General features: G+C 68.6%; 778 protein-coding genes, 6 tRNA genes, 3 rRNA genes, 29 pseudogenes and 5 riboswitches (2 of these 821 running past the window's edge). Of the genes and pseudogenes, 529 read left to right on the forward strand and 287 right to left on the reverse strand.

The window, feature by feature from the left end; translation table 11 throughout:
- Nucleotides 1–271, forward strand: partial view of a MarR family winged helix-turn-helix transcriptional regulator gene (locus QFZ52_RS02600; RefSeq protein ID WP_307496084.1) — the 3' portion only. The gene continues 245 nt to the left of window position 1, outside the view; 271 of the gene's 516 nt are visible here — the last part of the coding sequence; its start codon lies beyond the left edge, outside the window; the stop codon is at nt 269–271.
- Here the strand turns inward: QFZ52_RS02600 and QFZ52_RS02605 are convergent.
- From QFZ52_RS02605 to QFZ52_RS02615, 3 genes are all read right to left on the reverse strand, one after another.
- Nucleotides 256–1287 (reverse strand): YdcF family protein, encoded by a 1032-nt coding sequence (locus QFZ52_RS02605; protein WP_307496085.1) that lies wholly within the window; start codon nt 1285–1287, stop codon nt 256–258. The genes QFZ52_RS02600 and QFZ52_RS02605 overlap by 16 nt on opposite strands.
- A 131-nt stretch (nt 1288–1418) precedes the next feature.
- Nucleotides 1419–2510, reverse strand: a complete 1092-nt coding sequence (locus QFZ52_RS02610; protein WP_307496086.1) for a VIT1/CCC1 transporter family protein — start codon at nt 2508–2510, stop codon at nt 1419–1421.
- A 51-nt stretch (nt 2511–2561) separates the two neighbouring features.
- Nucleotides 2562–2864, reverse strand: coding sequence for a hypothetical protein (locus QFZ52_RS02615; protein ID WP_307496087.1), 303 nt, complete (start codon nt 2862–2864; stop codon nt 2562–2564).
- Between the two features lie 11 nt (nt 2865–2875).
- Nucleotides 2876–2984: riboswitch (SAM riboswitch) on the reverse strand.
- Nucleotides 2985–3229: 245 nt separating this feature from the next.
- On the opposite strand from QFZ52_RS02615, the gene QFZ52_RS02620 reads away from it, so the two are divergent.
- On the forward strand, nt 3230–3805 hold the full coding sequence (locus tag QFZ52_RS02620) for a helix-turn-helix domain-containing protein (RefSeq protein WP_278268349.1): 576 nt from the start codon (nt 3230–3232) through the stop codon (nt 3803–3805).
- A gap of 242 nt (nt 3806–4047) precedes the next feature.
- Here the strand turns inward: QFZ52_RS02620 and QFZ52_RS02625 are convergent, their stop codons facing one another.
- The gene (locus tag QFZ52_RS02625; RefSeq protein ID WP_307496089.1) at nt 4048–5001 is read right to left on the reverse strand and encodes a type IV toxin-antitoxin system AbiEi family antitoxin domain-containing protein; all 954 of its coding nucleotides are present in this window, start codon (nt 4999–5001) and stop codon (nt 4048–4050) included.
- A 213-nt stretch (nt 5002–5214) separates the two neighbouring features.
- Nucleotides 5215–7180: pseudogene (locus QFZ52_RS02630) on the reverse strand (amino acid transporter).
- A 305-nt stretch (nt 7181–7485) separates the two neighbouring features.
- Between QFZ52_RS02630 and speB the strand changes: the two are divergent.
- From speB to cspE (QFZ52_RS02655), 5 genes are all read left to right on the forward strand, one after another.
- Entirely contained in the window at nt 7486–8538 is a 1053-nt protein-coding gene (gene speB, locus QFZ52_RS02635) for an agmatinase (protein WP_307496090.1), read from the forward strand.
- A gap of 432 nt (nt 8539–8970) precedes the next feature.
- Nucleotides 8971–10704, forward strand: a complete 1734-nt coding sequence (locus QFZ52_RS02640; protein ID WP_307496091.1) for an ABC transporter ATP-binding protein — start codon at nt 8971–8973, stop codon at nt 10702–10704.
- Complete coding sequence (locus QFZ52_RS02645) at nt 10701–12776, forward strand: ABC transporter ATP-binding protein (RefSeq protein WP_373425610.1); 2076 nt, start codon at nt 10701–10703, stop codon at nt 12774–12776. Before QFZ52_RS02640 ends, QFZ52_RS02645 begins: the two co-directional genes overlap by 4 nt.
- 215 nt (nt 12777–12991) lie before the next feature.
- Nucleotides 12992–13735: a copper homeostasis protein CutC gene (locus QFZ52_RS02650; RefSeq protein ID WP_307496092.1), complete on the forward strand. Its 744-nt coding sequence runs from the start codon at nt 12992–12994 to the stop codon at nt 13733–13735.
- Nucleotides 13736–14215: 480 nt separating this feature from the next.
- Nucleotides 14216–14419, forward strand: coding sequence for a transcription antiterminator/RNA stability regulator CspE (cspE, locus tag QFZ52_RS02655; RefSeq protein ID WP_307496094.1), 204 nt, complete (start codon nt 14216–14218; stop codon nt 14417–14419).
- Nucleotides 14420–14636: 217 nt separating this feature from the next.
- Here cspE (QFZ52_RS02655) and QFZ52_RS02660 read toward each other — a convergent pair whose 3' ends face one another.
- Both QFZ52_RS02660 and QFZ52_RS02665 read right to left on the reverse strand, forming a co-directional pair.
- Nucleotides 14637–15992, reverse strand: a complete 1356-nt coding sequence (locus QFZ52_RS02660) for a UDP-glucose dehydrogenase family protein (protein WP_307496095.1) — start codon at nt 15990–15992, stop codon at nt 14637–14639.
- Nucleotides 15993–16033: 41 nt separating this feature from the next.
- Nucleotides 16034–17329, reverse strand: a complete 1296-nt coding sequence (locus QFZ52_RS02665; protein WP_307496096.1) for a glycosyltransferase family 4 protein — start codon at nt 17327–17329, stop codon at nt 16034–16036.
- Nucleotides 17330–17476: 147 nt separating this feature from the next.
- Between QFZ52_RS02665 and QFZ52_RS02670 the strand changes: the two genes are divergently transcribed.
- The 4 genes from QFZ52_RS02670 (at nt 17477) to QFZ52_RS02685 (ending at nt 23547) form a co-directional block, all read left to right on the forward strand.
- On the forward strand, nt 17477–18844 hold the full coding sequence (locus QFZ52_RS02670; protein ID WP_307496098.1) for a cell division protein PerM: 1368 nt from the start codon (nt 17477–17479) through the stop codon (nt 18842–18844).
- Between the two features lie 75 nt (nt 18845–18919).
- Nucleotides 18920–19492 (forward strand): phosphoribosylglycinamide formyltransferase, encoded by a 573-nt coding sequence (gene purN, locus QFZ52_RS02675; protein WP_307496099.1) that lies wholly within the window; start codon nt 18920–18922, stop codon nt 19490–19492.
- A gap of 83 nt (nt 19493–19575) precedes the next feature.
- A complete protein-coding gene (locus tag QFZ52_RS02680; RefSeq protein WP_307496100.1) occupies nt 19576–20883 on the forward strand; it encodes an alpha/beta hydrolase in 1308 nt (435 codons plus the stop codon).
- 54 nt (nt 20884–20937) lie between these two features.
- On the forward strand, nt 20938–23547 hold the full coding sequence (locus tag QFZ52_RS02685; protein ID WP_307496101.1) for a phosphatidylglycerol lysyltransferase domain-containing protein: 2610 nt from the start codon (nt 20938–20940) through the stop codon (nt 23545–23547).
- A 170-nt stretch (nt 23548–23717) separates the two neighbouring features.
- Here QFZ52_RS02685 and QFZ52_RS02690 read toward each other — a convergent pair whose 3' ends face one another.
- From QFZ52_RS02690 to QFZ52_RS02705, 4 genes are all read right to left on the reverse strand, one after another.
- Nucleotides 23718–25070 (reverse strand): MFS transporter, encoded by a 1353-nt coding sequence (locus QFZ52_RS02690; RefSeq protein ID WP_307496102.1) that lies wholly within the window; start codon nt 25068–25070, stop codon nt 23718–23720.
- 50 nt (nt 25071–25120) lie between these two features.
- A complete protein-coding gene (locus QFZ52_RS02695) occupies nt 25121–26203 on the reverse strand; it encodes a hypothetical protein (RefSeq protein WP_307496103.1) in 1083 nt (360 codons plus the stop codon).
- Nucleotides 26204–26489: 286 nt separating this feature from the next.
- Nucleotides 26490–27434 carry an N-acetylmuramic acid 6-phosphate etherase gene (gene murQ / locus QFZ52_RS02700; protein ID WP_307496104.1) on the reverse strand — a complete coding sequence of 315 codons (945 nt, stop codon included), beginning with the start codon at nt 27432–27434 and terminating at the stop codon, nt 26490–26492.
- Complete coding sequence (locus QFZ52_RS02705; RefSeq protein WP_307496105.1) at nt 27418–28134, reverse strand: N-acetylglucosamine kinase; 717 nt, start codon at nt 28132–28134, stop codon at nt 27418–27420. The genes murQ and QFZ52_RS02705 overlap by 17 nt, the downstream gene beginning before the upstream one ends.
- 609 nt (nt 28135–28743) lie before the next feature.
- Between QFZ52_RS02705 and purH the strand changes: the two genes are divergently transcribed.
- The 3 genes from purH to QFZ52_RS02720 all read left to right on the forward strand — a co-directional run bounded on the left by purH (nt 28744) and on the right by QFZ52_RS02720 (nt 33480).
- A complete protein-coding gene (gene purH / locus QFZ52_RS02710; RefSeq protein WP_307496106.1) occupies nt 28744–30414 on the forward strand; it encodes a bifunctional phosphoribosylaminoimidazolecarboxamide formyltransferase/IMP cyclohydrolase in 1671 nt (556 codons plus the stop codon).
- 137 nt (nt 30415–30551) lie between these two features.
- Nucleotides 30552–32774: an NADP-dependent isocitrate dehydrogenase gene (locus QFZ52_RS02715; protein ID WP_307496108.1), complete on the forward strand. Its 2223-nt coding sequence runs from the start codon at nt 30552–30554 to the stop codon at nt 32772–32774.
- Between the two features lie 262 nt (nt 32775–33036).
- Nucleotides 33037–33480 carry a DoxX family protein gene (locus QFZ52_RS02720; protein WP_307496109.1) on the forward strand — a complete coding sequence of 148 codons (444 nt, stop codon included), beginning with the start codon at nt 33037–33039 and terminating at the stop codon, nt 33478–33480.
- Nucleotides 33481–33575: 95 nt separating this feature from the next.
- Here the strand turns inward: QFZ52_RS02720 and QFZ52_RS02725 are convergent, their stop codons facing one another.
- The 5 genes from QFZ52_RS02725 to QFZ52_RS02745 form a co-directional block, all read right to left on the reverse strand.
- A complete protein-coding gene (locus tag QFZ52_RS02725; RefSeq protein WP_307496110.1) occupies nt 33576–34646 on the reverse strand; it encodes a Gfo/Idh/MocA family protein in 1071 nt (356 codons plus the stop codon).
- A gap of 108 nt (nt 34647–34754) precedes the next feature.
- On the reverse strand, nt 34755–35594 hold the full coding sequence (gene phnE, locus QFZ52_RS02730; RefSeq protein ID WP_307496111.1) for a phosphonate ABC transporter, permease protein PhnE: 840 nt from the start codon (nt 35592–35594) through the stop codon (nt 34755–34757).
- Nucleotides 35591–36355: a phosphonate ABC transporter ATP-binding protein gene (locus QFZ52_RS02735; protein WP_307496112.1), complete on the reverse strand. Its 765-nt coding sequence runs from the start codon at nt 36353–36355 to the stop codon at nt 35591–35593. The genes phnE and QFZ52_RS02735 overlap by 4 nt, the downstream gene beginning before the upstream one ends.
- Complete coding sequence (locus QFZ52_RS02740; RefSeq protein WP_307496114.1) at nt 36355–37296, reverse strand: phosphate/phosphite/phosphonate ABC transporter substrate-binding protein; 942 nt, start codon at nt 37294–37296, stop codon at nt 36355–36357. The genes QFZ52_RS02735 and QFZ52_RS02740 overlap by 1 nt, the downstream gene beginning before the upstream one ends.
- Nucleotides 37297–37345: 49 nt before the next feature.
- Nucleotides 37346–38497 (reverse strand): TIGR03364 family FAD-dependent oxidoreductase, encoded by a 1152-nt coding sequence (locus tag QFZ52_RS02745; protein ID WP_307496115.1) that lies wholly within the window; start codon nt 38495–38497, stop codon nt 37346–37348.
- 165 nt (nt 38498–38662) lie between these two features.
- Here QFZ52_RS02745 and QFZ52_RS02750 point away from each other — a divergent pair, with 165 nt between their 5' ends.
- Together QFZ52_RS02750 and QFZ52_RS02755 are read left to right on the forward strand one after the other, a co-directional pair.
- Complete coding sequence (locus QFZ52_RS02750) at nt 38663–39424, forward strand: GntR family transcriptional regulator (RefSeq protein ID WP_307496116.1); 762 nt, start codon at nt 38663–38665, stop codon at nt 39422–39424.
- Between the two features lies 1 nt (nt 39425).
- Entirely contained in the window at nt 39426–40115 is a 690-nt protein-coding gene (locus QFZ52_RS02755) for a phosphonatase-like hydrolase (RefSeq protein WP_307496117.1), read from the forward strand.
- Between the two features lie 135 nt (nt 40116–40250).
- On the opposite strand, the gene QFZ52_RS02760 is transcribed toward QFZ52_RS02755, so the two are convergent.
- The 4 genes from QFZ52_RS02760 to QFZ52_RS02775 form a co-directional block, all read right to left on the reverse strand.
- A complete protein-coding gene (locus QFZ52_RS02760) occupies nt 40251–41348 on the reverse strand; it encodes a substrate-binding domain-containing protein (RefSeq protein WP_307496118.1) in 1098 nt (365 codons plus the stop codon).
- A 68-nt stretch (nt 41349–41416) separates the two neighbouring features.
- Nucleotides 41417–42646 (reverse strand): multiple monosaccharide ABC transporter permease, encoded by a 1230-nt coding sequence (gene mmsB, locus QFZ52_RS02765; protein ID WP_307496120.1) that lies wholly within the window; start codon nt 42644–42646, stop codon nt 41417–41419.
- A gap of 59 nt (nt 42647–42705) precedes the next feature.
- Nucleotides 42706–44256: a multiple monosaccharide ABC transporter ATP-binding protein gene (gene mmsA, locus QFZ52_RS02770; protein WP_307496121.1), complete on the reverse strand. Its 1551-nt coding sequence runs from the start codon at nt 44254–44256 to the stop codon at nt 42706–42708.
- A gap of 153 nt (nt 44257–44409) precedes the next feature.
- A complete protein-coding gene (locus QFZ52_RS02775) occupies nt 44410–45600 on the reverse strand; it encodes an ROK family transcriptional regulator (protein WP_307496122.1) in 1191 nt (396 codons plus the stop codon).
- A 191-nt stretch (nt 45601–45791) separates the two neighbouring features.
- Here QFZ52_RS02775 and QFZ52_RS02780 point away from each other — a divergent pair, with 191 nt between their 5' ends.
- Nucleotides 45792–46637 carry a carbon-nitrogen hydrolase family protein gene (locus tag QFZ52_RS02780; RefSeq protein WP_307496123.1) on the forward strand — a complete coding sequence of 282 codons (846 nt, stop codon included), beginning with the start codon at nt 45792–45794 and terminating at the stop codon, nt 46635–46637.
- Here the strand turns inward: QFZ52_RS02780 and QFZ52_RS02785 are convergent.
- The gene (locus QFZ52_RS02785) at nt 46616–47077 is read right to left on the reverse strand and encodes a helix-turn-helix domain-containing protein (protein ID WP_307498632.1); all 462 of its coding nucleotides are present in this window, start codon (nt 47075–47077) and stop codon (nt 46616–46618) included. The genes QFZ52_RS02780 and QFZ52_RS02785 overlap by 22 nt on opposite strands.
- A 973-nt stretch (nt 47078–48050) precedes the next feature.
- Nucleotides 48051–48413, reverse strand: a pseudogene (locus tag QFZ52_RS02790) (PucR family transcriptional regulator ligand-binding domain-containing protein); the annotation flags it as partial.
- A 185-nt stretch (nt 48414–48598) separates the two neighbouring features.
- Here QFZ52_RS02790 and QFZ52_RS02795 point away from each other — a divergent pair.
- From QFZ52_RS02795 to QFZ52_RS02805, 3 genes are all read left to right on the forward strand, one after another.
- The gene (locus QFZ52_RS02795; RefSeq protein ID WP_307496124.1) at nt 48599–50077 is read left to right on the forward strand and encodes an amino acid permease; all 1479 of its coding nucleotides are present in this window, start codon (nt 48599–48601) and stop codon (nt 50075–50077) included.
- Between the two features lie 51 nt (nt 50078–50128).
- Nucleotides 50129–51829, forward strand: a complete 1701-nt coding sequence (locus QFZ52_RS02800; protein ID WP_307496125.1) for a flavin monoamine oxidase family protein — start codon at nt 50129–50131, stop codon at nt 51827–51829.
- 200 nt (nt 51830–52029) lie between these two features.
- Entirely contained in the window at nt 52030–53196 is a 1167-nt protein-coding gene (locus tag QFZ52_RS02805) for a type IV toxin-antitoxin system AbiEi family antitoxin domain-containing protein (RefSeq protein ID WP_307496127.1), read from the forward strand.
- A gap of 86 nt (nt 53197–53282) precedes the next feature.
- Here QFZ52_RS02805 and purU read toward each other — a convergent pair whose 3' ends face one another.
- The gene (gene purU / locus QFZ52_RS02810) at nt 53283–54137 is read right to left on the reverse strand and encodes a formyltetrahydrofolate deformylase (RefSeq protein ID WP_373425611.1); all 855 of its coding nucleotides are present in this window, start codon (nt 54135–54137) and stop codon (nt 53283–53285) included.
- Between the two features lie 30 nt (nt 54138–54167).
- A riboswitch (ZMP/ZTP riboswitch) is annotated at nt 54168–54253 on the forward strand.
- 123 nt (nt 54254–54376) lie between these two features.
- Between purU and glyA the strand changes: the two genes are divergently transcribed.
- On the forward strand, nt 54377–55666 hold the full coding sequence (glyA, locus tag QFZ52_RS02815; protein WP_307496128.1) for a serine hydroxymethyltransferase: 1290 nt from the start codon (nt 54377–54379) through the stop codon (nt 55664–55666).
- A gap of 11 nt (nt 55667–55677) precedes the next feature.
- Nucleotides 55678–56565 (forward strand): bifunctional methylenetetrahydrofolate dehydrogenase/methenyltetrahydrofolate cyclohydrolase, encoded by an 888-nt coding sequence (locus tag QFZ52_RS02820; protein ID WP_307496129.1) that lies wholly within the window; start codon nt 55678–55680, stop codon nt 56563–56565.
- A gap of 90 nt (nt 56566–56655) precedes the next feature.
- On the opposite strand, the gene QFZ52_RS02825 is transcribed toward QFZ52_RS02820, so the two are convergent.
- A complete protein-coding gene (locus QFZ52_RS02825) occupies nt 56656–57687 on the reverse strand; it encodes an ArsR/SmtB family transcription factor (protein ID WP_307496130.1) in 1032 nt (343 codons plus the stop codon).
- Nucleotides 57688–57766: 79 nt separating this feature from the next.
- Here QFZ52_RS02825 and QFZ52_RS02830 point away from each other — a divergent pair, with 79 nt between their 5' ends.
- The 10 genes from QFZ52_RS02830 (at nt 57767) to QFZ52_RS02875 (ending at nt 65978) form a co-directional block, all read left to right on the forward strand.
- The gene (locus tag QFZ52_RS02830) at nt 57767–58126 is read left to right on the forward strand and encodes a cupin domain-containing protein (RefSeq protein WP_307496131.1); all 360 of its coding nucleotides are present in this window, start codon (nt 57767–57769) and stop codon (nt 58124–58126) included.
- A 90-nt stretch (nt 58127–58216) separates the two neighbouring features.
- Entirely contained in the window at nt 58217–58510 is a 294-nt protein-coding gene (locus QFZ52_RS02835) for a DUF4287 domain-containing protein (RefSeq protein ID WP_307496132.1), read from the forward strand.
- Between the two features lie 75 nt (nt 58511–58585).
- Nucleotides 58586–59884 carry a sensor histidine kinase gene (locus QFZ52_RS02840; RefSeq protein ID WP_307496133.1) on the forward strand — a complete coding sequence of 433 codons (1299 nt, stop codon included), beginning with the start codon at nt 58586–58588 and terminating at the stop codon, nt 59882–59884.
- A complete protein-coding gene (locus QFZ52_RS02845) occupies nt 59881–60567 on the forward strand; it encodes a response regulator (RefSeq protein WP_307496134.1) in 687 nt (228 codons plus the stop codon). Before QFZ52_RS02840 ends, QFZ52_RS02845 begins: the two co-directional genes overlap by 4 nt.
- A 563-nt stretch (nt 60568–61130) precedes the next feature.
- Nucleotides 61131–61400 (forward strand): SHOCT domain-containing protein, encoded by a 270-nt coding sequence (locus QFZ52_RS02850; protein WP_307496135.1) that lies wholly within the window; start codon nt 61131–61133, stop codon nt 61398–61400.
- Nucleotides 61401–61841: 441 nt separating this feature from the next.
- Entirely contained in the window at nt 61842–62408 is a 567-nt protein-coding gene (locus tag QFZ52_RS02855; protein WP_307496136.1) for a hypothetical protein, read from the forward strand.
- Between the two features lie 16 nt (nt 62409–62424).
- Entirely contained in the window at nt 62425–63237 is an 813-nt protein-coding gene (locus QFZ52_RS02860; RefSeq protein WP_370959980.1) for an exodeoxyribonuclease III, read from the forward strand.
- Between the two features lie 42 nt (nt 63238–63279).
- On the forward strand, nt 63280–64344 hold the full coding sequence (gene trpS, locus QFZ52_RS02865; protein WP_307496137.1) for a tryptophan--tRNA ligase: 1065 nt from the start codon (nt 63280–63282) through the stop codon (nt 64342–64344).
- 4 nt (nt 64345–64348) lie between these two features.
- The gene (locus tag QFZ52_RS02870; RefSeq protein ID WP_307496138.1) at nt 64349–64936 is read left to right on the forward strand and encodes a 2'-5' RNA ligase family protein; all 588 of its coding nucleotides are present in this window, start codon (nt 64349–64351) and stop codon (nt 64934–64936) included.
- Nucleotides 64911–65978 (forward strand): YhjD/YihY/BrkB family envelope integrity protein, encoded by a 1068-nt coding sequence (locus QFZ52_RS02875; protein ID WP_307496139.1) that lies wholly within the window; start codon nt 64911–64913, stop codon nt 65976–65978. The genes QFZ52_RS02870 and QFZ52_RS02875 overlap by 26 nt, the downstream gene beginning before the upstream one ends.
- Nucleotides 65979–66060: 82 nt before the next feature.
- On the opposite strand, the gene QFZ52_RS02880 is transcribed toward QFZ52_RS02875, so the two are convergent.
- The 5 genes from QFZ52_RS02880 to sdhC form a co-directional block, all read right to left on the reverse strand.
- Complete coding sequence (locus QFZ52_RS02880; protein ID WP_307496140.1) at nt 66061–66825, reverse strand: alpha/beta hydrolase family protein; 765 nt, start codon at nt 66823–66825, stop codon at nt 66061–66063.
- 199 nt (nt 66826–67024) lie between these two features.
- A complete protein-coding gene (locus QFZ52_RS02885) occupies nt 67025–67807 on the reverse strand; it encodes a succinate dehydrogenase iron-sulfur subunit (protein ID WP_278268393.1) in 783 nt (260 codons plus the stop codon).
- Entirely contained in the window at nt 67807–69594 is a 1788-nt protein-coding gene (gene sdhA / locus QFZ52_RS02890; RefSeq protein ID WP_307496141.1) for a succinate dehydrogenase flavoprotein subunit, read from the reverse strand. Before sdhA ends, QFZ52_RS02885 begins: the two co-directional genes overlap by 1 nt.
- A gap of 37 nt (nt 69595–69631) precedes the next feature.
- Nucleotides 69632–70129 carry a succinate dehydrogenase hydrophobic membrane anchor subunit gene (locus tag QFZ52_RS02895; protein ID WP_307496142.1) on the reverse strand — a complete coding sequence of 166 codons (498 nt, stop codon included), beginning with the start codon at nt 70127–70129 and terminating at the stop codon, nt 69632–69634.
- 3 nt (nt 70130–70132) lie between these two features.
- Complete coding sequence (gene sdhC, locus QFZ52_RS02900; RefSeq protein WP_082724158.1) at nt 70133–70513, reverse strand: succinate dehydrogenase, cytochrome b556 subunit; 381 nt, start codon at nt 70511–70513, stop codon at nt 70133–70135.
- 290 nt (nt 70514–70803) lie between these two features.
- Between sdhC and QFZ52_RS02905 the strand changes: the two genes are divergently transcribed.
- The 9 genes from QFZ52_RS02905 (at nt 70804) to QFZ52_RS02945 (ending at nt 81456) form a co-directional block, all read left to right on the forward strand.
- A complete protein-coding gene (locus QFZ52_RS02905; RefSeq protein WP_278269084.1) occupies nt 70804–71901 on the forward strand; it encodes a mannose-1-phosphate guanylyltransferase in 1098 nt (365 codons plus the stop codon).
- Between the two features lie 51 nt (nt 71902–71952).
- Nucleotides 71953–73161, forward strand: coding sequence for an amidohydrolase (locus QFZ52_RS02910; RefSeq protein ID WP_307496143.1), 1209 nt, complete (start codon nt 71953–71955; stop codon nt 73159–73161).
- 144 nt (nt 73162–73305) lie between these two features.
- Nucleotides 73306–74427: a BMP family lipoprotein gene (locus QFZ52_RS02915; protein WP_444861213.1), complete on the forward strand. Its 1122-nt coding sequence runs from the start codon at nt 73306–73308 to the stop codon at nt 74425–74427.
- Nucleotides 74428–74606: 179 nt separating this feature from the next.
- Nucleotides 74607–76199: an ABC transporter ATP-binding protein gene (locus QFZ52_RS02920; RefSeq protein ID WP_307496144.1), complete on the forward strand. Its 1593-nt coding sequence runs from the start codon at nt 74607–74609 to the stop codon at nt 76197–76199.
- Nucleotides 76192–77403 carry an ABC transporter permease gene (locus QFZ52_RS02925; protein ID WP_278268398.1) on the forward strand — a complete coding sequence of 404 codons (1212 nt, stop codon included), beginning with the start codon at nt 76192–76194 and terminating at the stop codon, nt 77401–77403. The genes QFZ52_RS02920 and QFZ52_RS02925 overlap by 8 nt, the downstream gene beginning before the upstream one ends.
- Nucleotides 77400–78683: an ABC transporter permease gene (locus tag QFZ52_RS02930; RefSeq protein ID WP_307496146.1), complete on the forward strand. Its 1284-nt coding sequence runs from the start codon at nt 77400–77402 to the stop codon at nt 78681–78683. The genes QFZ52_RS02925 and QFZ52_RS02930 overlap by 4 nt, the downstream gene beginning before the upstream one ends.
- A gap of 2 nt (nt 78684–78685) precedes the next feature.
- On the forward strand, nt 78686–79156 hold the full coding sequence (locus QFZ52_RS02935; protein WP_307496148.1) for a cytidine deaminase: 471 nt from the start codon (nt 78686–78688) through the stop codon (nt 79154–79156).
- Nucleotides 79149–80477 carry a thymidine phosphorylase gene (locus QFZ52_RS02940; protein ID WP_307496149.1) on the forward strand — a complete coding sequence of 443 codons (1329 nt, stop codon included), beginning with the start codon at nt 79149–79151 and terminating at the stop codon, nt 80475–80477. Before QFZ52_RS02935 ends, QFZ52_RS02940 begins: the two co-directional genes overlap by 8 nt.
- A 256-nt stretch (nt 80478–80733) precedes the next feature.
- Nucleotides 80734–81456, forward strand: coding sequence for a DedA family protein (locus tag QFZ52_RS02945; protein ID WP_307496150.1), 723 nt, complete (start codon nt 80734–80736; stop codon nt 81454–81456).
- 105 nt (nt 81457–81561) lie between these two features.
- Here QFZ52_RS02945 and QFZ52_RS02950 read toward each other — a convergent pair whose 3' ends face one another.
- Together QFZ52_RS02950 and QFZ52_RS02955 are read right to left on the reverse strand one after the other, a co-directional pair.
- Nucleotides 81562–82887: a hypothetical protein gene (locus QFZ52_RS02950; RefSeq protein ID WP_307496151.1), complete on the reverse strand. Its 1326-nt coding sequence runs from the start codon at nt 82885–82887 to the stop codon at nt 81562–81564.
- A 36-nt stretch (nt 82888–82923) separates the two neighbouring features.
- Entirely contained in the window at nt 82924–83655 is a 732-nt protein-coding gene (locus QFZ52_RS02955; RefSeq protein ID WP_307496152.1) for a class I SAM-dependent methyltransferase, read from the reverse strand.
- 81 nt (nt 83656–83736) lie between these two features.
- Here QFZ52_RS02955 and QFZ52_RS02960 point away from each other — a divergent pair, with 81 nt between their 5' ends.
- From QFZ52_RS02960 to QFZ52_RS03000, 10 genes and pseudogenes are all read left to right on the forward strand, one after another.
- Complete coding sequence (locus QFZ52_RS02960) at nt 83737–84870, forward strand: adenosine deaminase (RefSeq protein ID WP_307496153.1); 1134 nt, start codon at nt 83737–83739, stop codon at nt 84868–84870.
- A gap of 15 nt (nt 84871–84885) precedes the next feature.
- Nucleotides 84886–85554, forward strand: coding sequence for a MazG nucleotide pyrophosphohydrolase domain-containing protein (locus tag QFZ52_RS02965; RefSeq protein ID WP_307496154.1), 669 nt, complete (start codon nt 84886–84888; stop codon nt 85552–85554).
- A 178-nt stretch (nt 85555–85732) separates the two neighbouring features.
- Nucleotides 85733–87013 (forward strand): phosphopyruvate hydratase, encoded by a 1281-nt coding sequence (gene eno, locus QFZ52_RS02970; protein WP_208188170.1) that lies wholly within the window; start codon nt 85733–85735, stop codon nt 87011–87013.
- 125 nt (nt 87014–87138) lie between these two features.
- Entirely contained in the window at nt 87139–87918 is a 780-nt protein-coding gene (locus QFZ52_RS02975) for an FtsB family cell division protein (protein ID WP_307496155.1), read from the forward strand.
- Nucleotides 87919–87976: 58 nt separating this feature from the next.
- Nucleotides 87977–88627: pseudogene (locus QFZ52_RS16125) on the forward strand (DUF501 domain-containing protein); the annotation flags it as partial.
- A gap of 15 nt (nt 88628–88642) precedes the next feature.
- Nucleotides 88643–89608: a Ppx/GppA phosphatase family protein gene (locus tag QFZ52_RS16130; RefSeq protein ID WP_373425694.1), complete on the forward strand. Its 966-nt coding sequence runs from the start codon at nt 88643–88645 to the stop codon at nt 89606–89608.
- A gap of 69 nt (nt 89609–89677) precedes the next feature.
- Nucleotides 89678–91171 carry a S8 family serine peptidase gene (locus QFZ52_RS02985; RefSeq protein WP_307496157.1) on the forward strand — a complete coding sequence of 498 codons (1494 nt, stop codon included), beginning with the start codon at nt 89678–89680 and terminating at the stop codon, nt 91169–91171.
- 54 nt (nt 91172–91225) lie between these two features.
- Nucleotides 91226–92638 carry an NAD(P)/FAD-dependent oxidoreductase gene (locus QFZ52_RS02990; protein WP_307496158.1) on the forward strand — a complete coding sequence of 471 codons (1413 nt, stop codon included), beginning with the start codon at nt 91226–91228 and terminating at the stop codon, nt 92636–92638.
- Nucleotides 92639–92877: 239 nt separating this feature from the next.
- Nucleotides 92878–92954 (forward strand) — tRNA-Leu (locus QFZ52_RS02995).
- A 465-nt stretch (nt 92955–93419) separates the two neighbouring features.
- Nucleotides 93420–93659 carry a hypothetical protein gene (locus QFZ52_RS03000; protein ID WP_307496159.1) on the forward strand — a complete coding sequence of 80 codons (240 nt, stop codon included), beginning with the start codon at nt 93420–93422 and terminating at the stop codon, nt 93657–93659.
- Here the strand turns inward: QFZ52_RS03000 and QFZ52_RS16135 are convergent.
- Nucleotides 93656–93964 carry a tyrosine-type recombinase/integrase gene (locus tag QFZ52_RS16135; protein ID WP_373425612.1) on the reverse strand — a complete coding sequence of 103 codons (309 nt, stop codon included), beginning with the start codon at nt 93962–93964 and terminating at the stop codon, nt 93656–93658. The two genes, QFZ52_RS03000 and QFZ52_RS16135, sit on opposite strands and share 4 nt — an antisense overlap.
- A 512-nt stretch (nt 93965–94476) precedes the next feature.
- Here QFZ52_RS16135 and QFZ52_RS03005 point away from each other — a divergent pair.
- From QFZ52_RS03005 to QFZ52_RS03020, 4 genes are all read left to right on the forward strand, one after another.
- Nucleotides 94477–95367, forward strand: a complete 891-nt coding sequence (locus QFZ52_RS03005) for a hypothetical protein (RefSeq protein ID WP_307496160.1) — start codon at nt 94477–94479, stop codon at nt 95365–95367.
- Nucleotides 95368–95408: 41 nt separating this feature from the next.
- Nucleotides 95409–95654, forward strand: a complete 246-nt coding sequence (locus QFZ52_RS03010) for a hypothetical protein (protein WP_307496161.1) — start codon at nt 95409–95411, stop codon at nt 95652–95654.
- Nucleotides 95655–96078: 424 nt separating this feature from the next.
- Nucleotides 96079–96642 carry a pyridoxamine 5'-phosphate oxidase family protein gene (locus tag QFZ52_RS03015; RefSeq protein WP_307496163.1) on the forward strand — a complete coding sequence of 188 codons (564 nt, stop codon included), beginning with the start codon at nt 96079–96081 and terminating at the stop codon, nt 96640–96642.
- Between the two features lie 169 nt (nt 96643–96811).
- Nucleotides 96812–97405 (forward strand): dihydrofolate reductase family protein, encoded by a 594-nt coding sequence (locus QFZ52_RS03020; RefSeq protein ID WP_307496164.1) that lies wholly within the window; start codon nt 96812–96814, stop codon nt 97403–97405.
- 24 nt (nt 97406–97429) lie between these two features.
- Here the strand turns inward: QFZ52_RS03020 and QFZ52_RS03025 are convergent, their stop codons facing one another.
- From QFZ52_RS03025 to QFZ52_RS03040, 4 genes are all read right to left on the reverse strand, one after another.
- A complete protein-coding gene (locus QFZ52_RS03025) occupies nt 97430–98119 on the reverse strand; it encodes a response regulator (protein WP_307496165.1) in 690 nt (229 codons plus the stop codon).
- Nucleotides 98112–99389, reverse strand: a complete 1278-nt coding sequence (locus QFZ52_RS03030; RefSeq protein ID WP_307496166.1) for a sensor histidine kinase — start codon at nt 99387–99389, stop codon at nt 98112–98114. The genes QFZ52_RS03025 and QFZ52_RS03030 overlap by 8 nt, the downstream gene beginning before the upstream one ends.
- 135 nt (nt 99390–99524) lie before the next feature.
- Entirely contained in the window at nt 99525–100352 is an 828-nt protein-coding gene (locus QFZ52_RS03035; RefSeq protein WP_307496167.1) for an aldo/keto reductase, read from the reverse strand.
- A gap of 37 nt (nt 100353–100389) precedes the next feature.
- Nucleotides 100390–101586, reverse strand: coding sequence for an MFS transporter (locus tag QFZ52_RS03040; RefSeq protein WP_307496168.1), 1197 nt, complete (start codon nt 101584–101586; stop codon nt 100390–100392).
- A gap of 116 nt (nt 101587–101702) precedes the next feature.
- Here QFZ52_RS03040 and QFZ52_RS03045 point away from each other — a divergent pair, with 116 nt between their 5' ends.
- Together QFZ52_RS03045 and QFZ52_RS03050 are read left to right on the forward strand one after the other, a co-directional pair.
- A complete protein-coding gene (locus QFZ52_RS03045) occupies nt 101703–102155 on the forward strand; it encodes a MarR family winged helix-turn-helix transcriptional regulator (RefSeq protein WP_307496169.1) in 453 nt (150 codons plus the stop codon).
- A gap of 166 nt (nt 102156–102321) precedes the next feature.
- On the forward strand, nt 102322–103350 hold the full coding sequence (locus QFZ52_RS03050) for an FUSC family protein (protein ID WP_307496170.1): 1029 nt from the start codon (nt 102322–102324) through the stop codon (nt 103348–103350).
- Nucleotides 103351–103370: 20 nt separating this feature from the next.
- Here the strand turns inward: QFZ52_RS03050 and QFZ52_RS03055 are convergent, their stop codons facing one another.
- Nucleotides 103371–103706 (reverse strand): DMT family transporter, encoded by a 336-nt coding sequence (locus tag QFZ52_RS03055; RefSeq protein WP_307496173.1) that lies wholly within the window; start codon nt 103704–103706, stop codon nt 103371–103373.
- Entirely contained in the window at nt 103707–104021 is a 315-nt protein-coding gene (locus QFZ52_RS03060) for a DMT family transporter (protein ID WP_066214514.1), read from the reverse strand.
- A 12-nt stretch (nt 104022–104033) separates the two neighbouring features.
- Nucleotides 104034–104097, reverse strand: a riboswitch (guanidine-III (ykkC-III) riboswitch).
- A gap of 123 nt (nt 104098–104220) precedes the next feature.
- On the opposite strand from QFZ52_RS03060, the gene QFZ52_RS03065 reads away from it, so the two are divergent.
- The gene (locus tag QFZ52_RS03065) at nt 104221–105147 is read left to right on the forward strand and encodes a Bax inhibitor-1/YccA family protein (RefSeq protein ID WP_287902168.1); all 927 of its coding nucleotides are present in this window, start codon (nt 104221–104223) and stop codon (nt 105145–105147) included.
- A 244-nt stretch (nt 105148–105391) separates the two neighbouring features.
- On the opposite strand, the gene galK is transcribed toward QFZ52_RS03065, so the two are convergent.
- Nucleotides 105392–106627 (reverse strand): galactokinase, encoded by a 1236-nt coding sequence (gene galK / locus QFZ52_RS03070; protein WP_307496174.1) that lies wholly within the window; start codon nt 106625–106627, stop codon nt 105392–105394.
- Nucleotides 106624–107790, reverse strand: coding sequence for a galactose-1-phosphate uridylyltransferase (gene galT / locus QFZ52_RS03075; RefSeq protein WP_307496175.1), 1167 nt, complete (start codon nt 107788–107790; stop codon nt 106624–106626). The genes galK and galT overlap by 4 nt, the downstream gene beginning before the upstream one ends.
- A 149-nt stretch (nt 107791–107939) precedes the next feature.
- Here galT and QFZ52_RS03080 point away from each other — a divergent pair, with 149 nt between their 5' ends.
- From QFZ52_RS03080 to QFZ52_RS03105, 6 genes are all read left to right on the forward strand, one after another.
- The gene (locus tag QFZ52_RS03080; protein WP_307496176.1) at nt 107940–108872 is read left to right on the forward strand and encodes an aldose 1-epimerase family protein; all 933 of its coding nucleotides are present in this window, start codon (nt 107940–107942) and stop codon (nt 108870–108872) included.
- Nucleotides 108873–108950: 78 nt separating this feature from the next.
- A complete protein-coding gene (locus tag QFZ52_RS03085) occupies nt 108951–110480 on the forward strand; it encodes a WXG100 family type VII secretion target (protein ID WP_307496177.1) in 1530 nt (509 codons plus the stop codon).
- Nucleotides 110477–111145 carry a hypothetical protein gene (locus QFZ52_RS03090; RefSeq protein WP_307496178.1) on the forward strand — a complete coding sequence of 223 codons (669 nt, stop codon included), beginning with the start codon at nt 110477–110479 and terminating at the stop codon, nt 111143–111145. The genes QFZ52_RS03085 and QFZ52_RS03090 overlap by 4 nt, the downstream gene beginning before the upstream one ends.
- A gap of 91 nt (nt 111146–111236) precedes the next feature.
- Nucleotides 111237–112532, forward strand: coding sequence for an AI-2E family transporter (locus QFZ52_RS03095; protein ID WP_307496179.1), 1296 nt, complete (start codon nt 111237–111239; stop codon nt 112530–112532).
- Nucleotides 112522–113760, forward strand: coding sequence for a threonine ammonia-lyase (ilvA, locus tag QFZ52_RS03100; RefSeq protein WP_370959946.1), 1239 nt, complete (start codon nt 112522–112524; stop codon nt 113758–113760). The genes QFZ52_RS03095 and ilvA overlap by 11 nt, the downstream gene beginning before the upstream one ends.
- A 133-nt stretch (nt 113761–113893) precedes the next feature.
- Nucleotides 113894–114454, forward strand: a complete 561-nt coding sequence (locus QFZ52_RS03105) for a hypothetical protein (RefSeq protein ID WP_307496181.1) — start codon at nt 113894–113896, stop codon at nt 114452–114454.
- 99 nt (nt 114455–114553) lie between these two features.
- On the opposite strand, the gene greA is transcribed toward QFZ52_RS03105, so the two are convergent.
- Complete coding sequence (gene greA, locus QFZ52_RS03110) at nt 114554–115048, reverse strand: transcription elongation factor GreA (protein WP_307496183.1); 495 nt, start codon at nt 115046–115048, stop codon at nt 114554–114556.
- Between the two features lie 150 nt (nt 115049–115198).
- A complete protein-coding gene (locus tag QFZ52_RS03115) occupies nt 115199–115639 on the reverse strand; it encodes a DUF4307 domain-containing protein (RefSeq protein WP_307496184.1) in 441 nt (146 codons plus the stop codon).
- A gap of 72 nt (nt 115640–115711) precedes the next feature.
- Between QFZ52_RS03115 and mca the strand changes: the two genes are divergently transcribed.
- Nucleotides 115712–116623, forward strand: a complete 912-nt coding sequence (gene mca / locus QFZ52_RS03120; RefSeq protein WP_307496185.1) for a mycothiol conjugate amidase Mca — start codon at nt 115712–115714, stop codon at nt 116621–116623.
- A gap of 142 nt (nt 116624–116765) precedes the next feature.
- A complete protein-coding gene (locus tag QFZ52_RS03125) occupies nt 116766–117086 on the forward strand; it encodes a hypothetical protein (protein WP_307496186.1) in 321 nt (106 codons plus the stop codon).
- A gap of 112 nt (nt 117087–117198) precedes the next feature.
- On the opposite strand, the gene QFZ52_RS03130 is transcribed toward QFZ52_RS03125, so the two are convergent.
- A complete protein-coding gene (locus tag QFZ52_RS03130) occupies nt 117199–117666 on the reverse strand; it encodes a MarR family winged helix-turn-helix transcriptional regulator (protein WP_307496187.1) in 468 nt (155 codons plus the stop codon).
- Between the two features lie 121 nt (nt 117667–117787).
- On the opposite strand from QFZ52_RS03130, the gene QFZ52_RS03135 reads away from it, so the two are divergent.
- The 3 genes from QFZ52_RS03135 (at nt 117788) to QFZ52_RS03145 (ending at nt 121753) form a co-directional block, all read left to right on the forward strand.
- The gene (locus QFZ52_RS03135; RefSeq protein WP_307496188.1) at nt 117788–118732 is read left to right on the forward strand and encodes an alpha/beta hydrolase; all 945 of its coding nucleotides are present in this window, start codon (nt 117788–117790) and stop codon (nt 118730–118732) included.
- Between the two features lie 178 nt (nt 118733–118910).
- Nucleotides 118911–119399 (forward strand): hypothetical protein, encoded by a 489-nt coding sequence (locus QFZ52_RS03140; RefSeq protein ID WP_307496189.1) that lies wholly within the window; start codon nt 118911–118913, stop codon nt 119397–119399.
- 185 nt (nt 119400–119584) lie between these two features.
- The gene (locus QFZ52_RS03145; protein ID WP_307496190.1) at nt 119585–121753 is read left to right on the forward strand and encodes a thioredoxin domain-containing protein; all 2169 of its coding nucleotides are present in this window, start codon (nt 119585–119587) and stop codon (nt 121751–121753) included.
- Between the two features lie 28 nt (nt 121754–121781).
- On the opposite strand, the gene QFZ52_RS03150 is transcribed toward QFZ52_RS03145, so the two are convergent.
- From QFZ52_RS03150 to QFZ52_RS03175, 6 genes are all read right to left on the reverse strand, one after another.
- Complete coding sequence (locus QFZ52_RS03150) at nt 121782–122111, reverse strand: branched-chain amino acid transporter permease (RefSeq protein ID WP_307496191.1); 330 nt, start codon at nt 122109–122111, stop codon at nt 121782–121784.
- Nucleotides 122104–122880: an AzlC family ABC transporter permease gene (locus QFZ52_RS03155; RefSeq protein ID WP_307496192.1), complete on the reverse strand. Its 777-nt coding sequence runs from the start codon at nt 122878–122880 to the stop codon at nt 122104–122106. Before QFZ52_RS03155 ends, QFZ52_RS03150 begins: the two co-directional genes overlap by 8 nt.
- A 144-nt stretch (nt 122881–123024) precedes the next feature.
- Nucleotides 123025–124554, reverse strand: coding sequence for an amino acid permease (locus QFZ52_RS03160; protein WP_307496193.1), 1530 nt, complete (start codon nt 124552–124554; stop codon nt 123025–123027).
- A 98-nt stretch (nt 124555–124652) separates the two neighbouring features.
- A complete protein-coding gene (locus QFZ52_RS03165) occupies nt 124653–126089 on the reverse strand; it encodes an aspartate ammonia-lyase (protein ID WP_307496194.1) in 1437 nt (478 codons plus the stop codon).
- Between the two features lie 10 nt (nt 126090–126099).
- Entirely contained in the window at nt 126100–127158 is a 1059-nt protein-coding gene (locus QFZ52_RS03170) for an asparaginase (RefSeq protein WP_307496195.1), read from the reverse strand.
- Between the two features lie 99 nt (nt 127159–127257).
- Complete coding sequence (locus tag QFZ52_RS03175) at nt 127258–127977, reverse strand: FadR/GntR family transcriptional regulator (RefSeq protein ID WP_307496196.1); 720 nt, start codon at nt 127975–127977, stop codon at nt 127258–127260.
- Nucleotides 127978–128665: 688 nt separating this feature from the next.
- Here QFZ52_RS03175 and QFZ52_RS03180 point away from each other — a divergent pair.
- The 4 genes from QFZ52_RS03180 (at nt 128666) to QFZ52_RS03195 (ending at nt 131283) form a co-directional block, all read left to right on the forward strand.
- On the forward strand, nt 128666–129097 hold the full coding sequence (locus QFZ52_RS03180) for a hypothetical protein (RefSeq protein WP_307496197.1): 432 nt from the start codon (nt 128666–128668) through the stop codon (nt 129095–129097).
- 35 nt (nt 129098–129132) lie between these two features.
- Nucleotides 129133–129393 carry a hypothetical protein gene (locus QFZ52_RS03185; protein WP_307496198.1) on the forward strand — a complete coding sequence of 87 codons (261 nt, stop codon included), beginning with the start codon at nt 129133–129135 and terminating at the stop codon, nt 129391–129393.
- Nucleotides 129394–129734: 341 nt separating this feature from the next.
- Nucleotides 129735–130922: an MFS transporter gene (locus tag QFZ52_RS03190; protein WP_307496199.1), complete on the forward strand. Its 1188-nt coding sequence runs from the start codon at nt 129735–129737 to the stop codon at nt 130920–130922.
- A gap of 91 nt (nt 130923–131013) precedes the next feature.
- Nucleotides 131014–131283: a hypothetical protein gene (locus QFZ52_RS03195; protein WP_307496200.1), complete on the forward strand. Its 270-nt coding sequence runs from the start codon at nt 131014–131016 to the stop codon at nt 131281–131283.
- Between the two features lie 125 nt (nt 131284–131408).
- Here QFZ52_RS03195 and trhA read toward each other — a convergent pair whose 3' ends face one another.
- Nucleotides 131409–132104, reverse strand: coding sequence for a PAQR family membrane homeostasis protein TrhA (gene trhA / locus QFZ52_RS03200; RefSeq protein ID WP_307496201.1), 696 nt, complete (start codon nt 132102–132104; stop codon nt 131409–131411).
- A gap of 138 nt (nt 132105–132242) precedes the next feature.
- Between trhA and QFZ52_RS03205 the strand changes: the two genes are divergently transcribed.
- The gene (locus QFZ52_RS03205; RefSeq protein ID WP_307496202.1) at nt 132243–133004 is read left to right on the forward strand and encodes an isoprenyl transferase; all 762 of its coding nucleotides are present in this window, start codon (nt 132243–132245) and stop codon (nt 133002–133004) included.
- A gap of 90 nt (nt 133005–133094) precedes the next feature.
- Here QFZ52_RS03205 and QFZ52_RS03210 read toward each other — a convergent pair whose 3' ends face one another.
- Complete coding sequence (locus QFZ52_RS03210) at nt 133095–133688, reverse strand: GNAT family N-acetyltransferase (protein WP_307496203.1); 594 nt, start codon at nt 133686–133688, stop codon at nt 133095–133097.
- A gap of 274 nt (nt 133689–133962) precedes the next feature.
- On the opposite strand from QFZ52_RS03210, the gene QFZ52_RS03215 reads away from it, so the two are divergent.
- Nucleotides 133963–135366 (forward strand): PhoH family protein, encoded by a 1404-nt coding sequence (locus QFZ52_RS03215; RefSeq protein WP_373425695.1) that lies wholly within the window; start codon nt 133963–133965, stop codon nt 135364–135366.
- Between the two features lie 62 nt (nt 135367–135428).
- On the opposite strand, the gene QFZ52_RS03220 is transcribed toward QFZ52_RS03215, so the two are convergent.
- Both QFZ52_RS03220 and QFZ52_RS03225 read right to left on the reverse strand, forming a co-directional pair.
- On the reverse strand, nt 135429–136040 hold the full coding sequence (locus QFZ52_RS03220) for a dihydrofolate reductase family protein (protein ID WP_307496204.1): 612 nt from the start codon (nt 136038–136040) through the stop codon (nt 135429–135431).
- Nucleotides 136041–136099: 59 nt separating this feature from the next.
- A complete protein-coding gene (locus tag QFZ52_RS03225; RefSeq protein ID WP_307496205.1) occupies nt 136100–136750 on the reverse strand; it encodes a GNAT family N-acetyltransferase in 651 nt (216 codons plus the stop codon).
- 129 nt (nt 136751–136879) lie between these two features.
- On the opposite strand from QFZ52_RS03225, the gene QFZ52_RS03230 reads away from it, so the two are divergent.
- Nucleotides 136880–137548, forward strand: a complete 669-nt coding sequence (locus QFZ52_RS03230) for a prepilin peptidase (RefSeq protein WP_307496206.1) — start codon at nt 136880–136882, stop codon at nt 137546–137548.
- A gap of 84 nt (nt 137549–137632) precedes the next feature.
- Here QFZ52_RS03230 and QFZ52_RS03235 read toward each other — a convergent pair whose 3' ends face one another.
- The 5 genes from QFZ52_RS03235 to QFZ52_RS03255 all read right to left on the reverse strand — a co-directional run bounded on the left by QFZ52_RS03235 (nt 137633) and on the right by QFZ52_RS03255 (nt 143222).
- Nucleotides 137633–139153: a hypothetical protein gene (locus QFZ52_RS03235; RefSeq protein WP_307496207.1), complete on the reverse strand. Its 1521-nt coding sequence runs from the start codon at nt 139151–139153 to the stop codon at nt 137633–137635.
- Entirely contained in the window at nt 139041–140156 is a 1116-nt protein-coding gene (locus QFZ52_RS03240; protein ID WP_307496208.1) for a DUF5129 domain-containing protein, read from the reverse strand. The genes QFZ52_RS03235 and QFZ52_RS03240 overlap by 113 nt, the downstream gene beginning before the upstream one ends.
- 191 nt (nt 140157–140347) lie before the next feature.
- The gene (locus QFZ52_RS03245; protein ID WP_307496209.1) at nt 140348–141769 is read right to left on the reverse strand and encodes a class II fumarate hydratase; all 1422 of its coding nucleotides are present in this window, start codon (nt 141767–141769) and stop codon (nt 140348–140350) included.
- A 111-nt stretch (nt 141770–141880) separates the two neighbouring features.
- Complete coding sequence (locus tag QFZ52_RS03250; protein WP_307496210.1) at nt 141881–142501, reverse strand: carbonic anhydrase; 621 nt, start codon at nt 142499–142501, stop codon at nt 141881–141883.
- A 10-nt stretch (nt 142502–142511) separates the two neighbouring features.
- Nucleotides 142512–143222 carry a DUF4245 domain-containing protein gene (locus QFZ52_RS03255; RefSeq protein ID WP_307496211.1) on the reverse strand — a complete coding sequence of 237 codons (711 nt, stop codon included), beginning with the start codon at nt 143220–143222 and terminating at the stop codon, nt 142512–142514.
- A gap of 196 nt (nt 143223–143418) precedes the next feature.
- Here QFZ52_RS03255 and glpX point away from each other — a divergent pair, with 196 nt between their 5' ends.
- From glpX to QFZ52_RS03270, 4 genes and pseudogenes are all read left to right on the forward strand, one after another.
- Complete coding sequence (gene glpX / locus QFZ52_RS03260) at nt 143419–144453, forward strand: class II fructose-bisphosphatase (protein WP_307496213.1); 1035 nt, start codon at nt 143419–143421, stop codon at nt 144451–144453.
- 158 nt (nt 144454–144611) lie between these two features.
- Nucleotides 144612–144782 (forward strand): annotated as a pseudogene (locus QFZ52_RS16200) (variant leucine-rich repeat-containing protein); the annotation flags it as partial.
- Nucleotides 144783–145052: 270 nt separating this feature from the next.
- A complete protein-coding gene (locus QFZ52_RS03265) occupies nt 145053–145886 on the forward strand; it encodes a hypothetical protein (RefSeq protein WP_307496214.1) in 834 nt (277 codons plus the stop codon).
- Between the two features lie 152 nt (nt 145887–146038).
- Nucleotides 146039–147064, forward strand: a complete 1026-nt coding sequence (locus tag QFZ52_RS03270; RefSeq protein WP_307496215.1) for a lipid II:glycine glycyltransferase FemX — start codon at nt 146039–146041, stop codon at nt 147062–147064.
- Nucleotides 147065–147258: 194 nt separating this feature from the next.
- On the opposite strand, the pseudogene manA reads toward QFZ52_RS03270, so the two are convergent.
- From manA to QFZ52_RS03290, 4 genes and pseudogenes are all read right to left on the reverse strand, one after another.
- Nucleotides 147259–148511, reverse strand: a pseudogene (gene manA, locus QFZ52_RS03275) (mannose-6-phosphate isomerase, class I).
- Between the two features lie 40 nt (nt 148512–148551).
- Nucleotides 148552–150195, reverse strand: a complete 1644-nt coding sequence (locus QFZ52_RS03280) for an LCP family protein (protein ID WP_307496216.1) — start codon at nt 150193–150195, stop codon at nt 148552–148554.
- A 7-nt stretch (nt 150196–150202) separates the two neighbouring features.
- Nucleotides 150203–150778 carry a 5-(carboxyamino)imidazole ribonucleotide mutase gene (purE, locus tag QFZ52_RS03285; RefSeq protein ID WP_307496217.1) on the reverse strand — a complete coding sequence of 192 codons (576 nt, stop codon included), beginning with the start codon at nt 150776–150778 and terminating at the stop codon, nt 150203–150205.
- Between the two features lie 49 nt (nt 150779–150827).
- Nucleotides 150828–151988: a 5-(carboxyamino)imidazole ribonucleotide synthase gene (locus QFZ52_RS03290; protein WP_307496218.1), complete on the reverse strand. Its 1161-nt coding sequence runs from the start codon at nt 151986–151988 to the stop codon at nt 150828–150830.
- Between the two features lie 250 nt (nt 151989–152238).
- On the opposite strand from QFZ52_RS03290, the gene QFZ52_RS03295 reads away from it, so the two are divergent.
- Entirely contained in the window at nt 152239–152742 is a 504-nt protein-coding gene (locus QFZ52_RS03295; protein ID WP_278269088.1) for a GtrA family protein, read from the forward strand.
- Between the two features lie 151 nt (nt 152743–152893).
- On the opposite strand, the gene QFZ52_RS03300 is transcribed toward QFZ52_RS03295, so the two are convergent.
- Nucleotides 152894–153640, reverse strand: a complete 747-nt coding sequence (locus QFZ52_RS03300; RefSeq protein WP_307496219.1) for a TIGR03089 family protein — start codon at nt 153638–153640, stop codon at nt 152894–152896.
- A gap of 220 nt (nt 153641–153860) precedes the next feature.
- On the opposite strand from QFZ52_RS03300, the gene QFZ52_RS03305 reads away from it, so the two are divergent.
- Genes QFZ52_RS03305 through QFZ52_RS03315 form a run of 3 tightly spaced genes read left to right on the forward strand, consistent with a single transcriptional unit; the run spans nt 153861 to nt 159881 of the window.
- Entirely contained in the window at nt 153861–154397 is a 537-nt protein-coding gene (locus tag QFZ52_RS03305) for a WhiB family transcriptional regulator (RefSeq protein ID WP_278268457.1), read from the forward strand.
- Between the two features lie 26 nt (nt 154398–154423).
- Nucleotides 154424–157717: a glycosyltransferase gene (locus QFZ52_RS03310; RefSeq protein WP_373425613.1), complete on the forward strand. Its 3294-nt coding sequence runs from the start codon at nt 154424–154426 to the stop codon at nt 157715–157717.
- Nucleotides 157710–159881: a DUF5719 family protein gene (locus QFZ52_RS03315; protein WP_307496220.1), complete on the forward strand. Its 2172-nt coding sequence runs from the start codon at nt 157710–157712 to the stop codon at nt 159879–159881. The genes QFZ52_RS03310 and QFZ52_RS03315 overlap by 8 nt, the downstream gene beginning before the upstream one ends.
- A 330-nt stretch (nt 159882–160211) precedes the next feature.
- Here QFZ52_RS03315 and QFZ52_RS03320 read toward each other — a convergent pair whose 3' ends face one another.
- The gene (locus tag QFZ52_RS03320) at nt 160212–160709 is read right to left on the reverse strand and encodes a metallopeptidase family protein (RefSeq protein ID WP_307496221.1); all 498 of its coding nucleotides are present in this window, start codon (nt 160707–160709) and stop codon (nt 160212–160214) included.
- A gap of 68 nt (nt 160710–160777) precedes the next feature.
- Between QFZ52_RS03320 and QFZ52_RS03325 the strand changes: the two genes are divergently transcribed.
- The 5 genes from QFZ52_RS03325 to QFZ52_RS03345 all read left to right on the forward strand — a co-directional run bounded on the left by QFZ52_RS03325 (nt 160778) and on the right by QFZ52_RS03345 (nt 165998).
- Nucleotides 160778–161191, forward strand: a complete 414-nt coding sequence (locus QFZ52_RS03325; protein ID WP_307496222.1) for a DUF3499 domain-containing protein — start codon at nt 160778–160780, stop codon at nt 161189–161191.
- An 87-nt stretch (nt 161192–161278) separates the two neighbouring features.
- A complete protein-coding gene (locus QFZ52_RS03330; RefSeq protein WP_066214594.1) occupies nt 161279–161464 on the forward strand; it encodes a Trm112 family protein in 186 nt (61 codons plus the stop codon).
- 37 nt (nt 161465–161501) lie between these two features.
- Complete coding sequence (gene ahcY / locus QFZ52_RS03335; RefSeq protein WP_307496223.1) at nt 161502–162980, forward strand: adenosylhomocysteinase; 1479 nt, start codon at nt 161502–161504, stop codon at nt 162978–162980.
- 161 nt (nt 162981–163141) lie between these two features.
- A complete protein-coding gene (locus QFZ52_RS03340; protein WP_307496224.1) occupies nt 163142–164380 on the forward strand; it encodes a L,D-transpeptidase in 1239 nt (412 codons plus the stop codon).
- 214 nt (nt 164381–164594) lie between these two features.
- A complete protein-coding gene (locus QFZ52_RS03345; protein ID WP_307496225.1) occupies nt 164595–165998 on the forward strand; it encodes a TIGR01906 family membrane protein in 1404 nt (467 codons plus the stop codon).
- 105 nt (nt 165999–166103) lie between these two features.
- Here the strand turns inward: QFZ52_RS03345 and QFZ52_RS03350 are convergent, their stop codons facing one another.
- Complete coding sequence (locus QFZ52_RS03350) at nt 166104–167993, reverse strand: AMP-dependent synthetase/ligase (protein ID WP_373425696.1); 1890 nt, start codon at nt 167991–167993, stop codon at nt 166104–166106.
- 45 nt (nt 167994–168038) lie between these two features.
- Nucleotides 168039–169781, reverse strand: coding sequence for a dolichyl-phosphate-mannose--protein mannosyltransferase (locus QFZ52_RS03355; protein WP_373425614.1), 1743 nt, complete (start codon nt 169779–169781; stop codon nt 168039–168041).
- 396 nt (nt 169782–170177) lie between these two features.
- Here QFZ52_RS03355 and rsmI point away from each other — a divergent pair, with 396 nt between their 5' ends.
- Nucleotides 170178–171035, forward strand: coding sequence for a 16S rRNA (cytidine(1402)-2'-O)-methyltransferase (gene rsmI, locus QFZ52_RS03360; RefSeq protein WP_307496227.1), 858 nt, complete (start codon nt 170178–170180; stop codon nt 171033–171035).
- A 159-nt stretch (nt 171036–171194) separates the two neighbouring features.
- Complete coding sequence (locus QFZ52_RS03365) at nt 171195–172682, forward strand: NAD-dependent succinate-semialdehyde dehydrogenase (RefSeq protein WP_307496228.1); 1488 nt, start codon at nt 171195–171197, stop codon at nt 172680–172682.
- 131 nt (nt 172683–172813) lie between these two features.
- On the opposite strand, the gene QFZ52_RS03370 is transcribed toward QFZ52_RS03365, so the two are convergent.
- Genes QFZ52_RS03370 through QFZ52_RS03380 form a run of 3 tightly spaced genes read right to left on the reverse strand, consistent with a single transcriptional unit; the run spans nt 172814 to nt 177866 of the window.
- The gene (locus tag QFZ52_RS03370) at nt 172814–175222 is read right to left on the reverse strand and encodes a transglutaminase TgpA family protein (protein WP_307496229.1); all 2409 of its coding nucleotides are present in this window, start codon (nt 175220–175222) and stop codon (nt 172814–172816) included.
- Nucleotides 175219–176727, reverse strand: coding sequence for a DUF58 domain-containing protein (locus QFZ52_RS03375; RefSeq protein ID WP_307496230.1), 1509 nt, complete (start codon nt 176725–176727; stop codon nt 175219–175221). The genes QFZ52_RS03370 and QFZ52_RS03375 overlap by 4 nt, the downstream gene beginning before the upstream one ends.
- Entirely contained in the window at nt 176724–177866 is a 1143-nt protein-coding gene (locus QFZ52_RS03380; RefSeq protein ID WP_373425615.1) for an AAA family ATPase, read from the reverse strand. Before QFZ52_RS03380 ends, QFZ52_RS03375 begins: the two co-directional genes overlap by 4 nt.
- A gap of 309 nt (nt 177867–178175) precedes the next feature.
- On the opposite strand from QFZ52_RS03380, the gene QFZ52_RS03385 reads away from it, so the two are divergent.
- From QFZ52_RS03385 to QFZ52_RS03410, 6 genes and pseudogenes are all read left to right on the forward strand, one after another.
- Nucleotides 178176–179126 (forward strand): TatD family hydrolase, encoded by a 951-nt coding sequence (locus tag QFZ52_RS03385; RefSeq protein ID WP_373425616.1) that lies wholly within the window; start codon nt 178176–178178, stop codon nt 179124–179126.
- 309 nt (nt 179127–179435) lie between these two features.
- On the forward strand, nt 179436–180593 hold the full coding sequence (locus QFZ52_RS03390) for a resuscitation-promoting factor (RefSeq protein WP_307496231.1): 1158 nt from the start codon (nt 179436–179438) through the stop codon (nt 180591–180593).
- Nucleotides 180594–180719: 126 nt separating this feature from the next.
- Nucleotides 180720–181613: a 16S rRNA (adenine(1518)-N(6)/adenine(1519)-N(6))-dimethyltransferase RsmA gene (gene rsmA, locus QFZ52_RS03395; protein WP_307496232.1), complete on the forward strand. Its 894-nt coding sequence runs from the start codon at nt 180720–180722 to the stop codon at nt 181611–181613.
- Nucleotides 181614–181615: 2 nt separating this feature from the next.
- Nucleotides 181616–182549: pseudogene (locus QFZ52_RS03400) on the forward strand (4-(cytidine 5'-diphospho)-2-C-methyl-D-erythritol kinase).
- 190 nt (nt 182550–182739) lie between these two features.
- Nucleotides 182740–184599 carry an ABC-F family ATP-binding cassette domain-containing protein gene (locus tag QFZ52_RS03405; protein WP_307496233.1) on the forward strand — a complete coding sequence of 620 codons (1860 nt, stop codon included), beginning with the start codon at nt 182740–182742 and terminating at the stop codon, nt 184597–184599.
- Nucleotides 184600–184848: 249 nt separating this feature from the next.
- Nucleotides 184849–185364, forward strand: coding sequence for a hypothetical protein (locus QFZ52_RS03410; RefSeq protein WP_307496234.1), 516 nt, complete (start codon nt 184849–184851; stop codon nt 185362–185364).
- A gap of 17 nt (nt 185365–185381) precedes the next feature.
- On the opposite strand, the gene QFZ52_RS03415 is transcribed toward QFZ52_RS03410, so the two are convergent.
- Together QFZ52_RS03415 and QFZ52_RS03420 are read right to left on the reverse strand one after the other, a co-directional pair.
- Nucleotides 185382–186284, reverse strand: a complete 903-nt coding sequence (locus QFZ52_RS03415; protein WP_307496235.1) for an EamA family transporter — start codon at nt 186282–186284, stop codon at nt 185382–185384.
- Nucleotides 186285–186450: 166 nt separating this feature from the next.
- A complete protein-coding gene (locus tag QFZ52_RS03420) occupies nt 186451–187056 on the reverse strand; it encodes a helix-turn-helix domain-containing protein (protein WP_307496236.1) in 606 nt (201 codons plus the stop codon).
- A 123-nt stretch (nt 187057–187179) separates the two neighbouring features.
- On the opposite strand from QFZ52_RS03420, the gene QFZ52_RS03425 reads away from it, so the two are divergent.
- The 3 genes from QFZ52_RS03425 (at nt 187180) to QFZ52_RS03435 (ending at nt 191902) form a co-directional block, all read left to right on the forward strand.
- Nucleotides 187180–189423 carry a heavy metal translocating P-type ATPase gene (locus tag QFZ52_RS03425; protein WP_307496237.1) on the forward strand — a complete coding sequence of 748 codons (2244 nt, stop codon included), beginning with the start codon at nt 187180–187182 and terminating at the stop codon, nt 189421–189423.
- A 159-nt stretch (nt 189424–189582) separates the two neighbouring features.
- Complete coding sequence (gene paaK / locus QFZ52_RS03430; RefSeq protein WP_307496238.1) at nt 189583–190890, forward strand: phenylacetate--CoA ligase PaaK; 1308 nt, start codon at nt 189583–189585, stop codon at nt 190888–190890.
- Nucleotides 190891–190915: 25 nt separating this feature from the next.
- Nucleotides 190916–191902, forward strand: coding sequence for a hypothetical protein (locus tag QFZ52_RS03435; protein ID WP_307496239.1), 987 nt, complete (start codon nt 190916–190918; stop codon nt 191900–191902).
- Nucleotides 191903–191953: 51 nt separating this feature from the next.
- Here the strand turns inward: QFZ52_RS03435 and QFZ52_RS03440 are convergent, their stop codons facing one another.
- The 3 genes from QFZ52_RS03440 to paaZ all read right to left on the reverse strand — a co-directional run bounded on the left by QFZ52_RS03440 (nt 191954) and on the right by paaZ (nt 195867).
- Complete coding sequence (locus QFZ52_RS03440) at nt 191954–192157, reverse strand: hypothetical protein (protein ID WP_307496240.1); 204 nt, start codon at nt 192155–192157, stop codon at nt 191954–191956.
- A gap of 979 nt (nt 192158–193136) precedes the next feature.
- A complete protein-coding gene (locus tag QFZ52_RS03445; RefSeq protein WP_307496242.1) occupies nt 193137–193796 on the reverse strand; it encodes a TetR/AcrR family transcriptional regulator in 660 nt (219 codons plus the stop codon).
- A 25-nt stretch (nt 193797–193821) separates the two neighbouring features.
- The gene (paaZ, locus tag QFZ52_RS03450) at nt 193822–195867 is read right to left on the reverse strand and encodes a phenylacetic acid degradation bifunctional protein PaaZ (RefSeq protein ID WP_307496244.1); all 2046 of its coding nucleotides are present in this window, start codon (nt 195865–195867) and stop codon (nt 193822–193824) included.
- 142 nt (nt 195868–196009) lie between these two features.
- Between paaZ and paaA the strand changes: the two genes are divergently transcribed.
- From paaA to QFZ52_RS03500, 10 genes are read left to right on the forward strand one after another with little or no spacing between them, the layout of a single operon-like run.
- Nucleotides 196010–196987: a 1,2-phenylacetyl-CoA epoxidase subunit PaaA gene (gene paaA / locus QFZ52_RS03455; protein WP_307496245.1), complete on the forward strand. Its 978-nt coding sequence runs from the start codon at nt 196010–196012 to the stop codon at nt 196985–196987.
- Complete coding sequence (gene paaB, locus QFZ52_RS03460) at nt 196984–197280, forward strand: 1,2-phenylacetyl-CoA epoxidase subunit PaaB (protein ID WP_066216764.1); 297 nt, start codon at nt 196984–196986, stop codon at nt 197278–197280. The genes paaA and paaB overlap by 4 nt, the downstream gene beginning before the upstream one ends.
- A gap of 17 nt (nt 197281–197297) precedes the next feature.
- Nucleotides 197298–198233 (forward strand): 1,2-phenylacetyl-CoA epoxidase subunit PaaC, encoded by a 936-nt coding sequence (gene paaC, locus QFZ52_RS03465; RefSeq protein WP_307496246.1) that lies wholly within the window; start codon nt 197298–197300, stop codon nt 198231–198233.
- Nucleotides 198230–198739 (forward strand): 1,2-phenylacetyl-CoA epoxidase subunit PaaD, encoded by a 510-nt coding sequence (gene paaD, locus QFZ52_RS03470; protein ID WP_307496247.1) that lies wholly within the window; start codon nt 198230–198232, stop codon nt 198737–198739. Before paaC ends, paaD begins: the two co-directional genes overlap by 4 nt.
- Nucleotide 198740: 1 nt before the next feature.
- Entirely contained in the window at nt 198741–199826 is a 1086-nt protein-coding gene (gene paaE / locus QFZ52_RS03475; RefSeq protein WP_307496248.1) for a 1,2-phenylacetyl-CoA epoxidase subunit PaaE, read from the forward strand.
- Nucleotides 199827–199865: 39 nt separating this feature from the next.
- Nucleotides 199866–201032 carry a thiolase family protein gene (locus QFZ52_RS03480; RefSeq protein WP_307496249.1) on the forward strand — a complete coding sequence of 389 codons (1167 nt, stop codon included), beginning with the start codon at nt 199866–199868 and terminating at the stop codon, nt 201030–201032.
- The gene (locus QFZ52_RS03485) at nt 201029–201787 is read left to right on the forward strand and encodes an enoyl-CoA hydratase/isomerase family protein (protein ID WP_307496250.1); all 759 of its coding nucleotides are present in this window, start codon (nt 201029–201031) and stop codon (nt 201785–201787) included. The genes QFZ52_RS03480 and QFZ52_RS03485 overlap by 4 nt, the downstream gene beginning before the upstream one ends.
- Nucleotides 201784–202611 (forward strand): 3-hydroxyacyl-CoA dehydrogenase family protein, encoded by an 828-nt coding sequence (locus QFZ52_RS03490; protein WP_307496252.1) that lies wholly within the window; start codon nt 201784–201786, stop codon nt 202609–202611. The genes QFZ52_RS03485 and QFZ52_RS03490 overlap by 4 nt, the downstream gene beginning before the upstream one ends.
- Entirely contained in the window at nt 202605–203045 is a 441-nt protein-coding gene (gene paaI / locus QFZ52_RS03495) for a hydroxyphenylacetyl-CoA thioesterase PaaI (RefSeq protein WP_307496254.1), read from the forward strand. The genes QFZ52_RS03490 and paaI overlap by 7 nt, the downstream gene beginning before the upstream one ends.
- Nucleotides 203042–203845 (forward strand): enoyl-CoA hydratase/isomerase family protein, encoded by an 804-nt coding sequence (locus QFZ52_RS03500; RefSeq protein WP_307496255.1) that lies wholly within the window; start codon nt 203042–203044, stop codon nt 203843–203845. The genes paaI and QFZ52_RS03500 overlap by 4 nt, the downstream gene beginning before the upstream one ends.
- A 47-nt stretch (nt 203846–203892) precedes the next feature.
- Here the strand turns inward: QFZ52_RS03500 and QFZ52_RS16140 are convergent.
- A pseudogene (locus QFZ52_RS16140) lies at nt 203893–204493 on the reverse strand (TetR/AcrR family transcriptional regulator).
- A 110-nt stretch (nt 204494–204603) separates the two neighbouring features.
- Here QFZ52_RS16140 and QFZ52_RS03515 point away from each other — a divergent pair.
- Entirely contained in the window at nt 204604–205020 is a 417-nt protein-coding gene (locus QFZ52_RS03515; RefSeq protein ID WP_307496257.1) for a PaaI family thioesterase, read from the forward strand.
- On the opposite strand, the gene QFZ52_RS03520 is transcribed toward QFZ52_RS03515, so the two are convergent.
- Nucleotides 205014–205727, reverse strand: a complete 714-nt coding sequence (locus tag QFZ52_RS03520) for a TetR/AcrR family transcriptional regulator (RefSeq protein ID WP_373425617.1) — start codon at nt 205725–205727, stop codon at nt 205014–205016. The genes QFZ52_RS03515 and QFZ52_RS03520 overlap by 7 nt on opposite strands.
- A gap of 199 nt (nt 205728–205926) precedes the next feature.
- On the opposite strand from QFZ52_RS03520, the gene QFZ52_RS03525 reads away from it, so the two are divergent.
- The 16 genes from QFZ52_RS03525 to QFZ52_RS03600 all read left to right on the forward strand — a co-directional run bounded on the left by QFZ52_RS03525 (nt 205927) and on the right by QFZ52_RS03600 (nt 230127).
- Nucleotides 205927–205998, forward strand: a tRNA-Gln gene (locus tag QFZ52_RS03525).
- 104 nt (nt 205999–206102) lie between these two features.
- Nucleotides 206103–207584, forward strand: coding sequence for a bifunctional UDP-N-acetylglucosamine diphosphorylase/glucosamine-1-phosphate N-acetyltransferase GlmU (gene glmU / locus QFZ52_RS03530; RefSeq protein WP_307496259.1), 1482 nt, complete (start codon nt 206103–206105; stop codon nt 207582–207584).
- A 2-nt stretch (nt 207585–207586) separates the two neighbouring features.
- On the forward strand, nt 207587–208567 hold the full coding sequence (locus tag QFZ52_RS03535; protein ID WP_066216800.1) for a ribose-phosphate diphosphokinase: 981 nt from the start codon (nt 207587–207589) through the stop codon (nt 208565–208567).
- Between the two features lie 291 nt (nt 208568–208858).
- Nucleotides 208859–209449: a 50S ribosomal protein L25/general stress protein Ctc gene (locus tag QFZ52_RS03540; protein WP_307496261.1), complete on the forward strand. Its 591-nt coding sequence runs from the start codon at nt 208859–208861 to the stop codon at nt 209447–209449.
- A gap of 104 nt (nt 209450–209553) precedes the next feature.
- A complete protein-coding gene (pth, locus tag QFZ52_RS03545) occupies nt 209554–210135 on the forward strand; it encodes an aminoacyl-tRNA hydrolase (RefSeq protein WP_278268500.1) in 582 nt (193 codons plus the stop codon).
- 170 nt (nt 210136–210305) lie between these two features.
- Nucleotides 210306–213104 (forward strand): helix-turn-helix transcriptional regulator, encoded by a 2799-nt coding sequence (locus QFZ52_RS03550; protein ID WP_307496262.1) that lies wholly within the window; start codon nt 210306–210308, stop codon nt 213102–213104.
- Complete coding sequence (locus QFZ52_RS03555; RefSeq protein ID WP_307496263.1) at nt 213097–215766, forward strand: helix-turn-helix transcriptional regulator; 2670 nt, start codon at nt 213097–213099, stop codon at nt 215764–215766. The genes QFZ52_RS03550 and QFZ52_RS03555 overlap by 8 nt, the downstream gene beginning before the upstream one ends.
- Before the next feature lie 659 nt (nt 215767–216425).
- Nucleotides 216426–217934, forward strand: coding sequence for a sugar transferase (locus QFZ52_RS03560; protein ID WP_307496264.1), 1509 nt, complete (start codon nt 216426–216428; stop codon nt 217932–217934).
- A gap of 1 nt (nt 217935) precedes the next feature.
- A complete protein-coding gene (locus QFZ52_RS03565) occupies nt 217936–218412 on the forward strand; it encodes an adenylyltransferase/cytidyltransferase family protein (protein ID WP_307496265.1) in 477 nt (158 codons plus the stop codon).
- On the forward strand, nt 218409–219317 hold the full coding sequence (locus QFZ52_RS03570; RefSeq protein ID WP_307496266.1) for a WecB/TagA/CpsF family glycosyltransferase: 909 nt from the start codon (nt 218409–218411) through the stop codon (nt 219315–219317). The genes QFZ52_RS03565 and QFZ52_RS03570 overlap by 4 nt, the downstream gene beginning before the upstream one ends.
- A gap of 58 nt (nt 219318–219375) precedes the next feature.
- Nucleotides 219376–220635: a hypothetical protein gene (locus QFZ52_RS03575; RefSeq protein WP_307496267.1), complete on the forward strand. Its 1260-nt coding sequence runs from the start codon at nt 219376–219378 to the stop codon at nt 220633–220635.
- Nucleotide 220636: 1 nt separating this feature from the next.
- Nucleotides 220637–222352, forward strand: coding sequence for a hypothetical protein (locus tag QFZ52_RS03580; protein ID WP_307496268.1), 1716 nt, complete (start codon nt 220637–220639; stop codon nt 222350–222352).
- Nucleotides 222349–223683 (forward strand): O-antigen ligase family protein, encoded by a 1335-nt coding sequence (locus QFZ52_RS03585; RefSeq protein WP_307496269.1) that lies wholly within the window; start codon nt 222349–222351, stop codon nt 223681–223683. The genes QFZ52_RS03580 and QFZ52_RS03585 overlap by 4 nt, the downstream gene beginning before the upstream one ends.
- A 6-nt stretch (nt 223684–223689) precedes the next feature.
- Nucleotides 223690–227295 carry a PKD domain-containing protein gene (locus QFZ52_RS03590; RefSeq protein ID WP_307496270.1) on the forward strand — a complete coding sequence of 1202 codons (3606 nt, stop codon included), beginning with the start codon at nt 223690–223692 and terminating at the stop codon, nt 227293–227295.
- 26 nt (nt 227296–227321) lie between these two features.
- The gene (locus tag QFZ52_RS03595; protein WP_307496271.1) at nt 227322–228680 is read left to right on the forward strand and encodes a glycosyltransferase; all 1359 of its coding nucleotides are present in this window, start codon (nt 227322–227324) and stop codon (nt 228678–228680) included.
- Nucleotides 228667–230127 carry a glycerophosphodiester phosphodiesterase gene (locus QFZ52_RS03600; RefSeq protein WP_307496273.1) on the forward strand — a complete coding sequence of 487 codons (1461 nt, stop codon included), beginning with the start codon at nt 228667–228669 and terminating at the stop codon, nt 230125–230127. Before QFZ52_RS03595 ends, QFZ52_RS03600 begins: the two co-directional genes overlap by 14 nt.
- Here the strand turns inward: QFZ52_RS03600 and QFZ52_RS03605 are convergent.
- Nucleotides 230070–231275: a glycosyltransferase family 4 protein gene (locus QFZ52_RS03605; protein WP_307496275.1), complete on the reverse strand. Its 1206-nt coding sequence runs from the start codon at nt 231273–231275 to the stop codon at nt 230070–230072. The genes QFZ52_RS03600 and QFZ52_RS03605 overlap by 58 nt on opposite strands.
- Nucleotides 231276–231448: 173 nt before the next feature.
- Between QFZ52_RS03605 and QFZ52_RS03610 the strand changes: the two genes are divergently transcribed.
- Both QFZ52_RS03610 and QFZ52_RS03615 read left to right on the forward strand, forming a co-directional pair.
- The gene (locus QFZ52_RS03610) at nt 231449–232987 is read left to right on the forward strand and encodes a right-handed parallel beta-helix repeat-containing protein (protein ID WP_307496277.1); all 1539 of its coding nucleotides are present in this window, start codon (nt 231449–231451) and stop codon (nt 232985–232987) included.
- Between the two features lie 71 nt (nt 232988–233058).
- Nucleotides 233059–233823 (forward strand): CDP-alcohol phosphatidyltransferase family protein, encoded by a 765-nt coding sequence (locus QFZ52_RS03615; protein WP_307496278.1) that lies wholly within the window; start codon nt 233059–233061, stop codon nt 233821–233823.
- 89 nt (nt 233824–233912) lie between these two features.
- Here QFZ52_RS03615 and QFZ52_RS03620 read toward each other — a convergent pair whose 3' ends face one another.
- Together QFZ52_RS03620 and gmd are read right to left on the reverse strand one after the other, a co-directional pair.
- Complete coding sequence (locus tag QFZ52_RS03620) at nt 233913–234932, reverse strand: GDP-L-fucose synthase family protein (RefSeq protein WP_373425618.1); 1020 nt, start codon at nt 234930–234932, stop codon at nt 233913–233915.
- The gene (gene gmd, locus QFZ52_RS03625) at nt 234929–235972 is read right to left on the reverse strand and encodes a GDP-mannose 4,6-dehydratase (RefSeq protein ID WP_307496279.1); all 1044 of its coding nucleotides are present in this window, start codon (nt 235970–235972) and stop codon (nt 234929–234931) included. The genes QFZ52_RS03620 and gmd overlap by 4 nt, the downstream gene beginning before the upstream one ends.
- Before the next feature lie 184 nt (nt 235973–236156).
- On the opposite strand from gmd, the gene QFZ52_RS03630 reads away from it, so the two are divergent.
- Together QFZ52_RS03630 and sufU are read left to right on the forward strand one after the other, a co-directional pair.
- Nucleotides 236157–237443 (forward strand): cysteine desulfurase, encoded by a 1287-nt coding sequence (locus QFZ52_RS03630; RefSeq protein WP_307496280.1) that lies wholly within the window; start codon nt 236157–236159, stop codon nt 237441–237443.
- Nucleotides 237443–237931: a Fe-S cluster assembly sulfur transfer protein SufU gene (sufU, locus tag QFZ52_RS03635; protein ID WP_307496282.1), complete on the forward strand. Its 489-nt coding sequence runs from the start codon at nt 237443–237445 to the stop codon at nt 237929–237931. The genes QFZ52_RS03630 and sufU overlap by 1 nt, the downstream gene beginning before the upstream one ends.
- Before the next feature lie 49 nt (nt 237932–237980).
- On the opposite strand, the gene nhaA is transcribed toward sufU, so the two are convergent.
- The gene (nhaA, locus tag QFZ52_RS03640; RefSeq protein WP_307496283.1) at nt 237981–239249 is read right to left on the reverse strand and encodes a Na+/H+ antiporter NhaA; all 1269 of its coding nucleotides are present in this window, start codon (nt 239247–239249) and stop codon (nt 237981–237983) included.
- A 132-nt stretch (nt 239250–239381) separates the two neighbouring features.
- Nucleotides 239382–240035 (reverse strand): maleylpyruvate isomerase family mycothiol-dependent enzyme, encoded by a 654-nt coding sequence (locus QFZ52_RS03645; RefSeq protein ID WP_307496284.1) that lies wholly within the window; start codon nt 240033–240035, stop codon nt 239382–239384.
- A gap of 433 nt (nt 240036–240468) precedes the next feature.
- Here QFZ52_RS03645 and QFZ52_RS03650 point away from each other — a divergent pair, with 433 nt between their 5' ends.
- Nucleotides 240469–242307 carry an ATP-binding cassette domain-containing protein gene (locus QFZ52_RS03650; RefSeq protein ID WP_307496285.1) on the forward strand — a complete coding sequence of 613 codons (1839 nt, stop codon included), beginning with the start codon at nt 240469–240471 and terminating at the stop codon, nt 242305–242307.
- A gap of 146 nt (nt 242308–242453) precedes the next feature.
- Here the strand turns inward: QFZ52_RS03650 and QFZ52_RS03655 are convergent, their stop codons facing one another.
- Nucleotides 242454–242951 carry a DUF2505 domain-containing protein gene (locus QFZ52_RS03655; protein WP_307496286.1) on the reverse strand — a complete coding sequence of 166 codons (498 nt, stop codon included), beginning with the start codon at nt 242949–242951 and terminating at the stop codon, nt 242454–242456.
- A gap of 363 nt (nt 242952–243314) precedes the next feature.
- Here QFZ52_RS03655 and QFZ52_RS03660 point away from each other — a divergent pair, with 363 nt between their 5' ends.
- Both QFZ52_RS03660 and mfd read left to right on the forward strand, forming a co-directional pair.
- Complete coding sequence (locus QFZ52_RS03660; RefSeq protein WP_307496288.1) at nt 243315–244007, forward strand: LysM peptidoglycan-binding domain-containing protein; 693 nt, start codon at nt 243315–243317, stop codon at nt 244005–244007.
- A 191-nt stretch (nt 244008–244198) separates the two neighbouring features.
- Nucleotides 244199–247885, forward strand: coding sequence for a transcription-repair coupling factor (mfd, locus tag QFZ52_RS03665; protein WP_307496289.1), 3687 nt, complete (start codon nt 244199–244201; stop codon nt 247883–247885).
- A 79-nt stretch (nt 247886–247964) separates the two neighbouring features.
- Here mfd and QFZ52_RS03670 read toward each other — a convergent pair whose 3' ends face one another.
- From QFZ52_RS03670 to QFZ52_RS03685, 4 genes and pseudogenes are all read right to left on the reverse strand, one after another.
- Nucleotides 247965–248201, reverse strand: coding sequence for a hypothetical protein (locus QFZ52_RS03670; RefSeq protein ID WP_307496291.1), 237 nt, complete (start codon nt 248199–248201; stop codon nt 247965–247967).
- A 108-nt stretch (nt 248202–248309) separates the two neighbouring features.
- The gene (deoC, locus tag QFZ52_RS03675) at nt 248310–248984 is read right to left on the reverse strand and encodes a deoxyribose-phosphate aldolase (RefSeq protein ID WP_370959842.1); all 675 of its coding nucleotides are present in this window, start codon (nt 248982–248984) and stop codon (nt 248310–248312) included.
- A gap of 95 nt (nt 248985–249079) precedes the next feature.
- A complete protein-coding gene (locus tag QFZ52_RS03680) occupies nt 249080–250849 on the reverse strand; it encodes a phospho-sugar mutase (protein WP_307496292.1) in 1770 nt (589 codons plus the stop codon).
- 3 nt (nt 250850–250852) lie between these two features.
- A pseudogene (locus QFZ52_RS03685) lies at nt 250853–251648 on the reverse strand (purine-nucleoside phosphorylase).
- A 178-nt stretch (nt 251649–251826) separates the two neighbouring features.
- On the opposite strand from QFZ52_RS03685, the gene QFZ52_RS03690 reads away from it, so the two are divergent.
- Nucleotides 251827–253248 (forward strand): NAD(P)H-quinone dehydrogenase, encoded by a 1422-nt coding sequence (locus QFZ52_RS03690; RefSeq protein WP_307496293.1) that lies wholly within the window; start codon nt 251827–251829, stop codon nt 253246–253248.
- Between the two features lie 6 nt (nt 253249–253254).
- On the opposite strand, the gene QFZ52_RS03695 is transcribed toward QFZ52_RS03690, so the two are convergent.
- Nucleotides 253255–253749 carry a DUF2087 domain-containing protein gene (locus QFZ52_RS03695; protein WP_307496294.1) on the reverse strand — a complete coding sequence of 165 codons (495 nt, stop codon included), beginning with the start codon at nt 253747–253749 and terminating at the stop codon, nt 253255–253257.
- Between the two features lie 439 nt (nt 253750–254188).
- Here QFZ52_RS03695 and QFZ52_RS03700 point away from each other — a divergent pair, with 439 nt between their 5' ends.
- The 3 genes from QFZ52_RS03700 to QFZ52_RS03710 all read left to right on the forward strand — a co-directional run bounded on the left by QFZ52_RS03700 (nt 254189) and on the right by QFZ52_RS03710 (nt 257544).
- Nucleotides 254189–254884 (forward strand): alpha/beta fold hydrolase, encoded by a 696-nt coding sequence (locus QFZ52_RS03700; RefSeq protein WP_307496295.1) that lies wholly within the window; start codon nt 254189–254191, stop codon nt 254882–254884.
- Between the two features lie 188 nt (nt 254885–255072).
- Nucleotides 255073–256494 carry an MFS transporter gene (locus QFZ52_RS03705; RefSeq protein WP_307496296.1) on the forward strand — a complete coding sequence of 474 codons (1422 nt, stop codon included), beginning with the start codon at nt 255073–255075 and terminating at the stop codon, nt 256492–256494.
- A gap of 183 nt (nt 256495–256677) precedes the next feature.
- Nucleotides 256678–257544: a cytochrome c oxidase assembly protein gene (locus tag QFZ52_RS03710; protein WP_307496297.1), complete on the forward strand. Its 867-nt coding sequence runs from the start codon at nt 256678–256680 to the stop codon at nt 257542–257544.
- 75 nt (nt 257545–257619) lie between these two features.
- Here the strand turns inward: QFZ52_RS03710 and QFZ52_RS03715 are convergent, their stop codons facing one another.
- The 5 genes from QFZ52_RS03715 to QFZ52_RS03735 form a co-directional block, all read right to left on the reverse strand.
- The gene (locus QFZ52_RS03715) at nt 257620–259392 is read right to left on the reverse strand and encodes an acetyl/propionyl/methylcrotonyl-CoA carboxylase subunit alpha (RefSeq protein WP_307496298.1); all 1773 of its coding nucleotides are present in this window, start codon (nt 259390–259392) and stop codon (nt 257620–257622) included.
- Nucleotides 259393–259534: 142 nt separating this feature from the next.
- On the reverse strand, nt 259535–260233 hold the full coding sequence (locus QFZ52_RS03720; protein ID WP_307496299.1) for a Maf family protein: 699 nt from the start codon (nt 260231–260233) through the stop codon (nt 259535–259537).
- Nucleotides 260230–260640, reverse strand: a complete 411-nt coding sequence (locus QFZ52_RS03725) for a YbjQ family protein (protein WP_066216897.1) — start codon at nt 260638–260640, stop codon at nt 260230–260232. The genes QFZ52_RS03720 and QFZ52_RS03725 overlap by 4 nt, the downstream gene beginning before the upstream one ends.
- A 128-nt stretch (nt 260641–260768) precedes the next feature.
- Nucleotides 260769–262172, reverse strand: coding sequence for a dicarboxylate/amino acid:cation symporter (locus QFZ52_RS03730; RefSeq protein ID WP_307496300.1), 1404 nt, complete (start codon nt 262170–262172; stop codon nt 260769–260771).
- Between the two features lie 164 nt (nt 262173–262336).
- Complete coding sequence (locus QFZ52_RS03735; RefSeq protein ID WP_307496301.1) at nt 262337–264019, reverse strand: DUF885 domain-containing protein; 1683 nt, start codon at nt 264017–264019, stop codon at nt 262337–262339.
- 140 nt (nt 264020–264159) lie between these two features.
- Here QFZ52_RS03735 and QFZ52_RS03740 point away from each other — a divergent pair, with 140 nt between their 5' ends.
- The 4 genes from QFZ52_RS03740 to QFZ52_RS03755 all read left to right on the forward strand — a co-directional run bounded on the left by QFZ52_RS03740 (nt 264160) and on the right by QFZ52_RS03755 (nt 267311).
- On the forward strand, nt 264160–264558 hold the full coding sequence (locus QFZ52_RS03740; RefSeq protein ID WP_278268535.1) for a TOBE domain-containing protein: 399 nt from the start codon (nt 264160–264162) through the stop codon (nt 264556–264558).
- Nucleotides 264548–265360 carry a molybdate ABC transporter substrate-binding protein gene (gene modA, locus QFZ52_RS03745; RefSeq protein WP_307496302.1) on the forward strand — a complete coding sequence of 271 codons (813 nt, stop codon included), beginning with the start codon at nt 264548–264550 and terminating at the stop codon, nt 265358–265360. The genes QFZ52_RS03740 and modA overlap by 11 nt, the downstream gene beginning before the upstream one ends.
- 98 nt (nt 265361–265458) lie before the next feature.
- Entirely contained in the window at nt 265459–266226 is a 768-nt protein-coding gene (locus QFZ52_RS03750; protein WP_307498642.1) for an ABC transporter permease, read from the forward strand.
- The gene (locus QFZ52_RS03755; RefSeq protein ID WP_307496303.1) at nt 266223–267311 is read left to right on the forward strand and encodes a sulfate/molybdate ABC transporter ATP-binding protein; all 1089 of its coding nucleotides are present in this window, start codon (nt 266223–266225) and stop codon (nt 267309–267311) included. The genes QFZ52_RS03750 and QFZ52_RS03755 overlap by 4 nt, the downstream gene beginning before the upstream one ends.
- A gap of 22 nt (nt 267312–267333) precedes the next feature.
- Here the strand turns inward: QFZ52_RS03755 and QFZ52_RS03760 are convergent, their stop codons facing one another.
- Together QFZ52_RS03760 and QFZ52_RS03765 are read right to left on the reverse strand one after the other, a co-directional pair.
- The gene (locus QFZ52_RS03760; RefSeq protein WP_307496304.1) at nt 267334–267585 is read right to left on the reverse strand and encodes an acyl-CoA carboxylase subunit epsilon; all 252 of its coding nucleotides are present in this window, start codon (nt 267583–267585) and stop codon (nt 267334–267336) included.
- An 8-nt stretch (nt 267586–267593) separates the two neighbouring features.
- Nucleotides 267594–269177, reverse strand: coding sequence for an acyl-CoA carboxylase subunit beta (locus QFZ52_RS03765; RefSeq protein ID WP_307496305.1), 1584 nt, complete (start codon nt 269175–269177; stop codon nt 267594–267596).
- Between the two features lie 305 nt (nt 269178–269482).
- On the opposite strand from QFZ52_RS03765, the pseudogene QFZ52_RS03770 reads away from it, so the two are divergent.
- The 19 genes and pseudogenes from QFZ52_RS03770 to QFZ52_RS03855 all read left to right on the forward strand — a co-directional run.
- A pseudogene (locus QFZ52_RS03770) lies at nt 269483–270034 on the forward strand (biotin--[acetyl-CoA-carboxylase] ligase); the annotation flags it as partial.
- Between the two features lie 145 nt (nt 270035–270179).
- Complete coding sequence (locus tag QFZ52_RS03775; RefSeq protein WP_307498643.1) at nt 270180–270350, forward strand: hypothetical protein; 171 nt, start codon at nt 270180–270182, stop codon at nt 270348–270350.
- A complete protein-coding gene (locus QFZ52_RS03780; protein ID WP_307496306.1) occupies nt 270343–270933 on the forward strand; it encodes a PH domain-containing protein in 591 nt (196 codons plus the stop codon). Before QFZ52_RS03775 ends, QFZ52_RS03780 begins: the two co-directional genes overlap by 8 nt.
- A gap of 71 nt (nt 270934–271004) precedes the next feature.
- A complete protein-coding gene (locus tag QFZ52_RS03785; RefSeq protein ID WP_307498644.1) occupies nt 271005–272069 on the forward strand; it encodes an adenylate/guanylate cyclase domain-containing protein in 1065 nt (354 codons plus the stop codon).
- Between the two features lie 130 nt (nt 272070–272199).
- Nucleotides 272200–278424 carry an Ig-like domain-containing protein gene (locus tag QFZ52_RS03790; protein WP_307496307.1) on the forward strand — a complete coding sequence of 2075 codons (6225 nt, stop codon included), beginning with the start codon at nt 272200–272202 and terminating at the stop codon, nt 278422–278424.
- A gap of 194 nt (nt 278425–278618) precedes the next feature.
- Complete coding sequence (locus QFZ52_RS03795) at nt 278619–284750, forward strand: Ig-like domain-containing protein (RefSeq protein ID WP_307496308.1); 6132 nt, start codon at nt 278619–278621, stop codon at nt 284748–284750.
- Nucleotides 284751–284844: 94 nt separating this feature from the next.
- Nucleotides 284845–285810, forward strand: a complete 966-nt coding sequence (locus tag QFZ52_RS03800; protein ID WP_307496309.1) for an AAA family ATPase — start codon at nt 284845–284847, stop codon at nt 285808–285810.
- A 463-nt stretch (nt 285811–286273) separates the two neighbouring features.
- Nucleotides 286274–287485, forward strand: coding sequence for a DUF58 domain-containing protein (locus QFZ52_RS03805; RefSeq protein ID WP_373425698.1), 1212 nt, complete (start codon nt 286274–286276; stop codon nt 287483–287485).
- Nucleotides 287482–289881 carry a transglutaminase-like domain-containing protein gene (locus QFZ52_RS03810; RefSeq protein ID WP_307496311.1) on the forward strand — a complete coding sequence of 800 codons (2400 nt, stop codon included), beginning with the start codon at nt 287482–287484 and terminating at the stop codon, nt 289879–289881. The genes QFZ52_RS03805 and QFZ52_RS03810 overlap by 4 nt, the downstream gene beginning before the upstream one ends.
- Entirely contained in the window at nt 289878–291431 is a 1554-nt protein-coding gene (locus QFZ52_RS03815; protein ID WP_307496312.1) for an RDD family protein, read from the forward strand. Before QFZ52_RS03810 ends, QFZ52_RS03815 begins: the two co-directional genes overlap by 4 nt.
- Complete coding sequence (locus QFZ52_RS03820) at nt 291428–292318, forward strand: PP2C family protein-serine/threonine phosphatase (protein ID WP_278268544.1); 891 nt, start codon at nt 291428–291430, stop codon at nt 292316–292318. Before QFZ52_RS03815 ends, QFZ52_RS03820 begins: the two co-directional genes overlap by 4 nt.
- Entirely contained in the window at nt 292315–294264 is a 1950-nt protein-coding gene (locus QFZ52_RS03825; RefSeq protein ID WP_307496314.1) for an FHA domain-containing protein, read from the forward strand. Before QFZ52_RS03820 ends, QFZ52_RS03825 begins: the two co-directional genes overlap by 4 nt.
- Nucleotides 294261–296114, forward strand: coding sequence for a serine/threonine-protein kinase (locus QFZ52_RS03830; protein WP_307496315.1), 1854 nt, complete (start codon nt 294261–294263; stop codon nt 296112–296114). The genes QFZ52_RS03825 and QFZ52_RS03830 overlap by 4 nt, the downstream gene beginning before the upstream one ends.
- Before the next feature lie 89 nt (nt 296115–296203).
- A complete protein-coding gene (locus tag QFZ52_RS03835; protein ID WP_278269097.1) occupies nt 296204–296908 on the forward strand; it encodes a hypothetical protein in 705 nt (234 codons plus the stop codon).
- A pseudogene (locus QFZ52_RS03840) lies at nt 296905–301345 on the forward strand (FtsK/SpoIIIE domain-containing protein). The gene QFZ52_RS03835 and the pseudogene QFZ52_RS03840 overlap by 4 nt, the downstream one beginning before the upstream one ends.
- A gap of 302 nt (nt 301346–301647) precedes the next feature.
- On the forward strand, nt 301648–301995 hold the full coding sequence (locus QFZ52_RS16205) for an immunity protein Imm33 domain-containing protein (RefSeq protein ID WP_444861214.1): 348 nt from the start codon (nt 301648–301650) through the stop codon (nt 301993–301995).
- Nucleotides 301996–302076: 81 nt separating this feature from the next.
- Complete coding sequence (locus QFZ52_RS03845; protein ID WP_307496316.1) at nt 302077–302691, forward strand: suppressor of fused domain protein; 615 nt, start codon at nt 302077–302079, stop codon at nt 302689–302691.
- A 334-nt stretch (nt 302692–303025) separates the two neighbouring features.
- Nucleotides 303026–305344, forward strand: a complete 2319-nt coding sequence (ligA, locus tag QFZ52_RS03850) for an NAD-dependent DNA ligase LigA (protein WP_307498646.1) — start codon at nt 303026–303028, stop codon at nt 305342–305344.
- A complete protein-coding gene (locus QFZ52_RS03855) occupies nt 305337–306212 on the forward strand; it encodes an inositol monophosphatase family protein (protein ID WP_307496317.1) in 876 nt (291 codons plus the stop codon). Before ligA ends, QFZ52_RS03855 begins: the two co-directional genes overlap by 8 nt.
- A 96-nt stretch (nt 306213–306308) precedes the next feature.
- Here QFZ52_RS03855 and QFZ52_RS03860 read toward each other — a convergent pair whose 3' ends face one another.
- A complete protein-coding gene (locus tag QFZ52_RS03860) occupies nt 306309–306851 on the reverse strand; it encodes a GNAT family N-acetyltransferase (protein WP_307496318.1) in 543 nt (180 codons plus the stop codon).
- Nucleotides 306852–306910: 59 nt separating this feature from the next.
- On the opposite strand from QFZ52_RS03860, the gene QFZ52_RS03865 reads away from it, so the two are divergent.
- A complete protein-coding gene (locus QFZ52_RS03865; RefSeq protein ID WP_307496319.1) occupies nt 306911–307417 on the forward strand; it encodes a GNAT family N-acetyltransferase in 507 nt (168 codons plus the stop codon).
- Between the two features lie 7 nt (nt 307418–307424).
- Here the strand turns inward: QFZ52_RS03865 and QFZ52_RS03870 are convergent, their stop codons facing one another.
- Both QFZ52_RS03870 and QFZ52_RS03875 read right to left on the reverse strand, forming a co-directional pair.
- Nucleotides 307425–308111 (reverse strand): response regulator, encoded by a 687-nt coding sequence (locus tag QFZ52_RS03870; RefSeq protein ID WP_307496321.1) that lies wholly within the window; start codon nt 308109–308111, stop codon nt 307425–307427.
- Nucleotides 308108–309847: a sensor histidine kinase gene (locus QFZ52_RS03875; RefSeq protein WP_307496322.1), complete on the reverse strand. Its 1740-nt coding sequence runs from the start codon at nt 309845–309847 to the stop codon at nt 308108–308110. The genes QFZ52_RS03870 and QFZ52_RS03875 overlap by 4 nt, the downstream gene beginning before the upstream one ends.
- A gap of 185 nt (nt 309848–310032) precedes the next feature.
- Between QFZ52_RS03875 and QFZ52_RS03880 the strand changes: the two genes are divergently transcribed.
- Together QFZ52_RS03880 and QFZ52_RS03885 are read left to right on the forward strand one after the other, a co-directional pair.
- On the forward strand, nt 310033–311496 hold the full coding sequence (locus QFZ52_RS03880; protein ID WP_307496324.1) for a CitMHS family transporter: 1464 nt from the start codon (nt 310033–310035) through the stop codon (nt 311494–311496).
- A 191-nt stretch (nt 311497–311687) separates the two neighbouring features.
- On the forward strand, nt 311688–312533 hold the full coding sequence (locus tag QFZ52_RS03885; protein ID WP_307496325.1) for a 5'-nucleotidase, lipoprotein e(P4) family: 846 nt from the start codon (nt 311688–311690) through the stop codon (nt 312531–312533).
- 75 nt (nt 312534–312608) lie between these two features.
- On the opposite strand, the gene QFZ52_RS03890 is transcribed toward QFZ52_RS03885, so the two are convergent.
- Both QFZ52_RS03890 and QFZ52_RS03895 read right to left on the reverse strand, forming a co-directional pair.
- A complete protein-coding gene (locus QFZ52_RS03890; RefSeq protein ID WP_307496326.1) occupies nt 312609–314048 on the reverse strand; it encodes an SLC13 family permease in 1440 nt (479 codons plus the stop codon).
- Nucleotides 314049–314058: 10 nt separating this feature from the next.
- Entirely contained in the window at nt 314059–315177 is a 1119-nt protein-coding gene (locus QFZ52_RS03895) for a PrpF domain-containing protein (protein ID WP_307496327.1), read from the reverse strand.
- A 240-nt stretch (nt 315178–315417) separates the two neighbouring features.
- Here QFZ52_RS03895 and QFZ52_RS03900 point away from each other — a divergent pair, with 240 nt between their 5' ends.
- Entirely contained in the window at nt 315418–316356 is a 939-nt protein-coding gene (locus QFZ52_RS03900) for a LysR family transcriptional regulator (RefSeq protein ID WP_307496328.1), read from the forward strand.
- 170 nt (nt 316357–316526) lie between these two features.
- Nucleotides 316527–317444, forward strand: coding sequence for a DMT family transporter (locus QFZ52_RS03905; RefSeq protein ID WP_307496329.1), 918 nt, complete (start codon nt 316527–316529; stop codon nt 317442–317444).
- A gap of 136 nt (nt 317445–317580) precedes the next feature.
- Here the strand turns inward: QFZ52_RS03905 and QFZ52_RS03910 are convergent, their stop codons facing one another.
- Nucleotides 317581–318126 carry a GNAT family N-acetyltransferase gene (locus QFZ52_RS03910; protein WP_307496330.1) on the reverse strand — a complete coding sequence of 182 codons (546 nt, stop codon included), beginning with the start codon at nt 318124–318126 and terminating at the stop codon, nt 317581–317583.
- A gap of 232 nt (nt 318127–318358) precedes the next feature.
- Here QFZ52_RS03910 and gatC point away from each other — a divergent pair, with 232 nt between their 5' ends.
- From gatC to gatB, 3 genes are read left to right on the forward strand one after another with little or no spacing between them, the layout of a single operon-like run.
- On the forward strand, nt 318359–318655 hold the full coding sequence (gene gatC, locus QFZ52_RS03915) for an Asp-tRNA(Asn)/Glu-tRNA(Gln) amidotransferase subunit GatC (protein WP_107002106.1): 297 nt from the start codon (nt 318359–318361) through the stop codon (nt 318653–318655).
- Nucleotides 318656–318658: 3 nt separating this feature from the next.
- Entirely contained in the window at nt 318659–320170 is a 1512-nt protein-coding gene (gene gatA, locus QFZ52_RS03920; RefSeq protein WP_107002105.1) for an Asp-tRNA(Asn)/Glu-tRNA(Gln) amidotransferase subunit GatA, read from the forward strand.
- Nucleotides 320170–321678: an Asp-tRNA(Asn)/Glu-tRNA(Gln) amidotransferase subunit GatB gene (gatB, locus tag QFZ52_RS03925; protein WP_307496331.1), complete on the forward strand. Its 1509-nt coding sequence runs from the start codon at nt 320170–320172 to the stop codon at nt 321676–321678. The genes gatA and gatB overlap by 1 nt, the downstream gene beginning before the upstream one ends.
- Before the next feature lie 121 nt (nt 321679–321799).
- Here gatB and QFZ52_RS03930 read toward each other — a convergent pair whose 3' ends face one another.
- Nucleotides 321800–322558 (reverse strand): DUF3472 domain-containing protein, encoded by a 759-nt coding sequence (locus tag QFZ52_RS03930; RefSeq protein WP_307496332.1) that lies wholly within the window; start codon nt 322556–322558, stop codon nt 321800–321802.
- A gap of 237 nt (nt 322559–322795) precedes the next feature.
- Here QFZ52_RS03930 and QFZ52_RS03935 point away from each other — a divergent pair, with 237 nt between their 5' ends.
- The 8 genes from QFZ52_RS03935 to QFZ52_RS03970 all read left to right on the forward strand — a co-directional run bounded on the left by QFZ52_RS03935 (nt 322796) and on the right by QFZ52_RS03970 (nt 332721).
- Nucleotides 322796–323809 carry an isopenicillin N synthase family dioxygenase gene (locus QFZ52_RS03935; RefSeq protein WP_307496333.1) on the forward strand — a complete coding sequence of 338 codons (1014 nt, stop codon included), beginning with the start codon at nt 322796–322798 and terminating at the stop codon, nt 323807–323809.
- A gap of 89 nt (nt 323810–323898) precedes the next feature.
- A complete protein-coding gene (locus QFZ52_RS03940; RefSeq protein ID WP_307496334.1) occupies nt 323899–324705 on the forward strand; it encodes a hypothetical protein in 807 nt (268 codons plus the stop codon).
- Between the two features lie 108 nt (nt 324706–324813).
- Complete coding sequence (locus QFZ52_RS03945; protein ID WP_307496336.1) at nt 324814–326499, forward strand: FAD-binding dehydrogenase; 1686 nt, start codon at nt 324814–324816, stop codon at nt 326497–326499.
- 161 nt (nt 326500–326660) lie between these two features.
- Nucleotides 326661–327638 carry an ABC transporter permease gene (locus QFZ52_RS03950; protein WP_373425619.1) on the forward strand — a complete coding sequence of 326 codons (978 nt, stop codon included), beginning with the start codon at nt 326661–326663 and terminating at the stop codon, nt 327636–327638.
- Nucleotides 327638–328621 (forward strand): carbohydrate ABC transporter permease, encoded by a 984-nt coding sequence (locus QFZ52_RS03955; RefSeq protein ID WP_307496337.1) that lies wholly within the window; start codon nt 327638–327640, stop codon nt 328619–328621. The genes QFZ52_RS03950 and QFZ52_RS03955 overlap by 1 nt, the downstream gene beginning before the upstream one ends.
- A 43-nt stretch (nt 328622–328664) precedes the next feature.
- Complete coding sequence (locus QFZ52_RS03960) at nt 328665–330320, forward strand: sugar ABC transporter substrate-binding protein (RefSeq protein WP_307496339.1); 1656 nt, start codon at nt 328665–328667, stop codon at nt 330318–330320.
- Between the two features lie 107 nt (nt 330321–330427).
- Complete coding sequence (locus QFZ52_RS03965; RefSeq protein ID WP_307496340.1) at nt 330428–331486, forward strand: LacI family DNA-binding transcriptional regulator; 1059 nt, start codon at nt 330428–330430, stop codon at nt 331484–331486.
- Between the two features lie 65 nt (nt 331487–331551).
- Nucleotides 331552–332721 (forward strand): Gfo/Idh/MocA family protein, encoded by a 1170-nt coding sequence (locus QFZ52_RS03970; protein ID WP_307496342.1) that lies wholly within the window; start codon nt 331552–331554, stop codon nt 332719–332721.
- Between the two features lie 142 nt (nt 332722–332863).
- Here the strand turns inward: QFZ52_RS03970 and QFZ52_RS03975 are convergent, their stop codons facing one another.
- On the reverse strand, nt 332864–333781 hold the full coding sequence (locus QFZ52_RS03975) for a LysR family transcriptional regulator (protein ID WP_307496344.1): 918 nt from the start codon (nt 333779–333781) through the stop codon (nt 332864–332866).
- Between the two features lie 519 nt (nt 333782–334300).
- Nucleotides 334301–335638 carry an amidohydrolase family protein gene (locus QFZ52_RS03980; RefSeq protein WP_307496346.1) on the reverse strand — a complete coding sequence of 446 codons (1338 nt, stop codon included), beginning with the start codon at nt 335636–335638 and terminating at the stop codon, nt 334301–334303.
- A gap of 179 nt (nt 335639–335817) precedes the next feature.
- On the opposite strand from QFZ52_RS03980, the gene tdh reads away from it, so the two are divergent.
- The 3 genes from tdh to hutI all read left to right on the forward strand — a co-directional run bounded on the left by tdh (nt 335818) and on the right by hutI (nt 339597).
- Nucleotides 335818–336864 (forward strand): L-threonine 3-dehydrogenase, encoded by a 1047-nt coding sequence (gene tdh, locus QFZ52_RS03985; protein WP_307496347.1) that lies wholly within the window; start codon nt 335818–335820, stop codon nt 336862–336864.
- Nucleotides 336865–337007: 143 nt separating this feature from the next.
- Entirely contained in the window at nt 337008–338222 is a 1215-nt protein-coding gene (locus QFZ52_RS03990) for a glycine C-acetyltransferase (RefSeq protein WP_307496348.1), read from the forward strand.
- Nucleotides 338223–338391: 169 nt separating this feature from the next.
- Entirely contained in the window at nt 338392–339597 is a 1206-nt protein-coding gene (gene hutI, locus QFZ52_RS03995; protein ID WP_307496350.1) for an imidazolonepropionase, read from the forward strand.
- Nucleotides 339598–339691: 94 nt separating this feature from the next.
- Here hutI and QFZ52_RS04000 read toward each other — a convergent pair whose 3' ends face one another.
- Nucleotides 339692–344068: an endo-alpha-N-acetylgalactosaminidase family protein gene (locus tag QFZ52_RS04000; protein WP_307496351.1), complete on the reverse strand. Its 4377-nt coding sequence runs from the start codon at nt 344066–344068 to the stop codon at nt 339692–339694.
- Nucleotides 344069–344569: 501 nt separating this feature from the next.
- Here QFZ52_RS04000 and QFZ52_RS04005 point away from each other — a divergent pair.
- The 5 genes from QFZ52_RS04005 to QFZ52_RS04025 all read left to right on the forward strand — a co-directional run bounded on the left by QFZ52_RS04005 (nt 344570) and on the right by QFZ52_RS04025 (nt 349200).
- The gene (locus tag QFZ52_RS04005) at nt 344570–345484 is read left to right on the forward strand and encodes an SIS domain-containing protein (RefSeq protein WP_307496352.1); all 915 of its coding nucleotides are present in this window, start codon (nt 344570–344572) and stop codon (nt 345482–345484) included.
- Between the two features lie 116 nt (nt 345485–345600).
- On the forward strand, nt 345601–346530 hold the full coding sequence (locus QFZ52_RS04010) for an ROK family protein (RefSeq protein WP_278268576.1): 930 nt from the start codon (nt 345601–345603) through the stop codon (nt 346528–346530).
- Nucleotides 346527–347513, forward strand: a complete 987-nt coding sequence (locus QFZ52_RS04015; protein ID WP_307496353.1) for a 1-phosphofructokinase family hexose kinase — start codon at nt 346527–346529, stop codon at nt 347511–347513. Before QFZ52_RS04010 ends, QFZ52_RS04015 begins: the two co-directional genes overlap by 4 nt.
- On the forward strand, nt 347510–348358 hold the full coding sequence (locus tag QFZ52_RS04020) for a class II fructose-bisphosphate aldolase (RefSeq protein WP_307496354.1): 849 nt from the start codon (nt 347510–347512) through the stop codon (nt 348356–348358). Before QFZ52_RS04015 ends, QFZ52_RS04020 begins: the two co-directional genes overlap by 4 nt.
- Nucleotides 348355–349200, forward strand: coding sequence for a DeoR/GlpR family DNA-binding transcription regulator (locus QFZ52_RS04025; RefSeq protein ID WP_307496355.1), 846 nt, complete (start codon nt 348355–348357; stop codon nt 349198–349200). Before QFZ52_RS04020 ends, QFZ52_RS04025 begins: the two co-directional genes overlap by 4 nt.
- A 66-nt stretch (nt 349201–349266) precedes the next feature.
- On the opposite strand, the gene QFZ52_RS04030 is transcribed toward QFZ52_RS04025, so the two are convergent.
- Nucleotides 349267–349947: a histidine phosphatase family protein gene (locus QFZ52_RS04030; RefSeq protein WP_278268580.1), complete on the reverse strand. Its 681-nt coding sequence runs from the start codon at nt 349945–349947 to the stop codon at nt 349267–349269.
- A gap of 90 nt (nt 349948–350037) precedes the next feature.
- Here QFZ52_RS04030 and QFZ52_RS04035 point away from each other — a divergent pair, with 90 nt between their 5' ends.
- Nucleotides 350038–350862 (forward strand): CPBP family intramembrane glutamic endopeptidase, encoded by an 825-nt coding sequence (locus QFZ52_RS04035; protein ID WP_307496356.1) that lies wholly within the window; start codon nt 350038–350040, stop codon nt 350860–350862.
- A gap of 37 nt (nt 350863–350899) precedes the next feature.
- Here the strand turns inward: QFZ52_RS04035 and QFZ52_RS04040 are convergent, their stop codons facing one another.
- From QFZ52_RS04040 to QFZ52_RS04050, 3 genes are all read right to left on the reverse strand, one after another.
- Nucleotides 350900–352510 carry a hypothetical protein gene (locus tag QFZ52_RS04040; RefSeq protein WP_307496357.1) on the reverse strand — a complete coding sequence of 537 codons (1611 nt, stop codon included), beginning with the start codon at nt 352508–352510 and terminating at the stop codon, nt 350900–350902.
- A gap of 247 nt (nt 352511–352757) precedes the next feature.
- Nucleotides 352758–353396 (reverse strand): VOC family protein, encoded by a 639-nt coding sequence (locus QFZ52_RS04045; RefSeq protein WP_066215123.1) that lies wholly within the window; start codon nt 353394–353396, stop codon nt 352758–352760.
- 245 nt (nt 353397–353641) lie between these two features.
- On the reverse strand, nt 353642–354100 hold the full coding sequence (locus QFZ52_RS04050; protein ID WP_307496358.1) for a hypothetical protein: 459 nt from the start codon (nt 354098–354100) through the stop codon (nt 353642–353644).
- 174 nt (nt 354101–354274) lie between these two features.
- A riboswitch (SAM riboswitch) is annotated at nt 354275–354392 on the forward strand.
- Nucleotides 354393–354490: 98 nt separating this feature from the next.
- Between QFZ52_RS04050 and QFZ52_RS04055 the strand changes: the two genes are divergently transcribed.
- The 3 genes from QFZ52_RS04055 (at nt 354491) to QFZ52_RS04065 (ending at nt 357988) form a co-directional block, all read left to right on the forward strand.
- Nucleotides 354491–355810 (forward strand): bifunctional o-acetylhomoserine/o-acetylserine sulfhydrylase, encoded by a 1320-nt coding sequence (locus QFZ52_RS04055; RefSeq protein ID WP_307496359.1) that lies wholly within the window; start codon nt 354491–354493, stop codon nt 355808–355810.
- Between the two features lie 154 nt (nt 355811–355964).
- Nucleotides 355965–356079, forward strand: a riboswitch (SAM riboswitch).
- Nucleotides 356080–356089: 10 nt separating this feature from the next.
- Nucleotides 356090–357247, forward strand: a complete 1158-nt coding sequence (metX, locus tag QFZ52_RS04060) for a homoserine O-acetyltransferase MetX (RefSeq protein ID WP_307496360.1) — start codon at nt 356090–356092, stop codon at nt 357245–357247.
- Between the two features lie 186 nt (nt 357248–357433).
- Nucleotides 357434–357988 (forward strand): hypothetical protein, encoded by a 555-nt coding sequence (locus tag QFZ52_RS04065; protein WP_307496361.1) that lies wholly within the window; start codon nt 357434–357436, stop codon nt 357986–357988.
- A gap of 1 nt (nt 357989) precedes the next feature.
- Here the strand turns inward: QFZ52_RS04065 and QFZ52_RS04070 are convergent, their stop codons facing one another.
- Nucleotides 357990–358853 carry an SGNH/GDSL hydrolase family protein gene (locus tag QFZ52_RS04070; RefSeq protein ID WP_307496362.1) on the reverse strand — a complete coding sequence of 288 codons (864 nt, stop codon included), beginning with the start codon at nt 358851–358853 and terminating at the stop codon, nt 357990–357992.
- A gap of 105 nt (nt 358854–358958) precedes the next feature.
- On the opposite strand from QFZ52_RS04070, the gene QFZ52_RS04075 reads away from it, so the two are divergent.
- Nucleotides 358959–359615, forward strand: a complete 657-nt coding sequence (locus QFZ52_RS04075) for an alpha/beta hydrolase (protein ID WP_307496363.1) — start codon at nt 358959–358961, stop codon at nt 359613–359615.
- On the opposite strand, the gene QFZ52_RS04080 is transcribed toward QFZ52_RS04075, so the two are convergent.
- On the reverse strand, nt 359599–359838 hold the full coding sequence (locus QFZ52_RS04080) for an RNA-binding S4 domain-containing protein (protein ID WP_307496364.1): 240 nt from the start codon (nt 359836–359838) through the stop codon (nt 359599–359601). The genes QFZ52_RS04075 and QFZ52_RS04080 overlap by 17 nt on opposite strands.
- A gap of 32 nt (nt 359839–359870) precedes the next feature.
- Here QFZ52_RS04080 and QFZ52_RS04085 point away from each other — a divergent pair, with 32 nt between their 5' ends.
- The 4 genes from QFZ52_RS04085 (at nt 359871) to QFZ52_RS04100 (ending at nt 364847) form a co-directional block, all read left to right on the forward strand.
- On the forward strand, nt 359871–360938 hold the full coding sequence (locus tag QFZ52_RS04085) for a lactonase family protein (protein ID WP_307496365.1): 1068 nt from the start codon (nt 359871–359873) through the stop codon (nt 360936–360938).
- Between the two features lie 83 nt (nt 360939–361021).
- Entirely contained in the window at nt 361022–362407 is a 1386-nt protein-coding gene (locus QFZ52_RS04090; protein WP_307496366.1) for a glycine--tRNA ligase, read from the forward strand.
- 1 nt (nt 362408) lies between these two features.
- Entirely contained in the window at nt 362409–363416 is a 1008-nt protein-coding gene (locus QFZ52_RS04095) for a GNAT family N-acetyltransferase (RefSeq protein ID WP_307496367.1), read from the forward strand.
- Between the two features lie 30 nt (nt 363417–363446).
- The gene (locus QFZ52_RS04100; protein ID WP_307496368.1) at nt 363447–364847 is read left to right on the forward strand and encodes a YibE/F family protein; all 1401 of its coding nucleotides are present in this window, start codon (nt 363447–363449) and stop codon (nt 364845–364847) included.
- A gap of 110 nt (nt 364848–364957) precedes the next feature.
- Here QFZ52_RS04100 and QFZ52_RS04105 read toward each other — a convergent pair whose 3' ends face one another.
- Nucleotides 364958–365743, reverse strand: a complete 786-nt coding sequence (locus tag QFZ52_RS04105; RefSeq protein WP_307496369.1) for an SDR family NAD(P)-dependent oxidoreductase — start codon at nt 365741–365743, stop codon at nt 364958–364960.
- Between the two features lie 156 nt (nt 365744–365899).
- Between QFZ52_RS04105 and QFZ52_RS04110 the strand changes: the two genes are divergently transcribed.
- The 10 genes from QFZ52_RS04110 (at nt 365900) to QFZ52_RS04155 (ending at nt 376451) form a co-directional block, all read left to right on the forward strand.
- A complete protein-coding gene (locus QFZ52_RS04110) occupies nt 365900–366529 on the forward strand; it encodes a TetR family transcriptional regulator (protein ID WP_307496370.1) in 630 nt (209 codons plus the stop codon).
- A 47-nt stretch (nt 366530–366576) separates the two neighbouring features.
- On the forward strand, nt 366577–367749 hold the full coding sequence (gene dusB, locus QFZ52_RS04115) for a tRNA dihydrouridine synthase DusB (RefSeq protein WP_307496371.1): 1173 nt from the start codon (nt 366577–366579) through the stop codon (nt 367747–367749).
- A gap of 182 nt (nt 367750–367931) precedes the next feature.
- Nucleotides 367932–368867: an ABC transporter ATP-binding protein gene (locus tag QFZ52_RS04120; protein ID WP_307498648.1), complete on the forward strand. Its 936-nt coding sequence runs from the start codon at nt 367932–367934 to the stop codon at nt 368865–368867.
- The gene (locus QFZ52_RS04125) at nt 368864–369673 is read left to right on the forward strand and encodes an ABC transporter permease (RefSeq protein ID WP_307496372.1); all 810 of its coding nucleotides are present in this window, start codon (nt 368864–368866) and stop codon (nt 369671–369673) included. The genes QFZ52_RS04120 and QFZ52_RS04125 overlap by 4 nt, the downstream gene beginning before the upstream one ends.
- Before the next feature lie 17 nt (nt 369674–369690).
- Nucleotides 369691–370896 carry a sensor histidine kinase gene (locus QFZ52_RS04130; protein ID WP_307496373.1) on the forward strand — a complete coding sequence of 402 codons (1206 nt, stop codon included), beginning with the start codon at nt 369691–369693 and terminating at the stop codon, nt 370894–370896.
- 3 nt (nt 370897–370899) lie between these two features.
- Nucleotides 370900–371523 carry a response regulator transcription factor gene (locus QFZ52_RS04135; protein WP_307496374.1) on the forward strand — a complete coding sequence of 208 codons (624 nt, stop codon included), beginning with the start codon at nt 370900–370902 and terminating at the stop codon, nt 371521–371523.
- Nucleotides 371524–371605: 82 nt separating this feature from the next.
- Complete coding sequence (locus QFZ52_RS04140; RefSeq protein WP_307496375.1) at nt 371606–372955, forward strand: ATP-binding protein; 1350 nt, start codon at nt 371606–371608, stop codon at nt 372953–372955.
- A gap of 116 nt (nt 372956–373071) precedes the next feature.
- On the forward strand, nt 373072–374337 hold the full coding sequence (locus tag QFZ52_RS04145) for a deoxyguanosinetriphosphate triphosphohydrolase (protein WP_307496376.1): 1266 nt from the start codon (nt 373072–373074) through the stop codon (nt 374335–374337).
- Between the two features lie 76 nt (nt 374338–374413).
- Nucleotides 374414–376306: a DNA primase gene (gene dnaG, locus QFZ52_RS04150; RefSeq protein WP_307496377.1), complete on the forward strand. Its 1893-nt coding sequence runs from the start codon at nt 374414–374416 to the stop codon at nt 376304–376306.
- Between the two features lie 72 nt (nt 376307–376378).
- A tRNA-Asn gene (locus QFZ52_RS04155) sits at nt 376379–376451 on the forward strand.
- Nucleotides 376452–376550: 99 nt separating this feature from the next.
- On the opposite strand, the gene QFZ52_RS04160 is transcribed toward QFZ52_RS04155, so the two are convergent.
- Nucleotides 376551–376811, reverse strand: a complete 261-nt coding sequence (locus QFZ52_RS04160) for a hypothetical protein (protein WP_307496378.1) — start codon at nt 376809–376811, stop codon at nt 376551–376553.
- Between the two features lie 23 nt (nt 376812–376834).
- Complete coding sequence (locus QFZ52_RS04165; RefSeq protein ID WP_307496379.1) at nt 376835–377440, reverse strand: TetR/AcrR family transcriptional regulator; 606 nt, start codon at nt 377438–377440, stop codon at nt 376835–376837.
- 61 nt (nt 377441–377501) lie between these two features.
- Here QFZ52_RS04165 and QFZ52_RS04170 point away from each other — a divergent pair, with 61 nt between their 5' ends.
- Together QFZ52_RS04170 and QFZ52_RS04175 are read left to right on the forward strand one after the other, a co-directional pair.
- A complete protein-coding gene (locus QFZ52_RS04170) occupies nt 377502–378770 on the forward strand; it encodes an MFS transporter (RefSeq protein ID WP_307496380.1) in 1269 nt (422 codons plus the stop codon).
- A gap of 83 nt (nt 378771–378853) precedes the next feature.
- A tRNA-Asn gene (locus QFZ52_RS04175) sits at nt 378854–378926 on the forward strand.
- Nucleotides 378927–379025: 99 nt separating this feature from the next.
- On the opposite strand, the gene QFZ52_RS04180 is transcribed toward QFZ52_RS04175, so the two are convergent.
- From QFZ52_RS04180 to QFZ52_RS04190, 3 genes are all read right to left on the reverse strand, one after another.
- Complete coding sequence (locus QFZ52_RS04180) at nt 379026–379589, reverse strand: GNAT family N-acetyltransferase (RefSeq protein WP_307496381.1); 564 nt, start codon at nt 379587–379589, stop codon at nt 379026–379028.
- Between the two features lie 87 nt (nt 379590–379676).
- Nucleotides 379677–379994: a GlsB/YeaQ/YmgE family stress response membrane protein gene (locus QFZ52_RS04185; RefSeq protein WP_307496382.1), complete on the reverse strand. Its 318-nt coding sequence runs from the start codon at nt 379992–379994 to the stop codon at nt 379677–379679.
- Between the two features lie 9 nt (nt 379995–380003).
- Complete coding sequence (locus tag QFZ52_RS04190; RefSeq protein ID WP_307498649.1) at nt 380004–381197, reverse strand: multidrug effflux MFS transporter; 1194 nt, start codon at nt 381195–381197, stop codon at nt 380004–380006.
- 250 nt (nt 381198–381447) lie between these two features.
- Between QFZ52_RS04190 and QFZ52_RS04195 the strand changes: the two genes are divergently transcribed.
- The 5 genes and pseudogenes from QFZ52_RS04195 to QFZ52_RS04215 all read left to right on the forward strand — a co-directional run bounded on the left by QFZ52_RS04195 (nt 381448) and on the right by QFZ52_RS04215 (nt 385399).
- Complete coding sequence (locus QFZ52_RS04195) at nt 381448–382296, forward strand: phage holin family protein (protein WP_307496383.1); 849 nt, start codon at nt 381448–381450, stop codon at nt 382294–382296.
- 57 nt (nt 382297–382353) lie between these two features.
- Nucleotides 382354–382947, forward strand: a pseudogene (locus QFZ52_RS04200) (CDP-alcohol phosphatidyltransferase family protein); the annotation flags it as partial.
- 125 nt (nt 382948–383072) lie between these two features.
- Nucleotides 383073–383981 carry a DMT family transporter gene (locus tag QFZ52_RS04205; RefSeq protein WP_307496384.1) on the forward strand — a complete coding sequence of 303 codons (909 nt, stop codon included), beginning with the start codon at nt 383073–383075 and terminating at the stop codon, nt 383979–383981.
- A 42-nt stretch (nt 383982–384023) separates the two neighbouring features.
- Nucleotides 384024–385220 carry a glycosyltransferase gene (locus QFZ52_RS04210; protein WP_307496385.1) on the forward strand — a complete coding sequence of 399 codons (1197 nt, stop codon included), beginning with the start codon at nt 384024–384026 and terminating at the stop codon, nt 385218–385220.
- Between the two features lie 105 nt (nt 385221–385325).
- A tRNA-Ile gene (locus tag QFZ52_RS04215) sits at nt 385326–385399 on the forward strand.
- A gap of 382 nt (nt 385400–385781) precedes the next feature.
- Here QFZ52_RS04215 and QFZ52_RS04220 read toward each other — a convergent pair.
- Nucleotides 385782–386339, reverse strand: a complete 558-nt coding sequence (locus tag QFZ52_RS04220; protein WP_307496386.1) for a hypothetical protein — start codon at nt 386337–386339, stop codon at nt 385782–385784.
- Between the two features lie 306 nt (nt 386340–386645).
- On the opposite strand from QFZ52_RS04220, the gene QFZ52_RS04225 reads away from it, so the two are divergent.
- Complete coding sequence (locus QFZ52_RS04225) at nt 386646–387071, forward strand: pyridoxamine 5'-phosphate oxidase family protein (protein WP_307496387.1); 426 nt, start codon at nt 386646–386648, stop codon at nt 387069–387071.
- Nucleotides 387072–387082: 11 nt separating this feature from the next.
- On the opposite strand, the gene QFZ52_RS04230 is transcribed toward QFZ52_RS04225, so the two are convergent.
- The 3 genes and pseudogenes from QFZ52_RS04230 to QFZ52_RS16145 all read right to left on the reverse strand — a co-directional run bounded on the left by QFZ52_RS04230 (nt 387083) and on the right by QFZ52_RS16145 (nt 388394).
- Entirely contained in the window at nt 387083–387577 is a 495-nt protein-coding gene (locus tag QFZ52_RS04230) for a hypothetical protein (RefSeq protein WP_307498743.1), read from the reverse strand.
- An 18-nt stretch (nt 387578–387595) separates the two neighbouring features.
- Nucleotides 387596–388015, reverse strand: a pseudogene (locus tag QFZ52_RS04235) (diacylglycerol kinase family protein); the annotation flags it as partial.
- Nucleotides 388005–388394 (reverse strand): LapA family protein, encoded by a 390-nt coding sequence (locus QFZ52_RS16145; protein ID WP_373425620.1) that lies wholly within the window; start codon nt 388392–388394, stop codon nt 388005–388007. The gene QFZ52_RS16145 and the pseudogene QFZ52_RS04235, both read right to left, overlap by 11 nt.
- A gap of 866 nt (nt 388395–389260) precedes the next feature.
- Here QFZ52_RS16145 and QFZ52_RS04240 point away from each other — a divergent pair.
- The 4 genes from QFZ52_RS04240 (at nt 389261) to QFZ52_RS04255 (ending at nt 392960) form a co-directional block, all read left to right on the forward strand.
- On the forward strand, nt 389261–389995 hold the full coding sequence (locus tag QFZ52_RS04240) for an alpha/beta hydrolase family protein (RefSeq protein ID WP_307496388.1): 735 nt from the start codon (nt 389261–389263) through the stop codon (nt 389993–389995).
- A gap of 49 nt (nt 389996–390044) precedes the next feature.
- Nucleotides 390045–390398, forward strand: coding sequence for a VOC family protein (locus QFZ52_RS04245; protein WP_307496389.1), 354 nt, complete (start codon nt 390045–390047; stop codon nt 390396–390398).
- Between the two features lie 187 nt (nt 390399–390585).
- Nucleotides 390586–391278, forward strand: coding sequence for a TetR/AcrR family transcriptional regulator (locus QFZ52_RS04250; RefSeq protein ID WP_307496391.1), 693 nt, complete (start codon nt 390586–390588; stop codon nt 391276–391278).
- On the forward strand, nt 391275–392960 hold the full coding sequence (locus QFZ52_RS04255) for an MDR family MFS transporter (RefSeq protein WP_307496392.1): 1686 nt from the start codon (nt 391275–391277) through the stop codon (nt 392958–392960). The genes QFZ52_RS04250 and QFZ52_RS04255 overlap by 4 nt, the downstream gene beginning before the upstream one ends.
- A 167-nt stretch (nt 392961–393127) precedes the next feature.
- Here the strand turns inward: QFZ52_RS04255 and QFZ52_RS04260 are convergent, their stop codons facing one another.
- The 3 genes from QFZ52_RS04260 to QFZ52_RS04270 form a co-directional block, all read right to left on the reverse strand.
- Nucleotides 393128–393769 carry an SRPBCC family protein gene (locus QFZ52_RS04260; RefSeq protein WP_307496393.1) on the reverse strand — a complete coding sequence of 214 codons (642 nt, stop codon included), beginning with the start codon at nt 393767–393769 and terminating at the stop codon, nt 393128–393130.
- A gap of 92 nt (nt 393770–393861) precedes the next feature.
- Nucleotides 393862–394158 (reverse strand): hypothetical protein, encoded by a 297-nt coding sequence (locus QFZ52_RS04265; protein ID WP_307496394.1) that lies wholly within the window; start codon nt 394156–394158, stop codon nt 393862–393864.
- Between the two features lie 96 nt (nt 394159–394254).
- Nucleotides 394255–394719, reverse strand: coding sequence for a Dps family protein (locus QFZ52_RS04270; protein WP_307496395.1), 465 nt, complete (start codon nt 394717–394719; stop codon nt 394255–394257).
- A 170-nt stretch (nt 394720–394889) separates the two neighbouring features.
- Here QFZ52_RS04270 and QFZ52_RS04275 point away from each other — a divergent pair, with 170 nt between their 5' ends.
- Both QFZ52_RS04275 and QFZ52_RS04280 read left to right on the forward strand, forming a co-directional pair.
- Nucleotides 394890–395039 carry a hypothetical protein gene (locus QFZ52_RS04275; protein ID WP_307496396.1) on the forward strand — a complete coding sequence of 50 codons (150 nt, stop codon included), beginning with the start codon at nt 394890–394892 and terminating at the stop codon, nt 395037–395039.
- Nucleotides 395040–395108: 69 nt separating this feature from the next.
- Entirely contained in the window at nt 395109–395375 is a 267-nt protein-coding gene (locus QFZ52_RS04280) for a DUF7218 family protein (protein WP_066215187.1), read from the forward strand.
- A 103-nt stretch (nt 395376–395478) separates the two neighbouring features.
- Here the strand turns inward: QFZ52_RS04280 and QFZ52_RS04285 are convergent, their stop codons facing one another.
- Both QFZ52_RS04285 and QFZ52_RS04290 read right to left on the reverse strand, forming a co-directional pair.
- Entirely contained in the window at nt 395479–396015 is a 537-nt protein-coding gene (locus QFZ52_RS04285; RefSeq protein WP_307496397.1) for a DUF6328 family protein, read from the reverse strand.
- Nucleotides 396016–396053: 38 nt separating this feature from the next.
- Entirely contained in the window at nt 396054–396947 is an 894-nt protein-coding gene (locus QFZ52_RS04290; RefSeq protein ID WP_307496398.1) for an SDR family oxidoreductase, read from the reverse strand.
- Between the two features lie 210 nt (nt 396948–397157).
- On the opposite strand from QFZ52_RS04290, the gene QFZ52_RS04295 reads away from it, so the two are divergent.
- The gene (locus QFZ52_RS04295; RefSeq protein ID WP_307496399.1) at nt 397158–397634 is read left to right on the forward strand and encodes a MarR family winged helix-turn-helix transcriptional regulator; all 477 of its coding nucleotides are present in this window, start codon (nt 397158–397160) and stop codon (nt 397632–397634) included.
- A 3-nt stretch (nt 397635–397637) separates the two neighbouring features.
- Here QFZ52_RS04295 and QFZ52_RS04300 read toward each other — a convergent pair whose 3' ends face one another.
- Both QFZ52_RS04300 and QFZ52_RS04305 read right to left on the reverse strand, forming a co-directional pair.
- Nucleotides 397638–398144: an SRPBCC family protein gene (locus tag QFZ52_RS04300; protein WP_307496400.1), complete on the reverse strand. Its 507-nt coding sequence runs from the start codon at nt 398142–398144 to the stop codon at nt 397638–397640.
- 139 nt (nt 398145–398283) lie between these two features.
- On the reverse strand, nt 398284–398493 hold the full coding sequence (locus QFZ52_RS04305) for a hypothetical protein (protein WP_066215196.1): 210 nt from the start codon (nt 398491–398493) through the stop codon (nt 398284–398286).
- A gap of 203 nt (nt 398494–398696) precedes the next feature.
- Here QFZ52_RS04305 and QFZ52_RS04310 point away from each other — a divergent pair, with 203 nt between their 5' ends.
- Nucleotides 398697–399815 (forward strand): serine hydrolase domain-containing protein, encoded by a 1119-nt coding sequence (locus tag QFZ52_RS04310; RefSeq protein WP_307496401.1) that lies wholly within the window; start codon nt 398697–398699, stop codon nt 399813–399815.
- Between the two features lie 7 nt (nt 399816–399822).
- On the opposite strand, the gene QFZ52_RS04315 is transcribed toward QFZ52_RS04310, so the two are convergent.
- The 3 genes from QFZ52_RS04315 to QFZ52_RS04325 form a co-directional block, all read right to left on the reverse strand.
- Entirely contained in the window at nt 399823–400461 is a 639-nt protein-coding gene (locus QFZ52_RS04315; protein ID WP_307496403.1) for an NAD(P)-dependent oxidoreductase, read from the reverse strand.
- A gap of 130 nt (nt 400462–400591) precedes the next feature.
- Nucleotides 400592–401800, reverse strand: a complete 1209-nt coding sequence (locus QFZ52_RS04320) for a serine hydrolase domain-containing protein (protein WP_307496404.1) — start codon at nt 401798–401800, stop codon at nt 400592–400594.
- A 24-nt stretch (nt 401801–401824) separates the two neighbouring features.
- Nucleotides 401825–403579 (reverse strand): biotin carboxylase, encoded by a 1755-nt coding sequence (locus QFZ52_RS04325; protein ID WP_307496406.1) that lies wholly within the window; start codon nt 403577–403579, stop codon nt 401825–401827.
- Between the two features lie 200 nt (nt 403580–403779).
- On the opposite strand from QFZ52_RS04325, the gene QFZ52_RS04330 reads away from it, so the two are divergent.
- Nucleotides 403780–404970: an acyl-CoA dehydrogenase family protein gene (locus tag QFZ52_RS04330; protein ID WP_307498650.1), complete on the forward strand. Its 1191-nt coding sequence runs from the start codon at nt 403780–403782 to the stop codon at nt 404968–404970.
- 124 nt (nt 404971–405094) lie between these two features.
- On the opposite strand, the gene QFZ52_RS04335 is transcribed toward QFZ52_RS04330, so the two are convergent.
- A complete protein-coding gene (locus QFZ52_RS04335; RefSeq protein WP_307496408.1) occupies nt 405095–405727 on the reverse strand; it encodes a M23 family metallopeptidase in 633 nt (210 codons plus the stop codon).
- 409 nt (nt 405728–406136) lie between these two features.
- On the opposite strand from QFZ52_RS04335, the gene rpsB reads away from it, so the two are divergent.
- From rpsB to QFZ52_RS04365, 6 genes are all read left to right on the forward strand, one after another.
- Nucleotides 406137–406970 carry a 30S ribosomal protein S2 gene (gene rpsB, locus QFZ52_RS04340; RefSeq protein WP_066215209.1) on the forward strand — a complete coding sequence of 278 codons (834 nt, stop codon included), beginning with the start codon at nt 406137–406139 and terminating at the stop codon, nt 406968–406970.
- A gap of 130 nt (nt 406971–407100) precedes the next feature.
- Nucleotides 407101–407937 carry a translation elongation factor Ts gene (gene tsf / locus QFZ52_RS04345; protein WP_307496409.1) on the forward strand — a complete coding sequence of 279 codons (837 nt, stop codon included), beginning with the start codon at nt 407101–407103 and terminating at the stop codon, nt 407935–407937.
- A 156-nt stretch (nt 407938–408093) separates the two neighbouring features.
- Nucleotides 408094–408834 (forward strand): UMP kinase, encoded by a 741-nt coding sequence (gene pyrH, locus QFZ52_RS04350; protein WP_307496410.1) that lies wholly within the window; start codon nt 408094–408096, stop codon nt 408832–408834.
- 120 nt (nt 408835–408954) lie between these two features.
- Nucleotides 408955–409512, forward strand: coding sequence for a ribosome recycling factor (gene frr, locus QFZ52_RS04355; protein ID WP_066215217.1), 558 nt, complete (start codon nt 408955–408957; stop codon nt 409510–409512).
- Nucleotides 409512–410423, forward strand: coding sequence for a phosphatidate cytidylyltransferase (locus QFZ52_RS04360; protein ID WP_307496411.1), 912 nt, complete (start codon nt 409512–409514; stop codon nt 410421–410423). The genes frr and QFZ52_RS04360 overlap by 1 nt, the downstream gene beginning before the upstream one ends.
- Nucleotides 410424–410470: 47 nt before the next feature.
- Entirely contained in the window at nt 410471–411052 is a 582-nt protein-coding gene (locus tag QFZ52_RS04365; protein ID WP_278268630.1) for a DivIVA domain-containing protein, read from the forward strand.
- 48 nt (nt 411053–411100) lie between these two features.
- On the opposite strand, the gene QFZ52_RS04370 is transcribed toward QFZ52_RS04365, so the two are convergent.
- From QFZ52_RS04370 to QFZ52_RS04385, 4 genes are read right to left on the reverse strand one after another with little or no spacing between them, the layout of a single operon-like run.
- Nucleotides 411101–412549, reverse strand: a complete 1449-nt coding sequence (locus QFZ52_RS04370; RefSeq protein ID WP_307496413.1) for a sodium/solute symporter — start codon at nt 412547–412549, stop codon at nt 411101–411103.
- Nucleotides 412546–412914, reverse strand: a complete 369-nt coding sequence (locus QFZ52_RS04375) for a hypothetical protein (RefSeq protein ID WP_307496414.1) — start codon at nt 412912–412914, stop codon at nt 412546–412548. The genes QFZ52_RS04370 and QFZ52_RS04375 overlap by 4 nt, the downstream gene beginning before the upstream one ends.
- Nucleotides 412911–413648: a LytR/AlgR family response regulator transcription factor gene (locus QFZ52_RS04380; protein WP_307496416.1), complete on the reverse strand. Its 738-nt coding sequence runs from the start codon at nt 413646–413648 to the stop codon at nt 412911–412913. Before QFZ52_RS04380 ends, QFZ52_RS04375 begins: the two co-directional genes overlap by 4 nt.
- 24 nt (nt 413649–413672) lie before the next feature.
- Nucleotides 413673–414908 carry a sensor histidine kinase gene (locus QFZ52_RS04385; protein WP_307496417.1) on the reverse strand — a complete coding sequence of 412 codons (1236 nt, stop codon included), beginning with the start codon at nt 414906–414908 and terminating at the stop codon, nt 413673–413675.
- Nucleotides 414909–415142: 234 nt separating this feature from the next.
- Here QFZ52_RS04385 and QFZ52_RS04390 point away from each other — a divergent pair, with 234 nt between their 5' ends.
- Both QFZ52_RS04390 and QFZ52_RS04395 read left to right on the forward strand, forming a co-directional pair.
- Nucleotides 415143–415526: a DUF485 domain-containing protein gene (locus QFZ52_RS04390; RefSeq protein WP_208188419.1), complete on the forward strand. Its 384-nt coding sequence runs from the start codon at nt 415143–415145 to the stop codon at nt 415524–415526.
- A complete protein-coding gene (locus QFZ52_RS04395; protein WP_307496419.1) occupies nt 415523–417133 on the forward strand; it encodes a solute symporter family protein in 1611 nt (536 codons plus the stop codon). The genes QFZ52_RS04390 and QFZ52_RS04395 overlap by 4 nt, the downstream gene beginning before the upstream one ends.
- Here the strand turns inward: QFZ52_RS04395 and QFZ52_RS04400 are convergent.
- A complete protein-coding gene (locus QFZ52_RS04400) occupies nt 417130–418563 on the reverse strand; it encodes an MFS transporter (protein WP_307496420.1) in 1434 nt (477 codons plus the stop codon). The two genes, QFZ52_RS04395 and QFZ52_RS04400, sit on opposite strands and share 4 nt — an antisense overlap.
- 102 nt (nt 418564–418665) lie before the next feature.
- On the opposite strand from QFZ52_RS04400, the gene QFZ52_RS04405 reads away from it, so the two are divergent.
- From QFZ52_RS04405 to QFZ52_RS04420, 4 genes are all read left to right on the forward strand, one after another.
- Nucleotides 418666–419022 carry a winged helix-turn-helix transcriptional regulator gene (locus tag QFZ52_RS04405; protein WP_307496422.1) on the forward strand — a complete coding sequence of 119 codons (357 nt, stop codon included), beginning with the start codon at nt 418666–418668 and terminating at the stop codon, nt 419020–419022.
- A gap of 259 nt (nt 419023–419281) precedes the next feature.
- Nucleotides 419282–420394, forward strand: a complete 1113-nt coding sequence (pdhA, locus tag QFZ52_RS04410) for a pyruvate dehydrogenase (acetyl-transferring) E1 component subunit alpha (protein WP_307498651.1) — start codon at nt 419282–419284, stop codon at nt 420392–420394.
- Nucleotides 420394–421413 (forward strand): alpha-ketoacid dehydrogenase subunit beta, encoded by a 1020-nt coding sequence (locus tag QFZ52_RS04415; RefSeq protein ID WP_307496423.1) that lies wholly within the window; start codon nt 420394–420396, stop codon nt 421411–421413. Before pdhA (QFZ52_RS04410) ends, QFZ52_RS04415 begins: the two co-directional genes overlap by 1 nt.
- Before the next feature lies 1 nt (nt 421414).
- Nucleotides 421415–422860, forward strand: a complete 1446-nt coding sequence (locus QFZ52_RS04420) for a dihydrolipoamide acetyltransferase family protein (protein ID WP_307496424.1) — start codon at nt 421415–421417, stop codon at nt 422858–422860.
- Between the two features lie 67 nt (nt 422861–422927).
- On the opposite strand, the gene QFZ52_RS04425 is transcribed toward QFZ52_RS04420, so the two are convergent.
- Nucleotides 422928–423575: a TetR/AcrR family transcriptional regulator gene (locus QFZ52_RS04425; protein WP_307496425.1), complete on the reverse strand. Its 648-nt coding sequence runs from the start codon at nt 423573–423575 to the stop codon at nt 422928–422930.
- An 83-nt stretch (nt 423576–423658) separates the two neighbouring features.
- Here QFZ52_RS04425 and QFZ52_RS04430 point away from each other — a divergent pair, with 83 nt between their 5' ends.
- The 12 genes and pseudogenes from QFZ52_RS04430 (at nt 423659) to QFZ52_RS04485 (ending at nt 436954) form a co-directional block, all read left to right on the forward strand.
- Nucleotides 423659–425266: a carboxyl transferase domain-containing protein gene (locus QFZ52_RS04430; RefSeq protein WP_307496426.1), complete on the forward strand. Its 1608-nt coding sequence runs from the start codon at nt 423659–423661 to the stop codon at nt 425264–425266.
- 2 nt (nt 425267–425268) lie between these two features.
- Nucleotides 425269–427521: an ATP-binding protein gene (locus QFZ52_RS04435; protein WP_307496427.1), complete on the forward strand. Its 2253-nt coding sequence runs from the start codon at nt 425269–425271 to the stop codon at nt 427519–427521.
- A gap of 8 nt (nt 427522–427529) precedes the next feature.
- A complete protein-coding gene (locus QFZ52_RS04440; protein WP_307496428.1) occupies nt 427530–428693 on the forward strand; it encodes an acyl-CoA dehydrogenase family protein in 1164 nt (387 codons plus the stop codon).
- A 44-nt stretch (nt 428694–428737) separates the two neighbouring features.
- Nucleotides 428738–429491, forward strand: a pseudogene (locus tag QFZ52_RS04445) (CoA transferase subunit A); the annotation flags it as partial.
- A 30-nt stretch (nt 429492–429521) separates the two neighbouring features.
- The gene (locus QFZ52_RS04450; RefSeq protein WP_373425699.1) at nt 429522–430229 is read left to right on the forward strand and encodes a CoA transferase subunit B; all 708 of its coding nucleotides are present in this window, start codon (nt 429522–429524) and stop codon (nt 430227–430229) included.
- 17 nt (nt 430230–430246) lie between these two features.
- A complete protein-coding gene (locus tag QFZ52_RS04455) occupies nt 430247–430789 on the forward strand; it encodes a MaoC family dehydratase (RefSeq protein ID WP_307496429.1) in 543 nt (180 codons plus the stop codon).
- On the forward strand, nt 430786–431607 hold the full coding sequence (locus tag QFZ52_RS04460; RefSeq protein ID WP_307496430.1) for an HpcH/HpaI aldolase/citrate lyase family protein: 822 nt from the start codon (nt 430786–430788) through the stop codon (nt 431605–431607). The genes QFZ52_RS04455 and QFZ52_RS04460 overlap by 4 nt, the downstream gene beginning before the upstream one ends.
- A gap of 229 nt (nt 431608–431836) precedes the next feature.
- Complete coding sequence (dxr, locus tag QFZ52_RS04465; RefSeq protein WP_307496432.1) at nt 431837–433006, forward strand: 1-deoxy-D-xylulose-5-phosphate reductoisomerase; 1170 nt, start codon at nt 431837–431839, stop codon at nt 433004–433006.
- A gap of 46 nt (nt 433007–433052) precedes the next feature.
- The gene (locus tag QFZ52_RS04470; RefSeq protein WP_307496433.1) at nt 433053–434384 is read left to right on the forward strand and encodes a M50 family metallopeptidase; all 1332 of its coding nucleotides are present in this window, start codon (nt 433053–433055) and stop codon (nt 434382–434384) included.
- Between the two features lie 225 nt (nt 434385–434609).
- Nucleotides 434610–434903: a YciI family protein gene (locus QFZ52_RS04475; protein WP_307496434.1), complete on the forward strand. Its 294-nt coding sequence runs from the start codon at nt 434610–434612 to the stop codon at nt 434901–434903.
- A 52-nt stretch (nt 434904–434955) separates the two neighbouring features.
- Entirely contained in the window at nt 434956–436119 is a 1164-nt protein-coding gene (gene ispG, locus QFZ52_RS04480) for a flavodoxin-dependent (E)-4-hydroxy-3-methylbut-2-enyl-diphosphate synthase (protein ID WP_066215257.1), read from the forward strand.
- A gap of 19 nt (nt 436120–436138) precedes the next feature.
- Nucleotides 436139–436954 (forward strand): GNAT family N-acetyltransferase, encoded by an 816-nt coding sequence (locus tag QFZ52_RS04485; RefSeq protein ID WP_307496435.1) that lies wholly within the window; start codon nt 436139–436141, stop codon nt 436952–436954.
- Nucleotides 436955–436972: 18 nt separating this feature from the next.
- Here the strand turns inward: QFZ52_RS04485 and QFZ52_RS04490 are convergent, their stop codons facing one another.
- Complete coding sequence (locus tag QFZ52_RS04490; RefSeq protein WP_307496436.1) at nt 436973–437374, reverse strand: hypothetical protein; 402 nt, start codon at nt 437372–437374, stop codon at nt 436973–436975.
- A gap of 200 nt (nt 437375–437574) precedes the next feature.
- Here QFZ52_RS04490 and QFZ52_RS04495 point away from each other — a divergent pair, with 200 nt between their 5' ends.
- Together QFZ52_RS04495 and QFZ52_RS04500 are read left to right on the forward strand one after the other, a co-directional pair.
- The gene (locus tag QFZ52_RS04495) at nt 437575–438243 is read left to right on the forward strand and encodes a hypothetical protein (protein ID WP_307496438.1); all 669 of its coding nucleotides are present in this window, start codon (nt 437575–437577) and stop codon (nt 438241–438243) included.
- A gap of 123 nt (nt 438244–438366) precedes the next feature.
- Nucleotides 438367–439098 (forward strand): hypothetical protein, encoded by a 732-nt coding sequence (locus QFZ52_RS04500; protein ID WP_307496439.1) that lies wholly within the window; start codon nt 438367–438369, stop codon nt 439096–439098.
- Nucleotides 439099–439203: 105 nt separating this feature from the next.
- Here the strand turns inward: QFZ52_RS04500 and QFZ52_RS04505 are convergent, their stop codons facing one another.
- The 3 genes from QFZ52_RS04505 to QFZ52_RS04515 all read right to left on the reverse strand — a co-directional run bounded on the left by QFZ52_RS04505 (nt 439204) and on the right by QFZ52_RS04515 (nt 441424).
- On the reverse strand, nt 439204–439770 hold the full coding sequence (locus QFZ52_RS04505) for a TetR/AcrR family transcriptional regulator (RefSeq protein ID WP_307498654.1): 567 nt from the start codon (nt 439768–439770) through the stop codon (nt 439204–439206).
- 119 nt (nt 439771–439889) lie between these two features.
- On the reverse strand, nt 439890–440645 hold the full coding sequence (locus QFZ52_RS04510) for an ABC transporter permease (RefSeq protein ID WP_307496440.1): 756 nt from the start codon (nt 440643–440645) through the stop codon (nt 439890–439892).
- Nucleotides 440642–441424, reverse strand: a complete 783-nt coding sequence (locus QFZ52_RS04515) for an ABC transporter ATP-binding protein (protein ID WP_307496442.1) — start codon at nt 441422–441424, stop codon at nt 440642–440644. Before QFZ52_RS04515 ends, QFZ52_RS04510 begins: the two co-directional genes overlap by 4 nt.
- A gap of 196 nt (nt 441425–441620) precedes the next feature.
- Between QFZ52_RS04515 and QFZ52_RS04520 the strand changes: the two genes are divergently transcribed.
- The 3 genes from QFZ52_RS04520 (at nt 441621) to QFZ52_RS04530 (ending at nt 444747) form a co-directional block, all read left to right on the forward strand.
- Nucleotides 441621–441845, forward strand: coding sequence for a hypothetical protein (locus tag QFZ52_RS04520; protein ID WP_208188442.1), 225 nt, complete (start codon nt 441621–441623; stop codon nt 441843–441845).
- A 232-nt stretch (nt 441846–442077) separates the two neighbouring features.
- Entirely contained in the window at nt 442078–443877 is a 1800-nt protein-coding gene (locus QFZ52_RS04525; RefSeq protein WP_307496443.1) for a proline--tRNA ligase, read from the forward strand.
- 75 nt (nt 443878–443952) lie between these two features.
- Nucleotides 443953–444747 (forward strand): sulfite exporter TauE/SafE family protein, encoded by a 795-nt coding sequence (locus tag QFZ52_RS04530; RefSeq protein ID WP_307496445.1) that lies wholly within the window; start codon nt 443953–443955, stop codon nt 444745–444747.
- 21 nt (nt 444748–444768) lie between these two features.
- Here the strand turns inward: QFZ52_RS04530 and QFZ52_RS04535 are convergent, their stop codons facing one another.
- From QFZ52_RS04535 to QFZ52_RS04545, 3 genes are all read right to left on the reverse strand, one after another.
- On the reverse strand, nt 444769–445779 hold the full coding sequence (locus tag QFZ52_RS04535) for an aminoglycoside phosphotransferase family protein (RefSeq protein ID WP_307496446.1): 1011 nt from the start codon (nt 445777–445779) through the stop codon (nt 444769–444771).
- Nucleotides 445780–445866: 87 nt separating this feature from the next.
- Nucleotides 445867–446595, reverse strand: a complete 729-nt coding sequence (locus QFZ52_RS04540; RefSeq protein ID WP_373425621.1) for a VIT1/CCC1 transporter family protein — start codon at nt 446593–446595, stop codon at nt 445867–445869.
- A gap of 142 nt (nt 446596–446737) precedes the next feature.
- A complete protein-coding gene (locus QFZ52_RS04545; RefSeq protein ID WP_307496447.1) occupies nt 446738–447862 on the reverse strand; it encodes a DUF4439 domain-containing protein in 1125 nt (374 codons plus the stop codon).
- 152 nt (nt 447863–448014) lie between these two features.
- Here QFZ52_RS04545 and rimP point away from each other — a divergent pair, with 152 nt between their 5' ends.
- The 5 genes from rimP (at nt 448015) to rbfA (ending at nt 453556) form a co-directional block, all read left to right on the forward strand.
- A complete protein-coding gene (gene rimP, locus QFZ52_RS04550; protein WP_307496448.1) occupies nt 448015–448608 on the forward strand; it encodes a ribosome maturation factor RimP in 594 nt (197 codons plus the stop codon).
- Entirely contained in the window at nt 448609–449580 is a 972-nt protein-coding gene (nusA, locus tag QFZ52_RS04555) for a transcription termination factor NusA (RefSeq protein WP_278268661.1), read from the forward strand. It begins immediately after the preceding gene.
- Nucleotides 449581–449718: 138 nt separating this feature from the next.
- Nucleotides 449719–450057: a YlxR family protein gene (locus tag QFZ52_RS04560; RefSeq protein WP_307496449.1), complete on the forward strand. Its 339-nt coding sequence runs from the start codon at nt 449719–449721 to the stop codon at nt 450055–450057.
- Nucleotides 450058–450211: 154 nt separating this feature from the next.
- A complete protein-coding gene (gene infB, locus QFZ52_RS04565) occupies nt 450212–453040 on the forward strand; it encodes a translation initiation factor IF-2 (RefSeq protein ID WP_307496451.1) in 2829 nt (942 codons plus the stop codon).
- A gap of 81 nt (nt 453041–453121) precedes the next feature.
- On the forward strand, nt 453122–453556 hold the full coding sequence (rbfA, locus tag QFZ52_RS04570) for a 30S ribosome-binding factor RbfA (protein ID WP_307496452.1): 435 nt from the start codon (nt 453122–453124) through the stop codon (nt 453554–453556).
- A gap of 141 nt (nt 453557–453697) precedes the next feature.
- Here the strand turns inward: rbfA and QFZ52_RS04575 are convergent, their stop codons facing one another.
- Nucleotides 453698–454465, reverse strand: coding sequence for a hypothetical protein (locus QFZ52_RS04575; protein ID WP_307496453.1), 768 nt, complete (start codon nt 454463–454465; stop codon nt 453698–453700).
- Between the two features lie 237 nt (nt 454466–454702).
- On the opposite strand from QFZ52_RS04575, the gene truB reads away from it, so the two are divergent.
- The 4 genes from truB (at nt 454703) to QFZ52_RS04595 (ending at nt 457514) form a co-directional block, all read left to right on the forward strand.
- Entirely contained in the window at nt 454703–455626 is a 924-nt protein-coding gene (gene truB / locus QFZ52_RS04580) for a tRNA pseudouridine(55) synthase TruB (protein ID WP_307496455.1), read from the forward strand.
- Nucleotides 455626–455979 (forward strand): hypothetical protein, encoded by a 354-nt coding sequence (locus tag QFZ52_RS04585; RefSeq protein WP_307496457.1) that lies wholly within the window; start codon nt 455626–455628, stop codon nt 455977–455979. The genes truB and QFZ52_RS04585 overlap by 1 nt, the downstream gene beginning before the upstream one ends.
- A 16-nt stretch (nt 455980–455995) precedes the next feature.
- On the forward strand, nt 455996–456448 hold the full coding sequence (locus QFZ52_RS04590) for a hypothetical protein (protein ID WP_307496459.1): 453 nt from the start codon (nt 455996–455998) through the stop codon (nt 456446–456448).
- An 85-nt stretch (nt 456449–456533) separates the two neighbouring features.
- Nucleotides 456534–457514, forward strand: coding sequence for a bifunctional riboflavin kinase/FAD synthetase (locus QFZ52_RS04595; protein ID WP_307496460.1), 981 nt, complete (start codon nt 456534–456536; stop codon nt 457512–457514).
- Nucleotides 457515–457573: 59 nt separating this feature from the next.
- Here the strand turns inward: QFZ52_RS04595 and QFZ52_RS04600 are convergent, their stop codons facing one another.
- Nucleotides 457574–458944: a DUF2252 domain-containing protein gene (locus QFZ52_RS04600; protein WP_307496461.1), complete on the reverse strand. Its 1371-nt coding sequence runs from the start codon at nt 458942–458944 to the stop codon at nt 457574–457576.
- 218 nt (nt 458945–459162) lie between these two features.
- Between QFZ52_RS04600 and rpsO the strand changes: the two genes are divergently transcribed.
- From rpsO to QFZ52_RS04615, 3 genes are all read left to right on the forward strand, one after another.
- On the forward strand, nt 459163–459432 hold the full coding sequence (gene rpsO, locus QFZ52_RS04605; RefSeq protein WP_066215295.1) for a 30S ribosomal protein S15: 270 nt from the start codon (nt 459163–459165) through the stop codon (nt 459430–459432).
- Between the two features lie 252 nt (nt 459433–459684).
- Entirely contained in the window at nt 459685–461904 is a 2220-nt protein-coding gene (locus tag QFZ52_RS04610; RefSeq protein ID WP_307496462.1) for a polyribonucleotide nucleotidyltransferase, read from the forward strand.
- 3 nt (nt 461905–461907) lie between these two features.
- Nucleotides 461908–463251, forward strand: a complete 1344-nt coding sequence (locus QFZ52_RS04615; protein WP_307496463.1) for a M16 family metallopeptidase — start codon at nt 461908–461910, stop codon at nt 463249–463251.
- A 148-nt stretch (nt 463252–463399) separates the two neighbouring features.
- Here QFZ52_RS04615 and QFZ52_RS04620 read toward each other — a convergent pair whose 3' ends face one another.
- Complete coding sequence (locus QFZ52_RS04620) at nt 463400–463711, reverse strand: MoaD/ThiS family protein (protein WP_373425622.1); 312 nt, start codon at nt 463709–463711, stop codon at nt 463400–463402.
- Between the two features lie 32 nt (nt 463712–463743).
- A complete protein-coding gene (gene moaA, locus QFZ52_RS04625; RefSeq protein ID WP_307498657.1) occupies nt 463744–464820 on the reverse strand; it encodes a GTP 3',8-cyclase MoaA in 1077 nt (358 codons plus the stop codon).
- Nucleotides 464821–464967: 147 nt separating this feature from the next.
- On the opposite strand from moaA, the gene QFZ52_RS04630 reads away from it, so the two are divergent.
- From QFZ52_RS04630 to QFZ52_RS04690, 13 genes are all read left to right on the forward strand, one after another.
- The gene (locus QFZ52_RS04630; protein WP_307496464.1) at nt 464968–466584 is read left to right on the forward strand and encodes a molybdopterin-dependent oxidoreductase; all 1617 of its coding nucleotides are present in this window, start codon (nt 464968–464970) and stop codon (nt 466582–466584) included.
- Nucleotides 466585–466715: 131 nt separating this feature from the next.
- Nucleotides 466716–467951, forward strand: a complete 1236-nt coding sequence (locus tag QFZ52_RS04635; RefSeq protein WP_307496465.1) for a molybdopterin molybdotransferase MoeA — start codon at nt 466716–466718, stop codon at nt 467949–467951.
- Nucleotides 467948–468439, forward strand: a complete 492-nt coding sequence (gene moaC / locus QFZ52_RS04640; RefSeq protein WP_373425623.1) for a cyclic pyranopterin monophosphate synthase MoaC — start codon at nt 467948–467950, stop codon at nt 468437–468439. The genes QFZ52_RS04635 and moaC overlap by 4 nt, the downstream gene beginning before the upstream one ends.
- Nucleotides 468436–468930: a MogA/MoaB family molybdenum cofactor biosynthesis protein gene (locus QFZ52_RS04645; RefSeq protein ID WP_066215309.1), complete on the forward strand. Its 495-nt coding sequence runs from the start codon at nt 468436–468438 to the stop codon at nt 468928–468930. Before moaC ends, QFZ52_RS04645 begins: the two co-directional genes overlap by 4 nt.
- 97 nt (nt 468931–469027) lie before the next feature.
- Nucleotides 469028–469396, forward strand: a complete 369-nt coding sequence (locus QFZ52_RS04650) for a molybdenum cofactor biosynthesis protein MoaE (protein WP_307498658.1) — start codon at nt 469028–469030, stop codon at nt 469394–469396.
- An 80-nt stretch (nt 469397–469476) separates the two neighbouring features.
- Nucleotides 469477–470229, forward strand: coding sequence for a 4-hydroxy-tetrahydrodipicolinate reductase (gene dapB, locus QFZ52_RS04655; RefSeq protein ID WP_307496467.1), 753 nt, complete (start codon nt 469477–469479; stop codon nt 470227–470229).
- Nucleotides 470230–470691, forward strand: a complete 462-nt coding sequence (locus QFZ52_RS04660; protein WP_307496468.1) for a hypothetical protein — start codon at nt 470230–470232, stop codon at nt 470689–470691.
- Between the two features lie 101 nt (nt 470692–470792).
- Complete coding sequence (dapA, locus tag QFZ52_RS04665) at nt 470793–471701, forward strand: 4-hydroxy-tetrahydrodipicolinate synthase (protein WP_307496469.1); 909 nt, start codon at nt 470793–470795, stop codon at nt 471699–471701.
- Nucleotides 471702–471745: 44 nt separating this feature from the next.
- A complete protein-coding gene (locus QFZ52_RS04670; protein ID WP_307496470.1) occupies nt 471746–473437 on the forward strand; it encodes a ribonuclease J in 1692 nt (563 codons plus the stop codon).
- 82 nt (nt 473438–473519) lie between these two features.
- Nucleotides 473520–476360 carry an FtsK/SpoIIIE family DNA translocase gene (locus tag QFZ52_RS04675; protein WP_307496471.1) on the forward strand — a complete coding sequence of 947 codons (2841 nt, stop codon included), beginning with the start codon at nt 473520–473522 and terminating at the stop codon, nt 476358–476360.
- Nucleotides 476361–476369: 9 nt separating this feature from the next.
- On the forward strand, nt 476370–476951 hold the full coding sequence (gene pgsA, locus QFZ52_RS04680; protein WP_307496473.1) for a CDP-diacylglycerol--glycerol-3-phosphate 3-phosphatidyltransferase: 582 nt from the start codon (nt 476370–476372) through the stop codon (nt 476949–476951).
- Nucleotides 476944–477459 (forward strand): CinA family protein, encoded by a 516-nt coding sequence (locus QFZ52_RS04685; protein ID WP_307496474.1) that lies wholly within the window; start codon nt 476944–476946, stop codon nt 477457–477459. The genes pgsA (QFZ52_RS04680) and QFZ52_RS04685 overlap by 8 nt, the downstream gene beginning before the upstream one ends.
- Before the next feature lie 93 nt (nt 477460–477552).
- Nucleotides 477553–477972, forward strand: a complete 420-nt coding sequence (locus QFZ52_RS04690; protein WP_066215327.1) for a helix-turn-helix domain-containing protein — start codon at nt 477553–477555, stop codon at nt 477970–477972.
- 78 nt (nt 477973–478050) lie between these two features.
- On the opposite strand, the gene QFZ52_RS04695 is transcribed toward QFZ52_RS04690, so the two are convergent.
- Entirely contained in the window at nt 478051–478593 is a 543-nt protein-coding gene (locus tag QFZ52_RS04695; RefSeq protein WP_307496475.1) for a MarR family winged helix-turn-helix transcriptional regulator, read from the reverse strand.
- 87 nt (nt 478594–478680) lie between these two features.
- Between QFZ52_RS04695 and QFZ52_RS04700 the strand changes: the two genes are divergently transcribed.
- From QFZ52_RS04700 to dapF, 6 genes are all read left to right on the forward strand, one after another.
- Nucleotides 478681–478908 (forward strand): DUF3046 domain-containing protein, encoded by a 228-nt coding sequence (locus QFZ52_RS04700; protein ID WP_307496476.1) that lies wholly within the window; start codon nt 478681–478683, stop codon nt 478906–478908.
- Nucleotides 478909–479159: 251 nt separating this feature from the next.
- Entirely contained in the window at nt 479160–480212 is a 1053-nt protein-coding gene (gene recA / locus QFZ52_RS04705; protein WP_307496477.1) for a recombinase RecA, read from the forward strand.
- A gap of 307 nt (nt 480213–480519) precedes the next feature.
- Nucleotides 480520–481119 carry a regulatory protein RecX gene (locus QFZ52_RS04710; RefSeq protein ID WP_307496478.1) on the forward strand — a complete coding sequence of 200 codons (600 nt, stop codon included), beginning with the start codon at nt 480520–480522 and terminating at the stop codon, nt 481117–481119.
- Nucleotides 481120–481182: 63 nt separating this feature from the next.
- Nucleotides 481183–482757 (forward strand): tRNA (N6-isopentenyl adenosine(37)-C2)-methylthiotransferase MiaB, encoded by a 1575-nt coding sequence (gene miaB, locus QFZ52_RS04715; protein WP_307496479.1) that lies wholly within the window; start codon nt 481183–481185, stop codon nt 482755–482757.
- Between the two features lie 88 nt (nt 482758–482845).
- The gene (gene miaA, locus QFZ52_RS04720) at nt 482846–483778 is read left to right on the forward strand and encodes a tRNA (adenosine(37)-N6)-dimethylallyltransferase MiaA (protein WP_307496480.1); all 933 of its coding nucleotides are present in this window, start codon (nt 482846–482848) and stop codon (nt 483776–483778) included.
- Nucleotides 483779–483801: 23 nt separating this feature from the next.
- Nucleotides 483802–484746, forward strand: a complete 945-nt coding sequence (gene dapF / locus QFZ52_RS04725) for a diaminopimelate epimerase (protein WP_307496481.1) — start codon at nt 483802–483804, stop codon at nt 484744–484746.
- A gap of 103 nt (nt 484747–484849) precedes the next feature.
- On the opposite strand, the gene QFZ52_RS04730 is transcribed toward dapF, so the two are convergent.
- Nucleotides 484850–485461 carry a class I SAM-dependent methyltransferase gene (locus QFZ52_RS04730; RefSeq protein WP_307496482.1) on the reverse strand — a complete coding sequence of 204 codons (612 nt, stop codon included), beginning with the start codon at nt 485459–485461 and terminating at the stop codon, nt 484850–484852.
- Between the two features lie 324 nt (nt 485462–485785).
- On the opposite strand from QFZ52_RS04730, the gene hflX reads away from it, so the two are divergent.
- Both hflX and QFZ52_RS04740 read left to right on the forward strand, forming a co-directional pair.
- A complete protein-coding gene (gene hflX, locus QFZ52_RS04735) occupies nt 485786–487351 on the forward strand; it encodes a GTPase HflX (RefSeq protein ID WP_307496483.1) in 1566 nt (521 codons plus the stop codon).
- Between the two features lies 1 nt (nt 487352).
- On the forward strand, nt 487353–489449 hold the full coding sequence (locus tag QFZ52_RS04740) for an ATP-dependent DNA helicase (RefSeq protein WP_373425700.1): 2097 nt from the start codon (nt 487353–487355) through the stop codon (nt 489447–489449).
- Nucleotides 489450–489567: 118 nt separating this feature from the next.
- Here the strand turns inward: QFZ52_RS04740 and lexA are convergent, their stop codons facing one another.
- Nucleotides 489568–490287 carry a transcriptional repressor LexA gene (gene lexA / locus QFZ52_RS04745; RefSeq protein WP_307496485.1) on the reverse strand — a complete coding sequence of 240 codons (720 nt, stop codon included), beginning with the start codon at nt 490285–490287 and terminating at the stop codon, nt 489568–489570.
- Nucleotides 490288–490621: 334 nt separating this feature from the next.
- Here lexA and QFZ52_RS04750 point away from each other — a divergent pair, with 334 nt between their 5' ends.
- The 8 genes from QFZ52_RS04750 to QFZ52_RS04785 all read left to right on the forward strand — a co-directional run bounded on the left by QFZ52_RS04750 (nt 490622) and on the right by QFZ52_RS04785 (nt 496942).
- Complete coding sequence (locus tag QFZ52_RS04750; RefSeq protein ID WP_278268688.1) at nt 490622–490972, forward strand: LysM peptidoglycan-binding domain-containing protein; 351 nt, start codon at nt 490622–490624, stop codon at nt 490970–490972.
- A gap of 139 nt (nt 490973–491111) precedes the next feature.
- Complete coding sequence (locus tag QFZ52_RS04755; protein ID WP_307496487.1) at nt 491112–492218, forward strand: histidinol-phosphate transaminase; 1107 nt, start codon at nt 491112–491114, stop codon at nt 492216–492218.
- A gap of 135 nt (nt 492219–492353) precedes the next feature.
- Nucleotides 492354–492968, forward strand: a complete 615-nt coding sequence (gene hisB / locus QFZ52_RS04760; protein ID WP_066215348.1) for an imidazoleglycerol-phosphate dehydratase HisB — start codon at nt 492354–492356, stop codon at nt 492966–492968.
- Nucleotides 492965–493759: an imidazole glycerol phosphate synthase subunit HisH gene (gene hisH / locus QFZ52_RS04765; RefSeq protein ID WP_373425624.1), complete on the forward strand. Its 795-nt coding sequence runs from the start codon at nt 492965–492967 to the stop codon at nt 493757–493759. Before hisB ends, hisH begins: the two co-directional genes overlap by 4 nt.
- On the forward strand, nt 493759–493917 hold the full coding sequence (locus tag QFZ52_RS04770; RefSeq protein ID WP_278268691.1) for a hypothetical protein: 159 nt from the start codon (nt 493759–493761) through the stop codon (nt 493915–493917). Before hisH ends, QFZ52_RS04770 begins: the two co-directional genes overlap by 1 nt.
- A gap of 27 nt (nt 493918–493944) precedes the next feature.
- Nucleotides 493945–494691 (forward strand): bifunctional 1-(5-phosphoribosyl)-5-((5-phosphoribosylamino)methylideneamino)imidazole-4-carboxamide isomerase/phosphoribosylanthranilate isomerase PriA, encoded by a 747-nt coding sequence (priA, locus tag QFZ52_RS04775; protein WP_307496488.1) that lies wholly within the window; start codon nt 493945–493947, stop codon nt 494689–494691.
- 7 nt (nt 494692–494698) lie between these two features.
- Nucleotides 494699–495559, forward strand: coding sequence for an SseB family protein (locus QFZ52_RS04780; protein WP_307496490.1), 861 nt, complete (start codon nt 494699–494701; stop codon nt 495557–495559).
- Nucleotides 495560–495613: 54 nt separating this feature from the next.
- Complete coding sequence (locus QFZ52_RS04785; RefSeq protein ID WP_278268694.1) at nt 495614–496942, forward strand: MFS transporter; 1329 nt, start codon at nt 495614–495616, stop codon at nt 496940–496942.
- A gap of 100 nt (nt 496943–497042) precedes the next feature.
- Here QFZ52_RS04785 and QFZ52_RS04790 read toward each other — a convergent pair whose 3' ends face one another.
- Nucleotides 497043–497420, reverse strand: a complete 378-nt coding sequence (locus tag QFZ52_RS04790; protein WP_066217307.1) for a DUF1844 domain-containing protein — start codon at nt 497418–497420, stop codon at nt 497043–497045.
- 396 nt (nt 497421–497816) lie between these two features.
- Here QFZ52_RS04790 and infC point away from each other — a divergent pair, with 396 nt between their 5' ends.
- The 5 genes from infC (at nt 497817) to QFZ52_RS04815 (ending at nt 501598) form a co-directional block, all read left to right on the forward strand.
- Nucleotides 497817–498824 (forward strand): translation initiation factor IF-3, encoded by a 1008-nt coding sequence (gene infC, locus QFZ52_RS04795; RefSeq protein WP_373425625.1) that lies wholly within the window; start codon nt 497817–497819, stop codon nt 498822–498824.
- Between the two features lie 133 nt (nt 498825–498957).
- Complete coding sequence (gene rpmI / locus QFZ52_RS04800) at nt 498958–499152, forward strand: 50S ribosomal protein L35 (protein ID WP_066217308.1); 195 nt, start codon at nt 498958–498960, stop codon at nt 499150–499152.
- Nucleotides 499153–499244: 92 nt separating this feature from the next.
- Complete coding sequence (rplT, locus tag QFZ52_RS04805; RefSeq protein WP_066217310.1) at nt 499245–499625, forward strand: 50S ribosomal protein L20; 381 nt, start codon at nt 499245–499247, stop codon at nt 499623–499625.
- 16 nt (nt 499626–499641) lie between these two features.
- Nucleotides 499642–500556 (forward strand): TrmH family RNA methyltransferase, encoded by a 915-nt coding sequence (locus QFZ52_RS04810; RefSeq protein ID WP_307496491.1) that lies wholly within the window; start codon nt 499642–499644, stop codon nt 500554–500556.
- A 124-nt stretch (nt 500557–500680) separates the two neighbouring features.
- Nucleotides 500681–501598, forward strand: coding sequence for a cation diffusion facilitator family transporter (locus tag QFZ52_RS04815; protein WP_307496492.1), 918 nt, complete (start codon nt 500681–500683; stop codon nt 501596–501598).
- A 135-nt stretch (nt 501599–501733) separates the two neighbouring features.
- Here the strand turns inward: QFZ52_RS04815 and QFZ52_RS04820 are convergent, their stop codons facing one another.
- Nucleotides 501734–502969: an MFS transporter gene (locus QFZ52_RS04820; protein WP_373425626.1), complete on the reverse strand. Its 1236-nt coding sequence runs from the start codon at nt 502967–502969 to the stop codon at nt 501734–501736.
- 151 nt (nt 502970–503120) lie between these two features.
- Here QFZ52_RS04820 and QFZ52_RS04825 point away from each other — a divergent pair, with 151 nt between their 5' ends.
- Nucleotides 503121–503552, forward strand: coding sequence for a (deoxy)nucleoside triphosphate pyrophosphohydrolase (locus tag QFZ52_RS04825; RefSeq protein WP_307496493.1), 432 nt, complete (start codon nt 503121–503123; stop codon nt 503550–503552).
- A gap of 449 nt (nt 503553–504001) precedes the next feature.
- On the opposite strand, the pseudogene QFZ52_RS04830 reads toward QFZ52_RS04825, so the two are convergent.
- The 3 genes and pseudogenes from QFZ52_RS04830 to QFZ52_RS04840 form a co-directional block, all read right to left on the reverse strand.
- A pseudogene (locus tag QFZ52_RS04830) lies at nt 504002–504998 on the reverse strand (Rv2578c family radical SAM protein); the annotation flags it as partial.
- Nucleotides 504999–505123: 125 nt separating this feature from the next.
- Nucleotides 505124–505762, reverse strand: coding sequence for an SIMPL domain-containing protein (locus tag QFZ52_RS04835; protein WP_307496494.1), 639 nt, complete (start codon nt 505760–505762; stop codon nt 505124–505126).
- Between the two features lie 34 nt (nt 505763–505796).
- Complete coding sequence (locus QFZ52_RS04840) at nt 505797–506213, reverse strand: hypothetical protein (protein ID WP_307496495.1); 417 nt, start codon at nt 506211–506213, stop codon at nt 505797–505799.
- Nucleotides 506214–506300: 87 nt separating this feature from the next.
- Between QFZ52_RS04840 and pheS the strand changes: the two genes are divergently transcribed.
- Together pheS and pheT are read left to right on the forward strand one after the other, a co-directional pair.
- Nucleotides 506301–507362 (forward strand): phenylalanine--tRNA ligase subunit alpha, encoded by a 1062-nt coding sequence (gene pheS, locus QFZ52_RS04845; RefSeq protein ID WP_307496496.1) that lies wholly within the window; start codon nt 506301–506303, stop codon nt 507360–507362.
- A 2-nt stretch (nt 507363–507364) separates the two neighbouring features.
- Complete coding sequence (pheT, locus tag QFZ52_RS04850) at nt 507365–509908, forward strand: phenylalanine--tRNA ligase subunit beta (protein WP_307496497.1); 2544 nt, start codon at nt 507365–507367, stop codon at nt 509906–509908.
- Nucleotides 509909–510037: 129 nt separating this feature from the next.
- Here the strand turns inward: pheT and QFZ52_RS04855 are convergent, their stop codons facing one another.
- Nucleotides 510038–510469, reverse strand: a complete 432-nt coding sequence (locus tag QFZ52_RS04855) for an ASCH domain-containing protein (protein WP_307496498.1) — start codon at nt 510467–510469, stop codon at nt 510038–510040.
- A 215-nt stretch (nt 510470–510684) separates the two neighbouring features.
- Nucleotides 510685–511593, reverse strand: a complete 909-nt coding sequence (gene ppk2, locus QFZ52_RS04860) for a polyphosphate kinase 2 (RefSeq protein WP_307496499.1) — start codon at nt 511591–511593, stop codon at nt 510685–510687.
- Nucleotides 511594–511674: 81 nt separating this feature from the next.
- Between ppk2 and QFZ52_RS04865 the strand changes: the two genes are divergently transcribed.
- The gene (locus QFZ52_RS04865; RefSeq protein WP_307496500.1) at nt 511675–512493 is read left to right on the forward strand and encodes a 4'-phosphopantetheinyl transferase family protein; all 819 of its coding nucleotides are present in this window, start codon (nt 511675–511677) and stop codon (nt 512491–512493) included.
- Here the strand turns inward: QFZ52_RS04865 and QFZ52_RS04870 are convergent.
- The 3 genes from QFZ52_RS04870 to QFZ52_RS04880 all read right to left on the reverse strand — a co-directional run bounded on the left by QFZ52_RS04870 (nt 512390) and on the right by QFZ52_RS04880 (nt 518860).
- Entirely contained in the window at nt 512390–513739 is a 1350-nt protein-coding gene (locus QFZ52_RS04870; RefSeq protein WP_307496501.1) for a M1 family metallopeptidase, read from the reverse strand. The genes QFZ52_RS04865 and QFZ52_RS04870 overlap by 104 nt on opposite strands.
- 48 nt (nt 513740–513787) lie before the next feature.
- Nucleotides 513788–517657, reverse strand: coding sequence for a Pls/PosA family non-ribosomal peptide synthetase (locus QFZ52_RS04875; RefSeq protein WP_307498662.1), 3870 nt, complete (start codon nt 517655–517657; stop codon nt 513788–513790).
- A gap of 231 nt (nt 517658–517888) precedes the next feature.
- The gene (locus QFZ52_RS04880; RefSeq protein ID WP_307496502.1) at nt 517889–518860 is read right to left on the reverse strand and encodes a quinone oxidoreductase family protein; all 972 of its coding nucleotides are present in this window, start codon (nt 518858–518860) and stop codon (nt 517889–517891) included.
- Nucleotides 518861–518997: 137 nt separating this feature from the next.
- Between QFZ52_RS04880 and argC the strand changes: the two genes are divergently transcribed.
- From argC to QFZ52_RS04925, 9 genes are all read left to right on the forward strand, one after another.
- The gene (argC, locus tag QFZ52_RS04885; RefSeq protein WP_307496503.1) at nt 518998–520029 is read left to right on the forward strand and encodes an N-acetyl-gamma-glutamyl-phosphate reductase; all 1032 of its coding nucleotides are present in this window, start codon (nt 518998–519000) and stop codon (nt 520027–520029) included.
- A complete protein-coding gene (gene argJ / locus QFZ52_RS04890) occupies nt 520026–521192 on the forward strand; it encodes a bifunctional glutamate N-acetyltransferase/amino-acid acetyltransferase ArgJ (RefSeq protein WP_307496505.1) in 1167 nt (388 codons plus the stop codon). Before argC ends, argJ begins: the two co-directional genes overlap by 4 nt.
- A 30-nt stretch (nt 521193–521222) precedes the next feature.
- Entirely contained in the window at nt 521223–522164 is a 942-nt protein-coding gene (gene argB / locus QFZ52_RS04895; protein WP_307496506.1) for an acetylglutamate kinase, read from the forward strand.
- Between the two features lie 5 nt (nt 522165–522169).
- Nucleotides 522170–523441, forward strand: a complete 1272-nt coding sequence (locus tag QFZ52_RS04900) for an acetylornithine transaminase (RefSeq protein ID WP_307496507.1) — start codon at nt 522170–522172, stop codon at nt 523439–523441.
- A gap of 6 nt (nt 523442–523447) precedes the next feature.
- Nucleotides 523448–524416 carry an ornithine carbamoyltransferase gene (gene argF / locus QFZ52_RS04905; RefSeq protein WP_307496508.1) on the forward strand — a complete coding sequence of 323 codons (969 nt, stop codon included), beginning with the start codon at nt 523448–523450 and terminating at the stop codon, nt 524414–524416.
- The gene (locus QFZ52_RS04910) at nt 524416–524943 is read left to right on the forward strand and encodes an arginine repressor (protein WP_307496509.1); all 528 of its coding nucleotides are present in this window, start codon (nt 524416–524418) and stop codon (nt 524941–524943) included. The genes argF and QFZ52_RS04910 overlap by 1 nt, the downstream gene beginning before the upstream one ends.
- 74 nt (nt 524944–525017) lie before the next feature.
- Nucleotides 525018–526223 carry an argininosuccinate synthase gene (locus tag QFZ52_RS04915; protein ID WP_066217344.1) on the forward strand — a complete coding sequence of 402 codons (1206 nt, stop codon included), beginning with the start codon at nt 525018–525020 and terminating at the stop codon, nt 526221–526223.
- Nucleotides 526224–526225: 2 nt separating this feature from the next.
- Complete coding sequence (gene argH / locus QFZ52_RS04920; protein ID WP_307496510.1) at nt 526226–527650, forward strand: argininosuccinate lyase; 1425 nt, start codon at nt 526226–526228, stop codon at nt 527648–527650.
- A gap of 128 nt (nt 527651–527778) precedes the next feature.
- Nucleotides 527779–528543 carry a DinB family protein gene (locus QFZ52_RS04925; RefSeq protein ID WP_307496511.1) on the forward strand — a complete coding sequence of 255 codons (765 nt, stop codon included), beginning with the start codon at nt 527779–527781 and terminating at the stop codon, nt 528541–528543.
- A gap of 83 nt (nt 528544–528626) precedes the next feature.
- Here the strand turns inward: QFZ52_RS04925 and QFZ52_RS04930 are convergent, their stop codons facing one another.
- Nucleotides 528627–529127, reverse strand: coding sequence for a methylated-DNA--[protein]-cysteine S-methyltransferase (locus tag QFZ52_RS04930; protein WP_373425701.1), 501 nt, complete (start codon nt 529125–529127; stop codon nt 528627–528629).
- Entirely contained in the window at nt 529117–530649 is a 1533-nt protein-coding gene (locus QFZ52_RS04935; RefSeq protein WP_307496513.1) for a DNA-3-methyladenine glycosylase 2 family protein, read from the reverse strand. The genes QFZ52_RS04930 and QFZ52_RS04935 overlap by 11 nt, the downstream gene beginning before the upstream one ends.
- Nucleotides 530650–530766: 117 nt before the next feature.
- Between QFZ52_RS04935 and QFZ52_RS04940 the strand changes: the two genes are divergently transcribed.
- Nucleotides 530767–531450, forward strand: coding sequence for a DNA-3-methyladenine glycosylase (locus QFZ52_RS04940; protein ID WP_307496514.1), 684 nt, complete (start codon nt 530767–530769; stop codon nt 531448–531450).
- Between the two features lie 81 nt (nt 531451–531531).
- On the opposite strand, the gene QFZ52_RS04945 is transcribed toward QFZ52_RS04940, so the two are convergent.
- Nucleotides 531532–532158, reverse strand: a complete 627-nt coding sequence (locus QFZ52_RS04945) for a TetR/AcrR family transcriptional regulator (RefSeq protein ID WP_307496515.1) — start codon at nt 532156–532158, stop codon at nt 531532–531534.
- 91 nt (nt 532159–532249) lie between these two features.
- Between QFZ52_RS04945 and QFZ52_RS04950 the strand changes: the two genes are divergently transcribed.
- From QFZ52_RS04950 to tyrS, 5 genes and pseudogenes are all read left to right on the forward strand, one after another.
- Nucleotides 532250–533740 (forward strand): purine-cytosine permease family protein, encoded by a 1491-nt coding sequence (locus QFZ52_RS04950; RefSeq protein WP_307496516.1) that lies wholly within the window; start codon nt 532250–532252, stop codon nt 533738–533740.
- Nucleotides 533737–535407 (forward strand): amidohydrolase, encoded by a 1671-nt coding sequence (locus QFZ52_RS04955; protein WP_307496517.1) that lies wholly within the window; start codon nt 533737–533739, stop codon nt 535405–535407. Before QFZ52_RS04950 ends, QFZ52_RS04955 begins: the two co-directional genes overlap by 4 nt.
- A 75-nt stretch (nt 535408–535482) precedes the next feature.
- Complete coding sequence (locus tag QFZ52_RS04960) at nt 535483–536037, forward strand: adenine phosphoribosyltransferase (protein ID WP_307496518.1); 555 nt, start codon at nt 535483–535485, stop codon at nt 536035–536037.
- A gap of 234 nt (nt 536038–536271) precedes the next feature.
- Nucleotides 536272–538504 (forward strand): annotated as a pseudogene (locus QFZ52_RS04965) (HelD family protein).
- Between the two features lie 36 nt (nt 538505–538540).
- Nucleotides 538541–539857: a tyrosine--tRNA ligase gene (gene tyrS / locus QFZ52_RS04970; protein ID WP_307498664.1), complete on the forward strand. Its 1317-nt coding sequence runs from the start codon at nt 538541–538543 to the stop codon at nt 539855–539857.
- Nucleotides 539858–539962: 105 nt separating this feature from the next.
- Here tyrS and QFZ52_RS04975 read toward each other — a convergent pair.
- Nucleotides 539963–540776, reverse strand: a pseudogene (locus tag QFZ52_RS04975) (carbon-nitrogen hydrolase family protein).
- A gap of 523 nt (nt 540777–541299) precedes the next feature.
- Between QFZ52_RS04975 and QFZ52_RS04980 the strand changes: the two are divergent.
- From QFZ52_RS04980 to rrf, 3 genes are all read left to right on the forward strand, one after another.
- Nucleotides 541300–542824: ribosomal RNA gene (locus tag QFZ52_RS04980) — 16S ribosomal RNA — on the forward strand.
- A gap of 541 nt (nt 542825–543365) precedes the next feature.
- Nucleotides 543366–546492, forward strand: a 23S ribosomal RNA gene (locus QFZ52_RS04985).
- Between the two features lie 232 nt (nt 546493–546724).
- Nucleotides 546725–546841, forward strand: a 5S ribosomal RNA gene (gene rrf / locus QFZ52_RS04990).
- The 16S, 23S and 5S rRNA genes sit together here, the layout of an rRNA operon.
- A gap of 335 nt (nt 546842–547176) precedes the next feature.
- Here the strand turns inward: rrf and QFZ52_RS04995 are convergent.
- From QFZ52_RS04995 to QFZ52_RS05010, 4 genes and pseudogenes are all read right to left on the reverse strand, one after another.
- Complete coding sequence (locus QFZ52_RS04995; RefSeq protein WP_307496519.1) at nt 547177–547662, reverse strand: GNAT family N-acetyltransferase; 486 nt, start codon at nt 547660–547662, stop codon at nt 547177–547179.
- Nucleotides 547663–547790: 128 nt separating this feature from the next.
- Entirely contained in the window at nt 547791–548744 is a 954-nt protein-coding gene (locus QFZ52_RS05000) for an aldehyde dehydrogenase family protein (protein WP_307496520.1), read from the reverse strand.
- A pseudogene (locus QFZ52_RS05005) lies at nt 548722–549243 on the reverse strand (aldehyde dehydrogenase family protein); the annotation flags it as partial. The pseudogene QFZ52_RS05005 and the gene QFZ52_RS05000, both read right to left, overlap by 23 nt.
- Before the next feature lie 26 nt (nt 549244–549269).
- On the reverse strand, nt 549270–550457 hold the full coding sequence (locus tag QFZ52_RS05010; protein WP_307496521.1) for an acyl-CoA dehydrogenase family protein: 1188 nt from the start codon (nt 550455–550457) through the stop codon (nt 549270–549272).
- A gap of 125 nt (nt 550458–550582) precedes the next feature.
- On the opposite strand from QFZ52_RS05010, the gene QFZ52_RS05015 reads away from it, so the two are divergent.
- Nucleotides 550583–552058, forward strand: a complete 1476-nt coding sequence (locus tag QFZ52_RS05015) for a PucR family transcriptional regulator (protein WP_307496522.1) — start codon at nt 550583–550585, stop codon at nt 552056–552058.
- A gap of 17 nt (nt 552059–552075) precedes the next feature.
- Here the strand turns inward: QFZ52_RS05015 and QFZ52_RS05020 are convergent, their stop codons facing one another.
- Entirely contained in the window at nt 552076–553254 is a 1179-nt protein-coding gene (locus QFZ52_RS05020) for a CaiB/BaiF CoA transferase family protein (protein WP_307496523.1), read from the reverse strand.
- A gap of 353 nt (nt 553255–553607) precedes the next feature.
- Between QFZ52_RS05020 and QFZ52_RS05025 the strand changes: the two genes are divergently transcribed.
- A complete protein-coding gene (locus QFZ52_RS05025) occupies nt 553608–554996 on the forward strand; it encodes an APC family permease (protein ID WP_307496524.1) in 1389 nt (462 codons plus the stop codon).
- Here the strand turns inward: QFZ52_RS05025 and QFZ52_RS05030 are convergent.
- Nucleotides 554962–556332: a hypothetical protein gene (locus QFZ52_RS05030; RefSeq protein ID WP_307496526.1), complete on the reverse strand. Its 1371-nt coding sequence runs from the start codon at nt 556330–556332 to the stop codon at nt 554962–554964. The genes QFZ52_RS05025 and QFZ52_RS05030 overlap by 35 nt on opposite strands.
- Here QFZ52_RS05030 and QFZ52_RS05035 point away from each other — a divergent pair.
- The 10 genes from QFZ52_RS05035 to xerD all read left to right on the forward strand — a co-directional run bounded on the left by QFZ52_RS05035 (nt 556315) and on the right by xerD (nt 567219).
- On the forward strand, nt 556315–557151 hold the full coding sequence (locus QFZ52_RS05035; RefSeq protein ID WP_307496527.1) for a hypothetical protein: 837 nt from the start codon (nt 556315–556317) through the stop codon (nt 557149–557151). The genes QFZ52_RS05030 and QFZ52_RS05035 overlap by 18 nt on opposite strands.
- Before the next feature lie 2 nt (nt 557152–557153).
- A complete protein-coding gene (locus tag QFZ52_RS05040; protein ID WP_307496528.1) occupies nt 557154–558152 on the forward strand; it encodes an HAD-IIA family hydrolase in 999 nt (332 codons plus the stop codon).
- A gap of 66 nt (nt 558153–558218) precedes the next feature.
- Complete coding sequence (locus QFZ52_RS05045) at nt 558219–558440, forward strand: hypothetical protein (RefSeq protein WP_307496530.1); 222 nt, start codon at nt 558219–558221, stop codon at nt 558438–558440.
- Nucleotides 558437–559312, forward strand: a complete 876-nt coding sequence (locus QFZ52_RS05050) for a TlyA family RNA methyltransferase (protein WP_307496531.1) — start codon at nt 558437–558439, stop codon at nt 559310–559312. The genes QFZ52_RS05045 and QFZ52_RS05050 overlap by 4 nt, the downstream gene beginning before the upstream one ends.
- A gap of 8 nt (nt 559313–559320) precedes the next feature.
- On the forward strand, nt 559321–560349 hold the full coding sequence (locus QFZ52_RS05055; protein WP_307496532.1) for an NAD kinase: 1029 nt from the start codon (nt 559321–559323) through the stop codon (nt 560347–560349).
- Between the two features lie 49 nt (nt 560350–560398).
- Nucleotides 560399–562144: a DNA repair protein RecN gene (gene recN, locus QFZ52_RS05060; protein ID WP_307496533.1), complete on the forward strand. Its 1746-nt coding sequence runs from the start codon at nt 560399–560401 to the stop codon at nt 562142–562144.
- Between the two features lie 31 nt (nt 562145–562175).
- Nucleotides 562176–563885, forward strand: coding sequence for a CTP synthase (locus QFZ52_RS05065; protein WP_307498666.1), 1710 nt, complete (start codon nt 562176–562178; stop codon nt 563883–563885).
- 128 nt (nt 563886–564013) lie between these two features.
- Complete coding sequence (locus tag QFZ52_RS05070; protein WP_307496534.1) at nt 564014–565369, forward strand: acyltransferase family protein; 1356 nt, start codon at nt 564014–564016, stop codon at nt 565367–565369.
- A 132-nt stretch (nt 565370–565501) separates the two neighbouring features.
- A complete protein-coding gene (locus QFZ52_RS05075; protein WP_307496535.1) occupies nt 565502–566215 on the forward strand; it encodes an NUDIX domain-containing protein in 714 nt (237 codons plus the stop codon).
- Nucleotides 566212–567219, forward strand: coding sequence for a site-specific tyrosine recombinase XerD (xerD, locus tag QFZ52_RS05080; protein WP_373425627.1), 1008 nt, complete (start codon nt 566212–566214; stop codon nt 567217–567219). Before QFZ52_RS05075 ends, xerD begins: the two co-directional genes overlap by 4 nt.
- A gap of 39 nt (nt 567220–567258) precedes the next feature.
- Here the strand turns inward: xerD and QFZ52_RS05085 are convergent, their stop codons facing one another.
- The 3 genes from QFZ52_RS05085 to QFZ52_RS05095 all read right to left on the reverse strand — a co-directional run bounded on the left by QFZ52_RS05085 (nt 567259) and on the right by QFZ52_RS05095 (nt 570719).
- Nucleotides 567259–568251, reverse strand: a complete 993-nt coding sequence (locus QFZ52_RS05085) for an NADP-dependent oxidoreductase (RefSeq protein ID WP_307496536.1) — start codon at nt 568249–568251, stop codon at nt 567259–567261.
- Nucleotides 568252–568360: 109 nt separating this feature from the next.
- Entirely contained in the window at nt 568361–570052 is a 1692-nt protein-coding gene (locus QFZ52_RS05090; protein WP_307496537.1) for a LamG-like jellyroll fold domain-containing protein, read from the reverse strand.
- Nucleotides 570053–570062: 10 nt separating this feature from the next.
- Nucleotides 570063–570719: a hypothetical protein gene (locus QFZ52_RS05095; RefSeq protein WP_307496538.1), complete on the reverse strand. Its 657-nt coding sequence runs from the start codon at nt 570717–570719 to the stop codon at nt 570063–570065.
- 485 nt (nt 570720–571204) lie between these two features.
- On the opposite strand from QFZ52_RS05095, the gene QFZ52_RS05100 reads away from it, so the two are divergent.
- Nucleotides 571205–571579, forward strand: coding sequence for a DUF6966 domain-containing protein (locus tag QFZ52_RS05100; RefSeq protein WP_307496539.1), 375 nt, complete (start codon nt 571205–571207; stop codon nt 571577–571579).
- A gap of 4 nt (nt 571580–571583) precedes the next feature.
- Here QFZ52_RS05100 and QFZ52_RS05105 read toward each other — a convergent pair whose 3' ends face one another.
- The 5 genes from QFZ52_RS05105 to QFZ52_RS05125 all read right to left on the reverse strand — a co-directional run bounded on the left by QFZ52_RS05105 (nt 571584) and on the right by QFZ52_RS05125 (nt 576916).
- Nucleotides 571584–572078 (reverse strand): HesB/IscA family protein, encoded by a 495-nt coding sequence (locus QFZ52_RS05105; protein ID WP_307496540.1) that lies wholly within the window; start codon nt 572076–572078, stop codon nt 571584–571586.
- A gap of 89 nt (nt 572079–572167) precedes the next feature.
- Nucleotides 572168–573499 (reverse strand): Y4yA family PLP-dependent enzyme, encoded by a 1332-nt coding sequence (locus QFZ52_RS05110; RefSeq protein ID WP_307496541.1) that lies wholly within the window; start codon nt 573497–573499, stop codon nt 572168–572170.
- A 50-nt stretch (nt 573500–573549) separates the two neighbouring features.
- Nucleotides 573550–575217, reverse strand: coding sequence for an FAD/NAD(P)-binding protein (locus tag QFZ52_RS05115; RefSeq protein ID WP_307496542.1), 1668 nt, complete (start codon nt 575215–575217; stop codon nt 573550–573552).
- Nucleotides 575214–576356 (reverse strand): pyridoxal-phosphate dependent enzyme, encoded by a 1143-nt coding sequence (locus QFZ52_RS05120; RefSeq protein WP_307496543.1) that lies wholly within the window; start codon nt 576354–576356, stop codon nt 575214–575216. The genes QFZ52_RS05115 and QFZ52_RS05120 overlap by 4 nt, the downstream gene beginning before the upstream one ends.
- Nucleotides 576357–576571: 215 nt before the next feature.
- Complete coding sequence (locus tag QFZ52_RS05125) at nt 576572–576916, reverse strand: ArsR/SmtB family transcription factor (RefSeq protein ID WP_307496544.1); 345 nt, start codon at nt 576914–576916, stop codon at nt 576572–576574.
- 96 nt (nt 576917–577012) lie between these two features.
- Between QFZ52_RS05125 and QFZ52_RS05130 the strand changes: the two genes are divergently transcribed.
- Nucleotides 577013–578305, forward strand: coding sequence for an MFS transporter (locus tag QFZ52_RS05130; RefSeq protein ID WP_307496545.1), 1293 nt, complete (start codon nt 577013–577015; stop codon nt 578303–578305).
- A 72-nt stretch (nt 578306–578377) separates the two neighbouring features.
- Here QFZ52_RS05130 and QFZ52_RS05135 read toward each other — a convergent pair whose 3' ends face one another.
- Genes QFZ52_RS05135 through QFZ52_RS05165 form a run of 7 tightly spaced genes read right to left on the reverse strand, consistent with a single transcriptional unit; the run spans nt 578378 to nt 584263 of the window.
- Nucleotides 578378–579541, reverse strand: a complete 1164-nt coding sequence (locus QFZ52_RS05135) for a hypothetical protein (RefSeq protein WP_307496547.1) — start codon at nt 579539–579541, stop codon at nt 578378–578380.
- Between the two features lie 41 nt (nt 579542–579582).
- The gene (locus QFZ52_RS05140) at nt 579583–580302 is read right to left on the reverse strand and encodes an ABC transporter permease (RefSeq protein ID WP_307496549.1); all 720 of its coding nucleotides are present in this window, start codon (nt 580300–580302) and stop codon (nt 579583–579585) included.
- Complete coding sequence (locus QFZ52_RS05145) at nt 580299–581180, reverse strand: ABC transporter ATP-binding protein (RefSeq protein ID WP_307496550.1); 882 nt, start codon at nt 581178–581180, stop codon at nt 580299–580301. Before QFZ52_RS05145 ends, QFZ52_RS05140 begins: the two co-directional genes overlap by 4 nt.
- Nucleotides 581177–581974 carry a SagB family peptide dehydrogenase gene (locus QFZ52_RS05150; protein ID WP_307496552.1) on the reverse strand — a complete coding sequence of 266 codons (798 nt, stop codon included), beginning with the start codon at nt 581972–581974 and terminating at the stop codon, nt 581177–581179. The genes QFZ52_RS05145 and QFZ52_RS05150 overlap by 4 nt, the downstream gene beginning before the upstream one ends.
- 18 nt (nt 581975–581992) lie before the next feature.
- Nucleotides 581993–583132: a YcaO-like family protein gene (locus QFZ52_RS05155; protein WP_307496554.1), complete on the reverse strand. Its 1140-nt coding sequence runs from the start codon at nt 583130–583132 to the stop codon at nt 581993–581995.
- A gap of 44 nt (nt 583133–583176) precedes the next feature.
- Nucleotides 583177–584055, reverse strand: a complete 879-nt coding sequence (locus tag QFZ52_RS05160) for a TOMM precursor leader peptide-binding protein (RefSeq protein WP_307496555.1) — start codon at nt 584053–584055, stop codon at nt 583177–583179.
- A 19-nt stretch (nt 584056–584074) separates the two neighbouring features.
- Nucleotides 584075–584263, reverse strand: coding sequence for a hypothetical protein (locus QFZ52_RS05165; RefSeq protein ID WP_278268755.1), 189 nt, complete (start codon nt 584261–584263; stop codon nt 584075–584077).
- Nucleotides 584264–584653: 390 nt separating this feature from the next.
- Between QFZ52_RS05165 and QFZ52_RS05170 the strand changes: the two genes are divergently transcribed.
- On the forward strand, nt 584654–585220 hold the full coding sequence (locus QFZ52_RS05170) for an 8-oxo-dGTP diphosphatase (protein WP_307496556.1): 567 nt from the start codon (nt 584654–584656) through the stop codon (nt 585218–585220).
- An 88-nt stretch (nt 585221–585308) separates the two neighbouring features.
- On the opposite strand, the gene QFZ52_RS05175 is transcribed toward QFZ52_RS05170, so the two are convergent.
- The 7 genes from QFZ52_RS05175 to QFZ52_RS05205 all read right to left on the reverse strand — a co-directional run bounded on the left by QFZ52_RS05175 (nt 585309) and on the right by QFZ52_RS05205 (nt 593021).
- Nucleotides 585309–586460 (reverse strand): bifunctional 2-methylcitrate synthase/citrate synthase, encoded by a 1152-nt coding sequence (locus QFZ52_RS05175; protein ID WP_307496557.1) that lies wholly within the window; start codon nt 586458–586460, stop codon nt 585309–585311.
- Nucleotides 586461–586548: 88 nt separating this feature from the next.
- Nucleotides 586549–587457, reverse strand: coding sequence for a methylisocitrate lyase (prpB, locus tag QFZ52_RS05180; protein ID WP_307496558.1), 909 nt, complete (start codon nt 587455–587457; stop codon nt 586549–586551).
- A complete protein-coding gene (locus QFZ52_RS05185; RefSeq protein WP_307496559.1) occupies nt 587457–588974 on the reverse strand; it encodes an MmgE/PrpD family protein in 1518 nt (505 codons plus the stop codon). The genes prpB and QFZ52_RS05185 overlap by 1 nt, the downstream gene beginning before the upstream one ends.
- Nucleotides 588971–589669, reverse strand: coding sequence for a GntR family transcriptional regulator (locus tag QFZ52_RS05190; protein WP_307496560.1), 699 nt, complete (start codon nt 589667–589669; stop codon nt 588971–588973). The genes QFZ52_RS05185 and QFZ52_RS05190 overlap by 4 nt, the downstream gene beginning before the upstream one ends.
- A 75-nt stretch (nt 589670–589744) precedes the next feature.
- Complete coding sequence (locus tag QFZ52_RS05195; protein WP_307496561.1) at nt 589745–590539, reverse strand: SGNH/GDSL hydrolase family protein; 795 nt, start codon at nt 590537–590539, stop codon at nt 589745–589747.
- Nucleotides 590540–590631: 92 nt separating this feature from the next.
- On the reverse strand, nt 590632–591348 hold the full coding sequence (locus QFZ52_RS05200; RefSeq protein WP_307496562.1) for a response regulator: 717 nt from the start codon (nt 591346–591348) through the stop codon (nt 590632–590634).
- The gene (locus tag QFZ52_RS05205) at nt 591345–593021 is read right to left on the reverse strand and encodes a sensor histidine kinase (RefSeq protein WP_373425702.1); all 1677 of its coding nucleotides are present in this window, start codon (nt 593019–593021) and stop codon (nt 591345–591347) included. Before QFZ52_RS05205 ends, QFZ52_RS05200 begins: the two co-directional genes overlap by 4 nt.
- A gap of 194 nt (nt 593022–593215) precedes the next feature.
- Here QFZ52_RS05205 and QFZ52_RS05210 point away from each other — a divergent pair, with 194 nt between their 5' ends.
- The 10 genes from QFZ52_RS05210 (at nt 593216) to der (ending at nt 604292) form a co-directional block, all read left to right on the forward strand.
- Nucleotides 593216–594568: a cation:dicarboxylate symporter family transporter gene (locus QFZ52_RS05210; protein ID WP_307496564.1), complete on the forward strand. Its 1353-nt coding sequence runs from the start codon at nt 593216–593218 to the stop codon at nt 594566–594568.
- A gap of 129 nt (nt 594569–594697) precedes the next feature.
- Nucleotides 594698–595588: a ParA family protein gene (locus QFZ52_RS05215; RefSeq protein WP_307496565.1), complete on the forward strand. Its 891-nt coding sequence runs from the start codon at nt 594698–594700 to the stop codon at nt 595586–595588.
- An 8-nt stretch (nt 595589–595596) separates the two neighbouring features.
- Nucleotides 595597–596574 carry a segregation and condensation protein A gene (locus tag QFZ52_RS05220; RefSeq protein WP_307496566.1) on the forward strand — a complete coding sequence of 326 codons (978 nt, stop codon included), beginning with the start codon at nt 595597–595599 and terminating at the stop codon, nt 596572–596574.
- Nucleotides 596564–597133, forward strand: a complete 570-nt coding sequence (gene scpB, locus QFZ52_RS05225; protein ID WP_307496567.1) for an SMC-Scp complex subunit ScpB — start codon at nt 596564–596566, stop codon at nt 597131–597133. Before QFZ52_RS05220 ends, scpB begins: the two co-directional genes overlap by 11 nt.
- Nucleotides 597134–597472: 339 nt before the next feature.
- A complete protein-coding gene (locus QFZ52_RS05230; protein WP_307496568.1) occupies nt 597473–598345 on the forward strand; it encodes a hypothetical protein in 873 nt (290 codons plus the stop codon).
- Nucleotides 598346–598619: 274 nt separating this feature from the next.
- Nucleotides 598620–600020, forward strand: a complete 1401-nt coding sequence (locus QFZ52_RS05235) for a pseudouridine synthase (RefSeq protein ID WP_307496569.1) — start codon at nt 598620–598622, stop codon at nt 600018–600020.
- A gap of 3 nt (nt 600021–600023) precedes the next feature.
- Entirely contained in the window at nt 600024–601160 is a 1137-nt protein-coding gene (locus QFZ52_RS05240) for a prephenate dehydrogenase (protein ID WP_307496570.1), read from the forward strand.
- Nucleotides 601157–601960: a (d)CMP kinase gene (gene cmk, locus QFZ52_RS05245; RefSeq protein WP_307496571.1), complete on the forward strand. Its 804-nt coding sequence runs from the start codon at nt 601157–601159 to the stop codon at nt 601958–601960. The genes QFZ52_RS05240 and cmk overlap by 4 nt, the downstream gene beginning before the upstream one ends.
- 124 nt (nt 601961–602084) lie before the next feature.
- A complete protein-coding gene (locus QFZ52_RS05250) occupies nt 602085–602750 on the forward strand; it encodes a lysophospholipid acyltransferase family protein (protein ID WP_307498668.1) in 666 nt (221 codons plus the stop codon).
- Between the two features lie 9 nt (nt 602751–602759).
- Nucleotides 602760–604292, forward strand: a complete 1533-nt coding sequence (gene der / locus QFZ52_RS05255) for a ribosome biogenesis GTPase Der (protein ID WP_307496572.1) — start codon at nt 602760–602762, stop codon at nt 604290–604292.
- Nucleotides 604293–604645: 353 nt separating this feature from the next.
- Here the strand turns inward: der and QFZ52_RS05260 are convergent, their stop codons facing one another.
- The 3 genes from QFZ52_RS05260 to QFZ52_RS05270 all read right to left on the reverse strand — a co-directional run bounded on the left by QFZ52_RS05260 (nt 604646) and on the right by QFZ52_RS05270 (nt 607452).
- Entirely contained in the window at nt 604646–605563 is a 918-nt protein-coding gene (locus QFZ52_RS05260) for a hypothetical protein (protein ID WP_307496573.1), read from the reverse strand.
- Nucleotides 605560–606036 carry a DUF6318 family protein gene (locus tag QFZ52_RS05265; RefSeq protein WP_307496574.1) on the reverse strand — a complete coding sequence of 159 codons (477 nt, stop codon included), beginning with the start codon at nt 606034–606036 and terminating at the stop codon, nt 605560–605562. The genes QFZ52_RS05260 and QFZ52_RS05265 overlap by 4 nt, the downstream gene beginning before the upstream one ends.
- Nucleotides 606037–606300: 264 nt before the next feature.
- The gene (locus QFZ52_RS05270; protein ID WP_307496575.1) at nt 606301–607452 is read right to left on the reverse strand and encodes an ABC transporter permease; all 1152 of its coding nucleotides are present in this window, start codon (nt 607450–607452) and stop codon (nt 606301–606303) included.
- Between the two features lie 105 nt (nt 607453–607557).
- On the opposite strand from QFZ52_RS05270, the gene QFZ52_RS05275 reads away from it, so the two are divergent.
- The 4 genes from QFZ52_RS05275 to QFZ52_RS05290 all read left to right on the forward strand — a co-directional run bounded on the left by QFZ52_RS05275 (nt 607558) and on the right by QFZ52_RS05290 (nt 609995).
- Nucleotides 607558–608154 (forward strand): TetR/AcrR family transcriptional regulator, encoded by a 597-nt coding sequence (locus QFZ52_RS05275; protein ID WP_307496576.1) that lies wholly within the window; start codon nt 607558–607560, stop codon nt 608152–608154.
- A 161-nt stretch (nt 608155–608315) separates the two neighbouring features.
- Nucleotides 608316–608389, forward strand: a tRNA-Pro gene (locus tag QFZ52_RS05280).
- A gap of 182 nt (nt 608390–608571) precedes the next feature.
- Nucleotides 608572–608817, forward strand: coding sequence for a helix-turn-helix domain-containing protein (locus QFZ52_RS05285; RefSeq protein WP_307496577.1), 246 nt, complete (start codon nt 608572–608574; stop codon nt 608815–608817).
- A gap of 11 nt (nt 608818–608828) precedes the next feature.
- Entirely contained in the window at nt 608829–609995 is a 1167-nt protein-coding gene (locus QFZ52_RS05290) for a tyrosine-type recombinase/integrase (protein ID WP_307496578.1), read from the forward strand.
- Between the two features lie 71 nt (nt 609996–610066).
- On the opposite strand, the gene QFZ52_RS05295 is transcribed toward QFZ52_RS05290, so the two are convergent.
- Entirely contained in the window at nt 610067–610333 is a 267-nt protein-coding gene (locus tag QFZ52_RS05295; RefSeq protein ID WP_307496579.1) for a hypothetical protein, read from the reverse strand.
- Nucleotides 610334–610344: 11 nt separating this feature from the next.
- Nucleotides 610345–611037, reverse strand: coding sequence for a recombinase family protein (locus QFZ52_RS05300; RefSeq protein ID WP_307496580.1), 693 nt, complete (start codon nt 611035–611037; stop codon nt 610345–610347).
- Nucleotides 611038–611154: 117 nt separating this feature from the next.
- Between QFZ52_RS05300 and QFZ52_RS05305 the strand changes: the two genes are divergently transcribed.
- Nucleotides 611155–615273: a dsDNA nuclease domain-containing protein gene (locus QFZ52_RS05305; protein WP_307496581.1), complete on the forward strand. Its 4119-nt coding sequence runs from the start codon at nt 611155–611157 to the stop codon at nt 615271–615273.
- Between the two features lie 198 nt (nt 615274–615471).
- On the opposite strand, the gene QFZ52_RS05310 is transcribed toward QFZ52_RS05305, so the two are convergent.
- Complete coding sequence (locus QFZ52_RS05310) at nt 615472–617271, reverse strand: glycosyltransferase family 4 protein (protein WP_307496582.1); 1800 nt, start codon at nt 617269–617271, stop codon at nt 615472–615474.
- Between the two features lie 361 nt (nt 617272–617632).
- Between QFZ52_RS05310 and QFZ52_RS05315 the strand changes: the two genes are divergently transcribed.
- On the forward strand, nt 617633–617791 hold the full coding sequence (locus QFZ52_RS05315) for a hypothetical protein (protein ID WP_307496583.1): 159 nt from the start codon (nt 617633–617635) through the stop codon (nt 617789–617791).
- 190 nt (nt 617792–617981) lie between these two features.
- On the opposite strand, the gene QFZ52_RS05320 is transcribed toward QFZ52_RS05315, so the two are convergent.
- Nucleotides 617982–621527, reverse strand: a complete 3546-nt coding sequence (locus QFZ52_RS05320) for an SIR2 family protein (RefSeq protein WP_307496584.1) — start codon at nt 621525–621527, stop codon at nt 617982–617984.
- A gap of 729 nt (nt 621528–622256) precedes the next feature.
- Between QFZ52_RS05320 and QFZ52_RS05325 the strand changes: the two genes are divergently transcribed.
- Both QFZ52_RS05325 and QFZ52_RS05330 read left to right on the forward strand, forming a co-directional pair.
- Nucleotides 622257–622628 (forward strand): hypothetical protein, encoded by a 372-nt coding sequence (locus tag QFZ52_RS05325; protein ID WP_307496585.1) that lies wholly within the window; start codon nt 622257–622259, stop codon nt 622626–622628.
- Nucleotides 622629–622670: 42 nt separating this feature from the next.
- Complete coding sequence (locus tag QFZ52_RS05330; protein WP_307496587.1) at nt 622671–625061, forward strand: NACHT domain-containing protein; 2391 nt, start codon at nt 622671–622673, stop codon at nt 625059–625061.
- A 413-nt stretch (nt 625062–625474) separates the two neighbouring features.
- Here QFZ52_RS05330 and QFZ52_RS05335 read toward each other — a convergent pair whose 3' ends face one another.
- Nucleotides 625475–625903 (reverse strand): Lrp/AsnC family transcriptional regulator, encoded by a 429-nt coding sequence (locus tag QFZ52_RS05335; protein WP_373425628.1) that lies wholly within the window; start codon nt 625901–625903, stop codon nt 625475–625477.
- Between the two features lie 162 nt (nt 625904–626065).
- Here QFZ52_RS05335 and pdhA (QFZ52_RS05340) point away from each other — a divergent pair, with 162 nt between their 5' ends.
- From pdhA (QFZ52_RS05340) to QFZ52_RS05350, 3 genes are read left to right on the forward strand one after another with little or no spacing between them, the layout of a single operon-like run.
- On the forward strand, nt 626066–627406 hold the full coding sequence (pdhA, locus tag QFZ52_RS05340) for a pyruvate dehydrogenase (acetyl-transferring) E1 component subunit alpha (protein ID WP_307496588.1): 1341 nt from the start codon (nt 626066–626068) through the stop codon (nt 627404–627406).
- Nucleotide 627407: 1 nt separating this feature from the next.
- A complete protein-coding gene (locus QFZ52_RS05345; RefSeq protein WP_307496589.1) occupies nt 627408–628502 on the forward strand; it encodes an alpha-ketoacid dehydrogenase subunit beta in 1095 nt (364 codons plus the stop codon).
- Complete coding sequence (locus QFZ52_RS05350; protein WP_307496590.1) at nt 628502–629902, forward strand: dihydrolipoamide acetyltransferase family protein; 1401 nt, start codon at nt 628502–628504, stop codon at nt 629900–629902. Before QFZ52_RS05345 ends, QFZ52_RS05350 begins: the two co-directional genes overlap by 1 nt.
- Before the next feature lie 127 nt (nt 629903–630029).
- Here QFZ52_RS05350 and QFZ52_RS05355 read toward each other — a convergent pair whose 3' ends face one another.
- Nucleotides 630030–630518: a peptidoglycan-binding domain-containing protein gene (locus tag QFZ52_RS05355; RefSeq protein ID WP_307496591.1), complete on the reverse strand. Its 489-nt coding sequence runs from the start codon at nt 630516–630518 to the stop codon at nt 630030–630032.
- 210 nt (nt 630519–630728) lie between these two features.
- Between QFZ52_RS05355 and metH the strand changes: the two genes are divergently transcribed.
- Entirely contained in the window at nt 630729–634352 is a 3624-nt protein-coding gene (metH, locus tag QFZ52_RS05360; RefSeq protein WP_307496592.1) for a methionine synthase, read from the forward strand.
- On the opposite strand, the gene QFZ52_RS05365 is transcribed toward metH, so the two are convergent.
- Together QFZ52_RS05365 and QFZ52_RS05370 are read right to left on the reverse strand one after the other, a co-directional pair.
- Nucleotides 634342–637233 (reverse strand): ATP-binding cassette domain-containing protein, encoded by a 2892-nt coding sequence (locus QFZ52_RS05365; protein ID WP_307496593.1) that lies wholly within the window; start codon nt 637231–637233, stop codon nt 634342–634344. The genes metH and QFZ52_RS05365 overlap by 11 nt on opposite strands.
- A complete protein-coding gene (locus QFZ52_RS05370) occupies nt 637230–637799 on the reverse strand; it encodes a hypothetical protein (protein ID WP_307496594.1) in 570 nt (189 codons plus the stop codon). The genes QFZ52_RS05365 and QFZ52_RS05370 overlap by 4 nt, the downstream gene beginning before the upstream one ends.
- A 184-nt stretch (nt 637800–637983) precedes the next feature.
- Between QFZ52_RS05370 and QFZ52_RS05375 the strand changes: the two genes are divergently transcribed.
- A complete protein-coding gene (locus QFZ52_RS05375; RefSeq protein ID WP_307496595.1) occupies nt 637984–638334 on the forward strand; it encodes a hypothetical protein in 351 nt (116 codons plus the stop codon).
- Between the two features lie 36 nt (nt 638335–638370).
- Here the strand turns inward: QFZ52_RS05375 and QFZ52_RS05380 are convergent, their stop codons facing one another.
- Nucleotides 638371–639258, reverse strand: coding sequence for a LysR family transcriptional regulator (locus QFZ52_RS05380; protein WP_307496596.1), 888 nt, complete (start codon nt 639256–639258; stop codon nt 638371–638373).
- Nucleotides 639259–639445: 187 nt separating this feature from the next.
- Between QFZ52_RS05380 and QFZ52_RS05385 the strand changes: the two genes are divergently transcribed.
- Nucleotides 639446–640618, forward strand: a complete 1173-nt coding sequence (locus QFZ52_RS05385) for an MFS transporter (protein ID WP_307496597.1) — start codon at nt 639446–639448, stop codon at nt 640616–640618.
- Nucleotide 640619: 1 nt separating this feature from the next.
- Here QFZ52_RS05385 and QFZ52_RS05390 read toward each other — a convergent pair whose 3' ends face one another.
- Nucleotides 640620–641162 carry a hypothetical protein gene (locus QFZ52_RS05390; RefSeq protein ID WP_307496598.1) on the reverse strand — a complete coding sequence of 181 codons (543 nt, stop codon included), beginning with the start codon at nt 641160–641162 and terminating at the stop codon, nt 640620–640622.
- A gap of 115 nt (nt 641163–641277) precedes the next feature.
- Between QFZ52_RS05390 and QFZ52_RS05395 the strand changes: the two genes are divergently transcribed.
- Complete coding sequence (locus QFZ52_RS05395; RefSeq protein WP_307496599.1) at nt 641278–641688, forward strand: hypothetical protein; 411 nt, start codon at nt 641278–641280, stop codon at nt 641686–641688.
- A 29-nt stretch (nt 641689–641717) separates the two neighbouring features.
- On the opposite strand, the gene QFZ52_RS05400 is transcribed toward QFZ52_RS05395, so the two are convergent.
- The gene (locus tag QFZ52_RS05400) at nt 641718–643319 is read right to left on the reverse strand and encodes an ABC-F family ATP-binding cassette domain-containing protein (RefSeq protein ID WP_307496601.1); all 1602 of its coding nucleotides are present in this window, start codon (nt 643317–643319) and stop codon (nt 641718–641720) included.
- Between the two features lie 334 nt (nt 643320–643653).
- Nucleotides 643654–644085 (reverse strand): pyrimidine dimer DNA glycosylase/endonuclease V, encoded by a 432-nt coding sequence (locus QFZ52_RS05405; protein ID WP_307496602.1) that lies wholly within the window; start codon nt 644083–644085, stop codon nt 643654–643656.
- Between the two features lie 229 nt (nt 644086–644314).
- Here QFZ52_RS05405 and QFZ52_RS05410 point away from each other — a divergent pair, with 229 nt between their 5' ends.
- Nucleotides 644315–644767 (forward strand): hypothetical protein, encoded by a 453-nt coding sequence (locus tag QFZ52_RS05410; protein WP_307496603.1) that lies wholly within the window; start codon nt 644315–644317, stop codon nt 644765–644767.
- Nucleotides 644768–644789: 22 nt separating this feature from the next.
- Here the strand turns inward: QFZ52_RS05410 and QFZ52_RS05415 are convergent, their stop codons facing one another.
- Nucleotides 644790–646079 carry an RNA polymerase sigma factor gene (locus QFZ52_RS05415; protein ID WP_307496604.1) on the reverse strand — a complete coding sequence of 430 codons (1290 nt, stop codon included), beginning with the start codon at nt 646077–646079 and terminating at the stop codon, nt 644790–644792.
- Entirely contained in the window at nt 646061–646438 is a 378-nt protein-coding gene (locus tag QFZ52_RS05420) for a YciI family protein (protein WP_307496605.1), read from the reverse strand. The genes QFZ52_RS05415 and QFZ52_RS05420 overlap by 19 nt, the downstream gene beginning before the upstream one ends.
- Nucleotides 646439–646705: 267 nt before the next feature.
- Here QFZ52_RS05420 and QFZ52_RS05425 point away from each other — a divergent pair, with 267 nt between their 5' ends.
- Complete coding sequence (locus QFZ52_RS05425) at nt 646706–646945, forward strand: hypothetical protein (protein WP_307496606.1); 240 nt, start codon at nt 646706–646708, stop codon at nt 646943–646945.
- Nucleotides 646946–647096: 151 nt separating this feature from the next.
- Here the strand turns inward: QFZ52_RS05425 and QFZ52_RS05430 are convergent, their stop codons facing one another.
- Both QFZ52_RS05430 and QFZ52_RS05435 read right to left on the reverse strand, forming a co-directional pair.
- Nucleotides 647097–648209: a mandelate racemase/muconate lactonizing enzyme family protein gene (locus tag QFZ52_RS05430; protein ID WP_307496607.1), complete on the reverse strand. Its 1113-nt coding sequence runs from the start codon at nt 648207–648209 to the stop codon at nt 647097–647099.
- Complete coding sequence (locus tag QFZ52_RS05435) at nt 648206–649105, reverse strand: hypothetical protein (RefSeq protein ID WP_307496609.1); 900 nt, start codon at nt 649103–649105, stop codon at nt 648206–648208. The genes QFZ52_RS05430 and QFZ52_RS05435 overlap by 4 nt, the downstream gene beginning before the upstream one ends.
- 145 nt (nt 649106–649250) lie before the next feature.
- Between QFZ52_RS05435 and QFZ52_RS05440 the strand changes: the two genes are divergently transcribed.
- Both QFZ52_RS05440 and cspE (QFZ52_RS05445) read left to right on the forward strand, forming a co-directional pair.
- Nucleotides 649251–650933, forward strand: a complete 1683-nt coding sequence (locus QFZ52_RS05440; RefSeq protein ID WP_307496610.1) for a PucR family transcriptional regulator — start codon at nt 649251–649253, stop codon at nt 650931–650933.
- A 182-nt stretch (nt 650934–651115) separates the two neighbouring features.
- The gene (gene cspE, locus QFZ52_RS05445; RefSeq protein WP_307496611.1) at nt 651116–651319 is read left to right on the forward strand and encodes a transcription antiterminator/RNA stability regulator CspE; all 204 of its coding nucleotides are present in this window, start codon (nt 651116–651118) and stop codon (nt 651317–651319) included.
- Nucleotides 651320–651524: 205 nt separating this feature from the next.
- Here the strand turns inward: cspE (QFZ52_RS05445) and QFZ52_RS05450 are convergent, their stop codons facing one another.
- The 5 genes from QFZ52_RS05450 to QFZ52_RS05470 all read right to left on the reverse strand — a co-directional run bounded on the left by QFZ52_RS05450 (nt 651525) and on the right by QFZ52_RS05470 (nt 655118).
- Entirely contained in the window at nt 651525–651974 is a 450-nt protein-coding gene (locus QFZ52_RS05450; RefSeq protein ID WP_307496612.1) for an iron chaperone, read from the reverse strand.
- Nucleotides 651975–652069: 95 nt separating this feature from the next.
- Nucleotides 652070–652636 carry a GNAT family N-acetyltransferase gene (locus QFZ52_RS05455; protein WP_307496614.1) on the reverse strand — a complete coding sequence of 189 codons (567 nt, stop codon included), beginning with the start codon at nt 652634–652636 and terminating at the stop codon, nt 652070–652072.
- Between the two features lie 52 nt (nt 652637–652688).
- Nucleotides 652689–653366 carry a response regulator transcription factor gene (locus QFZ52_RS05460; RefSeq protein WP_307496616.1) on the reverse strand — a complete coding sequence of 226 codons (678 nt, stop codon included), beginning with the start codon at nt 653364–653366 and terminating at the stop codon, nt 652689–652691.
- 17 nt (nt 653367–653383) lie between these two features.
- Nucleotides 653384–654535 carry a sensor histidine kinase gene (locus QFZ52_RS05465; RefSeq protein ID WP_307496617.1) on the reverse strand — a complete coding sequence of 384 codons (1152 nt, stop codon included), beginning with the start codon at nt 654533–654535 and terminating at the stop codon, nt 653384–653386.
- Between the two features lie 7 nt (nt 654536–654542).
- Entirely contained in the window at nt 654543–655118 is a 576-nt protein-coding gene (locus QFZ52_RS05470; protein WP_307496618.1) for a hypothetical protein, read from the reverse strand.
- A gap of 141 nt (nt 655119–655259) precedes the next feature.
- On the opposite strand from QFZ52_RS05470, the gene QFZ52_RS05475 reads away from it, so the two are divergent.
- Genes QFZ52_RS05475 through QFZ52_RS05485 form a run of 3 tightly spaced genes read left to right on the forward strand, consistent with a single transcriptional unit; the run spans nt 655260 to nt 658405 of the window.
- Nucleotides 655260–656015 (forward strand): class I SAM-dependent methyltransferase, encoded by a 756-nt coding sequence (locus tag QFZ52_RS05475; RefSeq protein WP_307496619.1) that lies wholly within the window; start codon nt 655260–655262, stop codon nt 656013–656015.
- A gap of 52 nt (nt 656016–656067) precedes the next feature.
- Nucleotides 656068–656676, forward strand: coding sequence for a DUF1349 domain-containing protein (locus QFZ52_RS05480; protein WP_307496620.1), 609 nt, complete (start codon nt 656068–656070; stop codon nt 656674–656676).
- 22 nt (nt 656677–656698) lie between these two features.
- Nucleotides 656699–658405: an FAD-dependent monooxygenase gene (locus QFZ52_RS05485; RefSeq protein ID WP_307496621.1), complete on the forward strand. Its 1707-nt coding sequence runs from the start codon at nt 656699–656701 to the stop codon at nt 658403–658405.
- Between the two features lie 95 nt (nt 658406–658500).
- Here the strand turns inward: QFZ52_RS05485 and QFZ52_RS05490 are convergent.
- The 4 genes and pseudogenes from QFZ52_RS05490 to QFZ52_RS05505 form a co-directional block, all read right to left on the reverse strand.
- Nucleotides 658501–659082 (reverse strand): annotated as a pseudogene (locus QFZ52_RS05490) (class I SAM-dependent methyltransferase); the annotation flags it as partial.
- A gap of 72 nt (nt 659083–659154) precedes the next feature.
- Nucleotides 659155–659397 (reverse strand): DUF6457 domain-containing protein, encoded by a 243-nt coding sequence (locus QFZ52_RS05495; protein ID WP_278268808.1) that lies wholly within the window; start codon nt 659395–659397, stop codon nt 659155–659157.
- Nucleotide 659398: 1 nt separating this feature from the next.
- On the reverse strand, nt 659399–660019 hold the full coding sequence (gene mobA / locus QFZ52_RS05500) for a molybdenum cofactor guanylyltransferase (protein WP_307496623.1): 621 nt from the start codon (nt 660017–660019) through the stop codon (nt 659399–659401).
- Nucleotides 660016–661230, reverse strand: a complete 1215-nt coding sequence (locus QFZ52_RS05505; RefSeq protein ID WP_307496624.1) for a molybdopterin molybdotransferase MoeA — start codon at nt 661228–661230, stop codon at nt 660016–660018. The genes mobA and QFZ52_RS05505 overlap by 4 nt, the downstream gene beginning before the upstream one ends.
- Before the next feature lie 169 nt (nt 661231–661399).
- Here QFZ52_RS05505 and fdhD point away from each other — a divergent pair, with 169 nt between their 5' ends.
- The 5 genes from fdhD to QFZ52_RS05530 all read left to right on the forward strand — a co-directional run bounded on the left by fdhD (nt 661400) and on the right by QFZ52_RS05530 (nt 670223).
- The gene (fdhD, locus tag QFZ52_RS05510) at nt 661400–662269 is read left to right on the forward strand and encodes a formate dehydrogenase accessory sulfurtransferase FdhD (RefSeq protein ID WP_307496625.1); all 870 of its coding nucleotides are present in this window, start codon (nt 661400–661402) and stop codon (nt 662267–662269) included.
- 121 nt (nt 662270–662390) lie between these two features.
- Entirely contained in the window at nt 662391–663896 is a 1506-nt protein-coding gene (locus QFZ52_RS05515; protein ID WP_307496626.1) for an OFA family MFS transporter, read from the forward strand.
- 81 nt (nt 663897–663977) lie between these two features.
- Complete coding sequence (locus tag QFZ52_RS05520) at nt 663978–666407, forward strand: FdhF/YdeP family oxidoreductase (protein WP_307496627.1); 2430 nt, start codon at nt 663978–663980, stop codon at nt 666405–666407.
- A gap of 136 nt (nt 666408–666543) precedes the next feature.
- Nucleotides 666544–668895 carry an FdhF/YdeP family oxidoreductase gene (locus QFZ52_RS05525; RefSeq protein ID WP_307496628.1) on the forward strand — a complete coding sequence of 784 codons (2352 nt, stop codon included), beginning with the start codon at nt 666544–666546 and terminating at the stop codon, nt 668893–668895.
- Nucleotides 668896–669110: 215 nt separating this feature from the next.
- Nucleotides 669111–670223 (forward strand): PQQ-dependent sugar dehydrogenase, encoded by a 1113-nt coding sequence (locus QFZ52_RS05530; RefSeq protein ID WP_307496629.1) that lies wholly within the window; start codon nt 669111–669113, stop codon nt 670221–670223.
- Between the two features lie 121 nt (nt 670224–670344).
- Here QFZ52_RS05530 and QFZ52_RS05535 read toward each other — a convergent pair whose 3' ends face one another.
- Together QFZ52_RS05535 and QFZ52_RS05540 are read right to left on the reverse strand one after the other, a co-directional pair.
- Nucleotides 670345–671814 (reverse strand): amino acid permease, encoded by a 1470-nt coding sequence (locus QFZ52_RS05535; protein WP_307496630.1) that lies wholly within the window; start codon nt 671812–671814, stop codon nt 670345–670347.
- A gap of 117 nt (nt 671815–671931) precedes the next feature.
- Complete coding sequence (locus QFZ52_RS05540) at nt 671932–672906, reverse strand: GlxA family transcriptional regulator (RefSeq protein ID WP_307496631.1); 975 nt, start codon at nt 672904–672906, stop codon at nt 671932–671934.
- 130 nt (nt 672907–673036) lie between these two features.
- Between QFZ52_RS05540 and QFZ52_RS05545 the strand changes: the two genes are divergently transcribed.
- Nucleotides 673037–673660, forward strand: coding sequence for a cysteine hydrolase family protein (locus QFZ52_RS05545; protein WP_307496632.1), 624 nt, complete (start codon nt 673037–673039; stop codon nt 673658–673660).
- Here the strand turns inward: QFZ52_RS05545 and QFZ52_RS05550 are convergent.
- A complete protein-coding gene (locus QFZ52_RS05550; RefSeq protein WP_307496633.1) occupies nt 673642–674274 on the reverse strand; it encodes a TetR/AcrR family transcriptional regulator C-terminal domain-containing protein in 633 nt (210 codons plus the stop codon). The genes QFZ52_RS05545 and QFZ52_RS05550 overlap by 19 nt on opposite strands.
- Nucleotides 674275–674544: 270 nt before the next feature.
- Between QFZ52_RS05550 and QFZ52_RS05555 the strand changes: the two genes are divergently transcribed.
- Genes QFZ52_RS05555 through QFZ52_RS05575 form a run of 5 tightly spaced genes read left to right on the forward strand, consistent with a single transcriptional unit; the run spans nt 674545 to nt 680656 of the window.
- Complete coding sequence (locus tag QFZ52_RS05555) at nt 674545–675843, forward strand: MFS transporter (RefSeq protein WP_307496634.1); 1299 nt, start codon at nt 674545–674547, stop codon at nt 675841–675843.
- 2 nt (nt 675844–675845) lie between these two features.
- Nucleotides 675846–677474 carry an amidohydrolase gene (locus QFZ52_RS05560; protein WP_307496636.1) on the forward strand — a complete coding sequence of 543 codons (1629 nt, stop codon included), beginning with the start codon at nt 675846–675848 and terminating at the stop codon, nt 677472–677474.
- A gap of 4 nt (nt 677475–677478) precedes the next feature.
- Nucleotides 677479–678660 (forward strand): serine hydrolase domain-containing protein, encoded by a 1182-nt coding sequence (locus tag QFZ52_RS05565; RefSeq protein ID WP_307496637.1) that lies wholly within the window; start codon nt 677479–677481, stop codon nt 678658–678660.
- A gap of 59 nt (nt 678661–678719) precedes the next feature.
- Entirely contained in the window at nt 678720–679379 is a 660-nt protein-coding gene (locus QFZ52_RS05570) for a GntR family transcriptional regulator (protein ID WP_307496638.1), read from the forward strand.
- 50 nt (nt 679380–679429) lie between these two features.
- Nucleotides 679430–680656 (forward strand): amidohydrolase family protein, encoded by a 1227-nt coding sequence (locus QFZ52_RS05575; RefSeq protein ID WP_307496639.1) that lies wholly within the window; start codon nt 679430–679432, stop codon nt 680654–680656.
- Between the two features lie 73 nt (nt 680657–680729).
- On the opposite strand, the gene QFZ52_RS05580 is transcribed toward QFZ52_RS05575, so the two are convergent.
- A complete protein-coding gene (locus QFZ52_RS05580; RefSeq protein ID WP_307496640.1) occupies nt 680730–681371 on the reverse strand; it encodes a hypothetical protein in 642 nt (213 codons plus the stop codon).
- A 109-nt stretch (nt 681372–681480) separates the two neighbouring features.
- On the opposite strand from QFZ52_RS05580, the gene gcvH reads away from it, so the two are divergent.
- From gcvH to QFZ52_RS05605, 5 genes are all read left to right on the forward strand, one after another.
- On the forward strand, nt 681481–681867 hold the full coding sequence (gene gcvH, locus QFZ52_RS05585) for a glycine cleavage system protein GcvH (RefSeq protein WP_066215551.1): 387 nt from the start codon (nt 681481–681483) through the stop codon (nt 681865–681867).
- A 123-nt stretch (nt 681868–681990) separates the two neighbouring features.
- Entirely contained in the window at nt 681991–682470 is a 480-nt protein-coding gene (locus QFZ52_RS05590; RefSeq protein WP_066215548.1) for an FHA domain-containing protein, read from the forward strand.
- 13 nt (nt 682471–682483) lie between these two features.
- Nucleotides 682484–683212, forward strand: coding sequence for a transcriptional regulator FtsR (ftsR, locus tag QFZ52_RS05595; protein WP_107003421.1), 729 nt, complete (start codon nt 682484–682486; stop codon nt 683210–683212).
- Nucleotides 683212–683769, forward strand: coding sequence for a bifunctional nuclease family protein (locus tag QFZ52_RS05600; RefSeq protein WP_307496644.1), 558 nt, complete (start codon nt 683212–683214; stop codon nt 683767–683769). Before ftsR ends, QFZ52_RS05600 begins: the two co-directional genes overlap by 1 nt.
- Nucleotides 683770–684030: 261 nt before the next feature.
- Nucleotides 684031–684621 (forward strand): MerR family transcriptional regulator, encoded by a 591-nt coding sequence (locus QFZ52_RS05605; protein ID WP_066215540.1) that lies wholly within the window; start codon nt 684031–684033, stop codon nt 684619–684621.
- A gap of 130 nt (nt 684622–684751) precedes the next feature.
- On the opposite strand, the gene QFZ52_RS05610 is transcribed toward QFZ52_RS05605, so the two are convergent.
- Nucleotides 684752–685522 (reverse strand): ParA family protein, encoded by a 771-nt coding sequence (locus QFZ52_RS05610; protein WP_278268830.1) that lies wholly within the window; start codon nt 685520–685522, stop codon nt 684752–684754.
- Nucleotides 685523–685938: 416 nt separating this feature from the next.
- Between QFZ52_RS05610 and QFZ52_RS05615 the strand changes: the two genes are divergently transcribed.
- Nucleotides 685939–689334 carry a pyruvate carboxylase gene (locus QFZ52_RS05615; protein WP_307496645.1) on the forward strand — a complete coding sequence of 1132 codons (3396 nt, stop codon included), beginning with the start codon at nt 685939–685941 and terminating at the stop codon, nt 689332–689334.
- 94 nt (nt 689335–689428) lie between these two features.
- Here QFZ52_RS05615 and QFZ52_RS05620 read toward each other — a convergent pair whose 3' ends face one another.
- Nucleotides 689429–691240 carry an AMP-dependent synthetase/ligase gene (locus QFZ52_RS05620; protein WP_307496646.1) on the reverse strand — a complete coding sequence of 604 codons (1812 nt, stop codon included), beginning with the start codon at nt 691238–691240 and terminating at the stop codon, nt 689429–689431.
- 179 nt (nt 691241–691419) lie between these two features.
- Between QFZ52_RS05620 and QFZ52_RS05625 the strand changes: the two genes are divergently transcribed.
- Nucleotides 691420–692487, forward strand: a complete 1068-nt coding sequence (locus tag QFZ52_RS05625; protein WP_307496647.1) for an ROK family glucokinase — start codon at nt 691420–691422, stop codon at nt 692485–692487.
- Between the two features lie 9 nt (nt 692488–692496).
- Here the strand turns inward: QFZ52_RS05625 and QFZ52_RS05630 are convergent, their stop codons facing one another.
- Both QFZ52_RS05630 and QFZ52_RS05635 read right to left on the reverse strand, forming a co-directional pair.
- Nucleotides 692497–693027: a hypothetical protein gene (locus tag QFZ52_RS05630; protein ID WP_307496648.1), complete on the reverse strand. Its 531-nt coding sequence runs from the start codon at nt 693025–693027 to the stop codon at nt 692497–692499.
- Nucleotides 693024–693806, reverse strand: coding sequence for an alpha/beta hydrolase (locus QFZ52_RS05635; protein WP_066215524.1), 783 nt, complete (start codon nt 693804–693806; stop codon nt 693024–693026). The genes QFZ52_RS05630 and QFZ52_RS05635 overlap by 4 nt, the downstream gene beginning before the upstream one ends.
- Nucleotides 693807–693928: 122 nt before the next feature.
- Between QFZ52_RS05635 and QFZ52_RS05640 the strand changes: the two genes are divergently transcribed.
- Both QFZ52_RS05640 and QFZ52_RS05645 read left to right on the forward strand, forming a co-directional pair.
- Nucleotides 693929–694657, forward strand: coding sequence for a lysophospholipid acyltransferase family protein (locus QFZ52_RS05640; RefSeq protein ID WP_307496649.1), 729 nt, complete (start codon nt 693929–693931; stop codon nt 694655–694657).
- A gap of 98 nt (nt 694658–694755) precedes the next feature.
- A complete protein-coding gene (locus QFZ52_RS05645; protein ID WP_307496650.1) occupies nt 694756–696159 on the forward strand; it encodes a class II 3-deoxy-7-phosphoheptulonate synthase in 1404 nt (467 codons plus the stop codon).
- Between the two features lie 118 nt (nt 696160–696277).
- Here the strand turns inward: QFZ52_RS05645 and QFZ52_RS05650 are convergent, their stop codons facing one another.
- On the reverse strand, nt 696278–697141 hold the full coding sequence (locus QFZ52_RS05650; RefSeq protein WP_307496651.1) for an ABC transporter ATP-binding protein: 864 nt from the start codon (nt 697139–697141) through the stop codon (nt 696278–696280).
- Nucleotides 697041–698156 carry an ABC transporter ATP-binding protein gene (locus QFZ52_RS05655; RefSeq protein ID WP_307496652.1) on the reverse strand — a complete coding sequence of 372 codons (1116 nt, stop codon included), beginning with the start codon at nt 698154–698156 and terminating at the stop codon, nt 697041–697043. The genes QFZ52_RS05650 and QFZ52_RS05655 overlap by 101 nt, the downstream gene beginning before the upstream one ends.
- A gap of 138 nt (nt 698157–698294) precedes the next feature.
- Between QFZ52_RS05655 and QFZ52_RS05660 the strand changes: the two genes are divergently transcribed.
- Complete coding sequence (locus tag QFZ52_RS05660) at nt 698295–698777, forward strand: MarR family winged helix-turn-helix transcriptional regulator (RefSeq protein WP_307496653.1); 483 nt, start codon at nt 698295–698297, stop codon at nt 698775–698777.
- Here the strand turns inward: QFZ52_RS05660 and QFZ52_RS05665 are convergent.
- Entirely contained in the window at nt 698758–700869 is a 2112-nt protein-coding gene (locus QFZ52_RS05665) for a Stk1 family PASTA domain-containing Ser/Thr kinase (RefSeq protein WP_307496654.1), read from the reverse strand. The two genes, QFZ52_RS05660 and QFZ52_RS05665, sit on opposite strands and share 20 nt — an antisense overlap.
- 76 nt (nt 700870–700945) lie before the next feature.
- Complete coding sequence (locus tag QFZ52_RS05670) at nt 700946–702307, reverse strand: lytic transglycosylase domain-containing protein (RefSeq protein WP_307496655.1); 1362 nt, start codon at nt 702305–702307, stop codon at nt 700946–700948.
- Between the two features lie 258 nt (nt 702308–702565).
- On the opposite strand from QFZ52_RS05670, the gene QFZ52_RS05675 reads away from it, so the two are divergent.
- Entirely contained in the window at nt 702566–702919 is a 354-nt protein-coding gene (locus tag QFZ52_RS05675) for an Rv2175c family DNA-binding protein (RefSeq protein WP_307496656.1), read from the forward strand.
- A 171-nt stretch (nt 702920–703090) separates the two neighbouring features.
- Here QFZ52_RS05675 and QFZ52_RS05680 read toward each other — a convergent pair whose 3' ends face one another.
- Together QFZ52_RS05680 and QFZ52_RS05685 are read right to left on the reverse strand one after the other, a co-directional pair.
- On the reverse strand, nt 703091–704203 hold the full coding sequence (locus tag QFZ52_RS05680; protein ID WP_307496657.1) for a polyprenyl synthetase family protein: 1113 nt from the start codon (nt 704201–704203) through the stop codon (nt 703091–703093).
- A complete protein-coding gene (locus tag QFZ52_RS05685) occupies nt 704200–704697 on the reverse strand; it encodes a hypothetical protein (protein ID WP_307496658.1) in 498 nt (165 codons plus the stop codon). Before QFZ52_RS05685 ends, QFZ52_RS05680 begins: the two co-directional genes overlap by 4 nt.
- Nucleotides 704698–704847: 150 nt before the next feature.
- Here QFZ52_RS05685 and dinB point away from each other — a divergent pair, with 150 nt between their 5' ends.
- The 25 genes and pseudogenes from dinB to nrdR all read left to right on the forward strand — a co-directional run bounded on the left by dinB (nt 704848) and on the right by nrdR (nt 733741).
- Nucleotides 704848–706089 (forward strand): DNA polymerase IV, encoded by a 1242-nt coding sequence (gene dinB, locus QFZ52_RS05690; RefSeq protein ID WP_307496659.1) that lies wholly within the window; start codon nt 704848–704850, stop codon nt 706087–706089.
- 135 nt (nt 706090–706224) lie between these two features.
- Nucleotides 706225–706602, forward strand: a complete 378-nt coding sequence (locus tag QFZ52_RS05695; RefSeq protein WP_307496660.1) for a DUF3040 domain-containing protein — start codon at nt 706225–706227, stop codon at nt 706600–706602.
- 584 nt (nt 706603–707186) lie between these two features.
- Complete coding sequence (mraZ, locus tag QFZ52_RS05700) at nt 707187–707618, forward strand: division/cell wall cluster transcriptional repressor MraZ (RefSeq protein WP_066215498.1); 432 nt, start codon at nt 707187–707189, stop codon at nt 707616–707618.
- A 185-nt stretch (nt 707619–707803) separates the two neighbouring features.
- A pseudogene (rsmH, locus tag QFZ52_RS05705) lies at nt 707804–708794 on the forward strand (16S rRNA (cytosine(1402)-N(4))-methyltransferase RsmH).
- A complete protein-coding gene (locus QFZ52_RS05710) occupies nt 708791–709438 on the forward strand; it encodes a hypothetical protein (RefSeq protein ID WP_307496661.1) in 648 nt (215 codons plus the stop codon). The pseudogene rsmH and the gene QFZ52_RS05710 overlap by 4 nt, the downstream one beginning before the upstream one ends.
- A 50-nt stretch (nt 709439–709488) precedes the next feature.
- A complete protein-coding gene (locus QFZ52_RS05715) occupies nt 709489–711312 on the forward strand; it encodes a peptidoglycan D,D-transpeptidase FtsI family protein (RefSeq protein WP_373425629.1) in 1824 nt (607 codons plus the stop codon).
- A gap of 66 nt (nt 711313–711378) precedes the next feature.
- A complete protein-coding gene (locus QFZ52_RS05720; RefSeq protein WP_373425630.1) occupies nt 711379–713013 on the forward strand; it encodes a UDP-N-acetylmuramoyl-L-alanyl-D-glutamate--2,6-diaminopimelate ligase in 1635 nt (544 codons plus the stop codon).
- Nucleotides 713014–713026: 13 nt separating this feature from the next.
- Nucleotides 713027–714528, forward strand: a pseudogene (locus QFZ52_RS05725) (UDP-N-acetylmuramoyl-tripeptide--D-alanyl-D-alanine ligase).
- Nucleotides 714525–715631 carry a phospho-N-acetylmuramoyl-pentapeptide-transferase gene (mraY, locus tag QFZ52_RS05730; protein ID WP_307496663.1) on the forward strand — a complete coding sequence of 369 codons (1107 nt, stop codon included), beginning with the start codon at nt 714525–714527 and terminating at the stop codon, nt 715629–715631. The pseudogene QFZ52_RS05725 and the gene mraY overlap by 4 nt, the downstream one beginning before the upstream one ends.
- Nucleotides 715628–717160, forward strand: a complete 1533-nt coding sequence (gene murD, locus QFZ52_RS05735; RefSeq protein ID WP_307496664.1) for a UDP-N-acetylmuramoyl-L-alanine--D-glutamate ligase — start codon at nt 715628–715630, stop codon at nt 717158–717160. Before mraY ends, murD begins: the two co-directional genes overlap by 4 nt.
- A gap of 3 nt (nt 717161–717163) precedes the next feature.
- Nucleotides 717164–718504, forward strand: a complete 1341-nt coding sequence (ftsW, locus tag QFZ52_RS05740; RefSeq protein WP_307496665.1) for a putative lipid II flippase FtsW — start codon at nt 717164–717166, stop codon at nt 718502–718504.
- A complete protein-coding gene (gene murG / locus QFZ52_RS05745) occupies nt 718501–719604 on the forward strand; it encodes an undecaprenyldiphospho-muramoylpentapeptide beta-N-acetylglucosaminyltransferase (protein WP_307496667.1) in 1104 nt (367 codons plus the stop codon). Before ftsW ends, murG begins: the two co-directional genes overlap by 4 nt.
- Nucleotides 719601–720992 (forward strand): UDP-N-acetylmuramate--L-alanine ligase, encoded by a 1392-nt coding sequence (gene murC, locus QFZ52_RS05750; RefSeq protein WP_307496668.1) that lies wholly within the window; start codon nt 719601–719603, stop codon nt 720990–720992. Before murG ends, murC begins: the two co-directional genes overlap by 4 nt.
- Nucleotides 720985–721746: a cell division protein FtsQ/DivIB gene (locus QFZ52_RS05755; RefSeq protein WP_307496669.1), complete on the forward strand. Its 762-nt coding sequence runs from the start codon at nt 720985–720987 to the stop codon at nt 721744–721746. The genes murC and QFZ52_RS05755 overlap by 8 nt, the downstream gene beginning before the upstream one ends.
- A 168-nt stretch (nt 721747–721914) precedes the next feature.
- Nucleotides 721915–723105: a cell division protein FtsZ gene (gene ftsZ / locus QFZ52_RS05760; RefSeq protein WP_307496670.1), complete on the forward strand. Its 1191-nt coding sequence runs from the start codon at nt 721915–721917 to the stop codon at nt 723103–723105.
- Nucleotides 723106–723191: 86 nt separating this feature from the next.
- Nucleotides 723192–723887: a polyphenol oxidase family protein gene (locus QFZ52_RS05765; RefSeq protein ID WP_307496671.1), complete on the forward strand. Its 696-nt coding sequence runs from the start codon at nt 723192–723194 to the stop codon at nt 723885–723887.
- A complete protein-coding gene (locus tag QFZ52_RS05770; RefSeq protein WP_307496674.1) occupies nt 723884–724636 on the forward strand; it encodes a YggS family pyridoxal phosphate-dependent enzyme in 753 nt (250 codons plus the stop codon). The genes QFZ52_RS05765 and QFZ52_RS05770 overlap by 4 nt, the downstream gene beginning before the upstream one ends.
- A gap of 85 nt (nt 724637–724721) precedes the next feature.
- Nucleotides 724722–725264 carry a cell division protein SepF gene (locus tag QFZ52_RS05775; protein ID WP_307496676.1) on the forward strand — a complete coding sequence of 181 codons (543 nt, stop codon included), beginning with the start codon at nt 724722–724724 and terminating at the stop codon, nt 725262–725264.
- A 54-nt stretch (nt 725265–725318) separates the two neighbouring features.
- Entirely contained in the window at nt 725319–725606 is a 288-nt protein-coding gene (locus tag QFZ52_RS05780) for a YggT family protein (protein WP_278268861.1), read from the forward strand.
- Between the two features lie 162 nt (nt 725607–725768).
- Entirely contained in the window at nt 725769–726416 is a 648-nt protein-coding gene (locus QFZ52_RS05785) for a DivIVA domain-containing protein (protein ID WP_307496677.1), read from the forward strand.
- Between the two features lie 139 nt (nt 726417–726555).
- Complete coding sequence (gene lspA, locus QFZ52_RS05790) at nt 726556–727194, forward strand: signal peptidase II (RefSeq protein WP_307496678.1); 639 nt, start codon at nt 726556–726558, stop codon at nt 727192–727194.
- Nucleotides 727191–728150, forward strand: a complete 960-nt coding sequence (locus QFZ52_RS05795; RefSeq protein WP_307496679.1) for an RluA family pseudouridine synthase — start codon at nt 727191–727193, stop codon at nt 728148–728150. The genes lspA and QFZ52_RS05795 overlap by 4 nt, the downstream gene beginning before the upstream one ends.
- Nucleotides 728151–728203: 53 nt before the next feature.
- Entirely contained in the window at nt 728204–731758 is a 3555-nt protein-coding gene (dnaE, locus tag QFZ52_RS05800) for a DNA polymerase III subunit alpha (RefSeq protein ID WP_307496680.1), read from the forward strand.
- Nucleotides 731759–731834: 76 nt separating this feature from the next.
- Nucleotides 731835–733193 carry a histidinol dehydrogenase gene (gene hisD / locus QFZ52_RS05805; RefSeq protein WP_307496681.1) on the forward strand — a complete coding sequence of 453 codons (1359 nt, stop codon included), beginning with the start codon at nt 731835–731837 and terminating at the stop codon, nt 733191–733193.
- Between the two features lie 98 nt (nt 733194–733291).
- On the forward strand, nt 733292–733741 hold the full coding sequence (nrdR, locus tag QFZ52_RS05810; RefSeq protein ID WP_278268866.1) for a transcriptional regulator NrdR: 450 nt from the start codon (nt 733292–733294) through the stop codon (nt 733739–733741).
- A gap of 123 nt (nt 733742–733864) precedes the next feature.
- Here the strand turns inward: nrdR and ppgK are convergent, their stop codons facing one another.
- Both ppgK and map read right to left on the reverse strand, forming a co-directional pair.
- Nucleotides 733865–734629 (reverse strand): polyphosphate--glucose phosphotransferase, encoded by a 765-nt coding sequence (gene ppgK, locus QFZ52_RS05815; RefSeq protein ID WP_307498671.1) that lies wholly within the window; start codon nt 734627–734629, stop codon nt 733865–733867.
- A gap of 85 nt (nt 734630–734714) precedes the next feature.
- Nucleotides 734715–735593, reverse strand: a complete 879-nt coding sequence (map, locus tag QFZ52_RS05820; RefSeq protein ID WP_307496682.1) for a type I methionyl aminopeptidase — start codon at nt 735591–735593, stop codon at nt 734715–734717.
- A gap of 41 nt (nt 735594–735634) precedes the next feature.
- Between map and QFZ52_RS05825 the strand changes: the two genes are divergently transcribed.
- Nucleotides 735635–735799, forward strand: coding sequence for an SPOR domain-containing protein (locus tag QFZ52_RS05825; protein ID WP_139244683.1), 165 nt, complete (start codon nt 735635–735637; stop codon nt 735797–735799).
- Nucleotides 735800–735826: 27 nt separating this feature from the next.
- Here QFZ52_RS05825 and panB read toward each other — a convergent pair whose 3' ends face one another.
- Nucleotides 735827–736711 carry a 3-methyl-2-oxobutanoate hydroxymethyltransferase gene (gene panB, locus QFZ52_RS05830; RefSeq protein ID WP_066215430.1) on the reverse strand — a complete coding sequence of 295 codons (885 nt, stop codon included), beginning with the start codon at nt 736709–736711 and terminating at the stop codon, nt 735827–735829.
- Nucleotides 736712–736861: 150 nt separating this feature from the next.
- Between panB and glnA (QFZ52_RS05835) the strand changes: the two genes are divergently transcribed.
- The 4 genes from glnA (QFZ52_RS05835) to QFZ52_RS05850 are packed head-to-tail and all read left to right on the forward strand — an operon-like array spanning nt 736862 to nt 743557.
- Complete coding sequence (gene glnA / locus QFZ52_RS05835; RefSeq protein WP_307496684.1) at nt 736862–738202, forward strand: type I glutamate--ammonia ligase; 1341 nt, start codon at nt 736862–736864, stop codon at nt 738200–738202.
- A 10-nt stretch (nt 738203–738212) separates the two neighbouring features.
- Nucleotides 738213–741239: a bifunctional [glutamine synthetase] adenylyltransferase/[glutamine synthetase]-adenylyl-L-tyrosine phosphorylase gene (locus QFZ52_RS05840; protein ID WP_307496685.1), complete on the forward strand. Its 3027-nt coding sequence runs from the start codon at nt 738213–738215 to the stop codon at nt 741237–741239.
- Between the two features lie 30 nt (nt 741240–741269).
- Nucleotides 741270–742796, forward strand: coding sequence for an amino acid ABC transporter substrate-binding protein/permease (locus QFZ52_RS05845; RefSeq protein ID WP_307496687.1), 1527 nt, complete (start codon nt 741270–741272; stop codon nt 742794–742796).
- Entirely contained in the window at nt 742793–743557 is a 765-nt protein-coding gene (locus QFZ52_RS05850; protein WP_307496688.1) for an amino acid ABC transporter ATP-binding protein, read from the forward strand. The genes QFZ52_RS05845 and QFZ52_RS05850 overlap by 4 nt, the downstream gene beginning before the upstream one ends.
- Before the next feature lie 134 nt (nt 743558–743691).
- Here QFZ52_RS05850 and QFZ52_RS05855 read toward each other — a convergent pair whose 3' ends face one another.
- Nucleotides 743692–744177 carry an NUDIX domain-containing protein gene (locus QFZ52_RS05855; RefSeq protein WP_307496689.1) on the reverse strand — a complete coding sequence of 162 codons (486 nt, stop codon included), beginning with the start codon at nt 744175–744177 and terminating at the stop codon, nt 743692–743694.
- Nucleotides 744178–744259: 82 nt separating this feature from the next.
- On the opposite strand from QFZ52_RS05855, the gene QFZ52_RS05860 reads away from it, so the two are divergent.
- A complete protein-coding gene (locus QFZ52_RS05860; protein ID WP_307496690.1) occupies nt 744260–745018 on the forward strand; it encodes a potassium channel family protein in 759 nt (252 codons plus the stop codon).
- 126 nt (nt 745019–745144) lie between these two features.
- Here QFZ52_RS05860 and glnA (QFZ52_RS05865) read toward each other — a convergent pair whose 3' ends face one another.
- A complete protein-coding gene (glnA, locus tag QFZ52_RS05865) occupies nt 745145–746569 on the reverse strand; it encodes a type I glutamate--ammonia ligase (protein ID WP_307496692.1) in 1425 nt (474 codons plus the stop codon).
- Between the two features lie 319 nt (nt 746570–746888).
- Here glnA (QFZ52_RS05865) and QFZ52_RS05870 point away from each other — a divergent pair, with 319 nt between their 5' ends.
- Entirely contained in the window at nt 746889–747326 is a 438-nt protein-coding gene (locus QFZ52_RS05870; protein ID WP_307496693.1) for an RDD family protein, read from the forward strand.
- Nucleotides 747327–747386: 60 nt separating this feature from the next.
- Nucleotides 747387–748013: an RraA family protein gene (locus QFZ52_RS05875; RefSeq protein ID WP_307496694.1), complete on the forward strand. Its 627-nt coding sequence runs from the start codon at nt 747387–747389 to the stop codon at nt 748011–748013.
- Between the two features lie 105 nt (nt 748014–748118).
- Here the strand turns inward: QFZ52_RS05875 and QFZ52_RS05880 are convergent, their stop codons facing one another.
- The 3 genes from QFZ52_RS05880 to lipB form a co-directional block, all read right to left on the reverse strand.
- A complete protein-coding gene (locus tag QFZ52_RS05880; RefSeq protein ID WP_307496695.1) occupies nt 748119–748874 on the reverse strand; it encodes a DUF4191 domain-containing protein in 756 nt (251 codons plus the stop codon).
- A 100-nt stretch (nt 748875–748974) separates the two neighbouring features.
- Nucleotides 748975–749994, reverse strand: a complete 1020-nt coding sequence (gene lipA, locus QFZ52_RS05885) for a lipoyl synthase (protein WP_307496697.1) — start codon at nt 749992–749994, stop codon at nt 748975–748977.
- A complete protein-coding gene (gene lipB / locus QFZ52_RS05890) occupies nt 749991–750659 on the reverse strand; it encodes a lipoyl(octanoyl) transferase LipB (protein ID WP_278268880.1) in 669 nt (222 codons plus the stop codon). Before lipB ends, lipA begins: the two co-directional genes overlap by 4 nt.
- Before the next feature lie 175 nt (nt 750660–750834).
- Between lipB and QFZ52_RS05895 the strand changes: the two genes are divergently transcribed.
- Genes QFZ52_RS05895 through QFZ52_RS05905 form a run of 3 tightly spaced genes read left to right on the forward strand, consistent with a single transcriptional unit; the run spans nt 750835 to nt 756613 of the window.
- Nucleotides 750835–752478: a protein kinase domain-containing protein gene (locus QFZ52_RS05895; protein ID WP_307496698.1), complete on the forward strand. Its 1644-nt coding sequence runs from the start codon at nt 750835–750837 to the stop codon at nt 752476–752478.
- A gap of 46 nt (nt 752479–752524) precedes the next feature.
- On the forward strand, nt 752525–755995 hold the full coding sequence (locus tag QFZ52_RS05900; protein ID WP_307496699.1) for a S41 family peptidase: 3471 nt from the start codon (nt 752525–752527) through the stop codon (nt 755993–755995).
- Between the two features lie 33 nt (nt 755996–756028).
- The gene (locus tag QFZ52_RS05905; RefSeq protein ID WP_307496700.1) at nt 756029–756613 is read left to right on the forward strand and encodes an HdeD family acid-resistance protein; all 585 of its coding nucleotides are present in this window, start codon (nt 756029–756031) and stop codon (nt 756611–756613) included.
- 141 nt (nt 756614–756754) lie between these two features.
- Here the strand turns inward: QFZ52_RS05905 and QFZ52_RS05910 are convergent, their stop codons facing one another.
- Nucleotides 756755–757183: an OsmC family peroxiredoxin gene (locus tag QFZ52_RS05910; RefSeq protein ID WP_307496701.1), complete on the reverse strand. Its 429-nt coding sequence runs from the start codon at nt 757181–757183 to the stop codon at nt 756755–756757.
- A 188-nt stretch (nt 757184–757371) separates the two neighbouring features.
- On the opposite strand from QFZ52_RS05910, the gene QFZ52_RS05915 reads away from it, so the two are divergent.
- Complete coding sequence (locus tag QFZ52_RS05915; RefSeq protein WP_307496703.1) at nt 757372–757746, forward strand: VOC family protein; 375 nt, start codon at nt 757372–757374, stop codon at nt 757744–757746.
- A gap of 118 nt (nt 757747–757864) precedes the next feature.
- On the opposite strand, the gene QFZ52_RS05920 is transcribed toward QFZ52_RS05915, so the two are convergent.
- The 4 genes from QFZ52_RS05920 to QFZ52_RS05935 all read right to left on the reverse strand — a co-directional run bounded on the left by QFZ52_RS05920 (nt 757865) and on the right by QFZ52_RS05935 (nt 763364).
- Nucleotides 757865–758221 (reverse strand): hypothetical protein, encoded by a 357-nt coding sequence (locus QFZ52_RS05920; RefSeq protein WP_208188696.1) that lies wholly within the window; start codon nt 758219–758221, stop codon nt 757865–757867.
- 158 nt (nt 758222–758379) lie between these two features.
- Nucleotides 758380–760083: a 2-oxoglutarate dehydrogenase, E2 component, dihydrolipoamide succinyltransferase gene (gene sucB / locus QFZ52_RS05925; RefSeq protein ID WP_307496704.1), complete on the reverse strand. Its 1704-nt coding sequence runs from the start codon at nt 760081–760083 to the stop codon at nt 758380–758382.
- A 123-nt stretch (nt 760084–760206) separates the two neighbouring features.
- Nucleotides 760207–761586, reverse strand: a complete 1380-nt coding sequence (gene lpdA / locus QFZ52_RS05930) for a dihydrolipoyl dehydrogenase (RefSeq protein ID WP_066212960.1) — start codon at nt 761584–761586, stop codon at nt 760207–760209.
- A gap of 275 nt (nt 761587–761861) precedes the next feature.
- Nucleotides 761862–763364, reverse strand: a complete 1503-nt coding sequence (locus QFZ52_RS05935; protein WP_307496705.1) for a leucyl aminopeptidase — start codon at nt 763362–763364, stop codon at nt 761862–761864.
- Between the two features lie 213 nt (nt 763365–763577).
- Between QFZ52_RS05935 and QFZ52_RS05940 the strand changes: the two genes are divergently transcribed.
- The 9 genes from QFZ52_RS05940 to metE all read left to right on the forward strand — a co-directional run bounded on the left by QFZ52_RS05940 (nt 763578) and on the right by metE (nt 776350).
- The gene (locus QFZ52_RS05940; RefSeq protein ID WP_307496706.1) at nt 763578–764609 is read left to right on the forward strand and encodes a proteasome assembly chaperone family protein; all 1032 of its coding nucleotides are present in this window, start codon (nt 763578–763580) and stop codon (nt 764607–764609) included.
- Between the two features lie 108 nt (nt 764610–764717).
- Entirely contained in the window at nt 764718–766025 is a 1308-nt protein-coding gene (locus QFZ52_RS05945) for an MFS transporter (protein ID WP_307496707.1), read from the forward strand.
- Nucleotides 766026–766150: 125 nt separating this feature from the next.
- Nucleotides 766151–767509, forward strand: a complete 1359-nt coding sequence (locus QFZ52_RS05950) for a DUF4192 family protein (protein WP_307496708.1) — start codon at nt 766151–766153, stop codon at nt 767507–767509.
- 338 nt (nt 767510–767847) lie between these two features.
- Entirely contained in the window at nt 767848–769128 is a 1281-nt protein-coding gene (locus QFZ52_RS05955) for an RNA polymerase sigma factor (protein WP_373425631.1), read from the forward strand.
- Between the two features lie 104 nt (nt 769129–769232).
- Nucleotides 769233–769976 (forward strand): tyrosine-protein phosphatase, encoded by a 744-nt coding sequence (locus tag QFZ52_RS05960; RefSeq protein ID WP_307496710.1) that lies wholly within the window; start codon nt 769233–769235, stop codon nt 769974–769976.
- A 24-nt stretch (nt 769977–770000) separates the two neighbouring features.
- Nucleotides 770001–771347 (forward strand): class I SAM-dependent methyltransferase, encoded by a 1347-nt coding sequence (locus tag QFZ52_RS05965; RefSeq protein WP_307496711.1) that lies wholly within the window; start codon nt 770001–770003, stop codon nt 771345–771347.
- Nucleotides 771348–771444: 97 nt separating this feature from the next.
- Nucleotides 771445–772698, forward strand: a complete 1254-nt coding sequence (locus QFZ52_RS05970; RefSeq protein ID WP_307496712.1) for an ROK family transcriptional regulator — start codon at nt 771445–771447, stop codon at nt 772696–772698.
- Nucleotides 772699–772984: 286 nt separating this feature from the next.
- Nucleotides 772985–773935, forward strand: a complete 951-nt coding sequence (locus QFZ52_RS05975; RefSeq protein ID WP_307496714.1) for a methylenetetrahydrofolate reductase — start codon at nt 772985–772987, stop codon at nt 773933–773935.
- 90 nt (nt 773936–774025) lie between these two features.
- Nucleotides 774026–776350, forward strand: a complete 2325-nt coding sequence (gene metE / locus QFZ52_RS05980) for a 5-methyltetrahydropteroyltriglutamate--homocysteine S-methyltransferase (RefSeq protein WP_307496715.1) — start codon at nt 774026–774028, stop codon at nt 776348–776350.
- A gap of 87 nt (nt 776351–776437) precedes the next feature.
- Here metE and QFZ52_RS05985 read toward each other — a convergent pair whose 3' ends face one another.
- Together QFZ52_RS05985 and QFZ52_RS05990 are read right to left on the reverse strand one after the other, a co-directional pair.
- On the reverse strand, nt 776438–776935 hold the full coding sequence (locus QFZ52_RS05985) for a DUF2004 domain-containing protein (protein ID WP_307496716.1): 498 nt from the start codon (nt 776933–776935) through the stop codon (nt 776438–776440).
- 112 nt (nt 776936–777047) lie between these two features.
- Nucleotides 777048–777959 carry a LysR family transcriptional regulator gene (locus QFZ52_RS05990; RefSeq protein WP_066212932.1) on the reverse strand — a complete coding sequence of 304 codons (912 nt, stop codon included), beginning with the start codon at nt 777957–777959 and terminating at the stop codon, nt 777048–777050.
- A gap of 425 nt (nt 777960–778384) precedes the next feature.
- Between QFZ52_RS05990 and nrdH the strand changes: the two genes are divergently transcribed.
- The 4 genes from nrdH to nrdF all read left to right on the forward strand — a co-directional run bounded on the left by nrdH (nt 778385) and on the right by nrdF (nt 782550).
- Entirely contained in the window at nt 778385–778627 is a 243-nt protein-coding gene (nrdH, locus tag QFZ52_RS05995) for a glutaredoxin-like protein NrdH (RefSeq protein WP_066212929.1), read from the forward strand.
- Between the two features lie 207 nt (nt 778628–778834).
- Nucleotides 778835–779335: a class Ib ribonucleoside-diphosphate reductase assembly flavoprotein NrdI gene (nrdI, locus tag QFZ52_RS06000; protein WP_307498672.1), complete on the forward strand. Its 501-nt coding sequence runs from the start codon at nt 778835–778837 to the stop codon at nt 779333–779335.
- A gap of 32 nt (nt 779336–779367) precedes the next feature.
- Nucleotides 779368–781488: a class 1b ribonucleoside-diphosphate reductase subunit alpha gene (gene nrdE, locus QFZ52_RS06005; protein ID WP_307498673.1), complete on the forward strand. Its 2121-nt coding sequence runs from the start codon at nt 779368–779370 to the stop codon at nt 781486–781488.
- 84 nt (nt 781489–781572) lie between these two features.
- On the forward strand, nt 781573–782550 hold the full coding sequence (gene nrdF, locus QFZ52_RS06010; RefSeq protein WP_066212927.1) for a class 1b ribonucleoside-diphosphate reductase subunit beta: 978 nt from the start codon (nt 781573–781575) through the stop codon (nt 782548–782550).
- Between the two features lie 106 nt (nt 782551–782656).
- On the opposite strand, the gene QFZ52_RS06015 is transcribed toward nrdF, so the two are convergent.
- Nucleotides 782657–783187 carry a hypothetical protein gene (locus QFZ52_RS06015; protein WP_307496718.1) on the reverse strand — a complete coding sequence of 177 codons (531 nt, stop codon included), beginning with the start codon at nt 783185–783187 and terminating at the stop codon, nt 782657–782659.
- Nucleotides 783188–783273: 86 nt separating this feature from the next.
- Between QFZ52_RS06015 and QFZ52_RS06020 the strand changes: the two genes are divergently transcribed.
- Entirely contained in the window at nt 783274–783675 is a 402-nt protein-coding gene (locus QFZ52_RS06020) for a hypothetical protein (protein WP_307496720.1), read from the forward strand.
- Between the two features lie 199 nt (nt 783676–783874).
- A pseudogene (locus tag QFZ52_RS16150) lies at nt 783875–784534 on the forward strand (DUF222 domain-containing protein); the annotation flags it as partial.
- A gap of 721 nt (nt 784535–785255) precedes the next feature.
- Here the strand turns inward: QFZ52_RS16150 and QFZ52_RS06025 are convergent.
- Complete coding sequence (locus QFZ52_RS06025) at nt 785256–787643, reverse strand: ATP-dependent DNA ligase (RefSeq protein ID WP_307496721.1); 2388 nt, start codon at nt 787641–787643, stop codon at nt 785256–785258.
- Between the two features lie 69 nt (nt 787644–787712).
- On the opposite strand from QFZ52_RS06025, the gene ku reads away from it, so the two are divergent.
- From ku to QFZ52_RS06065, 8 genes are all read left to right on the forward strand, one after another.
- Nucleotides 787713–788699, forward strand: a complete 987-nt coding sequence (gene ku, locus QFZ52_RS06030) for a non-homologous end joining protein Ku (RefSeq protein ID WP_307496723.1) — start codon at nt 787713–787715, stop codon at nt 788697–788699.
- A gap of 22 nt (nt 788700–788721) precedes the next feature.
- Nucleotides 788722–789210: a CinA family protein gene (locus QFZ52_RS06035; RefSeq protein WP_307496724.1), complete on the forward strand. Its 489-nt coding sequence runs from the start codon at nt 788722–788724 to the stop codon at nt 789208–789210.
- A gap of 27 nt (nt 789211–789237) precedes the next feature.
- The gene (locus QFZ52_RS06040) at nt 789238–790023 is read left to right on the forward strand and encodes an AraC family transcriptional regulator (protein WP_307496725.1); all 786 of its coding nucleotides are present in this window, start codon (nt 789238–789240) and stop codon (nt 790021–790023) included.
- Nucleotides 790024–790071: 48 nt separating this feature from the next.
- A complete protein-coding gene (locus QFZ52_RS06045) occupies nt 790072–791040 on the forward strand; it encodes a proline dehydrogenase family protein (RefSeq protein WP_307496726.1) in 969 nt (322 codons plus the stop codon).
- A 144-nt stretch (nt 791041–791184) separates the two neighbouring features.
- Nucleotides 791185–791673, forward strand: a complete 489-nt coding sequence (locus tag QFZ52_RS06050) for a hypothetical protein (RefSeq protein ID WP_307496728.1) — start codon at nt 791185–791187, stop codon at nt 791671–791673.
- A complete protein-coding gene (locus tag QFZ52_RS06055) occupies nt 791645–792118 on the forward strand; it encodes a hypothetical protein (protein WP_307496729.1) in 474 nt (157 codons plus the stop codon). The genes QFZ52_RS06050 and QFZ52_RS06055 overlap by 29 nt, the downstream gene beginning before the upstream one ends.
- Before the next feature lie 17 nt (nt 792119–792135).
- On the forward strand, nt 792136–793185 hold the full coding sequence (locus tag QFZ52_RS06060) for an exonuclease domain-containing protein (RefSeq protein ID WP_307496731.1): 1050 nt from the start codon (nt 792136–792138) through the stop codon (nt 793183–793185).
- Nucleotides 793186–793279: 94 nt separating this feature from the next.
- Nucleotides 793280–794572 carry a lytic transglycosylase domain-containing protein gene (locus tag QFZ52_RS06065; RefSeq protein WP_307496732.1) on the forward strand — a complete coding sequence of 431 codons (1293 nt, stop codon included), beginning with the start codon at nt 793280–793282 and terminating at the stop codon, nt 794570–794572.
- 20 nt (nt 794573–794592) lie between these two features.
- Here the strand turns inward: QFZ52_RS06065 and QFZ52_RS06070 are convergent, their stop codons facing one another.
- On the reverse strand, nt 794593–795441 hold the full coding sequence (locus QFZ52_RS06070) for a LysR family transcriptional regulator (protein WP_307498674.1): 849 nt from the start codon (nt 795439–795441) through the stop codon (nt 794593–794595).
- A gap of 167 nt (nt 795442–795608) precedes the next feature.
- Here QFZ52_RS06070 and QFZ52_RS06075 point away from each other — a divergent pair, with 167 nt between their 5' ends.
- Together QFZ52_RS06075 and QFZ52_RS06080 are read left to right on the forward strand one after the other, a co-directional pair.
- Complete coding sequence (locus tag QFZ52_RS06075) at nt 795609–796976, forward strand: MFS transporter (RefSeq protein WP_307496733.1); 1368 nt, start codon at nt 795609–795611, stop codon at nt 796974–796976.
- Between the two features lie 72 nt (nt 796977–797048).
- Nucleotides 797049–797303, forward strand: coding sequence for a hypothetical protein (locus QFZ52_RS06080; RefSeq protein ID WP_307496734.1), 255 nt, complete (start codon nt 797049–797051; stop codon nt 797301–797303).
- Nucleotides 797304–797327: 24 nt separating this feature from the next.
- On the opposite strand, the gene QFZ52_RS06085 is transcribed toward QFZ52_RS06080, so the two are convergent.
- Together QFZ52_RS06085 and QFZ52_RS06090 are read right to left on the reverse strand one after the other, a co-directional pair.
- Nucleotides 797328–798488, reverse strand: a complete 1161-nt coding sequence (locus tag QFZ52_RS06085; RefSeq protein ID WP_307496735.1) for a transglycosylase domain-containing protein — start codon at nt 798486–798488, stop codon at nt 797328–797330.
- Between the two features lie 88 nt (nt 798489–798576).
- Complete coding sequence (locus QFZ52_RS06090; protein ID WP_278268917.1) at nt 798577–798834, reverse strand: mycoredoxin; 258 nt, start codon at nt 798832–798834, stop codon at nt 798577–798579.
- Between the two features lie 169 nt (nt 798835–799003).
- Here QFZ52_RS06090 and QFZ52_RS06095 point away from each other — a divergent pair, with 169 nt between their 5' ends.
- The 8 genes from QFZ52_RS06095 (at nt 799004) to QFZ52_RS06130 (ending at nt 806617) form a co-directional block, all read left to right on the forward strand.
- Nucleotides 799004–799771, forward strand: a complete 768-nt coding sequence (locus tag QFZ52_RS06095) for an alpha/beta fold hydrolase (RefSeq protein ID WP_307496736.1) — start codon at nt 799004–799006, stop codon at nt 799769–799771.
- Nucleotides 799772–799845: 74 nt separating this feature from the next.
- On the forward strand, nt 799846–800349 hold the full coding sequence (locus tag QFZ52_RS06100) for a DedA family protein (protein ID WP_307496737.1): 504 nt from the start codon (nt 799846–799848) through the stop codon (nt 800347–800349).
- A 54-nt stretch (nt 800350–800403) separates the two neighbouring features.
- Entirely contained in the window at nt 800404–801219 is an 816-nt protein-coding gene (locus tag QFZ52_RS06105; protein WP_307496738.1) for a thioesterase family protein, read from the forward strand.
- Nucleotides 801216–801986 (forward strand): lipoate--protein ligase family protein, encoded by a 771-nt coding sequence (locus tag QFZ52_RS06110; protein WP_307496739.1) that lies wholly within the window; start codon nt 801216–801218, stop codon nt 801984–801986. Before QFZ52_RS06105 ends, QFZ52_RS06110 begins: the two co-directional genes overlap by 4 nt.
- Nucleotides 801987–802073: 87 nt before the next feature.
- Complete coding sequence (locus QFZ52_RS06115; RefSeq protein ID WP_307496740.1) at nt 802074–803381, forward strand: GNAT family N-acetyltransferase; 1308 nt, start codon at nt 802074–802076, stop codon at nt 803379–803381.
- A 68-nt stretch (nt 803382–803449) separates the two neighbouring features.
- The gene (locus tag QFZ52_RS06120) at nt 803450–804427 is read left to right on the forward strand and encodes a polysaccharide deacetylase family protein (RefSeq protein WP_307496741.1); all 978 of its coding nucleotides are present in this window, start codon (nt 803450–803452) and stop codon (nt 804425–804427) included.
- Nucleotides 804428–804554: 127 nt separating this feature from the next.
- Nucleotides 804555–806024, forward strand: coding sequence for a 30S ribosomal protein S1 (gene rpsA / locus QFZ52_RS06125; protein WP_307496742.1), 1470 nt, complete (start codon nt 804555–804557; stop codon nt 806022–806024).
- 194 nt (nt 806025–806218) lie between these two features.
- On the forward strand, nt 806219–806617 hold the full coding sequence (locus tag QFZ52_RS06130; protein WP_307496743.1) for a hypothetical protein: 399 nt from the start codon (nt 806219–806221) through the stop codon (nt 806615–806617).
- A gap of 53 nt (nt 806618–806670) precedes the next feature.
- Here QFZ52_RS06130 and QFZ52_RS06135 read toward each other — a convergent pair whose 3' ends face one another.
- From QFZ52_RS06135 to QFZ52_RS06145, 3 genes are all read right to left on the reverse strand, one after another.
- Nucleotides 806671–807069 (reverse strand): RidA family protein, encoded by a 399-nt coding sequence (locus QFZ52_RS06135; RefSeq protein WP_307496744.1) that lies wholly within the window; start codon nt 807067–807069, stop codon nt 806671–806673.
- A 102-nt stretch (nt 807070–807171) separates the two neighbouring features.
- A complete protein-coding gene (locus QFZ52_RS06140; RefSeq protein WP_307496745.1) occupies nt 807172–808677 on the reverse strand; it encodes a S8 family peptidase in 1506 nt (501 codons plus the stop codon).
- Between the two features lie 139 nt (nt 808678–808816).
- On the reverse strand, nt 808817–809509 hold the full coding sequence (locus QFZ52_RS06145; protein ID WP_373425703.1) for an IMPACT family protein: 693 nt from the start codon (nt 809507–809509) through the stop codon (nt 808817–808819).
- 145 nt (nt 809510–809654) lie between these two features.
- Here QFZ52_RS06145 and coaE point away from each other — a divergent pair, with 145 nt between their 5' ends.
- The 3 genes from coaE (at nt 809655) to QFZ52_RS06160 (ending at nt 813721) form a co-directional block, all read left to right on the forward strand.
- Complete coding sequence (gene coaE, locus QFZ52_RS06150) at nt 809655–810251, forward strand: dephospho-CoA kinase (protein ID WP_307496747.1); 597 nt, start codon at nt 809655–809657, stop codon at nt 810249–810251.
- Between the two features lie 20 nt (nt 810252–810271).
- Entirely contained in the window at nt 810272–812368 is a 2097-nt protein-coding gene (gene uvrB, locus QFZ52_RS06155; protein ID WP_307496748.1) for an excinuclease ABC subunit UvrB, read from the forward strand.
- 225 nt (nt 812369–812593) lie between these two features.
- Nucleotides 812594–813721, forward strand: coding sequence for a TerC family protein (locus QFZ52_RS06160; protein WP_307496749.1), 1128 nt, complete (start codon nt 812594–812596; stop codon nt 813719–813721).
- A 93-nt stretch (nt 813722–813814) separates the two neighbouring features.
- Here QFZ52_RS06160 and QFZ52_RS06165 read toward each other — a convergent pair whose 3' ends face one another.
- Genes QFZ52_RS06165 through QFZ52_RS06175 form a run of 3 tightly spaced genes read right to left on the reverse strand, consistent with a single transcriptional unit; the run spans nt 813815 to nt 818198 of the window.
- Complete coding sequence (locus QFZ52_RS06165; RefSeq protein WP_307496750.1) at nt 813815–815140, reverse strand: alpha/beta hydrolase; 1326 nt, start codon at nt 815138–815140, stop codon at nt 813815–813817.
- Complete coding sequence (locus QFZ52_RS06170; protein WP_307496751.1) at nt 815137–815640, reverse strand: GNAT family N-acetyltransferase; 504 nt, start codon at nt 815638–815640, stop codon at nt 815137–815139. Before QFZ52_RS06170 ends, QFZ52_RS06165 begins: the two co-directional genes overlap by 4 nt.
- Nucleotides 815641–815672: 32 nt before the next feature.
- Entirely contained in the window at nt 815673–818198 is a 2526-nt protein-coding gene (locus tag QFZ52_RS06175; protein WP_307496752.1) for a DEAD/DEAH box helicase, read from the reverse strand.
- A gap of 170 nt (nt 818199–818368) precedes the next feature.
- Between QFZ52_RS06175 and QFZ52_RS06180 the strand changes: the two genes are divergently transcribed.
- Nucleotides 818369–819184 carry a trans-aconitate 2-methyltransferase gene (locus QFZ52_RS06180; protein WP_307496754.1) on the forward strand — a complete coding sequence of 272 codons (816 nt, stop codon included), beginning with the start codon at nt 818369–818371 and terminating at the stop codon, nt 819182–819184.
- Nucleotides 819181–819555 carry a GntR family transcriptional regulator gene (locus tag QFZ52_RS06185; protein WP_307496755.1) on the forward strand — a complete coding sequence of 125 codons (375 nt, stop codon included), beginning with the start codon at nt 819181–819183 and terminating at the stop codon, nt 819553–819555. Before QFZ52_RS06180 ends, QFZ52_RS06185 begins: the two co-directional genes overlap by 4 nt.
- A 2-nt stretch (nt 819556–819557) precedes the next feature.
- Here the strand turns inward: QFZ52_RS06185 and QFZ52_RS06190 are convergent, their stop codons facing one another.
- Nucleotides 819558–821252 (reverse strand): beta-N-acetylhexosaminidase, encoded by a 1695-nt coding sequence (locus QFZ52_RS06190; protein ID WP_307496756.1) that lies wholly within the window; start codon nt 821250–821252, stop codon nt 819558–819560.
- A 165-nt stretch (nt 821253–821417) separates the two neighbouring features.
- Between QFZ52_RS06190 and uvrA the strand changes: the two are divergent.
- The 12 genes and pseudogenes from uvrA to secG all read left to right on the forward strand — a co-directional run bounded on the left by uvrA (nt 821418) and on the right by secG (nt 835431).
- Nucleotides 821418–824307 (forward strand): annotated as a pseudogene (gene uvrA / locus QFZ52_RS06195) (excinuclease ABC subunit UvrA).
- Between the two features lie 87 nt (nt 824308–824394).
- Complete coding sequence (locus QFZ52_RS06200; protein WP_307496757.1) at nt 824395–825189, forward strand: HAD hydrolase-like protein; 795 nt, start codon at nt 824395–824397, stop codon at nt 825187–825189.
- Nucleotides 825176–825844 carry a lysophospholipid acyltransferase family protein gene (locus QFZ52_RS06205; protein ID WP_107002409.1) on the forward strand — a complete coding sequence of 223 codons (669 nt, stop codon included), beginning with the start codon at nt 825176–825178 and terminating at the stop codon, nt 825842–825844. Before QFZ52_RS06200 ends, QFZ52_RS06205 begins: the two co-directional genes overlap by 14 nt.
- A gap of 20 nt (nt 825845–825864) precedes the next feature.
- The gene (gene uvrC / locus QFZ52_RS06210) at nt 825865–827922 is read left to right on the forward strand and encodes an excinuclease ABC subunit UvrC (RefSeq protein ID WP_307496760.1); all 2058 of its coding nucleotides are present in this window, start codon (nt 825865–825867) and stop codon (nt 827920–827922) included.
- A gap of 86 nt (nt 827923–828008) precedes the next feature.
- Nucleotides 828009–828938 (forward strand): RNase adapter RapZ, encoded by a 930-nt coding sequence (gene rapZ / locus QFZ52_RS06215; RefSeq protein ID WP_307496762.1) that lies wholly within the window; start codon nt 828009–828011, stop codon nt 828936–828938.
- Nucleotides 828938–829955, forward strand: a pseudogene (locus QFZ52_RS06220) (gluconeogenesis factor YvcK family protein). Before rapZ ends, QFZ52_RS06220 begins: the two are co-directional and overlap by 1 nt.
- Nucleotides 829956–829963: 8 nt before the next feature.
- The gene (gene whiA / locus QFZ52_RS06225; RefSeq protein WP_278268939.1) at nt 829964–830944 is read left to right on the forward strand and encodes a DNA-binding protein WhiA; all 981 of its coding nucleotides are present in this window, start codon (nt 829964–829966) and stop codon (nt 830942–830944) included.
- A 159-nt stretch (nt 830945–831103) separates the two neighbouring features.
- Nucleotides 831104–831730 carry a superoxide dismutase gene (locus QFZ52_RS06230; protein WP_066212825.1) on the forward strand — a complete coding sequence of 209 codons (627 nt, stop codon included), beginning with the start codon at nt 831104–831106 and terminating at the stop codon, nt 831728–831730.
- Nucleotides 831731–832006: 276 nt separating this feature from the next.
- Nucleotides 832007–833017 carry a type I glyceraldehyde-3-phosphate dehydrogenase gene (gap, locus tag QFZ52_RS06235; protein WP_307496763.1) on the forward strand — a complete coding sequence of 337 codons (1011 nt, stop codon included), beginning with the start codon at nt 832007–832009 and terminating at the stop codon, nt 833015–833017.
- Nucleotides 833018–833027: 10 nt separating this feature from the next.
- Nucleotides 833028–834254, forward strand: a complete 1227-nt coding sequence (locus tag QFZ52_RS06240; protein WP_307496764.1) for a phosphoglycerate kinase — start codon at nt 833028–833030, stop codon at nt 834252–834254.
- Nucleotides 834255–834335: 81 nt separating this feature from the next.
- The gene (tpiA, locus tag QFZ52_RS06245) at nt 834336–835136 is read left to right on the forward strand and encodes a triose-phosphate isomerase (RefSeq protein ID WP_307496765.1); all 801 of its coding nucleotides are present in this window, start codon (nt 834336–834338) and stop codon (nt 835134–835136) included.
- 40 nt (nt 835137–835176) lie between these two features.
- The gene (gene secG / locus QFZ52_RS06250) at nt 835177–835431 is read left to right on the forward strand and encodes a preprotein translocase subunit SecG (RefSeq protein ID WP_066212811.1); all 255 of its coding nucleotides are present in this window, start codon (nt 835177–835179) and stop codon (nt 835429–835431) included.
- 141 nt (nt 835432–835572) lie between these two features.
- Here secG and pgl read toward each other — a convergent pair whose 3' ends face one another.
- The 6 genes and pseudogenes from pgl to tkt form a co-directional block, all read right to left on the reverse strand.
- Nucleotides 835573–836391, reverse strand: coding sequence for a 6-phosphogluconolactonase (gene pgl, locus QFZ52_RS06255; RefSeq protein ID WP_307496767.1), 819 nt, complete (start codon nt 836389–836391; stop codon nt 835573–835575).
- Nucleotides 836388–837320, reverse strand: a complete 933-nt coding sequence (locus QFZ52_RS06260; RefSeq protein WP_307496768.1) for a glucose-6-phosphate dehydrogenase assembly protein OpcA — start codon at nt 837318–837320, stop codon at nt 836388–836390. Before QFZ52_RS06260 ends, pgl begins: the two co-directional genes overlap by 4 nt.
- A pseudogene (gene zwf, locus QFZ52_RS06265) lies at nt 837317–838874 on the reverse strand (glucose-6-phosphate dehydrogenase). The gene QFZ52_RS06260 and the pseudogene zwf overlap by 4 nt, the downstream one beginning before the upstream one ends.
- A 44-nt stretch (nt 838875–838918) precedes the next feature.
- Nucleotides 838919–840541, reverse strand: coding sequence for a glucose-6-phosphate isomerase (locus QFZ52_RS06270; RefSeq protein ID WP_307496769.1), 1623 nt, complete (start codon nt 840539–840541; stop codon nt 838919–838921).
- Between the two features lie 7 nt (nt 840542–840548).
- Nucleotides 840549–841664, reverse strand: a complete 1116-nt coding sequence (gene tal / locus QFZ52_RS06275; RefSeq protein ID WP_307496770.1) for a transaldolase — start codon at nt 841662–841664, stop codon at nt 840549–840551.
- A gap of 59 nt (nt 841665–841723) precedes the next feature.
- Complete coding sequence (tkt, locus tag QFZ52_RS06280; RefSeq protein WP_307498675.1) at nt 841724–843844, reverse strand: transketolase; 2121 nt, start codon at nt 843842–843844, stop codon at nt 841724–841726.
- Between the two features lie 468 nt (nt 843845–844312).
- Between tkt and QFZ52_RS06285 the strand changes: the two genes are divergently transcribed.
- Nucleotides 844313–845275, forward strand: coding sequence for a heme o synthase (locus tag QFZ52_RS06285; RefSeq protein ID WP_373425704.1), 963 nt, complete (start codon nt 844313–844315; stop codon nt 845273–845275).
- Between the two features lie 249 nt (nt 845276–845524).
- Here the strand turns inward: QFZ52_RS06285 and QFZ52_RS06290 are convergent, their stop codons facing one another.
- The 3 genes from QFZ52_RS06290 to QFZ52_RS06300 are packed head-to-tail and all read right to left on the reverse strand — an operon-like array spanning nt 845525 to nt 848347.
- Nucleotides 845525–846469, reverse strand: a complete 945-nt coding sequence (locus QFZ52_RS06290; RefSeq protein WP_307496773.1) for a COX15/CtaA family protein — start codon at nt 846467–846469, stop codon at nt 845525–845527.
- A 31-nt stretch (nt 846470–846500) separates the two neighbouring features.
- Nucleotides 846501–847313 (reverse strand): ABC transporter permease, encoded by an 813-nt coding sequence (locus QFZ52_RS06295; RefSeq protein ID WP_307496774.1) that lies wholly within the window; start codon nt 847311–847313, stop codon nt 846501–846503.
- Nucleotides 847310–848347 (reverse strand): ABC transporter ATP-binding protein, encoded by a 1038-nt coding sequence (locus QFZ52_RS06300; protein WP_307498676.1) that lies wholly within the window; start codon nt 848345–848347, stop codon nt 847310–847312. The genes QFZ52_RS06295 and QFZ52_RS06300 overlap by 4 nt, the downstream gene beginning before the upstream one ends.
- A gap of 198 nt (nt 848348–848545) precedes the next feature.
- Here QFZ52_RS06300 and QFZ52_RS06305 point away from each other — a divergent pair, with 198 nt between their 5' ends.
- The 6 genes and pseudogenes from QFZ52_RS06305 to QFZ52_RS06330 all read left to right on the forward strand — a co-directional run bounded on the left by QFZ52_RS06305 (nt 848546) and on the right by QFZ52_RS06330 (nt 853653).
- Nucleotides 848546–849397 carry a helix-turn-helix transcriptional regulator gene (locus QFZ52_RS06305; protein ID WP_307496776.1) on the forward strand — a complete coding sequence of 284 codons (852 nt, stop codon included), beginning with the start codon at nt 848546–848548 and terminating at the stop codon, nt 849395–849397.
- A pseudogene (gene sufB, locus QFZ52_RS06310) lies at nt 849397–850861 on the forward strand (Fe-S cluster assembly protein SufB). Before QFZ52_RS06305 ends, sufB begins: the two are co-directional and overlap by 1 nt.
- Complete coding sequence (gene sufD, locus QFZ52_RS06315; protein ID WP_307496777.1) at nt 850861–852099, forward strand: Fe-S cluster assembly protein SufD; 1239 nt, start codon at nt 850861–850863, stop codon at nt 852097–852099. The pseudogene sufB and the gene sufD overlap by 1 nt, the downstream one beginning before the upstream one ends.
- Nucleotides 852100–852110: 11 nt before the next feature.
- Nucleotides 852111–852461: a non-heme iron oxygenase ferredoxin subunit gene (locus QFZ52_RS06320; RefSeq protein WP_278268953.1), complete on the forward strand. Its 351-nt coding sequence runs from the start codon at nt 852111–852113 to the stop codon at nt 852459–852461.
- 42 nt (nt 852462–852503) lie between these two features.
- Complete coding sequence (sufC, locus tag QFZ52_RS06325; RefSeq protein ID WP_307496779.1) at nt 852504–853286, forward strand: Fe-S cluster assembly ATPase SufC; 783 nt, start codon at nt 852504–852506, stop codon at nt 853284–853286.
- 34 nt (nt 853287–853320) lie between these two features.
- Complete coding sequence (locus tag QFZ52_RS06330; protein WP_066212780.1) at nt 853321–853653, forward strand: metal-sulfur cluster assembly factor; 333 nt, start codon at nt 853321–853323, stop codon at nt 853651–853653.
- A 97-nt stretch (nt 853654–853750) separates the two neighbouring features.
- Here QFZ52_RS06330 and proS read toward each other — a convergent pair whose 3' ends face one another.
- The 4 genes and pseudogenes from proS to QFZ52_RS06350 all read right to left on the reverse strand — a co-directional run.
- Complete coding sequence (gene proS, locus QFZ52_RS06335; protein ID WP_307496781.1) at nt 853751–855172, reverse strand: proline--tRNA ligase; 1422 nt, start codon at nt 855170–855172, stop codon at nt 853751–853753.
- Between the two features lie 45 nt (nt 855173–855217).
- Nucleotides 855218–855670, reverse strand: a complete 453-nt coding sequence (locus QFZ52_RS06340) for a carboxymuconolactone decarboxylase family protein (RefSeq protein ID WP_307496782.1) — start codon at nt 855668–855670, stop codon at nt 855218–855220.
- A 48-nt stretch (nt 855671–855718) separates the two neighbouring features.
- Entirely contained in the window at nt 855719–856714 is a 996-nt protein-coding gene (locus QFZ52_RS06345; RefSeq protein ID WP_307496783.1) for an MFS transporter, read from the reverse strand.
- A gap of 10 nt (nt 856715–856724) precedes the next feature.
- Nucleotides 856725–857156, reverse strand: a pseudogene (locus QFZ52_RS06350) (MFS transporter); the annotation flags it as partial.
- A 122-nt stretch (nt 857157–857278) separates the two neighbouring features.
- Here QFZ52_RS06350 and QFZ52_RS06355 point away from each other — a divergent pair.
- The 7 genes from QFZ52_RS06355 to QFZ52_RS06385 all read left to right on the forward strand — a co-directional run bounded on the left by QFZ52_RS06355 (nt 857279) and on the right by QFZ52_RS06385 (nt 864065).
- On the forward strand, nt 857279–858133 hold the full coding sequence (locus QFZ52_RS06355; protein WP_307496784.1) for a helix-turn-helix transcriptional regulator: 855 nt from the start codon (nt 857279–857281) through the stop codon (nt 858131–858133).
- Between the two features lie 137 nt (nt 858134–858270).
- On the forward strand, nt 858271–860280 hold the full coding sequence (gene thrS / locus QFZ52_RS06360) for a threonine--tRNA ligase (protein ID WP_307496785.1): 2010 nt from the start codon (nt 858271–858273) through the stop codon (nt 860278–860280).
- Between the two features lie 2 nt (nt 860281–860282).
- Nucleotides 860283–860927 (forward strand): HIT family protein, encoded by a 645-nt coding sequence (locus QFZ52_RS06365; protein WP_307496786.1) that lies wholly within the window; start codon nt 860283–860285, stop codon nt 860925–860927.
- 4 nt (nt 860928–860931) lie between these two features.
- Nucleotides 860932–861543 (forward strand): phosphatidylinositol phosphate synthase, encoded by a 612-nt coding sequence (gene pgsA / locus QFZ52_RS06370; protein ID WP_307496787.1) that lies wholly within the window; start codon nt 860932–860934, stop codon nt 861541–861543.
- A gap of 242 nt (nt 861544–861785) precedes the next feature.
- Nucleotides 861786–862715: a pyridoxal 5'-phosphate synthase lyase subunit PdxS gene (gene pdxS / locus QFZ52_RS06375; RefSeq protein ID WP_307498677.1), complete on the forward strand. Its 930-nt coding sequence runs from the start codon at nt 861786–861788 to the stop codon at nt 862713–862715.
- Between the two features lie 191 nt (nt 862716–862906).
- Nucleotides 862907–863434, forward strand: coding sequence for an AAA family ATPase (locus QFZ52_RS06380; protein WP_307496788.1), 528 nt, complete (start codon nt 862907–862909; stop codon nt 863432–863434).
- Nucleotides 863435–863507: 73 nt separating this feature from the next.
- Nucleotides 863508–864065: a DUF4865 family protein gene (locus QFZ52_RS06385; protein ID WP_307496789.1), complete on the forward strand. Its 558-nt coding sequence runs from the start codon at nt 863508–863510 to the stop codon at nt 864063–864065.
- A 237-nt stretch (nt 864066–864302) separates the two neighbouring features.
- Here the strand turns inward: QFZ52_RS06385 and QFZ52_RS06390 are convergent, their stop codons facing one another.
- The 3 genes from QFZ52_RS06390 to QFZ52_RS06400 form a co-directional block, all read right to left on the reverse strand.
- Nucleotides 864303–865268, reverse strand: coding sequence for a DUF2332 domain-containing protein (locus QFZ52_RS06390; protein ID WP_307496791.1), 966 nt, complete (start codon nt 865266–865268; stop codon nt 864303–864305).
- Between the two features lie 439 nt (nt 865269–865707).
- Nucleotides 865708–866157, reverse strand: coding sequence for a hypothetical protein (locus QFZ52_RS06395; protein ID WP_307496793.1), 450 nt, complete (start codon nt 866155–866157; stop codon nt 865708–865710).
- A 118-nt stretch (nt 866158–866275) separates the two neighbouring features.
- Nucleotides 866276–866671 (reverse strand): MerR family DNA-binding transcriptional regulator, encoded by a 396-nt coding sequence (locus QFZ52_RS06400; RefSeq protein WP_307496794.1) that lies wholly within the window; start codon nt 866669–866671, stop codon nt 866276–866278.
- A 63-nt stretch (nt 866672–866734) separates the two neighbouring features.
- Between QFZ52_RS06400 and QFZ52_RS06405 the strand changes: the two genes are divergently transcribed.
- Complete coding sequence (locus tag QFZ52_RS06405) at nt 866735–868156, forward strand: MFS transporter (protein WP_307496795.1); 1422 nt, start codon at nt 866735–866737, stop codon at nt 868154–868156.
- A gap of 92 nt (nt 868157–868248) precedes the next feature.
- On the opposite strand, the gene QFZ52_RS06410 is transcribed toward QFZ52_RS06405, so the two are convergent.
- The 3 genes from QFZ52_RS06410 to QFZ52_RS06420 form a co-directional block, all read right to left on the reverse strand.
- Nucleotides 868249–868449 carry a hypothetical protein gene (locus tag QFZ52_RS06410; protein ID WP_307496796.1) on the reverse strand — a complete coding sequence of 67 codons (201 nt, stop codon included), beginning with the start codon at nt 868447–868449 and terminating at the stop codon, nt 868249–868251.
- Between the two features lie 339 nt (nt 868450–868788).
- Nucleotides 868789–869244: a PaaI family thioesterase gene (locus tag QFZ52_RS06415; protein WP_307496797.1), complete on the reverse strand. Its 456-nt coding sequence runs from the start codon at nt 869242–869244 to the stop codon at nt 868789–868791.
- Nucleotides 869241–869921, reverse strand: coding sequence for an enoyl-CoA hydratase-related protein (locus tag QFZ52_RS06420; protein WP_307496798.1), 681 nt, complete (start codon nt 869919–869921; stop codon nt 869241–869243). Before QFZ52_RS06420 ends, QFZ52_RS06415 begins: the two co-directional genes overlap by 4 nt.
- A gap of 90 nt (nt 869922–870011) precedes the next feature.
- On the opposite strand from QFZ52_RS06420, the gene QFZ52_RS06425 reads away from it, so the two are divergent.
- The gene (locus QFZ52_RS06425; protein ID WP_307496799.1) at nt 870012–870581 is read left to right on the forward strand and encodes a TetR/AcrR family transcriptional regulator; all 570 of its coding nucleotides are present in this window, start codon (nt 870012–870014) and stop codon (nt 870579–870581) included.
- A gap of 263 nt (nt 870582–870844) precedes the next feature.
- Here the strand turns inward: QFZ52_RS06425 and QFZ52_RS06430 are convergent, their stop codons facing one another.
- Nucleotides 870845–872857: a M3 family metallopeptidase gene (locus tag QFZ52_RS06430; RefSeq protein ID WP_307496800.1), complete on the reverse strand. Its 2013-nt coding sequence runs from the start codon at nt 872855–872857 to the stop codon at nt 870845–870847.
- Between the two features lie 94 nt (nt 872858–872951).
- Here QFZ52_RS06430 and QFZ52_RS06435 point away from each other — a divergent pair, with 94 nt between their 5' ends.
- A complete protein-coding gene (locus tag QFZ52_RS06435; RefSeq protein ID WP_307496801.1) occupies nt 872952–874073 on the forward strand; it encodes an FAD-dependent monooxygenase in 1122 nt (373 codons plus the stop codon).
- Nucleotides 874074–874197: 124 nt separating this feature from the next.
- On the opposite strand, the gene asnB is transcribed toward QFZ52_RS06435, so the two are convergent.
- Nucleotides 874198–876876 carry an asparagine synthase (glutamine-hydrolyzing) gene (asnB, locus tag QFZ52_RS06440; protein WP_307496802.1) on the reverse strand — a complete coding sequence of 893 codons (2679 nt, stop codon included), beginning with the start codon at nt 876874–876876 and terminating at the stop codon, nt 874198–874200.
- A gap of 133 nt (nt 876877–877009) precedes the next feature.
- Between asnB and pdxT the strand changes: the two genes are divergently transcribed.
- The 9 genes from pdxT (at nt 877010) to QFZ52_RS06485 (ending at nt 886782) form a co-directional block, all read left to right on the forward strand.
- Complete coding sequence (pdxT, locus tag QFZ52_RS06445; protein ID WP_307496803.1) at nt 877010–877702, forward strand: pyridoxal 5'-phosphate synthase glutaminase subunit PdxT; 693 nt, start codon at nt 877010–877012, stop codon at nt 877700–877702.
- A 2-nt stretch (nt 877703–877704) separates the two neighbouring features.
- Nucleotides 877705–878460 (forward strand): YebC/PmpR family DNA-binding transcriptional regulator, encoded by a 756-nt coding sequence (locus QFZ52_RS06450; RefSeq protein ID WP_307496804.1) that lies wholly within the window; start codon nt 877705–877707, stop codon nt 878458–878460.
- Between the two features lie 28 nt (nt 878461–878488).
- On the forward strand, nt 878489–879067 hold the full coding sequence (ruvC, locus tag QFZ52_RS06455) for a crossover junction endodeoxyribonuclease RuvC (RefSeq protein ID WP_307496805.1): 579 nt from the start codon (nt 878489–878491) through the stop codon (nt 879065–879067).
- A 68-nt stretch (nt 879068–879135) separates the two neighbouring features.
- A complete protein-coding gene (gene ruvA / locus QFZ52_RS06460) occupies nt 879136–879777 on the forward strand; it encodes a Holliday junction branch migration protein RuvA (RefSeq protein ID WP_307496806.1) in 642 nt (213 codons plus the stop codon).
- Nucleotides 879770–880879, forward strand: a complete 1110-nt coding sequence (ruvB, locus tag QFZ52_RS06465) for a Holliday junction branch migration DNA helicase RuvB (protein ID WP_278268972.1) — start codon at nt 879770–879772, stop codon at nt 880877–880879. The genes ruvA and ruvB overlap by 8 nt, the downstream gene beginning before the upstream one ends.
- 157 nt (nt 880880–881036) lie before the next feature.
- Nucleotides 881037–881435 carry a preprotein translocase subunit YajC gene (yajC, locus tag QFZ52_RS06470; RefSeq protein ID WP_307498678.1) on the forward strand — a complete coding sequence of 133 codons (399 nt, stop codon included), beginning with the start codon at nt 881037–881039 and terminating at the stop codon, nt 881433–881435.
- Nucleotides 881436–881486: 51 nt separating this feature from the next.
- On the forward strand, nt 881487–883244 hold the full coding sequence (gene secD / locus QFZ52_RS06475) for a protein translocase subunit SecD (protein WP_307496807.1): 1758 nt from the start codon (nt 881487–881489) through the stop codon (nt 883242–883244).
- Between the two features lie 2 nt (nt 883245–883246).
- Entirely contained in the window at nt 883247–884251 is a 1005-nt protein-coding gene (gene secF, locus QFZ52_RS06480) for a protein translocase subunit SecF (RefSeq protein ID WP_307496808.1), read from the forward strand.
- Nucleotides 884252–884496: 245 nt separating this feature from the next.
- A complete protein-coding gene (locus QFZ52_RS06485) occupies nt 884497–886782 on the forward strand; it encodes a RelA/SpoT family protein (protein WP_307498679.1) in 2286 nt (761 codons plus the stop codon).
- A gap of 65 nt (nt 886783–886847) precedes the next feature.
- On the opposite strand, the gene QFZ52_RS06490 is transcribed toward QFZ52_RS06485, so the two are convergent.
- The 3 genes from QFZ52_RS06490 to QFZ52_RS06500 all read right to left on the reverse strand — a co-directional run bounded on the left by QFZ52_RS06490 (nt 886848) and on the right by QFZ52_RS06500 (nt 889963).
- On the reverse strand, nt 886848–887432 hold the full coding sequence (locus QFZ52_RS06490) for a hypothetical protein (RefSeq protein WP_307496809.1): 585 nt from the start codon (nt 887430–887432) through the stop codon (nt 886848–886850).
- Nucleotides 887433–887658: 226 nt separating this feature from the next.
- Nucleotides 887659–889155 (reverse strand): DUF349 domain-containing protein, encoded by a 1497-nt coding sequence (locus QFZ52_RS06495; RefSeq protein ID WP_373425632.1) that lies wholly within the window; start codon nt 889153–889155, stop codon nt 887659–887661.
- A gap of 13 nt (nt 889156–889168) precedes the next feature.
- Nucleotides 889169–889963, reverse strand: coding sequence for a peptidylprolyl isomerase (locus tag QFZ52_RS06500; protein WP_307496811.1), 795 nt, complete (start codon nt 889961–889963; stop codon nt 889169–889171).
- A gap of 162 nt (nt 889964–890125) precedes the next feature.
- Here QFZ52_RS06500 and hisS point away from each other — a divergent pair, with 162 nt between their 5' ends.
- The 17 genes and pseudogenes from hisS to nusB all read left to right on the forward strand — a co-directional run bounded on the left by hisS (nt 890126) and on the right by nusB (nt 908198).
- Entirely contained in the window at nt 890126–891472 is a 1347-nt protein-coding gene (gene hisS, locus QFZ52_RS06505) for a histidine--tRNA ligase (protein ID WP_307496812.1), read from the forward strand.
- A 188-nt stretch (nt 891473–891660) separates the two neighbouring features.
- On the forward strand, nt 891661–893466 hold the full coding sequence (gene aspS, locus QFZ52_RS06510; protein WP_307496813.1) for an aspartate--tRNA ligase: 1806 nt from the start codon (nt 891661–891663) through the stop codon (nt 893464–893466).
- Nucleotides 893467–893470: 4 nt separating this feature from the next.
- On the forward strand, nt 893471–894238 hold the full coding sequence (locus QFZ52_RS06515; protein ID WP_307496814.1) for a GNAT family N-acetyltransferase: 768 nt from the start codon (nt 893471–893473) through the stop codon (nt 894236–894238).
- 53 nt (nt 894239–894291) lie between these two features.
- The gene (locus QFZ52_RS06520) at nt 894292–895710 is read left to right on the forward strand and encodes a replication-associated recombination protein A (protein ID WP_307496815.1); all 1419 of its coding nucleotides are present in this window, start codon (nt 894292–894294) and stop codon (nt 895708–895710) included.
- 198 nt (nt 895711–895908) lie between these two features.
- Nucleotides 895909–896536, forward strand: a pseudogene (gene rpsD / locus QFZ52_RS06525) (30S ribosomal protein S4).
- 121 nt (nt 896537–896657) lie between these two features.
- Nucleotides 896658–897041, forward strand: a complete 384-nt coding sequence (locus tag QFZ52_RS06530) for a DUF948 domain-containing protein (RefSeq protein WP_307496817.1) — start codon at nt 896658–896660, stop codon at nt 897039–897041.
- Between the two features lie 18 nt (nt 897042–897059).
- Nucleotides 897060–897281 (forward strand): DUF6167 family protein, encoded by a 222-nt coding sequence (locus QFZ52_RS06535; RefSeq protein ID WP_307498680.1) that lies wholly within the window; start codon nt 897060–897062, stop codon nt 897279–897281.
- Nucleotides 897282–897470: 189 nt separating this feature from the next.
- On the forward strand, nt 897471–900149 hold the full coding sequence (gene alaS / locus QFZ52_RS06540) for an alanine--tRNA ligase (protein WP_307496818.1): 2679 nt from the start codon (nt 897471–897473) through the stop codon (nt 900147–900149).
- A 6-nt stretch (nt 900150–900155) separates the two neighbouring features.
- Nucleotides 900156–900704, forward strand: a complete 549-nt coding sequence (gene ruvX, locus QFZ52_RS06545) for a Holliday junction resolvase RuvX (RefSeq protein WP_307496819.1) — start codon at nt 900156–900158, stop codon at nt 900702–900704.
- The gene (gene mltG, locus QFZ52_RS06550; RefSeq protein ID WP_307496820.1) at nt 900701–902743 is read left to right on the forward strand and encodes an endolytic transglycosylase MltG; all 2043 of its coding nucleotides are present in this window, start codon (nt 900701–900703) and stop codon (nt 902741–902743) included. The genes ruvX and mltG overlap by 4 nt, the downstream gene beginning before the upstream one ends.
- The gene (locus QFZ52_RS06555; RefSeq protein ID WP_307496821.1) at nt 902740–903651 is read left to right on the forward strand and encodes a shikimate dehydrogenase; all 912 of its coding nucleotides are present in this window, start codon (nt 902740–902742) and stop codon (nt 903649–903651) included. Before mltG ends, QFZ52_RS06555 begins: the two co-directional genes overlap by 4 nt.
- Before the next feature lie 28 nt (nt 903652–903679).
- Nucleotides 903680–904879, forward strand: a complete 1200-nt coding sequence (gene aroC, locus QFZ52_RS06560) for a chorismate synthase (protein ID WP_307496822.1) — start codon at nt 903680–903682, stop codon at nt 904877–904879.
- Between the two features lie 29 nt (nt 904880–904908).
- Nucleotides 904909–905484, forward strand: a complete 576-nt coding sequence (locus QFZ52_RS06565) for a shikimate kinase (RefSeq protein WP_307496823.1) — start codon at nt 904909–904911, stop codon at nt 905482–905484.
- Nucleotides 905481–906575, forward strand: a complete 1095-nt coding sequence (gene aroB / locus QFZ52_RS06570) for a 3-dehydroquinate synthase (protein WP_278268988.1) — start codon at nt 905481–905483, stop codon at nt 906573–906575. Before QFZ52_RS06565 ends, aroB begins: the two co-directional genes overlap by 4 nt.
- Nucleotides 906572–907093 (forward strand): tetratricopeptide repeat protein, encoded by a 522-nt coding sequence (locus tag QFZ52_RS06575; RefSeq protein WP_307496824.1) that lies wholly within the window; start codon nt 906572–906574, stop codon nt 907091–907093. Before aroB ends, QFZ52_RS06575 begins: the two co-directional genes overlap by 4 nt.
- Nucleotides 907094–907223: 130 nt before the next feature.
- A pseudogene (gene efp / locus QFZ52_RS06580) lies at nt 907224–907788 on the forward strand (elongation factor P).
- Nucleotides 907788–908198, forward strand: coding sequence for a transcription antitermination factor NusB (gene nusB, locus QFZ52_RS06585; RefSeq protein WP_066212693.1), 411 nt, complete (start codon nt 907788–907790; stop codon nt 908196–908198). The pseudogene efp and the gene nusB overlap by 1 nt, the downstream one beginning before the upstream one ends.
- Nucleotides 908199–908337: 139 nt before the next feature.
- On the opposite strand, the gene QFZ52_RS06590 is transcribed toward nusB, so the two are convergent.
- Nucleotides 908338–909918 carry a PrsW family intramembrane metalloprotease gene (locus QFZ52_RS06590; RefSeq protein ID WP_307496826.1) on the reverse strand — a complete coding sequence of 527 codons (1581 nt, stop codon included), beginning with the start codon at nt 909916–909918 and terminating at the stop codon, nt 908338–908340.
- Between the two features lie 185 nt (nt 909919–910103).
- Here QFZ52_RS06590 and pyrR point away from each other — a divergent pair, with 185 nt between their 5' ends.
- The 12 genes and pseudogenes from pyrR to metK all read left to right on the forward strand — a co-directional run.
- On the forward strand, nt 910104–910688 hold the full coding sequence (pyrR, locus tag QFZ52_RS06595) for a bifunctional pyr operon transcriptional regulator/uracil phosphoribosyltransferase PyrR (protein ID WP_278268990.1): 585 nt from the start codon (nt 910104–910106) through the stop codon (nt 910686–910688).
- Nucleotides 910685–911695: an aspartate carbamoyltransferase catalytic subunit gene (locus QFZ52_RS06600; protein ID WP_307496827.1), complete on the forward strand. Its 1011-nt coding sequence runs from the start codon at nt 910685–910687 to the stop codon at nt 911693–911695. Before pyrR ends, QFZ52_RS06600 begins: the two co-directional genes overlap by 4 nt.
- Nucleotides 911692–913021: pseudogene (locus QFZ52_RS06605) on the forward strand (dihydroorotase). Before QFZ52_RS06600 ends, QFZ52_RS06605 begins: the two are co-directional and overlap by 4 nt.
- Nucleotides 913022–913024: 3 nt before the next feature.
- On the forward strand, nt 913025–913519 hold the full coding sequence (locus QFZ52_RS06610; RefSeq protein ID WP_307496828.1) for a PH-like domain-containing protein: 495 nt from the start codon (nt 913025–913027) through the stop codon (nt 913517–913519).
- Nucleotides 913520–913571: 52 nt separating this feature from the next.
- A complete protein-coding gene (gene carA, locus QFZ52_RS06615; RefSeq protein WP_307496829.1) occupies nt 913572–914768 on the forward strand; it encodes a glutamine-hydrolyzing carbamoyl-phosphate synthase small subunit in 1197 nt (398 codons plus the stop codon).
- A 2-nt stretch (nt 914769–914770) separates the two neighbouring features.
- Nucleotides 914771–918073 (forward strand): carbamoyl-phosphate synthase large subunit, encoded by a 3303-nt coding sequence (gene carB / locus QFZ52_RS06620; RefSeq protein ID WP_307496830.1) that lies wholly within the window; start codon nt 914771–914773, stop codon nt 918071–918073.
- Nucleotides 918066–918914: an orotidine-5'-phosphate decarboxylase gene (pyrF, locus tag QFZ52_RS06625; protein WP_307496831.1), complete on the forward strand. Its 849-nt coding sequence runs from the start codon at nt 918066–918068 to the stop codon at nt 918912–918914. The genes carB and pyrF overlap by 8 nt, the downstream gene beginning before the upstream one ends.
- A gap of 161 nt (nt 918915–919075) precedes the next feature.
- Entirely contained in the window at nt 919076–919393 is a 318-nt protein-coding gene (gene mihF / locus QFZ52_RS06630; protein ID WP_066212666.1) for an integration host factor, actinobacterial type, read from the forward strand.
- A gap of 39 nt (nt 919394–919432) precedes the next feature.
- Entirely contained in the window at nt 919433–920005 is a 573-nt protein-coding gene (gmk, locus tag QFZ52_RS06635) for a guanylate kinase (RefSeq protein ID WP_307496833.1), read from the forward strand.
- Between the two features lie 99 nt (nt 920006–920104).
- Nucleotides 920105–920374: a DNA-directed RNA polymerase subunit omega gene (gene rpoZ / locus QFZ52_RS06640; protein WP_066213096.1), complete on the forward strand. Its 270-nt coding sequence runs from the start codon at nt 920105–920107 to the stop codon at nt 920372–920374.
- A 47-nt stretch (nt 920375–920421) separates the two neighbouring features.
- Nucleotides 920422–921657 (forward strand): bifunctional phosphopantothenoylcysteine decarboxylase/phosphopantothenate--cysteine ligase CoaBC, encoded by a 1236-nt coding sequence (gene coaBC, locus QFZ52_RS06645; protein WP_307496834.1) that lies wholly within the window; start codon nt 920422–920424, stop codon nt 921655–921657.
- Between the two features lie 104 nt (nt 921658–921761).
- On the forward strand, nt 921762–922746 hold the 5' portion of the coding sequence (gene metK / locus QFZ52_RS06650; protein WP_307498681.1) for a methionine adenosyltransferase. The gene runs 224 nt beyond the window's last position; 985 of the gene's 1209 nt are visible here — the first part of the coding sequence; it begins with the start codon at nt 921762–921764; the stop codon falls past the right edge of the window.

The following is a 922746-nucleotide window of genomic DNA, read 5'->3' on the forward strand; positions in this document are numbered from 1 at the left end:
CACCACCCTCGTGGCGCGCCTGGAAAAGGCAGGCTACCTCCTCCGCGAACCGGACTCCCGGGACCGCCGATTCAACATCCTGCATCCGACGGAGCGCGCCCGGACCCTGGTCCACTCCATCGTCGACTACCAGGCCGAGGCCCTCACCGCCGTCGCGCGGTCCTTCGACAGCGAGGATCTCGCCGTCATCGAGGATTTCCTCACGGAGAGCATCGAAGCGCTGCGCGAGTCCCGCCGGGCGAAGGACAGATCTCCTTACGACCAGCGGTAGGACTCCCAGAGCAAGGCCAGGCACCCGAGGACGATGGCCACGCAGACCCCGAAGTTGATCCACTTATACTGCAGGAACACTGCGATGAATTCACGGATGAAGGCACTCGGAACGAAGTAGGCGGCGGTCCGGGCGCCCCGGACGTCGGCCTTCATCCGGGCCCTCCGGGTGAACATGGCCGCCCGGAACACGTGATAACTGCTGGTGGTCACCGTGATCACCGGGTTCGGCCGGGTCATGAGCGCCCGGGAGTACTCCAGGTTCTGCATGGTGGTCCTGGCGCGGGTTTCGGCGATGATGTCCCCGGACGGGACACCGGCGTCGCGCAGGTAGTCGGCCATGGCCTCCCCTTCGCTCCGTGGTTCGTCAGGGCCCTGGCCGCCACTCGGGATCAGCACCGGGCGTGCCTCCTCCGGGGCGTTCCGGTGGATCTGCACGGCCTTGTCCAGGCGTCCAGCCAGCAAGGGCGGGACCTTGCCGTCGATGAGCCCGGATCCCAGGATGATCACGTAGTCAGGGTGCTTCCGGCTCGTGGTCCGGGCGTAGATGAAGGAGTAGAGCAGGAACGCGCAGAAGACGAAACCCACGTAGGCCAGCAGCATGAACAGGAGGAAGGGCACCGCCGACAGCCACAGGGGAGAGCCGAGCCGTTCAGTCGCCTTATTGAAGAACCCGAGCAGGAACGGGGCGCCGAGAACCACGAGTCCCAGGGCCAGGGAGAGCAGATTGGCGATGCTCCGTCCTTCACGCCGGAGCATCACCACTCCGTTGATGGTCAGGAAGACACCCAGCACGGGCACGGCCAGGATCGCGAGCAGCACGAAGATGAGCAGCAGCCACGCCGTGTCGTCATTGCGGCCCAGGCTCAAGAGGGCGAAACCGAGCGCCAGGAGCAGGAACACCCCGTTCCGCAGCCGTCGGCGGTCCAGCACCGTGCTCACCAATGCGGCCAGTGCGAACACGATGGCGAGCACCGTGGTGATGTTCTCCAGGATGACCCCGGTCAAGTTGTCCATGCATTCCTCCCGCAGGTAACTCTACGCAGAGGCCCGAATCCGCGAACCCCGAAGAACCTTCCTGTGAGCAAAAACGCGCCCTCCGCCTGTGCACAGGCGGAGGGCGCGTCGTCGTGGGGCTCTGGAGGGAATCAGGCGATCGTGGCCCCGAACAGCAGTCCCAGAAGATAGGTGGCCCCGGCTGCGCCGAGTCCGATCAGCAGCTGACGCAGCGCGCGGCTGAGCGGCGACGTGCCGGAGAGCAGTCCCACGACGGCGCCCGTGGCGAGCAGCACCAGGCCCACCAGGACCACGGCCAGCGTCAGGGCCCCGAAGCCGCTCATGCCGAAGAGGAACGGCAGGATCGGGATGAGCGCGCCGGAGGCGAAGAAGCAGAAGCTGGACGAGGCGGCGCCCCAGGCGGTGCCGATCTCCTCATGGTCGTTCGTCGTCTCGGGGGCCTCGGGATGCAGGGAGAGGCTCGGGTCGCAATCGCAGCTGAAGCGCCCCATCCGTTCCGCGGCGCGGTGCTCGGCGGCCTCCCGGCTCATGCCGCGGGCCAGGTAGACCAGGACGAGCTCGTTGTGCTCCAGATCGAGGCGCGGTGCGGCGTCGAGCGTGATCTGTGTGGGGCGGCTGGCCTCCAGGAGTTCCCGCTGGGAACGGACCGAGACGTATTCGCCCGCGCCCATCGAGAGGGCACCGGCCAACAGGCCCGCGACGCCGCTGAAGAGGACCACCTGGCTGTCGACGCCGGTGGCCGCCATGCCCATGACGAGGGAGAGGTTGCTGACCAGGCCGTCGTTCGCCCCGAACACGGCGGCGCGGAACGTCCCGGACAGCCGGGCGCGGCCGCGGGTGGCGAGGCCTCGCACCACTTCTTCGTGGATCTGCTCATCGGCGGCCATGGCGGGGGTGGCGTGAGGGTCGGTCGCGTACGGGGAGCGGCCCTCGGCCCGCTGAGCCAGCGCCAGAACGAACACGGAGCCGAAGTTCCGGGCCAGGAAGCCCAGGAACCGGCTGTTGAGGGAAGCGTGACGGGCCTTGTCCGCCTGGTCGCCCAGCAGCGTCAGCCAGTGGGCTTCATGCCGGCCTTCGGCTTCGGCGAGGGCCAGGAGGATGGCCTCCTCCTCGCCGTCACGACGGGCTGCCAGATCGCGGTACACGGAGGCTTCGGCGCGTTCGTCCGCGAGGTACTGCTGCCAGCGCCGGATATCGGCGGGGGAGGCCTGAGGGGTGTTCATGGGATCCTGCTCCTGAAGTGTGGTCGGAGGTGGCGCCCCATTGCGCAGCCCTCACTGTAGCGCGAAATTCCGCGGATTTTCGGACGGTTCACCGACGCTTCCGGTTTCGGTGGACCGCAATCGGGACAGTGGCTGAAGGCTGAATCTGAGCTCCCGCCCGGCCCTCAGACCGGTGACCGCGACGCGGACCGCCAGCACGTCGTCGTCCTCCCAGACAGGGGGCCGGACGGCCCGGTTCAGCGCGTCGATCAGCTGATGCGGCTGCGCGCAGAAGTAGTGGTGGCCGGCGCCGTGGAGGAACAGGGTGACCCGGCCGCTCTGGAGGTCGACGGCAGGCAGGACGGTGACGGACATGAGAATCCTTGCGTGTGCTCTTGCCCCGCCAGGAGAACGGGGCCGCTTCTGCATCCGAGCCACCCGTGAACATGGGGTTGGCGGGTGGCCAGTCGGAGCTTGGCGCCACCTCTCGTGAAGCTGACTACACTGTAGCGGACGACGGCGGAGCGCGGCAGGGATCAGTCGCAGGCCGGCGGTCCTGTGACGCGGTGTTGAGCTGGGGAGACTCCGGCTTCGACGGATCCAAGTTGAGGTGCAGGCATAACTTGATCCCTGGTACTAAACTCGCTTCCAGAAGCTGCCCAACGTGACCGGGAACACTTCCGTGCCCAACTCGTGGAACCCCCCCCACCTCGAGCGGCGCCCGCGATTGAAAGGCCATCATGAAAGCCCTCCCCATCGAGCCGAGCAACGCGCCGATCAACATCGGCTCGCGGATCCGTGCGGCCCGCAAGGCTCAGCGCATGACGATTGAGCAGGTGGCCGAGGTGACCGGCCTGACCAAGGGCTTTCTGTCCCGGGTGGAACGCGATCTGACCTCGCCGTCCGTGGCGTCCCTGGTCACGCTCTGCCAGGTGCTGTCGGTGGACATCGGGGATCTGTTCGCGGCGACCGACGTGGCCCTGACCCGGGCCGACGAGGCTCCCAAGATCTCCTTCGGTGGTGACGGGATCATCGAGACCCTGCTCACCGCACGGTCCGAACGCCGGGTCCAGCTGCTCAGGGGCGTCATCGAGCCCGGCGGCAAGGGTGAGTCGGAACTCTACTCCGTGGACTGCGACGTCGATGTGCTGCACGTGGTCAAGGGCCGGATCGTGCTGATCCTCTCCAACGAGCGCTACGAACTCTCCGCCGGGGACACCCTGAGTTTCCCCGGCCGTGAGCCTCACACCTGGCTGAACCCGACCGATGAGGAAGTCGAGGTCCTCTGGGTCCTGGTCCCCGCCGCCGCGGCGTAGGGGAGTGGTTCGCAGGTCGAGGCTGGGGGCGCTTGCTGGCGGGACATTTGGTGCAGTGAATCCGCGAGGCCCGGGTGGGTCGTCACTGAACTCGCTGTGGCAGTGCCGGACCACTGTTGAACTCGCTGACAAGGGTCTGAACTCGCTGCCCTCGACAGCGGGATCAAGCTCGGAGTAGCGAGGTCAACCTGTCCTCAGCGAGATCGGTGCAAAACCGCGAGGTAAGCAATGCGGTTGCGAAATCACGTGCGGGGACGCAGTGCCGGCCCGCGTAGCGCTGACGTGATCCTGTGACGGACCTCGCCAGGTTGTTCCAGATCCGACCATGTGAGCCTGACGAAGCGCCAACCGAGCTCCATGAGGTGACGCTCCCGGAGGCGTTCTTCGTAGAGGGCGCGATCCGTAGGCGTCGACCCGAAGTACTTGACTTCGCCGTCGAACTCCACGGCCAGCATCTCCTCCGGCCAGGCGAAGTCGAGGAATCGTCGCCCCAGGGGAGTCTGTACCTCCCATTGCGGAATCGGTGTTGGAAGGCCCTCGCGATGGAACAGGACTCGGGCGCGGGATTCCGCCACGGATTCACTCCGGGGGTCGGAGAGCTCCACTACTCGTCGAGCGTTCACGACCCCTCGGTATCCGGCCATCCCGTCCAGCATTCTCAGTAGACGGGCGCGGTCCGCTCCGAGACCCAGCGCCTGATCCGCCAGGACCACCGCGTCCTCGAGGGGCATGATCCGTGCGCAGTCGATGATGGTGCGTTCCAGCGTCGTGCAGCGGATCCCGTTGATGTTCTCGACGTGGTCCTCCGGGAGGCGGACGATGTGGGTCCGAACGCCGGCACCGAGGCGCCGCATGCACGGGTTACTGGTGCAGGCCACATGGATGGTGCTGCTGTAGCGGAGGAATCTCAAACCCCTGAGCCGCGCTGCCGACGTATGGCTGTACACATAGGCGGCATCAGGTCGGGCCGCGGCACGGTGCGCATGTGCGTGAAGCGTCTGATCAGCGAGTTCACGCGGCCCCGACGATGAAGCAGCACGTCTCCGAGCGAAGAGGCCGGGGCGCAGCCGCACGATCTCCCCGGTGGTGAGCAACCGTCGTCGTGCGCCGCGTCCGATGCCGAGGTGTTCAAGCTCCGCGGTGGTCCAGTGCTCCTGGTCCGGTGGCAGCCAGGGGGTGACGGTGAGAGGTGGCATGTCCCTATCCTGCGGGGTCCAGTCCGCAGTCTCGTGAACCTGGACGGCCATGTGGATGACTGGCATCCGGGTCTCCCCACAAGCACGGGAACACGGGCTGAACTCGCTATGGAGGGTTTGACATCGCTACGTCCGGTAGCGATGTCAAACCCTCCATAGCGAGTTCAGCGTTCGGGGCTCGGGGGACGGGGAAACCAGGAAGCGTCCCCGCTCTCACCCCACGTGGACCCAGGGCCTCCGGGTGATGTCGGGTTCGGCTTCGCGCAGGACTTCCCGGGTCACGGGTGCGATCTCACCTTCGCCGAAGAAGAGGTACTTCAGGAGGTTGGAGATCGGGTTGCCCTCGGTCCAGCGGAAGTAGATGTGGGGCATGAGACCGGTGACGTCGCGCAGGTGCAGCAGCACTGCGGCGAGTGTGTTCGGGACATTGCCGCTGTGGACCTCCAGCACGCGATAGCCGTGCCGGATCTTGCCCTGGACGAGCAGCTCCTCCTCGAAATCGGAGCTGTCCTCCACCACCACCTCGATGAACATGGCGTCCGTGCCGGGCATGTGGCTGGCCAGCTGGGCGTGCTTGAACTTCGTGATGTACCGCTGTGCCGCCGTGGACTTGGGTTCGTGGGCGATGAGACGGATGGGCCCTTCCTCTTCGGAGGCGAGGAACTGGGAGGGCCTGCTCATCGAGCTTGATGGTGGTGGCCCGGAGCTCGAACGACCGCCGGACCCGCGACGCGAAGCTCACCACGAGGATGCCCAGGATGAAGACGGCGGCGATCTTGATGCCGTCCGGGCGCTCCACCATGTTCGCGATCGTCGTGTAGACGAAGACGGTGGCCACGAGCCCGAACGCGATCATGGTCTTCTTCTGTCCGGCGTCGCGGGCGGCGAGGGTTACGGCCACGGAGGCCGAGGTGATCAGCACCAGCACGCCGGTGGCGTAGGCGCCGCCCTGCGCGTCGACGTCGGCGTCGAAGATCACGGTGATGACGAACGCCACCACGGTGAACACCAGGACCAGCGGCCGGATGGCGCGGGCCCAAGCCGGGGCCATGCCGTAGCGCGGCAGGTAGCGGGGAACCAGGTTGAGGAGTCCGGCCATGGCCGAGGCGCCGGCGAACCAGAGGATGGCGATCGTGGCGATGTCGTACACCGTGCCGAAGCCGTCGCCCAGGTACTGGTGGGCCAGGAAGGCCAGGGCGCGGCCGTTCGCCTTCCCACCTGGCTGGAACTCCTGCGCCGGGATGAGGATGACGGTTGACAGTGAACTGGTCACCAGGAACGCGGACATGATGAGCGCACTGGTGGTGAGGAGTTTATGGGCGCCGCGGATGCGGCCGGCGGGGTTCTCCTCGGTGTCGCCCTGAGCGCCGCGGATCTGCGGCATGACGGCGACGCCGGTCTCGAAACCGGAGAGGCCCAGGGCGAGCTTCGGGAACACCAGCACGGCCAGCGCGATCATCATGACCGGGTTGCCGTGCTGCTGATTGAGGGCGGACCACCAGTCGCCCACCAGGACGGGGGAGGTGAAGACGTGGACCAGGGAGACCAGGACCACCACGAGGTTCAGAGCGAGGAACGCCGCGACCAGCAGCACCGCCACCTTGATGGCCTCGGAGAAGCCGCGCAGGAACACGACGCCGAGCCCGGCCAGCAGCGCGAGCGTGATCACGAGTTCCTGGCCGTGCAGGAAGTCGGGTGCGAAGGGGTTGTGCGTGAGGTGCGCGGAGGCGTCGGCCGCGGAGAGCGTCATGGTGATCATGAAGTCGGTGGCGGCAAACCCGAGGAGCGCGAGGACCACGAGTTTGCCGCCCCAACGGGGGAGGAGGCGCTCAAGCATGGCGATGGAGCCCTCGCCGCGAGGGCTCTCCTTCGCCACTCGCCGGTACACGGGGAGTGCGCCGGCCAGGGTGACGACCACCAGGATGATGGTGGCCAGGGGGGAGAGCAGTCCGGCAGCGAGCGCCGCGATCGCCGGTTGGTAACCGAGGGTGGAGAAGTAATCGACGCCGGTCAGGCACATCACTTGCCACCAGGTCTTCCGGTGGTGCTGGTCGGCCAGACCGTGGGGGCCGGTCTGCCTTCCAGCGCCTTCGGCGGTCTCCGCCATCAGCCATTCCCGCAACGTGGTGCGCTTGCGGGGGTCGGAAGGATCCGCGGGTACGCGGGTGAGCGTGGTCACGAGATCTCCTGTGATGGTGGAACCGTTCGCTGTGGACGCTTTCACGCTAGGCCCGTCCGGGTGCCGCCGCCGGGGATCTTTATGAATCCTTTACGGCCGTTCCGACCTGCTGTCGTGCCGGGATGGACGACGACGGCGGCTGGTCCTGCGGGCGGCGGCGGGCGATGTTGCCGCCCACAAAGGGCGGCCTCCCCGGGTTCCCAAGCTAAGTAAACAGCTGTTGCATAAAAGAAAACAATGTCCTTATGATGGTGATCACAGACTCGCCCCCACCGGGGCCGTTCAATGGAGAGTGAAGGACGGATATGGAAGAGCTCCGCATCGAAGCCAATGGCAACCTGGGTCCCATCGACTCCTCCCGGATCCCGCGCTATGCGGGGGCTGCGACGTTCGCCCGCCTCCCGCGTCTGGATCAGGTGGAGAAGGCCGACGTCACGGTCGTCGGCGTCCCCTTCGACACCGGTGTCTCGTACCGCCCGGGCGCCCGCTTCGGCGCCAACCACGTCCGCGAGGCCAGCCGCCTGCTCCGCCCGTACAACCCGGCCTGGGACGTCAGCCCGTTCGAGAACGTCCAGGTGGCCGACGCCGGCGACATGGCGGTCAACCCCTTCAACATCAACGAGGCCATCGAGACCATCCAGCAGAACGCGCTGGACCTGACGGCGAACGGCAGCAAGCTCGTCACCCTCGGCGGTGACCACACCATCGCCCTGCCGCTGCTGCGCGCCGCCGCCGAGCGTGCCGGTGAGCCGATCGCGATGCTGCACTTCGACGCCCACCTCGACACCTGGGACACCTACTTCGGCGCCGAGTACACCCACGGCACCCCGTTCCGCCGCGCGGTCGAGGAAGGCATCCTGGACACCGAGGCGATCAGCCACATCGGCACCCGCGGCCCCCTGTACGGCAAGAAGGACCTCGACGACGACCACCGCTTCGGCTTCGGCATCGTCACCTCCGCCGACGTCTACTACCAGGGCGTCCTCGAGACGGTGGAGAAGATCCGCGACCGCATCGGCCGCCGTCCGCTGTACATCTCCATCGACATCGACGTGCTGGATCCGGCCCACGCCCCGGGCACCGGCACCCCCGAAGCGGGCGGCATCACGAGCCGCGAGCTCCTCGAGATCATCCGTGGCTTCCGCGGCATGAACCTCGTGGGTGCCGACGTCGTCGAGATCGCCCCGGCCTACGACCACGCGGAGATCACCGGTGTGTCCGGCAGCCACGTGGCCTACGAACTCGTCACCCTCATGGCCGATTCCGCCATGGAAGGCGATCGCTTCGGCGCACCGAACGGCTACGCGGCACAGGCCCTCGGCCAGACGGATCACCGTCCGGCCGGTTTCAACGCCTGAGCGACCTCGGTCAGCGTGAGGGGTTCCAGCGTCAGGGTCTGACCGACGCGATCCCCTGACAGCAGGTTTCATCCAGCAGCGCCCCGGGAATCCGGGGCGCTGCTGCGTTTAAGCCTGAGCCGGAGGAGTCCGTCCATTTCTGCAAGAACTGCTTCGGAACTCTGGTCTGGAAGGGCCGGAGAGCTTAGCCTGAAGGCATGTCCACAGGGTGAGTTCCCATGATACGGTTGCCTCCCGCAACCAAGAGGCCTTCGGGCTCCGTCGATTCCTCCTGGCCGAAGCGGTCGGTGGCCCTGGCCCCTCCGCTCCGCCGGAGCAGGATTATCCTCCAGGCGGATTGTTGCCGTTCCGACCCGGAAAACCGTCGTCCTGAAGGATGATCTCGCTGCATTTCCCCTTTTTTGTCAGACCCTGTTCACTAGGCTGGATTCCATGCTCCTGACGCTCATCAAGCGCTACTCAAAGCCTTACCTCGGCCAGATCCTGGCCGTGCTCCTCTTCCAATTGGGCTCCACCATCGCGGCCCTCTACCTTCCCAGCCTGAACGCCCAGATCATCGACGAGGGCGTCTCCAAGGGCGACACCGACTACATCTGGCGCACCGGCAGCGTGATGCTGATGGTGGCCTTCATTCAGGTCATCTGTGCGATCTTCGGCGTCTACTTCGGTTCGAAGGCCTCCATGGCGATCGGACGCGATCTGCGCCGCGGGATCTTCCGCAAGGTGACCAGCTTCTCCGCCAAGGACGTCAACAAGTTCGGCGCCCCCACCCTGATCACGCGCGGGACCAACGATGTCCAGCAGATCCAGATGGTCGTCCTCATGGGCCTGAACTTCATGGTGTCCACCCCGATCATGTGCGTCGGCGGCATCATCATGGCCCTGAAGGAGGACATCAGCCTGTCCTGGCTCGTCTGGGTGTCCGTGCCGATCCTGGTGGCCGTGGTCGGTTACCTGGTCGTCCGTCTCATGCCGCTCTTCCGCGGCATGCAGGGCAAGATCGACCGCATCAACGGCGTGCTGCGCGAGCAGATCATCGGCATCCGCGTGGTGCGGGCCTTCGTGCGCGAACCCTTCGAGAAGGACCGGTTCGGCGTCGCCAATCAGGACCTGACCAACGTCTCGCTGAAGATCGGCTCCCTCTTCGTGCTGATGTTCCCGGCCATCGGCATGATCCTTCACCTCTCCACGGCCGCGGTGCTGTGGTTCGGCGGACAGCGGGTGGACCAGGGCAGCATGCAGGTGGGCTCGCTCACCGCGTTCCTGTCCTACCTTCTGCAGATCCTCATGGCCGTCATGATGGGCACCTTCATGGCCATGATGATCCCGCGCGCCTCGGTCTGTGCCGACCGCATCGGTGAAGTGCTCGACGTCGAGCCGTCCATGAAGGAGCCGAGCAACCCGAAGCAGCCGGCCGAGCTGGCCGGCCGCGTCGAATTCCGCGATGTGACCTTCGCGTACCCCGGCGCGGAGGAACCCGTGCTCAGCAACATCTCGTTCACGGCGGAGCCCGGCCAGACGCTGGCCATCATCGGTGCCACCGGTTCCGGCAAGACGACGCTGGTCTCCTTGCTGTCTCGCCTCTACGACGCCGAGTCGGGCGAAGTGGTCCTGGACGGGGTGCCCGTTCCGGAGCTGGCCCGTCAGGACATCACCCGCCGGGTGAGCATGGTGCCCCAGAAGCCGTACCTGTTCTCCGGAACGATCGGTGAGAATCTGCGGTTCGGACGGACCGAGGCCGAGGACGAGGACCTCTGGAACGCCCTGCGCGTGGCGCAGGGCGAGGACTTCGTCCGGGCGAAGAGCAAGGGACTCGACTCCCGGATCGCCCAGGGCGGTACCAACGTCTCCGGCGGTCAGCGCCAGCGCCTGTGCATCGCACGGGCCCTGGTGAGCCGGCCCAAGGTCTACGTCTTCGATGATTCGTTCTCGGCCCTGGACGTCACCACGGACGCCAGGCTCCGCGCCGCACTCAAGAAGCAGACGTCGGATGCCACGGTGATCATCGTGGCGCAGCGCGTCTCGACCATCACCGAGGCGGACCAGATCCTGGTCCTGGACAACGGCCGGATTGTGGATCGCGGAACCCACCAGGAGCTCCTGTCCACGAGTCCCACCTACCAGGAAATCGTTGAGTCCCAGCTGAGTGCCGAGGAGGCAGCATGAGCGGCGACAGCAAGTTCGCAGGTCGCGGCAAGCGCGGCAAGGGCGGAGACGTGGCGGAAGACACTGCGACTGCTCCCTCCGTGACACCCGACGATGACGGCATCGAGGATCAGGAGTACCAGCCCACCGAGGCCGACGGCGGCATGTTCGGCGACGTGCCGGCCAAGAAGGCCAAGAACTTCTGGCCCAGCGCGAAGCGCCTCTTCGGCCTCCTGAAGCCGGAGGCCGCGGGAGTCTGGTTCGTGGTGGTCCTCGTGATCATCTCGGTCGTGCTCAACGTGATCGCCCCCAAGGTGCTCGGCAAGGCCATGGACGTCATCTTCGCGGGCGTGATCGGCAAGCCCCTTCCGGCGAACGTGACCAAGGACCAGGTGGTCCAGGGTCTGCGGGCGTCGGGACAGAACAACTTCGCGGACATGGTGTCCAAGATGGATCTGGTCCCGGGCCAGGGGATCGACTTCCAGCAGCTGAGCTTCCTGATCGCCTCGGTGCTGCTCATGTACTTCGCGGCGAACCTGTTCCTGTGGGCTCAGGGGTACATCCTGAACCGGATCGTCATGAAGGTGGTCCGCCGCCTGCGTGACGACACGGAGGCCAAGCTCAACCGCCTTCCGCTGAACTACTTCGACACCCGGCAGCGCGGCGACATCCTGTCCCGCGTGACTAACGACGTCGACAACGTCCAGCAGGGTCTCCAGCAGGCGTTCTCCCAGCTGGTGTCCTCCGTGCTGACGGTGCTCGGCATCGCGGTCATGATGTTCGTGGTGTCCTGGCAGCTCGCGCTGATCGCCCTGATCGCGCTGCCGCTGTCCGGCATCGCTGCGGGCGTGATCGGCAGCCGCAGCCAGAAGCTGTTCGCCGCGCAGTGGAAGAACACGGGTGACTTGAACGGCCAGATCGAGGAGTCCTTCTCCGGTCACGACCTCGTGCGGATCTTCGGTCGCGAGCAGGACATGCTGGAGCGCTTCGATGAGAAGAACGAGTCGCTGAACAAGGCGGCATTCGGTGCTCAGTTCGTGTCCGGCATGATCTTCCCGGTCATGCAGTTCATCTCCTACCTGAGCTACGTGGGCATCGCGGTCGTGGGTGGCCTCCGGGTCGCCGCCGGCCAGATGTCGCTGGGCGATGCCACCGCCTTCATCCAGTACTCCCGCGAGTTCAGCCAGCCGCTGGGCCAGATCGCCGGCATGGCGAACATGCTCCAGTCCGGTGTGGCGTCCGCGGAGCGCGTGTTCGAGTTCCTCGACGCCGACGAGCAGGACGAGGAGACGGCCACCGAGCACCTCCCGGCCAAGACCGACGGCCACGTGGAGTTCCAGAACGTGAGCTTCAGCTACACGCCCGACAAGCCGCTCATCGAGGACCTCTCCTTCACGGCCGAACCCGGCCACACCGTGGCCATCGTGGGTCCGACGGGTGCGGGCAAGACCACCCTGGTGAACCTCGTCATGCGGTTCTACGAGCTGAACTCCGGACGGATCACGCTGGACGGGGTGGACATCACCCACCTCAGCCGGGCGGAACTCCGTTCCAAGATCGGCATGGTCCTCCAGGATGCGTGGCTCTTCGGAGGCACCATCTACGAGAACATCCGCTACGGAAACCTCGACGCCACCGAAGACCAGATCATGGCGGCGGCGAAGGCCACCTTCGTGGACCGCTTCGTGCGGGCGCTCCCGGACGGGTACGAGACCGTGATCGACGAGGAGGGCAACAACGTCTCGGCAGGCGAGAAGCAGCTCATCACGATCGCCCGGGCCTTCGTGTCCGATCCGTCGCTGCTCATCCTCGACGAGGCCACGAGTTCCGTCGACACCCGTACCGAGCTGTTGCTGCAGAAGGCCATGGCCGCCCTGCGGACCGACCGGACCAGCTTCGTGATCGCTCACCGTCTCTCGACGATCCGCGATGCCGACACCATCCTGGTGATGGAGGACGGCCGCATCGTGGAGCAAGGCAACCACGCCCAGCTCCTCGCCAGTGAGGGTGCGTACTACCGCCTCTACATGTCGCAGTTCGCAGGCGGCATCGAGGAGGAGGAAGAGCCCGCGCCGGTCGGCGCCGGAGAGTAAACCGCAGGACGTCGTCGCCCCGGCGTCGTGCAGGTCACCCGATCTGCACGACGCCGGGGCATGGCACTCTTCGCTGGCTGGACTACTTCGCGGGCCGGCTCTCCGCGCAGGCCCGGCCTCCGGGCCACCCACGAGCCGGACGCACGCAGAGCTCCGGAATCACGAAACACCGGAAACGCAGAACTACGGAACACAGGAAAACACAGGGGAATCGCATGTTGCTGGAGATCGCCGTCACCTCGTCCCATGGAGTGGCGATCGCCGCCCGCGAGGGCGCAGACCGGGTTGAGCTGACCACGGCTCTGGAACTGGGAGGACTGACCCCCTCCCAGGGCCTCATGGAGGCAGGCATGGAGGCGGCCGGGGGAGCGGTGGAGGTTCACCCGCTCATCCGCTGCCGTCCCGGCGATTTCCTGTATTCCGCCGACGAGCTGAGCCTCATGGAACGCGAGATCCGAGCGCTCCTGGGCCAGGGTGCCTCGGGTGTGGTGGTCGGAGCTCTGACGGCCGACGGCGAGATAGATCGTGAGGCGCTTCTGCGTCTGTCGGCCGCCGCCCGTGAGGTCCGCGACGACGCCGCGCTGACTCTTCACCGGGCGATCGATCAGGCACAGGACGCCGAGAGAGCACTGGACACCGTCATCGGCCTGGGATTCACGAGAGTGCTGTCGTCAGGCCAGCAGGCGACGGTCGCAGCGGGCCTGGAGCAGCTCGGGAGGATGCGGCGCCACGGACAGGACCGGATCCAGATCATGGCCGGCGGCGGCCTGTCCTTGGAGGACATTCCGGCGGTGCGGACCGCAGGGCTGGACGCCGTCCACCTCTCCGCCAAGAAGGTGATTTCGACCGCCCAGGGGGGCACGGTGTCCCTGGGCGCCGCGGACGGCGCGGATCCGACGGCCTACCTGGTCACCGACGCCGCAGTGGTCCGCGCGGCCCGCAAGGCGATCGACAGCTGATCGCGGCCTGCGGCAGCTGCCAGCAGGGCCATCCGACGCGGTGCATGACGGATTATGACAGGAAATCCCGAGGTGGGTCACAATCCTCGCTTGATTGACACTTCAACGCTTGAGGTCTCAAGTTTCGCCCTGCGATCCGCGTCTTTCTGAGACCGGTCGGGGGCGGATCCGGTCGAGGAATGGCGGCGGCTCCTGCGGAAGCCTTCATCGATCGCGGTCGTATGTCGCCAAATGTCGCGGTTTTGGGACGACGCGCCGAAGAATCGTTGGACGTTTGCGGGCCACGAAGATTTTCACAAAAGCCTATGGAAATCCGAGTCACTACCTGTAAACTGGAGTGGTCGAAGTGTTTGGCACTCAGCAGTTCAGGTAGTACCGTGGCGTCCTCGCCCATCTTTCTGAAGCACGGTTGAAGCATCCACTCGCCGGGTCTCATATACCGGGGATCCGTAAACCTTCAGTAAGGAAAGTAAGAAAGAAATGGCAACAGGCAGCGTCAAGTGGTTCAACGCGGAAAAGGGCTTCGGCTTCATTGCACCTGAGGATGGTTCCCAGGATGTGTTCGCGCACTACTCCGCAATCAACAGCAACGGCTACCGTTCTCTCGAGGAGAACCAGCGCGTGTCGTTCGACATCGAGCAGGGTCCCAAGGGTCCCCAGGCCGTGAACATCACCGTTATCTGAGGTTCTCCGAAGAGCCCGATGCCGATCAGGGCAGGGCACTCCTAGAACTTTGAAAGGGCCGGTCGCAGAAGCGACCGGCCCTTTCGCGTATCTGCGGTGGTGCGCACCCGGCTGGGAAGGCCGCGTGTGACGAGTCGGGCCGTGCCGTGCCGCCGGTCCCGGACCCGCACCGCCTGCCGACGCCAGCCCGCCCCGCGCCCGGCGTCGCGCTCTCTGGTCAGGACAGGGCGGGGCTGACCGCTCCGGTGCCCGCGCCGGCCAGCCGCGGTCGCACGCCGAGGCCGTGCACGGTCCAGCCGGCCTCCGACCACTGGGCCGCGTCGAGAGCGTTGCGGGTGTCCAGGAGAAGACGGCGGCGCACGACCGACGCGGTGCGGACCGGGTCGAGAGCCCGGAACTCGTCCCATTCGGTGGCGAGCACCACCAGTTCAGCCCCTTCAAGCGCGGCCATCGGGCAGAGCTCGAAGCGCAGCTGGGGGAACCGCAGCCAGGCGTTGTTGATGGCGCGCGGATCGGTCACCGTGACATGAGCGCCGGCCTCGGCCAGGCGGACCGAGACGTCCATGGCGGGGGAGTCGCGGATGTCGTCCGTGTCCGGTTTGAAGGACGCGCCCAGGACGGTGATCTGCCGCCCCGCGACGGAGCCGCCCAGAAGCCGGGCCGCAGCTTCGACGCTCCGGACACGCTGAGCCTGATTGATCCCGTCGACGGTGCCCATCCAGTCCTCCAGGCTGGAGACCCCGAGGCTGCGGGCCTGGGTCCGCAGGCTGCGGATGTCCTTCGGCAGGCATCCGCCGCCGAACCCGAGCCCGGCGTGCAGGTACCGCGCGCCGATCCGGGGGTCCAGCCCCATGGCGGAGGCGAGCTCGACGACGTCGGCGCCCGCGGCGTCGCACAGTTCGGCGATCGCGTTGATGAAGGAGAGCTTGGTGGCGAGATAGGCGTTCGACGCCGACTTGATCAGCTCCGCGGTCGCGTAGCTGCAGACGAGCCGGGGCACGCCGGCCGTGAGCAGAGGAGCGTAGACCTCGTCGAGTGCCCGCACCGCGGTGTCGCCGCTGCGGCCCGCGACCCCGTAGATGAGTCGGTCCGGAACGAGCGAATCCTTGACCGCGGTGCCCTGCCGCAGGAATTCCGGGTTCCAGGCCAGGACCAGATCCTCACCCTGCGCGACCAGCTCACCCAGCATGTCCACCGTGCCGACCGGGACCGTGGACTTGCCGGCCAGCACCGAGCCGGCAGGGGCGTGGGTGATCACCTCACGCGTCGCGGACAGCAGGTACCCCAGATCGGCGCCCTCACCGGTTTTCGACTGCGGCGTGCCGACACAGAGGAAGTGCACCTCGCACTCGGCCACGGAGGAGAAGTCCGATGAGAAGGACAGCGAGCCGTTCGCCGTCCCGTGACGCAGCAGCTCATCGAGGCCGGGTTCGTAGAAGGGGGACTGGCCGCGGGAGAGCTGACGGACCTTAGCCTGATCCGTGTCGATGCCCACCACCTCGTGCCCCATGGATGCCAGCGTGGCGGCGTGAACGGCTCCCAGGTACCCGCAGCCAATGACGGAGATCTTCATGTTCCGGCTCCTCTGCTCCTCAGCGTGTTTCTCAGTGCTTCTCAGCGGTTCTTCTTGGATGATGCGATGCGCTGCGGGCCCCACGGCGCCGGCGCCGCCGCCGTCTGTGTCCGTGGACTGCGGAACGCCGAGGGCGGTTCGACGAGCGAGCGCGCCCAGGAACGGACCGCTCCTTCGCGGGCCGCCGCGCGCAGGGCGGGCGTCGGGGCAGGCGGGTGGGGGACCCCGGCGTCGAGGGCGGCCTCGTAGTGCGTCACGAGTTCACGGCCGATCGCCTCCCAGGTCCGGCCCTGCACACTCTGCAGCGCGGCGCGGGCGAAGGCCCTGCGCTTGACGTCGTCACCCAGCAGATCGGCGGCATGCCCGCGGAGCTGCGCGAGGTCACCCGGCTGGTACAGCCAGCCCGTCCGGGAATTGTCCACGAGGTCGAGAGGGCCGCCCCTGCCGGTCGCCACGACGGGCACTCCGGAGGCCATGGCCTCCTGGATGGTCTGGCAGAACGTCTCGAATTCGCCGGGATGGACGAAAAGGTCGAAGGAGGCCACGAGGCGGGCCAGATCCTCGCCGCCCTGGAACCCGGTGAAGACGGCACCGGGCAGGAGCTTTTCGAGCGACTCGCGCTGAGGCCCCTCGCCGACGATCACCAGCCGGGTTCCGGGCAGGTCCGCCAGAACCTGCAGGTCCTCCACCTGTTTCTCCACAGCGAGGCGGCCGACGAAACCGATGATGCGCTCGCCGTGAGGGGCCACCGAACGCCGCCACGCGTCGTCGCGCTTGGAGGGATGGAAGCGCCGGGTGTCCACGCCGCGCCGCCACAGGTGGACCCGCGGGATGCCGCGGCCCTGCAGCTGATCCCTGGCGAAGGTGGACGGCGCCAGGGTGCGGGAGGAGAGCACATGGATGTCCTCCACGCGCTGCCAGGCCCAGTTCTCCAGGAACGGCACCCCGTAACGGGCGGCGTATCCGGGGACCTCCGTCTGATACACGGCGACCGTCGGGATCCCCAGCTGCTGCGCGGCCTGCACCGCGCGCCAGCCGAGCACGAACGGGGAGGCGAGATGCACCACGTCGGGGGCGAAACCGGCAAGGATTCTCTTGACCCGGTTGACACCTCCCAGGGCCACGCGGACGTTCGTGTAGCCGGCCAGGGGAACCGCGGGCAGCCGGTGGACGGCCGCTCCGGAGACCTGCGAGGGCGCATCCTCGGCGCCGGAGGAGGGGGCGATGACCAGGACGTCGTCGCCCCGTTCCTGAAGATGATCCAGAACCCTCAGGATCGAGTGCGTCACACCGTTCATCAAGGGCAGGAAGGACTCTGCCACGATTGCGATCCTCACGCTTTCCACGGTGCGCGCCGCTCCTGACCGCGGCGCATCCCTGAGCTGGCCGGAAGGGAAAGCTTCGGTTAACGCGCAGTCCGGACCCGGCCGTCCGACGTCGGCGCCTCACGCCGGCTCAGCCCGCGGCGTGGCAGGATGGAAGGGATGAAATTGCGTGCAGACCAGAGCGGAAACCGTGGCCTTCCCATGCCCTTGTGGCTGCAAGGCGGGCTCGAGGCGGCGCAGGCCGCGATCATCTCCGCGCTGCTCGTGCTGCTGCCCGTCCTCTGGGTGTGGGCGACTGGCGGTTTCGGTCCCACCGGCCCCGACTTCATGGCGCGTCTGGCCGGGCAGGCCTGGCTCCTCATCCACGGCGTCCCGGTCAGCGTCCACCTGTACGCGGGGAACGCCAGTTCGCAGGATCTGGGCGGGCCGCTCACGCTGCTGCCGTGGGGGCTGGCGCTGATCCCGTTCGGTCTCTCGTGGCGCGCCGGCAAGCGCCTGGCCCGCGCCTCCTACTCGGACCAGCTCTGGCAGGCGGCCCTGGGAGCGCTGCTGGTGTATGGCGCTTTCTCCTTCGCCACCGCTTTCGTCTGCGGCACGGTGGACGTGCGCATCAACCTGGTCCAGGCGACGCTCATCCCGCTGCTGCCCGTCTTCCTGGGGCTGGTGCTCGGAGCGCGGCGCGAGTCCCGGTCGTGGTCCCGGCTGATCGGCGTGGAAGCCGTGGACTGGATCTCGCGGACCAGCCAGCATTCGCGCTGGGCCGGCTCCTACCTGTGGACCGTCGTGCGCGCCGGCTTCCTCGCGGCGATGGCCGCCCTCTCACTCGCCGCGCTCATGCTCGCGATCACCCTGGTGGCTCATTGGGCCGACGTGGTCAGTGTCTATGAGGGCCTCGGCGCCGGGATCCCGGGCGGGGCGGCGCTGACTCTGGGACAGCTCGGCTATCTTCCCCATCTGACGGTGTACGCGCTGGCGTGGCTCAGCGGCGCGGGGATCACCCTCGGCGTGGGTTCCACGGCGGGCGCACTCGGCACCGCGGTGGGCCCGGTCCCGGCCGTCCCGGTCCTGGCCGCCCTGCCCACGGGTCCCTTGCCGTTCGGACTCGTGGCGCTCCTGGTCCCCGTCGCGGCGGGGGTTCTCGCCGGCTGGTGGTTCCTGCGCGAAGGTGAGAACCACTTCGACGAGTGGCTCTCCATCAGGGTCAAGGCCCGCTGGTTCACGATGCCGGCCTCCACACTCGTGCTGGCGGCCGCCGTCGGCGCCGTGACGGGCGCGGTGACGCTGGTGCTCGCCTGGATGACCAGCGGCTCACTGGGCCTCGGACGGCTCAGCCACCTGGGCGCCCCGCCGCTGCAGACGGCCCTGTACGTCGGCTGCGAAGTCGCGGTCGGCGTCGTGATCGGACATTCGGTGGCGCCCTGGCTGGAACGCCACCAGCTCAGCGGGTACGACGATGAGCCCTCCTCCCCGAGCACCCCTACCCCTACCGCGCGCGAGTCCTTCTCGGCCAGCAAGAGCGCCGACTGACACCTCACCGATCGCTGCGGGGCGGCTGCCGTCTCCATGAAAGTTTTGGCCGGACCCTGACTTAAGCTGGACCTCATGCGAATCGTGGTGCTGGTGTCAGGGAGTGGGTCCAATCTGCAGGCGGTCATCGACGCCGTCCAGGCGGGGGAGCTCGACCTCGAGATCGCCGCAGTGGGAGCGGACCGCGCGGACGCCTACGGGCTGGAACGCGCCCGGGCCGCCGGGATCGACACCTTCGTGGTCGACTTCCGTGGGTACGGCACCCGCGCCGAGTGGGACGCGGAACTCACGCGCGTCGTCGCGGGATATCAGCCCGAGGTGGTGGTCTCGTCGGGCTTCATGCGGATCGTCTCGGCCCGGTTCATCGAGACGTTCGGCGGGCGCTACCTCAACACGCACCCGGCGCTGCTTCCGGCCTTCCCGGGGGCGCACGGCGTCCGGGACGCCCTCGCCTACGGGGTCAAAGTCACGGGCTGCACGGTGCACTGGGCGGACGCCGGGGTCGACACGGGCCCCATCATCGCCCAGGAGGCCGTCGCGATCGAGGACGGCGAGACCGAAGAAGCGCTGCACGAACGGATCAAGCTCGTGGAACGTCGGCTACTCATCAGCACTCTGTCAGACATCGTTCAGTCTCGCTTGCTATAAAGAATCGCACGCCACACGGGAAGCGGTCACCGACTGCAAAGCCCGCTCACAGGGAGCGTGCTGCAGACTGCTGAGGAGTGGCCGTGGAATTCTGGAAACCGGTGCTGGACACGGTGATCATCACCCCGAGTTTCCTCCTTTTCTGGACGGTCATCAGCCTTGTCCTGCTCGCTTTCCTGCTGCTGAAGAAGTGGCGTTTCCGATGGTTCGTACTGGCCGTGGCCTCCGTGGCCGTGGGCGCCGCCCTGGGGTTGGGCATCCTCTGGTACTGCGTCTACGTGGACAACACCTTCGGTGAGCCTCTGCTTCCCGACGTCTGGTTCTGGTTCCCGGCGGCCCTGGCCGCGATCCTGCTGGCCGTGGTGAACCTGCGCGGCGGCCGCTGGTGGCGCAGCGTCACGGCGGTGATCTCGGTGCTCGTCTTCGTCGCGACGGCGGCCTTCCAGATCAATGCGTCGTACGGGCTGAACCCCACGCTCGGTTCCCTGCTGAACATCAACACCGCCAGCCCGGTCCACATCGCACCGAAGGCGGACTGGCGGGAGTACAACCCGAAGGAACCGCTCTACAAGACCTGGGTGGCGCCCGTCGGCATGCCCACTCAGGGCCTCCGGGGCAAGACGCCCGTCCAGATCCCGGCCCGGTACTCCGGGTTCCCGGCCCGGTGGGCGAGCCTCTACCTTCCCCCGGCCGCACGCGTGAAGAATCCGCCGCTGCTGCCCTTCGTCCTCATGATGATGGGCCAGCCGGGCAGCCCCAGCCCGATCGGCATCGGAGACGTGGCCGACGCGTTCGCCAAGAAGCACCACGGTCTGGCGCCGATCGTCCTGATCGTGGACCAACTGGGGGACCCCACGCAGGATCCGCTGTGCCTCGACGGCCCGCTCGGCAAGGTCGAGACGTACGTGATGAAGGACGTGCTGCCGTGGGCACGTGCCAATCTGCCCATCATGCAGGACCGGAAGCACTGGAGTTTCCTGGGCTATTCCAACGGCGGTGTCTGCGCCAGCTACTTCGCCACGAAGTATCCGCAGGACTTCAGCAGCTTCATCTCCGTGTCCGGGGAGGAATTCCAGGGCTCGGAGAAGCCCGCCCAGACCCTGGCCACGTTCTTCAATGGCAATCAGGCGGCGTACGACGCCGTCAAACCGCGCAACATCATGCTGGCCCATGGCCGCTACACGGACATGACCGCCATCTACACCGCCGGCAGCAAGGACCCCGCCTACACGGCGGCGGCACACCGCTCGATCGCGACCGCGCGGCAGGTGGGGATCAAGAGCCAGTTCTTCTCCGTGCCCGGGGCCGGGCACGTGGGGAAGGCCTTCGGCGGGGGCGCCTCCGCGGCGTTCGGCGCTCTGTATCCTCTCTGGGGGCTGTCCCCGTCATGAGCAGGACCCTGATCACCGCCCCGAACAGCACCACCACCAGAATGGCGGAGAACCATGAACGATGAGCAGCCACCGGCGCCGGAGGCTGCCCCGCACGGAGCGGGCGCCGCAGCGGAGGCCGTGACTCAGCCACCCACCGGCCGGCTGAGGAACACCAAGGAGTGGCTCGACGGCTTCTTCCGCCGCATCCCCTTCTCCTTCCTCATGGCCGCGGTCTTCCTGACGACCAGCATCCTCAGCTGGACGGTGCTCCACGGGGATTCCAACGCGGTCAAGGCCACCTGGGGTCTCGGCGTGGACACGACCCTGGACGCCGGTCAGTGGTGGACGCCCCTGTCCGCCCTGCTCATTCCGCAGGACGTCACGGCCACGGTGGTGGCGATCCTGGGTTCGGTGCTGCTCCTCGGCTTGGCCGAACGGACCATGGGCACCCGGAAGGCTGCGCTCGCGTTCTTCGTGACGGGCCTGATCGCCGGCACCCTGGGCGTGCTGCTGCAGTGGCTCGGCACCTTGACCTGGGAATGGTGGTCCACCGGGGCGTCCACCGCGGTCACGGTGGATCCGCTCACCGGGGTGATCGGCGCCATCGCCGCCGCCACGGCGTCGATGGGCCCGCTCTGGCGCCGCCGCATCCGGGTGGTGCTGTTCGCCTTCATGCTGATCTTCGTCCTGTACTCGGGCGACCCGGAGGACCTGTACCGCTTGGTGGCGGTCCTCATCGGTCTGCCGCTCGGGGTTCTTCTGGCTCCCCGCAGCAAGCCCCTCACGGTCAAGGTGCCTCACAGCTCCCACCGCGAGACGCGCACCCTGGTGGCCGCCGTCGTGCTTGTCACGGCGATCGGTCCGATCGTGGCATTCCTCGGAAGCACGGATCTGACGCCGTTCGCGTTCGGGTCCTACCTCTTCATGAACGACCCGATCGACCCCTCGACCCTCACCGCCGTCTGCCGCGGCGACATGCCGATCACCCGGCAGTGCATCCGGCAGCTGGCGCGGCTCGGCTCGCAGGGACCCGGGATGTACGTCATGTCGTTCGTCCCGGTGATCCTGCTGGGACTCGCGGCCTGGGGCCTGTACCGGGGCCGCCGTTTCGGCTGGTGGCTGGCCGTGAGCGTCAACTCCGCCATCCTGCTTTTCGCGCCGGGCTCGTTCGGCGTGGTCCGCGTGATCGCCCAGGGCGGTTCAGGGTCGCACCGGCCGTTCGACGCCTCCGAGCTCGTCATCTGGGTGGTCACGGCGGCACTGGTGCCGGTCGGGTCCCTGATCATGCTGGTCGCCACCCGGAAGCACTTCGGCATCCGGGCGCCCCGCGGCGCGGTGCGCCGATTCTGGCTGGCGCTCGCCACGGGATTCGTCGTGCTGACCGCCGCCTACATCTTCTCCGCGCTGGCCAACCTCGCGGCGATCGTGCCGCACACCAACCCCCTGCAGGTCATCCTGGAGGCGCCCCGCCGGTTCATCCCCCCGCATTTCGTGGGGCGGCCCACGCACGTCGTCATGCCGCGGCACTCCGCCGTCAGCTGGGCCTACCAGTGGTGCGGGCCCGTCTTCTGGGTGTTCTTCGCCGGCCTGGTGGTGTGGGTCCTCTCGAGGTCGCCACGACTGGCCACGGCGCACGACGCCGACGCCTTCCGTGCGCTGCTGCGGCGCCACGGCGGCGGCTCGCTGGGCCACATGGGAACCTGGGAGGGCAACACCCCGTGGTTCACCAAGGACGGCGAAGGGGCTCTCCCGTACCGGGTGGTGAACGGCAACGCGATCGCCCTGGGGGACCCCGTGTGCGCTCCGCAGCGAGCCGAGGAGACCCTGCGGGAGTATCTGGCGTTCTGCGACGAACACAACTGGACCCCGGTGTTCTATTCGATCCACCCGCAGTACCTCCCCGTGTTCGAGGACCTCGGCTGGCATCACATGTCGGTGGGTGAGGAGACCGTCGTCCACACGGCCGACTTCACGATGAAGGGCAAGCACTGGCAGAGCGTCCGCACGGCGCTCAACAAGGCCGTCCGCGAGGGCAAGACCACGGTCTGGACCACCTGGGCCGAGCTGCCGTTCGCCGCCACGTCGGAGATCGCCGCGATCTCCGAGGCGTGGGTCGCCGAGAGCGAGCTGCCGGAGATGGGCTTCACCCTCGGTGGGCTCGACGAACTCCGGGATCCCGAGGTCAAGCTCATGCTGGCCCTCGCCGAGGACGGCCGGATCGAAGCCGTGACGTCCTGGATGCCCATGTACCAGGACGGCGAGATCATCGGCTGGACGCTCGACTTCATGCGGCGCTCGCCGGAGTCGTTCAACGGCGTCATGGAGTTCCTGATCGCCTCCGCGGCGCTTCACATGCGGGACGAGGGGTGCCTCTACATGAGCCTGTCCGGCGCCCCCTTGGCCACCAAGCCGACCGCGCCCGGCGCCGAGGAGCCGGAGGAGGTGGCCGGCATGGACGCCTTCCTCGCCTGGCTGTCCCGGACCCTGGAACCGGCGTACGGGTTCAGTTCGCTGTTCCGCTTCAAGGCCAAGTTCCACCCCGAGTACGTCACGCTGTCCATGGCTTACCAGGACGTGCTGGCGCTGCCGGGGATCGGTGTGGCGCTGGGCAAGGCCTATCTGCCCGACGTCTCGACCCGCGAGGCCTTGGCCCTGGCCAGGAGTCTGGGCCGGAAGGACTGAGCTCGCTGCGGCGACCGGGCAACCGGCGCCGGGGGAGCGTGCCGGCCGCCGGGGAGCGGGCGCTGGGGAGCTGCCGGAACGTTCCGGCGGACCGTGCCGGCCGCCGTCGTGAAGCCAGCGGCGGGGCGCCGTCGTCGGCCAGCCCCGTGAGCCGTCAGCTCAGCCAGCCGTCAGCCCAGCTGCCGGGAGGCCGTCTCCGGCGCGACGCGCGCCATCGCCGCGACAGCCAGCACCACGAGGAGCGTCGCGGCCAGGAAGGTGTTCGCCAGCCCCCATTGCGGCCAGAAGTACCCGGCGAAGAGCAGCGGCCCGAAACCGGCTCCGAGCCGCGAGATGGTGGAGGCCCAGCCGAAGCCGCTCGCGCGCAGGGAGGTCGGGTACAGCTCGGACACGTAGGTGTACAGCACGGGGATCGCGATCTGGACCACGAACCCGAAAGCCAGGAGCCACAGGACCGCGAGCACCGGGTCGCCGAGCGAGAACGACACCACGACCAGCAGCAGCCCGGAGAGCGGGCCGGTGACGCCGAGGATCCAGCGCCGGCCCACCCGTTCCACCAGGAGTGCGGCCACGAGCACCCCCAGAAGACCCACTGCGGCCATTCCGGCGGTCGTGAGGAAGGCCCGGAAGTCCGCGAAGCCCGCGCCGATCAGGATCTTGGGCATCCACGTCAGGGAGAGGTAGTACACCAGCAGGATCGTCAGGAAGAGGGCCCACGACGTGGCGGTGATGCGCCAGTCGAAGCGCCAGAGCGCGGCGAGCTGGTCCCAGACGCCGCGGGCCGTGAGGCGGGAAAGCGGCCGCGCTTCGGGCAGGGTGTAGGGACGTGCCGAGGCGCCGGTGTCCCGCACCAGCCGGTCGATGACGGCGGCCGCCTCCCGGTTGCGTCCTTTGTTCACGAGGAAGAGCGGGGATTCCGGCACGCCGCGCCGGATCCAGAACACCAGGAACGCGGGGAGGACCATGACCAGCATGGTGAGCCGCCAGTCGTGCCAGGTGCCCACGAGCCACGCGGAGATCACACCGCACAGCGCCGCGCCCAACGGCCACCAGGCGTCCATCGCGGTGAGCACCCGGCCACGATGTCTGGCGGGCGTGAACTCTCCCACGAGCGCGTAGTCGACCGGGATGCAGCCGCCCAGCCCGAAGCCGGCCAGGAAACGGAACGCGCAGAACCAGGCGAAGTCCGGGGCCAGCGCGCCGGCGACCGTGAAGAGGGAGAACATCAGGAGCGTGGCCGTGAAGGCCTTCTTCCGGCCCAGGGTGTCCGCGATGGTGCCCCAGAGGAACGCGCCCAGGGCCATGCCCACCAGGTTCGCCGTCCCGACCCAGGCGGCGTCCGCCGGGCCGAGACCCCATTCCTTCCCGACCAGGGGTATGAGGATGCCGTTGAGGGTGACGTCCCAGGCATCGAACATGAAGCCGAGCCCGCCGATGAGGAAGATCCTCCCTTGCACGCGCCAGCGCCAGGGCAGTTCCTGGATGAGCACATCACCACGGGGGACGGTGGAGTGGCTGTTCATGATCTCCTTCGGTGCTCCTTCAGGCGTCCGGCCGCTCCGTGGCCCGTCGCTCAGGAGCAGCTGCCGGCGTGGAGCTTCTTGGCGATGGCGTCACTCTGGGGCGTCATCCGGTATTCCGGATGGGGGCTGCCTTCGAACGGTTGGAGATCATCGTACGACGCGCCGAGGAACAGCACGGCGTACGAGTTGGTCACGGCCTCCACGGAGTCGCCCGCCCGCGAAGGGACCGGCGTCCCGCAGATCTGGGTGATCCGGTAATGGGAGAGTTCGTGCTTCATCACGCTCACCACCACGGGCGAGTAGAACACCTGCGCCGCGCCGGTGGTGTCCCTGTTGCCGTAGATCAGGCGGGGAGCGGCCGTGCAGAAGGCCGCGACGACGTCCGGATCATTCTTCTTGGTGCTCGGACAGCTCTTCGTCAGCTGGGCGAAGTCCCAGTTCACCGAGAGCCCGAAGTTCCGCACTAGTTGCTCGGCCGACGGGATGTAGGAACCTTCCGCATCCGGTTCCCCGACGAACGTCCGTGCGAGCGCTTCGAGCCGTGCGTTCTCCGCCTTCGGTGACGCCACGCCCGTGAACGGGTGGGCTTTGCCGGTGGACGGATCCCTGAACTGGCCCTTGCGGCCCAGGGGAGCCTGGGCGAGGTAGTTCTTCTCGAGCGTCCGCACCGTCCCGAGCAGGGCGTTCAGGTCTTTGCGCAGGACCGCCCGGTCCGCACTGCTGCGCTCGCCCATCTTCTGGAGGGTGGCGAGCCGTTCGGCGAGGTCCGCCTGGAACTCCAGGACGTAGGCCCGCCCCGCGGGGGTGCCGGGAAGGAGGAAACCGGGCTTGTCGGTCTTGGCGGCGAGAGCGTAACGGTTGATGGTGTTGCGGGTCTCCGAAACGGCGGCGTCGTACCCGGGCAGCTCCGCCATGACGAACCGAGGCGGCGCGGAGGCAGCAGGCGAGGCGGTGAACGCCGGACGGAGGACGGTCACGCCGACGGCGAGCAGGCCCAGCACGCAGACCGCGAGCACCGCGACGAGCAGCCCGGTGCGCTTCTTGCGCGGCGCGGGAGGCGGCGTGGGCGGGAATGAGGGCGCGTACGACGGCGCGTGGCCGCCGGCCATCTGTCCGTAGGCGGGGGGTGCCACGGCCCCGGCCTGGGCCGGGTAGGGGGTGAAGGCGCGCGGGTCGGCGGGTGGCTGGGAACTGAACGGTTGCGCATTGGACGCCGGGGTCCCGAAGGCTGGAGGCCCGTCAGCCGAGGTCTCTTCGCCCTGAACTCCTACGCCCTGAACTCGTGCGTCCTGTGCTCCTGTGCCCGGAGGGACGCCCGGAACCCTCACACCCTGAACCCCGTCTTCCGAAACCCCGTCTTCCGAAACCACGTCTTCCTGAACCCCGTCACCCGGAGACCTGCCCATCGGTGGCCGGGCCTCAGGAGGCCTGCGCGACGGCCTGGCGGAGCCGCCCGCCGGTGGCGTCCAGCGCTGCCCGGCCGGCGGCGGCGTCGAGGCCTGTCAGCACCATGAGGATGGCCAGCTTCACCGACCCGTCGGCGGCGTCCAGTGCCTGGGACGCCTCCTCCACGGAGCAGCCGGTGGCCTGCAGCACGGTCCGTTGGGACCGGGCGCGGAGCTTGGCGTTGGTGGCCCGGAGGTCCACCATCATGTTGCCGTAGGTTTTGCCGAGCTTGACCATGCTCAGGGTGCTGATCATGTTGACCACGAGCTTCTGGGCGGTGCCGGACTTGAGCCGCGTGGACCCGGCCACGAATTCCGGCCCGACCTCCACGTCGATCGCCACCTCCGCGGTGGCGCCGATGACCGAATTCCTGTTGCAAGCCAGGCCCACCGTGAAGGCGCCCGCAGCCCGTGCGGCCTCCAGCGCGCCGACCACGTACGGGGTCCGGCCCGATGCGGAGATGCCGACCACGGCGTCCCCGGCCCCCACCGAGAGGGCAGCCAGGTCAGCGGCACCGGCTTCGGCGTCGTCCTCCGCGTTCTCCACGGCGTCACGGATGGCGCGGGGGCCGCCCGCGATCACGCCGACCACCATGGCCGGATCCGTGCCGTAGGTGGGAGGGCACTCGCTGGCGTCCAGGACGCCGACGCGTCCGGCGGTGCCCGCGCCGATGTAGATCAGCCGTCCACCGGCGGCGAGCTTGGCGTACACCCCGTCGACGGCGGCGGCCACCGAGTCCAGCTCGCGCTCCACGGCGGCGGCCACGAGGGCGTCCTGGCCGTTCATCGCCGTCACGAGTTCCGCCGTGCTCATGGTGTCGATGGAACCCAGCTCAGGATTGGCCGCCTCCGTGGACAGGCCCTGGAGCTGGGCGCGGAGTTCCGCGAGGGAATCCTGGGATTCAGGCTGGCTGGTCACGGTAGATGTACCTTTCCTGGAGGAGATCCGGCTGGGTGGCGAGCGCGGCGCCGTCGAGGCCGGTCCCGAGCGCTGGGACGACGGTGGCCTGGATGCCCTTGAGGGCCGAGGTGAGGCGGTCCCGGAACAGGGGTGACTCGCTCACGCCGCCCAGCAGGGCGACGCGACGGGAAGGATCCCCGGCATGGCTGGCCGGTCCGGAGGCGAGAGCGCGTCCCACGGACCGGGCGACGTGGGCGCACGCGCGGTCCACGATGCCGAGTGCGACCGTGTCGCCCGCCGCGGCGGCGTCGAGGACTCGGGGCGTGAAGGACCCCATGGCGCGGTACGGATTGCTCACAGATCCGAGCCACCCGGGCAGATCGAGGACGGGGACGGGGAGGCCGTCCGGGTCGGAGAGGAGGGTGGCGGGGCCGCCGTCGAGTTCCTCGAGCACGGCGGACAGGCCCTCCTGGCCGATCCAGCGGCCGCTGCCCCGGTCGCCGAGCAGCGGGCCCCAGCCGTCGGCGCGATGCAGTGTGCCCTCGTCGTCGAAGCGGAAGACCACGGCCCCGGTGCCGATGATCACGGCCGCGCCGGGGGAGGACCCGAAGGCTCCCAGGTGGGCCGCGGTGGCGTCGGAGATGACGGCCGCCGGGACGGAGAAGTGCCCGGCCAGGCGGTGGGCGAGCTCGCGGGAGCCGGCTTCGTCCGAGGCCACGCCCGCGATGGCGGCGCCGATGCCGCTGGGCCAGGGGGAGCGGCGTCCCGTCCGCCTCGGAGATGCGCAGATGTGCGGAACCGTCCGTGATCATGAGGAAGGCGTTGTTGACCCCACCGGCCGTGGCCAGTCCGGGGAACCCCTCCAGCACGGTGGAGGCGAGAACCTCCGAGCCCTCCGTGGGATGGCTCCGGAGCTCCAGGCGGCAGCGGCTCTTGCCGATGTCGGCGATCAGCACGGGCCCGGATTCGGCGACCGGCTGGGTCGCGAGGGCGGCGGAGTCGGAGGGCAGATGTCCCGGCAGGCGGGCGGACGCGGGGTCCTGAAGGTCGCTCTGATCCGGAAACACTGTCATGAACACCCACACTAGTGCTGCTCCCGCGCGGGCAACAGACTGTTAAGGATGACGCACCCTGTGTGAACAAGATTGAAAACTGCCTTGTTGCGCCACCTTCGATCATTCTCCGGCCCGCGGGAGGCCCTCGGGTCACGCGGTAGGGATCGACGGTCCCGCGCGATAAAATGGCCTCATCCCGCCAATCGATGTCGCCGTGCGTGGGCCCGTGCTGGCTGCGTACGCCGAATCCGTGCCACTTTGGAGTGCCATTCGTGTCCGTCACGCAGCTTGACCGTGTTCCCATCCGCCGGGCCCTGATCTCGGTCTATGACAAGACCGGTCTGGAGGACCTGGCCCGTGGCCTGCACGCCGCAGGGGTGGCACTGGTCTCCACCGGCTCCACCGCCAAGAAGATCGCGGCCCTCGGGATCCCCGTCACCGAAGTGGAGCAGGTCACCGGCTCCCCGGAGATGCTGGACGGACGGGTCAAGACCCTCCACCCGCGCATCCACGGCGGCATCCTGGCCGACCGCCGCGTCCCGGCGCACATGGACACGCTGACCGAGATGGAGATCGAGACCTTCGATCTGGTGGTCGTGAACCTGTACCCCTTCGTCGAGACGGTCAAGTCCGGCGCCGCTCTCGACGACGTGGTGGAGCAGATCGACATCGGAGGCCCCGCCATGGTGCGCTCCGCCGCGAAGAACCACGCCGCCGTCGCGATCGTGACGGACCCCGGCTTCTACCCACAGGTGATCGCCGCCGCGGCCGAAGGCGGCTTCAGCCTCAAGCAGCGCCGCGTCCTGGCGGCCCGCGCCTTCGCCCACACCGCCAGTTACGACAACGCCGTGGCCAGCTGGACCGCCACGCAGTTCCTGGACGAGGACGGCGACGGCGTCATCGACTGGCCCGCCTACGCCGGCGTCTCGCTCGAGCGCTCCGAGGTGCTCCGCTACGGCGAGAATCCGCACCAGCAGGCCGCCCTCTACGTGGACAAGGCCGCCCCGGCCGGCATCGCCCAGGCCGACCAGCTGCACGGCAAGGCCATGAGCTACAACAACTTCGTGGACGCCGACGCCGCGCTGCGCGCCGCTTTCGACTTCGCCGAGCCGGCCGTGGCCATCATCAAGCACGCCAACCCGTGCGGTGTGGCCGTGGCGACCCCGGGCGTCGAGGACCCGATCGCCGACGCCCACCGCAAGGCCCACGCCTGCGACCCCGTCTCCGCGTACGGTGGGGTCGTCGCCGCCAACCGCGCCGTGTCCAAGGGCATGGCCGAGACCCTGGCCGGGATCTTCACCGAGGTCGTCATCGCGCCCTCCTTCGATCCCGAGGCCGTCGAGATCCTCTCCAAGAAGAAGAACATCCGTCTCCTGGCCCTGCCGGACGGCTACGGCCGCTACCCAGCCGAGTTGCGCCAGGTCTCCGGTGGCATGCTCGTCCAGATGTCCGATGTGATCGACGCCGACGGTGACGACCCCGCGAACTGGACCCTCGCCAGCGGTGAGGCCGCGGACGAGAAGACGCTCGCCGAGCTGGTCTTCGCCTGGCGCGCCGTCCGGGCCGCCAAGTCGAACGCCATCCTGCTCGCCCGCGACGGCGGCACGGTCGGCATCGGCATGGGTCAGGTCAACCGTGTGGACTCCTGCCGTCTGGCCGTCGAGCGCGCGAACACGCTCGGCGTGGCGGTCGAATCCACGGTGGACGCCGCGGGTGGCGCCTCCAACGTGACCGCCGCTGAGGCCCCCGAGCGCGCCCGTGGCGCCGTGGCCGCTTCCGACGCCTTCTTCCCCTTCGCCGACGGTCTTCAGATCCTGCTGGCCGCCGGTGTCCGCGCCGTGGTCCAGCCCGGCGGTTCGGTGCGTGACGAAGAGGTCATCGAGGCGGCCCAGGCGGCCGGCGTGACCATGTACTTCACCGGTTCGCGCCACTTCTTCCACTGACGGCGGGAGGACGACGGCGGCCGCGCGCCGCCGTCGTCCTCTGCCGCAGTGCTCGACCCGGCTCTCCGCAGGCCAGCTAGTACGCTGGGAGAGCCTGATTCTTAGACGGTAACCCAGTAACAGTAGGAGAGGCCCTGATGGCAAAGATCATCTACACCCACACTGACGAAGCGCCCATGCTCGCCACCCATTCCTTCCTTCCGGTGGTCCGGGCGTACGCCTCCAGCGCGGGTGTGGACATCGAGACCCGGGACATCTCCCTCTCCGGTCGCATCATCTCGGCGTTCAGCGACTTCCTCGAAGAAGACCAGCGGATCGGGGACGCCCTCGCCGAGCTGGGCCAGCTGGCCAAGACCCCGGAAGCGAACATCATCAAGCTTCCGAACATCTCCGCCTCCATCCCGCAGCTCAAGGCCGCCATCGCTGAGCTCCAGGGCCAGGGCTACGCACTTCCCGACTACCCGGACAACCCCTCCTCGGATGAGGAGACGGACATCCGCTCGCGCTACGACAAGATCAAGGGCTCCGCCGTGAACCCGGTCCTGCGTGAGGGCAACTCGGACCGTCGTGCGCCGCTGTCGGTGAAGACCTACGCCCGCAAGAACCCGCACTCCATGGGCGCCTGGTCCTCCGACTCCAAGACCAATGTGGCCACCATGGGTGAGAACGACTTCCGCTCCAACGAGAAGTCCGTGACCCTGGCCAAGGACGACGTCCTGACCATCCAGGAGGTGTTCGCGGACGGTTCCGTCAAGGTCCTCCTGAAGGACCTCAAGGTCCTGGCCGGCGAGGTCGTCGACTCCACCGTCCTGCGCGCCGCGGCCCTGGACGAGTTCCTGGCCGGCGCCGTGCAGCGCGCCAAGGAGGAAGGCGTCCTCTTCTCCGCCCACCTCAAGGCCACCATGATGAAGGTCTCCGACCCGATCATCTTCGGCCACGTGGTCAAGGCCTACTTCCACGAGCTCTTCGAGAAGTACGGCGAGCAGCTGGCCGCCGCCGAGCTCAGTCCGAACAACGGCCTGGCCGCCATCCTGGCCGGCATCGACGAGCTGCCCGAGGAGATCCGCGACGACGTCCGCGGCCTCATCACCAAAGCGCTCGAAGAGGGCCCGGCCCTCGCCATGGTCGACTCGGACAAGGGCATCACCAACCTGCACGTCCCGTCCGACGTGATCGTGGACGCCTCCATGCCGGCCATGATCCGCATCGGCGGCCACATGTGGGGCCCGGACGGCAAGGAGCACGATACCCTCGCGGTGCTGCCGGACTCCAGCTACGCCGGCGTCTACCAGGCCGTGATCGAGGACTGCCGTGCCAACGGCGCCTACGACCCCACCACCATGGGCACCGTCCCGAACGTCGGCCTCATGGCCCAGGCCGCCGAGGAGTACGGCAGCCACAACAAGACCTTCGAGATCGCCAAGGCCGGCACCGTCCAGGTCGTCTCCTCGGACGGCACCGTCCTCATGGAGCACTCCGTGGAGCCGGGCGACATCTGGCGCGCGTGTCAGACCAAGGACGTCCCGGTCCGCGACTGGGTCAAGCTGGCCGTCACCCGCGCCCGCGCCTCCCAGACCCCGGCCGTGTTCTGGCTGGACGAGAGCCGCGCCCACGACGCGCAGCTCATCGCGAAGGTCAACGAGTACCTCAAGGAGCACGACACCGAGGGCCTCGACATCCGCATCCTCACCCCGGAGGAAGCCACCACGTTCACCGTCCAGCGCCTGCGCCGCGGCGAGGACACCATCTCCGTGACTGGCAACGTGCTGCGTGACTACCTCACCGACCTGTTCCCGATCCTGGAACTGGGCACCTCCGCCAAGATGCTCTCCGTGGTGCCGCTCATCAACGGCGGCGGCCTGTTCGAGACCGGCGCCGGCGGTTCCGCCCCGAAGCACGTGCAGCAGCTCGTGGCCGAGGACTACCTGCGCTGGGACTCGCTCGGTGAGTTCTTCGCCCTGGTCCCGTCCCTGGAGCTCTACGCCGAGCAGGCCGGCACCCCGGGCGCCAAGGTCCTGGCCGACACCCTGGACCGCGCCACGGGCACCTTCCTGCTGGAGAACAAGTCCCCGGGCCGCAAGCTCGGAACCATCGACAACCGCGGTTCGCACTTCTACCTGGCCCTCTACTGGGCGCAGGAGCTCGCCGCGCAGAAGGACGACGCCGCTCTGGCCGAGGCCTTCGCGCCGCTGGCCGAGGCTCTCGCCGCCCAGGAGGAGACCATCGTCTCCGAGCTCCTGGCCGTGCAGGGCCACCCGGTCGAGCTGGGCGGCTACTACCGCCCGGACGAGGCCAAGGCCACCACGGTCATGCGTCCCTCGGCCACGCTCAACGGGCTGATCGACGGCTTCGGCGCCTAGTCACCCTTCCGCGCCCGGCGACGGGGCGCGCGGGTCCGTTCAGGACTCCGGCACGACGGCGGCCGGTCACCTTCTGCGGGAGGTGGCCGGCCGCCGTCGTCGTATCCGGAGTAAGTCGCGGGATGTCGTGCCGTCCGTGGGATGTGTCACAACTGTTGACAGCCTTGTCGGGTCCTTGCGAGGATGAACTTGAAGCTTCAAACGATTCGCCCCCGTCCCGAGGCCACCGTGACCGATGACCACCGATAGCGAGGACCCCCGCATGGCTTCCGTTTCCACCTCCCGCACCACCGACACCGCTCTGGCCGTACTCCGGATCGCCCTGGGTGTCGTGTTCTTCGCCCATGGCTGGCAGAAGATCTTCACCTTCACCCTTCCCGGAGTTCAGGGCTCCTTCGGCCAGATGGGCGTTCCCGCCGCCGACATCGTCGGCCCGGCGGTCGCGTTCCTCGAACTGATCGGCGGCGCCGCGCTCATCCTCGGCCTGGTGACCCGCGTGGCCGGCGCCCTGCTCGCGCTCGACATGCTCGGCGCCATCATCCTCGTCCACGGCGGGTCCGGGATCTTCGTCGATCAGGGCGGCATGGAGCTCGTGCTGGTTCTCGGCGTCGGCTCGCTGGCCCTCGCCCTGGCCGGCGCCGGGCGGTTCTCGCTCGATGCGCTCCTCTTCGGCCGCCGTGGTGGCCGGGCGGCGCAGCTCGCCTGACCTCTCAGCCCCCACCGCTCTCGCGAAGTAACAGTTGGCGCCCCTATCCGCAGTGGATAGGGGCGCCAACTGTCATTTCGCGAAGGGGGAGGCGGTCAGCGCTCGTCGTTGGGGTAGGTGACGCCGAGCTGGGCCCGCACCCCGTCGAAGAGGCGCATGACATCCACCGACTGGCGCCACGGCATGGTGGGGCTCTCCGTGAGGCCCTGCTGGACGCAGCGCGTGACCTCTCGCAGTTCGTACGTGTAGCCGGTGCCGACCGTGTCGAACGTTTCCACGCGCTGCTGGTCCCACCCGGTCTGGATGTGCAGTTCCTTCGGGTTGTTGACGGAGCCGAAGGTCTGGAGGACGCCCTGGTCGCCGGCCACGGTCGCGCTGCGCGGTCCGTGGGCCAGGAGGGACGACGTGAGAGTGGCCATGGCGCCGCCCGAATAGCCCAGACTCAGGATGTTCTGGGCGTCCACGCCCTGATCCGTGAGCGTCCCGCGGGCGTCCACGGCGTCGGGGAATCCGAGGATGCCCAAGGGCCAGAGCAGCGGGTACACCGTGAGGTCCAGAAGCGCGCCGCCACCGTCACGGCGGGCCCAGATCCGGGCCTCCGGGTTCGGCGGGCACGGGAATCCGAGGTCCGCCGAGATCCAGTGCACGGTGCCGAGCTCGCCGCTCGCCGCGATCTCGAAGGCGCGCTGGATGGACGGCAGGAACCGGCTCCACATCGCCTCCATGAGGAACAGCCCCTTCGCCTCGGCGAGCCGGACGAGCTCCTCGGCTTCCCGGGCGTTGATGGTCAGGGCCTTCTCGACCAGGACGGGCTTTCCGGCTTCCAGTGCGGCGCGGGCGATCTCGAAGTGCTGGCCATGCGGGGTGGCGACGTAGACGACGTCCACCGCCGGGTCGGCGAAGAGGCGCTGGTAGCCGAGGGCGCCGTCGTCGTCGCCATAGGCCACCGCGAAACCGTGCCCTTCCGCGAACGCATCCGCGGCGGCCTGGGTGCGGGAACTGACGGCGTACAGCTCGGCGTCCTCCAGCAGGGCCAGATCGGCCGTCACCGAGCGGGCGATGTTGCCCGTGGAGACCACGCCCCAGCGAAAGGTCCGGCCGGTGGCGAACGCGGGATTCTGCTCCTCCTGGGACAGGAGCCAAGGACGGGGGATGAGGGAAGCCATGGACCCATCATCGCACCGGGGTTCTCCGGCGGGGGAACGGGTCCATGGCTTCGGTACTCGGATGAACAGCGCAGAGGTGAACAGCGCGCAGCGTGACCGCGCTTCCGCTCAGGCCGCCAGGCGCTTGCGGACGAAAGCGGAGAGCTGATCCACCACCACGATCAGGATGAGCACGATGATGATGTGGGTCAGCATCGCATCGAAGCGGAAGGTCTTGATGGACTGGTTGATGAGCAGCCCGATGCCACCCGCGCCCACGAGACCGAGGACCAGGGAGGAACGGACATTGACGTCGAAGCGGTAGAGCAGCAGACCCACGAATTGCGGCACCACCATGGGCAGCGTCGCGTTGGCCACCTGCTGGATCCGGTTGGCGCCGGCCGCGCGCAGTGCCTCCTGCGGGCCGGCGTCGATCTCCTCCATGGCCTCCGCCCAGAGCTTGCCCATGACGCCGGTGTTGTGGCAGATCAGCGCCAGCACGCCGGGGAACGGACCCAGGCCGACGGCCGTCACGAAGATCAGCGCGAACACGATGTCCGGAACCGCGCGGAAGAAGGACAGGATGGCGCGGGCCACCTGGTAGACCCAGCCGGCGGGGCTGGTGGTCCGGGCGCCCAGCACGGCGAGCAGGAGGGCCGTCGGAATGGAGAACGTCGTCCCCAGCAGACCGATCCAGAGCGTCACCAGCGTCGCGTCCAGGCCGGGCTGGATGGTCTTCTCCCAGTTCAGATCCGGCGGGAAGGCGTCCGCGAGGAACTGGGCCATGCCCTTCCAGCCGTCCACCAGCAGCTGCGGCTGGAAGTCGGTGCCCTGGATGGCCAGGACATGGAGGAACACGACGACGGCGGCCACCACCGCCCAGCGGAGCCAGTGCTTGCGCCCGCGCAGGGCGGGCCGCGGGTCCTTCCCGGGCCGCGTGGCCACGGGCTTCAGGGTCGGCGCGCTCATGCCGCCACCTTCCTGTCCGGTGCGTAGAGGTGGTCCAGCTGGGCGGCGCCCAGTCCGGACACGGGGGAGTCGAACACCATGCGGCCGTCCATGAGACCGATCGCGCGGTCCGCGTGCCGCAGGGCGAGGTCGGGCTGGTGGAGGACCGCCGCCACCGCGAGGCCGTGCTCGTGGGCCAGGCCCGCGAGGAGCTGCATGACCTGCTCGGCCGCATGAGGGTCGAGGGCGGACACGGGTTCGTCGGCCAGCACCACATCGGCCCGCTGGCACAGGGCACGAGCCACGGCGACGCGCTGCTGCTGCCCGCCGGACAGACGGCTCACGCGGTCGTGGGCGCGGTCCGCGAGGCCTACGCGGTCGAGACAGTCCATGGCCTCCTCCAGCACGGAGTCCGGGAAGAAGAGCGGGCTCAGGCTGCGGCCCGTGCTCATCCGGGCGAGAGCGCCGGCGCAGACGTTCTCCAGCGCGGTGCGGCGGGGGACCAGGTGGATCTTCTGGAAGATCATGGCCGCCTTGCCGCGCGCCTGCTGCAAGGCACGGCCCTGCAGCAGGCCGAGGTCCTGCCCGCCCAGCTTGATGGTCCCGGCGTCGGCCTCGGTGATGCCCATGACGCACCGCAGCGTCGTGGACTTCCCCGAACCGTTGGCCCCGAGGAAGGCGACGAGCTCCCCGGCGGCGACCGTGAAGTCGACGCCGTCCAGGACCTTCCGGCCGCCGAACGATTTGGCGAGGGAGGTCACCTCAAGCAGCGGGCCGGTCATCAGAGGTTCTTCTCGGTCAGGTTGAGGGCGGTGGCGAGGTCGAAGAGCGGCTGGTAGTCGTCCTTCGTGACGGCGACCATGGGGCCGGGAGGGGTCACGTCGAGGAAGGCGCCGACCTTGGCGACGTCCTTCGTGTCGAGCTGAAGGAGCGCATCCGCGACGGCCTTCTTGAACGCCGGGTCGGCATCCTTGCGGACCGTGATCGGGTCGTTGGGGATGGGGTCGGAGGCCCAGATCTGACGGAAGTCGGCTGCCTTGAAGGAGCCTTCCTTGGTGGCGGTGGCCAGGGTCTGGGTGTTGATCTCGGCCGCGTCGACCTTGCCGTTCTTCAGGGCGAGGAGGGCTTCCGGGTGGCCGCCGGCGTAGTCGAGCTTGACGTCCTTCTCAGCGATGCCGGCCTTCTGCAGGGCGTAGCGGGGCAGGGCGTCACCGGAGGTGGAGCCGTTGGACCCGAGGGCGAGGGTCTTGCCCTTGAGGTCGTTGATGGACTTCAGGGGGCTGTCCTTGGGAACCCAGATCCCGGCCTTGTAGCTCGAGAGCTTCTTGTCCGCCGTCGCGAAGGAGGCGAGCGGCTCGGCGCCGGCCTGCTGGCTGGCGAAGACGAAGCCCAGCGGGCCGAACTCGCCCAGGTCGAGCTTGCCGTTGCGCATGGCGAGGACTTCGGCGGCGTAGTCGTCGACCACCTGGACCTTGACAGGGCAGTTGAGCTTCTTGGAGAGGGCGTCGGCGAGGACGTTGTAGGCCGGGATCAGCTTGTCAGGGGCCTCGTACGGCTCGATGCCGAACTTGATCTCACCGTTGGGGCACGTGGCGGAGGCGTCGCCCGCGGAGGCGGTGCCCGTGCCGGCCTGAGAGGCGCCGCCGCAGGCGCTGAGGGCGAGTGCCGCGGTGAGCGAGAGGGCCGCCGTGGCGGTGATCCGGGCGCGCGAAAGCTGCTTCATGATGTTCCTTTGAGAAGAGGTGCCGGAGAGGCGGGAGGGGAAGGAGTGGTCAGGCGAAGAGGGCGTCGATGGTGCGCTCGGCCAGGCCGAACGAGAGTGTCATGCCGACGCCCGAGGTGACGGACACGGCGGTGACCTGCGGGAGGACCTCCTGCTGGAAGAGCGGCGCGACCTCCGAGGAGGCGTACACGCCCTGCCACCGCTCGATGACCCGGGGCCGTGACCCGAGGGTCGACTCGAGGTGCTCCAGGAGGGTGCCGGTGACGGTTTCGTCCAGGAAGGGCGGGGCGCTCTGGTGGTAGTGGTGCGAGTCGCCCAGCAGGAGGGAGCCGTCAGGCCGCTGGGTGAACATGACGTTCGCGCCGACTTCCAGCAGCTCGGGCGCGGTGGTCGAGACCTCGTCGCGCAGGGCTCCTGCGGCATCGGTCTCGACGAAGGCGGGGTAGCGGAGCATGGAGGTCGCGGTGAGGACCGCCGGGCCCAGGTGGAAGCCGTCGGGCATGCGGCCGAGCGCCATGGTGAGCGTGCAGCGCTGGATGCGGTGCGCGGCGGCCTCCTCCGGGAAGAGGTAGTCCAGATCGTGCCCCACGCACACCACGACCTGGGAGGCGGTGAGGTCGCCGCGGGAGGTGCTGACCCGGACGCCGCCGTCGGGCAGCGGGGTGAAGCCGGTGGCCGAGGTGTTCCAGGAGACGTCGGCGTTCGGCAGGGAATCCAGCCAGGACGCGATCCGGGCCACGGTCGTGCGGGGGTCGACACGCAGATCGTCGCGGAGGAACGCCCCACCGATCAGCCCGGGCCAGCCGGTCTGCGTGCCCGCGGGTCCGAGCTTGGCGCGGGTGGCGGCCGCGTCGAGGACGGTGACCTGGCCCGGTTCGCGGGTGGCGGAGAGTTCGCGCAGGACGGCGAGTTCGGCCTCCGTGCGGGCGACGACGACGGCGCCCGAGGTGGCGGCCCAGAACCCGGCGAGTTCGGAGAACTTGAGCCACTGCCGGCGGGACGCCTGCGCCAGCTTGTAGAGCTCCCCGCTCTGGGCGGTGATGCAGCAGTGGCCGAAGTTCCGGATGGAGGCGCCCACGGCCTGGTGATCCCGGTCGATCACGCGGACGGTCAGGCCGCGCTCGGCGGCGACGGCGGCATGGGCCAGGCCCACGATGCCGGCGCCGACCACCAGGAGGTCGGTTGAGATTTCCTTGTTCACGGAACCAGCGTGCCGGAGCCGGAGCGGACGGTTCAAGCCCAAACGAGGGTTGTATAGACAGCTTCACGCAGTGTTCACCCAGGGCCGGGTCCGTTCACGCACAATTCACCCAGCTCGGCGCATCTTCCCCGGTTTCGCCAGGAAGTGCACTTGTATGATCAAGTCGTGAGCATTCAGCCGACATCACCGCTGCACCGCCGCCTGAGCGAAGAGTTCATGGCCCGCATCAACAACGGCACCTGGCCGGCCGGGAGCCGTCTCCCGAGCGAGGCCGAGCTGTGCCGCGAATTCGGCACCAGCAGGGGCCCCATCCGCCAGGCACTCGCCTTCCTCAGGAGCGAAGGCGCCATCAGTGGCGGGCGCGGGCGCTCGCCGGTGGTGCGGGGCGGTGTGCCGTCCCAGTCCTTCTCCACCTTCAACTCCTTCACCGAGTGGGCCCGGAAGATGGGCAAGGAGCCGGGCCAGCGCACCGTGGAGGTCGCCATCCGGCAGGCCGGCCCCGAGGCCGCGGCGGCGCTGGACATCGCGGTGGGGGACAAGGTGGTGGACGTCGTGCGCGTCCGCTACCTCGACGGCGAGGTGGCGATGCTGGAGACCAGCACGTTCATCCACGAGGTGGGCCGGCTGCTCCTGGACTTCGACACCGACGGCGGTTCCATCTTCGAATTCCTCCGGCAGCAGGGCATCCGGATCCACAGCGCCCGCCACACGATCGACGCGGTCGCGGCCTCGCCGGCTCAGGCCGAGGCCCTCGGGACCCAGCCGGGTTCGCCCCTGCTGCGGGAACGGCGCCTGACCGCCACGGAGGACGGGACGCATGTGGAGCTCGCCGAGGACTGCTACCTGCCGGGCATCACCAACTTCAGCATCGACAACACCGTGGAACAGCGGGCAGCGCTGATCCGCATCCACACCGAAGGACACTGACATGACGCATCTGGTCGCCTGTGACATGGCCGGCACCACCATCGACGAGCACGGCGACGTGTACCGCGCCCTGGCCCAGAGCGTGGAGGAGGCGGGGGTTCGCACCACCGAGGAGGACGTCCAGGCCTGGATGGGCGCGGACAAGGTGGAGGCCATCACGGCGCTGCTGAAGCTCGGGGGCCACGACGCCGACCCGGCCACCGTGGCGCACTCCTTCTCCCGCTTCCGCGAGATCCTCGCCGCCCTGTACGCGGAGAACCCGCCCACCGCTTTGCCGGGCGTCGAGGAGGCCCTGAACGGGCTGCGGGCGCGCGGCGTGAAGGTGGCCCTGACCACCGGCTTCTCCGCCGACGTCGCGCATCCTCTGTTGCACGCGCTGAACTGGACGACCGCGGACGCTCCCGACGCCGGCCAGGCGGCGCTCGTGCTCGACGCGGTGGTCACGAGCGACGAGGTGAGCGCGGGCCGGCCCGCGCCGTTCATGATCCACCGGGCCATGGAGCGCACCGGGGTCCTGGATGTGCGGGACGTCCTGGCGGTGGGGGACACCGTCAACGACCTGCAGGCCGCGGAGCATGCTGGGGTCCGGGGCATTGGCGTCCTGACCGGCAAGCTGGGCCGCGAGGAGCTGGCCGCGCACCCGCACGAGGCCATCCTCGAGTCCGTGGCGGACCTCCCGGCGCTCGTCTGACGGGACCCTGCCAGGAAGCCAGCGCAGGACACGCGAAACGGCGACGGCCGGTGGAAATTCTTCCACCGGCCGTCGCCGTTTCGCTTGCCCCGCTCAGCGGAGCCGGTTCACCTGAGGGGATTCACTCCCCGGGGATCACTTGGTGATCGGGCCGAGGACCGGATCGCCTTCGTAAGCGGTCTTGACGTTCTCCTTGGTCACGATGACCGGGGGGAGCAGGAAGGCCGGAACGACCTTCACGCCGTTGTTGTAGGACTTGTCGTCATTGATCTCCGGCTTGTTGCCGGCCTGCAGACCCTTGACCATCTCGAGAGCGTGCTCCACGAGCTTGCGGGTGTCCTTGTTGATGGTGGAGTACTGCTGACCCGCCATGATGGACTTCACGGACTCGACCTCGGAATCCTGACCGGTGACCACAGGGGTCGGCTTGCCGGCGGCCTTGACCGAGGTCAGGATGGCGCGGGCCAGGGTGTCGTTCGGGGAGAGCACGCCGTCCAGCGAGGCGGAGCCGTAGCTGCCGGCCAGGATGGTGTCCATGCGCTTCTGGGCGTTCTCGGCCTTCCAGCCCTGGGTCACGGCCTGCTCGAAGCTCTTCTGACCGGAGACGACCTTGAGGGTGCCGTCGTCGATCTTCGGCTTCAGCACGCTCATGGCGCCGTCGAAGAAGACCTTCGCGTTGGCGTCATCCGGGGAGCCCGCGAAGAGCTCGACGTTGTACGGGCCGCTGGCCTTCTTGGACTTCATGCCGTCGAGCAGGGCCTGGCCCTGCAGCTCGCCGACCTTGAAGTTGTCGTAAGCCACGTAGTAGTCCACGGCGTCGGTGTTCTTGACCAGGCGGTCATAGGCGATGACGATCGCGCCGTTGTCGTGAGCCTGCTTCAGCTGGGTGCCGAGCTGGGAGCCGTCGATGGCGCCGACCACGATGACCTTGGCGCCCTTGGTGACCATGGAGCTGATCTGGTTCTGCTGCTCCGAGACGCCACCGTTGGCGAACTGGACGTCAGCCTTGAAACCGGCACCGGTCAGACCGTCGTTGAAGAGCTTCTCCGCGAGGACCCAGTTCTCACTGGTCTTCTGGGGAAGAGCGACGCCGATCAGGGCGTCCTTGGCGAAACCGGCCGCGCCGGAGGCGTTCCCGCTGGAGCCGGACTCGCTGCGGCCACAGGCCGTGAGAGCCAGCGCGGCGATGGCGGTGATGGCGGCGACTTTGCCCGCTTTTCCGAACATGCGCATGAGTGCATTCTCTTTCTATTGGTGATCCGGCGGCACCGGAGTGCCGCAGCGGTTCGGGGTGTTCGGCCTCAGGCGGCCTTGGTTTCGGTTTTGGATCCGAAGTTCTTGAGCAGCAGGCCGGTGATGGACCGCTTGCCCTGGGACTTGTTGTAGACATCGAACGCGACGGCGACCAGGAGCACCAGACCCTTGATGATCTGAGTCCAGTCGGCGCCCACGCTCATGAGCTGCAGACCGTTGTTCAGCAGGGCCATGACGAGACCACCGACGATGGAACCCACCACGGTGCCCACACCGCCGGAGACCGCCGCGCCACCGATGAACACGGCCGCGATGGCGTCGAGCTCCCAGCCGACACCGTCGAACGGGCCGGAGGCGGTGGAACGGGCGACGAAGATCATGCCGGCCAGACCCGCCAGGATCGACATGTTCATCATGACCAGGAAGTCGATGCGCTTGGCCTGCACGCCGGAGAGCTCGGCCGCGTGCTTGTTGCCGCCCACGGCGTAGATGTGGCGGCCGACGATCGTGCGGGAGGTGATGAAGCCGTAGATCAGGACGAGGACCGCGAGGATGATGCCCGGCACCGGGAAGGACGTGCCCGGACGGCCGGTGGCGAAGAGGTACGTCGCGTAGGCGATGGCGCCGCAGATGAGCACCAGGCGAGTGACGACGACCCACATCTCGTCGACGTCGGCACCGAGGGCCTGGGCGGCCTTGCGGCGGCGCAGTTCACCCCAGATGATGGCGGCGATGGCGGCGAGGCCCAGCAGCAGCGTGAGGTTGTTGAACCCGGTGTCGGGACCGACCTCCGGCAGGTAGCCGGCGCCGATGGTCTGGAAGTCGTTCGGGACGGGGATGGTGTTCGACTTGCCGAGGAGCTGGTTCAGACCGCGGAAGAGCAGCATGCCGGCCAGCGTGACGATGAACGCCGGGATGCCGACGTAGGCCACCCAGAAGCCCTGCCACGCTCCCACGATCGCGCCCAGCAGCAGGCCGATCAGGATGCCCACCCAGGAGGGGACGCCCCAGTCCCGGACGATCAGGGCGACGCTGATGCCCACGAAGGCCGCCACCGAGCCGACCGAGAGATCGATGTGCCCGGCGATGATGACGAGCACCATGCCGATCGCGAGGATCAGGATGTAGGAGTTGCCGTTGAACAGGTTGATGATGTTCTCGGGCGTGAGGGTGATGCCGCCGGTCAGGATCTGGAAGAAGACGATCAGGAAGACGAGGGCGAAGATCATGCCGAACTGACGGGTGTCGCCGCCGAAGATCTTTTTGAGTGCGTTCATTGGTGATTCCTTGGGTGCGTGGTGAATGAGGCCGGGGCCCCACAGCAGCGGGAGGAGTGTCAGGCGGCCTGACGTTTGGCGGTCATGAGCTTCATCAAGTTCTCCTGAGTGGCGTCGTCCTTGTTCACGACACCGGTCACCGAGCCTTCGAAGATCGTGTAGATGCGGTCCGAAAGCCCGAGCAGTTCCGGCAGCTCGGAGGAGATCACGATCACGCCCTTGCCCTGGCTGGCCAGGCGCTGGATGATGCCGTAGATCTCGTACTTGGCGCCCACGTCGATGCCACGGGTCGGTTCGTCCAGGATCAGGAGATCAGGGTCCGTGAACATCCACTTGGCCAGGACCACCTTCTGCTGGTTGCCGCCGGAGAGCTTCGCGACGCCTTCCTCGACCGAGGGGGTCTTGGTGCGCAGGGACTTCCGGTAGTCCTCCGCGACCTCGAACTCGCGGTCCTCGTTCACCACGTTGTGCTTGCTCACGCCCTTGAGGTTCGCGGCGACGGTGGTGGTCTTGATGTCGTCCAGGAGGTTCAGGCCAAGGGACTTGCGGTCCTCGGTCACGTACCCCAGGCCGTGGTCGATGGCCTGGCGGACCGTGTTCATCCTGATCTCCTTGCCGTCCTTGATGACGGTTCCGGAGATGAAGCGGCCATAAGAGTGGCCGAAGAGGGAACGGGCGAGTTCGGTGCGCCCGGCGCCCATGAGTCCTGCGAAGCCGACGATCTCGCCGCGGCGGACGAAGAAGTTCGAGCCCTTGCACACGAGGCGGTCCTCGATCTGCGGGTGGGCCACGGTCCAGTCCTTGACCTCGAAGAACACCTCGCCGATGTTCGGCGTGTGGTCCGGGAAACGGGATTCCAGGCTGCGGCCCACCATGCCCTTGATGATCCGGTCCTCGTTGACGCCGTCTGCCTTGACGTCCAGAGTCTCGATGGACTTGCCGTCACGGATGATGGTGATGGAGTCCGCGATCTGTTCGATCTCGTTGAGCTTGTGGGAGATGATGATCGACGTGATGCCCCTGCTCTTCAGGCCGAGCAGCAGGTCGAGCAGGTGCTGGGAGTCGCTCTCGTTCAGAGCGGCGGTGGGCTCGTCCAGGATCAGAAGCTTCACGGACTTGTTGAGCGCCTTGGCGATCTCCACGAGCTGCTGCTTGCCGACGCCGATCTCCTTGACCGGGGTGTCAGGATCATCGCTCAGGCCGACGCGGGCCAGCAGGTCCTTGGAGCGGAGGCGTGCCTCGGACCAGTTGATCACCCCGAACCGGGTGGGTTCATTGCCCAGGAAGATGTTCTCCATGATGGACAGCTCGGGGATGAGCGCGAGTTCCTGGTGGATGATCACGATGCCGGCGGCTTCGCTGGCGCGGATGTCCCGGAACTGCTGAACTTCGTTCTGGTACACGATGTCCCCGGCATAGGTGCCGTACGGGTACACCCCGGAGAGCACCTTCATGAGTGTGGATTTCCCGGCCCCGTTTTCGCCGCAGATGGCGTGGATCTCGGCGACCTTCACTTTCAGGTTCACCTCGGAGAGCGCTTTGACGCCCGGGAACTCCTTGGTGATGGATCGCATTTCCAGGATCGTCGGGGCGGTGCTGGTCTCAGACATCGGTCGTCCTTGCCTCGAAGTCGTTCAGTGCGGACCAATCAAGTCCGCCGGTGGGCGCGCGATCCCTGTGGCTCGTGTCACCCTCTGACCGATAAGTAAACTGGAAGCGGGCTATTGCCGTCAAGCCTTTAACGCAGAGCTCGTACCGAATCGTTACTTCTTGGCACTCGCCGGTTTGCGGAACACGAGTGCGGCGGCGCCCAGGGCCTCCGCGCGCTCGCCCAGTGAGGACACCGTGAGTGCCGTGGAGGCGCCCACCATCGGAATCGTGTGCCGCAGGATCCCGCGACGGATGGGCTCCAGCAGCAGTTCCTCCAGCTCGGCCAGGGGGCCGCCCACCACGATCACCTCGGGGTTCAGGAGATTCGCCACGGTGCCGAGCGCGTGGCCGATTGCCAGCCCGGCGTCGTCGAGCACGCGCAGGGTGGCGGGGTGGCCCGCCCGGGCCCCGGAGATGATGCTCCGGGTGGTCACGGGGCCGGGTTCGTTGCGGCTCAATTGCTCGATCATGGTGGTGGTGGACGCGATCGTCTCGAGGCAGCCGCGGCTCCCGCACCGGCACACGGCCCCGCGGTCGTCGATGGTCGAGTGGCCGATCTCGCCCGTGATGCCGAGGTTGCCGTACACCGGGGCGCCGTTGACGATCAGACCCGCGCCGATGCCCGAGCCGATCTTGAGGAAGACGAGGTTCTCCGCGCCGCCGTACGGACCCCACGTGGCTTCCGCGAGGGCGCCGAGATTGGCGTCGTTGTCGATGTGGACGGGCAGCCCGAGGGCCTCGCGGAGCCGGGCCTCGGTTTCGATCCCCACCCATTCGGGCAGGACCGCGCCGTGGGCCACGGTGTGGCTGCGGCGGTCGAGCGGCCCGGGGATGCCGATGCCCACGCCGATCACGTCGCGGTGGGTCAGGCCGTTGTCCTGGAGGAGCCGTTCCATGAGGTCGTGCGCCATGGCGATGCCGTGTTCGGCGTGGTGGCCGAGGACTAGGCTCGTGGAGGCTTCGGCCACCACGCGATAGTCGCGCGTGGCCAGGACCACCCGGACGTGCCGGCGGCCAAAGTCGATCCCCACCGCGACGCTGTTGTCCGCGTTCAGCCGGACCTGCAGGGCCCTCCGTCCGGACGACGTGGTCGGCGCCGTGTGGACCATGCTGTCGCGTTCAAGCTCTTTGACGATGTTGGAGATGGTCGCGGTGGAGAGGCCCGTGGTGCGGGAGAGTTCGGCCTGCGTGGCCGGGCCGGCGGAGAGCGCCTGCACGATCCTTTCCCGGTTGAGCTGGCGCAAGGCCGACTGGGAACCCGGATTCCTGCGGGTGGATGTGCTGTTTCCCTCACGGCTGACCATGAATGCAAGCATGGCCTAAACGGCCTATGCGGTCAATAAGTTAACGCAAGATGCCTCGGCTGAGAGGCGTTCGAAACGCAGGCCCGCCCGGTCCGCCGAGGCACCGTCCGGTGCGTTCAGCACCGGAATCCGGGGGCTGTGGTGCAAAGGATCCCGGGATCCGGACTGGATTCGCCGCCTAGGCTGGTGTCATGTCCGAGGAAGGGAAAGTGACCGGGATGCGTCTGGCGATCATGCAGGGGGAGTCCGTCGTGCTGGACACGGCGGCGAATCTCGCCACGATCCGTGCGGCCGCGCGGCAGGCGTCCGACGGCGGCGCGCAGGTTCTCATCACGCCCGAGCTGTTCCCGGTCGGCTACGCCCCGCGTGCGGTGCGCGGCGGACTGGACCCCGTCCTGTTGCCCGGCCTCGCGCAGGAGCTGGGGGACATCGCCCGTTCGGCGGGCCTCGCCCTGCTGGCCAGCCTTCCCGAGGTGGAGTCCGCCGAGCCCGGAACGGGCTCTGCTGAGGACCGCTGGTACATCAGCGCCACGCTCTTCGGGCCCGACGGCGCGCAGCTGTCCCATTACCGCAAGGTCCACCTCTTCGGCGCCGAAGAGCAGGAGGTCTTCACCCCCGGGGACCAGCCCGCCGCCGTCGTCGACTATCAGGGACTCCGGCTCGGCACGGTGATCTGCTACGACGTCGAGTTCCCGGAGACCGTGCGCGCCGCGGCTCTGCGCGGCGTGGACGTCCTCATGGTGCCGACCGCGCTCGGCAGCGGGTACTCGCAGGTGCCGCAGCGGCTCATCCCGACGCGGGCCATGGAGAACCACCTGTACCTCGCCTATGTGAACCACACCGGCGTGGAGGACGGCTTCCACCTCAGTGGCGGCAGCGTGGTGGCCGATCCGTTCGGGCGGACGCTCGCCGAGGCGGACGAGGACGCGGCCGTGCTCTTCGCGGACGTCGATCCCGGGCAGCTCGCGACGGCTCGCGCGGACGTGCCGTATCTCGAGGAACGCCGCCCCGACCTCTACCGTTCCTGGCTCTCCTGAAGTCTGCGGTCCTGAACGGCTCCCGGATCCGGCTCGTCGGAGGCCGCTGAGGCGTCAGCGGCTGAGGGATCTGCGGGCGCGCCCCCGGGCAGAGCCGGCCCGAGGAAGCCGAGGGCCAGCCACAGCTCGGCCCGGACCGACGCGTCGCCGAGGTCGCGGCCCAGCGTGTCCCCGATGACCCCCACATGGCGCCGCACGCTGTTCCGGTGGATGCCGAGCGCGCTGGACGCCCCGTCCCACGACCCGTGCGCCGCCAGCCAGGCCCGGAGCACCCGCAGGAGCAGGTCCCGCCGTGGCGGTTCGAGGGCGAGCAGGGGTCCGAGCACCTCCCGGGCGACCCCGGCCCCGGCCTCCCGGGGCATGAGCTCCGCGAACGTGCGCGGCTGCTGTTCGGCCAGCAGGCTCCGGCGCTCTTCCTCGGCGCGGGCGAGCAGTGCCATGGCTTCCAGCCGCAGCCGCGGGACGTGCTGCAGGGCGTGACCAGCCAGCGAACCGCCTTTCCCCAACCGCGGCGCCGGGCGGGATACGGCGGCAGGCGTAACCCTCAGCCTCCACCCGGGAGAGCCGCGCGGCCGTCGGCTCCTGACGCGTGACGGCGAGCAGATGCGTGCCGTCGTGGACCACGAGCTTGGTCTCCCAGAGCCGCCGCCACGCCAGGACCTCCGCGGGGACCTCCGCACCGTCCTCTGCCTGCGGGTGGGCGATCACCACCCGCAGCCCCGACCCGGCGCCCGGGGCGCTGTCGCCCAGCAGGGTGGAGAGCGCGGCGTCGTCGCCGGGGGTGTCGCCGCGGAGCAGCAGCAGGGTGGCCAGCTGGCCGGGGGAGAGGGACCCCGCGGCGCGCTGCCGGGCCAGGAGTTCCAGGAGCCCGACGGCGGTCGAGACCATGGTGTTCTCCGTCGCCGTGAGCGGATGCCCGGTGTGGAGCACGAGGGCCCCGAGCGTCGGTTCGCCACGGCGGGGACCACGCTGAGCCTGAACCGTGCGGACACCGGCCGGCGGCCGCGCAGCCGCGCCGCGTCCCGGTGAGCCCCGCAGCGGAAGGCCCAGCAGCGCGCCGTCGGGCGTCTCCCGCAGTTCGACCCGTGGACCGCTGCCCGCGAACAGGTCCAGCGCCAGCTCTGCCGCCTTCTCCAGGACCTCGGCCCCGGCGGTCCGCGACCCGGCCGTGAGGCGGAGCTGACCGTGCGCGCCGAAGAGCAGCACCTCGCCGGAGACCCTCTGTGCCAGGGCGTCCAGCAGCTCCTGTTCGCCGCCCTCGCCGAGAGCCGCCCGGATCAGCTGTCGATTGGCCTCGGTGAGCTGCCGCAGCACGCTCGCGTTGCCGGATTCCAGGAGGCGGGAGAACGCGAGGCCGACCGCCGCGAACGGAAGAGTGGGCGGAAGCTGCCAGAGGGTCACGCCGTGGCGCTCGCAGGCGGACGCCACGGCCGGGGGGACGGCGTCGAAATGGGGTTCGAGCCCGAACGCCAGGGCGGAGACGCGGGCCCTGGCCAGGCGCTCGACGAACGCGTCCACGGCCTTCTCCGTCCCGCCGTCACCGAGAAACGGCAGCCCGGCGGTGAGGAGGAGTTCGTGGTCCAGGAGGTACGGCGTCGGGTCGTCGAGTTCGCTCGTCTCCACCCAGCGCAGAGGGACGTCGCCGGCGTCGTGGAGCACCCGGATTCCGTCCGGGAGCCGGCCCAGGAACCGGTGGGTCGTCAGACCCGGCAGCACGTCGAGTTGTGCCTCCACGGCACTCGCGGCACCATGGATGGAATGTGCACTTTGTCCCATGAGCCAAGACTCTAGTTCAAAATGCACCACCGTGAGAGCTGGCTCACAGTCCTAGCCTTGGTACTAGGCCGTCTCCCCACCCCCTCGGTTCCCGGACCTGGCCTCGCCCAGCCCGGGACCTCGACGGCGCGGTCCCTCGCCCGGCAACGACGCCGGACGGCCGCCCAAGACGCAAGGAACTCCCCATGACCACAACACCCAAGACGCTGCCCGGCGCGACGCCGAGCCTCGGCCGGCAGCTCATCCGCCGCAAGTCGATCGCCCAGATGGAGCGCGACGCCCGGGACAACTCCGGGCACGGCAGCCTCAAGCGGAACTTCGGCGTCCTGCAGCTGACCATGATCAGCGTCGGCGCCACGCTCGGCACGGGCATCCTGGTCATCCTCGGCGACGCCGTGCCGATCGCGGGCCCCGCCATCTGGCTCTCCTTCGTCGTGGCGGGCTTCGCCGCTCTGCTCTCCGCGGTCTCCTACGCCGAGATGGCGGGCATGGTCCCCGTGGCGGGATCCAGCTACTCCTACTCCTATGCCACCATGGGCGAGGGCATGGCGTGGATCTGCGGCTGGTGCCTCGTTCTGGAATACGCGGTGTCCGTGGCCGCCGTCGCCGTCGGCGCAGGTCAGTACGTGAATGAGACCATCGGGGTGTTCGGCATCCAGATGCCCGACGCCATCTCGCAGCCCCCGGGCGGCGGCGGCCTGGTCAATCTTCCGGCCCTCATCATCGTCCTCCTGGCGACCGTGCTCCTGGTGCGCGGAGCCAAGGAGAGCGCCCTGGTCAACACCATCATCGTGTTCGCCAAGGTCGGGATCCTGATCTTCTTCTGCATCGTGGCCTTCACCGCGTTCAACGCCGGGAACTTCGAACCGCTCCTGCCCATGGGCGCTGCCGGCATGAGCGCCGCCGCGTCCAAGGTGTTCTTCTCCTACATCGGCTTCGACGCCGCCTCCACCGCCGGTGAAGAGGCCCGCAACCCGAAGCGCGACCTGCCGCGGGCGATCCTGCTGTCCATGCTGATCGTCACCACCGTGTACGTCCTGGTGGCCGTGGCGGCGATCGGCGCCCGGAACTGGCAGTGGTTCGACGGCGTGGAGGCGCCGCTCGTCCAGATCATCAACGAGATCACCCACCAGCCGTGGATCGCCCTCATCTTCGCGGTCACCTCGGTGCTCGCCATCGTCTCCGTCGTCCTCACGGTGCTCTACGGTCAGACCCGCATCCTGCTCACCATGTCCCGTGACGGCCTCGTGCCCAAGGTGTTCGGCGAGGTCTCGCCGCGCACCCACACGCCGGTCAAGGGCACCTGGATCGTCGGCGTCGTCGTGGCGCTCACCGCTGCCTTCATCCCGCTCGGCGCGCTGGCCGACGCCACCAGCATCGGCACCCTGTTCGCGTTCGCCCTGGTCAACGTCGCCGTGATCTACCTGCGCGTCACCAAGCCGGGCAAGGCCCGCAGCTTCCGCGTCCCGCTGTACCCGGTGGTGCCGGTGCTCGGCGCCCTGGCCTGCCTCTTCCTGATGGCGAACCTTGACGGCGTGACCTGGCTGGTGTTCTGCGCCTGGATGCTGATCGGCGTCGTCCTCTACCTCGGGTACGGCCGACGGAACTCCCGCGTCGGCGGCCTGAACGAACAGGCCTACCAGCTCAGCCACCAGGACGACTGAGTCCGTCCCCTCCACTTCACCCGCAGCACACGAAACACAAGGCAAGGACCCATGGAACCCACCGCCCTTCCCTCCCCGTCCGAGGGCACCGCGCCCATCACCATGCTGAACCCGGACTTCCCGTTCAGCTATGACCTGTACCTGCAGAACCCCGCAGGTCTGGGCAGCGTCCCCGAGGAGCTGTACGGCACCGAGGTGGCCGTGGTGGGCGCCGGACTGTCCGGCCTGGTCACCGCGTACGAACTCATGAAGCTCGGCCTGAAGCCCGTGGTCTACGAAGCGGACCGGATCGGCGGGCGTCTCCGCACGGCGAGCTTCCCGAGCGCGCCGGAGGTCACCGCCGACCTGGGCGGCATGCGCTTCCCGGTGTCCAGCAAGGCGCTGTACCACTACATCGACCTGCTCGGCCTGGAGACCACCGACTTCCCCAACCCGCTGGCGTCGGTGACGTCGAGCACGGTGATCGAGCTCAAGGGGCAGAAGTACTACGCCGAGAAGCCCGAGGATCTGCCGGAGTTCTTCCACGAGGTGGCCGCCGCCTGGAAGGCCTGCATGGAGGAGAACGCCCGGTTCACCGAAATGCAGGACGCGCTCAAGGCCCGCGACACCGCGAAGATCAAGGAGATCTGGGATTCGCTCCTCGAGGAGCTGGACGAGGAGACCTTCTACGGTTTCATCGCCAAGAGCCGCGCCTTCAAGGAGGCGGGCTACGCGCACCGCGAGGCCTTCGGTCAGGTCGGTTTCGGCACCGGCGGCTGGGACACCGACTTCCCCAATTCCATCCTGGAGATCCTGCGCGTGGTCTACACCGACGCGGATGACCACCACCGCGGCGTGGTGGGCGGAGCGGCCCGCATCCCGGAGGCGCTGTGGAACCACGCGCCGTCGGACCTCAAGCACTGGCCCGCCGGCACCTCCCTCGCCACCCTGCACGGCGGCGCGCCGCGTGGCGCGGTGGCCCGGATCGCCCGCGTGAAGGACGACGACGGCGCCCCCACCTCCCGCATCGCTGTCACCGAGCGCTGGGCCCGGGCGAGCGAGTACGCGGCCGTGGTGACCACGTGCCAGTCGTGGCTCCTGTCTACGCGCATCCACACCGAGGAAGCGCTGTTCCCGGCGGAGATGTGGACGGCGATCGAGCGTTCGCACTACATGCAGTCCTCCAAGACCTTCGTCATGGTGGACCGTCCGTTCTGGAAGGACCGCAACCCGGAGACCGGTGAGGAAATCATGTCGATGACCCTCACCGACCGCCTGACCCGAGGCACGTACCTGCTGGACAACGGCCCGGACCAGCCCGCCGTCATCCTGCTCTCCTACACCTGGAACGACGACGCCCTGAAGTGGCTGAGCCTCGACGGGGAGCAGCGTGCCGACCTCATGATCCACTCCCTGGAGCAGATCTACCCGGGCGTGGACATCCGCAGCCACGTGATCGGCACCCCCATCACGGTGTCCTGGGAGTCCGACCCCAACTTCATGGGCGCGTTCAAGGCGAACCTGCCTGGCCACTACCGGTACCAGGAGCGCCTGTACACGCACTTCGACCAGGAGTCCCTGGAGGAGGGCCACCGCGGCATCTTCCTGGCCGGCGACGATGTGTCCTGGACCGCCGGCTGGGCCGAGGGCGCCGTGACCACGGGCCTGAACGCCGTGTGGGGCGTCGTGAAGCACCTGGGCGGCGCCTCCGCCGAGACCAACCCCGGCCCGGGCGAGTTCCTGGCCGAGTACGGCCCCAAGCGCCTGGCCTGACTCTGGCTGCTCGCTCGGCCGAGCGTTCCGGTGCCCGACTGTTTCTGCGCCCTGATTCACTTTTTGCGGGGATATTGACTCGCGAAAAGTGAATCAGGGCGCGCTTTTGCGTGTATACGCTCTTGGTCTTCCTCACCGCGGTTGTCCACATCGGTCCTCTCGCAGGAGCTTCCGGCACCGCCGGCCGTCAGGATTTCCGTATGAACAGGAAGTCGATCCACCTCATACGGACCGCTGATGTGCTGGTGCATGGGATGGATTCCAGGGAACTGACGCGGCGTACCAAACAAGGAAAGCTACGGAGAATTCGGCGTGGGTTTTACGTCGGTTCCGAGGAGTGGAACAGCGCTTCTCCAGCAGACCGTCACGAGCTTTTTCTTCGTGTCGCCGTGGAGACCGCCGAAGTCCGACTGCCCCTCCACGGGATCAGCCGCGCCTTCGTGCTGGGCCTCCCGCTCCGTCGGCTCCCTGAGGAAGCGCACTTGGCCGACACCGTCCGGGGTGGAGGCCGCTCACAGCCGGGGATCGTCCGGCACCGGCCCGACGGACGCCATCGGCAAGTCCTGACGGTCAGGACGCTCCCATGTTCCGACCCGGTGAACACGGCCCTTGACGTCGCTCTTCGAGAGGATTTCGCGTGGGGCGTGGCGATCCTGGATCGTTTGCTGAACCCGCGGCCGCTCCCCTCAGAGGCGGCGGGAGGCGGGTGGGATTCCCGTGATCGGTCGCAGATGGAGCCTCGCAGGGTCGCTCACATTTCTCAGGGCTGGTCTCTCCCGGAGGGCGCGGGATTCACGGAACACGTCGACCGGCGCTCGACGCCGGCAGGCGCCGAACGGCTGGTGAGAGAGGAACGGGTGGGCCTCGCCCAGGGTCCGCCACCGGGTGCCCCGGTGCGGTGTGACAGGGCCGCAATCCGACGGCTGATCGAGCAGGTGGTGAGCGGTCCAAAACGGAGGAAACTGCAGGCCAGGCTCGCGTTCGCAGACGGTGACGGGTTCCTGCCTGGCGAGTCCCTGAGTCGAGTGGCCATGTATGACCAGGGATTTCCTCAGCCGGAGCTTCAGTCCGCATTCCAGGACCGGTCTGGCTTGATCGGATACACGGATTTCTATTGGCGGAACTGGAATCTGGTGGGCGAGTTCGACGGGGAGGAGAAGTACGTCAAGCCCGAATACCTGAAGGGCCGAACCGTCTCCCAGGTGGTCAGGGCCGAAAAGACGCGCGAAGACCGGCTGAGGAGGCTCGGTCTGACGGTCATTCGTTGGACCTGGGCGGACGTGGTGCAGCCGGAGCGGCTGGCGTCTCTGCTCCGTAGCGCCGGCCTTCCTGTTTCCATGCGGCCCCGGTGGACGCTCCAGAGCTGAGTCGTCCCCAACGAATTGCGCCCTGATTCACTTCCTGCGGGTCAATATCCCCGCCTGAAGTGAATCAGGGCGCACAACGGCAAGCCCTAGTTGAACACCACGGTCCGGGTGCCGTCGAGGAGGACCCTGTGCTCCGCGTGCCACTGGACGGCCTGAGCCAGGGTGCGGCCCTCGACGTCGCGGCCCATCTGCACGAACTCCTCGGCCGTGCGGGCGTGGCTGACGCGGATCACCTCCTGCTCGATGATCGGGCCCTCGTCCAGGTCGGCCGTCACGTAGTGGGCCGTGGCGCCGATCAGCTTCACGCCCCGCTTGTGCGCTTGGTGGTACGGCTTGGCGCCCTTGAAGGACGGCAGGAACGAGTGGTGGATGTTGATCGCGCGGCCTTCGAGCTCGCGGCACAGGTCGTTCGAGAGGATCTGCATGTAGCGGGCCAGGACGGTCAGCTCGATCTCCTCCTTCTCGATGATCTCCAGCAGCTGCCGTTCGGCGTCGGCCTTGGTGTCCGCGGTGACGGGGATGTGGTGGAACGGGATGCCGTAGAACTCGGCGAGCGGCGCCAGATCCGTGTGGTTCGAGACGATCGCCGGGATCTCGATGGGCAGGGTCCCCGAGCGGTGCAGGAACAGCAGGTCGTTGAGGCAGTGGGCCGCCGTCGAGCACAGCACGAGCGTGCGCACCTTCTGGCCGACCGGGTGCACGTCCCAGCGCATCCCGAAGGCGTCGGCCACCGGGGCGATCGCCGCGCGGACCGCTTCGGCTCCCGCCGACGTCGTGACCTCCACCCGCATGAAGAACGTGCCGGTGGTGACGCTGCCGTACTGCTGCGAGTCGGCGATGTTGCATCCGACGGTCAGGAGGGCACCGGAGACGGCGTGGACGATGCCGGGGCGGTCGGGGCAGGAAAGGGTCAGCGTGTATGACGTAGGCGCTTCAATCACAAGGCTAAGGATATCCGCCGTGCGGTACGCTAGTGCCGTCGCAACTGGCGTCGGATGGGTCACCATCAGGGAGCGGCACAGTCGAAGACCACGGATCGTCCGCCTGGGCCGAGGGTCACGTTTTCCTACGCGTTGCCGCGTGGATCCTTGGCCTGCGCTTCAGCGGCGCGCCGGGGGACCATGCGACGGCGCCAGGAGCCTGACCTGCAATCACCTCCACGTATCGCCAGGAGTATTCTGTGACCTCTGTACCCGCGCAGGAATCCGTCAGCAACCTTCCGCTGGCTGAAGTCGACCCGGAAATCGCCGCCGTCCTCGAGCGTGAGCTGAATCGCCAGCGCACCTACCTCGAGATGATCGCCTCTGAGAACTTCGTCCCCGTCTCCGTGCTCCAGTCCCAGGGCTCGGTGCTGACCAACAAGTACGCGGAGGGTTACCCCGGACGCCGCTACTACGGCGGCTGTGAGGAAGTCGACGTCGCCGAGTCGCTGGCCATCGAGCGCGCCAAGGCCCTCTTCGGCGCCGAATTCGCCAACGTCCAGCCGCACTCCGGCGCCACCGCCAACGCGGCCGTCCTGCACGCGATCGCCCGTCCCGGCGACACCCTCCTCGGCCTGTCCCTGGATCACGGCGGTCACCTGACCCACGGCATGAAGATCAACTTCTCCGGCCGTCTGTTCAACATCGTGGCCTACGGCGTGGACCCGGAGACCTCCCTCGTGGACATGGAGGAGGTCCGCCGCCTCGCCCTGGAGCACAAGCCGAAGGTGATCATCGCCGGCTGGTCCGCCTACCCGCGTCAGCTCGACTTCGCCGCCTTCCGCGAGATCGCGGACGAGGTCGGCGCTTACCTCTGGGTGGACATGGCCCACTTCGCAGGCCTCGTGGCCGCCGGAGTGCACCCGAACCCGGTCCCGCACGCCCACGTCGTATCCTCCACGGTGCACAAGACCATCGGCGGCCCCCGCTCCGGCTTCATCCTGACCAACGACGCCGATCTCGCCAAGAAGATCAACTCCGCCGTCTTCCCGGGTCAGCAGGGCGGCCCGCTCATGCACGTGATCGCCGCGAAGGCCACCGCCTTCAAGATCGCCGGCACCGCCGAGTTCAAGGACCGCCAGGAGCGCACCCTGCGCGGCGCCGCGATCCTCGCCGACCGTCTCAACCAGCAGGACGTCCAGGACGCCGGCATCGCCGTCCGCTCCGGCGGCACCGATGTGCACCTGGTCCTGGTGGACCTCCGTGACGCCGCGATCGACGGCAAGCAGGCCGAGGATCTCCTCCACGAGGCCCACATCACGGTCAACCGCAACGCCGTCCCGAACGACCCGCGCCCGCCGATGGTCACCTCCGGTCTGCGCATCGGCACCTCCGCCCTGGCCACCCGTGGCTTCGGCGACGCCGAGTTCACCGAGGTCGCCGACGTGATCGCGCTCGCACTGCTCCCCGGCGCCGACATCGACGCCTTGCGTGCCCGTGTGGACGTCCTGGCCTCGGCCTTCCCGCTGTACCCGGGCCTCTCTCAGTGACGGAACAGTCCATGACCGCGAAGATTCTGGACGGCCGGAAGGCCTCCGCCGAGATCAAGCAGGAACTCACCGAACGCGTCGCCGCTCTCAAGGAGCGCGGCGTGGTCCCGGGCATCGCCACCGTGCTGGTGGGCGCCGATCCGGCGTCCCAGCTGTACGTGTCGATGAAGCACAAGCAGTCCAAGGCGATCGGGATGAACTCGATCCAGAAGGAACTGCCGGCCGACGCCACCCAGGAGCAGGTCGAGGCCCTCATCGATGAACTCAATGCGGACCCCACCTGCCACGGGTACATCGTTCAGCTCCCGCTGCCGAAGCACCTGGACACGGACGCGATCCTGGAACGGATCGATCCGGCCAAGGACGCGGACGGCCTGCACCCCACGAACCTGGGGCGCCTGGTCCTGAATGTGAACAACCCCATCGACACCCCGCTTCCGTGCACCCCGCGCGGCGTGATCGAACTGCTCCTGCGGAACGATTACGACCTCAAGGGCAAGCACGTGGTGGTCGTCGGGCGCGGTGTCACGATCGGCCGGTCCATCGGGCTGCTGCTCACCCGTCGCGAGATCAACGCCACGGTGACCCTGACCCACACGGGCACTACGAACATGTCGGAACTGCTGCGCCAGGCCGATGTGATCGTGGGCGCCGCGGGAGTGCGGCACATCGTCAAGGCGTCGGACGTCAAGCCGGGCGCGGCCCTGCTGGATGTCGGCGTGACCCGCGAGACGGATCCGGAGACCGGCAAGAGCCGCGTCTACGGTGACATCGATCCGGCCGCCGCCGAGGTGGCCGGCTGGATCTCCCCGAACCCGGGTGGCGTGGGTCCCATGACGGTGGCCCTGCTCATGACCAATGTGGTGGAGGCGGCGGAGCGCGCGGCAGCGCACGCCTGAGTCCCCGACCACGCACGACGGCGCCGGATCCCTTCGCGGGGTCCGGCGCCGTCGTGTTTCCGGCTCCGTCGTGGTCCGGCGGGCGGGTCGTCATCCCTTTCGCGCGGGGTCGCGTTCGCGGGGTCCCGCGGAACCGGCCGTGAACAGCAGCGCGTCGCCCAGGGCGGTCCGCTGGTGTTCGACGGCGGCGCCCCGTCGCGTGCTACTCAGCAGCCCGGCCTCGCGCAGGGCCGTGAGGTGGTGGACCGCCGTCGACGGAGCTATTCCGCACAGCCGTGCTACATCGCTGGTGTTCCGGGCGCCGTCGAGGACGCTGAGGACTGCGGCCCGACCCGTGCCCAGCAGGCGGGCGAGCGCCCGGCCGTCGGAGGGAGCGCCGGACCGATGCCACTCGGGCGAGAGTCCGAGGACCGGGTAGAACACCGTGGGCTGGACGGGAGCCTCCGTGAGGACCGAACACCACGGGCTCGACAGCACCGACGGCACGAGCAGCAGCCCGTGCCCGCGGCAGTCCACCTCTTCCTGCCAGGCGTTCATCCGCACGCGGACCTCGCCGGGCCGCCAGGACACACGGTCGTGGAGGCCGCCGACCATGGTTCCCGCTCCGTGTCCGGCCATGACGCCGGTCCGCTGGGAGATGTCGGCGAGCAGGAGTCGGCGGATCTGCGGCCACTGCGGCTCCAGCAGCGCGTCCCACACTGCGGACCAGGCTTCCGCGATGCGCCCCAGTGCGAGAGCGGGGCGCTCGGCCATCCGCTCCACCACGGCGTGCCGGGGCCCTTCCGCGAGACGCAGGACCTTGCGCAGCTGATGCGCTGCGACGTCCGGGGGAGTGGCGCGGAGCGTGGCGAGTTCTTCGGAGGGGGTGAGGTCGGGGCCCGGTGGGCCCGTGAGGAAGTCCGGGAAGTAGCCCTGCGGCGCGATGAGGAGCGCCAGGAGCCCGAAGGCCTCCTGCGGCACGGACTGCCGCGCTTCGCGGAGCCATCCCCAGTGCAGCGGCCGGGACTGGGCCGTCTGCACCAGCCGGACCGCCGCGGCGAGTTCGTGTCCGGGCGAGATGCCGAACCTCAGGGATGCGACATCCTCCAGGCCGAGTCGGAACGTCACGATGTTTCGATCCATATCGAAAGGTTAGCGGCCTCGTGCAGGGTGGGCGAGAGTGAAGGCACATCGCCGGACGGCGGTGTCTGAGGAGGATGAGATGGACGCGGAGAGCATGGTGCTGCTGGAGCCCGGCAGCCTGGCCTTGCCGGGAGGGACGGCGGAACGGTTCGAAGGCGGGGACTTCGGGGTGGGCCTTTCCTACTTCCTTGTCCGGACCCCTCCGGGGAAGGGCCCCGCCGTGCACCGGCACCCCTATGCGGAGACCTGGCTGGTGCTCGAAGGCGAGGCGACCTTCCATCTCGACGACGGCGACCGCCCGGCGGGCGCCGGATCCACGGTGATCGTCCCGGCCGGACACTGGCACGGCTTCACGAATCACGGTCAGGTCCCACTGCTCATGGTCTGCCTGCACGATTCACCGCGGATCATCCAGGAGTTCCGGGACCAGGCCGGCTAGGCCGGCTAGTTCGCCCCGGCCGGCCGGGCCGCGACGGGACGGGACGGGACGAAGCAGCACGACACGACAAACGACGACGAAGGACACGACATGTCATTTCAGGCATACCTCGATGCGATCGAGGACAAGACGGGCAAGACCCCGCGGCAGCTGGTCGAGGAGGCCCAGGCCAAGGGCTTCGGCGAGGCGGGGGTGAAAGCGGGAGTGATCCTCGAGTGGCTCAAGGACGAGTACGGCCTGGGGCGCGGACATGGCATGGCGCTGGTGCACGTCCTGAAGAACGGGCCAACCATCAGCGACAAACACGTCGGCAGTGGTGGCACCCATGCCGACGCGTCCACGGAACTGTGGCTCGACGGCAAGGCGAGCAAACCACAGCCGTGACGGCCGGAGCGGCCCTTTTCCACATACTCCACCCGGGGGACGCGGCCGGCTGCCGCGACGTTTAGGCTCGGGATCATGAACAGTGCCCGCCGACGCCGGATCGTCCAATTCGGTATTCCGTGCGCCGTGGCGGTGATCCAGGTTCTCGGCACGGTGGCCATGGCGCACTGGCGCGGTCTGGACCTGCCGCCCGCGACGGTGCTGTTCCTCCTGGCCGGTCCCGCCGCACTGCTGTTCATGCGCCGCCGGCCGGCCCTGGTACTGGCTTTCCAGGTGTTGCTCGCGGGTTGTTATGTGCTTCTTTCCTTGCCGTGGGGGCCGGTGTTCGTGGCCTTCGCCGTGGCCTTGTTCAATGCCTCGCTCCGGGGGAGACGATGGCAGTCCTGGGCCGTGGTGGGCCTTGTGGGGCTGCTGGCCGCGCTGCAGGAATTCGGGTGGCTTCCGCTGCGCGAGGCGATGTGGAGTCCGCCCTGGGCTGCCGGTGCGCCGTGGGCGGCCACGCCGGCCCTGGCGGCGGCGACCGCATGGCTCGCGGTTCTCGTCCTCCTGGGGGAAGCGGGCCGGCGTCGTCGGTCGAGGCTGGCGGAGCTGAGAGAGCAGCGGGCGGCGCGGGAGCAGGCCGAACGGGACGAATACCGTCTGGCTCTGGCCCGCGACATCCATGACGTGGTGGGTCACTCGCTGTCCCTGATCAACGTGCAGGCTTCCGTGGCGCTGCATCTGGGGGAGAAGGACCCGGCTCGGCTGACCGAGGCGCTGCGGAACATCAAGGATGCGAGCAAGGACTCCCTGGCCGAGGTGCGGGACCTGCTGGATGTCCTGCGGGAGCAGGCACCGGCGGGGACTGAACCCGGTCCGACCGTGGTGGCCGGGGAAGATGCCGCCCGGAGCGCGCCTCGCACGCCGCCCGTGCGTCACCGGGCCATCGCCGAGGTGGAGGCGCTCGTGGAGGAGGCGCGCGCCGTCGGCGTGAGGGTGGAGATCGAACCGTCCGACGGTCTGAAGGCCTGGCAGGCCGGAACCTCGCCTCTGAACCCAGCAACGGCGGATGCCCTGTTCCGGGCGGTGCAGGAAGGACTGAGCAACGTCCGGCGGCACGCCAGTGCCCAGGAAGCCGTCCTGGAGTGCGGATCCCGGAGGGACGGGGTGTGGTTCCGGCTCAGCAGCCCGGTGGATGGGACGGTCGGCGCGATATCCGAGGGGCACGGGCTCCGGGGCATGCGGGAGCGCGTGGCCGCGTGCGGCGGATGGATGTCCGTCCGTGCAGAGGGCGGCCGGTACCTTCTCGAGGTCAGTGTGCCCCGGAGGGTGGACGAGCCGTCGAACAGCGCGGAAGGCAGTGCAGGAACCCCGGGGATCGAGGTCGCACCATGATGAGCAGTGAATCAGGAACCGACCGTCCCATCCGGGTGGCGCTCGCGGATGACCAGGGCCTCATCCGGGCCGGATTCCGGGCGTTGATCGAAGCCGAGGACGGCCTGGCGATCGTGGGTGAGGCGTCCACCGGTCGGGAGGCGGTGGCCCTCGCACGGCGGACCCGGCCGGACGTGATGCTGATGGACATCCGGATGCCGGACGGCGACGGGCTGGAAGCCACCCGGGACATCGCCCGCCAGGGGCCGTTGCCGCGGATCATCATCCTGACCACTTTCGGGCTCGACGAGTACATCGTGGACGCCATCAGGGCCGGCGCCGCGGGGTTCCTCGTCAAGGACACCGAACCGGCGGAGCTGCTGCGGGCCATCCGTGCGGTCCACGACGGCGACGCGCTCCTCTCGGCGCCGGTCACCCGACGGGTCCTGGACTACCTCAAGGGCCAGGGCGGTTCGGCGGCGCCCCGGAGCCTGGCGGAGATCACCGAACGTGAGCGGGAAGTCCTGGCGCTGGTCGGGGAAGGGCTCAACAACGCCGAGATCGCCGAGCGCCTGTACATCACGCCCCTCACGGCCAAGACCCACGTCTCCCGGATCATGGGCAAGCTGGGGTGCCGGGACCGGGCGCAGCTGGTGGTCGCGGCCTACGAATCCGGGCTGGTCAGGCCCGGATGGACGCCGTGACCCGGTGATGCCAACGGTGATGCTGGGAGGTCGTGACGCTGGGACCTCGGCGTCGAGGGGTTCCTCTGAAGCTGCATTTCCGTCACGCAGTGGCGCTGCGTTGATGAAGCTGTGATCCCCGGTGACCTGTGTGGTCCTGACCCCATGGCACGGTGGCCTCCTGGTCGGGTGTCGGCGCGGTCCAGTGGGGTAGTGGCTTCGCTCCACGCGGAACCGAATCGCGGTGACGCTGCGTTGATGGTCCTGCGACTCTGCGACCTTGTCACCCGGCGACTCTGCGACCCTGCAACCTTGTTGCCCGGCGGCCCGGCGGCCCGGTGGCCCGGCGGCTCTGCGATCCTGCGACTCTGCGACCTTGTGGCCCGGCGGCTCGCCCATGCAGCCTGGCACTGCTACCGGCGACGTCCGGCGTGCTCCGGGCCCGTACTCCCGCGGGAGTACACGCGCCCCCGAAGTGTTTCCCCACGGCAGACGCCTCGGAACAGCGACCCGCGAAGGATGGAATCAGGCCGGAACACCGGCCCGTCACGGCCGTCGAGGACGGCCCCACGAAAGGTTCCATCATGGTCACCACAGCACTTCTGGCAGCCCCGGCCATCGCCGCTCATGGCATGTGGGCCGGGGGATTCTTTCCCTGGTTCCTCATCTTCCCGTTCTTCTGGTTCATCCTGCTCTTCGTCGGGCTGTTCTTCTTTGCCCGTCGTCGGCGTCACTGGGCCGGGCAGGCCGGCCGGATGGGCGCGGAGTCGGTCCTCCGGGAACGGTATGCCCGGGGAGAGATCGACGAGACCGAGTACCGCCAGCGCCTGGAAGTCCTCCGCGCGAACTCCTGATCCGATCGGGTGTCAGGCGACGCCTCCCCTCGAGTCCGCTGGCAAGGGGGTGAATCCGCTACATCTGAGAGCGGATTCACCCCTTCACCAGCGGACTCAGCCAGGTCGAGGCCAGCCCGAGAGCCCTCAAGCCGGCCTGGACCCACCCTCCGCTGAACTCGCTATGAACGGGTTGACCTCGCTACTCCGGGTAGCGAGGTCAACCCGTTCATAGCGAGTTCAGCACAATGTCGAGAGCGGGATAGCGAGGTCAACCCGTTCATAGCGAGTTCAGGACGGTGGCGAGTGCGAGACAGCGAGGCCAGCCCCTTCCTACGAGTTGGCCGCTGTGACCCCCGCCCACCCCGTCCGCCACCACCCCGCCCGCCCCCGCCCACACCCGTCCGTTCGCCCGGCGGGAACATGGACGGGTGCGGTCCGCGATTGAGAGAGAATGGATGCATGCGATCTCTTGGACCCGAAGACACCCAGTCCGGCGCCGGCACGCGCTTCAGCGCGGCCAAGGCCAGCACCTTCAGGATCGGCGGCCTGGGCATGTCCGTCCTGGTCCTCGCCTTCCTCGTGGCAGTGATCTTCGCCGCGAACCAGAACAGCGTGGTGGGCTGGTTCGTCGTCGTCATCTCGCTGGGGTGGCTGCTCCTCGCGGCGTTCGTCGTGTTCAGCATCCAGCGTGCGACCAAGCGGGCCGCGGCCAAGCTGAATGAAGCGAGCAACGCCTTCAACGCGGCAGCCGGCCGGGCGCCGTCGTCGTCCTCCGAAGGGACGCGGCTCGTGGCGCAGGACGGCGAGTCCACGCGCATGCGGGACATGAAGCTGGACCACTCGTTCAAGATCGTCCAGGTGCAGGCCCGGGTGATCGAAGAGGAGCTCGCCAAGGGCGCCGCGGGCGACCAGGACATGGTCACCCGCGCCCTCGAGACCATCACCATCACCGCCACCAACGCACGTGACATGATCAAGTCCGGCGGGGCCACCGAGGCACCGGTGACCGGCACCGTCATCGACTAGAGTTACGAGGGTGAACGTGGCTGAGAAGGACTATCTGCGCATTGCGACCGTCAACGTCAACGGCATCCGGGCCGCCTACCGCAAGGGCATGGCCGAATGGCTCGCCGGCCGGGACGTGGACATCCTCACGCTTCAGGAGGTTCGCGCCCCTGATGATGTGGTCTTCGATCTGATCGGTGAGGGCTGGCACATCCTGCACGCCGAGGCGGAAGCCAAGGGCCGTGCCGGCGTCGCGCTGGTCTCCCGGGAGAAGCCCCTCGCCACGCGCGTGGGCATCGGTGATGACTACTTCGCCACCACCGGCCGCTGGGTGGAGGCCGACTTCGGACTCCCCAACGGTGAGAAGCTCACGGTCGTGAGCGCCTACGTGCACTCGGGTGAGGTGGACACCCCCAAGCAGGTGGACAAGTACCGCTTCCTCGACACGATGATCACCCGCCTGCCGGCTCTGGCCGCTGAGAGCGACCACGTCCTGATCACGGGTGACCTCAACGTGGGCCACACCGAGCTGGACATCAAGAACTGGCGCGGCAACACCAAGCGCGCGGGTTTCCTGCCGGAGGAGCGCGCCTACTTCGATCGGTTCTTCGGTGAGGAGATCGGGTTCAAGGACGTGGCACGTGAGCTGGCCGGCCCTGTGGACGGTCCGTACACCTGGTGGTCCCAGCGGGGCCAGGCGTTCGACAACGACACGGGTTGGCGTATCGACTACCACATGGCCACCCCCGCCCTCGCCGCCCGCGCGCGGCAGGCCGTGGTGGACCGCGCAGCCAGCTACGACACCCGTTTCTCCGACCACGCACCACTGGTGGTCGACTACAGCCTCTGAGAGGCAGCGCGCCGGGGTGACCCGCGCGTTCCCAAGGACACCATGAGCCACAACACCATCACCGAAGAAGAATTCCTCACCCTGCACGCCGACCGCAGGCCCCGCGTCCTCTCCGGGATGCAGCCGTCCGCGGATTCGCTGCACCTGGGCAACTACCTGGGGGCCCTGGTCAACTGGGTCAAGGCTCAGGAGGATTACGACTCCTTCTACTTCATCCCGGACATGCACGCGATCACCGTGCCCCAGGACCCGGCCGAGCTGGCCGAGCGCACCCGGCGGACGGCCGCTCAGTACATCGCCGGCGGCATCGACGTCGAGAAGTCCACGCTGTTCGTCCAGTCGCACGTGCCCGAGCACGCACAGCTGGCCTGGGTCATGATGTGCATCACGGGCTTCGGCGAAGCCTCCCGGATGACCCAGTTCAAGGACAAGTCGGCCAAGGGCGGCCTGGACTCGGCGGGGGTGGGCCTGTTCACGTACCCCATGCTCATGGCCGCGGACATCCTGCTCTACCTGCCGGACGCCGTGCCGGTGGGCGATGACCAGAAGCAGCACGTGGAACTGGCCCGTGACCTGGCCCAGCGGTTCAACCACCGATTCGGCGAGACGTTCCGCCTGCCCAAGGCCCTGATCCGTAAGGATGGCGCCCGGATCTACGATCTGCAGGCGCCCACGTCCAAGATGTCCAAGTCCGCGTCGAGCCCCAACGGCCTCATCAACATCCTGGATGAGCCGAAGGTGATCGCCAAGCGCATCAGGTCCGCCGTGACGGATGCGGGCACGGAGATCTCCTTCGACCGCCAGGAGAAGCCGGGCGTCAGCAATCTGCTCGAGATCCTCTCCACCGTGAGCGACACCCCCGTGGAGACGCTGGTCGAGGAGTTCCAGGGCAAGATGTACGGCCACCTCAAGGTCGCCGTCGCGGACGCCGTCGTCGAGCGTCTGGAGCCGATCCGGGCCCGCACGCTGGAACTGCTGGAGGACCCGGCCGAACTCGACCGTCTTCTGGCCCGCGGCGCGGAGAAGGCCCGCGCCGTCGCCGCACCGGTGCTCGCGGACGTCTACGAGAAGGTGGGTTTCCTGGCTCCTGCAGGACAGGCAGACTGAACCCATGTGCCAGGAGCCGAACGCCGGGGGCGCCGTCACTCAGCAGGGTCCCGACCCTGCTGAGGAGACGCAGCCCTGTGTCGGCGTGATCATCGGCTTCCCGGAGGACATCGCCTCCGAACTCCAGGTCTGGCGCGCCTCCTTCGGCGATCCCATGGCCTCCCACGTCCCCGCGCACATCACGCTGGTGACGACCACCCCGGCCGCCGACTGGCCCAGCGCGCTGGAGCACGTCCGCTCGGTCGCCACGGACACTGCCCCGTTCACCATCACCCTGAACGGCACCGGATCCTTCCGGCCCGTGTCACCCGTGGTGTACCTGAACGTGGTCGACGGATTCGAGGACTGCGTGCAGCTGCACGAGGCCCTCCAGGCCGGGCCGCTGGACCGCGAACCGGCCTTCCCCTATCACCCGCACGTCACCGTGGCCCATGATGTAGGGGAGAGCAGTCTGACCGACGCCGAGGAGGCCCTGGCCTCCTACGCGGCCACCATCACGGTGGACCGCATCGGTGTGTACGAGCACGTGGCCAACGGATTCTGGAAACTACGGGAGGAAGTTCCTCTTGGCGGGACACCGAAACAGCGCTGAGGCGCCCGAGAACAGCACTGAGCCCTTGCCGGAAGACCCGGTAGGGGAGGAGGTCTCGCCCCTCGACAGGGCGGGCCTCCGCCGTGAGGAACGACGACGCCGGGACGCCCTCTGGCGCGGATTCGGCCAGGGGCAGCGGACCCCCGCCTTCCTCGGGGCCTTCTTCGCCTGGCTGGCGGCCCTGAGCGCCACCTGGCTTCCGCTGAGGGTCTGGGGCAACTTCCAGGCCCGCAACGGCTCGCTCGTGGCGGGCGGGGTGGCCTTCCGGATGTTCTTCTCGATCGGCGCGCTGACGGTGGCCGGTTTCGGCATCAGCGGCCTGGTGCTCAACGGTCACCCGGAGTTCCGCGACAGCATCCTGACCGCCGCGTCCAAAGCGCTGCCCGGGGTGCTCAAACGCGGTGACGGCCCGGGCCTCATCGACCCCGACAAATTCCTCGACCCGGGTGGCCTGAGCTGGACCGTGGTCCTTTCCCTGATCGTCGCCCTGTTCAGTTCGCTGGGCTGGATCGGCGGCACTCGCGAAGGCATGCGTCAGGTGGCCGTGCAGCCGCCCCTCAAGGAGAACTTCATCGTCGCGAGGCTCCTGGACCTGGCCACCCTCCTGCTGATGGCGCTGGCTCTGCTGCTCAGCGTCGGCATCACCCTGCTCTCCAGCGACCTGCTGGCCCACCTTCTGGCCGGCACACCCTTCGAGCAGGTCATGCGGTTCCCGTTCCTGGCGATCGCTGCGGGCCTGATCCTGAACGGCTGCACCGGGGCTCTGCTGATGCGGGTGGGAGCCCGGCTGAAGTTCCCGCGGAAGCCGTTCCTCGAAGGCGTCGTGATCTGCGCCGTCATCCTGACGATCATGCAGGCCCTGAGCAGCGAACTGCTCGGCATGGCCACCAAGAACCCGGTCATGGCCTCGTTCGGGATCGTCGTGGGTGTCCTGGTGTGGCTGAACCTGCTCAGCATGGTGCTGCTGCTGTGCACGTCGTGGTCCACCGTGCGTGCGGCCGACGTCGAAGCGGCATCCTCCGCTGGGTCCGACGAGGCCTGAGCGCCCGTCGGCGGGCGTCGCCGCAGTCCGCTGGCCCTTGGGCGCTGCGGGCCCTCTGCTCTCCTGAGACCCTCGGCCGTCCTCAGACGCTGAGGTACTGCTCCGCCCACGCGGAGATGATGCGCGCCACGCGCGCCGCCTGTCCCTTGCCCGTCAGGAGGTGCTCGGTGCCCTCCAGCGAGACGAAGCTCCGGGGGTGCCGGGCCGTCTGGAAGATGGCGCTGGCGTTGTCGATCCCCACGGTGTTGTCGGTGGGGGAGTGGAGCACCATGAGGGGCCGGTGCAGGCCACGGATGCACTCTCTCAGATCGGCCTGCTGGACGTCCTCCACGAAGTGCCGGCGCACCTCACGACGGCGGCCGCCCAGGTCCACCTCGGCACTCCCGGTGGACAGGATGGTGTCAACCTCGGCATCGAACATGTGCTCCACATGCCGGGGCTCATACGGTGCGGCGACGGTCGCGACGGCGGCCACCTCGGGGAGTGACGACGCCGCGGCGAGCACTGCGGCCCCGCCGAAGGAATGGCCGACCAGGAGGCTGATCTGCTTGCCTTCGCCGCGCAGGAACTCCGCCGCCTTGATGGTGTCCGCCACCTTGACGCTGAAGGAGCCGTCCGACCAGTCCCCGGCGGAATCGCCCAGCCCGAGATTGTCGAAACGCAGCATCCCGACGCCCTGCTCGGCGAGGCCCTTGCAGATCCGAGAGGCCGACGGGCTGTCCTTGCCCAGCGTCAGCCCGTGAGAGAACAGGCCCCAGCCGCGGACCGGTCCGTCCGGGACGTCCAGGATGCCGGCCAGGCGTGCGCCCGTGCTGCCGTCGAAGCTGACCTTGAGGGTGGTGGGCATCGGGCCGCCTTTCATCTGTCGTAGCCCTCAGAAGCGTACCGGGCCGGGGTCCCGCGTGCCGGATGTGAAGCACTTCGACGTCATGCCGGCCGCCGCGCGCCCAGGAGGCGAAGGCGGTCCGGCGACCACGACGGCGCCAGGAAACGCGAACGGCGCCGCACACCGTGAGGTGAGCGGCGCCGTCCGTCGGCTGCTGAGATCAGATGCTGCGGGTCAGGATCGCCTGCTTGACCTCGGCGATCGCCTGCGTGATCTGGATGCCACGGGGGCAGGCCTCGGAGCAGTTGAAAGTGGTGCGGCAGCGCCACACGCCTTCCTTGTCGTTGAGGATCTCGAGGCGCATGTCACCGGCGTCATCACGGGAATCGAAGATGAAGCGGTGCGCGTTCACGATCGCGGCCGGGCCGAAGTACTGGCCATCGGTCCAGAACACCGGGCAGCTGGAGGTGCAGGCGGCGCACAGGATGCACTTGGTGGTGTCATCGAAGCGCTGACGGTCCTCGGGGGACTGCAGGCGTTCCTTGGTCGGCTCGTGGCCGCCCGGGATGAGGAACGGCATGACCTCGCGGTAGGACTGGAAGAACGGCTCCATGTCCACGATCAGGTCCTTTTCCACCGGGAGACCCTTGATCGGCTCCACCGTGATGGGCTTGGACGTGTCCAGGTCCTTCAGCAGGGTCTTGCAGGCCAGACGGTTGCGGCCGTTGATGCGCATGGCATCGGAGCCGCACACGCCGTGGGCGCAGGAGCGGCGGAACGAGAGCGAGCCGTCGTGGTCCCACTTGACCTTGTGCAGGGCGTCCAGGACACGGTCGGTGCCGTACATGGTGAGCGTGAAGTCATCCCAGTGGGCCTCTTCCGAGACCTCCGGGTTGTAGCGACGGACGCGCAGCGTGATGTCGAAGGACGGGATCTCCCCGCCGCCTCCGGCACTCGCCGGCAGCTCCACCTTGGATGCGGGTTCAGCGGTTGCGGCAGTCATCAGTACTTACGCTCCATCGGCTCGTAACGGGTGAAGATCACCGGCTTGGTGTCCAGACGGATGCCGGCGACGTGTTCGGCGGACGACTCGGAGTCCTTGTAAGCCATGGAGTGCTTCATGAACTTGGCGTCGTCGCGGTCGGGGAAGTCCTCGCGGTAGTGACCGCCACGGGATTCCTCACGGTGCAGGGCCGCCACGGTCATGACCTTGGCGAGTTCCAGCAGGAAGCCGAGCTCGACGGCCTCGAGGAGATCCAGGTTGAAGCGCTTGCCCTTGTCCTGGATGGAGATGTTCTTGTACCGCTCCTCGAAGGAGGCGATGTCCTGGAGCACCTGGTTCAGGGTCTCCGCGGAACGGAACACCTGCATGTTCGCATCCATGGTGTCCTGCAGTTCCTTGCGGATCGCGGCGACGCGCTCGGTGCCGTCGGCGTTGCGGACGGAGTCCAGCAGGCCGATCGTGAACGCCTCGGGATCCTCCGGCAGCTCGACGTAGTCGGCGCCCTTGGCGTACTCCGCGGCGGCGACGCCGGCACGCTTGCCGAAGACGTTGATGTCCAGCAGGGAGTTGGTGCCGAGACGGTTGGAACCATGCACGGACACGCAGGCCACCTCACCGGCAGCGAACAGACCCGGGATCACCGTGTCGTTGTCCTGGAGGACCTCGGTGGCGATATTGGTGGGGATGCCGCCCATGGCGTAGTGCGCCGTCGGGAACACCGGCACGGGCTCGGTGTACGGTTCCACGCCCAGGTAGGTGCGGGCGAACTCGGTGATGTCCGGGAGCTTGGCGTCGATGTGAGCCGGCTCCAGGTGCGTCAGGTCGAGCAGCACGTAGTCCTTGTTCGGACCGCAGCCGCGGCCTTCACGGACCTCGTTGGCCATGGAGCGGGCCACGATGTCGCGGGGCGCCAGGTCCTTGATGGTGGGGGCGTAACGCTCCATGAAGCGCTCACCCTCGGAGTTGCGCAGGATGGCGCCTTCACCACGGGCCGCTTCGGAGAGCAGGATGCCGAGGCCGGCCAGGCCGGTCGGGTGGAACTGGAAGAACTCCATGTCCTCCAGCGGGATGCCGCGGCGGAACGCGATGCCCATGCCGTCACCGGTCAGGGTGTGGGCGTTGGACGTGGTCTTGAAGACCTTGCCGGCGCCGCCGGAGGCGAACACTACGCTCTTGGCCTGGAAGACGTGCAGCTCACCGGTCGCGAGGTCGTAGGAGACCACACCGGCGACGCGCTTCTGCTTGTACGGGGTGCCGTCCTCGCGGACCGCGTCCTCTTCGACCGTCAGGAGGTCGAGGACGTAGTACTCGTTGTAGAACTCCACATTGTGCTTGACGCAGTTCTGGTAGAGCGTCTGCAGGATCATGTGACCGGTGCGGTCCGCGGCGTAACAGGCGCGGCGGACAGGCGCCTTGCCGTGGTCGCGGGTGTGACCGCCGAAGCGGCGCTGGTCGATGCGGCCTTCGGGCGTGCGGTTGAACGGCAGGCCCATCTTCTCCAGGTCCAGCACGGCGTCGATGGCTTCCTTCGCCATGACCTCGGCCGCGTCCTGGTCCACCAGGTAGTCACCGCCCTTGACGGTGTCGAAGGTGTGCCACTCCCAGTTGTCCTCTTCGACATTGGCGAGTGCGGCGCACATGCCGCCCTGAGCGGCGCCCGTGTGGGAGCGGGTGGGGTAGAGCTTGGTCAGCACGGCCGTGCGGGCACGCTGGCCAGCTTCGATCGCTGCGCGCATTCCGGCGCCACCGGCGCCGATGATCACAACATCGTACTTGTGGACCTGCATTCTCAGATGCCTTCTCTCTTCCAGGAAAATCTTCTGCTCAGGCCGCGGGCGGCCTGGACGCTACGGGGCCGGGGCAGAAGGACGGCGCGCCGTCCATGAGCTGGCCGTTGAGCACCGGGCACGGGTCGAAGGTGAAGATCACCAGGGTGCCCAGGACCACGACGACGGCGGACGCCACGTAGAGCAGCGTCTTCAGGACACGGCGGGTGCTGTCCTTCTCGGCGTAGTCGTTGATGATCGTGCGGACGCCGTTGCTGCCGTGCAGGAACGCCAGCCACAGCATGGCCAGATCCCAGAACTGCCAGAACGGGTCGGCCCACTTGCCGGCCACGAAGCCGAAGTCGATGGCGTGGATGCCCTGACCGACCATGAGGTTCACGAAGAGGTGGCCGAAGATCAGCACCACCAGGATGACGCCGGAGAGCCGCATGAAGAGCCATGCGAACATCTCGAAGTTGCCCTTGGAACCGGACGTGCGGCGGTACTGCGGGGCGATGCGGCTGTTGCCGCTGCGAGGAGCCTGAATCGTGCTCATGGCTTAGTGACCTCCCAGTGCCAGGCTGAGGTGACGGATGGCGAAGGCTGCGAAGACCACGACCCAGATGATGAGCACGGCCCAGAGCATCTGGCGCTGGTACTTGGCGCCCTTCTTCCAGAAATCGATCGCGATGACGCGCAGGCCATTGAAGGCGTGGAACAGGATCGCGGCCACCAGGCCGGTCTCGCCCACGGCCATGAGGGGGTTCTTATACGCCCCGATGACGCTGGTGTAGACCTCCGGGGACACGCGGACCAGCGACGTGTCCAGGACGTGCACCAACAAGAAGAAGAAGATCACAACACCGGTGATGCGGTGCCCAACCCAAGACCACATGCCTTCCCGGCCGCGGTACAAGGTGCCAGCTGGTTTCGTCGGCACTGAATAAACCTCCCTGGAACACGGCAGCGCTGGCATGTAGTCCATGCGGGGGAACGCATGCTGTGTGAGCCTGATGGCCCAAGCCAAATCTAGGCTTCGCTCACAGCTTATTCAATTTAGCTTTGCCTTGCCCCAATAATGCGAGCGCGGAATCCGGGCAAATGCGACTGCGCATGAGATAAATGCCACAAACGCGCGGTGCGCCCGGGCAGGCCTGCACCGTCATCAGGGGGTCCGTCGCCTACCATGTGGGGGTGAGTAACGACAATGTGGACGCCCGCAGCCACGCGATGGCCCGCTTTTTCGCGGTCATCCCTGCCGGCGGCGTAGGTACCCGTCTGTGGCCCCTCTCCCGGGCGGCCGCACCCAAGTTCCTGCATGATCTGACCGGCTCGGGGAGCACCCTCATCCGTGCGACCTACGACCGGCTCGAGCCCCTGGCGGAAGGCCGCGTGCTCGTGGTCACCGGCGAGGCCCATCGCGCCGCCGTCTGCCGCCAGCTGCCCGAACTCTCGGACCGCGACCTGGTGCTCGAGAGCGAGCCCAAGGACTCCGCGGCCGCGATCGGCCTGGCCGCCGCCATCCTGCACGAGCGGGACCCGGAGACCATCATGGGCTCCTTCGCCGCCGACCAGGTGATCAGCCCCACTCACGTCTTCCAGGCCGCCGTGCGGGAAGCGATCCACACCGCGGCCACCGGCAAGATCGTCACCATCGGCATCAAGCCCACCCACCCCTCCACGGGCTTCGGCTACATCCGGGTCGGCGAGCTCCTGAACGTCGAGGAGGCCCCGAACGCCCACGCCGTCGTGGAGTTCGTGGAGAAGCCCAACGAGACCGTGGCCCGCCAGTACCTCGACAGCGGGGACTACGTCTGGAACGCCGGCATGTTCGTGGCGCCGGTCGCCCTCATGCTCAAGCACCTGGAGATCAACCAGCCCGAGCTGCACGCCGGTCTCCTCGAGATCGCCCGCGCCTGGGACACTCCGGAGCGTGACGCCGTCACGGCGCGCATCTGGCCGACCCTGCCCAAGATCGCCATCGACTATGCGGTGGCCGAGCCTGCCGCGGCCGCCGGCGACGTCGCCGTCGTGCCCGGGGAGTTCGGCTGGGACGACGTCGGGGACTTCGCAGCGATCGGCCGCCTGAACAGCGCGCGTGAGGTCGACGACGTCACCGTCCTGGGCGATGACCCCCGCGTCTTCACCGAGGACGCCAGCGGCGTCGTGGTGGCGGACACCAAGCGGGTGATCGCGCTGATCGGCATCAAGGACGTCGTGATCGTGGACACCCCGGACGCCCTGCTGGTGACGACGACGGAGCACGCACAGCGCGTGAAGAGCGCGGTGGACGCCTTCAAGGCGAGCGGCGATACGGACGTTCTGTAACTCCGCGTGACCTTTTGAGGTTTTTCCGCACGCCCGCTCTAAAGTGTCAGGGTGCGCAACTACTCCAGCGAATCGAACCCGCCGCAGCTTGCCGGACCCTGGCTGGAACCGCTCCTGCCGGAGCTGATCGAGTTCCGCCGGGATCTGCATGCGCACCCTGAACTCTCCTTCAAGGAGTTCCGCACCACGGACCGTCTCGTGGCGCGTCTGGAGGCCGCGGGGCTGACCCCGCGGCGGCTCGAGGGCACGGGCGTCGTGGTGGACGTGGGGGAGGGCCCCATCGCGACGGCGCTGCGCGGGGACATCGACGCCCTGCCCATCATCGAGGAGACGGGCCTTCCGTTCGCGAGCACCAATCACGGCGTGACGCACGCCTGTGGGCACGATGTGCACACCACCACCATGCTCGGCGTCGCCCTCGTCCTGCACGCGATGCACCAGGCCGAGCCGCTGGGCGGTTCCGTCCGCATCATCTTCCAGCCCGCCGAGGAGACCATGCCGGGCGGCGCGCTGTCCTGTATCGCCCAGGGCGTCCTGGACGGGGTGCCGCGCATCATGGCGCTGCACTGCGACCCCAAGATCGACGTCGGGCACATCGGCACGCGCATCGGGGCGATCACCTCGGCATCGGACACCATCAAGATCGAGCTGACGGGGCGCGGCGGCCACACTTCACGCCCTCATCTGACCGAGGACCTCGTGTTCGCGCTCTCCCAGATCGCCGTGAGCGTTCCCGCCGTGCTGTCCCGCCGGATCGATGTCCGCAGCGCCGTCTCCGTGGTGTGGGGGCAGATCAGCGCCGGCTCCGCGCCCAACGCCATCCCGGCCAGCGGGTACATGGCGGGCACCATGCGCTGTCTGGACCGCGACGCCTGGCACGGCGCCGGCGAGCTCCTGGACAGCGTGGTGCAGCAGGTCGCGGCCCCGTACGGGGTGGACGTGCACCTGGAGCACACCCGGGGCGTGCCGCCGGTGGTGAACTCGGAACACGAGACCGCCCTGATCGAGGCGGCGGCCCGCGCGGAGCTCGGCGAAAGCGCCGTCGTGCTCACCCCGCAGTCCATGGGCGGTGAGGACTTCGCCTGGTTCCTGGCCGACGTCCCCGGCGCGATGATGCGTCTGGGCACCCGCACTCCCGGGGGCGAGGAGTACGATCTGCACCGCGGCGACTACATCCTCGACGAGCGCGCGCTCGGCTACGGGATCAGGGTCCTGGCCGGGGCCGCGCTGCGCACCATCAGGGATCTCGACGAGGCCTAGGCCTACCCGTAGGTAACAAATATTCAACGATCAGTGCATATCCAGCCGTCCGTGGTAGCGGGCGGCGTGGATCACTGAGTAATGTTGCCTTCATCACCGCCCGGGCCATGGATGCTTGGGCATTTCGAGTTTTCTGGAGGATCCTTGAAGATTTCCAAGCAGGCGCGCGCCCTCGGCGCAGCCAAGCGCGGTTCGCTGGTCGGCGTCGCAGGCATGAGCGCCGCAGCACTGCTGCTCTCCGCCTGTGGCGCAGCCCCGGAGCAGAAGTCCGGTTCCGCGGCCGGCAGCAGCGACTACAAGGCGTGCATCGTCTCCGACTCGGGTGGTTTCGATGACCAGTCCTTCAACCAGTCCTCCTACGAAGGTCTGAAGAAGTCCGAGAAGGACCTGGGCATCACGACCAAGGAGATCGAGTCCAAGTCGAACAACGACTTCGAACCGAACCTGCGTGCCATGGTCAGCGCCGGCTGCAACCTGACCGTCACGGTCGGCTTCCTCCTGGGTGACGCCACCAAGGCGCAGGCCGCGGCCAACCCGAACAAGCACTTCACCATCATCGACTTCGCGTACGACAAGGAAATCGCCAACGTGAAGCCGATCATCTATGACACGGCTCAGGCCGCGTTCCTGGCCGGTTATGCCGCAGCCTCCACCACGAAGACCGGCAAGGTCGGCACCTTCGGTGGCATCAAGATCCCCACCGTCACCATCTTCATGGACGGCTTCGCGGACGGCGTGAAGTACTTCAATGAGAAGAAGGGCAAGAACGTCCAGGTCCTCGGCTGGGACAAGGACAAGCAGGACGGCACCTTCACCGGTGACTTCGAGAAGCAGGACAAGGGCAAGCAGGTCACCAAGTCCCTGCTCGACGGCGGAGCGGACATCATCATGCCCGTCGCCGGTCCGGTGGGCAAGGGCGCTGCCAGCGCTCTGAAGGAAGCCAAGGCCGGTGGCAAGGACGTCAAGCTCGTGTGGGTCGACTCCGACGGCTACCTGACCGCCCCCGAGTACAAGGGCCTCATGCTGACCTCCGTCATCAAGAAGATGGACGAGGCTGTGGAGACCGTGGTCAAGGACGACAAAGACGGCAAGTTCACCGCCAAGCCGTACGTCGGCACCCTGGCCAACGGCGGCGTGGACGTGGCGCCGTTCCACGACCTCGCCTCCGCTGTGCCGGCCGATCTCCAGAGCGAGCTGGATGCCCTGAAGAAGGACATCGTGGACGGCAAGATCAAGGTCGAGTCCAAGGCCAGCCCCAAGCAGTAGGGCTTCCGGCGTGAGTGCCGCCGCCCCCGTCGCCCGGTGAATTCCGCCGGGCCGGGGGCGGCGGCGCTTTGCGTGAGTGAAGACCTGCACCGCGGACCCGGCGCTGGGATAGCCTGCTGGGTATTCGATGCAATGGGACGACCGCACAGGGCATCATCTGATGGAACGGAAACAACAGCGTGAAACTTGAGCTTCGGGGGATCACCAAGACCTTCGGCACTTTCGTGGCCAACGATCATATCGATGTGGTGGTTGAGCCGGGGCAGATCCACTGCCTCCTCGGTGAGAACGGCGCGGGGAAGTCGACTCTCATGAACGTCCTCTACGGCCTCTACGAGCCCACTGAGGGCGAGATCGTGGTGGACGGGAAGCCCGTGAGCTTCCGCGGTCCGGGCGATGCGATGGCGGCGGGCATCGGCATGGTGCACCAGCACTTCATGCTGGTCCCCGTGTTCACTGTCGCGGAGAACGTCGCCCTGGGTGGGGAGAACACCAAGGCCGGTGGCTTCCTGGATCTGGAGTCCACCAAGACCCGGATCCGCGAGATCTCCGACCAGTACGGCTTCAACGTCGACCCTGACGCCCTGGTGGAGGACCTCCCCGTGGGCGTGCAGCAGCGCGTGGAGATCATCAAGGCGCTGGTGCGGGACGCGAAGGTCCTCATCCTGGATGAGCCCACCGCCGTGCTGACGCCGCAGGAGACCGACGAGCTCCTGGACATCATGCGCCAGCTCAAGGCCTCCGGCACTTCGATCCTCTTCATCTCCCACAAACTCCGCGAGGTGCGGGCCGTTTCGGACACCATCACCGTGATCCGCCGCGGCAAGGTGGTGGGCAACGCCGACCCGAGCGCTTCCACCACGGAACTCGCCGCGCTCATGGTGGGCCGTCCCGTCAGCCTGACCCTGAACAAGGAACCCGCGAACCCCGGCAAGACCACGTTCTCGATCCGCGACCTGACCGTCCTGGCCCCGAACGGCCAGCGGGTGGTGGACGGCATCGACCTGGACATCGCCGAAGGTGAGATCCTCGCCGTCGCGGGTGTGCAGGGCAACGGCCAGACCGAGCTGACCGAGGCCATCCTGGGTCTTCAGGATCACGTGGCCGGCTCGATCACGCTGGACGGCAAGGAACTCCTGGGACGCAACGTCAAGGAGGTCCTGCACGCCGGTGTGGGCTTCGTCCCCGAGGACCGCAAGGAGGACGGCCTGGTCGGGCCGTTCTCGGTCGCGGAGAACCTGGTGCTGGACCTGTACGACCAGGCGCCCTTCGCCCGCGGTGTCGCCATGGATCCGGGCAAGGTGGCCTCCAACGCCACCGCGAAGATCGACGAGTTCGACATCCGCACCCCGTCCGGCGCGACCCCGGTGGGATCGCTGTCCGGCGGCAACCAGCAGAAGGTGGTCATGGCCCGGGAACTGTCCCGGCCGCTGCGCCTCTTCATCGCGTCCCAGCCCACCCGCGGCGTGGACGTCGGGTCCATCGAGTTCCTGCACCGCCGGATCGTGTCGGAGAGGGACAAGGGCATCCCGGTGATGATCGTGTCCACCGAGCTCGACGAGGTGGTGGAACTGGCGGACCGCATCGCCGTCCTCTACAAGGGCAAGGTGGTGGGCATCGTCCCCGCGGACACCCCGCGCGATGTGCTCGGCCTCATGATGGCGGGCCTCTCCCCGGAGGACGCCGTTCACAACACCGCCACGCAGCAGCATCCCGGCCGCCACCAGGCCGGCGACATTCAGACGGATCAGGCAGGAGAAGCCGGTGAGTAAGCAAGAACAGCCTCGGCTGGACGGCCAGGAGATCGTGAAGAAGATCTTCACGGGCAACGCGATGGTCTCCTTCCTGGCCGTGTTCCTGGCCCTGGTGCTGGGCGGCCTGCTCATCGCGGCCACGGACAAGGACGTCGCCACCACGGCGGGGTACCTGTTCGCCCGTCCCACCGACTTCCTGAGCGCCCTCTGGAAGGCCGCCACCAATTCGTACGTCGCGCTGTTCCAGGGAGCCGTGTACTCCCCGGAGGCGACGGGTCCTCTGGGTCACTTCGGGCCCTTCATGGAGACCCTGACCATCGCGACCCCGCTCATCACGGCGGCGCTGGGCGTGGCCCTGGCGTTCCGTGCGGGCCTGTTCAACATCGGCGCCCAGGGCCAGATCATCGTCTCCGGCACGCTCGCCGCGTACCTGGGCTTCACCTGGCACCTGCCGCCGTTCCTGCACCTGCTGCTGGTGATCATCGCCGGTGTCCTGGGCGGCGCGGTCTGGGGTGGCCTCGTGGGCTACCTGAAGGCACGCACCGGCGCCCATGAGGTCATCCTGACCATCATGTTCAACTACGTGGCCCTGTACTTCCTGCGGTACCTGCTGACCACTCCGGAGTTCCAGCGCCCGGGGGAGACCAACCCGATCTCGCCCACCCTCGATCCGAACGCCGTCTACCCGCTGATCGCCGGGGACCAGTACCGTCTGCACGCCGGCTTCCTGCTGGCGATCGCGGCCACCGTGTTCGTCTGGTGGCTCCTGAACCGCTCCACCTGGGGCTTCGAGTTCCGTGCCGTGGGCGCCAACCCGAAGGCCGCGCAGACCGCGGGCGTCAACGTCTCCCGTGCCACCGTCCTGGTCATGGCCTTCGCCGGCGCGCTGTCCGGTCTGGGCGGCGTCGCGCAGGTCGCGGGCACCGAGAAGGTCCTGACCGACGGTGTCGCCGCGAGCTATGGCTTCGACGCCATCACGGTCGCCCTGCTCGGCCGCTCCACCCCGTGGGGCACCTTCGCCGCCGGCCTGCTCTTCGGAGCGTTCCGTGCCGGTGCGGTCCAGATGCAGATCCAGACCGGAACCCCCATCGACATCGTCCTGATCGTCCAGTCCCTCATCGTGTTGTTCATCGCGGCCCCGCCGCTGGTCAAGGCGGTCTTCGGGATGAACCGTAAGAAGAAGGCCACCAAGGCCGTCCCGCTCACCGGAGGTGCCGTATGAGCACAGCAGTCGCAAGTCCCGCCCCGGTGGAGGCCGGCCTGAAGCCCGTCGGCTGGAAGATCCCCGTCATGCTCGGCGTGGTGGCCGTCGCCACCTTCCTGTTCTGCGGGATCCTGGGCCCGGACTCGACCGCGGGGTTCGAGATCTCCCAGGACGGTGATTTCTTCCAGCTCCCCGTGGTGACGCTCCCGGCGAAGGCCACCGGACTGGTCCTGGGCATCATCATGCTCGCCATCGCCGCGTGGTCCGTCGTGCTGCGGAACCGCGGCCGCTCGGTGCCGATCTGGGCCGTGGCCGTCTTCGCGGCGGCGTTCGTCATCGCGTTCCTGACCGCCGTCGTCGGTGGCGCCCGCCTGCACGAGATCTCCCTGGCCGGTCTGCTGGCCGGTTCGGTGACCCTCGCCGTGCCGCTCGTGTTCGGTTCCCTCTCCGGCGTGCTCTGCGAACGCGTCGGCGTCGTGAACATCGCCATCGAAGGCCAGCTCCTGGGTGGCGCGTTCACCGCGGCCCTCGTGGGCAGCGTGACGCACAACGCCTTCGCGGGCCTGCTGGCGGCCGCGGTGGCCGGTGCTCTCGTCTCGATGGTCCTGGCCGTCTTCAGCATCCGTTACCTGGTCAACCAGATCATCGTGGGCGTGGTGCTGAACGTGCTGGTGTCCGGTCTGACGGGCTTCTTCTTCTCGACCCTCATGCAGAGCGACCCGGAGAAGCTGAACTCCCCGGCGCACCTGCCGGTGATCGAGATCCCGGTGCTGTCCAGCATCCCGCTGATCGGCCCGATCCTCTTCAAGCAGTCGATCATCGGCTACCTCATGTACGTGGCCGTGTTCGTCGTGTGGGTCGGCCTGTTCAAGACCAAGTGGGGCCTGCGGGTCCGCGCCGTGGGTGAGCACCCGCAGGCCGCCGACACCCTGGGCATCAACGTCAACGCCACGCGGTTCTGGAACGTCACCCTGGGTGGCGCGATCGCCGGCATCGGCGGTTCCTACTTCACCCTGGTGGCTGTGGACTCCTTCACCAAGGAGATCTCGGGCGGCCGTGGCTTCATCGCCCTGGCGGCGCTCATCTTCGGCCGCTGGAACCCGATCGGCGCCTTCCTGGCCGCGCTGCTCTTCGGCTTCGCGGACAATCTGCAGTCGCTCGTCACGATCATCGGGACCCCGGTTCCGAGCCAGTTCATGGCCATGCTGCCGTACCTGGTCACGATCCTGGCGGTCGCCGGTCTGGTGGGCCGCTCGCGGCCGCCTGCGGCCAGCGGCGTCCCCTACGTGAAGGAATAGGCGTGGGGGACACGACGGCGGCCGCGGCCACCGCGGAGCTCGACTGGGACGCTTTGCGGCAGGCCGCCGTCGTCGCCATGGAGAAGGCGTACGCGCCGTACTCGCGGTACCCCGTGGGTGCGGCGGCCCTCCTGGACGACGGCCGGGTGGTCTCGGGCTGCAATGTGGAGAACGCGAGCTACGGGCTGACGCTGTGTGCGGAGTGCACCCTGCTGGGGCAGATCCGCATGGGCGGCGGCGGCCTGATCCGCGCGTTCTACTGCGTCGACGGCGCCGGCTCCGTGCTGATGCCCTGCGGCCGCTGCCGACAGCTGCTCTATGAATTCCGGGCCCCGGACATGGTGCTCATGACGAGCCACGGGATCAAGACCATGGACGAGGTGCTGCCGGACGCGTTCGGTCCGCAGCATCTCGAGGAGGACCGTCCGGCGGCGCCGGAGGGTGAGGACCACCAGGAGGGGACGCATGACTGAGGCATTCGACGCGGTGGACGTGATCCGCACCAAGCGTGACCGCGGGGTGCTCAGCCCCGGCCAGATCGACTGGATCATCGACGCGTACACCCGCGGCGTCGTGGCCGAGGAGCAGATGGCCGCCCTCAACATGGCCATCCTGCTCAACGGGATGAGCCGCGAGGAGATCGCGCGCTGGACGGCGGCGATGATCGCTTCCGGCGAGCGGATGGACTTCTCCTCGCTCCGCCCGCGCCCGGGTGGCCCGGTCAACGCCCAGGGATCCATGCCCACCACGGACAAGCACTCGACCGGTGGCGTGGGTGACAAGATCACCTTGCCGCTGGCGCCACTCGTCGCGGTCTACGGTGTGGCCGTGCCGCAGCTGTCCGGCCGCGGCCTCGGCCACACGGGCGGCACCCTGGACAAGCTGGAGGCCATCCCCGGGTGGCGGGCGGACCTCAGCAATGAGGCGATGCTCGCCCAGCTCCAGGACGTCGGCGCCGTGATCTGTGCCGCCGGTTCGGGCCTGGCCCCGGCGGACAAGAAGCTCTACGCGCTCCGCGATGTCACGGGAACCGTGGAGGCCATCCCGCTCATCGCCTCCTCGATCATGAGCAAGAAGATCGCCGAAGGCACCGGGTCGCTGGTGCTGGACGTCAAGGTGGGCAGCGGCGCCTTCATGAAGGACGAGGAGCAGGCCCGTGAGCTGGCCCGCACCATGGTGGCCCTCGGCCACGACGCCGGGGTGAACACCGTGGCGCTTCTGACCGACATGTCCACGCCGCTCGGCCTCACGGCAGGCAACGCCATCGAGGTCGAGGAATCCGTGGAGGTGCTGGCCGGCGACGGTCCCGAGGACGTCGTCGAGCTGACGGTCCGCCTCGCCGAGGAGATGCTGCAGGCCGCCGGAGTGCGCGACGCCGATCCAGCGGCAGCGCTGCGGGACGGCCGCGCGATGGACGTGTGGCGCCGGATGATCGCCGCTCAGGGCGGCGACCCGGATGCCCCGCTCCCGGTGGCGAAGGAGAGCGAGACCATCCTGGCTCCGGCCGACGGTGTGCTCGTGGAACTGGATGCCCTCAAGGTCGGAGTGGCTGCCTGGCGTCTCGGCGCGGGCCGCGCCCGCAAGGAGGACGTGGTGCAGGCCGGGGCCGGGGTGCGTCTGCACGCCAAGCCCGGCGCGGTGGTCCGGGCGGGGGAGCCGCTCATGACGCTCCTGACGGACACCCCGGAACGCTTCGAGCGGGCCAAGGAGGCGCTGGAGGGCGCCACCCTGATCGCGCCGGAGGGTTCGCGGGCCGGCAACCGGCTGGTCCTGGACCGCATCGCGGCCGACTGACCCGCCCTCCAGACCGGCGTATGGCGGCACAGCGGCGGCACGGCACAGCCTCGCTCTGCCCCCGGGGAACGGATCGTCTCCGTCCTGGGTATGAGAGCGGGGCTGGTGCATTTCGGCCGAGGGGCTGACGCCGCAGTGCGGGACCCGGGCCTACTGTTTAATGTGTGACTTTCACGGTGGCCGTGTAGCGAACGGCACGGCCACCGTGGGACACTTTCCCCATCATTTCGAAAATCAAACAGGAGACACGGCCCGCGTGGAATTCATTGATCAGGCGATCCTCCATGCTGCTGGCCAGTGGTGGATCTATCCCGTCCTCCTGGTGTTCTTCTTCGTGGACGGCTTCGCCATGGTCGTCCCCAGTGAGACCCTCATCGTGGCGCTGGCCGCCTACTCCCGGCACGCAGGGGAACCGAACCTCTGGATCCTTGGCCTGACGGCACTCGTCGGCGCCATGGCCGGTGACAACATGGCGTACATGCTCGGCCGCAAGATCGGTCTCGACCGGTGGGCGTGGATGCGCAGGCCGAAGGTCCGGAAGGTCTTCGAATGGGCCGACTACGAGTTGCAGAAGCGTGGCGCGGTCCTGATCTTCACCGCGCGGTACATCCCCTGGGGCCGTGTGGCCGTCAACTACGTGGCCGGCACCACGGGCTTTCCGCACCGGCGGTTCTTCGCCCTCGACGCACTGGCCTGTTTCACCTGGGTCGTGTATTCGCTGGTCATCGGCCTGGTGGCGAGCTCCATCCCGTGGCTCCATCACAATCCCCTCGCCAGTGCAGGCATCGCCGTGGCCTTCGCGATCGTCCTGGGCTACGTGATCGATCATGTGCTGCGCTGGTGGCACAAGCGTCTCGGCCGGAACGACGTCCCGGAGCGCCCCGTGAGCCTGAAGAAGGAACGGGCGCTCGGAGCCGACACGGACGGCGCCGCCGAGCCGACCGTGTCCAAGCCGGCCGAGAATCCGCCGACCCCCTGATCCCCGTTCTTGACGGAGTGAGGCCCCCGCTGCCGCGGGGGCCTCACGTGTTTCCGCGCACCTGTGGCGGCTCCGGCTTCGTGTCCTGCGGCGTCGTGTCCTGCGTCAGCGTGCCGACGACGACGGCCACCAGGCGCGCTGCCCGTCACTCGCCCAGGCGGTCCCGGAGTCAGGATCCACGCGGGCGTTCACCAGCCAGTACGTGCTCAGGGGCGCCCATCCCGCGATGACCGAGTGACCTGCGGGCGGACGGGCAGGCAGTTCCTCCTCGAGCACCTCCGGCCTCTCGCCCGGGTCCACCAGACGAGGCACCGGGATGGCGACGCCCGCGGAGCTGAGGTACCCCCGCAGGGTGAGGTGGACGGCGTCGAACTCCGCCGCCATGGCGTCGAAGTCGGGAAGGATCCAGGGTTCCACTTCGCCCGTGACGCGGTGCCAGTCGTGCCGTTTGGTGGCGCTCGCGTCGAAGGGGAACCGGGCGCAGAGCCAGGCCCAGTCCCGTGGGCCGTCGATGACGAAGAGCCGCAGGTCCTCCGCCGGGCGCGGGATCTCGAGGCGGTACGCCACGGCACATTGCCAGCCGTGCGGATCCTCCACGAGACGCAGTCCGACCGGTTCGCCGGGGTGAGCTCCGTGGTGTGGATCGATCATGGCGGTGGGCCAGGCGGGGCAGGACTGGACGAGCCCCGACGGCGGGGTGGACCACCATTCGCCCGAGTGGCGTGTCGAAGGGTCAGCCGGAAGCTCGAGGACCATCCGGCTCTCCCAGGCCGTGGTCCGGTCCCACCACTCTTCGAGCACCTGAGCGGCGTCGTCCTGCGCGGGAGGGGCGCCGAACGGGAGGCCCGCGGCGCTGTTGTCGAATTCCACGACCCAGGCGGTGTCCGCCACGGGACGTGCGTCGAGTCCGAAGGTGAGGATTGCGCGGGCGGCCTCACGGGCGAAGGGGAACAGCGCCTGGCGGATCCGCTCTTGCGCGGCCAGGATCTCCTCGCCGTGGATGTCACCCCAGTAGGAGGCCTGGGAGACCGTGACCTCCAGGGCTTCGACAAGCTCCGCTCCGGTCAGGGGCGAGGGTTCATACTGGCGGATGCGCTGCGCGAGCTGCTCGTAGGGGAGCGGGTCCGGCAACCGCGGTTCAGGCGGTTCGTGCACTCCTGGGCCTACACGCCGCGGCAGTCCCTGCCAGCCCCGCTCACCTGGTGCGCGGCGGGACAGCTCGGTGGCGACGTGCTCGTCGTGGCAGGCGTCGAAGAACGCCGAACGGTCCTGCCACACCGGGCCGTCGTAGTCGCCGTCCATGAGCTTCACGAGGTGGTTCTGGAAGCACGTGAAGGTGAGGCGGAGCCCACGCGGCGAGCCCAGCATGGCCTGGGCGAAGTCTTCCGCGAGATCGTCCCCTGGGCGCGGCGCGCCGTCGTCGTTCCCCATGTCCGGAGCCTAGCCGAGAGGCCGGCACGCGGCCATTCAGCGGCGGATCGCCTCGATCACGAGGAGACGGGAGTCCTCACGGACGGGAGTGCGGTCCCAGTCGCCCCAGACGGCCCGGACGTCGAAGCCCGCGCGGTCCAGTTGCTCGACGAGTGTGGCTTCGGACCGAAAAGCGAGCGTGAAGTCGTGGGATAAGTCCTCACCGTCCAGGATGTTCCGGGAGCGGAGGGTGACTGAGCCGTCGCCCGCCTCGTCGAGGTCCGTGTGGAGCAGCTCGAACGACTCCTGGAGGCTGACGTGCGGAGTGTCCCGTTCGGTCGGGGCTGCCGAGGCCCAGCCTTCCCAGGCGCGGTCGGACGGGTTGCGGCTCTCGAAGGCGATCAGCCCGCCGGGCCGGAGTGAGGCGTGAAGGTCCGCCAGGGTGCGCTCCCACGCGCCGTCCGGGATGTGCTGGGCGACGTTCCCGCTCAGAATGGCGACGTCGTGCGCGCCGGGCGGGATGGAGCGGCTGTCGCCGAGGATCCAGTCGACCTGTTCGGAACCGCGCCGTCTTTTCGCGAAATGAAGCATCGCGGGAGAGGGGTCGACGCCGACGACGCGGCGGCCGGGCGCGGCGAAGGTGACCGTGAGGATCCCGGTGCCGCAGCCGAGGTCCAGCACCGCACGGGCGCCGGCATGGTCCACGAGAGAACGGTAATAGTCGTGGTCCGGGCCATCCGGATTGTCGATGTCGTACAGCTCGACGAGCCGTGGGTCGAGGTCGGGCATGCCTTCACGCTAACAAGGGGGAGTGGCGAGGGGAAGGCGGGGCCCTCGCCCCCGTGGGCCCAGCCGACTACGCTTAGCACCGTGACTGAAGCGCTCAATGATTCCGCAACCGCCCCCGACTTCGACCTGAGGGACCTGCCGAAGGTCTCCCTCCACGATCACCTGGACGGAGGGCTGCGTCCCGCGACCATCATCGAGCTCGCTGCCGCCGTCGGACACGACCTTCCCTCGACCGACCCGGTCGCACTCGGCCAGTGGTTCCGTGACTCCGCGGATTCCGGCTCGCTGGTCCGTTACCTCGAGACCTTCGACCACACCATCGCCGTGATGCAGACCCGCGAGGGCCTGATCCGCGTGGCCAAGGAGTTCGTCGAGGACCTGGCCGACGACGGCGTCGTCTACGGCGAGGTGCGCTGGGCTCCGGAACAGCACCTGCAGAAGGGCCTCACCCTGGACGAGGTCGTCGAGGCCGTGCAGGAAGGCCTGGAAGCCGGCATGGCCGCCGTCGAGGAGACCGGCCGTGAGATCCAGGTGGGTCAGCTGATCACCGCCATGCGCCACGCCGACCGTGGCCAGGAGATCGCCGAGCTCGCCGTCCGCCACCGCGACAAGGGCGCCGTCGGCTTCGACATCGCCGGCGCCGAGCTGGGCTTCCCGGCCTCGCGCTTCCGCGACGCGTTCACCTACCTGGCCGAGAACAACTTCCCGGCCACCGTCCACGCCGGCGAGGCCGACGGCCTGGCCAGCATCCAGTCCGCCCTGGTCGACGGCCGCGCGCTGCGCCTGGGCCACGGCGTCCGGATCGCGGAAGACGTCACGGTCGACTTCGAGGCCGACGACGACGGCGAGCAGGTCGGCATGGTGTCCTTCGGCACCCTCGCCGCCTGGGTCCGCGACCGCGGGATCGCCCTCGAGGTCTGCCCGTCGTCTAATCTGCAGACCGGCGCGATCGCGTCGTTCGGCGAGGACATCTCGGCACACCCGATCGACATGCTGTACCAGACGGGCTTCAACGTCACGATCAACACGGACAACCGCCTCATGAGCGGCGTCACTCTGACGGACGAGTTCAACCTCCTGGTCGAGACCTTCGACTACGACCTGGACGATCTGCTGGAGCTCACCCTCAACGCCGCCGAGGCCGCCTTCCTTCCGCTGGAAGAGAAGGAAGCCCTGGTGGAGTACATCAACGAGGCCTACGCCGACCTCGCCTGAGGAGCGGCACGGACCATGGAGACGTCAGTGGGCGCGGGGGAGAGGACCGAGAGGCTCCTGGACTGCATCGCGGCCCTCCGCACCCACTGTCCCTGGACCCGTGCCCTCACCCATGAAAGTCTCCTCGAGTACCTGATCGAGGAGGCTCATGAGGTGGTCGAGACCATCGAGGACGCCACGGCGGACCCCGAGGAGCTGGCCCAGGAACTGGGCGATGTGCTCCTCCAGGTGGTGCTGCACTCACGGATCGCCGAGGAGGACGACCGCTTCGCCTTCGCAGACGTCGCCGAGGGCCTCCGGCTCAAACTGGTGCGGCGCAATCCCCACGTCTTCCATGCGGACGGCAGCCTGCGGGACCGTTTCCCGGCCACCGTTGAGGAGATCGAAGCCCGCTGGGACGCCGTGAAACGGGCGGAGAAACCCCAGCGCGAGTCCGTTTTCGAAGGGGTCCCCGCGTCTCTTCCCGCCCTGGCGCGGGCGGCCAAGCTGCTGTCCCGCGCCCGGCGCGACGGCGGCGCGCTGCTGCCTCCGCCGTCGGCGTCGCCGGTGCATTGCGAGGACGAGGAGAGCCTCGGCGAGGCGCTCCTTGCGCTGGTCGCGGACGCTCAGGAACGGGGGCTCGACGCCGAACGCTCACTGCGTGCCGCATTGCGCCGTCGCGAGCCCCGCGACGGTGTTTCTTAGCGGTGTTTCTTCACACCGTGCGATGGCGACGTTAAAAGTCCTGCCCGGGAGGAATGCGCCGAAGCCCTGCGCTAGGCTTGTGGCGGGACGAGGCCGTCCTGCACCGCACGGCCCATCCACGACTGAGTGAGCGATGTGTCACACGGTGATACGTCAGCTGAAGAACAGGAGCTTTTACATGGCGCTCATTGATGCCATCCACGCCCGCGAGATCCTCGATTCCCGTGGCAATCCGACCGTTGAAGTTGAAGTCCTCCTGAGCGATGGCTCCCTGGGCCGCGCCGCGGTTCCCTCCGGCGCCTCCACCGGCGAGCACGAAGCCGTGGAACTGCGTGACGGCGACAAGGGCCGCTACCTCGGCAAGGGCGTCCAGCTGGCCGTCGACGCCGCGATCGAGCAGATCGGCCCGGCGCTGGAAGGCTTCGACGCCACGGACCAGCGCAGCATCGACGCCGCCATGATCGAACTGGACGGCACCCCGAACAAGGGCAAGCTCGGCGCCAACGCGATCCTGGGTGTCTCCCTGGCCGTCGCCAACGCCGCCGCCGCGTCCGCCGACCTCCCGCTGTACAAGTACCTGGGCGGCCCGAACGCCCACGTGCTGCCCGTGCCGCTCATGAACATCCTCAACGGCGGCTCCCACGCCGACTCCGATGTGGACATCCAGGAATTCATGATCGTCCCGCTCGGTGCCGAGACCTTCTCCGAGGGCCTGCGCTGGGGTGTCGAGGTCTACCACCACCTCAAGTCCGTGCTGAAGGAGAAGGGCCTGTCCACCGGCCTCGGCGATGAGGGCGGTTTCGCCCCGAACCTCCCGAGCAACCGTGCGGCACTGGACCTGATCCAGGAAGCCATCGTCAAGGCCGGCTACACCCCGGGCAAGGACATCGCCCTGGCCCTGGACGTCGCCTCCTCCGAGTTCTACCAGGACGGCGCCTACCAGTTCGAGGGCAAGCAGCTCTCCGGCGAGGAGATGAGCGCCTACTACGCGGAGCTCGTCGACGCCTACCCGCTGGTCTCCATCGAGGACCCGCTGGATGAGAACGACTGGGACGGCTGGAAGCACCTCACCGACACCCTCGGTGACAAGGTTCAGCTGGTGGGTGACGACCTGTTCGTCACCAACCCTGAGCGTCTCCGCGAGGGCATCGAGAAGGGCACGGCCAACTCCCTGCTCGTCAAGGTCAACCAGATCGGTTCCCTGACCGAGACCCTGGACGCCGTCTCCCTGGCCCAGCGTTCCGGCTACACCACGATCACCTCCCACCGCTCCGGCGAGACCGAGGACACCACGATCGCGGACATCGCCGTCGCCACCAACGCCGGCCAGATCAAGACCGGCGCCCCGGCCCGCTCCGAGCGCGTCGCCAAGTACAACCAGCTTCTGCGCATCGAGGAGGAGCTCGCCGACGCCGCCGTCTACGCCGGCCGCGCCGCCTTCCCGCGTTTCAAGGGCTAAAGCCCGGACGCTGTGCGGAACGGCGGTTATGGTTGAGGAACCATGACCGCCGTTCCGGCGTTTAACCCCTGGCAGATGACCGTCCTGCCGGCACCACCCCCGACCTAACTTCCGAGGTGATCACCGTGGCCACCCGCCGCCCCAAGGTTCCGCGCGCGACACTGCTCGACGGCGGTTCCTCCGCGACGCGCAAGCCGGCTTCCCGGGCGGGCGCCTCAGCCTCCGAGGAGTCCCGCTCACACGGAGCCCGCCCCACGGGGTCACAGGGGACAGGTCAGCAGAAAGCATCCCAGCGGGTCGAAGCCGAACGCACGGTCGCGGATTTCACGGCGAAGGCCCGGGAGAAGAGCGGCTCGGGGGCGGCGTCCGCTGCGTCGAGGCCGGCGAGCGGTGGCGTGTCCGGCTCGGCCAAGCCGAAGCAGCCTACGGGCGCGACCGGGGGGAAGTCCGCCAAGTCGGCCGGCCCGGCGTCGTCGTCCACAGCCCAGAGCGCGGGGAAAGCCGCCGCGGAACCCACGCCGGTTCCCGCGCGGGCGTTCTCCGGCCGTCTACTGGCCCTCGGCCTGGTCATGCTCGCGATCACCGTCCTCCTGGCGCCCACGGTCAAGAACTGGTGGGATCAGCGCCAGCAGATCGCCCAGTTGCAGGAGGACATCCGGAACAAGCAGGCGGACCAGGACGAACTGCAGAAGCAGATCGTCCGCTGGCATGATCCCGCCTACGTCCAGCAGCAGGCCCGCGACCGCATTAACATGGTGATGCCCGGTGAGATCGGGTACTGGGTCTTCGGGAAGGAAGGCGGCACCGCTGGAGTGAGCGCTCCGGAGGGCACCACCGCTCCCGTGCCGGGGGACACCCCCTGGACTCAGAAGTTCCTGGACTCGGTCCGGGAAGCCACCAAGTAACACGACGTCCCTGGGCCCTGTGCCACAGGTCTGATCAGTCGCAGTGAGGATTTCGAACATGAGCGCAACGGCGCACCAGCCCACGGGTGGCGAGGACCGCACGGTCACCGAACAGGACCTGGACACGCTGAGCCGTCAGCTGGGCCGTCCCGTCCGCGACGTCGTGGAGATCTCCGCGCGGTGCGTGTGCGGGAATCCGCTCGTGGCGGCCACCGCCCCGCGGCTGGGCAACGGCACGCCGTTCCCCACCACTTTCTACCTGACGCATCCCGTCATCACCTCGGCCGTCTCCCGCCTCGAAGCGACCGGCCGGATGAACGAGATGAACGAACGCCTCGCCCAGGATCCCGAGCTGGCCGCCTCCCATCGCGGCGCGCACGAGGCCTACCTGGCGGCACGTCGCGAGATCGGCCGCATCAGCGGTGTCGGGGAGGTTCCGGAGATCGACGGGATCTCCGCCGGCGGCATGCCCGAACGCGTGAAGTGCCTCCATGTCCTGGTGGGCCACTCGCTCGCCGCCGGCCCGGGCGTCAACCTCCTGGGTGACGAGGCGCTCGAGGGCATCGCCGAGTGGTGGACCGCGGACCGCTGCTACTGCGACGGCGCCTGGGACACGAGCGGACAGGCTCCCGCCAAGGATCTCAGCCGTCACGGCCCGCAGGGACGCCCCGATCTGGTCGGCCGTCCCGCGCCCCGCCGCTCCACGACGCGCCGTGTCGCGGCGATCGACTGCGGCACCAACTCGATCCGCCTCCTGGTGGCCGACCGCGATGCCAAGGGTCGTCTGGAGGACGTGGTCCGGGAGATGCGCGTCGTGCGCCTGGGCCAGGACGTGGACAAGACCGGCGAATTCGCCCCGGAGGCGCTGGAGCGCACCTTCGCCGCGGCCGAGGAGTACGCCCGCCTGATCGCGGAGAACCCCGCCCCCGCAGGCGACTCCGCCGAGGACGGCACCGTCGCCCTCACCCCGGCCGATATCCGCTTCGTCGCCACCTCCGCGAGCCGCGACGCCCGGAACCGCCAGACGTTCGTGGACGGCATCCGGGAGCGCCTCGGCGTGGACCTTGAGGTCATCAGTGGGGACGAGGAGGCTTCGCTGTCCTTCGCCGGCGCCGCGAGTGTCCTGCCGCCGCGCGGCGAGGAACTGACGCTGGTGGTGGACCTGGGCGGTGGCAGCACCGAATTCGTCCTGGGCGACGACGACGGCGTGCAGGCGGCCCGCAGCGTCGACGTCGGCTGCGTGCGGCTTACCGAGCGCCACCTCCGCAGCGACCCGCCCACCGCCGAGGAGATCGCCTCCGCGGAAGCCGATGTGAACGCGGCCCTCGACCTCGTGCTCGAGACCGTCCCGCTCGACCGCGCGACCGCCGTCGTCGGCGTGGCGGGTTCCATCACCACCATCACGGCCCACGCGCTGGGCCTGGAGCAGTACGACTCCAGCCGGATCCACGGCGTGCACCTGAGTTTCGCCGAGCTGCGCCGCGCGTGCGACAGCCTGCTGTCCATGACCCGTGACGAGCGTGCCGCGCTCGGGTTCATGCACCCCGGCCGGGTCGACGTGATCGGCGCCGGAGCCCTGGTGTGGCGGACGGTGCTCGGCCGGCTCGAGGACCTGAGCGAAGGGCGTCTCCAGGAGGCCGTGACCAGCGAACACGATATTCTGGACGGAATCGCCCTCAGCATCGCCTGAGGGGCTTCGCCCGGGACGGCCGGTTGCGGGAGTGACTGGCCGGACCCCGAGACGGAACGACGGGAGCACATGAGGGCACAAGACGCGCACCGCGCACGAGGACGGGGCCGGTGTGTCCGGGTCCTGTCGACGGCGCTGGTGCTGACCATCGCGGCATCACTCTCCCTGGCGGCCCCCGCCCAGGCGGACAGCATCCGGTCGGGTGAGTACTGGCTGGACGGTTACGGCGTCACCAAGGCCTGGAAGGAGAGCCGCGGGGCCGGGGTCAAGGTCGCGATCATCGACTCGGGCATCGACACGGCGCACCCGGATCTCAAGGGTTCCGTGGTCGAGGGTACGGACGTCTCGGGCGCCGGGAACGCCGGGGGCACCAAGAGCATCGGCGCCAAGCCGGAGCACGGCACGCTCGTGGCGAGCCTCCTGGCCGGCCGCGGGCATGGCACCCGGCCGAAGGCGACGTCCTCGCCCACTCCCAGCAAGCCTGCTGCGCCCACCGTGCAGAGCATGGGCGCCGGGCCGGACGGCATGGTGGGTGTGGCCCCTGAGGCGCAGCTCCTCTCCGTCTCCACGTGGCTCGGCTCTCCCAATCCGGCGGGCAAATCGGACGAGGACCAGATTCCCGAAGCCGTCCGCTGGGCCGTCGATCACGGCGCGAAGGTCATCAACATCTCGCTGGGCAGCTCCTCCCCGGACTGGCCCCAGAGCTGGGACGCCGCGTTCCTCTACGCGGAGCAGAAGGACGTGGTGGTGGTCGCGGCCGCCGGGAACCGGGGGAGCGGCAACCTCCAGGTGGGCGCTCCCGCGACCATCCCCGGGGTCGTGACGGTGGCCGGTCTCGACCGGAAGAACATCGCCAGCCAGGATTCGTCCTCGCAGGGCATCAGCATCGCCGTTGCGGCGCCCGCCGAGGAACTGGAGGGCGCTCTGCCGGGCGGCGGGTACGCCACCTGGAGCGGGACGTCCGGCGCCGCGCCGATCGTGGCGGGTGTGGCCGCACTCATCCGGTCGAAGTACCCGGACATGAGCGCCAAGCAGGTCATCAACCGGATCGTCACCACCGCGAAGGACGTGGGGGAGCCCGGCCGTGATCCTCTGTACGGTTTCGGTGTCCTGGATGCGGAGAAGGCGCTCACGGCCGACGTGCCCGAGGCGCAGAGCAATCCGCTGGGCAGCATCTCGGAGTGGATCCGAGTGCACCGGCGCGGCGGAGAGCCGACCCGGAAGCCTCCGGCGGGGGCGGGCAATCTTATGCCTCAGCCGACCGCGAGCGACGCCGCCCCGCCCGTCGCGCAGAGCGCGGACGGGCTCGATTCGGCGCTGCCCGCCACCCTGGTCCTGGGATTCTCGGTGGTGCTGCTGGCCATGCTGGTCGCCGCGGTGCTGCACGTCCGCGCGGTGGGTAGGAGAGAGAACGGTGAGGCCGCTCCCGGGGCTCCGGGGGACGGCGCCGCTCCCGCGGTGGCGACCGAGAACAAGGCTCCCGGTGAGGCCCGCGGCGCCACGGTGGCCGCCGGGGATGACGTGTCCGAGAAGACGTCCGGAGGGCCGCCGTCCGGGGGCTGATCGGTCCCGTTCACACTATGTGAATGTTTTCACAAACTGCGCTATCCTGAGGGTATGGCAATCACTCAGCAGCCCCTTGCTCCCCAATTGCAGGACCGCCCGCGCGTTCTCGTCGTCGGCGGCGGCTACGTCGGACTGTACGTAGCTCTCAAGCTTCAGAAGAAGATCGCGAAGGCCGGTGGCATCGTCACCGTCGTCGATCCGCTTCCCTACATGACCTACCAGCCGTTCCTGCCCGAGGTGGCCGGCGGCAACATCGAGGCACGCCACGCGGTGGTCTCCCACCGTCAGCACCTCAAGGAGACCGAGCTCATCCAGGGCCGCGTCACCGCGATCGACCACGCCAACCGCAAGGCCGTCGTGGCCCCCGCGGACGGTGGCGCTCCGTTCGAGATCCCGTACTTCGACGTCGTGCTGGCCGCCGGCGCCATCACCCGCACCTTCCCGATCCCGGGTCTGGCGGACAAGGGCATCGGCCTGAAGACCATCGAAGAGGCCGTGGCCCTGCGCAACCAGGTCCTCAGCAAGATCGAGCTGGCCTCCACCATGACCGATCCCGAAGAGCGCAAGGCCGCTCTGACCTTCGTGGTCGTGGGTGGCGGCTTCGCCGGCATCGAAGCGATCACGGAGCTCGAGGACATGGCCCGTCAGGCCGTCCGCGACAACCCCCGCGTCGACCAGAGCGAGATCCGCTTCGTGCTGGTCGAGGCCATGGGCCGCATCATGCCCGAGGTCACCGCCGAACAGGCCGAATGGGTCGTCGAGCACCTGCGCAGCCGCGGCATCGAGGTGCTGCTGAACACCTCCCTGGCCGACGCCGAGGACAAGCTCAAGCTCATCAACATGGCGGACAAGTCCCCGGCGGGCGAGTTCGCCGCGGACACCCTCATCTGGGCCGCCGGTGTCCAGGCCAACCCGATGGTCCGTTCCACCGACTTCCCGCTCGAGCCGCGCGGCCGCGTCCGCGTGCTGCCGGATCTCCGCATCGCCGGTGACGAGGGCATCATCGAAAACGCCTGGGCCGCAGGCGACGTCGCCGCCGTTCCCGACCTCACGGGCAAGGGCCTGCCGGACGGCACGTGCGTGCCGAACGCCCAGCACGCACTGCGCCAGGCCAAGGTTCTCGCCAAGAACCTGTGGGCCTCCCGCTGGGACAAGCCGATGCACGACTACAAGCACAAGAACCTCGGCGCCGTGGCCGGTTTCGGCTCCTGGAAGGGCGTCGCGAACATCAACCTGCTCGGCCGCATCGGCCTCAAGGGCTGGCCGGCCTGGCTCGCCCACCGTGGTTACCACGGCATGGCGATGCCGACGTTCGAGCGCAAGTTCCGCGTGGTCGGTGGCTGGTTCCTGAGCCTGTTCGCGGGCCGTGACGCCACTCAGCTCGTGGACCTGGACAACCCGCGTGGCGCGTTCGAGGCCGCCGCTCGTCCGGCCCCGAAGCCGGCTGAACCGGCCGCCAAGTAAGTCCTCGGCCTCCGCGAGGAGGCCCGGCTGCCGCTTGCCAGCGCTCGACGGCGCCGCTCACCGTGAAGGTGGGCGGCGCCGTCGTCGTATCCGGGGCTTCTTCTGGCGCCCCGGCTTGTGTGCTCAGTTGTCGCGGGTCCGGAAGGCTTCGACCCGCAACAACTGAGCACGCACGTGCCGACGACGGAGGGGGCCGGGGGTGCCATGGTGAGCGCAGCACGCGGATAGGATGGATCCGCGCCCCAATAGCCCAATTGGCAGAGGCAGCGGACTTAAAATCCGCTCAGTCAGGGTTCGAGTCCCTGTTGGGGCACCAACAACGGCCCCGGAATCTCAATGGAGCCGGGGCCGTTGATCGCCTTCGAGACGACTCAGAGCGTCCGTTGGTGGAAGATTTGGTGGGAAATTTGGCGGAATGCAGGCTAGCGAGACTCCTCGCACGCTTCGTTTCTGATTTTCTGGATCTGTTCGATGTGACGCATTCGATACTCAACTCGGCGACGGCATTTTGCGCGTCGCGGAGATCCTCGAGGAGAACGGCTGGTATCCGAGGCAGCGTCGCGGAGCGACCGGTGTGGCCTATTGGCCTGACAACGGTCGAGGAAAGCAGATCATGCTTTCGTTCGGGGGCATCGCTTGCCAAGCAGCGCCTCGAGTTTTTCGCCGAGCAGACTGGCGTCGAAGAGTTCAACCACCGTGTTAAGGACGGAGCAGGAGAATAATCCTGCTCGGAGTAGAGATCAAGGTACGGCGAAACGACGGTGAGCAGATCACCGACGAGATGCTCGACGGCATCTTCACCAGCCTCGAGCAGAACATCGCTATTGAGGACATCGACATCGCTGCAGATCTCGATGCGGGTGAGCTGACCTTCTTGCTGGTCATCGATTGCCCTGTGGGCCTTGACCCGCAATCGCTGGTTCCGGGAATCGCCGACGACGCGCTTGCGATGGCGCTTGGAGGTCCGGACGACGATGCCTTTCAGAAGTCTGAGCCGACTCTGAGCCTGGCGTTCTGCTAGCCATTAGAAATGAGGCCCTGCACTCGACCGGGTGCAGGGCCTTTTTCGCTTCTGATGAGACTCGCTACTGCTGTGGCTATAACGATCGACGGCGCGTGAAGTCGCCGGTGCAGCATGGTGATGCTGGACCACCCGAGGATCTCCATCACGGCGCGGGGATCCACGCCCATGGCCAGCGCGACCGTGGCGGCAGTGTGTCGGGCGTCGTGGACACGAGCGCGCGGCATGCCGGCGGCGAGGAAGCGCTGCCAGTACTCATAGTCCTCTGTCCCAGGGATGGGTTTGCCGTTCCGCCGGCAGAACATCAGCTCGATGGTTCACCGCTGGGTGCCGTCTATGGCTGACGGTTTGGCCCTTCTTCGGCCTACACCTGCTCGTTGTACTTCGGTAGCTCGTTCAGGGCGAAGATGTCCGGCCCGAGGCGGTTTCAGCATCCGTTTGCCCACATTGCCCTTCGGTGGGATTGAGCGGTGTCCGCCACCAGACCGATAAGGGCACCGTCTGCCCTTCTTCCCGCGCACCCGACCAGTTCCTGCAGGCGAGCACCTGGGCAGGAAGGATCGTTACAACGGAGGGTGGTCGGCCAGCTCGTAGGAGGAGCTTAGGGAGGTTGTCCCAGCGGGGAACCGCTCACCAGGAGAAGTGTACTAGTGTCCGACATTTGCAGGAAGCCTCCAAAGGGTGAAGTTTCGCAACGGAGCTTCTCAAATTTCGTCCTAGCGAATGACCTGCAGGTCCGGCTGTCCCGAGTAGCGTGAATTGGGTCTTGAGAATTTGCCAAGCCGCTTCGTGAAAACCAGTTTTGAGGATAATTCTGATGAAAACTCTGAAAAAATCGGTCGTAGCAGCTCTCGCTGCTGCAACGCTGCTCGCGTCGTTTGCCGTGGCTGCCCCTGCCAACGCGGCTACTGCTGAACATCGACCCGACCCGCTCGCCGTCGTTGAGGGTCGCGGACTCGTGGGCGACGCCGCCGTGCAGGCACGGCAGGTCGTAGCAGAGAAGAATGCAAAGGCTCCGTCCGCCGCGAAAGCGATCTACACGCCCGTCGATATCTCGGCAGTTGTTCCCGAAACGGCTACGACCACGGAGGGGGACCTGAAGGTTCACCGGGCGAACGACAACACGTATGGCGTTGTCACGGGCCCCGGCCGAAATGGCCTCGAAGCTGGCTACATTGTCGTGAACAGCGCCGATGCTCCTACCGAGTACAAGTTCACCATCGGGGACGCGAAGACCCGGCTTACTCTCAACTCCGACGGAAGCATCGCTGTCAAGAACGCTGCTGGCAAGCAAGTCAATTACATCCAGAAGCCCTGGGCCACGGATGCAAACGGCAAGGACCTCCCCACCAGCTATTCCATTGCCGGCAACGTGGTGACCCAAATTGTTCAGCACCGTGGGGCCGCGTACCCAGTCGTTGCCGATCCGGAGACGGGCTGCGGAATTGGCTGGTGCTCGATCTGGTTCAACCGTTCTGAAACCGGAGCTCTCGCTCAGGGCGGAGCAGCAGCTCAGACGATCTTCTCCGTCGCATGTGGCAAGCAGCCGTTCTGGGCTCAGGCCGCATGCGGACTGATTTTCGGGTCCGTGGTCATCGCCGCTAATATCGCCATGGGCCAGGGCGACTGTGTTGCAGCGTCGATTTGGGGAATCCCGCCGGTCGCAACTTGGGGACCCTACGCTTACTCCGGACCGCAGTGTCGCTAGTTGTAAGCTGACAGAGTGGGCACTCGCGCTGAGGAGGTTGAATGCGTTACAAGTGGTTCTTGAGGATTCTGTTTGCCGTGGTGTACGTGGTGGCATTGGCGGCCTTCGTGCTCCCGATGGTCCTTCGTGATGGGTTCAATTCGAACTCGTTCTCTTTCACACTCATCTTGACGACGCTCTATCTTGCAGTTGCTTTCTCTGCGGAGCGGGAGTTCAAGAAGTCCGAGGCTGGTATCCGGCAAGTGGACACTGAGCCGGCGACACCGAATGTGCGTCGCCGGGGCTGACAATGCCTGCAGTCCTCGACAGAGGTCTTCGTGACCGCCAGAAACCCCGCCGCCTCGATTGAGGTGATGGGGTTTTCGTCATTTCAGCGTCGACAATCTCCATTGCGGCAGATCTAGGGGCAGGCATGCGAGTAGCGGGGTGGCTCGCTCCCTTGATTTCCACGAGGATGCATACCGCAGCATCCTGGTGGAAATCGGTGGGGACCTTAACCGCATCCGCCAACTGGTGGGATATTTGGTGGGAAAAGTTGGGGACGACCCGTGATTTCCTCGGAGTAGCTCGGCGTCTGATCCCCCGGAATCAAGCGGAACATGACGGCGGGAGACCTACTCGGAGGGCGAATCTGGGAACTTAAAATCCGCTCAGTCAGGGTTCGAGTCCCTGTTGGGGCGCCATCGCGTGCCCGCGTGCGACCATGAGGTCATGGCGAGACAGTACGAACAGCTCACAGACCGGTTGACGGACTTCATTCGGGAACAGCAGATGTTCTTCGTTGCGACGGCGGCCCGGGACGGGCGGGTGAATGTGTCACCCAAAGGACTGGATTCCCTGAGAGTGCTGGGACCGGACCGCGTGGTGTGGCTCAATGGCACCGGCAGCGGCAATGAGACCGCCGCCCATCTGCTCGATACCCCACGGATGACGCTCATGTTCTGCGCCTTCAGTGGCAAGCCGAACATTCTGCGCGTGTACGGCGCGGCCCGGGCCGTGCATCCGGGTGATCCGGAGTGGGACGGCTTGGTGAGTCTCTTCCCACTCTTGCTGGGCGCGAGGAACCTCTTCGTCCTGGACATCGACCTGGTCCAGACGTCCTGTGGCTTCGGGGTGCCGCTCTACGAATTCCAGGAACAGCGGACGCTGATGGACTCCTGGGCTGAGAAGAAGGGAACCGAGGGGCTGCTCGCCTATCAGCAGGAACGCAACCGCTCCAGCATCGACGGCTTCCCGACGGGACTTCCCGAGGCCGAGGCGATGCGGGAGGCCTGACGCGCGGCCGCGCCGCACGCGGGCTGGACCTGGACTCTGGCCATCCGGAACCCGCCGTCTTACGATGGCAGTCCGTGGCCTCGTCCGGGCGGAAGCCCGGCCTCCCAGGCCACGGACACCGGTGCCGCGCCGTCGGCGCCACCCCATCCGACCTTCCGGAGGTGAGGGCATGGCCGCCCGATTCGTGTACTGGATGAATGTTTCGCTGGACCTGATGATCGAGGGCGAGCCGGGGGAGGAGGGTGGCGGCGACTGGATGCGCATCGGCGAGTCGCTGCATCGTGAGTTCAATGCGAGGGCCAGGGGCCTCAGCATGGACGTCTCCGGCCGGGTCATCTACGAGACCATGGAATCGTTCTGGCCGAAGGCCCGGACCGACACGTCCTTACCCGACTTCATGCGCGAATACGGCGAGATCTGGACGGACGTCCCGAAGGTGCTCGTCTCCCGGACCCGCACCAGCGCCGAGTACAACACCCGCATCATCGGCGGGGACGACGCCATCGCCCAGCTGGCCGCACTGAGAGCGGAGGAGAGCGGCGATATCGGCGTCGGTGGCGCCACTCTGGCCACACAATTGCTGAACGCGCGTCTCCTGGACGAGGTCATGCTGTTCACTCACCCGGCGATCCTGGGCCGCGGGCGCCCGCTCTTCGACCAGGTGGACGAACCGCTGGAACTCGAGCTGCTTGAACAGGCGTCTTTTGAAGCGGGCGTCACCTTGCACCGCTACGCCGTGCGCGGGGCGCTCCCGGCGGACTAGCGCGGACTTGACCGCGCCCTCGCCTCAGCCGAGCAGGTGATGCTCGTAAGCGAACGCCACCACCTGGAGACGTGCCGTGAGACCCAGTTTGGTCAGCACCGCACGAAGATGGGTTTTCACGGTCGCCTCCGAGACGAACAGGCTCCGTGCGATCTCGGCGTTCGGCAGTCCTTTCGCCGCGAGGAGGAACACGTCCTGTTCCCGCGCGGTCAAGGCGGATATGGCCTCCAGGTCCGGCGTGGGGTGGGGCCTCTGACGGGCCGCATGCTGGAAAAGATCGTGAGCCGATCCGGGCGCGATGACAGAGTAACCCGCGTGGACGGTGCGGATGGAAGCCAGGAGGAATTCCGGCTCGGCGCTTTTCAGGAGATACCCGGCAGCCCCTGCCTGCACGGCTTCCACCACGGCCTGATCGCGGTTGAAGGTCGTCAGGGCGATGATCTGAGGACGTTCACGCCCGCCTGCGTCAGCGGCTGCGACGATGGCCTGGGTGGCCGCGACTCCGGACATCACGGGCATCCGGAGGTCCATGAGGATCACGTGGACCGGGTGCTTCTCGGCCCGCTCGACCGCTTCCGCGCCGTCTCCCGCCTGCCAGCTGAGAGAGAAATCCGACTGACTCTGCAGCAGCATGGCGATTCCGGCCCTGAACTGGGGCTGGTCATCGACCACGGCGATCGTGATGACGTCCAGGGTCGCCGGGGCGTCAGGCATGGGAGCCCGCTCCTGCCATGGAAACCGCGGGCCGGGAGTCGGGTAGGGCGGGAGCGGTGAACTGGCCATACGGGATGAACGCGGTGACCCGGAAATCCTCGCCATCAGGCCCGGCCACGAGCCAGCCGCCGGCGAGATGAGCCCGCTCCTGCATCCCGGGGATGCCCCGCCCGGTGCCGGGAGCGGCCTGCGTTATGGCGTGTCCGGTGGAGGCGGCGTGGAGCGTGAGGCCGGGTCCCTGCCAGTCCAGATGCAGCCGTGCGATGGAACCTTGCCCGCCGTGTCGCAAGGCGTTGGTCAGGCATTCCTGAATGATCCGGTACACGGCCACCTGCTGGCCTTCCGTGAGCGCCACGGGTTCGCCCGAGTCCGTGCGGTGCACCTTCAGGCTGCTCCGCATGTGGTCCAGCAGTGATTCGACGTCTTCGAGGCGAGGCTGCGGCGCCGCGCTCTCGCCTGTTTCCGTGCCCTGGACCACCCGCTGGGCATCGTCGAGCGCGGTGCGGGCCGAGGCCGCGATGGTCTTCAGCGCGTCTAACACCGGTTGGGGCTGGTCCGCGCCGAGGTACCGTGCCCCGTCCGCCTGCGCGGCGATGACGGCCAGGGAGTGGGCGAGGACGTCGTGCAGATCCCGGGAGATCCTGCCGCGTTCCTGCTCCACCACCAGGTCCATCTCCGTCAGATGCAGCGTCGCTTCGGTTTCCTGGCGTTCCTTGAAGGCGGCCACCTGGCGGCCACGCAGGCGCAGCAGCAGGCCGGGGAGGCTGATGACGGCGGCGAACGTGGACAGAGAGACGATGGCGCCAGGGCCGTAGTACGGGAGCATGCTCACACCCGTCGGGAGAAACCAGCCCACGCCATTGCCGTAGTGCGCCGACACCATGAGCACGGTCATGGCCCCGAGGAACAGCGCATTCACCCCGGTGGCGATCCAGGCCGTCCTGACCGGCGCGGTCCAGAGGATGAACCCCAGCGCGATGAAGCTGCCGAGATAGATGGCCCAGTGGTTCGCCTGCGGGAAGGGCAGCAGGTGGAACAGCTGTGCCACCAAGAGTGCCGCGGTCGCGCTCAACGAGAGATAGGGCGTCCAGCGGGACAGGGCGATCGACGCCGTCACCGCCACGAGCATCCAGGAACCGGACCAGCCGAAGAAGGCCGTCCAGTCCCCGCCGCCCATGCGCCCGGCCTCGCCGACGCACCAGAGAATGAAGAACACGATGGCCACCCCAAGATGGCCCCAACGGCTGAACGCCCCCACGATTCGATCCATGCCGTCACGCTAGCAACCTCGGGGCCCCGGAAACGCCGGAACTCGCGGATCTCAGCCCGCGAGACATCCGATCTCCACCCTGTGCGGGAGGCGGCGATCATCATCGCCGCCTCCCGCGCGGGGCGGAAACAGGGATCAGCCGTTGAAGGTCGCCGGGTGGGGGCCGGTGCGGCCGTCCTTCTCCAGGGCGTCGATCGCGCCGAGTTCGTCGGCGCTCAGCTCGAAGCCGAAGGCGTCCAGGTTCTCTGCGATGCGCGACGGCGTGACGGACTTCGGGATCACGATGCGGCCCTGCTGGAGGTGCCACCGCAGGATCACCTGGGCGGGAGTACGGCCATGGGCCTCCGCGATCGCCAGCACGGACGGGTCCTGCAGCGCCGCGCCCTGGGCGAGCGGGCTCCAGGCCTCGGTGGCGATGCCGTGCTCGGCGCCGAAGGCCTGCACCGCGCGGTTCTGGAGAGCGGGGTGCAGCTCCACCTGGTTCACCACGGGGACGACGGTGGCCTCGGCGAGCAGCTGCTCCAGCTGATCGGGCTCGAAGTTCGAGACGCCGATCGCCCGGACGCGACCGTCGGCGTACAGCTTCTCGAGGGCCTTCCACGTGTCGATGAAGCGGCCGTTCGCGGGGGCCGGCCAGTGGATCAGGTAGAGGTCCAGGTAGTCCAGGCCCAGCTTCTCCAGGCTCGCGTCATAGGCGGCGAGGGTCTCCTCGAAGCCCTGGTCCGCGTTCCACACCTTGCTGGTGACGAACAGCTCGCCGCGGTCGATGCCGGAGTCGGCGATCGCCTGCCCGACGCCGCGCTCGTTGCCGTAGATGGCCGCGGTGTCGATGCTGCGGTAGCCGGCCCTGAGCGCTTCGGCGACGGCCGCCGTCGTCCCCGCGTCTGGGACCTGGAACACGCCGAAGCCGAGCTGCGGCATCTCGATGTCGTTGTTCAGGGTGATGGTGGGGATGGTGGTCATCGTGTCGTCCTCCTGGGAGATGGATGGAGTGGCGGGCTCAGGCGGTGGCCGGAGCCTGCTCGGGTTCGGCGGTGAGGGTGGCGGGCTGTTCCCGCCGGGCTTTCAGGGCGGCGCTGATCATGATGATCAGCGCCGGGACGGTGATCAGCGCGCCGGTCCAGACGGGGGAGGCGTAGCCGAGCCCGGCGGAGATCGCCAGACCGCCGGCCCAGGCGCCGAGGGCGTTGCCCACGTTGAAGGCGCCGATGTTCGCGCCGGACGCCAGGGTGGGAGCGCCGCCCGCGTACTGCATGATGCGGGACTGTAGTCCGGGCACCGTGCCGAAGCCGAAGCCTCCCATGACGAACAGCGCGACGGCGGCCACCCACGGGATCGAGGCGAGGAGCCCGAAGAGCACGAGGGTCACGAGCAGGCCGGCCACGAAGAAGATCAGGGTCTTGTCGATGTCGCGGTCGGCGAGCTTGCCGCCGATCCAGTTGCCGACGAACAGGCCGGCGCCGGAGAGCATCAGGAGCCACGGCACGGCGCTGCTCGGGTAGCCGGAGATCCCGGTGAGCGTGTAGGCCATGTAGGTGAAGGCGCCGAACATGCCGCCATAGGCGAGGATCGTGACGAGGAGCGAGAGCCAGACCTGTCCGCTGCGGAACGCGGTGAGCTCGTGGCGAAGGCTGGGCGCCTTGCCGTCCTGATGCAGCGCCGGCACCAAGGCGGCGATGCCGATGAAGGCGACGACGCCGGTGGCGGAGATGACCCAGAAGGTCGAGCGCCAGCCGAACTGCTGACCGAGCAGGGTCCCGAAGGGCACGCCGAGCACATTGGCCGCGGTCAGGCCCGTGAACATGATGGCCACGGCCTGGGCCTTCTTGGCGGGTGCCACGAGACCGGAGGCGACTACCGCGCCGATGCCGAAGAACGCGCCGTGGCAGAGGGCCGCGAGGATGCGGCCGGTCAGCATGACGCCGTAGCTCGGGGCGATCGCGGACAGGGTGTTGCCGGCGATGAAGAGGATGAGGAGCCCGAGCAGCACGGGCTTGCGGGGGAGCCGGGTGGTGGCGGCGGTGAGAAGTAGTGCGCCGACGGTGACGGCGAGGGCGTATCCGGAGATCAGCCATCCGGCGGTTGCTTCGGAGACGCCGAAGTCGGTGGCGACCTCGGGCAGCAGCCCCATGATGACGAACTCGGTCAGCCCGATCCCGAAGGCGCCGACGGAGAGCGCGAGAAGACCGATAGGCATGGTGGTGAACACTCCTGCTAGACTGGATTTAGTTGCAAGCGCTGGTTATTTCACTTGCAGATGCAATAGTTGCACACGCAAGCAAGCGATGCAAACCGAGCCTTCAGGAGGTCCCCATGAGCATTGACGACGACGCCGTCGAAGTGCGCGCCCAGGGCTGGCGCACCCTCGCCGCACTGCACGGTGTGATCGAAGCAGGTCTGGAGCGCGCCCTCAGCGACGAGGTGAAGCTCTCCGTGGTCGAATACACCGTCCTCGACGCGCTGAGCCGGCAGGATGGCTGGCACATGCGCATGCAGCAGCTCGCTCGCGCCACCGCGCTGAGCGCCAGCGCCACCACACGCCTCGTCACCCGGCTGGAGGACCGCGGCCTGCTGACCCGGATCCTCTGTGCGGATGACCGCCGGGGCATCTACACCGAGCTCACGGCCGCGGGCCGCGAGCTGTATGAGAAGGCGAAGCCCGTCCATGACGAGGCGCTTGAACGCATCCTGAGCGACGCCGGCGAGCACCAGGAGCTGTCGGCCCTGGTCGCCGCGCTCCATGAGGTGTCCCGCGCGAGCGCCTGAGCGCCACCTCGTGACGGGGCCGGTTCGTGACGGGGCCGGTTCGCCCGCAGACCTGAGGGGGACCTAGGATTTCCCTGAAGGGATCCGCGAGGATCCCCGGGAAGCGGGCGGGGCTGCCGCGGCCGGGGTGTGACCTGGCGAAGCAGCCTCACCAGGAAAGGCTTTGGTGGGCGCACTCCTCAGCACGGGTCGCGGATTCTTCGCCACAGGGCCGGCCGGGAACCACGGAGTCGCCGCGGTTCGCGTGGCGCTCAGTGTGGCGATCCCCATGGTCACGCTTCTGATGATCGGCCATCCCGAATGGTCGATCTATGCCGTGTTCGGCGCCTTCACCAGCATGTACGGCCGGGGCGAACCTCATCTGTGGCGGGTGGTCCACCAGCTGGAGGCGTCCGCCCTGCTGGTCTCCGCCGTCCTGATCGGCACCGTGCTGGCTCATCTGCACGCCCCCACCCCCGTCCTGGTGCTGGTGGAGACGTGTTTTGCCGCGCTCGGATCGGTGGCCGCCGACGCTGCGAAACTCAACCCCGTGGGGCCGTTCTGGGCCCTGTTCGCCCTGGGCGCCTCCGCCTCCGTCACTCATCCGATGCCGCTGTGGGTGCCCTTCGTCGTGGGAGGCGCGTCCTCGGCGGTGAGCCTGGCCCTGAGCCTCGTGGTCTGGAGGCTGGCTCCCGACGCGGCCATCGGGGAGCGGCGCCTCCGTGTCTCCAGTCCCTGGCGCGACGGCGTCATCCTGCGGCAGGCGCTGCGGTACTTCGTGGCGGTCGGCGTCGCAGGTGTGGCGGGGATCGCGAGTGGCTGGGGTCATCCCTACTGGGCGATGGCCTCTGCCGCGATCCCGCTGGCCGCGGGAGCGCTGAGCGCCCGTCTGAAACGGGGCGTGCACCGGATCGTGGGAACGCTGGTGGGCATCGGACTCACGGCTCTGATCCTCTGGCCGCAACCGTCCACGATGATGCTGGTGCTGCTGATCCCGCTCCTGCAATTCCCGTCGGAGCTCTTCATGCGGCGGAACTACGGGCTCGCGCAGGCGTTCCTGACCCCGGTCGTGCTGCTGGTGACGCTGCTGTCCAACCCGGGCGATCCCGTGCCCGTGCTCACCGACCGTGCGGTGGAGACCCTGCTGGGCGCCGTCGTCGGCATGGCGGTGGCAGTGCTGCTGCGTGAACGGCGGCAGCCCGCTACCGACGACTGACGGTCACTGCTTACCGGGAGTCAGTGCTTGCCGGGTGAACTGGACGGCAGCAGCTTGAGCCCGCCCACCGCGGCGATGATCCCCGCGATGAAGAGGAGCTTCAGCGGACTGGCGCTCTCGGCCCCGGTCGCCATGGCGTAGCCGACGGTCAGTGCCGCGCCGACGCCGGTCCACACCGCATACGCGGTGCCCATGGGGATGTGTTTGGCGGCCCAGCCGAGGCCGATCATGCTCAGCACGAGGCCGATGGCGAAGACGATGGTCGGGCCGACCTCGGTGAAGCCATGGGACAGGCCGAGCGCGGTGGCCCAGACGGCTTCCATGAGGGCGCTGGCCAGCAGGACGATCCACGGCATTCAGCTCACCGCCTTCAGGCCGACAACGCTGCCGACCAGGAGCGCCAGCAGAGCGATCCGGGCAACGGTGGCCTTTTCCTGACGGGTGATCATGGCCCAGACGGCCGTAAGGCAGGCGCCGATTCCGACCCACACCGCATACGCCGTGCCGACGGGCAGCTCCCGCATGGCGTACGCGAGGCCGATCATGCTGGCGGCAGAGGTGATGACGAACAAGGCCGCCGGTTTCCATTTGCGGAATCCCTGGGACGCCGCGAGGGCCGAGGCCCACACCGCCTCCAGGACTCCGGAGATGATCAAAACGATCCATGCCATGACAAGGCTCTTTCTGAGTCAGTCTTGTCCTGTGCGGGTACTGCTCCCTCGTCCGCAGGCCGGTCAGGGCCTCGTTCTCCAGTCTAGCCACGGGCGGATTCGGGGCAAGCTGAGAAGGCGCCGGGAACTTTTCCGCCGGTGGCTCGTTGGACTTGGTAGCTTGGAACAACTCGCATTGAACGTCCAGGAGGGATGAGAGATGGCTGCCGGAGGCAACCCGATCTTCAACGGCAAGAACTTCCGTGGCGCGCTGCAGGCGCCGCCACCCCCGAACATGATGAACCCGTACGGCCAGCAGGCCCCCGGGCAGAACGGCTACGGCCAGACGGGCTACGCCCAGCCGGGTCAGCCGCAGTACGGCCAGCCCCAGTACGGTCAGCAGCAGCTCTCCGCCGAGCAGCTCCAGCAGATGTACTCGCAGCCCTCCGCGGGCCCTGCGCAGACCGGCCGGATGACCTTCGACGACGTGATCGTCAAGACCCTCCTGTGCCTCGGCGCCGTCCTGGTCGGCGCCGCGATCACCTGGTTCACCAGCCCCGGGCTGGCACTGGGCCTCATGATCCTGGGCGCGCTGGGCGGTTTCGCGCTCGCGATGGTCAACACGTTCAAGAAGGAGCCGGTCCCGGCCCTCATTCTGGCTTACGCCGGCTTTGAGGGTCTGTTCCTCGGCGGCATCACGAAGGTCCTGGAGATGCGCCTTCCCGGCATCGGCCTCCAGGCCGTGCTGGCGACGCTCGCCGTCTTCGGCGTGACGCTGCTGCTCTTCACCTCGGGCAAGGTCCGTGCGACCCCCAAGATGATGCGCTTCTTCCTGATCGCGATGATCGGCTACGCGGCGTTCAGCCTCATCAACTTCTTCCTCATGATCTTCGGCGTCGTGAAGGATCCGTGGGGCCTGCGTGGCATGACGATCGGCGGCATCCCGCTCGGCCTGATCATCGGCGTGGTGGCCGTGATCCTGGCGGCGTTCTCCCTGATCATGGACTTCACGAACATCGAGGCCGGCGTCCACAACGGCGCCCCCGCACGCTACTCCTGGACCGCCGCGTTCGGCTTGACGGTCACCCTGGTGTGGCTGTACGTGGAGCTGCTGCGTCTGATTGCCATCCTGAGAGGCAACGACTAGTTCTCTCCGCGGGTCCTCACCAGGACTCCGCTGACACACGACGACGGCGCCGCTCACCCGGAAGGGGAGCGGCGCCGTCGTCGTATGCCGGCACTGTCGTTGGCGGCTGTGCTGTTGGCGGCTGTGCGGGGGAGAGCGCCGCGCCGAGTCCGCTGCCGAGTCCGCTATGCAGGGCGTGAGTCCGCTGCATCGTGTAGCGGACTCGCACCACGGACAGCGGACTCAGCGGGCAGGGTTGCGGGTGTCAGGCGAGGCGGCGTGCGCCCTCCGCCGGCGTCACCGTGAAGAGCCGTGGTTCGCCGAAACCTGAGGAGGCGAAGGCATCGAGCACCGCCTGGCGCACCTCGTCTTCGAGGCCCCGGGGCGTGAGGGCGATGGCCGAGCCGCCGAAGCCGCCGCCGGTCATGCGGGCGCCGATCGCGCCGGCCGTCCGGGCCGACTCCACGGCCACGTCCAGTTCCGGGCAGGAGATCTCGAAGTCATCGCGCATCGAGACGTGGCTGGCGTCGAGCAGCGGACCGATGGCCTTGGCGCCCTCGGCCCGGAGAACCGCGACCGTCTCGAGCACCCGCGCGTCCTCCGTGACCACGTGGCGGACCCTGCGGAACGTCAGATCGTCCAGGAGCTCCTCGGCGCGGGGCAGGTCCTCCAGGCCGAGATCGCGCAGCGCGGGCACCCCGAGGGCCACCGCGCCCGCTTCGCAGGAGGCGCGGCGGCTGGCGTACCCGCCGTCGCTGTGGGAATGCGCCACGCGGGTGTCGATGACGAGCATGACCAGGTCATCGGCTTCGGCGTCGAAGGGGATGAGCTCGGCGTGCTGGTCGCGGCAGTCCAGGAACACGGCGTGGCCGCGCTCGCCGCGCAGGGAGGCCGACTGATCCAGGATTCCGGTGGGTGCGCCGACGAAATCGTTCTCGCCGCGCTGGGTCAGCAGCACCAGATCCTGAGCACTCAGTGACGCGCCGGACAGCTCGGCGAGTGCGGTGATGGTGGCGCATTCGATCGCGTGGGAGGAGGACAGCCCGGAGCCGAGCGGGACCGTGGAGTCCAGGTACAGCTCGAAGCCCGGAACGGCCACACCGGACTGTTCCAGGGCCCACGCCACGCCGAGCGGATAGCTCGCCCAGCGGTAGTCGCCTCCGGGTGTGAGGTGGTCGAGGTCGAACTCGAGCACGTCGGCCGCGCCATGTGTTCCGGTGCCCCGTGTTCCCGAGCCCTGTGATCCCGTGCCCTGGGCCGAGAGCAGACGGACCGTACGGGATTCCGGCAGGGCGCGCACGGCCACCCGGGCCTTGAGGTCGATCGCGAAGGGGAGGACGAACCCGTCGTTGTAGTCGGTGTGCTCGCCGATGAGGTTGACCCGTCCGGGCGCCATCCACACGCCGTCCGCGTCGTGGCCGAAGGCGTCATGGAAGGCCGCGAGGATGTCCTGCTGGCCGGATTCCTGGCGGCTGGTGGCCTCGGTGTGCTGCGAGGTCATGAACGGGCTCCTTCAGGAGAGACGGAGGGGACGAGGGCGGGGGAAGCGGCTGCAGCGCGGTACGGCGAGACGGAGTCGCGCAGCCGCGCGGCGACCGATTCCGGCGTGACGTCGTTGATGAACGCCCCCATGGCGGCCTCGGAACCCGCGAGGTACTTCAGCTTGTCGGCGGCGCGGCGCGGCGAGGTCAGCTGCAGGTGGAAGCCCATGGCCTCACGGTACCCGCGCAGCAGCGGCGCCTGATGCCAGGCGGCGATGTACGGGGTGGGGGAGTCGTACAGGCCGTCCACCCGTCCGAGAAGGTCCAGGTACAGCGTGGTGAGCTCGTCCTTCTCCGCTCCGGTGAGGGCGGCGAAGTCCGGGACGTGACGGTGCGGAGCCAGATGCAGTTCCAGCGGCCACCGGGCGGCGAACGGCACATAGGCGCTGAAGTGCTCGCCTTCCAGGACCATGCGGGCGCCGTCGCCGCGCTCGCGGCGGACCACGCCTTCCAACAGCGTCTCGCCGTCGGGTCGGCCGGAGCGGTACTCGACGGCGGTCCGGGCCATGGCCTCGGCGCGGGGCGTCACGTAGGGGTAGGCGTAGATCTGGCCGTGGGGGTGATGCAGGGTGACGCCGATGTCCGCGCCGCGGTTCTCGAACGGGAACACCTGACGCACGCCGCTGAGGGCCGAGAGCTCCCGCGTGCGGTGGGACCAGGCCTCCACGACCGTGCGGGCCCGCTCCCAGGGCAGCTCGGCGAAGGAGCCGCTGTGCTCCGGGGTGAACGTGACGACTTCGCACCGTCCGCTGGCCGGCGCGAGCGTGCCCCAGCCGGGACTCGACGGGATGTCGCCCACGACCGGCCCGAGCGAGGGGAAGCGGTTTTCGAACGCCACCACCTCGTAGTCCTCCGCGGGGATCTCGGTCGCGCGCTCGGGGGTGCTGGGGCAGATAGGGCATTCGTGGGCCGGGGGCAGATGGGTGCGGGTCTGCCGGTGCGCGGCGACGGCCACCCATTCGCCACTCAGGGCGTCATAGCGGACTTCGCCGGACCCTTCCGGGCCGAGGTCCCGCGGGGGAAGGTCACGGGTGTCCGGGACGTCCGCGGTGCGGCCCGGAGCGGCGTCGAAATAGATGATCTCGCGGCCGTCGGCCAGGTGTGAACGTGTCACCGATGTCATGGCTGCCCTCGCTTCCATCGCCCGCTCTGTGGGGCTCTGATCAGACTCTAGCAAAGAACGAATAATTTCTAACAAAAAGGAACATTAATGATCGCGTCACCTGTCTGGGAGTCGTTGGAGCCCGCGACCCGTGCCGGTACGGTGTTGCCATGCCTGAATCTTCCAGCAGCCCTGCCGTCCGCTGCGCGAGCGGCGCCCAGTACCGCCTTGAGCGAGGGGCGGCCGTCGCCGTCGTGACGGAGCTTGCCGCGGCGCTCCGCAGCCACTCCGTGGACGGAGTGCTCCTCACCGAGACCTTCGGCGACCACCAGATCCCGCCCGGCGCCTCCGGCATCACGCTGGCGCCATGGGCCAACCGGGTGGAGGACGGGAAGTGGACGCTGAACGGTGCGACCCAGCAGCTCGACATCACCGAGGTCTCCCGCAACAACGCAAGCCACGGACTTCTCCGCAATGCCGCCTACGCGTGCGTCGAGCAGAGCGGGACGCGTGTGGTCCTCGAAGCCAAGGTCTTCCCGCAGCACGGCTACCCGTTCCTCGTCCGGCACCGCGTCGCCTACGAACTCGAGGAGAGCGGCGCACTGCGCGTCACGCAGACGCTCCTCAACGACGGCGACGCCGCGGCTCCCGTCGTCCTGGGCGCTCACCCGTACCTCCGGCTGGGTGAGCTTCCGGCCGAGGATCTGACCCTCACCGTCCGCGCGGACCGGTGGCTGGAGACCGACGAGCGCCTCATCCCGCGGGCCGAGCGCCCGGTGAGCGGCGGCACCGACCTGCGGGCCGGCGTCGTGCTCGCGGAGCTGGACACGGACACCGCCTACACCGGGCTGGAACGTGACGAGCAGGGGCGCGCACGGACCACGCTCAGCGGCGCCGATGGCCGGTCCGTCGCGCTGTGGCAGGACGACCGGTGCGGCTACGTGCACATCTACGCCACGGGAGGTTTCGACGGGCGGACGAAGGCGCTCGCCGTCGAACCGATGACCGGCCCGGCCAACGCCTTCAACTCCGGCGACGGTCTGCACTGGGTCCAGCCCGGCGCGGAGTTCAGCATGAGCTGGGGGATCGAAACCTCCTGGTGACAGGTCCCCGGAGGCGCCGGCCGAGGGAGGCCGGATGGGGAAGCGTCCCCATCGCGGTTCCGGGGCGCGATCCCTAGGATGGTCACAACGGCCGCAGCGGCCGTTCACGAATGGGGGACACCGATGGGTGGAGGGTTCTACGGCGCCGACGTGGCGCAGCTTCGCGCGCTGGCCAAGGCGATGTCCTCGGCCTCCCAGAAGCTGCAGCTCTCCGCCCAGCAGCTCGGATCCGAGGTGAACGCCGCCGCCCACACGGGCCCCGATGCCGCGCGGTTCCGGCAGCAGTGGCAGAGCGATCACCTGCCCCTGCTGCAGCGGACGATCGTCGCGCTCAAGGCCTCGGGGCAGCTTCTGCAGGTGCAGGCGGACGAGCAGGAGACCGCGAGCACCTCGTCCGGTGGAACCGGAGGCGGGGGCAAGCCCGGCTATGACGCCACGGCCGCGCAGGAACTCCAGGACCGTCTGAAGGGGATGACCCCCGCTGAGCGCGAGACCTACCTGAACAGCGACGAGTTCAAGCGCTGGGCCCTGGAACACCCCGAGGAGGCCAAGCGTGTCCTGGACGCCGCCGCGGATTCCGGGCTGATCGAGAAGAAGGCGCCCGGGTACGCGAATTTCCTGAGCTCGTATTGGAACCAGCAGGCCATGCGGGAGATGGGCATCGACCCGGTCAAGTGGGACCCCTCCAAGGGCACGGCCTACAACTGGGACATCATCAAGAAGGTCTACGAGTATTACGGCAAGGCGTTCCTGTCCGACCCACGCCTTCAATGGGCCGGTATGGCGAACATGATCGGACCGTCCTTCGCCGGCGGCTTCCAGGACATGGCCATGATGCGGTCGGTCGCCCAGGAACTCCTCAAGAACATCCCCGCAGGCTTCCCCTCGGAAGAGCTCCAGTCCCTCCGCACGGTCGCGGCGCTGAGCGATGCCGAGGTGAAGGCCTACGAGACCCAGATGCTCTCCATGAACAAGGAGATCTTCCTGGACCAGGCCCGGCAGCATCAGGCGTTCATGACGGGAGGGCTCGACGAGATGCATCGCCTCAGGGACGCCGGCGTCATCGACCCGAGAACCTCTCAGGCGTGGGACCAGATCGCGTCCGGCGATCCTGCACAGCTGAAGCTCGGCAATGGGTATCTCCTGTACCGGGAACAGAATGAGATCATCGCCGACGACTACGACACCATGAGAAGCCGAGCCACCGGACCGGCCGTGACGTGGCTGATCACGCTGGCGGGCGAACCGTCCATTCCGGGTGCCAAGAGCTACCCCGAGGTGTTCCCGTACAAGGTTCACATCGAGAGCCCGGGTCCCCACAACATCCCCTTCACCCCGCTGGACAATCCGCTCCAGGGATCGGTCGATCTCACCACCGGGTTGCCGGACGGGAACATCTCCGTCCGGGAGGACCGCTGGAATCTCATCAGCAAGGACACCCTTCCCGCCTATCAGGAACTGCTGGCCACGAACCCGGAGAAGGCACGCGAGATCATCGCCTCGGACTTCGACCAGCGGACGCAGGATGCGCGTCCCACCCACAACATCCCTCAGATCGCCGAACGGATCGCGAAGGGCTTTGTCCATCTGCCGGAGTTCAGCCAATGACTTCCTCGGCCAGGGCTCGTCCGCGGCCTCGTCGACTCGGTGCAGGTGGAGCGGCGCTGGCTTCCGCTGCGGCGCTCTGTCTCACCTTCGTTCTGACGGCCTGCGGAGTCGCGATCGACACCCCCGGCCATGACCACACCTCATCCACGCAAGGAGCACCGGTGACCGGAAATTCGACCCTGGATCAGGCGGGGATCGCCAAGATCAAGGCAGATCGCGCCGCGACATTCGACCTTTCTTCGGGGCGGCTCAGCCGCAGCGCTGCCGGGCTGGCCGAGGGAATGCAGTCGCCGATGGTGGATCTGGCAGGCAAGGGCATGATGCGTCTGACCATCAAGGCGCCCCGCGGCACCATCGAGGCCCAGACTGATGTTCTGAGAGCGTTGATCTTCGAGGGGCAGTCGGATGTCGACACGCTGACATACTTCCTGACCGCCGAAACGAAAGAGGACTTCCTGAAGCTGGCGCGGTCGGGGACGGCTTACGGGATCGACGGCGGGGCCATCGACACGTGGGCGAAGTCGGTGGGGGACGCGCCCACGGGACGGCACTATTTCGTTCTTCCGGCCGGAGAATCGACCGGCTTGCGCGTCGTCTACGACCTGCGGTTCGACGCCGACAAGAAGGTCCAGGTCATCATCGTCACGGTCAACCCGCTCACCTGACATGGCCGGCCCGCGACCGGCCGGACGGCTCCGTCCGCCCGCCATGCGAACCTGATTTCCATATAGGGGGCGGCTGCGCCACGATTGATGCATGTCAGGTGTAGCCAAGAACGGTCAGTCAGTGGTGCCCCGTCCGACGCGTGGCAGAGAACTCGATGAGGACATCCCGTACGGCATCCGGATCGCCGCGGCCTGGTCCTGGCGCGTGGGGGTCATCCTCCTCGCCACGGGCGCGCTCATCTGGCTGCTCTCGAAGGTCAGCTTCCTGATCATCCCGCTCCTCCTCGCGGCGCTCCTCACCGCTCTGCTGAACCCGGTGGTCGGCTGGCTGAGCAGGCACAAGATCCATCGCGGTCTCTCCGTCGCCCTCACGCTCCTCGGCCTGATCGCGGTCATCACCGTCACCCTGATCTTCGTCGGCCGTCAGGCCACCGTGGGCTTCAAGGAGCTGTGGGGTCAGGCGCTCGAAGGTCTGAAGCAGATTCAGGGCTGGCTCCAGGACGGACCGCTGCACCTCACGGCCGACCAGCTGGACGGCTACATCCGCAACGTGGTGGATGCCGTGCAGAACCAGAGCAGCACCATCCTGACGGGTGCGCTGAGCGTGGGCAGTGGGGCCGGGCACATCGCGGCCGGGCTGCTGCTGACCCTCTTCATCCTGATCTTCTTCCTCCTCGAGGGCCGCCAGATCTGGGGATTCATCACCCGTCTGGCCCCGAAGAAGGCCCGCCCGGCCATCTACGGCGCCGGCAGCAAGGCCTGGATCTCGGTCGGCAACTACGTCCGGATCCAGGTGTTCGTGGCCGCCGTCGACGCGATCGGCATCGGCGTCGGCGCCGCCGTGATCGGCGTGCCCCTGGCCCTGCCCCTCGGCCTGGCGGTCTTCCTCGGCTCGTTCATCCCCGTGGTGGGCGCCCTCGTCACCGGCGCGGTGGCCGTGCTCCTGGCCCTCGTGGCCAACGGCCTGGTGAACGCCATCATCATGCTCGCGATCGTCCTGGCCGTGCAGCAGCTGGAGAGCCATGTGCTGCAGCCGCTCGTCATGGGCAAGGCCGTCTCGCTGCACCCGGTGGGGGTCATCCTGGCCGTCGCCGCGGGCTCCTTCCTCGCAGGCATCCCGGGCGCCCTGTTCGCCGTGCCGATCCTGGCCGCGCTGAACACCGCCATCCGCTACATCGCCGGACGCGGCTGGGACGACGACCCCGCCGTCGACGCCCTGGACGGCACGACGACGCCGGCCACCTCCGATGAGGAGATCGACGCCGCGGCGGGGGAGACGCCGTCGTCGTCCGCTGAAGAGCGCACTGAACTTCCGGCCCCCGTGAGCGGGCCGGGGACGCCAGAGAAACCGAACAATTCCAAGGAGGCGGCCAGTGATGACCACTGAGGCCCTACCCGTCACGCTCCAGGACGTAGTCCGCGCACAGGAATTGCTCGACGGCGTCATTACCGTCACGCCCATCGAGAAGTCCCGGGCGCTGTCCCGGATGGTGGGTGGCGACGTGGTCTTCAAGTGCGAGAACCTGCAGCGCGCGGGCTCGTTCAAGGTCCGTGGCGCCTACGTGCGCATGGCCCGCCTGAGCCCGGAGGAGAAGGCCCGCGGCGTCGTTGCGGCGTCGGCCGGCAACCACGCTCAGGGCGTCGCTTCCGCGGCCAAGGCCCTCGGGATCAAGGCCCGCATCTACATGCCGCTCGGCGTGGCGCTGCCGAAGCTGGCGGCGACGCGTGGGCACGGCGCCGAGGTCATCCTGCACGGTCACAACGTGGATGAGGCCCTGGCCGAGGCGCAGCGTTACGCGGAAGCCTCCGGGGCGGTGTTCGTGCACCCGTTCGACAATGTGGACGTCGTGGCGGGCCAGGGGACGATCGGCCTCGAGATCCTCGACCAGGTGCCCGACGTGGACACGATCATCATGGGCGTGGGCGGCGGTGGACTGCTGGCCGGCGTCTCCGTGGCCATCAAGGAGCGCGCCCGTGAACTGGGCCGCGAGATCCGGGTGATCGGGGTGCAGGCGGAGAACGCCGCCGCGTACCCGCCGTCGCTCGCCGCTGACGCGCTCGTGCCGCTGAAGAAGGTCTCCACGATGGCCGACGGCATCGCCGTGGGCCGCCCCGGGCAGCTGCCGTTCAGCATCATCCGCGAACTCGTGGACGACGTGGTCACGGTCAGCGAGGACGCCCTCGCCCGTGCGCTCATCTTCCTGCTGGAACGCGCCAAGATGGTGGTGGAACCGGCCGGCGCCGTGGGTGTCGCGGCACTCATGGAAGGCCGGATCGAGAATCCGGGCAAGGTGGCCGTCATCCTGTCCGGCGGCAACATCGACCCGATGCTCATGCTCAAGGTGATCCAGCGCGGTCTGTACGCGGCGGGCCGCTTCCTGACGGTGCGGATCCTTCTCGACGACCGTCCCGGCTCCCTGGCGACCATCTCCCGCATCATCGCCGAGCACGACGCCAACGTCACCGGCGTGGATCACACCCGCGTGGGCGGTTCCATCAGCATGGGCGACGTCTCGATCACGGTGGACCTCGAGACGAAGGGTCACGAGCACTCCGAGGTGGTGCTCAACGCGCTGCGGGCCGAGGGCTTCCAGCCGATCGTGGTGCATTTCTAGGCCAGGCTCTCATAGATCTACTGCTCCATACGATGCCGTTTTTCCTCAAAATCGGGGCGGAATGGCATCGTATGGAGCAGTCGATGTTTAAGGGGTGCTCGACGGCGGGTGGCTGTGCGTCTAGGCTCGGGGCATGTCGGGGGAACATACTGCTGCGGGCGCCAGGCGCTGGCTGATCCTGGTCCTGGTCGTGCCGTTGCTGGCCGGCTGCACACCGTATGCCGCGCCTCCGGACAAGTCGTCCATGCCGTGGTGGACGGCCGAGCCGACGCCGACGCTTCCCCTCCCGGTACCGGTGGTTCCTTCGCCGGATCAGCCGCCGCCGGAACCTCCGATGCTGCCCCCTCCGCCGACCTCCGGCCCGTTGATCATGGACACGTCCAAGGTGACCCAGTACGTGGTGCTCAAGGTCGACCGGATGACGCAGACGTCGTGGACGGTCCAGATCAGGGACATGCTCAAGGGGAGAGGCATGTATACCGTGCAGTGCCGCGGCAAGGGCGAGATCATGCTCAGTTTGCATCCCACGGTCGGAAATGACTTTGGCACTAGTGGATCCTGTGCAGGCTCACGGAGCGTGTCCATGGTCAGCTTCGACACCCCGGCCCCACCCGACGGCACCATGGATGTGACCGTCACGGCGCCGCGCGGGGCCCAGTGGGCACTCCTGGTGACGCAGCCCACGAGGATCTGACCGCCGTCGTCGTCCCCATCAGCGCGAGGGAACAGTTGAGGCCCCCACCCACGCCGGGTAGGGGCCTCAACTGTTCCCTCGCGAAGAAGAGAGAGGAGATCAGCCGGTGAACGGCTTGGCGGAGATGATCTCGACCGAGATCTCCTTGCCGTTCGGCGCGGTGTAGGAGAGGGTGTCGCCCTCCTTGTGGCCGATGATGGCCGAGCCCAGGGGCGACTTCTCACTGAAGACGTCCAGGTCCGAGCTGCCCGCGATCTCGCGGGAGCCGAGGAGGAACTTCTCCTCATCGCCGGCGATCTTCGCGACCACCAGCATGCCGGGCTCGACGACGCCGTCGTCGGCGGGTGCCGCGCCCACCTGGGCGTCGCGGAGCAGGACGGTCAGCTGGCGGATGCGGGCCTCGATCTTGCCCTGCTCCTCCTTGGCGGCGTGGTAGCCGCCGTTCTCCTTCAGATCGCCTTCCTGGCGAGCGGCCTCGATCTTCTGAACGATCTCGGCTCGGCCCGGTCCGGACAGGTGCTCCAGCTCAGCCTTGAGACGGTCGTAGGCTTCCTGGGTCAGCCACGCGGCGGATGCGCTATTGGTGCTGGACACGTGAGAACTCCTCTTGATCAACTGCCACAAAGAACCCCGCTGACTGGCCGCTGGATGACGGGCAAACCAGGTCAACGGGGCAAAGGTATTCGCCTAGTGTAGGCAAAGCGGTGGACAAACCAAAGTCAACGGCGGCAGGCGCCGGAATGGTCAGCGTTTCAGCCAGCAGCTGTCGACGACGCCGGACACCGCGAGCGATTCGGTGCGGACCGTCACCCGGCGCTGCGTGGTCTGGCCGTTCTCCGCGCCGAAGTCCGCCGCATTGGGCGGGACGTCGACGTACTTCCAGCCGACGACGGCGTAGTGGTCATCCAGCGCCTTGATCGCGCACACGGCGGCGCTGTCCCGGTCCTTGGACACCTGGAAGTCGACCTCGGCGAAGGAGGGGTCATTGGCGCTGAAGCTCACGGTCTTGAAGTCCACCGTGCTGACGGAGTTCCGGATCGCCAGGAACCCGGCCGCGCCCACGGCGAGCACCAGGGCCGCCACGAGGATCAGCAGCTTGGTACGCCGCGTGACCGACCGCTTCTGGCGGCCGTAGCGATTGGATAGGCTGGACTCCATCGGCGTTGGGCTCTGGCTCGGCGTCACCACACCAGTCTAGTTCCTCGTCACCCGCGCGCTGTCCGCCGTCGGTGCCGGGCCGTTTCACAGGAGGCCGCCATGAGCGCCGCTGCCCCCGCCACCCCGGAGCGGGTCTTCGACGACGGGGAGACCCTCCGCGTCCTGTTCGTCCACGCCCACCCGGACGACGAGTCGAGCAAGGGCGCCGCCACGATGGCCAAATACGTGGACGAAGGAGCCGAGGTCCTGGTGGCCACGTGCACCGACGGTTCCCGCGGCGACATCCAGAACCCGCACGTGGTGGACGAGGCCCACCCGAAGCGGGACATGGCCGGCGCCCGCCGCCTCGAAATGGACAACGCCGCGCGGATCCTCGGCGTGCAGCAGACCTGGCTCGGCTTCGTGGACTCCGGCCTTCCCGAGGGGGAGCCGCTGCCGGCCCTTCCGGACGGCTGTTTCGCGCTGCAGCCGCTCGACGTCGCGGCCACCCCTCTCGTGAGCCTCATCCGGTCGTTCCGCCCGCACGTCGTGGTGGCCTACGACGAGAACGGCGGCTACCCCCACCCGGACCACATCATGTCCCACAAGGTGGCCGTGGAGGCCTACCACGCCGCCGGCGACCCGGAGCGTTATCCGGGCACCGGTGCCGCCTGGCAGCCCTCGAAGCTCTATTACGACTGCGGTCTCGGCCTGGAGCGCATGCGTGCGTTGCGGGACGCCGCCCGGGCCGAGGGCCTCAACATCCAGGGCCTCGAGTGGATCGACGGCTGGCTTGAGTCCAAGGCCGAGCCGCTGCACATTCCCACCACCCGGATCGACGCCGGCGCCTGGTTTGAGCGGCGCGATGCGGCCCTCAAGGCACACCGCACCCAGATCGACCCGGACGGCTTCTTCTTCGCGTTCCCCGAGGAGCTGCAGCGGCGCGTCTGGCCGTACGAGGAGTTCGCTCTGATCGATTCGAAGGTCGGGGACACCGTGCCCGAGACGGATCTGTTCGCCGGCCTCCGCTGACGGCGGGGTGGCCGAGGGGTGCCGCGCCGGGCCATTCGGCCGAGCGGCCCCGACCGCATCCGACCGGGGCCCGGCCCGGTCTCCGGGCAGTTCTATCCGGCGTAGAATTGGGGGAGTCCCCCAGAACCTGAAGGTGTGAAGCGTGTACCAGCAGCTTGTGCAACTTGCCAACGACCCGAGCCCCAGCCCCCTCCCGGGCCTGAAGCCGGGCCTGACGCAGGACATGGTCACCCCGGGCCTGCTGGGCTTCCTCGCCACGGCGTTCATCGTGATCATCATGGCGTTCTTGATCGTCGACATGGTCCGCCGCATCCGCCGGGTCCGTTACCGCGGCGAACTCGCCGAGGCTGCGGAGCAGGACGGTACTCAGCTGGAGGGTGCTGGGCAGGACGGCGTGCAGCCGGACCACGGCTCTCCGACCGTGACCGACGACGGCGAGAACGGCCCGCGCGAGGCCCGCTGAGCCCGGTGCTCCACTAAGCCCGGTGATCCACTGAGCCGCGCGCCCCTGAAGCGCGGAGACGCGCCGGGGCGCCCCGGCGTCGTCGCGCGTCTCTAAGGTCAGTCCGTGAGGGTCAGTCCGAGGACGGCGCGCGGCTTCCCAGGCGCTGCGCCACGTTGGCGCTGAGGTGTTCCAGGGAGTCCTTGAGCGTCTGGAATTCCTCCGTGTCGAGGGCCATGGCGTCCGCGATCGCATCCGGCACCGTGACCGCCTTGTCCCGGAGGTGCTGCCCGGCATTCGTGAGGTTCACCTGGACGCTCCGCTGGTCCTCCGGGACCTTCTCGCGGATGACCAGTCCCGTCGCTTCGAGCCTCTTGATGAGCGGGGTGACGGTGCCGTAGTCCAGGCCCAGTTTCTCGCCCAGCTCACCCATGGTCTGGGGCGCCTTCTCCCAGAGCGCGAGCATCGCCACGTACTGGGGGTACGTGAGCCCGAGGGTGTCGAGGATCGGGCGGTAGGCCGCCGTCACGAGGCGCTGTGCGGTGTAGAGGGAGAAGCACAGCTGGTCGCCTAGATCGAGGCCGTGTTGAGGTGTCGCCATACGTCCACGGTACAACTTGCGCGCAAGTTTTTTCGATAGATACCTTGCGCGCAAGGTGAAACTCGGATAGGTTCCTTGCGTGCAAGGTAATTTGCGCACCATTGATCAAGGAGTGAACGCCATGTCCCAGCCGATCCTGGAAACCGCCGCCGCCGAGTTCGCGGCCGCCACCGCTGAGCCTCCGTACCTCTTCGACCTCGGCCCCGTGGAAGGGCGCAAGGCTGTCCTTGACGTGCAGTCCGGTGAGGGCGTCGAGAAGCCGGCCATCGATGAGGAATGGGTGGAGATCGGCGGCGACCGGCCGCTGTCCGCTCGCATCGTCCGCCCCGCAGGGGCTACCGGGACCCTGCCGGTCGTGCTGTACACGCACGGCGCCGGCTGGGTGTTCGGCAATGCGGCGACGCATGACCGTCTGGTCCGTGAGCTCGCCGTGGGAGTGGGCGCCGCCGTCGTCTTCCCGGAGTACGATCTGTCGCCCGAGGCGCGCTACCCGCACGCGATCGAGCAGAACTTCGCCACGGCGCGCTGGATCGTGGAGCACGGTGCGGAGAAGGGGCTGGACGGTTCGCGTCTCGCGATCTCCGGCGACTCCGTGGGCGGCAACATGGCGACCGTCCTGACCCTGATGGCCAAGGAGCGGGGCGGGGTCGAGTTCAAGCAGCAGGTGCTGTTCTATCCGGTGACCGACGCGTCGTTCGACACCGAGTCCTACCGCCAGTTCGCCGAGGGGTACTTCCTGCGGCGCGACGCCATGCAGTGGTTCTGGGATCAGTACACCACCGACGAGGCCGAGCGGAACCAGATCACTGCTTCCCCGCTGCGGGCCACCACGGAGGAACTTGCCGGGCTCCCGCCTGCGCTCGTGATCACCGCTGAAGCCGACGTCCTGCGTGACGAGGGCGAGGCCTACGCGGCCAAGCTGCGCGAAGCCGGCGTCCCGGTCACCCAGATCAGGGTGGGCGGCGTCATCCATGACTTCGTGATGCTGGACGCTCTGCGCAATACCCACGGTGCGCGCGCGGCCATGGAGCTGGCGATCAGCACGTTGAAGTCGGCGCTGGTCTGAGTCTGACTGCTCCCGCTCGATCGACTGCCCGGCCTGATCGACTGCTCCATAGGGTGCTGAAATCCCTCGATATGAGGGGCGAAATGACATCCTGTGGAGCAGTCGATGTTCGGGTGGAGCGGGGCCGGTGTGGTGGAGATTCCTCGCCGCGCCGGCTCCGCGGTTTACGATGAGCCGCATGACAAGCCGCGCCCCGAAGCCGACGTCCGCGCGCGAGCCCGCCCCGCGGAAGCCGAGCCTGGGGTCGGTGGTGTGGGGGACACTGCTCACGATCGGCCTCACGGCGGCCCTCACCTTTGCCGTGACGTTCGACCCGCCGAGCCGGAAGAACACCTATATCGACCCTGAGACGAGTGCCCAGGTGGCGCTGGTCGCCGGGGTCATTGCGCTCGCCGCGCTGCTCATCAGCCTGCTCGCCGTGCAGATCGCCTCGATCGAGGGCTCCCGGGTCGGCGAGGTCTGTGTGATCACGGTGTCGGTCTTCGTGGTCGGGATCGGGGTGTACCGGGCGACCGTCGGGACCGGCGACAGCCGCGGCTTCACGGCGTCCGATCTGAGCTGGTGGCTGACGATAGAGGCCGTGATCGTGCTCCTGATGCTCGGGCTGGTCATCCGATGCGACCGACGACGCCGGTCGGGGACTCCCGTGGCGAAGCGCCGTCGGTGATCCCCTCCATCCCCTATCGACTGCTCCATACGATGCCGAAATCTCCAGAATCGAGGGGAAAACGACATCCTATGGAGCAGTCGATCGGGGTGGGGTCGGGGGGTGGGGGTGGGGGCAGTCGTGAGTGCGGCCCGTTCGTGACGCCCCCGTCGCCAGGGCCGGCCGCGCCGGGCTACGGTGACTGCATGGCCAATCACCTCGCAGGACAGAGCAGCCTCTACCTCCGTCAGCACGCCGAGCAGCCCGTGGACTGGCACGTCTTCGGCCCGGAGGCTTTCGCAGAGGCCGCCGCACGGGACGTCCCGGTGTTCCTCTCCGTGGGGTATGCGGCCTGCCATTGGTGCCACGTGATGGCCCACGAATCCTTCGATGACCCTGCGGTGGCCGCATACCTGAACGCGCACCTCGTCCCGGTGAAAGTGGACCGTGAGGAGCGTCCCGACGTCGACGCCGTCTACATGAGCGCCACGCAGGCCATGACAGGGCAGGGCGGCTGGCCCATGAGCGTCTTCCTGCTCCCGGACGGCCGCGCCTTCCACGCCGGCACCTATTTCCCGCCCCGGCCCGCCCGCGGCATGCCCGCCTTCAGCCAGGTTCTCGCCGCCGTCGCCGAAGCGTGGACGGAGCGCCGCGACGCCGTCGAGCAGCAGGCCTCCCGCCTCGCCCAGGGTTTGAGCGAGTTCGCCTCGCCGGTTCACCTCACGGCCGCTCCGGCCGACGACGGCGGCGCGGCGGACCGGCTCGCCGCCGCCGTCGTGCGCTTGGGGGAGCTGGAGTCGCCGGAAGGAGGATTCGGCAAGGCGCCGAAGTTCCCGCCGGGTCCGCTGCTGCCGTTCCTCCTCGACCACGCCGCGAGCGGGCTGCCGCGAGCCGAAGAGGCCGGGGGACTGGCGGCCCGGACGCTCGCCGCCATGGCCCGGTCCGCTCTGCGGGACCAGCTCGACGGCGGCTTCTGCCGGTATTCCGTGACGGGGGACTGGTCGGTGCCCCACTTCGAGAAGATGCTCTACGACAATGCGCTGCTCCTGCGCGCCTACGCCCGCTACGTCCGGCTGCTGCGCTCGCCCGAGGGAGCCGCCTCACGCGAAGCCGGGGAGGCCGTGTTCCCTGAAGCGGAAGCCGCAGCCGTGGTCGAGGCCCTGGCCGGCTTCCTGCTCACCCCCGCGGACCAGGGCGGACTGGCCTCCGGGACGAGTGCCGCGTTCCTCTCCGCCCTCGACGCCGACTCCGAGCCGTCCCCGGAACAACTGGACCGCGCCGGGCTGACCCACGTCGGGCTGCATGAGCGTGAAGGGGCGTTCGCGCTCTGGACCCCGGCCGAGCTGCTCGAACTCCTCGGCGAGGACGGCCTGCACCTGGCCCGCCTGCTGCACGTCGCCGAGCGGGGGAGCGTCTCCGCGCTCGGCTCGCCGCTGCACCCGGGTAGCGCCCTCGACGACGACGCTCGCTCACTCCTCGACCGCGCGCGCCCGGTGCTCCTCGCCGCCCGGGCCACGCGTCCGCGTCCGGCGGTGGATGACAAGGTGGTCGCCTCCTGGAACGCCATGACGATCACCGCCCTCGCCGAGGCCGGCCGGGTCCTCGGGCGGCCCGAATGGGTGGAGCGGGCCGGGGCCGCCGCCCGGTATCTGCGCGAGGTGCACTGGAACCCTGGGACGCAGTCGCTGGCGAGGGTGTCCCACGAGGGACGTCCGGGGCCGGTGGCGGGCCTGCTCGAGGACTACGTGCACACCCTGGAAGCCGCGCTCGCGCTGTACCAGGGGACGGGCGATGCCACCTGGTACGCGTGGGCCCGCGAGCTCTCCGACGCGGTGGAATCCGGCTTGCTCCGCGACGGCCAGGTGCTGAACGAGGACCTCCGGCAGAGCTCCACAGACCTCGAGCCCTTGCGGGCGGCCTACGGCGGAAGCTCGGCGGTCGACCTCTTCGACGGCGCGACACCGGCGCCGGTGTCGGCGCTGGCCGGGGCGTGGCAGACGCTTGCGGCCCTCACCGGCGACCCGGCACTGCGGGACCGGGCGCTCGGACTGGCCCGGACGGCGTCCGACGCGGCGTCCGGTCAGCCGCGGGTGGCCGGAGCGGCGCTCGCCGTCGAGCTGGCCGGGCTGCTCGGAGTTCTGGAGGTCGCCGTCGTCGGAGAGACCGGGCCGGAGCGGGACGGCCTGCTCGACGCCGTGTTCGGCAGTGCCCGGCCAGGGGTCGTCATCGCGATCGGTGAGGGCTCCGGCCGGGTGCCACTGCTCGAGGGCCGGACTCCCGGACCGGACGGAACGCCGAGGGCGTACGTGTGCCGCGAGATGGTGTGCCACGCCCCCGTGGACTCACCAGAGGAGCTGAGGGCCGGGCTGCGCTGACTGGGTCCTGCGCTAAGCGCGCCTCTGCTCAAACGAACACCAGGTTCGCCAGCACGAGGCATACCGCGGTGCCCGCCGCCATGCTGAGGATCGCGTTGCGCCGCCACCAATGGGTCAGGGCCGTGACCACGATGCCGGCCATCTCCGGGATGCCGTGGCCTGAACCGCCGAAGTCCACGCCGCTCACCGCGTAGAAGAGCAGGATCAGGATGGCGCCCAGCGGCATCCACACGCGGAGGTCGGCCAGGAGCGGTGAGTCCTTGAGCGCACCCTTCAAGGCGAAGGGGATGGCGCGCAGCGCGAAGGTCACGGCGGCGGCCGCGCCGACGGCGAGCAGCAGGTACGGGACGTCAGTCATCGGTGCCTCCCGCGAGGGCCGAGGGGCCGCCCTCATCGCCGTGCCCGCGTTTGCCGGCCCAGCGGGACTCTCGCCAGTGCCGCAGGAGCAGTCCGGCGAACAGCAGGCAGAGGGCCACCAGGAGCATCTGACCGGGGGCGAGCAGCAGCGCCAGGACCGCCGACCCCGCGGACAGGGCCACGAGCGCCACGTCGGGCCGGGCCCGGAAAGCGTCGATCGTCAGCACGACGAACAACGCGACCATCAGGAAGCCCAGGCCCTTGATGCTGCCCAGGAAGCCGGAACCGAGCAGCGCGCCCAGGACCGAGCCGGAGACCCAGGAGACCTGCAGCAACAGCTGGGTCCAGAGGATCTGCGAAGAACTCGCGCGTTCCCCTCTGCGGCCGGACAGGAGCGCGAAAGCCTCATCGCACAGTGCGAAGATGCTGTACGTCTTCGCGAGCCGGCCTCGCACCCGGTCGAGGGGGAACGAGAAGCCGTAGAAGAGGTGCCGTGAGTTCACCAGGAAGGTGGTCACCGCGATGCTCAGCACCGGGGTGGCCGATGCCAGCAGCCCCACCAGAATGAACTCGACCGACCCCGCGAACACCACCCCCGACAGCAGCGGCGCCACCCACCAGGGCAGCCCGTGGTTCGTGACCAGGACGCCGAGGCCCATGCCGAGCGGAACGAAACCCAGGCAGACCATCCCGGCCTCGGACAGCGCCGCGCGCAGCCCTGCGAACCGGGCGGGTGGTGGGCTTGCGGGTCCGGGTTTCTGCTGGGGCACCCCACCATCCTAGGGAACGCATCGGTGACCTGCGGACGCGTGGCCAGTCGGACTGCGCCGGGACAGCGCAAACGCACGACGACGGCGGCCGGGGTGGCCGCCGTCGTCGTGCGTCAGGGGGTGCTTCAGCGAGTTTCGCGCACCTCAGCCGCGAGGCGTCGGCCGGTTGGCGATCACGGGAGCGGCGCCCGTGAACCCCTTCCTGGCCTCGGCGATGGCGCGGATCCGGTCACGGCAGACGAACCAGCCGACCACCATCAGACCGCAGGCCACCACCGTGGCGAGGAGGGTCCACGGGGAGTCGATGAACACCATGATGAGCACCAGCGCGAGGAACACCAGGGTCACGTAGCCCGTGTACGGGGCGCCCGGCATGCGGAACGACGGCCTCTCCAGCCAGCCCGTGGCAGCCCAGCGCTGCAGCTGGATCTGACACAGGATGATCGTGGCCCAGGAGGCGAGGATGCCCACGGAGGCGACGTTGAGGACGATCTCGAAGGCCTCGCCCGGCACCAGGTAGTTCAGCGGGACGCCCAGGAGGGAGACCACGGCGGTGATGGCGATGCCGCCGTACGGCACACCCGCCTTGTTCATCCGCAATGCGAACTTGGGCGCGGAGCCGGCCGCCGCCATGGAGCGCAGGATGCGGCCGGTGGAGTACAGGCCGGCGTTCAACGAGGACAGAGCCGCGGTCAAGACCACGAGGTTCATGATCGAATCCATGCCCTGCACGCCGATGGAGCCGAAGAACGTCACGAAGGGGCTGACACCCTTCTGGTACGCCGTGTACGGCAGGAGGAGCGAGAGCAGGATGACGGAGCCCACGTAGAACACCGCGATGCGGAACACCACGGAGTTGATGGCCTTCGGCATGATCTTCTGCGGGTTCTCGGTCTCGCCGGCCGCGGTGCCCACCAGCTCCACGGAGGCGTAGGCGAACACCACACCCTGCATGAGCAGGATCATCGGCATCATGCCGTTCGGGAAGATGCCGCCGTTGTCCGTGATGAGGGAGAACCCGGTGGGGGCGCCCGTCGGGGTGCCGAAGATGACCAGCCAGATGCCCACCAGGAGGAAGGACACCAGGGCGACGACCTTGATGAGCGCGAACCAGAACTCCAGCTCGCCGAACACCTTCACCGAGACGAGGTTCAGGGAGAGCACGACCACAAGGGCGATCAGAGCCCAGGCCCACTGCGGGACGGCGGCGATCCACGGCACGTACTTGCCGAAGAAGTTCATGTAGAGGGCCGCGGCCGTGGTGTCCACGATGGTGGTCATGGCCCAGTTGATCCAGTAGAACCAGCCGGAGACGAACGCGGCCTTCTCACCGAAGAACTCACGGGCGTAGGAGACGAACGAGCCGGAGGACGGGCGGTGCAGCACCAGCTCGCCCAAGGCGCGGAGGATGAGGAAGACGAAGGCGCCGCAGATCGCGTACGCGAAGACGAGGGACGGGCCCGCCGCGGCCAGGCGCCCACCGGCGCCCATGAAGAGTCCGGTTCCGATGGCGCCGCCGATGGCGATCATCTGGACCTGACGGTTCTTGAGGCCCTTGTGGTAGCCGGCGTCCTCGGCGTGCAGGACGTGGTCGGTCGAGTGGGCGTGCCCGCCGTCCTCCAGGTGGTCAGGGACCGCCTGTGGACTCGGGGAGCTTCCGGAGGAGGACATCATGGGTCCTTTCGGTGAGTGGTGGGGAGATCAGTATTCACGAGGTGCGTTTCGCCGGGGTTTCTTCGAGTTTGCACGCAACGCACCCCCGGGGGAGGGTGTCAAGAGGACAGATTCGCGAGGCGTTCCGGGCGGAGGAGCTCCTCCAGCCGTTCGGCCGAGAGCAGGCCGCGCTCCAGGACGAGTTCGGCCACGCCGCGCCCGCTGGCGAGTGCTTCCTGAGCGATCGAGGTGGCAGCCGCGTAGCCCAGCTGGGGGTTGAGCGCGGTCACCAGGCCGATCGAGTGCTCCACGGTGGAGCGCAGATGTGCCGTGTTGGCGGTGATGCCCTGAACGCAGCGTGCCGTCAGGGTCCGGCAGGCCGCTTCGAGGTGCGTGATGCTCTTGTGGAGGCTGTGCACGATCACCGGTTCGAAGGCGTTGAGCTGCAACTGGCCCGCCTCCGCGGCCATGGTCACGGTGACGTCGTTGCCGATCACCTCGTAGGCCACCTGGCTGACGACCTCCGGGATCACCGGGTTGATCTTGCCAGGCATGATGGACGAGCCGGACTGGACGGCCGGCAGGTTGATCTCACCGAAACCGGCGCGCGGACCGCTGGAGAGTAGCCGCAGGTCGTTGCAGATCTTGGAGAGCTTGACGGCCACGCGCTTGAGGACGCCGGACAGGTGCACGAAGGCGCCCATGTCCGAGGTGGCCTCGATGAGGTCCGGCGCCGTCACGAGCGGCAGGCCGGTGGCCTCGGCGACGTGGCGGCAGGCGGACTCGGCATACCCGCTGGGAGCGTTGAGCCCGGTGCCGATCGCGGTGGCGCCGAGGTTGATCTCATACATGAGCCGCGCGGATTCGCGCAGGCGCTCGCGGTCCTCGCCGATGGTGACGGCGAAGCTGCCGAACTCCTGGCCGAGCGTCATGGGCACGGCGTCCTGCAGCTGGGTGCGGCCCATCTTGACCACGGTGCGGAACTCCGCGGACTTGACCCGGAAGGCCTCCTGGAGTTCCTCGAGCGCGCTCAGCAGACCCTCGATGCCGCGTGCCGTCGCGATGCGCACCGCGGTGGGGTACACGTCGTTGGTGGACTGGCAGAGGTTCACGTCATCGTTGGGGTGCAGGTGGGCGTAGTCGCCGCGGGGGAAACCGAGGATCTCGAGCCCGCGGTTCGCGATCACCTCATTGGCGTTCATGTTCGACGACGTCCCGGCGCCGCCCTGGATCACGTCCACCACGAACTGGTCGTCCAGCTGACCCGCCATGATGTCCAGGCAGGCCGCTTCGATCGCCGCACCCTTCTCGGCGTCGAGCAGGCCGAGTTCACGGTTGGCGCGGGAGGCGGCGAGCTTCACAGCGGCCAGGCCGTGGATCAGGTGGGGGTTGCTGGAGAGGCGCTGCCCCGTGATGGGGAAGTTCTCCACGGCACGCAGGGTGTGCACGCCCCAGTAGGCGTTCTGGGGGACGTTGCGGTTGCCGAGAAGATCGTGTTCGCTGCGGAATCCGTCGGCGACCGCTTCGTCGGCGATGGGGGTGGGGGCGATGGTCATGGCATTCGTCCTATCGGGTCTGGGCTGCGGGGACGGGAGCGGGGAAGGCGGCGTCGAGGGCTTCGAGGTGGCCGCGGACCACGCCGCCGCCCAGCACGGGCGGGGCCGCCAGGGCCGCCACGGGTTCGACGTCGACGCCGAGGGAGGCCAGCGCGCGGATGGCCACGGGCATGCGCGCCCGGTCTCCGCCGTCGGAGATCTTGACGGCCACCGCGTGGCCGCTGGGGAGCCCGATGAGCTGGACGCCCTCGAAGCCGTCCTTGGCGAGGAAGCCCGGCAGCGCGCGCATGAGCGCCGTGACGTCGCGGCCTTCGCCGGCCACCATCTCGGGGTGCCGCATCATGGCGCGTGCGACGGCGGCGGCGGCCGCGTCGATGCCGGTACGGTCGGCAGACGGTGCCGCCGCGCCGTCGTCGGCTCCGGCGTTCTCGGCGGCTTCGGCGGCGAGGCGGGCCAGACGCCCGTAGCCGCGGGCCATCGCGGTGAGGCTGAGGGCCGGCAGGGGAGTGCCGCAGCCGTCGGTGGACCACTGGGCGGGCTCTTCGCCGGTGAGCTCGGTGACCGTCTCGGCGACGAGGCGCTGGAGCGGGTGGCCGGGATCGAGGTAGCCCTTCACCGCCCAGCCGTTCAGCGTGCAGACGCCGGCCATGGCGGCGTGCTTCCCGGAGCAGTTCTGGCAGATCTGATCCGCCGAGCCGCCGTCGCGGAGCCACTGCTCGCGCTCGGCGACGCCGTAGGGGAGGTCGCGGGAGTTCGCCAGGGCGTCCTCGGTCAGTCCGTGGAGCTCCAGGATGCGGTGCGCGCCGTCGCGGTGCTCGGGGCCTCCGCTGTGGCTGGCCGACGCCAGTGCGAGGAGGTCATCCGGCAGCTCGAGCCCGGCCCGCAGCATCGCGACGGCCTGGAACGGCTTGAGCGCGGAGCGCGGGTACATCGGGGTGAGGGGGTCCCCGGCGCCGAAGAGCAGCTCCCCGTCCGGGGAAACGACCGCGAATGAGCCGTAGTGGACCCCTTCGACGCGCTGGTCACGGCTCAGCGTGGCCAGAGGGACGTGGGACGGGACGTCGGGCATGGGTGGCGCCTTCCTTGCTGGGGGTGGGTCGTGCCGGGTCTGGGTGGTCCCGGCTGAGTCATGCCGGGCCTGGGCGGCCCGGCGGGGTCGTGGCGCCGGTCAGGCTCCGTCGAGGGAGTCGATGGCGGCGGTCACGGCGGCGAGATGGTCCCTCATGGCGCGCGCTGCGCCGTCGGGGGAGCCGGACTCGATCTCCGCGAGGATCGCGCTGTGCTCCTCGTCGGAGACGCGCTGACGGTCGGCCAGGAGGTTCAGGGTGCCGGACTGTTTGCCGAGGGCTTCGCGGAGATCGCTCACCACGGTCTCGAAGACCTTGTTCCCGCTGGCCCGGGCGATCTGGAGGTGGAACGCCGAGTCCAGGACGACCCAGGCCTCCGGATCGTCCTCGGAGAGCATGTCGTCCAGGATGCCGCGCAGGGTGTCCAGATCGTCCTCGGTGCGGCGTTCAGCGGCCAGCGACGCCGCAGGGACCTCGATGTGGGGGCGGGCCTCGGTGAGGTCCCGGGCGGAATAGCGGCCGAGCACCAGGTCGGTGGAGACGCGCGCGGAGACGACGAACGTGCCCTTGCCGGTGTGGGTCTCGGTCAGGCCGAGGGCGGCGCAGGACCGGAGGGCTTCGCGGATCACGGAGCGGCTGACGCCGTATCCGGAGGCGAGGGCGGCTTCGGAGGGGAGCTTGCTGCCGACCGCGAGGGTGCCGTCCTCGATGCTCTCCCGGAGCCGCGCGAGCACGGCCTCCTGGGCGCTGACACGGCCCAGAGGAGAAGGCGACGCTGCCTTCGTGCTCTGTCCGGCTGTCATGCTGTCTGACAGGTTCATGTGTCGAGTATGGCCCGGGTCACAAGGGGCTGTCAATCGGGAGCCGTCCGGTGCGGTTCGGCTGGCTTCGGTCTGGCTGGGTTTTCGACTTCACATTTTCCGTTTGAGGCGGGAGCCTGTCCCAGGCCCTGATCGGGGTAAACCCATGTGTGCGAGAGCATGGGAGAAGGAGCAGGGCCCATGGCCGGCAAGGTTCAGAACGTCCCCGGAAGCGGCCACTCTTCAAGGGTGAAGGAGAGGCGGGCCGCTGGACCACTATCCGGTAAGGGCCTCCGTTCTGCGGTGAGGACGTTTCTGCTCATCGTCCCGCCCGTTTTCGCCGCAGGTGTGTTTGCGGTGGGCGTTTGGTACATCATCGCGGTGGGTCCGGCCACAGCCATGCTCCGGGCGATCGGCGTGTCCTACGCGGAAAATCCGCTCGGAACGGTGGCTACGTTTGGTCTGGTCGTGATCCTTCTGCTGGTGATCTGCGGTCTGATCTGGCGTACTAAGACCGTCATGGGCCGACGCCGTCCCGTAGTTGTCAGTGACAGCCCCTTCCGGGGCGTCGGACCCTGGGGGACCCGCGCGTACGTCACTGGTGCATCGTCACCGATGCCCAGGGAGATGGCCGCCGTGAGCAAGGTCTATGGCGCCACTGTGGCACAGGTTGTAGTTGCCCGCAGCCTGCCTGGCGACGGGAGGAAGGATGGTGATGGCGCGGGCTGCGGATATCGCACGCCACCGCTTTAAGACTGGTCTTACGATCGAGGGACTGGCGCGTCACGAAGCAGCCCACGTGGTGGTCTGTCACTTCACCGGTGGAACGGTCGTGTCGTCTGACATTTACGGCCAAGAGAAAGGCGCAGTGACCAAATACACCCACGCGGGGCTTGAGCACATGGAGTACAGCGAAGCAGTGTGGTGTGCCATGGTGACGACAGCCGCTGGTCACGTCGCCGACCAGCTCGAAGGAGATCCGAACTTCTCCTCGACCCCTGACTTGGTAGCACTGAATGGCCTGGCCTATGTGTTCCTCGCCGCTGGGATTGAGCCCCCAGGTATCCGTTCGCGGCATGCGTTGAGAACCCTGAAGGGAACGGGACATGGCTGGTTGTCATCGTCCCCTGGTAGCGTTTAATTTCGTCGAGTTTTGCTTACGAAAGGACTATTCGGATGACTGTGTCTTCTTCTTCGAACGACTTTGACGAGCAGTTCTCTCGCGCCTTGGATTTGAGCATCGAGACGATGTCGGAGAATTTGACTCCTTCCGTAAAGGCTTTTCTCTCGGGAATCCGGGAGCGCAACAATGCCTTGCGTTCTCGCGGCGAGAAGGGTGTCACAGCCGAATATCTGGTCGTTGATCTGATTGGATTGCTCTCTGATTTTGAGAGTCGTCTTCGGAAGTTGGAGAACTCGCAAGTCGACGGAGAGTAGTAATTGAGATGTCCCATTGAAGATCGTCGAGGGTGGAACCCTCGGCGATCTTCTTGTGCAGCTTCTCTTACGCATCGGCGTTTTTCACGGGCGCGAGCCGCCGCAACGCGGGGCGCGGTGGACGCGGAAGTGCCCTCTCCGCAGCACCCGCCGCGCTGTTAGGCTGTGCCCCGTGATGAGAGTTCTCGACGTCGTGACCGGCGAGGGTGAAATACGCGGGACGCATGACCCGTTCATGCGTCCCACCCCCTGACATCTGACCCTCAGCCTGCCATCGGCAGGTCTGTCGGCATTTCCCGGGGTGGACGCCTTTCTCAGACGTTCCCTCAGGAGACTCCTTCATGCATGCATCTCACCGACGGCTCATCGCCGTCACCTTTTCCCTGCTCGGCCTCCAAGTGGGGGTGCGCGCCGTCCAATGGGCCGACGTCGCCGTCGTCCTCCGCCTCAGCCCGGAGCAACTCGGCATCAGCGCGGGCGTCGGCGCGGCCGCCGGGATCCTCACCCTCACCACGGGCGCGCTGCTCATCGACAGGGTGGGCCGCCGTCCTCTGCTCGTGGCGGGGCTCGTGGGCGCCGGAGGCAGCTTCCTCGCCAACGCCGCGGTCGCGGACTATGTCCAGTTCCTCCTCGCCTGCCTGGCGTACGGGTTGCTCATCAGCTTTCTCGACCTCGCGGCCAACGCCATCGGGTCCGACTTCGAACGTTCCACTGCGCAGGAGTCGATGGTCGGATTCCATTCCTGGTTCAGCCTCGCGGCCGCGGTGGGCGCGACGCTGAGCGCCGTGGGGAGCGCGGTCGGCGCCGGCTTCCGGCCGGCCTTCGCGCTCCTCGGCGTCGTCTTGATCGTCTCCGGCATCTGGACTCTGCGGCAGCCGCTGCCGCCCGTCACTCCGGCGGTGCCCCACGGCGGCCGGCCTCCGGTGCTCGGAGGCGTGCGGCTTCCGGCGAGCGTGCTGATCGCGGTGGCGATCGTCTTCCTGTGCTTCTTCGGCGACGGCATCCTGGAGACGTTCCTGGCGGTCCTGGTGCGTCACGAAGCCGGTGCGCAGGCGTGGCTCGCCGGATTGACGATCGCGGTGTTCCATTTCTCGTCCTGGCTGGGCCGGTCGGTCTCTCAGCGGGCGGTGACGCGCTGGGGTGATCGGGCGGTCCTCCTCGGCGCGGGAGCGATGTCCGCGCTGGCCATGGTGGCTTCCCTCTGGCTGACCGGCGGCTGGGTCGCGACGCTCGGGTTCGGTCTGGTGGGATTCGCCCTGTCGCCGATCGTGCCCCTCGGCATGTCGCTGGCGGGCCGGTACGCGCCGGCCGGATCCGAGGGGCGCGCGATCGGCCTCACCAACGGCGTCGGGTACTCGGCCTTCGTCCTCAGCCCGGTCGTGGCCGGCTGGGTTGCCGAACAGACCTCGATACCGTGGGGAGTAGGGTTGGCGGCACTGACCATGGCCGGTGTTTCGCTGGCGGCGCTGGCCCTGCCCGGCAGGTCTGGCGCCAAGGAGAGGGGAGCGGCCCGTGTCCGAGAGCACTGAGCTGCCGGAGATCGCGCAACCGGAGATTGGGCGGCCGGTGATAGGGCAGTTGGCGACTGCGCGGCCGGAGATCGTGTGTCTCTGTGGGTCGATGAGGTTCGCGGAGGAGTTCCGGGCCGCGCAGCGGGAGCTGGGCCTCGCCGGGGCGATCGTGGTCGCTCCGGTCGAATCAGCCTGGTCCGGTGAGGCGCTCACCGACGAGCGGAAGGCGTTCCTGGGTGAGCTCCACATCCGGAAGATCGACCTGGCGGATCGCGTCGTGGTCATCAACCCCGGTGGTTACGTCGGCGAGTCGACACAGCGCGAGATCGCCTACGCGCGATCGGCGGGGAAGCCTGTGGCGTTCACGCACCCGGTCTGAGCGGCTGCCTCGCTGACGCGAACGGCTCCAGCAGACGACGCCGGGCGGCACCGCCGGCCTCAGAGCACCAGGCGCCGCCCGGCGTCGTGCACGACAGTGCCGGCTGCGCGCGACGCCGCGCAGCCTCAGCCCAGAACGCTGAAGAAGATCGCGATCAGATGGCAGGTGAAGCCGAGCACCGTGAAGGCGTGGAAGAGCTCGTGGAAGCCGAAGACGTGGTAGCTGAAGTTCGGGCGCTTGAGCCCGTAGAAGACGGCGCCCGCGATGTAGAACGCGCCGCCGCAGCAGATCAGGATCGCGGCGGGCACGCTTGCCGCGAAGAACTGCGGAAGGAAAAGCAGCGCCGCGCAGCCGAGGGCCACGTAGATGGGGACGTAGAGCCAGCGGGGGGCATGCAGCCAGAGCAGCCGGAAAGCGACTGCGGCCAGCGCGCCGCCCCAGACGAGCCAGAGGACGAGGCTCGCCGTCGGGCGGTCGAGCAGGGTCCAGGCCAGAGGGGTGTAACTGCCCGCGATGACCAGCACGATGTTCGTGTGGTCCAGGCGCTTGAGGATGGCCTTGACCTTCGGGCTCCAATTGCCGCGATGGTAGATCGCGCTGACCGTGAAGAGCAGGAGGCCTGTGAAGGCGTAGACGGCCGACACGATCTTCCGGTCCGGCGTCGGAGCGAGGCAGATCAGGACGATGCTCGCCGCCAGGGCGAGAGGCGCCGCCACCGCGTGGATCCATCCCCGCCAGGCGGGCTTGATGGCCAGCATTTCGGCGCGGGCCGCCAGGCGGGCGGCAGGGGAGGAGGGCTGGTGTGGAGCTACTGACCGCATGGTCCCATGCTAACTTACGCTTCCGTAGGTTACCGACGAGTAACCTGAATGCTGCCCCGGAGTGCCTCTCTCAGGCGGTAGCCTTGGACTCGGAAGTCCCGCGGCGCGGGTACGCGCGAACGGAAGAGGTGGGACTTGATGAGCATTCAGGATTTCCTCTACGGCATGTACGAGCGCCGCCTGGAACACGGGCTGGCCAAGGACCGGATCCCGGGTCACATCGGGGTCATGGTGGATGGCAACCGGCGCTGGGCCAAGCAGTTCAACGCCCCCTCGAGCCGGGGGCACCAGGCCGGCGCGGACAAGATCCTGGAGTTCCTGCACTGGTGTCAGGAACTCGGCGTCAAAGTCGTCACGCTCTACATGCTCTCCACGGACAACATGAGCCGCTCCTCCGAAGAGCTCGACGAGCTCATGACGATCATCGCGGACACGCTCGACCGCCTCGACGAGGACGAGAACATCTCCGTCCACGCGATGGGCGCCCCGGAACTGCTCCCGGATTACCTCGCGGAACGCCTCAGCCGCCTCACCCACAAGACTCCCGTCCAGGAGGCCGTGCACGTCAATGTGGCGGTCGGTTATGGCGGACGGCGCGAGATCGTCGACGCCGTGCGCGCGCTCATGAAGGACGCCGCCGGACGAGGCGAGACCCTGGAAACCCTCTCCTCCTCGCTCACGGTGGAGGATATCTCCCGGTTCCTCTACACCGCGGGACAGCCCGATCCGGATCTCGTGATCCGCACCTCTGGAGAGCAGCGTCTGTCCGGCTTCCTCATGTGGCAGAGCGCGTACAGCGAGTTCTACTTCTGCGAGGCCCTCTGGCCGGCGTTCCGCAAGGTCGATTTCCTCCGCGCCCTCCGTGACTACGCGGGCCGGCAGCGCCGCTTCGGGACTTGACTGTGCCTATTGCGTTGTGTGCTCAGTTGTTGCGGGTGATTCCGCGAAACACCCGCAACAACTGAGCACACAACGACGACGGCGCGGGGCCTAGCCGCGGTACCGCTCGCGGTATTCGGACTCGAGCATGCCGAGATGCACCTTGTCGTGGAACTCGCCGCGGTGGAACACGGCGTCCCGCTCCCGGCCCTCCTCCACGAAACCGAGCGAACGGTACAGCCGCAGGGCGCGGTCGTTGAAGGACCAGGTGTCCAGGGCGGCCTTGTGGGCGGCCATCTCCTCGAAGACCACCCGCAGCATGACGCGCAGGGCGTCCCCGCCGAAACCCTGCCCCTGATACCGGGGGCCGATCATAATGGCGAGCGTCGCCGTCCGGACGCGCGGGTTCATGCCCCAGGCGGTCACGTGCCCCACCAGCTCGCCACCCTGGGACATCTCGCCGCTTTGAGCGATGATGCTGAACCCCGCGGCCTTCATCGTGTCGTTCTTGCTCCACTGCTGGAACAGCTCGGTGATGTCCTCGGTGGGAAGCGGCGAGGTCGTGTAGCGCTGGAGCACGGCGAGCCCGGGATCGTTCCACCAGCCCGTGAGCTCCGGGAGATCCTCGGGAAGCATGCCCCGCAGCACCGTCAGTTCGCCCGTGTAGAGCCCGCTCGCCCATTCCTGCATCGTCGTCGTCGCCATGAAGCCAGCCTATCGGGATGCCCCGGGTGGTCCCGGACTCGGCCGTTCACGGAAAATTAACGCCGCGCTTGCCGTGGCGGCTGTCGTGGCCGGGCCGCCGGGGTTAGCGTGGTCCTAACGCCGGGGAACACTCCCGGCGCCACGGGAGGCCATCCATGGAGCGAGGAATCGCACCAGCTGCGGGGGAGGCCGGATCCGGCCTCCGGGCCGACCGCCTCACCTAGATCAATCCGGGCGAGCGCCCGGGGCTGGAGTTGATGTGGCTATTTCCGATGTGACCACCGCGAACGACACGGCGCAGGGCACCGGTGCCAAGAAGAGCACCGCGAAGAAAGCTACCTCTCGCACCACGCGGGGGCGTTCCGCGACCGGGACGGACCCGGCGCCCACCGGCCGCAGTTTCGTGATCGACACCTCCGTTCTTCTCTCCGATCCGCGGGCGCTGCTCCGGTTCGCCGAGCATGAGGTGATCGTTCCGGTGGTCGTGATCGCCGAGCTGGAAGGCAAACGTCACGACCCGGAACTGGGCTACTTCGCCCGCAAGGCGCTGCGGCTGCTGGATGACCTCCGCGTGGAGCACGGCAGCCTCAACCGGCCCATCCCGCTCGGGACCGACGGCGGCTCCCTCCGGGTGGAACTGAACCACATCAGCGCCGAGGTGCTTCCGGCCGGCTTCCGGTCCGGTGACAACGACGCGCGGATCCTGGCGGTGGCGAAGAACCTCGCCGATGAGGGCCACGACGTCACGGTGGTGTCCAAGGATCTGCCCATGCGCGTGAAGGCCTCCGCCATGGGCCTGGCCGCCGACGAATACCGCAACGAACTCGTCAAGGACACCGGCTGGACGGGCCTGTCCGAGCTGGACGTCACCGAGGACGAGGTTTCCACCCTCTACGGCCACGAACCGGTGCTGATCCCGGCCGCCGCCGAGCTGCCGGTGAACACCGGTCTGGTGATGCTCTCGCCGCGTGGTTCGGCCCTGGGCCGGGTGGGCGCGGACAAGCAGGTGCGCCTCGTCAAGGGCGACCGGGACGTGTTCGGGCTCCACGGACGGTCGGCGGAACAGCGCCTGGCGATCGACATGCTCATGGACCCCACGGTCGGGATCGTGTCCCTCGGTGGCCGGGCGGGAACCGGCAAGTCGGCGCTGGCCCTCTGCGCCGGCCTGGAGGCGGTCCTGGAGCGTCAGGAGCACCGGAAGGTGGTCGTGTTCCGGCCCCTGTACGCGGTTGGCGGCCAGGAGCTCGGGTACCTGCCCGGGTCCGAGGCGGAGAAGATGAACCCCTGGGCGCAGGCCGTGTTCGACACCCTCGGCGCCCTGGTCTCCCAGGAAGTGGTCGAGGAGGTCATGGACCGCGGCATGCTGGAGGTGCTGCCGCTCACGCACATCCGTGGACGCTCGTTGCACGATTCGTTCGTAATCGTGGACGAGGCGCAGTCCCTGGAGAAGAACGTGCTCCTCACCGTGATGAGCCGCATGGGCCAGAATTCCAAGATCGTCCTCACCCACGACGTCGCGCAGCGCGACAACCTGCGCGTCGGACGCCACGACGGCATCGCCGCCGTCGTCGAGACGCTCAAGGGGCACCCGCTGTTCGCGCACATGACCCTGACGCGGAGCGAGCGCTCGCCGATCGCTGCCCTCGTCACGGAGCTGCTGGAAGGCGCGGAGATCTAGACCGCCGCTCCCACCCCACGCGAACCGCCATGAGGTGCCCGTATTCCCTCGGATACGGGCACCTAGTGGCGATTCGGGTAGGTGGGCGGGCCGGCGGGACGGTACACGAGCGTGAGCACACCGCGGCTGTCGGTGTGCGAACTGAGCAGTTCGAGCGCAAGGTCCGGACCGTCCTGCGGGAACGGCCGATCGCCCTGTCCCAGCACGACGGGAACCACCAGAAGGGTCAGTTCGTCCACCAGTCCGCGTTCCAGGAGCCAGCGGACCAGCTTGACGCTCCCGTGGACCTGGAGCTCGCCGCCCGGCGCGTCCTTCAGTTCCCGGATCCGGGTTTCCAGATCCCCGCTGAGCCGGGTGGCGCCTTCCCAGGGGGTCTCAGGTTCGGACGATGAGACCAGATATTTGGGGGCACTGTTCAAAGCATCGGCGATGGCGTGACCGCCGGGTGGCATCGAACCCCAGTATGGCGCGAACACGTCGTAGGTGGTGCGGCCGAAGAGGAACGCGCCGGCCCGCTGATAGGTCTCGACGATGTAACCGAACGTCTCGTCGTCGAACGCGCCCATCGCCCAGCCGCCCCGGGTGAAGCCGTTCCGGAGGTCCTGCTCCGTCGCTCCGCCATTGCCCTGCGCGACGCCATCGACGGTCACCTGCGTCATGGTGGTCAGTTTCATGGGGGCCACTTCCTTCCTCGCTTCATCGTAGGGGCGCGACGGCGGGTGGAGCAGTGCGCTCAGGCGTCCAGGCCGATGAAGCGGGCGAAAGCCTCGTGACCTTCGACCTCCAGCTCCCAGTCGGGCCGCCGGAAGTCCGCGGCGTCCAGCCGGAGCTGCTGGATCTCGGCGGGACCCTGCGCGGACGACTCCCGGTGCAGACCGTTGTCCCGGTATCCCAGCGCGTGCGAGACACCGAGGGACCGCTCGTTCCACACCGCAGCGGCGGATTCCGCGACCTCGGCGCCGAGGTGGTCGAAGGCGTAGAGGAGAATCGCCGCACGCATCTCCTTGCCGAGCCCTTGCCCCTGCGAGGACTTCCTCATCCAGGACCCGCTCGACACCACCCGGAACGCCGCGAACTCCTTGGCCATGAGGGACTGGGACCCGATCAGCTCCCCGTCGTGCCAGATCCCGAACGCGAGGTCCCAGTTCTCGGGCGTGAACCGGGAACGCGCGCCCCAGTGGAACTGCGCGGTGTTCGCCGGGAGCTCGTGGTCCGGCGCCTCGGACCAGGCGACGGAGAACGGGGACTTGCCGGGCTCGTGAATACCGGACCGGACCGCCTCGATGAGCTGGGGGAGTTCGTTGTCGCGGATCAGGCGCAGCTCCACGCGCGGAGTGCGCAGCACCAGGCCGAAGGGCGGGAAGATCTCCTCGAGAGTCAGCATGGCGACGAGTCTAGCCAACGCGCTGCTCTGGCCAACGCGGCGGACCGCCAGGCCCGCGGTGGCCGGGGGAGAACCGGAGGGCCTTGGCTGTGAATGGCCCTGCCACGGCAGCCCCGTTAGAGTCGGCCCATGCTCACACGGATGACCCAGCTCTGGAACCTCGGCGCAGGCTGGCCGCTCGCCGCTTCGATCCTCCTGGCCCTCGTCCTCCTGCTCTTCGTCTACGCGGCGGGGCGCCTGGCCTGGATCGATGCGAAGACCCGCCTCCTCCCGGACCGGTTCATGCTGCCCTGGGCGGCGGTTTCGGGCGTGCTGTTGCTGGCGGCGTGCGTGTGCGCGGGCAACCTCCCGATCGACTTCGGCTGGGTCGCCTACGCTCCGTCCGCGAACGAAGTCTTCAGTCCCGGGGGCTTCACCAGCCACGGTGCGCCGGGCTCCGCGGAGTGGCTGCACTCCCTGTTCGAGCAGCGGGCGGACCTGGCCGCGCCGCTCTGGGGCGTCTGGGGTCTGCGCGTGGTCGCCGGGGGCGTGCTCGCGTGGCTGTTCCACTTTCTGCTGCGCGCCGTCAGCCCGCCCAGCCTCGGTTTCGGAGACGTGAAACTCGCCGGGGTGCTCGGCATGCATCTGGGGTACGTGGGCTGGTGGCCGCTGCTGCTCGGGACGCTGCTCGCGTTCACCCTGGCCGGGCTCACAGCCCTGGTGCTGGTGCTGGTCCGACGGGTGGGGTGGCGTGACTCGATCCCCTTCGGACCGTTCATGATCGCCGGCGCCGCCGTGGCGCTGGCGCTGCCCGCCTGAGGAAACGCTGACGCACGGACCACCGTCGCACGGACCACCGTCGCACGGACCACCGACGCGCGACGGCGGGCCCGCCGTCGCGCGTCAGAGCGTCGCCAGATACGCGCGCACGCGCTGCCCCAGGTCGCGTTCGCGAGCGGCCAAGGCGTCTACGAGCCCGGCCAGCCGCTCGACGTCGCGCGCATGGGACGGCTCTCCACGCCGCCGGCGGGGTCGCGAGGTCAGCTCCTCGCAGCGTCGCAGCGCCAGGATCTGCGCGCGAACTCTCAAACGCCTGTCCTCCAGTTCCGGGGTTCCAGAGGCGTGTTCCACGGTGACGGCGTCGAGGTCCGCCGCGTCCTCGCGGAGGAAGAGCGCTTCCAGACGGGTTTCCACGGCTCGGAGCGTCCGGTCGTTCTCCTGACGCGAGGCGGTGCGGTTCCGGCGTCGCCCCGAAAGCCAGACCGGCACGGCGGCGAGACCGGCCAGGCCCAGGACCACCCCTACGCCGATTCCCACCCGGTTGGCCTGCGACTCCGTCCAGGCGGGCTTTCCGAGGCTGCCCGCCAGGTCCTGGTTCAGAAGGTAGACCGGGTGGTAGACGGACAGGTGGGGGTCATCGCTCGAGTTCCAGTCACCGCGGTTCAGATACTCGCCCGCGAGGCGGGGCGCGGGGGTCGGGCCCCAGGCAAGGCCGAGGCCGCGGTATTCGCCGTGTCCGACGTCGCGCACCACGTGGATCATGACGTCCGGGTACAGGTCTCCTGTGGCAGGATCGACGAGATCCGGGACCGAGGCGATGGCAGCGCGCACCGCGGCGTCCTGATCGGCCCGGCTCAGATCATCGAACCTCCGGCCGGTGGAGCGGCCGACCGGCCTGGCTTCCGTGACCACGTCCAGCTCGGGTGCGGCGGGGAGGGCCACGACGGCGAGGCGCCACGGGACGAAGGCGCGGACTTTGGCGGCGTCGGCGTCCGCCTGCTGCAGTGTCGGCCAGCCCGGCCCTCGCGGGAGTGAGACGAAATGGACCGTCTTGTCCTGCCCGATGGCGCCCACGCCTCCGATGGCGGCCTGCGTCACCCAGCCGACGCCCGCCACCGCCAGGCACAGTGCGATCAGCAGGCCCAGGACGAAGGCGCCGCCCCGGGCGGACTCGGCCCGATGACTCCGGGGCGTCACTTCCCGGGGCGCCGTCTCGCGTCGCGGAGTCACCTCGCGTGCCGCCACACCACGCCGAGGCGCCATGGCGTCCAGCTCGGCGCGTGCCGTGTCCCACCACCGTTCCACGCCGCCCACCGTCAGCGGCGCCGGCCCGGCGGGATCCTGGCCGCCCGGAGCAGATGACAGTGCCAGCACGAGCGGCGACTCCGGATCCTCCGCGGACTGTTCGGCGGCGAGGAGCACGGACTGCTCCGGAGCGACTCGAGCCGCTGCGGCCAGCCCCTCCCTGAGGACCGTGACCAGTGCGGAGGACGTCTCCCTCGCCGCCGTCCGAAGCCCTTCCGCGAGGGCCTCAGGATCGACGGGTTCCGCGGAGGGATCTCCCCGGAGCGCCGCGCCGAGAGGCAGCAACGACTCCCGGACCCGTTCCAGCCTCCGGACGGCCTCCCCGACCTCGCCTCGCACCGGCACCCGGTGCTTCGGCGAGCACGGCACTGATACGGTCCGGGGCTTCGATGAAAGGCCGGCTGTTCAGGTCCCACACGTCGGGCGCGGCCGGGGAGTTCAGGAGGAGGGCCGTGCCCTGGGAGACGGCGTCGTCCAGGTGGTCGAGCCGCGTGGCCTGGTCCCGGAAGGCCAGGGCCTCGTCCTGGCTGAGGTCGTTCATCGTCGGCATGCCGATCGGGAGCCGGGCATAGAGCCCGTCCTCGGCACGGGTCAGTTCCAGCGAGCGGGCCTCGACCTCACGGCCCGTGTCGCGGAGGCGCTGCGCGGTGCTGGAACGCGTGAGCCCGTCCAGACGGACTGTCGCGAGCCGCGTCAGCTCCAGATCCAGCGTGACCGTGGCGAGATGACGTGATCCCACCGCGAGGTCATGCCACAGCTCACGGCGTTCCCTGGCCTGGCGCAGATGGCGGCGCAGCAGAAGTCCTGTGCACAGTGCCCCTGCCGCGACGAGTGCCAGCCAGCCGAACGGGGTGCGGTTGAGGGCCTGAGATTGAGCGTCGACGGCGGCGCGGGCTGCCAGGGCGGCCGCCCCGGCGCGTTGGCCGGCGGAGTGGGCGTTGTCGAAGGCATCGGACACCATGTCATCGCCGTCGGGTTCGTACTCCTTCTCGTCGTGGGGGACGGAGAGCCAGCTTTTCGCGACGCGCGCTCCGGCATATGTCCCGTCGACCACCACCGACACCGTGCCGGGACCGGGCGATGCGCACTGAGGGGCGGAGGCGGCATCGCAGACGAGCAGCCGGGTGGGCTCATAGGCGAGGAGCTCTCCGCCCAGCGCCGCGCGCACCTGGTCCGCGCTCACGGCGGTTCCGTGGACTTCGACGGTCACCGGCGTCGTCGGGATGTTGAGGGCGACACCCGTGAGAGCCGCGAGCAGGGTCAGCGCGCCGACGACGAGGGCGCCCCACGGACGCTCCCGGCGCGGTGCGTTGCGCTGGCTGCCTGCCGTGTCCCTGGCCATCGTCCCCCTCGGTGCCTGCCGTGTGTGCCGTGCGATTCCGTGTCCGCCGGCGTGCCCGCCGTGGTCCGCGCCCATCCTATGTCAGCGCCACGAGGCACTCACCCGGGAAACACGACGACGGCGCCGGACCCCTGTGCGGGATCCGGCGCCGTCGTGGCCGGGCCGGCGGTGGCGCCGGCCGGGAGGTGCTGTCAGTACTTGCCCGTCATGCTCGTGACGTCGAGGGCCTTGTCCAGGACCTCCTCGGTGACCTTGCCGTCGCCCTCGCCGACGAAACCGAGCTTCTCGGTGGCCTGGCGGATGGTCAGACCCTCCTTGACGGCGGTCTTGGCGATCTTCGCGGCGTTCTCGTAGCCGATGTACTTGTTCAGCGGCGTCACGATGGACGGGGAGGCCTCGGCCAGGAAGCGGGCGCGCTCCTCGTTGGCGCTGATGCCGTCGATCATCTTGTCCGCCATGACACGCGAGGTGTTGGTCAGCAGGCGGATGGACTCGAGCAGGTTCGCGGCCATGACCGGGATGCCCACGTTCAGCTCGAAGGCGCCGTTGGTGGAGGACAGGGCGATGGTGGTGTCGTTGCCGATGACCTGGGCGGCGACCATGATGGCGGCCTCGCAGATCACGGGGTTGACCTTGCCCGGCATGATCGAGGAGCCCGGCTGCAGATCCGGAATGGCGATCTCGCCGAGGCCCGTGTTGGGGCCGGAGCCCATCCAGCGAAGGTCGTTGCTGATCTTCATGATGGAGTAGGCGATCGTGCGCAGCTGGCCGGAGACCTCGATCAGACCGTCGCGGTTGGCCTGGGCCTCGAAGTGGTTGCGGGCCTCGGTGATGGGCAGCGCGGTGTCCTCGGCGAGCAGGGCGATGACCCGCTGCGGGAAGCCGTCCGGGGTGTTGATGCCGGTGCCGACGGCGGTGCCGCCCTGGGGGACTTCGGCCACGCGCGGCAGGGAGGCGTGGATGCGCTCGATGCCGTAACGGATCTGGGCCTCGTAGCCGCCGAACTCCTGGCCGAGGGTGACCGGGGTGGCATCCATGAGGTGGGTGCGGCCGGACTTGACGATGCCCTTGAACTCCTCGGCCTTGCGGGAGAGGGAGGCGGCCAGGTAGGTCAGGGCCGGGACCAGGTCGTTGAGCAGCGCGTTGGTCGCGGCGACGTGCACCGAGGTGGGGAACACGTCGTTGGAGGACTGGGAGGCGTTGACGTGGTCGTTCGGGTGGACGACGCGGTCGCTGCCCTTGTCCGCGAAGGAGCGGGTGGCGAGCTCGGCCAGGACCTCGTTCATGTTCATGTTGGAGGAGGTGCCGGAACCGGTCTGGAAGACGTCGATCGGGAACTGATCGTCGAATTCACCGGCGGCCACGCGATCCGCGGCGTCGGCGATGGCGTCGGCGAGATCTCCGTCGATCACTCCGAGTTCTTCGTTGGCGCGGGCGGCGGCCTTCTTGACCCGGGCGAGCGCTTCGATGTGCTTGCGTTCCAGGGTCTTGCCGGAAATGGGGAAGTTCTCCACGGCACGCTGGGTCTGGGCCTTGTAGAGCGCGTTCACGGGGACGCGGACCTCGCCCATGGTGTCGTGTTCGATGCGGAATTCTTCAGCAGCAGAAGTCATGCCCTTACTGTATGACGCACGACGGCGGCGCTGAAACTCGCGTCGCGCCACCGGGGGCGCATGTGGCGGAGGTCATGGCCGGCCCGGCTGCCCGGGCCGGCAGGGCGCGCCTCAGTCCTGGAAGTGCCCGACGCCGGAGACCAGGTCTGCGCGGCCTTCCTCGAGGCGGTAGGCCATGCCCACCACCGCGGTGCGGCCGGCGTCGATGGCCGCCTTGATGGAGGGGGAGCGCTCCACGAGCCGCTCGGCGGTCTGGCGGGTGTGTTCCACCACCATGTCGTTGACCTCGTGTTCCCCGTGACGCAGGGAGTTCAGAACCGACGGCGTGATGCGCTCGACCAGGTTGCGGATGTAGCCGCCGGGCATGTCCCCGGAGTCCACGGCCTCCTTGGTAGCCGTCACGGCGCCGCAGTTGTCGTGGCCCAGGACCACGATCAGGGGGATGCCGAGGACGTCCACGCCGTATTCGAGCGTTCCGAGAACGGCGTCGTCCATCACCTGGCCGGCGGTGCGGATGACGAAGGCGTCACCGAGGCCGAGGTCGAAGATGATCTCGGCGGCGAGGCGGGAATCGGAGCAGCCGAAGATCAGGGTGAAGGGATTCTGGGCGTTGACCAGGGAACTGCGTCGGCTGGCGTCCTGATTGGGGTGGGAGGACGTGCCTGAGACGAAACGGGCGTTGCCTTCGACGAGTTTCTGCCAGGCCTGCTGGGGGGTCAGATTCGAGCTCACGCCGCCTACTTTACGCGGTGGGCGAGGCGGAGGGCGCAGGCGTGACGCCAGGCGCCGCGTCGACGGCTTTCAGCACGGCGGAGGCCACGACATCGAACTCCTTGAGGTCCGCGCGGCCGTTCAGCACCAGGGTGTAGCCGCGGTGCTCCAGGACCAGTGTCTTGGGTCCGGTGCCCTTGTCCCGCAGGGTCCAGTCCTGGCCGTCGATGGTGCGCTTGCCCGTGACCGGGGCGTTGTCCGCGATCTGCGCCACCCAGGTGGGGTTGCCCTTCCTGGTCTGGGTCAGCCCGACGAAGCCCTCGGCGGGCGAGACGAAGCCGACTTCCCAGGCGGGAACGCCGGACTCCGTGCCGGACTTCCAGCGCGCGTAGTTCGGGTGCCAGCCGGAGGGGAGCACCGGAGCGGCCGGAGTGAAACCCGCCACTGGAGCTGCGTTGACGGACACGGCGGAGACGTCGATCTTCGGGTCGTAGCCAGGCTGCTTCGGCTGGGCGTTCAGGAGGATGACCGGCAGGATGCAGGCGATCGACACCGCGAGGGCGAGGATCATGCCGATCACCGACGCGTTGGCCCGCTTGGCCGCGTTCTTCGTGAGAACTGCCTTGAACCCCGGTTCCCCTGGCAGGGGACCTCGGCCCGACGCTTCGCCGGCAGCCTCAGGAACCGCCTCGGACGAGGGGTCTTCGGTGGCGGGAAGGGGGGTCTTGGCGGAATCACTCACCCCTCCATGGTCCCCCATGCCGGGCGCCCAGCGCCAAACGGGTGGGATGCGCCACTGTGACACTGTTGCACCTGTCACATCAGGGCGTCGCAAGGTGCCCGCGGTCTATGATCGTTTCGAGGACCGAACGCCCCTCTCCCGGCGCCTTCGGAGCCCGGGTCCGATCTTTCAGCAGAACTCAACGAAGAGGTACACGGTGGCCGCAGCTTCCAGCGCTAGCAAGTATTCAACGATCTCCCCGGACCTCGCGGTCGGGAATGACGAGCCGGACCGAAACCTCGCGCTGGAGCTCGTGCGCGTGACCGAGGCCGCCGCGATCGCGGGCGGTCACTGGGTCGGTTTCGGCGACAAGAACAAGGCCGACGGCGCTGCGGTGGATGCCATGCGGTCCTTCCTCAAGACGGTCCACTTCAATGGTGTGGTGGTCATCGGCGAGGGTGAGAAGGACGAAGCCCCCATGCTGTTCAACGGCGAACAGGTGGGCGACGGCACCGGCCCCGAGTGCGATGTTGCCGTGGACCCGATCGACGGTACCCGTCTGACCGCCCTGGGCATCAACAACGCCCTGGCCGTCCTGGCCGTGGCCGAGCGTGGTTCCATGTTCGACCCGTCCGCCGTGTTCTACATGGAGAAGCTCGTGACGGGTCCGGAGGCCGCCGACATGGTGGACCTCCGCCTGCCCGTGAAGCAGAACCTGCACCTCATCGCCAAGGCCAAGGGCGTCAAGATCAACCAGGTGACCGTCTGCGTGCTGGACCGTGACCGCCACAAGCCGCTCGTGGAGGAGATCCGCGACGCAGGCGCCCGGACCAAGTTCATCCTCGATGGCGACGTGGCCGGAGCGATCGCGGCGGCCCGCACCGGGACCGGCGTCGACGCCCTGATGGGTATCGGCGGCACTCCGGAAGGCGTCGTGGCGGCGTGCGCCATCAAGTCCCTCGGCGGCGTCATCCAGGGCCGTCTCTGGCCGACGAGCGACGAGGAGAAGCAGAAGGCGATCGACGCCGGTCACGACCTCGACCGCGTGCTGACCACCAACGACCTCGTCACGAGCGACAACTGCTACTTCGCCGCGACCGGCATCACCGACGGCGACCTGCTGCGCGGTGTGCGGTACCAGAAGGACCGCGTGGTCACGCAGTCGATCGTCATGCGTTCCAAGTCGGGCACCGTGCGTCTGGTCGACGCCGAGCACCACGCCTCCAAGTGGGAGAGCTGGGCGCGCCGCTGAGCAGCGCGCTCCTGAGGGGCCGCTGAGACACCGTGCTCCCGAGCCACGCTGATGAAGGGCCATGCCACCGGATCCCCGGGGTGTGGCCCTTCGTCGTGCTGTCCATGCTGTCCGGGCACCGGCATTGACCGCTCCCCGCCGCCGCATACGATAGGGGCATGACGGGCACTTACCAGGATGGGGACTGGATCGCGGCGCAGGACCCTGGCGCCCCTCCCGCCCGGCTTTCAGAGATCGCTTACCGGCGCTGGGACCTCCACCCGGTGCTCGAGGCCAATCCGGCCCTGCGACCGGAACTCCGGCAGTGGATCGCGCAGGTCAATCCTCCTCATCTGCGGCAGTACGGACAGCACGGCTTTCCGCCGGCTCCGCAGCCGGGTTTTCAGCAACCCGTCGGCCCCCCTCAGTCTCCTCAGGGGTACGTGGAGGGAGGATATGGCGCCCAGGGCTATGGCCCGGGGGCGCCTCCTCAGGGTGGTTATGCACCTGCCGCCCCTGGTGCGGCCACGTATGGTCCGGGGCCGGGCAGCCCCGCAGCTCAGCGTCGGAACCGGCCGGGTCCGTGGATCGCGGGGTGCGGCTGCCTCGCCCTGGTTTTCGTGCTGGTCGTGGTGGGCCTTGGGTTCGGAGGCCTGGCCTCGGTCTTCTCCTCGTCCGACCGGCAGGGGAGACCCGTCGCCGTCGAGCCGCCCCGTACTGTGCGTCCCTCGGCAAGTCCGGGCGCTGAGGAGCAGCTGCGGGCGTTCGACGCCGAGACGAAGAAGTTCAACCAGCTGGCCGCCACGCTCAGAAACAATCCGGTGGGGCCGATCGTCGCCGATTCCCGGAGGATCGGAGTTCTCGAACAGCGGATCAAGTCACCGGGTCTCAGCGCACGCTCAGCTGCCCCGCTGGTGAATGAGGCGCGGCAGATACGGCAGGAGCTTGAGCGGAAGATCGCCCAGGCGAAGGTCCGGCGGGTGAACGCTTCAGGGTCGGTTTCCGAAGGTTTGGTGGACAGCGCGGGAAACGGTTTCATCGACATCCGCTGGGACGCTGCCACGGCTTGCGGCAAGTCGAAGTCCAAGACGGGCCGGACGGTCGGCTGCGTGAAGGGATCGGATCCCCTGACGGTGCATCTCCTCAAGGAAAGCGCGTTCTCCGACGACTGGGATCTGCGGATGGTTGTGGTCCACGAGCTGGCCCACGTCTATCAGCGGGCCGACGACCGGACTTCCGCGCCTGGTCAGAGCCGTGCCGACCGTCTGGTGGCCCGCGGACTGTTCCAGAAGAGCGACGAGAAAATGGCCGATTGCTACTCTCTCACCTACTACAACGAATGGACGCTGCGAGGGCCCGGGTACGAGATCGGGTACGGCTATGTCTGCAATGCCTCCGAGCGTCAGGCAATCCGTTCCTGGGCGGCGGCGATCAAAGCGCCGATGCCGAAATAGTCTCCGGCGATCCTGCGGTGATCTCTCCGCGACGGAATTCGAAGCCGGCCGGTTATTCGCGAATCTACGATTTGCTTTTCCGCATTTCAGGATATCTCCGGAGAAAAGAAATTCGATTAAACGCGTTTATCGCACCATGTAGACTGGAGACCATGGTTGACGTGAAGGTGTGCACCGAACAGGCGGCATGGGATGCCCATATCAGGGAACACGGCGGGCACCCGCTGCAGCTCTGGGGCTGGGGGACTCTCAAGGAGCGCGGAGCCTGGCGCGCGGCTCGTCTGCAGGTGGTCGACGGCGAGAAGGTCATCGGCGCCGCGCAGGTCCTCCGGCGTTCGCTGCCGTTCCCGTTCCGCTCCTTCCTGTACGTCCCCCGCGGCCCCGTCTGCGCCCCGGAAGACCGCGGACGCGTGCTCAAGGCGCTCCGCGACTACCTGAAGAAGAACTACTCGGGCAAGGCCGTCAACATCATGATCGAGCCGGACTGGGAGGGCTCCATGCCCGCCGGGTCCGAGGAGTGGAAGCCCGCCCGCAACAAGCTCCTGCTGGGGGACACCCTCGTCCTGGACCTCACCCAGGATGAGGAGACGCTGTTGGCCGCCATGCATCAGAAGCGCCGGCAGGACATCCGTAAATTCGGGAACAAGGGTTTTGAACTCCGCGAAGTGACGGATCATGCGGGCATTGCGCGGTGCCTGGAGATTTACAAGGAAATCGCGGACCGCGCCGGATTCGAATTGCACGACGACGCCTATTATTACGCCATTTTCGATGACCTGGGCGACGGCAGCCCGGTGTATGAATTGGTGGACCATGAAGGCGAGACCGTGGGTTTCCAGTTCCTGCTGGTCACCCCGCGGGTGGCGTTCGCCCTGTACGGCGGCGTGAACGCCAAGGGCCGCAAGCTCCGGGCGAACGGCGGCTTCGAGTGGGAGTGCATGAAGCTCATGAAGTCACAGGGCGTGGAGCAGTTCGACCTGAACGGCCTCCTCAACGACCGCATCAGTGACTTCAAGCGTTACTTCGCGAAGCACGAGAACCACTTCGTGGGCAGCTACGCCCTGCCGCTGTCCGTGGCCAACCCTCTCTGGGAGGTCGCGCTGCCTCAGGCCAAGAAGGTCATGAGCAAGACCCGTGGCCTGCTCGCCACGGTCAAGGCCAAGCTCAAGGGGTCCTGACCCACGTGCCGTCCCGGGCTGCGCAGCCCTGAACGGAACGAAGCAGCCCTGATCGGAACGAAGCAGCCCTGAACGGAACGAAGGCGTGGCCCCCGCAGGGGAATCCGGGAGGATTCCGGTGCGGGAGCCACGCCTTCGTCGTGCCGGACGCGTCCGGAGATAGGTATTAACTCAGCCGGGCTTTCATCTGCCGCTCACGCGGCAGAGGCGATGCCCAGTCCCGTGCTGACGGCGAAGGCGAGCACGTCGCCGTCGTCGTCCGTCGCCCCTGTCACCGCGGGGTGGGCTGTCACGGGGTCCTCCGACGCCGGGATGAAGGCGCTTTCGCCAGGCTGCAGGATCAGCTCGCCCTGGGGCGAGTCCAGGCGGAGGGCACCGCGCACCACCAAGAGGACCGTCCCGCCGTCCTGGCGGATGGCGAGGTGCTCGGCGGCATCCCGCAGCTCGATGCGCTGCAGGGCGAATTCGCGGAACGGCGGGGTGAAGATCTCCTGGCCGAGGAGCGTCTCCTGGCGAGGGGTGCGCGGCACCTCCGGCAGGGGAGTGAAATCGACCGTGGCCAGGAGCTCGGGCACGTCGACGTGCTTGGGGGTCAGACCGCCGCGCAGCACATTGTCCGAATTGGCCATGACCTCGATCCCGAGGCCCTCCAGGTAGGCGTGAACATTCCCGGCCGGCAGGTGGATGGCATCGCCCGGCGCCAGCTCCACGAGATTGAGCAGGAGGGAGACGAGGACACCCGGATCACCGGGGTACTTGTCCTGAAGGCCCGCCGAGGCTTCCAGCGCGGCGCGGTGCGGATCGTCCGCGGTCAGGCCATCGACGACGGCCCGCAGACCGGAGGTGACGACGGCCAGCCCTTCGCCCCCGGCGAGCAGCGCGGCGAAGGCGGTCCGGAGGGGCTCAGCCCCGCGCAGGGCCGCGGCGATCCCCGCGGCATAGTGCCGCGCGTCGTCGTGCGTGGATCCGGAGGCCAGCGCCTCGAAGAGCGCCACCGACTGCCCCACCGGGCGAAACCCGCACAGCGCCCGGAACGGGGTGAGCGCCAGGATCATCTCCGGCTTGTGATTGTCATCCTTGTAGTTCCGGGAGGCGGCGTCGCGCGGGGGACACCCGCGGCGTTCTCCCGCGCGAATCCCTCCCGTGCCTGTTCCAGGCTCGGATGGACTTGGAGGGACAGGGGCTCGGCCGCGGCCAGGACCTTCATCAGATACGGCAGCCGCGGGCCGAACGCGGCCACGCTCCCGGCTCCCAGGCAATGCTCCGGATCCTCCGCGATGACTTCGTCCAGCCCGCGTCCTCCGGACACCCGTGAAGGCGAATCCGGGTGGGCGCCGATCCACAGCTCCGCCTCCGGACCGCCCGAGGGGACGCGTCCCAGCAGCTCGGCAATGGCCGTGGTGGAACCCCACGCATAGGGGCGCAGCTCATTGTCGAGGCGAAGCATCACGGGTGTCCTTTCAGGAGCGGAAGGGGACCGGGCGGGGTCAGAGAGCGGCGCAATTGCCGTTCTTCGCCAGCAGCTGGTCCAGTGTCTGGTAGTCCTGGGCATCATAAAGCGAATTGAGATAAGCCGCCGTGATGGGCTGCCCGTCCGGGCGTGTGGTGCTCAGCGGGAAGTCCGGCGGCAGTTCGTCCGCGAGGTGCGGCCGCACCGCACCCTGTGCCTGAACCCCCAGGCCGGGCGCGACGGCGGAGGCGACCGAGCCGTCCTCACTCACCGAGCCGGGCAGCAGCGGAGCCGCGGCCTTGGCCGGCTTCCCGCTCGCCTTGGCCAGCAGCGCCTTGACCTTCGAGTGGATGAGATCGAAGTTCGGATCACCCAGGCTGAAGTCCGCCGGGAAGTCCGGCGGACCCACCGTCATGCGGACCGTCGGCTGACCCTTGGCCTTGGCCGCCAGGTCCACGAAGCCGCCGAGCTGGCCCTGCGGGATGTCGGTGTCCACGACGTGCGCACCCGCCTTGGCGATCGCCTCGAACTTGGTGATCACGGTGGCCGGATCGAGCTGCTTGATCATGGCCTGCTGCACGCACTGCTGACGCTGGACGCGGGCGAAGTCGTCCACGTTCTCGCGGGAACGGGCGAACCACTGGGCCTGGAAGCCGTTGAGAGTCTGGTTGCCGGGGTGGATCCAGCCGTCCGGCTTCACGTGCCGGGTGTCGCTGCCGGGCAGCATGCCGGCGCTGATGGGCACCCACGCGCCCACGCGCATCTTCACCCCGCCCATGGCGTCGATCAGCTGGGCGAAGCCGTCCATGTCGATCAGGGCGTAGGCCTGGATAGTGATCCCGAGGGTGCCGGAGATGGCGTCCTTGGTGGCTTCGGCGCCCGCGTTCTTCCCGGCGCCGTAGAGGTCCTTGTGGTTGTTGGTGGCATCCGTGTAGACCGCGTTCAGCAGGCAGTTCAGGGGGTCCGGATCGCAGTTGTTGAAACCGTCCGGGTAGATGCGGTGCATGGGCGAGCTGTCCGGGAACTTCGCATACTGCAGGGAGCGCGGCACCGAGATGATCGCGGAGGCGCCCGTGGTGGCGTCGATGCTGATGACGGACATGCTGTCCGGCCGGAGACCCTCGCGGCCCTGGCCGGCGTCACCGCCGAGCAGTGCGATGTTGTAGCGGCCGTCCACCGGATCGAAAGGCGGCCGGCCGGCGTCGAACACATCGCCCAGGGCGCCCCGGGCCACGTTGACGAGGTAGGCGCCGTAGCCGAGCGCGCCGCAGCTGAGCACCATCAGCACCACGAGCACGGCGGCCACAGGGGCCTTCCAACGGGGCGGCAGGATGGCCAGGCGGCACAGGCGGAAGGTGTTCACCCACACGAGCGCCCACCCGATGAGGAGCGCCACCAGCCCGATCATCCAGACCACCATGAGGACCGGATGCGTCAGGATGGACAGCAGCAGGGCCCGGTTCAGCAGGCCGATCACCAGGGACAGGAGCACGAGGGCCCATACGGCGAAGGTGACGCGCAGGGCGATGCGCCCGAAGCGGCGGTCACCGGCCACCACTTGCGCGGCGCCGGGGACCAGAAGGGTGAGGGCGATGAGGACCCAGGCGCGGCGCACCCGGTCGCCCGGCTCCGCCTCCTGAGGCCGGCGGATCGGGTCGTCCAGGCGGATGCGGCTCATCATGGCGCCCCTAGGCCTGCGCCTCATCCACGATGGTTCCGAGCGGCACTCCGGGGGCTCCGAAGACCTCCGCCGCCTTGGCCCGCAGGGAGGCGCCCTTGGCCGAGGCCACCGCGTTCAGGCTTTCGGAGAAGCGGAGCAGGTCCTCACGCAGGGACTGCGCGAATTCGCCGTCGCCGGCGGCGAGCATGCGGACGGCCAGGAGGCCGGCATTGCGCGCCCCGCCGATGGAGACCGTGGCCACCGGCACGCCGGCCGGCATCTGCACGATGGAGAGGAGCGAGTCCATCCCGTCCAGGGTCTTCAGCGGCACGGGGACGCCGATGACGGGAAGCGGGGTCACGGAGGCGAGCATCCCGGGCAGGTGGGCCGCGCCGCCGGCGCCGGCGATGATGACGCGCAGACCGCGTTCGTGCGCCTGCTGCCCGTAACGGATCATCTCCGTGGGCATGCGGTGGGCGGAGACGACGTCGGCTTCGAACGGCACGCCGAACTCGTGCAGGGCTTCGGCGGCGGCCTCCATGACGGGCCAGTCGGAGTCCGAACCCATGACGAGTCCTACAAGGGGAGTGGTGTTGCTGCTCATGCGTGTCCGATCGTTGTCTGGGGATTCAGCGGTCAGGGTGTTGCGATGGTCAGGAGCCGGCGCCGTCGCGCAGAATGGACGCCACGCGGCCGGCCTGCTCGCGCAGTTCGTCGGCCTGGGAGGCATCCGGGGCCACGATGTTCACGTGCCCGATCTTGCGGCCCGGGCGGACCGACTTGCCGTAATTGTGGACTTTGGCGCCCGGGGCGGCCGCGAGGGCGGCCGGCATGGCGGCGTAAATGTCCTGGTTGGCGCCGCCCAGGAAGTTCTTCATGACGGCCACGCCGCCCAGCACGTCCGTGGCGCCGAGGGGGAGGTCCAGGACCGCCCGCAGATGCTGTTCGAACTGGCTCGTCACGGAGCCGTCCTGGGTCCAGTGGCCCGTGTTGTGCGGTCGCATGGCCAGTTCATTGATGAGGAAGCCGGAGCCTACGCCGGGCGTTTCGAACAGTTCGGCGGCCATCACGCCGGTCACGCCGAGCTCGGCGGCGAGGGTCAGCGCCGCTGCCTCGGCGGCCTGCGCGACGGCGGGATCCAGGCCGGGTGCGGGAACGATCACCTCGTCGCAGACGCCGTCCACCTGAATGGTGTGCGCGACGGGCCAGACCCGCTCCTCGCCACTCGGCGTGCGCCCCACCAGCACGGAGAGCTCGCGGGAGAACTCGACCTTGGCCTCGGCCAGCAGCGGGGACATGGACTCGAACCAGGAGGCGCAGTCCGCGGCCTCGGCGGCGTCGTCGACGATCCGCACGCCTTTGCCGTCGTAGCCGCCGCGCGGGGTCTTGAGGACCACGGGCCAGCCGATGCGGTCGCCGAACTCCACGAGCGCGTCCACGGAATCCACAGAGGCCCACTCGGGGTTGGGCAGACCGAGGCGGTCCACGGCGGTGCGCATCACGATCTTGTCCTGCGCGTGCACGAGGGCGTCCGGGCCGGGCTGGACGTTGACGCCCTCGGCGATCAGCGCCCGCAGGTGCTCGGTGGGGACGTGTTCATGGTCGAACGTGATGACGTCGACGTCCCGGGCGAACGCGCGCAGCGCCTCGAGATCACGGTAATCGCCGATTGGGGTCGTCTTGACGGCGGCCACCGCGGAGACGTCCGGGCCCTCGGCCAGGACGCGGAGTTCCACGCCGAGTTCGACGGCCTCCGGGGCCATCATCCGGGCCAGCTGGCCGCCACCGATCACACCAACAACAGGGAAAGTCACGCCCCTAAGCCTACCGAACGCGGCCGGACCCGCCCTCAGCAGGCACTCAGCGTGACCCGCGGCGGGCCCTTCGTGACAGCCAGGGAAGGGGCCTCGGGTCCACGATGGGTCCGCGGTGTGTCCCCTCCGCGGGTCCCCGTCACACGGCCGGCGTTCCGCACCCGCAGAAGCCCGGCAAAGACAACGGCGCTAAGATGTACCACTGGCCCCTGGGTCGTCTACACATTGTCAGCTGGCCGTGGAGGAAAACATCGTGAACAAACTCGCTGATCGCATCCGGGGGCTCGCCTCGCTGTTCTGGCGTGAGGTGGCCAAGTTCGGTGCCGTGGGCGGGATCGCGTTCGTGATCGACAACGGGCTGACCTACTGGCTGATGCACGGGATCATGGACGACTCGGAGGCCAAGGCCCGTTTCGTCGGCGCCACCGTGGCCACGATCTTCTCCTGGCTGGCCAACCGGTTCTGGACGTTCCGGCACCGCCGCCAGCCGAATGTGCTGCGGGAATTCGTGATGTTCGTCATCATCAACGGCATCGGCATCGGCATCTCCACGGGCCTGACGGCGATCGCCAAGTACTGGATGCACATCGAGGACAAGAACCTGCTGTTCCTCGCGGGCGTCGTCGGCATCCTGGTCGCCACGGTGGTCCGCTTCTTCGCCTACCGGTTCCTGGTGTTCAACAAGGAGCTGGACGAGGAACCCGGCTACGACCACGACCACGAGCTGATCGACGGCAAGGCCGGCAAGAACTGACTTTCTGTCCGGGCTCGCGGAGCCCGGGCGCAGCTATTGACAGCGGAAGGGCCGGTCTCGTGGAGACCGGCCCTTCCGTGCGACTGAGGCTGGATGCGTCCTGGGCTGACCGCGTCCGAGGCCAGGTCGTCCGTTGCTACGCCGTCCGTTGCTAGGCCGTCCGGGCGCCGCCGGACGTCACGCGTTCCGACTCCAGGAGCCGCTCAGTCACGGCCACGCTCTCATGCACCAGGACCACCGAGCCACCTGCCAGCCAGGCTCCCAGGGACTGGGCGAGGACAGCGGTGAGGCCGTCCGCGGCGTGGACCAGCACCCGTGCGCCCTCCGGAGTGGGCGTGGCGAAGGCGGTCAGCCCGGCGTCGTCGTAGGCCTGATCATCCTGGACGAGGAGCATCTCCTGACCGGTCGGGTCCATCCAGGGCAGGAAGACGTCACCGTGGCTGCGGACCTCCGCCGCGTAGTCCACGACGCCGGCCGGCAGCGCACCGGGCCAGCGCGGCGCGAGCGCGCCCAGGGACACCGCGATGAGCTGGGTGTCCACGTCGCCGGCCCGCTCCAGCAGTCCGGCGTCGGCCGTGGCCACGAGATCGGAGGAGGAGAGCTCCTCATCGTTTCCCGGGGCGCCAGGCCGGACGGTCAGGCCCAGGTCCATTGACGCGAGCGCCAGCACGGATGACTTCCAATGACCCGGCAGGTCCAGCGCGATGCTTCCGCCGGGCGCCGCGTCGAGTTCGTCCTGGAGGAAGTTGGCGGTCTTGGCCCCCCAGTTGTCCAGGACTTTGCCGGACAGCTCGACCCGTTCGCCGTCCGGCCCGTACCAGGTCAGACGAGGAGCCCCAGGTGGGAGGCTCAAGCCCTCTCGGAAGTCCTTCAGCAGGGTCCTGATGACGAGGTCCATGGGGCGGTTCGATCCTTCCTGCAAGCGGCCGCTCAGCTCCCGGCGTGGCGCATCGGGAAAAAAGCAAGTGTCCTGAGTATTATCCCTGCCCGCTTGACCTCGCCCTAGTTACACGCGTGTAATTAGTAATTGCAGACCGCCAAGGCATGGTCCGGAGGTGCGCCTCAGGGCTCCCCACGTGCCATCCCGGCGGCAGCCATTCAGATCGAGGAGAGGCGCAATGGGGCAGACAGAGCGTATCCAAGACGAAAACTTCACCCCGGGCCAGGCCGCGTACCAGGCCACCCGCACCGTGCCTGAGGACTGGTTCCTGGACCCGGCCGATCCGGAGCGCGCTCAGCGGTTCCGGCAAGACGCCGCCCGCAGCCTGGAGGATCAGGCCACTGCCTTCCTCACGGCACATGAACCCGCTGAAGCGGAGCCCGCCTCGCCCGAGGACGAGCTGGACCCGCCGCTCGAGCTGTTCGCGCGCCCCGAGCCCACCGGGCTGGCCGCGGCCTTCACCATCCTTCCGGGCCGCGAGGTCGGGGACGAGTCCGAGCTCAGCTGGCAGGCCGAGTCGCTGTGCGCCCAGACCGACCCCGAGGCGTTCTTCCCGGAGAAGGGCGGTTCCACGCGGGACGCTAAGAAGGTGTGCGCCGCGTGCACCGTCCGGCAGCAGTGCCTCGAGTACGCCCTGGCCAATGACGAGCGCTTCGGGATCTGGGGCGGTCTGTCCGAGCGGGAGCGCCGCCGACTGAGGAAGCGAGCAGTCTGATTCACCCCCAAGCACGGGTCACGGCCGTGGTGGTCTCCCACCAGGGCAGTGCCTACCTCCCCAGGACCTTGGCCGCCCTCTCCCGGCAGAGCCGTGCAGCGGATGTCTGCATCGGCGTCGACGCGGCCTCTTCGGACGGCTCCGCCCGGCTGCTGGAGGAGGCCTTCGGCAGTGACAACGTCACGCTCTTCCGCCACCCTCGGCTGGGCTTCGGAGCGGCCGTGCAGGCCGGATTGGCGACGGCGGACCGGCTGAGTGCCGGTGACGCCGAGGCTCTCCCCACGGATCAGCAGTGGGTGTGGCTCCTCCACGACGACGCCGCTCCGGCGCCGGACGCTCTGGAGCGTCTGCTTGAAGCCGTGGAGCGGTCATCCAACGTCACGATCGCCGGCGCCAAGCAGCTGGACTGGAACTCCCAGCGCAAGCTCGTGGACGCCGGCCTCGCCGTGAGCACCTGGGCCGAACGCCTCACCCTGATCGAGGCGGATGAGATGGACCAGGGGCAGTACGACCAGCTCCGGGACCGTTTCGCCGTCAATTCCGCGGGCATGCTCGTCCGCCGGGACGTCTGGGACTCGATGGGCGGGTTCGATCCAGCCCTGCCCGGCACCGGCGATGACGTGGACCTGTGCTGGCGCAACTGGCTCGCCGGGAACAACGTGGCTTTCGTGCCGCAGGCCCGGATGTATCACGTCCAGAACCGTCCTCACGCTCTCGGCACCCCGGCCGCCGCCCGCACCTCGCAGGTGTACCTCCGTCTCAAGCACACCAGCTGGTGGAAGATCCCGTTCCTGGTGCTCGGTACGCTCATCGCCTCGGTCGGACGGTTCCTGCTGGCCGTCGCCATGAAGGACCCGGGATACGGCTTCCAGCAGCTCGCCGGAACCATCCGTGGCGTCTCCCGTCCGGTGGCCCTGGCCCGCGGGCGGAAGGTGGCGGCCCGGACCCGGAAGAACCCCCGCAAGACCATCCGCCGGCTCCAGACCTCCCGCGAGGAGGTGTGGGCGCACCGGCGTTCCCTCATGGAGGCGCTCGGGGCGGACGAGCTGCTGGACGCGTCGTACAGCTCCACGGGCCTCGCCTCGGAGCCGAGCGGCGACAACCAGGACGACTTTTCCTCCCTGGCCGCCCCGACCCGTGCCTTCGCCGGATGGGGTCTCATCGCCTCCGTCCTGATCACCGCAGGCATCGCGCTGGCGGGCCTGTTCCCGGTGCTCGGGGGCACGCAGTCCGGCGGCGGTCTGCTCCCGCTGTCCACCACGCTGGGCGAGGTCTGGGACAACGCCACCCGCAGCTGGGTGACTCTGGAAGCGGGCTACCCGGGGCACGGTGACCCCTTCGGCCTGGTCCTCTGGATCCTCTCCGTGCTCAATGGTGGACAGCCCGGCCTGGTGGTGCAGTCGGTCCTCCTCGGCGCCATGCCGCTCGCCGCGGCCGGCGCCTGGTTCCTCGCCGCCTCGCTGATCAGGCACCGCAGGGCGTGGTTCCTCGCGGCGCTGATCTGGGGGACCGCACCCGCGCTCTTCACGAGCCTGAACCAGGGACGCCTCGGCGCCATCCTGGTGCACGTGCTCACGCCGTGGCTGGTGCTCGCCCTGGTCCGGGCCACCGGTTCCGCCCGGGACCGCCGTCTCGAAGCCCGTGCTGACGGCCTGCTGCCGCAGGGTCCGCTCACCAGCAGGGCCGGCGTGGGCGGCACGATCTCCTGGACTGCCGCCGCGTGGGCCGGGCTGCTCCTGGCCGCGGTCACGGCCAGCGCCCCCGTGCTCCTGGTGCCGTCGCTCGTGTCGGTCGTCCTCCTGGCCCTCCTGCTGCGCCGCCGCGGCCGCGCCCTCTGGTGGAGCCTGACCCCGCCACTGGCGCTCTTCCTGCCGTTCGCGTTCACCGCAGTGACCCAGCCACGGGCGTTCCTGGCCGACCCGGGGGTCCCGCAGGCGTTCGGCGCCGCGCCCGTGTGGCAGCAGCTGCTCGGCCAGCCGATCGCCGTGGACCTCCACGCCGCGATCCCCGGTCTCGGATGGCTCCCCGGCGAGGTGCCGTGGGCCTTCATCCTGATGCTCGTCCTGGCCGCCCCGGTTCTTCTGTTCGCCGTCTGGGGCGCTCTGGTGCCGGGCCGCCGTGGCCGGACCGGCACGCTGGCCCTCCTGGTGGCCGCGGTGTTCCTGGCCGTCGGCTGGGTCATCCCGGGCATCGCCGTGGCCGTGGGCGTCGACGCCGTGGTGACCCCCTTCACCGGCCCCGCGGTCTCCGTGGCCTCGTGTGCCGTGCTCGTCTCCGCCCTCCTCGGCGCTGACCGCGCGCTGCAGCGCCGCAAAGCATCCCGCACCCGGCGCGCCCCGTGGCGGGTCGGCGTCGTGTCCGTGGCGGTCGTGGTCCTGCTGCTGGGTCCGGCTCTGAGCTCGTGGACCTGGCTCGCCTCGAACCTGGGGGTCGGCACGGTGGCCGACGGCCCGCGTTACGGCGCCGTGAAGAACTTCCAGACGCAGGAGAAGCCCCAGATCCCCGCCACCGCGGTGGACCGGGGGCGCGGTCCGGAGCAGACCCGCACCCTCGTGATCGCCGAGGCCGGCGACGGCAGCTACACCGCGGCCCTCGTCCGCGGCTCCGGGACCACCCTGGATGCGCTCTCGACCCTCGCCGCCGTGCACGGCATCCGCAATGACTCCGACGCTCCGGCGGCGGACGACGACGCGTCGGCGGGCATCCGCAGCGCGGTCGCCACGATCGTCGCCGGGCAAGGGGTGGACCCCCGTCCGACGCTGGAGAAGCTCGGCGCCGGTTTCGTGGTGCTCAAGGGCGCCAACGACGCCGCCGGGCTGACCGCCAGCCGCATCGACGCCGTGCCCGGTCTCGCCGCCGTCGGACCCACCGACGCCGGCTGGCTCTGGCGGGTGCGCGCACTGGATCAGCCCCCGCTGAAGGACTCCGACACCATCAACCGCGTGCGCGTCCTGGACGGCTCCGGGAAGGTGCAGAGCCAGCTCCCGAGCGGCACCGTCGGCGTGGACACCACGCTGGGTGCGGGCGCCGAGGGCCGCAAGCTCGTGCTCGCCGAGCGCAGCGATCCGAACTGGACCGCGAGCCTGGACGGCAAGCGCCTGAACCCGACGACGGTCGGCTGGCAGCAGGCCTTCGACCTGCCCGCGGGTGGCGGTCACCTCGTGGTGGCCCACAGCGATCCGTGGATCCCGTGGGTCCGGGTCATCACCTGGGTGGTGTTCATCGTCACCGCGCTGCTCGCAGTGCCCATTCCCGAACGTCCCGGGAAGGTCCGCATGGTCCGGGACGAGGCAAGCCTGAGGAAGGCCGGACATGACTGAGGACAAGGACAAGCGCACGGAGGACGGCCCGGTGAACGACGACCGTCCGGTGGAGAACGCCGAGCAGGCCACGACGCCGAAGACCGGGTCCGGAGGCGCGGGCGCTGGGGAGACCGGCGCTCCCGTGATGCCGACGGCATCCGGCACGGGAACGGGTGCCTCCGAGGCTTCGGGGTCCGCGGAACGCGCGGCGTCCGAGGCCAAGGCCCCTGAGCCGGCCAAGCAGCCGGAACCGGTCAAGGGACCGGAACCCGTGAAGCAACCGGAGCCTGCCAAGGTGCCGGAGCAGCCGGCGGCTCCCACCGCTGGCGCGGCCACCGGTGACCCTGCCACGCGGGGTGCGGCCAAGTCGCCGGCTCGTGCCGCGAAGGCCGAAGCCCGCGCGGAGAAAGCCGCCGCGAAGGCCGCCAAGGCCGAGGCTCAGCGCGAGGCGGCCGTGAAGAAGCCGGGCAGGAAGCCCGGCAAGAAGCTCAAGGCTGAGGCCGCCACCACGCTGCCCGCGGCGTCGGAGGCTTCGGCGTCGGAGGCTCCGGTGTCGGGAACCCCGGCGTCAGAGACCCCTGCGTCAGAGGGCGCCGCGCCGGTGAAGAATCCCCGGGCCGCTCGCAGGATCGCGAAAGCCATCGCCGCGGGCACCGCGGGAGTGGCGTCGATCGTGCTGCTCGGCGCCGTGGCGGCCGGTGGCACCGTGGCCCCGCGGACGGCGGGAGGCCAGCTGGCCGCCGTCGCCGCCGACGTGCCCGCCGGTGATTCCCTGTCCGTGTGCCCCGCGGCGCCCCGCCTCCTGGCAGGCGCCGGCGACGGCACGGATGCGCAGTTCCGCCCGGAGTCGAGCACGGCGACCACGGTGCTGCGAGGTCTCACGCTGAGTGATCCCACCGGCCGCATGCCCGCCAGCGGTGTGCAGTCCCTGGACGGCAAGACCCTGCAGGAACTGACCAAGGCGAGCCCCAAGACCGACGAAGGCGTCCCCGGCCTGCCGGATCTCAAAGCCGCGGCGATCCCTTCGCGGACCCCCTCCGGGCCGGAGGTGCTGCGGGTCGGGACCCTGGACGGCAAGGACTCCACAGGAGCGTCGGCCTTGTCCTACCGGGCGGCCGACGGTGATCTCCGCGGCCTGGCCGCCGTCACGTGCCAGGCTCCGAGCAGTGATCAGTGGATCGTGGGTGCGTCCACTCTGGTGGGCCGGACCTCGGTCCTGAACCTCTCGAACCCGAGCACCACTCCGGCCACGGTGAATCTCGAACTGTACGGCGACAAGGGCCAGATCAAGGCCCCGGGCAGCCGCGGTCTCTCGATCGGGGCGGGTCAGTCGCGGTCGCTCGTCCTCGCCGGTCTGGCTCCGCAGCAGGCCGCCCTGGCCGTGCATGTGAGCAGCACGGGCGGCCCGGTCACGGCCACGGTGCAGCAGAGCGTGCTGCGTGGGCTGACCCCCGGCGGCGTCGACTATCTCGGTCCTACCGGACAGCCCGGCACGCGCCAGGTCATCCCGGGCGTCTCGCTGCGCGGCAGCGCCGCGGCGGCGAAGCTCGGAAGCGGCTTCGACGATGCCGCGCCGACCTTGGCGCTGGCGGTCCCGGGCGCGCAGGACGCTGTCGTCCAGGTGAGGGTGTACGGCAAGAGCGGTCAGCAGGCCCTCGATAAGGGCGTGGTGAACGCCCCCGCCGGCACGGTGACACAGGTGCCCCTCTCCGGCCTGCCCGACGGGGACTACACCATCGCCATCAGCTCTGACGTCTCCGTGACCGCCGCCGTCCGCGCCACGCGGGGGACCACCGCGAAGGATCCGTCGGACTTCGCGTGGGTTCCGGCGTCGGCTCCTCTGAGCACGGACCAGATCATGACCGTTCCGGTGGGCGGCACCAGCCGTCTCCAGTTCGGCGCACCCGCCGGTCGTGCGGAGGTCAGCTATCGGGCGATCACGGCCGACGGCGCCGTGCAGCCGGCTGCCAAGGCCACCCTGGCCGCGGGCACGACGGCGACGGTGGAGGTTCCCGAGAAGGCCGGGGGGTCGGCCGTGGTCGGGTACCTGTTCTCCGCCTCCGGCGATCCTGTCTACGCCGCGCTCGTGCAGACCGAGGACAAGGGACCGGGTGTGAGTGTCCTGTCCGTCCCCGTCACCGGCTCCGGTCTCGACAAGCTCCCGGTGCGCCTGGGCCACTGACTGGGTACTGCCCGGACACGGGTCCGTCCAACTCGCTCTTCCGGCTCGGGCCCTCCGCCTGAGTACGCTTTCGGGGGTGTGAGTCCGTTATCAGATGTAGCGGACTCACACCCCCGATGGCGTACTCGGCACGTGGTCCGTCCGGCTCGCGCCCTCCCGAGTTGTGCGCCGAACTCGCTATGAAGGGTCTGACCTCGCTACCGTGCGTAGCGAGGTCAGACCCTTCATAGCGAGCTCACGAAGTGCCGAGGGAAATCCGTACCTTGACGGGAGGCCCAGCGAGCCGGGGCTAGGCCCGGCGAGCCGGGCCCGAGTGACGGCCGTCGCGCCTCACAGCCCCCGGTGGTAGTACGGGTCGAGGGTTTCGGGCGCGACGCCGAGGAGCTGCGCGGTGTGCTCCACCACGACGTCGTGCACCAGATCCGGCAGATGCTCCTTGATCGGGCAGTTCTGCTCCACCACGCGCCGGTACACGGTCACGCGGGGCGCCAGGTCGCCGCGGGCCGGGGTGCTCAGGCCCAGGGGAGCGGGGAGACCGCTGGCGAGCAGCTCCTCAAGTCCCGGGGGGATCTCCTCGACGGCGAACAGCACGCCGTCCAGCAGGTGGCCCTGCAGATCGTGAAGCCGCTGCGCGGTGTCCAGCACCAGATCGTCGAAACGTTCCGCACGGTTGCGGTGTCCGGGAAGGGTCGGCAGGATCATGTCCCCGCGCTGGCCGCGTCCGTGGCGGTTCCTGCGGCGGTGCCGGAAATCACGGCCGGCCGCGGTTTCCTCCTCCGTCTCCGGGAAGGAGAACGTCGCCGAGGGTTTGTTGGGTCCGGACTGCATAGATCGACTCTAGACCCGCTCCCGCCCTTGCGGCGAAAACGGGCCTTCAGACGGTAATCTGGTGCGTTGTGGGTGCCATGAGGATGTGTTCGCGTTCGGCCTGCCGTGAGTCCGCGGTGGCGACTTTGACGTACGTGTACGCGGATTCCACCGCCGTTCTGGGCCCCCTGGCCGTCTACCCGGAGCCCCACAGCTATGACCTCTGCGTGCACCACGCGGAACGTCTGACCGTCCCTCGTGGCTGGGAAGTGCTGCGGATCTCCCTTCCCGCCACTGCCGAGGCTGAACGCCGCATCTCTCGGCCCGAAAGTGACGAACTCTCCGCCCTGGCCGACGCCGTGCGGGAAGAGCGTCAGGCGACTGAAGACGAGGCGGAACCCGGGACCGGGATCCCGCAGCGGCTCCGCCCCCCACTCCTGGAACCTCCGGTCGGAGTTGAAGGCACACGCCGCGGCCACCTGCGGGCCCTGCGCGAACCCTGACGGTTCCGCCGCGACCCGACGACGGCGGTAGGCTGGAAGGTGGTCACGCCGCCCCGGCCTCCCGGGGCCCGATGTTTGGAGCCTTCCATGCCTTCGCTGAGCCCAGAACTGCTGAGCATCCTCCGCTGCCCCGAGACCGGCGCGCCCCTGCACCAGGAAGGCGACGAGCTCGTCGCCGGCACGGGGGAGTCCGCCGTCCGCTATCCCGTGGAGGACGGCATCCCGCTGCTGCTGCCCGCCTCTCTGCGTGACGCCTCCCGCACCGCCAACTGAGCCCCCGGCCCCACACCAGATCGGAAACCAGAGCAACATGACGTTCGATTACAAGATCGCTGACATCTCCCTGGCCGAGGCGGGACGCCACCAGATCCGTCTCGCCGAGCACGAGATGCCGGGCCTCATGGCGCTGCGCGCCGAGTTCGGGGAGAGCCAGCCGCTCAAGGGCGCGCGCATCGCCGGTTCGCTGCACATGACCGTGCAGACCGCCGTGCTGATCGAGACCCTGACGGCCCTGGGCGCCGAGGTCCGCTGGGCCTCCTGCAACATCTTCTCCACCCAGGATGAGGCCGCCGCCGCGATCGTCGTAGGCAAGGGCACCCCCGAGGATCCGCAGGGCGTCCCGGTCTTCGCCTGGAAGGGCGAGACCCTGGAGGAGTACTGGTGGACCGCCGAGCAGATCCTGACCTGGCCGGGCGCCGATCAGAACCCTGAGCTCGGCCCGAACATGATCCTCGACGACGGCGGCGACGCCACCCTGCTGCTGCACAAGGGCGTCGAATTCGAGGCCGCCGGCGCCGTGCCGGGAGCCACCGACGAGGACCCGGAGGAATACCGGATCATCCTGGACGTGCTCCGCGCGAACCTGGCCGCCGACCCGCAGAAGTGGACCCGGATCGCCTCCCGCATCCAGGGTGTCACCGAGGAGACCACCACGGGCGTGCACCGCCTGTACCAGCTGGCCGAGCAGGGCCGCCTCCTGTTCCCGGCCATCAACGTCAACGACTCGGTCACCAAGAGCAAGTTCGACAACAAGTACGGCATCCGCCACTCCCTGCCGGACGGCATCAACCGCGCCACCGATGTGCTCATGGGCGGCAAGGTCGCCGTCGTGTGCGGATACGGCGACGTCGGCAAGGGCGCCGCGGAGGCACTGCGCGGGCAGGGCTCCCGCGTGATCGTCACGGAGATCGACCCGATCTGCGCCCTGCAGGCCGCCATGGACGGCTACCAGGTCGCACGGCTGGAGAACGTCCTCTCCGAGGGCGACATCTTCATCACCACCACGGGCAACAAGGACGTCATCATGGCCTCCGACATGGCCGCCATGAAGAACAAGGCAATCGTGGGCAACATCGGTCACTTCGACAACGAGATCGACATGGCCGGCCTGGCCAAGGTCCCGGGCGTCAAGCGCGTGGAGATCAAACCCCAGGTGCATGAGTGGGTCTTCGACGAGGGCACTGAGAACGAGCGCTCCATCATCGTCCTGTCCGAGGGACGCCTGCTGAACCTGGGCAACGCCACGGGCCACCCGTCGTTCGTCATGAGCAACTCCTTCAGCAACCAGACGATCGCCCAGATCGAACTCTGGACCAAGCGCGAGCAGGAGGGCGAGGAGAAGGAGTACCAGAACCAGGTCTACGTCCTGCCCAAGATCCTGGACGAGAAGGTCGCCCGGCTCCACCTGGACGCTCTCGGCGTCGAGCTGACCGAGCTGTCCAAGGAACAGGCAGAATACCTGGACGTGGACGTGGCGGGCCCGTACAAGGCCGACCACTACCGTTACTGAGTCCTCTCGCACTGAGACCCACAGCCTGAACCCGGCGCCCCACGGTGCCGGGTTCAGGCTTTTCCCGGGTGGCCGGGGATAAAATGGCCTCAACAGATTTGCCACCAGAGCAGGGAGCCGTGCCGGGGTCAAGCCCCGGCACTGCCCGTTGAGGGAACACCATGAAACCGAGCACCCGCAAGAGCCGGGCCGTCAAGATCGTCGCGCTGTCCGCAGCCGGGGCCGTCATCGTCCTGGGCGGGATCGGCGCCGCCACGGCTCCCCAGTGGCTCGGGGCCGTGAACGGCGCCTCGTCCTCCGGCTCCTCCCAGGCGCCGACCACTCAGGCCCCTCCGGCCAAGCCGGTGCAGCTCACCGTCGCACCCCTCAACGGCGCCAAAGAGGTGAACCCGGTGACCGCGCCCGTCGTGAAGGCCGTCAACGGCACCGTGAAGGACGTCCGGCTGGCTCCCGCGAAGGGCGCCGCCGTCAAGGGTGAGTACGACGCCGGCAACGCCCAGTGGAAGGCCTCGGAGAAGCTGGCGTTCAACACCACCTACACCCTGAGCTACACCGCGGTGGACGAGGCGGGCGGCGAAACCCAGCGCACCAGCAGCTTCACCACCGTGCTCACCAAGAACGAGGCCAACACCACGCTCGTGGTGGGCACCCTGGGCGACCAGATCGGTGCTGGTCAGCCGATCCAGCTCACGTTCTCCGAGCCGGTGCTGGATGCCAACAAGGCCGGCGTCGAGAAGGCCGTGAAGGTGACCTCCAGCGCGGGCCAGAAGGTCAAGTGGCACTGGTACTCGGACACCATGGCCCGGATCCGTCCGGAGTCGTACTGGAAGTCCGGCAGCACCGTGACCCTGGACCAGCAGCTCTTCGGCGTGCCGTTCGGCAACGGCCAGATCGGCAGCTTCAGCAAGACGACCACCTTCAAGGTCGGCCCGCAGCGGGTCGCCGTGATGGACGGCTCCGCGCACACCATGCGCGTCTACCAGGACGGCCAGCTCGTGTACTCGGCGGACGCCGGCATGGGCGGACCCGAGATGCCCTCGCCGTCCGGCTCCGCCATCATCCTGGAGCAGCAGCGCGTGTCCCACTTCCGGGCCGAGAGCATCGGCCTGAAGCCGGGCGACCCGCTCTACTACGCCCCGACGGACGTGAACTACGCCAACCGCCTCACCTGGAGTGGCGTGTACGTCCACGAGACCCTGCCCGGCGGCACCCAGTTCATCGGCAACACCAACATCTCCCACGGCTGCGTCGGCCTGCTGCCGAAGGACGCCGCCTGGTTCTTCGAAAACATGAAGCCGGGCGATGTGGTGCAGTTCAAGAACACCGCAGGCCCGCCCATCCGCGCCGATGAAGGTTTCGGCGACTGGAACATCCCCTGGGCCCAGTACGGCAACGCCTGAGCCGGGCGGAGGACTGAGCCGGGCGGACGACCTCGGGTGGGCTTGGGCCGCGGCTCGTGAGGCCAGGCGGATAACGCTCCGGCAACAATCGGGCGGCTGATCCGGGACCACGCCGCGCATTTCCGTCCGGCTGTCGGTGTTGACGGGTACTGTCACAGGGAGAACCGAATGCCCGTTGCAGCCTGCCGCCAGGCCGGACGAGAAGTGGATGACCGTGAGCGACAAGAAGCCCAATGACCCCGCGTGGGACAGCCCCCGCGATTCCGACGAACCCGCTTTCGAATGGATGAAGGGCTCGACGGCGGCGGATGACGCCGGCGCCGACGCCCACCAGGAGGCGGAGAAGCCCACCCGGGGCGAGCAGCCTGAAGGCGCCCAGGAGGCGAAGGCCCCCTCCGTGGACGCCCCGAAGGAACCCGCCGCGTGGGATCCCGAGGCCACCGAGGCCACCGAGGCTCGCGCAGACGCGGCCCCGGACGCTCGCGAGGACTCCGAACCCTCCAGCGGCCCGGACGAGACGCCGGCCGGCGCGGATCGCCTCTCCACGCCCGCCGCGCCGGAATCGGACCGCCCGTTCATCGCGGGCGGCGCCGTGCTGCCCGAGGCGTTCGGCACCGCGAGCCGTGAGCCCGGGAACTCTGAGCCCGGGACTTCAGAAGCCGTGCCCGCTGAGCCTGTGACGCCGGCGGTCGAGAAGCCGGAGGCCGAGGCCACCGCCCGTGCCGAGGCCGAGGCCGAGGAGAACGCTTCCGCTGACGCATCCGCGGACGACCCCTCCGACACTCCGGCCACCGTGATCCAGGAGCGCCTGCCCACGAGCGCGCTCACGGTGCGCGCCCCCGACGAGGAGGTGCAGAAGCGCCAGGCCGCCCGCGACGCCGCGCTGGCCGCGAAGCCTGTGGGTCCGCGCGTCGTGAAGATCCTGAGCGCGATCTTCCTGCCGCTCCTGCTGGTGATCGCCGCCGTCCGCGTGGTGGCCACTCCGCTGTTCCTCTGGATCGAGTACTTCCGTCCCGGCTTCCCGGGTGACGGTTACGGCTTCAGCCAGGAGGACCGGCTCACCTACGGCTCCTACGCCGTGGATTACCTGAGCAACTTCGCCGGGCCGAGGTATCTGGGTGACCTGGTGACGGCCAGCGGCACCAAGCTGTTCCGCGACCCCGAGATCTCCCACATGGCCGACGTCAAGACGGTCACCATGAGCACGTGGGGTATGGGCGCGCTGCTCGCCGTGCTGGCCCTCGTGGCCATCTGGTACCTGGGACGGCGCCGCGACGGCTCGCTGCGCCACGCGTTCTTCGCCGCCTCCGTGGTGACGCTCGTGATCATCGTGGCGCTCGGTGTAGTGGGCTTCCTGGGCTGGGACAGCTTCTTCACCGGCTTCCACGAGATCTTCTTCGCCAACGGCACGTGGACGTTCACGCTGCAGGACACCCTGATCCGCCTTTTCCCGGGGCAGTTCTGGATCGACTCGGCCGTCACCATCGCCGGTCTGGTGTTCCTCACCGCCCTGGTCACGCTCATCTGCACCTGGCCCACCAAGCGCCGCCGTGAAGCCCGCAAGGCCGTCATCGCGGGCCGCCTGGCCGCGCAGCAGGCCGCCGTCGCGGGGGAGTGACCCCAGCGCCCGGCTCCGGGCGACCCGGCTGACACGGAAAAGCCCGCCCCTGGGAGGGGCGGGCTTTTCCGTGTCCGGGGACCGGGCTTCCGGAAGGGCGGCCGCTCAGCCGCGGTAGAGCTGGTCGATCTGCGGGGCGAAGTCGGTCACGACGGCGTTGCGGCGCAGCTTGAGCGACGGCGTCAGGTGTCCGGAGTCCACGGACAGTTCGGCGTCCAGGATGGCGAACTTGCGGATGCTCTCCGCCTTGGAGACCTGGGTGTTCGCCTGATCCACGGAGCGCTGCAGGGAAGCGAGGACCTCGGGGAGCTGCGCTGCTTCCGACGGGGTCAGCCCTGGGCGGGAGTGCTGGCCGCCCCATGCCTCGACGGCTTCGGGATCGAGGCCGATGAGCGCGGAGACGAACGGCCGGCCCTCGCCGAGCACCACCACATGCTCCACGAGCGGATTCTGGCGGATAGTCTCCTCGAGCGGTTCCGGGGCCACGTTCTTGCCGCCGGCCGTCACGATCAGGTCCTTCTTCCGGCCCGTGATGGTCAGGAAGCCGTCCTGGTCCAGCGTGCCCAGGTCACCCGTCGCGAACCAGCCGTCCACGAACGCGTCGAAGTCGGCCTGGGGGTTGTTGTGGTAGCCCTTGAAGACGCCGATGCCCTTGATCAGGACCTCGCCGTCGTCGGCGATGCGGATCGAGGTGCCGGGCACGGGCCGCCCGACGGTGCCCAGCCGGTTCTGGCCCGGTCGGTTCACCGCGGCCGGGGCCGTGGTCTCCGTGAGGCCGTAGCCTTCCAGGATCGGCACGCCGGCTCCGAGGAAGAACTCGGATTCGTGCCGGTTCAGCGCACTGGCCCCGGAGACGGTGTGGGTGATGTGCCCGCCGAACGCCGCCCGGACCCGGGGGTAGAGCAGTCGGTCGAAGAGCAGGTGACGCAGGCGCAGGACCAGGCCGGGGCCGTCGCCGAGCCCCTGCTCGTGCCGCTGGGTGGCCTGAGCGTAGTCCACGGCGGTGCTGAAGGCGCTGGCGAACAGCTTCCCCTTGCCGGACTCCTCGGCCTTCTGCTGGGCGCCCGCCACGACCTTCTCGAAGATGCGGGGCACGGCCAGCAGGAACGTCGGCTTGAGGGTCTGCATGTCCGCCATGAGCTCCGAGGCGGAGCTGCTGTGGCCCACGAGGATGCCGGCGTGGAGACAGATGACCTGCACGGCGCGGGCCAGCACGTGGGCGAGCGGCAGGAACATGAGCGTCCGGGCGCCGGGGATCAGGGTGAAGGCGCCGAGCGCCGGGACGATGTTCTCCGCCACCAGGGCGAAGTTGGCATGGCTGATCTCGCAGCCCTTCGGCTTGCCCGTGGTGCCGGAGGTGTAGACGATCGACGCCGTGTCGGCCAGGGACGCGAAGGTGCGGTGGCGTTCCAGCTCCGCCTCGGTGACCCCGGCCCCGGCGTTCGCGACGCTGACCATGCTCGGGACGGCGCCGCCGTCGTCCATCCGGATGACCTGGAGGGGAGCACTGCCCAGCAGCTCCGAGCCTTCCGCAACGGCGGTGACCAGATCGGCCTTCGCCGCGTCCTCGACGAACACCCGGCGGGCTCCGGAGTCCTCCAGGATCCACTCGACCTGGCTGGCGGAGGACGTCTCGTAGATCGGCACGGTGACGCCGCCGGCGTGCCAGATGGCGAAGTCGGCCAGGGTCCACTCGAAGCGGGTGCGGCTCATGACGGCCACGGCGTCGCCGGGCTGCAGCCCGCCGGCGATCAGGCCCTTGGCGAGGGCCTTCACCCGGGTGAGGAACCCCTCGGCCGTGAGCAGGTCCCAGCCGGGCATGCTGTCACCGCTCGGCTGGCCGGTGCCTGCGGAGGCGGCCCAGGCCCGCGACGACGGCGCGCGCAGGGCGTAGACGGGCCGGTCCGGCGTCGCGGTGGCGCGGCTCAGCAGGACGTCCGTGACGTTCGACGCCGGGTCCAGCTCGGAGAGCAAGGGCTCGGCGTACTCGGTGATGGTGCTCATGACGGGTGTTCCAGTTCCTGTCGTCTCGGATCCGGGTCAGATCCAGGAAGGCATCCACATGCGCAGACGCCAGTCGTTGTAGCTGATGGTCTCAGCGGTCCAGATGGGGTAGAAGAACGCGGAGAGCAGGAGCACCGCCGCGAGGAAGCACGCCACCACCAGGAAGCCCGACCGGCGCCGCCAGGGAGGATCGCCCTGCCGGCCGAGGATGAGTCCCAGGGCGTAGCAGAGCCCAAGGATCAGGAAGGGCTCGAAGGAGACGGCGTAGAAGAAGAACGTGGTCCGCTCCGGGTACATGAACCAGGGGAGGTACCCTCCGGCCATGCCGGCCAGGATGGCTCCAGCGCGCCAGTCGCGGCGACCGGCCCAGTAGAAGAGGACCACCAGCAGGGCGATCGTCGCGCCCCACCAGATGAGCGGGTTGCCGACGCTCAGGATGGCCTCGGAGCACTTCTCCTGAGCGCCCGGGCCGCACTGCGGCGACTGGTAGTAGAAGGAGGTGGGCCTGCCGAGGATCAGCCAGGTCCAGGCGTTCGCCTTGTACGGGTGGTCCGAACTGAGGCCCTGGTGGAAGGTGTAGGCCTGGACGTGGAAGTCCCAGAGGGAGCGGAGTGCCGGGGGAAGCCACTGGACGCCCTTGCCCGGGTTCTGTTCGGCCCAGTGGCGGTTGTAGGCGTCGTTGCTCAGGAACCAGCCGGTCCAGGTGGAGAGATAGACCGCCGTCGCGGTGCCGAGGTAGAGGAAGAACGCGGGGATGCCGTCCCGGACGATCCCGGCCACGGCCCAGTTCCGGATCCCCGCCACGCGCCGGGCGTTCATGTCCCAGAGCACCATGAGCAGGCCGAACACGGCCACGAAGAACAGCCCGGACCACTTGATCCCCACGGCCGCCCCCATGGAGGCGGAGGCGGCCAGGCGCCACCACCGGAAACCCAGGCCCGGACCCCAGCGGAGCGCGGCCTCGGACGGGACGCCGTCCGGGGACGCCGCGGCGAGGGCGGAGAGCCGGGTGGCGAGCCGCCCTCGTCCGTCGCTGCGGTCCAGCAGGAGGAACGCGAAGGCGAGCAGCACCCAGAACTCGATGAAGATGTCCAAGATCCCGATGCGGGACATGACCAGGTGGGTGCCGTCCACGGCCAGCAGCAGGCCCGCGATGGCGCCGAGCGTGACCGAGTTGAAGAGTTTCTGGGCGACCAGCGCCAGGATGAGGATGGACAGCGTGCCCACGACGGCGGACGAGAAGCGCCAGCCGAAGGTGTCGGCCTGTCCGAACAGGTCCATGCCCCAGGCGATCATCCACTTGCCGAGTGGTGGGTGGACCACGTATTCGCCGGTGGTCAGGATCTGGCTGGGGTCGCCCTGGTTGAAGGCGGCGTTCGCGTCCTTGGCCCAGTTGCGTTCGAAACCGGACTGCAGGAGCGAGTAGGCGTCCTTGACGTAGTAGGTCTCGTCGAACACGAGGGACCGCGGCTCGCCGAGCCGGACGAAGCGGAGCACCCCGCCCAGGACGGCGGTCAGGACCGGCCCGAGCCAGAACCACAGTCGCAGGGTCGGCGTGAAGTCCCGCCAGGACTGGACGGGGCCCAGAAGCCGCTCCAGGAGATTCTCCCGGGTGTACGCGTCGCGGGGGTCCAGGACCCAGGACCCTTTCCCCTGCGCCAGGCGGCGTTTCCGGATCGTGGCGGAGGTCCGTCCGTGCCGGGGCGCTCCAGGGGACGACGCGGCCGGGGACGCACTGGCGGCGCCGCCGTCCAGCGCGGCCTCTTCGGTCTGGGTCACGTAGTCATGCTACCGGGCGGTGCCACCGGGGACCCCTCGGGCTGGGCCCACAGTGGCGAGGGTCCCGAACCGAGGCACGAGGTTTGGGAGCCACTGGGGATAGCGCCTCCCGCCCTCCCCAACCTCGCTCCGCATCGGCCGGGGACCCCTCGGGCTGGGCCCACAGTGGCGAGGGTCCCGAACCGAGGCACGAGGTTTGGGAGCCACTGGGGATAGCGCCTCCCGCCCTCCCCAACCTCGCTCCGCATCGGCCGGGGACCCCTCGGGCTGGGCCCACAGTGGCGAGGGTCCCGAACCGAGGCACGAGGTTTGGGAGCCACTGGGGATAGCGCCTCCCGCCCTCCCCAACCTCGCTCCGCATCGGCCGGGGACCCCTCGGGCGGTAGGCTTGTCGCCATGGCTGAGCGAGTGGTGCAGGGTGAAGGGCGTGTGGTCCTGGCGGCCACTCCGATCGGCAACCTCGGAGATGCCTCGCCCCGGCTGCGGGAGCTCCTGGAGACCGCGGACGTGATCGCGGCCGAGGACACCCGGCGCCTGCACCGCCTGGTCCAGGGTCTCGGTGTGACGGTCTCCGGCCGGGTCATCAGCTACCACGAGCACAACGAGCGCGAACGCGCCGAGGAACTCCTGGAATTCGTCGCGGAGGGACAGACCATCCTGGTGGTGTCCGACGCCGGCATGCCCGCGGTCTCGGACCCGGGTTTCCGCCTGGTCTCCGCCGCCGTCGACGCCGGGGTGCTGGTCACCGCGGTCCCCGGGCCGTCCGCCGTGCTCACCGCGCTGGCGCTTTCCGGCCTGCCCACCGACCGCTTCACCTTCGAGGGGTTCCTGCCCCGCAAGTCCGGCGACCGCCTGGGCGCACTCCGCGGCCTGACCCAGGAGCGCCGCACGATGGTGTTCTTCGAGGCGCCGCACCGGCTCGAAGTCATGCTGGCCGCTCTGCGCGAGGTCTTCGGGACGGACCGCCAGGCGGCGGTCTGCCGTGAACTCACCAAGACCTACGAAGAAGTCATCCGCGGATCACTCGACGAACTCGTCGCCTGGGCCGCGTCCGGCGAGGTCCGCGGCGAGATCGCGGTGGTGGTCGGGGGAGCGGGGGAGCCCGAGCCAAGCCGACCCGAAGACCACATCGAGGCCGTCACCGCCCTGACCGCCGAGGGTCTGCGCCTGAAGGAGGCCGTCGCCGTCGTCGCGGAGGCTCAGGGTGTGAGCAAGCGCGAGCTGTACCAGGCGGTGCTCGCCGCGCGGAGCTGATCCCCACCCTCCTCAGGGGTTGTGCAGATGCACAGTGAAACAGGGGATCGCTAGTGCACCCCCGCGTAGACGTGCGTCACAACGCGGCGATAACTTGGCTGGGAAGGGTCTTCCTGAAAGGCCCACGCCCCAGTACCCCCAAGCACGAAGGAGTCGGACATGACTTCCGCGATCACCGCCGAGCGCGAGGCAGAGCTGCTCGCCAAGGTCCCCACCGGCCTGTTCATCAACGGTGAATGGCGTGCAGCCTCCACCGGCAAGACCTTCGACGTCGAGGATCCGGCCACCGGCAAGGTGCTGCTGAGCATCGCCGACGGCACGAGCGAGGATGCCATGGCCGCCCTCGACGCGGCCGACGCCGTGCAGGCCTCCTGGGCCCGCACCGCTCCGCGCGAGCGCGCCGAGATCCTGCGCCGCGCCTTCGAGCTGGTCACCGAGCGCGCCGACGACTTCGCCCTGCTCATGACCCTCGAGATGGGCAAGCCCCTGGCCGAGGCCCGTGGCGAGGTCACCTACGGCGCCGAGTTCCTGCGCTGGTTCTCCGAGGAGACCGTGCGTGACTACGGCCGTTACCTCACCACCCCCGAGGGCAAGAACAAGATCCTCGTGCAGCGCAAGCCGGTCGGCCCCTGCCTGCTCATCACCCCGTGGAACTTCCCGCTGGCCATGGCCACCCGTAAGATCGCTCCGGCCATCGCCGCCGGCTGCACCATGGTGATCAAGCCCGCCAAGTTCACCCCGCTCACCACGCAGCTCTTCGTGGCCACCCTGGTCGAGGCCGGTGTCCCGGCCGGCGTCGTGAACGTCGTGTCCTCCTCCAGCGCCTCCTCCATCTCCGGCCCGATCATGAAGGACTCCCGCCTCCGCAAGGTGTCCTTCACCGGCTCCACCGCCGTGGGCAAGCGCCTGATCGCCGATGCCGCCAACAACGTGCTCCGCACCTCCATGGAACTCGGCGGCAACGCCCCGTTCCTGGTCTTCGAGGACGCCGATCTGGACAAGGCCGTCGAGGGCGCCATGGCCGCCAAGATGCGCAACATGGGCGAGGCGTGCACGGCCGCCAACCGCTTCCTGGTCCACGAGTCCGTGGCTGAGGAGTTCACCGCGAAGTTCTCCGCCGCCATGGCCGCCCTCAGCACGGGACGCGGCACCGAATCCGAGACCAATGTCGGCCCGCTCATCGACTCCGGTGCCCGTGACGATGTCCACGCGCTGGTGACCGCGGCCATCGAGGCCGGCGCCACCGTCGCGACCGGCGGCGCTCCGGTGGAGGGCGAAGGCTACTTCTACGCCCCGACCGTCCTCTCCAACGTCCCGAACGACGCAGACATCCTCCGCAGCGAGATCTTCGGCCCGGTGGCCCCCGTGACCACCTTCTCCTCCGAGGAGCAGGCCATCAAGCTGGCCAACGCGAGCGAGTACGGCCTGGCCTCCTACATCTACACCCGCGATTACGCGCGGATGTTCCGCGTGGCGGAGCAGATCGAGTTCGGCATGGTCGGCTTCAACGCCGGTGTCATCTCGAACGCGGCCGCTCCGTTCGGTGGTGTGAAGCAGTCCGGTCTGGGCCGTGAAGGCGGCGCCGAGGGCATCGCCGAGTACACCACCACGCAGTACATCGGCATCGCCGACCCGTACGCCAACTGATCCACGGCACCGCCGCCTTCTCGCAACCGACGGCAGTGCTCCTGGTCCCGTGAGGGACCGCCACGGCGCCCGTCCGCCGCCCTCCGGGGCAGTGGACGGGCGCCGTCGTGTTCACGGGACTCCGGCGGCCGTCAGTGCCGCCGGCCACCACGCCACTGGCCACCGCGCCACAGACCTGAACGCCACAGCGACGGCGGGACCCAGCGGGCGCGCCACCGCGCCAGGCGTCCCTCACGCTCGCCGAGGGCCTGCTCGACGGCGGTGACCCGCTCCCGGGCCGCCTGCGCCGTGGGCTCCGCCTCGCCGTCGTCGGCCGGGGCGCCATACCGGGCGGACTCGTAGTCCCGCACCAGTTCCCGCACGGCCACCCGCCCGGACTCGGGCAGGCCGTCCTGAAGCCGGGCGGCGAAGGCCCGCGGCGTCTCGGCGTCGCGGGCAGGAACGCCGTGGTCCTCCGCCGTGGCGAGCAGTTCCTCCATCGCTCCGATCCGCACGCCCGCCCCGCTCTGCGCCGGTGAGAGCCGTCGTCGCCGCTGCCGGCCGCGCAGCACTTGCGGCAGGACCGAGGCGACGCCCAGCACGACGACGGCGGCCACTGCCCAGATCAGATGACCCCAGTCGAGCGTCTCCCACCACGGTGCGGCGACCCGCGGCGCAGCCTGCGGAACCGGGGCGGTGGTGGCGGTGGTCGACGCCGAGGGCTGGGGAGTCGAGGTGGCCGTGTTGGTCGCCCGCGGCCGGAGTCCCTCCGGGTCGAATTCCGGGACGTCGGTGGCGGAGGGGTCGAAGGCGTACCCGGGCACGATGCCACGCGAGGGGGTCGGCTCGAAGGGCACCCAGCCCGCGCCCTGGAGGTAGATCTCCGGCCACGCGTGGGCATCCTGGGCCGCCACCGCGTATTCCGTCCGCACGGGCGAGCCCTGTTCGCCGGCCTGGGTGACGCCGGTGGACCGGCCCGGCGCGAAGCCGACCGCCACACGGCTCGGCAGGCCGATCGAGCGGGCCATGACGGCCATGGCCGTGGAGTAGTGGATGCAGTACCCGCTCTTGGCCTCCAGGAACTTGCCCAGGACCTCCATCCCGGTGCCGTCGTAGCGGTGTTCCGCCGGGGCGGTCACCGAGTAGGAGAAGCCGGGACCGCGCAGGAACCGCTGCAGGGCCACGGCCTTGTCGAACGGGGTGGTGGCGTTGCGCGTGGCCTGCAGGGCCGTGTCCAGGATGGTGCGGGGCATGCTGGGTGGCAGTTCCATGAACTTGGCGAGGACCTGCTGGGGCGTGGTGGCGAGGGTCCGGAGCTGTTCCGAGGTCCATTCCGGGTTATAGGAACGGACGGTGTAGACCTCGCCGGCGCTTGTGGAGTTCCCGCTGCGGCTGCGGACGGTGAGGTTGTTGGGGTCGTAGCCCCAGTCGCCCCTGGCGCCCAGGACGCTCAACGGGTTCGTCACGAGCGGCAGGTACGGGCTCGTGAAGTCGTGGGTGCTGATCACCGTGGTCGGGAATTTCGCCGCACCGACGGCTTCCGGCGCTATCTGCGTCCCGACGTCGTCGAACTGCAGGACGGTGCCGAGGTAGCCGCCGTTGTATTTCTCCGGCTCCCAGCGGTCTCCGGAGAAGGAATCGATGGTGGTCAGCCGCAGATAGGGAGGCGAGGGTGCGTCGGTGAAGTAGCTGATGACGGTGCCCGTGCCCTGCTGCCGGAGGTTGCTGCTGAGCGACAGCACCGGGTTCAGGCCGTTGCTCTTGCCGAGCGACCCCAGCCGGGAGCCCTGCGGGAAAAGGCCCTCGGTGAATCCGGGCACGAGGGCCGGGACCACGAGTGCCATCGCGACCGCGGCCGATCCGAGCGCGGTGGCCCGGCCCAGTCCGCGGGAGGCGCTGTTCTGGGCGGCGCCCCGCGCCTTCTCCGCCGGGTTCTCCGTCTCTTCGGCGGCACGCAGGGCGCGCCGCGAGACCGCGAGAAGGATCGTGAAGAAGAAGGCCGTCGCGGCGAAGGGCCAGGCGCCTACGCTCGTGTAGTTCAGCAGGGCCGGCACCAGCAGGACAGCGAGCGCCGGGCCCGCCGCCGCCAGAGGGTTCCGTGCCCGCACCACGATCCAGTCGGTGAGCAGCACGAGCAGGCCCAGGCAGCCCGAGGTCAGAAAGGTGATCCCGGGCGCCGGGTTCACCGGCACGAACTCGTGCTCCACCGTGTTCCGGGCCTCGCCCAGGAGACTCCAGAAGCCGCCCCAGGCCGCAGGGCTCGGCAGGAGGCCGAGGAACGCCCGGTCGGCCAGGAAGAGCGCATTGAGGATCAGGCCGAGGGCGACGAGTCCCACCGCGTACGGGACCCAGGTGCTGCGGGTGAAGAACCGGGGGACGATGAGCGCCGTCCCGGTCACCTGGATCGCAACGAGGACGGGCAGGAACCAGGACCAGCCGTAGATGACCCCGGAGAGCCCGGCGGCGGCGGAGGCCAGCAGGGCGCAGACGCAGGCCATGACGGGAAGGAGGATCGCGCCGAGGCGGCTCCGGGGCGGGGCGAGGTCCTTGGCCGTGCTCATGGCCTGTCACCGCCGGACGCCGTGCTCCTGGCGGCGCTCGCCGTCGCTGCTGTCCTCGCTTCGGAACCGGGCTTACTGATACCGGGCTTGCCGGAGCCCGCCGACGGGCCCGCCCAGCGTTCCAGGAGCCGCGCCGCGGAATCGCCCGGGGAGGCCCACAGCACCCGCCAGCCTGCGGTCTCGAGCACGTCTCGCACTTCGGGGCCCGGGCTGACGGGCCAGCAGCTGATCACGGTCGCCTGCGGTGTTCCGCGCGAGCCTGCCCAGGACGCGGCCGTCCCGGCGCCGCTCAAGGTGCCGCTGACGAGGTTCCGCGCGTCGTCGAGCCCTAGGCGTCCCGTGAAGGCCACCAGCAGCCCGCCCGTCGCGGTGAGTGACAGCGGCGTGTGCTGCTCCGTCAGCTCGAGCGCGGCAAGGCACTCCGGCAGGAGTTCGGGGGCTTCCGCGGCGGCCATCGTCTCGAGTCCGGGATGCGGGGCGCTGCGGGACCGCTGGAAGGCGGGTTCTCCGGCGTGGTCCTGGAGGCGCAGTTCGTGGCCCAGTCCCGCGAGCCCCAGGGCGACCGCGAGGAACGTCCTGAGCTGCCATTCGAAGGAGACGGTGGTGCGCAGGGAGGCGGCGGCGCCGGGCACGGGGAACGGCGCGAGCTCGCCCCCGCTGTGGACGCCGGCGCGCTGATCCAGCACCAGCGTGATGCGGGGGAGCGCGCCGCCTTCCTCGTGCCGCACCATGAGCTCGCCGCGTCGCGCGGTCGAGGGCCAGTGGACCCTGCGCAGCGCATCGCCGTGCCGGTATTCGCGCACCATCACGTCGTTCTCGCTCGCACTCGCGACCCAGCTGGTCGTCTGGCTGCCGCCGACGCCGACACCGGCATGGCCCCGCAGCAGGTCCAGCAGCCCTGGCGAGAGTTCACCGGGGCGGGGGGTCACCAGAAGCTCGGTGCCCGGGTCCACGGTGTGACGCTGCCAGGCCAGATCGAAGGGATCACGGAACTCCGCGGTGACCCCGCCCACGGGGAAGACGCCGCGATGCGGAGGGGCCACCCGGTATTCGTAGGCCGAGACGGGTCCGCCGCGCGCCGCGCGGGAGGGGTAGCGGAACCGCGGCGAGCCGCCGAGGTCAGCCGGCAGCTGTTCCACCATCGTCGATTCGACCATCGACCCGCCGCCCGGCAGCCGGGCCCAGCGTGCCTTCCAGCCTGTGCGGCCCGGACCGCCCGGCACTCCGGCGGAGGCGCTGACGAAAAGGTGGACGACCGTCGTCGTGCCCTCCTGCACCGGCAGTGGATGGAACTCCCGGCGCACGCGGAAGCGCTCGTGACGGCTGCGCACGCCCAGGACCGCCAGGACCGGCAGCGCCAGGAGGAAGACGGAGAGCGTGAGGAGATCGCGGCGGCCCAGGATCCAGGCCCCGGCTAGGCAGAGAAGGGCCACCAGCACGAAACCCAGCCCCCGGCGGGTGAGGAACTTCGTGGGGGACAGCCTGCTCAACGGCCCGGCGCTCATGGCACCCGGGCCTGGTCTCCCGGCGGGGTGAAGCCTGCGGAGCTCAGGGACGGCCCGCCGGAGCCGGCGGGCGCGGACGAGGCGGCCCGGCGTGCGGCCTCGCGGGAGGCCGCGGTGTCCACGGGCAGGCGTTCCAGGATCCCGCCGAGAATGCTCGCCGCATCCTTGCCGTTCAGCACAGCGCGGCGGTCCAGCAGCAGCCGGTGGGCCAGGATGTCCTGCGCGACGACGGCGACGTCGTCCGGGAGCACGAACTCCTGTCCCGCGAGGGCCGCGTGCGCCTTGGCCGCCCTGAGGACGTGCAGCAGCGCGCGGGGGCTGGCTCCGAGGACGATGTCCGGATGGCTTCGCGTGGCCTGCCCCAGGTCCACCACGTACTCCTTGACCGGACCGGCGACATGGACCGCCTGGACGGTGGCGATCATGCGGCGCAGGAGGGCGGTGTCCACCACGGGCCTCAGGTCGTTCAGGGGCGAACGGCCCTGGTGCGCCTCCAGCATGTCGAGTTCGGCGGCGCGATCCGGATACCCCATGGAGATCCGGGCCATGAAGCGGTCCCGCTGAGCCTCGGGGAGGGGGAAGGTGCCCTCCATCTCCACCGGGTTCTGGGTGGCGAGCACCATGAACGGCGAGCCCAGCGGGTACACCTGGCCGTCGACGCTGACCTGGCTCTCCTCCATGCATTCGAGCAGGGCGGACTGCGTCTTGGCGGAGGCGCGGTTGATCTCGTCGCCGATCACCAGATTCGCGAACACGGGCCCCGGGCGGAACTCGAATTCCCCGCTGGCCTGGTTGTACATGGACACGCCCGTCACGTCGGACGGGAGCAGATCCGGGGTGAATTGGATGCGGGAGACACTGCCGTGAATGGCCCGGGCGAGCGTCTTGGCCAGCATGGTCTTGCCGACGCCGGGGACGTCCTCCAGCAGCAGGTGGCCCTGGGCCAGGAGCACCATGAGAGCGGTCCGGGCGGTTTCCTGCTTGCCGTCGATCACCCCGTTGACCGCGTCGAGGATCGCCCGCGCGGCCGAGGAGAACACCTCGGCGGACAAGGGTTCGGGAGCCGCCTGCTGGGAGCCGGGCAGCCCTGTGGCGACCCCGCCCGGGCCTGCGCCCTCGATGAAACCCGGATCTGACACGACCGACCTCTCCTTCACTCGGCGCGAGCCCCCAAAAGCCGAGTCTGACGTGGTGTAACGTGGCTCACTTCCTCACAGCCTACTCATCGCGGCGACCACGTCATAGGGTGGCGGGTCGCGGCGGGCCCTCGCACCCGATCGACTGCTCCACAGGAGGCCGTTTTCGGCCGTTTCCGGCCCGGAACGGCATCGTATGGAGCAGTCGATGGGGAAGTGCGGGGAAGTGGGGGAGGTCGGGGGAAGTGGGGTGCAAGCCTCGGAAGCGGGGCCCGTCGGGTCCCGGGTGCGGGTGCGTATTACGCTGGAATCATGTGTGCTCCCGAGACCCCGTTCGCTTACCGCCGCCCCGAGGAAGCCCCGGAAAACCGGCAGGACGGACCCGCGGATTCGGTGCGGTCCACCAAGGATGAGGCCGGCCGCAAGCGGAAGCTGGAATATCCTCCAGCGCCGGAACCGCTGAGGGTCCCGGTCATGGACAACCACACCCATCTGAACTTCCGGGACGGCCTCGTGGAGGTCTCGGTGAAGGACGCTCTCGACGCCGCCGAGGCCGTGGGAGTCAAAGCGGCCGTGCAGGTCGCTTGTGATCTGGAATCCGCGCGCTTCACGGTCCGGGCGCTGGACGAGGACCGCCGCCTCCTGGGCGCCCTGGCCATTCATCCGAACGACGCCCCGCTGTACGCGGCTCGCGGCGAGCTGGAGGACGCGCTGCAGGAGATCGAGGATCTCGCGGCCCATCCTCGCGTGCGGGGGATCGGCGAGACCGGCCTGGACTACTTCCGCACCCAGGGGGAGGAGGAACAGGCCATTCAGCACTACTCCTTCCGCCGTCACATCGACATCGCGCGGCGGCTCGGCCTCACGCTGCAGATCCACGACCGGGACGCGCACGACGACGTCGTCCGGATCCTGCTCGAGGAGGAGCAGCCGGAGCGCGTGGTCTTCCATTGCTTCTCCGGCGACGAGAAGCTCGCGGCCATCTGCAACGAGCACGGGTGGTACATGTCCTTCGCCGGGCCGGTCGGATTCAAGGCGAACGGGCACCTGCGGGACGCCCTCAGGACGGCCCGCCGGGACCTGATCATGGTCGAGACGGATTCGCCGTTCCTGACCCCTCATCCGTACCGCGGGCGGCCCAACGCGAGCTACATGATCCCGTACACGATGCGGTCCATGGCGGAAGCTCTGGAGACTGATCTCGATGAATTGTGCGCCGACGTCGCGCGCAACACGGAAGCCGCGTACGGCAGCTGGGACTGAGTCCCGAACTGCGCGCTGAGCTGGGCTGACATTGTGAAGCCGCGCCCGCGCCACGGGCGCGTACCGTACCCGACGGGCGGGATCTGCGCGACTCCGCGTGTCGCGGACGGCCTTCAGGGCTTGGCTGTTTTATAACGCTTCGGTTACAGTGGATGACAGATAGCCGGGGTCGGGGAAGGCCTGCGGACGAATGACACTTCGTTGTGAACCATGGACACCCGTGTGCCGAGAGGCCCCGGGCGCCCATCAGGCCTTGCCTTGCGAGGCCCCTGTTCCCCGTGCCCGGACGCACCAGTAGTTTGGGTAGTAGTGAACAAAATCTTCGCAACTGACGGAAAGATCAGTCCCGTCAAGGTGGGCGTCCAGCTCGCGGTGATCCTGGCCTTGGTCGGAGGCCTCCTGGCCTTCGTGGTCAACAACAAGACCGTGAAAATCAACCTCGACGGCCGTGTCAGCTCCGTCCAGACCTTCGGCGGCAACGTCGAGCAGGTCGTGAAGAGCGCCAACATCGACATCGCCGACAAGGACAAGGTGGTTCCCGCGCTGAACAGCGGCGTGCAGGACGGCACCGAAGTCCGGATCAACCGCTCCAAGGCGGTCTCCGTGGTCGTGGACGGTGCGGCGCGTGAGGTCGACACCCACGAGAGCACCGTCGCCGGCCTGATCAAGGAACTCGGCGTGAAGGACACCTCCCGCGTGTCGCTCCCGGCCGACGCCACCCTCGACGTCAAGGGCACCAGCCTCACCATCTCCACCCCCAAGAAGGTCAACCTGATCGTCCGCGGCAAGGGCAGCAAGCTGACCACCACCGCCGCCACGGTCGGCGACGTCCTCAAGGAAGCCAAGGTCGTCCTCGGCAAGAACGACGTCTCGGCCCTCCCGGCCACCGCTCCGGTGACCGCGAACATGACCGTCAAGGTCAGCAACATCGACAAGAGCCGCACGGCCACCGTGAAGGAAGCGATTCCGTTCGACGTGGTCAAGACCGATTCCGCCAAGCTCGACAAGGGCGTGGAGAAGGTCACCACCGAGGGCGTGGCCGGTTCGGTCGAGAAGACCTTCCGCCTCGTGATCGTGGACGGCAAGGAAGCGACCCGCACCCTGGTCACCAGCAAGGTCACGGCCGAGCCCGTGACGCAGCGTGTGGAGGTCGGCACCAAGGAAGCCCCCGTGGCTCCCGCCACCCCGGCCGCGTCCAACACCGGCGCCGCGGCTCCGGCCACGGTGAACGCCGGCATGTGGGACCGCATCGCCCAGTGTGAGTCGACCGGCAACTGGTCCATCAACACCGGCAACGGCTACTACGGTGGCCTGCAGTTCGACATCGGGACCTGGCTCGGCGCCGGCGGCGGCGCGTACGCCCCGAATGCCAGCCTCGCCACCCGCGAGCAGCAGATCGACATCGCCAACCGCGTGTACGCCGAGCGCGGACTGTCCCCCTGGGGCTGCGCCTGGGCCGCCGGATAAGCGGCGCTCCTTTTACCAGCTGAACGACGGCGGCCGGTGACCTCCCCACGGAGGTCACCGGCCGCCGTCGTCGTGTGTGAAGAACGGGGCCGCGGGCTGTGACCGCCGGGTCGGTAGGATTGTCGGGTGAGTGATGCACCCCAGAACCCCGACGCCGCGACGAACCCCACCCCGTTGCTGGGCGCCGCGGACATCCGCCGTCTGGCCGAGGAGCTCGGCGTCCGGCCCACCAAGACGCTGGGGCAGAACTTCGTGATCGATGGGAACACCATCCGCCGGATCGTGGCCGCCGCCGAACTGGACCCGTCGGAGACCGTGCTGGAGGTCGGCCCGGGCCTCGGCAGCCTGACCCTGGGCCTCCTGGACGCCGCCGCCCACGTGGTGGCCGTGGAGATCGACCCGGTCCTGGCGGGACGTCTGCCCACCACCGTGGAGGAATTCCGGCCGGGCGCGGCCGAGCGCTTCACCCTCATCAACCAGGACGCTCTCAAGGTCACCGAGCTGCCGCATCAGCCGACCGCCGTCGTCGCCAATCTGCCCTACAACGTCGCGGTGCCCGTGGTGCTCCACCTCCTGGAACACTTCCCGACCATCCGCCACGGTCTGGTCATGGTGCAGGACGAGGTGGCGGACCGCCTCGCCGCAGGACCCGGCTCCAAGATCTACGGTGTGCCGTCGGTCAAGGCCGCCTGGTACGGCACCATGCGCAAGGCGGGGGTGATCGGGATGAACGTCTTCTGGCCGGCGCCGAAGATCCACTCCGGACTGGTCGCCTTCGAGCGCTACGAGGAGGAGACCACGTCCCGCGCCAGCCGCGAGGAGGTCTTCGCCGTGATCGACGCGGCCTTCGCGCAGCGCCGCAAGACCCTCCGCGCCGCGCTGTCGGGCTGGGCCGGAAACGGCGCCGAGGCGGAACGCTATCTCCACCTGGCGGGCGTCGATCCGAGCGCCCGCGGAGAAACCCTGGACATCGGCGCCTTCACCCGCATCGCCGAGGCCCGGATCCCTCTGGAGGCCTGAGGATGCGCCGCGGCAACTCCGTGACGGCCTCCGCGCCGGGGAAGATCAACGTCCTCCCTGCACGTCGGCCCGCTGCGGGAGGACGGATATCACTCCCTGGCGAGCGTCTTCCTCGCGGTGTCGCTCCGGGAAGAGGTGCGGGCCTCGTTCCTGGACGAGCCAGGCATCCAGGTGGTCCTCTCACCGGACAGCACGCTCGACGTGGACCCGGAGACCATCCCCCTGGACGCCCGGAACCTGGTGTACCGCGCGGCCGCGCTCCTCGCCTCGCACTGCGGCCTGGAACCCGCCGTGCGCCTGGAGATCGTGAAACGGGTCCCGGTCGCGGGCGGCATGGCGGGAGGATCCGCCGACGCCGCCGCCGCGCTCGTGGCCTGCAACGCGCTGTGGGAGTGCGGGCTGAGCCGGGAGGAACTGGCCGCCCTGGGAAGCCGGCTCGGGGCGGACGTGCCCTTCTGCCTTCTCGGCGGAGCCGCGGTGGGCCTGGGCGTGGGCGATGAACTTACCACGGCCCTGGTGCACGGCGAACTCCACTGGGTGGTGGTCCCGGCCGCGTTCGGGCTCTCCACTCCTGAGGTGTTCGGTCGTCTCGACGCTCTCCGCGAGGCCGAAGGCTATGCCGCGCCGGAGCCTGACTCCGTGGACGCCGCGATCCTGGCGGCCCTGCGCACCCCGGACAGCCATGTGCTGTCCACGCTCATGGTCAACGACCTCCAGCGGGCCGCGCTGGACCTGGCCCCTGAACTGCGCGACGTGCTCGGCCTGGGGGAGTCCCTGGGCGCCCTCGCGGGGATCGTGTCCGGCTCCGGCCCTACGGTCGCGTTCCTCTGCGAGGATACGACGGCGGCCCGCGCTCTCGCGGACGGCTTCAGCCACCGCGGCCTGGGGTCCTTCGTGCTCACGGCGCCGTCGCCGGGAGCCTACGTGCACCAATGAGCACATGCACCCTTGAGTAAAGGCACCCTTGAGTAGATCCACCCACGAGGCGGGGCCGGGCGCAGAGTCCGGCCGGACTGCCTACGATGGATAGGTTCAGCGTGCCGTGTGGCCGGGTCCTCCGGATCCCCACGGCACCACCTCTGGACCACACGGCCTTCTGAACACGACACACTGACGAAAGCAGCACATGGCACATCTTCTGGGCGGCGAGAATCTCGCCGTGTCCTTCGGCACCCGCACCGTCCTGGACGGCGTCACGGTGGGACTCGAGGACGGCGACCGGATCGGGATCGTGGGCCGCAACGGCGATGGCAAGTCCACGCTCATGCGGTTCCTGGCCCAGCGCGCGCAGCCCGACGACGGCCGCGTGACGCAGCGCCGCGACCTGCGGGTGGGATACCTGGACCAGCAGGACGTGCTGGACGGGGACGACACCGTGGGCCAGGCGATCGTCGGGGACATGGCGGATCACGAATGGGCCGCCGATCCGAAGATCCGCGAGATCATGGGCGGTCTGGTGGGGGACGTGGACTGGGACTCGAACGTCCACAGCCTCTCGGGCGGTCAGAAGCGCCGCGTCGCGCTGGCGAAGCTCCTGATCGGTGACCACGACGTCATCATGCTGGACGAGCCCACCAACCATCTCGACGTCGAGGGCGTGGCGTGGCTGGCCCGTCACCTGAAGAACCGCTGGCGTGCCACTGAGGGCGCGTTCCTGGTGGTCACCCACGACCGCTGGTTCCTGGACGAGATCTGCACCAAGACCTGGGAGGTCCACGACGGTGTGGTGGACCCGTTCGAAGGCGGCTACGCGGCGTACGTCCTGGCCCGTGCCGAGCGGGACCGCATGGCGTCCGTCGTAGAGGCCAAGCGCGAGCAGCTCGTGAAGAAGGAACTCGCCTGGCTCCGCCGGGGCGCCCCGGCGCGCACCTCCAAGCCGAAGTTCCGGATCGAGGCGGCCAATGCCCTGATCGCGGATGTTCCCGAGCCTCGAGACACTCTGGCCCTGAGCAAGATGGCCACGGCCCGCCTGGGCAAGGACGTCATCGACCTGGAGAACGTCACCCTGGACCGCCGCCCCGCACCGGGCGAGGCCGAGGACCAGAGCGGGACGCCGCTCTTCGACAACATCACCCTGCGCCTCGCCCCGGGCGAGCGCGTCGGCCTGGTCGGCGTGAACGGCGCCGGCAAGTCCACCCTCCTGCGCCTGCTGTCCGGCGAGGTCGCGCCCACGAGCGGCAAGGTGAAGCGCGGCAAGACCGTGGTCCCGGCCGTGCTGAGTCAGGAAGTGCACGAACTGCGCGAGGTGGACGATCTGCGCGTGGTCGAGCTGATCGAGCGCGAGAAGCGGTCCTTCAGCGTGGGCGGCAAAGACCTCACGGCCGGGCAGCTCGTCGAGCAGCTCGGGTTCACGAACGCCCGTCAGTGGACGCCCATCCGGGACCTCTCCGGTGGTGAGCGGCGGCGTCTCCAGCTCCTGCGCCTCCTGGTGGGTGAGCCCAATGTGCTCATGCTCGACGAGCCCACCAACGACCTGGACACGGACACCCTCGCCGCGGTGGAGGATGTCCTGGACGGCTGGCCGGGCACGCTCGTGGTCGTCAGTCACGACCGGTACCTGCTCGAACGCGTGACGGATCACCAGATCGCGTTGCTGGGCGACGGCAAGATCCGCGGGCTTCCGCGGGGCGTGGATCAGTATCTGGAGCTGCGCGAGGCGGCACTGGCCGGTTCGTCCGCCAAGACGAGCGGCCCGACGGCGGCCGGCGGCTCCGGCGCGGCGGGCACCCCGGGCGGCGGCGCGCCGTCGTCGGGGGCCAGCGAGGCGGAGAAGCGCGAGGCACGCAAGAACATCAACCGGATCGAACGCCAGCTCGGCAAGCTCGCGCAGCAGGAGGAGAAGCTGCACGGGCAGATGGCCACGGCCTCCGAGAAGGCCGACTTCGACGCCCTCGGCGGGCTGAACACCCAGCTCAACGAGGTGCTCGAGGAGAAGGAGACCCTGGAGATGGAGTGGCTCGAAGCCGCCGAGGTCCTGGGGGAGTAACACCCTCCCCTGACTTTCCGATCGACTGCTCCGTAGGATGCCGTTTTCCTCGATTTTCGGGGGATTTCGACATCCTGTGGAGCAGTCGATTTTTTTGGGAAGGGCTTGGACCTCAGGGAACGGATCGGGGCCTGGGTTGACCGGGCGCGAGAGAGGTCCCGGGGAGCGGCGGTGAAGACCCGGGACGCTGCCTAGGCTGAGGCACACGTCCGGCCGGAAACGGGCCGGAGCCGAGTTCCGGGGAGGGCCGTGCCGTTCCATGATCTGCTGCACCTGGCCGCGGTGATGCTCACCGCCGTCGCGGTCGGGGTGCATCCGGGCTGGCGTGACCGCCCGCGGCTGCCCCGACTGACCGGCTGTGTCCTCATGCTCGTCGCGATGGTGGACGTGGCCTATCTTGGGCTGCTGAGCGTCGTGGTCTGGGTGCCGCTGCTGGTGCTGTCGGCCATCGCGCTGTCGGCGCTGAGCCGGCGGGAACGTCAGGGTTGCGTCGCCACCCTGCACGACAGCCTCGGACTCCTCGTCATGGCGGTGCTCCTCATCTTCATGCATCCGGCTGCGGCCCCGGGATTCACCGCTTCGACGGCGCATAGTGGCCACGCGTCCGCAGGAGGGCTGCTGGGGATAATGACCGTCGTGCTGGTGCTCTGTCACGTCGCGGGTTCGCTGTGGGGCGTGGCGCGGGCCCCGGGGTCCGCCGTGCGCGGCCAGTATCTCCTCATGGGCGGAGCGACGGCGCTCATGTCCGCCGCCGTCCTCGGCTGATCCAGGCCGGGGCAGGCTCAGCGTTCCTGTTCCGCCAGATCGGGCGTCCCGGACACCGGGTCTTCCAGCGTCCGGCCGCCACCGCGCTGGGCCGCCGCGCCGGCGAACACCACGAGTGCGATCCCGAGCATCTGCATCACGGTGGGCATCTGGCTGAGGATCAGCAGACCGATCAGGATGCCGAACGCCGGCTCGATCGCCAGGAGCGTGCCGAACGCCGTGTGGTTCATGCGGCGCAGCGCGAGCATCTCCAGGCCGAACGAGATGACCGGCGTGATGAGCGCGATTCCCGCGATGACCAGGAGCAGCACCCAGTCCAGATCGCCGTCGAGCACCTGGGGAAGGCCGACGGCGGTGGTCGCGACGGCGGCGACCGGGATGGTGAGCGCCAGGCCGCTGATGCCGGAGAACCGGTCGCCGACCAGCTGAGTGAGCACGTTGTACAGGCCCCAGCAGGCCCCGGCCAGTAGGGCGAAGCCGACGCCCAGCAGGTCCACGCCGCCGTGCCAGGGCTCGGTGAGGAGCACGACGCCGAGCAGTGCGATCACGGGCCAGATGAGCGCCTTGCGCTGTTTGCCGGCCAGCCCGGCGACGGTGAGCGGTCCGAGGAATTCGATCGCCACGGCGGTGCCGAGGGGGATCCGTTCCACGGCCGCGAGGAAGAACGTGGTCATGAACCCGGTGACGACGCCCAGCGCCAGCAGCTTCGGGACATCCTGCCGAGTGATCGAGCGGAAGGACGGCCGCGCGATGAGCAAGAGGAAGACGGCCCCGAAACACATGCGCAGCCAGGCGGTCCCACCGGGTCCGATGTGCTCGATGACCCCGACCGACAACGCGTTCGAGATCTGGATCATGAGCATGGCGGCGATCGCCATGGACCAGGCGGGGATCCGCACGGTGCCGTTCCGGGTGGTCATGATGCTCCATTCGTGGGGTGGTTCGAGTGAGAAGTCGAGAGGGGCGCTGATGCGCGGTGTTCGAAAGTGCGGCGTCCACCACTGTGCTGGACCGTCACCGGCGGACCGTCGCCATCGGCGCGGCGCCGTCGGGTGGCGGCGGGTGGTTGAACCGCGACGGCTGCCGTCAGCCGTGCTCCGCGTCCAGCGTCCGCGGGGTGCCGACGCCGGGTTCGTGGACCGTGAGGAGGAATCTGGCAGGGTCCGTGTGAGGGTTCCGGTAGGAGTGGTCCGAGTCGCCGAAGAAGGAGAGTGCGTCGCCGGTGCCGAGTTCGTAGCTCTGCCCGTCCACCGTCACGACGATCGCGCCCACCTGCACCTGGAGGAGTTCCCGGGTGCCCTCGGAGTGCGCTTCGCTGACGTGGAGTTCGCCGGGCGCCAGGGTCCAGTCCCAGAGCTCCACCACGTCCGGTGGCTGCGTCCCGGCGACCAGCACACCCCGGCCACCGGCTGCTCCGGTCCAGAGGACCGCCCCCTCCCCGTGCCGCGTCACCTTCGCCGCGCGGGTCGCGGGTGGCTCGACGAGCGCGGGGAGCCCGACGCCGAGTGCGTCACTGAGCCGCAGCAGGGTGCCGACGCTGGGGTTCACGGAGCCCTGCTCCACGTTGACGACCATGCGGCGGCTCACGCCCGCGGCGTCGGCGAGCTGATCCAGGGTCCAGGCCAGGGCTTTGCGCTCCTGCCGGACCCGGGCGCCGATCGCCTGGGCCAGTGATTCCGCCGCTTCATCCATAAGTGCATCATAATGCACGAAACGTGCACTGTGAAAGAGGATCCTTGCGGAGGGATACCCCCTAGGGGTATGTTGAAGTTGAGATACCCCCAGGGGGTATGATCGTTGTGAAAGGGGAACCACATGAGCAGCACCGCCACCGAGGTCGAACTCGACATCACCGGGATGACCTGCGCCTCCTGCGCCAACCGGATCGAGCGCAAGCTCAACAAGGTGGACGGGGTCGAAGCCACGGTCAACTACGCCACCGAGAAAGCCCGCGTCACAGCGCCCGGAGGTTTCGACGTCGCGCTGCTCATCGGCACGGTGGAGCAGGCCGGCTACGGCGCCACCGTTCACGAAGAGGAAGCTCCTCAGGACGACACCGAACTGAACTCCCTGCGCCGCCGCCTCTGGACCTCCGTGGTGCTGGCGGTCCCGGTGATCGTGCTGTCGATGGTTCCGGCGTTCCAGTTCACCGGATGGCAGTGGGTGTCCCTGGTCCTGGCCACGCCGGTCATCCTCTGGGGCGCCTGGCCGTTCCACCGGGCAGCCTGGACCAACCTCCGCCACGGCGCCGCCACCATGGACACCCTGGTCTCCGTCGGCACGCTGGCGGCCTACCTCTGGTCCCTCTACGCACTCTTCTTCGGCCACGCCGGCATGCTCGGGATGCGCCACGAGTTCTCGTTCGCCATCCAGCGCAGCGACGGCGCCGGCAACATCTACCTGGAAGTCGCCGCCGGGGTGACCATGTTCCTCCTGGCCGGGCGCTACTTCGAGAAGCGGTCGAAGCGCCAGGCCGGCGCGGCCTTGCGGGCCCTCCTGGAGTTGGGCGCCAAGGAGGTGACCGTCCTGCGCGACGGCGGCGAGCATCGCATCCCCGTGGCGGAACTCCGCGTGGGGGATGAGTTCGTCGTGCGGCCCGGGGAGAAGATCGCCACCGACGGCAGTGTGGTGGACGGGGTCTCGGCCGTCGACGCCTCGATGATCACCGGCGAATCCGTCCCCGTGGACGTCGGCCCGGGTGACGCCGTGGTCGGCGCCACCGTGAACACCTCGGGGCGCCTCGTGGTCCGGGCCTCCCGCGTGGGCAACGACACCCAGCTCGCTCAGATGGCCCGGCTCGTCGAAGACGCCCAGTCCGGGAAGGCCGAGGTCCAGCGGCTGGCGGACCGGATCTCCGGGGTCTTCGTGCCGGTGGTCATCGGCATCGCGCTGCTCACCCTCGCCGCCTGGCTCCTGCTGGGCCAGCCCGTCGCCGCAGCGTTCACCGCGGCGGTCGCCGTCCTGATCATCGCCTGCCCGTGCGCCCTGGGTCTCGCGACGCCGACCGCGCTCCTGGTCGGCACGGGGCGTGGCGCGCAACTCGGCATCCTCATCAAGGGCCCGGAGGTCCTTGAGAGCACGCGCCGCGTCGACACCGTGGTCCTCGACAAGACCGGCACCGTCACGACCGGGAAGATGGAGCTGGACCAGGTCCTGACGGTGGGCGGGGACCCGGCGGACCGCCTGACCGCGCTGCGCCTGGCCGGAGCCCTGGAACACGCGAGTGAGCACCCGATCGCCCGGGCGATCGCCCGCGGGGCCGAGGCGGAGGCCGGGGAACTCCCGCCGGTTTCCGGGTTCCGGAATGAGCAGGGACTCGGCGTCCGCGGAACCGTCGAGGGCGTCGGCGTCCTCGCAGGGCGCGAAGCGTTCCTGGCCGCGGAGGGGCTGACCCTGCCCGAGGAACTGCGCCGCGCCAAGGCCGAGGCCGAGGTGCAGGGGCGGACCGCCGTCGTCGTCGGCTGGGGCGGGGAGGCGCGAGCGGTTCTGACCGTCGCCGACCGGCTCAAGCCGAGCAGCGCCGAGGCAATCGGCCGGCTCAAGGGCCTGGGACTCGAGCCGGTCCTGCTGACCGGTGACAACGACGCCGTGGCGCGCAGCATCGCCGCCGAAGTGGGGATCGAGCGGGTGGTCGCGGAGGTCCTGCCGCAGGACAAGGTGGACGTGGTGCGCGGGCTGCAGGCCGAGGGGCGCGTGGTGGCGATGGCCGGTGACGGGGTCAACGACGCCGCGGCGCTCGCGGCCGCCGATCTGGGCCTGGCGATGGGGACCGGGACGGACGCGGCCATCGAGGCGTCGGACCTCACCCTGGTGCGCGGTGACCTGCTCGGAGCCGTCGACGCGATCCGGCTCTCGCGGGCGACGCTGCGCACCATCAAGGTCAATCTGTTCTGGGCGTTCGCCTACAACGTGGCGGCGATCCCGCTGGCTGCGCTCGGCTTGCTGAACCCGATGATCGCCGGGGCGGCCATGGCCTTCTCCAGCGTGTTCGTGGTGGGGAACAGTCTGCGGCTGCGGCGGTTCAAGGGCGCGGGGTCGGTCAAGGGCGCTGTCTCCTAAGCCCTCACGCGCTTTCTGTGAAGGACCCGTCCGGTGCCCGGGCGGGTCCTTCGGCGTTCCCGGGGGAGTGGATAGACCTATCGGCGTGACGTGGAACACGCTATAGTACCGAATGTTCGGTAAGTAATACTGCGCGCCCCTGAGCTGGAGGAGTGAAGCATGCAGGACCTGACTCCGCGTCCCGATGAGCTGGACCCCATCGAGACCGCTTCCGTCGACGAGCTGCGGGCGCTGCAGCTGGACCGCCTGAAATGGACGCTCCGTCACGCCTACGACAACGTCCCGCACTACCGGAAGGCCTTCGACGAGGCCGGGGTCCATCCCGAGGACCTGACGTCCCTGGAGGACCTGGCCCGTTTCCCCTTCACCAGCAAGGTCGATCTCCGGGAGAACTACCCGTTCGGCATGCTCGCCGTGCCGCGCGAGCAGGTGGCGCGGGTGCATGCCTCCTCCGGGACCACCGGGCGCCCGACCGTGGTCGGCTACACGAAGGACGATCTGGCCATGTGGGCCACGGTCATGGCCCGCAGCATCCGGGCCGCCGGCGGACGACCGGGGGACATGCTGCACAACGCGTACGGCTACGGGCTGTTCACGGGCGGCCTCGGCGCACACGCCGGCGCCGAGCACCTGGGTTGCACGGTGGTGCCCGTCTCCGGCGGCATGACCGAGCGTCAGGTGCAGCTCATCCAGGACTTCCGCCCGGACATCATCATGGTCACCCCTTCCTACATGCTCGCGGTCATCGAGGAGATGGAGCGCCAGGGTGTCGACCCGCGGTCCACCTCCCTCAAGGTCGGCATCTTCGGCGCCGAACCCTGGACCAACGACATGCGCCACGAGATGGAGGAGCGCCTCGACATGCACGCCGTGGACATCTACGGGCTGTCGGAGGTGATCGGCCCGGGTGTGGCCAGCGAATGCGTCGAGACGAAGGACGGCTTGACGGTCTGGGAGGACCACTTCTATCCGGAGATCGTGGACCCCATCACCCTGGAGCCGGTGCCGGAAGGCCAGGAGGGCGAGCTGGTGTTCACGTCCCTGACCAAACAGGCCATGCCGATCATCCGGTACCGCACCCGCGACCTGACCAGGCTGCTTCCGGGCACCGCGCGCACCATGCGCCGGATCGAGAAGATCACTGGCCGCACGGACGACATGATCATCCTGCGCGGCGTGAACCTCTTCCCGACCCAGATCGAGGAACTCATCCTCCACACCCCGGAGCTCTCGCCGCACTTCCAATGCCACCTCTCGCGGCAGGGCATGCTGGACGAGCTGACGGTGCGGGTCGAACAGCGCGACGGCGTCACTCCCGAGGCCGCGCACGCTGCGGCGATGACGCTGAAGCGGCTGGTCAAGAGCAAGATCGGCGTCACGGTGGCCGTGGACGTCGTGATCCCGGGCAGCATGGAACGGTCCAACGGCAAGATGCGCCGGATCGTGGACAGCCGCCCGAAGAGGTAGCCGGCGCGGCTGATAGTTTCGGTGCATGGAGATCATCGCTCGCGCAGGCCTGGGGGACGGGTCGCTCGCATTTCCTCATCCGCCGACGGTCTGTCTTCGTGCGGACGGGTCCGTCCTGGCCGTCGTCACCGTGCAGGACGACGGTGTCTTCGGGCTGGCGCTCGTCCACGTCACGACGGCCGGTGAGGTCGCGCGACTGCCGCTGCCGGAGGGCGCTTTCGGCGCACAGCCCGTGATCGTCGACCGCGAGGCGGCCGGCGTCGTCGTGCTCGTGGATGATCAGACGGCGGTGGTGACCGACGACGGTTTCGGCACCGCGGAGACAGTCGCGATCTCCGGGACGGAGGCCGTTGCGGAGCATGGCCGTCAGTTCCCGGTGGGCGGCATCGCGCGACCGGTGGCTGACGGTTCGTGGAGCGTGGTCCTGTCCGATCCCGTGGCGTTCCAGAATGCGCGGACCCTCGCCGTGCTCCGCATCGTGGACGGCGTCCCGGCCTGGGAGGGGACCTCGCTGCTGCACGGCAAGGAGTTCCCGATGGCCGGCGGGCGGACGACCACGGCGCCGGGCGGAGCAAAGGCGCCCATCGTCGGCGACGTGGTCGAGGTGGACGGCACGCGCTACGCCGCGGCCCAGGGCAGCGACTCCATGAGCCTCCTGAAGTACGGCTCCGACTTCTTCACTCTCGCCGCACTCGACGACGGCGGCCACGTCAAGCGGCGGGTGTTCGAGGAGCGCGGCTGGAAGAAGATGCCGGGCAAGCACGGCATCCGCGCCCGCTTCACCTCGGACGGCAGCTCCGCCATCCTGACGCCGGTGTTCCGCAGCGGCGAGTGGAGGGGGCGGCAGCGGCTCGTGGACCTTGAGACCGGAGCGCTGAGGGAGGTTCCCACGGTGCGAGGGGCCGCCGGGTTCGCCCTGGTCGATCTCCGGGGCGAACTCGCGCTCCTGGCGTCTGACAGCGAAGTGCTGCTCGTCCGTGGGCTGCTGGGGGCGGGTCCGAACGCAGCTTGACCTTGCACTTTCTCCGGGCTCAGGGTGCTGCGAGCCCGAGAAAGTGCAACGTCAACGGCGGCGCGGCGTCGTCAGACTGGGGACCCCGGCGAGGTCGGGGGTGTGGCGGCGGACGGACCGCTGCCAGAGCACGACGACGAGTCCAGCACAGGCGAGCAGGAACCCGTTGACGAATCCGAGTGGTCCCCAGGACGCGGCGTAGAGCCCCATGCTCACCACATACGCGAGCCAGTTGAACCTCCGTGGTGCGGTCATACACGCCATGCTACGACCGGTGCACGTGGGTGCGGCGCCCCCTGGGGCAAGAGTTCCAGGTTGACCTTGCAGTTTCTCGGGTTCACGCAGAGATTGCGATCCACCTCTGGCCTTGCGCGTTCGAGAGAAGGCCCGGCCCGACGCTGACTACGTCGAACCGAGCCTTCACGTCATCCCGCGCGCAACCGCGAGCCTTACTGCTAAGGAGTGTTGTACTGAACGACAACGTATGGAACCGCTCCCCCGAGATTCACCTTCAGTCGCGAGTAGAACTGGCCAAATTGGCCGTTGCTGCTACTCATGGCCCTGTTAATCGACCAAGCTCGGGATTCTCCGGGACAAATGGTCTGTGTGTTCCCGGTCCACTGAGTGCCACCACGGAACAGGGGGTCCGCAAGTGCGCACATCCCGTTCGGTTGGTTCGCTCCAGACCGAATCGCCACGGTCCTCAAGGTTCCGCGAGTGGGGGATTCAAGTTGCCAGGTGGCAGTGACAGTGAACTGAAAGACGCGATCGGCAGCGTCCTTGACCGTGAGATTTGCGACGGCACTTTGAATCTGTCGCACGTTCTGAAGCCTGATGGTCGCCTGCTCAGACGCGAAAGCCTGAGCTGGAAAACCGAGTGTCATTCCAAAGATCACTGCCAGCACGGCGGCGAGCTTGCCGCAAAGGCGCCTCCACGAATTCATGCCTACCCCAATCTGTTCAATTTCACACGAGTCGAATTCATAAATCAGATGGAAAGCTGTGCCGGGTGCGACAAAGGCGATAGCACCCGCAAACGTTTACGTTTATAAATCCATCGTATTCATCATCGTGGAGTGAGGCAATGATCTGGTCTCACAAAGATCAAGGCGGGTTGCGGAGGCGGCGCGAGGTGTGTGTTGACCTTGCAGTTTCTCGGGACTGGGGGCCCGTAAGCCCGAGAAAGTGCAAGGTCGACGGCGAGGGCCGGCAATCGCACCCGGCCCGGCGCCGCTTATCGCGTCCGGATCCCATCCAGGAGCAGCGACAGCACCTGGTCCGCCAGCCGCGCTGCGCCGTTCTTCTGCGCTGCGCCGCCGTCGCTCCGCTCCGGGCGGTACCACTCGCGCACCGAGTTGATCATGCCGAAGACGAGGCGCGCCGTGGTCTTGGCGTCGACGTCCGAGCGGATGCCGCCCTGGTCGATCGCCTCCTGGACCACGGCGGCCACCGCGTGGTTGTACGTCCTTCGCTGCTCCAGGGCCCAGCGCTCCGTCTCGGTGTTCCCGTGCACGTTCAACAGCAGCGTCACGTAGGGGAGCCGCTCCGTCAGGATTTCGATGTTGCGGCGGATCAAGAACCGCAGCCGGTCGATCGCCGGGCCGGTGGTGGCCTCCGGCTCGGTGATAGTGGCCATGAGTGGTTCGAGCGCCTTCTCGAGGCCGAGCCGGAGCAGCTGTTCCTTGCTCTCGATGTGGTGGTAGATCGAGGACTTGGAGAGCCCGGACGCCTGGGAGAGGTGCTGGAAGCTCGTGCCGTCGTACCCGCGTTCCGTGAAGACCCGCACCGCCACGTCCAGGAGACGGTCCAGGGTGTAGGGCTCGCGGGCCGCCGGTTTCCTATCGGCGCTACTTTTCTCGAGAGTCCTGTCCTCGAGGGTCTCCTGGGTGCGCATCGGATCATCTTCCCACGGTGCCGCGTCAGCCGGCGGCGGGCGTGAGTTCCTTCGCCACGAGGGTCAGCACGTCGTACGTGGCCACGGTCTCGCCGTCCTGATTCCGCACCACGGCATCCCACCGGACCTCGCCGTAATCGGCGGAGTTCCGCGGCGTGATCTGCTTGACGGTGAGGTCCACGGCGATGGAATCCCCAGCCTTGACCGGCGTCAGGAACCGCAGATGGTCCACGCCGAAGTTGGCGAGCACCGGTCCCGGGTTCGGCTCCACGAAGAGGCCGGCGGCCAGCGACACCACGAGGTATCCGTGTGCCACGATCCCGCCGAACAGGGGGTTGGCTGCGGCGGCCTCCGGATCGGTGTGTGCGTAGAACCGGTCGCCCGTGAAGTCGGCGAAGTGGTCGATGTCCTCGAGGGTCACGGTGCGGGGCGCGGAGCTGATGCCGTCCCCGATCTTCAGTTCCGCGAGGCTCTTCCGGAACGGGTGCACCTCGCCCACATCGCGGCGGGAACCGGTGGTCCAGCGCCCGGTGATGGCGGTGATCATGTCGGGCGAGCCCTGGATGGCCGTGCGCTGCATGTGGTGCAGGATGCCGCGGATGCCACCGAGCTCCTCGCCACCGCCCGCGCGGCCCGGACCGCCGTGGACCAGCACCGGCAGAGGGCTGCCGTGCCCGGTCGACTCGCCGGCGTCGTCGCGGTCCAGGACCAGCACGCGGCCATGCCACGGCGCGAGGCCCAGCGTGACCTCGCGGGCGATCCGCGGATCGTGCGTCACGAGCGACGCCGCCAGGCTGCCCTTGCCGCGCGCCGCCAGGGCGATCGCCTCCTCCGTGGTCCGGTACGTCAGCACCGTGCTCACGGGGCCGAAAGGCTCGACGTCGTGCGGCTCGCTCGCGCCCTCGCGCGCCTTCAGGAGGACGGGGGAGAGGAAGGCGCCGGCCTCGGCGTCGGCGCCGACGGTGTCCACCCGGTCCGGATCGCCGAACACGACGTCGGCCCCGCGGCGCAGCTCGTCGATCGCCTTCCGGACCTCGTCGCGCTGCTCGCGGCTGGCCAGGGCGCCCATGCGCACGGACTCATTGGCCGGGTCGCCCACCACGGTCTTCGCCAAGCGGCCGCTGAGGGCCTGGATGACGGCGTCCGCGAGGTGCTCGGGCACGATCGCCCGGCGGATCGCGGTGCACTTCTGGCCCGCCTTGACGGTCATCTCCGCCACGACGCCCTTGATGAAGAGGTCGAACTCGGGGTCCTCGGGCGTGACGTCCAGGCCCAGGATGGAGCAGTTCAGGGAATCGGCCTCCACGCCGAGGCGCACCCCGCGTTCCAGCACGGCCGGGTGACGGCGCAGGAGATCCGCGGTGGACGCGGAGCCGGTGAAGTCCACGGAGTCCTGCTCGCCGAGGTGGTCGAGAAGGTCGCCCGCCGAGCCGCTGACCAGCTGGAGCGATCCTTCGGGCAGGATGCCGGATTCGATGATGCGGCGCACGACGGCCTCGGTCAGGTAGGAGGTCTGGCTGGCCGGCTTCACGATGCTCGGCAGGCCGGCCAGGAAGGCCGGGGCGAGCTTTTCGAGCATGCCCCAGACGGGGAAGTTGAACGCGTTGATCTGGACCGCGACGCCGGTCCGGGACGTGTAGAGGTGCTGGCCCACGAAGGTGCCGTTGCGGCTCAGGGGCTCCACGCCGCCGTCGAGCATCACGGTGTCGTTGGGGAGTTCGCGGCGGCCCTTGCTCGCATAGGAGAAGAGGGTGCCGATGCCGCCGTCGATGTCCACGAAGGAGTCGCGCTTCGTGGCGCCGGTGCGGAAGGAGAGGGCGTAGAACTCGTCCTTGAGTCCGCCGAGGTGCAGGGCCAGCTCCTTGAGGAGGAGCGCGCGTTCGTGGAAGGTCAGCCGCCGCACGGCCGGTCCGCCGACGTCGCGGGCGTGGCGCACCATCGCGGCGTAGTCGAGGCCCGTGGTGGACACGCGTGCCACTTCCTCCCCGGTGACCGCGTCCAGCAGCGGCTTCCCGGCGTCGTCGGCGCGGAACCAGTGTCCTGCGGCGTAGCTCTCCAGCAATGGGCTCATGGGAGGTCCTCTCGTGATCCGGCGATGCTCTCGACCCGCCCTCGCCCGGCCCTTCCGGGACCATTGCGCAAGGGGTGTGTCCTGTGCCACAGTAGTACAGAATGTTCGGTCAGTAAATAGAGCGAACCCTCCAGGAGGTGCCATGTCATCCGCAGTCGCCGAGCCGCAGCTTGAGGCGGAATTCGAAGCCATCGTGGGCCATAAGGACCGGATCGAACCCCGGGACTGGATGCCCGAGGCCTACCGGAAGACCCTGATCCGTCAGGTCGCCCAGCACGCCCACTCGGAGATCATCGGCATGCAGCCGGAGGGGAACTGGATCGGACGCGCGCCGTCCCTGCGCCGCAAGGCGATCCTGCTCGCCAAGGTCCAGGACGAGGCCGGTCACGGACTGTACCTCTACTCCGCCGCCGAGACCCTGGGCATCTCCCGCGACGAGCTGACGGAACTGCTGATCTCCGGCAAGCAGAAGTACTCGTCGATCTTCAATTACCCGACGCTCTCCTACACCGATGTGGGGACGATCGGCTGGCTCGTGGACGGGGCCGCCATCTGCAATCAGGTGCCGCTCTGCCGGACGTCCTTCGGACCGTACGGCCGCGCGATGATCCGTATCTGCAAGGAGGAGTCCTTCCACCAGCGTCAGGGCTACGAGCTCCTCATGACCATGATGCGCGGCACCGAGGAGCAGCGGGCCATGGTGCAGGAGTCCGTGAACCGTTTCTGGTGGCCGGCGCTCATGATGTTCGGTCCGCCGGACGACGCGTCGCCCAACACGGCGCAGTCCATGGCCTGGGGCATCAAGACCCACACCAATGACGAGCTCCGCCAGAAGTTCGTGGACATGTCCGTCCCGCAGGCCGAGGCGCTCGGCGTGACGTTCCCGGACCCGGAGCTGCGCTGGAACGAGGAACGCGGCCACTACGACTTCGGCCAGCCCGACTGGGACGAGTTCTGGTCCGTGGTCAAGGGCGACGGGCCGTGTAACGCCCAGCGCCTGGCCCACCGCAAGCGGGCCTGGGACGACGGCGCCTGGGTGCGGGAGGCCGCCCTGGCGTTCGCCGCCAAGGAAGCCGACGGAGCCCTTGAAGCCGACGGAACCGAGGAGACCCAGCGATGACCGAGCAGATCCGCGCCGAATGGCCGCTCTACGAGGTGTTCATCCGCGGCAAGCGCGGCCTGAACCACGTCCACGTCGGCTCCGTGCACGCCCCGGACGGTCAGATGGCCCTGCGCCACGCGCGGGACGTCTACACCCGCCGCAACGAAGGGGTGAGCATCTGGGTGGTGCCCTCCGCGGACATCATCGCGTCCAGCCCGGAGGAGAAGGACCCGCTCTTCGCCCCGAGCGGTGACAAGGCCTACCGGCATCCCACCTTCTACGACATCCCGGACAACGTCCCCCACATGTGAGGGGAGGAGGACAGCTCATGAGTGAAGCGCACATCCAGCCCGAAGGCGAACATGACAACGCCTACGCCGGTCTCCTGGTCAACGACGCCCACTGGGCGTTCGGGACCGACTTCGAGGACCCCCTCGCAGGCGTCGACACCACGGTGCCGGAAGGCGTGGACCCCGCGGAACTCGCGGCGTACTGCCTCATGCTCGGCGACGACGCCCTCGTCTTCTCCCAGCGGCTCTCCGAGTGGTGCAGCAACGCCCCGGACCTGGAGGAGGACATCGCCCTGGCCAACATCGCGCTGGATCTCCTCGGCCAGTCCCGGCTGCTGCTGGCCCGGGCTGCCGCCGCGGACCCGGCCATGGTGCCGGCGCTGCCCGAGGGTTCGCCGGTGCCGGACGAGGACCGGCTGGCGTACTTCCGCGATGACCAGCAGTTCCGCAACGTCCGGCTCGCGGAGCTTCCCACGGGCGACTTCGCGGAGATCATCGTCCGCGTGCTGCTCTTCGCCACCTGGCGTCTGGCCCTCTTCGAGCGCCTGAGCCGCAGCCGCGACGCCGTGCTGGCCGCGGTCGCCGCCAAGGGTGTCAAGGAACTCAGCTACCACCGGGACTACGTGGGCCGCTGGTTCGTGGTCCTCGCCCAGGGCACGGACGAGTCCCGGAGCCGGCTGCTCGCCGCGCTCCAGGGCCTCTGGCCGTTCACCGGCGAACTGTTCACCTCGCACGCCGTGGAGCGGTCGCTCGCCGCGGCCGGAGCCGGCGTCGACCCCTCCGAGGTCAAGGCCGAGGTGATGGGGGTCCTGGAGCACGTCTTCGACGCGGCCCGGGTGCAGGTCCCGCAAGGCGGTTCGCTGGCCGGGGTTCAGGGCCGTCTCGGCCGCGACGGGATGCACACCGAGGCGCTCAGCAGGATGCTCGCCGAGATGCAGGTGGTGGCACGCGCCCACCCGGAGGGACGCTGGTGATCGCCGTGGACACCCTCGAACGGGCCTGGGCCGCGGCCGCCCGCGTGGTGGACCCCGAGCTGCCCATGCTCACGCTGATCGACCTGGGCGTGCTGCGGGACATCGCGGTGGACGACGACGGCGCCGTGGTCGCCGCGATCACCCCCACCTACTCGGGGTGCCCGGCCATGGCCGCCATGCGGGACGATCTGCTGCGCGAGTTCCAGGACGCCGGCTTGGAGGACGCCCGGGTGCGGGTGGCCCTCGAACCGGCGTGGACCACGGACTGGATCACCCCCGAGGGCCGGGCGGCGCTGGCCGCCGCCGGGATCTCGCCCCCGGGGACCGCGCCGCGCCGCAGCGGACCCGTGACCATCAGCCTCCTGCCCACCCGCCGCGCGGTGCACTGCCCGCAGTGCGGGAGCGCCGACGTCGAACTCAGCTCCGAATTCGGCTCCACGGCCTGCAAGGCCATGTACCGCTGCCGGGCCTGCCTGGAGCCCTTCGACCACGTGAAGGAGATCTGACATGACGCTCATCGCCGACCCGGACACCGGGAGCCGCACCGCCTTCCACCCGCTCACGGTCTCCTCCGTCGAAGCGCTCACGGACGATTCCGCCGCCGTCACCTTCTCCGTGCCGGAGGAGCTGCGGGAGCTGTTCGCCTTCGACGCCGGCCAGTCCCTGACACTCCGCCGGGTGATCGACGGAGTGGAGCACCGCCGGACCTACTCGATCTGCTCACCGGCCGGCGCCGCGCCTCGGATCGGTGTGCGGGAGATCCCGGACGGGCTGTTCTCCTCGTGGCTCGTGCGTCAGGTGCGTCCCGGCGACACGGTCGAAGTGCAGCCTCCGAGCGGGAGCTTCCGGGCCGATCCGCTGCTCGCCGGACGGCACCTCTGCATCGCGGCCGGGTCCGGCATCACCCCGATGCTCTCCATCGCGGCCACGATCCTGACCCACCCGGACTCCGAGGTCACCCTTCTGTATGGCAACCGGACCACCAACTCCGTGATGTTCGCCGAGGAGCTCTCCGACCTCAAGGACGCCCATCCGCGGCAGCTGGACCTCATCCACATCCTGTCCAGGGAGCCGCGGGACGTGGAGCTGTTCTCCGGCCGGCTCGACGCCGACCGCCTCCGCAGGCTCCTCGGCGTGCTGGTGCCCGTGCAGGACATGGACCACGTGTGGCTGTGCGGGCCGTTCGCCATGCTCACCGAGGCCCGCGAGGTGCTCGAAGAGCTCGGGGTGCCCCGGGAGCGGATCCACTTCGAACTGTTCTACGTAGACGAGCCGCCGCCCCAGCTCCGGCACGCCGACCGCGTGGCCGAGGGCGTCACGAGCGAGGTGACCGTGGTCCTTGACGGCCGCACCACCACGACCGCGATGCAACGCGACATGTCCGTGCTGGACTCGGCGCAGCTGGTCCGGACGGATCTGCCGTTCGCCTGCAAGGGCGGGGTCTGCGGGACCTGCCGTGCCAAGCTCTGCGGGGGAGAGGTGGACATGGTCCGCAACTACGCGCTGGAGCCGGCGGAGATCGCGGCGGGCTTCGTCCTCACCTGCCAGAGTTACCCGGTGAGCGAGGAGCTCACGGTGGACTTCGACGCCTGAACCCGCCCCAGCAAACACCCGGAACACGACAGGAGCACGATGAACGAGGTCTTCCTTCTCGACGGGGTCCGCACCCCGATCGGCCGGTACGGCGGATCGCTCGCCGGTGAGCGTCCGGACGATCTGGCCGCCCTGACGGTGCGCACCGCGGTGGAGCGCAGCGGGGTGGATCCGGAGGCGATCGACGAGGTGATCCTGGGCGCCGCGAACCAGGCCGGCGAGGACAACCGGAACGTCGCCCGCATGGCCGTCCTGCTGGCGGGACTTCCGGACAGCATCCCCGGCTTCACGGTCAACAGGCTGTGCGCCTCCGGGATGACGGCGATCACCACGGCGCGGCAGATGATCGCCGCGGGGGACGCCGACGTCGTCGTGGCCGGCGGGGTGGAGTCCATGACCCGCGCGCCGTGGGTCACCGGGAAGCCGTCCCGGGCGTGGGCGAAGCCGGGGGAGAGCTGGGACACCTCGATCGGCTGGCGCTTCACCAACCCGCGCTTCGACGCGGACACCACCCTCTCGATGCCGCAGACGGCCGAACGGGTCGCCGAGCGCTGGGGCCTCGGCCGCGAGGAGCTGGACGCGTTCGCGCTCCGCTCCCACGAACGGGCGCTCGCCGCCCAGCGGGAAGGTCTCTTCGCGCGGGAGATCGTGCCGGTGGGGGACTTCGCGCAGGACGAGGGCCCGCGCGCCGACACGACCGCGGAGAAGCTCGCCGCGCTGCGGCCCCTGCACGGCCCGGGCGGCGTGATCACGGCAGGGAACTCCAGCTCCCTGAACGACGGCGCGGCCGCCGTCGTGCTGGTCAGCGAACGGTTCGCACTCGCGCAGGGTCTGACGCCGCGCGCCCGCGTCGTGGGCGGCGCCAATGCCGGGGTCGCCCCGGACATCATGGGGATCGGCCCGGTCCCTGCCAGCCGCAAGGTCCTCGACCGTGCCGGGTGGACCGTGGACGACCTGGACGCGGTGGAGCTGAACGAGGCGTTCGCGTCCCAGTCGCTCGCCTGCATCCGGGAGCTGGGCCTGGACGAGGCGACGGTCAACGCCTGGGGCGGCGCCATCGCCCTCGGGCATCCGCTCGGCTGTTCCGGCGCACGGATCGCGCTCACGCTGCTGAGCCGTCTGGAGCACGACGGCGTCCGCCGCGGCCTCGCGGCAATGTGCGTCGGCGTCGGGCAGGGTTCCGCGCTGCTGCTGGAGCGGGCATGAGCGCGCCGCGGACGGACGGTCCGCTGCTGATCGAGGAGCGGGAGGACCGCGTCCTGATCCGTCTCAACCGGCCCGAGGTCCGCAACGCGATCGACCAGTCCATGGTGGACGCCTTGCACGAGGCCTGTGCCCTGCTGGAGCGGGAGCCGCGCGTCACGCTCCTCATCGGTTCCGGGGGCACCTTCGCGGCCGGGGCGGACATCGCCCAGTTGCGGGAACGGCGGCTCACCGATGCCCTGGCCGGCATCAACTCCGGGGTCTTCGACCGCATCCATCGCCTGCCGATGCCGACCATCGCCCTGCTCGACGGGTACGCCCTGGGCGGCGGCGCCGAACTGGCCTACGCCTGCGATTTCCGGATCGGCACGCCCACCGTGAAGATCGGCAACCCGGAGCCGGGCCTCGGCATCCTGGCGGCCGCGGGCGGGGCGTGGCGGCTGCGCGAACTCGTCGGTGAACCGTTGGCCAAGGAGGTGCTCCTGGCGGGGCGCATCCTGAGCGGTGAGGAGGCCCGGGAGGTCCGGCTGCTGAACGAGCTGGCCGCGCCGGAGGAACTGGAGGCCGCGGGGCATCGCCTGGCCGACCGGATCGCCCGGCAGGCGCCGCTGGCGGTGCGGCTGAGCAAGGCGGCTTTCCACGCGCCGCGCGAGGCCCACCCCCTGATCGACAATGTGGCGCAGGCGGTCCTGTTCGAGACCCAGGAGAAGCAGGACCGGATGACCGCGTTCCTGAACCGACGCAAGGAGAAGGAATGAGCACGGTTCCCGAGACAGTGGGCGTCTACGGCGGAGGCCGGATGGGCGCTGGGATCGCCCACGCCTTCGCGCTCGCGGGCGCTGCGGTGACGGTCGTGGAGAACGACGACGCTTCCGCCTCCTCCGCGCGGGAGCGGATCGCGGCGTCGCTGGCGAAGTCGGCGGAGAAGGGCGCGGAGGCCACCGGGTCCGTCACGGTGGTCACCGATCCCGTGGCGCTGGCCGGATGCCGCCTGGTGATCGAGGCGGTGCCGGAGCTCGTGGACCTCAAGCATGCCGTCCTCGCGAAGATCGAGGAGGCGGCTCCCGGGGCCGCGATCGGCAGCAACACGAGCTCCCTGTCCATCACCGCGCTCGCCGCTACCCTCAAGGATCCGTCCCGGCTGATCGGCCTGCACTTCTTCAACCCGGTGCCGGTCAGTGATCTGGTCGAGGTGGTCGTGGGCGAGCAGACCCCGGCGGCCCTGGCGGAGGAGGCCCGCGGCTGGGTGGCCGGCCTCGGCAAGACCGCCATCACCGTGCAGGACGCCCCGGGCTTCGCGAGCAGCCGCCTCGGCGTGGCCCTCGCGCTGGAGGCGATGCGCCTGCTGGAGGAGGGTGTGGCCAGTGCCGAGGACATCGACACCGCCATGACCCTCGGCTACCGCCATCCGGTGGGGCCGCTGAAGACCACCGACATCGTGGGCCTGGACGTGCGGCTCAACATCGCCGAGCACCTCGAACGGGAACTCGGGCCGCGCTTCGCCCCGCCGCAGGTGCTGCGGGACAAGGTGGCCGCCGGGGAGCTGGGCCGCAAGAGCGGGCAGGGGTTCTACTCATGGTGACGCTCCTGGACGACCAGCGGCTGGCACGCGCCTGCGCAGAGGCCATGTGGAGCACCGATCAGGCCAGTAAGGGTCTCGGCATGACCCTGGACCGGGTGGAGCCGGGCCGGGCGGTCCTCTCCATGACGGTCCGCGCCGGCATGGTCAACGGTCACGGCATCTGTCACGGCGGTTTCATCTCGACCCTGGCGGACAGCACCTTCGCATTCTCCTGCAACACCCGCAACGTCGTGACCGTGGCCGCCGGTTTCGAGATCGACTTCCTCGAGTCCGCCCATCTCGGGGACGTGCTGCGGGCCGACGGCAGGGAGGTCGTGCTCCGTGGGCGTTCCGGGATCTACGACGTCACCGTGCGGCGCGGGGACACGGTCGTCGCGTTGTTCCGTGGCCGCAGCCGCTCGCTCGGCCGCCCGATCCTCGAGGAGACCCCATGACCACCGGACCTGTGCGGATCGAGCGGGAGGCCGGCGTCGCCGTCGTGACGCTGAACGTTCCCGAGAAGCGCAACGCGCTCACCGTGGAGCTCAAGACGGCCCTGCGTGACGTCCTCGCGGACGTGGCGGACGACGGCGGGGTGCGCGCCGTCGTGCTCGCGGCCGAGGGACCGGCGTTCTCCGTCGGTCAGGACTTGGCCGAGCACGCCGAGGCCCTGCACGGGGGAGGCGACGCCGCGTTCAGCACGGTCCGGGAGCACTACTCGCCGATCGTCCGCTCGCTCCTGACGATGCCCAAGCCCGTCATCGCCGCCGTGGCCGGGACATGCGTCGGAGCGGGACTGGGCCTCGCGCTCGCCGCGGACTACAGGGTGTTCGCCGCCGGGGTGAAGCTCGGCACCGCATTCAGCGGGATCGGGCTGACCTTCGACTCCGGGCTGTCCTTCACCCTGCCCCGCGCCGTGGGTGACGCGCGGACCCGCGAACTGATGCTCTTTCCCCGGGTCTTCACCGCCGAGGAGGGGATCTCCTGGGGTATCGCGGGGGAGACGGTCGACGCCGAGGCGGGCCAGACGGCCGTCCTGAGCCGTGCCCGCGAACTCGCCGCGGCCCTCGCAGCCGGGCCCACACTGGCGTTCGCCGAGACGAAGCGTCTCCTGCTGGAGAGCTCGGGGACCGATCTCGATGCCGCGCTGGAGGCCGAAGCATCGGCCCAGGCCCGGTGTGGATCCTCCCGTGACCATGCAGGCGCCGTGGCGGCGTTCCTCGCGCGGGAACGGCCTGTTTTCACTGGTGAATGAGTGGGCGGATGTCCGGCCGTCTGACCAGGAGGGGGAACCGGCCGGGATCAGCGGGGGCGCAGTCCGTCGAGGGCCAGGGCGATGACGTCGCGGCCGAGCTGCTCCGGCTCGATGCTCCCGCCCGGGCGGTACCACTCGGCGACCGAGTTCACCATGCCGAAGATGAGGCGGGTGGCGATGCCGGCGTCGAGGTCGGCACGCAGCTGTCCGTCGGACTGGGCCGCGCGGACCAGGGCGGTGACGCGGGAGTCGAAGGCCCGGCGCCGTTCGAGGGCCGCGAGTTCCACGGGGCTGTTCCCGCGCAGCCGCAGGAGCAGGGTCCACCTGGGGCTGCTGGCGGGTGAGGGTGAGCACTGCGGCCCGGATCAGCAGGTTCAGCGACTCGGCGGCGGACCCGCCCCGGCTCACGGCGTCGTCCAGATCGGCTTCGAGTCCCGTGAGCGCCTCCTCCAGGGCGAGGCTCAGGAGTTGTTCCTTGGAATCGAAATGGTGGTACAGCGCAGACTTGGACAGGCCCAGGCGCTGCGCCAGATCGGCGACGGAGGTGGCGTCGTACCCTTGCTCATTGAAGAGCTCGACGGCGATGCGCAGCACTTGCGCCCGGTCGTAGCCCGGGCGTCCGCGACGGGGAGCGGCCTCGGCTGTCATGGTGTCTCCTCGAGGGGTGCGGGGTCACGGCGGGTGCGGCGTGAACGACCGGTCGGTCGGTCCTTGAAATCTAGCAGTCCGGTGGCCGGGCGGGAGAAAGGCGGAAGAGAGTGAGTGCGGACGAGAAGCACGAGCCATGGACCATCCATCTGGGAGAGCTCGATGAGAAGCTCGGCATCCGGGTCCTCGAACAGTCGGCGGACCGCGTGGTGACCACCATGCCCGTGGCAGGCAATACGCAGTCGCTCGGGCGGCTGCACGGCGGCGCCAGCGCGGCGCTCGCCGAGGCCACAGGCTCCTGGGCCGGGATGATTCATGCGAGCCTGCGGGGGAAGGTCTGCGTGGGCGTGGACCTGAACATCACGCATCACCGGGGCGCCCGCGACGGCGAGATCATCGCCACCGCCACCCCGCTGCACGCCGGCTCACGGATCGCGACGTACCAGGTGCTGATCACGGACGGCGGGGGACGGCTGCTCGCGACGGCCCGCATCACGAACATGCTGATGGACCCGAAGGATCACTGAGCCGTCGGTTCGCCCTCGCTTTCGGGCACGTCCCGCCCCCGCACCCGCAGTCCCGGCTCCGCCGACAAACGCGTGAGGCCATTCCAGGCGAGGTTCACGATGTGCGCCGCGACCTCGTCCTTGGCGGGCGCCGGCGGGGCGCCGGCGCCCGCCGCCGTGCGAGCGTCCAGCCACCACTGGCCGGTCGAGGCGACCATGCCCACCAGCATCTGGGCGTAGAGGGCGGCGTCCCGCTCGGCGTAGCCGCGCTGGGCGAACTCGGCCGCCAGGATGTGGGTCACGCGCCGGGTGATGGCGCCGAGGATCGTGGAGTAACTCGCAGTGGAGTCCGTCGAGGCCGGAGGCGGCGCATCCCGGACCAGGATCCGGAACCCCTGCGTGTGCCCCTCGATGTAGCCCAGCAGTGCCAGCGCCGCGCGCTCCAGGAGGATGCGGGCAGGTGCGGGCTCAGCCAGGGCGTCCGTGATGTCCTGCAGCAGCGCCGCGGATTCCTGCTCGACGACGGCGGCATACAGCCGCTCCTTCGCGCCGAAGTGTTCGTAGACCACGGGTTTGGAGACTCCGGCGGCGGCCGCGATCTCCTCGATGCTCGTGCCGCCGAGGCCCTTCTCGGAGAAGAGCGCGCGAGCCACCGAGGTCAGCTGCGCCCGCCGTTCGCCCGCGGCCATCCGGGTGCGCCTGAGGCCCGTCCGTCCACTGGTGGTCACCGGCACCCGTTTCTCCCCGAAGTCACCGGTCCATCATGCCTCACCTGCCCGGTTCGGGTGGGTTGTGGCGTGCGCCGCACGGGTCCGGCGGCCCGTCCGCCGCGGGCCCGGGAGGCCCTCAGCCCAGCTCGCACCTCGGCTGTCCGCGTGGCAGAATGGACTTTTGTGTCCGGCCTTGGCCCCGCCTTTTCCGGCACGGTCCGCTCTGGTGTAACGGCAGCACCCAGGCCTTTGGAGCCTTGGAGTATAGGTTCGAATCCTATGGGCGGAACGGCATCCCACGGCGACAGCCCGCGGATGACTGACCAGCCCGGTCGCCCCGTCCGGGCGCATCCTGGCACCGCGAGTCAGAATCGCAGATGAGGAGTTCCATCCGTGAGCAATGCCGAGAACCGCGCCGCAGCAGTCATCGTTCTGGCGGCTGGCGCCGGCACCCGGATGAAATCCCGCACCCCCAAGATCCTTCACACCCTCGGCGGCAAGTCGATGGTGGGCCACGCCCTGGACGCCGCGTGGGGCATCGAACCCGGACGCCTGGCCGTCCTGGTGCGCCACCAGCGCGACCTCGTGGCGGAGCACCTCGCGGAGATCGCCCCCGAGGCCCTCATCGTGGACCAGGACGAGGTCCCGGGCACCGGCCGCGCCGTGGAGCAGGGTCTGGCGGCCCTGGACGCCACGGACGCCGTCGAGGGCACCGTGATCGTCACGTACGGTGACGTCCCCCTGCTGACCTCCGCTCTTCTCGGCGACCTCCTCGCCGCCCACCAGGAGCAGGGCAACGCCGTGACGGTGCTGACCACCGTGCTGGACGACCCCTCCGGATACGGCCGCATTCTGCGGGCCGAGGACGGCTCCGTGCTGGGCATCCGCGAGCACAAGGACGCCGGCGACGAGGAACGCGCCATCCGCGAGATCAACTCCGGCATCTACGCCTTCGACGCCGCGGTGCTGCGCGAGGCCCTCGGCGAAGTCACCACGGACAACGCGCAGGGTGAGAAGTACCTGACGGACGTGCTGGCCATCGCCCGCTCGCGCGGAGGCCGCGTGGCCGCCGTCATGACCGAGGACCGCTGGCAGGTGGAGGGCGCCAACGACCGCGTCCAGCTCGCCGCCCTCGGCGCGGAGCTGAACCGCCGCACGGTCGAGGCCTGGATGCGTGCCGGTGTGACCGTCGTCGACCCCGCCACCACCTGGATCGACGGCACCGTCGAGCTGGAGGAGGACGTCACGCTCCTGCCGAACACGCAGCTGCACGGCGGCACCCGGGTGGCGCGCGACGCCGTCGTCGGCCCGGACTCCACCCTCACCGACGTGATCATCGGCGAAGGCGCCAAGGTCACCCGCACACACGGCTCCGGCTCCGAGATCAAGGCCGGCGCCTCAGTGGGGCCCTTCACCTACCTCCGCCCCGGCACGGTCCTGGGGGAGAAGGGCAAGATCGGCGCGTTCTACGAGACCAAGAACGTCACGATCGGCGCCCGCTCCAAGCTGTCGCACCTCGGCTACGCCGGGGACGCGGAGATCGGCGAGGACACCAACATCGGCTGCGGCAACATCACGGCCAACTACGACGGCGAGAAGAAGCACCGCACGGTGATCGGCTCGGGCGTGCGGACCGGATCCAACACGGTCTTCGTCGCCCCCGTCAGCATGGGGGACGGCGCCTATTCGGGCGCCGGAGCGGTCATCCGCAAGGATGTCCCGGCCGGTGCCCTCACCATCAACGTCTCACCCCAGCGCAATGCCCAGGAATGGGTGATCGCCAACCGGCCCGGTAGCATTTCCGCGCAACTTGCGCAGGCCGCCGTGGACGCACAGACTTCCACCCAGAGCGACCCCACAACAGAAGGCGAATAACAATGTCCGCAATCACCGCGCACGGCGAGAAGAAACTGGTCCTGGCGAGCGGACGGGCCCACCCGGAGCTGGCACAGGAGATCGCCAGCGAGCTCGGCACCTCCCTCCTTCCCGTGGACGCCTATGACTTCGCCAACGGAGAGCTGTACGTCCGCCCCGCCGAGAGCGTGCGCGGCACGGATGCTTTCGTGATCCAGTCGCACCCGGCGCCGATGAACAACTGGCTCATGGAGCAGCTGATCCTCATCGATTCGCTCAAGCGCGCCTCCGCCAAGCGCATCACCGTGGTGTCCCCGTTCTACCCCTACGCCCGCCAGGACAAGAAGGGCCGTGGCCGCGAGCCCATCTCCGCCCGTCTGGTGGCCGATCTCTACAAGACCGCCGGCGCGGACCGCATCATGAGCGTGGACCTGCACACCAGCCAGATCCAGGGCTTCTTCGACGGTCCCGTGGACCACCTGATGGCCATCCCGCTCCTGGCCGACTACATCCGCACCAAGGTCGAGGCCGACAACATCACCGTCGTCTCCCCGGACACGGGCCGTGTGCGCGTCGCCGAGCAGTGGGCCGAGCGCCTGGGTGGCGCCCCGCTGGCCTTCGTGCACAAGAGCCGTGACCTCACCGTCCCCAACCAGGCCGTCTCCAAGACCGTCGTCGGCCAGGTCGAGGGACGCACCTGCGTGCTCATCGACGACATGATCGACACCGGTGGAACCATCTCCGGCGCCGTCCAGGTGCTGAAGAACGCCGGCGCCAAGGACGTCATCATCGCGTGCACCCACGCCGTGCTGTCCGAGCCGGCCTCCCAGCGTCTCGCCGAGTCCGGTGCCCGCGAGGTCGTGGTCACCAACACCCTGCCGATCCCGGCCGAGAAGCGCTTCCCGAACCTCACGGTGCTGTCCATCGCGCCGCTGATCGCCCGCGCCATCCGCGAAGTGTTCGACGACGGCTCGGTCACCAGCCTCTTCGACGGCAAGGCCTGATCTTCACCTCCTCGACGCTTGGACCCACGGATTCGTTGCGGACCCACGGAAATTTCCGTGGGTGACCGACGAGTCCGTGGGTCTGGGCGTTTTCCGGCTGCGAGCAGTCTCCTGCTAAACTGGACCGTCACCTTGGCGAGGGAACCGATTCTCCGGTTCCGTGATCGACTGGGTCCTGGGCTCCCAGGCCGGCCTCACGGCCGCCGGGTGGCCGGACTTGTCCCGCCGCCCACCAGGCCAGGCATCCTTCACGGAGGAACGCCGCCGGCCGACTACTGAGAGGAGCCTCAGATGTCTGAGACCAAGCTCGATACCGAACTGCGCACCGAATTCGGCAAGGGCTACGCCCGCCGCGCCCGCGCCGCCGGCAAGATCCCCGCCGTCATCTACGGTCACGGCGCAGAGCCCGTGCACGTCAACCTGCCGGGCCGCGAAACCACCCTCGCCGTCCGTACCCCGAACGCCCTGCTGAACCTCGTGATCGACGGTGCCGAGCACCTGGCCATCGTCAAGGACATCCAGCGCGACCCGATCAAGCAGATCATCGAGCACATCGACCTGCTGACCGTCAAGAAGGGCGAGAAGGTCGCCGTGGACGTTCACGTTCACGTGACCGGTGAAGCCGCTCCGGGCGTCGTCGCCAACCAGGAAGCCACCACCGTCTCCCTCGAGGCCGAGGCCACCCACGTGCCCAACGCCATCGAGTTCGACATCGAGGGCCGCGAGGCCGGCGCACACGTCCACGCCTCCGACCTGGTGCTGCCGAAGGGCTCCGTCCTGCTGAGCGACCCGGAGACCCTCGTGGTCAACCTCTCCGAGGCCACCGTCTCCGAGACCGAGGACGAGGCTGCCGCTGAGGAAGCCGCTCCCGCCGCTGAGTGATCCCCTCCGGCCGATGGCCGGATGATGTTCGCTGAGAAGGGCCGGACCCCACGGGGTCCGGCCCTTCGTGCGTGCCGGGTGCCGGTGGCACGTAAAATATTCCGGTGAGCGAAACATGGCTGGTGGTCGGACTGGGTAATCCGGGGGCGCAGTATGCGGGCAACCGGCACAATGTGGGCCAGATGGTTCTGGACGAACTGGCCCAGCGGATGGGCGCACGGTTCAGTGTCCACAAGAGCCGTGCCCAGCTGGCGGAGGGCCGCCTCGGGATCGGCGGACCGAAGCTCCTCCTCGCCAAGCCGATGAGCTACATGAATCTCTCGGGTGGGGCCACCTCGGCACTGAGCAGGTTCTTCGGGATCGAGCCGGACCACGTGATCGCCGTGCATGACGAGATCGACATCCCCTTCAACACGGTCAAATTGAAGCTCGGCGGGGGAGAGGGCGGCCATAATGGCCTGCGTGACATCAGCAAGGCCCTGGCCACCAAGGACTACCTGAGGGTCCGGGTGGGGGTGGGCCGTCCGCCGGGCCGCATGGACACCGCGGACTACGTGCTCAAGGATTTCACCGCCACCGAACGCAAGGATCTGCCGTTCCTGCTGGACGCCGCGGCGGACGCGGTCGAGGAACTGGTGGGCTCCGGTCTGGTGGCCGCTCAGCAGAGGTTCCACTCGCCGTCGTAGACACTGGAAATACGGAGCCAAAGTCCCTTCTCCTGCCGCGGACACGCTGGTATGGTTCGAAGTAGCGAGCAGGGGGCATCGTGGTCAGTCGCAGGTCTTCAGGGGGCGACTGTTCATGAGAGGTGTCAAAGGTGAGTACATTCGGTACTGCCCACACGCCGACTTTGGCGTTGTCTGCAGCTCCCTCCACCTGGAGGAAGGTTCTCGGCGCGGTCGAGCGCAGGAAGTGGTCCGGCGCGGCTCACCGGCGCCTGATCCCCGCCGTGGAGGCCATGATCCAGGACCCCGATCTGCGGGGCATGCTCCTGGAAGGTCCCGAAGGCAGCGGCAAATCCTCTCTGGGCTACGAATTCGCACGGTCCCGTCCTGACATCCACGTGGTGATCCTCTCCGGAACCCAGGCGCTGCGCAGCAAGCCACTGGGGGTCTTTCTCAAATACCTGGACCGGATTCCGGACAGCGCCGATCCGGAGGGTTCCGATCCGGTGCCCGCCGAAGTCATCCCACCGCTGAGCCAGGCCATCGCGGAGGAGGCCAGGGGCCGGAGCACCCTGCTGTTCGTCGATGACATCCACCGCATCGACTCCGCCTCCCTGTCCGTGATCGTGCATCTCGTGCTGTCCGGACGGAGCAAGCTCCTGGCCACCGCACCGCGGGGCAAAGACGTCAACTCCAGCCTGGGCTGGCTCGTCCGGGACGGACTGATCGTGCAGCACCGCATGGCTCCTCTGAACCGGAGCGAATCCCGGCAGCTGATCCTCCAGTCGACCGGTCATCCCATCTCCGAGGCCGCTCTGAGCGCGCTCCTGCAGCATCACGGCCGCTCGGCACTCACCATGCAGGCGCTGTTCGGCGAGCAGGTCGAGCAGCGCCGGATCGAGCTGCAGTCCGGCCACTGGATCTCCACCCACCCCCTGGCCATTGAACCCCGGGGCCCCGTGGCGCGGCTCATGGCGGTCCGGCTCCAGCGCGAGCCGGAAGAACTCCAGAAAGCACTCGTCAAAATAGCCCTGCTGCACCGGGCGCCCTGGCGACTGGCGGCCGCCGTGGTCGGTGTGAAGACCCTCGTGGAACTTGAAGAGCGCGGCCATCTGCTCGTGGAGACCTCCCGGGACCGGCATGTGAGCCTGAAGGATTATTTCCTGGCCGAGTCCATCAGGGTCGGAAGCCATGAGAAGGCCAGTGGGGAGCTGCTCTCCGAGATCAACCTGGCGGCCGGCGGCTCGCTCATGGAACTCGAACCCTCCGAACTCCTGGTCCTGGGGCAGTGGCTGCTGGACTCCGGGCAGGATCTCGACGCCGGGCTGCGCGTGGGCATCGCCGACCACGCGCTGGCCAACGCGCGGCCCCTTCTGGCCGTGCGGGTGCTGCGGGACTTCCCGGAAGACGACCCGCGGGCCGTGGAGGCCCGCTTCCTCACGGCCACCGCGTACTTCGCCCTGGCGGAGGCCGAGAAGGCCTGGTCCGTGATCGCTCCGGTCGACGTCGAGGCGTTCGTGGCCCGTGATCCGGGGCCCGGCACGCTCGCCGTCGCCGCGATGGTGCAGCAAGCGCGCGTCCGGTGCCATCTGGAGCTGTTCGGGGACCATCAGGCGGCCTGGGATGAGGTCGCCACGCTGGAAGCACTCATCCGCCGCTTCGAGGAGGCGGACCGGACCGGCTGGAAGCGGACAGCCGGCGACGGCAGGCACCTGAGCGTCGCCGAGCGCCTTCTGCTCGCCGGGCTCGAGATCCGTTTCCACAGCGGGGACTTCCGGACGGTCGGCCCGGAGCTGGAAGAGTTATGGGAATCGCCGGGCGGCAGTGAGGAGCTGCGGCTGGTCTGTGGCAGCTTCCTGGTCATGTGCCATGCGGTGATGGGCCGTGAAGACGACGCCGTACGCCTCGCCGGGGAGGTCGCGGAGCGCCTGCGCCTGGCGCCGCAGGAGTACAAGGTGCGGGAGATCCACCTCGAAGGGCGGGTGCTCGCCCTGATCTGGAGCGGGCGCTGGGTGGAATGCGTCGACGAGCTTCAGGAACTCCTGGAAGCCAGCGGCCAGGATGCCATGTTCCGCGGCGGCGTCATGGAGCTGGGCGTCGGCCTGGCGTACTGCTTCGCCGGGAAATCCGATCAGTCCATCGAGATCCTCGCCTCCTCGATCGCACAGCTGGAGGCGGAACGGCCCAACGGCTACCTGTGCGTCGCCCTGGCGGCGCTCGCGTTCTCCCACGCCTCGGCCGGGAACGAGGAGGCAGCCCAGGATCTGCTCACGCGGCTGGATCGGCTCGAAACGGCGATGAGCTGGGCCAACCGCTTCATGACGGAGTTCTTCGTGCGGATGGCCCGGCTCGCCATGAACGACCTGGAAGCGGCGCGCCTGCTGGTCCGCTCCGGCCTGGAGGACCTCGAAGCGGGACGTCTGACCGCGGCGTCTCTCAGTCTGTTCGGCGCCAAGTACTACAACAACCACCGCGAGACCGAGGCCGTCCGGGAGGCGGGCCTGCTCCGGCAAGGGGCCATGGGCGCCATCACGGCCGGCTGGGCGTCCGCGGTCCTGCAGCGTGACCCTCAGCAGGCCCTCGCCGCGGCCACCGCGGCCGAGAAGCTCCAGTTGCAGGCGGTCGAGTACCGTTGCGCCGCCGTCGCGCTTGAACTGGCGAAGGAGAACGCCAGCGCCGTGTCCGTCGCCTCGGCCCGCGCCCACCTGCAATCGGCCGAGAGCGGCGGGCTCGTCAACCGGACACTCGTCTCCGTCAGTCACGGCGGCCACCTCACCCATCGGGAACTGCAGGTGGCCCGCCTGGCGGAACAGGGTCTGGGCAACCGGGACATCGCCCGCCGGATCGGCATCTCCGTCCGCACCGTGGAAGGCCACCTCTACCAGGCCTTCGCGAAACTGGGCGTGACGTCACGACAGCAACTCGACTCCTTGTCCGCCGCGTTGTCGGACACCACGCCTTCAGGACAGCCAGCGCCTGAGCATGAATGACATCGCGCGGCCGTTCGGCCGGGGACCCGAACTGGCGGAGGTGCTCAGGCTCCTGACTTCCGACGAGGTGCCCGCCGTCTTCGTGGCCGCGTCGCCGGGCATGGGCGTCACCACGCTGCTGCGCCGGCTCTTCGGCTCCTTGTCCGCCACACGCCCCGTGCTCTCCCTGCACGGCACCCCGGCCCTGAACCTCGTCAACTACGGCGTGCTGGCCGTGCTGCGCGGGATGGACTCGATGGGCGCCCTGTCCCTCAATCCCGCTCCCGCCCTCAAGGTGCTCCGGGCCCACTTCCGGGCACAGCGGCAGGCGCTCGGCGGCGACGCCGACGGGCCGCCTCCCGTGGTGGTGATCGACGAAGCGGATTCCCTCGACCCCGCCAGCAGCGACCTCTTCGCCTCGCTGGTCATGGAGGGGGACATCACGCTCGTGGCCTCCTACGACGCCCGGCGTCCGCTGGCGGGTCCGCTCAGCGAGCTCTGGGGGATGGGACTGGCCGAGGAGGTGGGGCTCGAACCGCTCGACCGCGAGCGCACGAGCGACTACGCCCGCGAGGCTCTGGGCGCGCCACTGCTGCCCGGCCTCGAGTGGAAACTCTGGCAGGATTCGGGCGGCAGCCCCATGCTCCTGCATCTGCTGCTGTCCGAAGCGCGACGGAACGGGGGGATCGCCCTCCGTCGCGACGTGTGGGTGGCCACCGCGAAGGAGCCCTGGTCGGGTGAGGGTCTGCACGCGATCGTCGAGGAACGGCTGGCCAGCCTGAGCCTGCAATCGCATCACGCCCTTAACGCCGTGGCGCTGGGCGGCACGCTGCGACGGAAGATCCTTCAGACCCGGTTCGGCGCGGAAGCGGTGCAGACCCTCCTGGACGAGGGCTTCGTCCGCTTCGAGGACGGCGATCCGGAACGGCTCCGGATGACGAACCCGGTGTACGGGGAAGTGGTCCGCTCCCTGATCCCGCACAGCCTGAGCCGGGCCATCCTGGAGGATCTGGAGACCCTCGAAGGAGACGTGGACGTGCCGCTGGTGATGCTCCAGCGGACCCGCTGGCTGCTCGACTCCGGCATGCCGGTGCCGCCGGAGCAGCTGCTGCGTGCCGCGACGCTGGCCTGCAAGCACTTCGATCCCGGTCTGGCCGGGAGATTCCTGAGCGCCGTGCCCGCCACGACGCACGCGGCGTGGGCGGAGGCCGTGCGGGCCCGGCTCGACTTCAACGAGGGCGAGTACCGGCGGGTCCGGGAGCGTCTGGCCGCACCCTGGCTCCTGTCCGACCGGGAGGCGCAGCTGCGGGTATCCCTCCTCGAGGCGGCCACCACCATCGCGGCCGGGCTGCCGCCGTCGGGCATCGCCGGACAGGGGCGGAGGCTCCGTGCGCTGGCCGCCACCGGCTTCACCGACGACGGCGGCACCGACTGCCGCGCCGCGCTCCTCCGGCGCGCGGAGGTGCTGGAGGCCCTGGCCGCCAACCAGCAGGGACACTTGGCCGAGCTCGGGCGGCTGATCGGCTCCCTCCTGGAAACCACCGAGAATGACGACTCACCCCACGCCCTGATCGACCGGACCCTGGCGCTGTCCCTCGACGCGGAGCGCCTCACGGTCCTGGGTGACTCTGAGGCGGCGCTGCGGCGTGCCGGACAGGCGTTCGCCCTCCGGCATGACGAGAGCCTGGACGTCTTCTTCCTGCCGGAGACCGTGATCGTCACGGCCCTCATGGTCTCCCTCGCCGCCGGAAGCCCGCAGGCCGCGCTGGAACTCGTGGCCCTGACCCGGATCGATGCCACTGGCGCCGCGATGGCGTTCGGCGGCGGCACGAGCCTGATCACCGGCGCCATCCTCGGGCTGCAGGGCGAGTACGCCGCGAGTCTGGAACCCCTGCTCGCGGGCCTGGAGAACCTGAAGATCAACGATCCCCAGCGGCTGCGCGGCTTCTTCGTGGCGCAGGCGTACATGGCGGCGGCCAAGACGGGCCGGATCGAGCTGGCACGGGAACTGCGGGAGAGCTACGAACCCGGCTGCACCTTCTACTACGGCCAGGTCATGGCGCCCCTGCTGATGGCCTGCGGTGACGCCGAGCTGGACCCCGACGGCCCTGGGATGGCGGCCATGGTGGAGACGGCCGAGACCATGGCACGGGCGGGATTCCTCGGGCTGGCGGCGCCCGCCTGGTCCATGCTGCTCGGACTCGGCCATCCCGGGGCCCGCGAGCACCTGGAGGGCCTGATCCCCGGGCTCACCGGACCGTGGGCCGAGGCGATGGCCCGGTTCCTGGAGGCCGCGCAGGTCCCCGACGCCCAGCAGATCCTCGAAGCCGGCCGCTCGCTGGATGTGCGCGGCCACACCGCGCTCGCCCGGTCGCTCTACCGCACCGCGGCGGACACGGCACAGCGCAATGGCGACGGCGTCACCGCCCATCACGCCCGGCAGTCGCTCAGCACGGTGGGCGACGCCGTCGGTGACGGGGCCGGCACGGATGCGCAGGGTCTTCCGAAACTCACGGGCCGAGAGAAGGAGATCGCCCGGCTCGCACGGGACGGGCACTCCGACGAGACGATCGCTTCCCTCCTGCACCTCTCCGTCCGGACGGTGGGCGGGCACCTGAGCCGTGCGTACCGGAAACTCGGCGTCTCCTCCCGACGCCAGCTGGCGGACGTCTTCAAAGACTGACCGGCACCCACCCGCAGCCGGGCCTCAGGCCACCCGCTCATGCACCGGGGCGGAGCCGTGCCCTGGGACGCCCGGACCGCCCCGCCGGGCCCGCTTTCCGCCGTCGGCGCCCCGTACCTGAGTAGTGGGGCGCCGTGCCGCCCGGAACCACGTAGACGACCGGCGTTCGGGGGAGCGGCGGGTGGCCCGGGCGGGCACTACTCGGGTAGTCCCGGTGGCGAGCCCGGGTTCTGAGCGAGGGTGGCCGGCCGAGATGCAGGTAGTGCCTCCGCGGGCCTGGACCGGCCCGCGGTACTTGACTGAAAGGGCAGTTCAAAAACCACAAAGAGGTCTCAATGTCCCGGTCTTCATCCCCGGTGGCGCATCGTGGCGAGAACCCGTCCCGGGTCAGCCCTGTGCGGTCCATCGACAGTAACGGTGGTGCGATCACACTGCCCGGCCGTCAGGCGCGGGCTCCACATGCGGGGTCGGCGGTGGAACAGCCTTCCGAGACCGAGGCTACCCCCCTGCCACCGTCGGCCCCCTTACTCCCGCGAGGGCGCACCACCCTCTGGGCGTCGGCCCACCAGGCCCTGGCGAACCGTGCCACTGAGCGCCGTGCCTCTGAGTATCACGCCGCTGAGCACAGTGTCGCCAAGCACGGTGCCACCGCGCACCGCGTGAGCGCAGCTGACGCCTTGGAAGGGCTTGACGAGCCGGCCGGCGTCGCGAAGACCGTCACCACCCGCAGGGCCGGGCGGCCACTCACCGCGGCAGGCGCCGGCGCCTGGGAGAGGGGTCTGAGGAGGAAGCTGAGGATCAGCGACTGGGCGTGCATCGTGGCCGCCGTGTTCCTGGCCCACACCCTCCGCTGGGGATTCGGCGCCTGGGAGCTGGGGGACACCTACTTCTGGGTCAGCCTCGGCATCATCGTGCTGTGGTGCCTGGACCTGGAGTTCGGGCACAGCCGCGATCCCCGGGTGCTCGGGCTCGGAGCCTCGGAGTACAAGGCCCTGGCTCACTCCGCCACACGCGTGTTCGTGCTCGCCGCGGCGGTGCTGATCGTGGTGCAGGGCGGGGTGCTCCGCGGATTCTTCCTTACGGCCTTCCCGTGCGGCCTGCTCCTCCTGCTCGTGTCCCGATGGCTGTGGCGGCGCGATCTCAACGGGCGCCGTCGGCGGGGCGAGTACCTGCAGGACGTGGTGGTGATCGGCCGGACCAAGGACGTCGAGTCCGTGATCCTCCAGCTCCAGGACAATCCCGCGGTCGGCTACCGGGTCGCCGGGGTGGCGCTCAACTCACTGCCGCGGAAGGCCGCGTATGGCAAGCCCTGGTACCGGATCCCGGTGATGTCCACCCTGGATGACATCGAACAGCTGGTCCGGCTCTCCGGTGCGAGCATCGTGATCGTGGCGGGGACGCTGCCGGGCGGATCGCACCGTCTGCGCGAACTCGGCTGGCGCCTCGAGGACCTCTCCACCGAACTGGTCCTGGCCTCCCGGCTGACCGACATCGCGGGGCCGCGGGTCCACTACCGTCCCGTGGAGGGCATGCCTCTCATGCACGTGGAACTGCCGCAGTTCACGGGCACCCGGCACCTGCTCAAGCGCCTCGTGGACCTCACGGTCGGCGTCCTGGCCCTGGTGATCCTGACCCCGGTCTTCCTGCTTCTGGCCCTGGTGGTGAAAGCCGATTCGCCCGGGCCGGTCTTCTACTCACACGAGCGGATCGGCCGCAACGGCACCACGTTCAGGATGCACAAGTTCCGGTCGATGGCGACCGACGCCGACCTCCGCCTCGCGGAGCTGAGCGCCGGGAACGAAGGCGCCGGCCCCCTCTTCAAGCTACGCGACGACCCCCGGGTCACCCGGTGCGGGAAGTGGATGCGGCGGTACTCGCTGGACGAGCTGCCCCAGCTGTTCAACGTCCTGACCGGCGAGATGAGCCTGGTGGGACCCCGTCCGCCACTGCGCCGGGAGGTCGAGGCGTATGAGCAGCCCGCGCACCGCCGGCTCCTCATCAAGCCCGGGATCACCGGCCTCTGGCAGATCAGCGGACGGTCCAATCTGTCCTGGCAGGAATCGGTCCGGCTGGACCTCTACTACGTCGAGAACTGGTCGCTCATGGGTGACCTCATGATCATGTGGCGGACCGCGAAAGCCATGGTCTCAGCGGAAGGTGCGTACTGACATGCCCGTCATCCATCGGATCGGTTACGTCCCCGGGGTCTACGACCTCTTCCACGTGGGGCACCTGAATCTCCTCCGGCAGGCCCGCCAGCACTGCGAATACCTCGTGGCGGGCGTCGTCAGCGACGAACTCGTCCGGGAACGGAAGGGCTTCACACCCGTGGTCCCCGAGCACGAACGCCTCGACATCGTCTCCTCCCTGGATCTCGTGGACGAGGGGATCCTGGAGGCCGTCGCCAGCAAGGCCGAGGTGTGGGAGCGGATCCGCTTCGACGCGATCTTCAAGGGCGACGACTGGCAGGGCACCCCGGCGGGGGAGGCCCTGGAGCAGCTCTTCGAGCCTCTCGGAGTCGAGATCGTCTACCTGCCATACACCCTGCACACCTCGAGCACCGCGCTCCGCAGGGCCCTCGACCTCCTGGACCGCTCCGCGGCCCCGGCCACCCCTCAGCAGCCGATCGCCCAGGTGACGCCATGAGCGCCACCGAGCCGCGCGGCGTCGCACACCCCGAACGGAAGGTCCCCGCGATGAGCACAGCACAGCACAGGACACCCGCACAGCACCAGCCGCCGGCCCCGCACGGCCCCGTGAGCCGCACGCACTCCCGTGTGGACATCATGGGCGTCCACGTCAGCTGCGTGAACATGGGACGCGCGGTCTCCCTGGTGGAGGAGAGCGTGGACGGGTCGCAGCACGGCTACGTCTGCGTGAGCGACGCCAACGCCCTGCTCCACGCCCGCGACGACGGCAGCCTGCGGGGCGTGCTCAACGACTCGCTGCTCACGGTCCCCGACGGCATGCCGCTCGTGTGGTCGGGCCGCTGGGCCGGCTCCCATGTGATCGACAGGGTGCCCGGGCCCGAGCTCATGCCGGCCGTCCTGCGGCTCTCGGCGGCGCGCGGCTGGTCCAACTACTTCCTCGGCGGCGACGAGGACACCATGCGGGCGCTCATCGCCCGCCTCGGGGAGAGCATCCCCGGACTCCAGGTGGCCGGCTGGCACTGCCCACCGTTCCGCGCGCTGAGCGAGGAGGAGGACGAGGAGATCGTCCGGCGCATCAACGCCTCCGGAGCCACTTTCCTGTGGGTGGGCCTCGGCGCCCCGAAGCAGGAGGCCTGGCTGGGGGCTCACAACCACCGGCTCACCGTGCCGGTCGCGTTCGGCGTCGGCGGCGCCTTCGCCATGAACGCCGGGACCGTCGGCCGGGCGCCCCGCTGGATGCAGCGCAGCGGGCTCGAGTGGAGTTACCGGCTCCTGCAGGAGCCCAAGCGACTCTGGCCCCGCTACAGCAAAGTGATCCCCCGGTTCCTGGCAGGGATCGTGGGGGATCCTCCGCATCTGCTGACCGGCCCGTCCCGGGACCCAGGAGCAAGGACACCCTGACATGAACACCAGGTCTCGACACAGCACAGCGCATCCGGGGGCAGGGGCCCCGGGAACCGTGAAACTCTGGCGCAGGGCAAGCTGGGGCATCGCCGATCAGGTGCTCAACAGTGCCAGCAACTTCGCGATGGGGATCGTCGTGGCGCGCGCCGTCCCCCTGGCGGACTTCGGCGCCTACGCCCTGGCGTTCGCGGGCTATTCCCTCGCGCTGGGGATCTCGCGTTCGCTGTCCACCGAGCCGTACGCGGTGCGGTACTCCGCCGTCGACGACGAGCGGGCCCGCGACGCCGCGGGGCGCAGCACGGGCACCGCCCTCCTCATCGGCTCCGGCCTGGGAGCACTGCTCGCCGCGGCAGCACCGCTCCTGGACGCGGGAACCCGGCCCCTGGCTCTCGCTCTCGCGGTGAGCCTGCCCGGCCTGATGCTCCAGGACGCCTGGCGGCAGGTGTTCTTCAGCGCGGCCCGCGGCTCCGGGGCCTTCCTCAACGACTTGCTCTGGCTCCTCTTCATGATCCCCGGTTTCGCCTGGCTCATGCTGTCCTCCTCCCACTCCGTCGCCGCGTACGTGCTCGCCTGGGGGCTGGCCGGGACCGCCGCGGCGGTCTGCGGACTCCTCCAGGCCAGGCTCTGGCCCAGGCCCGCGAAGATGCCTGCCTGGGCCAGGGAGCACCGGGGCCTGTGGACGCGGTATCTCGGGGAGAACCTGGCCGTGAACGGCGCCCAGCAAGTGCTCTTCGCCGCCATCGCGGCCGTGGCCGGCATGGCCGCCCTCGGTCAGCTGAAACTCGCCATGGTGGCGCTCGGACCGGTGTTCGTCCTGGTGCAGGGCGTCGGTGTGGTGGCGGTCCCGGAGGCGGCCCGCGCGCTCCGGTCGGGTCCGCGCAGCGTGAACCGCGTCCGGCACGGGTCCTCCGGTCTGGTCGCCGGGGGAGCCGCTGTATGGGGCCTGGTGCTGCTCCTCCTCCCGCTCGGCTGGACGACGGCGCTGCTCGGCCCGCAATGGCCCGCGGCGGCCGTCCTGGTGCTGCCGCTGGTGCTGGTCCAGGTGGGCAACGGGCTGCGTACCGGGGACGCGGTGATGCTGCGGGCCATGGGACAGGCCCATCGGGGCTTCGTGACCCGCGCGCTCACCTCGGGACTCTCGGCCCTGGCGGGCCTGCTCGGGGCACTGCTCGCGGCCGCCGATGGCGCGGCCTGGGCGATGGCCGTGGCCGCCGCGCTCTCGGCGTGGCTCTGGGCCGTGCAGTACCGGAGAGGGTGCGCCGAAGCGGCGCACACCCGCCTCCCCGGCGCCGTCCTGATGGGAAAGGGGGCCTGAGATGAACGGCGGATGGTCCGTGGTGTATGCGCTCAGGAAGCTGTTCACCACGCAATATGTCCTGATCCTGCTGATCACCGTGGCCGGGGTGCTCGGAGGCCTGGCGTTCGGCTACAAGCAGCCGGTCACCTTCACCGCGCGCACCAGTGTGGTGACGGGGACGTACAGCCTGCCCAGCAACATCGGCATCCAGGGCGTGATCGACAAGACGGGCCCACTGGCCCTCGAACTCCCCGCGGAGACCCAGGCGATCATCATCGCCAGCCCCGTCATCACGAACGCCGCCTCGGACGCCCTCGGGGTGGACGGCACGGCGGCGCGGGACATGGCCGAATCGGTGAAGGCGAGCCCGGCCACGGACAACTCCTTCACCATCACGGCCCAGGGCCCCTCCGCGAAGGAGGCCGCGGATTACGCCAACGCCGTGGCCAGCTCGTACCTGGCGTACCGGGCTGAGCTGGGGAAGGCGAGCATGAACAAGCTCGCCGGGCAGTACACCGAACAGGCGGACGCCTCCGCGAGCGCCGCCAAGGCTCTGGACAAGAGCATCCAGGGGGCCGGCGGAGCGAACACCAGCACCGGCGCGTCCCTCGTGGCGCGGCAGCAGGAACTGCTCAAGCAGGCCGAGCAGGCGCGCGGCACCGCGGCGTCCCTGACGGCCATGGCCCTGGACTTCAAGGGCGGCGGATCCGTCCTGGAACGGGCCACCGCCGACAAGACCACCCGTTCCCTGAGCCTGGTGGTCTACGGGCTCCTCGGCCTGGCCGGGGGACTGGGCCTCGGGATCGTGGCCGCAGCCGTGCGGCGCCAGGTCTCACCCCGCATCACCGATCGTCTGGACATCGTCCGCACCCTTGAAGGAGTCGCCGTGTTTGCCGAACGAACCGCCGGGGATCCGGCCCTGGGACCGCTGCTCTGGCGGACGCTGTCCCGCATCCTGCCCCTGGGGCAGGGCCAGTCGGGCACGAGCGTGCTCGCCGTGCAGGCCCTGTCCAGTCCGGCGTCGGGCCTCCGGGCTGCGACGGCGCTCGCCGAGGCGGCCACCAGCGCGGGGCGCTCGCTCCTGCTCTACACCGAGTCCGGAGAGGCGGCGCGGAAGCTCAGCGGCGCCGACGCGGTCTCCGCGGCAGGGCTGGAAGAGCTCGACGGCGCCGCCCGGCGTCGTCTGAACGGCCTGTCCCTGAACCAGGCCAGTTACCTGGCGGCCAGTTCCCGGACGCTGCAGGGTGACATGGTCACGGTGGTGATCGGCGACCCGTTCGTGTCCTCCGCCGAAGGCCACGCCTCTTTGCCCGAGCACTTCGCCGGACCGGTGCTGCTCTCCGTGGAGGAGGGGACCGACAGCGCCGACGGCTTGTTCGACGCGGTGGATCAGCTCCGGATGTCCGGCCTGGACGTCGCCGCGGTGGTCCTGACCAAGGCGCCGCGCCGCTTCGGCCGCTTCCACGGCCGGCGGAAGTCCCGGAGCCCGCAGCGGGCGGGGCTGACCGCGGTGGCATCGGACACTGAGCCCTCCGCCCGGGAGGACCGGGCGCCCGGCCACGGCTCGGGCCATGGAGCCGGCCACGACTCAGGCCCGGCGTCCGCCGCGGTCGGGACTGCCGGCCCGGCATCCGCCGCAGCCGGGACTGCCGGAGCCGGGACTGCCGCAGCCGATCCCTCACCGATCGGGAACGCGCGGGTGCCCGGTCGGCCACCCGCACGGGTGCGGTCATGAGCACCGTGACCGGGCGGGATCCGCGCAGCCTGGCCGGGACCCGCGGCGCGACCCGCGACCGGACCGTCCTGAGCCCGGTGGCCGCGACCGTCGTCGTCGCCCTGGTGTGGCTCCTGCTGGAACTCAGCGTGCAGCCGTGGTCCCGCTCCGACTCCCTGGGCGGCACGGACAGCAGCAGCCTGCTGAAGGGCGTCGTCCTGCTGGCCTGCCTGCTCGGACTGGTGGTGTTCACCCCGCCGCGGACGCGGCTGGCGGTCCCACCGGTCTTCCGGATCTACCTGCTGTTCACCGTGGCGGTGATCCTGAGTTCGCTGCTGCTGCCGTCGAGCCTGACGATCATGGTCCGGGCGGGCCGGTTCATGGCCGGGATCGCCGTGTTGGTCCTCCTGTTCCCCCTCATCAAAGACCGGGCGCACAGCTTCGTCCGGATCATGTTCGGCGTCCACCTGGTGCTGGGCCTCAGCGTGCTCGCCGGCATGGTGCTCCTGCCGTCGCAGGCGTGGCTGGACGGCCGGAACTTCGCTCAGGGCGGCCGGCTCATGGGCGCCATCATGCCGATGATGCCGCCGCGGGTGGGGGAGATCGGCGCCGTCGTCCTGGGCCTCGGCATCCTGCTCTGGGCCCTGCGGCTGCTGCCGCTTCCCATGGCGCTGGGCGCCGTCGCGCTGGGCGCGGCGCTGATCGTGCTCAGCCGCACCCGCACCGCGCCCCTGGCGGCCCTCACCGGCCTGCTCCTGGCCGCACTCGCGCTGCGCCGGCATCAGGGCGCCCGACGGATCGCCGCGGTGTTCCTGACCGCCTGTGTGGCGGCCGCGCCCTTCCTGGGCACCATCTCGACCTGGGCCCTCCGCGGCCAGGACACCAGCCAGCTGGAACGCCTGAGCGGGCGCACGCTGGTCTGGGATTTCATCCTCTCCCAGCCCATGACCGACCTGACCCGATGGTTCGGTCACGGGCTGGGGGAGAAACGGATCCTCCTGCGCCGCGGCGAAGGGGACATCAATTACATGGCCATCGACAACAGCTGGCTGGACTCCTACTGGGAGGCCGGTCTGGTGGGCCTGGTGCTCATCGTGGCGGCGGCACTCGCCGCCCTCCTCTACGCGCTCCGGACCCCGGAGCCGGGTGCCCGCGCCGTCGCCGCCTTCCTGTGCGGCTACGTCCTGGTGGCATCCATCAACGAGAGCGGCTTGTGTGATCTGTCATCCATGACGCTCCTGCTCCTGGCCTCCGCGCAGCTCTCGCTGTGCGGGAGGTTCCACACCGAGGGCCTCCCGGCCGGTGACGTGTCCCGGGGACCCAGGCTCAGCATCCTCTCGGGGAGAAAGTGATCCATCATGAAAAGCATCCTCAGGCGTCTGGCCGTGGGAATCGCTGCGGTGGCCGTGGTCCTGGGCATGACCGCCGCCCCCGCATGGGCGAAGCAGACCACGTTATCGGCGCTGTCCACCCCCACGTGGCAGACCAACGCCACGGTCCGTGCCGTCGCTTACGCAGCCGGGAAGGTCTTCGTGGGCGGTGAGTTCACCACCGTCCGGCCGCCCGGCGCCGCAGCCGGGGTCTCCGAGACCTCGCGGACCTACCTGGCGGTCTTCGACGCCACCACCGGAAATCTGCTCAGCAGCGCGCCGCAGCCCAACGGCAAGGTCTGGTCGCTGACCGCTTCGGCGGACGGCACCACCGTCTATGCGGGCGGTGACTTCACCCAGATCTACGGCGCCGCCCGTGGCCGCATCGCGGCCATCGACACCGCGAGCCTGACGCTGCGCTCCGCCTTCAAGCCGTATGTGGCGTATCGCGTCAGCACCATCGACGTCGCCGGCCCCACCATCTACCTCGGCGGCAGCTTCACCCAGGTGGCCGGCGTCGACCGTCCGCGGGCCGCGGCCGTCCAGGCCAGCGACGGCGCGCTCCTGCCCTGGAATCCCGCGCCCGATGCGGATGTGAACTCGGTCAAGGCCTCCCCGGACGGCAGCAAGGTCTACCTCGGCGGCAAATTCGCCTACGTGGGCAGCGTCCACCGCGAGAGCGTGGCCCTCGTGGACGCCCAGCAAGGCGCGCTGCTCCCGTTCCCGGCCGCGTCGACGCTGCCGGACCGCAACGGTTCCTGCTGGACCAAGGTGGAGGACATCATCACCCACGGCGACAATGTGTACTTCGCCAACGCCGGCGACGGCGGGGGCTGCTTCGACGGCACCTGGTCCGCTTCGATCAGCACCGGTCAGCTCAACTGGAAGAACACGTGTCTGGGCGCCACCGAGGCGATCGTCTTCGTGGGGGAATGGCTCTACAAGGGTTCGCACGCCCACGACTGCAGTTCCGTGGGCGGCTTCCCGCAGGGCCCGAACCGGTTCCTCCTCGCGGAGAAGCCGGACACCGGTGACGTGCAGGGCTGGTACCCGCAGACGAACGCCGGGCCCAGCACCTACGTCGGACCCTGGGACATGGCCACGGACGGCCAGCACCTCTGGGTGGGCGGCGACTTCACCACGGTCAACGGGGTGGGGCAGCAGGGCCTGACGATGTTCGGCTCGGAGAGCGACGCCCCGCCGAAGAAGCCAGCCACGCCGGCGGCTGCCAGCCTCCGGGCCGGTCAGGTCGACGTGCGGGTCACGGCGACGCTGGACAACGACGACGAATACCTGAACTACAAGGTGTTCCGCAACGGCTCCAGCACCCCGCTGGACGTGCGCACGGTCCGCTCCCGGTTCTGGGACATCCCCAGCTACCGCATCACGGACCCGGGACTGACGCCGGGCAGCCAGGTGGCGTACCGGGTGGAGGTCACGGACGGCACGAACGTGGTCACGTCCTACTGGACGCCCTACATCACCGTGGCGAGCCAGAACGCGAGCTACGGGGACAATGTGGTGGCCGATGGGGCGCAGTACTTCTGGCCCACGGATGAGAGCAGCGGCACGTCCGCTCACGATGCGATCGCCGGCAGCACCCTCACGGGCAACAACCGGACGCAGCTCGGCTCCGCCGGCCCGAACGCCACGTCCAAATCCGTGAACATCCAGAACTCGAATGCGAGCCTGAACAGTTCGGTGCAGCTCACCGGTCCGAACACGTTCTCCGTGGAAGCCTGGATCAACACCACCAGCCTCTTGGGCGGCAAGGTGGTCGGCTTCGGCAGCTCCTCCAGCGGGAGCAGCAGCCAGTACGACCGCCATCTCTACGTGGACAGCGGCGGGCGGCCGGTCTTCGGCGTCTACCCCGGCTACGTGGTCACCGTCCGCGGCGGCAGTGCCGTCAACGACGGCAAGTGGCATCACCTGGTCGGCACGCTGGGTGGCGGCAATGCGACCCTCTACGTCGACGGCGTGAGCCAGGGGTCGTCCCCCGCGGCCGGCGCCGAAGGCTACACCGGCTACTGGCGGGTCGGAGCGAACAACCTCAACGGCTGGCCCAACCAGCCGCTGAACCAGGGCATCGTGGGCCGTGTGTCCCAGGTGGCCGTCTACTCCTCGGCCCTGGACGCCTCCCAAGTGGCCTGGCACAACTCGCTGGGCCGTGGCAATCAGGCGCCGGTGGCGGCGTTCACCCCGTCCTGCACGCTCATGGCCTGCTCGTTCAACGCCTCGGCGTCGAACGATCCGGACGGCACCATCAGCTCCTACGCCTGGGACTTCGGTGACGGGGCCACGGGCACCGGGGTGACCACCAATCACAACTACGCCTCGGCGGGCACCTGGAACGTGCGCCTGACCGTGACGGACAATCTGGGGGCCACCACGGTGACCAGCCAGACGGTGACCACGACGGCGCCGAACCAGCCGCCGGTGGCCAGCGCGACGTCGTCGTGCGCCTATCTGGTCTGTGACTTCGACGCCTCGGCGTCGAGCGATCCGGACGGCACCATCGCCTCGTACGCCTGGACCTTCGGGGACGGCAGCACGGGCACGGGCGTCAAGCCGCAGCACGCCTACGCGGCCGCCGGAACGTACACGGCCACCGTGACGGTCACGGACAACGACGGCGCGCAGAACAGCGCCGGGACCACCGTCACCGTCGCGCCGCAGCCGGCCAACCAGCCGCCCGTCGCGAGTGCCACGGCGTCCTGCACGCAGCTCGCCTGCACGTTCGACGCCTCGGCCTCGAACGATCCGGACGGGAGCATCGTCTCCTACGCCTGGACCTTCGGGGACGGCACGACGGGCACGGGTGTCACGCCGAGCCACAGCTACACGGCTCCCGGGGTGTACACCGCGACCGTCACCGTGACGGACAACCGCGGAGGCACCGCCAGCGCCAGCAAGCAGCTGGATCTGAGCAATGCGGTCCCGGCCGGCACGGTCCTGGCGAAGGACACCTTCGCACGGACCGTCACCAATGGCTGGGGCACGGCGGACAAGGGCGGGGCGTGGACGGTGAGCGGCACGGCCAGCCGCTACGCGGTCAGCGGCGGACAGGGCACCCTGACCATGCTGACGGCGGGCAACCAGACCGGGGCGGCGCTGAACGCGTTCTCCGCGCAGGACACCGAGGTCAGCCTGGGCCTGTCCCTGGACAAGCCGGCGACGGGCGGTGGCGTCTACGTGAGCGTGGACTCCCGGACCATCGCGGGCCAGGGAGCCTACCGTGCCAAGGTCCGGTACATCGCGGCGGGTCGCGTGTACCTCTCGCTGATCCGGGTGGACAGCGCCGGGGCGGAGACCGTCCTGGTGCCCGAGACCCAGGTCCTGGCGGCCACCCCGGCCGCCGGCAACACGCTCCAGGTGAAATTCCTGGTCTCCGGTTCCGGCACCACGACGCTCAAGGCCAAGGCCTGGGACAGCAGTGGCGCCGAACCCGGCGCATGGCAGCTGAGCACCACGGACGGCACGGCCGGACTGCAGGCGGCGGGTTCGCCCGCGCTGCGGACCACGCTGTCCGGCTCTTCCACCAATGCACCCGTCCAGGCGCGGGTGACGGACTACCTCGTCACCACACCGCGCTGACACCGGATCCACAAAGGAGCATGACCATGAGTGCACCAGCAGGGCAGGGGCTGCCACGCGTACTCATCAGCGCCTACGCCTGCGGCCCCGGGCTCGGTTCCGAGCCCGGGGCGGGGTGGGCGGTGGTGGAGGCCGCCGCCCGCCACGCCCGGGTCTGGGTCATGACGCGGGAGCGGTTCGCCCCCGCGATCGCCCGGGCCCTGGCGGCGGACAGCTTCCTGGCCTCCCGGGTGAGGCCGGTCTACGTCGACCTCCCGGACCGGTACCTGCGGGCCAAGCGCCGGCACCGGGACGTCTACTGGTACTACCCGTTGTGGCAGCGGGAGTCGGCCCGGGTCGCCCGGCGGCTGCACCAGGAACACCACTTCACGCTCCTGCATCACGCCACCTTCGCGGCGGACTGGATGCCGAGCGGTCTGGCGCCCCTGGCCCGCGACCTCCCCCTGGTCTGGGGACCCGTGGGCGGCGCCACCTATGTGCCGCCGGAGCTGTGGCGCTGGCTCGGCGTCCGGGGCACGGTGCACGAGTTGCTGCGGAGTGCCGCCACGCGCGCCATGCGGCGTCTCAGCACCGGCCCGACGGCGGCCCGCGCCGCCGTCACGGTGGCGCTCAACGCGGACACGGCTCGCCGCTTCCGCTCGGCCGGTGACGTGCTGATCGCGCCCAATGTGGTGCTCGAGGACCCGGAGCCCGCTGGTGCTCCGGGCTCGGCCCCGGGCTCGACCCCCGCTCCGGCCCACCGGGACGCCGCCGTGCCGGAGGTCCGGCCTGGGGCCCCGGCGCCGCCGCAGGAGCTGAATGCGCTGTTCGTGGGCCGCCTCGTCGCCTGGAAGGGCGTCCGGCTGGCCCTGGCCGCCGTGGCGGAGAACCCGCAGTGGTCCCTCACCTTCGTGGGGGACGGCCCGGAACGGGAGTGGCTGGAGGCCATGGCCCGCCGGCGCGGTATGGCGCAGCGGGTGCACTTCCTGGGTCAGCTCGAGCGGTCCGAGGTCCTCCGTCTCATGGGCCTGGCCGACGCTCTGCTGTTCCCGTCCCTGCACGATTCGTGCGGCTGGGTGGTGGGGGAGGCCCTGAGCCGCGGCCTTCCCGTGGTGTGCGTGGATCTCGGCGGGCCGCCGTCGTTCCTCGCCGAGCGGGGGCAGGCGGTCCCCGTCGGCCGGGCGGTGGTGGCGGATCTGTGCCAGCGCCTCGACACCCTGCGCGTGGACACCCTGCGCCTGGGGGCCCGGAGGCCCGGTCTGGACGGCAGCGCCGCGTGGCCCCTCCCGGATCCCGCGTCCTGGACTCAGGAGGCCTTCACGGCACGCGTCGGCGACTGGTACCGAAGGGCGCTCGCCGCCCAGCCGGCCCACCCGCGGAAGCCGGTGGACCATGTCACCTCATGAGGACGCGGCGTTCGGCCGCCGGCGGTTCCTGCAGCTCGCCATGCTCGGCACCGCAGGCTTGCTGACCGCGTGCTCGGCCGGCGCCGTCGCGCCTCCGGCCGCGACTCCGACGCCGACCCGCACCACCAGCACCCTGGACGACCTGCTGGGGCAGCAGGTGTTCGCGATCGCGCACCGCGGTTCCGGCGACACCTGGCCCGAGCACACGCTGCGGGCCTACACCGAGGCCGTGGCCGCGGGCGCCATGGCCGTGGAGGTCTCCGTGCACATGACCAAGGACGGCGTCCTGGTGTGTCATCACGACACCAGCCTCTCCCGCATGACCGGCGTGGACCGGGACATCAAGGACCTGACCTTTGAAGAACTCGCGGCCATCCGCAACGACGCCCGGGCCTGGCTCGGCCCGGCCACCCCCCTCGAACCGATCCCGGCGTTCCGGGACGTGCTGGACGCGCTCGCGCACCGGACGGTGCTGTTCATCGAGGACAAGTCCGGGGAACACGCCAAGGAGGTGCTGGATCTCATGGATTTCTACCCGGGCTCCACCTCGCACATGGTGTGGAAGCAGACCGCGGCATCCGGCTCCTACAAGGAGGCGCGGAGGCGCGGCTACACGCTGTGGGGATACTTCATGGACGACGCGGACCGGCAGTTCGACCGATACCAGGACCGTTTCGACCTCCTGGGCATCTACCACGGGGCGTCGGACCAGGCCATGCGGGATCTGGTGGCCTTCGGCAAGCCCGTCATCTGCTGGGAGATCCACACGCGTGCCATGCGGAAGCGGGTGGTGGACCTTGGCGTCCGCGGGCTGATGTGCTCCAACTACCCGTACGTCACCGCGTCCGGCGCGCTCGCCGGCAGGGACGACTTCGGTTCGGGGCGGCGTGCCACCGGCGATCTGCCGTGGATCCTGACCCCCAAATACCAGCCGCGCTTCGATGAGCCGTCCCGCGGTCTGGACTTCGCCTTCGCCTCGGCCGCCACCTACGTCCTGGGGTCCCTGGGGCCCCTCGCCGCGCCGTCGTACGGCTGCACGTTCAGCCTCTGCTGGCCGGAGGAGCTGCCGGCGCCCGACGACGGCGCGGGGCTGGCCCTGGCGCTCGCGCAGGACGATCCGGCACTCGTCTCCGGACCTGCCGCGGCGGCGTACCTGGTGCAGCTGAGCCCCCAGGGGAAGCTCACCCTGCTGCTGCGGCAGGGGGCCGCGAGCGGCGACCGGGTGCTCGCCACCGTCCAGACCGCCCCCGTGAAAGCGGGGGAGTGGGCCTCGATCCGTCTCGACGTGAGCGCGGCGTCGCTGACCGTCTCACGGGACGGCGACGCCGGCTGGAAGGCGACGGCGGCGGACGGAGCGCTGCGCGGAGGCTACCTCGCGCTGGTCAAGGGCTACCGCACGCCGCAGACGGTCCGTTTCCGCGACGTCGCGGTGCTCGCCGCGCCTTGAACCCGTCTTCTCAGGCGGGCACGCCGGCCGCCACGGCCCTCCGCGTACACGGCTTCGAGCCGCCGGAGATTGTCCGCGGCGCCGTAACGCTCCGCATGCCGCGCGAGGGCGGCACGGCCCATGCGGCGCGCCACCCCGGGCTTCAGGACGTCCGCGAGGACTCGGGTGAGCGAGTCCGGGTCGCCGGAGCGGAAGGTGACCGCGGCGCCGTCGTCGCCGGTCAGTTCGGGGAAGACACCCTGATCCGGCACCACGGCGCCCAGCCCGTGAGCGAAGCCCTCCACGACGCTCAGGCCGAAGGTCTCGAAGACCCGGGAGGAGTTCACGAGAAGGCGAGCCCGCCCCAGCCGGGCCATGGCCTCGGCCCGCGGCAGTGCTCCCAGGAACTGCACGGTGCGCAGCCCGCGCCGGGCCACTTGCGCCTCCAGCGCGGGGCGGAGTGGCCCGTCCCCGATCACGAGGAGCGGGCCGAAGGAGTCCCGCCAGGCGTCCAGCAGGACGTCGGGTCCCTTCTCCGGGGAGAGCCGCCCGAGGTACACCACGGGCGCGTCATCTGACGTAACACTCACGTCATCCGGGGCCGCGGCGGGCACGAAATGCGGTTTGACCGCGATCCGGTCCGGATCCAGGCCCTGGGAGGCAAACAGATCGCGGGCGAAATCGCTCATGACCACGAACTTCGTCACTCCGTGCGTCCAGGTGCCCAGCGCTCGGTGGAGTCCGATGCTCACCGTGAGGGGAAGAGTCGCCGCGGCCGAGCCCCGGTAGCAGCCGTGGCGCAGTCCGGGGAGCGGACCGGCGCCGGCGAGACAGTCCGTGCACGGCTTCCCGTCCCGCAGGAACGTGCCGTCGGCGCAGAACATCCGGTAGTTGTGCAAAGTCATGACCACAGGCACCGCGGCGTCCCGGGCGGCGAGCAGGATCGAGGGGCTGAGCAGGGGGAACGTGTTGTGCACGTGCAGCACATCCGGCCGCTCGCGCTCCAGCACGCCGGCCAGATCCCGCCGGGCGGAGGGCGAGTGCACCACGTTCAGGGGCACCAGGACCTTGCGGGCCACGGGCATCCGGGCGATGTCATCGGAGTGCCGTGCGAAGTGCCCCACCTGGTGTCCGGCGGCCTCCAGAAGGCCCATTTCCTGCCGCACCACGGAATCCTCGCCGGACGGCTGAGCTGAGCGATAGTAATTGTGAGCTACCAGTATCTTCACTAGAATCGACCTTTGACTTGTCAGGGGCGAGTTCTCAACCATGCAATTCCAGGGCGCCGGTCTCCGTCCGTAAACAAAGAGAGCCTATGGCGAACCCTTCCTCGAACCATGCCTTGAACACCTCCCCAGAGCCTCGGAGACAGCGCGCGAAACACCGTGCAGCGCGGCGCCGGATCCCCGCCGTCCTGGCCCTCGCAGGCCTTCTGGGCGGCGGTCTGCTGACCGTCTCCGCCCCGGGCGCCGCGGAAGCCGCCGAGCCCGCCTGCACCGTGACGGTCGCACCCGGCACGGAGATCGCGGACGTGGTCAACGCGAAGCCGCAGGGCGCCGTGATCTGCCTCGCGGCCGGCCGCCACACGGTCAACCGCACCATCTCGCCCAAGGCGCAGCAGGAACTCCGGGGCCTTCCCGGTTCCATCCTGGACGGCGCCAAGCAGCTCACCGCCTGGACCCTGTACCAGCCGGCGGGTCAGCCCGCCCGCTGGCAGTCCCGCGGGAGTCTCCCCGCCGCGTACACCGGACCCGGCCAGTGTGAGACCGCCGGCAGCACCAGCTGCAATCTCGCCGAGGACCTGTTCTACGACGGCGCGCGACTGCGCCGCGTGAACAGCCTGGCCGCCGTCGTGCCCGGCACCTTCTTCGCGGACTATGCGAGCAACACCCTGACGGTCGGCAGCACCCCGGTGTCCCACAGCGTCCGCATGGCCCGGCTCCAGACCGCCATCTCCTCGACCCAGGCCGGGGTGAAACTCACCGGGCTGACGGTCCAGCACTTCGCCAACCGGTCCCAGCGCGGGGCCGTGGTCGTGTCCGGCACGGATTGGCGGGTCACCGGCAACACGGTCAGCGACAACCACGGCGTGGGCATCGTGGCCGATCAGGCCGTCCGCCCGCAGATCCTGAACAACACGGTGATCCGGAACGGCCAGCTCGGCCTGACCCTGTACCGCACCAGCAGCGCCACGGTCACGGGCAACACCGTGAACGGCAACAACACGGCAGGCTACTGGATCGCCGACTGGGAGTCCGGCGGCATCAAGACCACGTACTCGAGCGCCCTGATCCAGCGCAACACCGTGTCCGGGAACCTGGGGATCGGGGTCTGGGCCGATGTGCAGTCCGACGGCATCACCGTGGACGCCAACACGATCTCCGGCAACTACGCGGACGGCGTGCGCTACGAGATCAGCCGCCACGGCGTCATCACGAACAACACCGTCACGGACAACGCGAAGCGGATGGGCCGGGGCGGCGGAACGGGCCTCTGGTCGGGCGCCGGGATCGACGTCAACACCTCGTCCAACGTGACGATCACCGGGAACGTGCTCCGGGGCAACCTCAACGGCGTCAGCCTCCAGGCCCGCAACCGCGGCACCAGTTCGTGGGGCACGTACCTGCTGAGGACCGTGACCGTGTCCGGCAACACCGTGGACATGGGCGCCGGGTCCCCGGCGACCGCCGCGACCGGCATCGTCGCCACGCCGGACCGCGTCCTCACGCCCTCCACCGCGGGGATCGCGTTCAGCCGGAACTCCTACACGCTGGCCACCAGCACGCAGAAGGGCTTCAACAAGGTCAACGCACTCGTCACATATCCTGGCTGGAAGAGCGCGGGGTTCGACTCCACCGCCAGTGTGGCGTACCTTCGCTGACATAGCCTTCGGGGTGGCGCCTTCCGGGCACCGTGAGGTGTCCGGGGGCCGGCGGGAGTGAGGGGCTGTCCATGGGGATCCAGGGCACGCAGTCCGGCAGGGGTGAGGACCGCGGGATCGCCGCGTCCTTGCAGATCCTGAAAGGCAAGCAGAAGACCTCAAAGGGTGCCTCCGCGTACGTCCGGTTCTTCAACCGCCCGTTCGGACGGGTGCTCGCCGCAGTGGCCCACCGCCTGGGCCTGACCCCGAACATCGTCACGGCCATCAGCGCGCTGGCCACTTTCGGAGGACTCGCCGTGCTGGCGTTCTCCCCGGTCACGCCCGTCACGGGTCTTCTCGTGGCGGCGCTCCTGGTCCTGGGCTACGCCTTCGATTCGGCGGACGGCCAGCTGGCGCGGCTGCGCGGCGGCGGAAGCTTCGCCGGCGAGTGGCTGGACCACGTGGTGGATGCCGCCAAGATGTCCCTGTTCCACCTGGTGGTCCTGTTCGCCTGGGCGCGCACCGGCACGGAATCCGGGCTGTGGCTGGTGCTGCCCGGGGCGTACGCCTTCCTGGCGGCGTTCTTCTTCTGCACCATCATGCTGACGGATCAGCTGCGCCGGGCGCACCGCGGCTCCAGCGGCATGCGCCTGGCCGGCGAGGGCAGCTCCTCCGTGCTGTACTCGCTGGCCGTGCTGCCGACCGAATACGGGGTGCTGGCCTGCGTGTTCGTGCTGTGGGGCTGGCCGGCGCTGTTCCAGTGGGTCTACCTCGCGCTCTTCGTGTGCAATGTGCTCTTCCTGTGCCTGGCGCTGCCGAAGTGGTACCGCGAACTGTCCGGCTTCGGCCGGACCTGAGCGGCGCCACGTGGCCGGGCCTCCCAGCTGGTGAGCGCAGGACGACGACGGCGGCCGGCGGGCCGCTGACGGCCTGGGACCGCGGGGTCTCAGGCCGTCCGTGCTTCCTCCTCGTGCGCATCGAGCCACTGCACGGTGCGCTCGACGCCTTCCCGCAAGCCCGTCCGCGCCCGCCAGCCGAGTCCGGTGAGCCGGGAGACGTCCATCATCTTGCGCGGGGTCCCGTCCGGCTTCGTGGCGTCCCAGACGGTCTCGCCCTCGTAGCCGACGACCTCCGCGATGAGGGCCGCGAGGTCCTTGATGCTGATCTCGGAGCCGGTGCCCACGTTCAGGTGGCGGCCGCCGTCGTAGTTGTCCAGGAGGAAGAGGCAGGCGTCCGCGCAGTCGTCCGCGTAGAGGAACTCCCGCAGCGGCGTGCCGGTGCCCCAGTTCGTGACGGTGGCCGCGCCGTCGTCGCGGGCCTGCCGGTACCGCATGATCAGTGCCGGCAGCACATGGGAGACGCCCGGCCGGAAGTTGTCCCCGGGGCCGTAGAGGTTGCTGGGCATGGCGCTGATCCACGGCAGCCCGTACTGCCGGCGCACGGCTTTGACGTACTGGATCCCGGCGATCTTGGCCACCGCGTAGGCGTCGTTGGTGACTTCCAGCTTGCCGGTGAGCAGCGCGTCCTCGGGGATCGGCTGCGGCGCGAACCGCGGATAGATGCAGCTCGATCCCAGGAAGAGGAGTTTGTGGACCCGGTGCCGCACCGCACTGTCCATGACGTTCCCCTGGATCCTCAGATTCTCGCTCAGGAAGTCCACCGGGAAGTCGTTGTTGGCCTGGATGCCGCCCACTTTCGCGGCAGCCAGGGCCACGTGGCGTGGCTGATGCTCGGCGAAGAAGTCCTCCACCGCGGTCCGGTCCAGCAGATCGAGCTCCGAGGAGGGCACTCCGATCAGGTGAGTGAAGCCGGCCCGTTCGAGGCGCCGCCAGATCGCCGATCCGATCAGTCCGCGGTGCCCGGCCACGTAGAACGGAGCGTCCCGGTCCAGGATGCCGGTGTCGGCCTGCGCGGCGTCATCGGTCTCCACCGTCTCCCCAGTGCTCATGGCTGTCCGGGTGCTCATGTCAGCTCCAGGCTGGCGTTCCAGGAGGGGAGCGTGACCTGGTCCACCACATGCCCCTGTGGGCTTCCGAGCTCGGCCAGGTCATGGGCCACCATGAGGCGGGCCAGGTCCTCGGCGCCCACGGACGCCTTCCAGCCCAGGTCGACCTGGGCGTTCGTGGGATCGCCGATGAGCGAGTCCACCTCGGTGGGCCGGAGGTACCGTTCGTCGAATTCGACGTGGTCCCTCCAGTGCAGTCCGACGCTTCCGAAGGCGTACTCCAGGAACTGCTGCACCGTGGTGGGCGTGCTCGTGGCGAGGACGTAGTCCTGGGGAGTGTCCACCTGCAGCATGCGCCACATGCCCTCGACATACTCGGCGGCATAGCCCCAGTCACGGATGGCGTCCAGATTTCCCAGATACAGGCGGTCCGCCTTCCCGGAGGCGATGGAGGCCACCGCCCGGGTGATCTTCCGGGTGACGAACGTGGCGCCGCGCCGCGGGGATTCATGGTTGAACAGGATCCCGTTGACGGCGAACATGCCGTAGGCCTCGCGGTAGTTGCGGGTCATCCAGTAGCTGTAGACCTTCGCGGCGCCGTACGGGGAACGCGGATAGAACGGCGTCTCCTCGTTCTGCGGCGGCGGCGAGGCTCCGAACATCTCGGAGGTGGAGGCCTGGTAGAACCGGGTGTCCACCCCGGCGAGGCGGACGGCTTCGAGGAAGCGCGAGGTGCCCAGACCGGTGGTGTTGCCGGTGTGGATCGGCTCGTCGAAGGAGACCCGCACATGTGATTGGGCGGCCAGGTTGTAGACCTCGTCCGGCTGGATCTGTGCCAGCAGCGTGACGAGCCGCGCGCCGTCGTCCATGTCCCCGTAGTGGAGGAACAGGCGCGCATCGCTCTCGTGGGGATCCACGTAGAGGTGGTCGATACGGGCCGTGTTGAACGCGGAACTGCGGCGGATGAGACCGTGGACCTCGTAGCCCTTGAGTAGTAGTAGTTCGGCCAGGTAAGACCCGTCCTGGCCCGTGATTCCAGCGATGAATGCACGTCTCGCCATGTCCCTGCTCCTTAGCGATTCCTGCTGATGTCTGCACGCTACGGGGCGCCGTGGCGCCAGGCCCGAGTAGGGACTACGCAATTCGGGGTGCCGGGTACTTAGGTAGTCCTGGGAGGCGCCCCGGGCCCGGGTGGTGCGAGAATAGACCAGGCAAATGTTTCCTAAATAAGGCGGAGGTGGGAACGTGAACAACGGCGTCCCTCTGACTGATGTGGAAGTCCTCCGGATCCGGAACGACTTCCCGCTCCTGGCGCATCCGGTGAACGGGCGGGAGCTCGTCTACCTCGACTCGGGGGCCACGAGCCAGAACCCCCTGAGCGTGCTGGAAGCCGAGCAGGAGTTCTACGAACAGCGGAACTCCGCCGTGCACCGCGGCGCTCACACCCTGGCGGCCCATGCCACGCTGGCCTTCGAGGACGCCCGCGCCACGGTGGCGGAGTTCGTCGGGGCCCGCGAGGAGGAGATCGTCTGGACCTCCAACGCCACCGCCGGCCTCAACCTCCTCGCCTACGCCTTCTCCAATGCGAGCGTGGGGGAGGTGGCCCCCGAGGCCCGCCGCTTCGCGCTCGGTCCCGGGGACGAGATCGTCGTCACCGAGATGGAACACCACGCCAATCTGGTGCCGTGGCAGGAGCTCTGCCGCCGGACCGGCGCCACCCTCCGGTACATCCCGCTCACCGACGAGGGCACGCTGGACCTGGACGAGGCCGCCCGCGTGATCAACGCCAGGACCCGCGTCCTCGCGTTCACCCACGTCTCGAACGTCCTCGGCACCATCAACCCGGTGGCGCAGCTCGTGGGCCTGGCCCGCGCGGTGGGCGCCCTGGTGGTCCTGGACGCCTGTCAGTCCGCGCCGCACCTGCCGCTCGACATGAAGGCCCTCGACGTGGACTTCGCCGTCTTCTCCGGCCACAAGATGCTCGGCCCCACCGGCATCGGCGCCCTCTACGGCCGTCAGGAACTCCTGGACGCCCTGCCGCCCGTGACGACCGGCGGATCGATGATCACCACCGTGACCATGGAGCACTCGGGGTACCTCCCGGCTCCGCAGCGTTTCGAGGCGGGCACCCAGCCGGTCTCGCAGGCCATCGCGATGGCCGCGGCCGCGCGGTATCTGATGGAGACGGGGATGGACCGCGTCCATGCGCGGGAGGAGGTCCTCGCGCAGCGCATGCTCGAGGGTCTGACCCGCATCCCCGGCGTCCGCACGCTCGGCCCGGCCGCCGGCGTCGAGCGCGCCGCCCTGGTCTCGTTCGACGTGGAGGGCGTGCACGCGCACGACGTCGGCCAGTACCTGGACGCCCAGGGCATCGCCGTCCGCGTGGGTCACCACTGCGCGCAGCCCCTGCACCGGCGCTACGGCCTTTCGGCGTCGACCCGCGCCAGCGCCTACCTGTACACCACCGAGGGCGAGGTGGATGCCTTCCTCGAGGGCGTCGCCGGTGTCCGCGGCTTCTTCGGAGTGAAGTGATGAGTTCTCTCGAATCGCTGTACCAGCAGACCATCCTGGAACACGCCAAGGCCCGTCACGGCGCGAGCCTGAGCGAGGTCGCCGCCTGTGAGACGTCCTGGCCCGCGGGCACCGGTCAGTGCCACCAGCTGAACCCGGTGTGCGGCGACGAGATCACGCTGCGTCTCTCGGTCAGCGGCGCCGAGGGTGAGCGCCGCATCGAATCCCTCGAATGGCTCGGCAACGGCTGCTCCATCTCGATGGCGTCCGCCTCGATGCTGACCGATCTGGCCGGCGAGGTCTCCTCGGTGGACGAGCTCGCCACACTGATCGAGGAGTTCCGCACGGTGCTGCGGTCCCGCGGCACCGTGGAGGGCGATCCCGAAGAACTGGGGGATGCCGCCGCGCTCTCCGGCGTCTCGAAGTTCCCGGCCCGCGTCAAGTGCGCCATGCTCGCCTGGGTGGCGGCGGAGGACGCGCTGCGTCAGGCCGTGTCCACCGCGGCCTGACGCGCCCCGCGCCCCGTCCCTCTCGGGCCCTCTCCCGCAGGCGGGCTTCTCAGCCCGCCTGCGGGCGGCGGCGCTCCTTCACCCGGCGGTGGTGCCGGTTCCGGAGCCGGAGCACGACGGCGCCGAGCACCGCGGCGATCACCGAGGCGGCCAGGATGGCCACCTTGGCGTGCTCGCCATGCGCTGATCCCTCGCCGCCGTGGCCTCCGCCGAAGGAGAGATCCGCGACGAGCAGGGACACCGTGAAGCCGACCCCGGTCAGCAGGGCCACCCCCACCATGTCGAGCCAGCGCACCGACTTGTCCAGTGCCACGCCGGGCAGCCGCGTCAGGGCGAAGGACGTCCCGAGCACGCCCACGAACTTGCCCACGACGAGCGCCAGCACGATCCCCACCGCGACGCTGTCCGTGGCGGCCGACCGCACGCCGTCGAACCCTCCGAGCGCCACTCCCGCGGCGAAGAACGCGAACAGCGGCACGGCGAAGCCGGCGCTGAAGGGCCTCAGGCCATGCTCGAGCCGGTCGGCGAGACCGTTCGCCGGGGCTTCCGCCGCCGAGCGCCCCAGAGGGATGGTGAAGGCCAGCAGCACTCCGGCCACCGTGGCGTGGACGCCGGAGGAGTGCACGAGCACCCAGGTGAGCAGAGCGAGGGGGAGCAGCGTCCACCAGCGCGCCCAGCGTCCGCCGGCCACCCGCCCGAGCGCCGCGAAGGCCGCGAGGGGGAGCAGGGCCGCCAGGAGGTAGCCGATCTGGAGGGCGCCGCCATAGAAGAGGGCGATGATGACGATCGCGATCAGGTCGTCCACCACCGCGAGCGTCAGGAGGAACGTCCGCAGCGCCGCGGGCAGATGCGAGCCGACCACGCCGAGCACGGCCAGGGCGAAGGCGATGTCCGTGGCCGTCGGGATGGCCCAGCCGGCCAGGCCCTCCGGGTTCCCGGCGTTCACCAGCGCATACACCAGGGCCGGGACTACGACGCCGCCCGCGGCTGCGGCGACCGGCACCAGGGCCTTGCGCGGATCGCTCAGCTCACCCTGCAGGAGCTCGCGTTTCAGTTCCAGCCCGGCCAGGAAGAAGAACACCGCGAGGAGGCCGTCGGCCGCCCAGGTGCCGAAGCTCAGATTCAGGTGCAGGCTCTCGGGCCCGACCCGGATGTCCCGCAGCGCGAAATAGGAGGCGCCCCAGGGGGAGTTGGCCCAGAGCAGGGCGATCACGGTGGCGGCGAGGAGCAGGAAACCGCCGGTGGTCTCGTTGCGGAGCAGGCGCGTCACGCGCAGGCGCTCCGGGATCAGGCGGCGGGTGGTGGATGTCTGGTGCATGAGTTCCTGAGGGGTCGTCGGTTCCTGACCACTGCCGCACGTCCGGGGTCGTCCCGGGGAGGCAGTGGGCCGACCAGACTTCCCGGCACACCAGAGTCCATTTTACCGCAGACGCGGCGCCGGTCGGCCCGCTCAGCCGTCCTCGGCGGTGACGGTGAACGCCGACGCGCCTTCGCCGTCGAGCTCTCCGGGCCGGACGGGGCGCCCGGACACGGCGAGCAGAAGTGCCAGTGTGCCGCCCCGCACCACCGGGGCGGCGTTCACCGCGGGCTTCGACGGCTTCCAGCGGAAGTCCGTGTCCGTCGCCTCGAGGATCACGCCCGCGGCCCGCTCCTTGCCGCCGCCGAAGTCCTCAGACGTCGCCAGCTGGTGCTTCAAGGCGTCGAGGAGGGGCTCCACCGGATAGTTCCGGCGGAGCCCGAGCGGGCGGCGGATGTCCTCGCCGTGGACGAACGCCTCCACGAGGCGCGTGACCAGGGGCGCGGGAGCGCTACTGGTGCGGCCGCTCACGCTCCGGAGATTCTGCAGCGTCTCCCGGGGGTCCTCGCGGCGTTCGCGGGCGACGCCGTGGGCGTTCAGGGCGTCGAAGTCGAAACGGGCCTTGAGCAGTTCCCGAGCGAAGCCGGCCCACGTGGTCCTGGCATCGTTCACCAGATGGGCCACCACGTCGTGGACCGTCCATCCCGGGCAGAGTGAGGGGGTGTCCCAGGCATCGGGTTCCAGCTCCGCGAGATCGGCCGCGAGTGCGCGGCGCTCCTCGTGGACGACGTGCCAGATCTCCTTCATCGCGGCCCTTCCGGTGGTCGGCGGATCGTGCTCTGATGTGCCGGGAATGCCGCTCCGATGCGCCGTCCCCCTTGCCGCCGACCCTAGCAGTGAGCCGTCCCGTACGGGAGGGGGAGAGGTGGGCCACCGAAAGCCTGATACTCTGAAAGGGTGAAGAACTGACGCAGCCTGCTGACAGCTGGCCACTTTGCCCGTTGTCCCGCTGACATCCTGTGCCGATGATTCCCGCGCCTGCCGCCCTCCGGACGTTAACGGAGGATGCACTCGGCGATCGCGCGGTGGCTGCGTCTCACCTCCCCTTCCCAGGTTTTCCTGCCGGCCCTTGCTCCAGGGCCGCCGTCCGTGGCGTTCTCCGTCCGCCGGCCGTCAGGATGTCCCGGTTTGTGAAGCGTGGCATGGCCGGCGGGACTTTCGTTCTGACGGAAGGACTCTCATGCATACCGTGACTCTTCAACATCTGGCGCTGGACGGCATCTCCCAGCGCTACGCCGGACGCCGTGTCCTCAGCGACATCACCTTCGCCGTCTCTCCGGGACAGCGGGTGGGTCTGATCGGGGAGAACGGTTCCGGCAAATCCACCGTGCTGCGCATCGCCGCCGGTGCCCAGCGCCCGGATGCGGGACTGGTGCTCCGGCCGGAACGCCTGGGGTACTTCGCCCAGGAACTCGACGCCCCTCCCGGCAGCACTGCCGGCGAGGTGCTGGACCGTGCCCAGCGCCCGGCCCTCGACGCGCTCGCCGCGCTGGAGAGCCAGGACGTGGAAGCCTACGGGCAGGCCTTGGACGACGCCGAACGGCTGGGCGCCTGGAGCGCTCAGGCGCGGCGTGGGGAAGTCCTCGCCGGGCTGGGACTCTCCGGCCTCGACGAACGGACGCCCGTTGAACGGCTGTCCGGTGGGCAGCGTTCCCGGCTGGCGCTTGCGGCGCTCCTCCTGGAGGAGCCCGACGCGCTGCTGCTGGACGAGCCCAGCAATCATCTGGACGACGCCGCCGTGGCGTATCTGGAATCCGCCTTGCGCGACTGGAAGGGCCCCGTGCTCTTCGCCAGTCATGACCGCACCTTCCTGGACCGGGTGGCCACACGAATCGTGGACCTGGACCCCTTGCCGGTGCCGGCCGTGGTGCTGGCCGACGCCGCCTCTCCGGACGCTTCGGCGCCGGAGGGGGCCGCGGATGCCGCTGGTGCGGAGCCGGGCGACACGACCTCCGACAGCGGCAGCGGGCTGGGGGTCCGCCACTTCGGTGGGGACTACAGCAGCGCTCTCCGCGCGCGTCGGGACCTCATGCGGCAGTGGCGCGACCGCTACGCCGCGGAACAGGCCGAACTGCTCGCCCTGCGGCACGAGATCGAGGTGGGTTCCCGCAACGTCAACCGCCGGAATGAGCCGAGGACCGAGGCCAGGGCCTCTCTGAAGTTCTACACGGACAAAGATGCGAAGGTCACGGCACGCCGGGCGCGCAATGCGAGGGTCCGCCTCGAGACGGTGGAGAGCAGCCGGGTCCGGCGCCCCCCGGAGCCTCTGCGCTTCGCCGGCTTCGACCCTGCCTCCACGGCGCTGCCGCACGCGACAACGACGGCGGACCCGACGACGGCGGACCCGACGGCGGCGGCCGGGCCGGCGGCGGCCGGGCCGGCGGCGGCGGCCGGGCCGGCGGCGGCCGGGCCGGCGGCGGCCGGGGCTGCGGAGCGGGGTGCGGCAGCCGCCGAGGCGGTGCTCCGCGCTCACCGCGTGTCGGTCCCCGGCCGTCTGGATCCCGTGTCCTTCGGGCTCGCCCCACAGGGCAGACTGCTCCTGACAGGTGCCAACGGCAGCGGGAAGTCGACGCTGCTCCAGGCCTTGGCGGGGCGGGTCGAGCACGAGGGGGAGATCCTCCGGGCCGAGGATGCCACCGTGGGCTATCTGGCCCAGGACACCGTGTTCGAGGACCCCGGCCAGAGCGCCGCTGCCTGGTACGCGCGTGCCGTGGGCTTCGAACGGGCCGACAGCACGCCGCTCGCGACCCTCGGGCTGCTTCCCGAGCGGGACACCGGCCGGGCTCTCGGCGAGCTCAGCATCGGGCAGCAGCGGCGCGTGGCGCTCGCGGCTCTCGTGGCGGACCCACCACGGGTGCTCCTCCTGGACGAGCCCAGCAACCACCTGTCGCTGGCACTGGTCGAGGAACTCGAGGAGGCGCTGGAGTCCTTCGCCGGGGCCGTCGTGATCGCGACCCACGACCGCTGGCTGCGCACGCGCTGGCGGGAGCGGAACGTCCCGGAGATCAGCCTCGGCTGAGCCGGCATCACCGCTGAAACAGTGAGTTCCCGCCGAAACAGTGCGTTAAACACACGGTTTCGACGGGAACTCACTGTTTCAGCGGAAGGAGGCCGGAAACCTCAGGCGCGAAACCTCAGGCCGCGAACCTCAGCGCTGCCCGGGAATCAGTGGCTTTCGAGCCAGGACTGGGCCTGCTGAGCCTGCAGGTTGAGGGCCTTGCCGACCAGGGGCTCGGCCGCCCCGGCGATCTTGCCGCCCAGGAACGGGATGGAGGAGGTCACTTCACCCTCGACGTCGATCCGGGTCTGACCGTCCACCGGCACGAGCTTCTGCAGCGCGGACGCGCTCACGGGTGCGCCACTGATCGAGATCTGGATGTCGGCCTGGCGGCTTCCGTCCTCCAGGGGAGCGGTCCACGACTCACGCTGCGTCACGGTGAGGGCCTCGCCCACCACCTTGCGGGCGATCTCGGGAAGGCGCGTGGTCGGGACGGTGCGCACCACGGTGGCCGTGAAGGCGGCGGCCGTGTCGCCCTCGATGGTGAAATCCTCCAGGGTGCCGCCCACGAGTTCGCTCACGTGGCGGACGAAGTTCTCGTCGACCAGAACGGCCGCCACCTCCGGCAGTCCGAAGGGCACGGTGGTCGAAGCGTTCAGGGCCATGGATCCTCCAAGGTAGGGTGCGCCCACGCGGTGTGCGGGGCCTCCACCATGGTAGGCGGGATCCTGTGAATCCGGCTCTTCAGGGGATTCACAGGCGCAGGAGATTGGCCAGATCGGTCTGGATGGCCTACGCTCTATAAAGGTTTGATAACGAACCCCGCCGCCGGAGATCTGATCCCGGCGGAGACAACGCCCACGAGGACTCCCTGTCCGCGGGCTGAATATGCCGGGTCACTGCCGTCCACCGACCGCCACCGTCTGTGCCGTGACCACGTCCTGACCTCAAGACGTCAGGGGCCGGTGGCGTACGAGGATTTCCGGGGACGGAATGAGTACCGGTGGAGCCCCGAGCATTTGGAAATCATGAAGCAGAACGCAATCTCCCTGGCTACCCGTCGCTCTCTTGCAGTCGTCGCCGCATCCGGCGCACTCCTGGGAGGGGTCGCCCTCGCGGCTCCCGCGGCGAACGCGGCCGGCGAGTCCACCTGGGACGCACTGGCTCAGTGCGAGTCCGGTGGCAACTGGTCCATCAACACGGGCAACGGCTACTACGGTGGCCTGCAGTTCGACCAGAGCACCTGGCAGGCCTACGGCGGCACCGGTTCCGCCGCCCAGGCCTCCAAGTCCCAGCAGATCGCCGTCGCCGAGAAGGTCCAGGCCAACCAGGGCTGGGGTGCCTGGCCGTCCTGCTCCTCGCAGCTGGGCCTCTCGGGCAACGGTGGCGGTTCCGCCGCCGCGGCTCCGGCTCCGGCGCAGAACACGCAGATCCAGGCTCAGGGTCAGTACACCCAGCAGGCCCCCGAGCAGGCTCCCGTCCAGCAGGCACCTGTCCAGCAGGCGCCCGTCGAGCAGACCCAGCCCGCTCCTCGCCACGCGGCCGAGGTGCCCGTGACCGGCAAGACCTACACGGTCGAGGCCGGCGACACCCTCGCCAAGATCGCGCAGAAGCTCGGTCTGAAGGGCGGCTGGGAGCTCCTGGCCGATGCCAACGCGAACTCCGTGACCGACGTGAACCTGATCTTCCCGGGTCAGGAACTGCAGATCCCCGCCGAGTAATCGGCAGCGGCTCTCCGGCACAGGATCCCTCCCGGCCCGCCCCTCGCAAGAGATAGGGGCCGGGAGGGATCCTGCGTTGCGGATTACACTGGAAACACCCGGTACTTTCCCAAGTCCCGGGTGTTTGTGTTGCCCGGTGTGCTCCGAGGCGACGCCCCTTCACCGAGCCCGCCAGGAAAGCAGCAGCCCGCATGAGTCCTCGCACCGCATCCGCCACGTCCTCTCAGAACCCCGCCGTGTTCCAGGCACAGCTCGCGGGCATCCGCACCGTCCTGGCCGAAGACCCGGCCTTCGGGAACCTGCGGGTGTCCGCGGCCCAGGGCACCCGGCGCAGCGACGACTTCCACCTGGGCGCGCCGAGCGGCCTCAACCCCGTGGTCATCGCCGAGCTGGTGGACGGGCTCAAGGAGCTGGACTCCGAGCGGCCCGACGCCGGCGCCGGGAGCTCGGTGGGCACGGCGCCCGCCGTCGTGCTCGCCGTGACGGCGACGGGGCGTGAGGCGGAAGACCTGGCGGCCGCCCTGCGCGCCTATCTTCCCGAGGACGAGGTGGCCGAGTTCCCCAGCTGGGAGACGCTGCCTCATGAGCGGCTCTCGCCCCGTTCCGACACGGTCGGGCGCCGCCTGACCGTGCTGCGCCGCCTGGCCCACCCGGAGGCGTTCGCCACTCCGCTGCGCGTCGTCGTGGCGCCCGTGCGCGCCGTCGTCCAGCCGGTCGTGGCCGGTCTCGGCGACCTGGAGCCGGTCACGGTGCGGGTCGGCGCGGAGGTGCCGTTCGAGGACCTCGTCCGCCGGCTCGCCGCCGCGGCGTACGCGCGGGTGGACATGGTGACGCACCGCGGCGAGTTCGCCGTCCGTGGCGGCATCCTGGACGTCTTCCCGCCCACCGAGAACCACCCCATCCGCATCGAGTTCTTCGGCGACGAGGTGGAGCAGATGCGTTACTTCGCCGTCGCCGACCAGCGCTCCCTCTCCGTGGGTGACGGTGTGGTCCACCCGGAGGTCCTGTGGGCTCCGCCGTGCCGCGAACTGCTCATCACGCCGTCCGTCATGTCCCGCGCCGCGAAGCTGCAGAAGAGCATGCCCGGCGCCGCGGACATGCTGGAGAAGATCGCGGGCGGGATCACGGTGGAGGGCATGGAGTCCCTGGCGCCCGTGCTGGTCGACTCCATGGTGCCGTTCGTCTCGTCCCTGCCCGAGGGCTCGATCGCATTCATGATCGAACCGGAGAAGGTCCGCCTGCGCGCCCACGACCTCATCGCGACCAACGAGGAATTCCTCGCGGCCGCGTGGTCCACCGCCTCGGACGGCGGCGCCGCCCCGCTCGATCTCGGCCTGGACCCGGAGGCCCTCCTGCACGAGGCCAGCTTCCGCACGCTCGCCGACACCCGGACCGACGCGCAGTCGGCGGGCGTCTCCTGGTGGGACGTCTCCACCCTGGGCGTGGACGAGGAACTGGGGCACGACGTCGACGTGCTGGCATTGCGGGCCAGGGAACCGCGTGGATACCGCGGCGACGTGGGGGAGATGCTGGAGTTCATCTCCTCCCGCATCAAGGACTCCTGGCGGCTCGTCGTCGTCACGGACGGCCCGGGCCCGGCGCAGCGCCTCGCCGAGCTGTTCCACGACGCCGACGTGCCCTGTGCCCGGGTGGACCGGCTGGCGGACGCGCCGGCTCCCGGCATCATCGAGATCACGACGGCGGAGGCCGGCCACGGCTTCGTGCTGGACGGGCTGAAGTTCGGCGTCCTCACCGAGGCCGATCTGCTCGGCCGTTCGAGCGCCCGCGGCGGCACCAAGGACATGCGGAAGATGCCGTCCCGGCGCCGCAACGCCGTCGACCCGCTGTCCCTGCACGCCGGCGACTTCGTCGTGCACGAACAGCACGGCATCGGCCGGTTCGTGGAGCTGGTGCAGCGGAAGACCGCGGGCTCGGACGGGGTGCGCGAGTACCTGGTCCTGGAGTACGCGCCGTCCAAGCGGGGCGCCCCGGGGGACCGCCTCTTCGTCCCCACCGATCAGCTGGACCAGGTCACCCGTTACGTCGGCGGCGACACCCCGGCGCTCAGCAAGATGGGCGGCTCCGACTGGGCCTCCACCAAGTCCAAGGCCCGCCGGGCGGTCAAGGAGATCGCCGGGGAGCTCATCCGGCTGTACTCGGCTCGCATGGCGTCCAAGGGTCACGCCTTCGGGCAGGACACCCCCTGGCAGCGCGAGCTGGAACAGGCGTTCCCGTATGTCGAGACGCCGGATCAGCTGACCACCATCAACGAGGTCAAGGCGGACATGGAGAAGGAGATCCCCATGGACCGCCTCGTCTCCGGCGACGTCGGCTACGGCAAGACCGAGATCGCGGTTCGCGCCGCGTTCAAGGCCATCCAGGACGGCAAGCAGGTGGCCGTCCTGGTGCCCACCACGCTCCTCGCCCAGCAGCACCACGAGACTTTCAGCGAGCGGTTCTCCGGGTTCCCGGTCCGGGTCCGAGCCCTGTCCCGGTTCCAGACCGCCAAGGAGTCCAAGGAGACGCTCGCGGGGGTCAAGGACGGCAGCGTCGATCTCGTGATCGGCACGCATCGCTTGCTGTCCAAGGAGATCGAGTTCAAGGACCTGGGCCTCGTCATCATCGACGAGGAACAGCGCTTCGGCGTCGAGCACAAGGAAGCGCTCAAGAAAATGCGAACCAACGTGGACGTGCTGGCCATGTCCGCCACCCCGATCCCGCGCACTCTCGAGATGTCCCTCACCGGCATCCGGGAGACCTCCACACTGGCCACGCCGCCGGAGGAGCGTCACCCCGTGCTGACCTATGTGGGCCCGTACACGGACAAGCAGGTCTCCGCCGCGGTCCGCCGTGAGCTCATGCGCGAGGGCCAGGTGTTCTTCGTGCACAACCGGGTGTCCTCGATCGACCGGGTGGCCGCGTCCATCCGCGAGCTGGTCCCGGAGGCGCGTGTCGAAGTGGCCCACGGACAGATGACCGAGGCCCGCCTGGAACAGATCATCGTGGACTTCTGGGAGAAGCGGTTCGACGTGCTGGTGTGCACCACCATCATCGAGACCGGCCTGGACATCTCCAACGCCAACACCCTGATCGTGGACGGCGCCAACAACTACGGTCTCTCCCAGCTGCACCAGCTCCGGGGCCGCGTGGGCCGTGGCCGGGAGCGGGCCTACGCCTACTTCCTGTACCCCTCGGAGAAGCCGCTGGGCGAGGTGGCCCTGGAACGTCTCAAGGCCGTCGCCGCGCACAACGAGCTCGGCGCCGGCATGCAGCTCGCCATGAAGGACCTGGAGATCCGCGGAGCGGGCAACCTTCTGGGCGGTGAGCAGTCGGGCCACATCCAGGGGGTGGGCTTCGACCTCTACATCCGCCTGGTTGGCGAGGCCGTCGCGGAGTACCGCGGGGAGAAGGAGGAATCGGCGGCGGAGATGAAGATCGAACTGCCGATCAACGCCCACCTGCCGCACGACTACGTGCCGGGGGAGCGCCTGCGCCTCGAGGCCTACCGCAAGCTTGCTGCGGCCCACACGGAAGCCGCCATCGACGAGGTGCGCGATGAACTGGTGGACCGCTACGGCGAGCCGCCCGCCCCCGTGGTCAACCTCCTGGACGTGGCGCGCTTCCGGGTGGCCGCCCGCGCGGTCGGCCTGACCGACGTCGCGGTCCAGGGCAACTTCATCAAGTTCGCCCCGGCGGCGCTGCCGGAGTCCAAGACCATGCGCCTGAGCCGCATGTACCCAGGCTCCCAGATCAAGCCGGCGCTCAACGCGGTGCTGATCCCGAAGCCGAAGACGGCGCGGGTCGGGGGACGCGATCTCGCCGACGCGCAGGTCCTCGAGTGGGCGCGCAACGTGCTCGCGGCGATCTTCGAGGACTAGGCAGTCAGAACGACAAAGGCCCTTAAACGACGAAGGCCCCGGAGGAGAACCTCCGGGGCCTTCGTGCTGCTGAAACGCGTTACTTGGCGTCCTGCTTGGCGCGCTCGAGCTCGGCGAGCGTGTCGGAACGGCCGAGGACGTGCTGCGGGATGGCGAAGGCCAGCGCGAACAGGATCAGGGTCACGGCGGCCGGCCAGGTGTTCTCCAGGCTCAGGAAGGACAGCGAGTAGACAGCCCCGGCGAACAGCGCGAAGCAGATGATGAACAGCACCAGGGACTGGACGGTGTTGTTCTCTTTGCCGATCGGACGGGACATGGTCTCCCAACTTTCTTTCTCGTGACGTCCGCTGGGACGTCTTCAGTCTTCCGCAGGGCGGCCCGGACGGGGCTCGCTCTCGGGTCCCCGCGAGGGAACCCCGGGTTCTCAGTAGTCGCTCTGACCCTGTTCGCCCTTGACGATGGCGATGCCGGAGCTCGCGCCGATGCGGGTGGCACCAGCAGCAATCATAGCCTGTGCATCCTCCAGGCTCCGCACTCCGCCGGACGCCTTGACGCCCAGATCGGGGCCCACGGTGGCACGCATGAGCTTCACGTCCTCCACGGTCGCCCCGCCGCCGTTGAAGCCGGTGGAGGTCTTGACGAAGTCCGCGCCCGCCTCGACGGACGCCTGGCAGGCGAGGACCTTCTGCTCATCCGTGAGCAGCGCGGTCTCGATGATGACCTTCAGGATCGCCTCGCCGTCGTGCACCGCTGCGGCGACGGCGGCGATGTCCTCCACGAGCGCGTCCTTGTCATCCGCGCGGGCGGAGGCGATGTTGATGACCATGTCGATTTCGGCGGCGCCGTCCTCCACGGCCCCGCGAGCCTCGAAGACCTTCACATCGGTCGGAGTGGCGCCCAGCGGGAAGCCCACCACGGCGCAGCACAGCACCTGGCTGCCCTTGAGCGCCTGGACGGCGGTCTTCACCCAGACCGGGTTCACGCACACGGACTTGAAACCGTACTCGACGGCCTCGGCGCAGAGGCGCTGCACGTCCTCGCGGCTCGCGTCCGGCTTGAGGAGGGTGTGGTCGATGTAAGAGGCGATGTTCGTGCTCATGGTCTTCCTTTGCATGCCTGATGTCGTGGCGCGGGCCGAGGGGTGGTGGCGCGCCGGGTGTGTGCGGTGATCCCCCAGAATCTCATGCCGGGCGCTCAGACGCCCAGCGCGGACCTCATGCCGTCCAGCACGGCGTCCAGCCGGCGTCGGGCCTCCTGCTTGGCCGCGGGCAGTGCGTCAGCGCCGTCGACCGGCACGACCACTTCGAGGTAGCACTTGAGTTTCGGCTCGGTGCCACTGGGCCGCACGATCACCTGCGTGTCGTCCTCGCTGAGGTACTTGAGCCCGTTGGTGCCGGGAAGCTCCTCCGTGCCCTGCGACAGGTCCTGCGCGACGACGACGGCGGAGTCCGCCAGCGCCGCCGGGGGAGTCGCGCGGAGGGTCGCCATCATGGTGTCCAGCAGGCTGAGATCGGCCACCCGGACGCTCAGCTGATCGCTCGCATGGAGGCCGTGCTCGAGGGCCAGCGCGTCGAGGAGGCCGAAGAGCGAGGTGTCGTGGGCCTTGGCGTGGGCGGCGAGCTCCGCGATCAGCAGGGCGGCGGAGATCCCGTCCTTGTCACGGGCCAGCTCCGGCGCCACGCAGTACCCGAGGGCCTCCTCGTAGCCGTAGACGAGGCCCGGCACGCGGGAGATCCACTTGAACCCGGTGAGGGTCTCGCGGTGCTCATAGCCGGCGGCGGCCGCGATGCGGGAGAGCAGCCGGGAGGACACGATCGAATTCGCGAAGACGCCCTCGGTCCGGCCCGCGAGGCGGTCGGCCATGTGGGCCCCCAGCAGGGCGCCCACCTCGTCGCCGCGCAGCATCCGCCACGCGCCCCGGCCGCCGTCGGCGTCCGGGTCGAAGGCGGCCACGGCGGCACGGTCGGCGTCGGGGTCGTTGGCCAGGACCACGTCCGCGCCGGTCTCCTCGGCGAGGGCCAGGGCCAGGTCGAGCGCACCGGGCTCCTCCGGATTGGGGAAGCTCACGGTGGGGAAGTCGGGATCGGGCTGCGCCTGCTCGGCGACCTGCGTCACCGAGGTGAATCCGGCCTCGCGCAGCACCGCCTCGGTGGTCCGCCCGCCGACGCCGTGCATCGGGGTGAGGACGATGTCCAGGTCCCGCTCCGGGAACCGCTCGGGCAGGGCCAACGCGACCACGGCCGCGCGGTAGTCGTCCTCGATGGTCGCCGGGAGGATCTCCCAGCCGGACGCTGCCAGAACGATCGACTCGGACGGCCCGACGGCGGCGATCGCCGCCGCGATCCGCGCGTCGTACGGCTCCACGATCTGCGAGCCGCGGGCGCCCTCGGGCACGGCGCGCCCGCCGAGGTACACCTTGTAGCCGTTGTCCTGCGGCGGGTTGTGGCTGGCCGTGACCATGACACCGCCGTCGGCGTCCAGGGCCCGCACCGCGTAAGCGAGCAAGGGGGTGGGCAGCGCGGACGGCATGAGGAAGACCTGCAGGCCCGCGGCCGTGAACACGGCCGCGGAGTCCCGTGCGAAGACGTCCGAGTTGTGGCGGGCGTCGAAGCCGACCACGACGCGCGGCGCACGGGCCTCGCCGTCGACTCCCAGGGCGTCGTTGAGGAAGGCCGCGAAACCGGCCGCGGCGCGGCGCACCACCACGCGGTTCATCCGCATCGGACCCGGGCCCAGCGCGGCGCGGAGACCGGCCGTGCCGAACTGGAGGGTCCCGGAGAACGCGTCCTCCAGCTCGGCCGTCGCCGTGGCGGAGCCGCGCTCCGCGTCGTCCACGAGGGCGAGCAGCTGCGCCGCGGTGGCGCTGTCAGGGTCGGTGGCCGCCCACTCCCGGGCCCGCTGCGCGAGGCCGGCGGGCAGGGGAGCGGAGGCGGCGTCGTCGTGCGCCGTGCTGTGCGGGGCCATGGCTCAGAGCTTGCCGATGATCTGGGCGAGCAGGGCGGAGATGCGCGGGCCGGCGGCCTGTCCGGCCTCCAGGACCTCGGCGTGGCTGAGCGGCTCGGGGCTGATGCCCGCGGCGAGGTTCGTCACGAGGGAGATGCCGAAGACCTCCATGCCGGCCTGACGGCCCGCGATGGCCTCCAGGGCGGTGGACATGCCGACGAGGCTCGCACCGATGATCTTGGCCATCTGGACTTCGGCCGGGGTCTCGTAGTGCGGGCCGGTGAACTGTGCGTAGACGCCCTCCTCCAGGGTGGGGTCCACTTCGCGGGCCAGGCCGCGGGATGCGGGAGGAGTACAGGTCCGTGAGGTCGACGAAGGTGGCGCCTTCGAGCGGGGAGGCCGCCGTGAGGTTGATGTGGTCGCTGATCAGCACGGGGGTGCCGGGCTTCCAGTTCTCGTTCAGGCCACCGCAGCCGTTGGTCAGCACGAGGGTCTTGCAGCCGGCGGCCGCAGCGGTGCGGACGCCGTGCGCGACGGCGCGGACGCCCTTGCGCTCGTAGAAGTGCGTGCGGGCGCCGAGGACCAGGGCGCGCTTGCCGTCCGACGTGAGGACCGAACGGATGGTGCCGGTGTGGCCGACCACCGCCGGGGCGTGGAAGCCGGGCACGGTCGCGGCGTCCAGGGTGTGGGTCGTCTCGCCGATGAGGTCGGCGGCGCCGCCCCAGCCGGAGCCCAGCACCAGGGCGACGTCGTGCTCTTCGACCCCGGTTTCGCGGGCGATGTGCTCAGCGGCGAGCTTCGCGGCCTCGAAGGGATCCATCGTGTTCAAGTCCAAGGTAGTCACGGGAAAACCGTACTCGCAGGGCCGTGCTCTTGCCCAGCACGGGCTCCCGCGGGCATCGCCGCCTCCGTGGGATGCGTCACTTTCGGCCCGGTGACCGCTTCGTGACGGGTCCTCGGCTGGCAGTGGGGCAGTGCATGGGACAGAATTGTCCTTTGTGAGCACGCATCCTGATTTCGCCGCGCCCCGTATCGCCGTCCTCGGAGGTGGTCCCGGTGGTTACGAGGCCGCCGCGGTCGCCGCATCCCTGGGCGCGAAGGTCACCGTCATCGAGCGCAACGGCCTGGGAGGCGCCGCGGTCCTGACCGACGTCGTGCCCTCCAAGACCCTGATCGCCACCGCCGACCTCATGGCGCGCGTCTCGGAGGCCCACTCCCTGGGTGTCCGTTTCGAGGTGGACTCCGGCGCGCCGACCATGGTGGCCGACCTGGAGCACATCGACCGCCGTGTCATGGAGCTGGCCCAGGAGCAGTCGGATGACATCCGCCGCAGCCTTGAGGAGGCCGGCGTGAAGGTGCTGATCGGCGACGGCGTGCTGCAGGACGACCGCACCATCAAGGTCACCACCAAGTCGGGCTCGGTGCGCACGGTCGACGCGGACGCCATCATCCTGGCCGTCGGCGCGCATCCCCGCGAGCTGCCGAGCGCCAAGCCGGACGGCGAGCGGATCCTGAACTGGACCCAGCTCTACAACCTGACCACGCTGCCTGAGGAACTGATCGTGGTCGGTTCCGGCGTGACCGGCGCCGAGTTCGCCTCCGCGTACAACGGCCTGGGCTCGAAGGTCACGCTGATCTCCAGCCGCGACCAGGTCCTCCCGGGTGAGGACAGCGACGCCGCCGACGTGCTGGAAGAGGTCTTCGAGCGCCGCGGCGTCCGCGTCCTGTCCCGCTCGCGTGCCGAGAAGGTGGAGCGCACCGAGGACGGCGTGCTCGTCACCCTCGGCGACGGCAGCACCATCACGGGCACCCACTGCCTCATGTGCGTGGGCTCGATCCCGAACACCGAAGGCATCGGCCTGGAGAACGCCGGAGTGGCGCTGACCGACTCGGGTCACATCAAGGTCGACGGCGTCTCCCGCACCACGGCCCACAACGTTTATGCGGCGGGCGACTGCACCGGGGTGTTCGCCCTGGCGTCCGTGGCCGCCATGCAGGGCCGCATCGCGGTGGCCCACATCATGGGCGACGGCGTCCGCCCCCTCAAGCTCAACGAGGTGGCCTCCAACATCTTCACCTCGCCGGAGATCGCCTCGGTGGGCGTCTCCGAAAAGGACCTCTCCACGGGCCGCTACCAGGGCGACGTCGTCATGCTGCCGCTCAAGGCCAATCCGCGCGCCAAGATGCGCAACTCCAAGGACGGCTTCGTCAAGATCATCTCCCGCAAGGGCTCGGGCACCGTGATCGGCGGCGTCGTGGTGGGTCCGAACGCGTCGGAGCTGATCTTCCCGATCGCCCTCGCCGTGGCGAAGAAACTGCACGTGGACGACGTCGCGAGCACCTTCACGGTCTTCCCGTCGCTGACCGGTTCCATCGCGGAGGCGGCGCGCCGCCTGCACGTGCACCACTACGACGGCTAGTCGCCTTTACGCCGTCTGCTGCGTCCAGGACGACGACGGCGGGCTGAGCCAGTAGGCGGATCCGTCGGGCTTCCGGCGGAGGATGTCCAGGTCCACGGCGTGGCGGCGGAAGAACGCGACGTCCTCGACCAGGACGGACAGCCGTTCGTTGACCTGGGCTTCAGAAAGCACCTCCCCGTCCCGGACGCAGCGCGTGACCACCGCATGGACGAGGCCGTTCACGCTGCCCGGCGCCCGGCCCGCCAGCGCGATCCTCGGGGTGGCGAGCAGGGTGTCGAGCTGCGCTGCCGGGTCCAGAGCCGTGAGGGCCTGCCCCAGGACGTCCGGCGCGAGTCTGAGCCCGCCGTCGTCGGCGACAGCCAGTCCGCTCTGCACGAGGTTCCCGGCGAGGCGTTCTTCGGCGTCGACGGTTTCTCCGGCGGCCAGACGGCTGACCAGGGGAGCGGACTTCGGCGACCGCAGGAGACTGAGGAGCACCCGGACGGAACTGAGAGCAGACATGCCCGCCACTCTAGTGGGGGCCCGGGCGCTCTTCCAGGCTGGTCGAACGGCCTTTTCCTGGGATACTGGTTCAGCCGACCGCCGAGGGAAATGGGGGACGGGCCGCCTGCTCGTCAGCGTCATGAACCAACCATCTGAGCTGAATCCGAACTACTGGGACATGGGTCTCGCGTCGATTCCCTGTGTCGTCATCGCGGCGGCCATCCTGGCGGTTTTCCTTCTTGCACTTATCGACCGTCACCTGCCTCTGCGGTCTCGTCTGCTGTGGGCTTCATTGATCCTTGCGGTCCCGCTGATCGGAGCGACGCTGTACGCCGTGCTGCGAACGCGGGCACGGTCGGCGAAGGGGACGGCGTGGGTTAGGAACCCCGTTCGCTCGTCCGGCGACCGGCCACACGACCCCTCGAAAATCGTCGGAGGGCGAGCGTAGGCTGACCCCATGGATCTCCTCCTCGTACCCGGTCTCTGGCTCGACGCGTCCTCCTGGGATGAGGTGACCCCGGGGCTCATCGCCGCCGGGCACCGTCCGCATCCCCTCACTCTCCCCGGTGTCGGCGCGCCGGCCGCGGAGTCGTCCTCCCTCACCATCGACGACTGGGTCGCGGCGACCGTCACGCAGATCGACGCGCTGGACGGGCCCGTGGTCCTCGTCGGCCACAGCGGCGGAGGCAACGTCGTGTGGGGCGCCGCGGATGCGCGTCCGGACAAGGTCTCGCGCGTGATCCTCGTCGACACCGCCGTGCCGCCGCCCGGCGCCATGATCTCGGAATTCGACGTGGTGGACGGGGTGATCCCGTTCCCGGGCTGGGACTTCTTCGACGAGGAAGAGGTGTACGACCTCACCCCGGAGGTGCGGGAACGTGCCGCGAACGCCACCTTCAGCGTTCCGGCACAGGTGCCCACGGGGCCCATCTCCCTGACGGACGAGCGACGGTACGACGTGCCGGTGACCGTCCTCTCGGGCGGCATGGACGAGGAGCAGTTCCGCGCGGCGCTGGCCCAGTGGGGTGCGTTCGCGGACGAGGCGGCGGCCGTGAAATCGCTCGACGTCGTGACCATCGGCTCGGGTCACTGGCCTCAGTTCTCCGTCCCTGAGCGGCTCGCCGGCCTCATCGCGGAGGCTGCGTCCCGCTGACGCTCCAGCCCGCTGACATCCTGCCTGGCCAGGCGGCCGGGTGGCCCATTCTGAAAGGGTCCGTGCGAGTCATTCCACATACTGGACACGGTTGTCCAGTAGATGGACCCTGGTGGTTAAGATGAACGCCGTCTCATAGCATGGCGGCCGCTTCAGGGGGCGGGCCGCCCGGAAGGAAAGCCGGACCCATGTCATCCACTCCAGCCACACCGGCTGCCCCGGGAACCCCGGGGGCACCCGTGGCGGCGCCAGCCGCCAACACGCGAGGACGCGTGATCTTCGCCAGCCTCATCGGCACCACGATCGAGTTCTACGACTTCTACGCGTACGCCACGGCGTCCGTACTCGTGTTCCCGCGGCTCTTCTTCCCGAACGCCACGGACATCAACGCGATCCTGAGCGCCTTCGCCATCTTCGGCGTGGCGTTCGTCGCCCGCCCCATCGGCTCCATCCTGTTCGGTCACTTCGGTGACAAGCTGGGCCGCAAGGGAACCCTGGTGGCTTCGCTGCTGACCATGGGCATCGCGACCTTCCTCATCGGGTTCCTCCCGCCGGCCGCGGGCGGCTGGGTCGTCCTGGCCCCGCTGGCGCTCGTGGTCCTCCGGTTCGCGCAGGGCATCGCCCTCGGCGGCGAGTGGTCCGGCGCCGCGCTGCTGGCCACTGAGAACGCTCCGGCGGGCAAGCGCGCCATCTGGGGCACATTCCCGCAGCTGGGCGCTCCCATCGGCTTCATCCTCTCGAACCTGATCTTCGTCGCCCTCCAGACGTGGCTGACCCCACAGCAGTTCCTGGACTGGGGCTGGCGTGTGCCGTTCATCCTGTCCGCCGTGATCGTGGCCGTCGGCCTGTACGTCCGCCTCAAGCTCGAGGAGTCGCTGTCCTTCCAGAAGGTCATCGCCGAGGACAAGGTCGCCAGTGTCCCGCTGGCCGTCACCTTCCGGTTCCACTGGCGTCAGGTCCTGGCCGGCACGTTCATCATGCTGGCCACCTACGTGCTCTTCTACCTCATGACGAGCTTCACACTTACCTACGGCACCGCTGCCGACACCGCCGCCAAGGCCGAAGCCGCCGCGAAGAAGGCCGGGAAGGCCTTCGATCCCGCCGCCTTCGTCCCGGGTCTCGGCGTCGACAAGACGCTCTTCCAGTGGATGCTCATCCTCGGTGTGGTGTTCTTCGGCATCTTCACCGTGGTGTCCGGCCCGCTGGCCGAGAAGTATGGCCGCCGGAAGTTCCTGATCTGGGTCACTGCCGGGATCTTCGTCTTCGGCTGCGCCTGGACGCTCATGTTCGGCCCCGGCCCGGGCGCCGCGATGGTCGGTCTGATTATCGGCTTCACGCTGATGGGTCTCACCTTCGGGCCGATGGCGGCCTATCTGCCGGAACTGTTCCCCGCGAACGTCCGCTATACCGGTTCGGCCGTGGCGTACAACCTCTCCAGCGTGATCGGCGCCGCCCCCGCGTCCTTCGTGGCGATCGCCCTCTGGCAGGCCGGCCACGGCAGCACGTGGATGGTCGGCGTCTACCTGGCGCTGGCCGCCGTCCTGACGCTGGTGGCCCTGTTCCTCACCCGTGAGACGGCGGACGTGGACTACGAGAACAACGTCGCCTGAGTCCGTCGGACGGATTCGTCTCCAGCAGCGCGGACGGCCCGGCACCCCTGGTGGGGGGCCGGGCCGTCGGCGTTCCTGGGAACGGCCCCGGGTTCGCGTCGGTACCATGGGACGGTCACTCGGGATCGGCCGGGCGGGACTCCTGGGGCGGGGAGACCGCCGTCATCAGGAAGGTTCCGCATCATGCCACCCTTGAGCGCTCTCGCCACCAGCTGGACCGCCGACATCCCCGCATTGCTGCTCGCCGCCGTCGTCGTGGCGCTGTATGTCCGGGGCGTCCGGAAGGCCTCTCGCTGGCCCGTCAGGCGGACCCTGGGCTTCCTGCTGGGCATCCTGCTCTTCCTTTACCTGTCCTGCGGCTTCCCGGGCGTCTACGGCGCCTCCTTGCGGTGGGTCTTCACCGTCAAGGTGGCGGGGTACGTCTTCGTCGTGCCGCTGCTGCTCGCCGCGGGCCGCCCCCTCGCGCTCGCGCGGGAGACTCTCGGCCTGAACGGACGACGCCGCGTGGACGCCTTCATGGCCAGCCGGCCAGTCCGCGTCCTCTCCCACCCGGTGGTCTCGCCGCTGCTGAGCCTGGCGGTCTTCGCGTCCTTCCTGACGCCCATCCTGTACCTGCTCCGGACCGATCCGCTGGCCGGGGCGCTGACCGTGCTCCTGGCCCCCGCCCTCGGCCTGCTCCTGGTCCTGCCCGCGGTCGAAGGGGAGGAACGCCCCGCGAGCAGCGCCGTGATGGTGGTGGGGTTCATCTACGTCTTCATCGAACTGCTGGCCGACGCCGTGCCGGGGATCCTCCTCCGGCTGTCGGGCACCGTGCTGGACGGGTTCGCCGGACCCGTGCCCGGCGCGCTGGGCTGGTTCCCGGGGGCTTTGCGGGATCAGCAGCTCGCCGGAGACCTTCTGTGGTTCGTGGCCGAAGTGGTGGACCTGCCGTTGATCATCCTCATGATGATGCGGTTCCAGCGCAGCGACAAGGCCGACGCGCAAGCCATCGACGACCTCAGTGACGACGAGCTGGCGGAGCTGAACCGGCGCCACCTGAACCGTTCCTGAACGCGCACACGCCCGGAAACGCCGACGGCGCGGCGCCCCGTGAGGGTGCCGCGCCGTCGGCGTCAGAACAGGTAGTCAGTCCGCGATCGTGGCGAGCACGGCACCCGCGGTGACGGTCTCGCCCGGCTGAGCGGTCAGTCCGGTCACGGTGCCGGCCTTGTGCGCCGTCAGCGGCTGCTCCATCTTCATGGCTTCCAGGACCACGATCAGATCACCCTCGGCCACCACGTCACCGTCGGCCACGGCCACCTTCACGATGGTGCCCTGCATGGGGGAGGTCAGGTCGTCGCCGCTCGCGGCGGCGCCGGCAGCCCCGCCCCGGCCGGCCTTCTTCGGCTTGCGGGCCTTCGCGGCCTTCGCCGGACCGGCCGCCACCGAGGCGAACGACGCGGGGAGGCTGACCTCGAGGCGCTTGCCACCGACCTCCACCACGACGTTCTGGCGCGGTTCGGCGTCGTCCGCGGCGCCGGGGACGCCCGCGAACGGAGGAATGGTGTTGTCGAAGGCCGTCTCGATCCAGCGCGTGTGCACCTGGAACGGGCCTTCCTCCGGGGCGAAGGCCGGGTCGGAGACCACGGCCCGGTGGAACGGCGTCACGGTCGGCATACCGGTGATCTCGAGCTCGGCCAGGGCGCGGCGCGAGCGCTCGAGCGCCTGCTTGCGGCTGGACCCGGTCACGATCAGCTTGGCCAGCATGGAGTCGAAGTTGCCGCTGATGACTTCGCCGGCCTGGATGCCGGAGTCGACGCGCACGCCGGGTCCGCTGGGGAAGCTGATGGTCTCCACGGTGCCGGGCGCCGGCATGAAGTTGCGTCCGGCGTCCTCGCCGTTGATGCGGAACTCGAAGGAGTGCCCGCGGATCTCGGGATCGTCGTAGCCCAGTTCCTCACCGCGGGCCAGACGGAACTGCTCGCGGACCAAGTCGAGGCCGGAGACCTCTTCGGAGACGCAGTGCTCCACCTGGAGGCGGGTGTTGACCTCGAGGAAGCTGATGGTGCCGTCCTGGCCGACCAGGAACTCGCAGGTGCCGGCGCCGAGGTAGCCGGCCTCCTTGAGGATGGCCTTGGAGGACTCGTAGAGGCTGCGGTTCTGCTCCTCGGTGAGGAACGGCGCCGGAGCCTCTTCGACCAGTTTCTGGTTGCGGCGCTGGAGCGAGCAGTCGCGGGTGGACACCACGACGACGTTGCCGTGGGCGTCCGCGAGGCACTGGGTCTCCACGTGGCGGGGGGAGTCGAGGAACTTCTCGACGAGGCACTCGCCGCGGCCGAACGCCGTCACGGCCTCGCGCACGGCGGATTCGTAGAGCTCCGGGATCTCCTCGAGCGTGCGGGCGACCTTCAGGCCGCGTCCGCCACCGCCGAAGACGGCCTTGATGGCCACGGGGAGCCCGAATTCCTGCGCGAAGGCGATGATCTCGTCGGCGTCCTTGACCGGGTCCTTGAGGCCCGGGGCGAGCGGTGCTCCGGCGGCGAGGGCGATGTGCTTGGCCTTCGCCTTGTCACCCAGGGCGTCGATGGCCTCGGGGGAGGGACCGATCCAGGTCAGGCCCGCGTCGATCACGCGCTGGGCGAATTCGGCGTTCTCGGCGAGGAAGCCGTAGCCGGGGTGCACCGCGTCGGCGCCGGACTGGCGGGCCACGTCGAGGAGCTTGTCGATGACCAGGTACGACTCGGCGGCGGTGTTGCCACCCAGGGCGTACGCCTCGTCCGCGAGCTTGACGTGCAGGGCGTCGCGATCCGGGTCGGCGTAGACCGCCACGGACTGGATGCCTTCGTCACGGGCGGCTCGGATGACGCGCACTGCGATCTCGCCGCGATTGGCGATCAGCACCTTGCTCAACTGGGTCATGGCAGGGAACTCCTCGAAATTGTCAATTGACATCGACCTTAGTACCTCTTGGCGGGTTCCGCCGAGATTACTGACGATTTCCGCGCGTAGAGCCGTGGGTCTTTGTAGGAGTCCTACAAAGACCCACGGAGGGGACGAAGGATTAGACCCAGAACTCCGTGATGCCCGTGCCCTGCTCGGACAGCAGCGCCCGAAGCGTGGAGACCGAAAGGCCCACCACCGCGTGCGGGTCGCCCGTGACCGATTCGATGAACGCCCCGCCGATGCCGTCGATCGTGAAGGAGCCGGCGCAGTGCAGGGGCTCGCCGGTGGCCACGTAGGCCCGGATCTCCGCGGGATCGATCTCGGCGAACCGCACCGTGGCGCTGGACAGCCTGCCCAGCCCGGACTGAGGCGCGTCCGCGCCTGCCGCAGCGGTCGACGACGGCGCGTGGCCGGCGTCGTCGTGCGCGGCCCCGGGTGCCGGGGACTCCGCCGTGGCCGGGGCGATCAGCCAGTGCCCGGTGTGCAGCACGCCTTCGCGGCCGCTCATCCGGGAGATGCGCTCGATGGCGACCTCGGGTTCGTAGGGCTTGCCGTGGGCCTCGCCGTCGAACTCGAAGACGGAATCGCAGCCCAGCACATAGGCGTCCCGCGCCTCGGGGAGCGCCGCGACGGCCTCCGCCTTGGCGCGGGCCAGCAGCAGGGCGGTCTCCGCCGGAGTGGGATCGCCGGCCGCCGCGGCGACGGCGTCCTCATCCACGGCGGAGACGATCACGTCAAACCGCAGACCGGCCTCGGTGAGGAGCTTGGCCCGGGCCGGTGACTGCGACGCGAGGATGAGGCGGGGCGAGCCGCTCACAGCTGGGTGTTGCCGGGCTGATCGTTCGGCTGCTGGCCTTGCTGCGTGAGGTAGACCGACTGACCGGTGGCGCCTTCCTCACCCTCCTTGAGGGGGATGATGTAGACGGCGGTGCCGTAGGCGCAGACCTCGGTCCAGTTGCCGCCCATCTCGGAGGTGTCGAAGCGCATGGCCACGATCGCGTTGGCGCCGCGCTGCTGGGCCTCGTTGACCATACGGCCCATGACCTCCTGGCGGCTTTCGTAGAGGGCCTTGGTCATCTCAGGCAGCTCGCCGCCGCCGAGGGAACGGAAGCCGGCGAGCATCTGGGACCCGATGTCGCGGGAGCGGACGGTCAGGCCCATCACTTCGCCGAAGACGGCGTCGATGCGGTGCCCGGGGACTTCATTCGTGGTGACGATCAGCATGCCTAGAGCCTAATACGGGATCGCCGTTCGCGAGAGAGCAGTTGGCGCCCCTTCCCAGGACGGGAAGAGGCGCCAACTGTCACTTCGCGAGCACGGAGGCTCCGCGGCGGGGGAGACCCGGAGTGGGATCAGCGATCCGCGCCCACCAGTTCCTTCTCGGAACCCTCCTCGACGTCCTCGGGGACGTCGTCGGAGAAGGCCACACCCTGACGCGGCGCGTTGTAGAGGTCAAGGTCAAGGATGCCCTGGCGCTTGGCCACCAGAGTGGGGACCAGTGCCTGACCCGCGACGTTGACCGCGGTGCGGCCCATGTCCAGGATCGGGTCGATGGCCAGCAGGAGGCCGACGCCGGCCAGCGGCAGACCCAGCGTGGAGAGGGTCAGCGTCAGCATGACCACGGCGCCGGTGGTGCCGGCGGTGGCCGCGGAACCCAGGACCGAGACCAGGACGATCAGCAGGTACTGGCCGAAGTCCAGGTTGATGCCGAAGAACTGGGCCACGAAGATCGCGGCGATGGCCGGGTAGATCGCGGCGCAGCCGTCCATCTTGGTGGTCGAGCCGAGCGGCACGGCGAAGGAGGCGTAGCCGCTGGGGACGCCCAAGTTGCGCTCGGTCACGCGCTGCGTCAGCGGCATGGTGCCCACGGACGAACGGGAGACGAAGGCCAGCTGGACGGCCGGCCACACGCCGGAGAAGTACTGCTTGATGGACAGGCCGTGGCTGCGGACCAGGATCGGGTAGACCACGAACAGCACGAGGGCCAGGCCGACGTAGATCGCCACGGTGAACTTGCCGAGCGCGCCGATGGTGTCCCAGCCGTAGCTGGCGACCGCGTTGCCGATCAGGCCGATGGTGCCGATCGGGGCGACGCGGATGATCCACCAGAGGACCTTCTGGATGACGGCCAGGGCGGAGGCGTTGAGGTCCAGGAACTTGTCGGCCTTCTTGCCGGTCTTGAGGGCGGCCACGCCCACGGCGATCGCGAGGACCAGGATCTGCAGGACGTTGAAGTTCACGCTCGTGGAGGCCACGCCATCGGTGATCTTGGTGCTGACCTCGAGGCCGAGGATGTTGCGGGGGATGAGGCCCTGGAGGAAGGCCCACCAGCTGCCGGCGCTGCCGGAGTACTTGGCGCCTTCTTCACTGATGCCCGTGCCGGCGCCCGGCTGGAACAGGATGCCCAGACCGATGCCGATCAGCACGGCGATCAGGGCCGTGATGGCGAACCACAGGAGGGTGTTCCAGGCCAGTTTGGCGGCGTTGGTGACGGCGCGCAGATTGGCGATCGAGCTCACGACGGCCGTGAAGATGAGGGGGACCACGGCGGTCTTCAGCAGCGCGACGTAGCTGGAGCCGATGGTCTGGAGGGTGATGGTCAGGCCGTTCGGGTCATTCTTCGTGCCCCCGAGGTTCCTGGCCACCAGGCCGAGGACGACGCCGAGCACCAGTGCGGCGATGATCTGGACGCCGAAGTTGCCGGCCCAGCGGGGCAGGCGGCTCGGTGCCTTGGGTGCGTTGGTCTCTGTACTCACCCACAGGACAATAGAAATCCGCGTAACAATATTCCACTTTGCGTTGAGCAGTGTTACTTTTCCGCCGGATTTCTGAGAGATTCCTCAAATCCGGGAATATCCGGCGGGAACGACGACGGCGGGCGGCGCCCTTCCGGGGCCGCCCGCCGTCGTCGTCAGAAGGGTCAGCCGAGCAGCGCCGTGCGCAGCACGTCCAGTCCGACGGAGCCGACGTTCAGAGCCTTGGAATGGAACGCCTTCACGTCGAAGGACTCGCCCTCCCGCTCCTGGAGTTCCTCGCGGATCTGCTCCCAGAGGCGCTGGCCGATCTTGTAGCTGGGCGCCTGTCCGGGCCACCCCAGGTACCGGGTGAACTCGAACTGCAGCTGACCTTCGCTGATGGGCAGGTTGGCGCGCAGGAACTCGTAACCCTTCCCCGCCGTCCAGGGACCGCTGCCCCAGCGCTCCGGCATGTCCAGTTCGAGGTGCACGCCGATGTCGAAGACCACGCGGGCGGCCCGCATGCGCTGCATGTCGAGCATGCCCATGAGGTCGCCCGGGTCGGACAGGAAGCCGAGTTCGTGCATGAGCTTCTCCGCGTACAGCGCCCAGCCCTCGCCGTGGCCGGACACCCAGCAGATGTTGCGGCGCCAGTCGTTCAGGAGCTCCTTGCGGTACACGGCCGTGGCGACCTGCAGATGATGTCCCGGGACGCCCTCGTGGTAGACCGTGGTGGTCTCGGCCCAAGTCGTGAACTCGTCCTCTCCCGGCGGGACGGACCACCACATGCGGCCGGGGCGCGAGAAGTCGTCGCTGGGGCCGGTGTAGTAGATGCCGCCGTCCTGGGTGGGGGCGATCATGCATTCGAGGGTCTTCATGGGGCCGGGGATGTCGAAGTGTGTTCCGGCGAGGGCGGCGACCGCCTCGTCGGAGAGCTTCTGCATCCAGGCGCGCAGGGCGTCCGTGCCCTGGAGCTGGCGGGAGGCGTCCGCGTTGAGGATCTCCTTGGCCTCCTCGACGGTGGCCCCGGGCTTGATCTGCTGCGCCACCTTCTCCTGCTCGGCGATCAGGCGGTCCAGTTCGGCCACGCCCCACGCGTAGCTCTCCTCCAGATCGATCGTGGCGCCCAGGAAGGTGCGGCTGGCCAGGGCGTAGCGCTGGCGGCCCACGGCGTCCTTCTCCGGTGCGGCGGGAAGCAGCTCCTCGCGGAGGAAGTCGATCAGGGTGCCGTAGGCCTCCCGCGCGCGGCGCACGCCGTCGTCGAGCGTGGCCTGGAGCTCCTGCGGCAGGGGACCCGACGACGTCGCGGCCTCCCGCGCGAGCTTGGCGAAGAAGCCGTCTTCCGCGGCGTAGCCGGTGGCCTGGTCGATCACGATCTTCACCTGGCGCGCGGCGGACACGAGGTCCTGGGCCTGGGCGGTGCGCAGGGACTCGATGTACCCCTCGATGCCGGCCGGGACGTTGTGGGCGCGGCCCGCGATGTGGGTCCAGTGCTCCTCGGTGTCCGTGGGCATGAGGTCGAAGATGGCGCGGATGTCCTGTGCGGGGGAGGCGATGTTGTTCAGCTCCGCCAGGGTCCAGCCGCTCGCGTGGCGTTCGACCGCGAGGCCCAGGCGTTCGCGCATGGCGTCCAGGGTCACGCGGTCCACGTCGTCGACGGGCTCCAGCTCGTCGAGCGCGGCGAGGGTCTCCTGGTCCAGGCGGGTGAACGCCTCCAGGCCGGCGGGGGAGAAGTCGGGGTACTCGCTCTCATGCCCCGGCAGTCCCAGACTCGTCGCCAGAGCGGGGTCGAGTTCCAGGAGACGTGCGGTGTAGCTGTCGGCGAGTCGGTCGATGGCCGTCTTGGCGCGGGTGGTGGTCTCAGTCACAGTCCTAGCCTAGGCATTTTTTGAAAGGAATGCTTGAAAAAATTGAGTGCGGGCGGCCAGCCTAGGGGCCCGATAGTTGCATTTGCGACCCTCGTAGCGCCGAATATCCGCAAAGGCGAAAATATGGCTATGCTCGCACCATGAGTGGAATCCGGATCAAGGATGCCGCCGCGTTCCTGGGAGTCAGTGATGACACCGTGCGCCGGTGGCTCAACAGCGGCCTCCTGAAGGTGGAGCGCGGCGGGGGAGTGACCGAGGTGGACGCCCTGTCCCTGGCCGCGCTGGCGCGGGAGCAGGCGGCGCAGCCCGCCGATCCGACGAAGGTGGGACGTTCGGCCCGCAACCGGATGGTCGGCCTGGTCACCCGCGTCGTCTCGGACACGGTCATGTCCCAGGTGGAGATGCAGTGCGGACCGCACCGGATCGTGTCCCTCATGAGCACGGAAGCCGTCGAGGAACTCGGCATCCGTGAAGGAAAACTCGCCGTGGCGGTCGTCAAGGCGACGAATGTGATCGTGGAGGTCCCCGATGAAGCATAAGGCCCGTTCCCGGCCGTCAATCGGCACGGCCGCCGTCGCTCTCGTGGCGGCGTCCCTCGTCCTGACCGCATGCTCCGGCGCCGCCGGAAGCACGGCCTCCGGAAGTGCTCCCGCGCAGGACACCGGCAAGAAGACGGTCGTGGTCTTCGCCGCGGCCTCTCTCAAGTCCAGCTTCACCACCCTTGCGGAGAAGCTGCACGACGAACACCCTGAGCTGGACCTCAAGTTCAACTTCGCCGGGTCCCAGGACCTCGTGGCGCAGATCAAGGCGGGCGCCAAGGCCGATGTGGTCGCCACCGCCGACCTGGCGACCATGGGCAAGCTGCAGGACGCCGGTTCGCTCGACGGCGCGGCACGGAACTTCGCCAGCAACACCCTCACCATCGCCGTGCCGCCGAGCAATCCCGCGAACATCTCCGCCCTCGCCGACCTGGCCAGGCCCGGGGTCAAGACGGTGCTGTGCGCGGTGCAGGTCCCGTGCGGCGCGGCCAGCCACAAGGTGGAGAAGGCGGCCGGTCTCGACCTCAAACCGGTCAGCGAGGAGCTCGCCGTCACCGATGTGCTCGGCAAGGTCTCCTCCGGCGAGGCCGACGCAGGGCTCGTCTACCGCACCGATGTCCAGGGCTCGAAGGGCGCTGTGAAGGCCATCGACTTCCCGCAGAGCAGCGCCGCCGTCAACACCTACGCGGTGGCGCTCGTCAACGGCGGTCCCGACAGCGACGGCGGCAAGACCTTCCTGGCCGCTCTCACCGGGGATCCGGGACGGAAAGTCCTGGCCGACGCCGGGTTCGGCAAGCCGTGAGTGCCCCGGGTGGCGAGTCCACCCGGGCTGCACGGAGCAGGGCCGCGGGTGACGGGAGCCGCCGTGACGGCGCTCGCCTGAATGGCGTGCCCGGCTGGATGCTGCTGGCGGCAGTGATCGGGCTCGCCTTCATCCTGGTGCCGCCCCTGGCCATGGCGCTCAAGGTCGACTGGGCGCACTTCCTCCCGCTGGTCACGAGCCAGGCCGCTCTGGACGCCTTGTCCCTCAGCCTCCGCACCGCCTGCCTGAGCACGGCGCTCTGCATCGTGCTCGGCGTGCCGCTGGCGGCAGTCCTGTCGCGGGCACGGTTCCCGGGCAGGCGGGTGCTGAGGTCGTTGGTGCTCCTGCCGTTGGTGATCCCGCCGGTCGTGGGAGGTCTGGCACTGCTGTACGCCTTCGGCCGCTTCGGTCTCCTGGGGCCGCCCCTTCGCGCCGTCGGAGTGGAGCTGTCCTTCAGCACGGCCGCCGTCGTGCTGGCGCAGGCTTTCGTCTCCCTGCCGTATCTGGTGCTCAGCATGGAGGGTGCGCTGTCCAGTGGCGACGTGCGCTACGAGACCGTGGCCGCGACCCTGGGGTCCAGCCCCGCCGCCACCTGGTGGAGGGTGACGCTGCCCCTGGCCCTGCCGGGTCTGCTCTCCGGCGCGGTCCTGGCGTTCGCGCGGTGCCTGGGGGAGTTCGGCGCCACGCTGACCTTCGCGGGCAATCTGCAAGGAGTGACCCGGACGCTTCCCCTGGAGATCTACCTCGCCCGCGAGAGCGATCCCGACGCGGCCGCCGCGCTCGCCCTCCTGCTCGTGGCGGTGGCGGTGCTCGTGGTCGGCCTGGCCCACGGGCCCTGGGTCCGGCGCAAGGCCGGTGTGCGATGAGCGCCGGCCACCCCGTCGCGGCCGCCGTGGAGCCCGCTTTCCTGGATGCCGCGTTTCTGGATGCCGACGTCCGCGTGCCCCCACGGGGCCTCGATCTCCGGCTGGGCCTGGGGGAAGGCGACACCCTGGCGATCATGGGTCCCAACGGCGCCGGCAAGTCCTCCTTCGCGGCAGCCGTGACGGGCACCCTTCCGGCATCCCGGCGACAGGCCGAGGGCCGGATCGTCCTGGGCGGACGGACCTTGCTGGACAGCGGCCGGGGCATCGACGTTCCCGCGCACCGGCGATCGGTGGCGCTCATGGCCCAGGCCCCGATGCTCTTTCCGCATCTCGACGCCCTGGACAACGTCGCGTTCGGCCCTCGGAGCCGGGGCGCGTCCAGAACCCAGGCCCGGAAGGAGGCACTCGGCTGGCTGGAGCAGGTCGGGGGACGGGAGTTCGCCGGCGAGAGACCCTGGCAGATCTCCGGAGGGCAGGCGCAGACCGTCGCACTGGCCCGCGCGCTCGCCACCCGGCCCCGGCTGCTCCTCCTGGACGAACCTCTCAACGCTCTCGATGTGACGGCCTCGACCCGGATGCGCGGCATCCTCAAGGAACTGCTGGCCGGTCAGAGCGCCATCCTCATCACCCACGAGATCCTCGACGCCCTCACCCTCGCCAGCCACACGGCGATCCTGCACGACGGGCGCGTGGTGGCCTCCGGGCCGACGCGTGAGCTGTTCACCCGCCCGCCGAACGTCTTCGCCGCGAAGCTGGCCGGGCTCAACCTGATCCGCGCCGGAGCTGACGCGCTCGCGTTCCGGGCCGCCGACGTCGTCGTGTCCGCGCGGGAACCCGGCCTCGGCGCCGAGGGGAGCGGCCTGCCCTCAGGGGCCCAGCACTTCCCGGTCACCGCGCAGGCGCTGGAACCCCGCGGGGAGACCGTGCTGTTGCGCGCCGAGGGAGCGGCCGGAGAGACTTCCGGACATGAGGTGAGTGCTGAGGCGGATGTCAGCCTCGTGGCCGTCATGGATGCCAGCCCGGGCTCGCCGCTCTGGTTCAGCGTGCCTGAAGCGGCGCTGCGGCGGTACCGCCCGGCGTCCTGACCGCGGGCTCTGCCTGTGAGACTCAGCCCCGGGACCTCCGCCAGGAGCCCGGTCCGGCCTTGAGCGGCACGTTGAACTGGGCGCGGCGGTGCCAGAAGCGCTCGGAGTGCCGCGTAGGGCTCGCGGTCTCCTGCTGCTGACCCGCAGCGAGAGCGCTCACGACGGCGGTCAGCGCGGCGAGCTCTTCGGGCGTGGGGTTGCCCCGGGTGACGGTGAGGAACGGCTGGGCGTTCTCCGCGTCACCCTGGGGCGCGTCTGCGGTGGTGGTGGCCATGATCGTCCTTAGAGCGGGATGTTGCCGTGCTTCTTGGCGGGCAGGCCGGCACGCTTGTCCCGCAGGGCCCGGAGACCACGGATGAGCTGGGTGCGGGTCTCGCTCGGGGCGATGACCGCGTCGATGTAGCCGAGCTCGGCCGCCTGGTACGGGTTGAGGAGCTCGTCCTCGTACTGCCGGATCAGTTCCGCGCGGCGGGCCTCGACGTCGCCGCCCTCGGCCTCTACCGCCGCGAGATCGCGGCGGTAGAGGATGTTGACCGCGCCCTGGGCGCCCATGACGCCGATCTGAGCGGTGGGCCAGGCGAGGTTGAGGTCCGCGCCGAGCTTCTTGGAGCCCATCACGATGTACGCGCCGCCGTAGGCCTTGCGGGTGATGACGGTGAGCTTCGGCACGGTGGCCTCGGCGTAGGCGTACAGCAGCTTCGCGCCGCGGCGGATGATGCCCTGGAACTCCTGGTCCTTGCCGGGCAGGAAGCCGGGCACGTCCACCAGGGTCACGATCGGGATGTTGAACGCGTCGCAGTGCCGCACGAAGCGGGCGGCCTTCTCGGAGGCGGCGATGTCCAGGGTGCCGGCGAACTGCATGGGCTGGTTGGCCACGATGCCGACCGTGTGGCCCTCGATCCGGGCGTATCCGATCATGACGTTCGGGGCGTAGAGCGCCTGCATCTCGAGGAAGTTGCCGTCATCCACCACGTTCTCGATCACGCGGCGCATGTCGTAGGGGTGGTTCGCGGAGTCCGGGATGAGGGTGTCCAGGGCGAGGTCGTCCTCGTCCACCTCGAGCTCCTGGCCGTGCTCCAGGATGGGGGCCTCGGCGAGGTTGTTGCTCGGCAGGAAGTCGAGCAGCTCGCGGACGAACTCGATCGCATCCGCCTCGTCACTCGCCAGATAGGTGGAGGTGCCGGTGGTGGCGTTGTGCTGACGCGCGCCGCCCAGGGTCTCCATGTCCACGTCCTCACCCGTGACCGTCTTGATGACGTCCGGCCCGGTGATGAACATGTGGCTGGTCTTGTCCACCATGACCACGTAGTCGGTCAGGGCGGGGGAGTAGGCGGCGCCACCGGCGCACGGGCCCATGATGAGCGAGATCTGGGGCACGACGCCGGACGCGTGCACGTTGTTGCGGAAGATGTCCGCGAACATCGCCAGGGAGGCCACGCCTTCCTGGATGCGGGCGCCACCGCCGTCGTTGATCCCGATCACGGGGCAGCCGTTGCGCAGGGCGAACTCCTGCACCTTGACGATCTTCTCGCCATTCACCTGGCTCAGGGAGCCGCCGTAGACGCTGAAGTCCTGGCTGTAGAGGGCCACGAGGCGGCCGTCGACGGTGGCGTAACCGGACACCACGCCGTCGCCGAGAGGCTTCTTCTTCTCCATGCCGAACGCGGTGGAGCGGTGCGTGGCGAGGGCGTCGAACTCGACGAAGGACCCTTCGTCCACGAGCAGGTCGATGCGCTCACGGGCGGTGTTCTTGCCGCGTGCGTGCTGCTTCTCGACGGCCTCCTGGCCGGACGGGACCAGGGCCTGAGCCTGACGGTCCCGGAAGTCGGCGATCTTCCCCGCGGTGGTGGCAAGGTCGTGGCTCATGGTCCTCACTTCCGGTCCGGCACAGTCCTGTGCCGCTGGCGTACGTGTTGCTTGTGCACATTCGACAAGCCTGACAGCCAGTCTAGCCAGGGGTCCGGCGCTGATCGCTGTAGGAACCCTACAAAGTCCCGTGTCCAGGCATGGACTGCTGCGAGAGCGTCGCCGAGACCGCTCCACATACTAGCGCCCAGTCCGCTCCCCGGCTCTCGCTTCGCTCGGCGGGGGACCCCTCGCGTACTAGGCTGGAGAGCATGGACGCAGAGGATTCGCAGCAGGTGGAGGGCCGTGAGCCGTTCGACGCGGGCATGCTCCGCCACGGCCTGGTCCAGGCACTCGGGCTCGCCCGGCTGGATCATGTGGACACCACCGGATCCACCAACGCCGACCTGCTCGCCGCCCTGGGATCCGAGGACGGCCGGGGCCGCACCGAGTTCCCGGACCTCAGCGTCCTGATCGCCGATCACCAGAGCACCGGACGGGGCCGCCTCGACCGTCATTGGGAAGCCCCGCCTCGGGCGGCGCTGGCCCTCTCGATCGTCCTCCGGCCGGTCAATGCGCAGGGCCGGCCTCTGCCGACCGACTCGTACTCCTGGTTCTCCCTGCTCGCCGCCGAGGCCTGGTGCCTGGCGCTCGAGGACATCTGCGGCGTCCATGCGGGGGTGAAGTGGCCCAACGATCTCCTCCTCGGTGAGCGCAAGCTCGCCGGCATCCTCGCTCAGCTGCACTTCCCGGCGGACGGCCAGCCGCCCGTCGTCGTGCTCGGGACCGGGGTGAACGTCAGCCTGACGGCGGAGGAGCTGCCGGTGCCCACCGCCACCTCCCTTCTGCTGGCCGGGGCGCGGCCCCTCGACAGGACCGCCCTGGTGGCGGCTTATCTGCGCCGCTTCGTCCAGCTCTACCGCCACTACTGCAACTCCGACGGCGACCCCGACGCCGGTCTGGCCGGCGGAGCCTCGCTGCACCACCGCCTGACCCAGTCCACCGTGACGCCTCGGCCGGACTGTGAAGGCGTACCTCCCGGGAGACCGCGAGGTCATCGGGCGTGCGGAACGCCTCGATCACCACGGCTCCCTGGTGCTGCTCACCGAGGACGGCCTGGAGCACACGGTCACGGCGGGGGACGTCGTGCACCTGCGCCTGCACGGACCCGACGGCGCCGGCGGCTATGCGTAAGGCCCTGCTTCCGGGGGAACAGCTCATCTGCACCACCCGGCCCCAGGCCCGCAGTCTGATCTGGCCCGTCAGCGCGGGGATCTTGGCTCTCGCGGCGGCGTCCTTCGCCGCGGCCTGGGTGGGCCGGGGCAATCTGAACCGTCTCCTGCCGTGGCTGCCACAGGGATCGGTGCCGTACCTGACGCTGGCGTGCGTGATCCTCGGCGTGGCCGTGCTGCTGCTCTTCACCCTGCCGCGGGTGATCGCCTGGAACAGCACCCGGTACGTGCTCACGAGCCAGCGGATCATGATCGTCAACGGCGTGCTCGCCAAGGTCACCCGGCAGTACCTGCTGGCGAGCGTCCAAGGCGTCCAGACGCGCCAGGAACTTCTCCAGCGGCCTCTGCGTTCGGGGACTATAACCTTGGAACTGCGGCATGGCGGATTCGGGGTGCTGAGTGACGTCCCGGAGGTGGAGACCTTCCGGTCCTTCATCCAGGACGCGCTGGATGACCTCCCGGACGGGGTCATCTATCCGGACGACACGATCGACGATTTCCACGACCCCGCATTGCCCTGGGAACTGAGAGAAGGTGAAGAGTGAGCGAGGAGACCTCCGGACAGGCCGCCCCCGCCGTCGACCCGCACGAGACGGACTCCGACGCACACACCCCCGTGGTGCCCGTGCCCACCACCTCCCTTCCCCAGGTCGGCTCGGTCCGCGAACTGCAGCGCCGGCTGCTCGGCGGTGACCGGACCCTCCGCCGTCGCGAAGTGGCCTCCGGCGTGGGCGTCTCGCTGCACTCGGCGCGCAAGATCTGGCGTGCTCTCGGTTTCCCGAACTGGGGGGACCAGGACGTCGCCTTCACCGAATCGGACCAGCAGGCGCTGGAGACGATCGTCGGCCTGGTGCGGGAAGGGCTCCTCACCGAGGAGACCGCGATCTCGATCGCCCGCTCCATCGGCCAGATGACGGACCGCATGGTGGTCTGGCAGGTCGAGGCCCTGGTCGAGGACCTCATGGCCAATCAGGGCATTCCGGACGCCGAGGCGCGGCAGAACATCGTGGAGGTGCTACCCGCCCTGATCGACCCGCTCGAGCAGGTGCTCCGGTACTCCTGGCGCCGTCAGCTCAACGCCGCGGTCCAGCGGCTCTCCGTCCGCGCCGCGTCCGGCCTCGAGGCGAGCGAGGAGGGGCGCGAAGGCGACGAGGACGACGCTCCGCTGCCGCTGGCACGCGCCGTGGGATTCGCCGATCTGGTCTCCTACACGAGCCTGTCCCGCCGGATGAACGAGCGCACGCTCGCGCAGCTGGTCCAGCGGTTCGAGAACAAGTGCGCCGAGATCATCTCCGTGGGCGGTGGCCGTCTGGTGAAGACGATCGGCGATGAAGTGCTGTACGTCGCGGAGACACCGACCGCGGGCGCCGAGATCTCCCTGGCGCTCTCCCAGGCCTTCGAAGACGATGAGATCCTGCCGAAAACCAGGGTGGCCCTGGTCTGGGGACGCATCCTGTCCCGCATGGGTGACATCTACGGACCCACCGTCAATCTGGCCGCGCGCCTCACCGCGCTCGCCGAACCGGGGACGGTGCTGATCGACTCCCTGACGGCGAGTGTGCTGGCGGGGGATGAGCGGTACATCCTGACCCCGCAGGAGCCGGAGAACGTGCGCGGATTCGGCGAGATCTCTCCGGTCCTGCTGGAACGTGGAGCCGGTCTCGGGCTCGTGGTGGACTGAGCCTCCCGCAATTATTCATTCGATGTTACTTTTGAGTTGGATCACCGGCGTGAAAAACTCAGGGGACAGGAACGTCCGGGTGGGGGTGGCCCTCCCGCCGCATTCTCCTGCATGACTTCGAAGGATTGACGTGAGCCCTGACGGAACGAGCCCCGACGGAATCAGCCCCGGCGCCAGAATCCCCAGCGGGAAGCGCCGGCGCTTCAGGCTCGGCCGGACCGGCCGTCGCGTGCTGGGGGTCACCTCGGTGACCGTCGTCTCGCTCTCCCTTGCCGCTGCGGCGATCGCGTACCCCGGCTTCAAGACCGCGGATGTGGACCTCAACGACGGCGGCGTCTGGGTGACCTCGAACGCCCGCAATGCGGTGGGCCGGCTGAACTACGCCTCCCGTGTGCTGGATGGCGCCGTCACCCCGGCCAGCAACTCCTTCGACATCCTCCAGTCGCGCCAGAACGTCCTGGTGCAGGACGGCCAAGGATCGGCACTGGGCCAGGTCAACCCCGCCACGGTGCGCCTGACCGGGGATCAGAAGCTCGCGGCCTCCTCCACCTCCTCGATCGGCGGGGACGTCATCGCGGTCGCGGACCCGTCCAAGGGCAAGGTCTGGGCCATGAAGGCGGATGCCCTGAGCGGGTACTCGCCGGATTCGGCGGAGCCTTCGGTGGTGGGCAGCGCCGGAATCCGCGCCGCGGTGAGCTCGGACGGCCACGTCTCCGTGGTGGACCCCGAGAAGGGCGCCGTCACACAGTTCTCCCTCGACGGGTCCGGCACGGTGACCGATCGCTCCAGCAGGGACTGGTCCGATCTCAAGGGAGCGGGCGACATCCAGCTGGCGGTGCTCGGGCAGAAGACCGTGGTCCTCGATCCCGCCAAGGGCAAGCTCTTCCTCCCGGACGGCCGCAGCGTGACCGTCCAGGACGCCCGGAACGCGCGACTGCAGCAGAGCGGTCCGGACGCCGACCAGGTGGCGGTGGCCACCCCGACGGCGCTGATCGTCCAGCCGCTCGACGGCGGCAAGGCCACGGTGGTGGACGCCGGCGGAACCGGCGTGGCCGCGGCGCCGGTACAGCAAGGCGGCTGTATTTACAGTGCGTGGAGCGGCAGCAACCGCTATGTGCGCAAGTGCGCCAACCCGGCCGATGACCAGCAGCGCGACGTCCCGCAGGCGAGCGCGTCGCCGTCGTTCGTGTTCCGCGTCAACCGCGATCTGGTGGTCCTCAACGACATCAACGCCGGCAACGTCTGGCTGGTGAACCAGAACATGCTCCTGGTCAACAACTGGGACGACGTGATCCCGCCCAAGAACACCTCGCAGGACGCGGACAAGGACTCCGCGGACGAGGTGCAGCAGACCACACTGCCGGACCGGAGCAAACCCAACACCCCGCCGGTCGCGAAACCGGACAGTTACGGCGTGCGCGCCGGCCGGACCACCATCCTGAGCGTTCTGGACAACGACTCCGACGCCGACGGCGATGTGCTCAGGGTGCGGGCGGAGAACCAGCCCTCGATCGGCCGGGTCGAGAGCATTTACGGCGGCACCGGGTTCCAGGTCTCCGTGCCGGCGGACAAACACGGCAGCGCCGAGTTCAAATACATGGCGGACGACGGCCGGAACGGCCAGGCGGCGGCCCAGGTGACCCTGGACGTCATCCCGCCGGAGGTCAACCGCAAACCTCAGCTCAAACCGGGACGCATCCCCACCCTGATACTCCAGCAGGGCAAGCAGCTCGTGCAGAACGTCCTGCCGGACTTCATGGACCCGGACGGGGACGACATGTTCCTCACCGGCGCCACCAGCAGCAACGCCGGCGACGTCGTGCGCACCCGCCCGGATGGTCAGCTGACCCTGCAGGACGCGGGCTCCGTCCCCGGCAAGCGCACCCTGACGCTGCGGATCTCCGACGGCCGGGACACCGCGGAGATCCGCGTGACGGCCGACGTCCGCCCGCCGAGCGCCCTCGCGCCGCTCGCCAACGCGGACTCGGTCATCGTGCCCGCGGGACAGAAGATCACCGTGGCGCCGCTGAAGAACGACGTCGACCCGCTCGGGGGTTCCCTCCGGCTCGCCCGCGTGGCGCCGGACGCTCTGTCGACGGCCGTGATCGGCGCCGACCAGCAGACGTTCCAGTTCAGCTCCACTCTGGTCGGCACCCACTACGTCACCTACACCGTGACGAACGGCCCGGCCGCCGCCCAGCAGCTCGTGCGCGTGGACGTGGTGCCGTCGAACGCGGACGGCCCGCCCATCGCGGTCCGTGACGTCGCCCAGCTGCCCAGCGGTGGCAGCACCCTGGTGGACGTCCTCGGCAATGACTTCGACCCCGCCGGCGGCGTGCTGGTGGTGCAGTCCGTGACGCTGCCGAACGGGGCGCCCGTCAGCGTCTCGGTCCTGGACCACAGCGTGGTCCGGGTGACGGATCTGCACGCCCAGGGCACCGTGACGCTCAAATACTCCATCTCCAACGGGAAGGCCTCGGCCACCGGGGAGATCGCCGTGGTCGTGATCCCTTCGCCGTCCAAGCTGCCGGCTCCGCAGGCCAAAGACGATGAGGCCAACGTCCGCGTGGGTGACGTGGTCACGATCCCGGTCCTGGCCAACGACGTGGACCCTAACGGCGGCAAGCTCACGCTCGACCCGAAGCTGGCCGAAGTGCCGGACACCGCCGACGGGCGGATCTTCACCTCCGGGAACACCATCCGGTTCCTCGCGGGTCCGACGCCCAAGACCGTCTACGCGACCTACAAGGTGCTGAACGAGTCCGGCCAGGCCGACTCGGCCCAGCTCACCATCCGCATCAAGGCCCGCGACGACGAACGCAACGCACGTCCGGAGCCCAAGAACGTCACGGCACGGGTTCTGGCGGGCATGAAGATCAAGATCGCCATCCCTCTGGACGGCATCGACCCGGACGGCGACTCGGTGGAACTGGTGGGCGTGGACAAGGCCCCCGCCCTGGGCACCGCCGTCGTGGGGGAGGGCGTCATCGAGTACATCGCCGGTGCCGCCTCCGCGGGGACGGACACGTTCACGTACCGGGTGCGGGACCGTATCGGAGCGGAGAACACCGGCACCGTGATCGTGGGCGTCGCGCCGGCGGCCACGGTCAACCAGAAACCGCTGGCCGTGGATGACTTCGCCGAGGTCAAGCCGGGCCGCCGGATCGCGGTGGACGCCCTGGCGAACGACTCCGATCCCGACGGGGATCCGATCGCGCTCGTCAAGGACCGCTTCGAGAGCGAGTCCGGCCTCAACGCCTCCGCCACCGAGAACGGCCGGGTCCTGCTGACCGCGCCGGGCACGGAAGGCACCCACAACATCCGCTACTCGATCGTCGATGACAAGGGCGCCCAGGCGAGCGCCGTCGTCGTGCTCAAGGTCAATCCGCGGGCGGTGCCCAAGGCGCCCATCGCCAACGACGATCACGTGACCCTCGCCGAAACCCTCGGCAAGACGGCGGTGGACATCCCCGTGCTGAAGAACGACTCGGACCCCGATGGGGTGACCGAGGACCTGAAGATCACGTTCCCGGACGGCAACCCGAACGCCTCCCTGGCGCCGGACGGCAAGGTCCGCGTGAAGCTGGCGGAGAACGCGCAGCTCATCCCGTATACCGTCACGGACCTGGACGGGCTCACGGCCACCGCGATCATGCACGTGCCGGGCCAGGGCAAGATGCCGCCGGCGCTGAAGAACGGCCAAGTGGTCGAGGTGACAGCAGGTCAGAGCGTCGACCTCAAGCTGTCCGACTACGTGGCGGTGCGGTCCGGCCGGACGCCTCGCATCACCGTGGCGGAGAAGGTCAGGGTCCTGGGCGCCTCGGCGGACAAGGTCGTGGGGTCCGACGGCGCCACCCTCCATTACGCGGCGCTGAAGGACTTCGTCGGTCCCGGTTCGGTGACGTTCGAGGTGACCGACGGTAACGGCCCGGATGACGCCGACGGCCTCAAGTCCACGCTGACGATCCTCACGAAGGTCAAACCGGATCCCAACGCCAATCATCCGCCGACCTTCCTGGGAAGCCCCCTGGATGTGCCGGACGGGGAGACCGTCACCTTGGATCTCGGACGCCTGGCGAAGGACGTCGACCAGGGGGACCAGGAGAAGCTGCGCTTCGCCCTGGAGGGCACGCCCTCGGGCGAGCGCTTCGGCATCGCCCTCGAAGGATCCCAGCTCAAGGTGACCGGAAAGGCCGGAACCGCGGCCGGCGCCCGCCAGGTGGTGGGTGTCACGGTGACCGATGGTCGGTCCGATCCGGTCCGCGCCGAGATCTCGCTGCAGGCCGTCGCTTCCACGCGCCCGCTTCCCGTGGCCAATGACGATGTGGTGGACAAGGCCGACGCCGGGAAACCGGTCACGGTCAAGGTCACCGAGAATGACGTCAACCCGTTCCCCGGAAGCCCTCTGAAGGTGGTCGACGCCGAGGTGGAGACCGGCAGCGCGAGCGGCGCGCCCGTCATCAACGGGGAGTCGCTCACGGTGACCCCGTCGGCCGACTACCGGGGCGTGCTCGTGGTGCGGTACTCCCTGGAGGACAAGACCCAGGATCCGTCGCGCCGCGCGACGGGCCGCGTGAAGATCACCGTGCGTGCCGCGCCGGACGCGCCGTCCGCGCCGACCGCCACCGATGTGCGGAACAAGACGGCCGTGCTTCACTGGTCGCCGCCGTCGGACAACGGCGCGCCCATCACGAAGTACACGGTGCGCTCCAGCAGCGGCTTCACCCAGGACTGCACCACCACCACGTGCACGCTGACGGGTCTCACCAACAACGTGCCGTACCGCTTCACCGTGATCGCCACGAATGAGGTGGGTGATTCGAAGCCGTCGGCCGAGTCCAACGAGGTGCGCCCGGATGTGAAGCCGAATCAGCCGGACGCGCCGACGGTCAAGGCCGGCAACCAGGACATGGCGATCTCCTGGGCCCCTGCCAAGACCGAGGGGTCGCCGGTGGAGAGCTACAACCTGGAGATCTCGCCGCCGCCCGCCAACGGCGTCGGCACCAAGACCGGCGTCACCGGCCTCAAGTACACCTGGACCGGGCTGACCAACGGCACCGAATACCGGGTCCGTGTGCAGGCCGTGAACAAGGCTCCGACCCCGTCCGACTGGAGTTCGTACTCGGCGTCCGATCACCCGGCCGCGCCGCCGGCACAGCCGGCGGCGCCCACCACGCGGGTGCTCTCTGCCGTGGGCACCACGAACCAGGTCGCCGTGGACTGGGTCGCCCCGGATCCGCACGGCGACCCCGTGAAGAACTACTTCGTGACCCGCCACGGCGGTGGCCAGGCTGATCTGACCAAGACGGTGTCCGGGAGCGCGCTCAGCACGGAGTTCCAGGTCTCGAATCAGGAGGCCGACTACACCTTCACCGTGCAGGCGGAGAACAAGGCCGGCAAGAGCCCCGTCTCGGCCCCCAGCGCTCCGCGCCGGGCCGCGGGTAAGCTCGGTGCGCCCCAGAACGTGCGGGCCACGCCCGCGAACACCGGGGGCAACGGGCACCAGCTCCAGGTCAGCTTCACTCCGCTGGACCAGGCGGGCCGTAACGGCTCGACCGTCTCCGAGGTGAGCTACCAGTACATCGTGACGTCCGGCTCCTACCGGGACAGCGGGCCCATCCCCGCCGGCGGCGGGACCATCGGCGGCATTCCGAATGGGGCCTCCGCCGCGGTCACCGTCAGGGCGGACTCGACGGTGGCCCAGAGCTCGGACGCCAGCGAGGCCGCCTCTGCCAAGCCGTACGGTGCCCCCGGCACGCCGAGCGCGAACGGCCAGGACGGGGGAGACAACGACACCTCCGTGGTGTTCACCTGGAACTCCCCCTCCTCCGGCACGAACGACGTGGCTCAGACGAAGATCAACATCAACGGCGGTGGCTGGGAAGTGGTCGCCGCCAGCGGGAGGCGCAGCTACAACACGGGCGCGTACAGCAAGACCGTCAGCATCCAGGTGCAGACCGTCAACTCGATCGGTCAGCCGGGGTCGATCGGGTCGGCGAACGCCACGTCAGGGCGTAAGCGTCCGACGCAGTGGACGATGGCGATCGACACCACCACTCACACCCGGAGCTGCAGTTATGTCCTGAACGGCATCGACTGGTCTGATGCGACTCACACCTGTGACGGCGCCGGCGGCTTCGACTCCCCGTGGTTCAAGGCCGGTGAGACCTTCATCGCCAAGTGCTACGTGGACTTCGAATACCGCTACAAGGCCGACGGCGGCGGAACCGGATCCAAGGGTGTGACCTCGTGGTACCGGGTCGAGCCGGGGTCGTCCCGGAACGTCGGCCGGTACGTCCCGTGGGGCGACACGAACTTCGGACCTCCCGGGCCCCAGGGCGTCCCGCCCTGCTAGCCGTTCTGCCCTGACCAAGCGTCAGCCATGGGGAGCAGTCCCCATGGCTGACGCTTGCGCCGGTTATTCACCCGAAGTTACTTTTGAGTCGGCGTGTTCACATGGAACACTCATAGCGGTGTCACAGGCGGCGGGGGCGCGTCACGGGTCGCCGCCCATCAGCACCGGCAGAGAGTAAGCGGAGGATCAGGATCGTGAGCCCAGGCGGCAGAATCCCCAGGATCGGCAGGAAAGGGCGCCGTGTCATCGCGGTGACCTCCGTGACGGCGGTGTCGCTCTCTCTGGCTGCTGCCGCGATCGCGTACCCCGGCTTCAAGACCGCGGATGTGGACCTCAACGACGGCGGCGTCTGGGTGACCTCGAACGCCCGCAATGCGGTGGGCCGGCTGAACTATGCCTCCCGCGTGCTTGACGGCGCTGTCACACCTGCGAGCAACAGATTCGACATCCAGCAGAACGCCGGTCGCATCCTGGTCCAGGACGGCGCCGGGAGCAGCCTGAACACGGTGGACCCCTCAATCGTCCGCCTCGGGCCCGACTACAAGCTGCCGCCCACCACCTCTGTGTCCCTGGGAGGCCAGACGGTCGCCCTGACCGAGGTATCCAGCGGCAAGGTCTGGGTGACGACCCCGGACGAACTCTCCGGTTTCAACCCGGAGAACACCCCCGTGACTCTTCAGGGCGCCAATGGGCAGAACACAGTGACCGGCCTGGACGGGACCGTCCACAGTCTCAACCGTTCCAAGGGTGAGCTGACGGAGCTGCGGCAGGCCACCGAAGGGGGCGGCGTCGATCGTCAGACCCGGACGGTGAACGCGCTCAAGGACACGGGCGACCTTCAGCTCACCACGGTGGGGAGCACCGTCGTCGCGTTCGAAGCCACGAGCGGCCGCGTGATCCGTGAAGACGGCTCCAGCATCACCATCCCGGACTCCCGCGACGCGAAACTGCAGCAGCCCAGCGCCGGGGGAGACGCCGTCATGCTCTCGACCGGCACCGCGCTCTGGAAGGTGCCGCTCTCCGGTGGCGAGGCCACCAAGACCGCGGTGGACGGCTCGGGCGATCCGGCGGCGCCGGTCCAGCTGAACGGCTGCACCTACGCGGCGTGGGCGGGCATCAACAAGTACCTGCGCAAATGCGGCAATCCCGCCGATGACAAGAAGCAGGACATCCCGCAGGCCAGCAAGAGCCCGCAGTACGTGTTCCGCGTCAACCGGGACAACGTGGTCCTCAATGACGTGAACTCGGGCGTCGTCTGGCTGGTCAACCAGGACATGCTGCTCGTGGACAACTGGGACGAGGTCATCCCGCCCAAGAACCACAACTCGAATCAGGACGACAACTCCTCGGACACCACGGCCCGGAACGTCCTCCCGGACCGCACCAAGCCGAACAGGCCGCCCCAGGCCAAGCCGGACACCTTCGGCGTGCGGCCCGGGCAGACGACCATCCTCCCGGTGCTGGAGAACGACTCGGACCCCGACGGCGATGTCCTCACCGCCGCCGTCGACGGCAGCGGGCCGAAGACGGGATCCGTCGAGACGATCTACGGTGGCACGGCCTTCCAGATCGCGGTGCCCGCGACCGCCACCCCCGGCACCGAGACCTTCCGCTACACCGCCGACGACGGCCGGAGCGGGTCGAACTCCGCCGACGTGACGCTGCGGGTGGTGGGTCCGAAGGAGAACACGGCGCCGCGGCAGAAACCCGACCGCAGAACCACGCTGGTGGTGGAGAACGGCAAGCAGGTCAGTCAGAATGTGCTACTGGACTGGATGGACCCGGACGGCGATGAGCTGGTGCTCATGGACGCCAAGGCCGAGAACCCCCAGGACCAGGTGAAGGTGCGCCGCGACGGCCTGCTCACGTTCCAGGACGCCGGCACGGGTCCGGGCCGCAAGACCGTCACCATCACCGTGTGGGACGGCCGGGAGAGCACGACCGGCCGCGTCACGGTGGACGTCAGGCCGAACGGCGCGCTGGTGCCCCAGGTCAACGCGGACCACGTGAACGCGGTGGCCGGTCAGCCGACCACCATCTCCCCGCTGAAGAACGACGTCGATCCCAACGGCGGCAACCTCCGCCTGGCCAGCGTCGACGCCCAGGGCAAGGCTCAGCTGGGCCCTGTCACGGATGCGGGCACCTTCACCTTCCTGGCGAGGTCGTCCGGCACTTACTACGTCAGCTACGTCGTCAGCAACGGCCCTCAGAGCAATGTGGGACTGATCCGCGTCGACGTGGTGTCCGGCCGCGAGGAGGGCGCGCCCTCCGCCGTGCACGACGTCGCGCTCCTGCCCACGGGTGGCCAGGCGCTCGTGGCCCCGCTGGACAACGACGACGACCCCGCCGGGGGAGTCCTGGTGCTGCAGTCGATCACGGTCGACCCCGATTCCGGCGTCTCCGCGACGATCCTCAACCACGAGATCCTGCGGATCACCGACGTCCGGGGCGCCAACGCCCCGAGCACCATCCGGTACACCATCTCCAACGGCAGCAAATCGGCCACCGGCACCATCTCGGTGATCCCCGTGCCCGCGCCGGCCGTCATTCAGGCGCCCGAGCCGAAGCCGGACGAGGTCAACGTCCGCGTGAACGATGTGGTGACCATCCCCGTCCTGGCCAATGACACGCACCCGCAGGGCGAGGAGCTCAGCGTCGATCAGAAGCTGACCGAGATGCCCGAGGCCGCGGACGGCAAGGCCTGGGTCTCCGAGAAGTCGGTGCGCTTCCTGGCCGGCCCCGCCCCGAAGACCGTGCGCGTCGTCTACAACGCCGTGGATCCGCAGGGCCAGAAGAGCGCGGCGCCGGTGACCATCCACATCCTGCCCATCGAGGGCCGGGAGAACTCCCGGCCCCAGGCCAAGAGCGTGACCAGCCGGGTCATCGCGGGCGGCACGGTGCGCATCGCGATCCCCATGGACGCGGTGGACCCCGACGGCGACTCGGTGCAGCTGGTGGGCGTGGAGAGCGCCCCGAAGAAGGGCACGGTCCAGCTCGGCAGCAACTACATCGACTACACGGCGGCCACTGACGCCTTCGGCACGGACACGTTCCAGTACCGGATCCAGGACCGGCAGGGCGCCGTCGCGACGGCCCTCGTGACCGTCGGCGTGGCACCGCTGCCCGAAGTCAACCAGAGCCCGTCCGCTGTGGACGACGCGGTCACGGTCCGACCCGGCCGCGAGGTCGCCGTCGCGGCCCTGGCCAACGACTCGGACCCGGACGGCGACACCATCGGCATCCTCAAGGACCGGCTCGACGCCAACCCCGCGCTGAAGGCCTCCGTGAGCGACACGAGCCACCGCATCCTCGCCACCGCTCCGCAGGAGGAGGGGACCGCCAGCCTGCGGTACACGATCGCTGACTCCCGCGGCGCGACGGCGGACGCCTCCGTGCGGATCATCGCGCGCAAGGACGTGCCCCTCAAGGCCCCCATCGCGCGGGATGACCGCGTCACCCAGGCGCAGACCCTGGGCAAGACGAGCGTCGATGTGCCCGTGCTCGAGAACGACGAGGACCCCGACGGCGTGGGGGAGAAGCTCAAGATCTCCAGCGAGAACCCCAACGCGCGCCCGAACGGCAAGGGCGGCCTCGTGGTCAACCTGACCAAGGACGCGCAGCTCGTGCCGTACACCGTCGAGGACGTGGACGGTCTCAAGGCCACGGCCATCGTCTGGGTGCCCGGCGTCGGGGAGCAGATCCCCGTCCTCGCCAAGGACGATGTGCTCGAGGTCAAGGCCGGCAGCAGCCTGGACTACCAGCTCAAGGAGTGGGTGAAGGTCCGTGACGGCCGCACCCCGCGGATCACCCAGGTGGACCGCGTCACCATGATCGGCGCCGGCGTCCAGGACGCCGTGCGCGACAACGGCGGCGCCCTGCGCTACACGGCGAACCGGGACTACGTAGGCCCCGGCTCACTGAGCTTCGAGGTCACCGACGGCGACGGCCCGGACGACGCCAAGGGCCTGAAGGCCACCCTGACCATCCGCACCAAGGTCCTCGCCGACCCCGACCGCAATCACCCACCGCGCTTCCTCGGCAGCACCGTGGAGGTCGCGGAGGACGGCGGCGCGACAGTCGACCTGTCGAAGCTGGCCAGCGACCCGGACAGCCGGGACCAGCTGCGCTTCTCCGTGGAGGGCGACGCACCCACCGGCTTCCAGGCCGGCGTCGACGGCGCGACCCTGAAGACCTCGCTCAAGGGCGACACCAAGCCGGGAACGCGCGGCGTCCTGCGGCTGAAGGCCGACGACGGGCGGGGCGGCACCGCCGTCGCGACGTTCACCCTCGTGGCCAAGGCCTCGGTCCGCCCGCTTCCGGTGGCGAACGATGACACGGTGGCGAACGCGGACGCGGGCAAGCCCCGCTCGGTCCCGGTGCTGGCGAACGACGTCAACCCGTACCCGGAGACGCCGCTGAAGATCAGCACCGCCGTCGTGGAGACGGGCAACGGCACGGCGCTCGTGCAGGGTGACCAAGTGCAGGTGACCCCGGCACAGAACTTCAGCGGCACCATGGTGGTGGCGTACACGGTCCGGGACAAGAAGGACGACCCGAGCCGCACGGCCACGGCCCGCATCCGGCTGACCGTCCGGGACAAGCCGGATGTCCCCGGCACCCCGAGCGCCAGCAATGTCGGGGACCGGACCGCGCTGCTGACGTGGCGGCCGCCGGCGGACCGGGGTGCTCCCATCGAGCACTACACGGTCAAGGGCGAGGGTGGTTTCACCCAGCAGTGCCCGGCGAACAGTTGCACCCTGAACGGCCTGACCAACAATGTGAAGTACCACTTCACCGTGACGGCCACCAACGCGGTAGGCGAATCGCAGGCGTCGGCGCCGTCGGCGGAGGTGCGTCCGGACACCCGTCCCGAGCAGCCGAACCCGCCGACCACGAAGTTCGGCGACAAACAGATCTCCGTGGCCTGGCAGCCGGCCGTGACCAAGGGGTCGCCGGTCAGTTCTTACGAGCTCGAGATCTCCCCGCCCGCTCCGGACGGGGTGTCCAGCAAGCCGGGTCTGAAGGGCACCAGCACCGTCTGGACCGGCCTGAAGAACGGCGTCGCCTACAAGTTCCGGGTGCGGGCCTCCAATCAGGCTCCTGAGCCCAGCGAGTTCAGCGCCTACTCCACGGCTGAGACGCCCGCGGGCGTTCCCGCCCAGCCACTGGCACCCCGCGCGAGCTCTACGGACTCCGTGGGCACCCAGAGCCAGCTGAGCGTCGAATGGACCGCTCCGGATCCGAACGGCGCCGCCATCACCGCCTACACCCTCACCACCTATCAGGGTGGCGCCGTGGTGAAGACGCTCAGCGTGCCCGGCAACCAGACGAGCGCGAACGTCACCATGCAGAACTCCGAGGCGGACTACAGCTTCACGGTCAGCGCCACGAACAAGGCCGGCAAGGGAAGCACAAGCCCGCAGTCCAATGCCGTCCGCGCCGCCGGCAAGCCGGGAATGGTCACGAACGGCTCGGTGACCGCTCCGGGCAACGGGGATGACCTCAAGGTGACCTTCAGCCCGCTGACGCCTGCCGCCCGCAACGGCTCGACCTCGTCCGAGATCAGCTACGAGTGGCGGACCGCTTACGGCAGTGGGCCCATTCCTGCGGGTGGCGGCGTCATCCGTGGTCAGCCGGCGGGCAAGGACGTGACGGTGAACATCATCGCGCACTCCACGAAGAGCGCCATCGCGGGTGACGCCCAGAACGTCGGGCACGCCGTGCCGTATGGCCCTCCGGGGCAGCCCAACGTCAACGGCGGCACTTCAGCCAAGGGTGACTCCTGGGTCCACTGGACGTGGAGCACCCCGGCCAATAACGGCCGCGCCATCAACCGCTTCGAAGTGCGGGTGAACGGCGGCGCCTGGACCAGCGTGGGTATGAACACCAGTTACAAGGTGAACACCGGCGGCTGGGACAAGCAGCGGACCTTGGACGTCCTCGCCTGCAACGGCACGGACGGCAACAATGACTGCGGAAAGTGGGGAAGCGCCACGTCGACCTCCGGCGCCGATCCCACCCCGCCGCCGCAGAACAAGGTCTCCGTCACCGCCTCGTCCGTGAACAGCTGCACGGAGGCGACCGGCGGCCAGAATGGACGCACCGGGTACAGCGCCGGACCGCCCAAGTCCTGCTACGGCCGTGCCAGCGGTGGCGGCACCGATGCCCCGTGGCCGTGGCTGCACACCGGCAATGACGTCCCCGTGGACCGCTGTGGCAGCCCCTTCGGCGGCTCCGGCTGGTACCACATTTCCGGTGGCAGCTACGCAGACCGCTGGGTCCGTGCCGACACCGTACGTGTGGTGTCCGGAAACGTGCGTTGCTAGTCTCGGTGCACCCGGAGCGCACCGTCCATCCGGAAAGCGTCCAGGCCCGCTACACTCCCCAACAGATTCACTCGACACAAAGGAACACAGCATCATGACGATGACCACCGAGCAGGCCACGTGGTTCGCAGGGACCTTCGAGAAACTCGTGGCCAACGTCGGCCAGGCGGTGCTGGGCAAGCAGCACGTCATCCGGCTGACGGTCATGAGCATGCTCGCGGAGGGCCACGTGCTCTTCGAGGACGCCCCGGGGACGGGCAAGACCTCCCTGGCACGAGCCCTCTCCGCGAGTGTCCAGGGGACGCACAACCGCATCCAGTTCACCCCTGACCTGCTGCCGTCCGATGTGACCGGTGTGAACATCTACGACCAGAAGACACAGCAGTTCAACTTCCACGAGGGCCCGGTCTTCGCCAACATCGTGCTGGCCGATGAGATCAACCGGGCCTCCCCGAAGACGCAGTCCGCGCTCCTCGAGGTCATGGAGGAGTCCCGCGTGACCGTGGACGGTGTCACCTACGAGGCCAAGCGCCCGTTCATGGTGCTGGCCACGCAGAACCCGATCGAGCAGGCCGGCACGTACCGGCTCCCCGAAGCCCAGCTGGACCGCTTCCTGATCAAGACGAGCATCGGCTACCCGGATCACAACTCCACCGTGGAACTGCTGAGCGGCGCGAGCCTCAAGGACCGTTCCCAGGCCCTCACCCCGATCATCACCACCAAGGCGATCGCGGACATGGCCGATCTGGCCTCCACCAACCACGTGGATCCCGCCGTCCTCGGCTACATCTCGCGACTGACCGAGGAGACCCGCAACGCCCCGCAGACCCGTCTGGGGGTGTCCGTGCGCGGTGCCCTGGCGATGGTGCGGGCCGCCAAGGTATGGGCCGCCGCGCAGGGCCGCAACTTCGTGCTCCCGGACGACGTCAAGGAGCTGGCCCCCGTGGTGTGGACCCACCGTCTGGTCATGGACCCGGAGGCCGAGTTCTCCGGGGCGACCCAGGAGCAGGTGATCTCGCGTGTGCTGACCGAGATCGCCGCGCCGCAGCAGAGGGCCTGACCCTCCGCCGTTCCCACGGCCACGACATGACCGCCCCTACGGAGTTGAAGGCACACCACAGATGAGCGAGAACGCCCCCACATCGCGGCGCGCAGCGCGGGAGGCCCGGCGCGCCCAGGATCAGGGCGCACCGCCGCCCCCGGGGGACGACCGAACCATTCGGAGGCCCGCGGCCGGCCCGCCGCCGCAGCCTTCCGCCCCGCCGGCACAGGCTCCCGGAGCACCGGCGCAGGCTTCTGGAAAACCGGCACAGGCCGGCGGATCCGGGCCGTCGCCGTCGCGCCCGCCACGCGGCGCCCGGCGCCCGGGGAAAGCCGCTCGCGCAGGCAAGGCCTCCGGCGCTGCGAAAGCCACGCGCCCGAACCGGCCTGCGGGCAAGGACACCACCGCCGACGCGTTGGCCGGGCTCCGCACCGTCACCGCCCGTCCCGTGTCCGTCCTCCGGCAGGCCTGGAGGGTGATCGTGGATGTCTGCGGTCCCGTGGTCGGCCGGGTCCGTGATGTCCTGGTCCGCCGGGTGGGTCCCGTGGTCTCCGTCATCACGCCCCTGGGCTGGGCCTGCCTGGCGCTCGTCGTGTGCATGGCGTGGTTCGCGATCTCCTTCGGCTGGCAGGAGGCCGCCGCGCTCGGGCTCCTCCTGGGCGTGCTGCTCGTGGCGAGCTGTGCGTTCATCGTCGGCCGGTCCTCCTACCAGGTGACGCTCGATCTGACCCGGACGCGCGTGGCGGTAGGGGACAACGCCGTGGGCGGCATCTCCGTGATCAACACGGCTCCGCGGCCGGTCATGCATTCCACCCTCGAACTTCCCGTGGGCCGTGCGGTGGCCAGTTTCCCGATCCCGCGGCTCCGTCCCCAGGAACTGCACGAGGATCTGTTCAGCATCCCCACGAACCGCCGCCAGGTGATCATGGTGGGCCCTGCCGTCTCCGTCCGGGCGGACCCGTTCCACCTCCTCAAGCGCCAGATCCGCTGGACCGACCCGGTGGAGCTCTTCGTGCACCCGCGCACGGTGGCCCTGGGCAGCCCGGCAGCCGGCTTCATCCGGGACCTGGAGGGCATGACCACCAAGGAGCTCTCCAACACGGACGTGTCCTTCCACGCTCTGCGGGAGTACGCGCCGGGCGATGACCGCCGCCACATCCACTGGAAGACCGTGGCCCGCCTGGGAACCCTCATGGTCCGCCAGTTCGAGGAGACCCGCCGCGCCCACCTGGCGATCGCGCTCTCCGTCAATCTCGACGAATACGACACGGAGCTCGAATTCGAACTCGCCATCTCCGTGGCTTGCTCTGTGGGCCGGCAGGCGCTCGTGGAACAGCGTGAACTGGACATCCTCACCCAGCGCGGGCCGCTCCGCTGTGCCACTGGGCGGACCATGCTGGACGACGCGACCCGGCTCCAGAGCATGACCGGCCGCCGGGACGCCGTGGAACTCGCCCGCCGGCTCGCCGACCGGGTGCCGAACGCGTCGGTGGTCTTCTTCGTGGTCGGCAGCCACGTGACCCCGGCTCAGCTGCGCTCCTGCGCGGCGTCCGTCCTGCCCGGGGTCCGCGCCATGGCGATCCGCATCCAGCCCGGGGCCGCGCCGGCCCGGGCCACCATCGCCGATCTGACCGTGCTCACCCTGGGCGGTCTCGACGATCTGGCTCTCGTTCTGCGAAAGGCGGTCGCATGAGCACCGCGTCCACCACTCGCATCCTCGGCCGGCAGGGGCTCCCCTCCTGGCAGGACCTCGTCGACGCGGCGGCCCTGTTCCTGCTGCTGGGGCTCGGAGTCCTGGGTCTGCACCTCAGCTACGGCGGAGACCCCCGGTACCTCGTGGCCGGCCTGGGCGGTGTCGTGCTCGGTCTCGGCGTCGCGGCCCTGAGCCATCGCCTGAAGATGGGTCTGCTGGCGACGGCGGGCTCCGGCGTCCTGGTGTACTTCCTCTTCGGCAGCGCCCTCGCCAACCCCACGCAGGCCCTGTTCGGCGTGCTGCCGAGCCTGGATTCCCTGCGCACGCTCCTACTCGGCATCGTGTTCTCGTGGAAGGACATGCTGACCGTCGGCGTCCCGGTCGGTGTGGCCGACGACATGCTGGTGGTCCCGTTCCTCGCCGGGCTCCTCTGCGCCCTGGCGGCCGGTCTGCTGACCTGGCGTCTCCGCAGCGCGCTCTGGCCGCTGCTGCCGGTCCTCGCGCTCTTCGTGGTCGGCGTGGCCTTCAGCACCAGTGCGAGCTTCCTGACCGTGCCGCGCGGCGTCGCACTCGGCGTCGGGGCCCTCGTCTGGGCCTCCTGGCGCCGGTCCCGGCTGCGCAGTGTGGAGGCGCGGATCGTCGCGAAGGGCGCCGAGCACGACGCCGGCGCCGTGCGCCGGGCGCGATTCAACCGTCTGGCGCTGGGCGCCGCAGTGGTGGCCGGCGCCGTGGTCGTGACGGCTCTGGCGTCCCCGGCCGTGACGGCGACCACCGAGCGGAAGGTGCTGCGCGACGTCGTGGTCCCGCCGTTCGACCCGCGCAACTACATCACGCCGCTGGCGAGCTTCCGCACCATGGTCAAGGACCAGAAGGACAAGACGCTCTTCGAGGTCAAGGGCCTGCCCAAGGACGGCCGGGTGCGGCTCGCCGCCCTGGACAGCTACAACGGCACCGTCTACAACGTGGACCCGAACGGCACCGGCAACTTCAGCAAGGTCGGTGACGCCCGTGCGCTGAACCCGCAGGCGCCCACCGGCGACGGCACCTCCGACTACACGATCGATGTGACGGTCGGGGAGTACCAGGGGTACTTCGTGCCGGGTGGCACCCGGACGGTCGGGTTCGATTTCCCGGTCTCGAGCGCGGCAGGCAGTGGCCTGTACTTCAACTCCGGCTCTGACACTGCGATCAGCACGCTCGGCCTGGGCAAGGGGGACCATTACACCGTGCAGGTGCAGGTCCCTCCCACGCTCAGCCACGGCCAGCTGACGCAGTACCGCGTGGCGGCGGACACGCTGCCGAGGCCTCAGGGGGTCCCGCCGGCGCTCGCGCAGAAGGCGGACCAGATCGCCGGGGACGCGCCCACGGACATCGACCGGGTGCGTCAGATCGAGGCGTACTTCCGGACCAAGGGAGCGTTCAGCAATGGGCTCGTCACGGAGGGCCAGGTCCCCAGCCTGTCCGGTCATGGGGCGGCCCGCCTGACGACGCTCTTCACGGCCAAGCAGATGCTGGGCGACGACGAGCAGTACGCTTCCGCGATGGCGCTGATCTGCCGTCAGCTGGGTCTCCCCGCCCGCGTGGTGATGGGTTTCTACCCTGACCCCAAGAGCCCGCAGAACGGCGGAGGGGACATCCAGATCAAGGGCAAGGACGTGCACGCCTGGGTCGAGGTGAACTTCGACCGCGCCGGCTGGATCCCCTTCGACCCGACGCCGCCGAAGGACAACGTCCCGATCCCGCCGGACCCGGAGAAGAACTCCAAGCCGAAGCCGCAGGTGCTGCAGCCGCCGCCCCCGCCGCAGGAGCCGGCCGAACTGCCGCCGGACTCCCAGCCCGAAGCCGCGGACGCTGATCAGAAGAAGAACGATTTCTGGTCCGTCCTCGGCCCGATCCTCGCCACGATCGGCCTCGCGGCCATCCCGGTGCTGATCCTCGCGCTGCCCCTGGTGGTGATCGCCGTGCTCAAGAGCCGCCGGCGCAAGAAGCGGGCCCTCGAGGGGCCGCCGGCCCAGCGGTTCTCGGGTGGCTGGAGCGAAGTGGTCAGCCTGGCCACGGATCTCGGCGCGCCAGTCGATCCGAAGGCCACGCGCCGCGAGACCTCCTCCCTGGTGGGCGAGTCGTTCCCGACCGCGGCCCCCGGGACGGTGCTGCTGGCTCAGCGCGCGGACGCCGCCGTGTTCGGCGCCGGGGAACCGGCCGAAGAGGAAGTGCGGGCGTACTGGGAGAATGTGGACCAGTCCCTGACGAGCATGACCGAGGGGATGGGCTTCTGGCGCCGCCAGCGGGCCAGGTTCTCACCTCGCTCACTGCTGGTGGAAGCACGCACGGTCCTGGAATCCGGCCCTCGGGGCCTCCTGGAGAAGGTACGACGCAGTAAAGGAGAAGGGCAATGAGCATCAATGTTGAACGCTGCCCCCAGTGTCAGCAACAGCTCACCCCCGGAGCGGGGTTCTGCCTCGCCTGCGGCACGTCCCTGAGCAACCGGGCGGCGCTGAGGAACGGCGTGCAGCACCCTCAGCAGCCGGGTGGCGCCCCGCAGGGCGGACCGTGGCAGTCCTCGAGCCCGGGGATCGTCGCCCAGCATCCTGACCAGCTGCCGGCCACGCAGCCGGTGGTCCGCGCGGGTGCGGCGAAGCGGCTCTTCTCCAAGCTGATCGACCTGGCGGTTCCGGGCATCATCGCGGGCGTCCTGCTCTCGGTGGGCACGGCCGCACTGCTGAAGAACGGCCTGGCCGGCTCCACCAATCTCGGGCCGAGCCAGGAGGACGTGATTTTCGCCGTCATCATGTCCGGCCTCGCGGTGCTGATCTGGCTGGCGTATGTGGTGACCATGTGGATCATGGAGGCCCGGAGCGGCAACTCGCTCGGCAACGCGATCTTCGGGATCCGCACCACCGAGCTCGAGGGTTACGCCCCGGGCGCGGGAGCGGTGTTCCTGCGGTGGCTCGTGCTGCTGGCGCCCAATATCCTGTTCGCCTTGGTGGGCGGCATCATGTCGTTCTTCGCACCGGCCGGCGTGGTGCAGATCGTCGGGGGGATCGGCTCGATCGTGTCCTTCGTCTGGCTGATCGTGGCGGGTGTGTCCAACGCCTGGGATCCGAACGAGCGCAAGCAGGGCTGGCATGACAAGGTCGCCCGTACGCTGGTCTTCGACGTCCGCGCCGGACGGAACCCCGTGACCACCGAGGGCATCGCGGGAACGCACAGCTACCCGACGCTCGACCTCCCGGCGGTCCGCCCCGTGGTGTCCCCGCTGGCCGCGCACGGCCAGGCACAGCAGACCCCTCAGCAGACGCAGCAGCAGCCGGCACAGCAGCAGGCGGTCACACCCGTCGTCGTTCCTCAGCCTGGTCCGGCCGCCCCGCAGCAGCAGGGCCGCCAGGTCCCGCCGGTGCCGCAGGCTCCGTTCCCGCTCCAGTTCGGGGAACCGGCTCAGCCCCAGCAGCCCGACCCCCAGCAGTACGGACAGCAGCAGTACGGTCAGCCCCAGCAGTACGGCCAGCCTGCGCCGTTCGCCCCGCCGCAGCAGCAGTTCGCCCCTCCGGCGGCGCCCGCCGACCACGGGGAGACGATGCTCCGCGCCCACCTGCCGTCCGGCGCCGCGGGCCAGCAGGATTCCCTGGTCCTTCTGCTCGACGACGGCGCGCGGGTGCCGCTCGAGGAGGGCGTCCTGATCGGCCGCAACCCCACCGCCCGGGCCGGGGAGGAGCGTCTGCGTCTGCTGGCACTCGACGACGTGGGCCGCTCCATCTCGAAGACCCATCTCTTGGTGGTCCCGGCCTCGGGCGGCGCCTGGGTCACGGACCGTCAGTCGACCAACGGCAGCGGTGAGATGCTGGCCGACGGCACCCTGGTCCGCCTCGTCGCGGGGGAGGCACGTTTCGTCCGTCCCGGGTCAACTGTGAAATTCGGGGACCGGACTTTTAAGCTGAGCACACCATGATCTCTGAAGTCCCCTCTGATTTCGCCTCGGCCCACGACGCCGGGCCCCTCACCCTCACCGCCGGCTTCGGCACGGACCGGGGTCTCCGCCGCGAGCTGAACGAGGATTCGCTCATCGCGCAAGACCCTGTCTACGCCGTGGCGGACGGCATGGGCGGGCATGAAGCGGGGGAGATCGCCAGCGGCATCTGCGTCCGCACACTCGCCCAGCGTCTGGCCACTCCGGAAGGCAACCGCGATGTGGACGTGACCCGTCTGCAGGAGGCCCTTCAGGAAGCCGATCTGGCGATCCGCCAGCAGGGTTCCGGCCGCGCCGGAACCACGCTGAGCGGCGTCGCGGTGGTGGAACAGAACCAGAAGCCGTACTGGCTGGTCTTCAACGTCGGGGACGCCCGCACGTACCGGCTCAGCCGGGGCACGTTCGAGCGCGTGACGGTGGACCATTCCGAGGTCCAGGAACTGATCGACAACGGATCCATCTCCGCCACGCAGGCCCTGCGGCATCCTCGCCGGCACGTGGTGACCCGCGCGCTCGGCAGCGGCGACGGTGGCGCACCGGATTACTGGCTCCTGCCGATCGAGGACGGCGACCGGGTCATGGTGTGTTCGGACGGGCTGACCGGTGAGGTCTCCGACGAGTTCATCCGGCGCGTCCTGCAGAGCACCTTCGACCCGCAGGAAGCCGCGGACGCCTTGATCCAGGCCGCGCTCCGCAACGGCGGCCGCGACAATGTCAGCGTGGTGGTGGTCGATGCCTTCGCCCACGACGGCGAGCTGACCACCTCTCCCCGCATCGACGCGGAGACCGAGGACACTTTGCCGCGGGAGCTCCTGGCGCTCCGCGAGGAGAGCGCCGCGCCCGCCGCGGCGTCAGGGGAGGAAGAATGAACACCAATCATTACCGGCAGGGGTCGTGGCTCTACGTCCTGCGCAACGGGATCGCGGTGGTGGTGTCCCCGGACGCCGGCACCGAGAGGATCCTGCAGCTCTGGGAGCTTCTGGGCCGCAACCCGTCCGTGGATCAGCTGCTGAACGAGGTCACCCGCTCGTTCGGCACCTCCGTCACGGGCCTTCCTGATTTCGCCGTGGTCGACCACCGGGACTCCCTGAGGGTGTTCCTCCGGGGTGATCTCCACGTCCGGACCCTCGACGGCAGCGGCACCGAGGTGCACGGGCGCGGGGTGACCACCTGGAACGAGCGCACCCTGCCCTCCAGCGAGACCTTCGAGATCCGTGCCGGTGAGTCCGCGGACGGGGACGATGATCCGTGGATGCCGCTCGACGCGGGCGTCGTGACGGCGTCCGTGCTGGTGGTCGGCGAGCTTCCGGTCGCCGAAGAGCCGGGCGACGGCTCCGGCGAGGACGCCGCGTCGGATCTTCCCGCGACGGCTCACGAGGACACGGTGGACGCGCCGCTCTTCGCCGCACCGTCCATGCCGCAGCCGGCCCCCTCTTGGGACCCCTCCTCGGACGAGGACGACGACGAACCCTCCTTCAGCCTCGACGGCCAGACGGACAGCCTGGCCACCGAGCTTCTGGGGGCGCGGGCGGCACGCGAGGACTCGGGCGCGGGAGACTCCGTGGACGCCGAGGCCGACCAGGACGCGTCGGATGACGAGCCCGGGGACGAGCCCGGCCAGGGCGACGGCGCCCCAGTAGACGGGGCCCCGGCGGATGGGGTCCCAGCGGATGGCGCGGTCGTTGCCGCGGACGAGGAAGCTCAGGCGTCGGGCGATGGGGAATCGGGCGAGGACCCCGCGGCCGTCTCCGGGCAGCATTCCGGCGACGTTCCGGCGCACCACCATGATGCCGACGCGCCCAACGACCTCACCACCACCTACGACCACCTCTGGGATCAGTTCCTGTCGACGCCGGACGCCGCTGAGACGCCGGACGCCGCAGGGACCTCAGGGGGCACAGAAGCGTCAGACGGCATGAAGACTCCTGACACCCCGGCGGACTCGAACGGAACGGGTACCGGCACCAGCGCGTCCACCCAGGACGGCCACGGCGCAGGCCAGGAGCCGGCGCCGGCCGTGACCCCGGAGCCTTCCTCCGGACCGGCCGGCCACGACGAGTCCCAGAACACCCTGCTGCCGTCCGCGGAGGCCGAGGAATCCCTCATCGACGAGGTGCCCTGGGCACGTTCCGGAGGCTCGGCCCCCGTCGTGGCGCCGGCTCCGGTGTCAGCCCCGGCGCAGTCTCCCGGCGGAGCGTCCACGCCGCCGCCATTGCCGCCCACGCCGCCGTCGTTCCCTCCGGGCGCGTCGCACGGTGACGATCCGGATCACGACGGGCACACGGTGTTCCGCAGCGAACTTCCCGCGGGCGTTCCTCAGACCGCCCCGCAGGCGCCCCCGGCGGCACCCGCCAACGGCCCCCGGGTCCTGGCGCGGATGTGCCTCCAGGGTCATGCCAACCCGCCCACCCGGACGCACTGCATGATCTGCGAGGAGCAGATCGCCGGTGACGCCGCGAGCGTTCCGCGTCCTCCGCTCGGCCGGCTGCGCCTGCCCAGCGGCGAGACCGTGGTGCTGGACCGCAACGTGATCCTGGGCCGCCAGCCGTCCGTCTCCCGGGTCTCCGGCGGGGACATGCCCCACCTCGTGCAGGTGGACAGCCCCAAGAGGGACATCTCCCGTTCGCACGCAGAGGTCCGGCTGGAAGGCTGGAACGTGGTGCTGTGCGATCTGAACTCGAGCAACGGCACGGTGCTGCTGCGGGACGGACAGTCCCCGCGCCGTCTCGGCCAGGCGGAGACGGCGCTCGTGCTGAGCGGCGACGTCGCCGAGCTCGGCGACCAGGTCTACATCGTCTTCGAGGATCTCCCGTGAGCCGTAAACGCCCCGCCGCCCCGCCGCCCCGGATCGACGGGTTCAACTACGTCCGGGTCCTCGGATCCGGTGGCTTCGCCGACGTCTACCTGTACCAGCAGGACAGGCCGCGCCGGCAGGTGGCCGTCAAGGTCCTCCACGCCGGTCTGAAGACCGAAGGCGCCCGGCGCGCCTTCGAGTCCGAGGCCAACCTGATGGCACAGCTGTCCACGCACCCGTACATCGTCACGATCTACGAAGCGGACATCACGCCGGACGGGCATTCCTACCTGGCCATGGAGTACTGCTCCCGGCCGAGCCTGGACCTCCGCTACCGGAAGGAGCGCTTCCGCCTGCAGGAGGCTCTCGCCATCGGCATCCAGGTGGCCTCGGCCGTGGAGACGGCCCACCGGGCCGGCATCGCCCACCGGGACATCAAGCCTGCGAACATCCTGGTCACGGACTACAACCGTCCTGCCCTCACCGACTTCGGCATCTCCGGCATCATCGGCGGGGATCCGGAGGATGACGGCAACGACGGCGCCATGTCCGTGCCGTGGTCGCCGCCGGAGAGCTTCGCGTCCAGCTCCACCGACGGGGTGCTCGTGGACGTGTGGGCTCTCGGCGCCACCGTGTACACCCTCCTGGCGGGGCATTCACCGTTCGCCGTCCCCGGCGCCGACAACTCCAACGCGGAGATGATCAACCGGATCAGCAACACGCCCCTGCCGCGGCTGGGACGTGCCGATGTGCCGGAGGCGCTGCAACTGGCGCTCGCGACGGCCATGGCGAAGAACCCGGCCGCCCGGTACCCCTCGGCGTACGCCTTCGGCCTGGCGCTGCAACGTATCCAGGCCGAACTGAGCCTGTCCGTCACCGCGTTCGAGGTGATGGGCGATCCCATCCAGGACGACTCCCACTCTGACGAGGAGGTCGAGGCGACCCGGCTCCGCGGGATCTCCGTGATCGATCCGGACAGCTCCAGTGGCAGGACGGGCAGCACGGGCACCTCCGGGGACGGGACGGCGCCGAACCGGACCACCCCGAACTACACGGCGCCGAACCAGACGCTGCCCGAAGATCCCACCATGATGCGGTCCACGGGCACCGTCCCCGGCACGTCCGGCGGTCCGGCGGGGCAGGGCGGCGCCGCCCAGGGAAGTGCTCCCTACGGTTACCACGGGGCCACACCTGCGGCGCCTTCGGGTGGCACGGCGGGTCCGGCGGGCCCGGCGGCCTGGGAGCGGACCCGCGAGGACGACGCCACGAGCGCCACCTTGCTCCGCGGCATGCAGGGGTCGGGGACCACCGGCCAGCAGCACACCGGCCAGCTGAACACCGGCGGGCAGGACACCGGCCAGCAGTGGACCGGTTCACCGCAGCCGCAGGACGCAGGCCAGGGCGGCAGCCGCACCAAGCTGTGGATCAGCGTGGTGGCGGGCGCGCTCCTGCTGGGGCTCGCCGTCGTGCTCGTCGTGGTGCTGAACCAGGGCGGGAACCAGCCGCGCGTGCGGTCGACCGATGGCGCGAGTCCGTCCAACAGCTCCGGGCTGTCCGGAGCGTCGACGGCCAAGCCGGTGGATCCGCTGGGCGACGGCACGGTGGCCGATGTGCGGAACCTCAGCGGCAGTCCGGACGGCTCGGGAAAGCTGTTCTTCTCCTGGACGAACCCGGACCCTCGGGAAGGCGACACCTACCAGTGGCGCACCATCTCGGCCACGAAACAGGGGCCGTGGCAGAAGGCCGGGCAGAACAACGTCCGGGTGAAGCCGGTCGCTGGTCAGCCGACGTGTATCCAGGTTCAGGTGGTCCGCAAGGACGGAACAGCCTCCACCGGGGATTCCGACTCGGCGAAGGTCTGTGTCCCCTGAGCGGGGCGGGAATGCGAGGCCGGAGTGTACGTGCAGCGGGGGACTGAAAGCGTGAGGAGTACAGGATGATCGAGCCAGGGCAGGAACCCGTGAGGGAACTCTCCATCGATTACTGCGGGGAGTGGTTCGAACCGGTTCCGGAGGAGGTGTTCGTGATCGGGCGCGAGGGTGATCTCGCGATCGACGACAACCCCTACCTGCACCGCCGTTTTCTGGAAGTGGCACGCTACGACGGGATCTGGTGGCTCAGCAACGTGGGCTCCATGATCTCGGCGACCATCGCGGACGGGTCGGGCGGCATGCAGGCCTGGCTCGCGCCCGGAGCACGGATCCCGCTGGTGTTCGGCCTGACCACGGTCGTCTTCACCGCCGGTCCCACGACCTATGAGTTCTCCGTGCATCAGAACAGCCCTGCCTTCCGGCATCAGGCCAAGGATCCGGAGGCCGACGGCGAGACCACGATCGGCCCGGTGGTGTTCACCGACTCCCAGAAGGCCATCATCGTCGCGCTCGCCGAGCCGATGCTGCGCCGTGAGGGCACCGGTTTCAGCGCCATCCCCAGCTCGGCCGAAGCCGCCCGCCGGCTCGGATGGGCCCTCACGCGCTTCAACCGCAAGCTCGACAACGTGTGCGACAAGCTGGACCGTGTGGGCGTCGCCGGTCTGCGGGGCGGCGGCGGCAAGCTCGCCATGAACCGCCGCGCCCGCCTCGTGGAGCACGCGGTCACCTCGCACCTGGTGACCGCCGCGGACCTGCCCCTGCTCGAACAGATGAAAGGTGAGGCCGGCGAGTGAAACTCCGCCTGACACTCCGACGCGGAGACCTCGACAGCAAGGACCTGGCCGTCACCGTCGACGGCAGCGCGACCGTCTCGGACATCGCCCGGGAACTCTGGCTCGCCGACCCTGACCGGCCCAACCCCGCCGACCCCGGGCGGATGAGTCTGCTGGTCGAGGAGTCCTATGTGGGCGGCGCCATGCGGGGGCAGCTCCTGGACCCGGACGCCAAGCTCCTCGAGTCGGGGCTGAGGCCCGGCTCCGCCGTCTCGATCGCCCCGGTCAGCCAGGCCTTCGCGACCCATCAGCAGGCCGGCGGCCCCGCCGTCGCGACGTTGCGGGTGCTGGCCGGGCCCGACGCCGGACGGGAGTTCCCGCTGCCCTCCGGCACCAGCTACATCGGCCGCGGACGTGACAGCGACATCCGCCTGAGCGACCCGCTGACCTCCAAGCGCCACGCCCGCATCCTGGTGGGCGAGACCGTGGAAGTGGTGGACACCAACTCCGCCAACGGCCTGCTCATGGACGGGCTGCCCGTCACGCGCGCCGTCCTGGGGTCTTCGGACACGATCACGCTCGGTGACACCACCATCTCCATCATCACGGTGCAGCGGAACCAGGCGGCCGTCGCCACGCAGCCCATGGTGGACTTCAACCGTTCCCCGCGCGTCGTGGCGCGCTTCCCCGTGCGGAAGAAGGTTCCGCCCAAGGGTCCGCAGCCGCGGGAGAAGGAACCGTTCCCCATCCTGATGATGATGCTGCCGCTGTTCATGGGCGCGGCGCTGTTCGCCATCACCCAGAACATCACGAGCGTGGTCTTCATGGCGCTCATGCCGCTCTTCGCCATCGGGCACTGGTGGGAGCAGAAGCGGCATTCCGGAAAGCGCTTCAAGGAACAGCTGCGGCAGTTCCGCGAAGGCATGGACCAGTTCCGCTCGGAGATGACGGAACTGCAGAAGGTGGAGCGCTCGGTCCGCCTGCAGGAGACGCCCTCCGTCGCGGACACGGTGGACGCGATCTACCGGCTGGGCCCGCTGCTCTGGACGCACCGCACCGAGCACCGCGGCTTCCTCTCCCTGCGCCTGGGGCTGGGCACGGCGCCGTCGCGCGTCGAGATCGAGGAGCCTCAGGACCGGGACACCGAGGCGGTCTACGCGCGGGAGATCCAGGAGGCGATCGCGTACTACTCCACGATCGACGGCGTCCCGCTCGTCTCCCAGCTCCGGCACTCCGGCTCGTTCGGCGTGGCCGGTGAGCGCCATGTGATGGACGACGTCCGCCCGCGGCCTGGTCGTCCAGCTGGTGGGCCTGCATTCGCCCGCCGAAGTCGTGATCGCCGCGATGACCTCGACGCGGTCGAAGGACCGCTGGGCGTGGCTCAAGTGGCTGCCGCACGTGGGTTCGGGTCACAGCCCGCTCCCGGGTGATCATCTCGCCGCCGGTCAGGCCGCCGGAACCGCTCTCCTGGAGCGTCTGGAGGCCCTGGTGGACGAGCGGGCCGCGAGCCGCAAGGAGCCGGTCCCGTCACCGCGCGGCGAGCTCAAGGACGATCTGGTCGATCCGCCGGCCCCCGTGGTCCCGGAGGTCCTGGTGGTCGTCGAAGACGACGCCCCCGTGGACCGCGGCCGTCTGACCCGTCTGGTGGAGCGCGGCGCCGACACCGGCGTGCACATCATGTGGCTCGCCGCGGACGTGCAGTCGCTGCCCGCGGCCTGCCGCGACTTCATGGTGGTCGACGGCGGCCAGGGAGCCACCACCGGCCAGGTCCGGCTGGGGCGGCACAGCTACCCCGTGAGCTGCGAGAGCGTCGATGAGGAGCTGGCGACCCAGCTGGCCCGCATGCTGACGTCCGTCGTCGACGTCGGGCGGCCGCTTGAAGACGACTCGAACCTGCCCCGCAGCGTGAGTTTCGTGAACCTCCTCGGCCGCGAGCTGCTGGATTCCGCGAACGCCGTGGGGGAGCGGTGGAAGGAGAACAACTCCATCCACAGGACCGCGATCCCCAACCGCAAGGACAACGGAACACTGCGCGCGCTGGTGGGCTCCACCGGTTCCGAGCCGATGTTCCTGGACCTGAAGAACGAGGGCCCGCACGCCCTGGTCGGCGGCACCACGGGCGCCGGCAAGTCCGAGTTCCTGCAGTCCTGGATCATGGGCATGGCCTCCGCTTACAGCCCTGACCGCCTCAGTTTCCTGCTGGTGGACTACAAGGGCGGCAGCGCGTTCGCCGACTGTGTCCAGCTGCCTCACACCGTCGGCCTGGTCACCGACCTCTCGCCGCACCTGGTGCGTCGGGCCCTGACCTCGCTCCGGGCCGAACTGCATTACCGTGAGCATCTGCTGAACCGGAAGAAGGCCAAGGATCTCCTGGCCATGCAGCGCGAGGCCGACCCGGACGCGCCGCCGTATCTGGTCATCATCGTGGACGAGTTCGCGGCCCTGGCCAATGAGATGCCGGAGTTCGTGGACGGCGTCGTGGACGTCGCCGCGCGTGGCCGTTCGCTCGGCGTGCACCTGATCCTGGCCACGCAGCAGCCGTCCGGCGTGATCCGCGGCAGCCTGCGTGCCAACACCAACCTCCGCGTCGCGCTGCGCATGGCGGATGAGGACGACGCCACGGACGTGATCGGCACGCCGCTGGCGGCGTACTTCGACCCCGCGATCCCGGGCCGTGCCGCCGCCAAGACCGGTCCCGGCCGACTCCAGAGCTTCCAGACCGGCTACGCCGGCGGCTGGACCACGGAACGTCCGCCGCGTCCGCAGATCGACATCGTCGAGATGAACTTCGGAGCGGGCGCCGTGTGGGAGGTCGACGCCGGGCTGCGCGAGCCGGAGCCGGAGCCCACGGGCCCCAACGACATCGCCCGGATGACGGAGACCATCAAGGCCGCGGCGGATCTGCTCGCGATCGAGCCGCCCCGCAAGCCGTGGCTGCCCGTGCTCCAGTCGGCCTACGACTTCTCCGAGCTGCAGGGTCCGCTCACCGATGAGGAACTGCTGCTCGGCGTTGGGGATGACGCGGCCCACCAGAATCAGCCGCTCGTCTTCTACCGGCCGGACCGGGACGGCAACATGGCGATCTTCGGCACCGGCGGTTCCGGCAAGTCGTCGGCCCTGCGCAGCATCGCCGTGGCCGCCGCCGTGACGCCGCGCGGCGGTCCCGTGCACGTCTATGGGATCGACTGCGGCTCCGCCGGTCTGACGATGCTCGAGGTCCTGCCCCACGTCGGCGCCGTCATCGACGGCGACGACGAGGAGCGCGTGGGCCGTCTGCTCCGCTGGCTCCGGGACGTCTCCGAGGAGCGCGCGCGCCGCTACTCCGAGGTCAAGGCGTCCACGATCGTGGAGTACCGGAAGCTCGCTGAACGGCCCGACGAGCCGCGGATCTTCGTCCTGGTGGACGGCATCAGCGCTTTCCGGGACTCCTACGAGTACTCCAGCAGCGCCGGGATCTGGGAGATCTTCCTCCAGCTCGCCACGGACGGACGCCCGCTCGGCATCCACCTGGTGGTGACCGGCGACCGTCCGGGGTCGGTGCCCACCGCTCTGCTGGCCTCGATCCAGAAGCGGCTGATCCTGCGCCTGTCCGCGGTCGACGACTACATCACCCTGGACGCCCCGAAGGACGTCCTCGACGCTTCGTCCCCTCCGGGCCGCGGCATGCTGGACGGCCTCGAAGTGCAGCTGGCCGTGCTGGGCGGCACCCCGAACCTCGCGCTGCAGGCCCGTGGTGTGCAGAAGCTCCGCGAGGCGATGCTCCGCCGCGGCATCCCGCAGGCGCCGGGGATCCAGCGTCTGCCGGAATCGGTCGACCTCGGCATCCTGCCGGTCGCGAGCCCCGGCATGGCGGCCTTCGGCGTCGACAACGAGACCCTCACCCCGGCCCAGGTGCCCACCGAAGGCGCGCTCATGGTGTCCGGCCCTCCTGGCTCGGGCCGCACCACGGCCCTGGTCACCCTGGCGCACGCCTACAAGAAGGCCAACCCCGCCGGCACGGCCGTGTACCTCGGCTCCCGGCGCTCCGCCGTCGGCTCGCTCAAGGTCTGGGACAAGGCGTTCGTGGGGACCGACGACGTCGAGATGGGCGTGGACGAACTGCTTGAGTTCGCGCAGGAACGGCCGGGCCGGGTCGCCTTCTTCATCGAGGGCCTCACCGAGTTCACGGACTCCATGGCGGAGCCGGGGCTGGCCCGTCTGGTCACCGAGTCCGTGAAGTCGGGCCAGTGGGTGGTGGCCGAGTCCGAGACCTCCACCTGGTCCTCCGCCTGGCAGCTGGCACAGCCGTTCAAGTCCGGCCGCCGCGGCCTCCTGCTCAACCCGGGAGACATGGACGGCGACTCGCTCCTGAGCACGAGCCTCGGCCGGATCAAGGACCAGTTCATCCCAGGCCGTGGTTACATCATCGCTCGCGGCAAGGTCCGCAAGGTCCAGGTGGCGCTGCCCCCGGAGGCCTGATCCCGGAGTCGTCTCTCGACAAGATCTCCGATTCTGACCCGGCTTCGTAGGTCCTGCTACCGACACGCCAAGTGTCGGTAGCAGGACATCTGATCGACACCAGAGACCCTATCGATGACGCTGTTCCACCGTTTTCTAGCCCTCTGGAGGCAACGCGAGATGACGACTCGATTCTCCGTCGCCCCTGGACTGCTTTCTTAGGCTGTTGAGCGCGTGCAGCAGTATTGTCCATTCTGTTCTCATCGTCAGGGAGCAGAGTTGAGTAGGTGCTCAATCCTGTGATGCATATTCTGGGGGCTTGATTGACCAAAATTGAAACCATCCAGCGTGAGACAGCCGAGCGCTTCGGTACTCTTTGTATGCCTCCGGATGGGTCTCTCAAGGTCGGTATCGCGAAAAACGTTCTTCAGGGGCTCGTACCTCTCAATGCCCTTCGACACCCGCCACAAGGAGACACGTCAGGCTGGTACATATGGGCCGGGGAGGAACTCTCAGAAGAATCCGACTTCTTCGCGCCTCTCCACTTAGCTCATTTGCACGAATGGTGCCCAGAGATCCTCCCATACCTTGCGCTTCCGCCGGGGTGGCGAATTCTCTTGGCCCCTGGATATGAGGACGTCTGGTTCGATGACACATTGCTGGTCACGTGACCGGGCTCCCTACCGTCCTCATCTGTGAACTTGATCGGGAGCCTCGGTTGATGTCTATGGCGACCCGGGGAGGAACCAACAATGATGCCTGATTCGGGCCATGACATGTCTGGGATCGTCGGACACTTCGAACGCACGCTGGGGCTGATTGAGGAGGTCTGGGCGCTTGATCTCGACGGGCTCAGGCTGCCCTTTCAGATCGCGAGGTTCGCCGGTGGGTCTGACGAGGATTCTGTCGGCTACGCAACGCTGGGATTGAGCAGGCACCTATTGGTGTCCGCGGTCCCCACGCAGACTGTCCGCGAGGAGTTCCTGATGCTAGCCCCCAAGGCGGTGGATTCGAATCTCATTGCAGGGTTGCTCCACCAGGTTGCCTCGCGAGCTCTGGAAGCCCACGATGCATATCGTTACGGTGACGTCCTCGGCCCCGCGAACGCTCTTGTCCCCGGCTCAGACCTGACAGCGTTGTACGTAGCGATGCCGAACTACTTCCCGGATGAATTCGCTACGTTTACCGACGAGGATGGCGACGTCGACATCGCATGGTTGGTGCCGATCACGACAGGAGAAGCGCATTTCGTTCGGAACCACGGCTGGCACAAATTCGAAGACGTCCTCGCCGAGCAGGACCCCGATGTGATCGACTTTCACCGATCAGAGGTGAAGCTGTCACCAGATGCTCCTCGACTGATGTGAAAAACGCGAGCATGTGGTGGTTGCTCATAAGCGTGCTAATGCGAATTCTGAAGCGCTGGTTCTCCGATGCCTGTCTCGGGCTTTGGGTCGAGTTCGCCGACACCTTGAAGATGCTGCGGTCTACGGGTTCGGAGTTGCACCTGAGCTGAGTTGTTTGCAGGGCATCGAGAGCCTTTCGCTGGCCCGACACGGACTGTGTGGCTCTGAAGGGCTACGTGAACCTAATTCTTTGTTCTCCGGCCAGGTTCCTCACTCGTGGCTAGTTTCACCCTCCTCCGATGTCAGCGCCGCGTGGCAGGATGGAGGGGTGAGCGAGAATCCCGTGGCACCCGTGATGAAAGACGACGTCGTGGAGCCTTCCGGCGGCACCCCGGCGGAGGCCCTCCGCGAGGAGTACCAGACCCTGGCCGATGAGGTCCGCCGGTACCGGCACGCCTACTACCAGGAGGACGAGCCCCTCATCAGCGACGCCGAGTTCGACGAGCTCTATCTGCGCCTGGAGCGCTTCGAGGCGCTGCACCCCGAACTGGTGTCGAATGACTCGCCCACGCAGGAAGTGGGCGGGGAGGTGTCCTCGGCGTTCGCCGCCGTCGAGCATCTGAGCCGCATGTACAGCCTGGAGGACGTGTTCTCCCTCGAGGAGCTGACGGCGTGGGTCGAGAAGACGCTTGCCAGCACGCAGACCCTCGGATTGGCGACGCCGCGCTGGCTCACCGAGCTGAAGATCGACGGCCTCGCCGTCAACCTCCTGTACCGGGACGGCAAGCTGGTCCGCGCGGCCACCCGCGGCGACGGCACCACGGGTGAGGACATCACGCACAACGTCCTGACCATCAAGGAGATCCCGCGGGAGCTCTCCGGCACCGGGCACCCGGCCGAGGTGGAGATCCGCGGCGAGGTGTTCATCCCGTCCAAGGCGTTCGAGGAGTACAACGAGATCCTCATCGCGCAGGGCAAGGCGCCGCTGGCCAATCCGCGTAATGCGGCGGCTGGCTCGCTCCGCCAGAAGGACCCCGCCGAGACCGCCAAGCGCCCGCTGTCGATGTACGTGCACGGCATCGGCCGCCACGAAGGGCTGGACCTGGCGTCCCAGTCGGACTTCTACGCCCTCCTCCAGGAATGGGGCCTGCCCACCAGTCCGTACTTCAAGGTGCTGGACACGCTGGAAGAGGTCCTCGCGTTCATCGCCGAGTACGGCGAGAAGCGCCACAGCCTGATCCACGAGATCGACGGCATCGTGGTCAAGGTGGACCAGCTCGCCGTGCAGCGCCAGCTCGGCCACACCTCCCGCGTGCCGCGGTGGGCCGTCGCGTACAAGTACCCGCCCGAGGAAGTGCACACCAAGCTCCTCGACATCCGGGTGAACGTCGGCCGCACGGGCCGCGTCACCCCGTACGGCGTCATGGAACCGGTCAAGGTGGCGGGTTCCACCGTCGAGATGGCCACCCTGCACAACCAGGACGTCGTGAAAGCCAAGGGCGTCCTGATCGGAGACACCGTGGTGCTCCGCAAGGCCGGTGACGTCATCCCGGAGATCGTCGGCCCGGTCCTCGCCCTGCGCGACGGCACCGAGCACGCCTTCGTCATGCCGGAGACCTGCCCGTCCTGTGGCACGCCCCTGGCGCCGGGCAAGGAGGGCGACGTCGACCTCCGCTGCCCCAACGCCCGCTCCTGTCCCGCCCAGCTCCGCCAGCGGGTGGCACATCTGGCCGGGCGCGGAGCCTTCGACATCGAGGCCCTGGGCGACGAAGCCGCGCTCGCGCTGACGGCCGGCCCGGGACCGGACCCTGCCGGCACCGGGGGACTGGTCCAGCCGACCGGGCCTGGCGTTCTGACGGACGAGTCGCGCGTGTTCGACCTCGCCTCAGAGACGGCGGGCGCCGATCTGCGGGCCGCCCTGGGCGAGGTGAAGGTCTGGCGGGAGAAGCGCGTGAAGGGCTCGGGCACTGGCGTCTGGGAGCTGAAGCCGTACTTCTGGACCCAGGGCACGGCCAAGTCGCCGGCCGGTCCGAGCGCCAACACCAAGAAGCTCTTCACCGAGCTGGAGAAGGCCAAGTCGCAGCCGCTCTGGCGCGTGCTCGTGGCACTGTCGATCCGGCACGTCGGGCCGACGGCGAGCCGTGCTCTGGCCACTGCCTTCGGCTCCATGGACGCGATCCGCGAGGCGTCGGAGGAGCAGCTGGCCAATGTGGACGGGGTGGGCCCGACCATCGCCGCCGCGGTCAAGGAGTGGTTCGCCGACGACTGGCATGTGAACATCGTGGACGCCTGGGCCGCTGCCGGGGTGCGGATGGCCGATGAGGTGGATGAGTCCATGCCGAAGACCCTCGAGGGCCTGACCGTGGTGGTCACGGGCACACTGCCCACCCTGAGCCGGGACCAGGCCAAGGAGGCCATCATCATCCGCGGCGGCAAGGCCGCGGGATCGGTCTCGAAGAACACTTCGTACGTGGTGGCCGGAGAGGCCGCGGGCTCCAAGCTGGAGAAGGCCGAGCAGCTGGGTGTCCCCGTCCTGGATGAGGACGGCTTCCGGATCCTCCTGGAGAAGGGCCCCGCGGGCCTGGACGGGGGAGAGGCCGAGGGAGCCGGGGAGACGCCGTCCGCCGAGGAGACGTCGTCCGCTGACCTCCCCGAGGAGTCCGGGGATGAGTGAGCAGCACCTCCCGAGCGGCGTCCCTCACGAGCCGCCGTCCACGCAAGAACTGCTCGCCGTCGCGCGGGAAGCCGCTGCAGCCGGTGCAGCCGTCCTGGCACAGCGGGCCACGCTGAGCCAGGAGGACGTCACCGGCGGCGCGGACAACAAGACCAGCGACAACGACTGGGTCACCGCGTTCGACCGGCAGGCGGAGGATGCCGTGCGGGCTGTCATCACGCGGCACAGGCCCCATGACGTCATCACCGGGGAGGAGCACGGCACCACGGCTCCGGACAGCCCGAGCGGCTACCGCTGGTCCATCGACCCGCTGGATGGCACCACCAACTTCATCCGCAACATCGTGTACTTCGCCACGAGCGTGGCCGTCGCGGCTCCGGACGGGAGCTGGGTCGCCGGTGTGGTCGACGCTCCGGCTTTGCGGCGTGTGTACTGGGCGACCCGAGGCGGGGGAGCGTGGCTCCTGGACGCCGCGAGCGGGAACCCGGAACCGCGTCGGCTCACGGGACCTCCGGAGGGCCACCGCGGCCGCATCCTGGCCAGCGGATTCTCGTACGACGCCGGTGTGCGCGCCGAGCAGGCCGCGTCCCTCCCGCAGCTGATGGACGGTCTCGCTGACCTGCGGCGGCTGGGTTCGGCCGCGCTGGACCTCTGTCTCGTGGCCGACGGGACCCACGACTGCTACGGCGAACGCGGCCTCAACGAGCACGACTGGTCCGCCGGAGCCCTCGTGGCCGAGGAAGCCGGATGCTGGGTGCGGCGTCCCAATCTGCGCAGCCCCCTCGACGGCGGCCCCTCGGATGAGGAGCGGCTCGAAGCCTGGACGTGCGCCGGGGCCCTGGAGGACGCGGCCCGCTTCCCGCTCTAGGCCGGACCACCGCCGTCCGGCCCACGGCCGTCCGGCCCACGGTTCTTTGGTTCACCCCCGGAAATTTCCGTGGGTGAACCGTAGAACCGTGGGTTTTCAGCGACGGACCATGCGCGCTTCCGTGATCCCGCCGAAGTCCTCCAGCACGTCTTCCGTGCCATCCAGGACGAAGCCGTTCCGGCGGTAGAACGCCTGGGCGCGAGGGTTGTCCTTCGCCACCCACAGGAAGGCCGGGCCGGCCGGGAGCACGGCGTCGAACAGGGCCTGACCTGCGCCGCTGCCGTGGAAATCCTGCCGCAGGTACAGCATCGAGAGGTTCTGGCCGAGGGAAGCCTCCTCGGGGTCGAGGGGTGCGCCCCCGCCCGCGAACCCGACCACCTCGCCGGCCGCCTCGGCCACCCTGATGGTCTGGCTCGGCTTGGTCTGGGCCGACTGGGAGGGCTGCGCCGACTGCTGCGCTTCGGTCGGCGACGCGGTCAGCATCGCCCAGAGCCGGCGTCGGCTCTCGAGACGTTCCTCCGTGAAGAACTCTTCGGGCAGCAGGTGCCCGTAGGCCTCGCGCCAGCAGCGCACATGAAGGACGGCGAGGCTTTCGACGTCGGACGGCAGGGGCGGACGGAGTGTGAAACTGGGCACCATTGGCCCATCCTAGCCACGGTTGTCAAGCGAGCACTTCATGAAACGACTACCATTGATGGGTGCCATCCGAGATTCTGATCCGCCCCGCCCTGCCCGCCGACTACCCGGAGATCGCCCGGATCACGGTGGACGCCTACCTCGCAGCGGGGTACTTCACGGATCCCGAGTTCCCCTACCTCCAGCACATCCGCAAGGTCGCGGAGCGTGCCGAGGTGGCCGAGATCTGGGTGGCGGAACGCGACGGCGCCGTGATCGGCTCGGTCACGCTGGCGGTCGAGGGCGAAGCGTGGTCGGACATCGCCCGCGCGGGTGAGCTCGAATTCCGTCTCCTGGTCGTGGACCCTGGCGTGCAGCGCAGCGGCGCCGGCCGGGCCATGGTCGAGGCCATCCTCGCCGAGGCGCGACGCCGGCCCGGCATCTCCGCGGTCTCCCTCACCACGGGCGAGAGCTGGGAGAGCGCGCACGGCCTGTACCGCTCGATGGGCTTCGAACGCGTCCCCGAGCGTGACTGGTGGACCCCCAACAAGGAAGCCCGCCTGCTCGTCTACCGCCTGGACGTCGCCTGAGCGACGCTCACGCCCGCCGCGCGTAGCGGTGCTCCGGCCGCCCCGTGGTGCCGTAGCGCAGCTGGATCTCGACGGCGCCGTCGTCGGCCAGCGAGGACAGGTACCGCTGCGCCGTGGCGCGGGACACCCCGACCCGCTCCGCGACCTCCAGCGCCGAGAGCGCCTCCCCGGCAGGTCCTCCCACGACGCCGCCGAGTGCCTCGAGGATGGACTGTTCGGTGGCGCTGCGGGTCCTTGCCGGTGAGGACACCGCCGGCCCGTCCGAGCTGAGCAGCGCCCGTCGGGCCCGCTCCACGGCCTCCTGATCCAGGCCAGTCGTCTTCTCCAGCAGCCGCCGGTAGCGCGCGTAGGACCGGAGACGCTGCGCGAGTTCCTCCCCGCCGAACGGTTTGAGCAGATACGCCAGGGCCCCGCGTCGGAAAGCCATCCGCAGAGAAAAGGCGTCGGCCGCGGCGCTGAGCATCATGACGTCGCAGTCCAGCTGGCGCAGCACGTCGAGCCCCGAGCCGTCCGGCAGATAGACGTCCAGCAGCACGAGGTCCGGTCTCAGCGAGTGGAACGCCTGCAGGGCCTGCTGCGCATTGCCGGCGTGGCCCACCACCGAGAACCCGGGCACGGCCTGGACGTAGTTGGAGTGCAGCGTGGCGACGTGGAAGTCGTCATCGACGATCAGCACGGTGAAATCGTGACTCATGCGTCCTCCCCGGACGTGGTGGTGAACATCATGGCGGTCGGCAGGCGGACGGCGAAGACTGCGCCGGAGCCGGTGCCGTCCTCGCCGGACCCCGGCCCTCCGGCGGCGAGGAGCTTCACCTCGCCGCCCCGGCGCTGCGCGAGTTCCAGCGCCAGTTTCAGGCCCAGTCCGTGCCCCGGGACGCGGGAGGCGGTGTAGCCCTTCTCGAAGAGCCGGTCGGGTTCGGCCACCCCGTCCCCGGAATCGGCGACCACGGCGTGCAGCGTCCCCAGCCGGGGAGAACCGTCGAGAGGTTCCGGGCCAGGCTCGTCGAGGAGGTCCACACGCACCCAGCGCTCGCCGTCGGCGCCGTCCTCGCCGTCCTCGCTGACACGGGTCCCGGACACCGCCGCGTTGATGGCGTTGTCGATGAGGTTTCCGAGCACCGTGGTGACATCGTGCGGTGCTTTGACCGAACCCCGGATGAAGGTGTCCTCGCCGACCCGCAGCGTCACACCGCGCTCGCGGGCCCGGATGCCCTTCGCCCCGATGAACGCCTGCAGGTACGGCTCGGGCAGGCGTTCCAGGCCTTCGACCGGGAATTCCAGGGGACCGGTCTCCACGAGACGGTGGGCGTACTCGGCGGCCCGTGCGGTGTCGCCGAGGTCGAGGAGGCCGGAGATGGTGTGCAACTGGTTGGCGAACTCATGGCGTTGCGCGCGGAGGGCGGAGCTCATGGTGCTGACCGACTCCAACTGGCGCGTGAGCTGGGCCAGCTCCGTGCGGTCCCGGAGGAAGACCACCCAGCCCAGGTCCTCGCCGTCGTGCACCGCCTTCCGGGCGGTGGCGAGCAGGACCCGCGCGCCGACCACGAGTTCCAGGACATCGTCTTCGGCGGCTTCCTGCCGCGTCAGATCCCGCAGCGGTTCGGGCACGGGGGCGTCGGCCCAGGGGGTGCCCTGCAGATCGGGAAGTCCGAGCAGCTCCTGCGCCGTCGCATTGACCACGGTCACCCGGCCGCTCGTGGACACGCCGATCACGCCTTCATGCGTGGTCTCCAGCACCGCGACCTGGTCCTGGACCAGGGTGGTCAGCTCCTCCGGCTCCATGCCGAGGGTGAGCCGCCGCAGCCGCTTGCGCAGCAGCATCGAGGCGCCCACTCCCGCGGCGAGGGCGCCGCACGCGGTCACGATCACCGGTCCGGAAGCTCCGAGCAGCGCGCTGCCCAGCGGTTCCCGGGCGAAGCCGACGCTCACCACGCCGACGACGGCGGCGGCCCCGCCCGCCGTCGTGTCCGGAGCGTAGACGGGCACCTTGGCTCCTGCCGACGGTCCGAGCGTCCCGGTGTTGCGGGTGACGACCTCTTTGCCTGCGAGGGCCTCGGACGGGTCGGTGCTGACCTTCTCGGCGAGGCGCTGCGGGTCGGGATGGGCCAGCCGGACGCCGGTCTCGTCCGTGATGACGACGAACAGGGCGGACGTCCTCTGCCGCGCCGATTCGGCGATGGACTCCAGGGGGCCGCGGTCCAGGACGGTGGACGGGGGAGTTCCGGTGGCCGCGCTGATCCGCGCCACCTCCTGCCGCACCTGAGGCTGGGAGGCGATGGTGCGGGCCAGGGTGAGGGCGCGCTGCTCGGCCTCCTGCGTGATCCGCTCCACCATGATGGTGCCGAAGGCCAGGGCGAAGAGGAGCACGGTCAGCAGCACCACCGCGATCTGCAGCAGCAGCGTCTGCGTGGAGAACTTCAGTGTTCGCATCGCACTCCCTTCGGCGGCGAGCCTACCCCAAAAGCGTCCTGAGCTAAATGAGCAGAACGCGCTCAACAAGCACAAGCGGCATCAAGCGCGCTTAAGACCGGAGCGTGACGCGCGCCACCTTAGCGTCTATGGCGAGCGTCACATCGGTGTGACGCACCCGACACTTTCACCTAAGGAGCGCAGCGATGCTAGTCCTGCTCGGCTTCGCCATGATCGCAGTCTTCATGGTTCTGATCATGACCAAGAAGATGACGCCAGTGCTGGCGCTCATCCTGGTGCCCACCATCTTCGGCCTCTTCGCGGGGGCCGGTCTGGGCATCGGGGACATGGTCATGACGTCCATGAAGTCCATGACCTCCACGGCCGCACTGCTCATGTTCGCCATCATCTACTTCGGCACCATGATCGATGTGGGTCTGTTCGACCCGCTGGTCCGGTTCATCCTCCGCAAGCTGGGCAATGACCCGGCCAAGGTCGTCCTGGGCACCGCGGTCCTGGCGATGGCGGTCTCCCTGGACGGTGACGGTTCCACCACCTTCATCCTCACTACCGCCGCGATGCTGCCGGTCTACCTGCGCCTGAAGATGAGCCCGGTGGTCCTGACCTGTGTCGCCGGCCTCGCCAACGGCACCATGAACATCCTGCCGTGGGGAGGTCCGACCGCCCGCGCCGCGTCCGCCCTGAAGATCAACGTCTCCGACGTCTTCGTCCCGATGGTCCCGGGCCTGCTGGCCGGCCTCGTCGTCGTGCTGGTGTTCTCCTGGAGCCTGGGCCTCATGGAGCGCAAGCGCCTCATGGTCGCCGAGCCGGAGCGCTGGGGCGCCGCAGCGTCATACGACGGCGGCACCGCCCTCGACGTCGCCGACGTCAAGAACGGCTCGGCCCTGTCCAAGGCGAGCGGCGGCCGCATCGGCACCCGCACGGCCCTCCTGCAGAAGATCACCCCGGGTGGCGGCTCCGCCGGTGGCTCGTCCGACGGTTCCGGCACCCTGGCGGAGACCGCTCTGGATCCGACCCGCGAGACGCTGCGTCCCAAGCTGATCTGGTTCAACTTCGCCCTGACGCTGGCCATCATGGTCCTGCTCGTCATGGACGTGCTGCCGCTGCCGTACATCTTCATGGTCGGCGCGGGCATCGCCCTCCTGGTGAACTTCCCGCACGTCAAGGACCAGGCGAAGGCCCTCGTGGCCCACGGTCAGTCGATCGTGGCCGTGGTCAGCATGGTCATGGCGGCCGCCGTCCTGACCGGTGTGCTGAACGGCACGGGCATGGTCAAGGCCATGTCCGAGTGGCTCGTCGCGATCATCCCGTCCAGCATGGGCCCGTTCATGGCGATCATCACCGGCCTGCTGAGCATCCCGATGACGTTCTTCATGAGCAACGACGCCTTCTACTTCGGCGTGCTGCCGATCCTGAGCGAGACCGCCGGTCACTACGGCCTGAGCGCCGCGGACATGGCGCGCGCCTCCATCACCGGTCAGCCGTTCCACATGCAGTCCCCGCTGGTCCCGGCCATCCTCCTGCTGGTCTCCCTGGCCAAGGTGGAGCTGGGCGACCACCACAAGAAGGTCCTGTGGCGCGCCGCGGTGGTGTCCCTCGTGATGCTGGTCGTCGGTGTCCTGACCGGGGCCATCGGCATCGGCCACTAGCCTGCAGCTGTCTCCGCCACGATTGCGGGGTCACTTCAGGCCGGATGAACCGTCATCATCCGGCCTGAAGTGACCCCGCAATCGTCGGTCCAGGCCTGATGTGAGACATATTCCGGCAGATTCTGGTGCCTCACGATAAACATTGGTTTACTAGCCGACGTGACATGCGTCACTGTGATCAAGGAGGACCCATGGGAATTGAACGCCGGACCATGCTGAAGGGGCTGGGCGCCAGCGGAGTGGCAGGAGGCCTGGCACTGTTCACCGCCGGACCCGCCCAGGCCGAGGCGTCGCCGGAGGTGCAGAACATCCTGTCCGCGGCGGTGGCGTGGCGGGTCACCGCCGCCGAGCGGGACATGCTGTACCGGCAGGCGTTCAACATCGCCCGTGACCGCCTCGACAACGTCCTCCGGGGCGTCGGGCAGCGGCGCCGGGGCGCCAAGCCGCTGGCGTTCATCTCCGACGTCGACGACACCGTCCTGTCCTCCAACCCCTATTGGGAGATGCTGATCGCCGCCGGCAAGCAGGCGTTCGACGACGAACTGTGGGACGCCTGGGTCCGGGAGAACGGACCCACCGCGACGCCCGGCGCCGTCGAATTCTCCCGGTACGCGGAAAGCCGTGGCGTCGAGATCTTCTACGTCTCCCAGCGCGATCAGGGCCCGGACACCCAGCAGATCGGCGTCGCGAACCTGCGGCACGCGGGCCTGGCCTTCGCCGATGACGAGCACGCCATCTTCCAGCGCGAGTCCTCCAACAAAGAGCCGGCCCAGCAGGCCATCGCGGACAAGTACCAGGTCATCGCGTTCCTGGGCGACAACCTGAACGACTTCCGCCGTCGTTACTATGTGAAGTCGGTCCAGGAGCGCCGCACCCTCGCCGCCGAGGACGCCGAGCGCTTCGGCCGTGACTTCATCCTCTTCCCGAACAACACGGACGGCCATTGGATCCGGGCGATCTTCGGCACCAGCGAACCGGCGGACTCCCCGGAATACCGCGCCCGGATGCTCCTTGCGGCCCAGGGCAAGGTTCTCTGACGCCCTCCGGTAACACCACAGGACGGCGAGTGCCATGGTGCGCTCGCCGTCCTGCGGTGTGGAAGGCCTGGTGGATCACATGATGCCGGTGGGGACCAGGAGCGCCCAGGCGAGGGCGGGCCCGGCGAGGACGATCGCCCCCGCGTATATCATGAGCTGGCGGTAGACCCGCTGCCGGTCCTCCTCGCGGGCGTTGGCCACCACGAGGGCGCCGTCGGTCGAGAAGGGCGACACATCCACGACGGTGGCGGCGATGGCGAGCGCGGCCACCGTGCCGGAGGCGCTCAGGGAGCTCGTGGCCAGGAGTGGCCCGGCCAGCGGGATGAACGCGGTCAGCAGCGCCGTCGAAGACGCGAACGCCGAGCCGACGCCGATCACGTAGCAGAGCACGAAGGCCACCAGGAGCGGGGCTCCCACCGCCAGGGCCAGTTCCGCCAGGGTGTCGATGACGCCGAGGTGCTGCAACAGCGAGACGTACGTGATCATGCCGGCCACGAGGAGGACCGTGGACCAGGAGATGCCTCCGATGAAGGTGGTGTGCTCCTTGATGTTCACGAAGGCCAGCAGCAGGCCGGCCGACAGCGCGACGAACCCGATCGGCAGATGGAAGCCCAGCGTGCACACCAGGATGGCGAAGATCAGGACCAGCGTCAGGATCTGCTGGCCGTGCGGTCGGGTGCGCTCGCCGGTCTCCGGGCCCGTGTAGCCGTTGGCATGATGGTCCCGCAGTTTGCCCATCAGCGTGAAGGCCACGAGCGTGAGAGCGGAGAGGATGATGTTGACGACGAAGCTGGCCAGGAACAGCGCCTCCTGGGAGACGGGGAAGCCGTTCTTCAGGGCGATGTCGTGGACCAGCACGCCCGCCACGGACAGGGGCGAGAAGCCTCCGGCATGGGCGCCGTTGATGACGAACGCGCCCATGACCACGGGGTGGATGCGTGACTCGTAGGCGAGACCCAGGGCCGCGGGCGCCAGCAGGGCGACGGCGGCGGGGGAGAAGGTGCCGAGCGACGTCAGCGCGGCGGCCATGAGGAAGAAGACCCACGGCATGAGCATGGTCTTGCCGCGGACCATCCGGACACAGGCCTGGACGATGATGTCGATGGTCCCGTTCCGTTGGGCCATGCTGAAGAAGTACGTGACGCCGATGATCGTCAGGACGATGTTGGCGGGGAATTCGGCGAGGATCTCCTTATCGCTCATGCCGAGCATGAAGTAGCCGACGCCGAACGACGCCACCAGCCCCATCACGCCGATGTTGAGGGGCCACTTGGTGGCGACGACGAACATCACCACCAGGATGACGAGCGGGATGACCTGCGTCGCGGTCATGGTCTTCTCCGATCCCGTGGCCGCCGCGGGGCCGGAGAGGACACCTCCGAACAGGAGGGCGAGCAGCCCCACCGCCGCGATCGCGGCCACCGTCACCAGAAGGATACGGCGACGCCGGTCGGGACGGGTGGACGGCGTGTCCCCGGTGGAGGTGGGTCTGGTCTTTTCTGCGGTGTTGCTCATGGCTTTCTCCTCATTGAGTGGCGCCGGCGAAGGAGGTGTCGACGGCGCTGCCGAGGACCTCCGGAAGGTGGATGACGGTGCTGGCGATGGTGCGGGCGGTGCGGTCGACGCCGACGAGCAGCGAACCGCTCCGTTCCTCGGACCAGGTTTCGATGACCCCGGCCGGCGTGCGCAGCCGGAGGGTGGCGGCGGGGGCCGCGCGGACCGCCGCGGCGGCCACGGTGCCAGGCGTCCGGGCCGCGAGGGTCAGGGCGATGCTGCCGGTGATGGCCAGCGCCGGGTGGGGCTTGCCCATCGAGAGCATCAGGACGCTGAGGTCGCTGTCCGGATCCGAGGATGCCGGTGCCGCGACGACGGCGAGCTTGGGCACGGCGCGTGCCGCCTCCTCCGGGGTGCGGGCCATGCCCATGCGCACCGCGGCCTCGCGTCGGACGGCGTCCAGGACGTCCAGTCGCGGGACGACCGCGGCGCTCCAGCCGTCGTGGCGCTCCGGGTCCAGGCCGAGATCCTCGGCGCGGAGGATCACGAGCGGTGCGCCGGCGTCGACCATCGACACGGTCCAGGAGGTGCCCGCCACCGTCAGCGTGTCGGTGGGGGAGCCCGTCGGGAGCAGCGCGCCGGTCGTCTTCCCGGCCGGGTCGCGGAAACCGAGGCCCACGCGGTAGCCCGGGAACGGGACACCGGGCATCTCGGCCTGCGGGACGATCGGCAGAGCGCCGGACGGGGTGGACACGTCCTGGACGATGATCTGCCCGGTGTTGGTGTTGCGGGTGACGATCCGGGTGACGTCCCCGGTGGGCACCACCCAGCCTTTTTCGATGGCGTACAGCCCGACGACGGCGGAGCAGTTGCCGCAGTTGCTGCCCCAGTCGACCGTGGCCTCCTCGATGCCGACCTGGGCGAAGGTGAACTCGACGTCCACGTCGCCGTCGCCGGGGCGATCCAGGATGACGGCCTTGCTGGTGGTCGACGTGGCGCCGCCGACGCCGTCGATCTGGCGGCTGTCCGGGCTGCCGAACAGGCGTGGAAGCAGCACGTCCGGTCCGGCCTGAGCCGCGCCGAGCTGTGCGCTCTCGAAGACCCAGCATTTGCTGGTGCCTCCGCGCATCCACTCTGCTTCGATCTTCATGAGATGGTCCTTGCCTTCAGTGGTGGTCAGTGAAATCCCGGGTGATTCGAGATTGACGCAGATCACATGTGAAGACAATGTTGGATAGTTGGAGGGTTATGTAGTGATGCTTCATTTACTCACGAAACAAACGCTCTGCCCCTCTTCCGATGGCCGGAATCGGCAGTAAAGGGCGTGCTTCGGCGCTTCTCTGGCGTGCCCACTGTATAGAATGAACCGATCTTCGAGGAGGATGAAGCGATGCTGAACGATGAGGTCCAGGAATTGTTCGATGTCCGACGGCTGGCTCTCCTGGTGGAGGTGGTCGAGCAGGGATCGGTGACCGCCGCGGCCGAGGCCATGATGTACACGCCCTCCGCCGTGTCGCAGCAGTTGCGCAAACTGGAACAGGAGGTCGGCCAGCCTCTCCTGAACCGGAAATCCCGCGGAGTGGTGCCGACGGAGGCGGGCCAGTTTCTGGCGGGCCACGCGCGGAAGATCATGGCGCAGATGCAGGCGGCGCAGGCGGATCTGGCCGAGCTCGCTGGCCTGAAACGGGGATCGCTGACCATCGGCACCTTTCCCACGCTCGCCGGGTCGTTCCTGCCGGTGGTCCTCCGGATCTTCAAGAAGCGCTATCCGGCCATCAGCCTCTCCGTGCGGAGCGCCCGCTTCGACGAACTGCTGAAGGGGCTGCACTCGGGGTCCATGGGGCTGTGTCTCCTGTGGGATTACCCGTGGAACCGCTTCGAGGACGACTCGATCCGGACCACCGAGGTCTTCGACGAAAGCACCGTGCTCCTCGTCTCCCGCAGCCACCCGCTCGCCGACCGGGACGTCATCTCCATGGAGGAGCTGCGGAAGGAGTCTTGGATCGTCCGCGCAGAGTCGCATCCGGTGGTGGAGGTCCTCCAGCGGTCGGCCCACGACGCCGGGTTCGAGCCCACCATCGGGTTCCTGGCGAACGATTACCAGGAGGCTCAGGCGATGGTCAGCGTCGGGATGGGCGTGGCGATGGTGCCGAAGACCGCCGTCGCGCTCCAGCATCCGGACGTCAAGGTGATCAGCCTGGGGCCGGGCGCCCCGTCCCGCCGCGTGTTCCTGGCACAGCGTCAGGACAAGGTCTACGCTCCGGCCGAGGTCGCCTTCCAGGCGACGCTGCTCGAGGTCGCCCGGGAGCGGGCGGCGGACTACCGGTAGCCTCGCTTCCCTCCCGCTGCGACGGCGCATCCTCCACGACGGCAGCGGTGTCCCGTGATGGAGCCGCCTCCCGTGATTGACTGGGCGGGCCGGCGGGTGCCGTCGAGGAAGATGGTGAGACTTCAGGGGAGCGGGGAGGGTGCGTGGCTGGTCAGGAACCGAAGAGTCCGATGAAACCGTGGCGTCTGGCCCTGGACTCCGTCCTGCTGGTGTTCCTCCTGGCCTCGACCTGGATCCTCGTGGCGTTCACGCTGACCGGGACCTCCGTGGCCATGGCGTCGGCCGGGCGGACCGTCTTCACGGTCGGCGGCCTGGCCTTGCTGAGCGCGCTCGTGACCCGAGGCAGGGCCTCGGCCGGCGGTGCGGCCGTCCCGAGGATGGGACGTCGCACCACCGTCATCCTGGCGCTCACCGGGGTGAGTGCCTACACGATCTTCTCCACCGCGGCTATCCACTTCGCGGGGGCCGCGGTCCCGGCGCTCATCATGGTCGGCACGCCGCTGACGGTCATGGTGATCGAGGCGGTGCTGAACCGCCGGTCTCCGGGCGTGTGGTTCCTCGGCGTCGCGCTGCTCGCGGTGGCGGGCGCGGCACTGTACGTCCTGCAGAAGCCGCCCGGGCAGCAAGGGGAATCGCTCGGGCTCGGCATCGCCGCCGGCGTCGCGGGAATGCTGTCCATGGCCTGGTACGGCGTCCACTTCTCCCGCGCCAACGCCGGGTACTCCGGCCCGATGGCGCCCCGGATCCTCCCGATCTTCGGGCTCGGGTGCCTTCCGCTGCTCGTGTGGGCCGGGGCCGACCTCCTGGGCGGAGGGACGATCACCCCGGGCGCGCTGCTCTCCCTCGTGATCCTCGGTGTCGTGGTGTACGTGCCGGCGTACCTCCTGCAGCACCGCATCCTCGTCGCGGCCGGCGCCACGTATTCGGCACTGCTCGGGCTTGCGGTCCCGCCCGTGGTCGGGGTGGCTGCGGCGCTCGCCGGGCTCGGACCGTGGCCGTCGCCCGGCCAGTGGGCGGCGACGGCCCTCACGCTGGCCGCCGTCGTGCTGGTGGTGCTGCGCACGTCCCGCCGCGCGCAGAAGGCCTGACGGCCGCGCGCTTCTCCCGGGTTCTGCGCCCTCTTCGACGTTCTGCGCCCCAATGGGGGCGCAGAACGCGAACTCGGGCGCGGTCAGACGCGACGACGCCAGCCAGCCCGCGAGCCGGCCCCCTCAGTCAGCCAGGTCAGTGCCCCAGGATGAGGGCGACCGTGTCCGGGTCCAGCGGCCGGTCGGCGTACAGGAGACGGACTGCGGACGGGTCGCGATTCCCCACGTCCGGACCACGGAATCGGAGGGTGAGGCGTGCCCGGCCGGCCACTGCGGCCGAGGCGGCGTTGTGTTCCAGGATCGACGCGACCCGGGGGAGTGAGGCGTTCTTCTCCCACGCCGCCGCCAGGGCGAGGCGTGCCACGCGGGTCGCGAGACCCCGGCCCTGGGCGACGGGCGCGAAGCGGTATCCCAGGTTCCAGTGGGCGCCGTTCCGCAGAGAACAGCCCGCATTGCCGAGCAGTGCGCCGGTCCCGGCGTCCTCCACCAGCCACGAGCCGAGCCCGTCGTTCTCCCAATCGGACACCCATCGTTCGACCAGTCGTCGCGTGGTCTCCGGCGAATCGTGCCGACCGTGGGGCGCATGCCGCCAGACGGCCGGGTCGCTGTAGAGCTCGTGGACGCGGCCGGCGTCGACCGAGGTCGGAACGCGGAGCGTGATGTCATCCGGCACAGGCAGCATGGTCCACATCCTAGGTGCGCCACAGCAGTCCCGGGCTCCTTCGACCCCTCCTCCCGACTTCGGTGCCCTGTTTTCTTTTCGGTGCGCCAATGGGCGCACCGAAAAGAAAACAGGGCACCGGAACCGTGGGGCCGACGCCCCGCCCGCATCACGGGTCCGCCGCGGTCGGACGGGCCGCGGCGGAGTGACTAAACTGGACCAGAAACCTTTTCACCAATTGCAGGGGAGATCCATGGCTGCGATCAATCGTGACGACGTCGCGCATCTGGCGCGTCTCGCTCACATTGAGATGAGCAATGAGGAGCTCGATCGTATGGCCGGCGAACTGGCCGTCATCGTCGACTCCGTCAAGTCCGTCAGTGAGGTCGCCGGCGCCGATGTGCCCGCCACCTCGCACCCCATCCCGCTGAGCAATGTGTTCCGCGAGGACGTGGTGGGGCATGTGCTGACCGCGGAGCAGGCCCTCTCCGGTGCGCCCGACGCCGACGAGAACCGTTTCAAGGTCCCCGCAATCCTGGATGAGGAGTAAGCCATGACCCAGGAGATCATTCACTCCACCGCCGCGCAGCTCGCCGAGAAGCTCGCCGCCAAGGAACTGTCCGCCGTCGAGGTCACCCAGGCGCACCTGGACCGCATCGCCGCAGTCGACGGCGAGGTGAACGCGTTCCTGCACGTCAACACGGAGGAAGCGCTCTCCGTCGCAGCCGAGGTGGACTCCGCCCGCGCCAACGGCGAGGACCTCCACGCGCTCGCCGGTGTGCCGATCGCCGTCAAGGACCTGATCGTGACCGTGGGCCAGCCCACCACCGCCGGGTCCAAGATCCTCGAGGGCTGGCACAGCCCGTATGACGCCACCGTCATCAAGAAGCTGCGCGCCGCGAAGATGCCGATCCTCGGCAAGACCAACCTGGACGAGTTCGCCATGGGTTCCTCCACGGAGCACTCGGCGTACGGCTCCACCCGCAACCCGTGGGACCTGGACCGCATCCCCGGCGGTTCCGGCGGCGGTTCCGCCGCCGCCGTCTCCGCGTTCGAGGCGCCGCTGGCCCTCGGCACGGACACCGGTGGCTCCATCCGCCAGCCCGCCTCGGTGACCGGTTCGGTCGGCGTGAAGCCCACCTACGGTGGCGTGTCCCGCTACGGCGCGATCGCCATGGCCTCCTCCCTGGACCAGATCGGCCCGGTGTCCCGCACCGTGCTCGACTCCGCGCTGCTGCACGAGGTCATCAGCGGGCACGACCCGTACGACTCCACCTCCCTGCAGGAGTCCTGGACCGGCCTGGCCGCCGCCGCTGCGAGTGGCGACGTCAAGGGCATGCGGATCGGCATCATCAAGGAACTCCACGGCGAGGGCTACCAGGCCGGCGTCGAGAACCGCTTCAACGAGTCCCTGGAGCTGCTCAAGGCCGCGGGCGCCGAGATCGTCGAGGTCTCCTGCCCCAACTTCGAGTACGCGCTGGGCGCCTACTACCTGATCATGCCGTCCGAGGTCTCCAGCAACCTGGCGAAGTTCGACGGCGTGCGCTTCGGCCTGCGCGTCCTCCCCGAAGAGGGCCCGCTGACCATCGAGCGCGTCATGGGCGCCACCCGCGCCGCCGGCTTCGGTGACGAGGTCAAGCGCCGCATCATCCTCGGCACCTACGCCCTGTCTGCCGGGTACTACGACGCCTACTACGGCTCGGCCCAGAAGGTCCGCACGCTCATTCAGCGTGACTTCGACGCCGCGTTCGCCCAGGCCGATGTGCTGATCTCCCCGACGGCGCCCACCACGGCGTTCAAGCTCGGCGAGAAGGTCGACGACCCGCTGGCGATGTACCTCAACGACGTCGCGACCATCCCGGCGAACATGGCCGGTGTCCCAGGCATCTCCATCCCCGGTGGTCTCGCGGATGAGGACGGCCTGCCCGTGGGCATCCAGTTCCTCGCCCCGGCCCGTCAGGACGTCCGCCTGTACCGCGCCGCCGGCGCCCTGGAGAAGCTGCTGGAAGAGAAGTGGGGCGGCCCGCTGCTGGCGCAGGCCCCGGTACTGGGAGGTGCCAAGTAATGTCCGCCGACGAGATCCTGGACTACGACTCCGTCTTCGAGAAGTACGAGCCCGTGCTCGGCTTCGAGGTGCACGTCGAGCTGAACACCAAGACCAAGATGTTCTCCTCCGCGCCCAACGAGTTCGGGGACGATCCCAACACGAACGTCAACGAGGTGGACCTGGGCCTGCCCGGCGTCCTGCCCGTGGTCAACAAGGCCGCCGTGGAGTCCTCCATCAAGATCGGCCTGGCCCTGAACTGCCAGATCGCCGAGACGTGCCGCTTCGCCCGGAAGAACTACTTCTACCCGGACACCCCCAAGAACTTCCAGACCTCGCAGTACGACGAGCCCATCGCCTTCGACGGGTACCTCGACATCGAGCTGGAGGACGGCGAGGTGTTCCGCGTGGAGATCGAGCGCGCCCACATGGAGGAGGACGCCGGCAAGCTGACCCACATGGGTGGCGCGGCGGGCCGCATCCAGGGCGCCGACTACTCGCTCGTGGACTACAACCGTGCCGGTGTGCCGCTCGTGGAGATCGTCACCAAGCCGATCGAGGGCGCGGGCAAGCGCGCTCCGGAACTGGCCAAGGCCTATGTGGCGGCCGTCCGCGAGATCGTGAAGAACCTCGGCGTGTCCGATGCCCGCATGGAGCGCGGCAACGTCCGCTGCGACGCCAACGTCTCCCTCAAGCCGATCGGCCAGGAGAAGTTCGGCACGCGCTCCGAGACCAAGAACGTGAACTCGCTGCGCGCCGTCGAGCACGCCGTCCGCTTCGAGATCCAGCGCCACGGCGCCGTCCTGGAGTCGGGCGAGAAGGTCGTGCAGGAGACGCGCCACTGGCACGAGGACACGCGCACGACGACGTCGGGCCGCCCCAAGAGCGACGCGGACGACTACCGCTACTTCCCGGAGCCCGACCTCGTTCCCGTCGTCGCGTCCCGTGAGTGGGTGGAGGAGCTGCGCGCGACCCTGCCGGAGCCGCCCGCCGAGCACCGCAAGCGCCTCAAGGCCGCCTGGGGTTACTCGGATCTGGAATTCCGCGACGTGGTGAACGCCGGTGTCATGGACCTGATCGAGGAGACCGTCGCAGCCGGCCTCAAGCCCGCCGCCGCCCGCAAGTGGTGGATGGGTGAAGTGGTGGGCCGCGCCAAGGTCGCCGAGGTGGACCCGGGCGAACTGGGCATCACCCCCGAGGTGATCGTGCAGGTCAACGGTCTGGTCGAAGCCGGCAAGATCAACAACAAGATGGCCTCCCAGGTCCTGGACGGCGTCCTGGCCGGCGAAGGCACCCCGGAGGAAGTCGTGGCCGCCCGTGGTCTGGTCGTGGTCTCCGATGACGGCCCCCTGCTGGAAGCCATCGACGCCGCACTGGCCGCTCAGCCGGATGTCGCGGAGAAGATCCGTGGCGGCAAGGTGCAGGCGATCGGCGCGATCGTCGGCGGCGTCATGAAGGCCACCCGTGGACAGGCCGACGCCGGCCGCGTCCGCGAGCTGATCCTCGAGAAGCTGGGCGTGGAGGGCTAGTCCCGACCCGAACGAACGACGGCCGGTGGCCGGAGAGCTGCTCTCCGGTCACCGGCCGTTTGCGTTCCCGGCTTTGGCGTTCCTTTGGCGTGCCCAGGGCGCCGTCGCGGGAACGGACCGCTCAGCCGACCGTGCCGCGGGTGATCCGCACGCCGGTGCCGACCGTGGTCACGGTGGTGTTGCCCTGGCCGAGGCAGTCGCCGTACTCCTTGACCCACGAGACTTTGCCGCTCAGGGATCCGGAGGACGGCGCCCCGAAGGTGACGTCATATTTCTGCTGCTGGGTGCAGCTCGGCACGTCGTAATACTCGACGAATCCGGACTGGGACGGCTTGAGGTTACCGGACCCGGCGGGCAGCTTGTAGCTGCCGATGTGGGTGCTCTGTCCCGTGGTGGTGTCCACAGCCGTGCCGCTCCAGGTGTCCGTGCCGGTCTGGCGGACCACCATGTTGTAGGTGTGGCCGTAGACGGCGTTGAATTCCAGTCCGCAGCTGACGCCCGGCCCGCCGTCGGCGCCGGGCGTGCAGTTGGGATCGGTGGAGGTGGTCCCGGAGATGAACGAGGAGAAGACGCCGCGCAGACGGCCCGAGCCCTGGGAGTCCGGCCGGGGCTGCAGGCCGGTGTAGCCGACGTCGCTCTGGCCGGTGAAGCCGTACTGCATGGCGAAATAGGCGCCCGCTCGGCGGGCTGTCGCCGGGGCCACGGTGATGGGGAACGTGACGGAGCTCAGTCCCGCGACCGGCGCCGAGCTGACCGACCAGGACAGCAGCTCGTTGCCGCCGAAGGTCTGGGCGTGGGCGGGGATTCCGGGGCCGGCGGCGACGGCGGTGAGGCCGATCGCGATCACTGCACTGAGACGTTGGTGGAGGGGTAACCGCATGTCTTCTCCCTGTGTGCTCTCGATGGGACGGACCGTTCTCGGCCCGTCGAGGAATTATCGTCACGCGCGTCACTCGCTTGTCAATCGTTTAACAAGAATGCCCAAAGTCGCCCGGGATGGGGCGGGGCCAACTTCATGACTTTCCGTGACGTGCCGATGGGCGGGCTCCGGGAGCGAGCGTAATATTGGAGCCAATACAGGCTTCGGCTTGCAATGTAACGCGAAAAGGATTATGTGGTGGCCCTCGAAACTTTGCCCATCCTCGATTTCTCCCGTCTGAGCGCTGGACCGGAGGAGGCTGCCCGCTTCCGCGATGACCTCCGCGACGCGATGCACGAGGTGGGATTCCTCTACCTCTCCGGCCACGGCGTCCCGCAGGAGCTGACGGACGCCATCCTCGACATCTCCCGGCGTTTCTTCGAGCTGCCGGAAGAGCAGAAGCTCGCGCTGGAGAACATCCACAGCCCGCAGTTCCGCGGATACACCCGCATGGGCGGCGAGCTGACCGCCGGTGAGGTCGACTGGCGCGAGCAGATCGATGTCGGCGTCGACCGTGAAGCAGTCCCCGCGGGCGAGGGTGTCGCCGACTACTGGCGGCTGGAAGGGCCGAACCTGTGGCCCGAGGCGCTTCCTGAGATGCGCGGCATCGTCACCGAGTGGATGGACCGTCTGAGCGAGATCTCCCTCGAACTCCTGCGTGCCCTGGCACTGTCGCTCGGCGCGCCCGAGGACACCTTCGACGAAGCCTTCGCCTCCCGGGCCTTCCCGGTCCTCAAGATCGTCCGCTACCCCGGGGAGTCGGACCCGGATCCCAAGCAGGGTGTCGGCTCACACCGCGACGGCGGCGTGCTGACCTTGCTGCTCGTGGAGCCGGGTAAGGGTGGCCTCCAGGTGGAGCACGACGGCGCGTGGATCGACGCGCCGCAGGTGCCGGGGAGCTTCGTGGTCAACATCGGCGAAATGCTCGAACTCGCCACCAATGGCTACCTCAAGGCCACGCTGCACCGGGTCATCTCGCCGCTGCGCGGGACGGACCGCATCTCGGTGCCGTTCTTCTACAACCCGGCCCTCGACGCGCGGATGCCGCAGCTCGCCGTCAGCCCCGAGTTCCAGGAGAAGGCCCGCGGCCTCTCAGTGGACCCCAACGACAGCCCGATCCTCGAGACCTACGGCGACAACGCCCTGCGGTACCGCGTGCGGGCGCACCCGAACGTCGTCGCCGCCCAGCACCCGGACCTCGTCAAGGGCTGAAGGCGAACCGGCTGAGACGCGCCGGCTGATGTGCGCCTGAGCGGCGCGGCCCCCTGGGGTGCCGCGCCGCTCAGGCCTTTAATGGACCCATGAGGCATTCCTGGGAGATCGTGACCCGCGTCCAGTCGGAGGGCGACGCCCATCCCCAGGAGGACGGCTGCGGTTTCGCCGGGCCGGACGCCTGGATCATCGACGGCGCCACCACGTTGCTGGAACCTCTCGGTCTGCCGGCCGCCACCGATCCGCAATGGCTCACGCATGCCCTGACCACGGCGCTCGCCCGGGTCGGGACGGGGGAGATGTCCGGCTCGCTGAGCGCCCGGGACCGTCTCGCCGCGGCACTCCGGAGGATCGACGCCGTCGCGCAGCCCCTCGTCGGCGGGGAGCGGCTGCGCTTCCCGAGCGCGGCCGTCTCGCTCGCTCATCTGGACGACGACGGCGTGCAGATCGCGTCGCTGGCTGATTGCCGCGTCCTGGTCCAGGCTCCGGAGGGCGGCGTGACCGTGGTGCTCGCCGAGCAGGCGGACCGCCGGGTCGACGCGGCGCTCGCCACGCAGGACCCGGACCCGGAGGAGCGCCGTCGCCTGCTGCGCCGTGACCGGGAACTGCGCAACACGGACGGCAACCTCTGGGTGGCGCGGCGCGAGCCCGAGGCCGCGCAGCACGCCGAACTCGTGCGGCTGCCCCGTCCGGCGCTCGTCGCGCTCGTCAGCGACGGGGCCTGGCGCGCCGTCGACCTGGCACTCGTAGACTCCGCGGAGGAGTTCCTGCGCCGTGTCGGCACGCCCGTCGGGGCGCTGGAGCTCCTGACCGAACTGCGGCGCGAACAGGCCCGGAACGGTGAGGTGGCGGACGACGCCACGGTCCTCGTCCTCCGTCCGGCCGCCCTGGACTGAACTCCGCCCTCTCGTCGCCGCGAGGGAACACGTCGTGCCCTCATCCGCACGTTTTCGGGGCGCCATCTGTTCCTTCGCGGGGGTGAGGGCCCGGCGTAGACTGCCAGCATGGACGCTGACGTCATCGTGGTGGGCCACGGATTGTCCGGACTGGTTGCGGCGCGTGAACTCGCGCGGGCCGGGAAGCGTGTGATCATCCTGGATCAGCAAGGGCCGCAGGACCTCGGGGGACAGGCCTGGTGGTCCTTCGGCGGACTCTTCCTGGTGGACAGCCCCGAGCAGCGCAGGCTCCGCGTCAAGGACTCCTTCGATCTCGCCTGGGCGGACTGGCAGGGGAGTGCCGCCTGGGACCGGACGGACGGTCCCGGCGACCAGGATGCCTGGGCCCAGCGCTGGGGCCGCGCATACGTCGAATTCGCCACGGGCGAGAAGAGAGCGTGGCTCCGGGAGGCCGGCATCGAGCTGACCCCCGTCGTGGGCTGGGCCGAGCGGGGCGACGGCCGTGTGGGCGGCCACGGGAACTCCGTGCCACGCTTCCACATCGCCTGGGGCACGGGGACCGGCGTCGTGTCGCCGTTCGTGGCGGCAGCCCACGCCGCCATCGAGGACGGCACCACGACACTGCTGCACCGTCACAAGGTGCGCGGGCTGCTCGTGGAGGGCGGCGCCGTCGTCGGGGTGCAGGGGGATCTCCTGGCCGACGACGCCGGGCCGCGCGGGGCGGCCAGCCCGGACGGGACGGTGGGGACCTTCGAGCTGAGGGCGCAGGCGGTCGTGCTCGCGAGCGGGGGGATCGGCGGGAATCACCGGCTGGTGCGCCAGTTCTGGCCCGCACGGCTGGGCACTCCGCCCCGCGAGATGATCACAGGCGTCCCCGCGTATGTGGACGGCAGCATGTACGCACCGGCCGAGGCCGCCGGGGCCCGTCTCGTGAACCGGGATCGGATGTGGCATTACACGGAGGGCATCCGGAACTGGGACCCGGTGTGGCCCGCTCACGGCATCCGGATCCTGCCCGGGCCGTCACCGCTCTGGCTCGACGCGCTCGGACGCCGCCTCCCGGCGCCGGGCCTCCCCGGGCATGACACGCTCGGCACGCTCCGCCTGTTGCGGAACACCCCGGAACTCGCGGAGCACGACCACTCCTGGTTCATCGTCAGCCGGAGCATCCTGGCGAAGGAATTCGCGCTGTCCGGCTCGGAGCAGAACCCGGACATCACCCATCGGGACCGCAAGCTGCTGCTCAGGACCCGGCTGGGCGGCGGGATTCCCGGACCGGTGCAGGCGTTCCTCGACCACGGGCCGGATTTCGTCTCCGCGGACTCGCTGGCGGCGCTCGCGCGGGGCATGAACCGGATCGCCCCCGAGGCGCCCGTCCGCGAGGACGTGCTCCTGGCCGTCATCCGGCAGCGCGACGCGGAGTTCCGCAACCCGTTCTCCAAGGACGCCCAGGCCCAGAGCGTCCACAATGCGCGACGGTACCTGGGGGACCGGTTGGTCCGGGTGGCCAAGCCGCACCTCTTCCTCGATGAGGCGGGTCATCCGCGGGACGGCCTGGTGGCGGTGAAACTGCACCTTCTGACCCGGAAGAGCCTGGGCGGCCTGCAGACGGACCTCGCCTCCCGCGTGCTCGGCGAGGACGGGCATCCCGTGCCCAGCCTGTACGCCGTGGGGGAGGCCGCCGGATTCGGCGGTGGGGGCGCTCATGGGTACAACGCTCTCGAGGGGACCTTCCTGGGCGGCTGCATCTTCACGGGCCTGAAGGCCGGACGGGACCTCGCCGGAAGGCTGTGACACACGGCGCTGCGGCGGCGTTTTCAGCTTCTTCTCGTCATCTCTTGCGCCTGAGACCTGCGTCACATACGATCAGTTAATCGATTAAGGACTTAATCGATTAACAACGTTTTGAGAGCGCAGGCTGCGTCCCCGGCAGCCCTGGACTCACGAGGAGCCCCATGACACTCGCAGCCCAGCGGAAGGGTCCGCCGCCGTCGTCGACCCCGGACCGCGGCGGGAAGAAGCCGTTCCGCGTCCGCCTCCGGCAGGACCGGCAGATGCTGCTGATGATGGTGCCCGGCATCGTCTTCCTGCTGCTGTTCTTCTACATCCCGATCTTCGGCAACGTGATCGCCTTCCAGGACTACCAGCCGTATCTCGGCATCCCGGACAGCGAGTGGGTCGGCTGGCAGAACTTCGTGGATCTGTTCCACAACCCGGACTTCCTGCACGCCCTCTGGAACACGCTCTACCTCGCCGCCTGGCAACTGGTGTTCCTCTTCCCGGTGCCGCTGGTGCTCGCGCTGATCGTGGACTCGCTCATGAGCATGAGGGTCCGCCGCATCTTCCAGAGCATCGCGTACCTGCCGCACTTCCTGTCCTGGGTTCTGGTGATCGCGCTGTTCCAGCAGATGCTGGGTGGCGCGGGCTTCGTGAACAACACGCTGCGCCAGTTCGGCATGGATCCCATCCCGTTCATGACCAATCCGGACACGTTCCCCGTGCTGGTGGTCGCCCAGATGATCTGGAAGGACGCCGGCTGGGCCATGATCATCTTCCTGGCGGCACTCGCGAGCATCGACGTCTCCCTCTACGAGGCGGCCGCCGCGGACGGCGCCGGACGCTGGCGCCGGATGTGGCACATCACGCTGCCGGGCCTCCGCCCCGTGATCGTCCTGCTGCTCATCCTGCGGATCGGTGACATCCTCTCGGTCGGCTTCGAGCAGTTCATCCTCCAGCGCGACGCCGTGGGCGCCGGCGCCGCCGAAGTGCTGGACACCTTCACCTACTACACCGGCGTGGTGGGCGGCGGCTGGAGCTCCGGCGCCGCCGCGGGCCTCGCCAAGGGGCTGGTCAGCCTCCTGCTCATCTGGGGCGCCAACTCCCTGGCCCATAAGTTCGGCGAGGACGGGATCTTCGCCAGGAAGGTCGGCTGATGACCACGCTCACCTCGCAGAACACCGAGACGCAGGACGACGCCGGGACGCGCGGCAGCCTCGCGGTGCGCCGGGCAGCCCGCTCACGGGCCGCCGCGGAACGCGACACCCGCCGCCCCGCCTGGAAGGAACGCCCCTCGGCGCTCTACCAGATTGTCAAGGCCGTCATCCTGGTGCTCTTCAGCGCCTCGATCCTGATCCCCATCCTGCTGGTCGTGTCCACGTCCCTGGCCGATGACCAGCAACTGGCCCAGGCCGGAGGGTTCGTCCTCTGGCCGGAACGCCCCACCATCAAGGCCTACGAGACGATCTTCGCCGGACCCATGGTGATCGGCTCACTCGGAGTCAGCGCGTTCATCACGATCGTGGGCACGGCGCTGGCGCTCTTCGTGACCATCACCATGGCCTACGCCACGAGCCGTTCCGTCTTGTTCGGCCGCCCGGTGATCCTGGGCGTGCTGTTCACCCTGCTCTTCGCTCCGGGCCTGATCCCGAGCTTCCTCATGATCCGGCAGCTCGGACTGCTGGACTCGCTGTGGTCGCTGATCCTGCCCGGCATCTTCGGCGCCTTCAACTTCGTGGTGATGCGCTCCTTCTTCATGAACATCCCCGCGGAACTCATCGAAAGCGCGCGGATCGACGGCGCGAGCGACTGGCAGATCCTGTGGCGCATCGTGCTGCCGCTGTCGAAGGCCGTGATCGCCGTCGTCGGGCTCTTCTATGCGGTGGCGTTCTGGAACTCCTTCTTCAACGCCCTGCTCTACATCAACGACCACGCCAAGTGGCCCATCCAGCTCCTGCTCCGCAACTTCGTGGTCCAGGGCTCCGGGGCCGCGGACGGGCTGGGGGTCTCCTCCGTCCCGCCGAGCCAGTCGATCCAGATGGCCGTGGTGGTCGTGGCGCTCGTGCCCATCCTCATGGTCTACCCCTTCCTCCAGAAGCACTTCACCAAGGGCGTCCTCACGGGCGCGGTGAAGGGCTGACCGACCTCCCTCTCCAGCTCACCTGTCAATGAAAGGCACTCCTATGAGCACTCTCGCATCCCACGGCGTCAGCCGCCGTGGCTTCCTGGGCCTGGCGGGCCTGGCCGTCGCCACCGTGGGCCTCTCGGCCTGTGGCGGCGGCAGCTCCAGCGGAAGCGGCGGCGCGGCCGCCTCCGCCGGGGTCAAGCTCCCCACCTACAAGGAATTCACCGGCGTCACCCCCGACCTGGCCGGAGACGCCAAGGGCTTGCAGGCGGCGTTCTTCAAGCTGCCCAAGTCTGTGGTGTCCGTGAAGGACAAGCCGCTCAAGGGCAAGGTCACGGGCCTCACAGAGACCTTCGAGACCATGAGCCCCGGCATGAAGGACAACGCCTTCTGGCAGCGGCTCAACCAGGCGCTGGGCGGCGAGCTGGAACTGCAGATCGCCGAGGACATCGGTGACGGGTACCCGGCGAAGTTCGCCACGGTGCTCGCCAGCGACGATCTGCCGGACATGATGTGGGTCCCGCCGAACCAGGGCATCCCGAACGTCGGCCCCATGCTGGAGGCGAAGTTCCAGGACCTCACCAAGTACCTCTCCGGCGACGCCGTCCTCGAGTACCCCAATCTCGCGGCCCTCAAGCCGGACTCCTGGAAGACCGCCGTCGTCAACGGCAAGATCTGGGGCGCTCCCATCCCGAGCACGCCCTTCGGCCAGATCATGTCCGGCCGCCGTGACGTCTGGAGCAAGGTCGGCGGCCTGAACGCCGCATCGGCGGACGAGTTCCTGGAGAAGGCCAAGGAGCTGACCCGTCCGGGCGAGAAGAAGTACGCCCTCGAGCCCGCCTACGTGAACGTGCTCCACATGGTCACCGAGTGGTACGGCGCCCCGAACAGCTGGGCGGTGAACAAGGACCGCACCCTGACCCACCTCTATGAGACGGACGAATATCAGGCCGGCGTCGAGTTCGTGGCGAAGATGTTCGCAGCCGGGGTCTTCTACCCGGACGTCAACGTCCCGGACATCCGCAACCGCGTCGCCAACGGCAGCGTCGCCGCGCAAGTCCTGGTGGGGCCACACGATCTCAAGGCCTACCGCGCGTTCAACAAGGATCAGACGTTCGACATCCTGGTGCCGTTCAGCGCGGACGGCAAGGTCAAGCCGACGTACGACATGGGCTACGGCACCGTGGGCTTCACGCCGTTCAAGAAGGCCGACGAGGGCAAGATCCGCGAGCTGCTCTCCCTCATCAACTACCTGTCCGCGCCGTTCGGCACGGCCGAGTACATGCAGAAGAACTTCGGCACCGAGGGCCAGGACTTCACGGTCGACGGCGAGGGCAACCCCGTCTTCACGTCGTCCGGCAGCACGAACATCCCGGGCCTCGCCTCGGCGCTGAACATCATGTCCAGCCCGGAGAACGTGGTCTTCAACCCCGGCTTCGATGACGACACCAAGTACATCTATGAGCAGGAGAAGAAGCTCCTGGAGCTGGCCTGGCGCAACCCGACCAACGGGACCTACTCGGACACCAACTCCAAGGTGGGCGCGAAGATCACCAAGCAGTTCCGGGACAAGGTGGTGGACATCATCACCGGCCGCGCCAAGGTGGGCGATCTGCAGGACGCGGTGAAGCGCTGGAAGAACGACGGCGGCGACAAGATCCGGGACGAGTACCAGTCCCAGCTCCCCTCCGACGTGCCGGTCTTCCGGCGCTAGGCATGGCGTGACACCCGGGCGGTGGGCCCTGTGGCTAGAGTTGCCGCAGGTCCACCGCACGGGCTGGGCGAGTCGGTTCCGGGACATCCGGGGGAAGAGGTCAGATCATGAGCGAACGCACAGCGGCAGGAACGGACACCTCCTCGGGAACCGGGAACGCTCCGCAGACGGCGGTCCGCCCCACCATCCGCATGGTGGCCGATCTGGCCGGTGTCTCCACGGCGACCGTCTCCTACGTCCTCTCCGGCAGGGGTTCCGGCTCCAAGGGTCCGGGTGTGAAGGAGGAGACCACCCGACGGGTGCGGGATGCGGCCGAGGAACTCGGATACCGTCCCAATCAGGCGGCCCGGGCGGTGCGGACCGGCAAGACGCAGACGGTGCTGCTCTCCATGACGATGCTCCAGGACCCCTGGTCGCTGGAAGTCGTCGAGGCGGTCAGCACCCAGGCCCGCAGCCACGGTCTCATCCCGCTCATCATGGCGGACGATGACTGGAACGTCGCGCTGGAACGCACCCAGGCGGACGCGGTGTTCATCGACGCCGTGAAGCCGGCGCAGCGCAGCGCCCTGGCCGGTCTGGCGAGCCGCGGGCTGAAACTCGTGGTCTTCGACAGCACCGTGGAACCGGACGGGTTCGACGTGGTCCGCTCGGACGATCTGCGGGGCTGTCGGGAACTGGTGGATCACCTGCTGGACGGCTGGGACGACGTCGCGTGCCTCGGCCCCGGCGCCTCGCGGACGGACCGCGGCCGTCCCGCCGCGTTCCACTCGGCGCTCGCGGACCGCGGCAGGACCGCGCCGGAGAACCGGATGGCGGACATCGACGGCTCCCCGGAGTCGGCGTACGCCGGAGCCCTGAAGCTCCTGACCCCGGAGGACCGGCCCCGCGCCGTCTACGCCACCAGTGACTACATCGCCATCAGCGCCGTCCACGCGGCCCAGAGCCTGGGACTCGTGGTCGGCAAGGACATCGCCATCGCCGGGGTGGGCAACACCCTGGCCGGCGAACGGCTCAGCCCGGCCCTCACCAGCGTGGGGCCCCGGAATCTGCTGGGCCGCGTGGCCGAACTCATGGTGCAGCTCGCCACGGATCAGCGCCCCGTGGGGGAGCTGCACGACTTCCCCTGGGAAGTCTGGGAACGCGCATCAACAGGAAAGCCGGTCTGAACGGACCGGCGACATCACCCGCCGCCTCATCAGGAGGGCGGGACAACAGCAAAGGAACTACCCTCATGGATCTCTCCGTAGCCGTCGTCGGCTTCGGTCTGCGCTCCGGCCTGTGGCGTCACGCCCACAAGCCCGGCGAAGGATCGCGCGTCACCATCGTCTGCGACACGAGCGAACGTGGCCGGGCGGACGCCGCCAGGGCGCTCCCCGACGTGACGGTGACCGGTGACCTCCAGGACGTGCTGGACTCCGGCGTCGACGCCGTCCTGGTCCTCACCCCGGACAGCCAGCATGCCGCCGTCGCGGTCCAGACGCTGAAGGCCGGCATCGCGACGTTCTGCGAGAAGCCGCTGGACATCTCGCTGGAGGCGGCCGACTCGATCCTCACGACGGCGCGCGAGACCGGCACCCGGCTGTATGTCGGCCACAACATGCGGCACATGCCGGTGGTCACGCAGATGCGGGACCTCATCAAGCAAGGTCTGATCGGCGAGGTCAAGGCCGTGTGGTGTCGGCACTTCGTGGGCAACGGCGGCGATTACTACTTCAAGGACTGGCATGCCCAGCGCCGGAACGTGAACACGCTTCTGCTGCAGAAGGGCGCGCATGATCTTGACGTGATCCACTGGCTCGCCGGCGGGTACACGGCGCGGGTGTCGGCGATCGGCAAGCTCGCGGTCTACGGCGAGGTCACCAGCAGGCGGGACAACTCGGACCGTCGCATGGGGGACTGGTTCTCGGTGGACAACTGGCCGCCCGCGGCGCAGACGGACCTCGCCGAGGAGATCGACGTCGAGGACATCTCCATGATGAACATGGTGCTCGATAACGGCGTGCTGGCCTCCTACGAGCAGTGCCACTTCACGCCGGACTACTGGCGCAGTTACACCGTGATCGGCACGGAGGGGCGCCTGGAGAACTTCGGCGACGGGCCGGGGGAGACCATCAAGGTCTGGAACACGCGGTCCAGCTACGGATTCGCGGAGCCGGACCTCGAAGTCGAGATCCTCGACGGCGACGGCGGACACGGCGGTGCGGATCCGCTCCTGATCGGGGAGTTCCTGCGTTTCGTGCGCGACGGCGGTCAGACCCAGACCTCCCCGGTGGCGGCGCGTCAGGCGGTGGCGGCGGGAATCCTCGCGGCCGAATCGCTGCGCGGTGACGGTTCCGCGTTGCCGGTCCCGCCGCTCGACCCGGAACTGGTGGAGTACTTCGAACGGGGTCAGACGGCCTGACGCTTCCTTCTGGAGGCTTGTGTGCTCAGTTGTTGCGGATGTTCTCGTGGAACACCCGCAACAACTGAGCACGCAAGCTCTCGAGGGTGGGCGGCGCCGGGCAGGGCCGACCGGCTCTGGCGGCTCGTTCGCAGACCCGCTCTCAGCCGACCAGCGCCCCCATGACCTCACGGAACGCCTCGGCGACGCGCCGGACGCTGCGGCGTTCCAGCGCCTCGGGCCGGGCGAGGAGGTCGATGCACCGCCGGGTGTCGAGGCCCTGCAGCGGCCGCAGCACGATGCCCTCCGGCAGCGACTGTCCCAGCGCCGCGCGCGAGGTGTACCGGGGGAGCAGGCCCAGCACGCCGCCGTCGGCGACCAGGGCCGCGACGGTCGAATAGTCGTTGATGCGGTGCACGATCTCCAGGGGTTTGCTGGCCAGCGCCGCCACGGCGGTGAGGACGTCGTCCGGGGAGTAGCCCGGCCGACTCGTGACCCACGGTTCCCCCGCCACGTCGGCCGCGGTGAGCTCCTCGTGGTCCGCGAGCGGGTGACCTGCCGGCAGCGCGACATCCAGAGGCTCGCGCGTCAGCTCGATCACCGCGACCCGGTCCCGCGGCCACGGCGGACTGTGCTCCATGCGGTGGGCCAGGACCAGGTCGTGCCGGGCGGTCAGTGCGGGGAAGTCCTGTTGCGCGACGTCCTCGTCGGTGAACCGGACGCGCGGCTGGCCCTCGCCGGACAGGGCCCGCGCCAGCGGTGCGAACAGCGCCTGGCCCGCGGAGTGGAATCCGCTCACGGTCACGGACGCGTCGGGCGCCTCCTGGAACGCGTCGATCGCCGCGCGCGCCTGAGCCATCGCCGCGACGACGGAGGCCCCCGCACCTGCGAGCACCTCGCCGGCCTCGGTGAGGACCAGCGTGCGCCCGTCCTTGCGCGTCAGCGGCACCTTCACGCTGCGCTGCAGGAGCATGAGCTGCTGCGACACGGCCGACGGTGTGACCATCAGGGTCTCCGCGACCGCCTTGACGCTGCCGAGTTCGCCGAGTTCCCGCAGGATCTGGAGCTGACGGATATCCATGAGCACATCCTAAATCGTTCGGTGTGACGATGAAGGGACGCTGAAGTGTGGTTGTTTCGGGGGTGGCCGGATCCGGCTGAGTCCGTGGGGCTGTCCGGCCGATTGCTCGTTCGTCCGACCGAGTCCGCTATCCGAGGCGTGAGTCCGCTGGATGATGTAGCGAATTCACGCCTCGGATAGCGGACTCACTAACTTACGGGGCGGGGCCGGCGGTATTTCGGGGCCGAACTCGCTATCACGAGTCTGAGATCGCGACTGTCGGTAGCGAGGTCGGACCCTGGATAGCGAGGTCGGCGGGATACGTGCACCCGATAGCGAGGTCGGCGCAGGAGGGACCCCAGGCAGTCCGAGGCTTGGCCGATGTCGACCTCGCTATTCCGGGTCTGAGATCGCGACTGTCGGTAGCGAGGTCGGACCCTGGCCAGCGAGTTCACCGGAACGGCTGCGCCCGGTAGCGAGGTCGGCGGGACGGCGCAGCCCGCCCCACCCGTCCCGCCTAACGCCTAACCCCGCCCAACCTCACAGCCCGTTCCGGACCACGACCCCCTGGGCCACCACGGTGTTGACCTTCTCCAGGGCCGTGCCGTCGCTGAGCGGGTCGGCATCCACGACGACCGCGTCAGCGAAGCCGCCCACGGTGAACCTCCCGGCCTTGCCCTCCAGGCCCAGGAGGCGAGCGGAGTAGGTGGTTGCGGCACGGAGGGATTCGAGCGTGGACAGTCCCGCCTCGTGAAGGCGCCGCACTTCGGTGCCCAGTGGAGTCACGTCGGTGCCGAAAGAGTCGGTGCCGGCCACGATCGTGACACCCGCCTCGTGGGCCGCGCGGACGGCGGCCTGGTGGATCGGCGTGTACTCCTTGCCGCGGGCGGCCAGGATCGGGTTCGGGTCGGTCGCCATGCTGTCCACGGCCTGGAGGGTGGGCGTGAAGTACGTGCCGCGGCGCACCATCTCCGCGATGGTGGCCTCCGTCAGGTACACGCCGTGCTCGATGCTCTTCACGCCGCCCCGCACGGCGCCGTCGATGCCCTCGGCGCTGTAGGCGTGGCACAGCACCCCGGCGCCGCGGGCGGCCTTGACGATCGCGGCGATCTGCTCGCGCCCGTACACGAGCTCCCGGGGATCCTGCTCGGGGATGCCCGCCCGGGGATTGGCGCGGGTCTTGATCACCCGGGCGCCGCGGGCCAGGTTGACCCTCGTGAAGTAGGCCAGATCCTGCACGTCCCGGATGCCGTTCTTCAGCCCGGCCAGCGGTGCCAGATCCGGGTCGGCCAGGATGGAATCGCCCTGGTCCGGGGAGACGAACAGGCCGGCGGCGAGCATGCGCGGGGACAGGCCCGGCGCCCATTCGGGCAGCGCAGCGAGTGCCACGTCCTGGTAGAAGCTGCTGCTGCCGCTCCGGACACTCGTGGTGCCGTTCCGCAGGTGGAGCCGGACGTCCTCCAGGCCGTTGGCGTGGACGTGCGCGTCGACCAGTCCGGGGGCCACCCAGCGCCCGTGAGCCTGGAGGCGCTGAGCGCGGCGGGCGACGGCGGCCACGGCTCGCCGAGTGGTATCCCGATTTCCGACGGCGGCGACCTTGCCGCCGTCGAGCACCAGGACGCCGTCCTCGATCGCGCCACCGGTGAGCGGATCGATGACGGTGCCGCCCTCGATGATCACGGCGCCCGGCATCGCGGGGCGTCCCCGGTGCACCGGAGCGGCGGGGCGGTCGGAAGCCTGGGCCGCGGGGGCTGCCGCCAGCTGTGCGGCGATGCCCGCTGCGGTGATGCCCGCGAGGGCCGCGGCCCCGGCGAGGACGCCGCGCCGGGGGAGGTTGCTGGGTGGCTGGACGACGCTGTCGTGATCATGGGTGCACATGGGGGTCTCCTCGGGGAAAGGGCGTGAGTGTGGCGCTGCTCACGAAGTTTGGAATACCAAAGTTACGTCATGGTGAAGAGTTCCCGCCAGCCCCCGACGAAACAGTTAAGTAGATCCTTAACTCAGGAATGAGATACTTGAGCTTGTTCTAAGCCTTTCGACGGCTTGTAATGGGACTCATGAAGGCTCTGTACAAGTCCGCGGCACAGCCCGGCTTCGAACTCGTGGACCGCCCCGAACCCGGCACCGGCGCCGGCGACGTGAAGATCCGCGTGCACACCACCGGCATCTGCGGCACCGACCTGCACATCCAGTCCTGGGACGCCTGGGCCGCGAGCACCATCAACGCACCGCTCATCGCGGGCCACGAGTTCTACGGCGAGGTCGTGGAGATCGGGGAGGACGTCCGGGATGTCAAGGTGGGGGACCGCGTCTCCGGCGAGGGCCACGTGGTCTGCGGCATCTGCCGGAACTGCCGCGCCGGCCGTCGCCAGATGTGCATCCGCACCTCAAGCGTGGGCGTGCAGCGGGACGGCGCCTTCGCCGAGTATGTCGTCATCCCGGAGGAGAACGTCTGGGTCCACCACGACCCCAGCGTCACCCCCGAACTCGGTGCCATCTTCGACCCCTTCGGCAACGCCGTCCACACCGCCCTGAGCTTCCCGCTGGTCGGCGAAGACGTGCTCATCACCGGCGCCGGCCCCATCGGCCTCATGGCCATCGCGGTCGCCCGGCACGCCGGAGCCCGCAAGATCGCCATCACCGACGTCTCGCCGAGCCGCCTCGAACTGGCCCGCTCCCTGGGCGTCGACCTCGCCGTCGACGTCTCCACCACTCGCATCAGCGACGCGCAGCGGGAACTCGGCATGCGCGAGGGCTTCGACATCGGCCTCGAGATGTCGGGACACCCGACGGCGTTGCCGGAAATGATCGAGAACATGAACCACGGCGGCCGGATCGCCATGCTCGGCCTGCCCAGCCAGTCGATCGACATCGACTGGGGCAAGGTCGTCACCCACATGCTGACCCTCAAGGGCATCTACGGACGCGAGATGTTCGAGACCTGGTACGCCATGAGCGCCATGCTCTCCTCCAACCCGGTGCTGCACCGGAACATCTCCGCCGTCATCACCGACGTCCTGCCCGCCACCGAGTGGGAGAAGGGCTTCGAGGCGGCGCGCGGCGGGCACGGCGGCAAGGTCGTGCTCGACTGGCGCGCCCTCTAACGGCCTCGCGCTGACCGACGACGACGGCGCGCGGCGGCTTCCGCGCGTCGTCGTCCTCCGCGGATCAGGCCTTCCCGCACGCACCTCACCCTCGTAAGCTCGCAAGGGGCGCCCACCCCGCGGGCACCGCCGAAAGGACCATCATGTACGGCCTCATCAAGGACCAGCTCGCCACGGAGCTCGACGACCTCCGCGCCGCCGGCCTCTTCAAGGAAGAGCGCAACATCACCTCGGCGCAGTCCAACCGGATCACCGCCGGCCCGCTCGGCCAGCCCACCCGCGAGGTGCTCAACTTCTGCGCGAACAACTACCTGGGCCTCGCGGATCACCCGGAGATCATCGCGGCGGCCAAGGACGCCATGGACAGTCACGGCTTCGGCATGGCGAGTGTCCGCTTCATCTGCGGCACCCAGGATCTCCACCTGGAACTCGAGCGCCAGGTCTCCCGGTTCCTCGGCACCGAGGACACGATCCTGTTCTCGAGCTGCTTCGACGCCAACGGCGGCGTGTTCGAATCCCTCTTCGGCCCGGAGGACGCCATCGTCTCCGACGCCCTGAACCACGCCTCGATCATCGACGGCATCCGCCTCTCCAAGGCCCGCCGCTTCCGCTACGCCAACCAGGACATGGCGGACCTGGAGGCCAAGCTCCGCGAGGCGACGTCGGACGCGCCCGGTCAGCCGGCCGCGCGCCGCGTGGTGGTCGTGACGGACGGTGTCTTCTCGATGGACGGCTACCTCGCCCCGCTCCGCGAGATCTGCGATCTGGCGGACAAGTACGGCGCGCTGGTCATGGTGGACGATTCGCACGCCGTCGGATTCATGGGTTCGACGGGCGCCGGCACCCCCGAGCACGCCGGCGTCAGCGACCGCGTGGACATCTACACCGGCACCTTCGGCAAGGCGCTCGGCGGCGCGTCGGGTGGCTACGTCTCCGGCCGCTCCGAGATCGTCGCGATGCTGCGCCAGAAGGCCCGCCCGTACCTGTTCTCCAACTCGCTCGCCCCCGCCATCGTCGCCGCGACGCTCAAGGCGCTGGAACTCGTGCGGGATTCCGGGGAGCTCCGCGAGAAGCTCTTCGAGAACGCCGCCCTGTTCCGCCGTCGTATGCAGGAGGAGGGCTTCGAGCTGCTCGACGGCGAGCACGCGATCATCCCCGTCATGTTCCACGACGCCGTCCTCGCCGCGAAGGTCGCCTCGGCGATGCTGGAGCACGGCGTGTTCGTGACCGCGTTCAGCTTCCCCGTGGTGCCCCGCGGCGCGGCCCGCATCCGCGTGCAGCTCTCCGCACGGCACAGTGCCGAAGACGTCGAAGCGTGTGTTCAGGCGTTCGTGGCGGCACGGGCCGAGGCTTCCTGACCCGCGCCTCTTCCATCGACTGTCCCCAATGGCTCCCCAGCCTCGTCCCTCGGCCGGGGAGCCGTTGGGGACAGTCGATCGTTAAAGGGGCTGGGACTGGTCCGGGATACCGGACACGGGTGAGGGCGAGTCCGGGACGGGGCGGGCGCGTCCCGGAAGAATGGGAACCATGAGCCTCCTGATCACCAACATCGCCGAACTCATGACCCAGGATGGCGAGCACCGGGTCCTCAAGGACGCGGCCGTCGTCGTCGAGGGTGAGCGCATCGCCTGGATCGGCCAGGCCGCCGACGCCCCGGCCACGGACGAGGTGTACGACGCCGAGGGCCGCGCGCTGCTGCCGGGCTGGGTGGATTCGCACACGCACCTCGTGTTCGCCGGGGACCGCACCGCCGAGTTCGAGGCGCGCATGGCGGGAGAGAGCTACAGCGCGGGCGGCATCGGCGTCACCATGAACGCCACGCGAGCCGCCTCCGATGAGGAACTTCTCGAACTCGCCCGGGCGCGCCGTGCCGAGGCCCTGCGCGGCGGCACCACGTATCTCGAGGCCAAGACCGGGTATGGGCTGAGCACCGAGCACGAGGAGGCGCTGGCCCGCGTGACCGCGCAGGTGGCCGATGAAGTCACGTTCCTCGGAGCGCATCTCGTCCCGAAGGGCGCCGAGCCGGACGCCTATGTGGAGGAAGTGGTCGGGCCGATGCTCACCGCCGTCGCGCCGCACGCCCGCTGGGCCGATGTGTTCTGTGAGCGCGGGGCGTTCGACGAGGCCCAGTCCCGTCGTGTGCTCGAGGCCTGCGCCGCCGCCGGCCTGGGACTGCGCGTGCACGGCAACCAGCTCGGCCTGGGCGCCGGCGTGCGCCTCGCCGTCGAGCTCGGCGCCGCGAGCGTCGACCATGTGAACTACCTCGAAGACTCTGACGTCGCGGCACTTGCGGACAGCTGGGCGGCCTACGACGGCGGTCGCGGCCCCCGTGGGACGGTCGCCACGTGCCTGCCCGCCTGCGATCTGTCGACGCGGGAGCCCCTCGCCCCGGGCCGCCGGCTGCTGGACGCGGGCGTCCAGGTGGCGATCGCCTCGAACCTGAATCCCGGCACGAGCTACACGAGCGCCATGAACTATTGCGTGACCACCGCGGTGCTGCAGATGGGTCTCAGCGTCCACGAAGCCGTGCGCGCCGCGACGTTCGGTGGCGCCCTGGCCCTGCGCCGCGAGGTGGGCGAGGACGTCGACGGGCGTCGTGCGGTCGGGTCGATCGCCGTCGGGCACCGCGCCGATCTGCACCTCCTGAACGCTCCGAGCGCGACGCACCTGGCCTACCGTCCGGGCATGCCGCTCACCCACGCCGTCTGGCAGGCGGGCGTTCGGGTCGTCTGAGCCCGCATCGCCTCCGCGAGAGAACAGGTGACGCCCCTAAAACCGAGTTTTAGGGGCGTCATCTGTTACTTCGCGTGCAGGGGGCGGAGGCGGCTCAGCAGGTGAAGCGGGCGTCCGCCCAGTCACCCCAGTCGTCGCCGCCGTCGTCTCCGTTGGTCAGGGCCTTCAGCTCGACGCGTGAGGCGCCCGTGACGTCGACCTTGACGGGAACCGCCGCGTCCGGGGCGCTGAGGACCGCGCTGCGGAACTTCTCCGCGCCGTCCACCAGGACCACGAACACGACGGAGCCCTGCAGGCCCTTGCCGAGCTTCTTGTCGTCCACTCCCACGAGGGCGGTGAAGGCCGTGCACTTCTTCTGCACGTCGAGCACCACGGACGAGTCCGCGTGGACGCCGATGCCCTTGGCGTACCGGGTGCCGTCCAGCGTCAGGGCCGGGCCGTCGCCGGGGTTCTCCTCGCCGTTGGCAGTGTCCCGCTCGGCCGGTCCCCAGCCGTTCTCCTCACTGACCCACGGGAGGTCCGAGGCGTAGACGGTGCCGGAGAGCTCGGCAGCGGGGGCGTCGTGCCGCTGATCGGAGCAGCTGAAACGGGCGCCACCCCAGTCCGCGTGGTCATTGCCGTTGCCGTCCGCGGTGGGATCCGCCACGAGTTCGACGTACTGGGCGCCCGTGAGGTCCACATCCAGCTTCGCCGTGGCCGAGTCGGGCCGCATCACCGGACTGACGGCCTTGACCTTGCCGTCCGCCACGACACTGAAGACCACCGAACCGCGGGTCTTCTGCACATCGTCGATCCCTATGTCTGCCGTGAAGCGGGTGCAGTAGCCGCCGAGGAAGTACTTCACCGTGGACGGTGCGTGCGCGCCGAGCCCCTTCGGGTAGACGACGCCGTTGAGCGTGATCGGCGTGCCGTCTCCGGCGCCCTGCTCACCGTTGGACTGATCCTTCTCCACGGGACCCCAGCCATTGCTGGAACTGACCCAGTCATGATCGCTCGCGTACACGTCCTGCTGCGGCGGTTTGGGCAGCGTCTTGACCGCGACGGCGGCGCTCGCCGTCCGTGGCCCCTGCGGATCCGCGGTGGTCCGGTAGGTCCCCTTGACGCCGATCGAATAGCTCCCGTCCGCGCCGGCCGGCGCGGTGACGGCCCAGGTGGTCGTGAACTTCGCGCCGGCGGCGAGGGTGGCCGTCGTCGCAGGGGTCTTCGCCTCGGCGGTCCAGCCCTCGGGGAGCTGGAGGCTGACGGCCACGTCGCTCACGGGAGCGGGTTCGTTGTTCTCCAGCACCGTGGTGAACTCGGTGGCCTTGCCCTGCTGGATCACGTCGGCGCCGAGCGTGCCGGACACCGTGGCGCACGCGGGCACCGCCGAGGCTGGCCCGAGGTCCTCCAGCAGGAAGTCGTCCAGGACGAAGTCCGCGCCGTCCGAGGAACCCGTGCGGCTCAGACCGGTGAAGTACCGACCGCAGTTGCCGGCGGTGAACTCCTGGGCGAAGCGGGTGGTCTTGGTCTGGGCGGGGAGTGGCTTGCTCTCGACCGTGACCGGCGCCTTCGCTTCGTACCCCCAGACCCAGCTGTACTGATCGGCCAGGGAGTTCTGGTAGTCGAAGGACACCCGGTAGCTGTGGCCGGGGGTGAGCTTCACGGTGGAGTCGGAGGTCCGGTAGACCAGGCCGTCATTCTCCTCGTGCGCCACCAGGGAGAAGTTCCCGTTCAGGGTCTTGTCCACGGTGTTCCGGTACCAGCCCTGCTGGGTGAAGGGCGCGTTCCGGATGCTCAGGTGGGTGCGCGGATCGGTCGTGCCGCCGGCGTCGCCCTTCACGAAGGGCCACCAGCCCTGGTCGACGTTCTCGAAGTCTTCCTTGAGCACGGCGGCGGCTTGCGTCGACCCAGTCTGGGCCGGGGCAGTTTTCACCGCCCGGAAGTCGTCCACCCTGACTTTCGCGTCGCCGTCGCCCGCGGAGATCCGGACCGTGGGCCGGCCGCCCTGCGGCAGGTCCACCAGGACGCGGATGCGCTGGAAGAACGTGCCGTTCTTCTCATCGCCCGCCACGTAGTTGCGGGCGGTGGAGCGGTCGAGGGCGTACTCCTGGGGCTTGCCCTGACCTGTGTCGACGGTGAGGCGGGTGTCCCGGGTCTTGCCGGGTTCGATCTCCGCCCAGGCGCTCACGGAATAGGTCCCAGGCTCGAGCTGTCCGAGCTTCTGGGAGACGGAGGAAGCACCGGAGCCGAGCTCGGCGTACCGGCGGCCCTTGGCGTCCCGGACCTGCTGAACGGAACCCTGCGGGTTCCAGGCGGCGAGGCCTGAGCCGTTGAAGCCGGGGTCCTGGAATGGCGTTCCGGAGCCGAACTGCGCCGTGGCGGGCAGCAGCGACGCCTTGCCGCGCGGCACGAGCACGTAGGGCTGCCCGGCTTCGGCGGTGAGGGTGACCTGGCCGTCCACCACGGGCACGGTGGTGACGAGCGTCCGTCCGTTGTCGCCGAGCTTGTAGACGCTCAGCTCGCGGGCGTTCGCGAAGCCCTTGCCGAGCGCCCAGGTGCTGGAGCCGCCCGCGGCGCTGTAGTGGTACAGCTTGTCGGCCTTGCCGTTGTCCTTGGAGGACCAGGGCAGCAGGTAGTCGCGGCCCTTCAGCACGGTGACGCCGTCCGCCGTGATCGTGCGGTCATCGGCCGTGGAGCCGGTGACGGTGACGCCTTCGCTGAGGTCGACGCTCTCGGGGGTCCACCGCATGATCTCGTGGTGCTGCAGGAATTTGGTGGGCAGATTGGATTCCCACACGTTCTTGGTGAACGCGTTGTAGTCGTTCTGGCCGGTCCAGCCCTCGAATTCGACAATGTGGCTGCCGCCGAGACGGACGTCCGGATTCCAGACGTCGGCCTGGCTGTTGTTCACGAAGCGCAGGATCTGGGAGTTGATGCCCTTGTTGTCCGTGCCGCCGTACTTCTCATCGTTGGCCCAGTGGGACCAGGTGTTGTTGCGGTTGAGGGAGTAGGCCCATTCGGACCCCACGCGGAACCCGTTCTTCACGAGTTCGTCCTGGATCTTCTGAGCGACCCAGCCGTAGGAGTAGTAGACGTCCACGTACACGAAGTCGAGGTTCTTGTCCGTGGCGTCGCGGAGCTCCTTGATGCGGGTGGCGAGCTTGCCGGTGTTGATGTCCGCGCGCTGATTGATGCCATAGGACTGGTCGAGCCAGTTCCAGCCCTTGCTCTTGTCGGCATTGAGCAGGTCCTCGCTGAAGGACTTGGCCTCGGGGTAGATCTCGGTGGCGTTGACGTGAACACCGATCCTGGCGTTCCACCGGGCACTTTCCGAGGCGAGGGTGTTGAGGTCTTTCAGCCCGCCGGCCCGCTCGTTGAAGTTGTTCCCGTAGTCCGTGTTGGCGGAGTCGTGGCCCTCGGAGGTGTAGCCCTTCAGCATGGCGACCTGGCCCAGGCCGTCGGTGGCGAGGGAGATGCGCTTGACGTCGTCGAGGGTGCGCAGGAACGGGTGCGTGGCCTGGGAGGCGAAGTTGAAGGGGATGTGCGTGATGACGTTGTCCGCGGTCTGACCGCCCTTGTTCGGGCGGACGGCGATGGAGCGCAGCGCGATCGCGGCGTCCTGCCAGTCGACCTGGCGGTCCGCGTTGGCGTCCGCGGTGATCGCCACCTTGGCCCACGGGAGCTCTTCGGTGGTGCTCGAGCCGACGGCGCGGTAGAGCCATGCGCCGCTCGCGATCGAGGCCTCGCGGCCACCGTCCGGCGCCGCGGTGACCTGGCTGAAGAAGCGGCTGCCGTCGAGGTTGGCGGGCCCGGAGGACGCGTCATAGAGCGAGTTGCTTTCGACGGCGGCGGCCAGTTTCGCCGTTCCCGCGAGAGCGTAGGCGGAGCCCTTGGGCTTGGCGTCGACGGGCGTGGTGGGCGTGACGGGGGTGAAGGTGTCGCCGGTGGCGTTGCGGTTGGTCGAGAGACGTGTGGTGGCGAGCTGCGCCCCGGGTTCCGCCGAGGATACGGTGACGAGCTTGAGACCCGGGATCTCGACGGTGGACACCCTGTTCTCCGCTGTGTCCCGGATGGCCGTGATGCGGAACGTGACAGCGTTGCCCTGGAGGGCAAGAGACGCATCCAGCGCGACGCCGGGCAGCCCCGGCACGGTGAGCGTGTAGGTCATGGTGGTGTCGTCGGTCTTGCGCGAGGTGACCGTGACGCTCTGCTCCGTGCCGTTGATCTTCAGTGTGCTGAGCGGCTGCCGCGTGCCGGCGAGGGTGCCGCCGCCGTCGCGGTCCAGATAGCTGATGACCTGGGGGAACGTGGTGGACACCACCGCCGCCAGCTTCCCGGTGACCAGGACCTCCTGGTCATTGCCTGGGGTGGGCGGCTTGGTCTTGGCGGACGGGGCGACAATCGGCTGCGCGGGGGCGGACGACGGCGCGTCGCCCCAGGCGGGTAGGCTCCCGGCCAGCCCGGTGAGGGGGAGTGCCAGTGCCCCTGCCATACACCAGGCCATGCCCCGCCGCGTGGGTCTGTGAATCCTCAAGGGATGCTCCTCTCTGAGCGAAAAAGTGCGGTAATGGTAACTATTGTTCAATGTGCGGCAGATCACAAGGGGTTTGTGACATGTTCTGATCGATATGCACACGGGATGCTTAACTTCGCGCACCCCTCGGCGGGCCGCTTGCAGAGTGATCATCGGCGTCGCGAAGGACTCCCTCGCCGCCGGGCGCCACTCGCGCCTCTCCTCCGGGGAGGTGAGGGCGTGCGCGTCGAGCACCCTCCCGCCGCGCGGATCCGCGGGATCGGGCCCGAAATTCCGTGACCAGGGGATGAAACGTTATGCGCGTTCTGTGGACGTTTCCGTGTCGATGCAGTAGCGTAAAACTGATTGATTGAACCCCGGTCCACGCATGTTTGATCATGGGTGGGGTGATTACCACTCATGCCGGGGTTCGTCCCGACCGACGATCACCACAGAGACACCACAGAGAAGGAGTCAACGATGACGGAGCCCGTGCTCGGCGCCTACATGGACGAGGAACTCAGCTCGCAGCCCCAGGTCTGGGCGCAGGCGCAGGCGCAGAGCCGGGAGGAAGGACTGCTGCCGGCCAAGGGCCAGAAGATCGCCGTCATCGGCTGCGGCACCTCCTGGTTCATGGCGCAGAGTTACGCCACCGCTCGCGAAGCGGCAGGCCACGGTGTCACGGACGCCTTCGCAGCGTCGGAGGCGTTCCTGAACAGCAACAGCCCGGAGCGCGGCTATGACGCCGTCGTCGCCATCACCCGCTCCGGCACCACCACCGAGGTGCTGGAAGTCCTGGCGCAGCTCAAGGGCAAGGTCCGGACGATCGCGCTCATCGGCGACATCAACTCGCCGATCGTGGACCTCGCCGACGTCGTCATCGGCCTTCCGTACGCGGATGAACAGTCCGTGGTGCAGACCCGCTTCGCCACCACCGCCCTCGTCTACCTGCTGACGAGCCTGGGGGAGAGCTTCGACGTGGCGATCGAGCAGGCGAAGGACGCCGTGGGCGCGCCGGTGTCCCAGGAACTCCTGGACGCCGAGCAGTTCACGTTCCTCGGCCGCGGCTGGACCGTGGGTCTGGCACATGAGGCCGGCCTGAAGATGCGCGAGGCCGTGCAGGGCTGGACCGAGTCCTACCCGGCCATGGAGTACCGCCACGGCCCGATCTCCATCGCGGCTCCGAACCGCGTCACTTGGCTCTTCGGCGAGGAGCCGGAAGGCCTGTCCGCCGACGTCGCCAAGACCGGCGCGCTGTACATCACCTCGGGCCTGCACCCCCTCGCCGATCTGGCCCGGGTGCATCGCGTGACGCTGGAACGCGCCCGCGTCCGCGGCCTGAACCCGGACCTGCCGCGCAACCTCACGCGCTCGGTCATCCTCGACGAGGCCTGAGGCCTGAACCCCACGGCCCGTGCGCCCCGGTGCGCGGGCCGTGGGACGGCGCCCTCCACGGGCCGCCACGCACCATCAGCAGGACAGTACGGTCGGAAGACGGACGGGCAGGAAGCATGGCACTGGGATTCGCGGACGCAGGGGTACTCGCCTTCGACGTGGGCGGCACGGACATGAAGTCCGGGGTCGTCAACGCCGCGGGCTCGGTGCTCGCCCTGCGACGGCACAAGACGCCGCTGGACCCGGACCGTCCGGGGGAGGCGATCCTGGAACGGATCGCCGAACTCTTCGCCGAGTACAGCCGCCAGTACCCGGTCGGGACGTTCGAGGCGGTCGGCATCACGGTGCCCGGACTCGTGGACGAGGCCCACGGGATCGGCATCTACTCGGCCAATCTGGGCTGGCGGAACTTCCCGTTCCGTGAGCGCGCGGAGGAGATGCTCGGCATGCCGGTCGCCTTCGGCCACGATGTCTCCAGCGCGGGTGCGGCCGAGATGGAACTGGGCGCCGCCCGCGAATTCCAGGACGCCATGGTCATGGTGGTCGGGACCGGGATCGCCGCCGCGATCTTCACGGGTGGCCGTGCCGTCTCGGCCGGCGGCTTCGCGGGAGAGATCGGGCACTCCATGGTGCCGGATCCCGAGGGCCAGGGCAGCGTCATCCTGGAATCCGTCGGCAGCGCCGGGGCCATCGCCAAGCGCTACGTCCGCCTCACCGGCACCCCGGTGGACGGGGCCCGCGAAGTCCTGGAACGGGCGCTCACGGGTGAACCTGAAGCCCTCAAGATCTGGAATGAGGCCGTGGAGGCGCTCGCGTTCAGCATCTGCCAATGCGTTTCGATCCTGGGGACGGAGGCCGTCGTGATCGGCGGCGGGCTCTCCGCTGCCGGGGAGGCCCTGCTGGATCCGCTGCGCCACGCCGTGGATCACGCGCTCGACTTCCAGCGCCGCCCGGTCATCCGCGCCGCGTCCCTCGGTCAGGACGCCGGGATGCTCGGCTCGGCGCTGAAAGCACGCGCCCGGCTCCTGGAGGTGCGGCTGCCGTGAGCGACGCATCACTGACGCCGGACGCCCCGGAACCGCAGCCCTCGCCGGGCCGCGTCGTCACCGTCACCCCGAACCCGGCGCTCGACACCAGTTACTTCCTGGAACGCATCGAGCACGGGGCCAGTCACCGTGTGGCGCCTCCCTTGGCCCGTGCGGGAGGCAAGGGGCTCAACGTCTCCCGGGTCGCCCATCAGCAGGGCCGCTCGACGCTGGCCATCGCCCCGGTCGGCGGCGCCACAGGGGAGGTCTTCGCCGCGGAGCTGGAAGCCAGCGGGGTCCCGCACCGGCTGGTCCCGGTCGAGGCCGAGACCCGTCGCAGCATGGCCTTCGTCGAAGAGGCCCTCGGCGACACGACCATCTTCAACGAGAGCGGGCACGCCCTGGCCGCCGCCGACTGGCAGCGGCTCGCGGCCGTCGTCGTCGACTCTCTGCAGGACGCCGCGGTCCTGGTGGGGTCCGGCAGCCTGCCGCCCGGCGCGCCCGGCGACTTCTATCCGGCCCTGGTGACGCTCGCGCACCAGCATGGCGTCCCGGCCATCATCGACACGTCCGGCCCCGGCATCCTGGCCGCTGCGCGTGCCGGCGCCGACGTGCTGAAGCCCAATCACCATGAACTGCTCGAGGCGTTCGATGGCGACGACCTTCCCACCGCGGCGCGGCGGCTCCTGGACCTGGGCGCCCGCACGGTGGTGGTGAGCTCCGGAAGCGAGGGCATGCGGCTCTTCTCCGCGGACCATCCCCGGCATTGCTGGCGGGCCCGGCTCCCCGAACCCCTCCGCGGCAATCCGACCGGCGCGGGCGACGCCGCGGTCTCCGCCCTGGCGACGGCACTCGCCGAAGGCCTGGACGACCCGGAAGATCTGCTGCGGCGCGCCACCTCCTGGTCGGCGGCCGCAGTCCTGATGCCGGGGGCCGGCGAGATCTCGCCCCGGCACACCGAACTGGAACAACACCTGATCATCACCCTGGAGGAACTTGCATGAGCCTGGTCAGCACCCGCACCATCATGGACCGCGCCACAGGGCGGGGGAGCGGTCAGGGCGCGTTCAACGTCATCCACCTGGAGACCGTCGAAGGGCTCATCGCGGGCGCCGAGCAGGCCGGTCTGCCGCTCATCCTCCAGATCTCGGAGAACTGCGCCAAGTACCACGGCGGGCTGGAGCCCATCGCCCTCGCGACCCTGTCCGCAGCCCGCGCCGCCGGCGTCGACCTCGCCGTGCACCTGGACCACGCCGAGAGCGAGGACCTGGCGCGGCAGGCGGTCGACCTCGGCTTCGGCTCCATCATGTACGACGGCGCCCACCTCGACTATGAGGAGAACGTCGCCTCGACCGCTCGCGTGCGGGAGTACGCGCACGCCGCGGGCGTCTACGTCGAGGCGGAGCTCGGCAAGGTCGGAGGGAAGGACGGGGCACACGCGCCCGGCGTGCTGACCGACCCGCAGGAGGCCCGGGACTTCGTCGCGGCCACCGGCGTCGACGCCCTTGCCGTGGCGGTCGGCTCCTCGCACGCGATGACCAGCCGCGACGCCCAGCTGAACCTCGAACGCATCGCCGCCCTGCACGCCGCGCTGGACGTCCCCCTCGTGCTGCACGGCTCCTCCGGCGTCTCCGATGCGAACATCCAGGCGGCGATCCGTGCGGGCATGACGAAGATCAACGTCTCGACACACCTTAACGGTTTCTTCACACGGGCTGTGCGCGAGTACCTTGAAGCTCATCCGGATATTGTGGATTCCCGGAAATACCTGGGGGCGGGGCGGGCTGCACTGATTCCAGAAGTGGCCCGGCTTCTGACTCTTTTCGACACTGCGGAGCGTGCTTCATGAACCGGACCGACCGATTGACGGCCATTCTCGACCTCCTGGCCGAGCGTGGCCAGATCGAGGTGGAGGACATCGTCACCCAGCTGGGCGTCTCTCCCGCCACGGCACGCCGTGACCTGGACTCGCTGGCCAAGCAGCGGCTGCTGAGCCGTACCCGCGGCGGCGCCACGACGGGCTCCGTCTCTTACGACCTTCCCGGCCGCTACAACCGCGACGACAACGCCGAGGCGAAGCAGCAGATCGCCCTTGCCGCGTCCTCCCTCGTGGAGCCGTACATGGTGGTGGGCCTGGGCGGCGGCACCACGAGCACCGCCTTGGCGCAGGTCCTCGCCACCCGGGATGACCTCAACGCCCCGTCCAACCGGCCCACGCTGACCGTGGTCACCAACGCCATCAACATCGCCTCGCAGCTGGCCGTGCGCCCGAACATCAAGATCATGGTCACCGGCGGCATTCTGAACCCGCGCTCCTACGAACTCGTGGGACCGTTCACGGACACCATCATGCAGAAGGTGGCGCTGGACATCGCGTTCATCGGCGTCAACGGAGTGGACCCGGTCCTCGGCCCCACCATCAACGACGAGGGCGAAGCCCAGGTGAACTCTCTCATGGCCAAGCGGGCCCTGGAGGGCTACATCCTGGCCGACTCCTCGAAGATCGGGAAGCGGGCCTTCGCCACGATGCACGGCTTCCAGATGCGCAATCTCATCACGGATGAGGGCATCTCCGCCAAGGATCTCAAGGCATTCCAGGACCGCGGCACCAAGGTGCTGGTGGCCCGGGACGGCGTGGCGGATCACCGGCACGCGTCATCGGTTCCGAGCGAGGAGGAGACGGCGCACTAGGGCCGGGCGGCCAGGGCCGGTCCGCCTTCACGGCGGGGCCGGGCCACGTCCCAGAGGTGGTCCGTCTCAGAAGTGCAGCGGCGGCGCGTCCAGGACGGTCGCCGTCTCGCGGCATTGCGTCCACTGGCTGAACGGCGCGTCCAGCCGGTACTTGCCGTGCTCCTCGCGGATGAGGGTGCGGATCTCGGCGTTCCCCGGGTTGTTGAGCGACTCGAAGTACTCCACGGACCAGTGGAACCAGCGCATGCAGAACAGGCGCATCGTGAGGCCGTGCGTGACCAGGAGCGCGTTGGGGGCGTAGCTCGGCTTGGACCAGTGGCGGTACAGGGTCTCCATGAAGCTGGAGATGCGGTCGTAGACGTCCGACCCTGATTCACCCTCACGGAACCGGTAGAAGAAGTGGCCGTAGGCGTTCCGGAGCTCCTTCTGGTCCGCGATGTCCCCGGCGATCTGGAAGTTCGCCCAGTCCTGCTCCCGGAGACGTGGTTCCTCGATGACGCGCTCGGTCAGATCGCCCAGTCCCAGGGCGTCCAGGGTCTGATAGGCCCTCAGGTACGGCGAGACGTAGACGCAGACCTGCTGGCCGTCCAGTTGCCGGCGGATCTTCTCGCCCGCCTGACGGGCCTGTTCCACTCCGAGCTCGGTGAGCGGGATCCGGTAGTCCGGGACCCGGTTGTAGATCCCGGTGTCCACGTTGGCCGCCGACTGCCCGTGCCGGATCATGATGATTTGCTGCGGCGCACTCATAGGCCCAGCTTAGGCGCACCGCCGGGCCACGGGGCGCCGCGGGATCGGCGGAGTGTGCGCGTGTCCGTGGCGCGTCACTACAGTGGTGACATGCCGCGCCTGAAGCCGTCCCCGCCGTCGTCGTCCCTGGACTGGGAGCCTCTTGCGGACGAGCGGCGACGGCGGCGCCTCTGGTGGGAGATCGCGCTCGTGCTGGGGCTGTCGCTGGGGCAGTCCGCGGTGTACTCGGTGGTGCAGCTCGCCGACAAGCTCAGCCGCGGGCCGCTCTCCTCCGCGACGTCCACTTTGAATCCTTCCCGCAATCAGCGGGAGTTCTTCGATCTGCTGTACCAGTTGCTGGACATCGTGTTCTCGCTGGTGCCGGTGCTGCTCGCCTTCTACCTCCTCGCCACCTTCCTGCCGTGGCGCGGCGTCGCCGGGCGCAAGCCCTGGCGGGGGATGGGCTTCGACCTGGCGCATCCGGTGCGCGACGCCGGGACCGGCCTGGCGCTCGCGGTCGGCATCGGCGCGGGAACGCTGGCGCTGTACGCGGCGGGCCGGGCGCTCGGCGTCACGACGGCGATCATCCCGGCCGCCCTGGACGCCCACTGGTGGACGGTGCCGGTCCTGGTGCTGTCGGGCATCCGGCACGGCGTGCTGGAGGAGACCCTGGTGGTCGGCTACCTGTTCCGGCGGCTCGGGCAGCTGCGCTTCTCACCGCTCTGGATCGTGCTGGCGAGCGCCCTGCTCCGGGGCAGCTATCACCTGTATCAGGGGTTCGGACCGTTCCTCGGCAATGTGGTGATGGGGCTGGTGTTCGGGTGGGTGTACCTGAAGTGGCGGCGCGTGATGCCGCTCGTGGTGGCGCATGCCCTGCTCGATGTGGGGGCGTTCGTGGGCTACGACCTGTTCGGCAAGGCGATCGGGCTGGGCTAGGCGTGGGCGCTCGGCCCGGGCACGGGTGCCCGTGCCGTCAGCGGGCGCCGAGCAGTTCTTTGCTGAGCGCCGTGGCCAGGTCGTCGAAGCCGTTCAATCGCTCCCGGGCCGCCGGTGACACCTTGCCGGTGCCCTGGCCGCGGTCCGGCAGGGCCGACATCTCGACCAGCAGCAGGCCCGGCGCCTCGGCCGTGGTGTCCGCGATCAGGGCGGTCCTCCGGGTGTCCGGCGCGCCGCGGAGCACCTCCCCGGAGCTGGTCTTGGCCGCATGCCCGGCGAAGTCGGTGTCGCGGGCGGTGCGGGTCTGCGTGAGGAGCAGCCTGCTGTTCAGCGGCAGATCCGCCACGGCGCCGATGCGCACCACCACACTGTGGCTCGGCTCGACGAATTCGCACAGCACCGGGAGGACACCGGGGTTGAGTACTCCGTCGCCCGGAGGGACGGCCGTGACCGCCTCCAGCGCCGACCCCGCGATCCTCCGGACCGTCGGGGCCGCGGCCGTGCACAGGGTGTCGGCATCCGCTGCGCCGTACGCGACGGTCTGCCGCGGGTCCGAGGACGCGGCGGCACCCGTGGCGGGTGCGCACTTCCGGAGGTCCTGGTCCACGACGTGGGAGCACGCTCCGGGCGCCGCGAGGTCCGGCTCCGTCGCCGAGTACACGAGGGGCGTCTTCGCGAGGGTCTGCGGCGCGGCCTTGGCGAGGACGGGGATGAGCTTCTGCGCGAGCGCGGAGGCGTCGGCGCACGTCGCCGCCTCGGCCTGTGCCTGGATGACACGGTCGCGCACGGGCGTCTGGTTCGGCCAGGCGTCCCAGAGGAGCGTGCAGCCGGCTCCGGAATCCTTCCAGAACAGGACATCGGTCCCCGCGATCGGCCGCACCTCGCTGTCCTGCCAGCCGCCCCCGGTGCGCAGTTTTGCCAGAGGCTGCCGGTAGGCCAGCGTGAGGGCCTGCCGGGTGTAGACGGGCGCGCCGCCCGAGGCCGCCGCGTCCCGCCAGACACCGCATTCGGCGAGGCTGCTGGTGAAGGACTTGCGGGGCGCCAGGGCCTGCCCGGTGGGGAGGGGCCCGAGTGCCGAGGACAGGACATCGCACACGGAGACGCCGGGCCGGGGGTCCTTCCGCGCGAACGACGCCGGATCATCCCGCAGGCGCGGAGCGACGGCCTTGGCGTACGCCTCGGGCTGCGTGCAGTCGTAGGCGCCCACCGCATCCTGGGCGAGGGTGATGGCGTGGTCGAAGTCGACCGGCAGGCTGATCGTGCACCGGCCGGTCGCCTTGGTGGAGCGGTAGGCCACCACACCGCCGAGATCGAGCCGCTCCTGCCAGTGCCGCTGGGAGGCGGTGCTGTCCGCGTAGCTCACGGCCTGCACACCCTCATCCTGGACCCGGCAGTCGAACGGCGTGGTGCTGACGAGCTCGGGTTTCCGCCCGAGGACCGCGGTGGTGCGGGGCTCGAGCAGCGCGCACGGATCGACGGCCGCCAGCTGCCGCCGGACGGCGGCCTGGTCGCGGTCCGGGTTGCCTGCTGGGACGACCCGCTGCGTCGGCGACGGCGCCGGCGGGGCGGGCCGGCCGCCGTCGGGGGTGCAGGACGTGACCAGCAGGGTCAGCAGTGCGAGTGCGGCTGCGAGTGATGTTCTCTTCATGGGCCCTCCCTCTGGGCTCTGACACCGCGCCCGCGCCGGCGAGCGTGGCCTGATCAGCGAGCGGCTCCGCGGACCTCTGGGCGGCCGTGGCCTCGTCGGTGCGTGGCGCCGTCGCTGGTGGACTCATCGTACTGAACACGGGCCGCTCCGAAAGAGGAGGTGGCGCCGGGGAAGCGGGGTACGACGAAGGCCGCCGCTCCGCGCGATGCGGAACAGGCGGCCTTCAGGCGGCGTGGGCGGGTGAGCCTCAGAGGGTCACGGAGCCGTTCGCCGTTTCGAAGGTCACGGACATGATGCCGGGGGTGCCGTGCGGAGCGATCCACTCCACGGCGACGTCCTCCAGCGGGTTCTCCACTTCCTCGCCGAGCCACTCGGTCACGCGTTCCGCGGAACCGGCGATGGTGAGGCTGGAGACCCTGACGTCGCTCGGGTACACGAGCGACGGGTGGAGGGTGGAGTCACCCTCCCACTTGAGCATGTACGGCACCTGCGGGTCCGCGATGAGACCCAGGATGCCGATCTGCTTCCAGATGAGCTCGCGGCCGTCGGGGAACTTGCGGTTCCCGGGGACGGCCTCGCGGCCCAGACGTGATTCGAAGGGGGCCAGGTCGTCCACGGCGACGCACCAGCCCATCCACCCACCGCCCATCGCGGAGCGGGCCCGCACGGCCTGGCCGAACGGTGCCTTGTCCGAAGCGGGGTGGTCCAGGACTTCCACGACCTCAAGATACTTGTGGTCGGCCAAGGGGAAGATCATGTTGCGGGTGCCGAAACGGGGGTGTACCCCACCGCGCACCGCGTGCAGTCCAAGAGCGGCAGAAATGCGCTCCGCCGTGGCCTCCAGGCCATCGCGTTCACAAGCGTAAGAAACGTGATCCATGCGCATGGCATCATCCTTGCACTTTGTGACTAGGCACTCAGCTTAGGGTTACCTAAGTCACGCGACGGCGGCGGATTCCCGGCAGCCCGGGCGGAATTCCCCGGTTCCGGGCCTGGGTGTCCAGGCCCGGAACGCGCGGTCAGGGTGTGCTGGAGCGGCTGGGCCGGCGGCAGAGGTCCCTGGCTGGGGATGCCTTGCGGAGCAGTTGCGGGGCTTGCTCGGTTGCAGCCCCTGCTCAGTTGGAGACCTGGTCAGTTGCAGACTCTGACGTGGCGGTAGCCGAGCACCTTGTCCCCGGCCCTGTTGTACACATTGGCCGCGATGCCGACGCACTTGCCCCTCATGTTGGTCAGCTGAACCCCGCCGGCGTAGTACTCGTAGATCCCGTGGTCGTGGGAGTACACCGAGCTCGTGGCGATGTTGAGCTGGAGGTTGGTGGCGCCGGCCTTGTTGTCGTAGAGCATGGCGCAGGCGGTGCCGCCGTTGTTGGTGGAGTACCAGTACTGAATGGTGGCGGTGGTGCCGGCCACCGCATAGGTGTTCTTCTTGATCCCGGAGCATTGCTTCACCACCTGGCCGTGCTGTTCCAGAGTCCCGGCGGACGCCGGAGCGCTCGAGGCGAGCAGGCCTGCCACGGCGAGTCCGGCGGTGGCGACGGCGGCCAGGAGGCGCCGGCCGAACGGCGATGTGTGATGTGTCTGAATCCCCATGATGAAACTCCTCGATGGTGCGGGTGAGTGATGGTTCAGAGTCAACCCCACCGCGCTGCGGAGGGGAATGGGCAGACCTCCCCATTCGCCTTGCCGCCGCAGGCGAGGGCCTCTGGGACGTTCTGTGACGCAGCCCTTTTCCGCGTTCCCTCCGGCCCCCTACCCTGGGTTGCAGGTCATGAGTGCCAGCATCGAGCCCCGGCTTGCTGGCCGGCAACCCTCCGTCCGCGGCGGGGTGCCCCGGGTGAAGACCAGGCGGGTCGGCATGCACGCCGGCACGCAAGCGCGGGCCGTGGGCGCCGTCTCTTTCCCTTCAGGTTCTCCTTCGGGAAGGCTGACGCCGCGATGGTGGGGGAGACCGTTCCTGGCCCTTGAAATCTAAGGAAAGCCATGACCAACAACTGGTCCTTCGAAACCCGCCAGATCCATGTCGGACAGGAGCCGGACGCCGTCACCGGCGCGCGGGCCCTGCCGATCTACCAGACCACGTCCTTCGTGTTCCCGAGTGCCGAGAGCGCCGCCAACCGCTTCGCGCTCGCCGAACTGGCCCCTATCTACACCCGCATCGGCAACCCGACGCAGGACGCCGTCGAACAGCGCATCGCCAGCCTCGAAGGCGGCCTGGCGGCCCTGCTGCTCAGCTCCGGCCAGGCCGCGGAGACGTTCGCCATCCTCAACGTGGCCGAGGCGGGTGACCACGTGGTGGCCAGCCCCAGCCTGTACGGCGGCACCTACAACCTCCTGGCCAACACCCTGAAGAAGTTCGGCATCGAGGTCACCTTCGTCGAGGACCCGGACAATCTGGACCACTGGCGCGCCGCCGTCCGGCCGACCACCAAGCTCTTCTTCGCCGAGGTCGTCTCCAACCCGCGGCAGGACATCCTGGACATCGAGGGCGTGGCCTCCGTGGCGCACGAATCCGGCGTCCCGCTGATCGTGGACAACACCCTTGCCACCCCGTACCTCATCCGGCCTCTCGAGTGGGGCGCGGACATCGTGGTGCATTCGGCCACCAAGTACCTGGGCGGTCACGGCAGCGCGATCGCCGGTGTGATCGTGGACTCCGGCAAGTTCGACTTCGGCGCGGACCCGGAGAAGTTCCCGGGCTTCAACACCCCGGACGAGAGCTACAACGGACTCGTCTACGCCCGCGACCTCGGCGCGGACGGTGCGCTGGGCGCCAACCTCAGCTACATCCTGAAGGCCCGCGTGCAGCTGCTGCGTGACCTTGGATCCGCCGTCAGCCCGTTCAACGCGTTCCTCATCGCGCAGGGCCTCGAGACGCTGAGCCTCCGCGTCGAGCGCCACGTGGAGAACGCGCTGAAGGTCGCCGAGTTCCTGGAGGCGCGCGACGACGTCGAACGCGTCGCGTACGCAGGCCTGCCGAGCAGCCCGTGGTACGAGCGGGGGCGCAAGTACGGTCCGAACGGCATCGGCGCCGTGGTGGCGTTCGAGATCGCCGGCGGACTCGAAGCCGGCAAGGCGTTCGTGGACGCGCTGGAACTCCACTCGCATGTGGCGAACCTGGGCGATGTCCGTTCCCTCGTCATCCACCCGGCGTCCACCACGCACGCCCAGCTCAGCGAGGCCGGTCAGCGCGCCGCGGGCGTCACCCCGGGTCTGGTCCGTCTCGCAGTGGGCATCGAGCACATCGACGACATCCTGGCCGATCTGGACGCCGGTTTCCGGGCCGCGAAGGCCGCCGTCTGAGCCCCTCGGGGCATCCGCGGGACATCCACGGGCCGCGCATTCTTCGGAATGCGCGGCCCTTGCTGCCACTTGGGCGAACATAAATCCCGAGAGCCTGTCTCATGAAGCGTCATCTTCAGAAACGGCCTCTTCCGATCCTTTACACTGGTCCGAGAGTCACGAGTGCCAGCGCCAAACCCCGGTTCGCTGGCCGGCAACCCTCCTCCTGCGGTGGGGTGCCCCGGGTGAAGACTCGGCCCAGCGCCGGCCGGCGCGGGCAAGCTCAGGAATAGAGGCCCCATGACTATCGCTGCATCCCGTCCACTGTCCACTGCGCGGGACACCACCACCCGCGAGGAGCGCGACGCCGACGCGCGCCACGGTGTGCAGCGCACCGCCGTCGTCGGGCCGCTGGAGCTGGAGGCCGGCGGGAAGCTGCCGGACGTCACCCTCGCGTACGAGACCTGGGGGACGCTCGCGCCCGATGGCGGCAACGCGGTCCTGATCCAGCACGCCCTCACGGGAAGCGCGCACGTCGCACAGGGTGACACGGACGAGGAGGGCTGGTGGGACGGACTGGTCGGCCCGGGCCGCGCGATCGACACGGACCGGTTCTTCGTGGTGGCCGTGAACATCATCGGCGGCTGCAACGGCAGCACGGGGCCGTCCAGCCCCGCCCCCGATGGCAAACCGTGGGGTTCCCGGTTCCCGTTCATCACGCTCCGCGACGCGGCGGTCGCCGAGGCGCGGCTCGCGGATCAGCTGGGCATCCGGCAGTGGTTCGCGGTGGTCGGCGGGTCCATGGGTGGCGCGCGGGCGCTGGAATGGGCCGCGGGGTTCCCCGAGCGGGTCCGCAAGTGCGCGGTGATCGCGATCGGCGCCCACAGCACCGCCGAGCAGATCGCCCTGGCCCAGGCGCAGACCCTCGCCATCCGCCAGGACCCGGCCTTCCGCGACGGCGACTACTACGACGGCCCGGCGCCCGAGGCGGGCCTGGCCCTGGCGCGCCGGATCGCGCACATCTCCTATCGCAGTGAGGCGGAGCTCGAGGCCCGCTTCAGCCGCAAACCCCAGGAGGGCGAGTCGCCGCTCAACGCCTCCGCCCTCGCCGAACGGGGCCGGTACCAGGTGGAGAGCTACCTGGACCATCAGGGCGGCAAGCTCGTCCGCCGTTTCGACGCCAACAGCTACATCGCGCTGACGGAAGCGCTCATGAGCCACGACGTCGGCCGCGGCCGCGGCGGCGTCGAGGCGGCGCTGGCGGACAGCCCGGTCGAGTTCTTCGTCGCCGCGGTGGAGTCCGACCGGCTCTACCTGCCCCGGCAGTCCGAGGCCCTCGCCGCGGCCCTGCCCGGAGACGTCACGGTGCACCGGATCGCCTCGGAGATCGGCCACGACGGCTTCCTCACGGAAGCGGGCCAGCTCGGCGCGCTGCTCGGCCGGACGCTTTTCGCCTGAGGCGGGCCTATCCGGCATTCTCAACCCCGCCTCCAGATTCCCATCCGGCCCTCACAACCCATCCGGCCCTCACAACCCATTGACTGCTCCATAGGAAGTCATTCCGCCGCGAAATCCGGGGAAAACGACATCCTATGGAGCAGTCGCTGAGGGGATCTCCGCAGGTCCGGATGGGATAATCCCGTCATGGCTCTGGAAAACCTGCTGCTCCGTCTCGACCGCATCGCCGGAGGCCGCCAGGCCGGCGTCCGCATCGGGGAGCGGCAGCGGCTCCATCCGAAGACGCGGCGCGCTTTCACCTGGGTGCTGTGGCTCCTGGTGCTGGAGCTCGTGCTGGGAGTCGGGGCCGTCGTCGTCGCGCTGGTGCTGTCGAGCAGCGGCGAGCCGGTGCCGTTCGCCGTCTGGATGCGCACCGTGGTGGTGCTCGGGATGACGGCCACCCTGTTCTACTTCGCGTGGCGCGCGACCAAGGGCTGGTACTGGGCGTACCAGCGGCTCCGGCTGTTCGCGCAGATCTTCCCCGTGGTCACGCTCGTCATGGCCGCGATCCCCGGGCTGTATCCGCTGTGGATGGTGACCGAGCAGATCGTGTTCAGCCTCATCATGATCGGCATCGCCGACTTCCTCACGAGCGATCACATGAGGATCGCGTTCCGGAAGCCCGGCGCGCCCCGGGACCTGGATCCGGATCTGGACCCGGACGACCAGGCCCCGGACGATCAGGCCCCGGCGGCGTCCTGAGTCAGAGCTCCTGACCCGGCAGGAACACCGGCCCCGCCACCGGGCGCTTGGGCTGGATGCCGTCGCCCGACGACTGGTGCCGCAGGCGGCGCAGGACCCACGGGAACAGGTGCTCGCGTGCCCACAGGAAGTCCTCGGTGCGAGCGGTGCGCCACGTCTTCTCCGGCATGGGCTTGGGGGAGAGCGGTTCCAGAGTGTGCTGGACGTTCAGGGCGTCCAGGACCATCGTCGCGATGGTGTGGTGGCCGAGGGGCGAGAAGTGGAGGCGGTCCTGGTCCCAGTACTGCGAGCCGGCGAGCTGCCGCAGCGACCACATGTCCGCGATCACGGCGTCGTGCCGCGCGGCCACGGTGCGCAGGTTCTCGTTGTAGATGGCCACCTTGCCGCGGAGCGGGCTCAACACGGTCGACACCGTGTCCGGGCCGTTGAACAGCACCACCGTGGCGCCCTCGGAGGCGAGACGGCCGACGGCGGCGTCCAGCGTGTTGGCGAGGGCGTCGGGATCGCCGCCGGGACGGATGAGGTCGTTGCCGCCGGCGGAGATGGTGATCAGATCCGGCTTGAGGTCCAGGCAGGGGTCCACCTGCTCATCGATGATCTGCTGCAGGAGACGCCCGCGGATGGCGAGGTTGGCATACGCGAAGTCCGGGTGTCCGGCGCTCAATTCCTCCGCCACGCGGTCCGCCCAGCCGCGGTGGCCGCCCGGGCTCGCCGGCTCGGGATCGCCGATGCCCTCCGTGAAGGAGTCGCCGAGGGCCACGTACCGGGACCACGGGTGGCCGCCGTCGCTCTCCTGCTGAACTTGAGGAGAGGAAGCCGGCGCGGGAAATACTGGCCCTGAAGATAACTGAGAGGAGTCGCTCATTCTTCCCATCATGCCCCCGGGCGGCTCGGTTACGCCACCGTAGCTTCCGGAACGCGCCGCCCTCTTCGGCCGGGCCGATCAGGCCGTGATGGCAGAATACGAGCCATGAGTCTTGACGCCCCCGCCTTCCCCGCACCCACCGTCCTCTGGTCCGTCCCCGAAGATCAGCGGCAGGGCCGGCCTCTGCTGGTGCTTCTGCACGGCTACGGCGCCAACGAGGCGGACCTGTTCGGGCTGGCGGATCAGCTCCCGGACGAATTCGTGGTCGCGAGCGTGCGTGCGCCCCTGACGATGGGGCCGGGGTTCACCTGGTTCCCGCTCACCGGATCCCTCGATTACTCCTTCGACGCCGTCAAGGCCGCGACCGACTACGTCCTCGAGTGGCTGGACGGGGTGCGCGAGGAGTTCACCTCCGTGAGCCTTCTGGGGTTCTCCATGGGCATGGCGATGGCCACCAGCATGTGGCGCCGCCGCCCGCAGGACTTCGCGGCGATCGTGGGGCTGTCAGGTTTCGCCGTCGAGGGTGGCACCGACTGGTTCCGGGACGCGGAGCTCGACGGCAGCACGCCCTTCTTCTGGGGCCGCGATCCGCAGGACCCCGTGATCCCGCGCGAGAAGGTCGATTTCACCGCGGCCTGGCTGCTCGGCAAGGCCCGCGCCACCAAGGTGCAGTACAGCGGCGTGTGGCACGGCATCAGCCCTCAGGAAGTGGGGCACGTCGCCGAATTCCTCGGCTTCGAGGTGCTCAGCCCGCAGCGATGACGCGGACGCTCTGACCGTTGACCGTCACCACGTCGCCCGTCGTCAGCTGACGGCCCCGGCGGTCTTCGATGTCGCCGTTGACCTTGACCAGCCCGTTCTTGATGAGCTCGGTCGCCTCCACGCCGTCGTCGGCGAGGGAGGAGAGCTTGAGAAGCTGACCCAGGCGGATCATCGAATCCCGGATCTCGATGGTGTCGATGCCGTCCGGTGCAGGAGAAGTCATATCCCCATGATGCCTTACCCCACGGAGGAACGATGAACATCCCTCTCTATCTCGGCAGCTACACCGAGGACGGTTCCGGCCGTGGTTCCGGGGTGCAGCGCGTGACGGTCGACCCGGTGGCCGGGGAGCTGACGGTGCTGGCCACGAGCTCTGGCGTGCGCAACCCGTCGTTCCTGCTGTGCGGGCCGGGCGGCCGCCTTTTCGCCGTGGAGGAGCTCGACGCCGGCCAGGTGGTCGAGCTGGACCCGGAGACCCTCGCGGTCAAGGCCCGGGTGAGCAGCGGCGGGTCGTCGCCGTGTCACCTCGGCCTGGCCGGCGGGCTGCTCCTCGTCGCGAACTACGGCTCCGGGACGGTCTCCGGTCTTCCGCTGGACGGTCCGTGGGGCACCGAACCGCTGTGGACCGTGGGACAGGAGGGCGCGGGACAGGACGGCGCCGGCCCGGTGGCCGACCGTCAGGAAGGGCCCCATGCCCACTCGACCCTCGCGCTGGGCGAGGACCGCTTCCTCGTGGCGGACCTGGGCCGGGACCGGGTCGACGAATACCTCCTGGGTGAGGACAGTCCGGAGCTCGTGGGCGGGCTGGACCTCCCGCCCGGCACCGGACCGCGGCATCTGCTCCTGGAGGAGCCCGCGGCTGGGGTCGGCGAGGGCGCCAGCAAGGGGGCGGTGGTGCTCTGGGTGGTCGGTGAACTCGACGCCGCACTCCACCGTGCCGTCCGCGCCGAGAACGGGTCGTGGGCCCTGGCCGGTGAGCCCGTGGCGTTGGCTCCCGGTCACGAGCAGGCCTATCCGAGTGAGATCACCGGCCACCCCGGCTCCGGTGAGCGGGCACTCGTGGTGGGCGTGCGCGGGAGCGACACGCTCGCCGTCGTCGCGCGCGAGGAAGGGGAGGAGCGGCTGCTCCGGACACTTCCGTGCGGCGGCGCGTGGCCCCGTCACCTGGCCTGGGCGCGCGCCGACGACGGCGCCCCGCACCTCTGCGTCGCGGCGGAACGCGGGCACCGGCTGAGCGTGTTCGTCCCCGGCCCGGACGGCGAACTCACCCCGGTGGGCGGCGTGGAGACGTTCAGCCCGACGTACGTGCTGCCGGTAGGCTAGGACGTGTGTCCCCACTGGGGGACCGGCACGAGTATCCGCACCCGGACCGCACCCAGCGGCCCGCTTTCCCTGGAGTTGTTCATATGGCAGCAAAGTCCACCCTCGATTCGGTCATCTCCCTCGCCAAGCGGCGCGGATTCGTTTTCCAGGCCGGTGAGATCTACGGTGGATCGCGCTCCGCGTGGGACTACGGCCCCCTCGGCGCCGAGCTCAAGGAGAACATCAAGCGCCAGTGGTGGCAGACCTTCGTCCGCGGCCGCGCCGACATGGTCGGCCTGGACTCGTCCGTGATCCTGCCGTCGAAGGTGTGGGAGGCCTCCGGTCACGTCGCCACCTTCACGGACCCGCTGGTCGAGTGCCTCTCCTGCCACAAGCGCCACCGCCAGGACCACCTCCTGGAGGCGTACGAGGCGAAGAAGGGCCGCGCCCCGGAGAACGGCATGGACGACATCGTGTGCCCCGATTGCGGCACGCGCGGTGAGTGGACCGAGCCCCAGAACTTCTCGGGCCTCATGAAGACCTACCTCGGCCCGATCGACGACGAGTCCGGCAAGCACTACCTGCGCCCGGAGACGGCCCAGGGCATCTTCGTGAACTTCGCCAATGTGGTGACCGCCGCCCGCAAGAAGCCGCCGTTCGGCATCGGCCAGGTCGGCAAGGCGTTCCGCAACGAGATCACCCCCGGCAACTTCATCTTCCGCACCCGCGAGTTCGAGCAGATGGAGATCGAGTACTTCACCCCGCCGGCGGACGCCCCGGCGGCGTTCGAGGAATGGGTCGGGGCCTGCTGGAACTGGTTCGTGGACCTGGGCATCGACCCGGAGAACATGCGCCGCTTCGATGTCCCGGACGGCGAGCGTGCGCACTACTCGGACCGCACCATCGACATCGAGTACAAGTTCGGCTTCGCCGGCTCCGGCTGGGGCGAGCTCATGGGTGTCGCCAACCGCACCGACTTCGACCTGAAGAACCACATCGAGCACTCGAAGCAGGACCTCTCCTACTTCGATCAGGCCTCCGGCGAGCGGTACGTCCCGTACGTGATCGAGCCGTCCTTCGGCCTGACCCGCTCCATGATGGCCTTCCTGGCCGACGCCTACACCGAGGACGAAGCTCCCAACTCCAAGGGCGGCGTGGACAAGCGCACCGTCTTGAAGCTGGACCCGCGCCTGGCGCCGGTCAAGGCCGCCGTGCTGCCGCTGTCCCGCAACGAGCAGCTCTCCCCGCTGGCCCGCGAACTCGGTGACAAGCTGCGCAAGCACTGGAACATCGACTTCGACGACGCCGGCGCGATCGGCCGCCGCTACCGCCGCCAGGACGAGATCGGCACCCCGTTCTGCATCACCGTGGACTTCGACACCCTCGAGGACAACGCCGTGACGATCCGCGAACGCGACACCATGAGCCAGGAGCGCGTCTCCCTGGATCAGCTGGAGGCCTACCTGGCCGGAAAGCTGCTGGGCGCCTAGCATGACCATCCAGTACCGTCCCTGGCGTGAAGGCGACGACCTGGAACTGCTCCAGCTGTGGGGGGATCCCGATTCCCCCGCGGCGGGGCAGTTCCGGGCGTCCTTCGCGCCGTCCGTGGGCAGCATCGACGGAGACAGCGCGAACGGTGAGCCGTGGCGCCAGTGCATCGTGGCCGAGGACGTGGTGGACGGTGTCGCCGTCCCGGTCGCCGCGGGCGTGGTCTACGAGACCGCCCTGCACAGCGAACGGCTCTGGTCCTACATCGAGGTCTCCCGTGATCACCGCGGACACGGCATCGGTTCGAGCCTCCTGGTGATGCTGCGCCGTGAGGCGGAGCTCTCGCCCTCGGGCGTGACGGCTCTCCGGTCCAAGGTCGCCGTGGGCACTGACGGCGCCGGTTTCGCGGCGTCCGCCGGGCTCGAGCCCATCCAGCGGTCACGCCTCGTGGAGGTCTCCGCGGGCGCGCTGAAGCTCCCCGTGTTCGACGGTGAGGGCGAGGACGCGGGCAGCGACGTCATCATGGATCTCGCCACGGGATCCGTGGAACTGACGCAGGTGGTGGGCCGGTACTACCGGGAGGTGCACTCCTGGGACGATCCGGGAGAGCTGTCCCTGGGCACGGTCCAGCGGCTCTTCCTCGACGACCTCTCCGGGGCTCACGGCGCGATCGTGCTGCGGGCCAAGCCGGAGTCGGCATTCGGCAGCACCGTGTCACCCACCCGCACGGGGAAGATCCGCGCCTTCGCGATCAGTTACGCGGCGCCGGGCACGGGGGAGGAGGTCCAGGAGGGCGCCACCGATGTATTCCTGGGCCACGACCCCGCCCTGGACGCGGAGGACGCGGCCGAAGCGGTCCGTGACCTGCTCTCCCTCATCGCCTACCAGCACCCCGTGGTGCTGGAAGTGGACGATTCGATGACGGCGTTGCGCGCCGCCGTCGAACCTCTGCTGGAGACGGGCGGCGCCCGGCAGCTGGGCGCCGACGTCCTGGTGGTCAGCGACAAGTAACGGCGGAACCGACAGGAGCGGAGCGGACCCATGGGTGCCGGACATTCACACGGCGGGGGCCACTCGCACGACGACGGCGCGCCGCCGTCCGCGGAAGCAGCGGCGGCACGGCGTCGGGCCGGGTGGATCCTGGCCGCCATCCTGGTGCCGGTCGCCCTGCTCACGGTGCTGGGCATGGTGCTCCTGTGGCCCTCGGGCAAGCATGAGGACCTGCGTCTGAGCTCGCCGTATTCCACGGCGCCCGGCGTCAGTTTCGACACCGGCAAGGTCATGAGCGTCACCAAGGCGTCCTGCTCCGGGAATTCCCCGGACGCGCAGCAGGATTCAGGACAGGGCGGCTCAGGTCAGAGTCCTTCGCAGGGCCCGTCCCAGGGCACCTCGCAGGGCTCCGGCCAGAGCGGCTCCACGCCCGGCGCCAGCCGTCTGACCTCCTGCTTCTGGGCGGTGACGCAGCCGGACGCCGGTGGTTCGCCGGTCCAGGTGGTGTTCAACCCGGAGGTGTCCGCGTCGGATTCCGTCCACCCCGGTGACGGGATCCGGTACCTGAACCTCTCGCAGGTGCAGGGGGCCTCGGCCGGGCATGCGCCGGCGTATGTGTTCGTGGACTTCGTCCGCTCCGCGCCCATCGCGATCCTCGCCGTGCTCTATGCGGCCGTGGTGATCCTCGTGGCGCGCTGGCGGGGATTCCGCGCCCTGCTCGGGCTGGGCGTGGCGTATCTGGTGCTGGCGTTCTTCCTGCTGCCGGGCCTCGTGGACGGCAAGCCGGCCATGCCGCTGGCGCTCACGGCGTCGACGGCCATCCTGATCGCGGTGCTGTACTTCGCGCACGGGTTCTCGGCCAGGACCTCCACGGCGCTCCTCGGCACGGTCTTCGGACTGCTCGTCACTGCCGGCCTCGCCCTGTGGGCGACCGACGCCGCCAAACTCCTGGGCATCGGCAGCCACGAGGCGTCCACCCTGGTCAACACGAGCGGGACCATTTCGATCTCCAGCGTGATCCTGTGCGGACTGATCGTGGCCAGTCTCGGCGCGCTCAACGATGTGACCATCACCCAGGCGTCCGCCGTCTGGGAGCTCTACGAATTCTCTCCCGGCACCTCGGCGCCCAAGCTGTTCGCCTCGGCCATGCGGATCGGCCGTGACCACATCGCGTCCACCGTCTACACGATCGCCTTCGCCTACGCGGGCGCCGCGCTGCCGGTCCTGATCATCGTGATGCTCTACGAACGGCCGTTCCTGGACACCCTGACCAGCGCCGAACTGGCCGAAGAGGTCGTGAGGACCCTGATCGGCTCGATCGGCCTGGTCCTCGCCATTCCGCTGACGACGCTCGTGGCGGTGCTCGTGGTCAAGGCGACCAATCTGCACCGCCATGCCGTCGACGCCGAACAGCCCCTCACGCGCCGCGAACGCCGCGCCCTGGAAGGCTAGGTCTCGTCGCCGGCTGAGCGCGCTGCTCTGCCCCGTTGCGTGCTCAGTTGTTGCGGGTGGTTTCGGTGAACACCCGCAACTACTGAGCACACAACGTCGAGAAGCAGGCCTCAGAAGTGCGTGCCGCCGTCGATGCGGATCTCGGTGCCCGTGATGAAGGCGCCGTCCTCGCTCGCGAGCATCGCGACCACTCCGGCCACGGTCTCGGGACCTGCGAAACCCTGGCTCAGCGCGGGGGAGAGCTTCAGGAACAGGCGCATGTCCGCGTCCTCGGGCAGGCCGGGGCCCACACTCTGACGGCTCTGGCCGCTGCCGTCGGTCATGCCGGAGGAGATCGAGCCGGGCTGGACCGCGGTGAAGCGGATGCCCGCCGAGGCGAATTCTGCGGCGAGGGCGTGGGTCATGGACTGGATGCCGCCCTTGCTGGCCGCGTACGCCGCCATGTAGGGATGCGCGAAAGCCGCGGAGGTGGAGCTGAAGTTCACCACGGACGCACTCGTGCCCTCCTTGAGTGCGGGGAGCGACTCCCGGATCACCAGGAACGTGCCGACCAGGTTGACACGGATGACCTGTTCGAAGGACTCGAGTGTCGTCTGTTCCGTGTGGGACGAGCGCAGGATCCCGGCCGCATTGACCAGGGCGTCCAGGCCGCCCAGGAAGGACACGGCTTCGGCGACGCCGGCAGTGACGGACGCCTCGTCGGCGATGTTCATGACCACGGTCTTCAGGCGCGGGGCGGCGTCGCCGGCCTTGGCCACGGTGTCGGCCAGACCGGCCTCGCTCACATCGGCGGCGACGACGGTGCCGCCTTCGGAGAGCATGCGCAGCACGGTGGCCTGTCCGATTCCGGAACCGCCACCCGTGACGAGGGCGCGGCGGTCTGTATAGCGAAGCATGATGTTCCTTTCGTTCCGGGTGCCGAAGCATGACTCCGGTCGCCCCTGGCGGCCTGGCGATCCGGCCGGGCCATACTGTCAGCATACGCTTCATGGCACATCGCGCCAAGATGGCATGAGGTGCCGTCATTTGGGTTGCTGGGTTACGATCACGGGGTGGAAACAGAACAGCCCAGCCTGAGGGAGCGCCGCCGCGCCCAGACCCGGAGGGAACTCGCCGCCGCCGCGGCCGAGCTCTTCACCGCGCAGGGGGTCGTGGCCACCACGGCCGAGGAGATCGCCGCGCGCGCCGCCATCTCCCTGCGCACCTTCTACCGTTACTTCCGCACCAAGGAGGAGGCCATCGCGCCGCTCCTGGAGATCGGCGCCGAACGCTGGCAGGACGCGCTGCGCGCCGTGCCCGCGGGTTCGGACGGCAAGGAGGCCGTGACGGCGGCGATCCGTCATGCGCTCACGCCTCAGGACCGGGAGACCGCCGACGGGATGGAGCTCATGCGCAATCTCCTGATCGCCGCGGAGGAGGATGCGGACCTGGCCGGAGTGTGGGCCGTGGTGAACGCCCGTTCGGAGCGCGAACTCCTGACGGTCATGGCGGATCGTTTCGGTCCCGCGAACAGCCTGCACCTGAGGCTCCACGCCACCGCGGCCACCGCGGCCGTCCGGGTGGGGCTGGAAGCCTGGGCGGCGGACGTGACCCCCACCCCCGGGGACGGCGACGGCGGGCCCGGCCACCCGGCGTCGTCGCTCGCGGTCGAGGCCTACCGCAGGCTGTCCGCCGGCCTCTGAGGTGGGCGCGGCGCGCGCGATTTGCGCCGTTGCGGGACAATGGAGGGGTGACCCTTGAAGCACTTCCCACCAGAATCGAGCTGCCGCCCCTGAAGCTCGGCGACATCACCGTGGACACCCCCGTGGTGCTCGCGCCCATGGCCGGCATCACCAACAAGGCCTTCCGCCGCCTCTGCCGCGAGTTCGGCGGGGGTCTCTATGTCGCGGAGATGGTCACCTCCCGGGCACTTGTGGAGCGGTCCCCGGAATCGCTGCGGATCATCGAGCACGATGACGATGAGGAGGTCCGCTCCGTCCAGCTGTACGGCGTGGACCCTGTCACGGTGGGCGCCGCCGTCCGCCTGCTGGTGGAGGAGGACCGGGCCGACCACATCGACCTGAACTTCGGCTGCCCCGTCCCGAAGGTCACCCGCCGTGGTGGCGGTTCGGCGCTGCCCTGGAAGATCGACCTGTTCACGGCGATCGTCCAGACCGCCGTGCGTGAGGCGTCCAAGGGAGACATCCCGCTGACCATCAAGATGCGCAAGGGCATCGACGAGGACCATCTGACCTACCTCGAGGCCGGTCGCATCGCCCGCGATGCCGGGGTGGCCGCCGTCGCGCTGCACGGCCGCACGGCGAGCCAGTTCTACTCCGGCAAGGCCGACTGGGATTCGATCGCGCGTCTGCGTGAGGCCCTGCCGGACATCCCCGTGCTGGGCAACGGCGACATCTGGAGTGCGGAGGACGCCGAGCGCATGGTGCGCCAGACCGGCGTCGACGGCGTGGTGGTGGGCCGTGGCTGCCAGGGCCGTCCGTGGCTCTTCGGTGATCTGCAAGCCGCGTTCGACGGCCGGGAGGACCGCATCCGCCCGGGTCTGCGCGAGGTGGCGGACGCGGTGTACCGGCACGCCGAGCTCATGATCGACACCTTCGGCGACGAGGGCAAGGCCCTGCGGGACATCCGGAAGCACATGGCCTGGTACTTCAAGGGCTACGTCGTGGGCGGGGACCTGCGCGCCCAGCTGGCCGCCGTGCCGGATCTGGCGACCCTGCGCGGCCTGCTCGACCAGCTGGACATGGAGTCCCCGTACCCGGGCGTCGACGCCGAAGGTCCCCGCGGCCGCGCCGGGACCCCGAAGAAGACCGCGCTCCCGGACCGCTGGCTCGAGAGCCGCAGCCTGAACGAGGAGCAGCGCGCCACCATCAAGGCGGCCGAACTGGACGTCTCAGGCGGCTGAGGCGGCTGAGGCCGGGGCGCCCCGCCCCGCCGCCCCCGCCGGCGTCGTCCCGGCCATGACAGATGTCATGCCCGGGACGTGACGCACGGCGGAGGTCCTCGCACCCGCGCCGAGGTCGAATGGAGAGCGAGGGAGAGCGCACGCTCTTCCGCATCCATCCGGCAGACGGGGAACGCGAGGACATGATGAGCCAGCTACTGGCCGTGGACGCCCAGGGCCTCCACAAGAGTTTCGGGACGGTCCAGGCCGTCCGTGGCCTGGACCTCCAGGTCAAGCCCGGCGAGGTGGTGGCCTTCCTGGGCCCGAACGGCGCCGGCAAGACCACCACCATCGACATGATCCTGGGGCTCTCCGAGCCGACCAAGGGCAGCGTGAAGGTGTACGGCGGCACGCCGCGTCAGGCGATCGCCCGGGGCCAGGTGGCCGCCGTGATGCAGACGGGCGGCCTGCTGAGGGACATCACGGTCAAGGAGACCGTGCAGCTCACGGCGGCCATGTTCGACTCGCCGCGGCCGGTGACGGAGGTCCTGGAACGCGCCGGGATCGAGAACCTGGGCGACCGCCGGGTGGAGAAGTGCTCGGGAGGCCAGCAGCAGCGCCTCCGCTTCGCGATGGCCCTGGTCTCGGACCCCGGACTCATGATCCTGGACGAACCCACCACCGGCATGGACGTGGCCGGACGGCGCGACTTCTGGCACGCCATCCGCCAGGACGCGCAGCGAGGCCGCACGGTCGTGTTCGCCACCCACTACCTGGACGAGGCCGACGCCTACGCTGACCGGATCGTCCTGGTCCGCCAGGGCCGGGTGGTGGCGGACGGCACCGCCGCCGAGATCAAGAACCTCGCCGCCGGCCGCACCATCCGCGCCGCGCTGAGCCACGAGGACCCCCGGCTGGCCAGGCTCCCCGAGGTGGACTCCGTGGAGTACGACGGCGCCCGGGTCACCCTCCGCTCCCAGGACTCGGACGCGGTGCTCCGCTTCCTCCTCACCGAGACCGACGCGCATGACGTCGAGGTCAGCGCCAACAACCTGGAGGACGCCTTCGTGGCCCTCACCGGTGACGACGCCGAACCCGCCGTCGAATCGGCCCTCACCGGAAACGAGGCCCGGGCATGAGCGCCACCACCGGCACCGCCCCGGACGAGCGGGCCGCCATCAACCTGACCGACCGCAGGCCCGCGAACGGAGGGATCAACCCCACCTTCCTCTGGATCGAGATCAAACGGATCCTGCGCAACCGCCGGACCCTGATCTTCACGCTCGTGGTTCCGGCCGTGTTCTTCGCGGTCTTCGGCCTCGCCAACAAGAACCAGATGCTGCCGGGCGGCCAGCACAGCTATGGGGAGTACATCCTCATCAGCCTCACCGTCTACGCCGCGATGACCTCGGCCACGGGGTCCGGGGCCCAGGTCGCGGTGGAACGCGCCCAGGGCTGGTCCCGGCAGCTGCGGCTGACGCCTCTGCAGCCGGGGGCGTACATCGCCGTCAAAGCGGTGTCGGCCCTCGTCATGAGCTTCATCGCGGTCGTGGCCCAGTTCACCGTGGGCGCGATCTTCGGGGTGCATTCGGACGCGGCGACCATGGTGGTGGCCGGCCTGGCCGCCTGGCTGGGGTCGCTGGTCTTCGCCGCGCTGGGCCTCATGGTCGGGTACCTGATGCCGAGCCAGAACGTCATGCAGATCCTCGGCCCGGTCCTGGCGATCCTCGCCATGCTGGGCGGACTGTTCATGCCCGTGCAGATCATGGGGGATACCTTCGTGGAGATCGCCAAGTGGACCCCGGCCTACGGGATCGGGCAGATCGCGCGCAGCCCCCTGACCCAGGACTGGGACTGGCTCTGGGTGCTGAACGCCGGGGTGTGGCTCGCCGTGTTCGTGACCGGGGCCGCGCTGGCCTTCCGCAAAGACACCAAGCGCGTCTGAGCTCTAGATTGGTTCTCATGGAAGAGACGCGGGAGACCCCCGGCCGATGGGTCAGCTGGCGGTCCGGGGCCGGGCCCCGGAGCTGGCTCATCGGCGCGGGGTTCTCGCTGCTGCTGTGGACCTGGCCCACGTATGCCACGGTGTGGGCGGATGAGGCCACGGACCCGGGGCACAAGGTCCTGGCCACGGCGCTGACCCTCGTGTTCTTCGCCTGCTACGCGTTCGGCCCGCCCTATGTGTGGTGCCGTCCGGAAGGCCGGGACAGCGACCGTGCGGTGGTGCTGGTGATCTCCGCCCTGGTGCTCAGCAATCTGCTCGTGGTGCTGTCGCTCGGGACGGCCGCCCTGTGGACGTGGACCTTCCTGGCCTGCGCGATCGCCATGATGCCGCTGCGGGCACGCCCGAGGTTCCTGATGATCGGAGCCCTCGCCGTGGCATCGCTCCTGATCCAGATGCTGAGTGGCCAGCCCGAAGCCGGATTCCTCCAGGGTTCCCTGGTGATGTCCCTCGGGTTCATGATGATGGCCTTCGCCCGGCAGATCCAGCTCCGGCAGCAGCTCGAAGCCACCCGGAAAGACCTGGCCGTCGCGGCCGTCGCTGCCGAACGGGACCGGATGGCGCGGGACATGCACGACATCCTGGGACACTCCCTGACCGTGGTCGCCGTGAAGGCCGAACTCGCGGGCCGTCTGCTGGAAGCCGACCCTGCCCGCGCCGCCCGGGAACTGGCGGACATCGAGGACCTGGCCCGCGGAGCGCTCGCTGATGTGCGGGCCACGGTGGCCGGGTATCGCGGCGTGAACGTCGTCGCGGAGCTGGCCCAGGCCCGAGGCGCCCTCGCCTCCGCAGGGATCGAGGCCGAGCTGCCCGGCTCCGTGGACGAGGTTCCCGCTGCGCACCGGGAACTCTTCGGCTGGGTGGTGCGGGAAGGGGTCACGAACGTGGTCCGGCATTCCCGCGCGGCCCACTGCCGTATCACCCTCACCGCGGACGGCGTGCAGGTGGACGACGACGGCGTCTGGCGCCCCGCGCTCGCCGTCCCCGCGGGCGCCTCCGGAGGCGGCCGTGCCTCCTCCGGCGGCCCCGGAGACCCTGCCGTTCCGCACTGGAGTGGACAGGGGACCGGCTTGGACGGCCTGGCCGAACGGGTCAGGCAAGCGGGTGGGACCCTGAGCACGGGACCCTCGGATCTGGGCGGCTTCCGCCTGAAAGTGGTGATGTAGCCCATGGCGCAGGACGGAGTGATCCGCCTCGTGATCGCGGACGACCAGGCCCTCGTGCGGGGCGCGCTCGCCGCCTTGCTGGGACTGGAACCGGACATCGAGGTGGTCGCTGAGGCGGGGGACGGCGAAGCGGCGCTCGCCTCCGTGCGCGAGGAGCGGGCCGACGTCGCGCTCCTGGATGTGCAGATGCCGGGGCTGGACGGACTGGCGACGGCGGAGCGGCTGCGCCGGGAGTCGCCGCAGTGCCGGGTGCTCATGGTGACGACGTTCGGCCGGCCCGGTTATGTGCGGCGCGCGCTGCAGGCCGGAGCCGCCGGGTTCGTGGTCAAGGACACCCCGGCGCGACAGCTCGCGGATGCGGTCCGCAAGGTGCACGCCGGGCTGCGGGTCATCGACCCGTCCCTGGCGGCCGAGTCGCTCGTGGCGGGGGAGTCCCCGCTCACCACGCGGGAGGTCGAGGTGCTCCGGGTGTCCGCGCGGGGCGGCACGGTCGCCGACATCGCGCGCGAGGTATTCCTCTCGGAGGGCACCGTGCGCAATCACCTCTCGGCGGCCATGGCGAAGACGGGCGGGCGGACCCGCGGTGATGCGGCACGGATCGCCGCGGAGAACGGTTGGTTGCTCTAGCCGAACGACCCTGGCCGCGCCGGTGCGGCCCGTGGCATGATGTCGGCACCCTGGCGAAGAGGCCGGCGAAGGAGCTGATGTCATGACCACCTGGAAGATCCGCGATTTCCACGCCTCGGATGTGGAGGGGATCCTGCACCTCTGGGAATCCCTCAAGGCGTCCGGCGTGGACTCCGTCTACGATCTGGCCGAAGTGCTCGCGTCCTGCGAGAAGGACCATGCCGTGGTCGCGGTGCACGGCGACACGGTGGTGGGGGCCGCCGTCGGACGCGCGGCGCATGACCAGGGCTGGATCGTCTTCCTGGCCACGCTCCAGTCCTGGCACGGGCAGGGCATCGGCACCTCGCTGCTCGCCGGCGTCGAGCAGCGCATGGCGTCCCTCGGCCTGAACAAGCTGTCCGCGCTCATGCCCACCCAGGAGACCCGGGTGGAGGCGTTCCTGAACCGCGGCTTCCAGGTCAAGGCGGATCTGCGGTACTACGAGCGGCGGATCCCCATCCAGCGGGCCGAGCTCGGGGCGCTGGAGCAGCTCGGCGGCCGCATTCTGCCGCGCGATCTGTGGGAGAAGGTCGCGGGCATGACCCGGGAGAAGCAGCTGCTGGAACGGCGGCTCGTGCTGCCCCTGGCGGAAGGCGAGCTGGCGGAGGAGTTCGGCGTAGTGCCGCCGCGCGCCGTCGTGCTCTTCGGCCCTCCCGGGACCGGCAAGACGACCTTCGCCAAGGCGATCGCCTCTCGCCTGGAATGGCCGTTCGTGGAAGTCTTCCCGTCCCGTCTCGCGGCCGATCCTGCGGGCCTGGCCGGCGCCCTGCGCGAGACGTTCCTGGAGATCGCGGAGCTGGAGCATGCGGTGGTGTTCATCGATGAGGTGGAGGAGATCGCGGCCCAGCGCTCCGGCGAACCGCCGTCGCCTCTGCAGGGGGTGACGAATGAACTGCTCAAGATCATTCCGGCATTCCGCGATCAGCCCGGCCGTCTCCTGGTGTGCGCCACGAACTTCATCCGGTCCCTCGACTCCGCCTTTCTCCGGCACGGGCGCTTCGACTATGTGATCCCGATCGGCCTCCCGGACGAGGAGGCGCGGACCGCCATGTGGCAGCGGTTCATCCCCGCGAGCGTGCTGGCGGACATCGACATCCAGGCTCTCGTGGACCGCAGCGAGGGGTTCTCGCCGGCGGACATCGAGTTCGCGGCCCGCAGCGCCTCCCAGCGGGCTCTGGAGAAGGCGGTGTACGACGCCGGTGGCTCGGCTCCCGCGGCTGCGGACGGTGCTGCCTCCGGTGCTGCCTCGGGCGGTGCTTCCGGCACCGGAGCCGGCCGGCGCGGCCCGACCACGCGCGACTACCTGGAGACGATCGCCGACACCCGGGCGACGGTCAGCGAGGAGGTCCGCGAGGCGTTCCTGGAGGACATCGGAACGCTCGCCCGGACCTGAGTGCCCCCGGGCGGTTCAGCGGGCCGGTTCTGCCCTGAGGTGAAGTCGGCGGAAAATCCGTGGGTCTCGGCGTCATGGGCAGGGGGAGAGGGCGGTGCTCTGACTAGACTGAGGGCGTGAGTGACGCACAGTACCCGGCCCACGCTTCCGAACGCTGGGTCGCTGAGCCGGCCAAGAACACCTACCGCTCCGATTTCGAACGGGACCGGGCCCGGGTGCTCCATTCCTCCGCGCTCCGCCGGCTCGGGGCCAAGACCCAGGTGGTCGCCCCGGACACCGATGACTTCGTCCGCACGCGGCTGACCCACAGTCTCGAGGTGGCCCAGGTGGGCCGCGAACTCGGGCGGGCCCTCGGCTGCGATCCGGATGTCGTGGACACCGCCTGCCTCTCGCATGATCTGGGGCATCCGCCGTTCGGTCACAACGGCGAGTCCGCCCTGAATGATATCGCCCATGACATCGGAGGCTTCGAGGGCAACGCCCAGACCTTGCGGCTGCTCACCCGCCTCGAGCCGAAGGTCGTCGCCCCGGACGGCACACCCGCCGGACTGAACCTCACCCGCGCCAGCCTGGACGCCTCCTGCAAGTACCCGTGGCAGGCCGCCGACGCCCCCGTGATCCACGGCCGCCGCACGAGCAAGTTCGGCGCCTACGAGGACGATCTCCCGATCTTCGACTGGGTCCGGGACAACGCCCCGGCCGGTCAGACCTGCATCGAGGCCCAGGTCATGGACCTGGCCGACGACATCTCCTACTCGGTGCACGATGTGGAGGACGCCGTGGTGGCGGGCCACTTCCAGCTGCGCTGGATGGACAATCCGGATCACCGCGCCCGCGTGGTGGGCTACACCCGGCAGTGGTACCTGCCCCATGCCGATCCGGCCGAAGTCGATGAGGCGCTGAGCCGCCTCGAGAAGACCGCCGTCTGGGTGCGGGAGGCCGACGGCAGCCGGAAGTCCATGGCCGCCCTGAAGAACATGACCAGCCAGCTGATCGGCCGGTTCTGCCAGAGCGCGCTGGAGGCCACCCGCTCGGTCTACGGCCCGGACCCTCTGACCCGGTACAACGGACAGCTGATGGTGCCGGAGGAGACGGTCATGGAGATCGCCGTCATGAAGGGCCTGGCCACCACGTTCGTCATGACCACGGACCACCGTCAGCCGATCTACGAGCGGCAGCAGGAGGTGCTGCGGGCTCTCGTGAGCGCGCTGACCGCCACGGGGGACAAGCACCTGGAACCCATGTTCGCCGCCGACTGGCGTGCCGCGGACAGCGATGACGCCCGCTTCCGGGTCGTCATCGACCAGGTCGCGTCGCTGACCGACGGATCGGCGCTGAGCCTTCACGAACGCCTCGTGGGCAGCCTGCCGTCGCTCTGGTGATCCCGCCGGTCTCCGTCCCAGTGCCGCACCACCCACCGCGGCCGTCCCGGCTTGCCAGCCGGACTAGGATGGAACCGTGGCTGGACTGATCAAGCGGGAAGACATCGAGGCGGTCCGCCAGCGCACCGACATCAAAGAGGTGGTGGACGGGTACGTCACCCTCCGCAGCGCGGGCATCGGCTCGTTCAAGGGACTCTGTCCTTTCCATGACGAGCGCAGCCCCAGCTTCCACGTCCGCCCGCAAGTGGGCACGTACCACTGCTTCGGATGCGGTGAGAGCGGCGACGTCATCTCCTTCGTGCAGAAGATGGACCACCTCTCCTTCAGCGAGACGGTGGAGAAGCTCGCGGCCAAGGTCGGCATCGAGCTCCGCTACGAGGATGGCGGCACCGGACCGCGCCGCGAGGACGTGGGCAAGCGCCAGAAGCTCCTGGACGCCCACAAGATCGCCGCGGAATTCTTCGCCGCCCAGCTCCTGACACCCGGCGCCATCGAAGGCCGCCGCTTCCTGGCCGAACGTGGTTTCGACCGCGCCGCCGCCGAGTCCTTCGGCGTGGGGTTCGCCCCGCAGGGCTGGGACGGACTGCTCGGCCACCTGCGCACCAAGGGCTTCCGCGATGAGGAACTGGTGCAGACCGGCATGTTCTCCACGGGGCGTGAAGGGTCCGGCCGGCTGTATGACCGTTTCCGGGGACGGCTGATCTGGCCCATCCGGGACATCACGGGCGACGTGATCGGCTTCGGCGCGCGCAAACTTTTCGAGGACGACAAGGGTCCGAAGTACCTCAACACCCCGGAGACCCCGCTCTACAAGAAATCCCAGGTCCTGTACGGGATCGACAAGGCCAAGCGGGACATCGTGCGCGGCCGGCAGCTCGTCGTGGTCGAGGGCTACACGGACGTCATGGCCTGTCACCTCGCGGGCGTCACCACCGCTGTCGCGACCTGTGGCACGGCCTTCGGTGGGGACCACATCAAGATCGTGCGCCGGCTCCTCTCGGACGACGGTACCGGTGGCGAGGTGGTCTTCACCTTCGACGGCGACGCCGCGGGCCAGAAGGCGGCCCTGCGCGCCTTCGAAGAGGATCAGCGTTTCGTGGCGCAGACCTACGTGGCGGTCGAGCCGTCCGGCGCGGACCCCTGTGAACTCCGGCAGCACCGGGGCGACCAGGCCGTGAAGGATCTCATCGACAGCCGCAGGCCGCTGTTCGAGTTCGCCATCCGGGTGGGCCTGAAGAAGCACAATCTGAACACCGTGGAGGGCCGGGTCCAGGCCCTGCGGGAGGCCGCGCCGATCGTGGCCCGGATCCGCGACGGGTCGTTGCGTCCCGCCTACACCCGCGAACTGGCCGGTTGGCTGGGCATGTCCATGGAGGAGGTGTCCCGGGCGGTGCAGACGGCCGCGCGCCGGGCCGCGGCGGCGCCGTCGTCGTCGTCGGGCGATCAGGGGGGAGCGGCCGTGCAGGAACCGGCGGACAGCGCGCCGCTGTACGGTCGCCCGGATCCGCGCGATCCGGCGGCGGCCATGGAACGGCAGTCGCTGGAGGTCGCCTTGCAGCAGCCCCAGGTCCTCGACGAGCGTCACTGGCAGATGTTCTCCCAGGCCCACTTCGTGGTGCCCGCGTACCAGGCCGTCCACACGGCGATCCGCGCGGTGGGCACCGCGCGCGGATCCGACCCCGTGACCTGGGTGGAGACGGTCCGCGAAGAGGTTCCGGAGCCGCTGAGGGGCCTGGTCTCGGAGCTCGCGGTCGCGATGATCCCGGCGCCCGATGAGGATGCCCTGATGCGGGCGTGCCGGGACATTCTGGCCCGCCTATTCGAGCTGGACATCACGCGCCAGAAGGCGGATCTGCTGGGTCAGCTGCAGCGCATGGGCGCCGACGCCGATCCCGCCATGGTCCAGGGTCTGAACCGGCAGCTGCTCTCCTTGGAGATGGAGCGGCGGTCGCTGCGCCAGACCGCCTGAGCGTCCCCGGGCGGGTGCGGGGCTCGATTTCATGTTCGGGCCCGGGCTCTGGTAATGTCTTACTCGCTTCGATCCTCCTTAGCTCAATTGGCAGAGCATTCGACTGTTAATCGAAGGGTTGCTGGTTCAAGTCCAGCAGGAGGAGCTTGCGCCCCGGGTGGGCGGCCTGAAACGGCCGCTGACCCGGGGTTTTTCTTTGCCCGGAAAGGCTCTAGTGAGCCGGGAAAGACCTGGGGGGAGCCGCTCAGCGCTCTGACGGCGTCCGCTGCGGAGCGTCCACGGGCTTCCGGGAGGCCTGAGTGGCCCACAGGGCGCCGATCAGACGTTCGGTGCACCCCACGAGCACCAACAGCCCTCCCAGGAGGGAGACGCGGAATCCGCCGGTCACGAACGCGTCCATGGCCACGAGCAGCAGTCCGATGCCGATCAGCAGCGGGCCGAACGTCCCGTCGGCCTTCCGCGCGCGTTCCGGTCCTGGTGTGTTCTGCGTCTCCTGTGGCGTCATGACGGCCAGACTACCTGTCCGGCTCAGCGCCCGCTTGTCACGCGTTCTTCAAAGGCCGTCCACCCCGGTCCCAGGAGGGCGAACGTCGCCTCCAGGGATGCCCGGGGATCCTCCGTGCGGTCGAGGAACGCCCAGGTCTCCAGCGCGTAGTGGGAGAGGACCTGGATGAACGGGTCCGTGGCGGGCAGGCCGAGCTCGTCGGCGATGGTCAGGATCAGAGCCTTCTCATGCCGCATCCACATGGACCGCTCGTACTCGCGGAGGGACGGCGCGGCCTGGACCATCGCATCGAAGGCCGCCACTTGCGCGCCGTACTGCTCGTGCTCCTCAATGACCGCGCGGAGCCACTGGTGGATGGCGGTGCAGATGGTCATGCCCGGCTCGCGATTCCTGACCGCGGCCAGGAGGGCGTCCCGGATCTCGTCGTCCTCGTCGTAGACCAGGGCTTCCTTCTGGGGGAAGTGGGCGTAGACGGTGGCGAGGGAGACGTCGGCCCGCTCGGCCACTTCCTTGATGGTCACGGCGTCGAAGCCACGGTCCTGGAAGAGTTCGAGCGCTGCATCCGAGATCGCCTTGCGGGTCGCGGCTTTCTTGCGTTCCCGGCGTCCCGGGGTGGTGGTGTCGGCCATGCTCACCAGGATAGTCGCTCTAAAACTAGAATGACTCTAGTTTCAGTGCTACTCTAGCGAAATGTCGCTGAACTCCTCGCCTCCAGCTCCGCCGCCATCTCCGCGCCGCGCCTGGTTCATGCTCGTCGTCCTCACCATGCTCACCGTCGTCGGCATGACGGTCGTCCTGCCCGTCATGCCGTTCATCGTCCAGGAGTACCTCCCGCACGGAGATCCGAACCTCGCCATCTGGGTCGGCGTCCTGGAAGGCGTCAACGCCCTGTGTGCCTTCCTCGCCGCCCCCTTCCTCGGCGGCCTCTCGGACCGCGTGGGCCGCCGGCCGGTCATCATCATCGCTTCGTTCGGCGCGGTCATCGGCTACCTGGTGTTCGGCATCGGAGGATCCTTGTGGATCCTCCTGCTCGGCCGTGTCATCCAGGGCGTCACCGCCGGCGACCTCCCGGCGCTCTTCGCCTACACGGCGGACATCACGCCGGCCAAGGACCGCGCCAAACGTTTCGGTCTCCTCGGGGCACTCAACGGCATCGGCTTCATGGTCGGCCCGGCGCTCGGCGGGCTCCTCTCCGCCATCGACATCCGGCTGCCCGTCTTCGCCACCGCCGTCGTCGCCCTGCTCGTGGCGATCCTCTCGATCTTCCTGCTGCCCGAGTCCCTCTCGCCCGAGAACCGCACCCCGAAGCTCGCGCTCGAGGAGCTGCACCCGGTGAGGGTCCTCTCCGACGCCTTCCGCCGGCCTGGGCTGCGCGGTCTGTTGCTCGTGTTCGCGCTGATGATGATCCCGTTCGCCTTCTTCACCAACAACTTCAGCGTGCTGGCCATCGACGCCGTCGGCTGGAGTGCGGCCCAGATCGGCTTCCTGGTGGCCGTCATCGGCGTCCTCGACATCGCGGTGCAGGGCGGCCTGCTGGCTGTACTGCTGCCGAGGATCGGCGAGAAGAAGACCATCATCATCGGCATTCTGGGGCAGGGTCTCGGATGTGCGGCGCTGGCCATCCTCGCTTCGGTGCTGGCCCAGCCGTGGCTGCTCATCGCGGGCGTGCTCATGCTCGGGGCCTCGCAGGGCCTCACGCAGGCGCCGCTGGACGGCCTCATCTCCAGCTCCGCGGGCGACGACGAGCAGGGCCGCGTGGCCGGAGCGCTCCAGGCGGTGGGGTCGGCCATTCAGATGGCCGCGCCGATCGTGGCCGGACTCCTGTACAGCGGAATCGCCCACCTGGCCCCGTACCTGCTGGGTGTGATCTTCATCGTGGCCGCGGCGGTGGTCTTCTCCCGGCTGAAGCTGCCGCGCGGCGCCCAGGAGGCGCCGCTCGGGGAAGAAGCGGTGCTCTGAGTCGTCGTACCTGAAGCGGGGCAGCGGGCGGGGCCCGATTTCGTGTTCGGGCCCCGCCTCTGGTAACGTCTTACTCGCTTCGATCCTCCTTAGCTCAATTGGCAGAGCATTCGACTGTTAATCGAAGGGTTGCTGGTTCAAGTCCAGCAGGAGGAGCTTGCGCCCCGGGTGGGCGGCCTGAAACGGCCGCTGACCCGGGGTTTTTCTTTGCCCGGGTTCTGTGTCCGGACTCCGCGCCCGGGCGTGCGACGGCGGTCAGCGGACCGGGTTCAGGGCCTCCCAATCACGGCGCAGCAGCCCGTAGACCCATGAGTCGGAGACGACGCCGTTCACGATGCAGTCCTCGCGCAGCGTCCCTTCCAGGACGAAGCCGAGCTTCTCGAGCACCCGGGCCGAGGGCGCATTGCGGGTGTCGGCCTCGGCCTGCACCCGGTTGAGGTCCAGGGCGCCGAACGCCCACTGCAGCAGTGCCCCGGCGGCTTCGGTGGCATGGCCCTGGCCCCAAGCGGACTGCCGGAGGCAGTATCCGAGGGACGCGCTCCGGAAGTCCGGATTCCAGCTGTTGAAGGTGATCCAGCCGAGGAACGCGTGATCGGACCGCCGCTCGATGACCAGCCGTGTGCCGGTGCCCTCCTCGGCCATGCGCCGGTTTCCCGCCAGGAAGCGCTCGACGGCGGAGCGTTCCGTCCACGGTGGCGAGTCCCAGTACCGCAGCACCTCGGCGTCGCTGTTCAGGGCGAAGAGATCCTCGCCGTCGGCCTCGGTGAACGGCCGCAGACGCAGACGGGCGGTGTCCAGGGTGGGAGGGGGAAGAATCATGCCGCCATCCTGCCACGGTCGACCCGCCGCGGTACCCGGGACGTGCGCGTGTGCAGGTGCGCGCGTGAGCGGGGACCCGGCCCGGGCCTACTTCCGGTTCCGGCCCGACGGGCCGGGGTTGAGCCGGTAGAGCACCGCGGCGCCGATGAGGGCGCCGAACACGATTCCGAGGGCGCCTTGCCCGATTGCGCGGCCTGCGAAGTATCCGAGCACGCCGCCGATCACGGCACCCACGAAGAGGCCCCGCCCATTGCGGTGCGCCTTCTTCCCGGAGCGGGGGTCCGTCGGGTCGCGACGCCAGGGGGCCGCCACCCGGGCGCCGGACGCACGCAGGGCCCGTGCGCGCTCCCTCGCCCCGCGGAAGGGGGAGGTGCGGCGTGGGCGCGGGGCGTCGTCGTGGGTCACGTGGCCAGCCTAGGCGATCGCGGGGACCGAACGGGGCCGGATGATGAGCCAGAGGCTCAGGATCCCGACTCCGATGCAGGCGATCATGATCGCGGCCATCGGCACGGCCGAGTCGGTGCCGAGCAGCCCGACCACGGGGGAGAGGAGGCCCGCCGTGAGGAAGGTGCTCGCACCCAGGAGGGAGGCCGCGGTCCCGGCCCGGTCACCGTGGCTGGCCAGGCCGAGCACCTGGACGCACGGGAAGCAGAAGCCGGTGCACATGATGTAGAACCACAGCGGGATCGCCAGTCCGAGGAGCCCGGCGTGGGAGGCGTCCGCCACGATGATCAGCAGGGCGGAGACGATCTGACCGACCGTGGCGAAGGCCAGGATCCACTGGGGACCGACCTTTCTGATCAGCCGGGAACTGATCTGGACGCCCGCCACGATACCCAGCGAATTGATGCCGAACAGGTAGCCGTACTGCTGCGGGGTGAAGCCGTAGAGCCGTTCGAACAGGAACGGGGAGGCCGAAAGGTAGGAGAACAGCCCGGCGAAGTTCATGCCGGCCATGATGAGCACCCCCACGAAGATCCGGTCCGTGAACAGCACGCGGTAGTGGCTGAGCACGCTGGTGCCGGACACGCGACGGCGCTCCGCCGGAAGGGTCTCGCGGACCAGGAACAGGCAGCCCAGGATGACGAGCGCGCCATAGCCGGCCAGGAAGAGGAAGATGCCGGGCCACGGGGTGATGAGGAGCAGCTGGGAGCCGATCACCGGGGCCAGAATGGGTGCCAGGCCGTTGACCAGGGACATGGCGGCGAACATCCGCACCATCGAGTATCCCGCGAACAGGTCGCGCACCATGGCCATGGAGACCACGCCGCCGCCGGCCGCGCCGATGCCCATGAGGACGCGGAAAATGCCCAGCGGCACGATGTCGTGCGAGTAGGACGCGCCGATCGAGGCCAGGATGTGGAGCGCGGTGGCGCAGAGGAGCGGCACCCGCCGCCCGACCTTGTCGCTGAGTGGGCCCACCAGCAGCTGACCCAGGGCGAAGCCGACGGTGGTGCCCGTCAGGGTGAGCTGCACGGCCGCCTGGCTCACGCCGAGGTCCCGTTCGATCGCGGGGAACGCCGGCAGGTACAGATCGATGGTGAAGGGTCCCAGCGCGGTCAGGGCGCCGAGAATCAGGACGTAGGTGATCTTCTGCCGCCGGGACATGGCGGAGCCAAGGGAAAGGGTGGGGGTGGTCACCTCCACTATCTTAAGCGGCTGCTCCACCCCGGGAAGGGGCGCGAGGACCGCTCGATGCAGGTGAACGCACATGAACATGGCGACGGCGGAACCTCCACGGCCGTGGCGCAATGATAGTTTTGTCCAAGGCGGGGCTGTCCTCCAGAGGTCGGTCTGCCGCCACCGTGGCCATGGTCACGGCCCTTTCTATCCGTCGAGTCGATGTGAGGCGAAACTGATGAGCGGACGCCATGCGAGCACCGTACGGCCCCAGACAAGCCTCAAGGCGCTTCCGGCGACAGCCCGGAGTGCGGCCCAGCTGTTGCCCCGCCAGATCCAGGACGAGATCACCCTCGCCCAGATGGAACTCAAGGACAAGGGCGTCAAGGTAGGCATCGCCTCCGCCGGTTTCGTCGCCGCCCTCCTCTTCGTGGGGCTGCTCGTGATCGCACTGGTGGTCGCCGCCATCATGGGTCTGGCCACCATCATGCCGGCCTGGCTTTCCGCTCTCATCGTCTCCGCCGCGTTCCTGATCATCGCCGGCATCGGCGGTCTGTTCGGGTTCCTCAAGCTCAAGTCGGCCATGCCGCTGATGCCGGCCGAGGCGATCCGAGGCTTCAAGCACGATCTGGGGATCGTCAAGGAAGGCAGCGCGTTCGACGCGACCATCCTCGACCCGGAGTCGCCCGCCGCGAAGGCCGCCGCCGAGGCGAAGGCCGCAGCCAAGGCCAAGGCCCGCGAAGAGGCGGAGGCCAAGGCGAAGCAGAAGCTCGCCGAAGAAGGCCCCGCTCCCACGCAGCAGCAGATCATGGCCCGCCTCGATGAGCGCCGCGCCCACCTCACCGGCATCCGCGACGACCTGGGTGTCCAGCTCGACGTCAAGACCCAGGCCCAGGGCTTCGTGTCCGAGGTCAAGGAACGCGCCGAGTCCGTCCGTGAGTCCGCGCAGCAGCGCTTCGCCGGCGCCACCGCCGGCGAGAACGGCGGCATCGCCGGTGAGCTGGCCCAGCGCTGGAAGCCGATCGCCGTGGCCGTGGCGGCGGGCACCGCGTTCGTGGTCCTTCTGCGCAAGCTCATCAAGTCCTGACACGTTCCCGGCTGGAGCCGGGCTGGTTCGACGGATTCGCACGGAGGAAGGGGGAGGATGAAGCTCATCGGCGCTGGCGCACGCCCTGGCGTGCCGCAAGTCGACCATGACCGCATCCTCACGGTCCCCAACGTCCTCACGGTGATCCGGTTCCTCGGCGTCCCGCTGTTCATGTGGCTGGTCCTGGGCGTCCACGAATACGGCTGGGCCGTGGCGGTGCTCGCCGTCATGGGGTCCACCGACTGGGTGGACGGCTATGTGGCCCGTCGTTTCGACCAGACCTCCAAGCTCGGACGCATCCTCGACCCCGCCGCCGACCGCCTCGCGCTGATCGCCGTGGCGGTGACCCTGGTCCTGGCCGGCGTCGTGACGTGGTGGTATCTGGCCGCCCTGCTGGTCCCGGATCTGATCCTCGGCGCCGCCTCCCTCCTGTACTTCCGCAGCCACCCGGATCTTCCTGTCAGCGTCGTCGGCAAGGTCCGGACGGCGCTGCTCCTGCTCGGAACCCCGTTGCTCGTGCTGTCCGAGTTCGCCGGCGGGCGGCCCCTGGCCATCACGGCCTGGGTGCTGCTCGGACTGGGCCTCGTGGGTCACTGGATCGCGGCCATCGGGTACTTCGCCGCCATCATCCGCAAAGGCCGACCGGTGCGGGAGGCGCGCGTCGCCGGGCACCGGGATGAAGCGGACCCGGCCGGTGCGGCTGGCGACGTCGACGGCGGCGCGCGGAACGGCGTCGTCGGGCGCCCTGAGACGGGGGAGAAGGACGGTGAGGACCGGTGATCTGGTTCGCAGTCATCCTGGCGATCCTCGGCGCGTTCTGCCTGGCGATCGGCGCCCAGCGGCAGGGGAGTGCCGTCAAGGCGGACACCGGTGGTCTGGCCCTCGGCTCCAGCAGCTTCGTCCGCCTGCTCCGTAACCCCCGCTGGCTCCTGGGCCTCGCCCTGCTCGCCGGCGGCATGATCATGAACTGCATCGCGCTGATCTCGGCGCCGCTCACCGTGATCCAGCCGATCGGCGCGATCGCGCTGGTGATCACCACGATCGTCAACTCCAAGGACCAGGGCCTCAAGATCAACCGCGCCACCGTGGTGGCGATCTCAGCCTGTGTCACCGGCTCCGCGCTCTTCGTGCTGCTGGCGGTGAATGCCACGCAGGAGAACCACCATGTGGCGGCGTCGGATGAACTGGCCGTGGTGCTGCTGTTGGTCCTGGCCGTGGGGGTGTTCGGCTCCCTGGCCGTGGGCTTCCGGCATCGTCTGAACGCTTTCGTCTACATTCTCGGGGCCGGTGTGCTGTTCGGTTTCGTGGCGGTTCTGACCCGCATCATCGGCCGCCACCTGCTGGACCCGAACGGCCAGTTCCTGCTCAATGTGCCGTGGTACACGGTCGTGGCGATCGCGGCAGCGGGTGGCCTCGGCTCGTGGTTCGTGCAGAGTGCCTACTCCGGAGGCCCGCCGGATCTGGTCATCGCGGGCCTGACCGTGATCGACCCGATCGTGGGCATTGCGATCGGCGTCACCATCCTCGGTGAGTTGCGTCCCGATGTGCAGCCGGTGATCGGGATATCCATGATCGCAGCGGCATGCCTTGCTATCGTTGGGGTGATCGCCTTGTCCCGTCACCATCCCGAGGTGACCAAGCGCAAGAAGGAAGCTGCACGGAAATCGGCCGGTAAATCGGCCTAGGGCCACAGCCCGCGACCCACCAACGCCAGGAGAACCTCACCCATGACGTCCACCGACGGCAGTAAGCCCCTGACCATTCTGATCGCCGCGGACACCTATCCGCCGCATGTGAACGGGGCCGCGCAGTTCGGCTACCGTCTGGCCAAGGGCATGACCGCTCGTGGGCACAGGGTGCACGTCCTGGCCGCCCGCCCTGACAAGGGCAAGAGCTACACCGAGTTCCGGCCGGAGGGCACGGTGCACCGGATCCGCTCCCACGCGGTGCCCACGCACGATTCGTTCCGCATTACCTTCCCGTGGGAGATCAAGAAGGAGATCGCACTCCTCTTCGACAAGGTGCAGCCGGACGTGGTCCACATCCAGAGCCACTACATGATCGGCGAACACGTGCTGTACGAAGCCGTGAAGCGCGGCATCCGTGTGGTGGCCACCAACCACTTCATGCCGGAGAACCTGAACCCGTTCCTGCCGTTCCCGCAGTGGTTCAAGGACATCGTCGGCCGCATCTCCTGGAAGGATATGGGCAAGGTCATGGGTCAGGCCGACGTCGTCACCACCCCGACGCCTCTCGCCGCCCGCGCCATGCACCAGCACGCCTTCCTGCACCAGGTGCTGCCGCTCTCCAACGGCATCGACACCCCGGCGTACGAGCTGCAGCCCGGTGAAGTGGTGGAGAAGAACCCATACCCGACCATCCTGTTCGCCGGCCGTCTGGCCGAAGAGAAGAACATCGACGTCCTGATCAAGGCGATCGCCCGGCTCCCGAAGGAGCTGAACGTCCACCTCGAGATCGTGGGCGGCGGCGAGGTCCGTCCTGCTCTGGAGCAGCTCGTGGCCTCCCTGGGTCTGGGGGACCGCGTCCGGTTCCTGGGCCTCGCGCCCGACGATGAGCTGCGCCGCGCCTACATCCGTGCCGACCTGTTCTGCATGCCGGGCACGGCGGAGCTGCAATCCCTCGTGACGCTGGAGGCCATGAGCGCATCCACGCCCGTCGTGCTGGCCAACGCCATGGCGCTGCCGCACCTGGCCGACGACGGCGTCAACGGCTACCTGTTCGAACCGAACAACGTGGTCGACCTGACCGAGAAGATCCGGCTGGTCCTGGACCAGCCGGAGGAGGCCCGCAAGGCCATGGGTGACGCCAGCCACGAGATGGTCCAGAAGCACAGCTTGGAGAACACGCTGAAGACCTTCGAAGACATCTACCGCGGCGCCGCGTACGAGGACCTCCAGGTCTGAGACTTCGCGCCCTTCGGGGCGTCTCCATGACAGGTACGACGGCGGCCGCCGGGTAGACTGTCCGGGTGCCGTTTCGGGGTCGTGGACCTCGAGGCGGCGCCCCGAGGGGGTATAGCTCAGCCGGTTAGAGCAGGGGACTCATAATCCCTTGGTCCTGGGTTCAAGTCCCAGTGCCCCTACCGCGTTATATTTAGACAAACCAGTGAACCAAGAACTTTGGGGATCAGCGGTTTCAAGGTCATCCCCGTCGTTCTGACGGGGATGATTTTGTTTTTGGACGATGTCCGAGAGGCGAAGGGCCTGAATTTGGGCCGTTGGTGTCATCAGGCCCTGCTCGGCAAGCCTGCGGTGAAGCCGGGCAATCGAGTATTCGCCGCAGGTGTTCTGGATGATCGCCCGTTCGAGATGGTAACGGGCAGAATGCCAACGAGCGTCGCCGCTCGTTCTTCAGAGCTGGCTGCCCAGGGGTGTCCCTGCCGTATTGACCCATCGTGGCTGGTATCGCGCCAGAATGGAGGCCAAAATCCGGCCATGCAACCGACTCGTTGAGCTCGCTCCGCTTCACCGCAGGGTGGATCCTTCGTTGATGGTGAAGACGATTTCGGCGGCAGCGGACTTCACTTCGCTCAGTCGGAGCTCTTCTTCATGAGCCCGGGAAGCCAGTCCTTCAGTCCGTGTCGTCCACTCTTGAAGGACCGCGGCCGAGATCTGCGAGAGGATCACACCGATGAGGCCGGCGAGTCCATGTTTGAGCTCTTCGAGGTTGGTGTTGGTGATCAGCAGCCGCCGATCCTCGACGTGCAACTCCACCGCGGGGTAACCGGCGTCGCTGAGCCTCTGTCGGACATCATCCCCGCGGAGCAAATAGATTTCCCGGATCTCGGGTCGGCGAGTGAAGACTGCCGGCACCGTGTATCGAGCCGGAGCTTGAGCGGTTCCGAGTTCGGGTGGAAGAGCCGTAGCCAAGACGCCCGTGAGGGCGAGAGGTTCGGTGGGTGTTGTCGTGGTCATGACGGGTTCCGCCGTTTCGTATCGATGCGCTGTCGATTCCACAAAGTGGGTGGCGGCTATGGGTGCGCTCGATCGAGCGCTATTCCTCTGCGAGGTGAGCGCGATCATGCCCGCCCTCGTTGTCCCAGCCTTCCGCCGCGTCTTCATCGTTACGAGGAACCATGGTGGTGTCCTGCTCGGTGAGGTCCGGGGACGTTCTTGGCTGAGTCTTCGGGGGTGCGTCTTCTGGTACTCGGTCGCGACGTCCCGACATACTTTAAGTCTACGCCTCCGAGGAGTCACCGCGCGGGCTCAGTCTCGGTTTCTCACGGATTTCAGTTTTTAGGGAGGAGAATAGGACAGGAGCTGTCGGTACGGCATTCATCGAGGACGACAAGCACTAGGGGATGCCCCTGACGGGTGCGGAGCGGGGACATGATGGCGCTAGACCAGGACCACCCAATCGAAGACTTAGAGCCGAGCGATTCGTGGGCGTTGTTAGCCGCTTCAGAACTGGGTCGGCTGGCCGTCAGCGTGGGGGATGTGCCCGAGATCTTCCCGATCAACTACTTCGTCCATGACCGGACGGTGATCTTCAAAACGGCGCAGGGCAGCAAACTCGTGCATTTGACGATCAATCGGAACGTGGCATTGGAAGCTGACGGCTACGACGCCGAGACAGCGTGGAGCGTGATCGTGAAGGGAACCGCCCGAACGATCCAAGATACCGACCATATCGAGGCCGCACGAAGGCTACCCCTGCCATCTTGGATTCCCACGGTGAAGTACCTCTACGTCCAGATCACACCACACACCATCTGCGGCCGTCGCTTCGCCCGAGGACCAGAAACCTGGCAATAAACACCGGACGCTCAGCCAAGCGTCGTCAGCGAGAGAGGGATTGACTCCACTACCACCTGCTGACCCGCCTGGAGCTTCAGGACCTCCCCATCGACTTGAATCGGAATGGTCCGCGAGCTCATGAACCTGAATCTCTGGACGCTTTCTTGCGGGTCCAGGCCGATAGTCACCGCCCGCAGTGCCATAAGTGCGATCCGCCACTTGGCAGCGTGTGGCAGCACCAGCACCTCAAACTTGCCGTCGTCCGGTTCACTGGCCGAGGCGATCTTCCCGTACTTCGCGACGCCGGTGATATTCGCCAGAAGCAGGCTGTCCAGCGACGCGTACGACCCGTTCTCGCGGATGATTTCAATGGGTGCCAGAGTTCGCAGCACCCGCGCAACGGACACAAGTTCGCTGAATCGGCCTTTGACTCCTCGCTCGATACCGATTGCCATACGCGGGGTCAGGCCGAAACCTACGTAGGAATGCGCCCACTGCGTCCACTGCCCGGTGCCTTCTCCCACGCTGATCCTCAATAGGTCGATACGGCGCACTTGACCACGTTCGATTGCATCGACCAACGGTTCGGTTCGCGTACTTCGACGGTGATCGTTGGCGTTTCCTGCCCCCATGACTGCGCATACGGCCCTTCTGCCGTCCTCCATGACGCCATTCACCACGTCGCTGTACCCGCCGTCCCCGCTTACGGAGATCAGCAAGGGCGTGCCCCTCCCTTGGTCAAAGGCGGCCCGAGCCAGGACCCGGGCGTGGCCGGCGTAAGCTGTCGGTTCCAAGCGCACTGGAAGATCAGGAACCCGAGCCCTCAAAGCAACCTGCATTCGTTCGGCCGCCATGGCTGGGGCCTTTCCCGCTGCAGGATTGAAGATCAACACAACCCTGCTGAACGGCGGGCCTCCTTCCGTGCTTGGGTCTCGAGCAGAGGCTGACCCCTCAGGAGCCATGCCGAGTCCGATAAGCACGCATGCGCAGCTGCACGACGCGCGCAACCCCGGCCGCAGCCACGAAGAGGCCCCCACCCACAGCCGCGACAAGCAAGGCCATGCCTAACGCAATAGTGCCGTCCAGTCCAAGGAAAAAGACCCGCACGGGTTGTTGATTCTGAAGGATGAAAATGATCATCAAGACCAGCAAAATCAAGCCAATAACTACCGCGACCCACACCAAACCTGCCCGCGTCACTCCGGACTCGGCACGACGAACCTTTGACGGATCTGCTTGTGTCCCCTTCGTCTGAGGGTTGGGCGGCACCACTGCGTCCACGCTCGGCGCAGACGGCGGGTTCTGTTCGAACGCGTCTCGGGGATCTGGATTAGAGACCATCTCGGGCCTCCCTTCTCTCAGGCCGGTCTTCCTCCCAAGTCGGCTCCGAAACCGACTCAACGGCCCTATGCCAGGCACGTCCCGGCCTCTAACTCCAGGCTACGCCGGCCGGGCCCTCAGAGGTAGAACTGAGTTCTAGGAGTGATGATGGCGCGCGAGGTGCAGAGCCGTGGGCCATTCGAACGTTCGGGTCATTCACAGGCATCCCGGATTTCCTTTGGGGTGTCTGATGGCTCGGCAGCTCCGAATTCAGCGTCCACAGATTCTTGGGCCGAGGCATCGAGTTCTGATGGTGGTGTCATGAACCATGTGGTCGTCGCCGGAATGTCGGGGACAAGTTCTCGGAACTCGTCCTTATCTGACACACAGGCGAAGCGTTGGGTCGCGTGAGATGGAATGAACGTGTACCCCCATCGTGCGGTGACGATGAGGAGAGGCGGATCTGGACATCGACGTCATGCCACCGTTGAGGTGCGCGGAGGGCTTGGTCGCGTACATCCGCGTAAACCTCCTCGGCGAACGCGCGGTCCCCGAGACGGAGGGCCAAGACGTTGCCAGCTATTTGGTCGAGCAGTTCGGGAGGTGCCACACGTTTGAGGTCGTTGTTTTCGACGGCGAATCCACGGACGACGACGTCTCGGAAGACCCACCTCCCGTGGTGAGTTTGGCAGCTTATGGTACGGCTCGTGCGACGCCGGTTTTTAGATGCTTATCGATGAGCCAATTCGGGAACTTCGGCACGTCGCTGCAGCCCCGTTCGACTCGCCCTGTGACAAGCGCCCGCCTTACCATCGCCCCAAGCCGTCGCGATCACGCGCGGCCCGGCCGGTTTCCGGTCCACCGAACTGCCACGAGAGGGATCCGACATGCCGGAGAGAATTCAGTACGGGCCGGGGAAAGACCAGTGGGGTGACCTCTATCTTCCGGAGGGGACGGCGCGCGGCGTCGTGGTCGCGATCCACGGCGGCTTCTGGCGGGAGCGGCACACGGCGGAGGACACCGTCGACGAGTCCGAGGATCTGGCGGCCCGCGGCTTCGCCGTCCTCAACCTGGAGTACCGCCGCGTCAGTGACTCCGAGGGGGCGGGCGACGGCGGGTGGCCCGCGACGGGTGAAGACATCGTCGCCGGAATCCGCGCCCTGCAGGACACCGCGGTGAGCGGGCTTCCCATCGTGCTGCTGGGCCACTCCGCGGGCGGTCAGCTCGCCGCCTGGGCCGCAGGTCAGGTCGGGGTCGCGGGCGTGGTCAGCCAGGCAGGTCCTCTGGCGCTCACCGAGAGCGCGCGACTCGGCATCGGGGACGGGGCCACCGTGAACTTCCTCGGTGCCACGCCCGAGGAGAACCCCGCGGTGTACGAGCAGGCGGACCCGCTCAAGAACATCCCCTTGAGCGTGCCGCTCATCGCGCTGCACCCGGGCCTCGACAAGATCGTGCCCTTCTCGTTGTCGCAGCAGTACGTCACTGCGGCGCAGGAGGCCGGAGCCGACGCCCGGCTGATCCAGGTCGAAGGCGATCATCTCGCCATCATCCGGCCCGGCTCCGAGGCCTATCAGGTCAGCGTCGACGCGATTCACGCGATCCTCGGCCACCAGCTACGGTGACACCCGGCTGACCCTGTACCCCGCCCCGTCGCCATGCCATGCTGTCCTCATGGAACGCGTGACAGGTATCGGCGGGCACTTCGTGCGATCGGCCGACCCCGAGACTCTGACCGCCTGGTACCGGGACGTCCTCGGACTGGACCTCGACCAGCACGGCCTCTGGCAGCAAGAAGCCGGCCCCACGGTCTTCGCCGCCTTCCCTGCCGACACCGACTATTTCGGATCCCAGACCCAGCAGGTGATGTTCAACTTCCGGGTCAGGGATCTGGACGCCATGCTCGCTCAGCTCCGGGACAAGGACGCGAACGTGGTGGACGACGTACAGGAGATGGAGGGCGTCGGCCGCTTCGCGTGGGTCATCGACCCGGAGGGCAACCGGATCGAGCTCTGGCAGGCGGAATGACCAGCGCTGATTGACCGAAACGGACCGACCCACCCGGCCACCGCATCCCGAACAGCCCCCGACGGCGCCGCTCACCTCTGAGGTGAGCGGCGCCGTCGTCGCTCTCAGGGAAGGTGCGGGGGAGTGTGATGAGGACCTCAGGGGCAAAAGATTGCACCAGGCAACTAATGGTGCAAAAATACACTATGTGAGTAATAGTGCAAACATTGAGGGCGGGCTCCGTGAACGCAAGCGCGCGGCGACGCGTCAGGCGATCACCGCGGCCGCGCGATCCCTCACGGCGGCCCACGGCCTGAGCGGTTTCACCGTGGAGGAGGTCTGCGAGCAGGCAGGCATCTCCCGTCGCACGTTCTTCAACTACTTTCACACCAAGGAGGACGCCGTGATCGGCGCCTTCTCGGATGAACTGCCCCACGACGCGCTCGAGACCTTCGCCGCGAACCCCCGGCGTGAAGAGGGGAGGATCTCCGGCACGCTGCTGGAGGCGCTCTTCCGCTTCACCGTGGACGTCGTGACCCGTTCCACCGTCAGCCCGACGGAGATCCGCCAACTGATCGCGGCCATCGCCGCAGAGCCCCAGCTGCTGGGCCGCCTCACCGCGGAAGGGGAGGCCCGGGAGCGGCAGTTCGCGGAGCTCGTTGCCTCCCGCGAGGGCTTGCCGGTGGACCACCCGGAGATCGTCATGGCCGTCGCCATCTTCAGCGCCGTCTGCAAGAAGACCAACCAGACCTTCTTCTCCGAGGACAACACCACCCCGTACCGCGAACTGCTGGCCCGGAACCTCCGTGCCGCCCGCGCACTCTTCGACCACTCTTCCGACTCCTTCGACGCCCCTTCTTCTGACATCCCCTCTTCTGACACCCCCGAGGACCGCCCATGAGCACCACCACCAAGGCAGCGCAACCCCTGCTGCTGACCCAACGAAGAATCTGGATCATCTTCTCGGCCCTGATCGCCGGGATGCTGCTGTCCAGCCTCGACCAGACCATCGTCTCCACCGCGATGCCGACCATCGTCGGCAAGCTCGGAGGCGTCGAGCACCAGGCGTGGATCACCACCGCCTATCTCCTGGCGACCACCATCGTCATGCCGATCTATGGCAAGTTCGGCGACGTCCTCGGCCGCCGCAACCTCTTCCTGGTCGCGATCGGCCTGTTCACCGCGGCGTCCGTCGGCTGTGCGTTCGCCACCGACTTCTGGTCGTTCGTGATCTTCCGCGCCATCCAGGGCCTGGGCGGCGGTGGTCTCATGATCCTCTCGCAGGCGATCATCGCGGACATCGTGCCCGCCAAGGAACGTGGCAAGTACATGGGCCCGCTGGGCGCCATCTTCGGCCTCTCCGCCGTCGCCGGCCCGCTGCTGGGCGGCTTCTTCGTGGACCACCTCACCTGGGAGTGGGCCTTCTACATCAACATCCCGATCGGCATCGCGGCCTTCGCGATCGCCTGGTTCACGCTGACGCTGCCGAACAAGAAGGCCGAGAAGCGCATCGACATCCTCGGCGTGCTGCTGCTGTCCGCCGCCACGGCCTGCCTCATCTTCTTCACTGACTTCGGCGGCAAGAAGGACGAAGGCTGGGATTCGCCCACCACGTGGCTGTTCGGCGCGGGGCTCCTCGTGGCCGCCGTCCTGTTCGTACTCGTGGAGCGCAAGGCCGAGGATCCGATCATCCCGCTGAGCCTGTTCAAGAACCGCATCTTCATCAACGCCACGGCCATCGGCTTCACGCTCGGTCTCGGCATGTTCGCGGCCATCGCCTTCGTCCCGACGTTCCTTCAGATGTCCTCCGGCACCTCCGCAGCCGTCTCCGGCCTGCTGATGCTGCCCATGATGGTCGGCCTGATGGGGACCTCGATCTTCTCCGGTATCCGCATCTCCAAGACCGGCAAGTACAAGATGTACCCGATCCTTGGTGCCGTGCTCACCATCGCGGCCATGCTCTGGTTCACCACGCTCACGGCCGCCACTCCCATCTGGGTGATCTGCATCCAGCTCTTCATCTTCGGCGCCGGCCTCGGCCTGATCATGCAGGTGATCGTCCTGGTGGTGCAGAACGCGGTCCCGGCCGAACAGATCGGCACCGCCACCAGCACCAACAACTACTTCCGCGAAGTGGGGGCCTCCCTCGGTGTCGCCGTGTTCGGGTCCCTCTTCACCACCCGTCTCGCCGACTCGCTGACCAAGGCGTTCACCGGCGCCGGCGCCTCGACCGAGCAGGCGTCCCAGGCCACCAAGACGCTGGATCCGCAGACGCTGTCCCAGCTGCCGTCCGCCGTCCGCGACGCGATCGTGAACGCCTACGCCGACTCCCTGGCCCCGGTCTTCTGGTACCTCATCCCGTTCATCGCGGTGGCGCTGCTGCTGGCCATCACGCTCAAGCAGATCCCGCTGTCCGACACAGCCGGCATGGTCGCCCGCGGCGAGGCCGTGGGCGGCGAAGAGGCGGAGCGCCTCGAGGCCGAGCGTCTGAGCGGCACCCCGGCGTCGGACGCCCCGGTCCTGCTCGTGGAGGATGAGCACGAGAAGGACGACGACGCCGAGCTCGCCTCGCCGCGCAGCTGACGTCCCGCACGTGACGCGCAGCCCGTGTCACGGAAGAAGGGTGGCCGCACCTCAGGTGCGGCCACCCTTCCGTGTATCCCGTGGCAGGTGTGCCCCGCTGTCAGCAATCCAGCAGTCCCTGGCCGGAGCGTGGTGAGGGCGCAGTCCTACTCACCGCACAGTCGTCCTCAGAGCACGATCGTCATCGGGGAGCGGTCGGATCCGGGAGTGTCCTGCGACGCGAATCCCACACCGTACGGCAGCGTTCCGGAGGGGTCTTTCGGGAAGTCATCACCGGAGAGCCGGGTGGATATCTCGCCCACGAGCGCGGGTTCGCGCCGGGTCTCCTTGAGCAGCAGGGGACCGGTCAGCGGATGCGCTTCGTCCTGATGAGCGCGGGACTTCTTCCGTTCCGCGTGGCGCTTCTCGACGAAGGCCCGGAACCGTTCCAGATCTTCGCGGACACTCGTCGGCTCCAGCCGGAACAGCGACACGGTGTGTTCCGCGGGTTCGCGTGGATCCCAGATGACATCCACGGTGATCCGCGTGAGTTCGGGTTCCAAGGAATCGAAGAGCAACTGGCCGTGGCTTTCGAGGCCGTCGCTGCAGTCCCAGCGGATCAGGCGGTCGGGACGCTGCTCCTCGATGGTCGTCTTGATCGTGCGGTGCTTGCCGTCGATCTCGGCGGTGAGGAGGGCCGGAGCATCCTCCTGCCGCTCGACGGACACGAGGTGCTTCATGAACTGGGGAAAGAGCTCGAACTCGGCCCATTGCTCGTAGCTGAGCCATAACGGGGCTCTGACGTCGATCTCTTCCTGTATCTGTGCCAACTGCATCATCTCCTTGAGGAATGTGGAACTGCGCTCCGTCCGTTGAGACGGGTGTCCGGCGGTGGCGTGCCGGGGCGCGTGAGGTGAACGGGTCAGACTGCCAACGACAGCTCGCGCTCGACGCGCGGAACGCGCAGTTCCTCCGCCATGGAGCGAGAGGTGATGTCGATCCGCAGGTGCCGGTGGTGGGCGTCGCGGAGGGCGGCCAGGTAGAATGACCTTCTTTCCGGACGGGAGCAGGCCGGCGTCGTCTGGCAGAGCATGAACACGATCCGGTCACCGTGCATCTGGTAGCGGGCGACCCCGATGACGGTGCCATTGCGGTACATCTCGAACTGGGACTGAACGACGTTGTCGACGATGTGCTCGTTCCGGCTGATAAGACGCATGATCTTCTCCTGACGTGCGGTGCGAGTGCGGGGGACGGAGCGGGCTCTGACGCCGCGCTCCTGGTGCCGTGGGTGGGGCCGGCTGGGCGGCGATGGTCAGCTGCTGCTGTTCCTCAGTTCCGGGTGCTCCGCGGTCAGCATCCAGTGGAGCTGTTCAAGGGTTTGGAGGACGTCGTGCAGAAGGTCCGCCGACGTGGGATCCTCCTCGTCCACCGCGTCGTGCACGGCCCGGGTGGTGGCGGCCGCCGCTTGCAGCCGCTCGCCGATCGTGGCGACGACGGCGTCGGTGCTCACGAGGCCCGGAGGGAACTCCGTGAGCGTGGTGGTCTCCGTGACGGTGCTGGAGCGGCCGTCAGGTTCGGCTTCCAGCGCCCTCAGCCGTTCGGCGATCCGGTCGGAGAGGAGGCGGGAGGCGGCGACGATTTCGTCGAGTTGCAGGTGCAGGTCCCGGAAATTGGGACCCACGACATTCCAATGCGCTTCCTTGCCCTGAATTCCCAGGGCGATGAGGTCGACCAACACTGTTTGTAAGTGGTGTGCGAGTTCGGGTGATGCCTTCATGCGCTGATCCCTCCATCAAAGCGTCTGCCGGCGGTTGGAAGGTAACGTAACTGAAATAACGATAGCTTGACAAGCTAGTAAAAAACAAGGGATCGGCGTAGGCTCGCAACATGGGACACCACGAGAAGGAAACTGACCGAGATCCCCGCCCTCAGGACGAGGGGCATGACGTGGGGAAACAGACCCCGGACCGCGGGAACGGCGGGGCCGCGTCTGACAAGGACCAGGATCGCCGCAGTGCGGAAGAGGTTCCGGACGGCTCCGGAACCGATCTGGACGAGCGACATGAGCCGGAAGCGGATCGCTTCGACGCCGGCTGAGGCGCACGGCCCGGGCGCGGACCCTGAGAGTGCTGTCCGTGACTCATGAACTTTCATGAAGGAGAAATCGTGCCTGACAAGAAGAATCCATCATTGAAGGACCCGGAACTCTATGAGGAGCTCCGTGAGGACGGGGCTTCCAAGAGCAAAGCAGCCAGAATATCCAATGCCGCAGCCAAGAAAGGCCGCAGTGCAGTCGGCCGTAAAGGCGGAAAATCCGGCGACTATGAGGACTGGACGGTCAAGGAGCTCAAATCCAAGGCCAAGGAAATCGGGTTGAAGGGGTATTCGGATAAGCGCAAGTCGGAACTGATCGACGCGCTCCGCAACTCCTGAACGAATATCCATTCCTGACCTTCGCACCACCGGAAGTGCACGGAGCGGCCCCGGGACTTCGGTCCCGGGGCCGCTCGCTGCCGTTCTCAGCTCGCTGTCGTGCTCAGGAAGAACCGTCACTCGCCTTCCTGGCGTCGCCTTCTTCTTCCACGTCCTCCACGGCGGCGTGCACCCGCGGGCCGATGAACGCGACCGCCAGGAAGAGGAGGGCGAGCACCCCGATCGCCGCGACCGCGCAGACGGTGGCCGCCGTCCTGCCGGCCACGACGTCGACCGTGAAGGTCAGCGTGCCGGCCACCAGGAGGGGGAGCAGTACCAGGACCGTCTTGCTCGCGCGGTCCGCCAGGCCCACCAGCGACCCGCGCTGATGATGGCGGAAGACGCGCCGGTGGACGGCCACGGGCAGGAGCGTGATGATCGTGGTGGCCGCGGCCAGGAGGACGAGCCCCAGATACAGCACCTTGTCGAACGAGTCGAGGGACGCGAAACGCTGCTGAAAGGGCAGCGTGAACAGGAAGCCGCCGATAATCTGCGCGGCCGTCTGCGTGACGCGGAGCTCCTGCAGGAGCTCGCTCCAGTGCCGGTCCAGACGATGCGTCTCGGACTCGCGGCGCTGGTAGTCGTCGTCGCTGTCTTCCATCCTTCACCTCCTGTAGGGCCGCAGCAGCGGCTCTCTCCTTACGGGCTGGGAATGCCGCCGTTCGCGTTGAGTGTCTCGCCCACCACGTAGCTGGACTCGGAGGACGCCAGGAAGACGTAGCACGGGGCCATCTCCGCCGGATGGCCGGCCCGGCCGAGCGCGGTGTCCTTGCCGAATTCGGGCAGGCTCTCTTTGAGCTGCCCGCCGCTGATCTGCAGCGCCGTCCAGACGGGACCCGGTGCCACGGCATTCACCCGGATGCCCTTTGGGGCCAGTTGCTGGGCGAGACCCTTGGTGAGGTTGTTGATCGCGGCCTTGGTGGAGGCGTAGTCCAGGAGATCCGCGGAGGGCTTGTACGCCTGGATCGACGTGCTGGCGACGATGCTCGACCCGGGTGGCATGTGCGGCACCGCGGCCTGGATGAGCCGGATCATTGCGAAGACGTTGATCTGGAACGTCTCCACGAACTGTTCCTCCTCGATCTCGTCGAGCTGGGCGGTGGCGACCTGGCGCCCGGCATTGCTCACCAGGATGTCGAGTCCGCCGAGCCCCTCCACGACGTCGGCGACGAGCGCCGCCGGCGCATCCGGGTCCGTGAGGTCGGCCGGGAGCGTGAGCGCCTTGCGCCCGGCCTTCTCGATGAGCCCGGCGATCCTGGCCGCGTCATCCTCTTCCTCGGGGAGGTAGGAGATGGCGACATCCGCCCCTTCCCGGGCGAAAGCGATGGCGACGGCGGCCCCGATCCCGGAGTCTCCGCCGGTCACGAGAGCCTTTCGGCCCTCCAGGCGGCCCAGCCCGCGGTAGTAGTCGTCCCCCAGATCCGGCTCGGGGGTCATCAGAATCTCCAGGCCGGGGGGCTCCTGATGCTGGATGGGAGGAGTCACCTCCGGGAACAGCGTGACGGGGTCGCGGAACGTGTACTGATCACTCATGGTTCAATTCCTCCAATTGCGCTGTTTACAGTGCGGATGATCGTTCGCTGTGTCACAACGAAGCGGGGTTCGGTTCGCCGACGACTCGCTCCTCGGCCCGAAAAGCAAAAGAGCGCCAGCTCACCGGGCCTTCCGGGGCATAGACTTGCTGCCGGGGGCGATGTATCTAGATCGTCTAGTAGGTAGAGAGCGGAAGGGGAATGGTGGCCTATGGCACTGGAACTCATCAACAGAAGCTGGCTTGAGGGAGGCGAACAGGATCGCGTCCTGTCCGCGCTCCACCTGCTGAGGGAGTTCGTGGTGGTGGAAGCCGAAACCCGCACGAACCTCATGGCGGACCTGAAGATCAAGAGCAACGACCTCTCGGCCTTGCGTTTCGTCCTGGACGGGTCGGATGAAGGGGCGGTCAGCCCCCGTGCGCTCGGACACCACCTCGGCATCACCTCCGCCTCCACCACGGCCCTCGTCAACCGGCTCGAGCACGCGGGATACCTGCGCCGCGAACCGGACCCCAAGGACCGCCGGGGACTGGTGCTCCACACCACGCAAGCGGCGCGGGTGCTGCTCGAATCCAGCCTCCAGCGGCAGGTGTCATCCCTGCTCACTGCGGCCGGATCCTTCAACGCCGACGAACTTGCCGTCGTCGAGGACTTCCTCCAGGCGGTCACCGAAGCCCTCCGGTCCTGATGGTCACACCGTCGGCGGGTCCGTCAACGGGGGCTGCCCCGGAGGCGGGCCGGCGTCAGCGGAAGTGATCGTTCCCTGCCAGCCGCCGCTCGCTTGGTGGCGTTGCTCGATGTACTTCTTGAAGTTCGCCAGATCCTGGTGAACGCTGACCTGGTCCAGGCGGAAGAGAGAGCCGATCGCCTCCACCACGTCTTCCGGATTCCACAGGATGGTGACGTCCAGCCGGGTGGCGTCCGGACCGACGGGTTCGAATCGGATCTCGCCATGATGAGCCGGACGGTCGGTGTCCTGCCAGCGGATGACCTGGTCCGGCCTCTGCTCCTGAATCCGTGCGGTGAAGGCGCGGCGGATGCCGCCGATCGTGGTCGTGAATCTGACCAGGTCGTCCTCCAGCTGCTCGGTTTCGGCGACGTGGTCCATGAACTCGGGGAAGAGCTCGAACTGGGTCCACTGGTCATACGCGGTCCAGAGGGGGACGTCGACCTCGACGGTTTCGTGAATCTGTGCCATGGTGCTGGCCTCCTGATGCTGTCTGGGGGACGGCGGTGTCGTCCGACCGCCCGTCAGAGACGGGTCTGTCCGTTGGGGCTGGTCTGCCTGTCTTGAATGAGCTGCCCGTTCTGAATGAGCTGGGCGCGGGCCGTTCCGTTCAGGACGTCCGGGCACCCTGGTGGCTGTTCCGGCCACCCCGCACCTTGGCCTCGTGGGGCTGTGCTTCGGCACCCTTGCGTCCTGCTTCGTGGGGATCGGCGCCGTGTTCTGAGCCGAACTTGCCGGTGCTGGCCTCGCCACCGCGACGGGCCTGCTCCTCGGTGTCCTTGCGGTTTCCGAACTGCCCGGGGTTCTTCGTGTCAGCCATGCTGTTCTCCTTTCGAATGACTGTGCCGGTGGCCGCTTTCCGCGACCGTGATTCCAGCCAAACAGGCGTGCGGTGCTCGACGGTAGCCCTGTGGTTCCAGCGGCCGCAGCGGTACACTGTGTGGTTTGTTTTCCGTGCTTCCGGACTGCTTGCGGACGCGCGGGAGGGCCGGGCCGGCCGCCTTCGAATGGCAGAATGCGACCATGACGGAAGACCCGATTCCCCACACGACGGCGGTGCAAGCCCTCCGCGACCACGTGCTCGCCGCCCTCCACCCCGACGACGGATCGGCACCGCTGTTCTCCGCCGCCGTCGTCCTGGTGAGTGACGAGGGGGAGGTGCTCGCGAGAGAGGCCCACGGACTGACCGTCGACTACCAGGACGAGAGCGGCGCTCGTCGACGTGGCGCACCGGTCACGCCGGACACCCTGTTCGACCTGGCGTCGATCACCAAAGCGTTCGTCAGCGCCACGGCGCTCGTGGAGTTCGAGGACCGCGGCTTTCTGAAGGCCGGGCCGGACGGCCTGCGGATCCCGGTGAGCACATGGCTGCCGGAGTACCGCGGGCTGCCGCCGGTGACGGTCCTCGACTTGCTGACGCACCGGGCCGGCCTGCCGAGCGAATGGGAACACAACGATCCGGGGCCCGACGCCTGGGAACGGTTCCGAACCGTGCTGCCCACCGGCCCCGCCGGCGTCACCCACGCCTATTCGTGCGTCGGGTACATCTGGCTGGGCCTGTGTCTGGAGGCCGGGACCGGCAAACCTCTCGACGAAGTCGTGGGGGAGCGCATCCTGCGCCCGCTGGGCCTCACGAACACCGGCTATCGGCCTTCGGTTTCACTGGACGGGATCGCGGCGACTGAATTCCAGCCGGGCCGGGGACTGGTCCACGGACAAGTGCACGACGAGACCGCCTGGGCTCTGGGCGGGGTGAGCGGCAATGCCGGTCTGTTCAGCACCGCCGGTGACCTGCTCACCTTCGCCGAGATGCTGCGGAACGGCGGTGTCCATGAGGGCCGCGAGGTGCTCCGTCCGGAAGTGGCCGCTCTCCTCACGACGCCCGTGCCCGGACCACTTGCGGGGCCGTACGAGCAGGCCTTAGGGCTCCGTGTGGGTGAGCCGTGGCTCCGCGCGCTGGCACCGGACAGCATCCGGATTCCTGCAGGGCACGGCGGCTACACCGGAACGGCCTTCGGATTCGTGCCGGGAGGACGGCGAACAGTGGTCCTGCTGACCAACCGCGTCCACCCGCAGCGGGGCGAGGACGAACGGTTCGCCGCTTTCCGTCAGAAGCTCATGGAGCTGGCCGGAGGCGTCTGAGCGAAGGTCAGGCGGTGCCGCTGATGACCGGCATGGCGCGCTGGAACCCTCCGGTTTCGATCAGCTGCACGACGGCGGCCCCGACCCGGGCGCGCGGCGTGAACAGCTCGGCCGGGCCGTGGGGAGTGAGGTTCACCGTGCCCTGGTGGTTCCCGCCCGTGAGCTTCAGGACCCGGAGGATCGTGTAGTCCACGGTGCTCTCCTGCAGGATCCGCACGTGCTCCTTGCCGTCGGCGATGCGCTTCGGATCCACGACGCCGATCGCGAAGTTGGCGGCCCGGTCGAAGATCGGGATGCGGTCCCCGGGGAGACGGACGCCGGTCCCGGTGAGGGAGATGAGGCGAGTCTCCGGCTGGCGCGTGGAGACGATGTCCACGCAGTGCTGAATAGCGACGGACTGCACGTCGGCACTGGAGCGGCGGTTGTGGCCGATCATGCTGACCGCCACCTCGGCCCCGTCCAGGAGCGTCCCGACCTCGTCCTTGTTCCTTGCGTCGCAGCGCGCCACCTCCAGGTGGGGGTGCTCCGGCAGGGTTGATGCGGACCTGACGCCCGCCCGGACCCGGAATCCGGCCTCCAGCAGAGCGGCCACGCACGCCTGGCCGGAACGTCCCTGAGCAGCGAGTACAGCGATCAACGGCTTCATGATCCCAGCGTATCGGGGCGCAAGCCGGTCCGGGGGAATGGGTTCCGACGGGTCTGTCCGGAAGACGCCTCAGGCCGTCCCCGAAATAGGGGGACGGCCTGAGCGAAACCGTGCGAAACGGCGGTGCGCCTCAGCGGGTCAGGACCCAGGACACCGCGTCGAAGGCGTTCACGGTCCAGAGCAGCTTCTCGCCGTCCTGCGGGGTCGGCCAGCTCGAGAGCTTCGCGGCCACGACGCCGGCGGACCGGTTCACGTACACCATCTGTCCGTGGATGCCGAGGGCCAGCAGGGGATTGGATCCCTCGCGGGGGAACCAGAACCCGTTGCGGTACATGCCACCTGGCATGAGCGTGGGCTCGGGTGCGTTCGCGAAGGCGTCCCGGCTGTCGGGGCCGCCGGCGAACGTGTCCGCGACCCACCAGGACGGGAGCACCGGAGTGTCATCAAGCGCGAAGCCGTCCCGCAGGAACAGGTTGCCGAAGCGTGCCAGATCCCGCAGCCCGGCCGAGACGCCGCCGTCGAACATGCCTTCACCGGCGCTGTCCACGCCCACGTGCGCTCCGAGTTCGGCGCCCAAGGGCTGCCAGAGCCGCTCGGACATGAGGTCTGCCGCGTGACGGCCGGTGGCGCCTTCGAGCACGAAACCGAGAGCGTCGGTTTCACACGACTTGTAGTCGAAGGCCCCGCCGTGGTCGCGGTCCTTGCCCAGGCTCGCCAAGAAGTCCAGCAGGGTGGCCGGGGCGTTCGGGTGCCGCCGTGGAGCCCAGCCGATGGCCTGTTCCAGAAGCCGCACTTCGGCGTCGGGGTCCAGATACTTCTCCGAGAAACGGACGCCCGTCCGCATGTCCATGAGGTGACGGACGGTCGCGCCCTCGTAGCCGGACCCGGCCAGAGCCGGGACGTAGCTGGTCACGAGCGCGTCGGCATCCAGTTCCCCGCTGCCCTGGAGCGAACCCGCCACCGAGGTGGTGAGGGACTTGCTCACGGACATGAGGAGGTGGACGCTCGCAGGCGTCATGGTGTTGAAGTAGCCCTCGCCCACGAGGGCGCCGTCCTTGGTCACCACCCAGCCGTCGGTGAAGGTGTTCTCCAGGACCTCGGCGAACGTCGCCGTCCGGTCCTCCCACGGATGGGGGACCGGCACAGCGGACAGGTCGACCGGGGCCGGGGGCAGGACGGTGGCGCGAACGCCCCGCGGGATGGACCGCACCGGAAGGAACGTGGCGATGTTCTGCATCGACCAGTTGAGGTGCGGAGCCAGCTGCCACTGGTCCAGAGGAGGGGCTGCCGGAGTGCTCGGTTGGCCGGTGCTCATGCCGTAGCTCTCGTCTGCAAACATTCCACCAAGTATGGCATGGGTAATTTAATTCCCTTTCGCGGGAGCGGGCCATTTCACGGGTTCGGAATCCGGGAGCGGGGTGGCGCGGTACATGCTCCGGATCGACTCGATGAGGTGGCGCGCATGGATCGTCAGCCCGCCGTGGGAGCCCTGAAGACGGCCCTTCGTGACCAGGATCCCGAGGTCGGCGCCCTTCCACCGGTAATCACCCGGACCATAAATCCGCAGGTAGAACGCTTCCGACTCGTTGTTGACCAGATGCCAGTCCAGCTCGCGGTGCGCGAAGACGAACCGGCCCTGCCCATCCAGCACGTACAGACCGGTGGTGGGGGCGGCGTCGATGTGCTCCACGGTCTTGTCCGTGTGCTTGATCACCATGTGGCTCCACTCGTCCTCGGACGCGAGTTCCTCCCACCGGGCGTTGATCTCATCGACGTCCAGGGTGAACTCGACGCCCGAGTACTCGAGCAGGTGGAAGACGAAGAGCGGCACGTCGGCATAGGCGCCCGCCGTCACGTTGGTGATGGCGGAGGCGCCACTGATGCGGGGGTTCAGTTCACCCAGGTACACCTCGTCAGTGTCCGTGTCGAGCAGGACGTCCACCTCGAAGAAGCCGCGGTAGCCCTCCTTGGCGAGACGGTCACCGAGCTTCCGCACGAGTTCCGTGGTGGCATGACGGGCCTTCTCGGCCAGGACGTCCGGATACATCTCGTTTCCGGCCCAGCCGCCGCGGTACGGGGTGAGTGCCTTGTGACCGGTGATCTCGGTCATGCACGGTCCCACGATGGTGCCGTGGTGGGTGATGACGGCCTCGACCGCGATCGGCCGGTTGTTGATCCGCTTCATGATCTTCACCTCCTCGCCCCGGAGGTGTTCGGCCACTGCGTCGAACTCCTCTTCCGAGGTCACGAAGTAGGTGGTCTTCCCCGAGTCGCCATAGGCGGTCTGAATGACGAGGTCGGTGCCGAGCTTCGCCGCCTTGGTCGCCTTCACGACGTCGGCCCAGTTCTCCACCGTCGTCATCACGTTCGGCACGCTGTCCACACCGGCGGACGTGGCGATGCGGGTGGTCTCCATTTTGGAGTCGAGACGTTCGCGCAGCGCGGCCGGCGGAAGGATCAGCTCGTAGCCGAGTTCCTGGCAGATGTGCTCGGTCTCCTCATTGAAGAAGACCATGACGATCTTGGGGTGGACGCCGGCGGGTGTGCGGTGTTCGATGTGCGCCCGCACTTCGTGATTGGTCAGGAGCCAGTTGTTGATCTCCTCGCCGCTCTGGAACTCGATGTACGGCTTGTCCGCGGGAGTGAACACGCGGGGGTGCGTGCCTTCCCAGCTGTCGTAGTAGGTGATGTAGGAGAAGCCGCGCACCCAGCGGTCGAGGCCCAGAAGGTTGAACGCCGAGGCGCCCACGAAGAAGATGGGGGATTCGTCCGTCCGGAAGAAGTGCCGGATCTCGGACATGTTGTTCAGGTGCCGGCCGTCGCCCTTGCTGCGGTTGCGGATACGGGGAGCCGGTTTGCTGGTGCGCGAACGGCGCGGCGCGGGGATGCGTTTGGTGAGGGCGCCCCGGACGCCGGACGTCTTGGCGGGGCCGGTTTTGACGTCCGGAGCGACGACGGCGGCGACCGTGGGTTCGAGGGTCGGCGCGACCGGTTCGAGAGTCGGTGTCGGTTCGGGCGGAATGGCCGTCGCAGCGGCCTTCCTGGCGCGTGGCGACGAGGTGCCTGCGGTGGTGTCCTGCTGGCTGTCTGCTCCGCAGGACGCTGCTTTCCGGACCATGGCGATTCCTTCCCTCCGGGGGTACGTAGCGTCATCTTGGCATGTGACCCAGGTCGCACCAAGAATGTTCCAGCCGCCCCCGGTTTATGTCGGCGGCGCCGGGATTATTGCGGCTCGGGCACGGGTGCCGCGCACCCTTTACCCGGCCCGCAAAGTGGGATAAGTTACTCATGAGTAACATCAATTCCTGTGGAGGGATCATGGCCAAGGCCGAGCTGGACATCAACAATCTGCCGTATGCGGATGGCGACTTCTTCGCCTTCGAACAACTGCTCTCCGACAAGGAGCGCGACCGCCTGAGCGAGATCAGGACCTGGCTCGACCGTGAGGTCCGGCCCATCGCCGTGGATTGCTGGAACCGCGGTGAATTCCCCATGGAACTCATCCCGAAGCTCGCCGAGCTGGACGTGATGAGCCCGGTGCGCCGCCAGGGGTATTCGAACCTGTTCGCGGGGATCGTGCACGCTGAGTTCACGCGCGCGGACACCTCCATCGCCACCTTCATGGGAGTCCACGACGGGCTCTTCACCGGCTCGATCGAAGCCCTCGCCTCGGAAGAGCAGAAGGAGGCCTGGCTGCCGGACATCTACGCCATGAAGAAGATCGGCGCCTTCGGGCTGACCGAGCCTCTCGGTGGTTCCGATGTGGCCGGTGGCACGCGCACCACCGCGCAGAAGGACGGGGACACCTGGATCCTCAACGGCGCCAAGCGCTGGATCGGGAACGCCACCTTCTCGGACTACGTGGTCATCTATGCCCGCGATGTGGCGGACAACCAGGTCAAGGCCTTCCTGGTCGACACCACGCTTCCGGGCTACCGCGCCACGAAGATCGAGAACAAGATCTCGCTCCGCACCGTGCAGAACGCGGACATCGTGCTGGAGAACCTCGTGGTGCCGGACAGTCACAAGCTCGCGGGCGGCAACAGCTTCCGCGACACCAACAAGGTTCTCAAGGTCACCCGCCTGGCGGTCGCCTGGCAGGCGGTGGGACAGCAGCTCGCCGCGTTCGACGTCGCGCGGCGCTATGCGGTGGAGCGTCACCAGTTCGGCCGCCCGCTCGCCTCGTTCCAGCTCGTGCAGGAACAGCTCGTCAAGATCCTCGGCAACGCGGTCAGCTCCATGGGGATGATGGTCCGGCTGTCGCAGCTCGAGGACGCCGGTGTCGCGAAGGACGAGCAGTCCGCACTGGCCAAGGCCTTCACCACCGCACGGATGCGTGAGTCGGTGGCGATCGGCCGCAGTCTCCTGGGTGGCAACGGCATCGTCACCGATTACGAGATCGCCAAGATCTTCGCCGACGCGGAGGCCATCTACTCCTATGAGGGCACGTACGAGATCAACACCCTCGTGACGGGCCGCGCCATCACGGGCATCTCCGCCATCGTCTGACGTCAGCACTCCCGAGGAGTCCGGGCGGCGGCTCGTCCGTCGCCGCGACGATCCGCTCCACTTCCAGGCCGGTTCCCCAGGGGGGAGCCGGCCTGCGGCGTGAGAAGGCTTCGTCCCTCGGTCCTCATCCCCACGGGAGAAGGATCGAGGGCCGGAGGTCCTGAATGAAGCGCAGGGGATCCACGTACTCGTCCTCCTGCCGCACGCCCCAATGGACGCAGACGGAGGCGGCGCAGTGTCCCGGACGGAGCGAACCGATCCGCTGCCCCTTGCGCACGGCGTCGCCGGGTTTCAGCTCACTTTCGACCGGTTCGAAGCTGCTCTTCAGATCGTGACCGTGGTCGATGGTGATGACCGGGCGGTCCACGACCGTGCCACGGAAGCTGACCACGCCGTCGGCGGGGGAGAGGACGGCGGCGCCGTTCCCCTCAGAGGCCCTGAGGTCGACTCCGCGATGACCGCTCAGCCAGGGCTGGTCCGGCGGGTCGAACAGTCGGACCACATCGTGGCGCAGCGGCCGTCCGGGACGCTCCAGGGGCCAGGCCCAGGATGAGGCGGACCCGGCCGTCGAACTGTGCGACGAGGAAAGGATTTCTCCCGGGGAACCCGCCGCGGCGGACACAGGTGCCGCCGCCAGCAGCGATGCCACCAGAACGCCCGCCCGGACGGCGGGGAGTGCGGCGCCCCGGCGCCGTCGTGGTGGACGCCCTGGCGGCGGACAGCCTCGTCGCCGATCCATGGTCTGTGTGCTCGTCATGACTCCACTGTCGCCGGGGTTCGGACACGGGGGAACGAGGCTGATGACGTATGTGGAGAGGCGAGCCGCGGCGCCGTGTGGAGAGCGGGGCGGGTAGTGCCCGTGTAGTACACTGGGGACTGCAGTCTTCTGTGCCCTGCGCCTGCCCGGTGAAGGTCATGCCGACTGACTTCGCGTGTCCATCCTCGCAGCCCCCTCAATCCGTTCGCGGAGTGATCGCTGTGGGCTGGGACTGCTCACGGTCCACGATTCCGGGTTCACCGGGACCGCGGCGAGTGGTTCCTGGGGCACCAGGAGCCCGGATGTGATGTCCGGACTGATAACCGACAAAAACACTATGGCAGGGCAAGAGTGGCCACTCGAAAGGCCCTCTCACGAGAATGCGTGACCTGCCGGAAGGAGCGATGGCATGCCCGTCGTAACCATGCGCCAGCTGCTCGACAGCGGTGTCCACTTCGGCCACCAGACCCGCCGTTGGAACCCGAAGATGAAGCGCTTCATCCTCACCGAGCGCAACGGCATCTACATCATCGACCTGCAGCAGGCTCTGTCCTACATCGACCGTGCTTACGAGCACGTCAAGGCCACTGTCGCCCACGGCGGCACCGTGCTCTTCGTCGGCACCAAGAAGCAGGCTCAGGAAGCAATCGCCGAGCAGGCCACCCGCGTGGGTCAGCCCTACGTGAACCAGCGCTGGCTGGGCGGTATGCTCACCAACTTCCAGACCGTCGCCAAGCGCATCCAGCGCATGAAGGAGCTCGAAGAGCTCAACTTCGACGACGTCGCCGGCTCCGGCTACACCAAGAAGGAGCTCCTGCTCCTCAAGCGTGAGCTGACCAAGCTCGAGGCCAACCTCGGTGGTATCCGCAACCTCACCAAGACCCCTTCCCTCCTCTGGGTGGTTGACACCAAGAAGGAGCACCTGGCGGTCGACGAGGCCAAGAAGCTGGGTATCCCGGTCGTCGCCATCCTCGACACCAACTGCGATCCGGATGAGGTCGACTTCCCGATCCCGGGCAACGATGACGCCATCCGCTCCGTGAACCTGCTGACCCGCGTTGTTGCTGACGCCGTCGCCGAAGGTTTGATCGCTCGTAACAACCGCGCAAACGGCACCGCCGAGACTGCTGAAGAGCCCCTGGCCGCCTGGGAGCGCGAGCTCCTGGAAGGCGAGAAGGCTGCTGAGGCTCCCGCTGCTGAAGCTACTGAGGCTCCCGCTGCTGAGGCTCCGGCCGCCGAGTAAGTCCCTGACTGCGACCGTTCCGGGTATCGCCCGGAACGGCTGGTGACAGGATGGCTGCCTCCGGGCGGCCATCCTGTCACGCATGTCATACCCAGATCTTTAGACGCAACAACACATTTGAGGGGTTTCCATGGCGAACTACACTGCTGCTGACATCAAGGCCCTGCGTGAGCGCACCGGCGCCGGCATGATGGACGTCAAGAAGGCTCTTGACGAGGCCAACGGTGATGCCGAGAAGGCCATTGAAATCATCCGTATCAAGGGCCTGAAGGGCGCCACCAAGCGCGAAGGCCGCTCCACCGCCGAGGGCCTCGTCGCCGCCAAGGTCGTGGGCAACGTCGGCTACATGGTCGAGGTCAACTGCGAGACCGACTTCGTCGCCAAGAGCGACAAGTTCATCTCCATCGCCGACAAGGTGCTCGCCGCCGCCGTGGCCGCCAACACCGGTGACCTGGAGACCCTGCTCGCCGCCGACGTCGACGGCAAGCCGCTGTCCGAGGTCGTCGTCGAAGAGGGCGCCGTGCTCGGCGAGAAGGTCGCCGTCCGTCGCGTGGCCCGCGTCGAGGGTGGCACCGTTGACGCCTACCTGCACAAGACCTCCAAGGACCTCCCGGCTCAGGTCGGCGTGCTGTTCGCCGTCTCCGGCACCGGTGAGGCCGCCGAGACCGCCGCTCACGACGTCGCCGTTCACGTGGCCGCCATGGCCCCGAACTACCTGACCCGTGAAGACGTTCCGGCCGAGCTGGTCGACAACGAGCGCCGCATCGCCGAGGAGACCGCCAAGGCTGAGGGCAAGCCCGAGGCTGCGCTGCCGAAGATCGTCGAAGGCCGCGTGACCGGCTTCTTCAAGGGCGAGGTCCTCGTGGACCAGGCGTTCGCGAGGGATGCCAAGAAGTCCGTGGGCGCCGTCCTCGAAGAGGCCGGCGTTCAGGCTGTGGCCGTCGCTCGCTTCCGCGTCGGCTCCTAGTCAGACATTCAGAAGGGGTGGCTACTTCGGTAGCCGCCCCTTTTGTGTGCGCACTGACGGACGGTTTCCGCCCGTCGGGTGAGGGCACACAGGCGGCGCCGCTGGCGCCGGGCTCCGCAACATATAGTGAAGACAGAACCGAGCCAGGGAGGCCCCATGGAAAACACCACCATCGCCAACGATCCGTCGCCGCGCCGCCGTCGAGTGCTGCTGAAGCTCTCCGGCGAGGTCTTCGGTGGAGGCAAGCTGGGCGTGGACCCTGAGACGGTGCGTGGCATCGCCACCCAGATCGCCGTAGCGGTCAAGAACGAGGTGGAAGTGGCCGTCGTCGTCGGCGGTGGAAACTTCTTCCGGGGCGCCGAACTGTCGCAGAGCGGCATGGACCGCTCGCGTGCCGACTACATGGGCATGCTCGGCACGGTCATGAACAGCCTCGCCCTGCAGGACTTCCTGGAGCAGGCCGGCGTCGACACCCGCGTGCAGTCCGCGATCTCGATGGCCCAGGTGGCGGAGGTCTACATCCCGCGCCGTGCGATCCGCCACATGGAGAAGAACCGCGTGGTGATCTTCGGCGCCGGAGCCGGCCTGCCGTACTTCTCCACGGACACCGTGGCGGCCCAGCGCGCCCTGGAGATCCACGCCGACGAGGTCCTGATGGCCAAGAGCGGCGTGGACGGCGTCTACACCGCCGATCCGAAGACCAACCCGGATGCCGAGAAGCTCGACGTCCTCAGCTATGACGAGGCACTGCGCCGCGACATCCGTGTGATGGACCAGACCGCCATGACCATGTGCAAGGACAACAAGCTCCCGATGCTGGTGTTCGGCATGGAGGGCGAAGGCAACGTCACCCGCGCCATCCTCGGCGAGGACCTCGGCACCCGCGTCACCCCGTAGCCGCCCGGCCTCAGCCGTCGCGAACCCCGCGGAAGTCCGGGGACGGCGGCTGCGGCTAGGATGTTTGTAGTTGTGCCTGGATCACAGGCACGTTTCACCCATGAGTTCACAGGAGAAACCGTGATCGAAGAGACCCTGCTCGAAGCGGGCGAAAAGATGGACAAGGCCATCGAGGTGGCCAAGGAAGATTTCGCCTCGGTGCGCACGGGTCGCGCGAACCCGGCTCTCTACAGCAAGGTGATCGTGGAGTACTACGGCACTCCCACGCCGCTGCAGCAGCTGGCGTCCTTCGCCGTCCCGGAGGCCCGCACCATCCTCATCACCCCGTACGACAAGACAGCTCTGCGTGACATCGAGAAGGCGTTGAGCGACTCCGAGGTGGGCGCCAACCCGTCCAACGACGGCAACGTGATCCGCGTGGTCCTGCCCGAGCTGACCCAGGAGCGCCGCAAGGAGTACGTCAAGATCGTCAAGGGCAAGGCCGAAGACGCGAAGGTCTCCGTCCGCTCCATCCGCCGCAAGGCCAAGGACACCCTGGACAAGCTCGTCAAGGACGGCGAAGCCGGCGAGGACGACGGCGCTCGTGGCGAGAAGGAACTCGACGCCCTGACGAAGCAGCACGTCGACGCCATCGACGAGCTGCTCAAGCGCAAGGAAGCTGAGCTCCTCGAAGTCTGATGACTGAGCACGCCGGGCGGCGCCGTCCCCCGCGAACAGCGCGTCCCAACCCCACACCGAAGGCAGGCCGGGATCTCCCGGCCGCCATCGGCGTGGGGCTCGGGCTGCTCGTCGTGGTGCTGGGCACGCTGTTCTTCCTTCCTCTCGGCTTCGTGGCCGTCGTGACGGGTTTCGCCTGTCTCGGCGTCTGGGAAGTCGCCCGCGCCCTGGAGAGCTACGGCATCAGGGTGACGATCGCGCCCCTCATGCTGGCCTCGATCGCGCTGCCCTTCGTGTCCTACTTCGGGGGACTGGAAGCCCTGCTGTACGGGGTCGTGGCCGGAGCCTTCGCCATCCTGGTGTGGCGGAGCTCCGAATCCGCTGAAGGCGCGGCTCCCAGTATCTATGCGAGCATCTTCATCCTGGCCTGGGTGCCCTTCTTCATCAGTTTCGCGGTGCTGGCCCTGCACACCGGGGTGGGGCAGGCGAGTCTCGGTCTGTGGCCGGGCGGCGAGGCGCCGCAGGGTGTCTACCAGCTGATGACGATGCTGCTCCTCGTGGTGGCCAATGACACCTTCGGGTACCTGGTGGGCGCCTCACTCGGGAAGCACCCCATGGCGCCGAAGATCAGCCCCAAGAAATCCTGGGAAGGGTTCGCCGGCTCGGTGGCCGGCGCCGTTCTCATCGGCGTCCTGGCCTGCGTCTTCGTCCTGGACAAGCCCTGGTGGCTGGGCGTGGTGCTGGCGATCGGCATGGTCGGCGCCGCCACAGCGGGTGACCTGGCCGAGTCCATGGTCAAGCGGGAACTCGGGGTCAAGGACATGAGTTCGATCCTGCCCGGCCATGGCGGTGTCATGGACCGGCTGGATTCGGTTCTCTTCGCGTCGCCGGTGGCCTTTATCCTGTTCCATGTCTTTGAAAACGCACATTGATGCCGGATGAAGACACCGCATCACGTACTTTCCGTAAGGGGAAATCCATGACAGAAGCGAGCAGCGGCAAGATCCCCGCGACCTTCCGCCGTGTCGAGCGCTCCAGCTATGGCTACAGCGTGGCGCAGGTGGACGACTTCATGGAGCGCGGGCGGGCGGTCTTCGAAGACCCTGACCATGACCGGCCCCTCACCAGCACCGATGTGCGCAAGGTGGCCTTCGACCCGGCCCGCGGCGGCTACGAGGCCGCGCAGGTGGATCACGCCCTGGACATCCTGGAGGATGCGCTGGCACACCGGGAGCGGGATCATCTGATCGCGGCTCAGGGTGAAGAGGCCTGGCTGGGCGAGGTGGGCCGGCTGTCCGCGCTGCTGCGTCAGCGCCTGTACCGGCCCGACGGCGAGAAGTTCCGCCATCCGTCCAAGTCACGCACTCAGGGGTACGCGGTGTCCGAAGTGGACGCGCTGTGCAAGGACATCGTCGACTATCTCGAGCACGATCACGCGCTGAGCGTCGATGACGTCCGCCGGGCGTCGTTCCCTCCCGCGAAGGGCCAGGACGCGTACGAAGAGGCTCAGGTGGACGCCTTCCTCGACCGGGTGGTCGAGCTGATGGCCGCCATCGACTGAGTTTCCCTCACGACCGTCGGCGTCCCGACGCAGTCTCGGCCTCAGCCGTCAGCGGCGTTCCGGCGCGTGGAGCCGGGTGAGGATCCGCCAGGCGTCCGCCGGGACGCTCCGCGGGGTACGCCAGGAGACGCCGACCATGACGGCGAATGCGAGTGGCACGCTCCAGGCGGCCGGCTGCGACAGCCAGACCGGCGCCGTCGTGCCCAGAGCCGCCGTGGCGATCATCGCCGCACCGCAGCCGGTGCCTCCCGCGACCATCCCCGCCACCGCGCCCGCCGTGCTGAGGCGCGGCCACCAGATCCCCAGCACGAGCACGGGGCAGAGGGTCGACGCGGTGAACGCGAACACCTGGCCCACGCTGCCTGCCAGGGCGGGGCTCTGCGTCGGCACCGAGAGCAGGAACGGCACGAGCATCGCGAGCACGGCCGCACGCCGGAACCCCTTGACCCCACCGCCCAGGGCGTCCTGGGACAGCACCCCCGCCACGGACACCACGAGCCCCGACGTCGTGGACAGGAAGGCCGCGAACGCTCCGGCCACCACGAGAGCCGTGAGCAGGTCGCCGAGCGCCCCCGGGATCAGCGCATGCGGCAGCAGGAGCACGACGGCGTCGGGCTGGGCGCCGCCGACGGCCGCGGGTGCGTAGACACGGGCCAGGTACCCGAAGGCGACCGGCAGAAGATAGAACGCCGAGAGCAGGCCGAGGACGAGCACGGTGGTCTTCCGGGCCGTCGGGCCGTCGGGGTTCGTGTAGAAGCGCACCAGCACATGCGGCAGGCCGAGCGTTCCGAGCAGGAGCGCCAGGAACACCGAGACGTTCTGATACGTCCCGAGCGCGCCCGTGGCGGCCGGGCCGCCCACCGTCAGCGGCGCCGCGGCGGGCCCCAGTCCGGGCAGCGAGAACAGCAGGAACAGGAGCGGCACCGCCAGAGCCGCGAGTTTGAGCCAGAACTGGAACGCCTGGACGAAGGTCATGGAGCGCATGCCGCCCGCGACGACGGCGAGGGTGACGACCACGGCGACCGTCCCCGAACCGGCCCACGACGGCAGCCCGGTCATGGTCGAGACGGTCAGCGCCGCCCCGTGCAACTGCGGGATGATGTACAGGCACCCCACCAGGACCACGAGGAGACTGGTCAGCCGCCGCGCCGGGAGCGAACCGAGCCGGGCCTGGACGAAGTCGGGCACCGTGTACGCCCCGGAGCGCCGCAGGGGTGCCGCCACGAACAGCAGCAGCATGAGGTATCCGGCGGTGTAGCCGACCGGGTACCAGAGGGCGTCCCGGCCGTTCAGGAACACCAGTCCCGCGACCCCCAGGAAGCTCGCGGCGGACAGGTACTCGCCGCCGATGGCCGAGGCGTTCCACCACGGCTGGACCGTGCGGGACGCCACGTAGAAGTCGCTCGTGGTCCGGGAGATCCGCAGCCCGTGGATGCCGATCAGGAGGGTCGCCGTGGCGACGAGCAGGATCGCTCCGATGGCGAGCGGGGCGTTCACCGGTCCTCGATAAGATCGCGGTACCGTTCCTCATTGCGCCGTGCCAGCCGGGTGTAGAGCACGGCGCTGAGGAGGATCACCGGGAAGAGGCCCGCGCCCAGGAGGAGCCACTCGAACGGGATGCCCAGCACGCTGAGATCGCGAAGCCAGGGGACCCACACCAGCAGGACGGAGAACGTGGCCGCGATCAGCAGGAAGCCCAGGGCGACCACGAGGGCCAGGCGCAGCTGGGTGCGGAGCAGGGACCGCAGGTAGACGTGGGCGGCGTCGTCTTCCGCGGCATGCCGGGTGGCGCCGGATGGAGGGCGCAGGGGAACCGGCGTCTGCGCCCGCCCCGTGGGCGCGACGACTCGGACCCGTGTCATCCGCCGGTCCTCAGCCGTGAGGGGGTGAGCGCGTTCCGCACGGCTGGGAGCAGACGGCGGCTGATGGGCAGCTCCGCCCCGGCGACCGTCACGCTGGGCGAGGCGGTTCCGAGTTTGAGCGAGGAGACGTGTCCGAGCGCCACGAGGTAGGAGCGGTGGATCCGCAGGAAGCCCGCCGTGCCCCATTGCTGTTCCAGTTCACTCAGGGGGACGCGGACCAGGTAGCTCGCCTCTGAGGTGTGGAGCCGCGCATAGTCCCCTTGAGCCTGGACGTAGAGCACCTCGTCTCGGCGGATCATGCGGGTGACGCCGCCGAGCTCCACCGGGATCATCTCCTGCGCCCGCGGGGTCTCGCCGGCCAGCTCGCTGATCCGGGACACGGAACGGGCCAGACGCTCGGGCCGCATCGGCTTGAGCAGATAGTCGATGGCGGCCAGTTCGAAGGCCTCCAGCGCGCAGTCCTCGTCCGCGGTCACGAAGACCACGGCGGGAGGAGACGGTCTGGCGTTGATCGCTCGGGCGAGCTGCAATCCGGAAAGGCCCGGCATATGGATGTCCAGGAACACGGCGTCGAAGGCCGTGGTCTCCACTTCCTTTAGCGCCTGCTCCCCGGATTCCGCCCGGTGGATGTCTCCCACGCGGGCGTCCTTGCCCAGCAGGAACGCGAGTTCTTCGATGGCGGGGAGCTCGTCGTCCACCACCAGGACCGTGAGCGCCGCTGTGATTGCTGTCACTCGACCAGGGTAGCGCGGGCCCGCTCAGACCTCGTGGCGCGGCTGGGACTTCGGGACCCGGAGCGAGACGAGCGTTCCCTCCCCGGGAGCCGTCTCGACCACCAGCCCGTGACCGTCGCCGTACACCTGCCGCAGGCGGAGGTCGACGTTCCGCAGCCCCACATGGTTCCCGCCGCCGTCCTGTCCCGCGAGCAGGGCGCGCAGCCGCTCGGGATCCATCCCGACGCCGTCGTCCTCCACGCTCACCACGGCGTCACCGCCCTCCTCATAGGCCTTGATGGTGATGGTCCCGGTGCCGGCGCGGGATTCGAGCCCGTGACGGACGGCGTTCTCCACGAGCGGCTGAAGGCTGAGGAAGGGCACGATGGTGCTCAGCACCTCGGGCGCGATCGTCAGGGACAGCTGCAGGCGCTCGCCGAACCGCGCCCGTTCGAGGAGGAGGTACCGGTCGATGCTCCGGAGCTCCTCGGCCAGGGTGGTGAAGTCTCCGTGCCGCCGGAACGAGTACCGGGTGAAATCCGCGAATTCGAGCACGAGTTCGCGGGCCCGGGCGGGATCCGTGTTGATGAACGAGGCGATCGCATTGAGTGAGTTGTAGATGAAGTGAGGGCTGATCTGGGCGCGGAGAGCCTTGAGCTCGGCCTCCACGAGCATGGTGCGGGACCGTTCGAGGTCGGCCAGTTCGAGCTGGGAACCCAGCCAGGAGGCGAGCTCGGTGGTCGCCCGGAGCAGGCCCGCGCCGGGGGAGGGGCTGACGGCGAGGAGCAGGCCGACCACCTCCCCGTCCACCCGGACCGGCGCTGTCGCGGCGCCGGGCGAGGTGTCGGCGCGGCGATCCTTCCCGAGGCTCTGGCCGCGGTCCCCACGGCGCGTCCGGGCTCGGGGCGTCGGCTTGAGCAGCGCCGGCCGGTGCCGGCGACCGTCGTCCCGGGCGCGGTCCAGGATCTCGCGGCGCTCGGGAGGTTCCGCCCCGTCCCAGGTGAGGAGGCCGCCGTCGGCGTCCAGGAGCGCGATCGCCTCGCAGCCCAGCAGCGCCCGCAGATGCCGTGCGGCGCGGGCCGCGCTGTCCGGCGTCAGGCCGGCCCGCAGATGACCGCCCGCGAGGGCTGCACTGTGGAGGGTCTGGTAAGTGGCCCGTTCGGCGTCGCTGCCCAGTTCGCGGAAAGACCGCAGGATCTGGACGCCGACGCCGGCCACCGCGGCGATGGCCAGGGTGACGACGCCGACGGCGAGGGCGAGCAGGAGCGCGGAATCCGGCATGGCCTCAGCGTAGCGAGCCGCGGCTCGGGCGCGCCGGAGGCCGGCAGCTGAACGTCCGGTTCGCTGCCGTTCGCCGCACGGGTCACTCCGTTCGGCGCTCCGGCCCGGTGTCCGCCCGACACGAGGCGGAACGCGGCCGCATAGTGATGTCAGTCACATCCGACCGCAGGGTCGGAGACCACCGGGCCACCCCGGCCCGGAACAGACGGCACCAGCAGCTTCAAGGAGGAAGCCATGGGACACGAGATCCCTCCCGAGGACGGCACGCCGGCCGTGGACTTTCAGGAGGTCCAGGCCACACCGGAGTTCCAGGACCTGCGGAGGAAGCATCGGAGCTTCGTCTTCCCGTTGGCCGCGTTCTTCCTGCTCTGGTACTTCGCCTATGTTCTGCTCGCCGATTACGCGCATGAGTTCATGTCGACGAAGCTCTGGGGGAACATCAATGTCGGCCTGGTGTTCGGGCTCCTGCAGTTCGTCACCACCTTCGGCATCACGGCGTGGTACGTGCGGTATTCCAATAAGACGCTGGACCCGATCGCGACCGGCATTCGCGAGGGCATCGAGCGGCACGAGCATGACCGCTCCGCCGCTACTCCGGGTGAGGGGGCGGCACGATGAGCCTTCCCATGGTGCAGCTCTCGGCACTCAAAGAGACCACGCTCCTGAACATGGGGATCTTCGCCGCCTTCGTGCTGGTGACCCTCGTGATCGTGATCCGGGCGAGCCGGAACAACAAGACCGCCGCCGACTACTACGCCGCCGGCCGCTCGTTCACGGGCTCTCAGAACGGCACCGCGATCGCCGGCGACTACCTCTCCGCGGCCTCGTTCCTCGGGATCACCGGGGCGATCGCCCTCAACGGCTATGACGGCTTCCTGTATTCGATCGGCTTCCTGGTGGCCTGGCTCGTCGCGCTGCTCCTGGTCGCGGAGCTCCTGCGCAATACCGGCAAGTTCACCATGGCGGACGTCCTGTCCTTCCGGCTCCGACAGCGCCCGGTGCGGATCGCGGCGGCCCTGTCCACGCTGGCCGTCTGCTTCTTCTACCTGCTCGCACAGATGGCGGGCGCCGGCAGCCTCATCTCCCTCCTGCTCGGCATCAGCGACTGGGGCGGGCAGGCGCTCGTGATCGTGGTGGTCGGTGTGCTGATGATCGTGTACGTGCTGATCGGCGGCATGAAGGGCACCACCTGGGTCCAGATCATCAAGGCCGTGCTGCTGATCGCGGGCGCTGCGGTCATGACCCTGTGGGTGCTGGCGAGCTACGGCTTCAACCTCTCGGCCCTGCTCGGCGGCGCGGTCGACGCCGCGCAGAATCCGGCCGTCCTGAATCCCGGCCTCCAGTACGGGAAGAGCCCGACCACCAAGCTGGACTTCGTCTCCCTCGCCCTCGCTCTGGTGCTCGGCACGGCGGCGCTCCCGCACGTCCTCATGAGGTTCTACACGGTCCCCACCGCCAAGGAGGCCCGCAAATCAGTGGTGTGGGCGATCTGGCTGATCGGCGCGTTCTACCTCATCACCCTGGTGCTGGGGTACGGAGCCGGCGCCATGGTGGGCGCCGATCTCATCAAGAAGGCCCCGGGCGGCGTGAACTCGGCGGCCCCACTGCTCGCCTTCCATCTGGGCGGTCCGCTGCTGCTCGGCTTCATCTCCGCGGTGGCCTTCGCCACGATCCTCGCCGTGGTCGCGGGCCTGACCATCACAGCGGCGGCGTCCTTCGCCCATGACATCTATGCCAACGTCATCGCCAAGGGGAAGTCGGATCCGGCTCAGGAGGTCAAGGTGGCGCGGCGGACCGTGGTGGTGATCGGCGTGCTGGCGATCATCGGCGGGGTGTTCGCGAACGGCCAGAACGTCGCGTTCCTGGTGGCGCTGGCCTTCGCGGTGGCCGCTTCAGCAAACCTGCCCACCATCATCTACTCCCTGTTCTGGAAGAGGTTCACCACGCAGGGCGCGCTGTGGAGCATGTACGGCGGCCTGGCGTCCGCGGTGCTGCTGATCACCTTCAGCCCGGTGGTCTCCGGAACCAAGACCTCGATGATCCAGAACGCCGATTTCGCCTGGTTCCCGCTCAGCAACCCCGGGATCATCTCGATCCCGCTGGCCTTCGTGCTCGGCTGGCTGGGCACGATCCTGGACCGGCGGAAGGAGGATCCCGCCAAGCAGGCGGAGATGGAGGTGCGGTCCCTGACGGGCGTGGGCGCCGAGAAGGCGGTGGACCACTAGTCCGTTCCCGCGCAGGCCCTCGTCGAGGCCGCCGGCTCGCGCTGCACCCGTCCCGCCGTAGGACGGTCCGCGCGACGCCGGCGGCCTCGGTCGCGTACGGCCGACCGCACCGCCTGGAGGGGATACACGACGACGGCGGCGGCCAGGACCGCGCCCGCGGCCAGCATGGCGAACCGGTAGCCGTCCGGGCCGGCTGCGAGGGCGACGGTGCCGAAGACCGCCACGCCGATGCCGTTCCCGAGGGCGAAGCTGACCTCCTGGACCGCGCCCACCTGACCGGCCTGGGCCGGCGTCGTGTAGTCGAAGAGGGCGGCCGCGGCCAGGGTCCCCACCGCGCCGAAGCCTGCCCCGATGAGCCCGAGCGCGACCGGGATGCCCGGGAAGCCGGACGCCAGCCAGAGTTGACCGAGCAGTGCCACCGCCAGCGCAAGGGTCGTGATGGTCTTGCGGCTCACCCAGCGCAGCGCCAGGGGAGCCGTGGCGCCGACGATCCCTGTCAGGGCCGCCAGGGGGAGCAGGACCAGGCCAGCCTCCGCGGGGCTGAGCCCCTGCTCGTGCTGGACCTGCTGGCCGACGAGGTAGAGGGTCGCCGCGGTGGTTCCGGTGATCACGAGGATGTGACCGTAGGCGATGCTGAACCCGCGGATGCGGAAGATCCCGACGTCGATGAGCGGATTGTCCAGGGTCTTCTGGCGCCGCACGAAGACGTAGCCCGCCGCGGCCAGCACCGAGGCGGCGACCGGCTCCGCCAGGGCGTGCTGCAGGGCGTAGACGATTCCGCCGATCGCGAGGACCGACGTGGCGATGCTCAGCGGATCCCAGTGCGGACGGACGGGCGCCCGGCCTTCCGGGACGAAGCGGAGGGCTGCCAGGACCGCGATGACCGAGAGCGGCACGCAGCCCAGGAAGATCCAGCGCCATCCCGGACCTTCGGTCAGCACGCCGCCGAGCAGCGGCCCGAACGCGCTTCCGGCGCCGAACGCCGCGGTCCAGAAGCCGTACGCGAGGACGCGTTCGCGGGCATGGAACTGGGTGCCGATGGTTGACACCACGCTCGAGATGACCATGGCTTCGGAGATCCCGAGGAGCATCCTGAGCGCGATCAGCCCGGGGCCCGTCGATTGCAGTCCGGCGATCAGATTGAAGACGGCGAAGCCGCCGAGCCCGAGGACCATGATCCGTCTCCGGCCCCAGTGGTCCCCGGCCCGCGCGGCCAGGACGAGGGTCACGCCGAGGGTGAGTGGATAGATGTCGATGATCCACACTCCGACCCCGGGGTCCAGCCGTAGCTCGGTCAGCAGGGCCGGGAGGGCGGTGATGATCGAGCTGAGGCTCAGACTCCCGATCAGCACTCCGAGCAGCATGGGGACGAGGGCGAGCCAGCGGCGGGAGGAGGGCGCCGTCGTGGGGGCGCTGTGGAGGTGGGGCATGTTCTCAGACTGGTGGGTATGCCTACCATGGGCAAGTACTGACTTTTTCTGCCTGTACTGACAAAAATGTCAGTATGGGCGGTCGGTGGAGGGAGGACCCGCATGCGCGAACGGACGGAGAAGGTGGTCCGCGAGTGGCCAGCGGAATGCGCGGCCGAGGTCGCCGTGGTGGTGCTCGGCGGGGCCTGGAAGCCGGCCATTCTCAGCCTGCTGCACCAGGAGGAGGTGATCCGCTTCGGCGAGCTGGGACGTCGCCTGGGGGACCCTCCGCCGCGGGTCCTCACCCGCCAGCTGCGGGAACTTGAGGACGACGGGCTCGTCCTGCGGACCGTCTATCCGCAGGTGCCCCCGAAGGTCGAGTACTCGCTGACGGAGCTCGGCCGTGGCGCCTTGCCGATCATCGACCAGCTCGCCCGGTGGGGTGCCGACTATGCGGGCAGGATCGACGCCGAGGACTGAGCAGAATGCCCAGTGTGGCGCGTGCCAGCTAGGCATCCAGCCTGGTCAACGGGGCCTTCCATCGAGCGAACACCGCATTCCGCGCAATTGCGCCGGAAGTGCTTGTTCGAGCTTTTCAATGTGAGTAGCCTCACAAGTAAGAGCTGCATGTGACGATGGCGTCCAGAGGGGCTCCGGGCGATCCCTGGAGTGACTCGGCCGCGGCGAAGGGAAGTTGACTATCGTGCCCGACCTCAATCCCCACCACCCCGGGGAAGAAATGCTCCAGGTGCTCGCCCCGAGCGGAGAGCGCCTGCCGGAGCCCCAGCTGGACTCCTGGCTCCAGGATCTCGACGGCGGTGACGGCACCGCCGTTCTGGCCGGACTCTACGAGGACATGGTGGTGATCCGGCGGATCGACGCCGAAGCCACCGCCCTCCAGCGCCAGGGTGAGCTGGCCCTCTGGCCGCCGCTCCTCGGGCAGGAGGCCGCGCAGATCGGCTCCGGCCGGGCGCTGCGCCAGGACGACTTCGTGTTCTCCAGCTACCGCGAGAACGGCGTGGCCTACTGCCGCGGCGTGGACCTCAGCGAGATCCTCCGGGTCTGGCGCGGCAACGCCTCCTCCGGCTGGGACCCGTTCGCCATCAACATGGCCACACCGCAGATCATCATCGGCGCCCAGACGCTCCACGCGGTCGGTTACGCGATGGGCATCCAGTTCGACGGCGCGGACGCGGCCGCGGTCGCGTACTTCGGCGACGGCGCCACGAGCGAGGGCGATGTCAACGAGGCGATGGTGTTCGCCGCGAGCTACCAGGCGCCCGCCATCTTCTTCTGCCAGAACAACCACTGGGCCATCTCCGAGCCCGTGAGCCTCCAGAGCCACATCACCCTGGCCGAGCGGGCCGGCGGCTTCGGCATCCCGCACCTGCGGGTCGACGGCAACGATGTGCTGGCGGTGCTCGCGGCCACCCGTATCGCCCTGGACCGTGCCCGGCAGGGCGGCGGTCCGAGCTTCATCGAAGCGGTGACCTATCGCATGGGACCGCACACGACGGCGGACGATCCCACCCGCTATCGGGATGCCAACGAACTCGAGGACTGGGCCGCCAAGGATCCGATCGCCCGGCTGGAGCGTCACCTCGAGGCGACCGGCGTGCTGGACGACGCCCTGCGGCAGAGGGTGGCCGCCAAAGCCGACGAGGTGGCCGCCGTCGTCCGTGCAGGGGTCATCTCCATGCCCGAACCCGAGGCACTCGACGTGTTCAAGCACGTCTACGCCACGCCGAATCCCTGGCTCGACCGCCAGGAGGACCACTACCGGCGATATCTGGACCAGTTCGACCACTCCGGCGCCACAGCCGGCGCGACCATCGAGGGAGGGCAGCGCTGATGGCGACCATGACCTTCGCCCGCGCGATCAATGCAGGGCTCCGGCGCGCCATGGAAGCAGACCCCAAAGTCCTTCTGATGGGGGAGGACATCGGGTCCCTCGGCGGCGTCTTCCGGATCACGGACGGCCTGCAGAAGGACTTCGGCGCCCACCGCGTCCTGGACACGCCCCTGGCGGAATCCGGCATCATCGGCACCGCGGTCGGCCTGGCGTACCGGGGCTACCGGCCGGTCTGCGAAATCCAGTTCGACGGGTTCATCTACCCGGCGTTCGACCAGATCGTCTCCCAGGTGGCCAAGCTGCACTACAGGACCCAGGGCCTCGTGAAGGTGCCGCTGACCATCCGCGTGCCGTTCGGCGGCGGCATCGGGTCGCCCGAGCACCACTCGGAATCGCCTGAGGCCTACTTCACCCACACCTCCGGGCTGCGGGTCATCTCCGTGTCGAACCCCCAGGACGCTTACACGATGATCCAGCAGGCGATCGCGTGTGACGACCCGGTCCTGTACTTCGAGCCGAAGCGCCGCTATCACGACCGCGGCGACGTGGACGAGTCGGTCGACCCGACGGCGGCGCTGTCCCTCGGGTCCGCGCGGGTGCTGACCGAAGGCCGCGACGTCACGCTGGTGACGTACGGTCCGCTCGTGAAGACGGCGTTGGATGTCGCGGTGGCGGCCGGGGACGAGGGCGTCTCCGTCGAGGTCATCGACCTGCGGTCCCTCTCACCGGTCGACTACCCGGTGGTGGAGGCCTCGGTCCGGAAGACCGGCCGCCTGGTGATCACCCATGAGGCGGGGCAGAACGGCGGGCTCGGCGCGGAGATCGCGGCGAGCATCACCGAGCGGTGCTTCCACTATCTGGAACACGCCCCGGTGCGGGTCACGGGCTTCGACATCCCGTACCCGTACTCCAAGCTCGAATCCCACCACCTGCCGGACCTGGACCGCATCCTGGACGGCGTGGACCGGGCCATGGGGCGCGCCAATTCCCTCTCGAACCTCCCAGGAGCGGACGACTGACATGATCAAGGTTTTCAACCTGCCGGACCTGGGTGAAGGACTCACGGAATCCGAAGTGGTGGCCTGGAAGGTCGCTCCCGGCCAGGCGGTCGCCCTCAACGAGATCATCGCCGAGGTCGAGACGGCCAAGGCCGTCGTGGAACTGCCGTCACCCTTCACCGGCACCATCTCCGCGCTGCACGCGGATCCCGGGACGGTCGTGGAGGTGGGGCATCCGCTCGTCTCCTTCGACGTGATCGGCGCGGACGACGACGTCGCGCAGCCGCCTCAGCGCGAGGCGAACCTGGTCGGCTACGGCGCCCTCGTGGAGAAGGGTGGGCGTCCGGCCCGCCGCACGCGGGTGGCGGCGGCCGTCTCCCCGGGGGCGTCCGTGGCCCCGTCGGCCTCCGCTCCGTCGGCGGCCCCGGCACCGGTGTCGGCACCTGCACCCGTCCCGACACCCGCCGTCCCCGCACCCGCCGTCCCCGCGCCCGCCGCGACCGCACCTGTCGCGACGACCGCCCCGGCGCCCCGCGAGGAACGACCGCGGTCCACTCCTCCCGTGCGGAAACTGGCCAAGGACCTCGGCATCGACCTGGAACTCGTGCAGGGCACCGGGGAGCGGGGCCTCATCACCCGGGAGGACGTGCTGGCGTTCTCCGGGGTGGCCGCCGCGTCAGGTGGCGAGGCCGCGGGACAGGCCTCGGACGGCGGCGCGTCCGCGCTCACCGGGACGGTCGCGGGCGGGGAGGAGGCCGGCGTCGTCGGGCGGGAGACGCGCAGCCCCATCAAGGGGGTGCGCAAGCACACCGCGGCGGCGATGGTCGCGAGCGCGTTCACGGCGCCGCAGGTCTCCGAATTCCTCACGGTGGATGTCACGCCGACCATGGAACTGCTCGCCCGGATCAAGGCGGACCGTGCCTTCGCCGGGCTCAAGTTCACGCCGCTCACGCTCGTGGCCAAGGCCGTGCTCGTGGCGCTCGCGAACATTCCGACGCTCAACAGCCACTGGGATGAGGCCGCCCAGGAGATCGTCCAGTATCACTATGTGAATCTGGGCATCGCGGCGGCCACGCCCCGGGGGCTCACGGTGCCGAACATCAAGGACGCCCACACGCTCAGCCTGCGGGATCTGGCCGTGGCGCTCGCGGATCTGGCGGAGAAGGCACGCGCCGCCCGCACCACGCCCGCGGAGCTGAGTGGCGGGACGTTCACCATCACCAACATCGGCGTGTTCGGGATCGACGCCGGGACCCCGATGCTGTACCCGGGCGAGGCCGGGATCCTGGCCGTCGGAGCGGTGCGCCGGCAGCCGTGGGAGTACCAGGGGGAGGTTGCGCTGCGGCAGGTGCTGACCCTCAGCCTGTCCTTCGACCACCGACTGGTCGACGGGGAGCAGGGCTCCCGGTTCCTCGCCGATGTGGGCCGGATCCTGGCGGACCCGGGCATGGTCCTCACGATGATCTGAGGCGCCGGTCTGACGCCCTGGTTTGGGGGGGCGCCTTCAGGTGCCCGGCGAGCGGACGGGGCGTGCCTCAGTCCGTCCCGCCGGGCGCCGTGAGCGCGGCGTAGGCCATGGCCTCGAGCACGGGGCGCGCCGTCTTCGCCGGAACGGTCCGTCCACGTTCGCGGAGGGAGTGCGGGGTGGAGTTGATCAGGCCGAAACAGGCGTGGACCCGCAGTCGCCGTTCGCTGGGTCCCGCACCGGGCAGCTCGGCGCTGAGGGCCTGGACCCACAGTTCGACGTAGGCGCGCTGGAGCTCGCGCACCTGCTTACGGCTCGCCTCGGGGAGCGACTGGAAATCTCGGTCCTGGATCCGGATCACCTCCGGCTGGGACAGGGCGAAGTCGGTGTGGAACCGCACGAGGGCGCGGAGTGCCATGCCGTCCGGTCCCGAGTCCGCGGCCGTGTCCATCACCTCACGGCCGCCGTCGAGCAGCCGCCGGCTCACGCCCAGGAGCAGCTCTTCCAGGACGGCCTGCTTCGACGGGAAGTGCCGGTAGACGGCAGGGCCGCTCATCCCGACGGCGGCACCCAGCGCCTCCAGGGACACTTTGGCGAATCCGGAGTCGGCGAAGAGCCGGGCCGCCTGGGACACCAGGGCCTTCCGGCGTTCCTCCTTGGCCACGGATCGCGCCGTCGCGGGACTTTCGCTCACTTGTTCCTCCCGAGTGGTGGACATCACGCTCATTCGAGACTAACCTCAAACTCAGTTATACGTCACTAACTGAAATGTGACGTACCCGCTTCGGAAAGAGCAGGTCAATGGAGATTCTGTCCACCACAGTGGAACCGGCCTCCCCGCAGTTCGAGGCCAATGAGGCCGCACAACGGGCCCTGGTGGAGGAGCTCCGGGAGAAGCTGGCCACCGCCGCGCTCGGCGGTCCGGAGAAGTCCCGCGAGCGCCATGTCGCCCGTGGCAAATTGCTGCCCCGCGACCGCGTGGACCTCCTCCTGGATGAGGGCAGCCCGTTCCTGGAGGTCGCGCCCCTGGCGGCCGAGGATCTGTACGACGGCGCGTCGCCGGCTGCGGGCGTGATCGCGGGCATCGGCGTCGTGGAGGGCCGCCTGGTCATGGTGGTCTGCAATGACGCCACCGTCAAGGGCGGCACGTACTATCCCCTGACGGTGCGCAAGCACCTGCGGGCGCAGGAGATCGCCCTGGAGAACGGCCTGCCGTGCGTGTATCTCGTGGATTCCGGCGGCGCCTTCCTCCCGATGCAGGACGAGGTGTTCCCGTCGAAGGACCATTTCGGACGCATCTTCTACAACCAGGCGCAGCTCTCGGCGCGGAAGATCCCGCAGATCGCGGCCGTCATGGGGTCCTGCACGGCCGGTGGCGCGTACGTCCCGGCCATGAGCGACGAGACCGTCATCGTGAAGAACCAGGGCACGATCTTCCTGGGTGGGCCTCCGCTCGTGAAGGCTGCGATCGGTGAGGTCGTGACCGCCGAGGAGCTGGGCGGGGGAGAAGTCCACGCGAGGATCTCCGGCGTGGCCGACCATCTGGCCGAGAATGACGAGCACGCCCTGCAGATCGTCAGGGACATCGTCGCCACGCTTCCCGAGACTCCGGCCCGTGCCTGGGACGTCCTGCCGGTCCGGGAGCCCGTGGTGGATCCCGCAGAGTTGTACGGCGCCGTGCCCGTCGATGTGAACGCCTCCTATGACGTCCGCGAGGTCATCGCGCGGCTCGTGGACGGCAGCGAGTTCCACGAGTTCAAACGCGAGTACGGGGACACGCTGGTCACCGGCTTCGCGCACGTGATGGGGCACCCGGTGGGCATCGTCGCCAACAACGGCGTGCTGTTCTCCGAATCGGCGCGCAAGGGCGCCCACTTCATCGAACTCTGCGACCAGCGCGGCGTGCCGCTCCTGTTCCTGCAGAACATCACCGGCTTCATGGTGGGCAAGGACGCCGAGCACGGGGGCATCGCCCGGGACGGCGCCAAGATGGTCACCGCCGTCGCCACGGCCCGGGTGCCGAAGTTCACCATCGTGATCGGCGGTTCCTTCGGCGCCGGGAACTACTCGATGTGCGGCCGGGCCTACAGCCCGCGTTTCCTCTGGATGTGGCCCGCGGCGCGCATCTCCGTCATGGGAGGCGCCCAGGCGTCCAGCGTGCTCGCGACCGTCAAGCGTGACCAGCTCGAGGCGGCCGGCCAGGAGTGGAGCGCCGAGGACGAGGAGGCCTTCAAGGCCCCCATCCGCGAACAGTACGAAACCCAGGGCAGCCCCTACTACTCCACGGCGCGGCTCTGGGACGACGGCATCATCGACCCGATGGACACCCGCCGGGTGCTCGGTCTCGCCCTCGACGCCGCGTCACGGGTTCCTCTGCCCGAGACCTCCTTCGGCCTTTTCAGGATGTGATCATGGATTTCGGATTCATCGCAGGAACTCCGGACGAGCGCCGGGTCCGGGCGGCCCTCGCCGAGGAACCTCCCTTCGGCTCGGTGCTCATCGCCAACCGCGGCGAGATCGCGGTGCGGATCATCCGCACCCTCCAGCGCCTGGGCATCCGGTCGATCGCCGTCTACAGCGACGCCGACGCGGAAGCCCTGCACGTCCAGCTGGCGGACGAAGCGGTCCGGATCGGTCCGGCGGCCGCCACCGAGAGCTACCTGAACATCGACGCCGTCGTTCGGGCCGCCGTGGAGAGCGGCGCCGACGCCGTGCACCCGGGCTACGGCTTCCTCAGCGAGAACGCGCGCTTCGCCGAAGCGCTCGCCGCCGCGGGCGTCACCTTCATCGGTCCCGGCGTGAACGCACTCGCCGTGATGGGTGACAAGATCACCGCCAAGAATCACGTGTCCCGCTCCGGCGTGCCCACTGTTCCCGGCTATGCCGGCTCGCCGGGCCGGCCCCCCAGCGACGACGAGCTGCGGGAGCACGCCGCCGACGTCGGCTATCCGCTGCTCATCAAACCGTCCGCGGGCGGCGGCGGCAAGGGCATGGTCGTGGTGGAGGCGCCGGAGGACCTCGACGCCGGCCTGGCCACCGCACGCCGCGTGGCCGCGAGCGCCTTCGGCGACGACACCCTGTTCATCGAACGGCTCGTCCGGAACCCCCGCCACATCGAGGTCCAGGTGCTGTCCGACACCCACGGAAACGTCGTGCACCTGGGGGAGCGCGAGTGCTCCTTGCAGCGCCGCCACCAGAAGGTCATCGAGGAGGCCCCGTCAGCGCTCCTAGAGAGCCTGCCGAACGGCGCCGAGATCCGTGAGCGGATGGGCCGGGCGGCCTGCGACGCCGCCCTGAGCGTCGACTACGTGGGCGCGGGGACTGTCGAGTTCCTGGTCTCGGACGACCGCCCCGACGAGTTCTTCTTCATGGAGATGAACACACGGCTGCAGGTCGAGCACCCCGTCACCGAGGAGGTGACCGGCATCGACCTGGTGGAGCAGCAGCTGCGGGTGGCCGCGGGGGAGACCCTGTCGCTGGCGCAGGAGGACATCCGGCTGAACGGGCACGCGATCGAGGCCCGGGTGTACGCGGAGGATCCACGCAACGGCTTTCTGCCGGCCACGGGCACGGTGCTGTTGCTTGACGAGCACGGAAACCAGGGTGCCCTCCCGGGCCGACGCTTCGCCCCCTATCGGCCGTGGACTCCCGGCCCCAGGGCTCGGATCGACTCGTCCCTCTTCCAGGAGCAGGTCATCGGTTCGGATTATGACCCCATGCTGGCGAAGGTCATCGTGCATGGCGAAGACCGCGCGGACGCCCTGCGGCAGCTCGATCTGGCCCTGGCGAACTACCGCCTGCTCGGACTCTCCACGAACGTCGAGTACCTGCGCCTCCTCCTCGCGGACGAGGACGTCCAGGCCGGGCGCCTCGACACCGGCCTGATCGAACGCAAGCTGGACGGTTTCCCGTTTCATGAGGTGAACGACGTCGATCTGGCCCTGGTCGCCGTGATGACCGACCAGTTGCTCCACGGAGAGGCCTCCAGCCGGTCCCGCGACTCCACCATCGGCCTGGGGGCGGGATGGGGAGCCATCGACGGGTGGCGCCTCGGGGCTCCCTCGCCTCGAAGGATTCATGCCGTGGTGGCCGGGACTGACCTGACAGCGCAGGTGTCAGGCGGGGTCTGGCGCCAGAAGTCACGTGACCTGCCGGTCACCGTCGAGTACCGGGTGACGCTGCCCGGGCGCGATACCGTCACCGCGGTCACGTGTCGGATCGGGCAGGGGGCGGGTGTGTTCGAGGTGGACGGCACACCCTACGAATACGCGGTGGCCGTCTCCGGCACGGGCAGAGGCCACCTGGACACGCCACGATCGATCACCGCGTGGATCGGCCGCGACGGCTGGTCCGCCGAGGTCGAGCTCCTGGGCCGCGAAGAGGCCCTGACCCGCCGTCTGGCCCGGCTCGACCGGGTGGAGGGCGAGGCCGACCCGCGCGTCGTGACGCCCATGCCGGGCACCGTCGTCGCCGTCATGGTGCAGGACGGCGAGCGGGTGGAGGCCGGCCGTCATCTGCTCAGCGTGGAAGCCATGAAGATGGAGCACCAGCTCACCGCACCCATCGCGGGCATCGTGCACCTGAGCGTCGCACCCGGCGACCAGGTCAAAGCCAAGGCCGCAGTGGCCACCATTCATCCCGAGGATCCGGGACACGAGAACTAGGACACCCCATGCCTGATTTTGAACTCAGCGAAGAGTACCAGGACCTCAGTGACACCGTCCGCGAGTTCGCGGACGAGGTCGTGGCCCCGGTCGCGCAGAAGCACGACGAGGAGCACAGCTTCCCTTACGAGGTGGTGGCCGGCATGGCCGAGCTGGGACTCTTCGGTCTCCCGTTCCCCGAGGAGTACGGCGGCATGGGGGGCGACTACTTCGCCCTGGCCCTGGCGCTCGAGCAGCTCGGCAGGGTGGACCAGTCCGTGGCGATCACCCTGGAAGCGGGCGTCTCGCTGGGTGCGATGCCGGTGTACCGCTTCGGCACCGACGCTCAGAAGGAGGAATGGCTGCCGTCCCTGGCGTCCGGTCAGGCGCTCGCAGGCTTCGGCCTGACCGAGCGGGAGGCCGGCTCCGATGCCGGTGGCACCCAGACGAAGGCGCGCCGCGAGGACGGCCAGTGGGTCATCAACGGGAGCAAGGAGTTCATCACGAACTCCGGGACGGACATCACCCGCCTGGTCACCGTCACGGCCGTCACGGGCAGTACCGAACGGCCAGACGGCACCGTGAAGAAGGAGATCTCCACGATCCTGGTGCCCACCGACACCCCCGGTTTCACGGCGGAGAAGGCGTACAACAAGGTCGGCTGGAACGCCTCCGACACCCACCCCCTCACCCTGAAGGACGTCCGCGTCCCCGAGGAGAACCTCCTGGGCGTCGAGGGCCGCGGCTATGCGAACTTCCTCTCCATCCTCGACGAGGGCCGGATCGCCATCGCGGCGCTCGCCACCGGCGCCGCGCAGGGCTGCGTGGACGCGTCCGTCCGCTACGCCCGGGAGCGGAGCGCTTTCGGGAACGCGATCGGCAAGTACCAGGCGATCCAGTTCAAGATCGCCCGCATGCAGGCCCGCGCCCACACCGCCCGCCTCGCCTACTACGACGCCGCGGCGCGCATGCTGGCCGGCAAGCCGTTCAAGTCGCAGGCCGCGATCGCCAAGATGGTGGCCGGTGAGGCCGCCATGGACAACGCCCGCGACGCCACCCAGGTGTTCGGCGGCTACGGGTTCATCAACGAATTCCCCGTGGCCCGGCACTACCGCGACTCCAAGATCCTGGAGATCGGCGAGGGCACCACCGAGGTGCAGCTCATGCTGATCGCCCGCGAGCTCGGCCTGTAGCCGCGCCTCTGGAAATCGACGACGCCACAGGAGAGGATCGGAGCATGATCGACAAAGTGGTCGGCAGCGTGGAGCGTGCCGTGGCAGACATTCATGAGGGCGCCTCCCTCGCGGTGGGCGGATTCGGACTGTGCGGGATCCCCGTCGGCCTGATCGACGCCCTGCACCGCCAGGGCACGGGCGGTCTGGAGACCATCAGCAACAACTGCGGTGTTGATGACTGGGGTCTCGGCATCCTGCTCTCCGACGGCCGCATCCGCCGCACGGTCAGCTCCTATGTGGGTGAGAACAAGGAGTTCGCCCGCCAGTACCTGGCGGGTGAGCTCGAAGTGGTCCTCACCCCGCAGGGCACCCTGGCGGAGAAGCTCCGAGCCGGTGGCGCGGGCATCCCCGCCTTCTACACGGCGGCCGGCGTCGGCACGCAGGTCGCCGAGGGCGGCCTGCCCCAGAAGTACGACGACGCCGGCGCGGATCGCGCTCGGCTCCGCGCCGAAGGAGGTGCGCACCTTCGGGGGTGCGGACTACGTGCTGGAGGAGTCCCTCACGCCGGACTTCGCTCTGGTGCACGCCGCGAAGGGCGACCGCCACGGGAACCTCGTCTTCCACGCCACGGCACTGAACTTCAACTCCCTGTGCGCCATGGCGGGGCGGATCACCATCGCCGAGGTCGAGGAGCTCGTGGAACCGGGCGAGCTGGACCCGGAGCACATCCACGTGCCGGGCATCTTCGTGCAGCGCGTCGTCCACGTGCCGGCCGGAAGCCCCCTGGCGGAGAAGCGGATCGAGAAGCGGACGGTCCGGAAGGAAGAGGCTCCGGAACCCGCCGGCGTGGCCGGCGCTCCGGCGTCGGGCGCTGCGGAAACCACCGTGGAGACCGCGGCGCGCGGGCTCGATCGCAACCAGCTGGCGGCCCGCGTGGCGCGTGAGCTGCGGAACGGCCAGTACGTCAACCTCGGGATCGGCATGCCGACCCTCATTCCCAACCACATCCCGGATGGCGTCGAGGTGGTCCTGCATTCCGAGAACGGCATCCTGGGCACGGGGCCGTACCCCACCGAGGACGCGGTGGATCCGGACCTCATCAACGCGGGCAAGGAGACGGTGACGGTCAACCCCGGCGCCGCCTTCTTCGACTCGGCGCTGTCCTTCGGCATGGTCCGCGGCGGGCACGTCGACGTGGCGGTCCTCGGCGCGATGGAGGTCGCGGAGAACGGCGACCTGGCCAATTGGATGATCCCCGGCAAGATGGTCAAGGGGATGGGCGGCGCCATGGACCTCGTGTTCGGCGCCAAGCGCCTGATCGTGATGATGGAGCACGTGGACCGCAATGGACGGCCCAAGATCGTGCAGAGCTGCTCGCTTCCAGTCACCGGCAAGGGCTGTGTGGACCGGATCATCACGGACCTCGCGGTCATCGACGTGACCGACGACGGTCTTGTCCTCCGGGAGACCGCTCCCGGCGTCTCGGTGGAGGATGTCCTCGCCGCGACGGGCGCTGAACTTCGCGTCGAGATGCACGACCCGGACACCGTATGAGCATGCAGGAGAACCGTATGAGTGAGCCCGGGGGCGAACCCGTGACCGAGCAGGGCGAACCCCGCAGGATCGTGCAGCGGGGACTGTATTTCGACGAACTCGAGGACGGCGCCGTCTACGTCCACCGTCCGGGCCGAACGCTGACCGAAGCGGACAACGTCCTGTTCACGACCCTGACGATGAACACCCAGGCCCTCCACCTGGACGCGGCATGGAGCGAGTCCCAGCCCTTCGGGCAGCGCCTCGTGAACTCGATGCTGACCCTGGCCACCCTGGTGGGGCAGTCGGTGCCGCAGCTCACGGCGGGGACCATCATCGCCCAGCTCGGTCTCGACGGGATCAGCTTCCCGAAACCGATGTTCCACGGTGACACCCTCTACACGGAGACCACCGTACTGGAACGCCGGCCGTCGGCGTCGCGTCCGGGGCAGGGTGTGGTGACCTTCCAGCACACCGGCTACAACCAACGGGGCGAGGTCGTGGCCCTGGCCCGGCGGACCACGTTGATGTGGACCCGCGAAGCCCACGAAGCCGCCGGACGGGGGACACTGGAGGCATGAGCTTCTCGATGGGACCCAGCCTCCTGTTCTGCCCGGCCGACCGGCCCGAACGCTACGCCAAGGCCGCCGACCGCGCCGACGCCGTGATCCTGGATCTGGAGGACGCCGTGTCCGCCGACGCCAAGGCCGCGGCCCGGCTGGCGCTCGCGGACCCCGCGAACGCCCTCGACCCGGAGCGGACCATCGTCCGGGTCAATCCCGTGGGCACCCCCGATATCCGCCTGGATCTGGAAGCCGTGGCGAAGACGCCCTACCGGACGCTCATGCTGGCCAAGGCCGAGAGCGGCCAGCAGCTCGACGCCCTGGGGGACTACGGGATCCTCGCGCTGTGCGAGACCGCGCGGGGTGTGCTGAACGCCGCCGAGATCGCTTCCCGGCCCAACGTCGTGGGACTCATGTGGGGCGCCGAGGACCTGCTGGCGTCGCTCGGCGGGACCTCCAGCCGGGACGCCGACGGCGGCTACCGTGCGGTCGCGCTGCACGCGCGCTCCCAGGTGCTGCTCGCCGCCGGGGCGTTCGGAAAGGCCGCGATTGACTCGGTCTACGTCAACATCCCGGACCTGGACGGGCTTGCCGCGGAATCGGCCGACGCGGTGGCGTCCGGATTCGCGGCGAAGGCCTGCATCCACCCGAACCAGGTGGCCGTGGTGCGGGAGGCGTATCTGCCCGACGACGCCGCGGTCCAGGCCGCGCGAGACCTCCTCACCGCAGCGGCTTCCGCGGGCAACGGCGTGTTCAGCCACGAGGGCCGCATGATCGACGGGCCGATCCTCCGGCACGCCGAGTCGGTGCTCCGGCGAGCGGGCGCTTCCGGCTGAGTTCGCGCAAATCGGTGCCATCCGCTGAGTTCGCGGCTTCCGAGTGAGTTCGTGGGCACGGTCCGCGAACTCACCCGGAAACCACGAACTCGGGGTGGTGCTGCGCCGGTCGTGCTGTGCTGGTGACTGGCCGGCGCTGGGGCCGGGCCCCGGGCCGGCCGGAGGCTGAGCGCAGGCGCCGCACGGGCCCCGTGCAGCGGGCGCTCAGGTTCTCCGGGATACTGGAACCATGCGTTCTGTGACCCTGCTCGGCTCCACCGGTTCCATCGGCACCCAGGCGATCGACGTCGTCGACGGCGCCCCTCACCGCTTCAGCGTCACGGCGCTGAGCGCGGGAGGCGGCAACCTCGCCCTCCTGGCGCGGCAGGCGGTCCACGTCCGAGCCCAGGCCGTGGGGGTGGCCTCGGGGAGCGAAAGCGAATTCCGGGAGCTGCTGACCGATGAGGCGGCCCGGGCCGGCCTGCCGGGCTACGCCCCGGAACTGTATTTCGGCCCCGACGCCTCCACCCGCATCGCGTCGATCCCGGTCGACGTGGTCCTGAACGGCATCACGGGCTCGATCGGCCTCGCGCCCACCCTCGCGGCTCTCGAATCCGGGGCGACCCTGGCGCTGGCCAACAAGGAGTCCCTGATCGTGGGCGGCGCCCTGGTCAAGGATCTCGCCCGGCCGGGCCAGATCGTCCCGGTCGACTCCGAGCATTCGGCCATCGCCCAGTGCCTCCGCTCCGGCACCGAGGCCGAGGTGGACCGCCTGGTCCTGACGGCCTCCGGAGGGCCGTTCCGTGGCAAGACCCGCGCGGAGCTCCAGCACGTCACCCCCGCCGAGGCCCTCGCCCACCCGACCTGGGACATGGGCCTCATGGTCACCACCAACTCCGCCAGCCTCGTGAACAAAGGCCTTGAGGTCATCGAGGCGCACCTGCTCTTCGACGTGCCGCTGGACCGGATCGACGTCGTCGTCCATCCGCAGTCCGTGGTGCACTCGATGGTGCAGTTCGTGGACGGCTCCTCGATCGCGCAGGCGTCGCCGCCGGACATGCGGCTGCCCATCGCCCTCGGCATGGCCTGGCCCGAGCGGGTCGCCCACGCCGCGTCCCCCTGCGACTGGACGCAGGCGACGCAGTGGACGTTCGAGCCGCTCGACGCCGTGGCGTTCCCCGCCGTCGACCTCGCCAAGGATGCCGCCAAACAGGGCGGCACCCACCCGGCCGTCTTCAACGCCGCCAATGAGGAGGCCGTGCTGGCCTTCCACCGCGGTGAGATCGGCTTCACGGACATCGTGGACACCGTGGAGGCGGTGCTCGCCGAGCACTCCGACCACGCCGCGCTCAGCCTGGATTCGGTGCTCGCCGCCGAGGAGTGGGCACGAAAGCGCACCCACGAACGTTTGTCCTCGTGATGAATGCTTCGACGAGAAAGACCACTGAGATGACGAGGCTGTGGGCATGAGCGGGCCGCTGCTGTTCCTGGGCGGGGTGCTGTTCGTGGCGATCGGCATCGCCGTGTCCATCGCACTGCACGAAGTGGGCCACCTGCTGCCCGCCAAGCTGTTCAAGGTCCGTGTCACGCGGTACATGATCGGCTTCGGCCCCACGATCTTCTCCCGGAAGAAGGGCGAGACCGAGTACGGGGTCAAGGCGCTGCCCCTGGGCGGCTACGTCCAGATGATCGGCATGTACCCGCCGAATCCTGAGGACGGCACCCTGCGGGCCTCTAGCACGGGCATGTTCCAGAACCTCGCCCGGGAGGCCCGCCAGCAGGCGAGCGAGGAGGTGGGGCCCGAGGACGGGAACCGCGTCTTCTACAAACTGCCGGTGTGGAAGAAGGTCGTGGTCATGCTGGGCGGCCCGGCCATGAACATCGTGCTGGGCATCCTCTTCACGGCCGTCCTCCTGATGGGCTTCGGCAGCGCACAGGCCACCACCACGCTGTCCAGCGTGTCCGCCTGTCAGGTGGCGCAGGGCGAGAAGGAGCCCGGCCCGGGGGAGAAGTGCACCCCGGCTCCGGCGGCGGCCGCCGGTCTCAAACCCGGGGACCGGATCGTCAGTTTCGACGGCAAGCCCGCCACGGACTGGAACAGTCTGACGGAACAGATCCGGCAGTCGGCCGGACGCAAGGTCCCGGTGGTCGTCCAGCGCGGCGATCAGACGATCGACACGATCGTCACCCCGGTCCTGACCGCTCGCCCGGTCTACGGCGCGGACGGCCAGCCGGCGAAGGACTCCACGGGCAAGACCCTCACGCAGGACGTCGGCTTCATCGGGGTCGGTCCCCGCCAGGCCCTGGTCCCGCAAGGACCCGAGTCGGTGCTTCCGGCCGTGGGGACACAGATGACCCAGGTCAGCCACGTCGTCCTCGATCTGCCGGCCCGGGTGATCGGTGTGGCCAAGGCCGCCTTCAGCTCGGAGCCCCGCGATCCGAACGGCCCCATCAGCGTGGTGGGCGTCGGACGGGTCGCCGGCGAGGTGTCTGCCATGGAGGAGATCCCGCTGAATGCGCGGATCGCCAGCCTGGTCGGCATCCTGGCCGGGCTGAACTTCGCGCTGGCCATCTTCAACCTGATCCCGTTGCCGCCCCTGGACGGCGGCCACGTGGCCGGGGCCCTGTACGAGGGAATCCGCCGCGGCATCGCCCGCATCTTCCGCCGCCCCGATCCGGGCCCCTTCGACCTCGCCAAGCTGCTGCCCGTGACGTACACGGTGGCAGGGCTGCTGCTCGTGATGGGTGTGGTCCTGATCTACGCGGACATCGTCAAACCCGTGAAGCTGTTCGGATGACGACGGCGGTCGCATGCACTGAGCCGTCCGGCCTGACGGCCGGTCGCGGATGTCCCGCGGCGCCTGCGCTCGTTCCTCACGCAACAACGGCCCTCACGCAACAACGGCGCCCGCGGAACATCCGCGACCGGCTCCTGTTCAGATCAGTGTGCAGCCCGGCGTCGAGCGCTCAGTGTCACAGTGCCGACGCCCCGCGGTTCCGGGCCTGAGGGATAGAGTGAACCCATGACTGTTTTCGCCGTGGAGTACGTGTACGACGCCGCAACGGCCGCCGTGCGCGACGAGTTCCGTCCCGCCCACCGCGCCTGGCTCGGATCGCTCGCCGAGGAGGGCACCGTGCTGGCGTCCGGACCCGTCGATTCCGGGGCGGGAGCCCTGCTGATCATGGTGGCCGAGGACCAGCCCGCGCTGGATGGACTCCTCCGGGAGGACCCGTTCCAGATCAACGGCGCCGTCGCCCAGACGAGCGCCCGCGAATGGAGTCCCGTGATCGGCCGCTTCAGCGAATTCGTCTCCTGACCGGGGCCGGACTCACCAGAACCACAAGAGCTACAGAACTGAGGAATCAGAAGTGACATCGGTCAGCCTTGGAATGCCGTCTGCCCCGCCGCCCGTGCTCGCGCCGCGGCGCAAGACCCGCCAGATCAAGGTGGGTTCGGTGGGCGTCGGGTCCGACTCGCCCATCAGCGTGCAGTCCATGACCACCACCCCCACCACGGACATCAACGCGACCCTGCAGCAGATCGCGGAACTCACAGCCTCCGGCTGCGACATCGTGCGCGTGGCCTGTCCGTCGGCGGACGACGCCGCGGCCCTGCCCATCATCGCCAAGAAGTCGCAGATCCCCGTGATCGCGGACATCCACTTCCAGCCGAAGTATGTCTTCGCGGCCATCGAGGCCGGCTGCGCCGCGGTGCGTGTGAACCCGGGCAACATCCGGAAGTTCGATGACCAGGTCAAGGAGATCGCCCAGGCGGCCAAGGACCACGGCACCAGCATCCGCATCGGCGTCAACGCCGGTTCCCTGGAGCCCAGCCTGCTGAAGAAGTACGGCAAGGCCACCCCCGAGGCCCTCGTGGAGTCGGCCGTGTGGGAGGCGAGCCTCTTCGAGGAGCACGGTTTCCACGACTTCAAGATCTCGGTGAAGCACAACGACCCCGTGGTCATGGTCGCCGCCTACGAGATGCTCGCCGAAAAGGGCGACTGGCCGCTGCACCTCGGCGTGACCGAGGCCGGACCGGCGTTCCAGGGCACCATCAAGTCCGCCACCGCGTTCGGCGCCCTGCTGTCCCGCGGCATCGGCGACACCATCCGCGTCTCCCTCTCGGCCCCTCCCGTGGAGGAGGTCAAGGTCGGAAACCAGATCCTGCAGTCCCTGAACCTGCGCCCCCGCAAGCTCGAGATCGTGTCCTGCCCGTCCTGTGGCCGCGCCCAGGTGGACGTCTACACGCTGGCCGAGCAGGTCACGGCAGGCCTGGAAGGCATGGAGATCCCGCTGCGCGTGGCCGTCATGGGCTGCGTGGTGAATGGACCCGGCGAGGCCCGTGAAGCCGACCTCGGCGTCGCCTCGGGCAACGGCAAGGGCCAGATCTTTGTGAAGGGCCAGGTCATCAAGACCGTGCCGGAACACGAGATCGTTGAGACACTGATCGAAGAAGCCATGCGCATTGCCGATGAAATGGAGTCCGATGATCCGAGTGCTCCCTCCGGCAGTCCAGTGGTCACCGTCTCCTAGCAAGGTCGCGGGAGGGCCCATGATCCGTGAACTCGTGGATGAGGACCTTCCCGCGCTCCGGGATCTGGCCCTGCGGGACGAAGCGGTCAACGCCTTCGTCCTGGCCCAGACCGTCAGGCCGTGGCGCTCCCTGGGCGCCACGGTCTTCGGCGTGTTCGACGACGGCGGGCTGATCGCCGCCTGCTGGGCGGGCGCCAATGTGGTGCCCATCGCCCTCGATCCGTCCCTCGCGCCCCTGTTCGCCTACGCGCTGCACGCCCGTTCGCACCGCTATGCCTCGATCTTCGGCCCGAGCGACGCCGTGCTCGCCCTGCTTCCGGCGATGGAGGCCTTCGGACACGTCCCCCTGGAAATCCGCCGGTCCCAGCCGTTCCTCCTGCACGACGGCGAGCTGGAGGTCGAGTCAGACCCCTCGGTCCGCGCCGCCTCGATGGACGACTTCGACCGGATCCTCCCGGCCTCCGTGGCGATGTTCGAGGAGGAGGTGGGCTATTCGCCGTTCCTGGGCGGGCAGGAGAACTACCGCCGCCGGGTGCTCAACCTGCTCCGGCAGGGCCACACGCTCGCTCGTTTCAGTCCCGCAGGCCAGGTGCTCTTCAAGGCGGATCTGGGGGTTGTCACCCGCGGTGTGTGCCAGATCCAGGGGGTCTGGATGAACCCTGCCCAGCGCGGCCGGGGGATGGCCGCCGCCCGGGTCGCCGCCGTCGTCGAGTATTCACGACGTGTGGCGGGTGTCGCCTCCCTGTACGTGAACGATTACAACACCGCCGCGCGGAAGGTCTACGAGAAGGTCGGCTTCCGCGAGCACGGTGAGTTCGCCACGGTCCTGTACTGATCTCTACTGAACCGGACTCTACTGGTCGGGTGCGCCCTGGGAAGCGGCCCGGCAGCGCTCCAGGGCCGCTGTGAAGGCCGGCCTGTCGAGATACGGGGCTCCGGCAGGGCGAAGGGTCGTTCTCAGATAAGGATCCCGCTGTTCGAGCTCCGGATCCCCGCGCCACAAGGTCGTGTAGCCTGCCGCACGCTCCGCGCGTTGCCTCGAGGCCACCCGTCCGATGAGCGCCACCACGGGCATGGCGGAAACGAACATGATCGCCGCCAGCAGATCCGTGAACCAGGACCGGTGCATGCCGGACGCCTGGACAAGCCAGACGATGGCGAGGACGATGATCGCCACCGTGGTGCATCTGAAGCGCAAGCGGAGCAGAGCGAACGCGGTGGACCCGGGCAGCAGATGCCGTGCGGGTATCGCCATGTGATCACTCCGTCCCAGAGGCTGTTCTGTGAGCCGGAATCGCGGCCCCTGCCGCGTCATCGACAGCCTACCGCCCTCGTCTCCGGTCGCTGGAGAGGCTCCCGGTGCCCTGACAGGCCCGCCCGTTCAGCACCGGCCTGCTTGTCCCGCGGCCCGCGGCGGCATAGCGTTGGCTTCACCGTCTCCAGGGGGAAGCCGCCATGAGGAAACCGCTGTTCGCCATGCTGTCCGTGGCGCTGTCCGCTCTGCTCGTGAACGGGTGCGCCGTCACGGTGCCGTCGCCGGGCAAGGCCTGGAGCGAGTCGGAGCTGGAGGAGGTGGTCGGACGGCTCAAAGGCCCCAACGACGGCACCTTCACTCAGGTGGCGGCGGACACGATGCGCAAGACCGTCGAGGTGCGTGAGCGTCTGCAGAGCCGGACGTCGGTGGATCCACCCGCCTGCCAGGAGGTGGCGGTCTCCGAAAACCGGTTGTCCACCAGATTGCTCGACCGCGGCCGTGTGGCCCTGGGGCTCAACGAGTCGGGACGCGACGCGAAAGTGTCCGTCGTCCTGAGCAGCGGTCCGCAGGAACTCCTCCATCCGGGATTCGACGGTGAAACCCTGGAACGCTGTTCCACCCTGAAACTGATCCGCGGGGTCCCGGTGGCCACCGTGTCTGTGGCGAAGGCCGAGGCTCCGAAGGTCGAGGGCGGACTCGCCTGGACGGTGACCACGGTCGGCTCCAGCGGCACGGTCGAGACGTCCATGTCCACGGTCACCGTGGGCCGGGTGAACATCTTCGTCAGCGTGTCCGGGCAGAAGGGCGGAGCCGACACCGCCGCGGTGGCCAACGCCGTGGTGGAGCAGGCCGCGGCACTGGTGGACTGAGCCCCGCCTGTCGCAGTCGCGTCATGGGGAGGACTGCCCATCGCAGATTTCCGCATCGAATGGAAGAATCACAGACGAGTTCAGTCTCACCAATCGAATCGCTTTCTGATCGGGGAAAACATCATGAAGAACGCACGTCGGGCCCTCCTGGCTCTTTCCGCGGCCTCGCTGCTGGCTGTCACGGCCTGTTCCGGCCCGGCCCAGCAGTCCGGTGGGACCAACGGCGGCGGTGGTGGGCAGTCCGCCGCGCCCGCGGCCGTGAAGAAGTACAGCGAGGCCGAGCTGGAGGGCGTGCTCAAGGCCGCCAAGGGCGCCGATGGCAAGGAGCTGAAGGTGCTCCCGTCCGCGGACCTGAAGAAGTCCCTCGAAGCGTCCAAGGAACTGCTCGCCAAGACGAAGATCTCCCCGGCGGAGTGTGGCAGCGGGGACATCGCGACGGCGCTTCAGAGCCTCGACGGCGCCTCCACCGCCGTTGGCACCTCCACGGGCGCCGATGGCATTCCTTCTCAGGCCGTGAGTCTGATCTCCGGGCCGGACCCGTCCGTGCTCGAGGGCAAGATCGCCCAGACCAAGGACCAGCTGGAGAAATGCAAGACCATGACGATTGAGATTGCGGGCCAGAAGGCCGAAGCCACCTCGGAAAAGGTCGACGCGTCCGCAAAGACCCCAGGCGCCGTGGCGTTCGAAACCACCACGTCCCTGCCGGGCGGCGCTACCAAGATGAAGCAGTTGACCGTGATGGCTGTCAAGAACGGAGTGGCAATCACCAGCGTCTCCCTGGCCGGTGGCGCGGGAGCAGCCGACGTCGAGAAGGCCGTCGCCGCTCTCGACGCGGTCGCCGATCAGATCAAGTAAGCCGCAGCACTCCGAACGGGCCGCGTCCACTGTGGACGCGGCCCGTTCGCGCGTTCGGGCACCATTCGTGGCGCGACGGCGCGACGGCGCGACGGCGGGACGTGGTCACTCCATGCCCGGCGCGGCGGACTCGCCGGTCCCGCCCTCGAGGTACCGCTGAACGGTCGGGGCCACCTGCCGGACCACCTCCTCGGGCGTCGCCGACGCCAGGGGTTCCAGCCGCACCACGTACCGGGTCAGCATGAGCCCGACCATCTGCGAAGCGACCAGATCGCCACGGAGGGCGAGCTCCTGCGGGGTGCCCGGCAGCCCGGCTGTGATGCGCGACAGGATCGTCCGGCTGACCATCTCCCGGAGCATCGCCGTCTTGGTGCGGGACCCGATGGTCCCGCGGATGAAGGCCACCAGGCTGTGCTGGGCCGGGCTCTCCCAGAGCCGGAGGACCGCGCGCACGATCTCCTCGGAGCGCTGCCGGGGATCGAGGGAGGTGACCCCCGCGAGCACCTCCGCGGGGTCGGCCGGCAGTTCGACGCTGAGCGCGAAGAGCTCGTCCTTGCCCTGGAAGAAGTGGTGGACCATGGCCGGGTCGACCCCGGCCTCCCGGCCCACCTGCCGCAGGCTCGTGCCCTCGAAGCCGTGCTCGGCGAACAGCCTGCGGGCCGCTGCCAGGATCCGCTCGCGGCTGTCCGCCTGCCCGCCACGGCGACCACGACGGCGGCCGGGAGCCGCCGGTGGTTCCGTGGCGACGCCGTCCGGGTCGTCGTCGTGCGCGCCGGACGGGGAGGGCCCGCTCACGCCGTCCGCCGGCGCAGGGTGGCGGAGGCCAGCACCAGGAGCCCGAAGGCGATGACGGCCAGGTCGATGAGGTCGTTCCGGAGTGTCTCCGTGGGGTCGCTGTGGCGGCCGATCTCCTGCAGCGCCTCCACGGAATAGCTGAGGGGCAGCACGTTGGAGATGGCTTCCAGCACGGAGTTCATGGAGTCGCGCGCCACGAAGAGACCGCAGAGCAGGATCTGAGGGACCACCACGACGGGCATGAACTGCACCGCCTGGAACTCGGTGCGGGCGAACGCCGAGCAGAGGAGCCCGAGGGCCACGCCCAGCACCGAGTTCAGGATGCAGACCAGCCCCACCAGCACAGGGCTGCCCTGCACGTCCAGCTGGAACACCCAGTAGGCGACGGCCAGGGTGACCAGTGCCTGGACCGCCGCGAGCACGGAGAACGCGAGTGCGTAGCCGAAGAGGAGGTCGGCCTTGCCCAGGGGAGTGGTCAGCAGCCGCTCAAGTGTGCCGCTGGTCCGCTCGCGCAGCATGGTCACGGAGGTGATGAGGAACATGATCAGGAACGGGAAGATGGCCAGCATGACCAGGCCCACGCGGTCGAAGGTGCGCGGCATCCCGGGCGGCAGCGTCTCGTTCTCGAAGAGGAAGTAGACCGCGGCCAGGAGGAACGAGGGCACCACGAGGATCATGGCCACGCTGCGGTGGTCGTGGCGGATCTGCGTGAGCACGCGCGCCGTGGTGGCGCCGAGGAGCCGGGGGTTCATGATGCCGCCTCTTCCTGTCCTGGTCCGGAGGTTCCGGACTCCTGGATCATGGCCAGGAACGCCTGTTCCAGGTCGGTGTTGTGGCCGCGCTCCGCCAGTTCGCCGGGCGTCAGCTGCGCCAGGAGCCTGCCGTCCCGCAGCAGCAGGAGGTCCTGGCAGTGGCGCGCTTCCTCCATGACGTGGCTGGACACCAGCAGCGTGGCGCCGGCGTCGGCGAGGCGGCGGAAGTGGGCCCAGAGCTCCGCGCGGAGTACGGGGTCCAGGCCGACCGTGGGCTCGTCCATGATGAGGAGTTCGGGGTCTCCGACCAGGGCGCAGGCCAGGGAGACGCGGTTGAACTGCCCGCCGGACAGGTCCGCGGTGAGGCGGCGGGACTCGCCGGTCAGACCCACGGCCTCGATGGCGTCGCGGGCATCGGCGGTCGATTTGCCGTGCAGGGTGGCGAAGTAGCGGACGTTGTCCAGGACCGTCAGGTCCCGGTACACGCTGGGGGACTGGGTCATGTAGCCGATCTTCCGGCGGAGGGGCGCGGCGCCGGCCGGCGAGCCCAGCACGGTCACGGTGCCGGAGCCGAAGCGCTGGAGGCCCATGATCGCCCGCATGAGGGTGGTCTTTCCGCTGCCGGATGGACCCAGCAGCCCCGTGATACTCCCGGAGGCGACCGCGAAGTCCAGGTTTCTCAGCACGTGCAGGCGGCCCCGCCGGACGTGCAGTCCCTGGACGACGACGGCGGCCTCCCCGGCGGCCGGCGTCGAGTGAAGTTGCTGGGGCCCGTCCATGGCTGCTCCCGCCTCCCGGAGACCTCGCCTGAGGCTTCCGGGCAATTCATCGACTGATGAATTAAAAGTAAGTTCACCAAAAAGGTCCGTCAAGATCCTTGATCGGAGCAGCAGGGTGAACTACGTTCGGCTCAGATGTGTCGCCGCTGTCCGCAGCGGCCAACAGGGCATGTCACCGACGTAAAGGAGCTGGAACATGGCAGTTAGCGTCAACCTCGGCAAGGGCTTGGACAAGGAATTCGAGGACAAGAGCCTGAAGGAGATCCTGGACGCACCCGTGTCCGCGCTGGCGGGCATCACGGACGCCAAGGGTGAATTCCTGGCCAAGGAACTCGGGATCAAGACCGTCCGTGATCTCGGCTCCAACAAGTACTTCGCCCTGGCCGGTGTTCTGGTGGCCCTGGAGGGCAAGGAAGGCTGATCCTTCCGCGGACACCCTCGGGAATCCGCCGTGAGGGCCCGGAGCGCGGTTGCTCCGGGCCCTTCGCCGTCCCCGGCCTCCGGGCGTTCCACGCGTGGGCCCGTGGCCCGTGCCCGCGTGACGGCCCGCACCGGATAAACTCGGGGTACGGTCCGGTCATCCCGGACCGCAGCCCTGTCCCCGGCCTGTCCGGACGGGCTCCAGCCCCGATTGCGCCAGAAACGGAATTTCAGTGATCACACGCCTTTCCTCGCTCTTCCTGCGAACCCTGCGTGAAGACCCGGTGGACGCCGAGGTCGCCAGCCACAAGCTCCTGGTCCGTGCCGGATACATCCGTCGCGCCGCCCCAGGCATCTACACGTGGCTGCCGCTCGGTCTGAGCGTGCTGCGCAAGGTGGAGCAGATCATCCGCGAGGAGATGGCGGCCATCGGCGCGCAGGAGGTCCACTTCCCGGCCCTGCTGCCCAAGGAGCCCTACGAGGTCACCAACCGCTGGACCGAGTACGGCGAGGGCCTCTTCCGCCTGCAGGACCGCAAGGGCGCCGACTACCTCCTGGCTCCCACCCACGAGGAGATGTTCACCCTCCTCGTGAAGGACCTGTACTCCTCGTACAAGGACCTGCCCCTGGCGATCTACCAGATCCAGAACAAGTACCGCGATGAGGCACGCCCGCGGGCCGGCCTCCTGCGCGGCCGCGAGTTCATCATGAAGGACTCCTACTCCTTCGACGTGGACGACGCCGGCCTGGACGCCAGCTACTTGGCTCACCGCGGCGCGTACCTGCGCATCTTCGAGCGCCTCGGCCTCGAAGTGGTCCCCGTGAAGGCCACCGCCGGCGCCATGGGCGGTTCCCGGAGCGAGGAGTTCCTGCACCCCACCGCGATCGGTGAGGACACCTTCGTGCGCTCGGCGGGCGGGTACGCCGCCAACGTCGAGGCCGTGACCACCGTGGCGCCCGAGCCCATCGACTACGCGTCGCTGCCGGCCGCCGTCGTGCGCGACACCCCGGACACCCCCACCATCGACACGCTCGTGGACGCGGCCAACCGGACCGAGCCGCGCGCCGACCGTCCCTGGACGGCCGCCGACACCCTCAAGAACGTGGTCCTCGCCGTGACGCTGCCCACGGGCGAGCGTCAGCTCGTGATCATCGGCGTCCCCGGCGACCGTGCCGTGGACCTCAAGCGTGTCGAGGCGAACATCGGCGCGTTCCTGCCTGTGGGCGGCGAGATCGGGCTCGAGGCCGCCTCTGAGGAGGATCTGAAGAAGAACACCGCGCTGGTCAAGGGCTACATCGGCCCCGGCCTGACCACCGAGGAGCCCGTGCTGGGTTCCGAGGGCGCCGCCAAGGTCCTGTACCTGGTGGATCCCCGCGTCGTGCCCGGCTCCAGCTGGATCACCGGTGCGAACGTCGACGGGAAGCATGTGTTCGGCCTGGTCGCCGAGCGCGACTTCGGCTGGGATGGCGTCATCGAGGCCACCGAGGTGCGCGAAGGTGACCTCGCCCCCGACGGCAGCGGTCCGCTGGAGCTGGCCCGCGGCATCGAGATGGGCCACATCTTCCAGCTCGGCCGCAAGTACGCCGAGGCGCTGGACCTGAAGGTCCTGGACCAGAACGGCAAGCAGGTCGTGGTGACGATGGGTTCCTACGGCGTCGGCGTGACCCGTGCCGTCGCGGCGCTGGCCGAGTCCAACCACGACGACCGCGGCCTGATCTGGCCCCGCAACGTCGCCCCGGCTGATGTGCACGTGGTGGCCGTGGGCCGCGGCGAGGAGATCTTCTCCACCGCCGCCCAGCTCGCGGAGGAGCTCTCCGCAGCAGGCCTGGACGTCATCTACGACGACCGCCCCAAGGTCTCTCCCGGCGTGAAGTTCGGCGACGCCGAACTGCTCGGCGTCCCCACGATCCTCGCGGTCGGCAAGGGCCTGGCCGACGGCGTGGTGGAGCTCAAGGACCGCCGCAGCGGGGAAGCGCAGAACGTGCCGGTGGCCGAGGCGGTCGCCGCGGTGCGCGCCGCCGTCGCGCACTGAGTGGATGCGCACTGGCCGGATGCGCACTGACCGGATGCGCACTGACCGGATGACGGGATCACGGGCGGGCGCGCCATGCTGAGCGGCTTCGAACTGCTCGACGGCGGCACGCTCGCCGTGATCGTCCTCGCCGGCTTCTGCGCCGGCTGGGTCGATGCGGTGGTGGGCGGCGGCGGTCTCATCCAGCTGCCCGCCCTGCTGCTGATGCCCGGCATCACGCCGGTGCAGGCGCTCGCCACCAATAAGCTCGGGTCCATCTTCGGGACCACCACGAGCTCCATCACGTTCTACCGGCGCGTCCATCCCGATCTGAGGACGGCCGTCCCCATGGCGCTCATCGCGCTGGCCGGCAGTTTCGGGGGCGCGGTGATCGCCACGCAATTGCCAGGCAAGGCCTTCAAACCGATCATCGTGGTCGCTCTCGTGGCCGTGCTGCTGTTCACCGCGTTCCGTCCTGCGGTGGGCGGGGAGACGGCCCTGAGGCATCAGGGCCGTAAACACTATGTCCTGGCTTGCCTGATCGGCGCCGTGATCGGCTGCTACGACGGGCTGATCGGCCCCGGCACCGGGTCCTTCCTGGTGATCGCCCTCGTCTCGCTCATGGGATACGCCTTCACCGAGGCCAGTGCCAAGGCGAAGATCGTCAACATGGCCACCAATGCCGGGGCGCTCTTGTTCTTCCTCCCGCACGGCTCCCTGCTCTGGGGCGTGGGCCTGCTCCTCGGCGCGGCGAACACCGCGGGCGGCTACCTCGGGGCGCGCATGGCCGTGGCCCGCGGGAACTCGTTCATCCGCTGGGTGTTCCTGGGCGTCGTGGCGGTGCTGATCGTCAAGCTCGGGTTCGATGTCTGGCAGGACAACACCCGCTAGAGAACGGCGGGTGCAAGTGTCTCAGTCCACGTGTCCGGGATCGTGGAGCCGCCGGGGGTCGACGGTGTCATCCAGGACGTTCCCGGCCAACGCGGAGGCCAGCCAGAGTGATCGCTCCTTCTCGGCGTCGTGTCCGCCTTTCGTGGCGAACCACAGGGCGTCCTCCACGAAGCTGACCACGCTCCATTGGCGGGTCAGCTCCGGGTCCAGTCCCGCGGCTTCGCAGTACTCCTCCAGACGGCGCAGCACCCCTTCGGCGGGCCGCACCACGGGGTACTCGGCCAGGCGGTTCCGCAGCACGGGAGGCAGCGAGAACTCGGCGTCGCCCAGCACGGCCTGCGGGTCGATCGCCACCCACTCGGTGGTGTCCTGGCCGCCGGGGCCGTCCGAGTCCGGACCGCCGGGCCGGGCCAGGATGTTCAGGAAGTGGAGGTCCTGATGCACCAGGACCTCGCGGGATTCGCGGCGCCCCACCGTGCCGTGCACCTGGCACACCTCCAGCGCGGCCTCCAGGAGCCAGCGGGGGAACGGCTCCCCAGCCTCCTGCCAGCTCTGCGGGAACTCGTCGCACCAGCGTTCCGCCATGTCGGAGAGGCGTGGGATCGCTGCGAGTGCGGGGGTGTCGCCGAGGATCCGGCCTACCTCGTCCACGGGCACACTCAGACCTCGGACGATTCCGCCCCAGACCTCCGCGGCATCGTGGAGGTCCATGCTGATGAGGGTCCGGTGGGGTTCGAGCCTCTCGAGGAGCAGGGCACAGCGGGCCGGTTCCTCCTCCAGCACGCGCACAGCACCCCGTCCTTGCCACACGCGGAGCGATGGCCCCTCCGACAGGGTCTCCTCGACCGGCAGGGACACCTTGAGCACGGCTGCGCCGTCACGTCCGCGGACGGGGAGGACGATCCCGCTGTAGCCGTGCAGGACAGGGAAGCCGGGGGAGAGGTCCAGCCGGAGCCCCCAGGTGTCGAAGCACTCCTCGATCAGTCGGGGCAGACTGGCGATCCACCGGGCGCCTTCGGCACTCCGCGTCATTCTCCTGACCAGGCCGGGCGGTAACGTCACGGGGGAGCTCACGGGTCCAGCTTAGTCATGCGGATGCCCCGGGCCGCTGGGCGGGTTTCAGACGATTCCCGACTGTCCCAGGAGACTGCCCACTAGGAACGTCGCGGTCAGGGCGAGCGCACCGCCGACCACCACGCGGACGGCGGCCCGGGACACGCTCGCGCCGCCGATCCAGGCGCCGACGGCCCCGGTGGCGGCCAGAGCGGTGAGCACGACGCCGAAGGTCACGGGGATGCGGATCGCTGCGGGAAGGAGCAGCACCGCGAGCAGCGGCAGGATCGCCCCGGCGGTGAAGGCCAGCGCTGAGGCGAGTGCCGCATGCCACGGGCTGACGATTTCTTCCTCGTCGATATTGAATTCGCTTTTCAGATGAGCGCCCAAGGCGTCTTTGGCGCTCAATTCCTCCGCGACGAGTGCCGCGGTGGCCGGGGAAATCCCCTGATCGATATAACCCTGTTTCAGCCGGGCGAGTTCTCCGGCGGGATCGTCACTCAGGGCTTTGCGCTTCTGGCGGACGATGGCCCGCTGGCTGTCGCTCTGGCTGCTGACCGAGACGTACTCACCGAGGGCCATGGAGATCGCGCCGCCGATCAGGCCTGCCGCGCCGGCCGCGAGAAGAGGGCCCTGCTGAGTGGTGGCGCCGGCGACGCCCACCACGATCGCGGCCACCGAGACGATGCCGTCATTGGCGCCGAGGACACCGGCGCGGAGCCAGTTGAGGCGCTGGGCCAGATTTCCCCGGGCGCTCTTCTTCCCGGTTCCGGCTTTGATCTCCATTGTCGTCATGTCTTCAGGAAAGCACTCCCGGAAAAACAATTCCAGCAATGTTTGCCTTCACTAAATGAGAGAAGGCTTGGCTTATTGAAGTAAGCCTATGCTCAGTTGGAAAGGAAAAACGCGGCGCTCTGGACTCAGTGCTGTCTTGGACTCAGTGCTGTCCGGCGGACCGCGACCCCGACGGCAGGGGCGTCACGTCCTCCGGGAAGCCGGGCAGTGCCGGACCGGCGCCGGTGGACGGCAACCAGTGCCGGGCGCGTGTGCCCGCCGCGAAGTACTGCGCCATCGCCCAGGTCCGGAGATCCCCCTCGGAGGCCGCCACCAGATCCAGGGCCGCGTTCCGGAGTTCCTCCTCCACCGCGCCCAGACCTGCGGCCGGCTCCTTGAGGAAGGTGGCCGGCAGCTCGTAGCCGGCTTCGGGAACCGACGGGGTGGCGCAGGCGGCGCGCACCCACCCGGCAGCCTCGGAACCGCCCTTCCGGACCGCCGCCTCGAAGCCGTCCGCGTCGGTGCGGGCCCCGCGCTCCAGGCGGACTTCGGCCACCTGGTACAGGTACGTCAGATGGCGCTGCGCCCGCAGGACGGCCTGGGTGGCCGCGATCGCCTGTGGTGACACCGTCGCCGCGGTGGCCGCGGACGACGCCGGCCCAGTGCCCGCCGCGCCGGTCGCCGGAGTGGCGCCCGGCGTCGTCGGGCCGGCCGGGTCGGTCCCGGCAGCGGAGGGCGTGCTGGAAGCACAGGACGCCGGGAGCGCGGCGGCGCCGGGGGTGAGGAGGTCCGGGCCTGTGGCGCCGCCTGAGGGCAGGAGCGGCCGCAGGGCCTCCAGCCGCCCTTCCGCCGCGGCGGTGTAGAGGCGGGCCAGACCGCCGTTGGGTTCGCGCCGGGCCTGGTCGAGGAGTCCCGTCGCGCTCGTGCGGACGGCCTCCAGCAACTGGGCGAGCGTCAGAGGCCCCGAGGACGGTGAGGCCTGCGGCGTCGTCGCGCCGGGCGAGGGCGCGGGCGGCCTCAGGGCGGCGCTCTGCTGGTCGAGCACCGTGCCCAGCGACGCCACGGTGGGACCCGTGGTGGAGGCGAGCCGATGCGCTTGCGCGGCGAGATCGGCCGTGTGTGCGGCGAAGACGGCCTGTGGCGCCTGAACCGCCGCGTCGACGGGTGCGGGGGAGAGGACCTGGTCCACGGCCGCGCTCAGTCCCAGAACTGTGGCCAGCACCACGGCCGAGGCTCCCACTCGTCGGAGGACCGTGCCCGTCCGTCCCGTCTTTCCCGCGTTTTTCATCACCACGATCTTGCCACGACCACGCGGATCCCGGCGCCGGGGCCGCTTCCGCCCGCCTCGATCGCGCAGGAATGCGGTCCGTGGAAGCCGCCGGAGCCAAAAAGTCGATACTCTATAGTCTGAAAACTTCAATCAGGGAGGCCTTGCGGACCATGAGCGGTGCCGGACATTCGACTACGCCAGACCAGGGCGGCCAGGACTCCGAAGCAGCACGGCTGCACGGACTCCTGGAATCCGTGGTGGCCGCACAGGGCCTCTTCCTCGAGGAGGTGGAGATCCACCGGGCGGGCGCCCAGCGCACCGTTCAGGTGCTGGTGGACCTCCCCGAGGACCAGCAGGGCGGAGTGAGCCTCGATCGCATCGCGGCGGTCTCCACGGACATCTCGGCCGCCCTGGATACGGATCCGCTCGACGGCCCGCAGGCCTACGAGCTCGAGGTCTCCTCGCCGGGTGTCTCCCGCCCGCTCACACAGCCGCGTCACTGGCGCCGGAATCTCGGCCGCCTGGTGCGCGTGAAGCTGAGCGAGGGTGAGCCGCTCACGGGCCGGATCGGCGAAGTCCACGAGGACGGCGTGACCCTGGTCCCGCAGCTGGAAGCGAAGAAGGGCGTCAAAGCCAAGGAAGGCGCACCGGTCACGGTGGCCTTCAGCACGATCCGCCAGGCCAAGGTGGAGATCGAATTCACACATCTGGACCATGCGGCGCTGGACGAAGCATTGGACCCCGAAGAAACTGAGGAGGCCTAAATGGATATCGACATGAGCGCGCTGCGACTCCTGGAGCGGGAACGCGAGATCCCCCTGGACAAGCTCATCCCCACCATCGAGCAGGCACTGCTGGTGGCTTATCACAAGACCCCCGGCGCCATCGATCAGGCACGGGCGGAACTGGACCGCAAGAGTGGTCACGTGACCATCTGGGCGAGCGAGATCGACGACGAGGGCAACGTCGTCGGCGAGTTCGACGACACCCCGGACGGCTTCGGCCGCATCGCCGCGAGCACCGCCCGCCAGATCATCCTGCAGCGTCTGCGGGACGTCGAGGATGACAACGTCCTCGGCGAGTTCAAGGGCCGCGAGGGCGAACTCGTCGCTGGTCAGATCCAGCAGGGCCACTCCGCGCACATGGTCCAGGTCAACCTGGGCACCGTGGAGGCCCTCATGCCGCCGCCCGAGCAGGTGCCCGGGGAGAAGTACCTCCACGGCAACCGCATCCGCGCCTTCGTCGTGAGCGTGCAGCGCGGCCAGAAGGGCCCCAGCATCACGCTGTCCCGCACCCACCCGGGCCTGGTCCGCAAGCTCTTCGAACTCGAGGTCCCGGAGATCGCGGACGGCTCCGTGGAGATCGTCGCGCTGGCCCGTGAAGCCGGCCACCGGACCAAGATGGCCGTGCGGGCCAACCGCCCGGGCATCAACGCCAAGGGCGCGTGCATCGGTGAGATGGGTTCCCGCGTGCGGGCCGTCATGACCGAGCTGAACGACGAGAAGATCGACATCGTCGACTTCTCCGACACCCCGGAGACGTTCATCGCGAACGCCCTGTCGCCGTCGAGCGTCACGAGCGTCACGATCGCCGACCCGGCCACCCGTTCCGCCCGTGTCGTCGTGCCGGATTACCAGCTGTCGCTGGCCATCGGCAAGGAAGGTCAGAACGCCCGTCTGGCCGCCAAGCTCACGGGCTGGCGGATCGACATCGTCTCGGACGCGGCCGGCGAGTAGGCTTCCGCAGGCCCCGACGCGCCGTCGCGCACGGCGGGGCCCGCGGAAGGCGTAGAATGGATAACGCCGGTTCCCCGGCATGGCATCTGCGTGTCCGCCCTTCGGGTGGCGCACGCACTTCAAGCGAGGCAGGCGCACGTGGCAGCACCGACAAGTGCACCTCTGCGGACCTGTGTCGGATGCCGCCGCCGGGAAACCCAGGAACAGCTCATCCGGCTGGCGACCGTGACCTCCGACGCAGGTGAAAACCTCGTGGTGGTGGACGCGCGACGCCGGGTGGGCGGCCGGGGTGCATGGCTGCACCCCACCACTGAGTGCCTTGCCCTCGCCCAGCGGAAGCGTGCGTTCGCGCGTGCTTTCCGGAGCGCCGTCGTCAGCGACGGCCTGGAGGAGAAGCTGGCACCGCACAGTGTCCCCACCGGGGCGGAGACGCCTCAGGGGACGACCGTCCTATCCGAAAGCGGGTCAGAAATCTGATGGAAACCCGATGAGTTCCCTGCGATGAGCGCGTAACCATGACCAATCTGTTGCGCGCTGCACAGCGCCCCGGGCCGCTTTTCATGGCCCAGGGCAGGAAGAAGTATTAGACGGTTCGTGCCAAGGCTGATGCGCGGACCGAGACAGGAGAAATGTGGCCAAGGTCCGCGTACACGAGCTCGCCAAGGAGCTCGGTATCACCTCCAAGGATGCGCTTGCAAAGCTGCAGAGCCTCGGAGAGTTCGTCCGTTCCGCATCGTCGACCATCGAACCCCCGGTGGCGAAGAAATTGCGTGACGCATTCCCGGGTGGGGGATCCGCTCCCGCCCCGACCGCTGCACCCGCAGCGAAGGCAGCCGCTCCGGCGGCCCCGAAAGCACCTGCGGCGGCTTCCGCCCCCGCTTCCCAGGCTCCCGCGGCACCTGCCGCTCCGGCCGCATCCTCCGCGCCTGCAGCCTCCCCGGCCGCACGTCCGGGTGGCATGAAGCCGGGTGGAGCACCCAAGCCGGGTTCCCGCGCGGCCGCTGAAGCGGAAGCGGCTCGTGTGGCCGCCGCCCGTGCGGCCAAGCCGGCCTCCCAGCAGCGCCAGTCCGGCTCCCGCGCCGGTGGCCCCCGTCCGGGCAACAACCCGTTCGCCAGCTCGCAGGGCATGCCCCGTGGGCGCGACGGCGAGCGTGCTCCCCGTCCGGGCAACAACCCGTTCGCCAGCTCCCAGGGCATGCCGCGTCCGGGTGGACCCCGCCCTGCGGCCGGCGCAGGCGGTCCCCGCCCCGCAGCCGGTGCCGGTGGGCCTCGTCCCGCCGCAGGCGCCGGTGGCCCCCGTCCGGGTGCTCCGCGTCCCGGCGCTCCCCGTCCGGGCGCACCGCGTCCCGGTGGCCCCCGTCCCACCCCGGGCATGATGCCCAGCCGCATCGAGCGTCCCGCTCCCGGTGCGGCAGCACGTCCGGGCGCTCGTCCCGGTGGCGGCCCCGGCCGTCCCGGTGGCGGCACCGGTGGCGGCGCACCTGCCGGCGGTGGCTTCGGCAAGGGCGGCCGCGGCCGCGGTGGCACCCAGGGTGCCTTCGGCAAGGGCGGCGCAGGCCGTGGCAAGCAGCGCAAGTCGAAGCGAGCCAAGCGCCAGGAACTGGAGCAGATGAGCGCACCGTCGCTGGGCGGCGTGAGCGTGCCCCGCGGCGACGGCCAGACGATCGTCCGTCTGCGCCGTGGTTCCTCCATCACGGACTTCGCCGAGAAGATCGACGCGAACCCCGCATCGCTCGTCACGGTGCTGTTCCACCTCGGAGAGATGGCCACGGCCACGCAGTCGCTGGATGAGGAGACCTTCGAACTCCTGGGCGCCGAGCTGGGCTACAAGCTCCAGATCGTCTCCCCGGAGGATGAGGAGCGCGAGCTGCTGAGCAGCTTCGACATCGACTTCGAGGCCGAGCTTGAGGCCGAAGGCGACGACGAGCTCGAGGCCCGCCCGCCGGTCGTCACCGTCATGGGTCACGTCGATCACGGTAAGACCCGACTGCTGGACGCGATCCGCAACTCGGACGTCGTGGCCGGCGAGCACGGTGGCATCACCCAGCACATCGGCGCTTACCAGATCACCCACGAGCACGAGGGCATCGAGCGCAAGGTCACCTTCATCGACACCCCGGGTCACGAGGCCTTCACGGCCATGCGTGCCCGTGGCGCCAAGGTCACCGACATCGCGATCCTCGTGGTCGCGGCCGATGACGGCGTCATGCCGCAGACCGTTGAAGCGCTCAACCACGCCCAGGCGGCGAACGTGCCGATCGTGGTGGCCGTGAACAAGATCGACAAGGAAGGCTCCAACCCGGACAAGATCCGTGGTCAGCTGACCGAGTACGGCCTGGTTCCGGAAGAGTACGGCGGCGACACGATGTTCGTGGACGTCTCCGCACGTCAGAACTTGAACATCAACGAGCTGCTCGAGGCCGTCCTCCTGACCGCCGACGCCGCTCTGGACCTCCGTGCCAACCCGGACAAGGACGCTCGCGGCATCGCGATCGAAGCGAACCTGGACCGTGGCCGTGGTTCCGTGGCGACCGTTCTGGTTCAGTCCGGCACCCTGCACATCGGTGACACGATCGTGGCCGGCACGGCTCACGGCCGCGTCCGCGCCATGTTCGACGAGGACGGCGAGTCCGTCACCGAGGCCGGTCCGTCGCGTCCGGTCCAGGTGCTGGGTCTGTCCAACGTCCCGCGCGCCGGTGACACCTTCTTCGTGACCTCTGACGAGCGCACCGCCCGCCAGATCGCCGAGAAGCGTGAAGCCGCCGACCGCAATGCCGCCCTGGCGAAGCGCCGTAAGCGCATCAGCCTGGAAGACTTCGACCAGGCCGTCGCCGAAGGCAAGATCGACACCCTCAACCTCATCCTCAAGGGTGACGTGTCCGGTGCCGTGGAAGCCCTCGAGGACGCCCTGCTCAAGATCGACGTGGGCGACGACGTCCAGCTGCGCGTCATCCACCGCGGTGTGGGTGCCATCACGCAGAACGACGTCAACCTGGCGACGGTAGACAGCGCGATCATCATCGGCTTCAACGTGAAGCCGGCCGAGCGTGTGGCCGAGCTGGCCGAGCGCGAAGGCGTCGACATGCGCTTCTACTCGGTCATCTACGCGGCGATCGACGACATCGAACTCGCGCTCAAGGGCATGCTCAAGCCCGAGTACGAGGAAGTCCAGCTCGGCACGGCCGAGGTCCGCGAAGTGTTCCGTTCCTCCAAGTTCGGCAACATCGCAGGCTCGATCGTCCGTTCCGGCCTCATCCGCCGTAACGCCAAGGCCCGTGTGCTGCGCGATGGCAAGGTCATCGGGCAGAACCTGTCCATCGATTCGCTCAAGCGCTTCAAGGACGACGCCACCGAGGTCCGCGAGGGCTTCGAGTGCGGTATCGGTCTCGGCTCGTACAACGACCTCACCGAGGGCGACATCATCGAGACCTTCGAGATGCGCGAGAAGCCGCGCGTCTAGGAGTGTCGGGAAGGCCGGGCCCAGGGGAGACCGTGGGCCCGGCCTTCCGTTCACCGTCACACGACGTTTGAGGAGGAGAACATGGCAGATCCAGCACGCGCCGGCAGGCTGGCGCAGCGCATCAAGGTCCTGGTGGCCGAGGCGCTCAGGAAGGCCGTCAAGGACGAGCGGGCGCTCGACATCACCGTGACCGACGCACGCGTCACGAACGATCTCCAGCACGCCACCGTCTACTACACGGTGCTCGGCGACGCCGACGCCCGGGCGGGAGCCGATGAGGTCCTCGCCCAGAACAAGGGGATCCTGCGCCGGGAGGTCGGACGCAATCTGACCATCCGCCTGACCCCCACCCTGGAGTTCGTCGCCGATGAGATCCCGGAGAACGCCTCGAACCTCGAGGACCTCATCCGGAAGGCCAAGGAACGGGACGCCGAAGTGGCTGCCCTGGCCGAAGGGGCCGTCTTCGCCGGCGAGTCCGATCCGTACAAGAAGGATGACGAGGACCAGGAGGACTGATCCTCGTCCCGCCGCCGCATGGCAGCACTGTTTCGTCACCCCGCCGCGAGGCTGCGGGCACGACTGAGGCCCACCGGGACATCCCGGTGGGCCTCAGTCGTACCCGCCTCTCTTCCGGCCCTCAGAAGGGCCCGGTGGACTCTACTTGGTCCAGACGAGGGGCTTGTCGCGGTATGGGTTCAGATCGTAGCTGAGGTAGTTGCTGGAGTTGCCCGTGTAGGACACTCCGGTCACCGCGGTGCCCGTCGGAGCGAGGGCGATCTGGCAGTCCACCTGGGTGTCGCCGACGGCCCGGAAGCTCTTGGAGTACGGGCACTTGTCGAAGCCGCCGAAGATGATCAGGCTGCCGGCGGGCGAGCCGCCGTCCAGGGTGCCCTTGAAGGACGTGTGCGTCCAGGACACCGAGCTCTTGATCGGGTTCAGTGTCTGCTTGAGCGTGACCTCACTGTGGATGTAGAACGGCACGTAGCCCTTGTACTTGTCCGAGTTCTTGAGGCCGGACAGATCCGCGAACGAACCCTTCTCGATGCTGGTGACCTTCACATCGAAGAGCTGCTTGTCGTAGTAGTCCTTGCCCGGCTTGCCGGTCTGGACGAAGATCTTGCCGGTCTGGCCGATCTTGAGCTTGGTGCCCGCGGGAGTCATCTGCTCCACGGACGGGCCGCCCTTGGGATCGGCCTCGGGAGCGGCGCTGGTCTCCGACGGCGACTCCGAGGGAGTCTCCTCGGGGGACGATTCGGTGGAAGGAGTCTCTTCCGGCGTCTGCGAAGGAGTGCTCGAGGCGCTCTCCACGGGGGCCGGATCCTTCTTGGTGTCCACGGTGATGGAGCAGGCGCTCAGGCCGAGGGCCAGTGCGGCCAAGGCTGCGACGGCGCCCGCGCTGCGCGTGCGAGTGGTGAAGAGTGACATGGTTCCCTGATCCTTGCTACTGCGTCAGACCGCACCTTTTAGTGCAATCATTGGAGCAATTGTGGCATGATCCGGGCCTGGAAGGCGATGGGGACCCCTCCCCATGACGCGGTGCTCAGCGGTGCGGGGTGGAGGGCCGGAGGCGGCCCCTGCAACCGCAGGTGACAGCCTGGTCCGTGGTGGGTTGGAAGGCCGCCGGGGGACGAGTGCCGCCCGCGACCTCCTATACTGGAAGGCGTGCTTTCGGGACTGGTGATCGTGGACAAACCACAGGGTTGGACGAGCCACGATGTCGTGGCCCGTATGCGTCGGCTGGCGGGAACCCGCAAGGTGGGTCATGCTGGCACCCTGGATCCCATGGCCACGGGCGTTCTGGTGGTCGGCGTCAACAAAGCCACCCGCCTCCTGACCTACATCGTGGGCACCGGCAAGCGCTACACCGCCACCATCCGGCTGGGTCAGGCCACCGTGACCGACGACGCCGAGGGTGAGATCACCGCCGAGCAGGACGCCTCCGCCGTGGACGACCAGTCGATCCGCGACGCCGTGCTGCACTTCCTCGGGGACATCCAGCAGGTGCCCAGCAGCGTCAGCGCCATCAAGGTCAACGGCGAACGCTCCTACGCCCGCGTGCGCGCCGGCGAGGACGTGGCGCTGGCAGCGCGTCCCGTGACCATCCGCCGCTTCGACGTCCTGGACATCCGCCACGACGGCGCCGTCGTCGACGTGGACGTGGATGTCGAGTGCTCCTCGGGGACCTACATCCGTGCCCTCGCCCGTGACCTGGGCGTCGCACTCGGCGTCGGGGGCCACCTCACGGTTCTCCGCCGCCACGAAGTCGGGCCTTTCACGCTCGGCTCCGCCCGGACGCTGGAGCAGCTCGCGGAGGACTTCCAGGTCCTGGACCTGGCCCAGGCCGCCCGCGATCTGATGCCGGTCCGGGAACTCAGCGCCGAGGAGGCCGGGGACCTGTCCCACGGACGCCGCATCCCCCGGGACGAGGCGCAGCCGGGCACCGCCGAGCATCCCGTGGCCGCCTTCGCGCCGGACGGGACCCTCGTGGCGCTCCTGGCCGATTCCGGCCGCCACGCCAAGCCCGTGCTCGTCTTCCCGCCGGACGCCCCATCGGCGCCGGCCGGCCCGGCCGCGGGGGAGCGGTGATGGACGCTTACTTCTGGATCATCGCCGTCGTGGGCATCGCCTCCACGGTGATCTGCGCGGTCGCCGGCGCCCTGGGCAAGAAACCCAACGACGTCACCATCCTCTCCGTGGGGGCCGTCTGGCTCGCGCTGCTCGTCTACCTGGTCGGCTCCATCATCCGGGTGAATCTGGGGGAGAGCATCCGGGGCGAGGCCTGGGAGTTCTGGGGCTACATGATCACCGCCCTGGTCCTGCCGCTGGGCGCCGTCTACTGGTCCGTGGTGGAACGGACCCGCTGGAGCAATTTCGTCATGGCGGTGGTGGGCGTGACGGCGCTCGTGATGGCCGCTCGCATGAACCAGATCTGGTACTAAAAGGAAGAAGTCGGTGATGACCACCCCCAGCAACAAGGATCAGGCGAGCTCGGAACAGACGAGCCCGGAGCAGGGCAACACCCGGAACACCGGTCCGGGTCGCCTGCTGATCGCCGTCTACGGCATCTTCGCCCTGGCGGCCACCGCGCGCGCCGCATATCAGATCGCCACCAAGTTCCACACCGCTCCGCTGGCTTACCTCCTCTCGGCGCTGGCCGCCGTCGTCTACATCGTCGCGACGGTGTCCCTGGCGCGCCGCGGCACCGCGTCCTTCCGTGTCTCGGTGGTCGCCGTCAGCCTGGAGCTTCTCGGCGTCCTGGCGGTCGGCGCGCTGAGCGTCTTCGATGCCCAGGCGTTCCCGGCCGACACCGTCTGGTCCGGATTCGGCAAGGGTTACGGGTTCGTGCCGCTGCTGCTGCCGCTGCTCGGCCTCTGGTGGCTGTACAAGCGCCGGCCGGCCGCGGTCTGACGGCCCGGCACTTTCCGCAGCCCGCGCACCCGGTATTCTTGACAGGCCGCTAGCCGCGGCACACCGCTCTTGTAGGGGATGGCTCATGGTTGACATTTGGCGGGACCTTTCGGAGGTCCCGGAGGCTTACGGTCCCACCGTGGTGACGATCGGGAACTTCGACGGCGTGCACCGGGGCCACCGCAGAGTCCTGAGCCGCCTGGTCGAGGCCGCCCGTGAGGGTGGCGCACGCGCCGTCGTCGTGACCTTCGATCCGCACCCCGCCCAGGTCCACCGCCCCGAGCACGCGCCCGAGCTGATCATGGGCCTTCAGGACCGGATCGAAGCGCTCGGCGCGGAAGGCGTCGACGCCGTCTTGGTCATGCACTACACGCCTGAACTGGCTTCCATGAGCGCACGCGGTTTCGTCCAGGACGTCCTGGTGGACGGCCTGCGGGCCTCCGGCGCCGTGATCGGCCACGACACCCGCTTCGGCGCGGGCAACAGCGGCGACGTGGACACCATGCGGGAGCTCGGTGGCGAACTCGGCTTCCAGGTGGAGGTCATCGACGAATTCGGCAGCGACGACGACGGCGGCCTCTCGCGCCGCTGCTCCTCGACGTGGGTGCGGGAGGCCCTCGCCGCGGGGAACGTCGAGCAGGCCGCCGAAGTGCTCGGCCGCCCGCATCGCATGCGCGGGGAGGTGGTCCACGGGGCCGCCCGCGGCCGCGAACTCGGATTCCCGACGGCCAATCTGGCCCACGACTCCTCGGGCTTCGTGCCCGCGGACGGCATCTACGCGGGGTGGCTGGTCGATGAGGCCGGAACCCGTTGGCCCGCCGCCATTTCCGTGGGCTCCAATCCCACCTTCGAGGGCGTGCAGCGCCAGGTCGAGGCCCACGTGATCGGCCGGCCGGACGAGCCGGTGGAGAGCTTCAACCTGTACGGCCAGTGCATCGTGGTAGAGTTCGTCTCCCATCTGCGCGGGATGGTCGCGTACCGGGGTCCCGAAGCGCTCGTGGAGCAGATGTGCCTCGACGTCGCGCAGACGCGCGAGATCCTCGGCGTCGGCGCACCGCAGGCCTGACCGTCAGGTGCGCCGTTCGCGCGGCGTCAGGCCCGGTCGGGCGTCGCGCCGGCAGGAACTCAGGGGGCTCCGGTTCCGCTTTCGGGGGATCCGGACCGGAGACGGTCCACGAACGCCCGGTGGTCCGCGGCGTTGACTTCCTCGTAGGCGAGCGACCAGTCCAGCAGGGCCGACCCCACCTTCCGGCCCCGGCCGAGGTACCCGGCGATCCGGGTGGCGGCCGGCGACTGGGAGTGGGCACGGGACAACAGCAGGGCGCACGCCTGGGCGTATCCGTGGAACGGGCCGTCCTCCAGGGTCGAGGCGTCGATCCCGCCCTTCATGTCGCGGAACTGCCGCAGGTAGAAGTCGCCTTCGGGCGCCTGCAGATGGCCCAGGAAGGGGTCCGAGCAGGCCTGAAGGATCTTCTGAAGTCCCACCACGCGGGCGCCCTCACCGCGTTCGGCGACCCCTTCCAGCAAGGGGCGAGGCTGGGCGATGCCGCCGTACTCGGCCAGCACGCTCCGGCGGGCCTCCTTCGCCTGGAGGATGAGCACATCGTCGGCGGAGTCCTGCAGCGCCAGCACGAAGCACTGCGTGCCGACGCTTCCCACGCCCACCACCCGGCGCGCGAAGTCCGCGAGGGAGTAGTGCTGGACGAGGAATGCGATGTCGATCGCGGCATTGCGCTGGTAGGCCTTGAAGAGCGCGTTGAGGTCCCGGGTCAGGGCCGGGTCCACATGCTCCATGACGGGTGGGTCGTCCACGAATCGGATGCGGCCGTCCTCGCCCTTCCGGGTGAGCTTGCGAGCCGCCTGCCCGGTGGTCCGTTTCCGCGCCTTCGTGATCGCGTCCTGGAGCGCCTTCCGCGACGGTCCGGACAGCCTGCTCAGCGTCTCCTCGGCGTCGACGTTCGCGTAATACCGCTCCACGGGGCTCAGCCGGAGCGCGGCGTCCAGTCCCAGACGGTAGCCGTCGACGGCGGCCAGCACGGCGTTCTCGATGACCTCGGCGCCGCGTCCGCAGTCCCGGCCGGCGACGACGAGGCTCGTGACCAGGCGCTTCAGATCCCACTCCCACGGCGCCCAGCCCGCCTCGTCGAAGTCGTTGAGATCGAACACCAGGCTCCGCTCCGGGGAGGCATAGAACCCGAAGTTGGCGAGGTGGGCGTCGCCACAGGAGGCCACCAGGATCCCGCTGTTCTGGTCGCGGGCGAGGTCCGCGGCCATGACGGCGGCGGCCCCTCGGTAGAAGGCGAAGGGCGAGGCGGCCATCCTCTCCTCGCGCAGCGGGACCAGGGACGGGACACGCGTCGCGTTCTGCCGATCCAGGATCGCCAGGGGCTCTCGCCCGTCCGTGGTGAGCCGCGCCAGTTCCCGGCGCGGATGGGAGGACCGGGCGGCCTTGCCGGCCGTGAGCTGTTCCGTGAGGGTGGCGCGTGCGGGCTCCATGAGGACAGTCTGGTGGGAGCGGCCGTTCCGGACAAGCGGCCCGGCCAGCGGCTTCACCGGGCCTTTCGACAAGGTGCGGCGGATGACGATAGAATGACAGGTGGATTCGGCTGCAGTCCGTGGTTGCCGAATCTGTTGCCTGCCCGCTTCGGCGGCAGGCGGCTACCCGGCAGTGAGTTTCTGTCCGGGCCGCACGGCACAACTCATAGGAGTTCACTGTGGCACTTGACGCCGCCGTAAAGACGCAGATCATCCAGGAATTCGCCACCCACGAGGGTGACACCGGTTCCCCCGAGGTTCAGATCGCTGTGCTGTCCAAGCGCATCTCTGACCTGACGGAGCACCTGAAGTTCCACAAGCACGACCACCACACCCGCCGTGGCCTCATGGCTCTGGTCGGTCGCCGCAAGCGCATGCTGCGTTACCTGCACGACACCGACATCAACCGCTACCGTTCGCTCATCGAGCGTCTCGGCCTGCGCCGCTAGTTGGTCCGGAAGCGGCCCGCTCCTCGAGTGGGCCGCTTCCTGCGGCACTGGCGAAAACTGAGTTCGACAGAAAAGCACATCAGCAGAAGACCTTCCGGATCCGCGCATTCGCGGTCCTCGGTAGTGACTCGCGGGACGGGCCCTGAGGCCCTGGGCCCGAGAGTCTCGATCGAAGACCGGGTGACGTACAGGACGGCGACGCCGCCCCTGGGCTGGAGCGGACGGTCTTCACACATGAAACGGAGGTGACCCTTGGAGGGTCCCGAGATCCAGTTCTCCGAAGCGATCATCGACAACGGCCGGTTCGGCCAGCGCGTGATCCGCTTTGAAACCGGCCGTCTGGCCAAGCAGGCCGCAGGTGCGGCCATGGTGTACATCGACGATGACACCGCCCTGCTCTCCGCCACCACCGCGGGCAAGCACCCGCGTGAGGGCTTCGACTTCTTCCCGCTCACCGTCGATGTGGAAGAGCGCATGTACGCCGCCGGCCGCATCCCCGGCAGCTTCTTCCGCCGCGAAGGCCGTCCGTCCACGGAAGCCATCCTGGCCTGCCGCCTCATGGACCGCCCGCTGCGCCCCGCCTTCGTGAAGGGCCTGCGCAACGAGGTCCAGATCGTCGTGACCGTACTGGCGATCAACCCGGACGAGCTCTACGACGTGGTCGCCATCAACGCGTCCTCCATGTCCACTCAGCTCTCCGGTCTGCCGTTCTCCGGCCCGATCGGCGGCGTCCGCGTCGCACTGATCGCTGACGAGCAGGGCACCCAGTGGGTCGCCTTCCCGAAGCACTCCCAGCTCGAGAACGCCGTGTTCGACATGGTCGTGGCCGGCCGCATCGCCGGTGACGACGTCGCGATCATGATGGTCGAGGCCGAGGCCACCGACAACTCCTGGAACCTCATCAAGGAACAGGGCGCCACCGCCCCGACCGAAGATGTCGTGGCCGAGGGCCTCGAGGCCGCCAAGCCGTTCATCAAGGCCCTGTGCGAGGCTCAGGCCGACCTGGCCGCCCGTGCCGCCAAGCCCACGGTCGAGTTCCCCGTCTTCCTGGACTACCAGGACGACGTGTTCGCCGCCGTCGAGGCCGCCGCTGCGACCCGCCTGGCCGAGGTCTTCCAGATCGCGGACAAGCAGGAGCGCGACGCCGCCTCCGACGCTCTCAAGGACGAAGTGGTCGCTTCCCTCTCCGAGCAGTTCGAGGGCCGCGAGAAGGAGCTTTCCGCCGCCTTCCGTTCCGTCACCAAGCAGGTCGTGCGTCAGCGCATCCTCAAGGACCAGGTCCGCATCGACGGTCGTGGCCTGACGGACATCCGTCAGCTCACCGCTGAGGTCGAGGTCCTGCCCCGCGTGCACGGTTCCGCCATCTTCGAGCGCGGCGAGACCCAGATCATGGGTGTCACCACGCTGAACATGCTCAAGATGGAGCAGCAGATCGACTCCCTGTCGCCGGAGAAGACCAAGCGCTACATGCACAACTACAACTTCCCGCCGTACTCCACCGGTGAGACCGGCCGCGTCGGTTCCCCGAAGCGCCGCGAAATCGGCCACGGTGCTCTCGCCGAGCGCGCCCTGGTGCCGGTGCTGCCGAGCCGCGAGGAGTTCCCGTACGCGATCCGTCAGGTGTCCGAGGCTCTCGGCTCCAACGGCTCGACGTCGATGGGTTCCGTCTGTGCCTCCACCCTGTCCCTGCTGAACGCCGGTGTGCCGCTGAAGGCTCCCGTCGCCGGCATCGCCATGGGCCTGGTGTCCGATGAGGTCGACGGTCAGACCCGCTACGCGGCCCTGACTGACATCCTCGGCGCCGAGGACGCCTTCGGTGACATGGACTTCAAGGTCGCCGGCACCCGCGAGTTCGTCACGGCCATCCAGCTCGACACCAAGCTCGACGGCATCCCCGCCTCCGTGCTGGCCGCCGCGCTGAAGCAGGCCCGCGAGGCCCGCCTCCACATCCTCGACGTGCTCAACGCCGCGATCGACACCCCGGACGAGCTCTCCGAGTTCGCCCCCCGCGTCATCGCCGTGAAGATCCCCGTGGACAAGATCGGCGAGGTCATCGGCCCGAAGGGCAAGATGATCAACCAGATCCAGGAGGACACCGGCGCGGACATCTCCATCGAGGACGACGGCACCGTCTACATCGGCGCCACCAACGGCCCGTCCGCCGAGGCTGCCCGTTCCGCGATCAACGCCATCGCGAACCCGCAGATCCCCGAGATCGGTGAGCGCTACCTGGGCACCGTGGTCAAGACCACCACGTTCGGCGCGTTCGTCTCCCTGACCCCGGGCAAGGACGGCCTGCTCCACGTCACCGAGCTGCGCAAGCTGGCCGGTGGCAAGCGCGTGGACAACGTCGAGGACGTCGTCTCCGTGGGCCAGAAGGTCCAGGTGGAGATCACCAAGATCGACGACCGTGGCAAGCTCTCCCTCTCCCCGGTGGTTGAGGACGAGGCTGAAGCCCCGGCTGGCGAGTAGTACATGGCAGCCACTGAGCTGCCTCTGAGCGTGGAGCAGGGCCGTCCGGTCCTGCTCCACGCCCATGATGGGGCAGAAGTCCGCCGGACCATCCTTCCGGGTGGCGTCCGTGTCCTCACCGAATCCATGCCGGGTCAGCGTTCCGCGACCATCGGCTTCTGGGTCGGGGTGGGCTCCCGCGACGAGGTGGGCGGCCAGCACGGCTCCACCCACTTCCTGGAGCACCTGCTCTTCAAGGGCACCCGACGCCGGACCGCCCTGGAGATCGCCTCCGCCTTCGACGAGGTGGGCGGCGAGTCCAACGCGGCCACCGCGAAGGAGAGCACCTGCTACTATGCCCGTGTGCTCGACCGTGACCTGCCGATGGCGATCGACGTCATCGCGGACATGATCACCGGCGCCGTCCTCGATCCCGAGGAACTCGAGCAGGAGCGCGAGGTCATTCTCGAAGAGATCGCCATGGACGCGGACGATCCCACCGATGTGGCGCACGAGCACTTCGTCTCCGCCGTCCTCGGCGAGCACCCGCTGGGCCGCCCGATCGGCGGCACCCCCGAAGCCATCCGCGCCGTGGCGCGGGACTCCGTCTGGGAGCACTACCAGCAGCACTACCGTCCCCAGGAACTGGTGGTCACGGCTGCCGGTGGCCTGGACCACGACGTCGTGTGCTCGCTCGTGGAGGAGGCTCTCCGGTCCGCCGGCTGGCCGATGACGCAGGGCACCGCGCCGAAACCCCGCAGGTCCTCCGTGCCGGCCGAGATCTCCGGGCAGCCGGGCCTCGCCGTGGTGAAGCGCCAGGTGGAGCAGGCCAACATCATCCTGGGCTGCCCGGGACTGGTGGCCGGCGACTCGCGCCGTTACGTGATGAGCGTGCTGAACTCCGTGCTCGGCGGTGGCATGTCCTCCCGCCTGTTCCAGGAGATCCGCGAGAAGAAGGGCCTGGTCTACTCGACGTACTCCTTTTCGTCGAGCTACGCGGACACGGGCTACTTCGGTCTGTACGCGGGCTGCAGCCCGGCCAAGGTGGGGCAGGTCATCACCCTGCTCCAGGCCGAACTGGACAAGCTCGCGGAACACGGCATCACCGAGTCGGAACTGAGCAAGGCCAAGGGCCAGCTCTCCGGCGGGATCGTGCTGGCCCTAGAGGACACCGGTTCCCGGATGTCCCGCCTGGGCCGTGCGGAATTGGTGTCCGGCGAGTTCCAGAGCATCGATGACACGCTGGCGCGGATCGACGCCGTGACCGCGGACGAGGTCCTGGAGCTGGCGCGGGACATGGCCGGGCGTCCCCGAACCATCACCGTCGTCGGACCGTTCGACGAGTCGGAGACGTTCGGGCTCCAGTAGTCACGGAAGAGGGGACCTGCTCTGCTTGCTATCCCCATGTCCCGGCACAGCTGACGCTGTTGCCAGGACATGGGGCCCCTTTACGCAAGCTGCCGCAGGTCCCCTTTTCCGCGCCCTTTTCCGGACGTCTCCGGCTCGTCGGTGGTGGTCAGCCGCCGGCGAAGGGCGGGAGGACGTCCACCGTGTCGCCGGGGGAGAGCGGCTTGGCGTGGTCCTTCGCGGCTACGCCGTTGATGAGGAATGAGCTCCGGGACAGGACCCGGGAGAGTTCCGGGGCGTCTGATGTGGTGCCGGGGCGCTCGCGCCGCAGCAGGGCGTCCAGCAGCGCACCCAGGGTGAACGGGGCCGCGGCGGGGGCTGCGCCGTCGTCGTCAGGGAGGGCGGACACAGCGGGGTCGATGCGCTCCTCGTCCAGCCCGGCGGCGGCCTTGGCCGCGGCGAAGTACCGTACCGTGATCATCTGTTCTGTTCTCCTGGGTGACTCTGCGTGACTCAGCCGCCGATGGCGCTCATGGAGCGGTCCGGCTGCACGAAATCGGGGGCGTCCAGGCCCACATGGCCCATGCCGTGCGCCTTCGGCTTGACCCACATGGCCTCCTGCCAGCGGCGCACCAGCTCGGCGTCATCCGCGCCGGCACGGAGCGGCCCGAGGAGGTCGAACTCCTCGCGGGAGAACAGGCAGCTCATGACCTTGCCTTCGGCGGTGAGGCGGGTGCGCCGGCAGTCGGAGCAGAACGGCTCCGTCACGGACGCGATGATGCCCACCGTGCCCAGTGCCTCACCGGTCTGCCGTGAGAACACCGTGAACCGTTCCGCCGGGGCGCCGTCGCGCTGCCGGGGATCGGGACCGAGATCGAACCGCTCCTCGATGATCTCCCGAGTCTGCGCGGCGGTGATGAGCTGTTCGCGCTGCCAGATGTGGTCAGCGTCCAGCGGCATCTGCTCGATGAACCGCAGTTCGTAGCCGTGTTCCAGCGCCCAGGCCAGCAGATCGGGCGCCTGGTGGTCGTTGAGGCCGCGCATGAGGACCGCGTTGAGCTTGAGGGGCGTCAGCCCGGCCCGGGCGGCGGCTTCGACACCGCGCAGCACCTGGTCCAGGAAGTTGCGCCGGGTCAGCGTGGCGAAGGTTTCAGGGTGGATCGAGTCGAGCGAGACGTTGATCCGGCTCAGCCCGGCGTCCCGCAGGGCCTGAGCCCGTGATTCCAGCCCGACGGCGTTGGTGGTCATCGAGATGGGCAGTTCCGGATGATCCTCGCGGAGCCCGGCGATGATCTCCACCAGGTCGGCTCGGACGAGAGGTTCGCCGCCGGTGAGCCGCAGTTCCCGGACACCCAGCCGGTCCACGGCCAGGCGCACCAGGCGGCGGATCTCCTCCTGGGTCATGAGGCGGTCCTTCGCCATCCAGTCGAGGCCGTTGGCGGGCATGCAGTAGGTGCAGCGCAGATTGCACTTGTCGATCAATGAGACCCGGAGGTCGGTGGCGAGGCGGCCGAAGCGGTCCAGGAGACCGCTGTGTTCCGGCATCGGCGTCGGGTCGCCTTCCTGCGCGGCAGGGGGCAGCCCGGGCATGCCGAGGGCTACGCGCACGCCCGCATCATGTGCGGTCTTCTCCATGTCTTTCACCCTACGCCAGCCTGAAGCCCGCGGGATGTTTCAGTCTTGTCATAACTGGTGATTCCGAACGCTCGATCGGTGGCACCGGCTTAATCTGGACGTATGAACGGTGCCTCGCCCTCCCAGGAAGCCATGGCGGCGCCACGGCAGGGCAAGGCCGAGGCGTGGCGGGTGACGACTCTGGCCGCCGTGTGCGGTCTGCTCGCCGTCGGAACCGGCGTGCTCGCGGGGGAGTTCCTCAGCACCTGGCTGAGCCCCTCGCTGACCCCCTTGAACGCCGTGGGCGGCATGGTGATCGACGCGGTTCCCGAGCCCGTCAAGGAATGGGCGATCGCCAGCTTCGGGACCTCGGACAAGACGGTGTTCGGCATCGTCATGCGCGTGATCGCCGGCCTGCTGGCGGCGCTGGCCGGGATCCTGGAACTCCGTCGCCGCCGCATCGGCGTCGTCCTCGTGGCGGCGGTCGGGGTCGCCGCGGCCTGGGCCGGCGCTGTGAGGCCCGACGGCGGCGCCGTGCCGGCGCTGCTGGGCCTGCTGTCCGGGGTGGTGGCCGGCGTCGTGCTGTCCTTCCTGATCACCCGGCTCGCCGGCTGGACCGCGAGTGAGGCGCGGCCCGCAGAAGGAGCCGGTGTGGCGGCCTCGAGCACCCGGCGGCGCTTCCTCGGTGCGATCGGCGCGAGCGCCGTGGGAATCGCGGTCCTCGCGGCGGGCACGGCCGTGGCGCGCGGCGCCCGGAACGGTTATCAGTCGGCGCGCGCAGCCCTGAAACTCCCCGCCCCGGCGAAGGCGGCCCCGCCCGCCCCGACGGATCTCCAGGTGTCCGGTATCTCACCCTGGGCCACGCCCAACGGGGAGTTCTACCGGATCGACACCGCTCTGGTGGTCCCGTTCGTGGACCCGGCCACCTGGTCCCTCAAGGTCACGGGCCTGGTGGACCGGGAGATCACCCTGACCTTCGAGGAACTGCTGGCGAAACCCTTGCGCGAACTCGACGTCACCCTTGCCTGCGTGTCCAACGAAGTGGGCGGTGACCTCGTGGGCAATGCCCGCTGGCTCGGCTGGCCCGTGCGCGAACTCCTCGCCCAGGCCGGGGTCCGCCCGGGCGCCGATATGGTCCTTTCGAGGAGTGTGGACGGTTTCACCGCGAGCACCCCGCTGGAGGCCCTGAGCGACGAGCGCGGTGCACTGCTGGCGGTCGGCATGAACGGTGAGCCCCTGCCTCCGGAACACGGCTTCCCGGTCCGCCTCGTGGTGCCCGGCCTGTACGGCTACGTCTCCGCCACCAAATGGGTCACCGAACTCAAGGTCACCACCTTCGCCCAGGACATGGCCTACTGGACGTCCCGAGGCTGGTCCGACCACGGCCCCATCAAGCGGTCCAGCCGGATCGACACGCCCCGCCGGGGTGCGACGGTCGGGCAGGACGCCGTCATCGGCGGCGTGGCCTGGGCCCAGGGCGTCGGCGTGGCCTCCGTGGACGTGCGTCTCGACGACGGCGCCTGGCAGCCCGCACGCCTCGGCGGCGACGGCGGCACGGGGTCGTGGAGGCAGTGGTCGCTGCCGCTCAACGGCCTGAGCGGAGGAGCTCCCGCCGCGGGGGAGCACCGGCTCACGGTCCGGATGACGGGCCGCGACGGCCAGCCCCAGTCCACGGACGTCGCACCTCCCGCGCCGAACGGATCCAGCGGCCTGCACACGGTCACCTTCAGGATCGGATGATCTGTGACATCCACGGCGTGGCATCCGCGGCGTGGTCACCATGCGGTGATGCCGGACCAGTCGTGCACTGTCGTCCGCGGCCCCGGCCTGCGAGTAGTTCCGTCGCCCTCCCCACCTGCCACAATGGGGCCATGACTTCGCATTCCGAGCCGTCCGCTCCGAGCGCCTCCCGGGGCCGGCGGAGCGTCGACGAGCATGCGGCGGCCGTCCGGGACCTGCTCCGGCCTCTGCTGGACCGTCTGGAACGGGACGCCGTCACCGTGCCGCTCGCAGAGGCCCGGGGCCGGGTGCTGGCACGGCCGGTGATCGCGCCCCTGGACCTTCCGCCCTTCGACAACTCCCAGATGGACGGGTACGCCGTCCGGTCCGCCGATGTGCCCGGGCCGCTGACCGCCGTGGCGACCATCGCGGCGGGCCACGCTGAGGCGGCGCTCGCTCCGGAATCCGGCCCGCGCTCCGCCGCCCCGATCATGACCGGCGCCATGATGCCGGCCTGGGCGGACGCCGTCGTGCCCGTGGAAGCCGCCGAGCCTCCGCGCTTCGTGACGACCGGCGAAGAGGTGACCCTGCCGGGGGCCCCGGCGGGGCAGTTCGTCCGCGCCCGGGGGAGCGACGTGGCCCGCGGGACCACGGTGCTGGACGCCGGGGCGCGTCTCGGCGCGCCGCAGATCGCGCTGCTGGCCGCACTCGGGCTGGTGGAGGTTCCGGTGCGCGAGGCGCTGCGCGTGGCCGTGGTCAGCACCGGGGACGAACTCGTCCAGGCCGGTGAAGCGCTCCCTCCGGGCAGGATCTACGACTCGAACGGTCCCATGCTCGCGGCCGCGCTCGACGACGCCGGCGCGCGGGTGAGCCTGGTCCAGGCGCAGGAGGACAGTCCGGAAGGGCTGCGGGCCACGCTGTCCCGGCTCGACGGGGTGGACCTCGTCGTGAGCACGGGCGGCATCAGCCAGGGGGCCTTCGAAGTGGTCAAACAGGGTCTGGAGGACGGCGTGGAGTTCGTCTCGGTGGCTCTGCAGCCGGGCGGACCCCAGGCCCTGGGCGCCGTCACCATCGCGAGCGGACCCGTGCCATTCCTGGGATTTCCGGGCAACCCCGTGAGTTCGCTCGTCTCGTTCGAGATGTTCCTCCGCCCCCTCCTGGCAGGCCCGCGCCCGAGTGTCCGGGCCGTGCTGGAGGGCGCGGCGGACAGCCCGACGGCCAAGCACCAGGTGCGGCGGGGCATCCTGCGGGACGGACGGGTCCGTCTCGAAGGCGGCGCCGGATCGCACCTCCTGCACGCCCTGGCACAGGCCGATTGCCTGGTCCACCTCCCAGTGGGCCTCGACCGCGCCGACGACGGCGCCGAAGTGGAAGTATGGATCGTATGACGCAACCCCAGGCCGGAGACGGCCCTCAACTGACCCATGTCCGGGCCGACGGCAGCGCCCACATGGTCGACGTCTCGGCCAAGGAGGAGACCACGCGCGTGGCCACGGCCCAGGCGGTCCTCCGGACCACGCCCGAGGTCGTGCGACTCCTCGGGGAGGGCGGACTGCCTAAGGGCGACGCGCTCGCCGTGGCCCGCGTCGCCGGGATCATGGCCGCGAAGAAGACGCCGGAACTCGTGCCGCTGTGTCATCCGCTGCCGATCTCCAAAGTCACCGTGGACTTCGAGCTCCTGGAGGATTCCGTCCGCATCGAAGCGCTGGTCAAGACCCGCGGCGTGACCGGCGTGGAGATGGAGGCCCTCACGGCGGCGAGCGTCGCCGCGCTCGGCGTCTACGACATGATCAAGGCCGTGGACAAGCACGCGGTCATCACGGACATCCAGGTGCTCGCGAAGAGTGGCGGCAAGAGCGGGGACTGGACGCGATGAGCCACGGACTGAGGAAGAACCGCGCCGGAGTGGTGGTGGCGTCCACGAGCGCCGCGGCAGGACTCGCCGAAGACCTGACCGGCCCGGTGCTGGTGGACTGGCTGCGGGAACACGGCTTCGAGGTGGGGGAGCCGCTCGTGGTGCCCGACGGCGCGGCGGTCGGCGCCGCTCTCCGCGCGCTCGTGCAGGTGGGCTCCGCCGTCGTGATCACCACCGGGGGCACCGGCCTGACCCCGGATGACCTCACCCCGGAGGAGACCCTCCCACTCCTGGACCGCCAGGTGCCCGGTCTCATGGAGGCGATCCGCGCAGTCGGCCTCGCCAAGACCCCGTTCGCCGCCCTGAGCCGGGGATACGCCGGGCTGGCCGGTGACTGCCTGGTGGTCAACCTGCCGGGTTCCCCGAAGGGCGTGATGGACGGCCTCGGCGTCCTCGACCCCCTCATCAGCCACATCTGCGCCCAGGCCCAGGGAGAACATCATGACCACTGACAACGCACAGCCCACTGAAAACACCCAGCCGGCAGAGAATGCCCAGCACGCCCGCGTCCTGTTCGCGGAGCTGAGCTCCGCGCCGATCTCCGCCGACATGGCCCTCGACGCCGTGTCACACGACCGGGCCGGCGCCGTCGTGACGTTCTGCGGCGTGGTCCGCGACCACGACGGCGGCCGTTCCGTGGACCGTCTCAACTATTCGGCCCACCCCAGCGCCCAGGAGGCCCTCGACCGGATCGTCGCCGAGCTGGGGGACGCCCACGGCGAGGCCACGCTCTGGGTGTCGCACCGCGTGGGAGCCCTCTCGATCGGCGACGCGGCGCTCGTCTGCGCGGTCGCGACCCCGCACCGGCGGGAGGCGTTCGCCCTCTGCTCGGACATCGTCGAACGGGTCAAGGCGGAGGTGCCCATCTGGAAGGAGCAGTTCTTCTCGGACGGGACCGTCGAATGGGTGGGCGTCTGAGGCTCGGCCTCCAAGACTCCGCCTCCCACGGGGACGTCCCCGTTTTCAGTGCGTGCCCGGCGCCCGGATACGCTTGAACCATGAGCATCAGAGTGGCAGTGATCGGCGCGGGCGGGCGCATGGGCGGCGAGGCCGTGAAGGCCGTGGAGGCGGCTCCTGACCTGGAACTGGTCGCCGCGCTGCGCCGCCAGGACGGGCTCGAGACCATCCTCGACGCCGGAGCCACCCACGTGGTGGACCTGAGCGTTCCGGACTCCACGGAGCGCAATGTCCGTTTCGCGGTCGAGCACGGCCTGCACGCCGTGGTGGGCACCACCGGCTGGACGCCGGAGCGGCTCGCTTCGCTCCGCGAACTGCTCGCCACGCGGCCCGGGGTCGGCGTGCTGATCGCCCCGAACTTCGCCCTGGGGTCCGTGCTGGCCAGCGCTTTCGCGGCCAAGGCCTCCCGCTACTTCGAATCCGTGGAGATCGTCGAACTGCACCACCCGGACAAGGTGGACGCCCCGTCCGGCACCGCGGCGCGCACCGCGGAACTGATCGCCGGCGCCCGCGAGGCGGCAGGGGTCCCGGCGAGCCCGGACGCGACGCAGAGCGACCCGCTCGGCGCCCGGGGCGCCGTCGTCGACGGGGTTCACGTCCACAGCGTCCGTCTCCGCGGCCTGGTGGCCCACCAGGAGGTCCTGCTGGGCGGTCCGGGCGAGCAACTGACCATCCGCCATGATTCGTACGACCGCGCCTCCTTCATGCCCGGGGTGCTCCTGGGCCTGCGCGAGGTGGCGGGCCACCCGGGCCTGACCCACGGGCTCGACGGCTACCTGGATCTGGGGCTGTAGATGAAAGAGTTCTGGGCCGCGTACAAGACCAAGATCTGGGTGGGGGCCATCACCCTCCTGCTGGTGTTCTACCTGGTGGTGACGTTCAACCGCGCCGTGCTGCTGCTGATGGATCCGCAGCCCGTGGCGAAGGCGATGGGCCTGGCGTATCTCGTGCTGCCGGTGGTGGGCGCCTGGGCGCTCATTCGGGAGCTGATGTTCGGCGCACGCACCGAGCGGATGGCCAGGGTGCTCGAGGAGGAAGGCGGACTGCCGCCGGACAATCTGCCACGCACCCCTGCCGGCCGGATCGTCCGTGAGGCGGCCGACGCCGAGTTCGTGAAGTACCAGCGGGAGGCCGAGGCGGCGCCCGAGGACTGGCGCGTCTGGTTCCGGCTGAGCTGCGCGTACGACGCCGCCGGGGACCGCCGTCGTGCCCGCTCCGCCATGCGTGACGCGGTCGGTCTCTTCCGCCGCGGCTGACAGCGTCACCGGACCGGCGCGCACCGCGCTGGACGCCGACGGATTCCCGCCATGCGGGACCGTGTTGCAGAGGTATGACGGATTCACGATAACCTTCATGCATGGCTGTTTCTGGTACGCACACCCCCAACCTCGGAACTCTTCTGACCGCGATGGTCACACCGTTCACCGATGATGGAGTGGTCGACTACCGGAAAGCGGCGGAACTGGCCGAGCACCTCGTGGACAACGGCTGTGACGGCCTCGTCGTCACCGGCACCACGGGGGAGACCTCCACGCTGACCGATGACGAGAACGTGGGCATGTTCCGCGCCGTCAAGGAGGCCGTGGGGGACCGCGCTGTGATCATCGCGGGCACCGGCACCAATGACACCGCTCACTCGATCCAGCTCTCCCGCCGCGCCGAGGAAGTCGGCGTGGATGGTCTGCTGATCGTGACGCCGTACTACAACAAGCCGAGCCAGGCCGGAGTTCAGGCGCATTTCGAAGCCGTCGCAGACTCCACGGGCCTGCCCGTCATGCTGTACGACATCCCCGGCCGTTCCTCGATCGAGATCGCGCCCGAGACCATGATCCGCCTCGCGGAGCACCCCAACATCGTCGCCGTCAAGGACGCCAAGGCGGACTTCGCCAAGGCCACGCGTGTCCTGCGGGAGACGGATCTGGTGTTCTACTCGGGCGATGACGGCCTCACCCTGGAATGGATGGCCCTCGGGGCCGTCGGCCTGGTGGGCGTGACCACCCATGTCGCCACGGCGAAGTTCCGCGCTCTCGTGGACGCCGTGAACGCCGGAGACCTGGCCACCGCCCGCACCCTCAACTTCGACCTCGAACCCGTGGTCCGTGCCACCATGACCCGCGCCCAGGGCGCCGTGGCGGCCAAGCAGATTCTTCAGTGGCAGAACGTCCTGCCCAACTCGCGTGTCCGCCTGCCCCTCGTGGAGCTGAGCGACGCCGAGCAAGCCATCATCCGTGAAGACTTGGCGGAGGCCGCGTGGGTCCTGGGCTGAAACAGCCAGGATCCGCTGCGGCTGTCGCCGGAAAGTAGCCAGATATGACCCAACTCGCGTTTTCCCACCTCACCACGCCTCCCAAGCTGGCGAAGGATACGCTCCGCATCGTTCCCCTGGGTGGCCTCGGGGAGGTGGGGCGCAACATGGCGGTCTTCGAGATCGCCGGCAAGCTCCTCATCGTCGACTGCGGCGTGCTCTTCCCCGAAGAGACGCAGCCCGGCGTGGACCTCATCCTCCCGGACTTCTCCTACATCGAGGACCGTGTCGATGACATCGTGGCCGTCATCCTGACGCACGGCCACGAGGACCACATCGGCGCCGTGCCGTACCTGCTGCGCCTGCGCCGCGACATCCCCCTGGTGGGCTCCCAGCTGACGCTGGCCCTCGTGGAGGCGAAGCTCGTGGAGCACCGCATCCGCCCCAAGACCATGGTGGTGGAGGAGGGACAGGTCGAGCAGTTCGGCCCGTTCAACTGCGAATTCGTCGCCGTGAACCACTCCATCCCGGACGCCCTGGCCGTCTTCATCCGCACCGCGGGCGGCACCGTGCTGCACACCGGTGACTTCAAGATGGACCAGCTTCCCCTGGACGGCCGCATCACCGACCTCCGTCACTTCGCCCGCCTGGGCGAGGAGGGCGTGGACCTCTTCATGTCCGACTCCACGAACGCCGATGTGCCCGGCTTCACCACCGCGGAGAAGGAGATCGGCCCGACCCTGGACCGCCTTTTCGGCCAGGCCAAGAAGCGCATCATCGTGGCCTCCTTCTCCTCGCACGTCCACCGCGTGCAGCAGGTGCTCGACGCCGCAGCGAAGCACGGCCGCAAGGTGGCCTTCGTGGGCCGCTCCATGGTCCGCAACATGCAGATCGCCTCGAAGCTCGGCTACCTCGAGGTACCGGACGGCATCCTGGTGGACCTGAAGAACGTGGACAAGCTTCCCGATGAGAAGGTCGTCCTCATGTCCACCGGTTCTCAGGGTGAGCCGATGGCCGCTCTGTCCCGCATGGCCAATGGCGACCACCGCGTGCAGGTGGGCACGGGCGACACCGTGATCCTGGCGTCCAGCCTGATCCCGGGCAATGAGAACGCCGTCTTCCGCATCATCAACGGCCTGCTCAAGCTGGGCGCGGACGTGATCCACAAGGGCAACGCCAAGGTGCACGTCTCGGGTCACGCCGCTGCCGGTGAGCTCCTCTACTGCTACAACATCCTCGAACCGCTCAACGCCATGCCCGTGCACGGTGAGACTCGGCACCTGATCGCCAATGGCAAGATCGCCGAGGAGTCCGGCGTGCCGGGCGAGAACATCGTCCTGGCGGACAACGGCACCGTGGTGGATCTGCATGACGGCCTGGCGAACATCGTCGGCCAGGTCGAGGTCGGCTTCGTCTACGTGGACGGCTCCAGTGTCGGTGAGATCACCGACGCGGACCTGAAGGACCGCCGGATCCTCGGCGACGAGGGCTTCATCTCGATCGTGACCGTGATCAACCGCAGCACCGGCAAGGTGGTCTCCGGGCCGGAGATCCACGCCCGTGGTGTGGCGGAGGAGGATGCCGTCTTCGACGAGATCATCCCCAAGATCAACGCCGCCCTCGAAGAGGCCGTCGCCGAGCGCAAGGATCACACCACTCACCAGCTCCAGCAGGTGGTGCGCCGCGTGATCGGGACCTGGGTGAACCGCCGTCTCCGTCGCAAGCCGATGATCATCCCGGTGGTCCTGGAGGCCTGATTCCTTCGGACTCCGATTCCAGAAGCGCCGTAGAACCCCGGAAATCCGGGGTTCTACGGCGCTTCTGGGCTAGGGTGGGACTATGGCGACCCGCACCCCTTCCGCGCCAAAAGGCACCACGAAAAGCAAAACCGGCACCTCCGCCCCGCGTGGCGGCTCAGGCCGGACCACTGCTTCCAAGGCTGCGGCCGCCCGGCACCAGAATGCCGGAGCCGCCGAACAGCCGTGGATCGTCCGCGCCCTGGCGGGCGCCTACCTCGGCCTGGCGCACGCCGTGGGCGCCGGGGTGCGCCGCGTCGGCCGGGACGTCAGCGGCCTCGACCCGGAGGCCCGCCGCGACGGCGCCGCCTTCTTCAATCTGCTCCTCGCGGTCTTCATCGCCACGTTCGCGTGGTGGGGTCTGAGCGGCTGGCTGCCCACCGTGGTGGCCTCCGTGGTCAACGGCACCTTCGGGTGGATGACCTACCTGCTGCCGCTCATGCTCGCCGTCTGCGGTGTCCGGCTCTTCCGCCACCCGGAGGACACCCGCGGGAACAACCGCATCGGCATCGGCTTCATCATCATGACCATCGCGGGCTCAGGCCTCGCCCATGTGATCGGCGGCCAGCCGAGCCCATTCGACGGTTTCGACGGCGTGCGCCGCGCCGGCGGCATGGTCGGTTTCCTGGTGGGATCCCCGCTGGCGGCCGTCCACGCGGCCCTGCCGATCGCGCTGTACTCGTTCCTGGCCTTCACCTCGGTGCTGATCGTGACGGCCACGCCGTTCACGGCCATTCCCCGCAGGATCCGGGAAGCCTACGAGCACCTCATGGGCATGGACCTGCAGGACCCCCTCACGGCTGACGGCCACGACCGCAGTTACCTCTACGAGCACGACCGGCCCGCGAAGCCGGCCCGGAAGCGCAAGCTCTTCGGCAAGGACAAGGGCGCGGAGGACCGTGCCGTGGACCGGTACGTGGGCGATGAGGCCTTCGAACACGCCGTGATCGACGACGACGCGGCAGGCCCGGCGGGCGCCTCGGCTCCGGTGCTCGGCGTCGCGGCCCCTGCCGCACCGGCCGTCCCCGCCGGCGTCCGCCGGCCCACCCAGTCCGAGCTGGCCCGCGAGAAGATCAAGGAACGCCAGGCGCAGCCCGAGCCCACGAGCCAGGACGACACCGCCACCCAGGCCCTTCCCGCCGTCGCGGCCACCACGGTGTTCAATGTCGAGCCGCAGAAGCCGCCCATGCCGGCCCCGATCCCTCAGCGGACCGAGCAGCTCTCACTCGCCGGGGACGTGACGTACACGCTGCCCAACGCCGACGCCCTGGTGGCCGGCAGCGTGCCGAAGGAGCGCACGGAGGCCAACGACGCCGTCGTCGCCGCGCTGACGGACACGCTGCAGCAGTTCAATGTGGACGCCGCCGTGACCGGCTTCAGCCGTGGCCCGACCGTGACGCGTTACGAGATCGAACTGGCTCCCGGCACCAAGGTGGAGCGGGTCACCGCGCTGTCCAAGAACATCTCTTACGCCGTGGCGAGCTCGGATGTCCGCATCCTGAGCCCCATCCCCGGCAAGAGCGCCATCGGCATCGAGATCCCGAACACGGACCGCGAGACCGTGTCCCTGGGCGACGTCCTGCGCAGCCAGAACGCCCGTCGCACCGACCACCCGATGGTGATGGGCGTCGGCAAGGACGTCGAGGGCGGCTTCGTGGTCGCCAACCTGGCCAAGATGCCGCACATGCTGGTGGCGGGCGCCACGGGCGCCGGTAAGTCGTCCTTCGTGAATTCCATGATCACGTCCATCCTCATGCGCGCGACGCCGGACGAGGTGCGTATGGTCATGGTCGACCCGAAGCGCGTGGAACTCACCGCGTACGAGGGCGTCCCGCACCTCATCACCCCGATCATCACCAACCCGAAGAAGGCCGCCGAGGCCCTCCAGTGGGTGGTGCGGGAGATGGACGCGCGGTACGACGATCTGGCGAACTACGGCTACAAGCACATCGACGACTTCAACAAGGCCGTGCGGGCCGGCAAGGTGGTCCCGCCGCCGGACTCGAAGCGCATCATCAAGCCGTATCCGTACCTCCTGGTCATCGTGGACGAGCTCGCGGACCTCATGATGGTCGCGCCGCGCGACGTCGAGGACTCGATCGTCCGCATCACGCAGCTGGCCCGTGCCGCCGGCATCCACCTCGTGCTCGCGACCCAGCGTCCTTCCGTGGACGTGGTGACCGGTCTGATCAAGGCCAACGTCCCGTCCCGTATGGCGTTCGCGACGTCGTCCGTCACGGACTCCCGCGTGGTCCTGGACCAGCCGGGCGCCGAGAAGCTGATCGGCCAGGGTGACGCCCTGTTCCTGCCGATGGGCGCATCCAAGCCCATGCGTGTCCAGGGCGCTTGGGTCAGCGAGTCCGAGATCCACAAGGTCGTCGAGCACGTCAAGGGTCAGCTCCAGGTCACCTATCGTGACGACGTGGCGGCCGAGGCGCCCAAGAAGCAGATCGACGACGATATCGGGGACGATCTGGACCTCCTGCTGCAGGCCACCGAACTCGTGGTCACCACGCAGTTCGGCTCCACGTCCATGCTGCAGCGCAAGCTCCGCGTGGGCTTCGCCAAGGCCGGCCGTCTGATGGACCTCATGGAGTCGCGGGGCGTCGTCGGCCCGTCGGAGGGGTCCAAGGCGCGCGACGTCCTCGTGAAGCCGGACGATCTGGGCGCCGTCCTCGCCACGATCCGCGGTGATGACGTTCCGGCAGCGCCGGACGCCACCACCGAGGCCCTCGCCGACAACGCCAATGCCAATCACCAGATGGGTGACTACGGCGTCGACCTGGTCCAGCAAGACCTCGACGCCCGGAAACAGGCGGGCGACTACGGGGACGACGACGATGATGACGAGGGCGAAGACGCGTGGCAGCTGACCGGACGGTAGCCTGAGTACGTGAGCGGAACCCCGACGTCGCAGGTCTGGAACCTGCCCAACATCCTGACCATGCTGCGGATCGCACTGGTCCCGTTTTTCGCCTGGTTCCTGCTCGCGGACGCGGGCGAGCACGGCCTGTGGCGCTGGGCCGCCCTGGCGGTGTTCGCCGTCGCGATGTACACGGACAAGCTGGACGGTGACATCGCCCGAGCCCGTGGCCTGATCACGGACTTCGGGAAGATCGCCGACCCGATCGCGGACAAGCTCCTGACTGGCGCGGCCTTCGTGATCCTGTCGTTCCTCACCGAGATCCCGTGGTGGGCCACGGTGATCATCCTGGTGCGCGAGTGGGGGATCACCCTGCTGCGCCTGGTGGTCATCCGGTATGGGGTCATCCCGGCCTCCAGCGGCGGCAAGATCAAGACCGTGCTGCAGACGGTGGTGCTCTTCCTCTACCTCCTTCCGTTCACGGCGCAGTGGCCGTGGCTCGGGGTGGTGGCGTTCATCCTGATGCTGGCCACCGTGGCGGTCACCCTCGTGACAGGACTGCAGTACGTGTTCCTGTCAGCGCGGCTCATCCGGGGAGGCACCCGTGCCTGACGCTTTCGCCGGGACGGTCCGGGAGACGGTGGAACTCGCCATCTCGCGCGGCGTCACGGTCGCCACAGCCGAGTCCCTGACCGCAGGGCTCGTCGCGGCACGGCTCGCGGACGTGCCGGGCGCCTCGGCGACCCTGCGTGGGGGAGTCGTGTCCTACCACAACGAGGTCAAGGAACACGTCCTGGGCGTCAGTGGCGCACTGCTCGCCGAACGGGGTTCGGTGGACGCCGAGGTGGCGCGGCAGATGGCCGCCGGGGCGCTCCGTGCCTGCGGAGCGGATCTGGCCGTGAGCACGACGGGTGTGGCAGGCCCCGAGCCCCATGACGGCAAGTCCGTGGGCACCGTGTTCATCGGCATCGCGGACGGGCTGGGGACGCGGGCGTTCACCCATCACTTCGTGGGTGGACGGGAGCAGATCCGTGAAGCGGCGTTACGCGGCGCAATCGGCCATTTGCTGGACGCTCTCCGTGAGTTCCCTGGAAAAGAGCCTGCGGGGAACAAAAGCTGAGAGCCGGGAGTTACTTTAGTGTCGCCATCACAAGGGTGATGGTCATAGGATGAAATTCAGGCCGAGGCCTGAACGAAGGAGCAAGCGATACACATGGTCAAGCAGCCCGTATCCGTGAACGGCGTGGTCCGCTGGAAGGATGTGGGCCTACTCGATCCGGCACAGCACGAAGCGAAGGAGCGCAAGATGGTGATCCTACGTCACGAGATCGGTGACGTCCTCCGCGATGTCCGTCAGCGCCAGGGACGCACACTGCGGGAGGTCTCCCACAGCGCGCGGGTTTCGCTCGGGTACCTGAGTGAGGTCGAGCGTGGCCAGAAGGAAGCCTCCTCTGAGCTGCTCTCCTCGATCTGCTCGGCATTGGACGTTCCGCTGTCCAGCATGCTCCGTGAAGTCAGTGACCGTGTGGCCGTGGCCGAGGGCGTCGCCGTCCCGGACACCGTCCCGCAGGACTTCACCCAGCGCTACGGCCGTGGCCTGGGGGACGAGCTGGAGCTCGTCGGGAGCCGCTGAGAGCGGCTGATATGAGAAGGAAGGGCCCCGGCACCTCGTGTGCCGGGGCCCTTCCCTGTTCCGTGACGGGGTGCGTGCCTACAGGCCGTCCCGCTCGTAGATCGTGTTGAGCCGTTCCAGGTTCTCGGCCAGCGCGTCCAGAGCGGGAGTGTCCCATTCGCCCAGGCGCTGGCGGAAGATCTCTCGCCGGGCGTCCTGCACGCGGGCCATGGTCTCCTCGCCGTGCTCGGTGAGGTGCAGCAGCTGTGCCCGCCCGTCCAGAGGATCGGCGTCCTTCGACACCAGCCCCAGTTGCATCAGGAAGGTGATCTGGCGGCTCACCGTGGGCTTGCCGACCCCGATCAGACCCGCCAGCTCGGTCAGCCGGATGGGGCCCTGTCTGCGGAGGATCGAGAGCAGGCCGTACGCGGAAGGGTCCATGTCCGGATGGACCTGCCGTGACAGGCGGAGGGACACCGCGCGGCCGCGGCGCCAGAGGAGGCTGAGCTGATGCTCGACGGCGTGGATCGCCTCATCGAGGCGCGCGCCTTCGGGGGTGTCCGGCGCCGGGGCCTCCGCTGCTGTGGGCCTGTCGCCGGAGGCGGGGCTGGCGGCGCTGCCGGCGCTCTCGGCTGGAATCATGGTTCCATTCTAGGTTGGCGGGCGGCGCTGTCCGATGCGTCGCGGCTCTGTGACCATGGCGCTGACCGGGCATGAGAAGCTGGTCGGATGCGACGTTCCCAGTTCTGGCAGTTGATGGATGACGAGTTCGGTCCCGCGTATGCGCGCCATCTGGCCACGAACCTCGCGCTGCGCGAGCTCGGCAGCCGGACGCCGGACCAGGCGCTCCGGGACGGGCTCGACCTGAGGGCCATCTGGATCGCCGTGTGCGAAGCCCAGGATGTTCCGGAGAACCGGCGTCTGGGCAAGGACCCGAAGGCCGCCAAGAAGGCCTGAGACGCGGAGTCTTTCCCGTAAGTTCCTTCAACACGCCGCGAAATCATTCGAATAGTTGTTCGAATGGGGCTAGGCTGATATCCAGAGAAAAGACGGCCGAGTTGTCCACATGAGCAAGGTCGCAGGAATTAATGTCAGTCCTGCTTCTTAGGCTCATCAGTGAAGGTTCCCACCCGGGAACCGACGATTCGCGTCATCATCTTCGCCGGGCCGCACGGGTCCGCGAAACAACCTAGGGGTAGGGGTACGTCATGGCGGCAGCAACACCGGACCGCGCCAAAGCTCTTGAAGCGGCACTGGCCCAGATCGACAAGCAATTCGGCAAGGGATCCATCATGCGGCTCGGGGATGACACCCGTGCGCCCATCGAGGTGATCCCCACGGGTTCCATCGCGATGGATGTGGCCCTCGGCATCGGCGGCCTGCCGCGCGGGCGTGTGGTGGAGATCTATGGTCCGGAATCCTCCGGTAAGACCACGGTCGCTCTGCATGCTGTCGCCAACGCTCAGCGCAATGGCGGACTCGCTGCCTTCATCGACGCCGAGCACGCTCTGGACCCGGAGTACGCGGCCAAGCTGGGCGTGGACACGGATGCCCTGCTGGTCTCCCAGCCGGACACCGGTGAGCAGGCCCTGGAGATCATGGACATGCTGGTCTCCTCCGGCGCTCTGGACATCATCGTCATCGACTCCGTGGCAGCCCTCGTGCCGCGCGCGGAAATCGAAGGCGAGATGGGTGACAGCCACGTGGGTCTGCAGGCCCGTCTGATGAGCCAGGCACTCCGTAAGATCACCGGTCGGCTGAACCAGACCAAGACCACCGCCATCTTCATCAACCAGCTGCGTGAGAAGATCGGTGTCTTCTTCGGCTCTCCGGAGACGACCACCGGTGGTAAGGCTCTGAAGTTCTACGCGTCGGTGCGTATGGACGTGCGCCGTATCCAGACCCTCAAGGAGGGCGCGGACTCGGTGGGCAACCGGACGAAGGTCAAGATCGTCAAGAACAAGATGGCTCCGCCCTTCAAGACCGCCGAGTTCGACATCATCTACGGTCAGGGCATCTCCCGTGAGGGCGGCATCATCGACATGGGTGTGGAGCACGGCATCATCAAGAAGTCCGGCTCCTGGTACACCTATGACGGTGACCAGCTCGGCCAGGGCATGGAGAACTCCCGCCGGTTCCTCCGGGACAATCCGGATCTCGCCGACGAGCTCGAGCGTCTCATCAAGGAGAAGCTCGGCGTGGGCCAGGTCGCTCAGGTTGAGGAAGAGAACCCGAAGCTGAAGGCCGTCGACGGGTACTGAGTTGACGCGTTCTGAGCAGCCCTCTACCGACAACACGAGCGCTGAACCCTGGAGCCCTGGCACGTCCGTGCCGGGGCTCCAGCCCGCTTCGGCCCTGTCCAAGCCCACCGGCCCGCCCAAGGAGCTGCCGTGGAGCGAGGAGAAGCCGGAAGGCCGAGAGGCGTCCGGAGTCCGTGCGAACCGCGGGGGATCTGCGGTCACGGGCCGGGCCGGCAGGAGGGGGCGTCGGGGTGTGCCCGATTCCGGCCTGCATGAGTCGCCGGAGGCTGGTCTGGACCGAGCTCCGGAAACCGGGGTGGATCGGGGCGTGGAGCGTGATCCGGAAGGCGGCTCCGAGGCCGCCCCTGTACGGAGGCGCAAGCGGTCCGAGTCCGCGGGCGCCGTTCCGTCGGAACCCGAACTGGATCGCGAGGCCGACCCGGAGTCCGTGGCTCGCGCCATCGTCCTGCGGCAGTTGAGCGCCGGACCGCGGACCCGTCACCAGCTCGCCACCAAGTTGAAGGACCGCGAGGTCCCCGAAGCGGCCGCACGGGCGGTGCTGGACCGATTCGAAGAACTCCGCCTCATCAACGACGCCGAGTTCGCCGAGCTCTGGGTCCGCAGCCGGGCTGAGCACCGGCACCTCGGTTCGTCCACTCTGCGACGCGAACTCCGCGAGAAGGGCGTGGCGGACGCTCTCATCGAGGTTGCCCTGGAGCAGCTCAGCGCCGCCGACGAGCGCGAATCGGCCCGCTACCTGGTGGCCAAGAAGCTGGCGCGCGTGGACCGGGCGTCGCTGGACCGCAAGGAGAAGGACAAACACACCCGCCGCCTCGTGGCCATGCTGGTGCGCAAGGGGCACTCACCGGGCGTGGCCTTCGGCATCGTCGCGGAGGAGCTGAACCGCGAGGACGACTCCTGGGAGTGAGCTCCGGCCCCTGAGCGGGAGCTCGTGAGGAGGTGCTCGCTCCAGTCCCGGTACCCTTGAAAGGTGAGTGTGAGCATTCCTTCTTCGACGTCCGCCGGCACTCCGGCCTCCGTTCCTGCCGCCGTCGGACTTGACGCGCCGGAGAACTCAGCCCCGCGGACCTATCAGGTCCGGACGTTCGGCTGCCAGATGAACGTCCACGACTCGGAGCGCATGTCGGGACTGCTGGAAGACGCGGGGCTGGTGCCCGCCACCGACGAGCTGGCCGACGTCATCGTCTTCAACACCTGTGCCGTCCGCGAGAACGCCGACAACAAGCTGTACGGTCACCTGGGCCAGTTGCGTCCCGTCAAGGAGAAGAACCCGGGGATGCAGATCGCCGTCGGGGGCTGCCTGGCTCAGAAGGACCGCGAGACGATCCTTCAGAAGGCCCCCTGGGTGGACGCCGTGTTCGGCACCCACAATGTGGGCGCTCTTCCGGCCTTGCTCGAACGCGCGCGGCACAACGCCAAGGCCGAGCTGGAGATCCTGGAGTCCCTGGAGGTCTTCCCGTCCACGCTGCCGACCAAGAGGGACTCGGTCTACTCGGGCTGGGTGTCCATCAGCGTCGGCTGCAACAACACCTGCACCTTCTGCATCGTGCCTTCGCTCCGCGGCAAGGAGCGGGATCGCCGGCCGGGGGAGATCCTCGCGGAGATCCAGGCCCTCGTGGACGACGGCGCCATCGAAGTGACCTTGCTCGGCCAGAACGTGAACTCCTACGGGGTCGAATTCGGCGACCGGCAGGCCTTCAGCAAGCTCCTGCGGGCCTGCGGCGACATCGAAGGACTCGAACGCGTCCGGTTTACGAGCCCGCATCCTGCAGCGTTCACGGATGACGTCATCGCCGCGATGGCCGAGACCCCCAACGTGATGCCTCAATTGCACATGCCGCTGCAGTCCGGTTCGGACAAGATCCTCAAGGACATGCGCCGTTCGTACCGTTCCACTCGCTTCCTCGGCATCCTCGACAAGGTGCGGGAACAGATCCCGGCCGCGGCCATCTCCACCGACATCATCGTGGGCTTCCCCGGCGAGACGGAGGAGGACTTCCAGGCCACCCTCGACGTCGTGGAGAAGTCCCGCTTCGCCACCGCCTTCACCTTCCAGTACTCCAAGCGTCCCGGCACGCCCGCCGCGGAACTCGAAGACCAGCTCCCCAAGGCCTTGGTCCAGGAGCGGTACGAGCGGCTGACCGCTCTGCAGGACCGGATCGCCGCCGAGGAGAACGCGAAGCAGGTGGGACGCGAAGTGGAGGTCCTCGTCGCGGCTCAGAGCGGCCGGAAGTCGGACCAGACGCACCGCCTCAGTGGACGTGCCAAGGATCAGCGACTCGTTCACTTCAGCGTCCCTGAAGGTGCCGAGATGCCCCGGCCCGGCGACCTCGTCACCGTGACCATCACCGAGGCCGCCCCGTTCCATCTCATCGCCGACCCCCGGGACGCCTCCGAGTACCGGCTGCGGCGCTCCCGTTCCGGCGACGCGTGGGATCGCGCCCAGGCAGATTCCTGTGGCGTCCCGTCCGCGGGGACCGCCGGCACGGTGCCGGGCAAGGGCGTGCTTCTCGGCATGCCGAAGCTGCCCACCCCTGTCCGATGAGGGCAGGGATCCCGTCGGTGCTCTCCGGGGTGCGCGGCGCTTCGGCGAGGCGGACGATGCACGGGTCCCCGGGCTGGAAGCCCGCAGCGTGACGGCGGCTGGCCGTCCCTTGCCGCTGCTCGCCGTCGTCGGGGCCACCGGCACGGGGAAGTCCGAGCTGGGGCTGCGTCTCGCCGAGCGGCTGGGCGGGGAGATCATCAACGCGGACGCCATGCAGTTCTACCGGGGCATGGACATCGGGACGGCGAAACTCAGTGTCGCGGAACGTGCAGGGGTGCCCCACCACCTCCTGGACATCCTGGACGTGGTCGAGGAAGCCAGTGTCAGCGACTTCCAGGCCCAGGCACGGGCGCTGATCGACGACATCCGGAGCAGGGGAGCGGTGCCCATCCTGGTCGGAGGCTCCGGGCTGTACGTCCGAGCGGCTCTCGACGTCCTGGAGTTCCCCGGCACCGATCCTGAACTGCGCGCCATGCTGGAGGCCGAAGCGGCGGCCCGCGGCCTGGCACCCCTCCGTGAGCGTCTCCGGGCCGTCGACCCCGTCAGCGCGGAGCGCCTTCAGGATGAACGACGGGTCATCCGCGCCCTCGAGGTGCACCAGCTCACGGGTCGGCCGTTCAGTTCCTTCATGCCGACGCGGCAGTACGTCCAGCCGACGCTGCAGCTCGGCCTCGAAGCCGACCGCGAGGTCCTCAAAGAGCGCCTCGCTCTCCGGGTCCATCGCATGGTGGAGCAAGGGCTGGAGGACGAGGTCCGCGCCCTGGACGCCCGCGGACTGCGGCAGGGGAAGACGGCCGGCCGGGCGATCGGGTACGCGCAGTTCCTGGCGGCCCAGGACGGCGACCTCACCGTGGCGGAAGCCGTCGAGGACACGATCGTGGCGACGCGGAAGTTCGCGCGCCGGCAGCTCACCTGGTTCCGGGCGGATCCCCGGATCCACTGGCTGGACTGGACCGCGCCGGACCTCGTGGACCAGGCCCTGCGCCGGGTGGAGGAGGAGTTCCCGGGTTCGGTCGCTTAGATGAACATCTGTACGCTGGAAACATGACTGAGACGCTTTCCGCTCCCGCCGCCGTCGTCCTCGCCGGGCTGAGCGGCCTGGAGTTCGCCAAGGGCCACGGCACGGGCAATGACTTCGTGCTGATCGCGGACCCTGACGGCCTGCGTCCTCTCACGGCGGAGCAGGTGGCCGTGCTGTGCGACCGGCACCAGGGCATCGGCGGTGACGGACTCATCCGCGCCATCCCCTCCCGCCTTCTGCCCGAGGGTCAGGAGCTGCTCGCCTCCGAGCCGGACGCCGAGTGGTTCATGGACTACCGCAACAACGACGGCTCCATCGCCGAGATGTGCGGCAACGGCGTCCGAGCCTTCGTGCACTTCTTGCTCGACTCCGGGCTCGCCCGTCTCGATGACAACTCCCTCCTCAAGATCGGCACGCGGGCCGGCGTCAAGGTCGTCACGCTGGTGCCGGAGGGCTACGCGGTGGACATGGGGCCGTGGGCCTTCATCCACCCGGAGGAGGCCGCCGAGCGCGCCGTTGATTCTCTCGTCACCGCGCGCGGTCTGGACGGCGAACGCCCGGCACTGTCGATCACGATGGGCAATCCCCACACCGTCCTGGCACTTGCCGGGCTGGATGAGCTCGCCGCGCTTCCGCTCACCGAGATCCCCGCGGTGCACCCGACCCCGCCGAACGGCACGAATGTCGAGTTCGTGGTGCCCGCGGAGCCGCTCGTGCAGGACGGCAAAGGCCATGTCACCATGCGGGTGCACGAGCGCGGCGTCGGGGAGACCCAGTCGTGCGGCACCGGCGCGTGTGCGGCCGCCGCGGCGATCCGGTACTGGGCCGGTGCCGGCGCACCGTCGCGCTGGGATATTCAGGTCCCCGGTGGTGTGGTCGGCGTCGAGTTCCTGCCGGCCGCTGCCGATGGGGAGCACGTGGTCCTCAGTGGTCCTGCGACGATCGTGGCACGCGGCCGCCTGGCCTGAGAACCCCGCCGCGGCTGAGCGGAGGATATGCACACCGTACGTCGACGACGGCGGGCGGCCCCGGCGTCGTCGTGCTCAAGGAACATGGCCGGGGTGAAGAGCGTCAGCTTTCGCGGACGACCCGCAGGACGCGGAACGACTTCGCGGTCGAGAACCGTGAGACAGCGAACCCGGTGGGCAGGGTCTCCGCGAGCCATTTCTGCAGGGAGTCTGAGCCGAGGTTCTTCTGGACCACCAGGAAGGCCTCGCCGCCCGGGTTGAGCCGGGGAAGCCACAACTGCAGCAGGTCGTGGAGTTCCGCCTTGCCGATCCGGATGGGCGGGTTGGACCAGATGAGGTCGAAACCGAGGTCCGGGTCGACGTCCTGGGGGAGCGAGGCGCTCAGGTTGTCCAGCCCCAGCGTGGCCGCATTCTCCGTGGTCAGCGCGATGCAGCGCTGGTTGACGTCCACGGCGGTGACGTGCGCGTCCGGGGACTTGAGCGCCAAGGTCAGGGCGATGGGTCCCCAGCCGCAGCCGATGTCGAGGAACGAGCCTTCCGGAGCCGGTTCGGGCACTTCGTCCAGGAGGATCCTGGTGCCCTTGTCGATGGCGTCGGGGCTGAAGATGCCCGTGGAGGTGTGCAGGGAACGTTCCCGGCCGTCCAGAACGACGCTGAGCGGCTTGCGGATGAACTCGCCTGCGGGCTCGCTGCTGAAGTAGTGTGCGGACTCCATGCGTGCAACCTTAGTGGGCCGTGGGCAGGCGCGGGAGCTGGTAGAATGGTGCAATGCTGTCTTTCCTGTAATGAGTCCCGGACCCGCGCGCCGCTTCCCTGATCGATCCGCTGTTCATGCTGATCCCGGGTGAAGCCTGCCAACGCGTGGCACCGGTCGACCCCGTAACCCTGACCCCAGCGGTGCGGTAGTACAGGAATTCCTTCCAGACTGATCATTCGAGATCCCGGAAGACGTGTTTTTCCTTTCCGCACCTCCTTTCACCACTTGCCCGTGTTGTCGGAGCCTCCGGCTAGCATGGGACTCAACGCTTTGAGGGAGACCATGACTGAACAGACTCATTCTGGTTCTGAACTGAGCCCGGAGGAGATGCAGGCCGTCATCGACCGCATCCTCGCCACCGATTCCGACGCGGTGGAACCGGAAGCGGGGGCCGGCTCCGGCACCCCCCGCGGTACCGTGCTGGGCTCCAAAGCCCAGGCCCTGTCCACGCTGGACCGGGAACACAGTGAATTCGACGGCTTGCAGGAGGACCTCGCCGAAAGGCACGCCCGGCGCCGTGTGGCCGGTCTGTCCACCGAACTCGAGGACGTCACCGAGGTCGAGTACCGGCAGCTCCGCCTGGAGCGCGTGGTCCTGGCCGGGCTGTGGACCGAAGGCACACTCGCCGATGCGGAGAACTCCCTGCGGGAGCTCGCCGCGCTGGCCGAGACCGCCGGTTCCGAGGTGCTGGACGGTCTGGTCCAGAAGCGCCTCAAGCCGGACCCCGGGACGTTCCTCGGCTCCGGCAAGGCGCTGGAGCTCCGTGACATCGTCATGGCCACCGGCGCCGACACCGTGGTGGTCGACTCCGAGCTGGCGCCTTCGCAGAGGCGGTCCCTGGAGGACATCGTCAAGGTGAAGGTCATCGACCGCACCGGCCTCATCCTGGACATCTTCGCGCAGCACGCGAAGAGCCGGGAGGGCAAGGCGCAGGTCGAACTGGCACAGCTGGAGTACCTGCTGCCGCGTCTGCGTGGCTGGGGTGAATCCATGTCCCGTCAGGCCGGTGGCCAGGTGGGCAGCGCCGGCGCCGGCATGGGATCCCGTGGTCCCGGTGAGACGAAGATCGAATTGGACCGCCGGAAGATCCGCACTCGCATGGCGAAGCTCCGTCGTGAGATCGACGGCATGAAGCCCGCCCGTGAGGCCAAGCGTGCCAACCGCAAGCGCCACGAGGTCCCTTCGGTGGCGATCGCCGGCTACACCAACGCCGGCAAGTCCTCGCTGCTGAACCGTCTCACCGACGCCGGAGTCCTGGTGGAGAACGCGCTGTTCGCCACCCTGGACCCCACGGTGCGCAGAGCGCAGACGCCGGACGGGATCACCTACACGCTGGCCGACACGGTCGGGTTCGTGCGGTCCCTGCCGACGCAGCTCGTGGAGGCGTTCCGCTCCACGCTGGAGGAAGTGGCCGATTCGGACCTCATCCTGCACGTGGTGGACGCCTCGCACCCGGATCCTGAGGGCCAGATCGCGGCGGTCCGGCAGGTGTTCACCGAAGTTGATGCGCGCAAGGTCCCCGAGATCATCGTGCTGAACAAGGTGGACGCCGCGGATCCGTTCGTGGTGGAGCGCCTGAAGCAGCGGGAGCCTCGCTGCCTGGAGGTGTCGGCCCGTACCGGCGCCGGCATTCCGGAACTGCTGGCGGAGATCAGCCGTTCCATCCCGCGACCCGATGTGCGGATGGAACTGCTCGTGCCGTATCAGCGCGGAGATCTGCTGAACAAGCTGCACGAGGGTGAATCCGAGATCCTCAGCCTCGAACACACCGGGGAGGGCACCCGCGTCACCGTGGTGGTCCGTGAGTCCCTGGCCGCGGAACTGGAGCAATTCGCCATCCATGAGTGAGATGCCCGCGGCCCCGCAGGAGCCGGAGGAGGAGACCAGGGGGGACAGCCCCGCCATCCGGCGGGCGCTGTCCCTCCTGGACACCGCCGTCGGCAGCCTTGGAGGCCAGAACCGTCCCGGCCAGCACGAGATGGTCCGGCAGGTCGCCGCCTCCCTGGAGGAGCAGCGCCATCTGCTCGTCCAGGCGGGCACCGGCACCGGTAAGTCGCTCGGGTACCTCGTGCCCGTGATCGATGATGCCGTGCGCAACGGGCACCGTGCCGTGATCTCGACGGCGACGCTCGCGCTGCAGGCTCAGATCATGGGCCGGGATCTGCCCCGGCTGCTCGAGACCGTCACGCCTGAGCTCCCGCGTCCGGTGAAGACCGCGCTCGTGAAGGGCCGTTCGAACTATCTGTGCCTGCACAAGGTGGGCGGCGGCTTCCCCGAGGAGGACGCGTCGGACGATCAGCTCTTCGGCATGGGGGCGGACGGCGCGCTGTTCAGTTCGAACAACGGCCCGAGCCTCGGCAACGGGCCGGGCACCCAGCTCGGCCGCGAGATCCTACGGCTGCGCGAGTGGGCACAGGAGACCGACACCGGTGACCGGGACGACCTGACCCCGGGTGTCTCCGAACGGGCGTGGCGACAGGTGTCCGTCACGGCGCTGGAATGCCTCGGCCCCGCGAAGTGCCCGATGTCCGAAGAGTGTTTCAGTGAGCGGGCCCGGGCCACCGCCGCCGAGTCGGACGTCATCGTCACGAACCACGCCATGCTCGCCATCAACGCTTTTGAAGGCGTCGCCGTGCTGCCCGAATACGACGTCGTGGTCGTGGACGAGGCCCATGAATTGCAGGACCGGGTCACCAGTGCCGTCACCGGTCAGCTGTCCGAGGCGATGGTGACCGCCGCGGCACGGGCCGCCCGCCGTCATGCCCACATCAAGGTCGAAGCGCTCGACGCGGCGGCCGGCGCTCTGGAAGCCGAACTGGGTCTGCTGTCCACCGGCCTTCTGCCACGCGGCCCCGAGGAGCCGCTCGGCCGGGCCATCGACGCCGTGCGTGAGGCCTGCCGTGCGGCGCTGTCCGACTCGAAGCCCGAGCAGGGGCAGCCGGCGGACGGCGCCTTGCAGGCTGCTCGCTCGCGCCTCACGCAGCTCCTGGAAGTCAGCGAACGTCTCCTCGTGGCGGCTGAGCGGAAAGAGGTCGTCTGGGTGACCCGCAGCGGCACCTTCGAGCCAGGCACCGGCTATCGCCCCGCCGACGACGACGCCCCCGCCACCGTGACCGTGGCGCCTCTCAGCGTGGCCATGAAGCTCCGCGACGGACTGTTCGACGGCCACACCGCGATCCTCACCTCGGCGACCCTCGCCATCGGCGCCGCCTTTGAGCAGGCCGCCGGCGATGTGGGTCTGCAGGGGCCGGGCGCCCCCGACTGGGTGGGCGTCGACGTCGGCTCCCCGTTCGACTACCCGCGTCAGGGCATGCTGTATGTCGCACGCCATCTGCCCAAACCGGGCCGCGGCATCTCGCCGGAGGCGCTGGACGAGGTGGTGGACCTCATCAAGGCCTCGGGCGGTGGGGCCCTGGGCCTGTTCTCCTCACGGAGGGCTGCGGAGGAGGCGGCGGACTACGTCCGCGAACGGGTCGACGTCCCGATCCTGTGCCAGGGGGAGGCGACGATGAGTTCCCTCATCCAGGAATTCTCCGACGACCGGGACACGTGTCTCTTCGGCACGCTCACCCTGTGGCAGGGCGTGGACGTGCCGGGCGACTCCTGCCGGCTGGTCATCATGGACCGGATCCCGTTCCCGCGGCCGGACGACCCGCTCAACACCGCACGGTCCCGCGCCGTCGCCCAGAATGGCGGCAATGGGTTCATGGCGATCTCGGCCAGCAGCGCCGCGATCAAGATGGCCCAGGGCGCGGGCCGCCTCATCCGGTCCACGGGCGACAAGGGCGTCGTCGCCGTGCTGGATTCCCGGCTCGCCACGGAACGCTATGGCGGATTCATCCGGTCCACGTTGCCGCCGTTCTGGCCGACCACCGACCGTCAGGTGGTGCTCTCGGCGCTCCAACGGCTGTCGGGACATGAGGAGCCCGCTGCGGCGAAGAGCTGAGCCGGGCGGTGACCACCACGACAGAAACGGCGAGGGCCTGAGCGGATTTCCGCTCAGGCCCTCGCCGTCTGCTGTTCGCCTTCCGGCACGTGTTCCGTAGGGGACGAGGCCGCTTTCCTCAGAGGGACCGCAGCACCGAGACCACCTTGCCCATGACGGTGGCATGGTCGCCGAGAATCGGCTCGTAGCGCGTGTTCTGGGGGAGCAGCCACGTGTGGCCGTCACGCTGCCGGAAGGTCTTCACGGTCGCCTCATCGTCGAGGAGGGCGGCGACGATGTCCCCGTTCTCGGCGTTGTTCTGGCGCCTGACCACCACCCAGTCGCCGTCGCAGATGGCCGCGTCGATCATGGAGTCACCCGCCACCTGGAGCATGAAGAGTTCGCCATGGCCCACGAGCTGGCGGGGGAGCGGCATGACGTCCTCCACTTGCTGGTCAGCCAGGATCGGGCCACCGGCCGCGATACGCCCGACCAGGGGGACCATGGCCGCGTCCGAGGACGTGCTGAGCTCCGCCACGATCGACCGGGGCTCGGGCAGCGACGCCACGCGGGGAGCCTCCCGGGAGTCCAGCGTCAGCGGAATGAGGATCTCCATGGCGCGGGGGCGCTTCGGGTCGCGGCGGATGTAACCGAGCCGCTCCAGCTGGCTCAGCTGGTGCGTGACGCTGGAGAGGCTCGCGAGCCCCACCGTGTCTCCGATCTCCCGCATCGACGGCGGGTACCCCTTGGCCTCGACCGAGCGTTGGATGGTCTCCAGGATCTTCTTCTGACGGGGAGTGAGGCCACGGTTGGCCGGCGCCCTGCTGGGGCCGGCTTCGTTCGATGAACTCCTGGCCATCTGTCACTCCCTGGATCTCGTGTGGGGCCTTCCCGCCCTCCGGGGAGGCCGGGTCCTGCCGGTCGCTCTCGCCTGCCCCTGGTCCGGGCGGCTCGAAATTTTTGTCAGTGCCCCCTGGTGTGCTGTTCACCGAAGGAACTCTTCCTGCGTCCAACGCTAGGCCAGGAGGATGCCCGAATCAAACATTTGTTCTAGCGAGTCTTGACAGTGTTCGTAGGTATGTCCTAAAAATAGTAGTAACAAGGTTCGAATACATGTTCGAACCGGGCTGGATGTACGGCGTATTGCCATCGAACGTAGATGCCAAGCGGCGTGATGGAAGCGAGGAAACGAAATGTCAGCACAGGCTGTTGCGATCACCGGAACGCAGACTGCTCCGCGGATGCGGTTGACCCGCCGCGGGCGGTTCGTCTTCTTCGGCCTGCCGGCCGCGCTCCTGCTCGCCGCGATCATCACCGTCGCGCTGGGCATGCTGCTCACGCCGGCCATCGCGAGCGACACGCACTCGGTGGGCTCGTCCCAGACCGTGGTCGTCCAGCCCGGAGACACGGTCTGGGCCATCGCTCAGCGGGTCGCTCCGGGCCGGGACACCCGTGAGGTCGTCGGTGAGATCGCTCGCCTGAACGATCTGAAGGCTTCGGAGATCGTTGCGGGCCAGGACCTCTTCGTTCCTGCGCAGCGTTGATTCAAGCAGCGCTGATCCTGCCGCTCTGAACCCGCCGGCCGATCCGCCTGTCAGCGGCCTGCGCGTCCCTTTCGGTTCACGGGCCGGCCCAGGGGGCAACAATTCAAGGCGGAGGAGCCGGGCAAACTAGACTGTACGGGTGAGCGAACAAATGCAGCGCTTGGCGAAGCTTCCCCTGCGAGACAATCTCCGGGGGATCAGCCCCTACGGTGCCCCCCAGATCGACGTCCCCGTGCTTCTGAACGTCAATGAGAACACTCATGGCGTTCCCGCTCCTGTCGTCCAGGCCATCACGGAAGCCGTGACCCACGCCGCCACGACCCTCAACCGGTACCCGGACCGGGAATTCACTGAACTTCGCACCGCGCTGGCCGACTACCTGGGCCACGGCCTCACCGCCGAGAACATCTGGGCCGCCAACGGGTCCAATGAAGTGCTGCAGCAGATCCTCCAGGCCTTCGGCGGCCCGGGCCGCACCGCGCTGGGCTTCCCCCCGACGTACTCCATGTACCCCCTGCTGGCCAGCGGCACGGACACCGAATATGTGAAGGGCGTCCGCGACGCCGACTTCGAACTCTCCGCCGAGTCCGCCGCCCGGCAGGTGCGCGAGCTCGGACCGAGTGTCGTGTTCCTCTGCTCTCCGAACAACCCCACCGGGACCAAGCTCGGCCTCGACGTGGTCGAAGCCGTGTACGAGGCGGGCGAGGCCAGCCGGACCATCGTGATCGTCGACGAGGCGTACCACGAGTTCGCGCATGAAGGCACTCCGAGCGCCCTCACACTGCTGCCCGGCCGGGAGCGTCTGATCGTCAGCCGCACGATGAGCAAGGCGTTCGCCCTCGCGGGCGCCCGCCTGGGCTATCTGGCCGCCGCCCCGGAGATCACCGATGCCCTCCGCCTGGTCCGTCTCCCGTACCACCTCTCGGCGATCACCCAGGCCACCGCCCTGGCCGCACTGTCTCACCGGGAACTGCTTATGGCGGACGTGGAGGACATCAAGGTCCAGCGGGACCGCATCGTGGCGGAGCTCCGCGAAATGGGGCTGAAGCCCGCGTCCTCGGACTCGAACTACGTCTTCTTCGGCGGCATGGAGGACCCTGCAGCCATCTGGCAGGGTCTTCTGGACGCCGGAGTCCTGATCCGCGACGTCGGGATCCCGGGGCATCTCCGGGTCACCGCCGGCACGGAGCCGGAGACCACGGCGTTCCTCAACCGGCTCCGGGAGCTGCTCGGGCATTCCGCCTGAACGGCATCCCGCCCGAAGGGCGATTCGCTTGAGGGCCGGGCCGCCGCCCTTCCGGACCGCTGGACCCTCGCGGGGTCCGGAACGGCCGGAGACCATCGACATCCACACAGCACGTCATCAGAAGGAGTCTCCCGCATGAGCGCAGCGAGCACGCCCCGCACCGCCAGCATGGAACGCAGCACGAGCGAGTCGAGCGTATTCGTCAGCATCGATCTGGACGGCACCGGTGTCGCCGAGATCAGCACCACGGTGCCGTTCTACGACCACATGCTCAATGCGCTCTGCAAGCACTCCCTGATCGACCTGACGGTCCGGGCCACCGGTGACACCCACATCGACGCGCACCACACCGTGGAGGACGTGGCCATCACGTTCGGCGAGGTGCTCAAGAAGGCGCTCGGCGACAAGGCCGGCATCCGCCGCTTCGGCGACGCCACGGTGCCGCTCGATGAAGCGCTCGCGCGGGCCGTCGTCGACGTCTCCGGGCGTCCGTACCTGGTCCACGAAGGTGAGCCGGCCGGCCAGGAGTACCACCTGATCGGAGGGCACTTCACCGGCTCGCTGACGCGCCACGTCTTCGAGGCCATCACCCTGCACGCCGGGATCTGCCTCCACATGGATGTGCTGCGCGGCCGCGATCCGCACCACATCGTCGAGGCTCAGTTCAAGGCCTTCGCCCGTGCCCTGCGCGCGGCGATCGAACCCGATCCCCGCGTCGAGGGCATCCCGTCCACCAAGGGAGCACTGTGAGCGAGCAGGAGAACACGACGGCGGGCCCCGCGCAGTCCCTGGAGGACGGCGCGGTCCGCGACGCCCACACCGGCCGTAAGCCGGAGAGCCCGGAGGGCAAACCGACCGTCACCGTGCTGGACTACGGTTCCGGCAATGTGCGGTCCGCCGTGCGCGCCCTCGAGGCGGCAGGCGCCCAGGTGACATTGAGCGCCCGGCCCGAGGACGTCCTCAATGCGGACGGCCTGGTCGTCCCCGGCGTCGGCGCCTTCGCGACCGTCATGAAGGAACTCAAGGACGTCGACGCGATCCGTCTGATCGGCCGTCGCGTGGCCGGTGGACGTCCGGTGCTGGCCATCTGCGTCGGTCTCCAGGTGCTTTTCGAAAAGGGCGTCGAGCACGGTGTGGAAGCCGAGGGCATGGGCGAATGGCCCGGCACGGTGGAACTGCTGCCGGCCTCTGTGGTGCCGCACATGGGCTGGAACACCGTCAAAGCCCCTGAGGGAAGCCTCCTGTTCGAGGGCGTGGAGGACGAACGGTTCTACTTCGTGCACTCCTATGGCGTGCAGACCTGGGACTTCGACGTCACGCAACCGCACATGGCTCCGCCGAAGGTCACCTGGTCCGAGCACGGCGCCCCGTTCGTCGCCGCGGTGGAGAACGGTCCGCTGAGCGCCACCCAGTTCCACCCGGAGAAGTCCGGGGAGGCCGGGGCGCGGCTGCTCTGCAACTGGGTCGGTTCCCTCCGCAAGGGCCGTGCCGCATCCTCCACGGAGCCCGCAGCGACCCCGGAAGCGGGTGCGGATTCCTGATGTGGTCCATTCTGCTCATGGGCCTCGGCGGCCTGCTGATCGGTGGGGGGATCTCCTTCATCCAGCAGAAGAAGCCCCGCTGGCTCAGCATCGCGTTCTTCGTCCTGGCCGCCATGGCCTTGGTCGCCGCTTACCTGTTCACCCTTGACTCGAAATAGGCGCCCCGCGCGCCGCCCGGAGGGATCATGACCCAGACCCAGCTTCCCGTCCTTGAGCTGCTGCCCGCCGTCGACGTCGTCAACGGCCAGGCCGTGCGGCTCGTCCAGGGCGAGGCCGGCAGCGAGACCAGCTACGGCACGCCGCTGGAGGCCGCGCTCAACTGGCAGCAGAACGGCGCCGAATGGGTGCATCTGGTGGACCTGGACGCCGCCTTCGACCGCGGCGACAACGCGGAGATCCTCCGTGAAGTGGTGACGTCGCTCGATCTGAAGGTCGAACTGTCCGGTGGTCTGCGGGACGACGCCAGCCTGGAACGCGCCCTGGTCGACCTCGGCGTGGCCCGCGTGAACCTCGGGACCGCCGCGCTGGAGAATCCCGAATGGACCGCCCGCGCGATCGAGCGGTTCGGTGACCGGATCGCCGTCGGGCTGGATGTCCGCGGCACCACGCTCGCCGGCCGCGGCTGGACCAAGGAGGGCGGCGACCTCTGGGAGGTGCTCGCCCGCCTGGAGGACGCCGGCTGCGCACGGTACGTCGTCACGGATGTGACGAAGGACGGCACGCTCCAGGGCCCCAACGTCGAGCTTCTGCGTCAGATGGTGGAGAAGACCGGGAAGCCGGTCGTCGCCTCGGGCGGCATTTCGAGCCTCGCCGATCTGGAGGCGCTCCGTGCGCTGGTCCCGCTCGGCGTCGAAGGCGCGATCATCGGCAAGGCACTGTACTCCGGCGCCTTCACGCTGCCCGAAGCCCTCGACGTCGCCGGACGCCGCTGAGGCCGGCATGACGGAACGTCGCGAACTTCCCGGGCACATCGCCGCGGCTCTCGCCGGGGCGGGCGGCCCGACCGACTCCGCGGGGCGCCCCTGGGCCGGCCGCTCGCTGGCCGGTGAGGACTCCCACATCCACAACTTCGAGAACGACGACGGCGAGGCGAACCCCGGTCTGACGGCGGCGCTGAACGCCCTGCGCACCGGCACCGGGGGAGAGGACGGCGTCCTCGACGCCTTGGCGACCTCCCGGGTGTTCATCCCGATCGTGGCTCAGCTGGCCGAGGAAGGCGAAGGGCACGACGGCCTGCACGCCGACAAGCAGGCCGACATGGCCATGGTCACCATGCAGGCCCCGGACGGCCGGATCGCCATGCCCGTCTTCAGCTCGGCGCGTGCGCTCGAGGCCTGGCACCCCGAGGCCCGTCCCGTGGCCGCCTACGCCGCCCGCGCGGCGCTGTCGGCGGTCTCGGAGAAGGCGCAGCTGCTCGTGCTCGATCCCGGCAGCGATTTCACCTTCGTGGTGCGCCGGGCCCCGCTGTGGGCGCTGGCTCAGCAGAAGCCGTGGATGCCGTCCTACCTGGACCCTGATGTCGCCGAGGCGTTCCGCGCCAGTGCCGTGGGGCACCCGGAGGTCGGGGACATCCAGGTGCGCCGGGGCTCCGGCGTCGCCGCCCGTGACGCGCGAGGGGAAGAGGTTCCCGGTGGCGGCCTCGGACCGGAGCTGTGCGTGATCCTCGCGCTGAAGCCCGGACTGGAATCGGCCCAGGTCAGTGCAGTGGTGTCCGCTTTACAGCAGAGCTGGGCGGGAAATGAAACACTTGCTGAGGGTGTTGACTCGATCGAGGTCAAAGTCACCCTCCATCAAGCCTGATCCTCCGTGCCGGGAAGCGCGGGGTGATCACGACTCGCGCAAAGGAACAGAGACGTGAACTTCGCACGCTACAAGGAGCTCCTGGCTGAACGGGAGGTCCGCTGGCTGCTGCTCGTGGGGATGATCGCGAGGATTCCGCACTCCGCGTCGGGCATCCTGCTCACCCTGCACATCGTGCTGACCCTCGGGAAGGGTTTCGCCGAGGCGGGGGTCGCGGCGGCGCTGTTCACCATCGGCATCGCGGTCGGCGCTCCGTGGCGCGGCCGCCGGGTGGACGTCGCGGGACTCCGCGTCGCCCTGATCCCGTCGATCATCTCGGAAGCCGTCATCTGGACCGTCATCCCGCACGTGTCCTACGAATGGATCCTCCCGCTCGCCCTGGTGGGCGGGGCTTTCAGTCTGCCGATCTTCAGTGTGATCCGTCAGTCGCTGGGCGTCCTGGTGCACGGCGAGCGGATGCGCACCGCCTATGCGCTCGACTCGATCGCCACGGAACTCGTCTTCATGATCGGCCCGGCCGCCGCCGCGGTGCTGGCCACCACCTGGTCGACCGTTTGGGGTCTGACCCTGGTCGGCTGGCTGACGGCTCTGGCCGGCCTGTTCCTGGTCTGGATGAACCCGCCCACCCGTCGCGAGGGAGTGGCGACGGCGGACGAGGAGCAGGAGCAGCGCGCCGCGGAGTGCGAAGCGGCCGAGCATGCGGTGGCCGACACCGCGGCCGGCAACCCCCAGGGCGCGGCGGGCGAACTGCTGGAGGTCGCCACCCGTCCTCCGGGACCGGCCGTGGCGGAGCGCGAGAACGCGCGGCGCCGGCTGGTGAAGTCGTTCTCCTGGATCAGCGGCGCACTCGTGGCCGTGTTCCTGACGGCTGCCGGGGCTGGGCTCGTGCTCAGCGGCACCGATGTGTCGATCGTCGGCCTGCTGCGTCAGCACGGCAACGAGGCCGAGCTGGGGATCGTGTTCTTCTTCTGGTGCGCGTCTTCGATGGTGGGCGGAATCCTCTACGGGGCCATGAAGCGCAAGGTCTCGCCCATGCTGCTGCTCCTGGCGATGGCCGTGCTGACCATCCCGATGGGCTTCGCACAGGACACCTGGTCCCTGGCGCTGCTCTCCAACCTGCCCGGTCTGCTCTGCGCCCCCGTGCTGTCCTCCGCCTCGGAGTACGTGGCCGACCTGGTGGACGAAGACCGGCGCGGCGAGGCCATGGGCTGGTACGGCTCGTTCCTCACCGCCGGGACCGCCCTGGGTTCGCCGATGACGGGCCTCTTCATCGACCGCATCGGACCGTGGTCGGGATTCGTGGCGATCGGCGTGGCCGGCGTGCTCCTCGTCGTCGTGGCGACGGTGGCCCGCGTCGTCCGCCGACGGCTCGCCTCGGTCTGAACGAGAGGCACGCTGTCCCTCACCGCTCCCGGACACGACGACGGCGGGGCGCCACCTTCTCCAGGTGGCGCCCCGCCGTCGTCGTGATGGATGTGCCGCGTCAGTTGACGGGGCCGGTGAACTTCTCGCCGGGGCCCTTGCCGGGCTCATCCTTGATGAGGGAGGCTTCGCGGAACGCGAGCTGCAGGGTGCGCAGGCCGTCACGCAACGGGCCGGCGTGCTGGGAGCCGATCTCCGGGGCGGCCGCCGTGATGAAGCCTGCCAGCGCGGTGATGAGCTTGCGGGCCTCGTCGAGGTCCTTGAGGTCCTCGGCGTTCGGATCGTCCGCGAGGCCGAGCTTCACGGCGGCGGCGCTCATGAGGTGGACGGCCGCGGTGGAGATGACCTCGACCGCGGGGACTTCGGCGATGTCGCGGGTGTGCCCGGCGGCGGGGTCGCCCGCAGCGGTGCCGTGGTCTTCGTGTTCAAAAGTGCTCATTTGATAAGCTTGGCACAGACCAACTGGGAGTCGTTACCCGACGCGAGCACTGTGTGGGCGCGCCGTTCGCATTCGTGTGCCGGAGTCGTGTAAGATTTACTCTTAGTTTGCAAGTGGAGATTTCTCCCACCCGCGTCGACCGCCGTTCGGCCAGGGGCTCAGGCCCCCGGAACAGGACACTGAAGGTCGCCGGGTCAGAATAGGACGGCAGTCCTGTGCAGGGCCATCACTCCGGTGATGTTCCGGCACTGTGATCTTTGTCCGACTCAGTTTCCTGAGGCCTCCGCTTGCACTGGCAAGAGGAGGCCTTTCTCATTGCCAGTGGAACAAGGCAACGAGCAACAGGAGCTACACATTAGCGATCCACGTATCAATGAGCGTATCCGCGTCCCCGAGGTGCGGTTGGTCGGCCCAGCCGGTGAGCAGGTGGGTATCGTCCGCATCGAGGACGCCCTCCGTCTGGCCGCAGAAGCAGACCTTGATCTCGTTGAGGTTGCGCCTCAGGCCAAGCCGCCTGTCTGCAAGCTGATGGACTTCGGCAAGTACAAGTACGAAGCCGCGGTGAAGGCACGCGAGGCCCGGAAGAACCAGACCAACACGGTCCTGAAGGAAATCCGGTTCCGCCTGAAGATCGACAAGCACGACTACGAGACCAAGCGCGGTCACGCGCTGCGCTTCCTCGGCGCCGGTGACAAGGTCAAGGCCATGATCCAGTTCCGTGGCCGTGAGCAGCAGCGTCCCGAGATGGGCATCCGCCTTCTCCAGCGCTTCGCCGAAGACGTGGCCGAGGTCGGCGTCATCGAGTCCACCCCGCGCATCGACGGCCGCAACATGGTCATGGTGATCGGTCCGCTCAAGAACAAGGCCGAAGCGAAGGCCGAAGCCCGTCGCGCCGCACAGCGTGCCGAGGCCAAGGCTCAGAACGAGGCCAAGGCCCAGGCCGAGTCGGACCGTGTGGACACGGACAACGCCACTCCGCTGAGCAACAACCTCGGCGAGCAGCTCGCCGAGGCTCTGAAGGCGAGCGAGTCCGTAGCGGTGGAAGCGCCGCTCGAAGACGTCGCAGCTGACGAGGCCGTCGTCGTGGAGGCTCCCGTCGAGGAAGCCTCCGTCGAAGAGGCTCCTGTCGAGGAAGCCCCCGTCGCGGAGGCTCCCGTGGAGGAGGCTCCGGCCGAGGAAGCCGTCGTCGAAGAGGCTCCCGTGAAGGAAGCCCCGGTGGAGGAGCGGAAGCCGGCTGCGAAGCCTGCGGCTGCCAAGCCCGCCGCGGCCAAGCCTGCGGCTGCCAAGCCTGCGGCTGCCAAGCCTGCCGCGGCGCCGAAGCCGGCTGCCAAGCCTGCTGCCGCGCCGAAGCCGTCCATGCCGAAGCCGGGCACTCCCAAGCCCGGTGCCCGCAAGGCCAACTAGACACCCGTCCTTCGCCCGACGGCCCTCCGATGACGAGGGCTCAGGGCGGAAAGCCCAACGGCTTCCGTCAGGATGCCGGAATGTGATTCGCAGGCCCGCCAGGGCCTGTGGCAACGTAAGGAGATCGGTCCCCATGCCGAAGATGAAGACCCACAGTGGTGCCAAGAAGCGCTTCAAGCTGACCGGCAGCGGCAAGCTCAAGCGCCAGCAGGCCAACCGCCGCCACTACCTGGAGCACAAGCCCAGCACCCTGACCCGCCGCCTGGCCGGCGACCGCATCGTCGCCAAGGGCGATGCCAAGGTCATCAAGAAGATGCTGGGCCTCTAAGTTCCATTTCCCGGCCGGATGGCCAACCACTTAAGGCCCTGAGCCGCCCGAGAGGGCGAGCCGAGCGGGCCAATGATTGAAGGAGTACGCACGTGGCACGTGTGAAGCGGGCGGTCAACGCCCACAAGAAGCGTCGGGTTGTTCTTGAGCGCGCCAAGGGTTACCGCGGCCAGCGGTCCCGCCTGTACCGTAAGGCCAAGGAGCAGCTGCTCCACTCGTTCGTTTACAGCTACGGCGACCGCCGTAAGCGTAAGGGCGACTTCCGCCGCCTGTGGATCCAGCGCATCAACGCCGCGTCCCGCGCCAACGGCCTGACCTACAACCGTCTGATCCAGGGCCTCAAGGCCGCTGAGGTCGAGGTTGACCGCCGTATGCTCGCCGAGCTGGCCGTGTCCGACGCCGCCACCTTCGCCGCTCTGGTGAAGCTCGCCAAGGACGCCCTGCCGGCTGACACCTCCGCCCCGAAGAACTAAGTAAGTCCTTCTCAGCGTGAGCTTTTCCGAGCGCCCCCAAGCCGCCATCATGTCCAATCCCCGGGCCGACCGGGTGAGAGACGTGGCCCGGCTTGCGGGGCGCTCGGCGCGTTCCCGGCAGGGTCTGTTCCTTGCCGAAGGACCGCAGTCCGTGCGTGAAGCCCTCGTGGCCCACCGCGAACGCCTGTCCCGGGGGGAGGAGGGTCTGGTCACCGAGCTGTACGCCAGCCAGGCCTGTCTCGACCGCTACCCGGAACTCGCCGCAGGCGCCGAAGGCGTCCGGACCAGGATCGCCACGGACGAGGTGCTGGCCGCCATGGCCGACACCGTCAATCCGCAGGGCATCGTGGCCGTCTGCCGCTTTCTGCACCGCCCTCTGGACGAAGTGCTCGACGCCGGCCCGCGCCTTCTCGCGGTGCTGTGCCAGGTGCGGGATCCCGGCAATGCCGGCACCGTCCTGCGGGCCGCGGACGCCGCGGGTGCGGACGCCGTGATCTACTCCGGCTCCAGCGTCGACATCTACAACCCCAAGGCCGTGCGTTCAACCGCCGGCTCGCTCTTCCACCTGCCCGTGGTGACCGGCGTCGACGTCGAGGATCTCGCGGCGCGCTGTGCCGAGCGGGGGATCTGCATCCTGGCGGCTGACGGTTACGGTTCCCTGGACCTGGACGAGCTGCAGGACGCCAGCGCGGCTCGCCGCCTCGGAGCGTCCGGTGCCTCTGCCCTGTCCGGTGAGCAGGCGCCGTCGTACGATCTGGCGTCACCCACCGCCTGGTTCTTCGGCAATGAGGCCCAGGGCCTCGCCCCCGAGGAGCTCGCCCTGAGCGACCACCGGGTGGCGGTCCCCGTCTACGGTTCGGCGGAAAGCCTGAACCTCGGCACCGCTGCGACGGTCTGTCTCTACGCCAGCGCCCGCGCACAGCGCCGCTGAGCACCGCTCCGGCCTGGCCTTCTCCGGTGCCACGGGGCGTCAAAGATCTCGTTCCGTCCCCGGGATCCGCCGCGTGCGACTAGCCTTGGAATGATTTGTCACTCCAACTCATTCAAGGGGAATCATGTCCGCAAGTGGCGGAAACAAGGCCGTAGTGGCCGCTTTGTCCGCGAATCTCGCCATCGCCGCGATGAAGTTCGTGGCGTACGCCTTCACTCTCAGCAGCTCGATGCTGGCCGAGGCGATCCACTCCGTGGCCGATTCCGGGAACCAGCTGCTGCTCCTGCTCGGCGGGAAGCGTGCCAAGCGTGCCGCCGATGCCGAACATCCCTTCGGGTACGGGCGCGAGCGGTACATCTACGCGTTCATCGTCTCGATCGTGCTGTTCAGTGTCGGTGGTCTGTTCGCCCTCTATGAGGCGTACGAGAAGTTCCACGATCCGCACGGCATCGAGGGGCCGTTCTGGTGGGTCCCGCTCGCCGTCCTGGTGGGCGCGATCATCGCCGAAGGCTTCTCCTTCCGCACCGCGATCCGCGAAGCGAATCACATCCGTGGCCGTCAGGGCTGGGTGCGGTTCGTCCGCAACGCGAAGCAGCCTGAGCTGCCCGTGGTGCTCCTCGAGGACTTCGGTGCGCTCATCGGTCTCGTGTTCGCCCTCTTCGGCGTCTCCATGACGCTCGTGACGGGCAATGGCGTCTGGGATGCCCTCGGCACCGCGATGATCGGTCTCCTGCTTGTGGCCATCGCGATCGTCCTCGCGCTCGAGACGAAGTCGCTGCTGATCGGCGAGTCCGCCACCGCGACGGATGTGGCCGCGATCGAGCGGGCCATCCAGGAGGACGGCACCCGCATCATCCACCTCAAGACCCTGCACCTCGGACCGGAGGAACTGCTGGTGGCCGCGAAGTTCAGTGTCCCGGAAGGCGCCACGGGCGCAGCGATCGCCCAGGCCATCGACGACGCCGAGAACCGGATCCGCACCGCCGTCCCCACGGCGCGGGTGATCTATCTGGAACCGGACATCTACCGCGCCGCCGTCTGACGGAGGCCGGGAAACTCCGTCACACGGCGAAGGCCGGGCCATGAGGCCCGGCCTTCGCCGTCTCCGTCGCGGGATCGTCCGGCGTCGGGTGCGCAGTGCTTGGTGTTTCAGTGCTTGGTGCTCAGTGCTGGGTGCTCAGTGTTCGACGTCGTGGTGCACCGACTGCACCGGGAAGCGGCGCTCCAGTCGTCCGCTCGTGAGCGCCACGCCGAGGCCCAGCAGCGCGAGGACCGCGCCCACGAGGGCGGGTGCCGTGTAGCCGTAGCCCAGGGCGATCACGACGCCGCCCAGGAAGGCGCCGGCCGCGTTCGCCAGGTTGAGTGCGGCGTGATTGAGCGACGACGCCAGGCTGGGGGCGTCCGGGGAAGCGTCCAGCAGACGCGTCTGCAGGGGAGTGGTGAGGAGCGAACCGATGCCGCCGACCACGAAGACCATGATCAGGGCCGCGGGCGCCCACGGAGCGGCCACGGTGTAGAGCACCAAGGCGATGGCGATCGCGATGAGCGCACGGTAGATGGAACCCATCACGGACTTGTCCGCGAGGCGCCCGCCCACGATGGTTCCGATGACCATGCCCAGGCCGTAGATGGCGACCACCAGCGGGATCAGGCTCTCCGGAAGATGGCTCACCTCGGTCATGGTGTGCGAGATGTACGTGTAGGTGGCGAAGAACCCGCCGAACCCTATGGTGCCGATCAGCAGCGCCATCCACACCTGAACGCGCTTGAGGGCGCCGAGCTCCCGACGGATGCTGGCGCCCGGGGTGCTCGCTTCAAACGGCACGAAGAGGGCGATGGCCCCCGCCGTGAGCAGGGCGATCACCGAGACGAGGGCGAAGAGCAGCTGCCACCCGAAGTTCTGGCCGAGCCACGTCGCGAAGGGGACGCCGATGACATTCGCCACGGTCAGGCCGGTCATCACCATGGAGATGGCCCAGCCACGCTTGGTGGCGGGCACGAGAGACGCCGCGATCACCGCCGCGATGCCGAAATACGCGCCGTGGGGCAGGCCGGAGATGAAGCGCGATAGGGCCATGGCGCCGTAGCTGTCCGCGAGCATGCTGGACGCGTTGGCGACGGCGTAGAACAGCATGAGACCGATGGCGAGGCGCTTCCTCGGAAGCCGTGCGCCGAAGGCCGCCAGGAGGGGAGCGCCCACGCAAACGCCCAGGGCATAAGCCGAGATGAGCGTTCCCGCCTGGGGCGTGGTCAGGTGCAGTCCATGCTCGACTTCCCGGAGCAGGCCCATCATGGCGAATTCCACGGTGCCGATGGCGAAGCCGCCCATGGCGAGGGCGACGATCGCCCGGGTGAGGGCGGCGGAGGTGAGGCGAGGACGTGCGATGGTCCCGGCCGGGGGAGAGGTGGTCACGGAGGGTCCTTGACTGAGGGGTGGGCTGGTCTGTGATCACGACGTCGGGACCAATGTTTCCATTGTCGCAACGTGAGAGCCCTGGGCGCTATTTCCTTCCGCCTCCGCGCGCCGTGACCTGCCGCGAAGGAGGGACCTAGACTGGTCCGCGATGACTATCGCACCTCGCCTCGTGGTCGGCGCCGCCGTCCTGGATTCCCTCACCCGGCCCCGTTCGTTGCTCTGTGCCCGGCGCAGCGCCCCCGCAAGCCTGGCAGGGCTCTGGGAGTTCCCCGGCGGAAAAGTCGAACCAGGTGAGGAACCGGAGGCTGCTCTGCACCGGGAACTCCGTGAAGAACTCGGGATCTCGGTGGTGCTGGGACCCGAAGTCCTGTCCGGTGCTGAGCACGGCTGGGTGCTCAACGAGAAGGCGACCATGAGGGTGTGGCTCGCGGAGGTGAGCGAGGGCGAGCCGCAGGCGCTCGAGGACCACGATGAACTGCGGTGGATTCCCCTAGAAGAGGGCGCCCTGCACGCCCTGCCGTGGATTCCGGCGGACTTCCCGATCGTGGACGCCGTCCTCCGCCGGGCGAACGGTTCCTGACAGGCTCCGTCCGGGGAGCCGGTGACCTCTTTCCGAGCCGGGGGCCGGGAGCATCTCCTGGGCGCCGATCCCCGCGGGGTTCCAGCGGGTGCGCCACGTCGGCGGACCGGCGAACCGTGACGTGACGCCGGTGGGAGCCTGGCCGGTGCCGTTCGTGCCGGCCTGCGACGGCCTGCTCTGGGCCGGCTTGCTCTGTGCCGGGCTGCTCTGTGACATCTTGACCTGCGACGGCGGGGTCCAGTTCTTCAGGGACGCCATGCTGCCTTCGGGGTAGCGGGCCTCCTCGACCCGCGGGTCCGGGTGGTACTCGGTGACCGCGCCGTCCGTGCTGCGGGCCGCGGCTAGCCCTGCAGGCACCTTCCGGTTCAGGGCTGGGCCGGACGTAGGTGAAGAGTCCTGCCCTTCGGCCTGCTGCCCTTCGGCCTGCTGCCCTTCGAACTGCTGCAGCTCGGAATGCGCGAACCCGTTGGACGTCGGGAAGCCGTGCTTCCTCTTGAAGAAGGCGACCCGCTGGGCGAGCCACTTCCGGTAGCCGGGATCGGCGTATGAGCCCTGGCCTTTCGGGCCAGCGTACAGCCGACGGTATTTCCCGACCAAGGCGGGGTGTTCGCGGGCCAGCCAGGACATGAACCACTCGCGGGTGCCCGGTCGCAGGTACAGCGCGCCGGCGGTGACCCCCGTGGCCCCGGCCGCCGCGAGTGAGGAGAACAGGGCGTCCAGATCATCGTCCGAATCGCTCAAGTAGGGCAGGATCGGCATGGCCATGACGCCGCACGGGAGCCCGGCCTCGCGAAGCCGGGACACCAGGCGCAGGCGGGCCCGCGGACCGGGGGTCCCCGGTTCGATAGCGGCCTGAAGTTCCTCGTTCATCATCGCCAGCGAGATCCCGAGCCCGATCGGCACCGCCTGGGCGGCTTCGCGGAGCAAGGGGATGTCCCGGGACAGGAGCGTTCCCTTGGTCAGGATCGAGAACGGGGTGCCGGACTCGGCCAGCGCCTCGATGATCCCCGGCATGAGCTGATACCGCCCCTCGGCCCGCTGGTACGGGTCCGTGTTGGTGCCGAGTGCCACGTGATCGTGCTTCCACGACGGGCGGGCCAGTTCGGCCCGCAGCACCTCCGCCGCATTGACCTTGACCACCACCTGCGAATCGAAGTCGAGGCCCGAGTCGAAGTCCAGATAGGTGTGGCTCTTCCTCGCGAAGCAGTACACGCACGCATGGCTGCAGCCCCGATAGGGGTTGATGGTCCAGGAGAACGGCATGGTCGACTGAGTCGGGACCTTGTTGAGCACCGATTTCGCGGTGACCTCATGGAAGGTGATCCCCGCGAACTCGGGCGTAGAGATGGAACGCAGCAGGCCTGCCATCGGCAACAGTGGGGCGGCCGTCGGGGCAGTGGCGGTGTCCACCAGTGCCGGCTGGAGTGCCTGTGCGTTCCATCTCATGCAAGTATTCGAACATATGTTCGAACGGAGTTCAAGGGGTGCGCTCAGGGAGGGTGCGATCAAGGGGGTGTGATCACCGGAGAGCGTTCACCTCGAGGTGCGGAAGCGCGCGCCGGGAGGGCGCTTCAGTCCACGGACCAGGACACGCTGAGCGACACCTGGACGTCCTGTTCGCCCGCCTGAATGGCGCCGTCCGCCTGCGGTGCGGCAGCGACCCGGGCGAAGGCGATGGGAGGAAGCCCGCCACCGGCGGAGCCTTCCTCGATGCGGAGGACGTGGCCGAGCGTGACACCCGACGATGCCGCGAGCTGGGACGCCCGGGCGAGGGCGTCCTGCCAGGCGGCCTCCCGCGCCTGCGACCGGACCGCGGTGGGATCGGAGACGTCGAGGGAGAATCCTTCGAGCCGGGCCTGTTCCCCTCCGGCGGCGATGGCGCTCTGCAGGATCCCCGCCGCGGCGGGCAGGGAGCGGAGCGTCACGCGCACCGTGCCACGTGCGACGTAGCCCAGCAGGCCGTCGTCGTGCCCGTCGCGCCATTTCCGCTCGGCGCGAAGTGAACGGTCGGTGGTGGCGATGTCGCGCGGTTCGACGCCCGACGAGTGCAGGGCGTCCCGCAGTGCGTCCATGGTGCGTCCGGACTGGGCGAACGCCTCCTCCACCGTGCCGGCCAGTGTTTCGATGCTCAGGTGAGCCGTCGCGACGTCCGGCACCGCGGGGGCGCTCGCGTGCCCGGTGACGGAGATGGTCCGTGTCGGTGATTCCATGCCGTTCCTCTCGTCGTGTCCCCGAAGGGAGCGGTCAGAACCGATCCTGGTCCTGCGGCCCAATATAGCCACCCGCCTCAAGGCCCGCGTCCCGTTCGAATGGATTCGACAGCGCCGGACTGCCGGTCCGCCAGACGGAATACGCGGCACAGAGGCCGTAAAGCGGTAGGAAGGGCAGGCCCAGGCAGGCCGTGTACTGCCAGGAGTGCCGAGCCTCGTGGGCGAGCAGCCGTGCATCACTCTCGACGCGCAGACCGGGCCGCGAGAGGATCACGGATCCTATGGTGAAGGCGCCTCCGGTGGGGAATGCCCAGGGGTAGTCTCGGGCCAGCCACAGGCCTTCCGGACCGCGGTCGACGGCGCAGCGTGCGGCCCGCGCCACGGCGAGGCCGAGGGGCGTGCTCAGGTTCACCCAGTTGAGGGCGGCCCGGGTTTTCCACATGCCAGACATGGGCCCAGCCTACGACGGCCTGCGTACTAGACTTGTGCAGGGCCATGATTGGCCCATCACCACCCCTTCGACCCGAAAACACGGTACATGTCTGAGACCACTAAGGAAGTCATGGCCCCCAGCCCGTTGGATGAGGCCGCTCTCCAGAACGCTGTCGCAGAAGCCCTGGCAGCCTTTGAGGAGGCCGCCGATCTTGAGGAACTCAAGACCACACGGCTGGCGCACACCGGTGAGAAATCACCCCTGAGCCAGGCGAACGCGGCCATCCGCGATCTGCCCAAGGATCAGAAGAGCGCCGCCGGCAAGCTCATCGGCAGTGCCCGCGGACAGGTGAACAAGGCGCTCGCCGCCCGCACCGTGGTGCTGGAGGAGGAAAACGACGCGCGGATCCTCCTCGAGGAGACCGTGGACGTCACCGCCGCGCCGCGCCGTCGCCGTGCCGGCGCCCGGCACCCGCTCTCCGTGCTCCAGGAGCAGGTCTGCGACATCTTCGTCGGCATGGGCTGGGAGATCGCGGAAGGCCCTGAGCTCGAGTCCGAGTGGTTCAACTTCGATGCCCTGAACTTCCAGCCGGACCACCCGGCGCGCGAGATGCAGGACACTTTCTTCGTGGAGCCCCCGGAGGCCCACTTGCTGCTGCGCACCCACACCTCGCCGGTCCAGGTCCGTTCCATGCTGGAACGCGAACTGCCGGTCTACGTGCTGTGCCCGGGCAAGGTGTTCCGCACAGACGAGGTCGACGCCACCCATACGCCCGTGTTCCACCAGTTCGAAGGGCTGGCCGTCGACAAGGGTCTGTCCATGGCGGACCTGCGCGGCACGCTGGAGCACTTCGCCCGGCAGATGTTCGGCGCGGAAGCCAAGATCCGGCTGCGCCCCAACTACTTCCCCTTCACCGAGCCGAGCGCCGAACTCGACATCTGGCACCCGGGCGCCAAGGGCGGTCCGCAGTGGATCGAGTGGGGTGGCTGCGGCATGGTCAACCCGAACGTGCTCCGCGCGGCCGGGATCGACCCGGAGGTGTACTCCGGTTTCGCGTTCGGCATGGGCATCGAGCGCACCCTCATGTTCCGCAATGAAGTTCCTGACATGCGGGACATGATCGAGGGCGACATTCGTTTCAGCGAGCACTTCGGGATGGAGATCTAAGCGTGCGCATTCCACTTTCCTGGCTCCGTGAGTACACGGAGCTCCCTGTAGGCGCGTCCTCCGAGGACCTGATGGCGGATCTGGTCCGCGTCGGCTTCGAAGAGGAGGACGTGCACCGTCCGGCCGATTCGATCTCCGGCCCCGTCGTGGTGGGTCAGGTCCTGTCCCTCGTCAAGGAACCGCAGAGCAACGGCAAGACCATCAACTGGTGCCAGGTCCGCGTGGTCCCGGAAGGCCAGGAGCAGACGCTGGACGGCAAGGGCATCGAGCCCTCCGGCATCCAGGGCATCGTCTGCGGCGCCCACAACTTCGTGGAGGGTGACAAGGTGGTGGTGACCCTCCCGGGCGCCGTTCTGCCGGGTGACTTCCACATCTCGCCGCGTAAGACCTACGGTCACGTCTCCGCCGGCATGATCGCCTCGGCGCGCGAACTGGGGCTGGGGGATGAGCACGATGGGATCATCGTGCTGTCCACCCTCGGCCTGGACCCGGAGCTCGGCACCGACGCCCTCGAACTGTTCGGTCTGACCGACGAGGCGGCCGAGATCAACGTGACCCCGGACCGCAGCTACGCCTTCAGCATCCGGGGTGTGGCCCGTGAGTACGCGCATGCCACCGGCACCGCCTTCACCGATCCGGCCTCCCAGGTCTCCGTGCCGTCGACGCTCGCCGAGGGCTACCCGGTCACGCTGTCCGACCAGGCGCCGATCTACGGTGTGCCCGGCTGCGACCGCTTCGTGGCCCGCGTGGTCCGCGGCGTGGACGCCAGCCGTCCCACCCCGCAGTGGATGGTCTCCCGGCTCCGGCTTGCCGGCATCCGTTCCATCAGCCTGCCGGTGGACATCTCCAACTACGTCATGCTGGAGCTCGGGCAGCCGAACCACTGCTATGACCTCGACACCCTCGAGGGCGGCATCGTGGTGCGCCGTGCCCTCCCGGGCGAGCGCATCCTCACGCTGGATGAGAAGGACCGTGCGCTCGACGCCGAGGACCTGGTCATCGCGGACGACTCCGGAGCGATCGGGATCGCCGGCGTGATGGGCGGCGCCCGCACCGAGGTGTCCGCGAGCACCAAAGACATCCTGGTGGAGGCGGCCCACTTCGACACGATCTCCATCGCGAGGGCCCGCCGTCGCCACAAGCTGCCGAGCGAAGCGTCCAAGCGGTTCGAACGCGGTGTCGACTGGTACCTGGCGCCCGTCGCCGCACAGCGCGTGGTGGATCTCCTCGTGGAACTCGCCGGTGGGACCGCAGACGAGGCGGGCACTGATGTGGGCACGGCCCCGGAGACGGTGAACATCTTCCTGCCGTCCGGTTTCGTCTCCGCACGGATCGGGGTGGAGTACACCACCGAGCAGATCGTGAACAGCCTGACGGACCTCGGCGCGACCGTGACCGAAACCGAGGGCGGCTGGACCGTCACGGCTCCGAGCTGGCGCAATGATCTGGAGACCAAGGAGGACCTCTCCGAGGAGATCGCCCGCCTGGTCGGCTACGACAAGATCCCTGCCACCCTTCCGGTGGCGCCTCCCGGACGGGGCCTGAGCCGCGTCCAGAAGCAGCGCCGTCGCGTGATGCAGGCCCTCGCGGACTCCGGTCTGGTGGAGGTTCTCGCCTACCCGTTCGTCACGAAGGCGTCCAATGACGTGTTCGGAACGCCGGAGGCCGGTGCCGCGGTGCCTGCCATCAAGCTCGCCAACCCGCTGAGCGAGGAGTTCGGCTGGCTGCGGACCTCCGTGCTCCCGGGCCTGATCGACACCGCCAAACGCAACATCTCGCGTGGTTTCCGTGACCTGGAGCTGTATGAAGCGGGTCTGGTGTTCCTCCCGGGAGGTGAGCTGGGCTCCGCAGGCATCCCGCCGCTGGGTGCCAAGCCTTCTGACGAGGTGTTGGACGGGCTGAACCAGGGCATCCCCGCGCAGCCGCAGCACCTTGCCGGCGTCTTCACGGGCAAGGACAGCCCCGCCGGGCCGGGTCACGCCCCGCGTGCCTGGGACTGGGCCGACGCGGTCGATGCCGCACAGCTCGTGGCCGATGTCCTCGGCGTCGAACTCGTGGTGGAACAGGGCGCGCACCAGGCCTTCCACCCCGGCCGCACCGCCGTGCTGCGTCTGCGGTCCGGGGACCTCGTGGGCTACGCGGGCGAGCTCCACCCCAAGCTCGTGAAGTCCCTCGACCTGCCGGCCCGTACGGTCGCGTTCGAGATCGATGCCGATGTCCTCTTCGACGCCGCGGCCGACGTCGTGGTGGCAAAGCCGATCTCCACCTTCCCGGTGGCGACGCAGGATGTGGCGTTGATCGTCGACGGCGATCAGCCGGCCGCCGCCGTTCAGGACGCGTTGCGTGAAGGAGCCGGTGAGCTCTTGGAGGATGTCGCGCTGTTCGATGTCTACGTGGGCACCGGGATTCCGGAGGGCAAGAAGTCCCTCGCCTTCGGTCTGCGGTTCCGCGCTGACGACCGCACCCTGACCGCTGACGAGGCTTCCGAGGCGCGTGCCTCGGCGGTCGCGCTCGCGGCGGAGCGTTTCGGGGCCGTCCAGCGCTGACGTTTCCCGCACCACCATCGACTGCTCCATACGATGTCGAAATCCCGAGAATATCCGGGAAATCGGCTTCGTATGGAGCAGTCGATGTTTAACGGCGTCTAACGGCGGGGTTTGACGGCGGGCAGAGGTTCAAGGACGGGCGAAGAGTGCCCGGACAGCCATCCTCACGCAGACGACCAGGGTGTCCTCCGTGACCCGGAAGCCCGGATCTCCGATGGATTCGCGGAATTCGGCTGAGTGCCAGAACTCCTCATGGGCGGCGCGCCATTCGGCGACGTTTCCGAAGCCTTCGCCCTCGGCCAGGGCATGCTCCATCGTCACAGCATCCAGACGGCACACCTCTACCGCGGTCACCGTCTCTATGGCGACCGGCACACCCGCTGAATCGACGACGACGGCGTGCTCGCCCGCGCGCGGCACCGGCTCCTTCGCGGAGTACTCGAGAAGCAGCGAGGACGTGGACGTTTTCGTCCCGTCAAGCAGCGCGGCCACGAGCCGATCCCGCAGCGGCCCAGGGAACGCATACTCGGAAACGGGCCAGGCAGGATCGATCGCGGTCATCCGGTCAGTCTAGAGCGGCGCGGGGCCTTCATCGTCCGGGCTTCGTCCCAGACGTCATCGATTGCTCCATAGGATGCCGTTTCTCCCTGATCTTCGCCGAAAACGGCATCGTACGGAGCAGTCGATGGTGGGTCCACGCAGGCAAGGGGCCGTGCGAGAAGGGTGAGGGGGGAAGGGCGGAGCGGGGAGGGGCGAAGGGTGGGGGAGGTTGGAGCCTAAGCCGCCGGGTGTTCTCCGTCTTCGAAGATGCGCGAGGCCGGGCCCACGATCAGCGGGTCGGGGGCGGTGGCTAGTTCGGGGTCCTTGCCGTCGTAGTCGAACAGGTCGAGCACGTGGCGCATGGCCTCGAGGCGTGCGCGCTTCTTGTCGTTGCTCTTGACCACGGTCCACGGGGCATGAGCGGTGTCCGTCGCCAGGAACATCGTCTCCTTGGCCTCTGTGTAGGAATCCCACTTGTCGAGGGAGGCCAGGTCCATGGGGGAGAGCTTCCACTGACGCACCGGATCGACCTGGCGGATGGTGAAGCGTGTCAACTGCTCCGAGCGGGAGACCGAGAACCAGAACTTCACGACGTCGATGCCGTCCTGGACCAGGAGTTCTTCGAACAACGGCACCTGGCGCAGGAACACCTGGTACTGCTCGTCGGTACAGAATCCCATGACCCGCTCGACACCGGCCCGGTTGTACCAGGAGCGGTCGAAGAGGACCATGTCGCCGGCCGCCGGCAGGTGCTTCACATAGCGCTGGAAATACCACTGGCTCTGCTCGGTGCTACTGGGTTTCTCCAGCGCCACCACCCGGGCGCCACGGGGGTTCAGATGCTCCGTGAAGCGCTTGATGGTGCCGCCCTTGCCCGCGGCGTCGCGGCCTTCGAACACCAGGAGCAGCCGGCGGCCGTTCCCCTTGACCCACTTCTGCAGCTTCAGGAGTTCGATCTGCAGGAGACGCTTCTCCATCTCGTACCGGGGCCGGTCCAGACGTTCGCTGTACGGATAGCCTTCCCGCCAGGTGTCGAGCGGCACGCCGTGGGCGTCCAGCAGGACGGGATCGTCGTCATCATCGTCCAGCACGGAGTAGCCGAGCGGCGGCTGGATCCCCGCGAGCGAGTGGTTCAGGATGCTCATGGCGTCACCGTAGACGCGGCCGATGAACGGCGGTTGAACGGGATGCGGAGGCCGAGCCGCCGCACCGGGGACAATGGAACCATGCGCGTTTTCACCTGGCTGGGCTCTCTCGATGATGCCGCGCGCGATGCCGGCCTTCCGCCCCTCGACGCCGCCGAACAGGAACGGGCGCGCGCCTTCACCTCGGGCACCGCGCGAGCGCGCTTCGGCGCCTTGCGCCGGGTGCAGCGACAGCTCCTGGGGGACATCCTCGACGTCCACCCGGGACGACTGGTCAGTGCCTACGAATGCCCTGATTGCGGCCGGGGGGCGGGACACGGCAGGCCGGGATATGCGCTGACGGGAGTGGGCCCGGAAAACTCAAGCCCACAGATTTCAGTCCCACAGAACCCCCGCCCACAGAGCCTCCCCGGCGTGGCACTGTCCGCCAGCCGTGCTGGGGAGTGGGGCGCCGTCGTCGTCGTGACGGGAGCCGATCCCGACTTCCGCATCGGTCTAGACCTGACCCTCGAACGGGAGATCTTCGACGGCTTCGACGACGTCGCCGTCAGCGGGCCGGAACGCGACTGGCTCCGGACACAGGAACCTGGAGCAAGGAACGCCGGCCGGGCCGCGCTGTGGGCCGCGAAAGAGGCCGTGGCCAAGCGCGACGGCCACGGCCTGAGAACGGATCCGTCTGGTATCCCGGTCCTGGCCGCGCGCGGACACCGGCGAACGCCCGCGGGCGACGCGACGGCCTATGCGCCAGGAGTGGTATGGCTGGAGGCCCGTGCGGAGGGGCTGCCTCCGCACGTGCTCACGGCAGCGGTGCCGGCAGCGGCGGAAGGTGCTTTTCGTGCAGCCATGGCCGGAGTAGACCGGCCGCGTCGAGCCCCGGCGCCAGTGAATCCGCGAGGGTGAAGAGTTCCTGCGGCGTGACCGCGGCGTGGCGGTGTTCGCGGGTCCACTCCCGCAGGAGGGTGAAGAACTGCTCGTCGCCCATGGCGGTCCGCAGCACGTGGAGGGCCAGGGCGCCCCGCTTGTACACGCGGTCATCGAACATGTCCCGGGGGCCGGGATCGCCGATCACCAGGTCCTGGGCCTGATCCGCGAGTTTGCGCCAGGCCGCGAGCACCCGCAACTGGGTGCTGAGCGTCCCACTGGCCTCGCTCCACAGCCATTCGGCGTAACAGGCGAACCCTTCGTGCAGCCAGATGTCCTTCCAGCTGCCGACCGTCAGGGAGTTGCCGAACCACTGGTGGCTCAGTTCGTGAGCCACGAGGCGCTGAGCCTCCCACTCGGTGGCGAGGTGGTTGCGCCCGATGATCGACAAGGCCTGCGCCTCGAGCGGGATCTCGAGCTCGTCTTCCGTGACCACGACGCTGTATTCGCCGAAGGGGTACGGGCCGAAGCGGTCCTCGAAGAGGTCCATCATCTCGCGCTGCCGGGCCAGCCCCGTCTCGGCCTGACCGCGGAGCGACGGCGGCACCGCGACGTGGATCGGGACCGCGCTCGCGGCGCCGTCGACATCGAACGTGGTGTACCGCCCGATCTGGAGTGTCGCCAGGTAGGTGGCCATCGGCTCCTTCTGCTCGAACACCCAGGTCTCGCGGCTGGACTTCCGGCGGTGCTCGACGAGGCGGCCGTTGCACACCACGCGGTAGCCGGCGTCGGTGGTCACTGTGAAGCGGTAGGAGGCCTTCTGGCTCGGGTGATCATTGCACGGGAACCACGACGGCGCGCCGTCCGGCTGTCCGGCGACCAGCACGCCGTCGCGCAGCTCCTCCCAGCCGACCTCACCCCAGGTGCCACGGCGCGGCCGCGGATTGCCCTCGTAGCGCACCTCCAGAAGGAAGTCCTCGCCCTTGGCGATGCTGTGCGGGGCGTTGACGACGAGCTTGTCCCCGCGCTGGGCGAACTTCGCCACGCGGGATCCGTTGAGCTGGATCTTGGTCGGCTTGAGACCAGCCAGATCCAGCGAGATCTGGGACAGCTTCGCATTCGCGCGCCCCCGGAGGATCGCCACACCCTGCAGCCGGTTGCTCGCCAGCCGGCAGTCGAGTTCCAGATCGTAGTGCCGGACGCTGTAGTCCGCGCTCCCGTGCCCGGGGGTGTACGGGTCCGGGATCGTGGAGGCCGGGTGCTTCTTGCCGTGGTGCTCAGACATGGGAGAGAGGGTCATCCAGGGTCGGGGACGGGGACGGTGCGGGGGCTGCTACGGTCCGCGCCAGGGGCTGACCGGATTGCCCATCCAGTAACTCCCGGCCGGGACCGCTTCACCCCGCATCACGAGGGACGCGGGACCGACCGTGGCCCCGCTGCCCAGGGATGCCTGGGGCAGGATCACGCCGTGCGGCCCCATGGTGGAACCAGCCTCCAACGTTACGGTATCGATCGCCATGATGCGGTCGTGGAAGAGGTGAGTCTGCACCACGCAGCCGCGGTTCACGGTGGAACCGTCGCCCAGGGTCACCAGGTCCGCCTCCGGCAGCCAGTAGCTCTCGCACCAGACGCCGTGACCGATCTTCGCGCCGAGCGCCCGGAGCCACCAGACCAGGGCGGGAGTGCCCGCTGCGGCCCGTGCGAACCAGGGTGCGGCGGCCATCTCGATGAAGGTGTCCACCACTTCGTTCCGCCAGATGAAGGAACTCCAGAGCGGGTGCTCGCCTTCGCGGATCCGCCCCACCAGGACCCATTTGGCGACGACGGCGCTCGCGGCCGCGACCGCTCCGGCCAGCAGGACCACGAGACCGCCGAGCAGCGCGGCCAGCCAGTAGCCGGTGCCGCGGGCGATGGCGTCGAGAAGGACCATGACGCCCACCGCCAGGTAGCCCGTCAGCAGGACCGGGAAGACGCGGCACAGCTCCCAGAGGGCGCGTGCCACCTTGAGACGGGTGGGCGGTTCGAAGGTGCGGCTCGCGTCGGTGCTCTGTGCCACGCGCCGCAGCCGGACCGGGGGACTGCCGAGCCAGGAGCTGCCCGACTTGGCCTTGCGCGGTGTGGCGGAGAGGACCGCCACGAGGGAGTTCTTCGGCACACTGCGGCCGGCCGCCGTCATCCCGGAGTTGCCGAGGAAGGCTCGCTTGCCCACCTTGGCCGGGGCGACTTTGAGCCAGCCGCCGCCCAGCTCGTAGGAGGCGACCATCGTGTCGTCGGCCAGGAACGCGCCGTCGCCCACGGTGGTCATGCTCGGCACCAGCAGGACGGTGGAGGCCTCCACGTTCTTGCCGATCGTGGCGCCCAGCAGCCGGAGCCAGATCGGGGTGAAGAGGCTGGCGTAGATCGGGAATAGGAGGTCGCGGGCCATGTCCAGAACACGCTCCGTGGCCCAGACCTGCCAGCCGACCCGGCTGCGCACGCGGTGATGCCCTTCCACGAGGCCGATCGCCAGCGCCCGCGTCGTCCCGAGGATCAGGAGCGCGTTGCAGAGGAACCAGACCACGGAGGCCAGCGGCACGGACCAGGCGAGTGCGCCGAGGGACTCGGAGAGCGATGCCGCGCCGTGCAGGGCGCCCACGACCACGAGCCCGGCCACCGCGGCCGAGATGAACGGGATGCACGCCAGGAGCCCGGAGGCCGCGGCGAAGGCGGTGAACCAGCTGAACTCCCGGACGCCCTCACTGACGCCACCGTACTCGGGCCAGGCCGGCTTGGCCTTGCCGGTCCGGCCGGCCGGGGATCCGGCCACGGTGGTGCCCGCCTTGACCTTGCCGGTCACGGCGGAGCCTGGCTCGACGATCGCGTCGGCGCCCACCTTCGCGCCGGGCATGAGCGTGCTGCGCGCGCCGATGGTGGCGCCGGGACCGATCGAGACGGAGCCGATGTGGACCTTATCGCCGTCGACCCACCAGCCGGAGAGGTCCACCTCGGGCTCGACGTTCGCGCCGCGGCCGACGGTCAGCAGACCGGTGACGGGCGGCACGGAGTGGAGGATCACGTCGCGGCCCAGCTTGGCGCCCAGGGCACGGGCGTAGTACGGGACCCACGGAGCGCTGGCCAGGCTGACCGCGCTCGCGGCGTCCTGGATCTGCTCCGCGAGCCAGAGCTTGAGGTGTACGCGGCCGGAGCGGGGGTATACGCCCGGGGTGACCCCTCGCAGGAGCACCCGCGCGGCCACCACGGCGATGCCCATCCGGCCCAGGGGGCTGACGAAGACGGCCCAGGACAGCAGGACCCACCACCAGGAGACGGTGGGCGCCGCGTGGAGGACGCGCCAGGCGGAGAGCAAATTGTTGACGGCCATGAGGTACGTCAGCCAGCGCATGCCCACCAGGATGAACAGTGGCACGCCCATGAGGGTCTGGAACACCTGGGTCTTCCGGGCGGTCCGGCGGACCACACGCTCCTTCGCCACGACGGCCTCGCCGTCCGGGACGGAGGCGCGGCAGGCTTCGACGAGGGCTCCGACGCGGGGGTTGGCGTAGATGTCGGCCACGGTGACGGTCGGGTAGCGGCGGCGCAGGGCGGAGACCAGCTGCGCGGCGGCGAGGGAACCGCCGCCGTGGGCGAAGAAGTCGGCGTCGAGGCTCGTGGCCTGGGCGCCCAGCACGGCGCTCCAGGTGTCCACGATCCACTGGGCATCGTCGGGAAGATTCAGTGGGGCGGCGTCCGCGGCGTCGGCAGAGCCTCCGGCCAGCGGCCACGGCAGGGCCTTGCGGTCCACCTTGCCGCTCGTCTTGGTCGGCAGACTGTCGGTGGTGGTCAGGAGGGGGATGAGCGGAGCGGGCAGGGACTCGCCCAGAATCTCCCGCAGCCCGCCCAGGTCCGGCTCGGCGTCCCCGGCCGGCACGAGGTAGCCGACCAGGACCTGGTTCCCGGCCGCCGTCGTCTGCACGGCCGCCGCGGCGCCGGCGATGCCCGGAAGCGCCTGGAGGGCCGCGTCGACCTCGCCGAGTTCGATACGGCGTCCGCCGAGCTTGACCTGTTCGTCCGCACGGCCCTGGAAGATGAGGCCCGCGGCCTCGTAGCGGACCAGGTCGCCGGAGCGGTAGGCGCGTTCCCAGCCGAGGCTGGGCATCGGCGCGTACTTCTCCGCGTCCTTCGCGGGATCCAGGTAACGCGCCAGGCCGACACCGCCGATGATCAGCTCGCCGATCTCGCCTTCCGTCACCGGCACGCCCTCGGCGTCGACGACGGCGAGGTCCCAGCCGTCCAGCGGCAGGCCGATGCGCACGGGGCCGGGTCCGCCGAGGGGAGCGGCGCAGGCCACGACCGTGGCCTCCGTGGGCCCGTACGTGTTCCAGACCTCGCGCTCGTCCACGGCGAGGCGCTCGGCCAGCTCGGGCGGGCACGCTTCGCCGCCGAAGATCAGCAGGCGCACGTTCTCCAGCGCTTCGGCGGGCCAGAGCGCGGCGAGCGTCGGGACGGTGGAGACAACGGTGATGCCGTGGTTGATGAGCCACGGCCCGAGGTCCATGCCGGTGCGGACCAGGGCGCGCGGTGCGGGGACGAGGCAGGCGCCGTGCCGCCAGGCGAGCCACATCTCCTCGCAAGAGGCGTCGAAGGCGACCGAGAGCCCAGCGAGCACGCGGTCGTCGGTGCCGATGGGCTCACCCTGGAGGAAGAGCCGCGCCTCGGCGTCCACGAACGCGGCCGAATTGCGGTGCCGCACGGCGACGCCCTTCGGAGTTCCGGTGGAGCCGGAGGTGAAGATGACCCAGGAATCGTCCTCGGGCAACGGCATGCGGGGAGCCGGGAAGGGCTTGGGGCGCTTCTTGTCCACCACGATTTCGCCCTTGGCTTTGAGGATGCCGGCCACCTTGGCTTCGCTGAACACGAGGCGGGCGCGTTCGTCCGGGTCGTCGGCGTCCACCGGCACGTAGGCGGCGCCCAACAGGAGGATGGCCAGGATGGCGATGTAGAGCTCATTGGTGCCGGAGGGGATCCGGATGCCGATCTTGTCCCCGGCGCCGAGCCCGGCCCGGTGGAGCTTGCGGGCGTAGCCACGCACCTCGTCGGCCAGCTCGGCGTAACTGAGCGACTTCTTCCCGTCATCCAGAGCCGAGGCCTCGGGGTTCGCCTCGACCGTGGCGAGGAAGATGTCCACCAGGGTGCGCTCCGGGGGCGCGAGAACGCCGCCCGGCATCTGAGGTTCGTGGACGGTCCCCGTGGACGACGGCGCGCCGCCGGCCTTCACCGCGGGCTCGGGGCCGGGGGCCTCCGGAGCGGGGGAAGGGTCATGCGGGGAGGATTCGGGATGCTCGGTCACGCCAGCATCCTTTCTGTCGTGAGTGAACCACTGATGAAGTTCCGCTGAAGGCCCCGGTGTCCGGTCCGCGGGAGACCGTATCCTGGCCCATCGTGGGCCGCGGACGTGTCAGTCGCCATCGGGGATCAGCAGCACCTTGCCCGTGGTCCGCCGCGCGGCGAGGTCACGGTGGGCGTCGGCGGCGCGGGAGAGCGGGTACCGGGCGCCGATGCGCACCGACAGGCCGCCGTCGGCCGCCGCGCCGAACACCTCGCCCGAGCGCCAGCGCCGTTCTTCGGCGTCCTGGAGGTGGTGTCCGAGCGTCGGCCGGGTGAGGAACAGGGAGCCGCCCTGGTTGAGCCGCTGGGGATCGACGGGCGGGACCGGCCCGGAGGCCGCGCCGAAGAGCACGAGCGTTCCGCGGACACGGAGGCTCTGCAAGGAGGAGTCGAAGGTGTCCTTGCCGACGCCGTCGTACACCACGTCCACGCCGCGGCCGTCCGTGAACTGCCGCGCCTGGGTGGCGAAGTCCGAGTAGTCGACCACCAGATCGGCGCCCGCGAGGCGCGCGAGGTCGGCCTTCTCCGGCGTGGACACCGTGGTGATGACCCGTGCGCCGCGGGCCTTGAGAAGCTGGATGAGGAGCAGCCCCACGCCGCCGGCCCCGGCGTGCACCAGGGCGGTGGTGCCCTCGCCGGCCGGGAAGCTGGAGGTCGCCAGGTAGTGGGCGGTCATGCCCTGCAGAGGAAGCGCCGCCGCGGTCTCGAGGTCCAGGCCGTCGGGGACGGGCAGGGCCTTGTCCGCGTCGACGATCGCGTACTCCGCGTAGCATTCGGCGGCCTCGGCGGTGGCGATCCGGTCGCCGACCGCGAAGCCGGTCACTCCCTCACCCACGGCGTCGACCACTCCGGACGCCTCCGCCCCGGGGGTCCAGGGGAACGGCAGGGGATAGATGCCCTCCCGCTGGTAGGTCTCGATGAAGTTGACCCCGGTGGCGGCCACGCGGAAGCGGAGCCGGCCGGGTCCGGGCTGGGGGACGTCCGTCTCGGTGTACTCGAGCACCTCTGGTCCGCCGGTCTCCCGGGCGATGATGGCGTGCATGGTGTGTGCCTCCCGTGTCCCTCTCGATTACCGTCAGGGACATCTTATGCAGTGGCTCCGGAGCGGTCACCGCGCCATGCCGATGCATAAATATTTACAACAATGCATATTCTTGCTTCGAGGTGTAGAGTGTGCGCATGAGCATATCCGTCGCCGTTTCCGGAGCCAGTGGTTACGCAGGGGGAGAGGTGCTGCGCCTGCTCGCCACCCACCCCGGAGTGACCATCGGCGCCATCACCGCCCACAGCAACGCCGGGGCCCGCCTGGGCAGCGTTCAGCCGCAGCTTCACACCCTCGGTGACCGCATCCTGGAAGAGACCAGCGTGGAGAATCTGGCCGGGCATGACGTGGTGTTCCTGGCACTGCCGCACGGCGCGTCCGCCGAGATCGCCGCGCAGCTGCCCGAAGGCACCCTGGTGATCGACGCCGGCGCGGACCACCGTCTCGAGGACGCCGCGGCGTGGGAGAAGTTCTACGGCTCGCCGCACGCGGGCACGTGGCCGTACGGCCTGCCCGAGCTCCCCGGCCAGCGGGAGAAGCTCCGCGGCAGCAAGCGCGTCGCCGTGCCGGGCTGCTACCCGACGTCGGCCCTCCTCGCGCTCACCCCGGGCTTCGCGGCCGGCCTCCTCGAACCGCAGGACGTGGTGATCGTCTCCGCCTCCGGCACGTCCGGCGCCGGGAAGGCCGCCAAGGTCAACCTGCTCGGCTCGGAGGTCATGGGCTCCATGTCGCCGTACGGCGTGGGCGGTGGGCACCGCCACACCCCGGAGATCGAACAGGGACTCGGCAACGCTGCGGGCGAGCCCGTCACGGTCTCCTTCACCCCGACGCTCGCCCCCATGAGCCGCGGCATCCTGACCACCGCGACGGCGCGGGTGAAGCCGGGCGTCGGCGCGGAGGAGCTGCGCGCGGCCTGGCAGGACGCCTACGAGAACGAGACGTTCGTGCACCTCCTGCCCGAAGGCCAGTGGCCGACCACCAAGTCCGTGCAGGGTTCCAACCACGCCGTCCTCCAGCTGGCGTACGACGCGCACACGGGAAGGGTGATTGTCAGTGCGGCAATCGATAACCTGACCAAGGGCACCGCAGGCGGTGCCGTGCAGTCCATGAACATCGCCCTGGGTCTCGACGAATCCCTGGGTCTCGCCCAGCTAGGAGTCGCCCCGTGAGTGTCACCCTTCCCCTCGGATTCCGTGCAGCAGGCATCACCGCAGGCCTGAAAGCCAGCGGCAAGCCGGACATGGCCCTGGTCATCAACGACGGGCCGACCAAGCACGCCGCCGGGGTGTTCACCTCGAACAGGGTGGCCGCGGCTCCCGTGCACTGGTCCCGCCAGGTCCTCGCGGACGGCCGCGTGGACGCGGTGGTCCTGAACTCGGGCGGCGCGAACGCCTGCACCGGCCCGCAGGGTTTCCAGAACACGCACGCGACGGCGGAACGGCTCGCCGCGCTGCTCGGCGTCTCCGCCGGGGACGTCGCCGTCTGTTCCACGGGCCTGATCGGCGAGCAGCTGCCCATGGACAAGATCCTGCCCGGTCTGGAACTGCTGGTGGACAACGCCGGTCCGGATGCCGGGTCCGCCGCGGCCGAGGCCATCATGACCACGGACACCGTGAGCAAGGAAGCCAGCTACATCGGTTTCGATCCGCTCGGCACCGGCTTCACGATCGGCGGCATGGCCAAGGGGGCCGGCATGCTCGCCCCCGGCCTGGCCACCATGCTCGTGGTTATCACCACGGACGCGATCGTCAGCCCGGAACTCCTGGACGCGGAGCTGCGGGAGGCCGTGCGTCTGAGCTTCAACCGCGCCGACTCGGACGGCTGCATGTCCACCAACGACACCGTCCTGCTGCTCGCCTCCGGCGCCTCCGGGTCCTACCCGGCCGGCGAGGAGTTCGGCAAGGGACTGCAGGAAGTGTGCAAGAACCTGGCCCGCCAGCTCATCGGCGACGCCGAGGGCGCCGCGCATGACATCGCCATCCGCACCTTCAACGCCGCCAGCGAGCTCGACGCCGAGACGGTGAGCCGCGCCGTCGCGCGCTCGAATCTCTTCAAGACCGCGATCTTCGGCAAGGACCCGAACTGGGGCCGCGTGCTCTCGGCTGTGGGCACCACGGATGCCGTCTTCGACCCGGACCGGCTGAACGTGGCCATCAACGGGGTGCAGATCTGCCGCAACGGCGGGATCGGCGAGGACCGTTCCCTGGTCAGCCTGGAGGACCGGGAGGTGCTCGTGGAGATCGACCTGAACGCCGGCGAGGACGAGGCCACCATCTGGACCAACGACCTCACCCACGACTACGTGCACGAAAACAGCGCCTACTCCAGCTGAGTAGCGCACCACCCACGCCTTAGGAGAGACATGACCTCCAGCATGACGAGGGATCTCAGCCAGGCTCAGTCCAAGGCCGAGACCCTCATCGAAGCCCTGCCCTGGATCCAGCGCTTCGCCGGGAACACCATGGTGATCAAGTACGGCGGCAACGCCATGATCAACGAGGAACTGCGACGGGCTTTCGCGGAGGACATCGTCTTCCTGCACCACGTGGGCGTGCGGCCCGTGGTCGTGCACGGCGGCGGTCCGCAGATCAACTCCATGCTGGCCCGGCTGGGCATCGAGAGCGAGTTCAAGGGCGGACTGCGCGTCACCACGCCCGAGGCGATGGACGTCGTGCGCATGGTCCTCACGGGTCAGGTGGGCCGTGAGCTGGTGGGCCTCATCAACAACCACGGCCCGTACGCCGTGGGACTCTCCGGTGAGGACGGCGGCCTGCTGCAGGCCATCCGGACGGGCACCGAGGTGGACGGCGAGGCCGTGGACCTGGGCCTCGTGGGTGAGGTGGTGGGCGTGAACCCCCGCGCCATCCACGACCTCCTGGAGGCCGGCCGGATCCCGGTCATCTCCACGGTCGCTCCCGAGATCGGGCCGGACGGCTCCCCGACCGGGGATGTGCTGAACGTCAATGCGGACACCGCCGCGGCGGCCCTGGCCGAAGCGCTGGGCGCCAGCAAGCTCGTGATCCTGACCGACGTCGAGGGCCTGTACGCGAACTGGCCGGACAAGGACTCGCTCATCTCCACCCTGACCGCCGATCAGCTGAGGGCCATGCTGCCGAGCCTGCAGTCCGGCATGATCCCCAAGATGGAGGCCTGCCTCAAGGCGGTGGACGGGGGAGTGCCGCAGTCCCACATCGTGGACGGCCGCCTGCCGCACTCCATGCTGCTCGAGGTCTTCACGACGGCTGGCATCGGCACCCAGGTGGTCCGCGACGCGGACGCCGACCTCACCACGGAAGGGCTGTGACGCGCATGGCGAAGCACGCTGACATCACCCCCGCGCAGGAGGAAGGCCTCCTGGACGCCCGCACGGCGAGCGGCGCGGAGTGGCTCTCGCGCTACTCCGGAGCCCTGCTCAACGTCTTCGGCACGCCGCAGCGCGTGCTGGTCCGCGGCGCGGGCGCCGTGGTTTGGGATGCCGACGGCAAGGAGTACCTGGACCTGCTGGGCGGGATCGCGGTGAACGCGCTGGGCCACGCCCACCCGTTCGTCACCTCGGTGATCTCGAGCCAGCTGGCCACCCTCGGCCACGTCTCCAACTTCTTCGCCTCCCCGCCGCAGATCGCGCTCGCGGAGAAGCTCCTGGAGCTCGCGGGCGCGCCCGACGGCTCCAAGGTGTTCTTCTCCAACTCCGGCACCGAGGCCAATGAGGCGGCGTTCAAGCTCGCGCGCCGCAACGCGGACGGACCGGAAGGGCCGCGCCGGAAGATCATCGCCCTCGAGGGAGCCTTCCACGGCCGCACCATGGGCGCTCTCGCCCTCACCGCCAAGCAGGCTTACCGTGAGCCGTTCGAGCCGCTGCCCGGCGGAGTCGTCCATCTTCCGTTCAACGATCAGCAAGCGCTTCGCGACGCCGTCGACGGCCAGACCGCCGCCGTGGTCCTGGAGCCGATCCAGGGCGAGGCCGGTGTGCGTCCGCTCGATCCCGAGTACCTGCGGCTCGCCCGGGAACTGTGCACCGAGCACGGCGCCCTCCTCATCCTGGACGAGGTCCAGACCGGCGTGGGGCGCACGGGCCAGTGGTTCGCCTTCCAAGAGAGCGGCGTGCTGCCGGACGCCATGACCCTGGCGAAGGGTCTCGGCGGTGGCTTCCCCATCGGTGCGCTCGTCACGTTCGGCGAGAAGGTCTCCGCCCTGCTGAACCCGGGCCAGCACGGCACCACGTTCGGCGGCAATCCGGTGGCGACGGCCGCGGCCCTTGCTACCCTGCACGTGATCGAGCAGCAGGGCATCCTGGCTCAGGTCCGCGCCACGGGTGAGCGCCTGGCGCGCGGCCTGGCCGCGGTGCCCGGCGTGACGGAGGTCCGCCAGCGCGGCCTGCTGATCGGGATCGACCTGGACGCCGACGTCGCGCCCGCTTTCATCACCGCGGCGCTCGACGCCGGTTTCATCCTCAACGCGCCCGGCCCCCACACGCTGCGCCTGGCGCCGCCCCTCATCCTCAGCGATGCCCAGGCGGACGCGTTCCTCGGCGCGTTCCCCGGCATCCTCTCCACGGCCAAGGCCGCCTCGGCGGCAGAGTAGGTTCCCATGACTTCCGTACGTCACTTCCTCAAAGACACCGACCTCAGCCCCGCCGAGCTGAACGAGGTCCTGGACCTTGCGGTGCGGCTCAAGGCCGAACCGGACTCCCTGGCCGTGTACGCGGGCGAAGGCCGGGCGCGCAAGACGGTCGCGGTCATCTTCGACAAGACGTCCACCCGGACCCGCGTGTCGTTCAGCGCCGGCGTGTCCGAGCTCGGCGGCAGCCCCCTCATCATCAATCCCGGGGAGGCGCAGATCGGCCACAAGGAGTCCGTGGCCGACACCGCCCGCGTGCTCGAGCGCATGGTCTCCACGATCGTGTGGCGGACCGGCGCGCACCAGGGCCTGGTGGAGATGGCGGAGAACTCCCGAGTGCCCGTGATCAACGCGCTCTGCGACGACTACCACCCGTGCCAGCTGCTGGCCGATCTGCTCACCATCCGCGAGCACAAGGGCACGCTGGCCGGCCTCACCCTGACCTACCTGGGCGACGCCGCCAACAACATGGCGAACTCCTACCTCCTGGCCGCCGTCAACGCGGGCATGCACGTGCGCATCGCGGGCCCGGAGGGGTACCTGCCGGCGCCGGAGATCGTCGCCGCGGGTGAGGAGCGCGCCGCCCAGACCGGCGGCAGCGTCCTCGTCACGAGCGACGCGGCCGAGGCTCTGACCGGCGCCGACGTCGTCGCCACGGACACCTGGGTGTCCATGGGGCAGGAGGCCGAGAAGGAGTCCCGCATGACGCTCTTCCGTGACTACTCGGTCACCGAGGAGGCCATGGCGCAGGCCGCGCCGGATGCCATCGTGCTGCACTGCCTGCCCGCGTACCGCGGGTACGAGATCGCCGCGGACGTGATCGACGGCCCGCAGTCCGTCGTGTGGGACGAGGCTGAGAACCGTCTGCACGCCCAGAAGGCCGTGATGGCGTGGCTCATGCACCGTTCCGGCCTGTCCGTGGTGCCGGGTCTGGACTGATGACGTCCTCGCAGCCCGGGGCCACGAGCCCCGCCACCAAGACGGCCCGCCAGGCGCGCATCAGCGCGATCCTGCGGGGCGAGAGCGTGCGCTCACAGGCGGAGCTGGCCGCTCTCTTGGCCGACGACGGCGTGCAGGTCACGCAGGCGACGCTCTCCCGGGATCTCGTGGAGATCGGCGCGGTCCGGGTCCGGGGGAGCGACGGCGGCCTCGTGTATGCCGTCCCCGGCGAGGGCGGCGACCGTGGCCCGACGAGCGCCGTCGCCCAGGAGATCCTGGACGCCCGCCTGGAGAAACTCTGCGGTGAACTGCTGGTCACGGCGGAGGCGTCGGCGAATCTCGTGGTGCTGCGGACCCCGCCTGGCGCCGCGAACTTCCTGGCCCTGGCCATCGACCACTCCGTGATGCCGTCCGTGCTGGGCACCATCGCGGGGGATGACACCGTGCTCCTGGTCGCCCGGGACCCCCAGGGCGGGGAGGCTCTCGCCGCCCGGTTCCTGGCCATGGCGGACAGCAATCCGAATTGATCCAGAAGGCTATGAATACTTACTCATAGTCATGTATAGTTTTACATACACCACTTCCTGAAGGAGATACTCACGTGACTGAGCGCATCGTCCTGGCCTACTCCGGCGGCCTTGACACGTCTGTGGCCATCGGCTGGATCGGCGAAGCCACCGGCGCCGAAGTGATCGCCGTGGCGGTCGACGTCGGGCAGGGCGGCGAGTCCCTCGAGACCATCCGCCAGCGCGCCCTCGGCTGCGGTGCCGTGGAGGCCTACGTGGCCGACGCCCGCGATGAGTTCGCCAACGAGTACGCCATGCCCACCCTGAAGGCGAACGCCCTCTACCAGGGCCACTACCCGCTGGTGTCCGCGATCTCCCGCCCCGTGATCGTCAAGCACCTGGTCAAGGCCGCCCGTGAATTCGGCGCCACCACGGTCGCCCACGGCTGCACCGGCAAGGGCAACGACCAGGTCCGCTTCGAGGTCGGCATCCAGACCCTCGGCCCGGACCTGAAGTGCATCGCCCCGGTCCGCGACCTCGCCCTCACCCGGGACAAGGCCATCGCCTTCGCCGAGGAGAAGGGCCTGCCGATCGAGACCACCAAGAAGAACCCGTACTCGATCGACCAGAACGTCTGGGGCCGCGCCGTGGAGACCGGCTACCTCGAAGACATCTGGAACGCCCCCACCAAGGACATCTACGACTACACCGCCACCCCGGAGTTCCCGCCGGCGCCGGACGAGGTCGTCGTGACCTTCCACCAGGGTGTCCCGGTCGCGATCGACGGCGTGGCCGTCACCCCGCTGCAGGCCATCCAGGAGCTCAACCGCCGCGCCGGCGCCCAGGGCGTGGGCCGCATCGACGTGGTCGAGGACCGCCTCGTCGGCATCAAGTCCCGCGAGATCTACGAGGCCCCCGGCGCCATGGCGCTCATCACGGCCCACAAGCACCTCGAGGACGTCACCATCGAGCGCGAGCAGGCCCGCTTCAAGGCCACGGTCGGCCAGCGCTGGTCCGAACTGGTCTACGACGGCCAGTGGTTCTCCCCGCTCAAGCGCTCCCTGGACGCCTTCATCGAGGACACCCAGAAGTACGTCTCCGGCGACATCCGCATGACCCTGCACGGCGGCCAGGCCATCGTGAACGGCCGTCGTTCGGACACCGGCCTGTACGACTTCTCGCTCGCCACCTACGACACCGGCGACACCTTCGACCAGTCCCAGGCCAAGGGCTTCATCGAGCTCTGGGGCATGTCCTCCAAGGTCGCCTCCACCCGCGACCAGCGGGTCGCGGGAGCCTGAGCATGAGCTCCGAAACCCACGGCACGAACGAGGGCGCCCTCTGGGGCGCGCGCTTCGCCGGCGCCCCGGCGGACGCACTCGCCGCGCTGAGCAAGTCCACGCACTTCGACTGGCGTCTGGCGCGGTACGACATCGCCGGCTCCAAGGCGCACGCCCGCGTGCTCCACAAGGCGGGTCTGCTCGACGACACCGAGCTGGACGGCATGCTGGCCGCCCTCACGCAGCTGGACGAGGACGTCGCGAGCGGCGCCTACGTGGCGGCCGAGAGCGACGAGGACGTGCACGGCTCCCTGGAACGCGGCCTGCTCGAGCGCGCCGGCACCCACCTGGGCGGCAAGCTCCGCGCCGGCCGGTCCCGCAACGACCAGATCGCCACCCTGGGACGCATGTTCCTGCGGGATCACGCCCGGATCATCGCCGCACGTGTGCTGGACGTGGTGGACGCCCTCGTGGCGCAGTCCAAGGCTCACCCCGAGGTCGCCATGCCGGGCCGCACGCACCTGCAGCACGCGCAGCCGGTCCTGCTCAGCCACCACCTCCTGGCCCACGCCTGGGCCCTCCTGCGCGATGTGCAGCGGCTCCAGGACTGGGACAAGCGTGCGGGCGTCTCGCCGTACGGCTCCGGCGCCCTGGCGGGTTCCTCGTTGGGTCTGGACCCGGAGGCCGTCGCAGCGGACCTCGGCTTTTTCTCGGCGGTGCACAACTCGATCGACGGCACGGCCTCCCGTGACGTCTTCGCGGAGTTCGCCTGGATCGCGGCCATGATCGGCGTGGACATCTCCCGCATCTCGGAGGAGGTCATCCTCTGGGCCACCAAGGAGTTCTCCTTCGTCACGCTGGATGACGCCTACTCCACGGGCTCGTCTATCATGCCGCAGAAGAAGAACCCTGACGTCGCGGAGCTGGCGCGTGGCAAGGCCGGCCGCCTCATCGGCGATCTGACCGGGCTGCTCGCCACGCTCAAGGGCCTGCCCCTCGCGTACAACCGGGATCTGCAGGAGGACAAGGAGCCCGTCTTCGACGCGGCCGACACCCTGGAACTGTTGCTCCCGGCGGTCTCCGGCATGATCGCGACGCTCGGTTTCAACACCGAGCGCATGCAGTCGCTCGCGCCGCAGGGCTTCGCTCTCGCCACCGATGTGGCCGAATGGCTGGTCCGGCAGGGCGTGCCGTTCCGCGAGGCCCACGAGCTCTCCGGCGCGGCCGTCAAGCAGGCCGAGAGCCGCGGCGTCGAGCTGTGGGACCTGACGGACGAGGAGTATGCGGCCATCTCCCCGCAACTGACTCCCGAGGTCCGCAGCGTGCTCTCGACCGAGGGCTCGCTCGCCAGCCGCAGCGCTCAGGGCGGCACCGCGCCGTCCGCCGTCGCACGTCAGCTTGAGGCGCTTGAAGTCGAGCTGAGCGAGGCACGGTCGTTCGTGGCCTGAGCCGTCATCGCCGTGCCCCGAGAGGCCGGGTTCCGCACTCCTGCGGAACCCGGCCTCTGGCGCGTCCGGCACGGATTCCGGTTCATGGCCACTCACTGAAACGGTCGTCCCTGGCCTAGGATGGCGGCATGAGCCAGATCACTTCCGGGTCCTCGGACCACGCCTCCGCCGACGACACCCTGCTCCACGATCTCCGGTCCGCCGCGGACCTGGTGAACAAGCTGGCGGCCTCCCTGGACGATGAGGCCGTGAAGGCGCCGTCAGTCCTTCCCGGATGGACCCGGGGTCACGTCCTGGCCCACGTCATGGGCATCAGCGAGGCGATGGCGCGGCAGATCGAGCACGCGAAGCGCGGCGAGCGGATCGACCTGTACGACGGCGGCTACGAGGGCCGCACGGCGCGCATCGAACTCGCCGCGGGCCACACCGCGGAGGAGCACCGCGAAGACGTCCAGGCCGCGACGACCCGCGCACTGGACGCCCTCGCCAGCCTGGAACCTCAGGAGTGGGACGTCCCCATCAGCTACCGGGACGGCGTGGTGCGGGACGGCGCCTTCGCGCTCTGGCGTGAGCTCACCATCCATGGCACGGACCTCGGCCTGGATTACGGGCCGGAGACCTGGTCCAAGGCCTTCTGCCTGCACCTGCTGGACTTTCTCGCCGCGCGGGTACCGGAAGGCCGGCACCTCGTGCTCCAGCCCCTCGGCCTGCCGCCCCGGACACTCGGCCACGGGGGCGACGGAGTGGTGGTGAGCGGCATGCTCACGGACATCGCCGCGTGGCTGGCGGGTCGTGAGCCGAGCCTGTCGTCCCTGCGCGCCTCGGCCGCCGCGGACGACGTCGACCTGCCGGAGCTGCTGCCCTGGCCGTCCGGCGTCGCACCCACGAAGTAGCCGCCCGGCCACTCAAGAGCGTCACGGGGTCAGATGATGTCCCGTCCGGAGCGACCGGGGGACATCATCTGACCCCGCATTCGTCAGGACGCCGCGGCCTCCCGGGCCAGCAGGCTCTCCTTGACCGGAAGACCCCAGCGGAAGCCGCCCAGGGAACCGTCGGTGCGGACGATCCGGTGGCACGGGACGAACAGCGCTGCCGCATTGAACGCGCACGCGCTGGCCGCAGCCCGCACGGCTTTGGGGTTCCCCGCGGCCAGGGCGTAGCCGGCATAGGTCAGGGGGCTGCCCGCCGCGACCTCCCGCAGCACGTCCCAGGCGTGTTCGCGGAACGGACCGGACTTCTGGTGCACCGGCACGGTCATCGGCGCGGTCAGGTCGCCGTCGTAATACGCCACCACGGCATCCGTCAGCGCGCCGAGAGTCTGAACGCGGCGCAGCTCCGCGGGCCGCAGGCTCAGGTGCACCTGGGGGAGCAGCTCGCCCAGATCGGCGGTCCAGCCCGACGCGAGGACTGCGCCGTCCTGGGCGATGACGGTGAAGGGGCCGTCGGGCGTGGTGAGGGTGGTGTAGTCAGCCATGATGCGGTGCTTTCCTCTCGGGGTTCGCGGGCGTTGACGTGGTGGTGGCGCGCGGCAGGGCCGCCAGGCGCCAGAGGTGCAGGGTGGCGTAGGAACGCCAGGGGGAGACGGCGGTGAACGTCGGGTCTCCGGCGTCTTCGCCGAGTGCGCGGATCCCGTTGCGCACGGCGGCGTCCCCCGACAGGAAGACGTCCGGGGCGCCGAGGATCCTCATGGAGAGGTACCCGACGGTCCAGGGCCCGATCCCCGCCTGTGGCAGCAGTGCCGCCGCGAGCGTCTCCGGGGTGTCGCCGAAGCCGAAATCCAGCTCCCCGGACGCCATGGCCGCGGCCGCCGCTTGCAGCGATGCCGTCCGGCGGGCCGGTCCCCGCAGCAGCTCCGGAACATGCTCGGCCAGCGACGACGGCGCCGGGAACAGCCGCGTGATCCGCGCCTCCGGGTGGGGGATCGCCTCAGCCGTGGCGGGCCCGGGCGCGGACGTCTCGAACGGCTCCCCGCAGACGGAGAGCCCCGCCAGGGCCGTCCGGGCCGCGGACACGGTGATCTGCTGACCGACCATGGCCCGCACGAGCATCTCCTGTGGGTCGAGGGCGCCCGGCAGCCGGAGCCCGGGGACCTCCGCCACGGATGCCGCCAGTCGAGGGTCCTCCGCAAGAGCCGCGTCGATGGCCTGGGGGTCCGCGTCGAGGTCGAAGAGCCTCCGGACCCGGGTGATGAGCCGGTGGAGGTCCTTCAGGTTCACGGAGTGGATCTGCAGTTCCAGATACCCCCGGCCGGTGGCCGACACCCGGAAATGCGCCACACCGTGCGGCAGGGCGAGGGCCCGCTCATACGTCGTCTCGTCCGCGATCTCCACCCCGGGGATCGCACGGACTGCCAGGAAACGGAACACCCCGGGGTCGAACGGTTCCCGGTACGGCAGGCGCAGGGTCAGGGTGCCGGCCGGGGCGTCGGCCGCGTCGCGGCGTCCGTTCGCGGTGGCCCGGAGCTGACCTGGCGTCTTGTCGAACACGGCGGAGATGGTCTCGTTGAACTGCCGGACGCTGTTGAAACCGGAGGCGAAGGCGACATCAGCCAGGCTCATCCCCGTGGACACGAGCAGCTGCCGGGCCGTCTGCGCACGGGCCGCGCGGGCCAGGGCCAGCGGGCCGGCGCCGAGTTCCTGGCTCAGGATGCGACCGAGCTGCCGCGTCGAATAGCCGAGCCGGCCGGCGAGGGCGGGGACGCCGCCGTCGTCCACCAGACCGTCATTGATCAGGCGCATGGCGCGCGCGGCGATATCGGAGCGGACGTTCCAGGCGGGGGTGCCCGGCACGGCCTCGGGAAGGCAGCGCTTGCAGGCGCGGTAACCGGATTCGTGCGCGGCGGCTGAGGTTTCGAAGAACTCGACGTTCTCCGGTTTGGGGGTGCGGGCCGGGCAGGAGGGACGGCAGTAGATGCCCGTGCTCTTGACGGCCGTGTAGAACTGCCCGTCGAAGCGGGCGTCCCTCGTGTCGATCGCCCGGTAGCGCTGCCAGAAGTCCATGGCTTCATTCTGGCAGTTTCCGGACATGTCCACTGGCGGTTTTCGGACACGACAGTGGAAGGGCAGCGTGCGGGCGGTGTGCGGCCCGTGTCAGAGGCGGATGCTAGCGTCGGGGCCATGACGGAGATGGCTGCAGCGGACCGCGAGGAGGACTTCCTGAGCCCCGGGGAGGTCCGCGAACTGCTGAGCGGGGATCCCGTGGAGCTGGCGCCCCGGTTGCTCGGCTCGGTGATCAGCCACACCACGCCGGAAGGCACGGTCGCGATCCGGCTGACCGAGCTGGAGGCGTACCGCGGTGAGCGGGACTCCGAGTTCCCCGATCCGGGCGCGCACAGTTTCCGCGGCAAGACGGCGCGGAACGCCGCCATGTTCGGCCCGCCCGCTCATCTCTACTGCTACTTCACCTACGGGATGCACTACTGCGCGAACCTGGTGTGCGGCCCGGACGGCCGGGCCTCAGGAATCCTCCTGCGGGCGGGCGTCGTCGTCGAGGGCGCCGCCCTCGCGTGGAGCCGCAGGCCCGCCGCCCGCAAGGAGAGCGAACTCGCCCGCGGCCCGGCCCGGCTGGCCACCTGCCTGGCCCTCACGACGGCGGACACTGGCGCGGACCTGCTCGCGCCGCCGCTGGACCTCAAGGTGCCACGCAGCGCGCTCGCGGACCGGATCGCGGATGCCCGGACGGTGCTCTCGGGTCCGCGGGTAGGGGTCTCCGGGGCAGGCGGCAGCCTGGAGTATCCGTGGCGGTTCTGGCTCGACGGCGAACCGAGCGTCTCCGTGTACCGCCCGGCGAAGCCGCGCTGACCGTCGCACCCCCGCGCTCCGCGCGCCGGTGCCTCGGCGGCACTGCCTCTGACGAACCGGCCCGCACGGTCCCTTGCCAGGTCAGCCGGCGAGCGTGCCGGGTGCCAGTCCCAGGACCCGTTCCGCCGTCCGCGCGCTGAGATCGGCCAGGCTGGCGTGCCAGTAGTCGCTCGTGTCATTGGCATAGGAACCCAGGCCGTCGACCACCACCAGGATCTCCAGCGTCGCTCCGAGGGGATCCGGGCACGAGAAGAGGTTCTGCTCCTTCCCCTCGGTGATGATCGTCAGGAGCCGGTCCCGCATGATCGCCTCCTGCTTCTGGACGGCATCCTGCAAGGACGGCCGGAAGCGGCTGGTGTGGCGGGCATTGAGCCAGAGGCGGCTGAGGGCCAGGTAATCGTCCCCGGCAGAGCGGCGGAAGAAGTCCCGGAGGCGTTCCAGCGGTGTGCCCGTGGCCGGCTCCGCCGGCAGAAGGGTCTCCAGCTCGGCGTGGGCGGCGCGGGCGAAGGCCTCGCTCACCATCTCCTCCGCGGACGGGAAGTAGTGACCGATGAGTCCGGGGCGCACTTGGAGGTCCTCTGCCACGCGCCGGACCGTGACGATTTCAAGTCCTTCGGCCAGCGCGATCCTGGCAGCTGCATCGAGGATCTCATCGCGTCGTTCCGCAGGGTTCTTCCGGATCCGCGGAGTGGGGGCTCTTGACACCATGACCTCCACACTATTAGATGGATCACAATTATTGGACAAGTGACCAATAGCACTCGTGCTAGCTGGAGACTGTGATCGCGAAGGATTTCCCATGGCTGTCATGCACAGCACTTCCGAGGTGGACGGCGCCACGCGCAGCGGCGAAGAAGCCTCTGCCGCCGCCCCCTGGGGCACCGGCGCCCCAGGCCCGGAGACCGCCGTCCGGCTCGAAGCCCACGGCATAGACCACATTCCGGAAGGGGAACGGCACGGCAAGGCCCGCAGCCTCTTCTCCGTCTGGGCCGCCCCGAACGTCAGCTACCTGAGTCTGGTGGTCGGCGCCGCCCTCGTCCTCATGGGCCTCAGCCTCGAGCAGGCGCTCTGGGTGATCGTGGTGGGCAACCTCTTCTGGGCTTTCACGGCCTTCATCTCGATCAGTGGGCCGTCGGCAGGCACCACCGGCTCCGTGATCTCGCGGGCCATGTACGGGATCCGGGGGAACAAGGTGGTCCTCGTGGTCACCGGCTGGCTCATCGCCGCCGCCTACCTGGCCCTGAACTGGTCCGCGGCATCCGTGGCCGGCATCGGCCTGGCGGGTCGGTTCGGCCTGGAAGCCTCACCGCTCGTCAATTCCGCGGTGATCGTCCTCATCGCCGCCGCCACCATCGCGCTGGCCGTCTATGGACACGGCGCCATTCTGCGTCTCTACGGGCCGCTCAGCATCCTGCTCACCCTGGTTTTCATCGTGGTCGGCGCCTTCATCCTGGGGCACGTGGACTGGTCCTACCAGCCGCCCGAGGCGCTGGAAGGTGCGTCCCTGTGGGCCGCTCTCGCGGGAGGGTTCGCCATCGTGGCGTCCGCTCCGCTCTCGTACAGCAACAGCCCCGACCTGGCCCGGTACCTGCCCAGCAGGACCCATCCCTCCGCCGTCGCCGGCTGGACCTTCCTGGGTGCTTTCCTGCCCAGCGTGGTGTTCACCGCGATGGGCGCCTTCGCGGCGACCTCCCTGGACATGGGTGACCCGGAGAAGGCGCTGGAAGGAATCATGCCGGGCTGGTTCGTGCCGGTCTTCGTGGTGGCGGTGGTTCTGAACACCGTCAGCAACAACGGACTGACCGCTTACAGTGCCGGCCTCACCCTTCAATCCATCGGCCTGCGGATCAGCCGCGTGTGGGCGGTGCTCGTGATCGGCGTCCTGGGCACGGCGATGACCCTGTACTCGATTCTGGTATTCGACTTCCTCACGAGTGTCAGCACCATGCTGGAACTCGTCACCATACTCACCGGGCCGGCCATGGCGGTGTTCGTGATGGACATCATCATGCGCCGCAACCACTACGACGGAAAGCAGCTCCTGGATCAGGACCGCGGCGGCCCCTTCTGGTACGACGCCGGATTCAACTGGGCCGGGATCTCCGCCATGGTGCTGGGCGGACTGGTGGCGGCGCTCTTCGTGGGAACCACCTTCTGGACGGGCCCCTGGGCGGCCGCCGTCGGAGGGCTCAGCCTGTCCATTCCGGCCGGAATGACGGTGGCCGCATTCGTGTACTGGCTGGTGGGACGCTCGCCGCGCGCCGGCCTCTTCCGTGGGAACCACGCATGACCGGCTGCGCTCCGCAGCCTGCGGACGCCGTGTACCGGGTGGCGGAGGTCGAGACCTTCGACGACGGCGCCACTACCCGCCCGCCCGTCACCGCGGCGGACCCGCTGGGCGCCTTCGTCGCGGTGCGGGACGGCCGGGTGGTCGCCGTCGGCGCCGATCCGGCCGCATGGATCGGAGAGGGGACCGAGGTCCATGAACTCCCGGGCGCCACCCTGATCCCCGGGCTGGTGGACCCTCATGCTCACCCGGTCTGGGGCGCCATCGAACAGGGGCAGGGGGTGGACCTGGCCCCTGCGGGGACACTGGCGGAGGTCCTGGAACTGCTCGCGGACCGGGTCCTGGAGAGCCCGGACGGAGCCTGGGTCACGGGCTACGGTCTGGATGTCAATGTCTTCCCCGCCGTGCCGGAAGGGCGGTTCCTGGGGGAGAGCTTCCCGGGCGTCCCGGTGTCCCTCATGACGGCAGATGCTCACAGCCTGGTGATCAGCCCGGCGGCGGTGGCGCTCGCGGGCCTCACCGGCGCCGAGGTGTTCGATGACAAATCATCCGTGGAACTGGCCGCGGACGGCACCCCGAGCGGCTACATCCTCGAACTGCAGGCCATGGATCTCGTCTTCGCGCACTACCCGGAGGCGCCCCTCGAGGAGTCCGCCGGATACGTGCTGGCGCAGCTGGAGGCGTTCGCTTCGTGGGGTCTGACGGGCGTCCATGCCCTGGACTTCGCAGAACCGGGGGAGGAGGTCTACCGCTGGATCGAGGAACACGGGGAACTGCCGGTGCGCGTGCGCTGCTCACCGCTGGTCCCGGCGGATTCCACTCCGGAGGTGTGGGCGGACACGGCGGCACTCATCGGGCGTCATGGCCGCCGCTGGAGCGTGGAGGGCGTGAAATTCATGCTGGACGGCACGGCGGACAACGGGACCGCGTGGTTCGAGCACGCGGACAGCCATGGCGAGAATCAGGATGCCCTCTGGCGCGATCCGGAGGCCTATGCGGCCGCCGTCGCCTTCTTCACCGCCCACGGCATTCCCACGGCCACCCACGCGATCGGCGACCGTGCGGTGCGGCACGCCCTGGATGCCATTCAGGCTGCGGGGACGGCTGCGGGCGGTCCGCACCGGATCGAACACGTGGAGTCGATCCCCGATGCTCTGCTGCCGAGGTTCGGGGAACTGGGGGTGGTGGCGAGTCTGCAGCCGAGCCATGGCGCGCGGATGACCGCCGCGGACGGCAGTGACAACTGGTCCCGGCGGATCGGGAGTGAACGCGCTGCCCACGGCTGGCGCACCCGGGATCTGCTGGAGGCCGGAGCCGCCGTCGCGCTCGGCTCGGATTGGCCGATCGGGCCGGGTGATCCGCGTGTCGGGCTCGCCGACGCCCAGCTCCGGCGTCCGGTCGAAGACGCGAGCATCAGGCCGGTGCAGGAGCGCCAGGCCGTCGATGTCCGTCAGGCATATCGGGGCATGACCTCGGTCGCCGCGCTTGCCGGCGGCCGAGGGGACTCCGCCGGGAGGGTGGAGCCGGGCCGTGTGGCTGACTTCACGCTCCTCGGCGCCAACCCGGTGAGCCTGACCCCTGAAGAGCAGGCGGCGAATCCGGTCCTCGGCACGGTGATCGGGGGAAATAGGGTGTTCCGCGCGGTCCAGGCGGTCCCGGCCGGCGCCTGAGGAACCGGTCGGAGGGGCGGGCGTGGGAGTTCCTGCGCACGTCTCCTGCGGCCTGCCCGTACTACCCTGGAGGGCGTGCCTGAAACAGCCCATGAATCCGCCATCGCCCTTCTCGACCGGCTCTGCGCCGTCATCCCGGATTATCCGGAACCCGGCATCGTCTTCCGTGACCTGACGCCGGTCTTCGCCGACGGCGAGGGGTTCCGCACCGTGGTGGACGCCCTGGTGGAGCCGTACGCGGGCCGTTTCGACGTCGTGGCAGGCGTGGAGGCGCGCGGCTTCCTGCTCGCCGCGGCCGCCGCTTACGCCTCCGGCAAGGGTGTCGTCGCCGTGCGCAAGGCCGGCAAGCTCCCGCGCGAAACCTATGCGCAGGAGTACGCCCTCGAGTACGGCACGGCCACGCTGGAGATCCACCGGGACGACCTCGCCCCCGGCACCCGCGTCCTCCTGCTCGACGACGTCCTCGCCACCGGCGGGACGCTCGCCGCCGCGCATGAACTCTTCTCCCGCGCCGGCGTGGAGGTCACGGGGATCGGCGTCGTCATGGAGCTTGACGGCCTCCCGGGCCGGGAGCGCCTGGCCGCGGCCGGCATCGACTTGGACCTTGTGCACGCCCTCCAGAAGGTCTGACCCGGATGCACGGGCCGAGCAGCCTCTGAGGGCTCCCTCAGAGGCTGCTCCGCCGGGCGCGCCGAGTCCCGCCCGGCGCCCTCTGGCAGTCGCCTCCGCCGGTCAGCCCGGCACCCTCTGGCAGCCGCCTCCGCCGGTCCGCCGGGACGTTCCCTTCCGTTCACCCGAATGGCTGTAGAATGGACGGTCCGTTATCGACAATGGCGGGGAACCTTGGCGAAGAGGAGTTGCTTGATGCTCGAGGCTGAGCTGGCGCGTGAACGGGACTATGTCCACGGCCTGTACCACCGGCTGGATGAACTCCGCGAAGAGAAGCGCGGGCAGCTCGCCCGTGTGCGCCGGGGTGGACCCGTGGGGAGCATGCAGAACGTGTCCGAGCGGGACGCGTTCGCCGCGCTGTATGAGGACCGGCTGGCCCAGCTGGACGCGGTCGAGGACCGGCTCGTGTTCGGGCGCCTGGACCTCGACGGCGGTGAGGCCCAGTACATCGGCCGCATCGGCCTGTCCACGGAAGACCTGCAGCGGCTCATGGTCGACTGGCGTGCCCCCGAGGCCGGCCATTTCTACCAGGCCACGGCGTTTGACCGGCAGGGGGTGCGCCGTCGTCGTCATCTGATCCTGTCCGGCCGCGACCTCAAGGCCATGGAGGACGACGTTCTCGACCCCGGCATGCTGGGGGAGCAGACCGGTCATCAGGGGGAGGGCGCCTTGCTCGCCGCCCTGAACTCGAAGCGCACCGGACAGATGTCCGACATCGTCAGCACCATTCAGGCCGAGCAGGACCGCATCATCCGCAGCTCCATGTCCGGGGCACTCGTGGTCCAGGGCGGTCCTGGCACCGGCAAGACCGCCGTGGCCCTGCACCGCGCCGCGTACCTGCTGTACACGCACCGTGAGCGGCTGAAGTCCGCGGGTGTGCTGCTGGTCGGCCCCAGCACGTCCTTCATGAAGTACATCGAGCGCGTGCTGCCGTCCCTGGGTGAGACCGGCGTGGTCATGGCCAGCCTCGGCAAGCTCATGCCGGGCATCGACGCCGTCCCGGAAGCCGATCCGCAGGTGGCGGCCCTCAAGGGACGCCTGGCCATGGCGATCGTCGTGGCCAACGCCGTGGCGCAGCGCCAGCGCACCTTCCGCTCGCCGCGGACGCTCGAGGTCGAGGGCTACCGCCTGACCCTGAGCCCCAAGCAGGTCTCCCGTGCCCGGGAGAAGGCCCGCCAGTCCGGCAAGCCGCACAACGAGGCGCGCGGGACGTTCGTCAAGATCCTGCTGCGCGAGCTCACGGAGCAGCTCACCGAGAAGGTCCTGGCCGCCAACCCGGGCAACAGCGCGGACCGCTCGTACCTGGCGGAGGACGTCCGGTCCTCCGCCGACGTCCGGGTGGCGCTGAACCTCGCCTGGATGCCGATGACGCCGGAGAAGCTCCTGTCCGAGCTCTTCTCCCGTCCGGAGATCCTGAAGGCCTGCACTCCGGGGTTCACCGAGGCGGAGCGCACACTCCTGCTCCGCCCGGCGGACGCGCCGTGGACGGAGGCGGACGTGCCGCTCCTGGATGAGGCCGCCGAACTCCTGGGCGACTACGACGTCCACGCCGGCCGCAACGCCGCCCTCGCGGAGCAGGAACGCCAGCGCGACGTGGAGAACGCCAAGGCGACCCTGCGGAACATGGAGCACATGGGCATCGACCCGCTGTTCACCGCCGAGGAGCTCGCGGAGCGGAACGCCGAGCAGCACCACCGGCTGAGCGCCGCGGACCGTGCGCGTGGAGACCGCAACTGGGCCTACGGCCATGTGGTGGTGGACGAGGCGCAGGAGCTCTCGCACATGCAGTGGCGCCTGCTGGCCCGTCGGTGCCCGCTCAAGTCGTTCACGATCGTGGGTGACATCGCCCAGACCAGCTCCGCTGCGGGCGCACTGTCCTGGGCCTCGGCGCTGACCCCCGAGTTCGGTGATCACTGGCGCCTCGAGGAACTCACGGTCAACTACCGCACCCCGTCGCAGATCGCCGAGGCCGCGGTCCGGATGGCGAACGCCGCCGGTCAGATCGTCTCCGCCCCGAAGGCGGTCCGCGAGGGCCGCTGGGCGCCGCAGATCGACCGGGTGTCCGCGTCCGACGTCGTGCCCCTATCTGGTGCGCGCCGTCCCCGAAGAGCTCGAGATGCTCGACGGCGGCCTGCTCGCCGTCATCAGCGGCCCCCGCCACCGCGCCGCGGCCGAGGCGGCCCTGCGCGCCGAGTACGGGAGCCGCGTCGGCACGGGGTCGGGCAGCTACGACCAGGACATCGTGGTGATCAGTCCGCAGGAGGCGAAGGGCCTCGAGTTCGACGGTGTCATCATCCTCGAACCCCAGGAACTCCTGGACGAGGCGGACGGGCGCGTGGGCGATCTGTACGTCGCCATGACCCGCCCCACGCAGCGCCTCCGCCTGATCGCCTCCGGGCGGATCCCCGAGGGCATCGAGAAGGCCTGAACCCGTGGAGAATGCTAATTTGGAGGGGTGTCACAGCTGAGCGAAACCATCGAGGGCTCCGCCCTCGCCAAGCAGAAGAACGATTCCGCCTTTGCCAACGTCTGGCAGGAGCTGAAGTGGCGTGGCCTGGTCCACGTGTCCACGGATGAGGCGGAACTGGAGAAACTCCTCGCCGGCGAGCCTGTGACCTACTATTGCGGCTTCGATCCCACGGCGCCGTCCCTGCACCTCGGCAACCTGGTGCAGCTCCTGGTGATGCGCCGTCTCCAGCTGGCCGGCCACAAGCCGCTGGCGCTGGTGGGCGGTTCCACGGGGCTGATCGGTGATCCGCGCCAGACGGCCGAGCGGGTGCTCAACACCCGGGAGACCGTGGCCGAGTGGGTGGAGAAGCTCCAGGCGCAGGTCTCGCGCTTCCTCTCGTTCGAGGGGGAGAGCTCCGCGCGCTTGGTGAACAATCTGGACTGGACCGCGCCGCTGTCCGCGATCGACTTCCTGCGCGAGGTGGGCAAGCACTTCCGTGTGGGCACGATGATCAAGAAGGACATCGTCGCGAGCCGTCTGAACTCCGACGAGGGCATCAGCTACACCGAGTTCAGCTACCAGATCCTCCAGGGCATGGACTACCTCGAACTGAACCGCGCTTACGGCTGCGTCTTGCAGACCGGCGGCAGCGACCAGTGGGGCAACCTGACCAGCGGCACCGAGCTGATCCGCAAGGTGGAGGGCCGCAGCGTGCATGCGCTGGGCACCCCGCTGATCACCAACTCGGACGGCACCAAGTTCGGCAAGAGCGAAGGCAACGCCATCTGGCTGGACGGCGACATGTGCTCGCCGTACACCTTCTACCAGTTCTGGCTGAACACGGCAGACGCTGATGTGGTGGACCGGCTGAAGGTGTTCACCTTCCTGAGCCGTGCGGAGATCGAGGAGCTGGCCGTGTCCGTGGCCGAGCGTCCGTTCGCCCGTGAGGCGCAGCGCCGTCTGGCGTGGGAGGTCACCGGTCTGGTGCATGGTGTCGAGGCGACCGAGAAGGTCATCGCGGCGTCCGCGGCCGTGTTCGGCAACGGCGATCTGTCGGTGCTGGACGAGGCCACGCTCCTGGCCGTGTCCGCGGAGCTCGCCTCCGCGACCGTGCCGGCCGACGGCCTCGCGGTGGTGGATCTCCTGCTCGCGACCGAGCTGGTGAAGTCCAAGTCCGATGCCCGCCGCACCATCACCGAGGGCGGCGCCTACGTCAACAACGTCAAGGTGACGGATGTGGACTTCGTGGTGCCGGCCGAGGAGCTGCTGCACGGCAAGTACCTGCTGCTGCGCCGCGGTAAGAAGAATCTCGCGAGCGTCACGGTCGCCTGACCTTCCGCCCTTTCCGCGGCGTACGACGACGGCCCGCCCTCCCTGGGCGGCTCACCTTCACGGTGGGCCGGGGGAGTGGCGGGCCGTCGCCGTTTCCGGAGGGGTTCAGAACTCCACGCGATTGGCGAGCACCGGAAGGACTTCCCTGGCCCGGCGGACCACGTCAAGGTCGAGCTCGGCGAACAGCAGCTGCACGGCGCCGTCGGCGCGCGCCACATCCTGTCCGAACGGATTCACGACGCCGGAGTGCCCCACCCCGGTAGGGAGACCCTTCGGATTCTCCACGCCGACGGACGCGGGATCGCGCCTGGCCGCAGGCCAGCAGGTAGCTCGTGGTGTCGAGTGCGCGGGCGCGCGTGAGGAGTTCCCACTGTTCGACCTTCCCCGGGCCGGGTCCCCAGGAGGCGCAGACGATCTGCACGGTGGCGCCGGCCAGGGCGTTCGCGGTGAACAGGGCGGGAAAGCGGACGTCGTAGCAGGTGGACAGGCCGAACGTCACGCCGTCGAGTTCGAACGTCACGGCCACGTCGCCCGGCTCGACCGTGTCCGACTCCGCGAAGCCGAAGGCGTCGTAGAGGTGGATCTTCGTGTAGGAGGCGGAGACTTCAGGTCCCGCCACCAGCAAGGTGTTGCGGACCTTGGCCCGGGCATCGCCCGCGGGCTCGGCGCCCGGGGTGAACATGCCGGCGACGATGGTGATGCCGTATTCGTGGGCGATTCCTTCCACCTCGCGGGCCCAGGGACCGTCCAGTGGCTGGGCGATGTCGTGGAGTGGATTGCCGAACGCGCGCATCGTGGCTTCCGGGAACACGATCAGACGGGCTCCGGCCTCGGCCGCCCGAGCGGTGAACTCCCTGACCGATTCGAGATTGGCGGAGAGATCGGCGCCGCTGTGGATCTGGGCGAGAGCGATGAGCATGCGTACTCCTGGTCCGAGGGAGGGGCCGGCGTCTTCCGGCACTGACCACTCCAGCATCTGCCGCGAGGAACGCCGAGTCCAGTCCTTCCGTGACCGTACTGAGCGTTCTAGCGCGCCCTAGCGCGTTGACGCGGCACTGATGTGGCCGGGTTCACAGAATCGTCTGCCGGGAACGATGACCCGATCCGGGGCCCGCGAACCCACGAAACCCCCGGGATTCCGCGGAAGTTCCGGGCGTGGAGGCACCCCTGGGTGCTGAATTTGCGCGGACGCCGGAAGGTGCGTATAGTTGATCCAGTCGCCGCGACGGAGACGGAAAGGGTCCTGAAGGATCCGGAACCGCCCGAAGGCGGCAAACAACCTTCCTCATCGTCCTGGAACCTTCGTGTCCGGGATAGACGGTTGGATGTCTGTTGTTTGAGAACTCAATAGTGTGTCATGTTTTTTTGATACCAATGTTTTTTTGGTAATCACTGATTCGCCGCCCCTGTGGTGGATTGGTGTTTGCTGGGTTTTGAATTTCTTTTTGGAGAGTTTGATCCTGGCTCAGGATGAACGCTGGCGGCGTGCTTAACACATGCAAGTCGAACGATGATGCCCAGCTTGCTGGGTGGATTAGTGGCGAACGGGTGAGTAACACGTGAGTAACCTGCCCTTGACTCTGGGATAAGCCTGGGAAACTGGGTCTAATACCGGATACGACCATTGCCCGCATGGGTTGGTGGTGGAAAGCTTTTGTGGTTTTGGATGGACTCGCGGCCTATCAGCTTGTTGGTGAGGTAATGGCTCACCAAGGCGACGACGGGTAGCCGGCCTGAGAGGGTGACCGGCCACACTGGGACTGAGACACGGCCCAGACTCCTACGGGAGGCAGCAGTGGGGAATATTGCACAATGGGCGAAAGCCTGATGCAGCGACGCCGCGTGAGGGATGACGGCCTTCGGGTTGTAAACCTCTTTCAGTAGGGAAGAAGCGAAAGTGACGGTACCTGCAGAAGAAGCGCCGGCTAACTACGTGCCAGCAGCCGCGGTAATACGTAGGGCGCAAGCGTTATCCGGAATTATTGGGCGTAAAGAGCTCGTAGGCGGTTTGTCGCGTCTGCTGTGAAAGGCCAGGGCTCAACCCTGGTTCTGCAGTGGGTACGGGCAGACTTGAGTGATGTAGGGGAGACTGGAATTCCTGGTGTAGCGGTGAAATGCGCAGATATCAGGAGGAACACCGATGGCGAAGGCAGGTCTCTGGGCATTAACTGACGCTGAGGAGCGAAAGCATGGGGAGCGAACAGGATTAGATACCCTGGTAGTCCATGCCGTAAACGTTGGGCACTAGGTGTGGGGGACATTCCACGTTTTCCGCGCCGTAGCTAACGCATTAAGTGCCCCGCCTGGGGAGTACGGCCGCAAGGCTAAAACTCAAAGGAATTGACGGGGGCCCGCACAAGCGGCGGAGCATGCGGATTAATTCGATGCAACGCGAAGAACCTTACCAAGGCTTGACATGGACCGGATCGCATCAGAGATGGTGTTTCCCTTCGGGGCTGGTTCACAGGTGGTGCATGGTTGTCGTCAGCTCGTGTCGTGAGATGTTGGGTTAAGTCCCGCAACGAGCGCAACCCTCGTTCCATGTTGCCAGCGCGTAATGGCGGGGACTCATGGGAGACTGCCGGGGTCAACTCGGAGGAAGGTGGGGACGACGTCAAATCATCATGCCCCTTATGTCTTGGGCTTCACGCATGCTACAATGGCCGGTACAAAGGGTTGCGATACTGTGAGGTGGAGCTAATCCCAAAAAGCCGGTCTCAGTTCGGATTGGGGTCTGCAACTCGACCCCATGAAGTTGGAGTCGCTAGTAATCGCAGATCAGCAACGCTGCGGTGAATACGTTCCCGGGCCTTGTACACACCGCCCGTCAAGTCACGAAAGTTGGTAACACCCGAAGCCGGTGGCCTAACCCCTTGTGGGAGGGAGCTGTCGAAGGTGGGACTGGCGATTGGGACTAAGTCGTAACAAGGTAGCCGTACCGGAAGGTGCGGCTGGATCACCTCCTTTCTAAGGAGCAAACGAGATCGCTGTCGTGGCCTGCATGGGTTGTGGTGGTGGTTGAGTGTAGAACCCGCCTGCCAGGGCGTTCGTTCCTGGGGTGTGGTGCTCATGGGTGGAATATCGAAAAGACACATCCTCGTGATGGTTGGTGGGTTCCTGTGAAACAAGGGGGCTTGCCGGCTGGGGGTGCGGTTCCTGCACGGGTGCTGTGATGCTGGTGGTGAGTACGCCGCTGTGATGCCTTTGGGTGTTGTGGTGGTTGGAAAGTTGTTGGTGTTGTGGTGGTGCTGGGGTTGTTGACACACTGTTGGGTCCTGAAGCAACAGGCCTGTCGCATGTCTCCTTGTGGGGTGTGTGGTGGTTGTTGTTTCGTTTGGTTGCCCTGCTTCTGGAAGGCGTGCCCGGTTGGGTGTGTTGGATGGGGGTGTGGGGTTGTTGTTTGAGAACTGCATAGTGGACGCGAGCATCTTATAAGGCGAGCGTCATGGCCTGGGTGATCCCCTTTGGGGGGTTGTGTGGGTTGTGGTGTTTGTCTTGGTTTTTGTGTGGCCAAGTTTTTAAGGGCGCACGGTGAATGCCTTGGCATTAGGAGCCGATGAAGGACGTGGGAATCTGCGAAAAGCCTGGGGGAGTTGATAACCGAACTTTGATCCCAGGATGTCCGAATGGGGAAACCCGGCTGCCTGTTATGGGTAGTCACCCGCAGCTGAACGCATAGGCTGTGTGGAGGGAACGCGGGGAAGTGAAACATCTCAGTACCCGCAGGAAGAGAAAACAACATGTGATTCCGTGAGTAGTGGCGAGCGAAAGCGGATCAGGCTAAACCGGTCCATGTGTGATAGCCAGTGGGCGTTGCATGGTCGGGGTTGTGGGGTTGTTCCGTACCAGGGTCACTGACCTGGTCGGGTGTGAATGTGCTGACGTAGATGAACGGCTTGGGATGGTCGACCATAGAGGGTGAGAGTCCCGTAATTGTCGCGTTGATGCACCGCTCGAGGGATGATACCCGAGTAGCACGGGGCCCGAGAAATCCCGTGTGAATCTGTCAGGACCACCTGATAAGCCTAAATACTACCTAATGACCGATAGCGGACCAGTACCGTGAGGGAAAGGTGAAAAGTACCCCGGGAGGGGAGTGAAATAGTACCTGAAACCGTGTGCCTACAATCCGTCAGAGCAGGCTTGTACCTGTGATGGCGTGCCTTTTGAAGAATGAGCCTGCGAGTTAGTGTTACGTCGCGAGGTTAACCCGTGTGGGGAAGCCGTAGCGAAAGCGAGTCTGAATAGGGCGTTTGAGTGGCGTGATCTAGACCCGAAGCGAAGTGATCTACCCATGGCCAGGTTGAAGCGACGGTAAGACGTCGTGGAGGACCGAACCCACTTCAGTTGAAAATGGAGGGGATGAGCTGTGGGTAGGGGTGAAAGGCCAATCAAACTTCGTGATAGCTGGTTCTCCCCGAAATGCATTTAGGTGCAGCGTTGCGTGTTTCTTGCCGGAGGTAGAGCTACTGGATGGCCGATGGGCCCTACAAGGTTACTGACGTCAGCCAAACTCCGAATGCCGGTAAGTGAGAGCGCAGCAGTGAGACCGTGGGGGATAAGCTTCATGGTCGAGAGGGAAACAGCCCAGACCACCGACTAAGGCCCCTAAGCGTGTGCTAAGTGGGAAAGGATGTGGAGTTGCTTAGACAACCAGGAGGTTGGCTTAGAAGCAGCCACCCTTGAAAGAGTGCGTAATAGCTCACTGGTCAAGTGATTCCGCGCCGACAATGTAGCGGGGCTCAAGTACACCGCCGAAGTCGTGGATTTCAGATAGTAGACAAGCCTTCGTGGTTCAGTCGTCTGGAGTGGTAGGGGAGCGTCGTGTGGACGGTGAAGCCGCGGTGTAAACCAGTGGTGGAGACCACACGAGTGAGAATGCAGGCATGAGTAGCGAAAGACGGGTGAGAAACCCGTCCGCCGGATGATCAAGGGTTCCAGGGTCAAGCTAATCTGCCCTGGGTGAGTCGGGACCTAAGGCGAGGCCGACAGGCGTAGTCGATGGACAACGGGTTGATATTCCCGTACCGGCGAAGAACCGCCCATACTGAGCCCGGGATACTAACCACCCAATCCACCTCCAGGAGCCTTCGGGCAAGTGGTGTGTGGTGAGGCTGGGAACTGATCGGGGGAGGTAAGCGTATTAACAGGTGTGACGCAGGAAGGTAGCTGAGCCGGGCGATGGTAGTCCCGGTCTAAGCAGGTAGGCCGTTCCCTAGGCAAATCCGGGGAACATTAAGGCTGAGACGTGATGGGACCCCACCTTGTGGGGGATTCAGTGATCCTATGCTGCCGAGAAAAGCATCGACGCGAGGTTCCAGCCGCCCGTACCCTAAACCGACACAGGTGATCAGGTAGAGAATACTAAGGCGATCGAGAGAATCATGGTTAAGGAACTCGGCAAAATGCCCCCGTAACTTCGGGAGAAGGGGGGCCCGGACTGTGAAGAGGACTTGCTCCTCGGAGCGGATAAGGGCCGCAGAGACCAGGGGGAAGCGACTGTTTACTAAAAACACAGGTCCGTGCGAAGTCGCAAGACGATGTATACGGACTGACTCCTGCCCGGTGCTGGAAGGTTAAGAGGACCGGTCAACACTTCGGTGTGAAGCCGGGAATTTAAGCCCCAGTAAACGGCGGTGGTAACTATAACCATCCTAAGGTAGCGAAATTCCTTGTCGGGTAAGTTCCGACCTGCACGAATGGAGTAACGACTTCCCTACTGTCTCAACCATGAACTCGGCGAAATTGCACTACGAGTAAAGATGCTCGTTACGCGCAGCAGGACGGAAAGACCCCGAGACCTTTACTATAGTTTGGTATTGGTGTTCGGAGTGGCTTGTGTAGGATAGGTGGGAGACTGTGAAGCGGACACGCCAGTGTTCGTGGAGTCATCGTTGAAATACCACTCTGGTCACTTTGGACATCTAACTTCGGCCCATAATCTGGGTCAGGGACAGTGCCTGATGGGTAGTTTAACTGGGGCGGTTGCCTCCTAAAAAGTAACGGAGGCGCCCAAAGGTTCCCTCAGCCTGGTTGGCAATCAGGTGTCGAGTGTAAGTGCACAAGGGAGCTTGACTGTGAGAGAGACATCTCGAGCAGGGACGAAAGTCGGGACTAGTGATCCGGCGGTACATTGTGGAATGGCCGTCGCTCAACGGATAAAAGGTACCTCGGGGATAACAGGCTGATCTTGCCCAAGAGTCCATATCGACGGCATGGTTTGGCACCTCGATGTCGGCTCGTCGCATCCTGGGGCTGGAGTAGGTCCCAAGGGTTGGGCTGTTCGCCCATTAAAGCGGTACGCGAGCTGGGTTTAGAACGTCGTGAGACAGTTCGGTCCCTATCCGCTGCGCGCGCAGGAAATTTGAGAAGGGCTGTCCTTAGTACGAGAGGACCGGGACGGACGAACCTCTGGTGTGTCAGTTGTACTGCCAAGTGCACCGCTGATTGGCTACGTTCGGATGGGATAACCGCTGAAAGCATCTAAGCGGGAAGCCCGCTTCAAGATAAGATTTCCATGACCCTTCGGGGTCGAGAGGCTCCCAGCAGACCACTGGGTTGATAGGCCGGACGTGGAAGCAGGGACTAACGACCTGTGAAGCTGACCGGTACTAATAAGCCGACAACCTGACCACACACCACACCCCACCCGGGTGTGGATCAAAAAAACTGTGCTACGCGTCCACCATGCGGTCCCCAAACAACAAACCCACCAGGTTTGACACGAGGGAACCACCACAACTAAATAAGCAACACCACCACCCCGCCACAACTGGGGAACCAATGGATCGGTGTTGCGTGTCACGGAAACGATCCAGTGACCCTTACAAACCAACCCCCACCCACGGGCGGGGTGTTTGAAAGAGTTACGGCGGTCATAGCGTGGGGGAAACGCCCGGTCCCATTCCGAACCCGGAAGCTAAGACCCACAGCGCCGATGGTACTGCACTCGCGAGGGTGTGGGAGAGTAGGACACCGCCGGACACAACCACACAGGAACGGCCCCGAGCAACGACGCTCGGGGCCGCTCGTCATTTAACCACCAACACCAACACCAACCACCACAGGGGGCTACCCCCGATTAACCACCACCAACAGCCCCACACACTGGGGGCTGTCCCCGATTAACCACCACCAACAGCCCCCACACACAGGGGCTGTTCGTGTTTGAGGGCACCCGCACAACTCCATCGGAAGTCTCAGCCCTCTAGACCAGAAAACGGATCCACCCCGACCGAGGCGGGGGACTGGGCCTTTGATCAGCAGTGCTGGGTGACCGGCGTAGGGGATCTTGCTTGTTGCTCTGGCTCTGACAGGCCTCAGACGCGCCGAAACATCACATGCAGGCCGACCAGGCCGTCGACAGGGTGATCGAAGGCCTCCGGGACTGTTCCGATGATCTCGAACCCGAGAGACTGCCACAGATGCACGGCCGGCCGGTTGGCGGCGACGACCGCATTGAACTGGATGCCGTGGTAGCCCTCGGCACGGGCCCACTCGATGACGTGTTCGCCGAGGCGCCGGCCTGTCCCACGATTGCGGTATCGGGGGTTGACCAGGAACGATGCGGTGGCGATGTGGCTGCCTCGACCGGGCCTGTTGGGGCCCATCTTGGCTGACCCGATGATGGTGCCGTCCTCAACGGCGACGACGGTCTGCCCAGGTTCGGTCTCCATCCACCAGGGACGCGCTTCGTCGAGCGTCTGTCCGGCGGGGAAGGCATACGTGAATCCCTCCGCCATGATGTCGCGATAGAACTCGTAAATCGCGGGCCAGTCCTCGTCGGTGGCTTTCCTGATGTCCATGGCGCCACACTAGCTGAAAGAGCCCTAGCCGAAAGAGCCCTAGCCGAAAGGGAAGGGGCACCGCCGTGAGGACGGCGGCGCCCCTGGCGCTGGCAGCGATTCCGTGCGGGGCGACTCCCTGATGCGGCTCAGGGGCGCGCTTGCCCACCTCGCAGGTAGACCGTGGTGGTGTGGGTGAAGAACTCGCGCGCGGCCTGCCCCTGCTCCTTCGGTCCGTACCCGCTCTTCTTGGCCCCTCCGAAGGGCACATGGGGGTCGGCACCGGCAGATTCGGAGTTCACATGCAGCACGCCGACGTCGAGGGTCTCCAATCCTTCCAGTGCGAGGGTGAGGTCCTGCGTGAACAGGGCCGCCGACAGGCCGAACTCCGAGTCATTGGCCAAGGCGAAGGCCTCCGCCGGGTCCGCTGCCCGTCGCACGGTGAGGACCGGTCCGAAGAGCTCCTCCCGCCATACGGGCGCCTCGCCGGTGATTTCCAGGACCGTGGGCGCCACGAAGTGCCCTGCGGTGGGCACCGGAGCTTCGGGTCCTCCCACCAGGAGGCGGGCACCGTCGGCGATCGCCTGCCGGACGGAGTGCTGGATGGAGTCGCGAGCCTGAGCGGTGATGACCGGGCCGAGGTCGACGTCGTCGTTCAGAGGATCGCCGAGGCGCAGCGCGCCGACACGGGCGGTGAGCCGCTCCAGGAAGGCGTCCGCGATGGATTCTTCGACGATGAGCCGGGAGGTGGCGGTGCATTTCTGGCCACTCGATCGGAAGGCGCCCAGCAGGACCTGTTCCAGTGCGAGGTCCAGATCGGCGTCCGCGAGGACGATCGCGGCGTTTTTGCCGCCCATCTCTGCCTGGACCGGGACACCACGCGCGGCGGCGCGTCCCGCCAGGGCTCGGCCCACCCCGGTCGAGCCGGTGAAGCTGAGGCCGTCCACCTCCGGGTGGTCGACCAGGACGTCGCCGAGCGCTCCGGATCCGAGGACCAGGTTGAGTACCCCGTCGGGAAGCCCCCGCCTGGTCGAGAGCCTCTGCCAGGCGCACGGCGAGCAAGGGCACGGTGCTGGCAGGCTTCCACACCACGGTGTTGCCATGAACCAGCGCGGGAGCGATCTTCCAGGCCGGAATCGCGATCGGGAAGTTGAAGGGCGTCACGATCGACACCACGCCCAGCGGCTTCCTGGTGACCAGGATCTGCTCGCCCGCCCTCGGGGAGTGGAAGACCGTGCCGGCCTCGCGCTCCGCTTCGGCCGCCTGATAGCGGAAGACCTGCGCGGCCCGGAGCGCCTCGCCTTTGCCCTCGGGGAAGGTCTTGCCCTCTTCGCGAGCCAGTTCCGCGCCCCACGCGTCGGCCTGACCTTCCAGGATGGTCGCCGCACGCACCAGGACGGCGCCGCGTTCGGCGACGGGGGTGCGTGCCCAGGCCGGGGCCGCCGAACGGGCTGCGGCGACGGCGTCGCGCACCTGATCTTCGGTGGCCTGACGACCGGAGGCGATCAGCTCGTCCGGGCGGCTCGGGTTCCTGCTCTCCAGAGGGGCCCCGAGGCCTTCGATCCAGGCGCCGTCGATGTACTGCCGCAGGTCGATGCTCATCTCAATCCTCCAGGTGTCGTCGCTGCTCAGCGGAAGGCCGGGACGCCGGTGATGTGGTTGCCGAGGACCAGGGTGTGGACCTCGTCCGTGCCTTCATAGGTGCGGACCGATTCCAGGTTGTTGGCGTGCCGCAGCGGCGAGTAGTCCAGGGTGATTCCGTTGCCGCCCAGGATGGTGCGGGCTTCGCGGCAGATCTTGATGGCCTCGCGGCAGTTGTTCAGCTTGCCCACGGAGATCTGGTGCGGCGCCAGTTTGCCGGCGTCCTTCAGGCGGCCCAGCTGAGTGGCCAGGAGAAGGCCCTTGTTGATCTCCAGTGCCATGTTGACCAGCTTCTCCTGTGTCAGCTGGTAGCCGGCCAGGGGGCGGTCGAACTGGAGGCGCTGCTGGGAGTACTCCAGCGCCGCGAGGTAGCTGTCCCGGGCGGCGCCCATCGCACCCCAGGCGATCCCGTAGCGGGCCTCGTTGAGGCACTCGAACGGGCCCCGCAGGCCCTTGGCGCCGGGCAGCAGTGCCGTGGCGGGGAGCCGGACCTCGTTCAGCTCCAGGTCGCACTGGACCGAGGCACGCATGGACAGCTTCGGCTGGATAGGGGTGGCGGTGAAACCCGGGGTGTCGGTGGGCACGATGAAGCCACGGACGCCGTCGTCGGTCATGGCCCAGATGATCGCGATCTGTGCGAGGGTGGCCAGGCCGATCCAGCGCTTGGAGCCGTTGATCACCCATTCCTCGCCTTCCTGGCGGGCGAAGGTCTTCATGCTCCCCGGGTCGGAGCCGGCGGTCGGCTCGGTCAGACCGAAACAGCCGATGATCTCGCCGGCTGCCATGCGAGGGAGGTACTCGTTCTTCTGCTCCTCGCTGCCGTGCTTGTGGATGGCGCTCATGGCGAGGGAGCCCTGGACGCTCACGAACGTGCGCAGACCCGAGTCTCCGGCTTCCAGTTCGAGCGCGGCGAGACCGTACTCGACCGCGGTCCGGCCCGGGCAGCCGTAGCCCTGCAGGTGCATGCCGAGCAGACCCAGCTCAGCCATCTCCGGGATGATCTCCGTGGGGAACACGGCATCCTCGTACCAGCGAGCGATGCCGGGACGGATGCGCCGATCCACGAACTCCCGGACGGTGTCCCGGAAGGCCAGCTCGGCGGGGGAGTAGAGGGAATCGATGTCGACGAGGTCGTAGATGCTCATGGTCTCTCCGTGGGGTGTGACGGCGGTCATGGCTCCACGGTACCGAGCGCTCACACGGCGTTCATTGGTCGGTTCGACTCGGCTACAGTGTCTTGTGGTTGAAACGACCAGACTCCGCCGAGGAGTCGTCACCCGGAGCGCAAGGAAGCGACACGATGATCAGCCTGGCCCACGTGCAGACCACTCTGGGCGCGCGCCTGACCACCCTCGATGGCAGGCCGCCGGCGGCACGCACCGTCTCCGGCGTGCACATCTCGGAACTCGACGATCCCACGCCGTATCTCGAAGGCGGGGAACTGCTGCTGACCACCGGCATCCCGTTCCGCGGACCGGCTCACCGGACGCACGAGTACGTGGCACGGCTCGCGCGCCACGGAGTCTCCGCTCTCGGCCTGGGACTCGGGGCGGGTCTCAATGAGGTTCCGGGGACGCTCGTCGAAGCCTGCCGAGACCACGGGGTGGAGCTCCTGATCGTCCCGGATGGCGTGCCGTTCATGGATGTCTCCCGCGTGTACTGGGACCTCGTGGCGCGCCTCGGCCAGTCCGATCTGGTGGCGAGCCTGGGCACACAGACCGCTCTGGCACGCGCCGCCGCCCGACCGGACGCCCTCGCGTCCGTGGTCCGCGCGCTGGCGCAGGCGCTCGGCGGCTGGGCCGCCTATCTACCGGCGGAGGAGGCACCATCCACCGTCTGGCCCGACAGCACGCGGCCTCTCCTGCCGCAGCTGAAGCAGGAGACGGCGCGGCTGAACCTGCGAGGACTCCGGTCCGCTGCCACCTTCCAGGTGCACGGCGCCGACGTGGTGGCACACCCGGTCCTCGTCGGCCAGCGGATCGCGGGCGTGCTGGCCATCGGAGCGGGCCGCACGCTGACCCGTGCCGACCGACAGGTCATCCAGACGGTCTGCGTGCTGCTCTCCCTCAAGGCACAGCAGGACGAGGAGGCGGACCGTCGCACGAGTCTGCTCCATGCGGCGGTGGCCCGCCTGCTCATCGGAGGCCATCTCGAGGCCGCCCGGCTCCTGGCGGGGGATATCGGGGTCGCCCTGCCTGCGGGCCGGATCCGCGTGCTCCTCCTGGACGGTCTGCCGGAGGGTGCGACGGACCGGGAACTTGCTGCCGTGCTTGGGACGCTGGACGGCGGACTGTCGATCGAGGCGGGAGCGCTGCGGCTGCGCTGCACGGAAGGCGAGGTGGAGATCTGCCTGCTCGACGACGACGCCGCGCGGCACCCGGCCGACCGGTCGCCGGGGGAGAGGCCCGGCGTCGTCGTGCGGGCGGTGCTGAGCGCGCCGCTTACGCCGGCTCAGGTGCCCGGACGGCTCGAACCGCTCCGGGAGGTTCTGACGCAGGCCGCTCCCGGAGCGCTGACCCGGCCCCCGGTGAGTCCGCTCGACCCTCGTGCCGCGGGGTGGGTCGAGACGCTGCGTGCCCAGGAGCGGGGCGATCTGCTCGCCACGGTCCAGTGCTATCTCCGGAACCGCGGCCAGTGGGAGCCGGCGGCGCGGGAACTGGGCATCCACCGGAACTCCCTGCGGCACCGTATCGGGATCGCGCAGCGGCTCCTGCAGGCAGAGCTGGATGACCCGGACGTGGCGGCGAATCTCTGGCTTGCGCTCAGAGCCTCCTGACGCAGGGCCGCCTGAGTTCAGGCGTCCTGGGCCGTCCCGGATCCCAGCCACTCCCGCAACTGCTCCGAATGCTCGCCCAGCCGCGGCGGCGCCTGGGTGGGTGCGGGGAAGGCCGGGGTCCAGGTGATCGGGTGCCGGACCTGCCGTCCCACGGTGGCGCCTGACGCGTCCTGGACCTCGATGGTGGGGTGGAGTCCCAGTTCTTCGGCGTAGGAGATCCCCTCGTCGATCCCGGACACCCGTCCCGCGGGGATGCCCGCCGCGGTGAAGGACTGTTGCCAGCCGGCCGCGGTGTCCGTGGCCAGAGCGGCTTCCAAGTGCCGGGTGAGTTCCTGCCGGTGGGCCACCCGGGACGAGTTGGTGGCGAAGCGGTCATCCGCGGCCAGAGCGTCCAGCCCGAGCAGTGAGGCGAGCCGGGCGAACTGCGTGTCGTTGCCGCACGCCACCGCGAGCGGGCCGTCGGCGCAGTTCAGGAGCTGGTACGGAGCGATGGACGGGTGATCGTTCCCCATCCGCCCGGGGACCACGCCGGCGCCGAGATACGCCTGGGCCTGATTGGCGAGCGCGCCCTGGAGGCTGGACAGCAGGTTCACCTCGAGGTGAGCGCCGCGGCCGTCACGGTGCCGTGCGGTGAGAGCCGCCAGGATGCCCAGGGTCGCGTCCTTCGCCGTCAAAACGTCCACGAGCGCGACACCCGCCTTCATGGCCGGGCCGTCCTGCTCGCCCGTGATGCTCATGAGGCCGCCGAGGGCCTGGACGACGAAGTCATAGCCCATGAGTCCTGCGCCGCCCGCGCTGCCGAATCCTGAGATGGAGGCGTAGATGAGGCCGGGATTCTCTGCGGAGAGTTCTTCGTATCCGAGCCCGAGCCGGGCCATGCCGCCCGGCTTGAAATTCTCCACCAGCACATCGGCGCGGCGGGCCAGCTCGCGGGCGAGCCGCAGGTCGCCGGCGTCGCCCAGGTCAAGGCAGAGGGATTGCTTGTTCCGGTTCACGCTCTCGAAATAGGTGGAACCGGTAGCGGAGAAGGGGGGTCCCCAGCTGCGGGTGTCGTCCCCGGTGCCGGGGCGTTCGACCTTGATGACGGTGGCGCCCAGATCGGCGAGGGTCATGGTGGCCAGGGGGCCGGCCAGGACGCGGGAGAAGTCGGCCACGAGCAGGCCGTCCAGCGGCAGTGATCCGGTCTGTTCAGTCATGGAAACCGTCCTCTCGAGGCATCATCCGGGGTGGAGCGAGGTCTGGAACACACCCTAAGGAAGGCCGTGCTGGGTCCGCAGTGGGCGGAAGCGACGGTCGCTGGACGGATCATCCAGTGTTTCGGTCATGTGACAGTTCCAAAAAATTTTTGAACGTCATTCATAAATACTCTTCCCTTCGAGATGATGGGCGACTATCGTCTCGGTGTGGCGTAGAACACATTTCGCCTCGTGGCCGGAGCTTCTCCCGGCAGAACTCCCGGACCGGTCCGCCGGTCCGGCCGAACTTTCCGGTCACTCCGGGCTGCTCCCGCAAGGGGCAGCCCGCCTCCCCACAAGAAAGTCTCCCCAAGATGTCCCAGAACACTCCTCGCCTCAGGCGAACGCTCGGCCTCTGGTCAATCGTCGGCCTCGGCGTCGGCTACATGACGCTCACCACGGTCTTCGACACCTTCGGGATCGTGTCCGAAGAGACCAACGGCGTCGTGCCGACCGCCTATCTGGTCGCCCTCATCGCCCTGCTCTTCACGGCCATCAGCTATGGCCGCATGACGCGGGTCTTCCCTTCCTCCGGTTCCGCGTTCACCTATACCTCGGAGACCATCCACCCGAATGTCGGGTTCCTGGTCGGCTGGACGTCCCTCATGGACTACCTGCTCCTGCCCCTGGTGAACGCGCTGATCGTCCGGACGTACCTGACCTCCCTCTTCCCGGATGTGCCGGAATGGATCTGGGTGGTGCTGTACGTCGCCATGATCACCCTGCTGAACCTCTGGAGCATGACCAGCACCTCCCGCATCAACGGCCTTCTGGTGGTGTTCTCCACGGTGCTGATCGTGGTGTTCCTGGTGCTGGCCTGGAATGCTCTGCAGAACGGCGCGGGCACCGGCACCCCGTTCACGACGCAACCGTTCTTCCACGACGGCGTGGACACGAGTTCCGTGATCGCCGGTGCCACCGTGGTGTGCTTCTCCTTCATCGGCTTCGACGCCATCACGATGTACTCCGAAGAGGCCAAGGACGCCAACACGGTGCCACGGGCCATCGTGATCGCGCTGCTCATCGGTGGCCTGGTGTTCTTCGTGGCCGCCTGGTTCAGCCAGGCGACGTTCCCCACGGTGGAAGGATTCGAGAACACCGATGAGTCGCTCCTGCCCCAGATGGCGCTGAAGGTGGGCGGTCAGTTCTTCCAGATCCTCTTCACCGCCGCATCGTTCGCAGCCGCCGTCGCGTCCAGCCTGTCCTCCCACGCCTCCGTGTCCCGCATGATCTATGTGATGGGCCGTAACGGCAAGGGTGCGGTGTCCCGCTTCTTCTCCTTCATCCACCCGAAGACGCACACGCCGTTCAACGCCATCCTGTTCGTCGGCGCCGTGTCGCTGCTGGCCATCCCGCTGTCCCTGGACTTCGTGGCCTCCATGATCAACTTCGGCGCCCTGATCGCGTTCACGTTCGTGAACGTGACGGTGGTGGTGTACTTCGTGTTCATCAAGAAGGACCGGAAGGGGTCGAAGGCGATTCTCCGCAACATGGTCCTCCCGGTCATCGGCATGATCCTGACCGGTGTGCTCTGGTACTTCCTGTCCGACGAGGCGCGGTTGTACGGCGCCATCTGGCTCGGCGCGGGCTTCCTGGTCCTTCTGGTCATCACGCGGGTATTCCGTCGTCCGCTCAGTGTCCGCATGGAGGACGAGGAGATCGCCGAAGTCACGGGTGAGGAGCTCGGTCGGGCGGCTCGCTGACGTCATCTTGTGACACCGGCCGGTTCCCTCCGAGGGTGCCGGAGCGACTGCCGGGGCATGCTGCAGAGCGTGCCCCGGCAGTCGTGTGTCCGGCGTCGGGCGTCCGCGGAGTGGCGCGGCTCACGGCCCTCCCGTCGCCTAGAATGGAAGGGATTGTGCCGGGCGGAGTCCCGGGGAAAAACCAAAGAGGCGAAGAGATCGACTGCGTGCGGCGCTGGTCGGCTCGCACAAGGAGGAATCCACCATGGCAGAGCACGACGGCGGCCGGCGAAGCGGCCGGAATTTCGGCCCCCAGGGCAACCGCAAGCCTTTCGGCGACCGCAATTCCCGGGACGGCGAGCGTCGCGGCGGCTTCGGCGACCGCAAGCCCTACGGTGACCGTCCCCAGCGCGACGGCGATCGCCCGCAGCGTGATGGTGAGCGTCGTCCGTATGGCGACCGTAAGCCCTTCGGTGACCGGCCGCAGCGTGATGGTGAGCGTCGTCCGTATGGTGACCGACCGCAGCGCGAGGGCTATGGCCCGCGCCGTGATGATCGTCGCGACGACCGTGGTTCGTTCGGTGAGCGCCGCTCCTTCGGCGATCGCCCCCAGCGTGATGGTGAGCGTCGTCCGTATGGTGACCGCAAGCCGTACGGTGACCGTCCGCAGCGCGACGGCGACCGTCCCCAGCGCGATGGTGAGCGTCGCCCGTATGGTGACCGCAAGCCGTTCGGCGATCGTCCGCAGCGTGACGGTGAGCGTCGCTGGGAAGACCGCGGTGAGCGCCGCTCCTTCGGTGACCGCCCGCAGCGTGATGGTGAGCGCCGTTCTTATGGTGACCGCCCGCAGCGTGATGGTGAGCGCCGTTCTTATGGTGACCGTCCGCAGCGTGATGGTGAGCGCCGTTCTTATGGTGACCGTCCGCAGCGTGAAGGTGAGCGCCGTCCCTATGGCGACCGCAAGCCCTTCGGTGACCGTCCGCAGCGCGATGGTGAGCGCCGCCCGTATGGCGACCGCAAGCCCTTCGGTGACCGCCCCCAGCGCGAGGGCTACGGGCGTGACCGCGATGACCGCCGTCGTGATGACCGCGGGGGAGAGCGCCGCTGGGAGGACCGCGGCGGCAGCCGCCGCGACGATGACCGTCGCTCCTTCTCGCGCCGCGACGACGCCGGCAACGGTCCTCGCGACTCGTACGGCCGCTCGATCAACCCGGCCGATCTGCGGTCGGCCAACCGCCCGGACCGCGAGCGTTCCCCGGAGATCGACGAGGACGTCACCGGTCGCGAGCTGGACCGCGGCACCCTCGGCGAGCTCCGCTCCCTCGAAAGCCGCAACGGCATGTTCGTTGCCCAGCACCTGGTGATGGCCGGTCGCTACCTGGAGGAGGACGCCGAGCTGGCCTACCAGCACGCGCTCGCCGCGAGCCGCCGCGCCGGCCGTCTGGCGTCCGTCCGCGAGGCTGTCGCAGTCACCGCCTACACCGCCGGCCACTACGCCGAGGCACTCAGCGAATTCCGGACCTTCCGCCGCATCTCCGGCTCCAATGTGCACCTTCCGCTCATGGCCGATTCCGAGCGTGGCCTAGGCCGTCCGGACAAGGCGCTGGAACTGGCCCGCAGCGAGGACGCCCAGGACCTGGACGCTCCGGGCAAGGTCGAGCTCGCGATCGTCGCCTCGGGCGCACAGGCCGACAAGGGCGACTTCGCCGCCGCCCTGGCCGAGCTGGAGATCCCGCAGTTGGACATCAACCGGGCCTTCTCCTACAGCCCGCGCCTGTTCCGCGCCTACGCCGACGCTCTCGTCGCCGCGGGCCGCGAGGACGAGGCCGCACGCTGGGCCCGCCAGGCGCTGGTCGCCGAGGAGGCGCTCGGCGTCGGTCAGTTCGCGGAGCCCGAGATCTTCGATCTGGTGGGCGACGACGAGGAAGAGGAGCGCCGTCACGCCTCCTCCGAGGAGAGCGACGCGGACTCCGAGGACGAGGCTGACTCCGAGGACGAGACGGAGGCCGGCTCCGAGGACGATGACGCAGCCTCGGACGATGAGACGGACGATGAGACCGAGGTCTTCGTCGACGAGGCTGACGGCCTGGTGGAGCAGCCCGCGCCCGCGGACATCTCCGATGATTCCGCCGAGGAGCCGGACAGCGGTTCCGAGGGCGAGTCCCAGGACCGCTGAGCATGACCCTGCCGAGTTCCCCCGTGCTGATCGACCGCTTTGACGCGATCCTCTCGGACCTGGATGGTGTGGTGTACGCCGGACCGTCCGCGATTCCGGGCGCCGTGGAAGCGCTGTCCGGTCTCGCGGATCGGGGAGTGGGGCTGGCGTATGTGACCAACAACGCCTCCCGCTCCCCGGAGCGGGTCGCTGAGCACCTGCGGGAGCTCGGCGCTCCGGCCACGGCGGAACAGGTCGTCACCTCTCCGCAGGCGGCCGCGAGGCTCCTGGCGGAACGTCTGGCGCCGGGCTCCCGGGTCCTCATCACGGGCAGCACGGCGCTCGCCGCGGAGGTCTCGGCCGCGGGTCTCGAACCGGTCTGGAAGGCCACGGATGACCCTCACGCCGTGGTCCAGGGCTTCGACCCCGGGCTCGGCTGGAAGGACCTCGCCGAGGCCTCCTACGCCGTCGCCACGGGGATCCTCTGGGTCGCGACCAACACGGACCTTTCCATCCCGCAGGCCCGCGGCATCGCTCCCGGAAACGGAACCCTGGTCGCCGCCGTGCAGGCCGCGACAGGAGTGACGCCGGTCGTGGCGGGCAAGCCGGAGGTCCCGCTGTTCCACGCGGCCGCAGCCCGGCTGTCGTCCTCGCGGCCCGCCGTCGTCGGCGACCGACTCGACACGGACATCCTGGGCGGCAACCGCGCCGGCTTCGCCACGATCCAGGTGCTGACCGGGGTCAACACGGCGCGGGACGCGCTGAACGCGCTCACCCTGGAGCGTCCCACCCACTTGATCGCGGAGCTGGGCGCGCTGTACCGCCCCTATCCCGAGACGGTGCACGACGACGGCGCGCGGCGCGTCGGCGAGGCGTCCGCCGTCGTGGAGGGGGACCGGGTGGTCGTCACTGCGGAGGAGGACTCGCTGGACGGTTGGCGTGCCGCTTGTGCCGCCTGGTGGTCCGCCGTGCCCGAGACGGAGACCGCCACGGCCCCCGAGGTGGTCTGGCGGAATCGCTGAGACGCCGGGCCTGTGAGGGCCTTGCGACACGCCCCCTGAACCGTGTCCTCGTTACGATGGGGACTGATGGATGCCGAGGAGACCACCGTGGATGAGCACGCCGATGACGGGATGAGCGCCGACGGGATGGGCCCTGTGCAGGACCCTGCCGTGGCCCAGGTGCTGTCGACCCTGGAAGAACTGGAGAACGCCCCCTTGGAGGAGCACCCCGCCGGGCTGGACCGCATCCACGATGCGCTCAGTTCGCTGCTGGACGGCCCCCTGGTGCCCGGGATCCAGCCGCGATGACCCGTCTCGACCAGGAACTCACACGCCGCGGGCTCGCGCGCTCCCGCACCGAGGCGGCGCGGCTCATCGCGGCGGGACTCGTCAGCAGCGCCGGGCAGTTGCTCCGCAAAGCGTCCGTGAGCGTGACGGAGGAGACGGAGCTGCTGGTCGCGGAGAGCGGCATCACGGAATTCGTCTCCCGTGCGGGCCACAAGCTGCGAGGCGCCCTGGATGCCTTCCCTGAGGTCTCGGCCACCGGCAAGAGGTGCCTGGACGCCGGCGCCTCGACCGGCGGGTTCACGGACGTCCTCCTCCGGGCGGGCGCCCGGGAGGTGGCCGCCGTCGACGTCGGACATGATCAGTTGGTCGAGGAACTGCGGCAGGATCCGCGGGTTCACGTCTTCGAGGGCATGAACGTGCGGTATCTCCAGGCCGCCGACATCGGGGGAGAGGCCTCCCTGACCGTCGCCGATCTGTCCTTCATCTCCCTGACCCTCGTCATGAAGCCCCTCGCCGCATGCACCTCGCCGGGCGGTGAACTGGTGCTCATGGTCAAGCCGCAGTTCGAGGTGGGCCGGGAGCGTCTGTCCCGCACGGGCGTGGTGAACAGCACGGAACAGCGCTGCGAAGCCGTGGGCCGGGTGGCGCAGAGCGCCGTCGACGCCGGGCTGGTGCTCCGAGGGCTGGCCGAAAGCCCCCTGCCGGGTCAGGACGGGAACCACGAGTATTTCCTGTGGCTGGCGCGCCCGGACCGACCGGATGCTGTGCCTGCCGGAAGCGACGTGCCTAAGATCGTCCCAGGTGATGTCACCGATCCGGCGAGGCCCGGAATCACGGTGGCGGAACTCCTCACGACCATCTGGCCGGCGCACCAGGCCGGGCCGAAACACTAGGAGCGGGTATGAGCCGGCGGATCCTCGTCTTCGCCCACACGGGACGCGAAGAGTCCCTGAAGGCTGCCCGCGAAGCGTGCCTGGAGCTGACGTCGAGCGGCCTGATCCCGGTCATGAATCCTGCGGAGCGTCAGGACATGGAGGATTACTTCGGAGACCGTGACACGCCCACGGAGATCCTGGGGCAGGACTGCGATCTGGACGGGATCGAGCTCGGCATGGTCCTGGGCGGTGACGGCACCATCCTGCGCGCCGCCGAGATGGTGCGGGAGATCAACATCCCGTTGCTCGGCGTCAACCTGGGCCACGTGGGCTTCCTGGCGGAAAGCGAGCGGGCGGACCTGAAGGACACCGTCCGGTGGATCGCGCGCAAGGACTACGTGGTCGAGGAACGGATGACCATCGACGTGCAGGTCTGGGTCAAAGGCCGGCGTATCTGGCACACCTGGGCGCTGAACGAGGTGTCGCTGGAGAAGGGCAACCGGGAGCGGATGCTCGAAGTCGTGATGGAGGTGGATGAGCGTCCGCTGACCTCCTTCGGCTGTGACGGCGTCGTCATGGCGACCCCCACGGGCTCCACGGCCTACGCGTTCTCCGCGGGCGGCCCGGTGGTCTGGCCCGAGGTGGAGGCGCTCCTCATGGTTCCCATCAGCGCACACGCGCTCTTCGCGAAGCCCCTCGTGGTGTCACCGCGGTCGCGTCTGGCGGTGGAGGTGCTGACCCGCACCGACGCCCATGGCGTCATCTGGTGCGACGGCCGGCGATCACTCGACCTGCCGCCCGGGTCCCGGATCGAGGTCACCCGTTCGGACACGCCCGTCCGTCTGGCGCGCACGCACCAGACCCCGTTCTCCGCACGACTGGTGAGCAAGTTCGAACTGCCCACCAGCGGTTGGCGCGGCCCTATGCACCAGGTCCACTCGGCGCCCACGGGACAGGTGCCGATGGTCGATCAGTCCGTCCTCGACCGTCCCGTCCCCGGTGGACAGGACGAACCACAGAACAGCACCCCGGTGCCCAGCCCGAAACACCTGTGAACCGTGCTGAGAGGCCGGCCGTGCAGGGGAGACGAGACGAAAGCACAGCATGATTGAAGAAATCCGCATCAGGGACCTCGGTGTCATCACGGAGGCGAGGCTCCCGCTGGGCCCCGGGCTCAGCGTGGTGACCGGCGAGACCGGCGCCGGCAAGACCATGGTGGTCACCGCCGTCGGGCTGCTGCTCGGCGCCAGGGCAGACGCCGGAGCGGTGCGGGTGGGCGCCAAAGCGGCCAGTGTCGAGGCCACGGCGCTGCTGCCGGAAGGTCACGCTGCTCTGGAACGGGCGGAGGAGGCCGGCGCTGAGGTCGAGACCAGCGATCAGGGCGCCGAACTGCTCTTGGCGCGCAGCGTCAGCATGGAAGGCCGGTCGCGTGCTTACCTGGGCGGGCGCTCCGCCCCGGTGGGGGCTCTCGCCGAAGTGGGGGAGCGGCTGCTGGTGATCCACGGCCAGACGGACCAGATCCGGCTGAAGAGCTCCACCGCGCAACGCGAAGCACTCGACAAGTTCGGTGGCCCGGCGCTCGGGAAAGCCCTGACCGCCTATCAGGAGTGCTACCACGCGTATCGCGCGGCCGAGAAGGAACTGGCCGAGCTGCAGGCGGCGGAGCGGGAACGGCTGCGCGAGGCGGAGTCGCTGGACGCCGCCCTCACCGAGATCGACGCCGTCGCCCCCGAACCGGGGGAGGACGAGCGGCTCAAGGCCGAGTCGGTCAAGCTCGCCCACGTGGAGCAGTTGCGAATCGCGGCGGGAACCGCGCAGGGCGTCCTCAGCGGCGACGACTACTCCGAAGCCGGGGACGCGCTGCAGCTGCTCACCGCCGCGCAGCGGACCCTGGAACAGGTGTCCCAGCACGACGCCACGCTGGAAGCCCTCGCGTCACGTGTCGCCGAGTCCGCCGTCGTGCTGGAGGACATCGCCTCCGAACTCGCGCATTACTCCGCCGGCCTCGAGACCGAAGGCCCGGAACACCTGGCGGCACTGGAAGCGCGGCGCGCCGAGCTGTCCAAGCTGGTGCGGAAGTACGCCCCCAGCATTGACGAGGTCCTGGAGTGGGCCGAGACGTCCCGGGTGCGGCTGGAGGAGCTCCAGGGCGACACCGAACGCATCGAGGGACTGCAGGCCCAGGTGGAGAGCCGGCGCGCCGAGCTGGCTCGACTGGCGGCCGAGCTCCACGAGCTGCGCGTCCGGGCCGCCGGTGAGCTCGCGGAACGGGTCAGTGCGGAACTCGCCGCGCTGGCCATGCGGGACGCCCGCCTGCACGTCCAGGTCGAGGAGGCGCCCGAACCGGGCCCCCACGGCCAGGACCAGATCGCGATCCTTCTGCAGCCCCACGCCGGGGCTCCGGCGCGGCCCGTCGGCAAGGGAGCGTCCGGCGGCGAGCTCTCCCGGGTGATGCTGGCGATCGAAGTGGTGCTCGCGGAAGTCGACCCGGTGCCCACCTTCGTCTTCGACGAGGTGGACGCCGGGGTGGGCGGCCGTGCCGCCGTCGAGATCGGACGGAGGCTGGCGATGCTCGCCCGTCACGTCCAGGTGTTGGTGGTGACGCATCTGCCTCAGGTGGCCGCGTTCGCAAACCAGCATGTGCGGGTCATCAAGAACAGTGTCCGGGGCGCCGACGGCGGCCTGGACAGCGGCTTCACCTCGAGCGATGTGGAAGTGCTCGACGATGACGCCCGTGTGGTGGAACTGGCCCGCATGCTCGCGGGCCAGGAGGAATCCGAATCCGCGCGTGCTCACGCGCAGGAACTTCTGGACGATGCGCGGCAGTTCACAGCATCGACCATGGCCTGAGAAAGACAAAGGGTGATAGGGCTTGAACTCCGTGGTGCAGCGATCCAATTCCCGTGTAAATTCCCGCTTCCAGGACTCCGGCAAGATCACCAAACAGATCTTCGTGACCGGCGGCGTGGCTTCCTCCCTCGGCAAGGGCCTGACTGCTTCAAGTCTGGGCCACCTTCTCCGGGCTCGTGGCCTTTCGGTCACCATGCAGAAGCTCGATCCCTATCTGAATGTCGATCCTGGAACGATGAACCCGTTCCAGCACGGCGAAGTCTTCGTCACGGACGACGGCGCCGAGACCGATCTGGACATCGGTCACTACGAGCGCTTCCTGGATGAGAATCTGGACGGCTCCGCCAACGTGACCACCGGCCAGGTGTACTCCACCGTCATCGCCAAGGAACGCCGCGGCGAATACCTCGGTGACACGGTGCAGGTCATCCCGCACATCACGGACGAGATCAAGCGCCGTATGCGCCTGCCCGCCGAACCGACGGCCGGACACGAGGTCCCTGACGTCATCATCACCGAGATCGGCGGCACCGTCGGTGACATCGAATCCCAGCCGTTCCTCGAGGCCGCACGCCAGGTGCGCCAGGATGTGGGACGAGGCAACGTCTTCTTCCTGCACGTCTCCCTGGTCCCGTACATCGGCCCGTCCCAGGAACTGAAGACCAAGCCGACGCAGCACTCCGTAGCGGCTCTGCGCTCCATCGGCATCCAGCCCGAGGCGATCGTGATCCGCTCCGACCGTGAGGTGCCGGAAGCCATGCGCGAGAAGATCGGCCGCATGTGCGATGTGGACAGCGACGCCGTCGTGAACGCGGCCGACGCCCCGAGCATCTACGACATCCCCAAGACCCTGCACGCCCAGGGCCTGGACTCCTACATCGTGCGTGCCCTGGATCTGCCGTTCAAGGACGTGGACTGGAGCAAGTGGGACAAGCTGCTCGAAGCCGTCCACAACCCGCGCCACGAGGTCGAGATCGCCCTGGTGGGCAAGTACATCGACCTGCCGGACGCCTACCTGTCCGTGACCGAGGCGCTGCGTGCCGGTGGCTTCGCCAACAACGCCAAGGTCAAGATCCGCTGGGTCCCCTCGGACACCTGCGAGACCGAGGCCGGCGCCAAGGCCGCACTGGCCGGCGTCGACGCCATCTGCGTTCCGGGTGGTTTCGGCATCCGCGGGCTGGAAGGCAAGCTCGGCGCGCTCAAGTTCGCCCGTGAGTCCGGTCTGCCGGCTCTGGGTCTGTGCCTGGGCCTGCAGTGCATGGTCATCGAGTACGCCCGCAATGTGGTCGGGCTGGAAGGCGCGTCCTCCTCGGAGTTCGAGCCGGATTCCAAGTACCCGGTCATCGCCACGATGGAAGAGCAGATCGACATCGTGGACGGCAAGGGCGACCTCGGCGGCACCATGCGCCTGGGCCTCTACCCGGCCGTGCTGACCGAAGGCTCCGTGGTCGCGGAGACCTACGGCGCCACCGAGGTGGGGGAGCGTCACCGTCACCGCTACGAGGTGAACAACAAGTTCCGTCCGCAGATCGCCGACGCCGGCCTGGTGTTCTCCGGCACGTCCCCCGACGGCAAGCTCGTGGAGTTCGTCGAGCTTCCGCGGGACGTCCACCCGTACTACGTGGCCACCCAGGCTCACCCGGAGCTGAGCTCCCGTCCGACCCGTCCTCACCCGCTCTTCGCGGGTCTGGTGCAGGCCGCTCTGGTCCACTCCGGCGCGCTGGAGACCGCCGCCAAGTAGGGCGGCCATCTCAGCAGGGTTTCCGCATGAAGGGTGGGTGGCCCGGTCACACGACCGGGCCACCCACCCTTCGTCACGTCCGGATTCGGCACTTGTTAATCCAACGACTGGAATATTAGGCTGGGCCCATGAGTCAGCCTCACGTTCCCGCAGCCCGGCCCACGATCCCCGCCGGGCGTGATCTCACCCTGGACCTCGCCCGGGTGGCCTGTGTCTTGGTGGTCGTCTTCGTGCACCTCGTCCTGGTGGGGGTGGGGCGCAACCCGGACGGCTCGCCCCTCCTCGACAGCCCGGTGACGGGATTGCGGTGGGTGGCCCCGGTCTCCTGGGTGGCAGAGATCATGCCCCTGTTCTTCGTGGTCGGCGGATTCGCCGCCCGGACGGGATGGGAATCCGCGCAGGCCCGGGGCGAGAGCCCAGGCCGCTTCGTCCGGTCCCGGCTGGCGCGACTGGCCCGTCCTGCGCTCCCGCTCTACTGTTTCCTCGCCGCCGCACTTCTGGTGGTCAAGGTGATCGGTCTGGATCCGGCGCTCGTGAGCGCGGTGGAGGTCCCCGTCGGCTCGGTGCTGTGGTTCCTCGGGGCCTATCTCCTGGTGCAGTCGCTGGCCCCGTGGATGATCCGCTGGCACAAGCGTGCCCCCTGGCTCACCCTGATCGTGCTTCTTGCGGCGGCGCTGGTGGTCGACATCATCCGCCTGGTGGTCGGCATCTGGGCGCTCGGCCTCGGCAAGATCGATCTCAACGGTTACGGCACGGGGGACGAGCTGTTCGGCATCCCCAATGTCGCCTTCGTGTGGCTGTTCGCTCAGCAGATCGGATTCTGCCTCAAGGACGGCTGGTTCTCCCGTCTCAGCTGGTGGCAGCTGCTCGGCGTGGTCGCGCTCGGCTTCCTCGTCATCGGCGCCCTGGTGGGTTTCGGCTCGTACTCCACGAGCATGCTGAGCAATCAGTGGCCGCCCACCACGCCGATCGCGATCCTGGCGCCCATTCAGGCCGCGCTCTTCACCCTGCTGCGCCGACCGCTCACCGCTCTCATGCGCCTGCGATGGCTGCAGGCCGTGGTGTTCGCCGCGGGTTCCCGGCTCATGACGATCTACCTCTGGCACGTCACGGCGATCGTCGTCCTCACCGGGATCCAGCTTCTTCTGCCGCTGCCCATGCCGGCCCCGGGTTCCACCGCCTGGTGGCTGACCCGCCCGCTTCTCCTGGTGGCCGTCTTCGCCGTGGTCTGGGTGATCTCCCTCGGGACCTCACGGCTTGAGCGCCCGGTGCCGGAGCCTGCCGGCAGCCGTGTCAGTCCTGCGGCGACCGTCGCCGCCGTCGTGCTCTTCGTCCTGCCGTCGATCGGCATCTCCGCCTACGGACTGGACCTGCCGCTCGCCATCGGCGCTGTGCTGTGCACGGCGGCATCGCTTCTGCTCATCGTCCCGCGGGGGAGTGCGGAGGCTTCCCAGCCGACGACGGCGGGCAGCGTCGCCGCCTGAGCCGGCCGGCGAGGTGCCCGCTGGGCCCGGCTGAGGACTTCCCCCGTTCAATCACCGACGCCGGGCGTCGGCGCGGCTATTGTCGATAGTGGGGATGCGCCACTCGCCGTCCCCGGTGAGCGAAGGAGAAGCATGACCCAGTCACCCGGCGCTGAACAGCACGGACAGCCCGACGGAACCCCTGGCGCCCCGCTGGCCGACGCCGTCCACACCCGCCCCCTCGCGGAGCGGAAGACGGTGTTCTCGGGCCGGATCTGGGACGTCGTCTCGGACACCTTCTCCCTCACCGACGGCGGGCCGACCATGGTGCGCGATTACGTCGATCACACCGGCGCCGTGGCGATCATCCCGGTCGATGAGAAGGGCCGGATCCTGCTCCTGAAGCAGTACCGTCATCCCGTGGGCATGGACCTCTGGGAGGTGCCCGCCGGCCTGCTGGACGTCGAGGATGAACCGCCCCTGGACGCCGCCGCCCGCGAGCTGGCCGAGGAAGCGGACCTCCGCGCCGCTGAATGGCACGTGCTCGTGGACTTCTTCAACTCCCCGGGAGGCTCGTCCGAGGCTCTGCGGGTGTTCGTGGCCACCGGCCTCAGCCCGGTGCCCGAGCAGGACCGCCATGTGCGCACCGACGAGGAATCCGAGTTCGAATACGCCTGGGTCTCCCTGGAGGAGGCGGTCTCCGCGATCCTGGCGGGGGACATCCACAATGTTTCCACGGTGGTCGGAGTGCTGGCGCTGCAGGCTGCTGTGTCCAGGAGCGGAGGCGAGCTGACAGGAGCGGCGCTGCGTCAGGCCGGGCTCCGTCCCGCCGAGGCGTCCTGGACCGCGCATCCCCACTTCCGGTGAGCGCCCCGAGCGCCGGCACTGAGACGTCGGCAGGCACTGGAGAAGCCGCGAAACCGGCGACGCCGCCGACCGCCGTCGAGCGCGCCATCCGGCAGTACCTCCAGCATCTTTCCGTGGAGCGGGGCTTGGCGCGTAACACCCTGCAGTCCTATGAGCGCGACCTCAACCGCTACGCCCGGTTCCTGGCCGCCGAAGGGCTCCGCGAGCCGCAGGACATCGAGCGCGGCCACGTGAGCGCTTTCGCCCAGGCCCTGCACGACGGCGCGGACGGCGGCACGGCGCTGGGCGTCAGGTCGGCGGCGCGGACCATCGTCGCGGTCCGGGGCCTGCACAAATTCTGGGCTCTCGAGGGGCTCACCGTGAACGATCCCGCCCATGAGGTCCGCCCGCCTATGCCGGGCAAACGGCTGCCGAAGGCGATCCCGTTCTCGGAGGTCGAGCGCATCCTGGAAGCCGCCGTTACCGACACTCCGGCAGGTCTCCGGGATGCGGCTCTGCTGGAGTTCCTGTACTCCACCGGCGCCCGGATCAGCGAGGCGGTCGGACTGGATGTGGACGATCTGGCGCTCGCCGGTGAGGAATCCGACGGTCCCGCTCTGGTGCGACTCTTCGGGAAAGGCTCGAAGGAGCGGGTCGTGCCGCTGGGCAGTTATGCGGCCCGCGCGCTCGAGGCGTACCTGGTGCGCGGACGGCCCGTTCTCGCGGCGAAAGGCAAGGGCACTCCCGCCTTGTTCCTGAATGTGCGGGGGAGCAGGATCAGCAGGCAGAGCGCCTGGGCGATCCTGAAGGCCGCCGCGGAACGCGCCGGGATCGAGCGCGACATCTCGCCCCACACGCTCCGGCACTCCTTCGCCACCCACCTGCTGGAGGGTGGCGCGGACGTGCGCGTGGTCCAGGAACTTCTCGGACACGCGTCCGTCACCACCACGCAGATCTACACCCTGGTCACCGCCGACACCTTGCGTGAGGTGTACGCGGCGGCACACCCCCGGGCACTCGGCTGACACGCGGCCGGGCTCCGCGGGCGTTCCGCAGGGAGTCGCTCAGTCCCCGGAGGCCGTGTCCTCGTCCATGACGAGGACCAGTTTGCCCGTGGTGCGGTCCGTCTCACCGGCCTCGTGGGCCCTTGCTGCCTCCGCGAGCGGGAACGTGCCGGCGATCGTGGCTTTCAGCGAGCCGTCGGCCGCCAGATCGGCGATCGCCTGCATGCCCGCGTGATCGGCCTCCACCAGGATCAGCTTCACGCGGACGCCGAGACGCTCGGCCTCCGCGCGCAGACCCTTCGCAGGTCGCGGCAGCGTCGAGACGAGGATTCCGCCGGGCCGCAGCGTGCGCAGGGACCGCAGCTGGTAGTCGCCGCCGATCGTGTCGAGGGCGATGTCCACGTCACGGACCGCCTCGGCGAAGTCGGTCTCGCGGTAATCGATGGTCTCGTCGGTGCCCAGCCCGCGGAGGAACTCATGCTTCGGAGCGCTTGCCGTGCCGATCACGTACGCGCCGCGCGCCTTCGCAATCTGGACGGCCAGGTGCCCGACGCCTCCGGCCGCGGCATGGATCAGCACCCTGTCGCCGGGCGCGACGCCGGCGGTGTCGACGAGCGCCTGCCACGCCGTGAGCGCGGCGAGGGGGAGTGCGCCCGCCTGCACATGGTCGATCGTTGCGGGCTTGCGCACGAACGCGCGAGTGGGACCGACGACGTACTCGGCGTGGGACCCGACGCCGTGCGGGTAGGGCAGCATGCCGAAGACCTCATCACCGGGCTCGAAGAGCGTGGACCCGAGCCCCACCGCCTCGACGACGCCGGAGACGTCCCAGCCGAGCGGCACCGACGGCTCCGGGAACCAGGACTGGCCCGCACGGTGCTTCCAGTCGGTCGGGTTGATCCCCGCGGCATGGACCCGCACCAGGATCTCGCTGATGCCCGGCTTGGGGCGGGGGAGGGTGACCTCGTGGATCTCCTCGGGCCCGCCGAACCGGTTCTGGCCGGCGGCCTTCATCATCGCGGTGTTCTGGTCGTCAGGTGCGCTGACGCTCATGTCCTCCACCCTGGCACCCGCGGACGGTGAGGACAAGGCATCCCGCAAGCGGCGTGCCGCACACCGTTGCGGGGTGTGTGCAGCGTGGCAGGGAACAGTCTCCGCGAGGCTACCGGCCGGCGTCGTAGTGGCTGGAGACCTGGGCGGCGGTCAGCGCGGTGGTGTAGACGGCGGCGTACTGGATCGACCCGGTGAAGTAGGACGGTCCGTTGTAGCCGGTCCCGTCGCCGTTGGCCCAGCCGGCGAGGGTCCCGCAGCCGACCTTCCAGTACCCGTTGTAGGCCTCTCCGGTGGTGACGGCGGTGTTCGATCCGACGAGCACGCCGTCCACATAGAGCCGCATGCCGGCTGAGGAGAGCACCGCGACCGTATGGTGCCAGGCGCCGTCCGCATAGCTCTTGCCCGCTGCCGTGGACAGCGTCCGCACCGCGTTGGGGTACACCCCGAAGACGATCCGGCCGGTGTTGTCCAGGTAGAGGTGGCGGTCGTTGTTGGCGTCGGTGCTGCTGTTGGTGGCGGTGCCGAATCCGATGATCTTGCCGTTGCTCGTGGAGGTGGTCCGGAACCAGGCCTCCAGGGAGAAGGTGTTCGGGCCCGTGTTGAGCCCGGGGATCGACAGACACTGGTTGCCGGCGAAGGAAGCCGAGACGGCCGGGGTGTCCCGCGCGCAGCCGATGGACGCCGTCGTCGTGGGAGTGATCAGGTACGTGGCCGTGCGGCCGGTGCCGGAGAAGTCGCTCTCGCTCCGCGCCGCACCCGCCGCCAGGGCGTACGCCCCGTAGGTCGAGGCGGCGCCGAGGCTCGACTCCGCCTGCTTGCAGGTGAAGAAGGTCCGCGTGCCGGAGGTGACGGCGCTGTTCTGCACGCTGGCGACGAAGGCCCCGTGAGTGCTCAGGGAATTCACCAGCGCGACGGCGAGGGCGGTGAGTGCCGCGATGACCGCGAGGAGGATCACCCCACGACGGCGCGTGCGGGAGTCCTGGGTGTCCTCGTCCCCTTCCGGCGTGTCCCCGGCCGTGGCGGGACGGACCAGAAGGGCGGCCAGGAGAGGGACGAGACAGACGACGATCACGAGCGCCTGCTGCCACCACTCAAGAGCGGGCAGAGGATTGATGACGTAGTGACCCGACGCGTTCGTAGTCGTCACCTGGGTGACGGCGTCCTGCCCGCTGCTGAGCCGCTGCGAGCCGGCGCTCATGGGGAAGAGCCCGGTGTTGACCACGTGCATGAGGACTCCGTCGCGGGAGTCGGCGGGGCGGTACCCGAGCATCTGCATATTGGTCCACGGGCGGAGCCACAGGGAGATGGCCGCGACCACGAGCGAGCCGCCGCCGAGCCGCACACTCTGCTTCCAGACGGGGTTGTCCCGGCGGGTGCGCGCGAGCACCTCGACGATCAGTCCACCGATGAGCAGCCAGGGGAGGGCACTCACGGCCCAGCCGAGACCGCGGCTGCTCCAGACGACGGAGCCCACGACGTCGTCGGTGGGCACACGCCAGCCGTCGACCGCGCCGTTCAGATCGCCTTTCGTGGTCAGCCGCTGGGGCGTCTCGGCGATGATCCGGTGCGTGTAGACGCGGTTCTCCACGCGGAACGTCGCGATCTCGCCGACGTCGTACGCCGGTTGCGGATGAACGACCACCAGGGAGCCGACGGGCAGCGTGGTGCCCATGCTGGGCGTGGTGACGGCGAAGACGCGGTACCCGCTCAGGAGGAACACGGCGACGCCGACGACCAACAGAATCCCGGCCCCCACCCCCCAGAGGGCGAGAGCCGGGCGCCTGCGAACCAGGATGCTCAAGGGACAGACCTCAGGAGGAGAACGTCCAGGTCAGCGGCTGGCTCAGCTGCAGGCCGGAGTAGGTGTTGCCCGTGGCCGCGGGGACCGTCACGGCGAACGTGAAGGGGACCGTGGTGCCGGCCGGAACCGAGGAGGCGGCCGTCTTGGCCAGGATGTCCACCGGTGCGTTGAAAGCGGCCAGGGTGCCGCTGTAGATCGTGCTGGAGCCGGAGGTCACCACGAGGGTCACCTTGGAGCACAGATCCGTGGCCGTGCCGTTGACCGGGCCGTTGTTGCTCTGCGCGCAGGCGGCGGGGCTGAGGTTGAAGGCCGACGCCGGGACGGTGCCGGTGTTTTTGATGGTGATCTGAGTCGAGACGGTCTGACCGGGCACCATGGCCAGGTTTCCGCCGTACTTGTTGATCGTGGCGCAGGTCGCCGTGTTGGTCGAGATCGAGCCGCCGTCCGTGCTGTTGCACAGGATGGTGCCGGTCTGGTTCGCCTCCTGCATCGACAGGCTGCCGAGCCCGGCGGTGTCGGTGCTGTTGGTGATCGAGGCGGTGAACGCGGCCAGGGTCGGCGACATGCTGAGTGCCAGCGCGACCGAGCCGACGGCGCCGGCGATCACGATGGGCAGATTGCGGCGCAGACGGCTCTTGCGGGCAGGGGTGATCGAATCAGACTTCAAGGTTTCCTCCAAGAAACGGGCGGCATTCCGTGCGGCCCTTCATGAACCCGCGGTGCGCTGCGGCGGTGTCGCCCGGCACGGCAAAAGTTCTCAAAATACTCGTGTGAACTATAAGGGCATGTCAGGTATTTCTGCCAATCATCAAAGGTGTCCTAACATTGCGGGCGGATCCGACAAGATGTTGCATGGAATACCGAAAATTGTTTGTTATCCGATTTATTCGGACGAGCGCTTGCAGGACGAGGCGCGAACGGCCTTTTCTGTCATCCCATCCTGCTGCCGTCGAGGGTATTCGGGAGGGCGCTCGCGACGTAACCGTCGAGGTCACCGGCCTTTCTGCGAGAGATGTCGTTCCGGGGAGTATTTTGTCCTCATGAACGAGAAACCCGGAGTCGTTCCGTGCCTGCTGATTCCGGCGGAGATCGCCGAGGAACGCCGTGCCGACGGGTGGACGAGCGATTTTTGAGCCACGCAGGGACTGGATCATGGGGAAATTGAAGTGGCGGGTTCTGTTCCCGTGGCGCGGGAACTCGAGGGCGCGTCGTCGTGTCGAATTGATGACAGATTTGTCGCAGCTGAATCGACTTTTAGACGACTGTGATGTGCGGCACTGGCCTTCCTGGGCGTCCCAGGGTCTCGTCCTTCTGGAAAGCGATGAACCCCGGGGCCTGTCGCACATCAGAAGGGCTTATGGCGGCATGGGCAGCCTCAATGACGTCATCCTCTCGGTCCGGAATGGCCATCGGCTCGCCGTTGAGGACGAAAAGGCGGTGAACGACCAATTCAGGGCACTCTGCTCCTTGGTCTATGACCACACCGTCTGGTTGCAGGAGGATCTCGAGGGGATGCGGCTCCGGTGAACCGTCAGCGGCGTGTGGTGCTCCCGCGCTCGTCTTCCGACGGGTGGTCGGATGTTTCGTCGACATAGCCCGTCTGACGTTTCCATGCCGCGGGAGGTTCGAAGCCGTCATCCCACGGCATCGGCCGGTAAGAGCAGCATTCCGGCCGGCCCGGCCCGGGCCATGGCTCTCCGAACGACCGTCGACAGGCGCACACCTGTGGCGTATTAGGGTTCCGTATCACCCGGAATCGGGGAGGGCGCAGCCGCGCGGCGTAATCCAGCGTCGCTCCTGGCAAGACGCCCCGCGCCCGTGGGGACACGAGGAGCCACGCCCCAGGGCAGCCGTAACGCTCTGCTCCGGTGACTCCGGGGGACTCCTGGTCCACCACGCTGAACGCATAGACCGACCCGCTGCACCCGCCGTCTTCGGCGTCGATCATGACGGCGCCGCCGAGTGCCGTGATCTGCTCGATCGCTGCCGGAGTCACCGTGAACGGCGGGAAAGTGGTGTTCGTCATGAGGGAAGTTCTACCTGCCGGCACTGACATTCCACCGCCGATTTTCCGGGCCGTGCGGACAGTTTCCGTGCCGTGCGGACAACTGGTCCTCAGGACTCGCCGTCGGGGATCCAGCCGCCGTCCCGGTGCACGAGATTCTGTGCGAGCGGCAGCTGATGAGACGGGCTCTCGAGAATGTGCATGAGGTATCCCGCCGTGTTGACGAAGACGGCGATGTCGCCCCGTGCCACGCCCTGGGGGAAGGCCAGGCGCCGACGGAGGATCAGTTCCTCCTCGATGCAATACGCGCCGACCAGGAACGCATCGCCCGGCGCCGAGGGGGTGCCGGCCCGGGAAGGGCGCAGCCAGCGCGGATCGATCAGGACGTCGGCCGACGTCGAGCGCATCTGCGTCCGGTTCATTTGCAGACCGACGAGCGGCACGCCGTCGCTGGTGGTCTTACGGAAGGCGACTTCGGCGAGGGTCACGCCGCAGCCGTCCAGGACGGAGCGGCCCGGCTCACAGCGCAGCTGCAGACCCCGTGAGGTCAGGAGTTCCGCGGCGGTGGTCCCGTTGACGGGTGTGCTCAGGAGGGCGGTCAGCCAGGCTCCGCGGGTCTCCCGCTGCCAGTACGGATAGAGGGCGGGGGACGGCCGGTCCAGGGCCGGGTCGGTGAGCCCGAGCCGGTCGCCGCGCCAGGTCAGCGTCCCGTCGGTGTCGGCGGCCAGCGCCTGCCAGAATGCCCGCCACGATTCTTCGTCCTCGAGGTAGCTCATGGGGATCCCGCCGCCCATGTCGATGTACCCGACGGGGTGTCCCGTGGCCCGGAGCCGATCGACGAACGAACAGGCCTCCGCCAGCGCCAGGACGCGGTGCTGCCGGTCATAGCCGTTCAGGTGGAAGTGCACGCCTTCGACCTCCAGCAGCTCGCCGCGGCCCCTCAGGAACGCCATCCACGAGTCTGCAGTGAGACCGAAGCGCGTCGGCGGAACGCCGGGATGCGTCACCGCCAGGCGGAGTGCGACGTGGGCCTGGATGCCCTCCTCCGCCGCGATGGCTTCGACGTCGGTCGTCTCATCCGCGTTGTCGAGGCTGACGGTCACGCCGGAGGTGATGGCCAGGGTCAGGAGCGCCTTGTCCTTCACCGCGGCGGTGACGATGATCCGTCCGGCCTCGACACCCCGGTCCAGGCACTGCTTCAGCTCGGCGTAGGAGGCGACGTCGAGACCCGCGCCCACGTCGACGGCGGCGGGGATGAGGGAGAGCGCCTTATTGGCCTTCCGCGCGACGAAGACGCCGACATCGACGCCGAGGTCCGCGCCGGCGCGGGTCAATTCGCCGATGTTGCGGCCGAGCGGGCCGAAATCGAGCAGGTTCAGTGCCGAGCCGTGGGCGGCCAGAAGGTCGGCGCACTGGTCCGGATCGGCGAGCAGCTGCTCCATCCAGGGTTCTGTCCGGCCCGTCAGTGGCGGGAGGCCATGGCACAGGGTGGTCATCGTGAGTTCCGTTCGTGATCGGGGAAGGGGAGTGCGGCGATGGGGGATTGGGCTCCGGCGACCCATTCCGCCACCGCCCGGGACCAGCGTTCGCCGTCCTGGTGGAGCGTCCTGTTGAGAGTGTCGTGGCCGATCACCGGGTCCTCCGTCGGCCTGCCGAGTGCCGCGAGACCGGCGGACGGCTGTCCGGACGGCGTCAGGCAGACCCCGTCGGGACGGGTGAACACGCCTCGTTCGCCGACGCGGACCATCACGTGGCCGCGGGCCAGCAGGGACGCCCAGAGATCGTCGTGTGCCGCATCGTGGGCCGCATCGTGTGCCGGAGCGTAGTCCAGGGCGTTCGCGGGCCGTGTCAGGACGCCGGGGCCGGCCGTCACCGCGCGGATGGCGGTGCCCGGCGTGGCGGATGCGTGTGACGTTCCGGTCGCGCCGCCCGCGCTGACCGTCAGGAGTCCCGCCCGGTGCAGGGCCTGCAGTTTCGACACGGTGGCCGGGGGAGGGCCGAACGCCCACTTCTCGAGCCGCGCGGCACGGCGGCGCCAGCGTTCCCAGAGTGCTGGATCCCGGGTGCCGCGCTCCAAAGACCGCACGACATCCCGGTACCCGGCCGACCAGGCGCGGCCCCACCACCAGGCCGGGTCGCCGTCGAGGATTCCGTGGGCTCGTGCCAGACCCACTGCCCACTGTTCCGCTGCAGGAAGATCGTTCTGCGTCCCGTAGTCCAGGTGATACAGCAGCCCGGGCGCGTCGAGGTCGACCCCCTCGGTCCTCGCCGCTGCGCTCGCGGCGTCGGCGAACGTCCTCCACCACGCGTCATCGGGCTCGCCACCTGTCGGGACGGCGGACGTCACGGTCCGGACGGCGTCGACGATGCGGCGCTGGTCGGTGGCCGGCTTGGGCAGCATCATCTCCCCGGAACGGGAGGTCAGCGTGATCAGGCGGGGCTCCGCGCCGGACGCGGCGTACTCCGGTTCCCCCGCCTCCGTGCGGCGCCATTCGCCTCCCCGGCCTTCCGTCACGTCCAGGACGACGTCGATCCCTGTCAGGGCGGCGCCGGTGACGGTCAGCGGGCCGGCCCTGTTGGCGCCGTCACCTGAGGTGATGAGCCGGTGATCCGCTCCGCCGGCATCGGCATGCCCGGTGCAGAGCGCGACGATTGGTGACCGCCAGGAGACCGGCCCGTCCGCCGTGTCCACGGAGGCGCGCCAGGAGTCACCGTCCCGTTCCACCTCCGTCACGCGCCCCGCGCAATGCCGGAGCTCGAGCCGGGGCGAGGAGGCGAGCCGTTCGGCGGCCCATTCGAGGTAGCGGCCCACCTGGGCGCGGGGTGGAAACGTTTCACCGGCCGTTGCGAGAAAGACCCGCAGCTCCCACTCGCGGTACGACTCCGGAACGGAAGGGCAACGGAGGTCCACGATCCCGGCGTCGACGTTCATCCTCAGATGTCCGGGCTGTTCCGGGTCCCAGACGGCGCCGGGACCCGGTTGGGCCGGATCGCACAGGGTGATCCGGAGCGGGGGCCGGTCGGGACCGATCCCGGCCAGATGTGTGTCCAGTTCAGCCAGCGCCATCAGGGCCTTGGGGCCCGCGCCGACGAACAGGACGTCGCACCAGGCCGCGCCGGTGTCGGTGGTGGGCACGGCCGACGGGAGGAATGCCGTCATCGGGGACTGAACGGGTTCGCCCGCTCCAGCGCGGCCTCAACCGCTGCGACATCGCCCAGATTTCCCGTCACCCATTCGTCGTCGTACACCGTCGGGAGGTAGGGGAGCCCGCCGTCGTGGACCAGCATGCCCACCGTGGTTCCCGCGTCCAGCGACTCCAGATCCTGTCCGATGGCGGCGACGATCGCGCCCGTCGAGGCGCCGGACAGAATGCCCTCGCGGCGGGCGAGCAGGCGGCAGCCCTTCACCATGTCCAGCTCGGCGATCCGGCGCACCGCCTCCGGGCGCGCCTGCCGGGACAGGTCCGTCACGAATCCCGCGCCCAGGCCGGGCAGACGGCGCTCGCCGCGCTCGCCGTCGAACAGGACCGACCCCGCGGCGTCGACCGCGACCAGGACCGTCGGCCACCCCGCCCGCTCGATGGCGCGCTGGCAGCCGAGCAGGGTGCCGGTGGTGCTCACGGCCACGTACAGCCGGTCCGGGGGCGCGCCGAGTGCGGCGACGAACTCGGGCATGGTGGTGAGAGCGTGGGCGCGGGCGTTGTCGGTGTTGCCGTACTGATTGGTCGTCACCGCGCCGGGGATCTCCTCCAGCAGTTCCGCGACTTTCAGGACCCGAGCGCGGAGGCGGTTGCCGTCCTCGGGGGTCGGCACCCGCACCACGCGCGCGCCGTACGCCTTCATGGCCTGCAGCGCCGCGACGTTGGCGAATTCATCGACGACGGCGACCATCTGGACGCCGAGCAGCGCGCACTGGCGGGCGAGGGCGCTGCCGAGGTTCCCTGAGGTGGATTCGACCACCGTGCCGCCCGGCGTGAGATCGCCCCGTTCTATCAGCCCGGCCAGCAGGGACGCCGCGGTGCGTTCCTTGGTGCTCCCGGAGACCTGCAGGAGATCCAGTTTCGCGACGACTTGCACGGTGGAGCGCTCGCCGAAGAGCCGGTCCAGGGACGTGAGGGGCGACGGGACGAACGCGTCGTGCATGCGGACTGCGGCCGGCCCGTGGTCTGAGGTGTGGACGGGTCCGGGGTTCTCGTCATCGAACGGTGCGCGAACGTTTGCTCCCCATGCAGGCGCCGCGAATTCCGGCTCTTCCTGCTGCGAGGCCGTGTATCCGTGTAGTCCGATGTGACTGTTCATCAAACCCTCTCCGGCTCCTGATCGAGAAGCCTGGCTGTGATCGGGAAAGCCTGGTCATTCGACCCTATCGTGCCGTTCAGCGCAGGATAACCCCCCTTGTGGCGGTGCCGCGGGCGGGCGGGTGGAAAGAAGTCCGGAGAGGAAAGGGAAGAGGAATTGGACGGGCGTTATGTTCGGAACGGCAGGAGTCTCGTGCCCGGGAATTCCTCACGCCATCAGGGGGCGTGCCGGGGGTCGGCGTCGTCCTGGGCGTCGTCTTGGGCGATGAGGTCCAGCAGGCCCGGGAAACGCTCCTCGATGTCCTCGCGCCGAAGAGTCACCCCTCGCATGTTCCCGCGGTCGACCTGGCGCACGAGACCCGCCTCGCGGAGCACCCGGAAATGATGGGTCCGGGTCGACTTCGTGACGGGCAGGCCGAAGCTGGTGCACGTCCGTTCGATTCCCGGTTCGCTGTGCAGGAGATCGTGGATCACTCGCCGCCGCAGTGGGTCACTCAGCGCGCTGAGGACGTGGCCCAGCTCGATCTCCGCCGTGTCAGGGTGGCCTTCCGCGTCCGCCATCTCGTCGCCTCCTCAAGGTTCTACTTGCATCATACCTTTGGTGATGGGCATCATAGGTTCGTAATAGCTCGTACCTTCGTTCAAAGGCGTACCTCTATGACCGTGCGTGAAGAGCAGCCACCCAGGACGACCGCGCCGCACCGGGCGGTGCTCCCCGTGATCCTGCTGGCTCAATTCGTCATTCCGCTGTCCATCGCCGGCACCGCGGTGGGCCTGCCCTCGATCTCGGTCGAGCTCGGCGCGGAACCGGCGCTCCTGCAGGGCATCGTGAACGGATTCAACATCGCGTTCGCCGTGTGTACGCTGCTCTGGGGAGCGGTTGCGGACCGCATCGGGTCCGGTCGGGCCTTCTCCCTCGGCGTGCTCGCGGTGGTCCTGGGCTCGATCCTGAGCGCGGCGAGCCCATCCCTCCTGGTGCTTGACGTCGCCCGCATCCTCGCCGGGGTGGGCTCGGCCGCTGTCATCACCGGCGCGACCGCGACGATCCACTCGGCTTTCCAAGGGCCTGCGCGGGGGCGAGCCTTCGCGGCCTTCGGCATGGTGAACGGCCTGGGGCTGGCGGCGGGCCCGAGCCTTTCCGGGGTGCTGATCGGCCTGCTGGGCTGGCGTGCCGTGTTCGTCGTCCACGCCGTCGTGCTCGTCGCGGCCCTGGCCGGCAGTCGCGTGCTGCGGCGCCTGCCCAGGACCGCACCGGTCTCCGGCGGCCCGCTGTTCGACGTCGGGGTGCTCCGCAACCCCGGCTTCCTCGCGATGGTGCTGATCCCGGTGGCGGGCGCGGTCGGCTTCGTGACGTTCCTGACCTACCTGCCCGCGGCGCTGCAAGCGATCCACGGGTTCACGGCCGGTGGCGCGGGATCCCTGATGCTCGTGATGACCCTTCCGGTGCTTCTCGCTCCGCCTCTCGTGCACCGGGTGATGGCTCGGCATCCACGGGTCGACGCGGGGGCGGTCAGCCTGGTGGCACTGGCGAGCCTCCTGCTCGCCGCCGTGGGGTTCGCCGCGCTGCGACCTGATGTCCCGGTGTGGTGGGCCGTGCTGCCCATGATCCTGGCGGGCGCCGGTTTCGGATTGCCGCTCGGGGTCGTCGACGGAAAAGCCTTGAGCTTCGTGCCGGCCGAACGGAGCGGGACCGCGGCCGGGCTTCTGAACTTCTTCCGGATCGGGAGCGAGGCCCTCTTCGTCGCGCTGTACGCGGTGGTTCTCACGGCGGCGGTCCGGGCGCAGCCGGGGACGGCCGGCGTCGCGGAGCAGATCGCGGCGGGACAACCGGGCCATGGTGACGTGTACGCGGCGGCGCTCGCCCCGGTGCTGTGGGGGATCGGAGTGGTGGTGGTTCTGCTCGGGGTGAGCTTCGTGGCCCTCTACCGGCGGGCGGTCGGACGGCGGTAGCCGCCGGATCAGGCGTCCCCGCCCGTCATAAGGTGAGGCTGATCCATTCCTCGCAGGGGCGGGCGCTCGCCGTCACCCTCGCCGCTGCTGCGCGATCCAGGTGTGTTCGGCAATGGCGCCGCTCACCTCGTCACGGAGCTGTGTTCCTTCGGATTGCCGGTAGAGATCGCGCGCGAAGTACGGCGACTCCTGCTGGTAGGGAGCGCTGTTGTGAATGGCCGCAGCGAACCGGGACAGGAAGGTGTGCCCGCTGCGCTCGTACAGCCGGACCTCTGATGGGTTGAGGCGGATGAGGGCCGAGCTGTCGATGAGTCCGCTGTAGCTGTACCGGGCGTCGAGGTAGAGATCTTCACCTTTTCTCACCAGGAACCAGCTCCCGGCGGCATGAGCCACATAACGCATGCCCCGTTCTTCGGCGGCCAGCCGTTCGGGGTCGCCCCACTGTTCGACAGGAGGGACCGAACTCATGGGCCGGCGTCGTGCCTGGTCGAAACTGCAGTACTGGAACTCAGGCCCGCCGTCGCGGAGGAGCGTGAAGCACACCGTGCGGGCGCACCGCAGACACCGCAGCTGGCTTTCCGCGCGCTCCATGAGACCGGAGGCGTGCAGCGGCAGGAGATCGTCCAGCCGTACCCAGTGGGCGTCCTCCTTCAGGGAACCCGCGGCGGCCGCGGCGGACAGAGCCTTGACGGTCGCATCGATGTCAACGGCACCCTCTGACGTCCGCCGCAACAAATCGGAGCACCCGGGGCAGTCGTCGTCCTCGGGCGAGGGGACCAGGCCCGGCTGGTGCGCGGTGAGCGTGAGACGGAGCAGATTGCCCGGCATCTTCCAGCCGTCCGGGGCGAACGTCGCTGTGACGAACCCGCGGTCGAGCGCGAAGTACGGCGTCCGGATTCCCGCGAAGCTCGACATCTTGCCGAGCGCGGCTTCGAGGTCGTCCAGGGTCGCCCGGTTTCCCGTCCCGATCCACTCGTTCAGTCGGACGTGCCGGTCGCCCTGCGCCACGTGCAGCACGACGGCGGCCACCGTGCCGTCGTGCAGGATGATCTCGCCACCGGAGCGGAACCGCAGCCGACGGACCTGCCGTGCCGGCTCACCGACACTGCGCTCGTGCGTGGAAGACGGCACCGTCCCGAACTCCCGGAGGAGCTCCTGAACCCGGGGATCGTTCTCCTCGGCCCTCAGCACTCTGAGCACTTCGGGCAGGCGGTTGCGGGCGCGTGCGGTCTTCATCCGGCCATTCTCGCCGAACCACACAGCCGAAGTCACGGTCCTCACCGGTACTGCGTCTGCTCCACCCTCCGGTAACCCCACACGGCGGCGAGTCCGCAGAGCAGGAGATAGCCCGCGAGAATGAACAGGGCCAACCCGTTGGCTTCACCGTGAGGAGCGGAGTTGATCAGGTCCGCCCAGGCTCCTGTGGGGCTGAAGGTGTGCAGGGGCTGCAAAGCGCCCAGGTCCCAGGTGCCGAAAAGTCCTCCGATGAACGCCAACGGGAAGTAGATGAGGTTCGCGATCGGCACGGCGCCTCTAGAGGGCAGCCAGTACCCGAGTGCGAGTCCGAGGGCGCCGTGGACCAGGCCTCCCGCGACGAGGGCGCACAGCCCGAGCAGGAACCTCCCGGGCGCCACGGAGAAGACCGCGCCATTGATCACGCCCAGCACCAGGAGCGGCACGGAGAAGAGGACCGAGAAGAACAATCCGGCGATCAGCTGCGAGGCCACGCGCACCCTGGAGGGCACGGGAAGGCTCAAGAGGTACAGGTTCCAGGGGTCGTTCCGGGTGGACGCGATGCCCACGCCGAACTGGAACATCATCGTTCCCAGCATCGCGAAGGCGAGGTAACTGAAGAGGATCTGGCCCGGCGGCAGATCCGCCCGCACTCCGATCATGAGGTAGAACGCCGCGGGCAGGGCGATGAGCGGCAGGAAGAACGAGGGCAGCCGCAGGAGCTCCAGGATCTGAACGCGGACGTACTCGGCGACGAATCTCATGCCTTCTCCTCACTCAGGATCATGCTGACGGCATCCTCGAGGGAGGACTGCTGGACGTTCAGTTTCGGATCATCCAGGACATCGAGGAGAACCCTGCTGGCAGCGTCAGGATCGTCGGTCACCAACTGGTACCGGTCCGCGCCCAGAGGCTCCACGACGCCGAGCCCGAGGACCGCCGGCGGCACGGGACGTGCGGTGGAGAAACTGAGCCGATGCAGCCCCAGGCGCTGTCTCACCGACGCGATGTCCTCGCTCAGAATGTTCCTGCCGTCCTTCACGAGGGTGACGGTGTCGGCAGTCGCTTCGATCTCCCCGTAGTCGTGAGACGCCATGATGATGCAGCGGCCGAGGTCCCTCTGCTCAAGGATGATGTTCCGCACCTGCGCTCGGCCTTCGATGTCGAGCCCCGCGAGCGGCTCGTCCATGATGATCACCGGGGCGTTGCAGATGACGGCGCCGGCGATGCCGAGACGCCGGAGCTGCCCGCCGGAGAGGCCGCCGCACTGTTGGTCCAGGATCCCCTCGAGTGAGAGCGCGTTCTGGACCGCGGCGAAGTCCAGAGGATGCGGGTAGTGCACGGAGATGAACCGGAGCACTTCGCGGACCTTGAGAGTGGGCGGGAACATCACGGCCTGAGGCACGCAGCTCAGGTTCCGGGCCTGAGGACCGCCGCGGACCACCCGCTGCCCGAGCACCGTCGCGGTGCCGGAGGTGGGCTGCCGGGTTCCGGTCAGGATGTTCAGGGCCGTCGACTTCCCGGCGCCATTGGAGCCCAGGAGGCAGTGAATGCCTGGCCCCAGATCGAGGGAGAAGCCCGACAAGGCCGTCTTTCCCCGGTAGTTCTTGACCACGTTCTCCCACGACACGATCGCCGTCATGCCAGGCCCCCCGATTCCTCGATGACCTGTCCGAAGGCAACACTGTAGATGACGGACTGCTCCACCCCGTCGAGGCAGAGCAGTTCGTCGACCTTCTGATCGAGGAATCCGCCGACCGCGCACGACCCGATCCCCGCCTCTTCGGCGCACAGCATCATCGCCTGCGCCAGATGGCCGGCCTCGAGGAGCGTGAACCGGTAGGCGCGCTGCCCGTACTTGATCCGCTGGCGGAGGAAGCTCCCGACGAAGAACACATGGAAGGCCGAGTCCTCGGCGAGGTTCTGGAACACCAGACAGTCGCGCAGGAATTCCCGGGGATCCACTGGAACCGGCAGCCGGTGGAGCACGGCTTCGTGCGGATCCAGCGCATAGATCCCGGGCGTGATGCCGTCCACCGCGGTGACGGCCAGATAAATGTCGATCGGGCACAGGCCGCCGGCCGAGGGAGCACCGCGTCCGTGTTCGGCCGTGATGCAGGCCGTTTCCCGGAGGATGCCGCTCAGGATCCCGAAGCTCACGGGCGCCGGGGCGAACCCGGCTGCCGAGTGTCGATGCCGGAGTGCCGCGGCGACCGGGGAAGCCGGCCCGGCGGCGTCGAGCGCCCGGCGTTCGGACGACAGGTACGGCGGATGGGGGCGGCCCAGCATTCTCAGCGCCTCGGGATCGGTGCTGAGCTCGGTGGAGTAGGTCCCGGTGGCGGAGCCGCTCGTCCAGAGGCTGAGCTTCGAGGCTACGTGGAAGGTCTCCGCCGGGTCGTCGTAGGCCGGAGTGGCGAGGGCCCATTGCTGATGCATGATGTTTCTCCCGGGAAATCAGGGGAACGGATGAGGGATGGTGTGGACCGCGCCAGGATGCTGCCGGAGGTGCGGTTCGTCGACGTCGAGCGTGGCGGCCTGCGGGCTGAGCGCGCGGATCACGTGCCAGCCCTGCGCCGCCACATCGGGTGACCTGACATCCGCGAGATACACCTGCCAGTCGGCGTCCTCCAGCGCGAGTAGCGTGCCGGGCAGGGAGAGCGCGTCATCACCGACGAACTCCGACTCGGTCACCTCCGGTCCGGAGTCCAGGAACTCATTCAGACCGCGGCTGGCAGGTCTCGCGTGGAAGGCGATGTGGTCCTGCAGCGACTCGACGTCGGAGGCGACCGGAGGATCCAGGGACGCCGCCGACATCGCCTCGGAGAGACCCCAGTTGTACGTGTGCAGTGATTCGACGAACGCCGCGGTCATCGCCGCCCTGACGTCCGCCTTGGCCGAGCACCCCACAGCAAGCCCCACGCGATCCGAACGGGCGCAGGAGAGGATCACCGGCAGACCGGCAGCTCCTTCCAGCCGCACCAGGGTGACGGTCACGCCCTGGAGCTGCAACTGCCGGCAGACGCCCCGCAATGCCGCGGGGAAGTGGCTGGGAATGGTTTCCGGGATCCGCAGCGTGGCGCCGGAATGCCGGCCATACCAGGCGCGCATGAACCCGTCCCGCTCGATCAGCTCGGACACCGCGGCCCGGGCGGCCATCGCGAAGCTCCGCCCGGCCCCGAGGCCGTTGGAGGTGATGGAACACCACCGGGTCCGGTCTCCCGGATTCAGATGCACCAGATCCGCCGGCACGGCCCGGACCGAACGGTCGACCGCCCGGTGCACCCTGATATAGGGCAGGTCCTCCACCAGGCTCGGATGGGTGTAGGTGAACCCGGGGCGGGAGTACTGCTCCTCGGTGAATGGCATGAAGTCGGTGGCCGGGATGATTTCGCTCCCGAGGGGCTCGTCGAAGTGCTCAGGCAGGTAACCGGCGGAGTACCGTTCGATGAACTCGCCCCCGGCCGAGCCGTACAGTTGATCCGCGCCGATCCCGAACCCGCAGGACGCCTGTTCGGGGAGGCAGGCCTGAAGGAACGTGGGCAGTTCGGGGGAGCGGTCGATGAGCGCGGGGAGGCTCAGGGCTCCTGGTCCCACTCTCAGCGTCTTGATGCCGGGGATGAGGCCGAGGTCCGGGCCGGCTAGCCCTGTCCGGAGGAGGCTGGGGCGAGCCAGGGATAGCTGGTTGACGATCTCCCGGTCTGTGAACACGAGGGGCACCGCGGCACACTCCAAACTCTTGAGTTGTAGCTGGTCAGGGTTCCTGGGTTGATGACGCTGCAGGAGCCGATGAGGTCATGGGCGTCGCGGTAGAAGGCCGCGACGGCGAGCCGTGCCGCGAGGTGGACCCCGAGCGCGAAATCGTGGGGCGGGAAGTCACCCGACGGGACCGTCCGATGGAATCGCAGATATTCATCCGGCCAGTCGGTGGTGGCGGCGCGCCGGATCACGAGGCACTCGAAGCACGCGCTGGTGCCCGGCAGGACGGCGGGTCCCACGACGAGCTTGCCGCCGTCGAAGGGGACGACCGGCACATGGCACTGGCCCTGTTCCCAGGCGTCCCGGCAGACGTCGATCGCCTCCTGAACGGAGGGACGGATGATCAAGGTGGGGATCCCGGCCCGCTCGGAGTCACGGTCCTCGACGTCGATCGCGGTGAACGTGCTCAGGACCCGTCGGGCGTGAGCCTCCCAGTGCTCAGGGACGTCCAGGCGGAGTGCGGGCCTGTCGGTCCGCGGATCGAAGACCGGGAGGCCGGCCAGCCGGTCCAGCGTGCCTCGGTGCGCCGCCACCACGCCGGCGGCGCGCAGCGAGCCCAGAAGGCGTTCCTGGCCACCAAGGCCAGGAACGCCTTCCGCCACCTCGTCGAGTGTGCGGGGCGTGCCGAGGAACCGGAACAGCTCCCGCGCCAATTCTTGGTGCTCACGGAAGCGGACGATCGAACTTCCGCAGACCAGGACGAAGGAGTCCTCGAAATCAGCCTGCCGGACGCCTTCGGCCACGACGTAAGTGGTGCTCACGGTGATTCAGCCTCCGGACCTACGGCGCCTTCGGCGACGTGGGACGCGCGGACGAGCAGGACGAGGAGAGGGTGACGGTGTCACCGTTCATCTTCGCCGGGGTCACGAGTGCCCCGCCCGCTTCGAAATCGAGTTCCTTCAGCGCCATCGGCATCACGAGACCCGGCTCGGTCTCCACCACGGGGGCGATCGTCAGTGCAGTGCTCACTTGCTCTCCTTTGGACAAAGCGAATATTTATGGAATAACACCCGATATTCAAAGGTGCTGAAATGAGCCTAGAAGCGAGCTCGGTCGCACGTCAAGGGCATATAAATATTCTGTGGAAGAAGTTTTGGAACCCGTTTTCCGAGGGTATTTCAGGGAAATCGGCGCATGAAAAAGAGGGCCTATTCGCGGGCCGGGCGCGACATTCTTCGATCCGATGGAATCGCGACGGGAGGTCAGAGTTCTCCCGGGAAAATGGATGTGCTCTCACCAGTATCACTACTCGATGGCCAAATGTCCAACAGTTCGACCGGCAGTGCCTGACGAGCGGCCCGCGTTGCGTAGGCCCCGGCCGGTCGTGGCGCCGGTTCGGGCCCCGATAGCATGAGCAGCATGAGTGCCGCCCCCGTCGTCCTGTGCTTCCTCCTGCGCCCCTCGGGCTCCTCCGGGCCGGAAGGGGATCCCGCCCTGTGGGATGTTCTGCTCGGGCTCAAGAAGCGCGGCTTCGGTCAGGGCAAGGTCGTCGCCATCGGTGGTCACGTCGAGGCAGGGGAGACGCCCGAGGAGGCTCTGCAGCGCGAAGTCTGGGAAGAAGTGGACGTCGTGGTGCCCCAAGAATCGCTGGCAAAGCTCGGGGTGGTCCGGTTCGTTTTTCCGGCTCAGCCGCGCTGGGACATGAACTCCGTCGTGTACGCCGCGGACCGCTGGGAGGGGGATGTCTCGCCGAGCGAGGAGATCTCCCCGGAGTGGCACGGCCTGGACAGTCTGCCGTTCCGGCGCATGTGGCCCGACGCCGGGCACTGGCTGGAGGAGGCCTTGACCCGCGCGGCGCAGGCGGTGTCCGGCGGCTCGCCCGAGCCCTTCGATGTCACGGTCACCCTGGCCGAGGACAACCACGCCGTCGCGGGCGTCGAGTGGACGCTCGGCGGACCGCGCGCCGAGCCGCATCCCGCGGCCTGAACAGCCAGCACGACGACGGCGCGCGGCCACCGGAGAGGTGACCGCGCGCCGTCGTCGTGGTGTGCTGGGCGTCGTGGCGTCCTGGGCGTCAGCCCAGGTGTCGCTCCTCCACGCCGTTGTAGGCGCTCAGCGGGCGGATCAGGGAGTTCGCGCCCGCCTGTTCCATGACGTGCGCCGTCCAGCCGACGATCCGGCTGGCGACGAACAGCGGTGTGAACGTCGGGGTGTCGAAGCCCATCAGGTGGTACGTGGGGCCGGCCGGGTAGTCGAGGTTCGGCTTGATGCCCTTCGCCTCGTCCATGGCCTGTTCCAGCCCGTTGTAGAGGCCGAGGAGCTCGGGACGGCCATAGTGCTCGATCATGGCGTCCAGCGCGGCCTTCATCGTGGGCACGCGGGAGTCACCGTGCTTGTAGACGCGGTGGCCGAAGCCCATGACCTTCTTCTTCGCCGCGAGCGCCTCCTCCATCCAGGACTTCGCCCGGGCGGCGGCGTCCTCGGCGGATTCGGAGGGGTCGATCCCCAGCTCTTCGAAGGTGTGCATGACGGCTTCGTTCGCCCCGCCGTGCAGCGGGCCTTTGAGGGCGCCGATGGCCCCCGTGACGGCCGAGTGCAGGTCCGCGAGCGTCGAGGTGATGACCCGCGCGGTGAACGTGGAGGCGTTGAATGAGTGCTCCGCGTACAGGATCATCGACACGTTGAACGCGTCCACCACGGCGGGGGCCGCCTCCTCGCCGAACGACATCCAGAGGAAGTTCGCGGAGTAGCCCAGATCGTCACGGGGTTCCACGGCGTCCTGGCCGTGCCGGCGTCGCTGGTCGTACGCGACCACGGCGGGCATGGCGGCCCACAGATCGATCGCCTTCGACAGGTTCGCTTCGGGGCTGGAATCCTCCGCCTGCGGATGCCGGGCGCCCAGCACGGAGGCCGCCGTGCGGCAGACATCCATGGGGTGGGAACTCAGCGGGAGTGCGTCGATCACCGTCTTCAGCACGGGGTCCAGACCACGCCCGGCGCGTTCCCGTGCCTGGAAGGCATCGAGTTCCTCCGGGGACGGCAACTCCCCGTTCCAGAGCAGGTAGGCGACCTCCTCGAAACTCTTGGCCGCGGCGAGCTCCTGCACCGGGTACCCCCGGTAGAGCAGGGAATTGCTGTCCGGATTGACCTTGGAGATGGCGGTGTAGTCCACCACCACGCCGGCCAGGCCCTTCTTGATCTCGGTCTCTTGGGGTGTGGTGCTCATGGTGACTCCTTCGTCGAATGAAGCCTTCGGTGTGATTCTGGGACTGTTTCCTGTGAATTCTCTTCGAGCGGCGTGAGAGCCCGAGGGGTCATCGTGGGGTGCCGGGCACCTGGAAGTTGAAGACCCCGGTGTCGAAACGGTTGTACGCGGGATAGTCCACCAGCTCGTACAGCCGCGCACGGGTCAGCATGTCCGGCACGGCGGCCTGCTGGGTGCCCTCCGCCTTGAGGGTGTCCAGCACCCGTTCCGCCGCGCCCAGCGCACTGCGCAGCAGCGTCACGGGATAGATGACCATGTTCACGCCCACCGAGGACAGCTCGTCCAGGGTGAACAGCTCACTCTGCCCGAATTCCGTCATATTGGCCAGGATCGGCACGTCCACGGCTTCCCGGATGGCGGCGAACTCCTCGAGGGTTTTCATGGCCTCGGGGAAGATCGCGTCCGCGCCTGCCGCCACCAGGGCGCGGGCGCGTTCCTGGGCGGCCTCCAGGCCGTCCGCCGCCCGGATGTCGGTGCGGGCCATGAGGAGGAAACCGGGATCGCGACGGGCCTGGGCCGCCGCCTGGATGCGCCGCGTCGCGGTCTCGACGTCCACCACGGCCTTGCCGTCCAGGTGTCCGCAGCGCTTGGGGTTGACCTGGTCCTCGATGTGGCAGCCGGCCAGACCGGCGTTTTCCAGCTCCTGCACGGTGCGGGCGACGTTCATGGGTTCCCCGAAGCCGGTGTCGGCGTCGACGAGCGCGGGAAGATCCGTCATCCGGGCGATCTGCCCGGCGCGCGTCGCCACCTCGGTCAGGGTGGTGAGTCCGATGTCCGGCAGTCCCAGGTCGTTGGCGAGGACCGCGCCGGAGATGTAGACGCCGTCGAACCCCTTCTCCTCGATCAGCCGCGCGGACAGCGGGTTGAACGCCCCGGGGAACTGCACGGTGCGGCCGGAGGCCAGCAGCTCCCGCAGCTCGCGGCGCTTCTGCTCGGGCGTGCGCGTCGAGTACAGCATCAGAAGAGACCCTTCGGCGCGGCGGCCGGATCGATCACGCCGAGGGCCGCCTGGATGTTCAGCTGGTCCAGTTCGCCGGCGGGGAGCTCCGGGAGGCGCTGCACCGTGTCGAGGAACCGCTCGATCTCGGCCGGCTCCACGAGACCCTCCGCGAGCGTGCGGAACTTGGTGATGTACTGCTCGCGGGCGAACGGCCGGGCGCCGAGCGGGTGAGCGTCCGCGACGGCGATCTCGTCCTCGATCACGCTGCCGTCCGTGAGGGTGATGACCACGCGGCCGCCGAACGCCTTCTCCGCGATGTCCAGGGAGTGGTAGCGGCGCGTCCACTCGGGGTCCTCCTCGGTGGTCACCTTGTGCCACAGTTCCACGGTGTCCGGGCGGGAGGCGCGGTCCGGGGCGTAGGAGTCGACGTGATGCCAGCGGCCGTCCTGGAGCGCCACCGTGAAGATGTACGGGATGGAATGATCCAGGGTCTCGCGGCTCGCCGTCGGGCTGTACTTCTGCGGGTCGTTGGCGCCGGAGCCGATCACGTAGTGCGTGTGGTGGCTCGTGTGGATCACGATGCTCGCGACGTTCGCCGGATCCGTCAGCTCGGGGTGCTCGCCGTGCAGCTTGCGGGCGAGGTCGATCCAGGCCTGTGCCTGGTACTCCGCGGAGTGCTCCTTGGTGTACGTGTCCAGGATCGCGCGCTTGGCTTCGCCCGGCTCGGGGAGCGGCACGTCATAGGACGCGTCGGGGCCGTCCAGCATCCAGGCGATCACCCCGTCCTCACCCTCGTAGATCGGGACCGGGGAGGTCTGGCCGCGCATGGCGCGGTCCACTGATTCCACGGCCATCTTGCCGGCGAACGCGGGTGCGTGGGCCTTCCAGGTGGAGATCTCGCCCTTGCGGGACTGCCGGGTGGCGGTGGTGGTGTGGAGCGCCTGGCCGACGGACTGGAAGACGGCCTCCGTGTCGAGGCCGAGCAGCGTCCCGAGGCCCGCGGCGGCGGACGGTCCGAGGTGGGCGACGTGGTCGATCTTGTGGGCGTGGAGGCAGATCGCCTTGACGAGGTCCACCTGGATCTCGTAGCCGGTGGCGATGCCGCGGATCAGGTCCGCGCCGGAGGAGCCGACGTGCTGGGCGACCGCCAGCAGAGGCGGGATGTTGTCGCCCGGGTGGGAGTAATCGGCGGCGAGGAAGGTGTCGTGATAGTCGAGTTCCCGCACGGCGACACCGTTGGCCCAAGCGGCCCATTCGGGGGAGACCCGTTCCTGGATCCCGAAGACCGTCGACCCGGGGCCGCCGGTGGACGGCGCGTGGGTGAGCGCCTGAGCCCGCGCGGCGACGATGGGCGCACGGTTCAGGGAGGCGATGGCCACCGAAGCGTTATCGATGATGCGGTTGATGATCATGTCCGTGACGTCGGCGTCGACGGGGACGGGATCGGTGGCCACCCGGGCGATCTTGTGGGCCAGCTGGTCCTCGCGGGCCAGGTTCTCCTCGCTGCGGTGGACGCGGACGTTATGGGTTTTCACCGGGACTCGCTTTCCTGTGGGGTGGTGTCGTTGACGGTGCGGGTGGGCGACAGGATGCCGCGGCCCCGCTGGCTGTGGTGGAGGTGGTCCAGGCTGGCGTGCAGGTGGACGGTGGTGGCCGCGGCGGCCAGGCCGGGATTCCCCCCGGCGACGGCGGCTGCGATCGCCGCGTGCTCCCGGGCGGAGTCACGGAGTCTGCCCGGGTTGTCGTGCGCCAGGCGGCGCAGACGCTGAAGGTGGGGACGGAGCTGACGCAGGGACAGCGCCAAGTAGGCATTGCCGCATTCCTCGTCCAGGGCGTCGTCGAGCTCTCCGACCAGCCGGTAGTAACCGTCCACCGCGGACGGGGTGTCCAGCAGCGCTTCCGCCGCGATGAAGTCCTCCCGGAGGCGTGCGAAGCGCTCGCGGTCGCCGCGGTTCGCCGCGAGCGCGGCCGCGCAGCTCTCCAGGGTCTCCCGGAGTTCGAACAGCTGGTCGAGATCGGCCACGGAGAGCTCCGCCACGACGACGCCGCGCCGCCGCTCGGCGACGGCCAGTCCCTCCGCGGTGAGCCGGGAGAGCGCCTCCCGCACGGGGGTGCGGCTCACTCCGAGACGTTCCGCCTGTTCCACTTCGGCGAGAACGGTGCCGGGGGCCAGGCGCCAGGAGATGATGTCCTCCCGGAGGGCGTCGTACGCCCGGTCACGTGCTCGCATGGCCTCAGTGTATACACAAACGGCTCAAAAGAAGGGGGATTCGTGTGAATCTCCTCGCTGTGTATACAAACGGGCTCAGCCGCCCGGCGTGGGAGACGCGGTTGGAGGAACCGCGGCCGGGGTCGCGGACGGCGTGGGAGCGGGCGTGGCGGTGGTCAGGCCCAGGACGGCACCCATCAGATCCGCGAGCCGCACGTGTCCCGCGGGACTCGGGTGCTCCCCGTCCGGCCCGAGCAGCGCGTCCGCCTGGGAGGCCATCCAGTCCAGGGCGATCGGATCCACGAATTCGGCGGATGACGCCTCGGCCGCGGCCTTGAGGGCGTCCCGGATCGCCAGGAGGTCCTGGTCGGGATCCGCCGAGTAGGCGGGTGGCCCCACGACGATCCGGCGCGCGTGAGGAGCCCGGAGCCTGACGTCCTGAAGCGCGGCCAGCGCCGCCTGCTTGATCTGAGGGGGATCCTCGCCCAGGTCGTTGTCGGATCCGAAGAACAGCACCGTCCGCGTCCACGCGTTGACGTAGCGCTGCACTTCGGCCCCGAAAGTGTCCCCTTCGGAGCCGGTGGTGACGTAGCCGCTGCCGTTCTGGGCGCCGTTGACCAGGATGAGGCTGGGCTCCTGGGTCGTGAACCGCTGACTCAGCAGTGTGGGCCACGCCTGCTCGGGGGAGGTGCCGAATCCGGTGCTCAGCGAGTCCCCGATGATCACCACATTGGACTGCCCGGGCGGCGCCGGGGTGGCGCGGGTCGCGGCCTGGGCGCTCGTGCCGCAGGCTCCCAGGAGGGTCGCGACCGGTCCGCCCACTGCGAGCAGGAGGAAGGCCCGCCGACTGCTGGCGCGTTGCTGCCCCGGTGAGTTCTGCACGTTCCTCATGCTCTCCATCGTTCCTGTGTCTGCGCTGTGCTTTCTCACTGCGCTGTGCGGTCTCGCAGGGGCCGTCCTGGCGTGTCGGCGGCCCGGCCCCTTCACACGCTGCGGTACTCGTTCTCCGGCCGTCCGGGCGTGCCGTAGCGCGGGGTGCTGCGCAGCACTCCGGCGCCCACCAGATGCTCGAGGTAGCGCCGGGCGGTCACCCGCGAAAGGTTCGCCTGCTCGGCGAGTTCGGCCGCGGAGAGCGGGTGCGGCGCCGAGGTGACGAGTTCGCGGACGGCGGCGAGCGTCGTCGTCGAGATGCCCTTCGGCAGCGGAAGCTCCACCGGCGCGCGCAGGGTGGCGAAGGCCTGGTCCACGGCGCTCTGGTCCACCGGGGCAGGGGAGGAATCCTCGGTCTCCGCCCCGGGCGATCCGAGGGTCTCACGGAAGGCGCGGTAGTTCTCGAGCTTCTCCGCGAAAGTGGCGTAGGTGAACGGCTTGATGAGGTACTGCACGACGCCGGTCGCGATGGCTCCGCGGACCACGGCGAGTTCCCGCACGGCCGTGATGGCGATGATGTCCGTCAGGAGGCCCGCGCTCCGCATCCGGCGGGCGACGTCCAGGCCGTGCAGATCCGGCAGGTTCATGTCCAGGAGGACCAGGTCCACGGTCTCACCGCGATCGCGGGCCTGGGCGAGTGCCTTGAGGGCCTCCTGTCCGCCGGAGGCGCTTCCGGCGTGTTCGAAGCCCTCCAGACGATCCAGGTACGCGGCATGCGCTTCCCGTGCGATCGCCTCGTCCTCCACGACGAGGACCCGGATGGGTTTCATGACTCTCCTTCGGGGTGTGCTGCCGGTCCGCCTTCCAGCGGCAAGGTGACGACGAAGTGGGCCCCGGGCAGTTCCCCCGGCTCCCGTGGCGCGGAAACGGACGACGGCGCGTGGCCGGCTTCCACGTCCAGTGTCCCACCCAGCCTGCGCACCGTCTGCCGCACGAGCGCCAGCCCCACCCCGCGGCCGTGCCGGCTCGCCTTGGTGGAGTACCCGAACTCGAAGGCCCGCTCGAGCTGCCCTTCGCCGAGTCCCGCGCCCGAATCCTGGACCGAGAACGCCACGGAACCGTCGTCCGCGGTGATGCCGAGACGCACCAGCCGGGGTGCTTCGGCGGCGGCCGCGGCGTCGATGGCGTTGTCCAGGAGATTGCCGAGGATGGTCACCAGATCCTGCACCGGGATGTCCAGCACCGCGGGGGTGGAGCCGCCGTGCAGTTCCAGGAGGACGCCGCGTTCGTGGGCTTCCGCGGACTTGCCCATGACCAGTGCGGCCAGGACCGGCTCGTCCACGGAGCCCAGCAGGTCATCGGCGAGTCGCTGGCCCAGCTCGAGGTCCCGGGTGGCGAGTTCCAGCGCCTCGGGGGTCCGTCCCAGTTCCATGAGCGAGACCATGAGGTGCAGGCGGTTGGCGTGTTCGTGGGTCTGGGCGCGGAGCGCGTCGGAGAGGGTCCGTGTGGTGGCCAGCTCGGAGCCGAGGGATTCGATCTCCGTCCGGTCGCGCAGCGTGGCGACCGTTCCGAGACGCCGCGGCCTCGACCTCGACCCCGCGTCCTGCTCCACGGCCGCCTGCTGATTGACCACCAGGAGGCGGGGTCCGGCGAGGTGGACCTCGTCCAGCGCCTCACGCCCGGAGGTGAAGAGCTCCCGCAGGCTGGGTTCCAGGGGGAGGTCCGCCACGGTCGGCGCCGCGGTGGCGCCCGGGGAACCGGGGGAGTCGAGGCCCAGGAGCTCGGCCGCCTGGTCGTTGTAGATCACCACCCGGCCGCGGGTGTCCACGAGGACCACGCCCTCGCGGACCGAGTGCAGCACGGATTCGTAATAGGCGAACAACTGAGCCAGTTGCTCCGCGCCCCAGCCGTGCGTGACCCGGCGCAGGTACCGGCCGAGCAGCCAGGCCACGAGCGCGCCGCCCGTCACGAGGGCCGCCGCCAGGCCGAGGATCGCCAGAAGCCGCCAGGTGATGCCGGCGTCGACATTCTGCACGGTGACGCCCGCGGACACGAGAGCGACCACTTTTCCGGACGGGTTCTTCACCGGGACGATCGTCCGGACGGAGGCGCCCAGGGTGCCGGTGTAGGTCTCGGTGAAGTCCTGGCCTCGCAGCGCCGGTTCGACCGTGCCCAGGTACTTCTTGCCGATCTCTGCCGGATTCGCGTGCGTCCAGCGGGTGGTGTCCGGGCTCATGATCGTCAGGAAGTCCACGTGCCCGCGCCGCATGACCGCCTCGGCGTACGGCTGGAGGGCCGCGGACGGCTCGGGCGAGACGGCGGCCTGCACCACGAAGGGGTTGGCGGCCACTGTGGCGGCCACGCTCTGGGTGCGCTGCCCGGCGTCGTCGTAGCTGCGCGTGCGGATGTCGACGGCGGCGAAGGCGCTCGCGGCGATGGCGGCCGTCAGCACGAGGAGCAGGTTCGCCACGAAGAGACGCCGGGCGATGCTCCAGCGCCCCATGAGGTCCTTCACGGTTTCGTCTCCTCCGTGTCCGGTGAGCGCCGGGCGGCGCCGTCGCCTGATGTCGTGCCTGGGTCCGTGGTCTCCCCGCGACCAATATGACCGCAAGAGTGACCCAGGTCACGCCCCCGGCCACCATGGTCCCACGAGGTGCGGTCAGTCAGGCCGCGCGAACGACTCCCAAGGAGCAACGAATGTCCTTGCAGCATCAGGCGCCAATGGCGGCGCCCGCGCGCGGCAAACGTCTTGAATCATCCCACTACCTGTACATCGCTGTCATCGTCGCGGTGGTGCTCGGAGCCGTGGTGGGCATCATGTTCCCCGAGGTGGGGAAGTCCCTGAAGCCTCTGGGCGACGGGTTCATCAAGCTCATCAAGATGATGATCGCCCCGGTGATCTTCTGCACCATCGTCCTCGGCATCGGTTCGATCGCCAAGGCGGCCACGGTGGGCAAGGTGGGCGGTCTCGCCCTCCTGTACTTCGTGATCATGTCCACGTTCGCGCTGGCCATCGGCCTCGTGGTGGGCAACCTCATCCACCCGGGCGAGGGCCTCAAGCTCACCCCGTACGACCCCAACAAGAAGGCGGCCACGGACAGCACCGTGGACTTCCTGCTCGGGATCATCCCGGGGGACATCCCCGTGCTGCCGACCCTGCTGGTCGCCATCCTGGTGGGCTTCGCCGTCCAGAAGATGGGCGCGCAGGGGACCCCGATCCTCAACGCGATCGGTCACGCCCAGAAGCTCGTGTTCCGCATCCTGGTCATGATCATGTGGCTCGCTCCTGTGGGCGCGTTCGGGGCCATCGCCGCCGTCGTCGGCGCGACCGGTGTGAAGGCGATCGTCAGCATGCTGACGCTCATGGTGGCGTTCTACCTGACGTGCATCCTCTTCATCGTCCTGGTGCTGGGCTCGCTCCTGCGGGTGGTGTCCGGCGTCAACATCTTCAGCCTCATGAAGTACCTGGGCCGCGAGTATCTGCTCATCTTCTCCACCTCCTCCTCGGAGGCCGCCCTGCCGCGGCTGATCGCCAAAATGGAACACCTGGGCGTGTCCAAACCGGTGGTGGGCGTCACCGTTCCCACGGGCTACTCCTTCAACCTGGACGGCACGGCCATCTACCTGACCATGGCCTCCCTGTTCGTCGCCAACGCCATGAACATGCCGCTGAACCTGGGGGAGCAGATCTCCCTGCTGGTCTTCATGATCATCGCGTCCAAGGGCGCCGCAGGCGTCACGGGCGCCGGTCTGGCGACGCTGGCCGCGGGCCTGCAGGCGCACCGGCCGGAACTGCTGGGCGGGGTCGGCATCATCGTCGGCATCGACCGGTTCATGTCGGAGGCGCGTGCCCTGACGAACTTCACGGGCAACGCCGTGGCCACCGTGCTGATCGGGACCTGGGTGAAGGAGGTCGACACCGCTCAGGTGCGCTCCGTGCTGGCGGGGGAGCGGCCGTTCGACGAGTCCTCGATGCTCGCGGACAGCCATGGTCCGTCCGCTCCGGCGGGGGCCTCCACGGGTGCGGGGGCGGCTCCGGTCCCGGCCTAACCTTGACCCTCTACTTGAGGGTCAAGGCTCACGGAGGCGACTTTGTCAACATCCCCAGCCAGCGTGTCGTAGCCGTTAGGGTGGAGGTCAGGCAAGAGTCATCGCAATGCAGGAAGAGTGGATCATCACGTGAGCAGCGAGCAGGGTACGACCGCGCTGGGTACCACCGAGGAAGATGTCAGGCTCGGCCCCACCGGCCGCCCCTGGCGGGAGTTCCCCACCCCAGCGCCCCTGGAATCGCACGGTCCCGCCCGGGTCATCGCCATGGTGAACCAGAAGGGCGGCGTGGGTAAGACCACCTCCACCATCAACCTGGCCGCGGCGCTCGCCGAATACGGGCGCCGCGTCCTGTTGGTGGACTTCGATCCGCAGGGCGCCCTGTCCGCCGGTTTCGGCGCCAACCCGCACGAGCTGGACCTCACGGTCTACAACGTGCTGATGGACCGCAAGGTGGACATCCGGGACGCCATCCACGCCACCGGCGTGGAAGGCGTGGACCTGCTCCCCGCCAACATCGACCTCTCCGCCGCCGAGGTGCAGCTGGTCAACGAAGTGGCTCGCGAGCAGGTCCTCGCCAGCGCCCTGCGCAAGGTCGAGGACGACTACGACGTGGTCCTCATCGACTGCCAGCCGTCCCTGGGTCTCCTCACGGTCAACGCGCTGACCGCGGCACACGGCGTCATCATCCCGCTGATCTGCGAGTTCTTCGCGCTCCGCGCCGTGGCGCTGCTCGTGGAGACCATCGAGAAGGTCCAGGACCGCCTCAACCCGCGGCTGCAGGTGGACGGCGTGCTCGCCACCATGTACGACGCCCGCACCCTTCACAGCCGCGAGGTCATCACGCGCCTGGTCGAGGCGTTCGGGGACAAGGTCTTCGAGACCGTCATCAAGCGCACCATCAAGTTCGCGGACGCCACGGTGGCCGCCGAACCCATCACGCAGTACGCCAGCAACCACCCGGGCGCCGAGGCGTACCGCCAGCTGGCCAAGGAACTCATCGAGCGCGGCGGTGCTCCGTAAGCAGCGTCATGCCCGCTGACCAGGTGAGCGGGCCGAAGCTCGACGACGCCGCCCCGCGCCTCCCGTCGGCGCAGGACGGCGGCGGTGGCGCCGTCGTCGTGGTCGCCGAAGAGGTCGGTGCCCAGGAGAGCGGCCAGGCCCAGGGTTTCCAGGTCCGCTTGGAGAACTTCTCCGGCCCGTTCGACCTGCTCCTGAGTCTGATCTCCAAGCGCGAGATGGACGTGACGGAGGTGGCCCTCGCGACCGTCACGGACGAGTTCATCGCGTACATCCGTGCGCTGCAGGAACAGGGCGAGGACTGGGCCCTGGACGAGGCCAGTGAGTTCCTGGTCATCGCCGCCACGCTGCTCGACATCAAGGCCGCCCGGCTCCTGCCCGCGGGTGAGCTCGATCCCGAAGAGGACCTCGCCGCGCTGGAGGCCCGTGACCTGCTGTTCGCACGCCTGCTGCAGTACAAGGCGTTCAAGGAGGTCGCGTCCCAGCTGGGCGAGGAGCTCACCCAGGAGGCGCTGCGCTTCCCGCGGCTGGTCAGCCTTGAACCCCATTTCGCCGCGCTGCTGCCGGAGCTCGTGTGGAAGCACGGCCCCGATGACTTCGCGCAGCTCGCCGCCAAGGTCCTCGCGCCCAAGGACGAGACGATCCCTCAGGTGGGCGTCGACCACCTGCACAGCGCGCCCGTGAGCGTCCGCGAGCAGGCCGAGCTTCTTGCCCTGCGCCTGCAGGCGGAGCATCAGCTGAGTTTCCGGTCGCTCGTGGCGGACGCGCTCAACGCCCAGGTGGTGATCGCGAGATTCCTGGCTCTGCTGGAGCTGTTCCGGGACCGGGCCGTGGCGTTCGAACAGCTCGAAGCCCTGGCGGAGCTGACCGTCCGGTGGACGGGACATGAGCACGACGACGACGGTGCTCCGTTGCTCTCCGGTGGCTCCGATTTCGATGAACCGGCGGAGCCTGCCGCCGCCGAGGAAGGTGTCCACGATGAGCGATGACGACGGACTGCTGTCCGCGCTGGAGGCGGTCCTCATGGTGGTGGACGAGCCTGTGAGCGCGGTGCAGCTCGCCTCCGCGCTGGAGATCCCCGAGGAGGAGGTCGAGGCCGGACTGCAGGCGCTTCGTGCCGAGTACGACGGCGCGGTGCCCGGCGCCCGCATGCGAGGCTTCGAGCTGCGAAACCTCGCCGGTGGCTGGCGCATCTACTCGCGGCCGTTGCATGCCGAGGCCGTGCAGCGCTTCGTGATGGACGGCCAGACCGCACGGCTGACGCAGGCCGCGCTCGAGACCCTGGCCGTAGTGGCGTACCGGCAGCCGGTGTCGCGGGCGAGGGTGTCCGCGATCCGTGGCGTCAACGTCGACTCGGTGATGAAGACCCTGGTCCAGCGCGGCCTCGTGGAGGACTGCGGCACCGACCCGGAGTCCGGAGCCATCCAGTACCGCACGACGGCGTACTTCCTGGAGCGCCTCGGCGTGAAGGACCTGTCCGAGCTACCGGCGATCTCGCCCTACCTCCCGGGCCTGGACGAGTCGACGGCGTTCTACCCGGGGTTGTAGGGGTACTCCGGGCCGCGGTGCCCGGCCCCTCCCGGTGCTTCGCCCTCCCGACCCCTCGCCCTCCCGACCCCTCGCCCTACACACCGCCTTGCCCAACCAGCGAAACAGTGAGTTTCCGCTGAAACAGTGTGTTGTGCTCACTGTTTCAGCGGAAACTCACTGTTTCGGCGAGGCCTCACCCACACCGTCCCGTGACCAGACCATCCACATACATGCAGAAGTGGACCACCGGGACTCGGGACCAGCGCACCGTGGTCGGTATGAAATCTCTACATCATCGGCTCGATCCAGATGAAGTCCTCTGGACATCCGCCGAACTCGACCTGCTGGGCGTCCGGCATGCTCAACGAAGCCGCCTCGTGGAATCGGGTGTTCTCGTCCGGGTCCAGAGGGGCGCTTACGCTCGACGGGAACACGCTGTCGGCCTCCCAACGTCGGGTCGCGCCGAGTTGCGGTTGCGGGCTCATCAGAAAGTCCACGCGCGACGCCGGAACCGGGCTTTCGTGTACAGCCACACCTCCGCCGCCCGCCCTGCACGGTTGCCAGCTGTGGCGTGCTGACGAGCAGGTCCACGCCACCTGTCGGACCAGGACGTCGACGCGCCGACTCGGTCCATCGACCGTGCTCCATCATCTTCCGGTGCTTCCCGACGAAATCTGTTCCTTCGGGGCCAGCGAAGGCACTTCGTTGGAGCGGACCGTCGTCGACTGCTGCCGGATCCTGGATCTTGAAGGCTGCGTCGTACTCATGGACCAGGCGCTGCGCGCGGGCGCGGACCGCACGGTGCTGGAGGGGTACGTCAAGCGGATGACCGGCCACCGGGGTGTGGTGAACCTGCGTCGTGCCCTCGAACTGGGTGATCCGCGGAGCGAGTCGATGGGGGAGACCCGGACGAGATTCCTGCTGTGGTTCGAGAACATCGCGATGCCGGTCTCCCAGTTCCCCGTCATGACGGATCGCGGCCTCAGACGCCTGGACTTCGCGTGGCCGGACCTGAAGGTCGCGCTGGAGTTCGATGGCCGGGTGAAGTACTTCGGGAGCGTGCCGACGGACGAGGCGGTTTTCGATGAACGCGTCCGAGAGCGTCGGCTCATGGAAATGGGCTGGATCTTCGTCCGTCTGGATTGGAAGGACCTTGAAGATCCGGCCGGTGTGAAACAGCGGATTCATGCAGCCTGGGCGAAGGCTCGGGCTCGGGTCGATGAGTCGTGACGATCTCTCGGCTCGGGTCCACTCCGCGAGTTCGTGGGTGTCGGTTGAGTTCGCGGACAAATCCCACGATTTCACCGTGAATCCACGAACTCGGCCATCCAGACCCCTGTAACCAACGTCTCCCTCGCTCCGGCGTGACCGTCCGGTAGACTGGTACAGGGCTTCGGCCCTCTTTTCGGCATGCCACGAGGCTGCCAGGCGCTCCCCGGAACCGGTCCACCGGTACTACGGGTCGAGCGCAGCATCAGGTGACACCACAATTTAAGGCCAGGTAATGACACAGTCGGGACGACAGGGTTCACACCGGGGCGGCGACGCCCGCAACCAGGGCGGCAGCCGCCGCCAAGCCTCTTCGGGCTTCAGCAAGTACGGACGGGATGCCCAGCAGGGCGGCCGCAACGACGACGGCGGACGCCGCTCGGGCGGCTACGGCCAGGGCGGCAGCTCCAGCGGCAGCCGTGGCCAGGGCGCGGGCCGCGCCTCCTCCGGTGGCTTCGGCCGCGACGACCGTCGCGGGCAGGGTTCCGGCCGTGGCGAGTGGCAGGGCCGTGACGCGCGTCCGAGCCGCGATTCCCGTGATGGCCGTTCCGGCGACTTCCGCTCCGGCGAAGGCCGTTCGAGCGAGGGCCGCTCCGGTGATTTCCGCTCCGGCCAGGACCGCGACGCTTTCACTAAGGACGGCGCCCGCAAGCCGAACCGCCCCAATTCCAACAAGCCGGGCTTCAACAAGAACGGCAAGCCCAAGGCCGGCACCGGCCGCGGTGGCGCCGGAACCGTCGGCGGCACCCGGAAGGGCGCGGGCCGCAAGCCTGCCGCCGCACCCGGCCGTCCGGCGTCGAGCGCTGCTTTCGGCTCCGAGCGGTTCGGCGAGTACAAGGGCCCGGTGAAGTCCCCGCGCCGTGCGCCGCGTCGCGACGTCCCGGATCACGAGCTGCACAGCAACGAGGGCGTGCGCCTGCAGAAGCTCATGGCGCAGGCCGGCGTGGCCAGCCGTCGCATCTGTGAAGAGATGATCCTGGAAGGCCGGGTCGAGGTGGACGAGCAGATCGTCACCGAGCTTGGCCTGCGCGTGGACCCGGAGACGGTCGTCATCCACGTGGACGGCATCCGTCTGCAGCTGAACGACTCGATGGTCTACTACGCGTTCAACAAGCCGAAGGGCGTCGTCTCCACGATGACCGACCCCGAAGGCCGCCGCTGCATCAGCGACTACATCAAGCCGAGCCTCCTCCGGGGCGAGCGCCTCTTCCACGTCGGACGTCTGGACGCCGAGACCGAGGGTCTCCTGCTCCTGACCAACGACGGCGAGCTGGCCAACCGCCTGACGCACCCGTCCTACGAGGTGCCGAAGACCTACCTGGTCCAGGTGCGCGGCCCGTTCCCGCACGGCATCGGCAAGCAGATGCTCGAGGGCATCGAGCTCGAAGACGGCGTGACCCGCGTCGACTCCTTCCGTCTGGTGGATTCCACCCCCGGCAAGGTGCTGATCGAGGTCGTCCTGCACTCGGGCAAGAACCGCATCGTGCGCCGCCTGTTCGACGCCGTCGGCTTCCCCGTCCTGCGCCTGGTGCGCCTCAAGGTCGGTCCCATCGGCCTGGGCGACCAGAAACAGGGCAGCATCCGCCGCCTGGGCAAGCAGGAACTCGGCCACCTGATGGCCGCGGTGGGGCTGTAAGGCATGTCCGCCTTCGGCATGCACGGGCCCGGTCAACTGACCGGCCCCGTCGTCATCCTGGGCACCGGCCTGCTCGGCGCGAGCATCGGCCTGGGGCTGCGGGGGCGGGGCGTGGAGGTGTACCTCTCGGATCCGTCGCCCACCAACCAGGCCGTGGCCGTCGACATCGGCGCGGGGCTCCCGCTCGCCGCTTTCGCTGAAGCCGGCCACGACGACGGCGAGGTCCGCCTTGTCGTCGTCGCTTCGCCGCCGGATGTGACCGCCGTCGTCGTGGAGACCGTGCTGAACACCTACCCGAACGCCGTGGTGGTGGACATCGCGAGCGTGAAGGCCGGGATCCTGGCCGCGCTCACCGAGTCCGCGGCCGCGACCGGTCTCGACCTGAGCCGTTATGTCGGCACGCACCCCATGGCAGGCCGGGAGAAGTCCGGGCCGGTCGCGGCGCGTGGCGAGCTCTTCACGTCGATGCCGTGGGTGCTGTGCCCCGGGCCGGAGACGTCGTCCGAGGCTCAGGAGACGGCGCGGACTCTCGCGCTGGATCTTGGCGCGATCGTCTACGAGTTCACTCCGACGGAGCACGACGAGGCCGTGGCGCTCGTGTCGCACCTGCCGCAGGTGATGTCGTCGCTGCTGGCCAGTCGCCTTCAGGAGGTGGGCGAGCACTCGCTCTCCCTGGCGGGCAACGGGCTGCGGGACACCACTCGCATCGCGGCGAGCGACCCGAAGCTCTGGGTGCAGATCCTGGGCGCGAATGCCGGGCCGATGGTCGAGATCCTGCATGGCGTGCGCGATGACCTGAACCGGCTCATCAACACGCTGGAAGCCCCGGAGGCGCCCGGCGCACGGCTGGACCTGGCTCAGCTCATGAGCGAGGGCAACGCCGGTCAGGCCCGGATTCCGGGCAAGCACGGCGGACAGGCCCGCAGCTATGCGTGGCTGACGGTGCTGGTGGATGACCGACCGGGTCAGATCGCACGGCTGCTCACCGAGATCGGTGAGATCGGCGTGAACCTGGAAGACATGCGCCTTGACCACTCGTCCGGGCAGAATGTGGGCATGGTGGAACTTTCGGTGCTGCCGAGCAGGCACGATGCCCTGGTGGAAGAACTGAGCAAGCGCGGCTGGAAGGTGTTGCAATGACCGAGGGAACCCCGAACCCGGGCACGGTGGCTGCCGCCGCCGCGTCCAGCGCCGCTGCTTCGCGCTCCGGCGAGGAGCACACGGTGGTCCGTCCGGGCAGGTCGCTGCTGGTGGCCATCGACGGCCCGAGTGGTTCCGGCAAGTCCAGTGTGAGCAAGGCGGCGGCGCGTGCGCTGCGCCTGGCCTACCTGGACACGGGGGCGATGTACCGGGCGCTGACCTGGCACTGCCTGGATGCGGGTGTCGATCTGAGCAGTGCCGCGGCCGTGGAGAATGCCGCCGAGGCACTCGCGCTGCACATCAGCACCAGCCCGGATGAGGAATTCGTGCGGGTCGGCGGAGTGGATGTCACTCAGGCGATCCGTGAACCGCGCATCTCGGAGCATGTGAGTGCCGTGGCGACCACCCTGGGCGCCCGGACCGAGCTGATCCGCCGCCAGCGCGAGCTCATGGAACAGCACCGCAACCGCATGGTCGTGGAAGGACGGGACATCACCACGGTGGTGGCCCCCCGTGCCGAGGTCCGGCTCCTGCTGACCGCCAGCGAGGAGGCGCGACTGCGCCGCCGCGGGGTGCAGCTCGGCGGGACGCAGAGCAAGGAACAGCTGGCCCAGCAGGTCCTGGCCCGTGACGCGAAGGACTCGACCGTGGTGAACTTCACCCGGGCTGCGGACGGCGTCGTCACCCTGGACTCGAGCGACCTGGACTTCAAGCAGACGGTGGACGCGGTGCTGGACATCGTGCACCGCGTGCTGGAACACGGCATGCTGGGCTCCGTGCCCGCTGAACAGCGTGACTGACGACGGCGCGGCGCCCGCGGGTGCCGCACGCGCCATGGTGGGTGGCCCGGGTGCCGGTGCTGCTGGTGTTCGTGCCGGCGCCGCCGGCTTCGGTGGGACCACGCCGGTCCCGCATCGCGCCACCATGTGGTGGGCACGGCCGGTCGGCTGGTTCCTGGATCATGTGGCGTACCGAACGACGGTCTACGGCCGCGAGAACGTCCCCCGGGATGCCCCGGTGCTGTTCGCTGGGAACCACCTGAGCTACCTGGACGGACCTGTGATGTTCGGGGCCAGCCCGGTTCCCATGCACATCCTGGTCAAGCAGGAGATGTTCACGGGATTCCTGGGCAGCGTCCTGCGGGGCTCGGGTCAGATCCCGGTGGACCGTGCGCACGGCCGCCAGGCGCTGAATACGGCGAAGTCACTGCTCGATGCGGGCCGGAGTGTCGGCATTCTGCCGGAAGGCACCCGGGGGAGCGGGACGGCGGCGAGCCTCAGCAACGGGGTGGCGTGGCTCGCGCTGCACACGGACGCCGTCGTCGTGCCGGTGGGCATCACCGGGACCCGGCGCGAAGGTGAACATTTGGATCATGTGCCCCGTCCCGGTCGGCGATTCGCCGTGGGCTTCGGGGAACCGCTGCGGCTGAGCCGCCAGGCGGGGGAAAGTGGCCGTGCTTCAATGGACAGGGCGGCCGAGGAGATCAGGCAGGCGCTGGTGACCGAAGTGTCACGCGTCGTGCGGAGAAGTGGACTTCAGCTGCCGGATGGCAGCGTGGAACCGGCCGGGACCCGGCTGGAGAAGGTGTAAAGGGAGAACATGAGCGAGAAGCTGAACGGCCAGGAAGAGGAGTACGTCCCCGCTGGTCCGGACAACGTCGACGAGACGTTCGCCGCCATGGACGAGACCGAGCTGGAGGCCCGGGCCGCGAGTCTGCGGGCCGGCCTGGATGATTACGAGCTCGACGAGGAGGACGCCGCCCTTCTGGCGGAGCACCTCGGCGAGGACTTCGAGCAGGTGGAGCGCAAGCCCGCTCCCGTGCTGGCGATCATCGGGCGCCCGAACGTCGGCAAGTCGACGCTGGTCAACCGCATCCTGGGCCGCCGCGAGGCCGTGGTGGAGGACGTTCCGGGCGTGACCCGTGACCGCGTCATGTACCCGGCCGAGTGGAACGGCAAGCGGTTCACGGTCGTCGACACCGGTGGCTGGGAGCACGACGCCAAGGGCATCCACGCCTCCGTGGCCGCGCAGGCCGAGGTGGCTGTGGAGTTCTCCGACGCCGTGCTGTTCGTGGTGGACTCCACCGTCGGCGCGACCGCGACGGACGAGCTCGTCATGAAGATGCTGCGCAAGGCCAAGAAGCCGGTCATCCTGGTGGCCAACAAAGTGGACGACTTCGTGCAGGAGGCCGAGGCCGCCGCACTGTGGGGCCTCGGTTTCGGCGAGCCGTACCCGGTGTCCGGTCTGCACGGCCGTGGCGTGGCGGATCTGCTGGATCACGCCATGAAGATCCTGCCGGAGTTCTCCGCCGTGGACGCGATCGAGCGCACGGGTGGCCCACGGCGCGTCGCGCTGATCGGCCGCCCGAACGTCGGCAAGTCCTCGCTGCTGAACAAGCTGGCGGGCACCGAGCGTGTGGTGGTCGACAATCTGGCCGGCACGACGCGTGACCCGGTCGATGAGTACATCGAGCTGGGCGGCGAGACCTGGAAGTTCGTGGACACGGCCGGTATCCGCCGTCGTCAGCACATGGCGCACGGTTCTGATTATTACGCCTCGCTGCGTACCCAGGCCGCGCTGGAGAAGGCCGAGGTGGCCGTGGTGCTGCTGGCCGTGGACGAGGTCTTGAGTGAGCAGGATGTCCGCATCCTGCAGCTGGCGATCGAGTCCGGCCGCGCCATGGTGCTGGCTTTCAACAAGTGGGACCTGCTGGATGAGGACCGCCGCCGCTACTTGGAGCGTGAGATCGATCAGGATCTGGCGCACGTGGAGTGGGCGCCGCGCGTCAACATCTCTGCGAAGACCGGCTGGCACAAGGACAAGCTGGTGCCCGCGCTCGAGCTGGCCCTCGACAACTGGGATCGCCGCATCCCGACCGGCAAGCTGAACGCGTTCCTCGGCGAGCTCGTGGCCGCCCACCCGCACCCCGTGCGTGGTGGCAAGCAGCCCCGCATCCTCTTCGCGACGCAGGCCAGCAGCCGCCCGCCGAAGTTCGTGCTGTTCACCACCGGGTTCCTCGATCCCGGGTACCGCCGCTTCATCACGCGCCGTCTGCGTGAGACCTTCGACTTCCGGGGCACCCCGATCGAGGTCTCGATGCGCGTGCGCGAGAAGCGCGGCCGGAACCGGTAGGTTCTCGTGGTTGGCCGCTGAACCGGCGGCTGAGTGACGGCGCTTGACGTACGACGACGGCGGCGGGTCTCCCTGAGGGGGAGGCCCGCCGTTGGCGCTTGGTGGGGCGGGCCGGCGGACGGTTTTGGTGCCCGGACTTCTTCTCGGTGTGGTTATTGCCGCACCGAAACGACATTCGGGCACCGATTTCCAGTTCCGGCCGTGGGTTCTGCGCTCTTCTTGGTGTGCCGCGCTCTTCCTGGTGTATTGCGCCCCAATGGGGGAGCGGAACGTCAGCAAGGGCGCGGTTCTGTGAGCGCAGCCCACTCCGACCCGCTTCGGCCAGCTCCGGCCCGTTCCGACTCGTTGGCGGCTCAGCAACCGGCGCCGTGAGGGTTCTGGTTGCAGTCGTCCGCGTACCAGTCGACCTTGGAACGCCAGACGGATAGCCGCACGCCCGGGGACGTGACCGTGGCTTCGCCCGGGATCGGCATGGTGGGGCCGCCGTTGATGCTGTAGGTCCCGTGGAAACGAGTGGTCACGCTGGCGACGAAGTCCCCGGTGCGCTGGTACGCGTGGGACGTCCTGGTCTCGGTGCCCCACTGCGCGTTGGGCAGGGACGACCCTTCGAGCTCGGTCGGGCCGAGCGTGGTTCCATCGCCGTAGTCGTACGTGGAGGAGACGGGGTAGACCGTCAGGGTGATGCTCTGACCCAGGAGGGTCAGTGGGAACGTCTGTTTCTTCGGGTGTGAGTAGAAGTTGGTGTTGAAGCCGATCAAGGTGTGCGGCTGTGGCTGGACTCCGAACTCGGCCGCGTTGATTTTGCGCGACTGGAACTCACGAGCCATCAAGCCCGGAATGTTGAGCAGCGCCTGAGCTTCCCGAGGGTTGTAGACACACGTGGGTGAGCCATCGTTGGTCCACTGCGACCACTCGGGGTCCGACAGCCCGATCGGCGCATAGCGATACTGCGCCAAGTACCCGGCTTCTTGGTGGTCAGCACCGGCCGGACACTTCTGGGCATTGCGGTTCGACCCGAGGCACTTGGTGTCCTGGCTGCCGGCCTTGTCGATCTGGCAGGGGAGCGTGAGAAGCCACTGGTACTTGGGGGCGTCGGGCGAGGTGCGGACCGAGGAGAGGTCGGTGCTCTGGCTGCCGGGTGAGTCCTCGACGGCGCCGGCATCAATTTGCGACTTGTCTCGAAATGAACTTGAGATGTCTGTGTCTTGCGCCGGGGGACCCGCGATCACTGAAACAGCGGCTATCGACAGTGCGACGAGTACGGATTTCACTGTGCAATCAGTCCCGAATCCACGATCACAAGGTGACCTGATCCCCACTGGACTACGTATGCATAGGAACTGTTGCTTGCCTGATATCTAGTGACTTTTCCGGATCGGTCGTGGGCGGCGGTCTTGTCTTGGACTTCCTGAGTAACGATGATGGCATGGTCAAAGCCCGCCGTCGACCTGACCTCGCTTACGGCGAGCCGGACTTTGCCGCCTTCGAGCCACCCACCGTTGCTGTAGGCGTGTTCAATAGACGCAATAGAAGCTTGGCATCCGTTGCACGCTGAGGCGGATAGCTTTTTGAGCGTCGTCACGTCCCCCGTCTCGTACGCATACGACAACATCGCGACCCAGTACCCCACGAACGCCTTCGCCCCGTCGGGCGTCTCCTTCTTCGCGGCCTCCGGCATCACGGGCACGGGGACATTCAGAGCCTTGCTGGTCGCGGTCGCCGGCCGATATACAGGCTTGGCCACAGCAGAAGGCGACGGCGACGCAGTGGCTGAGGCCGGCGTCGTGGGTGGGGGAGAAGGGCTCGGACCAGCGGGACCGGTGCCGCAGGCGACCAAGCCCACGCACGACAGCAGGACGAGCAGACACCAGGACACGGCGCGCTTCATGGATGACCCCCAGTTGGTCGGCAGCAGAGACAAACGCCACTCTACGGCAAATGACCAACAAATGACAGAAGTTATCCACAGCGCTGGGCGGGCGGAATGCCGCCCGCCCAGCGGGATCGATCAGACCTCGGCAACCGCTGACTGATCACGGAAGTGGCCGGTCACGATCAGGAGTACTCCAAGAACCGCCCACCCGGCCAGGACCAACCAGGGGAAGGCGGTCGAGGCGTCGGGGAAGTAGGAGAGGTCGCGCAGGAGCGTGCCGGAAGCGCCGGGCACGAACCACTGGCCGACGTCGCCCCACGGCGCCGGCAGGAATTCCTTGGGCTGGGTCAGCGAGGACAGGGGGTTGCCGATGAACATCGTGAGCACGGCGCCCACGGCGATGCCGGCGCGTCCGATCAGGGCCGACGCGCCGGTGATGATCGCCGCCGTCGCCGCGATGCCGAGCCCGATCGCCGCGGCGTTGGCCCAGTAGTCACCCTGGAGGGTGTGGAACCAACCCTGCAGAATGCCCGCGAGGCCGAGGCCGCCCAGCACTCCGTAGCTCACGACTGCGGCGAGGCGACGCCATGCGCCGGACACGAGGAGCGAGATCAGGATGCCGCCGACCATGCCGCCCATCGCGAGCGGCAGACCCGCGACGGCCAGGCCGGTGCCGCGGGAGTCGTCGGCGGACAGTGGCACGACGTCGGTGACCACCACGGTGGGGACGGTCGCGCGCTGTTGGGGAGCCGGCGTCGTCGTTTCGGCGGCGGGCGGTGTGGTCTTGCCCTGGGCGGCGGCAGCGAGGCCTGCCTGGAGCTGCTGGACCGCGGAGGTGAGTCCGGTGATGGCCTGCTGGTCGATCTGGCGCTGGATTCCCGCGCCGAGCTGGGTCAACGCGGAGCTCGCGACGGGGCTCGCCGCACTCGCGACCAGGATCTCGGGTGCGCCCGCTCTGGCGGTGGCGGGCAGGACGACGGCGCCGTAGACGTCGCGCTTCTTGATCTGCGTCAGGGCGTCGTCGCGGCTGGCGACGGTGCGGATGTCGAGCATGCCCTCCGGCGCTTTCGCGGTCAGCTGCTGGACCTGCTCGGCGGTCCCGACGACCGCGATCGGCAGGTGCTGTGCCTTCGCCGTGACGCTGGGCCAGGCGAAGGCGAGGAGGATGACGCAGACCGCGACGGCGGCGAGAACCGCCGCGCGGAGGGCATGCGGCCAGGGGGTGTGCGGGGCGTGGGTGGCGGGACTGGTGTCCCGGTGGGCGGGCGTGGACTGGGGAGTGCTCATGGTGGCTTCCTTCAACAAAAAGAATATTCGTTCTCTATTGTCCTCGCGAGGGCTAGACTGTCAAGAACGATCATTCGTTTTCGGTGGATCGATGGAGGAGTGGGCATGCCGAAGGTCAGCGACGAGCACCGCGAGAAGCAGCGGCAGAGGATTCTGGAGGCTGCGCTGACGTGTGTGGCGCGGAAGGGGTTCGCGTCGACGTCGATGTCGGACATCATTGCGGAGGCGGGGCTGTCCGCCGGCGCCGTGTACGTGTACTACCGCAGCAAGGAGCAGCTGACGATCGACGTCGGGCGGAAGGTGCTCGGCGAGCGGGTCGCCATGCTGGAGGAGTACCTGGGCCACGACCAGGTGCCCGCGCCGGTGGAGGTCATCCCGGCGTTCCTCGAACAGATGCCCGAGAACGGCTTCTTCCCCGGCGTCGCCGTGCAGGTCTGGGGCGAGGCGATCCACTCGCCGGCGCTGGCCGAGACGGCGGAGAAGCTCATCGGCGAGATCGGCGGTCACTTCGCCGACTACTTCGCCGCCTGGTTCCGCCAGTCGCGCGGGCTGGGGGAGCGCGAGGCCCAGGCCGAGGGCCGTCGCGTGGCGCCCGCCGTGTTAGGGATGGTGCAGGGCTACATGGTGCAGAGCGTCTTCCTCGACGACGGCGCGCGGGCGCGGTATCGCGAGGCTGTGGCGGTGGTTGTTGGTGGGCTGTGAGGGGTGCTGGGGGCGGTGCTCGCGATGCGTTTGTGGCGTGCTGGCTGTGGGCGACACGAGGGGTCTCCGGGGTGGCGAGGATTTCGCATCTGGGCCGGTTTTCGTATAGGGTAGAACCCGTTGCTTGAACGGCCGCGAACAGCGATAACGGTCAGGCAAGGCGGGCTGTAGCGCAGCTTGGTAGCGCACTTGACTGGGGGTCAAGGGGTCGCAGGTTCAAATCCTGTCAGCCCGACAAGAAAGTCGCGGAAACTCACGGGTTTCCGCGACTTTTTCGTTGGTGAGATTTGATCCAGTCATCACAAACCCATCACTTTGACACTCCGTACCGCACGTTGAGCGAGCGCAGCGAGTCGAAACCAAGGTCCTCCCCGGTTGCTGTCGGTTCGTGCGGCGACGGCTCCGCACCTGTTCGGCATGGACACCGAACGCATCACAGAGAACCCGTGGGGCCTGGAGCCCCTGCTCGACGTTGGCGAGTTCGCCGCTTACCTGGGCGTTCCCGTCTCGACGGTCTACGACTGGCGCACCCGCGGCCTCGGTCCGCGCGCGTATCGCTTCGGCAAGCATCTGAAGTTCGCGCTCTCGGACGGTGCGGATCTGGATCGAGCAGCAGCGCGCCCCCGAGCCGCCAGCGTCGGCGGACGGGCGGTGAGCCGATGAGCCGGCAGCGGTTGAGCATCGGTACCTTCGGGGAGATCGGCCACCTCGTGAGCCCCAGCGGACGGGTCGTCGCGCGTGCCCGCTACCGCGACTGGGATGGCAAGACGCGGCTTGTTCAGTCGACTGGGGATACACGGAAGTCCGCGGAGCGGGCGTTGAAGGCGAAGTTCGCCGACCGGAGCCTCTTCCAGCCGTCGTCCTCGGCGCTCACGCCGGATAGCCCGTTCCCGGACCTGGTCGCGTACTGGCTCGAGGATCTTGAGCTCGAAGACCAACTGTCGAAGCGAACCCTGCAGCTGTATGAGCGGAACATGCAGACGCTCGTCCTGCCGGTCTTCGGGAACCTGACCTTGCGGGAGATCGGCGTCACCCTTTGCGATCACTTCCTCAAGCAGCTCGCGAAGCAGAGCTACAACCGCGCCAAGCAGGCCCGCGTGGTCCTCCGACTCGCACTCGGTCTCGCCGTCAGACATGAGGTGCTGCCGCGGAACCCGATGGACCACGTCTCGCGACTGCACCGGCCGGCGTGCACTCCGAACGCGTTGACACCGGCGGAGGTGAACGCGATCCGCACGGCGATCGCGTACTGGGAGGGCGGACGCTCGATCTCCGGTCCCAAGCCCGACGGACAGCTCGGCACGATCATCGAGGTCATGCTCGGCACCTCCGCCCGCATCGGCGAAGTCCTCGCCATCCGCCGCCGCGACATCGACGTCACCAGCCCGACCCCTTCCATCCGGATCACCGGCACGGTCGTCAGTCACCGGGGTGAGCCGACCAAGCGGCAGGATCGCCCGAAGACAGCGAAGTCCAGGCGTACGGTAGCGATCCCCTCGTTCACCGCTGAAGCGGTACGACGCAGGCTGACCCGGTTGGAGGATACGTCACTAGACGCGTTGTTGTTCTGCAGCCGTGAGGGAACGCCGCTGACGACGAACAACGTGCGCCGTCAGCTCCGGCACGTGCTCGACCTTGCCGGCATCACCGGGATCACGCCGCACATGTTCCGCCGCACGGTCGCGACCGCGATCAACGAGCAGGGCGGCGTCGAACTCGCTGCCGAGTTGCTCGGGCACACGGACCCGAAGATCACGATCCAGCACTACATTCGCCGCAGCGAGATGGTGAACCCCGCGACCGCCGAGATGTTGGATCGTGTCTTCTCAAGGGAAGAATGAGGAATGCTCTCCACCGCGGTACTCAGAGTGGAGAAGGCCATACGGGAGAGTGGCCGGAGGATCGGATGGCATCACGGCTCGGATTGCTCAGGACTTGCCATGTGAGTGAGCACTGCCTGCAACGCGGCGACGATCTGTTCAGGCGCGAACCCGTCTGTGCTATTGATGCTCTCCCAGAACCGGTCGTACGCTTCGGTCGCGAACTTCAGGAAGCTCCAGAGCGCAGGGGCCTCCTGTTCGGCGGTGGTGAGGAACTCCGCCCAGCGATCGCGGTCCTCGAGGAGGTACGCGACCCCTCGCACCGTGTGGAGCCGAGCCTCTTCGTTGTCGAAACGCATGTTGCTTCTCCTTAGATCGTCGGGCGGGTCTTGTTCATGCCCTTCACGACAGGTGCGCGCCGCCACCCCAAAGCTCTGATGGAAGCGGTGAGGGCGCCACGATCCGCCACTCGGGACGAGTGAGGCTGATGGCTGGCGAGTGGTGCCAGGTAGCGATAGGCGGGCCAGGTTCGCAGTGAGAAGGTCAGGGGTTCGAATCCCCTTAGGTCCGCCTGGCGCGCGTTGTGCGAAACGACCGGTGATCGTGTGCCGTTCGGAGTCATGTCGATGCCCTTGGTACTTGATATGAGTCGGGCGCCCGCAGCATGAACGGCCTGGGTGATTGCGATGTCGTCGGCACGTGGTCGGGCCAGCCGGTCGAGCTTGTGGACGATGACGTAGTCGACGGGATGCTCCTGCAGATAGGTGAGCATCCGTTGGAGCTCTGGGCGGTTCGTGCTTCGGCCCGATTGACCACGATCAACGAACTCAGCGGAGATGAGAGCGCCCAGTCCGTGCGCTTGCTTTCTGTTCGCCTCGTGCTGGGCCGGGATAGAGAAACCCTCTCGCTCGCCTCCACGGTCAGCTTGGAGAACCGTCGAGACACGGATATACGAGACGGCTGAAAGAGGCGAGGACGCTGCGCGGATCCAAGTTAAAACGGGAGAAGGTTTGAGAAGATGAGCCATTCTGTCAACGCTGACAGCAGGGGCTACTGAGGACATCCCGTCTTGAACTCGTCCGCGGCGGAGGAAGATTGGCGCCGCGAGCACCTCCAACGTCGATCTCTGTACCTGTTGACGCACCCAGTTGTGTCACTGGCCGCCGATACTATCAAATACATGACACGTCGAAGCTCCGAGCGCGCGGTAGCCGAAGCGCGCCGACGAGGTGCCGCGCAGGAGCGCCGCGGTCAGAAACGGGAGACCTTATCTCCTGCCAGCCCAGCGTCAACTAGCGTGCCAAGCGACTCACAGGCTGCATTGTGGGTCGCTTCCCGAGCCGGTGCGCGTGCCGGGCGCGGCTTTCGTTTTCAGGATCTGGTCGCGACGCTCGTCGTATTGCGTCTGTGGAGCGAAGGCGACGCGACCGCGTTAGTGACGCCGGAAGGGTACGACGACATTTCGGTGCAGTCGTCCAGCGGGGCGTTCTTCATCCAGGTCAAGTCGCGACGCGATAGTGCGGGCGATTTCGCGGCGACGGACCTACGCAAGGACTTGCGTTCCGTAGCAAAGGCTTGGGTGAAGCGTAGGGACGCCGGACTCCCAGCCACGACGACCCTCTTGCTCGAGCGCCCGGTCGCTCGAATCCCCGTACCCGAGTGGGGGAGTGAGGGTGCACAACCTGGCTCGAGTCCCCCGAGTGAATTGGCTAAGGAACTTGACGCTCTATCGTTCGAAAACGATCAGGATTCGGTTGCCTTTGCGGCCTCCGCCTCAGTTGTAGTCTGTCCTGACCCGCACGCGCGGGCGATCAGCATCATTACCGGAACTCGCGATTTTCCGGATGGTCTTGCGGAGATCATTGTGGCTGCCGTCTGCACCCAAGTGGGTCAGGCTAGCGACGCGAACGCGGACCCGGATATCGCGAAGCGCGCGACCGTGGAAATCGCAGGCATCGATGTCCTCATAGACCAGGTCCTTGCGACCGTCGACCTCGAATTGCTCGATGAGGCAAGGTCGTTGGGGATCTGCGAGGCAATCGACTGGAGATCATCTGCTGATGGTTCGGACCTACGGCAGGGCGTGCACGTGGGAGCTTCTCACGTCGTTGCCGGGTTGCTCGTGCCTCGTGTTGAACTCACACAGCAGGTGGTCGAAGTCGCGGCGACCCGCCGGTTGGCAGTCATCGCCGGACCGAGCGGCAGCGGCAAGAGCGCACTCGCGTACGCAGCCGCGTACGAAACCCGGAGGCTATATCGCTGGCAGCATGTCCACTCGTTGACACCAACGGGGCGCACAGGGCGCGATGCTGTCGCACTTCTTTCCGCGCGCATTGAGGCTTTGCGGCCGAGTGCGTATGCGCCTGTGGGGGTCCTCATCGACGACGCTGGGCGCCACGACTCAGATCTCCTCGATCGACTACTGAGACGGCTCGCGGACCTGTCGAACGTGATCGCCATTGTTTCGATTCGAGAGGAAGACCGCTTCCCTGTCCCGCTGTTGTCGGCCATCGCCACGATAACGCCGATGCTTGACGACAGCTTTGCAGAGCAGCTTTGGCGCGACTACCGGGCGGACAATCTCACTGAATGGGCCGGATGGCGGGAACCAGCCGAGCGAGCAGGCGGCCTTCTACTGGAGTACGTCACGCTGCTCACCGAGGGTGTGAATCTCGCCACCGTCGTCAGCGCGCAAGTCGCCGCACGCGAATCAGACCCGAGTCGACATCTTGAGCTTGAGATCCTCCGGCTCGCATCGTGTGCCAACCAATACGGCGTCGCCGTCCCTGCCCATGCGATCCAATCCGCTCTGGATGCCGATCACGGCGCATTCGTCGCTGCCAGCCGCCGCCTCATAGACGAGCACCTTATCGTTGAGGACTCGGGCAACCTCATGCGGCCGCTGCACGAAATCCGATCCGCAGCACTCGCCCGGGCAGCTCACCCCTTTGGGCAGCAGGACACTCTCCAGCGCATTGTCCCTCTAGTGACCAGCGCCGAGCTCGCGCGATTTCTCCGACGAGCACTCGAGTCCGGGGCTGACCAAGCCGTGATGATCCAGGCCGCAACCGAGCGCATCACACGCGATCGCACTCTCCAGACGCTCGTCGCAGTCGCATCCGCTTTCCGTGCTGATGGACTTCGAAGGCGGGCCGACGACTGGAAGCGCATCCTCGATGAATGTGACGTTGATGCTGGCAAGGCTGTAAATGCGTTTACGATGTCTCGCACCAAGCCGCGCCCCGACACAGAACATCTCTTCAAGCCCGAGATTGTGGCAGCCATTGAGAGGCTCCGCAGCGTCCCGACCGATCCAGATCTGCAACCCTTGTGGCGAAAGATCGACGCGACGCTGGTCGAAGACCTCACGACCGCTGCGGTCCTCGATGACGAGGCACCCCAACTCCTGTTGCAGGCCATCACTGTACTTCGCGGTTTTGACGTCACAGCTCTGGAGGCCACCGCGGGTGCAATCGGTGCACGCCTGACGGGATGGCCGCTGCACGACTCGGCCGACATGACGGAGGCGTTACGTCGCGCGGCACCTGAGCTTGCGGAACACGCTGTCATCACAGCCGGCGGCGAGCAGCTCCTCCTGCGCAGGATCGCGACAGAAACACCGTGGCTAGCGTCGCTGGAACGCGTAGCCGACGGGGTGGATGGCAGATGGATCTTCATCGACGAGGAGCTACAGCCGAACCAGAACGACGCGGTCGTTGAGGTCTGCCGACTGGCCCTCGCTCTTGCGCCGACAGCGTTGATCGCCCGGGTGGGTGCGGTGGATGCCCTCGGGCGCTTGGCCAAGCTCGGCGACTACCCGCTCGCTGACAAAGCGATTCCCCGAGAGAATTTGCCCCATGCCCTCGAAGTCTCCGATAACAGAGCCCAGGCTCGAGCCTTGTCGCGAAAGTACGGCGCGGGCACGTTGACGTCCAAGCTTGCGGCCGAGGCGATAGCACTCGGGGCGCTCCTCGATCTGCTCCCAGAGATCGCGATCGCCCACCTAGGCAATCGAACTGTGCCTCGAACGATCGTTCGCCGGCTCGAATCGGTCACCGCGCTGCTTTCCGAGATGGACTCTCCGGCAGACGAGGGCTACACGGACGAAGTGCCCGGCGCTCTCGGTGACTATCCCGTCGAGAGCGACGCCGCCACCGTCGTGCGAATGCTGCTCCAGCAAGTCATTCCAAGTCTTGCACGGGCAGATATAGCCGAGCGGCGCCCCATCCTGACTGTCGGAACGCTCGACAGTCTCATCCAGAAGGTCGGTGCACTGATCGAACTCGACCGATACCGCTACCTCCCCGACCCGCCCGATTGCGCTCAGCTACTCGACTCTCTCCGCCAATTGCGAATAATCGCGTCCGCCAGTGCAGGATCGGACTCATCAGTCCGCCTATCCATGCGGGCCGCTGCTGGGCGACACACGGGAACCGCTCGGATCGCCGCAGCAGCTACCGTTGCGACCGAGCGCTCTTCCGCAGCCTTGCAGAAAGAGGCTGATCGAATGCAACTTGCGCTCGCAGACGCGGGGTACGCGGTCGCCGTAGTGCCGAGCCTCTCCGATCACACGATGATGAGTTGGCCGCCCGGAGACCTAGCGATTATCGTGGAAGGAGAGTGCCTCCTCGCCCATCTAATTGCTCTCGCATCTCTCGCGGATGCTGCGAGAACTGCTGTCGAACATCCAGACCGGCGTATATGGATTGGACTGCGCTCAGCTAACGGCTACTTGTCTGCCTCGATCTTCCAGGTTGCGCATCACGGGGTGATCCCACTTGGCGATCGTGGAGCGCCGTCCGCATTCGCAGGCTCGATCGCTGCGACCCCAATTTCTGATCCCTATGCGGCTTACCTCAAGCAAGCTCGTCGTCTCTCATCGATCGCAGCCGTCATCGCGATCCGCGGGAGCACTCTGATTCCCGACGTGGAAGGACGGGTGCTTGACGAATCCTGGGACCGTCTCGTCGGCCTCAAAGCGCAGATCGATGAACTCACCTCCGCTCACGCCGGGACCGAGTACGTGTCCGCGCTCAGCAACATCTTGACGGTCATCGGCGCAGCGATCACTGATGACCTGTCGGCTGCAATTGGCCTAGCGGAGAAGGGGCAATCTGGATGGGATGAGATCGCGAGCCTGCAGAGTCCGATGCTGCTTGATACGGAACAGGCGGCCATATCGGGCACTGACGCTGCGATTGTCTATGGTACGGCTGTTGTCATCGCGGACATCGAGGACGATTTTGTGGGTGCGGATGCCCGCGTTGCACACATGCAGGAACATGAGGCGAGTTCCTAAGTCGGTAGGTCGTCATTTATGGAATGGCTGGCAGATCCTCGGTGCAGGGTTTCTTGACGTGCCGTCAGAGACTACCGGAATCATGCAAACCGGGCATATCGTGACGTGCTCTGCTCGCGTCCGCCATACCGAGACGCGACATCGCCCCGACCCTAACGGGCACGACACGTCGCGCGCATCCGCCTCACCGGCGCATCGTTACAACGACGCAAGCTCCGCAAGCAGCTTCGCCACGGATCGCGGCCAATCGACCAACCCGGCGATCGAATCACGAAGAACGATCGCCTGAGCGCGCGCCACGTCCGGGGCATCGAGGACACGTTGGATCGCGTCAACCCACTCGTCCACCGCAAACCCGGACCGCGTATTGGCCGTCGATGCGATCGAGGACGGGCTCGTGTCGATAGACGAGTCACGAATGAACTCCGCAAGGCCCGACTCCGCACTAATGATGACCGGGACACCGCTCGCGATCGCTTCATACGCGGCCAGACCGAAGCCTTCATGCCGTGAAGGCATCAGCAGTACTCGCGCTTGCGCGAGATCCTGCATGATGTCCTCCTCCGTCTCGGAGAACGGACGCAGGTGGTACGGCACGCGTCCTTCCATAATTAGGTCCAGACGCTCCTTGACCTCCCTGGCCGCCGCGTCGGGCACACCTCGAATGATGAGGACGGGACGATGCGACGCCTTCGAGGGCCACTTGTCGACGACTCTAAGCATCGCTTCCGCAGCGATATCGATGCCCTTCGAGCGAAAGTCTTCCGCGCGTCCCACGAGCAACACATGGTTGCGTACGGGGGCGTGAGTTTTGCTGACATCAAAAGTGTCACGCAAGCCCGGCATCAAACCGATCACAGGGGTCGTGGGCCCGCGTCCGATGAGATCGTCACGGATACTTGCTGCGAGCAGCGGTCCCACGCCGACTACGAGATGTGCCGACCGCGCGAGTTCCTGCTCCAACCGCCGACGGGCCGCGGAATCCGACATACGCGAAGGCCCGCCGGGCACTTCCTTCGCCGACTCCAGTTGTTCAGCGTCCGTATGGACGAAATGCACACGACGTGCCTCTGGGAAGAACTCTTGCTGTTGAGCAGCCGCATAGGGACCGAGAAGACGCCCGTGTCCGACGATCACGTCAGGGACCCACGATTGATCCGCGAAGATGGGACGAAGAAGCAATGCCTCACGATCGGTCAAACCTGGCACTCGGGCCGGCGTCACGAGTGCAACATTGGCATCCGATGCAGCCTTGATATCTTCCGCGGACGCGTCCGCAACCATGACCGCCGCATCAATACCCGTCGCGGCAAGAGCGATCGCCAACTCGCGATTCACCGTGGAGATGCCGCCCCGTCCCGAACGCCACTCATCACACACAAGCAAGAACCGGTCAAGTCGGCGCGGCGGCACATTCGCTGCGTCGGGGGCCGGAAGCGGGAGACCTCTGGTCAGCAGGCTTAGCGCCTCTTGCGTAGAACGCGGATCCTCCGAAACCGAGAGATCACCACCCGGCGCAGCGGCGACGAACTGCCATGTCATCTCCGCGTCCGCTGTGCCAACCAGCACCGAGTCGAATCCGACGCCGTCATCGCCTCGAACAAGCCGCGCAGCGAAATCGGATGTAGTAACACCGCCCCGTCGACCGGCAGGCTCGTCAGCAGGATCTCCGTAGAACAGGATCACAGCCGCGATGCTCGCCTCGTCACGGAACGATCGGCGCAACTGCACCGACGTCGCCAGCATTTCCGACGCGCGATTTCGGAAGTTCTTCAGGAAGTACCGGCGATTGAAGATCTTCAGCTCTATAGCGAGAGGCGGAGCATCGCCTTGCGTCACGAGAATATCCGCACCGGAATCCCAGCCGCGCCGATTCTGCTGACCGCCCACTAGCTCCGCAAAATAGTTCTCGATTGCGAGATAGTTGCCGGCGGCCCGAGGATCTGCACGTGGACCCTGCAACAGCGACACCAAATGCTGTTCGACTGACTCCTCCATGGCGACCAGCATAGACGGCTCGCGAACGACGCCGGCCGCCGCAACCGTGAACGCAGCGTGTGTTGCGGCGTTCTGCAGCGACTGTTGGCACCATCAGCGTATGGGCTTCTACTTCGTGTGCCTTGGCCGGCGCAGCGGCCGTACCGCCTGCACGTTGAAGGCGCAGCAGGCGCATCTGACCGAGCAGGCCGTCCAGAGACTGATCAACAGATCAGTCTCACCTCGCAGGAACGGCAGAGCGTAGAGGAACAGCTCCTCGCTGAATCTAAGGCGACCGTGCGGGAAGCCGATACTGGACGCGCGGAGTCGCTGTCGACGCAGTTGCCCCCAGGACCTCAACAAGTCTTGGAAGCAAAACGACATGTACGACATCGATGCGCTCGCCACTGCCGTTCCATATTGTGACATCGTCTTCGCGGATGCCGAGGCCCGCGATGATGTGATCCGCAGGCAGATGCAAGTCGCGATAGACACCGTCCGGCCTCGACGGTCGGGGGAACTGATCGACGAACTGATCTGATCCGCGCCGATCTGATAACTAGACTGTCGAGTATCCGTAGGCCCACCAGCTCACTACACTCGGGGCCGGCCCGTCGACGCTGGCGCAGTGAGAGCGGCATACCGGGCGGGAGGGCATCACCCAATCACACTTTCGAGCGGGTGACGATGGTTGCGCCTTGTGGTCGGTGCAGGTCTCATCGCCGCCGGACTTAAGAACTGATCCAGGAGAGAGCTTCGTGAACGCCGCGTGCAACGGCGAGCTCGGCAAGCGCACGAAGTGACGCGGGGTCGGCGGCAGGCTTCACCCGCTCAACGAGCTCCTCCAACTCGTACTTCACGTGCCAGTCGATACTTTCCGTCAGGCGCAATCGAGTGGTGGCGATCCTGACCAACAAGTCCGCGATCGGCTGCACGACCGGTGCCTCAAGGTGATGGAATCTCGTGCGGTCGCCCATGGCACCGGGGCACGATGCCGTGAGTGTAAGTGCCTCGGCGGTTCCGAGTTCAAGGGCGAGGTCCCCCCAGGCCGTCTTCTCCGTCGAGGGCTGGACACCTGGAGCAGCGGCTTGGCGCGTCTCGATCGCCTCCTTTAGCCAGGATGACCAAAGCGCCTCACGGCCAGCGTCATCGAGCTCACCTACGGTTTCGCTAAGCGCTCGGATGAACTCCGCGAGTTGGCCAGCCCGCTCCGGCGCCGCCAGAAGATCGATCAAGGAGGGTCGATCCACGGAGGCTGCGGCGGAAAACGTCGCGACGGACGCCATTGTCCTCCAGTATCGGTAGGCCATATGGTCGTCACGGATCGAGGCGGCATCCGCGGAGCGAAGAAGGAGTTGCCAGAAGCCCGCGTCCAGGAGATCGGGTGGTGTTCTCGGTTCGTGGAGGAAGCTGAACCACGCGTCAGGTGCAAACTCAGACGTGCCTGAGTCGAAGAGTGGGAAGACGTGCGCGGCGGTGAACACCGGGTCAGCGGCGAAAAGGAAATGGAGCTTCCCGGTCAGCATGCTGGCGGCAGCGGGCTGTGCGGGCGTCGGCGAGTCCAGCATGGATCTCAGCGCGGTGGCTTCGGCCGCAGCCAGTCCCGCCCATCGTTCAGGTGCTGCCTGCCACCTTGAAGCAATGCGATTCAGCCAATACTGAGCCAAGATGCCAGGCCACGTGTTCAAGTCCCGCATGAGGGAATCGCTCCATCCCCCGGGATCGAACCGAGGCGCGTTCTTCACCCACAGCTCGGATGCAATCGTGTCGAGCCGTTCCAGCACTGGAGGACCTACTGCACCCTCCGATGGTTTCGAAACTGACCTCAGCACCTCACTCACCGCTCGAGTGAGCTCGGGTCTGGCGCTCAGCATTTCTAGCGTGTCGACGAGGTCGTCGATCCGCTCCACGAGGAGCGCGCTTTGGCTCCATCCATGCAGAATTGCCCCGAGGAGATCATGGTGCTGCGCGACGGGCACGAGCGTGACTTCCGGCAGCAGCTCAAGGCCGATTGCGGGCTGCGCCGCCGCGGCCTCTCGTATGAGTTTGCAAGTGTCGTCCCACGTTGGTTCGTCGAAGTTTCGTTCCGAATAGTCGAGGTTGAGGAGCGACTGGACGCTGACGCGTGCCCCGTTCTCACGTACACGCGCGAGAAAGTCGTCGACGGTGTGCGGCATCTTTCCGCCCCACGTGCCCGATATCAAGTAATGATCGAAGTCCGGGTGGGGACGAATCTCCATCTCTGGCTCTTCGTCCTGGATCTCGGAGATGGCGGCATCCAGTTCCGGCCATGAGGTGACATACCTGCTGAGCCATTCTGCCCGGTCAAAGATCGCTCTGCGGCGGAATCGTGGTTCGCCCCCCTCCGCCGGGTCATCATGTGGAGGGCCAGCGAGAACTGCTGCGAGCAACTGTTGCCTGGAGCCAGGGCTCAGGTCAGGCGCGACGACCTGAAGCAGACGGAAGACTTCGTGCTTCGCTTCAGGGTCGTAAAGTAGATCGCCGAACACAGTCGCGCACTTCTCGTCGCCGTTCAGGTGTGGAGACTCAATGACCAGGTGCAGTCCGAGCCTTCGGAAGAGAGCATGAGGACTCGCGAGCCATCTGGCCGATAAGTCTGCGCAATTCGACGTGGTGAGCGCGGCGCTGTCGCGGAGCATGTCGATTACCGTGCCCTCCTCATCGCCGAACCGGTCCTGTTCATGCGGTTCAATTGCGGAGCGGCGAAAGGACCAAGGATCGAAGGTGCGCTCTGGATCGAACGCACGCAACAGTTCATAAGCATCGGTCAGTGCCTGTTCCGCGATCTGAAGCACCCGGTCAGCGCTCTCATCCGCTTCCTCCGCGACCTGCTCCCACAACTTCTTCAGGATCTGATCTGAGGTCGCCCACTCAATCTCTGCCGATACGCGACGCGGCTGTGTCTCGTCCTCGTTGGTTGGGAACCACGGGCGGTCTTCCTTCAGCACGAGGCGGGGTACAAGCGCACGGCGAAGCAACGGGAGCGCATCGACGCCCGATAGCGGGTTGCCGTAGCCCAGGAACCAGGTCAGGCCTGACTCTGCGGGGTCTGTTCGCAACGCGGCGATCAGAATAGTCATCCAGCGACGCGCATCTTCGGGCGCCGTCGCTCGCAACGCGCGCGCAGCGCGCGAGATCTCCCACTGGAGCTCCGTCGATACGACCGGTCCGAGCCGGGCGACAGTACTAAGCGCGAGCGCCGAACGCTCGGGAACCGCAACGTACTCGTCGACGAACCACCTTGCCAGCACCCGAGACGCCTCGTTCTCGACTCGTCCCGTACTGAAGAGCGTCGTGAATGCCGGTTGCTCCTCAGCCCATCGGAGCCACTCGTAGCCCGTCGCCGCGGCTACGAAGCCACGTGCGCCCGACGGTGTGTTCAACACATCGGCGAGGTAGTCCGCTTCCTCCGGTACCGCCGGAGGAGCCCCGGCCGCGAGTTCCTTCGCGCGTGCGTGGTGATCCAACAAGCCCATACTCATCAAGGACGCCCAGGCGTCCAAGGCCAAGGGAAGTGCCGCGTGCCCGTCGTCGCTTGGATACGCCACCGGAGTGATCCGGAGGTTCTCCCACCGGGCGCTGTTCGGCTCGTCGGTAAGCACGAACCGCGGCTGCGCACTCGGCGGAAGCCCGCGAGCTAAGTACGTCATGACGACATCGCTGTGGCTGTAGCCGACGAAGAGCACTGTCCAATGCTCGAAGAGATCCTGCACGAACCGTCGAGCCCACCCGTCGGTGAGATAGGCCCGCCCGAAGTCGTCGTCCGTGACTACAAGCTCCGACGCTGGACGAGACACGGAGCCGTGTAGGTGGACCAGCCCCCGAACCTCTCTCCCCACCGGCAGAGCAGGCCCGGAGTATGCTTCGCCGAGACTCAGAGCCGTCTCGGAGGCGGCGGCTTCAATATGTAGGTCGTAGTTCGTCGTAACGATCGGCGCACCGGCTGCGCTCGCGAGGCGAGCGAGTGCTCGGTGATTGGCGTTGGGAAGCGACTGCGCACTCCCGGTGATCGCGCGCACCTGATCCTTGACGAGCGGATGCGCCTGCATCAGCTGGCCCAGGAACCGGTCCGGCGTGAGAGTAGCGTCGTACTCCTCACCGAGAGTTTGAGCGATTGTGCAAGCCAGGCCGTCGTAGAGCGGGAGGCTAGACGGTGCGTTGATGGATACGCCCGCACCAACGAACAAGACCAGTCGAGCGTTACGTGCGGCTGCCAACAGTTCGTTTGGGACGTCGACATCGTTGGTAAGCCTCACCTATAGAATCTCTCACGTCTTGTCCGTTCAGTCATCCTTGACGCTCCGGGCGCTGGTGCAACCGTCCGTCCCAGCGGGACAGTGGATGGGAGGGCAGGCTTCCGATGTAAACGATCGGATCGGCCCCATCTGGGTGCATGCATTGGTCCTTGAGCCGCCACGTGGTGTCGGCGAGATGGGTTGAGCCGGTGAGGAGCGCGAAGCGATGAGCATTGCCGTGCCATGATTCGCCTAGAGCCCGTCAGTTGTTCTTAGCGCGCGCCCGAGACCTGGCTCATCAAGAACCCACCGAAATCACCCGCCGAGGTCCGCAACCGACCGGCTGCACTCGTACCAAGCGAACCGCCCGGTTCCCTGTAAACACAAGGGATCCGCGAGTTCCCGAGACGATCGGCAGAGACCGGAAATCGACCGGATCCTCCAAGGGGTCGCAGGTTCAAATCCTGTCAGCCCGACCGCGAAGTGGCTAAGAACCCCGGAATATCGAAGATGTTCCGGGGTTTTCACGTCCTGGGACGGCATCCATACTTGATGATCTCTAGGCCAGCCTAGCTCCTTGGCCAGTTCGGACATGTTCGGGTAAAAGTGCCAAACGCCTGCGACGTGAGGTACGGACAATTCCCCCCGCCGCCAGCCTAATCTGTATCCGAGATCGCAGACGCTCGTCGGAAGCCCGCGCGAATCGTTACCCAAGGTCCGGATCCAGTCGAGTCCGATATGATTCCGCACATGGAACCAATCGCGGCCACCGCAGCTGCCATCGGACTGATCAATGCTGGAGTGACCCCTACTAAGACCACCACAAGCGCGGTCGCTAAAACCGTGCAGCGTCTAAGACTGGCCGGAACCTACGATCCACAATGGTTAGTCCTCGACCCTTCTCTAAGTGGTGGGTTGACCAGTTCGGAGATCTCGGATCTGAGCAGTTTTCTTCGATCAGACGAGATGAAACCGGTGCTCGCCTTCTCGGCAATTTCAATCATGTACGACCGACAGATCAACCAGCCGGAAATGATCGCCACGGCAAAAGAGCTGATTCGAAACCAAATTAGGGCCTGGAGAGTCACTCCAAGGCCAAGTGGGCTAGAAGTCCAGATCTGATCTGGACTCATCTCGAAAAGCTGTATCGAGGTGCAATTTAGCATGGCGGATGGCGACGACGACATCGCCGACGAAGTCGAAGCATTCAATACTTTCATGGATAGTCCGATAAGTGCAAAGCAACAAGAGTCCATTTATACAGCATTTACGGACCGACTAATCGGCATAGGAACCGACGTCTCCAGACTTCAGGTCGCACTGCGCACGGCTGATGATCTAGCTATCGCAATATCGGCCCGTGGCATTGGAACGATAATTGACCACGCAACGACTCCTAGAGAGGTGAGCTTTAAGCACCAGTACGTCGATCGAGATCTTAAAATCGTAGAATCGGGCCAGACGAGACCTTCCGACACGCTAGTCACCACTGGTAGGCCTTTCCGGGCAGTCCTCATCGGACCACCCGGGGCAGGTAAAAGTACGTTTGTGAAGTATTTAGTTGATGCCCTTGCGGACCCCTCACTTAGGGATACTCCTATACCAAGCGTAATTGTCCCTTGCCGGGAGTATAATCGGCTCGGATGGTCCACGCAATTGGCCGAGTTTGCCTCCAAGCAAATCAGTATATCGACTGCAGTTGACGTAGATCAAAGGACTTTCGAGGATATTCTTCTTTTCGGGAAGGTCGCAGTGATATTCGATGGTTTGGATGAGATTACGGATTTGAGCCGGCGTAGTGAGATGGTTAGGCGCATTACTGTATTCAGGAATGCCTATCCGACTGCCTCTGTACTGGTCACCTCGAGAGAGGTTGGATACTCGCACGCCCCGTTGGATAGGCAACTTTTCCCCGAAGTCAAGCTCGAGGAGTTCAATGAGGGGCAGATCGAAGAATATGCATCCAAGTGGTTTTCCGGGTATGGGCGAAGTGAACTTGTGGATTCGTTCATGCGCGAGTCTCAAACGCTTGCGGATCTGAGGCGTAATCCACTTTTGTTGTCACTTGTGTGCCTACTTTACAAGGAGAGCGGAAATATCCCTGCAAGTCGCCGTGGGATCTACCGACAATGTGCGGATCTGCTTTTCCATCGCTGGGACGCTCATCGACAGATCGCACAGCACGAATCTATGCCTGAGTTCGGCGATAGAATAATGCAAGAAATTGCTACTTGGTTCTACAAGTTCCCGACAACCCAAACCGGCGTTGAAGAACGCCAAATAGTGAGGGTCGTGGCCGCCTATATGAGGGACAATATTGGATTCCTCGAGAACCGAGCTGAGTCGGTGGCGACAGACTTCGTCAAGTTCTGTGCTGATCGTGCTTGGCTTTTGAGCGTGATAGGCGTCTCAGAGCGGGGGGAACGGTTATTTTCGTTCGTCCACCGTACCTTCTTCGAATTTTTTACTGCCGAATCATTCGCCAGACAAGCAGCAGACTCCGCCGCTGCGGCAAAGTTCCTCATCGAGGCATACAATCGAGACCAGACATCCGTCGTTCCCGAACTGTTAGTTCAGAGTTTTGACTTCTATAAGGACCGGGGCGCGACAAACCTCTACATAGAGCTTTGCGCTCGGGCGCCAGTCCCTCTATTGATGCGACTTCTTCAAGGAATCGCAATTGCGCCCCATGCTTTGACGGCGGGATTTGATAGGTTTTGTCGGGAGGTCGAGTCTCGTCGGAATGGCGTCCCCTATTTTCCGGAGGATAATTTCGATTCGCTTATCCAACTCGGTCCTATTGCTAGAGAGTTCTTCGTGGACCGCTATCTTTTCTCAGATGATGGTAACCGTGTTCGCGAGACGTTTCTCGCAAGCTGGGCTGCTGTCATTCTGAGCGGTTCGCCTGCCATTGGTATGTCCTCTTGGGATGAAGTTGTGGGCAGGATGCTTGTTGAGTACCGACACGAAGTTGAAGGCTCGCCGGCCGAGGTAGTGTCTAACTGGCGTGCACTAATGGGCTTAGAGGCTTCGGACCGAAGTAGCTTGGATCCCTTGCACTTTGTTGGAATTTTTGGTCCATATGGTCAGGCAATCGGGACTGTCGGATGGGCGATCCTTTCGGTCTTCGGTGACGGTCAGATGATTTCACTAAATTCGAGTTTGATCGATGCGATAGACTCCGTGCATTGCCGTGTCGAGAGTGATGCTCTTCTTCCTGTATCTCGAATGGGATTGATCAGCTCGGGGCTGGGTAACTATATAGGTGAGGGCTGGAGTGTCCCTGTTCAGATGGATCCGGTGGTGATTAAGCTCTACGAGATACTGGGCTTGCTCGCGCTGGCGCTCCACGATTTTCGAGGTAGTTCCGAGTACAGGTCCATCTCACACCTTTGGCCGGGCAAAGGGCTCATCGGCGTCGTAGACGCTAGAGAAGCCGTCGGTCGCCCCGTTCACGGTCGCAGAATGAGCGAGATTAGTGACGTGTTCAGAGTCTTACCGACGCGCTGTCAGGACTGGGCGGCGGGCAAGTGTGCTCTGACTCAGAGTCCCTAGGATTGTCAGCTTACCCGCTTTAGTTTGTGCGCGCGGTCGTGGGCCAACATTTGTGTGGAGTCTGCTTCGTGCGTCGCGATTGAGTTTTCCGCGTGTTGGCTCCTGCGTGGTTTTTCTGACCTGATTGTGTAGGAGCTTGGTGAATTCGAGCGGGCTATTGAGAGATGCAGTTTGGCTGGTCCTTTGTAGCTTTTTGAGGGGGGGCAACTTCGGGCAATCCTAGGGATCTATTGTATGAGCCTAGACTCCGGTTGTGCGGCTGATGGTTCAACGTATTAGATGTGCGGAGGCGCAGGCTTCCGGTGGGCGTCCCTGGCTTTGGTTGGAAGCCTTCCGAGTTTAGCTTGGGTCGAATTCGACAATCATCGACTTTTGGTAACGGGAGATTTCCCATAATCGTCGATCAGTGACTTTCACCGCACCTCCACATCCTCAAACACCAGGAACGTCTGCGTATCCAGCACCTCGGGCATGTTCTGCAGTTGGTCGAACACGACTCGCCTCAGGTCCGCGTTATCAACGGCTCGCACCAGCAAGATCACGTCGAAGTCCCCGCCCACCAGCGCCACGTGGTGGACCTCGGGGATGTCGCTGAGCTTCGCTCGTAACTCCCGCCACGAGTGCTGGCGGACCTTGAGGGTCACGTAGGCGCTCGAGCGGAGGCCGGCCTTGAGCGGGTCGATCTTGGTGGTGAAGCCTGTGATGATGCCCTGGTCCTGCAGTTTCGCGATGCGGTTGTAGGCGTGTGCCCGGGAGACGTGCACCTTCTCCGCGATCGTCGTCACCGATTGGCGGGCATCCTCCGTGAGCAGCGCGAGAATGGCGCGGTCCACTTCGTCCACGGGACCTCCTGTGATTCAGCTCATATTCGACGTTCCGTCTACAAGATACTCACTTTCGAATCCACATTTCCAGGATTCCGCCGATTCGTGGATACGAAACGATCCTCCGGGCCATACTGATCCCAACACATCGCTGTCAGGACCATGCTGCAAGGAGGCATCATGACCATTTCCGTCAGCCCGCCCGGAGGCGGCTGGTCCGCCGAGGACACAGGCGCCGCAGACGGCGCGGCGACCCCGCAAGCCTCGCCGCAGGGCGTTCCACAGACCGTCTCGCCACAGGCCACCTCACCACAAGCCACCGCACCGCAAACCACGAGCCTCCAAGAAGCTGTCCAGAATTTCGGCATCAGCATTGAGGACTACCTGCTCCCGGTCCACGGCCAGATCCAGATCCTCGCCGAGGACGGGACCATGCTCCCCGAGGACCGGCGAGGTTCCAGCCCCGGCCACCAGTACCCCGTCCCCGCGGACGAGGAACTCCTCGAGGCGTACCGCCGGCTCGTCGTCGGGCGCAGGGTGAACGACCAGAACTCGGCGCTCGTCCGCCAGGGCCGCCTCGCCGTCTACCCGTCGAGCCACGGCCAGGAGGCCTGCCAGGTCGCGGCGGCGTTGTGCCTGGCCAGCCAAGACTGGATGTTCCCCACCTACCGCGACGCCGTCGCGGTCATGACGCGCGGCGTCGACCCGGTGGAGGTCATGACCATCTTCCGCGGCGACTGGCACGGCGGCTACGACCCGCACGCCCACCATGTCGGCATCCAGAGCACCCCGCTCACCACGCAGTTGCTGCACGCGGTCGGCGTCGCGCACGCCGCGAAGCTCCGCGGCGAGGACACGGTCGTTCTCGCGATGTGCGGCGACGGCGCCACGAGCGAGGGGGACTTCCACGAGGCCCTCAACTTCGCCGCCGTCTTCCGCCTGCCGGTCGTGTTCTTCGTGCAGAACAACCAGTACGCCATCTCGGTGCCGCTCGCGCACCAGACCGCGGCGCCGTCGCTCGCGCACAAGGCCGTCGGCTACGGCATGGCGGGGGAGCGGGTCGACGGCAATGACCTGGTCGCGCTCCTGGCCGTCCTCGACCGCGCCGTCACCCTGGCGCGCTCCGGTTCCGGCCCGCTCCTGGTCGAGGCGAACACCTACCGCATGCAGGCCCACACCAACGCGGACGACGCCACCCGCTACCGCAACCAGGCCGAGGTCGAGGCATGGGCGGCCAAGGACCCGCTCAACCGCATGCGCCACTACCTCCGCGCAGCCGGGCAGCTCACCGACGACGTCGAGGCCGCCTTCGCGCACGACGCCGAGCAGGTGGCGCAGCGGCTCCGCGAGGGGCTGAGTGCGGAGCCCGACATCGACCCGCAGGACCTCTTCCGCTACGTCTTCACCGAGCCCACCCCGCAGCTGCGCGAACAGGCCGCCTTCCTGGCTGACGAGCTCGCGCGCGACGCCGAGGGCGCCGCCGCCGGCACAGACACCGCCGACACCCGAGAGGAGCGCTGAGATGAGCACCGTCGCAGAAGCGGCAGCGGCCCGGGCGGCCGCCACCGCCGGGCCGTCTGTTGAAGGACACAGCCCCGTGACCTTCGCCAAGGCCCTCACCACCGCCATGGCGGACGCGATGCGCGCCGACCCCGGCGTCGTCGTGTTCGGGGAGGATGTGGCCACGCTGGGCGGCGTCTTCCGCATCACCGACGGACTCCAGAAGGAGTTCGGCGAGCAGCGCTGCTTCGACACGCCGCTGGCGGAATCCGGGATCGTCGGCATGGCACTCGGCATGGCCATGAACGGCCTCCGCCCGGTGATCGAGATGCAGTTCGACGCCTTCGCGTACCCGGCGTTCGAGCAGATCGCGAGCCACGTCGCCAAGATGCACAACCGCACTCGCGGACGCATCACGCTGCCGCTCGTCATCCGGGTGCCGTACGCGGGCGGCATCGGCGGCGTCGAGCACCATTGCGACTCCTCCGAGGCGTACTACGCCCACACACCGGGGCTCAAGGTCTTCACGCCGTCGAGCGTCGCGGACGCGTACCTCCTCCTGCGCGAGGCCATCGCAAGCGAGGACCCTGTGGTGTTCATGGAGCCCAAGAAGCTGTACTGGTCCAAAGAATCGGTGGACCTGGACGCGCTGCGGGAGGCGTTCGAAGGCGCTGCGTCAGAGGGCACCGGTGCGTCGGCCGGCGTCCGCGAAGAGGGCCGGGCCGCCGTCGTGCGTCCGGGAACCGACGCGACGATCATCGCCTACGGCCCCGCCGTCCCGCCCGCGCTCGCCGCGGCCGAAGCGGCGGCTGCCGAGGGACGGAGCGTGGAGGTCGTCGACGTGCGGACCATCGTCCCGTTCGACGACGAGACCATCAGCGCCTCGGTCCGCAAGACCGGGCGGGTCGTGGTGGTCGCGGAGGCGCAGGGCTTCGCGTCCGTCGCCTCGGAGATCACCGCGCGCGTCCAGGAACGCTGCTTTCACTCGCTCGCCGCGCCGATCCGCCGCGTCACCGGCTTCGACATCCCGTACCCGGCGCCGAAATTCGAGCACTGGTACCTGCCCGGCGTCGACCGCATCCTCGACGCCCTCGACGAACTGCAGTGGGAGGACTGATGAGCCGCGAGTTTCTGCTGCCCGATCTGGGGGAGGGCCTGACCGAGGCGGAGCTGGTCCGCTGGCTGGTCGCCGTCGGGGACAGCGTCACGATCGACCAGCCCGTGGCCGAGGTCGAGACCGCGAAGGCCGTGGTCGAGGTGCCGTCACCGTTCGCGGGGACGGTCGCCGTGCTGCACGGCGCGGAAGGCGAGACGCTCGACGTCGGCAAGCCGCTCATCAGCATCGACGAGGGCGGGGCGTCGGCCGCGCCGGTCGTGGAGACGGCCTCTGACTATCGCACCGAGGAGCGTGCCGGCTCCGGCAACGTCCTCATCGGCTACGGCACCTCGGGATCGACCGACGGCGGCCGGTCCCGCAGGCGGAAAACCGCGGCTCCCGCGCGGCTCGCCTCAGCCCGGGAGACACCGCGGATCTCGCCGCCTCCGGTGGAGCGCGAGTCCGTGGACGCCGTCCGCGTCGTCTCCCCGCTGGTCCGCAAGCTGGCCCGGGACCTCGGCGTCGCATTGCACGCCCTCGACGGTTCCGGCCCCGACGGGCTGATCCTGCGTCGGGACGTCGAGCAGGCGTCGGCTGGTTCGTCGGCGGCGGCCAGTGCAGCGGCCACCGCCACGGCAGCCTCCGCCACGACGGTCAACGCCGTGGGCGAGGGCACCGCCAGCACCGCCGCGCCGACCGACCCCTCGACCGGCCTGCCGATCGCCGCTCGCACGCCGCTGCGGGGGATGCGGCGCACGATCGCCCAGGCGATGGTCCGCAGCCGCACCGAGATCCCCGAGGCGACGGTCTGGGTGGATGTCGACGCGACGGAACTTGTCGAGCTCCGTGCCGGTCTCAAGCGGCGCGACCCGGAGAACGCGCCGAGTCTGCTGGCGTTCATCGCGCGGTTCGTGCTGGCCGGGCTGGCGAAGTATCCCGAGCTGAACACCCGGATCGAGACGGCGGAGGACGGCGGCCAGGAGATCGTCTCCTTCCACGGCGTGAACCTCGGGTTCGCGGCCCAGACCGACCGCGGACTCGTGGTGCCCAGCATCCGGGCCGCCCATCGCCTGAGCGCCCGCGCCCTGGACGGCGAGCTGAAGCGGCTGACCGGCGTCGCGCGTGAAGGGAAGGCGAGTCCCGCCGACCTCTCCGGCAGCACGTTCACCCTCAACAACTACGGGGTGTTCGGCGTGGACGGCAGCGCGGCGATCATCAACCACCCCGAAGCGGCGATCCTGGGCGTCGGGCGGATCATCGACCGACCGTGGGTGGTCGACGGGGCGCTCGCGGTGCGGAAGGTCGTGGAGCTCTCGCTCGTGTTCGACCACCGGGTGTGCGACGGCGGCACGGCCGGCGGCTTCCTGCGGTACGTCGCGGACGCGATCGAGAGCCCGGGCACGGTCCTGGCGGACCTGTAAGGGCACCGCTAAGGGGTCCTGCCTCGCGTTGCGTGCTCAGTTGTTGCGGGTCTAGACGGCGAATACCCGCAATAACTGAGCACGCAACGGAAGGAGCTCTGTACTGCGACTCTCAGTACAGCGCCCCTCAGTATTTGGAGATCGTGGTGTAGTACGGCGGAGTCGACGACTTCTTCTCCACGTAGCAACCGGCGTCGTAGGCGGCCTGCCAGGCGGCATTCTTCGCCGCTCCGACGTCGGAGTAGGAGAAATTGACCTGACCGGCGTAGCTGCAGAGCTGGTTCCACGTCTTGGCGCCGACGATGCCGTCCGAGGTGAGGTACGTCCATTGCTGGAAGCGGCGGACGTTGGTCTCCGTGTTGGCGCCGAAGCTGTTGTCCACCGTGAGGCTGTATCCGCCGTACTGGGAGCCGTACGCGGCCCTGATGCCGTTCAGCATCCGCTGGATGTGGCCGACGCAGGTGGCATACCCGCCGCGAGAGTACTGGTAGGCGGTGCACCCCTTGCCGGTGGTGCCGCTGTAAGCATTGGCCGCTCCGACCGGACTGGCGGACATCAGTCCGGCGAGCGCGAATGCGGCAGCGCCCGCAGCGAGACCCTTTTTGATCCTCATCATGATCCTCCCTGATCCGAGCGGACGTGCCCGCTCCGTGGGGTCAGACTAATGCCTGAATCGCCGGCCGTCACGGGTTCCTCCGAGGAAACCGGCACGTTACTGGTTGGTTGGATTGGGTGGACTGGACGGGTTGGACTGCCAGGTCTTCGCGCCGCCGTAGCAGTCGGAAACACAAGCGGGCGTGACTCCGCACGCCCGTAGTCTGGTGCCATGCCTCGTTTCGCGCTCGACATCGACTCCGTGCCCCGCCCCGTCCGAGCCCAGGCGCTCCTGGACGCCGTGAACCAGCGGGTGGTCATCGCGGACGGAGCCATGGGCACCATGCTGCAGGGCCGCGAGCTGTCCCTGGACACCGATTTCCAGGGCCTGGAGGGCTGTAACGAGATCCTCAACGACACCCGCCCCGACGTCATCGCGGACATCCACGACGCCTACTTCGCGGTCGGCATCGACGCCGTGGAGACCAACACCTTCGGCGCGAACTGGTCGAACCTCTCGGACTACGGCATCGATGACCGGATCGAGGAACTGGCCCGCAAGGGTGCGGCGATCGCCCGCGAACGTGCGGAGGGGGCGGAGGCCCAGGACGGCCGGATGCGCTGGGTGCTCGGGTCCATGGGTCCCGGCACGAAGCTCCCGAGCCTCGGCCACACCAGCTACGACCACCTCAAGCAGACCTTCGCGCTGCAGGCGGAGGGACTCATCGACGGCGGCGCGGACGCGTTCCTGATCGAGACCAGCCAGGACCTGCTCCAGACCAAGTCCGCGGTCAACGGCTGCAAGCAGGCGATCGTCAACCGCGGCGTCCGCCTCCCGATCTTCGTGGAGGTGACGGTCGAGACCACGGGCACCATGCTCATGGGCTCGGAGATCGGCGCCGCCCTCACCGCGCTGGAACCACTCGGCGTCGACGCGATCGGCCTGAACTGCGCCACCGGGCCGGAGGAGATGAGCGAGCACCTCCGGCACCTCTCCAAGCAGTCCACCGTGGCGATCGCCTGCATGCCCAACGCCGGTCTGCCGGTCCTCGGCGCCAACGGGGCACACTATCCGCTGACTCCCGCTGAGCTGGCCACCGCCCACGAGCAGTTCGTGCGTGAGTTCGGCCTGGGCCTGGTGGGCGGCTGTTGCGGCACGACGCCGGAGCACCTGGCCGCCGTCGTCGAGCGCTTGGCGCCCTTCCGTCAGCCTGGCGCGGGCGGGCGCACGCCGAGCGAGCAGGACGCTGGCATCGCCTCGCTGTACCAGCACGTCTCCTTCGACCAGGACTCCTCCTACCTGGCGATCGGGGAGCGCACCAACGCCAACGGCTCCAAGGCGTTCCGCCAGGCCATGCTGGACGAGCGCTGGGATGACTGCGTGGACATCGCGCGGGAGCAGATCCGCGTGGGCGCGCACCTCCTGGATGTCTGCGTGGACTATGTGGGGCGCGACGGCGTGGCGGACATCCAGCAGGTCGTGTCCCGTTTCGCCTCGGCCTCCACCCTCCCGCTCGTCATCGACTCGACGGAACCGCCCGTGCTGAGGGCGGGGCTGGAACTGATCGGCGGCCGCCCCGTCATCAACTCCGTCAACTACGAGGACGGCGACGGGCCGGACAGCCGTTTCGCCCGCATCATGCCGCTCGTGAAGGAGCACGGCACGGCCGTCATCGCGCTGACCATCGACGAGGAGGGGCAGGCCCGCACCACCGAGGGCAAGGTCGCGATCGCGTCGCGTCTCGTGGACTCGCTCGTGGGTGAATGGGGGATGAAGGTCGAGGACATCATCGTCGACGCGCTCACTTTCCCGATCGCCACGGGCCAGGAGGAGACGCGTCGCGACGGCATCGAGACCATCGAGGCGATCCGCCAGATCACCGCGAAGTACCCCGGCATCCACACGACCCTCGGCGTCTCCAACGTCTCCTTCGGCCTCAACCCGGCGGCGCGCATGGCCCTGAACTCGGTGTTTCTCCACGAGGCCGTCCAGGCAGGCCTCTCCAGCGGCATCATCGACGCCGCCAAGATCGTCCCGCTCGCGTCCCTCCCCGAGGAGCAGCGTAAGGTCGCGCTGGACCTCGTGTGGGACCGCCGTGAATACGACGCTGACGGCAACGTCACCTACGACCCCCTCGCGACGATGCTGGACCTGTTCGCCGGCGTCGACACCGCGGCGCTGCGTGACCAGCGCGCCGCGGAACTCGCCGCGCTGCCCACGGGTGAGCGGCTCCAGCGCCGCATCATCGACGGCGAGGGCAAGGGCCTCGAGGCGGACCTCGACCTCGCTCGGGCCGAGGGTATGACCCCGCTCGGCATCATCAACGACCACCTCCTGGAAGGCATGAAGGTGGTGGGTGAGCGGTTCGGCGCGGGCGAGATGCAGCTGCCGTTCGTGCTCCAGTCCGCCGAGGTCATGAAGAACGCGGTGGCCCTCCTGGAACCGCACATGGAGAAATCCGACGCGTCCGGCAAGGGCACCATGGTGATCGCGACGGTGCGCGGTGATGTGCACGACATCGGCAAGAACCTCGTGGACATCATCCTCACCAACAACGGCTACAAGGTCATCAACCTCGGCATCAAGCAGCCCATCGCGGACATCATCGCCGCCGCCGAGGAACACGACGCGGACGTGATCGGCATGTCCGGCCTGCTCGTGAAGTCGACCGTGGTCATGAAGGAGAACCTCGAGGAGCTCCAGTCGCGGGGCCTGGCCAAGAAGTGGCCCATCATCCTGGGTGGTGCGGCGCTGACCCGCACCTATGTCGAGGACGATCTGGCCGGGATGTTCGAAGGTCAGGTCCGGTACGCCAAGGACGCGTTCGAGGGGCTGGCCCTCATGGAGCCGCTCGTGCGGGTCGCCCGCGGTGAGGATCCGAAAGCGGTCGGCCTTCCGGCGCTGAAGAAGCGCATCCACCGCGCGGGCGGCGGGCTCACGCTCACCGAGCCGGACGCCATGCCGGGCCGCTCCGACGTCGCGACGGACAACGCGGTGCCCGCCCCGCCGTTCTGGGGCACCCGGATCGTGCGCGGCGTCGCGCTCGCGGACTTCGCGGCGTTCCTCGACGAGCGCGCTACCTTCATGGGGCAGTGGGGCCTCAAGCCCGGCCGCGGCGAGGGAGGCGCGAGCTACGAGGAACTCGTGGAGCGCGAGGGCCGTCCGCGGCTGCGCTACTGGCTGGACCGGATCCTGGCGGAGGGGATGATCGACCCGTCGATCGCCTACGGGTACTTCCCGGTGGTCGCCGAGGGTGACCAGGTGGTCGTGCTGCACCACGGTGAGGACCCCGACGGCGTGCTGGGCGTCCCCGGCTTGCTGGCCCCCGACGGCGGCTCGGGCGGGCCGATCGGCACCGAACGCCTGCGCTTCGACTTCCCGCGGCAGCGCCGGGACCGCCACCTGTGTCTCGCGGACTTCGTGCGGTCCCGGGGATCCGGCCAGGTGGACGTGCTGCCCGTGCAGCTCGTCACGGCCGGCGCGAAGATCGACGAGTTCACGGCCAAGATGTTCGCCGCGAACCAGTACCGCGACTACTACGAGGTCCACGGCCTGGTCATGCAGCTCACCGAGGCGCTGGCCGAGTTCTGGCACTCCCGGATCCGTGAAGAGCTGGGCTTCGCCTCCGAAGAGCCTGCCGACAAGGAGGGCCTGTTCAAGCTGGACTACCGCGGCGCCCGCTTCTCGCTCGGTTACCCGGCCTGCCCGGACATGGAGGACCGTCGCAAGGTGATGGAACTCCTGCACGCCGAACGCATGGGCGTGATTCTGAGCGATGAGCTCATGCTTCACCCCGAGCAGTCCACGGACGCGTTCGTGTTCCACCACCCGGAGGCGAAGTACTTCAAGGTGTGAGGCTCAACCGCCCGGTACGGTCCTCGGACGCCGTGCCGGGGCGGGAGCCATGTCGGTGCCGGTGTGCCGTGACGGGTTTCGCGCGCCGGAGCGCGGCGAGCACCGCCCGGCCCACGACGGCGATCCCCACCACCGTGGTGACGGCCCGCAGGGTGTCCCAGCCCGCCGTCGACGTCAGCAGGGAGTAGAGCAGGAAGCTGCGGAGGTTGTCGAGCAGCGGGGCGCCCGGCAGGTACGAGATGCCCGTCCCGGCGCCCACTGCGAACGGCCAGAACCACAGATTCGTCAGCAGGCCGAAGAGGTACGACGCGACCACGCCGTACACCCCGAGCATCCACAGCTCCGCGACGCCTCGGACCCGCCGGGGGAGCAGACCCGCGCCCGCCCCGACCCACGCGCACGCGAAGATCTGGAACGGCGTCCACGGGCCGATCCCGCCCCACACCGCGCTCGATAGGGCGATCGTCGCGGCGCCGAGCAGCAGCCCGAACCGCGCACCGTAGGCCCGGCCGGCCAGGATCAGCAGGATGAACACGGCCTCGACCCCGCCGACGCCGGTGCTCGCCACGCGGACCGTTGAACCGACCGCGGCCAGCACTCCCAGCAGGGCCACGGTGTGCGCCGATCTGACCGAGCCGTCCAGACAGATCACGACGGCGATCGCCGCCAACGGCGTGATCGCCAGGGCCGCATACGGGGTCGCCGCAGCGGCGTCCTCGGGCAGCGCCGTCGCCACCAAGGGCCAGCAGAAGGCGGCGAACGCCAGAAGGTTCGCCAGGAGCAGGGTGATGGCTTCGGTGCCGCGGGGAAGGAGGGGGCGCCAGGTGCGCCGGGTGCTCCGGCGGGGTCCGACAGGCCGTGAGGCGGACGGGAGTGGCTGGGCCCAGAGCTGATTCGTCGACGCCGGCTCCTCGTGTCCAAAGGACTGGCCCTCGTCTTCGCTTCCGGCCTCAGACGGCACCGGCGTGACGCCGTCGCGCATCGCCAGGATCCGCGCGCCGAGCCCGCGGGCGAAGTCGTGGTCGTGGGTCGCGAGGAGCACCGCGGCGCCCGCACCGGCAGCGGCCTCCAGCGCTGTGCCGACCGCTTCCCGGGCCGCAGGGTCCAGGCCGCGGGTCGGTTCGTCGATCAGGAGCACCCCGGGCTCGCCGAGGCTCTGCAGGGTGAGGGCGAGGATCCGGCGCTCGCCCGCGGAGAGATCGCGGGGGTGCTCGCGGGCGTCGGGGATCCGGCCGGCCGCGCGCAGCAGCCGGAGCCGGTCCCACGCGTCGCTTTCCACGACCTCGCCCGGTGCACGCCGCGCCGCGGCCCGGAGTTCGGCGCCGACGGTGTCGCGGGTGAAGAGGTCGTCGGAGGCGTCGGGCACGAGGGCGATCCGGACGCCGGCGCCGGCCACTGTGCCGCGGAGTTCCTTGTCCCGGTGTCTCCCGGAGAGCGCCAGCGCGACGAGGAAGGACGATTTCCCGGCGCCGTTAGGTCCGACGAGCGCCGTGATGCGGCCCCGGTGCAGGTCCAGTGAGGCGTCGCGGAGGAGGGTCTTCCCGTGGCGTGTGAGGGACAGGCCGGTGGCGGTGAGAAGAGGGTCGCCGTCGAGCCCGGCGCCCGGACCGGTCACGTTCTCGAACGGAGCGGCCTCCGCTGACCGAGCCGCGACGGATGCGGCACCCGGCGCCAGCACGCCGCCGTCGAGCGTCCACCAGGCGTCGGCCACGGAGACCAGCGCCCCGGCGCGGTGCTCCGCGACCAGGACGCACACCCCGTGGAGGTGGGCGAGCTCGCCGAGCACGGCGACGACGCGGCGCCGCGCGGACGTGTCCAGGTCGGCGAGCGGTTCGTCCACGAGCAGCAGCATCGGTTCCTGCACGACGGCGGCCGCGATGGCCACGAGGGTCGCCTCACCTGCGGACAAGGTCGGCAGATCGCGGTCCAGGAGCGCTTCGACGCCGACGGCCGCCGCAACGTCCAGCACCCGGGTACGCGCCGCCGGGCCGTGGACGCCGCGCAGTTCCAGGGCGAGGGCGATCTCGTCCCGGACCCGCGTGGTGGCGAACGCGGCGCGGGGATTCTGGAGCACCACGCCCACGAAGCCTGCGGTGTCGCGCGGCGGGACGCTCGCACGGTCGATGCCGGCGACGCGCACTGTGCCGTCGACGGTGCCGCCGTCTACGTGGGACAGCAGCCCGGCCAGGCCGCGCAGCACCGTGGATTTGCCGGAGCCGGTGGGGCCCGTGAGCACGGTCAGGGTCCCGGGCGCCGGCGCGAAAGCGGGAACGGTGATCGCCGTCCCGCCGATGCCGAATGTGGCGTGCTCAACGAGGACGGGCTCGGCCGGGCGGGCGCCCGCCGTAGGGCCGTACGCCGGCTGCACGCCGGCCCCGGCGAAGCCGCGCAGTTCCAGCGCGGCGGCCACGCGGCTCGCGTGCTCGAGGGTGCGTTCCAGGACCGGGACCAGGGCCCGCGCCCCGAACCGTTCACCGCGCAGGAGGCAGGCCAGCCGCACCGACCGGACCGCGTCCGCCAGCGCGGGCAGCGCGGCCCACGCCACCACGAGCATCCGGGCGGCCCCACGCAACGGGCCGCGGCGCGCGAGCATCGTGAACCCCCGGCCCACGTCGACCAGCGAGTTGAGCAGCGCGAACGCCAGGATGCCCGCCGCGATCGGGAGCGCTGACAGGACCGCTTCCCCGAGGCCGGACCCGGTGACGGGCCCCAGGAAGGTGACCGAGGAGTACGGCGCCGGCAGCGGGTAGGCCGGGAGGTCGAGGAGGACGATCCCGCCGTCGTCGGCCCCGTTGAAGAGGACGCGGTAGAGGACCCGCGCCACCACGAAGAAGGCGGCGAGGGCCGCCCCGGCGCGTAGCGGCGCGGGCCTGAAGGTCACGCCGCGGGTGCGGCCGGTGCGCCGTCGACGGTGAAGAGCAGTTCCAGGCTCTGGCCCGGACTGACCTTCAGCGTGGCGAGGCCCTCCTGCGCGTAAGCCCAGGCTCCCGTGGCCGGCTTGACCCAGAGGGACCAGTAGGCGAAGGCGGCGGGCATCTTCTGGCACGGCTCACGGTAGGTGCCGCCCTTGTGGGTGATGTCGAAGTCGGCGGCGGGGACGCCGTTGACGCGGCAGACCAGTTCCTTCGGGTAGGCGGTGGTGCCGACCGTCGTCACCTTAGCGTCCGCGAGGACCTTCGAGGCGGCAGTGGGGCCGCTGACCGGCACACAGACGGGCCCGACGTCGGCGGCGGACTGCTTCAGCGCGCCGGAGGACACGATCACCTTCACGCCGTCGCAGGGGCCGTCCGCGGCAGCGGAGGCCGACGGAACGCCCGAAGCGGTGGACGTCGTGGAAGCCGAACCCGACGAGGACGGCGCCGGGCTGGAACAGGCGCCCAGCGTGAGGACGAGGGCCGCGGCGGCGACAGCGCTCGCGGCGGCGGTGCGGAATGTAGTGGGAGTCACGTCACCAGGGTAGGGGGAGTGGGCCCGGGAAACGGAGGCCGTGGCGTTGTGTGACGAGGTCAGCGGGGTGCCGTACCGTCGTGGTGCGGAAGTTGTCCACAGAGGCCAACTCGTCTCTGTACCGTGCGGATGCACCCTTCTAACGTCGGATCATGAAATCGACCAGTCCGGGGGAACCTCATCCATGAACCAATCAGAAAATCCGGCCCGCCCGCCGGAAGAGGGAGGCTTCCCGTACTACCCGACATCCCACGATTCGGATGGCCCCGACAGTGGACTGCGGCTTAGATCCACCGCGCTCCTTTCGTGGGGCATCGCGGGAACGGTGTCGGGGGTCCTGGCAATGGCACTGAGCGTGGTGCTGGATATCGCCCGGCTGGGCTTGTACTTGGTGGGAGGCGGCGGTTCCTCACACGAATTCGACCAGCAGACCTTCGATTGGCACATGCTCACCGGGATACTTGCTGCCTTCGGCATCACGGCGTGCGGCTTCGGAGTCGTGGCGTTGATCGTGCGCGGCGCCAGAACTCGGTGAAGGTCGGCGGTGGCATCGCTGGCCACGGGCACGCGCTCAACCGCGGAAGACGCTGACGAACTCGTTCACCAGGGCGGAGCTCACCGGAGGGGTCACGACGCCGATCACCCGGTGCGCGGCGGGATGGTCGATGGGGACTTCCGCGACCTCGAGACCGGACCCGAGACCCGGCGGGAGGACGGAGACGCCGAGCCCGGCCGCAGCGAGTCCCCGGGCGTCACGTGTGTCGTCCACTTCGAAGGTCACGTTCGGCAGTTCACCGCGAGTGCCGAGGATCCGATGCACCGAGTCATACAGGCCGTAGCCGCGGCGCAGGATGATGAGGTCCTGGGTCTTCAGATCGTCCACCGTCACGGGCCTGCCGCGGTGGGCGAGCGGATGCTGCGGGCTCATGGCGGCCACGAGCGGCTCGGTGAAGAACTCCACGGTGCGCAGATCCTCCGCATGCGGCGGATCCGCGACGACGGCGAGATCCACCTCGCCGTCCCGTACCTGACGGATGCACGCGGCGCGCGAGCCGTGGCTGAGTTCGAAGCGCACCTTGGGGTGGCGTGTGGTCAGCCGCGCGATGGCCCGGGGCACGTAGGTCTCGCCGAGGACGTTCTGATACGCCACGGAGACCACGGCCTCCTCCTGGAGGCCGTGCGCCCGCGCGGCCGCGACGCCGTCCTCCACCCGCGCGAGGGCAGTCGCGGCCGCATCGGCCAGGATTCCGCCGGCCTCGGTCAACCGGACCCCTCGTCCGACGCGCTGGAGCAGCGGCACTCCCAGGAGGTCGCCGAGCCGGGCCAGCGATCGGCTCGCGGACGGCTGGGGCACCCCGAGTTCCTCGGCTGCAGCCGTCACGGAACCGGTCCGGGCGAGCTCCACGAGGACCGGCAGATGGGGCAGCAACTGGCGCACGAGATGTGGATTCATGTCCATGGTGGATGAGTCTAGGAGGAAATGACATTAGTCATAACCCCATTGCGTGAGTACCGTCGGAAGAGTGAGTCGTTCACCGTCCAAAACACCCGTCGTGAGGGCGTCCTCGCCCGACTCCACCGCCCACGGTGACGGTCGTGCGGATCCCCGGGACGGGCTCGGGGAGCAACGCAGATACCGTCGGATGATGGCGGCGCTCCTGGCCGCCGGCGTCGCGACGTTCGCCCAGCTGTATGCGATTCAGGGGGTGCTGCCGGGGATCGCCCGCGAGCTGTCGCTGAGTGCGTCCACGGCGGCGCTGAGCGTCTCGGCCGCCACCACCGGCCTCGCGGTGGGCGTGCTGCTCTGGGCCGCCGTCGCCGACCGGATCGGGCGGCTGCGGTGCATGCGGATCGCGGTGGCGGGGACCGTGGTGCTCGGACTGGCGACGGCCGTGGCGCCGGGCCTGGAACTCCTCCTCGGGCTGCGGTTCCTCACGGGGCTCGTGGTCGGTGGTGTCCCGGTGCTCGCCGTCGCTTATGTGTATGAGCAGCTGGCGGGGTCGCGGGCCGCGGTCGCCGCGACGGTGTACATCTCGGGGACCACGGTCGGGGGAGCGCTGGGGCGGCTCGTGGCCGGGCCGCTCGGGGCGTGGGCCGGATGGCGCAGTGCGCTGCTCGGCGTGGGACTCATGAGCTTGGCGGCCGCAGTGATCTTCCTCTGGCTCGCGCCTCGGGAGCGGGGGCCGCACGGCAGGGCGACGGGATCTTCCGCGCGAGGTGCGCGTTCACCCGGCACGCCCGGCCGTATCCGCCAGGCGCTGAAGCCGGCCCGGCTGAACGTGCTGTACGTGCAGGCTTTTCTGGTCACCGGCAGTTTCGTGGCGGTGTTCAACTTTCTGACGTTCCGGCTCGAAGCGGCGCCGTTCTTCCTGCCGGCGGCGCTCGTGTCCCTGGTGTTCCTGGCCTATTTCGCGGGGACGGCCTCTTCGCGGCTCGCCGGACGGTGGCTCAGCCGCCGTGGCTTCGCGTGGACCAGCCTGTGCGGCGTGCTCGCGATGATCGCCGGACTGGCGATCCTGCTGGTCGACCGTCTGCCCGCGATCATCGTGGGATTGCTGCTCTTCACCGCGGGGAATTTCATGTCCCATGCCGCGGCGGTCGCCACGGTCGGGGCCAGGGCGGGGGAAGCGTTCCGCGGCCAGGCCAGCGCGCTGTACAACATCGCCTTCTATCTGGGATCGTCTGTGCTCGGCTGGCTGCTGGGCCTGGCGTTCGACGGCGCGGGCTGGCTCGGGATGAGCTGCGGCATCGCCGGCGCGCTGCTCCTCGTCGTGGTCCTCAACGTGGTGGGGCTGCGGAGGGCGGCGGGCCGGGCGTAACCTACCTGGCCAGCTCACCCCGCCCGGGCCACCGGCCGTTCACCTCGCGGTACCGGATCGCCAGGAGCAACGGGGCGACGTCGAAGGTCCGGATGTTGAGGCTGAGCCGAGCGCCGTCGATCGAGGTGACGGTCAGGATCGGTTGCCCCTTCCGTTCCACCATGCGGTACGAGGCCAGGTCGCTGTACGGCACCACGTGCTCCGTGCCGAGAAACGTCCTGAACGCCACGTCGTCCGCGCCGGCCGCGACGTACCAGTTGCGATACAGCGCCAGGAACAGCACTCCGCCCATGAAGACCGCGAGCGAGGCGATCTGGAACCCGAGGGGGTTTTCGGCGTCGTCCGACGTGAAGGCCACCAGGCCCATCAGGAGGCCCACCGCCGCGAAGAGCCAGCCCACCACGGCGACGAGTTTCGGCATCCGGACGCGCTCGGGGAAGTCCTTCGCACGGTTCGGGTGCCGCCGCGCCCACCACACGATCGCCGCGATCAGCAGGGCTGCCGCGAGGAGGATCAGCGTTTTCAGCAGGATCGCCGTGGTCATGGGTCGATGGTACGCAGATATGGCCTGACAGGGCTCGGGCTGACCTGGCCTGGGCTGCTGGGACTTGGACTGCTCGGGCCTGGACCCGGCGGGCGGGATGCCGTGTACTGAACGCATGGAACACCGGCCCACCCGATTCGCCATCGACGCCGCGACCGCCAGCCGCATCATCGCCGAGGACCCCACGCTCGGAGCACGGCGGGCCCTGGTCGGCCCGGCCGTGCTCCGCAGCGAGGTGCTGTCCATGCTCTACCGTGAAGCCCACGCAGGACTCCTGGACGAGAAAGAGGCCCGAGCGCGGCTCACCGGTCTGGCGACCCTCAGGATCCGCCTGCTGGGGGACCGCGTCAGCCGCGCCACGGCATGGAGGATCGCCCGGCGGCTCGGCTGGGACGACGTCGGACCGGCGGAGTATCTCGCCGTGGCCTCCCTGCAGGCCGACGCCCTCGTGACCTCCGAGGAGCGTTTGATCGCCGCCGCGGACGGGATCATTCCGGTGTCCTCGTATGAGGACCTGCTCGCCTGACGCGTGGGTGGGAGAGGCGCGGGTTGCGCCTAACCGTCGAGGCTTCGGCGGCGCGTCAGGGTGCCGCCATGCTCCACCGCGAGGACGGCATCCAGCCCGAGCCGGTCGAGGAAGGCATGGTCGTGGCTGACAATGAGAACTGCGCCACGGTACGCCTCCAGGGCCTCGGCGAGGTGCCCGACAGTGGAGACGTCCAGATTGTTGCTCGGTTCATCCAGGATGAGCAGTTGAGCGGGTGGGTCGGCGAGCAGGAGCATGGCCAGGCTGGCTCGGAAGCGCTCGCCGCCCGACAGCGTGCTGACGGGCCGGTCGGCGGCTGAGCCTCTCAGCAAGAGCCGGGCGAGCTGATTGCGGATCGTTCCCTGCGGAGTCGCCGTGGCCACGCGCTGGATGTTCTCGAGGGGACTCGCTGCGTCGTCGAGTCCATCCAGCCGCTGCGGCAAGTACCCGACCCGATCAGTCAGCAGCCGCCCGCCCGGCCGTCCGGGTTCCACGGGCGCGCCGGCGAGGAGGCGCTCGAGGAGGCTGGTTTTCCCCGCCCCATTCGGCCCGACCAGTGCGATCCGCTCGGGACCTTGAATGCCATGGTGCCGCTCGCCGTCGGACAATTCGGCGATGCGGCGCCCTCGTGGAACGTCCGGGTCCGGCAGCACGAGGCTCACGTGCTGTTCCTCGCGGACCCGGGCATCCGCGGCGTCGACGGCGGCTTGTGCGGCGACGACCTTCTGATCCAGAGTGCCCCGCAGATTGCCGGCCGAAACCTGCGCCTTGCTGGCGCGGTTGCCGGCCAGGATCTTCGGGATTCCGCCGTCCCGCTGCGTCTTTTTCGCGGTGCGCTCCCGTCGCGCGAGCTTCGATTCCGCTTCCTGACGCTGCCGTTTCTCCGTTTTCAAGAGCTGCTGCGCCGATTGGGCGGCCTGCACGGCAGCAGCCTGCGTCCGCTCCCGGTGTTCTCGCCACGCGCTGTAGGGTCCACCGAAGGTGTCCAGCGCGCCGGCGTGCAGCTCCGTGGTCTGGTCCATGACCTCCAGGAGCTCCAGGTCGTGGCTCACGACCACCAGAGAACCGGGCCACTCCTGAACCATGTCCCTGAGCCGTGCACGGGTGGGCCGATCCAGATTGTTGGTCGGTTCATCCAGCAGCGTGACACCGAAGCGGCGCAACCGCAGCCCGGTGACGGCGATGAGCATCGCTTCTCCTCCCGACAGCTGCGGAATCTGCCGGTGCAGCACCCCGCCGGAAAACCCGATGCTGTTGAGAGCCTCGGTGGCACGTGATTCGATGTCCCAATCGTCGCCGACGGTATCAAAGTGTTCCTGAGCGATGTCCCCGGCTTCAATGGCTCGCAGGGCATTCAGGACGTGCTCGATGCCGAGCAGCTGGGCCACGGTCGTGGTGCGGCGCAAGGTGAGATTCTGCGGCAGATACCCCACCTCGGCTCCGCGATCGATCCGGCCTCCGGTGGGGGACAGGATCCCGGCCATCAACTTCAGAAGGGTGGACTTTCCGGCGCCGTTGCGTCCCACCAGGCCGGTCCGGCCGGTGGGGAATGAGCCGCTGACACTGTCGAGCACGACGGCGCCGTCCGGCCAGGAGAAGGACAGGTCATGGAGGGTGATGGCTGATTTCATGAGGACTCTTTTCGTCCGGGCACGAGCATGACACGGCACACGTTGTGTGCCGGTCGAGAGTGCATCTGGGAGAGTGGGACAGGCCGGGCGCGTGATCGGAAGTGCGCTGGCCGGACAGTCGAAGCTCCGTCAGCCGGACACGCGGCATCGCTACGGTGCCTGGGTGTCAGGGAAGGGGCGCAGGCCACGACGAGAACCGCTCAGACCAGGAAGGATCCCGGGAGCATGTACTCAACTGGGGCGCTGGCCACCGGAACTCCGGCGGCTAGCTTCTGTCGACCTCGATCTCCATGCCGACGAGGCTATCACGGCCCGCGGTGCCTGACGGGTGGCTCTACGAACCCCGCTCCCACGACTCCACCGGTCCGTCGATCACCGTGAAAAGGGGGTGCGGCACGGGTTCCGACGCCGCCCACCGTTCGGCGTCGGCCGGGCTGCGACGTGCCAGTTTGGCTCCCAGGTGGGCCCATTCATAGGCGAGCTGGCCGCTCGTGACGGGGATGGCGCCCTCCGGCCGTCCCGGGCGAAGGATGCGGTCGGCGTCGAAACGGTACCCGCGAGCGGTCGCCTCGGCGTGGACCTCGCTCAGATAGGCGCCGACGGCGGCCAGGGGCTCCGCCGTCGCGCGGAACCGTTCCAGCTGCGGATGGTTCTGATAGCCCTGGGTCCGGCCGGACAGCACGGCCTGGGCGAGCAGCGTCTCTCTCCAGCACGCGACCAGGCCGGCCCGGTCCAGTTGGCTGGGGTGCACGGACCAGATCCTCATGTTCCCGCCGCCGTTCCGTCGTGACAGGACTCGTCCACCGGGGACGAAACAAGCAGGCCAGGGAACATTCCGTCAGCCTATCGGCGATCTGCGCCGGTCTCGTGCGGTCCAGCCGCACATCATGTCGGCGGAGCCGTCTCTTGCCAGAGCCACACCATCGACGGAGAGTAGTGTCACTGACAAGCGACGACATCGCACGGAAAAAACGTCCAGGAAAGCAGGTTCATCGATGAACACAGCCGCCAAGGAACGCGTCAAGGAAGCACTGAAGGCGCAGGCCCTCTCGGAGAACCGGGCCGTCGGAAGCGACGCCGAGGCGGAACGCTCCGCGGCCGAGATCGACACCAGTTCGCCCATCGAGCCGGATGACCTGTCGCATTCGGACGAGGAGGGCGAGTTCGTCGAGCTGTTCGAAGGTGTCGAGGCGCACCAGAAGGAGCTCCTGGCGGCCATCGACGCCCTTGATGTAAGCGTGACGGACACGGTGCGCCCGGGCGCCATCGTCGCGTACGGCGGAGACCACTATGTGGTGGGCGTGGCGTCCAGCTCCTTCGACAGCGACGGTGTCAGCTACGAAGGCATCGCCCCCGGGTCTCCCGTGTTCGACGCGATCCAGGGGCTTCACCAGGGCGACAGCTTCACCTTCCGCGGGACGGAGCACGTTCTCGACCTGGTGGGCTGAGACGCTCTGAAACTGCGCAGGCTCACCGGCTCACCGCATCCAGCTGAGCCTGGAGGTGGTCACGGACCGCTTCATCCCGCGTCAGCCGCAGCGCGTGCTTCAGGCACTCAGCGGCGGCGTCGGGGCGTCCGGCACTGCGGAGCGCATCCGCGCGGACGACGGCATAGGGCTGGAATCTCTCGCATTCCCGCGGATGCCGCTCCGAGAGCAGATCGAGGCGGCGCAGCGCCGCAAGTGGGCCGTCCGTTCGTCTGATCACCGCTGCTTCCGCCACCTGGGCGCCCAGCGTCGGCGCCAGCAACGTGAGTGCCGCGTACAGGGTGGCCAGCACGGTCCACTCGGTCCGTCCGGTCCGGGCGCGGTCGGCGTGCACCGCCTGAATCGCGGCTTCGAGCTGGAATCGGCCCGGTGTTCCAGGACCTCCCGCTCCTGCGGTCAGCGCCGAGGCCTTCCGCAGGTGATCCTCCGCTCGGCGTATCAGGGTGGCGTTCCAGGATCCGGTGTCCTGGTCCTCGAGCGGCACGTAGGCGGATCCGGTGGGGCGCGACGCCAGGAACGCCGCCAGCGCCGCGAGTGACCAGGCCTCGGCGTCGTCCTGGAGACTGGCAGCGACCACTTCGGCGAGATACAGGCCCTCGGCGAGCATCGGCCGAGTGGCGGGAAGGGCCTCGTCGGAGTTCTCGGCACCGGCGGGCGCCGGGATCGACAGACACCCGTATACCGCCTCCAGGACCGAGGGCAGCCGGGAGGCCAGATGTTCGGGGCCGGGGAGCTCGAACGGGATCCTCGCGTCACGGATCCGGCGTTTGGCGCGCACCAGCCGTTGTGCCATGGTGGCGGCGGGGACCGCGAACGCCTCGCCGATCTGTGCCGCCTCGAAGCCCAGCACGGTCTGGAGCATGAGCGGAGTGCGGATGTCCTCCGCGATCGCCGGATGAGCGCAGGTCAGCAGCAATGACAACCGTCGGTCCGGAAAGCCCGCATCGCCCGAATCCATCACCGGCACCTCGATTCCTTCCAGCGCGGCGTTCAGACGGCGCCGTGCGGACTTCCATTCGTCCCTCTGCCGGTTACGCGCCACGGTGAGCAGCCAGCCCTCCGGACTGGCCGGCACTCCGTCCTCGGGCCAGCGCCGCAGCGCCTGTTCGAACGCGTCGGCCAAGGCGTCCTCTGCGAGGAGCACGTCTCCGGTGCCGGCGGCCAGGGTGGCGAGCAAGCGGCCGTACGACGCGCGGGCGGCCAGTTCCGCGGCCGCCCGCGCGTCGCCGTCGTGCTCCCGAAGGGGACCCGGCGTCAGCTGTTCGGCACCCACACGCCGTCCACGGTGTGCGTCGCTCCCGGACGGATCTCGACGCTGCCCCACTGGGCGCCCGGCGCCTGGCGGGCCCAGTCGAGGGCGGCATCCAGATCCGGCACGTCCAGGACGAAGTACCCGCCGAGCTGTTCCTTCGTGTCCGCGAAGGGCCCGTCCTGGATGTGCAGTTTTCCGTCCCGGACGGTCACGGTGGTGCTCGCATGGGAAGGTTGCAGAACCTCCGCCGCGAGCAGCACACCGGCCTGCTGAAGAGTCGCGGCGTAGGAACGCATCGCTTCCTGGCCTTTGGCCAGGACCTCCGGGCCGAGCTCATCGGGGCTCATCTCCGGGTAATGCAGCAACAGGGTGTATCGCATGGTTCTCTCCTCCTTCACTTGATGGTGGTCCTTGGCGGGCTCAGCTACAAGACGATCGGGAGAGTTGTGGATCGACAGCCCTGGAGGATTTCCACAACTCCAGGGCGAAATCCCGCTCCCAGGGCACCACGGGATACTGTCGAAGGCGGAAAGGCTCGATTGAGCACGAGACGATGAGAGGGGAACCGTGGGACGTCGGACGAGGGGCGGGGACAGGACTGCCGCGGGGCGGAGCGCCGTGGGACGCGCCGAGGCGGGGCGGGCGGCATGAACCGGTTCTTCCGCATCCTGTACTTCGTGATCCTGGCGGCGGCCGTGGTGTTCGCGGTGGTCCGGGACGACCTGTCCTTCTGGGGCAGGTGTTTCACGGTGCTGTTCCCGCTGGTCGCGGTCGTGACCAACGAGATCCAGCTCTGGAAGGAGCGGAAGCATGAAGCGGGGGTCGCGGCTCATGCGCGGCCCGGTCTCGCGAACGACCTGCATCACGCCTACCGTGAGGAACGCTGACGGTCACAGCTGACCGGGGCCGACGACACAGGACGGCATCCCAGACCCGCATCCCGAGGCCGGCATCCCGAGGCGAAGTGCCCTGGGACGCCGGCCCCGAAGTCAGAGCGACCGGAGAGTCAGGGCGCCTGAAGGCGCCCTGCCCGGCGGCTCAGGCCGAGACCTCCCAGCGGTCCACGGTCAGTTCCTCCAGCACGTCCGGATCGACGTCCACGCCGAGCCCGGGCCGGTCGGACACCAGGACCTCCGGGATACGGAACTCCAGGTTGCCCGGCTCGCGGGTGAACTTCACCGGGCCGGAGAGCTCCGTGGACACGATCGCCGGGTGAGCCAGCGCCAGGTGGTACCCGGCCGCCGAGGCGATGCTGGTCTCCAGCATCGAACCCACCTGGACCGAGAAGCCCGCGAGTTCGGCCTGCGTGGCCAGCCGATGGCACGGGGTGATGCCGCCGCTCTTCTGCAGCTTCAGATTCACCATGTCCACGCTGCGGGCCTTGACGAAACGGGCCAGGTCGGCCTGCGACACGACCGCCTCGTCTGCCATGAGACGGACCCCCACCCGGGCGCGGATCAGCTCGAATCCCTCCACATCGTCCGCCCGGATCGGCTGTTCCACCCAATCGACGCCGAACTGTTCGAGTTCGCGGATCATCGCGATCGCCGTGGCGGGGTCACCCCAGCCCTGGTTGGCGTCCACACGGATCGCGAGGTCATGCCCGATCGCGGCGCGCACGGCCCGGACCCGTTCGACGTCGAGTCCGTCGCGGCCGCCGAGCTTCATCTTCAGGTGACGGAATCCCTCGTCCCGGGCCTCCACAGCCTGGGCGGCCAGGGTGTCGGGGGAGAGGATGCTCATGACGCGCGCGATCGTCGGGTTCTCCGGCTTCCGTCCACCGAGCAGCGCGTAGATCGGACGGTCCGCGGCCTTGCCCGCGAGGTCCCAGCAGGCGATGTCGACGGCGGCTTTGGCGGAGCCATTGCCCTTCAGCGCCGCGTCCATCCGCTGATGGACGGCCGTGATGTCCCGCGGGTCAAGACCGAGGACGGCCGGCAGCAGCAGGGTGCGCAGGGCCTCCACCGCGCCCCCGGGGGTCTCGCCCGTGACATGCGCGTCCGGCACGCTCTCGCCGAAGCCGACCAGGCCGTCGTCGGTCACCAGGGTCAGCACGATGCTGGGCATGGTCGCGTACGTGTCGTACGAGACCACGAACGGCTCCTTCAGCGGAACGTCGAGCAGGGAGATGGATGCTGAGGTGATCTTCATCGTGCGTTCTCCGGATTCTTGAGCATTGAGGCTTCGGAGGCCAGGGCAGGGGAGAGCCGGTACCAGCCGTCGCGCGTCACACCGTCGGCGGTCCGGTCCGCCGCGAACGCGGATTCGAAGACATCCCGCAGCTCCCGTCGCCAGGCCGCGGCCAGGCCGGGGTTCTGCGCGCGCAGGGCCACGATGTCCCTGGGCGCCCGCGCCCACAGGGTGTCCCCGGACCGCAGGAGGTGTGCCTCGCCGTCCGGGCCCGTGCCGAGGACCGTCGAGTCCTCAGCCGGCGGGAGCTCGACGTCGCGGGAACGGCCTTCGCTGCACGCGACGGAATCCTCACTCGCGAGCGGCCAGACGGCCACCAGGCGGTCGCTTTCGTCCTGGGCGTTGATCTCGTCGTCCATGATCCCGTAGAAGTTCCGCGCGTACTCCGTGACGTGCGCCCCGAGTTTGGCCAGGTTGAACCGGGCGTTCCGGCTCACGAGCGGGTCGAAGGTCCAGCTCATCGTCTCGATGCCCCGTTCCAGGCACCAGGCCCGCTGGTGCTGTTTGAGGGCGAAGCCCACCCCCTTGTCGCCGATGCCCGGCGCAACTCCGGCGATCAGCGAGTAGCTCCCGTGGTCCGGAGTGACGAGGGCGGCGGCTGCGCCGCAGACGCGCCCGTCCGGCAGATAGGCGGTGGAGATGTTGCAGCCCGCGTGTGAGATGCCGCGCAGCACGTCGAAGGGGATGGGAGCGCCTTGCGGGGACATGCCCCAGACGGACACCAGGAGCGCCTCGATCTCGCGATGGCGTTCGAGGTCGTGCTCATCACGGAGCGTCACTCCGGCGGCGTCGGCGGCGTTCTGAGCCGCCCGCTGGGCCTGTTCCGTCAAGGGATGGGGATGGCGAAGTGGAGACATGCTTCCACTCTGGCCGACGACTTCGCCTGATGCTTCGGCGTACAGCACTAAGATCAGAGCTGTTCTTAGTGCTGAGCCACCATGAATCGCATGGACTCGCGGCCGACCGTCAGAACGGCATCAACCAGACCACGGAGGGCAGCTCATGGAGCCGATCGATCGCCGCACCGCTTCGCGCCCCACCCGGGAACGTTCAGTCCGTGAACGCCCCACCCGTGAACGCCCGACGCCCGAACGCTCCGTCCGGGAACTGGCCTCGGTGCTCGACTCGTCCGGCCTGGCCGTCACGCCTCTGGGTCCGGACCGGCCGCTCGTCCTGGCCAGCCCGGTCATCCTGGACCCCTTGGAACCGTCACGGTCCGTGCCCGGCGGACTGCTGCTGGGCGTCGGGGTCGCGGCGGACAGCGCCGGCCCGGCACTGCGGGAGGCGGCGCGCGCGGGCTATGCCGCCGTCGTGCTCAAAGGATCCGTGAGTCCGCAGGACCGATCCGGGACGACCGCACGCCTGAGCGCTGAGGCGGATGCGGCCGGCATCGCGGTGCTCGTCGTGGAAGGAGAGCTCTCCTGGCGGCAGCTCGACACGCTACTGGAGTCCGCGCTGGGTGCGGTCGCCGAGGCGGGGGAGGCTCCGACGGCTCTAGGCGCCGGAGATCTGTTCGCACTCGCCAACGCCATCGCGGCGATGGTGGGCGGGGCCACCACGATCGAGAATCTCCAGGAGGAAGTCCTCGCCTATTCCACCTTGCCGGGTCAGCCCATCGACCTGGACCGTCAGCAGGGGATCCTGGGCCGGCAGGTCCCGCACCTCCCGGAGAACGCCGCCCAGTACGCTTCGGTGTTCCGGGCTCGCGGCGCCGTGCGGATCCCCGGCGAGGGTGAGGCGCTGGGCCGGCTGGCGGTCGCGGTCCGCGCCGGGAATGAGCCGCTCGGCTCGGTGTGGGTGGTCGACCCGGGCGAGGACCTTCCCGACGAAGCTGCGACAGCGCTCGAACGTGGCGCGGACCTCGCAGCGCTCCACCTGCTCCGTGCCCGCAGCGGGCGCGACCTGGCTCGGCTGCGGCGCGCGGAGGGCCTGCGCCGGCTGATCCACGGCGACGACGACGCCGCGCTCGTGGCGCGCCACCTGAACCTCGGGCTGCGGCCCCCGTTCGCCGTGCTCGCCTTCGAAGCCGATCTCCCCGCGGGTGCCGAGGCGGTGACGCTCACCCGCCTGACCGACCTGGTGAGCACCATGACCGAGTCTCAGCGCCGCGGGACCTGGTGCGTGGGGGAGGACGGTGCCGTGTACGCCGTGCTCAGCGAGGTGAGCGCGAAGGAGGGACCGCTGCTCCGGACCCTCGCGCGCCGCGTGATCGACCGGGCGTCGACGGCGCTCGGCGTGAGGCTCCGTGCGGCCCTGGGCACGTCCGTGGATTCGGCCCCGGCCATCGTCGCGTCGCGGCATTCCGCCGACCAGGCGCTGCTGCTTCTGGATCCGGAGGGGAAGGGACCGGAGGGGGACGGATTCGTCCGCGCGGCGGATCTGCACAGCCGGCTGAGTCTCCTGGAACTCGGCGCGTTTCTCCAGACGAAGGAGCAGCTTGTCTCTCCGGCGGCTCAGGAGATGGCGTCTTATGACACCAGGAACGGCAGCGAATACGCCACAACGCTCCTCGCCTATCTCGAGTCGGGCCGGGATTCCGCTCTCGCGGCGGCGGCGCTCTCGCTCCACCAGAACACGCTCAGGTACCGGTTGAAGCGGATCCGGGAGCTCTTCGACGTGGATCTGAGTCACGCGGACGACGTGCTCCTGCTCTGGATCAGTCTCAGGGTGAAGCGGACGGGGTGATGAACCCGGGGTGGTGTTTCCGCTGTGAAATCCTGTAGACTGAACGTGTTGTTGTGTTTGGCATTTCGTAGTTCAGTATTTGCGGTCCCCGGATCGCACCTTTCTGAAGTAACGGTGGAGAGCACCCCACACCGGAGGCCCGATCGTCGGGACCAACCTCCCCTTCAGTGAGGAACTGAATTATGGCTACAGGTACAGTGAAGTGGTTTAACGCGGAAAAGGGCTTCGGCTTCATTTCCCCCGATGACGGCAGCCAGGACGTGTTCGCGCACTTCTCCGCGATCAACTCCTCGGGCTACCGCTCCCTCGAAGAGAACCAGAAGGTTTCCTTCGACGTTCAGCAGGGCCCGAAGGGCCCGCAGGCTGCAGACATCCAGCCTCTCTGAGACTCTCTCAGTTTCCATCGCAGGGCCGGTTTTCACCGGCCCTGCGGTGTTTTAAGCGTGGTGTTTTAAGTGGTGCGCTTTCCAGGCCAGTGCTGCCGTGAGTGGTGTGCTGGCCTGAGTGGTGCCGTCGTGAAGATCTCCGACACCACCGCCGGGAACGGCCCTCCGCCCTCCGCCTCGACCGCGGTTCTCTTCGACCGCCGTTCTACTCCTGTGCCGTCGCCCGCCGGACGAGTTCCACGATCTTCGCCTCGACCGCCGGCGTGAGCTTCGTGAGGGCATACGAGGTGGGCCACATTTCGCCGTCGTCGAGCGTCGCGCTCTCCTGGAAGCCCAGCGTGGCATAGCGGGCCTTGAACTTCTTCGCGTCCTGGAAGAACACCACCGACTTGCCGGCAGTATTCGCATAGCTCTGCATGCCGTACCAGAGCTTGGGGCTCAGCTGGGGCGCGTGTTCCAGGACGATCTGGTGGACCTTCTCCGCCAGGACCCGATCGGCCTCATCCATGGACGCGATCTTCTCCAGGACCTCGGCGGCCAGCTCCTCCGGCGTCGCCTTGTTCTTGCCACGTGAGGCCTTGACCTCGCGGGAACGCTCCTTCATCGCGGCGCGCTCCTCGTCGCTGAAGGCGGGGCCGCTGTCCTTCTCTGCCATGCTGGGTCCTCTCTCGAGTGGGGCCTTTTCAGCCTAGGCGACGGCGGTCCCGCGGGGAACGGTTTCCGGCCGGGACGTCACGTCCACGGCGATGCTCAGCGCAGCGGAGAGGCCCGCCATTCGTCCTCCAGCATGGCGAACACGAGCTCCGTGGACCACTCACCCTTGAACCATTCGTTCTGGACCAGGCGCGCCTCAAGCCGCATTCCAAGGCGCTCGGCCACGCGCGCGGACGCGGTGTTGCGTTCATCGAGGCGGGCGACCATGCGGTGCAGTCCCAGTTCGTCGAACCCCAGGCGCAGGATCGCCGTCGCCGCTTCCGTCGCATAGCCGTGCCCGGTCGCGTCGGGGGAGAGGATGTAGCCGACCTCGCCGGAGCGGTGCTCGGCGCTGTGCCAGAAGAGGACGGCGTCACCCACCAGGCGGCCCGTCTCCCGTTCCTCGAGAGCGAGGGTGACGGACTGGCCGGGTTCCGTTAGCTCGGTCCGGCCCCAGCGTCCGGAGATCCGCTCGGCGATGTCCGCCCTGGTCAAGGGCCCGTAGGGGACGAAGCGGACCACCTCGGGCCGGGACTTGTACCGCAGCATGGGGTCGATGTCCTCGGCGGTCATGGGCCGCAGCAGGAGCCGGTCGGTGTGGACGGGATAATCGGGGCTCAGCACAGCTCCATGCTAGGCCCAGGCGGGCCCGCGTCGCGCCCTGGAATCCCGGCGATCACGATCTCACCAGGGTGATCGCCTGGGCACGATCCCGCACGGCAAGCTTGGCGAAGAGCGAATTGATGTGGGTCTTGACCGTCGAGATCCCCAGGAACAGCGTCGCGGCGATCTCGCCGTTGCTGAACCCTTCCGCCACGAGCACCAGGACCTCGGCTTCCCGGCGCGTGAGCTGCGGGAACCGCGCCTGGAGGGCGCCGGCGTCGTCGGCCGCGCGGGGAGGGCCCGACGGCGCGGCGGGGCCGCCCTGGGCGAGGGCCGTGACCAGGACGGCGCTCACCTCCGGCGCGAAGGTGGACTGGCCGCGGGCGACGGCGCGCACGGCCGCGGTGAGTTCGGCCCGTCCGGCGTCCTTCGTCAGATAGCCGCGGGCGCCCGCGGTCAGCGCCCGGAGGATCGATGCGTCGTCGGCGAACGTGGTGAGGACCAGGACAGCCGTGTCCGGGAAATCCGCCGTGATCCTGGCCGTGGCGCCCACGCCGTCGAGGCCGGGCATCCGCAGATCCATGAGGACCACGTCCGGACGCAATTCCGCGGTCCGGGCGACGGCCGCGTCGCCGTCCGCCGCCTCGGCGACCACTTCGAACCCCGGCACGAGGCGCAGCACCGTGACCAGGCCGTCCCGGACGATCGCCTGGTCGTCCACGACCACGATGCGGATCACCGGGTCTTCCATTGCGGCATCCATTTCTCTCACAGTTCCGCCTCCGCGGTCACGACGAAGCGGTCGCCCTGCACCCCGGCCCGCACGGAGGATCCGGGCCCCAGCGCTGCGAAGCGTTCCCGCATGCCGGTCAGTCCGTAGCCGCGGCCCGGGGATTCCCCGGCGAGCCGCTCCGTGTCCGGGAGGGGGTTGGACACGGTCAGAGTCAGGGTTCCTTCAGTCCAGACGAGTCCGGCCCGGACGGGTTCCCCGGGGGCGTGTTTGCGCGCGTTGCTCAGGGCCTCCTGCAGTGCCCGGAGCACGGCGTCGGCCGCCTGCGACGTCAAGCGCTGTGCCGTGCCGGTCCACGTGAAGTCCACGACCCCGCCGAGCGAGCGGTGGGCCTGAAGGAGCCGCTCGACGCCGGAGGTGAGGGATTCCCGCCCCGCGAACCGGACGCCACCGCCGGCGCCGTCCGGGTCCCGCAGCGTCGCGACGGCGCGACGGGCTTCGCTCAGGCCGTCGGACGCCAGGCGCCTTGCGGCCGCGACACGCTCGGCCGCCGCGGACTGGTCACCGGCTTCGAGCAGGGCCTCCGCGGCGTCGAGCTGCAGCACCAGACCGCCGAGGCTGTGGGCCAGCACATCGTGCAGATCCCGGGCGATCGCGACGCGTTCCGCCTCCTGCCGCATGGTGAGTTCCCGCTCCCTCAGGAGGGCCGTCTGCGCCTCCGCCTCCCGGAACTGCCGCCGGCTGAACCCTCCGACCGCCGCGAGGACCAGACCGCCCATCATGGTGACGACGGCGGGAACGGAGGCGTGCGCGGGCACCCCGCTCACGGCCACGAGCGCGCAGCTCACGAGAGCGGCCGCGACGCCCCGGACCAGCGGGACGGCCGGGGCCGAGATCACGATGAGGATGCCGATCGCGGCCGGGACGACCGTCAGGCCGTCGGTGGGCCCGGCCGACGCGGCTCCGGTGAGCGCTGCCACGAGTCCCAGCGGGACATCCGCACGCCGGTCCCGCCGGACGAGACCGGACACGCCGCGGACGGCCCACGCGGTCAGGGACAGCCCAGCGAGGATCGTCACCCAGAGCGGCCGGCCGCCGTCGTCCGTCCGGAAGACGGCGTAGCCCACCACGGCGCTGCCGATCACGTTCAGCAGCGGGGCGGACCAGCCTCGCGGTTCGTCGGTGTTCATAGGACCATCATGCGGCAGGAGTGCGGTCCGGCAGAGCCGGCGCCTCCGCGGACTGCCGTGCCACGCGTCCCGCGAAGACGAAGGTCCGGGCGGCACGGTTGGCGGCCAGCATCAGCAGGATCACCCCGGTCGATTCGGCCAGATGGGAGCCGGCCATCCCGGCCAGGATGTCGACGCCCACCCGCACCATGATCACCAGGAACCACAGAGCCAGCCCCAGGCCACCGGTGCGCGATTCGTACGTGGCCGGCGAATCGCCGTTGCGTCCGCTGCGGACGGGAGTCGCCAAGCGCCGGAAGGAGGCGATGCGCCCCATGGCGGCGCCGATCCCGAGGGAGATGACCAGCTCGACGACCAGCACGGCCAGATCCAGGGGACTCAGCGAGGACGGCGGGGCGGTCTTGAGCAGGAGGGCCGCCCCGATGACGCCCATCACCAGCGGAGTGCGCCACATGCGGCTGATGTCGACGGGCCGCCAGGTCATCTGGCGGTAGCCGATCCAGCCGATCAGCGCGAGTGAGAGAAGTACGTTGCCGAGCATCTGCAGGGACATGGCCGTGCCTTTCAGGATCCGTGCCGGCATGTTTTGCCGGTGATTCCAGCCTCCCGTTTCCGTGTCCGGGCCGGGACCACCCCGGGGTGGAACGACGGGTGGAGATCCGGGGTGGAGCCTGGCTGTCCGCTCGGTGCCACACAGTCCGGACAAGGCTGGCAGGATGGTGGCATGGCTGAGACTTTCAATGAGCTGATCGCCCTGGGGGAGAACGCGGACATCACGGGCTGGGATTTCGGCTGGCTGGAGGGCCGGGCCACCGAGGAACGGCCCGACTGGGGCTACGCCGCCCGCCTGGCCGAGCGGCTGGCGACGGCCACGGCCTCCCTCGACATCCAGACCGGCGGAGGAGAAGTGCTCGCCGAAGCGCACACCTTCCCGCCCGTCGCCGTGGCGACGGAGTCCTGGCCCCCGAATGTCGCGAAGGCGACGGCTCTGCTGCATCCGCGAGGCGTCGCGGTCGTGGCGGCCCCGGATGAACCACCCCTGCCCTTCGCTGACGGCGCCTTCGACCTCGTCACGAGCCGTCACCCCGCCACCATCCACTGGGATGAGATCGCCCGGGTGCTGCGGCCCGGCGGCGTCTACTTCGCCCAGCACGTCGGACCCGCCAGTGTCTTCGAGCTGATCGAGTTCTTCCTCGGGCCACAGCCGGAGGCGCGTCGTGGACGCCATCACGACGACGAGGCGGCCGCCGCCCGGGCCGCCGGACTCGAGGTGACGGGGCTGAGCACCGCCCGGCTGCGCATCGAGATCCACGATGTGGCCGCCGTCGTCTACCTCCTCCGCAAGGTCATCTGGTGGGTGCCCGGGTTCACCGTGGAGAAGCACCGCGACCGCCTGCGGGACCTGCACGAGCTGATCCAGGCGGAAGGGCCGTTCATCGCCCACTCCACTCGGCACCTGATCGAGGCCCGCAGGCCGTGACCCTCGCGGGCGAGGGGTGCGGTGGGAGGCCGACCCGGGCAGAATGCTGTTCATGACGTCTTTCCGCCTCCCGGGTGTGCCCGATGAGTTCCGTTCCCTGCGTCCCGGGGAAGGGGAAGCGGCCGTCGACGGCGGGACCGTCATCCTTCGCGCGGCCGCCGGAGACGATCTCTTCAACCGGCCCGGCACGGACTCCGTGGTCCAGAGCGCCAGGGTCTTCGCCTTCCCCGTGGAGGGCGATTTCACCCTGGAAGCCGAGGTCGAGGTCGACTTCCGGGACTGTTTCGACTCGGCCGTCCTCGTCGGGCACCTCGACGGTCTCCAATGGTTCAAGCTCTGCGCCGAACTCGATGAGGTCGGCCGGCCCCGGATCATGTCGGTCGTCACCCGCGATCGTTCCGACGACGCCACCGGAATCCACCTCCCCGCCGGACCCGTGCGGCTGCGGATGTCACGAGCCGGCACTATGATCAGCCTGCACCACCTCTCGGAAGGCCGCTGGGAACTGGCCCGGTACTTCGGATTCCCCCTTACGGGGTCCGAAGGCGGGCTCAAAGTGGGGATCGCCGTCCAGTCACCGCGAGGCGACGGCACGACGGCGACCTTCCGCCACGTCACGTTCCGCCCCGCAGGCATCACGGACGTCCGCTCGGGCGAGTGACCGGCAACCGCGAGGAGGAGTGATGGCACCACAGTCGACGCCGCAGGATGGGACACAACGGCCCGGCGTGCTCTCCACCGACTTCCTGATCATCGGCGCAGGCCCCACCGGGCTCATGCTGGCGGCCTGCCTGCAGCGGCTCGGTGTGCGGTTCCTCATCGCCGACCGGAAACACGGGCCCACCCGCGAATCCCGCGCCCTCGCACTGCAGGCTCGCAGCCTCGAGATCTACGACCAGCTCGGGCTCGTGCAGCGGGTCCTGGAACAGGCGGCGGTGGCCCCGGCGATCGCCCCCGGCTACCGGGATCACCCCTTCGCGACCGTGAACTTCGGCGAGCTGGGCAAAGGCGTGACCCCGTTTCCGGGCATCCACATCCTGGAGCAGAGCCGCAATGAACGGCTCCTCGTCGCCGCGCTGGAGGAGCGCGGAGGATCCGTTCTCTGGGGTCACGAGTTGCTCGGGCTGGCGCAGGGAGAGGGCGGCGTCACCGCGCGGCTCGGCACCGACGACGGAGAGGTCCGCCGGGTCGAGGCCCGCTATCTGGTGGGTGCGGACGGCGCCTCCTCCACGGTGAGGGAGCTCAGCGGAATACCCTTTGAGGGGGTGACGAACCCGGACACCTTCTACGTCGCCGACGCCCGCGGCGTGACCGGACTGGTCGAGGACGCGGTGAATCTCCGCTTCAGCGCCGACGACTTCCTCCTCACCTTCCCCCAGGGGGCGGTGGGACACCACCGGCTGATCGGCGTCGTCCGCACGCCGGACGGAGAACAGGTCACCGAGGAGGAGACCCGGCGGACGGTGGGGTGTGAGTTCGGTGTCGGGTACCGGGACTCGAGCTGGTTCTCCACCTACCGGGTCCACCACCGCGTGGCGGCCCGGTTCCGTGCAGGGCGGGTGTTCCTCGCCGGAGATGCCGCCCACGTGCACTCACCGGTCGGCGCCCAGGGGATGAACACGGGGCTGCAGGACGCGCACGGTCTGGCCTGCGCGCTTGCGGACGTGCTCCTCCGAGGCTCCGGCGACGAGCAGCTGGACCGGTACGAGGTGGAGCGGCGGCCCGTCGCGCTGCGCCTCGTGAGGACCACGGACCGGCTGTTCAGCACCATCACGGCGGATTCGTCCCTCGCCCGCGTGATCCGCGCCGGATTCCTGCCCCGCCTGGCGCCGCTGCTCGGACGGGTGCTGCCGCGCCTGGCGCGTCGCGCGAAGCTGTATGAGTACGTCTCGCAGATCCGGATCCACTACTGGATGAGTGCCGATGCCCGGCGTCGCGCCCGGGGACGCCGGGGCCGGCTCATCGGTCGGCGGCTGGCCTGGAACGAGGACAATTTCGCGGCGCTCCGGAGTCTGGGCTGGCAGATTCACGTCTACGGCGCCGCGGACCAGGCGTCGCTCGCCCGCATGGGTGAGGAGAGCGGCCTGCCGGTCCACCACTTCGAGACCGTGCGGAACCCGCGGCTCATGGGAGGACAAGCCGTCGCTGGTGCGGCCCGACGGGTTCGTTCAGGACGCGCGGAAGCTGCCTGCCGCCGTCGCGGACTGGGCCGTGCATTCCACCCGCGGCCGGACCGTCAGGACTCCTGTTCCATGGACGGGCTGACCGCGGTCACCAGGAGGGCGCTCACCGGCAGCCTGAACTCGCCGTCACCGAACCGCTCCGTCAGGAGCGTGGTGACGGATGCGAGGAGCTGGTCCCCGTCCTCCGGGGCGTCGAGCACGAGGTAGTTGTTCGTCGGCGTCCCGAACAGATGCGACCGTGCGATGCCGTTCGGCGTCGTCGGACCGCTCAGATGCTCGATGGTCCGCACCTGGACGAGCGAGAAGCCTGCGGCTTCCAGCTCGCCGGTCAGCAGTGGAGGGTCCGCCAGGGAGAAAGGCACGCGTTCCAGGAACGACGCCGCCTCCTCCTGCCCCAGCTCGTGGAGCGACTCGACGATCGACCGCGGCACCGGATTGTGCTCCAGGCTGTCCCAGACCGTAAATGCGAACAGCCCGTCGGGTTCGAGGACCCTCGCCGCCTCCCGGAAGGCCCGGTGCCGGTCGGGGAAGAACATGACGCCGAAAGCGCAGGCCAGCGCGTCGAACGACCGGTCTTCGAAGGGGAGGTTGAGGGCATCGGCCTGGCGCCATTCGAGCGTCGCGGAGGCCGGCTGGACGGACCCGGCGCGGGCGAGCATCGCCGGGTTGAGGTCGGTGGCGGTCAGCTGGGCCTGGGGGAGAGCGGACGCCAGTTCACGCGTGACGACGCCGGTTCCGGCCGCGGTCTCCAGCACGCGGGCAGGCGCCGCGGTGGCGACTGCTGCGGCCAGGTCGCAGGCGAAGTCCTGGAACATCAGCGGCACCAGGATCTCGTCGTAGACGGTGGGGATCGAACCCACGAATTCCTTGTCCTTGGCATTCATGATCCATTGTCCCGCCGCCGGGGCGACGGGACCAGACCTCCGCAGACCCGAAGGGGAAATGCGTCGCGGGCGTCAGGCCTGATGCCGCCGGATGAGTTCGCGTGCGGTCTCGGCGGCCTCTTCCGCCGATGCCCCGCGTGCGACGGCGATCCCCACCAGGTACGTCGTGAGAGGGCCGGCGGGGCGGGTCACGCCGTGAGCGGCGTCGCGGGTCAGGTCGAGCAGGAGCCCGGTGGGGACGTCGAGGTCCCCGAGATTCAGGGCTGCGCTCAGATCGGTGACCCAGGCGTCCAGTTCGGCGGGGGTGGAGCTCATGTCAGGATTCCTCTCGAAGGGTGTTGCACTGCTGTTCGCGATACTGCTCCACCGCGGCCCAGGTGTCCAGATCCAGGGACGCGTCCGCGGTGTCCGGGACGATGTGGAGGGTCAGGGGCGCCAGGAGCTGCCGCAGGGCTGCGCCGTCCACGTGCCCGAGCGCGGCGACCGCGCGGTGAAGAGCCTCGAGGCGGTACCGTCCGGCCAGCCACTGGGCACGTCCGTCCACGTCCGCGAGGACGACCGCCTCCGCGCCGTCCGGGATGGGGACGTCCTCCAGTGCCGCGATGATCCGTTCCGCCCTCGGCAGGTCACAGGCCAGCACCCAGGTCTCGGCGCCGGCTGCGCGTGCAGGGGAGTCGTCCGGGAGGGCGGCCACGGCCTTCAGCGCGGCGGCGAGTGCTGCCACTGGACCACCGAAGGGCGGTTCCTCGCGCACCACGGTCACGCCGGGGCGCGCGAGCGAGTCCGGACCCACGGCGATGACCGGAGCGCAGTCCGCCACCGCGGCATAGACGTGATCGACCAGGCGTCGCCCGGCAACCTCGACCGAGGCCTTGTCGGCGCCGCCCAGTCGGGAGGCCCGTCCGCCGGCCAGGACGATCGCCGCCCGCGCCGTCATGCCCACTCCGGCCCGAACGGCAGGACCGACACAGGGTCGCCCTCGTGGACCTCTTCCACGCCCTCGGGGATGACCACGAACGCGTTCACGGCGGCGGGGGAGATCTTCGGGTCGTCGGGTCCGCCGTGCCGCAGCGAGGGCCGGACCCGCTCACCCTCGAGGACGGCGGGGAGGATCTGGGTCCTGTGCCGGGGGCTGTGCCAGCTCGTGGCGGCCGCCCGGACCACGCGGGGCCTGTCGAGTTCCTGCTGCCCGGCCAGCGCGCGAAGGGCCGGCCGCACGAACAGTTCGAAGGAGACGGCGACGCCCACCGGGGTGCCGGGCAGGCAGAAGACGAGGGTGCCGTCGTCGAGCGTTCCGAAGCCCTGCGGTTTGCCGGGCTGCATCGCCACCGGGCCGAAGGTGATGGAGCCGTGGCCGTTCAGGAGGGCCTTGACGACGTCGAACGCGCCGACGCTCGCCCCGCCGGACAGGATGATCACGTCACTGTCCACGGAGTCGAGCGCTTCGCGGAGGGCGTCCTCGTCGTCGTGCACGGTGAGGACGGAGGCCAGGTCCGCGCCGGCGTCCTGGACAGCCGCAGAGAGGTGGACGGAGTTGGATTCGGGGATCTGACCCCGGCGCGGAGTGCCGCCGGGGGCGATGAGTTCCGAGCCCGTGGCGATGATCGAGACCCGCGGCCGCGGATGCGCCAGCACGGTCGCGGCACCTGCCGAGGCGAGGGCCGCGAGCTGCCACGGCCCCAGGACCGTGCCGGCCTGCACCGCGACGCTGCCGGCCTCGGACTCCTCTCCGGCCCTCCGGATGTGGGCGCCGGGGGCCGGCTGCTGGAGCACTGTGATCCACGCGGGCGGCGTGGGTCCCGCCTCGGTGCCGAGATCGGTGCGTTCCAGGGGCACGACGGCATCCGCGGCACTCGGCACGGGAGCGCCGGTCATGATGCGCGCGGCTTCCCCTGGGCCGAGGGGCGGATCCAGCTCGGCCCCGGCCGGGAGGTCCGCGACCACGCGGAGCCGTGATCCTTCGGTGGCATCGAACAGCCGTACGGCATAACCGTCCATCGCGGAGTTGTCGAACAGGGGGATCGGCCAGCGATTGAGCACGTCCTCGGCGAGCACCAGACCCCGTGCCGCGGCCAGCGGCACACGCACCGGAGGCAGCGCCTGCGCACTGGCGAAAACCCTGCTGCGCTGCTGTTCCACGGTGATCACAGGCGGGCCGCCGAGGGCGCGGAGCAGGTCCGCGAAGCGTGGGTGCGAAGGCGCCGGGCAGGCCGGGATCCGGAGGGGTGGGGGCGTGGCATGCGACCATGCTAGCGCGCGCCGGAAGGTGCTCCGCCGCCCCGGCGAGGGAGTGGCCAGGGAGTGTAGCCTTGGCACCGTGGGTCAGATCACGAGACGCCGTCCGCTATTGAAAATCGTCCTGGGCGAGGAGCCCCGCCGCAGGATCGACACCCTCGCGGTGGAGGAACCGCTGGAGATCAGGGTCGCCTCGTCGCCCCTGGCGGTCACCATGCGCACTCCCGGCCACGACGTCGAACTCGCCACCGGCTTCCTCGTCTCCGAGGGCATCATCGCCGACGGCGGGGACATCCGCACCGCCATCCACTGCGGTGGTCCCGGGACCGGCGGCGAGGAGAACACGTACAACGTCCTGGACATCGCGCTGGCACCTCATGTGGCCCCGCCCCGCCCGGACGCGGCACGGAACTTCTACACCACCAGCTCCTGCGGCGTCTGCGGCAAGGCCAGCATCGAGGCGGTGGAGACCGTCTCCCGGCACGACGTCTCAGTGGACCCGGTCACGGTGGACGCCGCGCTGCTGGCCACCTTCCCGGACCGGCTCCGCGAACGCCAGGCGGCGTTCGAGAAGACCGGCGGGCTCCACGCCGCCGCCCTGTTCGACGCCGCCACGGGCGAGCTGCTCGTGGTGCGGGAGGACGTGGGCCGCCACAACGCCGTGGACAAGGTCGTGGGCTGGGCCGCCCAGAACGGCCGCCTGCCGCTGACGGGCACGGTCCTCCAGGTCTCCGGGCGCGCCAGCTTCGAACTGGTCCAGAAAGCGGTCATGGCCGGCATTCCGGTGCTGGCCGCCGTGTCCGCGCCATCGTCACTGGCCGCCGAACTCGCAGACGACCAAGGACTCACGCTGGTGGGCTTCCTGCGGGGGAACTCGATGAACGTGTACGCCGCAGCTCAGCGCATCCGCACCGAGTCGGTGGAACCTGCCGCTGTGCACGCCGGATCCTGAACGGTCCCGCCGAACACTGGCATTGACAATCGCTGACATCTGAATTGTTATTTTCGTCAGAGAAACTGACCGCTGATGGAACGTATCCCCGGGCCGGACGTTCCGGGTGGCAGGAGTTCAGATGAGCGTGCTCGACCGTGAAGCCACGATCGCACCCCCCACTTTCAACCGCTGGCTGATGCCGGCCGCCGCCCTGGCGATCCACCTGTGCATCGGCCAGGTCTATGCGCTGAGCGTCTTCAAGACCCCGTTCATGCAGCGCTTCGGCGCGGGAGACCTCGCGGTCGGGTGGGTGTTCTCCCTCGCGATCGTGGTGCTGGGCCTCTCGGCCGCGGTGGGCGGCACGTGGGTGGAGAAGGCGGGCCCGCGCAAGGCGATGGTGGTGGCGGGGACGTTCTGGGTCTGCGGATTCTGTGTGGCCAGCCTCGGCATCGCGACCGGCCAGCTCTGGCTCCTGTACCTCGGGTACGGCGTCATCGGCGGCATCGGACTGGGGCTCGGGTACATCTCGCCCGTGTCCACCCTCATGAAGTGGTTCCCGGACCGCCCCGGCCTGGCGACCGGCCTGGCCATCATGGGCTTCGGCGGCGGAGCGCTGATCGCCAGCCCGGTCTCGGCCGCACTGCTCAGTGCCTACGGCGGCGGGTCGGCCCCTGCGAACCTCGTCCAGGGTCTCGCTCCGACGTTCCTGACGCTGGCCGCGGTCTACGCCGTGGTCATCGCGATGGGCGCCTTCGTCATCCGGTTGCCGCACCCCGGCTGGAAGCCCGGTGGCGGCGCCGGTGGTCCGGGCCGCACCGTGGCCGCGGCGCCCGCGGGTGTCTCCGCCGCGAACGCCGTGAAGACCCCGCAGTTCTGGCTCCTGTGGACCGTGCTGTTCTGCAATGTGACCGCCGGGATCGGCATCCTGGAGAACGCCTCGCCCATGATCCGGGACTACTTCTCCCAGATCGACGTCGCCTCGGCCGCCGGCTTCGTGGGCCTGCTGTCCCTGGCGAACATGGCGGGCCGGTTCGTCTGGTCCAGCGTCTCGGATTACCTCGGGCGCAAGCGGATGTACATGGCGTACCTCGGGATCGGCCTCCTCATGTACGCGGTGATCGCGGCCTTCGGCGGTGGCAGCCTCGTCGTCTTCGTCCTGGCGACCCTGGTCATCCTGTCCTTCTACGGCGGTGGCTTCGCGACCGCGCCGGCCTATCTGCGGGACCTGTTCGGCGTCTATCAGGTGGGCGCCATCCACGGCCGCCTGCTGACGGCATGGTCCGCGGCGGGCGTCGCCGGTCCGGTGATCGTCAACGCGGTCGTGGAGCACCGCACGGCGGAAGGCGCCCGGGGCCCGGAGGTCTACACGACGTCATTGCTCATCATGGTCGGCGTCCTGGCCATCGGTTTCGTCGCGAACCTCCTCATCAAGCCGGTCGCCGCCCGATACGCGGTGAAGGCCTCGGCGGCGTCCGCGAACGAACCTGCGGCGCACGGCGCGACGACGGCGGCGGGCGCCCTGACCGACGCGCCGTCCACCGTCGTGCACACGGTCGTCGCCACGGTGCTGAGCGCCGTCGTGATCCTCGCGCTCGGTTACGGTCTGACGCAGGTGACCCTTAAAGCGCTCGCGCTGTTCTCCTGAGCGGCTCCCCGCGACGGCCGTCATCGCGAACATGACGCGTCCCTCATGGAACCGGTCCGCCCGGAGGGGTAGCCTCGGAGCATGCCGGACAGATTCAACGATGTGAAGTCCCTGGCGAGTGCCCTTCTCCCGGGCGCCGCCGCACGACATGAGGCGAAGGACATCGACGAAGCGTCGCTCGTCGTCGAGCCGCGAGAGCAGTCCGCCGTCGGCGTTCCCGCCATCACGCACGCCATGGAGCACAGCCTCCAGCAGATGGGTCCCGTGCGCACGGTGCAGACACTCCTGGGGATCAACCAGCCCGAGGGCTTCGACTGCATGAGCTGTGCGTGGGCGGACCCGGCGCCGGGGGAGCGCAGCCACTTCGAGTTCTGCGAGAACGGCGCCAAGGCCGTTGCTGCCGAAGCCACGCGCAAGCGGGTGCGCCCGGAGATCTTCCAGCAGCACACCGTCGCAGAACTGGCCCGGCACGACGACCACTGGCTCAGCGGCCAGGGACGGCTGACGCAGCCGCTCTTCAAAGACCTCGACTCCGAGCACTATGCGCCGATCGGCTGGGATGAGGCCTTCTCAATCATCGCCGAGCAGCTCGCGGCACTGGACAGCCCGGATCAGGCGACCTTCTACACGTCCGGCCGCACGAGCAATGAGGCCGCCTTCCTCTATCAGCTCTTCGTCCGCGGCTTCGGCACCAACAATCTTCCGGACTGCTCCAACATGTGCCACGAATCGTCCGGCACGGCGCTCACCGAGACGATCGGCATCGGCAAGGGCTCCGTGGCGCTGGAAGACCTGGAGCAGGCCTCCTTGGTGTTCGTGGTGGGCCAGAACCCCGGGACCAACCACCCCCGTATGCTCACCGCCCTCGAAAAGGTGAAGCGGTCCGGCGGCACCATCGTGGCCGTCAACCCGCTGCCGGAAGCGGGCCTCATCCGGTACCGCAATCCTCAGAAGGTGCGGGGCGTGCTCGGCTCGGGCACGGCGCTCGCGGATCATCACCTCCAGATCCGGCTCGGCGGGGACCAGGCCCTGTTCCGCGGCTTCGGCAAGGTCCTCCTCGAGGCGGAACGCGCCGGGGAACGCTCTCCGGGCCTGAGCACCGTCTTCGACCACGATTTCATCGCCTCCCACACCACGGGATTCGAGGACTGGCTCGCCCTCGTCGAAGGCACGCCGTGGGCCGACATCGAGGAGGCCACCGGAATCCCCGAGGAACGGATCCGGGAGATCGGCAGGCTCCTGCTGTCCTCGGACCGCACCGTCGTCTCCTGGGCCATGGGCCTCACCCAGCACCGTCACTCGGTGCAGACCATCCAGGAGGTGGTCAACGTCATCCTGGCCCAAGGGAACATCGGGCGGCCGGGCGCCGGCCTGCTCCCGGTCCGCGGCCATTCCAACGTCCAGGGTGACCGCACCATGGGCATCTTCGAACGCATGCCGGAGTGGTTCCACGACTCCCTGGACGAACGTTTCGCGTTCCAGAGTCCCCGCCGTCACGGCCACGACGTGGTCGACTCCATCCGTGGCATGCGGGACGGCGGCATCCGGGTCTTCATCGGCATGGGCGGCAATTTCGTCAAGGCGGCGCCGGACAGTGCCGTCACCGAAGCCGCGCTCGCGTCCTGTGACCTCACGGTGCAGGTGTCGACCAAGCTCAACCACTCCCACTTCCTGACGGGCAAGCGGGCCCTGATCCTGCCGACGCTCGGCCGGACCGACCGCGATCTGCAGGCGAGCGGCCCGCAGAGGGTGACCGTGGAGGACTCCATGAGCATGGTGCATGCCTCGCAGGGCCGCCTCGAGCCGCCGTCGCCGGAGCTGCTGTCCGAGGTGGCGATCATCGCCCGGCTCGCGCTCGCGGTGCTGTGCGACGCCGACGGGCGGCCGAAGCGCGGAACGCCGCAGATCGACTGGCGTGCCGCGGCGGACGACTACCGGCTCATCCGCGAGCACATCCAGGCCGTCATCCCCGGATTCGAGGGCTTCGAGGAGCGCATCGACGTCCCCGGTGGTTTCAAGCTGCCGCACGGGCCGCAGGATTCGCGGACGTTCACCACCACGGATGCCAAGGCCCACTTCACGGCCTCGGAGCTCGACTGGATCCCGGTCCCGGAGGGCTGCCTGATCCTGCAGACCCTTCGCTCGCATGACCAGTACAACACCACGGTCTACAGCCAGGACGACCGCTACCGGGGCATCCATGGTGGACGCCGCGTGGTGTTCCTCAATGAGTCCGACTGCCGCGAGCTCGGGGTGGCGGACGGTCAGTTCGTGGATCTGGTGTCGGTGTGGGACGACGGTGTGGAGCGCCGGGCGCCCCGCTTCCGCGTGGTCGAATACGACACGGTCGAAGGTTCCGCCGCGGCGTACTACCCGGAGACCAACGTGCTCGTGCCGCTCGACTCCCAGGCCATCGGTTCCGGGACGCCGGCGTCGAAGTCGGTGGTGATCAGGCTGGAGCTCAGCCCGGTGCAGAAACCGCTGGAACCGCTGGTGGAGGGCGGTTTCTGAACGGCGCGGCCTCACGACACAGGCTCCGTGTCGGCCCTTGCCGGTGAAGGTGGCCCGCCGCCGTGCCGGACGTTGAAACGGGCTGTGCCAGGTGAGAAGGTGAGGTGACCGGATCACGGGATTGAAGGAGCCTGCAGTGGGAAGTCTTGATGAATCGACGGCGGGGCGCGCCTCGTCCGATGGCCTGATGCCGGAGGAGCCACGGCAGGGTGGTTACGGCCCCGTCGCCAAGGGCGCCCCCTCCCAGCATCCGTATCATCACCCGGCCGCGGCCTGGGGAGCGGCGACGTCGGTCATGAAGGTCCTCATCCGCGAGAAGGAGCTGCTGGCCGGGTCGCAGGCCATGTTCAGCATGAACCACCCGATCAAGGGCTTCGACTGCCCCGGGTGCGCGTGGCCTGACGACAACAAGGGCCTCAAGCTGGACATCTGTGAGAACGGCATCAAGCACGTCACGTGGGAGATGACCCACAAGCGGGTGGGCCGTGAGTTCTTCGCCGCGCACACGGTGTCCGAGCTCTCCGACTGGACCGACTTCGATCTGGAGAACCAGGGCCGCCTCACGGAGCCCATGGTCTACGACCCGGAGACGGACCGCTACGTGCCGATCACCTGGCAGGAAGCCTTCGCCCTGGTAGGCGACGAACTGCGCGGCCTGGACAGCCCGGACGAGGCCACCTATTACACCTCGGGCCGCCTCAGCAATGAGGCCACCTTCCTGTACCAGCTGATGGCGCGCGAACTCGGCACCAACAACCTCCCGGACTGCTCCAACATGTGCCACGAAGCGTCCGGCCGAGCGCTCAAGGCCTCGATCGGAACCGGCAAGGGGACGGCGGACCTGGAGGACTGGGAGACGTGTGACGCCCTCTTCATCCTCGGCGTGAACGCCGCCTCCAACGCTCCGCGCATGCTCACCGCCCTCTCCGAGGCCGTTAAGCGCGGCGCCGAGGTCGTCCACATCAACCCCCTCATCGAGGCGGGCGCCACCCGGACGATCGTGCCCCACGACATCGTGGACATGGCCACGTTCAAGACGCGGCCCACGAGCACTCTCAACCTTCAGGTCCGCCCCGGCGGTGATCTGGCCCTGATCCGCGCCATGGCGAAGGCCACCCTCGAAGCCGCGGAGCAGGATCCCTCGGTCCTGGACGCGGAGTTCCTCGACGGCCTCACCGAAGGCTTCACCGAATACCGTGAGCTGCTCGCCCGGACCAGCTGGGCTGAGCTCGCCCTGCAGGCCGGCCTCAGCGAAGCCGATCTGCACAAGGCCGCGGACATCTACCTCAAGTCCGAGCGGACCATCATCAGCTGGTGCCTGGGCGTGACCCAGCACGAGCACGGCGTGGACACCGCTCGCGAGATCGTGAACCTGCTGCTGCTCAAGGGCAACATCGGCCGCGAAGGCACGGGCCCGTCCCCGGTCCGCGGTCACAGCAATGTGCAGGGCAACAGGACCTGCGGCATCGACCACCGCCCCTCGGACGAGTTCCTCGACCGGCTGGCCGAGGCCTGTGGCATCACCCCTCCGCGTCACCACGGCCTGGACACGGTGCGCACCATCCAGGGGATGCTGGACGGCACCGTCAAGGTGTTCGTGGGCATGGGCGGCAACTTCGTGCTGGCCGCCCCGGACACCGCCCGCACGGCGGAAGGTCTGCGCCAGTGCGAACTGACGGTCCAGGTCAGCACCAAGCTCAACCGCAGCCACCTGGTGCACGGACGCAAGGCCCTCATCCTGCCGTGCCTGGGACGCACCGAGCGCGACCAGCAGGCCACCGGCCTTCAAGGCGTGACCGTGGAGGACGCCATGAGCATGGTGCACCTCTCCATCGGCCGTAAGCAGCCGGCGTCGACCCATCTTCTGTCCGAGCCGGCGATCATCGCCGGGATGGCCCGGGCCGCCCTGCCGGACAGCGTCACGCCGTGGGAATGGTACGTGGAGGACTACGACCGGATCCGTAACGTCATGGCCAAGGCCCTGCCCGGCTTCGAAGGCTTCAACGAGCTGATCCAGCAGCCGCTCGGCTTCCGCATTCCGCAGCCGGCCCGGGAGCGCGTGTTCCTGACTCCGTCGGGCCGGGCCGAGTTCTCCCTGGCGCCCCTGCCGGACGTGATCCCGGAGGCGGAGGACATGCTGGTCCTGCAGACCATGCGGTCCCACGACCAGTGGAACACCACGATCTACTCGAACGATGACCGCTACCGTGGCGTCAAGAACCTCCGGGAACTCGTGTTCCTGAACGAGGAGGACATGCGGGCGCGTGGCATCGAGGAAGGTTCCCTGGTGGACATCGTCGCCACGTCGAAGGATGGATCCGAGCGCTCGGTGCGCCAGTACCGCGCTCTGCGCTACGACCTGCCGCGTGGCAGCGCCGCCGGGTACATGCCGGAGATGAACGTTCTGATCGGTCTGGCCGACTACAGCACGCAGAGCGACCAGCCGCTGATGAAGAACGTCAAGGTGCGCGTCGCGCCGTCGGCCTGACGGATGCGCTGCGGCTGATCCATAGCCGAAACCACGGTGCCGGCGTCCTCCTCGGAGGGCGCCGGCACTGTCGTTGTCCAGGGGAGCCAGGACCGCTGCAAAGCCGCGTAAGGCTGTTTGAAGCGGAGACAACAGGGTGGATGTGAAGCGTGAGAACCGGGCAGATCGGCGTTAGTCTGGGGCCACGACAGGCGGAACCACAGGAGGGGGAGGCCATGGGAGAGGAACCGACCCGGCGCGGTGCGCTGGCGGCGGGCGCCCTGCTGGCGGCCGGATTTCTGACGTCCTGCACCTCCGGTCCGGGAGGCGGAACCGACTCGACCGCGTCATCGGGTCCCGCGCCGTCCGGCTCCCCGGCGGCCGGCCTGGTCCCCGAGGACATCGTCACCGGGCTGAGCGCACCCTGGGATCTCGTGTTCCTCGACGGCTCGGCGCTGGTGAGCGAACGGGACAGCGGACGGATCCTGGAGATCGTACGGCAGGGTGACGGGCCGGCGAACACCCGCGTCGTGGGCACGGTGCCCGGTGTCTCGCACGTGGGGGAGGGTGGCCTGCTCGGACTGGCCGTCGGCCCCGGACGCACGCTCTACGCCTTCTCCACGGCGAAGGACGGCAATCGCCTGCAGCGCTTCCCTCTCACGGGAGCTCCGGGGTCTTTCGGGCTGGGCCGCGCCGAGACCATTCTGAGCGGCATCCCGGCGGCGCGATTCCATCACGGCGGCCGCATCGCATTCGGTCCCGACGGGATGCTCTACGCCGGGATCGGGGACGCCCAGGAGCCGGACAAGGCCCAGGACGTCCGATCCGTGCAGGGAAAGATCCTGCGCCTCGCACCGGATGGGGCGGTGCCCGCGGACAATCCGTACCCCGGCTCGCTCACCTACAGCTACGGCCACCGCAACGTCCAGGGCCTCGCCTGGTCTCCGGACGGACGACTCTTCGCCAGTGAATTCGGGCAGAATACGTGGGACGAGCTCAACGAGATCGTGCGAGGCGCAAATTACGGCTGGCCGCTCGTGGAGGGGACCGCGCACCGCTCGGGGCTGCGTGACCCGGTGCAGCAATGGGCCCCCACGGAGGCGAGCCCGAGCGGCCTGGCTTTCCTGAACGGGGCGCTGTACCTGGCCAATCTCAAAGGGCAGTCGCTGCGCCGGGTGCCGCTCGCGGACCCGGGCCGCTCAGAGATTCTGCTGCGCGGGGAGCTGGGCCGTCTGCGGACCGTCGTCCCGGCTCCCGACGGCTCCCTGTGGATCCTGACGAACAACACGGACGGGCGGGGCTCGCCTCGCGCGGGAGACGACCGCGTCGTGCGGCTCCCGGTGCGGTGAGGCGCACGACGCGGCCCGGGCTGACCGGACCGCCACACGACGACGGCGCCGCTCAGCGAGGTGAGCGGCGCCGTCGTCGTGCGCGGGGACACCGTGCGTCAGGCCCCTTGGGAGGTGACCGTCAGGAGTCCTCGGCGACCTCGAGTTCGATCCGCCCGGTGTGCCGCGGCTTGATGGCGACGAGGTACACGACCGACAGTGCTGCGGCCAGCACCACGCCCACCAGCACCGCCAGCTGGCCGGTGTCCGAGAACAGCAGGACCACGAGGACGAAGGCCATGAACGCCAGAGCGATCCAGCTCAGGAGAGGCCACGCCGGCATCCGGTACGCGCCGCTGCCCACGCGTGCGCCACGCAGCTCGCGGCGCATCCGGTAGTGCGAGACGAGGATCATCACCCAGGTGAAGACGGTCGCGAAGGACGCGATGGACGCCACCAGGACGAACAAGGTGTCCGGGATCAGCAGGAACGCGACCAGGCCCAGGATCAGGCCGCTGAACACCATGGTGACGGGCAGGAAGGGAACGCCGGTGCGGCTCAGCTTCAGGAAGCTCCGCGGCGCCTGACCCTGCTGGGCCAGCCCGTACAGCGTGCGGATCAGGGTGTAGGTGATCGCGTTCATGGCGGAGAGCGCCGCCGTGAGGACCACCGCGTTGATGATGTGCTCCGCCGCGGGGATGTTCAGGCCGGTGAACACCTGGACGAAGGGGCTGCCCTGCGTGCCGATGTTCCGCCACGGGAACAGGCAGAACATGACGCCGAGGGAGAGGATGTAGAAGATCAGGATGCGGAACGGCACGGAGTTCACGGCCTTCGGGATCGCCTTCCCGGGGTCGCCGGTCTCGCCTGCGGTCATCCCGAGGGTCTCCACGCCGCCGAAGCTGAACACGACGATCGCAAGGCTCATGACGATGCCCCACACACCGAACGGTGCGAAGCCGCCGTCGTCCACGAGGTGGTGCAGGCCGGGCTGGACCCCGCCCATCGAGACGCCGAAGACGATCAGGCCGATGCCGCCGACGATCATCGCGATGATGGTGACGACCTTGATGAGGGAGAACCAGAATTCGAGCTCGCCGAACACGCTCACCTGGAGCAGGTTCAGGCCGCAGATGATGAGCATGGCCGCGAGCATCCAGACCCAGCCGGGCGTGCTGGGGAACCACAGCCCCATGTATTTGCCGGCCGCCACCATGTCCGCGATGGCCACCATGAGCATCTCGAAGGCGAACACCCAGCCGGTCAGGAAGCCGGCGAGCGGGGAGATGTAGCGGTCCGCGTACTGGGCGAACGAGCCGGCCACCGGATGGCGGACGGCCATCTCGCCGAGCGCGCGCATGACGATGAACACCATCGCACCGGCGACGATGTACGCCAGGAGCACGGCCGGGCCGGCGGCCTTGATGGTCTCCGAGGAGCCGTAGAAGAGGCCCGTGCCGATGGCCGAGCCGAGGGCGATGAAGCGGATGTGCCGCGTGGACAGCCGGCGCTGCAGATCCGCGGCCGGACCGGACGAGTCCGGTGCGGGAAAGGACGTGCGGACACTGCGCTGTGCCGTCGTGCGTCCCTGTGCTGGTGGTGATTGATTCATGACTCACGTTCCGGGGAGGAGTGGTTTACCCGCAGAACTTTTCCACAGGCGTCCGGCAATGCCCAAAATGGGGCCGGGCCGGTGGGTGGCGGGGATGGCGCAGGGACTGGAGCGTGCTCAGGCGCCGGCGGGCCGGCCGAACTCCTCGCGGTAACGGCTCGGGGTGGTGTCCAGGTGCCGGGCGAAGTGTTCCCGCAGTCGTGCGGCGGTCCCGAACCCCGCGCGCCGGGCGACGGATTCAACGTCCAGCGTGGAGCCTTCCAGGAGCTCCCGGGCGCGGGCGAGGCGCTGGGTCACGAGCCACTGGTGGACGGTGGTGCCGGTCCTGGCGCGGAAGGAGCGGGTGAAGGTGCTTCTGCTCTGGTGGGCCTGTGCTGCCAGCGCGTCGATCCCGAGCGGCTCGTGCAGCCGGTCCAATGCCCAGGTCATGGCGTCGGTGACCGGATCGGATTCCTGGCGGGGCACCGGCGCTTCGATGAACTGCGCCTGGCCGCCGGGACGGTGCGGGGCGGCGACGATCCTGCGCGCCACGCGGTTGGCCGTCTCCTGGCCACGGTGGCGGGCCAGGAGGTGCAGGCACGTGTCGATCCCGGCGGTCGCCCCTGCACCGGTCACGAGGCTGCCTTCGTCCACGTACAGGCGCTCCGGGCTCAGCCGGACGGACGGGAATCGCTCCCGGAAGGTCCCGGTCCAGCTCCAGTGAGTGGTGGCCTCCCGGCCGTCCAGCAGGCCGCTGTCCGCCACCACGAAGACTCCGAGGCACAAGCCCACCACGACCGCCCCTCGCTCATGCGCGCGGCGCAGGGCTTCGGTGACGTCCGTGGGCGCCGGTTTGGTGGGGTCGGACCACCAGGGCACCACGACCAGATCGGCGTCGTCGAGTGCTTCGAGGCTGTGCTCCACGAGGAGCGAGTAGCCCGCGCCCGTCCGCAGCGGTCCAGACCGTCGGCCCACCACCGTGATGTGCCACGGCTCCATGGCGCCACGGGGCGATTCGGACCCCCAGACGAGGGACGGCACCGAGAGGTGGAACGGATTGATCCCGTCGAATGCGAGGACGGCGACGCGCGGAGCTGCAGCGGTGTGGTTCATGGCGCCTTCCTGGTCCGGGCCATGAGGGTGACCCCGAATCGACGAATCGTGACCCGATTCGACCTGTTCGACCGGGATCGGCTCAGAGACCATGGTATCCATCAGCAGTCATCACGAAGGAGAGACCACCATGACCAGCCCCACCCTGCGCGAACTCGGCCAGGAGACCACCACCCCTGCGGACCTCGGCCGAGCCACGGTCATCCTGGTGGACTACCAGAACACGTACACGCGAGGCGTGATGGAACTCGACGGCTGGGAGGCCGCCCTGCGGGAGGCTTCCACCTTGCTGGAGCGTGCCCGCGAGGCTGGATCCACGGTCATCCACGTGGTGCACGACGGCGGCCCCGGCAGCCCGTACGACCTGAACCAGGAAGTGGGGCGCATCCACCCGGCCGTGGCGCCGCGGGACGGTGAAGAGGTGGTGGTCAAGGCGGCGCCCAACTCCTTCGTGGGGACCACGCTGGGGGAGCTCGTCGACGCCGCGGGATGGAATGACGTGGTGATCGCGGGCTTCATGACCCACATGTGCGTGACGTTCACCGCGGAAGGCGCCCTACTGAGGGGCAATGCCCCCACCGTGGTGGCAAGCGCCTGCGCCACCCGCTCCCTCCCGTCCGTAGCCGGTCCGGTCACGTCGGAGGAACTGCACCGTTCGGCCCTGGCCACGATCGGGGACGTCTACGGCGTGGTCGTGGAGAGTGCTGCTGATCTGTTGAACGGCGCAGAGGGGCGTCAGGAAGCGTCGGTCTGAGTGGCCCGGTGCGCCGCCAGCCGGGCGCGCAGTGCGGTGAGGAGCATCTCCAGCCCGATTTCGAACGCCTGATCGCTCCTGCCCTTGCCGCTCGGCTGCAGCGCGAGAAGGCGCGCCAGGTGCAGCGTGGGCGTGGTCGGCTCCCAGACGTCCTCCGGCGCGGCGAAGTCGAGGCCTGAACCGAGCGCGAAGGCGTCGAGGAGCTGGATCAGCACCAGCACCTCCTCCTCCGGGAAGCCTCCCCGGAGGAGGATGCCCGCCATGTGGTCATAGGACGCGATGGCGGCGGCGTCGGTCACCGTCTCCGTGACGATGAGCGGCACGATGTGCGGATGTTCCGTGTACATGCGGCGCTCGGAGCGGACCAGCAGCTCGACGGCTTCGTCCCACGGCAGCCCGTCCGGGATGTCGCTCATGTACCGCTCCACGAGCCGGCCGCGGACGAGCTCGATGATCGCCCGCCGGCCGTCCAGGTGGTTGTAGAGCGAGGACGGCTGGACGCTGAGGGCCCGGGCCAGGGCGTTCACGCCGAACGGCTTTCCCGAATCGATGAGTTCCATGGCGGCGTCGGCGATGCGAGCCGCCGTGAGGACGGGGGTCCGGGGACGTGCCATGGGCTGCTTTCGGAAGGCGGGCGGGGTGACGGCGCGCGACGCCGGACTCCGCCGCCGTCGTGCATCGTCCAGCCTAGCGCGGGCCGGGTGAGTCCGGCCCGGCCCGCCGCCCCCTGTGGAGAAGGCTTTCCCCGAGAAGCGGGCGGGACTTCCCATTCCGCGTGACGTGGGTCATACTCATAAACGAATGCTATTCGTTTATTGCGGAGGACCATCCATCCCCGCCCGTCCCGAAGCCGGCAACGCCGCCGGTTTCCCGCCTGGAGCACCATGACCCACCCTCGACCCGCCACGCGCATCCCTCTGCGCCCCGGCAACGCCTCGGCCACCTTCGCCATCGCCGTCGCCGGTTACCTCGGCGTCAATCTCTCGCCCTACATGATCAGCGCCCTCGAGACGTCGGTGGGCGTGGACTTCATCACCGCAGGCTGGATCGTCACCGGAGTGCTGCTCGCCACCGCCGTCGCCGGCCTCCTCGTGGCCCCGCTGTGCGCCGGACCCCGGCGGCGCCTGGTCGCCCGCGCCGGGCTGGCGCTCGCGGTGCTCGCCTTCGGCGTCGCGGCTCTGGTTCCCGCGCCCGCCGTGATCATCCCCGGCCTTCTGCTCGGGGGTGTGGGCGCCGGAGGCGCGGTGGCAGCCTCGGGCGCCGCGTTCGCGGCGTTCACCAACCCCGACAGGGTGGCAGGCCTGAACGGGCTGGTCAACCGCGGCGTGATCACGGTGGTGCTCGCAGTCGTCCCGGTTCTCGGCCTGGCACCCGTGAACGTGTTCGGCGCGCTGGCCCTGTTCTCCCTCATCGGACTCGTGCTGAGCGTCTGGTTGCCCGGAGCGCCCGTGGCCGGCGGCGCGGTCGGCGCGGCGGTCGCCGAAGCCGTCCCGCTCGAGGTCCCCGCGACCGAATCCCTCCCGGTCATCCGCCCCGCCGTCCCGGCCGCGCCGCGGGCCGTCACAGTTGCCGGCTGGGCGCTGCTGGTCACCTTCGCTCTCTGGGCTGTCAGCGAGGACTCGCTCTGGGCCATGGGTGGAGTGGTCGGTGGCGCCGTGGCCGGAGTGACCCCGGAAGGGCTGGGCGTCGCTCTGAGCGGCGCGACCGCGGGCGGGCTGATCGGCTCCCTCCTGCTCATGATCGTGGGGGACCGCCTGGGGCGGGCCGTCCCGCTGGCCGTCCTGCTCGTGCTGGGCAGCGCCCTCAAGATCTGCTCCTCGCTCGTCAGCGATCCGACGGCCTTCATCATCATCTTCATCGCCTGGAACACCGTGTACGCCGTGGCGTTCATGTTCTTCGTCGCCACCGCCGCCGCTCTGGACGCGGACGGCCGCTGGTCCGGCCCCCTGCTGGCCGTGTATCTCGTGGGCTCCAGCCTGACCCCCGTCATCGGGGCCGGACTCGTCGACGCTCTCGGTCACCAGGGCTTCACCTTGCTGCTCGGAGTGGTCAGTCTGCTCCTGGCCGTACCCGCCGTCGCGGTGGCACGCCTTTCCACGCGCCAGGCCGCCCCGGCCCCCGACCACCCCGCGCCCGCCGCGAACCGTTTCCCCCTTGCACACGCCGAACCCCAGGAGGCCTGAAAATGGCACGCACGCTCTACCACAACGCCCTGATCTTCACCGCGAACGGTGAGGGCGGTGAGGAATGGGCCCAGGCCCTCCTCGTCGACGACGCGCGGATCACCTTCGCCGGCTCCGAGGCCGACGCACGCGCCGCCGCAGAGGGCGCGCACACCGTGGACCTCGGCGGCCGCCTGGTGGTGCCCGGCTTCGTGGACGCCCACACGCACCTCCTCATGACGGGCGAGGCCCTCGGCAAGGTCGAGCTCACCGACGTCCGCAGCCTGCACGAGATCCAGCACCGGCTGCGTTCCGCCCGGGAAGCCGAGCCGGGCGCGGACCGTGTGCTGGGCCGCGGCTGGCTGTTCGACTCGGTGCCCGGTGGCGAGCCGACCGCCGCGATGATCGACGCCGCGGTCGCGGACGTGCCGGTCTTCCTCGACGCGAACGACTACCACTCCTGCTGGGTCAACTCTGCCGCGCTGGCGGAACTGGGGATCACGCGCGAGACGCCGGACCCCATCGGCGGCCGCATCGAGCGGGACGCCGAAGGGAACGCGACGGGCATGCTCTACGAGACGGCGGCTCAGCACTTCGTCTGGACCCACCTCGCCTCCGTCACGAGCGACGCGGAACGCGACGCCGCCATCGACCGCACCTTTGAGGCGTACCTTGGCACCGGGGTGACGGGGGCCATCGACATGGCTCTCGACGAGGTGTCGCTCGCGACCCTCGAGCGCGCCGTCGAACGCCACGGCGGAAGCCTGCCGCTCCGTGTCGCAGCCCACTGGTTCATCGACAACACGGGGGACGACGCGCAGAACATCGCCCAGGTGGAGCGTGCCGCCGAACTTGCCGTACGGCTGACCAACCCGTCGCTGCGGGTGGTCGGGGTCAAGTTCATCATCGATGGCGTGATTGACGCCTGCACCGCGGCCATGAACAAGCCCTACGCCGATCATTCCAACGCCGAGCCCATCTGGCCGCTCGATCGGCTCAAGCCGGCGCTCGCGGCGGCCGACGCGGCAGGACTCCAGGCTGCCCTTCACGCGATCGGCGACGCTGCCAGTGACATCGCCCTGGACGCGATCGAGCACGCCATCGAGGTCAACGGGGACCGTCCGCGACGGCACCGGATCGAGCACCTGGAGTATGCGGCGCCCGGGACCGCCCGGCGCATGGCCGAACTTGGGGTGATCGCCTCGATGCAGCCGGTCCACACGGACGCGGCCGTCCGGGCGAACTGGGACGCCATGCTCGGCGACGAGCGGGTGAACCGCGGCTTCGCCTGGCCCGAGTACGAGGAGGCGGGCGCGCTGCTCGCGTTCTCGACGGACGCTCCCACCGCTCCGTACGGCGCGTTCCCGAACCTGTACGTGGCGACCACCCGGAAGTCCGCGCTGGACGCCTCCTACGACGCGGTCCAGCCGGAGCTCGCCCTGCCGCTGGCGCGGGCGCTGGGCCACGCGACGCGCGACGCCGCCGCTTCGGTGGGCGACGGCGCGACCCACGGCCGCCTGGCCGAGGGCTACGCCGCGGACTTCGTCGTGGTGGACGTCAATCCCTTCGCCGAGGGTGACGAGTCCCTCCTAAAGACCAGCGTGGTGGAGACCGTCGTCGCCGGGCGCAGCGTCTACACGGCGGGGGAGTGATCCCATGAGCGCGGAGAGTGGGACGAGGACGCCGGCCGGCGCCGTCACCGTCGCCGACTGGCAGGACCCGGCGAACCTGCGCTGGTCCTTCCAGCACATGGACACCCTGTTTCCGACGCACACAATTCAGCCTGGCATCCCCGGGACGCTGGAGGAACGTCCGCAGGATCTGTCCGGTCTGCCCGTCACTGTGCCGGACGGCTCCGGGGCGACGGTGGGAGACGTGCTGGATTCCACGGACACGGACGCCTGGCTCGTGCTGCACGGGCGGACGGTCATCGCCGAGCAGTATGGGGGCGCCATGACGCCGCGAACCCGGCATCTGCTCATGTCCGTGAGCAAGTCGCTCGTGTCCTCGGTGGTCGGCGCTCTGGCGGCCCGGGGGAACCTGGACATCGAGCGGACGGTGGGGGAGTACCTTCCGGAACTCAGGGGCGCAGGCTATGGCGGGGCCCGGATCCGGGACCTTCTGGACATGCGCAGCGGGATCCGCTTCTCCGAGGAATACCTGGACCCGGCCTCCGAGGTGCGGGGGCTGGACGAATCGGTGGGCTGGGCGCCACGGCGTCCGGGCGGCCCCGCCTCGCTCAAGGAATTCCTCGCGACGCTCAAGCAGGACCGGGAGCACGGCGGGTACTTCGAGTACCGCAGCTGTGAGACCGACGTCCTGGGCTGGGTGTGCGAGGCGGCCGGCGGGAAGCCGTTCGCTGAGCTCGCCACGGAGCTGCTGTGGAGCCGCCTGGGCGCCGCCGACCCCGCGTTCATCACGGTGGACTCCGAGGGCACCGGAATGTTCGACGGCGGCATCTGCGCGACCCTGCGGGATCTCGCCTGCTTCGGCGCCATGATCCGTGACGGTGGGCTGGCGCTGAACGGCCGCCGGGTGCTCCCGGCGGAGTGGGTCGACGACATCTTCGCGGGCGGTCCGGATTCCACGGAGGCGTTCGCCGCGGGCCCTGAAGCCGAGCACACGCCGGGCGGTCGGTACAGGAGCCAGTTCTGGTTCCTGGATGGGCGTCCGGATGTGGCGTTCTGCCTCGGGATCCACGGCCAGATGGTCTACATCAACCGCACCACGGGCGTGGTCGGGGTGAAGTTCTCCAGCTCCGCCCGTCCGGTGGACCCGGTCAAGGGGCCCGTCACTGCCGCGATGTTCGACGCGATCAGCGCCCACCTGGCGTCCTGACCACGACATCCCCTCTTTGGTATTCCAAAAACGGATGTTCGTGGTGTGATAATGGGGGAATGTCCAACACGGAGATTTTCGAGCCGGAGTCCCTCCGCGTGACCCGTCAGATCCGCGACGAGATCCTCGACGGCGTGCGCCTGCCCGGCAGCAAGCTCGTGGAGCGGGATCTGGCCCAGGAACTGGGGGTCAGCCGTCTCCCGGTCCGCGAGGCGCTGCGGACGCTCGTGTCCGAGGGGCTCGTCACGCCGCGGCCCCGCACCTGGGCCGTGGTCCGGGAGTTCTCCGCGTCCGACGTCGTCGACCTCAACGAGGTGCAGGCCGCGTTCGAGTCCCTGACGTTCACCCTGGCCGCCCAGCGGCACAACCGTGAGGGGCTGCGGCGGCTCAAGGACGCGCTGGACCGCGAGTTCCAGGCGGCCGAGGCGGGCGACGCCGTACGTGCCCGCCGTTCCGGCGCTGATTTCCACGAGATCGTCACGTCGCTGGCCGGCAATGAGCTGCTCAACGAGCTCCAGGGCATCCTGAGCAGCCGGATCCGCTGGCTCATGGGCCAGCATGACGACCTCATCCGGGTGGCGGAGGAGCATGCGGCGCTCTACGAGGCGATCGCCGACCGCGACGTCGCCCGCACCCAGGTCCTGATCGGCCAGCACATGGTGAGCAGCCGCAGTCAGGCCATCGCGAAGCAGGCCTCCTCCGCGGACACCCACGCCTGACCCGGCTCTCCCGACCACCGCACTCCTGATCACCGCGTCGAAAGGTGACCATGCTGATCCGCAACGTCCGTCCCTGGGGCGGCCCCGCCTCTGATGTCCTGCTCGACGGCGAGCTGATCGCCGCGGTCCGGCCGCACGAGCCGGATGTGGCGGCTGAAGCCGGGCAGGACATCGTCGACGGCCGGGGCCGCCTGCTGCTGCCCGCCTTCAGCGACGTCCACGTGCACTTGGACTCGACCCGGATCGGGCTGCCGTTCCGCGAGCACACGGGCCGTCCTGGCGTGTGGGGCATGATGAGCAACGACCGGGAGAACTGGCGCTCGGCCGAGATCCCGCTCGGGGAGCGCGTGGCCGGGACGCTGGAGCGCATGATCGGGCGGGGCACCACGCGGGTCCGGTCCTTCGCCCAGGTGGACGTCGACACGGGCCTGGAGAAGTACGAGGCCGTGGTGGCCGCGAAGGAGAAGTTCGCCGGGCAGGCGGAGGTCCAGATCATGGTCTTCCCGCAGGCGGGCATCCTCCTGGAAGAGGGCACGTCGGAACTGCTCGAGGAGGCCTTGCGGCAGGGCGCCGACGTCATGGGCGGGATCGATCCGTGCCAGCTGGACCGGGACCCGGTCCGCCACCTGGACATCGTCTTCGGGCTGGCCGAGAAGTACCAGGTCGAAGTGGACGTCCACCTCCACGAACCCACGGATCTCGCGATCTTCAGCACCGAGCTGATCATGGAACGGACCCGGGCGCTCGGGATGCAGGGCAAGGTCAATCTGTCCCACGCGTACACGCTGGGCGGGTCCTCCGAAGCCACGACGCGTTCCCTGATCGAACGCATGGCGGAACTGGACATCTCCCTCACCACCGTGGCGCCCGCCGCGGCCGGCCAGCTTCCCCTGCAGGACCTCACGGCCGCCGGGGTGCGCGTCGGGCTGGGGGAGGACGGCCAGAGGGATTACTGGAGTCCTTATGGCAACTGCGATCTCCTGGACCGCACCTGGCAGCTCGCCTTCACCCGCGGCTTCCGGGCCGACCGTCTGGTGGAACACGCTGTCGCCGTCGCCACCCGGGGCGGTGCGAGCATCATGGACCACTCCCTGGCCCGCCTGACGGGCGTCGACGACCGTCCCGGCCTCGACGTCGGTGACCGCGCCGACGTCGTGCTGGTGGACGGCGAGACCGTGACCAGCGCCGTGATGGACCGCGGCAGTGACCGCACCGTGCTGCACCGCGGCCGCGTGGTCGCCGATCAGTGCCGGGTCGAGGGCGGCACCGGCTACTGACGGCCCGACGACGGGAACACGGGAACGGCCCCCGCACCTGAGGTGCGGGGGCCGTCGTCGTGGTCGGCGTGTTTTACGGCTCCTGCCGGCGCTCCTGGGCCTGCTGGGCCTTGGCGGCGGCACGCGCCGCCTCCTTCTCCTCGAGCAGCCGTTGCTTCTCCACGGCCTTGTACAGCTTCGCCTGCTGGCCGCGGCGCCGCCACAGCTTCCACAGCACGAGGGCCACGATGAAGAGGACCGCGCCGATGATGGCGCCGATCCCGCTCCACAGCGGGAACCACGTGGGTCCGGTGCCGATGATCCGCTGGGCGTTGTGCGCGGCGTTGGAGCTGCCCCAGGCGATGCCCGCCGTCAGGAGGTTCGGGGTGGACACGGCCACGGCGATCACCAGGATCACGGCCTTCCACGGCCAGGTGATCTTCTTGTGCGTGGCCTGCCAGGCGATCCACAGGGAGAGGAAGGTCAGGATCAGGCCGTACCCCAGACCGAGGAAGACACCGCCGGAGCCGGGTCCCGCCTGCCCGTTGATGTTCTTGGCCCATTCCACCGGGACGACGGCCGCCGCGATGAAGTAGGCGATCACCGCCACAGCCAGGAGGATGGCGCCCAGGATGATCCAGGTGAGGGTCCTGGATTTCCCGGCGGATGAGGATCGGGGTGCCTGTCCCTGCCCTGACGTGGGCGGAGGCGTGATGGAGCCGCTCTGTTCACTCATGGGATCATCATGGCACGTGCCCGGCCACTGAGGCTTGTAATGTGCCTATACTTTCAGCGTCGGTTGCCGTGATCCAGGTGACCACCAGAATCAGACGAAAGGCCAGGCGATGAGCAACATCCCCGCAGAGCTGTCCTACACCGCCGAACACGAATGGGTTGCGAGCACGGAGCAGGACGGTGTGGTGCGAGTCGGCATCACCGATTTCGCCCAGGACGCGCTCGGCGATGTCGTGTACGCACAGGTGCCCGAGGCAGGGACCGCCGTGACCGCCAACGACGTCGTCGGCGAGGTGGAGTCCACCAAGAGCGTCAGCGACATCTACGCCCCGGTGTCGGGTGAGATCGTCGCCCGCAATGAGTCGCTGGACGCTGATCCGGCGCTCATCAACTCCGATCCGTACGGCGCCGGCTGGCTTTTCGAGGTCCGCATCGCCGGTGCGGACGAACTGTCGGGCCTGCTCAGCGCCGAAGCGTACGGTCAGCAGGTAGGCTAGAAAGCAGTTGTCCGTGCTGTCCGGGACGACTGGTCCCGGACAGCACGCACCGTTCCCGGATCCATCACCGGAGGATCCGGGAAAGAACCCCCCGCCGAGGCGAGAAGAGTGAGGAGCCGCCCGATGTCTGAACAACCATCGGTCCCCGTCGAACCCGCAGACGAAGCCGCATTTGAGGGCGAGTCCACGGACACCACCTCGGTGTACCTTCCGGTCCTTTCCGACGTGGTGCCGGCCGACCCGAAACTGGGTCCGGAGGACATCGCGTCCATCGCGGCCCTGCCGCATGGGTCCGCTCTGCTGATCGCACACCACGGCCCGAACGCCGGGGCGCGCTTCCTGCTGGACACGGACCGCGTGACCGTCGGGCGCCACCCCGATGCCGAGATCTTCCTGGATGACGTCACCGTCTCCCGCAAGCACGCCGAGTTCGTGCGCACCCCTGCGGGCTACGAGCTGGTGGACACCGGCAGCCTGAACGGCAGCTACGTCAACCACGACCGTGTGGACCGCGTGCTGCTCAAGAGCGGAGTGGAAGTGCAGATCGGCAAGTTCCGGCTGAACTACTACCCGAGCCCGGCACGCCCGGCCGGCCAGGACTGAGGCGCCGCGTAACGTGGCACTTGCACAGTCCGGCCGGCGCCAAGGTGCCGCCGTCGTCCTGAACATCGGAGAAGTCCTCGCTCAGCTGAACGAGGACTTTCCCGGTATTTCCGCCTCCAAGATCCGTTTCCTGGAGGAGAAGGGGCTCATCACGCCCCAGCGGACCCCTGCCGGGTACCGCCAGTACAGCGAGGCCGACGTCGAGCGGCTGCGCTTCGTCCTGGCCCTGCAGCGGGATCAGTACCTGCCGCTCAAGGTGATCCGCGACTACCTCGACGCCATCGACCGCGGGGAGCGTCCGGACAATCTGCCGGGCGGCATGAAGCTCTCGCCCAAGCTGGTGTCCGAGGATCCCGCCGAAGCCCTGCGCGGCCGCTCGCGACTGCTGAGCGAGTCCCAGCTGCGCGCCGAGTCCGGTGCCAGTGTGCGCCTGGTCAAAGAGCTCCTGGACTACGGGATCATCACCCACGAGGGCGGGCAGTTCGACGAGTACGCCCTCCAGGTGACCGTGAGCTGCGCCCGCCTGGAGGCCCAGGGTCTGGAACCCCGCCACCTGCGGCCCGTGCTGGCCGCCGCCGAACGGGAGTTCGCGCTGATCGAGCGGGCCGTGGCGCCGCTGGCCTCGCGGAAAGACTCGGGCTCCCGCGCCCGCACCGCCGACGCCGCCCGTGAGCTGAGCGGTCTCCTGCAGGACCTTCACCAGGCCGTCATCCAGGGCCAGATCTCCCGATTGGAGAAGTGATGATCGAGGTCGAGGTGGTCGGAGTCCGGATCGAGCTTCCGGGCAACCAGCCTCTGGTGCTTCTGAAGGAGACCAAGGGGGAGCGGCATGTCCCCATCTGGATCGGTCCTCCGGAGGCCAGTGCCATCGCGCTGGCTCAGCAGGGCGTCGTCCCGCCGCGTCCGCTCACCCATGACCTCATGCTGGACGTCATCCAGGCCCTCGGCCGTTCCCTGGTGTCCGTGACGATCGTGAGCGTAGAGGACTCGGTCTTCTACGCCCAGCTGCAGTTCGACGACGGCACGAGCGTCAGCTCGCGTGCTTCCGACGCTCTCGCGCTGGCTCTCCGCAGCCACTGCCGGATCTGGTGCGCCGAGCAGGTCCTGGACGACGCGGGAGTCCTCATCGAGATCCAGGACGAGGACGCCGAGGTCGCGCGTCCCGCCGGTGTGCACGAGGACGAGGACCAGGACGAAGCCACGGCGAGTGCTGCCCCCGCCACCGCCGAGCAGGAGCAGGAACTCCGTCAGTTCCGCGAATTCCTCAATGGCGTGGAACCCGAGGATTTCGAGCCCTGAGCCGGGTTCCGGGCCGTCCCGAGCCCGCCTTAAGCTTCAAGTTCAGCGTTAAAGTTTCGACACGGCACGAAAAAGCGCCGAACGTCTTTGACCTGGGGGCCTCGCGGCCCTAACGTCGAAGTATCAGGTTCCCATTGCCACCCGGCATCGAGCCGTTCACACTGGAAGCAGGGGCCGCCCCAGGGCGGTGTGACTTCCCGTGTGAGCAGAGCCGCCGGTCCGGCGCTTCGCACCCCGGGAACCCTTGAAGAGGAGGAAGACGTGAGTCCGAAAGGCGACGCGGGCAAGCGCCAGCACGCAGGCGCACCCATTGCCCCCGCTGCGGGCGCCCAGGGGCTGCTGTTCAGCGAGGACCTGCCGCTCCTGGACGAGGACGCCGGCTACCGCGGTCCCACCGCTTGTAAGGCGGCCGGGATCACCTACCGTCAGCTGGATTACTGGGCCCGGACGGGTCTCGTGGAGCCGACGGTGCGCGGCGCGGCCGGTTCCGGCTCCCAGCGCCTCTACAGCTTCCGGGACATCCTGGTGCTCAAGGTGGTCAAGCGCCTTCTCGACACGGGCGTCTCCCTCCAGCAGATCCGTTCCGCCGTGGAGCACCTGCGGGAACGCGGCGTCGAGGACCTCGCCCAGATCACGCTCATGAGCGACGGCGCCAGCGTCTACGAGTGCACCTCCGCCGACGAGGTCATCGACCTGGTCCAGGGCGGCCAGGGCGTGTTCGGCATCGCCGTGGGCCGCGTCTGGCGTGAGGTCGAAGGCACCCTGGCGGAGCTGCCGAGCGAGCACGCGCTGTCCCAGGACTTCCCCGAGGACGAACTCAGCCGCCGTCGGGCGCAGAAGAAGATCAGCTGATCTCTTCCCGGAAACGCTGAAGGCCGGCCCGTCTCAGACGGGCCGGCCTTCGCTTTGTGCTGTGAGGTGCTGCGCCGCACTCGGCGCGGTGCTGCGCTCGATGCCGTGGGTATCTTGACCGCGGCCGGCGTCAGGCCTTGCGGATGGCCGCGAGGAGCTGATCGTAGACGGCCGCGACGCCCTTGGCCGAGTCGCCCGGCCACTGGTGCACGGCGTGCGCTGCACCCTGGATCTGCTGCCAGTTCGCCAGTTCCGGCACCACCGGCTCCAGGAGCAGGGGACCGAACATGGAACGCATCTCGTCCAGGCGGTACATGTGCTCGCTCGAGCCGAGACGGACACGGTTGGCCACGATTCCGGCGGGGTTGAGGCGGGGGGAGAACTCGCGGCGGAACATGTCGATGGCGCGTAGCGTCCGCTCGGTGCCGGCGACGGAGAACAGCCCGGGTTCGGCGACCAGGACGACGTCGTCGCTGGCGTTCCACGCCATACGGGTCAGACCGTTCAGGGACGGCGGGCAGTCGATGAGCACCAGATCGTAGCCGGTGACAGGCTCCAGCAGCTGCCGGAGACGGCGGAGGTCGCGACGGCCCAGATCCGGGCGGTCATAGATGCCCGAGTACGCGGAGCCGATGGCCACGTCCAGGGTGCCCTGTCCGTCAGCCCAGGAGCTCGGCGTGAGGTGATCCGCCAGCCGGGCCCGCCGTGCGGTCTTCAGGAGCCTGCCGATGTCCGTGACCCGGCCGGCGCTGGTTCCGAGAGCGGTGGAGGCGTCGGCGTGGGGATCGAGGTCCACCACGAGGGTGGGGACACCAGCGGCCAGTGCAGCGGATGCCAATCCCGTGGTGACAGAGGTCTTGCCCACTCCACCTTTGAGACTGCTGACGCTTACGACTCGCACTTCTGAACCCACACCCCTGTAACTCGACACTTGGTGTTCTCTGCCGGCCCCGCGGTCCATGGACCGTCTCCGCAAGGTGGCATCACCTTCCATCATAGGGGCGGGCGGAGCTCCGTCCGTCGGATTGCGTCGCGGGAGCCGGACCCGTGTGTCGCGGACGGCACGCGAGGCGGCATCCGTGCAGACTTCCTCCGGGGTGCGCCGTCAGCTGTCGAGCCGTCCCGGAACTCCGCCGCGACACACCCGGGCCGCGGGGCGCCGCGGCCCGGACTTCCCGTGTCACAGTCGCTTCGCGGGCGAGCGAACGGCCACCTCAGGCCGCTACTGTGATAGCAGTCACCACTCCTTGTGTGGTGAGTGACACATGGTCAGACTTGGGGCACGGGAACAACCCGGCTTGTGACGTACGGAGAAGCATGTTTTCCAAGATACTGGTGGCCAACCGCGGCGAAATCGCGATCAGGGCCTTCCGCGCCGGCTATGAGCTGGGCGCCAAGACAGTGGCGGTCTTCCCTCATGAGGACAGGAACTCCATCCATCGCCAGAAGGCGGACGAGGCGTACCTGATCGGCGAAGAGGGACATCCGGTCCGGGCCTACCTCGATGTGGAGGAGATCGTCCGGGTCGCGAAGGAGGCCGGTGCGGATGCGATCTATCCCGGATACGGCTTCCTCTCCGAGAACCCCGGGCTGGCCCGTGCGGCAGCCGACGCCGGGATCACCTTCGTCGGTCCACCGGCGGACGTCCTGGAACTGGGGGGCAACAAGGTCGCCGCTCTCGCCGCGGCCCGCAAGGCGGGGGTGCCCGTCCTGAAGTCGTCCGAGCCGTCCCGGGACATCGAGGAGCTGCTGGCCGCCGCGCAGGAGATCGGGTTCCCGATCTTCGCCAAGGCCGTCGCCGGCGGCGGTGGCCGCGGCATGCGCCGCGTCGAGAAGCCGGAGGATCTGCGGGAGGCGCTCGAAGCCGCCATGCGTGAGGCGGACGCCGCGTTCGGTGATCCGACCATGTTCCTGGAGCAGGCCGTGCTGCGGCCCCGGCACATCGAGGTTCAGATCCTGGCCGACGCCGAGGGCAACGTCATGCACCTCTTCGAGCGTGACTGTTCGCTCCAGCGCCGTCACCAGAAGGTCATCGAGATCGCCCCGGCGCCGGACCTGGACGAGGGCATCCGCCAGGCGCTCTACCGCGATGCCGTGGCGTTCGCCAAGGCACTCGGATACGTCAACGCGGGCACCGTGGAGTTCCTGGTCGACACCGCCGGTGAGCGGGCCGGACAGCACGTCTTCATCGAGATGAACCCCCGTATCCAGGTGGAGCACACGGTGACCGAGGAGGTCACGGACGTGGACCTCGTGCAGGCCCAGATGCGCATCGCCGCGGGCGCCACCCTCGCGGACCTCGGACTGTCGCAGGAGACCGTGAGCCTCAAGGGCGCGGCGCTCCAGTGCCGCATCACCACCGAGGATCCCGCCAACGGCTTCCGGCCCGACGTCGGGAAGATCACCGGCTACCGCTCCGCCGGTGGCGCCGGCGTCCGTCTCGACGGCGGCACCGTCTACTCCGGCGCCGAGATCAGCCCGCACTTCGACTCGATGCTGGTCAAGCTCACGTGCCGCGGCCGCGACTACCCGGCCGCGGTGGCCCGCGCCCGGCGTGCCCTCGCCGAGTTCCGCATCCGCGGCGTCTCCACCAACATCCCGTTCCTGCAGGCCGTGCTGGACGATCCGGACTTCGTGGCCGGCAAGGTCGCCACGTCCTTCATCGAGGAGCGGCCCGAGCTGCTGAAGGCCCGCACCTCGGCCGACCGCGGCACCAAGCTGCTGACCTGGCTGGCCGAGACCACGGTCAACAAGCCGCATGGCGAGCCGCGCGTCAGCACGGGCCCCGAGGTCAAGCTCCCGGAGGTCCCCGAGGGTGAGGCGCCGGCAGGTTCGCGGCAGCGGCTGCTGGAACTGGGCCCGGAAGGCTTCGCGAAGGCGCTGCGCGAGCAGTCCGCCGTCGCGGTCACGGACACGACGTTCCGTGACGCCCACCAGTCCCTGCTCGCCACGCGCGTGCGGACCAGGGACCTGGTGGCGGCCGGTCCGGCCGTGTCCCGTCTGCTGCCCGGCCTCTTCTCGGTGGAGGCCTGGGGCGGTGCGACGTACGACGTCGCGCTCCGCTTCCTGGGCGAGGACCCCTGGCAGCGCCTCGCCGCGCTCCGGGAGGCCATCCCGAACGTCTGCCTGCAGATGCTCCTGCGCGGTCGCAACACCGTGGGCTACACGCCGTACCCGGAGGAGGTGACGCGCGCCTTCGTCCAGGAGGCCGCGGCCACCGGCATCGACATCTTCCGCATTTTCGACGCCCTCAACGACGTCGACCAGATGGAACCCGCCATCCGCGCGGTCCGCGAGACCGGCACCGCCGTGGCGGAGGTGGCCCTCTGCTACACCGGCGACCTCCTGAACCCGGACGAGGACCTCTACACCCTCGACTACTACCTGGAGCTCGCCCAGCGCATCGTGGACGCCGGTGCGCACATCCTGGCCATCAAGGACATGGCCGGTCTGCTGCGTCCGGCCGCCGCCGCGGTCCTGGTCAAGGCGCTCCGCGAGCGGTTCGACCTTCCCGTGCACCTGCACACGCACGACACGGCGGGCGGTCAGCTCGCCACGCTCCTCTCCGCGGTCGACGCCGGCGTGGACGCCGTGGATGTCGCCTCGGCCGCCCTGGCCGGCACCACGAGCCAGCCGGCCATGTCCGCGCTGGTCGCCGCCCTGGCGCACACGCCGCGGGAGACGGCTCTCGAACTGTCCTCCGTGGACGCCCTGGAGCCGTACTGGGAGGCCGTCCGCAGGGTCTACGCACCCTTCGAGTCGGGACTCGCAGCACCCACCGGCCGTGTCTACCAGCACGAGATCCCGGGCGGCCAGCTCTCCAACCTCCGTCAGCAGGCCATGGCGCTCGGTCTCGGAGAGCGGTTCGAGGCCATCGAGGACATGTACACCGCCGCGGACCGGATCCTCGGCCGCCTGGTCAAGGTCACGCCGTCCTCCAAGGTGGTGGGCGACCTTGCCCTGCACCTCGTGGGTCTCGGCGCGGACCCGGAGGAGTTCCGGGAGAACCCGCAGAACTTCGACATCCCGGACTCGGTGATCGGCTTCCTCAACGGCGAGCTCGGCAACCCGCCCGGAGGCTGGCCCGAGCCGTTCCGCAGCAAGGCGCTGCAGGGCCGTGCCGTGAAGCCCCGGGACGTGGAGCTGAAGGCGGAGGACTCGGAGGCGCTGCAGGGCGATTCCGAGACCCGCCGCGCCACCTTGAACCGGCTGCTCTTCGCGGGCCCGACCAAGGACTTCCTCCGGAGCCAGGAGAGCTACGGCAACCTCTCGGTCCTGGCCACCCGTGACTACCTGTACGGGTTGCAGCGCGGCGAGGAGCACGTCATCGAACTGGAGCGCGGCGTCCGCCTCATCGCGAGCCTGGAGGCCATCTCCGAGCCCGATGAGAAGGGCATGCGGACCGTGCTGTGCAAGCTCAACGGCCAGTCGCGTCCGGTCGTGGTGCGGGATCACTCCGTCACCAGCAACGTCAAGGCCGCCGAGAAGGCCGACCCGGCCGTCGTCGGCCAGGTGGCGGCTCCGTTCGCGGGCGCGGTCTCGCTCAAGGTGGCGGTGGGGGACACCATCGAGGCGGGCGACGCCGTCGCCACCATCGAGGCCATGAAGATGGAGGCCTCCATCACCTCGCCCGTCGCGGGAACGGTGCAGCGCCTGGCGATCTCCGCCATCGAGCAGGTTCAGGGCGGCGACTTGCTGCTCGTCGTCGGCTGACGCCGGTGGGCGCCCGGGGTGACCGGGCACCCACGCACGACGGCGGCCCGGCACCAGAAGGTGCCGGGCCGCCGTCGTGCGTGGCGTCCGCCGCTCAGGCGGGCTTGGGCGCGGAGTACATCTCCTCGATGACGTCCGAGTAGTCCTTGACCACCTGCGCGCGCTTGACCTTCAGCGAGGGGGTCAGGTGGCCGGACGCCTCCGTGAAGTCCTCGGTGACGATCCGGAACGACTTGATGGCCTCGGCGTGGGACACGGATTCGTTGGCCTTGGAGATCAGCTGCTGCACCGCCTCCTTCACCTTGTCCTCACGGGCCGCGTCGGCCAGGGACAGGCCGGAGGAGAGCCCGTGGCGTTCGAGCCAGCCCGGCAGGGCCTCCTCGTCGAGCGTGACGAGGGCCCCGATGAACGGCCGGTTGTCGCCCACGACCAGGACCTGGGACACCAGGGCGTCCGCGCGGATCTGGTCCTCCAGCAGGGCGGGCACCACATTCTTGCCGCCTGCGGTGACGATGATCTCCTTCTTGCGGCCGGTGATGCGGAGGAAGCCCTGCTCGTCCAGTTCGCCGATGTCGCCCGTGCGGAACCAGCCGTCCGTGAACGCCTCCTCCTGCAGCTCGGGGCGGTTGTAGTAACCGCGCATGACGCAGACGCCCTTGGCGAGGATCTCGCCGTCGTCCGCGATCCGCACGGCATTGCCGGGCAGTGGGGGGCCGACCGTGCCGATGCGGTTGAGGTCCAGCGTGTTGACCGTGATGGGCGCCGTGGTCTCGGTGAGGCCGTACCCTTCGAGCACCAGCAGGCCGATGCCGTTGAAGAAGTGGCCCAGGCGCTCACCAAGGGGTCCGCCGCCGGAGACCGCATGGGTGACGTGGCCGCCCATGGCCTCGCGGAGCTTCTTATAGACCAGCGCGTCGAACAGGGTGTGCTTGAGCTTCAGCCCCAGGCCCACCTTGCCGTTCTGCCGTGCGCGCGAGTAGGCGATCGCGGTCTCGGCGGCCTTGTGGAAGATGCCGCCCTTGCCGCCGTCCTCGGCCTTGGAGAGCGCCGAGTTGTAGACCTTCTCGAAGACGCGGGGCACGGCCAGGATGAAGGTCGGCTGGAAGCTCTGGAGATCCGGAAGGAGGTTCTTCACATCCGGGGTGTGGCCCACGCGCGAGCCCGCGGCCACGGCCAGGACCGAGATGAACCGGGCGAACACATGTGCCAGCGGCAGGAACATGATGGTCGAGGCGCCCTGGTTGACGATCACCCCCAGCTGGGCGAGCGCGTTGTCGGAGAGCTCCGCGAAGTTGCCGTGTGTGAGCTCGCAGCCCTTGGGACGTCCCGTGGTGCCGGAGGTGTAGATGATGGTGGCGATGCTGTCGAGGGAAGAGCTGCTGCGGCGTTCCTCGAGCTCGGCGTCGCTGATGTTCGCTCCGGCGGTGCGGAGTTCGTCGAGCCCGCCGCTCTCGATCTGCCAGACGTGGCGCATGCCGTCCAGGTTCTCGGCGCGGACGGCCGCGCGGATGGCGTGCTCGTGGTGGGCCTGCTCGGCGAAGGCGGCGACGGCGCCGGAGTCGCCCAGGTTCCAGGCCACCTGGCTGGGGGAGGAGGTCTCGTAGATCGGGACGGAGATCGCGCCGGCGAACCAGATGGCGAAGTCCACCAGGGTCCACTCATAGCGTGTGCGGGACATGATGCCCACCCGGTCACCCTGCTGAACCCCGTGGGCGATCAGGCCTTTGGCGAGTGCCGAGACGTCTTCGAGGAACTCGGTGGCCGAGATGTCCTGCCAGGTCCCGGAGCCGTCCCGGGTGGCGAAGAGGGCCGGGTTCCTGTCACCACGGGCGTGCCGCAGCAGGAAGTCGGTGATGTTGCTGGCCGGGTCCAGATGAACCTTGGCCGGCATGCTGAATTCTCGCACGATAGCTCCTTCGATATCCCGTCCCCCGACAGGGCTTGCACCCAGCCTAGTACCCGGGAGATTCCGCGGGTCAGAGGCCGGGAGGTCCGGGCCCGACGCGGGCTGCCGCGCTCGGGGGATGTGATCCACATTATATCTACTCGCCAGTAACTTAGCGTCCGCCTCCCTAAGATGGGCTCATGCAGCACACCATTCCGCGCGCCGCGCGCAGACCGTCGCTGGCCATCGGCATCGACATCGGCGGCACCAAGGTGGCGGCGGGGCTGGTGGACCAGCACGGCCGGATCCTCCGCTCGGAACGCCGTGACACCCCGGGGCAGGACGCCGCGCGGGTGGAGGAGGTCATCGCGGAGCTCGTCGAGGAGCTGAGCGGCGGCCGCCGCGGCGCCCCGGTGGGCATCGGCGCGGCAGGCTGGATGGACCTCGACGGCGGCACGGTCCTCTTCAGCCCGCATCTCGCCTGGCGCAATGAGCCCTTGCGCGCCCGGCTGGAGGAGAAGCTGCGTCGGCGCGTCCACGTGGTCAACGACGCGGACGCCGCCGCCTGGGCCGAGTGGCGTTTTGGGGCGGGGCAGGGTGAGCCCCGGCTCGTCTGCATCACCCTCGGCACCGGGATCGGCGGGGCCATGGTCAACGACGGGCGCCTGGAGCGGGGGAGGTTCGGCGTCGCGGGGGAGTTCGGGCACGCGATCATGGTTCCCGGCGGACACCGCTGCGAATGCGGCAACCGCGGCTGCTGGGAGCAGTACGCCTCGGGCAACGCCCTGGGCCGAGATGCTCGTGAACTGGCCGCGGCCAACTCCCCGATGGCCCAGGAGATCCTGGCCGCCGCGCACGGCGACGTGCACCGGATCACAGGGGCGCTCATCACCCGCCTGGCGCTCGAAGGCGATCCGCAGAGCCGCGAACTCGTGGCCGACGTCGGCGAGTGGCTCGGGCTCGGCCTGGCCAACCTCGCCGCAGCTCTGGACCCCGGCACCTTCGTGATCGGCGGCGGCCTGTCCACGGCGGGGGATCTGCTGCTCGACGCCGCGGAGCGGACGTTCCACCGGAATCTCACGGGCCGCGGTTTCCGGCCGGTGGCGCGGGTCGCCCTGGCGAAACTCGGTCCTGATGCCGGGCTCGTGGGGGCAGCGGACCTCGCGCGGAACGCAGCACGCCGGGCTCCCTTGCGCGGTGCGCCGGCGCTCAAGGCGCCGTGGAGCGCCCGTGGTTCCGGGCCGAGGCCGCGCCGCGCTGGCGGTTAAGCCGGGTCGTCAGAGGCGGGCGCCGTCGTCGTAGTCGTCATCACTGCGGTGCGGCAGCTGCCAGAGCAGGTAGCCGATGCCGGCGATGAATCCTGCGATGAGGACCCACCACACCGGCTGGGGTGCGGAGCGCCAGAAGATCAGGAGCAGCACGATCAGCAGCGGGGACCCCGCGGCGCCGGCCCAGGCGAGAGCCAGGCGGGGATCCGCTTCGCTCAGGGGGCCGGGATCCTCCGGGACGAAGCTGTCCAGTTCCTCTTCCACGTCGGGATCGGTGACGTAGTCCCGGGGTCCGCTTCCTGTGGACGGCGGTGCGGCGGGGCTGCTGAGGCCGAGAGGGTCGAAAGCGGAGAAACCAGACCCGGCGCTCTGGGGTGGGGCTGCAGGCGTGTCGCCGCTGTCGGTCGCCTTCAGCCGCGCGACGAGGTCCTCCCAGACGGCGTCATCGTCCTGGCCGGAGTCCCCGGAATCACGGGGCTCCTCCGGCGGGGGCTCCTCGGAAGAGCGGCTGCCGGGAGTGTTGTCCTCGCCGGGGGTCATCGCCTGGCCCCCAAGGAATCGATGAAGCGGACGCTCCCGTCGAAGATGAGCGGGGCGTCGTTGTCCACGGTGGCGACGTGCAGGCTGTTCTCCAGCCATTCAATGTCCAGCAAGCCGTCGCGCAGACCGTTCTGCAGGGCACGGACGCTCGAATCGCCCACGATGTGGTCCGTGCGGGAGCGGAACAGGTGCACGGGCGTGCTGATGCGGGGGAGCAGCTCCCGGGTGTTCGCGAAGAGCTTGTGCAGCTCATGGACGGACGCCGTGGGCGTGCGGGTGTAGGCGCCCTCGTCGACGCCGGGCTTGAGGATGTCGTTTGCGATCGACGGGGTCGACTTCACCAGGTGCTTGAGCAGGCCGGAGAGCGGGGCGCGCCAGTCGTCGATCACGAGGCCGGGGTTGACCACCACGGTGCCGGCCACGGGCTTGAGCGCGGCGAGCCGCAGGGCGAGGCAGCCGCCCATCGAGAGCCCTGCCGTGACGATCGTGTCGCACAGCGGGACGAGTTCCTGGTAGCTGGCCTCGTAGGCCTGATACCACTCCTGCCAGCTGCGGGTGGACATGTCCTGCCAGGTGGTGCCATGGCCCGGCAGCAGCGGCATCCGCACCGTGAAGCCGGCGTCCGCCAGATGAGTGGCCCAGTCCCGGAGGCCGTGCGGGCTTCCCGTGAAGCCGTGGGACATGACCACGCCCACGCGGGCGCGCGGACCGTGCCCGTCGCTGCTGAACGCGTCGTGAGAGATGGCCGATTGCTCCGGATGCAGTGCCTCATTGCTCATGACTCCATCATTCCCCAAAGTGGCGTGACATGGGACCCAGCGGGCCCGTCCATGTAGTCTGGGCGCAGGTTCCGGGCTCTGTCAGGGCCCACCTGACACCGCCACTTCCAAGGAGGACGGCCATGTTCTACTGGCTGATGAAGAACGTGATCATCGGGCCACTGGTCAAGCTGATCTTCCGTCCCTGGGTCAAAGGCCTGGACAACATCCCCCAGGAGGGCGGCGCCATCCTGGCCTCCAACCACCTCTCCTTCTCCGATTCGGTCTTCATGCCGCTCGAGGTGCCGCGTCCGGTGGTCTTCCTGGCCAAGAGCGACTACTTCACGGGGCGTGGACTGAAAGGCCGGCTGACGGCGGCCTTCTTCCGCCTGACGAACCAGCTGCCGATGGACCGCTCGGGCGGCGCCGCCTCCAGCCTGTCGCTCGGCGCGGGCGCGGAGGTGCTCCGCAACGGCGAGCTGCTCGGCATCTACCCGGAGGGCACCCGTAGCCCGGACGGACGTCTGTACCGCGGCAAGGTGGGCGTGGCCCGGCTCGCCCTCGAATGCCGGGTGCCGATCATCCCCGTGGCCATGATCGGCACGGACAAGGTGCAGCCCATCGGCCGCAAGGTCCCCAGCATCCGCCGGATCGGCGTCATCTTCGGAGAGCCGCTGGACTTCAGTCATCTGGCCGACCGCGCCGAGGAGTACGAGGTGCAGCGCCAGGTGGTGGACGCCGTGATGGAACGGCTCATGAGGCTCTCCGGGCAGGAGTACGTGGACAAGTACGCCGCCACGGTCAAGGCGGAGGCGGCCGCTGCCGCGGCAGGGATCCGGCCCGACGACGGCGGGGACCCGGCGTCGTCCTGACGTCACCTCCCGGAATCCTCTCGGGCGCCCGCCGTCGATGACGTCCGTCCTATGGACCCGAAGCGGTGATCCCGTCCAGGGCGTCTAGAATCGACCGTGTGACTGAGCTTTCCACCACCGCGGCCCCCGACTCTTCCGCCGCCTTCGCGGCCGCATCCCAGAGCGGGGCGGCCGACTATCCCGGCCTCGACCAGTGGCGTTCGCTGCCGATCAACCAGCAGCCCACCTGGTCCGATCCTGAGGTCTTCGACGCCTCGGTCAAGGAACTGTCCATCCTTCCCCCTCTTGTCTTCGCGGGTGAGGTCGATGTGCTGCGCGAACGCCTCGCGGCCGCAGCCCAGGGACGCGCCTTCCTCCTGCAGGGCGGTGACTGCGCGGAGACCTTCGAGGCGGCCACGGCCGACCGGATCTCCTCCCGGGTGAAGACGATCCTCCAGATGGCCGTCGTCCTGACCTACGGCGCCTCGCTCCCCGTCATCAAGATGGGCCGCATGGCGGGGCAGTTCGCCAAGCCGCGTTCCTCCAATGACGAGACCCGGGACGGCGTCACCCTGCCGGCCTACCGTGGTGACATCGTCAACGGTTACGAGTTCACCCCCGAGTCCCGCGCGCACGACGCCAGCCGCATGCTGCGGGCGTACCACACCTCGGCCTCCACACTGAACCTCATCCGGGCGTTCACCACCGGTGGCTTCGCCGATCTCCGCCTGGTGCACCAGTGGAACAAGGGCTTCACGGCCAACCCGGCCCACGCCCGCTACGAGTCCCTGGCCAAGGACATCGACCGTGCCATCACCTTCATGCAGTCCTGCGGCGCGGACTTCGAAGCCCTCAAGCGGGTGGAGTTCTTCGCCAGCCACGAGGCGCTCCTCCTGGACTACGAGCGGGCCCTCACCCGTATCGACTCCCGGACCGGGTTCCCGTACGACACGTCCTCGCACTTCCTGTGGATCGGTGAGCGCACCCGCGAGCTGGACCACGCGCACGTGGACTTCCTGTCCCGCGTCCGCAACCCGATCGGGGTCAAGCTTGGCCCGAACACCTCGGGCGATGACGCGCTGCGCCTCATCGACAAGCTGGACCCGAACCGCGAGCCCGGCCGCCTGACCTTCATCACGCGCATGGGCGCGGGCAAGATCCGCGAGAACCTCCCGCCGATCGTGGAGAAGGTCACCGCGTCCGGCGCCCAGGTGCTCTGGGTGACCGACCCCATGCACGGCAACACCGTGACCAGCAAGAACGGCTACAAGACGCGCCGCTTCGACGACGTCATGGACGAGGTCCGCGGCTTCTTCGAGGTGCACGAGGCCCTCGGCACCTTCCCGGGCGGTCTGCACGTGGAAATGACGGGCGACGACGTCGCGGAGTGCCTGGGTGGCGCGGACCCGATCGACGAGGCCGCCTTCGAGGACCGTTACGAGTCGGTCTGCGATCCGCGGCTGAACCACATGCAGTCCCTGGAACTCGCGTTCCTGGTGGCCGGGGCGCTCTCGAAGCGCTGAGTCTGAAGCACTGGCCGGGGCGACCCCGGCGCACAGAAGAGGCCGGTCCGTTTCCCACGGACCGGCCTCCGGCGTTTCCGGGCTGGCGTCAGCCGAGTCTGCATGAGTCGGGATGGCGTCAGCCGACCGGTTCGTCCTGAAGGTCGTCCTCGAGCTCGGTGTCGCTCAACTGGCGCGCCGACAGCTCCGCGAACGCGCCGCCGGCCGCCCGCAGCTCCGGGGCCGTGCCGTGCTCGATGACGCGGCCGCCGTCGAGCACCACGATCTGTTCCGCGTCCTCCACCGTGGAGAGACGGTGGGCGATCGTCAGGGTCGTGCGGGTGGCGGCGAGGTGGTCCAGGGCCGCCTGGACCTGGGCTTCCGTGGTGTTGTCCAGGGCGCTCGTGGCCTCGTCCAGCACCAGGACGCGGGGATTGCGCAGCAGGGTGCGGGCGATCGCCAGGCGCTGCTGCTCGCCGCCGGAGAATCGGTGACCGCGTGCGCCGACCATCGTGTCCAGACCTGCGGGGAGGCTGCGGATGAGGTCGGCCACGTGGGCCGCCTCGAGCGCCTCCCACAGCACGTCGTCACCCGCGTCCGGTGCGGCGATCCTCAGATTGTCCCGGACGCTCGCGTGCGCCAGATAGGTCTCCTGGGAGACCACGCCCACGATCGCGGACAGGTCCTGGAAGCTGAGGTCCCGCACATCGACCCCGTCGATCGTCACGCGGCCTGCGCCGACGTCGTTGAGGCGGGGGAGCAGCGAGGCCAGCGTCGACTTCCCGGAACCCGTGGGCCCGACGACGGCGGCCGTCGTGCCGGCGGGGATGGTCAGGTCGACGTCGCTGAGCACGTTCGTCCCACTCCCGGGGTAGGCGAAGTCCACGTGCTCGAAGCGCACCTCACCGCGGACGGCGGCCGGGTCGAGGCGCACGGGGTGCTCGGGCTCGCGGATCTCCGGGACCAGGTCGAGCCATTCGAAGATGCGGGAGAAGAACGCCATGGCCGTCACCCACTGAAACCCCGACGCTCATGAGGCCCATGACCGGCCGGAACAGGCCGGACTGCAGGGCGGTGAACGCCACGATGGTGCCGATCGAGAGATCCATGCCGCCCACCGGCAGGCCGGCCGCGAGGTAGATGACGGCCGGGATGGCGGCGAAGACGATCTGCATGGCGGCCATCCGCCACCGCCCCGCCAGCTGGGACCGCATCTCGAGATCGGCCAGCTCGCGGCTCGCCGCGTCGAAGCGTGCGGCGTCCCGGGACGTGGAGCCGATGGTCTTGGCCAGCCGGATCCCGGAGACGGAGAGCCCCTCATCCACATACGTCTGCAGCTCCGCCATCTTGGCCTGCTGTTTCACGGTGATGTCCCGGCGCTGCAGCGCCACGCGGCGGGCCACCCAGATGGAGGGCGGCAGGACGAGGAGGGAGACGAGGCTGAGCCAGGGGGAGAGGGCCACCATGGCGATCACGGTGCCGATGGCGGTCGTGACGTTGGAGGCCACGGCTGTGGCCGTGTTGGTGACGAGGTTCTGCATGCCGTTGATGTCATTAGTCATGCGGGACTGGACCTCACCGCCGTGGGTGCGGGTGAAGAAGCCGAGAGACTGGGCCTGCAGGTGGCCGAAAAGGCGGGTCCGGAGATCATGCATGACCCCCTGCCCGATGCGGGTGGAGATCCACGTCTGCCAGACGCCGATCACCGCGGTCACTGCAGCGACGCCGATCATCGCGAGCACCAGGAGACCGAGCAGTCCGGTGCGTCCGTGCGGCAGGGCGTCGTCGATCACGCTGCGCACCAGGAACGGCTGGAAGAGGGAGACGATCGAGCTGCCGGTGATCAGGACGACCACCAGGAGCAGCGGGCCCTTGTAGGCGGAGAAGAGGGCGGCGATGCGGCGTTTGCTGACCGGGTGCTGGTCGAGCTGAGTGAGGTCGGCCTTGTTGATGCGGCCGGGGCCGGCGGGGCGTCCTGCGCCCGGGCCTGGGGTGTGGGGGACGGCGCCAAAGGTCATCCGGGGCCTCCTGAGGGGTCTTGGGGGAGCCGGCGCATTCCGCGCGCCTCGATAAGGAGGTTACCTCCGTAATCGGGGAATGTAAAGAGGTAACCTCCTCATCTTTCCTTCGGGGCTGCGAATGCCTACAGTGTGACCATGACCCCCGACCGCATGGAGCTCCCTGACCTGGTCCATTCCGTCTCGCACGGACTGCGGCGCAGCTGGATGGCCGATCTGTCCCCCTTCGGCCTGTCGCCTCACCAATGGCGCGCGTTGCACGTCATCGCGTCGCACGACGGCGAGCCGCAGCGTCAGCGCGACGTGGCGGCGGCCCTGCGGATCGCGCCGCGTTCGGCGGCGGAGGTGCTGAGCCAGCTCGAAGCGGAGGGGTTGATCGCGCGCACGCAGGATCCCACCGACAAGCGGGCCGTGCTGCTGTCCGCCACCACGGAGGGGCTGGAACTGGAGCGGAAGGTCCACGCGGTCCGCTCCCAGCGCGGCGACGAGTACTTCGCCACTCTGGGCGCGGAGGACCGGGCGGAGCTGACACGGCTCCTTGGGCTGCTGCTCGAGGCCCATCCTCGGCCCGAGGAAGGGTGGCGACTGCCGAGGGGCGGGGCTACACCACGGTCAGCGTGATCGTGGAGCCTTCGGGCGCCGTGCCGTCCCGGGGGTCCTGAGTACGTACGGTGCCGAAGAAGCCACCGAGGACCTCATTGATGACCACGGTGAAGCCCAGCTTCTCCAGTTCGGCCTTGGCCACGGTGGCCTGCTTGCCCACGAAGTCGGGGACCTCCACGGGCCGAGGCCCCTTGGACAGTGTCAGGGTCACGGTGTCGCCCTTGAACAGTGTGCCGTTGGCGGGGACCTGGGCGGCGACCTTGCCGGCCGGGATGTCCTTGCTGAACACCTGCTCCTGGGCGGCCTTCACCTCGAAGCCTGCGGCGGTGAGCTTCTGCGTCGCATCGTCCTCGCTCAAGCCCAGGACGCTCGGCACCGGGACGGGTTCAGGTCCCTTGGAGACCGTGAGGTTCACGGGCGTGCCGCGGCGCACCTGAGCGCCACCGCCGGGGGACTGGGCGATCACCTGGCCCGTGGGCACGGTCTCGCTGTACTTCTCCGTGACGCTTCCGGCCGCCAGGTTCGCCGCGGTCAGCGCGCTGCGGGCGTCGTCCAGTGTCTTTTTGACCAGGCCCGGAACAGGAAACAGCTGCGGTCCCTTGGAGACCAGCAGCTGCACACCCTCGAACTTGCGGATCACGGTTCCGGCCGGGGGCTCGGTGGCCACCACCAGACCGCTCCCGACTTTCTCGTCGAACACCTCCTGCTGTTCGGCTTTGATGCCGTAGCCGGCGAGAATCGACGCGGCCTGTTCCGCGGGCTGGCTCTTGAGGTCCGGCAGCGTGACCTGCGCGCCCGGACCCATGCCGAAGAACCATCCGGCGCCGGACGCCAGGAGCGCGAGCAGCACCAGGACGACCACCCAGATGACGCCCTTGCGCCGCGGGTTCCCCTGCCGCACCTGGCGGGTGGGGGTGGCCAGGGCCTTCGCCTCCTGGCGGGCCCGTTCCTTGTCGTCCTTCCTCTGCTGCCGCTTGCTCGGCGGGGCGCCGGGGGCAGTGGCATGGGGCAGGACCGTGGTCGACTGCCCGGTCTGCGGGATGACCGACGTCGCCAGCGGATCGGGCGGACCGAGCGCCGTGGTGTGCTGCTCTCCCGCGGGCAGCACCGTGGTCTGCAGACCTTGCGCGCCGATGACCTCGGTGGCGCCGCCACCCTGAGGGGCGCTGTGGTACGCCGGGTTCGCCCCTGGACCGCCCGGACCGGCTGGCCGCGGTTCGAACGGCAACGGCGCCGGCGCGCCCGGCGCGGGAAGGTCCAGGTCGTCGGCGGGCAGGGTCGCCGCGACATGGCGCAGCTCTCCGAGGAAGGCCCGTGCGTCCACCGGGCGCTCATCCGGCGCCTTCGCCGTGGCCCACTGGACGAGTTCGTCGAAGTCCTGGGCCAGACCGGGACGCTTCAGCGAGGGGGCGGGGACCTGGTCGTTGACGTGCTGGTAGGCCACCTGGATGGGCATGTCGCCCGTGAACGGCACACCGCCCGTGAGCAGCTCGTAGAGCATGATCCCGCAGGAGTAGACGTCACTGCGCGCGTCGGCGTCGTGGCGCAGGAACAGCTCGGGGGAGAGATAGGCCACCGTGCCCAGGAGCTCTCCGGTGCTGGTCTGGGCGGAGGCCTGACGGGCGAGCCCGAAGTCGCCGATCTTCACGGCGCCTTCTCGTGAGATGAGCACGTTCTCCGGCTTGACGTCCCGGTGGATCAGTCCGGCCTCATGAGCCGCGGCGAGGCCTTCGAGTGCCGGAGCCAGATAGCTGATGGCGACCCGCGGCGTGAGGGCGCCCTCGGTGCGGATGACGTCCCGGAGAGTGCGCCCCTCGATGTACTCCATGACCAGGTAGGTCAGGCGGCCGTGGCGTCCGTGGTCGAGGACGGAGACGACGTGGGGGTGGGAAAGCCGGGCGGACGCGCGGGCTTCCCGGGCGAAGCGCTCCACGAAGACCTCGTCGGACGCCAGCTGAGGGTGGAGCACCTTCAAGGCGACGGGGCGTTCCAGCGTGACGTGGAGCGCTTTGTACACGGTGGACATGCCGCCGTCCGCGATGCGTTCGAGCACGCGGTAGCGGTTGTCGACGACCGTGCCGAGAAGCGGGTCTTCAGAGCGGTGTTGCACCCTACGATCCTAAGTGGTTTCGCGACAAGGGTCCGGTACGACGCGTACCGGACCCTTGTCGACAGGCGGGATGTGCTCAGCGGAACGTCGCGCGGTGTGCCTTGATGGCGGCGACGTAGGCCTTGGTGTCCGAGTACATGCCATGGTGCTCCACCGAGTACTGACCCTGGTAGTACCCGGCGATCGCGTAATCGGTGTTGCGGCTGGTGCGGAGCAGCGAACGGATGATCGCGATGCCGGCCGTCGCATTGTCGTACGGGTCCAGCAGGTTCAGCTGACGGCCCACCATCTGGGACGCCCACTCACCCGAGCTCGGAATGACCTGCATGGTGCCGATGGCGTTGGCCGGGGACACCGCGCGCTGGCTGAAACCGGATTCCTGGTAGGCGAAGGCCATGGCCAGGGCCGGCTCGACACCCATGCGTCGTGCGGTGTCGGCGACGATCTGACGCATCTCGGCGCGCGTGGGCACCGGCGAGGCGTTCAGCAGAGCCTTGTTGCGGTTGGCGGAGTTGACCACGGCCTTCGGGTACTTGTACCCGAGGAAGGAGTCGGGCACCAGACCGCCCTGGTCACCCTGATTGCTCGGGGCGGTGGGGCTCGTGGTCTGGCCGGCGCCGGGGATCGCAAGCTTCTGGCCCGGGTAGATGATGGAGGTCATCTTGAGCCGGTTGGCGTTGAGCAGGGCGCTCAGGGAGACGCGCTGACGGGAGGCGATGGCACCGAGGGTGTCACCCGCACGGACCACGTAGCTGCCGCCTGAGACGGCGCCGCCACCCGTGGAGCCCTTGCCGGTCTGTCCCGTGGACTGGGGCACTACGCCGCCGCCCGCCGAGACCTTGATCTTCTGGCCGGGGTAGATGATCGACGTGGCGCGCAGGCCGTTCCAGGACAGGATCGAGCTCAGGCTGACGCGATGACGCATGGCGATGGCGCCGAGGGTGTCACCGGAGCGGACGGTGTAGGTCGAGCCGCCCTGCGAGGTGGTGGGCCGCGAGACCTGACCGCCGGAGGAGGACGGCGCGGAGACGCCCGCCTTCAGCTTGATGGTCTGGCCGGGGTAGATGATCTGATTTGCCCGGATGTTATTGAGCTTCAGGAGGGCGTTCAGGCTCAGGCCGTAACGATGGGCGATGCCGCTCATGGTGTCGCCCGAGACGATGCGGTACGTGTTGGGAACGGCCTTGAGCGCGATCTGCAGAGTGGCGGGCAGCGACGTCGCCACCTGGCTCACCGGGAGGAGGTTGGCCGAGGCACGGCCGGCGATGGCGGCCTCGAGGCCCTGAGGAAGGCGCTTGGCGGGGGTCACGTTCTGAGGCACCGACGCCTCGGCCGGCTGAGCCAGCGCGAGCGAGGAAAGGACGACTGCGGGAAGGGCGGCCGTCGCCACTGCTGCGGTGGCCCGTGAACGGTTCGTTGGCGATGTGAGGCTCGTCATTCAGTGTCGTCCTTGGCGTCAGGGTCATCCGCTGAAAGGGGAGATTTCAGCGTGTGACCTGTGGTGCGTATGTGAAAGTTGATGGTCGTGTTGAAAATGTGACCAATGTGAATCTCTCACGAAAATGCGGCTAGCACAAGAAGAGCCGGATTTGCTGGGCGACGCCCCGGCGTGTCCTGGACGCCCTGGTCAAGCGCGGAATCCCGGAGCTGCGGGACGGGCTAGGTGGGAGGCGGTCCGGCGTGGCACCCTTAAAGGGTGAGCAATGTTGAAGCCCTGGTGGGCGAATGGCTGCCGTTGCCGGATGTGGCGGAAATCCTTGATGTGAAGATCTCCCGGGTCCACGGGCTGATCGACGAGCGCGCCCTGGTGGCGCTGAAGGTGGGCGAGCGGAAGATCCGCAGCGTTCCCGCCGAGTTCGTGAAGGACGGGGAAGTCCTGGACTCCCTCAAGGGGACCATCGCGGTCCTGATCGACTCCGGATTCACCGATGAGGAGCTCATCACGTGGCTCTTCACGGAGGACGAGTCCCTCCCGGGCCGCCCGGTGGACGCGCTGCGGGCCGGCCGCAAGACCGAGATTCGCCGCCGCGCTTCCGCGCTGGCCTGGTAGCGCACGGAGACAGGAACACAGAAGGGCAGGTCACGGATCCGTGACCTGCCCTTCATCATTCCGTGTCCTGTTCCTGACTGGCCGCCTCAGGAACCGCGCCGTCTCAGGAACTGCGCTGCCTTAGGGACGGCGCTGCCTCAGGAACTGCGCTGCCTTAGGAACCGCGCCGACTCAGGAACTGCGCTGCACTGCCGCCTCGGCCAGGGACCGCAGGGCCTGCCGTGGCAGGTCGGGAATGCGCAGTTCGTCCAGTGCGGTGAAGCTCGCAGTGCTGAGCGAGGCGATCTCCGTCTCGACGGCGGCCAGAGCGCCGCACGCCGTCATGTCCGCGCGGACCCGCGCGACGTCGTCGTCGGTCAGATCGGAGTGGCCGAGGGCCGACTCCAGGAACCCGACCTGATCCGGCGTGCCCAGTTCGCGCATGAAGGCGACCAGCAGGGTGCGCTTGCCCTCCCGCAGATCGTCGCCGGCGGGCTTGCCCGTGGTGAGCGGATCGCCGAAGACGCCCAGCTCGTCATCCCGGAGCTGGAACGCCTCGCCCAGGGGGAGTGAGAAACGGGAGAACCCGTCGAGGAGCTCCTGAGGGGCCCCTGCGATCGCGCCGCCGAGCGCCAGGGGATGCTCGGTCGAGTACTTGGCGGACTTGTAGCGGATGACAGTGCGGGCCCGCTCGACGGCCCCGTCGACCGTGCGGAGCGGCCCGGCCACCTCTTCGAGGATGTCGAGGTACTGACCGGCCATCACCTCGGCCCTCATGCGGTTGAAGATCCCGCGTGCCACGGTGCCGGCACGCGTGGCCGGCCCGATCTCCGAGAAGGCCTCTTCGCTGAAGGACAGGCAGAGGTCCCCGGTGAGGATGCCCGCGGCGTGGCCGAATCGCTCCGGGTCCAGCCTCCAGCCGGACTCCAGGTGCAGATCCGCGAAGGACTGATGCACGCTCGGCCGGCCGCGGCGGGTGGCCGAGCGGTCGATGATGTCGTCGTGGATCAGCGCGGCCGCCTGGAAGAGCTCGAGCGCGACGCCGGCCTGCACCGCCTCCTCGGCCTGCGCCTCGCCGCCCGCGGCCCGGAACCCCCAGTACGCCAGGAGGGCGCGCATCCTCTTGCCGCCGCTCACCAGGGTGCGGATGGATTCGAGCAAGGGGGCGACGTCCGCAGAGATCTCCGAGACCAGATGGCGCTGGCGGTCGAGGAAGTCGTCGAGCCGCTCGTTCACCGCGGCGACGAAGAGGCCCTGTTCGGTGCTCACCGCGGCGCTCAGGCCGGGCTGGGATGCAGTGGTCATTTCGCGCTGGCCGTCCTCACCGTGGCGCCGATGGTCACGGTGCTCCCACCCGGCGCGGGCGCGGCGTTCAGGCTGACGGTCTCGTCTCCGTTGTTCCGGATGAAGGTCTTGTTCAGCACGCCGTCCACCGTGGTGGACGCGGTCGCCGTGAAGCCGAGCTTCTTGAAGTGTGCGGTGTAGAAGGTGTCCGCGGCGGCGGGGGCGGACGGCGCCGTGCCGGTGAACGCGACGTCGGTCACCTGGCCGCGCGGGCTCACGGTGCCGGTCACCTGTGTGAGCTTCGGCATCGACGGAATGAGCGCCGACGGGAAGTTCGCGGGGAGCGCGGGTGCGGTGGAAGCGGCCTGCGCGGCGGCGCTCGTGGAGGCCGACGGCGTCGCGGTCGCCGTCGACGCGGGAGTGGCGGCCTCAGGGGTGCAGGCCGTGAGGCTCATCCCCACGCACAGAGCCACGGCGAGACCGGCGCGTCGCCACGCCGTCGGGTGCTTGGTCAATCGGAACTCCTCCGGTGGATCGAGCCTGCGCAGCCGCAGGGCCCGGCCGGGCCACGTGCCGGCGGGGGCACTCCTATTTTAGAGGGCCTGACGTGGAGGTCCATGCCGGACTCCGGTGGAGGCGTTCTTCTGTCGGAGGAGCTGGCTAGCATGGTGGGTATGGAGGCGCGGGAACTGGAGAGGTGGAGGAAGTGCAGCATCCTCCACGTGGACATGGACGCCTTCTTCGTCGCCGTGGAGCAGCGCGAGAATCCCGCGCTGCTCGGACGCCCCGTGATCGTCGGATTCCCGGCGGACCGCTCCGTCGTCCTGTCCGCCTCGTATGAGGCGCGGGCCTTCGGAGTGCGCTCAGCGATGCCGATGTCTCAGGCCTATGCCCGTTGCCCCCAGGCGGTGATCGTCCCACCCCGCCACGAGCTGTACTACGAGGTGTCGGCTCAGCTCATGGAGCTCTTCCGCTCCTATACGGACGCGGTGGAGCAGCTCAGCGTGGACGAGGCTTTCCTGGACGTGTCCGGCGCGCTCCGCCGCGTCGGGTCGCCGGTGGAGATCGCACAGGACATCCGGCGCCGCGTCCGCGCCGAGCTCGGGGTCTCCGCATCCGTGGGGATCGCCGGCACCAAGTTCCTGGCCAAGATCGCCTCCACCCGGTCCAAGCCGGACGGCCTGCTGGTGATCGAGCCGGAGCAGCAGCTCGAGTACCTGCACTCATTGCCGGTCAAGGCGCTCTGGGGAGTGGGCGGCAAGTCCGAGCAGCAGCTCGCCCGGCTGGGGCTGAGCACCGTGGCGGACGTCGCCGCGACCCCGCTCCCCGTGCTGCGCAAGGCCTTCGGTGCCATGGGGGAGCACATTCACGCGCTGGCCTGGGGGAGGGACCCGCGTCCGGTGACCCCCGAGCGGGTGGATAAGAGCATGAGCGCGGAGACCACGTTCGCCGAGGACACTCGGGACGCCGCTGCCCTTCACCGGGCCCTGCTCTCCCTGTCCCACCGCGTGGCCAGGAGGCTCCGTTCCGGCGAACTGTCGGCGGGCGGGGTGGCGCTCAAGCTGCGGTACGCCGACTTCAGCACCATCACCCGGAGCCGTCGACTCGACTATGCCACCGACTCAGGCGCCAAGCTGTACGAGCTCTCCCGCATGCTGCTGGACGCCGTCGGCCCCTTGCCGCAGGCGATCCGCCTGATCGGGGTGCGGGCGGATCATCTGGAGGCCGGGTCGGGTGCGGTCCAGCTGAGTTTCGACCGCCAGGACGACAACTGGCGCAAGGTGGAGAAGAGCCTCGATGAAGTGCGGGACAAGTTCGGAACCTCCGGGCTCACTCCTGCCCGGCTCCTCGGATCCGCGACCCGGAACCGGCCCGGGACGGAAAGTCCTCCTGAAAAGGCGGGATGAGTCGAACTCCACTTTCAACCGGACGATCTGAGGCATAAAATTGGAGTACGGGGAACTTCCCCGCTGAGGAGTCCGTTGCACTAGTCAGTGGCACCACGATCAAGCCGACTGGCGCCCGGAGATGAGGAGGTCGTCATGCCGCTCTCGGAGCATGAACAGAGGCTGCTCGAGCAGCTGGAGCGCCAGCTGCATGAGGACGATCCCAAGTTCGCCAGTCAGATGGAACAGGGCGCCGCTCATCGCTGGTCCACCAAGCGCCTGGTGATCGGCGCGTTCGCCGTCGTCGCGGGCATCCTGGTCCTGCTGCTCGGCGTCACGCTGCAGAACATCGTGGTGGGTGTCCTCGGATTCCTGGTCATGGGCGGAGGCGTCTACTTCGCCACCAGCAAAGGCAAGGACCTCGCCCCGGCCTCCGGTCACCGTGACACGGGGGCCCGCGCCTCCCGCCAGAGGTCCGGTTTCATGGAGGACCTGGAGCAGCGCTGGGAGCAGCGCCGCCGCGAAGAACCCTGATCCTTTCGGCCTGACGGCCCGTCCGTCAGGCCGCAGCCCTGCCGCTCCGGTGCCCTGATGGCGCCCGACGACGGCGGGAGACCTGCCTCGAGAGCCCGCTTCGGCGGGCTCTTCGTCGTTTCCGGGGGACTTGTTTTCCGGCGTCCTGGCCCTCACAGCCTGCTTGCCGCGCGCACATCCTCCGAGGGCGGGCCCGGCTCTCCCCGGAGCCCTCCACACCCATCCCCATTTCGCTCAACGCTCTCCTCCTCTTCCCTCCCCGGAGCGTGGTCAGGAGTCCACCACTTCGCTCCACGCTTCCCTCCCTTTCCCTCCCCGGAGGGTGTTCCAGGCCGTTTTCCGGCCTTTCCCTGGCGCTCCCGTCCGCCCGCGGCGCTCCCGGGCGCTGACGGCGCTGATTTTCCCTCCACTTCCCACCACGCCCCTGGATCCCAGTGCTGGCAAGGATTTTCGCAAAACAACACGCTGGAGAAAACGTGTTTCGACCTTGACCGTGGTGCGAAGTGGAGTACAGTGGAGGCAGTAAGAGGGTAGTGGCGGCACTTGGGGTAGTACGGCAGCTTTCGACGGATCGGCGGTGAGCAGTGTTCCTTGGCACTCACTCGCCGCGTCTCGACGAAAAAGGCCGCATCATCCTGCCGGCGAAGTTCCGCGAGGAACTGGCCAACGGACTGGTCCTGACAAGGGGCCAGGAGCGCTGCATCTACGTCTTCAGCCAGAAGGAATTCGAACGTATTCACGAGCAGATGCGGCAGGCTCCACTGTCCAGCCGCCAAGCCCGCGATTACATGCGTGTCTTTCTGTCTGGAGCCTCTGATGAGGTACCCGACAAGCAGGGGCGCGTGACGATTCCGCCGGCGCTCCGGGAGTACGCGGGTCTGGGACGGGAGCTGGCCGTGATCGGCGCAGGCACCCGGGCCGAGATCTGGGACGCCCAGGCTTGGAACCAGTACCTCGAGGAGCAGGAGAACTCCTTCTCCGACACGGACGAAGACGCGATCCCCGGGATCTTCTGAGGAAGAACCCAGGCCGTTTCCTGGACGTGATCTCCAGCCGCCCAAGGCTGGTCATCCTGGCTCACCTTCCCCGGAGCCAGGCGGACCGACCCGCGGCGCGGATGGGGATCACGTCACAGGAAGCGCAGCGCACGGCAGGCAGGAACGTAGGCGACACCACCAGGGCAGGAGACCACATGGCGGAGATGAGCGGGTCAAGGCCCACCTCCGAACGTCACATCCCTGTCCTCAAAGAGCGTTGCCTGATGCTGCTGGCCCCTGGCTTCGATGCAGCACGTGGACGCGGGGAGCGTCCCGTGGTCATCGACGCCACCCTCGGCATGGGCGGCCACTCGGAAGCCCTGCTGCAGCGCCACGAAGACCTCCACCTGATCGGCATCGACCGTGACGAGGAGGCTCTGGCCCTGGCCGGCGAGCGGCTCAGTCCCTTCGCGGGACGCACGAGCCTGGTGCACGCCGTGTATGACGAGATCCCCGACGTCCTCGACGAGCTCGGGATCCCTGCGGTCCACGGCGTCCTCATGGACCTCGGCGTCTCCTCCCCTCCAGCTCGACGAGCGGGAGCGCGGCTTCGCCTACTCCTACGACGCTCCACTGGACATGCGGATGGACACCAGCCGTGGTCAGACCGCGGCCGATGTGGTCAACGAGTACGAGGAGCAGGACCTCATCCGCCTGATCCGCACCTGGGGCGAGGAGAAATTCGCCGGCAGGATCGCCCGCAGCATCGTCACCCGCCGGGCCGAAACCCCGTTCACCACCACCGGTGAACTGGTCGAGGCCATCCGGGCCGTGGTGCCGGCAGCCGCCGCGCGGAACAGCGGTCACCCCGCCAAACGGACTTTCCAGGCGCTGCGCATCGAGGTGAATGAGGAACTGGACGTCCTTGAGCGCGCCGTCCCGGCCGCTGTGGACGCCATCGCCCTCGGAGGCCGCGTGGTCGTGATGTCCTACCACTCGCTGGAGGACAAGATCGTCAAGCGGACCTTCCAATCCCGCTCCACCTCATCGGCTCCGCACGGGTTCCCGGTGGAACTCGAGCAGCACAAGCCGGAACTCAAGACCATCACCAAGGGCACCGAACAGCCCACCGAAGCAGAGATCGCGGAAAACCCCCGTGCGGCCTCGGCCCGCCTTCGTGCGGCCGAACGCATCAAGGACAGGAGGACGGCATGAGCAGCGTCACCACCCGCCCGGCCATCCGGACCGTCGGCAACACGGCCCGGAAGCTCGCCACCCCGGCACCGCAGCCGGCGCCGCGCAAGCGCACGCCGCTCGTCGTCGTGCCCTCCGCACCGCGCCGCAAGTCCGTGGTGTTCGTGGCGTCCTGCTTCGCGGTGCTCGCGGCAGCCCTCGTGGGCGTCCTGCTGCTCAACATCCAGCTCTCCCAGGGCCAGTACGACATGGTGGCTCTCAAAGCGAAGCAGTCGGCCCTGACGAAGAAGAACCAGGAGCTCTCTCAGGAGGTCCAGAACTTCAATGCGCCGCAGAACCTCGCCGCGAAGGCCACCGCGATGGGCATGGTCCCGTCCGCAGGCCAGGGGCAGATCGACCTGGACCGCTCCACCGTGAGCGGCAAGGCCGTCGCGGCGGCCAAGGATGAGAAGAACAAGTCGGCCATCATCGCCGCCCCTGCCATCGCCGGTCAGCTGAGCGTCGTCCCGTCCTCCACGGAGGATCAGGCCACCACGGACAACGCCCAGAAGAAGCCCGCCGAGAGCAAGACCACGGCGCAGGCTCCGGCGGTTCCTCAGGTTCCTAAGGTTCAATTGAACGGGGGAACGGTCCCGGCGCCTGCGCAGCGGACCCCTGGCAACTGATCGACAGAGGACAAGACCTACCTCACCGGTAGGCAGTGAGAGGGCGAGTCGTGGTGAGGACAGGTAAGACGAAACAGCGGGGGACCGCGCGACGCGTTCAGCTCCGGCTCCGCATCGGCCTGGGCATCATGCTCACCCTGCTCCTGGTGGTGGGTGGCCAGCTCGTCCTCATCCAGGGTTTCGACGTCGGCGGGCTGGCCGAGGCCGCCCAGGCCAAGCGCTCCCGGACCATCGAGCTTCCCGCGCAGCGGGGTGCGATCGTCGACTCCAAGGGCACCGTTCTCGCGAATTCGATCATCCGCTATGACGTGGTGATCGATCCGAAGCAGAACACGGGCAAGGACAGCTTTTGGCGCACCGACCCCAAGGACCCCACCAAGGCGATCAAGATCAGCCGTGATCAGGGCCTCCAGGATCTCGCCGGACTGCTGAAGATGCCGTACGAGGACGTCAAGAAGGCCGCCACCGGCACCTCGCAGTACAAGCTCCTCGCGCGCGGCGTGAAGCCCGAGACGGCCGACGCGATCCTCGAACTGGCCGTGCCCGGCGTCGTCACGCAGGGCACGAGCCAGCGTGTCTACCCGAACGGCGCGGTGGCCGGCGGGATCATCGGTTTCCTCAAGGACGGCAAGGACGGCATCGCCGGGATCGAGCAGACCCAGAACTCCGTGCTGACCGGCACCCCTGGATCCCGCAGCTTCGAGATGGGCGCCGACGGCCTCGTCATCCCGGTGGCGCCGGACCGCATCACCCCCGCCAAGAACGGCAAGACGATCAAGCTCACCATTGACAGCGATCTGCAGTACTACGCCCAGCAGGTCATTCAGACCCAGGTGAACAACCTGGGAGCCGAATGGGGCAGCGTCGTGGTGCAGGAAGTGAAGACCGGCAAGATCGTGGCCATGGCGGACACCAACACTCCGGATCCGAACAACCCCGGTGGTGTGGCGCCCGAGGACCGCGGCGTCCGTTCGGTCACGGCCGCGCTCGAACCTGGTTCGGTGGAGAAGCCCCTCGTGGCGGCCGCGCTGATCGAAGAGGGCAAGTCCAAGCCGATGGAGCAGTTCTCCATTCCCGGAAGCTACACGGTGAACGGTCAGACGTTCGAGGACTCCTTCGGTCACGAGACCTTCAACCGCACGCTCGCAGGCATCCTCGGATGGTCGCTGAACACCGGCACCGTCATGGTCGGTCAGCGCCTGGACAAGCAGCAGCGTTACGACTGGCTCCGCCGCTTCGGCATTGGCCAGGCGCCCAACCTGCCCCTGCCCGGCGTGGCCGGCGGCATCCTGAGTACTCCGGACAAGTGGGACGGCCGCCAGGAGTTCACCGTCCTGTTCGGCCAGGGCGTCTCCCAGTCGGTGCTGCAGACGGTCATGGCGTACCAGAGCATCGCCAACGACGGCGTCATGCTGGAGCCGCGCCTCATCGACGGATACATCAACGAGGACGGCACCGAGGAGAAGGCCCCCATGGGTCCCTCCCGCCAGGTGATCTCGAAGTCCACGGCGAAGCAGACGCGGGACATGCTCGAGAGCGTCACCACAGAGGGTGAGTGGAAGGACGCGGCCATCCCCGGGTACCGCGTGGGTGCCAAGACCGGCACCTCCGAATCGCCCTGTGACAATGGCCGGCCGGGCTTCTGCGGGTACACCGCGTCGATCGTCGGCATGGCTCCCATGGACAATCCCCAGTACATCGTGGAAGTCCTCGTGCAGCGTCCGAAGGACAAGATCTTCGGCATCGACGGCGCCGATATCTTCCGCTCGGTCATGAGTCAGACGCTCCGTACGAACAATGTCCCGCCGTCCACCGGCAAGCCCGTGCACATGGACCAGTACGGTCCCGGAGGCTCCTCCGGCAACGGCAAGTGACCCCGACCTTTTCCGGACCTCCGGCTCGAACCGGATCCACCGCAGCAGATCTTTTGGAGCAGATACGTGTCAGAGCATGAAGCCAACCCCGCGGACCGGTCGGGTGCCGGGCAGGAACGCAAGGCCCGGGTCTTCCGGCCGCAAACGCCTCCTGCCGTAGCACTGGGCCGTCTGGCGGAGAGCCTCGGCCTGGACGCCGGGCCGCAGGCGGACGTGGTGGTCTCCGGAATCACCAACGACTCGCGGAGTGTCCTGCCCGGTGATCTGTACGTCGCCCTTCCGGGCGCGCATCGGCATGGCGCTGATTTCTCGGCACAGGCCGTCGCGGACGGCGCCGTCGCCGTGCTCACGGATCAGGAAGGCGCCCGCCTGCTGGCGTGGGACACCACGGTGGAGAGCGTCCCGGTCCTGATCCATCCCGAGCCGCGCGCCGTCGTCGGGCAGCTGGCCGCCACGATCTACGAGAACGGGCCTCAGGACGGCCTGCGGCGCTTCGGCGTGACCGGGACCAACGGCAAGACGACCACGTCCTACTTCGTCAACGCGCTGCTTCGCGGGCTCGGCGTTGTTCCCGGACTGATCGGGACCATCGAGATCCTCGCGGGTGACGAGGCGATCCCGAGCGTGCTGACCACGCCCGAATCCAGTGATGTGCAGGCGCTCATGGCGCGCATGCGGCAGCACGGCCTCGGTGCGGTGACCATGGAGGTGTCCTCCCACGCTCTGCAGTTCCATCGCGTGGACGGGGTCCTGTTCGACGTCGCCGGCTTCACCAACCTGACCCAGGACCACTTGGACCTGCACGGCAGCATGGAGGAGTACTTCGCCACGAAGGGACTGCTCTTCACTCCCGAACATGCCGCCGCCGGCGTCGTGATCGTCGACGACGAGTGGGGCCGCCGCTTCGCCGACGAGAGCCGCATCCCCGTGACGCGCCTCGCTGTCAGTCCCGACGTCGCCACCGACGCTGATTGGACCGTGCGGGACGTCGTCAGCCACGGGGCGCTGGGTTCCGAGTTCGCGCTGCACGGCCCCGACGGCGCCGTGCTCCGGGCCCGCGTCCCGCTGCCCGGTGGGTTCAACGTGGCCAACGCCGCCCTCGCGATCGTGATGGTGCTGCGTTCCGGCGTCTCCGTGGAGGAGATGGCGGGAGTGCTCGCCGGTGGAGACCCGCTGTCCGTCCAGGTCCCCGGCCGCATGCAGGTGGTGGCCACTGAGCCCCGCGCGATCGTCGACTTCGCCCACAATCCCGACGCCCTGGAACGGGCCCTGCAGGCGGTCCGCTCGCCCGACGGCACGGGCAAGGTGATCGTCGTCTTCGGCGCCACCGGGGAGCGCGACGCCGGTAAGCGGCCGATCATGGGCGCCACCGCCGTGCGGGGCGCGGACGTGGTGATCGTCACCGATGACGACCCCCATGACGAGGACCCCGCGGGCATCCGCTCCGAGGTCATCGCAGGAGCCTTCCAGGCCCGGGATCAGGAGCGTCCCGACGTCCTCGTGGAGGAGTCCTTCCCGCGCGACGAGGCGATCCGCAGGGCTGTGGAGCTCGCGGGACCGCAGGACACGATCCTCGTGGCCGGACGTGGCCATGAGGTCTGGCAGGAGGTCAAGGGCGTGAACATCGCGCTCGATGACCGGGAGGAACTCCGGGCCGCTCTGGCGGCGCGTGGATTCCGCGATTCGACGACGAACGACTAGGCTCCTACACGAGATGATTGACTTCACAGCGGCTGAAATCGCCCAGATCACGGGCGGCGAACTGGCCGCCAATCCCCATCTGACACCGGCGTCCGTCGTCACCGACTCACGGGAGGCGGGCCCTGGTTCGCTGTACGTGGCGAAGGCGGGTGAACAGGCCGATGGGCACGACTTCATCGCCTCCGCGTTCGCCGCCGGAGCGGTCCTGACCCTCGCCGAACGGCTCGTGACCGACGGGGACGGACTCCCGTACCCGAGCGTGATCGTCCCGGACGCCGTCCTCGCCATGGGCGCGCTGGCCGCGGCCGCCGTCGAGCGCATCCGGCAGGCCCGCGAGCAGCGCGGCGACGAGTTCTCCGTGGTCGGCATCACCGGCTCCGCGGGCAAGACCACCACCAAGGACCTGCTGGCGGGCATCCTGTCGGTCCAGGGTCCCACCGTGGCGCCGCAGGGTTCCTACAACGGTGAGGTGGGCGTCCCCCTCACGGTCTTCCAGGCCACCGTGGACACGCGGTACCTCGTGATCGAGATGGGCGCCACGGGCATCGGCCACATCGAATACTTGTGCGGCATGGTCCGCCCGGAGGTCGGCGTGGTCCTCTGTGTCGGAACGGCCCACGCGGGCGAGTTCGGCGGCGTGGAGAACACATCGCGATCGCCAAGGGCGAGCTCGCCGAGGCGATCCCCGCGGACGGCACCGTCATCCTCAACCTCGACGACCACCGCGTCGCCGCCATGCGGGACCGCGCCATGGCGCCCGTCCTGGGCTTCAGCGCGGACGGCTCCGCCGCTGCCGGCCTCCGGGCCGAGAACCTCACACTGGACGACGCCGGCCAGCCGGTGTTCGACCTGCACTTCCCGGACGGGTCCTCCCACCGGGTCACGTCCCGGCTGATCGGGCTCCACCACGTGAACAACCTCTTGGCCGCGGCGGCCGCCGCCTTCGCCCTGGGCGTCCGGCCGGAGGACATCGCCGCGTCGCTCAGCGCCCAGAAGGCCTCGAGCCGCTGGCGCATGGAGCGCACCGAGCGCCCCGACGGCGTCACGGTGATCAACGACGCGTACAACGCCAATCCCGAGTCGATGCGTGCCGCGCTGAAGACGCTCGCCCAGCTGGGCCGGGAGCGCCGGACCTGGGCCGTGCTCGGCGCCATGCTGGAACTCGGCGAGGACTCGATCCGCGAGCACACCGCCGTCGGCACCCAGGTGGTGCGCCTGAACATCGACCAGCTCCTGGTGGTCGGGCAGGAGGCGCGCGCACTCTACATCTCCGCCATCAACGAGGGCTCGTGGGGGAGTGAGGCGCTCTTCGCCGCGGACCTCGACGAGGCCGAGGCGATCCTCGCCGAGCAGTTGCTCCCGGGCGATCTGGTGCTCTTCAAATCGTCGAATGGCGTTGGGCTGAGGCATCTGGGTGATCGGATAGCATTACGTGGACAGGCCACTTCCGCTGCGCCCGCGTCCGCCTCGACGCATGGACCGACGCTCGGCGGGGAAGGGAGCGAACAGCTGTGATTGCCCTGTTGACCGGCGCTGGAATAGCGCTCCTGTTCTCCCTGGTGGGGACTCCTGCCTTCATCCGTCTTCTCGTGAAGCGCGGCTACGGCCAGATCATCCGCGACGACGGACCCACCTCGCACCACACCAAGCGCGGCACCCCGACCATGGGCGGCGCCGTGTGGGTCGTCTCCGTGGTCCTCGCCTACTTCCTGACCCATCTGCTGATGTGGATCATGAACCCGCACACGAGCGGTCCGACGGCGTCGGGCCTGCTCCTGCTCGGCCTGACCGTGGGCATGGGCCTCGTCGGGTTCCTCGATGACTTCAAGAAGATCTCCCGGCAGCAGAGCCTGGGCCTGACACCCAAGGGCAAGCTCATCCTGCAAGGGGTGGTGGGCATCAGCTTCGCGCTGCTCGCCCTGGCGTTCCCGGACGAGAACGGCCTGACCCCGGCGTCCTACAACATCTCCCTGGTCCGCGACATCCCCTGGCTGAACCTGGCCTTCGGAGGGACCGTGGTCGGCGCCGTGCTGTTCGTGATCTGGTCCAACTTCCTGGTCACCGCCGCGTCCAACGGCGTGAACCTCACGGACGGCCTCGACGGTCTGGCGTCCGGCGCCGCCATCATGGTCTTCGGCGCCTACATCCTCATCGGCATCTGGCAGCGCAAGTACGCCTGCCCCGTCGTCGATCCGGGCGTGCCGTGTTACGAGGTGCGTGACCCGCTGGACCTGAGCATCCTCGCGGCCATCATGAGCGCCGCGCTGGTGGGCTTCCTGTGGTGGAACACCAAACCCGCCAAGATCTTCATGGGTGACACGGGCTCCCTGGCCATCGGCGCCGCCGTCGCCGGCTTCGCCATCCTCACCCGCACCGAACTGCTGCTCGCCCTCATCGGCGGCCTGTTCGTCATCATCTCCCTCTCGGTCATCCTGCAGGTGGGTTACTTCAAGCTCAGCGGCGGCAAGCGCATCTTCAAGATGGCACCGCTGCAGCACCACTTCGAGCTCAAGGGCTGGCAGGAGACCACGGTGGTGGTCCGCTTCTGGATCCTCGCCGGTCTCTTCGTGGGTCTGGGTCTGTGCGTGTTCTACGCGGATTGGCTGAGTGCCCCGTGACGGCAGTACAGAATCCGGCACTGGCCGAGCGCCTCGACTCCCTGCGCTCCTGGGACGCCGACTGGTCCGGGCTGCGCGTGGTCGTGACCGGCATCGGGGTCTCCGGCTTCGCCGCCGCGGACACGCTCATCGAACTCGGAGCCCAGGTGGTGGTGGTCGACTCGGCCACCTCGGACACCGCGCGGGCCCAGGCCGACACCCTCAAGATCGTCGGCGCCGTGGACGTGCTGCTCGGCCCGGATGCCGTGGAGCACCTGCCACTCGTCAACGGTGAGGCGGCGGAACTCGTGGTCACCTCTCCCGGCTGGCGGCCCGATCAGGCACTGCTGGCCGAAGCGGCCCGCCGCCATGTGGCGGTCTGGGGCGACATCGAGCTCGCCTGGCGCGTCTCGGTCCGTGAAGGCCGTAAGACCCCCGAGTGGGTCGCGATCACCGGCACCAACGGCAAGACCACCACGGTCGGCATGACCGAGTCCATCCTGCAGGCCGCCGGGCTCAAAGCCATCGCGGTCGGCAATGTCGGCACTCCCGTGCTGGACGCGCTGCGCGATCCGGTCGAGTACGACGTGTTCGCCGTGGAGCTCTCCAGCTTCCAGCTGCACTGGAGCGAGTCGCTGTCGCCTCTGGCGAGCGTCTGCCTCAATGTGGCCGAGGACCATGTGGACTGGCACGGCTCGTACGAGTCGTATCTGGCCGACAAGGCCAAGATCTACCGCAACACCAAGGTCGCCGCGGTCTACAACGCCGAGCAGCGGGAGACCGAGGCGATGGTGGAGGAGGCCGACGTCGTCGAGGGCTGCCGTGCGATCGCCTTCACCACCGGTTCGCCCGGGCTGAGCATGCTCGGCGTGGTCGAGGACCTTCTGGTGGACCGCGCCTTCATCGAGGAGCGCCGGAACTCCGCCCAGGAGCTGGCATCGCTGGCCGATCTGGGCCCGGTGGCGCCCCGCCACATGGTGGCCAACGCCCTGGCGGCGGCCGCACTGGCCCGCGCGGCCGGCGTCGCGCCCGAAGCGGTCCGCAAGGGTCTGCAGGACTACCTGCCCGGCAGCCATCGCATCCAGGCGGTGGCCAAGCAGGACGGGATCCTCTGGATCAACGACTCCAAGGCCACCAATCCGCATGCCGCGGACGCCGCCCTCTCCTCGTTCAAGAACGTCATCTGGATCGCCGGAGGCCTGGCCAAGGGCGTCCAGTACGACGAACTCGTGCTGGCTCACCGTGACCGCCTCAAGGCAGTGGTCCTGATCGGCGCCGAAAGCCGCGAGCTGCGCGAGGCCCTCGCACGCCAGAGTCCGGACACCCCGGTCCTGGACACCCTGGACCACGCCGCGGCCGACGACGGCGACTCCGCCATGCGCCGTGCCGTCACCATGGCGCGGGGCCAGGCGGCCTCGGGGGACACCGTCCTGCTCGCTCCCGCCTCCGCCTCCATGGATCAATTCGTTTCCTATGCCCACCGCGGCCAGGCCTTCATCGACGCGGTCCGCGACGTCGTTCTCGGTCAGGCGGGCGAAACCGAGGAGTAGGCCGTGCAGAACACGCCTCAGCAAGCCACCGGGTGGTGGCCCCGCGTCCGCAACGGCCTGGACACCTTGTTCCGGCGGATCGAAGGACGCGGCGCCGCCAGCAACTCGGCGTATTACCTGATCCTCGGATCGACCATCGCCCTGACCGCCATCGGCATCCTCATGGTCGTCTCGGCCTCCAGCGTGGAGTCGATCGCCCAGGGGGAGTCCCCGTACGCGAACGGCCTCAAGCAGGGCGTGGTGGGCGTGCTCGGGTTCGTCGTCATGATGGTGATCTCGCGCAGCAATGTGAGGTTCTGGCACCGGATCGCATGGCCCGCCTACTTCCTGGCCGTCGGCCTCCTGCTGGCGCTCTTCGTGATCGGCACCAAGGTGAACGGCAACCTGAACTGGATCAACATCGGCGGGTTCTCCTTGCAGCCCTCCGAGGCCGCCAAGCTCGCCATGGCGGTCTGGCTGGCCCATGTGCTCTTCCGCAAGGAGAAGCTGCTGGATCAGTGGAAGCACGTCTACATCCCGGCGGTGATCTTCGGCGGCGTGATCGTGGGCATCGTGATGGTGCAGCATGACCTCGGCACCGCCTTGATCCTGATGTCGATCCTCTTCTCGGCACTGTTCTTCGCCGGGGTGAACTTCCGCATCCTGGGCGGCTTCGGACTCCTCCTGATCGGCCTCGCCGGAATGGCGGCCCTGACGAGCGGCAACCGCATGTGCCGTGTCACCACCTGGGTGACGGGCCAGGCGTGCAGCGAGGACTACGACTCCGCGTACCAGAGCACGAACGGACTCTTCGGACTGGCGTCCGGCGGTCTGCTCGGCACGGGTCTGGGCCAGAGCCGCCAGAAGTACTCCTGGATCCCCGAGGCCCACAACGACTTCATCTTCGCCATCATCGGCGAGGAGCTGGGCCTGGTGGGCGCGGTCGTGGTCCTCGTGCTGTTCGCGGTGCTCGGCATCAACATCTACCGCGTGGTCATCCGCCAGGAGCAGTTGTTCCACCGGGTGCTCGGCGGCTCCATCATGGTCTGGATCCTCGGACAGGCCACGGTGAACATGGCGATGGTGACCGGCCTCCTCCCGGTCATCGGCGTTCCGCTTCCGTTGATCTCGTACGGCGGTTCGGCGCTCCTGATGACCCTCATCGCCATCGGCGTGGTGCTCTCCCTCGCCCGGGACTCGGATCAGTCGCCGAGCACCAAGGGCAAGGGCGTGACCGGAAGCTCCGGCCCGGCGCGGAAGGGGCTCCGCCTGCCGGCCCGGCCCGGGAAGCCCAAGCCCCGCACCACCAGGAAGCCCACCACCGACCGAGCGTCCCGCACACAGGAAAGAGTCTCCCGATCGTGAACACCCCGTCGTCCTTGTCCGTGGTCATCGCCGGCGGCGGCACCACAGGGCACATCAGCCCCATGCTCGCGGTGGCCGACGCCCTGAGGGCACGTCTTCCGGAGGCCCGGGTGGTGGCGGTCGGGACGGCCACCGGGATGGAGACCCGGCTGGTCCCGGCAGCCGGGTATGAGCTGAAGACCATCGACCGCGTGCCCCTGCCCCGGAAGCCGTCGGCCGATCTGCTGCGTCTGCCGGGCCGTCTGCTCGGCGCCGTGAAACAGGCGCGTGCCGTCCTGCGTGACGCGGAGGCGGATGTGCTGTTCGGCGTCGGCGGCTATGTGTGCACCCCGATGTATCTCGCCGCGCGTCAGCTGGGCATCCCCGTGGTGGTTCACGAAGCCAATGTGCGTCCGGGCCTGGCGAACCGCGTGGGCGCGATGTTCGCGGCCGCCACCGGGACGGCGTTCCGGGAGACCCGGCTCAAGGGATCCCGCCACGTCGGCATGCCGATGCGCCGGCAGATCGCCCAGCTGGACCGCGAGTCCGCCCGGGCCGCCGCGCGGGAGGCGCTCGGCCTCGACCAGGACCGCCCGACGCTGATCGTGACCGGAGGGTCCTCCGGGGCGCAGAGCATCAACACCGTGATCTCGCGGAGCCTTCCCGCCCTGGCCGCGGCGGGGATCCAGACGCTCCACATCACCGGCCGGGGGAAGTCCGTCCTGGACGCCTCGGGCGCGCCCCTCACCGCGGAGGGGTACCGCCAGGTCGAGTACGTGGACGGCATGGAGAACGTGTACGCCGCGGCGGATCTGCTGCTGTGCCGCAGCGGCGCCGGGACGGTGTGCGAGGTGTCCGCGGTCGGAGTGCCGGCCGTGTTCGTGCCGCTGCCGATCGGCAACGGTGAGCAGGCGCTCAACGCCGCGGGACTCGTCGACGCCGGAGGCGCCCTGCTGGTGAAGGACGCAGACCTGAACACCGTGTACCTCGAAGGCACGGTCATCCCGCTCGTGCAGGATGCGGAGACGCTGCGAGCCATGGCCGCGGTGGCGCGACAGCAGGGCATCCGCGATGCGGACGAACGTGTGACAGACATGATGGTGGAGGCAGCACGAGTATGAGTACCCCTGACCTGAGCTTTGCAGGCACGCCGGTGGAGCAGCCGGTGCATTTCATCGGCATCGGCGGTGTCGGCATGTCCGCCGTCGCCCGCATCATGGTGGCCCGTGGCGTCGCCGTGTCCGGTTCGGACGCCAAGGACCTTCCCGTGATGCGGGACCTGGAGGCGCAGGGCGCCCGGATCGCCGTCGGCTATGACGCCGCGAACTTGGGCGACGCCCGCGCCGTGGTGGCGGGCTCCGCCATCCGTGCCGACAACCCGGAGCTTCTGGCCGCGCGGGAGGCGGGACTGCCCGTGCTGCACCGTTCCCAGGCGCTGGCCGCGCTCATGGGGCAGGACCGCGTGGTCACGGTGGCCGGCACGCATGGCAAGACCACGACCACGTCGATGATCACGGTCCTTCTCAAGGGCATCGGGCTGGATCCGAGCTACGCGATCGGCGCTGCGGTCCCGGCGCTCGGCGTCAATGCGGCGAGTGGCGCGGACGACGTGTTCGTGGCCGAGGCCGATGAGTCGGACGGCTCCTTCCTGAACTACACGCCGCGCATCGCCGTGGTCACCAATGTCGAGGCGGACCACCTCGACCACTACGGCACGGCCGAGGCCGTGTACCAGGCGTTCGACGACTTCGCGGCACTGCTGCCCGCGGACGGCCTGCTGGTGGTCTGCGCGGACGACGACGGCGCCGCCGCCCTGGCGGACCGCGTCACCGCGCGGGGCAGCACCCGGGTCCTGCGCTACGGCGCGTCGGAGCGGGCCGAGCTGCGCCTGCTCGGCACGGATCGGGCCCCGTCGGTGCGCGTGGGGGAGCAGGAGTTCCCGCTCGAGCTCGCCGTCCCGGGCCGGCACAATCAGCTGAACGCGCTGGCAGCCCTCGGCGTCGCGCTGGAGCTGGGCATCAACGCCGAGGATGCGCTGCAGGCCCTGAAGGGATTCCGTGGCGCCGCCCGCCGCTTCGAGTTCAAGGGCGAGGCCCGCGGGGTGAAGGTGTATGACGATTACGCCCACCACCCGACGGAGGTCCGTGCGGCGCTCACTGCCGCCAGGAGCGTCGCGGGGGAGCACCGCCTGCACGTCCTCTTCCAGCCGCACCTGTTCTCCCGCACCCGGGAATTCGCGCAGGAGTTCGCGGACAGCCTGCGACTGGCGGACACCGCGGTGGTGCTGGACATCTATCCGGCCCGTGAGGACCCCATCGAAGGCGTCACCAGCCACCTGATCACCGATCCGCTGGGCACCGAGCCGAGCGCCGCGGGCGCCCCTGCGCTCGGGGCGCTCCTGGCGACGGCCGAGGAGGGTGACATCGTCCTGACGGTCGGCGCCGGCGACGTGACCGCCTACGGTGATCAGATCCTCGAGGCGCTGTCCGCGAAGGATTCTGATGGCTGAGCAGCGCACCGGAGGAGCGGGGGAGGGCGTCGCCGACGTCCTCGCCTTCCCCGAGCCGCCCCGTCTCCGGCGGCGCAGGAATCTCCTGATCACGCTGGGAGCCGTGGTGGCTATCATCGCGCTCGTCATGCTGGTGGCGGTGTACAGCCCGGTCCTGGCGCTCAAAGACGTCTCGGTCCGCGGGACCAAGATCGTGGACGCACAACTGGTCCAGGAGAAGCTGAAGCCCCTGAACGGCAAGCCGCTGCCGCAGATCAGTCACGATGACGTGGAGCGGCTCCTGCAGCCGGTGGTCCAGATCAAGTCGTGGGACATGCACTTCCGGCCGCCGAACACCCTGGTGGTCGACGTCGTCGAGCGGGCGCCCGTCGCGGTCCTCAAGAAGGCCGCGGGGCTCAGCCTGGTGGACGCGGAGGGCACGCCGCTCGCCGCCGTCAAGGATCCGGGGGCCGCGAAGCTGCCGCTGGTGGACGGCACGGACAAGAAGATGTCGGCGGACGTGTTCGCCACGGTCACCTCGGTCCTGGGCACGCTTCCGCCGTCGGTGCTGGCGCAGTTGTCGGATGCGACCGCTTCCTCGGTGGATTCCGTCACCCTCAACCTGAAGGATGGGCGCAAGGTCATCTGGGGCAACGCGGAGGACCGGGAGCTGAAGTCCAAGGTCCTCCAGGCGCTGCTCAAGATGCCGGAGGACCCCGAGAACCCGGTGCACACCTTCGACGTGAGCGCCCCGAGGCACCCGGTCACCAAGTGACTTCCCCGGCGGACTTGGGCGACACGCGCGCCGGGGTCATTGATTGTGGGCAGTGCAGCACATACCGTCAAAGACAGAGTTACTTGACATAACTATAACCCTCAACTAGAGGGTTAAGGTTTGGGTTGAGAGCAGACATCGTAAGAAACTACCCAAGGGGCACGTAACGTGGCAGCACCGCAGAATTACTTGGCCGTCATCAAGGTCGTCGGCATCGGCGGCGGTGGCGTGAATGCCGTCAACCGGATGATTGACGTTGGGCTGCGCGGTGTGGAATTCATCGCCATCAACACCGATGCCCAGGCGCTCCTCATGAGTGACGCGGACGTCAAGCTCGACGTCGGGCGCGAACTCACCCGCGGTCTCGGCGCCGGCGCCAACCCCGATGTCGGACGCCAGGCCGCCGAGGACCACTCGGACGAGATCGAAGAGGTGCTCCGCGGTGCGGACATGGTCTTCGTGACCGCCGGCGAGGGCGGCGGCACCGGCACCGGTGGCGCTCCCGTGGTGGCGCGCATCGCCCGTTCGCTCGGCGCCCTGACCATCGGTGTGGTCACCCGTCCGTTCACCTTCGAGGGGAAGCGCCGTGCCACGAGCGCCGAGAACGGCATCGACGCGCTGCGCGACGAGGTCGACACCCTCATCGTCATCCCGAACGACCGCCTGCTCTCCATCAGCGACCGCAACGTGTCCGTCCTGGACGCCTTCCGCTCCGCGGACCAGGTGCTGCTCTCCGGTGTCCAGGGCATCACGGACCTCATCACCACCCCGGGTCTGATCAACCTCGACTTCGCCGACGTGAAGTCGGTCATGCAGGGCGCCGGTTCGGCCCTCATGGGCATCGGCTCGGCGCGCGGTGACGACCGTGCGGTCAAGGCCGCGGAGCTGGCCATCGCCTCGCCGCTGCTCGAAGCGTCGATCGACGGCGCGCACGGCGTGCTCCTGTCCATCCAGGGTGGCAGCGACCTCGGTCTGTTCGAGATCAACGAGGCCGCCCGCCTGGTCCAGGAGGTCGCGCACCCCGAGGCCAACATCATCTTCGGCGCCGTCATCGACGACGCCCTCGGCGACGAGGCCCGCGTCACGGTCATCGCGGCCGGTTTCGACGACGTTCAGGCGACCTCCCCGTCCCTGGAGAGCAAGCCCGCCGTGCCGGCTCAGGAGGCCGCTCCCGCGCAGCCTGCCCAGCGTCCCGCGGCCGCTGCTCCGGCCGCCACCCCGGCGGCCGGCCTCAGCGCCTGGGGCCAGCGCTCCGCAAGCCCCGTGAAGGAGCCGGACTTCCAGGCCGAGCTGCCGACCGTCGTCGAGCCCGACCTCAGCAGCGGCGGCGAGCTGGACGTTCCGGACTTCCTCAAGTAGGCCGGCACGACTGAACTGAGGACAGGGACCCGCAGGCCACCGGCTTGCGGGTCCCTGTCCATGAGGACCTGAGGAAAGGACCAGCGATGTTCGCCTGGCAGGCGGAACTGATCCCGGGCGTGCGGGGCGCCTTCACCAGCACGGAGGCCGGGAATCTGGCGTTCCACGTCGGCGACGACGCGGAAGCCGTGCGTGCGAACCGCACGGCGCTCGAGGAACGGCTCGGCGCCGGCCCGGTGCAGTACATGTCCCAGGTGCACGGCAAGGACGTGGCCGTGATCGACGCCGTGAGCCGAGGTGCCGAGGCGCCCGTGGCCGACGGCCTGGTCTCGCGTGGACTGCCGCTGGCCGTCATGGTCGCCGATTGCGTCCCGGTGCTGCTGGTCGGCGACGGCGACGGCGCACCCGTGCTGGCCGCCGTCCATGCCGGCCGCCCCGGCCTCGCTGCAGGTGTGGTGCCCGCTGCGCTGGAGGCCATGCGCCGGCTCGGCGCCCGTGACATCAAAGCCTGGCTGGGCCCGAGCGTCTGCGGTCGCTGCTATGAGGTTCCGTCCGCTCTCCGGGACGAGGTGGCGGACCTGGTTCCTGCCACCTTCGCCGAGACGAGTTGGGGGACCCCCGCACTGGATCTGCCGGCCGGTGTGAGCGCGCAGCTCGCGGCCGAGGGCGTCCCCGTGCTGTACCGCGGGGAGTGCACGATGGAGAATGACACTCTGTACTCGCATCGGCGGGCCCCCGGTGAGGGACGCCTGGCGGGACTGATCTGGTGGGAGAACGCATGAACACCCAATCGGCTGTCGACGGCGCGCCGCAGGACGAGCGGACCGCTGAACTGGCCGCCCGGCTGGAGCGGGTCCGCCGGCGCATCGAGGACGCCTCCCGCCAGGCGGCGCGCGAGAAGCCCGAGCTGATCGTGGTCACCAAATTCCATCCCGCCGAGGACGTCCGGCGCCTGTATTCTCTGGGCGTGCGGGAGGTCGGCGAGAACCGGGATCAGGAAGCCTCGGCGAAAGCGGCCGAGCTGGAGGACCTCGAAGGGCTCCGCTGGCACTTCATCGGTCAGCTGCAGAGCAACAAGGCCCGGTCGGTGGTGCGGTACGCGTCGGCGGTGCACTCCGTGGACCGTGAGTCCATCGCCGCCGCCCTCTCGCGGGCCGTGCTCGCGGAGCGCGAGAACCACGGCCGCGCCGATCTCGACGTCCTGCTGCAGGTCAACCTCGACCCGGCCGCCTCGGAGCAGACGCGGCGTGGCGGAGCCCTTCCGGCAAGCCTGCCGGCGCTGGCGGACCACGTGGCCTCGCTGGAGGGCCTGCGCCTGCGGGGTCTCATGGCCGTCGCCCCGCTCGGGGCGGACCCTCGTCCGGCCTTCGAGTGGCTCCACGCGCTGTCCGGAGAGCTGCGGGCGGCCCATCCGGAGGCGACGATCCTGTCCGCGGGCATGAGTCACGACCTTGAGGACGCCATCGCCTGTGGCGCGACACACCTGAGGATTGGCACAGATGTCCTCGGTCCGCGTCCCCCGATGGGGTAGCGTCGAAGAGACGGGGAGTCCGGGCTCTGTTGCCCATCAAGGATTCCAGTGCCGGCCACGCAGATACTAGGAACGGAGTCGATCCATGGCCAGCTTCATGCAGAAGACCATGCTTTATCTCGGCCTCACGGACGCGGATGAGCATCTCGATGCCGAGCACGCCAAGTTGCCTTCGCGTCCCGCAGAAGGATCCCAGCATCACGAGGCCGAGGAGCGTGAAGGCTCGCCGTTCGAAGAACGGCCCGCCGCAAAGCCGCAGGCAACCCGGGAGGCGCCTGCTGAGACGGAATACCGCGCGCCCGTCACACCCATCAAGCGTATCGCCCCCGTTCGAGACGAGCCAGCAGACTTGCGACAGATCACCACCATCCACCCCCGTTCCTACAACGACGCCAAGGTCATCGGCGAGAGCTTCCGTGATGGAATCCCCGTGATCATGAACGTCACCGACATGGGCGAGGCCGATGCCAAGCGCCTGGTGGACTTCTCCGCCGGCCTGGTCTTCGGTCTGCACGGCAGCATCGAGCGCGTCACCAGCAAGGTGTTCCTGCTCTCGCCGTCGTTCGTGGAGGTGCTGGGCGAGGACAAGAAGTCCGAGTCCCAGGCCAGTTTCTTCAACCAGAGCTGACCCCCTGAGCGGGTTCAGTGACCAGATGACCACGCCAGACGGAGGGGCTGCTTGATGGGCCTGTTGTTCGCCCTCATCTACATCGCCTTCCTGCTGTTCATGGTCGCTCTGCTGGTCAGGCTTGTCATCGACTGGGTGCAGGTCTTCGCCCGGCACTGGCGGCCGCGCGGTGCGGCCCTGGTGGTGGCGAGCATCGTGTATTCGATCACAGACCCGCCCCTGAAGTTCCTCCGGAGGCTCATTCCGCCTCTGAGGCTGGGTAATGTGTCCTTGGATCTCGCCTTCATCGTGCTGTTCATCGTGGTGAGCATCGCTATGGCAATATCCAGCAGTTTCGCGTAGTTTCAGATCAGTCCAGGCAACGTCTCCGGTGACCCCGGTGGCGTTCAGGTGGGCTGCGGCTTCCGTCCATATGATGGACGATTCGAGCCGCGCGCCCACTTTAGGTAACGTAGTCGTCAGGGCCATTCGCTCTACGACGAAAAGAACCAATGAGGTGACCAGATGGCTTTGACGCCAGAAGACGTTGTCAACAAGCGCTTTCAGCCGACGAAGTTCCGTGAAGGATACGACCAGGATGAGGTCGATGACTTCCTTGACGAGATCGTCGTGGAGCTCCGCCGTCTGACCCAGGAGAACGAGGAGCTCCGCAAGGAGCTCGCCGCCAAGGGCGGGGACGTTGTCGTGGTGGAGTCCGTGACGGAGGAGACCCCCGCCGCTGCCGCGGAGGAGGCGCCGAAGCCGGAGCCCGTGAAGGAGGAAGCGCCGAAGGCCGCTCCCGCCGCCGCGGAGCCCGCTCCTGTCACGTCCGCCATCCCGGCTTCCGCGGAGTCCGCGGCCGGCCTGCTCGCCATGGCGCAGCAGATGCACGACAAGCACGTCGCCGACGGTGCCGCTCAGCGAGACAAGATCATCGCTGAGGCCCAGATCGAGGCGAGCACCCTGGTCAACGACGCTCAGGAGAAGTCCCGTCAGGTGCTCGGTGTTCTGGAGCAGCAGCGCTCCGTCCTCGAGCGCAAGGTGGACCAGCTGCGTGGCTTCGAGCGCGACTACCGCAGCCGCCTGAAGACCTACATCGAGGGTCAGCTCCGCGACCTCGAATCCCGTGGGTCCGTGGCCGCTGAGAACAGCGAACAGGGCTCCGAGAGCTGATTTCGCACGGCATTCAGGCCGGTGACCGGATTTCCGGTCACCGGCCTTGCCGTGTCTCGACCGGGTGGATGACTCCGCCCGTGACCGGGTCCGCACGGGACCCGGCATGAACGTGTGAACCCCCGAGGATGTGACCCCCATGAGCACCAGGCCCCACGAACCCAGGCCCCAGGAGCAGGGACCGGAGCCCGCGGACCGCGATGCGAAGCCGGCGGTGACCGGAGAACCCGGTGATGGCCGGACCCGCGCCGGTGTGCGCAAGGCCGTGATCGGCCTCTTCGCCGCGGCGGCCGTCTTCGCCTACGCCCTGGACCAGCTGAGCAAGTTCTGGGTCAGCACCACCATGGAGGAGGGCGAGCGGATCGCGGTTCTGCCTCCCGTGTTGCACTGGTACTACATCCGGAACTCCGGGGCCGCGTTCTCCATCGGGGAGAACTTCACCTGGGTGTTCACGATCATCATGGCCTGCGTCTCGATCGCGGTGCTGGTGTTCATCCGCCGGGTGGGGTCGCTCTGGTGGGGCCTCGCTCTCGGGTTCCTGCTGGGCGGCGCCCTGGGCAACCTCACGGACCGGCTCTTCCGGCCGCCGTCCTTCGGCATGGGGCACGTGGTGGACTTCATCCAGCTGCCCAACTTCGCGATCTTCAACATCGCGGACTCGGCCGTCGTGTGCGCCGTCTCGATCATCGTGATCCTGACGCTGCGGGGGATCGGTGCGGACGGCCGCAGACTGTCCTCGGCCAAGAGCGACGACGACGCCGAAGGGGACCGCTCATGAGTGACGCGCTGGAAACCGGACCGTCGACGGCGGAGGAGCAGTCCGTCGTCGTGCCGGAGGAGTATGCGGGCAAGAGGGTCGACGCCGCGCTGGCGGCGCTGCTGGACCTTTCCCGTTCCGCGGCCGCCCAGGCCGTGGCCGAAGGGCGCGTGAGCGTGGACGGCGCCGCCCCGGCGAAATCCCTGAAGCTGTCCGCCGGACAGACCGTGGTCGTGCGGCCCTCTGAGAAGCGTGACCCGCTGGAAGTGGTGGTGGAGAAAGTGGATGGACTGGACATCCTGCTGGATGACGAGGACTTCGTGGTGGTGGACAAGCCCGTGGGCGTGGCCGCGCACCCGTCGCCGGGCTGGGTGGGGCCGACCGTCGTCGGCGGCCTGGCGGGCGCCGGCTACCGGATCTCGACGTCGGGTGCTCCGGAGCGCGCCGGGATCGTGCACCGTCTCGACGTCGGGACGAGCGGGGTCATGGTGGTCGCCAAGACCGAACATGCCTACACCCTCCTCAAGCGGGCCTTCAAGGAGCGGACGGTGGACAAGGTCTACCACACGGTCGTCCAGGGCCTGCCCGACCCCTTGAAGGGCACGATCGACGCCCCCATCGGCCGCCACCCCGGCCACGACTGGCGTTTCGCCGTGATCGAGGACGGTCGTCCCTCGGTCACGCACTATGAGGTGCTGGAAGCGTTCGGTCGCGCCAGCCTGCTGGAAGTGCACCTGGAGACGGGCCGCACCCACCAGATCCGCGTGCATTTCTCGGCGCTCCGGCACCCCTGTGCCGGGGACCTGACCTATGGTGCGGACCCCCGTCTCGCGGCCGACCTCGGGCTCACGCGCCAGTGGCTGCACGCCAAGGAACTGAGCTTCGATCACCCGCGCACCGGGGAACGGGTCACGGTGTCCAGCGAGTACCCGCAGGACCTGGCCTACGCGCTGGAGCGGCTCCGCGACGGACTCTGATCCGGCGGGCGTCGTGCCACGCACCAGCGGGGCTCGGCGCGTAGGATGGATGGGTGGCAAATCAGGATTCCTTCGTCCATCTGCACACTCACACCGAATACTCCATGCTGGACGGTGCGGCCAAGCTGGGGGAGCTCTTCGCCGAGACCAATCGGCTGGAGATGCCCGCCCTGGCCATCACGGACCACGGCTATCTTTTCGGTGCCCACGACTTCTGGAAGAAGGCCAAGGACGCCGGCGTGAAGCCGATCATCGGCGTCGAGGCGTACGTGGCCCCGGGGACGCACCGCACCGACAAGAGCAGGGTTCGCTGGGGTGATGAGAGCCAGCGCAGCGACGACGTCTCCGGTGGTGGCGCGTACACCCACATGACGCTCCTGAGCTACAACAACACCGGCATGCGGAACCTGTTCCGGGCGTCCTCGATCGCCTCGCTGGACTCCGTGTTCGGCAAGTGGCCGCGCCTGGACCGCGAACTGCTGAACACCTACGCCGAGGGCCTGATCGCCACCACGGGCTGCCCGTCGGGCGAGGTCCAGACCCGTCTGCGGCTGGGCCAGTACCGGGAGGCCCTGGAGGCCGCCGCCGAATTCCGGGACATCTTCGGCAAGGAGAACTACTACTGCGAGCTCATGGACCACGGCCTGTCCATCGAGACCAGGATCCGTGAGGATCTGCTGCGGCTTGCGAAGGACCTGGGCCTTCCGCTCGTGGCCACGAACGACCTCCACTACACGCACCAGCACGACGCCAAGGCACACGAGGCGCTGCTGGCCATCCAGTCCGGCTCCACCCTGCTGGAACCGAGCTATGACGAGGGCGGCTCGCGCTTCGCCTTCTCCGGCACCGGCTACTACCTGAAGTCTCCGCGTGAGATGCGGGAGCTGTTCCGCGACCTGCCCGACGCCTGTGACAACACCCTCGTCATCGCCGAGCGCTGCGAAGTGGGCTTCGAGCACAACAACTACATGCCGAAGTTCCCGTGCCCGCCCGGCGAGAACGAGGATTCCTGGCTCGTGAAGGAAGTGGAGAAGGGTCTCCACTACCGTTACCCCAAGGGCATCCCGGACGACGTCCGCAAGCAGGCCGAGTACGAGCTCGGCATCATCACCAGCATGGGCTTCCCCGGCTACTTCCTCGTGGTGGCCGACTTCATCAACTGGGCCAAGGACCACGGCATCAGGGTGGGGCCGGGCCGTGGCTCCGGCGCCGGTTCCATGGTGGCCTACGCCCTGCGCATCACGGATCTCGATCCGCTGCGCCACGGCCTGATCTTCGAACGCTTCCTCAACCCGGACCGCGTCTCGATGCCCGACTTCGACGTCGACTTCGATGATCGCCGCCGTCCGGAGGTCATCGAGTACGTGACCCGGAAGTACGGCGATGAGCGCGTCTCCATGATCGTCACCTACGGCACCATCAAGACGAAGCAGGCGCTGAAGGACTCCTCGCGCGTGCTCGGGTACCCCTTCAGCATGGGTGAGACCCTGACCAAGGCGCTGCCGCCGGCGGTCATGGCCAAGGACATCCCACTCAAGGACATCGAGGACCCCAAGGCCAAGCGGTACAGCGAGGCCGGGGACTTCCGGGAACTGCTGAAGACGGATCCGGAGGCCGCCAAGGTCTTCGAAACGGCACTCGGCCTCGAAGGCCTGAAGCGCCAATGGGGCGTGCACGCCGCCGGCGTGATCATGTCCTCGGACCCGATCATCGACGTCGTGCCGATCATGCGCCGCATCCAGGACGGCCAGGTCATCACGCAGTTCGACTACCCCACGTGTGAGGGCCTCGGCCTGATCAAGATGGACTTCCTGGGGCTGAGAAATCTGACGATCATCTCGGACGCCATCGAGAACATCAAGCTCAACCGGGGCATCGACCTGGACCTGGAGAAGCTGGAGCTGGATGACCAGGCCTCCTACGAGCTCCTGGCCCGCGGCGACACCCTCGGCGTCTTCCAGCTCGACGGCGGGCCCATGCGGTCCCTGCTCAAGCTCATGAAGCCTGACAACTTCGAAGACATCTCCGCCGTGCTGGCGCTGTACCGGCCGGGCCCCATGGGCGCCAACGCCCACACCGATTACGCGCTCCGCAAGAACGGCCTCCAGCCGGTCATCCCGATCCACCCGGAACTCGAGGAGCCTCTCAAGGACATCCTCGGCGGCACCTTCGGCCTGATCGTGTATCAGGAGCAGGTCATGGCCGTGGCTCAGAAGCTCGCGGGCTACTCGCTCGGACAGGCAGACATCCTCCGCCGCGCCATGGGCAAGAAGAAGAAGGAGGAGCTGGACAAGCAGTTCGCCGGCTTCCAGCAGGGCATGCTGGACAACGGCTACTCGGCCGAGGCCGTCAAGACGCTCTGGGACATCCTGCTGCCCTTCTCCGACTACGCCTTCAACAAGGCGCATTCCGCCGCATACGGCGTGGTCTCCTACTGGACCGCTTATCTCAAGGCCCACTACGCGCCGGAGTACATGGCGGCGCTGCTCACCAGCGTGGGCGATGACAAGGACAAGTCCGCCGTCTACCTCAACGAGTGCCGCCACATGGGCATCACGGTGCTTCCGCCGGACGTCAATGAGTCCGCCCTGACCTTCACCCCGGTGGGCAACGACATCCGCTTCGGCATGGGCGCCATCAGGAACGTCGGTGCCAACGTGGTCAACGCGATGGTGGAGACCCGCAAGGAGAAGGGCGCGTTCACCTCGTTCTCGGACTTCCTGCAGAAGGTCCCGGCCGTGGTCTGCAACAAGCGCACCATCGAATCCCTCATCAAGGCGGGCGCCTTCGACTCGATGCCGGGCAACCGCCGCTCGCTCGTCATGATCCATGAAGAGGCCATCGACTCGGTCATCACGCTCAAGCGCAATGAGGCCAACAACCAGTTCGACCTGTTCAGCGCCCTGGATGACGCTTCGCCTGATGCCGGGCTGACCGTGGAGATCCCGGATCTGCCCGAGTGGGAGAAGAAGGACAAGCTGAGCTTCGAGCGTGACATGCTCGGCCTCTACGTCTCGGATCACCCGTTGCAGGGCATGGAGACGGCGCTGAACGGCCTCGCGGACACGTCGGTGGCCAGTGTGATGAGCGACGACGGTCCGCCCGACGGTGCGATCGTCACCATCGCGGGCATGATCACCTCGCTCAGCCGTCGCGTGGCGAAGTCCAGCGGCAATGCCTATGCCCGGGCGGAGATCGAGGATCTGGGCGGCTCGATCGAGACCATGTTCTTCGGCCAGGTGTACGGCCCCATCGCCACGATCCTCGCGGAGGACCTCATCGTGGTCGTGAAGGGCCGTGTGCAGCGGCGCGACGACGGCTCGGTCACCCTGAACTGCATGGAGCTGAGCGTGCCTGATCTCAGCCAGGCGGAGGGCAACGGCCAGCTGGTCATCAGTCTGCCGACCCACAAGGCCACCGAGGATCTGGTCGGCCGTCTGGGGGAGGTGCTGCGGAGTCACAGCGGCCGCGCCGAGGTGCGGCTCAAGCTGCAGGGCACTCGCAGCATCGAGCTGATGCGGCTGGGCCGGAACTTCGCCGTGGACCCGAACCCCTCTCTGTACGCGGACTTGAAGGTGCTGCTGGGGCCGGCCTGCCTTGACGCCTGACCGTGTGCCGTGGGTCTGGCGCCCGTGTGACGTGGGTGCTTTCGGTCACCGACTCCAGGATCGATAAACTGGAGCGGTGACTGACACCCATGACGCAATCCTGGACCGAGCCGACTTCTTCCGCACCGTGGACCTGCGGGGCAAGCATCTGAACCGGACGGAACTCAAGGCCGCGGTGCCCCGGGTGCATGAGGAGTCGAATCAGCAGGCCGAGGACGCCGTGCTGGGCATCATCGCCGAGGTCCGCGCGGGTGGACATCAGGCGCTGCGGGACCTCGCTCAGCGGTTCGACGGCGTCACCCTGGACAGCGTGCGGGTTCCCCGCGAGGCGCTGCGGGATGCCCTCGCCGGGCTCGACTCCGGGGTGCGTGCCGCCCTGGAGGAGTCCATCGACCGCGCCCGCCGCTTCGCCGAGGCCCAGCGCCCGGCGAACGTGGAGACGGTGCTGGCGGAGGGCGCCGTCGTGCGTCAGCGCTGGATCCCGGTCAACCGCGTCGGCCTGTACGTGCCGGGCGGTCTGGCGCCCCTGGCCAGCTCCGTCATCATGAACGTGGTCCCGGCGCTGGCGGCCGGGGTGGAGTCGGTGGCTCTCGCCTCGCCTCCGCAGAAGGACTTCGGCGGTCTGCCGCACCCCACGATCCTCGCCGCCGCGGAACTGCTCGGTGTGGAAGAGGTCTACGCGATCGGCGGCGCCCAGGCGATCGTCTCCTTCGCCTACGGCGTCCCGGCGGACGGACAGGAAGAGGCGCTGGAGGCCGTGGACCTGGTGACCGGGCCCGGCAACGTCTTCGTGGCCACCGCCAAGAAGCTCGTCCGGGGAGTGGTGGGGATCGATTCCGAGGCAGGTCCCACCGAGATCGCGGTTCTGGCCGACGAGACGGCCCAGCCGGCTCTCGTGGCCGCGGACCTGATCAGCCAGGCCGAGCACGATCCGCGAGCCTCGAGTGTCCTGGTCACGTCGTCGGTGGACCTGGCCGACGCGGTCCGGGAGGAACTGCTGCGCCAGGCCCGCACGGCCCGGCACTCCGAGCGCATCCTGACCGCCCTGTCCGGCCCGCAGTCCGGCGTGGTGCTGGTGGACGATCTCGAGCAGGGGATCGCCGTGGCGGACGCCTATGCCGCCGAGCACTTGGAGATCATGACGGCGGACGCTCCGGCGGTTGCGGCGCGGATCCGCAATGCGGGCGCCATCTTCGTGGGCGACTACTCGCCGGTGAGCCTGGGGGACTACTGCGCGGGTTCCAACCACGTCCTGCCGACGTCCGGCACGGCGCTGTTCTCTTCGGGCCTGAATGTCACCACATTCCTGCGCGCGGTGCAGGAGATCGAGTACTCGCGTCAGGGGCTCTCCGAGGTCCGCACGCACATCGAGGAACTCGCCGAGGCGGAGAACCTTCCATCGCACGGCGAAGCGGTGTCGATCCGTTTCCGTTGAGCGCGCGACAAGACCTATGACCACAACATGTGGTAATTACATCCTTGTATTTTTACAACATGTGGTTCTAAACTGACTTCAGCCATAGAGGAGGCGTAGTGTACTGTCCGTTTTGCCGTAACGCCGACTCCCGGGTGGTGGACAGCCGGGTCACCGAGGACGGTTCGTCCATCCGGCGGCGCCGCCAGTGCACCAATTGCTCGCGGCGTTTCACCACGGTGGAGACCACCAGCCTCTCCGTGCTGAAGCGCTCCGGAGTGGCTGAGCCCTTCAGCCGCAGCAAGGTCATCAACGGCGCGCGCAAGGCGTGTCAGGGACGACCCGTCACCGAGGATGACCTGGCGATGCTCGCCCAGGAAGTCGAGGAGACGGTCCGTGCCAGCGGCGCGGCCGAGATCAAAGCCCACGAGGTGGGGCTGGCGATCCTGGAACCGCTCCGGCGACTGGACGAGGTCGCCTACCTGCGCTTCGCGAGCGTCTACCAGGACTTCGATTCGCTGGACGACTTCGAGAAGGCGATCGCACGGCTCAGGTCGCAGGAGGACTGACCCCCAGGGGAGGGGCCACACAGCTCCCGGTGCCGGCGGAGGGGAAGCCGCCCGCACCGGGCACCAACGGAGAGGGCCTGTCAGCCACTGGCTGACAGGCCCTCTCCGTTCACGGGGTGAGGCTCATTTCACGAGCTTGTGGTGCTGCGCCACCTGAAGCGCCGCTCCGACGATCCCCGCCTCGTTCTTGAGCTTGGCCGGGATGATCGGGGTGCGGAGGTCCAGACGCGGAAGGTACTCGTCCGCGCGCTTCGAGATGCCACCGCCCACGATGAACAATTCGGGGGAGAACAGCATCTCGACGTGGCTGAAGTAGCGCTGCAGCTTGACCGAATACTCTTCCCAGCTCAGGCCGTCGCGCTCACGGGCCACGGCGGACGCCTTGGACTCGGCGTCGAAGCCATCCAGTTCCAGGTGTCCCAGTTCGGCGTTCGGGACCAGCTTGCCGTCGAAGATGAAGGCCGAGCCGATGCCCGTGCCGAGCGTGATCACCAGGACCGTGCCGTCCACGTCCTCGCCCGCGCCGTACCGGACTTCGGCGAGGCCGGCGGCGTCGGCGTCGTTGATCACCTCGACCGGGCGGTTCAGACGCTCGGAGAGCAGCGCGTTGATGTCCACGCCGATCCACGACTTGTCCACGTTCGCGGCCAGGCGGCAGACGCCGTGCTGGATGATGCCCGGGAAGGTCACGCCGACGGGCGCCTTGACGTCGGGTGCGTCCTCGCGCGAGCAGAGCTCGTCCACGATCTGCGCGACGACCTCGGAGACGGCCTCGGGGGTGGCCGGCTGCGGCGTGGGGATGCGGAAACGCTCGCCCACGAGCTTGCCGCTCTTCAGGTTGACGATCCCACCTTTGATCCCGGTGCCGCCGATGTCGACGCCGATCATGGCCGGGTGCTTCTTGCCGGTGTTCTCGTTCTTGCTCACGCTGATCCTTCGGTGCTGCGGACGGTTGCAGGGGGCAGGCAGGCGCCTACGGCACTGTGAGAATCTCAGCGCCGGTATCGGTCACCACCAGGGTGTGCTCAAATTGCGCGGTCCGTTTGCGGTCCCGGGTCAATACGGTCCAGTCGTCCGGCCACATATCCCACTCGATGGTGCCGAGCGTGAGCATGGGTTCAATCGTAAACGTCATGCCCGGCTCGATCACAGTGTTGTACGCCGGTGCGGCGTCGTAGTGCGGAATTATTAAGCCCGTGTGGAAGGCTTCGCCCACACCGTGGCCGGTGAAGTCCCGGACCACCCCGTAGCCGAAGCGCTTGGCGTAGGACTCGATGGTGCGGCCGATGACGTTGATCTCGCGTCCGGGGGCCACGGCCTTGATGGCGCGGCGGAGGCTCTCCTCGGTGCGTTCGACCAGGAGGCGGGACTCCTCGTCGACGTCGCCGACCAGGAAGGTGTAGTTGGTGTCGCCGTGCACGCCGTGGATGTAGGCGGTGATGTCGATGTTGAGGATGTCCCCGTCCTCGACCACGGTGGAGTCGGGGATGCCGTGGCAGATGACCTCGTTGAGCGAGGAGCAGAGGGACTTGGGGAAGCCGCGGTACCCGAGCGTGGAGGGGTAGGCGCCGTGGTCCAGGAGGAACTCGTGCCCGACGGCGTCGAGCTCGTCCGTGGTCACGCCGGGCGCGATGTGTTTGCCCACCTCCACGATCGCCTGGGCGGCGATCTTGCTGGCGATGCGCATCTTCTCGATGGTCTCCGACGACTTCACGGCGCTGCCGGTGAACTTGGCGGGTGCCGGGCGGTCCACGTACTCGGGCCGCTCGATGTTCGGCGGCACAGGACGACGCGGGCTCACGATTCCGGGGGTGAGCTTACCCAGAGGTGCGGTTTCAGCTACTGGTGGCATACGTTTGATAGTAGTCGTCACTCACAAGGAGGAATGGAATCATGCCGCAGTACTGGTACAACATGGTCACCCATCAGGTGGAGGAGGACGCCATGAGCGATTGGAGCCAGCTCCTCGGCCCCTACGACACGCGCGAAGAGGCCGAGAACGCCCCGCAGAGCGTGCAGCGGCACAACGAAGCCTGGGAAAAGGGCGACGAGGACTGATCGTTCTCGGACGTCCTGGAGGACGTCTTAGAAGGAGTGCTCCGGGCCGGGGAAGGACCCGTCCCGGACCTCCTCGCCGAAGGTCCGTGCCCCTTCCAGGAGGTCCTGCCGGATCCGGGCGTACTGCTTGACGAAGCGCGCCATGCGGCCGCCCCGCAGCCCCATGGCGTCCTGCCAGACCAGGACCTGGCCCGTGGTCACGTTGCCGGCGCCGATGCCGACGGTCGGGATCGTGAGCGCCGCATCCACCTGCGCGGCGGTGGCCGCCGGGACCATCTCCATCAGCACGGCGAAGGCGCCCGCCTCCTGCAGTGCCAGCGCATCCTCGACGAGCCGCGCGGCGTCGTCGCCCCGGCCCTGAACCCGGTACCCGCCCAGCGCATGCTCGCTCTGCGGGGTGAAGCCGATGTGGCCCATGACCGGGATGCCGGCCTGGACCATGGCGCGCACGGTGTCCGCGTAGTAGGCGCCGCCCTCCATCTTGACGGCGTGAGCCAGGCCCTCCTTCAGGAACCGGACCCCGGTGGTGACGGCCTGCTCGATCGAGGCCTCGTAGGAGCCGAACGGCAGATCCGCGAGCACCAGTGACCGCTTGGCGGCCCGTGCGACGGCGCGGCACAGCGGCAGCAGCTCGTCCACGGTCACCGGGAGGCTGGTCTCATTGCCGAACACGTTGTTCGACGCGGAGTCACCGATCAGCAGCACCTCGATGCCCGCCTCGTCGAAGATCTCCGCCGTGTACTGCTCGTACGCGGTCAGCATGGCGAAGTGACGGCCTTCCGCTTTGGCGGCCTGCAGGTGGTGCAGCCGCACGCGTCCGGCCGGAGCGGACGACGACGCCGCGGGGCCGCTGCCGTACGGGGCGCTCGTCTCGCCCGGGGTGCTGGAGCTGGCGGATTCACTGTGCGTCATGTCTCCGAGCTTAATGCTGAACCGTCAGGGGCGCCGAATTACGGGACGCCGGTGGAATGACGGCCCACAGAGCCCCTGGCCTGGGTAGAGTTGCATGCAGCACAGTACAGCCCCGGCCTGCGCCGGGATCCAGAGGGAAGCGAGGGCAGCATGGACCGCCAACAGGAATTCGTGCTCCGGACCATTGAGGAGCGCGACGTCCGGTTCGTCCGGCTCTGGTTCACGGACGTGGTGGGCTCCCTCAAGTCCGTGGCCCTGGCCCCCGCGGAGGTGGAAGGCGCTTTCGCCGAGGGCCTCGGCTTCGACGGCTCGTCCATCGAGGGCCTCGCCCGCGTCTACGAGTCCGACATGCTCGCGCAGCCGGACCCGTCCACCTTCCAGATCCTGCCCTGGCGCGGTGAGACCGAGCAGACCAGCCGGATGTTCTGCGACATCCTCACCCCGGACGGTCAGGCCAGCGCCGCGGACCCGCGCAACGTCCTGAAGCGGACGCTCGCCAAGGCCGCGGACATGGGGTTCACCTGCTACACGCATCCGGAGATCGAGTTCTACCTGCTCAAGTCGGACAAGCCGGGTCCGGACGGACTGCCGGTGCCCGTGGATGAGGGAGGCTATTTCGACCACGTCCCCGGTGGCGTGGCGCAGGACTTCCGCCGCACCGCGGTGACCATGCTGGAATCCGTGGGCATCTCCGTGGAGTTCAGCCACCATGAGGCGGGCCCGGGCCAGAACGAGATCGATCTGCGCTATGCGGACGCCCTCCAGACCGCGGACAACATCATGACGTTCCGCACCATCATCAAAGAGGTGGCGCTCCAGCAGGGCAGCTACGCCACCTTCATGCCGAAGCCGTTCACGCAGCACCCGGGTTCCGGGATGCACACGCACTTCTCGCTGTTCGAGGGTGACACGAACGCCTTCCACGAAGCGGGCGCCGAATACGAGCTGTCCCGCACGGCGCGCCAGTTCATCGCCGGGATCCTGCGCCACGCGCCCGAGTTCACCGCGATCACCAACCAGTTCGTGAACTCCTACAAGCGGCTGTGGGGCGGGGGAGAAGCCCCGAGCTACGTGTCCTGGGGCCACAACAACCGCTCCGCACTGGTCCGGGTCCCGCTGTACAAGCCGGGCAAGGGCAACTCCGCGCGGGTCGAGTACCGCGGGATCGATTCCGCGGCCAACCCGTACCTCGCGTACGCGGTCCTGCTGGGGGCCGGCCTCAAGGGCATCGAGGAAGGCTACGATCTGGCGCCGCCGTCCGAGGACGACATCGCGTCGCTGTCCACGGCTGAGCGCAGGGCCCTCGGCCACGACCCCCTGCCGGCCAGCCTGCATGACTCCATCAATGCCATGGAAAACTCCGAGTTCATGGCGGAGATCCTCGGGGAGCAGGTGTTCCAGCACTTCCTGAGGAACAAGCGCGCCGAGTGGAGCGACTACCGTCTGCAGGTCACGCCGTATGAACTCCAGCGCAACCTGGGGATCCTCTAACGCTGTGGCGATGAGTGTCGCCCGCCGTCTCATCGCGGCGGGTTTCAGTGACGTTGAACGGGCCGAGCGCTTCCTGGCGGCTCCCGAGCTGGACGGAGTGGACCGGGACCTGCTGTTCGCCGGTCTCGTCCAGTCCGCCAATCCGGACGAGGCGCTGTTGTCACTGGTCCGCCTCCTCGAGAAGGAGAAGGCCGCTCCGGGAACGGTGGGGCGCCTCCTGCGAGGTGACCCGGAGGACGCGGAGGCGATGTACCGCCTCCTCGGCAGCTCCGTGGCGCTGGCCGACTTCCTGTTGCGGAACCCCGAGGAGCAGAGCCTCCTGGAGACACGGGTCAGCCCCGAGCCTGCCCGGGTCCCGGGCGAGGATCTTCGCGCCTCACTGCTGGCCTCCGTGGGCGCGGATCCCCGGGCCGCGACGCCGGTCGCCACCCTGACCGGGGACGAGGGCCAGAGCGCCCTGCGCGTCCGCTATCGCCGGCACGTGACCGAACTGGCCATCCGGGACCTCGGGGCAGCGGATCCCCGGGATTACATGCCGCAGGTGGGCGCCGAACTCGCGGATCTGGCGGCCGCCGCCCTCGATGCCGCCCTGGCGGTGGCGCGGGCCGAGGCCGGCGTCAAGTTCTCGCCTCTCGACGTCGAAGCCGTCCGTCTCGCGATCGTGGGCATGGGCAAGTGCGGCGCCCGCGAGCTCAACTACATCTCGGACGTGGATGTCATCTACGTGCTGGACTCTGAGGGACTGGACGAGGTCCGGGCCGTGGAGATCGGGACGTTCCTCGCCGGCACCCTCGCCCGGATCATCTCCCATCCCGGGCGCGAACCCGGGCTGTGGGAGGTGGACGCCAACCTCAGACCCGAAGGCAAGGACGGGCCACTCGTCCGCACCCTGGAATCGCACCGGCAGTACTACGCCCGCTGGGCGGAGAGCTGGGAGTTCCAGGCACTCTTGAAGGCCCGGACGATGGCCGGGGATCCCGAGCTGGGCCGCCGCTACCAGGAGATGGTGGAGCCCCTGGTCTGGTCTTCCGCGGGCCGCGAGGGCTTCGTCGAATCGGTGCAGGCCATGCGCCGCAGGGTCACGGACAACATCCCCGCAGCCGAACTCGCCCGCCAGATCAAGCTCGGCCCCGGCGGACTCCGGGATGTGGAATTCACCGTCCAGCTCTTGCAGCTGGTGCACGGCAAGGCAGATCCGTCCCTCCGGGTCAGGGACACGACGTCGGCCATCGCCGCCCTGTCCCATGGCGGGTACATCGGCCGTGCCGACGCCTCGGAGTTCGACCGGGCGTATCGGCAGCTGCGCGTGATCGAGCACCGCATCCAGATGGCGCAGATGCGCCGCACGCACCTCATGCCCGAGAAGGAGGAGGAGGTGCGGGCGCTGGCACGCGCCGTCGAAGGCTCGCTGAGCACGGCCCGCCCGACGGCGGACAGCCTCCTGACCTCGTGGCAGAAGACCAAGCGGCGCGTGCGCGAGCTGCACGAACAGATCTTCTACCGGCCCCTCCTCGGCACGGCCGCCTCCCTCAGCTCCGACGAGGCCCGCCTCAGTCCGGAAGCCGCGTCCGCCCGGCTCGCGGCGCTCGGCTACCGTGACCCCGAGGGCGCCATGCGCCACATCGCGGCGCTGACCAGTGGAGTCAGCCGCCGGGCGGCACTGCAGCGCCAGCTCCTGCCGGTTCTGCTGGGCTGGCTCGCCGAAGGACTGGACCCCGACGCCGGCCTGCTGGCCTTCCGCCGCGTCAGCGAAGCGCTCGGGGCCACTCACTGGTACCTGGGCCTCCTGCGAGACTCCCAGGCGGCTGCCGAGCGGCTGTGTCATGTCCTGTCGGACTCGAGGCTCATCGCGGACCTTCTCGAGGTGTCACCCGAATCGGTGGCCTGGCTGGGCAACAACAAGGAACTGGCCCCCGTGCCGTTCGAGACGCAGTGGCAGGAGATCCGGTCCAAGATGGCCCGGCACCAGGATCCGTCGAGCGCCATGCGGCTCATCCGGCTGATCCGCCGTCGGGAGATCCTGCGCACCGCCATCGCCGACGCGGCCGGGATCCTCGACCAGGACGGGGTCTCCCAGGCTCTGTCCGACGCGGACCGTGCCGCCATCCTCGGCGCCCTCCACGTCGCCGAACGTCAGGCCGAGGCCCAGGGCGGGCTCCTGACTCGCGTGCTGGTGGTGGCGATGGGGCGGCAGGGCGGCCGTGAGATCGGCTACGGCTCGGACGCAGATGTCCTCTACTTACATCAGGCGCTGCCCGGGGTGTCCGAGGAGGACGCCCAGAAACAGGCGCTCCAGATCGTGGGACAGGTCTCCAGCCTGCTCATGCAGCCCCTCAAGCCCGCCATCCTCGCGGAGCGGGTCCTCTCACTGGACGCGGATCTGCGTCCGGAGGGCAAGAACGGGCCCATGGTCCGGTCGCTCGAGGCGTTCCGGGTCTACTACGAGCGCTGGTCCCTCGTCTGGGAGGCCCAGGCGCTGCTCCGGGCGCGGCCGATCGCCGGCGATGACCGCCTGGCCGAGGCGTTCCTGGAACTGATCGATCCGATCCGGTACCCGGAGCACCTCTCGCCCCAGGACGAGCGGGAGATCCGTCGGATCAAGGCCCGGGTGGAGACCGAACGCCTGCCGCGGGGCGCCGATCCGTCCCGCCACGTCAAGCTCGGCCGGGGAGGCCTGAGCGATGTGGAGTGGCTCGTGCAGCTGCGCCAGCTGGAGCATGCCCACGAGCATCCGGGACTTCGGACCACCTCCACCATGGAGGCGCTGGCGGAGCTCGCGCGGCTTGGGCTCATTGCCGAGGAGGACGCGGCTCTGCTCGCCGATGCGTGGCGGCTGGCAAGCCGGGTCCGCAGCGCCAACGTCATCTGGTCCGGTAAAGCCTCAGACCTCCTGCCGTCCGCACGGCGGGACCTCGAAGCCGTGTCCCGGTGGTGCGGGCACCCGGCCTCCCACGCCGCCGAATTCGAGGAGCAGTATTTGCGCCTGACGCGACGTGCTCGCGCAGTCTTCGACCGGGAGTTCTACGGGCAGCGCTGAGTGCTCTGTCCGCGACGAAAGGATCAAGGGATGAATCGACAACCGTGGAAGACTTCGCGGCAGAAGGACGGGGGAGGAGGCCCGCGCGGCCGTCGGGCTCCCTGGGCGCGGCTGACCGTGCTGGTGCGGTTCGGGGTGGCCGTGCTGACGGCGTGCCTCGCCGTCGTCGGGCTCTCCGTGCCGGCCGCCTCCGCCACCGCGCCGCATGAGGTGAGCGGCAAGAAGTTCGTCATCGGCACGGACACCACCTTCGCTCCGTTCGAGTTCCGGGACCCCTCCGGTGAGCTGACGGGCATCGACATGGATCTCATCCGCGAGATCGCCAAGCGTGGCGGATTCGAGGTCGAGATCAAGTCCCTCGGCTTCAACGCCGCTCTCCAGGCGCTCTCGTCCAACCAGGTGGATGGCGTGATCGCCGGTATGTCCATCACGGACAAGCGCAAGCAGGTCTACGACTTCTCCGATCCGTACTTCGAATCCGGTGTTCAGATGGCCGTGGCCAAGAGCAACACCGACATCAAGGGTTACGAGGACCTCAAGGGCAAGACGGTCACCGCCAAGACCGGCTCCGAAGGGGAGACGGCGGCCAAGGAACTGTCCGGCAAGTACGGCTTCACGGTGAAGTCCCTGGACCAGTCGGCCACGATGTATGAACTGGTGAAGTCCGGCAACGCGGTCGGCGTGTTCGACGACTACCCCGTGCTGGCGTACGGCATCAGCCAGAACAACGGCCTCAAGACCGTGACGGACAAGATCCCAGGCGGCAGCTACGGCTTCGCCGTCAACAAGGGGAAGAACCCCGAACTGCTCGCGGCGTTCAACAAGGGCCTCTCCGAGATGAAGGCCGACGGCGAATACCAGAAGCTCCTCGACAAGTACCTCAAGGCGCCGGAGGCCGCGGCCGCGAGCAGCTTCTGGGATCTGCTGGTGCAGAGCTTCCCAGCCCTCATGAGCGGCCTGCGCAACACGGTGCTTGTCACCATCATCTCCTTCGCGGTGGCGATGGTCTTGGGCCTGTTCTTCGGCTTCCTGAAGATCTCGCGGAACGTGGTGGCGCGCGGTGTGGCGACCACCTTCGTCAACGTCTTCCGCGGCACGCCGCTCCTGGTCTGGGCGTTCTTCTTCTACTTCGGCATCCCACAGCTCACCGGGCAACCCATCAACATCTGGGTGGCGGGTGTCCTCACGCTGAGCCTCAACTCGGGCGCCTACATCACCGAGATCGTGCGCGGTGCCGTGCAGTCGGTGGACCCGGGCCAGCTGGAAGCGGCCCGGAGTCTCGGCATGGGCTACGGCAAGTCGATGCAGAAGGTCGTGGTGCCACAGGCCTTCAAGCTCATGACGCCGTCCCTCATCAATCAGCTGATCATCATGCTGAAGGATTCGTCCTTGCTCCTGGCCATCGGCTTCGCCGAGCTGCTGTACCAGGGCCAGCAGATCTACGCCGGCAACTTCCGCATCACCGAGACTCTCGTGATCGTGGCGGCGCTGTACTTCGTGGTGATCATGCTCCTGACACAACTGGCCAACTACGCGGACAGGAAGTTCAACAAATGAGCACGGGTGCAGAGACGGTCCGTGATGACCGGGCCGAGAAGGTCACGGTCACGGGCCTGAAGAAGTCCTTCGGCAGCAACGAGGTCCTCAAGGGCATCGACGCGGTCATCCACGAGGGCGAGGTGGTGGCGGTCATCGGCCCCTCGGGCTCGGGCAAGTCCACTTTCCTGCGCTGCCTCAACAAGCTGGAGGACATCTCCGGCGGCACAGTGCAGGTCAACGGTTATGACCTCACGGGTGCGAACGTGGACATCAACCAGGTCCGCCGCCAGATCGGCATGGTGTTCCAGCACTTCAACCTGTTCCCGCACATGACCGTGATCGAGAACATCATGCTGGCCCCCGTGGAGACCGGGAAACTGGACAAGGCGGCGGCCCGCACCCGTGGCCTGGAGCTCCTGGCCCGGGTGGGGCTGGAAGCCAAGGCCGACGCCCGTCCCGTGTCCCTCTCGGGCGGTCAGAAGCAGCGCGTGGCGATCGCCCGCGCGCTGGCCATGAGCCCGGACATCATGCTCTTCGACGAGGCCACCTCGGCCCTGGACCCGGAGATGGTCGGCGAGGTCCTCCAGGTCATCAAGGACCTGGCCTCCGAGGGTATGACGATGGTCATGGTCACCCATGAGATGGGCTTCGCCCGCGAGGTCGCCGACCGCGTCATCTTCATGGCGGACGGCTACATCTGCGAGCAGGGCACCCCCGACGAGCTGTTCGGCAATCCCCAGCAGCAGCGGACCAAGGACTTCCTCTCGAAGGTCCTCTGAGCGGTGGAGCTCTAAGCCGTGGCCGTCCGCGCGCGAGCCGTGCGGACCTGCTGAACGACGACGGCGGCCGCTTCCCCGGGTGGGGAGGCGGCCGCCGTCGTCGTGGGACGGGCCGTGGCCCGGAGACGGCTGCGTCAGAGGATCTCTTCGCGGTCCTGGAGCTCGATGACCCGTTCCTCGCGGAGCGCACGGAGGGCCGAGGACACGTGCAGGGCGCCGTGCACGCCGAAGTACTCGGGGAGATCCTGCTCGGCGACGAAACGCCAGCTCAGGAGTTCTTCCTCCTGCAGGGTGATCTCGGCGCCGTCGGCCAGGACACCGCCGTCGTACAGGAAGTTCAGTCCGTCGCCCACGGGGTCGGGGAAGGCGGAGTGCCCGATGATCAGGAGCGCCCCGGGCTGGATGTCCAGGCCCAGCTCTTCGAGGCCCTCGCGGCGGGCGGCCGCGCGGGGCGCCTCTCCGGCGTCCACCGTGCCCCCGGGCAGGAGCCAGCCGTCTTTGTAGTTGGGCTCGACGGCAAGGACCCTGCCCTCGCCGTCGCGGATCACCAATCCCGCGGCGACACGGCGGCGGGGGAGTGTGCGGAAGTATTCGATGCTTTCCGGACTGAGTTCGGCCATGACCCGAGCCTAGCAAGAGCGGGTGTCCCCGCATCAGGCCTGCGACCTCCCGCGACGGGCGGACGGCGAATAGTCTGTCTCCATGACAACGGAACGGTGGCGGCAGGCCACGGAATGGCCGCTCATGGCGGCGGCGCTCGTGTTCCTGGCCGCGTACTCGGTGCAGGTGATCGGCGACGTCTCGGAACGCCAGGCCCAGGCCCTCGAGTTGATCCAGTGGATCACGTGGGGCGCGTTCACCGTGGACTACGCGGTGAGGCTGTTTCTGGCGCCCCAGCGCTGGCGCTGGCTGGCCACCCATCTGCCGGATCTGGCGATGGTCGTGCTGCCGGTGCTGCGGCCTTTGCGCCTCCTGCGTCTCGTCACGCTGCTCCGGGTACTGTACGGCACGGCGGGCAAGGCGCTGCGGGGACGGATCGTCACGTTCGTCGCGGTCTCGGCCGTCTTCCTGACGTACTGTGCCTCCCTCGCGGTGCTCGACGCCGAGCAGCACGCCGAGGGCGCGAACATCGTCACGTTCGGTGACGCCGTGTGGTGGTCGCTCACCACCATCAGCACGGTCGGGTACGGGGACCACTACCCGGTCACCCTGATCGGCCGGGCCGTGGCCGCAGCGCTCATGGTCTCGGGAATCGCGGTCCTCGGCGTCGTCACCGCATCGATCGGATCGTGGCTGGTGGAGCGGGTGTCGGCGACGGCGACGGTCGCCGTCGAGCAGGCCGACGCGGATCTGAAGGGGCAGCTGGAGCGGCTGCACGCCGAGGTGGCGCGGCTCGGCCGGTTGCTGGAGGAGTCGCAGGGCGACCGCAAGGAGCCGGTGGTGGGGGAGGAGGCACGCTAGGCGACCAGGCAGGGACCCGGGAAGGGGACAGACAGAAGGCCCCCGGAACAATGCTCCGGGGGCCTTCTGTGTCCAGTTGAGGCTGAGGCTCACGCGGCGTGGGCCGAGATCATCCGCCTCAGCTTGCTAGACGCCGTAGTACAGCTCGAACTCGTACGGGTTCGGGCGCAGCGACAGCGGGAGGATCTCGTTCTCGCGCTTGTAGGAGATCCAGGTGTCGATCAGGTCCTGGGTGAACACGCCACCGGCCTGCAGGAACTCGTTGTCGGCCTCGAGAGCTTCGAGGGCCTCTTCCAGGGAACCCGGGGCCTTGGGGATGTCCTTGGCTTCCTCGGCGGGCAGCTCGTAGAGATCCTTGTCGATCGGCGCCGGCGGCTCGATGCGGTTGCGGATGCCGTCGATGCCGGCCATCAGCTGAGCGGCGAACGCCAGGTACGGGTTGGAGGAGGGATCCGGTGCGCGGAACTCGATGCGCTTGGCCTTCGGGTTGGAACCCGTGACCGGGATGCGGATACCGGCGGAGCGGTTGCCCTGCGAGTACACCATGTTGACCGGAGCCTCGTAGCCCTTGACCAGGCGGCGGTAGGAGTTCACCGTCGGGTTCGTGAAGGCCAGCACGGCGGAGGCGTGCTTCAGCAGGCCGCCGATGTACCAGCGAGCCGTGTCGGACAGGCCGGCGTAGCCCTTCTCGTCGTAGAACAGCGGGGAGCCGTCGGCCCACAGCGACTGGTGGCAGTGCATGCCCGAGCCGTTGTCACCGAAGACCGGCTTCGGCATGAAGGTGACGGACTTGCCCCAGGCGTCGGCGGTGTTCTTGATGACGTACTTGAACTTCTGCAGGTCATCGGCAGCCGCGGTCAGCGTAGTGAACTTGTAGTTGATTTCGGCCTGACCGGCGGAACCGACCTCGTGGTGCGAACGCTCGACCTCAAGGCCTGCCTTGTCCAGCTCGACGCACATGGCGTCGCGGAGGTCGGCCTGCTTGTCGGTCGGCGCCACGGGGAAGTAGCCGCCCTTGACGGGGGTCTTGTAACCGAGGTTGCCGCCCTCTTCCTCACGACCGGAGTTCCAGTGGGCTTCCTCGGAATCGATCTTGTAGAAGCTGCCCTGCGGGGAGGACTGGTACTGGACGTTGTCGAAGACGAAGAACTCGGCCTCGGGGGCGAAGAACGCGGTGTCGGCGATGCCGGTGGAGGCCAGGTAGGCCTCGGCCTTCTCGGCCACGCCGCGGGGGTCGCGGTGGTACGGCTCGCCGGTGCGCGGGTTCACGATGGAGAAGTTCAGCGCCAGCGTCTTCTCGATGCGGAACGTGTCGATGAACGCGGAGGTCACATCGGGGATGAGCTGCATATCGGACTCAGCGATGCCCTGGAAGCCGCGGATGGAGGAACCGTCGAAGAGCTGGCCGCTGACGAAGAAGTCCGCGTCGACCGTCTTGGCGGGAACGTTGAAGTGCTGCTGCACGCCCGGGAGATCGGTGAAACGGATGTCGACGAACTTGACGTCCTCATCCTTGATGAACTTGAGGACTTCGTCCGCACTGGTGAACATGCATGCTCCTAACAGAATTGGGCCGGTGGCCTGAAGGCGACGGCACCGGGTTCCGGCCAGGCTTCACCCAGCGGATCGCCGTGCCATCTACTGGTGAACAGCCTAGGCGGCGGGCATTACCCGAGAATGTCTGCATTGTTTCCGGGAGGTTACAACGGAGATGTGACGGGTGGTCGCTGGGGGCCGGTGGCTCCCGGTCGTACCCTCCTCACTCTACCGACAGTGCCGCGCATCACGGGCAGGCTCTCCGCGATGCGGACAGACCGGCGGAAAAGGCGGCGGGCCTCTGCGGACCGGCCCCAGCGGATACCCTTAAGGGGTGGTGACTCGACGAGATCTAGGTTCCTGGCTGGAAGGCCCCGACACGACGCACATCAGCAAGTACCCGGGGGAGCGGCTGGGATTGCCGGAATCCGGACAGGGCTCACTGGCCCGTGCCGGACGGCGGATCCTGGCGATCTGCATCGACTGGGCACTCTGCCTGTTCATCAGCAACTTCTTCTTCGAGGGAAATTCCTGGGCCACGCTGGCCGTGTTCTTCGCGGAACAGGCTGTTCTGGTCGGAACGCTCGGCTACAGCATCGGTCACCGGATCGCGAACATCCACGTGGTGCGGCTGGACGGTTCTCCCGTGGGCATTCCCGCGGCACTGGTCCGTGCCGCCCTGCTGTGCCTCGTCATTCCCGCCATCATCTTCGACCCCGATCAGCGCGGTCTGCATGACAAGGCCATGAAGACCGTCCTGGTCCGGCGCTGAGCTGGCCGCCGTCGAACTGATCCGATTGCCCGCCCCCGCCGAATCCGAGGAGAGCGCCCCATGAGTGACAGCACCCCTGATGTCTCACCTACGTCCCTCGCGGACCTGGTGGCGGAGGACCGGATCCTGGACCCGGCCATCCGGCCCTTGTGGGAGGGGATGCCACGCGTCAGGGGCCCCGTCCACGCCGTGCGCTGTGCGCCCGGCGACAACCTCATGATGCACACGGCGATCTATCGCGCGGAGCCGGGTTCGGTCATCCTCGTCGACGCCGGGGGCACCCGGCTGGCGGTGGCCGGAGGCAACGTCTGTGCCGTGGCTCAGCAGCGCGGGATCGCAGCGTTCGTCGTCGACGGGTACATCCGTGACCTGGAGGAGGTGCGTGAGATGGGCTTCCCGGTGTTCGCCCGCGGCGTGTTCCCGAAGCCGGGTGGCAAGAACGTCGTGCTGCCCCAGGGCGACACCGTGGTGGGCGGCGTGACAGTTCGCACCGGCGACATCGTGGTGGCGGATGAGGAAGGGATCGTGGTGCTGGAAGCGGCCCACGCCCCGGACCTGCTCCAGGCCGCTGAGCAGCGCGAGATCGCCGAAAGCGACCAGTCCCTGGACGACTGGAAGCAGGCTCACCGCCGGAAGATCCAGGCCGGCCTGGTCGCCGGCGGGGACACCGGGGGACTGCCGGACTGACCCGGACGGGCGTGGCTGAAACCGCGCCGAGACCGCGCTTAAACGGAACCGGCCGCCGTCGTCTCCATATCAGGAGAACGACGGCGGCCGGCCGGCGTTGGAGGCTCAGCGGCCGCGCATCGCGCGGCGGTCCGGGCGGGCCTTGTACGGGTCGATGCCCTTCGGGATCGGCAGCTTGGTGCCCAGGGAGGCGATGCGCTTGGAGACGGCGCCCACCTCCACCTTCGTGAGGGTGGGCTTGAGCTTGCGCAGCGCGCCGCCGACCTTCGCGATCGGGACCTGGCCCTCTTCCTTGCCGGCGTAGATCACGTGGATCGGGACGTTCGGCAGGATGCGGGACAGACGCTTGCGCTCTCCGTCGGCGAGGGTGCGGACGCGGCTCTGCGGACCCTCGGTCACGAGCACGACGCCGGCGCGTCCCACGGTGCGGAACACGAAGTCCTGCGTGCGCGGGTTGGCGGCGACCGGCTGCTGCTCGACGATCCAGCCGCGGCGCAGGGTGCCGAGGGCCGCTCCCACGGCTCCGGGCTGGCCCTCGATCTGTGCGAACGCCGCGCGCTCGGCACGGCGGGACAGGATGAAGGTCGCGGCCAGCAGACCGAGCATGATGCCCAGGATCAGACCGGTGATCCAGTTGTTGAAGAGGGCGCCGATCCCGACGCCGACGCCGACCACCACGAGGAAGGCGAGCAGCATGAGCCAGACGACCAGGGGGTCGTGACGGCGGGTCATGGTGAAGACCTCGCCGATCTGCTTCAGCCGGCTGGGGCCTTTCTTCTTGGCCCGGGGCTTGCGATTGAAGAGGCCACGCTTGGTGGAGCCGTCGTCGTTCGTGACGGTGGAATCGGTGGATTTAGCCATAGTGTCTCCATTCTAGCCAGCACAGAGGGCGTACTGAAACGCCGACGGCGGCACACGGGGAATACCGTGTGCCGCCGTCGGCGTGGGAAGCCGCCGAACCTCAGGCCTGGGTGGTGAGGAGGGTGCGGGCTTCTTGGCGGGTGGTGCCGGAGTCTTGGATGCCTTCGGCGATGTGGGCGAGGTTTTCGGGGATGTCGCGTCCTTTTTTGCGCATGGCGGTGGCCCAGAGGCGTCCGGCGCGGTAGGAGGAGCGGACGAGGGGTCCGGACATGACGCCGAGGAAGCCGATGTCTTCTGCTTCGTCGGCGAGGTCGACGAATTCCTGGGGTTTGACCCAGCGGTCCACGGGCAGGTGGCGTTCGGAGGGTCGGAGGTATTGGGTGATGGTGATCAGGTCACAGCCGGCCTCGTGGAGGTCTTGCAGGGCCTCGCTGATTTCTTCGCGGGTTTCGCCCATGCCGAGGATGAGGTTGGATTTGGTGACCATGCCGTGGGTGCGGCCTTGGGTGATGACGTCCAGGGAGCGTTCGTAGCGGAAGGCGGGGCGGATGCGTTTGAAGATGCGGGGGACGGTTTCGACGTTGTGGGCGAACACTTCCGGGGTGGAGTCGCAGATGGCTTGGATGTGTTCGGGTTTGCCGGAGAAGTCGGGGATGAGCAGTTCCACGCCGGTGCCGGGGTTGAGTTCGTGGATTTTGCGCACGGTTTCGGCGTAGAGCCAGACGCCTTCGTCTTCGAGGTCGTCGCGGGCGACGCCGGTGACGGTGGCGTAGCGCAGGTTCATGGATTGGACGGAGCGGGCGACTTTGGTGGGTTCGAGCCGGTCCAGGGGGGAGGGTTTGCCGGTGTCGATCTGGCAGAAGTCGCAGCGGCGGGTGCATTCGGAGCCGCCGATGAGGAAGGTTGCTTCTTTGTCTTCCCAGCATTCGAAGATGTTGGGGCAGCCGGCTTCTTCGCAGACGGTGTGCAGGCCTTCTTTTTTGACGAGGTTTTTCAGGCCGACGAACTCGGGTCCCATCTGGACTTTGGCTTTGATCCAGTCGGGTTTGCATTCCACGGGGGTCGCGGCATTGCGTTGTTCGATCCGCAGGAGTTTACGGCCTTCGGGGACAAGAGTCACTTGACTGCTCCTTCTTCCACGGCGACGAGTTCGCTCTCGTGCTTGCGGAACTCTTCCATCACTCGCTCAACAAGGTCAGCAGGCGAGATGTTCCGTCCGGTCTCCAGGGCGATGGTGGTCACCCCGGCATCCGAGATCCCGCACGCGACGATCTGCGCGTAGGGGGCCAGGTCATTGTTGCAATTGATGGCGATGCCGTGCATGGTGACGCCTTCATGGACCCTGATGCCGATGGCGGCGATCTTCCGGTCCGGGCCCTTCTCATCGGCGGTGATCCAGACGCCCGCGCGACCGTCCACCCGGGTGGAGGCGATGCCGTAGTCCGCGAGCACGTCGATGATGACGTCCTCGAGCCGGTGCACGTAGTCCCGGATGCCGGCCGGGTTCTTCAGCTTGATGATCGGGTACGCCACCAGCTGGCCCGGGCCGTGCCACGTCAGCTTGCCACCGCGGTCCACGGGCACCACTGGGGTGCCGTCGAAGGGCCGTTCGTGATCTTCGGTGCGTTTGCCCGCGGTGTACACGGCGGCGTGTTCCAGCAGGAGCACGGTGCTCGGACGTGAACCGTCCAGGACAGCGGCGTGCAGCTCGCGCTGCGCGTCCCAGCCCTGGAGGTAGTCGACATAGTCCGGGGCAAGTCCCAGGGTCGAGAACTCCAAAGTCATGCGTATCAGCTTAGACCTGTGGAGCCTGACGGCAGGCCGTTGTGGCGAAGGTCTCACTGCCCTGGGGATTGTTACCGCGAGGCCGGACGGGGTGCCTGTGGATAACTTCTGCGGGGAAACCCTCTCCCGGGGCACAGTAGGAGAAGTCGGCGGAGGAGATCCTGCAGGAGGCGTGATGAGGGCGGAACAGGCCGGAGGCGGCGGCGTCGCGGAGAACGCGGCGGCCCCGCGGGTCCCGGGATATCGGGTGGTGCGGCGGCTGGGCGCCGGAGGCAGCGGCGTCGTCTGGTTGCTGGAGGACGACGACGGCGCCCGGCGGGCCGTGAAGGTGCCACACGTGACGACGACGGCACCCGGCGTGGGCGGGTCGGAGGGCCGCGCGCAGCGGGGTGAATCATTGCAGGGCGAACGATGGCGGGTTCAGGGTCTCGATCATCCGCATCTGCTGCGGCTCCACGGTCTCACGCCCGTCGACGTTCCCGGGCCCGACGGCTCGGATATCCGGACGACCGGGGTCCTGATGGACTTCGCGGCCGGTGGTTCGGTCGGAAGCCTCGTGGCGGCGCGTGGCGTCCTCAGAGTCCCCGAGGTCGTGACTGTGACCGTGCCAGTGGCCGAAGCTCTGGCCATACTTCATGCGAAGGGGATCGTCCACGGTGACGTCTCCGGCGGCAACATCCTGTTCTCGGCAGACGGTGTGCCGCTCCTCGCGGATTTCGGGCAGGCGCACCTGACGGGCGAGCGGAGGCTGCGACGGGCCACCCCGGTCTTCGCCGATCCGGAGGCCCGGGAATCAGGACCGGAGGGCGACGTGTACGCCCTGGCCGCGGTCGCCTGGTGGTGCCTCACGGGCGAATCGCCGGGACCGGCGCAGCATCGGCCGCCTCTTCCCGTGCTCCGCCCGGAAGTGCCGCCCGAGCTGGCCGCAGCGCTCGAAGAGGCGCTTGCGGACCGCCCGGGCGATCGGCCCAGCGCCCGGGACTTCGCGCGCGCCGTGCAGAGGTCGGCACCGGCGATGCCCGTCCGGATCGCGCCTGGAGCCGGTCGCGAGGACTACCGTGAACTGGCGACGTCGATCATGCCGTCGCGGAGTGACCCGGTGGGGCGCCGTCAGCGGGGGCACCGTCAGATGAGTCGCCGTCGGGTGGCTCGTCAGGCCGCCACGGCTCGCGGGCGGGTCCGGTCCCGCCGGTTCGCGCTGGCCGCAGTGGTGGTGGCCGCAGTGGTGGTGGGCGTGGCGCTGGCGGTCCTCGGTGTCACGTTGCCCGGAGGGTGGATGCCGGGCGGACCCGGGCCCGGATCGCCGTCGCACGGCCAGGAGCAGCGTCGTGGCGCTGTGGCAGCCGAGGCCGGTCCACAGAGCCCGAGGGCGCGGCCTCCCGCGCCTTCGACTGCACCAGCGCCGCCGTCGGCCGCCACCCCTCAGGGTGACCTCGTCGAAGCCGCCCGGCGCCTCCTCGGCGACCGGACCGCGGCCCTGATCGCCCGGGATGCGGCACGCCTGGATTCCGTGTACGGCAGCGGCGACGGCGCGCTCCGGACCCGGGACCGGGCGCTGATCGGGCGCTTGCTGGCGGAACACCGGCACTATGCGGGCTACCGGCCTGTGCTCAGCGCCGCCGGCGTGGACAGCGGCAGCTCCGCGGACCGTGCGGTGCTCAGCGTGACGATCCGGACGCCGTCGTACGTCATCTCCGGTGACGCGGACGCCGGCCTGGCCGCCGCCGAGCGGAAGCCGGCTCGCAGGGAGGACCTGATCCTGACCCTGGTGCGGCAGGACGGAGTCTGGCGGATCGCGGGGGTCGCCCCACGCGGCTGACCGTGGCGTCCCCCAGGGCGCGGGACGGGCTGGTTAGGATCGAACCATGACACACCAAGGCTATTTGAGGTACCCCCACATCCATGGTGATCTGCTCACGTTCGTCGCCGAGGATGACGTCTGGCTGGCCCCGCTCAGCGGTGGCAAGGCCTGGCGCGTCTCAGCGCTGAACCTGCCGGCCAGGAACCCGCGTTTCACCCCTGACGGGAAGCGCCTGGTCTGGACCGTCACCCGCGGCTCCGCGCCGGAGGTGGTGACGGCGCTCCTCGACGGCGGGGACTTCCGGCAGCTGACGCACTTCGGTCACCCCTCCACCCGGAATAAGGGCTTCCTCCCGGACGGGCGCGTGCTGGTGACCAGCGCCTTCCAGCAGGGCGACTCGCGTCTGGCACATGGCTACGCCGTTCCGCTCGACGGCGGGGCGCCCGAGGCCCTCGGCTACGGACCCCTGGAGAACATGGCGTTCGGACCGGCGCTCGGCGACGAGAAGCCGGTGGTCCTCGCCTCCCTGCTGTCCCGTGAACCGGCCTGGTGGAAGCGGTACCGGGGCGGCACCGGGGGCAAGCTGTGGATCGACGCGGACGGCAATGGCGAGTTCACGCGTCTGGTGCCGGAACTCGACGGCAACCTCACGGACCCGGTGTGGAGCGGTGGCCGGATCCACTTCCTCTCCGACCACGAGGGCTATGGCAACCTCTACTCGGTGACTCCGGACGGGCAGAACCTGCGCCGTCACACGGATCACGAGGACTTCTACGTCCGGCACGCCTCCGGCGATGGCAGCCGCCTCGTCGTCGAGTCCGCAGGCCGGATCTTCCTCCTGGACGGCGAGGACGCCGAGGCCCAGGCCATCGACGTCGAGCTCGCCTCGGTCCGTCCGGCGTCGAAGCCCCTCGACGTGTCCGCGCATCTCCGCGAAGCCCAGCCGGACACGCAGGGCGAGAGCAGCCTGGTGGTCAGCCACGGTTCGCTCCACTGGCTCCGGCACCAGGAAGGCCCCGCCCGCGCCATTGAAGCGGACAGCTCCGTGCGGGCCCGCCTGCCGCGCTTCCTCGCGGACGGCCGTGTCGCGTACCTCCACGACCGCGGAGGCGAGGAGTCCCTGCTCGTGACCGACCTGGTCGGCGACGCTTTCGGGGCCCCTGCCGTGCCGTCCGCTCCGGCTCCCGCGCCGAGCGGCCAGGATGCCGCGGAGGACGCCGACGACGACGGCCTGCCCCGCCCGGTGTCGGCACTGGGTGTGGTGGGGGACTCGGCCCCTGCCCCGGTTCGCGAGCACGTCGATCCGGAGGATCGCGAGGACGGCCTTGAGGACGCCGACGGATCCACGGAGCCCGACTCCGAGGACGCGCCCGGCGTGGCCGCAGGCGCCGGGACCAACGCCGGGACCGTCGAATTCACGCCTCCCGCCCGGGTGGTGAGCCTGGAACCGAGCCCTGACGGGGAGTGGCTCCTCCTGGGAACCGTCTTCGGTGACGTGATCCTGCTGAACACCAGGACCGGCGAACACGAAAGCGTCGCCGCCCCGGGGGCCGGCACGGTGGACCACCTCGCCTGGTCGCCGGACAGCGCCTGGTTCGCCTGGTCCCAGGCGGTGACGGGCAATTCCGAGCGCCGGTCCATCCGGCTGCGGTCCCGTGACGAGGGCTCCTCGGTGGTCGACGTCACGGATGGCCGGTTCGTGGATTCGCACCCCGCCTTTACGACGGACGGCAAGTTCCTGGCGTTCCTGTCCAGCCGCAGCTTCGACCCCGTCTACGACCGCCAGGGCTTCGACCTCTCCTTCCCGCACCCCATCAGGCCGTACCTCGTGGCGCTGGATGCGAGCACGGCGGCACCGTTCGGTCCCCGGGTCGCCGAGGCCCGGTCCGCCGCCAAGGACGAGACCTCCGCGAAGGACGCCGCGCCCGCGGCGACGCTCGTGGATCCGGTGGGCATCGCCGAGCGCGTGATTTCGCTGCCCGTGGAGCAGGGCAACTACGAGCACCTGACCGCCGTCCCGGGAGCACTCCTGTATCTGGATGTGCCGGTCAAGGGCGAGCTGGGCGACGGTCGCGCCAAGACCACCGACCAGGCTCCGAAGGCCCCACTCATCCGCCTCGACCTCTCCAGCGGCAAGACCCGCACGGTGGCCGAAGGCGTCGAGTCCTACCGCGTCTCCGGCGATGGTTCCACCGCCGTGGTCCAGGCCGAGGGCAAGCTCCGCACCGTGTCCACGGGTGAAGCGGAGCAGGAGCCCGAGGACTTCGAGCTGGACCGCATCAGGGTGTTCCTGGAACCGCGCAAGGTGTGGGCCCAGCAGTACCGGGAGGCCTGGCGTCTTCAGCGGGACTTCTTCTGGGACGAGGACATGGGCGGCCTTGACTGGGAGGCCGTCTACGAGCGCTACCTGCCCGTCCTCGAACGGATCGGCAGCTACGACGATCTGGTGGACCTTCTCTGGGAACTGCACGGCGAACTGGGCACGTCCCACGCCTACGTCCGCTCCGCCGAACCGAGTGAGAAGGGCAGCGGCCGGCAGGGCTTCCTCGGCGCGGATCTCAGCCTGGGTGATTCCGGCTGGACCGTGGACCGCGTTCTCGACGGCGACACCTCGGACCCGCAGGCCATCTCGCCGCTGCGCCGCCCGGGCGCGGATGTGCGGGCCGGGGACGTGCTCCTGGCCGTCGACGGCGTCGCTCTCGGCGGTCCTGAGGGCGTGAGCCCGGCGGAGCTTCTCCGCGGCGCCGGAGGGCGGCCCGTGGAGCTCACCGTCCGGACACCCGGGCAGGCGGCCCGGCGGGTCGCCGTCGTGCCGCTGGCGTCGGAAGAGCGGCTGCGTTATCAGGACTGGGTGCAGTCCAAGCGGCGGATGGTCCGTGAGGCCTCCGGCGGAGGCTTCGGGTACATCCACATCCCGGACATGCAGGCGCACGGCTGGGCTCAGCTGCACCGTGATCTGGAGACCGAGTCCCTGCGCGACGCCCTCGTGGTGGACGTGCGGCGGAACCGCGGCGGGCACACGTCCCAGCTCGTGGCCGAGCTGATCGGCCGCACGGTGGACGCCTGGATGATGCCGCGTGGCGAGTACCCGATGGTGTATCCGCGCCTCGCCTCCCGGGGACCCGTGGTCGTCCTGACCGACGAGTTCGCCGGTTCGGACGGTGACATCATCACGCAGATCGTCAAGATGCGCGGCATTGGGCCGGTCATCGGCACGCGGACCTGGGGCGGTGTGGTCGGTATCGACATGCGCTTCGACCTCGTGGACGGCACGCCGGTCTCACAGCCGCGCTACTCGCACTTCTTCGGCCAGGGCATCGGCTGGGGAGTCGAGAACCGGGGCGTCGACCCGGACATCGAGATCCTCTTCCCGCCGCACGCCCACAAGGCCGGCACGGACCCGCAGCTGGAACACGGCATCGGGGTGCTGAAGGAGATGCTCCGGGAGATCCCTTCCAAGACACCACCGGGCAGGGACACGATCCCCGGCCTGGTGCCGCCGCCGCTGGCACCCCGCCCCGGCGGAACGTCCTGACAGCACCATCCTGACAACAGAAGGAGCATCACCATGAGTGAATTCGCAGGGGGCCGCGCGGCAGCGGAAGGATTCCGGGCTTTCTCCCGGGCGCTGATCGGGCTCGGACTGCTCTCGATCGTCCTCGGGCTGATCATCTGGTTCTGGCCCGGGGCGTCGCTCCTGGTCCTGGCGGTGTTCTTCGCCATCAACGTGTTCGCCACCGGCGTCGCGCGGCTGATGACGCTGGGCCGGATCCCGTCCGGTCAGACATCGGTCCGGGTCCTGTCGGGGATCCTGGGTGTCCTCACCGTCCTGGCGGGTGTCCTGCTGATCTTCCGCCCGGGGGAGTCTCTCGTGGTGGTCGCGGTGCTGCTCGCCGCCGGATGGATCCTGGAAGGCGCCGCCTTGCTGTGGGCGGGTGCGGCGTCCGCCCCCGGGACCAAGGCACTGCCCATCACCATGGGCGTGCTGTTCATCCTGGCCGGGCTGGGCGTGATGCTCTTCCCGCTCTCCTCGCTGGTCTTCCTGGCCGTCTGGGCGGGCGTGAGCCTCGTGATCCTGGGCATCGGGCAGCTCGTCTACGGCATCCGCCTGAACAAGGCGGCCAAGGAAGCGGTCACGGCGCTTGGTTCCTGAAGGTCCTGGCCGTCTGAGGACCCCAGGCGCCTGAGGGCCCTGAACGCCTGAAGAGACACCGAAGGGCCGGGAACGGATCATCCGTTCCCGGCCCTTCGCTGTCTGCGCCTGAACCGGTGAGGGTTCAGACGCGGCGTGGACTCACGCGTTGAGCGTGGCGTCCAGGGTGATCTCGATGCCGGAGAGTGCGGCGGAGACGGGGCAGCCGACCTTGGCAGCGCCCGCGATGCGCTGGAAGTCCTCCTCGGAGATGCCCGGGACGGTGGCGACCAGGGTGAGCTTGCTGCCCGTGATGCCCACGCCCGGCTGGAAGCCGACCTCGGACTTGGTGCGGATCTCCGTGGCGGTGTAGCCGGCCTCGGCCAGTTCGTTGCTGAAGGCCATGGAGAAGCAGGCGGAGTGGGCCGCCGCGATCAGTTCCTCGGGGCTGGTCTTGCCCTCGGCGGCCTCGGAGCGGGCCTTCCAGGTCACGGGGTGCGTGCCCAGGGAGGAGCTTTCGAAGGTGGTCTCGCCCTGGCCCTCGAAGAGGTTGCCGGTCCAGACGGTGGAAGCGCTGCGGGTCACTGCCATGAGTTGCTCCTTGGAGAGTGAGGGATTCGGCCTGCTCGCGTGCGGAGAGACCCTTGAGCACCATCCTAGGTCGTTACAGAGCGCAGGGACACCCGCCGCCGCGGGGTCCGGAATGTGACGGGAGCGGGATGCGAGCGGTGCCGGGTCCGACCCTGGGCAGGGCCCTGAACTGGACCTAGACTGCTGTCATGACTGAAGAGAAGCGCCCGGCGGCGCTCGGTGCCATCGCCTCGATCGTCGTCAACACCACGGATCCTCAGAGCCTCTCGGGGTTCTGGGCCGAACTCCTGGAACTCTCCGTGGAGTCGGCCTACGAGGGGGAGTTCGTCTGGCTGAGCGCGGTCTCCCCGGGTGGGCCGAAGCTCGCGTTCCAGCGCGTCGAGCACCCCAGCGAGGGTCCGCGACGTCTGCATCTGGACCTGCACTCCGAGGATCCGGAGGCCCTGCTGTCCCGGGCCCTGGAGCTGGGGGCGTCCGAGTCCGCCCGGCACTCGATCGGTGACTTCGGCTGGGTCGTCCTGCAGGATCCGGACGGCAACGAGTTCTGCATCGCACAGGGCTGAGAATCACAGAGGGCTGAGAATTCCTGGAACAGCGAAGGGGCGGGAGAGCATGATGCTCTCCCGCCCCTTTTCATGTCCCGGGACGTGGCGCCGTCAGATGAACAGCGCCGTCAGGTGATCAGTGCCAGAGTGCGGCGATCGCGATGTTGACCAGACCCAGGCCACCGACGGCGTGTGCCAGACCCAGCGAGATCGGCTGACCCTTCTTGGTCTTGATCTTGGCGATGGTGGCGGCCACGGCGATCACGATCGCGATCAGGAACTTGATGCCGAGCTTCATGTGGTTGGCGTCGTACGGCATCACGTGCGCCATCAGCATGATGTACATGGCCAGGCCCGTGATGACCTGGAGCATGGCGCCGTCGAACTGACGCGGGTGGACCGTGGGGGACTTCATGTTGGCGATCCAGGGGCCCACCACCATGGCGGCGCCGACCAGATGCAGGAACAGGACGATGTAGTAGACGACAGTCATGCCTCCAGTTTAGCGACACTCTGTCAGAAAGTTCTACCGACCGTAGAACGACGGCGGCCCGCACCTTCCCCCGACAGCTTCCGAAACGCGCTTAGCGCTTCGGGTCTTTGACTGTCGTGGGCCCAGGTGCGGGCCGCCGTCGTGTGCTGCGTGGAGACTTACAGTCCGAGGTCGCCCTCGAACGCGCCGCCTTCCAGACGGGCCTTGACCGTCTGGAGGAAGCGGCCGGCGTCGGCGCCGTCCACCAGGCGGTGATCGTAGGTCAGGCACAGGTACATCATGTGGCGGATGGCGATCGAGTCGTTGCCGTCCACATCGGTGACCACCATCGGGCGCTTGACGATCGCGCCGGTTCCGAGGATGGCGACCTGCGGCTGGTTGATGATCGGCGTGTCGAAGAGCGCGCCCACCGAACCGATGTTCGTGATGGAGAAGGTGCCGCCGGACAGCTCGTCCGGACCGATCTTCCCGCTGCGGGTGCGGTTGGCGACGTCGGCGATCTTGCCTGCCAGGCCGGCGAGATTCAGGTCACCCGCGTTCGACACGACGGGGACCAGGAGGCCCTTGTCGGTGTCGACCGCGAAGGCCAGGTGCTCGGCGTTGTGGTAGGTGATCTGCTGAGTCTCTTCGTTGTACTCGGCGTTCAGCTTCGGGTGGGCCTTCAGCGCCTCGGCGACGGCCTTGGCGATGAACGGCAGGTACGTGAGGTTGACACCGTTGACGGCCTTGAAGTTGTTCTTGGCCGAGGCCCGCAGCTTGACGATGCGGGTCATGTCGATCTCGTGGACCTGGGTCAGCTGAGTCGACACTTCAAGAGACTCACGCATGCGGCGGGCGATGACCTGGCGGATGCGCGGGGCCTTCTCCGTGGTGCCGCGGAGCGAGGACGCTTCGACGGCGGGAGCGGCAGCGGGTGCGGCGGCAGCGGGAGCTGCTGCCGGAGCGGGAGCCGCGGCCTTCTTGGCCTCGATCGCCGCCTGGACGTCCTGCTTGCGGATGCGACCGCCGACACCGCTGCCGGAGACGGAAGCGAGGTCGATGCCGTTGTCCTTGGCGAGCTTGCGCACCAGCGGGGTGACGTAGGACTCGGCGTCGGACGGAGCAGCGGCGGGTGCGGGAGCGGCCGCCGGGGCCGGAGCGGCAGCAGGTGCCGGAGCCGGTGCTGCGGCGGGAGCGGGAGCAGCAGCGGGTGCGGGAGCCGGTGCCGCGGCCGGAGCTGCGGGAGCGGGGGCTGCGGCCGGAGCTGCGGCACCTGCGGCGCCGATGACGGCGAGGACGGAGCCCACTTCGGCGGTGTCATCCTCGTTCACGCGGATCTCCAGCAGAGTGCCGGCCACGGGGGACGGGATCTCGGTGTCGACCTTGTCGGTGGAGACCTCCAGGAGCGGCTCGTCGACCTCGACGGACTCGCCCACGGCCTTCAGCCAGCGGGTGACGGTGCCTTCGGTCACGGACTCGCCCAGAGCGGGGAGGGTGACCTCGGTGCCCTCACCGGCGGGTGCGGCGGGAGCTTCTGCGGCAGGAGCGGCCTCGGCGGGCGCCGGAGCGGCCGGGGCCTCTGCGGCGGGCGCGGGAGCGGCTTCCTCGGCCGGGGCAGGCGCGGCAGGTGCCTCGCCGGAGCCCGAGCCGTCGCCGATGACGACCAGGGCGGCGCCGACCTCGGCGACCTCGTCCTCGGCGACCAGGATCTGCTCGATCACACCGGCGATCGGGGACGGGATCTCGGTGTCGACCTTGTCGGTGGAAACCTCCAGCAGCGGCTCGTCCACTTCGACGCGGTCGCCAACGGACTTCAGCCAGCGGGTGACGGTACCTTCCGTGACGCTCTCGCCGAGTGCGGGCAAGTTAACGGATTCAGACATGTCGTCCCCGTTCTCCTTAGTGATCTAAATGCGGTGAAAATCTGGTGTGGGGGACCGGTCATTCGGAGAGGCCCTCCAGGGGTGGGCCGGGGTGCCTGTGGCAGGCGCCCCGGCCCGGGGGTCTCAGCCGTGCAGTGGCTTTCCGGCCAGCGCCAGTGCGGCCTCGCCGAGGGATTCGTTCTGCGTCGGGTGGGCGTGGATCAGGGTGGCGACATCCTCCGGGAACGCCTCCCAGTTCACGATGAGCTGGGCCTCGCCGACCTGCTCGCCGAAGCGGCCGCCGATGCCGGTCACACCGACGATCGGGCCGTTCTTCACGCGGATCATCTTGACGATGCCCGAAGTGCCCAGGATGGAGGACTTGCCGTTGCCGGCCAGGTTGTACTCCTGGGTCTCGATGTTGTCCTTGCCGAACTTCTCCTCGGCCTTGGGCTGGGAGTAGCCCACGGACATGATCTCCGGCTCGCAGAAGGTGACCTTCGGGATGTTGACATCCTCGACGACCACCGGGTTCAGACCGGCGATCTCCTCGGCGACGAAGATGCCCTGCTGGTAGCCGCGGTGGGCCAGCTGCACGCCGGGGACGATGTCGCCGATCGCGTAGATGTTGCCGACGCCGGTGTGCAGGCGCTCGTTGGTGATGACGAAGCCGCGGTCCAGAGTGACGCCCTGCTCGGCGAAGCCGAAGCCTTCGGTGACGGGGCCACGGCCCACGGCGACGAGCACGATGTCGGCGGAGACGGACGTGCCGTCAGCCAGGGTGACGGTGGCCTGGTTCTCGTCCTGCTCGACCTTCTCGAAGAAGACGCCGGTCTTGAACTTGATGCCCTTCTTCTTGAACTCGCGCTCCAGGACCTTGATGATCGCGGGGTCCTCGTTCGGGACCAGGGAGGGCAGGCCCTCCACGATGGTGACGTCCACGCCGAACGAGTTCCACATGGAGGCGAACTCGACGCCGATCACGCCGCCGCCCAGGACGATGGCGGAGGAGGGCAGCTCGCCCATCTCGAGGGCCTCGGTGGAGGTGATGACCCGGCCGCCGATCTGCAGGCCCATGGTCTTGGAGGTGGAACCGGTGGCGAGGATGATGTTCTTGCCCTTGTACGGGACCCCATCGACGGTGATGGTGTCCGGTGCGGTGAGCTGGCCTTCGCCCTCGATGACGTTGACCTTCTTCATCTTGAGAAGACCGGTCAGGCCCTTGTGCTTGCCGGCGACGATGCCGTTCTTGTGATCGCGGACCTTGCCCAGGTCGATCGAGTCGAGCGTGGTGTTCACGCCGTACTTGGCGCCTTCACGGGCGTTGTCGGCGAGTTCAGCCGAGTGCAGGTACGCCTTCGTGGGAATACAGCCGGTGTGCAGGCAGGTGCCGCCCAGCTTGGCCCGCTCCACGAGGCCCACCGTCATGCCCAGCTCCGTCGCGCGGATGGCTGCGGAATAGCCCGCGCTGCCGCCGCCGAGGACGAGGATGTCGAATTCTTGCGCAGTTGCCGCTTCGGCCACGTGGACGCTCCCTGAATTGTCGAGACGGTGCCGGTCGGCACCCTCTGGTCTGGAACTTTTCCTGCCGCGATTATGCCAGCAGGTCGGGTTCTTCTGCAGTGGTCATGCTTTTGTGACTGCCTGGGAAACAGCCACAGAGCCATTCGCTTTCACCTTAGCGTCACCCTCAACCATGGTGCACCTTAAAGGGCTCCGGCGCGGCGACCTTGTGCTGTGACTCACGTTCATTTAATGAACGGTGGTCAGAAAGTCGCCGCGCCGGGGGTGCGGACCGATCAGGAGGCCAGGCCCGCCACGTACTCGACGAGCGTGCGCACGGCGGTGCCGGTGGCCTTCTTCGGCGTGTAGCCGTAGGGGGAGCCGTTGTTGAACGACGGGCCTGCGATGTCGATGTGGGCCCAGGAGATGGTCTCGCCGGTGGCGTCCTCGCCGACGAACTCGCGCAGGAAGGCGGCGGCGGTCATCATGCCGCCGTGCCGCGCGCCGATGTTGGCCAGATCGGCCACCTCGGAGTCGAGGCTCGGGCGCAATTCCTCGGGGATCGGCATGGGCCACATGAGTTCGCCGGCGGCATCCGCGGAGGCCTTCAGGGCCTCGGTCACGCCTTCGTCGCCCATGAGGCCGGCGGTCCGGTCGCCCAGGGCGATGAGCTGGGCGCCCGTGAGGGTCGCGACGTCGATCACCACATCGGGCTGCTCCTGGCTCGCGGCCACGAGGCCGTCGGCCATGACGAGGCGGCCCTCGGCGTCGGTGTTCAGGACCTCCACGGTCTTGCCGCCGAAGATGGTCATGACGTCGGAGGGGCGCTGCGCGTTGCCACCGGGCATGTTCTCCGCGATGCAGAGCCATGCGGTGACCTTGGCGGGCAGGCCGAGCTCGGCGGCGGCGAGTGCGGCGTTGAGGACCGTGGCGGCGCCCGCCATGTCACTCTTCATCTCGTCCATGTTCGCCGGCGGCTTCAGGGAGATGCCACCGGTGTCGAAGGTGATGCCCTTGCCGACCAGTGCCACGTGGGCCTGGGCCTTGGCGGGCGCGTATTCGACCTTGACCAGGCGCGGGGGCCGGGCCGAGCCCTTGCCGACGCCCAGGATGCCACCGAAGCCCTCCTTTTCCAGGCGCTTCTCGTCCCAGACGGTCACCTTGACGGGGAGCGACTTCGCCGCGTCCTTGGCCGCGGCCGCGAAGGACTCGGGGTAGAGCGCGTTCGGCGGCTGGTTCACCAGGTCGCGGGTCGCGTTGACGTAGCGGCCGACGACGGCGGCCTTCTTCAGCACGGCCATCGCCGCCGGGCTGCCCGCGAGTTCGCTGTGGATGCGCACGGTGGTGACCGGGGCCTTCAGCCCTTCGCGGGTGGAGCGGTACTCGTGGAACGCGTAGGCGCCCAGAGCGGCGCCCTCGGCGATCGCGGCCAGGGCGGTCTCGTCCTGGGCAGGGAGGGCGAGCGTCACCGTGGAGGTTCCGGCGAGCTGGCGCACGGCCGAGCCGGCGGCGCGGCGGAGCGACTCGGCGTCGTCCTTCTTGCCCAGGCCCGCCAGGGCGATGACCTCTGCGCCCAGTTCCGGGACGCCCGGGAGCCGGTGGAGCTGATCCGCGGCGCCGGTGACCCCGAGCAGGGCCAGGGAGGACTGGATGGCCTCGGACGCCTTGGCGCTCAGGGGGCTGGCGGCGAGTTCCGGGCCCTCCTTGCCCTGCCGGACGCCGATGACCACGACGTCGCTGGGCTTCTTCCGCAGATCGCCGCTGACTGTTTCAAGGGTGACTTCGTTGCTCTTGGCCACGAGTTCCTGCCTCACTTCTGGTGTACGGGTGGACATCCTTGTCGCACATGTTCAATGGTGCGGACGCAATGTGGCGTCCTTCACCATCTAAGATCGTAGCCCGTGACACCGGGGGACGGGCTGTGCGGGAATGCAAGGGCCGCCCCGAACGTTGAGCAGTAAATCAATCAGGACGACGATCGCCGGCCGGGGCCGGATGGTGTGGAGGGTACTTTGTTCGACCAGACGTATGGAGCGCTGCTGGATCCTGCCGGGCTCTACCGTGCGGACGACGAGCTTCTGCAGGACGGGTCTCTGAAGGGGCTGAACCTGCTCATGGCCTTCACCGGATTCGCCGACGCCGGTCACGTGGTCCGGCAGATCTCCGCTGAGCTGCTCGACTCTCCGTCGGTGCGCCCTGTCGCCGTTTTCGACGCCGACCAGCTCCTCGACTACCGCTCGCGGCGTCCTCACCTCACGTTCGCCGAGGACCACCTGCAGGACTACGCGCCGCCGCGGCTCGCGCTGTACGTGCTGGAGGATCCGCTCGGCACGCCCTTCCTCTTCCTGGCGGGCTTCGAGCCCGACCTCCAGTGGGAGCGCTTCGCCCGTGCGGTGGTGAGCCTCGTCGAGCAGCTCGACGTGAACCTGGTGACCTGGGTCCACGCGATCCCCATGCCGGTGCCGCACACCCGTCCCGTGGGCGTGACCGTGCACGGCAACCGGCCCGAGCTCATCGAGGGCATCTCGGTGTGGCGGCCGACCGTCGAATTCCCCGCCGCGATCGGGCATGTCCTGGAACTGAAGTTGATCGCCGCGAAGCGCAATGTGGCGGGGTACGTGATCCATGTGCCGCACTACGTCGCCGACGCGGAGTACCCGCAGGCCGCCGTCGCCGGCATGGAATACCTGGGCGCCGCCGCGAACCTCATGCTGCCGTCCGACCGCTTGCGGGAGGTGGCCCGGGATGTCGCCCGGCAGATCGCCGAACAGGTGGAGGCCAGCGAGGACGTGCAGCAGGTGGTGCGCAACCTTGAAGAGCGGTACGACCAGCACAGCGAGAACACCGTGCGCCGCTCCCTGCTCGCGGACGAGAATGACGAGCTGCCCAGCGCCGAATCCCTCGGCGCCGCGGTGGAGGCGTACCTGGCGCAGGAACTGCTGAGCCAGGATGACGACGACGCCGGGCCCGGAAGCGGTCCGGACGCCGGCAGCGACGCTGAAGACGGCACGGCGGGCCGCGGCCACCAGCCCGGCGGCGCCTGAGCGGGGGAGATTTTTCGGACGCCGTGAGCAGGGCGTGACCCGGCCTTCACGGGGCCGCGTGGAGCACGCCCGGCCGTGTGCGTGAAACCCATGCGGAAGAATGGACCCGTGAGCAGCGTGCGTTCGTGGGTGATGTGGGGTATCGGAGTCTTCGCGTATCTGGTGGCGGTGACACAGCGGACGTCCTTCGGCATCGCGGGCCTGGAAGCCACCGACCGGTTCCATGCCAGCGCCGCCGCGATCTCCGCCTTCTCGGTGCTCCAGCTCCTCGTGTACGCCGGTCTCCAGATCCCGGTGGGCGTCCTGGTGGACCGTCTCGGCCCCCGCAACATGATCGCCATGGGCGCCTTCCTCATGTTCCTGGGGCAGGCGCAGCTCGCGGCCGCGGACTCGGTCGCGGCCGGCGTCGTCGGACGCGTGCTGGTGGGCGCCGGTGACGCCGCGACCTTCGTCTCCGTGCTGCGGCTGATCCCGGCCTGGTTCCCGGCCCGCACCGTGCCGCTCATGACCCAGTTCACCGGAATGGTGGGTCAGCTCGGCCAACTGGTCAGCGTCATACCCTTCGCCTGGCTCCTGCACTCGACGGCCTGGACTCCGGCCTTCCTGTCGCTGGCGGGACTGTCCGCGCTCGCCTGTGTCCTGGTGGTCGCCCTGCTCCGGGACAGGCCGCACGGCCGGGCGCGGCCGCAGTCCACGGGTGGGATGAAGGAGATCGGCCACGCCCTGGCCGAGTCCTGGCGCGAACCCGGCACACGACTGGGCCTGTGGAGCCACTTCACCACGCCGTTCGCCGGGACCGTCTTCGCGATGGCCTGGGGCTATCCGTTCCTGATCTCGGCCGAGGGCCTGGACCGGGGGACCGCTTCGGCCGTCATGAGTCTCTTCGTCCTGGTGGCCATGGTCTCCGGACCCTTCTTCGGCCGGTTCGTGTCCCTGCACCCGGTCCGGCGGTCCTCCATGGTTCTCCTGGTCTCCCTGGTGACGGGCGCCGGCTGGCTGGCCGTGCTCCTGTGGCCGGGACGCGCCCCGCTCTGGCTCCTCATCACTCTGGTGGTGGTCATGGGGATCGGTGGTCCGGCGTCGATGATCGGCTTCGACTTCGCACGGACCTCCAATCCGGTGGAGAGGATCGGCACGGCCACCGGGATCGTCAATGTCGGCGGTTTCGTGGCGGCACTCCTGAGCATGTATGTGATCGGTCTGGTGCTGGACCTCCTGAACGCCAGTGGTTTCTCCCACGGGGAGCTGTACGGCCTGGAACCCTTCAGGATCGCGATGTCCACCCAGCTGATCTTTCTTCTGGTGGGCATGGTCGCGGTGGCCGTGGTGCGGAGGAGGGCCCGTCAGGCCGCGGGGATCTCGCCGCGGCCCCTGGCCCGGGTGCTCTGGGAGCGTTCGCGGGGCGGCAACCGCTGATCCCGGCGCACGACGGGTGCCCGGAGCCGGCGTGGGCGCCGGCTCCACAGATCCTCCGGTGCGTCCCGTCCACATAGCGGTGTTCGGCGCTCCCACCCCTCTCTTTCCACGGGGAAAGTGGGTCCATGAGCATTGCATCGCTGACCGCCCGTGGGCCGGAAGACATCCTGGCCTACATCCCCCATGCCATCGGATTCTGGCCCCGGGATTCCCTCGTCTGTCTGACCGCCCGGTCCGGCCGGATCGGCGCCACTCTTCGTGTCGACCTGCCGGCCCGTGACCTCCGGGGGGACGCGCTGCTGAGGTATGTGCGTGCGGTTCTCAGCTACCTGGAGCATGACTCCTCGGCTGACAGCACGTTCGTCGCGATGTTCCAGGACACCGGCGTGGCGGGAGTCCGTGGCGAGCGGGCCGAACTCATGGCGCTCCTGGCCTGGGTGCTGGGTCAAGCGGGCCGTCCCGTGCATGAGCTGTGGCTCGTGGGGACGGACGGGTGGAACGGTTCGGGCTGCCGCGGCGCCGAGTGTTCGCTCACCGGGGAGGGCCCCTGTGAGGTGGACGCAGCGCATCCGCTGGACCTGATCCGCGACTCCCGCCTGGCAGCCGAACTCGTGTTCCAGGGCAGCGCGGTCGATCCCCATCCGGGGAGGCCTTTCCCACCGCAGAGACAGGAGTCCCCGGGAGATCCAGGCCCGTCGACCGGTCCGCACGATCATCCCGCCTCGACGGCGGTCGCCGACGACGCGCCGCTGGACCAGCCGAGCCTGGCCGAAGCGCTGGATTTCTGGGAGCCGTATCTCGACGGCACGGCATCTCTCGTCAGCGCAGCATCCCCTGACGGCACTGCCCTTCGTGACAGCACTGCGTTTCCTGACAGTTCCATGGCTTCTGACCGCGTTGCGTCTCTGTCCCGCGCACTGTGCCACACCCTCGAGATCCCGGCCGTCCGGGACGCGGTCTATGTGTCCGCAGGGTCTTCATGGAGCATCGCGTTTCAGGGCGGGCGAGCCGCTGCGGCGGTCCTGGCCGATGCCATCGGTTCTGAGGCGGCCCACGGACCGGAACCGGACGAGGGCGAGAATCCGCGATCGCCGGCCGGGCAGGACTTCATCCCGTGGCTGGGGGCTTTCGGTGATGTGTTCCTTGCTGAGAGTGGGACGGGACCTGATTGGGACCGGATGAATCACTTCGCCACCATTCTCCAGAACCTGCTCCATCAGGCGGGGGACCGCCCTCCGGCGGGCGTGCTCACCGGGCTGGCCTGGGTGGAATGGTGCCGTGGGAGAGGCAGTCAGGCCTCCGCGTTGCTGGACCAGGCGCTCGTGGTGGAGCCGGGTCACCGCTTGGCGTCGCTGCTCAACCGGGCGATTCTGAGCGGTGCCCTCAGCGGGTGGGCGAGCCGGCGCCACAGCAGTTGGAGACGGCCCCTGGACCGACCGGTCAGCGGGGTGGACACGCAAGCGACGCCGGACGCGGAGGAGTGAGGCCCGGTCTCCGTCGTGTGGTGAAGAACACCTTGAAGCTGGCCGGGAAAAGGGTATCCTTCCGGTCGGTGCTACGGGACGCCTCGATTTCGTGAGAGACTAGTAGCCGAGACCCGGTTGGGTCCGTGAACTTGAAGGTTGTTCAGTCGAAGTCGTTGAAAACTTCGGGGAACAATCACCAGGCCGGTGGCGTTGTCTTAGACAGGCTCTGCTGGTCCGGAGTAACTGCCGCTGGCAGCACGGACTTGACAGGGTCATAGTGGTGTTGCCCTCCGGGACACCGCCAGGCGCTGCTAGAAAGGGTTTCTGTGACCACTCCCACGACGAAGGAAACTGCCGTGAAGGCCGAGTTGACTGACGAGGAGAAGAAGAAGGCGCGCGCCGCCAAGGCTGCCGCCACACGCGCCGCGAATAAGGCCAAGAAGGAAGCCGAGGCCGCCGCCGGGCAGGATGACACCGCCCCCGCGACGCGCCGTCCGGCCGCCAAGAAGAGCGATGCCGCGCCGAAGGGCCGGGGCCGCAAGGCTGCCGGTTCCGAGCTGGATGAATCCTCGGACGCCGTGGAAGAAGAGCCCACTGAGGACGTGGAAGCGGATGCGGCCGAGACCGATGAGGCGACCGCCAAGCCCGCCGCCACCGGGAGCGGCTTCGTCTACTCCGACGCGAGCGATGACGATGCGCCCGTTCAGCAGGTCATGTCGGCCGGCGCCACGGCCGACCCGGTCAAGGACTACCTGAAGCAGATCGGCAAGGTGGCTCTCCTCAACGCCGAGCAGGAGGTCGACCTCGCCCTCCGTATCGAGGCGGGCCTCTTCGCCGAGGAGAAGATCGCTGCCGAGGGGGACACCATGGACCCCAAGTACCGTCGCGAACTCGACTTCATCATCCACGACGGCAAGCGCGCCAAGAATCACCTCCTGGAGGCCAACCTCCGCCTGGTGGTCTCCCTGGCCAAGCGGTACACCGGTCGTGGCATGCTCTTCCTGGACCTGATCCAGGAAGGCAACCTGGGCCTCATCCGTGCCGTCGAGAAGTTCGACTACACCAAGGGCTTCAAGTTCTCCACATACGCCACCTGGTGGATCCGTCAGGCCATCACCCGCGCCATGGCGGACCAGGCACGCACCATCCGCATCCCGGTGCACATGGTCGAGGTCATCAACAAGCTCGCCCGTGTGCAGCGTCAGATGCTGCAGGACCTCGGTCGCGAACCCACACCGGAGGAGCTGGCCAAGGAACTCGACATGACGCCTGAGAAGGTCGTCGAGGTCCAGAAGTACGGTCGCGAGCCCATCTCGCTGCACACGCCGCTGGGCGAGGACGGCGACTCTGAGTTCGGTGACCTGATCGAGGACTCCGAGGCCGTGGTTCCGGCCGATGCCGTGAGCTTCACCCTGCTCCAGGAGCAGCTTCACTCCGTGCTGGACACCCTGTCCGAGCGCGAGGCCGGTGTGGTGGCCATGCGCTTCGGCCTCACCGACGGACAGCCGAAGACTTTAGACGAAATCGGCAAGGTCTACGGTGTCACGCGTGAGCGTATCCGCCAGATCGAATCCAAGACGATGTCCAAGCTGCGTCACCCTTCGCGGTCGCAGGTCCTCCGGGATTACCTGGACTGAGGTTCTTCCGGAAGTCCCCTCGTGGTCCCGGTCCATTCCGGGCCGGAACCACGAGGGGACTTCCGCCGTTAACAGCACATGATGCCGAGTGAAGGAGCCATTCGTTGATCGGCCAGGCCACCCCCTTGCCCCAGACCTACAACTTCCGTGGGCTGGGCTCCCTGCCCGCAGGCGGACGGCTCACCAAGGAGGGTGTCTTCTTCCGTTCCGACGCCCTCCACCTGCTGAGCGATGAGGGCCGGAGCCTCCTGCGAGAGCTGAAGGTGGCAACCATCCTGGATCTCCGGGACGACGACGAAGTGCTGCACGCGCCCAGCGCGCTGACGGGTCTCGACGTCGAAGTGCTACGCGGCAATGTCCTGGCCGGCGCTCTGGGCACCTCGCTGCAGAGCCTGCCGACGCTGCCGGGGCTGTACCGGATGATCCTGGCGCAAGGCGGCTCCGTGGCGGTGGGGCTCGCGCGCAGCGTGACGGCCAACGCTTCGCAGGGCCGCTCCACGCTGGTGCATTGCACGGCGGGCAAGGACCGCACCGGGGTCATGGTGGCCCTGCTGCTGGACGCGGTGGGGGTGGATCGCGAAGCGATCGTCGCCGATTACGCCGGCACCGAGGCGAATCTCGCGGGGGAGTGGCTCGAAGGGGTCAAGGCCCTCCTGGGCAAGATGGGGGTTCCGGTCAGTGAGCAGATCCTCGCGATCGCGGGAGGGAGCCCCGCCTCCGCCATGCTTGAGACCCTGGAACTGCTGGACGCTGACTTCGGGGGCGGAGCAGGCTATCTCACCCACCACGGACTCACCGCTGCGGAACTCGAGGCACTCCGGGCCGCTCTCCTGACGGGCAGCGTGTGAGTTTCTGTGAATCTTATGAATCTTATGAACCCTGAGGGCATTCATCTGGCGTTGAGCCGCTGGCCCGACGTCGAGGCTGACAACCTCCAGGCCTTCGACGGCGCGGATCGCCTGCTGCTCGAGCACGCCTCGGAGCAGCTGGACCGTCTGCAGGCGGAGGGGATCCATGACCCGGAGGTCGTGGTGATCGGCGACCGCTACGGCGCGATCAGTCTGCCTCTGCTCGCTCGTTCCACCGAGGGCGGGCCGGCGGCCGTTTCGCGGCTCCGGATCTGGCAGGACCTGGCCACGGGGGAAGCCGCCCTGGACGCCAACGCGGCGCGGCTCGGCATCACGGGATTCGTCAGGATCCACGACGACGAATCCTCGCCGGCGCTCTACGGCCCGGCGCTGCTCGCCGGGGCTCGCCTGGTGCTGTTGCGCCTGCCCAAGAATCTGGCGGAGCTCGCGGAACTGAGCGAAGCGATCGCGGAACACGCGCACCCCGACGTCGTGGTCCTGGCCGCAGGCATGGTCAAGCACATGACGCTGTCCATGAACGACGTGCTCGGCGCCGATTTCGCCTCCGTCACCGCGAGCCTGGCCAAGGGCAAGGCGCGTGTCCTGACGGCGACCCGGCCGCGTACTGACCAGTCCCGCGCCGACCGGCCTGTTGCCGACCAGCCCCGCGCCGTCGGTCCCGGAGAACCCGTGACGGCGCCGGACTCAGGCGTGGCGGCGGACCCGAACCCGGACACGAACCCAGGCCCGGACGCGACCGGGCACAGCACCAGCTCCTTCCCGGTGCGTGAATGGCACGAGGGTCTCGGACGCGAAGGTGACCTGGCTCTCGAGGTGCACGCCCATGGGGCGGTGTTCGCGGGCGCGAAGGTGGACATCGGGACCCGGTTCCTGCTCGATTTCCTGCCCCGCATGCCCGAGGTCGCCACGGCCATCGATCTCGGCTGCGGCTCCGGCGTGCTCGCCACGCTGCTGGCCGCGTCGCAGCCCGGGGTGCGGGTGGTCGCGAGCGACGTCTCGGCCGCCGCGGTGCGAAGCGCCCGCCTCACCGCCACGGCACACGGCGTGGGGGACCGGGTCCTCGCGGTCCACACGGATGCGCTCGACGGGTTCCCGAGCGGATCGGCGGAACTGATCCTGCTCAACCCGCCGTTCCATCTGGGCCACAGCGTGCACGCGGGAGCGGCGCTCAAGCTCTTCCGCGCAGCCGCGGAGGTGCTCAGTCCAGGCGGTGAGCTCTGGACCGTGTGGAACAGCCATCTCGGATATCTTCCGGCTCTGGAGAAATACGTGGGCCCGACGGACATCGTGGGCCGGAACAGGAAGTTCACCGTCACACGGACCAGGCGCAACGTCGCGGAAACGGCATGATCGGGACTCAACAGTTCAGTTGCAGGTTCCGGGACCCTGCGGCTGGTAGCCTACGAGCAAACGCAAGTTGCCCTGCACTTTTCTTGAAGGAGAATGCGTGACTGAGCTCCGCACGCCCGCTTCGCGGCGCGGAACCAACCTACCCAAGATGGGCGACTTCAACCTGACGGTGATCCTCGACACCATTCGGCGGTCGCCCCATGGACTGAGCCGGGTTGAGCTTGCGGGTCTGGTCGGCCTTTCACCCCAGACGATCTCCAACATCTCTCGCCGTCTGCTGGATCAGGGACTCATCGTCGAGGCGGGCAAAGCCGGCGTGGGTCCGGGCAAGCCCCGCACCATCCTGCGCCTGAACCCCTCCGGCATGTACGCCGTGGGCGTGCATGTGGACCCGGCGGTCATCAGCTTCTCCGTCCTGGACCTGACGGGCAATGTGGTCCTGGACTCGAAGATCGACACCCCGGAGGCCGGCGAGCCGACCGCCGTCATGGCCGCGATCGTGTTCGAGGTCCAGCGTCTCATCGAGGAATCCGGGGTCGACGCCGCCAAACTCACGGGTCTCGGCGTCGCGGCGCCCGGTCCGATCGATCTCGACGCCGGAACCGTGGTCAACCCGCCGCTGCTGGAGGGCTGGACCCGTGTCCACCTGCGGGACGCGCTGAGCAAGGCCACCGGCCTTCCGGTGGTCCTGGACAAGGACGTCACGGCGGCCGCTGTGGCCGAGACCTGGGTCGCGGGTGACAACGCCTCCAGCAACTTCGGGGTCTTCTACATGGGCACCGGCATCGGCTGCGGACTCGTCCTCAACGACGAAGTGTTCCGCGGAGCGAGCGGCAACGCAGGGGAGATGGGCCACATCGTGGTCGACCCTGACGGCCCGCCGTGCGACTGCGGACTCAACGGCTGCGTGAAGTCGACCGTCATTCCTCGCGTCCTGGTGGACGCCGGGGCGAAGGCCGGTCTGGTTGAGCCTCTGGCGGAAGGCGACTCGAGCGTCGTCGTGCAGGAGCGCTTCAACAAGCTCTGCGATGCGGCCGACGGCGGGGACGAGGCCGCGATCGCGATCCTGGACCGCTCGGCGCTGCACCTCTCGCGTGCGGTCTCCGTGATCGCCAATGCCATGGACCTGGACCGCGTGGTGTTCGGCGGCCCGTTCTGGACAAGGCTCGCACCGTATTACCTCAACCGTGTTCCGGAGCAGGTGGCGCATGGCGCCGACGCTCGGGACATCCATGTGCCTCAGGTCGTGGGCAGCCGCGTGGGCGAGGACGTCGGCGCCATCGGCGCGGCGTGCCTCGTCCTGGAGCACGCGCTGGCTCCTCGCTCGGAACGTTTGCTGCTGGGCGGCTGAGTCCGTCGAGAACTGACCTCCAGGCCGCGGCGCTGAACATTGTTCGGCGTCGCGGCTTTCTGCTCCGTAAGATTGCGTCTTAATTCGATGATGCGTTTGCCGAGGCCGATCAGGCTCTCGTAGTGTGGACACATCAGTTACCGCGGTAACGTGTCAGCGACCCTCTCATGGAGGGTGTGGGTGCCCCCATGTGGGCCTGACATTTGCACACGGCAACAGGCCAGGCGTCAGCATGCGCGCCGGTCTGCCGTGCCTCATCCATAACGCCAGACGTCGAGGATTGCAGATGTCCCCACCCAGCCTCATTGACCGACCCCTACAGCAGCAGGGCACGACGCCCGTCGCGCTGTCCTACGAACTGTTCCCTCCCCGCTCCCAGGCCGCCGAGGAAGTCCTCTGGGCCACCATCCGTGAGCTGGAGACCACCGCGCCGGACTACGTGTCCGTCACCTACGGAGCCAGCGGCTCCAACCATGACACCGCACTGGACCTGGTGGCCCGCCTGCAGGAGGAGACCCTCCTGCGCCCGCTGGCCCATCTGACCTGTGTGGGGAACACGGCCGCCGAACTCGCCGGCATCGTGGCCCAGCTCCTGGACCACGGCGTACGCGGCATCCTGGCTCTGCGGGGTGACCTTCCCCGGGACGGCTCTCCGCTCCCCGAAGGTTCCCTGCACTACGCCCAGGATCTGGTGGAGCTCATCCGCCGGGTGGAGCAGAGCCGTTCGGCCCTGCTCTGCGCCGGCAAGGTGGCCATCGGCGTGGCGGCTTATCCGACGCGTCATCCGGAGTCACCCAGCGAGGCCCACGATGTGGAGGTGCTGCTGGCCAAGCAGCGCTCCGGCGCCGATTTCGCGATCACCCAGGTGTTCTTCCACGCCCGGCAGTACGAGGACCTGCTCGTCCGTGCCCGCCGGGCCGGAGTGACCATCCCGATCATCCCGGGCGTCATGCCCCTGACGAGCCTCCGGCGCGTCACCAGGCTGTCCGAGCTGTCCGGCGTCGCGCCCGATCCGGCGCTGATGCACGCGCTCGAGACGGCCGGCAGCGAGCTGGAGGCGCAGCGCATCGGCGTGGCCGCCACCGTGGAGCTGGCCAATGCGGCCCTGGATTCCGGGGCGCCCGGCCTGCATCTCTACACCTTCAATGAGCACCGCCATGCGCTGGACGTCCTGGACCGGCTGAATCTGCCGCGTCCCAGCCGCCCGCTCCACGAGCGTGCCGCCCTGGCCTCCTGAGGCCGTCCCTTCTTCACTTCGCCGGATCCGTCCGGCACCACAGGGGATACCCCCTGCCCGAAAACCTGAACCGAACTCAAAGGATTCATCATGACCGCACAGACCCCCTTCCCCGCAGCCAGCCTCCTCGGCTACCCGCGTATCGGCCGCCGTCGCGAACTCAAGAATGCCGTCGAAGCCTACTGGGCCGGGAAGATCGACGCCGCCGCGCTGGACGCCGCGGCCAAGGAGATCCAGCTGGGCAGCGCCCGCCGTCTGGTGGAGCTCGGCCTGGACGAGCCGGCCGCGGTGCCGGGCACCTTTTCCTACTACGACCAGGTGCTCGACGCCGCAGCTCACCTGGGTGCCATTCCGGCCCGTTTCGGGAACCTCCTCACCGACGAGGGCGTCCTGGACATCGACGGCTACTTCACCCTGGCCCGCGGCTCCCGCGAGCAGCAGCCGCTCGAGATGACCAAGTGGTTCGACACCAACTACCACTACCTGGTCCCGGAGATCGGTCCGGAGACCGACTTCCGCCTGACGTCCTCCCGCGTGGTCGAGGAGTTCCAGTACGCTCTGGCGAACGGCATCGAGACCCGCCCGTACCTCGTGGGTCCGGTGACGTTCCTGCTGCTGTCGAAGGCGTCCGACGACGCCCCGGCCGGCTTCCAGCCTCTGTCGCGGCTCGAGGACGTCCTGCCCGTCTATGCCGAGCTGCTGGGCAAGCTCGCCGCCGCGGGCGCCGGCTGGGTCCAGCTCGACGAGCCCGCCCTCGTGGTCGACCAGGACATCCCGGCGGAGCAGCTCGATGCCGCGGTGACCCGCGCTTACGAGGTCCTCACCGCCGTCGCCGATCGCCCGCAGATCCTCGTCTCCACGCCGTACGGCTCGCTCGATGGTCAGCTGGGCGCCCTGGCGGCCAGCAGCATCGATGCCCTGCACCTGGACGTCTTCAAGGGCGCGGTGCCGTCCGAGGCCGCGCTGGCCGCCCTGGGCTCCAAGACGCTGGTCGCCGGCGTGGTGGACGGCCACAACATCTGGCGGAACGACCTGGCCGCCTCCGCGGCGGTTCTGGACGCTCTCAAGGCCTCGGCCGCTCGAGTGACCGTCTCCACATCCACCTCCACGCAGCACGTTCCCCACGACGTCGCCGAGGAGACCAAGCTCTCCGAGCAGCTGAAGTCCTGGCTCGCCTTCGCGGATCAGAAGGCAGTGGAGGTCAAGACCCTCGCGTCCTACCTGACCGACCCGGCAGCCGCGCAGGCTGCGATCGAGGCGGCTTCCGCCGTCATCGCCTCCCGCGCCACCGCCGAAGGCGTCCGCCGTGACGAGGTCCGGGCCCGCACCGCGGCGCTGACGGGAGCCGACTTCAGCCGTTCCGAGTACGCGGTCCGTGAGGCCGCCCAGGAAGCCGCTCTGCAGCTGCCCGCCCTGCCCACCACCACCATCGGTTCGTTCCCGCAGACGTCCGAGATCCGCTCCGCCCGTGCCCGCAACATCAAGGGCGAGCTGAACGACGCTCAGTACGAGCAGCTCATGAAGGACGAGATCAAGCGCGTGGTCGACCTGCAGGAGGAGCTGGGCTACGACGTGCTGGTGCACGGCGAGCCGGAGCGTAACGACATGGTGCAGTACTTCGCGGAGAACCTGGACGGTTTCGACGTCACCGTGCACGGCTGGGTCCAGTCCTACGGCTCGCGCTGCACCCGCCCGTCCATCCTCTGGGGTGACGTGACCCGGTCGGCTCCCATCACGGTGGCCTGGGCCGAGTACGCCCAGTCGCTGACCGAGAAGCCCATGAAGGGCATGCTCACGGGCCCGGTCACGATCCTCGCGTGGTCGTTCGTCCGGGACGACCAGCCGCTGGGGGAGACCGCCAACCAGTTGGCCCTCGCCCTGCGGGATGAGATCACCGATCTGGAGGCGGCCGGCATCAAGGTGGTCCAGGTGGACGAGCCCGCCCTGCGCGAGCTGCTGCCCCTGCGCAAGGCCGATCAGCCGGCGTACCTGAAGTGGTCCGTGGACTCCTTCCGTCTCGCGACGGCGGGTGCCCGGGATGCCACGCAGATCCACACCCACCTCTGCTACTCCGAGTTCGGCGTCATCATCGACGCGATCGACGGCCTGGACGCGGACGTGACCTCGATCGAGGCGGCACGCTCCCGCATGGAGGTCGTGCACGACCTCGAGTCCCACGGCTTCGGCCGCGGCGTCGGGCCGGGTGTCTACGACATCCACTCGCCGCGCGTGCCCGGTGAGGCCGAGGTGACGGAACTGCTCTCCACCGCGGTCAAGCACGTGCCGAGCCGCCAGCTCTGGGTCAACCCGGACTGCGGCCTGAAGACCCGCGGCTACGAGGAGACCGAGGCGTCGCTGCGCAACCTCGTGGAGGCTGCGAAGGCCGTCCGTGAGGATATCGGCGCGAGCGTCTGACGCTCGACTTGCAACACCTCTGACGCACGACGGCGGCGGGTCGCCCGGAAAGGGTGACCCGCCGCCGTCGTGCGTCAGGGAGTGGGCTCACGCCCAGGTGATCTCGTCGTCCACCACGCCGTCCGCGTCCGCGGTGGCCACGAGCACTTCGTCACTGAAGTGCTCGCCCAGGCTGAAGTCCAGGACGAAGTAGCGTTCCGGCTGGTCGGGGAAGATCCCGACGTGTCCGAGCCTGAGGGCGCTGACGAAGCTCTGATCGTCCACCTCGTCGGTGGTGCCGAAGGTGGCCCAGCGTTTCTCCTGGTCGAGCCCCTTGCAGTGGAAGTGCCGGAACTCCTGGACCTGGCTGTCCTCCTGCCCCAGTTCCTCGCTGATCAGGTCCTTGATCTGATCCACCAGCTCGGGGAGGTAATGCAGCCGGTAATCGGCTTTGTGCACGGAGGCCTGGTCCGGGCGCTCATGCGCGGCGAAGTTGAGCTCGATCTCCACGGGGACCCCGTGCACGGTGTGCCGGGTGGTGAAGCAGTGCGCCGTCCCGTGATTGAGTTCGAGTTCACCGAAATGCTCGCTGATGACCGTGCTCATGTGTTCAACATAGACCGGCCCGGCTCCGCTTTCCAGACTTGCCGCTTCGGCGTTTCCGGGTTACGTGCGCGCCCGGAACCGCCACGGGCCACACCCGGGGCCGGCCGGGGATTCAGCGCTGCAGGGTCTCCCGCAGGGTGTCGGAGAGCAGTTCCAGGAACAGGTCCACCCGGGGGCCGCCCTTGCCGCCGGGCAGCAGGGCGAAGACGTTGCGGGCCAGCCGGATCTCCGGGACGTCGAGGATCGCGATCCCGTCCGGCCGGTCGCCGAGGGCGAGCTCGGGGACCAGGGCGGCGCCGAGTCCCGCGGCGGCGAGCTCGACGCTGGCCGTGAAGTCGTCACTGTGCGCCACCACACGGGGGTGCAGACCGCAGCTGGCGAAGAGCCGCTCGATCACCACGGCGTCCGCGGTTCCGGGGTGGTGCACGATCCACGGCATGCCGGAGAGCTGCTCGGCGGCCACTGTGGCGCCGGGGGAGAAGCGCCAGGAGGAGGGGACCACCACGCGGAAGTCGTCGTCGCCGATCCATTGGCGCCGCATGGAGTGGGGCCAGGCCAGGCCGCTCTGTCCCACCTGGTACACCAGCGCGAGGTCGAGCTCGCCGCCGTCGCGCAGTCCCTGGATGGTCTGACCCGGTTCGGCGACGGAGATCTTCAATTCGATCCCGAGGCGTGTCCAGGTGGGGTTGCTCATGATGCGGGGCAGGACGTAGGTCGCGAGGCTGGGGAAGATGCCGAGCCGGAGCTCCTGCCGGGTCTCGTCCTGGGCCTTGGACGCCGCGGCCAGCAGGGCCTCGATGTCGGTGAGGACCTTGGTGGCGTGCCGGCTCATGGCCTGCGCGGCCTCCGTGGGGACGATGCTGCGGGCATGGCGCTGGAAGAGCTCGACGCCGGCGTCGCGCTCCAGAGCTGAGATCTGCTGGGAGACGGCCGACGCGGTGTAGCCGAGGTGCTGTGCCGCGGAGGCGAAGGAGCCGTGCCGGATCACCGCGAGCAGGGTTCGCAGGTGGACTGGGTTGATCACGGGTGGCCTTTCCTCCGGGGTCGTCCCAGACAGTTTAGGCGGTCGGCTCAGACGGCCCGTCGGGGGTGACACGGGGCACCCGTGACACCCTCCCGGCGACACGCCGAGGGTGGGCGACACGCAGTGAATTAAATGTGCCAAACCTCATGCACAGCTTGTGGATCGAGGGGGCGTTAATCGCGGATTTCCGGGCAAGATCAACCCTCTGGGCTGTGGACAAACGGTGGATAGAATGACATGCTTGTAATACAGCATCTTGGGGTGCAAGACGGGGCGTTGCACTACATGTAGTATCGACATACGCAATCGGGCCACGAGGTCCTGTGCTGAGGATTCCGCTGGAACAGCAGGAATCCAGGTGTTCCGGAAGGGGACGCGGCACAGGCGGGATCGCGGCCCAAGCAAAGACTGAAGGGGAGAGGGACATGACCGTTACGGTGTACACCAAGCCAGCCTGCGTCCAGTGCAACGCCACCTACCGCGCTCTGGACAAGAAGGGCATCGTCTACCAGAGTGTGGACGTCTCCCAGGACCCCGAGGCGCTGGAGCGCCTCAAGGAGATGGGCTACCTGCAGGCCCCCGTCGTGGTCACGGACAACGACCACTGGTCCGGCTTCCGTCCGGACAAGATCGCGGGCCTCGAGGCCGCGGCCACCGCGGTGGCCTGATCGCCTCCTGAGCGTTCGCTGGACCTGCGTTTGCACGACCAGCATTCGCACGACGGCGGCCCCTTGCCACGTGCCGCACCGTCCACGGTGTGCGGCGCCGGTGGGCCGTCGTCGTCCTGGCGGCAGGCGGGCTGCCCTGCCGCGACACGGGACCCGGCGGGTCCTGCGACGAAGTGAACTGACAACAGACTTGATGGGGTGACTTCGATGGCAACGCTCACGCGTGATCCTCACGGGACGCGGGACGCCAGCGCCGGACAGGACGTGGAGAGGGGAAGCTTCCGCGTCTCGTCCAGTCACCTCATCTATTTCTCCTCGGTCTCCGGGAACACCCGGCGATTCGTGGAGAAGCTCGGAAGGAACGCGGACAGGATCCCGCTCCTTCCCGCGGAAGAACCACTGCTGGCCACCGAGCCGTTCGTCCTGGTCCTCCCCACGTACGGGGGAACCGGGGGAGACGGGTCGGTCCCCAAGCAGGTCATCAGATTCCTGAATGTTGAACAGAACCGCAAGCTGATCCGGGGCGTGATCGGGGCAGGGAACACCAACTTCGGGGACAACTACTGCATGGCCGGTGACATCATTGCCGCCAAATGCCATGTTCCCCACCTGTACAGATTTGAACTGATGGGCACGCCGGACGACGTGCGCCGAGTCAACGAGGGATTGGACACGTTTTGGACACGACTGTCGCAGAACCAGAGCTGAGCGAGGTTTCGGTGAAGGCTGAGAAGGCCCCACTGCCGGAGGCTTACAAGGGCCTGGGTTATCACGAGCTGAACGCCATGCTGAACCTCTACGGTCCGGACGGCAAGATCCAGTTCGACGCGGACCGCGAGGCCGCCCACCAGTACTTCCTGCAGCACGTGAACAACAACACGGTGTTCTTCCATGACCTGGAAGAGAAGCTCGACTACCTCATCAAGAACCAGTACTACGAGCGCGAGACGCTCGATCAGTACACGATGAACTTCATCCGCGAGCTGTTCAACCGCGCGTACAAGAAGAAGTTCCGCTTTGAGACCTTCCTGGGCGCCTTCAAGTTCTACACCTCCTACACGCTCAAGACCTTCGACGGCAAGCGGTTCCTGGAGCGCTACGAGGACCGTGTCTGCATGGTCGCGCTGCACCTGGCCCGCGGCAATGAAGAGGTCGCGCTCGGCCTGGTGGACGAGATCATCGAGGGCCGTTTCCAGCCCGCGACCCCCACCTTCCTCAACGCCGGCAAGGCACAGCGTGGCGAGCTCGTCTCCTGCTTCCTGCTGCGCATCGAGGACAACATGGAGTCGATCGCCCGCGGCATCAACTCCGCCCTTCAGCTGTCCAAGCGCGGCGGCGGCGTGGCCCTGTCCCTCACCAACATCCGTGAGCACGGCGCGCCGATCAAGCAGATCGAGAACCAGTCCTCCGGTGTCATCCCCGTGATGAAGCTCCTCGAAGACAGCTTCTCCTACGCCAACCAGCTGGGCGCGCGTCAGGGCGCGGGAGCCGTGTACCTGCACGCCCACCACCCGGACATCTACCGCTTCCTCGACACCAAGCGCGAGAACGCCGACGAGAAGATCCGCATCAAGACGCTGTCCCTCGGCGTCGTCGTGCCGGACATCACCTTTGAGCTGGCCAAGAAGAACGAGGACATGTACCTCTTCTCGCCGTACGACGTCGAGCGCGTCTACGGCATCCCGTTCTCCGACGTCTCGGTGACCGAGAAGTACTACGAGATGGTCGACGATTCCCGGATCAAGAAGACCAAGATCAACGCCCGTGAGTTCTTCCAGACCCTCGCGGAGATCCAGTTCGAGTCCGGTTACCCGTACATCATGTTCGAGGACACCGTGAACCGGGCGAACCCGATCGCCGGCAAGGTCACCATGAGCAACCTCTGCTCGGAGATCCTCCAGGTGTCCACCCCCAGCATCTACAACGAGGACCTGTCCTACGAGACCGTGGGCAAGGACATCTCCTGCAACCTGGGCTCGATGAACATCGCCAAGACGATGGACTCGCCGAACATCGGTTCGTCCATCGAGACCGCGATCCGCGCGCTGTCCGCCGTGTCGGACATGTCTTACATCAACTCGGTGCCGTCCGTGGCCGAGGGCAACGCCAAGAGCCACGCCATCGGCCTCGGCCAGATGAATCTGCACGGCTACCTGGCGCGTGAGCGGGTCCACTACGGTTCCGAAGAGGGCCTCGACTTCACGAACATCTACTTCTACACCGTGCTCTACCACGCGCTGCGGGCGTCCAACCGCCTCGCGATCGAGACCGGTGAGACGTTCGGCGGCTTCGAGAACTCCAAGTACGCGAGCGGCGAGTTCTTCGACAAGTACACCGAGCAGGAGTGGGCCCCCGCCACCGAGCGTGTCCGCGAGCTGTTCGCCAAGCACCACATCCCCACCCAGGATGACTGGCGCGAGCTCAAGGCCTCGGTCATGGAGCACGGCATCTACAACCAGAACCTGCAGGCCGTGCCGCCGACCGGTTCCATCAGCTACATCAACAACTCCACCTCGTCGATCCACCCGGTGGCCGCCAAGATCGAGATCCGCAAGGAAGGCAAGATCGGCCGCGTCTACTACCCGGCGCCGTACCTGACGAACGACAACCTGGAGTACTACCAGGACGCGTACGAGATCGGCTACGAGAAGATCATCGACACTTACGCCGCCGCCACGCAGCACGTGGACCAGGGCCTGTCCCTGACCCTGTTCTTCAAGGACACGGCCACGACGCGTGACATCAACAAGGCGCAGATCTACGCGTGGAAGAAGGGCATCAAGACCCTCTACTACATCCGCCTGCGTCAGCTCGCGCTGGAAGGCACCGAGGTCGAGGGCTGCGTCTCCTGCATGCTGTGACCTTCCGACGACGGCGGCCCTGCCGCCGTCGTCGGTCTTCACCCTGATTCATCCACAGACATCAAAGTAAGCAAGGGAAAATCGATGAGCGCCGAGAAGGTCAAGCTGCTGGGCCACGTTGAGGCCATCAACTGGAACCGCATCCAGGACGAGAAGGATGTGGAGGTCTGGAACCGCCTGGTCAACAACTTCTGGCTGCCGGAGAAGGTGCCGCTGTCCAACGACGTGCAGTCCTGGCACACGCTGACCGCGGACGAGCAGCAGCTGACCATGCGCGTGTTCACCGGCCTGACGCTGCTGGACACCATCCAGGGCACCGTCGGCGCCGTGTCGCTGATCCCGGACGCGCTGACGCCGCATGAAGAGGCCGTGTACACCAACATCGCCTTCATGGAGAGCGTGCACGCCAAGAGCTACAGCTCGATCTTCTCCACGTTGTGCTCCACCAAGGAGATCGACGACGCCTTCCGCTGGTCGCTCGAGAACGAGCACCTGCAGAAGAAGGCTCAGATCGTCATGGATTACTACCAGGGCGAGGATCCCCTCAAGCGCAAGGTCGCCTCGACTCTGCTGGAGAGCTTCCTGTTCTACTCGGGCTTCTACCTGCCGATGTTCTGGTCCAGCCACGCCAAGCTGACCAACACCGCCGACCTCATCCGCCTCATCATCCGTGACGAGGCCGTGCACGGCTACTACATCGGCTACAAGTTCCAGAAGGGTCTGGAACTGGTCTCCGAGGAGAAGCGCCAGGAGATCAAGGACTACACCTTCGAGCTGCTGTTCGAGCTGTACGAGAACGAGGTGGCGTACACCCACAGCCTCTACGACACGGTGGGGCTGAGCGAGGACGTCAAGAAGTTCCTGCACTACAACGCCAACAAGGCCCTCATGAACCTGGGCTACGAGGCGATGTTCCCGTCCTCCGTGACGGACGTGAACCCGGCGATCCTGTCGGCGCTGTCCCCGAACGCGGACGAGAACCACGACTTCTTCTCGGGCTCGGGTTCGAGCTACGTGATCGGCAAGGCCGTGAACACCGAGGATGAGGACTGGGAGTTCTGAGTTCGCTGCTCTCTCTGCGGTGACGCCCTGCGTCTGACGCACGACGGCGGCCGCTCACCTGGGGTGGGCGGCCGTCGTCGTCGTGTGCGGGGGAGCGTTGCCGCGGCTAGATCCTCAGCGTCAACACGGTGATGACGACCACCAGGATGACGACGAGGAGCCCGGCGCCGCAGCCGATGGCCGCGATCGCTCCGTAGCCGAGCCGCGAGACGCGGGCTCCGGAGGCTCGCATCGCGGCGAGGAACTCGTTTCCGCCACCGGCGTTGAACGCCTGCGCGGCGCCCACCTGGTTCATGGCCCGCCCGGCGGTGCTCATGGCGCCGAGGGCCTGGTTCCCGGTGATTTCACCGACGACGTTCGCGGCGCCGAAGTTGAGCGCCTGGTACACCGCTCCCGGGTTGGCGAGGATCGGGTAGTTCCGCCCCGCCACCGTGAGGGTGATGCGCTGCGCGGCCGACTTCACGGTGACCTGGGCTGCGGGAACGCTGAAATACTGCATCCATCCGGTCGGCGACCCGACCCAGAGCGTGACGATCCCCTCCGCGAGCACCGCTTGCGCCGGGTACCAACTGTTCGTCGCGTTGTCGCCATAGGCGCCGGTGAACGTGGCATGAGGAAAAATGGAAGGCATCGTCACGCCGCGAGTCTACCCGTCGGGTTCTCCGGACCTGTCACTCCTGCCCTGTCACTCCTGTCCTGTCACTCCCGTCCGAGAGGAACCCCATGGCCAAGAAGAAACGCAGCACGAGCCGAGCCGGCGGCGCAGTCCAGGAGGAGCAGGCGCTGCGCGGCAAGGCGCGGCGGGCCGTCGACGTCGTGACGCCGGCCTTCGTGGCGTGGTTCGCCGAGCACGAGGAGCCGGTCGGCCTGTGGAACGCGGCCGCCGTGCTGGACGTCGTGCAGGACTTCGTGTTCGCGCATGCCGAGGGGACCGGCGTCGTCTCCGCCACGGGGTTCACCCCCGACGGATTCGTCGGCGCCTACGACGTGCTGGCCGAGAGCGTCGACGGCAAACAGGACCTCAGCGACTTCCTGGGCGCAGCCATGCACTCCTACCTCGACTTCCTGGAGGACACCGGCAGCTGGACCGGCGAACCCGCGGACCTGGCCACGCTCCAGGGCTGATCGCGGGCGGCCTGAATACTGGCCGAATGCAGAAATAAATGTCAGACCCCTGCCGAAGAATGGGGTCATGGAAGTCAGCGCCCAGACTCTCGGAGCTCAGCCTCTCGGATCCCCGGCCTCGGTGGCCGTGACGGATCCCTGGAGCGCGCTCGGTGCGCTGACCGAGGCCATCGTCGCCGCGGATCGCGTCATCGCCCAGATGCAGGCGAGCCGCGAGATGCTGCTCGCCCTCGCCGCCGGTCTGGTGCCTTCCCTCGCGTCCGACGACGGCGTGCCGGTCGGTTTCGACCACGTCACCTGGGATGCGCGGGCGGCAGAGCTGGCGGAGCGCTCCGTGGCGGCCGAGATCGGGACGGCGACCCTCACGAGCGACCGGACCATTCAGCGGCAAATGTCGGAGGCCACGGATCTCGTGGTGCGGTTTCCCGAGACGCTGCGCGCATTCAGCGAGGGACGGATCAGACTCGCCCATACCCGGGTGATCCGGGATGCCGCCGCTGATCTGGACGATGACAGCGTGCGCGCCCGGTATGAGGCCCACGTGGTCGCCCACGCCGAGAACGCGGCACCGCAACGGCTGAGGCGGTTCGCGGTCCGGGAGGCGGAAAAGGTCCGGCCGGAAGCTCTCGCTCTCCGTTTCGAGCGGGCCCGAGCCGAACGACGTGTCTGGGTGTCGCCCCTGCCCGATGGGATGGCGGAGCTGACGGCGGTTCTGCCTGCCGCGGTGGCGCACGGGATTCACGGCCGTCTGACGGACATGGCACGGGACCTGAAGGACCGAACACCACTTGGCACTGGCGCTTCCGGCGAGGTGAGGACCAAGGACCAGCTGCGGGCCGATCTGATGGCGGATCTGCTGCTGACGGGTACGCCTCAGAGCATGGCGGACCCCGAGGGGCACCTCGCGGCGATCCGTGCGCGCGTCGACGTGACGATCCCCGTGGAGCTGTTCGGAGCCTCGGAAAAGTCTGTCGGATCACGGAGTGATGCCGAGCGGCAGTGGACGACGGCCCGTGGACCCGGCTCGAGGAGTGACCTGCGGGTCAGATCGCGCGGTCAGGTCGTGTCAGACGGCGGTGCCGGACACCACGGCGTGACCGCGGAGCTCAACGGCCAGTTCGCCCTTGACCCGGAGACCGCCCGCCGTCTGGCCGGTGCGGAATCCGCCTGGAACCGAGTGCTGACCGACTCGCTGTCCGGTGCTGTGCTGGCCGTTGACCGGTACCGTCCGAACGCAGACCTGCGGAGGTACCTCGCAGCCCGGGACACCCGATGTCGCTTCCCCGGCTGCGGGATCCGTGCCGCGTCGCTGGACCTCGACCATACCGAGGACGCGGCGCACGGAGGTATGACGAGTTCCGCCAATCTCGCCGGGCTCTGCCGTAGACACCATGTGCTGAAACATCACTCCAGCTGGACCGTCCGCCAGGTGGGGAGAGGGATCCTCGAGTGGACCAGCCCCACGGGTCGCATCCATCGGGGACGATCCTCCGGCCCCGGCGACGCGGACCGCGGATGTCCGGGTGTCAGGTCAGGACCCGCCGCCGTTCTGATGGGTCATGCCCTTTTGCACCTGCACCTCACCCCTTGTCCGGCCGCCAGCCACGCCACACCGGCTGCCGGAGGATGCCGTCGCCGGTGCGTCCGCGGGATTCGACCTCTGCGAGCGCATCGGGGTCGACCCAATGTGCTCCGCGCCGGATCTCCACCGGGACCTCCACCGCAGGATCGGCTCGCTCCTGCTCTTCCAGCCGTTCCCGGATCTCCCGGCGTTGCCGCGCCGAGAATCCGGTGCCGACGCGCCCGGCGTACTGCAGCGCGCCGTCGCGCCGCTCGGCAAGAAGCAGTGAAGCGAAACCGCGCGGCTCGACGTCGCTCTCCCGCCAGCCCATGACATAAACCTCCGCCGTGTCCAGCAGCGGGTACTTCCGCCAGTCCTGCGAGCGCGAGCCGGACCGGTACACGCTGTCCCGGCGTTTGGCGACCACCCCTTCGAGGCCCAGTTCGCCCGCGGCGTCGAGCGCTTGCTCGCCCGAACCGTCGAAGGCGTCCGGCGCGGCGAACGGCGTTTCCAGAGGAGCCTCGATCACCGAGGTGAGGAGCTCACGGCGCTGCTCATAGCTCAGCGAGCGGCAGTCGCGGCCGTTGAGCTGGAGCACGTCGAACAGGAAGTAGGCGGCCGGTGCGGCCTTGCGAGCGCGTGCGACTTGGTCCGGCTCGGTCAGCCCGAACCGCTGCTGGAGTTTCGAGAAGCTCGGAACGCCGTCGGCAAGGGCGACGATCTCCCCGTCGAGCACGGCCTGCTCGGCGTTGAGCAGGCCCGGGAGCCCGTGCAGCTCGGGATAGGAGGCGGTGAGGTCATGACCCGAGCGGCTCACCAGGCGCAGCCTCCCGTCCTCGACGACGGCGAGCGCCCGGATCCCGTCCCACTTCATCTCGAACGCCCACTCGCCGGAGTCGAGGTGGGGGAGCGAGGCGAGCGGTGCGCTGTCGGCCAGCATCGGGGTGAAATCCCCGGGATCGGAGGCGCCGGAGGCGGTGGCATCGGGTGGTGCCGGCTGGTCCTTGCCGTCCAGCTCCATGCGATGGATCATCCAGCGGGGCTTGCCGCCCGCCTCTCCGGCCCGGAACAGCACGACCCGGCGCGACCCACCGAGCCCGCCGCCGGGGCTGCCGTGCAGCGTGACGATGACCTCGTCGTCGCGCCATTTCTCCAGGTCGTAGTGGCCGCTGTCCCAGATCTCGACGGTGCCCGCCCCGTACTCGCCGCGGGGGATCGTGCCCTCGAAGGTCCGGTAGGACAGGGGGTGATCCTCGGTGGGGACGGCGAGGTGGTTGACGGCGCCGTCGTCGGGCACGCCTTTCGGCAGGGCCCAGCTCACGAGCACCCCATCGTGCTCCAGGCGGAAGTCGTAGTGGAGGCGGCGTGCCTGGTGGCGCTGGATCACGAAGCGCCGTTGGTCGCCCTCCGCATCGTCATCGCTGTCCCCCGGGGCCGGGACCGGTTCCGGGGTCCGGCCGGCGTCGCGCTTGGCTCGGTACTCGGTCAATTGGTCGGGCGCCGCACCCGCTCCCTTGCCCGCGCCCGCACGGAGCAAGGCCGCCAGCGGATCACCGCGCTTCTCCACGCGCTGCAGGACCTCATGGAATTCCAGATGGCGCAGATGGGGGGAGGCGAGCTCGCGCCAGGTGCGGGGCGCCGCCACCATGGGCCGGGCCCGCCCGCGCAGCGAGTACGGGGCCACCGTGGTCTTCGCCGCATTGTTCTGGCTCCAGTCGATGAAGACCTTTCCAGGGCGGAGCGCACGTTTCATGGAACTGGTGATCGTCTCGGGATGGTCCGTCTCCAGGGAACGCGCCAGTTCGTGGGCGACGGCGGACGCATCGTCGGAACTCAACTCGCCGCTGAGCGCGGCATAGAGATGGATGCCGGAACTGCCGCTCGTCACGGGGATGGATTCGAGCCCCATGTCGCGGAGCAGGTCGCGGACCAGGAACGCCACCTGGGCGACCTGGGTCAGCTCGACGCCGTCCCCAGGATCGAGGTCGAACACGAGGCGATCCGGGGTCCCCGGCTTTCCCTCGGCGGTGAAACGCCATTGGGGCACGTGGATCTCCAGCGAGGCCAGCTGGGCGAGCCACACGAGCGTCGCCGCGTCATCCACGAGCGGGTACGTGTTGACGTGGTCCTTGTGCTGGATCTCGCCGGTGTGCACCCAGTCCGGGTAGGAATCGCCGAGATCCTTCTGGAAGAACGCCCCGCTCCCGTCCGGACCCACGCCATCGGGCCATCGCTTCCGCGTGGCCGGACGCTCCCGGCAGTGGGGGATCATCGTCTTCGCGATCGCGGAGTAGTACGCGATCACCTCTTCTTTGGTGGTGCCGGTCTCGGGGTAGAGCACCTTGTCCAGCTTCGTCACCCGGATACGGTGCCCGTCGAGCCGCACCTCGCCGTCGCGCTGTGCCATGACTACATCATGGTCCGGTCCCCACGCAAGAGGTAGACCGTTGACGTGCGCGGGGTCTCTACTGTAAGGATGAGAGCGATCTGGAGCGGAGCCATCACCTTCGGCCTCGTGAACGTCCCGGTCAAGCTGTACAGCGCGACGGAGGACCACGACGTCGATCTTCACCAGGTGCACGACGCCGACGGCGGACGCATCCGCTATCAGCGCCGCTGCGAGGTGTGCGGCAAGGTGGTCGAGTACGAGGACATCGACAGGGCCTATGCGGACGACGAGCAGACGATCGTCCTGACGAAGAAGGACCTGGAGTCCATCCCTCAGGAGCACGATCGCGACATCACCGTGGTGGAGTTCGTCCCCAGTGATCAGCTCGACCCCTTGCTCTTTGATCGCAGTTATTACCTGGAGCCGGCGGGAAAGAACGCCAAGGCCTATGTGCTGCTGCGGCGCACCCTGGAGAAGACGGACCGGACCGCAGTGGTGCATTTCGCCCTGCGCCAGAAGACCCGGCTGGCCGCTCTCCGGGTCAGGGGCGACGCGCTGCTCCTCCAGACTCTGCTGTGGCCGGACGAGATCCGTGAACCCGATTTCCCGGCACTGGACGAGAAGACCCGCATCAGCGCCAAGGAGATGCAGCTCTCCGCAGCGCTGGTCGAGAGCTTCTCCGAGGATTTCGACCCCTCCGCCTTCCACGACGACTATCAGGAGCAGCTGCGGACCCTAATCGAGGCGAAACGGCGTGCCGGGGACTCTCTGGACACGGAGGAGACCTTCGGGCGGGAGGAATCCAGCGGGGGCCAGGTCATCGACCTCATGGAAGCGCTCAAGCAGAGCGTCGAGCGCTCGCGGGCGCGGAAGAAGGGCGGGGCCGGCAAGGGGGAGACTGCGAACGGGAAGACCGCGAGGGGAGCAGCGGACAAGCCGTCCTCCGGGAAGGCCGGCACAGCGAAGACCGGCACGACGAAGAAGACCACCGGTACCCGCAAGAAGGCCACCGCCAAGAAAGCAGCTCCCCAGAAGGCGACTTCCCAGAAAACCCCGGCCCGCAAGGGGGCCTGACCCGTCAGGAAGGAGCACACCTATGGCGGAATCCGTGGTGAGTGAGCCGGCCGACCGCCTGGTCCAGGAACTCGCCCGGCTGGCACAGGCCCGGGGCCTCACGGTGGCGACCGCGGAGTCGCTCACCGGGGGACAGCTCGCCGTCGCGATCTCGGCCTGCGAGGATTCCAGCGAATGGTACCGCGGTGGGATCGTCGCGTATCAGCCCGCCACCAAGCACGGACTGCTCGCCGCCCCACCGGGCCCGGTGGTGACCGCTCCGACGGCGGCAGCCATGGCCCGCTCGGCCGTGCGCCTGCTGGACGCCGACTATGCCGTCGCTCTGACCGGCGTCGGCGGCCCAGGTCCGGAAGAAGGGCAGCCCGCCGGAACGGTGTACCTGGCGACGTGCGCGGCAGGGGAGGAGCCGGACGTCGTCCACCGGAGGTTCGAGGGGAACCCGATGGAGATTCTGGAATGCTCGGTGCTGGCGGCCCTGCGGGAACTCCTGGACCGGATCACCCGGGGATGAGTGCCCGGACACGATACCGTCGGAACCATGACCGAATTCTGGCGCAGCACTGAGCTGCCGCACCTGGAATCGCGGCGCTCGTGCCAGGCGGTGTCCTGCTACCGGCCGCACACCCATGACCGGTTCTCCATCGGCCTGATCGACGCGGGGCAGGCCCTGTTCGCCGGTGCGGGCGGCACCCGCTGCGAGCTGGAGCCGGGGGACGTGCTGCTGATTCCCGCGCACACCGTGCACTCCTGCAACCGGCAGACCGGCTTGTGGACCTATCAGATGATCCACGCCGACCAGGACTGGATCACCAGCCTCCTGCCGAACGGCGCCACGCGACTGCTCGACGGCGTCGCGGTGTTCCGGGAGCCCGGCCTGCACAGGGCCTTCACTCGCATCAATGACGGACTGTTCCGTGGAGAGGACCCGGCCAGGGTGGAGACTTTGCTGGCGGAAGCGCTCGCCGGCTGCGTGGAGTTCACCCCTTTTTACAGCGGCGCAGCCAGCCCGGAGTCCGGCACGGATTCCCCACTGACGCCCGTCCTGGATCGCCTCCGGAGCAGTGAGGCCACCCCCAGCCTCGACGAACTCGGCGGGCTGCTGGGCCTGGACAAGTACCAGCTCATCCGCGCCGTGAAGGACGCCACCGGACTCCCACCCATCGCCTGGCGTCAGAACGACCGGGTCATCGCGGCGCGCGCCCTGCTGCGTGAGGGCCTGTCGCCGGCCGAGACCGCGTACGCGCTCGGTTTCACTGACCAGAGCCACTTCCACAGGGTGTTCAGGTCGCACGTCGCAGCGACGCCCGGCACCTACCGGGCGTGACGCAACTTCGTACAAGACGGCGGAACGCGCACCCAGCAGACTGTCCGCATGGAACTCACTGCCCCGACGCTTCAGGCCGCCTCCGACACGCTCCGCCGCTGGGCCCTCGATGAGGACCTGAAAGCCAGAACCATGGCCAACCCCGCGCTCGCAGCCGCCGCCGGACGTGTCGCCGCACGCTACACCGCAGGGCCCGACGTCGACGGCGCGCTGACGGTCCTTGAGGCGGCGTCACGCCGTGGGCACCGGCTCAGCGTCGAATGCGTGGGTGAATCCGTGCGGGACGCTGTGGTCGCCTTACAGGAGACCGAGGCGTTCGTGGACCTGGCGCGGCGCCTCGGACAGGCCGGCTCCCTCCCGGCCCCTCCGACCGTTTCGTTCGACCTCTCCCACCTGGGATCGCTGGTCTCTCCGGAACTGGGCCTCGCGAACGCGTCGCGGGTCGCTCAGGCAGCGCGTGACGCCGGCACCTCCGTGATGATCTCAGCCGAGGGCTCTGACCGGACCGACCTCGTGCTCGATCTCTGGGAGCGGCTCTCCTCGGACTTCCCGGAGACCGGGATCACCGTCCAGGCCCGGCTGCACCGCACGCCGGAGGACCTGGAGCGCGTGCTGCGCCGGTCCGGGCCGGTCCGTCTCGTGAAGGGCGCCTTCTTCGAACCCTCTTCCGTGGCGTATCCCCGGGACTCGGAGCCCTTGGTCGCCGCCTACCACCGGCTCGCGGACCGTCTGCTCACGAGCGGGCACCGGGTCAACCTGGCAACCCATGACGCCACGTTGATCGATGAGCTGCATTCCCGCCACGGCGACACGCTCCGGGAGAGCCACGTCGAGTTCGAGATGCTCCAAGGCCTCGGGACGGAACTGCTCGATGCACTGCATGCCGAGGGTTTCGCCACCCGGGAGTACATCATCTACGGGCCCGAATGGTGGCTCTACGTGCTCAACCGGATCGCCGAGCACCCGGAACGGGTCCTCCTCGCGCTGGCCGATCTGGGGTACCCGGCGTTGGGGTGACCCGCGGCACATTACCGTCATCTAACGCGGTTCCTCGGGTCCGACGAGCGCGGCTGGCACTATCATGGAAGCTTCCCCGGACGACCCGCGTGAGCTCACGCGTGCCCGGATCCGGGGTCAGTAGCTGAACGACAACGGAGGACCATGAGCCGGAACCGGAAGAAGCCGCGTCAGGATAAGAAGCAGGCGGCAGCCCTTAAGCAGAGCGAAGCCCTGTACAAGAACGCCGACCGCGCCGTCGACACCCAGGCCCTGGCCTTCGTGCGCTGGTACGAGGAGACGGACGGGAACACCGGTGCCGAGGCGCTGCAGGTGCTTCAGTCGGTCAAGCAGTTCCTGTGGCTGTACGGCGCCAGCGGCGCCCCGGTGTCCGCCACCGCGTTCGACGCCGACGTCTTCCTGCAGGCCATGGCACAGCTGGAGGCGATGAGCGAAGCGGGGGAGAGCCGTGTCTTCCAGGTCATGACGGACGACCTCCAGGTGTACCTCGGATACCTCGACGCCACCGGTTCCTGGACCGGCACCGCCGAGGACCTCGAGGTGCTGCTCGAGAACTTCGTGCTCACGCAGGACGAGGAGGCACCGGAGGAAGCGGCCGCGCCGGTTGAGACCGGGCAGCGCCGATGCTTCTGACGCCGCCGGCGCTTCCGACGCCGGCGGCGCTTCCGAGGGTGCCATCCGCCACGCCGTCGCCCTCCTGGAGTGGCTCGGCGACGGCAAGGAGCTGACGGCCACCGGGTCTCTGCGCCTGGCCGACATCGCGGGCGCCGCTGCGGCCGTCGGCGTGCACGCGGTCGGTTCGCAGAAGCGGCTCTCCGAGGACGAGGTGGCGGCGCTGGCCGACGCCGACGGCCGGCTCCCGCAGGTCGTCCGGTCCATGGCCGAGCTGGAGCACCTGAACAACCTCTGGCTGAGTCTTCGCGAACTCGGATACCTCGAGGTCACGGGCAAGAAGGCCACCGTGAGCGACGCCGGCCGCGCCCTGCAGAACGGCGGAGCCGCGGAGCGCGAGGCCCTGCTGCGGGAACTCGCCGCCGGCGCTGAGCTCGCCGACGCTGAACTTTCTGCCGCAGGCTGACCCCTGAGGCCGGCCCAGTGAGCGCGGGTTTCGCCGTGGTCGATGTCGAGACCACCGGTCTGGTCGCAGGACGGGACCGGGTGGCGGAGATCGGCATCGTCCACGTCGACTCCGACGGCACCGTCCGTGACCGTTGGGAGACCCTCGTCAACCCTCAGCGGGACCTTGGTCCGCAGCGCATCCATGGCATCCGCGCGGAACAGGTGCGCGACGCCCCGCTCTTCCCCGACGTCCTGCCGGAGGTCGCGCGCCGGCTGGAAGGGCGGGCTTTCGTCGCCCACAACGCACGCTTCGACCACCGTTTCCTCGCGGCGGAGTTCCTCCGGGCGGGGGAACAGTTCCCGGTCGGCGCGGACGATGTCGTGTGCACCATGAGACTGGCCCGGACCTTCCTGCCGGGTGTGGGCCGGTCGCTCCAGGACTGCTGCAACGCCTTCGGTCTCCCACTGGAGGATGCGCACACGGCAGGCGCCGACGCCGAGGCGACTGCGCACGTCCTGAGCGCCTATCTCAGCATGGCGCCGGAGCATCCGGTCTGGGCAGCGGCGCTCGAACGGTCAGCGGCGCTCGAACGGTCAGCGGCGCTCGCCTGGTCCGTGCCGTCCCGGGCAGGCCATCCCGGTCTGACCCGCGGACGCAGTGACCACCTGGCCCGCCTCCGCCGCCGGCTCGCGGCCGCCTGGACCGACGGCATGCTCTCCCCGGAGAGCGTGGCCGGGCTGTATGCGGAGGCCGACCGCCTCGGTGTCGCCGAGGAACAGGTGGACTCTCTCCTGAGAGAACCCGCGCCCGCGCCGTCCGGCGGCTGGTCTCCGCCGGGTGCTCCGGTGGCGCTGGAACCGGGCCGGAGGCTCGTCCTGACCGGTCAGATGCGCCGGCCGCGCCACGAGATCACCGAACGATTGCAGGCGGCCGGGTATCCGGTGCACCCGGCCGTCACCCGAGCGGTCGCCCTGGTGATCGCCGCGGACCCGGACACTCAGTCGACCAAAGCCCGGAGAGCCCGGGCCTACGGCATCCCGGTGGTCGGCGAGGACTTCCTGCGCACGCTGCTCGGAGAGCACTGACCTGCTTCCGGTTCCTGCGATTACCCTGTGAATGCTCGAATCAGAGCAGCCGGCTCCGCGGAAAGACGCCGGCGGGCCGGTAATCTCTGGCAGTATGTCGAGCTTTGCCCGCCGCGCCTCAGCACCCACGCTCGCCGCGGCACTCACCCTGACGCTGCTCTGCGGCGTCCTGCTGCCCGGAGCGGCCGCCGACGACGACGCCCCGCCGAGCGGGTACCCCTCGTGGAGCGACGTCCAGAAAGCGAAGCAGAGTGAAGGGGCGAAGGCCGCCGAGATCACCACGATCAAAGGTCTCCTCGGGCACTTGGAGACCGAAGCGGAAAAGCGGGGCAACGCCGCCGTCGTCGCATCCGGAGAGTATGCCGTGGCAGACGCTGCTCTCAATGTTGCGAAAGCGAAAGTGGACGGGCTGTCGGCGCAGCTTCGCCAGGCGACCGCGGAAGCCGCGCGGTACCGGAAGGAGTACGGCTCCCTGGCCGTGCAGGCCTATAAGAGCGGCAGCCTGGACCTGCCGGGAATCCCGGATCTCCAGTCCATCCAGCCGGACCGTCTGCAAGGACTCAGCGTCCTGGAAGTCGTGACGGGCCGGGCGTCTGCTTTGCTGGCGAAGTCGTCCGCCGCGGAGAACACCGTGCGGTCTCTCACCGACCAGGAGCAGCGCGCTGAGGCTGAGCGGCAGCGTCTGGCAGACGACGCGCGGCAGAAGCTCGGCGCCGCCCAGGCCGCGAAGACCGCCATGGACACGCAGCTCGCCCAGCAGAAGCAGCACGGCCAGGAACTCACGGCGCAGCTCGCCTCGCTGAAGGGGACCACGGCGTCCGTCGAAGCCCGCTACCAGCAGGGCCAGGAGGCCCTTGCCGCCTACGAAGCGGCTCAGGCCGCCAAGCGCGCCGCCGCCGAGCAGCGTGCCCGGGAACAGGCCGCGGCGGCTGCAGCGGCTGCGGAACAGGAACACGAGCGGGAGCTGGCCGCAGCCAACGCGACGCAGGCAGGTTCTGCAAGCGGTCCGGCGCCCAGCACGCCTGACCCGGCGCCTCAGCCGCCCGTCGTCGTGCCGCCGGACACCGGGGGAGCCGTCAACGACCCTGCCGGGGCTCAGTCCTATGCGGCCGGCCGGTTGGGATCCTACGGCTGGGGCCAGGACCAGTTCCAGTGTCTGCAACTGCTGTGGACGCAGGAGTCGAGCTGGCTCACGACGGCGACGAACGCCTCCTCGGGCGCTTACGGCATCGCGCAGGCACTCCCCGCAGGCAAGTATGCCAGCGCCGGCAGCGACTGGCTCACGAACTATCGCACGCAGATCGAATGGGGCCTCGGTTACATCCGGGACCGCTACGGCTCACCGTGCGGCGCCTGGGCGCACGAAGTCTCCAACAACTGGTACTGACCCGGTTTCCCTACCCTGCCTCACCACTTGAGTCCGCGCCCCACGATCGCGCGGATCAGGGCGTCGCTCACTTCGGTGTTCGCCGAGGGATTCCGGATCAGGGTGAAATCCACGTCCCCCACGGGCGGCAGATCGAAGCGCCGGGTGATGACCGTCAGGTCCTCCGGGATGAGGGTCGAGGGCATGACCGCGACGCCGAGCCCGGCCCGGACGGCCGCCAGCACACCGGCGATCTGCCGGGTGGAGCACGTGACCTTCCAGCGCCGCCCCTGCGATTCCAGGGCGTCGATGGCCAGGCGCCGGCTCAGGCTCGGCGCCGGGTAGGCGACGAGCGGCACGGGGGCGTCGTCGGGCAGCACGGTCTGTTCCAGTCCGACCCACGCGAACGTGTCGTGGCGCGCCACTTCACCTTCGGCGGTTCCCGCCACCCATTTGACGAACACGAGGTCCAGTTGCCCGGCTTTGAGACGCCGGTGCAGCTGATCGCTCTGGCCGACGGTGAGTTCCAGGTTGATCTCGGGATAGAGCTGCCGGAACTCGCGCAGGATCCTGGGCAGGCTCGTGTTCGCCAGATCGTCCGCAGCGCCGAAGCGCAGCCGCCCCCGCATGGCCGAACCGGCGAAGTATCGGGCCGCGGCATCCTGTTCCGCCAGGATGGTCCGGGCGAAGCCGGCCATCGCATCGCCGTTGTCGGTGAGGCGCACCTCCCGGGTGTCGCGCACGATCAGGGACCTCTTCGCCGCGGCCTCGAGCTTCTGGACGTGCTGGCTGACGGTGGGCTGGGCCAGGCCGAGCCGCTGCGCGGCCTGGGTGAAGCTCAGGGTCTCGGCCACTGCCAGGAAGGACCGGAGGTGAACAGGATCGAACATGAAACGGCCTTCCTCGTGACGGTCCGTGGGAGCCGGAACCCCGTGTTCCCGGTCATCCACGATCATTGCGATAGGCAATGGCACTTATAGCCATAATTCCCTTTTGCAATGAAACGGCGCAAGCCTACGGTGGACTCACACTCCGAGAACCTGAACCGAGGACTTCCGTGACGCCCCCTCCGGCCGCCGTGCCGCCCGCCGCATCCCAGACCGCCAGCCCCGCGACCCAGCCCCTCGCCGTCGTCTCCGAAAAGCTCCCGTGGCGGCAGACCTTCAATTCGCTCTCCATCCCCAACTTCAGGATCTTCACCGCCGGGCACTTCGTGGCGGTCATCGCGATCTGGATGCAGCGCATCGCGCAGGACTGGCTCGTGCTCCAGCTGTCCGGTTCAGTGACGGCCGTCGGCGTGACCGCGGCGCTGCAGTTCCTCCCGTCGCTCATGCTGGGACCGTGGGGCGGCGCCCTCACGGACCGGTTGCCCAAGCGGCGGATCCTCATCGCGACCCAGAGCGTTGCGGCGCTTCTGGCGGCAAGCCTCGCCGTCCTGGCGCTCAGCGGCCGCATCGAAGTGTGGCACTGCTACCTGATCGCGCTGATCCTCGGCCTGGTGACGGTCCTCGACCAGCCCGCGCGTCAGGTGTTCGTCAACGAGCTCGTGGGACCGGAGCATCTCCGGAACGCGATCAGCGTGAATTCGACCGTTTTCCAGCTCGGCGGGCTGATCGGGCCCTTCCTGGCCGGCGTGCTGCTCACCGCGGTCGGCGCCGGGTGGGCTTTCGCGATCAACGCGGTGGCGTGCTGTTGCACCGTGCTGAGCCTGACCGCCATGAACCGCGACCGACTGCACGTCACCGCTCCGGCGCCTCGCCGGAAGGGCATGGTGCGCCAGGCGGTCCAGTACGCGCTCCGCAAGCCCACCATCCGCTGGCCCTGGCTCATGGCGGCCTTCGTGTCGCTCTTCGCCCTCAGCCTTCCCGTGCAACTGGCAGCCTTCGCGGACCGGGTGTACGACGCCGGCGCCGGCGGCTACGGCCTGCTCAATGCCATGCTCGCGCTGGGTGCGCTTCTGGGCGCCATCACCTCCACGCGCCGGCGTCGGCTCCAGGTCCGGTCCGCGGTTTTTGCCGCAGGAGCGTACGGGGTCATGCTCTGCATCGCCTCCCAGACGCCCGGGCTGGCGGCCTTCTGTGTCCTGATGGTGTGTTCAGGGTTCTGCTCGTTGCTCTTCCTGACCGCCGCCAACCAGCTCGTGCAGACGAGTTCCAACACCGCCATCCGGGGCCGCGTGATGAGTCTGTACCTGGTGGTGCTCATGGGCGGCCAGGCGATCGGCGGGCCGATGATGGGTTCCCTCGCGGAGCACTTCGGACCCCACCTCTCGCTGTTCGTCTCCGGCCTGGTGCCCGCCGTGGCCGCGGCTGTCGTCTCGGTGGTCCTGGCACGGCAAGGGAAGCTCCGGCTCCAGGTGCGGCTGCGAGGCTACCGCCCGTCGTTCCGGATCGCAGGAGGTGCGGCGCGAGCCGCCGACAGTTGAGAGAGCACTCCCGGTTGGCCCGGCCCCGGTTAGGCTGAAGGGGTTCCTCGCATCCCGATAGAAGGCAGGCCCATGCAAGAGTCACCCAATCCGCTCGTGCCCAACGGCTGGGAAGTGGGTGCCGTGGTCATCGGCGCCGTCATCGTGGTGCTGGCCATCGTGGCGTGGGTCCTGCTGCTCCTGCGGAAACCGCTCACTCCGGCATACCGGCTGGTGCTGGCCCTCGCGGTCCTGATGTTCCCGGTGCTGGGCCCGCTCGCGGCGATCCTCATCTCGCTCCGGGCACCCCGTCCGGGTCAGGCTCCAGTGGCGGGGCGGCAGGACTGAACCGGGGCTGATCGACCCCGGGAGTCACTGGCCGGCGGCGTCCTCGGCGATACGCTTCGACACCGCGGCCGGCATGGTGGAGCAGGAGTCGCCCGAGTTCCGGTCCGCCGCGTGGTCGCTGGCCAGATCGGTGATGCCGACGGTCGCCACGGTCGCCTGCCAGCCACCCATGCCCTCGATCTGGCGCGGCACCCAGACATTGGCCGCGCCGTTGATGAGGTCCCAGGCGAGCGGATCGGCGCTCGGGCCGAGGTCGATGCCACCCTGCGGCGCGCGGCGCACCCGCTCCGGCAACGGAAGGACGCCCATGAGCTGGCCCGCCTGGTGTTCAGTCATCGCCCAGGGCGGAGTGTTGTAGTAGTACCAGCTCGCGGCGCAGATCCCGTACAGCTTCGGGGCGAACTGCGCGTAGTTGAGATAGAGCTCCAGGACCCTCTTAGCCGGAACCGTCAGACTCATCTCGGTGGCGAGACCGGCTTCCAGAGTCTTGCGCACGGGGTCCTGGCTGGGCCAGAGATAGATGTTCTTGACCAATTGCTGGGGAATGGTCGAACCGCTGGGGTCCTTCTCGCCCTTCTGCCACGCTTCGGCCCGCTGGGTCAGTTCCTCCCAGGTAAACGCCCCGACGCGGGTGCCGAGCTGCTCGTCCTCGTGGGCGATGGTCGCGGCCAGGGCGAAGCGGCTCATGTGGTCGATCGAGACGTACTGGTACACGATCGGCTCGCCACTCTGGAACATGTACGACGTCCGCGGGGGCGTGAACCAGTTGTAGCTGAGCACCGACAGGAACTGCACCACGACGAGCACCGCGATGCTCACCATGACGCGCTTGAAGACCTTGCGGCGGCGAGGCGGCTTGGTGGATGCGCCCGGAACCGTGGATGCGCCCGGATGCAGGGTGCCGTGGGGAGCGCTGCGCCGGTCTGCGCCGGCCGACCGGGTCGGCGGGGCGACGGCGGGGGAGGGTGCGGCGCCGCGGAACCGCTTCTCCCGGCGAGGGCGTCGGCCGCGCGGCGGTGCTGCCTGTTCCGGCCGGGTCCCCTGGGCCTCCGGCCGGGTTCCCTGGCCCTCCGGCCCGCCGTGGTATCCGGAGGCGCCGGGTTCGTCGGACGGCAGGCCCCGCTGGGCCTCGATCCGCCCCGTGCGCGCGGCCTGCCAGGAGTGATTCGGTGGTTCGGAGCGCATGGCCGCAGTGTAGAGGAGCTTCCTTGAAGGGCTCTGACAGCCTGGTCAGGACCGAGCCGTCAGAGCCCCCACCCGACAGCCTGCGCTGTCAGACCCCGAGGCGTTCCTTGACCTCGGCGGCACTCGGGTTCGTGGCGGCGGACCCGTCCGGGAACAGCACGGTCGGGACGGTGCGGTTGCCGTTGTTGAGCTGTTCCACCAGTTCGGCCGTGCCCGGGACCTCTTCGATGTTGATCTCCTGGTAGCCGATGCCCTGGGCGTCGAGCTGCTTCTTCAGGCGCTTGCAGTAACCGCACCATTCGGTGGAGAACATGGTGATGCTGCCGGATTCGGGGGTGAAGTCCACGGGTTCCTCTCGGGTCTGTCTCTGAACATCTGCAGACCACAACAGTACGGCGTGCTGCTTTCTTCCCTGTTTTCTTCCCGTGGCGCGGACGGCTGGTGCAGGAGAGGCGGCTGGTGCAGGGGAGAATCCCGGGGGTGACATCGGACCCCGATGCGGGTAGACAAGTGACATGACCTCCTTCGTCACCTCAGCAGACGGCACCCGGATCGCGTACGAAGCCCAGGGGAGCGGACACCCGCTCCTCATCGTGGGCGGCGCCCTGAACGATAAGAACTCCGCCGCCGGCTACGTCCCGCTCCTGGAGGACGCCTTCACCGTGGTCCGCTACGACCGCCGTGGCCGCGGCGAGTCGGGGGACACCCGGCCGTGGTCCGCGGAACGCGAGATCGAGGACCTGAAAGCCGTCGCCGAGGAGTTCGACGGGCCGGTCTCAGTGTACGGGCACTCGTCAGGCGCCATCCTGAGTCTCCTCGCCGTCGCCGCCGGACTCCCGGCGCGACGCGTCGTCACCTATGAACCTCCTTTCCTGACGGAACAGACCACGGACTGGCGCGCCTTCGCCGAGCAGCAGCGCGAGGCGGCGGCCGAGGGCCGCCCCGGTGACGCGGTGGAGAACTTCATCCGCCACGTCGGCGCGCCGTGGGACCCGTCGATGCGGCAGATGCCGTTCTGGGCGGGTCTCGAAGCCCTGGGTCACACGGTCACCTACGACCTGCAGATCGTGGGTGACAGTTCGGTCCCTGTCGAGGAGCTCGCCCGCATCGAGGCTCCGGTGCTCTCGCTGTACGGCGGCGACAGCCCGCAGTGGGCCGAGACCTCCGCGGAGGCCGTGGCTGCGGCGGTTCCTGACGGCAAGGCGCTGGCCATCCCGGGGCAGACCCACAATTCGGACCCGGCCGCGCTCGTGCCGCAGATGAGGGCGTTCCTGCTCGGCTGACCCCCCGGGAACCACCCCATTTGCTGACGCATCGTCACCATCTCCCGTCAGGCCGATGCGTCACACTGGAAGGGATGGACTTCCTCCTCAATCTCCCGTTCCACGTGGCGTTCCCGGTGCTGTTCGTGATCGTCATGTGCCGCGCCAACGCCACGTATTGGATCGGGCGGGGCGCGGTCAACGGGCTGGAGAAGACCAGGCTCGCGCATCGGCTGAGCGGAGCCGAGGCGGGCACCGCGAAACGCTGGATCGCGAAGTGGGGGCCAGGCGCCGTCGTCGTCTCCTTCCTCACCATCGGCATCCAGACCGCGGTGAACTTCACCGCGGGCGCGGGGCGCATGCCCCTCAAGCGCTACCTTCCCGCCGTCACCGTGGGTTCCCTCATCTGGGCCCTTCTCTACGCGACCGCGATCCTCGCGCTGATCGACACCTGGTTTGGTCTCATGGCGGGCTCGCCGTGGGCCTGGGTCGCAGCGGCGCTCGTGGTCCTGGCCGTTGTAGCGTTGGTACTTGTACGACGACGGCGACGCAGCCTGCGCGCGGCCGTCTCCCCGGTGGATGCCGACGTCAAGCCCTGACCGCCTCGGCGAGCCCACCTCCACGCGCTGGGCTCCAGCGAGGAAGGACGCGGTGTGAACCTGCCCGAACTGGCCGGAGGGGACTCCTACTACGTCCCACTCGGCGACGGTCGATACCAGTCCACGATTCACGCGCAGGGCGCCTGGAATCCCCACGAGCAGCACATGGCCCCGGCCAGTGGGCTCATGGTCCACGAACTGGCGAAGCATGATCCGCGGCCCGAACTGCGCATGGCGCGGCTCTCCTTCGAGATCCTCGGCCTCATCCCCGGTGGCGAGTTCTCCATCCGCTGTCAGACGATCCGGCCCGGCAAGACCATCGAACTGGTTCAGGCCGAACTGCTGGCGCCCGATGCCAAGGGTGTGGAGCGCGTGGCGATCCGCGCCTCCGCCTGGCGCCTCATCATGACCGACACCTCGGCCATTGCAGCGGTCGAGGACGAACCGATGCCGTCGCTCGAGGAATGCGATCCCTTCGACGTGGCCTCGCTCTGGCCGGGCGGTTACATCGCCTCGATCGACGTCCGTGTGGCCCGGCACCACCGGCGGGGCAACGGCTGCGTCTGGGTCTCCACCCGGCACCCGCTCGTCGCAGGCGAGGACGTGCCCGAATGGGTGCGGCTCATGGGGCTCGTGGACACCACCAACGGCATCGCCGCGCGGGAGAAGCCGGGTCCCGGTGGGTACGCCTGGCCGAACACGGATCTGCAGATCCACCTCTACCGTCAGCCCTCCGGCACGTGGCTCGGCCTGGACAACTCGGTCTCCTTCGGCGCGGACGGGATCGGCCTGACCTCCACGGTCCTGCATGACGTCCACGGCCCGTTCGGCCGGGCCGAGCAGATCCTCACCATCCGGGCCGTGGGATGACCGGTCGGCACGCGGCCGCCGTCCCGCCACTGACTGTCGCGCCCCTGACCGTGGTGCATCAGGAGCGCACCCTCGGGCCGGCGGAGGACCTGGACCTGGCGCTCCGCCTGCTCCGCCGCGCCCAGGACGGACTGATCGGCCCCACCTTGCGCCTGTACCGGCCTGAGCCGACGGTGGCCTTCGGGCAGCGGGACGCCAAACTGCCGGGGTTCGACGCCGCGGCGCAGGCCTGCCGTGACCGGGGCTTTGAGCCCCTGATCCGGAAAGCGGGCGGCCGTGCCGCGGCCTACCACCGGGGGTGCCTCGTGGTCGACCACATCGAGCCGCGCGCGGATGCGATCGCGGGGGCGAAGGCACGGTTCTCGCACTACGGCGAGCTCCTGGCCGATGCCCTGCGGTCGCTGGGCGTGCTGGCCGCCGTCGGGGAGATCCCGGGGGAGTACTGCCCCGGGGAGTTCAGTGTCTACGGTGACGACCCCGTCTTCCCCTCGCACCAGGTCAAGCTCATCGGCACGGCGCAGCGCGTGGTCTCGGGCGCCTGGCTCTTCAGCTCGGTGATCGTGGTGGAGGACTCCGGTCCCTTGCGGGAGGTCCTGACGGACTCGTATGCGGCGCTTGGTCTCGAGTGGAGTCCCGCGACGGCGGGAAGCGTGCAGGACCTGTCGCCGGACCTGCGGGTGGAGGACGTCATGGGTGCGGTCGTTGCCCGCTACTCCCAGGAGACTCCGCTGGCCCGTGCCAGCATGGAGAGCCTGCTGGGCGACTGAAGCGGCCCGCTGCCGAGTGGTCCGTCATGTCAAAGGCTCCTTTCAGAATCCCTCGATATCGGCCAGGGTCCACGATAGGCTCGGGTCATGACGCAGTTGACCGGGGAATACACTGTCCAGAGCTTTGACGCCGCCACCCTTCCTGAAGACCAGATCTCCCGCTTCGCCGAGTGGTGCAAAGCCGTCAAGCTCGGGTTCCACGACTCGACGCCGGGCGACGATCTGATCGCCAAGATCCTGCGCAACGCCCGCCACGACAACCGGGTCCTCACCGGCGTGTACCAGGAGTCCACTCCGGAGTACGGTCTCGCCGCAGAATCGCCCGTGGCGACTTTCGGCACTTTCACCAAGAACCTCAATGTGGGACGCGGCCAGGAGATCCCCGCGCATCTCATCACGGCCGTCACGGTCAGGCCCACGCACCGCCGGAAGGGCCTGCTGACCCGGCTCATGACCGAGGACCTGCGCCGCGCCCAGGAGAACGGCCTGGCCATCGCGGCGCTGACTGCCTCCGAAGGCGGGATCTACGGCCGCTTCGGCTTCGGCGTCGCCACGTATGAACGCTCCCTTACGGTGGACGTCACCTCTCGCTTCCGGCTCCGTCAGGCGCCGACCGGCCGGGTGGAACTGACCGATCCGCGCAATCTGCTCGAGCTCGCCGAAGGCATCTTCGACCGCTTCCACGCGGCGACCCCCGGTTCCATCGGCCGTGCACGCTTCTACCCGATGCTCGCCTCCGGCTTCATGGACGAGAAGGGCGAGGAGAGCAAGGACCTGCGGGCTGCCTTGCATTACGACGCCGACGGCACGCCGGACGGCTACGTCTCCTATCGCTTCAAGGGCTGGAACACCGAGCCTTACACGATGTCGGTCGTCGACTTCGTGGCTGCCACTCCGGAGGCCCATCTGGGCCTGTGGGCTTTCCTGGCGAGCCTGGATCTCGTGGAGCGCATCGAGGTGGAGTCCGCCCCGGCGCAGGACGCGCTCGAATGGGCTCTCGAGGATCCCCGCTGCGTGGAGGCCAAGGAGCCGCGGGACATGCTCTGGCTCCGCCTACTGGACGTCAAGGCCGCGCTGGAGGCGAAGCGCTACCCGTTGGACGGAAGCCTGGTCCTGCGGGTGGAGGATCCGCTGGATCTCGTGAGCGGAACTTACCGCATGGTGGTGGTCGGCGGGACCGCCACCGTCACGGAGGTCGGGGACGACGACGTGGACGACGCCACGGTGGAGCTCACCCTGGGCGTCGCGGAGCTGAGCTCGGTGTACCTCGGCGGGGTGCCTGCGGCCACGCTCGCGGAGGCCGGCCGGATCCAGGAACACGTGCCGGGAGCGGTGGAGCGTCTGGGGCTGTTCCTGACCCCCGAACGCCCGGTGCACTGCCATACGCACTTCTGAGAAGGCGGCCCGTCTGGGAAGTGCCGCTTAACAGCGACTCGTCAGGATTCGCGGACTACACTGAGGCGGTGTATTCCCCGCGTCATCTCCGGGAAGGGCTCGGGGGCGGGCCTGCGGATCCCGGTCGTCGTGCCCTGTTCCTGGGCATCGCCGCCTCCCTCGGTCTCGGCCTCGTGGCCTGCGACGAGGGGGACGCCCCCGAAACCCCGCCCCGTGGCGCGGCGGGCGGCGCCGCCGGTGCCGTGCCCGCGGCGACGCCGAGGCCCGGCGTCGCGCGTCCACGGCCCATGCCGAGCGTCGTGCCCGTGGTGACCCGCCGGGAGATCCTTGCTGAATTCGGCCGCCGGTCACCCGCGCAATGGGGCCTGGACGTCACCGGCGTGGCGCTGGGCGGCCCGAGCCGCTCGGTCGCGCTGACGTTCGACGCGTGCGGCGGTCCGGGCGGCTCCGGATTCGACCGCAAACTCATCCGCTCGCTGCGCCGTCACCAGGTCCCGGCCACCCTGTTCATCAATCTGCGCTGGGCCCGCAGGAATCCCGGTCTGCTGCGGGAACTCGCGACGGATCCGCTCTTCGAGATCGCCAATCACGGGGTGCGTCACAGTCCTCTCTCGGTCAGCGGCCGCAGCGCCTACGGGATTCCGGGGACCGCGGATCTGGGGGAGGCGTATGACGAGGTCATGGGCAATCAGGAGGGCCTGTCCGCGCTGACGGGTCGCGCACCGCTCGCGTTCCGGCCGGGCACCGCCCACTATGACGAGGTCGCGGCCGCCATGGTGCGGCGCTGCGGTCTGCTGCCCGCCAACTTCTCCGTGAACGCCGACGGCGGAGCCACCTTCACACCGGAGATGGTCGCCGGCCAGCTGGACTCGGTGAAGGGCGGGGACGTCGTGATCTCCCACTTCAACCAGCCCAGGTCAGGCACCGGTGAGGGGTACGTGGCGGGCCTGCCCGGCATGCTCGGACGGGGACTTCATTTCGCGCATCTGAGCACGGTGTTCGGGCTCGGAAAAGCTGCTTTGACCGGCGTTGCCGCGGGACGGTAAACTAGTAGGGCGTGCGTTACGCGTACGCGCGAATCAATCCAACACATCAGGATGGTCCTTGTGTCCGCGCCCTGAGCGTGGCGGATCTGCCTGACCGACTAACTATCCACATCGGAGCCCCTACTACATGACCATCACCTCTACCGAGAAGTCCGGTACCCCCGTCGTCGCAGTGAACGACATCGGGTCCGAAGAGGATTTCCTCGCCGCCGTCGACGCCACCATCAAGTACTTCAACGATGGCGATCTCGTCGAAGGCATTGTCGTCAAGGTCGACCGCGATGAGGTCCTTCTTGACATCGGATACAAGACCGAAGGTGTCATCCCCTCCCGCGAACTCTCCATCAAGCACGACGTCGACCCCGGTGACGTCGTCGCTGTTGGCGATGAGGTCGAAGCCCTCGTTCTCACCAAGGAGGACAAGGAAGGCCGCCTCATCCTCTCCAAGAAGCGCGCGCAGTACGAGCGTGCCTGGGGCGACATCGAGAAGATCAAGGAAGAGGACGGTGTCGTCACCGGTACCGTCATCGAGGTGGTCAAGGGTGGTCTCATCCTGGACATCGGCCTCCGTGGCTTCCTCCCGGCATCCCTCGTGGAGATGCGTCGCGTCCGCGACCTGGCTCCGTACATCGGTCAGCAGATCGAAGCCAAGATCATCGAGCTCGACAAGAACCGCAACAACGTGGTCCTGTCCCGCCGTGCCTGGCTCGAGCAGACCCAGTCCGAGGTCCGCTCCACCTTCCTCAACAAGCTCGAGAAGGGCCAGGTCCGTACGGGCGTCGTGTCCTCCATCGTCAACTTCGGTGCCTTCGTGGACCTGGGTGGCGTCGACGGCCTCGTGCACGTCTCCGAGCTGTCCTGGAAGCACATCGACCACCCGTCCGAGGTTGTCGAGGTCGGCCAGGAGGTCACCGTCGAGGTTCTGCTCGTCGAGCTGGACCGCGAGCGTGTCTCCCTGTCGCTGAAGGCCACCCAGGAAGATCCGTGGCAGACCTTCGCCCGCACTCACGCGCTGGGCCAGGTCGTTCCGGGTAAGGTCACCAAGCTGGTTCCGTTCGGTGCGTTCGTTCGCGTCGAAGACGGCATCGAGGGCCTGGTGCACATCTCCGAGCTGGCCGTCCGCCACGTGGACCTCGCCGAGCAGGTCGTGTCCGTGGGCGACGAGCTGTTCGTCAAGGTCATCGACATCGATCTCGAGCGTCGCCGCATCTCCCTCTCCCTCAAGCAGGCGAACGAGGGCGTGGATCCGGAAGGCACCGAGTTCGACCCGGCGCTGTACGGCATGGCTGCCGAGTACGACGAAGAGGGCAACTACAAGTACCCGGAGGGCTTCGACCCGGAGTCCAACGAGTGGCTCGAGGGCTACGAGACCCAGCGCGCCGCTTGGGAGCAGCAGTACGCTGACGCCCAGTCGCGTTGGGAGTCCCACAAGAAGCAGGTTGCTCAGCACCTGGCCGACGACGCTGCAGCCGCCACCACCGGCTCTGCAGACGCCGCACCGACCAGCTACTCCTCCGAGGCCCCGGCTGCCGAGTCCGGCACCCTGGCTTCCGACGAGGCCCTCGCCGCTCTGCGCGAGAAGCTGACCGGCAACTGATTGCCTCGTGAGACGTTCACTCCGGTGAACTGATCACGTGAGGAAGGCCGCCACGGGAAACCGTGGCGGCCTTCCTTGTCTTAAACCACTCACCTTGCCTCAAAACACTCATCGACTGCTCCATAGGATGCCGAAATCCACCGAAATCGGGGAATTCACGCATCGTATGGAGCAGTCGATGGAGAATAGGGGACATGATCCCTGACAGCTGGTTCCCGGCGACGCGGCCCGACGACGGCGAGACCGTCGGTTATCTGGACATGGTGGGGGAGGATTTCCAGCCCTACGACCTCCTCGGACGCCCGCACGGCGAACCCGCCGAGTACACCGAGGCCGAGGAGCGCCTCGCCGAGCTGGGCCTGTCCTACCTGGCCCGCCGGTGGAGCTTCGCGGTGCAGGATCACCCGGAACCCATCGCCGTCGTGATCTTCGAACTGAACCGCGACGCCGTCGTGGTCCTCAGTGACGACGCGGATTACCACCGCGACTTCGGCACGCCCTTCAGCCTGCCGCTGCCCCTCGACGTGTCCGTGCTCTGGGAGAACCCGGACGGCACGGGGCCGCGCTTCACCCAGAGCGTGCCGAACAGCTGAGCCCACGGCGCTCAGTGCGCGGCGCTCATCGCGGGAAGTTCAGCGCACAGTGCTCAGCGCACGACGGCGGCCACCGCGCTGAGCTCGATGAGGGCTCCCGGCACACCCAGCCCCGCGACGAGAGCCGCGGTGACCAGGGGAGGGGCGCCCTCCCGCGCGAGCAGCGGTGCGATCGCGCCATACGCGGCGCGCAGGTCGGCGTCGGCCTGGATCAGCACGGTCCACTGGACCACGTCGCTCAGCCCGGCGCCGGCCGCCGCGAGGGCGACCCGGGCGTTCTCCACGGCACGGAGTGACTGCTCCGCGGCATCGTCGGAGACGACACGGCCGCTCTCGTCCACCCCGTTCTGACCACCGACGTAGATGGTGGTCGCTCCGGGCGGGACGATGGCGACATGACTGAAGGCAGGGCTCTTCACGAGGCCCTCGGGCTGCAGGGTGGTGATGTCCATGGCCACATCCTGTCACCTGGGGCGGACAAAAGGGAGGCCCGGGTCCCTCGCCTCATGGGGCGGGGCCCCGGGCCTCGTGCCGTCAGCGACTGCCGGAGACCGTCACTGCACCGCCTTCAGGGCGTTCACGATGCCGTAGCCGTAGAAGCTGTTCAGCGCCGTGGTGCCCACGCAGGCCGGACCGATGTTGGCCTGCGGCGCCGAGCACGGCGTCGGGGTGGCATCGGCGCGGAGCTTCGCGACCATCTGGGCCGGGGTCAGTTCAGGATGCGCGGACTTCATGAGCGCCAGCACACCGGCGACGTGCGGAGACGCCATCGAAGTACCGCTCTTCAGGCCGTACTTGCCCTTCGGGATCGTGGACAGGATGCTCGAACCCGGTGCGGCGACGTCGATCTCGCCGAGTCCGCGGTTGGAGAAGTACGAGAGCTGTCCGGTCTTCATGATCGAGGACACCGTCACGACCCCGGGCAGCTGGGACGGGATGTCCTTGCAGCCCTGGTTGATGGTCCGCTTGGTCGGCGCCGGAGCGTCATTGGGGCTGCCATCGTCCTCAGTGTTGAGGGTGAAGTCGACGCTCGAGTTGCCGGCGGCCGCCGAGCTCACCACGCCGCGCTTGACAGACCAGTTCACGGCGCGGGCCACGGACTCGCGGACGGCGGCCTGATCGGGCTGGTCGTCACACCAGAACTCGAACGGGTCGATGTAGTAGCTGTTGTTGGTGACGTCCATGCCGCGCTGTGCGGCCCACATGAACCCGCAGATGGCGTATTCCGGGTAGATGAACCCGGCGTCGCTGACGACCTTGACGGCGGCAAGACGGACGTTCGGCGCGACACCGACGATGCCCTCACCGTTGCGGGCGGCCGCGATCGTGCCGGCCACATGCGTGCCGTGGTCGGAGGTGGTCGGGTACCAGCCGCCGGGCGTCTGGTCGGGGCGTCCACCGGCGGTGCAGTTGACCGAGTCCGGGACGGAGATGTTGGCGGCGAGGTCCGGATGCGTGGGATCGATGCCGGAGTCCAGGACACCCACCAGCACGTTGCGGCTGCCGTCGGTGACCTTGTTCGCCTGATCGGCCTTGATCTGGGTCATGTCCCACTGCTGGGATTCCATGGCATCCGCCGGGCCCGCGGGGACCAGGGTGGTGGGCTCGTCACCGTTGACGGGCTTGTTCTTCCCCTTGTTCCAACCGGACGATCCCGGGCCCCACGGGACCTGGGGGCCGGTGACCTTGTCGGTCACCTCGGCCGTCCGGGTCGCTCCGACGGACTGGACGGCGTTCTTGCCGGCGGCCTTGACGCGGTCGCGGAAGGCGGAACGGTCGGACTGGGCGATGACGACGCCGATCTCCGGCCAGCTCTGGACGACGACGCCGCCCGCGGCGGTGACGGCCTGCTCGACCTTGCGGGTCTGGCCGGGGTTTGCCTGCCCGGCGTTGACCACGTAGCTCATGACGGTGCCGTCCGGTGGGTTCACCGGAACGGGCGTGGACGTGTCGGTGCCGGTGGCCTGGGCGGAGACCCCGGAGCCGAGCAGGACCAGGCCGAGCGACGCGACGGCGCAGGCGACCGGGCGCAACGGCCAGCGGAAAATGTGCAACCTCATGGGTGAGGGTCCTCTCGATGAGTGGAGGCCGGACGTGCCGGCTGCAGGCGAGTGCCTTCCCTCGTTTCTAGTCGGCGTTCCCAGGGTTTTCAATGGTTATTGAAAGATCCACTTCAGAAAAGTCCGGTAGAAGCCCGATTCATCTCGTCAGATCGACCCATTCCGTGCCGCCGGGACGGGCATCATAAGCACCCGCACTGAGCGAGAGGACGGTCCGCTGCACGCGGTCCAGGGTGGCCGCGTCGTCGTCGAAGGCCACCCTGAGGGTGGCATGACCCGCACCGTACCCCGTGCCGACGACGTGGAGCCCTGCGGACCTGATCTCGTTTTCGAGCTTTCCCGCATCGGCGAAACCCACCGGAACATCCGCCAGCCGCAGGCGCTGGCGGGTCACCCACGGCGCGCGGTCGGCGGCCTGGGACACGGAGTCGGAATAGGCGCGCACCAGCCCGCCGGCGCCCAGCAGGATTCCGCCGAAGTAGCGCACGACGACGGCGCAGACGTCGCTCAGGTCGGCCACTCCGTTCGCGGTCTCGCGGCGGTTGAGGGCTTCCAGCATCGGAATGCCCGCTGTGCCGGACGGCTCGCCGTCATCGCTCGAGCGCTGCGTCATCCGGTCGGGGCCGAGGATGAAGGCGCTGCAATGGTGCCGGGCGTCGTGGAATTCGCGGCGGAGTTCGGCGATCAGCACACGGGCCCCGTCTTCGTCCTCCACCCGGCGGAGCACCGTGATGAAGCGTGACCGCTTGATCTCGAGTTCATGGCGGAAATCCGGACCAGCGGCGAGCGTCGTGTACCGCGTCGCGCGGCTGTCTTCGGCTTCAGGCACCAGTCCATCGTAGTCGGGCGCCGTGCGGCGGGGCCGGGCAGCGCCGGTCTGTGCCGGTTGCTCCGGGCTGCGCCGGGTTGCGTCGGTCTGTGCCCCGGTTGCGCCGGTCCTCGCTGGTGATCCCGGATGCAGCCGCTAGGGTGGTGCTGTGCTGAGAATCGGGTTGACCGGCGGGATCGCCTCAGGGAAATCGGTCGTGACGGCGCGGCTCGCCGAGCTGGGAGCCGTGGTGGTCGACGCCGACGCGCTGGCCCGCGAGGTCGTGGAGCCGGGCACTCCGGGACTGGCTGCGATCCGCGAGGCCTTCGGCGACGGTGTGATCCGTCCGGACGGCTCCCTCGACCGGCCGGCCCTCGGCGCGATCGTCTTCGCCGATGAGGGCAGACGCCGGACGCTGAACGGCATCGTCCACCCCCTCGTCCGGAGTGCCGCGGCGGCGATCGTGGCGGCGGCGCCGGCCGACGCCGTCGTCGTGCAGGACATCCCTCTCCTGGTGGAGACCGGGCAGCAGGGGGATTTCGACCTGGTCGTGGTGGTTGACGCCCCCGATGATGTCCGGGTGGCCCGCATGGTGGGGCTCCGGGGCATGTCCGAGGAGGACGCCCGGGCCCGCATCGCCGCGCAGGCAACGCGGGAGGTGCGCAACGCCGCCGCCGGCGTCATCCTGGAGAATACGGGAAGTCTGGCGGAGCTGCTCGAACAGGTCGATGCGCTCTGGGAGAACGTGGCCCGCAAAGTGTCATAGGCGAGTAGTACATTTGTTCTATGAGCCTCGCCCAGGAGATCAACCGTGTCGTGGCGCCTTTCGAGGTCGTCAGTGAATACCAGCCCGCCGGGGATCAGCCCACCGCCATCGCGGAGCTGACGGAACGCATCACCAATGGTGAGAAGGACATCGTGCTGCTCGGCGCCACCGGCACCGGCAAGAGCGCGACCACCGCCTGGCTGATCGAACAGGTCCAGCGGCCCACGCTCGTCCTGGTGCAGAACAAGACGCTGGCCGCGCAGCTCGCCAATGAGTTCCGTGAGCTGCTGCCCAACAACGCCGTCGAGTACTTCGTTTCGTACTACGACTATTACCAGCCGGAAGCCTACGTCCCGCAGACGGACACCTTCATCGAGAAAGACTCGTCCATCAACGAGGAGGTGGAACGGCTCCGCCACTCCGCCACGAATGCGCTGCTGACGCGCCGCGACGTGGTCGTGGTGGCGACGGTCTCCTGCATCTACGGTCTGGGCACGCCGGAGGAGTATATCGCCGGCATGGTCACCCTGCGCAAGGGCATGCAGATCAACCGGGATGACCTGCTCCGACGGTTCGTCGCCATGCAGTACGCCCGCAACGACATCGACTTCCACCGCGGCACCTTCCGGGTGCGGGGCGACACCGTCGAGATCATCCCCATGTACGAGGAGCTCGCCCTCCGGATCGAGTTCTTCGGGGACGAGGTGGAGAACATCTACACCCTGCATCCCGTGACCGGCGAGATTGTCCGCGAAGAGGACGAGATGTACGTCTTCCCGGCGTCGCACTATGTAGCCGGTCCGGAGCGGATGTCCCGTGCCATCAAGACCATCGAGGACGAGCTCGCCTCGCGGCTGTCCACCTTCGAAGCGCAGAACAAGCTGGTGGAGGCGCAGCGTCTGCGCATGCGCACCACGTACGACCTCGAGATGATGCAGCAGATGGGCTTCTGCAACGGCATCGAGAACTACTCCCGTCACATCGACGGCCGTGAGGCGGGGTCAGCTCCACACTGCCTGCTGGACTACTTCCCGGATGACTTCCTGCTCGTGATCGACGAATCGCATGTCACGGTGCCGCAGATCGGCGCCATGTACGAGGGCGATGCGAGCCGGAAGCGGACCCTGGTGGAGCATGGTTTCCGTCTGCCGTCCGCCATGGACAACCGGCCGCTGAAATGGGACGAGTTCCTGGAGCGCGTCGGGCAGACCGTCTACCTCTCCGCCACCCCCGGCAAGTACGAACTGGGCAAGTCCGACGGCGTGGTGCAGCAGATCATCCGGCCGACCGGTCTGGTGGACCCCGAGATCGTGGTGAAGCCCACCAAGGGCCAGATCGACGATCTCCTGGGGGAGATCCGCACCCGCGTGGACAAGGACGAACGTGTCCTGGTGACCACGCTGACGAAACGCATGGCCGAGGATCTCACCGAATACCTGCTCAGCCACGGTGTAAAGGTCCAGTACCTCCACTCGGATGTGGACACGCTGCGCCGTGTGGAGCTGCTGCGGGAGCTGCGTCTGGGCGTCTTCGACGTGCTCGTCGGCATCAACCTGCTCCGTGAAGGCCTTGACCTTCCCGAAGTCTCCCTGGTCGCGATCCTGGACGCGGACAAGGAAGGCTTCCTGCGCTCGTCCACGTCGCTCATCCAGACCATCGGCCGTGCGGCCCGTAACGTCTCGGGCCAGGTCCACATGTACGCGGACCGGATCACGGACTCGATGGCCCTGGCCATCGAGGAGACCAACCGCCGTCGTGAGATCCAGGTGGCTTACAACAAGGAGCACGGGGTCGACCCGCAGCCGCTGCGGAAGAAGATCGCGGACATCACGGACCAGCTGGCCCGCGAGGACGCGGACACTCAGGAGCTCCTCTCCGGGGCCAAGCGCAATGGCAAGGGCTCCACGGCGGCCGTGGAGAAGGCCAGTGCCACGGTGCGCAGGGACGGCCTGGCGGCCGCGCCCGCCACCGAGCTGGTGGGCCTGATCGAGCAGATGACCGAACAGATGCACGCCGCTGCGGCCGAGCTGCAGTTCGAGCTCGCCGCCCGGCTCCGTGACGAGGTGGGCGATCTGAAGAAGGAACTGCGCCAGATGCAGGCGGCAGGTCACGCGTAGGCGGCGTGCTAAGAGTCGGTCCCGCCGGGGCGGGCCGGGGCGCGGCGACCAGACAGTCCCGCCGGGACCGCCTCGTGGGATAGAATGATTCCCGAGTAGGGGAGTATCCCGTGTGCTCAGTCCGTCAACACGTGAGGCAATGGCGCTTCGCCGGGCTGGGCAGGACCTGTTCGTCAGGCCCGGAGAGACTTATGGCAATGGTTCATACCCTCTGAAAGGTCTCCCGTGCCTGATCTTCCCCTCTGGTTTGAGGTCGGATCCTTCGTGGTCCTCGGCATCGTCCTCCTCATCGATCTCCTGATGGTCCTCAAGCGGCCCCACGAACCCTCCATGAAGGAGGCTGGTCTCTGGGTCGGCTTCTACGTGACGCTCGCACTCGTGTTCGCCGGACTGATGTTCGCGTTCACCGGCCCCGAGTACGGCAGTCAGTTCGTGGCCGGCTGGGTCACCGAATACAGCCTGAGCATCGACAACCTGTTCGTCTTCATCATCATCATGGCGCGCTTCTCGGTGCCCCGGAAGTACCAGCAGGAAGCCCTCATGGTGGGCATCATCATCGCGCTGGTCCTGCGCGGCATCTTCATCCTGCTGGGCGCCGTGATCATCGAGCAGTTCTCCTGGGTGTTCTACATCTTCGGCGCCTTCCTCCTCTGGACCGCGTACAACCAGGCCAAGGACGACAGCGAGGATGACGAGGACGGCGGCGACAACCGCCTGGTCCGCTGGTTCTCCAAGATCCTCCCGATGCACAACGAGTTCAACGGCGGCAAAGCCACCGTCAAGATCAACGGCAAGCGCCTCTTCACCCCGATGCTCCTGGTCTTCCTGACCCTCGGCATGACGGACCTGATCTTCGCCCTGGACTCCATCCCCGCGATCTTCGGCCTCACGAAGAGCCCGTTCATCGTGTTCACGGCCAACATCTTCGCCCTCATGGGTCTGCGCCAGCTGTACTTCCTGCTGGGCGGTCTCATGGAACGGCTCATCTACCTCAAGCACGCGCTGTCGATCATCCTGGCCTTCATCGGCTTCAAGCTGATCTTCCACGCCATGCATGAGAACGAACTGCCGTTCATCAACGGCGGCCAGCACATCGAGTGGGCCCCGGACATCCCCACGTCGTTCTCGTTGATCTTCATCCTCGGCACCATCGTCCTGGCCGTGGTCGCAAGCCTGGCGGTCTCGAAGAAGCGCGAGGGCCGTGAGGCGACGGAGCACCAGATCAGCCGCACGGCTGAGCGTGTGGCGCACCAGCAGGAGGTCGTGGCACGACGCGAAGCCGAGGCGCAGGCTGTGGCACAGGCCGAGGCCGGGGAGCCGGCGGAACCCGGCAAGGCGCCCGAACAGCGCTGACGGCTGCCGGGGGATCGCCTCCTGACTGAACGACGACGCCGGGCGGCAGCGAAAGCTGCCGCCCGGCGTCGTCGTGTCCGGGGGAAACCCGCGTCAGGCGTCCGCGACGTCCCCGCCTCGCGCCATGGTGAGGAGGCGGCGGAAGATGGCCTCGCCGTCGTCGGCGATCCCGTCATGGTGGAAGTCCGGGGTGACCCAGGTCTTCAGCCCGCGGACGGACGCTGCCGTCTCGAGGGAGAGCTCCCGGTCCACGAAGACGTCGTCCGCGTAAACGGCGGCCGCCACGGGGACCGTGTTGGTCGCGAGGACGTCCAGGTCGAAGACGCGGGGCCAGCCCTGCTTGGCGGCCAGGAGCTCCGCGACCTCGGTGAGGGGCTGCAGGGTCGGGTCCTGTTCGAACAGCCAGGGCTGGATCATCTCGCCCGTGAGCAGGACGTCCTCGGCTTCGGGGGAGAACTGCGGGAACTCCCGCAGCACCCGCCAGGAGGACCAGTCCGTCGCCGCCTCCTGGGCGTAGATCGACTCGTGGATCACCGCATACAGCGGGTTCGGGGCGAAGTCCAGGTAGGCCGGCAGCTGGGCCAGGAACCACTGGGAGAGCCGTTCCCCTTCCGGAGTCTGGATGAAGGCCTTCTCCAGGAGGTAGTGCAGCGAATCGACCCGGGTGTTCCCGCCCAGGTACATGCCGAGCATCTGGAAGCGCTCCACGGTGAGCCGGTCACCGCGGGGCAGGAACTCCGGGACCTCACGGAGATGCGCCGCGATCCTGTTCACCAGGGCGCGGTCCTCCGGATACCAGCCGAAGTACTCGCGGTTCCGGGCCTCCATCCGTGCGTAGGTCGCGCGGTAGACCCGGTCCGGTGAACCCTGCAGGGGAGCGAGGCCACCGGTGATGAGCACCTCGCGGAGCGACGCCGGAGCGAGCGATAGATACGCCAGGGAGCACCAGCCGCCGAAGCTCTGGCCGAAGATGCTCCAGCGCTCGATGCCGAGCACTTCACGGATCGCCTCGGCGTCGGCCACGATGGAATCATGGCGGAAATGGGTCAGGTACTCCGCCTGGGCCGCCGCGTCACCGCGGGCGGCGAGCGTCGCCGCCTCCACCGGAGTGGAGAGACCCGTGCCGCGTTGGTCCAGCATGAGGACCCGGAAGTGCTCGGTGGCCGCCTTCGCCCAGCCGCTCAGCGCCGTCCAGCGGTTGCCGGGGAAACCGGGCCCGCCCTGGAAGAAGAGCAGCCAGGGAAGGCCGTCCCGCTGCTCATCGCTCAGACCGGACGGACCGTACTCGCGGGCGAAGACCTCCAGGGTCTCGCTGTCGGGATCCGTCGGCCGCAATGGCACGGTGAAGAAGTGGTCCGCTGTGCGGACGCCGCGGAATTCGTGGACGGCGCCTTCGCGGTGATCGGCGACGGGTGTCATGCGGTCACCGCCGACGCGCCCTCACCGGTCCCGACGGCCTGCAGCGCGTCGCCGGTGAGGCGGAAGGTCGACCAGCCGTCCATGGGCACGGCGCCCAGCGAACGGTAGAAGCGGATGGACGGCTCGTTCCAGTCCAGGACGCTCCACTCCACCCGGGCGTAGCCGCGTTCCACGGCGACCGAGGCCAGGTGGGTCAGGAGGGCCTTGCCGTGGCCCTCACTTCGGGCCTCCGGCTTCACGTAAAGGTCCTCCAGGTAGATGCCGTGGACGCCTTCCCACGTGGAGTAGTTCAGGAACCAGAGCGCGAAACCGCGGGTCCGGCCGAGGTCGTCCTCCGCGATCGCGGCGTAGATGGCGGGGTGGCCGTCGAAGAGGTGCTTCTCCAGCTCCTCCGGCGTGTTGCGGACGGCGTCCGGCTCCTTCTCGTAAACGGCCAGGTCCACGATCATCTGGTGGATGTCACGGACGTCTGCGCGGGTGGCTTCTCTGATGCGGCTCATGGATTTCAGCTTAGCGCGGGCCGCCGGACCGTTCAGAGCCGGTTCACGTCCAGGACCTTGATCACGGCGCTGCCGGCCTCATCCGAGGCCGCCAGGTCCACCACCGCGGAGATGCCCCAGTCATGATTCCCCGCCGGATCGGCGAAGATCTGGCGGACGTCCCAGCGGTCCCGGTGCTCCGTGATGAGGAGCAGCTGGGGCCCGCGGGCGTCGGCGCCCGTGCTGATGTCGTCGTGCTCGTCGTAGTAGTCGTCCAGCACGTCCTCCCAGCGGTCGGAGTGCCAGCCGGCGTCGCCGTCGAGCTCCGCCAGGGCCCGGGAGTCCTCGTCCGCGAACAGCTCCACGCGGCGGAACATCTCATTGCGGACCATGACCCGGAACGCGCGAACATTGTCGGTCAGACGGGGCGGCGCGGGCGGCAGCAGGGGATCCTCGGTGTGGTCGTGGGGATTGCTCAGCTCCTCCCACTCGTCCAGGAGACTGGAGTCGACCTGCCGCACCAGCTCGCCGAGCCACGCGATGAGGTCTTCGAGATCCTCGCGCAGGGCGTCGGCGGGGACTGTCTGGCGCAGGGCCTTGATGGCATCGCTGAGATACCGCAGCACGATGCCCTCGCTGCGCGCGAGGCCGTAGTACTGCACGAACTCACCGAAGCTCATGGCTCGTTCGTACATGTCGCGGACCACCGACTTCGGAGTCAGCTCGAAGTCACCGACCCAGGGGGCCGCCCGGCGGTAGGTGTCGAACGCCTCGAGCAGCAACTCAGCCAGGGGCTGGGGGTAGCTGACCTCTTCGAGGGCCTTCATCCGCTGCTCGTACTCCAGCCCCTCGGCCTTCATTGCCGCGACGGCGTCCGTCTTCGCCTTCTTCAGCTGGGCCGCGAGGATCTGGCGCGGCTTGTCCAGCGTGGACTCGATCACCGAGACGACATCCAGGGCGTACGACGGCGACTCCGGGTCCAGGAGGTCCAGTGCGGCCAGCGCGAAGGGGGAGAGCGGCTGGTTGAGCGCGAAGTTGTCCTGCAGGTGGACGGTGAGCCGCACGGTGCGCCCGTCCGGTCCGCGTTCAGCCTCCGGGATCCGCTCGACCACGTCGGCGGCCAGCAGCTCGCGGTAAATGCCCAGTGACTTCCGCATCAGCTCCAGCTGACGGCCGCGGGGCTCGTGGTTCGACTCCAGGAGGTGCCGCGTGGCTGCGAACGGGTCGCCCGGACGTTCCAGCAGGTTCAGCAGCATGGCGTGGGTGATGGTGAAGCTGGAGGAGAGGGGCTCCGGGATGGAAGCGACCAGGCGCTGGAACGTCGGCTCGCCCCAGGAGACGAAGCCCTCCGGCGGCTTCTTCTTGACGACCTGGCGGAGCTTCTTCTGGTCATCGCCGAATTTCGCCACGGCCTTGGCCATCGCCTTGGCGTTCTCGATCGTGTGCTCCGGCGCCTGGACCACCACCGTCCCGGCGGTGTCGTAGCCGGCGCGGCCCGCGCGGCCCGCGATCTGGTGGAACTCGCGTGCATTGAGCAATCGGGTGCGCACGCCGTCGAACTTGCTGAGCGCCGTGAGCACCACGGTGCGGATGGGTACGTTGATGCCGACGCCGAGCGTGTCCGTGCCGCAGATGACCTTGAGAAGGCCCGCCTGGGCGAGCTGCTCCACCAGGCGGCGGTACTTGGGCAGCATGCCTGCGTGGTGCACGCCGATTCCATGCCGGACCAGCCGGTTCAGGGTCTTGCCGAAGCCCGCGGAGAACCGGAAGCCCGCGATGAGTTCGGCGATCTTGTCCTTCTCCTCGCGCGTGCACATGTTGACGCTCATGAGGCTCTGCGCGCGCTCGATGGCCTCCAGTTGGCTGAAGTGCACCACGTAGACGGGGACTTGCCGTGTCTCCAGCAGTTCTTCCAGGGTCTCGGCCATGGGCTTCATGCCGTAGTAGAAGTGCAGCGGGATCGGCCGCTCGGCGGAGCTCACGGTCACCGAAGCGCAGCCGGTCAGGTCGGTGAGGCCTTTCTCGAAGCGGGTGACGTCGCCCAGCGTGGCGGACATGAGGAGGAATTGCGCCTGCGGCAGTTCCAGGAGCGGCACCTGCCAGGCCCAGCCGCGCTGGGGATCCGAGTAGAAGTGGAACTCGTCCATGATGACGGCGCCGAGCTCGGCTTGTGAGCCTTCGCGGAGCGCGACGTTGGCCAGGATCTCGGCCGTGCAGCAGATGATGGGCGCGTCAGCGTTCACGGAGGAGTCGCCGGTGACCATGCCGACGTTCTCGGCTCCGAAGATGTCGCAGAGCGCGAAGAATTTCTCGGAGACCAGGGCCTTGATCGGAGCGGTGTAGTAGCTGCGTTCGCCGCGGGACATCGCGTAGAAATGCGCGGCGATGGCGACCATCGACTTCCCGGACCCTGTGGGGGTGGCGAGGATGACGTTCGCGCCGCCCGCCAGCTCCATGGCCGCCTCATCCTGCGCGGGGTAAAGGGACAGCCCCCGGGATTCGACCCACTCGACGAAGGCCGTGTACGCATCGTCATCGTTCAGGCGGCCGGTGGCGGGGAGACTGTCAAGGAGCTTCACTGTCCCAGCCTAGCGGGCGAGGGGCCCCGCCCGACGCGGAGCGAGGGTGGGGAGCCCGGCTAGGCGCTAGCGGGCGAGGGGCCCCGCCCGACGCGGAGCGAGGGTGGGGTACTGTCGCACTGAGAGTTGCCTCACGCCGGTCCGGCGTGCTCTTCGGCGAAGGAGAAGCGATGCACCCGACCGTGGAATGGGACCCCGCGACGTACGTGAAATTCGGCGACTACCGGGACCGTCCCTTCTTCGACCTCACCCAGAGGATCCACGCCGAGTCGCCCCGGCTCGTGGTCGATCTCGGGTGTGGCCCCGGCAATCTCACTGCGACGCTCGCCGCGCGCTGGCCGGAGGCGCAGGTGGTCGGGGTGGATTCCTCGCAGGCGATGCTGGACCGCGCCGCCGTCCACGCGGAACGGTTCCCCAACCTCCGGTTCGAGCTGGGTGACATCGCGACGTGGATGCCCGGCGACGCCGACGTCGTGGTCTCCAATGCCGCGTTGCAATGGGTGCCCGGGCACGAGCGGCTGCTTCCCGTCTGGCTGGACGCCATGGCGGAGGGATCGTGGTTCGCGTTCCAGGTGCCGGGCAACTTCGGCGCACCGTCCCATGTGCTCATGCGCGAACTGGCCGACTCCCCGGCCTGGGCCGTGAAGCTCGCCGGCGTGCTGCGTCATCGCGACGCGGTGCTGGAACCGGCCGACTATCTGACCATCGCGCTCGACGCCGGCTGGCAGGCCGACGCCTGGGAGACCAGCTACCAGCAGCTCCTGCAGGGTCCCGACCCGGTGCTCGAATGGGTGCGCGGCACCGGCCTGCGTCCCGTGCTGAGCGCTCTCGACGCCTCGGACGCCGAAGCATTCGAGCGGGATTATGCGGTGATGCTCAACGAGGCCTATCCGGCCACGCCGCACGGAACGGTGTTCCCGTTCCGGCGCCTCTTCACCGTCGCGCGCAAGGCTCCGGCCGGGGCCGCCGACGGGACGGACGCATGAGCGCCTTTCCCGGCTCCTGGCGGCCACGGGCCGACAGCTCCGTGCCGCTGTTCGAGCAGCTCCGGCTGAGGATCGTCCATCTGGTCGACGACGGCGGCCTGCCGCCCGGGCAGCGACTGCCCGCCGTGCGAGCGCTGGCCACGGAACTCGACGTCGCGCCGCACACGGTGGCGCGCGCCTACAAGGAACTGGAAGCGGCGGCGATCGTGGAGACGAGAGGCCGCAACGGCACCGTCATCCTGCCGCGCGACGACCGCCAGAAGAGCCTGGGCGACGCCGCCTCGGCCTATGCCGAGGCGGCCCGCGCGAGCGGCGTCAGTCTCGCCGAGGCCGTGCGGCTCCTCACGGCCGCTTACCGCGACCAGGCCTGAGCTCACTCGCCCGGCGTCGCGTCCTCCTCGGCGAGGGTGTGCCCGCTCGGTGCGTGCTCCGCCCGGAAGCGGGCCACATCGGGCCGGGCGCGCCACGGCTCGGGTCCCTCCAGGGGGCGGAATCCGACTCCGGCCGCCTTCAGGCGCGCGAGATGCCCGGGGATCTCCGGATCCCCGGTGAGCCGGGCGAGGAAGTCCTCAAAGCCGGGTTTCCGGGTGCACCAGCCCACCTCCGCGAACGCGCACAGCCGTGGGAACGCGTGGAAGTCGCGGATCCTCTGGTCCACCAGGTATTCGCTCCAGAGCTGGGCCTGGACCCCCGCCACCGCGCCGCCGTGCTCGCGCTCGAGGGCCGCGATCCAGTCCGGGACGGGGTCGAAGCCGTGCACCTTTTCGAGTGGCAGCACCGGCCAGAAAGCGCTCGGTTCATCGGGATGGTCGCTTTCCCGGTAGTCCAGGTAGGTGAACTCGTGCTGCGAGATCACCGTGCGGTGGCCCTGTTCGAGGCTGAGTTCCACCGTGTCCACCCCCAGCCAGGCGTTGACGATCGCGCTCTGCGGCAGCGCCTCGCCGATCGCCTCGTGCCAGACACCCGTCTGCCGGCCGTGGCTGGCCAGGTGATCCGCCAGGCGGCCGAGGAACCAGCCGTGCAGGGAGGCCACGGAGGCCAGGCCGAGCTCCTGGGCCCGGGCGACGATCTCCGGCGACTGTTCCCAACGCGTGTACGGCACCTCGTCCCCGCCCAGGTGGATGGTGGGCGAAGGGAAGACGGAGACGAGCTCATCGAGCACGGTCCGGTAGAAGTCCAGGGTCCGTTCGGAGGGGTCCAGGATGCAGTCGCTGACGCCCCAGCGGGTGCTCACCTCGACGTCGGGCTGGTCGTCGGGCTGATCGACGCCGAGGAACGGGTAGGCGGCGATCGCGGCGACGCTGTGCCCGGGCAGGTCGATCTCCGGGACGATCGTGATGCCCCGCTCCGCCGCGTAGGCGACCGCTTCTCGGAGCTGCGCCTGCGTGTAGAAGCCGCCGTGCGGGTGCCCGGCCATGAGGGCGTGTCCCAGAGCCGGGGTGTCATAGGCGACGGGGGTGTCCCGACGCCAGGAGGCGAGCTCGGTGAGCCGGGGGAAGGCCTTCACCTCGAACCGCCACCCCTGATCGTCACTCAGATGCAGGTGCAGCACGTTGAGCTTGTGCGCGGCGAGGAGGTCGATGAACCGCAGGAGTTCGCTGAAGGGCATGAAGTGGCGGGCCACGTCCAGGAGGACACCGCGATGCGCGAAACGGGGCGCGTCGGTCAGCCGCAGGCGGGGGAGCGAGTGCACGGTGCGTCCATCCGCACGACGGCGGGCCGACCCCTGCGGGACGAAGGCCTCGGGCCCGCTGAGCTGGCGGAGTGTCTGCCAGGCATGGCGTACGCCATCCAGATCCGCGGCTTCCACGCGGATGAGACCGTCGATCTCCAGCCGGTACGCGCCGGGGGCCAAGGACGGGTCGGTGCTCACGAGCAGCAGGGCGTCCTCGGGGGCCGCGTCGTGGAGCCGGACCCCGAGCCAGTCCTCCGCCTGATGGCGCAGCAGGGCCCAGCCGGGATCATCGCTGTCGCCGTCCGTGGCGAAGGTCAACTGAGAAGGGACCGGCAGGTGACCGGACAGGAGTTCCAGGGACTCCGGTGCCGGGACCAGCGGGGGAATGCGCATGGAGAACCTCTTCGCGAGTAGGGGTCTGTGTGGACACCAGCCTGCCACACGAGGCCGACATGGAAATTCGAACAGGTTTTCGATTAGCATGGCTAGGTGCCTCATGTCAGCGGTGAACAAGTCCTGTCTCCTGAACAGCTCAACCACAACCATGGCGCGGCCCGCCTGAACGGCGCCGGCTCGCCTGGCCATGCCCCGTCGTCGCGCCTGGTGGTGAAGGGCGCCCGCGAGCATAATCTGCGCAACGTGGACCTGGATCTGCCCCGGGACGCCATGATTGTCTTCACCGGCCTCTCCGGCTCCGGGAAGTCCTCGCTCGCTTTCGACACGATCTTCGCCGAGGGCCAGCGCCGCTACGTGGAATCGCTGTCCGCGTATGCCCGCCAGTTCCTCGGGCAGGTGGACAAGCCCGACGTCGACTTCATCGAAGGTCTGTCGCCGGCCGTGTCGATCGACCAGAAGTCGACCAGCAAGAATCCCCGGTCCACGGTGGGCACCATCACTGAGATCTACGACTACATGCGTCTGCTCTGGGCGCGTGTGGGCCGCCCGCATTGCCCGATCTGTGGCGAAGAGGTGGCCCGTCAGACCCCGCAGCAGATCGTCGATCAGCTGCTGGAGCTCCCCGAGGGCACCCGCTTCCAGGTGCTCGCGCCCGTGGTGCGCGGCCGTAAGGGCGAGTTCGTGGACCTGTTCAAGGAACTCGGCGCCAAGGGGTTCGCCCGGGCCCGGGTGGACGGCGAGCAGATCCAGTTGACGGACCCGCCCAAGCTGGGCAAGCAGTACAAGCACACCATCGAAGTGGTGGTGGACCGTCTGGTGGTCAAGGACGGCATCCGCCAGCGTCTCACCGATTCGGTCGAGACCGCCCTGGGGCTGGCTGAAGGCCGCGTGCTTGCCGACTTCGTGGACCTCGACGCCGAGGACCCGGGCCGGGTGCGTGCGTTCTCCGAGAACCTGGCGTGCCCGAATGAGCACCCGCTGGCGATCGATGAGATCGAACCGCGGTCCTTCTCATTCAACAACCCGTTCGGAGCCTGCCCTGAATGCACGGGCATCGGCACCAAGCTCGAAGTGGACGAAGAGCTCGTGGTCCCCAACCCGGAGCTGAGCCTGAACGAAGGCGCCATCGCCCCGTGGTCCCTGGGCGCCGCCACCCAGGAGTACTGGAACCACTTGCTGTCCGGCCTCGCGGACGAGCTCGGCTTCTCGATGGACACGCCGTGGGAGAAGCTCGGCAAGTCCGTCCGTGAGACCGTTCTGCACGGCAAGGACCACAAGGTGGTGGTCCAGTACCGCAACCGTTTCGGCCGCGAACGCAAGTACAGCACCGGCTTCGAAGGCGTGGTCCAGTACGTGCACCGCAAGCACGGCGAAACCGAGTCGGACTTCGCCCGTGACCGGTACGAGGAGTACATGCGGCAGATCCCGTGCCCCGCCTGCAACGGCGCACGGCTCAACCCGGCGTCTCTGTCCGTGCTGATCAACGGAAAGTCGATTGCGGCCGTCTGCGCCATGCCCATGCGGGACTGCGTCGAATTCCTGGGCAGCCTCGAGCTGTCCCCGCGCGAGGCGCAGATCGCCGCCCAGGTGCTCAAGGAGATCCACGCCCGCCTGACCTTCCTGCTCGACGTCGGGCTGGATTACCTGAATCTGGAACGCCCGTCCGGGACCCTGTCCGGTGGCGAGGCTCAGCGCATCCGTCTGGCGACCCAGATCGGTTCCGGGCTGGTCGGCGTGCTGTACGTGCTCGACGAGCCGTCCATCGGTCTGCATCAGCGCGACAACCGCCGTCTGATCGAGACCCTGACCCGCTTGCGCGGGCTGGGGAACACCCTGATCGTGGTCGAGCATGACGAGGACACCATCCGCGAGGCCGACTGGATCGTGGACATCGGTCCGGGCCGCCGGCGAACACGGCGGCAAGGTCGTCCACTCGGGCACCTACAAGGAACTCCTGGCCAACACGGAGTCGCTCACGGGCGACTACCTCTCCGGCCGCAAGGGGATCGACGTGCCGGCCAAGCGCCGCCCGTACGACCGTAAGCGTGAGCTCGTGGTGGTGGGGGCCCGTGAGAACAACCTCAACAACGTCACGGCGCGCTTCCCTCTGGGTGTGCTCACCGCCGTGACCGGAGTGAGCGGCTCCGGCAAGTCCACGCTGGTCAACGAGATCCTGTACAAGGTGCTGGCCAACAAGCTCAACGGCGCCCGCCAGGTGGCCGGCCGCCACAAGACCGTGGAAGGCCTGGAGCACCTGGACAAGGTGGTCCATGTGGACCAGAGCCCGATCGGGCGCACCCCGCGGTCCAACCCCGCCACGTACACCGGCGTGTTCGACAACATCCGGAAGCTTTTCGCGGAGACCAACGAGGCGAAGGTCCGCGGGTATCTGCCGGGCCGGTTCTCCTTCAACGTCAAGGGCGGCCGCTGCGAGGCGTGCTCGGGTGACGGCACCCTGAAGATCGAGATGAACTTCCTCCCGGACGTCTACGTGCCCTGCGAGGTCTGCCATGGCGCCCGGTACAACCGGGAGACCCTGGAGGTCCATTACAAGGGCAAGACCATCGCGGACGTGCTCAACATGCCCATCGAGGAAGGGGCCGAGTTCTTCTCCGCCTTCACCCCGATCGCCCGGCACTTGAACACCCTGGTGGATGTCGGCCTCGGTTACGTCCGCCTGGGGCAGCCGGCCACGACCCTCTCCGGCGGTGAGGCGCAGCGCGTCAAGCTCGCCGCGGAGCTGCAGAAGCGTTCCAACGGCCGCAGCATCTACGTGCTCGACGAGCCCACCACGGGCCTGCACTTCGAGGACATCCGGAAGCTGCTGCTGGTGCTCCAGGGGCTGGTGGACAAGGGCAACACGGTCATCACGATCGAACACAATCTGGACGTCATCAAGAGTGCCGACTGGATCGTGGATCTCGGACCCAACGGCGGCTCGGGTGGCGGACGCATCATCGCCACGGGAACCCCCGAGCAGGTCGCGGCCACCGAGGGCTCGTTCACGGGTGAATTCCTGGCCGAGATCCTCGAGGGAACCCCGGTCAAGTAGTCGCGTGACGGCATACATCGACTCGAAGCATGCCGTGCGGTGTATGGGTGTTTTCTGTCCGTGCGCCCGGCATGAGAAACTACCTCGGTGACTCTCGCTCAAGCTGCCGTGCTCTTCGACCTGGACGGGACCCTCATCGATCCCGCAGGGGGGATCACCGGCGGAATCGCCGCGGCTCTCCACGAGGCCGGCCTCCCCATACCCCCCGATCAGGCGCTGCAGGCGATGGTCGGTCCCCGCCTGAGCCATGCTCTGCAGGAGTTCGCCGGCGTGCCGGAAGAGCGGGTCGATGAGGTCATCGCCCTGTACCGGCGCCATTACCGGACCACGGGAATGGCGGCCAGCCGGGTGTACCCCGGCATCCGCGAGGCCCTGGCGGAACTGCGCGCACGGGGATACGCCCTGGCGGTGGCCACGCAGAAGCCCCGCACTCTGGCGCTTGAACTGCTGGGCCTGCACGGCCTGGTGGAGGCCTTCGACGCAGTGCAGGGCTCCTCGGATGATGAGAGTGCTCAGGGCCCCGGCCACGGCGTGCCTCTCGGCAAGCAACAGATCATCGCGGCGGCGCTCCAGGACCTCGGTGCCCCGGCCTCCGCGGTGATGGTGGGAGACCGGTACCAGGACGTCGAAGGCGCGACGGCGAATCAGCTGCCGTGCATCGGCGTCGCGTGGGGTTTCGCCGTGGACGGTGAGCTGGAACGCGCCGGAGCGATTTCGGTGGTCTCGTCCACCGACGAACTGCTCCGTGGACTGCCGGGCCCTGCCGGTGCACAGTCGGGCGGGTCAGGGCTCGCCGCAGGGGAAGCGGTGGCCACGGTGGCCGCCGTCGGGGGAGCAGTGGTTGATGGAGCAGCGGAGGAAGAACACCATGGCCGTATTTGACGCAGTCCGCTTCACCACCCGGACCCTCATCAAGGGCACGTGCCGTCCGACGGTCACCGGCCTGGAGAACGTCCCCACGGACGGCCCCTTCATCGTGGCGCCGAATCACCTGTCGTTCTTCGACAGTGTGATCGTTCAGGCTCTCATGCCCCGCCCGGTGGCCTTCTTCGCCAAGGCGGAGTACTTCACCGGAACCGGTGTGAAGGGCAAGGCCATGAAGGCGTTCTTCGAGTCCGTGGGATCCATTCCGGTGGAACGCGGCGAGCAGGCTGCCAGCGTCCAGGCGCTCAAGACCCTCCTGGACATCCTGGAGAACGGCAACGGTGTGGGCATTTACCCGGAGGGCACGCGCTCCCGCGACGGCCTGCTGTACCGCGGCCGGACCGGCGTCGGCTGGCTCGCCCTGACCACGGGAGCCCCCGTGGTGCCCGTCGGACTGATCGGCACGGACAAGCTCCAGCCGGCCGGCAAGAACACGCTCAAGCCGCAGCACTTCACCATGGTGGTGGGCGAGCCGCTGTACTTCGAGAAGACCGGGCCGGACCATTCGCTGCCCGCACGCCGGCAGGCGACGGATCGCATCATGGACGCCATCGCGGCGCTGAGCGGTCAGGAACGGGCCAGCGGGTACAACCAGGTGCGCACCAGTGAGTGATCTAGAGAAGCGGAGGAGCCATGGCGGATCCGGCGAGCTATCGGCCCAGGACAGGGGAGATCCCCACCGAACCCGGGGTGTACCGCTTCCGTGACCAGCACGGACGGGTCATCTACGTGGGCAAGGCGAAGAGCCTCCGTTCGCGCCTGAACTCGTACTTCGCCAAGCCCGCCGGCCTCACTCCGAAGACCTATGCGATGGTCCACGCCGCGTCGAGCGTCGAATGGACCGTGGTGGGCAGTGAACTCGAATCCCTCCAGCTCGAGTACACCTGGATCAAGGAGTTCAAGCCTCGCTACAACGTCGTGTTCCGCGACGACAAGAGCTACCCCTACCTGGCCGTGACGATGGGGGAGAAGTTCCCCCGGGTGCAGGTGATGCGCGGTGAACGGCGGAAGGGCGCCAAGTACTTCGGCCCCTACACGGCCGGGGCCATCCGCGAGACCATGGACACGCTGCTGCGGGTGTTCCCGGTCCGCAGTTGCAGCGCCGGGGTGTTCCGGCGCGCCGAGGCCAGTGGCCGGCCCTGCCTGCTCGGGTACATCGACAAGTGCTCGGCGCCGTGCGTCGGGCGGATCAGCGAAGAGGACCACCGGGCCCTCGCGGAGGACTTCTGCTCTTTCATGGGCGGTGAGGCCGGACGCTTCCTCCGGCGCCTCGAGCGTGAGATGAAGGACGCCGTGGCGGAGCTCAACTACGAGCAGGCCGCACGGATCCGTGACGACATCGCCGCCATGCGCAAGGTGTTCGAACGCAATGCCGTCGTCCTGGCCGACACCACCGACGCGGACCTCTTCGCCATCCATGAGGATGAACTCGAGGCGTCCGTCCAGGTGTTCCGTGTCCGTGGTGGCCGCATCCGGTCGCAGCAGGGCTGGGTGGTGGAAAAGGTCGAGGACACCACTCCCGCGGACCTGATCGAGCACCTCCTTCAGCAGGCGTACGGCGAGGAGGCCGGCAACACGGATCGGATCCCGCGGGAGGTCCTCGTCCCCGTCCTGCCGCCGGATCCGGGGCAGCTCGGTGAATGGCTGAGCGGACTGCGGGGGAGCCGGGTCGAGATCCGGGTCCCTCAACGGGGTGACAAGGCCCAGCTCATGGAGACCGTGCGGACCAACGCGGAGCAGGCCCTCAAGCTGCACAAGACCCGTCGCGCGGGGGACATCACGACCCGTTCACTCGCGATCCAGGAGCTCCAGGAGGCGCTGGAACTCGATGAGCCGCCGCTGCGCATCGAGTGCTTCGACATCTCCCACGTCCAGGGCACCAATGTCGTGGGCTCCATGGTGGTGGTCGAGGACGGCCTGCCACGCAAGAGCGAGTACCGGAAGTTCACCATCACCGGCGCCGCGGCTCACGATGACACCGCCGCCATGGACGACGTGCTGACGCGGCGCTTCAAGGCGTACCTGCGGGACCGCGTCCACGTGCCGGAGACTCTGGGCCGGGCCGACGACGGCGGTGAGGCGGGAAGCGCTGCGCCTGAAGGCGATGCGCCGAACACCGCAGTGCCTCAAAGTCCAGTGCCCGAAAGTGCTGCCCCTGCGGAGGCCGTGATCGGCGCCCCCGTGCAGCCCGGCAAGTTCGCATATCCGCCGAACCTCGTCGTCGTCGACGGCGGCAAGCCCCAGGTGGCCGCCGCCCAGCGGGCACTCGACGCCCTCGACATCACGGAGGTGCGGGTGGTCGGACTGGCGAAGCGCCTCGAGGAGGTCTGGCTGCCGGACAGCGACTTCCCCGTGATCCTGCCGCGCGCCTCGCAGGGGCTCTACCTGCTCCAGCGGATCCGCGACGAAGCCCACCGTTTCGCCATCACATTCCACCGCCAGCGGCGCGGCAAGGCGATGACGGCGTCCGCACTGGACGGCGTCCCAGGGCTGGGGGAGAGCAAGCGGAAGGCGCTGCTGTCCCACTTCGGGTCGGTCAAGAAGATGCGGGCCGCCACGGTCGAGGAGCTGTGCGAGGTCAAGGGGATCGGCACGGTCCTGGCGACCGCCATCCACGCCCACCTCACCCGTGACAGCGCCGACGAGGTCCCCGCCGTCAACTACACCACCGGCGAGATCCTCGAGCCCTGAGCGCCAGGAAAGTTCGCTACGCTTGAGGCAGCCGCGTCGCCGGGCCGGCGGTGCCGCCCGCACTGATCCAAGGAGCAGGAACCCCCATGTCGGACGCAGAAGTGACCAGTCCCGCCCCCGAGGGTGCGGCCCCGGAACACCCGGCCCAGGAGCACAACGCCGAGCTGCTGATCATCACCGGCATGTCCGGAGCGGGCCGCAGCACGGCCGCGGACGCGCTGGAGGACCACGGCTGGTACGTGGTGGACAACATCCCGCCGAAGATGCTCAACATGCTGACCGAGATCGTCTCCCATGCCGGGCCGGCGATCCCCAAGCTGGCGGCCGTCGTCGACCTGCGCAGCAAGGGCCTGTCCGCGAACATCCTGGAGTCCCTCACCAACCTCTCGGCCAGCGGCATCAAGTACCAGGTCCTGTTCCTGGACGCCTCCGACGAAGTGCTCGTCCGGCGTTTCGAGCAGGGGCGCCGACCGCACCCGCTGCAGAACGGCGGCCGGATCCTGGACGGGATCGCCGCGGAGCGCGAACTGCTCAAGGACCTCCGGCACAAGGCCGACATCGTGCTGGACACCTCCTCGCTGAATGTCCACGGCCTGGCCAGCGCGGTCACCGACCTCTTCACCGACTCGGGTCCCGTGGTCCTGCGGCTGAACGTCATGAGCTTCGGGTTCAAGTACGGCCTGCCCGTGGACGCCAACTACGTCGCCGACGTGCGTTTCCTCCCGAATCCGCACTGGATCCCCGAGCTGCGCCCGCACACGGGACAGGACGAGGACGTCCGGGACTACGTCCTGGCCGCGTCCGGCGCCGAGGAGTTCCTGGGGAACTACGTCAAGGCCCTCGAGCCCGTGCTGGCTGGCTACCGCCGCGAGAACAAGCACTATGCCACGATCGCCGTCGGCTGCACCGGCGGCAAGCACCGGTCCGTGGCCATGTCCGAGGAGCTCTCCAAGCGCCTCGCCCAGTTGCCCAATGTCACGGTCAACACGAGCCACCGAGACCTGGGGCGCGAGTAGTGACGATCTTCACCGGCCAGCTTCCGCTGGTCCCGCCCGGCGGGCGGGCCGCAGCGCAGGAGGGCGCGGGCCCCGCCGTGGTGGCGCTCGGCGGAGGTCATGGGCTGTCCGCCACCCTGAGCGCGCTGCGGCTGCTCACCACTTCGTTGACGGCCGTCGTGACCGTGGCCGACGACGGCGGGTCCTCCGGGCGTCTGCGCCAGGACTTCGGCGTCCTCCACACCCGGTGACCTGCGCATGGCGCTGGCGGCGCTCTGCGATGACACGGACTGGGGACGCACATGGCGTGACGTCATGCAGCACCGCTTCCGGGGCCGCCCCGGGGGCAGTGGAGCCCTCGACGAGCATGCCATGGGCAATCTCCTGATCATCACGCTCTGGGAACTGCTGGGCAATCCGGTGGACGGTCTCAAATGGGCCGGAGCCCTGCTGGGCGCCCGCGGGCAGGTGCTGCCGATGTCCACCGTCCCGCTCACGATCGAGGGCGAGGCGAAGATCGCCGGCGAGGACGGTGAGACTGGTTCCCGGACCATCCGCGGCCAGGCCCAGTGTGCTGTGGCCGGGGAACTCGAGAACGTCCGGCTGATCCCGCAGGACGCCCCGGCGTGCGCTGAGGCCCTGAGCGCCATCGAGCTCGCGGACTGGGTCGTTCTCGGACCGGGGTCCTGGTACACCTCGGTGCTGCCGCATCTGCTGCTGCCGGAGATGCGGTCCGCGCTGGCGAGCACCCCCGCCCGGCGTGCTCTGGCCATGAACCTGACCACCGAGACCCAGGAGACGGTGGGCATGAACGCGGCCGATCACCTGCGGGTGCTGCGGGAATACGCGCCCGAGGTCGGTTTCGACGTGGTCATCGCCGACCCGGATTCCGTGGGCGACCGCGAGGAATTCATCGCCGAGGCCGGCCGTCTGGGGGCCGAAGTCCATCTGGCCACCGTGCGGAGCCCCCGCTCCGCCGCGGTGCACGACCCGCTGCGGCTGGCCACCGCCTATCACGAAGTTTTCAACAGGAAATAGGAGCACGTGTGGCGCTGACCGCATCCGTCAAGGAAGAACTGTCCCGGCTGGACGTGAAGAAGGTTTCCGAGCGCAAGGCCGAGGTCTCCGCTCTGCTGCGCTTCGCCGGGGGATTGCACATCATCTCCGGCAGGATCGTGATCGAGGCCGAAGTGGACCTCGCCGCCACTGCGCGCCGGCTGCGGGCCGCGATCTTCGAGGTGTACGGCCATCAGAGCGAGATCATCGTGGTGTCCGGCGGTGGCCTGCGCCGGGGTTCGCGATACGTGGTCCGGGTGGTGGTGGACGGTGAATCGCTCGCCCGCCAGACCGGGCTGCTCGATTCGCGCGGCCGCCCGGTCCGAGGGCTGCCGCCCGTCGTCGTCAACGGTTCCGCCGCGGACGCCGAAGCCGTCTGGCGCGGCGCGTTCCTCGCCCACGGCTCGCTCACGGAACCGGGACGGTCGTCCGCACTGGAGATCACCTGCCCCGGGCCGGAGGCCGCCCTCGCCCTGGTGGGCGCGGCACGCCGTCTGGGCCTGGCCGCGAAAGCGCGCGAAGTGCGCGGAGTGGACCGCGTCGTGATCCGCGACGGCGACACCATCGCCGCTCTGCTCACCCGCATGGGCGCGCACGACGCCCTCATGGTCTGGGAGGAACGCCGCATGCGGAAGGAGGTCCGCGCCACCGCGAACCGCCTCGCGAACTTCGATGACGCGAACCTCCGCCGTTCGGCGCAGGCCGCCGTCGCCGCCGGCGCACGCGTGGAGCGGGCCCTCCACATCCTGGGGGAAGACGTGCCGGACCACCTCAAGTACGCTGGTGAATTGAGGGTGGCCCACAAGAACGCGAGTCTGGACGAGCTCGGCCGACTGGCCGACCCGCCCATGACGAAGGACGCGATCGCCGGGCGCATCAGGCGTCTGCTGGCCATGGCGGACAAGCGCGCCGCCGAACTCGGGATCCCGAGTACGGAGGCCAATGTGACAGCCGAGATGCTGGACGAGTAGACAAAAGGCCTGGTCGTCACATGAAGTAGTGCGTGGAATGCCCGGGCTGGGCGCGGTGTTGTGCCAGCCAGGGGCCATGCCTCAGAGATTTCCGGGGAGCGATTCCCGGATTGACAACAAGTCACCACAGGACCCGTGTCCTAACGTTTGGAGGAATCAGTGTCTGAGTACGTACTCCCGGAACTGGGCTACGACTACGCGGCGCTCGAGCCGTACATCTCGGCTCGCATCATGGAGCTGCACCACGATAAGCACCACGCCGCCTACGTCGCTGGGGCCAACGCCGCACTGGCCGGTCTCGCCGAAGCCCGTGAAAAGAACGACTTCGCCAACATCAACCGTCTCTCCAAGGACCTGGCCTTCCACACCGGTGGCCACACCAACCACTCCGTGTTCTGGAAGAACCTCTCCCCGGACGGAGGCGACAAGCCCGAAGGTGAGCTGGCCGCCGCGATCGATGACGCCTTCGGCTCCTTCGACGCCTTCCGCGCTCAGTTCACCGCCGCGGCTCTGGCCCTGCAGGGTTCCGGCTGGGCCTTCCTGGCGTACGAGCCCATCGGTGGCAACCTCCTGATCGAGCAGCTCTACGATCAGCAGGGCAACGTCGCCGTCGGCACCACTCCGCTGCTCATGCTCGACATGTGGGAGCACGCCTTCTACCTCGACTACGTGAACGTGAAGGCCGACTACGTCAAGGCATTCTGGAACATCGTGAACTGGGCCGATGTGGCCGAGCGCTTCGAGGCCGCCCGCAACGGCGCCTCCAAGCTGATCACCCTGTCCTGATCAGCCCGCGGAATGACGCCCCGTCCGGCCTGCCGGGCGGGGCTTTTCCGTGCCGTAATATAGCTCACTTTTGCCGCTCGCCCCGCGCGGTCACTTGCCCCGGACGCCTGCATTAAACGTAAGATAGATCACGGAAGGCCTCGTGCCTTTCAGCAACGTGGCTGCGAGTCCTTTCACAACGGTAATTCTCTCTGCCCAATGGCGTGCGGGGTCTGTATGTCGGACCTGGTCCGACTCGATACGTGCGTCGTCGTGGCGCATGAAGGAGATTGCACAGTGACCACCCGTATTGGCATCAACGGCTTCGGCCGTATCGGCCGTAACTACTTCCGTGCAGCCCTCGCGCAGGGTGCGGACCTGGAAATCGTCGCCGTCAACGACCTGACCAGCCCGGAAACCCTGGCTCACCTGCTCAAGTACGATTCGGTCACTGGCCGTCTGGGCGTCTCCGTCGAGGTCCAGGATGGGGACCTCGTCGTCGACGGCAAGCACATCAAGGTGCTCGCCGAGCGCGATCCCGCCAACCTGCCCTGGGGCGAGCTGGGTGTGGACATCGTCATCGAGTCCACCGGTTTCTTCACCAAGGCCGCGGATGCCAAGAAGCACATCGAGGCGGGCGCCAAGAAGGTCCTGATCTCCGCTCCGGCTTCGGACGAGGACATCACGATCGTCATGGGCGTGAATGACGAGCTCTACAACAATGAAGAGCACAACATCATCTCCAACGCCTCCTGCACCACCAACTGCCTGGGCCCGCTGGCCAAGGCCATCAATGACGCTTTCGGCATCGAGCGTGGCCTCATGACCACGATCCACGCCTACACCGCGGACCAGAACCTGCAGGACGGCCCCCACAAGGATCCGCGCCGTGCCCGCGCCGCCGCCATCAACATGGTCCCGACCTCCACGGGCGCCGCCAAGGCCATCGGCCTGGTCCTGCCCGAGCTGAAGGGCAAGCTGGACGGCTTCGCCGTGCGCGTTCCGGTCCCCACCGGTTCTGCCACCGACCTGACCGCCACGCTGTCCCGTGAGGTCACCGTGGAAGAGGTCAACGCCGCCGTCAAGGCCGCCTCCGAGTCCGGTCCGCTCAAGGGCTACCTGACCTACACCGAGGACCCCATTGTCTCCTCGGACATCGTCACCGACCCGGCCTCCTCGATCTTCGACGCCGGACTCACCAAGGTGATCGGCAACCAGGTCAAGGTCGTCTCCTGGTACGACAACGAGTGGGGCTACTCCAACCGTCTTGTCGACCTCACCAAGCTGGTCGCGTCCAAGCTGGGCTAAGCTCTAAATCATGACGTCTCACACCCTCAACGAGCTCCTCGCTGAAGGTGTCCGCGGGCGGTACGTTCTGGTCCGAAGTGACCTGAACGTGCCGCTCGACGGCTCTTCAGTGACAGACGACGGCCGCATCCGCGCCTCTCTCCCGGTCCTTCAGAAGCTGGTCGACGGCGGCGCCCGCGTCCTCGTCTCCGCTCACCTCGGACGCCCCAAGGGCGCTCCCGAGGAGAAGTACTCCCTCAAGCCGGCAGTGGACCGCCTGGCCGAGCTGGCCGGCTTCCCGGTCAGCCTCGCCGCGGACACCGTGGGCGCTTCGGCGCAAGACCTGTCCGCGAAGCTCGCGGACGGCGAGGTCCTGGTGCTGGAGAACGTGCGCTTCGATCCGCGCGAGACCAGCAAGGACGACGCCGAGCGCCAGGCCTTCGCAGCCGAACTCGCCGCACTGACCGGCGACAACGGCGCGTATGTGGACGATGCCTTCGGCGCCGTGCACCGTAAGCACGCCAGCGTCTACGACATCGCCACGATCCTCCCGTCCTACCAGGGTGACCTGGTCAAGACCGAGGTGGACGTCCTGCAGAAGCTGACCGCTTCCCCGGAGCGCCCCTACGTGGTGGTTCTTGGCGGTTCCAAGGTCTCGGACAAGCTGGCGGTCATCGACAACCTCATCGGCAAGGCCGACACGCTCCTGGTGGGTGGCGGCATGCTCTTCACCTTCCTCGCGGCGGCGGGACACAAGGTCGGATCCAGCCTCCTGGAGGAGGACCAGATCCCGGTGGTCCAGGATTACCTGGCCCGCGCCGAAGCGGCGGGCAGCCGCTTCGTGGTGCCGACCGACGTCGTGGTGGCGAGCCGCTTCGCCGCCGACGCCGAGCATGAGGTCGTCCCCGCGAGTGCCATCGAGGAGAGCGCGTTCGGCGCCTCCGGCATCGGTCTGGACATCGGGCCGGACACCGCGGCTGCTTTCGCCGAGCACATCCGTGGGGCCAAGACGGTCTTCTGGAACGGTCCCATGGGCGTCTTCGAGTTCGAGGCGTTCTCCCAGGGCACCCGGGCGATCGCCCAGGCCCTCACGGAGACTGACGGCTTCACGGTGGTCGGCGGTGGCGACTCCGCCGCGGCCGTCCGCACCCTCGGCTTCGCCGACGAGCAGTTCGGCCACATCTCCACCGGCGGTGGCGCGAGCCTGGAGTACCTTGAAGGCAAGGAACTTCCCGGTCTGAGCGTTCTGGACCGCTGAGGAACCGGAAAGGCCGCGGCGCCGAGCCGCGGCCTTTCCCGTCCCACCCACTTCATCCCCTCGACAGTCACGGAGGCCATTGTGACCACCACCCCCGAGCGCACGCCGCTCATCGCCGGCAACTGGAAGATGAACATGGACCACCTGCAGGGCATCGCGCTCCTGCAGAAGCTGTCCTGGACCCTGGAGGACAAGAAGCACGACTACCAGCGTGTCGAGGTGGCCGTGTTCCCACCGTTCACCGATCTGCGCGGCGTGCAGACCCTGGTGCAGGGTGATGACCTGGACATCGCGTACGGCGGCCAGGACCTCTCGCAGTACGACTCGGGCGCCTACACCGGCGACATCTCCGGTGACTTCCTGAACAAGCTGGGCTGCCGTTACGTCCTGGTGGGCCACAGTGAGCGCCGCACCATCCACGGTGAAATCGACGAGGTGCTCAACGCCAAGGTGCAGGCCGCCTACCGCCACTCGCTCGTGCCGGTGCTCTGCGTGGGCGAAGGGCTCGAGATCCGCCAGGCCGGCACGCACGTGGAGCACACGCTGACGCAGCTCCGCGCCGACGTCGCGGGTCTCAGCGCCGAGCAGGCCGCCGAGCTCGTGGTCGCGTACGAGCCCGTCTGGGCCATCGGAACCGGCGAGGTCGCCGGCCCCGAGGATGCTCAGGAGATGTGCCAGGCGATCCGTGCCGAGCTCACCGAGCTCTTCGGCGCGGACGTGGCTGCCAAGACCCGTCTGCTGTACGGCGGTTCGGTGAAGGCCGCCAACGCCGCCGCGATCCTCGGCCAGGCCGACGTCGACGGCGTGTTGGTCGGCGGTGCCAGCCTGGATGCAGCTGAGTTTGCTAACATTGTCAGGTTCGAGGAGCACGCCGGCGCCTAGCCGGCAGCGTTCCTCACCTCATCGACGCAGAAAGGCCGTTGTGGGCGTTCTCCAAGTCATCCTGCAGATCCTCCTGGGAGTGACGAGCTTCCTCCTCACTCTCCTGATCCTCCTGCACAAGGGCCGCGGTGGCGGTCTGTCCGACATGTTCGGCGGCGGTATGACTTCCGGCCTGAACTCTTCCGGTGTCGCCGAGCGGAACCTCAACCGCTTCACGGTGATCCTGGGCGTGACCTGGGCCGTGGTGATCATCGGCCTCGGCCTGATCATGAAGTTCAACGGCGCTGCCAGCTGATCGGTTGCAGCGACTCGGAAGGCCCCCGGCATGATGCCGGGGGCCTTCGTCGTTCCGGAGGTCGTGCAGTCTGCCGGGCCCGGCAACGACGAAGGGGTGGCGAGCCACAGCTCGCCACCCCTTCCTCGTCTCCGCCGTGCGTCAGAGCCCGCGGGGCTCCTTGTGCACCAGGTTCTCGGGAACCTTGGCGGCGGCCGCCTCGTCGATCAGCCACAGGGTGCGGTTCCGGCCCCGGGGACCTGCTGCCGGGACCTGCACGGTGCCGGCTCCGGCCAGGGCGAGACCGACGGCTCCGGCCTTGTCATCGCCGGCCACGACCATCCAGACCTCATCCGCCGTGTTGATGGCGGGCAGGGTCAGGGAGATCCGCTGCGGCGGCGGCTTGGGGGAGTCCTGGACACCCACCACGAGGGCCTCCTTCTCGCGGATGCCGGCCATCTCCGGGAAGAGCGACGCGACGTGCGCGTCAGGGCCGACGCCGAGCAGAAGGACGTCGAAACGGGGGAGTGCGGGCGGGACATCCGGACGCTGATCCGAATAGTCCGCGGCGTGCTCAGCCTCGGCCGCCTCGGCCAGGCGGCGCGCGTAGTCCGCGGCGGCGTCGTCCACCGAGGCGAACTCATCCGAAGAGCCCGGCACGTGCACACGGGCGGGATCCAGATCCAGGCTGTCCAGGAGCGCCTTGTGCGCCTGAACAGCATTGCGGTCCGAGTCCTCGGCGCCCACGAAACGCTCGTCACCCCACCAGAAGTTGACCCGGCGCCAGTTGACGGCCGGGGCGGCCGCCGACTCGGCGACGGCGCGCAGCGTGCCGATGCCCACGGTGCCGCCCGTGAGGACGACCGTGGCCTCCCCGAACCGGTCCTGGGCATCGACCAGTTTGGTGACCAGACGAGCGGCGATGGCCGCCATCAGGACCTGTGAGTCGGGATGGACGCTCACCCGTGGTTCGTGGGTCATCTCAGGCACTCCTTTTGCGCGATTCGAGGCAATCCTTCGGTCAATACTTCCCCGAAGACCTCGTCCGGGTCCAGCCGGCGCAGTTCCTCGGCGAGGCAGTCCTGAAGGCCACGGCGCGGAAGGGAGATCCGCTGCAGAGGCTGATCGGGCTGGCTCAGCTCCGCGACGGTGGTGCCCGGGCGGTGCAGCTGGACATCGCCGGACGGGCGGCGGATCAGCACACGGCGGATGCCGGTGCCTGCGGGGTCCTCGATGATCTTCACGGGGACGTCGAAGGCCAGGGCGAGCCACGAGGCGAGCAGGAGGGTGCTCGCGGAGTCGCTGGCGCCCTCCACCTCGACCTCGGTGACCGGAGTGTCGTCGACCTGGTCGAAGGCCGCCGCGAGCTGGATGCGCCAGTTGGTCAGACGCGTCCACGCCAGGTCGGTGTCGCCCGCCTGGTAGGTGCGCCGGATGTTGTCCAGTGCCGCCACCGGATCGGCCTCGTTCGCCGAATCGGTGATCCGGCGGTGGGCGATACGGCCGATGGACGTCCCGGAGGCGTCCTCCGGGGCTCCGTGCGGCCACCAGGCGACGATCGGGGCGTCCGGCAGCAGGAGAGCGGACACCAGGGACTCGCTCTCCTCAGAGAGGCGTCCGTAGCCGCGCAGCACGATCACCTCGGAAGCGCCGGCGTCGCCGCCGACCCGGATCTCCGCGTCCAGGCGGTCCGGCTCCTCGGCGCCCGCATCCGCGAGCACGATGATGCGGCACGGATGTTCGCGGCTGGCCTCGTTGGCGGCCTGGATGGCCTCGTCCTCGAGCCCGTTGCGGGTGAGGACCACCAGGGTGAGCACGCGGCCGAGGGCGATGACGCCGCCCTGCTCCCGCAGCTTGGTGATCTCCTTGGAGATCTTGGACGTGGTGGTGTTGGGAAGTTCGACGATCATGGCCTTCTCCAGGTGCGTCCGTCACGGGCGAGGAGCTCGTCCGCGGAGGACGGACCCCAGCTGCCCGGGGCATACGGTTCGGGTTGTTCCTCCAGGCTTGCCCAGTACTCCTCGAACGGATCGAGGATCTTCCAGGACAGCTCCACTTCCTGGTGGCGCGGGAAGAGCGGCGGCTCGCCCAGCAGGACGTCCAGGATGAGGCGCTCGTACGCCTCGGGGCTGGACTCGGTGAAGGAGTGACCGTAGCCGAAGTCCATCGAGACGTCGCGGACCTCCATCTGCGTCCCCGGAACCTTGGAACCGAAGCGGATGGTGGCGCCCTCATCGGGCTGGACGCGGATCACCACGGCGTTCTGGCCGAAGTCCTCGTCACCGTTCTCGCGGAACAGGAGGTTCGGGGCCTTCTTGAAGACGACGGCGATCTCGGTCACGCGGCGCCCCAGACGCTTGCCCGTGCGCAGGTAGAACGGCGCGCCGGCCCAGCGACGGGTGTTGATGTCCACGCGGATCGCGGCGAAGGTCTCCGTGGTGGAGTCCGCCGGGATGCCTTCCTCCTCCAGGTAGCCGAGGACTTCCTCGCCGCCCTGGAGCCCGCCGGAGAACTGGCCCCGGGCGGAGTGCGTGGACAGGTCATCCGGCAGCTTGACGGCCGCCAGGACCTTCTCCTTCTCCGCGCGGAGGTCTTCGGCGTTGAAGGAGATGGGCTCTTCCATGGCCGTCAGCGCGAGGAGCTGCAGGAGGTGGTTCTGGATGACGTCGCGGGCCGCGCCCACGCCGTCGTAGTAGCCCGCACGGCCACCGGTGCCGATGTCCTCGGCCATGGTGATCTGCACGTGGTCCACATAGTTGGCGTTCCAGATCGGCTCGAAGAGCTGATTGGCGAAGCGGAGGGCCAGGATGTTCTGGACGGTCTCCTTGCCGAGGTAGTGGTCGATGCGGAACACCGAGTCCGGGGGGAACACGGATTCGACGATGTCGTTCAGCGCGCGGGCCGACTCGAGGTCGTGGCCGAAGGGCTTTTCGATGACCACTCGGCGCCAGGTGCCCGGCTCGGCCTGGGCCAGGCCGTGCTTGGACAACTGGGTGCAGACGAGCTCGAAGGCCTTCGGCGGGATGGAGAGGTAGAACGCGTGGTTTCCGCGCGTGCCCCGTTCCCTGTCGAGTTCTTCGATGGTGGCCTTGAGACGTTCGAAGGCCTCGTCGTCGTCGAATTCACCCTGCACGAAGCGGATGCCCAGGGACAGCTGGTCCCAGACCCGCTGATCGAAGGGCGTGCGGCAGTGCTGCTTGACGGATTCGAGGACCTCCGCGGCGAAATCCTCGTTCTCCCACTGCCGCGCGGGCGAAGCCCACCAGGGCGAAGCTGGGAGGGAGGAGCCCACGGTTGGCCAGGTCGTACACGGCCGGCATGAGCTTCTTACGGGCGAGGTCACCCGTGACACCGAAGAGGACAAGGGAGGACGGACCGGCAATCCGGCTCAGACGGCGGTCCCGCGGATCCCGCAAGGGGTTCCGGAGACCGCCGTTCTGGGCGCCAGGTTCACGTGTTGGCATTGTGCTTGAGGAGCCTTAGCGATATGGAGGGATGGGTGCTGGGCTCAGCGGCCCAGGTTGTTGACGATGTCCAGGAGCTGACGCACACCGGCCGCGCGGTCGGTGAGGTGCAGCCGGAGGACCGGGACGCCGTGGTCAGTGAGGACCTGGGCGTCGCCAGCGGCCTGAGCCGAGATCAGCTGTCCGAAGGTGAACGGCCTCTCCGGGATGACCACGTCCGTGGAGCTGTCCGCCGTGATCTGGAGGAACACGCCTTCGGCGGGGCCGCCCTTGTGGAACTGGCCGGTGGAGTGCAGGAAGCGCGGACCCCAGCCGAACGTCACGGGACGCCCGGTCACGGCCACGAGCGGATTGCGCACCGACTCGAGCTGCGGATAGGCGAGACGGTCCAGGTAGGCCTGGACGCTCACGTACCCGCGGTCACCCAGACGGCCCAGCAGGGCCTTGAGGGCGGACTCGACGGTCTCGTTGACCTCCGCCTCGGCCAGCCACTCGCCGCCGCGCACCTCGATGGCGCCGTCGGTGAAGTCTGCGGGAACCGGCTCCGGGCGGGCGTCGAGCAGACCGCGTGCGGCGACCTTGGCGGCCTCCACATCGGGCTGGTCGTACGGGTTGATGCCGAGGAGGCGACCCGCGACGGCGACCGCGAACTCCCAGACGACCATCTGCGCAGCCAGCCCACCGGCGATCTCGACCTCGTTGCCGGTGGCGGCCGCGTCGTCGTCATCGGGGGAGACGAGGCGGACCACCAGGACGTCAGGCGCGTCCAGGGACAGCTCCGGGGCATCCGCGGGGGCGACGACGGGCAGCAGGCCCTTGCCGCTCTTGCCGGTGGACTCGGCGATCAGCTGCTCCGCCCAATCGGCGAAACCGACGATCCCGGAACCGTTGTCCACGATCACGATCTTGTTCCGGAGCGGGTCGGTGCCGCCGAGGGCGGCGCCGAGCGCGAGACCGATGTTGTCCGTGTCGTCCTCGTTGAGGATCTCGAGGGTGTCCTCGGCCTCATCCAGGAGCGCCGCGATGTCCACGCCGGCCAGACCCGACGGCACCAGGCCGAAGGCGGTCAGCGCGGAGAAGCGGCCGCCGACGTTCGGGTCCGCGTTGAAGACGGCGCGGTAGCCCGCGGCACGCGCGGCCTCGTCCAGGGGCGATCCCGGATCGGTCACGATCACCACGCGGCTCTTCGGATCGATGCCGGCCGCCTCGAACGCCGCCTCGAAAGCGCGGCGCTGCGAGTCGGTCTCCACCGTGGAACCGGACTTGGAGGACACGACGACGACGGTCCGCTCCAAGCGGTCGGCGAGGGCCGCGGCGACCTGCTCCGGGTCGGTGCTGTCCAGCACAGTGAGCTCGACACCGGCCGTCGCGGTGATCACCTCGGGGGCCAGCGAGGAGCCGCCCATGCCGCAGAGGACGACATGGTCGACCCCTTCGGCGTGAAGCTCTTCGCGCAGGCTGACGATCCCGTCCACGAGCGGACGGGAGACCGCCGGGGCCTCCACCCAGCCGAGGCGGATGGAGGATTCGGACTCGGCGTCGGGACCCCACAGGGTGGCGTCCTTGGCGATGATCCGTGTGGCGACGTGGTCTTCGACCAGCTGGTCGATGTGACGGGTCTTGGCGTCGGCGGCCGCGCCGGCGGCGTCGTAGCTCAGGGTGCTCATGGAGGTGTCAGCCTTCCTTGGATGCGGTGTCGAGAGCGGCCTGGACGTCGGCCAGCAGTTCCTTCCAGCTGGCCACGAACTTGTCGAGACCTTCGGTCTCGAGCTTGGCGACGACGTCGTTGTAGGAGACGCCGATCTTCTCGAGCGCGTCCAGGACCTCGTTCGATTCGGCGTACGTGCCGGTGATGGTGTCACCGGTGACGTCGCCGTGGTCGAAGACGGCGTCGAGGGTCTTCTCCGGCATGGTGTTCACCACGCCCTGCGCGACGAGCCCCGTGACGTACAGGGTGTCCGGGTACGCCGGGTCCTTCACGCCGGTGGAGGCCCAGAGCGGGCGCTGCGGGCGGGCGCCTGCGGCGGCCAGAACGTTCCAGCGCTCGGTGGAGAAGAGCTCCTCGAAGACCTGGTAGGCGAGGCGGGCGTTCGCGACGCCGGCCTTGCCCTTGAGGGCCGCGGCCTCGTCGGTGCCCAGCGTGTTCAGGCGCTTGTCGATCTCGGTGTCCACGCGGGAGACGAAGAAGGAAGCGACCGAGTGGATCTTGGAGAGGTCCAGGCCCTTTGCCTTGGCCTGCTCCAGACCGTTCAGGTAGGCGTTGATGACCGCGCGGTAGCGCTCCAGGGAGAAGATCAGGGTCACGTTGACGCTGATGCCCTCGGCGATGGTGGCCGTGATGGCCTCCAGGCCTTCCTGGGTGGCGGGGATCTTGATGTGGACGTTGTCCTTGCCGACCTTGGCGTGCAGCTCCTTCGCCTCGGCGATGGTGCCCTCGGTGTCCCAGGCCTTGCGGGGATCGACCTCGATGGAGACACGGCCGTCGACACCGTCGGAGGCCTTGGCCACCTCGGCGAAGACGTCGCAGGCGTCCGCGACGTCGGACGTGGTGATCTCGAAGACGGCCTTCTCGGCGTCGGCCCCGGCGGCGGCCAGTTCCTTGATCTGCGCGGCGTAGTCCTGGCCGCCCGTGATGGCGGCCTGGAAGATGCTCGGGTTGGTGGTCACACCGACCACGTTCTTCTCGGCGATGAGCTCCTGAAGGTTGCCCGTGTTCAGGCGCTTGCGGGAGAGGTCGTCAAGCCAGATGGAGACACCGGCGTTGGACAGTTCTGCAGTGGGAGTGCTCATGTTTCAAATTCCTCGGTTCTGTACCTTGTTGCTCTGTACTGGCGTTGCTCGGTGCCGGCTCAGGCGGTGGCCAGCGAGTCCAAGGAGTCCTTCGCGGCGGCGACCACTGCTTCGGTGGTGATGCCGAACTCCTGGAAGAGACGCTTGTAGTCGGCGGAGGCGCCGAAGTGCTCGAGCGAGATGGAGCGGCCGGCGTCGCCGACGAACTCGCGCCAGGTCAGGGCGAGACCCGCCTCGACGGAGACGCGCGCGGTCACGGCGGCCGGAAGGACGGCTTCCTGGTAGGCGGCGTCCTGCTTCTTGAACCACTCGACACACGGCATGGACACGACGCGGGTCGGGATGCCGTCGGCCTGGAGCGACTCGCGGGCCTCGACGGCCAGCTGGACCTCGGAACCGGTGGCGATGAGGATGACCTCCGGCGTGACGGAGGCGCCGTCGCGGCTGGCCTCGGCCAGGACGTAACCACCGCGGGCGGTGCCGGCCGCGGAGCCGAAGACGTCACCGGAGGCCTCGCCTTCGCCGCGGGCGTAGGTCGGGATGTTCTGGCGGGTCAGGACGATGCCTGCCGGGTTCTCGTGGTTCTCCAGCATGGTGTGCCAGGCCACGGCGACCTCGTTGGCGTCGCCCGGACGGACGACGTCGAGACCGGGGATGGCGCGCAGGGACGCGAGCTGCTCCACGGGCTGGTGGGTGGGGCCGTCCTCGCCGAGGCCGATGGAGTCGTGCGTCCACACGTACAGGGACGGCACGCCCATCAGGGCGCCGAGGCGGATGGCGGGGCGCTGGTAGTCCGAGAAGATCAGGAAGGTCCCGGAGAAGGCGCGGGTGTTTCCGGAGAGCGTGATGCCGTTCACGATCGACGCGGCGGCGTGCTCACGGATGCCGAAGTGCAGGACGCGGCCGTACGGGTTGCCCTTCCACGCGTTGGTGGAGCGGCCCACGGGGATGAACGACGGCTCACCTTCCAGCGTGGTGTTGTTGGACTCGGCGAGGTCGGCGGAGCCGCCCCACAGTTCCGGCATGACCGGGCCGATGGCGTTGAGCACCTTGCCGGACGCGGCACGGGTGGAGACGTCCTTGCCGGCCTCGAACACGGGGAGCGCGCCCGAGAGTTCCGAAGGCAGCTCGTGGGCCTCGAGGCGCTTGAGGAGGGCGGCGCCCTCCGGGTTCGCGGCGGCCCAGGCGTCGAACTTCTCCTGCCAGGCCTGGTGGGCGGCGGCGCCGCGCTCCACGACTTCGCGGGCGTGGGCCAGGACCTCGGGGTCCACCTGGAAGGACTTCTCGGGGTCGAAGCCGAGGACCTCCTTGAGGGCGGCGACCTCGCCGGCGCCGAGGGCGGAGCCGTGGATCTTGCCGGTGTTCTGCTTGGTGGGGGCCGGGTAGCCGATGATGGTGCGCAGGGAGATGATGGACGGCTTGCCCGTCTCCGCCTTGGCCGCCTGGAGGGCGTTGTACAGCTCGTGGACGTCCTCGACGTACTCGCCGGTCTTGGTCCAGTCGACGCGCTGGGTGTGCCAGCCGTACGCCTCGTAGCGCTTGAGGACATCCTCGGTGAACGCGATGTCGGTGTCGTCCTCGATCGAGATGTGGTTCTCGTCGTACAGCACGACCAGGTTGCCGAGCTCCTGCAGGCCGGCCAGCGAGGAGGCCTCGGAGGTCACGCCTTCCTGGAGGTCGCCGTCGGAGGCGATGACCCAGATGGTGTGGTCGAACGGCGACTCGCCCGCGGGGGCGTCGGCGTCGAACAGGCCCCGCTCGCGGCGGCCGGAGTAGGCGAAGCCGACGGAGGAGGCGAGACCCTGGCCGAGCGGGCCCGTGGTGATCTCGACACCGGCGGTGTGCTTGTACTCAGGGTGGCCCGGGGTCAGCGAGCCCCAGGTGCGGAGTGCCTCGAGGTCTTCGAGCGCCAGGCCGTAGCCGGAGAGGAAGAGCTGGATGTACAGGGTCAGCGACGTGTGACCGGGGGAGAGGATGAAGCGGTCGCGGCCCACCCAGTCCGGGTTCTTCGGATCGTGCCGCATCAGTTTCTGGAAGAGCAGGTAGGCGGCCGGGGCGAGGCTCATCGCCGTCCCGGGGTGTCCGTTGCCGACCTTCTCCACCGCATCTGCGGCCAGAACGCGAATGGTGTCTACCGCACGCTGGTCGAGATCAGTCCAGGACAGTTGCTGTTCTTCCACTTGTGACACGGAAACCGGGCCCCTTCTCTTGTGTGTTTTCGAGAGTGCGGCCACCCTGCGGTCCCGTGCCCGGGGCACAGCTGTGGCGCCCGCAGCGAGTTCTCCGCGCTCTCGTTCACCATTGAATAACCACCGGCCTGCGCACCCTGTTCCCTCGCATCATCGGGGAGTCCGGGGCCGCCAAGCCGAGCTGTGTTCAGCTTAGCCCGATTCGCGGGGGTTCTGGTGGCACCCTCTGGTTTAAGTGTGATTTATGTCAAAGATGAACCCGCTCGAGAGCGGCCTCCCGTTTACCTGCGGCGATGCTCCGGCGCCGGGTGTCCGCGGAGGGCGGACGCGAAGGTCCGCCTGCCCGGCCCAGGGAGGAGCTGGCGGTAGAATGAAACGGGCCGGTCCATGCGCGGATCGCGGGATTCACCCGCGCCGCAGGACGGGCCGGTCATCAGTCGCGCAGCAGAAACTAAGGTCATCGTCGCCGTGAGCACTTCAGAATCCGCCCTCCGCACGCCGTCATTGCCGCAGGGAGGCGGTTTCTCCCGCAAGCTGAAGGCGTATGTCGCCCTGACCAAGCCGCGAGTGATCGAGCTGCTGCTGGTGAGCACCCTGCCGACCATGATCTTCGCCCAGCGCGGATTCCCGTCGATCGGCCTCATGGTCGCCACCATGGTGGGCGGCGCGTTCGCCGCCGGCAGCGCCGGAGCCTTCAACTGCTACATCGACCGTGACATCGACAAGGTGATGAAACGCACCAAGAACCGGCCCCTCGTCACGGGTGAGGTCACGCCCCGGGAGGCGCTGGTCTTCGCGACGCTGCTGGGCATCGCGTCCATCCTGATCCTCTGGGTCGGCGCGAACGGCCTCTCGGCCCTGCTGGGCCTCGGCGCGATCTTCTTCTACGTCGTCATCTACACGCTGATCCTCAAGCGCCGCACCGCGCAGAACATCGTCTGGGGCGGGGCGGCCGGCTGCTTCCCGGTGCTGATCGCCTGGGCCGCCGTGCGGGACACCGTCGAGTGGCCCGCGCTCGTCCTCTTCATGGTGATCTTCCTCTGGACCCCGCCGCACTACTGGCCGCTGTCCATGAAGTACGGCGAGGACTACCGCAAGGCCGAGGTGCCGATGCTCGGGGCCATCGCGGGCGCCAAGGTGGTCTCCGTCCAGGTCGTCCTGTACGCGTGGGCCATGGTGGCCTGCTCGTTGCTCCTGATCCCGGTGGGCGGCGCCGGCTGGGTCTACTCGATCGCGGCCGTCCTCTCCGGCGCCTGGTTCCTCTGGGAATCCCACAGCCTGTACAACCAGGCCCAGGGGGAGAACGTGGACAACAAGCGCGCCATGAAGGTCTTCCACGGCTCCATCAGCTACCTGACCGTGCTGTTCCTGGCTCTCGCAGTGGACCCGTTCGTCGGCGGCCCCCTCATGGCCGGCTTCTGACCAGGCAGGCTCAGAACTTTCCTGTATGACGGAGGCCCGGCCGAATGGCCGGGCCTCCGTCGTGTCCGGGCTGCCGCGGTGCCGGACGGGTGGCGCGGAGGGGTGGCGCGGACGTGAGACAGCGCATCAGGGGAGTGCGACGGCGGGAGTCCGGCCCGCCGTCGTCGTGCGCCTACCGAGAGGCCCGACTCGGCCCTGCCCGGGATACGACGAAGGCCCCGCCGGTGGCGGGGCCTTCGAAGGTGAGAATCAGGCCTTGGGGCTCCAGCGGCTCACGTCCGCGAGGTTCGTGGCGGCGGCCATGAGCAGCGCGCCGACGACCATGTGCGAGCCCACCAGGAGCGGCGGGATGCCGTTGTAGTACTGGATGAAGCCGATCGCCGCCTGGAGGAGCGTGACGCCGAACAGGGTCAGTGCGGCGGAGCGGAACAGACCCTGGATCCGGTGACGGAAGGCCAGCACCACGGCCACGAGCACGCCGGCGGTCACGAGATAGGCGGGCACGGCGTGGAAGTGGCTGACCACGTCCCAGTCGAGACCGTTGCGCGGGGCGTTGGCGTCGCCGGCGTGCGGGCCGGCGCCGGTCACCACCACGCCGAGCACGACGGCGAGGGCGGCGAAGAAGGCCACGGCGGCGGTAAGTGGCGCGGCGATGCCCGGGAGAGCCTCGAGCGTGCGGTTCATGAAGCGACCGGTGCGGCCGTAGGCGCGGTTCACGAGCAGCATGGCGAAGATGACCAACGCCATGGACACGAGGAAGTGCAGGCCGACCACCCACGGGTTCAGCCCGGAGAGCACGGTGATGCCTCCGATGATCGCCTGAGCCGGGATGCTGGCGAGCAGGCCGAGCGCCAGGACGAAGAGGTCGCGGCGTTCCTTGCGGATCCGCCACAGCGCCACGAGCATCAGGAGCGCGACGGCGGCCAGCAGGAAGGTCAGCGTGCGGTTGCCGAATTCGATGATGCCGTGGACGCCCATCTCCGGGGTGTTGACGAGCGACTCGCTCGTGCAGCGCGGCCAGGTGGGGCAGCCAAGACCGGAGGAGGTGAGGCGGACCGCGCCGCCGGTCCCGATGAGGATGATCTGACCGACCAGCGAGGCGATGGACAGCTTGCGCACGCGGCCGTCGACCTCGGTGGGAAGCCGTTCCACGAGACGGTTGATCCGTTCACCCAGAGGGGTGCTGGCATTCATACAGGTACCTCATCCATCGTTACTCGCATCATCAATTCCACTTGAACCATTTCACGGCCAGGACCCCGGCCACCCCGGCCCACAGGACCAGGATGACGACGGCGGCCACGTCCACCGTGCCGTGCAGCAGCGCCGCGCGCAGGGCGTCGCCCAGGGCGCCGGACGGGAGGAACGGCGCCACCTCGCCGATCAGGCCGGGCAGACGCCCCGGAGGGACCACGACGCCGCCGAGGGCGCCGAGCAGGATCCACAGCAGGTTCGTCAGGGCCAGGGTGGCCTCGGGCCGCACCGTGCCCGCCACGAGGAGGCCAAGCGCGGTGAAGGCCGCGGCGCCCAGGATCAGCAGCGGGATAGCCGGCAGGAGGCCCACTCCGTTCGGCTGCCAGCCGAGAAACAGGCCCGCCACGGAGATCACCACGGTCTGGATCGCCAGCACGGAGAGAACGGCGAGGATCTTGCCGGCGATCAGTCCGCCGCGCCCCAGCGGCGTGGTGGACAGGAAGCGGAGGACGCCGTAGCGCCGGTCGAAGCCCGTGGAGATGCCCTGTCCCGTGAAGGCCGTGGACATGGTGCAGAGGGCGAGTACCCCGGGGACGGCGATGTCCACGCGGGCGCCCTGGAGATCATCCAGAAGAGGAGTGAAGCGCAGGGCGAAGAGCGCCATGAGCGGCAGGACGATGGCGAGCACGAGCTGCTCGCCGTTGCGGAGCATCGTCAGGGTCTCATAGCGTCCCTGGGCGAGCACGCGCTGCACGGTGGAGGCGGGACGCTGAGCGGGGAGTCCGGGATTGCCCGGGCGCACGCTGGACCCCGTGCCAGGGGAGGGGGTGCTGCTGGCCGTCATTCCCGGCCTCCGTTCGGGGCGTCGTTCGTCAGGGAGGTGTCCGGCAGGGAGGCCCGCGCGGAGCCGCCGTCGTCCTGGGACTGCTCCGCGCTGCGGGCGGCGATGTCGAGGAAGACGTCCTCCAGGGTGGAGGAGGACATCGAGAGGCTGCGCGGGAAGACGCCGCCGTCCTCCCAGGCGGTGGCGATGGCGCGCAGGTGCGCCGGGGTGCTGATGCCCTCCACGGCGTAGGAGCCGGCCCGTGTCTCGGCCACGTCGAGGCCGTCGGGAAGGGCGAAGGTGAGCCCGGGATCGGCGTCGAAGGTCAGGGTGCGGTTCTCGGGGCCGGCGTCGTCGCGGTGCGCGAGCAGCGAGGCGACGGTGCCCTCCGCGACGATCCGCCCCGCGTCGACGATGTAGACGTAGTCCGCCAGGCGCTCGGCGTCGTCCATGAGATGGGTGGTCAGCACGATGCCCATGCCCGAATCGCGGAGCTCCTGGATCAGGGTGAAGACCAGCTGCCGCGACTGCGGATCCATGCCGGCGCTCGGTTCGTCCAGGAAGAGGACCTCGGGGCGGCCGATGAGGGCGGCGGCGAGGGCGAGGCGCTGCTTCTGGCCGCCGGAGAGCCTGCGCACGGAGGTGCGGGCGAACTCGGAGATGGAAAGACGCTCCACCAGATCGTCCACGGGCCAGGGATCCTGGTACATGCGGGCGATGTGCTGGAGCAGCGGGATCGGATGCGCGGAGGGCGGCAGGCCGCCGTCCTGCAGCATGACGCCCACTCGGGCACGGAGCTCGGGACCCGCGATGTCGGGGTCCTGGCCGAGCAGCTCGACGCGCCCGTCCGTCCGGTGCTGGAGGCCCTGGGCGCATTCGAGGGTGGTGGTCTTCCCGGCGCCGTTGACGCCGAGCAGGGCGGTCACCTCGCCGGCGTGGGCGGTCAGGGAGAGGCCGGCGACGACGCGCATCATGCGGCCGTCGAGGGCCGTGACCGGACCGACATCCTTGACGAGGGAATCGATCACGAGGACTGGGGGAGCAGCGGAACGCACCATAGCATTCTACGCGAGGTAGAAGGTGCCCGGAGCGGCCCGGAAGGCGGCGTTCCCGTCGGAGTCCAGCGGGCCGGAACGCCCGCTGATCCGGCCCCGGCGAACGATGTGATGGTGGTCTCTGGTCACAATCGACAGGTCAGCCTAGCCTTAGTGGAAGGCGGGAAGTTATTTAGTGATGATTGTGTTGTGTATTCCATGGACACCTCTACGAACAGGCCGGTCGACAGCCTGAATCCGGGGGCCCAGCAGGGCGCTCCGGGTTCAGTCGTGCCCGCGCCCCGTGAGGTCCCGTCCCGCGAGGTCCAGACCCGTGCTGCCTCGTCCCGTGCAGTCTCGCGTGGCTCTCTCGTGGAGCCCGAGGACCGCACGCGGGACAAGGTGCGGGCCGCCGTGCTGGAGCACGGTCCCATCAGCGCCGCTGAACTCGGCAAGCTCCTCGGCTACACGCCCGCCGCGGTCCGCCGTCACCTGGACCAGCTTGAGCGCGGAGGCGTGATCGAGGTCAAGCGCATGGTCAAGGCCGGCGCAGGAGCGGGGCGCCCGGCGCGGCGCTACGTCATCAGTTCCCAGGGTCAGCAGCACTGGGGCGACGACTACCTGGACATCGCCAGCAAGGCGCTGCACGAACTTGCGGCGCTGGGCGGCGAGCAGGCGGTCGAGGCTTTCGCCGAACGCCGTTTCGCCGGCATGGCGGAGCGCTACGCCGACGAGGTGAACGCCGCAGGGTCCGACGTCGAGGCCCGCGCCATGGCGCTCGTCGCGGCGCTCAATCGCGACGGCTTCGTCGCCAACGCCAATGTCCTGCGCATCCATCCGGTGAGCAAGAAGCCCTTGCCGCCGCAGCTCACAGCCATCCAGCTGTGCCAGGGGCATTGCCCCATCCAGAACCTGGCCGCCGAATTCCCGGTCTTCTGTGACAAGGAGACCGAGGTGTTCGAACGGCTTCTCGGTGTGGACGTCCGTCGTCTTTCCACGCTGGCCAACGGCGGCCACGTCTGCACCACGCACATTCCTACCGGACGCAACCACCAGCAAGAAAGGCCGTGATGACGGACCAACTAGCAGAAAAGCCAGTGGCTGAGGGTACGGTGATCTCCGAGATTCTGGAAAAGAACCCGGAGCTCCACGGTATCGGCAACTACGAGTACGGCTGGGCAGACAAGGACGACGCCGGCGCCAACGCGCGCCGCGGCCTGAACGAGGACGTCGTCCGGGACATCTCCACCAAGAAGAGCGAACCCCAGTGGATGCTTGACCTGCGTCTGAAGGGCCTCAAGTACTTCGACCGGAAGCCCATGCCCGCCTGGGCGCGCGGACCTCTCCGGCATCGACTTCGACAACATCAAGTACTTCGTGCGCTCCACGGAGAAGCAGGCCGGTTCCTGGGAAGAGCTTCCCGAGGACATCCGGACCACTTACGAAAAGCTCGGCATCCCGGAAGCGGAGCGCAGCCGCCTCGTGGCCGGCGTCGCGGCTCAGTACGAGTCCGAGGTCGTCTACCACCAGATCCGTGAGGACCTGGAGCAGCAGGGCGTCATCTTCCTCGACACCGACACCGCGCTGAAGGAACACCCGGAGATCTTCCAGGAGTACTTCGGCACCGTGATCCCGGTGGGCGACAACAAGTTCGCCTCCCTGAACACGGCCGTGTGGTCCGGCGGCTCCTTCGTCTACGTCCCCAAGGGCGTTCACGTGGAGATCCCGCTGCAGGCCTACTTCCGCATCAACACGGAGAACATGGGCCAGTTCGAGCGCACCCTCATCATCGCCGATGAGGACTCCTACGTGCACTACATCGAGGGCTGCACCGCCCCGATCTACAGCTCGGACTCGCTGCACTCCGCCGTGGTCGAGATCGTGGTCAAGAAGGGCGCCCGCGTCCGCTACACCACCATCCAGAACTGGTCCAACAACGTGTACAACCTGGTGACCAAGCGCGCGATCTGCGAAGAGGGCGCCACCATGGAGTGGATCGATGGCAACATCGGCTCCAAGGTCACCATGAAGTACCCGGCCGTCTACCTCGTGGGCGAGCACGCCAAGGGTGAGACCCTGTCCATCGCCTTCGCCGGCGAGGGCCAGCACCAGGACACCGGCTCCAAGATGGTGCACATCGCTCCCAACACCAAGAGCTCCATCATCTCCAAGTCGGTGGCCCGCAACGGCGGCCGTGCCGCGTACCGTGGCCTGGTCCAGGTCCGCGAAGGCGCCAAGCACTCCGCCAACACCGTCCGCTGTGACGCCCTGTTGGTGGACACCATCTCCCGCTCGGACACCTACCCGTACATCGACATCCGCGAGGACGATGTGCAGCTGGGTCACGAGGCCACGGTCTCCCGTGTCTCCGAGGAGCAGCTGTTCTACCTGATGTCCCGCGGCATGCCCGAGGACGAGGCCATGGCCATGATCGTGCGCGGCTTCATCGAGCCGATCGCCCGTGAGCTCCCCATGGAGTACGCGCTCGAGCTCAACCGCCTCATCGAACTCCAGATGGAAGGATCCGTCGGTTAATGACTGCCGAAGCAACTGAGAAGGCCCGCATCGGCGCCCCGTCGATCGCCGGTTTCACCGAAGAGGGCGAGCAGCTGGTCTCCAGCAAGGTCGACCACAAGCACAATGACGGCACCACCGTCATGTCCTCCCGCGCCGAGCGTCTGACCAGCCACAACGTGGCCGATTTCGCCCTGCCAGACGGCCGTGAGGAGGAGTGGCGCTTCACCCCGGTGCGCGAGCTCCAGCCGCTGCTGCAGGACGGCGCGAACGACGACGGCGCCACGACGGTCTCCGTCGAGGCTCCGGAAGGCTACGTGTCCGCTCCGCTGGCCATCGGTCAGGCGCCCCGCGCCACCGCGCTGGTGCCGGCCGACCGTGCCGCCGCCGTGGCCTCCGCCAACGCGCCCGAGGCGCTGCACGTCGTCGTGCCCGAAGGCGCGCAGCCCGAGGAACCCGTGCGGATCCTGCTGTCCGGCCAGGGCGCCGGCAAGCGCTCCAACAGCCACCTCGTCCTCGAGGCGGGCGCCAACTCCAAGTCGGTCGTCATCCTCGAGCACGACGGTTCCGCCAACCACAACGGCAACGTTGAGATCTTCGTCGGCGAGGCCGCCGAGCTCACCGTCGTCTCCGTGCAGCTCTGGGAGGATGACGCCATCCACCTGGCCCAGCACGACGCCGTCGTGGCCAAGGAAGGCGTGTACAAGCACATCGCCGTGACGCTGGGCGGCAAGATCGTCCGCCTGAACTCCAATGTGCGTTTCTCCGGCGAACAGGCCGAGGCCGAGCTCCTGGGGCTCTACTTCGCCGACGCCGGCCAGCACCTGGAGCACCGTTCGTTCGTGGATCACAACGTGCCGAACTGCACCTCCAACGTCCTCTACAAGGGTGCGCTGCAGGGCAAGGGCGCTCACACGGTGTGGGTGGGTGACTGCCTCATTCAGAAGCAGGCCGTTGGCACCGACTCGTACGAGAAGAACCAGAACCTGGTCCTGACCGACGGCTGCCGCGCGGACTCCGTGCCCAACCTGGAGATCGAGACCGGCCTCATCGCCGGCGCCGGTCACGCGTCCTCGACCGGCCGTTTCGATGACGAGCACCTGTTCTACCTCATGGCCCGCGGCATCCCGGAGGATGTGGCCCGCCGTCTGGTGGTCCGAGGCTTCCTGAACGAGATCATTCAGAAGATCAAGGTCCCGGCCCTCGAGGAACGTCTCACCGAGGCCGTGGAACGCGAACTGACCGCAGGCGAGTACTAGAAGGAGCGGACGTGCCGGAAACGCCACAGGGCACCTTGGTGTGCAAGAGCACCGAGATCTCGCCCAAGCAGGCCCTCAGGGTTCTCCTCGAGGGATACCCCGTCGCCGTGGTGAAGGACTCCATGGGGGAGATCCACGCCATCGGTGACACCTGCTCGCACGCGGACGTCTCCCTCTCCGAGGGCGACGTCGAGGGTTGCGCGATCGAGTGCTGGGGACATGGTTCCCAGTTCGATCTGCGGTCCGGTCAGCCGCTCCAGCTCCCCGCCTATGATCCCGTTCCCGTCTTCGCCGTGGAGATCCACGGCGACGACGTGTACGTCGACACCAGCAACGTTGTGAACGGCGCCCGGGTCTTCTGAGCCCCGGCCGCACCAAACAGACTTAGGACAAGAAAGAACAGCATGTCTACTCTTGAAATCAAGGACCTGCACGTCAGCATCGAGACAGAGCAGGGCGAGAAGGAAATCCTCAAGGGCGTCTCCCTGGTCATCAAGACCGGCGAGACCCACGCCATCATGGGCCCCAACGGCTCCGGCAAGTCCACCCTGGCCTCCACGATCGCCGGTCACCCGCGCTACACCGTGACCAGCGGCTCCATCACCCTGGATGGTGAAGACGTCCTGGAGATGAGCGTGGACGAGCGTGCCCGCGCCGGCCTCTTCCTCGCCATGCAGTACCCGGTCGAGGTTCCCGGCGTGACCATGACCAACTTCCTCCGCACCGCCAAGACCGCCATCGACGGCGAGGCCCCCTCGCTGCGCACCTGGACCAAGGATGTCAAGGCGGCCATGGAGCAGTTGCGCATCGACGCCGACTTCGCCCAGCGCAACGTCAACGAAGGCTTCTCCGGCGGTGAGAAGAAGCGCGTGGAGATCCTCCAGCTCGAGCTCTTCAAGCCGAAGTTCGCCATCCTCGACGAGACCGACTCCGGCCTGGACGTCGACGCTCTGAAGGTCGTCTCCGAGGGCGTCAACCGCGCTCACGCCGGCGGCGGGATGGGCACCCTGCTCATCACCCACTACACGCGCATCCTGCGCTACATCAAGCCGGACTTCGTCCACGTCTTCGTCGACGGCAAGGTCGTCGAGCAGGGCGGCCCGGAGCTGGCCGACCGCCTCGAAGACGAGGGCTACGACCGCTACGTGGCCGGCGCCGGCACGGCCTCCGAGCCGGCAGCGGTCTGAGCGACTCGACTGACAACCCGGGAGGGGACAGAAGATGACCGAAGTGAATGCGGCCAGGACAAGTCTTGAGGACGTCGAAGAGGCGCTCAAGGACGTCATCGACCCCGAGCTCGGCGTCAACGTGGTGGACCTGGGCCTGCTGTACGGGCTCAAGTACTCCGACGAGGACGGCGCGCTCCTGATCGACATGACCCTGACCACGGCGGCCTGCCCGCTCACCGACGTGCTCGAGGAGCAGGTGGGCAAGGCCCTGGACGGTGTCGTCGACGACTGGCGCCTCAACTGGGTGTGGATGCCGCCGTGGGGTCCCGAGCGGATCACCGATGACGGCAAGGACCAGATGCGGGCCCTCGGCTTCAACATCTGATCCAGCCGCACGGCTGAGCGCGGCTCAACGACGACGGCGGCGGCCGGGAGAAATCCCGGCCGCCGCCGTCGTGCGTGGGAGTCGGTCCCGGGCCGGGTCAGTAGCTCCTGCCCACGACCGCGAAGAGTTCCTCGGGACGCGCGTCCGGGGCCGGGAGTCCGCCGTCCTCGGTCTGCAGGCAGCGCACGGTGATGGCCGAGGCGTTGAGCGTCCTCTCGCCGGATTCGCCGAGGAGGTCCCAGCGGATCCGGGCGAATCCTGTCTGAGCTGCTTGCTCGGCCTCGCCGGGATCGGTCGTCTCGAGGGTGTGGTCCGTCAGCCGCCGCTTGGCCTCCTGGAACATCGCGGCCTGGATCTCCGTCAGCAGGCCGGGGATCAGCGCGGCCGTCTCAGCGAGCGGCACCGGTTCCTTGCTGCCCGTGTCCCGGCGGACGAGGGTCGCCACGCCCTGGTCCAGGTCGCGCGGACCGATCTCGATCCGGAGCGGAACTCCCTTGAGCTCCCACTCCGTCACGCGGCGTCCGAAGCCGGTCGTGAGCCGTTCGTCGACCTTCACCCGGACGCCCGCCTGCTCCAGCTCTTCGCGGAGGCGTGCCGCGGCGGCGAGGACGCGGCCGTCGTCGCGCACCGGAACGATCACCAGCTGGACCGGCGCGATGGCCGGAGGGAGGCGGAGCCCCGTGTTGTCGCCGTGGGACATGATCAGCCCGCCCAGCATCCGGGTGCTCGATCCCCAGGACGTGGTCCAGCAGTCCTGCGCGGCGCCGTCCGCGTCCGTGAAGCCGATGCCGAAGGCCTTGGCGAAGTTCTGGCCGAGTTCGTGGCTCGTGGCCATCTGGAGAGCTTTGCCGTCGACCATCATGGCCTCGCAGGTCATCGTGTTGACGGCGCCCGCGAACCGCTCCGCCGGGGACTTGTCACCCACCAGGACGGGGATGGCCAGGACGTCTTCCAGGAACGAGCGGTACACCTCGAGGTGGATGCGGCGCGCGTACGCCGCCGCCTCCTCGCGCGTCGCGTGGGCCGTGTGGCCTTCCTGCCACAGGAATTCGCTGGTCCGCAGGAACGTCCGGGGCCGCATCTCCCAGCGCACGACGTTGGCCCACTGATTCAGCAGGAGCGGCAGATCGCGGTAGGACTGGACCCACTTGGCCATGAGCTCGCCGAAGATGGTCTCGCTGGTGGGCCTCACGACCACGGGCTCGCTGAGTTCCTTGCCTCCGGCGTGCGTGACCACGGCGAGCTCCGGGCTGAACCCGTCCACATGCTCGGCTTCCCGTTCCAGGTAGGACTGCGGGATGAAGAGGGGGAGGTAGACGTTCTCGGCGCCGGCAGCTTTGATGCGGCCGTCGACGGCGGCCTGCATCCGCTCCCAGATGCCGTAGGCGTACGGGCGGATGACCATGGTCCCGCGCACCGGGCCGTTGTCGGCCAGCTGGGCCTTGTCCAGAACGTCCTGGTACCAGCGGGGGAAGTCCTCGGTTTGATCGGCGAGGACGGAAGCGTGTGCTTTCACCATGGCCCGACCCTACCGGACGGTTGGGTCGCTGTGGGCCCGACCGATTCAGGGCTTGACGGTGTAGTGGCTCGTGATGGCGACGCGGTTGTAGGCGTTGATCGTGATGGCGAGCCAGGAGACCGCCGAGATCTGGTCCTCCGTGAGGACCTGGGACACCGGCACGTAGACCTCGTCCGGGACCTGGTGATCGGACACGAGGGTGATGGCTTCGGTCAGGGCCAGGGCGGCGCGTTCGACGGCGGTGAAGTACTCGCTCTCCCGCCAGGCCGGCAGCACGGCGAGGCGGTCCTGCGTCTCACCCAGCTTGACCGCGTCCTTGGTGTGCAGCCGCAGGCAGTAAGCGCAGCCATTGATCTGTGAGGCTCGGATCTTGAGGAGCTCGCAGAGCAGGGGGCTGATGTCCGCGGCGGCAGCGGCCTCGGTGGCGGCCTTGCTCAGCTTCCCCAGCGCTTTGAAGGTGTCGGAATGGGCTTTGCTGATGTTCACTCGACGGTTCATGTCTGCATGGTAGCCGTGGCCGGTGTGCCGGGACATCCCCCGACCGGATTATTCATGAGCCGTTCGACGGCGGTTCAGCCGGAGCGCCAGAAGCACCACGATCAGGGCGATCCCGAGGTCCAGGAACGTTCCCGCGGCGAACTCGGCCTGTCCCGTCAGGCCCGCTGCGGTGCCGATCCCGCCGATCAGAATGACGCCCAGGGAGAGCGCGAGCTGCTGGACGGTGCCGAACAGCCCGCCGGACAGGCCGGCCGCCTCCACCGGGATCTCGCGCACCACCGCCTGGGTGAGCGGGGAGAAGATCATCGCCTGCCCGGCGCCCAGGAGCACCAGGCTCGGCTGCAGCAGCAGGGGAAGAGCCGGAGTCCAGGCCAGCAGCACTGTCGCGGCGATCAGGACGAGCGCCGCGCCCTGGAGCGTGACGCCCCAGAACAGCGTGCGGTCGCCGAGCCACCGCTGGATCCTGGACAGGCTGAGGGACACGGCCGTGAAGACCAGGGCGAAGGGAAGCAGGAGGAGACCCGCATCGAGGGGCGTCAGGCCGAGCCCGTGTTCCAGGGCGCGGGGGATGACGTAGAGGATCGCCCCATACCCGGCGAAGAAGAGGCCAGCGGCGAGCAGCCCGGTCTGGAGAGCCGGCAGACGCAGGATGCTGGGCGGCAGCAGAGGCACGCGGCCCGACCGTTCGATCCGGTTCTGATGCCGCCACAGTGCGAGCAGCAGGACCGCGGCCACCACGAGCGCGACCGGCACGGGCCACGGCCAGCCGAGCGAGGGCCCGAACGTCAGCCCGGCGGCCAGCAGCAGGACGCCGCCGCCGAGCTGGAGCGTGCCCGCGACGTCGATGTCCACGGCCTCGTGGGCTGTGCTGCGGGGCGCGAAGCGGCCGAGCACGACGGCGGCCGCCGCGATCGCCGCGGCGAGCCAGTAGACGGCACGCCATCCGGAGAGCGGGCCGAATGTGACGCTCGCCAGCGCCCCGCCGGCGACCCTGACCGAGCGCCGCGCCGATCCCGCCGCTGGCCCCGAAGGCGGAGATGGCACGCACGCGGGCCGCGCCGTCGCTCGTCGCCTGGATCGTGGCGAGCACCTGGGGCGTGCAGAGCGCGGCGCCGAGCCCTTGCGCGATCCGCGCTGCTATCAGCACGCCGAGGTTCGGCGCGAAGGAACACGCCAGGGCCGCCGCGAGGAACACGATCATTCCGAGGGTGAACATGCGGTGCCTGCCATACCGGTCACCGAGGCGCCCGCCCAGGATCAGCAGCGTGGCGAAGGGGATCCCGTAGCCGGCGACGACGAGTTCCAACCCGGCGTCGGACGCTGCGAACTCCGTGTGCAGCTGCGAGAGGGAGACTGTGACGGCGTTGAAGGCGTAGGACCCGACGCCGGGTGCCAGGACGAGGCCGAGATAGCGCCAGATCGGCACGGCGGCCGGTGGGACCGGGTGGAGCGTCGTCACGGGTGGGGCGGCTGGTGCGGTGGTCATGGGACCACTCTGCTCCGCCTCTTATCCTGGTGCCAGGAGCCTGTTTATCCTGGTAGTGACAGCACCCGGTCCAGCGGCTCGCGGCCGCCCACGGACGTGAGAGGATCGCTGCAGGAGGAGACATGTCCGCTTCGGCACGCCGCGAGGAATTCGCGGAATTTCTGAGTTCCCGTAGGGCGCGGCTGCGGCCCGAGGACGTGGGTCTGCCACGGGGCGCGCGGCGGCGTGTCGCGGGCCTCCGGCGCGAGGAAGTGGCCCAGCTGGCCGGCGTCGGCCTCACCTGGTACACGTGGCTCGAGCAGGGCCGTCCCATCGCCGCGTCGGAGCAGGTGCTGACGTCGATCGCGCGGGCGCTCCTGCTCAGCGACGACGAGCGCGATCACCTCTTCGCCCTGGCCGGCGCCGCGATCCCCGAGCGTGCCCCGATGAGCTGTCTGAACGACGCGCACCATGAGCTCCTCGCCAAGCTCATGCCGTATCCGGCGGCCGCCCAGACCGCTCGCTTCGACATCGTCGCCTACAACCGGTCCTACCGGTACCTGTTCACGGACTTCGACCGGATCCCGGTGGGGGAGCGCAACTGCGCCCGGCTGCTGTTCACGGCTCCGGAGTGGCAGAGGGCGCATGTGGACCTCGAGCACGCTCAGCGACGCATCGCCGCCCGTCTCCGCGCCGCCTACGGACGTCATCGCGAGTATCCGGAGTGGCAGCGTTTCATCCAAGAGCTTCAGGACGTCTCGCCGGTGTTCCGGGAGCTCTGGGCCCGTGGCGACGTCTCCGGTGAGCGCAACGCCCTCAAGAGGCTCCGCCACCCCCAGCTGGGTGAGCTGAATCTCAGCATGACGAGCCTGTGGACCGACGAGACGCTCGGCACCCGGATCGTCTGGTTCGCCCCGGCCGACGCCCTGAGCGCCGAACGCCTGGAACTCCTCGCCCGCATGGCGCAGGACCAGCCGCTGACCAGCGCCGCGGCCTGAGCGGCGCCACTCCGGATTCATCCGTTCTTCAGGGAACCGGTGCCGAGCGCTCCCGGCGCTCGTACTAGACTGTTCGGTGGCTGGCTGTGGTCCCGTATGCCGCAAGTCATGAAGCCGCAATGTGAACAGGAGACACCGTGTCAGAAGCCCAACAGATCACCCTCAGAGTCGACGGAGACGAGACCCAGGTGACCGCGGGCACCACTGGCGCGGAGTTGTTCTTCGATCGCCGTGACGTGGTGGTCATGCGTGTCGACGGAGTGCTGAAGGACCTGGACCAGCCCCTGGAGGCCGGCGCCGAGATCGAGTCCGTCACCATCGACTCCCCGGACGGCCTGAACGTCCTCCGCCACTCCACCGCGCACGTCATGGCCCAGGCCGTGCAGCAGCTGCGCCCGGATGCCAAGCTCGGCATCGGCCCGTACATCAAGGACGGCTTCTACTTCGACTTCGACGTCGCCGAGCCGTTCACCCCCGAGGACCTCAAGGCCCTCGAGAAGATGATGCTCAAGATCGTCAACCAGAACCAGAAGTTCGTGCGCCGCGTGGTCTCGCCGGAGGAGGCACGCGAGGCCATGGCCGGCGAGCCGTACAAGCTCGAACTGCTCGGCAAGGCGGACTCGGCCGATGAGGCCGGAGAAGGTGTCAACGTCGAGGTCGGCGCGGGTGACATCACGATCTACGACAACGTGGACCGCAAGAGCGGCGACGTCGTCTGGTGCGATCTCTGCCGCGGCCCGCACCTGCCCAACACCAAGCTGATCTCCAACGCCTTCGCGCTCACCCGTTCCTCGGCCGCCTACTGGCTGGGCGACCAGAACAACAAGCCGCTGCAGCGCATCTACGGCACCGCGTGGCCCACCAAGGAAGCCCTCAAGGAGTACCAGGAGCGCCTCGCCGAGGCGGAGCGCCGCGATCACCGCAAGCTCGGCGTCGAACTGGACCTCTTCTCCTTCCCGGACGAGCTGGGCTCCGGTCTGCCGGTGTTCCACCCCAAGGGCGGCATCATCCGCAAGGCCATGGAGGACTACTCCCGTCAGCGGCACGTGGAGGCGGACTACGAGTTCGTCTACACCCCGCATATCACCAAGGGTCACCTGTACGAGGTCTCGGGCCACCTGGACTGGTACAAGGACGGCATGTTCCCCGCGATGCACGTCGACGCGGAGTTCAACGAGGACGGCACTGTGCGCAAGCCGGGCCAGGATTACTACCTCAAGCCCATGAACTGCCCCATGCACAACCTGATCTTCCGCTCCCGCGGACGGTCCTACCGTGAACTTCCGCTGCGGCTCTTCGAGTTCGGCTCGGTGTACCGCTACGAGAAGTCCGGCGTGGTGCACGGCCTGACCCGAGTCCGAGGCATGACTCAGGACGACGCCCACATCTACTGCACCAAGGAGCAGATGAAGGACGAGCTGACCAGCACGCTCAACTTCGTGCTCGGGCTGCTCAAGGACTACGGCCTGGACGACTTCTACCTGGAACTGTCCACCAAGGACCCGGAGAAGTACGTCGGCAGTGACGAGGTGTGGGAGGAAGCCACCCGCACCCTCGCCGAGGTGGCGGAGGCGTCCGGGCTGGAGCTCGTTCCGGATCCGGGTGGAGCGGCGTTCTACGGCCCCAAGATCTCCGTGCAGGCCAAGGACGCACTCGGTCGCACCTGGCAGATGTCCACGATCCAGCTGGACTTCAACCTGCCGGAGCGCTTCGAGCTCGAGTACCAGGCGGCGGACGGCTCCCGTCAGCGTCCGGTGATGATCCACCGGGCGCTCTTCGGTTCGGTCGAACGCTTCATGGGTGTTCTCACCGAGCACTACGCCGGGGCGTTCCCCGCGTGGCTCGCGCCGGTGCAGGTCGTGGCCATCCCGGTCGCCGAGGCATTCAACGACTACCTCTACGAGGTGGCGGCGAAGCTGAAGAAGGCTGGTATCCGCGTGGAGGTGGACGCGTCCAGCGACCGCTTCCCGAAGAAGATCCGCACCGCCAGCAAGGACAAGGTGCCCTTCGTCCTGATCGCCGGTGGCGAGGACGCCGAGAACGGGGCGGTGTCGTTCCGCTTCCGTGACGGCAGCCAGGACAACGGGGTGCCGGTCGAGGAGGCCGTGCAGCGGATCGTCGACGCCGTGAAGAACAGGACCCTCTAGGCATGACGGAACCCACAGGCGCTGCGGAGACCTCCGGGACGGGCGCGACCTCAGATGAAGCCGTGACCGACGATTTCCAGCTCCCCGGCGTCCCGGACGCCTTCCAGCGCCTGTGGACCCCTCATCGGATGGCCTACATCAAGGGTGGTCAGGAGCAGTACGACCACCCGGACTCCTGCCCGTTCTGCGTGGCGCCGAGCCGTTCCGATGAGCAATCTCTCATCGTGCACCGGGGGAAGCTCTGCTACGTCATCCTCAATCTGTACCCGTACAACCCCGGGCACGCCCTCATCTGCCCCTACCGCCACGTGTCCTACTACACGGATCTGACGGAGGAGGAGACCGCCGAGTTCTCGGCCCTCACCCAGACCACCATCCGCGTGCTGCAGAAGGTGTCCCGTCCGGGTGGCTTCAACATCGGGATGAACCAGGGCAAGGTGGGCGGCGCCGGGATTTCCGAGCACCTCCACCAGCACGTGGTGCCCCGCTGGGGCGGCGACGGCAACTTCCTGCCGATCATCGCGCAGACCAAAGCGATCACGCAGACCCTGGGCGAGGTCCGGGAACTGCTGGCGGACGGCTGGCCGGCGGACGACGACGGCGACGTGGCGGGTGCCGAACACACCGCAGCGGCAGGGGACCTCTGAGCCCATGCTCAATCGTTTCGCGCGCACCTTCTTCACGCGCCTGTTCACGCCCCTGGCCAAGGCCCTGCTCAAGGCCGGGGTGAGCCCGGATGCCGTGACGGTGACCGGCACGCTCGGCGCCGTCGTCTCCGCGCTCGTCTTCTACCCGCAGGGGCAGCTGTTCTGGGGGACCGTGGCGATCACGGTCTTCATCTTCTCGGACGTGGTGGACGGCATCATGGCGCGCCTGTCCGGGCGCCACGGCCTGTGGGGCAACTTCCTGGATTCGACGCTGGACCGTGTGGTGGATGGTGTGCTGTTCTCCACGGTCGCGTTCTGGTACTTCACTGGGGGGGACGACCCGGTCATCGCGACGGCTGCCCTGGCGTGCCTGGTCTTCGGCATGCTCGTGTCCTATGCGCGGGCGAAGGCCGAGGCGCTCGGTTTCGAGTGCAATGTGGGCATCGCGGAACGTGCGGAACGACTGGTCGCCCTCCTGGTCATGACCGGTCTCACCGGGCTCGGCCTGCCGCCGGTGGTCCTGCTCGTGACGCTCGTCCTGCTCGCGCTGGCATCGCTCTTCACGATCGGGCAGCGCGTCGAGACGGTCCGGCGTCAGGCCGCCGCCGTCCGCTGACCGGAACCGGACGGGGGAGCAGGCACCGGCGAAGCCTCGGCCTGGGAGTGACCCGGGCCGAGGCTTCGCCTGTCTGTTACGCGTGCGCGCCTCACGGGCGGTGCCGCCGTCGGACAGCTATTAGACTTGTCGGCAGGCGGCGTTCTGCCGCCGGTCGGGTGACACTGCGTGAGTTTGGCCGCGTGTGCCTGGCGTACGCCATTTTCTGATACCCATAGGGGTTTTTTGTGTCTACAGCTGAACTGAACGGCGAGAACACCAACGGCAATGCCGCCGATGCGAAGCAGCGAGTCGTCACCGGCAGCAGCCGCGTCAAGCGGGGCATGGCCGACATGCTGAAGGGCGGCGTCATCATGGACGTCGTCAACGTGGAGCAGGCCCGGATCGCCGAGGATGCCGGCGCCGTGGCCGTCATGGCTCTCGAGCGCGTCCCCGCGGACATCCGCGCCCAGGGCGGCGTCTCCCGTATGTCCGATCCGGACATGATCGACCAGATCATCGAGGCCGTGTCCATCCCGGTCATGGCGAAGGCCCGCATCGGCCACTTCGTGGAGGCCCAGGTCCTGCAGTCCCTCGGCGTCGACTACATCGACGAGTCCGAGGTCCTCACCCCGGCCGACTACGTCAACCACATCGACAAGTGGGACTTCGACGTCCCCTTCGTCTGTGGCGCCACCAACCTCGGTGAGGCCCTGCGCCGCATCAACGAGGGCGCGGCCATGATCCGTTCCAAGGGCGAGGCCGGCACCGGCGACGTCTCCAACGCCACGGGTCACATGCGCAAGATCCGCTCCGAGATCGCCAAGCTCTCGGCTCTGCCCGAGGACGAGCTGTACGTGGCCGCCAAGGAACTGCAGGCGCCGTACGAGCTGGTCAAGGAGGTTGCGGCCACCGGTAAGCTGCCCGTCGTCCTCTTCACCGCGGGCGGCATCGCCACCCCGGCCGACGCCGCCATGATGATGCAGCTCGGCGCCGACGGCGTGTTCGTGGGCTCCGGCATCTTCAAGTCCGGCAACCCGGCCCAGCGTGCCGCCGCCGTGGTCAAGGCCACCACCTTCTACGACGACGCCGAGGTCATCGCGAAGGTCTCCCGTGGTCTGGGCGAGGCCATGGTCGGCATCAACGTCGACGAGCCGGCACGCTCCATCCAGTTCGCCGAGCGCGGCTGGTAAACACTGGCACATGAGGCGATTCGGCCCACGCCCCCATCAATTGGCGGCGTGGGCCGTTCTCATTTTGGGCTGTGGCTGGTGAGATCCTGAATCCAGCCCTGGCGTTGCTCGTCCGTGGCGAGCCAGGACAGCTGGCCGGATTCCGTCACCCTGCCCTTCCGCCGTAGTGAACAGTCTGACTACGATCGTGTATGGGTAGAAGAAACGTCCTCATCGAAGGCGGCTCCGGGACCGGGAAGACCGCCGTGTGTGAGGAACTCGCGCGGCGCGGATACCAGGCCATTCACGGCGATCGTGAGCTTGCCTACCGGGGGGATCCGAAGACCGGAGAACCGGTGGGGAACGTTACTGGTCTGGCCGTTCACGACCACCATCTCTGGCGTGTCGACAAGGTCCGAGCTCTTGTGGCGGATCACAGCGAGCCTGTGACGTTCTTCTGTGGCGGATCGCGGAACGTTCTGCAGTTCATTCACCTGTACGACGCAGTCTTCGTCCTCGACGTCGACACTGCGACCCTGATCCGGCGGCTTGACAGTAGGCCAGAAGAAGAGTGGGGAGGCCGGGGGCGTGACGCGGAACGAGATCTGATACTCCACCTACACCGAACGAGAGCGGACGTTCCGGCTGGAGGCATCGCCATCGATTCCACCGCGTCGGTCGCCCACGTCGTCGACGAAATCCTTGCCTTGAGCGATACGGCGGGAAACTCTGCACGATAGCCGGGCCGCCAGAGGGCCAGCCGCGACGGCGTGCGGTGACGACCATGATCAGAGCATTCAAGGAGAACCGCTGATGTATGCGATGCAGTACCAAGTGGGCCTGCCGGCCGATTACGACATGGAGATCATCCGTGAACGCGTCCGCACGACCGGGCCCCTCCTGGACGGCTTCGCCGGACTCGAGTTCAAGGCATATCTGATCCAGGAGAAGGCCCAGGGTGCGCCACGCAACGCTTACGCGCCCTTCTACGTCTGGCGGGATATCGACGGCATGAGAAACTTCTGCTGGGGAGAACCAGGCTATTCCTCCATAGTCCGCGATTTCGGGCGTCAGCCCATCCAGGACTGGACTGTCCACCGGCTCGTCGCTGGCCCCGGTGACTACAGTCAGGCACGGAGCCTCTCGATCACGAACACTCCACTGCCGACCGGCATCGCGCCTGCCCGTTGCCTCGACGCGATTGCCCAGCAGTTCCTCTCACGTGTCAGCGAAAGCACGATCTCACTCGTCAGCGCAGTGGACGTCACCACCTGGAATGTCGTCCTCGTCGAACTCAGCAGCGCCCCATCCGACCAGCGGTCAACGGATTCCGACATTTACGAAGTGCTCCACGTTTCGACCTCTGCCTGATCCGCCGTTGGCCTGGTTACCAGCATCCTCATTCCCGGCTTGTCTATCGTTCGCGACGGCGGTGGGCACGCACCCGCGATCAGTTCAGACGCGTCAGTGAGCTGTAGAGACGGTGGGTGCGGGCGCCGTCGTCGACGAACACGTCAACGCAGTCTTCCGCGGCGCAGGTTCCGAGCCGATCCCGTCCCGGCCGCGCGCAGGGCGAGGTGCCTGAGGCACCAGCGCGGGAGGAAGGTGTCACAGAGCTTCGTAGCTCTGCCCGTGGGCGCCAACGAAGGCTAGCGGAGTGCCGTTCACGGAAACGACAGTCCTCCCGTTGGCCGGTCCAGCGAGCTTAGTCTTGATGGTCGGGAGGACGTGTTCACCTTCGTTGCTGATCCACGTCACCTCCGGCATGGATTGCATGAGGTCCACGAACCGAGCGCGTCGCTCAGCTTCAAGGTAGACAAGCACCGCGCTGTGGAACACCACGGGCCTGGAACCGTGCGGAGCCTGGGCAACGAGCGAAGGGACGACGTTCAGCAGGTCTCCACGCACCAGATTCGGCGGATCTGCCGCAACGATCTTCCGTGCAGCCTGGAGCCTTCTGCGTCGGGAATCGTGCTCGGGCCACACAAGAGTTTCCAGCCATTCGACCTGTGCGGGGTCGCTGACATCAAGCGGGTTCACATCAACGCCGACCCGCGCGACGACTTCGGGGATCCGATGTGGAACGCTCTTCGGATCGATTCGGCAAGGCAGCTCAACCGTGCTCAGCCCTTCGGCAGGATCAAGGCCGATGATGCCTTCTCCGGTGTCGTACCGGTAGCTGTATTTGTCAGGGTAGAGGCATAACCCCGCGGATGCTCCGGCTTCGATGAGCGCCAAAGGCCCTTCGAGGCGACTCAGGACAGGCAGGAGGACCGCGCACCTGCCCGCTTCATTGGTCTGGGTGGACCGTTCTCGGACTACGGGTTCGACGTCAGACCAGTGGTCCAATATCCAGGCGCGGAATTCTCGGTAAGGACCCACCGGCGCACCCTTGAGCCGGGCAGCGGCGAAGATGAGGTTCGGTTGACGTTTCCCCCATGGCAAAGTCTCGATGACGGCCAGCACCTCGCTGTCTTCGGCCACTGAGGACGCCCATTCACAATAGATGGGCGATATATCTCGTGCTTCGACGCGAGCGAAGCTGCGGTACATCTCCGACGTCACACTCTGCATAAGGCTCATGCTAACGGCCGCGACCAGAGCCGCGTCCGAATCGATGAGACCGAGGCCCGGGGCATCCTCATCCTTGTCAGAGATCGTGGTGCACCGATCGGTTGCCCCGGGTTGCCATCGTCACCGGCTACATCACCATGAAGTCACTCACTCCGCTGACCTGACAAAAGGGAATACGTCGTGCTGCTTGCCTCAGCTCGTAGTTCCGCCATCATGGCGCAAGATGTCGTGACTACTACGGAGTGTGAATCCTGGGCTCGCGTCCTCGGCGGTCGCTCACACTCAGAGGGTCATGCGGAGATGAGGAAGGCGATGATCACGGCAGCGGCCACTGAATTCGGGACCCAGCTGCCCGTTTGGTCATCATCAGCCTTCTTCACATCGCACGCCGCTGCCTGCTCGCAGGAGCCTGCTCTTGTGGAGATAGTTCTCATAGTTCTCATAGTTCTCTGGGGGCTGGTGGGAGCGGCTGACCGGACGCGTGATTCACCTGTGCCCGGCGGAGAGTGTACGCCAGGAGGCATCCGGCGAGGGAGGCCAGGGCTGCTGCGGTTCCGGCCGTGAGAATGAGACCGAGTGATTCCGGCCAGCTTGCGTTCCTGGAATGCACCGTCAGCACCGTCACGAACAGCGCGCCGATCCCGAAGCCCACCGTGGTGATGATCGCCGTCCGTGCGAGGTCGCTCAGCCGAGCAAGACGGCGTTCGACCAGGAGCGCGAGAGGTAGCCAGATCGCTGCGCCCAGCGCCGCGAAGACCAGAGCAGTGCCGAGCAGGAGCGTCAGCAAAGTGCCCATCGGCAGGTCTCCGTCACCGGGCGCTGCCAGCAGTCCCATGACGGCGAGAAGCGGCCAGGCGGCGACGCCCCACACGAGCTCTTTTACCCTCATGCTTCCGGAGCGTAACAGCATGCCGTGACCAGCGGATGAACAGCAGTCGTTGCGATGTCAGGAAACGTTTTCGAGCGATTATCCTCGTGGCCGGCGGAGTTGCCCGCCACACGAGGTCTCATTCCGCCGCGAGTGCCTCGTTGAGCTCGCACAACCGGCCCCCGGTGCGCATGGCGTCGACCGCGCGAGTGAGTTCCTCCAGGCGTCGTTCCGCGCTTGCGATGAGTTGGTCGGAGATCCGGGCCCAGTCCTGTGGCTGCGGGTTCCCGGGCAGCTCCTGAAAGATCTCGGCGATCTCGCGAACGGTGAACCCGACGCGCTGGGCGAGCTTGGCCACCTTGACTTGGCAGCCGGCACTCGCGTCGAAGCGGCGCTGATTGCCGGAGGTCCGCACGGCGGTGATCACGCCGTGCTGTTCATAGAACCGAACGGCGGAAGGTGCGACGCCGCCTTCCTCGGCAACATCTCTGACAGTCCGGAGACGCTTGGCCTCCACAATGGGGGTGGTAGACATGAGCCAAGGCTGTCAGTCCTGGCGCTTGACTTCAATATTTGTTGAAGTCTTAGCGTGGCGAGCATGGACAACACATCGTCAGCACCGCGCCCTTCGTCAGACCCAACGGAGCGCGGCAGCGGCCGTTCAACCACCGGGGTGACCACGGTGCTCGCGGCAGGGATGCTCCTGCAGGCGATCACCATGTACCTCACCAGCGCGCTGATGCCCAGTGCGGTCGCCGACATCGGCGGAGACGCCTACTACGCATGGGTCACGACAGCGTTCATCGTCGCGGGAGTCGCTGCCACGGTGGCGACTCCCGCAGTGCTCGGTCGGCTCGGATCTCATCGCTCGTACGTCTTCGGCGCGAGTGCGTTCGCGATCGGCAGTGCGGTCGCCGCGGCCGCGCCGAGCATGGAGATACTGTTGATAGGCCGCGCAGCGCAGGGCGTCGGAGGCGGACTTTTGTCCGGCTTGGCGTTCGCTCTCATCAGGATGGCGCTGCCCGAGCCGGCGTGGGCACGGGCGACCGCTGTCGTCTCGGCGATGTTCGGGGTCGGCACGCTTGTTGGCCCAACCGCCGGCGGGGCATTCGCGCAGGTGGACGCCTGGCGGCTAGCGTTCGCGTCGGTCGCCGCCGCCGGTGTTGTTCTGGCGATCGCCGCGCCGCTCGCGCTGCCCCGATCGCCGAGGTCGGTGAGCCTGACGCGGCTGCCGCTTCTCTCGCTGATCGTCCTGGTCGGCGAGGTTGCTGCGCTCAGCGTCACCAGTGTCCTGCCTGGCGGCTGGGTGTGGGCCGGAGTCGTGCTTGCGGCGATCCTGCTGATCGTGTTCGTCGCCGTCGACCGTTCTGCGCGCGTCGGTGTCCTGCCACCCCTCACCTACACCCGGGGCCCGCTCAAGTGGATCTACTTGGCGCTCGCTCTGACCACGGCCGCTCCAGCGAGCGAGGCGTTCACCCCCCTCTTCGGGCAGCGTCAGTTCGAGCTCGCACCCTTCGCAGCCGGTTTCCTCGGTGCGACAGTGTCGGTGGGCTGGTCTGTCGCTGCGATCTGGAGCTCGCGCGCCGAGCAGCCGAGCCATCGTGCGCGCCTGCTGCTTGCCGGTCCAGCTGTGACGGCGGCTGCGATGGCTGTGCTCGTCGTTCTGCAGCTCATCCCAGGCGGTAGATCGGCCATCATCATCGGGTGGGTTCTGGCGCTGATACTTGCCGGCATCGGCGTCGGCCTGGCGAATCCACACCTGTCCGTTCGGGTGATGTCCAGTACCTCGAGCGAAGCCGACGGGGCCTCCGCTGCCGCCGCGATTCCAGTCGTCAGCCAACTCGGGCAGGCGTTCGCCGCCGCTATCGGAGGCACCGTCGTCAATGCGGCCATGCCCTCGATCGCGGGTGCCGCAGCCGGCCTGTTCGCCCTCTTCGCTCTGTTCGCCCTCCTCGGCCTCGGGGCCGTGATCGCCGTCCGACGCCACGATTCTCACGCGACCACGAACGATCATTCCTGACGTCCGTGACCGGTCTGCTGGAACTGGGAGACCACAGCATCCCAGCTCCTCCGCTCTGGGCGAATCTTGCAGTTCGACCGCAGAGGCCTGGTTCAGTCGTATTTCGCGTGTTCCAGGATCCGGTGGCCGAAGGGGGAGGCGAGGTGCACGGTCAGGCGATGTATGACGGCCTGAAGGGTGCAGATCTCTTGAGGCCCCGCCGGCTTGCGGGCGATCACTCCGATGGTGACTTTCGTTCCTTCTTCCTTGAGATAGGTCGCGACAGGACGATCGCATGCGCCGGATTCGGCCATGAGGCTGATGACCTTGCTGGACGGTTCAGGGCCTGTTCCTGACCAGTCCAGGAGTTTGTGGGCAGCCGCGTTCGGGAGGTCGGAGAGATAGGGGAGGGGCGCTCCTGGACTTACGGAGGGAAGCGGCGGAACGTTCGGGGTCTGGGTCGCGCTCACGATCCCCGCCGTCACCCCTCCTGTCACGGCCACCGCAGCGGCCAACGACAGGACGAGCCGCGAACTTTTCATCACCACACCCCTTAACTGGTCTGCTTTTCGTGGTCGCGACCGCCTCCGCTTCTTAGTACTACCTTGGTCTGTCGGGAGAAGTGCCACAAGCTATCCGGTGGCTTCTGGGTGTCAGCGGTAGATCATGCAGGTTTCGGTGCCGTGGGCGATGAGTTTGCCGGCTTCATTGGTCACTTGGCCTTCTGCCAGGGCGGTGGATCGCCCGAGGTGGAGCACGCGTCCGGTGGCCGTGAGGCGGGACGGGGCATCGGCTTGGATGGTGCGGAGGTAGTTGAGCTTCATTTCCAGGGTGCCGTAGCCGATGCCGGGTCCGAGCATGGAGTGCACGGCGCAGCCCATGGCGGAGTCCAGCAACGTGGCGTGGATGCCGCCGTGGACTGTTCCCAAGGGGTTCGCATGGTCCGGGCGGACTTCGATGCTGAAGACGACGTGTCCTTCTTCCACGGTCTGAAGTTCCGCACCCAGCAGGACGCCGATGTTGGGCCTGAGCTCGGGATTGGATTGGAAGAGCCGCAGGAGCTGGATGCCGCTCAGTGCGGAGAGCGCCTCTGCTGGCGAGGTGTTCATCGGACGCCTCCGGGGATGTGCTCGAGGGGGTTCCCCAGGCTCTGGAGCGCCTCAGCGTAGAGACCGGTCTTGATCGCCGTGAGCGTCGAGGGGTCCTTACCGACCAGCTTTCCTGCCAGTTCGAGTGCGACGGCGGCAACGGAGCCCTCAGGCGCAGCACTGTCGACGAGTTCGAAGTCCAGGGCTTCCTGCGCTCCGAAGCGGCGTCCGGAGATCATCGCGGCGGTCCGGGCGCGCGGGGTCAGTTTCGCCGCGAGCAGGGCGTGCATGCCGGTGGTGAAGGGCATGCCCAGGTCGACTTCGGGCAGACAGATGTAGCCCTTGTCTTCCCGCATGACCCGGTAGTCGTGGGCGAGGGCGAACATGGCTCCCGCTCCGAAGGCGTGGCCCGTGACGGCCGCCACTGTCGGGACCGGGAGGGTGAGCACCCGCGCCAGCAATGTTTCTGCTCGCGCGATGTAGGCCGCGAATCCGGCCGATCCCAGGGGTGTGGCTTCCAGGGCGAGGCCGGTGGAGAAGAACTTCCCCGTTCCCAGGGTGACCAGGGCCGAACCCGGTTCTGCCTCGATGCGGCTCAGGGCCGCCTCGACCACGGTGAGCCATCCATCGGTGAATTGGTTCTGATCATCGTCCAGGTTCAGCGCCCACACGCCGTCCCTCTTCGCAAGCTGCGGCATCGGACCGTCCTTCCAAGTAGACCGATCGGGCTACTCTGACCATAATGGGGAAGCCCCACGTCCACAAGCACACGAGTCCAGGAGAGCGAGATGACCGTCAAGAAGAAGCTCGTCGATTCGGCCATCGGTCTGCTGCGCCGTCGCGGGGTCGCAGGCACGGGCCTGGCGGCGGTGCTGGAGGACAGCGCGGTGGCGCGACGTTCGATCTATCTGAACTTCCCTGATGGCAAGAATCAACTCGTCGCGGAGGCGACCCGCGTCGCAGGGGAACGCGTGCACTCCAGGATGCTCCGTCACGAAGGGAGCGCCGAGGAACTCATCGCCCTCCTGATCCAGAACTGGATCAAGGAGCTCCAGCAGGCAGACTTCAGGGCCGGATGTCCCGTCGCCGCCGCGGCCATGGGCCACGAGGTAGCGGCCGAGGCGGGCAACGCCGCCGGAGACGCTTTCGAAGCCTGGACCGAGGCCCTGGCTTCCTCCTACGAAGCCGACGGCCTGGCCCGCCGCGAGGCACAAACTTCGGCCACCCTTGCCGTCTGCGCCATCGAGGGCGCGATCATCCTCGCCCAAGCCACCCGTAGCATCGAGCCACTGCAACGCGTAATGGAGGGTCTCACCGGAGCCTCCGGCGCTGGGGGAGTGGCACGCTCGCGCGGTTGACACGGTGCTCCGCCGGACGTTCGCCGTCGGGATCTCTTAAAGGTGGCTTCTGCGCCGCTGCGTGACGACGTTTCGTATCCCAAAGGCTTCTTCTTCGGGCGGTCTACGGACAGCCATGGCTCCGCGGTTACCGCTGTGATGACGAATATTGCTTCCCGCCGGATCAGGACTTCATCTTCCGGGTGGCCGATGATCCGGGACCGGTTGCTGGGTGTTCGTCCGCGGGAGTCCCACACTGACGGTCACCCAGCAACCGGTAACCCTCAGGCGAGGCCGCGGCGCTTCAGCAGCGGGGCGACCTCGGCGTCGCGGCCGCGGAAGGCCCGGAAGCTCTCCAGCGGGTCGCGGCTGTTGCCCCTGCTGAGCAGTTCCTGACGGAAGTGCTCGCCGTTCTCACGGGTGAGGCCGCCGTTCTCGCGGAACCACTCGACGGTGTCCGCGTCGAGGACTTCGCTCCAGATGTAGGAGTAGTAGCCGGCGGCGTACCAGCCGCCGGCGAAGATGTGCTGGAAGTAGCCCGAGCGGTACCGCGGCGGCACCAGGTCCCAGTCCAGCCCGGCCTTGTCGAGGGCAGCGCGCTCGAAGCTCTCGACATCCTCGGGGACGTCGCCTTGGCCGAACGAGTGCCAGGCCAGGTCGAGAAGGGCGGCGCCCAGGTACTCGGTGGTCCCGAAGCCCTGGCCCCAGAGCTGCGCGGCGTCGAGACGCTCCACCACGGCGGGATCCAGCGCCTCGCCGGTCACATGGTGCCGGGCGTAGTTGGACAGGACCTCCGGGTGGAAGATCCACATCTCATTGACCTGAGAGGGGTATTCCACGAAGTCGCGGGGCACATTGGCGCCTGACAGTCCTGGGTACTTCACCTTCGACAGCAGTCCGTGCAGGGCGTGGCCGAACTCGTGGAAGACGGTCCGGAGCTCGTCGAGGGTCAGCAGCGCGGGCTCGCCTTCGGCGGGACGGGCGATGTTGAGGGTGTTGAAGACCACGGGCGACGTCCCGGCGAAGCTGGACTGCTCCACGAGGGAGTTCATCCAGGCGCCACCGCGCTTGGACGGACGCGTGAAGAAGTCACCCAGGAACAGGCCCAGGGGAGTGCCGTCCTCCTCGAAGACCTCCCAGGCGCGGACGTCCGGGTGGTAGACCTTGAGGTCGGGCCGCTCGGTGAACGTCAGGCCGAAGAGCTTGCCGGCCGCGTGGAAGATGCCGTTCTCGATCACCGAGTCGAGCTCGAAGTACGGGCGCAGCTCCTGCTCGTCCACCTGGAACCGCTCATTGCGGACCCGATCCGAGTGGAACTGCCAGTCGGCGGCGTCGATGGGGTGACCGGCCGATGCCGCCAGGGCCTCCGCTTCACGCTCGGCGTTCGCGCGGGCCGCGGGCGCCATGCGGTGCAGCATTTCGAGGACGGGCTCCAGACCCGGCGCGGTCTGATCCTGTACGGACAGCTCCGCGTAGTTGGCGAAGCCCAGCAGCTCGGCCTTCTCGGCGCGGAGGCGTGCTTGCTCCAGGATGTTCTCCCGGACATCCAGATCGCCGGGCTGAATGCCGCGGGCGAGCGAGTTGGCAAGCAGCTGCGCGCGCGTGCCGGGATCCTCCAGAACGGAGAGGGCAGGCTGGCTGCTCGGCTGGATCAGGGGCACGAGGAACTTGCCGGAGTTCCCGGCCTCGTCGGCGGACTGGGCGGCGGAGCGGATGGCATCGGCGTCGAACCCGCGGAGGGCCTCTTCGGTGTCCACCACGAGGGCTCCGGCGTTCACGCTCTCCTTGGCCTTCTGGGAGAACTCGGTGCCGAGCGCGGACAGGCGGGCATTGATCTCGCGGAGCCGTGCCTGCTGGCTCTCCTCGAGGCCGATGCCCGCGAGGCGGAAGCGGCGGAGGTACTCCGACAGCAACCGCGCGTCCTCGCCCTCGAGCCCGTCGGCGTCGACCGCTTCGAAGCGGTCGAACAGCGCGCGGTTGAGGTAGATCCCGTCCTCGTGCTCGGCGAGCAGGGGCGTGACCTCGGACTCCAGAGCGTCGAGTTCCGGTGAGCTGTCCGCGCCGGAGACGGTGTGGAAAGCCCGGACGGCGCGCTCGAGCAGGGCGCCGGAGGATTCGAGCGCCAGGACGGTGTTCTTGAAGTCAGGCGCGTCGGTGTCGCCGGTGATGGCCTCGACCTCGGCGCGGTGTTCGCGGAGGCCCTGGAGGATCGCCTCGCGGTAGTCTTCGGTGGTGAGCTCGGCGAACGGCGTCAGACCGTACGGGAGCGTGCTCGGCTGCAGAAGAGGATTGGTCATGAAACGACCCTTTCACAGCCGTGGCGTGTGTCACAAGGCTGGCGCGCCGGGAGAGTCATGGGGAGACCCGGTGAGCCGGGAAGAGGAGGGCTGAATGCGGATCGCGATCATCGGCGCTGGGCTGGTCGGTCTCGCCACGGCCGCCGGCCTGGCACGCCACGGGGCCCAGGTGGAGGTTTTCGAACAGGCCGGACAGGAGCCTCCGGCCGGGGCTGGGATCTCGCTCTTTCCCAACAGCCGGAAGGCCATGCGCCGCTTGGGGCTGGGCGACGGTTTCGATCGTCTTCCGCACGGCCCGCCTCCGGGAATCCGCACCGCGATGCGCCGCCGCGACGGGCGCATCAGGTTCTCCGCACCCGCTCCGCGTGACCACGGCGTCCGCATGTTCCATCGCCATGACCTCCGCGAGTTCCTGCTGGAATCCTGCGCCGACGTGACCTTCCACTGGGGTGTGACCGCCGCAGTGGCCGACGACGGCGACCGCCTCCGCCGCGCGCGCCTCACCGTCGTCGGGGGCGGCGGCGCTCCGGACGCACCTAGTGGGCCGACCGTCACCGACTGGGATCTGGTGATCGCGGCGGACGGCCTGCGCAGCCGCACCCGGTCGGTGCTGGGGCTCGACCCCGGCCTGCGCTATGCCGGGTACACCGCCTGGCGGGGCGTGACGGCGGTCCCGGTCGACACAGGCGGCACGGCGGGGGAGGACTGGGCCGGGGAACGCCGTTTCGGCACCGTGCCCCTCGCGGACGGCAGGGTCTACTGGTTCGCCGTGGCGAGCCGACCGGCGAGGGAGACCGCGGCGTCCCGGGGCTTCGCGTCCGAGAAGGACGCCGTGAGCCGCGAGTTCGCCGATTGGTACAGCACGGTCGGCATGCTGATCGACGCCACACCCGACGACGCCGTCCTGCGCCGCGACATCCACGACCTCGCCCGGCCCCTCAGAGCGTTCCACCGGGGCCGGGTGGCTCTGGCCGGCGACGCCGCTCATGCCATGACCCCGGACCTCGGGCAGGGCGCCGGGGCAGGCTTCGAGGATGCGGCGGCGCTGTGCGATCTCGTCTCCGGCGCCGCGGGAGACGGACAGGGTGGGGAAGGACAGGACGTCGTGGCGCTCCTCGAGCGCTACAGCGCGCAGCGGGCCCGCTCGGCGGCCCGCGTCCTCCTCGCCTCGCGGTTCATGGGGAAGGTGGCCCAGCGCCGTCGTCGGACGCGCTGAAGGAAAGTGCTCTGAAGAGAAGACCCGCTGACAGGAAATGCCCTGAACGCGAACCACAGCCGGACGCGAGGAGGCCCCCACCGGAACATCCGGTGGGGGCCTCCTCGCGGGCCGGAGACCTGGGTCAGGCCTGCGTCACCACCAGCGACATGGGGGTCGCCTGGGCGCCCTGCCCCTGCGGGTTGTCCTTGAACATCCCGGCGATCGTCTCGGTCGGAAGCGCGGTGTCGTGGCCCATGACCACGACGCCCAGGTCGTTGGCGTCCATGATGGCCACGCCGCCGAAGTTCTCCACCGCCTCGTCGGGCAGGGTCGCGCGGATCTCGGCGCTCAGCGCACGCGCCACGCCCTCGGGATCCTTCGGAGCGAGCTTCACGGAGTTGCTCGCCGCGCCCAGGCTGTACGGGGTCGCGCCGTCGATCGCGTTGATGTTGTTGCCGACCACGTCGTAGAAGACGCCGCTCTTGCCCTGGAACTTACCCACCACGGATGCCGCGGCGGCCTTGGCGATGAGCGGCAGGCCGACCTCGTTGATGGCGATCTGCATGGACCACGGGCTGCCCAGGCCGATGCCGGCGGGCGTCCGGGTGACGAACTTGCTCAGCACGCGCGCGGCCGGAGTCACCTTGATCTCCCAGACCGGGAAGGAGCGGCCCTGCGTGATGGCGACGATCTTCTCGCTCACCAGCAGGTACCACTTCCGGCCGTCCTGGCGTGCGCTCTCGATGGCGTCCCGGACGTCCGCCGGGGCGCCTTCCAGACCGTCGAAGAAGCGGGCCGGGTACTGGGTCACCGCGGGAGCCAGCTCGGTGTCCTTGGCGAACACCTCGGTCTGGAGCGGGAAGCGGAGGAACGTGGTGCCGGCCGACTCGATGCCGAGCTCCTTGCCCGGGTTCGGCTCGTAGTCGCTCTTGTTGAGCTTCACGTCCGCAGGGGTCTCGTTCTTGTCGATGAACTCACGGAACCACAGCTCCACGTTCATGAGGCGCCAGAACACCATGGTGTCGGCGTCGTTCTTGTCGTTGAGGTACTCCTCGAACGCCGTCAGGACCGCTTCGCGGTTCCAGTACGGGCGGTTGTAGAAGGAGTTCGACATGAAGATCTTGTAGATCCGCTCGTTCATGATGCGGAACCACTCCACCTCAGGGGTGGTGAAGCCGATCTTGTTGCGGCGGTTGCTGATCTTCTCGGGAAGCAGTCCTCGGGTGGCGTCGCGGAGGATGCGCTTGTTCCAGCCGCCCTTGATGATGGCCTCATCGGACAGGCTGAAGAGGAACTTCACCACTTCCTTGTCCAGGAAGGGCACGCGGCCCTCCAGGGAGAAGCGCATGGTGTTCTTGTCCTCGTAGCGGAGCAGCGAGGGCAGCGACTTGTGGAAGAGGTCGTCGATGAGACGGGCCTTCATGTTGTCCGGCACGTTGCCGAACTTCTCGCCACGGTATCCGGAGGTGAACTCCTTGTTGAGGAGCTGGCCCATGGTCACGCGCTTCTTGGCGGTGAGCTTGGACTTCAGACGGAAGCGGCCCAGGCGGTAGAAGATGTCCAGCGACTGGCCGGCCTCCTTGAGGAGCTTCCGGTAGTCGCCGGCCTTCTGCAGCTGGCGCAGGTAGGCGAAGTAGTACGGGATGTAGCCGGCCATCATCTCGTCGGCGCCCTGGCCGTCGAGCAGCACGGTGACGTGCTTGCTGGCTTCCTTCATGACGCAGTACTGGGCGTACGGCCCGGAGGAGATGATGGGCTCCTCCATGGTGCGGACGAAGTCCTCGAGGTCCGCCGCGAAGCCCTCGGCCGTCGGGAGGATCTTGTGGGCCTCGATGTTGCCGCTGCACTTGGCGATGGCGGCGTCCGCGTAGGCTTCCTCGTCATTGATCGAGTTGGGGAAGACCGCGCTGAAGGTGTTCTGCTTGGGGCCGATCGAGTCGACCGCGTCCGCGTGCTCCTGCATCAGCTTGTTGATGGTCACGACGACGGCGGAGGAGTCGAGGCCGCCGGAGAGGGCGGAGCCCACGGGGACCTCCGACTTGAGGCGCATCCGGATGGCCTCGGTGAACCGCTGGCGGTATTCCTCGGTGACCTCGGGCGTGTACGGGCGGTTGACGCTCGAGAGTTCCTCGAGCTCCTGGCGCAGTCGCGTGAAGCTCTCGATGGTGAAGCGGCCCGTGGCGTTGTCGATGGTCATCATCTCGCCGGGGAGCAGCTTGTTGACGCCGGCGAAGAACGTCTCGGCGGTGTCGTCGTGGATCCGGTACTGCAGGTAGCGGTAGAGGATGCGCTCGTTGGGCGCGGCCTCGATGTGGCCGGTGGCCAGGATCGGGCGGATCTCGGACGCGAAGATCACGCGCGGCTCGTCCTCGGTGCCGGCATTCGCCCAGTACACCGGCTTAATGCCGAAGTGGTCGCGGGCGAGCACGGTGACGTTGCGCTTCTTGTCCAGGATGGCGAGACCGAACATGCCGTTGAAACGGTCGAACGCCTCGGTGCCCCACTCCTCGTAGGACTGCAGGACGACCTCGGTGTCCGACTGGGTGCGGAACGTGCGGCCCAGGGCCTCCAGCTCGGCGCGCAGCTCGAGGTAGTTGTAGACCTCGCCGTTGTAGACGAGGACGAAGTCGCCGTCGGCGCTGATCATCGGCTCCTGGCCGTGCGCGACGTCGATGATGGACAAACGGCGGTGCGCGAGTCCCACATTCGCCTCGGTGAAGTACCCCTCACCATCGGGGCCACGGTGAACGATGCAGGCGCTCATGGCCTTGAGCATCTCCTCGTTCTCCCCAAAGCCGTGGTAACCGGCGATTCCGCACATACTGCGCACCTCTTCGATAGATAACGGGTCCTGACCAATGCTACTGGGTGGGCGGCCCCCGTCAGGGGAGCGCGGGAGCGTCGCGGGCGTCACACGGAACGGCCGCGACGTGCCGGCTGATTACACTGTCAAGGTGCGAATTCCTCCCTCCGACGCCCCGCTGGTGGGCGTGCTCGCCCTGCAGGGCGACTTTAGAGAACACCTGAAGGCCGTCCACGAGGTGGGCGGCCGCGCCGTTCCCGTGCGCCGCCCGGCCGAGCTGGCCGGCGTCGACGGTCTCGTGATCCCCGGCGGCGAGTCGACGGCGATCGACAAGCTGGCCCGCGCGTTCGAGCTTTCGGGGCCCCTCCGCGAACGGATCGCGGACGGACTCCCGGTGTATGGTTCCTGCGCCGGCATGATCCTCCTGGCCGACCGGATCGAGGATCCGACCCTGGACCTCGAGGGGAATCCCCAGCAGACGTTCGGCGGCATCGACATGACGGTGCGCCGCAACGCCTTCGGACGGCAGCGTGAGTCCTTCGAGGTCGATCTGGACTTCGGCGGGCTCGAGTTCTCGGCGGGGCGCGACGGCGACGGCGACGGCGTGGCCCCCGTTCACGCGGTCTTCATCCGCGGACCGTGGGTCGAGTCGATCGGCGAAGGCGTCGAGGTCCTGGCCCAGTTGCACCCCGACGAGATGCCGTCCGCGGCGACACTCGATTCACGGGCTAGAATTGTTGCGGTTCGCTCGGGCAATCTGCTCGCCACGTCCTTCCATCCCGAAGTGACGGGCGAGCTGCGCGTTCACGAACTGTTCATCCGGATGATCAAAGGAGAAGCGTAGGCATGTCGGGTCACTCCAAATGGGCTACCACCAAGCACAAGAAGGCCGTGATCGACGGCAGGCGTGCCAAAGCGTTCGCCAAGTTCATCAAGAACATCGAGGTCGCATCGCGCATGGGCGGACCGGATCTCTCCGGCAACCCGGCGCTCGACCTGGCCGTGTCCAAGGCCAAGAAGAACTCGGTCCCCAATGACAACATCGACCGCGCCATCAAGCGCGGCGCCGGCCTGACCGGCGAGGTCGTCGACTACACCGAGATCATGTACGAAGCCCGCGGCCCTCAGGGCTCCGCGCTGCTGATCGAGTGCCTCACGGACAACAAGAACCGTGCCGCCTCCGAGGTCCGTCTGGCCATCACCCGCAACGGCGGCACCGTGGCCGACCCGGGTTCCGTGGCCTACCTCTTCGCCCGCCGTGGCGTGGTCAGCCTGCCGAAGAACGGCCTGAGTGAGGACGATCTGCTCATGGTCGTACTGGACGCCGGCGCCGACGAGGTCAAGGACCAGGGCGAGAACTGGGAGATCCACTCGGAGCCCGGCGATCTCCAGGCCATCCGTGACGCGCTGAACGAGGCCGGCATCGAGTACGAGACCGACGAAGCCGAGTTCATCCCGTCCATGCAGGTCGACCTGGACCTGGACGGCGCGAAGAAGTTCCTCAAGCTCGTGGACGCGCTGGAAGAGCTGGACGACGTCCAGAACGTCTACACCAACGCCGACCTGAGCGAAGAGGTCCAGGCGCAGCTCGAGGCCGAGTAGTCATCGTCCCGGTGAAAAGGCTCCTGCCGTGAGCCTGCGGGTGCTCGGAGTCGATCCGGGACTCACGCGGTGCGGCCTGGGGGTCGTGGACGTCGCCGGCGATCGCCGCGCCAGCATGGTGGCCGTCGGCGTCGTCGGCACCGCGGCCGAGCAGCCGCTGGATCAGCGGCTGCTCGTGATCGCCAACGCGATCGACGAATGGCTGGACCGCCATGAGCCGCACGTGGTCGCGGTGGAACGGGTGTTCTCGCAGCAGAACGTCAGCACCGTGATGGGCGTGGCCCAGGTGTCCGGTGTGGTCATCGCCGCGGCCGCCCGGCGCGGCATCGCGGTGGCGCTGCACACGCCGTCGGAGGTCAAGGCCGCCGTGACCGGCAGTGGCCGGGCCGACAAGGAAGCGGTCACCCGCATGGTGACCAAGATCCTCCGGCTGGAGGTGGCCCCCAGTCCCGCCGACGCCGCCGACGCGCTGGCCCTGGCCATCACGCACGCCTGGCGTGCCGGCAGCGGCGCCGCCGTCGCCACCTCGGCGCCCGGTCACGCGTCGCTCACCCCGGCGCAGAAGGCGTGGGCCGAAGCGGAGGCACGGGCGCGGCGCGGTCGCTGACACGCGGATCGACTTGCTAGCCTATTCGTAGAAATGTTCGAATGGCACAAACTTACTGAGGGGTCGCCGTGATCAGCTCGCTCCGTGGAACCGTGACGCATCTGGGGCTTTCCAGTGCGGTCCTGGAAGTCGGAGGCGTGGGCATGGCCGTGCAGGCCACGCCGCAGACCCTCTCCGCCCTGCGTCTCGGCGAGGAAGCGCGGGTCAGCACCGCGCTGATCGTGCGGGAGGATTCGCTCACCCTCTTCGGTTTCGCCGACGACGACGAGCGCGAGGTCTTCGAGACACTCCTCACCGTGAGCGGCGTGGGGCCGCGGCTGGCGCTGGCGGTGCTCGCCGTGCTGGACCCGGAGGCGATCCGTGTCGCGGCCCACGGCGAGGACAGCAAGGCGTTCACGACGGTGCCCGGCATCGGGCCCAAGGTGGCCGGCCGGATCGTCCTGGAGCTCAAGGGCAAGCTGGTGCCGCACGGGACCGGCGCCCTGGGGACGCCCCTGGTGCCGGTGTCCGGCGAGGAGGCATGGAAGCCGCAGGTCGTCGCGGCGCTCAGCAGCCTCGGCTGGAGCGAGAAGGACGCCTCCTCCAACATCGACAAGGCGCTCAAGGATTCACCGGAGCTGGTCGACACCGGAAGCGTTCCTGAGATCCTGCGGGCGACGCTCCGCTGGCTCGGTCAGGACGGCGCACGGGTGAGGAGCGGACGTGGCTGACGGTTCGGCCGAGGACTCACTGGTCCGGGGCGGCGAAGAGCCCGAGGAGAGGGTCATCGAGGCCGCCCTGCGGCCGAAGAACCTCGATGACTTCGTCGGACAGGCCCGCGTCCGGCAGCAGCTCAAGCTCGTCCTGGAGGCCTCCCGCCTGCGCGGCAAGAGCGCCGATCACGTGCTGCTCTCCGGCCCTCCCGGCCTGGGCAAGACCACGCTCGCGATGATCATCGCGGCGGAGATGAACGCGCCCCTGCGCATCAGCAGCGGTCCCGCCATCCAGCACGCCGGCGATCTGGCCGCCATCCTCTCCTCGCTCAGCGAAGGCGAGGTGCTCTTCCTCGATGAGATCCACCGCATGTCCCGGCCTGCCGAGGAGATGCTGTACATGGCCATGGAGGACTTCCGGGTCGACATCGTGGTCGGCAAGGGTGCGGGCGCCACAGCGATCCCGCTCGAGCTTCCGCCGTTCACCCTGGTCGGCGCCACGACGCGGGCCGGTCTGCTGCCCGGACCGCTCCGCGACCGCTTCGGATTCACCGGCCACCTCGAGTTCTACGCGGTGGAGGAGCTGGAGCTGGTGCTGCGGCGCTCCGCCGGGCTCCTCGATCTGAAGGTCTCCTCCGCTGGTTTCAGTGAGATCGCGGGCCGTTCGCGCGGCACGCCCCGTATCGCCAACCGCCTCCTCCGTCGAGTGCGGGACTGGGCCCTGGTCCACGGGATCGACCAGATCGACGCCCGGACCGCGGGCGCCGCGCTGGACATGTATGAAGTGGACTCGCGCGGTCTGGACCGCCTGGACCGCTCCGTCCTGGAGGCCCTGGTGACCAAGTTCGGCGGAGGCCCGGTCGGTCTGTCCACGCTGGCGATCGCCGTGGGGGAGGAACCCGAGACGGTCGAGACGGTCGCCGAGCCGTTCCTGGTCCGTGAAGGCCTGGTCGGCCGCACGCCCCGCGGACGCATCGCGATGGCCGCCGCCTGGACGCACCTCGGTTTCGTGGTGCCGGACGGCGTGTTCGGACGGGAACAGTTCGCCGCGGCAGGCCTGGTGGAGGAGGCGTTCCAGCCTCTCCTCCTGGACGACGACGGGTCCGCCTTCAGCGATTGACGCGCTCGGCCATGGTGCGGTTACGCTCGGCGGCTTGACACTGTTCTCCCGGTTTTTGCCCGTAGACTGTGTGGACGCCCGCCCCTTTCCGGGTGCGGCGACCCCCTGCCTGAAACGCAACGATTGGAAATGATCCGTGGATCCCACCTTGCTCTTGATGCTGGCTGCGCTGGCCGTTCTGATGTTCTTCATGATGCGCCGGAACAAGAAGACCCAGCAACAGCAGCAGCAGATGCAGTCCAAGTTCGCACCGGGCGTCGACGTCATGACCAGCTTCGGCCTGTTCGGCACCATCCGCTCCATCGATGAAGCGGACAACAAGGTGGTGCTGGAGCTTTCCCCCGGCCACCTCGCCACCGTGCACCGCCAGGCCATCGCGAAGGTCGTCGAGCCGACCACCCCTGAGGCCGTCGCTCCCGTCGAGGAGACCGTGACCGAGGCGCAGACCGCCCCGGCTGCCGACCTCCCGGAGACGGTCAAGGACGACGTCGCGCCCGGCACCGCCGCCGAGACGCCGGAAGAGACCCTCAAGCGCCTGAACGGCGACAGCAAGTAGCCCCTGAACACCTTCCGTGGCCTTGCCACGTAGCCCCAAAGGACCTCATAGATGGCTAAGACCGGCCCCATAAGGGTGGCGCGCAGAACGCTGCTCTGGCTTGTCGCTTTGACCCTTGCCATGACAGCAGTCATGGCCGGGGGAGCGTTGTCCGGCGCATCCAGCTGGACGCCCAAACTCGCCCTCGACCTCGAAGGCGGCACCCAGATGATCCTGGCGCCGCGCGTCGAGGGCAGCGCCTCGGTCAGCTCGGAGCAGCTCAACCAGGCTGTTGAGATCATCCGCCAGCGTGTGGACGGTTCCGGTGTCTCCGAATCGGAGATCAGCACGCAGGGCGGCCGCAACGTGGTCGTCTCGATGCCCGGCACTCCCACCAAGGAGGAGCGGGATCTGATCCAGGCCTCCGCGGACATGAACTTCCGCCCGGTGATCACCGCGGGCGCCGGCACTCCGGTACCCGAGGCGCAGCGCACTCCGGCCAGCAAGCTCCCGAAGCCCACGACGCCGAAGGACGCCAGCGACAGCGCCTGGATCACGGCGCCCGTGCTGAAGGAGTTCGAGGCGACGGACTGCTCCACCCTGGACAAGGGTGGCGTCAAGCGCTCCGATCCGACCAAGCCGCTGGTCACGTGCCAGCCGGCCGAGAACGGTCAGCCTGCCATCAAGTACGTCCTGGGGCCGGTAGAGGTCAAGGGCCAGGACATCGTGACGTCCTCCTACGGTCTGCAGCAGGGCCGCCAGGGCGCCGTGACCAACGAATGGGCCGTGAACATCCAGTTCAACGACCAGGGCACCAAGATCTTCAAGGACGTCACGCAGCGTCTGAACCAGTTCTATGTCGCCGGTGGCGGGGAGAACGGCAGCGATCCTCGCGCGCAGTTCGCCATCGTGCTGGATGACAAGGTGCTGTCCGCCCCGCGTTCACTCGCGGTCATCACGGACGGCCGTCCGCAGATCACGGGCAACTTCACCGAAGCCAGCGCCAAGGCTCTGTCGGACCAGCTGCGGTACGGCGCCCTGCCGATCAGCTTCGAAATCCAGTCCCAGGAGCAGATCTCCGCGACCCTCGGTGGCGAGCAGCTCAAGATGGGTCTGATCGCAGGCCTCATCGGTCTGCTGCTCGTGGTCATCTACTCGCTCTTCCAGTACCGGGCCCTCGGTTTCGTGACCGTCGCCTCCCTCGTGGTGGCTGGTGTCATCACCTACCTGGCGATCACCCTGCTGGGCTGGGCGCAGAACTACCGTCTCTCGCTGGCCGGTGTGGCGGGTCTGATCGTGGCCATCGGCCAGACGGCGGACTCCTTCATCGTGTACTTCGAGCGCATCCGTGATGAACTGCGTGACGGCCGTGGTCTGGTGGCCGCGGTGGAGAACGGCTGGCGCCGTGCCAAGCGCACCATCCTGGCCTCCAAGGCGGTGAACCTGCTGGCCGCCGTCGTGCTGTACTTCGTGGCGGTGGGCAACGTGCGAGGCTTCGCCTTCACGCTCGGCCTGACAGCCCTCGCCGACCTTCTGGTCGTGTTCCTGTTCACCCACCCGACACTGCAGCTTCTGGCCAAGACCAAGTTCTTCGGGGAAGGGCACCGGTTCTCCGGTCTGGACCCGCGGAACCTGGGCGCTGTGCCGCTGTACCGCGGCGCCGGCCGGATCCGCACCCCGGAGGACCTGGTCACCGCAGGCGCCCCCGTGTCCGCCAAGAACAGCCGTGCACAGGCCGAGGCCGAACGCCGTCTGACCATCGCCGAACGCCGTCGTGCCGAGCGCGAGCAGGGCACTGAGGCGGACGACGCCGGAAAGGAAGGCAAGTAGCCATGTCAACAGTCTTCGCACGTTTCGGCAACGAGCTTTACACCGGCAAGCGTTCCTATGAATTCGTGGGGCGCAAGAAGCTCTGGATGCTGATCGCCGGTGTGGCGGTCCTACTCTCCATCATGGTCCCGGTGCTCAAAGGCGGCTTCAACCTCGGCATCGAGTTCCGCGGCGGCTCCGAGTTCACCATCTCCAACGTCCACAGCACCGATCAGCGCCTCGGCGAGGAAGCGGTGCGCAACGTGGTCCAGGGCTCCGCGCCCCGGGTGGCGAACATCGCCGGCGACACCATGCGCGTCCAGACGGACAAGCTGACGGACGAGCAGACCACCCAGCTCCGCGACAGCCTGGCCAAGGCCTACGGTGTGGGTGACGACAAGGTCACCTCGACCTTCATCGGCCCCACCTGGGGTGCGGATGTCAGCCAGCAGGCCCTCCTCGGTCTGGTGATCTTCGTCCTCCTGGCCGCCGTGCTCATGGCACTGTACTTCCGGACCTGGAAGATGTCCCTGGCGGCGCTGGCCGGCATGGCCGTCACGCTCATCATCACGGCCGGCATCTATGCCGTCAGTGACTTCGAAGTGACGCCGAGTGCGATCATCGGTTTCCTGACGGTGCTGAGCTACTCGCTGTATGACACCGTGGTGGTCTTCGACAAGATCCGCGAGAACACCGCTGATCTGCTGACCTCGACGCGGCGCACCTTCGACGAGGAGGTGAACCTGGCGGTCAACCAGACCCTGGTCCGGTCGATCAACACCAGTGTGGTCGCCGTGCTGCCGGTGGCGGCCATCCTGTTCATCGGCGCCGGTCTGCTGGGTGCGGGCACGCTGCGGGACCTGTCGCTCGCCCTGTTCGTCGGCATCATCCTGGGCACTCTCGCCACGCTCTATGTCTCGGCTCCGCTCTATGCGTGGCTGCGTCACGGCGAGCCGGCGCTGAAGGCCCAGGCCGCGAAGGTTCACGAGCGGCGCAGCCGCAGTGAGGCCGTCGTCGAGGGCGCCTGAACCGCCCTCGATCGGTCCTGACACCGAAAGGCCGTCTTCACCTGCGGGTGAGGACGGCCTTTCGTCCTTTTAAGCCGCGGGAACGGATTAGAATTGGTGAATTAAGTCCGTGGGGAGGAACAACTGTGGTGGACGGTTCAGCGCCGGGTTCGACCCCGGAGAATGAGGCACCCGTGGGTGCCGAGCGCTCGGCAGCGCCCGCGACGACGGCGGAGCGCACTGCGCTGGAGACCCCCGGGCACACCGTGGTGGGCGTCCCCGTGGACAATTCCGCGGCCAAGGCCACCTTCCCGGGGCGCCGGGAACGCACGCTCTCGCGCCTGGCGCGGCTCACGGGGCGGGGTGGTCTCAGCTATTCGCCGATCCTCGAACCTCTCCTGCGGACGGTGCGCAGCAACAATCCACGCGAGGACCTCGAATACCTTCAGCGCGCCTACGACACCGCGGAACTGCATCACCGCGGCCAGAAGCGTAAGAGTGGGGACCCGTACATCACGCACCCCGTGGCGGTCGCGACCATCCTGGCCGAGCTGGGTATGAGCGGCACCACGCTGGCCGCGGCCCTTCTCCACGACACGGTGGAGGACACCGACTACACGCTGGACCAGCTCTCCAAGGACTTCGGTCCCGAGGTGGCCATGCTGGTGGACGGCGTGACCAAGCTGGACAAGGTCACCTACGGCGATGCGGCCCAGGCCGAAACCGTCCGCAAGATGGTCGTGGCCATGGCCAAGGACATCCGCGTCCTCATGATCAAACTCGCCGACCGTCTGCACAACGCCCGGACCTGGCGTTTCGTCTCCGCCGAGTCGTCGGCGAAGAAGGCCCGCGAGACCCTGGACATCTTCGCTCCGCTGGCCCACCGCCTCGGCATGAACACCGTGAAGTGGGAGCTGGAGGACTTGTCCTTCGCCGCCCTGTACCCGCGGGTGTACGAGGAATTCGTCCGGATGGTCAGCGCCCGGACGCCCGAGCGTGAGGAACTGCTCGGCAGCATCCGTGAGATGGTGGCGGAGGAACTCCGGGAAGCGCGCATCAAGGCGACGATCACCGGCCGGCCGAAGCACTACTACTCCATCTACCAGAAGATGGTGGTGCGGGAGAAGGAATTCGACGACATCAACGATCTGCTCGGTGTGCGGGTGCTGGTGGACAGCGTCAAGGACTGTTATGCCGCCCTCGGCGTGGTCCATTCCCTCTGGAAACCGATCCCCGGTCGGTTCAAGGATTACATCGCCATCCCGAAGTTCAACATGTACATGTCCCTGCACACCTCGGTGATCGGTCCAGGTGGCAGGACCGTCGAGATCCAGATCCGCACGCATGAGATGCACCGGAACGCCGAATACGGTGTGGCGGCGCACTGGAAGTACAAGCACCAGGCCCGGGCCGCCGGCACGCCTCGCGAGGGCGAGATGGGCTGGCTCCGTTCCCTCGTGGACATGCAGCGCGAGACGGTGGACCCGGGCGACTTCCTGGACAGCCTGCGTCACGAGATCAGCACCAATGAGGTGTTCGTGTTCACCCCCAAGGGCGAGATCATGACCTTGCCGGCGGGCGCCACCCCCGTGGACTTCGCCTATGCGGTGCACACCGAGGTCGGACACCGGACCATCGGCGCCCGGGTGAACGGCAAGCTCGTTCCCCTGAATTCGGAGCTCAGCCACGGTGACCGCGTGGAGGTCTTCACCTCGAAGGCCGAAGGGGCGGGCCCCAGCCAGGACTGGCAGCACTTCGTCAAGAGCGCCCGTGCCAGGAACAAGATCCGGCAGTGGTTCACCAAGGAGCGCCGCGAGGAGTCCATCGAAAAGGGCAAGGAGATGCTCACGCGCGCCATGCGCAAGCAGAGCCTCCCGCTCACGAAGGTGCTTACTCCCGAGAACCTGACCCACTTGGCCGATGCTTTCAAGTACGTCGACGTCGCCGGGCTCTATGCCGGGATCGGCGACGGGCACATCTCCACCCAGTCCGTGGTGGAGAAGGCCATGGAGCGGCTTACGGAGCCGGCCCAGGCGGCCGTCGAGGAGGAGTTCACCCCTGCTCGCACGCACAGCCCGAGCGGCAGGGTCTCCGACGCGGGTGTGATCGTCCGCGGCGTCGATGACGTGTGGGTCAAGCTGGCCCGGTGCTGTTCCCCGGTGCCGCCGGATTCGATCACCGGTTACGTGACCCGTGGCTCCGGAATCTCCGTGCACCGCAGTGACTGTCCAAACGCCCTGGCCCTCGCCCACGAGCCCGAGCGGTTCGTGGACGTCGAATGGGCGCCGACCCGCAGCAGCATCTACCTGGTCCAGATCCAGGTCGAGGCGCTGGACCGCAAGAGCCTCCTGATGGACGTGACCAAGGTGCTCTCTGAGAACCATGTGAACATCCTCGAGGCCAGCGTGCACACCTCGAAGGACCGGCTGGCGATCTCCCGCTTCGCCTTTGAGATGGGCGACCCGAAGTACCTGGACCACATCCTGAACGCGGTGCGGCGGATCGACGGCGTGTTCGACGTGTACCGGACCGGCGGCGGCCAGCGCCGCTGAGGGGAAGCCGGCGGAGCTGAGCGGAATCCAGCGCGCAGCCGGCCGTGGGCAGGGCTGCCGTGGCGTCAGCGGACGCACGCGTCCACCTTCGCCAGCGCCGCATCCCGCACGCGCAGGGGAGCCGCATGTTCCACCGCCAGCCTCAGCACGCGCCAGCTGAGGGTGCGGTCGCCGTCGTGGAGCATGCTCCGGAGGACCGGCACTGCCAGTTCCGGACGGAGGGACGAGGCAATGTCCAGCGCGGTGCGCAGGGGAGTCGTCACCAGGAGCCCTCCCAGACTCACCACGTCATGATCACCCAGACGCACGTCGTAGAGCTCGGCCCGCAGTCCGTGGCGTAGAGCCCCGGCCCGGCGTCCCGCGGCGATGTAGAGCACCGGCCGAGCGGGCTCGCGCCCGTGGCCGTGAATCCACGCCGCGCTCAGCCGGCCCGCCACCACGCGCTGCCGGGCCTCGAGGGGGATGCTTTCCGCCAGGGCCCTCGCCCGCAGCCTCGCGTCGACCACGGCTGTCCCGGGAACAAAGCACTCCTGCGAGAGGGGCTGAACCAGGCCGTCCAGGACCAGGGCGTTCAGTTCCGGCCTGCTGAAGGGCTGGCCGGTGCGCAGGAGAGTCTGGCGGCCGGGCGGCGCCGCAGTGGGGAAGTCCATGACAGCATCCTGCCGCGAGGACCGGCTGCGCGACACCACCACTCCTCCGCCTGTGGACAACCGGGACGGCGCCGGCGGTGGACACGGAGGCGGCTCGCTGGAGGCCGGGGAGCACAAAGGCCGCGGCCGCCGGAACCTGGGTTCCAGCGGCCGCGGCCTTCTGTTCAGTGCCTTCTGTTCAGCGCGGACTGTTCAGTACGGGCTGTTCAGTGCGGGGCGAAGCCGATCAGCCGAGATCCTTGGCCGAGTTGCGGACGACCTCGAGCCACTGTTCCCGGGCCTCGAGAGCCTCACGGGCGCTCTTGATGGCGCGGGCGTCGCCCTTGGCCTCGGCAGCACTCAGATCGTCGCGCAGACCCGCGATGGTGGCCTCGAGCTGCTCGATCATGCTGGTGCTGCGGGCCTTGGCCTCGGGATCGCTCCGGCGCCAGTTCTCCTCCTCGGCCTCGCGGACGGCATCCTCCACGCGGCGCAGGGCGGCCTCGATCCGGCCCATGTCCGCGCGCGGCACACGCCCGGCTTCTTCCCAGCGGTCCCGGATCGACTGAAGACCCTTCTTGGCGGCGGCCAGATCGGACACGGGGACAAGTTCCTGGGCTTCCAGCAGGAGCTGTTCCTTGACGGCCAGGTTCGCCGAGTAACTGGCGTCCAGCTCGTCGTTGGCGGCCTGGCGTGCCGCGAAGAACACGTCCTGAGCGGCGCGGAAACGGGCCCACAGGGCGTCGTCGTCCTTGCGGCTGGCGCGCGGCGCGGCCTTCCACTGGTCCATGAGACGGCGGTATTCCGCGGCCGCATGACCCCAGTCGGTGGAGGTCTGCAGCTGCTCGGCCTCGGCGATCAGCTGCTCCTTGACCGCCTTCGCCTGAGCGTTGGTGCTGTCCAACTGGGAGAAGTAGGCACGCCGGTGACGGTCGAAGACGGTGCGGGCGGTGCGGAATCGCTTCCAGAGCCCCTCCTCGACACTCTTGGACAGGCGGACGCCGGACTTCTGCGCGGCCTTCCAGGCGTCGAAGAGTTCGTTCATCCGGGTGCTGGACGTCTTCCACTGCGTGGCCGCGGGATCCTGGGCGGAGACGGTCTCGGCCTCGGCGACGATCGCCTCGCGGGCGCTCAGCTCGGCGGCCTTGGCGGCTTCCTGATGAGCGCGCTGTTCTGCGATCAGCGCGGCCACCTTCTCATCGAGCGCGGACACACGGTCCAGGGCGCCGCGGATGTCGCCCAGCACATTGCGTGCCTCGAGCTGTTCGCGCAGGTGCTTGAGGCTGGTGGGGAGTTCGCCCGCGGCGGCCTTGGCCTCCACGCGGCTCTCCAGCAGGTCGATCTGCGCCGTGATGTCCTCGAACTTACGGGCGAAGTAGGCCAGCGCTTCGTCGGCCGACACGCCCGGGTACTGACCCGCGACGTGTTCCTCGCCGTCGACGGTCACGAAGACGTGGCCGTCGCCTTCCACCCGGCCGAAGGCGCGGGCAGCGGTGAGATCCACCGTGGTGTCCGGGGCATGGACCGGTGCGGGCGCGGCCGCGGCCTTCGGCCGGGCGGCGAAGGCCGCGGGGCTCGGTGCTGCGGGCTTGGCAGCGGACGTCTCCGTCGTTGCTTCCGTGGCGCCGGTTTCGTCGGGTTGCAGACTTTCTGTCACCGCTAGAACTCTTTCCTTCGTTGGAACATGCGCGGTCCCGGCCGGAGCAGGGATCGAGGATGGTGCTTCGTCCGAAGCTGGAATCACTTCAGAGTGAAAATCACTTCAGAGTAAACGAGTCTATCGTCACTGCCGTGGCAGGGGGGCCATCCGTGGCGGATGTCCCGCCGGCCTTGACTCCGGCCGAGGCGAGGGAGGTGATGGCGTCGAGACCCGAAGTGACGCGACCCATCACGGTGTAACCGCCCTGGTCCACGGGGAGGACGCTGTCCTTGTACGTGATGAAGAACTGCGTGCTGTTGCTGTAGGTGCTCGCCGCGCGCGCCACGGCGATCGTGCCCGCCGGGTACTTGCCGTCGGCCGGCACGTTCTCGACCGGCCCCCACTGGAACCCGGGGTCCACCGCGCCCTTGCCGTCCTTCGACCCGCACTGCAGCACGTAGATCGAGGCGGTGGTCAGCCGGTGGCAGCTGTTCTTCTTGAAGAAGTCCTGGTCGGCCAGCGTCTTGAAGACGGACACCGCCTGCGGCGCCTTCGTCCCGTCCAGGGTGACGCCGAGCGGCTTGCCGTTGACCGTGAGGGTTCCCGTGAAGGTCTTGCCGCGGGCCAGATCGGCGCTGGGGATGTTGCCCACATTGCTCTCGGAAGGGGAGGGGGTCGCGGACGGGGTCTGAAGCCCTGCCTGCACCGCCGCGTACTCCTCCGGAGTGGGGTTGCTGGCGAAGGCCGTCAGCTGGAGCACGACGCCGAGCGCGACCGCCACGGCGCCCGCGCCGATGGCGAGGGTGTTGTCACGGCGACGACGCTGCTGCTGGGCGTCGCGCAGGGAACGCCTGGCCTCCATCTGGCGCACACGACGGCGCTGCTCCCGCAGCTCCTCCTTGCTGGCTGCCACCCGTAACCTCCTGCGGCGCCCGGTGGCGCCGTCGTCCGTCTGACTGAAAGTCGCGCGTTCGCCGCGCACGCCAGCCACGGCTTAAACTGGCTGACGCACCTAGTTTAGGCACGGCTTCCCCCGCAGCAGGCGAAAAGCCGCACGTCAAAGGAGTTTCACAGCATGGCACGCACCCCCTCCCTGTCCGGATTCCCCGAGTGGCTCCCACAGGAACGCGTGGTGGAACAGCATGTGCTGGACACTCTGCGCCGCGTTTTCGAACTGCACGGCTTCGGTTCCATCGAGACCCGGGCGGTCGAAACGGTGGGCCAGCTCCTGCGCAAGGGTGAGATCGACAAGGAGGTCTACGGACTCAGCCGCCTCCAGGATGATGACGACGCCTCCGGCAAGTCGGACCCCAACGCCCTGGCCCTGCACTTCGACCTGACGGTGCCGTTCGCCCGGTATGTCGTGGAGAACGCGGGCTACCTGGCGTTCCCGTTCCGCCGGTACCAGATGCAGAAGGTGTGGCGCGGCGAGCGTCCGCAGGAAGGCCGCGCGCGCGAATTCACCCAGGCGGACATCGATGTGGTGGGCGACGGCGAGCTGCCGTTCCGCTACGACGTCGAGATCGTGCTGGTCATCGCCGAGGCGCTCTCCGCGCTGCCCATCCCGGAATTCCGCCTGCGGGTCAACAACCGCAAGCTGTCCGAAGGGTTCTACCGGGGGATCGGTCTGGAGGACACGGCCGGCGTGCTGCGCAGCATCGACAAGCTGGAGAAGATCGGCGCCGCGAAGGTCGCCGAGCTCCTGCAGAGTGAGCTGGGCGCCACCCCGGAGCAGGCCGAAGCGGCCCTGAAGCTCGCCACCATCCAGACCCTGGACACCTCCTTCGTCGAGCAGGTCCGGGCGCTCGGCGTCGAGCACCCGCTCCTGGAGGAAGGCCTCACTGAACTCGAGCAGGTGGTGGCCGCCGCGTCGCTCCGGGCGCCCGGCAAGGTGCTCGCCGATCTGAGCATCGCCCGTGGCCTCGATTACTACACGGGCACCGTGGTCGAGACCGTGCTGGTCGGCCACGAACAGCTCGGCTCGATCTGCTCGGGCGGCCGCTACGAGTCCCTGGCCACCAAGGGCAACCGCACCTTCCCCGGCGTCGGCCTCTCCATCGGCGTGACCCGTCTGGTGTCCCGCATCCTGTCGCAGGAGTTCGCGACGGCCAGCCGCAGCGTGCCCACCGCCGTGCTCGTGGCGCTCAACGACGACGAGTCCTGGGCAGGCGCCCAGGACGTCGCCGCCCAGCTGCGGAGCCGCGGCATCGCCACCGAGGTCGCCGCCAAGGCCGAGAAGTTCGGCAAGCAGATCAAGTACGCCGACCGCCGCGGGATCCCCTTCGTCTGGTTCACGGACGCCGAGGGCACCCACCAGGTCAAGGACATCCGCAGCGGCGAACAGGTGACGGCCGACCCGGCCCTCTGGAGCCCCGCCACCGAGGATCTCCGTCCCCAGGTGATCGCCCGCCTCGCGGACTGATCCCTCCCCGGGCCCACCTCCCGCCCGCCACCGCGCTCACGTGTCCGGTGGCGGGCGGGAGCAGGCTCACCGGGTAAAATCGTCTGGGTCGGACCGCGAGGTCCTGACGATCCTTGAGTTTTCCCGCCCGGAACATCTGCAGAATCTCGTCGGCGGCGGGAGGATCCGCCTCACTCGAAAGGAATGCTGTGCTGCGCACACATGACCTCGGCTCTCTCCGGGCCGAGAACATCGGACAGACCGTCACCCTGGCAGGCTGGGTGGCCCGCCGTCGTGACCATGGCGGAGTGGCCTTCGTGGACCTCCGCGATGCCTCGGGCGTGGCCCAGGTGGTGGTCCGCGAGGAGGAGGTCTTCCACGGTCTGCGCAATGAGTTCGTGCTGCAGGTGACCGGCACGGTCGAGCGGCGTCCTGAGGGCAACGAGAACCCCGCGCTGGCCACCGGCGAGGTCGAGGTCATCGCGGACAAGGTCGTGGTGCTCAACACCTCTGAGCCGCTGCCGTTCCAGATCGACGAGCATGTGGAGGTCGGTGAGGAGGCCCGCCTCAAGCACCGTTACCTGGACATGCGCCGTCCGGTCCTGTCCCGCAACCTGCGCCTGCGCTCCGAAGCGAGCCGTGTGGCCCGCGAGCTGCTGCACTCCGAGGGCTTCCTCGAGATCGAGACCCCCACCCTGACCCGCTCCACCCCGGAAGGCGCCCGCGACTTCCTGGTTCCGGCCCGTCTGGCCCCGGGTTCCTGGTACGCGCTGCCGCAGTCGCCGCAGCTCTTCAAGCAGCTGCTGCAGGTGGGCGGCTTCGAGAAGTACTACCAGATCGCCCGCTGCTACCGTGACGAGGACTTCCGCGCGGACCGCCAGCCCGAGTTCACCCAGCTGGACATCGAAGCCAGCTTCGTCGACCAGGACGACATCATCGCCCTCGGCGAGAAGCTCGTCGTCGCGCTCTGGAAGCTGATCGGCGTGGACATCCCCACCCCGATCCGCCGCATGCCCTACTCCGAGGCCATGGCCAAGTACGGCTCGGACAAGCCGGACCTGCGTTTCGGCCTGGAGCTGACGGATCTGACCGAGTTCTTCAAGGACACCAACTTCGGCGTGTTCAAGGCCCCGTACGTCGGTGCCGTGGTCATGCCGGGCGGGGCCTCACAGCCGCGCCGCACGCTGGACGCGTGGCAGGAATGGGCCAAGCAGCGCGGCGCCAAGGGTCTCGCGTACGTCCTCATCAAGGAGGACGGCGAGCTCACGGGTCCCGTGGCCAAGAACCTCACGGATGCGGAGCGCGAGGGCCTGGCCGCCGCGGTGGGCGCCTCCAACGGTGACTGCATCTTCTTCGCCGCCGGTGAGAAGTCGGCCTCCCGCGCGCTGCTCGGCGCCGCCCGTGTCGAGATCGGGCACCGCACCGGTCTCGTGTCGGAAGGCGACTGGGCCTTCGTGTGGGTCGTGGACGCGCCCATGTTCGAGCCGGCCGCCGCTGCCGTCGCCTCGGGTGACGTCGCCGTCGGCGCCGGAAAGTGGACCGCCGTGCACCACGCGTTCACCTCGCCGCGTCCCGAGTTCATGGACACCTTCGACACGGATCCCGAGTCGGCCCTGTCGTACGCCTACGACATCGTCTGCAACGGCAGCGAGCTCGGTGGCGGCTCCATCCGTATCCACCAGCGCGATGTCCAGGAGCGGGTGTTCGAGGTCATGGGCCTGAGCAAGGAGGAGGCCGAGAGCAAGTTCGGCTTCCTGCTGGAGGGCTTCAAGTACGGCGCCCCGCCGCATGGCGGCATCGCCCTCGGCTGGGACCGCGTGGTCTCCTTCCTGGCCGGCGCCGAGTCCATCCGCGACGTGATCGCCTTCCCGAAGTCCGGTGGCGGCTACGACCCGCTGACCGCCGCTCCGGCTCCCATCACGCCGCAGCAGCGCAAGGAGGCCGGTGTGGACTTCAAGCCTGCCCCGAAGGCCGCCGCCGCTGAGAAGCCGGCAGGGGAGACCTCGGACGACTGATCCCGTGGAGTCCCTTTCCTCCGTGTCAGGCCTGGCCGCGCTGCAGAACGCAGCATGGCCGGGCCTGACCACGTTCGACACCGGTGCCTGGCTGCTCCGCAGTGCCTCCGGCGTGACGCAGCGGGCCAATTCGGTCTGGCCGTACGCGCCCGTGGATGACGTCGACGCCGCCATCAAAGACGCTGAGTCCTGGTACCGCACGCAGCGGCTCCCGGCGCTGTTCCAGCTCACCTCGGATCCGGCGGACGCCGCCCTGGATGCCCGCCTCGACGCACTCGGTTACCGGGCGCAGTCCCACACGATCTTCATGGTCCGGGAGGCGTCCGCCGGGCCGGTTCCGCCGGCGCCTGGCCACGTCGAAATCACTCCGGACCTGACCGAGGAATGGTTCGACGCGTGGTGGCTCACGAGCGGCCACGGCGGCGCCGAGGCTGCGGACACCGCGCGGGCCATCCAGGAGTCCGTGCGGTCCAGCCACGCTCTCCTCCGCGACGACGACGGCGCCCCGGTCGCCGTCGGCCAGGCGATCCACGTGGGTGCGTGGTCGGGGATCTACGGCATGGTCACGCGCGAAGCGCACCGCCGGAAGGGCCACGCGCGCGCGATCCTGACCGCGCTCCTGGCCGAGCCGGCCACCCCGCGCGGATTCTGGCTGAGCGTGACGCGTGCCAATCAGGGGGCCGTGGCGCTGTACCGGGACCTGGGCTTCGTCGAGGCCGGCTCCTACTGGTACCGCAGTGCCCCTCTGCGCCGCGCGCCCGGAGCGTGCTGAGGCAGCGGAGCCTGGTAGTTCGGCGGGGCCCCTCGCCCGCTAGGCTGGGGAGCATGGCTGACCTCTTTTCCCAGGACGATTTCTCCCAGAGCGATCCGGGCGATTCCCCCTCGGGTGGGGGGCCCTCGTCGTCCGCGTATCCGCTCACGCCGCTGGCGGTGCGGATGCGGCCCCGGACCATCGAGGACGTGGTGGGTCAGCAGCATCTGCTGCGGCCGGGCCAGCCACTCCGGTCGCTGGCGGAGTCGAGCGGCGAACCGTCCGCCGTCGGGCCGTCGAGCATCATCCTCTGGGGACCGCCCGGGACGGGCAAGACCACCCTGGCGCATGTGATCGCCAACGCGCCGGGCCGTAAATTCGTGGAGCTGTCTGCCATCACCGCGGGGGTCAAGGACGTCCGCCGGGTCATGGACGAGGCGCTGCAGCGCCGGGACCTGCACCGTCAGGGGACCGTGCTGTTCCTCGATGAGATCCATCGCTTCAACAAGGCACAGCAGGACGCCCTCCTGCCCGGTGTGGAGAACCGCTGGGTGATCCTGGTGGCGGCGACCACCGAGAACCCGTCCTTCTCGGTCGTGGCGCCCCTGCTGTCGCGGTCGATCCTCCTGACGCTCAAACCTCTTCAGGACACTGATATCCGCGGACTCCTGGAACGGGCCATCGAGGACGACCGGGGGCTCGGCGGCAAGATCGAGGTCGAGGAGGACGCGCTCGACTATCTGGTCCGCGTCTCCACCGGGGACGCCCGGCGGGCGCTGACCTCGCTCGAGGCCGCGGCCGGCGTCGCGCTCGGAGAGCATGCGGGCGGTTCCGATGAGGACGGCCAGGGCAAGGCCGTGCTCCATCTGGCCCAGGCCGAGCAGGCGATCGACAAGGCGTCGGTGCGGTACGACCGCCAGGGCGACCAGCACTACGACGTGATCAGCGCGTTCATCAAGTCGATCCGCGGTTCCGACGTCGACGCCGCGCTGCACTACCTCGCGCGCATGATCGAAGCGGGGGAGGACCCGCGCTTCCTCGCCCGGCGCATCGTGATCTCCGCTGCGGAGGACATCGGGATGGCCGATCCCACCGCGCTCCAGACCGCGGTGGCCGCGGCCCAGGCCGTGCAGCTCATCGGCATGCCCGAAGGCCGGATCATCCTGGCCGAGGCCGTGGTCCATCTGGCGACCGCGCCCAAGTCGAACGCCGCCTATCTGGCGATCGACAAGGCGCTGGCGGACGTCAGAGCGGGTAAGGGCACCGACATCCCGATGCCACTGCGGGACGCCCACTACCCGGGAGCGAAGGGCCTCGGCCACGGCAAGGGCTACCTCTACGCCCACGACGCACCCCACTCGATCGCCCGGCAGCAGTATCCGCCGGACGACCTCGTGGGCCGGAACTACTACGAGCCGACGGCGAACGGCTCGGAGCGGGAGATCGCGGCACGCCTGGAGCGGCTGCGGGGCATCGTGCGCGGGGAGCGCTGAGCAGAGCTGAACCAGGCAGGACCACCATGCTAGAATTGAGGTTTGTCTGGCATGATCCCGCCGGCAAGCACCCTTCTCACGGTTCTCCGCGAGGGTGGCGCGCGCCCGGGACCAGTAGCAAAAGGCGGCGGTTTGCCGATGCTCTCCATACGGGAGGCCAGTTAACACCACAAAAACCGCACCATTGGAAGGACACAAGTGGCTAACAGCACTCGTGCTCGCCGTCAGGCCCGCCTTTCGCGGTCCCTCGGCATCGCTCTGACTCCCAAGGCCGCCAAGTACATGGAGCGCCGTCCGTACGGACCCGGCGAACATGGCCGCGCCCGCAAGAAGCAGGATTCCGACTACGCCGTTCGTCTGCGTGAAAAGCAGCGTCTGCGCGCTCAGTACGGCATCCGTGAAGCTCAGATGACCCGCGTCTTCGAGGAAGCTCGTCGCACCAAGGAGTCTGACCGGTGAGAACCTGGTCGAGCTGCTCGAAATGCGTCTGGACGCCCTGGTTCTTCGTGCTGGCTTCGCCCGCACGATCGCCCAGGCCCGCCAGCTCGTGGTGCACCGCCACATCATGGTTGACGGACAGCGCGTGGACCGCCCGTCCTTCCGCGTTTCCGAAGGCCAGCTGATCCACGTGCACCCGCGCAGCATCCCGATGGTCCCGCTGCAGCTTGCTGCCGCCGGCGCCCACCGCGATGTCCTGCCGGCCGTCCCGGCTTACCTGGATGTCAAGCTTGAGGCCCTTCAGGCACGCCTGGTGCGTCGCCCGAAGCGTGCTGAGGTTCCCGTGACCTGCGAAGAGCAGCTCGTCGTGGAATTCTACGCTCGCTAAGAGCCTCTGGAAGGAGCCCGTGGCCCTGGCCACGGGCTCTTTCTCTTTCCCGGGCCGTGCCGGCGGTCACGGGCGATAAGGTAGGACACGTGCTTGTCCACGAACCTCAAGGAGAAAAGTCATGAGTGGCGGTGACATTGCCGGTCTCATCGCAGCCGGAGTCTTCCTGCTGTTGGTCCTCTTCCTCGCAGTGCCCATCCTGAAGCTGGGCAAGGTGCTCGATGAGATCAGGGATTCCATCAAGGAGCTGAGCGACGGCGCCCAGCCTCTCATGACGGAGGTGACGGCAACCGTCACCACGACCAATGAGCAGCTGAAGAAGGTGGACGGCATCTCGAACAACGTCGCGGATGCGAGTGCGAACCTCTCGGCGCTCTCCTCGCTCATCTCGGCGACCGTGGGTGGTCCGCTGATCAAGGTGGCTGCCTTCAGCCACGGTGTCCGTTCGGCCCTGTCGGCGCGCAAGCGGGGCTCGCAGCGCCCCGCCGGCCGCCGCAGCCGCTGACGGAAGGAAGGACGCATGATGAAGCGAATCCTCTGGCTGGGAGTCGGCGCCGCGCTGGGCGTGGTGGTCTTCCGCAAACTCTCCGAAGCCCGCGACGCCGTCGGCCCGGAAGGCCTGAACCGTGCGGTCGGGCGTCTGAGCGACAGCATCTATCACTTCGCCGATCAGGTGCGTGACGGCATGAAGGAACGCGAGGACGAACTCCGGGCGGCCCTCGCCCTGGACGACAAGCGGTCCTGACCCGCGCGACGGCGGCGGCCTCCCGCCGTCGCACCTGATCGCCGCGCCCCGGAACGGGTGCGCAAACCGGCCGCGGGATTGGCTCCCGGGGCGGCCATGAAGGCACAATTGAACGCGGCGGACAGCTGGTCCGCCACCATGCATCACCGGGCATCGGCCCGTGTCACGCCGAAGGGAACTCACTTCCTCATGAAGTCGCAGGAAATCACCAAGCGCTGGGTGGACTTTTTCGTCTCCAAGGGCCACACCGCGGTGCCGTCCGCCTCGTTGGTCTCGAACGACCCCAGCCTGCTCTTCACCGTGGCCGGCATGGTTCCCTTCATCCCGTACCTGACCGCGCAGGAGACCCCTCCGTACAGCCGTGCCACGAGCGTCCAGAAGTGCATCCGCACCGGTGACATCGAAGAAGTCGGCAAGACCGCACGCCACGGCACCTTCTTCCAGATGTGCGGCAACTTCTCCTTCGGCGACTACTTCAAGGAAGACGCCATCAAGTTCGCCTACGAACTGCTCACCAGCCCGGTGGAGGACGGCGGCTACGGCCTGCCCGAGGAGAAGCTCTGGGTCACGGTCTACGAGGACGACGACGAGGCCCGCGAACTCTGGCTCAAGCACACCGCGATCCCGGCCGAGCGCATCCAGCGCATGGGCAAGAGCGACAACTACTGGTCCACCGGCCAGCCCGGCCCGGCCGGCCCCTGCTCGGAGATCTACTACGACCGCGGCCCGGCGTACGGCATCGAGGGCGGCCCCGAGGCGGACGACAACCGTTATGTGGAGATCTGGAACCTGGTCTTCATGCAGTACCAGATCGACAATGTGAAGTCGAAGGTGGACTTCGACATCGTCGGCGAGCTGCCCAAGAAGAACATCGACACCGGCCTCGGCATGGAACGCCTCGCCATGATCCTGCAGGGCGTGGAGAACATGTACGAGACGGACCAGGTCCGCCCCGTGATCGACAAGGCCTCCGAGCTCTCCGGCAAGGAGTACACCTCCGCCGAGAGCCCCGAGGACCCGCACCACACGGACGATGTGCGCATGCGCGTCGTGGCGGACCACGTCCGCTCCGCCCTCATGCTGATCGCCGACGGCGTCACCCCGTCCAACGAAGGCCGTGGCTACGTGCTGCGCCGCCTGATCCGGCGCGCGGTTCGCTCCATGCGCCTGCTGGGCGTCGAGCAGGCCTGCCTGCCCGAGCTGCTGCCCGCCTCCCGCGACGCCATGAAGGGCGTCTACCCGGTGGTCGAACTCGAGTTCGACCGGATCTCCCGGATCGCCTACGCCGAGGAGCGGGCGTTCCTGCGCACCATCGCCTCCGGCACCGCTCGTCTCGACGAAGCCGTGGTCCAGGCGAAGTCCCAGGGCGCCTCGCTGTCCGGTGAGGACGCCTTCGCGCTGCACGACACCTACGGCTTCCCGATCGACCTGACGCTCGAGATGGCCGAGGAGGCCGGCGTCGCCGTCGACGAGAAGCAGTTCCGCGACCTCATGCAGGAGCAGCGCCAGCGTGCCCAGGCGGACGCCAAAGCCAAGAAGGGCGGCCACGCCGACGTCACCGTCTTCCGCGACATCCTGGCCGACGGCGAGACCGTGTTCACCGGCTACGACGAGCTGGAGACCGAGTCCCGGGTCCGCGCGCTGCTCAGCGGCGGCGCCCGCACGGGTCACGCCACCACGGGCGATGAGATCGAACTGGTCCTCGCGGAGACCCCGTTCTATGCGGAGGCCGGCGGTCAGGCCGCCGACACCGGTCTGATCACGGGTGACGGCTTCGTGGTCGAGGTGCTGGACGTCCAGCGCCCGGTCAAGGGGCTCTCGGTGCACAAGGCCCTGGTGCGCGAGGGTGAGATCTCCTCCGACGCGATCGTGCGCGCCGCCGTGGACGCGGAGCGCCGTCACGCTGGCGAGCAGGCGCACACCGCCACGCACCTGGTTCACGCCGCCCTGCACCAGATCCTGGGCAAGGAGGCCACCCAGCGTGGTTCCTTCAACAAGGCCGGCTACCTCCGCTTCGACTTCGCCTGGGGTGAGCAGCTCTCCGGTGCCACCAAGAGCGAGATCGAGGAAGTGGCCAACCTCGCCATCCGGAACAACTTCGAGGTGAAGACCTCGGTGATGGGCCTCGAGCAGGCGAAGGCTCTCGGCGCCATGGCCCTCTTCGGCGAGAACTACGGCAGCGAAGTCCGCGTCGTGGAGATCGACGGCGCCTGGTCCCGTGAACTCTGCGGTGGCACCCACGTGGGCAGCACCTCGCGGATCGGCAGCCTGAACCTGCTGGGCGAGCAGTCCGTCGGCTCGGGCAACCGCCGTGTGGAGGCCTTCGTCGGCATGGAGGCGTTCCGCCACTTCGCCGCAGAGCGCGCCCTGGTGACCGAGCTCAGCGAGATGTTCAAGGTCCCCTCCGGCCAGCTGTCCGAGCGCATCGGCGCCACGCTGAGCAAGCTCAAGGCCGCGGAGAAGGAACTCGACCGCCTGCGCAAGGAACAGCTCGCCGCTCAGGCCGCCACGCTGCTGAACAGCGCCAGCGACGCGAACGGCGTTCGTGTGATCGCGCACGACGCCGGCACGGTCGGCGGCGCGGATGACCTCCGCTCGCTCGTGCTGGATCTCCGCGGACGCCTGGGCAGCGAAGCGGCGACCGTCGCCGTGGCCGGCGTCGCGAACGGCCGTCCCGTGGTCCTGGTCGCCACGAACGACGAGGCCCGCGCGGCCGGTGTCAAGGCCGGCGCCCTGGTCCGCACTGCCGCCGGGATCCTCGGCGGCGGTGGCGGCGGCAAGGACGACATCGCCCAGGGCGGCGGGACCGACGCCGCGAAGATCCCCACGGCTCTCACCGCCATCGTCGACGCGATCCGCAACCGCTAGGCACGGATGGAAGACCATGCACAGACGTCTCCGGCGGACGCTCCACGGGGCGTCCGCCTGGGGATCGACGTCGGCCTGGTGAGGGTCGGGGTGGCCGTCAGCGATCCGGACGGAATCCTGGCCACCCCTTTCAAGACCTTGCAGCGTGACAGCAAGAAGAATTCGGACATCGGAGTGATCGTCCGCCAGATCATCGAGCGGCAGGTCCGGTGGGCGTTCGTCGGCCTTCCGCGCACTTTGCGCGGCGGGGAGAGTCAGTCCACGCAGATGGCGCTGGACTACGCTCAGATCCTCGCCGACCGGCTTCAAGAGGCCGCCGTCGAGTGCTCCGTGGCGATGCTCGACGAGCGTCTGACCACCGTCACGGCGCACCGGACGCTTCGCGAAGCTGGAATGGACGGCCGGGAACATCGTAAAGTGGTGGATCAGGTGGCGGCGGTGAACATCCTCCAGCATGCGCTTGACATGCAGAAACGCCAAGGACCTGATGTGGGGACGCCGGTGCGCGCCCATTCCGCCACCTTCGAGGAAAGTGATGGAGGCACCCGTACGTGAGCACGGACAACAACGAGCCCGGGGACAAGCAGTCCCGGGCTGACGGTCCCATGGCCGCAGAGGGGATGCCGCTGACCCGGCGGGAACTTCGTGCGCGGGAGCGTCTTCTCGCTCAGCGCGAGGAACAGGAGCGGGCCGCGCGCGCCGCTGCTCCGTTCGATCAGGAGCAGGACGAGCTGCCGCGACGGCGCGACGCCTTCCAGCGACAGGACACCCCGACGCCGGCCGAGAAGGCCGCCGAGGAACGCGCCGGCGCTGAGAAGGCTGCCGCTGAAAAGGCCGCCGAGCGTGCCCGTGCGGCCCAGGCCGCCGCCGACAAGGCCGCGGCAGAGAAGGCTCAGGCGGAGAAGGCCCGGCTCGAACGGGCCGCCGCCGAGAAGGCTCAGGCTGACAAGGCCCGCCGTGACCGGGCCGCCGCAGCGGAAGCAGCAGCGGCCGAACGCGCGGCAGCAGAGAAGGCTCGCCTCGACAAGGCCGCGGCCGACAAAGCCCAGATGGAGAAGGCTCAGGCTGAGAAGGCCCAGACTGAGAAAGTCAGGGCTGAGAAGGCCCAAGCCGAAAGAATCCAGGCGGAGAAGGCGGCAGCCGAGAGTGCCCTGGCTGCGAAGACCGCCTCCGAGCCGGCTGCCGAGGGCGACCTCAAGGACAGCGCCCAGCGCAACGACGCTCCGTCCGCATCGGGGTCCGAGTCCCGCATCGCGCCGGTCCCTGCGACGGCTCACGCCCAGCACTTCTACCCGGAACCGACGCACACCCGCCTCAATCCTCTGGCGCATGCTCACCGGCCCGCTGCTCAGACCGCTCGTCCCGAAACCGCTGCGGAGGCGGCCGACGCTGCCGCCGTCGAGGACTCCGAGGCCCAGCACCACGGCCAGCACGAGGCGGCCGGGACGCACGGTTTCCAGTTCATCCACTCTCCGGAACCGGGGCATGACGAGGACGAGCCCGCCAAGACCGCGTTCCAGGAGGAAGTGGCCAGTCCCCGCAAGCACCGCCGGGTGCGCGGCTGGGTGGCCGTGCTCCTGTCCTTCCTGCTCGTGGCAGGCGGTGCGTTCGCCGCGTTCCAGTTCATCGGGCCCAGCCTCGGCTGGGGCCGCGTGACCGACTACCCGGGGCCCGGCACGGGTTCCGTGTCCGTCGAGGTCGCGCAGGGTTCGTCCGTCACCCAGGTGGCCAACTCCCTCAAGGAGGAGGGCGTGGTCGCCGATGCCGGGACGTTCATCAAGGCGTTCGGCGAGTCCGGTATCACGCTCTCTCCGGGCAAGTACACGTTCCGCAAGGAGATGAAGTCCGCGGACGCCGTGAACGTCTTCGGCGCGAGCGGCAAGGACAAGGTCTCGTACGTCGCGCTCTCGGCCGGTCTGCGGCTGGGGGAGTCCCTCGAAGCGATCGCCAAGGGGACCGGACTCGAGATCTCGGATCTGAAGAACCTCGCCAACGCCCCGGGACAGTTCGGGGTGTCCTCGAAGGCGAAGAACCTGGAAGGCTATCTGTTCCCGGGCGAGTACCGGTTCGCCGTGGGCAGCACCGCGAAGCAGGTGATCGGCCAGCTGGTCAAGGCCACGCAGGACGAGCTCAAGGCCCAAGGCGTGACCGACGCCGACGAGCAGTACCGCATGCTGACCATCGCCTCGATCGTGCAGGCCGAGGCAGGACGGGCGGACTATCCGACCGTCGCCGGCGCCGTCATGAACCGCCTGAAGCACAACGCCCAGACGGTCGGTTTCATCCAGTCGGACGCCACGGTGACGTACGGGCTGGGCCGGAAGAGCTACGAGCTCACCCAGGCCGAGAAGGACGATAAGAGCAACCCGTACAACACCTATGCGAACCCCGGCCTGCCGGTCGGTCCCATCGGATCCCCGGGCAAGATGGCGATCGATGCCGCAGCCCATCCGAAGGCTTCCGACTACCTGTTCTGGGTGACCATCAACCTGGACACGGGTGAGACGCGCTTCGCGAAGACCCTGGAGGAGCACAACCGCAACGTGGCGCTCTACCAGGAGTGGTGCAGCGCCAACGCAGGACGTTGCCAATGATGCGCAGGGCCGCGGTCCTCGGGCATCCCATCTCCCACTCGAAGTCACCCGCGCTGCACAATGCGGCGTACCGTGTGCTGGGCTTCGACGCCGAGTACACCGCGGTGGATGTGGACGAGCCCGAGCTGACCGCCTTCATGGCCGGAGTGCGCCGCGAGCCGGCCTGGTGCGGCCTGTCCGTCACCATGCCGCTCAAACGGGCGATGGTCTCCGAGGTCGATGAGTGCGTCGGCGCCGCGGCCGAACTCGGGGTGCTGAACACCGTGGTCGTGACGACGGATGCCGACGGCGCCACCCGGCTCACGGGCCATAACACGGACGTCACGGGCATCATCAACGCCCTCCGCCACGCCGCGGGCCTGCCGACGCTCCACGGGGTTCCCGGCGACGGGTCCACCCTGGGACGCCGCGCCGCGATCCTGGGCGCCGGGGGGACCTCCGCGGCCGCGATCACGGCGCTGTCCCGGCTGGGACACCGTGACGTGGTGCTCTTCGCCCGGGATGAAAGCCGGGCGGCCGAGGCGTTCGGCGCCGCGGACGCGAGCGGGGTGCGGCTCAGCCTGCTGCCCTACGACTCGGCGACCGGCAGTCTGGTGGAGTACGACGTCGTGATCTCGACGCTGCCGCCCCGTGCGGCGGACGGCCTGGCGGCCCAGCTGGCGGACCGGGGGAGTGCCCCGTCGCCGGGTGACGTGCCTCCGGTCCTTCTGGACGTCGCGTACGAGCCGTGGCCCAGTGCACTGGCCTCCGCGTGGTCCGCCCGGGGCGGGACCGTGGTGCCGGGGCTGGAGATGCTGCTCTACCAGGCGGTCGAACAAGTGCTTCTCTTTACCGGAAACGGGCCCGAGAAGGCCCCTCGCGTCATCGACGCGATGTGTGACGCAGTGAACGCACCCCGACGCGGGTGACCGGGCACAAGCATGGCAGGATGGACATATGTTTCGTTGGTTAACCGCTGGTGAGTCTCATGGCCCCGCGCTCGTCGGGATCGTCGAAGGCGTCCCGGCAGGCGTCGAACTGTCGAGCGAGGACGTCCGTGACGCCCTCGCTCGGCGCCGTCTCGGTTACGGCCGCGGCGCCCGGATGAAGTTCGAACAGGACGAGGTCACCATCATCGGTGGCGTCCGGCACGGCCTGACCCAGGGCGGCCCCGTGGCCATCGAGGTGGGCAACACCGAATGGCCCAAGTGGGAGCGCGTCATGTCCGCGGATCCCGTGGATCCGGAGGAGTTGGCCACCTCGGCCCGCAACGCCCCTCTGACGCGTCCGCGCCCCGGCCACGCCGACTTCACCGGCATGCAGAAGTACGGCTTCCCTGAAGCCCGCCCGGTCCTGGAGCGCGCCAGCGCCCGTGAGACGGCCACCCGCGTGGCCCTCGGCACCGTGGCCGCGAAGTTCCTCCGCCAGCTCGGCGTCGAACTCATCAGCCACACCACCGCGGTGGGCACCGTCGCCGTGCCGGATGGCACGCCGCTGCCCTCGCCGTCGGACCTGATCGCGCTCGACGCGGATCCGCTGCGCTGCTTCGACCGCGAGACCTCGGACGCCATGGTGGCCGAGGTGGATGCCGCTCACAAGGAGGGCGAGACCCTCGGCGGTGTCGTCGAGGTACTCGCCTACGGCCTTCCGCCGGGACTCGGCAGCTACGTGCACTGGGACCGCCGCCTGGACGCCCGCCTGGCGTCCGCGCTCATGGGCATCCAGGCCATCAAGGGCGTGGAGGTCGGCGACGGCTTCGCCACGGCCGCCCGCCGCGGCTCCGCCGCACACGACGAGATGGTCAAGGACGAGAACGGCGAGATCTCCCGCCTGAGCAACCGCGCCGGCGGCATCGAAGGCGGCATGAGCATCGGGACCGTGCTGCGCGTCCGCGCCGCCATGAAGCCGATCGCCACCGTGCCCCGCGCGCTCCAGACCGTGGACGTCACGACGGGTGAGGCCGCCAAGGCCCATCACCAGCGCTCGGACGTCTGTGCCGTGCCCGCGGCCGGCGTCGTGGCCGAGGCCATGGTGGCCCTGGTCCTCGCGGAGGCCATGCTGGAGAAGTTCGGCGGTGACTCGGTGGCCGAGACCCGCCGCAACCTCCAGAACTACCTGGCAGCCATCCCGGAGGAGCTCAGCTCCTCCGGCCACTGATACGGCAACTGAAACACAGGGAGCCCCACATGCCTTCTGATGAGGCAGCAGACAGCACGGCGATCGTCCTGGTCGGCCCCATGGCGGCCGGGAAGAGCGCCGTGGGACGGGCCCTGGCGGCGTTGCTCCAGGGCGAGTACGTGGACACGGACGAGGTCTTCGTCCTGGAGAACGGCCCGATCACGGAATACTTCGAGGCCCACGGCGAGGACGCGTTCCGCGCCGCGGAGGCCTCGATCGTGGCGCGCGCCGTGGCTGGCGACGTCCCCATGACCCACCCCGAAGCGCCGCGGATCATCTCCCTCGGGGGCGGGTCCGTGGTGGCCGAGGCGTCCCGCGCGGCCATCGCGCCGTGCCGTGTGGTGTACCTGGAACCGGACCTGGCCACGGTCCTCCCGCGCATCGCCCGGGACACCGGCAGGCCCATGCTCACGGGTGACGCGGCCGAGCGCTGGCTCACACTCTTCGAACAGCGGCGCCACCTCTACCAGGCGGCAGCCGAGCTGACCGTCGACGTGCGCCATGGAAGCCCGGAGGACTTCGCCCTGGAGATCGCCAGGGCGCTGGACCTCCCCGGAATCACAGCAAAGGACAGCAGCGAGTGACGCATCCCGAGACGGTCATCAAGGTCACCGGCAATCGCCCGGAGGAGAACTACGACGTCGTGGTGGGCCGCGGCCTTCTGGCGCAGCTTCCGGGCCGCCTGGGCGAGCGCGTCAAACGCGTCCTGGTGGTCCACCCCCGCGCGCTCCGTCTGACCGGCGACGCCGTCCGTGACGAGCTCGAGTCCGCGGGCTTCACCGCCGTCACGGCCGAGATCCCGGACGCCGAGGAAGGCAAGCACATCCAGGTGGCCGCGTTCTGCTGGCAGGTCCTGGGGCAGAACGACTTCACCCGTTCCGATGCCGTCGTCACCGTCGGCGGCGGCGCCGTGAGCGACCTGGGCGGCTTCGTCGCCGCCACGTGGCTGCGCGGCGTCAAGGTCATCCACATGCCCACCAGCGTGCTCGGCATGGTGGACGCCGCCGTCGGAGGCAAGACCGGCATCAACACGGCCGAAGGCAAGAACCTGGTGGGCGCATTCCACCCGCCCGCGGCCGTGCTCGCCGATCTGGACACGCTGCGGACCCTGCCCCGCAATGAGCTGGTCTCCGGCCTGGCCGAGGTGATCAAATGCGGGTTCATCGCCGATCCGGTGATCCTCGACCTGCTGGAGGAGCACGGCCAGGACGTCCTGGATCCGGAGTCCCCGGTCCTGCGGGAACTGATCGAACGTGCCATCGCCGTCAAGGCCAAGGTCGTCTCCGAGGACCTGAAGGAGTCCGGCCTCCGCGAGATCCTGAACTACGGACACACCCTCGGCCATGCGATCGAGCTGGCCGAACGCTACTCGTGGCGTCACGGCGCCGCCATCTCCGTGGGCATGGTGTTCGCCGCGGAACTCGCTCGCAGCGTGGGGCGGCTGAGCGACGCCGAGGCGGACCGGCACAAGGCCATCCTGGAGAGCTTCGGGCTCCCCACGTCCTACCGCAACGATCGCTGGTCGGCGCTGCTGGACGGGATGCGGCGGGACAAGAAGTCCCGTGGCGACCTGCTGCGCTTCGTGGTCCTGGACGGCGTCGGCAAGCCCGGCGTCCTGGAGGTGCCGGACACGTCCCTGTTGTTCGCCGCCTATCAGGAGGTGGCCGAGGGATGAGCGGCGGCGGAGTCGACCTGGAGACCTCCGAGTGGCCTGAGTCCGGGTTCCCGGGCATCAAGGTCAATCCTCTGACACGTCGCTACGAGATCGTGGACGAGGACTTGGTGCAGGAGACCCTCGCAGGGGATGACCGCCCCTGGGCAGGCGTCTTCGTGCTGATGGTCCAGGGCAAGACCACCGAAGCCGCCGAACTGCTCGCCGAGGCGCGCATGGTGGATCCCGAGTCCTTCGAGCTGCTGCTCCTGGACACGGAGATCCTCTACACACGTGGCCGCCTCGAGGCCGCCTACGAGCGGCTGCACCGCCTGCTGGCACAGTACCGGGGGACCGGTCACGAAGCGGAGGTGCTGCAGCATCTGGGCAACACCTACTACAGCTCGGGTGATTTCGCCCGCAGCGCGGACGCGTTCCAGGAAGCCCTGGAGTTGCGGGTCGCGTCGCATGCCAGCCCCGAGCTGATCTACTCCTCCACGATCGCGCTGCAGCAGGCGCGGCACGCGGCGGAGGCCAGCTGACACACGGCCCGCCGGGCCGCATTCCGGGCAGTCCGCCGGACACGGTAGACTGGATCTCGGTTTTTTGACAACTACATGGCTGTTCGCGCCCTCAGGGCCCCGGACAGTCCGCATCGGGAGAGAGGCTGCAGTGGCAACCACGAACGACATCAAGAACGGCACCGTCCTCAAGCTGGAGGGCAACCTCTGGAACGTCATCGAGTTCCAGCACGTGAAGCCGGGCAAGGGCGGCGCGTTCGTGCGCACCAAGCTCCGCAACATCCTCTCCGGCAAGGTCGTGGACAAGACCTTCAACGCCGGCGCCAAGATCGAGACCGCCACGGTCGACCGCCGCGATTACACCTACCTGTACCAGGACGGCGCCGACTACGTCTTCATGGACGTGCAGGACTACGACCAGCTCACCGTGACCCCGGAGGTCGTGGGCAACGCGAAGAACTTCATGCTGGAGAACCAGCAGGTCATCATCGCCATGCACGACGGTTCGCCGCTGTACCTCGAAATGCCGGCCAGCGTCGTCCTCGAGATCACCTACACCGAGCCCGGCCTGCAGGGTGACCGTTCCCTCCGCCGGCACCAAGCCCGCCACCGTGGAGACCGGCTACGAGATCCAGGTCCCGCTGTTCCTCGAGCAGGGCACCCGCGTCAAGGTCGACACCCGCGACGGCAGCTACCTGGGCCGGGTCACCGACTAGTGAGCGCCCGCGGCAAGGCCCGCAACCGGGCACTCGACATCCTGTTTGAAGCCGAGCAGCGTCAGGTCACCCCGTTCTCCGTGATCAAGGAGCGGCGTGAGCACACCGACCAGATCATCAACCCCTACACGGTGGAAGTGGTCGAAGGTGTGGTGTCGCTGCAGGAGACCATCGACGAGTTCCTGACCACCTACGCCCAGGGCTGGACCCTGGAGCGCATGCCGAATGTGGACCGGATCATCCTCCGCATCGGGACCTGGGAACTGCTCTACAACGAGGACGTGCCGGACAGCGTGGCCGTGAGCGAGGCCGTGAGCCTCGCCAAGACCCTGTCCACGGACGACTCACCCGCGTTCATCAACGGCCTGCTCGGTCGTTTGAAGGAGCTCAAGCCCACGCTGCTCGCCTGATCCCCGCGAGGGATCCAGCGCTCAGTGGTGGACGACGACGGCGGCCCGCCCCCTTTCCGGGGGCGGGCCGCCGTCGTCGTTTGCCGAGATCACAGTTCGCGGAGGTCTCAGTCTGCAGAAGTCTCAGTGTGCGGAGAGCTCAGGCGGTCACCATGGACCGTAGCTGGCCGAGGCGTTCGAGCAGCCGGTGCTCGTCCTGCTGAAGCCGGGGGAGATCCCGCCCGGTGAGGATCCGCTGGCGGGTGTAGGCGAGGGCCGTCGCGGTGCGGATGAGCTCGTGCATGGTCTTCTGGCGACCGAACTGTGAGGCCCAGCGTTTGGCGGCGCGGCGCCCCTGGCCCGTCGCGAAGAGACCCACTTCCGGCCAGGTGAGCCAGCCGGCCGCAGCGTATTCGCTCAGTCGGGCGCGCGTGAGCTTGGCCTCCGCGACCCGGAGGAAGATGAAGCCGAGGACCGCCAGGAAGAAGAGCGGCATCTGGATGACGATGTAGAGCCAGAGGAAGTCCTGGCCCATGCTGTTCCACTGGTGGTGCAGGAACATGGCGGGCAGCAGGCCCACGAAGAACGCCCCGACGGTCAGACCCCGGTTCCAGCGCCGCGCCGCGAAGCCCATGAGCAGGCCGGTGGCACCGGTGAACAGGGCATGCGCGAAGGGGGAGAGGATGCCGCGGAGGAAGACGATGGTCCAGAACGTCTGGCCGGCGCCCTCCTCGGCCGAGTAGATCCGGCCGAAGTAGAGGATGTTCTCCGTGAAGGCGAAGCCCGCGGCGATCGTGAAGGCGTAGACCAGTCCGTCCACCGGGCCGTCGAAGTACTTGCGCGCCAGGAGCGCCAGCAGGAGCAGCCCGAGTGACTTGGAGAACTCTTCGACGATCGGCGCCTCCACGGTGGCCAGGAAGGTCTGGACCTCCGCCTTGGTGGAATCCGGCGGCGCGAGCTGCAGGAAGAACGGCTGGATCACCACCGTGGTGGCGACTGCGACCGTGGCGCCCCAGAGCAGCGCGAAGAGCAGGAGCTTCCGCGGTTCGGGTTCCCAGCGGTCCATGAAGTAGACCGCCGTGAGCACGATCGCCAGCGGAATCAGGGAGGCGAAGAAGCCGCCCATGAACCCCTGCCCTCCGACGTTCGAGAGCAGCAGCGGCAGGACGAGCACCAGACTGAGGAACGCGAGAACCCCGCCGATGATCATGAGCGTGAGCGTGGCGGGATTGATGTTCCGATGCCGGCGGGGAGGCGCCCAGCCGGTCGGCGTCTGCTGCCAGGCGCCGTGGAACTGCTGGGGACCGGCGGGCCAGGCCGGCGCCTGCTGTGCCGGGTTGCCCTGCGGGGCGGACTGCGGGAACTGCTGTCCTTGACCTTGCGGCCACGGGTTCTGCTGCCACGCCTGAGGACCGGGCACAGGCTGCTGGAACGTCTGCTGGAAAGCCTGCGGCTGGGCGGGTTGCTCGAAAGGCTGCTGTGCAGGCTGCTGGAAGGGTTGCTGGCTCTGGTACTGCTGGTCCTGATACTGCAGGGGTGCCGACGGCTGCAGAGGTGGGCGTCCGGCGTAGTTCGCCCCCGGCTGCGTGTAGCTCTCGGGATCGACCCGGCCGATCCAGCTCGGATTCAGCTGCTGGTCCTCGGGGACGAAGAAGGGCTCCGGCGCGGGCGCCTGATGCGGCTGCCGGCCGGGGACCTGATGGCCTGAAGGGTCGTCGTGACCATACGGTGGGGCGCTCATGATTCTCCATCGTATTGATTCGGAGGCTCCCCAGCCAGCACGCGGACGCAACGCGCCGGATGCGTCGCGGATCACGCCCGACGGCGGCCGTCACACAGCGGTCCGACCGCGGCCGTGTGGTAATTTTGGTACGCAATCATCCTTTTTTAATTCCGTCCCGTGAGGCGGGGAAAGGGGAGAGAGGCATGAATGACGCCACCAGTGCATCCTCGGCCGGGCAACCGGCCCAGCGCGTCGTCCTCAGCTCCGACGACATCGACCGCGCCTTGACCCGCATCGCCTTTGAGATCATCGAGGCGAACAAGGGGACCCAGGATCTCGTCCTGCTCGGCATTCCCCGTCGCGGCTACCCCCTCGCTCAGCGCCTGGCGCAGAAGATCGCCGCGGCACACCCCGGTTTCGACGTCCGGGAATCCCTCGGCCAGCTCGACGTCACCATGTTCCGTGACGATCTGGCCCACCAGCCCACGCGCTCACCTCTTCCCACGCAGCTCCCCAAGAGCGGCCTCGACGGCAAGGTCGTGGTCCTGGTGGACGACGTCCTCTACTCGGGCCGCACCATCCGCGCCGCCCTGGACGCCCTTGTGGACCTGGGCCGTCCCCGCATCGTCCGCCTGGCCGTCCTGGTGGACCGCGGGCACCGTGAACTGCCGATCCGGGCGGACCACGTGGGCAAGAACCTCCCCACCGCGAGCAGCGAGAAGGTCCGCGTGCACCTGAGCGAAGTCGACTCCGGTGACAACGAAGTCGTGATCGAGGCGGGCGCATGAAACACCTGCTCTCCACTCAGGACCTGAGTCGCCGCGACGCCCTGGACATCCTGGACACCGCGGAGGAAATGGCCCGCGTCGGCCAGCGGGAGGTCAAGAAGCTCCCCGCGCTCCGTGGACGCACCGTGGTCAACCTCTTCTTCGAGGACTCGACCCGCACGCGCATCTCCTTCGAGGCCGCTGCCAAGCGTCTGTCCGCCGACGTCATCAACTTCTCCGCGAAGGGCTCCTCGGTGAGCAAGGGGGAGTCCCTGAAGGACACCGCCCAGACCCTCGCGGCGATCGGCGCCGACGCCGTCGTGATCCGTCACTGGGCCAGTGGTGCGCCGCAGCGGCTCGCCAACACGGACTGGATCGACGCGAAGATCCTCAACGCCGGCGACGGCACTCATGAGCACCCCACACAGGCCCTTCTGGACGCCTTCACCATGCGGCGGCACTGGGCGAAGATCGCCGGGACCGATTCCGCGGGAACCGATCTGTCCGGGATGCGCGTCGCGATCGCCGGGGACGTCCTGCACTCCCGGGTGGCCCGCTCGAATGTCTGGCTGCTGAGGACGCTGGGCGCCAGCGTGACGCTCGTGGCCCCGCCCACCCTGCTGCCCGTCGGCGTCGAGAGCTGGCCGTGTGAGGTCAGCTACGACCTGGACGCCACGCTGGAAGCCGGCGTCGACTCGATGATGATGCTGCGGGTCCAGAAGGAGCGCATGCACGATTCCTTCTTCCCTTCCGCCCGCGAGTACTCGCGCCGCTGGGGCTTTGACGACGCGCGCCTCGAGGCGCTCGACCGTCACGGCCTGAAGGACACGATCATCATGCACCCCGGCCCCATGAACCGCGGTCTGGAGATCTCCTCCGCCGCCGCCGACTCGCCGCGCTCCACCGTCCTGGACCAGGTCAGCAATGGTGTGTCCGTCCGCATGGCGGCGCTCTACCTGCTCCTGGCCGGCGGCCGGGACGCCGAAGACCACAGCACCGAAGCCGTCACGGAGGGAATCCCCGCATGAGTTCCGACAACCACCTCCTCACGGGAGCCTCGCTCCTGGGCGGCGAGCCCACCGACATCCTGATCGCCGACGGCGTCATCGCCGCTCTCGGCGCCGACGCCGCAGCCCACCCGGACGCCGAGGGCGCCACCGTGACCGACGCGTCGGGTCTCGTGGCCCTGCCGGGTCTCGTGGACGTTCACACCCACCTGCGTGAGCCGGGCCGGGAGGACGCCGAGACCGTGGAGACCGGAACCCGCGCCGCGGCGCTGGGCGGTTACACCGCCGTGCACGCCATGGCGAACAGCTCCCCGGTGGCCGACACGGCCGGCGTCGTCGAGCAGGTCCACAGCCTCGGCCAGGCCTCCGGCTGGGTCGATGTGCGCCCCGTGGGCGCGGTGACCGTCGGCCTGGCCGGCGAGCAGCTCGCCGAGCTGGGCGCCATGGCCGACTCCCGCGCCCAGGTGCGGATGTTCTCGGACGACGGCATCTGCGTCCACGACCCGGTCCTGATGCGCCGCGCCCTCGAATACGTGAAGGCGTTCGACGGCGTCATCGCCCAGCACGCTCAGGAGCCGCGCCTCACGGCGGGCGCCCAGATGAACGAAGGCGAGGTGTCCGCGGTCCTCGGCCTGGCCGGCTGGCCCGCGGTCGCCGAGGAGAGCATCATCGCCCGCGACGTGCTCCTGGCACAGCACGTCGACTCCCGCCTGCACGTCTGCCACGTCTCCACGGCGGGCAGTGTGGAGATCATCCGCTGGGCCAAGCAGCGCGGCATCCGGGTCACCGCCGAGGTCACCCCGCACCACCTGCTGCTGACGGACGAGCTGGTCCGCAGCTACGACCCCGTCTACAAGGTCAACCCGCCCCTCCGCACCCAGGAGGACGTGCTGGCCCTGCGCCAGGCCCTGGCCGAGGGCGTCATCGATGTCATCGGCACGGACCACGCGCCGCACCCGAGCGAGCACAAGGAATGCGAGTGGGGCCCAGGCCGCCATGGGCATGACGGGCCTCGAGACGGCACTGTCCGTGGTCCAGCACACCATGGTGGACAGCGGACTCATGAGCTGGGCCGATGTGGCCCGCGTGATGTCCCAGGTCCCGGCCGAGGTCGGCCGCGTGGCCGATCAGGGCCGTCCGCTGGCCGTTGGCGAGCCCGCCAACGTGGTCCTGGTGGATCCGGCGGCGCGCTGGACCGTGGACGGCAAGGCCATGGCCACCAAGGGCCGGAACACGCCATTCCAGGGCATGGAGCTGCCGGGCAAGGTCCGGGCCACCTTCTTCCACGGCCATCCCACGGTGCTGGACGGGGCGCTCAACACTCCGCGCACCACCGTCGGGGCCTGAGCCATGGACAAGGTCCTGCCGGGCATCCTCATGCTGGCCCTCGGGGCGGCGGTCATCGTGCTGCTGTACGTGGGCTGGCGCAGCCGCCAGCGGCGCCAGAGCGATCTGGATCCGCTGCCGACGGTGCCGGAGCTCGGCGAGCCCGGACTCGCCGTCGCCGGCCAGTATGTGGCCACGACGACGGCGGGTGACTGGCTGGACCGCGTGGCGGTCCACAGCCTGGGCATCCGCTCCCGGGCGGACCTGGCCGTCCACCCGGACGGCGTGCTGATCACGCGGCCGGGCTGCGAAGAGCTCTTCATCCCGGCGGCCGACCTCGAGGAGGTCCGGCTGACCAGCGGCATGGCGGGGAAGTTCCTGGGCAAGGATCAGATCCTCGTCGCCACCTGGAAGCTGGGGGAGCGCAGCCTGGACACGGGATTCCTGCCCCGGCACGGCGCCGACACCGAACCACTGCGGCAAGCCCTGGAGCGACTCCTGGGCCCCGCACGGGCCTGAGGGCCCTCCGAAACGACATGACAGACCACACGAACGCGAACAAGAGGACACAGTGAGCATTCAAACGCCTGAGGCGAGCACCGGCGCGGCAGTTCTCGTCCTTGAAGACGGACGCATCTTCCGCGGCCAGAGCTACGGTGCCGTCGGCACCACTCTGGGGGAGGCCGTCTTCACCACCGGCATGACCGGCTACCAGGAGACCATCACGGACCCCTCCTACGCCCGTCAGATCGTGGTGCAGACCGCCCCGCACATCGGCAACACCGGCGTGAACGGTGAAGACGCCGAATCCCGCCGCATCTGGGTCGCCGGGTACGTGGTGCGGGACCCCGCCCGACGTCCCTCCAACTGGCGCAGCGAGGCCTCGCTCGACGAGGAGCTCGTCCGCCAGGGCATCGTGGGCATCCAGGGCGTGGACACCCGCGCCCTGACCCGCCACCTCCGCGAGCACAAGACCATGCGCGCCGGCATCTTCTCCGGCGAGGCCGCTCAGGCGAGCGACGCCGAGCTGCTGGCCGCGGTCCGGGCGAGCGAGCCGATGGAAGGCTCCCGCCTGGCCGAGGAGGTCAGCATCGACGAGGCGTACGTCGTCGAGCCGTCTGACCACGGCTGGGAGGGGGAGCCCCGCTTCACGATCGCCGCGATCGACCTCGGCATCAAGGCCATGACCCCGCAGCGTTTCGCCGAGCGCGGCGTGCGCGTGCACGTCCTCCCGGCCACGGCCACGCTGGAGGACGTCAAGGCCGTGAACCCTGATGGGTTCTTCATGTCCAACGGCCCCGGCGACCCCGCGACGGCGGACGCCCAGGTCAGCCTCCTGCGCTCCGTGCTGGACGAGAAGCTGCCGTACTTCGGCATCTGCTTCGGCAACCAGATCCTGGGCCGCGCGCTCGGCTTCGGCACCTACAAGCTGAAGTACGGCCACCGCGGCATCAACCAGCCCGTCCTGGACCGCCGCACCGGCAAGGTGGAGATCACCTCGCAGAACCACGGCTTCGCGGTGGACGCCCCCATGGACGGCGCGACCCAGGCGCCGGAGAGCCGCTTCGGCCGCGTCGAGGTGAGCCACGTGAGCCTCAACGACGACGTGGTCGAGGGCCTCTCCTGCCTCGACATCCCCGCATTCTCCGTGCAGTACCACCCCGAGGCCGCCTCGGGTCCGCACGACGCCGCCTACCTCTTCGACCGCTTCATCGAGCTCATGGAAGCCGAGAGCGGTCAGACCAACCAGAAGGACAAGGACGCCTAAGCATGCCGAAACGTACAGACCTCAAGAGTGTCCTGGTCATCGGGTCCGGACCGATCGTCATCGGCCAGGCGGCCGAGTTCGACTACTCCGGCACGCAGGCCCTGCGTGTCCTGAAGGAGGAGGGCCTGCGGGTCATCCTGGTCAACTCCAACCCGGCCACCATCATGACCGACCCCGAGTTCGCCGACGCCACCTACGTCGAGCCGATCACCCCCGAGGTGGTCGAGAAGATCATCGCCAAGGAGCGCCCCGACGCGGTCCTGCCGACGCTGGGCGGTCAGACGGCCCTCAACACGGCGATCGCGCTGGACAAGAACGGCGTGCTCGCCAAGTACGACGTCGAGCTGATCGGCGCGAACATCGCCGCGATCGAGCTGGGCGAGGACCGCGAGAAGTTCAAGGGCGTGGTCGAGCGCTGTGGCGCCGAGAGCGCCAAGAGCCACATCATCCACACCATGGATGAGGCCCTGGCCGCCGCCGAGGACCTCGGCTATCCCATGGTCGTCCGGCCGTCGTTCACCATGGGTGGCCTGGGCTCCGGCCTGGCGTACAACGAGAGCGATCTGCGCCGCATCGTCGGCCAGGGCCTCCAGTACAGCCCCACCAGCGAGGTGCTGCTCGAAGAGAGCATCCTCGGCTGGAAGGAGTACGAGCTGGAGATGATGCGCGACAAGAACGACAACGTCGTGGTCGTGTGCTCCATCGAGAACTTCGATCCGGTGGGCGTCCACACGGGTGACTCCATCACGGTGGCGCCGGCCCTGACGCTGACCGACCGCGAGTATCAGAAGCTGCGCGACGTCGCGATCGCCGTCATCCGCGAGGTCGGCGTCGACACCGGTGGCTGCAACATCCAGTTCGCCGTGAACCCGGAGACCGGCCGCGTGGTGGTCATCGAGATGAACCCGCGCGTGTCCCGCTCCTCGGCCCTGGCCTCCAAGGCGACCGGCTTCGCGATCGCCAAGATCGCCACGAAGCTCTCGCTCGGCTACACCCTGGATGAGATCCCCAACGACATCACCCAGAAGACGCCGGCCTCCTTCGAGCCGACCCTCGATTACGTGGTGGTCAAGGTCCCGCGCTTCGCCTTCGAGAAGTTCCCGGCGGCGGACCCCACCCTGACCACCACCATGAAGAGCGTCGGCGAGGCCATGGCCCTCGGCCGCAACTTCACCGAGGCCCTCCAGAAGGCCCTCCGCTCGCTCGAGCAGAAGGGCGCCACGCTGGACTTCAGCCACGTCCCCGAGTGGGAGGTGGAGGAGCTCCTGGAGAAGGCCAAGCGCCCCACCACCGAGCGTCTGCACCAGGTGCAGCGTGCCCTCCTGGGCGGCGCCACGGTCGAGCAGGTCTTCGAGGCCACCAAGATCGACCCCTGGTTCCTGGACCAGCTCCAGCTCCTCAACGAGGTCGCCGGCACGATCCGCAGCAGCGAGGCCCTGACACCGGAGATGCTGCGCCTGGCGAAGCGCCACGGCTTCTCGGACGCCCAGATCGGCGCCCTGACCAACAACCCGGAGGCCGTGGTCCGCGGTGTGCGCCAGGCGCTCTCCATCCGCCCGGTCTACAAGACCGTGGACACCTGCGCCGCAGAGTTCGCCGCGTACACCCCGTACCACTACTCGTCCTACGACGAGGAGGACGAGGTGGGCCTGCACTCCAAGCCTTCCGTCATCATCCTGGGTTCCGGCCCGAACCGCATCGGCCAGGGCATCGAGTTCGACTACTCCTGCGTGCACGCCTCCATGGCGCTGCGCAAGGCCGGTTACGAGACCGTCATGGTCAACTGCAACCCGGAGACCGTCTCCACGGACTACGACGTGTCCACCCGCCTGTACTTCGAGCCCCTCACCCTGGAGGACGTGCTCGAGGTCATCGCCGCGGAGGAGCGCACCGGCGGTGTCATGGGCGTGTTCGTGCAGCTGGGCGGGCAGACGCCGCTCAAGCTGGCGCAGGAACTGGCCGACGCCGGCGTCCCGATCCTCGGCACGCAGCCGGAGGCCATCGACCTCGCCGAGCACCGTGGCGAGTTCTCCCGCGTGCTGGACAACGCCGGCCTGATCGCCCCGAAGAACGGCACCGCCGTCTCCTTCGAGGACGCCAAGAAGATCGCCGATGAGATCGGGTACCCGGTCCTGGTCCGCCCGTCCTACGTGCTGGGCGGCCGCGGCATGGAGATCGTCTACGACGAGGCCAACCTGTCCCGCTACATCGCCAACGCCACCGAGATCACCCCGGACCACCCGGTCCTGATCGACCGCTTCCTCGAAGATGCCGTCGAGATCGACGTGGACGCCCTCTTCGACGGCACCGACATGTACCTGGGCGGCATCATGGAGCACATCGAGGAGGCCGGCGTCCACTCCGGTGACTCGGCTTGTGTGCTGCCGCCGATCACGCTCGGCAAGAACGTGATCGAGCGTGTCCGGAACGCCACCCGCGCCATCGCGGAGGGTGTGGGCGTGCGTGGCCTCATCAACATCCAGTTCGCCCTCGCCTCGGACGTCCTGTACGTGCTGGAAGCCAACCCCCGCGCCTCCCGCACCGTGCCGTTCGTCTCCAAGGCCACCGGCGTGCAGATGGCGAAGGCGGCCGCGCTGATCGGCGTCGGCGTCACCATCCACCAGCTCCGCACCGCGTACAAGATGCTCCCCGAGCAGGGCGACGGCGCGAACCTCCCGCTGGAGGCCCCGGTCGCCGTCAAGGAGGCCGTGCTGCCCTTCAGCCGCTTCCGCACCGAGGACGGCCACGTGGTCGACTCCCTGCTCGGCCCGGAGATGCGCTCCACCGGTGAGGTCATGGGCATCGACAAGCACTTCGACACGGCCTTCGCCAAGAGCCAGGCCGGCGCGAACAACCCGCTGCCCCGTGAAGGCCGCGTGTTCGTCTCGGTCGCGAACCGGGACAAGCGTGCCGTGATCCTGGCGGTCAAGCGCCTCTCGGATCTGGGCTACGAGATCGTCTCGACCGGCGGCACCGCCGATGTGCTCCACCGCAACGGCATCCAGGCGACGCTCGTGCGCAAGGTCGCCGAGGGCCAGGGCTCCGGCGAGGGTGAGAACACGATCGTGGACCGCATCGTCGCCGGTGAGATCGACATGGTCTTCAACACCCCGTCCGGTGGCGAAGCCCGTGGGGACGGTTACGAGATCCGCGCCGCGGCCACCTCGATCGGCATCCCGTGCATCACCACGGTCGCGGAGTTCAACGTGGCCGTGCAGGCCATGGAGGCCATCCGCACCTACGAATGGGACGTCACCAGCCTGCAGGAACACGCGGCGAACCTCGCGGCGGTCCGCAATGGCTGACCAGACGACGACGGCGGGCGCCGGCTTCGGCGCCCGCCTGGCGGAGGCCATGGCCTCCCTCGGCCCGCTCTGCGTGGGCATCGACCCGCACCCCGGTCTCCTGGAGGCCTGGGGGCTGGACGACTCGGCCGTGGGCCTCAAGGAGTTCTCCGCGCGTGTCCTGGAGGCCGCCTCGGGCCGTGTGGCGGCCATCAAGCCCCAGGTCGCACTGTACGAGCGGCACGGTTCGGCGGGTCTGGCGGTTCTCGAGGGTCTGCTCGCTGACGCCGCCTCGGCCGGGGTGCTCACGATCGCCGACGCCAAGCGCGGCGACATCGGGTCCACCATGGCCGCCTACGCGGACGCGTGGCTGTCGCCGTCGTCGCCCCTCGCGGCGGATGCCGTGACGCTCAGCCCGTACCTCGGCTTCGAGTCGCTCCGCCCGGCCCTCGACCTCGCGGCGGCTCACGGTCGCGGCGTGTTCGTCCTGGCCCTCACCTCCAACTCGGAGGGCGCGAGCGTCCAGCATGTCGGGGGAGAGGCCTCCGTGGCCCGCCGGATCATCGAGGCGGCCGCGGCGGAGAACGCCGGCGTGACCGGTCTCGGCTCGGTGGGACTCGTCGTCGGCGCGACCGTCGGAGCGGCGATCGAGGAGCTGGGTCTCGACCTCGCCTCCCTCAACGGCCCCATCCTCGCTCCCGGCCTCGGAGCCCAGGGCGCCACGGCCGAGGACATGCGCCGCACCTTCGGCGCGGCTTATCCCTTCGTGCTGGGCACGTCCAGCCGCGACATCCTCAAGGACGGCCCGTCCGTCCAGGGGCTCGTGGCGGGCATCGAGAGGACGCTCGCCGGACTGCGCTGACCGTCCGGGCCGGCTCTCGGAGCGCCCGGACCCGCCGCTCAACTGGGAGGTCGCCGAAATCGGTGACCTCCCAGCTATGGTGCCGGACGTCACTTTCAGGTAGGTTCGCATCAACCGTCAGTCGCGCCCATAGCCATGGGTGCCCGGAGGTGGGAGATGCCATGAGCCTGCGAGTTCTGACCAGCACGGAACGAAGTGCCGCCCTTGCGAAAGCAGCAGCGGCCCGTCAGGTGCGTGCACGCCTCAAAGAGGCGCTGAAATCCGGGGAACTGACCGTGCCGCAGGTCCTGGCGCAGGCGGAGGACGACCCCGCCATCGCACGGCTCAAGGTCTCCGAACTGCTCGAGTCCTTCCCGGGCATCGGCCGCGTCAGGTCGCAGGCGATCATGACGCAATTGCGGATCGCCCCGTCACGCAGGGTCCGGGGCCTCGGCGTCCACCAGCGTAAGGCCCTGATAGATTTTCTGGAAGACAAATAGTTCAGGCGGCCCACGGGCGGCCTATGACCAGAGGACACCGTGAGCTCACTTTCCGGTCTCACCGTGCTCGCCGGACCCACCGCGGTCGGCAAGGGCACGGTCTCCACGTACATCCGTGACAACTACCCGCAGGTCTGGCTGTCGGTCTCCGCGACCACACGGCCCCCGCGGCCCGGGGAGCAGGAAGGCGTCCACTACTTCTTCAAGTCCGCCGAGGAGTTCGACCGGCTGGCCGAGGAGGGCGAGTTCCTGGAGTGGGCCGTGGTGCACGGCGTCAACCGGTACGGCACGCTGAGGAGCACCGTGGAGGCCGCGCTGGCCGACGGGAAGCACGTCCTGCTGGAGATCGACCTCCAGGGTGCGCGCCAGGTCAAGGCCAGTGTCCCGGATGCTCGCTTCGTGTTCCTGGCCCCGCCGAGCTGGGATGAAATGGTCCGCCGACTGGTGGGCCGCGGCACGGAAAGCCCGGAGGAACAGCAGCGCCGGCTGGAAACCGCTAAACTGGAACTTGCTGCCGAGCCGGAGTTCGACCACACCGTGGTCAATGACGATGTCCGGCGTGCAGCCGACGAACTTGTCCACCTGATGGGTTTGACCCCGAACCCTCGCTGAAAAGCCGCCATGACGCGGCGCCTGCTCACCGGCGGGCGCCATCCCGGACCCTCTCTGAGGAGCCGGGGACTGAACACCGAGAAGATCCTGGAGAACACCGTGTCCACCAACCTTGAGGGCATCATCAACCCGCCGATCGACCAGCTGCTCGAAGCCGCTGACTCGAAGTACGGCCTGGTCATCTTCGGTGCCAAGCGTGCCCGCCAGATCAACGCGTACTACGCCCAGCTGAACGAGGGCCTCTTCGAGTACGTCGGTCCGCTCGTCGAGACCAAGATGAACGAGAAGCCGCTCTCCATCGCCCTGCGCGAGATCAACGAGGGCCTTCTCGAGTGCAAGCCGGTCGAGAGCACCGAAGAAGCCGAGTGATCCGGCGCCGGATCACCGGCACCAGAGACTGAACCAAGGAGACGCGCATGCGGATCGTCCTGGGTGTCGGAGGAGGGATCGCGGCCTTCAAGGTCGCATCCCTCCTTCGTCTTTTCACCGAACAGGGTCATCAGGTCAACGTCGTGCCCACGGAGGCGGCACTTCACTTCGTGGGGCAGGCCACCTGGGAGGCGCTGTCCGGCCATCCCGTGAGCACCTCCGTGTTCGAGCACGTGGAGCAGGTGAACCATGTCCGGCTCGGCCAGGAGGCCGATCTGGTGGTGGTCGCGCCGGCCACGGCCAACATCCTGGCCCGCTCGGCTCACGGCCTGGCCGACGATCTGCTCGGCAACACGCTCCTCGTCGCCACCTGTCCGGTGCTGTTCGCCCCCGCCATGCACACCGAGATGTGGCGGCACCCCGCGACGCAGGCCAATGTCGCCACCCTCCGCGCCCACGGCGCCCACGTGCTGGACCCCGACGTCGGGCGGCTGACCGGCAAGGACAGCGGTCCGGGCCGTCTTCCGGAACCGCAGGCCATCTTCGCGGCCGCGATGGCGCTGGTGTCCGCTCCTGACGAGGCGCACGACGGCGATACCGCCGGGGCGCTGCTGACCGGGAAGCGGGTGCTCGTCTCCGCCGGCGGCACGCAGGAGCCTCTCGATCCGGTCCGGTTCCTCGGCAACCGGTCGTCCGGCAAGCAGGGCATCGCCCTGGCCGCCGCCGCCCGCGACGCCGGCGCCACGGTGACGCTCGTGGCCGCCCACGTCGAGGTCGCGCTCCCGGCGGGGGTCGACGTCGTGCGCGTGGGCACCGCCGAGGAACTGCGGGAGGTCATGACCCGCGAGGCGGCGTCCGCCGATGTCGTGCTCATGGCCGCTGCCGTGGCTGACTTCCGGCCCGCCGAACGGTCCGGCACGAAGATCAAGAAGCGGGCCGAGGGCACCGACCCGGTGATCGAACTGGTCCGCAATCCGGACATCCTGGCCGAGCTGGTGCGGCTCCGTGCCGAGGACGGCCGGGAGCAGCTCATCCTGGGATTCGCCGCGGAGACGGGCGATGATTCGGGCAGTGTCCTCGAGTACGCCCGCCAGAAGCTCGAACGGAAGGGCTGCGACCTCCTGGTCGTGAACCACGTGGGGGAGTCCAAGGTCTTCGGTCAGGATGTGAACTCCGTGGAGATCCTGTCCCGGACCGACCGTGAGATGCAGCACGTGGAGGGTTCGAAGAACCTCGTGGCCGAGGCGATCGTGCACCGTGTCGCCGCGGAGTTGCGCGGCTGAACGGGGCGGGTCCACAGGCATGTCCTGCGGCGTCGTCCACATAACGTCATCTGCGCGCCAGAGCTGGTGGAAGAGGCCGGTAGAGTGTACTGGTGACCTTTGCCATGCAGAATTCTTCGCACACCGGCCTCCGGCTGTTCACTTCCGAGTCCGTCACTGAGGGACACCCGGACAAGATCTGTGACCAGATCAGCGACTCCATTCTGGACGCGCTGCTGGCCGCGGACCCCGAGTCGCGGGTCGCCGTGGAGACCATGGCCACCACCGGCCTCGTCCACGTGGCGGGCGAGGTCACCACGGACGCCTATGTCGAGATTCCGCAGATCGTCCGCGAGACCATCCTGGGCATCGGGTACGACTCCTCGGCCAACGGCTTCGACGGTGCCCGCTGTGGCGTGTCCGTCTCGATCGGCCAGCAGTCCAATGACATCGCAGATGGCGTCTTCAACTCCATCGAAGCCCGTGAAGGCCGCACCCGGGACGACTACGATCTCCAGGGCGCCGGTGACCAGGGCATCATGTTCGGCTACGCGAGTGACGAGACGTCCAGCTACATGCCGACCCCCATCTGGCTGGCGCACCGCCTGTCCGAACGGCTCACCGAAGTCCGCAAGAACGGCGAGCTAGCCTACCTCCGTCCCGACGGCAAGACCCAGGTCACCGTGGGGTATGACGGGGACAAGCCGGTGTCGGTCGAGACCATCGTCATCTCCAGCCAGCACGCCGAGGATGCCGGCCTGGAGCAGCTGCGCAGCGATCTTCAGACCCACGTGATCACTCCCGTGCTCGCCACGGCGGAACTGGACACCTCCTCGGTCCGCAGCATCCTGAACCCCGCCGGCAAGTTCATCATCGGCGGCCCCGTGGGTGACGCCGGTCTGACCGGCCGCAAGATCATCGTGGACACCTACGGCGGTTTCGCCCGCCACGGTGGCGGAGCGTTCTCCGGTAAGGACCCGTCCAAGGTGGACCGCTCGGCGGCCTACGCCATGCGCTGGGTGGCCAAGAACGTGGTGGCCGCGGGGCTCGCGCGTCGTGCGGAGATCCAGATCGGCTACGCGATCGGCCAGGCCCGTCCGGTCGGCATCT

Source organism: Arthrobacter woluwensis (genome assembly GCF_030816155.1).
Taxonomy (GTDB): Bacteria; Actinomycetota; Actinomycetes; order Actinomycetales; family Micrococcaceae; genus Arthrobacter_E; species Arthrobacter_E woluwensis_A.

What these genes read in the sequence shown, in the direction of transcription:
- QFZ52_RS02880 (WP_307496140.1), bottom strand. Translation starts at nt 66,825, where the DNA reads ATGCCCACCACCCTCAAGGTCAGCTTCGACGGCAGCACGGGCGCACGC.
- QFZ52_RS04675 (WP_307496471.1), top strand. Translation starts at nt 473,520, where the DNA reads ATGGCGACCCGCACCCCTTCCGCGCCAAAAGGCACCACGAAAAGCAAA.
- QFZ52_RS03065 (WP_287902168.1), top strand. Translation starts at nt 104,221, where the DNA reads ATGGCTGCCGGAGGCAACCCGATCTTCAACGGCAAGAACTTCCGTGGC.
- rpmI (WP_066217308.1), top strand. Translation starts at nt 498,958, where the DNA reads ATGCCGAAGATGAAGACCCACAGTGGTGCCAAGAAGCGCTTCAAGCTG.
- QFZ52_RS02645 (WP_373425610.1), top strand. Translation starts at nt 10,701, where the DNA reads ATGAGCGGCGACAGCAAGTTCGCAGGTCGCGGCAAGCGCGGCAAGGGC.
- QFZ52_RS04660 (WP_307496468.1), top strand. Translation starts at nt 470,230, where the DNA reads ATGAAAGAGTTCTGGGCCGCGTACAAGACCAAGATCTGGGTGGGGGCC.
- QFZ52_RS02850 (WP_307496135.1), top strand. Translation starts at nt 61,131, where the DNA reads ATGGTCACCACAGCACTTCTGGCAGCCCCGGCCATCGCCGCTCATGGC.
- argF (WP_307496508.1), top strand. Translation starts at nt 523,448, where the DNA reads ATGACTTCCGTACGTCACTTCCTCAAAGACACCGACCTCAGCCCCGCC.
- QFZ52_RS03535 (WP_066216800.1), top strand. Translation starts at nt 207,587, where the DNA reads ATGTCCGCAATCACCGCGCACGGCGAGAAGAAACTGGTCCTGGCGAGC.
- QFZ52_RS05660 (WP_307496653.1), top strand. Translation starts at nt 698,295, where the DNA reads ATGACCCCCGACCGCATGGAGCTCCCTGACCTGGTCCATTCCGTCTCG.
- QFZ52_RS03810 (WP_307496311.1), top strand. Translation starts at nt 287,482, where the DNA reads ATGAGCACCGCGTCCACCACTCGCATCCTCGGCCGGCAGGGGCTCCCC.
- QFZ52_RS03615 (WP_307496278.1), top strand. Translation starts at nt 233,059, where the DNA reads ATGGGGATCCAGGGCACGCAGTCCGGCAGGGGTGAGGACCGCGGGATC.
- QFZ52_RS03845 (WP_307496316.1), top strand. Translation starts at nt 302,077, where the DNA reads ATGATGCCTGATTCGGGCCATGACATGTCTGGGATCGTCGGACACTTC.
- QFZ52_RS03205 (WP_307496202.1), top strand. Translation starts at nt 132,243, where the DNA reads ATGAGCATTCAGGATTTCCTCTACGGCATGTACGAGCGCCGCCTGGAA.
- QFZ52_RS04540 (WP_373425621.1), bottom strand. Translation starts at nt 446,595, where the DNA reads ATGACGACAATGGAGATCAAAGCCGGAACCGGGAAGAAGAGCGCCCGG.
- QFZ52_RS05850 (WP_307496688.1), top strand. Translation starts at nt 742,793, where the DNA reads ATGAGCACGGGTGCAGAGACGGTCCGTGATGACCGGGCCGAGAAGGTC.
- QFZ52_RS02785 (WP_307498632.1), bottom strand. Translation starts at nt 47,077, where the DNA reads ATGGCACTGCTCGCCCGCGCCGAGGAAGAGCGCCGGAGCCTGCTGGCC.
- QFZ52_RS03085 (WP_307496177.1), top strand. Translation starts at nt 108,951, where the DNA reads ATGGTCACAACGGCCGCAGCGGCCGTTCACGAATGGGGGACACCGATG.
- QFZ52_RS03955 (WP_307496337.1), top strand. Translation starts at nt 327,638, where the DNA reads ATGACCACGCTCACCTCGCAGAACACCGAGACGCAGGACGACGCCGGG.
- QFZ52_RS05765 (WP_307496671.1), top strand. Translation starts at nt 723,192, where the DNA reads ATGTTCGCCTGGCAGGCGGAACTGATCCCGGGCGTGCGGGGCGCCTTC.
- QFZ52_RS06450 (WP_307496804.1), top strand. Translation starts at nt 877,705, where the DNA reads ATGTCGGGTCACTCCAAATGGGCTACCACCAAGCACAAGAAGGCCGTG.
- cspE (WP_307496611.1), top strand. Translation starts at nt 651,116, where the DNA reads ATGGCTACAGGTACAGTGAAGTGGTTTAACGCGGAAAAGGGCTTCGGC.
- QFZ52_RS04690 (WP_066215327.1), top strand. Translation starts at nt 477,553, where the DNA reads ATGGTCAAGCAGCCCGTATCCGTGAACGGCGTGGTCCGCTGGAAGGAT.
- QFZ52_RS06425 (WP_307496799.1), top strand. Translation starts at nt 870,012, where the DNA reads ATGACCGTCAAGAAGAAGCTCGTCGATTCGGCCATCGGTCTGCTGCGC.
- argH (WP_307496510.1), top strand. Translation starts at nt 526,226, where the DNA reads ATGAGCTCCGAAACCCACGGCACGAACGAGGGCGCCCTCTGGGGCGCG.
- QFZ52_RS04095 (WP_307496367.1), top strand. Translation starts at nt 362,409, where the DNA reads ATGACCATCCAGTACCGTCCCTGGCGTGAAGGCGACGACCTGGAACTG.
- mihF (WP_066212666.1), top strand. Translation starts at nt 919,076, where the DNA reads ATGAGCCTGCGAGTTCTGACCAGCACGGAACGAAGTGCCGCCCTTGCG.
- QFZ52_RS03330 (WP_066214594.1), top strand. Translation starts at nt 161,279, where the DNA reads ATGCCTTCGCTGAGCCCAGAACTGCTGAGCATCCTCCGCTGCCCCGAG.
- QFZ52_RS05175 (WP_307496557.1), bottom strand. Translation starts at nt 586,460, where the DNA reads ATGAGCACCACACCCCAAGAGACCGAGATCAAGAAGGGCCTGGCCGGC.
- QFZ52_RS05710 (WP_307496661.1), top strand. Translation starts at nt 708,791, where the DNA reads ATGAGCAGCGTCACCACCCGCCCGGCCATCCGGACCGTCGGCAACACG.
- QFZ52_RS03700 (WP_307496295.1), top strand. Translation starts at nt 254,189, where the DNA reads ATGGATCTCCTCCTCGTACCCGGTCTCTGGCTCGACGCGTCCTCCTGG.
- QFZ52_RS06415 (WP_307496797.1), bottom strand. Translation starts at nt 869,244, where the DNA reads ATGAACACCTCGCCAGCAGAGGCGCTCTCCGCACTGAGCGGCATCCAG.
- QFZ52_RS05550 (WP_307496633.1), bottom strand. Translation starts at nt 674,274, where the DNA reads ATGGCACGTCCCCGGACCCCCGTCCTCACGGCGGCTCGCATCGCCGAC.
- QFZ52_RS05000 (WP_307496520.1), bottom strand. Translation starts at nt 548,744, where the DNA reads ATGGCAACACCGTGGTGTGGAAGCCTGCCAGCACCGTGCCCTTGCTCG.
- QFZ52_RS04065 (WP_307496361.1), top strand. Translation starts at nt 357,434, where the DNA reads ATGGCTCTGGAAAACCTGCTGCTCCGTCTCGACCGCATCGCCGGAGGC.
- QFZ52_RS02840 (WP_307496133.1), top strand. Translation starts at nt 58,586, where the DNA reads ATGAACAGTGCCCGCCGACGCCGGATCGTCCAATTCGGTATTCCGTGC.
- QFZ52_RS03185 (WP_307496198.1), top strand. Translation starts at nt 129,133, where the DNA reads ATGACTGTGTCTTCTTCTTCGAACGACTTTGACGAGCAGTTCTCTCGC.
- recA (WP_307496477.1), top strand. Translation starts at nt 479,160, where the DNA reads ATGGCGGCAGCAACACCGGACCGCGCCAAAGCTCTTGAAGCGGCACTG.
- rimP (WP_307496448.1), top strand. Translation starts at nt 448,015, where the DNA reads ATGAGCGGTGCCGGACATTCGACTACGCCAGACCAGGGCGGCCAGGAC.
- QFZ52_RS05400 (WP_307496601.1), bottom strand. Translation starts at nt 643,319, where the DNA reads ATGAAATCAGCCATCACCCTCCATGACCTGTCCTTCTCCTGGCCGGAC.
- QFZ52_RS06115 (WP_307496740.1), top strand. Translation starts at nt 802,074, where the DNA reads ATGACGCAGTTGACCGGGGAATACACTGTCCAGAGCTTTGACGCCGCC.
- sufC (WP_307496779.1), top strand. Translation starts at nt 852,504, where the DNA reads ATGTCTACTCTTGAAATCAAGGACCTGCACGTCAGCATCGAGACAGAG.
- QFZ52_RS05405 (WP_307496602.1), bottom strand. Translation starts at nt 644,085, where the DNA reads ATGAGGATCTGGTCCGTGCACCCCAGCCAACTGGACCGGGCCGGCCTG.
- aroC (WP_307496822.1), top strand. Translation starts at nt 903,680, where the DNA reads ATGTTTCGTTGGTTAACCGCTGGTGAGTCTCATGGCCCCGCGCTCGTC.
- QFZ52_RS03170 (WP_307496195.1), bottom strand. Translation starts at nt 127,158, where the DNA reads ATGCCCGACGTCCCGTCCCACGTCCCTCTGGCCACGCTGAGCCGTGAC.
- carB (WP_307496830.1), top strand. Translation starts at nt 914,771, where the DNA reads ATGCCGAAACGTACAGACCTCAAGAGTGTCCTGGTCATCGGGTCCGGA.
- QFZ52_RS03565 (WP_307496265.1), top strand. Translation starts at nt 217,936, where the DNA reads ATGCCCGTCATCCATCGGATCGGTTACGTCCCCGGGGTCTACGACCTC.
- mobA (WP_307496623.1), bottom strand. Translation starts at nt 660,019, where the DNA reads ATGACGGCGCGGGCGGCGATCGTCCTGGCCGGCGGACGGGCCTCCCGA.
- QFZ52_RS05845 (WP_307496687.1), top strand. Translation starts at nt 741,270, where the DNA reads ATGAATCGACAACCGTGGAAGACTTCGCGGCAGAAGGACGGGGGAGGA.
- QFZ52_RS03570 (WP_307496266.1), top strand. Translation starts at nt 218,409, where the DNA reads ATGAGCGCCACCGAGCCGCGCGGCGTCGCACACCCCGAACGGAAGGTC.
- mfd (WP_307496289.1), top strand. Translation starts at nt 244,199, where the DNA reads ATGAGTCCTCGCACCGCATCCGCCACGTCCTCTCAGAACCCCGCCGTG.
- QFZ52_RS03960 (WP_307496339.1), top strand. Translation starts at nt 328,665, where the DNA reads ATGAGCACTCTCGCATCCCACGGCGTCAGCCGCCGTGGCTTCCTGGGC.
- QFZ52_RS02650 (WP_307496092.1), top strand. Translation starts at nt 12,992, where the DNA reads ATGTTGCTGGAGATCGCCGTCACCTCGTCCCATGGAGTGGCGATCGCC.
- QFZ52_RS05125 (WP_307496544.1), bottom strand. Translation starts at nt 576,916, where the DNA reads ATGGCGGACGCGGAAGGCCACCCTGACACGGCGGAGATCGAGCTGGGC.
- QFZ52_RS04870 (WP_307496501.1), bottom strand. Translation starts at nt 513,739, where the DNA reads ATGTCTGAGCACCACGGCAAGAAGCACCCGGCCTCCACGATCCCGGAC.
- pdhA (WP_307496588.1), top strand. Translation starts at nt 626,066, where the DNA reads ATGACCATTTCCGTCAGCCCGCCCGGAGGCGGCTGGTCCGCCGAGGAC.
- QFZ52_RS06520 (WP_307496815.1), top strand. Translation starts at nt 894,292, where the DNA reads ATGGCTGACCTCTTTTCCCAGGACGATTTCTCCCAGAGCGATCCGGGC.
- QFZ52_RS05275 (WP_307496576.1), top strand. Translation starts at nt 607,558, where the DNA reads ATGCCGAAGGTCAGCGACGAGCACCGCGAGAAGCAGCGGCAGAGGATT.
- QFZ52_RS05860 (WP_307496690.1), top strand. Translation starts at nt 744,260, where the DNA reads ATGACAACGGAACGGTGGCGGCAGGCCACGGAATGGCCGCTCATGGCG.
- QFZ52_RS03885 (WP_307496325.1), top strand. Translation starts at nt 311,688, where the DNA reads ATGGGAATTGAACGCCGGACCATGCTGAAGGGGCTGGGCGCCAGCGGA.
- rpsB (WP_066215209.1), top strand. Translation starts at nt 406,137, where the DNA reads ATGCCCGTCGTAACCATGCGCCAGCTGCTCGACAGCGGTGTCCACTTC.
- QFZ52_RS04545 (WP_307496447.1), bottom strand. Translation starts at nt 447,862, where the DNA reads ATGAAAAACGCGGGAAAGACGGGACGGACGGGCACGGTCCTCCGACGA.
- QFZ52_RS06600 (WP_307496827.1), top strand. Translation starts at nt 910,685, where the DNA reads ATGAAACACCTGCTCTCCACTCAGGACCTGAGTCGCCGCGACGCCCTG.
- QFZ52_RS04420 (WP_307496424.1), top strand. Translation starts at nt 421,415, where the DNA reads ATGATCAAGGTTTTCAACCTGCCGGACCTGGGTGAAGGACTCACGGAA.
- QFZ52_RS04365 (WP_278268630.1), top strand. Translation starts at nt 410,471, where the DNA reads ATGACAGAAGCGAGCAGCGGCAAGATCCCCGCGACCTTCCGCCGTGTC.
- QFZ52_RS04330 (WP_307498650.1), top strand. Translation starts at nt 403,780, where the DNA reads ATGGCCAAGGCCGAGCTGGACATCAACAATCTGCCGTATGCGGATGGC.
- rpsA (WP_307496742.1), top strand. Translation starts at nt 804,555, where the DNA reads ATGACCATCACCTCTACCGAGAAGTCCGGTACCCCCGTCGTCGCAGTG.
- QFZ52_RS05310 (WP_307496582.1), bottom strand. Translation starts at nt 617,271, where the DNA reads ATGGAGGAGTCAGTCGAACAGCATTTGGTGTCGCTGTTGCAGGGTCCA.
- QFZ52_RS05390 (WP_307496598.1), bottom strand. Translation starts at nt 641,162, where the DNA reads ATGACCACGGCGATCCTGCTGAAAACGCTGATCCTCCTCGCGGCAGCC.
- QFZ52_RS03970 (WP_307496342.1), top strand. Translation starts at nt 331,552, where the DNA reads ATGGATCTCTCCGTAGCCGTCGTCGGCTTCGGTCTGCGCTCCGGCCTG.
- QFZ52_RS02940 (WP_307496149.1), top strand. Translation starts at nt 79,149, where the DNA reads ATGACTGAGGCATTCGACGCGGTGGACGTGATCCGCACCAAGCGTGAC.
- QFZ52_RS03905 (WP_307496329.1), top strand. Translation starts at nt 316,527, where the DNA reads ATGAAACCGTGGCGTCTGGCCCTGGACTCCGTCCTGCTGGTGTTCCTC.
- QFZ52_RS04740 (WP_373425700.1), top strand. Translation starts at nt 487,353, where the DNA reads ATGCCCGCGGCCCCGCAGGAGCCGGAGGAGGAGACCAGGGGGGACAGC.
- QFZ52_RS03580 (WP_307496268.1), top strand. Translation starts at nt 220,637, where the DNA reads ATGAACGGCGGATGGTCCGTGGTGTATGCGCTCAGGAAGCTGTTCACC.
- QFZ52_RS06435 (WP_307496801.1), top strand. Translation starts at nt 872,952, where the DNA reads ATGCGGATCGCGATCATCGGCGCTGGGCTGGTCGGTCTCGCCACGGCC.
- QFZ52_RS02740 (WP_307496114.1), bottom strand. Translation starts at nt 37,296, where the DNA reads ATGAAGCAGCTTTCGCGCGCCCGGATCACCGCCACGGCGGCCCTCTCG.
- asnB (WP_307496802.1), bottom strand. Translation starts at nt 876,876, where the DNA reads ATGTGCGGAATCGCCGGTTACCACGGCTTTGGGGAGAACGAGGAGATG.
- QFZ52_RS04020 (WP_307496354.1), top strand. Translation starts at nt 347,510, where the DNA reads ATGAGCCTGGTCAGCACCCGCACCATCATGGACCGCGCCACAGGGCGG.
- QFZ52_RS05355 (WP_307496591.1), bottom strand. Translation starts at nt 630,518, where the DNA reads ATGATGAGGATCAAAAAGGGTCTCGCTGCGGGCGCTGCCGCATTCGCG.
- QFZ52_RS03300 (WP_307496219.1), bottom strand. Translation starts at nt 153,640, where the DNA reads ATGGACCTCGTCATCAGGACCCTGCTGAAGGACTTCCGAGAGGGCTTG.
- QFZ52_RS05565 (WP_307496637.1), top strand. Translation starts at nt 677,479, where the DNA reads ATGAGCGCGGAGAGTGGGACGAGGACGCCGGCCGGCGCCGTCACCGTC.
- metX (WP_307496360.1), top strand. Translation starts at nt 356,090, where the DNA reads ATGACTATCGCTGCATCCCGTCCACTGTCCACTGCGCGGGACACCACC.
- proS (WP_307496781.1), bottom strand. Translation starts at nt 855,172, where the DNA reads ATGGTGAAAGCACACGCTTCCGTCCTCGCCGATCAAACCGAGGACTTC.
- QFZ52_RS05300 (WP_307496580.1), bottom strand. Translation starts at nt 611,037, where the DNA reads ATGTCCTCAGTAGCCCCTGCTGTCAGCGTTGACAGAATGGCTCATCTT.
- QFZ52_RS02895 (WP_307496142.1), bottom strand. Translation starts at nt 70,129, where the DNA reads ATGAGCACGATTCAGGCTCCTCGCAGCGGCAACAGCCGCATCGCCCCG.
- QFZ52_RS05075 (WP_307496535.1), top strand. Translation starts at nt 565,502, where the DNA reads ATGACCCAGTCACCCGGCGCTGAACAGCACGGACAGCCCGACGGAACC.
- QFZ52_RS04120 (WP_307498648.1), top strand. Translation starts at nt 367,932, where the DNA reads ATGATGAGCCAGCTACTGGCCGTGGACGCCCAGGGCCTCCACAAGAGT.
- QFZ52_RS03695 (WP_307496294.1), bottom strand. Translation starts at nt 253,749, where the DNA reads ATGTCTGCTCTCAGTTCCGTCCGGGTGCTCCTCAGTCTCCTGCGGTCG.
- panB (WP_066215430.1), bottom strand. Translation starts at nt 736,711, where the DNA reads ATGACGCACAGTGAATCCGCCAGCTCCAGCACCCCGGGCGAGACGAGC.
- QFZ52_RS02715 (WP_307496108.1), top strand. Translation starts at nt 30,552, where the DNA reads ATGGCAAAGATCATCTACACCCACACTGACGAAGCGCCCATGCTCGCC.
- cspE (WP_307496094.1), top strand. Translation starts at nt 14,216, where the DNA reads ATGGCAACAGGCAGCGTCAAGTGGTTCAACGCGGAAAAGGGCTTCGGC.
- QFZ52_RS04400 (WP_307496420.1), bottom strand. Translation starts at nt 418,563, where the DNA reads ATGCCCCACCTCCACAGCGCCCCCACGACGGCGCCCTCCTCCCGCCGC.
- QFZ52_RS06270 (WP_307496769.1), bottom strand. Translation starts at nt 840,541, where the DNA reads ATGAGCACCCTGAGCTACGACGCCGCCGGCGCGGCCGCCGACGCCAAG.
- QFZ52_RS05495 (WP_278268808.1), bottom strand. Translation starts at nt 659,397, where the DNA reads ATGAGCTCCACCCCCGCCGAACTGGACGCCTGGGTCACCGATCTGAGC.
- QFZ52_RS04790 (WP_066217307.1), bottom strand. Translation starts at nt 497,420, where the DNA reads ATGAGCACTTTTGAACACGAAGACCACGGCACCGCTGCGGGCGACCCC.
- QFZ52_RS04050 (WP_307496358.1), bottom strand. Translation starts at nt 354,100, where the DNA reads ATGGGGATTCAGACACATCACACATCGCCGTTCGGCCGGCGCCTCCTG.
- QFZ52_RS04600 (WP_307496461.1), bottom strand. Translation starts at nt 458,944, where the DNA reads ATGGAGCCCGCACGCGCCACCCTCACGGAACAGCTCACGGCCGGCAAG.
- QFZ52_RS06395 (WP_307496793.1), bottom strand. Translation starts at nt 866,157, where the DNA reads ATGAGGGTAAAAGAGCTCGTGTGGGGCGTCGCCGCCTGGCCGCTTCTC.
- QFZ52_RS04615 (WP_307496463.1), top strand. Translation starts at nt 461,908, where the DNA reads ATGGCAGCCACTGAGCTGCCTCTGAGCGTGGAGCAGGGCCGTCCGGTC.
- QFZ52_RS03900 (WP_307496328.1), top strand. Translation starts at nt 315,418, where the DNA reads ATGCTGAACGATGAGGTCCAGGAATTGTTCGATGTCCGACGGCTGGCT.
- QFZ52_RS05625 (WP_307496647.1), top strand. Translation starts at nt 691,420, where the DNA reads ATGCAGCACACCATTCCGCGCGCCGCGCGCAGACCGTCGCTGGCCATC.
- modA (WP_307496302.1), top strand. Translation starts at nt 264,548, where the DNA reads ATGAAGCATAAGGCCCGTTCCCGGCCGTCAATCGGCACGGCCGCCGTC.
- QFZ52_RS03780 (WP_307496306.1), top strand. Translation starts at nt 270,343, where the DNA reads ATGCGTAAGGCCCTGCTTCCGGGGGAACAGCTCATCTGCACCACCCGG.
- QFZ52_RS03040 (WP_307496168.1), bottom strand. Translation starts at nt 101,586, where the DNA reads ATGCCTATCGGTCTTCTCGCGCTCTCCGTCGGCGCCTTCGGGATCGGG.
- QFZ52_RS04285 (WP_307496397.1), bottom strand. Translation starts at nt 396,015, where the DNA reads ATGGAAGACAGCGACGACGACTACCAGCGCCGCGAGTCCGAGACGCAT.
- QFZ52_RS03725 (WP_066216897.1), bottom strand. Translation starts at nt 260,640, where the DNA reads ATGCTGATCGTCACCACGAATGAAGTCCCCGGGCACCGCATCGACGCC.
- coaBC (WP_307496834.1), top strand. Translation starts at nt 920,422, where the DNA reads ATGCGGATCGTCCTGGGTGTCGGAGGAGGGATCGCGGCCTTCAAGGTC.
- QFZ52_RS05190 (WP_307496560.1), bottom strand. Translation starts at nt 589,669, where the DNA reads ATGCGAGCACGTGACCGGGCGTACGACGCCCTCCGGGAGGACATCATC.
- QFZ52_RS04270 (WP_307496395.1), bottom strand. Translation starts at nt 394,719, where the DNA reads ATGAAGGCATCACCCGAACTCGCACACCACTTACAAACAGTGTTGGTC.
- QFZ52_RS05570 (WP_307496638.1), top strand. Translation starts at nt 678,720, where the DNA reads ATGTCCAACACGGAGATTTTCGAGCCGGAGTCCCTCCGCGTGACCCGT.
- QFZ52_RS03135 (WP_307496188.1), top strand. Translation starts at nt 117,788, where the DNA reads ATGTCCCAGCCGATCCTGGAAACCGCCGCCGCCGAGTTCGCGGCCGCC.
- QFZ52_RS05055 (WP_307496532.1), top strand. Translation starts at nt 559,321, where the DNA reads ATGAGCCGGCGGATCCTCGTCTTCGCCCACACGGGACGCGAAGAGTCC.
- QFZ52_RS04840 (WP_307496495.1), bottom strand. Translation starts at nt 506,213, where the DNA reads ATGTCTGGCATGTGGAAAACCCGGGCCGCCCTCAACTGGGTGAACCTG.
- sucB (WP_307496704.1), bottom strand. Translation starts at nt 760,083, where the DNA reads ATGTCTGAATCCGTTAACTTGCCCGCACTCGGCGAGAGCGTCACGGAA.
- dapA (WP_307496469.1), top strand. Translation starts at nt 470,793, where the DNA reads ATGGCTGTTTCTGGTACGCACACCCCCAACCTCGGAACTCTTCTGACC.
- QFZ52_RS05950 (WP_307496708.1), top strand. Translation starts at nt 766,151, where the DNA reads ATGAGCATTGCATCGCTGACCGCCCGTGGGCCGGAAGACATCCTGGCC.
- lexA (WP_307496485.1), bottom strand. Translation starts at nt 490,287, where the DNA reads ATGGCCAGGAGTTCATCGAACGAAGCCGGCCCCAGCAGGGCGCCGGCC.
- QFZ52_RS02615 (WP_307496087.1), bottom strand. Translation starts at nt 2,864, where the DNA reads ATGTCCGTCACCGTCCTGCCTGCCGTCGACCTCCAGAGCGGCCGGGTC.
- QFZ52_RS05395 (WP_307496599.1), top strand. Translation starts at nt 641,278, where the DNA reads ATGGAACACCGGCCCACCCGATTCGCCATCGACGCCGCGACCGCCAGC.
- QFZ52_RS04950 (WP_307496516.1), top strand. Translation starts at nt 532,250, where the DNA reads ATGGCTGTCATGCACAGCACTTCCGAGGTGGACGGCGCCACGCGCAGC.
- QFZ52_RS03760 (WP_307496304.1), bottom strand. Translation starts at nt 267,585, where the DNA reads ATGGCCACCACCACCGCAGACGCGCCCCAGGGTGACGCGGAGAACGCC.
- QFZ52_RS03165 (WP_307496194.1), bottom strand. Translation starts at nt 126,089, where the DNA reads ATGACCATCGCCCCCACCCCCATCGCCGACGAAGCGGTCGCCGACGGA.
- QFZ52_RS03315 (WP_307496220.1), top strand. Translation starts at nt 157,710, where the DNA reads ATGACTGAGGACAAGGACAAGCGCACGGAGGACGGCCCGGTGAACGAC.
- QFZ52_RS04240 (WP_307496388.1), top strand. Translation starts at nt 389,261, where the DNA reads ATGCCGGAGAGAATTCAGTACGGGCCGGGGAAAGACCAGTGGGGTGAC.
- QFZ52_RS02950 (WP_307496151.1), bottom strand. Translation starts at nt 82,887, where the DNA reads ATGGGGAACGACGACGGCGCGCCGCGCCCAGGGGACGATCTCGCGGAA.
- QFZ52_RS03490 (WP_307496252.1), top strand. Translation starts at nt 201,784, where the DNA reads ATGAGCACGGTTCCCGAGACAGTGGGCGTCTACGGCGGAGGCCGGATG.
- QFZ52_RS06555 (WP_307496821.1), top strand. Translation starts at nt 902,740, where the DNA reads ATGATGCGCAGGGCCGCGGTCCTCGGGCATCCCATCTCCCACTCGAAG.
- QFZ52_RS02845 (WP_307496134.1), top strand. Translation starts at nt 59,881, where the DNA reads ATGATGAGCAGTGAATCAGGAACCGACCGTCCCATCCGGGTGGCGCTC.
- QFZ52_RS04880 (WP_307496502.1), bottom strand. Translation starts at nt 518,860, where the DNA reads ATGCACGCCATCATCGCCCGGGAGACCGGCGGACCAGAGGTGCTCGAG.
- QFZ52_RS04485 (WP_307496435.1), top strand. Translation starts at nt 436,139, where the DNA reads ATGATCCGTGAACTCGTGGATGAGGACCTTCCCGCGCTCCGGGATCTG.
- QFZ52_RS05965 (WP_307496711.1), top strand. Translation starts at nt 770,001, where the DNA reads ATGAACCCTGAGGGCATTCATCTGGCGTTGAGCCGCTGGCCCGACGTC.
- QFZ52_RS04435 (WP_307496427.1), top strand. Translation starts at nt 425,269, where the DNA reads ATGGATTTCGGATTCATCGCAGGAACTCCGGACGAGCGCCGGGTCCGG.
- rsmI (WP_307496227.1), top strand. Translation starts at nt 170,178, where the DNA reads ATGGCTGAGCGAGTGGTGCAGGGTGAAGGGCGTGTGGTCCTGGCGGCC.
- nrdH (WP_066212929.1), top strand. Translation starts at nt 778,385, where the DNA reads ATGACCGTTACGGTGTACACCAAGCCAGCCTGCGTCCAGTGCAACGCC.
- QFZ52_RS03415 (WP_307496235.1), bottom strand. Translation starts at nt 186,284, where the DNA reads ATGACCACCCGGAACGGCACCGTGCGGATCCCCGCCTGGTCCATGGCG.
- QFZ52_RS05695 (WP_307496660.1), top strand. Translation starts at nt 706,225, where the DNA reads ATGCCGCTCTCGGAGCATGAACAGAGGCTGCTCGAGCAGCTGGAGCGC.
- paaZ (WP_307496244.1), bottom strand. Translation starts at nt 195,867, where the DNA reads ATGAGCCCATTGCTGGAGAGCTACGCCGCAGGACACTGGTTCCGCGCC.
- QFZ52_RS04160 (WP_307496378.1), bottom strand. Translation starts at nt 376,811, where the DNA reads ATGACGCCACAGGAGACGCAGAACACACCAGGACCGGAACGCGCGCGG.
- phnE (WP_307496111.1), bottom strand. Translation starts at nt 35,594, where the DNA reads ATGAGCGCGCCGACCCTGAAGCCCGTGGCCACGCGGCCCGGGAAGGAC.
- QFZ52_RS04635 (WP_307496465.1), top strand. Translation starts at nt 466,716, where the DNA reads ATGACTTCGCATTCCGAGCCGTCCGCTCCGAGCGCCTCCCGGGGCCGG.
- QFZ52_RS03145 (WP_307496190.1), top strand. Translation starts at nt 119,585, where the DNA reads ATGGCCAATCACCTCGCAGGACAGAGCAGCCTCTACCTCCGTCAGCAC.
- QFZ52_RS05350 (WP_307496590.1), top strand. Translation starts at nt 628,502, where the DNA reads ATGAGCCGCGAGTTTCTGCTGCCCGATCTGGGGGAGGGCCTGACCGAG.
- QFZ52_RS03620 (WP_373425618.1), bottom strand. Translation starts at nt 234,932, where the DNA reads ATGAGCACCCGGACAGCCATGAGCACTGGGGAGACGGTGGAGACCGAT.
- QFZ52_RS05015 (WP_307496522.1), top strand. Translation starts at nt 550,583, where the DNA reads ATGATCAGCCTGGCCCACGTGCAGACCACTCTGGGCGCGCGCCTGACC.
- QFZ52_RS05655 (WP_307496652.1), bottom strand. Translation starts at nt 698,156, where the DNA reads ATGACCTTTGGCGCCGTCCCCCACACCCCAGGCCCGGGCGCAGGACGC.
- QFZ52_RS04140 (WP_307496375.1), top strand. Translation starts at nt 371,606, where the DNA reads ATGACCACCTGGAAGATCCGCGATTTCCACGCCTCGGATGTGGAGGGG.
- QFZ52_RS06180 (WP_307496754.1), top strand. Translation starts at nt 818,369, where the DNA reads ATGCACCCGACCGTGGAATGGGACCCCGCGACGTACGTGAAATTCGGC.
- dinB (WP_307496659.1), top strand. Translation starts at nt 704,848, where the DNA reads ATGGTGGGTATGGAGGCGCGGGAACTGGAGAGGTGGAGGAAGTGCAGC.
- QFZ52_RS04300 (WP_307496400.1), bottom strand. Translation starts at nt 398,144, where the DNA reads ATGGCACAGATTCACGAAACCGTCGAGGTCGACGTCCCCCTCTGGACC.
- QFZ52_RS04590 (WP_307496459.1), top strand. Translation starts at nt 455,996, where the DNA reads ATGACCACCCCCAGCAACAAGGATCAGGCGAGCTCGGAACAGACGAGC.
- QFZ52_RS04315 (WP_307496403.1), bottom strand. Translation starts at nt 400,461, where the DNA reads ATGAAGCCGTTGATCGCTGTACTCGCTGCTCAGGGACGTTCCGGCCAG.
- QFZ52_RS05915 (WP_307496703.1), top strand. Translation starts at nt 757,372, where the DNA reads ATGACTGAAGAGAAGCGCCCGGCGGCGCTCGGTGCCATCGCCTCGATC.
- mmsA (WP_307496121.1), bottom strand. Translation starts at nt 44,256, where the DNA reads ATGTCTGAGACCAGCACCGCCCCGACGATCCTGGAAATGCGATCCATC.
- dxr (WP_307496432.1), top strand. Translation starts at nt 431,837, where the DNA reads ATGCGTTCTGTGACCCTGCTCGGCTCCACCGGTTCCATCGGCACCCAG.
- QFZ52_RS05535 (WP_307496630.1), bottom strand. Translation starts at nt 671,814, where the DNA reads ATGAATCAATCACCACCAGCACAGGGACGCACGACGGCACAGCGCAGT.
- ahcY (WP_307496223.1), top strand. Translation starts at nt 161,502, where the DNA reads ATGACGTTCGATTACAAGATCGCTGACATCTCCCTGGCCGAGGCGGGA.
- speB (WP_307496090.1), top strand. Translation starts at nt 7,486, where the DNA reads ATGGAAGAGCTCCGCATCGAAGCCAATGGCAACCTGGGTCCCATCGAC.
- sufD (WP_307496777.1), top strand. Translation starts at nt 850,861, where the DNA reads ATGACTGCCGAAGCAACTGAGAAGGCCCGCATCGGCGCCCCGTCGATC.
- hflX (WP_307496483.1), top strand. Translation starts at nt 485,786, where the DNA reads ATGACTGAACAGACTCATTCTGGTTCTGAACTGAGCCCGGAGGAGATG.
- QFZ52_RS03860 (WP_307496318.1), bottom strand. Translation starts at nt 306,851, where the DNA reads ATGGTGCCCAGTTTCACACTCCGTCCGCCCCTGCCGTCCGACGTCGAA.
- QFZ52_RS03445 (WP_307496242.1), bottom strand. Translation starts at nt 193,796, where the DNA reads ATGCGCACCCAGGAGACCCTCGAGGACAGGACTCTCGAGAAAAGTAGC.
- mca (WP_307496185.1), top strand. Translation starts at nt 115,712, where the DNA reads ATGAGCGCCGCTGCCCCCGCCACCCCGGAGCGGGTCTTCGACGACGGG.
- QFZ52_RS03950 (WP_373425619.1), top strand. Translation starts at nt 326,661, where the DNA reads ATGACACTCGCAGCCCAGCGGAAGGGTCCGCCGCCGTCGTCGACCCCG.
- QFZ52_RS05920 (WP_208188696.1), bottom strand. Translation starts at nt 758,221, where the DNA reads ATGACTGTCGTCTACTACATCGTCCTGTTCCTGCATCTGGTCGGCGCC.
- QFZ52_RS05285 (WP_307496577.1), top strand. Translation starts at nt 608,572, where the DNA reads ATGGACACCGAACGCATCACAGAGAACCCGTGGGGCCTGGAGCCCCTG.
- QFZ52_RS02605 (WP_307496085.1), bottom strand. Translation starts at nt 1,287, where the DNA reads ATGGACAACTTGACCGGGGTCATCCTGGAGAACATCACCACGGTGCTC.
- QFZ52_RS05385 (WP_307496597.1), top strand. Translation starts at nt 639,446, where the DNA reads ATGGCGGCGCTCCTGGCCGCCGGCGTCGCGACGTTCGCCCAGCTGTAT.
- QFZ52_RS02690 (WP_307496102.1), bottom strand. Translation starts at nt 25,070, where the DNA reads ATGAACAGCCACTCCACCGTCCCCCGTGGTGATGTGCTCATCCAGGAA.
- QFZ52_RS03680 (WP_307496292.1), bottom strand. Translation starts at nt 250,849, where the DNA reads ATGGCCCCGCACAGCACGGCGCACGACGACGCCGCCTCCGCTCCCCTG.
- QFZ52_RS04470 (WP_307496433.1), top strand. Translation starts at nt 433,053, where the DNA reads ATGAGCGGGCCGCTGCTGTTCCTGGGCGGGGTGCTGTTCGTGGCGATC.
- QFZ52_RS03600 (WP_307496273.1), top strand. Translation starts at nt 228,667, where the DNA reads ATGTCACCTCATGAGGACGCGGCGTTCGGCCGCCGGCGGTTCCTGCAG.
- yajC (WP_307498678.1), top strand. Translation starts at nt 881,037, where the DNA reads ATGCTGGCTGCGCTGGCCGTTCTGATGTTCTTCATGATGCGCCGGAAC.
- hisB (WP_066215348.1), top strand. Translation starts at nt 492,354, where the DNA reads ATGAGCGCAGCGAGCACGCCCCGCACCGCCAGCATGGAACGCAGCACG.
- QFZ52_RS05475 (WP_307496619.1), top strand. Translation starts at nt 655,260, where the DNA reads ATGGCTGAGACTTTCAATGAGCTGATCGCCCTGGGGGAGAACGCGGAC.
- QFZ52_RS03140 (WP_307496189.1), top strand. Translation starts at nt 118,911, where the DNA reads ATGACAAGCCGCGCCCCGAAGCCGACGTCCGCGCGCGAGCCCGCCCCG.
- QFZ52_RS05050 (WP_307496531.1), top strand. Translation starts at nt 558,437, where the DNA reads ATGACCCGTCTCGACCAGGAACTCACACGCCGCGGGCTCGCGCGCTCC.
- QFZ52_RS02820 (WP_307496129.1), top strand. Translation starts at nt 55,678, where the DNA reads ATGACCGCGAAGATTCTGGACGGCCGGAAGGCCTCCGCCGAGATCAAG.
- QFZ52_RS06045 (WP_307496726.1), top strand. Translation starts at nt 790,072, where the DNA reads ATGGAACTCACTGCCCCGACGCTTCAGGCCGCCTCCGACACGCTCCGC.
- QFZ52_RS04695 (WP_307496475.1), bottom strand. Translation starts at nt 478,593, where the DNA reads ATGATTCCAGCCGAGAGCGCCGGCAGCGCCGCCAGCCCCGCCTCCGGC.
- QFZ52_RS04780 (WP_307496490.1), top strand. Translation starts at nt 494,699, where the DNA reads ATGACGGAACGTCGCGAACTTCCCGGGCACATCGCCGCGGCTCTCGCC.
- QFZ52_RS03245 (WP_307496209.1), bottom strand. Translation starts at nt 141,769, where the DNA reads ATGACTTCTGCTGCTGAAGAATTCCGCATCGAACACGACACCATGGGC.
- tal (WP_307496770.1), bottom strand. Translation starts at nt 841,664, where the DNA reads ATGAGCACTCCCACTGCAGAACTGTCCAACGCCGGTGTCTCCATCTGG.
- QFZ52_RS06530 (WP_307496817.1), top strand. Translation starts at nt 896,658, where the DNA reads ATGAGTGGCGGTGACATTGCCGGTCTCATCGCAGCCGGAGTCTTCCTG.
- QFZ52_RS03650 (WP_307496285.1), top strand. Translation starts at nt 240,469, where the DNA reads ATGCATACCGTGACTCTTCAACATCTGGCGCTGGACGGCATCTCCCAG.
- QFZ52_RS03105 (WP_307496181.1), top strand. Translation starts at nt 113,894, where the DNA reads ATGTCGGGGGAACATACTGCTGCGGGCGCCAGGCGCTGGCTGATCCTG.
- QFZ52_RS04070 (WP_307496362.1), bottom strand. Translation starts at nt 358,853, where the DNA reads ATGAGCGACTCCTCTCAGTTATCTTCAGGGCCAGTATTTCCCGCGCCG.
- QFZ52_RS03875 (WP_307496322.1), bottom strand. Translation starts at nt 309,847, where the DNA reads ATGCGAACACTGAAGTTCTCCACGCAGACGCTGCTGCTGCAGATCGCG.
- QFZ52_RS04305 (WP_066215196.1), bottom strand. Translation starts at nt 398,493, where the DNA reads ATGGCTGACACGAAGAACCCCGGGCAGTTCGGAAACCGCAAGGACACC.
- metH (WP_307496592.1), top strand. Translation starts at nt 630,729, where the DNA reads ATGCCTCGTTTCGCGCTCGACATCGACTCCGTGCCCCGCCCCGTCCGA.
- QFZ52_RS06035 (WP_307496724.1), top strand. Translation starts at nt 788,722, where the DNA reads ATGGCGGAATCCGTGGTGAGTGAGCCGGCCGACCGCCTGGTCCAGGAA.
- QFZ52_RS04080 (WP_307496364.1), bottom strand. Translation starts at nt 359,838, where the DNA reads ATGACTTCTCCTGCACCGGACGGCATCGACACCATCGAGATCCGGGAT.
- QFZ52_RS04105 (WP_307496369.1), bottom strand. Translation starts at nt 365,743, where the DNA reads ATGCTTCGCTATACAGACCGCCGCGCCCTCGTCACGGGTGGCGGTTCC.
- paaA (WP_307496245.1), top strand. Translation starts at nt 196,010, where the DNA reads ATGTCATCCGCAGTCGCCGAGCCGCAGCTTGAGGCGGAATTCGAAGCC.
- rapZ (WP_307496762.1), top strand. Translation starts at nt 828,009, where the DNA reads ATGTCGGACGCAGAAGTGACCAGTCCCGCCCCCGAGGGTGCGGCCCCG.
- QFZ52_RS04055 (WP_307496359.1), top strand. Translation starts at nt 354,491, where the DNA reads ATGACCAACAACTGGTCCTTCGAAACCCGCCAGATCCATGTCGGACAG.
- QFZ52_RS04955 (WP_307496517.1), top strand. Translation starts at nt 533,737, where the DNA reads ATGACCGGCTGCGCTCCGCAGCCTGCGGACGCCGTGTACCGGGTGGCG.
- QFZ52_RS05485 (WP_307496621.1), top strand. Translation starts at nt 656,699, where the DNA reads ATGGCACCACAGTCGACGCCGCAGGATGGGACACAACGGCCCGGCGTG.
- QFZ52_RS06240 (WP_307496764.1), top strand. Translation starts at nt 833,028, where the DNA reads ATGACGTCTCACACCCTCAACGAGCTCCTCGCTGAAGGTGTCCGCGGG.
- QFZ52_RS05195 (WP_307496561.1), bottom strand. Translation starts at nt 590,539, where the DNA reads ATGAGGAACGTGCAGAACTCACCGGGGCAGCAACGCGCCAGCAGTCGG.
- QFZ52_RS05640 (WP_307496649.1), top strand. Translation starts at nt 693,929, where the DNA reads ATGTTCTACTGGCTGATGAAGAACGTGATCATCGGGCCACTGGTCAAG.
- QFZ52_RS05100 (WP_307496539.1), top strand. Translation starts at nt 571,205, where the DNA reads ATGGGGAAATTGAAGTGGCGGGTTCTGTTCCCGTGGCGCGGGAACTCG.
- QFZ52_RS05545 (WP_307496632.1), top strand. Translation starts at nt 673,037, where the DNA reads ATGACCAGCCCCACCCTGCGCGAACTCGGCCAGGAGACCACCACCCCT.
- ruvX (WP_307496819.1), top strand. Translation starts at nt 900,156, where the DNA reads ATGGAAGACCATGCACAGACGTCTCCGGCGGACGCTCCACGGGGCGTC.
- QFZ52_RS02855 (WP_307496136.1), top strand. Translation starts at nt 61,842, where the DNA reads ATGCGATCTCTTGGACCCGAAGACACCCAGTCCGGCGCCGGCACGCGC.
- QFZ52_RS03090 (WP_307496178.1), top strand. Translation starts at nt 110,477, where the DNA reads ATGACTTCCTCGGCCAGGGCTCGTCCGCGGCCTCGTCGACTCGGTGCA.
- QFZ52_RS03150 (WP_307496191.1), bottom strand. Translation starts at nt 122,111, where the DNA reads ATGACTGACGTCCCGTACCTGCTGCTCGCCGTCGGCGCGGCCGCCGCC.
- QFZ52_RS03765 (WP_307496305.1), bottom strand. Translation starts at nt 269,177, where the DNA reads ATGAGCCACGACCTTGCCACCACCGCGGGGAAGATCGCCGACTTCCGG.
- uvrC (WP_307496760.1), top strand. Translation starts at nt 825,865, where the DNA reads ATGGCGGATCCGGCGAGCTATCGGCCCAGGACAGGGGAGATCCCCACC.
- paaE (WP_307496248.1), top strand. Translation starts at nt 198,741, where the DNA reads ATGACGCTCATCGCCGACCCGGACACCGGGAGCCGCACCGCCTTCCAC.
- QFZ52_RS03190 (WP_307496199.1), top strand. Translation starts at nt 129,735, where the DNA reads ATGCATGCATCTCACCGACGGCTCATCGCCGTCACCTTTTCCCTGCTC.
- QFZ52_RS04035 (WP_307496356.1), top strand. Translation starts at nt 350,038, where the DNA reads ATGCCGCGCCTGAAGCCGTCCCCGCCGTCGTCGTCCCTGGACTGGGAG.
- QFZ52_RS03870 (WP_307496321.1), bottom strand. Translation starts at nt 308,111, where the DNA reads ATGAGTCACGATTTCACCGTGCTGATCGTCGATGACGACTTCCACGTC.
- QFZ52_RS05020 (WP_307496523.1), bottom strand. Translation starts at nt 553,254, where the DNA reads ATGACTGAACAGACCGGATCACTGCCGCTGGACGGCCTGCTCGTGGCC.
- QFZ52_RS05635 (WP_066215524.1), bottom strand. Translation starts at nt 693,806, where the DNA reads ATGAGCAATGAGGCACTGCATCCGGAGCAATCGGCCATCTCTCACGAC.
- QFZ52_RS03180 (WP_307496197.1), top strand. Translation starts at nt 128,666, where the DNA reads ATGGTGATGGCGCGGGCTGCGGATATCGCACGCCACCGCTTTAAGACT.
- dapB (WP_307496467.1), top strand. Translation starts at nt 469,477, where the DNA reads ATGAGCATCAGAGTGGCAGTGATCGGCGCGGGCGGGCGCATGGGCGGC.
- QFZ52_RS04730 (WP_307496482.1), bottom strand. Translation starts at nt 485,461, where the DNA reads ATGGAGTCCGCACACTACTTCAGCAGCGAGCCCGCAGGCGAGTTCATC.
- QFZ52_RS05315 (WP_307496583.1), top strand. Translation starts at nt 617,633, where the DNA reads ATGTACGACATCGATGCGCTCGCCACTGCCGTTCCATATTGTGACATC.
- QFZ52_RS04025 (WP_307496355.1), top strand. Translation starts at nt 348,355, where the DNA reads ATGAACCGGACCGACCGATTGACGGCCATTCTCGACCTCCTGGCCGAG.
- QFZ52_RS05450 (WP_307496612.1), bottom strand. Translation starts at nt 651,974, where the DNA reads ATGGCAGAGAAGGACAGCGGCCCCGCCTTCAGCGACGAGGAGCGCGCC.
- QFZ52_RS06080 (WP_307496734.1), top strand. Translation starts at nt 797,049, where the DNA reads ATGCAAGAGTCACCCAATCCGCTCGTGCCCAACGGCTGGGAAGTGGGT.
- purE (WP_307496217.1), bottom strand. Translation starts at nt 150,778, where the DNA reads ATGAGCAGCAACACCACTCCCCTTGTAGGACTCGTCATGGGTTCGGAC.
- QFZ52_RS05135 (WP_307496547.1), bottom strand. Translation starts at nt 579,541, where the DNA reads ATGAAGACCGCACGCGCCCGCAACCGCCTGCCCGAAGTGCTCAGAGTG.
- QFZ52_RS06085 (WP_307496735.1), bottom strand. Translation starts at nt 798,488, where the DNA reads ATGCGCTCCGAACCACCGAATCACTCCTGGCAGGCCGCGCGCACGGGG.
- QFZ52_RS04090 (WP_307496366.1), top strand. Translation starts at nt 361,022, where the DNA reads ATGGCAGCAAAGTCCACCCTCGATTCGGTCATCTCCCTCGCCAAGCGG.
- QFZ52_RS03220 (WP_307496204.1), bottom strand. Translation starts at nt 136,040, where the DNA reads ATGAAACTGACCACCATGACGCAGGTGACCGTCGATGGCGTCGCGCAG.
- QFZ52_RS03060 (WP_066214514.1), bottom strand. Translation starts at nt 104,021, where the DNA reads ATGGCATGGATCGTTTTGATCATCTCCGGAGTCCTGGAGGCGGTGTGG.
- QFZ52_RS04585 (WP_307496457.1), top strand. Translation starts at nt 455,626, where the DNA reads ATGGACGCTTACTTCTGGATCATCGCCGTCGTGGGCATCGCCTCCACG.
- QFZ52_RS04335 (WP_307496408.1), bottom strand. Translation starts at nt 405,727, where the DNA reads ATGACGAGCACACAGACCATGGATCGGCGACGAGGCTGTCCGCCGCCA.
- QFZ52_RS03855 (WP_307496317.1), top strand. Translation starts at nt 305,337, where the DNA reads ATGAGTGAGCAGCACCTCCCGAGCGGCGTCCCTCACGAGCCGCCGTCC.
- argC (WP_307496503.1), top strand. Translation starts at nt 518,998, where the DNA reads ATGAGCATATCCGTCGCCGTTTCCGGAGCCAGTGGTTACGCAGGGGGA.
- QFZ52_RS02780 (WP_307496123.1), top strand. Translation starts at nt 45,792, where the DNA reads ATGTCCGAGGAAGGGAAAGTGACCGGGATGCGTCTGGCGATCATGCAG.
- QFZ52_RS04650 (WP_307498658.1), top strand. Translation starts at nt 469,028, where the DNA reads ATGGCCCTCGACGCCGTGTCACACGACCGGGCCGGCGCCGTCGTGACG.
- pyrF (WP_307496831.1), top strand. Translation starts at nt 918,066, where the DNA reads ATGGCTGACCAGACGACGACGGCGGGCGCCGGCTTCGGCGCCCGCCTG.
- QFZ52_RS06405 (WP_307496795.1), top strand. Translation starts at nt 866,735, where the DNA reads ATGGACAACACATCGTCAGCACCGCGCCCTTCGTCAGACCCAACGGAG.
- QFZ52_RS05045 (WP_307496530.1), top strand. Translation starts at nt 558,219, where the DNA reads ATGGATGCCGAGGAGACCACCGTGGATGAGCACGCCGATGACGGGATG.
- QFZ52_RS06095 (WP_307496736.1), top strand. Translation starts at nt 799,004, where the DNA reads ATGACCTCCTTCGTCACCTCAGCAGACGGCACCCGGATCGCGTACGAA.
- QFZ52_RS03965 (WP_307496340.1), top strand. Translation starts at nt 330,428, where the DNA reads ATGAGCGAACGCACAGCGGCAGGAACGGACACCTCCTCGGGAACCGGG.
- QFZ52_RS03280 (WP_307496216.1), bottom strand. Translation starts at nt 150,195, where the DNA reads ATGATGAGCCGCATCCGCCTGGACGACCCGATCCGCCGGCCTCAGGAG.
- QFZ52_RS04165 (WP_307496379.1), bottom strand. Translation starts at nt 377,440, where the DNA reads ATGGCCGACACCACCACCCCGGGACGCCGGGAACGCAAGAAAGCCGCG.
- QFZ52_RS04000 (WP_307496351.1), bottom strand. Translation starts at nt 344,068, where the DNA reads ATGGCAGGGGCACTGGCACTCCCCCTCACCGGGCTGGCCGGGAGCCTA.
- nrdI (WP_307498672.1), top strand. Translation starts at nt 778,835, where the DNA reads ATGGCAACGCTCACGCGTGATCCTCACGGGACGCGGGACGCCAGCGCC.
- QFZ52_RS06110 (WP_307496739.1), top strand. Translation starts at nt 801,216, where the DNA reads ATGACCGGTCGGCACGCGGCCGCCGTCCCGCCACTGACTGTCGCGCCC.
- paaI (WP_307496254.1), top strand. Translation starts at nt 202,605, where the DNA reads ATGGTGACGCTCCTGGACGACCAGCGGCTGGCACGCGCCTGCGCAGAG.
- QFZ52_RS03130 (WP_307496187.1), bottom strand. Translation starts at nt 117,666, where the DNA reads ATGGCGACACCTCAACACGGCCTCGATCTAGGCGACCAGCTGTGCTTC.
- QFZ52_RS06040 (WP_307496725.1), top strand. Translation starts at nt 789,238, where the DNA reads ATGACCGAATTCTGGCGCAGCACTGAGCTGCCGCACCTGGAATCGCGG.
- QFZ52_RS05345 (WP_307496589.1), top strand. Translation starts at nt 627,408, where the DNA reads ATGAGCACCGTCGCAGAAGCGGCAGCGGCCCGGGCGGCCGCCACCGCC.
- QFZ52_RS04210 (WP_307496385.1), top strand. Translation starts at nt 384,024, where the DNA reads ATGACGTCCACCGACGGCAGTAAGCCCCTGACCATTCTGATCGCCGCG.
- gatB (WP_307496331.1), top strand. Translation starts at nt 320,170, where the DNA reads ATGTCCGCCGACGAGATCCTGGACTACGACTCCGTCTTCGAGAAGTAC.
- QFZ52_RS04815 (WP_307496492.1), top strand. Translation starts at nt 500,681, where the DNA reads ATGTCCGCAAGTGGCGGAAACAAGGCCGTAGTGGCCGCTTTGTCCGCG.
- QFZ52_RS06170 (WP_307496751.1), bottom strand. Translation starts at nt 815,640, where the DNA reads ATGAGCCGCATCAGAGAAGCCACCCGCGCAGACGTCCGTGACATCCAC.
- trhA (WP_307496201.1), bottom strand. Translation starts at nt 132,104, where the DNA reads ATGCGGTCAGTAGCTCCACACCAGCCCTCCTCCCCTGCCGCCCGCCTG.
- QFZ52_RS02640 (WP_307496091.1), top strand. Translation starts at nt 8,971, where the DNA reads ATGCTCCTGACGCTCATCAAGCGCTACTCAAAGCCTTACCTCGGCCAG.
- QFZ52_RS05575 (WP_307496639.1), top strand. Translation starts at nt 679,430, where the DNA reads ATGCTGATCCGCAACGTCCGTCCCTGGGGCGGCCCCGCCTCTGATGTC.
- pgl (WP_307496767.1), bottom strand. Translation starts at nt 836,391, where the DNA reads ATGACCCACGAACCACGGGTGAGCGTCCATCCCGACTCACAGGTCCTG.
- QFZ52_RS05380 (WP_307496596.1), bottom strand. Translation starts at nt 639,258, where the DNA reads ATGGACATGAATCCACATCTCGTGCGCCAGTTGCTGCCCCATCTGCCG.
- QFZ52_RS04770 (WP_278268691.1), top strand. Translation starts at nt 493,759, where the DNA reads ATGTGGTCCATTCTGCTCATGGGCCTCGGCGGCCTGCTGATCGGTGGG.
- QFZ52_RS05220 (WP_307496566.1), top strand. Translation starts at nt 595,597, where the DNA reads ATGCCCGCTGACCAGGTGAGCGGGCCGAAGCTCGACGACGCCGCCCCG.
- QFZ52_RS05910 (WP_307496701.1), bottom strand. Translation starts at nt 757,183, where the DNA reads ATGGCAGTGACCCGCAGCGCTTCCACCGTCTGGACCGGCAACCTCTTC.
- QFZ52_RS16135 (WP_373425612.1), bottom strand. Translation starts at nt 93,964, where the DNA reads ATGTTCTGCCGGCGGAACGGCAAACCCATCCCTGGGACAGAGGACTAT.
- QFZ52_RS05200 (WP_307496562.1), bottom strand. Translation starts at nt 591,348, where the DNA reads ATGAAACCCATCCGGGTCCTCGTCGTGGAGGACGAGGCGATCGCACGG.
- QFZ52_RS05530 (WP_307496629.1), top strand. Translation starts at nt 669,111, where the DNA reads ATGGGAGAGGAACCGACCCGGCGCGGTGCGCTGGCGGCGGGCGCCCTG.
- QFZ52_RS05875 (WP_307496694.1), top strand. Translation starts at nt 747,387, where the DNA reads ATGAGTGACAGCACCCCTGATGTCTCACCTACGTCCCTCGCGGACCTG.
- QFZ52_RS05855 (WP_307496689.1), bottom strand. Translation starts at nt 744,177, where the DNA reads ATGGCCGAACTCAGTCCGGAAAGCATCGAATACTTCCGCACACTCCCC.
- QFZ52_RS03080 (WP_307496176.1), top strand. Translation starts at nt 107,940, where the DNA reads ATGCCTGAATCTTCCAGCAGCCCTGCCGTCCGCTGCGCGAGCGGCGCC.
- QFZ52_RS02965 (WP_307496154.1), top strand. Translation starts at nt 84,886, where the DNA reads ATGGAGACGTCAGTGGGCGCGGGGGAGAGGACCGAGAGGCTCCTGGAC.
- QFZ52_RS06490 (WP_307496809.1), bottom strand. Translation starts at nt 887,432, where the DNA reads ATGGACTTCCCCACTGCGGCGCCGCCCGGCCGCCAGACTCTCCTGCGC.
- QFZ52_RS04075 (WP_307496363.1), top strand. Translation starts at nt 358,959, where the DNA reads ATGAGTCTTGACGCCCCCGCCTTCCCCGCACCCACCGTCCTCTGGTCC.
- QFZ52_RS06385 (WP_307496789.1), top strand. Translation starts at nt 863,508, where the DNA reads ATGTATGCGATGCAGTACCAAGTGGGCCTGCCGGCCGATTACGACATG.
- QFZ52_RS05170 (WP_307496556.1), top strand. Translation starts at nt 584,654, where the DNA reads ATGAGTGCCGCCCCCGTCGTCCTGTGCTTCCTCCTGCGCCCCTCGGGC.
- QFZ52_RS04125 (WP_307496372.1), top strand. Translation starts at nt 368,864, where the DNA reads ATGAGCGCCACCACCGGCACCGCCCCGGACGAGCGGGCCGCCATCAAC.
- QFZ52_RS04195 (WP_307496383.1), top strand. Translation starts at nt 381,448, where the DNA reads ATGAGCGGACGCCATGCGAGCACCGTACGGCCCCAGACAAGCCTCAAG.
- QFZ52_RS04085 (WP_307496365.1), top strand. Translation starts at nt 359,871, where the DNA reads ATGAACATCCCTCTCTATCTCGGCAGCTACACCGAGGACGGTTCCGGC.
- QFZ52_RS06610 (WP_307496828.1), top strand. Translation starts at nt 913,025, where the DNA reads ATGGACAAGGTCCTGCCGGGCATCCTCATGCTGGCCCTCGGGGCGGCG.
- QFZ52_RS05420 (WP_307496605.1), bottom strand. Translation starts at nt 646,438, where the DNA reads ATGCGATACACCCTGTTGCTGCATTACCCGGAGATGAGCCCCGATGAG.
- QFZ52_RS05615 (WP_307496645.1), top strand. Translation starts at nt 685,939, where the DNA reads ATGTTTTCCAAGATACTGGTGGCCAACCGCGGCGAAATCGCGATCAGG.
- QFZ52_RS03660 (WP_307496288.1), top strand. Translation starts at nt 243,315, where the DNA reads ATGAAGCAGAACGCAATCTCCCTGGCTACCCGTCGCTCTCTTGCAGTC.
- QFZ52_RS06070 (WP_307498674.1), bottom strand. Translation starts at nt 795,441, where the DNA reads ATGTTCGATCCTGTTCACCTCCGGTCCTTCCTGGCAGTGGCCGAGACC.
- QFZ52_RS04495 (WP_307496438.1), top strand. Translation starts at nt 437,575, where the DNA reads ATGAGGAAACCGCTGTTCGCCATGCTGTCCGTGGCGCTGTCCGCTCTG.
- QFZ52_RS04855 (WP_307496498.1), bottom strand. Translation starts at nt 510,469, where the DNA reads ATGACCGCGATCGATCCTGCCTGGCCCGTTTCCGAGTATGCGTTCCCT.
- QFZ52_RS16145 (WP_373425620.1), bottom strand. Translation starts at nt 388,394, where the DNA reads ATGGTCTCTAATCCAGATCCCCGAGACGCGTTCGAACAGAACCCGCCG.
- ku (WP_307496723.1), top strand. Translation starts at nt 787,713, where the DNA reads ATGAGAGCGATCTGGAGCGGAGCCATCACCTTCGGCCTCGTGAACGTC.
- QFZ52_RS04430 (WP_307496426.1), top strand. Translation starts at nt 423,659, where the DNA reads ATGGAGATTCTGTCCACCACAGTGGAACCGGCCTCCCCGCAGTTCGAG.
- QFZ52_RS06140 (WP_307496745.1), bottom strand. Translation starts at nt 808,677, where the DNA reads ATGAGGTTGCACATTTTCCGCTGGCCGTTGCGCCCGGTCGCCTGCGCC.
- sufU (WP_307496282.1), top strand. Translation starts at nt 237,443, where the DNA reads ATGAGTTCTCTCGAATCGCTGTACCAGCAGACCATCCTGGAACACGCC.
- QFZ52_RS05210 (WP_307496564.1), top strand. Translation starts at nt 593,216, where the DNA reads ATGTCCTTGCAGCATCAGGCGCCAATGGCGGCGCCCGCGCGCGGCAAA.
- QFZ52_RS04225 (WP_307496387.1), top strand. Translation starts at nt 386,646, where the DNA reads ATGATGGCGCTAGACCAGGACCACCCAATCGAAGACTTAGAGCCGAGC.
- QFZ52_RS03055 (WP_307496173.1), bottom strand. Translation starts at nt 103,706, where the DNA reads ATGCCGTGGATCGTCCTGCTGGCCAGCGCCCTCATGGAAGCCGTCTGG.
- QFZ52_RS04535 (WP_307496446.1), bottom strand. Translation starts at nt 445,779, where the DNA reads ATGACGCGGAGTGCCGAAGGCGCCCGGTGGATCGCCAGTCTGCCCCGA.
- QFZ52_RS04265 (WP_307496394.1), bottom strand. Translation starts at nt 394,158, where the DNA reads ATGCGTCTTATCAGCCGGAACGAGCACATCGTCGACAACGTCGTTCAG.
- QFZ52_RS02905 (WP_278269084.1), top strand. Translation starts at nt 70,804, where the DNA reads ATGGCCCGCTTTTTCGCGGTCATCCCTGCCGGCGGCGTAGGTACCCGT.
- QFZ52_RS03825 (WP_307496314.1), top strand. Translation starts at nt 292,315, where the DNA reads ATGAACACCAATCATTACCGGCAGGGGTCGTGGCTCTACGTCCTGCGC.
- QFZ52_RS06420 (WP_307496798.1), bottom strand. Translation starts at nt 869,921, where the DNA reads ATGCCGCAGCTTGCGAAGAGGGACGGCGTGTGGGCGCTGAACCTGGAC.
- QFZ52_RS04670 (WP_307496470.1), top strand. Translation starts at nt 471,746, where the DNA reads ATGACCCAACTCGCGTTTTCCCACCTCACCACGCCTCCCAAGCTGGCG.
- QFZ52_RS05110 (WP_307496541.1), bottom strand. Translation starts at nt 573,499, where the DNA reads ATGGAGCAGCTGCTCGCCGATCCGGACCAGTGCGCCGACCTTCTGGCC.
- QFZ52_RS06260 (WP_307496768.1), bottom strand. Translation starts at nt 837,320, where the DNA reads ATGATCGTCGAACTTCCCAACACCACCACGTCCAAGATCTCCAAGGAG.
- QFZ52_RS04900 (WP_307496507.1), top strand. Translation starts at nt 522,170, where the DNA reads ATGGCGAAGCACGCTGACATCACCCCCGCGCAGGAGGAAGGCCTCCTG.
- QFZ52_RS05435 (WP_307496609.1), bottom strand. Translation starts at nt 649,105, where the DNA reads ATGTCTCCACTTCGCCATCCCCATCCCTTGACGGAACAGGCCCAGCGG.
- QFZ52_RS03710 (WP_307496297.1), top strand. Translation starts at nt 256,678, where the DNA reads ATGCCACCCTTGAGCGCTCTCGCCACCAGCTGGACCGCCGACATCCCC.
- QFZ52_RS06025 (WP_307496721.1), bottom strand. Translation starts at nt 787,643, where the DNA reads ATGGCACAGCGCGACGGCGAGGTGCGGCTCGACGGGCACCGTATCCGG.
- QFZ52_RS02885 (WP_278268393.1), bottom strand. Translation starts at nt 67,807, where the DNA reads ATGACTGCCGCAACCGCTGAACCCGCATCCAAGGTGGAGCTGCCGGCG.
- QFZ52_RS03755 (WP_307496303.1), top strand. Translation starts at nt 266,223, where the DNA reads ATGAGCGCCGGCCACCCCGTCGCGGCCGCCGTGGAGCCCGCTTTCCTG.
- QFZ52_RS05555 (WP_307496634.1), top strand. Translation starts at nt 674,545, where the DNA reads ATGACCCACCCTCGACCCGCCACGCGCATCCCTCTGCGCCCCGGCAAC.
- QFZ52_RS03160 (WP_307496193.1), bottom strand. Translation starts at nt 124,554, where the DNA reads ATGATGTCCTCCTCCGGAAGCTCCCCGAGTCCACAGGCGGTCCCTGAC.
- QFZ52_RS03175 (WP_307496196.1), bottom strand. Translation starts at nt 127,977, where the DNA reads ATGAACCTGTCAGACAGCATGACAGCCGGACAGAGCACGAAGGCAGCG.
- QFZ52_RS05465 (WP_307496617.1), bottom strand. Translation starts at nt 654,535, where the DNA reads ATGAACACCGACGAACCGCGAGGCTGGTCCGCCCCGCTGCTGAACGTG.
- QFZ52_RS02685 (WP_307496101.1), top strand. Translation starts at nt 20,938, where the DNA reads ATGAACGATGAGCAGCCACCGGCGCCGGAGGCTGCCCCGCACGGAGCG.
- QFZ52_RS05770 (WP_307496674.1), top strand. Translation starts at nt 723,884, where the DNA reads ATGAACACCCAATCGGCTGTCGACGGCGCGCCGCAGGACGAGCGGACC.
- QFZ52_RS02625 (WP_307496089.1), bottom strand. Translation starts at nt 5,001, where the DNA reads ATGCCACCTCTCACCGTCACCCCCTGGCTGCCACCGGACCAGGAGCAC.
- QFZ52_RS05150 (WP_307496552.1), bottom strand. Translation starts at nt 581,974, where the DNA reads ATGCATCAGCAATGGGCCCTCGCCACTCCGGCCTACGACGACCCGGCG.
- gatC (WP_107002106.1), top strand. Translation starts at nt 318,359, where the DNA reads ATGGCTGCGATCAATCGTGACGACGTCGCGCATCTGGCGCGTCTCGCT.
- QFZ52_RS02870 (WP_307496138.1), top strand. Translation starts at nt 64,349, where the DNA reads ATGTGCCAGGAGCCGAACGCCGGGGGCGCCGTCACTCAGCAGGGTCCC.
- QFZ52_RS04925 (WP_307496511.1), top strand. Translation starts at nt 527,779, where the DNA reads ATGAGCCAGATCACTTCCGGGTCCTCGGACCACGCCTCCGCCGACGAC.
- QFZ52_RS03480 (WP_307496249.1), top strand. Translation starts at nt 199,866, where the DNA reads ATGAACGAGGTCTTCCTTCTCGACGGGGTCCGCACCCCGATCGGCCGG.
- QFZ52_RS04220 (WP_307496386.1), bottom strand. Translation starts at nt 386,339, where the DNA reads ATGATCGCGCTCACCTCGCAGAGGAATAGCGCTCGATCGAGCGCACCC.
- QFZ52_RS02800 (WP_307496125.1), top strand. Translation starts at nt 50,129, where the DNA reads ATGGAACCCACCGCCCTTCCCTCCCCGTCCGAGGGCACCGCGCCCATC.
- QFZ52_RS04865 (WP_307496500.1), top strand. Translation starts at nt 511,675, where the DNA reads ATGCGCGTTTTCACCTGGCTGGGCTCTCTCGATGATGCCGCGCGCGAT.
- QFZ52_RS04385 (WP_307496417.1), bottom strand. Translation starts at nt 414,908, where the DNA reads ATGCCGGATTCCGCGCTCCTGCTCGCCCTCGCCGTCGGCGTCGTCACC.
- QFZ52_RS06430 (WP_307496800.1), bottom strand. Translation starts at nt 872,857, where the DNA reads ATGACCAATCCTCTTCTGCAGCCGAGCACGCTCCCGTACGGTCTGACG.
- QFZ52_RS03750 (WP_307498642.1), top strand. Translation starts at nt 265,459, where the DNA reads ATGCTGCTGGCGGCAGTGATCGGGCTCGCCTTCATCCTGGTGCCGCCC.
- QFZ52_RS03590 (WP_307496270.1), top strand. Translation starts at nt 223,690, where the DNA reads ATGAAAAGCATCCTCAGGCGTCTGGCCGTGGGAATCGCTGCGGTGGCC.
- QFZ52_RS04825 (WP_307496493.1), top strand. Translation starts at nt 503,121, where the DNA reads ATGACTATCGCACCTCGCCTCGTGGTCGGCGCCGCCGTCCTGGATTCC.
- QFZ52_RS04940 (WP_307496514.1), top strand. Translation starts at nt 530,767, where the DNA reads ATGACGGAGATGGCTGCAGCGGACCGCGAGGAGGACTTCCTGAGCCCC.
- QFZ52_RS03485 (WP_307496250.1), top strand. Translation starts at nt 201,029, where the DNA reads ATGAGCGCGCCGCGGACGGACGGTCCGCTGCTGATCGAGGAGCGGGAG.
- pdhA (WP_307498651.1), top strand. Translation starts at nt 419,282, where the DNA reads ATGCTCCAGGTGCTCGCCCCGAGCGGAGAGCGCCTGCCGGAGCCCCAG.
- QFZ52_RS04440 (WP_307496428.1), top strand. Translation starts at nt 427,530, where the DNA reads ATGCCTGATTTTGAACTCAGCGAAGAGTACCAGGACCTCAGTGACACC.
- QFZ52_RS04325 (WP_307496406.1), bottom strand. Translation starts at nt 403,579, where the DNA reads ATGGTCCGGAAAGCAGCGTCCTGCGGAGCAGACAGCCAGCAGGACACC.
- QFZ52_RS04835 (WP_307496494.1), bottom strand. Translation starts at nt 505,762, where the DNA reads ATGGAATCACCGACACGGACCATCTCCGTCACCGGGCACGCGAGCGCC.
- gcvH (WP_066215551.1), top strand. Translation starts at nt 681,481, where the DNA reads ATGAGCAACATCCCCGCAGAGCTGTCCTACACCGCCGAACACGAATGG.
- QFZ52_RS05430 (WP_307496607.1), bottom strand. Translation starts at nt 648,209, where the DNA reads ATGAAGATCACCTCAGCATCCATCTCCCTGCTCGACGTTCCGCTGAAG.
- argB (WP_307496506.1), top strand. Translation starts at nt 521,223, where the DNA reads ATGACCTCCAGCATGACGAGGGATCTCAGCCAGGCTCAGTCCAAGGCC.
- QFZ52_RS03820 (WP_278268544.1), top strand. Translation starts at nt 291,428, where the DNA reads ATGATCTCTGAAGTCCCCTCTGATTTCGCCTCGGCCCACGACGCCGGG.
- QFZ52_RS05070 (WP_307496534.1), top strand. Translation starts at nt 564,014, where the DNA reads ATGAGTCAGCCTCACGTTCCCGCAGCCCGGCCCACGATCCCCGCCGGG.
- QFZ52_RS03555 (WP_307496263.1), top strand. Translation starts at nt 213,097, where the DNA reads ATGAATGACATCGCGCGGCCGTTCGGCCGGGGACCCGAACTGGCGGAG.
- nhaA (WP_307496283.1), bottom strand. Translation starts at nt 239,249, where the DNA reads ATGCACCAGACATCCACCACCCGCCGCCTGATCCCGGAGCGCCTGCGC.
- QFZ52_RS05795 (WP_307496679.1), top strand. Translation starts at nt 727,191, where the DNA reads ATGAGTGACGCGCTGGAAACCGGACCGTCGACGGCGGAGGAGCAGTCC.
- QFZ52_RS03890 (WP_307496326.1), bottom strand. Translation starts at nt 314,048, where the DNA reads ATGAGCAACACCGCAGAAAAGACCAGACCCACCTCCACCGGGGACACG.
- QFZ52_RS04320 (WP_307496404.1), bottom strand. Translation starts at nt 401,800, where the DNA reads ATGTTTGCAGACGAGAGCTACGGCATGAGCACCGGCCAACCGAGCACT.
- gatA (WP_107002105.1), top strand. Translation starts at nt 318,659, where the DNA reads ATGACCCAGGAGATCATTCACTCCACCGCCGCGCAGCTCGCCGAGAAG.
- alaS (WP_307496818.1), top strand. Translation starts at nt 897,471, where the DNA reads ATGAAGTCGCAGGAAATCACCAAGCGCTGGGTGGACTTTTTCGTCTCC.
- QFZ52_RS06305 (WP_307496776.1), top strand. Translation starts at nt 848,546, where the DNA reads ATGGACACCTCTACGAACAGGCCGGTCGACAGCCTGAATCCGGGGGCC.
- QFZ52_RS06290 (WP_307496773.1), bottom strand. Translation starts at nt 846,469, where the DNA reads ATGAATGCCAGCACCCCTCTGGGTGAACGGATCAACCGTCTCGTGGAA.
- QFZ52_RS03195 (WP_307496200.1), top strand. Translation starts at nt 131,014, where the DNA reads ATGAGGTTCGCGGAGGAGTTCCGGGCCGCGCAGCGGGAGCTGGGCCTC.
- QFZ52_RS03015 (WP_307496163.1), top strand. Translation starts at nt 96,079, where the DNA reads ATGGCGAGACAGTACGAACAGCTCACAGACCGGTTGACGGACTTCATT.
- QFZ52_RS03440 (WP_307496240.1), bottom strand. Translation starts at nt 192,157, where the DNA reads ATGACCGCACCACGGAGGTTCAACTGGCTCGCGTATGTGGTGAGCATG.
- QFZ52_RS03585 (WP_307496269.1), top strand. Translation starts at nt 222,349, where the DNA reads ATGAGCACCGTGACCGGGCGGGATCCGCGCAGCCTGGCCGGGACCCGC.
- QFZ52_RS02775 (WP_307496122.1), bottom strand. Translation starts at nt 45,600, where the DNA reads ATGGTCAGCCGTGAGGGAAACAGCACATCCACCCGCAGGAATCCGGGT.
- QFZ52_RS05375 (WP_307496595.1), top strand. Translation starts at nt 637,984, where the DNA reads ATGAACCAATCAGAAAATCCGGCCCGCCCGCCGGAAGAGGGAGGCTTC.
- der (WP_307496572.1), top strand. Translation starts at nt 602,760, where the DNA reads ATGAGCGAGAAGCTGAACGGCCAGGAAGAGGAGTACGTCCCCGCTGGT.
- QFZ52_RS05035 (WP_307496527.1), top strand. Translation starts at nt 556,315, where the DNA reads ATGTTCGTTGCCCAGCACCTGGTGATGGCCGGTCGCTACCTGGAGGAG.
- QFZ52_RS04005 (WP_307496352.1), top strand. Translation starts at nt 344,570, where the DNA reads ATGACGGAGCCCGTGCTCGGCGCCTACATGGACGAGGAACTCAGCTCG.
- QFZ52_RS03705 (WP_307496296.1), top strand. Translation starts at nt 255,073, where the DNA reads ATGTCATCCACTCCAGCCACACCGGCTGCCCCGGGAACCCCGGGGGCA.
- QFZ52_RS05825 (WP_139244683.1), top strand. Translation starts at nt 735,635, where the DNA reads ATGCCGCAGTACTGGTACAACATGGTCACCCATCAGGTGGAGGAGGAC.
- QFZ52_RS04750 (WP_278268688.1), top strand. Translation starts at nt 490,622, where the DNA reads ATGTCAGCACAGGCTGTTGCGATCACCGGAACGCAGACTGCTCCGCGG.
- pheS (WP_307496496.1), top strand. Translation starts at nt 506,301, where the DNA reads ATGTCTGAGACCACTAAGGAAGTCATGGCCCCCAGCCCGTTGGATGAG.
- QFZ52_RS06295 (WP_307496774.1), bottom strand. Translation starts at nt 847,313, where the DNA reads ATGACGGCCAGCAGCACCCCCTCCCCTGGCACGGGGTCCAGCGTGCGC.
- QFZ52_RS03655 (WP_307496286.1), bottom strand. Translation starts at nt 242,951, where the DNA reads ATGGCCCTGAACGCTTCGACCACCGTGCCCTTCGGACTGCCGGAGGTG.
- QFZ52_RS05600 (WP_307496644.1), top strand. Translation starts at nt 683,212, where the DNA reads ATGATCGAGGTCGAGGTGGTCGGAGTCCGGATCGAGCTTCCGGGCAAC.
- QFZ52_RS05330 (WP_307496587.1), top strand. Translation starts at nt 622,671, where the DNA reads ATGGCGGATGGCGACGACGACATCGCCGACGAAGTCGAAGCATTCAAT.
- QFZ52_RS05540 (WP_307496631.1), bottom strand. Translation starts at nt 672,906, where the DNA reads ATGAACCACACCGCTGCAGCTCCGCGCGTCGCCGTCCTCGCATTCGAC.
- nrdF (WP_066212927.1), top strand. Translation starts at nt 781,573, where the DNA reads ATGAGCGCCGAGAAGGTCAAGCTGCTGGGCCACGTTGAGGCCATCAAC.
- QFZ52_RS03230 (WP_307496206.1), top strand. Translation starts at nt 136,880, where the DNA reads ATGCTCACACGGATGACCCAGCTCTGGAACCTCGGCGCAGGCTGGCCG.
- QFZ52_RS06205 (WP_107002409.1), top strand. Translation starts at nt 825,176, where the DNA reads ATGGCCGTATTTGACGCAGTCCGCTTCACCACCCGGACCCTCATCAAG.
- QFZ52_RS04010 (WP_278268576.1), top strand. Translation starts at nt 345,601, where the DNA reads ATGGCACTGGGATTCGCGGACGCAGGGGTACTCGCCTTCGACGTGGGC.
- lspA (WP_307496678.1), top strand. Translation starts at nt 726,556, where the DNA reads ATGAGCACCAGGCCCCACGAACCCAGGCCCCAGGAGCAGGGACCGGAG.
- QFZ52_RS03210 (WP_307496203.1), bottom strand. Translation starts at nt 133,688, where the DNA reads ATGGCGACGACGACGATGCAGGAATGGGCGAGCGGGCTCTACACGGGC.
- QFZ52_RS02805 (WP_307496127.1), top strand. Translation starts at nt 52,030, where the DNA reads ATGAACAGGAAGTCGATCCACCTCATACGGACCGCTGATGTGCTGGTG.
- QFZ52_RS05905 (WP_307496700.1), top strand. Translation starts at nt 756,029, where the DNA reads ATGAGTGAATTCGCAGGGGGCCGCGCGGCAGCGGAAGGATTCCGGGCT.
- QFZ52_RS03385 (WP_373425616.1), top strand. Translation starts at nt 178,176, where the DNA reads ATGTGTGCTCCCGAGACCCCGTTCGCTTACCGCCGCCCCGAGGAAGCC.
- QFZ52_RS05085 (WP_307496536.1), bottom strand. Translation starts at nt 568,251, where the DNA reads ATGAGCGTCAGCGCACCTGACGACCAGAACACCGCGATGATGAAGGCC.
- QFZ52_RS02620 (WP_278268349.1), top strand. Translation starts at nt 3,230, where the DNA reads ATGAAAGCCCTCCCCATCGAGCCGAGCAACGCGCCGATCAACATCGGC.
- QFZ52_RS05470 (WP_307496618.1), bottom strand. Translation starts at nt 655,118, where the DNA reads ATGCCGGCACGGATCCTGAAAGGCACGGCCATGTCCCTGCAGATGCTC.
- QFZ52_RS06535 (WP_307498680.1), top strand. Translation starts at nt 897,060, where the DNA reads ATGAAGCGAATCCTCTGGCTGGGAGTCGGCGCCGCGCTGGGCGTGGTG.
- QFZ52_RS06340 (WP_307496782.1), bottom strand. Translation starts at nt 855,670, where the DNA reads ATGAACCGTCGAGTGAACATCAGCAAAGCCCATTCCGACACCTTCAAA.
- QFZ52_RS06050 (WP_307496728.1), top strand. Translation starts at nt 791,185, where the DNA reads ATGAGCCGGAACCGGAAGAAGCCGCGTCAGGATAAGAAGCAGGCGGCA.
- paaC (WP_307496246.1), top strand. Translation starts at nt 197,298, where the DNA reads ATGAGTGAAGCGCACATCCAGCCCGAAGGCGAACATGACAACGCCTAC.
- QFZ52_RS05460 (WP_307496616.1), bottom strand. Translation starts at nt 653,366, where the DNA reads ATGGAAGACCCGGTGATCCGCATCGTGGTCGTGGACGACCAGGCGATC.
- QFZ52_RS04405 (WP_307496422.1), top strand. Translation starts at nt 418,666, where the DNA reads ATGCGCGAACGGACGGAGAAGGTGGTCCGCGAGTGGCCAGCGGAATGC.
- QFZ52_RS02990 (WP_307496158.1), top strand. Translation starts at nt 91,226, where the DNA reads ATGGCAATCACTCAGCAGCCCCTTGCTCCCCAATTGCAGGACCGCCCG.
- murC (WP_307496668.1), top strand. Translation starts at nt 719,601, where the DNA reads ATGAGTACCCCTGACCTGAGCTTTGCAGGCACGCCGGTGGAGCAGCCG.
- QFZ52_RS03800 (WP_307496309.1), top strand. Translation starts at nt 284,845, where the DNA reads ATGACGATGACCACCGAGCAGGCCACGTGGTTCGCAGGGACCTTCGAG.
- QFZ52_RS05900 (WP_307496699.1), top strand. Translation starts at nt 752,525, where the DNA reads ATGACACACCAAGGCTATTTGAGGTACCCCCACATCCATGGTGATCTG.
- QFZ52_RS05780 (WP_278268861.1), top strand. Translation starts at nt 725,319, where the DNA reads ATGGGCCTGTTGTTCGCCCTCATCTACATCGCCTTCCTGCTGTTCATG.
- QFZ52_RS06135 (WP_307496744.1), bottom strand. Translation starts at nt 807,069, where the DNA reads ATGGACATCACCACCCTGCAGCCCGAGGGCCTCGTGAAGAGCCCTGCC.
- lipB (WP_278268880.1), bottom strand. Translation starts at nt 750,659, where the DNA reads ATGACTTTGGAGTTCTCGACCCTGGGACTTGCCCCGGACTATGTCGAC.
- QFZ52_RS03035 (WP_307496167.1), bottom strand. Translation starts at nt 100,352, where the DNA reads ATGACCACCATCCCCACCATCACCCTGAACAACGACATCGAGATGCCG.
- QFZ52_RS03895 (WP_307496327.1), bottom strand. Translation starts at nt 315,177, where the DNA reads ATGAAGATCGAAGCAGAGTGGATGCGCGGAGGCACCAGCAAATGCTGG.
- QFZ52_RS05440 (WP_307496610.1), top strand. Translation starts at nt 649,251, where the DNA reads ATGGAGCCGATCGATCGCCGCACCGCTTCGCGCCCCACCCGGGAACGT.
- QFZ52_RS05025 (WP_307496524.1), top strand. Translation starts at nt 553,608, where the DNA reads ATGTCCCAGAACACTCCTCGCCTCAGGCGAACGCTCGGCCTCTGGTCA.
- QFZ52_RS05515 (WP_307496626.1), top strand. Translation starts at nt 662,391, where the DNA reads ATGAGCGTGCTCGACCGTGAAGCCACGATCGCACCCCCCACTTTCAAC.
- QFZ52_RS02735 (WP_307496112.1), bottom strand. Translation starts at nt 36,355, where the DNA reads ATGACCGGCCCGCTGCTTGAGGTGACCTCCCTCGCCAAATCGTTCGGC.
- QFZ52_RS05140 (WP_307496549.1), bottom strand. Translation starts at nt 580,302, where the DNA reads ATGAGATTCGTCGCCGAGTACGTCCGCGTTCAGATCCTGGAGCTCCTG.
- QFZ52_RS05680 (WP_307496657.1), bottom strand. Translation starts at nt 704,203, where the DNA reads ATGACCACTGCATCCCAGCCCGGCCTGAGCGCCGCGGTGAGCACCGAA.
- QFZ52_RS03425 (WP_307496237.1), top strand. Translation starts at nt 187,180, where the DNA reads ATGAGCAGCACCGCCACCGAGGTCGAACTCGACATCACCGGGATGACC.
- QFZ52_RS03370 (WP_307496229.1), bottom strand. Translation starts at nt 175,222, where the DNA reads ATGAGCACGGCCAAGGACCTCGCCCCGCCCCGGAGCCGCCTCGGCGCG.
- recN (WP_307496533.1), top strand. Translation starts at nt 560,399, where the DNA reads ATGATTGAAGAAATCCGCATCAGGGACCTCGGTGTCATCACGGAGGCG.
- QFZ52_RS04170 (WP_307496380.1), top strand. Translation starts at nt 377,502, where the DNA reads ATGTCGCTGAACTCCTCGCCTCCAGCTCCGCCGCCATCTCCGCGCCGC.
- QFZ52_RS03375 (WP_307496230.1), bottom strand. Translation starts at nt 176,727, where the DNA reads ATGAGCGCCGGGCCGTTGAGCAGGCTGTCCCCCACGAAGTTCCTCACC.
- cmk (WP_307496571.1), top strand. Translation starts at nt 601,157, where the DNA reads ATGACCGAGGGAACCCCGAACCCGGGCACGGTGGCTGCCGCCGCCGCG.
- QFZ52_RS03715 (WP_307496298.1), bottom strand. Translation starts at nt 259,392, where the DNA reads ATGACCCAGTTGAGCAAGGTGCTGATCGCCAATCGCGGCGAGATCGCA.
- QFZ52_RS04910 (WP_307496509.1), top strand. Translation starts at nt 524,416, where the DNA reads ATGACGTCCTCGCAGCCCGGGGCCACGAGCCCCGCCACCAAGACGGCC.
- QFZ52_RS04995 (WP_307496519.1), bottom strand. Translation starts at nt 547,662, where the DNA reads ATGGACATCAGGAAAGCCACCGACGAGGACTGGCCCGCGATTTACGAG.
- galT (WP_307496175.1), bottom strand. Translation starts at nt 107,790, where the DNA reads ATGACATCGGTGACACGTTCACACCTGGCCGACGGCCGCGAGATCATC.
- QFZ52_RS06020 (WP_307496720.1), top strand. Translation starts at nt 783,274, where the DNA reads ATGGCCAAGAAGAAACGCAGCACGAGCCGAGCCGGCGGCGCAGTCCAG.
- QFZ52_RS03910 (WP_307496330.1), bottom strand. Translation starts at nt 318,126, where the DNA reads ATGCTGCCTGTGCCGGATGACATCACGCTCCGCGTTCCGACCTCGGTC.
- QFZ52_RS06365 (WP_307496786.1), top strand. Translation starts at nt 860,283, where the DNA reads ATGACGGAACCCACAGGCGCTGCGGAGACCTCCGGGACGGGCGCGACC.
- QFZ52_RS04935 (WP_307496513.1), bottom strand. Translation starts at nt 530,649, where the DNA reads ATGGACTTCTGGCAGCGCTACCGGGCGATCGACACGAGGGACGCCCGC.
- QFZ52_RS05040 (WP_307496528.1), top strand. Translation starts at nt 557,154, where the DNA reads ATGACCCTGCCGAGTTCCCCCGTGCTGATCGACCGCTTTGACGCGATC.
- QFZ52_RS04135 (WP_307496374.1), top strand. Translation starts at nt 370,900, where the DNA reads ATGGCGCAGGACGGAGTGATCCGCCTCGTGATCGCGGACGACCAGGCC.
- QFZ52_RS06130 (WP_307496743.1), top strand. Translation starts at nt 806,219, where the DNA reads ATGATCCCTGACAGCTGGTTCCCGGCGACGCGGCCCGACGACGGCGAG.
- QFZ52_RS03980 (WP_307496346.1), bottom strand. Translation starts at nt 335,638, where the DNA reads ATGTGCACCCATGATCACGACAGCGTCGTCCAGCCACCCAGCAACCTC.
- ilvA (WP_370959946.1), top strand. Translation starts at nt 112,522, where the DNA reads ATGACCACTGAGGCCCTACCCGTCACGCTCCAGGACGTAGTCCGCGCA.
- QFZ52_RS02830 (WP_307496131.1), top strand. Translation starts at nt 57,767, where the DNA reads ATGGACGCGGAGAGCATGGTGCTGCTGGAGCCCGGCAGCCTGGCCTTG.
- QFZ52_RS05775 (WP_307496676.1), top strand. Translation starts at nt 724,722, where the DNA reads ATGGCCAGCTTCATGCAGAAGACCATGCTTTATCTCGGCCTCACGGAC.
- QFZ52_RS03340 (WP_307496224.1), top strand. Translation starts at nt 163,142, where the DNA reads ATGAAACCGAGCACCCGCAAGAGCCGGGCCGTCAAGATCGTCGCGCTG.
- QFZ52_RS04395 (WP_307496419.1), top strand. Translation starts at nt 415,523, where the DNA reads ATGAGCCTTCCCATGGTGCAGCTCTCGGCACTCAAAGAGACCACGCTC.
- QFZ52_RS04520 (WP_208188442.1), top strand. Translation starts at nt 441,621, where the DNA reads ATGGCAGTTAGCGTCAACCTCGGCAAGGGCTTGGACAAGGAATTCGAG.
- QFZ52_RS02610 (WP_307496086.1), bottom strand. Translation starts at nt 2,510, where the DNA reads ATGAACACCCCTCAGGCCTCCCCCGCCGATATCCGGCGCTGGCAGCAG.
- QFZ52_RS04310 (WP_307496401.1), top strand. Translation starts at nt 398,697, where the DNA reads ATGACGGAAGACCCGATTCCCCACACGACGGCGGTGCAAGCCCTCCGC.
- QFZ52_RS05205 (WP_373425702.1), bottom strand. Translation starts at nt 593,021, where the DNA reads ATGGGGCGCTGGAGCATCGCCCGGCGTCTCTTCGTGGCGAACCTGCTC.
- QFZ52_RS03000 (WP_307496159.1), top strand. Translation starts at nt 93,420, where the DNA reads ATGCTCGACGGCATCTTCACCAGCCTCGAGCAGAACATCGCTATTGAG.
- QFZ52_RS03365 (WP_307496228.1), top strand. Translation starts at nt 171,195, where the DNA reads ATGACTTCCGCGATCACCGCCGAGCGCGAGGCAGAGCTGCTCGCCAAG.
- QFZ52_RS06165 (WP_307496750.1), bottom strand. Translation starts at nt 815,140, where the DNA reads ATGACACCCGTCGCCGATCACCGCGAAGGCGCCGTCCACGAATTCCGC.
- QFZ52_RS06400 (WP_307496794.1), bottom strand. Translation starts at nt 866,671, where the DNA reads ATGTCTACCACCCCCATTGTGGAGGCCAAGCGTCTCCGGACTGTCAGA.
- QFZ52_RS05840 (WP_307496685.1), top strand. Translation starts at nt 738,213, where the DNA reads ATGAGTGTCGCCCGCCGTCTCATCGCGGCGGGTTTCAGTGACGTTGAA.
- hisS (WP_307496812.1), top strand. Translation starts at nt 890,126, where the DNA reads ATGGCACGCACCCCCTCCCTGTCCGGATTCCCCGAGTGGCTCCCACAG.
- QFZ52_RS05410 (WP_307496603.1), top strand. Translation starts at nt 644,315, where the DNA reads ATGAACACAGCCGCCAAGGAACGCGTCAAGGAAGCACTGAAGGCGCAG.
- QFZ52_RS03740 (WP_278268535.1), top strand. Translation starts at nt 264,160, where the DNA reads ATGAGTGGAATCCGGATCAAGGATGCCGCCGCGTTCCTGGGAGTCAGT.
- uvrB (WP_307496748.1), top strand. Translation starts at nt 810,272, where the DNA reads ATGAGCCTCGCCCAGGAGATCAACCGTGTCGTGGCGCCTTTCGAGGTC.
- QFZ52_RS03095 (WP_307496179.1), top strand. Translation starts at nt 111,237, where the DNA reads ATGTCAGGTGTAGCCAAGAACGGTCAGTCAGTGGTGCCCCGTCCGACG.
- QFZ52_RS05785 (WP_307496677.1), top strand. Translation starts at nt 725,769, where the DNA reads ATGGCTTTGACGCCAGAAGACGTTGTCAACAAGCGCTTTCAGCCGACG.
- QFZ52_RS03975 (WP_307496344.1), bottom strand. Translation starts at nt 333,781, where the DNA reads ATGGATATCCGTCAGCTCCAGATCCTGCGGGAACTCGGCGAACTCGGC.
- eno (WP_208188170.1), top strand. Translation starts at nt 85,733, where the DNA reads ATGGCGCTCATTGATGCCATCCACGCCCGCGAGATCCTCGATTCCCGT.
- map (WP_307496682.1), bottom strand. Translation starts at nt 735,593, where the DNA reads ATGCCACCAGTAGCTGAAACCGCACCTCTGGGTAAGCTCACCCCCGGA.
- QFZ52_RS05010 (WP_307496521.1), bottom strand. Translation starts at nt 550,457, where the DNA reads ATGACCGCCGTCACACCCCACGGAGAGACCATGAGCATCTACGACCTC.
- gmd (WP_307496279.1), bottom strand. Translation starts at nt 235,972, where the DNA reads ATGGCGAGACGTGCATTCATCGCTGGAATCACGGGCCAGGACGGGTCT.
- paaB (WP_066216764.1), top strand. Translation starts at nt 196,984, where the DNA reads ATGACCGAGCAGATCCGCGCCGAATGGCCGCTCTACGAGGTGTTCATC.
- mmsB (WP_307496120.1), bottom strand. Translation starts at nt 42,646, where the DNA reads ATGAACGCACTCAAAAAGATCTTCGGCGGCGACACCCGTCAGTTCGGC.
- QFZ52_RS04515 (WP_307496442.1), bottom strand. Translation starts at nt 441,424, where the DNA reads ATGGACGGGCCCCAGCAACTTCACTCGACGCCGGCCGCCGGGGAGGCC.
- QFZ52_RS05670 (WP_307496655.1), bottom strand. Translation starts at nt 702,307, where the DNA reads ATGACGAGCCTCACATCGCCAACGAACCGTTCACGGGCCACCGCAGCA.
- QFZ52_RS04945 (WP_307496515.1), bottom strand. Translation starts at nt 532,158, where the DNA reads ATGGTGTCAAGAGCCCCCACTCCGCGGATCCGGAAGAACCCTGCGGAA.
- moaC (WP_373425623.1), top strand. Translation starts at nt 467,948, where the DNA reads ATGACGCAACCCCAGGCCGGAGACGGCCCTCAACTGACCCATGTCCGG.
- QFZ52_RS03305 (WP_278268457.1), top strand. Translation starts at nt 153,861, where the DNA reads ATGGGGCAGACAGAGCGTATCCAAGACGAAAACTTCACCCCGGGCCAG.
- QFZ52_RS05250 (WP_307498668.1), top strand. Translation starts at nt 602,085, where the DNA reads ATGTGGTGGGCACGGCCGGTCGGCTGGTTCCTGGATCATGTGGCGTAC.
- QFZ52_RS03990 (WP_307496348.1), top strand. Translation starts at nt 337,008, where the DNA reads ATGTACGGCCTCATCAAGGACCAGCTCGCCACGGAGCTCGACGACCTC.
- QFZ52_RS05580 (WP_307496640.1), bottom strand. Translation starts at nt 681,371, where the DNA reads ATGAGTGAACAGAGCGGCTCCATCACGCCTCCGCCCACGTCAGGGCAG.
- QFZ52_RS02930 (WP_307496146.1), top strand. Translation starts at nt 77,400, where the DNA reads ATGAGCACAGCAGTCGCAAGTCCCGCCCCGGTGGAGGCCGGCCTGAAG.
- QFZ52_RS06185 (WP_307496755.1), top strand. Translation starts at nt 819,181, where the DNA reads ATGAGCGCCTTTCCCGGCTCCTGGCGGCCACGGGCCGACAGCTCCGTG.
- deoC (WP_370959842.1), bottom strand. Translation starts at nt 248,984, where the DNA reads ATGAGCACGAACATCGCCTCTTACATCGACCACACCCTCCTCAAGCCG.
- QFZ52_RS05270 (WP_307496575.1), bottom strand. Translation starts at nt 607,452, where the DNA reads ATGAGCACTCCCCAGTCCACGCCCGCCCACCGGGACACCAGTCCCGCC.
- QFZ52_RS02755 (WP_307496117.1), top strand. Translation starts at nt 39,426, where the DNA reads ATGACGCATCTGGTCGCCTGTGACATGGCCGGCACCACCATCGACGAG.
- moaA (WP_307498657.1), bottom strand. Translation starts at nt 464,820, where the DNA reads ATGCCCGGGCTGCCCCCTGCCGCGCAGGAAGGCGACCCGACGCCGATG.
- QFZ52_RS06590 (WP_307496826.1), bottom strand. Translation starts at nt 909,918, where the DNA reads ATGAGCGCCCCACCGTATGGTCACGACGACCCTTCAGGCCATCAGGTC.
- secD (WP_307496807.1), top strand. Translation starts at nt 881,487, where the DNA reads ATGGCTAAGACCGGCCCCATAAGGGTGGCGCGCAGAACGCTGCTCTGG.
- ppgK (WP_307498671.1), bottom strand. Translation starts at nt 734,629, where the DNA reads ATGATCGGCGTCGACATCGGCGGCACCGGGATCAAAGGTGGGATCGTC.
- rbfA (WP_307496452.1), top strand. Translation starts at nt 453,122, where the DNA reads ATGGCAGATCCAGCACGCGCCGGCAGGCTGGCGCAGCGCATCAAGGTC.
- QFZ52_RS02835 (WP_307496132.1), top strand. Translation starts at nt 58,217, where the DNA reads ATGTCATTTCAGGCATACCTCGATGCGATCGAGGACAAGACGGGCAAG.
- QFZ52_RS03320 (WP_307496221.1), bottom strand. Translation starts at nt 160,709, where the DNA reads ATGCAGTCCGGACCCAACAAACCCTCGGCGACGTTCTCCTTCCCGGAG.
- QFZ52_RS02660 (WP_307496095.1), bottom strand. Translation starts at nt 15,992, where the DNA reads ATGAAGATCTCCGTCATTGGCTGCGGGTACCTGGGAGCCGTTCACGCC.
- QFZ52_RS04455 (WP_307496429.1), top strand. Translation starts at nt 430,247, where the DNA reads ATGAGTGAGCCCGGGGGCGAACCCGTGACCGAGCAGGGCGAACCCCGC.
- QFZ52_RS02670 (WP_307496098.1), top strand. Translation starts at nt 17,477, where the DNA reads ATGAAATTGCGTGCAGACCAGAGCGGAAACCGTGGCCTTCCCATGCCC.
- glnA (WP_307496684.1), top strand. Translation starts at nt 736,862, where the DNA reads ATGGACCGCCAACAGGAATTCGTGCTCCGGACCATTGAGGAGCGCGAC.
- QFZ52_RS04875 (WP_307498662.1), bottom strand. Translation starts at nt 517,657, where the DNA reads ATGCCGGGCGGCGTTCTCGCGCCCCCGGAGCGCACCCTGGTGGACATC.
- QFZ52_RS02985 (WP_307496157.1), top strand. Translation starts at nt 89,678, where the DNA reads ATGAGGGCACAAGACGCGCACCGCGCACGAGGACGGGGCCGGTGTGTC.
- galK (WP_307496174.1), bottom strand. Translation starts at nt 106,627, where the DNA reads ATGACCTCGCAGCACACCGAGGCCACCAGCCGCCAGGAATCCGGCCAG.
- pyrH (WP_307496410.1), top strand. Translation starts at nt 408,094, where the DNA reads ATGGAAAACACCACCATCGCCAACGATCCGTCGCCGCGCCGCCGTCGA.
- QFZ52_RS04045 (WP_066215123.1), bottom strand. Translation starts at nt 353,396, where the DNA reads ATGCGCATGGATCACGTTTCTTACGCTTGTGAACGCGATGGCCTGGAG.
- QFZ52_RS04100 (WP_307496368.1), top strand. Translation starts at nt 363,447, where the DNA reads ATGGGTGCCGGACATTCACACGGCGGGGGCCACTCGCACGACGACGGC.
- ppk2 (WP_307496499.1), bottom strand. Translation starts at nt 511,593, where the DNA reads ATGAGCATCCTGAACCACTCGCTCGCGGGGATCCAGCCGCCGCTCGGC.
- QFZ52_RS03945 (WP_307496336.1), top strand. Translation starts at nt 324,814, where the DNA reads ATGGACGCTGACGTCATCGTGGTGGGCCACGGATTGTCCGGACTGGTT.
- paaK (WP_307496238.1), top strand. Translation starts at nt 189,583, where the DNA reads ATGCAGGACCTGACTCCGCGTCCCGATGAGCTGGACCCCATCGAGACC.
- QFZ52_RS02720 (WP_307496109.1), top strand. Translation starts at nt 33,037, where the DNA reads ATGGCTTCCGTTTCCACCTCCCGCACCACCGACACCGCTCTGGCCGTA.
- tsf (WP_307496409.1), top strand. Translation starts at nt 407,101, where the DNA reads ATGGCGAACTACACTGCTGCTGACATCAAGGCCCTGCGTGAGCGCACC.
- QFZ52_RS04460 (WP_307496430.1), top strand. Translation starts at nt 430,786, where the DNA reads ATGAGCTTCTCGATGGGACCCAGCCTCCTGTTCTGCCCGGCCGACCGG.
- QFZ52_RS04630 (WP_307496464.1), top strand. Translation starts at nt 464,968, where the DNA reads ATGAACGGTGCCTCGCCCTCCCAGGAAGCCATGGCGGCGCCACGGCAG.
- QFZ52_RS06565 (WP_307496823.1), top strand. Translation starts at nt 904,909, where the DNA reads ATGCCTTCTGATGAGGCAGCAGACAGCACGGCGATCGTCCTGGTCGGC.
- QFZ52_RS04190 (WP_307498649.1), bottom strand. Translation starts at nt 381,197, where the DNA reads ATGTCCCGGCGGCAGAAGATCACCTACGTCCTGATTCTCGGCGCCCTG.
- QFZ52_RS04575 (WP_307496453.1), bottom strand. Translation starts at nt 454,465, where the DNA reads ATGTCACTCTTCACCACTCGCACGCGCAGCGCGGGCGCCGTCGCAGCC.
- QFZ52_RS05590 (WP_066215548.1), top strand. Translation starts at nt 681,991, where the DNA reads ATGTCTGAACAACCATCGGTCCCCGTCGAACCCGCAGACGAAGCCGCA.
- QFZ52_RS04295 (WP_307496399.1), top strand. Translation starts at nt 397,158, where the DNA reads ATGGCACTGGAACTCATCAACAGAAGCTGGCTTGAGGGAGGCGAACAG.
- QFZ52_RS03595 (WP_307496271.1), top strand. Translation starts at nt 227,322, where the DNA reads ATGAGTGCACCAGCAGGGCAGGGGCTGCCACGCGTACTCATCAGCGCC.
- QFZ52_RS05425 (WP_307496606.1), top strand. Translation starts at nt 646,706, where the DNA reads ATGAACCGGTTCTTCCGCATCCTGTACTTCGTGATCCTGGCGGCGGCC.
- QFZ52_RS05130 (WP_307496545.1), top strand. Translation starts at nt 577,013, where the DNA reads ATGACCGTGCGTGAAGAGCAGCCACCCAGGACGACCGCGCCGCACCGG.
- QFZ52_RS03225 (WP_307496205.1), bottom strand. Translation starts at nt 136,750, where the DNA reads ATGCTGACTCTCGAGGAGATCTTCCCGCCCTTCGGCCTGGTGCTGCGC.
- QFZ52_RS02760 (WP_307496118.1), bottom strand. Translation starts at nt 41,348, where the DNA reads ATGCGCATGTTCGGAAAAGCGGGCAAAGTCGCCGCCATCACCGCCATC.
- QFZ52_RS05120 (WP_307496543.1), bottom strand. Translation starts at nt 576,356, where the DNA reads ATGAACAGTCACATCGGACTACACGGATACACGGCCTCGCAGCAGGAA.
- trpS (WP_307496137.1), top strand. Translation starts at nt 63,280, where the DNA reads ATGAGCCACAACACCATCACCGAAGAAGAATTCCTCACCCTGCACGCC.
- QFZ52_RS04290 (WP_307496398.1), bottom strand. Translation starts at nt 396,947, where the DNA reads ATGAGTGATCAGTACACGTTCCGCGACCCCGTCACGCTGTTCCCGGAG.
- QFZ52_RS03240 (WP_307496208.1), bottom strand. Translation starts at nt 140,156, where the DNA reads ATGGCCAGGGACACGGCAGGCAGCCAGCGCAACGCACCGCGCCGGGAG.
- QFZ52_RS06330 (WP_066212780.1), top strand. Translation starts at nt 853,321, where the DNA reads ATGACCGAAGTGAATGCGGCCAGGACAAGTCTTGAGGACGTCGAAGAG.
- QFZ52_RS06100 (WP_307496737.1), top strand. Translation starts at nt 799,846, where the DNA reads ATGGACTTCCTCCTCAATCTCCCGTTCCACGTGGCGTTCCCGGTGCTG.
- QFZ52_RS05975 (WP_307496714.1), top strand. Translation starts at nt 772,985, where the DNA reads ATGTCCCCACCCAGCCTCATTGACCGACCCCTACAGCAGCAGGGCACG.
- QFZ52_RS03025 (WP_307496165.1), bottom strand. Translation starts at nt 98,119, where the DNA reads ATGCCTGACGCCCCGGCGACCCTGGACGTCATCACGATCGCCGTGGTC.
- pgsA (WP_307496787.1), top strand. Translation starts at nt 860,932, where the DNA reads ATGCTCAATCGTTTCGCGCGCACCTTCTTCACGCGCCTGTTCACGCCC.
- QFZ52_RS04360 (WP_307496411.1), top strand. Translation starts at nt 409,512, where the DNA reads ATGACTGAGCACGCCGGGCGGCGCCGTCCCCCGCGAACAGCGCGTCCC.
- QFZ52_RS03405 (WP_307496233.1), top strand. Translation starts at nt 182,740, where the DNA reads ATGGCACATCTTCTGGGCGGCGAGAATCTCGCCGTGTCCTTCGGCACC.
- pyrR (WP_278268990.1), top strand. Translation starts at nt 910,104, where the DNA reads ATGAATGACGCCACCAGTGCATCCTCGGCCGGGCAACCGGCCCAGCGC.
- QFZ52_RS03010 (WP_307496161.1), top strand. Translation starts at nt 95,409, where the DNA reads ATGCGTTACAAGTGGTTCTTGAGGATTCTGTTTGCCGTGGTGTACGTG.
- QFZ52_RS05235 (WP_307496569.1), top strand. Translation starts at nt 598,620, where the DNA reads ATGACACAGTCGGGACGACAGGGTTCACACCGGGGCGGCGACGCCCGC.
- QFZ52_RS06380 (WP_307496788.1), top strand. Translation starts at nt 862,907, where the DNA reads ATGGGTAGAAGAAACGTCCTCATCGAAGGCGGCTCCGGGACCGGGAAG.
- QFZ52_RS05560 (WP_307496636.1), top strand. Translation starts at nt 675,846, where the DNA reads ATGGCACGCACGCTCTACCACAACGCCCTGATCTTCACCGCGAACGGT.
- QFZ52_RS05325 (WP_307496585.1), top strand. Translation starts at nt 622,257, where the DNA reads ATGGAACCAATCGCGGCCACCGCAGCTGCCATCGGACTGATCAATGCT.
- QFZ52_RS03540 (WP_307496261.1), top strand. Translation starts at nt 208,859, where the DNA reads ATGTCTGAGACCAAGCTCGATACCGAACTGCGCACCGAATTCGGCAAG.
- nusA (WP_278268661.1), top strand. Translation starts at nt 448,609, where the DNA reads ATGGATATCGACATGAGCGCGCTGCGACTCCTGGAGCGGGAACGCGAG.
- QFZ52_RS03930 (WP_307496332.1), bottom strand. Translation starts at nt 322,558, where the DNA reads ATGCGGTTACCCCTCCACCAACGTCTCAGTGCAGTGATCGCGATCGGC.
- QFZ52_RS03500 (WP_307496255.1), top strand. Translation starts at nt 203,042, where the DNA reads ATGACCACCGGACCTGTGCGGATCGAGCGGGAGGCCGGCGTCGCCGTC.
- ligA (WP_307498646.1), top strand. Translation starts at nt 303,026, where the DNA reads ATGAAAGACGACGTCGTGGAGCCTTCCGGCGGCACCCCGGCGGAGGCC.
- QFZ52_RS05295 (WP_307496579.1), bottom strand. Translation starts at nt 610,333, where the DNA reads ATGCGTTTCGACAACGAAGAGGCTCGGCTCCACACGGTGCGAGGGGTC.
- QFZ52_RS03645 (WP_307496284.1), bottom strand. Translation starts at nt 240,035, where the DNA reads ATGAAGGAGATCTGGCACGTCGTCCACGAGGAGCGCCGCGCACTCGCG.
- QFZ52_RS03940 (WP_307496334.1), top strand. Translation starts at nt 323,899, where the DNA reads ATGAGGCATTCCTGGGAGATCGTGACCCGCGTCCAGTCGGAGGGCGAC.
- QFZ52_RS04255 (WP_307496392.1), top strand. Translation starts at nt 391,275, where the DNA reads ATGAGCACCACCACCAAGGCAGCGCAACCCCTGCTGCTGACCCAACGA.
- glnA (WP_307496692.1), bottom strand. Translation starts at nt 746,569, where the DNA reads ATGTTCACCAGTGCGGACGAAGTCCTCAAGTTCATCAAGGATGAGGAC.
- QFZ52_RS04620 (WP_373425622.1), bottom strand. Translation starts at nt 463,711, where the DNA reads ATGATCACGGTACGGTACTTCGCCGCGGCCAAGGCCGCCGCCGGGCTG.
- QFZ52_RS05880 (WP_307496695.1), bottom strand. Translation starts at nt 748,874, where the DNA reads ATGGCTAAATCCACCGATTCCACCGTCACGAACGACGACGGCTCCACC.
- QFZ52_RS05755 (WP_307496669.1), top strand. Translation starts at nt 720,985, where the DNA reads ATGGCTGAGCAGCGCACCGGAGGAGCGGGGGAGGGCGTCGCCGACGTC.
- QFZ52_RS06575 (WP_307496824.1), top strand. Translation starts at nt 906,572, where the DNA reads ATGAGCGGCGGCGGAGTCGACCTGGAGACCTCCGAGTGGCCTGAGTCC.
- QFZ52_RS06355 (WP_307496784.1), top strand. Translation starts at nt 857,279, where the DNA reads ATGTCCGCTTCGGCACGCCGCGAGGAATTCGCGGAATTTCTGAGTTCC.
- QFZ52_RS03020 (WP_307496164.1), top strand. Translation starts at nt 96,812, where the DNA reads ATGGCCGCCCGATTCGTGTACTGGATGAATGTTTCGCTGGACCTGATG.
- sdhA (WP_307496141.1), bottom strand. Translation starts at nt 69,594, where the DNA reads ATGCAGGTCCACAAGTACGATGTTGTGATCATCGGCGCCGGTGGCGCC.
- QFZ52_RS04030 (WP_278268580.1), bottom strand. Translation starts at nt 349,947, where the DNA reads ATGAGTGCGCCGCAGCAAATCATCATGATCCGGCACGGGCAGTCGGCG.
- QFZ52_RS03270 (WP_307496215.1), top strand. Translation starts at nt 146,039, where the DNA reads ATGGTTGACGTGAAGGTGTGCACCGAACAGGCGGCATGGGATGCCCAT.
- QFZ52_RS04510 (WP_307496440.1), bottom strand. Translation starts at nt 440,645, where the DNA reads ATGAACCCCCGGCTCCTCGGCGCCACCACGGCGCGCGTGCTCACGCAG.
- metE (WP_307496715.1), top strand. Translation starts at nt 774,026, where the DNA reads ATGACCGCACAGACCCCCTTCCCCGCAGCCAGCCTCCTCGGCTACCCG.
- QFZ52_RS05985 (WP_307496716.1), bottom strand. Translation starts at nt 776,935, where the DNA reads ATGAGCACGGTCATCAGCGAGCATTTCGGTGAACTCGAACTCAATCAC.
- QFZ52_RS04415 (WP_307496423.1), top strand. Translation starts at nt 420,394, where the DNA reads ATGGCGACCATGACCTTCGCCCGCGCGATCAATGCAGGGCTCCGGCGC.
- QFZ52_RS06065 (WP_307496732.1), top strand. Translation starts at nt 793,280, where the DNA reads ATGTCGAGCTTTGCCCGCCGCGCCTCAGCACCCACGCTCGCCGCGGCA.
- QFZ52_RS05305 (WP_307496581.1), top strand. Translation starts at nt 611,155, where the DNA reads ATGACACGTCGAAGCTCCGAGCGCGCGGTAGCCGAAGCGCGCCGACGA.
- QFZ52_RS05520 (WP_307496627.1), top strand. Translation starts at nt 663,978, where the DNA reads ATGCCGGACAGATTCAACGATGTGAAGTCCCTGGCGAGTGCCCTTCTC.
- QFZ52_RS04130 (WP_307496373.1), top strand. Translation starts at nt 369,691, where the DNA reads ATGGAAGAGACGCGGGAGACCCCCGGCCGATGGGTCAGCTGGCGGTCC.
- QFZ52_RS04245 (WP_307496389.1), top strand. Translation starts at nt 390,045, where the DNA reads ATGGAACGCGTGACAGGTATCGGCGGGCACTTCGTGCGATCGGCCGAC.
- QFZ52_RS02795 (WP_307496124.1), top strand. Translation starts at nt 48,599, where the DNA reads ATGACCACAACACCCAAGACGCTGCCCGGCGCGACGCCGAGCCTCGGC.
- dapF (WP_307496481.1), top strand. Translation starts at nt 483,802, where the DNA reads ATGACTGAGACGCTTTCCGCTCCCGCCGCCGTCGTCCTCGCCGGGCTG.
- QFZ52_RS06390 (WP_307496791.1), bottom strand. Translation starts at nt 865,268, where the DNA reads ATGCAGAGTGTGACGTCGGAGATGTACCGCAGCTTCGCTCGCGTCGAA.
- QFZ52_RS05105 (WP_307496540.1), bottom strand. Translation starts at nt 572,078, where the DNA reads ATGACGAACACCACTTTCCCGCCGTTCACGGTGACTCCGGCAGCGATC.
- QFZ52_RS05230 (WP_307496568.1), top strand. Translation starts at nt 597,473, where the DNA reads ATGCTCAACGAAGCCGCCTCGTGGAATCGGGTGTTCTCGTCCGGGTCC.
- QFZ52_RS04425 (WP_307496425.1), bottom strand. Translation starts at nt 423,575, where the DNA reads ATGTCCACCACTCGGGAGGAACAAGTGAGCGAAAGTCCCGCGACGGCG.
- QFZ52_RS03880 (WP_307496324.1), top strand. Translation starts at nt 310,033, where the DNA reads ATGCTAGTCCTGCTCGGCTTCGCCATGATCGCAGTCTTCATGGTTCTG.
- QFZ52_RS04530 (WP_307496445.1), top strand. Translation starts at nt 443,953, where the DNA reads ATGCTGAGCGGCTTCGAACTGCTCGACGGCGGCACGCTCGCCGTGATC.
- QFZ52_RS06190 (WP_307496756.1), bottom strand. Translation starts at nt 821,252, where the DNA reads ATGCGCATTCCCCCGCTGGTCCCGGCACCGGAGTCCCTGGAACTCCTG.
- QFZ52_RS04390 (WP_208188419.1), top strand. Translation starts at nt 415,143, where the DNA reads ATGGGACACGAGATCCCTCCCGAGGACGGCACGCCGGCCGTGGACTTT.
- QFZ52_RS03435 (WP_307496239.1), top strand. Translation starts at nt 190,916, where the DNA reads ATGGAGATCATCGCTCGCGCAGGCCTGGGGGACGGGTCGCTCGCATTT.
- QFZ52_RS05895 (WP_307496698.1), top strand. Translation starts at nt 750,835, where the DNA reads ATGAGGGCGGAACAGGCCGGAGGCGGCGGCGTCGCGGAGAACGCGGCG.
- priA (WP_307496488.1), top strand. Translation starts at nt 493,945, where the DNA reads ATGACCCAGACCCAGCTTCCCGTCCTTGAGCTGCTGCCCGCCGTCGAC.
- hutI (WP_307496350.1), top strand. Translation starts at nt 338,392, where the DNA reads ATGAGCCTCCTGATCACCAACATCGCCGAACTCATGACCCAGGATGGC.
- QFZ52_RS02725 (WP_307496110.1), bottom strand. Translation starts at nt 34,646, where the DNA reads ATGGCTTCCCTCATCCCCCGTCCTTGGCTCCTGTCCCAGGAGGAGCAG.
- QFZ52_RS05630 (WP_307496648.1), bottom strand. Translation starts at nt 693,027, where the DNA reads ATGACCCCCGGCGAGGACAACACTCCCGGCAGCCGCTCTTCCGAGGAG.
- QFZ52_RS03420 (WP_307496236.1), bottom strand. Translation starts at nt 187,056, where the DNA reads ATGGATGAAGCGGCGGAATCACTGGCCCAGGCGATCGGCGCCCGGGTC.
- QFZ52_RS04645 (WP_066215309.1), top strand. Translation starts at nt 468,436, where the DNA reads ATGAGCCACGGACTGAGGAAGAACCGCGCCGGAGTGGTGGTGGCGTCC.
- secF (WP_307496808.1), top strand. Translation starts at nt 883,247, where the DNA reads ATGTCAACAGTCTTCGCACGTTTCGGCAACGAGCTTTACACCGGCAAG.
- QFZ52_RS02825 (WP_307496130.1), bottom strand. Translation starts at nt 57,687, where the DNA reads ATGGATCGAAACATCGTGACGTTCCGACTCGGCCTGGAGGATGTCGCA.
- tdh (WP_307496347.1), top strand. Translation starts at nt 335,818, where the DNA reads ATGAAGGCTCTGTACAAGTCCGCGGCACAGCCCGGCTTCGAACTCGTG.
- QFZ52_RS03005 (WP_307496160.1), top strand. Translation starts at nt 94,477, where the DNA reads ATGAAAACTCTGAAAAAATCGGTCGTAGCAGCTCTCGCTGCTGCAACG.
- QFZ52_RS03045 (WP_307496169.1), top strand. Translation starts at nt 101,703, where the DNA reads ATGAGCATTGACGACGACGCCGTCGAAGTGCGCGCCCAGGGCTGGCGC.
- QFZ52_RS05480 (WP_307496620.1), top strand. Translation starts at nt 656,068, where the DNA reads ATGACGTCTTTCCGCCTCCCGGGTGTGCCCGATGAGTTCCGTTCCCTG.
- QFZ52_RS04500 (WP_307496439.1), top strand. Translation starts at nt 438,367, where the DNA reads ATGAAGAACGCACGTCGGGCCCTCCTGGCTCTTTCCGCGGCCTCGCTG.
- QFZ52_RS04490 (WP_307496436.1), bottom strand. Translation starts at nt 437,374, where the DNA reads ATGGCGATACCCGCACGGCATCTGCTGCCCGGGTCCACCGCGTTCGCT.
- QFZ52_RS04180 (WP_307496381.1), bottom strand. Translation starts at nt 379,589, where the DNA reads ATGATTCTTCCCCCTCCCACCCTGGACACCGCCCGTCTGCGTCTGCGG.
- QFZ52_RS04595 (WP_307496460.1), top strand. Translation starts at nt 456,534, where the DNA reads ATGGTTGACATTTGGCGGGACCTTTCGGAGGTCCCGGAGGCTTACGGT.
- QFZ52_RS05240 (WP_307496570.1), top strand. Translation starts at nt 600,024, where the DNA reads ATGTCCGCCTTCGGCATGCACGGGCCCGGTCAACTGACCGGCCCCGTC.
- QFZ52_RS03670 (WP_307496291.1), bottom strand. Translation starts at nt 248,201, where the DNA reads ATGTCCCGTCCGATCGGCAAAGAGAACAACACCGTCCAGTCCCTGGTG.
- purN (WP_307496099.1), top strand. Translation starts at nt 18,920, where the DNA reads ATGCGAATCGTGGTGCTGGTGTCAGGGAGTGGGTCCAATCTGCAGGCG.
- QFZ52_RS04040 (WP_307496357.1), bottom strand. Translation starts at nt 352,510, where the DNA reads ATGAAGAGAACATCACTCGCAGCCGCACTCGCACTGCTGACCCTGCTG.
- QFZ52_RS05145 (WP_307496550.1), bottom strand. Translation starts at nt 581,180, where the DNA reads ATGACGGCGATCGTGTCGTGGGAGAACGTGGTCAAGAACTACCGGGGA.
- scpB (WP_307496567.1), top strand. Translation starts at nt 596,564, where the DNA reads ATGAGCGATGACGACGGACTGCTGTCCGCGCTGGAGGCGGTCCTCATG.
- QFZ52_RS05115 (WP_307496542.1), bottom strand. Translation starts at nt 575,217, where the DNA reads ATGACGGCATTCCTCCCGTCGGCCGTGCCCACCACCGACACCGGCGCG.
- QFZ52_RS04475 (WP_307496434.1), top strand. Translation starts at nt 434,610, where the DNA reads ATGACTGTTTTCGCCGTGGAGTACGTGTACGACGCCGCAACGGCCGCC.
- QFZ52_RS03030 (WP_307496166.1), bottom strand. Translation starts at nt 99,389, where the DNA reads ATGGATCGAATCGTGGGGGCGTTCAGCCGTTGGGGCCATCTTGGGGTG.
- QFZ52_RS03815 (WP_307496312.1), top strand. Translation starts at nt 289,878, where the DNA reads ATGAGCATCAATGTTGAACGCTGCCCCCAGTGTCAGCAACAGCTCACC.
- QFZ52_RS05650 (WP_307496651.1), bottom strand. Translation starts at nt 697,141, where the DNA reads ATGGCGTTCTTCTCCCGCATCTTCGAATGGCTCGACCTGGTCCCGGAG.
- QFZ52_RS02955 (WP_307496152.1), bottom strand. Translation starts at nt 83,655, where the DNA reads ATGCCCGACCTCGACCCACGGCTCGTCGAGCTGTACGACATCGACAAT.
- prpB (WP_307496558.1), bottom strand. Translation starts at nt 587,457, where the DNA reads ATGCTGTACTCGACGCGCACGCCCGAGCAGAAGCGCCGCGAGCTGCGG.
- QFZ52_RS04700 (WP_307496476.1), top strand. Translation starts at nt 478,681, where the DNA reads ATGCGACGTTCCCAGTTCTGGCAGTTGATGGATGACGAGTTCGGTCCC.
- QFZ52_RS04375 (WP_307496414.1), bottom strand. Translation starts at nt 412,914, where the DNA reads ATGACACGGGTCCGAGTCGTCGCGCCCACGGGGCGGGCGCAGACGCCG.
- QFZ52_RS06410 (WP_307496796.1), bottom strand. Translation starts at nt 868,449, where the DNA reads ATGGCCGAATCCGGCGCATGCGATCGTCCTGTCGCGACCTATCTCAAG.